848 protein-coding genes, 12 tRNA genes, 3 rRNA genes, 8 pseudogenes and 2 riboswitches (1 of these 873 cut by a window edge) are annotated in these 895,070 nt (G+C 66.5%); of the genes and pseudogenes, 476 read left to right on the forward strand and 395 right to left on the reverse strand.

What is annotated here, in order from left to right; genetic code table 11:
* The first annotated feature begins 27 nt into the window (after positions 1-27).
* Positions 28-897, forward strand: a complete 870-nt coding sequence (locus tag ACP69V_RS02190; protein WP_426022437.1) for an isoaspartyl peptidase/L-asparaginase family protein — start codon at positions 28-30, stop codon at positions 895-897.
* On the opposite strand, the gene ACP69V_RS02195 is transcribed toward ACP69V_RS02190, so the two are convergent.
* Entirely contained in the window at positions 894-2,615 is a 1,722-nt protein-coding gene (locus ACP69V_RS02195) for an ATP-binding protein (protein WP_426022438.1), read from the reverse strand. The genes ACP69V_RS02190 and ACP69V_RS02195 overlap by 4 nt on opposite strands.
* A gap of 243 nt (positions 2,616-2,858) precedes the next feature.
* On the opposite strand from ACP69V_RS02195, the gene ACP69V_RS02200 reads away from it, so the two are divergent.
* Positions 2,859-5,729: a M16 family metallopeptidase gene (locus ACP69V_RS02200; RefSeq protein WP_426022439.1), complete on the forward strand. Its 2,871-nt coding sequence runs from the start codon at positions 2,859-2,861 to the stop codon at positions 5,727-5,729.
* 382 nt (positions 5,730-6,111) lie between these two features.
* Here the strand turns inward: ACP69V_RS02200 and ACP69V_RS02205 are convergent, their stop codons facing one another.
* The 4 genes from ACP69V_RS02205 to ACP69V_RS02220 form a co-directional block, all read right to left on the reverse strand.
* Positions 6,112-6,942: a S1 family peptidase gene (locus ACP69V_RS02205; RefSeq protein WP_426022440.1), complete on the reverse strand. Its 831-nt coding sequence runs from the start codon at positions 6,940-6,942 to the stop codon at positions 6,112-6,114.
* A gap of 19 nt (positions 6,943-6,961) precedes the next feature.
* The gene (locus ACP69V_RS02210) at positions 6,962-7,402 is read right to left on the reverse strand and encodes a DUF350 domain-containing protein (protein WP_304936234.1); all 441 of its coding nucleotides are present in this window, start codon (positions 7,400-7,402) and stop codon (positions 6,962-6,964) included.
* 239 nt (positions 7,403-7,641) lie between these two features.
* Positions 7,642-8,802: a 23S rRNA (adenine(2503)-C(2))-methyltransferase RlmN gene (gene rlmN / locus ACP69V_RS02215; protein WP_426022441.1), complete on the reverse strand. Its 1,161-nt coding sequence runs from the start codon at positions 8,800-8,802 to the stop codon at positions 7,642-7,644.
* Between the two features lie 81 nt (positions 8,803-8,883).
* The gene (locus tag ACP69V_RS02220; protein WP_346495602.1) at positions 8,884-9,183 is read right to left on the reverse strand and encodes a DUF6356 family protein; all 300 of its coding nucleotides are present in this window, start codon (positions 9,181-9,183) and stop codon (positions 8,884-8,886) included.
* 159 nt (positions 9,184-9,342) lie between these two features.
* Here ACP69V_RS02220 and ACP69V_RS02225 point away from each other — a divergent pair, with 159 nt between their 5' ends.
* Complete coding sequence (locus ACP69V_RS02225) at positions 9,343-10,674, forward strand: trypsin-like peptidase domain-containing protein (protein WP_426022442.1); 1,332 nt, start codon at positions 9,343-9,345, stop codon at positions 10,672-10,674.
* Between the two features lie 288 nt (positions 10,675-10,962).
* Positions 10,963-11,298, forward strand: coding sequence for a DUF2794 domain-containing protein (locus ACP69V_RS02230; RefSeq protein WP_426022443.1), 336 nt, complete (start codon positions 10,963-10,965; stop codon positions 11,296-11,298).
* Positions 11,299-11,351: 53 nt separating this feature from the next.
* On the opposite strand, the gene ACP69V_RS02235 is transcribed toward ACP69V_RS02230, so the two are convergent.
* On the reverse strand, positions 11,352-12,101 hold the full coding sequence (locus ACP69V_RS02235; RefSeq protein WP_374321986.1) for a Bax inhibitor-1/YccA family protein: 750 nt from the start codon (positions 12,099-12,101) through the stop codon (positions 11,352-11,354).
* Positions 12,102-12,231: 130 nt separating this feature from the next.
* Between ACP69V_RS02235 and thpR the strand changes: the two genes are divergently transcribed.
* From thpR to mmcB, 4 genes are read left to right on the forward strand one after another with little or no spacing between them, the layout of a single operon-like run.
* A complete protein-coding gene (gene thpR / locus ACP69V_RS02240; protein ID WP_426022444.1) occupies positions 12,232-12,771 on the forward strand; it encodes an RNA 2',3'-cyclic phosphodiesterase in 540 nt (179 codons plus the stop codon).
* Positions 12,768-13,364 (forward strand): GNAT family N-acetyltransferase, encoded by a 597-nt coding sequence (locus tag ACP69V_RS02245; RefSeq protein ID WP_426022445.1) that lies wholly within the window; start codon positions 12,768-12,770, stop codon positions 13,362-13,364. The genes thpR and ACP69V_RS02245 overlap by 4 nt, the downstream gene beginning before the upstream one ends.
* 58 nt (positions 13,365-13,422) lie before the next feature.
* Positions 13,423-13,959, forward strand: coding sequence for a lipocalin family protein (locus tag ACP69V_RS02250; protein WP_426022446.1), 537 nt, complete (start codon positions 13,423-13,425; stop codon positions 13,957-13,959).
* Between the two features lie 46 nt (positions 13,960-14,005).
* Entirely contained in the window at positions 14,006-14,449 is a 444-nt protein-coding gene (gene mmcB / locus ACP69V_RS02255; protein WP_292024192.1) for a DNA repair putative endonuclease MmcB, read from the forward strand.
* Here the strand turns inward: mmcB and ACP69V_RS02260 are convergent.
* Both ACP69V_RS02260 and ACP69V_RS02265 read right to left on the reverse strand, forming a co-directional pair.
* Positions 14,446-15,231, reverse strand: coding sequence for a C40 family peptidase (locus ACP69V_RS02260; protein ID WP_426022447.1), 786 nt, complete (start codon positions 15,229-15,231; stop codon positions 14,446-14,448). The genes mmcB and ACP69V_RS02260 overlap by 4 nt on opposite strands.
* 83 nt (positions 15,232-15,314) lie before the next feature.
* A complete protein-coding gene (locus tag ACP69V_RS02265) occupies positions 15,315-16,697 on the reverse strand; it encodes a leucyl aminopeptidase family protein (protein WP_426022448.1) in 1,383 nt (460 codons plus the stop codon).
* An 85-nt stretch (positions 16,698-16,782) separates the two neighbouring features.
* Here ACP69V_RS02265 and ACP69V_RS02270 point away from each other — a divergent pair, with 85 nt between their 5' ends.
* From ACP69V_RS02270 to ACP69V_RS02305, 8 genes are all read left to right on the forward strand, one after another.
* Positions 16,783-17,619, forward strand: a complete 837-nt coding sequence (locus ACP69V_RS02270; protein ID WP_426022449.1) for a tetratricopeptide repeat protein — start codon at positions 16,783-16,785, stop codon at positions 17,617-17,619.
* Between the two features lie 42 nt (positions 17,620-17,661).
* The gene (locus tag ACP69V_RS02275; RefSeq protein WP_426022450.1) at positions 17,662-18,321 is read left to right on the forward strand and encodes an HAD-IA family hydrolase; all 660 of its coding nucleotides are present in this window, start codon (positions 17,662-17,664) and stop codon (positions 18,319-18,321) included.
* A gap of 80 nt (positions 18,322-18,401) precedes the next feature.
* Positions 18,402-18,857, forward strand: a complete 456-nt coding sequence (locus ACP69V_RS02280; RefSeq protein WP_426022451.1) for an iron-sulfur cluster assembly scaffold protein — start codon at positions 18,402-18,404, stop codon at positions 18,855-18,857.
* Between the two features lie 77 nt (positions 18,858-18,934).
* Positions 18,935-19,183 carry a membrane protein insertion efficiency factor YidD gene (yidD, locus tag ACP69V_RS02285; RefSeq protein ID WP_035305826.1) on the forward strand — a complete coding sequence of 83 codons (249 nt, stop codon included), beginning with the start codon at positions 18,935-18,937 and terminating at the stop codon, positions 19,181-19,183.
* Entirely contained in the window at positions 19,180-21,117 is a 1,938-nt protein-coding gene (thrS, locus tag ACP69V_RS02290) for a threonine--tRNA ligase (RefSeq protein ID WP_426022452.1), read from the forward strand. Before yidD ends, thrS begins: the two co-directional genes overlap by 4 nt.
* Before the next feature lie 96 nt (positions 21,118-21,213).
* Positions 21,214-22,203 carry a UDP-glucose 4-epimerase GalE gene (galE, locus tag ACP69V_RS02295; protein WP_426022453.1) on the forward strand — a complete coding sequence of 330 codons (990 nt, stop codon included), beginning with the start codon at positions 21,214-21,216 and terminating at the stop codon, positions 22,201-22,203.
* A gap of 96 nt (positions 22,204-22,299) precedes the next feature.
* Positions 22,300-22,797: a ferritin-like domain-containing protein gene (locus ACP69V_RS02300; protein ID WP_426022454.1), complete on the forward strand. Its 498-nt coding sequence runs from the start codon at positions 22,300-22,302 to the stop codon at positions 22,795-22,797.
* A 152-nt stretch (positions 22,798-22,949) separates the two neighbouring features.
* Complete coding sequence (locus ACP69V_RS02305) at positions 22,950-24,287, forward strand: sensor histidine kinase (protein WP_426022455.1); 1,338 nt, start codon at positions 22,950-22,952, stop codon at positions 24,285-24,287.
* On the opposite strand, the gene dapD is transcribed toward ACP69V_RS02305, so the two are convergent.
* Genes dapD through argB form a run of 3 tightly spaced genes read right to left on the reverse strand, consistent with a single transcriptional unit; the run spans position 24,288 to position 26,754 of the window.
* The gene (gene dapD, locus ACP69V_RS02310) at positions 24,288-25,157 is read right to left on the reverse strand and encodes a 2,3,4,5-tetrahydropyridine-2,6-dicarboxylate N-succinyltransferase (RefSeq protein WP_426022456.1); all 870 of its coding nucleotides are present in this window, start codon (positions 25,155-25,157) and stop codon (positions 24,288-24,290) included.
* Entirely contained in the window at positions 25,154-25,795 is a 642-nt protein-coding gene (locus ACP69V_RS02315; RefSeq protein WP_426024020.1) for a pyrimidine 5'-nucleotidase, read from the reverse strand. Before ACP69V_RS02315 ends, dapD begins: the two co-directional genes overlap by 4 nt.
* A 29-nt stretch (positions 25,796-25,824) precedes the next feature.
* Positions 25,825-26,754 carry an acetylglutamate kinase gene (argB, locus tag ACP69V_RS02320; RefSeq protein ID WP_426022457.1) on the reverse strand — a complete coding sequence of 310 codons (930 nt, stop codon included), beginning with the start codon at positions 26,752-26,754 and terminating at the stop codon, positions 25,825-25,827.
* Positions 26,755-27,028: 274 nt separating this feature from the next.
* Between argB and ACP69V_RS02325 the strand changes: the two genes are divergently transcribed.
* The gene (locus tag ACP69V_RS02325) at positions 27,029-28,177 is read left to right on the forward strand and encodes a glycosyltransferase family 4 protein (RefSeq protein ID WP_426022458.1); all 1,149 of its coding nucleotides are present in this window, start codon (positions 27,029-27,031) and stop codon (positions 28,175-28,177) included.
* Here the strand turns inward: ACP69V_RS02325 and ACP69V_RS02330 are convergent, their stop codons facing one another.
* Genes ACP69V_RS02330 through rfbF form a run of 6 tightly spaced genes read right to left on the reverse strand, consistent with a single transcriptional unit; the run spans position 28,178 to position 34,812 of the window.
* Positions 28,178-30,298, reverse strand: coding sequence for a glycosyltransferase (locus ACP69V_RS02330; RefSeq protein WP_426022459.1), 2,121 nt, complete (start codon positions 30,296-30,298; stop codon positions 28,178-28,180).
* A gap of 21 nt (positions 30,299-30,319) precedes the next feature.
* Entirely contained in the window at positions 30,320-31,219 is a 900-nt protein-coding gene (locus tag ACP69V_RS02335) for an NAD-dependent epimerase/dehydratase family protein (protein WP_426022460.1), read from the reverse strand.
* On the reverse strand, positions 31,210-31,743 hold the full coding sequence (gene rfbC / locus ACP69V_RS02340; protein ID WP_426022461.1) for a dTDP-4-dehydrorhamnose 3,5-epimerase: 534 nt from the start codon (positions 31,741-31,743) through the stop codon (positions 31,210-31,212). Before rfbC (ACP69V_RS02340) ends, ACP69V_RS02335 begins: the two co-directional genes overlap by 10 nt.
* Before the next feature lies 1 nt (position 31,744).
* Complete coding sequence (locus tag ACP69V_RS02345) at positions 31,745-32,980, reverse strand: methyltransferase domain-containing protein (protein ID WP_426022462.1); 1,236 nt, start codon at positions 32,978-32,980, stop codon at positions 31,745-31,747.
* 6 nt (positions 32,981-32,986) lie between these two features.
* Positions 32,987-34,045 carry a CDP-glucose 4,6-dehydratase gene (gene rfbG / locus ACP69V_RS02350; protein WP_426022463.1) on the reverse strand — a complete coding sequence of 353 codons (1,059 nt, stop codon included), beginning with the start codon at positions 34,043-34,045 and terminating at the stop codon, positions 32,987-32,989.
* Positions 34,045-34,812: a glucose-1-phosphate cytidylyltransferase gene (gene rfbF / locus ACP69V_RS02355; RefSeq protein WP_426022464.1), complete on the reverse strand. Its 768-nt coding sequence runs from the start codon at positions 34,810-34,812 to the stop codon at positions 34,045-34,047. Before rfbF ends, rfbG begins: the two co-directional genes overlap by 1 nt.
* Positions 34,813-34,975: 163 nt before the next feature.
* Between rfbF and ACP69V_RS02360 the strand changes: the two genes are divergently transcribed.
* Positions 34,976-37,549: a glycosyltransferase gene (locus tag ACP69V_RS02360; protein WP_426022465.1), complete on the forward strand. Its 2,574-nt coding sequence runs from the start codon at positions 34,976-34,978 to the stop codon at positions 37,547-37,549.
* Between the two features lie 119 nt (positions 37,550-37,668).
* On the opposite strand, the gene ACP69V_RS02365 is transcribed toward ACP69V_RS02360, so the two are convergent.
* The 10 genes from ACP69V_RS02365 to putA all read right to left on the reverse strand — a co-directional run bounded on the left by ACP69V_RS02365 (position 37,669) and on the right by putA (position 52,088).
* Positions 37,669-41,130 carry a glycosyltransferase gene (locus ACP69V_RS02365; RefSeq protein ID WP_426022466.1) on the reverse strand — a complete coding sequence of 1,154 codons (3,462 nt, stop codon included), beginning with the start codon at positions 41,128-41,130 and terminating at the stop codon, positions 37,669-37,671.
* Positions 41,120-41,995, reverse strand: a complete 876-nt coding sequence (locus tag ACP69V_RS02370; RefSeq protein ID WP_426022467.1) for a hypothetical protein — start codon at positions 41,993-41,995, stop codon at positions 41,120-41,122. The genes ACP69V_RS02365 and ACP69V_RS02370 overlap by 11 nt, the downstream gene beginning before the upstream one ends.
* The gene (locus ACP69V_RS02375; RefSeq protein WP_426022468.1) at positions 41,996-42,673 is read right to left on the reverse strand and encodes an ABC transporter ATP-binding protein; all 678 of its coding nucleotides are present in this window, start codon (positions 42,671-42,673) and stop codon (positions 41,996-41,998) included.
* Positions 42,674-43,837: a chain-length determining protein gene (locus ACP69V_RS02380; RefSeq protein WP_426022469.1), complete on the reverse strand. Its 1,164-nt coding sequence runs from the start codon at positions 43,835-43,837 to the stop codon at positions 42,674-42,676.
* A 36-nt stretch (positions 43,838-43,873) separates the two neighbouring features.
* Positions 43,874-44,668 carry an ABC transporter permease gene (locus ACP69V_RS02385; RefSeq protein WP_426022470.1) on the reverse strand — a complete coding sequence of 265 codons (795 nt, stop codon included), beginning with the start codon at positions 44,666-44,668 and terminating at the stop codon, positions 43,874-43,876.
* Between the two features lie 769 nt (positions 44,669-45,437).
* Positions 45,438-46,307, reverse strand: coding sequence for a glucose-1-phosphate thymidylyltransferase RfbA (gene rfbA, locus ACP69V_RS02390; protein WP_426022471.1), 870 nt, complete (start codon positions 46,305-46,307; stop codon positions 45,438-45,440).
* Entirely contained in the window at positions 46,304-47,209 is a 906-nt protein-coding gene (gene rfbD, locus ACP69V_RS02395; protein ID WP_426022472.1) for a dTDP-4-dehydrorhamnose reductase, read from the reverse strand. Before rfbD ends, rfbA begins: the two co-directional genes overlap by 4 nt.
* Positions 47,202-48,257 (reverse strand): dTDP-glucose 4,6-dehydratase, encoded by a 1,056-nt coding sequence (gene rfbB / locus ACP69V_RS02400; protein ID WP_426022473.1) that lies wholly within the window; start codon positions 48,255-48,257, stop codon positions 47,202-47,204. The genes rfbD and rfbB overlap by 8 nt, the downstream gene beginning before the upstream one ends.
* 14 nt (positions 48,258-48,271) lie before the next feature.
* A complete protein-coding gene (gene rfbC / locus ACP69V_RS02405) occupies positions 48,272-48,844 on the reverse strand; it encodes a dTDP-4-dehydrorhamnose 3,5-epimerase (RefSeq protein ID WP_426022474.1) in 573 nt (190 codons plus the stop codon).
* 112 nt (positions 48,845-48,956) lie between these two features.
* Positions 48,957-52,088: a bifunctional proline dehydrogenase/L-glutamate gamma-semialdehyde dehydrogenase PutA gene (putA, locus tag ACP69V_RS02410; RefSeq protein WP_426022475.1), complete on the reverse strand. Its 3,132-nt coding sequence runs from the start codon at positions 52,086-52,088 to the stop codon at positions 48,957-48,959.
* A 109-nt stretch (positions 52,089-52,197) separates the two neighbouring features.
* Here putA and ACP69V_RS02415 point away from each other — a divergent pair, with 109 nt between their 5' ends.
* From ACP69V_RS02415 to ACP69V_RS02445, 7 genes are all read left to right on the forward strand, one after another.
* Positions 52,198-52,659, forward strand: a complete 462-nt coding sequence (locus ACP69V_RS02415; protein ID WP_426022476.1) for an Lrp/AsnC ligand binding domain-containing protein — start codon at positions 52,198-52,200, stop codon at positions 52,657-52,659.
* A gap of 124 nt (positions 52,660-52,783) precedes the next feature.
* Positions 52,784-54,850: a sugar phosphate nucleotidyltransferase gene (locus ACP69V_RS02420; protein WP_426022477.1), complete on the forward strand. Its 2,067-nt coding sequence runs from the start codon at positions 52,784-52,786 to the stop codon at positions 54,848-54,850.
* 105 nt (positions 54,851-54,955) lie between these two features.
* Positions 54,956-56,041, forward strand: coding sequence for a glycosyltransferase family 4 protein (locus ACP69V_RS02425; protein ID WP_426022478.1), 1,086 nt, complete (start codon positions 54,956-54,958; stop codon positions 56,039-56,041).
* 10 nt (positions 56,042-56,051) lie between these two features.
* Positions 56,052-57,551 carry a phosphomannomutase/phosphoglucomutase gene (locus tag ACP69V_RS02430; protein WP_426022479.1) on the forward strand — a complete coding sequence of 500 codons (1,500 nt, stop codon included), beginning with the start codon at positions 56,052-56,054 and terminating at the stop codon, positions 57,549-57,551.
* Positions 57,552-57,621: 70 nt separating this feature from the next.
* Positions 57,622-57,885, forward strand: coding sequence for a DUF6894 family protein (locus ACP69V_RS02435; protein ID WP_426022480.1), 264 nt, complete (start codon positions 57,622-57,624; stop codon positions 57,883-57,885).
* Positions 57,882-58,625, forward strand: a complete 744-nt coding sequence (locus ACP69V_RS02440; protein WP_426022481.1) for a Crp/Fnr family transcriptional regulator — start codon at positions 57,882-57,884, stop codon at positions 58,623-58,625. Before ACP69V_RS02435 ends, ACP69V_RS02440 begins: the two co-directional genes overlap by 4 nt.
* Positions 58,626-58,677: 52 nt before the next feature.
* Entirely contained in the window at positions 58,678-59,346 is a 669-nt protein-coding gene (locus ACP69V_RS02445; protein WP_426022482.1) for a Crp/Fnr family transcriptional regulator, read from the forward strand.
* On the opposite strand, the gene glmS is transcribed toward ACP69V_RS02445, so the two are convergent.
* The gene (gene glmS / locus ACP69V_RS02450) at positions 59,307-61,121 is read right to left on the reverse strand and encodes a glutamine--fructose-6-phosphate transaminase (isomerizing) (protein WP_426022483.1); all 1,815 of its coding nucleotides are present in this window, start codon (positions 61,119-61,121) and stop codon (positions 59,307-59,309) included. The genes ACP69V_RS02445 and glmS overlap by 40 nt on opposite strands.
* Positions 61,122-61,283: 162 nt before the next feature.
* Between glmS and glmM the strand changes: the two genes are divergently transcribed.
* Positions 61,284-62,633, forward strand: coding sequence for a phosphoglucosamine mutase (gene glmM / locus ACP69V_RS02455; RefSeq protein WP_426022484.1), 1,350 nt, complete (start codon positions 61,284-61,286; stop codon positions 62,631-62,633).
* Positions 62,634-62,719: 86 nt separating this feature from the next.
* Positions 62,720-63,655: a HEPN domain-containing protein gene (locus tag ACP69V_RS02460; RefSeq protein WP_426022485.1), complete on the forward strand. Its 936-nt coding sequence runs from the start codon at positions 62,720-62,722 to the stop codon at positions 63,653-63,655.
* A 291-nt stretch (positions 63,656-63,946) separates the two neighbouring features.
* On the opposite strand, the gene ACP69V_RS02465 is transcribed toward ACP69V_RS02460, so the two are convergent.
* Positions 63,947-65,878, reverse strand: a complete 1,932-nt coding sequence (locus tag ACP69V_RS02465) for a DUF3363 domain-containing protein (RefSeq protein WP_426022486.1) — start codon at positions 65,876-65,878, stop codon at positions 63,947-63,949.
* 220 nt (positions 65,879-66,098) lie between these two features.
* Between ACP69V_RS02465 and ACP69V_RS02470 the strand changes: the two are divergent.
* Positions 66,099-66,347: pseudogene (locus tag ACP69V_RS02470) on the forward strand (phosphoglucosamine mutase); the annotation flags it as partial.
* Positions 66,348-66,357: 10 nt separating this feature from the next.
* Here the strand turns inward: ACP69V_RS02470 and ACP69V_RS02475 are convergent.
* Both ACP69V_RS02475 and rph read right to left on the reverse strand, forming a co-directional pair.
* On the reverse strand, positions 66,358-66,816 hold the full coding sequence (locus ACP69V_RS02475; protein WP_426022487.1) for a hypothetical protein: 459 nt from the start codon (positions 66,814-66,816) through the stop codon (positions 66,358-66,360).
* Between the two features lie 64 nt (positions 66,817-66,880).
* Positions 66,881-67,606 carry a ribonuclease PH gene (gene rph, locus ACP69V_RS02480; protein ID WP_426022488.1) on the reverse strand — a complete coding sequence of 242 codons (726 nt, stop codon included), beginning with the start codon at positions 67,604-67,606 and terminating at the stop codon, positions 66,881-66,883.
* Between the two features lie 53 nt (positions 67,607-67,659).
* On the opposite strand from rph, the gene hrcA reads away from it, so the two are divergent.
* Together hrcA and grpE are read left to right on the forward strand one after the other, a co-directional pair.
* Entirely contained in the window at positions 67,660-68,754 is a 1,095-nt protein-coding gene (gene hrcA, locus ACP69V_RS02485; RefSeq protein ID WP_409717527.1) for a heat-inducible transcriptional repressor HrcA, read from the forward strand.
* A gap of 32 nt (positions 68,755-68,786) precedes the next feature.
* Positions 68,787-69,380 (forward strand): nucleotide exchange factor GrpE, encoded by a 594-nt coding sequence (grpE, locus tag ACP69V_RS02490; RefSeq protein WP_426024021.1) that lies wholly within the window; start codon positions 68,787-68,789, stop codon positions 69,378-69,380.
* A 99-nt stretch (positions 69,381-69,479) separates the two neighbouring features.
* On the opposite strand, the gene ACP69V_RS02495 is transcribed toward grpE, so the two are convergent.
* From ACP69V_RS02495 to ACP69V_RS02525, 7 genes are all read right to left on the reverse strand, one after another.
* Positions 69,480-71,522 (reverse strand): S8 family peptidase, encoded by a 2,043-nt coding sequence (locus ACP69V_RS02495; RefSeq protein WP_426024022.1) that lies wholly within the window; start codon positions 71,520-71,522, stop codon positions 69,480-69,482.
* Between the two features lie 279 nt (positions 71,523-71,801).
* Complete coding sequence (locus ACP69V_RS02500; protein WP_372691554.1) at positions 71,802-72,701, reverse strand: dienelactone hydrolase family protein; 900 nt, start codon at positions 72,699-72,701, stop codon at positions 71,802-71,804.
* A gap of 139 nt (positions 72,702-72,840) precedes the next feature.
* Positions 72,841-74,445 carry a bifunctional phosphoribosylaminoimidazolecarboxamide formyltransferase/IMP cyclohydrolase gene (gene purH, locus ACP69V_RS02505; RefSeq protein ID WP_426022489.1) on the reverse strand — a complete coding sequence of 535 codons (1,605 nt, stop codon included), beginning with the start codon at positions 74,443-74,445 and terminating at the stop codon, positions 72,841-72,843.
* Between the two features lie 70 nt (positions 74,446-74,515).
* Positions 74,516-76,354: a heparinase II/III family protein gene (locus tag ACP69V_RS02510; protein WP_426022490.1), complete on the reverse strand. Its 1,839-nt coding sequence runs from the start codon at positions 76,352-76,354 to the stop codon at positions 74,516-74,518.
* Positions 76,351-77,016 carry a ribulose-phosphate 3-epimerase gene (gene rpe / locus ACP69V_RS02515; protein ID WP_426022491.1) on the reverse strand — a complete coding sequence of 222 codons (666 nt, stop codon included), beginning with the start codon at positions 77,014-77,016 and terminating at the stop codon, positions 76,351-76,353. Before rpe ends, ACP69V_RS02510 begins: the two co-directional genes overlap by 4 nt.
* A 47-nt stretch (positions 77,017-77,063) precedes the next feature.
* Entirely contained in the window at positions 77,064-78,404 is a 1,341-nt protein-coding gene (locus ACP69V_RS02520) for an RsmB/NOP family class I SAM-dependent RNA methyltransferase (protein WP_426022492.1), read from the reverse strand.
* A 47-nt stretch (positions 78,405-78,451) separates the two neighbouring features.
* Positions 78,452-80,428: a potassium transporter Kup gene (locus ACP69V_RS02525; RefSeq protein ID WP_426022493.1), complete on the reverse strand. Its 1,977-nt coding sequence runs from the start codon at positions 80,426-80,428 to the stop codon at positions 78,452-78,454.
* Between the two features lie 168 nt (positions 80,429-80,596).
* Here ACP69V_RS02525 and ACP69V_RS02530 point away from each other — a divergent pair, with 168 nt between their 5' ends.
* Both ACP69V_RS02530 and ACP69V_RS02535 read left to right on the forward strand, forming a co-directional pair.
* Positions 80,597-81,067, forward strand: coding sequence for an Rrf2 family transcriptional regulator (locus ACP69V_RS02530; RefSeq protein ID WP_372691563.1), 471 nt, complete (start codon positions 80,597-80,599; stop codon positions 81,065-81,067).
* 22 nt (positions 81,068-81,089) lie between these two features.
* On the forward strand, positions 81,090-81,887 hold the full coding sequence (locus ACP69V_RS02535; RefSeq protein WP_426022494.1) for an SDR family NAD(P)-dependent oxidoreductase: 798 nt from the start codon (positions 81,090-81,092) through the stop codon (positions 81,885-81,887).
* 146 nt (positions 81,888-82,033) lie between these two features.
* On the opposite strand, the gene lpdA is transcribed toward ACP69V_RS02535, so the two are convergent.
* The 4 genes from lpdA to ACP69V_RS02555 form a co-directional block, all read right to left on the reverse strand.
* Positions 82,034-83,428, reverse strand: a complete 1,395-nt coding sequence (gene lpdA, locus ACP69V_RS02540) for a dihydrolipoyl dehydrogenase (protein ID WP_426022495.1) — start codon at positions 83,426-83,428, stop codon at positions 82,034-82,036.
* Positions 83,429-83,606: 178 nt separating this feature from the next.
* Entirely contained in the window at positions 83,607-85,286 is a 1,680-nt protein-coding gene (locus ACP69V_RS02545; RefSeq protein ID WP_426022496.1) for a 2-oxo acid dehydrogenase subunit E2, read from the reverse strand.
* Between the two features lies 1 nt (position 85,287).
* Positions 85,288-86,412: an alpha-ketoacid dehydrogenase subunit beta gene (locus ACP69V_RS02550; RefSeq protein ID WP_426022497.1), complete on the reverse strand. Its 1,125-nt coding sequence runs from the start codon at positions 86,410-86,412 to the stop codon at positions 85,288-85,290.
* Positions 86,413-86,414: 2 nt separating this feature from the next.
* Positions 86,415-87,662, reverse strand: coding sequence for a thiamine pyrophosphate-dependent enzyme (locus ACP69V_RS02555; protein WP_346495539.1), 1,248 nt, complete (start codon positions 87,660-87,662; stop codon positions 86,415-86,417).
* Positions 87,663-87,810: 148 nt separating this feature from the next.
* On the opposite strand from ACP69V_RS02555, the gene ACP69V_RS02560 reads away from it, so the two are divergent.
* The 5 genes from ACP69V_RS02560 (at position 87,811) to ACP69V_RS02580 (ending at position 93,183) form a co-directional block, all read left to right on the forward strand.
* Positions 87,811-88,299: an Lrp/AsnC family transcriptional regulator gene (locus tag ACP69V_RS02560; RefSeq protein ID WP_135194232.1), complete on the forward strand. Its 489-nt coding sequence runs from the start codon at positions 87,811-87,813 to the stop codon at positions 88,297-88,299.
* A 39-nt stretch (positions 88,300-88,338) separates the two neighbouring features.
* Positions 88,339-89,277 (forward strand): pirin family protein, encoded by a 939-nt coding sequence (locus ACP69V_RS02565; protein WP_426022498.1) that lies wholly within the window; start codon positions 88,339-88,341, stop codon positions 89,275-89,277.
* Positions 89,278-89,463: 186 nt separating this feature from the next.
* Positions 89,464-90,429 (forward strand): WD40 repeat domain-containing protein, encoded by a 966-nt coding sequence (locus ACP69V_RS02570; RefSeq protein WP_426022499.1) that lies wholly within the window; start codon positions 89,464-89,466, stop codon positions 90,427-90,429.
* Positions 90,429-91,124 carry a monofunctional biosynthetic peptidoglycan transglycosylase gene (mtgA, locus tag ACP69V_RS02575; protein ID WP_426022500.1) on the forward strand — a complete coding sequence of 232 codons (696 nt, stop codon included), beginning with the start codon at positions 90,429-90,431 and terminating at the stop codon, positions 91,122-91,124. Before ACP69V_RS02570 ends, mtgA begins: the two co-directional genes overlap by 1 nt.
* Before the next feature lie 106 nt (positions 91,125-91,230).
* Positions 91,231-93,183 (forward strand): pilus assembly protein TadG-related protein, encoded by a 1,953-nt coding sequence (locus ACP69V_RS02580; protein ID WP_426022501.1) that lies wholly within the window; start codon positions 91,231-91,233, stop codon positions 93,181-93,183.
* 4 nt (positions 93,184-93,187) lie between these two features.
* On the opposite strand, the gene ACP69V_RS02585 is transcribed toward ACP69V_RS02580, so the two are convergent.
* Positions 93,188-94,099, reverse strand: coding sequence for an isopenicillin N synthase family dioxygenase (locus ACP69V_RS02585; RefSeq protein WP_426024023.1), 912 nt, complete (start codon positions 94,097-94,099; stop codon positions 93,188-93,190).
* Between the two features lie 222 nt (positions 94,100-94,321).
* On the opposite strand from ACP69V_RS02585, the gene ACP69V_RS02590 reads away from it, so the two are divergent.
* Positions 94,322-94,996 carry an OmpA family protein gene (locus ACP69V_RS02590; RefSeq protein ID WP_174087159.1) on the forward strand — a complete coding sequence of 225 codons (675 nt, stop codon included), beginning with the start codon at positions 94,322-94,324 and terminating at the stop codon, positions 94,994-94,996.
* A 136-nt stretch (positions 94,997-95,132) separates the two neighbouring features.
* Positions 95,133-95,306, forward strand: a complete 174-nt coding sequence (locus ACP69V_RS02595; RefSeq protein WP_426022502.1) for a hypothetical protein — start codon at positions 95,133-95,135, stop codon at positions 95,304-95,306.
* A gap of 138 nt (positions 95,307-95,444) precedes the next feature.
* Here ACP69V_RS02595 and ACP69V_RS02600 read toward each other — a convergent pair whose 3' ends face one another.
* The 3 genes from ACP69V_RS02600 to ACP69V_RS02610 form a co-directional block, all read right to left on the reverse strand.
* Positions 95,445-96,602 carry an outer membrane beta-barrel protein gene (locus tag ACP69V_RS02600; protein ID WP_426024024.1) on the reverse strand — a complete coding sequence of 386 codons (1,158 nt, stop codon included), beginning with the start codon at positions 96,600-96,602 and terminating at the stop codon, positions 95,445-95,447.
* A 265-nt stretch (positions 96,603-96,867) separates the two neighbouring features.
* Positions 96,868-97,323 carry a MaoC family dehydratase gene (locus ACP69V_RS02605; protein ID WP_426022503.1) on the reverse strand — a complete coding sequence of 152 codons (456 nt, stop codon included), beginning with the start codon at positions 97,321-97,323 and terminating at the stop codon, positions 96,868-96,870.
* A 62-nt stretch (positions 97,324-97,385) separates the two neighbouring features.
* Positions 97,386-98,366 carry a threonine ammonia-lyase gene (locus tag ACP69V_RS02610; RefSeq protein ID WP_426022504.1) on the reverse strand — a complete coding sequence of 327 codons (981 nt, stop codon included), beginning with the start codon at positions 98,364-98,366 and terminating at the stop codon, positions 97,386-97,388.
* Positions 98,367-98,423: 57 nt separating this feature from the next.
* On the opposite strand from ACP69V_RS02610, the gene glpK reads away from it, so the two are divergent.
* Both glpK and ACP69V_RS02620 read left to right on the forward strand, forming a co-directional pair.
* On the forward strand, positions 98,424-99,953 hold the full coding sequence (glpK, locus tag ACP69V_RS02615) for a glycerol kinase GlpK (protein WP_426022505.1): 1,530 nt from the start codon (positions 98,424-98,426) through the stop codon (positions 99,951-99,953).
* A 47-nt stretch (positions 99,954-100,000) separates the two neighbouring features.
* Positions 100,001-101,092 carry a phosphotransferase family protein gene (locus ACP69V_RS02620; protein ID WP_426022506.1) on the forward strand — a complete coding sequence of 364 codons (1,092 nt, stop codon included), beginning with the start codon at positions 100,001-100,003 and terminating at the stop codon, positions 101,090-101,092.
* Here the strand turns inward: ACP69V_RS02620 and ACP69V_RS02625 are convergent.
* From ACP69V_RS02625 to ACP69V_RS02640, 4 genes are all read right to left on the reverse strand, one after another.
* The gene (locus ACP69V_RS02625; protein ID WP_426022507.1) at positions 101,089-101,844 is read right to left on the reverse strand and encodes a DUF1223 domain-containing protein; all 756 of its coding nucleotides are present in this window, start codon (positions 101,842-101,844) and stop codon (positions 101,089-101,091) included. The two genes, ACP69V_RS02620 and ACP69V_RS02625, sit on opposite strands and share 4 nt — an antisense overlap.
* Positions 101,845-101,984: 140 nt before the next feature.
* Positions 101,985-104,189 (reverse strand): prolyl oligopeptidase family serine peptidase, encoded by a 2,205-nt coding sequence (locus ACP69V_RS02630; protein ID WP_426022508.1) that lies wholly within the window; start codon positions 104,187-104,189, stop codon positions 101,985-101,987.
* Positions 104,190-104,347: 158 nt separating this feature from the next.
* Entirely contained in the window at positions 104,348-106,522 is a 2,175-nt protein-coding gene (locus ACP69V_RS02635) for a prolyl oligopeptidase family serine peptidase (protein ID WP_426022509.1), read from the reverse strand.
* A 96-nt stretch (positions 106,523-106,618) separates the two neighbouring features.
* Complete coding sequence (locus ACP69V_RS02640) at positions 106,619-107,413, reverse strand: potassium channel family protein (RefSeq protein WP_426022510.1); 795 nt, start codon at positions 107,411-107,413, stop codon at positions 106,619-106,621.
* 40 nt (positions 107,414-107,453) lie between these two features.
* On the opposite strand from ACP69V_RS02640, the gene dapF reads away from it, so the two are divergent.
* The 5 genes from dapF (at position 107,454) to ACP69V_RS02665 (ending at position 112,931) form a co-directional block, all read left to right on the forward strand.
* On the forward strand, positions 107,454-108,284 hold the full coding sequence (gene dapF, locus ACP69V_RS02645; protein ID WP_426022511.1) for a diaminopimelate epimerase: 831 nt from the start codon (positions 107,454-107,456) through the stop codon (positions 108,282-108,284).
* A gap of 209 nt (positions 108,285-108,493) precedes the next feature.
* On the forward strand, positions 108,494-110,824 hold the full coding sequence (locus ACP69V_RS02650) for an NADP-dependent malic enzyme (protein WP_426022512.1): 2,331 nt from the start codon (positions 108,494-108,496) through the stop codon (positions 110,822-110,824).
* Positions 110,821-111,693, forward strand: coding sequence for a 16S rRNA (cytidine(1402)-2'-O)-methyltransferase (gene rsmI / locus ACP69V_RS02655; RefSeq protein WP_426022513.1), 873 nt, complete (start codon positions 110,821-110,823; stop codon positions 111,691-111,693). The genes ACP69V_RS02650 and rsmI overlap by 4 nt, the downstream gene beginning before the upstream one ends.
* Positions 111,690-112,103 (forward strand): YraN family protein, encoded by a 414-nt coding sequence (locus tag ACP69V_RS02660; RefSeq protein WP_426019370.1) that lies wholly within the window; start codon positions 111,690-111,692, stop codon positions 112,101-112,103. The genes rsmI and ACP69V_RS02660 overlap by 4 nt, the downstream gene beginning before the upstream one ends.
* 12 nt (positions 112,104-112,115) lie before the next feature.
* On the forward strand, positions 112,116-112,931 hold the full coding sequence (locus tag ACP69V_RS02665) for a SirB1 family protein (protein ID WP_426022514.1): 816 nt from the start codon (positions 112,116-112,118) through the stop codon (positions 112,929-112,931).
* A 35-nt stretch (positions 112,932-112,966) separates the two neighbouring features.
* Here the strand turns inward: ACP69V_RS02665 and ACP69V_RS02670 are convergent, their stop codons facing one another.
* Positions 112,967-114,235 (reverse strand): UbiH/UbiF/VisC/COQ6 family ubiquinone biosynthesis hydroxylase, encoded by a 1,269-nt coding sequence (locus ACP69V_RS02670; RefSeq protein WP_426022515.1) that lies wholly within the window; start codon positions 114,233-114,235, stop codon positions 112,967-112,969.
* Between the two features lie 298 nt (positions 114,236-114,533).
* Between ACP69V_RS02670 and ACP69V_RS02675 the strand changes: the two genes are divergently transcribed.
* The 10 genes from ACP69V_RS02675 to ACP69V_RS02720 all read left to right on the forward strand — a co-directional run bounded on the left by ACP69V_RS02675 (position 114,534) and on the right by ACP69V_RS02720 (position 127,556).
* Entirely contained in the window at positions 114,534-116,942 is a 2,409-nt protein-coding gene (locus ACP69V_RS02675) for a DNA translocase FtsK 4TM domain-containing protein (protein ID WP_426022516.1), read from the forward strand.
* Between the two features lie 337 nt (positions 116,943-117,279).
* On the forward strand, positions 117,280-117,957 hold the full coding sequence (locus tag ACP69V_RS02680; protein ID WP_426022517.1) for a LolA family protein: 678 nt from the start codon (positions 117,280-117,282) through the stop codon (positions 117,955-117,957).
* Between the two features lie 55 nt (positions 117,958-118,012).
* Positions 118,013-118,576 carry a hypothetical protein gene (locus tag ACP69V_RS02685; RefSeq protein ID WP_426022518.1) on the forward strand — a complete coding sequence of 188 codons (564 nt, stop codon included), beginning with the start codon at positions 118,013-118,015 and terminating at the stop codon, positions 118,574-118,576.
* Entirely contained in the window at positions 118,573-119,259 is a 687-nt protein-coding gene (locus ACP69V_RS02690) for a DUF2459 domain-containing protein (protein WP_426022519.1), read from the forward strand. Before ACP69V_RS02685 ends, ACP69V_RS02690 begins: the two co-directional genes overlap by 4 nt.
* A gap of 65 nt (positions 119,260-119,324) precedes the next feature.
* Positions 119,325-119,795, forward strand: coding sequence for a 30S ribosome-binding factor RbfA (gene rbfA, locus ACP69V_RS02695; RefSeq protein ID WP_426022521.1), 471 nt, complete (start codon positions 119,325-119,327; stop codon positions 119,793-119,795).
* A 134-nt stretch (positions 119,796-119,929) separates the two neighbouring features.
* On the forward strand, positions 119,930-120,862 hold the full coding sequence (gene truB / locus ACP69V_RS02700; RefSeq protein WP_426022522.1) for a tRNA pseudouridine(55) synthase TruB: 933 nt from the start codon (positions 119,930-119,932) through the stop codon (positions 120,860-120,862).
* Between the two features lie 73 nt (positions 120,863-120,935).
* A complete protein-coding gene (gene rpsO, locus ACP69V_RS02705; RefSeq protein WP_135194257.1) occupies positions 120,936-121,205 on the forward strand; it encodes a 30S ribosomal protein S15 in 270 nt (89 codons plus the stop codon).
* Positions 121,206-121,448: 243 nt separating this feature from the next.
* Positions 121,449-123,686 (forward strand): polyribonucleotide nucleotidyltransferase, encoded by a 2,238-nt coding sequence (pnp, locus tag ACP69V_RS02710; RefSeq protein ID WP_426022523.1) that lies wholly within the window; start codon positions 121,449-121,451, stop codon positions 123,684-123,686.
* Positions 123,687-123,844: 158 nt separating this feature from the next.
* Complete coding sequence (locus ACP69V_RS02715) at positions 123,845-125,674, forward strand: DUF885 domain-containing protein (RefSeq protein WP_426022524.1); 1,830 nt, start codon at positions 123,845-123,847, stop codon at positions 125,672-125,674.
* A 79-nt stretch (positions 125,675-125,753) separates the two neighbouring features.
* Complete coding sequence (locus tag ACP69V_RS02720) at positions 125,754-127,556, forward strand: DUF885 domain-containing protein (protein ID WP_426022525.1); 1,803 nt, start codon at positions 125,754-125,756, stop codon at positions 127,554-127,556.
* Here the strand turns inward: ACP69V_RS02720 and ACP69V_RS02725 are convergent.
* The 3 genes from ACP69V_RS02725 to ACP69V_RS02735 are packed head-to-tail and all read right to left on the reverse strand — an operon-like array spanning position 127,553 to position 129,815.
* The gene (locus tag ACP69V_RS02725) at positions 127,553-128,485 is read right to left on the reverse strand and encodes an NAD(P)/FAD-dependent oxidoreductase (RefSeq protein WP_426022526.1); all 933 of its coding nucleotides are present in this window, start codon (positions 128,483-128,485) and stop codon (positions 127,553-127,555) included. The genes ACP69V_RS02720 and ACP69V_RS02725 overlap by 4 nt on opposite strands.
* Entirely contained in the window at positions 128,458-129,606 is a 1,149-nt protein-coding gene (locus ACP69V_RS02730; RefSeq protein ID WP_426022527.1) for a DUF1176 domain-containing protein, read from the reverse strand. The genes ACP69V_RS02725 and ACP69V_RS02730 overlap by 28 nt, the downstream gene beginning before the upstream one ends.
* A complete protein-coding gene (locus tag ACP69V_RS02735; protein WP_426022528.1) occupies positions 129,603-129,815 on the reverse strand; it encodes a DUF2945 domain-containing protein in 213 nt (70 codons plus the stop codon). Before ACP69V_RS02735 ends, ACP69V_RS02730 begins: the two co-directional genes overlap by 4 nt.
* A 310-nt stretch (positions 129,816-130,125) precedes the next feature.
* Here ACP69V_RS02735 and ACP69V_RS02740 point away from each other — a divergent pair, with 310 nt between their 5' ends.
* The 3 genes from ACP69V_RS02740 (at position 130,126) to ACP69V_RS02750 (ending at position 132,730) form a co-directional block, all read left to right on the forward strand.
* Positions 130,126-131,346 (forward strand): NADP-dependent isocitrate dehydrogenase, encoded by a 1,221-nt coding sequence (locus tag ACP69V_RS02740; protein ID WP_135194264.1) that lies wholly within the window; start codon positions 130,126-130,128, stop codon positions 131,344-131,346.
* A 207-nt stretch (positions 131,347-131,553) separates the two neighbouring features.
* Positions 131,554-132,129, forward strand: a complete 576-nt coding sequence (locus ACP69V_RS02745; RefSeq protein WP_426022529.1) for a DUF2939 domain-containing protein — start codon at positions 131,554-131,556, stop codon at positions 132,127-132,129.
* Positions 132,130-132,175: 46 nt separating this feature from the next.
* Positions 132,176-132,730 carry a DUF2939 domain-containing protein gene (locus tag ACP69V_RS02750; protein WP_426022530.1) on the forward strand — a complete coding sequence of 185 codons (555 nt, stop codon included), beginning with the start codon at positions 132,176-132,178 and terminating at the stop codon, positions 132,728-132,730.
* Between the two features lie 411 nt (positions 132,731-133,141).
* Here ACP69V_RS02750 and alaS read toward each other — a convergent pair whose 3' ends face one another.
* From alaS to ACP69V_RS02765, 3 genes are all read right to left on the reverse strand, one after another.
* On the reverse strand, positions 133,142-135,790 hold the full coding sequence (gene alaS, locus ACP69V_RS02755; protein ID WP_426022531.1) for an alanine--tRNA ligase: 2,649 nt from the start codon (positions 135,788-135,790) through the stop codon (positions 133,142-133,144).
* A 280-nt stretch (positions 135,791-136,070) separates the two neighbouring features.
* A complete protein-coding gene (locus ACP69V_RS02760) occupies positions 136,071-136,931 on the reverse strand; it encodes a pirin family protein (RefSeq protein ID WP_426022532.1) in 861 nt (286 codons plus the stop codon).
* Positions 136,932-136,969: 38 nt separating this feature from the next.
* Positions 136,970-137,563: a hypothetical protein gene (locus ACP69V_RS02765; protein ID WP_426022533.1), complete on the reverse strand. Its 594-nt coding sequence runs from the start codon at positions 137,561-137,563 to the stop codon at positions 136,970-136,972.
* Between the two features lie 206 nt (positions 137,564-137,769).
* Between ACP69V_RS02765 and sdhC the strand changes: the two genes are divergently transcribed.
* From sdhC to ACP69V_RS02785, 4 genes are read left to right on the forward strand one after another with little or no spacing between them, the layout of a single operon-like run.
* Positions 137,770-138,234 carry a succinate dehydrogenase, cytochrome b556 subunit gene (gene sdhC, locus ACP69V_RS02770; RefSeq protein ID WP_426022534.1) on the forward strand — a complete coding sequence of 155 codons (465 nt, stop codon included), beginning with the start codon at positions 137,770-137,772 and terminating at the stop codon, positions 138,232-138,234.
* Entirely contained in the window at positions 138,231-138,635 is a 405-nt protein-coding gene (gene sdhD / locus ACP69V_RS02775) for a succinate dehydrogenase, hydrophobic membrane anchor protein (RefSeq protein WP_426022535.1), read from the forward strand. The genes sdhC and sdhD overlap by 4 nt, the downstream gene beginning before the upstream one ends.
* 7 nt (positions 138,636-138,642) lie before the next feature.
* A complete protein-coding gene (gene sdhA, locus ACP69V_RS02780) occupies positions 138,643-140,427 on the forward strand; it encodes a succinate dehydrogenase flavoprotein subunit (RefSeq protein WP_426022536.1) in 1,785 nt (594 codons plus the stop codon).
* Position 140,428: 1 nt separating this feature from the next.
* Positions 140,429-141,223: a succinate dehydrogenase iron-sulfur subunit gene (locus ACP69V_RS02785; RefSeq protein WP_426022537.1), complete on the forward strand. Its 795-nt coding sequence runs from the start codon at positions 140,429-140,431 to the stop codon at positions 141,221-141,223.
* Positions 141,224-141,267: 44 nt separating this feature from the next.
* Here ACP69V_RS02785 and ACP69V_RS02790 read toward each other — a convergent pair whose 3' ends face one another.
* Both ACP69V_RS02790 and ACP69V_RS02795 read right to left on the reverse strand, forming a co-directional pair.
* Positions 141,268-141,645, reverse strand: a complete 378-nt coding sequence (locus ACP69V_RS02790) for a PIN domain-containing protein (protein WP_184279943.1) — start codon at positions 141,643-141,645, stop codon at positions 141,268-141,270.
* On the reverse strand, positions 141,642-141,863 hold the full coding sequence (locus ACP69V_RS02795; protein WP_426022538.1) for a hypothetical protein: 222 nt from the start codon (positions 141,861-141,863) through the stop codon (positions 141,642-141,644). Before ACP69V_RS02795 ends, ACP69V_RS02790 begins: the two co-directional genes overlap by 4 nt.
* Positions 141,864-141,950: 87 nt before the next feature.
* On the opposite strand from ACP69V_RS02795, the gene ACP69V_RS02800 reads away from it, so the two are divergent.
* Genes ACP69V_RS02800 through ACP69V_RS02810 form a run of 3 tightly spaced genes read left to right on the forward strand, consistent with a single transcriptional unit; the run spans position 141,951 to position 143,483 of the window.
* Positions 141,951-142,271 (forward strand): 2Fe-2S iron-sulfur cluster-binding protein, encoded by a 321-nt coding sequence (locus ACP69V_RS02800; protein WP_135194274.1) that lies wholly within the window; start codon positions 141,951-141,953, stop codon positions 142,269-142,271.
* A gap of 1 nt (position 142,272) precedes the next feature.
* Complete coding sequence (locus ACP69V_RS02805; protein ID WP_426022539.1) at positions 142,273-143,139, forward strand: kinase; 867 nt, start codon at positions 142,273-142,275, stop codon at positions 143,137-143,139.
* On the forward strand, positions 143,136-143,483 hold the full coding sequence (locus ACP69V_RS02810) for a PilZ domain-containing protein (RefSeq protein WP_426022540.1): 348 nt from the start codon (positions 143,136-143,138) through the stop codon (positions 143,481-143,483). The genes ACP69V_RS02805 and ACP69V_RS02810 overlap by 4 nt, the downstream gene beginning before the upstream one ends.
* On the opposite strand, the gene ACP69V_RS02815 is transcribed toward ACP69V_RS02810, so the two are convergent.
* Together ACP69V_RS02815 and ACP69V_RS02820 are read right to left on the reverse strand one after the other, a co-directional pair.
* A complete protein-coding gene (locus ACP69V_RS02815) occupies positions 143,480-144,334 on the reverse strand; it encodes a haloacid dehalogenase-like hydrolase (RefSeq protein ID WP_426022541.1) in 855 nt (284 codons plus the stop codon). The two genes, ACP69V_RS02810 and ACP69V_RS02815, sit on opposite strands and share 4 nt — an antisense overlap.
* A 35-nt stretch (positions 144,335-144,369) precedes the next feature.
* Positions 144,370-144,882, reverse strand: a complete 513-nt coding sequence (locus tag ACP69V_RS02820) for an S-type pyocin family protein (protein WP_426022542.1) — start codon at positions 144,880-144,882, stop codon at positions 144,370-144,372.
* Positions 144,883-144,984: 102 nt separating this feature from the next.
* On the opposite strand from ACP69V_RS02820, the gene coaBC reads away from it, so the two are divergent.
* Both coaBC and dut read left to right on the forward strand, forming a co-directional pair.
* Positions 144,985-146,214 (forward strand): bifunctional phosphopantothenoylcysteine decarboxylase/phosphopantothenate--cysteine ligase CoaBC, encoded by a 1,230-nt coding sequence (gene coaBC / locus ACP69V_RS02825; RefSeq protein ID WP_426022543.1) that lies wholly within the window; start codon positions 144,985-144,987, stop codon positions 146,212-146,214.
* The gene (dut, locus tag ACP69V_RS02830) at positions 146,211-146,666 is read left to right on the forward strand and encodes a dUTP diphosphatase (protein WP_426022544.1); all 456 of its coding nucleotides are present in this window, start codon (positions 146,211-146,213) and stop codon (positions 146,664-146,666) included. The genes coaBC and dut overlap by 4 nt, the downstream gene beginning before the upstream one ends.
* Positions 146,667-146,668: 2 nt before the next feature.
* Here the strand turns inward: dut and ACP69V_RS02835 are convergent, their stop codons facing one another.
* Positions 146,669-147,595: a DMT family transporter gene (locus ACP69V_RS02835; RefSeq protein WP_426022545.1), complete on the reverse strand. Its 927-nt coding sequence runs from the start codon at positions 147,593-147,595 to the stop codon at positions 146,669-146,671.
* A gap of 60 nt (positions 147,596-147,655) precedes the next feature.
* Positions 147,656-148,168, reverse strand: a complete 513-nt coding sequence (gene secB, locus ACP69V_RS02840) for a protein-export chaperone SecB (RefSeq protein WP_426022547.1) — start codon at positions 148,166-148,168, stop codon at positions 147,656-147,658.
* Between the two features lie 200 nt (positions 148,169-148,368).
* On the opposite strand from secB, the gene timA reads away from it, so the two are divergent.
* A complete protein-coding gene (timA, locus tag ACP69V_RS02845) occupies positions 148,369-149,007 on the forward strand; it encodes a TIM44-related membrane protein TimA (protein ID WP_426024025.1) in 639 nt (212 codons plus the stop codon).
* Positions 149,007-150,140 (forward strand): MltA domain-containing protein, encoded by a 1,134-nt coding sequence (locus ACP69V_RS02850; RefSeq protein ID WP_426022548.1) that lies wholly within the window; start codon positions 149,007-149,009, stop codon positions 150,138-150,140. The genes timA and ACP69V_RS02850 overlap by 1 nt, the downstream gene beginning before the upstream one ends.
* Positions 150,141-150,150: 10 nt before the next feature.
* Here the strand turns inward: ACP69V_RS02850 and ACP69V_RS02855 are convergent, their stop codons facing one another.
* Both ACP69V_RS02855 and ACP69V_RS02860 read right to left on the reverse strand, forming a co-directional pair.
* Positions 150,151-150,618, reverse strand: coding sequence for a universal stress protein (locus ACP69V_RS02855; RefSeq protein WP_409717046.1), 468 nt, complete (start codon positions 150,616-150,618; stop codon positions 150,151-150,153).
* A 79-nt stretch (positions 150,619-150,697) separates the two neighbouring features.
* Positions 150,698-155,587 (reverse strand): NAD-glutamate dehydrogenase, encoded by a 4,890-nt coding sequence (locus tag ACP69V_RS02860; protein WP_426022549.1) that lies wholly within the window; start codon positions 155,585-155,587, stop codon positions 150,698-150,700.
* A gap of 465 nt (positions 155,588-156,052) precedes the next feature.
* Between ACP69V_RS02860 and ACP69V_RS02865 the strand changes: the two genes are divergently transcribed.
* Positions 156,053-156,958 (forward strand): hypothetical protein, encoded by a 906-nt coding sequence (locus ACP69V_RS02865; protein WP_426022550.1) that lies wholly within the window; start codon positions 156,053-156,055, stop codon positions 156,956-156,958.
* Here ACP69V_RS02865 and ACP69V_RS02870 read toward each other — a convergent pair whose 3' ends face one another.
* Both ACP69V_RS02870 and secA read right to left on the reverse strand, forming a co-directional pair.
* Positions 156,959-158,119 (reverse strand): aminotransferase class V-fold PLP-dependent enzyme, encoded by a 1,161-nt coding sequence (locus ACP69V_RS02870; RefSeq protein ID WP_426022551.1) that lies wholly within the window; start codon positions 158,117-158,119, stop codon positions 156,959-156,961.
* A gap of 64 nt (positions 158,120-158,183) precedes the next feature.
* The gene (secA, locus tag ACP69V_RS02875) at positions 158,184-161,033 is read right to left on the reverse strand and encodes a preprotein translocase subunit SecA (RefSeq protein WP_426022552.1); all 2,850 of its coding nucleotides are present in this window, start codon (positions 161,031-161,033) and stop codon (positions 158,184-158,186) included.
* Between the two features lie 243 nt (positions 161,034-161,276).
* Here secA and ACP69V_RS02880 point away from each other — a divergent pair, with 243 nt between their 5' ends.
* From ACP69V_RS02880 to ACP69V_RS02890, 3 genes are read left to right on the forward strand one after another with little or no spacing between them, the layout of a single operon-like run.
* A complete protein-coding gene (locus ACP69V_RS02880) occupies positions 161,277-162,191 on the forward strand; it encodes a peptidylprolyl isomerase (RefSeq protein ID WP_426022553.1) in 915 nt (304 codons plus the stop codon).
* Position 162,192: 1 nt separating this feature from the next.
* Positions 162,193-163,581, forward strand: a complete 1,389-nt coding sequence (gene argJ / locus ACP69V_RS02885; protein ID WP_426022554.1) for a bifunctional glutamate N-acetyltransferase/amino-acid acetyltransferase ArgJ — start codon at positions 162,193-162,195, stop codon at positions 163,579-163,581.
* The gene (locus ACP69V_RS02890; protein ID WP_426022555.1) at positions 163,578-163,991 is read left to right on the forward strand and encodes a (deoxy)nucleoside triphosphate pyrophosphohydrolase; all 414 of its coding nucleotides are present in this window, start codon (positions 163,578-163,580) and stop codon (positions 163,989-163,991) included. Before argJ ends, ACP69V_RS02890 begins: the two co-directional genes overlap by 4 nt.
* 28 nt (positions 163,992-164,019) lie before the next feature.
* On the opposite strand, the gene ACP69V_RS02895 is transcribed toward ACP69V_RS02890, so the two are convergent.
* Positions 164,020-164,922 (reverse strand): methyltransferase domain-containing protein, encoded by a 903-nt coding sequence (locus tag ACP69V_RS02895; RefSeq protein ID WP_426022556.1) that lies wholly within the window; start codon positions 164,920-164,922, stop codon positions 164,020-164,022.
* Here ACP69V_RS02895 and ACP69V_RS02900 point away from each other — a divergent pair.
* From ACP69V_RS02900 to ACP69V_RS02930, 7 genes are all read left to right on the forward strand, one after another.
* Entirely contained in the window at positions 164,921-165,715 is a 795-nt protein-coding gene (locus tag ACP69V_RS02900) for a ComF family protein (protein WP_426022557.1), read from the forward strand. The genes ACP69V_RS02895 and ACP69V_RS02900 overlap by 2 nt on opposite strands.
* Positions 165,716-165,777: 62 nt before the next feature.
* Positions 165,778-166,035: a glutaredoxin 3 gene (grxC, locus tag ACP69V_RS02905; RefSeq protein ID WP_426022558.1), complete on the forward strand. Its 258-nt coding sequence runs from the start codon at positions 165,778-165,780 to the stop codon at positions 166,033-166,035.
* A 4-nt stretch (positions 166,036-166,039) separates the two neighbouring features.
* Positions 166,040-166,879 (forward strand): carbon-nitrogen hydrolase family protein, encoded by an 840-nt coding sequence (locus ACP69V_RS02910; protein WP_426022559.1) that lies wholly within the window; start codon positions 166,040-166,042, stop codon positions 166,877-166,879.
* Positions 166,880-166,886: 7 nt separating this feature from the next.
* On the forward strand, positions 166,887-167,321 hold the full coding sequence (locus ACP69V_RS02915; protein ID WP_426022560.1) for a DUF1178 family protein: 435 nt from the start codon (positions 166,887-166,889) through the stop codon (positions 167,319-167,321).
* Between the two features lies 1 nt (position 167,322).
* On the forward strand, positions 167,323-168,144 hold the full coding sequence (locus ACP69V_RS02920) for an AraC family transcriptional regulator (protein WP_426022561.1): 822 nt from the start codon (positions 167,323-167,325) through the stop codon (positions 168,142-168,144).
* A 33-nt stretch (positions 168,145-168,177) separates the two neighbouring features.
* Complete coding sequence (locus ACP69V_RS02925) at positions 168,178-168,666, forward strand: DUF6265 family protein (protein WP_426022562.1); 489 nt, start codon at positions 168,178-168,180, stop codon at positions 168,664-168,666.
* Positions 168,609-169,154 (forward strand): GNAT family N-acetyltransferase, encoded by a 546-nt coding sequence (locus ACP69V_RS02930; RefSeq protein ID WP_426022564.1) that lies wholly within the window; start codon positions 168,609-168,611, stop codon positions 169,152-169,154. The genes ACP69V_RS02925 and ACP69V_RS02930 overlap by 58 nt, the downstream gene beginning before the upstream one ends.
* On the opposite strand, the gene ACP69V_RS02935 is transcribed toward ACP69V_RS02930, so the two are convergent.
* Positions 169,151-169,453: a UrcA family protein gene (locus ACP69V_RS02935; protein ID WP_426022565.1), complete on the reverse strand. Its 303-nt coding sequence runs from the start codon at positions 169,451-169,453 to the stop codon at positions 169,151-169,153. The genes ACP69V_RS02930 and ACP69V_RS02935 overlap by 4 nt on opposite strands.
* A 231-nt stretch (positions 169,454-169,684) precedes the next feature.
* Here ACP69V_RS02935 and typA point away from each other — a divergent pair, with 231 nt between their 5' ends.
* From typA to ACP69V_RS02965, 6 genes are all read left to right on the forward strand, one after another.
* A complete protein-coding gene (gene typA, locus ACP69V_RS02940) occupies positions 169,685-171,517 on the forward strand; it encodes a translational GTPase TypA (protein ID WP_426022566.1) in 1,833 nt (610 codons plus the stop codon).
* 44 nt (positions 171,518-171,561) lie between these two features.
* Positions 171,562-174,267, forward strand: a complete 2,706-nt coding sequence (gene glnD, locus ACP69V_RS02945) for a [protein-PII] uridylyltransferase (RefSeq protein ID WP_426022567.1) — start codon at positions 171,562-171,564, stop codon at positions 174,265-174,267.
* Positions 174,268-174,304: 37 nt separating this feature from the next.
* A complete protein-coding gene (murJ, locus tag ACP69V_RS02950; protein ID WP_426022568.1) occupies positions 174,305-175,900 on the forward strand; it encodes a murein biosynthesis integral membrane protein MurJ in 1,596 nt (531 codons plus the stop codon).
* Positions 175,901-176,025: 125 nt separating this feature from the next.
* Positions 176,026-177,069: a tryptophan--tRNA ligase gene (trpS, locus tag ACP69V_RS02955; RefSeq protein ID WP_426022569.1), complete on the forward strand. Its 1,044-nt coding sequence runs from the start codon at positions 176,026-176,028 to the stop codon at positions 177,067-177,069.
* A 10-nt stretch (positions 177,070-177,079) separates the two neighbouring features.
* Entirely contained in the window at positions 177,080-177,775 is a 696-nt protein-coding gene (locus ACP69V_RS02960; RefSeq protein ID WP_426022570.1) for a GNAT family N-acetyltransferase, read from the forward strand.
* A gap of 12 nt (positions 177,776-177,787) precedes the next feature.
* Positions 177,788-178,252 carry an OsmC family protein gene (locus ACP69V_RS02965; protein WP_426022571.1) on the forward strand — a complete coding sequence of 155 codons (465 nt, stop codon included), beginning with the start codon at positions 177,788-177,790 and terminating at the stop codon, positions 178,250-178,252.
* A gap of 15 nt (positions 178,253-178,267) precedes the next feature.
* Here ACP69V_RS02965 and ACP69V_RS02970 read toward each other — a convergent pair whose 3' ends face one another.
* Genes ACP69V_RS02970 through ACP69V_RS02980 form a run of 3 tightly spaced genes read right to left on the reverse strand, consistent with a single transcriptional unit; the run spans position 178,268 to position 180,479 of the window.
* Entirely contained in the window at positions 178,268-179,206 is a 939-nt protein-coding gene (locus tag ACP69V_RS02970; protein ID WP_426022572.1) for an NAD(P)/FAD-dependent oxidoreductase, read from the reverse strand.
* Positions 179,184-179,663, reverse strand: coding sequence for an Rrf2 family transcriptional regulator (locus ACP69V_RS02975; protein WP_426022573.1), 480 nt, complete (start codon positions 179,661-179,663; stop codon positions 179,184-179,186). The genes ACP69V_RS02970 and ACP69V_RS02975 overlap by 23 nt, the downstream gene beginning before the upstream one ends.
* Positions 179,664-179,720: 57 nt before the next feature.
* Positions 179,721-180,479, reverse strand: a complete 759-nt coding sequence (locus ACP69V_RS02980; RefSeq protein WP_426022574.1) for a dienelactone hydrolase family protein — start codon at positions 180,477-180,479, stop codon at positions 179,721-179,723.
* 99 nt (positions 180,480-180,578) lie between these two features.
* Here ACP69V_RS02980 and ACP69V_RS02985 point away from each other — a divergent pair, with 99 nt between their 5' ends.
* Together ACP69V_RS02985 and ACP69V_RS02990 are read left to right on the forward strand one after the other, a co-directional pair.
* On the forward strand, positions 180,579-181,208 hold the full coding sequence (locus ACP69V_RS02985; RefSeq protein WP_426022575.1) for a PadR family transcriptional regulator: 630 nt from the start codon (positions 180,579-180,581) through the stop codon (positions 181,206-181,208).
* Positions 181,205-182,014 (forward strand): siderophore-interacting protein, encoded by an 810-nt coding sequence (locus ACP69V_RS02990; RefSeq protein WP_426022576.1) that lies wholly within the window; start codon positions 181,205-181,207, stop codon positions 182,012-182,014. Before ACP69V_RS02985 ends, ACP69V_RS02990 begins: the two co-directional genes overlap by 4 nt.
* Here the strand turns inward: ACP69V_RS02990 and ACP69V_RS02995 are convergent.
* The gene (locus ACP69V_RS02995; protein WP_426022577.1) at positions 182,001-182,630 is read right to left on the reverse strand and encodes an alpha-ketoglutarate-dependent dioxygenase AlkB; all 630 of its coding nucleotides are present in this window, start codon (positions 182,628-182,630) and stop codon (positions 182,001-182,003) included. The two genes, ACP69V_RS02990 and ACP69V_RS02995, sit on opposite strands and share 14 nt — an antisense overlap.
* A gap of 221 nt (positions 182,631-182,851) precedes the next feature.
* Between ACP69V_RS02995 and dnaK the strand changes: the two genes are divergently transcribed.
* From dnaK to dapB, 3 genes are all read left to right on the forward strand, one after another.
* On the forward strand, positions 182,852-184,759 hold the full coding sequence (dnaK, locus tag ACP69V_RS03000; RefSeq protein ID WP_426022578.1) for a molecular chaperone DnaK: 1,908 nt from the start codon (positions 182,852-182,854) through the stop codon (positions 184,757-184,759).
* A 173-nt stretch (positions 184,760-184,932) separates the two neighbouring features.
* Entirely contained in the window at positions 184,933-186,132 is a 1,200-nt protein-coding gene (dnaJ, locus tag ACP69V_RS03005) for a molecular chaperone DnaJ (RefSeq protein ID WP_426022579.1), read from the forward strand.
* Entirely contained in the window at positions 186,129-186,878 is a 750-nt protein-coding gene (dapB, locus tag ACP69V_RS03010) for a 4-hydroxy-tetrahydrodipicolinate reductase (protein WP_426022580.1), read from the forward strand. The genes dnaJ and dapB overlap by 4 nt, the downstream gene beginning before the upstream one ends.
* A gap of 116 nt (positions 186,879-186,994) precedes the next feature.
* On the opposite strand, the gene dnaQ is transcribed toward dapB, so the two are convergent.
* The 5 genes from dnaQ to ACP69V_RS03035 are packed head-to-tail and all read right to left on the reverse strand — an operon-like array spanning position 186,995 to position 190,702.
* Positions 186,995-187,717 carry a DNA polymerase III subunit epsilon gene (gene dnaQ / locus ACP69V_RS03015; RefSeq protein ID WP_426022582.1) on the reverse strand — a complete coding sequence of 241 codons (723 nt, stop codon included), beginning with the start codon at positions 187,715-187,717 and terminating at the stop codon, positions 186,995-186,997.
* A gap of 24 nt (positions 187,718-187,741) precedes the next feature.
* Complete coding sequence (gene coaE / locus ACP69V_RS03020; protein ID WP_426022583.1) at positions 187,742-188,374, reverse strand: dephospho-CoA kinase; 633 nt, start codon at positions 188,372-188,374, stop codon at positions 187,742-187,744.
* A complete protein-coding gene (locus ACP69V_RS03025) occupies positions 188,371-189,201 on the reverse strand; it encodes a shikimate dehydrogenase family protein (RefSeq protein WP_426022585.1) in 831 nt (276 codons plus the stop codon). Before ACP69V_RS03025 ends, coaE begins: the two co-directional genes overlap by 4 nt.
* The gene (locus ACP69V_RS03030; protein ID WP_426022586.1) at positions 189,198-189,836 is read right to left on the reverse strand and encodes a Maf family protein; all 639 of its coding nucleotides are present in this window, start codon (positions 189,834-189,836) and stop codon (positions 189,198-189,200) included. Before ACP69V_RS03030 ends, ACP69V_RS03025 begins: the two co-directional genes overlap by 4 nt.
* The gene (locus tag ACP69V_RS03035) at positions 189,833-190,702 is read right to left on the reverse strand and encodes a pyruvate, water dikinase regulatory protein (RefSeq protein ID WP_426022587.1); all 870 of its coding nucleotides are present in this window, start codon (positions 190,700-190,702) and stop codon (positions 189,833-189,835) included. The genes ACP69V_RS03030 and ACP69V_RS03035 overlap by 4 nt, the downstream gene beginning before the upstream one ends.
* Positions 190,703-191,152: 450 nt before the next feature.
* On the opposite strand from ACP69V_RS03035, the gene hemE reads away from it, so the two are divergent.
* The 11 genes from hemE to ACP69V_RS03090 all read left to right on the forward strand — a co-directional run bounded on the left by hemE (position 191,153) and on the right by ACP69V_RS03090 (position 201,668).
* The gene (gene hemE / locus ACP69V_RS03040) at positions 191,153-192,211 is read left to right on the forward strand and encodes a uroporphyrinogen decarboxylase (protein WP_426022589.1); all 1,059 of its coding nucleotides are present in this window, start codon (positions 191,153-191,155) and stop codon (positions 192,209-192,211) included.
* Positions 192,208-193,269 (forward strand): ferrochelatase, encoded by a 1,062-nt coding sequence (gene hemH / locus ACP69V_RS03045; RefSeq protein WP_426022591.1) that lies wholly within the window; start codon positions 192,208-192,210, stop codon positions 193,267-193,269. The genes hemE and hemH overlap by 4 nt, the downstream gene beginning before the upstream one ends.
* A complete protein-coding gene (locus tag ACP69V_RS03050) occupies positions 193,266-193,733 on the forward strand; it encodes a CopD family protein (RefSeq protein WP_346497037.1) in 468 nt (155 codons plus the stop codon). Before hemH ends, ACP69V_RS03050 begins: the two co-directional genes overlap by 4 nt.
* A 207-nt stretch (positions 193,734-193,940) precedes the next feature.
* On the forward strand, positions 193,941-195,374 hold the full coding sequence (gene rho / locus ACP69V_RS03055) for a transcription termination factor Rho (RefSeq protein ID WP_135194321.1): 1,434 nt from the start codon (positions 193,941-193,943) through the stop codon (positions 195,372-195,374).
* 78 nt (positions 195,375-195,452) lie between these two features.
* Positions 195,453-195,680, forward strand: a complete 228-nt coding sequence (locus ACP69V_RS03060) for a DUF6489 family protein (protein ID WP_426022594.1) — start codon at positions 195,453-195,455, stop codon at positions 195,678-195,680.
* 145 nt (positions 195,681-195,825) lie between these two features.
* The gene (mnmE, locus tag ACP69V_RS03065) at positions 195,826-197,133 is read left to right on the forward strand and encodes a tRNA uridine-5-carboxymethylaminomethyl(34) synthesis GTPase MnmE (RefSeq protein WP_426022595.1); all 1,308 of its coding nucleotides are present in this window, start codon (positions 195,826-195,828) and stop codon (positions 197,131-197,133) included.
* Between the two features lie 82 nt (positions 197,134-197,215).
* Positions 197,216-199,096 carry a tRNA uridine-5-carboxymethylaminomethyl(34) synthesis enzyme MnmG gene (mnmG, locus tag ACP69V_RS03070; RefSeq protein WP_426022596.1) on the forward strand — a complete coding sequence of 627 codons (1,881 nt, stop codon included), beginning with the start codon at positions 197,216-197,218 and terminating at the stop codon, positions 199,094-199,096.
* On the forward strand, positions 199,096-199,728 hold the full coding sequence (gene rsmG / locus ACP69V_RS03075; RefSeq protein WP_426022597.1) for a 16S rRNA (guanine(527)-N(7))-methyltransferase RsmG: 633 nt from the start codon (positions 199,096-199,098) through the stop codon (positions 199,726-199,728). Before mnmG ends, rsmG begins: the two co-directional genes overlap by 1 nt.
* Complete coding sequence (locus ACP69V_RS03080; protein ID WP_135194325.1) at positions 199,709-200,530, forward strand: ParA family protein; 822 nt, start codon at positions 199,709-199,711, stop codon at positions 200,528-200,530. The genes rsmG and ACP69V_RS03080 overlap by 20 nt, the downstream gene beginning before the upstream one ends.
* A gap of 25 nt (positions 200,531-200,555) precedes the next feature.
* A complete protein-coding gene (locus ACP69V_RS03085; protein WP_426022598.1) occupies positions 200,556-201,446 on the forward strand; it encodes a ParB/RepB/Spo0J family partition protein in 891 nt (296 codons plus the stop codon).
* 39 nt (positions 201,447-201,485) lie between these two features.
* Positions 201,486-201,668, forward strand: a complete 183-nt coding sequence (locus ACP69V_RS03090; protein WP_409717138.1) for a hypothetical protein — start codon at positions 201,486-201,488, stop codon at positions 201,666-201,668.
* A 42-nt stretch (positions 201,669-201,710) separates the two neighbouring features.
* On the opposite strand, the gene holA is transcribed toward ACP69V_RS03090, so the two are convergent.
* The 4 genes from holA to ACP69V_RS03110 all read right to left on the reverse strand — a co-directional run bounded on the left by holA (position 201,711) and on the right by ACP69V_RS03110 (position 206,409).
* The gene (gene holA / locus ACP69V_RS03095) at positions 201,711-202,763 is read right to left on the reverse strand and encodes a DNA polymerase III subunit delta (RefSeq protein WP_426022599.1); all 1,053 of its coding nucleotides are present in this window, start codon (positions 202,761-202,763) and stop codon (positions 201,711-201,713) included.
* Complete coding sequence (lptE, locus tag ACP69V_RS03100; protein ID WP_426022600.1) at positions 202,760-203,239, reverse strand: LPS assembly lipoprotein LptE; 480 nt, start codon at positions 203,237-203,239, stop codon at positions 202,760-202,762. The genes holA and lptE overlap by 4 nt, the downstream gene beginning before the upstream one ends.
* Complete coding sequence (gene leuS / locus ACP69V_RS03105; protein WP_426022601.1) at positions 203,239-205,788, reverse strand: leucine--tRNA ligase; 2,550 nt, start codon at positions 205,786-205,788, stop codon at positions 203,239-203,241. The genes lptE and leuS overlap by 1 nt, the downstream gene beginning before the upstream one ends.
* Positions 205,789-205,944: 156 nt before the next feature.
* Positions 205,945-206,409 carry a DUF3576 domain-containing protein gene (locus ACP69V_RS03110; protein ID WP_135194331.1) on the reverse strand — a complete coding sequence of 155 codons (465 nt, stop codon included), beginning with the start codon at positions 206,407-206,409 and terminating at the stop codon, positions 205,945-205,947.
* 364 nt (positions 206,410-206,773) lie between these two features.
* Here ACP69V_RS03110 and ACP69V_RS03115 point away from each other — a divergent pair, with 364 nt between their 5' ends.
* Positions 206,774-207,154, forward strand: coding sequence for an NtrZ family periplasmic regulatory protein (locus ACP69V_RS03115; protein ID WP_426019515.1), 381 nt, complete (start codon positions 206,774-206,776; stop codon positions 207,152-207,154).
* A gap of 15 nt (positions 207,155-207,169) precedes the next feature.
* Here ACP69V_RS03115 and ACP69V_RS03120 read toward each other — a convergent pair whose 3' ends face one another.
* Positions 207,170-207,814 carry a thiamine phosphate synthase gene (locus ACP69V_RS03120; RefSeq protein WP_426022602.1) on the reverse strand — a complete coding sequence of 215 codons (645 nt, stop codon included), beginning with the start codon at positions 207,812-207,814 and terminating at the stop codon, positions 207,170-207,172.
* Here ACP69V_RS03120 and ACP69V_RS03125 point away from each other — a divergent pair.
* Together ACP69V_RS03125 and ACP69V_RS03130 are read left to right on the forward strand one after the other, a co-directional pair.
* Complete coding sequence (locus ACP69V_RS03125; protein ID WP_426022603.1) at positions 207,813-208,511, forward strand: YggS family pyridoxal phosphate-dependent enzyme; 699 nt, start codon at positions 207,813-207,815, stop codon at positions 208,509-208,511. The two genes, ACP69V_RS03120 and ACP69V_RS03125, sit on opposite strands and share 2 nt — an antisense overlap.
* Before the next feature lie 80 nt (positions 208,512-208,591).
* Positions 208,592-209,278 (forward strand): response regulator transcription factor, encoded by a 687-nt coding sequence (locus tag ACP69V_RS03130; protein WP_135194334.1) that lies wholly within the window; start codon positions 208,592-208,594, stop codon positions 209,276-209,278.
* A 3-nt stretch (positions 209,279-209,281) separates the two neighbouring features.
* On the opposite strand, the gene ACP69V_RS03135 is transcribed toward ACP69V_RS03130, so the two are convergent.
* The gene (locus ACP69V_RS03135; RefSeq protein WP_426022604.1) at positions 209,282-210,118 is read right to left on the reverse strand and encodes a hypothetical protein; all 837 of its coding nucleotides are present in this window, start codon (positions 210,116-210,118) and stop codon (positions 209,282-209,284) included.
* An 89-nt stretch (positions 210,119-210,207) separates the two neighbouring features.
* On the opposite strand from ACP69V_RS03135, the gene ACP69V_RS03140 reads away from it, so the two are divergent.
* Entirely contained in the window at positions 210,208-211,620 is a 1,413-nt protein-coding gene (locus ACP69V_RS03140; RefSeq protein ID WP_346497116.1) for an SLC13 family permease, read from the forward strand.
* Positions 211,621-211,626: 6 nt separating this feature from the next.
* Here the strand turns inward: ACP69V_RS03140 and xth are convergent, their stop codons facing one another.
* The 4 genes from xth to ACP69V_RS03160 all read right to left on the reverse strand — a co-directional run bounded on the left by xth (position 211,627) and on the right by ACP69V_RS03160 (position 215,295).
* Entirely contained in the window at positions 211,627-212,424 is a 798-nt protein-coding gene (gene xth / locus ACP69V_RS03145; RefSeq protein WP_426022605.1) for an exodeoxyribonuclease III, read from the reverse strand.
* Between the two features lie 217 nt (positions 212,425-212,641).
* Entirely contained in the window at positions 212,642-213,145 is a 504-nt protein-coding gene (locus ACP69V_RS03150; RefSeq protein WP_426022606.1) for a hypothetical protein, read from the reverse strand.
* A 48-nt stretch (positions 213,146-213,193) separates the two neighbouring features.
* The gene (locus ACP69V_RS03155; protein ID WP_426022607.1) at positions 213,194-214,126 is read right to left on the reverse strand and encodes a Gfo/Idh/MocA family protein; all 933 of its coding nucleotides are present in this window, start codon (positions 214,124-214,126) and stop codon (positions 213,194-213,196) included.
* Positions 214,127-214,131: 5 nt separating this feature from the next.
* The gene (locus tag ACP69V_RS03160; RefSeq protein WP_426022608.1) at positions 214,132-215,295 is read right to left on the reverse strand and encodes a DegT/DnrJ/EryC1/StrS family aminotransferase; all 1,164 of its coding nucleotides are present in this window, start codon (positions 215,293-215,295) and stop codon (positions 214,132-214,134) included.
* Between the two features lie 175 nt (positions 215,296-215,470).
* On the opposite strand from ACP69V_RS03160, the gene ACP69V_RS03165 reads away from it, so the two are divergent.
* From ACP69V_RS03165 to ACP69V_RS03175, 3 genes are all read left to right on the forward strand, one after another.
* Positions 215,471-216,556 carry an AGE family epimerase/isomerase gene (locus ACP69V_RS03165; RefSeq protein ID WP_426022609.1) on the forward strand — a complete coding sequence of 362 codons (1,086 nt, stop codon included), beginning with the start codon at positions 215,471-215,473 and terminating at the stop codon, positions 216,554-216,556.
* Positions 216,553-217,062, forward strand: coding sequence for a D-glycero-alpha-D-manno-heptose-1,7-bisphosphate 7-phosphatase (locus ACP69V_RS03170; protein ID WP_426022610.1), 510 nt, complete (start codon positions 216,553-216,555; stop codon positions 217,060-217,062). Before ACP69V_RS03165 ends, ACP69V_RS03170 begins: the two co-directional genes overlap by 4 nt.
* A gap of 62 nt (positions 217,063-217,124) precedes the next feature.
* Entirely contained in the window at positions 217,125-218,006 is an 882-nt protein-coding gene (locus ACP69V_RS03175; RefSeq protein WP_426022611.1) for an alpha/beta fold hydrolase, read from the forward strand.
* On the opposite strand, the gene ACP69V_RS03180 is transcribed toward ACP69V_RS03175, so the two are convergent.
* Positions 218,003-218,977: an ABC transporter ATP-binding protein gene (locus ACP69V_RS03180; protein ID WP_135194344.1), complete on the reverse strand. Its 975-nt coding sequence runs from the start codon at positions 218,975-218,977 to the stop codon at positions 218,003-218,005. The two genes, ACP69V_RS03175 and ACP69V_RS03180, sit on opposite strands and share 4 nt — an antisense overlap.
* A gap of 186 nt (positions 218,978-219,163) precedes the next feature.
* Here ACP69V_RS03180 and ACP69V_RS03185 point away from each other — a divergent pair, with 186 nt between their 5' ends.
* From ACP69V_RS03185 to polA, 5 genes are all read left to right on the forward strand, one after another.
* Entirely contained in the window at positions 219,164-219,457 is a 294-nt protein-coding gene (locus ACP69V_RS03185) for a hypothetical protein (RefSeq protein WP_426022612.1), read from the forward strand.
* Positions 219,458-219,512: 55 nt separating this feature from the next.
* A complete protein-coding gene (locus ACP69V_RS03190) occupies positions 219,513-219,752 on the forward strand; it encodes a zinc-finger domain-containing protein (protein WP_426022613.1) in 240 nt (79 codons plus the stop codon).
* Between the two features lie 81 nt (positions 219,753-219,833).
* A complete protein-coding gene (locus tag ACP69V_RS03195) occupies positions 219,834-220,274 on the forward strand; it encodes a VOC family protein (protein ID WP_409717174.1) in 441 nt (146 codons plus the stop codon).
* Positions 220,274-220,897: a DUF6655 family protein gene (locus ACP69V_RS03200; RefSeq protein ID WP_426022614.1), complete on the forward strand. Its 624-nt coding sequence runs from the start codon at positions 220,274-220,276 to the stop codon at positions 220,895-220,897. The genes ACP69V_RS03195 and ACP69V_RS03200 overlap by 1 nt, the downstream gene beginning before the upstream one ends.
* 37 nt (positions 220,898-220,934) lie before the next feature.
* Positions 220,935-223,859 (forward strand): DNA polymerase I, encoded by a 2,925-nt coding sequence (gene polA / locus ACP69V_RS03205; protein ID WP_426022615.1) that lies wholly within the window; start codon positions 220,935-220,937, stop codon positions 223,857-223,859.
* Positions 223,860-223,866: 7 nt separating this feature from the next.
* On the opposite strand, the gene ACP69V_RS03210 is transcribed toward polA, so the two are convergent.
* Complete coding sequence (locus ACP69V_RS03210; RefSeq protein WP_426022616.1) at positions 223,867-225,018, reverse strand: hypothetical protein; 1,152 nt, start codon at positions 225,016-225,018, stop codon at positions 223,867-223,869.
* A 106-nt stretch (positions 225,019-225,124) separates the two neighbouring features.
* The gene (locus tag ACP69V_RS03215) at positions 225,125-227,296 is read right to left on the reverse strand and encodes a TonB-dependent receptor domain-containing protein (RefSeq protein ID WP_426022617.1); all 2,172 of its coding nucleotides are present in this window, start codon (positions 227,294-227,296) and stop codon (positions 225,125-225,127) included.
* Between the two features lie 159 nt (positions 227,297-227,455).
* On the opposite strand from ACP69V_RS03215, the gene ACP69V_RS03220 reads away from it, so the two are divergent.
* Both ACP69V_RS03220 and ACP69V_RS03225 read left to right on the forward strand, forming a co-directional pair.
* Complete coding sequence (locus tag ACP69V_RS03220; protein ID WP_426022618.1) at positions 227,456-227,659, forward strand: twin transmembrane helix small protein; 204 nt, start codon at positions 227,456-227,458, stop codon at positions 227,657-227,659.
* A 2-nt stretch (positions 227,660-227,661) separates the two neighbouring features.
* On the forward strand, positions 227,662-228,234 hold the full coding sequence (locus ACP69V_RS03225) for a cob(I)yrinic acid a,c-diamide adenosyltransferase (protein ID WP_426022619.1): 573 nt from the start codon (positions 227,662-227,664) through the stop codon (positions 228,232-228,234).
* 3 nt (positions 228,235-228,237) lie between these two features.
* Here ACP69V_RS03225 and ACP69V_RS03230 read toward each other — a convergent pair whose 3' ends face one another.
* Complete coding sequence (locus tag ACP69V_RS03230; RefSeq protein ID WP_426022620.1) at positions 228,238-228,582, reverse strand: hypothetical protein; 345 nt, start codon at positions 228,580-228,582, stop codon at positions 228,238-228,240.
* 116 nt (positions 228,583-228,698) lie between these two features.
* On the opposite strand from ACP69V_RS03230, the gene ACP69V_RS03235 reads away from it, so the two are divergent.
* From ACP69V_RS03235 to ACP69V_RS03280, 10 genes are all read left to right on the forward strand, one after another.
* Positions 228,699-229,463, forward strand: coding sequence for an electron transfer flavoprotein subunit beta/FixA family protein (locus ACP69V_RS03235; RefSeq protein ID WP_426022621.1), 765 nt, complete (start codon positions 228,699-228,701; stop codon positions 229,461-229,463).
* A gap of 1 nt (position 229,464) precedes the next feature.
* On the forward strand, positions 229,465-230,394 hold the full coding sequence (locus ACP69V_RS03240) for an electron transfer flavoprotein subunit alpha/FixB family protein (protein ID WP_426022622.1): 930 nt from the start codon (positions 229,465-229,467) through the stop codon (positions 230,392-230,394).
* 76 nt (positions 230,395-230,470) lie between these two features.
* Positions 230,471-230,761: a DUF167 domain-containing protein gene (locus tag ACP69V_RS03245; RefSeq protein WP_426022623.1), complete on the forward strand. Its 291-nt coding sequence runs from the start codon at positions 230,471-230,473 to the stop codon at positions 230,759-230,761.
* A 54-nt stretch (positions 230,762-230,815) separates the two neighbouring features.
* The gene (locus ACP69V_RS03250) at positions 230,816-231,016 is read left to right on the forward strand and encodes a hypothetical protein (protein WP_426022624.1); all 201 of its coding nucleotides are present in this window, start codon (positions 230,816-230,818) and stop codon (positions 231,014-231,016) included.
* 673 nt (positions 231,017-231,689) lie between these two features.
* A 16S ribosomal RNA gene (locus ACP69V_RS03255) occupies positions 231,690-233,150 on the forward strand.
* 206 nt (positions 233,151-233,356) lie between these two features.
* Positions 233,357-233,433, forward strand: a tRNA-Ile gene (locus ACP69V_RS03260).
* 84 nt (positions 233,434-233,517) lie between these two features.
* Positions 233,518-233,593, forward strand: a tRNA-Ala gene (locus tag ACP69V_RS03265).
* 200 nt (positions 233,594-233,793) lie between these two features.
* Positions 233,794-236,573, forward strand: a 23S ribosomal RNA gene (locus ACP69V_RS03270).
* Positions 236,574-236,695: 122 nt separating this feature from the next.
* A 5S ribosomal RNA gene (gene rrf / locus ACP69V_RS03275) occupies positions 236,696-236,810 on the forward strand.
* The 16S, 23S and 5S rRNA genes sit together here with 3 tRNA genes alongside, the layout of an rRNA operon.
* Positions 236,811-236,903: 93 nt before the next feature.
* Positions 236,904-236,980: transfer RNA gene (locus tag ACP69V_RS03280), tRNA-Met, on the forward strand.
* Positions 236,981-237,218: 238 nt separating this feature from the next.
* Here the strand turns inward: ACP69V_RS03280 and ACP69V_RS03285 are convergent.
* Positions 237,219-238,553: pseudogene (locus ACP69V_RS03285) on the reverse strand (transposase).
* Positions 238,554-238,814: 261 nt separating this feature from the next.
* Between ACP69V_RS03285 and ACP69V_RS03290 the strand changes: the two are divergent.
* Positions 238,815-239,132 (forward strand): hypothetical protein, encoded by a 318-nt coding sequence (locus tag ACP69V_RS03290; protein ID WP_426022625.1) that lies wholly within the window; start codon positions 238,815-238,817, stop codon positions 239,130-239,132.
* 4 nt (positions 239,133-239,136) lie between these two features.
* Here the strand turns inward: ACP69V_RS03290 and ACP69V_RS03295 are convergent, their stop codons facing one another.
* A complete protein-coding gene (locus ACP69V_RS03295) occupies positions 239,137-239,841 on the reverse strand; it encodes a hypothetical protein (protein WP_426022626.1) in 705 nt (234 codons plus the stop codon).
* Between ACP69V_RS03295 and ACP69V_RS03300 the strand changes: the two genes are divergently transcribed.
* Positions 239,807-240,802 carry a L,D-transpeptidase family protein gene (locus ACP69V_RS03300; RefSeq protein ID WP_426022627.1) on the forward strand — a complete coding sequence of 332 codons (996 nt, stop codon included), beginning with the start codon at positions 239,807-239,809 and terminating at the stop codon, positions 240,800-240,802. The two genes, ACP69V_RS03295 and ACP69V_RS03300, sit on opposite strands and share 35 nt — an antisense overlap.
* 12 nt (positions 240,803-240,814) lie before the next feature.
* Here the strand turns inward: ACP69V_RS03300 and ACP69V_RS03305 are convergent, their stop codons facing one another.
* From ACP69V_RS03305 to ACP69V_RS03320, 4 genes are all read right to left on the reverse strand, one after another.
* Entirely contained in the window at positions 240,815-241,582 is a 768-nt protein-coding gene (locus ACP69V_RS03305) for a hypothetical protein (RefSeq protein ID WP_426022628.1), read from the reverse strand.
* A 131-nt stretch (positions 241,583-241,713) separates the two neighbouring features.
* On the reverse strand, positions 241,714-242,496 hold the full coding sequence (locus ACP69V_RS03310) for a CPBP family intramembrane glutamic endopeptidase (RefSeq protein ID WP_426022629.1): 783 nt from the start codon (positions 242,494-242,496) through the stop codon (positions 241,714-241,716).
* A complete protein-coding gene (locus ACP69V_RS03315) occupies positions 242,493-243,572 on the reverse strand; it encodes a hypothetical protein (protein WP_426022630.1) in 1,080 nt (359 codons plus the stop codon). The genes ACP69V_RS03310 and ACP69V_RS03315 overlap by 4 nt, the downstream gene beginning before the upstream one ends.
* 39 nt (positions 243,573-243,611) lie before the next feature.
* Positions 243,612-243,830: a hypothetical protein gene (locus ACP69V_RS03320; protein WP_426022631.1), complete on the reverse strand. Its 219-nt coding sequence runs from the start codon at positions 243,828-243,830 to the stop codon at positions 243,612-243,614.
* On the opposite strand from ACP69V_RS03320, the gene ACP69V_RS03325 reads away from it, so the two are divergent.
* Positions 243,829-244,488 (forward strand): hypothetical protein, encoded by a 660-nt coding sequence (locus ACP69V_RS03325; RefSeq protein ID WP_426022632.1) that lies wholly within the window; start codon positions 243,829-243,831, stop codon positions 244,486-244,488. The two genes, ACP69V_RS03320 and ACP69V_RS03325, sit on opposite strands and share 2 nt — an antisense overlap.
* A gap of 207 nt (positions 244,489-244,695) precedes the next feature.
* The gene (locus ACP69V_RS03330; protein WP_426022633.1) at positions 244,696-245,430 is read left to right on the forward strand and encodes a hypothetical protein; all 735 of its coding nucleotides are present in this window, start codon (positions 244,696-244,698) and stop codon (positions 245,428-245,430) included.
* 120 nt (positions 245,431-245,550) lie between these two features.
* Here the strand turns inward: ACP69V_RS03330 and ACP69V_RS03335 are convergent, their stop codons facing one another.
* The gene (locus ACP69V_RS03335; RefSeq protein WP_426022634.1) at positions 245,551-245,952 is read right to left on the reverse strand and encodes a hypothetical protein; all 402 of its coding nucleotides are present in this window, start codon (positions 245,950-245,952) and stop codon (positions 245,551-245,553) included.
* Positions 245,953-246,225: 273 nt separating this feature from the next.
* Here ACP69V_RS03335 and ACP69V_RS03340 point away from each other — a divergent pair, with 273 nt between their 5' ends.
* From ACP69V_RS03340 to ACP69V_RS03365, 6 genes are all read left to right on the forward strand, one after another.
* On the forward strand, positions 246,226-246,654 hold the full coding sequence (locus tag ACP69V_RS03340) for a hypothetical protein (protein WP_426022635.1): 429 nt from the start codon (positions 246,226-246,228) through the stop codon (positions 246,652-246,654).
* 269 nt (positions 246,655-246,923) lie between these two features.
* A complete protein-coding gene (locus ACP69V_RS03345; protein WP_426022636.1) occupies positions 246,924-247,460 on the forward strand; it encodes an RNA polymerase sigma factor in 537 nt (178 codons plus the stop codon).
* Positions 247,457-248,401, forward strand: coding sequence for a FecR family protein (locus ACP69V_RS03350; RefSeq protein WP_426022637.1), 945 nt, complete (start codon positions 247,457-247,459; stop codon positions 248,399-248,401). The genes ACP69V_RS03345 and ACP69V_RS03350 overlap by 4 nt, the downstream gene beginning before the upstream one ends.
* 103 nt (positions 248,402-248,504) lie before the next feature.
* Positions 248,505-251,534, forward strand: a complete 3,030-nt coding sequence (locus ACP69V_RS03355) for a TonB-dependent receptor (protein ID WP_426022638.1) — start codon at positions 248,505-248,507, stop codon at positions 251,532-251,534.
* A gap of 76 nt (positions 251,535-251,610) precedes the next feature.
* A complete protein-coding gene (locus ACP69V_RS03360) occupies positions 251,611-252,738 on the forward strand; it encodes a pectinesterase family protein (protein WP_426022639.1) in 1,128 nt (375 codons plus the stop codon).
* 293 nt (positions 252,739-253,031) lie between these two features.
* Positions 253,032-253,769 carry a helix-turn-helix domain-containing protein gene (locus ACP69V_RS03365; protein ID WP_426022640.1) on the forward strand — a complete coding sequence of 246 codons (738 nt, stop codon included), beginning with the start codon at positions 253,032-253,034 and terminating at the stop codon, positions 253,767-253,769.
* Here ACP69V_RS03365 and ACP69V_RS03370 read toward each other — a convergent pair.
* Together ACP69V_RS03370 and cydD are read right to left on the reverse strand one after the other, a co-directional pair.
* The gene (locus ACP69V_RS03370) at positions 253,766-255,409 is read right to left on the reverse strand and encodes an amino acid ABC transporter ATP-binding/permease protein (protein WP_426022641.1); all 1,644 of its coding nucleotides are present in this window, start codon (positions 255,407-255,409) and stop codon (positions 253,766-253,768) included. The genes ACP69V_RS03365 and ACP69V_RS03370 overlap by 4 nt on opposite strands.
* Positions 255,406-257,022 carry a thiol reductant ABC exporter subunit CydD gene (gene cydD, locus ACP69V_RS03375; RefSeq protein ID WP_426022642.1) on the reverse strand — a complete coding sequence of 539 codons (1,617 nt, stop codon included), beginning with the start codon at positions 257,020-257,022 and terminating at the stop codon, positions 255,406-255,408. Before cydD ends, ACP69V_RS03370 begins: the two co-directional genes overlap by 4 nt.
* Positions 257,023-257,218: 196 nt before the next feature.
* Between cydD and ACP69V_RS03380 the strand changes: the two genes are divergently transcribed.
* From ACP69V_RS03380 to cydX, 3 genes are read left to right on the forward strand one after another with little or no spacing between them, the layout of a single operon-like run.
* Entirely contained in the window at positions 257,219-258,799 is a 1,581-nt protein-coding gene (locus ACP69V_RS03380) for a cytochrome ubiquinol oxidase subunit I (protein WP_426024026.1), read from the forward strand.
* 25 nt (positions 258,800-258,824) lie between these two features.
* The gene (cydB, locus tag ACP69V_RS03385) at positions 258,825-259,973 is read left to right on the forward strand and encodes a cytochrome d ubiquinol oxidase subunit II (RefSeq protein ID WP_426022643.1); all 1,149 of its coding nucleotides are present in this window, start codon (positions 258,825-258,827) and stop codon (positions 259,971-259,973) included.
* Between the two features lie 19 nt (positions 259,974-259,992).
* Entirely contained in the window at positions 259,993-260,139 is a 147-nt protein-coding gene (cydX, locus tag ACP69V_RS03390) for a cytochrome bd-I oxidase subunit CydX (RefSeq protein ID WP_346494748.1), read from the forward strand.
* Between the two features lie 85 nt (positions 260,140-260,224).
* On the opposite strand, the gene ACP69V_RS03395 is transcribed toward cydX, so the two are convergent.
* The gene (locus ACP69V_RS03395) at positions 260,225-262,738 is read right to left on the reverse strand and encodes an ABC transporter permease (protein ID WP_426022644.1); all 2,514 of its coding nucleotides are present in this window, start codon (positions 262,736-262,738) and stop codon (positions 260,225-260,227) included.
* Positions 262,735-263,427 carry an ABC transporter ATP-binding protein gene (locus ACP69V_RS03400; RefSeq protein ID WP_426022645.1) on the reverse strand — a complete coding sequence of 231 codons (693 nt, stop codon included), beginning with the start codon at positions 263,425-263,427 and terminating at the stop codon, positions 262,735-262,737. The genes ACP69V_RS03395 and ACP69V_RS03400 overlap by 4 nt, the downstream gene beginning before the upstream one ends.
* A gap of 174 nt (positions 263,428-263,601) precedes the next feature.
* Here ACP69V_RS03400 and ACP69V_RS03405 point away from each other — a divergent pair, with 174 nt between their 5' ends.
* Both ACP69V_RS03405 and ACP69V_RS03410 read left to right on the forward strand, forming a co-directional pair.
* Positions 263,602-264,198 carry an arylesterase gene (locus ACP69V_RS03405; protein WP_426022646.1) on the forward strand — a complete coding sequence of 199 codons (597 nt, stop codon included), beginning with the start codon at positions 263,602-263,604 and terminating at the stop codon, positions 264,196-264,198.
* 162 nt (positions 264,199-264,360) lie between these two features.
* Complete coding sequence (locus ACP69V_RS03410; RefSeq protein WP_426022647.1) at positions 264,361-264,573, forward strand: hypothetical protein; 213 nt, start codon at positions 264,361-264,363, stop codon at positions 264,571-264,573.
* A gap of 75 nt (positions 264,574-264,648) precedes the next feature.
* On the opposite strand, the gene ACP69V_RS03415 is transcribed toward ACP69V_RS03410, so the two are convergent.
* Positions 264,649-265,386 (reverse strand): sterol desaturase family protein, encoded by a 738-nt coding sequence (locus tag ACP69V_RS03415; RefSeq protein ID WP_426022648.1) that lies wholly within the window; start codon positions 265,384-265,386, stop codon positions 264,649-264,651.
* Positions 265,387-265,430: 44 nt separating this feature from the next.
* Between ACP69V_RS03415 and ACP69V_RS03420 the strand changes: the two genes are divergently transcribed.
* The 4 genes from ACP69V_RS03420 to ACP69V_RS03435 all read left to right on the forward strand — a co-directional run bounded on the left by ACP69V_RS03420 (position 265,431) and on the right by ACP69V_RS03435 (position 268,962).
* Entirely contained in the window at positions 265,431-265,952 is a 522-nt protein-coding gene (locus ACP69V_RS03420; RefSeq protein WP_426022649.1) for a sterol desaturase family protein, read from the forward strand.
* A 142-nt stretch (positions 265,953-266,094) separates the two neighbouring features.
* Positions 266,095-266,991 (forward strand): polyprenyl synthetase family protein, encoded by an 897-nt coding sequence (locus tag ACP69V_RS03425; protein WP_426022650.1) that lies wholly within the window; start codon positions 266,095-266,097, stop codon positions 266,989-266,991.
* Positions 266,981-267,898, forward strand: coding sequence for an ABC transporter ATP-binding protein (locus tag ACP69V_RS03430; protein ID WP_426022651.1), 918 nt, complete (start codon positions 266,981-266,983; stop codon positions 267,896-267,898). Before ACP69V_RS03425 ends, ACP69V_RS03430 begins: the two co-directional genes overlap by 11 nt.
* Positions 267,895-268,962, forward strand: coding sequence for an ABC transporter permease (locus tag ACP69V_RS03435; RefSeq protein WP_426022652.1), 1,068 nt, complete (start codon positions 267,895-267,897; stop codon positions 268,960-268,962). Before ACP69V_RS03430 ends, ACP69V_RS03435 begins: the two co-directional genes overlap by 4 nt.
* A gap of 4 nt (positions 268,963-268,966) precedes the next feature.
* Here ACP69V_RS03435 and ACP69V_RS03440 read toward each other — a convergent pair whose 3' ends face one another.
* From ACP69V_RS03440 to crtY, 3 genes are read right to left on the reverse strand one after another with little or no spacing between them, the layout of a single operon-like run.
* On the reverse strand, positions 268,967-269,899 hold the full coding sequence (locus tag ACP69V_RS03440; RefSeq protein WP_346496201.1) for a phytoene/squalene synthase family protein: 933 nt from the start codon (positions 269,897-269,899) through the stop codon (positions 268,967-268,969).
* A complete protein-coding gene (locus tag ACP69V_RS03445) occupies positions 269,896-271,377 on the reverse strand; it encodes a phytoene desaturase (protein WP_346496203.1) in 1,482 nt (493 codons plus the stop codon). Before ACP69V_RS03445 ends, ACP69V_RS03440 begins: the two co-directional genes overlap by 4 nt.
* Positions 271,377-272,555: a lycopene beta-cyclase CrtY gene (gene crtY / locus ACP69V_RS03450; RefSeq protein WP_426022653.1), complete on the reverse strand. Its 1,179-nt coding sequence runs from the start codon at positions 272,553-272,555 to the stop codon at positions 271,377-271,379. The genes ACP69V_RS03445 and crtY overlap by 1 nt, the downstream gene beginning before the upstream one ends.
* Positions 272,556-272,634: 79 nt before the next feature.
* Between crtY and ACP69V_RS03455 the strand changes: the two genes are divergently transcribed.
* The gene (locus tag ACP69V_RS03455) at positions 272,635-273,402 is read left to right on the forward strand and encodes a fatty acid desaturase (protein ID WP_426022654.1); all 768 of its coding nucleotides are present in this window, start codon (positions 272,635-272,637) and stop codon (positions 273,400-273,402) included.
* Positions 273,403-273,558: 156 nt separating this feature from the next.
* Here the strand turns inward: ACP69V_RS03455 and ACP69V_RS03460 are convergent, their stop codons facing one another.
* Together ACP69V_RS03460 and ACP69V_RS03465 are read right to left on the reverse strand one after the other, a co-directional pair.
* The gene (locus ACP69V_RS03460) at positions 273,559-274,641 is read right to left on the reverse strand and encodes a glycoside hydrolase family 5 protein (protein WP_426022655.1); all 1,083 of its coding nucleotides are present in this window, start codon (positions 274,639-274,641) and stop codon (positions 273,559-273,561) included.
* Positions 274,642-274,763: 122 nt separating this feature from the next.
* Complete coding sequence (locus tag ACP69V_RS03465; RefSeq protein ID WP_426022656.1) at positions 274,764-275,999, reverse strand: MFS transporter; 1,236 nt, start codon at positions 275,997-275,999, stop codon at positions 274,764-274,766.
* Between the two features lie 118 nt (positions 276,000-276,117).
* Here ACP69V_RS03465 and ACP69V_RS03470 point away from each other — a divergent pair, with 118 nt between their 5' ends.
* The 5 genes from ACP69V_RS03470 (at position 276,118) to ACP69V_RS03490 (ending at position 284,094) form a co-directional block, all read left to right on the forward strand.
* Positions 276,118-277,152, forward strand: coding sequence for a LacI family DNA-binding transcriptional regulator (locus ACP69V_RS03470; protein WP_426022657.1), 1,035 nt, complete (start codon positions 276,118-276,120; stop codon positions 277,150-277,152).
* A gap of 121 nt (positions 277,153-277,273) precedes the next feature.
* Positions 277,274-279,988 carry a TonB-dependent receptor gene (locus ACP69V_RS03475; protein WP_426022658.1) on the forward strand — a complete coding sequence of 905 codons (2,715 nt, stop codon included), beginning with the start codon at positions 277,274-277,276 and terminating at the stop codon, positions 279,986-279,988.
* 65 nt (positions 279,989-280,053) lie between these two features.
* Entirely contained in the window at positions 280,054-282,561 is a 2,508-nt protein-coding gene (locus ACP69V_RS03480; RefSeq protein WP_426022659.1) for a glycoside hydrolase family 3 N-terminal domain-containing protein, read from the forward strand.
* Positions 282,562-282,673: 112 nt separating this feature from the next.
* Positions 282,674-283,714: a DNA adenine methylase gene (locus tag ACP69V_RS03485; protein ID WP_426022660.1), complete on the forward strand. Its 1,041-nt coding sequence runs from the start codon at positions 282,674-282,676 to the stop codon at positions 283,712-283,714.
* A 62-nt stretch (positions 283,715-283,776) separates the two neighbouring features.
* Complete coding sequence (locus ACP69V_RS03490; protein ID WP_426022661.1) at positions 283,777-284,094, forward strand: hypothetical protein; 318 nt, start codon at positions 283,777-283,779, stop codon at positions 284,092-284,094.
* A gap of 7 nt (positions 284,095-284,101) precedes the next feature.
* Here the strand turns inward: ACP69V_RS03490 and ACP69V_RS03495 are convergent, their stop codons facing one another.
* The 7 genes from ACP69V_RS03495 to ACP69V_RS03525 all read right to left on the reverse strand — a co-directional run bounded on the left by ACP69V_RS03495 (position 284,102) and on the right by ACP69V_RS03525 (position 289,691).
* A complete protein-coding gene (locus ACP69V_RS03495; protein WP_426022662.1) occupies positions 284,102-284,743 on the reverse strand; it encodes a ribonuclease HII in 642 nt (213 codons plus the stop codon).
* Positions 284,736-285,335 (reverse strand): DNA-3-methyladenine glycosylase I, encoded by a 600-nt coding sequence (locus ACP69V_RS03500; protein WP_426022663.1) that lies wholly within the window; start codon positions 285,333-285,335, stop codon positions 284,736-284,738. Before ACP69V_RS03500 ends, ACP69V_RS03495 begins: the two co-directional genes overlap by 8 nt.
* Before the next feature lie 492 nt (positions 285,336-285,827).
* Positions 285,828-286,586 (reverse strand): 3-oxoacyl-ACP reductase, encoded by a 759-nt coding sequence (locus ACP69V_RS03505; RefSeq protein ID WP_426022664.1) that lies wholly within the window; start codon positions 286,584-286,586, stop codon positions 285,828-285,830.
* A gap of 10 nt (positions 286,587-286,596) precedes the next feature.
* The gene (locus ACP69V_RS03510; RefSeq protein WP_426022665.1) at positions 286,597-287,400 is read right to left on the reverse strand and encodes a YgfZ/GcvT domain-containing protein; all 804 of its coding nucleotides are present in this window, start codon (positions 287,398-287,400) and stop codon (positions 286,597-286,599) included.
* 50 nt (positions 287,401-287,450) lie between these two features.
* The gene (locus ACP69V_RS03515; protein ID WP_426022666.1) at positions 287,451-288,842 is read right to left on the reverse strand and encodes a response regulator; all 1,392 of its coding nucleotides are present in this window, start codon (positions 288,840-288,842) and stop codon (positions 287,451-287,453) included.
* A 67-nt stretch (positions 288,843-288,909) separates the two neighbouring features.
* A complete protein-coding gene (locus tag ACP69V_RS03520; RefSeq protein ID WP_426022667.1) occupies positions 288,910-289,476 on the reverse strand; it encodes a hypothetical protein in 567 nt (188 codons plus the stop codon).
* The gene (locus ACP69V_RS03525) at positions 289,473-289,691 is read right to left on the reverse strand and encodes a hypothetical protein (protein WP_346496237.1); all 219 of its coding nucleotides are present in this window, start codon (positions 289,689-289,691) and stop codon (positions 289,473-289,475) included. The genes ACP69V_RS03520 and ACP69V_RS03525 overlap by 4 nt, the downstream gene beginning before the upstream one ends.
* Before the next feature lie 85 nt (positions 289,692-289,776).
* On the opposite strand from ACP69V_RS03525, the gene ACP69V_RS03530 reads away from it, so the two are divergent.
* The 3 genes from ACP69V_RS03530 (at position 289,777) to ACP69V_RS03540 (ending at position 293,180) form a co-directional block, all read left to right on the forward strand.
* Positions 289,777-290,742: a glycosyltransferase family 9 protein gene (locus tag ACP69V_RS03530; RefSeq protein ID WP_426022668.1), complete on the forward strand. Its 966-nt coding sequence runs from the start codon at positions 289,777-289,779 to the stop codon at positions 290,740-290,742.
* 223 nt (positions 290,743-290,965) lie between these two features.
* Positions 290,966-292,297 (forward strand): dihydroorotase, encoded by a 1,332-nt coding sequence (locus ACP69V_RS03535; protein WP_426022669.1) that lies wholly within the window; start codon positions 290,966-290,968, stop codon positions 292,295-292,297.
* A 145-nt stretch (positions 292,298-292,442) separates the two neighbouring features.
* Positions 292,443-293,180, forward strand: coding sequence for a prephenate dehydrogenase/arogenate dehydrogenase family protein (locus ACP69V_RS03540; protein WP_426022670.1), 738 nt, complete (start codon positions 292,443-292,445; stop codon positions 293,178-293,180).
* A gap of 108 nt (positions 293,181-293,288) precedes the next feature.
* On the opposite strand, the gene ACP69V_RS03545 is transcribed toward ACP69V_RS03540, so the two are convergent.
* The gene (locus ACP69V_RS03545; protein WP_426022671.1) at positions 293,289-293,960 is read right to left on the reverse strand and encodes a hypothetical protein; all 672 of its coding nucleotides are present in this window, start codon (positions 293,958-293,960) and stop codon (positions 293,289-293,291) included.
* 169 nt (positions 293,961-294,129) lie between these two features.
* Positions 294,130-295,065 (reverse strand): alpha/beta hydrolase, encoded by a 936-nt coding sequence (locus tag ACP69V_RS03550; protein ID WP_426022672.1) that lies wholly within the window; start codon positions 295,063-295,065, stop codon positions 294,130-294,132.
* Between the two features lie 167 nt (positions 295,066-295,232).
* On the opposite strand from ACP69V_RS03550, the gene ACP69V_RS03555 reads away from it, so the two are divergent.
* The 3 genes from ACP69V_RS03555 to ACP69V_RS03565 are packed head-to-tail and all read left to right on the forward strand — an operon-like array spanning position 295,233 to position 298,677.
* Complete coding sequence (locus tag ACP69V_RS03555) at positions 295,233-297,404, forward strand: TonB-dependent receptor (RefSeq protein WP_426022673.1); 2,172 nt, start codon at positions 295,233-295,235, stop codon at positions 297,402-297,404.
* A gap of 5 nt (positions 297,405-297,409) precedes the next feature.
* A complete protein-coding gene (locus ACP69V_RS03560; RefSeq protein ID WP_426022674.1) occupies positions 297,410-298,498 on the forward strand; it encodes a PepSY-associated TM helix domain-containing protein in 1,089 nt (362 codons plus the stop codon).
* Positions 298,495-298,677 (forward strand): hypothetical protein, encoded by a 183-nt coding sequence (locus ACP69V_RS03565; protein WP_426022675.1) that lies wholly within the window; start codon positions 298,495-298,497, stop codon positions 298,675-298,677. Before ACP69V_RS03560 ends, ACP69V_RS03565 begins: the two co-directional genes overlap by 4 nt.
* Positions 298,678-298,683: 6 nt before the next feature.
* On the opposite strand, the gene erpA is transcribed toward ACP69V_RS03565, so the two are convergent.
* A complete protein-coding gene (erpA, locus tag ACP69V_RS03570; RefSeq protein WP_426024027.1) occupies positions 298,684-299,001 on the reverse strand; it encodes an iron-sulfur cluster insertion protein ErpA in 318 nt (105 codons plus the stop codon).
* Between the two features lie 130 nt (positions 299,002-299,131).
* On the opposite strand from erpA, the gene ACP69V_RS03575 reads away from it, so the two are divergent.
* The 5 genes from ACP69V_RS03575 to scpB all read left to right on the forward strand — a co-directional run bounded on the left by ACP69V_RS03575 (position 299,132) and on the right by scpB (position 304,150).
* Entirely contained in the window at positions 299,132-300,322 is a 1,191-nt protein-coding gene (locus ACP69V_RS03575) for a deoxyguanosinetriphosphate triphosphohydrolase (RefSeq protein ID WP_426022676.1), read from the forward strand.
* A 77-nt stretch (positions 300,323-300,399) separates the two neighbouring features.
* Entirely contained in the window at positions 300,400-301,167 is a 768-nt protein-coding gene (locus ACP69V_RS03580) for an SPOR domain-containing protein (protein WP_426022677.1), read from the forward strand.
* Between the two features lie 160 nt (positions 301,168-301,327).
* Entirely contained in the window at positions 301,328-302,377 is a 1,050-nt protein-coding gene (nagZ, locus tag ACP69V_RS03585; RefSeq protein ID WP_426022678.1) for a beta-N-acetylhexosaminidase, read from the forward strand.
* A gap of 84 nt (positions 302,378-302,461) precedes the next feature.
* A complete protein-coding gene (locus tag ACP69V_RS03590; RefSeq protein ID WP_426022679.1) occupies positions 302,462-303,283 on the forward strand; it encodes a segregation and condensation protein A in 822 nt (273 codons plus the stop codon).
* A gap of 195 nt (positions 303,284-303,478) precedes the next feature.
* On the forward strand, positions 303,479-304,150 hold the full coding sequence (gene scpB / locus ACP69V_RS03595; protein WP_426022680.1) for an SMC-Scp complex subunit ScpB: 672 nt from the start codon (positions 303,479-303,481) through the stop codon (positions 304,148-304,150).
* A gap of 14 nt (positions 304,151-304,164) precedes the next feature.
* On the opposite strand, the gene ispH is transcribed toward scpB, so the two are convergent.
* Positions 304,165-305,136: a 4-hydroxy-3-methylbut-2-enyl diphosphate reductase gene (gene ispH / locus ACP69V_RS03600; RefSeq protein ID WP_426022681.1), complete on the reverse strand. Its 972-nt coding sequence runs from the start codon at positions 305,134-305,136 to the stop codon at positions 304,165-304,167.
* 250 nt (positions 305,137-305,386) lie between these two features.
* Between ispH and ACP69V_RS03605 the strand changes: the two genes are divergently transcribed.
* The 5 genes from ACP69V_RS03605 (at position 305,387) to ACP69V_RS03625 (ending at position 307,977) form a co-directional block, all read left to right on the forward strand.
* The gene (locus ACP69V_RS03605) at positions 305,387-305,746 is read left to right on the forward strand and encodes an AtpZ/AtpI family protein (protein WP_135195075.1); all 360 of its coding nucleotides are present in this window, start codon (positions 305,387-305,389) and stop codon (positions 305,744-305,746) included.
* Between the two features lie 6 nt (positions 305,747-305,752).
* Positions 305,753-306,538, forward strand: a complete 786-nt coding sequence (locus ACP69V_RS03610; protein ID WP_426019768.1) for a F0F1 ATP synthase subunit A — start codon at positions 305,753-305,755, stop codon at positions 306,536-306,538.
* Between the two features lie 58 nt (positions 306,539-306,596).
* Positions 306,597-306,821: a F0F1 ATP synthase subunit C gene (locus ACP69V_RS03615; protein WP_008261286.1), complete on the forward strand. Its 225-nt coding sequence runs from the start codon at positions 306,597-306,599 to the stop codon at positions 306,819-306,821.
* Between the two features lie 68 nt (positions 306,822-306,889).
* The gene (locus ACP69V_RS03620) at positions 306,890-307,462 is read left to right on the forward strand and encodes a hypothetical protein (protein WP_135195077.1); all 573 of its coding nucleotides are present in this window, start codon (positions 306,890-306,892) and stop codon (positions 307,460-307,462) included.
* Positions 307,462-307,977 (forward strand): F0F1 ATP synthase subunit B, encoded by a 516-nt coding sequence (locus ACP69V_RS03625; protein WP_426022682.1) that lies wholly within the window; start codon positions 307,462-307,464, stop codon positions 307,975-307,977. Before ACP69V_RS03620 ends, ACP69V_RS03625 begins: the two co-directional genes overlap by 1 nt.
* A gap of 76 nt (positions 307,978-308,053) precedes the next feature.
* On the opposite strand, the gene ACP69V_RS03630 is transcribed toward ACP69V_RS03625, so the two are convergent.
* The 7 genes from ACP69V_RS03630 to gcvT all read right to left on the reverse strand — a co-directional run bounded on the left by ACP69V_RS03630 (position 308,054) and on the right by gcvT (position 314,733).
* Positions 308,054-308,524, reverse strand: coding sequence for a DUF6789 family protein (locus ACP69V_RS03630; protein ID WP_426022683.1), 471 nt, complete (start codon positions 308,522-308,524; stop codon positions 308,054-308,056).
* Positions 308,525-308,656: 132 nt separating this feature from the next.
* Positions 308,657-309,010 carry a hypothetical protein gene (locus ACP69V_RS03635; protein ID WP_426022684.1) on the reverse strand — a complete coding sequence of 118 codons (354 nt, stop codon included), beginning with the start codon at positions 309,008-309,010 and terminating at the stop codon, positions 308,657-308,659.
* 254 nt (positions 309,011-309,264) lie between these two features.
* Positions 309,265-310,182: an SDR family oxidoreductase gene (locus ACP69V_RS03640; protein ID WP_426022685.1), complete on the reverse strand. Its 918-nt coding sequence runs from the start codon at positions 310,180-310,182 to the stop codon at positions 309,265-309,267.
* 66 nt (positions 310,183-310,248) lie between these two features.
* Positions 310,249-311,817: an aminomethyl-transferring glycine dehydrogenase subunit GcvPB gene (gene gcvPB / locus ACP69V_RS03645; RefSeq protein ID WP_426022686.1), complete on the reverse strand. Its 1,569-nt coding sequence runs from the start codon at positions 311,815-311,817 to the stop codon at positions 310,249-310,251.
* A 12-nt stretch (positions 311,818-311,829) separates the two neighbouring features.
* Positions 311,830-313,176, reverse strand: coding sequence for an aminomethyl-transferring glycine dehydrogenase subunit GcvPA (gene gcvPA / locus ACP69V_RS03650; RefSeq protein ID WP_426022687.1), 1,347 nt, complete (start codon positions 313,174-313,176; stop codon positions 311,830-311,832).
* Positions 313,177-313,241: 65 nt separating this feature from the next.
* The gene (gene gcvH, locus ACP69V_RS03655; RefSeq protein WP_426022688.1) at positions 313,242-313,607 is read right to left on the reverse strand and encodes a glycine cleavage system protein GcvH; all 366 of its coding nucleotides are present in this window, start codon (positions 313,605-313,607) and stop codon (positions 313,242-313,244) included.
* 10 nt (positions 313,608-313,617) lie between these two features.
* A complete protein-coding gene (gene gcvT / locus ACP69V_RS03660) occupies positions 313,618-314,733 on the reverse strand; it encodes a glycine cleavage system aminomethyltransferase GcvT (RefSeq protein WP_426022689.1) in 1,116 nt (371 codons plus the stop codon).
* 55 nt (positions 314,734-314,788) lie between these two features.
* A riboswitch (glycine riboswitch) is annotated at positions 314,789-314,874 on the reverse strand.
* Between the two features lie 4 nt (positions 314,875-314,878).
* A riboswitch (glycine riboswitch) is annotated at positions 314,879-314,976 on the reverse strand.
* Positions 314,977-315,081: 105 nt separating this feature from the next.
* Between gcvT and ACP69V_RS03665 the strand changes: the two genes are divergently transcribed.
* The 3 genes from ACP69V_RS03665 (at position 315,082) to pncA (ending at position 317,929) form a co-directional block, all read left to right on the forward strand.
* Positions 315,082-316,122, forward strand: a complete 1,041-nt coding sequence (locus ACP69V_RS03665; protein WP_426022690.1) for an alpha/beta hydrolase — start codon at positions 315,082-315,084, stop codon at positions 316,120-316,122.
* Positions 316,123-316,331: 209 nt separating this feature from the next.
* Entirely contained in the window at positions 316,332-317,297 is a 966-nt protein-coding gene (locus tag ACP69V_RS03670) for a class 1 fructose-bisphosphatase (RefSeq protein WP_426022691.1), read from the forward strand.
* Positions 317,297-317,929, forward strand: a complete 633-nt coding sequence (gene pncA / locus ACP69V_RS03675; protein WP_426022692.1) for a bifunctional nicotinamidase/pyrazinamidase — start codon at positions 317,297-317,299, stop codon at positions 317,927-317,929. The genes ACP69V_RS03670 and pncA overlap by 1 nt, the downstream gene beginning before the upstream one ends.
* Here the strand turns inward: pncA and ACP69V_RS03680 are convergent.
* From ACP69V_RS03680 to xseA, 8 genes are all read right to left on the reverse strand, one after another.
* Positions 317,924-318,259, reverse strand: a complete 336-nt coding sequence (locus ACP69V_RS03680) for a hypothetical protein (protein ID WP_426022693.1) — start codon at positions 318,257-318,259, stop codon at positions 317,924-317,926. The two genes, pncA and ACP69V_RS03680, sit on opposite strands and share 6 nt — an antisense overlap.
* A 3-nt stretch (positions 318,260-318,262) precedes the next feature.
* The gene (locus tag ACP69V_RS03685) at positions 318,263-319,294 is read right to left on the reverse strand and encodes an adenosine deaminase (protein ID WP_426022694.1); all 1,032 of its coding nucleotides are present in this window, start codon (positions 319,292-319,294) and stop codon (positions 318,263-318,265) included.
* Positions 319,295-319,307: 13 nt separating this feature from the next.
* A complete protein-coding gene (argS, locus tag ACP69V_RS03690) occupies positions 319,308-321,110 on the reverse strand; it encodes an arginine--tRNA ligase (protein ID WP_426022695.1) in 1,803 nt (600 codons plus the stop codon).
* The gene (locus ACP69V_RS03695; protein WP_426022696.1) at positions 321,111-321,791 is read right to left on the reverse strand and encodes a Tat pathway signal sequence domain protein; all 681 of its coding nucleotides are present in this window, start codon (positions 321,789-321,791) and stop codon (positions 321,111-321,113) included.
* A 109-nt stretch (positions 321,792-321,900) separates the two neighbouring features.
* Positions 321,901-322,344, reverse strand: a complete 444-nt coding sequence (locus ACP69V_RS03700; RefSeq protein WP_426022697.1) for a PaaI family thioesterase — start codon at positions 322,342-322,344, stop codon at positions 321,901-321,903.
* A gap of 74 nt (positions 322,345-322,418) precedes the next feature.
* On the reverse strand, positions 322,419-322,985 hold the full coding sequence (locus ACP69V_RS03705) for a DUF3035 domain-containing protein (RefSeq protein ID WP_346496305.1): 567 nt from the start codon (positions 322,983-322,985) through the stop codon (positions 322,419-322,421).
* Between the two features lie 71 nt (positions 322,986-323,056).
* Entirely contained in the window at positions 323,057-323,563 is a 507-nt protein-coding gene (gene lspA, locus ACP69V_RS03710) for a signal peptidase II (protein WP_426022698.1), read from the reverse strand.
* Between the two features lie 65 nt (positions 323,564-323,628).
* Positions 323,629-325,224, reverse strand: a complete 1,596-nt coding sequence (gene xseA / locus ACP69V_RS03715; protein ID WP_426022699.1) for an exodeoxyribonuclease VII large subunit — start codon at positions 325,222-325,224, stop codon at positions 323,629-323,631.
* A gap of 64 nt (positions 325,225-325,288) precedes the next feature.
* Between xseA and ACP69V_RS03720 the strand changes: the two genes are divergently transcribed.
* The 5 genes from ACP69V_RS03720 to ACP69V_RS03740 all read left to right on the forward strand — a co-directional run bounded on the left by ACP69V_RS03720 (position 325,289) and on the right by ACP69V_RS03740 (position 327,735).
* On the forward strand, positions 325,289-325,450 hold the full coding sequence (locus ACP69V_RS03720) for a hypothetical protein (protein ID WP_346496311.1): 162 nt from the start codon (positions 325,289-325,291) through the stop codon (positions 325,448-325,450).
* 15 nt (positions 325,451-325,465) lie between these two features.
* A complete protein-coding gene (locus tag ACP69V_RS03725; RefSeq protein ID WP_426022700.1) occupies positions 325,466-325,897 on the forward strand; it encodes a hypothetical protein in 432 nt (143 codons plus the stop codon).
* 73 nt (positions 325,898-325,970) lie between these two features.
* Positions 325,971-327,245: a phosphoribosylamine--glycine ligase gene (purD, locus tag ACP69V_RS03730; RefSeq protein WP_426022701.1), complete on the forward strand. Its 1,275-nt coding sequence runs from the start codon at positions 325,971-325,973 to the stop codon at positions 327,243-327,245.
* Between the two features lie 32 nt (positions 327,246-327,277).
* Positions 327,278-327,469: a CopG family transcriptional regulator gene (locus ACP69V_RS03735; protein ID WP_135195096.1), complete on the forward strand. Its 192-nt coding sequence runs from the start codon at positions 327,278-327,280 to the stop codon at positions 327,467-327,469.
* A complete protein-coding gene (locus tag ACP69V_RS03740; protein WP_426022702.1) occupies positions 327,427-327,735 on the forward strand; it encodes a type II toxin-antitoxin system RelE/ParE family toxin in 309 nt (102 codons plus the stop codon). The genes ACP69V_RS03735 and ACP69V_RS03740 overlap by 43 nt, the downstream gene beginning before the upstream one ends.
* Before the next feature lie 3 nt (positions 327,736-327,738).
* On the opposite strand, the gene ACP69V_RS03745 is transcribed toward ACP69V_RS03740, so the two are convergent.
* Complete coding sequence (locus ACP69V_RS03745; RefSeq protein ID WP_426022703.1) at positions 327,739-328,389, reverse strand: murein L,D-transpeptidase catalytic domain family protein; 651 nt, start codon at positions 328,387-328,389, stop codon at positions 327,739-327,741.
* A 156-nt stretch (positions 328,390-328,545) separates the two neighbouring features.
* Here ACP69V_RS03745 and ACP69V_RS03750 point away from each other — a divergent pair.
* Positions 328,546-329,871, forward strand: a pseudogene (locus tag ACP69V_RS03750) (amidohydrolase family protein).
* On the opposite strand, the gene lpxK reads toward ACP69V_RS03750, so the two are convergent.
* The 5 genes from lpxK to ACP69V_RS03775 are packed head-to-tail and all read right to left on the reverse strand — an operon-like array spanning position 329,856 to position 335,220.
* Complete coding sequence (lpxK, locus tag ACP69V_RS03755) at positions 329,856-330,872, reverse strand: tetraacyldisaccharide 4'-kinase (RefSeq protein WP_426024028.1); 1,017 nt, start codon at positions 330,870-330,872, stop codon at positions 329,856-329,858. The pseudogene ACP69V_RS03750 and the gene lpxK sit on opposite strands and share 16 nt — an antisense overlap.
* Positions 330,869-332,161: a 3-deoxy-D-manno-octulosonic acid transferase gene (locus ACP69V_RS03760; RefSeq protein ID WP_426022704.1), complete on the reverse strand. Its 1,293-nt coding sequence runs from the start codon at positions 332,159-332,161 to the stop codon at positions 330,869-330,871. Before ACP69V_RS03760 ends, lpxK begins: the two co-directional genes overlap by 4 nt.
* Positions 332,158-332,841 (reverse strand): lysophospholipid acyltransferase family protein, encoded by a 684-nt coding sequence (locus ACP69V_RS03765; RefSeq protein ID WP_426022705.1) that lies wholly within the window; start codon positions 332,839-332,841, stop codon positions 332,158-332,160. Before ACP69V_RS03765 ends, ACP69V_RS03760 begins: the two co-directional genes overlap by 4 nt.
* On the reverse strand, positions 332,838-334,667 hold the full coding sequence (locus ACP69V_RS03770; RefSeq protein ID WP_426022706.1) for an ABC transporter ATP-binding protein: 1,830 nt from the start codon (positions 334,665-334,667) through the stop codon (positions 332,838-332,840). Before ACP69V_RS03770 ends, ACP69V_RS03765 begins: the two co-directional genes overlap by 4 nt.
* A 31-nt stretch (positions 334,668-334,698) precedes the next feature.
* Entirely contained in the window at positions 334,699-335,220 is a 522-nt protein-coding gene (locus tag ACP69V_RS03775) for a hypothetical protein (protein ID WP_426022707.1), read from the reverse strand.
* Between the two features lie 86 nt (positions 335,221-335,306).
* Here ACP69V_RS03775 and ACP69V_RS03780 point away from each other — a divergent pair, with 86 nt between their 5' ends.
* Positions 335,307-335,972, forward strand: coding sequence for a fused DSP-PTPase phosphatase/NAD kinase-like protein (locus ACP69V_RS03780; RefSeq protein WP_426022708.1), 666 nt, complete (start codon positions 335,307-335,309; stop codon positions 335,970-335,972).
* Positions 335,973-336,127: 155 nt separating this feature from the next.
* Here ACP69V_RS03780 and ACP69V_RS03785 read toward each other — a convergent pair whose 3' ends face one another.
* The 9 genes from ACP69V_RS03785 to ACP69V_RS03825 all read right to left on the reverse strand — a co-directional run bounded on the left by ACP69V_RS03785 (position 336,128) and on the right by ACP69V_RS03825 (position 343,666).
* Positions 336,128-336,340, reverse strand: coding sequence for a hypothetical protein (locus ACP69V_RS03785; RefSeq protein ID WP_426022709.1), 213 nt, complete (start codon positions 336,338-336,340; stop codon positions 336,128-336,130).
* A gap of 64 nt (positions 336,341-336,404) precedes the next feature.
* Entirely contained in the window at positions 336,405-336,650 is a 246-nt protein-coding gene (locus ACP69V_RS03790) for a DUF4170 domain-containing protein (protein ID WP_135195105.1), read from the reverse strand.
* Positions 336,651-336,756: 106 nt separating this feature from the next.
* Entirely contained in the window at positions 336,757-337,554 is a 798-nt protein-coding gene (locus ACP69V_RS03795) for a 3'(2'),5'-bisphosphate nucleotidase CysQ (protein ID WP_426022710.1), read from the reverse strand.
* On the reverse strand, positions 337,551-338,906 hold the full coding sequence (locus tag ACP69V_RS03800; protein WP_426022711.1) for a TldD/PmbA family protein: 1,356 nt from the start codon (positions 338,904-338,906) through the stop codon (positions 337,551-337,553). Before ACP69V_RS03800 ends, ACP69V_RS03795 begins: the two co-directional genes overlap by 4 nt.
* 39 nt (positions 338,907-338,945) lie before the next feature.
* Entirely contained in the window at positions 338,946-339,353 is a 408-nt protein-coding gene (locus tag ACP69V_RS03805) for an MAPEG family protein (protein WP_426022712.1), read from the reverse strand.
* 3 nt (positions 339,354-339,356) lie between these two features.
* Positions 339,357-341,126 (reverse strand): M14 family metallopeptidase, encoded by a 1,770-nt coding sequence (locus tag ACP69V_RS03810; RefSeq protein ID WP_426022713.1) that lies wholly within the window; start codon positions 341,124-341,126, stop codon positions 339,357-339,359.
* A 106-nt stretch (positions 341,127-341,232) separates the two neighbouring features.
* On the reverse strand, positions 341,233-342,579 hold the full coding sequence (locus ACP69V_RS03815) for an ATP-binding protein (RefSeq protein WP_426022714.1): 1,347 nt from the start codon (positions 342,577-342,579) through the stop codon (positions 341,233-341,235).
* On the reverse strand, positions 342,576-343,235 hold the full coding sequence (locus ACP69V_RS03820) for a response regulator transcription factor (RefSeq protein WP_426022715.1): 660 nt from the start codon (positions 343,233-343,235) through the stop codon (positions 342,576-342,578). The genes ACP69V_RS03815 and ACP69V_RS03820 overlap by 4 nt, the downstream gene beginning before the upstream one ends.
* Positions 343,236-343,237: 2 nt before the next feature.
* Positions 343,238-343,666 (reverse strand): PepSY domain-containing protein, encoded by a 429-nt coding sequence (locus ACP69V_RS03825; RefSeq protein WP_426022716.1) that lies wholly within the window; start codon positions 343,664-343,666, stop codon positions 343,238-343,240.
* Between ACP69V_RS03825 and ACP69V_RS03830 the strand changes: the two genes are divergently transcribed.
* The gene (locus ACP69V_RS03830) at positions 343,665-344,207 is read left to right on the forward strand and encodes a hypothetical protein (protein ID WP_426022717.1); all 543 of its coding nucleotides are present in this window, start codon (positions 343,665-343,667) and stop codon (positions 344,205-344,207) included. The genes ACP69V_RS03825 and ACP69V_RS03830 overlap by 2 nt on opposite strands.
* Positions 344,208-344,307: 100 nt before the next feature.
* Here ACP69V_RS03830 and ACP69V_RS03835 read toward each other — a convergent pair whose 3' ends face one another.
* The 7 genes from ACP69V_RS03835 to folE form a co-directional block, all read right to left on the reverse strand.
* On the reverse strand, positions 344,308-345,837 hold the full coding sequence (locus ACP69V_RS03835) for a UbiD family decarboxylase (RefSeq protein WP_426022718.1): 1,530 nt from the start codon (positions 345,835-345,837) through the stop codon (positions 344,308-344,310).
* A 10-nt stretch (positions 345,838-345,847) separates the two neighbouring features.
* Entirely contained in the window at positions 345,848-346,510 is a 663-nt protein-coding gene (locus ACP69V_RS03840) for a Pr6Pr family membrane protein (protein WP_426022719.1), read from the reverse strand.
* An 18-nt stretch (positions 346,511-346,528) separates the two neighbouring features.
* Positions 346,529-347,371: an aldo/keto reductase gene (locus ACP69V_RS03845; protein WP_426022720.1), complete on the reverse strand. Its 843-nt coding sequence runs from the start codon at positions 347,369-347,371 to the stop codon at positions 346,529-346,531.
* A gap of 108 nt (positions 347,372-347,479) precedes the next feature.
* Positions 347,480-347,821 (reverse strand): MmcQ/YjbR family DNA-binding protein, encoded by a 342-nt coding sequence (locus ACP69V_RS03850; RefSeq protein WP_426022721.1) that lies wholly within the window; start codon positions 347,819-347,821, stop codon positions 347,480-347,482.
* A gap of 29 nt (positions 347,822-347,850) precedes the next feature.
* Positions 347,851-349,692, reverse strand: coding sequence for a gamma-glutamyltransferase family protein (locus tag ACP69V_RS03855; protein ID WP_426022722.1), 1,842 nt, complete (start codon positions 349,690-349,692; stop codon positions 347,851-347,853).
* Between the two features lie 144 nt (positions 349,693-349,836).
* Complete coding sequence (locus tag ACP69V_RS03860) at positions 349,837-350,271, reverse strand: biopolymer transporter ExbD (protein WP_426022723.1); 435 nt, start codon at positions 350,269-350,271, stop codon at positions 349,837-349,839.
* 169 nt (positions 350,272-350,440) lie between these two features.
* Positions 350,441-351,070 carry a GTP cyclohydrolase I FolE gene (folE, locus tag ACP69V_RS03865; RefSeq protein WP_426022724.1) on the reverse strand — a complete coding sequence of 210 codons (630 nt, stop codon included), beginning with the start codon at positions 351,068-351,070 and terminating at the stop codon, positions 350,441-350,443.
* A gap of 107 nt (positions 351,071-351,177) precedes the next feature.
* Here folE and cysS point away from each other — a divergent pair, with 107 nt between their 5' ends.
* A complete protein-coding gene (gene cysS / locus ACP69V_RS03870; RefSeq protein WP_426022725.1) occupies positions 351,178-352,629 on the forward strand; it encodes a cysteine--tRNA ligase in 1,452 nt (483 codons plus the stop codon).
* Positions 352,630-352,805: 176 nt separating this feature from the next.
* Here cysS and ACP69V_RS03875 read toward each other — a convergent pair whose 3' ends face one another.
* Entirely contained in the window at positions 352,806-354,089 is a 1,284-nt protein-coding gene (locus tag ACP69V_RS03875) for a lytic murein transglycosylase (RefSeq protein WP_426022726.1), read from the reverse strand.
* A 182-nt stretch (positions 354,090-354,271) separates the two neighbouring features.
* Between ACP69V_RS03875 and ACP69V_RS03880 the strand changes: the two genes are divergently transcribed.
* From ACP69V_RS03880 to ACP69V_RS03895, 4 genes are all read left to right on the forward strand, one after another.
* Positions 354,272-354,348: transfer RNA gene (locus ACP69V_RS03880), tRNA-Ala, on the forward strand.
* A 202-nt stretch (positions 354,349-354,550) separates the two neighbouring features.
* Positions 354,551-354,676 carry a type B 50S ribosomal protein L36 gene (ykgO, locus tag ACP69V_RS03885; protein ID WP_008263184.1) on the forward strand — a complete coding sequence of 42 codons (126 nt, stop codon included), beginning with the start codon at positions 354,551-354,553 and terminating at the stop codon, positions 354,674-354,676.
* 159 nt (positions 354,677-354,835) lie between these two features.
* Positions 354,836-355,111: a DUF2312 domain-containing protein gene (locus ACP69V_RS03890; protein ID WP_346496369.1), complete on the forward strand. Its 276-nt coding sequence runs from the start codon at positions 354,836-354,838 to the stop codon at positions 355,109-355,111.
* Between the two features lie 132 nt (positions 355,112-355,243).
* Positions 355,244-355,546 carry a hypothetical protein gene (locus ACP69V_RS03895; RefSeq protein ID WP_426024029.1) on the forward strand — a complete coding sequence of 101 codons (303 nt, stop codon included), beginning with the start codon at positions 355,244-355,246 and terminating at the stop codon, positions 355,544-355,546.
* A 154-nt stretch (positions 355,547-355,700) separates the two neighbouring features.
* Here the strand turns inward: ACP69V_RS03895 and ACP69V_RS03900 are convergent, their stop codons facing one another.
* Entirely contained in the window at positions 355,701-357,152 is a 1,452-nt protein-coding gene (locus ACP69V_RS03900) for a sigma-54-dependent transcriptional regulator (RefSeq protein WP_426022727.1), read from the reverse strand.
* A 107-nt stretch (positions 357,153-357,259) separates the two neighbouring features.
* Entirely contained in the window at positions 357,260-359,032 is a 1,773-nt protein-coding gene (locus ACP69V_RS03905) for a DUF4153 domain-containing protein (protein WP_426022728.1), read from the reverse strand.
* A 97-nt stretch (positions 359,033-359,129) separates the two neighbouring features.
* Between ACP69V_RS03905 and ACP69V_RS03910 the strand changes: the two genes are divergently transcribed.
* The 8 genes from ACP69V_RS03910 to ACP69V_RS03945 all read left to right on the forward strand — a co-directional run bounded on the left by ACP69V_RS03910 (position 359,130) and on the right by ACP69V_RS03945 (position 366,204).
* Entirely contained in the window at positions 359,130-360,923 is a 1,794-nt protein-coding gene (locus ACP69V_RS03910) for a M3 family oligoendopeptidase (protein ID WP_426022729.1), read from the forward strand.
* A gap of 78 nt (positions 360,924-361,001) precedes the next feature.
* Complete coding sequence (locus ACP69V_RS03915) at positions 361,002-361,274, forward strand: aa3-type cytochrome c oxidase subunit IV (RefSeq protein ID WP_135195128.1); 273 nt, start codon at positions 361,002-361,004, stop codon at positions 361,272-361,274.
* Positions 361,275-361,414: 140 nt separating this feature from the next.
* The gene (locus ACP69V_RS03920; RefSeq protein ID WP_426022730.1) at positions 361,415-362,554 is read left to right on the forward strand and encodes a Re/Si-specific NAD(P)(+) transhydrogenase subunit alpha; all 1,140 of its coding nucleotides are present in this window, start codon (positions 361,415-361,417) and stop codon (positions 362,552-362,554) included.
* Positions 362,554-362,913 carry an NAD(P) transhydrogenase subunit alpha gene (locus ACP69V_RS03925; RefSeq protein WP_426022731.1) on the forward strand — a complete coding sequence of 120 codons (360 nt, stop codon included), beginning with the start codon at positions 362,554-362,556 and terminating at the stop codon, positions 362,911-362,913. Before ACP69V_RS03920 ends, ACP69V_RS03925 begins: the two co-directional genes overlap by 1 nt.
* Positions 362,910-363,176: a hypothetical protein gene (locus ACP69V_RS03930; protein WP_159850074.1), complete on the forward strand. Its 267-nt coding sequence runs from the start codon at positions 362,910-362,912 to the stop codon at positions 363,174-363,176. Before ACP69V_RS03925 ends, ACP69V_RS03930 begins: the two co-directional genes overlap by 4 nt.
* A 13-nt stretch (positions 363,177-363,189) precedes the next feature.
* Positions 363,190-364,611: an NAD(P)(+) transhydrogenase (Re/Si-specific) subunit beta gene (locus tag ACP69V_RS03935; protein ID WP_426022732.1), complete on the forward strand. Its 1,422-nt coding sequence runs from the start codon at positions 363,190-363,192 to the stop codon at positions 364,609-364,611.
* Between the two features lie 6 nt (positions 364,612-364,617).
* On the forward strand, positions 364,618-365,028 hold the full coding sequence (locus ACP69V_RS03940; RefSeq protein ID WP_426022733.1) for a DUF1801 domain-containing protein: 411 nt from the start codon (positions 364,618-364,620) through the stop codon (positions 365,026-365,028).
* 69 nt (positions 365,029-365,097) lie between these two features.
* Positions 365,098-366,204 (forward strand): acyltransferase family protein, encoded by a 1,107-nt coding sequence (locus tag ACP69V_RS03945; protein WP_426022734.1) that lies wholly within the window; start codon positions 365,098-365,100, stop codon positions 366,202-366,204.
* Positions 366,205-366,208: 4 nt separating this feature from the next.
* Here ACP69V_RS03945 and ACP69V_RS03950 read toward each other — a convergent pair whose 3' ends face one another.
* Positions 366,209-366,460 (reverse strand): hypothetical protein, encoded by a 252-nt coding sequence (locus ACP69V_RS03950; protein ID WP_426022735.1) that lies wholly within the window; start codon positions 366,458-366,460, stop codon positions 366,209-366,211.
* A 91-nt stretch (positions 366,461-366,551) separates the two neighbouring features.
* Here ACP69V_RS03950 and ACP69V_RS03955 point away from each other — a divergent pair, with 91 nt between their 5' ends.
* The 3 genes from ACP69V_RS03955 to ACP69V_RS03965 all read left to right on the forward strand — a co-directional run bounded on the left by ACP69V_RS03955 (position 366,552) and on the right by ACP69V_RS03965 (position 369,616).
* Positions 366,552-367,541 carry a helix-turn-helix transcriptional regulator gene (locus tag ACP69V_RS03955; protein ID WP_426022736.1) on the forward strand — a complete coding sequence of 330 codons (990 nt, stop codon included), beginning with the start codon at positions 366,552-366,554 and terminating at the stop codon, positions 367,539-367,541.
* 66 nt (positions 367,542-367,607) lie between these two features.
* A complete protein-coding gene (locus ACP69V_RS03960; protein WP_426022737.1) occupies positions 367,608-369,044 on the forward strand; it encodes a hypothetical protein in 1,437 nt (478 codons plus the stop codon).
* Positions 369,045-369,082: 38 nt separating this feature from the next.
* Positions 369,083-369,616, forward strand: coding sequence for a hypothetical protein (locus ACP69V_RS03965; protein ID WP_426022738.1), 534 nt, complete (start codon positions 369,083-369,085; stop codon positions 369,614-369,616).
* Here the strand turns inward: ACP69V_RS03965 and ychF are convergent.
* From ychF to ACP69V_RS04005, 8 genes are all read right to left on the reverse strand, one after another.
* Positions 369,609-370,703, reverse strand: a complete 1,095-nt coding sequence (gene ychF / locus ACP69V_RS03970) for a redox-regulated ATPase YchF (protein WP_426022739.1) — start codon at positions 370,701-370,703, stop codon at positions 369,609-369,611. The genes ACP69V_RS03965 and ychF overlap by 8 nt on opposite strands.
* A 70-nt stretch (positions 370,704-370,773) precedes the next feature.
* Positions 370,774-371,271: a copper chaperone PCu(A)C gene (locus ACP69V_RS03975; RefSeq protein WP_426022740.1), complete on the reverse strand. Its 498-nt coding sequence runs from the start codon at positions 371,269-371,271 to the stop codon at positions 370,774-370,776.
* A 13-nt stretch (positions 371,272-371,284) separates the two neighbouring features.
* Entirely contained in the window at positions 371,285-372,628 is a 1,344-nt protein-coding gene (locus ACP69V_RS03980) for a PepSY-associated TM helix domain-containing protein (protein ID WP_426022741.1), read from the reverse strand.
* A complete protein-coding gene (locus ACP69V_RS03985) occupies positions 372,618-374,687 on the reverse strand; it encodes a TonB-dependent receptor family protein (RefSeq protein ID WP_426022742.1) in 2,070 nt (689 codons plus the stop codon). Before ACP69V_RS03985 ends, ACP69V_RS03980 begins: the two co-directional genes overlap by 11 nt.
* Before the next feature lie 67 nt (positions 374,688-374,754).
* On the reverse strand, positions 374,755-375,141 hold the full coding sequence (locus ACP69V_RS03990) for a hypothetical protein (protein ID WP_426022743.1): 387 nt from the start codon (positions 375,139-375,141) through the stop codon (positions 374,755-374,757).
* 49 nt (positions 375,142-375,190) lie between these two features.
* On the reverse strand, positions 375,191-375,811 hold the full coding sequence (gene pth / locus ACP69V_RS03995; protein WP_409715883.1) for an aminoacyl-tRNA hydrolase: 621 nt from the start codon (positions 375,809-375,811) through the stop codon (positions 375,191-375,193).
* Positions 375,812-375,898: 87 nt separating this feature from the next.
* On the reverse strand, positions 375,899-376,540 hold the full coding sequence (locus ACP69V_RS04000; RefSeq protein WP_426022744.1) for a 50S ribosomal protein L25/general stress protein Ctc: 642 nt from the start codon (positions 376,538-376,540) through the stop codon (positions 375,899-375,901).
* Positions 376,541-376,672: 132 nt separating this feature from the next.
* Positions 376,673-378,961 (reverse strand): response regulator, encoded by a 2,289-nt coding sequence (locus ACP69V_RS04005; protein WP_426022745.1) that lies wholly within the window; start codon positions 378,959-378,961, stop codon positions 376,673-376,675.
* 146 nt (positions 378,962-379,107) lie between these two features.
* Here ACP69V_RS04005 and ACP69V_RS04010 point away from each other — a divergent pair, with 146 nt between their 5' ends.
* The 6 genes from ACP69V_RS04010 to phoB all read left to right on the forward strand — a co-directional run bounded on the left by ACP69V_RS04010 (position 379,108) and on the right by phoB (position 385,788).
* Positions 379,108-380,505, forward strand: a complete 1,398-nt coding sequence (locus ACP69V_RS04010; protein ID WP_426022746.1) for an ATP-binding protein — start codon at positions 379,108-379,110, stop codon at positions 380,503-380,505.
* Between the two features lie 139 nt (positions 380,506-380,644).
* Positions 380,645-382,075, forward strand: a complete 1,431-nt coding sequence (gene pstC, locus ACP69V_RS04015; protein ID WP_426022747.1) for a phosphate ABC transporter permease subunit PstC — start codon at positions 380,645-380,647, stop codon at positions 382,073-382,075.
* On the forward strand, positions 382,068-383,372 hold the full coding sequence (gene pstA, locus ACP69V_RS04020) for a phosphate ABC transporter permease PstA (RefSeq protein WP_426022748.1): 1,305 nt from the start codon (positions 382,068-382,070) through the stop codon (positions 383,370-383,372). Before pstC ends, pstA begins: the two co-directional genes overlap by 8 nt.
* Positions 383,373-383,376: 4 nt before the next feature.
* The gene (gene pstB / locus ACP69V_RS04025; RefSeq protein WP_426022749.1) at positions 383,377-384,330 is read left to right on the forward strand and encodes a phosphate ABC transporter ATP-binding protein PstB; all 954 of its coding nucleotides are present in this window, start codon (positions 383,377-383,379) and stop codon (positions 384,328-384,330) included.
* Between the two features lie 4 nt (positions 384,331-384,334).
* A complete protein-coding gene (gene phoU / locus ACP69V_RS04030) occupies positions 384,335-385,075 on the forward strand; it encodes a phosphate signaling complex protein PhoU (RefSeq protein ID WP_159845323.1) in 741 nt (246 codons plus the stop codon).
* A gap of 20 nt (positions 385,076-385,095) precedes the next feature.
* On the forward strand, positions 385,096-385,788 hold the full coding sequence (gene phoB, locus ACP69V_RS04035) for a phosphate regulon transcriptional regulator PhoB (protein WP_135195153.1): 693 nt from the start codon (positions 385,096-385,098) through the stop codon (positions 385,786-385,788).
* A gap of 37 nt (positions 385,789-385,825) precedes the next feature.
* On the opposite strand, the gene ACP69V_RS04040 is transcribed toward phoB, so the two are convergent.
* On the reverse strand, positions 385,826-386,749 hold the full coding sequence (locus ACP69V_RS04040) for an Hsp33 family molecular chaperone (protein WP_426022750.1): 924 nt from the start codon (positions 386,747-386,749) through the stop codon (positions 385,826-385,828).
* Between the two features lie 236 nt (positions 386,750-386,985).
* Here ACP69V_RS04040 and ACP69V_RS04045 point away from each other — a divergent pair, with 236 nt between their 5' ends.
* The 3 genes from ACP69V_RS04045 to ACP69V_RS04055 all read left to right on the forward strand — a co-directional run bounded on the left by ACP69V_RS04045 (position 386,986) and on the right by ACP69V_RS04055 (position 391,455).
* Entirely contained in the window at positions 386,986-387,525 is a 540-nt protein-coding gene (locus tag ACP69V_RS04045) for a hypothetical protein (RefSeq protein ID WP_426022751.1), read from the forward strand.
* Between the two features lie 121 nt (positions 387,526-387,646).
* Complete coding sequence (gene serA, locus ACP69V_RS04050; protein WP_426022752.1) at positions 387,647-389,539, forward strand: phosphoglycerate dehydrogenase; 1,893 nt, start codon at positions 387,647-387,649, stop codon at positions 389,537-389,539.
* 110 nt (positions 389,540-389,649) lie between these two features.
* Entirely contained in the window at positions 389,650-391,455 is a 1,806-nt protein-coding gene (locus ACP69V_RS04055) for an autotransporter domain-containing protein (protein ID WP_426022753.1), read from the forward strand.
* A gap of 23 nt (positions 391,456-391,478) precedes the next feature.
* On the opposite strand, the gene ACP69V_RS04060 is transcribed toward ACP69V_RS04055, so the two are convergent.
* Positions 391,479-392,042: a GGDEF domain-containing protein gene (locus tag ACP69V_RS04060; protein ID WP_426022754.1), complete on the reverse strand. Its 564-nt coding sequence runs from the start codon at positions 392,040-392,042 to the stop codon at positions 391,479-391,481.
* A gap of 183 nt (positions 392,043-392,225) precedes the next feature.
* On the opposite strand from ACP69V_RS04060, the gene purE reads away from it, so the two are divergent.
* Both purE and ACP69V_RS04070 read left to right on the forward strand, forming a co-directional pair.
* A complete protein-coding gene (gene purE, locus ACP69V_RS04065; RefSeq protein WP_426022755.1) occupies positions 392,226-392,717 on the forward strand; it encodes a 5-(carboxyamino)imidazole ribonucleotide mutase in 492 nt (163 codons plus the stop codon).
* A complete protein-coding gene (locus ACP69V_RS04070; protein ID WP_426022756.1) occupies positions 392,718-393,800 on the forward strand; it encodes a 5-(carboxyamino)imidazole ribonucleotide synthase in 1,083 nt (360 codons plus the stop codon).
* 189 nt (positions 393,801-393,989) lie between these two features.
* Here the strand turns inward: ACP69V_RS04070 and ACP69V_RS04075 are convergent, their stop codons facing one another.
* Positions 393,990-394,637, reverse strand: a complete 648-nt coding sequence (locus ACP69V_RS04075) for a COQ9 family protein (protein ID WP_426022757.1) — start codon at positions 394,635-394,637, stop codon at positions 393,990-393,992.
* Between the two features lie 187 nt (positions 394,638-394,824).
* Between ACP69V_RS04075 and rpsU the strand changes: the two genes are divergently transcribed.
* Entirely contained in the window at positions 394,825-395,085 is a 261-nt protein-coding gene (gene rpsU / locus ACP69V_RS04080) for a 30S ribosomal protein S21 (RefSeq protein WP_135195633.1), read from the forward strand.
* Between the two features lie 229 nt (positions 395,086-395,314).
* On the opposite strand, the gene ACP69V_RS04085 is transcribed toward rpsU, so the two are convergent.
* The 7 genes from ACP69V_RS04085 to ACP69V_RS04115 form a co-directional block, all read right to left on the reverse strand.
* Positions 395,315-396,673, reverse strand: a complete 1,359-nt coding sequence (locus ACP69V_RS04085) for an ABC transporter permease (RefSeq protein ID WP_426022758.1) — start codon at positions 396,671-396,673, stop codon at positions 395,315-395,317.
* Complete coding sequence (locus ACP69V_RS04090) at positions 396,670-397,617, reverse strand: ABC transporter ATP-binding protein (protein WP_426022759.1); 948 nt, start codon at positions 397,615-397,617, stop codon at positions 396,670-396,672. Before ACP69V_RS04090 ends, ACP69V_RS04085 begins: the two co-directional genes overlap by 4 nt.
* 74 nt (positions 397,618-397,691) lie before the next feature.
* Entirely contained in the window at positions 397,692-399,578 is a 1,887-nt protein-coding gene (locus ACP69V_RS04095; RefSeq protein WP_426022760.1) for a CocE/NonD family hydrolase, read from the reverse strand.
* A 68-nt stretch (positions 399,579-399,646) separates the two neighbouring features.
* Entirely contained in the window at positions 399,647-400,288 is a 642-nt protein-coding gene (locus ACP69V_RS04100; protein WP_426022761.1) for a M23 family metallopeptidase, read from the reverse strand.
* Positions 400,289-400,457: 169 nt separating this feature from the next.
* Positions 400,458-400,682, reverse strand: coding sequence for a YdcH family protein (locus ACP69V_RS04105; RefSeq protein ID WP_346496450.1), 225 nt, complete (start codon positions 400,680-400,682; stop codon positions 400,458-400,460).
* A gap of 36 nt (positions 400,683-400,718) precedes the next feature.
* Positions 400,719-401,183 (reverse strand): TIGR02444 family protein, encoded by a 465-nt coding sequence (locus tag ACP69V_RS04110; RefSeq protein WP_426022762.1) that lies wholly within the window; start codon positions 401,181-401,183, stop codon positions 400,719-400,721.
* On the reverse strand, positions 401,183-401,782 hold the full coding sequence (locus ACP69V_RS04115; protein WP_426022763.1) for a UbiX family flavin prenyltransferase: 600 nt from the start codon (positions 401,780-401,782) through the stop codon (positions 401,183-401,185). Before ACP69V_RS04115 ends, ACP69V_RS04110 begins: the two co-directional genes overlap by 1 nt.
* Positions 401,783-401,898: 116 nt before the next feature.
* Between ACP69V_RS04115 and ACP69V_RS04120 the strand changes: the two genes are divergently transcribed.
* Positions 401,899-402,072, forward strand: a complete 174-nt coding sequence (locus tag ACP69V_RS04120) for a YdcH family protein (protein ID WP_159845273.1) — start codon at positions 401,899-401,901, stop codon at positions 402,070-402,072.
* Between the two features lie 75 nt (positions 402,073-402,147).
* Here the strand turns inward: ACP69V_RS04120 and ACP69V_RS04125 are convergent, their stop codons facing one another.
* On the reverse strand, positions 402,148-402,813 hold the full coding sequence (locus ACP69V_RS04125; protein ID WP_135195170.1) for a DUF1013 domain-containing protein: 666 nt from the start codon (positions 402,811-402,813) through the stop codon (positions 402,148-402,150).
* A 220-nt stretch (positions 402,814-403,033) separates the two neighbouring features.
* Here ACP69V_RS04125 and ACP69V_RS04130 point away from each other — a divergent pair, with 220 nt between their 5' ends.
* Positions 403,034-403,624 carry a beta/gamma crystallin-related protein gene (locus tag ACP69V_RS04130; protein WP_426022764.1) on the forward strand — a complete coding sequence of 197 codons (591 nt, stop codon included), beginning with the start codon at positions 403,034-403,036 and terminating at the stop codon, positions 403,622-403,624.
* A gap of 3 nt (positions 403,625-403,627) precedes the next feature.
* Here the strand turns inward: ACP69V_RS04130 and ACP69V_RS04135 are convergent, their stop codons facing one another.
* A complete protein-coding gene (locus ACP69V_RS04135) occupies positions 403,628-404,599 on the reverse strand; it encodes an NAD(P)H-quinone oxidoreductase (RefSeq protein ID WP_426022765.1) in 972 nt (323 codons plus the stop codon).
* 87 nt (positions 404,600-404,686) lie between these two features.
* On the opposite strand from ACP69V_RS04135, the gene ACP69V_RS04140 reads away from it, so the two are divergent.
* Both ACP69V_RS04140 and ACP69V_RS04145 read left to right on the forward strand, forming a co-directional pair.
* The gene (locus tag ACP69V_RS04140; RefSeq protein ID WP_426022766.1) at positions 404,687-404,890 is read left to right on the forward strand and encodes a DUF1192 domain-containing protein; all 204 of its coding nucleotides are present in this window, start codon (positions 404,687-404,689) and stop codon (positions 404,888-404,890) included.
* Between the two features lie 109 nt (positions 404,891-404,999).
* Complete coding sequence (locus ACP69V_RS04145; protein ID WP_346496463.1) at positions 405,000-405,500, forward strand: DUF1465 family protein; 501 nt, start codon at positions 405,000-405,002, stop codon at positions 405,498-405,500.
* 9 nt (positions 405,501-405,509) lie between these two features.
* Here ACP69V_RS04145 and ACP69V_RS04150 read toward each other — a convergent pair whose 3' ends face one another.
* Both ACP69V_RS04150 and rpmE read right to left on the reverse strand, forming a co-directional pair.
* Positions 405,510-407,072: a L,D-transpeptidase family protein gene (locus tag ACP69V_RS04150; protein ID WP_426022767.1), complete on the reverse strand. Its 1,563-nt coding sequence runs from the start codon at positions 407,070-407,072 to the stop codon at positions 405,510-405,512.
* Between the two features lie 157 nt (positions 407,073-407,229).
* Entirely contained in the window at positions 407,230-407,454 is a 225-nt protein-coding gene (rpmE, locus tag ACP69V_RS04155; RefSeq protein WP_267516044.1) for a 50S ribosomal protein L31, read from the reverse strand.
* A gap of 134 nt (positions 407,455-407,588) precedes the next feature.
* On the opposite strand from rpmE, the gene ACP69V_RS04160 reads away from it, so the two are divergent.
* On the forward strand, positions 407,589-409,460 hold the full coding sequence (locus ACP69V_RS04160) for an ABC transporter transmembrane domain-containing protein (protein ID WP_426022768.1): 1,872 nt from the start codon (positions 407,589-407,591) through the stop codon (positions 409,458-409,460).
* Positions 409,461-409,473: 13 nt separating this feature from the next.
* Here ACP69V_RS04160 and ACP69V_RS04165 read toward each other — a convergent pair whose 3' ends face one another.
* The 7 genes from ACP69V_RS04165 to ACP69V_RS04195 form a co-directional block, all read right to left on the reverse strand.
* Complete coding sequence (locus tag ACP69V_RS04165; RefSeq protein ID WP_426022769.1) at positions 409,474-410,502, reverse strand: glycerophosphodiester phosphodiesterase; 1,029 nt, start codon at positions 410,500-410,502, stop codon at positions 409,474-409,476.
* Between the two features lie 196 nt (positions 410,503-410,698).
* Positions 410,699-411,502, reverse strand: a complete 804-nt coding sequence (locus tag ACP69V_RS04170) for an inositol monophosphatase family protein (protein ID WP_426022770.1) — start codon at positions 411,500-411,502, stop codon at positions 410,699-410,701.
* Between the two features lie 174 nt (positions 411,503-411,676).
* On the reverse strand, positions 411,677-412,243 hold the full coding sequence (efp, locus tag ACP69V_RS04175; protein WP_135195179.1) for an elongation factor P: 567 nt from the start codon (positions 412,241-412,243) through the stop codon (positions 411,677-411,679).
* A 99-nt stretch (positions 412,244-412,342) separates the two neighbouring features.
* Entirely contained in the window at positions 412,343-412,903 is a 561-nt protein-coding gene (locus ACP69V_RS04180; protein WP_426022771.1) for a tryptophan-rich sensory protein, read from the reverse strand.
* 105 nt (positions 412,904-413,008) lie between these two features.
* Positions 413,009-413,326: a hypothetical protein gene (locus ACP69V_RS04185; RefSeq protein WP_426022772.1), complete on the reverse strand. Its 318-nt coding sequence runs from the start codon at positions 413,324-413,326 to the stop codon at positions 413,009-413,011.
* 123 nt (positions 413,327-413,449) lie between these two features.
* Positions 413,450-413,950 (reverse strand): bacterioferritin, encoded by a 501-nt coding sequence (bfr, locus tag ACP69V_RS04190; protein ID WP_426022773.1) that lies wholly within the window; start codon positions 413,948-413,950, stop codon positions 413,450-413,452.
* 143 nt (positions 413,951-414,093) lie between these two features.
* Complete coding sequence (locus ACP69V_RS04195) at positions 414,094-414,279, reverse strand: (2Fe-2S)-binding protein (protein ID WP_135195182.1); 186 nt, start codon at positions 414,277-414,279, stop codon at positions 414,094-414,096.
* Between the two features lie 130 nt (positions 414,280-414,409).
* Between ACP69V_RS04195 and thiE the strand changes: the two genes are divergently transcribed.
* The 3 genes from thiE to ACP69V_RS04210 all read left to right on the forward strand — a co-directional run bounded on the left by thiE (position 414,410) and on the right by ACP69V_RS04210 (position 417,719).
* A complete protein-coding gene (gene thiE / locus ACP69V_RS04200) occupies positions 414,410-415,063 on the forward strand; it encodes a thiamine phosphate synthase (protein WP_426022774.1) in 654 nt (217 codons plus the stop codon).
* A gap of 64 nt (positions 415,064-415,127) precedes the next feature.
* The gene (locus ACP69V_RS04205; protein WP_426022775.1) at positions 415,128-416,825 is read left to right on the forward strand and encodes an ATP-binding protein; all 1,698 of its coding nucleotides are present in this window, start codon (positions 415,128-415,130) and stop codon (positions 416,823-416,825) included.
* 660 nt (positions 416,826-417,485) lie between these two features.
* Complete coding sequence (locus tag ACP69V_RS04210) at positions 417,486-417,719, forward strand: hypothetical protein (protein WP_426022776.1); 234 nt, start codon at positions 417,486-417,488, stop codon at positions 417,717-417,719.
* A gap of 4 nt (positions 417,720-417,723) precedes the next feature.
* Here ACP69V_RS04210 and ACP69V_RS04215 read toward each other — a convergent pair whose 3' ends face one another.
* The 3 genes from ACP69V_RS04215 to ACP69V_RS04225 form a co-directional block, all read right to left on the reverse strand.
* Positions 417,724-418,065 (reverse strand): VOC family protein, encoded by a 342-nt coding sequence (locus ACP69V_RS04215; protein WP_426022777.1) that lies wholly within the window; start codon positions 418,063-418,065, stop codon positions 417,724-417,726.
* Between the two features lie 245 nt (positions 418,066-418,310).
* Positions 418,311-419,396, reverse strand: a complete 1,086-nt coding sequence (gene aroC, locus ACP69V_RS04220; protein WP_426022778.1) for a chorismate synthase — start codon at positions 419,394-419,396, stop codon at positions 418,311-418,313.
* Between the two features lie 8 nt (positions 419,397-419,404).
* The gene (locus tag ACP69V_RS04225) at positions 419,405-420,139 is read right to left on the reverse strand and encodes a DnaJ C-terminal domain-containing protein (protein WP_426022779.1); all 735 of its coding nucleotides are present in this window, start codon (positions 420,137-420,139) and stop codon (positions 419,405-419,407) included.
* Between the two features lie 109 nt (positions 420,140-420,248).
* Here ACP69V_RS04225 and pdxH point away from each other — a divergent pair, with 109 nt between their 5' ends.
* Positions 420,249-420,923 (forward strand): pyridoxamine 5'-phosphate oxidase, encoded by a 675-nt coding sequence (gene pdxH / locus ACP69V_RS04230; protein WP_426022780.1) that lies wholly within the window; start codon positions 420,249-420,251, stop codon positions 420,921-420,923.
* A 7-nt stretch (positions 420,924-420,930) separates the two neighbouring features.
* Here the strand turns inward: pdxH and queA are convergent, their stop codons facing one another.
* Together queA and ACP69V_RS04240 are read right to left on the reverse strand one after the other, a co-directional pair.
* Positions 420,931-422,088, reverse strand: coding sequence for a tRNA preQ1(34) S-adenosylmethionine ribosyltransferase-isomerase QueA (gene queA, locus ACP69V_RS04235; RefSeq protein WP_426022781.1), 1,158 nt, complete (start codon positions 422,086-422,088; stop codon positions 420,931-420,933).
* A 289-nt stretch (positions 422,089-422,377) separates the two neighbouring features.
* Positions 422,378-423,664, reverse strand: coding sequence for a D-amino acid dehydrogenase (locus tag ACP69V_RS04240; RefSeq protein ID WP_426022782.1), 1,287 nt, complete (start codon positions 423,662-423,664; stop codon positions 422,378-422,380).
* 132 nt (positions 423,665-423,796) lie between these two features.
* Between ACP69V_RS04240 and ACP69V_RS04245 the strand changes: the two genes are divergently transcribed.
* The 6 genes from ACP69V_RS04245 to ACP69V_RS04270 all read left to right on the forward strand — a co-directional run bounded on the left by ACP69V_RS04245 (position 423,797) and on the right by ACP69V_RS04270 (position 428,043).
* Positions 423,797-424,246, forward strand: a complete 450-nt coding sequence (locus ACP69V_RS04245) for an Lrp/AsnC family transcriptional regulator (protein WP_426022783.1) — start codon at positions 423,797-423,799, stop codon at positions 424,244-424,246.
* A gap of 30 nt (positions 424,247-424,276) precedes the next feature.
* Positions 424,277-424,753 carry a hypothetical protein gene (locus ACP69V_RS04250; protein ID WP_426022784.1) on the forward strand — a complete coding sequence of 159 codons (477 nt, stop codon included), beginning with the start codon at positions 424,277-424,279 and terminating at the stop codon, positions 424,751-424,753.
* A 61-nt stretch (positions 424,754-424,814) separates the two neighbouring features.
* Complete coding sequence (locus tag ACP69V_RS04255; RefSeq protein WP_426016173.1) at positions 424,815-425,159, forward strand: RidA family protein; 345 nt, start codon at positions 424,815-424,817, stop codon at positions 425,157-425,159.
* Positions 425,160-425,359: 200 nt separating this feature from the next.
* Positions 425,360-427,042 (forward strand): lysine--tRNA ligase, encoded by a 1,683-nt coding sequence (locus tag ACP69V_RS04260; RefSeq protein ID WP_426022785.1) that lies wholly within the window; start codon positions 425,360-425,362, stop codon positions 427,040-427,042.
* 60 nt (positions 427,043-427,102) lie between these two features.
* Positions 427,103-427,492 (forward strand): hypothetical protein, encoded by a 390-nt coding sequence (locus tag ACP69V_RS04265; protein ID WP_426022786.1) that lies wholly within the window; start codon positions 427,103-427,105, stop codon positions 427,490-427,492.
* Positions 427,493-427,569: 77 nt separating this feature from the next.
* Complete coding sequence (locus tag ACP69V_RS04270; protein ID WP_346496507.1) at positions 427,570-428,043, forward strand: SH3 domain-containing protein; 474 nt, start codon at positions 427,570-427,572, stop codon at positions 428,041-428,043.
* 63 nt (positions 428,044-428,106) lie between these two features.
* Here ACP69V_RS04270 and ACP69V_RS04275 read toward each other — a convergent pair whose 3' ends face one another.
* The 5 genes from ACP69V_RS04275 to ACP69V_RS04295 form a co-directional block, all read right to left on the reverse strand.
* On the reverse strand, positions 428,107-428,742 hold the full coding sequence (locus ACP69V_RS04275) for a S24 family peptidase (RefSeq protein WP_426022787.1): 636 nt from the start codon (positions 428,740-428,742) through the stop codon (positions 428,107-428,109).
* Positions 428,743-428,784: 42 nt separating this feature from the next.
* Complete coding sequence (locus tag ACP69V_RS04280; RefSeq protein ID WP_426022788.1) at positions 428,785-429,219, reverse strand: hypothetical protein; 435 nt, start codon at positions 429,217-429,219, stop codon at positions 428,785-428,787.
* Positions 429,220-429,319: 100 nt separating this feature from the next.
* Complete coding sequence (locus ACP69V_RS04285; protein ID WP_426022789.1) at positions 429,320-429,670, reverse strand: hypothetical protein; 351 nt, start codon at positions 429,668-429,670, stop codon at positions 429,320-429,322.
* Between the two features lie 174 nt (positions 429,671-429,844).
* Complete coding sequence (locus ACP69V_RS04290; protein WP_425984578.1) at positions 429,845-430,240, reverse strand: PaaI family thioesterase; 396 nt, start codon at positions 430,238-430,240, stop codon at positions 429,845-429,847.
* Positions 430,237-430,689: a PaaI family thioesterase gene (locus ACP69V_RS04295; RefSeq protein ID WP_426022790.1), complete on the reverse strand. Its 453-nt coding sequence runs from the start codon at positions 430,687-430,689 to the stop codon at positions 430,237-430,239. Before ACP69V_RS04295 ends, ACP69V_RS04290 begins: the two co-directional genes overlap by 4 nt.
* Before the next feature lie 84 nt (positions 430,690-430,773).
* Between ACP69V_RS04295 and ACP69V_RS04300 the strand changes: the two genes are divergently transcribed.
* On the forward strand, positions 430,774-431,805 hold the full coding sequence (locus ACP69V_RS04300; protein ID WP_426022791.1) for a ligase-associated DNA damage response exonuclease: 1,032 nt from the start codon (positions 430,774-430,776) through the stop codon (positions 431,803-431,805).
* A gap of 3 nt (positions 431,806-431,808) precedes the next feature.
* Here the strand turns inward: ACP69V_RS04300 and ACP69V_RS04305 are convergent, their stop codons facing one another.
* A complete protein-coding gene (locus ACP69V_RS04305; RefSeq protein ID WP_426022792.1) occupies positions 431,809-433,446 on the reverse strand; it encodes a response regulator in 1,638 nt (545 codons plus the stop codon).
* 199 nt (positions 433,447-433,645) lie between these two features.
* Between ACP69V_RS04305 and queC the strand changes: the two genes are divergently transcribed.
* From queC to ACP69V_RS04320, 3 genes are read left to right on the forward strand one after another with little or no spacing between them, the layout of a single operon-like run.
* Complete coding sequence (gene queC, locus ACP69V_RS04310) at positions 433,646-434,377, forward strand: 7-cyano-7-deazaguanine synthase QueC (protein ID WP_426024030.1); 732 nt, start codon at positions 433,646-433,648, stop codon at positions 434,375-434,377.
* Positions 434,374-435,009, forward strand: coding sequence for a 7-carboxy-7-deazaguanine synthase (queE, locus tag ACP69V_RS04315; RefSeq protein WP_426022793.1), 636 nt, complete (start codon positions 434,374-434,376; stop codon positions 435,007-435,009). Before queC ends, queE begins: the two co-directional genes overlap by 4 nt.
* Positions 435,009-435,377, forward strand: coding sequence for a 6-pyruvoyl trahydropterin synthase family protein (locus ACP69V_RS04320; RefSeq protein ID WP_426022794.1), 369 nt, complete (start codon positions 435,009-435,011; stop codon positions 435,375-435,377). The genes queE and ACP69V_RS04320 overlap by 1 nt, the downstream gene beginning before the upstream one ends.
* Here the strand turns inward: ACP69V_RS04320 and ACP69V_RS04325 are convergent, their stop codons facing one another.
* Both ACP69V_RS04325 and ACP69V_RS04330 read right to left on the reverse strand, forming a co-directional pair.
* On the reverse strand, positions 435,378-435,656 hold the full coding sequence (locus ACP69V_RS04325) for a hypothetical protein (protein ID WP_135195210.1): 279 nt from the start codon (positions 435,654-435,656) through the stop codon (positions 435,378-435,380).
* A gap of 57 nt (positions 435,657-435,713) precedes the next feature.
* The gene (locus ACP69V_RS04330) at positions 435,714-436,562 is read right to left on the reverse strand and encodes a thioesterase family protein (RefSeq protein ID WP_426022795.1); all 849 of its coding nucleotides are present in this window, start codon (positions 436,560-436,562) and stop codon (positions 435,714-435,716) included.
* A gap of 179 nt (positions 436,563-436,741) precedes the next feature.
* Here ACP69V_RS04330 and ACP69V_RS04335 point away from each other — a divergent pair, with 179 nt between their 5' ends.
* The 3 genes from ACP69V_RS04335 to ACP69V_RS04345 are packed head-to-tail and all read left to right on the forward strand — an operon-like array spanning position 436,742 to position 438,390.
* A complete protein-coding gene (locus tag ACP69V_RS04335; RefSeq protein ID WP_426022796.1) occupies positions 436,742-437,230 on the forward strand; it encodes a winged helix-turn-helix transcriptional regulator in 489 nt (162 codons plus the stop codon).
* Positions 437,231-437,280: 50 nt separating this feature from the next.
* Positions 437,281-437,982 (forward strand): YafY family protein, encoded by a 702-nt coding sequence (locus ACP69V_RS04340; protein WP_346496532.1) that lies wholly within the window; start codon positions 437,281-437,283, stop codon positions 437,980-437,982.
* Positions 437,983-438,039: 57 nt separating this feature from the next.
* On the forward strand, positions 438,040-438,390 hold the full coding sequence (locus ACP69V_RS04345) for a VOC family protein (protein ID WP_426022797.1): 351 nt from the start codon (positions 438,040-438,042) through the stop codon (positions 438,388-438,390).
* A gap of 4 nt (positions 438,391-438,394) precedes the next feature.
* Here ACP69V_RS04345 and ACP69V_RS04350 read toward each other — a convergent pair whose 3' ends face one another.
* The 6 genes from ACP69V_RS04350 to ACP69V_RS04375 form a co-directional block, all read right to left on the reverse strand.
* The gene (locus ACP69V_RS04350) at positions 438,395-438,976 is read right to left on the reverse strand and encodes a hemerythrin domain-containing protein (protein ID WP_426022798.1); all 582 of its coding nucleotides are present in this window, start codon (positions 438,974-438,976) and stop codon (positions 438,395-438,397) included.
* Positions 438,969-440,177: a tRNA 2-thiouridine(34) synthase MnmA gene (mnmA, locus tag ACP69V_RS04355; RefSeq protein WP_426022799.1), complete on the reverse strand. Its 1,209-nt coding sequence runs from the start codon at positions 440,175-440,177 to the stop codon at positions 438,969-438,971. The genes ACP69V_RS04350 and mnmA overlap by 8 nt, the downstream gene beginning before the upstream one ends.
* 92 nt (positions 440,178-440,269) lie before the next feature.
* Positions 440,270-440,554, reverse strand: a complete 285-nt coding sequence (locus ACP69V_RS04360) for a DUF1153 domain-containing protein (RefSeq protein ID WP_026108337.1) — start codon at positions 440,552-440,554, stop codon at positions 440,270-440,272.
* 172 nt (positions 440,555-440,726) lie between these two features.
* Entirely contained in the window at positions 440,727-442,517 is a 1,791-nt protein-coding gene (gene flgE, locus ACP69V_RS04365) for a flagellar hook protein FlgE (protein WP_426022800.1), read from the reverse strand.
* A gap of 48 nt (positions 442,518-442,565) precedes the next feature.
* A complete protein-coding gene (locus ACP69V_RS04370) occupies positions 442,566-443,294 on the reverse strand; it encodes a flagellar hook assembly protein FlgD (protein ID WP_426022801.1) in 729 nt (242 codons plus the stop codon).
* A 4-nt stretch (positions 443,295-443,298) separates the two neighbouring features.
* Entirely contained in the window at positions 443,299-445,275 is a 1,977-nt protein-coding gene (locus ACP69V_RS04375) for a flagellar hook-length control protein FliK (protein ID WP_426022802.1), read from the reverse strand.
* Positions 445,276-445,684: 409 nt separating this feature from the next.
* Between ACP69V_RS04375 and flgK the strand changes: the two genes are divergently transcribed.
* From flgK to ACP69V_RS04415, 8 genes are all read left to right on the forward strand, one after another.
* Entirely contained in the window at positions 445,685-447,802 is a 2,118-nt protein-coding gene (gene flgK / locus ACP69V_RS04380) for a flagellar hook-associated protein FlgK (protein ID WP_426022803.1), read from the forward strand.
* Positions 447,799-448,764, forward strand: a complete 966-nt coding sequence (locus ACP69V_RS04385; RefSeq protein ID WP_426022804.1) for a flagellin — start codon at positions 447,799-447,801, stop codon at positions 448,762-448,764. The genes flgK and ACP69V_RS04385 overlap by 4 nt, the downstream gene beginning before the upstream one ends.
* 62 nt (positions 448,765-448,826) lie before the next feature.
* A complete protein-coding gene (locus tag ACP69V_RS04390) occupies positions 448,827-450,065 on the forward strand; it encodes a putative DNA modification/repair radical SAM protein (RefSeq protein WP_426022805.1) in 1,239 nt (412 codons plus the stop codon).
* Entirely contained in the window at positions 450,065-451,624 is a 1,560-nt protein-coding gene (locus ACP69V_RS04395) for a UdgX family uracil-DNA binding protein (protein ID WP_426022806.1), read from the forward strand. Before ACP69V_RS04390 ends, ACP69V_RS04395 begins: the two co-directional genes overlap by 1 nt.
* Positions 451,625-451,853: 229 nt before the next feature.
* On the forward strand, positions 451,854-452,969 hold the full coding sequence (locus ACP69V_RS04400; RefSeq protein WP_346496556.1) for an ABC transporter permease: 1,116 nt from the start codon (positions 451,854-451,856) through the stop codon (positions 452,967-452,969).
* The gene (locus ACP69V_RS04405; protein WP_346496558.1) at positions 452,966-453,742 is read left to right on the forward strand and encodes an ABC transporter ATP-binding protein; all 777 of its coding nucleotides are present in this window, start codon (positions 452,966-452,968) and stop codon (positions 453,740-453,742) included. Before ACP69V_RS04400 ends, ACP69V_RS04405 begins: the two co-directional genes overlap by 4 nt.
* Positions 453,743-453,754: 12 nt before the next feature.
* Positions 453,755-454,693, forward strand: a complete 939-nt coding sequence (locus ACP69V_RS04410) for an MlaD family protein (RefSeq protein ID WP_426022807.1) — start codon at positions 453,755-453,757, stop codon at positions 454,691-454,693.
* The gene (locus tag ACP69V_RS04415) at positions 454,690-455,340 is read left to right on the forward strand and encodes an ABC-type transport auxiliary lipoprotein family protein (RefSeq protein WP_426022808.1); all 651 of its coding nucleotides are present in this window, start codon (positions 454,690-454,692) and stop codon (positions 455,338-455,340) included. The genes ACP69V_RS04410 and ACP69V_RS04415 overlap by 4 nt, the downstream gene beginning before the upstream one ends.
* A 34-nt stretch (positions 455,341-455,374) precedes the next feature.
* Here the strand turns inward: ACP69V_RS04415 and ACP69V_RS04420 are convergent, their stop codons facing one another.
* Positions 455,375-456,028, reverse strand: a complete 654-nt coding sequence (locus tag ACP69V_RS04420) for a 3-oxoacid CoA-transferase subunit B (RefSeq protein ID WP_426022809.1) — start codon at positions 456,026-456,028, stop codon at positions 455,375-455,377.
* Positions 456,028-456,732 carry a CoA transferase subunit A gene (locus ACP69V_RS04425; protein WP_426022810.1) on the reverse strand — a complete coding sequence of 235 codons (705 nt, stop codon included), beginning with the start codon at positions 456,730-456,732 and terminating at the stop codon, positions 456,028-456,030. The genes ACP69V_RS04420 and ACP69V_RS04425 overlap by 1 nt, the downstream gene beginning before the upstream one ends.
* A gap of 325 nt (positions 456,733-457,057) precedes the next feature.
* Here ACP69V_RS04425 and ACP69V_RS04430 point away from each other — a divergent pair, with 325 nt between their 5' ends.
* From ACP69V_RS04430 to ACP69V_RS04455, 6 genes are all read left to right on the forward strand, one after another.
* Positions 457,058-458,086, forward strand: a complete 1,029-nt coding sequence (locus ACP69V_RS04430; protein WP_426022811.1) for an SAM-dependent methyltransferase — start codon at positions 457,058-457,060, stop codon at positions 458,084-458,086.
* A gap of 21 nt (positions 458,087-458,107) precedes the next feature.
* Positions 458,108-458,521, forward strand: a complete 414-nt coding sequence (locus tag ACP69V_RS04435; protein ID WP_426022812.1) for a DUF2177 family protein — start codon at positions 458,108-458,110, stop codon at positions 458,519-458,521.
* 76 nt (positions 458,522-458,597) lie between these two features.
* Complete coding sequence (locus ACP69V_RS04440; protein WP_426022813.1) at positions 458,598-459,869, forward strand: oligosaccharide flippase family protein; 1,272 nt, start codon at positions 458,598-458,600, stop codon at positions 459,867-459,869.
* Positions 459,866-460,777: a glycosyltransferase family 2 protein gene (locus tag ACP69V_RS04445; protein WP_426022814.1), complete on the forward strand. Its 912-nt coding sequence runs from the start codon at positions 459,866-459,868 to the stop codon at positions 460,775-460,777. Before ACP69V_RS04440 ends, ACP69V_RS04445 begins: the two co-directional genes overlap by 4 nt.
* The gene (locus ACP69V_RS04450; RefSeq protein WP_426022815.1) at positions 460,765-461,991 is read left to right on the forward strand and encodes an O-antigen ligase family protein; all 1,227 of its coding nucleotides are present in this window, start codon (positions 460,765-460,767) and stop codon (positions 461,989-461,991) included. Before ACP69V_RS04445 ends, ACP69V_RS04450 begins: the two co-directional genes overlap by 13 nt.
* Positions 461,967-463,199 (forward strand): glycosyltransferase, encoded by a 1,233-nt coding sequence (locus tag ACP69V_RS04455; protein WP_426022816.1) that lies wholly within the window; start codon positions 461,967-461,969, stop codon positions 463,197-463,199. Before ACP69V_RS04450 ends, ACP69V_RS04455 begins: the two co-directional genes overlap by 25 nt.
* Here ACP69V_RS04455 and ACP69V_RS04460 read toward each other — a convergent pair.
* The 3 genes from ACP69V_RS04460 to ACP69V_RS04470 all read right to left on the reverse strand — a co-directional run bounded on the left by ACP69V_RS04460 (position 463,139) and on the right by ACP69V_RS04470 (position 465,822).
* Positions 463,139-464,200, reverse strand: a complete 1,062-nt coding sequence (locus tag ACP69V_RS04460) for a glycosyltransferase family 4 protein (RefSeq protein WP_426022817.1) — start codon at positions 464,198-464,200, stop codon at positions 463,139-463,141. The two genes, ACP69V_RS04455 and ACP69V_RS04460, sit on opposite strands and share 61 nt — an antisense overlap.
* Complete coding sequence (locus ACP69V_RS04465; protein ID WP_426022818.1) at positions 464,193-465,293, reverse strand: glycosyltransferase family 4 protein; 1,101 nt, start codon at positions 465,291-465,293, stop codon at positions 464,193-464,195. Before ACP69V_RS04465 ends, ACP69V_RS04460 begins: the two co-directional genes overlap by 8 nt.
* Positions 465,294-465,360: 67 nt before the next feature.
* Entirely contained in the window at positions 465,361-465,822 is a 462-nt protein-coding gene (locus ACP69V_RS04470; RefSeq protein ID WP_426022819.1) for a peptidylprolyl isomerase, read from the reverse strand.
* A gap of 73 nt (positions 465,823-465,895) precedes the next feature.
* On the opposite strand from ACP69V_RS04470, the gene ACP69V_RS04475 reads away from it, so the two are divergent.
* Complete coding sequence (locus ACP69V_RS04475; RefSeq protein WP_135193158.1) at positions 465,896-466,606, forward strand: RlmE family RNA methyltransferase; 711 nt, start codon at positions 465,896-465,898, stop codon at positions 466,604-466,606.
* Positions 466,607-466,610: 4 nt separating this feature from the next.
* Here ACP69V_RS04475 and ACP69V_RS04480 read toward each other — a convergent pair whose 3' ends face one another.
* A complete protein-coding gene (locus tag ACP69V_RS04480) occupies positions 466,611-467,162 on the reverse strand; it encodes a DUF2061 domain-containing protein (protein WP_426022820.1) in 552 nt (183 codons plus the stop codon).
* Between the two features lie 127 nt (positions 467,163-467,289).
* Here ACP69V_RS04480 and guaB point away from each other — a divergent pair, with 127 nt between their 5' ends.
* From guaB to ACP69V_RS04530, 10 genes and pseudogenes are all read left to right on the forward strand, one after another.
* Complete coding sequence (guaB, locus tag ACP69V_RS04485) at positions 467,290-468,747, forward strand: IMP dehydrogenase (RefSeq protein WP_426022821.1); 1,458 nt, start codon at positions 467,290-467,292, stop codon at positions 468,745-468,747.
* A gap of 4 nt (positions 468,748-468,751) precedes the next feature.
* Positions 468,752-469,153, forward strand: coding sequence for an MAPEG family protein (locus tag ACP69V_RS04490; RefSeq protein WP_426022822.1), 402 nt, complete (start codon positions 468,752-468,754; stop codon positions 469,151-469,153).
* A gap of 1 nt (position 469,154) precedes the next feature.
* Positions 469,155-470,456 carry an RsmB/NOP family class I SAM-dependent RNA methyltransferase gene (locus tag ACP69V_RS04495; protein WP_426022823.1) on the forward strand — a complete coding sequence of 434 codons (1,302 nt, stop codon included), beginning with the start codon at positions 469,155-469,157 and terminating at the stop codon, positions 470,454-470,456.
* Positions 470,456-471,157 (forward strand): 5'-methylthioadenosine/S-adenosylhomocysteine nucleosidase, encoded by a 702-nt coding sequence (locus ACP69V_RS04500; protein WP_426022824.1) that lies wholly within the window; start codon positions 470,456-470,458, stop codon positions 471,155-471,157. Before ACP69V_RS04495 ends, ACP69V_RS04500 begins: the two co-directional genes overlap by 1 nt.
* Entirely contained in the window at positions 471,154-472,710 is a 1,557-nt protein-coding gene (gene guaA, locus ACP69V_RS04505; RefSeq protein WP_426022825.1) for a glutamine-hydrolyzing GMP synthase, read from the forward strand. Before ACP69V_RS04500 ends, guaA begins: the two co-directional genes overlap by 4 nt.
* Positions 472,711-472,999: 289 nt before the next feature.
* The gene (locus ACP69V_RS04510) at positions 473,000-474,253 is read left to right on the forward strand and encodes a tyrosine-type recombinase/integrase (RefSeq protein WP_426022826.1); all 1,254 of its coding nucleotides are present in this window, start codon (positions 473,000-473,002) and stop codon (positions 474,251-474,253) included.
* A 213-nt stretch (positions 474,254-474,466) separates the two neighbouring features.
* A complete protein-coding gene (locus tag ACP69V_RS04515; protein ID WP_426024031.1) occupies positions 474,467-474,688 on the forward strand; it encodes an EAL domain-containing protein in 222 nt (73 codons plus the stop codon).
* A gap of 219 nt (positions 474,689-474,907) precedes the next feature.
* Positions 474,908-475,111: a hypothetical protein gene (locus tag ACP69V_RS04520; RefSeq protein WP_157076479.1), complete on the forward strand. Its 204-nt coding sequence runs from the start codon at positions 474,908-474,910 to the stop codon at positions 475,109-475,111.
* Positions 475,112-475,152: 41 nt separating this feature from the next.
* Positions 475,153-475,443 carry a hypothetical protein gene (locus ACP69V_RS04525; protein WP_426022827.1) on the forward strand — a complete coding sequence of 97 codons (291 nt, stop codon included), beginning with the start codon at positions 475,153-475,155 and terminating at the stop codon, positions 475,441-475,443.
* A 61-nt stretch (positions 475,444-475,504) separates the two neighbouring features.
* Positions 475,505-475,600: pseudogene (locus ACP69V_RS04530) on the forward strand (DUF6766 family protein); the annotation flags it as partial.
* Positions 475,601-475,705: 105 nt separating this feature from the next.
* On the opposite strand, the pseudogene ACP69V_RS04535 reads toward ACP69V_RS04530, so the two are convergent.
* The 3 genes and pseudogenes from ACP69V_RS04535 to ACP69V_RS04545 form a co-directional block, all read right to left on the reverse strand.
* A pseudogene (locus ACP69V_RS04535) lies at positions 475,706-475,969 on the reverse strand (PAS domain-containing protein); the annotation flags it as partial.
* A gap of 49 nt (positions 475,970-476,018) precedes the next feature.
* Complete coding sequence (locus ACP69V_RS04540; RefSeq protein ID WP_426022828.1) at positions 476,019-478,070, reverse strand: AsmA family protein; 2,052 nt, start codon at positions 478,068-478,070, stop codon at positions 476,019-476,021.
* 92 nt (positions 478,071-478,162) lie between these two features.
* Entirely contained in the window at positions 478,163-479,371 is a 1,209-nt protein-coding gene (locus tag ACP69V_RS04545; protein WP_426022829.1) for a L,D-transpeptidase family protein, read from the reverse strand.
* 73 nt (positions 479,372-479,444) lie between these two features.
* Here ACP69V_RS04545 and ACP69V_RS04550 point away from each other — a divergent pair, with 73 nt between their 5' ends.
* The 4 genes from ACP69V_RS04550 (at position 479,445) to ACP69V_RS04565 (ending at position 483,150) form a co-directional block, all read left to right on the forward strand.
* A complete protein-coding gene (locus tag ACP69V_RS04550; RefSeq protein ID WP_426022830.1) occupies positions 479,445-480,746 on the forward strand; it encodes a mechanosensitive ion channel in 1,302 nt (433 codons plus the stop codon).
* 66 nt (positions 480,747-480,812) lie between these two features.
* A complete protein-coding gene (locus ACP69V_RS04555; protein ID WP_426022831.1) occupies positions 480,813-481,430 on the forward strand; it encodes an OmpA family protein in 618 nt (205 codons plus the stop codon).
* A 62-nt stretch (positions 481,431-481,492) separates the two neighbouring features.
* The gene (locus tag ACP69V_RS04560) at positions 481,493-481,879 is read left to right on the forward strand and encodes a DUF3597 domain-containing protein (RefSeq protein WP_426022832.1); all 387 of its coding nucleotides are present in this window, start codon (positions 481,493-481,495) and stop codon (positions 481,877-481,879) included.
* 119 nt (positions 481,880-481,998) lie between these two features.
* Positions 481,999-483,150, forward strand: a complete 1,152-nt coding sequence (locus ACP69V_RS04565; protein ID WP_426022833.1) for a serpin family protein — start codon at positions 481,999-482,001, stop codon at positions 483,148-483,150.
* A 561-nt stretch (positions 483,151-483,711) separates the two neighbouring features.
* Here the strand turns inward: ACP69V_RS04565 and ACP69V_RS04570 are convergent.
* Positions 483,712-483,963 (reverse strand): SDR family oxidoreductase, encoded by a 252-nt coding sequence (locus ACP69V_RS04570; RefSeq protein ID WP_066629243.1) that lies wholly within the window; start codon positions 483,961-483,963, stop codon positions 483,712-483,714.
* A 302-nt stretch (positions 483,964-484,265) separates the two neighbouring features.
* Between ACP69V_RS04570 and ACP69V_RS04575 the strand changes: the two genes are divergently transcribed.
* Positions 484,266-485,879 (forward strand): integrase arm-type DNA-binding domain-containing protein, encoded by a 1,614-nt coding sequence (locus ACP69V_RS04575; protein ID WP_426022834.1) that lies wholly within the window; start codon positions 484,266-484,268, stop codon positions 485,877-485,879.
* Positions 485,880-485,883: 4 nt separating this feature from the next.
* The gene (locus tag ACP69V_RS04580; protein WP_426022835.1) at positions 485,884-486,831 is read left to right on the forward strand and encodes a nucleotidyl transferase AbiEii/AbiGii toxin family protein; all 948 of its coding nucleotides are present in this window, start codon (positions 485,884-485,886) and stop codon (positions 486,829-486,831) included.
* A 55-nt stretch (positions 486,832-486,886) separates the two neighbouring features.
* Here the strand turns inward: ACP69V_RS04580 and ACP69V_RS04585 are convergent, their stop codons facing one another.
* Positions 486,887-487,366 carry an AAA family ATPase gene (locus ACP69V_RS04585; RefSeq protein WP_426022836.1) on the reverse strand — a complete coding sequence of 160 codons (480 nt, stop codon included), beginning with the start codon at positions 487,364-487,366 and terminating at the stop codon, positions 486,887-486,889.
* Positions 487,363-488,184: a three component ABC system middle component gene (locus ACP69V_RS04590; RefSeq protein WP_426022837.1), complete on the reverse strand. Its 822-nt coding sequence runs from the start codon at positions 488,182-488,184 to the stop codon at positions 487,363-487,365. Before ACP69V_RS04590 ends, ACP69V_RS04585 begins: the two co-directional genes overlap by 4 nt.
* A 150-nt stretch (positions 488,185-488,334) precedes the next feature.
* Between ACP69V_RS04590 and ACP69V_RS04595 the strand changes: the two are divergent.
* Positions 488,335-488,511: pseudogene (locus ACP69V_RS04595) on the forward strand (hypothetical protein); the annotation flags it as partial.
* Between the two features lie 49 nt (positions 488,512-488,560).
* Here ACP69V_RS04595 and ACP69V_RS04600 read toward each other — a convergent pair.
* Positions 488,561-489,217: a hypothetical protein gene (locus tag ACP69V_RS04600; protein ID WP_426022838.1), complete on the reverse strand. Its 657-nt coding sequence runs from the start codon at positions 489,215-489,217 to the stop codon at positions 488,561-488,563.
* Between the two features lie 380 nt (positions 489,218-489,597).
* Between ACP69V_RS04600 and ACP69V_RS04605 the strand changes: the two genes are divergently transcribed.
* Both ACP69V_RS04605 and exaC read left to right on the forward strand, forming a co-directional pair.
* Positions 489,598-490,566 carry a GAF domain-containing protein gene (locus ACP69V_RS04605; RefSeq protein ID WP_426022839.1) on the forward strand — a complete coding sequence of 323 codons (969 nt, stop codon included), beginning with the start codon at positions 489,598-489,600 and terminating at the stop codon, positions 490,564-490,566.
* 134 nt (positions 490,567-490,700) lie between these two features.
* Positions 490,701-492,218: an acetaldehyde dehydrogenase ExaC gene (gene exaC, locus ACP69V_RS04610; protein WP_426017605.1), complete on the forward strand. Its 1,518-nt coding sequence runs from the start codon at positions 490,701-490,703 to the stop codon at positions 492,216-492,218.
* A gap of 211 nt (positions 492,219-492,429) precedes the next feature.
* On the opposite strand, the gene ACP69V_RS04615 is transcribed toward exaC, so the two are convergent.
* Positions 492,430-492,708 carry an acyl-CoA dehydrogenase family protein gene (locus ACP69V_RS04615; protein WP_426022840.1) on the reverse strand — a complete coding sequence of 93 codons (279 nt, stop codon included), beginning with the start codon at positions 492,706-492,708 and terminating at the stop codon, positions 492,430-492,432.
* On the opposite strand from ACP69V_RS04615, the gene ACP69V_RS04620 reads away from it, so the two are divergent.
* The 5 genes from ACP69V_RS04620 to ACP69V_RS04640 all read left to right on the forward strand — a co-directional run bounded on the left by ACP69V_RS04620 (position 492,592) and on the right by ACP69V_RS04640 (position 496,464).
* Entirely contained in the window at positions 492,592-492,930 is a 339-nt protein-coding gene (locus ACP69V_RS04620) for a putative quinol monooxygenase (protein ID WP_426019601.1), read from the forward strand. The genes ACP69V_RS04615 and ACP69V_RS04620 overlap by 117 nt on opposite strands.
* A 206-nt stretch (positions 492,931-493,136) precedes the next feature.
* The gene (locus ACP69V_RS04625; protein ID WP_426022841.1) at positions 493,137-493,877 is read left to right on the forward strand and encodes an SDR family oxidoreductase; all 741 of its coding nucleotides are present in this window, start codon (positions 493,137-493,139) and stop codon (positions 493,875-493,877) included.
* Between the two features lie 108 nt (positions 493,878-493,985).
* Positions 493,986-494,282, forward strand: coding sequence for a putative quinol monooxygenase (locus ACP69V_RS04630; protein WP_426022842.1), 297 nt, complete (start codon positions 493,986-493,988; stop codon positions 494,280-494,282).
* 441 nt (positions 494,283-494,723) lie between these two features.
* Positions 494,724-495,863, forward strand: a complete 1,140-nt coding sequence (locus ACP69V_RS04635; RefSeq protein WP_426022843.1) for a glutathione-independent formaldehyde dehydrogenase — start codon at positions 494,724-494,726, stop codon at positions 495,861-495,863.
* 31 nt (positions 495,864-495,894) lie between these two features.
* Complete coding sequence (locus ACP69V_RS04640; protein ID WP_426022844.1) at positions 495,895-496,464, forward strand: type 1 glutamine amidotransferase domain-containing protein; 570 nt, start codon at positions 495,895-495,897, stop codon at positions 496,462-496,464.
* A gap of 354 nt (positions 496,465-496,818) precedes the next feature.
* On the opposite strand, the gene ACP69V_RS04645 is transcribed toward ACP69V_RS04640, so the two are convergent.
* The 3 genes from ACP69V_RS04645 to ACP69V_RS04655 form a co-directional block, all read right to left on the reverse strand.
* The gene (locus tag ACP69V_RS04645; protein ID WP_426022845.1) at positions 496,819-499,479 is read right to left on the reverse strand and encodes an excinuclease ABC subunit A; all 2,661 of its coding nucleotides are present in this window, start codon (positions 499,477-499,479) and stop codon (positions 496,819-496,821) included.
* Between the two features lie 394 nt (positions 499,480-499,873).
* Positions 499,874-500,983, reverse strand: coding sequence for an S-(hydroxymethyl)glutathione dehydrogenase/class III alcohol dehydrogenase (locus ACP69V_RS04650; protein WP_066629248.1), 1,110 nt, complete (start codon positions 500,981-500,983; stop codon positions 499,874-499,876).
* A gap of 213 nt (positions 500,984-501,196) precedes the next feature.
* Positions 501,197-501,487 (reverse strand): metal/formaldehyde-sensitive transcriptional repressor, encoded by a 291-nt coding sequence (locus ACP69V_RS04655; RefSeq protein WP_426022846.1) that lies wholly within the window; start codon positions 501,485-501,487, stop codon positions 501,197-501,199.
* Here ACP69V_RS04655 and ACP69V_RS04660 point away from each other — a divergent pair.
* From ACP69V_RS04660 to ACP69V_RS04670, 3 genes are all read left to right on the forward strand, one after another.
* Positions 501,453-501,833 carry a flagellar biosynthetic protein FliO gene (locus ACP69V_RS04660; RefSeq protein ID WP_426022847.1) on the forward strand — a complete coding sequence of 127 codons (381 nt, stop codon included), beginning with the start codon at positions 501,453-501,455 and terminating at the stop codon, positions 501,831-501,833. The two genes, ACP69V_RS04655 and ACP69V_RS04660, sit on opposite strands and share 35 nt — an antisense overlap.
* Before the next feature lie 84 nt (positions 501,834-501,917).
* Positions 501,918-502,595, forward strand: a complete 678-nt coding sequence (locus tag ACP69V_RS04665) for a hypothetical protein (protein WP_426022848.1) — start codon at positions 501,918-501,920, stop codon at positions 502,593-502,595.
* 89 nt (positions 502,596-502,684) lie between these two features.
* Complete coding sequence (locus tag ACP69V_RS04670) at positions 502,685-503,431, forward strand: DUF6683 family protein (RefSeq protein WP_426022849.1); 747 nt, start codon at positions 502,685-502,687, stop codon at positions 503,429-503,431.
* Positions 503,432-503,487: 56 nt separating this feature from the next.
* On the opposite strand, the gene ACP69V_RS04675 is transcribed toward ACP69V_RS04670, so the two are convergent.
* Positions 503,488-504,180, reverse strand: coding sequence for an IS6 family transposase (locus tag ACP69V_RS04675; protein WP_426022850.1), 693 nt, complete (start codon positions 504,178-504,180; stop codon positions 503,488-503,490).
* Positions 504,181-504,344: 164 nt separating this feature from the next.
* Between ACP69V_RS04675 and ACP69V_RS04680 the strand changes: the two genes are divergently transcribed.
* On the forward strand, positions 504,345-505,853 hold the full coding sequence (locus ACP69V_RS04680) for an FMN-binding glutamate synthase family protein (protein ID WP_426022851.1): 1,509 nt from the start codon (positions 504,345-504,347) through the stop codon (positions 505,851-505,853).
* Between the two features lie 192 nt (positions 505,854-506,045).
* Here ACP69V_RS04680 and ACP69V_RS04685 read toward each other — a convergent pair whose 3' ends face one another.
* Positions 506,046-506,354 carry a DUF1971 domain-containing protein gene (locus ACP69V_RS04685; protein ID WP_426022852.1) on the reverse strand — a complete coding sequence of 103 codons (309 nt, stop codon included), beginning with the start codon at positions 506,352-506,354 and terminating at the stop codon, positions 506,046-506,048.
* Between ACP69V_RS04685 and ACP69V_RS04690 the strand changes: the two are divergent.
* Positions 506,302-506,583, forward strand: a pseudogene (locus tag ACP69V_RS04690) (ArsC/Spx/MgsR family protein); the annotation flags it as partial. The gene ACP69V_RS04685 and the pseudogene ACP69V_RS04690 sit on opposite strands and share 53 nt — an antisense overlap.
* Positions 506,584-506,718: 135 nt before the next feature.
* On the opposite strand, the pseudogene ACP69V_RS04695 reads toward ACP69V_RS04690, so the two are convergent.
* The 4 genes and pseudogenes from ACP69V_RS04695 to ACP69V_RS04710 form a co-directional block, all read right to left on the reverse strand.
* Positions 506,719-508,296: pseudogene (locus ACP69V_RS04695) on the reverse strand (FTR1 family protein); the annotation flags it as partial.
* 52 nt (positions 508,297-508,348) lie between these two features.
* Entirely contained in the window at positions 508,349-511,303 is a 2,955-nt protein-coding gene (locus tag ACP69V_RS04700; protein WP_426022853.1) for a TonB-dependent receptor, read from the reverse strand.
* A gap of 71 nt (positions 511,304-511,374) precedes the next feature.
* Positions 511,375-512,469 (reverse strand): FecR family protein, encoded by a 1,095-nt coding sequence (locus ACP69V_RS04705; protein ID WP_426022854.1) that lies wholly within the window; start codon positions 512,467-512,469, stop codon positions 511,375-511,377.
* Positions 512,381-512,863 (reverse strand): RNA polymerase sigma factor, encoded by a 483-nt coding sequence (locus ACP69V_RS04710; protein WP_426024032.1) that lies wholly within the window; start codon positions 512,861-512,863, stop codon positions 512,381-512,383. Before ACP69V_RS04710 ends, ACP69V_RS04705 begins: the two co-directional genes overlap by 89 nt.
* 520 nt (positions 512,864-513,383) lie before the next feature.
* Between ACP69V_RS04710 and ACP69V_RS04715 the strand changes: the two genes are divergently transcribed.
* Both ACP69V_RS04715 and ACP69V_RS04720 read left to right on the forward strand, forming a co-directional pair.
* Entirely contained in the window at positions 513,384-513,623 is a 240-nt protein-coding gene (locus ACP69V_RS04715) for a response regulator transcription factor (RefSeq protein WP_426022855.1), read from the forward strand.
* Between the two features lie 80 nt (positions 513,624-513,703).
* Positions 513,704-514,102, forward strand: coding sequence for a nuclear transport factor 2 family protein (locus tag ACP69V_RS04720; protein WP_304936757.1), 399 nt, complete (start codon positions 513,704-513,706; stop codon positions 514,100-514,102).
* A 224-nt stretch (positions 514,103-514,326) separates the two neighbouring features.
* Here the strand turns inward: ACP69V_RS04720 and ACP69V_RS04725 are convergent, their stop codons facing one another.
* The 16 genes from ACP69V_RS04725 to ACP69V_RS04800 form a co-directional block, all read right to left on the reverse strand.
* Positions 514,327-516,510, reverse strand: coding sequence for a heavy metal translocating P-type ATPase (locus ACP69V_RS04725; RefSeq protein WP_426022856.1), 2,184 nt, complete (start codon positions 516,508-516,510; stop codon positions 514,327-514,329).
* Entirely contained in the window at positions 516,507-517,532 is a 1,026-nt protein-coding gene (locus ACP69V_RS04730; RefSeq protein ID WP_426022857.1) for a c-type cytochrome, read from the reverse strand. Before ACP69V_RS04730 ends, ACP69V_RS04725 begins: the two co-directional genes overlap by 4 nt.
* Before the next feature lie 2 nt (positions 517,533-517,534).
* Entirely contained in the window at positions 517,535-518,764 is a 1,230-nt protein-coding gene (locus tag ACP69V_RS04735; protein ID WP_426022858.1) for a c-type cytochrome, read from the reverse strand.
* Positions 518,761-519,381: a cbb3-type cytochrome c oxidase subunit II gene (locus tag ACP69V_RS04740; RefSeq protein WP_426022859.1), complete on the reverse strand. Its 621-nt coding sequence runs from the start codon at positions 519,379-519,381 to the stop codon at positions 518,761-518,763. Before ACP69V_RS04740 ends, ACP69V_RS04735 begins: the two co-directional genes overlap by 4 nt.
* A complete protein-coding gene (locus tag ACP69V_RS04745; RefSeq protein ID WP_426022860.1) occupies positions 519,378-520,982 on the reverse strand; it encodes a cbb3-type cytochrome c oxidase subunit I in 1,605 nt (534 codons plus the stop codon). The genes ACP69V_RS04740 and ACP69V_RS04745 overlap by 4 nt, the downstream gene beginning before the upstream one ends.
* 15 nt (positions 520,983-520,997) lie before the next feature.
* A complete protein-coding gene (locus ACP69V_RS04750) occupies positions 520,998-522,293 on the reverse strand; it encodes an alginate export family protein (RefSeq protein ID WP_426022861.1) in 1,296 nt (431 codons plus the stop codon).
* Positions 522,294-522,421: 128 nt separating this feature from the next.
* The gene (locus tag ACP69V_RS04755; RefSeq protein ID WP_426022862.1) at positions 522,422-522,898 is read right to left on the reverse strand and encodes a methyltransferase family protein; all 477 of its coding nucleotides are present in this window, start codon (positions 522,896-522,898) and stop codon (positions 522,422-522,424) included.
* Positions 522,895-523,023, reverse strand: coding sequence for a hypothetical protein (locus tag ACP69V_RS04760; protein WP_426022863.1), 129 nt, complete (start codon positions 523,021-523,023; stop codon positions 522,895-522,897). Before ACP69V_RS04760 ends, ACP69V_RS04755 begins: the two co-directional genes overlap by 4 nt.
* On the reverse strand, positions 523,023-524,024 hold the full coding sequence (cydB, locus tag ACP69V_RS04765; RefSeq protein WP_426022864.1) for a cytochrome d ubiquinol oxidase subunit II: 1,002 nt from the start codon (positions 524,022-524,024) through the stop codon (positions 523,023-523,025). Before cydB (ACP69V_RS04765) ends, ACP69V_RS04760 begins: the two co-directional genes overlap by 1 nt.
* On the reverse strand, positions 524,014-525,441 hold the full coding sequence (locus ACP69V_RS04770) for a cytochrome ubiquinol oxidase subunit I (RefSeq protein ID WP_426022865.1): 1,428 nt from the start codon (positions 525,439-525,441) through the stop codon (positions 524,014-524,016). The genes cydB (ACP69V_RS04765) and ACP69V_RS04770 overlap by 11 nt, the downstream gene beginning before the upstream one ends.
* Before the next feature lie 9 nt (positions 525,442-525,450).
* Positions 525,451-526,245: a sulfite exporter TauE/SafE family protein gene (locus ACP69V_RS04775; RefSeq protein WP_008264059.1), complete on the reverse strand. Its 795-nt coding sequence runs from the start codon at positions 526,243-526,245 to the stop codon at positions 525,451-525,453.
* Positions 526,246-526,253: 8 nt separating this feature from the next.
* Positions 526,254-527,531: an FAD/NAD(P)-binding oxidoreductase gene (locus tag ACP69V_RS04780; RefSeq protein ID WP_426022866.1), complete on the reverse strand. Its 1,278-nt coding sequence runs from the start codon at positions 527,529-527,531 to the stop codon at positions 526,254-526,256.
* Positions 527,528-527,950, reverse strand: coding sequence for a TIGR01244 family sulfur transferase (locus ACP69V_RS04785; RefSeq protein ID WP_426022867.1), 423 nt, complete (start codon positions 527,948-527,950; stop codon positions 527,528-527,530). Before ACP69V_RS04785 ends, ACP69V_RS04780 begins: the two co-directional genes overlap by 4 nt.
* Positions 527,951-527,979: 29 nt before the next feature.
* Positions 527,980-528,399: a DUF6691 family protein gene (locus tag ACP69V_RS04790; protein WP_426022868.1), complete on the reverse strand. Its 420-nt coding sequence runs from the start codon at positions 528,397-528,399 to the stop codon at positions 527,980-527,982.
* Positions 528,396-528,830, reverse strand: a complete 435-nt coding sequence (locus ACP69V_RS04795) for a YeeE/YedE family protein (RefSeq protein WP_137721934.1) — start codon at positions 528,828-528,830, stop codon at positions 528,396-528,398. The genes ACP69V_RS04790 and ACP69V_RS04795 overlap by 4 nt, the downstream gene beginning before the upstream one ends.
* A 12-nt stretch (positions 528,831-528,842) precedes the next feature.
* Entirely contained in the window at positions 528,843-529,784 is a 942-nt protein-coding gene (locus ACP69V_RS04800) for an MBL fold metallo-hydrolase (RefSeq protein ID WP_426022869.1), read from the reverse strand.
* Between the two features lie 104 nt (positions 529,785-529,888).
* Here ACP69V_RS04800 and ACP69V_RS04805 point away from each other — a divergent pair, with 104 nt between their 5' ends.
* The 3 genes from ACP69V_RS04805 to ACP69V_RS04815 are packed head-to-tail and all read left to right on the forward strand — an operon-like array spanning position 529,889 to position 531,385.
* The gene (locus ACP69V_RS04805) at positions 529,889-530,548 is read left to right on the forward strand and encodes a peroxiredoxin (RefSeq protein ID WP_426022870.1); all 660 of its coding nucleotides are present in this window, start codon (positions 529,889-529,891) and stop codon (positions 530,546-530,548) included.
* Positions 530,545-530,964 carry an ArsR/SmtB family transcription factor gene (locus tag ACP69V_RS04810; RefSeq protein WP_008259045.1) on the forward strand — a complete coding sequence of 140 codons (420 nt, stop codon included), beginning with the start codon at positions 530,545-530,547 and terminating at the stop codon, positions 530,962-530,964. The genes ACP69V_RS04805 and ACP69V_RS04810 overlap by 4 nt, the downstream gene beginning before the upstream one ends.
* Positions 530,965-530,989: 25 nt before the next feature.
* The gene (locus tag ACP69V_RS04815) at positions 530,990-531,385 is read left to right on the forward strand and encodes a cupin domain-containing protein (RefSeq protein ID WP_426022871.1); all 396 of its coding nucleotides are present in this window, start codon (positions 530,990-530,992) and stop codon (positions 531,383-531,385) included.
* Positions 531,386-531,388: 3 nt separating this feature from the next.
* Here the strand turns inward: ACP69V_RS04815 and ACP69V_RS04820 are convergent, their stop codons facing one another.
* The 3 genes from ACP69V_RS04820 to ACP69V_RS04830 form a co-directional block, all read right to left on the reverse strand.
* A complete protein-coding gene (locus ACP69V_RS04820) occupies positions 531,389-532,774 on the reverse strand; it encodes a L,D-transpeptidase family protein (protein ID WP_426022872.1) in 1,386 nt (461 codons plus the stop codon).
* Between the two features lie 143 nt (positions 532,775-532,917).
* Complete coding sequence (locus ACP69V_RS04825) at positions 532,918-533,691, reverse strand: substrate-binding domain-containing protein (protein WP_426022873.1); 774 nt, start codon at positions 533,689-533,691, stop codon at positions 532,918-532,920.
* Positions 533,691-534,485, reverse strand: a complete 795-nt coding sequence (locus tag ACP69V_RS04830) for an MBL fold metallo-hydrolase (RefSeq protein WP_426024033.1) — start codon at positions 534,483-534,485, stop codon at positions 533,691-533,693. The genes ACP69V_RS04825 and ACP69V_RS04830 overlap by 1 nt, the downstream gene beginning before the upstream one ends.
* Between ACP69V_RS04830 and ACP69V_RS04835 the strand changes: the two genes are divergently transcribed.
* Positions 534,430-534,591 carry a hypothetical protein gene (locus tag ACP69V_RS04835; protein WP_426022874.1) on the forward strand — a complete coding sequence of 54 codons (162 nt, stop codon included), beginning with the start codon at positions 534,430-534,432 and terminating at the stop codon, positions 534,589-534,591. The genes ACP69V_RS04830 and ACP69V_RS04835 overlap by 56 nt on opposite strands.
* A gap of 61 nt (positions 534,592-534,652) precedes the next feature.
* On the opposite strand, the gene ACP69V_RS04840 is transcribed toward ACP69V_RS04835, so the two are convergent.
* The 7 genes from ACP69V_RS04840 to dsbD all read right to left on the reverse strand — a co-directional run bounded on the left by ACP69V_RS04840 (position 534,653) and on the right by dsbD (position 541,408).
* The gene (locus ACP69V_RS04840) at positions 534,653-535,303 is read right to left on the reverse strand and encodes a peroxiredoxin (protein WP_426022875.1); all 651 of its coding nucleotides are present in this window, start codon (positions 535,301-535,303) and stop codon (positions 534,653-534,655) included.
* Positions 535,304-535,402: 99 nt separating this feature from the next.
* Positions 535,403-535,927 carry a DsrE family protein gene (locus tag ACP69V_RS04845; RefSeq protein ID WP_426022876.1) on the reverse strand — a complete coding sequence of 175 codons (525 nt, stop codon included), beginning with the start codon at positions 535,925-535,927 and terminating at the stop codon, positions 535,403-535,405.
* Between the two features lie 29 nt (positions 535,928-535,956).
* Entirely contained in the window at positions 535,957-536,574 is a 618-nt protein-coding gene (locus tag ACP69V_RS04850) for an SAM-dependent methyltransferase (protein WP_426022877.1), read from the reverse strand.
* Positions 536,575-536,585: 11 nt separating this feature from the next.
* Positions 536,586-538,013 carry a bifunctional metallophosphatase/5'-nucleotidase gene (locus ACP69V_RS04855; protein ID WP_426022878.1) on the reverse strand — a complete coding sequence of 476 codons (1,428 nt, stop codon included), beginning with the start codon at positions 538,011-538,013 and terminating at the stop codon, positions 536,586-536,588.
* Positions 538,014-538,021: 8 nt separating this feature from the next.
* A complete protein-coding gene (locus ACP69V_RS04860) occupies positions 538,022-538,696 on the reverse strand; it encodes a DsbA family protein (protein ID WP_426022879.1) in 675 nt (224 codons plus the stop codon).
* Between the two features lie 22 nt (positions 538,697-538,718).
* Positions 538,719-539,513, reverse strand: a complete 795-nt coding sequence (locus ACP69V_RS04865; protein ID WP_426022880.1) for a prolipoprotein diacylglyceryl transferase family protein — start codon at positions 539,511-539,513, stop codon at positions 538,719-538,721.
* The gene (gene dsbD, locus ACP69V_RS04870) at positions 539,510-541,408 is read right to left on the reverse strand and encodes a protein-disulfide reductase DsbD (protein ID WP_426022881.1); all 1,899 of its coding nucleotides are present in this window, start codon (positions 541,406-541,408) and stop codon (positions 539,510-539,512) included. The genes ACP69V_RS04865 and dsbD overlap by 4 nt, the downstream gene beginning before the upstream one ends.
* A gap of 62 nt (positions 541,409-541,470) precedes the next feature.
* Here dsbD and ACP69V_RS04875 point away from each other — a divergent pair, with 62 nt between their 5' ends.
* Positions 541,471-542,124 (forward strand): response regulator, encoded by a 654-nt coding sequence (locus ACP69V_RS04875; protein WP_426022882.1) that lies wholly within the window; start codon positions 541,471-541,473, stop codon positions 542,122-542,124.
* A complete protein-coding gene (locus tag ACP69V_RS04880; protein ID WP_426022883.1) occupies positions 542,121-543,413 on the forward strand; it encodes an ATP-binding protein in 1,293 nt (430 codons plus the stop codon). Before ACP69V_RS04875 ends, ACP69V_RS04880 begins: the two co-directional genes overlap by 4 nt.
* On the opposite strand, the gene ACP69V_RS04885 is transcribed toward ACP69V_RS04880, so the two are convergent.
* From ACP69V_RS04885 to ACP69V_RS04895, 3 genes are read right to left on the reverse strand one after another with little or no spacing between them, the layout of a single operon-like run.
* Positions 543,410-544,687 carry a DUF3526 domain-containing protein gene (locus ACP69V_RS04885; RefSeq protein ID WP_426022884.1) on the reverse strand — a complete coding sequence of 426 codons (1,278 nt, stop codon included), beginning with the start codon at positions 544,685-544,687 and terminating at the stop codon, positions 543,410-543,412. The genes ACP69V_RS04880 and ACP69V_RS04885 overlap by 4 nt on opposite strands.
* A complete protein-coding gene (locus tag ACP69V_RS04890; protein ID WP_426022885.1) occupies positions 544,687-546,123 on the reverse strand; it encodes an ABC transporter permease in 1,437 nt (478 codons plus the stop codon). Before ACP69V_RS04890 ends, ACP69V_RS04885 begins: the two co-directional genes overlap by 1 nt.
* Positions 546,120-546,848 (reverse strand): ABC transporter ATP-binding protein, encoded by a 729-nt coding sequence (locus ACP69V_RS04895; RefSeq protein ID WP_426022886.1) that lies wholly within the window; start codon positions 546,846-546,848, stop codon positions 546,120-546,122. The genes ACP69V_RS04890 and ACP69V_RS04895 overlap by 4 nt, the downstream gene beginning before the upstream one ends.
* Before the next feature lie 270 nt (positions 546,849-547,118).
* Between ACP69V_RS04895 and ACP69V_RS04900 the strand changes: the two genes are divergently transcribed.
* Positions 547,119-549,608, forward strand: a complete 2,490-nt coding sequence (locus tag ACP69V_RS04900; RefSeq protein WP_426022887.1) for a TonB-dependent receptor plug domain-containing protein — start codon at positions 547,119-547,121, stop codon at positions 549,606-549,608.
* Between the two features lie 577 nt (positions 549,609-550,185).
* Positions 550,186-551,070 (forward strand): hypothetical protein, encoded by an 885-nt coding sequence (locus tag ACP69V_RS04905; RefSeq protein WP_426022888.1) that lies wholly within the window; start codon positions 550,186-550,188, stop codon positions 551,068-551,070.
* A gap of 738 nt (positions 551,071-551,808) precedes the next feature.
* Here the strand turns inward: ACP69V_RS04905 and ACP69V_RS04910 are convergent.
* Both ACP69V_RS04910 and ACP69V_RS04915 read right to left on the reverse strand, forming a co-directional pair.
* Positions 551,809-552,228 (reverse strand): hypothetical protein, encoded by a 420-nt coding sequence (locus ACP69V_RS04910; RefSeq protein ID WP_426022889.1) that lies wholly within the window; start codon positions 552,226-552,228, stop codon positions 551,809-551,811.
* A gap of 66 nt (positions 552,229-552,294) precedes the next feature.
* Positions 552,295-553,314, reverse strand: a complete 1,020-nt coding sequence (locus ACP69V_RS04915) for an NADP-dependent oxidoreductase (protein WP_426022890.1) — start codon at positions 553,312-553,314, stop codon at positions 552,295-552,297.
* Positions 553,315-553,413: 99 nt separating this feature from the next.
* On the opposite strand from ACP69V_RS04915, the gene ACP69V_RS04920 reads away from it, so the two are divergent.
* Entirely contained in the window at positions 553,414-554,319 is a 906-nt protein-coding gene (locus ACP69V_RS04920) for a LysR substrate-binding domain-containing protein (protein WP_426022891.1), read from the forward strand.
* Positions 554,320-554,517: 198 nt separating this feature from the next.
* On the opposite strand, the gene ACP69V_RS04925 is transcribed toward ACP69V_RS04920, so the two are convergent.
* The gene (locus tag ACP69V_RS04925) at positions 554,518-555,414 is read right to left on the reverse strand and encodes a LysR family transcriptional regulator (RefSeq protein WP_426022892.1); all 897 of its coding nucleotides are present in this window, start codon (positions 555,412-555,414) and stop codon (positions 554,518-554,520) included.
* A gap of 143 nt (positions 555,415-555,557) precedes the next feature.
* Here ACP69V_RS04925 and ACP69V_RS04930 point away from each other — a divergent pair, with 143 nt between their 5' ends.
* Positions 555,558-556,589, forward strand: coding sequence for a zinc-dependent alcohol dehydrogenase family protein (locus ACP69V_RS04930; RefSeq protein WP_426022893.1), 1,032 nt, complete (start codon positions 555,558-555,560; stop codon positions 556,587-556,589).
* Between the two features lie 356 nt (positions 556,590-556,945).
* Here ACP69V_RS04930 and ACP69V_RS04935 read toward each other — a convergent pair whose 3' ends face one another.
* The 4 genes from ACP69V_RS04935 to ACP69V_RS04950 are packed head-to-tail and all read right to left on the reverse strand — an operon-like array spanning position 556,946 to position 562,191.
* The gene (locus tag ACP69V_RS04935) at positions 556,946-557,251 is read right to left on the reverse strand and encodes a DUF4387 domain-containing protein (protein WP_426022894.1); all 306 of its coding nucleotides are present in this window, start codon (positions 557,249-557,251) and stop codon (positions 556,946-556,948) included.
* Positions 557,248-558,666, reverse strand: coding sequence for an acyclic terpene utilization AtuA family protein (locus ACP69V_RS04940; RefSeq protein ID WP_426022895.1), 1,419 nt, complete (start codon positions 558,664-558,666; stop codon positions 557,248-557,250). The genes ACP69V_RS04935 and ACP69V_RS04940 overlap by 4 nt, the downstream gene beginning before the upstream one ends.
* 2 nt (positions 558,667-558,668) lie before the next feature.
* The gene (locus ACP69V_RS04945; RefSeq protein ID WP_426022896.1) at positions 558,669-559,994 is read right to left on the reverse strand and encodes a CitMHS family transporter; all 1,326 of its coding nucleotides are present in this window, start codon (positions 559,992-559,994) and stop codon (positions 558,669-558,671) included.
* Between the two features lie 10 nt (positions 559,995-560,004).
* A complete protein-coding gene (locus tag ACP69V_RS04950) occupies positions 560,005-562,191 on the reverse strand; it encodes a TonB-dependent receptor (RefSeq protein ID WP_426022897.1) in 2,187 nt (728 codons plus the stop codon).
* Positions 562,192-562,306: 115 nt separating this feature from the next.
* Here ACP69V_RS04950 and ACP69V_RS04955 point away from each other — a divergent pair, with 115 nt between their 5' ends.
* The 5 genes from ACP69V_RS04955 (at position 562,307) to ACP69V_RS04975 (ending at position 570,027) form a co-directional block, all read left to right on the forward strand.
* Positions 562,307-563,485, forward strand: coding sequence for a citrate/2-methylcitrate synthase (locus tag ACP69V_RS04955; protein WP_426022898.1), 1,179 nt, complete (start codon positions 562,307-562,309; stop codon positions 563,483-563,485).
* 731 nt (positions 563,486-564,216) lie between these two features.
* Positions 564,217-564,831 (forward strand): RNA polymerase sigma factor, encoded by a 615-nt coding sequence (locus ACP69V_RS04960; RefSeq protein WP_426022899.1) that lies wholly within the window; start codon positions 564,217-564,219, stop codon positions 564,829-564,831.
* Complete coding sequence (locus ACP69V_RS04965) at positions 564,755-565,705, forward strand: FecR family protein (protein WP_426022900.1); 951 nt, start codon at positions 564,755-564,757, stop codon at positions 565,703-565,705. The genes ACP69V_RS04960 and ACP69V_RS04965 overlap by 77 nt, the downstream gene beginning before the upstream one ends.
* A gap of 84 nt (positions 565,706-565,789) precedes the next feature.
* On the forward strand, positions 565,790-568,708 hold the full coding sequence (locus ACP69V_RS04970) for a TonB-dependent receptor (RefSeq protein ID WP_426022901.1): 2,919 nt from the start codon (positions 565,790-565,792) through the stop codon (positions 568,706-568,708).
* Positions 568,708-570,027 carry a metallophosphoesterase gene (locus ACP69V_RS04975; RefSeq protein WP_426022902.1) on the forward strand — a complete coding sequence of 440 codons (1,320 nt, stop codon included), beginning with the start codon at positions 568,708-568,710 and terminating at the stop codon, positions 570,025-570,027. The genes ACP69V_RS04970 and ACP69V_RS04975 overlap by 1 nt, the downstream gene beginning before the upstream one ends.
* Before the next feature lie 324 nt (positions 570,028-570,351).
* On the opposite strand, the gene ACP69V_RS04980 is transcribed toward ACP69V_RS04975, so the two are convergent.
* Entirely contained in the window at positions 570,352-570,888 is a 537-nt protein-coding gene (locus ACP69V_RS04980; protein WP_426022903.1) for a MarR family winged helix-turn-helix transcriptional regulator, read from the reverse strand.
* Positions 570,889-570,952: 64 nt separating this feature from the next.
* Between ACP69V_RS04980 and ACP69V_RS04985 the strand changes: the two genes are divergently transcribed.
* From ACP69V_RS04985 to ACP69V_RS04995, 3 genes are read left to right on the forward strand one after another with little or no spacing between them, the layout of a single operon-like run.
* Positions 570,953-572,728: an N-acetylglutaminylglutamine amidotransferase gene (locus ACP69V_RS04985; RefSeq protein WP_426022904.1), complete on the forward strand. Its 1,776-nt coding sequence runs from the start codon at positions 570,953-570,955 to the stop codon at positions 572,726-572,728.
* Positions 572,718-574,487, forward strand: coding sequence for an N-acetylglutaminylglutamine synthetase (ngg, locus tag ACP69V_RS04990; RefSeq protein ID WP_426022905.1), 1,770 nt, complete (start codon positions 572,718-572,720; stop codon positions 574,485-574,487). Before ACP69V_RS04985 ends, ngg begins: the two co-directional genes overlap by 11 nt.
* A gap of 10 nt (positions 574,488-574,497) precedes the next feature.
* Positions 574,498-575,622 carry an osmoprotectant NAGGN system M42 family peptidase gene (locus tag ACP69V_RS04995; RefSeq protein ID WP_426022906.1) on the forward strand — a complete coding sequence of 375 codons (1,125 nt, stop codon included), beginning with the start codon at positions 574,498-574,500 and terminating at the stop codon, positions 575,620-575,622.
* Between the two features lie 78 nt (positions 575,623-575,700).
* On the opposite strand, the gene ACP69V_RS05000 is transcribed toward ACP69V_RS04995, so the two are convergent.
* The gene (locus tag ACP69V_RS05000) at positions 575,701-575,952 is read right to left on the reverse strand and encodes a DUF2164 domain-containing protein (RefSeq protein ID WP_426022907.1); all 252 of its coding nucleotides are present in this window, start codon (positions 575,950-575,952) and stop codon (positions 575,701-575,703) included.
* Positions 575,949-577,841 (reverse strand): ABC-F family ATP-binding cassette domain-containing protein, encoded by a 1,893-nt coding sequence (locus ACP69V_RS05005; RefSeq protein WP_426022908.1) that lies wholly within the window; start codon positions 577,839-577,841, stop codon positions 575,949-575,951. The genes ACP69V_RS05000 and ACP69V_RS05005 overlap by 4 nt, the downstream gene beginning before the upstream one ends.
* Positions 577,842-577,888: 47 nt before the next feature.
* On the opposite strand from ACP69V_RS05005, the gene ACP69V_RS05010 reads away from it, so the two are divergent.
* The 4 genes from ACP69V_RS05010 to ACP69V_RS05025 all read left to right on the forward strand — a co-directional run bounded on the left by ACP69V_RS05010 (position 577,889) and on the right by ACP69V_RS05025 (position 579,502).
* Positions 577,889-578,230, forward strand: a complete 342-nt coding sequence (locus tag ACP69V_RS05010; RefSeq protein WP_426022909.1) for a type II toxin-antitoxin system Phd/YefM family antitoxin — start codon at positions 577,889-577,891, stop codon at positions 578,228-578,230.
* Entirely contained in the window at positions 578,227-578,646 is a 420-nt protein-coding gene (locus tag ACP69V_RS05015; protein WP_426022910.1) for a type II toxin-antitoxin system VapC family toxin, read from the forward strand. Before ACP69V_RS05010 ends, ACP69V_RS05015 begins: the two co-directional genes overlap by 4 nt.
* Positions 578,647-578,723: 77 nt before the next feature.
* Positions 578,724-579,143, forward strand: a complete 420-nt coding sequence (gene ndk, locus ACP69V_RS05020) for a nucleoside-diphosphate kinase (RefSeq protein ID WP_426022911.1) — start codon at positions 578,724-578,726, stop codon at positions 579,141-579,143.
* Between the two features lie 158 nt (positions 579,144-579,301).
* Positions 579,302-579,502 (forward strand): hypothetical protein, encoded by a 201-nt coding sequence (locus ACP69V_RS05025; RefSeq protein ID WP_135195296.1) that lies wholly within the window; start codon positions 579,302-579,304, stop codon positions 579,500-579,502.
* An 80-nt stretch (positions 579,503-579,582) separates the two neighbouring features.
* Here the strand turns inward: ACP69V_RS05025 and ACP69V_RS05030 are convergent, their stop codons facing one another.
* From ACP69V_RS05030 to purM, 3 genes are all read right to left on the reverse strand, one after another.
* Complete coding sequence (locus ACP69V_RS05030; RefSeq protein ID WP_426022912.1) at positions 579,583-581,640, reverse strand: M13 family metallopeptidase; 2,058 nt, start codon at positions 581,638-581,640, stop codon at positions 579,583-579,585.
* An 86-nt stretch (positions 581,641-581,726) separates the two neighbouring features.
* Entirely contained in the window at positions 581,727-582,314 is a 588-nt protein-coding gene (gene purN / locus ACP69V_RS05035) for a phosphoribosylglycinamide formyltransferase (RefSeq protein ID WP_426024034.1), read from the reverse strand.
* 1 nt (position 582,315) lies between these two features.
* Positions 582,316-583,353, reverse strand: a complete 1,038-nt coding sequence (gene purM / locus ACP69V_RS05040) for a phosphoribosylformylglycinamidine cyclo-ligase (RefSeq protein WP_426022913.1) — start codon at positions 583,351-583,353, stop codon at positions 582,316-582,318.
* Between the two features lie 79 nt (positions 583,354-583,432).
* On the opposite strand from purM, the gene rnd reads away from it, so the two are divergent.
* Complete coding sequence (gene rnd, locus ACP69V_RS05045; protein WP_135195300.1) at positions 583,433-584,581, forward strand: ribonuclease D; 1,149 nt, start codon at positions 583,433-583,435, stop codon at positions 584,579-584,581.
* A 44-nt stretch (positions 584,582-584,625) separates the two neighbouring features.
* On the opposite strand, the gene ACP69V_RS05050 is transcribed toward rnd, so the two are convergent.
* The 4 genes from ACP69V_RS05050 to ACP69V_RS05065 all read right to left on the reverse strand — a co-directional run bounded on the left by ACP69V_RS05050 (position 584,626) and on the right by ACP69V_RS05065 (position 589,441).
* A complete protein-coding gene (locus tag ACP69V_RS05050) occupies positions 584,626-586,113 on the reverse strand; it encodes a Ppx/GppA family phosphatase (protein WP_426022914.1) in 1,488 nt (495 codons plus the stop codon).
* Positions 586,113-588,329, reverse strand: a complete 2,217-nt coding sequence (locus ACP69V_RS05055) for an RNA degradosome polyphosphate kinase (protein ID WP_426022915.1) — start codon at positions 588,327-588,329, stop codon at positions 586,113-586,115. The genes ACP69V_RS05050 and ACP69V_RS05055 overlap by 1 nt, the downstream gene beginning before the upstream one ends.
* Before the next feature lie 60 nt (positions 588,330-588,389).
* The gene (locus tag ACP69V_RS05060) at positions 588,390-589,067 is read right to left on the reverse strand and encodes a chromosomal replication initiator DnaA (protein WP_426022916.1); all 678 of its coding nucleotides are present in this window, start codon (positions 589,065-589,067) and stop codon (positions 588,390-588,392) included.
* An 86-nt stretch (positions 589,068-589,153) separates the two neighbouring features.
* Complete coding sequence (locus ACP69V_RS05065) at positions 589,154-589,441, reverse strand: YciI family protein (protein ID WP_426022917.1); 288 nt, start codon at positions 589,439-589,441, stop codon at positions 589,154-589,156.
* A gap of 164 nt (positions 589,442-589,605) precedes the next feature.
* Between ACP69V_RS05065 and aspS the strand changes: the two genes are divergently transcribed.
* The gene (aspS, locus tag ACP69V_RS05070; protein ID WP_426022918.1) at positions 589,606-591,438 is read left to right on the forward strand and encodes an aspartate--tRNA ligase; all 1,833 of its coding nucleotides are present in this window, start codon (positions 589,606-589,608) and stop codon (positions 591,436-591,438) included.
* 202 nt (positions 591,439-591,640) lie between these two features.
* On the opposite strand, the gene ACP69V_RS05075 is transcribed toward aspS, so the two are convergent.
* The 3 genes from ACP69V_RS05075 to ACP69V_RS05085 form a co-directional block, all read right to left on the reverse strand.
* On the reverse strand, positions 591,641-592,519 hold the full coding sequence (locus ACP69V_RS05075) for a pentapeptide repeat-containing protein (RefSeq protein WP_426022919.1): 879 nt from the start codon (positions 592,517-592,519) through the stop codon (positions 591,641-591,643).
* Between the two features lie 81 nt (positions 592,520-592,600).
* Positions 592,601-593,092, reverse strand: coding sequence for a pentapeptide repeat-containing protein (locus ACP69V_RS05080; RefSeq protein ID WP_426022920.1), 492 nt, complete (start codon positions 593,090-593,092; stop codon positions 592,601-592,603).
* A gap of 57 nt (positions 593,093-593,149) precedes the next feature.
* Positions 593,150-595,792, reverse strand: a complete 2,643-nt coding sequence (locus ACP69V_RS05085) for a TSCPD domain-containing protein (protein WP_426022921.1) — start codon at positions 595,790-595,792, stop codon at positions 593,150-593,152.
* Positions 595,793-595,999: 207 nt separating this feature from the next.
* Between ACP69V_RS05085 and ACP69V_RS05090 the strand changes: the two genes are divergently transcribed.
* Genes ACP69V_RS05090 through ACP69V_RS05100 form a run of 3 tightly spaced genes read left to right on the forward strand, consistent with a single transcriptional unit; the run spans position 596,000 to position 597,407 of the window.
* Positions 596,000-596,392, forward strand: coding sequence for an NADH:ubiquinone oxidoreductase subunit NDUFA12 (locus ACP69V_RS05090; protein WP_026108621.1), 393 nt, complete (start codon positions 596,000-596,002; stop codon positions 596,390-596,392).
* Positions 596,389-597,042 carry a DUF2155 domain-containing protein gene (locus tag ACP69V_RS05095; protein WP_426022922.1) on the forward strand — a complete coding sequence of 218 codons (654 nt, stop codon included), beginning with the start codon at positions 596,389-596,391 and terminating at the stop codon, positions 597,040-597,042. Before ACP69V_RS05090 ends, ACP69V_RS05095 begins: the two co-directional genes overlap by 4 nt.
* A gap of 26 nt (positions 597,043-597,068) precedes the next feature.
* Positions 597,069-597,407, forward strand: a complete 339-nt coding sequence (locus tag ACP69V_RS05100; protein ID WP_045811986.1) for an EF-hand domain-containing protein — start codon at positions 597,069-597,071, stop codon at positions 597,405-597,407.
* Positions 597,408-597,561: 154 nt separating this feature from the next.
* On the opposite strand, the gene lepB (ACP69V_RS05105) is transcribed toward ACP69V_RS05100, so the two are convergent.
* From lepB (ACP69V_RS05105) to aroQ, 5 genes are all read right to left on the reverse strand, one after another.
* Positions 597,562-598,326 (reverse strand): signal peptidase I, encoded by a 765-nt coding sequence (gene lepB, locus ACP69V_RS05105; RefSeq protein ID WP_426022923.1) that lies wholly within the window; start codon positions 598,324-598,326, stop codon positions 597,562-597,564.
* 78 nt (positions 598,327-598,404) lie between these two features.
* Entirely contained in the window at positions 598,405-599,085 is a 681-nt protein-coding gene (gene aat / locus ACP69V_RS05110) for a leucyl/phenylalanyl-tRNA--protein transferase (RefSeq protein ID WP_426024035.1), read from the reverse strand.
* Positions 599,082-600,434: an acetyl-CoA carboxylase biotin carboxylase subunit gene (gene accC / locus ACP69V_RS05115; protein WP_184278593.1), complete on the reverse strand. Its 1,353-nt coding sequence runs from the start codon at positions 600,432-600,434 to the stop codon at positions 599,082-599,084. Before accC ends, aat begins: the two co-directional genes overlap by 4 nt.
* Before the next feature lie 3 nt (positions 600,435-600,437).
* Positions 600,438-600,929 (reverse strand): acetyl-CoA carboxylase biotin carboxyl carrier protein, encoded by a 492-nt coding sequence (accB, locus tag ACP69V_RS05120; protein WP_426022924.1) that lies wholly within the window; start codon positions 600,927-600,929, stop codon positions 600,438-600,440.
* A 47-nt stretch (positions 600,930-600,976) separates the two neighbouring features.
* Positions 600,977-601,423 carry a type II 3-dehydroquinate dehydratase gene (gene aroQ / locus ACP69V_RS05125; RefSeq protein ID WP_112861799.1) on the reverse strand — a complete coding sequence of 149 codons (447 nt, stop codon included), beginning with the start codon at positions 601,421-601,423 and terminating at the stop codon, positions 600,977-600,979.
* A gap of 344 nt (positions 601,424-601,767) precedes the next feature.
* Between aroQ and thiS the strand changes: the two genes are divergently transcribed.
* Together thiS and ACP69V_RS05135 are read left to right on the forward strand one after the other, a co-directional pair.
* Positions 601,768-601,974, forward strand: a complete 207-nt coding sequence (gene thiS, locus ACP69V_RS05130; RefSeq protein WP_055755162.1) for a sulfur carrier protein ThiS — start codon at positions 601,768-601,770, stop codon at positions 601,972-601,974.
* A 61-nt stretch (positions 601,975-602,035) separates the two neighbouring features.
* On the forward strand, positions 602,036-602,818 hold the full coding sequence (locus ACP69V_RS05135) for a thiazole synthase (protein WP_426022925.1): 783 nt from the start codon (positions 602,036-602,038) through the stop codon (positions 602,816-602,818).
* Between the two features lie 179 nt (positions 602,819-602,997).
* On the opposite strand, the gene udk is transcribed toward ACP69V_RS05135, so the two are convergent.
* On the reverse strand, positions 602,998-603,645 hold the full coding sequence (gene udk, locus ACP69V_RS05140) for a uridine kinase (RefSeq protein WP_426022926.1): 648 nt from the start codon (positions 603,643-603,645) through the stop codon (positions 602,998-603,000).
* Between the two features lie 157 nt (positions 603,646-603,802).
* Here udk and ACP69V_RS05145 point away from each other — a divergent pair, with 157 nt between their 5' ends.
* The gene (locus tag ACP69V_RS05145) at positions 603,803-605,431 is read left to right on the forward strand and encodes a long-chain-fatty-acid--CoA ligase (RefSeq protein ID WP_426022927.1); all 1,629 of its coding nucleotides are present in this window, start codon (positions 603,803-603,805) and stop codon (positions 605,429-605,431) included.
* A 16-nt stretch (positions 605,432-605,447) separates the two neighbouring features.
* Positions 605,448-606,116: a DUF1499 domain-containing protein gene (locus ACP69V_RS05150; RefSeq protein WP_426022928.1), complete on the forward strand. Its 669-nt coding sequence runs from the start codon at positions 605,448-605,450 to the stop codon at positions 606,114-606,116.
* Here ACP69V_RS05150 and ACP69V_RS05155 read toward each other — a convergent pair.
* Positions 606,113-607,015: an MBL fold metallo-hydrolase gene (locus ACP69V_RS05155; RefSeq protein WP_426022929.1), complete on the reverse strand. Its 903-nt coding sequence runs from the start codon at positions 607,013-607,015 to the stop codon at positions 606,113-606,115. The two genes, ACP69V_RS05150 and ACP69V_RS05155, sit on opposite strands and share 4 nt — an antisense overlap.
* Before the next feature lie 66 nt (positions 607,016-607,081).
* Here ACP69V_RS05155 and ACP69V_RS05160 point away from each other — a divergent pair, with 66 nt between their 5' ends.
* Complete coding sequence (locus ACP69V_RS05160; RefSeq protein WP_426022930.1) at positions 607,082-607,228, forward strand: hypothetical protein; 147 nt, start codon at positions 607,082-607,084, stop codon at positions 607,226-607,228.
* Between the two features lie 6 nt (positions 607,229-607,234).
* Here ACP69V_RS05160 and ACP69V_RS05165 read toward each other — a convergent pair whose 3' ends face one another.
* The gene (locus ACP69V_RS05165) at positions 607,235-607,741 is read right to left on the reverse strand and encodes a hypothetical protein (RefSeq protein ID WP_426022931.1); all 507 of its coding nucleotides are present in this window, start codon (positions 607,739-607,741) and stop codon (positions 607,235-607,237) included.
* Positions 607,742-608,028: 287 nt separating this feature from the next.
* On the opposite strand from ACP69V_RS05165, the gene ACP69V_RS05170 reads away from it, so the two are divergent.
* Entirely contained in the window at positions 608,029-610,986 is a 2,958-nt protein-coding gene (locus tag ACP69V_RS05170) for a TonB-dependent receptor domain-containing protein (RefSeq protein WP_426022932.1), read from the forward strand.
* A gap of 140 nt (positions 610,987-611,126) precedes the next feature.
* A complete protein-coding gene (locus ACP69V_RS05175; protein ID WP_426022933.1) occupies positions 611,127-611,681 on the forward strand; it encodes a hypothetical protein in 555 nt (184 codons plus the stop codon).
* Between the two features lie 48 nt (positions 611,682-611,729).
* Here the strand turns inward: ACP69V_RS05175 and metH are convergent, their stop codons facing one another.
* The 4 genes from metH to ACP69V_RS05195 form a co-directional block, all read right to left on the reverse strand.
* Positions 611,730-614,396 carry a methionine synthase gene (gene metH / locus ACP69V_RS05180; RefSeq protein ID WP_426022934.1) on the reverse strand — a complete coding sequence of 889 codons (2,667 nt, stop codon included), beginning with the start codon at positions 614,394-614,396 and terminating at the stop codon, positions 611,730-611,732.
* A gap of 151 nt (positions 614,397-614,547) precedes the next feature.
* Positions 614,548-615,630, reverse strand: coding sequence for a homocysteine S-methyltransferase family protein (locus ACP69V_RS05185; RefSeq protein WP_426022935.1), 1,083 nt, complete (start codon positions 615,628-615,630; stop codon positions 614,548-614,550).
* A gap of 157 nt (positions 615,631-615,787) precedes the next feature.
* Entirely contained in the window at positions 615,788-616,729 is a 942-nt protein-coding gene (gene metF / locus ACP69V_RS05190; protein ID WP_426022936.1) for a methylenetetrahydrofolate reductase [NAD(P)H], read from the reverse strand.
* On the reverse strand, positions 616,729-617,688 hold the full coding sequence (locus ACP69V_RS05195) for an ArsR/SmtB family transcription factor (RefSeq protein WP_426022937.1): 960 nt from the start codon (positions 617,686-617,688) through the stop codon (positions 616,729-616,731). The genes metF and ACP69V_RS05195 overlap by 1 nt, the downstream gene beginning before the upstream one ends.
* 119 nt (positions 617,689-617,807) lie before the next feature.
* Here ACP69V_RS05195 and ACP69V_RS05200 point away from each other — a divergent pair, with 119 nt between their 5' ends.
* Entirely contained in the window at positions 617,808-618,206 is a 399-nt protein-coding gene (locus tag ACP69V_RS05200; RefSeq protein ID WP_426022938.1) for a hypothetical protein, read from the forward strand.
* Positions 618,207-618,208: 2 nt separating this feature from the next.
* On the opposite strand, the gene ACP69V_RS05205 is transcribed toward ACP69V_RS05200, so the two are convergent.
* The 3 genes from ACP69V_RS05205 to ACP69V_RS05215 all read right to left on the reverse strand — a co-directional run bounded on the left by ACP69V_RS05205 (position 618,209) and on the right by ACP69V_RS05215 (position 622,068).
* Complete coding sequence (locus ACP69V_RS05205; RefSeq protein WP_426022939.1) at positions 618,209-619,135, reverse strand: 2-hydroxyacid dehydrogenase; 927 nt, start codon at positions 619,133-619,135, stop codon at positions 618,209-618,211.
* A gap of 29 nt (positions 619,136-619,164) precedes the next feature.
* Positions 619,165-620,832, reverse strand: coding sequence for an energy-dependent translational throttle protein EttA (gene ettA, locus ACP69V_RS05210; RefSeq protein WP_426022940.1), 1,668 nt, complete (start codon positions 620,830-620,832; stop codon positions 619,165-619,167).
* A 147-nt stretch (positions 620,833-620,979) separates the two neighbouring features.
* The gene (locus tag ACP69V_RS05215; protein ID WP_426022941.1) at positions 620,980-622,068 is read right to left on the reverse strand and encodes an ABC transporter ATP-binding protein; all 1,089 of its coding nucleotides are present in this window, start codon (positions 622,066-622,068) and stop codon (positions 620,980-620,982) included.
* A gap of 197 nt (positions 622,069-622,265) precedes the next feature.
* Between ACP69V_RS05215 and ACP69V_RS05220 the strand changes: the two genes are divergently transcribed.
* Positions 622,266-624,881, forward strand: a complete 2,616-nt coding sequence (locus tag ACP69V_RS05220) for a TonB-dependent receptor domain-containing protein (RefSeq protein WP_426022942.1) — start codon at positions 622,266-622,268, stop codon at positions 624,879-624,881.
* An 8-nt stretch (positions 624,882-624,889) separates the two neighbouring features.
* Here ACP69V_RS05220 and ACP69V_RS05225 read toward each other — a convergent pair whose 3' ends face one another.
* Entirely contained in the window at positions 624,890-626,689 is a 1,800-nt protein-coding gene (locus ACP69V_RS05225; protein ID WP_426022943.1) for an ATP-binding protein, read from the reverse strand.
* A 430-nt stretch (positions 626,690-627,119) separates the two neighbouring features.
* Positions 627,120-627,665, reverse strand: coding sequence for an SgcJ/EcaC family oxidoreductase (locus ACP69V_RS05230; RefSeq protein ID WP_426022944.1), 546 nt, complete (start codon positions 627,663-627,665; stop codon positions 627,120-627,122).
* 1,154 nt (positions 627,666-628,819) lie between these two features.
* Here ACP69V_RS05230 and ACP69V_RS05235 point away from each other — a divergent pair.
* Positions 628,820-629,167 (forward strand): ArsC family reductase, encoded by a 348-nt coding sequence (locus tag ACP69V_RS05235; RefSeq protein ID WP_426022945.1) that lies wholly within the window; start codon positions 628,820-628,822, stop codon positions 629,165-629,167.
* Here ACP69V_RS05235 and ACP69V_RS05240 read toward each other — a convergent pair.
* Complete coding sequence (locus ACP69V_RS05240) at positions 629,160-629,969, reverse strand: endonuclease/exonuclease/phosphatase family protein (RefSeq protein ID WP_426022946.1); 810 nt, start codon at positions 629,967-629,969, stop codon at positions 629,160-629,162. The two genes, ACP69V_RS05235 and ACP69V_RS05240, sit on opposite strands and share 8 nt — an antisense overlap.
* A gap of 7 nt (positions 629,970-629,976) precedes the next feature.
* Positions 629,977-630,216, reverse strand: a complete 240-nt coding sequence (locus ACP69V_RS05245) for a DUF2188 domain-containing protein (RefSeq protein ID WP_426022947.1) — start codon at positions 630,214-630,216, stop codon at positions 629,977-629,979.
* A gap of 170 nt (positions 630,217-630,386) precedes the next feature.
* Here ACP69V_RS05245 and ACP69V_RS05250 point away from each other — a divergent pair, with 170 nt between their 5' ends.
* The 10 genes from ACP69V_RS05250 (at position 630,387) to ACP69V_RS05295 (ending at position 638,325) form a co-directional block, all read left to right on the forward strand.
* Complete coding sequence (locus tag ACP69V_RS05250) at positions 630,387-630,782, forward strand: DUF6249 domain-containing protein (protein ID WP_426022948.1); 396 nt, start codon at positions 630,387-630,389, stop codon at positions 630,780-630,782.
* 24 nt (positions 630,783-630,806) lie between these two features.
* Positions 630,807-631,361: an RNA polymerase sigma factor gene (locus ACP69V_RS05255; protein WP_372694399.1), complete on the forward strand. Its 555-nt coding sequence runs from the start codon at positions 630,807-630,809 to the stop codon at positions 631,359-631,361.
* Complete coding sequence (locus ACP69V_RS05260; protein ID WP_426022949.1) at positions 631,351-631,767, forward strand: hypothetical protein; 417 nt, start codon at positions 631,351-631,353, stop codon at positions 631,765-631,767. Before ACP69V_RS05255 ends, ACP69V_RS05260 begins: the two co-directional genes overlap by 11 nt.
* A 59-nt stretch (positions 631,768-631,826) precedes the next feature.
* Positions 631,827-632,663, forward strand: a complete 837-nt coding sequence (gene panB, locus ACP69V_RS05265; protein WP_159850638.1) for a 3-methyl-2-oxobutanoate hydroxymethyltransferase — start codon at positions 631,827-631,829, stop codon at positions 632,661-632,663.
* A gap of 79 nt (positions 632,664-632,742) precedes the next feature.
* Positions 632,743-633,516: a tetratricopeptide repeat protein gene (locus ACP69V_RS05270; RefSeq protein ID WP_426022950.1), complete on the forward strand. Its 774-nt coding sequence runs from the start codon at positions 632,743-632,745 to the stop codon at positions 633,514-633,516.
* Positions 633,517-633,542: 26 nt separating this feature from the next.
* Positions 633,543-634,922, forward strand: coding sequence for a PQQ-binding-like beta-propeller repeat protein (locus ACP69V_RS05275; protein ID WP_426022951.1), 1,380 nt, complete (start codon positions 633,543-633,545; stop codon positions 634,920-634,922).
* Between the two features lie 31 nt (positions 634,923-634,953).
* Positions 634,954-636,576, forward strand: a complete 1,623-nt coding sequence (gene der, locus ACP69V_RS05280; protein ID WP_346497686.1) for a ribosome biogenesis GTPase Der — start codon at positions 634,954-634,956, stop codon at positions 636,574-636,576.
* A gap of 4 nt (positions 636,577-636,580) precedes the next feature.
* The gene (locus ACP69V_RS05285) at positions 636,581-637,045 is read left to right on the forward strand and encodes an NUDIX hydrolase (protein WP_426022952.1); all 465 of its coding nucleotides are present in this window, start codon (positions 636,581-636,583) and stop codon (positions 637,043-637,045) included.
* A 64-nt stretch (positions 637,046-637,109) separates the two neighbouring features.
* Entirely contained in the window at positions 637,110-637,574 is a 465-nt protein-coding gene (locus tag ACP69V_RS05290; RefSeq protein ID WP_426022953.1) for a lysozyme inhibitor LprI family protein, read from the forward strand.
* 124 nt (positions 637,575-637,698) lie between these two features.
* A complete protein-coding gene (locus ACP69V_RS05295; RefSeq protein WP_426022954.1) occupies positions 637,699-638,325 on the forward strand; it encodes a methyltransferase family protein in 627 nt (208 codons plus the stop codon).
* A gap of 16 nt (positions 638,326-638,341) precedes the next feature.
* On the opposite strand, the gene ACP69V_RS05300 is transcribed toward ACP69V_RS05295, so the two are convergent.
* The gene (locus ACP69V_RS05300) at positions 638,342-639,220 is read right to left on the reverse strand and encodes an AraC family transcriptional regulator N-terminal domain-containing protein (protein ID WP_426022955.1); all 879 of its coding nucleotides are present in this window, start codon (positions 639,218-639,220) and stop codon (positions 638,342-638,344) included.
* Between the two features lie 144 nt (positions 639,221-639,364).
* On the opposite strand from ACP69V_RS05300, the gene ACP69V_RS05305 reads away from it, so the two are divergent.
* Positions 639,365-640,249 (forward strand): oxidoreductase, encoded by an 885-nt coding sequence (locus tag ACP69V_RS05305; protein WP_426022956.1) that lies wholly within the window; start codon positions 639,365-639,367, stop codon positions 640,247-640,249.
* 7 nt (positions 640,250-640,256) lie between these two features.
* Here ACP69V_RS05305 and ACP69V_RS05310 read toward each other — a convergent pair whose 3' ends face one another.
* Genes ACP69V_RS05310 through radA form a run of 4 tightly spaced genes read right to left on the reverse strand, consistent with a single transcriptional unit; the run spans position 640,257 to position 644,599 of the window.
* Positions 640,257-641,009 carry an SDR family NAD(P)-dependent oxidoreductase gene (locus ACP69V_RS05310; protein WP_426022957.1) on the reverse strand — a complete coding sequence of 251 codons (753 nt, stop codon included), beginning with the start codon at positions 641,007-641,009 and terminating at the stop codon, positions 640,257-640,259.
* Between the two features lie 59 nt (positions 641,010-641,068).
* Positions 641,069-642,574, reverse strand: a complete 1,506-nt coding sequence (gene purF / locus ACP69V_RS05315) for an amidophosphoribosyltransferase (protein WP_426022958.1) — start codon at positions 642,572-642,574, stop codon at positions 641,069-641,071.
* A 26-nt stretch (positions 642,575-642,600) separates the two neighbouring features.
* Complete coding sequence (locus tag ACP69V_RS05320; protein ID WP_426022959.1) at positions 642,601-643,197, reverse strand: CvpA family protein; 597 nt, start codon at positions 643,195-643,197, stop codon at positions 642,601-642,603.
* A 31-nt stretch (positions 643,198-643,228) separates the two neighbouring features.
* Positions 643,229-644,599, reverse strand: a complete 1,371-nt coding sequence (gene radA, locus ACP69V_RS05325) for a DNA repair protein RadA (protein ID WP_426022960.1) — start codon at positions 644,597-644,599, stop codon at positions 643,229-643,231.
* A 197-nt stretch (positions 644,600-644,796) separates the two neighbouring features.
* Between radA and ACP69V_RS05330 the strand changes: the two genes are divergently transcribed.
* Both ACP69V_RS05330 and ACP69V_RS05335 read left to right on the forward strand, forming a co-directional pair.
* The gene (locus ACP69V_RS05330; RefSeq protein WP_426022961.1) at positions 644,797-645,426 is read left to right on the forward strand and encodes a Yip1 family protein; all 630 of its coding nucleotides are present in this window, start codon (positions 644,797-644,799) and stop codon (positions 645,424-645,426) included.
* Positions 645,427-645,565: 139 nt separating this feature from the next.
* Entirely contained in the window at positions 645,566-646,846 is a 1,281-nt protein-coding gene (locus ACP69V_RS05335) for a metal-dependent hydrolase family protein (protein ID WP_426022962.1), read from the forward strand.
* An 18-nt stretch (positions 646,847-646,864) separates the two neighbouring features.
* Here the strand turns inward: ACP69V_RS05335 and alr are convergent, their stop codons facing one another.
* The 8 genes from alr to rpsF all read right to left on the reverse strand — a co-directional run bounded on the left by alr (position 646,865) and on the right by rpsF (position 656,937).
* Entirely contained in the window at positions 646,865-647,926 is a 1,062-nt protein-coding gene (gene alr, locus ACP69V_RS05340) for an alanine racemase (protein ID WP_426022963.1), read from the reverse strand.
* A gap of 41 nt (positions 647,927-647,967) precedes the next feature.
* Positions 647,968-649,458 (reverse strand): replicative DNA helicase, encoded by a 1,491-nt coding sequence (locus ACP69V_RS05345; RefSeq protein WP_346497712.1) that lies wholly within the window; start codon positions 649,456-649,458, stop codon positions 647,968-647,970.
* Positions 649,459-649,602: 144 nt separating this feature from the next.
* A complete protein-coding gene (locus ACP69V_RS05350; RefSeq protein WP_426022964.1) occupies positions 649,603-649,968 on the reverse strand; it encodes a hypothetical protein in 366 nt (121 codons plus the stop codon).
* A gap of 162 nt (positions 649,969-650,130) precedes the next feature.
* Positions 650,131-652,554, reverse strand: a complete 2,424-nt coding sequence (locus ACP69V_RS05355) for a TonB-dependent receptor plug domain-containing protein (RefSeq protein ID WP_426022965.1) — start codon at positions 652,552-652,554, stop codon at positions 650,131-650,133.
* Positions 652,555-652,892: 338 nt separating this feature from the next.
* Positions 652,893-655,352 carry a TonB-dependent receptor plug domain-containing protein gene (locus ACP69V_RS05360; protein WP_426022966.1) on the reverse strand — a complete coding sequence of 820 codons (2,460 nt, stop codon included), beginning with the start codon at positions 655,350-655,352 and terminating at the stop codon, positions 652,893-652,895.
* A 321-nt stretch (positions 655,353-655,673) separates the two neighbouring features.
* Positions 655,674-656,258, reverse strand: a complete 585-nt coding sequence (rplI, locus tag ACP69V_RS05365) for a 50S ribosomal protein L9 (RefSeq protein WP_395943517.1) — start codon at positions 656,256-656,258, stop codon at positions 655,674-655,676.
* 1 nt (position 656,259) lies between these two features.
* Positions 656,260-656,538, reverse strand: coding sequence for a 30S ribosomal protein S18 (gene rpsR, locus ACP69V_RS05370; protein ID WP_008259463.1), 279 nt, complete (start codon positions 656,536-656,538; stop codon positions 656,260-656,262).
* 12 nt (positions 656,539-656,550) lie between these two features.
* Positions 656,551-656,937, reverse strand: coding sequence for a 30S ribosomal protein S6 (rpsF, locus tag ACP69V_RS05375; RefSeq protein WP_135193337.1), 387 nt, complete (start codon positions 656,935-656,937; stop codon positions 656,551-656,553).
* A gap of 360 nt (positions 656,938-657,297) precedes the next feature.
* Between rpsF and ACP69V_RS05380 the strand changes: the two genes are divergently transcribed.
* From ACP69V_RS05380 to ACP69V_RS05400, 5 genes are all read left to right on the forward strand, one after another.
* A complete protein-coding gene (locus ACP69V_RS05380) occupies positions 657,298-658,890 on the forward strand; it encodes a carboxyl transferase domain-containing protein (RefSeq protein ID WP_426022967.1) in 1,593 nt (530 codons plus the stop codon).
* A 144-nt stretch (positions 658,891-659,034) separates the two neighbouring features.
* Complete coding sequence (locus ACP69V_RS05385; RefSeq protein WP_426022968.1) at positions 659,035-659,934, forward strand: enoyl-CoA hydratase-related protein; 900 nt, start codon at positions 659,035-659,037, stop codon at positions 659,932-659,934.
* 176 nt (positions 659,935-660,110) lie between these two features.
* Positions 660,111-661,514, forward strand: a complete 1,404-nt coding sequence (locus ACP69V_RS05390; protein WP_426022969.1) for a Do family serine endopeptidase — start codon at positions 660,111-660,113, stop codon at positions 661,512-661,514.
* A gap of 86 nt (positions 661,515-661,600) precedes the next feature.
* Entirely contained in the window at positions 661,601-662,338 is a 738-nt protein-coding gene (locus ACP69V_RS05395) for a hypothetical protein (protein ID WP_426022970.1), read from the forward strand.
* The gene (locus tag ACP69V_RS05400; protein ID WP_426022971.1) at positions 662,329-662,616 is read left to right on the forward strand and encodes a hypothetical protein; all 288 of its coding nucleotides are present in this window, start codon (positions 662,329-662,331) and stop codon (positions 662,614-662,616) included. Before ACP69V_RS05395 ends, ACP69V_RS05400 begins: the two co-directional genes overlap by 10 nt.
* Positions 662,617-662,621: 5 nt before the next feature.
* Here the strand turns inward: ACP69V_RS05400 and ACP69V_RS05405 are convergent, their stop codons facing one another.
* Positions 662,622-663,044, reverse strand: a complete 423-nt coding sequence (locus ACP69V_RS05405; RefSeq protein ID WP_426022972.1) for a VOC family protein — start codon at positions 663,042-663,044, stop codon at positions 662,622-662,624.
* Positions 663,045-663,118: 74 nt separating this feature from the next.
* On the opposite strand from ACP69V_RS05405, the gene ACP69V_RS05410 reads away from it, so the two are divergent.
* The 8 genes from ACP69V_RS05410 to ACP69V_RS05445 all read left to right on the forward strand — a co-directional run bounded on the left by ACP69V_RS05410 (position 663,119) and on the right by ACP69V_RS05445 (position 669,900).
* Positions 663,119-664,438 carry a replication-associated recombination protein A gene (locus ACP69V_RS05410; protein ID WP_426022973.1) on the forward strand — a complete coding sequence of 440 codons (1,320 nt, stop codon included), beginning with the start codon at positions 663,119-663,121 and terminating at the stop codon, positions 664,436-664,438.
* Entirely contained in the window at positions 664,435-664,812 is a 378-nt protein-coding gene (locus ACP69V_RS05415; RefSeq protein ID WP_426022974.1) for a VOC family protein, read from the forward strand. Before ACP69V_RS05410 ends, ACP69V_RS05415 begins: the two co-directional genes overlap by 4 nt.
* Positions 664,813-664,879: 67 nt before the next feature.
* Complete coding sequence (locus ACP69V_RS05420) at positions 664,880-665,605, forward strand: RluA family pseudouridine synthase (RefSeq protein WP_426022975.1); 726 nt, start codon at positions 664,880-664,882, stop codon at positions 665,603-665,605.
* A gap of 65 nt (positions 665,606-665,670) precedes the next feature.
* On the forward strand, positions 665,671-666,159 hold the full coding sequence (locus tag ACP69V_RS05425) for a CC0125/CC1285 family lipoprotein (protein ID WP_346497473.1): 489 nt from the start codon (positions 665,671-665,673) through the stop codon (positions 666,157-666,159).
* Between the two features lie 40 nt (positions 666,160-666,199).
* Positions 666,200-666,595, forward strand: coding sequence for a fluoride efflux transporter CrcB (gene crcB, locus ACP69V_RS05430; RefSeq protein WP_426022976.1), 396 nt, complete (start codon positions 666,200-666,202; stop codon positions 666,593-666,595).
* A gap of 74 nt (positions 666,596-666,669) precedes the next feature.
* A complete protein-coding gene (locus ACP69V_RS05435) occupies positions 666,670-667,650 on the forward strand; it encodes an RluA family pseudouridine synthase (protein ID WP_426024036.1) in 981 nt (326 codons plus the stop codon).
* The gene (locus tag ACP69V_RS05440; RefSeq protein WP_426022977.1) at positions 667,647-669,131 is read left to right on the forward strand and encodes a putative 2OG-Fe(II) oxygenase; all 1,485 of its coding nucleotides are present in this window, start codon (positions 667,647-667,649) and stop codon (positions 669,129-669,131) included. Before ACP69V_RS05435 ends, ACP69V_RS05440 begins: the two co-directional genes overlap by 4 nt.
* A 16-nt stretch (positions 669,132-669,147) precedes the next feature.
* Complete coding sequence (locus ACP69V_RS05445; RefSeq protein WP_426022978.1) at positions 669,148-669,900, forward strand: ATP12 family chaperone protein; 753 nt, start codon at positions 669,148-669,150, stop codon at positions 669,898-669,900.
* Between the two features lie 10 nt (positions 669,901-669,910).
* Here ACP69V_RS05445 and ACP69V_RS05450 read toward each other — a convergent pair whose 3' ends face one another.
* Positions 669,911-670,678 (reverse strand): pseudouridine synthase, encoded by a 768-nt coding sequence (locus ACP69V_RS05450; protein WP_426022979.1) that lies wholly within the window; start codon positions 670,676-670,678, stop codon positions 669,911-669,913.
* Between the two features lie 279 nt (positions 670,679-670,957).
* Here ACP69V_RS05450 and ACP69V_RS05455 point away from each other — a divergent pair, with 279 nt between their 5' ends.
* On the forward strand, positions 670,958-671,449 hold the full coding sequence (locus ACP69V_RS05455) for a hypothetical protein (RefSeq protein WP_426022980.1): 492 nt from the start codon (positions 670,958-670,960) through the stop codon (positions 671,447-671,449).
* On the opposite strand, the gene ACP69V_RS05460 is transcribed toward ACP69V_RS05455, so the two are convergent.
* The gene (locus ACP69V_RS05460; protein ID WP_426022981.1) at positions 671,450-672,085 is read right to left on the reverse strand and encodes a DUF938 domain-containing protein; all 636 of its coding nucleotides are present in this window, start codon (positions 672,083-672,085) and stop codon (positions 671,450-671,452) included.
* 196 nt (positions 672,086-672,281) lie between these two features.
* Between ACP69V_RS05460 and ACP69V_RS05465 the strand changes: the two genes are divergently transcribed.
* Positions 672,282-674,129: a phosphoenolpyruvate carboxykinase (GTP) gene (locus tag ACP69V_RS05465; RefSeq protein ID WP_426022982.1), complete on the forward strand. Its 1,848-nt coding sequence runs from the start codon at positions 672,282-672,284 to the stop codon at positions 674,127-674,129.
* A 51-nt stretch (positions 674,130-674,180) separates the two neighbouring features.
* Positions 674,181-675,191: an NAD(P)/FAD-dependent oxidoreductase gene (locus ACP69V_RS05470; RefSeq protein ID WP_426022983.1), complete on the forward strand. Its 1,011-nt coding sequence runs from the start codon at positions 674,181-674,183 to the stop codon at positions 675,189-675,191.
* On the opposite strand, the gene ACP69V_RS05475 is transcribed toward ACP69V_RS05470, so the two are convergent.
* The gene (locus ACP69V_RS05475; protein ID WP_426022984.1) at positions 675,188-675,922 is read right to left on the reverse strand and encodes a TonB family protein; all 735 of its coding nucleotides are present in this window, start codon (positions 675,920-675,922) and stop codon (positions 675,188-675,190) included. The two genes, ACP69V_RS05470 and ACP69V_RS05475, sit on opposite strands and share 4 nt — an antisense overlap.
* Before the next feature lie 167 nt (positions 675,923-676,089).
* Between ACP69V_RS05475 and ACP69V_RS05480 the strand changes: the two genes are divergently transcribed.
* Together ACP69V_RS05480 and ACP69V_RS05485 are read left to right on the forward strand one after the other, a co-directional pair.
* Positions 676,090-676,887 carry a transglycosylase SLT domain-containing protein gene (locus ACP69V_RS05480; protein WP_426017424.1) on the forward strand — a complete coding sequence of 266 codons (798 nt, stop codon included), beginning with the start codon at positions 676,090-676,092 and terminating at the stop codon, positions 676,885-676,887.
* Positions 676,888-676,975: 88 nt separating this feature from the next.
* Entirely contained in the window at positions 676,976-678,115 is a 1,140-nt protein-coding gene (locus ACP69V_RS05485; protein WP_426022985.1) for a DUF2336 domain-containing protein, read from the forward strand.
* A 51-nt stretch (positions 678,116-678,166) separates the two neighbouring features.
* Here the strand turns inward: ACP69V_RS05485 and ACP69V_RS05490 are convergent, their stop codons facing one another.
* The 3 genes from ACP69V_RS05490 to ACP69V_RS05500 form a co-directional block, all read right to left on the reverse strand.
* Positions 678,167-678,643 (reverse strand): Hpt domain-containing protein, encoded by a 477-nt coding sequence (locus tag ACP69V_RS05490; RefSeq protein ID WP_167762575.1) that lies wholly within the window; start codon positions 678,641-678,643, stop codon positions 678,167-678,169.
* Between the two features lie 62 nt (positions 678,644-678,705).
* Positions 678,706-679,503 carry an NAD kinase gene (locus ACP69V_RS05495; RefSeq protein ID WP_426022986.1) on the reverse strand — a complete coding sequence of 266 codons (798 nt, stop codon included), beginning with the start codon at positions 679,501-679,503 and terminating at the stop codon, positions 678,706-678,708.
* Between the two features lie 31 nt (positions 679,504-679,534).
* The gene (locus ACP69V_RS05500) at positions 679,535-680,662 is read right to left on the reverse strand and encodes a DUF2336 domain-containing protein (protein ID WP_426022987.1); all 1,128 of its coding nucleotides are present in this window, start codon (positions 680,660-680,662) and stop codon (positions 679,535-679,537) included.
* Between the two features lie 175 nt (positions 680,663-680,837).
* Here ACP69V_RS05500 and ACP69V_RS05505 point away from each other — a divergent pair, with 175 nt between their 5' ends.
* The 4 genes from ACP69V_RS05505 (at position 680,838) to ACP69V_RS05520 (ending at position 686,818) form a co-directional block, all read left to right on the forward strand.
* On the forward strand, positions 680,838-681,602 hold the full coding sequence (locus ACP69V_RS05505) for a class II aldolase/adducin family protein (RefSeq protein WP_426022988.1): 765 nt from the start codon (positions 680,838-680,840) through the stop codon (positions 681,600-681,602).
* A 20-nt stretch (positions 681,603-681,622) separates the two neighbouring features.
* The gene (locus tag ACP69V_RS05510) at positions 681,623-682,375 is read left to right on the forward strand and encodes a hypothetical protein (protein WP_426022989.1); all 753 of its coding nucleotides are present in this window, start codon (positions 681,623-681,625) and stop codon (positions 682,373-682,375) included.
* 112 nt (positions 682,376-682,487) lie between these two features.
* Positions 682,488-683,612: an efflux RND transporter periplasmic adaptor subunit gene (locus ACP69V_RS05515; protein ID WP_426022990.1), complete on the forward strand. Its 1,125-nt coding sequence runs from the start codon at positions 682,488-682,490 to the stop codon at positions 683,610-683,612.
* Positions 683,612-686,818, forward strand: a complete 3,207-nt coding sequence (locus tag ACP69V_RS05520) for an efflux RND transporter permease subunit (RefSeq protein ID WP_426024037.1) — start codon at positions 683,612-683,614, stop codon at positions 686,816-686,818. Before ACP69V_RS05515 ends, ACP69V_RS05520 begins: the two co-directional genes overlap by 1 nt.
* A 4-nt stretch (positions 686,819-686,822) precedes the next feature.
* Here ACP69V_RS05520 and ACP69V_RS05525 read toward each other — a convergent pair whose 3' ends face one another.
* Entirely contained in the window at positions 686,823-687,326 is a 504-nt protein-coding gene (locus ACP69V_RS05525) for a c-type cytochrome (protein WP_426022991.1), read from the reverse strand.
* Between the two features lie 150 nt (positions 687,327-687,476).
* Here ACP69V_RS05525 and ACP69V_RS05530 point away from each other — a divergent pair, with 150 nt between their 5' ends.
* The 3 genes from ACP69V_RS05530 to ACP69V_RS05540 are packed head-to-tail and all read left to right on the forward strand — an operon-like array spanning position 687,477 to position 690,412.
* The gene (locus ACP69V_RS05530; RefSeq protein WP_409718356.1) at positions 687,477-687,758 is read left to right on the forward strand and encodes a FeoA family protein; all 282 of its coding nucleotides are present in this window, start codon (positions 687,477-687,479) and stop codon (positions 687,756-687,758) included.
* The gene (gene feoB, locus ACP69V_RS05535; RefSeq protein ID WP_426022992.1) at positions 687,758-689,626 is read left to right on the forward strand and encodes a ferrous iron transporter B; all 1,869 of its coding nucleotides are present in this window, start codon (positions 687,758-687,760) and stop codon (positions 689,624-689,626) included. The genes ACP69V_RS05530 and feoB overlap by 1 nt, the downstream gene beginning before the upstream one ends.
* A 33-nt stretch (positions 689,627-689,659) precedes the next feature.
* The gene (locus ACP69V_RS05540; RefSeq protein ID WP_426022993.1) at positions 689,660-690,412 is read left to right on the forward strand and encodes a prepilin peptidase; all 753 of its coding nucleotides are present in this window, start codon (positions 689,660-689,662) and stop codon (positions 690,410-690,412) included.
* Here the strand turns inward: ACP69V_RS05540 and ACP69V_RS05545 are convergent.
* From ACP69V_RS05545 to ACP69V_RS05555, 3 genes are all read right to left on the reverse strand, one after another.
* Positions 690,409-691,035, reverse strand: coding sequence for a TetR/AcrR family transcriptional regulator (locus tag ACP69V_RS05545; protein WP_426022994.1), 627 nt, complete (start codon positions 691,033-691,035; stop codon positions 690,409-690,411). The two genes, ACP69V_RS05540 and ACP69V_RS05545, sit on opposite strands and share 4 nt — an antisense overlap.
* 22 nt (positions 691,036-691,057) lie before the next feature.
* Positions 691,058-691,133 (reverse strand) — tRNA-Thr (locus tag ACP69V_RS05550).
* A gap of 84 nt (positions 691,134-691,217) precedes the next feature.
* Positions 691,218-693,449 carry a glycoside hydrolase family 88 protein gene (locus ACP69V_RS05555; protein WP_426022995.1) on the reverse strand — a complete coding sequence of 744 codons (2,232 nt, stop codon included), beginning with the start codon at positions 693,447-693,449 and terminating at the stop codon, positions 691,218-691,220.
* Positions 693,450-693,626: 177 nt separating this feature from the next.
* Between ACP69V_RS05555 and uxaC the strand changes: the two genes are divergently transcribed.
* The 4 genes from uxaC (at position 693,627) to ACP69V_RS05575 (ending at position 699,681) form a co-directional block, all read left to right on the forward strand.
* Entirely contained in the window at positions 693,627-695,042 is a 1,416-nt protein-coding gene (gene uxaC, locus ACP69V_RS05560) for a glucuronate isomerase (RefSeq protein WP_426022996.1), read from the forward strand.
* Positions 695,039-696,496 (forward strand): mannitol dehydrogenase family protein, encoded by a 1,458-nt coding sequence (locus tag ACP69V_RS05565; protein WP_426022997.1) that lies wholly within the window; start codon positions 695,039-695,041, stop codon positions 696,494-696,496. Before uxaC ends, ACP69V_RS05565 begins: the two co-directional genes overlap by 4 nt.
* Before the next feature lie 192 nt (positions 696,497-696,688).
* Positions 696,689-698,188 (forward strand): UxaA family hydrolase, encoded by a 1,500-nt coding sequence (locus tag ACP69V_RS05570; RefSeq protein WP_426022998.1) that lies wholly within the window; start codon positions 696,689-696,691, stop codon positions 698,186-698,188.
* Positions 698,189-698,292: 104 nt separating this feature from the next.
* Positions 698,293-699,681 (forward strand): glycoside hydrolase family 28 protein, encoded by a 1,389-nt coding sequence (locus tag ACP69V_RS05575; protein WP_426022999.1) that lies wholly within the window; start codon positions 698,293-698,295, stop codon positions 699,679-699,681.
* A 101-nt stretch (positions 699,682-699,782) separates the two neighbouring features.
* On the opposite strand, the gene ACP69V_RS05580 is transcribed toward ACP69V_RS05575, so the two are convergent.
* From ACP69V_RS05580 to rhmD, 8 genes are all read right to left on the reverse strand, one after another.
* A complete protein-coding gene (locus tag ACP69V_RS05580) occupies positions 699,783-702,536 on the reverse strand; it encodes a TonB-dependent receptor (RefSeq protein ID WP_426023000.1) in 2,754 nt (917 codons plus the stop codon).
* A gap of 208 nt (positions 702,537-702,744) precedes the next feature.
* Positions 702,745-704,205, reverse strand: coding sequence for an oligogalacturonate lyase family protein (locus ACP69V_RS05585; RefSeq protein WP_426023001.1), 1,461 nt, complete (start codon positions 704,203-704,205; stop codon positions 702,745-702,747).
* A 29-nt stretch (positions 704,206-704,234) separates the two neighbouring features.
* The gene (locus ACP69V_RS05590) at positions 704,235-706,517 is read right to left on the reverse strand and encodes a hypothetical protein (protein WP_426023002.1); all 2,283 of its coding nucleotides are present in this window, start codon (positions 706,515-706,517) and stop codon (positions 704,235-704,237) included.
* Positions 706,517-707,782, reverse strand: a complete 1,266-nt coding sequence (locus tag ACP69V_RS05595) for a sugar MFS transporter (RefSeq protein WP_426023003.1) — start codon at positions 707,780-707,782, stop codon at positions 706,517-706,519. The genes ACP69V_RS05590 and ACP69V_RS05595 overlap by 1 nt, the downstream gene beginning before the upstream one ends.
* Before the next feature lie 63 nt (positions 707,783-707,845).
* Complete coding sequence (locus tag ACP69V_RS05600; protein WP_426023004.1) at positions 707,846-708,748, reverse strand: amidohydrolase family protein; 903 nt, start codon at positions 708,746-708,748, stop codon at positions 707,846-707,848.
* A gap of 10 nt (positions 708,749-708,758) precedes the next feature.
* Complete coding sequence (locus tag ACP69V_RS05605; protein WP_426023005.1) at positions 708,759-709,508, reverse strand: SDR family NAD(P)-dependent oxidoreductase; 750 nt, start codon at positions 709,506-709,508, stop codon at positions 708,759-708,761.
* Entirely contained in the window at positions 709,505-710,368 is an 864-nt protein-coding gene (locus tag ACP69V_RS05610; RefSeq protein WP_426023006.1) for a fumarylacetoacetate hydrolase family protein, read from the reverse strand. The genes ACP69V_RS05605 and ACP69V_RS05610 overlap by 4 nt, the downstream gene beginning before the upstream one ends.
* 27 nt (positions 710,369-710,395) lie before the next feature.
* Positions 710,396-711,589: an L-rhamnonate dehydratase gene (gene rhmD / locus ACP69V_RS05615; RefSeq protein ID WP_426023007.1), complete on the reverse strand. Its 1,194-nt coding sequence runs from the start codon at positions 711,587-711,589 to the stop codon at positions 710,396-710,398.
* Between the two features lie 140 nt (positions 711,590-711,729).
* Between rhmD and ACP69V_RS05620 the strand changes: the two genes are divergently transcribed.
* From ACP69V_RS05620 to lldD, 3 genes are read left to right on the forward strand one after another with little or no spacing between them, the layout of a single operon-like run.
* A complete protein-coding gene (locus tag ACP69V_RS05620) occupies positions 711,730-712,536 on the forward strand; it encodes an IclR family transcriptional regulator (protein ID WP_426023008.1) in 807 nt (268 codons plus the stop codon).
* A gap of 24 nt (positions 712,537-712,560) precedes the next feature.
* The gene (locus tag ACP69V_RS05625) at positions 712,561-713,322 is read left to right on the forward strand and encodes an SDR family NAD(P)-dependent oxidoreductase (RefSeq protein WP_426023009.1); all 762 of its coding nucleotides are present in this window, start codon (positions 712,561-712,563) and stop codon (positions 713,320-713,322) included.
* Positions 713,323-713,331: 9 nt separating this feature from the next.
* On the forward strand, positions 713,332-714,465 hold the full coding sequence (gene lldD, locus ACP69V_RS05630; RefSeq protein ID WP_426023010.1) for an FMN-dependent L-lactate dehydrogenase LldD: 1,134 nt from the start codon (positions 713,332-713,334) through the stop codon (positions 714,463-714,465).
* Between the two features lie 134 nt (positions 714,466-714,599).
* Here lldD and ACP69V_RS05635 read toward each other — a convergent pair whose 3' ends face one another.
* The 4 genes from ACP69V_RS05635 to kduI all read right to left on the reverse strand — a co-directional run bounded on the left by ACP69V_RS05635 (position 714,600) and on the right by kduI (position 719,359).
* On the reverse strand, positions 714,600-716,243 hold the full coding sequence (locus ACP69V_RS05635) for a pectate lyase (protein ID WP_426023011.1): 1,644 nt from the start codon (positions 716,241-716,243) through the stop codon (positions 714,600-714,602).
* Positions 716,244-716,493: 250 nt separating this feature from the next.
* Positions 716,494-717,537: a PfkB family carbohydrate kinase gene (locus tag ACP69V_RS05640; RefSeq protein ID WP_426023012.1), complete on the reverse strand. Its 1,044-nt coding sequence runs from the start codon at positions 717,535-717,537 to the stop codon at positions 716,494-716,496.
* Positions 717,538-717,732: 195 nt separating this feature from the next.
* Positions 717,733-718,491, reverse strand: a complete 759-nt coding sequence (kduD, locus tag ACP69V_RS05645; protein WP_159850826.1) for a 2-dehydro-3-deoxy-D-gluconate 5-dehydrogenase KduD — start codon at positions 718,489-718,491, stop codon at positions 717,733-717,735.
* A 22-nt stretch (positions 718,492-718,513) separates the two neighbouring features.
* Positions 718,514-719,359, reverse strand: a complete 846-nt coding sequence (kduI, locus tag ACP69V_RS05650; RefSeq protein WP_426024038.1) for a 5-dehydro-4-deoxy-D-glucuronate isomerase — start codon at positions 719,357-719,359, stop codon at positions 718,514-718,516.
* Between the two features lie 173 nt (positions 719,360-719,532).
* Here kduI and ACP69V_RS05655 point away from each other — a divergent pair, with 173 nt between their 5' ends.
* On the forward strand, positions 719,533-720,195 hold the full coding sequence (locus tag ACP69V_RS05655) for an RpiB/LacA/LacB family sugar-phosphate isomerase (RefSeq protein WP_426023013.1): 663 nt from the start codon (positions 719,533-719,535) through the stop codon (positions 720,193-720,195).
* A 44-nt stretch (positions 720,196-720,239) separates the two neighbouring features.
* Here ACP69V_RS05655 and ACP69V_RS05660 read toward each other — a convergent pair whose 3' ends face one another.
* Positions 720,240-721,289 carry a LacI family DNA-binding transcriptional regulator gene (locus tag ACP69V_RS05660; RefSeq protein WP_426023014.1) on the reverse strand — a complete coding sequence of 350 codons (1,050 nt, stop codon included), beginning with the start codon at positions 721,287-721,289 and terminating at the stop codon, positions 720,240-720,242.
* Positions 721,290-721,459: 170 nt separating this feature from the next.
* Here ACP69V_RS05660 and ACP69V_RS05665 point away from each other — a divergent pair, with 170 nt between their 5' ends.
* The 3 genes from ACP69V_RS05665 (at position 721,460) to ACP69V_RS05675 (ending at position 724,780) form a co-directional block, all read left to right on the forward strand.
* Positions 721,460-722,299, forward strand: a complete 840-nt coding sequence (locus tag ACP69V_RS05665; RefSeq protein ID WP_426023015.1) for a 2-keto-4-pentenoate hydratase — start codon at positions 721,460-721,462, stop codon at positions 722,297-722,299.
* A gap of 84 nt (positions 722,300-722,383) precedes the next feature.
* A complete protein-coding gene (locus ACP69V_RS05670; protein ID WP_426023016.1) occupies positions 722,384-723,691 on the forward strand; it encodes an MFS transporter in 1,308 nt (435 codons plus the stop codon).
* Between the two features lie 102 nt (positions 723,692-723,793).
* Positions 723,794-724,780 carry an alpha/beta hydrolase gene (locus ACP69V_RS05675; RefSeq protein ID WP_426023017.1) on the forward strand — a complete coding sequence of 329 codons (987 nt, stop codon included), beginning with the start codon at positions 723,794-723,796 and terminating at the stop codon, positions 724,778-724,780.
* Here ACP69V_RS05675 and ACP69V_RS05680 read toward each other — a convergent pair.
* On the reverse strand, positions 724,777-726,330 hold the full coding sequence (locus tag ACP69V_RS05680; protein ID WP_426023018.1) for a carboxylesterase/lipase family protein: 1,554 nt from the start codon (positions 726,328-726,330) through the stop codon (positions 724,777-724,779). The genes ACP69V_RS05675 and ACP69V_RS05680 overlap by 4 nt on opposite strands.
* A gap of 345 nt (positions 726,331-726,675) precedes the next feature.
* On the opposite strand from ACP69V_RS05680, the gene ACP69V_RS05685 reads away from it, so the two are divergent.
* The gene (locus ACP69V_RS05685; RefSeq protein ID WP_426023019.1) at positions 726,676-729,537 is read left to right on the forward strand and encodes a TonB-dependent receptor; all 2,862 of its coding nucleotides are present in this window, start codon (positions 726,676-726,678) and stop codon (positions 729,535-729,537) included.
* A gap of 195 nt (positions 729,538-729,732) precedes the next feature.
* On the opposite strand, the gene ACP69V_RS05690 is transcribed toward ACP69V_RS05685, so the two are convergent.
* The 7 genes from ACP69V_RS05690 to ACP69V_RS05720 all read right to left on the reverse strand — a co-directional run bounded on the left by ACP69V_RS05690 (position 729,733) and on the right by ACP69V_RS05720 (position 734,053).
* Positions 729,733-729,822: transfer RNA gene (locus ACP69V_RS05690), tRNA-Ser, on the reverse strand.
* A gap of 87 nt (positions 729,823-729,909) precedes the next feature.
* Complete coding sequence (locus ACP69V_RS05695; protein ID WP_426023020.1) at positions 729,910-730,842, reverse strand: NUDIX hydrolase; 933 nt, start codon at positions 730,840-730,842, stop codon at positions 729,910-729,912.
* A 4-nt stretch (positions 730,843-730,846) separates the two neighbouring features.
* Positions 730,847-731,488: a YfbR-like 5'-deoxynucleotidase gene (locus tag ACP69V_RS05700; protein WP_426023021.1), complete on the reverse strand. Its 642-nt coding sequence runs from the start codon at positions 731,486-731,488 to the stop codon at positions 730,847-730,849.
* A gap of 115 nt (positions 731,489-731,603) precedes the next feature.
* Positions 731,604-732,407: a methyltransferase type 11 gene (locus tag ACP69V_RS05705; RefSeq protein ID WP_426023022.1), complete on the reverse strand. Its 804-nt coding sequence runs from the start codon at positions 732,405-732,407 to the stop codon at positions 731,604-731,606.
* A gap of 72 nt (positions 732,408-732,479) precedes the next feature.
* Entirely contained in the window at positions 732,480-733,340 is an 861-nt protein-coding gene (locus ACP69V_RS05710; RefSeq protein ID WP_426023023.1) for an AAA family ATPase, read from the reverse strand.
* Between the two features lie 61 nt (positions 733,341-733,401).
* Entirely contained in the window at positions 733,402-733,596 is a 195-nt protein-coding gene (locus ACP69V_RS05715; RefSeq protein WP_426023024.1) for a hypothetical protein, read from the reverse strand.
* Between the two features lie 13 nt (positions 733,597-733,609).
* Complete coding sequence (locus ACP69V_RS05720) at positions 733,610-734,053, reverse strand: hypothetical protein (protein ID WP_426023025.1); 444 nt, start codon at positions 734,051-734,053, stop codon at positions 733,610-733,612.
* Between the two features lie 156 nt (positions 734,054-734,209).
* Between ACP69V_RS05720 and flbT the strand changes: the two genes are divergently transcribed.
* On the forward strand, positions 734,210-734,632 hold the full coding sequence (flbT, locus tag ACP69V_RS05725) for a flagellar biosynthesis repressor FlbT (RefSeq protein ID WP_135195724.1): 423 nt from the start codon (positions 734,210-734,212) through the stop codon (positions 734,630-734,632).
* Entirely contained in the window at positions 734,592-734,954 is a 363-nt protein-coding gene (gene flaF, locus ACP69V_RS05730; protein ID WP_346495507.1) for a flagellar biosynthesis regulator FlaF, read from the forward strand. Before flbT ends, flaF begins: the two co-directional genes overlap by 41 nt.
* 251 nt (positions 734,955-735,205) lie before the next feature.
* On the opposite strand, the gene ACP69V_RS05735 is transcribed toward flaF, so the two are convergent.
* The 7 genes from ACP69V_RS05735 to ACP69V_RS05765 form a co-directional block, all read right to left on the reverse strand.
* Positions 735,206-735,970 (reverse strand): exopolysaccharide biosynthesis protein, encoded by a 765-nt coding sequence (locus ACP69V_RS05735; RefSeq protein ID WP_426023026.1) that lies wholly within the window; start codon positions 735,968-735,970, stop codon positions 735,206-735,208.
* Positions 735,971-736,069: 99 nt separating this feature from the next.
* Entirely contained in the window at positions 736,070-736,255 is a 186-nt protein-coding gene (locus ACP69V_RS05740; protein WP_426023027.1) for a DUF3008 family protein, read from the reverse strand.
* A 29-nt stretch (positions 736,256-736,284) separates the two neighbouring features.
* Positions 736,285-737,448 (reverse strand): isovaleryl-CoA dehydrogenase, encoded by a 1,164-nt coding sequence (locus ACP69V_RS05745; protein ID WP_426023028.1) that lies wholly within the window; start codon positions 737,446-737,448, stop codon positions 736,285-736,287.
* A 43-nt stretch (positions 737,449-737,491) separates the two neighbouring features.
* On the reverse strand, positions 737,492-738,577 hold the full coding sequence (locus ACP69V_RS05750; protein ID WP_426023029.1) for a glycoside hydrolase family protein: 1,086 nt from the start codon (positions 738,575-738,577) through the stop codon (positions 737,492-737,494).
* A 79-nt stretch (positions 738,578-738,656) separates the two neighbouring features.
* The gene (mgtE, locus tag ACP69V_RS05755) at positions 738,657-740,075 is read right to left on the reverse strand and encodes a magnesium transporter (RefSeq protein WP_409714773.1); all 1,419 of its coding nucleotides are present in this window, start codon (positions 740,073-740,075) and stop codon (positions 738,657-738,659) included.
* 62 nt (positions 740,076-740,137) lie between these two features.
* A tRNA-Leu gene (locus tag ACP69V_RS05760) sits at positions 740,138-740,222 on the reverse strand.
* 87 nt (positions 740,223-740,309) lie between these two features.
* Entirely contained in the window at positions 740,310-740,618 is a 309-nt protein-coding gene (locus tag ACP69V_RS05765; RefSeq protein ID WP_135195731.1) for a FliM/FliN family flagellar motor switch protein, read from the reverse strand.
* 9 nt (positions 740,619-740,627) lie between these two features.
* Between ACP69V_RS05765 and lipB the strand changes: the two genes are divergently transcribed.
* The 4 genes from lipB (at position 740,628) to ACP69V_RS05785 (ending at position 744,147) form a co-directional block, all read left to right on the forward strand.
* Positions 740,628-741,344, forward strand: coding sequence for a lipoyl(octanoyl) transferase LipB (lipB, locus tag ACP69V_RS05770; protein WP_426023030.1), 717 nt, complete (start codon positions 740,628-740,630; stop codon positions 741,342-741,344).
* A gap of 127 nt (positions 741,345-741,471) precedes the next feature.
* Positions 741,472-742,956 (forward strand): hypothetical protein, encoded by a 1,485-nt coding sequence (locus ACP69V_RS05775; protein ID WP_426023031.1) that lies wholly within the window; start codon positions 741,472-741,474, stop codon positions 742,954-742,956.
* A 75-nt stretch (positions 742,957-743,031) separates the two neighbouring features.
* The gene (msrB, locus tag ACP69V_RS05780; RefSeq protein WP_426023032.1) at positions 743,032-743,526 is read left to right on the forward strand and encodes a peptide-methionine (R)-S-oxide reductase MsrB; all 495 of its coding nucleotides are present in this window, start codon (positions 743,032-743,034) and stop codon (positions 743,524-743,526) included.
* 48 nt (positions 743,527-743,574) lie between these two features.
* A complete protein-coding gene (locus tag ACP69V_RS05785) occupies positions 743,575-744,147 on the forward strand; it encodes a hypothetical protein (RefSeq protein ID WP_426023033.1) in 573 nt (190 codons plus the stop codon).
* 66 nt (positions 744,148-744,213) lie between these two features.
* Here ACP69V_RS05785 and ACP69V_RS05790 read toward each other — a convergent pair.
* Positions 744,214-744,288: transfer RNA gene (locus ACP69V_RS05790), tRNA-Thr, on the reverse strand.
* 110 nt (positions 744,289-744,398) lie between these two features.
* Here ACP69V_RS05790 and ACP69V_RS05795 point away from each other — a divergent pair.
* The 14 genes from ACP69V_RS05795 to ACP69V_RS05860 all read left to right on the forward strand — a co-directional run bounded on the left by ACP69V_RS05795 (position 744,399) and on the right by ACP69V_RS05860 (position 753,106).
* The gene (locus ACP69V_RS05795) at positions 744,399-744,596 is read left to right on the forward strand and encodes a hypothetical protein (protein WP_346495474.1); all 198 of its coding nucleotides are present in this window, start codon (positions 744,399-744,401) and stop codon (positions 744,594-744,596) included.
* Positions 744,597-744,712: 116 nt separating this feature from the next.
* Positions 744,713-746,002, forward strand: coding sequence for a UDP-N-acetylglucosamine 1-carboxyvinyltransferase (murA, locus tag ACP69V_RS05800; RefSeq protein WP_426023034.1), 1,290 nt, complete (start codon positions 744,713-744,715; stop codon positions 746,000-746,002).
* A complete protein-coding gene (locus ACP69V_RS05805) occupies positions 745,992-746,492 on the forward strand; it encodes a DUF2948 family protein (protein WP_426023035.1) in 501 nt (166 codons plus the stop codon). The genes murA and ACP69V_RS05805 overlap by 11 nt, the downstream gene beginning before the upstream one ends.
* Positions 746,489-746,956 carry a UPF0262 family protein gene (locus tag ACP69V_RS05810; protein WP_426023036.1) on the forward strand — a complete coding sequence of 156 codons (468 nt, stop codon included), beginning with the start codon at positions 746,489-746,491 and terminating at the stop codon, positions 746,954-746,956. Before ACP69V_RS05805 ends, ACP69V_RS05810 begins: the two co-directional genes overlap by 4 nt.
* Before the next feature lie 103 nt (positions 746,957-747,059).
* Positions 747,060-747,278, forward strand: a complete 219-nt coding sequence (infA, locus tag ACP69V_RS05815) for a translation initiation factor IF-1 (protein ID WP_008261544.1) — start codon at positions 747,060-747,062, stop codon at positions 747,276-747,278.
* Entirely contained in the window at positions 747,279-747,860 is a 582-nt protein-coding gene (locus tag ACP69V_RS05820) for a Maf family protein (RefSeq protein WP_426023037.1), read from the forward strand. It begins immediately after the preceding gene.
* The gene (locus ACP69V_RS05825) at positions 747,857-748,891 is read left to right on the forward strand and encodes a ribonuclease E/G (protein ID WP_426023038.1); all 1,035 of its coding nucleotides are present in this window, start codon (positions 747,857-747,859) and stop codon (positions 748,889-748,891) included. The genes ACP69V_RS05820 and ACP69V_RS05825 overlap by 4 nt, the downstream gene beginning before the upstream one ends.
* A 3-nt stretch (positions 748,892-748,894) precedes the next feature.
* Complete coding sequence (locus ACP69V_RS05830) at positions 748,895-749,059, forward strand: DNA gyrase inhibitor YacG (RefSeq protein WP_426023039.1); 165 nt, start codon at positions 748,895-748,897, stop codon at positions 749,057-749,059.
* Between the two features lie 63 nt (positions 749,060-749,122).
* Positions 749,123-749,198: transfer RNA gene (locus tag ACP69V_RS05835), tRNA-Phe, on the forward strand.
* A gap of 534 nt (positions 749,199-749,732) precedes the next feature.
* Positions 749,733-750,620, forward strand: a complete 888-nt coding sequence (locus ACP69V_RS05840) for a MotA/TolQ/ExbB proton channel family protein (protein ID WP_426023040.1) — start codon at positions 749,733-749,735, stop codon at positions 750,618-750,620.
* Between the two features lie 5 nt (positions 750,621-750,625).
* Positions 750,626-751,060 (forward strand): biopolymer transporter ExbD, encoded by a 435-nt coding sequence (locus ACP69V_RS05845; protein WP_346495467.1) that lies wholly within the window; start codon positions 750,626-750,628, stop codon positions 751,058-751,060.
* Positions 751,061-751,074: 14 nt separating this feature from the next.
* Positions 751,075-751,794 carry an energy transducer TonB gene (locus ACP69V_RS05850; protein WP_426023041.1) on the forward strand — a complete coding sequence of 240 codons (720 nt, stop codon included), beginning with the start codon at positions 751,075-751,077 and terminating at the stop codon, positions 751,792-751,794.
* Between the two features lie 150 nt (positions 751,795-751,944).
* Positions 751,945-752,021 (forward strand) — tRNA-His (locus ACP69V_RS05855).
* Positions 752,022-752,119: 98 nt separating this feature from the next.
* The gene (locus tag ACP69V_RS05860) at positions 752,120-753,106 is read left to right on the forward strand and encodes an aldo/keto reductase (protein ID WP_426023042.1); all 987 of its coding nucleotides are present in this window, start codon (positions 752,120-752,122) and stop codon (positions 753,104-753,106) included.
* Between the two features lie 73 nt (positions 753,107-753,179).
* Here ACP69V_RS05860 and ACP69V_RS05865 read toward each other — a convergent pair whose 3' ends face one another.
* Together ACP69V_RS05865 and ligA are read right to left on the reverse strand one after the other, a co-directional pair.
* The gene (locus ACP69V_RS05865) at positions 753,180-753,602 is read right to left on the reverse strand and encodes a DUF2147 domain-containing protein (protein ID WP_426023043.1); all 423 of its coding nucleotides are present in this window, start codon (positions 753,600-753,602) and stop codon (positions 753,180-753,182) included.
* Positions 753,603-753,970: 368 nt separating this feature from the next.
* Positions 753,971-756,301: an NAD-dependent DNA ligase LigA gene (gene ligA, locus ACP69V_RS05870; RefSeq protein WP_426023044.1), complete on the reverse strand. Its 2,331-nt coding sequence runs from the start codon at positions 756,299-756,301 to the stop codon at positions 753,971-753,973.
* Positions 756,302-756,402: 101 nt separating this feature from the next.
* Between ligA and ACP69V_RS05875 the strand changes: the two genes are divergently transcribed.
* Together ACP69V_RS05875 and ACP69V_RS05880 are read left to right on the forward strand one after the other, a co-directional pair.
* Positions 756,403-757,362, forward strand: coding sequence for a M28 family peptidase (locus ACP69V_RS05875; protein ID WP_426023045.1), 960 nt, complete (start codon positions 756,403-756,405; stop codon positions 757,360-757,362).
* On the forward strand, positions 757,362-757,865 hold the full coding sequence (locus ACP69V_RS05880; protein WP_426023046.1) for a hypothetical protein: 504 nt from the start codon (positions 757,362-757,364) through the stop codon (positions 757,863-757,865). The genes ACP69V_RS05875 and ACP69V_RS05880 overlap by 1 nt, the downstream gene beginning before the upstream one ends.
* On the opposite strand, the gene ACP69V_RS05885 is transcribed toward ACP69V_RS05880, so the two are convergent.
* Entirely contained in the window at positions 757,866-758,051 is a 186-nt protein-coding gene (locus ACP69V_RS05885; RefSeq protein ID WP_426023047.1) for a hypothetical protein, read from the reverse strand.
* 127 nt (positions 758,052-758,178) lie between these two features.
* Between ACP69V_RS05885 and ACP69V_RS05890 the strand changes: the two genes are divergently transcribed.
* From ACP69V_RS05890 to gspM, 14 genes are all read left to right on the forward strand, one after another.
* Positions 758,179-758,841 (forward strand): sugar transferase, encoded by a 663-nt coding sequence (locus ACP69V_RS05890; RefSeq protein WP_426023048.1) that lies wholly within the window; start codon positions 758,179-758,181, stop codon positions 758,839-758,841.
* A gap of 238 nt (positions 758,842-759,079) precedes the next feature.
* Positions 759,080-760,594 (forward strand): hypothetical protein, encoded by a 1,515-nt coding sequence (locus tag ACP69V_RS05895; protein ID WP_426023049.1) that lies wholly within the window; start codon positions 759,080-759,082, stop codon positions 760,592-760,594.
* A 75-nt stretch (positions 760,595-760,669) separates the two neighbouring features.
* Positions 760,670-763,327, forward strand: a complete 2,658-nt coding sequence (locus ACP69V_RS05900) for a TonB-dependent receptor domain-containing protein (RefSeq protein ID WP_426023050.1) — start codon at positions 760,670-760,672, stop codon at positions 763,325-763,327.
* A 190-nt stretch (positions 763,328-763,517) separates the two neighbouring features.
* Positions 763,518-764,363 carry a type II secretion system protein N gene (locus ACP69V_RS05905; protein ID WP_426023051.1) on the forward strand — a complete coding sequence of 282 codons (846 nt, stop codon included), beginning with the start codon at positions 763,518-763,520 and terminating at the stop codon, positions 764,361-764,363.
* Positions 764,360-766,507, forward strand: a complete 2,148-nt coding sequence (gspD, locus tag ACP69V_RS05910) for a type II secretion system secretin GspD (RefSeq protein WP_426023052.1) — start codon at positions 764,360-764,362, stop codon at positions 766,505-766,507. The genes ACP69V_RS05905 and gspD overlap by 4 nt, the downstream gene beginning before the upstream one ends.
* 3 nt (positions 766,508-766,510) lie before the next feature.
* Positions 766,511-768,022 (forward strand): type II secretion system ATPase GspE, encoded by a 1,512-nt coding sequence (gene gspE / locus ACP69V_RS05915; RefSeq protein WP_426023053.1) that lies wholly within the window; start codon positions 766,511-766,513, stop codon positions 768,020-768,022.
* A complete protein-coding gene (gene gspF, locus ACP69V_RS05920) occupies positions 768,022-769,233 on the forward strand; it encodes a type II secretion system inner membrane protein GspF (RefSeq protein WP_426023054.1) in 1,212 nt (403 codons plus the stop codon). Before gspE ends, gspF begins: the two co-directional genes overlap by 1 nt.
* Positions 769,234-769,244: 11 nt before the next feature.
* Positions 769,245-769,697 carry a type II secretion system major pseudopilin GspG gene (gene gspG, locus ACP69V_RS05925; RefSeq protein ID WP_346495453.1) on the forward strand — a complete coding sequence of 151 codons (453 nt, stop codon included), beginning with the start codon at positions 769,245-769,247 and terminating at the stop codon, positions 769,695-769,697.
* Positions 769,666-770,124 (forward strand): GspH/FimT family pseudopilin, encoded by a 459-nt coding sequence (locus tag ACP69V_RS05930; RefSeq protein ID WP_426023055.1) that lies wholly within the window; start codon positions 769,666-769,668, stop codon positions 770,122-770,124. The genes gspG and ACP69V_RS05930 overlap by 32 nt, the downstream gene beginning before the upstream one ends.
* A complete protein-coding gene (gene gspI, locus ACP69V_RS05935; RefSeq protein ID WP_426023056.1) occupies positions 770,117-770,473 on the forward strand; it encodes a type II secretion system minor pseudopilin GspI in 357 nt (118 codons plus the stop codon). The genes ACP69V_RS05930 and gspI overlap by 8 nt, the downstream gene beginning before the upstream one ends.
* The gene (gene gspJ / locus ACP69V_RS05940) at positions 770,470-771,066 is read left to right on the forward strand and encodes a type II secretion system minor pseudopilin GspJ (protein ID WP_426023057.1); all 597 of its coding nucleotides are present in this window, start codon (positions 770,470-770,472) and stop codon (positions 771,064-771,066) included. The genes gspI and gspJ overlap by 4 nt, the downstream gene beginning before the upstream one ends.
* A 26-nt stretch (positions 771,067-771,092) precedes the next feature.
* The gene (gene gspK / locus ACP69V_RS05945) at positions 771,093-772,049 is read left to right on the forward strand and encodes a type II secretion system minor pseudopilin GspK (protein ID WP_426023058.1); all 957 of its coding nucleotides are present in this window, start codon (positions 771,093-771,095) and stop codon (positions 772,047-772,049) included.
* A complete protein-coding gene (gspL, locus tag ACP69V_RS05950) occupies positions 772,046-773,146 on the forward strand; it encodes a type II secretion system protein GspL (protein WP_426023059.1) in 1,101 nt (366 codons plus the stop codon). The genes gspK and gspL overlap by 4 nt, the downstream gene beginning before the upstream one ends.
* A 5-nt stretch (positions 773,147-773,151) precedes the next feature.
* Complete coding sequence (gene gspM, locus ACP69V_RS05955; RefSeq protein ID WP_426023060.1) at positions 773,152-773,613, forward strand: type II secretion system protein GspM; 462 nt, start codon at positions 773,152-773,154, stop codon at positions 773,611-773,613.
* 3 nt (positions 773,614-773,616) lie between these two features.
* Here gspM and rpiA read toward each other — a convergent pair whose 3' ends face one another.
* Positions 773,617-774,300 (reverse strand): ribose-5-phosphate isomerase RpiA, encoded by a 684-nt coding sequence (gene rpiA, locus ACP69V_RS05960; RefSeq protein WP_426023061.1) that lies wholly within the window; start codon positions 774,298-774,300, stop codon positions 773,617-773,619.
* Positions 774,297-775,649, reverse strand: coding sequence for a bifunctional UDP-N-acetylglucosamine diphosphorylase/glucosamine-1-phosphate N-acetyltransferase GlmU (gene glmU / locus ACP69V_RS05965; protein WP_426023062.1), 1,353 nt, complete (start codon positions 775,647-775,649; stop codon positions 774,297-774,299). Before glmU ends, rpiA begins: the two co-directional genes overlap by 4 nt.
* Before the next feature lie 58 nt (positions 775,650-775,707).
* Here glmU and ACP69V_RS05970 point away from each other — a divergent pair, with 58 nt between their 5' ends.
* The 3 genes from ACP69V_RS05970 (at position 775,708) to ACP69V_RS05980 (ending at position 777,948) form a co-directional block, all read left to right on the forward strand.
* Complete coding sequence (locus ACP69V_RS05970; RefSeq protein ID WP_426023063.1) at positions 775,708-776,427, forward strand: HAD-IA family hydrolase; 720 nt, start codon at positions 775,708-775,710, stop codon at positions 776,425-776,427.
* 100 nt (positions 776,428-776,527) lie between these two features.
* Positions 776,528-777,817 carry a dicarboxylate/amino acid:cation symporter gene (locus ACP69V_RS05975; RefSeq protein WP_426023064.1) on the forward strand — a complete coding sequence of 430 codons (1,290 nt, stop codon included), beginning with the start codon at positions 776,528-776,530 and terminating at the stop codon, positions 777,815-777,817.
* 56 nt (positions 777,818-777,873) lie between these two features.
* Positions 777,874-777,948 (forward strand) — tRNA-Val (locus ACP69V_RS05980).
* 18 nt (positions 777,949-777,966) lie between these two features.
* On the opposite strand, the gene ACP69V_RS05985 is transcribed toward ACP69V_RS05980, so the two are convergent.
* On the reverse strand, positions 777,967-778,896 hold the full coding sequence (locus ACP69V_RS05985; protein ID WP_426023065.1) for an ROK family protein: 930 nt from the start codon (positions 778,894-778,896) through the stop codon (positions 777,967-777,969).
* A 244-nt stretch (positions 778,897-779,140) separates the two neighbouring features.
* Here ACP69V_RS05985 and ACP69V_RS05990 point away from each other — a divergent pair, with 244 nt between their 5' ends.
* The 4 genes from ACP69V_RS05990 (at position 779,141) to ACP69V_RS06005 (ending at position 782,487) form a co-directional block, all read left to right on the forward strand.
* Positions 779,141-779,281: a hypothetical protein gene (locus tag ACP69V_RS05990; RefSeq protein WP_167762578.1), complete on the forward strand. Its 141-nt coding sequence runs from the start codon at positions 779,141-779,143 to the stop codon at positions 779,279-779,281.
* 66 nt (positions 779,282-779,347) lie between these two features.
* Entirely contained in the window at positions 779,348-780,718 is a 1,371-nt protein-coding gene (locus ACP69V_RS05995) for a class II 3-deoxy-7-phosphoheptulonate synthase (RefSeq protein ID WP_426023066.1), read from the forward strand.
* Positions 780,719-780,871: 153 nt separating this feature from the next.
* The gene (locus ACP69V_RS06000; RefSeq protein WP_426023067.1) at positions 780,872-781,447 is read left to right on the forward strand and encodes a prephenate dehydratase domain-containing protein; all 576 of its coding nucleotides are present in this window, start codon (positions 780,872-780,874) and stop codon (positions 781,445-781,447) included.
* Between the two features lie 317 nt (positions 781,448-781,764).
* Positions 781,765-782,487, forward strand: coding sequence for a chorismate mutase (locus tag ACP69V_RS06005; RefSeq protein ID WP_426023068.1), 723 nt, complete (start codon positions 781,765-781,767; stop codon positions 782,485-782,487).
* A gap of 441 nt (positions 782,488-782,928) precedes the next feature.
* On the opposite strand, the gene panC is transcribed toward ACP69V_RS06005, so the two are convergent.
* On the reverse strand, positions 782,929-783,789 hold the full coding sequence (gene panC / locus ACP69V_RS06010) for a pantoate--beta-alanine ligase (protein WP_426023069.1): 861 nt from the start codon (positions 783,787-783,789) through the stop codon (positions 782,929-782,931).
* Positions 783,790-783,864: 75 nt separating this feature from the next.
* Here panC and ACP69V_RS06015 point away from each other — a divergent pair, with 75 nt between their 5' ends.
* The 11 genes from ACP69V_RS06015 (at position 783,865) to ACP69V_RS06065 (ending at position 794,888) form a co-directional block, all read left to right on the forward strand.
* A complete protein-coding gene (locus ACP69V_RS06015; RefSeq protein WP_426023070.1) occupies positions 783,865-784,542 on the forward strand; it encodes an SPOR domain-containing protein in 678 nt (225 codons plus the stop codon).
* Between the two features lie 129 nt (positions 784,543-784,671).
* Positions 784,672-785,508: a division plane positioning ATPase MipZ gene (locus tag ACP69V_RS06020; RefSeq protein ID WP_426023071.1), complete on the forward strand. Its 837-nt coding sequence runs from the start codon at positions 784,672-784,674 to the stop codon at positions 785,506-785,508.
* Between the two features lie 7 nt (positions 785,509-785,515).
* A complete protein-coding gene (locus ACP69V_RS06025) occupies positions 785,516-785,944 on the forward strand; it encodes a J domain-containing protein (protein WP_426023072.1) in 429 nt (142 codons plus the stop codon).
* A gap of 646 nt (positions 785,945-786,590) precedes the next feature.
* On the forward strand, positions 786,591-787,535 hold the full coding sequence (fabD, locus tag ACP69V_RS06030) for an ACP S-malonyltransferase (RefSeq protein ID WP_426023073.1): 945 nt from the start codon (positions 786,591-786,593) through the stop codon (positions 787,533-787,535).
* Between the two features lie 142 nt (positions 787,536-787,677).
* Positions 787,678-788,418, forward strand: coding sequence for a 3-oxoacyl-[acyl-carrier-protein] reductase (gene fabG / locus ACP69V_RS06035; protein WP_426023074.1), 741 nt, complete (start codon positions 787,678-787,680; stop codon positions 788,416-788,418).
* A 179-nt stretch (positions 788,419-788,597) separates the two neighbouring features.
* Positions 788,598-788,837 carry an acyl carrier protein gene (locus tag ACP69V_RS06040; protein WP_008264317.1) on the forward strand — a complete coding sequence of 80 codons (240 nt, stop codon included), beginning with the start codon at positions 788,598-788,600 and terminating at the stop codon, positions 788,835-788,837.
* Between the two features lie 151 nt (positions 788,838-788,988).
* On the forward strand, positions 788,989-790,260 hold the full coding sequence (gene fabF, locus ACP69V_RS06045) for a beta-ketoacyl-ACP synthase II (RefSeq protein WP_426023075.1): 1,272 nt from the start codon (positions 788,989-788,991) through the stop codon (positions 790,258-790,260).
* Position 790,261: 1 nt separating this feature from the next.
* Positions 790,262-791,422: an endolytic transglycosylase MltG gene (gene mltG, locus ACP69V_RS06050; protein WP_426023076.1), complete on the forward strand. Its 1,161-nt coding sequence runs from the start codon at positions 790,262-790,264 to the stop codon at positions 791,420-791,422.
* Positions 791,419-792,303, forward strand: a complete 885-nt coding sequence (locus tag ACP69V_RS06055) for a YicC/YloC family endoribonuclease (RefSeq protein WP_426023077.1) — start codon at positions 791,419-791,421, stop codon at positions 792,301-792,303. Before mltG ends, ACP69V_RS06055 begins: the two co-directional genes overlap by 4 nt.
* Positions 792,293-792,934, forward strand: a complete 642-nt coding sequence (gene gmk / locus ACP69V_RS06060) for a guanylate kinase (RefSeq protein WP_135195780.1) — start codon at positions 792,293-792,295, stop codon at positions 792,932-792,934. The genes ACP69V_RS06055 and gmk overlap by 11 nt, the downstream gene beginning before the upstream one ends.
* 271 nt (positions 792,935-793,205) lie before the next feature.
* A complete protein-coding gene (locus ACP69V_RS06065) occupies positions 793,206-794,888 on the forward strand; it encodes an ATP-binding protein (protein ID WP_426023078.1) in 1,683 nt (560 codons plus the stop codon).
* Here ACP69V_RS06065 and ACP69V_RS06070 read toward each other — a convergent pair.
* The 7 genes from ACP69V_RS06070 to ACP69V_RS06100 form a co-directional block, all read right to left on the reverse strand.
* Entirely contained in the window at positions 794,885-796,009 is a 1,125-nt protein-coding gene (locus ACP69V_RS06070; protein WP_426023079.1) for a pyridoxal phosphate-dependent aminotransferase, read from the reverse strand. The two genes, ACP69V_RS06065 and ACP69V_RS06070, sit on opposite strands and share 4 nt — an antisense overlap.
* A 10-nt stretch (positions 796,010-796,019) precedes the next feature.
* Positions 796,020-796,829, reverse strand: coding sequence for a 16S rRNA (adenine(1518)-N(6)/adenine(1519)-N(6))-dimethyltransferase RsmA (gene rsmA, locus ACP69V_RS06075; protein ID WP_426023080.1), 810 nt, complete (start codon positions 796,827-796,829; stop codon positions 796,020-796,022).
* 8 nt (positions 796,830-796,837) lie between these two features.
* Positions 796,838-797,842, reverse strand: coding sequence for a 4-hydroxythreonine-4-phosphate dehydrogenase PdxA (gene pdxA / locus ACP69V_RS06080; RefSeq protein WP_426023081.1), 1,005 nt, complete (start codon positions 797,840-797,842; stop codon positions 796,838-796,840).
* The gene (locus ACP69V_RS06085; protein ID WP_426023082.1) at positions 797,839-799,200 is read right to left on the reverse strand and encodes a peptidylprolyl isomerase; all 1,362 of its coding nucleotides are present in this window, start codon (positions 799,198-799,200) and stop codon (positions 797,839-797,841) included. Before ACP69V_RS06085 ends, pdxA begins: the two co-directional genes overlap by 4 nt.
* A gap of 72 nt (positions 799,201-799,272) precedes the next feature.
* Complete coding sequence (locus ACP69V_RS06090) at positions 799,273-801,723, reverse strand: LPS-assembly protein LptD (protein ID WP_426023083.1); 2,451 nt, start codon at positions 801,721-801,723, stop codon at positions 799,273-799,275.
* A gap of 33 nt (positions 801,724-801,756) precedes the next feature.
* Positions 801,757-802,896 carry an LPS export ABC transporter permease LptG gene (gene lptG, locus ACP69V_RS06095; protein WP_236547547.1) on the reverse strand — a complete coding sequence of 380 codons (1,140 nt, stop codon included), beginning with the start codon at positions 802,894-802,896 and terminating at the stop codon, positions 801,757-801,759.
* On the reverse strand, positions 802,893-804,029 hold the full coding sequence (locus tag ACP69V_RS06100; RefSeq protein WP_426023084.1) for an LptF/LptG family permease: 1,137 nt from the start codon (positions 804,027-804,029) through the stop codon (positions 802,893-802,895). Before ACP69V_RS06100 ends, lptG begins: the two co-directional genes overlap by 4 nt.
* Positions 804,030-804,171: 142 nt before the next feature.
* Between ACP69V_RS06100 and ACP69V_RS06105 the strand changes: the two genes are divergently transcribed.
* The 4 genes from ACP69V_RS06105 to ACP69V_RS06120 all read left to right on the forward strand — a co-directional run bounded on the left by ACP69V_RS06105 (position 804,172) and on the right by ACP69V_RS06120 (position 806,761).
* A complete protein-coding gene (locus tag ACP69V_RS06105) occupies positions 804,172-805,647 on the forward strand; it encodes a leucyl aminopeptidase (RefSeq protein WP_426023085.1) in 1,476 nt (491 codons plus the stop codon).
* 19 nt (positions 805,648-805,666) lie between these two features.
* Positions 805,667-806,125, forward strand: coding sequence for a DNA polymerase III subunit chi (locus ACP69V_RS06110; RefSeq protein WP_426023086.1), 459 nt, complete (start codon positions 805,667-805,669; stop codon positions 806,123-806,125).
* Positions 806,126-806,202: 77 nt separating this feature from the next.
* Positions 806,203-806,439, forward strand: coding sequence for a hypothetical protein (locus tag ACP69V_RS06115; RefSeq protein WP_426023087.1), 237 nt, complete (start codon positions 806,203-806,205; stop codon positions 806,437-806,439).
* 25 nt (positions 806,440-806,464) lie between these two features.
* The gene (locus ACP69V_RS06120) at positions 806,465-806,761 is read left to right on the forward strand and encodes an I78 family peptidase inhibitor (protein ID WP_426023088.1); all 297 of its coding nucleotides are present in this window, start codon (positions 806,465-806,467) and stop codon (positions 806,759-806,761) included.
* Between the two features lie 3 nt (positions 806,762-806,764).
* Here ACP69V_RS06120 and ACP69V_RS06125 read toward each other — a convergent pair whose 3' ends face one another.
* Entirely contained in the window at positions 806,765-807,691 is a 927-nt protein-coding gene (locus ACP69V_RS06125) for a LysR family transcriptional regulator (protein WP_426023089.1), read from the reverse strand.
* A gap of 119 nt (positions 807,692-807,810) precedes the next feature.
* Here ACP69V_RS06125 and ACP69V_RS06130 point away from each other — a divergent pair, with 119 nt between their 5' ends.
* Together ACP69V_RS06130 and ACP69V_RS06135 are read left to right on the forward strand one after the other, a co-directional pair.
* On the forward strand, positions 807,811-808,509 hold the full coding sequence (locus ACP69V_RS06130; RefSeq protein ID WP_426023090.1) for a pirin family protein: 699 nt from the start codon (positions 807,811-807,813) through the stop codon (positions 808,507-808,509).
* A 70-nt stretch (positions 808,510-808,579) separates the two neighbouring features.
* Positions 808,580-808,978: a DoxX family protein gene (locus tag ACP69V_RS06135; protein WP_426017280.1), complete on the forward strand. Its 399-nt coding sequence runs from the start codon at positions 808,580-808,582 to the stop codon at positions 808,976-808,978.
* A 47-nt stretch (positions 808,979-809,025) separates the two neighbouring features.
* Here the strand turns inward: ACP69V_RS06135 and pip are convergent, their stop codons facing one another.
* The 5 genes from pip to ACP69V_RS06160 form a co-directional block, all read right to left on the reverse strand.
* Positions 809,026-810,006 carry a prolyl aminopeptidase gene (pip, locus tag ACP69V_RS06140; protein WP_426023091.1) on the reverse strand — a complete coding sequence of 327 codons (981 nt, stop codon included), beginning with the start codon at positions 810,004-810,006 and terminating at the stop codon, positions 809,026-809,028.
* A 32-nt stretch (positions 810,007-810,038) separates the two neighbouring features.
* Positions 810,039-810,395 (reverse strand): DUF423 domain-containing protein, encoded by a 357-nt coding sequence (locus ACP69V_RS06145; RefSeq protein ID WP_426023092.1) that lies wholly within the window; start codon positions 810,393-810,395, stop codon positions 810,039-810,041.
* Between the two features lie 48 nt (positions 810,396-810,443).
* Positions 810,444-811,049, reverse strand: coding sequence for a hypothetical protein (locus ACP69V_RS06150; RefSeq protein ID WP_426023093.1), 606 nt, complete (start codon positions 811,047-811,049; stop codon positions 810,444-810,446).
* Between the two features lie 72 nt (positions 811,050-811,121).
* Positions 811,122-813,749, reverse strand: coding sequence for a tipN (locus ACP69V_RS06155; protein ID WP_426023094.1), 2,628 nt, complete (start codon positions 813,747-813,749; stop codon positions 811,122-811,124).
* A 140-nt stretch (positions 813,750-813,889) separates the two neighbouring features.
* Positions 813,890-814,072, reverse strand: a complete 183-nt coding sequence (locus ACP69V_RS06160; protein WP_346495410.1) for a hypothetical protein — start codon at positions 814,070-814,072, stop codon at positions 813,890-813,892.
* A gap of 148 nt (positions 814,073-814,220) precedes the next feature.
* Between ACP69V_RS06160 and ACP69V_RS06165 the strand changes: the two genes are divergently transcribed.
* Entirely contained in the window at positions 814,221-815,708 is a 1,488-nt protein-coding gene (locus ACP69V_RS06165) for a phospholipase D-like domain-containing protein (protein WP_426023095.1), read from the forward strand.
* Here ACP69V_RS06165 and ACP69V_RS06170 read toward each other — a convergent pair.
* The 5 genes from ACP69V_RS06170 to ACP69V_RS06190 all read right to left on the reverse strand — a co-directional run bounded on the left by ACP69V_RS06170 (position 815,693) and on the right by ACP69V_RS06190 (position 819,674).
* Positions 815,693-816,430 (reverse strand): endonuclease/exonuclease/phosphatase family protein, encoded by a 738-nt coding sequence (locus ACP69V_RS06170; protein WP_426023096.1) that lies wholly within the window; start codon positions 816,428-816,430, stop codon positions 815,693-815,695. The two genes, ACP69V_RS06165 and ACP69V_RS06170, sit on opposite strands and share 16 nt — an antisense overlap.
* A gap of 83 nt (positions 816,431-816,513) precedes the next feature.
* A complete protein-coding gene (locus ACP69V_RS06175) occupies positions 816,514-817,191 on the reverse strand; it encodes a TPM domain-containing protein (RefSeq protein ID WP_426023097.1) in 678 nt (225 codons plus the stop codon).
* Positions 817,191-818,009, reverse strand: coding sequence for a TPM domain-containing protein (locus ACP69V_RS06180; protein WP_426023098.1), 819 nt, complete (start codon positions 818,007-818,009; stop codon positions 817,191-817,193). The genes ACP69V_RS06175 and ACP69V_RS06180 overlap by 1 nt, the downstream gene beginning before the upstream one ends.
* Positions 818,006-818,689 carry a LemA family protein gene (locus tag ACP69V_RS06185; protein WP_346495405.1) on the reverse strand — a complete coding sequence of 228 codons (684 nt, stop codon included), beginning with the start codon at positions 818,687-818,689 and terminating at the stop codon, positions 818,006-818,008. The genes ACP69V_RS06180 and ACP69V_RS06185 overlap by 4 nt, the downstream gene beginning before the upstream one ends.
* 61 nt (positions 818,690-818,750) lie before the next feature.
* The gene (locus ACP69V_RS06190; protein ID WP_426023099.1) at positions 818,751-819,674 is read right to left on the reverse strand and encodes a bifunctional methylenetetrahydrofolate dehydrogenase/methenyltetrahydrofolate cyclohydrolase; all 924 of its coding nucleotides are present in this window, start codon (positions 819,672-819,674) and stop codon (positions 818,751-818,753) included.
* A gap of 92 nt (positions 819,675-819,766) precedes the next feature.
* Here ACP69V_RS06190 and ACP69V_RS06195 point away from each other — a divergent pair, with 92 nt between their 5' ends.
* The 3 genes from ACP69V_RS06195 (at position 819,767) to ACP69V_RS06205 (ending at position 823,480) form a co-directional block, all read left to right on the forward strand.
* The gene (locus tag ACP69V_RS06195; RefSeq protein ID WP_426023100.1) at positions 819,767-821,656 is read left to right on the forward strand and encodes a PPC domain-containing protein; all 1,890 of its coding nucleotides are present in this window, start codon (positions 819,767-819,769) and stop codon (positions 821,654-821,656) included.
* A 4-nt stretch (positions 821,657-821,660) separates the two neighbouring features.
* Positions 821,661-822,692, forward strand: coding sequence for a type 2 isopentenyl-diphosphate Delta-isomerase (gene fni / locus ACP69V_RS06200; protein ID WP_426023101.1), 1,032 nt, complete (start codon positions 821,661-821,663; stop codon positions 822,690-822,692).
* A gap of 215 nt (positions 822,693-822,907) precedes the next feature.
* Complete coding sequence (locus ACP69V_RS06205; protein ID WP_426023102.1) at positions 822,908-823,480, forward strand: manganese efflux pump MntP family protein; 573 nt, start codon at positions 822,908-822,910, stop codon at positions 823,478-823,480.
* Between the two features lie 4 nt (positions 823,481-823,484).
* On the opposite strand, the gene hutH is transcribed toward ACP69V_RS06205, so the two are convergent.
* Genes hutH through hutG form a run of 4 tightly spaced genes read right to left on the reverse strand, consistent with a single transcriptional unit; the run spans position 823,485 to position 828,413 of the window.
* Positions 823,485-825,011: a histidine ammonia-lyase gene (hutH, locus tag ACP69V_RS06210; RefSeq protein WP_426023103.1), complete on the reverse strand. Its 1,527-nt coding sequence runs from the start codon at positions 825,009-825,011 to the stop codon at positions 823,485-823,487.
* Between the two features lie 24 nt (positions 825,012-825,035).
* Positions 825,036-825,884 carry a bile acid:sodium symporter family protein gene (locus ACP69V_RS06215; RefSeq protein ID WP_426023104.1) on the reverse strand — a complete coding sequence of 283 codons (849 nt, stop codon included), beginning with the start codon at positions 825,882-825,884 and terminating at the stop codon, positions 825,036-825,038.
* 52 nt (positions 825,885-825,936) lie between these two features.
* Positions 825,937-827,598 carry a urocanate hydratase gene (gene hutU / locus ACP69V_RS06220; protein WP_426023105.1) on the reverse strand — a complete coding sequence of 554 codons (1,662 nt, stop codon included), beginning with the start codon at positions 827,596-827,598 and terminating at the stop codon, positions 825,937-825,939.
* Positions 827,595-828,413 (reverse strand): N-formylglutamate deformylase, encoded by an 819-nt coding sequence (hutG, locus tag ACP69V_RS06225; protein WP_426023106.1) that lies wholly within the window; start codon positions 828,411-828,413, stop codon positions 827,595-827,597. Before hutG ends, hutU begins: the two co-directional genes overlap by 4 nt.
* Positions 828,414-828,490: 77 nt before the next feature.
* On the opposite strand from hutG, the gene ACP69V_RS06230 reads away from it, so the two are divergent.
* From ACP69V_RS06230 to ACP69V_RS06245, 4 genes are read left to right on the forward strand one after another with little or no spacing between them, the layout of a single operon-like run.
* Positions 828,491-829,867, forward strand: coding sequence for a formimidoylglutamate deiminase (locus ACP69V_RS06230; protein ID WP_426023107.1), 1,377 nt, complete (start codon positions 828,491-828,493; stop codon positions 829,865-829,867).
* Positions 829,864-830,589 (forward strand): histidine utilization repressor, encoded by a 726-nt coding sequence (hutC, locus tag ACP69V_RS06235; RefSeq protein WP_426023108.1) that lies wholly within the window; start codon positions 829,864-829,866, stop codon positions 830,587-830,589. The genes ACP69V_RS06230 and hutC overlap by 4 nt, the downstream gene beginning before the upstream one ends.
* Complete coding sequence (gene hutI / locus ACP69V_RS06240) at positions 830,586-831,797, forward strand: imidazolonepropionase (protein WP_426023109.1); 1,212 nt, start codon at positions 830,586-830,588, stop codon at positions 831,795-831,797. The genes hutC and hutI overlap by 4 nt, the downstream gene beginning before the upstream one ends.
* A gap of 37 nt (positions 831,798-831,834) precedes the next feature.
* On the forward strand, positions 831,835-834,897 hold the full coding sequence (locus ACP69V_RS06245; protein ID WP_426023110.1) for a class I SAM-dependent DNA methyltransferase: 3,063 nt from the start codon (positions 831,835-831,837) through the stop codon (positions 834,895-834,897).
* Between the two features lie 391 nt (positions 834,898-835,288).
* Here the strand turns inward: ACP69V_RS06245 and ACP69V_RS06250 are convergent, their stop codons facing one another.
* Positions 835,289-835,666, reverse strand: coding sequence for a response regulator (locus ACP69V_RS06250; protein WP_426023111.1), 378 nt, complete (start codon positions 835,664-835,666; stop codon positions 835,289-835,291).
* Complete coding sequence (locus tag ACP69V_RS06255) at positions 835,663-837,177, reverse strand: HWE histidine kinase domain-containing protein (RefSeq protein WP_426023112.1); 1,515 nt, start codon at positions 837,175-837,177, stop codon at positions 835,663-835,665. The genes ACP69V_RS06250 and ACP69V_RS06255 overlap by 4 nt, the downstream gene beginning before the upstream one ends.
* Positions 837,178-837,294: 117 nt before the next feature.
* Here ACP69V_RS06255 and ACP69V_RS06260 point away from each other — a divergent pair, with 117 nt between their 5' ends.
* Positions 837,295-838,815, forward strand: coding sequence for a carboxylesterase/lipase family protein (locus ACP69V_RS06260; protein WP_426023113.1), 1,521 nt, complete (start codon positions 837,295-837,297; stop codon positions 838,813-838,815).
* 6 nt (positions 838,816-838,821) lie between these two features.
* On the opposite strand, the gene gor is transcribed toward ACP69V_RS06260, so the two are convergent.
* Positions 838,822-840,204 (reverse strand): glutathione-disulfide reductase, encoded by a 1,383-nt coding sequence (gor, locus tag ACP69V_RS06265; RefSeq protein ID WP_426023114.1) that lies wholly within the window; start codon positions 840,202-840,204, stop codon positions 838,822-838,824.
* A 221-nt stretch (positions 840,205-840,425) separates the two neighbouring features.
* On the opposite strand from gor, the gene ACP69V_RS06270 reads away from it, so the two are divergent.
* From ACP69V_RS06270 to ACP69V_RS06280, 3 genes are all read left to right on the forward strand, one after another.
* Positions 840,426-840,941, forward strand: coding sequence for a Dps family protein (locus ACP69V_RS06270; RefSeq protein ID WP_426023115.1), 516 nt, complete (start codon positions 840,426-840,428; stop codon positions 840,939-840,941).
* Between the two features lie 145 nt (positions 840,942-841,086).
* Complete coding sequence (locus ACP69V_RS06275; RefSeq protein WP_426023116.1) at positions 841,087-841,377, forward strand: hypothetical protein; 291 nt, start codon at positions 841,087-841,089, stop codon at positions 841,375-841,377.
* A 48-nt stretch (positions 841,378-841,425) separates the two neighbouring features.
* Positions 841,426-841,510, forward strand: a tRNA-Leu gene (locus tag ACP69V_RS06280).
* Between the two features lie 160 nt (positions 841,511-841,670).
* On the opposite strand, the gene ACP69V_RS06285 is transcribed toward ACP69V_RS06280, so the two are convergent.
* Positions 841,671-843,245, reverse strand: a complete 1,575-nt coding sequence (locus ACP69V_RS06285; protein WP_426023117.1) for an amino acid permease — start codon at positions 843,243-843,245, stop codon at positions 841,671-841,673.
* A gap of 146 nt (positions 843,246-843,391) precedes the next feature.
* Here ACP69V_RS06285 and hrpB point away from each other — a divergent pair, with 146 nt between their 5' ends.
* Together hrpB and ACP69V_RS06295 are read left to right on the forward strand one after the other, a co-directional pair.
* The gene (hrpB, locus tag ACP69V_RS06290) at positions 843,392-845,818 is read left to right on the forward strand and encodes an ATP-dependent helicase HrpB (protein ID WP_426023118.1); all 2,427 of its coding nucleotides are present in this window, start codon (positions 843,392-843,394) and stop codon (positions 845,816-845,818) included.
* 57 nt (positions 845,819-845,875) lie between these two features.
* A complete protein-coding gene (locus tag ACP69V_RS06295; protein WP_426023119.1) occupies positions 845,876-847,156 on the forward strand; it encodes an MFS transporter in 1,281 nt (426 codons plus the stop codon).
* On the opposite strand, the gene ACP69V_RS06300 is transcribed toward ACP69V_RS06295, so the two are convergent.
* From ACP69V_RS06300 to ACP69V_RS06310, 3 genes are read right to left on the reverse strand one after another with little or no spacing between them, the layout of a single operon-like run.
* Complete coding sequence (locus tag ACP69V_RS06300; protein WP_426023120.1) at positions 847,153-847,962, reverse strand: TrmH family RNA methyltransferase; 810 nt, start codon at positions 847,960-847,962, stop codon at positions 847,153-847,155. The two genes, ACP69V_RS06295 and ACP69V_RS06300, sit on opposite strands and share 4 nt — an antisense overlap.
* Entirely contained in the window at positions 847,959-848,870 is a 912-nt protein-coding gene (locus ACP69V_RS06305; RefSeq protein ID WP_426023121.1) for a class I SAM-dependent methyltransferase, read from the reverse strand. The genes ACP69V_RS06300 and ACP69V_RS06305 overlap by 4 nt, the downstream gene beginning before the upstream one ends.
* Positions 848,871-848,888: 18 nt before the next feature.
* A complete protein-coding gene (locus tag ACP69V_RS06310) occupies positions 848,889-850,289 on the reverse strand; it encodes a glycosyltransferase family 2 protein (protein ID WP_426023122.1) in 1,401 nt (466 codons plus the stop codon).
* Between the two features lie 119 nt (positions 850,290-850,408).
* On the opposite strand from ACP69V_RS06310, the gene ACP69V_RS06315 reads away from it, so the two are divergent.
* Genes ACP69V_RS06315 through ACP69V_RS06330 form a run of 4 tightly spaced genes read left to right on the forward strand, consistent with a single transcriptional unit; the run spans position 850,409 to position 853,579 of the window.
* Positions 850,409-851,038 (forward strand): TetR/AcrR family transcriptional regulator, encoded by a 630-nt coding sequence (locus tag ACP69V_RS06315; RefSeq protein ID WP_426023123.1) that lies wholly within the window; start codon positions 850,409-850,411, stop codon positions 851,036-851,038.
* A gap of 8 nt (positions 851,039-851,046) precedes the next feature.
* Entirely contained in the window at positions 851,047-851,841 is a 795-nt protein-coding gene (locus ACP69V_RS06320) for an ABC transporter substrate-binding protein (RefSeq protein ID WP_426023124.1), read from the forward strand.
* A complete protein-coding gene (locus ACP69V_RS06325) occupies positions 851,838-852,827 on the forward strand; it encodes a FecCD family ABC transporter permease (protein WP_426023125.1) in 990 nt (329 codons plus the stop codon). The genes ACP69V_RS06320 and ACP69V_RS06325 overlap by 4 nt, the downstream gene beginning before the upstream one ends.
* On the forward strand, positions 852,824-853,579 hold the full coding sequence (locus ACP69V_RS06330; RefSeq protein WP_426023126.1) for an ABC transporter ATP-binding protein: 756 nt from the start codon (positions 852,824-852,826) through the stop codon (positions 853,577-853,579). The genes ACP69V_RS06325 and ACP69V_RS06330 overlap by 4 nt, the downstream gene beginning before the upstream one ends.
* On the opposite strand, the gene ACP69V_RS06335 is transcribed toward ACP69V_RS06330, so the two are convergent.
* Positions 853,573-855,630, reverse strand: coding sequence for a transglycosylase SLT domain-containing protein (locus ACP69V_RS06335; RefSeq protein ID WP_426023127.1), 2,058 nt, complete (start codon positions 855,628-855,630; stop codon positions 853,573-853,575). The genes ACP69V_RS06330 and ACP69V_RS06335 overlap by 7 nt on opposite strands.
* 125 nt (positions 855,631-855,755) lie before the next feature.
* Between ACP69V_RS06335 and dapA the strand changes: the two genes are divergently transcribed.
* On the forward strand, positions 855,756-856,640 hold the full coding sequence (dapA, locus tag ACP69V_RS06340; protein WP_426023128.1) for a 4-hydroxy-tetrahydrodipicolinate synthase: 885 nt from the start codon (positions 855,756-855,758) through the stop codon (positions 856,638-856,640).
* Positions 856,640-857,113 carry an SsrA-binding protein SmpB gene (gene smpB / locus ACP69V_RS06345; RefSeq protein ID WP_159851251.1) on the forward strand — a complete coding sequence of 158 codons (474 nt, stop codon included), beginning with the start codon at positions 856,640-856,642 and terminating at the stop codon, positions 857,111-857,113. The genes dapA and smpB overlap by 1 nt, the downstream gene beginning before the upstream one ends.
* 3 nt (positions 857,114-857,116) lie before the next feature.
* On the opposite strand, the gene ACP69V_RS06350 is transcribed toward smpB, so the two are convergent.
* Together ACP69V_RS06350 and ACP69V_RS06355 are read right to left on the reverse strand one after the other, a co-directional pair.
* Entirely contained in the window at positions 857,117-857,752 is a 636-nt protein-coding gene (locus ACP69V_RS06350; RefSeq protein WP_426023129.1) for a uracil-DNA glycosylase, read from the reverse strand.
* Positions 857,752-858,288 (reverse strand): NYN domain-containing protein, encoded by a 537-nt coding sequence (locus tag ACP69V_RS06355; RefSeq protein ID WP_426023130.1) that lies wholly within the window; start codon positions 858,286-858,288, stop codon positions 857,752-857,754. Before ACP69V_RS06355 ends, ACP69V_RS06350 begins: the two co-directional genes overlap by 1 nt.
* Between ACP69V_RS06355 and folK the strand changes: the two genes are divergently transcribed.
* The 14 genes from folK to recO all read left to right on the forward strand — a co-directional run bounded on the left by folK (position 858,287) and on the right by recO (position 869,737).
* The gene (gene folK / locus ACP69V_RS06360) at positions 858,287-858,868 is read left to right on the forward strand and encodes a 2-amino-4-hydroxy-6-hydroxymethyldihydropteridine diphosphokinase (RefSeq protein WP_426023131.1); all 582 of its coding nucleotides are present in this window, start codon (positions 858,287-858,289) and stop codon (positions 858,866-858,868) included. The genes ACP69V_RS06355 and folK overlap by 2 nt on opposite strands.
* Positions 858,869-858,914: 46 nt before the next feature.
* On the forward strand, positions 858,915-859,352 hold the full coding sequence (locus ACP69V_RS06365) for a cupin domain-containing protein (RefSeq protein WP_426023132.1): 438 nt from the start codon (positions 858,915-858,917) through the stop codon (positions 859,350-859,352).
* Positions 859,353-859,437: 85 nt separating this feature from the next.
* Positions 859,438-859,797: a DNA-directed RNA polymerase subunit omega gene (gene rpoZ, locus ACP69V_RS06370; RefSeq protein WP_426023133.1), complete on the forward strand. Its 360-nt coding sequence runs from the start codon at positions 859,438-859,440 to the stop codon at positions 859,795-859,797.
* A gap of 224 nt (positions 859,798-860,021) precedes the next feature.
* Complete coding sequence (locus tag ACP69V_RS06375) at positions 860,022-862,091, forward strand: RelA/SpoT family protein (RefSeq protein WP_426016854.1); 2,070 nt, start codon at positions 860,022-860,024, stop codon at positions 862,089-862,091.
* Complete coding sequence (locus ACP69V_RS06380; RefSeq protein ID WP_426023134.1) at positions 862,088-862,846, forward strand: TIGR00730 family Rossman fold protein; 759 nt, start codon at positions 862,088-862,090, stop codon at positions 862,844-862,846. The genes ACP69V_RS06375 and ACP69V_RS06380 overlap by 4 nt, the downstream gene beginning before the upstream one ends.
* Before the next feature lie 50 nt (positions 862,847-862,896).
* Complete coding sequence (gene pyrE / locus ACP69V_RS06385; protein ID WP_346495372.1) at positions 862,897-863,481, forward strand: orotate phosphoribosyltransferase; 585 nt, start codon at positions 862,897-862,899, stop codon at positions 863,479-863,481.
* A gap of 4 nt (positions 863,482-863,485) precedes the next feature.
* The gene (locus ACP69V_RS06390) at positions 863,486-864,226 is read left to right on the forward strand and encodes a pyridoxine 5'-phosphate synthase (RefSeq protein WP_426023135.1); all 741 of its coding nucleotides are present in this window, start codon (positions 863,486-863,488) and stop codon (positions 864,224-864,226) included.
* The gene (gene acpS / locus ACP69V_RS06395; protein ID WP_426023136.1) at positions 864,223-864,624 is read left to right on the forward strand and encodes a holo-ACP synthase; all 402 of its coding nucleotides are present in this window, start codon (positions 864,223-864,225) and stop codon (positions 864,622-864,624) included. The genes ACP69V_RS06390 and acpS overlap by 4 nt, the downstream gene beginning before the upstream one ends.
* A 55-nt stretch (positions 864,625-864,679) precedes the next feature.
* Positions 864,680-865,573: a signal peptidase I gene (lepB, locus tag ACP69V_RS06400; protein ID WP_426023137.1), complete on the forward strand. Its 894-nt coding sequence runs from the start codon at positions 864,680-864,682 to the stop codon at positions 865,571-865,573.
* A complete protein-coding gene (gene rnc, locus ACP69V_RS06405; protein ID WP_426023138.1) occupies positions 865,573-866,283 on the forward strand; it encodes a ribonuclease III in 711 nt (236 codons plus the stop codon). Before lepB (ACP69V_RS06400) ends, rnc begins: the two co-directional genes overlap by 1 nt.
* Entirely contained in the window at positions 866,280-867,227 is a 948-nt protein-coding gene (gene era / locus ACP69V_RS06410) for a GTPase Era (protein ID WP_135196008.1), read from the forward strand. Before rnc ends, era begins: the two co-directional genes overlap by 4 nt.
* Positions 867,228-867,233: 6 nt before the next feature.
* A complete protein-coding gene (locus tag ACP69V_RS06415) occupies positions 867,234-868,481 on the forward strand; it encodes a serine hydrolase domain-containing protein (protein ID WP_426023139.1) in 1,248 nt (415 codons plus the stop codon).
* 48 nt (positions 868,482-868,529) lie between these two features.
* On the forward strand, positions 868,530-869,006 hold the full coding sequence (locus ACP69V_RS06420; protein ID WP_426023140.1) for a nuclear transport factor 2 family protein: 477 nt from the start codon (positions 868,530-868,532) through the stop codon (positions 869,004-869,006).
* Positions 869,006-869,737 (forward strand): DNA repair protein RecO, encoded by a 732-nt coding sequence (gene recO, locus ACP69V_RS06425; protein ID WP_426023141.1) that lies wholly within the window; start codon positions 869,006-869,008, stop codon positions 869,735-869,737. Before ACP69V_RS06420 ends, recO begins: the two co-directional genes overlap by 1 nt.
* Here recO and ACP69V_RS06430 read toward each other — a convergent pair.
* Both ACP69V_RS06430 and ACP69V_RS06435 read right to left on the reverse strand, forming a co-directional pair.
* Entirely contained in the window at positions 869,734-871,464 is a 1,731-nt protein-coding gene (locus tag ACP69V_RS06430; RefSeq protein WP_426023142.1) for a cytochrome c biogenesis protein DipZ, read from the reverse strand. The two genes, recO and ACP69V_RS06430, sit on opposite strands and share 4 nt — an antisense overlap.
* On the reverse strand, positions 871,461-872,591 hold the full coding sequence (locus tag ACP69V_RS06435; RefSeq protein WP_426023143.1) for an NAD(P)H-dependent flavin oxidoreductase: 1,131 nt from the start codon (positions 872,589-872,591) through the stop codon (positions 871,461-871,463). Before ACP69V_RS06435 ends, ACP69V_RS06430 begins: the two co-directional genes overlap by 4 nt.
* A gap of 76 nt (positions 872,592-872,667) precedes the next feature.
* On the opposite strand from ACP69V_RS06435, the gene ACP69V_RS06440 reads away from it, so the two are divergent.
* From ACP69V_RS06440 to ACP69V_RS06490, 11 genes are all read left to right on the forward strand, one after another.
* A complete protein-coding gene (locus ACP69V_RS06440; protein WP_426023144.1) occupies positions 872,668-872,994 on the forward strand; it encodes a hypothetical protein in 327 nt (108 codons plus the stop codon).
* A 50-nt stretch (positions 872,995-873,044) separates the two neighbouring features.
* Positions 873,045-875,246 (forward strand): DNA topoisomerase IV subunit A, encoded by a 2,202-nt coding sequence (gene parC / locus ACP69V_RS06445; protein WP_426023145.1) that lies wholly within the window; start codon positions 873,045-873,047, stop codon positions 875,244-875,246.
* 383 nt (positions 875,247-875,629) lie between these two features.
* Positions 875,630-877,066, forward strand: coding sequence for a serine--tRNA ligase (gene serS, locus ACP69V_RS06450; protein ID WP_426023146.1), 1,437 nt, complete (start codon positions 875,630-875,632; stop codon positions 877,064-877,066).
* Positions 877,067-877,235: 169 nt separating this feature from the next.
* Positions 877,236-878,030 (forward strand): 5'/3'-nucleotidase SurE, encoded by a 795-nt coding sequence (gene surE / locus ACP69V_RS06455; protein ID WP_426023147.1) that lies wholly within the window; start codon positions 877,236-877,238, stop codon positions 878,028-878,030.
* Complete coding sequence (locus ACP69V_RS06460) at positions 878,027-878,671, forward strand: protein-L-isoaspartate(D-aspartate) O-methyltransferase (protein WP_426023148.1); 645 nt, start codon at positions 878,027-878,029, stop codon at positions 878,669-878,671. The genes surE and ACP69V_RS06460 overlap by 4 nt, the downstream gene beginning before the upstream one ends.
* Positions 878,672-878,702: 31 nt before the next feature.
* Positions 878,703-879,410 carry an OmpA family protein gene (locus ACP69V_RS06465; RefSeq protein WP_426023149.1) on the forward strand — a complete coding sequence of 236 codons (708 nt, stop codon included), beginning with the start codon at positions 878,703-878,705 and terminating at the stop codon, positions 879,408-879,410.
* Positions 879,411-879,506: 96 nt separating this feature from the next.
* Positions 879,507-880,610: a peptidoglycan DD-metalloendopeptidase family protein gene (locus ACP69V_RS06470; RefSeq protein WP_426023150.1), complete on the forward strand. Its 1,104-nt coding sequence runs from the start codon at positions 879,507-879,509 to the stop codon at positions 880,608-880,610.
* Positions 880,611-880,714: 104 nt separating this feature from the next.
* Positions 880,715-881,032 (forward strand): preprotein translocase subunit YajC, encoded by a 318-nt coding sequence (gene yajC / locus ACP69V_RS06475; RefSeq protein WP_426023151.1) that lies wholly within the window; start codon positions 880,715-880,717, stop codon positions 881,030-881,032.
* 34 nt (positions 881,033-881,066) lie between these two features.
* Positions 881,067-882,659: a protein translocase subunit SecD gene (secD, locus tag ACP69V_RS06480; protein ID WP_426023152.1), complete on the forward strand. Its 1,593-nt coding sequence runs from the start codon at positions 881,067-881,069 to the stop codon at positions 882,657-882,659.
* Positions 882,659-883,648, forward strand: a complete 990-nt coding sequence (gene secF / locus ACP69V_RS06485; RefSeq protein WP_426023153.1) for a protein translocase subunit SecF — start codon at positions 882,659-882,661, stop codon at positions 883,646-883,648. The genes secD and secF overlap by 1 nt, the downstream gene beginning before the upstream one ends.
* Before the next feature lie 86 nt (positions 883,649-883,734).
* Positions 883,735-884,010, forward strand: coding sequence for a hypothetical protein (locus tag ACP69V_RS06490; protein ID WP_135195465.1), 276 nt, complete (start codon positions 883,735-883,737; stop codon positions 884,008-884,010).
* Between the two features lie 48 nt (positions 884,011-884,058).
* Here the strand turns inward: ACP69V_RS06490 and ACP69V_RS06495 are convergent, their stop codons facing one another.
* Positions 884,059-885,264: a pyridoxal phosphate-dependent aminotransferase gene (locus ACP69V_RS06495; RefSeq protein WP_426023154.1), complete on the reverse strand. Its 1,206-nt coding sequence runs from the start codon at positions 885,262-885,264 to the stop codon at positions 884,059-884,061.
* A 125-nt stretch (positions 885,265-885,389) separates the two neighbouring features.
* On the opposite strand from ACP69V_RS06495, the gene ACP69V_RS06500 reads away from it, so the two are divergent.
* The 9 genes from ACP69V_RS06500 to ACP69V_RS06540 all read left to right on the forward strand — a co-directional run.
* Positions 885,390-886,103 carry a TVP38/TMEM64 family protein gene (locus tag ACP69V_RS06500; protein WP_426023155.1) on the forward strand — a complete coding sequence of 238 codons (714 nt, stop codon included), beginning with the start codon at positions 885,390-885,392 and terminating at the stop codon, positions 886,101-886,103.
* Between the two features lie 73 nt (positions 886,104-886,176).
* Positions 886,177-886,632: a hemerythrin domain-containing protein gene (locus tag ACP69V_RS06505; RefSeq protein WP_426023156.1), complete on the forward strand. Its 456-nt coding sequence runs from the start codon at positions 886,177-886,179 to the stop codon at positions 886,630-886,632.
* 209 nt (positions 886,633-886,841) lie between these two features.
* Complete coding sequence (locus ACP69V_RS06510; protein ID WP_112861881.1) at positions 886,842-887,882, forward strand: rod shape-determining protein; 1,041 nt, start codon at positions 886,842-886,844, stop codon at positions 887,880-887,882.
* Between the two features lie 151 nt (positions 887,883-888,033).
* Complete coding sequence (mreC, locus tag ACP69V_RS06515; protein ID WP_426023157.1) at positions 888,034-889,173, forward strand: rod shape-determining protein MreC; 1,140 nt, start codon at positions 888,034-888,036, stop codon at positions 889,171-889,173.
* Entirely contained in the window at positions 889,170-889,688 is a 519-nt protein-coding gene (locus ACP69V_RS06520) for a hypothetical protein (RefSeq protein ID WP_426023158.1), read from the forward strand. Before mreC ends, ACP69V_RS06520 begins: the two co-directional genes overlap by 4 nt.
* The gene (mrdA, locus tag ACP69V_RS06525; RefSeq protein WP_426023159.1) at positions 889,685-891,715 is read left to right on the forward strand and encodes a penicillin-binding protein 2; all 2,031 of its coding nucleotides are present in this window, start codon (positions 889,685-889,687) and stop codon (positions 891,713-891,715) included. Before ACP69V_RS06520 ends, mrdA begins: the two co-directional genes overlap by 4 nt.
* On the forward strand, positions 891,712-892,866 hold the full coding sequence (gene rodA / locus ACP69V_RS06530; protein ID WP_346495348.1) for a rod shape-determining protein RodA: 1,155 nt from the start codon (positions 891,712-891,714) through the stop codon (positions 892,864-892,866). Before mrdA ends, rodA begins: the two co-directional genes overlap by 4 nt.
* A 131-nt stretch (positions 892,867-892,997) precedes the next feature.
* A complete protein-coding gene (locus ACP69V_RS06535; RefSeq protein WP_426023160.1) occupies positions 892,998-894,179 on the forward strand; it encodes an acyl-CoA dehydrogenase family protein in 1,182 nt (393 codons plus the stop codon).
* Between the two features lie 145 nt (positions 894,180-894,324).
* Positions 894,325-895,070, forward strand: the 5' portion of a protein-coding gene (locus tag ACP69V_RS06540; protein ID WP_426023161.1) for an acyl-CoA dehydrogenase family protein. It continues 373 nt past the right edge of the window; the window shows 746 of its 1,119 coding nt (coding positions 1-746); it begins with the start codon at positions 894,325-894,327; the stop codon falls past the right edge of the window.

Below are 895,070 nucleotides of genomic sequence, written 5' to 3' on the forward strand. Positions count from 1 at the left end.
GACGAAAACCAGGCTCAGGAAGACCCCATGACCGCCCTCATCCTTCACGGCGGCGCCGGCGCCCGGCGCGAACGCAACTACGACGCCGAAGTCGTGCACATGCGTCAGGTGGTCGAGGCCATGAAGGCGCGGCTGGACGCGGGCGACAGCGCCCTGGACGTCGCCACCGCCGCCGTCGTCATGCTGGAGGATTCCGGCCTCTACGTCGCCGGCAAGGGCGCCTCGCCCAATCTGGCCGGCGCCTATGAGTTGGACGCCAGCATCATGGACGGATCGACCAAACGCGCCGGCGCCGTCGCCGCCCTGCAGGGCTTCCGCAACCCCGTCGTCGCCGCCCGCGCCGTGATGGACCGCACGCCGCACGTCATGCTGGTGGGCGAGGGCGCGGCCCTGTTCGCCCATGACCAGAAGCTGGAGCCGATCGCCGACGAGGCCGCCTGGTTCACCGGCGCCGGCAAGGGCGAGGACAACCACCCGCCCGGAACCCTCAGCCACGGCACCGTCGGCGTCTGCGTGCTGGATGCTCAGGGCCGCCTCGCAGCCGCCACCTCGACCGCCGGGGTCTTCGGCAAGATGCCGGGTCGGGTGGGCGACACCCCCATCCCCGCCGCCGGAACCTGGGCCGACGGCCGCGCCGCCGCCTCCTGCACCGGCCAGGGCGAATATTTCATTCGCGTCGCCGCCGCCGCCCAGGTCGCCTGGCGCGTCGCCGCCGGCCAGACCCTCAGCCAGGCGACCCAGGCCGTCATCGACGAGATCGGATCCATGGGCGGCGACGGCGGCATGATCGCCCTGGACGCCGCCGGAAACATCGCCGCCCCCTTCAACAGCCAAGGCATGAAACACGCCTGGCTGACCCCCGCCGGCGAGATCGGCGTCGAGGTCTTCAGGGACTAGGTTTTCGCCGACATCACGTCGGAGATGGTGGTCAGCAGCACCTTCAGGTCGATGGGCTTGGCGACCACCGCATCCATACCCGCCTCCAGATAGGCGTCGACCTGCTCCACCATGGCGTTGGCGGTCAGGGCGATAATCGGCGTCCGCGCCAGTCCCGCGTCGGACTCGCGCTTGCGGATGGTCCGCGTCGCCGTCGGTCCGTCCATGTTCGGCATCTGCACGTCCATCAGGATCAGGTCCCAGGCGCGCGCCTGCGTCGCCTTCACCGCCTCAAGACCGTCCTCGACGATCTCGACCTCGATCCCGACCTGGCCCAGCAGGCCGCGGATCACCTGCTGATTGACCGGATGGTCCTCGGCGACCAGCACCCGCAGCGCCGCCTGCGGCTCGGCGTCGGCCCCATCCTGGCCGGCCTTCACAGGCGGCGTCCGCTTCAGCGGCAGGGTGACGACGAAGGTCGCCCCCTCGCCCGCCTCGCTCTCGACCTCGATCCGGCCGCCCAGAAGGTCCACCAGCGCCGCCACGATCGACAGCCCCAGCCCCGCCCCGTCACGACGATCCACCGCCGCCGCCTCGATCTGGGCGAAGCGCGTGAACAGATGTTCGATCTGGTCGGCCGGTATGCCCCGCCCGGTGTCCGAGACCCGCAACACCACCCCGGCGTCCGTGCGCGCGACATCCAGCGCCACCTCGCCCTCGGCCGTGAACTTGATGGCGTTGGACAGCAGGTTGAACAGGATCTGGCGCAGCCGCACCGGATCGGCGCTGACCCAGCCCAGGCCCGCCGAGCGCACGTGCAAGGCCAGTCCCTTGCTGTTCGCCAGCGGTCTCAGCGTCTCGGTCACCTCGTGGATCAGGATGTCGGCGTCGATGGCCTGAGGCACGATCTCCAGCCGCCCTTCCTCGATCCGCGACAGGTCCAGGATCTGGTTGATCAGATCCAGCAGGGTGTGGGCCGACCGGTCCAGGATCTCCAGACGCCGCTTCTGTCGGTCCTCCAACGCATCGCCGGCCATGATCTGCGCCATGCCGATGACGCCGTTCAGGGGGGTGCGGATCTCGTGGCTCATATTGGCCAGGAAGCGGGACTTGGCGGCGTTGGCCTCGTCCGCCTCACGCCGTGCGTCCTGGGCCGAGTCGCGGTCCAGAAGGGCCGCCGCATGCGCCGCCTTGACCTCGGCCAGCAGGCTCTTGTTGCGTTGATCGGCCGCGAACAGATCGCACCACAGGGCGTGCATGGCCCGCGAGATGATGACCAGGATGATCGCCAGCATGACGAAGGCGGCCGCGACCGCCAGCCCATGCGGCCCCATCAACGCCGGATAGATCATCACCAGCACGGCGACGCCGATCGGCGCCGCCGCCAGACCCAGCAGCCTCGGCGCCGCGCTGAACTGGACGAAGGCCACGCCGATCGACCAGACCTGGATCAGGATGACCACCAGCCGGACATCGGGGATCGGGCTCGACAGCCAGGCGATCAAAGGGCCCGACACCCCCAGGGCGAACCTCGTCGTCACGATCATCATCAGCACCGGAGGCCAGCCGGACACTGGGGCCTCCTCCTGCCGGTAGCGTTTCACCCGTCGCTGCGCCCAGGCGTCGAACGCCATGCCGACGGCGGCGAATCCCAGCCCCAGCCAGGGTTGCCCCAGGGCCGCCAGGATCAGCCCCGCAGCCGCCCAACTGCCGTAGAGCACGGCCGGCGGAGTAACCATATTTTCCAGGACGAAGGCCCAGACCGCGATTTTCTCGTCAGAGACAGCTGTCGCTTTCGCGGGTCTCGGCACTCGACCTCGGGACTGGGAAGGACCGCAGGGATGCGGTGATCGGCCATATCGCGCCGCCCGGCGCTTGTCCATGACCGGGCGGTCGGCTTCATTACATCTCGGTAAGGTGCATAGCCGTCAATCGCTGATACGGTCATGCCTCGCCCGGCGTTCCGGGCCTGGGAGCCCCGCATGAAATTCCGCCTCACCGCCACCCTCAAGGTCGGCGCAGCCGCCTCGGCCCTGCTGCTCGGCCTCGCCGCCCCCGCCTTCGCAGCCCCCGCCTTCGTCGAGGGAGCCCCCGCCGCCGTTCAGGCGCCCCAGGGCGTCGCCGTGCCCCCGCTGGGCTTCGCCAAGCGCGTGCTGCCGAACGGGCTTGAAGTCTACACTTCCCGCGACGCCGACACGTCCAACGTCACGGTCCAGGTCTGGTACAAGGTCGGGTCAAAGGACGATCCGGCCGGCCGTTCGGGCTTCGCCCACCTGTTCGAACACCTGATGTTCAAGTCCACCAAGAACCTGCCGCCCGAGACCTTCGACCGGCTGACCGAGGATGTGGGCGGTTCCAACAACGCCTTCACCGCCGACGACACCACCGCCTATTTCGAGACCGTGCCCGCCAACCACCTGGAGCGGATGCTGTTCGCCGAGGCCGACCGCATGGGCTCGCTTGTCGTGGACGAGCCGACCTTCGTCGCCGAGCGCGACGTGGTGAAGGAAGAATATCGCCAGCGCATTCTGGCCAACCCCTATGGCCGCCTGTTCGGCCTGTTCGTGCCCGAGACCATCTATCAGGAAAGTCCCTATCGCCGCCCCGGCATCGGCTCGATCGAGGAGCTTGAGGCCTCGTCGCTGGAGGACGTGCGCCGCTTCCACGCCACCTATTACCGGCCCGACGCCGCCTATCTGATCGTGGCGGGCAACTTCGACCAGGCCCAGCTGGACCGCTGGATCGACCAGTATTTCGGCCCGCTGAAGAACCCGACCACGCCGGTCCCGGTCAACAATGTGGTCGAGCCCGAGCCGACGGGCCCGCGCAACGTCACCTATTATGCGCCGAACGTGCCGCTGCCGGCCGCCGTCGTTGCCTGGCCGACCGTCAAATACGCCGACGCCGACCGCGCCGCCCTGACCGTGCTGGACGGCATCCTGTCCACCGGCGAATCCAGCCGCCTGTATCGCTCGCTGGTCTATGACAAGCAGATCGCCGCCCAGATCGGCTCGACCCCCGACTTCTCGCAACAGGCCGGCAACCTGTCGGCCCTGGCCATCATGGCCCAGGGCCATACGGCCGAGGAAGGCGTCGCCGCCCTGAACGAAGAAATCGCCAAGCTGCGCGACGCCCCCGTCTCGGCCGACGAACTGTCCGAGGCCAAGAACGAGATCGTCGCTGATGCGCTGCGCAGCCGCGAGACGGTGGACGACCGCGCCACCGCGCTCGGTTTCGCCCTGATCAACACCGGCTCGGCCGCCGCCGCCGACGAAGAGGTCGCCCAGATCCAGGCCGTCACCGTCGCCGACGTCCAGCGCGTGGCCCGCAAATATCTGACGCCGCAACGCCAATCGACGATCACCTTCCTGGCCGCCGACGACCAGAACCCCGCCTCGGTTCAGAAGATGAATGTCGGCGCCCCCGTCACCGTCGCCGACCTGGCGCCGGCCGGCCCGCCCGCCGTCCTCCTGCCCGAAGCCGAGCGCACCCCCCTGCCCCAGCCGGGCGCCGAGGTCGCGCCCGTCACTCCCGCCGTCGCCGACTTCCGCCTCGACAACGGCCTGCGCGTCCTGGTCGCCCCGACCGACGGCGTGCCGCTGGTCTCGGCCCGTCTCAGCTTCGACGCCGGCTCGTCCGACGATCCGACGGGCAAGGCCGGCATCGCCGCCATGACCGCCGCCCTGCTGACCCAGGGCACCAAGACGAAGACGGCGCCGGAAATCGCCACCCAGATCGAACAGCTGGGCGCGTCGATCGGCGCGGGCGCAGGCGTGGACTTCTCCAACGTCTACGCCAACGCCCCGTCCAACGCCTTCCCCGCGACCGTCGCCCTGATGGCCGATCTGGTGAAGAACCCGACCTTCGCCGGCGAGGAGCTTGAGCGTCAGCAGGCCCAGACTCTGGACGGCCTGCGCGTCGCCCTCAGCCAGCCGGCCGCCATCGCCGGCATGACCGTGGGCCGCGTCATCTATGGCGACGCCCCCTATGGCGGGACGATCACGCAACAGACGGTGCCGACCATCACCCCGGCCGACGTCGCCGCCTTCCACGCCGCCCGCTATCGCCCGTCGGACGCGACCCTGGTCTTCTCGGGCGACATCACCCTCGACGCCGCCCGCGCCCTGGCGCAGCAGGCGTTCGGCGACTGGAACCCAGCCGGCGCCGCGCCCGCCGCCACCGCCAACCCCGCCGGTCAGGCCCTGGCGCCCCGTATCGTTGTGGTGAACCAGCCCGGCGCCGGCCAGGCCGCCGTCGTCGCCGCCGTTCGCGGCGTGTCGCGCACCGATGCGGACTTCTTCCCCCTGACGGTGGGCAACACCCTGTTGGGCGGCGGCTTCTCGTCGCGGCTGAACCAGGAGATCCGCATCAAGCGCGGCCTGTCCTACGGCGCCTCGTCGTCGCTGGGCGTGCGGGCGGATGCGGGCCTGTTCACCGCCTCGACCCAGACCAAGAACGAGACCGCCGACGAGGTCGCCGACCTGATCCTGGCCGAGATCGCTAAACTGGGCGCCGAGACCCCGACCCAGGCCGACCTGGCCCCGCGCCGGGCCACCCTGATCGGCGGCTTCGGCCGCTCGCTGGAGACAGTCGACGGCCTGGGCGCCCTGGTCGCCAACCTGGCCCTCTATGACCTGCCGATGAGCGACCTCGCCGACTACGCCGGCCGGGTCCGCGCCGTGACGCCCGACCAGGTCCAGGCTGCCTTCGCCGAACACCTGCCGGTCAATCGCGCCAGCCTGGTCATCGTCGGCGACGGTTCGCTGTTCCTCGACGCCCTGCGCGCCAAACATCCGAACCTCGAAGTCATCGAGGCCGGCGCCCTGAACCTGAACAACGGCGCGCTGAAGTAAGGGGACACAGACGCTCTCCCTCCCCGTCCGGGGAGGGTGGTCGCGCAGCGACCGGGTGGGGGCGGCCCGGCAAGGCCGCATGCCTTACAGGTCTTTGAACGGTCGCCCTGCCGCCCCCACCCGACCTCGCTCCGCTCGGCCACCCTCCCCCCGCTGGGGGAGGGAGAGGCGCCGCCTGATATTCGCCAGCCATCGTACTTCAGCCGCCGCCGCCCAATCTTTTCAATAGCCTGAAGACCCGCAGCGTCTTTCATCCATACGTGGCCCCAACCGGGGTTATGATCCATCCCCCGGTCTTTGACATCGCGATCCCGCCGACTTGGACTCGTTGGACGACTTGGACTGTTTTTTCGCAGTCCAACTTCGAGTCCAACTTCGCCGCCTAGACGGACAGGCACACCACCTGGGCCACGCGCAGATCCCGCCTCAGCCGGTTCGACACCCGTCCGTAATCCTCGGTCGTCACCGCCTGGCCCCGCGCGTCCTCGCCCGCCGTCTGTTCGCCCCTGATCGCCGGGCCGAAGGTTTCGGGCGCCGTCGTATAGATTCGGCCCCGACGCGGCGCCTCGGCGATGGTGACGCCCACGACCCGGCCCTGAGGGTCCAGCGCAGGCGCTCCCGACAGACCCGACAGCGTGCCCTCCAGCCCGTTGGTGCGCCCGACCTCGGCCCAGGCCAGGACCGGTTCGTCGCGTGCGCCGCGTCCGAACACCTTCAGCGTTTCGCGGCCCAAGAGGCGCGAGGTCACTTCGCCCGGCCGCCCTTGCGGGAAACCGGGATGGAAGGCCCGCTGCCCCTTGCGCAACGGCGCCTCGGCCGCGACCGGCAAGGCGGGCGGCCCCCCGTCGGTGATCAGTAGGGCGATGTCCGCGCGGGGCGCCAGACGCACGTCGGCGGCGACGGCCCGGCCCTGGCCCACCACCAGCGCCGGCCTGCGACACCCCTCGACCACATGGCGCGCCGTGATCCAGCGGCCCCGGCCGGCGATGGAGAAGGCGGTCCCCGACGACGGCTTGAACGGCGCCTGGCCCGCGTCGACCGTAACGGCGGCGTCGAAGGGGGTGATCGGTCCCAGCAGCGGCCCTTCGACCTCGGAGGCGGGCGCCGAGGCGGGCGGCGCATCCGCATTCTCGCGCCGGCCCAGCGACACGGCCAGGAAGACGGCCGCCACCGCTCCGTAGATGGCCCAGTCCGGCAGGCGGGGAAATTGCATTATCCGTCAGCCGGCCCGGTCAACCGGTAAGCGCGGCGGACAGGATCACGGCCGTCGCCAGCTTGGCGCCCAGCAGCACCACCGCCGCCGAGATCTCGCCATGCCGGATCCGCTCGGGCAAGCCCGTCAGCAGCAGGTCCACGACCCGGAACGCCAGCAGTTGCAGCACCACCGTGGCCACGCCCCAGATGGCGATGTCGCGCACCGAGGTCGAGACCGACAGAGACACCGCCAACGGCACGGCCAACCCCACCAGAATGCCCGCAAAGGCGATGGCCGCGGCAGTATTGCCCTGACGGATCAGGGCGACCTCCTTCCACGGCGTCAGCAGGGCATAGACCGTCGCCCCTGCCGCGAGCAGCAGCAGGGTGACGATCAGGTGCATGACCATGACCGGGAAGCCCGAGGCGAAAGCCTGCACCTCGGCGCTGGAAAGGACGTTCGACAGAGACGGGTCCATACCCAGACGCCTTGCCCGATTGTCGCCCCAATCCGCAAGCGCGGCCGGGACACAGTGCGTGACATTATGTGTCGAGGGTTGTGTCTCCTCCCTATCGCGTAGCGATGGGGAGGTGGCGCGGCGCATCTTCGCGCCGTGACGGAGGGGCTCTTTGGTCCATCACAAGCGGCAGCGTGACTTCAAGAGCCCCTCCACCGCTTCGCGGTCCCCCTCCCCACAAGTGGGGAGAAGACGACGGATCAAGCCGCCGCCTGCTCGGCCTTCCTGAGCGTGCTGGCGCGGACCTTTTCGCTTTCGGACTTCAGCTGGCCGCAGGCGGCCAGGATGTCGCGGCCGCGAGGGGTGCGGATGGGTGACGCGTAGCCGGCCTTGTTCAGGATGGCGGCGAACCGTTCGATGGTCTTCCAGTCCGAGCATTCGTATTCGACGCCCGGCCAGGGGTTGAACGGGATCAGGTTGATCTTGGCCGGAATGCCCTCGATCAGCTTGAGCAGAGCCCGCGCCTCTTCGGGGCTGTCGTTGACGCCCTTCAGCATGACGTATTCGAACGTCACCCGGCGCGCGTTCGACAGGCCCGGATAGGCCCGGATGCCCGCCATCAGCTGTTCGAGATTGTACTTCTTGTTCAGCGGCACCAGCACATCGCGCAGGGCGTCGTTGGTGGCGTGCAGGCTGATGGCTAGCATGGCCGCCGTGCGCGTGCCCAGCGCATCAAGTTGCGGCACGACGCCCGAGGTCGAGACGGTGATCCGCCGACGCGACAGGGCGATGCCCTCATTGTCCGAGATGATGTCGATGGCGTCGGCGACGTGGTCGAGATTATACAGCGGCTCGCCCATGCCCATGAAGACGATGTTCGACAGGCGCCGGTCTTCCTTGGGCGACGGCCATTCCTCCAGATCGTCGCGCGCCACCTGGACCTGGGCCACGATCTCGGCGGCGGTCAGGTTGCGGACCAGCTTTTGCGTGCCGGTATGGCAGAAGGTGCAGTTCAGGGTGCAGCCGACCTGGCTGGACACGCAAAGCGCGCCGGCGCGGCCCACGTCGGGGATATAGACGGTCTCGATCTCGATGCCCGGCGCGGTGCGGATCAGCCATTTGCGGGTGCCGTCCTTGGACACCTGGCGTTCGACGATCTCGGGGCGGGCCAGGGTGAAATGCTCGGCCAGCTTGACCTGCATGTCCTTGGCGACATTGCTCATGGCCGAAAACTCGGTCACGCCATAGTGGTGGATCCAGCCCCACACCTGGCTGGCGCGCATCTTCGCCTTCTCGGGCGGACAGACGTCGGCGTCGATCAGCGCCTGGCGCAGGCCCGCGCGCGTCAGACCGCTGAGGTTGACGGGAGCCTTCTTGGCGGGCGCGTTAGAGACGCGCGAAAGGTCGAGCGTGATGCTCAAGGCGGCGATCCTGCGTGAGGTTGAGCCGGCCTATATAGCACGGATCCCGGCGATTGCATGGCCGGGGCGGATTCGACGGCTTTAGAGGCCTACGTCCCAGACGCCGGCGTCGCGCATCCGGGTCTCTCGCGCCTCTTCGGCCCGGCCGCCCATCTCGCCCGCCATGCCGCGAATGGCGGTCGAGACGGTGCTCTTGTGCACGCCCGGCACGACCGCGTGGGCGAAGGCGGCGCCGGCCAGCCGCATCAGTTTGAAGCCGAAGGCGGCCGAGGCGGCCATATGTTCGAAATAGGTCTCGCCCACTTCGCGCGGATGATCGCGGAACAGCCGGGCGAAGGGCGTGGAGCCTGAACGGGGCCGGTCGATCGTCGTCTGGCTCATGGCGCGGGCTCCCTGCTTCGGCGCCCCTATGGTCACGCCTGACGGCCTTGGACGCAACCCCTGCCGCGATCCGTTCATTCCGCCCGCCCATCGCCCATCAGAGCCATCGTCAGAAGCGAAAACTCGGGCTAGGGTCGTCGCTCGATCAAGGGAATGCTCATGCCGATCCGCCTCAAGGCCGTCTCCTCCATGGCCGTCGCGCTGGCCCTGCTGGCCTCGGCGTCGCCCGTCCTGGCCCAGTCGGGCGCCGCCGGCCTGCCCTATGACGCCCGTCGCGGCGTGTTCAGCTTCTCCTCGGGGCTGGAGGGTTCGCTGCCGGCGGTGGTTCAGGTGACGACCCTCGGCCAGTCGCGCGGCCCCAGTTCGGACGCCGCCGATCCCAAACCCTACGCCTCCGGCTCCGGCGTCATCGTCGATGCGGCCGAGGGCCTGTTGATCACCAACAATCACGTGGTCGAGGGCGGGCGAAAGTTCACCGTCGACCTGACCGACGGCCGGCTGTTCGACGCCGTCCTGGTCGGGGCGGACAAGGCCACCGACATCGCCGTGCTGCGCATCGTGCCCGATGGTCGGCCGCTGAACCTGAAACAGGTCCAGACGGTGGATTCCGACACCCTGCGCACCGGCGACCTGGCCTTCGCCGTCGGCTATCCGCTGGGCCTGGACCAGACCCTGACCATGGGCGTCATCTCGGGCCTGAACCGCTCCGGCCTGGGCGACGCGGTCGAGGACTATATCCAGACCGATGCGGCCGTGAACTCGGGCAATTCGGGCGGGCCGCTGCTGGACAGCCGGGGCCGGCTGATCGGCATCAACACCTCGATCCTGTCGGGCGGCCTGGGCGGGGGCAACGACGGCATCGCCTTCGCCGTGCCGACGCGGATCATGCTGTATGTCGCCGACCAGCTGAAGAAGAACGGCGAGGTCAAGCGCGGCCAGACCGGGGCCATCTTCGGCTCGCTGAACGCCGAGCGGGCGCGCGAGCTGCACCTGGGCATCGTGCGCGGGGCGGTCGTCGCCGATGTCGCGCCGGGATCGCCGGCCGAGCGCGCAGGCCTGCGCCACAACGACGTCATCACGCGCATCGAGGGCCGCCCCGTCGCCAACGCCGGCTCGGTCAACGCCACCATCGGCATCGCCGCGCCCGGCTCGGACCTCAGCGTCGCCTATCTGCGCGGCGGCCGCGAGGCTGCGACCAGTCTGTCGGTCGAGACCCCCGTGGATCAGCCCGTGGTCGTCGGCGCCCAGTCGGTGCTGGCCTATGGCGCGACCCTGCGCAATCAGGACGGCGGCGCCCAGGTCGTCGCCGTCACCGCCGGATCACCCGCCGCCCAGGCCGAACTGACGGCCGGCGACCTGATCACAGCCATCGGCGGCGCAGCCGTCACCGACGCCCAGGCAGCCGCCACCGCCTTGCAGGGCGCGACGGGTTCGGTCGAGGCGACCGTGCTGCGGAATGGAGAGACCCTCAGCCTGACCCTGGCGCTTTAGCCGAGGTCCAGACAGCGAAACGCCCGCCTTGCCAGGGAGGGGGAGGGGAAAGGCAGGGCGGGCGCTCGCTTGGAGGAAGCATCGGCCGCCGGAGCCCTTCGTGGAAACATCCAGGGGGGCTGGGGGGGGCTGTTCAGGATCCGGGACGCTTCCGAACTCCGACGAGCCGATGATCGACATTTCGTCGCCCAACCGGGCGGGCGAAGGACCGAAACGGGGCCATTTCGTGTCTGCGTCGTTTTCTGTGCGCCCACTGGCGCCGGGCCGCCGTGTCCTTAAGTTGAGGCGATGAGCATGAACCCGCACGAGGCGGCGCCCACCGCCGGCCCCGTCTTCTTCGACCGCCGCGAACTGGACCCCATCCTGCGCGTCTATGGCCGCATGGTCGCACAGGGCGAATGGCGCGACTACGCCATGGTCGGACACAAGGACTTCGCCGAGTTCGCCGTCTTCCGCCGCTCAGGCGACGCCCCCCTCTACCGCATCGAGAAACGCCCCGCCCTCCAGACCCGCCAGGGCCAATGGGCCGTCATCGGCGAAGGCGGACAGATCTTGAAACGCGGCCGCGACCTGGCCCAGGTGCTTCGGGTCTTCGACGGCCGCCGGTTTCAGGTGGTGGACTAAAACAAAAAAGGGCCCCGCGAGGGGCCCTTTCCGTATCCGTCTTGCGACAGACCTCAGTTCCGGTTGCCGCCCATGAAGGCCAGCAGGAATTGGAACAGGTTCACGAAGTTGATGAACAGGCTGAGCGCGCCGAAGCCCGTGGCCACGCCCATCGCGTTCTGGTCGCCGCCCAGTTGGTAGTAGGTCATCTTCAGACGCTGGGTGTCGTAGGCGATCAGGCCCGCGAAGATCAGTACGCCCAGACCCGAGATGATCAGGTAGAAGGTGCCCGACTGCAGGAACATGTTCACCACCGAGGCGATGATCAGGCCGATCACGCCGAAGATCAGGAATGTGCCCATGCCGGTCAGGTCCTTCTTGGTGGTGTAGCCCACCAGGCTGAGACCGCCGAACGCCGCCGCCGTGACCAGGAAGGTCGAGGCCAGCGAGGCGCCGGTGTAGCGCAGGAACACGATGCCCAGCCCCGCGCCGATGGTGGCGACCACGGCCCAGTACAGCAGGTTCACGCCCTTGGCCGACGGGTTCTTCATGAAGAACATCGAACCGAACAGCATCACCAGCGGCGAGAACTGAACGATCATGCCCAGCATGGTCAGGCCGATCCGGCCGTCGGCCGTCTGGACGAACAGCAGTTGCTGCACGGCGGGCACATTGCCGGTGACGTAGGCCAGGGCGGCGGCGACCACCAGGCCCAGGGCCAGCTTGTTGTAGACGCCCAGCATGAAGCTGCGCAGGCCGGCGTCGACCGACATGTCGGCCGTCTGCGGCAGAGGACGGGCGTAGCCGTTGTTGAAATCGCTCATGGCGACGAACTTTCTCCGATTGGCCGGAGAGGCTTCTCCGGTCACAGGGTTTGAATATCGTGAGCCGAGGCCCTCGCTGCAAGGAAAACCGGACTTGGAGGCCGTTGTTCCTGCCGCTACCTTCGGTCGCATGCTTCGTCTGTTCACCGCCCTGACCCTGCCGCCCGATGTCGGAGACACGCTGAAACGGCGCCAATCCGGCCTTCCGGGCGCGCGCTGGCGGCCGCTGGACGCCCTGCACGTCACCCTGTCCTTCTATGGCGAGACCGACGAACGCCGCGCCGACGACCTGGCGTCGGAACTGGCGCGCGTGGCGGGCGGGCCGTTCGAGATCGCCTTGAAAGGCGTCGGCTGTTTCGGCGACGACCACCGCAGCCATACGCTGTGGGCCGGGGTCGAGACCCCCAACGACAGGCTGTCGGTGCTGGCCGGGCGCTGCAAGTCAGCCGGCGAGCGGGCGGGGATCAGGATGGAGGCGCGCACCTATAAGCCCCACGTCACCCTGGCCTATCTGAAGACCCAGACCAATCCCGACCGCATCGGCGCCTGGATGGCGGGCCACAATCTGCTGCACTCGCCGCCGATCCGCATCGACCGCTTCGGCCTGTATTCCAGCGTCCTGACCGATGGTGGCAGCCATTATGAGCTGGAGCGGGAGTATCTGCTGTGAGCCCCAACCAGGACTGCGCCGCATACGCCGTGCCGCCCCATGTGAACCTGGGTCCGACGCTTGAGACGGAACGGCTGATCCTGCGCCCGCCTGCGGTCGAGGACTTTCCGCGCTGGGCCGAGTTCATGGCCGATCCCGAGACCACGCGCTTCATCGGCGGCGTCCAGCCCGCGCCCCAGGTCTGGCGCACCCTCTGCACGATCGCCGGCATGTGGGCCCTGAGCGGAGAGGGCATGTTCTCCATCCTGGAGAAGTCGAGCGGCCTGTGGCTGGGACGGATCGGGCCGCTGCATCCCTATGGCTGGCCCGGCCGCGAGGTGGGCTGGAGCCTGCACCGCGACGCCACCGGCAAGGGCTATGCGGTCGAGGCCGCCGCCGCGACCATGGACCACGCCTTCGACGTGCTGGGCTGGGACGACGTCATCCACTGCATCGACCCGGAGAACCTGGCGTCTGCGGCGGTGGCGACGCGGCTGGGATCGCGCAATCGCGGACCGGGCGTCCTGCCCGAGCCGTTCCAGGATCACGCCGTCGATCTGTGGGGCCAGACGCGCAGCGAATGGGCGGTCAACCGGTCGCGCCTGAAACCTTGAAGGACAACCGATCGTGTCGATGCGTCGTATCCCCTCCAGATCGAATGAGGATACGCCCATGTTTCGCGCCAGCCTGATCGCCGCTTCCGCCGCCCTCGCCGTCGTGTCCGCCACGGCCCCCACCACAGCCCTGGCCCAGGCCTCGGACGTCGATCTGGCGCGGTTCGACGGCCGCTGGTTCGAGATCGAGCGCAATCACAACAACGTCCAGAAGGACTGCAGCCGCGCCCAGATCGACTTCACGCCGCGCGACGCCGCCGACCGCTACGCCATCGCGGTCACCTGCACCCGCCGCAACGACGGTCGGGTCGAGACCCTGCGCGCCAACGCCCGCGTTACCGACACGGCGACCAACGCCAAGTTCCGCTTCAGCCTGACCGGCCTGCTCAGCTTCGGCGGACTGGCAGGTCAGAACTACTGGGTCTGGGATCACGCGCCGGACTACAGCTGGGCCATCATGGGCCTGCCGGACAAGTCGAACTGGTGGATCTGGCATCGCAACCAGAATGCGTCGCAAGCCGAGCGCGACCGCATCCTGAGCCGCGTCCGCACCCTGGGCTTCAGCAGCAATCGGCTGGTGCATACCGGCCTGTAAAGGCGCCGCTTGCGGTTGGAACGTAGCCGGAACATAAGCTGTCGGCATGTCCGCCGTCGCTCACCTCGAACTCGTCTTCAGCCGCCCCCAGACCACGCAATCGGTCACACGCGGCGCGGCGCGGTTGATGATGGACATGGGCTATGCGCCCCTGCTGGAAGTCTGCCTGCCTAACGGTCGTCGCGCCGATGTCATGGCGATTGGGCGCAAGGGCGACATCGTCATCTGCGAGGTCAAGTCGGGCGTCGATGACTATCGCGTGGATCGCAAATGGCATGAGTACGGGCCGTTCTGCGACGCCTTCTATTTCGCCGTGGCGCCAGAGTTTCCGCAAGACATCCTGCCGGACGAGCCGGGCCTGATCGTCGCCGACGGCTTCGGCGGGGCGGTGGTGCGCGACGCGCCGGTGACGGCTCTGGCGCCCGCACGACGCAAGGCCCTGACGCTCGCCTTCGCCCGGTTGGGCGCGATGCGGACGATGCGCGACTAAAGGCGGCGGAAGACGGCGGCGGCGAAACCGTCGGCGATCAGCTGCGCCTCGACCTCGGCCAGTGGTTCGACGACCACTCCCTTGCCGCCCGTCGCATGGATGATCCGTTCGCCATCCAGCACCAGGGCCGAATGGCCGGTCCAGTCCTGGTCGCCGTTCGGCGCCAACCAGACGACGATGTCGCCGCGCTCGATGTCCGCTGCCGAGATCGCCTGCCCGAGCTGAGCCTGTGCGTCCGACCGGCGCGGACCCGGCAGGCCGCATGCCAGCAGGGCCTGCTGCACCAGACCGGAACAGTCGGTGGAGATCGAAGACCGCGCGCCCAGCTCGTGAGGGCGGCCCAGCAGCCTCTCGGCCACAGCGACCAGATCGGCTTCGAACTCCCCGATCGGCTGAAGGTCGGACTGGTCCAGACCCACAGCTGCTTCGACGACCAAGGAATTCAGGGGCAGGGCGGCGTCGATGGCCGCGACACGATAGGTCGCCAGCGGCGCGCCGCTCGACAAACTGTCCAGCACCACCCAGCCGACCACGCCGTCCCGGCGCGCCCGGCCCCAGGCCCGGCCGTTGGCCCGATCAAGAACGTCGAAGATTTCGCCGTGCAGCAGTTGATCGATCCGCCCATCGGCGTCGGACAGGATGTCCGCCACGGCCGCGCGGCAGTGCATGGCCTCGGTCGCGCGATAGGCGTCCGCACGCACCAGCCCTTCCAGCGCCTGTTCGGCGAGGTCGGGGCGAGCAAGGCGGTCGCCGGGCGGAAGAAGATCGAGAACGTCTGTCAACGTGAACTCGCGTGATTGAGCCCACAGCCTTATCCCCCGATGGCTTAGGGGCCGTTAACGGCCGAGGCCTTTGCGAAAGAAAATCAACAAAACTGCGTTCGCAGATATTGGAAGCACGCCCTCAACGCCTGAGCCTCGCCGCCTTCGGGGTGGCCAGGCCGCGCGCGGGGGTTCCAGGCGAAGATGTCCATATGCGCCCAGGCGCCGGTCGTCGGGGCGAACTTCTGCAGGAACAGGGCCGCGGTGACCGAACCGGCCTGCGCCCAGGCGGAGGAATCGTTCTTCAGATCGGCGATTTCGGTATCGAGCGCCGCGCGATAGCCCGGCCATAGCGGCATCCGCCACAGGGGATCGCGCACCTGCCCCGCCGCGGCCAGCAGGCCGGCGGCCAGGGCCTCGTCATCGGTATAGAGCGGCGGCAGTTCCGGCCCCAGCGCAACCCGCGCCGCCCCGGTCAGGGTGGCGAAGTCCAGCGTCAGGTCCGGCTGGTGCTCCCCCGCCCGCGTCAGGGCGTCGGCCAGGATCAGCCGCCCCTCTGCATCGGTGTTGCCGATCTCGATCGTCAGACCCTTGCGGCTGTTCAGGATGTCGCCGGGGCGGAAGGCGTCGGCGGACACCGCATTCTCGACCGCCGCCACGATGACCACCAGCCGCACGGGCAGGTCGGCCTGCATCACCAGCCGCCCCAGGGCCAGGGCATGGGCCGATCCGCCCATGTCCTTCTTCATGTTCCGCATCCCGGCGGCGGGTTTCAGGTCCAGCCCGCCAGTGTCGAACACCACCCCCTTGCCGACCAGTGCCACCAGCGGCAGGTCGGTCCGGTCCAGCTTCCAACCGATCTCGATCAGGCGCGGCGCCCGGTGCTGGGCGGCCGCACGGCCGACGGCGTGGACGGCCGGATAGTTTTCTTCCAGCAGGGCGTCACCGGTCGTGACCGTGATGGTCGCCCCGGCGCTCTCGGCGATCTCGCGGGCGATGGTCTCGATCTGCAACGGCCCCATGTCGGCGGCAGGCGTATCGACCATCTCGCGCGCCAGGGCGCAGGCGGCGGCGATGCGCGAGACCTCGGCGACATCCACCCCGCCCGGCGCGACCAGCCTGACCGGCGCCCGATCCGGCCGGGCCTTGTAGCGGTCGAACACATAGGCCCCCAGCAGGAAGGCCAGCGTCGCCAGTTCCGCGTCCTCGGTCGCCAGCTCCAGACGATACAGGCCGCCCGGCAACCGCGCCGACAGGCCCCGCACGCTCATGGGATCGAACGTCGCCGCCGCTCCGACCATGACCTGAGCGATCTCGCCGTCCGCGCCTGGCACGACCAAAAGCTGACCCGCCTTGCCCTCGAACCCGTGCAGATCGCCCCAGCGGCGGGACGCACCGTCCACCGCACCGCCCGCCTGAACGAAGCGGATCGGGATCGCGCCGTCGCCCTCATGGGCGGAAACCAGCAGTGGATGCGAGATGGACATACGGCCCTCGAAACGAAGTTAACCATCAGTTGACGTGAACAGGCGACCCTAGAGGCAAGACCCAAGGACCGCCTGGACCCGCCCCATGTCGCGCATGCCCGCCCTTCTCGCAACCGTCGCCCTGATCGCCCTGTCCGGCGGACCGGCCCTGGCGGCCGACCCGACACCGGCCTCATCGGCCCAGACGCGCGCGCCGTCCTCGGCGCAGGTCCGCGCCACCTATGACCGGATGGACGCCCTGTCGCGCTCGGTCTTCTGGGCCTCGGAACAGCAAGCCAATCCGACCGATGCGGTCGCGGGAGTGAAGCTGGCGCAGGCGCTGCGCGAACTGGGCCGTTACGATCAGGCGGCTGAAGCCGCCCAGGCGACCCTGACCGTCCAGCCGAACAATCTCGATGCCCTGCTGGAGCTGGGTCGCGCCCATATCGCGCGTGGCCAGGCCTTCTATGGTGTCGCGCCCTTGGAACAGGCCCGCAATCAGGCGCCGCGCGACTGGCGCGCCTATTCGCTGCTGGGCGTGGCCTATGAGCAAGTGCGCCGGACCGACGACGCCCGCGCGGCCTGGAACCAGGCCCTGGCCCTGTCGCCCGACAACCCCGATGTCCTGACCAACGCCGCCACCGCCGCCCTGACCCAGGGCGATGCGCCGGGCGCCGAGACCCTGCTGCGCCGCGCCGTCGCCCAGCCGACCGCCTCGGCCAAGGTGCGCCAGAACCTGGCCATGGTGCTGGGCCTGCAGGGCAAGATGGGCGAGGCCGAACAGATCCTGCGCCGCGAACTGCCGCCCGAACAGGCCGAGCAGAACCTGCAATGGCTGCGCGCGCGCGGCACGGCCGGCGCCGCGTCGTCCAGCGGCGGCGTACCGGCGGACACGCCGACGACCGACACGGCCCGCACCTGGAATTCGCTGCAAGGCGGCTGATCCACCCGTTGCGGTCGGGCCGCGCGCGTGGTGGATGAGGCCATGACCTCCCTCCCCACGCCCCGCGCCTACCAGGCCTTCCTGTTCGACATGGACGGCACCCTGATCACATCGACGCTCGCCGCCGAGCGGGTCTGGACCCGCTGGGCCGGACGTCACGGCCTGGACGTCGCGGCCCTGCTGTCGGTCATGCACGGGGTGCGGGCCATTGACACCATCCGCAACCAGAACCTGCCCGACATCGACCTGGCCGCCGAGGTCGCCTGGGTCGAACGCGGCGAGATCGAGGACGTGGACGGCGTCGCCTCCATCGCCGGCGCCATCGACTTCGTCAAACGCCTGCCGTCCGACCGCTGGGCTGTGGTCACGTCCGCGTCCGTTTCCCTGGCCCGCGCCCGGCTGAAGGCGGCCGGCGTGACGCCGCCCGCCGTCATGATCACCGCCGAGGACGTCGAACGCGGCAAGCCCGACCCCGCCGGCTATCTGAAAGCCGCGGCGACCCTGGGCTTCGACATCGCCGACTGCCTGGTGTTCGAGGACGCCGAGGCCGGGATCAGGGCAGGCGAAGCGGCCGGGGCGGATGTGATGGTGGTGACGGCGGCCTGGACGCATCCGCTTCAGACGGATCACCCCACGCTGGCGAACTATGCGGATGCCGGGCTTGAGGTCGGGGCGGACGGGACGCTGACGTTTAAGGTCTGACACATCATTTCCCTCCCCGTTCCGGGAGGAGATGTTTCCTGCGACTTCCCCCAAGCCCTTACGCATCCTATCTTCGTCCCATGATCGACGACCTCTACAGCGCGCGCATCCTGACGCTGGCGGCCAACCTGCCGCATGCGGGGCGGTTGCCTGCGCCGCAAGGCACAGGCGAGCGGGTGGCGAAACTGTGCGGGTCGCGGGCGACCGTCGATGTGACGCTGGACGATCAGGGCCGCGTCGCGGGCTTCGCTCAGGACGTGAAGGCCTGCGCCCTGGGTCAGGCCGCCGCCGGGGTGCTGGGCCAGTCTGTGATAGGCGCTTCGGTCGAAGAGATCACTGAGGCGCGCGACGCCATGTCCGCCATGCTGAAATCCGGCGGCGAAGGCCCGAGCGGCCGGTTCGAGGACCTGCGCCTGCTGAAACAGGTCGCCGACTATCCGGCCCGCCACGCCTCGACCCTTGTCTCAATCGAGGCGACGCTGGACGCGGTCGATAACGCTCTAACCGCTCGAACTCGCCTCGCCGGCGCGGCCTGAAGGGCACGACCGGTTGATCCCCCAGTGATGACGGGGGATAAGCGCGGCGAACCCATCCAGCCCCGGCGAAGGGACATATGTCTCTCTATGAACGCGGCGTCCGCGCGGCCCATCGGGGCTACAAGCTGACACTGTCCCCCCTTATCGGCCAGCAGTGCCGGTTCCTGCCGACCTGTTCGGACTATGGGCGCGACGCCCTGATCCAGCATGGTCCGGTCAAGGGGGGGTGGCTCACCGTACGTCGTCTCTGTAAATGCCATCCCTTCGGCGGTTCGGGCTATGACCCGGTCCCGCCCCTGAAGACCGACGAAAAAGAACAGTCATGATCGATCTGAAATTCCCCGACGGCGCGGTGCGTCAGTATCCGGCCGGCTCGACGGCGCGCGATGTGGCGACCTCGATCTCGCCGTCGCTGGCCAAGAAGGCGGTTCTGGCCGAGCTGAATGGTGAGCAACGCGACATGGGCCGGGTGCTGGAGACGGGCGGCGACTTCCGCCTGATCATGCGCGACGATCCCGCCGCCCTCTATACGATCCGCCACGACACGGCCCACGTCCTGGCCGAGGCGGTCCAGACCCTGTTCCCCGGCACCCAGGTCACGATCGGCCCGGCCATCGAGGACGGCTTCTATTATGACTTCTTCCGCGAAGAACCCTTCTCGACCGACGACTTCGCCGCCATCGAGAAGGAAATGGGCCGGATCGTCGATCGTGATGCCAAGTTCGAGCGCGAGGTCTGGGACCGCGAGGAGGCGATCACCTTCTTCGAAGCGCGCGGCGAGAAGTTCAAGGCCGAGCTGATCCGCGACCTGCCGGGGACCGAGACGATCACCCTGTACAAGCAGGGCGACTGGATCGACCTGTGCCGCGGCCCGCACTTCCCCTCCACGCGCCATGTCGGCAAGGCGTTCAAACTGACCAAGCTGGCCGGCGCCTACTGGCGTGGCGATTCAAAGCGTGAGCAGCTGCAACGCATCTACGGCACCGCCTGGGCGACCAAGGAGGATCTGGACGCCCACCTGCTGCGTCTGGAAGAGGCCGAGAAGCGCGACCATCGCAAGGTCGGCAAGGCCATGGAGCTCTTCCACATGCAGGAAGAGGGCCGCGGCATGGTCTTCTGGCATCCCAAGGGCTGGGTCTTGTGGCGCGTGCTGGAGGCCTATATGCGCCGCCGCCTGGACGCCGCCGGCTATGTCGAGGTCAAGACGCCCCAGGTTCTGGACCGCAAATTCTGGGAACAGAGCGGCCATTGGGACAAGTACCGCCCCAATATGTTCGTCTGCGAGACGGTCGAGGGCGAGGAGCTGTCGCTCAAGCCGATGAACTGCCCGGGCCACGTGCAGATCTTCGACCAAGGCCAGAGGTCCTACCGCGAACTGCCGCTGCGCATGGCCGAGTTCGGCGCCTGCCACCGCTATGAGCCGTCAGGGTCCCTGCACGGCCTGATGCGGGTGCGCGGCTTCACCCAGGACGACGCCCACATCTTCTGCCGCGAGGATCAGATCGTCGAGGAAACGGCCGAGTTCATCAAACTGGCCCGCAGCGTCCACGCCGACCTGGGGATGGAGACGGCCTACATCAGCCTGGGCACCCGGCCCGAGAACCGCGCCGGTTCCGACGAGTTCTGGGACAAGGCCGAGGCCCTGATGGCCGAGGCGGCCCGCGCCGCCGGGACCGAGCCGGTCGTGACCGAGGGCGACGGCGCCTTCTACGCGCCCAAGCTGGACTTCATCGTCAAGGACGCCATCGGCCGCGAATGGACCTGTGGCACGATCCAGCTGGACTATGTCCTGCCCGAACGTCTGGACGCGACCTATATCGCCGAGGATGGTCAGAAGCACCGGCCGGTCATGCTGCACCGCGCGATCCTGGGCAGCTTCGAGCGTTTCATCGGCATCATGATCGAGAACTACGCAGGGGCCTTCCCCCTGTGGCTGGCCCCGACCCAGGCGGTGGTGGCCACCATCACCTCGGACGCCGACGACTACGCCCGCGACGTGATGGCCCGGTTCAAGGCCGCCGGCCTGCGCACCGAGATCGACCTGCGCAACGAGAAGGTCGGCTACAAGGTGCGCGAACACTCGGTCGGCAAGGTCCCGGTCATCGCCGTCGTCGGCCGCCAGGAAGCCGAACAGGGCCTGGTCGCCATCCGCCGCCTGGGCTCTCAGGCCCAGACGGTGGTCACGGTCGAGGAGGCCATCCGCATCCTGACCGACGAGGCGACCCCGCCGGACCTGAAGCGAGACCAGACGGCCGATTGAGGCCGCGCCTTCGCGGCGATTGTCGCCTAGGATAGGGCGTCAGGCTTCAGCACGCTCCCGTGTCTGTCCCGGCAAGGGTCTAAGGGGAGGGCAGGCATGCCCAGCACCATCCTGGTCACGGGCGGCGCCGGCTATGTGGGTTCGCACGCCTGCCTCGCCCTGTCCCAGGCCGGTTTCACGCCGGTGGTCTATGACAATCTGTCGAACGGTCATGCGGCCTTCGTCCAGTGGGGCGACCTTGAGATCGGCGACATCCGCGACGGCGCACGTCTGGATGCCGTGATCGCCAGACACAGGCCCATCGCGATCCTGCATTTCGCCGCCCTCATCGAGGTCGGGGAATCGGTGAAAGAACCTGGCCGCTTCTACGACAACAATGTCGTGGGCGCCCTGACCCTGATCGAGGCGGCGCGGCGCGGCGGGATCGGGGCGATGGTCTTCTCCTCGACCTGCGCCACCTATGGCGACCCGGTCTATCTGCCGATGGACGAGGCCCATCCCCAGGCCCCGCTGAACCCCTATGGCCGGTCCAAGCTGATGGTGGAACAGGCCCTGGCCGACTATTCGACCTATGCCGGCTTCCGCTCGGTCTGCCTGCGCTATTTCAACGCCGCCGGCGCCGACGAAGAGGGCCGGATCGGTGAGCGCCATCACCCCGAGACCCACGCCATTCCGCTGGCGCTCCAGACGGCGCTGGGCCAGCGTCAGGGGTTCAAGCTGTTCGGCGACGACTACGACACCCGCGACGGCACGGCGGTGCGCGACTATGTCCACGTCATGGATTTGGCCGACGCCCATGTGCGGGCGCTGAAATACCTGCTCGACGGCGGCGAGACGACGGTCTTCAACCTGGGCACCGGCGCAGGCACGACGGTCAGGGAACTTATCGAAACCATCCGCCGCACGACCAATCGGCCCTTCCCCGTCGAGACCGCGCCGCGCCGGGCCGGCGACGCCCCCTGTCTGGTGGCCGACAACAGCCGTGCGCGCAAGGTTCTGGGCTGGCGGCCCACACGGACCCTGGACGACATCGTTCGCACGGCCTGGCGCTGGCATGCCGCCGAGCGGGAGGCGCTTGAGGTCTAAGCCTTCGCACGAAACCGAACAGAGGAACGCAAATCCGAAAGATGGCTTGTGACGGGGTGCGCGCCTGCGCTCCATCACAGATAGCGAGACACGACCATGGCCGAGAAAACCCTCGACACCCTGTTCCACGACACGCTCAAGGACATCTATTACGCCGAGCGAAAGATCCTGAAGTCCCTGCCCAAGATGGCCCGCGCGGCGCAGTCGCCCGAGCTGAAGGCCGCCTTCGAAAAGCACAAGGATCAGACCGAAGGCCAGATCGAACGCCTGCAACAGGTGTTCGAGATCATCGGCAAGGCGCCGCGCGGCAAGACCTGCGACGCCATCGAAGGCATCCTGGCCGAGGGCGACGAAATCATGGAAGAATACAAGGACACCCCAGCCCTGGACGCCGGCCTGTTGGCCGCCGCCCAGGCGGTCGAACACTATGAGATCACCCGCTACGGCACGCTGAAGCGCTGGGCGCTGGTGCTGGGGATGAAGGACGCCGCCGCCCTGCTGGACGAGACCCTGCAGGAGGAATCCCAGACCGACGAAGACCTGACCGGCATCGCCGACGCCGCGGTCAACGCCACCGCGATGAAGACGGCCTGACCTTCGGTGGAGGCGGTTTCGCAACCGCCTCCACCCTTGCTCTTGCCCTCGAAAGATACGACACCGGACATAGGTAACGATAAAGACTAGCGTTCACCGTATGTTAGGCGACCGTCATCGAAGCTGGCTCTCTGACCTTGGAGAGCTATCCGATGACCCAGCCCCGATCCGCCGCAGGCCGCCCGGTTCTGCAATACGTGATTGCCGCTGGCTATATGCGTTACCTGCTGATCGCCAGTTGGGCGCTTGCCTTGGGCACGGTCACGGGCTGGCGGGAAGCCGTGGCCTGGTTTTGCGCCGCCACGTCGATCGGCATGGTCCGAACCTTCGTGGAACGCCGCCTGGTGCTATCGGATCGCCGACTTCACGACCGCATCAAGCTGACGATCGCGACCGTATCCTGCATCACCTGGGCGGCCGCGCCGCTATTGGCCTTCGTTCATGGCGGCGCCTATGGCGTACCGTTGGGCGTGGGTCTTCTGATGGCGGGTTATGTGCTGGTCTTCACCCAGATGCGCGCGGCGCCGCGAGAAGCTGTGATCGTCTCGGCGCCCTATTCTATCGTGACGGTCTTGCTGCTGATCAGCCTATGGGGCGACCCGGGCTTCTGGGTCATGCTCGGCATGGTCCCCGTCCTGGGGCTGGCCTTGTTCATCAAGGTTGTCATCACCCAGATGAAGGACGGCGACCTTGAGGCCGTGAACCGCCGCCAGGCCGAACTGATCGCCGAGCTGGAAATCGCTCGCGATCGCGCCGACGCCGCCAGCGCGGCCAAGTCCAACTTCCTGGGCGTCATCTCGCACGAGCTGCGTACGCCGATGAACGGGGTGCTCGGCGCGGCGCAACTGCTTCAGATGTCGGACTTGAGCGACCGCCAAAAGGAGTTCGTCGGCGTGATCCGCAACTCGGGCGAAGGCCTGATGGTGCTGCTGAATGACATCCTGGACATCACCAAGATCGAGTCCGGCAAGATGGAACTCGACATCGCCGACATCGAGACCGACACGCTGCTGACCCGGCTGACGGGGCCGTTCAAGGCTCAGGCCGAGGCGCGCGGCCTGACTTTCGCGACCGAAATCCGGGGCGATCTTCCGCCCCTGCTGAAGATGGACCCGCTGCGCCTGGCGCAGGTCACGCATAATCTTCTGGCCAATGCGATCAAGTTCACGCCGCAAGGCGAGGTTCGCCTGGTCGTCGAAAGCGAACCCCGCGCCGACGGCCGCATCGCCCTGGGGATCAGCGTCGTCGATTCTGGCATCGGCATCGCCGCCGACGATCTGTCGCGCCTGTTCCAGCCCTTCTCCCAGGTGGACGGGTCGTCCACGCGCAAGTTCGGCGGCACCGGCCTGGGCCTCAGCATCTGCCAGCGTCTGGCCGTCCTGATGGACGGCGAGATCACGGTGGCGTCGATCCCGGGCCAGGGATCGACCTTCACCCTTCACGCGATGTTCGAAACGCCCGTGATGCAGGACGCCCGCATCGCCGCCTGATCAGTCGCGCAGCAGTTCGTTGACGCCGGTCTTGGCCCGCGTCTGGGCGTCCACCCGCTTGACGATGACGGCGCAGTACAGCGACGGCCCGCCGTTGGGATCAGGCAGCGCGCCCGGCACCACGACCGAATAGGCCGGCACCTCGCCGCGGAAAACTTCGCCCGTCGCCCGGTCCACGATCTTGGTCGAACCGGACAGATAGACGCCCATGGCCAGGACCGCGCCCTCGCGCACGATCACGCCCTCGGCGACCTCGGCCCGGGCGCCGATGAAACAGCCATCCTCGATGATGGTCGGATTGGCCTGCAGCGGCTCCAGCACGCCGCCGATGCCCGCCCCGCCCGACAGGTGCACGTTCTTGCCGATCTGGGCGCAAGAGCCGACCGTGGCCCAGGCGTCCACCATCGAACCCTCGTCCACATAGGCGCCGATGTTCACGAACGACGGCATCAGCACGACGTTCTTTGCGATGTGGGCGCCGTGACGAACGATGGCGCCGGGGACTGAGCGGAAACCTGCCGATTGATAATCCGCCGCCGTCCAGTCGCCGAACTTGTTGGGCACCTTGTCCCAGAAGGGTCCAACGGCCGCCGGATGATCCGCCGACAGCGGCATGACGGACGCAGGACCGGCGCGCATGATCTGGTTGTCGTTCAGGCGGAAGGACAGCAGCACCGCCTTCTTCAGCCACTGATGCGTGGTCCAGACGCCATCCGCGCCGCGCGAGGCGACGCGCGCCTGGCCGGAATCCAGCAGGGCCAGCGCCGTCTCGACGGCGTCGCGGACCTCGCCGTGGGTGGCGGCGGACGCCTCGGCGCGCTGTTCCCAGGCGGCCTCGACGACGGATTCGAGATGCGACAGATCGGTCATGCGGCGTCCTTGAAAGTCAGGTCGGAGAGGAAGTCGAGAAGATCGGGGGCCACATGGTCGATGTGGTCGCCCAGCGGCTTGCCGTGGCCGTCGCCGATCAGGACCGTGGCCATGCCCAGCGCCTTGGCCGGCTCCAGGTTCTTTGGCGTGTCCTCGAAAAAGGCGGCCTGGTGCGGATCGATGTCGAACCTTTCCAGCATCCGGCGGAAGGTGGCGGGATTGGGCTTGGGCGTCAGGTCGCCGTCCTCGATGGCGAAGACGTCGGCGAAACAGTCGGCGATCCCGATCCGCTCCAGCACCCGATGCGCATACTCACGCGCGCCGTTGGTGAAGACGTAGCAGCGGCCGGGCAGGATCTTCAACCGTTCCGACAGACGCGGATTGGGTTCGACCCCGTCCAGCGGCACGTCGTGCACCTCATGCAGGAACCGCTCGGTATCGACCGCATAGTTGGCCATCAGACCGGCCAGGGTTGTGCCGTGCTCGTCCAGGAACTGGCGCTGCATCGCCGCCGCCGCCTCGGGATCCAGACCCACGGCCTCGACCACGAACGCGTTTATCCGCGCCTGCACCAGCCGCATCAACCCCTGCTCGCGTGGATACAAGGTGTCGTCCATGTCGAACACCCAGGCCCGCACGTGCCCAAGGGATGCAGAATGGGGATCGCTCAAGACGCCTTCACCAGGGTGCCGGCGCCGAATTCGGTGAACAGCTCGACCAGCATGGCGTGCGGCCGACGACCGTCCAGAATGACCACCGCCTCGACGCCCGCACGCACGGCGGCCATCGCCGTCTCCAGCTTGGGCATCATGCCGCCGTGGGCGACGCCGCTGTCGATCAGGGCCTGCGCCTCCTCCAGGGTCATCTGCCGGATGATGTCGCCGTCCGCGCCCTTGACCCCCGGCACGTCGGTCAGCAGCAGCATCCGCTTGGCGTTCAGCGAACCTGCGATGGCGCCCGCCACCGTATCGGCGTTGACGTTGTAAGTCTGTCCGTCCTCGGCGACCCCGATCGGGGCGATGACCGGCACCCAGTCCTCGGTCTCCGACGCGATCAGGCCCTTGATCAGCTTGGGATCGACCTTGGTCGGTTCACCGACATAGCCCAGGTCCACCTCGTGCTCGATCATGCTGTCGGGATCGCGTTTGGTCCGGCGCGTCTTCTCGACCGTCAGAAGGCCGGCGTCCTTGCCCGACAGACCGACGCCGCGCACGTCCGCCTCCTTGCCGGCCATGGTGATCCAGTGAGCGATCTCCTTGTTCACCGCGCCCGACAGCACCATCTCGGCGACCTCCATCGTCGCCGGATCCGTAACCCGCAAGCCATCGACGAAGCTGGACTTCACCCCCGCCTTTTCCAGCATGGCGCTGATCTGCGGCCCGCCACCGTGCACCACGACCGGATTCACCCCCATCAGCTTCAGCAGCACCACATCGGCCGCGAACTGCCGCGCCACGGCGCTCTCGCCCATGGCGTGGCCGCCGTATTTGATGACCACGGTCTCGCGGTCATAGACCTGAATATACGGCAAGGCCTCGGCGAGCGTCTTCGCCGTCTCCCAGCTGCGTTCTTCCGACTGGCGTTCTGTTTCGTTCATCACGCGCGCGAGATAGCGGGGGATGGGGGCGGTGTCACGGACTTAAGTCGTGGGCATCGCCAAGCAGTCTCGGCGTTGCATTACAGCCCCGGTTTCGCGACAAGTCGCCTGTCACGTGAGGTAAGGTATGGTTACGGTTTGCATTGATGGTTGGAACCTTGCGCTTCGCAAGGGCTCCGGGATCGCCACCTACGGCCATTCTCTTCTCTCGGCGATCAGGGGATTGGGCCTCAACGGGCAAGTTCTTTACGGTCCTTCGACCCCAAGATCCTCGGTGAACCTGCTTAACGAAATAGCGCTGGTTGATGCTGGTGCCCCGACCCGACGACGGGCAAGTCTGGGAAGAGCCGCCTCGACCTTGGCGGCGCGATTCGGCCGCTCCGCATATCCGATCACGCCTTCAGGGGATGTGATCTGGCCAACAACCGGGCCGAGACGCCCCGATGCGGAGAGTTACTGGGCATCGACGGATGTGTTTAACCTGTCCCAACGCGCATACCAGCGATACGGAATATTCACGCCTGTCCGTTTTGAGGACAGCGCCGACCGTCCCGCACCTGATGTCATGCACTGGACCTGTCCCCTTCCACTGACAGCGCCGAAGTCCATCAACATCCTTACGTTTCACGACATTATTCCCCTGCGCCTCCCCGGAACAACGGCCGACAACAAGAAGATATTTTACAATCTCTGCAAGACAGCGATCGACAGAGCCGATCACGTGATCGCGGTATCGAATTCGACGAAACAGGACCTGATTGAGATCCTGGGGGCCGCCCCCGACAAGATCACGACCACCTTTCAGGCCACGCCCTCGACACCCCAGACCGGTACCGACGAGGACTGCGCGGTAAGCCTGCAGAAACAGCTGGGCTTGGAGTGGAAAGACTATTTCCTTTTCTTTGGTGCAATCGAACCGAAAAAGAACCTCGGAAGGATTGTAGAAGCATTCCTGTCTGCAAACACGAAGGCGCGTCTTGTGGTCGTCGGAGGCCGGTCCTGGCTTTCGGAAAGCGAAACCGGGCTTCTGGAAGCTGTGCTGGAGAACGACAAATCAAAGAAGATCATCCGTTTGGACTATCTGCCTTCATCGACGCTGCGTGACCTGGTCCGTGGCGCAAAAGCGACTTTGTTCCCGTCTCTTTACGAAGGTTTCGGGCTCCCGGTGCTCGAATCCATGGAAGCCGGCACGCCTGTCCTTACCTCGGATCGAGGTGCGCTTCCCGAAGTAGCGGGCGATGCAGCGATCACCGTCAACCCCTATGATGTCACCTCTATCCGCATGGCGATCCAACTTATGGATAGTGACGACGGCTTACTGGAGAACATGGCTATGAAAGGCCGTGCCCAGGCAAAGCTCTTCACTCAAGCCAAGTATCAAGAAAAACTGACCCAGGCCTATAAAAGCGCTGGCGTATTCTGATCACGATACACTCCACGGATCGGTCTTCGATTGACGCGTAATGTAGGCTAATATTTCCCTGATAGACAAAGCTCTCAAGCCGTCGAAGGCATTTCGATTTTCCGTGACCCAATGCGGGTTTCTTCCAGGATCAAGGACCGCATCCTCCCGCCAGATATCGTAGAACAGTCTCATTTCGACCTCGTCCCACGCCACCTGCTCGGAAGTCACGTTTTCTCCTCGTGTCTTGGACTCGTGATGAATGATGACGATCGAAGGATCGTATATGACGGGGAAGTTGGCCTTTCTGCACCTCAGACAGAAATCGAGATCGCTGTAAGCCACGGGGAGCCGCTCGTTGAATCCGCCGACCTCATGAAAGGCACGCCGCGAAACCGCCATGAAGGCGCCAGTCACGGCGGCGCAACGGCGTACCTGCGCCCAGCGACCGCCGGGCCCCGGATCGGTAGCGGGTCGATCCAATCCCTCATGTACCGCTCCGCCCTCTCGTCCTCCCAGCACGACTCCAGCATGCTGGATCCGGCCGTCGCCGTACAAAAGCTTCGCCCCGACACACCCGCCGCACGCCAATGCCACGCCTCGCCGCACAAGAGAATCCCAACCTTGTGTGACGGCCTCTACGTCGTTGTTCGCGAAGAGGAGAATATCCTCCGTAGTTGAACCGACGGCGAGGTTGTTCAGCCTGGCCCAATTGAAGGGCTCATCCACGGGGACGATATCGACTGACAGTTTCGCAAGCACTTCGAAGCACCGAAGGGTCTTTTCCTGCGAACTGCGGTTATCTATAATAATGATCCGCAAGAGATCGGGGCGTTCAGCCTTCTCGATCAGACTACTAACAGCCGCTTGAAGCAAATCTGGCTGGTCGCGAGTCGGAATAATCACAAGTAGACGCTCTTGTCCGCTTGAGCGGGGGTCATCTCTTCGCCGGGCGATCGGACTTGGCGGCCATACTGAGGGAGCTTCGTTAAAGCCGCAGAGCGTGGCTAGCAGAGCCGGTACATGGCAGATTCCTCCCCCCTTTATCTCCAGAAGGACATCCCGATGAAGATCCTGCGTGGAAACCGCATCGTCCACCCGCTCGACCAACAGGCGACCGTGCGGCGCTGAGACCAGAACGACCAGAGGAGGCTCACCGCCGCCTTCTAAGCCGATTTCGTCATATGCACCGTAGAGGACGGGATCCGAGTATGAAGTGACGCCCCGCCAATCATGCACCGCATGATCGTGGTCGCCATAGGCTGCGACAGCACCGGCTTGGGACCGTGCGACGGACAGCCAAGCCAGACATTCGGCCTCCAGGCGAATGCCAGCCGATACGCTGACAACGGCGTCATCGTGCAACACGATCTCTGCGGCGCTCGCGCAGAATCGAATACGCGGGTCCTGATGGGCTAGTGAAGCGACAGGATGACTTGCCAGAGCGGCATCCGAAACCACCGTCGCAGACCATGTCGCCAACGACTGATCCTGGAGACTGTAGAGAGTGAGCAAGACCTCTGCAGGCGACCGCGCCCGACCATCGACGATTACGTCGATCATGACGTGATCGCGGACAGTAGGAGCATCCGCGATCAGGCGATTTCTCATCTGCCCGTATGCGGCAGGAGAAAAGGCGGCTTGCTGCAGTGCGACCTCCAGCCGGTCTCTCAAACTTTCTATATTACTGGCTACGCCTTCGACGACGTCCCCAATCGCACTTCTATCGCCCGCCCCCTTCAGCCCGGCCCGGCCCGCCAAGGCCAGTATCTCAATATTTGCTCTTTCATCGCCGAATTGAAAAGCTTGTTGGTACGCCGCTAGAGCCGCTTCCTTTGCATGATTCAGTTTCAGAACATGGCCCAGATGAAGATGATAGTCGCCCGACCGGGGGCGCTCTGACAAGGCCGATCGGTATGCCGTCTCCGCCTCATTCAAGAGCCCCAACTCCTTCAGGACATGTCCCCTGCGCACTTGAAGCGAATGTCCAGCAGTCTTCAGACGAGCGGCCTTGTCATAATGGTCCAGGGCCTCCTTCCAAGCCCCTCGCGCACGGGCGGCGTCACCTGCGGCGCGGTGTTCCGCAACCCGCCCCGCCTTTAAGCCCAATGCGCGCTTCACCAAGCCGAGAAGCGAAGCCATAATCACCTCTAAATAGCCCGCCTAATTTGTAGACGCAGGATCAGACCTCGCCACCGATCGCAAACCGTCGAGCAGATCCACGCTAGGACTGAAGCCGATCTTGGACGACAGTATATCCGCCGAGCCGACAAGCACTGGCGGTTCGGAAGGCCTTGCCGGTATCGCGCCGAAGCGCACGAGGTCGGTCCGTCCGAGCGCATCAGCCAGCGTGGAAACTATATGGCGCACCTCTACGGCCTTGCCGGAAGCTATATTGACCGGCCCCGAATAGTCGCTGAATAAAATCGCGACCAAAGCCGCTGCGACGTCTTCCACATGCATGAAGTCACGCCGCTGCAGACCTGAGCTCGTTTCGAAAGGCCGGCCATCCGAAAGGGTTCGCACGAGGTCCGAAACCAGCCGGCCCGGCTTCTCGTTCGGGCCGTAGAGCCAGAACACGCGTCCCCATGCGACAGAAAGACCAAGTCGCGGCGCCGCCGCAAAAGTTAGATCTGAAAGGGCCTTTTTGGCTGACCCATAGAGTGTTGATGGACGCAATAAGGTTCTGGTCTCGTCCAGCCTCCCCTCGCCTGTCCAGTCATACTCGGCGCAAGTTCCGACGCCGACCCATCGCGAACCGCCGACCTCGGCAAAACTCTTGAATAGCCCGAGGGAAGCGGACATCCAGTCAAGATTGTCCGGATCATCCCAAAATGCGCCCGGGGTCGCATTCCACCCGAGATGCAGAAAATGAGTTGGCGCGATCTCATTCATGAGACCGGCAAAGCTTGGCGTGGATAGTAGATCACAACTCACGGACCGCACACCGTGATGGTGAGAGGGAGTGCGGCCCAGAGCGACGACGTCAACGCCTCGAGCCACAAGCAGCCGCACGACATTTGAGCCGATAAACCCGGTCGCGCCGGTCACGATCACCCGCATACGAAGTCCGGATAACTGGCATCTCGTTCCGAGAGGGTCGGATTGGGCAACGGCCAGTCGATTCCAAACCGAGGATCATTCCATCGGACCCCCAGACCCGCACCAGGACAATAGGGTGGAGTGATCTGGTAAAGCACGTCCGTATTGTCCTCGAGCGTCTGAAAGCCATGCGCAAAGCCAGCCGGAATAAGCAGCGCGCGTCCGTTGTCGGCCGAAAGCACCGCCCCGAACCAGCAGCAGAACGTCTGCGAGTCAGGACGAATATCCAAGGCGACATCGAAGATTGCGCCGCGAACGCAACGAACCACCTTCACCTCGGCATCGGGCGACGCCTGATAGTGCATGCCACGAAGTGTGCCTGCCAGAAGGTTCCGGGAAAGACTGGACTGTTCGAAACGCGACTCGATTCCCGCTTCCGAGAACTCCCTCTCGCAAAAGATGCGCGAAAACGAACCCCGCTCGTCGTAATGGGGCTCCAATTCGATGACGCGAACGCCTTCCAGAGATGCGTTAACGAATTTCACGTCAGTCGAATATCTGAATGGTCGGTATGGGCGTCACGAACTTACCGCCCCACTCCCTGACATCAGCCATCTGCTCAATGATCTCCTCACGGAGATTCCACGGCAGGATCAGTACGTAATCAGGCTTTCGCGATCGGATTTCTTCGGGCGCGTATATGGGTATATGAGTACCCGGCAACCTCTTGCCGATCTTGTGAGGACTTTTATCGACCGTGAAAGACATCATGTCCGTCTTCACGCCACAGTAGTTGAGAAGCGTGTTCCCCTTAGCGGGCGCACCATAGCCGACGACGCTCTTTCCGGCCTCGAAGGCCTCAACAAAGAACTTCAGCAAAGACACTTTTGTTTCGACGACTCGTCTTGCAAAATCCCTGTACGCGCTCAGATCGTTCAGCCCGAAGTCATCTTCCGCAGCAAGCATCATAGCGACCCGATCGGTGTCCGGTCTATCCACGCAATCGGCATGGGCGACATATATGCGTATGGAGCCACCGTGGGTCGGCAATTCTTCAACGTCGTACACGCGAAGTCCGTGCGCGGCGAAAATCTTCCGCGCTACGGTGAAGGACAGATAGCTGAAATGTTCGTGGTAGATCGTGTCGAACTGGACCTTCTCCATCATGCGGAGAAGGTGCGGGAATTCGAAGTGCGCGACACCTTTGGGTTTCAGCAAGATCGCATAGCCCGCGACGAAATCATTGATGTCAGGGACGTGCGCTAGAACATTGTTGGCGGCTATGACGTCTGGGCGTACGCCGCGCTCTCGAAGCCGTTCGGCCGTTTCTCGACCGAAGAACGCCACCTCGCTCTCTATGCCGTGGTTCTGAAGGGCGGCTGCGGCAGTGTTCGCCGTCGGCTCTACGCCCAGCACAGGAATCCCCGCCTCCTTGAAGTTCTTGAGCAGATATCCGTCGTTCGACGCCACTTCGACGACCATGGAATCGGGCCCCAAGCGTTCCTTTTCAAGTACGGTCAGCGAATACCTTCTCGCATGCTCCAACCACGACGATGAGTAAGATGAAAAATACGCATAGTCGTCAGTAAAAAGCGCGTCGGCCTTTTCATAGTCTACAAGCTGAACAAGCAGGCAGGATGCGCATACGTAAGCATGAAGAGGGTAGAACACCTCAGCCGCATTGTGATTTCGCTCAGAAACATAATCATTAGAAACTGGAGACATGCCAAGATCGGCAAAAGTCTCCGTAAGGGGAGCATTACAAAAACGGCAGTGGGCCATGTTTTCTCAGTTCGAAGATTTAGAAAGCGATTCGTATTGTTCGATTTGTTCCAGGCAAGCTTCAACCGGGGAGCGGCCATTCGCCACCTCCCGATACCAACTCGCGGACCATTCGAGAGCCTTGCGGGTATCGAGACGCGCGAACCAGCCCAACCTGTGCGCAGCCTTGCTCGCATCCACCCTAAGCAGTCCCGCCTCGTGATATCCAGATTGATCGCCCTCGACCCGCCAGCGTGCGGACGGCCAGGCTTCAGCCAAGACTTCGACAACATCGACCACAGGCCAAGCCTGATTGTCAGCAGGCCCGAAGTTCCATCCTTCGGCTACAGGCTCCTGTTCGTAAAGGCGCTGAGCCAAAAGCAGATACCCGCTGATGGGTTCCAGCACATGCTGCCAAGGCCGCGTCGATGCAGGGTTGCGGATCACCACCTCTTGGCCCGCCTCGAACGCCCTAACGCAATCCGGAACCAGACGATCCAACGACCAATCACCGCCCCCGATTACATTGCCCGCCCGCGCAGATGCAAGTCGCGCACCCTTTTCGTCCGAGAAGAAAGAGCGTTGATAGGAGGCGGTCACCAGTTCCGCACACCCCTTGCTCGCGCTGTAAGGATCAGAGCCTCCAAAACGATCAGTCTCACGATAGGGCCAAATCTGCTCGACATTCTCGTAACATTTGTCGCTCGTCACATTCACGATCACCCTGACCGACGAAGTCTGGCGGGCGGCGTCCAACACCCGCACAAGCCCCATGACATTTGTGTCGAATGTAGCATCGGGATCCACATAGGATTGCCGGACCAAGGCTTGGGCCGCCATGTGGATTACGATTTCAGGCCGCGCCTTCTCAAACGCCTCGAAAACTCTTGCCGCGTATCGAATATCGCCGATCGAAGTCGCGCCGCCGGGCCGCCCCATTCTGGACCAAAGGCTCGGATCGCCCTCAGGCTCAAGCGAAAGTCCCGAGACGTGAGCGCCCATCTTTTCGAGCCAAAGCCAGGTCCAGCTTCCCTTGAACCCCGTATGGCCCGTCAACAGAACGCGCTTGCCTTGCCAAAAGGACATCACCACACCTTCCAGGGCGCTACGGCACGCCCCCAGAGATCCTCAAGCAGCCGCTTGTCTCGAAGCGTATCCATTGGCTGCCAGAAACCTTCGTGCAGATGGGCGTTCAACTGCCCATCTGCAGCCAGACCAGCCAACGGGGCGCCTTCCCATACCGTTGAATCGCCTTCGATGCGGCGCAGAACATCCGACTTCAGGACGAAAAAGCCCCCGTTAATCCAGCTGCCGTCGCCCAAAGGCTTTTCAACAAAACCGCGCACCTGCCCACCCGATATATCCAGCGCACCGAAACGCCCGGGCGGACGCACAGCCGTGACTGTCGCCTCAAGTCCAGAAGCCTTGTGCGCCGCGATCAGGCCGCGGATATCCACGTCGGATACGCCGTCGCCGTAGGTCATGCAGAAATCATCGACTCCGATATGATCCGCGACCCGAAGCAATCTCCCGCCCGTCATGGTTTCAGCGCCGGTGTCCACAATAGTCACGCGCCATTTTTCGGCGCGGGTCCGGTGAACCTCGACAGAATTCTCACCCAAATCCACCGTAACGTCGGTCACATGCAGAAAGTAATTCGCAAAGTATTCGGCGATTACGTAGCCTTTGTATCCAGCGCAGACGATGAAATCGTTTATTCCGTGAGCAGAATAAATGCTCATTATATGCCATAATAGAGGTCGCCCGCCGACCTCCACCATGGGCTTGGGCTTTTCGCTGGTTTCTTCCGACAAGCGCGTGCCTAAACCGCCGGCCAAGATGACAGCCTTCATTAAATTTTGTCCGCCTATTAAGTCTTGGGCAATCCTACAGTCCGCCACCTAGGGCGTCCATAGCCATCCCTAGATCAACGGCTAGGGAGCAGAAATTGAACGACCATCCAACCGATCCCTCCCTCATTTCGCCACGGAACCCTCAATGACATGGAGGCAATGTATGCGACGTCTGTCCCCCGCAGGAACAAGGGAACGGAACACATCAGCCTTGTCGCTTCGCCGACAGGGGGATCGGGCGCGATCCGCCCACGACTGGTCAGCCGCCGCCCATGCCTATGGGCAGCACCTTGAAACCGATCCGAAAGATCGGGCTATCTGGATACAACTAGGTCACGCCCGCAAGGAAATGGGCGAATATGGCGCCTCCGAAGCCGCATACAGGACTGCGCTGGAGATCAGTCCGAGGGATGCGGAAACCTGGCTCCACATGGGCCATCTGATGAAGCTCTGCGGAAGAGAAGCCGAGGCTACGGACCACTTCCTCCGCAGCGCGCGACTTGATGACAATGCTGACGCCTTATCCGAATTCACCACCATGCGAGGCGCCACGATCACTCCCGACCAGCGTTTGCTGCTGGCCTCCGTCCTTGCGGAAAGGTTAGCCCGTCGATCGACGGGGGTCACGATCAGCCAACTGGTCCCCCCCCCCTCTCCGTACGAACCTCCCTCACGGCCCGACCATGGATGGGTGGATTTCGCCGGCGATGCCGATATGGGGCGCTGGGTCAGCCTGCGGCTGGTGCATCACCATCCCGATCTCACCGCGCCAGGCGCCATCCTTGCTGACTATGGGCAAGGCCTGACGCCCATCACCGACGGCACCTTGCATTGGGATGAAAACAACGTTGCGCGAATATCGATATACACCACAGGCCTGAAGAAAGTTCGCTTGGTCTTTCCGTCGGATTCATTGGTTATCGACCGCCTGTCCTTGCACCTGGAACCTGAGGAGACACCGGCCTTGCCGGCAGGCGACGAAGTCGCATTCGTCAAATCGCTCTCGATGTCGGAAGCCGCTCACTCGGCCCAAGCTCCGGACATGGCCCGACATGCTATGCGCACCCAACTTCTGGCCCAGCCTTTCACGAAAGGCACAGATTCCCTCACGCGAGAGTATGGGCAGTGGATTAGACTATGGGAAGAAGGTTCAGTTCAGCCCTCCACTAGCTCTCCAAACACAAAAAAACCACTAACTATATCTTTTATTGTTCCTGTTTACAAACCTTCTCTCGAATTTTTGCGTTCTTGCGTCGATTCCGTTCTTTCACAGACGCACGAACACATTGAACTCTGCATAGCGGTGGATGTGGATATTTCATCCGAGGCCGATGAACTCCTTTGCCGCTATGAAAAGGCCGACCCGCGGGTGCGGTTGACGCGGCGCAAACGTCGAGGACACATATCGGCCGCAACCAACACTGCAGCCGCACTGGCGCGTGGAGAGTATCTAGTGCTCCTGGATCAGGACGACACACTCAGCCCCATATGCGCCGCTGAGATTACGTCGGTCATTTCAGAATTTCCTCATGTCCAAATTATTTATTCAGATGAAGACAAGCTTTCACCTCAGGGACAACGAACCTCTCCCCACATGAAAGGAGAATTCGACCCTCTTCTTTTACTATCCAAAAACTTTGTCTGCCATGCTCTTGCGATAGAGCGAGAACTTTTCATCTCATTGGGAGGCCTTAGGCTGGGTTACGAAGGTGCCCAAGATCATGACTTGACTCTACGCGCCGTCGAAGCGGCCGGATCGAACGCCGTTCGCCACATACCTAAAGTGCTCTATCATTGGAGAGATACCCCAGGATCGACCGCGAGTTCCGTCAATGCGAAACCATATGCCGAGCGCGCCATGCTTGCGGCAGTCAACGCCCATTTGACACGACAGAAGGTGCCGATGCTCGCCGTACCTGGGGTTGCGCCAGGAAGAGCTTCTTTGAAACCCTATTCGGAATGCAAGGCCGACGTATCCGCGATCATTCTACATTCCGAGAAGGGAAATCTACGGGATTGCCTATTATCTGTCATTGCCGCAGAAACTACTTCAATCGACATCAATATCGTTCACCACAACGCGATATCTGATCGCGATCTTGAGTTAATTCGAAACCTACATGAAAGTACAAGAATCAGCACGACGGTGTCTCAGGCTATTCTCGAGGATGCCTCCTCTATCGGAATGGCCGCGAAGAGCGACATCATTCTTTTCTGCGATACCTCAGCCTCCTTCATGGACGACTCTTTTTTGAACCGTGCACATGCCATTCTGAGCTTCCCCGAAATGGGCGTACTGGGCTGCCGCGTTCTGAAATCCTCCAACGCCATAGATAGCTTCGGCTTCGCGTTCGGAGAGGGAAAGGCCCACAATCTTTATGAAGACGCACCGACCGCCGTCGGCTGCAACTTTGATCGCAACAGATTGCTTCAGTCGTTTTCAGCCGTACAGCTTCCGCTCTTCATGAAGCGTGAAACCTTCCAGGCCCTGGGAGGATTTAACCGCAGCATGTCAGGGCTCGATGCAATTCTCGACCTGTGCATCAGGGCCAGAGCACATGGCCTCCGTGTGGCTGCAGACCCTGACATCCAAGCAAGGCGGAGCCTGACGGGATCTCCGTTTTCGACAGGTGAACAATCTCGAATCTCGAGCGATCTTCTGCAAGAAGATCCCTTCTATTCGTCCAATCTCGACCTCAGAAGGGTTGGAAAACTGGCGCACCCTCCTCGGCGCTAGGTTCGCCCTCACCCACACGTCATGCCTTTGAGATGCGGCTTAGGAATTCGCCTCGCCGTGAAGTCCGAACGCCCCAGCAGAGACTATGAACGCACCAATCGCTCGGCCTGAAGGAGTGATCACAAGTCCGGTGAAGAGGTCCTGGCGGACGGCAGCATCCTACGTTGTTGGGGCGTTACCGTTGCAAGCACATGGGGCGTGATCGTCAGCAAAACATCGGAACGCGCCGCAATAAGCGCGATCTCTCGCATGAAACGATCCGGCTCAAGTTCGCCCCCTCCCTCGTCGACGAGGCGCTGAAGAAGATCGCGTCGCAACGCCATGTTCAAAGGGGCCATAACGTCGACACAACGCTGGCAAAACAGCTGACCATAGTAGCCGCCGGAATCCATCGACGCGCCATAATGGCGATCTCGGATCCCCCCATCCACGGCCAGCTCTCCTCCTGCCCATACCACACGGTTGCCGGAGTCGTCAGTAAGAACGCCTGAGACGCCAGCGACCCTTGCATCCCAGTGAATTGGCGCGGCAAAGGCCGAACTCAGCTGCTGCGGGTCGGTGTCCGGCAGATGGAATAGAAACCAGTCAGGCTCCGATACGTCCAGCAACCTCTCCAGAACCTGCCGCCGACTGGACGGATCAAGACGCCAGAACCAATCGACGTCGATGGGTTCGGCCGGCACGGTCTCAAGCGCCTTCAGCCTCCACATTCCCGTGCCGGGACGGATGTCGTTCGGCTCAGCCGTGAGATATTTTTGCTTCTGGCGTTTTTTGATCGTGCGATCGAGCACGTAACGCTGCGATTCGACCGCAGCGGGTTTCTCGCCCGTTTCCACGGACGCGGTAGAGCCTGGACTGATCCTCCACGCGTAGAGAAGCTCCGGCACATGCACGGGAACCCGACCACTTTCAACACAGCGCATGGTGCTGTCCCAATCGTGGCACCACGTTGCTCTTTCGTCCGAGTAAGCCTTCAGACGACGCATAGTTTTGACGCGGAAACCCATCAGATGAGTTACGTAGCAACAGTTGCTTATCATAAGCGGATCAAAGTCCGGCTTTATGTAGGGCGAAAATTTGTCAGACTGGGGATTCGACTTGAATTCGTCTGAATAGAAAATATCCGCCTGTGGATTCAACTCCATATAGTGCGCCATTACAGCGAGCGCATCTATCGTCAAGAAATCATCTGCATCTACAGGAAGATAATAATCTCCACTACAAGCTGCAAGCATGGCCTTCGACGCACCGGCAATGCCTCTATTTTCTGGCAGCCGAACAACTTTAATGTCAGGATTTAAGGATGCGTGATCTAACCACGCCCTAGTTTCTTTCATAGTTGATGCATCATCTACTATAATAAGCTCTTTGTTCGCGTAGGTTTGCATCCTATACGATTCATAAAGCTCTCGCAGTTGAGCACGCGTCTGGTTAAAGACTGGAACGCAAACTGATAACTTTATGCCTCCAGAAGAAGGGTAGAGATTCGCTCTTTGACCGATTCGTCGGTCAAGCCAATTTTCGAAAGCTACAGCATCGCTGGAGCGATCCGTTGCATTACCGCGCTCTTCATAATAGGGACTTCTCTGATCAAAGGCAGCGTTGAAAAATGGATCGCGGAGCTCGGGCCATTTATTAAACAACCACTCTTTCTCACATTTGAAAGTGCCAGCCTTGGTCGCACTCTCAAAGTGGAAGACCTTCACATCGGGATCGACAACTGAAGACAGGCCGATTCCTCTTAGCTTCTGGCAGAAGTCTACATCATTGTAGTTAAGGGGGAAACTCTCATCGAAGCCGCCGACAGCCTCGTACTCAGCCTTTCGGCAGAACAACATTGCGCCCGTGACGCCCATAGCCTCTCGACGGCAGAGGAGATTGCCGAAGTGCCCTCTGTATCCCGCCTGCTGAAACACGCCTGCATGTGAAGGGCCTTGCTCCAGCAAAATGACGCCATTGTGTTGCACACGACCATCTTCAAACAGGCACAGGGGAGCGACCGCGCCGACTGAGGCGTGAGTCTCCATAAAGCCGACAATGTTCTCCCCACCGCGCTCGTCGATCGCCTCGATATCGTCATTGAGGAGGCAGATATATTGGCCTGAAGCCACCGCAACTCCGAGATTCATCTTCCTGGCCAGGTTCAGTTCCGGCTCCGGATAATAAACCAGTTTCACGTCGGACAGTTCGGCTAGGTAACCCAGATGAGCCTCTGTCAGGTCACCATTGTGAACAATGATATACTCGCAATTTCTATAGAACTGCGTTCGTCGCAAGCTTTCCAGGCAGTTCGTAATCAGATCTAGGGATTCGCCGCGGACGAGGCGACGCCCCGCTCCAGTCGGCATGACATAGGACAATAGAGGCGCTTTATTGGGAAGGGGATACCGAGCTCGCCAAAGTCCTGTCTCCTCGCCGCATTCCACACTTGCCTGGGGATGAAGACTGGTCGCGTGATCCAATACGGCGGCACGCTGTCTATCAATCGCGTATGATTTTTCGGACAAGCTTGTTGCTGTGGAGCCCGGAATGGCCCTCCAAAGGTATCCCACCACGCCCACATGCTGCGCACTTGAAACAACTCTTGAGGCGCGCAACGCCAGATCATAATCCTGAGTTCCATCGAAGTCCGAACGGAATCCACCGACCTTATCAACAACTTCTCTACTATAAACGGTCAAATGACCGATATACATCGTGTTCTCCAGAAACGAGGGAGACCAAGACGGCTTATAAAAGAAATCATAAAGCTCTCCATCTATAGAAAGCTTACATTCATCAGTGTAAAATAAGTCGGAAGCAAAATGCTTCCATTTAAGGTGGATTTCGCTAAAAGCATTTCTGGATAAAAGGTCGTCATGATCTACAAGGGCGACATAATTGCCTTTAGCTTTACTTAACGCAACATTACTAGCGCCCGATATACCGATATTTTGTTTAGCGAAAATAACCTCAACGCGCTCGTCACTAGCAAGCTCGCGAAGCTTTTCTAAGGTTTCCGGCTCATAGGAACAGTCATCGCATATGACCCATTCCCAATTCGAGTAATTTTGGTTGAGCAGGCTGACGTACAGCTCCTCCAGCAAATGCGCTGGGGTGTTATAGGCTGGCGTCAGCACTGAAATCCGGAACTCCGGGTCACTAATTTGGATAGGCCTCTCAAGCTGATATGGATTGCAGAGAGTCAACAGATGCGGCGCTTGGTTGGACGCACGTCCAATCAAGGGAGACGCACGCCCCTCTCTGTGCCCGTGCAAAAGCCAGTGCAGCAGAGGGTTCACCCCAGAGGCAGCGACATCTGCATTCCCAGCCCGATACGACGCCGCGTCGAAATAGGGAGAGGGTTGCCGACCCTCTGCAAAGCCGTGAGTAATATAATGTTGGGCCGCCAACTTTCGCGATAGCGCCGGGACGCGAGCGCTATACCAGTCTGGATCGAAAAGGCCGCTCATCTCGATCAATTTGACAGATGCGGCCAGCCGCTCTTCGGTTGTAACCGTCGATGAGCGCTGACTCTTTATTTTAGAATAGTATTTCTTTATTGTTTTAAAGAATTTACGCGCCTTGGACTTAACCCTCACGACGAGGTCCTCCGTCGGATAGATGTCGAATGTCGCACCTGAGAATACTCAACTCTCCAAAAAGGGCGGCGCGTTCCAAATGTATCTCCACTCCAACAGATGCAATCATGCTGATGTTCTGGTCCATGGTCAGTTCGTAGACACCAGGACGAACCAGTTCTTCGACCAGATCCTTCGTGGCCGACTGCCCCATTAGATGAATTCTAACCACTGTGGGTTGGGTGGAACCTTTGTATTCGAGGGCGATAGAAAGCGCCCACCGCCCAGGACCAATATCCAGCTTGGGACCGGCGAACAGAAGTCTGGCCTTACCCTGCAAATCCAACCGACCCTGGCTCGCGACATCACTCGTTTGCGAAGAAAACCATTCGTGGCCAAAACTTGCGCGGGTGCGAGAGTCCACCGGTAGGCTCGAGTAGATGTCTTCCAACGGCTTAAGCCAGTGTCGCTCGTTCTTACCCTCGTCTGCAGACAGGGTCTCACTATCGATAGAAACCCTTCCTACGCCAGGAACGGTCTGTGTCGTACCGAATTCAACCGTGGCACCCACGCGGCGGCACAACATGTCCGCCGTCGCCAACCGGTTGGCTACATAGCGCGCGGCCGCGCCCTCCTCGCCGATCCAATCCAATGACGCCGAGAAGGCGTCCTCGACCGACGTACCGACCACATGCCAGGTATCTGCGTACCAGCCCATGCCCTGTTGGGGGTCCTCGCTGAGAAGCAGTGAGTCTCCCTCCACAGTATCCGCCGGCGCAGCCTCTAGATAGCTAAAGCCCGATGTAGAACAGGCCTCCCGGAAGGCAGCGCGCCAAAGCTCGGCCCCGCTTGTCGGGATCAGCAGAACCGCAATGCGACGCGACATCTATGGGGCCCTCAACCAACGGTAGATATCGACGGCTTCGTCGACATCAGAAAAAACTCGAGCGACGCCACTCTCAATCAGAAGCGCACGGTCGCAGATCGAGGAAATCAGACCCAACTCGTGAGAGGCAACAATGAACGCACGGTCACCTCGATAGCTAAAGAGTTCGTCGTTACATTTGCGAGAAAACCGCGCATCTCCCACAGCCATAAGCTCATCGACAAGATAACAATCGAACTCGATTGCTAGTGAAAGGCCGAAAGCTAGTCGGGCTCGCATTCCGGAAGAGTAATGCTTTACGGGCTCTCTTAGAGAGAGCCCCAGCTCTGCAAAGTCGTCCACGCGAGCGAGTGTTTCCTTGTAATCCCGATCGTAAAGACGCGCTATAAATCTGATATTGTCATGACCGCTTAGACTACCCTGGAATCCGCCACCGAAGCCTATGGGCCAAGATGATGACATCTTCCATACTATTTCGCCACTGGTCTGCGGAAGCACGCCGCCAAGAATTTTGATCAGCGTAGATTTACCCTGGCCATTCCGTCCGAGGACAGCGAGGCGTTGGCCTCTGGTCAAGTCGAAACCCAGATTTGTAAAAACCGGCTTGTGTCCGCGACTTTCCGGATAGATTTTCGAGAGGTTGCGGACCGACAACCCTGGCTGTAGCGCAGAACTCATCTAGGCTTGCCGCGTTTCTCTTACGCCGGCAACGATAAGCCAGCCCACACCATAGAAAAGCAACGTCGTCGCGAAAACGGCAAGGATGGCCATAAATCTCTTCGGCTCCCCCGGTCGGTCCGGTCGATCGGGATTAACTACCCGATCAAGATAAAGTTTTTGGCGACGCGCTTCCTCCTTGGCCCGATCTTCGGACTGAGCCGCGCTGGCTAGGTTGCGATCAGCGAGCTCGCGCTCAAGTACCAGCCCCTCGTAAACGCCAACTTTCGGGGCCAACGCGTCCATGCCCCCCGCCAAGCGCCCCCGGGCTTGGGCGATCTGAGCCTCGAGCGCACGAATTTGCGCGTCTAACTGGGGCAACTGGGGACTTTGCGGCGCATCGGCCGCGATCTGATTCTTACGGACCTGAAGCAAAGCCAGTTCGACGGACAGCCGGCTGGCTAGATCGGATCCCTCTTCCGCTACCGTCCTCGGGTCGATGAAGCGTTCACGGTTGCGAAAAGCGGCAAGCCGGTTTTGCGCATCGACGAGCCGAGTTCTCGCTTCGCTGGTCGTAAGCCGCGCATCGCGGAGGGCGTCGGTGGAAGCGCGCTCGTTCAGCGTATTAACAAGATGCTCCCCGCCGCCGAGAAGAATGTTGGCCGCCTTCTGCGCCTCCTCCGGCGTGAAGGCTTCCACGCGAAGCGTGCTTATCCCGCTAGTGGAATCATAACCAACAGTCACAAACCTGCGATAAGCGCCAAACAGAGACTCAAATGAATTTCCTTCCCAGAAGCGAGGGTGCCTGGAAATTGGGTCCACCGTGCGCGCGCCCCACAGCGCCTCCACATCCGCCCGTGTACGAAGGAAACTCAGACCATCGCGCGAACTGATGAAGGAGTGGACGAGAAAGGCGTCGCTTTGAGTTGGGGCCAATCCTACCCCCTGCAAGGTCATTCCCAGCGCGGATGGCTGATCCTGATTCGCGCGTCGAACGACAAAGCGGGATTCCGAAACATAGCGCGGGGACGCGATGAAGCAGAAATATATGATCGCAAGCACTGTCGGCAGCGCTACGAGAATCAAAAAGGAAATCGGCACGCGCTCAGCCAGCCGGCGAACTCGATCAATTTTTTGCTTATCGTCGGGCAGAGGCCCGACGTATCGAAGCTGTGCGTCAGCCATCAGATTTCATCCAGAATACAGACATGAAGGCAAGCCTCACTCCACGTCCATGTGATGCTTGACTCTGGCAAGCAGGATCAAAGCAATGAGATTCATAACAGTACCGCACATCAATGCATAGGATGCACTGTAGTGCGTCTCGACAAATTCACCAAATACACCAGCTCGTACCATTTCTATGGTGTTGGGAAATGGTATCAGAAGAAAAAGGTCACGCCACTGAGCAGGCACGACAGACGCCATGAAGAAGGCGCCAGACAATGGGATCAACGCGTATGTCATTACCGGCGTCAATCTCTCCATAATCTCGAATTCGACGCCTAAAGCAGCGATTGTCACTGCAAACCCCATAGACAACCAGGCAAGAAGCAACCAGCCGCCGTAAAGTTTCAGAACGTCGCTTGGAACCCCTACCTGCCCCATCAGAAAGAGCATTGTGTAGACAATTATGAACGCCGCCGTGGCACCGGCGAACTCAAGAACGTTTCTCGCAAAGAAGATATGATAGACAGTAATCTTCTTGTGATATAGTAATCCTGAATTGCCAATTAAGGCTCCACTGCTATACTGAATGCAGTGCCTAAGTAACAACAAACACATATACCCAGTCATTACGAAGGGGCCGATTCGTATGCCATGCTCATACGCCGGCTTGAGCGCCGTCCAAAGCACAATTACCCCAAGGCAAAAAAGCAATGGCTCCCCGATAAGCCACAGAAACCCCAGCCCTTTTCGGCCAAAACGCGTCATGATCTCGCGCATCATCAATGCGCCGATGATACGGCCTTGCCCCGCAAGGGACCGCGTCAAGCCTGATATCGCGCTAAACATGACCTAATGCAAATCCCACATCACCGCAGCCTGCCAGCGCCTTCGAACGGGACAAATCTAACTCGTTTATAAGTCAGCGCGCTCCTCCATACATGGAAGCAAGCCGAAACCAACCCGCAATATCAGGCTATTTCCTGAGAACCGCGGCGAACTCATGACGCCCAATGGGCGTGACATGAACGTTCTCGGGCCGTATGGCCGCTTCACCCAGCCGACACAACATGGCCATCAGACCCTCGGGTGAACCGCCAAGCGTGCACATCGACATACCTCTTCACCTAATCAAAAACCATCAATGCCTCGGACATTCGCGCCGGCGCATCGCGGCAGCAGGCCCAACTTTCCCGCGCCCGTATGAAAGCGCGTCGTTATGGGACGTCATTATAAATGCTCAACCACGCTCTTTAGGGGATGCGTCACCACCCCTTCGCGTCGGGCACATCAGCGATAGTGGCTTCAGGGATAAAACTGCTTTCCAGACTCCGGGCTCAGACACGCCACTCACAAGTGCGGCCAGAAAAAGGCGCGGCTTCAAGTATAGAAGCGTTATGATGCCAAGCTATCGCAATAAAAGGCGCTCGAAGGGCGGCATACGACCCGACACGAGCCTCGGACTCCCGTACTTCACCCAGTTATCTAGTGCTTGGGCGTCGCTGATGTTCGCCAGATAGATATGGCGAAATTGGAGGCATAAGGGAGGACTATTCCAGAAAGATTCAAGTCACGTTGCTCGCCTTCTAATTCAGACATTGCGCACGGCCGTCAGCCGCTAGACTTTCGCAGTTAGCCCACGAACGTATCGACCGTAGTCGCCCCCACCCAAGGTAGTCGCCACTTCTTCTAGCTTTTCGGCGTCGATGAAGCCCTTCTCGAAGGCGACCTCTTCGGGGCAGGCGATCTTGAATCCCTGTCGTTTTTCAAGGACGCGGACGAACTCGGCCGCCTCGATCAGGCTGTCCGGCGTGCCGGTGTCCAGCCAGGCATAACCTCGCCCCATGATTTCGACCGACAGTTTGCCACGCTCCAGATAGATGCGGTTGACGTCGGTGATCTCCAGTTCGCCGCGCGCCGAAGGCTTCAGGTCGCGGGCGATCTCGACCACGTCGCTGTCGAAAAAGTAGAGGCCGGTGACGGCCCAGTTGGACTTGGGGGCCGTGGGTTTCTCCTCGATCGACAGGGCGCACATCCGTTCGTCGAAGTCCACCACGCCATACCGCTGGGGGTCGTTGACGTGATAGGCAAACACCGTGGCTCCGTCCGGCCGGCCCATTGCGGAGGTGAACAGGTCGGTGATGCCGTGGCCGTAGAAGATGTTGTCGCCTAGGATCAGGGCTGACGGATTGTTGCCGACGAAGTCCGCGCCGATGACATAGGCCTGGGCCAGCCCGTCCGGGCTGGGCTGGACCGCATACTGGATTTCCATCCCCCATTGCGAGCCGTCGCCGAGCAGGGTCTGGAAGCTGGGCACGTCGCGCGGAGTAGAGATGATCAGCACCTCGCGGATGCCGGCCAGCATGAGGGTGGACAGCGGATAATAGATCATCGGCTTGTCGTAGACCGGCATCAGCTGCTTGGAGGTGACCAGGGTCATCGGATGCAGGCGGGTGCCCGATCCTCCGGCCAGGATGATGCCTTTCATGGAACGGTCCTTTCAGCGGCGTACAGCTCGTGGACGATCTCGGCGATGGCGGCCTGCCAGGGGCGAGGCGCGATCCCGTAGTCGCGGGTAAGTTTCTCGGTCGAGAGACGCGAATTCGACGGTCGTTTGGCGGGTGTCGGATATTCGGATCCGGGGATGGCATCGACCGTAGCCGACGGGCCGCTGGCGGCGGCGCTGAGGGCGAAAATCTCGCCGGCTAGCCCGGCCCAAGTGGTCTCACCCGCGTTGACGAACTGATAGATACCGGTGGGGGCGTTCGCGTCGGCGATCATCTTCAGAACGATGGTCTTGAGCGTCTGGGCGATGTCGCGTGCCGAGGTGGGGCAGCCGTGCTGGTCGCCCACCACCCGCAGCGCCGGCCGGTCGGCGGCGAACCGCAGCATGGTCTTGAGGAAGTTGGCGCGGTGGACGCTGAGCACCCAGGCCGTCCTCAGCACGACCGAGCGCGGATTGCCGGCCCGCACCGCGAGTTCGCCCGCCAGCTTCGAGGCGCCATAGACGCCCAGCGGCCCGACCGGATCGGTCTCGACATAGAAGCCAGCCTTGGAGCCGTCGAACACATAGTCGGTCGAGACCTGGATCAAGGGGATGCCGGCCTCGCGCGTGGCGTCGGCCAGAACCGCCGGCCCCATGGCGTTGGCGGCGAAGGCGGCGGCGACCTCGGTCTCGGCCTTGTCCACAGCCGTGTGGGCGCCCGAGTTGATCACCGCGGCAAAGGAGGTGGCGGCGAAGGCGGCCCTCACCGAGGCGGCGTCGCCCAGGTCCAGTTCCGCGCGCGTCGGCGCGTGCAGCACGACGCCTTCAGGCCAGCCGACGGCCGACAACTCGAGCCCTACCTGACCGGCACCGCCCGTGATCAGGATGTGGACGGGATCAGCCATTGACCACGCCCAGTCGCTGGGTCGAATAGCGGGCGTCGAGGATGTCCTGCCACCAGGACTGATTCTCCAGATACCAGGTTACGGTCTGTTCAATGCCCTGTTCGAAGGTCACCGATGGGGTCCAGTCCAGATCGGACCGGATTTTGGAGGCGTCGATGGCGTAACGCTGATCATGGCCAGGACGGTCGGTGACATAGGTGATCTGGTCGGCGTATTTTCCGTCCGCCTTCGGCCGCAGCCGGTCCAGGATCGAGCAAATCGTCGTGACCACCTCGATGTTCTTCTTCTCAGCGTTGCCGCCTACATTGTAGGTTTCGCCAGGCGCGCCAGTCTCGAAGACGGCCTGCAGCGCGCGGGCGTGGTCGTCAACGAAGAGCCAGTCGCGCACGTTCGAGCCGTCGCCATAGACCGGTAGCGGCTCGCCATTCAGGGCGCGGATGATGATCAGCGGGATCAGCTTTTCAGGGAAGTGGTAGGGGCCGTAGTTGTTGGAGCAGTTGGTCACCAGCACCGGCAGGCCATAGGTGTGGCCCCAGGCGCGCACCAGATGGTCCGACCCGGCCTTGGACGCCGAATAGGGCGAGCGCGGATCATAGGGTGTAGTCTCGGTGAAGAAGCCGTCCTCGCCCAGAGAACCGAACACCTCGTCGGTCGAGATGTGGTGGAAGCGGAAGGCCGCCTTGGCGTCCTCGTCCAGCGCGCGCCAATAGCCCAGGGTCTGGTTCAGCATGACGAAGGTGCCGACCATATTGGTCTGGATGAACTCGCCCGGGCCATCGATTGAACGGTCGACATGGCTCTCCGCGGCAAGGTGAGCAACCACGTCCGGCTTGAGTGCATGTATGGCTTTGGACACTGCGTCAGCGTCGCATATGTCGGCTTGAACAAAAGAATAGCGGTTGCTTGAAGCGACCGGCTCAAGGGAACTGAGCACGCCGGCATAGGTCAGCTTGTCAAACACCAGAACCTCGTGGTCCGTGTGCTCAATAAGGCGCCGCACCAGCGCCGAGCCGATAAAGCCGGCGCCGCCGGTGACCAGAATACGCATTGAAGGCTTCTCCGTTAGAGCGAGGGCAGCGGCTCAAGCGGCCGACCGTCATACTCAAAGGGGCTGTCGAACTCGGCCAAGGTCGGCAGCAGTTTGTCCTTGTCAGACAACACAGCACCCGAACCCGGCAAGGGCCAGTCGATGCCGATCATGGGATCGTTCCAGATGATGCCGCCATCGCAGTCCGGCGCATAGAGGCCGGATACCTTATAGGCGATTTCTACATCCGGCTCGAGCGTGACGAAGCCGTGGGCAAACCCAACAGGCACAAACAACTGCTCGCCGCCATCGGCGGTCAACTTGGCGGCGACATACTGACCATAAGTCGGCGAACCTCGACGTATATCCACGGCGTAGTCCATGATCGAGCCGCGTACGCAGCGCACCAGCTTAGCTTGGGCGTGCGGCGGACACTGAAAGTGCAACCCACGAACCGTGCCCTCCGTCGCCGAAAACGACTGATTGTCCTGTACGAACCGAACGTCGATGCCCGCCGCCAGCGCCGCAGCCTCCGAATAGGTCTCCATGAACCACCCCCGCGCATCGCCGAAACGACGCGGGCGGAGAAGCGCTACAACTCTACTCATATCTTTTTACCGCTCCAAACGACAGGCAGTCAAAACGAGAACTGTATCAACCGCCCCCTAAACACAAGCTGAACATCGATAGGACGACGAAGCTCCGCTTTACGTCCCTCAGTTACAGGTTCAGCAGCGCCGGATCCCCGCCCTGCGCGGCGATATTGACGCTGATGGCCTTCTCGGCCGCATAACGGATCAGGCTGTTCGGCCCGCCCGCCTTGGGCCCCGTGCCAGACAGGCCTTCGCCGCCGAAAGGTTGGACGCCGACGACCGCGCCGGTGATCGAGCGGTTGACGTAGACGTTGCCGGCGGGGACCTGGTCGACGACCTCGGCGGCGAAGGCCTCGATGCGGCTATGGATGCCAAGTGTCAGGCCGTAGCCGCGCGCGGCGAGCTTGCCGGCGACCGCCTTAAGGTCGGACGGAGCGTAGCGGTAGATGTGCAGGATGGGGCCGAAGACTTCGCGTTCAAGGAAGTCGGGCGTGGGGATTTCGGCGATGGTGGGGGCGAACAGGTCGCCCTTGTCCGAGCCCAGCGGCAGGTCGGCGCGGGCGATGATCTTGGCGTCGCGGGACAGGCGTTCGACGTGGGCCTCCAGGGCGCGGCGGGACTCGGTGTCGATGACGGGGCCGATGTCGGTCTTCGGATCGGCGGGGTCGTCGACGGTCTGGACGGCCAGGGCGCCCTTCAGGCCCTCGATCAGGGCGTCGGCCGAATCCTTGGGCACGTAGAGGACGCGCAGGGCCGAGCAGCGCTGGCCGGCCGAGCCAAAGGCCGACTGGATCACGTCGTCGATCACCTGTTCCTTCAGCGCCGTGGTGTCGATGAACATGCCGTTCAAACCGCCCGTTTCGGCGATGAAGGGGATTATGGCGCCGGGGCGGGCGGCGATCGACCGGTTGATGGCGGCGGCCGTGTCGGTTCCGCCGGTGAAGGCCACGCCGTCGATTCCGGGGTGGGCGACCAGGGCCGCGCCGACCGTCTCGCCACGACCCGGGACCAGGGCCAGCAGGTCAGGGTTCAGACCGGCCTTGTGATACAGACGCACGGCCTCGGCGGCGATCAGCGGCGTCTGTTCGGCGGGCTTGGCCAGTACGGCGTTGCCGGCGGCGAGGGCCGCGGCGATCTGGCCGGTGAAGATGGCTAGGGGGAAGTTCCACGGCGAGATGCAGGCGAAGACGCCGCGCCCATGCAGGAACAGCTGGTTGGTCTCGCCGGTCGGGCCCTTCAGGGTCTGGGGGGCGGTGAAGTTGCGTTCGGCCAGCAGGGCGTAATAGCGGCAGAAGTCGGCGGCTTCACGCACCTCGGCGACGCCGTCGTTCAGGGTCTTGCCCGCCTCTCGGCTGAGCAGGGCGACCAGGCGGTCCAGATCGGCTTCAAGCGCATCGGCCATGGCGCGAAGAACGACGGCGCGCTTGGCGCCGCCTTGGCGATCCCATTGAATCTGGGCATGGGCGGCGGTCTCGACGGCGGCGTCGATGTCGGCGGCCTCCGCTTCCGACACATGCCCCAGCACCTGCGATCGGTCGAACGGATTGGTCACGGCGTGGGCGTCGATCCCGGCGCGCAGCTTGCTACCGACGATGGGGCCGGAGGTCAGTTTTTCACGATCGACCAGCTCCAGCGCTTTAACGTGGGCTTCGCGGTCGGCGGCCTGGGAGTAATCGCGGCCGAGGGAGTTCTGACGATCGCCGTACATGTCTTGCGGAACCGGAATCTTGGGGTGACGATCGGGCGCTTGCTCGACCAAGGAGATGGGATCGGCCGCGACGGCCGAGGCGGGCACGCGTTCGTCCAGCAGGGCGTGGACGAAGGAGGAGTTGGCGCCGTTTTCCAGCAGGCGCCGGACCAAATAGGGCAGCAGCTCCTCGTGTCCGCCGACGGGGGCATAGGCGCGGACGATGACGGTTTCATCGGCCCAGGCTTCATGTGCGGCGTCGTACAGGGCTTCGCCCATGCCGTGCAGGCGCTGGTGCTCGACCGTCACGCCCTGATCACGCGCCATGCGACGCACGGCTGCCAGGGTGTGGGCGTTGTGGCTGGCGAACTGGGAATAAATCGCCGGCGCCGCCTCGATCATCGCGCGGGCACAGACAAGGTAATTCAGGTCGGTCGCCGCCTTGGTCGTATATACCGGATAGTCGGTGCGCCCGAACACCTGGGCGCGCTTGATCTCGGTGTCCCAATAGGCGCCCTTGACCAGGCGCACCATCAGACGACGGCCCGAACGTCGGGCGAGGTCGGCAACCCGTTCGATCGTCTCCAGACCGCGCTTCTGATAGGCCTGAACCGCCAGACCCAGGCCGGTCCAGCCGCCCAGGCTGGGCTCATGCGCCAGCCGGTCCAGCAGTTTCAGCGACAGGGCCAGACGGTCCGCCTCCTCGGCGTCCATCGTATAGTTGATGTCGTACTTTGCCGCGATCTGGGCCAGGCGCAGGATACGGGGATACAGGGTCGCCCACACGTCGTCCTCGTGCGTCGCCTCATAGCGGGGCGACAGGGCCGACAGTTTCACCGACACGCCGTGACCGTGCTCGGGGCCTTGGCCTTTCGAGGTCTTGCCGACGGCCTCGATGGCGTCGGCGTAGATCTTCTCGTAGCGGTCAGCGTCGGCGACGGTGCGGGCGCCCTCGCCCAGCATGTCGAAGCTGCACAGCCAGCCTTCCTTGTTCGACCGCTTCAAGGCGCCCTGGATGGTGCGGCCGACGACGAACTGCTCGCCCATGATCTTGACGGCGGTGGCCACCGCCTGGCGGATGACCGGCTCGCCCAGTCGCCCGGCGATCCGTTTCAGGAAGCCGGGCAGGTCGCTGCGCGCCTCGTCGTCCACATCGACCAGCTTGCCGGTCAGCATCAGGCCCCAGGTCGAGGCGTTGACGAACAGGCTGTCGGACTGGCCCAAGTGCGCGGCCCAATCGGCCGAGCCGATTTTCTCGGCGATCAGTCGATCACGCGTCTCCTCGTCCGGCACGCGCAGCAGGGCCTCGGCCAAACACATCAGGGCCAGACCCTCGCGGGTGCCCAGGCTGAACTGCTGAAGGAAGCTCTCGACCACCCCCTGCTTCTTCTGGCTGCGCCGGGCGTGTTCGACCAGGGCTGTGGCTTCCGCGACCACGGCGGCGCGCTCAGCGGCGTCCAGTGGCATGCGGGCCAGGTTGGCGGCGACGGCTTCACGCTCATCGCGGAACTTGTGCGCGTCCAGACCGTCCCAGGCGGCCAGGCTCGAAGGCGTGAAGGCGGGAGTGGTCATCGGCGACAAATCCTGTGGATTTCAGGCGTATATGCCGGAGTTCATTGAAGGTGCTTCGTATGATACGAACCCACGCCGAAGATCGTTCGGTTCAGAGACCTGATTTCCGATGATCGACATCGACGCCGTCGACCGCCGCATCCTCAGGGTGCTCCAAACCGACGCCCGCATCTCCAACGCCGAGTTGGCGCGGCGCTGCAACCTGTCGCCCGCCGCCTGTTTCGAACGGGTCAAACGGCTGCGCGAAAAGAAGATCATCACCGGCTACGCCGCCATGATCGACCCGGCCCAAGTCGGCCGCGACCTGCTGATCTTCGTCGAGGTCCTTCTGGACCGCACCACCGGCGACGTCTTCGAAGCCTTCGCCGCCGCCGTCCGTAGCCAGCCCGAGGTGCTGGAATGCCATATGGTCGCCGGCGGCTTCGACTATCTGATCAAGGCCCGGATCGGCGACATGGACGCCTACCGCGCCTTCTTGGGCGATGTGCTGGTGCGGATGCCGGGGGTGCGGGAAACGCGGACCTATGCGGTGCTGGAAGAGGTAAAATCAACGACGGTGCTGCCGCTGTAACGCGCGATCAGCCGCGCCCAAAACAACCTCAGCGTTATTTTCCACAATGATGGATTTGGACCACTCGGCAAACTAAAGACGCGTCCTACTGGACTTGCACAATCCAATCGGAGCAGCTTTGACCATGGCGATGATTTATCCGGTTATCATGTGCGGCGGGGCCGGCACGCGGCTCTGGCCCGCCTCTCGGCCCTCGCGGCCCAAGCAGTTCATTCCGCTGGCTGGCAATCGGTCCCTTTTTCAAGACGCGGTTGAGCGCGCCCTTCCGCTCATGGAGCTGGGCGGCGAACTGATCGTCGTGGGGGGAGCGCAACATAGTCTGGAAATTCTGGCTCAACTGGACGAGGTCGGTGCGACCGCCACCATCTTCCTGGAGCCCGAAGGCCGCGATTCCGCCGCCGCAATGGCTGTCGCAGCCCTGTGGACCGCCCAACAGCACCCGGAAGCCGTCAATCTCTTCGTCGCCTCCGACCACCACATTCCTGACCACGGCGCATTTCACGCAGCAGTGCAGGAAGCCGCCGCAGCTGCAGACAAAGGCCGCATCGTCACCCTCGGAGTCGTGCCCACAGAACCGTCCTCCGCCTATGGCTACATCGAACCGTCCGGTGCGGGCCTCACGGACGTCGCGGCCTTCGTCGAAAAGCCCGACGCCCTCACGGCCGAACGCCACATCCACAACGGCTATCTGTGGAACAGCGGCAACTTCATCGTGCGTGCTGGTGTGCTGATCGAGGAACTGTCCCAACAGGCGCCCGCAGTCCTGACAGCCGCTAGGGACGCCCTTGAGCATGCCGAATCCAACGGACGGTTCCGGTTGCTCGGGCCGCAGTTCTCCAACGCCCCGAAGATTTCGATCGACTATGCGGTGATGGAAAAGACAAGCCGGGCGTCGGTTCTTCCCGTACGGTTTTCCTGGTCCGACCTGGGGGCCTGGGACGCCGTACAGGCCTCCGGCGAAGGCAGCGTCGGGCTACATGTTCTGGAAGACTCGGAGGGTTGCCTGGTGCGCTCATCCGACGGCGTCATGGTCGCGGTTATCGGCCTGCGGGACGTGGGCGTCATCGTGGAACGAGACGCCGTTCTGGTCACCGACCTGAAACGCAGCCAGGATGTCAGGAAGGTCGTCGAACGGATCGGAAAACTGTCGCCGTCGCATCTCGACTTCCCGGCTCCTGCCCCTGAGTCGCTGAAAGGCGGCGCTGAGCGGCTGGCGACATGGTTACGTCAGTCTGCGCTTCCGGTTTGGTGCACGTTGGGACAGGCGACGTCCGGCGAATTCGAACCGCTTCTAAGCATGAGCGGGCGTCGCATCGCGACGTCGCATCGGCTTCAAGTCCAGGCGGCCCAGCTCGAAGCCTACGCCCAAGCCGGGCGCCAGGACTGGTCCGGGCCATGGCGAGACGTGATCGACAAAGGCAAGCCGCACCTGCAATCGTACGGCGACTGTACCGAACACTGGGATCATATCGGTTTGCTTGTCACCTGGGCAGCCATGTTCGCAGCGACAAGCGACCCGTCGGCGGAGCGCGAGGCAACCGCCCTCCGCAACCGTCTTGTGGTTGGTGAAAACGGCTTATCCAACCAAGCGCACTATCTTCTGCCGCTGCTAGAAGGCGCGCTTGCCTGGGCCGAGATAAGCGGCCAACAGGACTGGCGCATCGAAGACCAGATCGTCAGTTTGATGCAAAACGCATCAAACCTCGTTCATTCGACGTCGCCTGGCGACCGATTTTATCAGGCCTGGCTGCTGTCGCGCTACAGCCGATTAACATCCGACACCGACGCCCTCATCGAAGCCCGAAAGTTGTATGCGGCAGGGCTTCAAGGCGTCGACTTGAAACGTGGCGTCGTCGTGGAGGCCGTGAATGATCAAGGCCTCATCCAAAGTGGCCGTGCCCGGCTTTGGTCTCAAACGCAATGGCTCAAGGCGTCACTGATCCTCGCGTCTATGGCCGACGACGGACCATGTGCGGACTCGCTTGAACAGGCAGCATGCGCGCTGCGCGCCGTATGGCTTTTCCTTACGCCTCAAGGCCTCTGGCGCGACGCCATGCTCGAAAGCGGCGACTTTATAGACGAACCATCACCGGCCTTATCGCTCCGCTCGATTATGACGGCTCATATCCAGCTTCGGGAAACGCTGGGGGCCTTGTCCCACAATGGGGACAACGGCCTTCAACTGTCCTGAGCCGCACTCACGGCCCGGCGACGTGATAATCGCCGTCTCGCCTTCGTCATTCGAACCGTCTAGAAGTTCCGCCCTTACTCAACGGCTCAGGGTCCGCCCGCCTCAATGCGCATCGTTCTGGCCACCGACGCCTGGGAACCTCAGGTCAATGGCGTCGTCCGCACCCTGACCCGCACGGTCGCGGAATGCCGCGGCATGGGCCATGAGGTCGAGGTCATCGAGCCCAGCCTGTTCAAGACCATTCCGTGCCCCACCTATCCGGAAATCCGGCTGGCGCTGGGGGCCGAGGAAGAGATCCGCGAGATGCTGCGGGCCTTCGAGCCTGAGGCCGTGCATATCGCCACCGAGGGTCCGATCGGCATCGCCACCCGCCGTATCTGCGTGGAATGGAAACTGCCGTTCACGACCAGCTACCACACCAAATTCCCCGAATATGTCTCGGCCCGTTTCCCGATCCCGGTCCAGGTCGGCTACGCCTATATGAAGTGGTTCCACAAGCCGTCGGGCCGGCTGATGGTGGCGACCCCGACCCTGCGCGACGAGCTGGTCGAACACGGGTTCAAGAATGTCTCGCCCTGGTCGCGCGGCGTGGATACGGATGTCTTCAACCCCGAACTGGAACGCATCTACGACGAGCTCGGGGGAAAGGACTGGTCCCGGCCCTTCTTCCTTAATGTGGGCCGTGTGGCGGTCGAGAAGAACATCGAATCCTTCCTTCAGCTCGATCTGCCCGGCACCAAGATCGTCGTCGGCGACGGGCCCGCTCGTGCGGAGCTGCAGGAGAAATATCCCGAGGCCAAGTTCTTGGGCGCCCGTTTTGGCGACGAACTGGCCCGCTGCTTCCGCGACGCCGATGTGTTCGTCTTCCCCAGCTGGACCGACACCTTCGGCCTGGTGATCCTGGAAGCCATGGCCGCCGGCACGCCCGTCGCCGCCTATCCGGCCCACGGCCCGATCGACATCATCCCCGGCTCGAACGCTGGAGCTATCGACAAGGACCTCAGGACCGCTTGCCTGGAGTGCCTCGAACTCGACCGCAAGGTCGTGCGCGCCTATGCGGAGAAGTTCAGCTGGCGCGCCTCAGCCGATCAGTTCGTCGAGAACCTGCAGCCCTATCCCGAGCCGGAGCGCGGCCGTTTCTGGCGCCGCCTGCGCCGCATCGCCCGTATTCGCAAGCGCGCCGCCGCCTGAGCCGCACAAAATGCTCAAGCCCCGGCAGGACCTGCACCCGAATACGGCGGACTATGAAAACCTGGCTTTCGTGAAGCCGACCGGTTTCCGCGAATATGATGCACGCTGGATCCTGGAAAAAGAGATCAACCTCCTCGGCATCCAGGCCCTGGGCCTCGGCCTGGCGACCTATGTCCACGAAATCGGCGTGCCGCCGAAGATCGTCACCGGCCATGATTTCCGCGGCTACAGCCTCAGCGTCAAACAGGCCCTGATCCTGGGCCTACTGGAAGGCGGGATGGAGGTTCTGGACGTCGGCCTGGCCCTGTCCCCCATGGCCTATTTCGGCCAGTTCGAACTGGACGCGTCCTGCGTGGCCATGGTCACCGCCAGCCATAACGAGAACGGCTGGACAGGCGTGAAGATGGGGGCGAACAAGCCCCTGACCTTCGGCCCCGAAGAGATGAGCCGGCTGAAAGAGATCGTACTGAACGGCGAAGGCGTGGCCCGGCCGGGCGGTAAACTGATCCGTGTCGAGGACTTCCGCGAGACCTATGTCGCCGACGTCGCCTCCAAGGTGCAGATCAAGCGGCCGCTGAAGGTGGTCTGCGCCTGCGGCAACGGCACGGCCGGCGCCTTCGCTCCGGACGCTCTGCGTCGGATGGGCGTCGAGGTGATCGAGATGGACACCGACCTCGACTACACCTTCCCGAAGTACAATCCGAACCCGGAAGATCACGCCATGCTGGTGCAGATGGCCCGGCGGGTGCGTGAGACCGGCGCCGACCTGGCCCTGGGCTTCGACGGCGACGGCGACCGCTGCGGCGTGGTGGACGACACGGGCGAGGAAATCTTCGCCGACAAGATCGGTCTGATGCTGGCCCGCGACCTGTCCAAGGTCTATCCGGACAGCACCTTCGTCGTCGATGTGAAGTCGACCGGCCTCTACAAGACCGACGAGATCCTGAAGGCCAACGGCGCCGAGGTGGTCTACTGGAAGACGGGCCACTCCTACATCAAGCGCAAGACCGCCGAACTGGGCGCCCTGGCCGGATTCGAGAAATCGGGCCACTTCTTCATGGCCGGCGATCTGGGCCACGGCTACGACGACGGCCTGGTCGCGGCCGGCGCCGTCCTGGCCATGCTGGATCGCAATCCGGGCAAGAAGCTGAGCGAGCTGAAGTCGGCCCTCCCCGACGCCTGGACCAGCCTGACCATGTCGCCCCATTGCGACGACGAACTGAAGTACGGCGTGCTGGAGCGGATCGTGAAGGAATATTCCGATCTGGCCGCAGCCGGCGGCGAAATCCTGGGCCGCAAAATCCTTGAGGCCATCACCGTCAACGGCGTGCGGGTGCATCTGGAAGACGGATCGTGGGTTCTGGTCCGCGCCTCGTCGAACAAGCCGGAACTAGTGGTCGTGGTCGAGAGCATGCGGTCGGAAGACGACATGCGCGATCTCTTCCGCAAGGAGATCAAACCCCGCCTTGCCGCCTACCCGGAAATCGGCGCCTTCAACCAGGAAATCTGAAAGATCACAGAGGGCTGAACCAATCGGCCCCGTGACCGCTTCCTCCCTCGGCTGCTGCCAGGAGGAAAGATTGCCGCGATACTTTTTCCATACCCAAAATGGCGACTGCATTCGCGACGACCAGGGCGAGGAGCTGAAGAGCGTCGATGCCGCCAGAGAGGAAGCGGTCGCCGTTCTGGGCGAAATCCTGCGTTATCGTGGGGCTTCCTTCTGGACGACCCGCGCCTTCAGCGTCATCGTCACGGATGCGGACGGCCAGACGGTCGTCAGCGTCACCGCAGCCGCTTCCGATGATGCGCCTGACGGGTGGAGCCTGGTGGAAAGCGCCCAATGAGCAGACTTCAAGCCACGCCCAAGATCACGACGCTGGTCGAGAAACTGTCTCTGCGCGACCGCATCTCTCGCGAAGAGATCGGGGCCCTGCAGAAAGCGCTGGAGCCGCCCAAGACGGTCGCCGCCGGTTCGGACATCGTGCGGGAACATAGCCGACCGCTACACAGCACCCTTCTGATCTCCGGCTTTTCCGCCCGCTATTCCACGCTGGAAGACGGCGCGCGCCAGATCACCGAGATCAATGTGTCGGGCGACTTCATCGACCTGCACAGCCTGCTGATGAAGCAGATGGACCATGGAGTCGTCGCCCTGACGGAGTGCGTCATCGCCGAGGCGCCCCATAGCGGCCTGATCGATATCACCGAGCGCCATCCGCACCTGACGCGTCTGCTGTGGCTGGACACCATCATCGACGCCGCCGTCCACCGCCAATGGCTTGTCGCCATGGGTCGGCGCAGCGGCCTGGGTCATCTGGCCCATCTGGTATGCGAGCTCTATCTGCGTCTTCAGGCCGTCGGCCAGACCGGCGACATGACGTTCAATCTGCCGCTGACGCAGGCCGTCCTGGGCGACGCCTTGGGCCTGTCGACAGTCCATGTCAGTCGCCTGATCTCGGAGCTGCGCGGCGAAGGCGTTATCAACTGGTCGAACGGTCAGATCGACATCCTCGACTGGCGCCGACTGGCCGAGATCGCCGAGTTCGATCCGACCTATCTAAGACTTCAAAGCGACCCCGTTTGACCGCTTAACGCATGTTATCGCGTAAAACGCCGTTTGGCGGTCTAGACGATGCATGTCCACGTCGAACCTCGCGCGATCCCTGCTTTCCCTGCTAGCGGTGCAGGGATTGGATGAAGGCGACGCCTTCGACGCCGCGCCCGGCGAGCGCACCGCCCTGACGCGTGATGGCGAACCGCTGGTGACCTTCATTCTCGACGGCGTCGCCGCACGCATCGGACCCGATGAGACACTGTCGCGCGGCTTGGCCTCAAGGGACGATCTGATCAATTTCGACGCGGTGCTGGGGCGGGGCGAAAAGGAAGTCGCCTTGTGGCTGACGGCGGGACGGTTCCTGACGGTGCCGGCGCGACGACTGGTCCAGCGCATCGATCGCGACACCCTGGTCGAGGCGACCCTGACCGACCTTCGTCAACGCAACGCTGCTCTTCAGGCCGAGCTGGGGCGTCATGCCGACCTAAAGGTGACCCAACGTTTGGCCGCCCTCATCCTTGACGTTCACGACCAGGGCGGCGGCGACACGGTGTCCCTGCGCCAGAGCGACCTGGCCGACCTGATGGCGGTGCGGCGCGCCAGCGTCTCGACCGCCTGCACCGAACTGTGTGCGGCCGGCGCGCTGCGCCTGCGCCGCGGCGCGATCCAGATCGCCGATGTGGAAGCCCTGCGCGAGACGGCGGTCGCGCCTCACTCCACCGTGACGGACTTGGCCAGGTTGCGGGGCTGATCCACGTCGGTGCCCTTCTGAACGGCGGTGTAATAGGCCAGCAGCTGGACCGGCACCGCATAGACCAAGGGCGCGATCAGGGGGTGACAGTCCGGAGCATGGATGCGGCGGATGCCGGCGCCGTGCGGATCGGGGGCCTTCTCCGGCGCGATCATGATGACCGGACCGCCGCGCGCGGCGACTTCCTGCAGGTTCGAAGCGGTCTTTTCGAACACCTCGTCCAGAGGGGCCAGGGCGATGGTCGGCGTCTCTTCGTCGATCAGTGCGATGGGGCCGTGCTTCAGTTCGCCGGCGGCATAGCCCTCGGCGTGGATATAGCTGATCTCCTTCAGCTTAAGCGCCCCCTCCATGGCCAGGGGGAACATGGCGCCCCGGCCCAGGAACAGGACGTCGTCGGCCTTGGCCAGGTCCTGAACCACCGCGCGGATGCTGTCGCCCATGGTCAGGGCCTCGGCGATCAGGCGCGGGCTTTCGAACAGGGCCTTGACCAGTTCGGCCTCCCGGACCGCATCGATCCGCCCGCGCGCCACGCCCGCCGCGACGGCCAGGGCCAGCAGGGCCGCGACCTGGGCCGTGAAGGCCTTGGTCGAGGCGACGCCGATTTCAGGGCCGGCGTGGGTGGGCCACAGCACGGCCGCTTCGCGCGCCATGGACGAGGAATGGACGTTGACGACGGCGGCGGTGTTCAACCCTTGCGCCTTGCACCAGGTCAGGCTGGCCAGAGTGTCGGCGGTCTCGCCCGACTGGCTGACGGCGACCGCCAGGGTCTTTTGCGTCACCGCCGGCGAGCGATAGCGGAACTCGGAGGCGATCTCGACGTCGCAGGGCAGGCCCGCCAGCTTCTCGAACGCATAACGGCCGATTTGACCGGCGTAGAAGGCGGTGCCGCAGGCGACGATCTGGATGCGGTCGATGGCGGCGAAATCGACGGTATTGGTCTTGGCCGTGCCCGTCACCAGGTCGAGATATTCCGACAGGGTATGCTGGACGCTGTCGGGCTGTTCATGGATCTCCTTTTCCATGAAGTGGCGGTACTCGCCCTTTTCGACCATCGCAGAGGAGGCCGAGACCTGGACCACCGCACGATCGACCGGCTTTCCGGTCACGTCGAACATCTGGGCGCCGGCCTTGGTCACGGCGACGTAATCGCCCTCTTCCAGATAGGAAATCTTCTGCGTGAACGGACCGACGGCCAGAGCGTCTGAACCCAGATACATCTCGTCCTCGCCCCAGCCGACCACCAGCGGGCTGCCGCGCCGGGCGCCCAGGATCAGGTCGTCCGTCCCGTCGATCAGCACCGCCAGGGCATAGGCGCCGGTCAGGCGGTCCAGGGTGATCTTGAAAGCTTCCAGAGGGCTGCGGCCCGTGTTCAGTTCGGCGTCCAGCAGATGGGCGATGACCTCGGTGTCGGTCTGGCTTTCGAAGACATGGCCTTCTGCGGCCAGCTCGGCCTTCAGCTCGGCGAAGTTCTCGATGATGCCGTTGTGGACCAGGGTGACGCGGCCGGCCTTGTGCGGGTGGGCGTTGGCGGTCGTGGGCGCGCCGTGGGTGGCCCAACGGGTATGGCCGATGCCGACCGTCGCCGTCATCGGCTCCTCGGCCAGAACGGCTTCCAGATTGCGGATCTTGCCCTGGGCCCGGCGACGCTCGACCGCGCCATCGACCACGGCGGCGACGCCGGCCGAGTCATAGCCGCGGTATTCCAGCCGCTTCAGGCTGTCGATCAGCCGGGGAACGACAGGTCCGTTGCCGGTGACGCCGATGATGCCGCACATAAGCGAAGGCTCCGAGAGGTCAGGGAAAGGGGCGCCGCTTTGCACTGGCGGCGATCCGGGGCTAAGCCACACATCAAGCCCCACCGGCCGTCTATGCAATCTTAAGACGGGCTGCATCAAAAAAGGGGTTTCGGAACGTTACCCGAAACAAAGGACCAGGCCTTGGGCGACAGAAAATACTTCGGCACCGACGGCATTCGCGGGCGCGCCAACACCTATCCGATGACGGCCGAGGTCGCGCTGCGCGTGGGCCTAGCCGCCGGGAAACTGTTCCGCACCGACGACGACCGCCGCCATCTGGTGGTGATCGGCAAGGACACGCGCCTGTCCGGCTACACGATCGAGCCGGCCCTGGTCGCCGGCTTTGCGTCGGTCGGCATGGACGTGCGCACCTTCGGTCCCGTCCCCACGCCGGGCGTGGCCATGCTGACCCGCTCGATGCGGGCCGACCTGGGCGTGATGATCTCGGCCTCGCACAACGACTATGCCGATAACGGGATCAAGCTGTTCGGGCCGGACGGTTACAAGCTGTCGGATGAGATCGAGCTGAAGATCGAGGCCATGATGGACCAGGGCCTGGACCAGGGTCTGGCGCCGTCGAACAAGCTGGGGCGGGTCAAGCGGATCGACGATGCTCAAGCCCGCTATATCGAGATCGCCAAACAGGCCTTTCCCAAGCGGCTGACGCTGCAGGGCCTGCGCATCGCCGTCGATTGCGCAAACGGCGCCGGATATAAGGTCGCGCCCACCACCCTGTTCGAACTGGGCGCCGAGGTCTTCCCCGTCGGGGTGACGCCGAACGGGACCAACATCAACGCCGAATGCGGCTCGACCCATCCGGCGACCCTGGTCGATGCGGTCAAACGCTACCGCGCCGACATCGGCATCGCCCTGGACGGCGACGCCGACCGGCTGATCATCTGTGACGAAAAGGGCCAGGTCGTGGACGGGGACCAGATCATGGCCCTGGTCGGGCTGGACTGGGCCAGACGCGGCCTGCTGACCGGCGGCGGCGTGGTGGCCACCGTCATGTCCAATCTGGGGCTTGAACGGAAGCTGAAGTCAGAAGGCCTGACGCTGGAGCGGACCAAGGTCGGCGACCGATACGTCATGGAGCGGATGCGCGAGGGCGGCTTCAATATCGGCGGCGAACAGTCGGGCCACATCATCCTGCATGACCACGCCACCACCGGCGATGGCCTGATGGCGGCGCTGCAGGTGCTGGCGGTGCTGGTCGAATCCGGCAAGCCGATGAGCGAACTGGCCCGTCAGTTCGACCCGGTGCCTCAGCGGCTTGAGAACGTCCGATTCACCGCCGAAAAGCCGCTGGAAACCGATACGGTCAAGGCCGCAATCGCTGAGGCCGAGGCGGCGCTGAACGGTCAGGGGCGGCTGCTGGTGCGGCCGTCGGGCACCGAGAAGCTGATCCGCGTCATGGCCGAGGGCGACGACGAGGCGCTGGTGAAACGCGTGGTGGCCGAAGTTGCAGAGGCTGTGAAAACAGCAGGGTGAGACCCACAACACAATATACGCCCCTATGCGGCGTGTGCATGCACCTTCACGGTTCACAACCTCTGAGTTTACGGTAGACTCTTCCTATGCGGTCTGATCTGGAACATCTGCCGGAGCGTCAGCAGCGTGAACTTCGACGCGTTCGCGACATCCTGCTTACCGGATTTGAAGCGGCCAGGACCAGCGGCGGCGGTGCCAACTCCGGTTGGAGACGCGGCGGCCAGATCCTAAAGATCATCCTGTTCGGATCGTACGCACGGATGGACTGGGTCGACGAGCCAGAGAATGGCTATCTCTCGGACTTTGACCTCCTGATCGTGGTCAACCACGAGAAGCTCACCAACATCGCCGACTACTGGTGGAGCTCTGAGGATCAAATCCTTCGCGACCCGGCCATCGGCCGCACCGTCAATCTGATCGTCCACGATCTTCAGGAGATGAACGAAGCCCTGCGGCGCGGCGAGTACTTCTGGACCGACATCGTCCGCGACGGCATCGCCCTTTACGAAGTTCCCGGCCATCCCTCCGCGACGCCGCAGCCGATGACAGCGCAGGCCGCTACCGAAATGGCAGATCGCCATTTTAAAGCTAAGGCGGCAGACCTCAGGCGGTGGATCGATACGGCTGAATATCAAACTGAAAGGGCTGGCACGGACGAAGGCTTCCGCAAGCTAGCCGCCTTCAGCTTGCATCAGGCGGTGGAGACCGCCTACGCCTGCTTCCTCTTGGTCCACACCTTCTATTTTCCGCGCTCGCACAACATTAAGTTCCTCCGCTCGCTAGCCGAGGACGTGAACACCAGCCTGGTCGAGGCCTGGCCGCGTGAAAGCCGTTTCGATCGTCGCCGGTTCGAACTGCTGAAGAGGGCCTACGTCGAAGCGCGCTACAGCGACCAATATGATGCCTCGGCTGAAGACCTGGAATGGCTGATGGCCCGGGCTCGGCATCTACGCGATCGGGTCGCCGAACTCAGCAAGGCGCGCATTGAAAACCTCAGGATGAAGGTCGAGAGCGCCGGATAGGTCGTCAACCTTGGGAGACGCAGATGCAAATAGGGCAGTCGAATACGAAAATCGGCTTCTGAATCGAAAGGAAGCGTCGCGTGAACTCGCCGCCTTGGGCATTCAACTCGCTCCGTCCACGCTAGCGAAAATGCTGTGCCTGGGGTTGGACGGTCCGCCCTATATTCACCTTCGAAAACGGCCCTACTATCCGAGACGTCAGCTTCGGGCCTGGGCCAAGCTGCAAGTCAGCGCGCTGCGGTCTTCATCGCGCGAGCCGCGCCTCACGCAGGGGTCGAAGGAGGACGATGCCTAAAGCTCCAGTCCCACACACCGGCCACGCTCTCCGAACCGAAACTCCACCTGCCCTGCCTGCAGAACCCCGGTGAGACCCTGGCCACGACACGCCTCCAGACCCGCTCGCCAAGGCGCCAGGGTGACCACAGTACGGCTTTCGACCGCCGCATAGGTTCGACCGCCCATGTGGACTCTATCGTTGTAGACGCCCGAGAAGAGCTGTCCCTCCTCAGCCTTGACGACTAGCTTCTCGCCCTTTCCAAGTTTCTTGAACTGGGTCTCGATCTCCATCGTCCAGAGGGCGAGCATGTCTTTGTCGGTCAGCTTTGAGCCATCGCCGATCCCCCATCCCTTGCGAATCTCAGCCCGTTCTTGTCCCAACCTCCTGGCTTCATCCGCCATAGCGCCCGCGCCGGGATCTGGCTCGAACCCGCCAGCAACCTTGTCCAGCCAGGTGACGCCGCGCGCCGCGGTCTGCAGGTTGAGAGGCCTGACGTCGAGCACGCGAACTTCGACGTCGGCAGGACCGTGGCGCGCCTGATCCGCCACCAGCGCCCGCGAGACGTAGTCGGATGGAATGGCGAACCGGCCTTCGCCCAGTCGCTCAACCGCACCTTCGCGGCTCATCGCTTCGAGCCGTCGAAGGTGGCGGTTTATGAAAACAGACCGATCTTCGGGCCGGACCGCAAGATGATCGGCTTCAGAGTAAACGCCGTTTCTCAATCGCGCGACCTGGGCGATGGTCTGGTCCGAAGCCCTCTCCCTCCACGGCTTTCCCCGCAATTCGATGACGGCCCGCTCGGGCACGCGATCCAGGATCATGACGCGATCCAATGACGCCAGCCGGACATGCCCCAGACGTCCATCCATGGTCTCGAGCACGAGCAACTGGGCCGCCTTCTTGTGCCATTTGAGCGGCTGAACGCCGGCGTATGCGCCAACGACCACCTCGCCTTCCGAGAGACTCAGCGGTTCAAGGCGATCGGTCTGCCCGCCCCAGAAGCCGCCCCAAATGGCGCGCGTCGCGGCGGCTTCACGCGCCTCCTGTTCACCGACATTCCGCAGGATATCGCGCAGATTTTCAGGGACGGCCCAAAAGCCTTGGCTATCTCGCTGAGCCCATCCGCGACGCTCAAGATGGACCAGACGGCGGAGGGCGTTGGCTCTTTCTCCGCTTTCCAGACCCTCGAGATTGACTTTGCCGTCGCCCTGCCTGCGTAAAAGCGTGTCATCCATCGCCGTCAATCGGTCCGCCGTCAGATCACGGGTGGAGGCCGTCCGGTCGGATCTCGGGCCAAGGATTTCGGTGGCCAGGGCTTCACACCGGCTGCGCAGGCCTTGCGCCGCATAACCGCGGCTGAAGACAAGGTCGCGCCCGTCGTCACATACACCCCGTAAAATGATGTGGAGATGGGGCCGTCCGGTGTCGTAATGAGCCACGGCAAGCCATTCGAGCGGCGTGCCGGTGTCGATCTCAACCTGTTTCATCATCCGACGTGCGAACTGCCTGACGTCCGCGAGCTCTTGTCCATCCTCCGGGTTCACGACGATCCGGTAATGACGGCGGTCATCAGCCCACCGATCGACCTCCGCCTTGGCGTCTGGTCGGTCCTTGTGGGGCCCGAAAAACGCCGCCCTCGCGCCCTCCTCGCCAGCGCCCTCCCGTCCGAAATACCGCACACAGGCTTTGAGGGAGGCGCGCGCGTTCGGTGTCCTCATCACGACCTTGACCTTGACGAACACGCGCCGCGACGGTCCGGCGCCCCGGAAGGCAGGCCGGACCCGCTTCACGGCCGTCTTGGCGGCAAAGTGTCGTGTTCTCGCTCTCAAGGGCATCGACGCCGTCGCACGACCAAGCAGGCCGACGGCCCCGCGGGGATAATGATCTCTGTGCGCCGTCATCGACGGACGAAATGGAAAATCATCAGGATCGTGAGGCATGGCCATGGGGCAACCTGTCATCAGCGACCGCTTTGTCCGCGAACCGTCCACCGGTCGCCGGGAAGCTTTGCGAACAAAATCGCGCCTGTCGCGCCCTGAGTTATTCCCTCGGATTGACGGCGTTTGATCACCCTTGATCAGAGTGCATCGCGATCGATTGTGTTCGGGCCTTACGACTTGGGCGCCTTGCGTCCGCCCACCCCATGCTCATCGCCGCTGCTCATCAGCTTCCCCGTTCGCCTCGGTGCCGCAAGCGATCGAGAATGACCGCTTCACCGCCGAAAAGCCGCTGGAAACCGATACGGTCAAGGCCGCCATCGCTGAGGCCGAGGCGGCGCTGAACGGTCAGGGGCGGCTGCTGGTGCAGCCGTCGGGCACCGAGAAGCTGATCCGCGTCATGGCCGAGGGCGACGACGAGGCGCTGGTGAAACGCGTGGTGGCCGATGTCGCCGGCGCGGTGCGCGCCGCCGGCTGAGGATCGGTCTTCAGGGTTTGCACGCCGCCGGCGGATCGCCGTCGCGTTCCCACAGCTTGCACGACCGGTCGATCTCGCCCTGGATCAGGTCGCAAGGGTTGGCGGCGTTGCAGGGCGGGCGGGTCGCCGGGCTGACCTGGATGCAGCGCTCGACTAGCCGGGCCGAGGCGGCGGCCCCGATGGCTTCACGACACGGAACTTCGCTGACCGGAACGGGCTGAGGCGCCATGTCCGGCCCCTCGGGGATGCTGGCCTGGGGCTCCTCGGCGGGCTTTGCCGGCTCCTTGGCCGGAGCATCCGCCTTGGCAGGCGGAGCGACCGGCGCGGTTTCCGGCTGTAAAGGAACAGCATCGATCACGTCGGGGTTCGACGCCGACTCGCCGGATGCGGGCGTTCCGGGGCCGGAGGGCTGACAGCCGGCCATCAGCACGGCGCAGGCGGCCAGCGAAAGCCATTGGGATCGACGCATCGACTTGTCTCCGGTCAGGACCAACCGGACAAGAATGCCCGCCTGCGACCGAAGGCGAAACCCCCTATCGCTTGATCGCCGCCAGCGCCGCCTTCTGCAGGGCGAACAGTTCGGTGCAGCCGACCTCGGCGAGGGAGAACAGCCGGTCGAACTCGGCGCGCGAGAAACCGCGCTTCTCGCCGGTGGCCTGGACCTCGACGATCTGGCCCGCGCCGGTCAGGACGAAGTTGGAATCGGCCTCGGCCTCGGAGTCCTCTTCATAATCCAGGTCAAGAACGGGCACGCCGTTGCAGATGCCGCACGACACGGCCGCCACCTGGTCCAGGATCGGGTCGGACTTCAGCACGCCCTCGTCGCGCAGATAGTTCAGGGCCGAGGCCATGGCGACCCAGGCGCCGGTGATGGAGGCGGTGCGGGTGCCGCCGTCGGCCTGGATCACGTCGCAGTCCAGCACCACCTGGCGCTCGCCCAAGGCCTTCAGATCGACGACGGCGCGCAGGCTACGGCCGATCAGACGCTGGATCTCCTGCGTCCGGCCCGACTGTTTGCCGGCGGCGGCCTCGCGACGGCCGCGGGTATGGGTGGCGCGGGGCAGCATGCCGTATTCCGCCGTGACCCAGCCCTGGCCCTTGCCGCGCATCCAGCCGGGAATGCTCTCCTCGACCGAGGCCGTCACCAGCACCTTGGTGTGGCCGAAGGTGATCAGGCACGAGCCCTCGGCATAGCGGTTGACGCCGGTCTCGATGGTCACGGGACGCAGTTGGTCGTCGGTGCGTTGCGAATGGCGCATTGAGATGAATCCTTGGAAGCGGGGGCTGCGGTGCTTATCCTGAAACCGTGAGCCTGTATGCCCCCAAAACCCCGCCGTTCGATGGCGCCCAGTCTCTTGCAGGGCTGGCGGGGCTGGACGCACGCGCCCGCGACATCTTCCGCCGCATCGTCGAGAGCTATCTGGAGACGGGCGAGCCGGTCGGATCCAGGACCCTGTCGCTGGGCGGCATCGCCCTGTCCCCGGCCTCGATCCGAAACACCATGCAGGACCTGACCCTGGCGGGACTGCTGGCCGCGCCCCACACCTCGGCGGGGCGTATCCCGACGCACGCCGGCCTGCGTCTGTTCGTCGATGGCCTCTTGGAAGTCGGCGACCTGACGAAAGAGGAGCGGCGCGAGATCGACGGGCGACTGGCGGGGCGCGGCCGGAACTTCGAATCCGCGTTGGACGAGGCGTCCAACCTGTTGTCCGGCCTGGCGGGCGGCGCTGGGGTGGTGTCCAGCCCCGTGCGCGATTCCGGGGTCAAGCACGTCGAGTTCGTGGCCCTGGGCGGGGATCAGGCCCTGGCGGTGATCGTCGCCGACGACGGCACGGTCGAGAACCGGATCATGACCTTGTCGGCGGGTGTCACGCCGTCCACCCTGGTCGAGGCCTCCAACTTCCTCAATGCCCGCCTGCGCGGCCGCCCCTTCGCCGACGCCAAGCGCGAGATGACGCACGAGCTGGAAATCGCCCGGCGCGAGCTGGACCAGACCGCCGCCCGCCTGGTCGAGGACGGATTCGCCGCCTGGTCCGGCGGGCCGGACCGCGAGCGCGCCCTGATCGTGCGTGGACGCGCCAACCTGCTGCAGGACGGCGAGGGGCTGGCGGACCTGGAGCGGGTGCGCGTCCTGTTTGACGACCTGGAGCAGAAGGAACAGCTGATCGGCCTGCTGGACGGCGTCGATGCGGCCCAGGGCGTGCGCATTTTCATTGGCGCGGAAACACGGTTGTTTTCACTTTCGGGTTCCGCCGTGATCGCGGCGCCCTATATGAGCGGCCGACAAAGGGTTCTGGGCGCCATCGGCGTCATAGGGCCCGCAAGACTGAACTACGCCCGTGTCATTCCGTTGGTGGACTATACCGCCCGGGTGCTGGGCCGGATGCTGGACGGGAACGACAAGTGAGCGACAAACCCCTTAACGACGAATTCGACGCCCTGGATGCGGCCGAGACCGACGCCGAACACGGCCTGGACGCCCATCCTTCAGATGATCTGACGCCTCTGGACGCCGTCATCGCCGAGCGCGACGAGTGGAAGGACCGCGCCCTGCGCGTCGCCGCCGAGATGGAGAACCTGAAGCGTCGTTCGGAGACGCAGCAGAACGACGCCCGCGCCTTCGCCATCCAGCGCTTCGCCAAGGACCTGCTGGGCGTGTCCGACAATCTGGAACGCGCGCTCATGGCCGCGCCCAAGGACGCCGAGGGCGCCACCGCCGGTCTGGTGACGGGGCTGGAACTGACCCAGAAGGCCCTGCTTCAGGCCTTCGACAGCAATGGCCTGAAGCGTGTCGCGCCGGAAGCCGGCGAGGCCTTCAACCCGCATCTGCACCAGGCGATGATGGAACAGCCGTCGGACACGGTGCCCGGCGGATCGGTGCTCCAGACCATGCAGTCCGGCTTCGAACTGTTCGGCCGCACTGTCCGTCCCGCCATGGTCGTGGTCGCCGCCAAGGGCTCCGGCGCGCAAGCCCAGAACCCCTACGGCGCCGCGCAGGCGCCCGAGGGTCAGGCCTTCGACGGCAAGGCCTGATGTCAGGACGTGAGTGGTGAGGGGTGAGGGGTGAGCTGCGGTGTCTCCGCAAACCGCTCACCTCTTGCTCACGACTCACTATTCACCAGTTACTCCCCCTCAGAACTGACGCCGCCACGCCCCGATCAGGGCGAACTCGGGCTGTGCGTCCACGACATGGCGCGGCTCGCGGCTGGCCACGGCCTGCAACGTCATGCTGGAGCCGTCCCATAGCCTGCGCTCGCCGCCCAGGATGAAGTCGATCTGACGACCGCTGGGCGTCGCCGAGAAGCTGCGCCGCGAATAGGTCAGCGGGTCGAAATATTCGAGCGGCACATCGGCCAGCAACGCCGAGAAGGTCCCGCTCTCGATCCGCAGCGGCTGCGACAGGGTGAAGCTGATCCGGTCGCACAGCATCGTACAGCCGGTCAGCAGGCCCAACCGCCAGTTCGAACTGATCGCCGCCTGATCCATCGACAGGAACCGCCCCTCGATCCGAGTCGATCCCATACCCGCCTCGCCGATCAGCCGCAGACCCGGCCTCAGCGTCCAGTCGCCGCCAAGCGCATAGAAGCTGGTCCGCGACGGCAGGGCGAAGTCCGACCCGCCGGGCAGGAAGGCGCCCAAGGGCCCAAGCCGTTCTTCCAGGGCGCCGACGCTGAACGACAGGCCGCCCTCGGCGCCCCGCCATCCGATCGCCGCCCGGCTATAGGTCGAGGCGTCCTGCTCGACGCGGCGCAGGGGCATGCGGCGATCGCCGCCGCCGCTTTCGGCCGACACGGTCACGGCGCCGAACCGCATCGCACCGCGCACCGCATGGTCGGCCTGGGCCAGGGATGCATACCCATCGCCGGCCGAGCCTTCGAACGGCGACGCCGCCCCGCCCTTGCCCTGCCAGACAGAGAAGTTCATCCGGCCGGTTTCCAGGTCCAGCATCGCCTCCTGGCGCGGTTCGTCGCCCATCCAAGGCGCATCATAGAGGTCGTGACGCGGCGCCACGGGCTCCGGTGTCGCGCTGGGCTGGGCCGCGATCAGGTTCAGCCGTCCGCCGCCCGGCAGAGCAAGGCTGGTGGTGGCGGTGGTGTTCTGTTCGAAGGGCGCGGCCTGATAGGATCGGCTGGGCGCCGTCGGATAGGCCCCGCCCAACTGCACCGCGAACATCCGGTCATAGGCGTCGTACAGCACCGTGTTCAGCGCGCTCTGGCGCAGGAAGGCGTCGCCGAAGGCCGCGCCGACGAAGCTGCCCGGCTCGCTGATGGTGACGATGGAGCTTCCGTCCGCCATCGGCGTGGAGGTCGTCCCGACCGGTCGGAAGGCGCCGGCCATGTCCAGCAGGCCGCGCCCATAGACGATGTCGGTTCCCGGATCGCCCGCATCACGCGCCGTATCGACCAGGATGGCCAAGGCCGCCCGCGCGGTCAGATTGGGGAAGGCCTGCATCAGCAGCGCCAGGGCGCCCGAAACATGCGGCGCCGAAAAGGAGGTGCCGTTGACCCGCCAGCAGGACGTACCTTCGCAGCCGGTGATGACGTCTTCGCCCGGCGCTGAAATATAACCGGCCGCCGTATCGCCCGCCCGGTTCGAGAAGCTGGACATCACATCGGTCGCGCCATGCGAGCCGACCGCGATCACACTGCCGGCGAAGCGCGGATCGATGGCGTAGCGCGCGGGCCAGCCCGGATTGGCCTCGCCGTCGTTGCCCGACGAGGCCACAATCACTGCGCCCGCGTTGACGGCCCGCAACAGCGCCGCCTCGAACGCCGAGCCCAGCCGACCGTCGCCGCCCAGCGACATGTTGATGATCTTGACCCCGTTGGCGACGGCGTAGTCCAGGGCGCGCACCAGGTCCGAACTGCTGAAACAGACGTCGGTGTTCTCGTCCGTGCAGTCCGAGATGTCGGTGCGGATCGACAGGATCGTCGACTGATAGGCCACGCCGATCGTGCCGAAACCGTTAAAGTTCGAGGCGATGACGCCCGACACCCGCGTGCCGTGGCTGCTCGACGCGACATAGGGGGTGTTGCGGCCCAAAACCACGTCGGTCGAGGCGCTGGAGATCCGCCCTTCAAGCTCGGGCAAGGTGTTGGCGATGCCGGAATCGACAACGGCGACGGTGACGCCTGCCCCGGTCGCCCCGGCCTGCCAGCCGACCTGGGCCTTCATATTGGCCAAGCCATAGTTCCGCAGATATTCGCTCGATGTCACCGAGGGCGGCGGGGGCGGTGGTGGCGGAGGAGGAGGAGGGGGTGGCGGAGGGGGCGGTGGAACAGGGGGCGTGATCGTGCCGCCACCGCCGCCACCGCCGCCTCCCCCGCCGCCGCACGCGGCCAGCGGAAGGAACAGCAGGCTCAGGCCCAGAACGACCGCCCCGCGACGCCGCAATCCGTTCATTTCCAACCCTCCACTCAGGCCGCCCTCCGCAGCCTTCACATCAGTAACGCCCTAATTCTTTAACGCTTTATCGAAGGTCGCCAGCAGTTTGGACCAGCCGTCCCTGGCGTCCGTCTCGGAATAGCTGGCGCGGTAATCGGCATGGAAACCGTGCTGGGCGTCGGGATAGACGACGATCTGGCTGCCGGTCTGACCGGCGCGGGCAAGGGCCTCGCGCATCCGCTCGACGCTGGCCAGCGGAATGCCCTGATCCTTGCCGCCATACAGGCCCAGAACCGGCGCCTTGAGGTCGTCGGCGATATCGACCGGCCAGGGCTGACCCGACGAGATCTGCACCGGCGTCGCATCGGCGGCGGGGGCCAGACGGCCGTACCAGGCCACGCCGGCGCCGATGGCGGCGAAGCGAGCCGCCGCCTGCCACACCACCTTGCCGCCCCAGCAATAGCCGGTGATCCCGACCTTGCCGTCCTTGGCCCACGACTGCTGGCTGGCCCACTCCAGCGTCGCCGACAGGTCGCCCATCACCTGCTCATAGTTCGCGGCGCCGACGATCTGCATGATCCGCTGCATGTCCGACAGGGGCGCGGGATCCTCGACCCGGTTGAAGAAGGCGGGCGCGATGGCGGCATAGCCCTGTTTGGCCAGACGGCGGCAGATGTCGCGGATGTACTCGTGGACGCCGAAGATTTCGGACACCACGACGACGACCGGGAACGGCCCGTCGCCCGCAGGCCGCGCTACATAGGCCGGAAGCTGGAACCCGTCCGGCGCAGCATAGGTCACGGTCTCCGTGGCCAGCCCCGCCTCGTCGGTCGTGATCGGCTTGGCCTCCTTGGCCAGGGCTGCGACGGCGTATCCGGAGAACAACAGCCCCCCGAGCGCCCCCAGGCTTCGTCGGCTCAGCTTCAGATCGTCGGCGGTCTGGCCTTCGGGACGGATCAGGACGGTCATCGGCGGGGGCTCCGGTCAGCTGTCAGAGGATCGACAGTGGCCCCGGCCGCTATCCGCGTCCAGTCACGAAGATGCGGAAGGAAGGGCGCTCAAGCAGCGAGCGACCGCGTCGCGAGCGTTAGCGCCCTTCTTCTCAAGATTAATGCCTGAAGACCCGCACCCCGGTGAAGGCCATGGCGATGCCCTTCTCGTCGGCCGCAGCGATGACCTCGGCGTCGCGCATCGATCCGCCGGGCTGGATCACCGCCGTGGCGCCGGCCGCGACCGCTTCCAGCAGGCCGTCGGCGAAGGGGAAGAAGGCTTCGGAGGCGCAGGCGGAACCTTCGGCCAGCGAATGGGTCAGACCCTTGGCCTCGCCGGCTTCCTTGGCGCGGATGGCGGCGATGCGGGCGCTGTCGCGGCGGTTCATCTGGCCGGCGCCGATGCCGGCGGTCTGGCCGTCCTTGGCGTAGACGATGGCGTTGGACTTGACGTGTTTGGCCACGGTGAAGGCGAACAGCATGTCCTGGATCTCGGTCGGCGTCGGCTGGCGCTTGGTGACGATCTTCAGGTCCGACGGCTTGATCAGCGAACGGTCGCGAGATTGGACCAGGAAGCCGCCAGCGACCGAACGGAAGACCTCGCCCGGCCCATGCGGATCCGGCAGGCCGTCGGTGATCAGCAGGCGCAGGTTCTTCTTCGAAGCAAAGACGGCCTTGGCCTCGTCATCAGCGCCGGGGGCGATGACCACCTCGGTGAAGATGCCGGTGATGGCGCGGGCGTCGTCGCCGTTCAGCGGCCGGTTGACCGCGATCACGCCGCCGAAGGCCGAGACGGCGTCGCATTCCAGCGCGCGGGCATAGGCTTCCGACAGGTCCTTGCCGACCGCCACGCCGCAGGGGTTGGCGTGTTTGACGATGACCACGGCCGGGGCCTCGAACTCGGCGACCAGCTCATAGGCGGCGTCGGCGTCGGCGATATTGTTGTAGCCCAGTTCCTTGCCCTGGATCTGGGTCGCATGGGCCACGCCGGGACGCGCCTCGCCAGTGCGATAGAAGGCCCCGGTCTGGTGCGGATTCTCGCCGTAGCGCAGGGTCTGGGCCAGAGACCCGGCGATGGATTTACGCGCCGGCGCTGCGTCCTCAACCTGCTGGGCGAACCAGCCGGAGACGGCGGCGTCATAGGCGGCGGTGCGGGCGAAGGCGCGGGCGGCCAGGCGCTTGCGCAGGGCCAGATCGGTCGACCCCTCGGCCTTCAGCGTCTCCAGAATCAGGCCAATGCTCTCGCCATCGACGGCGACGGCGACATAGCCGTGGTTCTTGGAGCCCGAACGGATCATGGCCGGGCCGCCGATGTCGATATTCTCGACCGCCGCCTCGAACGAACCGCCCGCCGCGACGGTGGATTCGAACGGATAGAGGTCGATCCAGACGATATCGATGGCGCCGATGCCGTGGTCGGTCATGGCCTTAGCGTGGTCGGCTGCGTCGCGCACGCCCAGCAGGCCGCCGTGGACCACAGGGTGCAGGGTCTTGACCCGACCATCCATCATTTCGGGGAAGCCGGTCAGATCGGCCACGTCCTTGACCGGCAGGCCCAGTTTTTCGATGGCCGCGCGCGTACCGCCGGTCGAGACCAATTCGACGCCCAGGTCATGCAGGGTGCGGGCGGCGTCTTCCAGCCCGGCCTTGTCGGACAGGGAGATCAGGGCGCGTTGCGGCTTCACCTGATCGGGCGCGGGCGGAAAGTCGGGAGCGGCGGGCATGAGGCGGCGTCCGTGAGGCTGGGGGAGGATGGCGCGCCCTCTAGACCCAAACCGGCGTCACGTCACCCTTCTACGTCGGATCGCCGCTCGCGCCGGCCGGGCTCAGCTTCCAGCGGATTTTGCTCTCGCTGTCGGTCCGGGCCGAACCGCGCACCACGATCTGCAAGCTGCGGCGCGTCAGGCCGGCGTCGATATGAACGCTGGGCTCGATGGCCACGTCGGGACCGTCGGTCCTGAACCACCAGCCCCGGCCCGAGGCGCCGCGCAGCAGGATCGAGCGGCGGTCGCGCGCCAGCGAGGCCTGAACCCCTGGTTCCAAATGGAAACGGATGGCGTAGGGGGCCGCGATCTGGCGCACCATCTCCTTGCGGCCCGGCGTCGGGAACAGCTTCTCCTCGGCCCGCAGCTCGTCCAGCCGCTGGTCGAGATACAGCCGCCGCTGATGGTTCAGGCCGAACAGCTCGTTCCAGCCGTCGTGCTCCATCTCCAGCCAGACGGCGCCGTCGCCGTCGCGCAGGTCCGTCGTCACATGGATCGGCGGTCCGACCAGGCGCGGGCCCAGCAGATCGCCCTTCCAGCCGCCCAGCGGCTCGTTCAGCGACCGCTCGCCCAGGGTCAGGGTCGAATGGGCGGGCGTCAGCCGCAAAGCCTGGCGATCGGTCGAGGCCGGAGTCCAGCCCGAGCCGGTGACCAGTCGGTCCTTGCCGCAGGCGATCTCCAGCGCCATCGGCTGGGCGCAGGCGGCCGCGCCCCAGGCCCCGCGGGCCGGCGGGGCCGCATCCGCCATTATGGTCAGCAGCGGGCTGGCGATGCGCGTCAGGCCGGCGACCGTGCCGGCGGGCGAATGGGCGGCATCGCCCTTGGCCGGGGCGGCCTCGTCGTCATGGGCGCGGGCCGCCGCGACCCGTTCGGCGCTGGAGGGTCCGCCGCCCTGGAAGCTGGCCAGACGGCCGTCGGGCAGGGTCAGAAGGCGCAAGCCCTGCGTCAGCCGGGCGATGGCGGCCGAAACGCCGTCCGGCGTCGGCTCGGACAGTTGCGACAGGGCGTCGTCCAGCGTCAGCAGGTCGAGCAGAAGCTCCAGCCCCGCCTCGGGACTGCGTGTGGCATGACCGCCGTCGTCCTGGACCGTGGCCTTCAAGGCGCCGTCCAGCCGCCCCAGCGCGCGACGACGCAAGGCCTGCCCCGGCGCACCGGCCAGGACGCAGCCGCCGATCGCCGCCGCCGTCAGTCGTTCCGCCCGGCTGGCCAGCCCGCCGGGCGGACGCAGCAGCTGACGCGTCTGACGCGCCAGGCTGTCGGCCAGCTTCAAACGCTCGGCCTCGGTCGCGACGGCGCCCATCCGACGCGCGCCGCACGCCAGATTGACCACCCGCCGCCCCAGGATTTCCGGCCCCCAGGCGAAGGGCGACCAGCGGGCGAAGGCGTCGGCCCAGGCCAGGGTCAAACGTAACGCCTCGCGCGCGCCCCGCTCTCCTTGGGCCATCAATCCCGGCAGCCAGGCGAAGGCGTGAAGTTCGACGGCGAACGGCCGCGAGGGGCTGGGCCGGTTCCACGGATCAGACGCCGGCTCGACCTCCATCGAGGCCCCCGCCAGCATGAAGCGTCCGGCCAGGACATTGCGACCCGGCGCCGGATCATGGGGGCGGAAGTCGCGCGGCGTGGCGGCGAAGGCCGTCACCTTGCCGCCGCCCAAGGTCAGTCCATAGCCGGGCAGGCCATAGAGCTCGATCCACAGCTGTCGCGTCGCCACCCGCCCGGCGATGGCGGGCCACAGGCCGGGCCCCGCATTCGTATCGCCCGAGCGTACCGGCGTGCGCACCGGAGCGCCGGGCAGGCCGGGGATCTGGCCCGAGGCGACGTCCAGCGTGGTTTCCGGCCCGCGCGGGGCGAAGGGGCCGAGCGGGCTCACGCGGCTGCCGGGGCGGCTTTCAGGGCGGCGATATTGGTCGCGTAATCGCCCTTGAACACAAACGACCCGGCGACCAGAGCATCGGCCCCGGCGGCGACGCAGGCCCCGGCGTTGGCCGAGGTCACGCCGCCGTCCACCTGCAGGTGCGCCGCCGAACCGGCCCGGTCCAGAATGGCCCGCGCGCCGGCGATCTTGCGCAGCGAACTGTCGATGAACTTCTGGCCGCCAAAGCCTGGATTGACCGACATGATCAGCACCAGATCGACCAGATCGACGACCTCTTCCAGAATCGACAGCGGCGTCGCCGGATTGAACACCACGCCCGCCTTGGCGCCCAGCTGGCGGATGCGGCCCAGGGTGCGGTGCAGGTGCGGCCCGCTCTCGGGATGGACGGTCAGGACATCGGCGCCGGCTTCGCGGAACGCCTCCAGCCACGGATCGACCGGCGCGACCATCAGGTGCACGTCGAACGGCAGGCGCGTATGCGGCCGGATCGCCTTCACGATGTCGGGGCCCAGGGTGATGTTCGGCACGAAATGCCCGTCCATCACATCGACGTGGATCCAGTCGGCGCCCGCCGCCTCCAGCGCGCGGACTTCTTCACCCAGCCGCGCAAAATCGCTGGCGAGGATCGACGGACAGATCAGAGGAGTAACGGCCATGGCCTTCCGGATAAGGCGGGTTGCGGGCGGGAGCAAGGCGCTCCCGCTCAGGAAACCCGTTCCAACCTGGCAGCGAAGAAGCCGTCGAGGCCGCCGTGTTCGGCCCACATGGAGGGCAGGATGCGCAGCCAGCCTTCGGGGGTCAGGGCCTCTGGCGGCGCGCCCAGGGCGGCCGGGTCGGCGGCGACGGTGCGGAAGGCAGGGTTGCGGCGCAGGAAGGCGATGATCTGGGTCTCGCCCTCCTCGCGCTCCAGCGAGCAGGTGCAATAGACCATCCGGCCGCCCGGCTTGACCCGTTCGGCGGCGACGTCGAGCAGGCGATGCTGGACGTCGGCCAGCTTCGCCACTTCAGCGGGCTTGGTGGCGCGCAGGACTTCCGGATTGCGGCGGAAGGTGCCGGTGGCGGTGCAAGGGGCGTCCAGCAGGACGGCGTCGAAGGTGCGGGCGTCCTCCCAGTCCTCGGCGGGGACGGCGATCACCTCGGCGGTCAGGCCAGTGCGTTCCAGGTTCTGGGTCAGGCGTTTCAGGCGTGGGGCCGAACGGTCCAGGGCGACGACGGACGCGCCGGCGGCGGCCAGTTGGAGGGTCTTGCCGCCCGGCGCGGCGCACATGTCCAGAGCGGTCTCGCCCGGTTTCACGTCCAGCAGGCGACCGGGCACGGCGGCGGCGGCGTCCTGAACCCACCAGTCGCCGTCGTCGAAGCCGGGCCAGGACGCGACATCGCCCCGACGGCCGGTGCGAACGGTTCCGCCGGCCAGAGCTTCACCCTCCACTGCAGCGGCCACGGCGGCGGGATCGACGCCGGGCTTCAGGCTGAGATCGGTCGCAGGCTCTTCACGCGCGGCCAGGGCCAGACCGGCCAGGGCGGCCTCGCCATAGGTCGCCTTCCAGCGGGCTGCGATCCAGTCGGGCAGATTGCTCTCGGCCGTCGTCAGGCCGGGCCCTTCACGGCCCACGCCACGCAGCACCGCGTTGACCAGGTTCTTGTAGGGTCGCGTCTTGGGATCGCGTTCGGCCAGTTTCACCGCCGTGGAGACGGCGGCGAAGGCGGGGGTTTCCAGAACCAGCGTTTGCGCCAAAGCGATGCGCATCAGGGTGCGCACGGCCTCGGGCGGGGACTTCTTCAGGCGGCGGTTCAGGATCTGGTCGATCTCGCCCAGACGCCGCAAGGCCGCCATGGCGACGGCGCGGGCGAAGGCGCGATCCACGGGCTCCAGCGCGCGGGCGGCGGGCTGGGACAGGGCCTCGTCCAGGCCGTTGCGCTTCTCAAGCGCGGCGTTCAGCAGAATGCCGGCGACCACGCGGGCCTCGACGCCGATATCATCCTGGGACGGGGCGGCGGCGGCGTCCACGGCCGGGGCGGGGCGCGGGCGACCCTTGACAGCCATGCGGCGTCCACGCGCCTGCGAACTCTGTCCGCCTCGTCCCTCAGCACTCATACGGCCACCTGCGCGCCCAGCTCGACCACGCGGCCGGGGGGGATATGGAAGAAGTCGGTCGGATTGGCGGCGTTGCGCATCAGGAAGATGAACAGCCGGTCCTGCCACAGGGGCATGCCCTGTCGCGCCGAGGGGATCAGCGAGCGCCGGCCCAGGAAGAAGCTGGTCGACATGATGTCAAACTTCAGCCCCTGCTTGCGGCACAGACCCAACGCACGCGGCACGTTCGGCGTCTCCATGAAGCCGTAGGTGACCGTGACCTTTTTGAAGTCGTCGTTGATCGGCTCCATCCTGACGCGGTCGGCCTCCTTGACGCGCGGCCGCTCGGAGGTGCGCACGGTCAGGATGACGTTCTTCTCGTGCAGCACCTTGTTGTGCTTGAGATTGTGCATCAGGGCGACGGGGGCGACGTCCGGGTCGCTGGTCAGGAAGATGGCCATGCCGGGCGCGCGGTGCGGCGGACGGGCCTGAAGCATCTCGATCAGATCGTTCAGCGGCAGGCTGTCCTTGCGCGTCTTGGCGGTCAGGATCTGGGTGCCGCGCACCCAGGTCCACATGATCACCACCAGACAGGCGCCCAGCACCAGCGGCATCCAGGCCCCGTCGGGGATCTTGAGCAGGTTGGAGGTCAGGAAGACCCCGTCGATGAAGGCGAACGGAATGAGCGTTCCAGCCACCGCCCACATCGGCCATTTCCAGCCCTTGCGAATGACGGAATAGGCCATCAGCGTATTGACCAGCATGGTCCCCGTCACCGCCACGCCATAGGCGGCGGTCAGATTATGCGAGCTCTGGAACACGACCAGCAGCACCAGCACCCCGATCATCAGGAAGGTGTTCACCGCCGGCACGAAGATCTGGCCGGCCTGGGTCTCGGAGGTGTTGCGAATGTCGATGCGGGGCAGCAGGCCCAGTTGCACCGCTTGCTGGGTCACCGAGAAGGCGCCGGTGATCACGGCCTGCGAGGCGATGACGGTCGCGGCGGTCGCCAGGATCAGCATGGGCCAGTAGGCGAACTGCGGCACCATGTTCCAGAACGGATTTTCCGCAGCGGCCGGATTGTCCAGGATGAGAGCGCCCTGACCCAGATAGTTCAGCGTCAGGCAGGGCAGGACGAAGGCCAGCCAGCCCATGCGGATCGGCGCCTTTCCGAAATGGCCCATGTCCGCATACAGGGCCTCGGCCCCGGTCACGGCCAGGAAGACGCTGCCCAGGATGATGAAGCCCAAAAAGCCGTCGTTGATCAACAACATGACGCCATAGTGGGGCGACAGGGCGCGCAGAACGCTGATGTCGTCGAAGATATGATACAGACCCAGCCCGCCCAGGCACAGGAACCATACGGCGGTGATCGGCCCGAAATATTTGGCCAGGCTGGCAGTGCCGCGCGACTGGACCATGAACAGGGCGATCAGGATGCCGGCCGAGATCGGCACGATGAAGGCGTCCAGCTTGCCCGCCAGACCCGGTGCGTCCTGCAACCCCTCCACCGCCGACAGCACGGAAATGGCGGGCGTGATGATGCCGTCGCCATAGAAGAGGGCGGCGCCACAGACGCCCAGGATGAAGATCCAGGCGCTGCGTCGACCGACGGCGACCTGGGCCAGGGCCATCAGCGACAGGGTGCCGCCCTCGCCCTTGTTGTCGGCGCGCATCAGGAAGAAGACGTATTTGAACGTCACCACGACCATCAAGGCCCAGAAGGCCAGGGAGACGACGCCGATCACGGCCAGGTCCCCGCCGACGCCCGACTGGGCATGGGCGATCGCTTCGCGCAGGGCGTAAAGCGGACTGGTGCCGATGTCGCCGAACACCACGCCGATCGCGCCCACGGTCAGAGCCCAGAAGCCGCCGTGCTTGGCGATCTGGCCCCCTGGGGCGTGGGACTCGGGTCCCGTGGCGTGGGTGGGTTTGTCCGGCGTGTTCGACGCGGGCGAGGGAGCGCTCGCGTCGTGGGGAGTATCCCCGGCCATGCGTATCCTCCGGGTCTCCGACGCAGCGTCGGTCCCTTCAAAGCGGCGAGCCTTTAGGCTCATTCCGCGCGGTCTTCAATCGTGCCGAAGGGGATTCGGTTTCGGCGTTCTGCGGATCGATTTGTGATTCAGCCCATGAGCGCCTATTTTCATCGCAGGAACAAAACCATGTCAGACAGCCAGCGCTTCCCCGTCGCCGCCCACGCCTTGGCCTATATGGCCCACAAGGGCGCCTATGGCCCTGCTCAGGCGGCGCCCAGCGGGGTGCTGGCTTCGTCGATCCCGACCAACCCCGTCGTGGTCCGGCGCGTGACGGCCTTGCTGGCCAAGGCCGGGCTGATCGCCACCCGTCCCGGCGCCACCGGCGGGTCGTGGCTGCTGCGCCGGCCGGAGGACATCCGGCTGGACGAGGTGCTGAAGGCCGTAAACGGCTGCGCCCACATCGGCTCGCCGCCGGCCGGGGCCAAGGGCTGCCCGATCAGCGAACATATCCCGCGCCAGGTGGCCAAGGCCCTGACCGCCGCTGACGAGGCCGCGACCGAAGCCCTGTCCAAGATCACCATCGCGGACCTGCTGGCCGAGAACCCGATTTCGCTGGCGGCCTATACGCCACACAAGTCGTGCCCCGTCGCGGCCTGACCCCCCAAGTGAAGCGCGCCGCATGAGCCGAACCGTCCTGGTCACCGGCGCCTCGGCCGGCATCGGCGCAGCCCTGGCCCAGACCTATGCGGCCAAGGGCTGGAACCTGATCCTGACCGCGCGTCGTGAAGGCCCGCTGCAGGCCCTGGCCGACGAACTGACCGCCGCCCACGGCGTCACTGCGACCGTCATCCCCGAAGACCTGTCCGACCCCGCCGCGCCCGAACGCCTGGTCGCCGCCGTCGCATCGCGCGGCCTGATCGTCGACGGTCTGGTCAACAATGCGGGCTTCAGCCGCGTCACCGGCTTTCTCGACACGGACCTCGCTGCCCACCGCGCCATGATCCAGGTCATGCTGACCGCGCCGGTCGAGCTGTCGCGCCTGCTGCTGCCCGGCATGATCCAGCGCGGCTTCGGCCGGATGCTGAACGTGGCCTCTCTCGCCGGCCAGATGCCCGCGACGGGCGGCGACACCCTGTATGGGCCGATCAAGAGCTTTCTGATCAAGGCGTCGCAGGGCCTGTACCTGGAGACCCTGGGAACCGGCGTCCACGTCACGGTCCTGAACCCCGGCTATACGCTGACCGAGTTCCACGACGTCAACGGCTCGCGTGATCAGGTCTCGACCGCCTATCCGGCCTGGATGTGGATGGACGCCGCCCGCGTCGCACGCATCGGCTATGACGCCTGCGAGGCGAACCGCCCCAGCGTCACCCCCGGCGTCATGAACAACATCATGGCCGGCCTGGCCCGCTTCCTGCCCGATGGACTGGCGCTGCGCATGGTGGCCAACCACGCGAAGCGGCTGGAGCGGCTTTAGCCCCCGTCCCATCCCCGTCATCCTCGGGCTTGTCCCGAGGACCCACTTATCCGCCCTGCAGTTTTCGGGAATGTCGCAAAGCCACAACCGCTGCTGACTGATCCGCCGTAGGCCCTCGGGACAAGCCCGAGGATGACGGATCAATATCAAATATGAATCGCGTGCCCGAGCGCCCGCAGCGACGCCTCGTGGAAGGCCTCGCCCAGGGTCGGGTGAACGTGGATGGTCCCCGCCACATCCTCTAGCACCGCCCCCATCTCCAGCATCTGGGCGAAACTGTTGGACAGTTCCGACACATGCTGACCCACCGCCTGGATGCCCAGGATGCGGTGATCGGCCTTGGAGGCGATGACCCGGACGAAACCGCCGTCCTCGCCCGCCTCGATGGCCAGGGCGCGGCCGATGGCGGCGAAGGGGAAGACCGACTGGATCACGTCGTCGCGGCCCGCGACATCGTTCGGACCCAGACCCGCCGAGACGATCTCCGGCTCGGTGAAACAGACGGCGGCGATGGTGACCGGATCGAACGCCCGGTCATGACCGGCGATGATCTCCGCGACCACCTCGCCCTGGGCCGAGCCCTTGTGGGCCAGCATGGGTTCGCCGGTCAGGTCGCCGACGGCCCAGACGTTCTTCATGCTGGTGGCGCAGCGGTTGTCGATCTTCACGAACGGCCCGGCCATGGCCACGCCCATATTCTCCAGACCCCAGCCGTGTGTCCGCGGACGACGGCCCACGGTGACCAGCACCTTGTCGGCGTCCAGTTGCAGCGGTTCGCCGTCCCTCGTCGTGATCGACAGTTTCCCGTCGCCGAACCCGCCGGCGCGCGCGCCCAGGTGCAGTTCGACGCCGTGCTTCTCCAGCCACTTCGCCACAGGATCCGTCAGCGCCTTGTCGTAGAGGGGCAGAATACGTTCGGCCATTTCGACGATGGCCACCTCGGCGCCCAGCTTCCTGAAGGCGATGCCCAGCTCCAGCCCGATATAGCCGCCGCCGACCACCACCAGTTTCCTGGGCACGTCCGACAGGCTCAGCGCCTCGGTCGAGGAGATGACGTCGCCGCCGAACGGCAGGAAGGGCAGTTCGACCGGCTCGGACCCGGTCGCCAGGATGACGTGTTCGGCGGTGATGCGGATCTCGCCGTCGTCCGTCTGAACGATACAGGTCTTGGCGTCGGCGAAATTCGCCCAACCCTTAATGACCTTGACCTTGGCCTTCTTCAGCAGGGCCGCGACCCCGGCGTTCAGCTTGCGGACGATGCCGTCCTTCCACTCGACCGTCTGTTTCAGGTCGATGGCGGGCGCCGCCGCCGTGATGCCCAGCGTCCCGCCGCCGGCCGCCTTGGCAACCGTCTCGAACTTGCCCGCCGCATGGATGATGGCCTTTGACGGAATACAGCCGACGTTCAGGCAGGTCCCCCCCAGCCCATCGCCGCCGTCCACCAGCACGGTGTCCAGCCCCAACTGGCCGCAACGGATGCCCGCGACATAGCCGCCGGTGCCCGCGCCGATGATCAAGACTTTGGTTTTGAGCTGCTGCATCGTCTTTTCCGTCTCATCCTGCCGACCCTCTCCCGGCGGGAGAGGGCTTGAGCGCGCGACGCCCCCGGCGTCGTTCTTGCGCGAAAGGGTGAGGGTCGGACGGTGCGGACTGGCCCACCGGCAGAACCCTCATCCGGCCCTTCGGGGCCACCTTCTCCCGACGGGAGAAGGGCGTCGTCTAGACCATCCACAAGGTCGCCGGATGCTCCAGCAGCCCCTTGATCCGCTGGACGAAGACCGCCGCGTCATGCCCGTCCACGATCCGGTGATCGAAGCTCGACGACAGGTTCATCATCTTGCGCACGACCATCTGGCCGTCGCGGACGACGACCCGTTCGGCGATCTTGTTGGGGCCGACGATGGCGACCTCGGGGTGGTTGATGATCGGGGTGTGGACCACCCCGCCCAGGGTTCCCAGCGAGGTGATGGTGATGGTCGAGCCCGACAGCTCCTCGCGCTTGGCCGAACCGTCCTTGGCCGCGCCCGAGACGCGGGCGATCTCCAGCGCCGTGTCGTAGGGGTCGCGCGCCTCGGCGTGGCGGACTACTGGCACCATCAGGCCGTTCGGCGTCTGGGCGGCGATGCCCAGATGGACCGGGGCGTGCTGGGTCAGGACGCCGGCCTCGTCGTCATAGGTGGCGTTGATCTGGGGCTGGTCGCGCAGGGCGACCACGATGGCGCGGGCGATGAAGGGCAGCAGGTTCAGCTTGGGCTGATCCTTCGCCTTGGTCGCGTTCAGGTGGGCGCGTAAGTCCTCCAGCGCCGTGACATCGATCTCCTCCACATAGGTGATGTGGGGAATGCGGCGCACGCTGTCGGCCATCTTCTCCGCGATCTTGCGGCGCAGGCCAATGATACGGACCTCGGTCGTTCCTTCGGCCTTGGCATAGGTCGAGCCGCCGCCGGACGGGGCGGACGCAGGCTGCGAACCCCCGCGAGCGATGAAGCCGTCCAGATCCTCGTGCGTGATCCGACCGGCCGGGCCGGAGCCGGGCACGAAGGTCAGGTCCACGCCCAAATCCCGCGCACGGTTGCGTACGGCCGGCGAGGCGGACGGCCGCTCGCCTGGCGCGCGGCCGGTCAGGGCGGGGACAGGCTTGGACGGGGGTGTCGTCGAAGTCACAGCGGAAACCGTCGTCGAATTCGCTGCCGGTTTTGAGGCCGGTTTCGACGCCGCGACGGGCGTCGAGACATTGCCCCGACCCTCGACATCGAACGCCACTAGAGGCCCGCCGACCGGCACGGACTTGCCGGCCTCGCCGTAGATGGCGACCACGGTTCCGGCGACCGGCGAGGTGATCTCGACCGTGGCCTTGTCGGTCATGATGTCGGCGATGATCTGGTCTTCCTCGACCACATCCCCGACCTTGACGTGCCAGCCGACCAGCTCGGCCTCGGCCGTGCCTTCGCCGACGTCGGGCAGTTTGAAGACGTAGTTGCCGACGGGGGTCTGTGGGGCGTCGAGAGCCCCTCCACCACGCTTCGCGCGGTCCCCCTCCCCACTGGCGTGGGGAGGAGACGATGCGGCGACGGCGGTCTCCTCCCCTCGCGAAGCGGGGGGAGGTGGCTCGGAGCGAAGCGGAGAGACGGAGGGGCTCTCTTCCGCATTCCCCGATCCCTCGACCTCGAACTCCACCAGGGGTCCGCGCACCGGCACCATGGCGCCGGGTTCGCCGTGCAGGGCGACGACCTTGCCCGACACCGGGGCGGTGATCTCGACCGTGGCCTTGTCGGTCATGATGTCGGCGACGATCTGGTCCTCGGCGACCGTGTCGCCGACCTTGACGTGCCAGCCGACCAGTTCGGCCTCGGCGGTGCCTTCACCCACGTCAGGCAGCTTGAAGACGAAACGACCCATCTTAACGACCTCCCGTCATGACGCTCTTCAAGGCGTCTGAAACCCGTTGCGGTCCGGGGAAATATTCCCATTCGAAAGCATGGGGATAGGGCGTGTCCCACCCGGTGACGCGCGCGATGGGCGCCTCCAGGTGATAGAAGCAGCGCTCCTGCACCAGAGCCGACAGCTCGCCGCCGAAGCCCGAGGTCTTGGGCGCCTCGTGCACGATGACGCAGCGGCCTGTCTTCTTCACGCTGGCTTCGATGGTCTCGATGTCCAGCGGCACCAGGGTGCGCAGGTCGATGACCTCGGCGTCCACGCCGGCGTGCTCCGCCCCGGCCAAAGCGACCCAGACCATGGTGCCATAGGCCAGGATTGTGACGTCGTTTCCTTCGCGCATGACCCGCGCCTTGCCGATCGGCTCGACATATTTGCCGGTCGGCACCTGGGCCAGGTCCTGCGCCTTCCACGGCGAAACCGGCTTCTCGTGCCAACCGTCGAACGGGCCGTTGTACAGGCGTTTTGGCTCGAAGAAGACGACCGGGTCGTCATCCTCGATGGCGGCGGTCAGCAGGCCCTTGGCGTCATAAGGATTGGACGGAATGACGACTTTGAGGCCCGCGATATGGGTGAACAGGCTTTCCGGCGACTGGCTGTGGGTCTGGCCGCCGAAGATGCCGCCGCCATAAGGCGAACGCACCACGATGGGGCTGGTGAACTGACCGCCCGAGCGATAGCGCATCTTGGCCGCTTCGGAGACGATCTGGTCGTAGGCCGGATAGATGTAGTCGGCGAACTGGATCTCGACGACCGGACGCAGGCCATAGGCGCCCATGCCGATGGCGGCGGCGACGATGCCGCATTCGCTGATCGGAGCGTCGAAACTGCGGGTCAGGCCGTGCTTCTGCTGCAGCTTGTCGGTGACGCGGAAGACCCCGCCGAAATAGCCCGCGTCCTCGCCGAACGACAGGACGTTGGCGTCCTCGTTCATCTTGACGTCGATGGCCGAGTTCAGGGCCTGGATCATGTTCATGGGGACCACGCCCATGCCCGTCGCTTCCGAGGCGGGGGCGGCGTTCTGGTCGACCATGTCCGGCTCGACGCCGTCGTTGCGATCGGCGTCGGTGAAGGTGGTTTGCTCAGCCATGGTCAGACCCCCACCTCGCGGCGCTGTTCGATCAGCCGCCAGTCTTCGGTCGCATAGACCTCTTCGAACATCGTCTTCACGCTGGGGCGCGACTGGCCCAGGGTGCCGATGGCCTCGGATTCCTTGCCGGCGGCGCGGACCTGTTCGACCGCTTCGCGCAGGGCCGTGGCGTGGCGCTCGTCGTCCCACTCGCCGATCACGGTCAGGTGCTGGCGCAGCCGCTCCAGCGGGTCGCCCAGCGGCCATTTCTCGTGCTCGTCGCCGGGGCGGTAGCGGCTGGGGTCGTCGGAGGTGGAGTGCGGGGCGCCGCGATAGGTGAACAGTTCGATCACCGTCGCGCCCTGGTTCGAACGGGCGCGCTCCTCAGCCCACTGGGTCGCGGCCCACACCGCCAGGAAGTCGTTGCCGTCGACCCGCAGGGCCGGCAGGCCATAGCCGATGGCCTTGGAGGCGAAGGTGGTCTCAAGCCCGCCGGCGATGCCCTGGAAGGACGAAATGGCCCACTGGTTGTTGACGACGTTCAGGATGACCGGGGCGCGATAGACAGAGGCGAAGGTCAGGGCGTTGTGGAAGTCGCCCTCGGCCGTGGCGCCGTCGCCGATCCAGCTGATGGCGATCTTGTCGTCGCCCTTGTAGGCGCTGGCCATGGCCCAGCCGACGGCCTGCGGCACCTGGGTGCCCAGATTGCCGCTGATGGTGAAGAACCCATAGTCCTTGGCCGAATACATGATCGGCAGCTGACGGCCTTTGATCGGGTCCGCCGCGTTCGAATAGATCTGGTTCATCATCTCGACCAGCGGATAGCCGCGCGCGATCAGCAGCCCCTGCTGGCGATAGGTCGGAAAGCCCATGTCTTCGCGCGACAGCAGCATGCCCTGGGCCACCGCAATGGCCTCCTCGCCGGTGCACTTCATATAGAAGCTGGTCTTGCCCTGACGGTGGGCGCGGTGCATCCGGTCGTCGAAGGCGCGCGTCAGGATCATGGCCTTCAGGCCGCGACGCAGCGTCTCCGCGTCCAGGCGCGGGTTCCACGGCCCGACGGCGTTGCCCTCGTCATCCAGCACCCGAATCAGGCGGAAGGCGAGATCGCGCATCTCGTACGGCGTCGATCCGACCTCGGGCCGTTCGACCACGCCGGCGGGGTCCATCAGCAGGTGGCTGAAGTCCGGCGCATCGCCGGGTCGGCCGGACGGTTCCGGCACGCGCAATGACAGGGGCTGACTGTTCTTTTTCACGTTTTCGTCGTTCATGCGGGCGTCCATATCCATTCGGGGTCCGTCCGTGTTTCCTCTGGACGTGTGATAACACGGCCCCTAAGCAGGTGCTCGCTCAAATTGACCTTGCACAATCCCGATATCGGGTATTTTATTTCGCGATAATCATAATCGGAGAAACGCATTGGCCGACGAACTCGACCCCATCGACGCCCGCATCCTGGATATCCTGCAGCAAGACGCCGGGCTGTCGGTCGCGGAGGTCGCGGATCGCGTCGGACTGTCGGCCTCGCCCTGCTGGCGGCGGATCAAGCGACTGGAAGATTCCGGCCTGATCACCAAGCGGGTCACCCTGCTGAACGCACAGCTGCTGGGCCTGGACTTCGAGGTCTACGCCATCGTCAAGCTGATGCTGCCCTCGGCCGACAATCTGAACCTGTTCGAAGCCGCCGTGGCCAAATGGCCGGAGGTGGTCCAGTGCGCCACCATCACCGGGCGCGAGGACTATGTGCTGCGCATCATCACCTCGGACATGCACGCCTTCGACCTGTTCCTGCGCGAGAAACTGCTGGCCCTGGGCATCGTCTCGGACTGCGAAAGCCACATCGTCACGCGCGGCGTGAAGAATGTGACCGCCCTGCCTCTTGGCATCATCACGCCTCACGTCGGATAAGAGGTCTCAGGCGACTGCGTTCGCCAAGGGACCAAAGTCATGATCGAACTGGTGATCGACGCGCGCCGCAAGGACCTGGGCGGGTTCGAGGTCGGGCGCGTCCTGCCCTTCCATTCGCGCCGGATGGTCGGTCCCTTCATCTTCCTGGACCAGATGGGGCCGGCCGAGTTCGCAGCCGACGCCACGGCCATCGACGTGCGGCCGCATCCACATATCGGCCTGTCGACCCTGACCTATCTGTTCGAGGGCGAGATCATGCACCACGACAACCTCGGCTATGATCAGGCGATCCGGCCGGGCGAGGTCAACTGGATGACGGCCGGCAAGGGCATCGTCCATTCCGAACGCACCGATCCGCTGAGAAAGAGCACCGGCGGGCCGATGCACGGCATGCAGGCCTGGGTCGCCCTGCCCGACGAGGCCGAAGACATCGATCCGGCCTTCCATCACCTGGGCGAGGACGCCCAGCCCGCCTATGAGAACGGCGGCCTGTTCGCGCGTCTGGTCGCAGGCGAGGCCTACGGCGCCAAGGCCGCCGTGCCTGTCTCTTCTCCGCTCTTCTATATCCATTGGGAGCTTCAGCCCGGCGTTCGCACCGCCCCGCCGTCCGGCAAGGGCGTCGGGGGCATGAGCGAGCGCGCCCTCTATGTGGCCAAGGGGTCCATCGAGGTCGGCGACCGCACCTTCCACGAAGGTCAGATGATCGTGCTGGAGCCGACGGCCGAACCGACCATCAAGGCCCTGGTCCAGTCGACCGTCATGGTGCTGGGCGGAGAACCGGTGGGCGAACGGCTGATCTGGTGGAACTTCGTCGCCTCCAGCCAGGCCCGCATCGATCAGGCCAAGGCGGACTGGAAGGCCGGCCGCATGAGCCTGCCCCACGCCGACGACCTGGAATTCATCCCCCTGCCCGACGAGCCCGCCAAAGCCCAGGCCGCCCCCGCGCCGGTCGAACCCAAGCCGACCGACCCGGTCTAGCCTTCTCCCTCCCCTTCATGGGGAGGGGCGGCGAAGCGAAGCGTAGCCGGGGTGGGGAAGTCAGGACCTCGCTGACGCCCTTACGGACCCCACCCTGATCGCTGCGCGATCGTCCCTCCCCATGAAGGGGAGGGAGAATAAAAGCCGCTATTTGCCCCCGCTCCCGCAACCCGCTAACGCGTCCGCATGAACTTCGATTTCGACGCCCAGGTCACCGCCGCCCTGTTCGACAACGCCGGCGCCGTCTTTGCCCTCGGCGACGGCTCTGTCCGGTTCGAGGACCGCACGCGGGTCGAGGCCCACGACGGCGCCGTGCTGTGCGCCTGCGTCCACCCGTCCGGCCACGGGATCGTCACCGGCGGCGACGACGGCAAGGTCGTCTGGAGCCGCCGCGACGAGAATCCGGTCGTCCTGGCCAAGGCCAAGAACCAGTGGATCGACGCCATCGACGCCTCGCCGGCCTCGGGCCTGATCGCCTTTTCCTTTGGCCGCACCCTGTCGGTGATCGATCCCAATGAGGTGGGTTTCCGCCGCGACTTCCAGCACGAGCGCACCGTCTCCGGCGTGGCCTTCGAGCCCAAGGGCCGCCGCATCGCGACCTCGACCTATGGCGGAGCGGCGCTGTGGTATGCGCGGATCGAGAAGCAACAGCCGGTCAAGCTGGCCTGGGCCGGATCGCACACCGGCGTCGCCTTCTCACCCGACGGCGCCTTCGTCGTCACGACCATGCAGGACAACCAGATGCACGGCTGGCGCATCAAGGACGCCAAGAACCTGCGCATGGGCGGCTATCCGGGCAAGGTGCGGTCGATGGCCTTCCTGGCCAATGGTCAGTTGATGGCGACCTCGGGCGCACAGGGCGCGGTGCTGTGGCCCTTCATCGGATCGAACGGTCCGATGGGCCGCGAGGCGACCGAGATCGGCTATGACGACACCACCCTGGTCAATCTGGTCTCGGCCCGCGCCGACCAGGGGCTGCTGGCCGCCGGCCTGACCGACGGTCGGGTCTGGGTGGCGCATCCGGCCGCCCAGGGGCTGAACTTCGTCAAGGCCGAGAAGGGGCCGGCCATCGTCGCCCTGTCGCTCAGCCCCGCCGTCGACAAGGTCGCCTGGGCCGACGAGGACGGCGCCGCCGGCGTGATCATTCTCTGATGGCCAAGGGTCGCAAGAGCTGGCGTCGGGTTTTGCTGACCGCCCTTCTGATCCTGGCCCTGCTCCCGGTCGCCGGCGTGCTGATCGTCGCCGTCGCGCCGCCGCCGCCCACCATACTGATGCTGCGCCAGCTCGCGCGCGGCGAGGGCATGGACTATCAGTGGCGCGGCCTGAACCAGATCTCGCCCAATCTGGTGAACGCCGCCATCGCCGCCGAGGACGCCCGTTTCTGCAGCCACCACGGCTTCGACATGGAGGCGATCCAGAAGGCGCTGGATCATAACGCCGAGGGCGGCCGCATCCGGGGCGGATCGACCATCAGCCAGCAGACGGCCAAGAACGTCTTCCTGTGGCCGGGCCGCGACTGGATCCGCAAGGGGCTGGAGGCGGGCTACACTGTCCTGATCGAGACGGTCTGGTCCAAGCGGCGGATCATGGAGGTCTATCTGAACGTGGTGGAATGGGCGCCGGGCGTCTATGGCGCCCAGGCCGCCTCGCGCCACTGGTTCGGCAAGGACGCCCGCGACCTGAGCCCGCGCGAGGCCGCGCGTCTGGCCGCCATCCTGCCGGCCCCGCGCCGTTACCAGGCGGCGGCGCCCGGTCCCTATGTCCGCAGAAGGGCGTCTCGCGTCCAGGCGGCCATGGGCACGGTGCGCAACGAGGGTCTGAACGCCTGCGTCGTCGGGCGGGGCTGATGCCAAAGGCTGGTTAACCGTTCCCCTTGAGGCTTCCCTTAACCGCCCGATGTCAGACTGCGACCATTCGACGGTATTCGGGCGATCTGCGCCCTCGGGGATGATCTTGGCGCAAGCTTCCACACTGATCGGCAAAGCGGTTCGAGGCCTGCGCAATCTGGCGGCGCGCCTGTCGTCCGACCGGGGCGGCAATGTCGTGATGATCTTCGCCCTGGTAATGCCGGCCCTGATCATGATCACCTTGGGCGGGATCGACATCAATCGCATCACCACGGTCAAGGCCCGCGTTCAGGACGCCTTGGACGCCGCTGCGCTGGCCGCTGCGCGGTCGTCCCACACCGACCCTGAAGAATTGAGGAAGGTTGCGGTCGTCGCGCTGCGCGCCAATCTCCGTAACGCTGCGGTTGAACCGTTTGAAGACAAAGACCTCAAAATCCAGCTGACTAGCGGCCAAGTCGTGATCGCCGACCTGAAAGTTCAGGTGAAGACCCTGGTCGCCAACATCGTCCTGCCGCCCTACGGTCAGCTTCTGGACGACACTCTGCCGGTCAATGTTCACTCCGAAGTCAATCGGTCGTCGAAGGACATCGAGGTCTCTCTGGTGCTGGACATCACGGGGTCGATGTCCACCAACGATCGCATCGGGGACTTGAAGAGCGCGGCGAACCAGTTGATCAAACTGGTCGTCCAGCCAGAGGCGAAACAGACCCCCTACTATTCGCGCATGGCCATCGTCCCCTATTCGATCGGCGTGAATCTGGGGGCCTGGGCCGACAACGCCAGAGGCGAGTCCGTGGGAACCACGGCCATTACTGGCGCCTCTTGGGCGGCCGCAGGTTCGAAGTCGATCTCGCGCATCACGGGGGACTCGCCTGGCGTCGTGACCGCCAACGGCCACGGTTTGGCGACCAACGACTATGTCTGGATCAGCGGCGTCAGCGGCATGACCCAGATCAACAACCGCGCCTATCGCGCGGTTCGCATCGACGCCAACAGGGTCTCTCTGCAGTATCGGTCGGGCGGCAATTGGTATGCGCTGAATACGACCAGCAGCAACGGCTTCAACAGCTACAGCTACGGTGGCCAGATTCGCAAATGCACGCGCTCTGACTGTTTCATCACCATCACGTCGCCCAACCACGGCTTGTCGGTAGGCGAGGGCCTTCAGATCGCGGGCGTCAAAGGCATGACCGCGCTGAATACTACGAACTACGACGGTCTCTACGAAGTCCTTGAAAGGACATCTAAAGACGCTTTCGTCATCCCGGTGGGCGGCCCCGCATTCGCCGACTACTCCAGCAGTGGATCCGTTCAGTGTGGACGTGACGGATGCGCCAAGCGCGTGTTTCGCGATGCGCAGTACAATCGCTTGACCGCGTTCCAAAACACCACCTGCGTCAGCGAGCGCACAGGGTCAGAACCTTATTCCGACGCTGCGCCGGGCAGTTCGACCTACGTCGGGCGCAACTACGCTGCGCCTGAACGCTCGACACCCGTTCGGTCCGCTGGCAATCCCTGCCCTGCCGCGACCATCCAGCCCCTGACGTCAAACATCGAGACCCTGACCAAGCTCGTGAACGGCCTGTCTATCACGGGATCGACCGCCGGTCAGATCGGGCTCGCTTGGGGCTGGTACACGGTATCCGATCAGTTCAACGGTCTGTGGTCTTCCAACACAGCCGCCGCCTATGCGCCGACCAAGGTGCTGAAGGCCGTGATCCTGATGACAGACGGGGAGTTCAACACCCCCTATTGCGGCGGCGTCATCGCGCGCGACGCCGGGTCAGGCTCAGGCAATCTCTTCGACAAGATCGCCTGCAATGCGACCAACGGCGACCCCTTCGATCAGGCGGCGCAGCTCTGCACCAACATGAAGGCCAAGGGGATCATCGTCTATACGGTCGGCTTCTCGATCACGGAGGGCAGCGAGGCCGCGAGCATCCTGAGCACCTGCGCCACCGACACGGACAAGGCCTTCCTGCCGCAATCGGGCGCCGATCTGTCCAAAGATTTTCAGGCCATCGGTCGCGACATCACCCGCCTGCGGATCTCCCGCTGACGCCTTACAGCAGTCGGATTTCGCGCAGACGTTCGGTCAGATAGTCCTCGGCCAGGATCGTCTTGCCGGCGTAGCGGTCGGGATTGTCCGGCGTGATGGCGCTGGGCAGGGTCTTGATGGGGAAGTCCGGGTTGAAGTGCAGGAAGAAAGGCGTCGAATAGCGGGCGAAACCGCGACGCTCGGGCGCCGGATTGACCACGCGGTGGGTCGTCGATGGCAGAACATGATTGGTCAGCCGCTGCAGCATGTCGCCGATATTGACGACCAGGGCGCCGGGCGGCGGCGCGATGTCCAGCCAGCTGCCGTCCTTCTCCTTGAGCTGAAGGCCGGCCTCTTCGGCGCCCAGCAGCAGGGTGATGACGTTGATGTCTTCGTGCGCGCCGGCCCGGACGCCGGGTGCATCGGCCGGAACCGGCGGATAGTGCAGCATGCGCAGGACGCTGTTGCCCATCTCGACCTTGTCCGCAAAGAAGTCGTCGCCCAGCTTCAGATAGCGGGCGATGGCGCGCAGGATCTTGGCGCCCAGAGCGTCCAGATCCTCGAACATGCCATAGAGGTGCGGCTTGAAGCCCTCGACCTCGGTCGGCCAGACGTTGTCGCGCATGTAGCGCCGATAGGGATGCCCTTCAGGCAGTTCGCGGCCGACGTGCCAGAACTCCTTCAGGTCAACGGCATTGGCGCCCTTGGCCGCCTCGACCCCGAACGGCGTCAGGCCGCGCGCGCCGCCCGTGCCCGGCTGATGGTACTGGCGCTTCACCTCTTCCGGCAGGGCGAAGAAGGCTTTGGCGTCGTCGATGGCGGCGGTGATGCGCGCCTCGTCCAGACCGTGATCGGCGACGACCGCAAAGCCGTATCGCGAAAAAGAGGCGCCCAGGGCGTCGCTGAACGCCTGGAAGTCAGCGTCATACTGGGTCATCGAGACCGGCGTGATGGCCCGGTCGGCGGGGTTGTCGTTCAGGGTCGTGCTCACGGACGTCCTCGATCTGGGAATGTGCGGCGGTTCCCATACGCCTAATCCGCGGCCTTGTCAGTTCATCGTCACCGGGACGCCAAGGCCGTTCACGCGCCATACAGCTTGGAACCTTCACAGTAAGCGTACGTTTCTGCGCCAGACCACATTCACCAAGAGGACAACTCTATGCGCGCCAAGATAATCGTCGCCAGCGTCTCGATCGCCGCCATGCTGGGCGCCGCCGCCTGCACCACCACCGACCCCTATCGCTCGGGCCCCGTTCGCAACAACACCGGGACCGGCGCCATCGCCGGCGCTCTGGGCGGCGCGCTGCTGGGCTATCTGACCAATACGTCGAACGGCGAACAGGGCCGCAAGAACGCCTTGATCGGCGCCGGCGTCGGCGCCCTGGGCGGTGCGGCGGTCGGCCAATATATGGATCGCCAGCAACGCGCCATGGAGGCCGAACTGTCCGGTTCTGGCGTCGGCGTGGCGCGCCAGGGCGACAACCTTGTCCTGCGCATGCCGTCGGACGTGACCTTTGCCACCAACCAGTCCTCGATCGATCCGCGCTTCCTGCCGGTGCTGGATGACGTCGCGCGCGTGCTGCAGCAATATGACCAATCGACCGTCGATGTGATCGGCCACACCGATTCCTCGGGCGGCGATGCGATCAACCAGCCCCTGTCCGAACGCCGCGCCAGCAGCGTCGCCTCCGAACTGGTGCGTCGTGGCGTGATCGCCCAGCGGCTCTATGTTGCGGGAGAGAGCGCACGCAATCCGGTGGCGTCGAACGCTACGGCGGAAGGCAAGGCTCAGAACCGTCGCGTTGAAATCCTGATCCGCCCCTTCACCGGCTGATCTGCGGCGGCATTTGAAGATTAGACAAGGGCGGCGCCACGAGGCGCCGCCCTTTCTTTGTTCGATCACAGGCTTCGTGATTTGCGCGCACTCGCACACCATGGTTCTCGACCTCATCGGATCATGGGACGATGCAGTGACGCCTGACGATCGGGAGTGCGGGCAAGGCCTGAAGCTGACCGCCATCGCGGTGATCAGCGCCGTCCTGACGGCGACCTTGGTCATCGGCGCCGGCGAGGCGGTTTTGCGCGGCTCCAAACCGATCATCATGCCGCAAGCAACCGTCGTCCCGCACGCATCCGTCGACTGACCCCGCTCCCGTAATCCTGGAGACTTCTACGGCGCAGAAAAAACGCCGCCTCCTTTCGGAAGCGGCGTTCTGTCTTTCGACGACTTCGACATCCGAAGATCGACCCGGAGATAAGTCCGGGCCGACCCCTCAGAGGTCTTAGAAGTTGATGTCGATGGTCGCGCGGCGGTTGAGCGGTTCACGCACACCGTCGGCGGTCGGCTTGGCCAGGTTTGTTTCGCCCTTGCCGTCGAGGGCGATGACGCCGCCGTTGACGCCTGCAGCAACCAGCGAGTCCGCGACGGTGCGCGAACGGCGGTTGGACAGACCCAGGTTATAGGCGGCCGAACCCGAGGTGTCGGTGTAGCCGACGATCACGACGCGCGTCGGACGACCCGACTTGGCGTAGTTGGCGGCCTGCGTCACGACCGAGCGGGCTTCCGCGGTCAGGTCCGAGCGATCCCAGTCGAAGTAGACGACGAACTGGCGAGCGACCGGAGCCGGCGGAGCGACCGGAGCCGGCGGCGGGGGCGGAGGAGGCGGCGGGGGCGGGGGCGGCGGGGGAGGCGGCGGAGGAGCCATTTCTTCCGCGCCGAAGCTGTAGCGCAGGCCCAGGGTCACGGTGTGCGACTGATCGTAGTCGCCGTCCCATTCGCCGAACTGCGTAGCGCCGACGCCCGTGCCGGCCGTCGTCGAGGCGAACGAAGCGTCGCCCGTCAGATAGCGGTAGGTCAGGTCGATGTTGGCGCGGTCGCCAATGGCCCAGGCCAGACCGGCGATCGCCTGAGCGGCGAACTTGGTCGAGCTGTCGTCGGCCGTGAAGGACGCCGAACGGTTTGCGCGAAGAGCGCCCACAGTGTCGGTCGAAACCCGGTTCACACCAGCGCCGAGGCCGACGAAGGGACGGACGCCCCAAGCTTCGTAACCGAAGTCATAGATGACGTTCGCCATCAGGGTGGCGGATTCGATATCGCCTTCAGGCGAATAGCAAGGGCCCGTCGCCGGAGCGAAGTTGCAGAGGCCTTGCGTGCCCGAAACGGCGCGAACCGTGCCGATGTCGCCCGAGCGGTAGCCGCCTTCGAGTTCCACGCGCCAGTTGGGGTTGAAGCGGTAGCCGAGGCGAGCGAAAGCCGCCCAGCCGTCGTTCACTTCATAGTTCCAGTTGGCGCCCGTGGTCGACGACTCGGCGTTGATGTCGTCGATCATGTGGTAACCGGCGTCGATGGCGCCGTACCAGCCGTTGGGTTCTGCCGACGCAGCACCAGCCGACAGGGCCAGGGCGGCCGCTGCGCTGGACGCCAGCACGAAAGTCTTCATACGCATAGGGGGATATCCCTCCGCCTCTGTTAAGTAGGGGGCGGGTCTACCGCCTAAGCGGGTCTTACCAGCCTTGCTTTAGAAGGTCGAGGCGGAAACGTGACAAGCCCAGGCTCTGGGCAGTCTACCGTGGCGTTGATGTTACAGGTGAATTTATCATCTCGTCCACCTTTGGTTAACTTCCGACCCAGAGGACGTCACAATCTCGAAAAGACGCCTCAGCCAACCTTTCCGGGCATTCGACGCCAAGTCGTCTACCGACCGATCAAGCCGTCACGACTTGCATCGCCAGCCATTCGGCGATCAGGGCCGGTTTATCGCCGCCTTCGATCTCGACGATCAGCTCATGCTTCAACAGCCAGCGTCCGCCGCCCCTGTCTTCGGCGGACAGAAGTTTGAAGCGTCCGCGAATGCGCGACCCCGCCGGAACCGGCGCCAGAAACCTCAGCTTGTCGAAGCCGTAGTTGACGCCCATCACCACCCCGTCCAGCGGCGCGACCGCGCCATAGCTCATGGCGGACGCCAAGCTCAGCGTCAGGAAGCCGTGAGCGATGGTTCCGCCGAACGGCGTGGCCTTGGCGGCTTCGGGATCGACGTGGATGAACTGATGATCTTCGGTGCAATCGGCGAAGGCGTCGATCCGGGCCTGGGTCACGTCGAACCATTTCGACAGGCCCACCTCCTGGCCGATCAGTCCTTGAAGTTCGCTGGCCCTGGTCATGGCGTCACTCCTCTATTGCTTTGAGGCGAGGTTGGCCGACCGGCGCGGTGAAGGAAAGCCCTTCAGCCGCCAAACCGACCTTCGATGATCTCGGCGTACAGGGTCGGATCGACATTGCCCCCCGACAGGATGATCGCCGTCGTCAGTCCTTCCGTGGCGATCTTTCCAGCCAGAAGGGCGGCCAGCGACACCGCGCCGCCGGGCTCGATGACAAGCTTCAGATGGCGGAAGGCGAAGCGCATCGCCTCGGCCACCTCGGCGTCCGACACGGTGATCGCACCGGCCAGTCGCCGGTTGATCGGCCAGGTCAGGACGCCCGGCATGGGCGACATCAGGGCGTCGCAGATCGACGGCGCGCCTTGCGGATGCCCGACACGGTCGCCCGCCGTCAGCGACCGCGCCGTGTCGTCGAAGGCCTCGGGTTCGACGACGAACACCCGTGTCGAAGGGCTGCGTTCGGCCATGACCAGATTGATCCCGGCCATCAGCCCGCCGCCCGAGGCGCCGCACAGCAGTTGGTCGAACGGCGTATCGGTCTGGTCCAGCATTTCCAGCGCGGCCGTTCCCTGCCCCTCGATGATGAAGGCATCGTCGAACGGCGGAACCAGGAGCGAGCCACGCTCAGCGGCGATGGCGGCGCCGATCTCTTCGCGGCTTTCGGTCCAGCGATCGTACAGCCGGACCTCGCCGCCGAAGCCGATGACGCCCTCGACCTTCACCTGGGGCGAATCCGAGGGCATGACGATGATCGCCGGCGTGCCGACCATGGCGGCGGCGGCGGCCACGCCCTGCGCATGGTTGCCTGACGAGAAGGCGACGACGCCGCGCGTCTTCTCATCCTCCGTCAGCCGGCTGATGCGGTTATAGGCGCCGCGGAACTTGAAGGCGCCGGCGCGCTGCAGGTTTTCCGCCTTCATCAGAACCCGACCACCGACGACGGCGTTCAGGGCAGGGCTTTCAAGCAGCGGCGTGCGGACGGCGACGCCGTCGATCTGGCGGGCGGCGTCGAGGACGCCTTCATAGCTGGGCAGGTGCGTCGTCATATGCTCCCCTTAACCCAAGGTCCGAGCGCCGCGTAAGGCGTCCAAGGGAGAAACGTCTTGAGCCTCATACTCGCCATCGACCAGGGTACGACCTCGACCCGCGCCATCGCCTTCGAGGTCGCCCCTCAAGCAGCGCGAAGCGCGGTAGGCGAAAGGCGTCAGGATCTGCGTCCGATCGCGGTCAGCCAGATCGAGCTGGCCCAGCACTTTCCCAAATCGGGCTGGGTCGAGCACGACGCGGCCGAGATCTGGTCCGCCACCCTCCAGACCTGCCGCGAGGTCGTGCGCAAGGCGGGGGGGGTCGCCCGGTTCGCCGCCATCGGCATCACCAACCAGCGCGAGACGGCGGTGATCTGGGATGCATCGACCGGCGAGCCCCTGCACCGCGCCATCGTCTGGCAGGATCGCCGCACCGCCGACGTCACCGCCCGCCTGACCGCCGAGGGTCATGAGCCCATGGTCCAGGCGGCGACCGGCCTGATCCTCGACCCTTATTTCTCGGCGACCAAGTTCGCCTGGCTGCTGGACGCCGTGCCGGGATCGCGCGAGCGGGCGGCCAAAGGCGAGGTCAAGCTGGGCACCATCGACGCGTGGCTGATCTGGAAACTGACCGGCGGCCGGGCTCACGCCACCGACGCCACCAATGCGTCGCGCACCGCCCTGATGGACCTGAAGACGGTCGAATGGCGCGACGACCTGTGCGCCCTGTTCGGCGTGCCGCGCGAGGCCCTGCCCACCATCGTTCCTTGCGCGGGGGTGATCGGAGAGAGCGACCCGGCGCTGTTCGGCCGCGCCCTGCCCATCGCCGGTTCGGCGGGCGATCAGCAGGCGGCTCTGGTCGGACACGGCGCACTGAAGGCCGGCGACGCCAAGATCACCTATGGCACCGGCGCCTTTCTGGTCGCCAATGTCGGCGCCGAGCCGGTGGCTTCGACCCGGCGTCTGCTGGGCACGCTGGGATACCGGGCAGACGGCGAGACCGCCTATGCGCTGGAGGGTTCGATCTTCTCGGCCGGATCGGCGATCCAGTGGCTGAGGGACGGGGTCGGACTGATCTCGGAATCGCGCCAGTCCGAAGCGATGGCGCAAGGCCTGCCCGACAATGGCGGGGTCTATATGGTGCCCGGCTTCACCGGCCTGGGCGCGCCGTGGTGGGAGCCGGAGGCGCGCGGGAGCGTCGTCGGGCTGACGCGGGATTCCGGCCCGGCCCATTTCGTCCGCGCCGCGCTGGAAGCCCTGGCCTATCAGACGCGGGACCTGCTTGACGCCCTGGCCCAGGACGGCGCCCCGCCGCTGAAGACGCTGAAGGTGGACGGCGGCGTCACCGCCAACAGTTTCGCCATGCAGTTCGTCGCCGACATCTGCGAGGTCGAGGTCGAACGCCCGGCCTTCCAGGAGATGACCGCCCTGGGCGCCGCGCGTCTGGCGGCCCTGGGCGTCGGCCTGCTGCCCGATCTGGAGGCCCGCCCCGCCGAGGCTCCGGCCTGCTGGAAGCCGCGCATGAAGACCGAGGAACGCGAGCGTCTGCTTTCCGGCTGGCGTCGCGCGGTGAAGGCCGCCATCATCGCCGCGCCGGACCGGGCGTAAGACGCGGGCGGCGCAAGGAAACCCCAAAAGACCTGACTGGGCCGCCCATGACCGACGCCTCTTCACTCGACGCCCCCACTCTGGACGCCCAGACCGCCTTTTCCGGCACGCGCGAGGTCGATCCCCGCTATCGGCTGGACGAGACGGCTCTCGACGCTTGGATGACCGCCCACGTCGCGGGCTACGCCGGCCCGCTGACGGTGCGTCAGTTCAAGGGGGGCCAGTCGAACCCGACCTACGAACTGACGACGCCCGCCAAGAACTATGTGTTGCGTCGCAAGCCGCCCGGCGTGCTCTTGCCCAGCGCCCATGCCGTGGATCGCGAGTTTCAGGTCATTTCCGCCCTCGCCGACCAAGGCTTCCCGGTCGCTAAGCCCCACGCCCTGTGCCTGGACGAGGCCGTGATCGGCTCGATCTTCTATGTGATGGACAAGGTCGAGGGCCGGATCTTCTGGGACCTGAAACTGCCCGGCCTGACGCCTGCCGAACGCCGCGCCGTCTACGAGGCCCAGACGGACACCCTGGCCCGTCTGCACGCCTTCGACCCCGCCGACATCGGCCTTGGCGACTACGGCAAGGCCGGCAACTATTTCGCGCGGCAAGTCGGCCGCTGGACCAAACAGTATCGCGCCTCGGAGACCGAACCCGTCGCCGCCATGGACCGGCTGATCGCCTTCCTGCCCGACAGCCTGCCGCCCGAGGGACCAAGCCGGATCGTCCACGGCGACTTCCGCCTCGACAACATGATCCTGGCGCCGGACCAAGCCCAGGTCCGCGCCGTGCTGGACTGGGAGCTTTCGACCCTGGGGGATCCGATGGCCGACTTCTCCTATCTGCTGATCGCCTGGGCCATTCCGGCCAGCCTGCGCAACGGCCTCGCCGGCGCGGATCTGGAGGCCCTGGGCATCCCGTCCGTCGAGGAGACGGTCGAACGCTACGCCGCCGCGACGGGCATGCGGCCCGCCAATCTGGACTGGCTCTACGCCTACAACCTGTTCCGCCTGGCGGCCATCTGCCAGGGCATCGCCGGCCGCGTCCGCGACGGCACTGCCGCCAGCGCCCACGCCAAAACCATGGCCGCCCAGGTGGGCCCGCTGAGCGACGCGGCCTGGGGTTTCGCTAAGAAGGCCGGCGCCTAGTCCCTGACGGCGGCGCCCAGGATGCGTTTGTCGGTCTTGCCTTGCACCAGCACCGCCACCGCCTCGCCAGGGCGGGCAGGCGGCAGGGTGTAGAACATGGGGCGGCCGCGCCATTCGCCCAGGCGGGTCACGCCGCGCACGACGTTCACGTGCCGCATCGACTGGCCGCGATTTTCGCCCTGGCGAACCTCGACCACCTGGGGGCCGGGCGTATAGGTCACCGCCACCACCTCGGCGCCGCCGACGGGCGCGCGGCCGGAGCCGACGCCGACGCCGTTTCCACTCTCGCGGAACTCGATCTGAGGCGGCCAGACCTGGCGAACGGCCTCCTGATCGATGGCGGTTTCAAGCTCAAAGCTGCGGGCGCCCGAGACCTGACGACGGCCGTCGATCACCACCTGGGGCGTCGAGACGCCACGTTGGCGCAAAGCGGCGCGATAGGCGCGCTGACGCTGAACGAACTCGGGCCGGGCGAAGGTGTCGGTCCAGCCGAGATAGTCCCAGTAGTCCACGCCATAGGTCAGGGCGATGACGCCAGGCTGGGCCGCCGCCTTCTCGACCGCCGCATTGGCCTCGACACAGCCGCCGCAGCCCTGAGCGGTGAACAGTTCGACCACCACCGGCGGCCCCTCGGCTGTGGCGTGACGCGGCGCGAGCGGCGGACGGCCGGCAGCCGGCTGGGCCGCCGAGGCGACGGACAGCAGGGCGCCCGCCATGACCGTGCCCGCGATGATCCAGCCCTTGGTGTTCATGCCGTCGTTCTTAGTCCCCGCGACCCACCGCCGCGCCTCATAATCGCGTGACCCACGGGCTCAAGCCGCGCGCGGAGCGCGATAGCCCAAACAAGGACGGCCTCAAGCAGCGCCAAGCGCGGTAGTCAAAAGAAAAGCCCTCAATCCATCAGTTGTTGCGACAGATAGACATAGTGACGCGCCCAGCGGCGGGCGTTGGCGACCGGATCGGCGTCGTTGGAGTGACCGCCGGCCGTGTCCTCGTAATAGAGATGGTCGTGGCCCTGGTCGCCGAGGCGGGCGGCGAACTTGCGCGCATGGCCGGGGTGAACCCGGTCGTCCCGCGTGTTGGTGGTCAGATAGACGCGCGGATAGGTCACGTCGGGCCGCAGTTGCTGATATGCTGAATATTTCGCGATCCACTCGGCTTCTTCGGGGATGCGCGGGTCGCCGTATTCGCCGATCCACGAGGCGCCGGCCGGCAGCTCGTGATAGCGCAGCATGTCCACCAGAGGGCTCTCGATCACCGCCGCATTGAACAGTTCCGGGTGCTGGGTGATCGACACGCTGGTCAGAACGCCGCCGTTCGAGCGGCCGTAGATGCCCAGGCGACGCGGGCTGGTGACGCCCCTCTGTTCCAGGTCGCGCGCCACGGCGGCGAAGTCGTCGAAAGCCTTCTGACGGTTTCCGTCCAGCGCCGCCTGGTGCCAGTCGGGGCCGAACTCGCCGCCGCCGCGGATATTGGCCTGGACGAAGACGCCGCCGCGCTCCAACCACAGCTTGCCCATCTCGGGCTTGTAGGCCGGGTTCAGGCTGACCTGGAAACCGCCGTAGCCCAACATGATGGTCGGGTTCGACCCGTCCAGCTTCATATCGCGCGGGCGGGTGATGAAATAGGGAATCTTGGTCCCGTCGGTCGATGTGGCCTCATACTGTTCGGTCACGTCGCGCGACGCATCGAACTTGGCCGGCGCAGACTTGAGCGTGGTCAGGGTCGCCGCATCCGCATCGGCCAGGCTTAGGGTCGGCGGAACCAGGAAGCCCTGGGTCGAGACGAAGACCTCGCCGCGCGCCTTGGATGAGTCGCCCAGGCCGACGGCGAGGTTGTCGGGGACCGTGATGGACGAAGCCGTCCACCCTTGGGCGGCGGGACGGAACTGCATCAGTCGCCCAGCCACATTGTCGGTGACGGCCGCCACGATGGCGTCGGACAGGACGGCGACGCCCTGCAGAGCCTGACGCGCGGTCGGCTGGAAGACCACAGCGCTGTCGCGTCCGATATGGATATCCAGGCGCGTTTCGCCCAGCACCGCCAGCGGCAGGGCCAGCAAGGCGCCGGCGGCGTAGTCCTGACCGTCGAAACTCCAGGCCTGATCCGGCGAAAAGACCAGGCGGCCGTCGATCACGCCCGAGATCCCCACGCGCTCCGGCAGGTTCAGCTTCTGCGCCTTGCCGTCATGGCTCAGGCCCCACGTCTCCGACCGGAAGGTGTCCAGCGGGCGGCTGATGATCACCGCCGTGACCTTGCCGTCCTTGTCACGATAGACGGCGGGGCTGACGCCATAGCCGCCGTCGCCCTGTTCGCCGCGATAGACCTCGGTCGCCTGGGCCAGGGTCTGGCCGCGCTTCAACGTCTTGACGATGAAGGGATAGCCGGACTCGGTCATGGTGCCCGCGCCGAAATCGGTGGCGACCAGGAGCGTGTCGCGGTCCAGCCATTCGATGCGGTGCTTGCCCTCGGGCAGGTTGAACCCGCCGTCCACGAAGCGTTTGGTGGTCAGGTCGAACTCGCGCACGACCACCGCATCCTTGCCGCCGTCGGACAGGTTGATCAGGCAGCGGGTCTCGTCGGGCGCCAGGCAGTCGGCGCCCTTGAACACCCAGTCCTTGCCCTCGGCCTTGGACAGGGCGTCGATGTCGAGCAGGGTCTCCCACTGGGGCGTGGCGGTGCGGTAGCTGTCCAGCGTCGTGCGGCGCCAGACGCCCTTGGGATTGGCTGCGTCCTGCCAGAAGTTGCCGACCCCGTCGCCCAGGAAGCTGGGCGTGGGGATGCGATCGGTTGCGGTCAGGATGGCTTCGGCTTCCGCCCGGAAGGTCTCGTAGCGCGGGTCGCCGGTCAGGACGGCGAGGGACTTGCGGTTCTCCTCGGCGACGAAGGCCATGGCCTGCGCCCCATCCACCTGTTCCAGCGCCAGGTGATCGTCGGCGGCTGCGACGCCGGCGGGGGTCAGGTCACGAGGGAAGTGGGGCGGGGCCGTCTCCGAAGTGACAGTCGTCGGTGCGAAATACTCGTCCATGTTCCGGGTGCTCGCGCAGGCCCCCATCAGAAGCGCCGGAATGGCGGCGGACAGGATCAGGTGACGCATTCGAAAACTCCGCAAATCTGATCCTCCCCCATCGGGGGAGGGGGACCGCCGCAGGCGGTGGAGGGGGCGGAACCAGGCGTGGTGCATGGGGTCGCCCCCTCCACCACTTCGTGGTCCCCCTCCCCCGTTCGCAAGCGCTCACGGGGGAGGATTGAGTTCTATTCCTGCGCCGGCGTGTCCATCAGGCGGCGCGACAGATAGGTGTATTCCAGCGCCAGGCGACGCGCGGTCTCGCGCAGGTTCGCCCCGGCCGCATGGCCGCCGTCGACGTTCTCGTAGAACAGCACCGGATAGCCCAGTTCCTCAAGCCGCGCCGCCGCCTTGCGGGCATGGCCCGGATGGACGCGGTCGTCCTTTGTCGAGGTGTGGATGAAGACTTCCGGATAGGGCTGGCCGGCGCGCAGGTTCTGATAGGGCGAATATTGCTCGATCCAGGCGCGCTGCTCGGGGATGTCCGGGTTGCCGTATTCGCCGATCCACGAGGCGCCGGCGAGCAGCTTGTGGAAGCGCAGCATGTCGAACAGGGGCACCTGGATGACGGCGGCGTTGATAAGGTCCGGCCGCTGGGTCAGCATCGCCCCCATGAACAGGCCGCCCTGCGAGCCGCCCATGATGCCCAGCTTGGGCTGGCTGGTGATGTTGCGCTGGGTCAGGTCCAGGGCCACGGCCTGGAAGTCCTCGTGCGCGCGCTGACGGTTCTGCTGCAGGGCCGCCTCGTGCCAGCGGGGGCCGAACTCGCCGCCGCCGCGCGTATTGGCGATGACATAGACCCCGCCGCGCTCCAGCCACAGCTTGCCGACCGTCGCCGAATAGCCAGGCAGCAGCGAGCTTTCGAACCCGCCATAGCCATACAGCAAGGTCGGGTTCGAGCCGTCCAGCGGCATGTCCGCCTTATGGACCACGAAATAAGGGATCATGGTCCCGTCGGCCGAGCGGGCCTCGTGCTGGTCCACCGTCATGCCGGCGGCGTCGAACTTGGCCGGCATGGACTTGACCTGATCCACCGCGCCGGTCGCCGCATCGGCCAGCCACAGGCTGGACGGGTTCAGATAGCCGGTGACGCTGACGAAGACCTTGTCGTCCTTCTCCGACGCCGAGCCGATGCCGACCGAGACGTTCTGCGGCAGGTCCAGGGTCGTGTGCGCCCACTCGCCTTCACCAGGGGTGTAAACGCGCACAGAGCCGCGCACATTGTCGTACAGGGCCACGACCAGCCGGTTGCGCGTGACGTTGACGCCCTCGATCGCCTGACGCTCGGTCGGGCGCAGCACCACCTGGGCCGGGGTCGCCTGATCGGCCAGCCAGGCCTCCAGCGGCCAGGCGATCAGGTCGCCGGTCTTGAAATCCTGACCCGACGGCGCGGTCCAGTCCTGTTTCAACGACACAAGCAGGCGGCCGTCCACCAGGCCGGTGATGTCGGACTTGGCCGGCAGCTGAAGCTGGGTCAGGGCGCCGTCGTCGCCCAGCCGCCAGGTCTCGGACGAATAGAAGTCCACCGAACGGTTGATCAGCGTCGCCTTCACCACCCCGTCGGCGTCGCGCAGCGTATAGCCGGACACCGAGACGTCCGTGGGCTTGCCCGTGAACAGGGTCTCGGCCTGATCCAGGCCCTGGCCGCGCTTCAGGCGCTTGACCACCATCGGATAGCCCGAGTCGGTCAGGGTGCCGGGACCGAAGTCGCGCGAGATCAACAGGGTGTCCTTGTCGATCCACGACGCGCCGCCCTTGGACTCCGGCAGGACGATGCCGCCCTCGACGAACTTGCGCTCGACGCTGTCGAACTCGCGCAGGGTCACCGCGTCCTTGCCGCCGTTCGACAGGCTAAGCAGGCAATAGCGTTCCTCGGGCGCCAGGCAGGTCGCGCCCTTGTAGACCCAGTTCTGGCCCTCGGCCGCCGCCAGGGCGTCGATGTCCAGGATGGTCTGCCATTCCGGCGTCGCAGTGCGATAGCTGTCCAGCGTGGTCCGGCGCCAGACGCCGCGCACGTGCTGGGCGTCCTGCCAGAAGTTGTCGATATGGCCGTCGTGGGTGAAGCCGGGCGAGGGGATGCGGTCCTGGGCCTGGACGATCTCCAGCGCCTGCTGATGCAGCGGCTCGTAGCGCGCATCGCCCTGCAGAACGGCGAAGGTGCGGTCGTTGTGGGCCTTGACCCATTCCATCGCCCGCTCGCCCTCAACCTCTTCCAGCCACAGATAGGGATCGGTCGCGTCGCTGGTCGCGAAGGCGCCGGAAGCGGGGGCGGGAGAAGCTGAAGGAGTCTGGGCCATGGATACCGAAGTCAGGCTGGTGGAGGCGAGAAGGGCCGCGAGCGCGACGGCGGAAGAGCGGATCATGGACAGTCCCCGGAAAACGAAGCCGGCACCTTAGCGGCGCCTTCCCGCGCGGCAAGTCGAGGGACCTTACCGTTTTGTCACACCGCCCTTTTTGGCTCAGCCTTCGTCGGGAATGCAAAGCAGGTTGCCGCAGGCCTTGCAGTGGACGGCGTCAGGGTCGTGCGTTTGCAGGCCGCAACGCTCGCACGGATAGCGGACCTTGTGCGGCTTGATCAGGGCCTGGGCCAGACGCAGGAACAGGGTGATGCCCACCAGCATGATGGCGATGGACAACAGCTTGCCCAGCGATCCGGGCAGGGTCACGTCGCCGAACCCGGTCGTCGTCAGGGTCGCCACAGTGAAATACAGGGCGTCGATATAGCCCGCGATCCCGTCATGCCCCAGGAAGGTTGCATAGACGAAGCCCGTCGTGACGAAGACGAAGGTGACCAGGCTGGACAGGGCTCGCACGATCCCCTCGACCCGCGTGTCGTCGAACCGGGCGCCGATGGTGCGCCAGAAGAAGTCCGAGTTTAGCAGGGTCCACAGGCGCAGCATCCGCAGGAAGCCCAGGTTGAACAGCCAGATCGGGAATAGCAAGGTGGCCAGAATGAACAGGTCCAGCCAGACGATCGGCCGCTTCAGCCAGTCCCTGATGTCCGAATAGGCATAGGCCCGCGCCGCAAGGTCGGCCGCCAGCAGCGCCGCCACCAGATAGTCCAGAGCATAGAAGGCCCAGCCCATATTCTTCAGGATCGGCGAGGCCAGGAAGAAGGCGATGATGGCGAAGTCCACCGCGATCACCATCAGTCGGAACTTCACCGCCGCCGGCTGGCTGCCGTGATAGAGATAACGCAGCCGCGCCTTCAGCCGCAGGCCGTCGTCCTTGGGGTCGGTTTCGGTATGGGACACGCTGGTTTCCGGGACGCAGGGATGCGCCTATATGGCCTGCATGACCCGTCCTTTCGTCAAGATGAACGGCGCCGGCAATGACTTCGTCGTCGTCAATGCGCTGGAACAGCCGTTCGCTCCCACCGAGGAGCAAATTCGCGCGCTGGGCGACCGTAAAACGGGCGAAGGGTTCGACCAGCTGATCGCCATCGAACCCTCCGCGACGGCCGACGCCTTCATGCGGGTGTGGAATGCCGACGGATCGATGGTCGAGACCTGCGGCAACGCCCTGCGCTGCGTCGGCTGGCTGTTGATGCAGGCGAACGGCTCGGATCGCGTCGTCATCGATACGGCGGGCGGCCCGACCACCGCGACCCGCGCCGGCGACCACCGCGTGACTGTGGACATGGGCAAGCCTCGCCTGGACTGGACCCAGGTGCCGCTGGCCGAGGAGATGGACACGCGCGGGATCGAGCTTCAGGTCGGGCCGATCGACGCGCCGATCCTGCACACGCCCGGCGCCGTCTCCATGGGCAATCCGCACGTGGTCTTCTTCACCGACCGTCAGGATGATGGGTTCGTCACCGGATCAGGCTCGCTGATCGAGCATCACCCGCTGTTCCCGCAAGGGGTCAATGTCGGTTTCGCCAATGTGCTGGACCGCGACCACATCCGCCTGCGGGTCTGGGAGCGCGGGGCCGGCCTGACGAAGGCCTGCGGCACCGGCGCCTGCGCCGCCCTGGTCGCCACGGCCCGGCGCGGCCTGACGGACCGCAAGGCGACCGTGGTCGTGGACGGCGGCGAGATGGTCATCGACTGGGATGCGCAGACCGATCATGTGCTGATGACGGGGCCTGTCGAAATCGAGCGCACAGGCGTGCTGTCGATCTGAAACAGGCCGTTTGCGGAAAACCGCACACGCCTGTTCCGTCGGGTCACCTTTTTCGCACACAGCCGGCGACCGCTGCGGGTTTGACGGCCTTCGCGTCCCGAAACTGTGGGATAAGGCGCGATAGCCCGTCTGCGGTTGTCCCTTACCGTCCGCCGCTTTAGGAACAGACGAGCCAATCAGAAACGACGCGCCCGGAAACGCCCAAAGTCATGCCCGATCAAACCGAAAAACAGACCTTCTCCGACCAAGAAGCCCTGGATTTCCACCGCATCCCGACGCCGGGCAAGATCTCCATGGCGCCGACCAAGCCGATGGCGACCCAGCGCGACCTGTCGCTGGCCTATTCGCCGGGCGTAGCCGTGCCGGTTCTGGCCATCGCCGCCGATGCGGACAAGGCCTACGACTACACCTCGAAGGGCAATCTGGTCGCCGTGATCTCGAACGGCACGGCCATCCTGGGCCTGGGCAATCTGGGCCACATGGCCTCCAAGCCGGTGATGGAAGGCAAGTCGGTCCTGTTTAAGCGGTTCGCCGACGTCGACAGCTTCGACGTCGAGGTGAAGACCACCGATCCGGACGAGTTCATCACGGTCGTCAAGAACATCGGCGACACCTGGGGCGGCATCAATCTGGAGGACATCAAGTCCCCGGAATGTTTCGTCATCGAAAGCGAGCTTCAGGATCTGCTGGACATCCCCGTCTTCCATGACGACCAGCACGGCACGGCCATAATCTCCACCGCCGGCCTGATCAACGCCTGCCATGTCGCCGGCAAGAAGCTGGACGAGGTCAAGGTGGTGCTGGCGGGCGCCGGGGCGGCGGGCCTGTCGTCCATCGCCCTGATGAAGGCCGCGGGCGTCAAGGCCGAGAACACCGTCATCTGCGACCGCGACGGCGTCGTCTATCAGGGCCGCGAACACGGCATGGACCAGTGGAAGGCCGCCCATGCGACCGACACGCCGCTGCGCACTTTGGCCGAGGCCATGGTCGGCGCCGACGTCGTGCTGGGCCTGTCCGCCAAGGGCGCGATCACCAAGGAGATGGTGGCCTCCATGGCCCCCAATCCGATCATCTTCGCCATGGCCAACCCCGATCCCGAGATCACGCCCGAAGACGTCCAGTCGGTGCGTTCGGACGCCATCATCGCCACAGGCCGCTCGGACTATGTCAACCAGGTCAACAACGTCCTGGCCTTCCCCTATCTGTTCCGCGGTGCGCTGGACGTGCGCGCGCGGCGCGTGAACCACGAGATGAAGATCGCCTGCGCCCAGGCCCTGGCCGCCCTGGCGCGCGAGGACGTGCCGGACGAGGTCGCCGCCGCCTATCGCGGGCGCAAGCTGAAGTTCGGACCGGACTACATCATTCCGACGCCGTTCGATCCGCGCCTGATCTGGTACATCCCGCCCTTCATCGCCCAGGCGGCGATGGATACCGGCGTGGCGCGCGTCCAGATCGAGGACATGGACGCCTATCGCAACGCCCTGCGCTCGCGCGTCGATCCCTCCGCCGCCCTGATGCAGAAGATCAGCTCGGCCGTGCGCGGCGGGCCCAACAAGCGCGTCGTCTTCGCCGAGGGCGAAGAACCCGCCGTCATCCGCGCCGCCTGGGGCTTCAAACAGGCCGACCTGGGCACGCCGCTTCTGGTCGGGCGCGAAGATCTGATCCGTCAGAACGCCGCCGAGGCGGGTCTGAACTTCGACGACCTGGGCATCGAGATCATCAACGCCCGCGTCTCGGACCACAATGTCGAGGACACCGACTGGCTGTACGAAAAGCTGCAGCGCCGGGGCTATCTGCGCCGCGACGTGCAGCGGATGATCAACCAGGACCGCAACTATTTCGCCGCCACCCTGGTCGCCAAGGGCCGGGCCGACGCCATGGTCGCGGGCGTGACCCGCAACTTCAACATGGCGCTGAAGGAGGTCCAGCGCGTGCTGGACGTCGAGGACACCCTGATCGGCCTGTCGATCCTGCTGGCCAAGGGCCGGACCCTGTTCGTCGCCGACACCACCATCCACGAACTGCCCAACGCCGAGGAACTGGCCGACATCGCCGTCAAGGCGGCCGAGACGGTGCGCAGGCTGGGCCGCAATCCGCGCGTGGCCTTCCTGTCCTATTCCACCTTCGGCAACCCGCCCGGCGACCGCGCCGAAAAGGTGCGCGAGGCGATCCGCATCCTGGACAAGAAGGGCGTCGATTTCGAATACGAGGGCGAAATGCCGCCCGAAGTCGCCCTGGATCCCAAGGGTCACTCGGCCTACGCCTTCAACCGCCTGACCAAGCCCGCCAATATCCTGGTCATGCCCGCCATCCATTCGGCCGCCATCTCGACCAAACTGGTCCAGGCCCTGGGCGGCGCGACCGTGATCGGCCCGCTGCTGGTCGGTCTGGAGAAGCCGGTGCAGATCGTGTCCCTGGGCGCCTCCGTTTCGGAGATCATCACCGCCGCCACCTTCGCCGCCTATGACGCCGGTCCCGCCTTTCAGGGGTCGGGTCTGACCTCGGCGCCGCGCCCGCCGGCGGCCGTAGTCGAGCGTTGAGCGAACTTTCGCCCTTTCCACCCGCCGCCCCGCCGCCCCGGCGGGTGGAGTCGGGCCTGTATCTGGTCGCCACCCCGATCGGGAACCTGCGCGACATGACGCTGAGGGCGCTGGACGTACTGGCCGCCGCCGACCTGGTGCTGGCCGAGGACACCCGCGTCACCGCCAAACTGCTGTCGGCCTATGGGCTGAAGGCGAAGCTGGAACGCTGCGACGACCATGCGTCCGGGCGCGCCGCCGAACAGGCCATCGAACGCCTGCGCGACGGTCAGGTCGTGGCCCTGGTGTCGGACGCGGGCACGCCCCTGGTCAGCGATCCCGGCTTCGTCGTCGCCCGCGCGGTGATCGCCGAGGGCTTGCCCGTCCACCCCATCCCCGGCCCGTCCAGCCTGCTGGCGGCCCTGTGCATCGCCGGCCTGCCCGCCGACCGGGTGCTGTTCGCCGGCTTCCTGCCGCCCAAGACGGCGGGTCGCACCGCCGCGCTGGAAGGCCTGAAGGGCCAGCGCCAGACCTTGGTCTTCTTCGAAAGCGGGCCGCGCCTGAAGGACAGCCTGACCGACATGGCCGCCGTGTTGGGTCCGCGCCCCGCCGCCGTCGCCCGCGAACTGACCAAACTCTATGAAGAGTGCGTGCGCGGGACGCTGGACAAGCTGTCGGTCGATCCGCGCCTGGACGGTCCCAAGGGCGAGATCGTCGTGGTCGTCGGCCCCGGCGAAGAGGCCCAGGCGACCGAAGCCGATGCGGACGCCGCCCTGATCGACGCCCTGCAGACCCTGTCGACCGGCGACGCCGCCTCGGAGGTCGCCAAGGCCCTGGGGCTGAACCGCAAGACCCTCTATCGCCGCGCGCTGGAGCTGAAGGGCAAGTGAACCCGCGTCTGCCTCGGCCCGCGCCGGTCCGTCGCCCCAAGGCGGCCTGGCGTCAGGCGAAGGGCGGGGCGGCGTTCAAGGCCGGTCACGCCGCCGAATGGATCGCGGCGCTTTGGCTGATGCTGCGCGGCTATCGGGTGCTGGGCTTTCGGCTCAAGAGCCGGGCTGGCGAGATCGACCTTCTGGTCTGTCGCGGGCGTGTGCTGGCCGTGGTCGAGGTCAAGCGCCGCGCCACGATGGAGGCGGCGATGCTGGCGCTGAAACCCGACCAGCACGACCGGCTGATCGCAGCAGGCGAGGCGATCCGGCGCAATCGGCCGGGCCTGCAACGTCTTGATTTGAGAATTGATATGGTGGCGCTGGCTCCCTGGCGCGTTCCACGTCATCTTCGCGGCGTCGAAAGGCGCTGACGAGGGGATCGCATGACGCGCGAGGAGGCCGAGGCCATCCTGACCGCGGCCGGTCAGGCCGAGGACGACGCCTTCCCCCTGCTGGAGGCTGCGATCGCCTGCGCCATCCACGACCAGCCCTTGCGCGATGCCGAGCCTGTGCGCGCCCTCGCCCGCAACGCCTGCGCGCGGCTGAAGGAACGGATCGGCGGCGAAGGCCCCGACGAGGCCCTGTCCGAGACCCTGTGCGCGGACCTTCGGCTGAACGGCGACCTGATCCATTTCGATCATCCCGGAAACACCGACATCATCGCGGTGGCCGAGCGGCGGCGCGGCCTGTCCGCCGCCCTGGCCGTCTTCTATCTGCATGCGGCGCGGGAGGCGGGGATCACGGCGGCGGGCGTGGACTTCCCTGGCCATTTCATGATCCGTGTCGAGACGCCGGAAGGGCCGGTGGCCCTGGACCCGTTTAGCCAGGGCCGGCTCATCCTGCCCAGCGAACTGACCCGCCGCGCCCTGCGTGCTGGGCTGATGCCGCACGTCGCGGATCGGCTGGATATCCTTATGGCGCCGGTGACGGATCGACAGTCGTTGATCCGGCTGCAGAACGTGCTGTTCAGCCGCGCCATTCGGGGCCGGGACTATGAGGCCGCAGAACGCTCGGCCCTGCGCCGCGCCCTGCTGGACCCCGAAGACCACCGGCCCTGGCTCGACGTCGCCTCGGCGCGCGAGAAACAGGGGGCGCTGGCCGGCTCGTTACAGGCCCTGTCCCGCGCCCACGGTCTGGACGGGGTCGAGGAGGCGCGGCGGTTCACGACGTTCGAACGCGTGCGGATGCAGTTGAATTGATACCTCTCCCTCCCCGGACGGGGAGGGAGAGGCGCTCAGACGGCCTCGCCGCGCAGCAGCCGAGGCAGGTCGCCCGTCGCGCCGCCGGCCTCCTGCATGAAGGCCCGGCGCAACGGCCCGATCCGGTTGACCGCCGCCATGCCCAGGTCGCGCGCCAGACGCACCGGCGCGATGTCGTTGGAAAACAGCCGCACGAAGGCGTCGAAGCCCGCCGCCAGGGCCGCATTGTCGAACCGCCGCCAACGGGCGTAGCGTTCCAGCACCGTCTCGGCGCCCAGGTCTTCGCCCAGGCGCGCAGCCTCGGCCAGCACCTCGGCCAGGGCGGCGGCGTCCTTCAGCCCCATATTCAGCCCCTGGCCCGCGACGGGGTGAACCCCGTGCGCCGCATCTCCGATCAGAGCGATGCGCGGGGCGACCAGTTTCTCGGCCAGGCTGAGCGCCAGCGGATAGACGAAGCGCGGCCCCTCGACCGTCGCGCTTGATTGCTCAGGCGTGGCCAGAAACTCGCCGAACCGGCGCATCAGATGGGCGTGGAAGGCCTCATCCGACGCGTCGCGCAGGGCCTCGCCCCGCCGCGTCGTCTCGGTCCAGACCAGGCTGGCGCGCTGATCCGTCAGGGGCAGGATAGCGAAGGGGCCGCTGGGCAGGAAATATTCGTGGGCGACATTGCCGTGGTCGCGGCCCAGCCGGACCGTGGCCACCACCCCGCTCTGGCCATAGCCCCAGCCGACGGTCTCGATCCCGGCGGCGCGGCGCACGGTCGAGCCCCGGCCCTCGGCGCCGACGACCAGCGGGGCGATCAGCGTCGATCCGTCCGCCAGGGTCACGGTCGCCTTGCCCACATCGGTCTCGACCCTGGCGACGGTCGCTGGCGCCCGCACCTCGATCCCCGCGCGCGTCACGGCCTCGGCAAGCGCCACGCGGATGCGACGGTTCTCCACCATGTATCCCAGCGGCTCGCCCCCGGTGCGACCGCCGATCTCGTCGGCGTCGAAGCGCAGGAAAGCCGGCGAAGCCTTGCGGCTGGCGGCGCCCGGCCGACGACCATCCGTCACCAGAATGTGGTCCATCCGGCAGGCGTGGGGACGCAAGGTCTCTCCCAGACCCAGGGCGTCCAGCATGCGGAAGGTGGAAAAGGCCACGGCCGTCGAACGCCCGTCGAACGTCGGCGCCATCTGGGCGCTGAACGGCTGGGGGTCGACCATGACGACCTTCAACCCGCCCTGCGCCGCCGCCAGGGCGAACGCCGCCCCGGTCAGCCCCGCGCCGGCGATGACGATGTCGTAACGTTCGGTGTCGGCCATGACAGGCTTGTCGCGCCGCAGACGCCAAAGGTCCAGAGGGCGAAACGCCCACACAGTCTCCTCCCCATTTCATGGGGAGCTGGCGCGGCGCGGCTTCGCGTCGTGACGGAGGGGTTCTTTGCCGCATCGCAGATGTCTGTGGGGCTTCAAGAACCCCTCCGCCGCTTCGCGGTCCCCCTCCCCGCTTCGCGGGGAGGAGACAAACGCCGTCCCAAGGCCAAGCTGGTAAATGCGCTCTTAACCCTGAGGGTGCGACAAGGGCGGCCGAACGTCAGCCGCCCGGAAGGTCACGCCTTTCATGTCCACCGCCCTCGCCATCAGCCGTCAGGCCTGGATCAGCGCCCGCATCCTGTGGGACGCGCCCTTTGTGGTGCGGTTCAGGGGTGTGCTTCAGGCCTTGCTTGCGACCTTGCTGCTGGTCGCCCTGGTGTCGTGGAATCCGGCGGACGCCAGCCTGAATGCGGCCTCCAGCCTGCCGACCACCAACTGGCTGGGGGCGAACGGCGCCCTGTTCGCCGATCTGTTCATGCAGTCGCTGGGCCTCGCCGCCTGGCCCGCCGCCCTGTTGCTGGTCGCCTTCGGCCTGGCGCGCGCCGTGGGCGATGCGATCCAGCAGCGCCTGAAGCCCTCGCCGCTGAAAGCCTTCGCCGCGACCGGCGGGGTGCTGTTGCTTTCCAGCGCCTTAGCCGCTCTGGCCGCGCCCGCCGCCTGGCCGTTGGCGGCCGGTCTCGGCGGTCTGTGGGGCGATGCGGTCACGGGCCTGGCGGCGCGCGGGATCGGCGCTTTGCATATTCCTGGCGGGCGGATCATCGCCGGCGTCATCTTCCTGATCGCCGGGCTGTGGCTGGTCGGTTTCGCCATCGGCCTGCGCGCCATGGACTTCATCGACGCCCTGCATTGGGGCAAGTCTCTGCGCCCGGCCGCCGCTCCTCGCCCTGCGGCCCAGCCTGCTCGCGAAAAGGCGCCGGCCAAGGCCCGCACGCCCCGCGCCGCGCCCCCGCCGGAGGAGGCTTTGCAAGCCGCGCCCGCAGATGCGCCGCAGACCGCCTATGACGACCTGCCGCCTTGGGAGGACGACGCCGTCCAGCCCGCGCCGCGCCCGTCGGCCGCTCGCCCTGTCGAGCCGCGCGTCGCCGCGGTCAAGGCGCCCAAGGCCCGCAAGGACGACGTGGACCAGCAGGCGTTCGACTTCGTGCGGCCCGAGGGCGATTTCGACCTGCCGCCGCTGGGCATACTGACCAAGCCCCCCCAGCGCGTGGGTGCGGTCGACGAGGATTCGCTGAAGCAGAACGCCAAGATGCTGGAAGGCGTCTTGCAGGAGTTCGGCGTGCGCGGCGTGATCGATCAGATCCGCCCCGGCCCGGTCGTCACCCTGTACGAACTGGTCCCCGCGCCCGGCGTGAAACACGGCCGCGTGGTGGCCTTGGCCGACGACATCGCGCGGTCGATGTCGGCCCGCGCCTGCCGGATTTCGGTGGTCCAGGGGCGCAACGCCATCGGCATCGAACTGCCCAACGCCAAGCGCGAGACCGTCTATCTGCGCGACCTGCTGTCCAGCGCCGAATATGACAAGAAGGGGCACCTGCTGCCCCTGGCCCTGGGCGAGACCATCGGCGGCGAGCCCTATGTCGCCGACCTGGCGCGCATGCCCCACCTCTTGATCGCGGGCACCACCGGCTCGGGCAAGTCGGTCGGGGTCAACGCCATGATCCTGTCGATCCTGTATCGCCACAGCCCGGCCGAATGCCGCTTCATCATGATCGACCCCAAGATGCTGGAGCTGTCGGTCTATGACGGCATCCCGCACCTGCTGGCCCCGGTCGTCACCGATCCCAAGAAGGCCGTCGTGGCCCTGAAATGGACGGTGCGCGAGATGGAGGATCGCTATCGCCGCATGTCCAAACTGGGCGTGCGCAATATCGCCAGCTACAACGAACGCGCCCGCGAGGCCCAGGCCAAGGGCGAGCATTTCGAACGCACGGTCCAGACCGGTTTCGACGACCAGGGCCGTCCGGTCTATGAGTCCGAAAAGATCCGGCCCGAGCCCCTGCCCTTCCTGGTCGTGGTCATGGACGAGATGGCCGACCTTATGCTGGTCGCCGGCAAGGACGTCGAGGGCGCCGTGCAGCGCCTGGCCCAGATGGCCCGCGCCGCCGGCATCCACCTAATCATGGCGACGCAACGCCCGTCGGTCGACGTCATCACCGGCACCATCAAGGCAAACTTCCCGACCCGGATTTCCTTCCAGGTCACGTCCAAGATCGACAGCCGCACCATCCTGGGCGAGCAGGGCGGCGAACAGCTGCTGGGCCAGGGCGACATGCTCTATATGGCCGGCGGCGGGCGCATCACCCGCCTGCACGGCCCGTTCGTCGACGACAAGGAGGTCGAAGACGTCTGCAAGCACCTGAAGGCCCAGGCCGAGCCCGACTATCTGGACCTGATCACCGACGAGCCGGACGGCGACGCGGACGGCGCTGTGGATGAAGGCGGCGGCGGCGGATCTGGCGACGACCTCTATGACCGCGCGGTCGCCGTGGTCACCCGAGACCGCAAGGCCTCCACCAGCTACGTCCAGCGCCGGCTCCAGATCGGCTACAACCGCGCCGCCTCCCTGATCGAGCGGATGGAGCAGGAAGGCGTGGTCAGCCCCGCCAACCACGCCGGCAAGCGCGATGTCCTGGCCGGCCCGCCGCCGATGGTGTGAGAACACCCGTCTCCTCCCTGCTTTGCGGGGAGGTGGCGCGGCGCGGCTTCGCGCCGTGACGGAGGGGTTCTGCGAACCATCACAGGTGCCTGTGGGACTTCAAGAACCCCTCCACCGCTTCGCGGTCCCCCTCCCCATCGAGATGGGGAGGAGACGCCATGCAACCGTCCTCCCCAATGTCCGTTCTCCACCCCGCTATCTCTCCCAAGCTTCAGCATTTCGATGAACAGGGCTTCATCGCAGCGCCGGAATATGGTCAGGCTCGCGTCATTCCGACGCCAAGCCGACCGGGCAAGACGGCAGGATCGACAACCATCCCGAACGGGAGACGGACTTCATGACCTCCAAGACGCTCGCCATCGCTCCGACCGACCTTCAGCGCCGCAGCCTGCTGCTGGGCGCAGGACTTCTGACCGGGATCGCCGCGCTGGGCGTGTTCGACGCCGCGCAGGCTCAATCCAACCTGTCGGCGGCCGACCGCGTGGTAGTTCAGCAGGCGCAAGGCTATCTGCAGGCCCTGACCTCGGCGCAAGGCACGTTTACCGAGACGGGCCCCAACGGCCAGAGCCGTCAGGGGCGGTTCTATCTGCAGCGTCCCGGCAAGATGCGGTTCGAATACACCAACCCGGCCGGGCTGCTGGTGGTGTCGGACGGCTATAACGTCAAACGCTACGATCCCCGCCTCAACACCTTCCAGCAGGTGCCGCTGGGCCGTACGCCCCTGTCCACCTTCCTGGCGCGCAACGTCCGGCTGGACCAAGGCGTCCGCATCGAGCGCGTGACGCGGATGGCGTCCGGCGCCTTCGCCATCACGGCGCGCGATTCCGGCCGTCCGAACGACGGTCAGGTGATCCTGGCCTTTGCGGGCAATCCGATGCGCCTGCAGGAATGGACCATCACCGATCCGCAAGGGGCGCGCACCCGCACCCAGCTGACGTCGCTGCAACCGGCGTCGAACCTTTCGGCGCGACTGTTCCAGCTGAGCGACCCGACGCGTCGCCCCGGCCGAAACTAAAAGGCCTGGGGGGCGGGTGACCATTCCTCAACCCCTGTTCCCCTAGACTGGCCGCATGAGCGCGACCGCCCCGCCATCCGGCGCCCCATCGCTGAAATGGATCGCGGCGGTCGGGCTGGGCGCGTTCGCTCTATTCATGCTGGGCGCAGTCGTGGTCGAGCCCGCGCTGCATCGGGTGATCGAACCGTCTGGCGCGCCATCCGGCGCACCCGCGCCCCGACCCGTTTCCGGTCAGGTCGAGATCGGCGAAGCGGTCCTGGCCGGGCGCTACGCCACGGCGGGATCGACGCTGGCGCTGGAAGTGAACGGTGGCGCCCTCACGACGAACACAGGCGGTCGCATGACATCCGCGCCACATCGGCTTGTGCAGGCGGACCAATCGGCCAGCGCATCCTCCATCTTCGCAGACGCCATGACCGTGCCGCCAGAGGCGCAGATCGAAATCCGTCGCGTGACATCCGACGAGGACACCCGATTGTGCGCCGGACATCCCGTAGGCTGGCTGGCGCTGGCGGTGAGGCGCGACGGCTTCGTCATGATGCCGGTCCGACAGGGGCCGCCGCCCGGCGCCCTGACGCCCGACGATCGGCTGTGCGCGGTTCTGGACCTGAGCCGATGATGCGAGGGCTGTTGCTGGCCGCCCTGTTCGGGGCGGTCGCGGCGCTTCTGACCTGGACGAAACCGGGCGATGCGACCCCAACCGGCGCCCCGGACACCCTTGTCGTTGAGGTGCTCGACAATGGGTTCCACACCGATCTGGCCGTGCCGCGCGAGGCGCTGGTGCGACGCGGCGGCCCTCTGGCGCGCGCCGTCGCGGGGCTGGCGCCCGGCGACTGGATCCTGATCGGCTGGGGCGATGCGCGGTTCTATGTGGACCGCAGCCCGATCGCCGATCGGCTGCCTGACGGCGCCCGCGCCTTCTTGCGGCCCGGCAATCCTTCCGTCGTCATGCTGGATCCCGTGACTGCCGATCCGCGTATCAGCTATGGCGAGGACAGCGCAGCCCTGACCCTGACGCAGGCCCGGTTCCACCGCCTGGCCGCGCGCGTGGAGGCGTCGCTGGACCTGTCGGACGGCGCGCCTCGCATCGCCACGGCGCGTCCCGGCGACGATGCGCGCTTCTTCGCCAGTCGCGAGACCTTCTCCATCCTGCATCTGTGCAACCACTGGACGGCGGACGTGCTGAACGCCGGCGGGGTTCCTGTCCGCCCGGTCCAGTCGATCACCTCGGCCGAGGTGATGCGGTCGGTGCGGGCGGCAGAACGGGAGCGAAAACTGGACAGGAGCCCGTCGCGAGACTAGACCGCCCGACTTTCGCTTATCCGGCCGGGTCCGAGCCCCGGCGGGCGAACAAGAAGGAGAGGCCGATGGCCCACAAGCAACATACCCGCAATTCCTCCAGCGCCAGCCCGGCAGGAAAAGCGCCCAGCCAGCGCCAGCTGCGCGCCGGCGAGCTGATCCGTCACGCCCTGGTCGACATCCTGCGCGAAGAAGACATCCGCGACGAAGCCCTGGCCGACGTGTCAATCACCGTGACCGAGGTGCGCCTGTCGCCGGACCTGAAGCACGCCACCTGTTTCGTCGAACCCCTGGGCGCCGGCGTCGAGGCCGCCGCGACCAACGGCCATGAGAGCGAGATCATCAAGGCCCTGAACGTCCACGCCAAGTTCATCCGCGGCCAGCTGGGTCGTCGCCTGGACATGAAGTTCACGCCCGACCTGAAGTTCCGCCACGACGAGAGCTTCGGCGCCGCCAACCACATGGACAAGCTGTTCGCCGATCCGCGCATCCAGGCCGACCTGGCGGCCCGCGACGACGAAGGGGACGACGCCCAGTGATCCTCCCCCGTCCTTCACGGGGGAGGGGGACCGCGCGCAGCGTGGTGGAGGGGGCGACCCCAGACACCGGCCTTGCGTCCGCCCCCTCCACCGCTTCGCGGTCCCCCTCCCCCGCTGCGCGGTGGAGGATTTAGATGGGCCGTCGCAAGAAGGGCGACGTCGTCGACGGCTGGGTCTGCCTGGACAAGCCGTTCGAGATGGGGTCGACCGAGGCGGTCAGCCGCATCCGACGCCTGTTCAACGCGCAGAAGGCCGGTCACGCCGGGACACTGGACCCGCTGGCCAGCGGCATCCTGCCCATCGCCCTGGGCGAGGCGACCAAGACCGTGCCGATGATGATGGAGGCGCAGAAGGTCTATCGCTTCACCATCAACTGGGGCGTCTCGACCGACAGCGTGGACCGTGAGGGCGAGATCATCGGCCGCTCCGACGTGCGGCCCACGGTCGAGGCGGTGAAGGCGGCGCTGCCCGCCTTCGTCGGCGAGATCGACCAGACCCCGCCCCGCTTCTCGGCGATCAAGGTGGACGGCGCCCGCGCCTATGACCTGGCCCGCGACGGGTTGGAGTTCGAGCTTCAGGCCCGCCGCGTGACCATCCATTCGGCCGAGGTCAGCGATGCGCCGGACGCCGATCATGTCGAACTGACCATCCGAACCGGCAAGGGCGTCTATGTCCGCTCGCTGGCGCGCGACCTGGCTGTCGTGCTGGGCGCCGAGGGTCATGTGTCGGCTCTGCGGCGTGAGCAGGTCGGGCCGTTCAGCACGCAAAACGCCGTCACTCTGGATTCTCTGGAGGAAATGGTGCATAGGGGCGCCGCCTCGGAAGGCTTGCTTGCCGTTGCGACCGCCCTGGACGACATCCCGGAGCTGGCCGTGACGGAACAGGACGCCTTCTCGCTTCGGCAGGGACGCCCGATCGTTCTGCTCCCCCGTCAGGTGGAAACCCTAAAGGATCGTCTTCGCGACGGTTCGCGCACGGTTTCAGCCTTTCAGGGCCAGACCCTCGTCGCACTCTGTCAGTTGCGGGCCGGCCGGTTAGAACCCGACCGCGTTTTCAATCTTTCCTGATCGCCTGATCAGGGGACTCCAACCCGGCCTCAAGTAGCGCGAAAGCGCGGTAGGCCATCAAGGGAGACTTTCGATGTCGGTTACTGCTGAACGCAAGCACGAGATCATCGCCGATAACGCCCGCACCGCTGGCGACACCGGCTCGGCCGAGGTTCAGGTCGCGATCCTGTCGGAACGCATCGCCAATCTCACCGAACACTTCAAGACCCACAAGAAGGACAACCACTCGCGTCGTGGCCTTCTGAAGATGGTGTCGCAACGTCGCCGCCTGCTCGACCACCTCACCAAGGTCGACGCCGATCGCTACCAAGCGCTCATCGCCAAGCTGGGCCTGCGCCGCTAAGGCGTCGGATCAGTGTAGAATACGCTTTCGAGGCGCGGACGGTCACGTCCGCGCCTCGTTGTGCGACTAGAGACGACCTGTGCGCCGCAGGACTTACGGCGCAGTTGCGAGGGCCATGCCGGTCCTCTCCCGGTCGATCGCGATGGCGCGGCGACCTCTGGATCGAAGGACTGAACGCCGACGCATCCGCCCCATGATGGGACCCCGCGCGGAATACGCCGCCCGGGATACGAAAGACGAAATATGTTCGATATCAAACGCAAGACGATCGACTGGGCCGGACGCCCGCTGACCCTGGAAACGGGCCGCATCGCCCGCCAGGCCGACGGCGCCGTGCTGGCGACCTACGGCGAGACCGTGGTTCTGGCCACCGTCGTCTATGGACGCCAGCCCAAGCCGGGCCTGGATTTCTTCCCCCTGACGGTCAACTACCAGGAAAAGACCTTCGCCGCCGGCAAGATCCCGGGTGGTTACTTCAAGCGTGAAGGCCGTCCGACCGAGAAGGAAACCCTGGTTTCCCGCCTGATCGACCGTCCGATCCGCCCGCTGTTCGTCAAGGGCTTCAAGAACGAGACCCAGGTCGTCGTGACCGTGCTGCAGCACGACATGGAGAACGACCCGGACATCGTCGGCCTGGTCGCCGCCTCGGCCGCCCTGACCATCTCGGGCGTGCCCTTCATGGGCCCCATCGGCGCCGCGCGCGTCGGCCTGATCGACGGCGAGCTGGTGCTGAACCCGCACATCGACCTGATCGCGACCTCTGACCTCGACCTGGTGGTCGCCGGCACCCAGGACGCCCTGATGATGGTCGAATCCGAAGCCAAGGAGCTGTCGGAAGAGAAGATGCTCGAAGCCCTGATGTTCGCGCACGCGGGCATGCAGCCGGTGATCGACGCCATCATCGAACTGGCCGAACACGCCGCCAAGGAGCCCTTCGACTTCCAGGCCGAAGATCATTCGGACGTGGTCGCCTCGATCAAGTCTCTGGTCGGCGAGGACATCAAGGCCGCCTATACGCACCCCGGCAAATACGACCGTCGCTCGGGCGTCGACGCGGCCAAGAAGACCGCCGCCGCCAAGCTGGTGAAGACCGACGAGAACCCTGACGGCGTCGACGGCTCCAAGTTCTCGGCCGCCTTCAAGGAATGCGAAGCCGAGGTTCTGCGTCGCGACATCATCGAGAACGCGCACCGCGTCGACGGCCGCGCCCTCGACAAGGTCCGCGCCATCGTGTCGGAAGTCGGCGTCCTGCCGCGCACCCACGGTTCGGCCCTGTTCACGCGTGGGGAAACCCAGGCCCTGGTCGTCGCCACGCTGGGCACCGGCGAGGACGAACAGTATATCGACAGCCTGTCGGGCACCTACAAAGAGAGCTTCCTGCTGCACTATAACTTCCCTCCCTATTCGGTGGGTGAAGCGGGCCGCATGGGTTCGCCCGGCCGTCGCGAAATCGGTCACGGCAAGCTGGCCTGGCGCGCGGTTCGTCCGATGCTGCCGTCGAAGGAAGACTTCCCCTACACCATCCGTCTGGTCTCCGAGATCACCGAGTCGAACGGCTCGTCCTCGATGGCCACGGTCTGCGGCGCCTCGCTGGCTCTGATGGACGCGGGCGTTCCGCTGATCCGTCCGGTCTCGGGCATCGCCATGGGCCTGATCCTGGAGCCGTCGGGCGAGTTCGCCATCCTGTCGGACATCCTGGGTGACGAAGATCACCTGGGCGACATGGACTTCAAGGTCGCCGGCACGTCGGAAGGCATCACCAGCCTTCAGATGGACATCAAGGTCGCCGGCATCACCAAGGAGATCATGAAGCAGGCTCTGACGCAGGCCTCGGCCGGTCGCCTCCACATCCTGGACGAGATGTCCAAGGCCATGGACGCGCCGCGCACCGAACTGGGCGAGCACGCTCCCAAGATCGAAACGGTCAAGATCCCGGTCGACAAGATCCGTGAAGTGATCGGTTCGGGCGGCAAGGTCATCCGCGAGATCGTCGAGAAGACCGGCGCCAAGATCGACATCGGCGATGACGGCACCATCAAGGTCGCCGCCAACGACCAGGAGAAGATCGACGCCGCCAAGGCCTGGATCCAGTCCATCGCCTCGGAGCCGGAAGTCGGCACCATCTACTCCGGCAAGGTCGTGAAGGTCGTCGATTTCGGCGCCTTCGTGAACTTCTTCGGCGCCAAGGACGGCCTGGTCCACGTGTCCCAGATCGCTCTGGAACGCGTCGCCAACCCGGCCGACGTCCTGTCGGAAGGCCAAGAGGTCAAGGTCAAGTTCCTGGGCTTCGACGATCGCGGCAAGACCAAGCTGTCGATGAAGATCGTCGATCAGACCACGGGTGAGGACCTGACCGACAAGATCAACGCCGAACGCGCCGAGCGTGGCGAAGAGCCTCTGTCGGACGACACCGGCGGCCGTCCCAAGCGCGAAGGCGGCGGTGATCGCGGTGGCGATCGCGGACGTCGTCGTCGCGACTAAGCGACCGCGTATCCAAGACTGATGAGGCCCGGCGGAGCGATCCGCCGGGCCTTTTCTTTGGCCGCGCTATGCAGAGATCGGGGGCCTGTCTGGAATTTCACTTGCCGCGCCCGCGCCTGCGGTCTCCATTGCCGCATCCAATTTCGAGGGGCCGTTCCATGTTCGATCGTCGTCGTCTTCTTCAGTCCGCCGCGCTGGGCGCCGGCCTCGTCGCCGTGGGCGGCCCCGCCTTCGCCCGACAGGCCGCGCCGCAAGGCGACGCCGCCGCCCAGCTGAAGACCTTCATGGATGCGGCGTTCGAGCAGACGCTGGACAAGAGCCCCGAGGTCGTCACCATGTTCGGCCTGGACAAGGGCGACCGCGCCGCCGCCAAGTCCAAACTGACCGCGCCCACACGCGCAGAGGAAGACGATCAGCGCGCCTTCACGCGCCGCCAGCGCGCCGAACTGTCCCGGATTGACCGCACCAAACTGGATGCGCGCAACGCCAACTATTACGACAGCCTGGCGCAGAACCTGGACGGGGTGATCGCCACCTACGACATCCCCTATGGCCAGGGCGGATGGCCCAATCCGTACCGGGTCAGCCAGCAGGGCGGCGCCTATCAATCCACCCCAGACTTCCTGGCCAACCAGCACACCATCGAGACGGCTGCGGACGCCGACGCCTATGTGGCGCGGGTCAACGCCTTCGCCGACGTGCTGCTGGCCGAGACGGACCGGGTGAAGGAGGAATATGCGCTCGGCGTCATTCCGCCCGACTTCATCCTGGCCAAGGCGATCCGCCAGCAGGACGGCTTCCTGGCGACCCCGGCGGCGACCTCGCCCCTGGTGCAGTCGGTCGTCGATCGCGCGCGCGCCAAGGGGCTGACCGGCGACTGGGGCGCCCAGGTCGAGCGGCTGGTGACCGAGCGGGTCTATCCGGCTCTCGCCGCCCAGAACGCGGTGCTGAAGGCCGCCCAGCCGAACGCCGTGCACGAGGCCTCGGTCCGTCGTCTGCCGCAAGGCGAGCAGTACTACGCCAACAGCCTGCACTACATCACCACGACGCGGCTGACGGCCGACGAAATCCACCGCACCGGCGTCGAACAGATGGCCGATCTGACGGCGCGCGCCGATGTGCTGCTGAAGGCGCAAGGGCTGACGCAGGGCTCGGTCGCCGAACGGATCAAGGCCCTGGGGGACGATCCCAAATACGTCTACGCCAACACCGACGCCGGCAAGGCCGAGCTGATCGACAAGCTGAACGCCCAGATGGCCGACATGCAGGCGCGCCTGCCGAACGCTTTCGGCCGCTTGCCCAAGGCCAAGGTCGAGATCAAGCGCGTCCCGCCCGAAATCGAGGCCGGCGCGCCCATGGGCTACTACAACTCGCCCAGCCTGGATGGGACGCGGCCCGGCATCTACTGGATCAATCTGAAGGACACGGCGGAATGGCCGTCCTGGACCCTGCCGACCCTGACCTATCACGAGGCTGCGCCGGGCCATCACCTCCAGATCAGCCTGCAGCAGGAGAGCGAGTCCGCGCCCCTGCTGATGAACCTGCTGGGCTTCTCCAGCTATGTCGAGGGCTGGGGCCTTTACGCCGAACAGCTGGCCGACGAGATGGGCGCCTATGAGAACGATCCGGCAGGACAGATCGGTTACATTCAATCGTTGATGTTCCGCGCCGCCCGCCTGGTGGTCGACACCGGCATCCACTCCAAGGGCTGGAGCCGCGAACAGGGCATCCGCTACATGATGGAGGCCTATGGCGATCAGGAGGGCGCGGCGACGTCCGAGGTCGAACGCTATTGCGGCTGGCCGGGCCAGGCCTGCGCCTACAAGGTCGGGCACAACGAATGGGTCCGCCTGCGCGAGAAGGCCAAGACGACCCTGGGGTCGAATTTCGATATCAAGGGCTTCCACGACACGGCCCTGGCCGCCGGCGGCGTGCCGCTGTCGGTGCTGGAGCGGATCGTGGACGGCTGGGTCGCGACCCAGGCGTGACCCACAGACCGTGGCGGGCCATAGTCGCAGACAAGCAGGGATGCGCCCGCGCGGCGCTCCCGTCACCGGAGTTCAACGCATGATCGATCGTCGCCGCCTTCTGCTGACCGCCGCCGCCACAGCCGCAGTCGCGCCCTCTCTGGCCCAGGCCCAAGCCGCCGCGACCGATACGGACGGACGGTTGAACAGCCTGCTGGACGGTTGGTTCGAGGCGGATATCGACGAAAGCCCGGAGCGCGCCACCAACCTGGGCCTGGACCGCGGCGCGCGGGCGGGGCTGTCGTCGAAACTCAGCGAGGCGGGACCGGACGCCATCCGCAAGGACCGGCAAAAGGCCGTGGACCGCTGGGATCAGCTGAGCGGCTTCGATCAGGCCGGCCTGTCGCCGGCCGGGGCGCTGAACTACGCCATCGCCGCCTTCGGGGCGGAGACGGCGGCGCAGACGGCGCGCTTCGACTATGGGGCGGGGCCGGGTCGGCCGTCGCCCTATATCGTGACCCAGCTGTCGGGCGCCTATTTCAGCACGCCGGACTTCCTGGACAACCAGCACCGGATCGAGGACGCGGCGGGGGCAGACGCCTTCCTGTCGCGGCTGGAAGCCTTTTCGGGCGTCCTGGAGGGCGAGACGGCCAAGGTCCAGGAAGACGCCGCTCTGGGCGTGATCCCGCCGGACTTCATCATTGATCGCATGTTGCCGCAGATCCGCACCCTGCGCGACACGCCCGCCGCCGACATGGCCATGCTGAAGTCGCTGGCGCGCAAGGCCGGCGGGCTGAACCTGACCGGATATGACGCCCGCGCCGCCGCCATCGTGGACCAGAAGATCAAACCGGCACTAAGCGCCCAGATCGCGGCGCTGGAGGCGTTACGCCCCCGCGCGACCCATGACGCCGGCGTCTGGCGCCTGCCGGACGGCGAGGCCTTCTATGCGGCCGGACTGAAGGCCAATACGACCACCACACTGTCGGCCAAGGATATCCACGCCCTGGGCCGCGAACAGGTCGCCGAGATCAGCGCCGAGATCGACGCCATCCTGAAGGCCCAGGGCTATACGCAAGGGACCGTCGGCGAACGCATCCAGGCCCTGAACAAGGAGCCGGCCCAACTGTTCGCCAATACGGATGCCGGCAAGGCCGAGCTGCTGGCCTGGTTGAACCAGCTGGTCGCCGATCTGGAGCCGAAACTGCCACAGGTGTTCGGCCGCCTGCCCAGGTCCCACGTCGAGGTCCGGCGCGTGCCCGTCTCGATCCAGTCGGGCGCGCCGGGCGGCTATTACCAGGGACCGCCGCTGGATGGGTCGCGACCGGGCGCCTATTACATCAACCTGCGCGACAGCGGGAACTGGCCGCGTTTCGCCCTGCCGACCCTGACCTATCACGAGGCGTCGCCGGGGCATCACCTGCAGGTGGCGCTTCAGCGCGAGTCCGGCGCGCTGCCGCAATGGCGTCGCGCGGGCGGCTTCTCGGCCTATAACGAAGGCTGGGCCCTGTACGCCGAGGCGGTGGCGGCCAACGACCTGGACGTCTATGCGGCCGATCCGCTGGGCCGGGTCGGCTTCCTGATGTCCTATCTGTTCCGGGCCGTGCGGCTGGTGGTGGACACCGGCCTGCATTCCGAGCGCTGGAGCCGCGAACAGGCGGTCGAATATATGGCCGCCTCGGGCGCCAAGCCGCTGGATGCGTCGAACAGCGAGATCAACCGCTACTGTGTCTGGCCCGGCCAGGCCTGTTCCTACAAGGTCGGGCACACCGTCATCGCCCGCCTGCGCGAACAGGCGGAGGCCAAGCCCGGATTCGACCTGCGCGCCTTCCACGACAAGGTGCTGGAGAACGGCTCCCTGCCGCTGGCGGTGCTGGAGCGGATCGTGGGTGAAAAAGCCTAGTCGGCGACGGTCAGGCCGTCGGCCTTGCGCAGGCGGTTGTGGATGTCGGTCGCGGCGACGGCGGCCTCTGCGGTCGCCACGGCGATCTGGTTGAGGCCGCGCACCACGTCGCCCGCGGCGTAAAGACCTGGCACGCTGGTCGTCTGGTGCAGATCGACCTCCAGCCGGCCGTCGCCGGACAGGCGGGCGCCCAGGCCCTGGGCCAGTTCGGCGTTTGGCGACGTGCCCAGCGCCGAATAGACCAGGTCGAAGGCGCGGGTCTGACCGCCCCAGGTCAGGGCGGTCACGCGGTCCTGTTCCAGCTCCACGGCCTCCAGCGGCACCAGGATCAGTTCGACGCCCAGCCTGTCCAGCTCGTCGCGGCGCGAGAGGGCGTCGGCCGGGCCGATGTGGATCAGCGTCACCCGGTCGGAATAGGTGCGCATGAAGGCGGCTTCGCGCGCGCCCTTGTCGCTGTGGCCGATGACGGCGACCGCCTTGTCCGTGGCTTCATAGCCGTCGCAGATGGGGCAGACGCGGACCAGCGACCGTTGCACGGCGCGTTCGACGCCCGGCAGGTCGGGATGATGGTCGACGACGCCGGTCGCCAGCAGCACGGCGCGGGCGCGAATGGCGCGGCCGTCCACCTGGGCGACGAAGCCGTCGCCGTCGCGAGCCAGGGTCTCGACCCGGCCGGGCATGACGACCGCCCCATATTCCTCGGCCTGTTCGCGCATCCGCTTCAGGATGTCCGAGCCGCCGATGCCGGCGGGAAAGCCCGGCATATTGTGGCTGACGGGGATCCAGCAGGCGCGCGGTTCGCCCGCGTCCACCACCAGGGTCCGCCTGCGGAAGCGGCCGAGATAGGTCGCCGCCGTCAGACCGGCCGGACCCGCGCCGATGATCAGGACCTCCGGGTCGTTCACTGCGCGCGCCAGGCGACGGGCCACAGGTCGGATCGCACGCCCGCGCATTGGCCCATCGTGCTCTCCATCGTCAGGACGAAGCGGTCGCCGGTCCAGGCCCAGGTCTGGGCCGACCCGCAGTCGCCGATGCCGCGTCCCTTGGCGAAGGCCGACAGGGTGCGGGTCTTGGGATCATAGGCCCCGTTGACGGTGGAGTTGTCGGCCATGACCGGATCCGCGCCGGGACCGGCCGTTCCGGCAAGGATCGCAGGGCGGGCATCGCGACCGCCCGGTCCCGTCAGATACCAGTTGTGGGTGACGTTATAGGCCCCCGCACCACAGGGCACGCCCCAAAGCTCGGTGCGGGCGTCCAGCCGGGCGGACATGACCATGTCGCTGATCGCCGGCATGGCGGATTCCTTCAGGCAGTTTCCGACCTCGGTGCGGGTGCGAAGGGCGGCGGGGACGGTCTGGTTCACGTCGCCGAAGCCCGCCTGATCCACGGCCGGGGCGCGAGTGACCGTCGGCAGGGGCGGGGCGACCGGAACGGCGGAGGCGGGACGGTCGCTGCGGCGGATCAGGGCCGTGGTGGTGTTCAGGCGACCCTGTTTCTCGTCGATCCACAGCAGGGCGGCGGCGGCCCCGTGCAGGGAGACGTCCTGGGTCGAGGCGCCGCGAATGGTCATGACCTTGCCCTGAGCCATGGCGTCGATCGCAGCGCGGGCATTGGGGCGGATTTCGCCGATGGGAGCCTCGGCCTCGCCCTCATCGCTGAGCGCCGCCGGATAGGCGCGACCGTCGATCGTCAGCGCGATCTGGCCGGGGCCCTTGGCGTCGCCGTCAGGCCAATAGCCGAACAGGATCTGGGGCTGGGCGTCGGGGCCGGGCGCCAGGGTGATGCGCACCCAGCCGGCGGCGAACTCGGGCGCGAAGCCGAACGCCCAGCAGGTTCCGTCGTTGCCGCAGGTCGCGCTCCAGTCGCGGAACTGCTTGGTCTCGCTGCGGATCTGAAGCACGGGCGCCGCGGTGGCAGCGGTGGCGGTCGCAGGCATGGCGGCCTGGGCCGCGCCGGGCGTTTTGGCGGCGTCCTGGTCGCCGCAACCGGCGACGGCGAAAGCGGCCAGGGCCAGGACGGAAAGCGCGACGCCGCGACACAGGGTCTTCATGCCTTTTTCAACTCCGACGGCTTGTGCGCCGCGCGCGCGCCGGTCTTGGCGCTCTCGACGATATACTCGGGATTGTCAGGCGAAGCTGCGACCTTGTGGCCCTTGATGTGCGTTTCGGAGGTGACCTTCTTGACGACCTTGCCGGTCGTCGCGCCCTGGCTGTGGTCCCACTTTACGCGGTCGCCGGCCTTGAACGTCTTGTCGGGCATGGCTGCGCTCCCTGCTGTGTCGCTTCCTGTTCAGCGATCAGCCTGCGCATCAGTTCCGCATCGATCACGGGCGGGACTTCGCAGAAGGTGACGATCCACCGATCGACCAGATCACGTTCCTCCTTCGTCATTCCATCGTCCGTCGCCGCCCTTGGGCCAAGGAGAAGCCCAGACCCGCCAAAGGGTTCAGCGTGGCGTCGAGGTTTTTTTCCGGGCGGGGTTAACGGACGGCGGGGTTTGCGTGGGCGCGCGGCCCCGCTATATCCCCGCCACGACATTCCTTCCCTACAGTCACAGGCGGACCGCACGCATGGCCAAGATCAAGGTCGAAAACCCCATCGTCGACATCGACGGCGACGAAATGACCCGCATCATCTGGCAGATGATCAAGGACAAGCTGGTCTTCCCGTTCCTGGATCTCGAACTGGACTACTACGACCTGGGCATGGAGCACCGCGACGCCACCGACGACCAGGTGACGATCGACGCCGCCCACGCGATCCAGAAGCACGGCGTCGGCGTCAAGTGCGCCACCATCACGCCTGACGAAGCACGCGTCGCCGAGTTCGGCCTGAAGAAGATGTGGAAGTCGCCGAACGGCACCATCCGCAACATCCTGGGCGGCGTGGTCTTCCGCGAGCCGATCATCTGCTCGAACGTGCCGCGCCTGGTTCCGGGCTGGACCCAGCCGATCGTCGTCGGCCGCCACGCCTTCGGCGACCAGTACAAGGCCACCGACTTCCTGATGCCCGGCCCCGGCACCCTGACGATCAAGTTCGTCGGTGAAGACGGCGCCGTGATCGAGCACGAAGTCTACAAGGCGCCCGGCGCTGGCGTGGCCATGGCCATGTACAACCAGGACGACTCGATCCGCGAGTTCGCCCACGCCTCGTTCGCCTATGGCCTGCAGCGCAACTATCCGGTCTATCTGTCGACCAAGAACACGATCCTGAAAGCGTACGACGGCCGCTTCAAGGACCTGTTCCAGGAAGTGTTCGACGCCCATTACGCCGCCGAGTTCAAGGCGCGCGGCCTGACCTACGAGCACCGCCTGATCGACGACATGGTCGCGGCGGCCATGAAGTGGTCCGGCGGCTTCGTCTGGGCGTGCAAGAACTATGACGGCGACGTCCAGTCGGACGTGGTCGCCCAGGGCTTCGGCTCGCTGGGCCTGATGACCTCGGTCCTGATGACGCCGGACGGCAAGGTGCTGGAGACCGAGGCCGCGCACGGCACCGTGACCCGCCACTATCGCCAGCACCAGAAGGGCGAGGCCACCTCGACCAACTCGATCGCCTCGATCTTCGCCTGGACCCGCGGCTTCAAGCACCGCGCCAAGCTGGACGACAATGCCGCCCTGGCGACCTTCGCCGACACCCTGGAAAAGGTGGTCGTGGACACCGTCGAGAGCGGCCATATGACCAAGGACCTGGCGCTGCTGGTCGGCGATCAACAGGGCTGGCTGACCACCGAAGGCTTCCTCGACAAGGTCGCCGAGAACCTGAAGACCGCCCTGCCGGACGTCGGCTGAGGATAAGGGGAGCCGGAAACGTCGCGAGGCGTCCGGCCCCCTCCACCGCTTCGCGCTCCCCCTCCCCCGATGGGGGAGGAATGTCCTCAAGTAGCCCGAAGAGCGATAGGACAAACAAGAATGAGGCCCCGTCGGAGCGATCCGGCGGGGCTTTTCGTTGTGTGATCGGCCGGGGCGTGCATGATCGGCGATAATGAGGAAGCGGTCGTGAAGCGTCTGTTCGGAAATCTGGTGCTGGCGGCGGTCGTGGCGGCGGTGCTGTCCTTCTTCGCCGCGCCCGCCGTGGCCTTCTTCGCCATTCGGTCGGCGGCCGAGGCGAACGATGTGGCGGGGTTGGCGCGGTTGATCGACTTCAACGCCGTGCGCCAGTCGCTGCGGCCGCAACTGGCGGGACGGCCCGAGGCGATGGCGCCCGCGCCGTCGTTCCTGGAAGACCCCATCGGCGCCTTCCGGCGTCAGATCGAGCAGAACCCGATCCTGCGCCAGCCGGACGTCGACGCCTATCTGACGCCGGCGGCCCTGACGGCCCTGCTACGCGGCGAAGGCCGGTACGCCATCCAGAGGACGACGGCGGGCGTGGCGCATGCGTCGGCCCAGGCGCGCAAGCCCTGGCCCAGTCCGGCCTACTGGAGCGTCAACCGGGCGCGGATGGCGGTGACGGACCAGGGTGGATCGCGCACCCTGTTCACCTTCGAGCGGCGCGGGCCGTTCGAGTGGAAGCTGGTCCATATCGGACTGCCCGACGGGACCGCGCCGGCCGTGACGGTGACGCCCCGCCCGTAACGCAACCGGGCGGTCGGGCGCCGCGTTGGCTTTTCAAGGAGACTGAATGAACCGCAAGATCGTCACCGGAGCCCTGATCGTCGTCGTCGTCGGCGTGGTCGTCGCCCTGTTCGCCTCGCCCTTCGTCGCCGCCCAGGCCCTGGTGCGGGCGGCGCGGACGGGGGATGCGGCGGGGCTGGAACGGCAGGTGGATTTCCCGGCCTTTCGCGCCAGCCTGAAGAGCGAGCTGAACGCGCGGGCGGCGCTGGAAATCCGCAGCCGGACCAAGGGGGATCGCGGTCTGGCGGCGCTGGGGATGCTGCTGGCCCCGTCATTGGTCGAAGGCGCAGTCGACAACTTCGTCACGCCCCAAGGCGTCGCCGCCATGGTGCGTTCAGGCGAGACGCCCGAGCCGGAACGGCCGGTGCCCGCCGACGACACGCCGGCTGTGGACAAGGACAATATCCATCAATCCTGGGCCTATCGCGGGATCAACACCTTCGCCGTGACCCTGACGCGCGACGACCGGCCGGACGACGCCCTGGTGCTGATCATGGAGCGCCGCACGCCGTTTACGTGGAAGCTGGCGGGGGTGGACCTGACGCCCGATCCGATGGGCTGAGACGGTCGAGGAGCAAAAAACACCGTCTGAAGTGTCTAATCTGTCTGATTGGACGGGGCGGCGCCGATCAAAAATTGAGTGCAATCGGTGCACTTTTGTCCTGGATGAGCGTCCTCCTCTATGACCGGCGGAGATTATACGCGCGGTTTGGAGGGCGGGCAGGAAGCGGACGCTGCGGCGGCTTAAGCCGCTGAAGAGTAAGACCCCTAGTCTCGACAATAGGACGGGTTGCCCTCTCCCAGTGGGAGAGGGATTGAGCGCACGAGAGCGACAGCGATCGTCCTTGCGTGACCCGAAGGGCGGCGCGAAGCAGCCAATGGGTGAGGATCGGGTGGTGCGAACTGGCCCACCGGCCGACCCTCATCCGGCCCTGCGGGCCACCTTCTCCCAACGGGAGAAGGGAAGGAAGATTTACCCCGCCAGAGCGGCTCGGACCGCCGCCAGACCGTCTTCGGCCTTAGAGCCGTCGGGGGCGCCGCCCTGGGCGAAGTCGGGTTTGCCGCCGGCGCCCTGGCCGCCCATGGCGATGACGGCGGCGCGGGCCAGGTCGGCGGCGTTGACGCGGTCGGTCAGGTCGGAGGTCACGGCGACGGTGACCGCCGCCTTGCCCTCGGTGACGCCGATCAGGGCGACGACGCCGGTTCCGACCTGTTTCCTGAAGTCTTCGGCGACGCCGCGCAGACCCTTGCCGTCCACGCCGTCCAGGACGCGAGCCATCAGCTTGACGCCGTTGATCTCCTCAGGCGCGGACGACGCGCCCGAGCCGCCGCCCAGGGCCAGCTGCTTCTTCAGTTCGGCGACCTGTTTCTCCAGCGACTTGACCGAGGCGGTCAGGCTGTCGACACGGGCAGGGACGTCGGCGGTCTGGACCTTGAAGCTCTGGGCTAGCGAACGGGCGACGCCGGCCTGGGCCAGCAGATACTGACGCGCGGCTTCGCCGGTCAGGGCCTCGATGCGGCGCACGCCGGCGGCGACGCCGGTTTCCTGAACGATCTTGAACAGGGCGATGTCGCCGGTGCGGGCAACGTGGGTGCCGCCGCACAGTTCGACCGAATAGGGGGCGTTGTCGCCGACGAGCGAACGGCCGAGCGTCAGGACGCGGACCTCGTCGCCGTACTTCTCGCCGAACAGGGCGATGGCGCCGGCCTCGATCGCCTCCTGCGGGGCCATCAGTTTCGTTTCCGCCGGGACGTTCTGACGGATGACGGCATTCACCTCGGTCTCGATGGCCGACAGTTCGGCCTCGGTGAGCGGGGCGCCGTGGCTGAAGTCGAAACGGGCGCGCTCGGCATCGACCAGCTGACCCTTCTGGGCGACTGCGGGGCCGAGCACATTCTTCAGCGCCGTATGCAGCAGGTGGGCGGCGGAGTGGTTGGCGCGGCTGGTGCGGCGCTTCTCGGCGTCCACCAACTGGGCCGCGCGCGTTCCGATCTCCAGCTTGCCGGACGTGACCTGGGCCACCAGGACGTGCAGGTCGCCGGCATGCTTGCGCACGTCGATGACCTCGGCTTCACCTGCCGGCCATTCCAGGGCGCCATGGTCGCCGGCCTGGCCGCCGCTTTCGGCATAGAAGGGGGTGGTGTCGAACAACACTTCGACGATGTCGCCGGCCTCGGCCGTCTCGACGGGCGCGCCGGCGTTCATAATGGCCAGGACCTCGCCCGAGCCTTCGATAGTGTCATAGCCGGTGAAGACGGTCGGCCCCATCCGGTCGCGGATCGCCAGCCATTCGTTGGTGTTGGCGGTCTGGCCCGAGCCCTTCCAGTTCTCGCGCGAACGCTGGCGCTGTTCGGCCATGGCGGCCTCGAAGCCATCGACATTGACCGAGAAACCGCGACGACGGGCCTCGTCCTGGGTCAGGTCCAAGGGGAAACCGTAGGTGTCGGACAGGGTGAAGGCCGTCTGGCCGTCCAGCATGTCGCCGGGCCGGAAGCCCTGAACCGCCGTGTCGAACAGGGCCATGCCGCGGCCGAGCGTTGTGCGGAAGCGGACCTCTTCCTGCTTCAGCGTGTCCTCGATGAAGGGCTGGGCGCGGGCCAGTTCGGGATAGGCGTCGCCCATCTGGGCCACCAGGGTCGGGACCAGACGGTGCATCAGCGGATCGGCGGCGCCCAGCAGGTGGGCGTGGCGCATGGCGCGGCGCATGATGCGGCGCAGCACATAGCCCCGGCCTTCGTTCGAGGGCGTGACGCCGTCGGCGATCAGGAAGGACGACGAGCGCAGGTGATCGGCGATGACCCGGTGGCTGGCGGCCTGATCGCCGTCCGATTTGGTCGAGGTGGCGTCTTCCGACGCGGCGATCAGGGTCTTGAACAGGTCGGTTTCGAAGACCGAATGCACGCCCTGGAGCACGGTAGTCATCCGCTCCAGACCCATGCCGGTGTCCACGCTGGGCTTGGGAAGGTTGCGAACGATCTGATCGTTCTCCTTCTCATACTGCATGAAGACGTTGTTCCAGATTTCGACGTAGCGGTCGCCGTCCTCGTCCGGCGAACCGGGAGGTCCGCCGGGGATCTTGTCGCCGTGGTCCCAGAAGATCTCGGTGCACGGACCGCAGGGACCGCTGTCGCCCATGGCCCAGAAGTTGTCGCTGCCGGCGATGCGGATGATCTTGTCGTCGGAGAAGCCGGTGATCTTTTTCCAGATCGCGGCGGCTTCGTCGTCGTCGATATAGACGGTGACCAGCAGGCGTTTGGCGTCCAGGCCGAAGTCCTGGGTGACCAGGTTCCACGCCTTTTCGATGGCATGTTCCTTGAAATAGTCGCCGAAGGAGAAGTTGCCCAGCATCTCGAAGAAGGTCAGGTGGCGCGCGGTATAGCCGACATTGTCCAGGTCATTGTGCTTGCCCCCGGCGCGGACGCATTTCTGCGAGCTGGTGGCGCGGGGATAGGGCGGCTTGGACGCGCCGGTGAAATAGTCCTTGAACGGCACCATGCCGGCGTTGACGAAGAGCAGGCTCGGATCGTTCTGCGGCACCAGCGGGGCCGAGTGCACCTTCTCGTGGCCATCGGCCGCGAAGAAGTCGAGGTAGGTGGCGCGGATCTCGTTCAGGCTGGGCATTTGGGCGTGTCTTCGGCTGGGCGGTCGCTAAGGAACCGGCGTCATATAGGGTTTTGTCGGGGAACGCATCATCTGGACGAGGGTCTGGTCAGATGACCGTGGTGTCTCCTCCCCGCTTTGCGGGGAGGGGGACCGCGAAGCGGTGGAGGGGCTCTTGACGCCTCGCGGGCCATTGTTCGTGGCGCCTGAAGAACCCCTCCGTCACGGCGCTGAAGAGCGCCGCGCCACCTCCCCGCCAAGCGGGGAGGAGACAGCAGAGTCGCCGGAACGGGCGCTAAGATCAAACCCTCGGCGGCGGGCCGAACTTGCCGGCCTGGTAGTCCTGGACGGCCTGGATGATCTCTTCGCGGGTGTTCATCACGAACGGGCCATGGCTGAAGACCGGCTCGCCGATGGGGTCGGCGTGGCCCAGCAGGACGACGGCGTCGGTCTGGGAAGTGATCTCGACCGTGTCGCCGTCGCCCAGGGCGGCGAGGTTCCATTCGGGTACGGGGGTTCCGGCGACGGAGACCTGGCCCTTGATCGCATAGAAGAAGACGTTGCGGCCGGGGGCGACAGGGGCCTGGAACCGGGCGCCTGCGGGCAGGCGGACGACGGCCAGGTGGATGTCGATCAAGGACTGGATCGGGGCTGCGACGCCCAACCATTCGCCGGAGACCGGCTCGATGGTGACGCCGTCCTCGGTGGTGAAGGTCGGGATGTCGGACTTCTGAAGCCCCACATAATCCGGCTTGGTCATCTTCAGCCGCGACGGCAGGTTCACCCACAGCTGCAGGATCTCCATCGGCCCGCCGTCGCGCTTGAAATCGGCAGGGGACAGTTCGGCGTGGATCAGGCCGGAACCGGCGGTCATCCACTGGATGCCGCCCGCCTTGATGATGCTCTCGCCGCCGCCGGAATCGTTGTGGGCCAGTTCGCCGTCGAGGATGAAGGTGACGGTCTCGAACCCCCTGTGCGGGTGCGGGCCGAACGGCAGGCCGGCGTTGCCCGGCGCATAGGTCTGGGGCCCGTGGTGGTTCAGGAACAGGAAGGGATCGACCTGGTCCAGGCCCGGACCGGGCACGGGACGACGGGTCGTCAGATCGCCGATGTCGTCGCGGTGGGCGGGATGCAGGCGAAGGACGGAACGAAGCTGGGTCATTCGCCACATATAGGGTGGCGGATCGGCTCTGGCGAGCCTCAGCCTGGGCGAGACACTGTCACAGGGCGGGCGCGGCCGTTCTCGATCAGGTCGCCGGTCCAGCCCCTGGCGGCGGGTCGCAGGCGCAGTTCGCCGCCGGCCAGCGGGACGACGGCCATGTCGCCGGCCCTGGAAGCCGGACCGGCTGGACCGCCCTGGTCGGTTCCGGCCGGAAGGTCCAGCCGACGCCAGGCGCCTTCGATCATCCGCCCCCCGCCGAAGTCGGTCAGGGCCAGGGCCAGCAGGGGTTTTCCATCGGAACTGGTCACGCGCCAGCGGCCGTCCAGAGGACCGCTGCGGGCGTCCGCGTCGATCTGGGCCTGGGCCACGCCTTGGTCATAGGCGATCTCTGCGTCGGTGGGGCTGACCTCATAGTCGCCGACATAGGCGTTCACGTCGACGGGGGCGGTCAGGGGATGACGGTGCCGATCCGTCGCGGCGTCGCCCTGCGCCTCTTCGCGGCCGAAGTCCGAGGGCGGCTCGAACGGGCGGACGACCGGCGCCTGGTAGGTCTCGGGCGTGGCGTCCAGCAGACCTGCGGTCTGGATGGCGGGCTCCATGGCGACGGCGGCGATCAGGGCGAACAGGATCATGAGGCCCACCGTGCCAAATGCCGGCCCGCGTCGGCTAGCCGTCGATGGGCCTGCGAACACAAACGTGATCCGCCGTGATGGACCTGCGTAAGAGCGGCAATGCGTCGATGTTCGCCGCTGTGCGTTGACACCGGCCCCCCAGGGTCACAAAAGCCTTCGCAACCGCACACGGCGATTGAATTCATTCGCTTTTGAGAACCATTCGCATGACCCAGCCCAGCCCGACGCCGGGTGGCGCCTCTAGCGACCGGACCGGTCGCTTCGTCACCCAACCGAACGGTCACACCGCGCCGCTTTCGCCGCACATGAGCATCTGGCGCTGGCACGTCACCATGACGGCCTCGATCCTGTTCCGGGCCACCATCATCGCCTCAACGGTCGGCGTCCTGTTCTTCGTCGCCTGGCTGGGCGCCCTGGCCTTCGGGCCGGACGCCTATGACACGGCGCTGGCCGTCGCGAGCTCGCCGCTGGGTCTGTTCATCGGCTTTGGCCTGACGGTGGTGCTGTTCTCCTTCATCCTGAACGGGGCGCGTCACACCTACAACGACACCGGCAACGGGCTGACCATCAAGTCCGCCACCCTGCTGTCGAACATCGCGGTGTGGGCGCCGGTCCCGCTGGCCGTGCTGTTCTGGGTCGTCCTGTTCGCCGTCGGGAGGGTTTCGCTGTGAGCGGCGCCGCCAAGTTCAAGAACAACGTCAAGGTTTCCGAGCGCCACGGCTCCGGCGAATGGCTGATCGAGCGGGTTCTGCTGGTCGCCCTGATCCCGCTGGGCCTGTGGGTCGCCTCGACCGGCTTCACCCTGGCGGGCGCCGGGTATGACGCCATGCTGGCCTGGTTCGCCAATCCGCTGAACGCGGGCCTGCTGGCCATCACGGTCGTGGTGTTCTTCGGCTATGTCAGCCTGGCCTGGAAAGTGATCCTTGAAGACTATGTGCCCAGCGCCGGAACGCGCGGCGCGCTGGTGGGCCTGCTCAACATCGTCTTCCTCCTGCTGGCCGCCGCCAGCGTCTTCTTCATCGTGCGGCTGGCGCTGGGTTCGGCGCCGCTGCCCGCTGGTTTCGGAGCCTGATTAGCTGATGGCCGCTTACGAACTGATCGATCACGAATATGACGTCGTCGTCGTCGGCGCCGGGGGCTCCGGCCTTCGCGCCGCGCTCGGCGCCGCCCAGCAGGGCCTCAAGGTCGCCTGCGTGACCAAGGTCTTCCCGACCCGCTCGCACACCGTCGCGGCGCAGGGCGGCATCTCCGCCAGCCTCGGCAATATGGGCGAGGACAGCTGGCAGTGGCACATGTACGACACCGTCAAGGGGTCGGACTGGCTGGGCGACCAGGACTCGATCGAATATCTGGTCCGTAACGCGCCCAAGGCCGTCTACGAGCTGGAACACTGGGGCGTGCCGTTCAGCCGCACCGAAGAAGGCAAGATCTATCAGCGCGCCTTCGGCGGCATGACCCGCAACTTCGGCGAAGGCCCGGTGCAGCGCACCTGCGCCGCCGCCGACCGCACCGGCCACGCCATCCTGCACACCCTGTACGGCCAGTCTGTGCGTCGCGAAGTGAAGTTCTTCGTCGAATATTTCGCGCTCGACCTGATCATGCAGGACGGGACCTGCACCGGCGTGACCGCACTTCAGCTCGACAACGGCCAGCTTCACCAGTTCCGCGCCAAGATGGTGGTGCTGGCGACCGGCGGATACGGCCGCGCCTACTTCTCGGCGACCAGCGCCCACACCTGCACCGGCGACGGCAATGCGATGGTGCTGCGCGCCGGCCTGCCGCTGCAGGACATGGAGTTCGTGCAGTTCCACCCGACCGGCATCTATGGCGCCGGCTGCCTGATCACCGAGGGCGCACGGGGCGAGGGCGGATATCTGACCAACTCGGAAGGCGAGCGCTTCATGGAGCGATATGCGCCGACCGTGAAGGATCTGGCGCCGCGCGACATGGTCAGCCGCTCCATGACCATCGAAATCCGAGAAGGTCGCGGCGTGGGTCCGAACAAGGACCACATCTTCCTGCACCTGGACCACCTGGATCCGAAGATCCTGCACCAGCGCCTGCCGGGCATTTCCGAAAGCGCCAAGATCTTCGCCGGCGTGGACGTGACCAAGGCCCCGATCCCGGTCCTGCCGACCGTCCACTACAATATGGGCGGCATCCCGACGAACTATCACGGCGAAGTGCTGACCCTGCGCGACGGCAACCCCGACAGCGTGGTGCCCGGCCTGATGGCCGTGGGCGAGGCGGCCTGCGTCTCAGTGCACGGCGCCAACCGCCTGGGCTCCAACTCCCTGACCGACCTGGTGGTGTTCGGCCGCGCCGTCGGCCTGCGCTGCGGCGAGGTGGTGGACAAGGCCTCGGCTGTGCCGTCGGCCTCCAAGACCCAGACCGACGCCCACCTGGCCCGCCTGGACCGCTTCCGCTTCGCCGACGGCTCGACCCCGACCGCCGAGCTGCGTCTGTCGATGCAGCGCGCGATGCAGGCCGATGCGGCGGTGTTCCGCACCGGCGAGACCCTGCAACAGGGCACCGACAAGCTGCGCGCCATCGAGGCGGCCGGCGCCGACATCAAGACCACCGATCGCGGTCTGATCTGGAACACGGATCTGATGGAGACGCTGGAGTACGACAACCTGATCGCCCAGGCGATGGTCACCATCGAGGGCGGTCTGAACCGCACGGAATCGCGCGGCGCCCACGCCCGCGAGGACTATCCCGACCGCGACGACGCCAACTGGATGAAGCACACCCTGGCGTGGAAGCGTCCGGGCGAGCAGGTCCAGATCGATTATCGTCCGGTCCACAACTACACCATGTCCGACGACATCGCGTATATCGAACCGAAGGCGCGGGTTTACTAAGATGGTCCAGCTCACTCTCCCCAGAGGCTCCAAGCCGACGACCGGCAAGGTCCACAAGGCCGCGCCGGGTTCCAAGGACGTCAAGACCTACAAGGTCTATCGCTATGACCCCGAGGTCGATGCGGACCCGCGCTGGGACACCTATGAGGTGCCGACCGGCGATCACGGCCCGATGCTGCTGGACGCCCTGATCCACATCAAGAACACCATCGACCCGACCCTGTCGTTCCGGCGCTCGTGCCGCGAGGGGATCTGCGGTTCGTGCTCGATGAACATCGACGGGCGCAACGCCCTGGCCTGCACCAAGGGCTGGGACGAGTGCGCCTCGCACAACATCACCATCGCACCCCTGCCCCACCAGCCGGTGGTGAAGGACCTGGTGACGGACCTGAGCCTGTTCTACGCCCAGTACGACTCGATCCAGCCCTATCTCCAGTCGGACGAGCCCGATCCGGAGAAGGAACGCCTGCAGACCCCGGCCGAGCGCGAGAAGCTGGACGGCCTGTACGAGTGCATCCTGTGCGCCTGCTGCTCCACCTCGTGCCCCAGCTACTGGTGGAACCAGGAAGAATACCTCGGCCCGGCGGCGCTGCTGCAATCCTATCGCTGGATTTCCGACAGCCGCGACGACGCCACGGACAAGCGGCTGGACGACCTGGAAGACCCGTTCAAACTGTACCGCTGCCACACGATCATGAACTGCGCCCAGGTCTGCCCCAAGGGCCTGAACCCGGCCAAGGCCATCGCCGAGACCAAGAAGCTGATGGTCGCGCCGAGCCGCAAGAAGGCGGCCTGATTTAGAAACCCCCGGAGCACCGCTTCGGGGGTTTTTCTTGTCTTCTAATCGGCCAGCTTGAGCCCGCAGTGGGCGGCGAAATGACGAAAGTCGGAATCACCGGAGATCAACGGAATTCCCGCATCAATGCAGGACTGGGCGATCAGGGCGTCGGCCAGCCGCGCCTTGAGACCGCGCATCGCGAGCGCGCGGCGATTGAGCGCCGCCCTTTCCCAATAGCCGTCGATCACCGGCACGAGCGGCGCCGCGCCCAACAGCGCGTCGAGATCGCTTTCAGGCGACGGCGCGGACAGCAGTTCCGTCAGAACCAGCGGCGGCAGCACCAGCCGCTCGTCGCGAAGGGCGCGGCGAACCGCCGGTCGTGCGGGTCCATCGAAGCCGTGCAGAAAATGCAGGACCGCGCTGGTGTCGGCGGCGATCAAACCGACCGATCCGATCCATCCAGCGACCGATCCTGGCGCAGGTCGTCGAGATCGACCTCCAATGGCGCGCGGCCTTCCAGGGCCAGCATGCGACGGCTCCAGTCCGAATGCGCCAGGGTTTCGAGCGCCCGACGCAGGGTTTCCGTCACGCCCTGGCCCGTCGCATCCTGAGCCGCCGCCAGGAGGCGGGCGGGCAGGATGGCGGTGATCTTGCGCATGTCGTTCATGCGTCGATAATGCCATATACTGATGCTGGCGCCAACTTACGGCCTTGCGCGGGCGGCATGGCTTGATATGAGCGGGCCATGGCCAGCATCACCTATATCGAGCATGACGGAACCGAGCACGTCGTCGACGTGAAGCCGGGGCTGAGCGTCATGGAAGGCGCGATCCGCAACAATGTGCCGGGTATCGACGCGGATTGCGGCGGGGCCTGCGCCTGCGCCACCTGCCATGTCTATGTCGATGAAGCCTGGCGCGAAGCGACGGGCAAGCCCAGCGCCATGGAAGAGTCGATGCTGGACTTCGCCGAAGAGGTCGAGCCGAACAGCCGTCTGTCGTGCCAGATCCGCGTCTCGGATGCACTGAGCGGCCTTGTCGTGCGGTTGCCGCAGAACCAGCACTGAAATGGGCGATCCGGGGCTGATCGAGAGGATCGGCCGCTGGATTGACCATTGGATCGGGGAAGCCGACCCGGCCGAACCGCCGCCGATCCTGGGGATCGCGGGGTCGCAAGGGTCTGGAAAATCCACCCTGGCGCATGAGGTCGCCGAACGGTTCGGCGGGGCCACGCTGTCGCTGGACGACGTCTATCTGACCAAGGCGGAACGGGCCGATCTGGCGGGGCGGGTGCATCCGCTGTTCGCCACGCGCGGGCCGCCGGGCACGCATGACCTGGGTTTGCTGCAGCGGCTTTTGGACCGGCTTTCGAGTGCGGGTCCGGACGACCGGACGCCGCTGCCCCGGTTCGACAAGCTGGCCGACGACCGGGCGCCCGAGGCGAACTGGACCGTCGTGAAGGGGCGGCCGAGGGTGATCGTGCTGGAGGGGTGGTGCCTGGGGGCGACGGCGCAGGCGGAGACAGCCCTGGTCGCGCCGATCAATGCGCTGGAAGCCGCGCAGGATGCGGATGGCCTGTGGCGGGGCGCGGTCAACGCGGCCCTGGCGCGGGACTATGGGGCGCTGCACGCGCGGCTGGATGCCCTGATCTTCCTGAAGGCGCCGTCGTTCGATGTCGTGCTGGACTGGCGCTGCGAGCAGGAGGCGGGGCTGATGAAGCGCGACGCCGTGCCGCCTGAGCGGCGCGCGGCCCTGGCGGTCTTCGTCCAGCACTATGAGCGACTGACCCGGCACATGATCGAAGGCGGCGTCGCCGCCGATCTGATCGTCGATCTGGACCGGGATCGTCGGATCGTGGGTCTGGAGGGCGCGGATTTCCTCGCGGCGACAGGGGGCGTGGCGCCGGAGCCGGCCTCGCGCGTTATCCAACCATGAGCCTGTTTGGATCAAAGCCCGCCGCCACGGACGACAGACGGTCGGCGACGCGTCGGCCGGCCAATGCGCGCGGCGTCGTCTGCGCTCCCGGCGTGGAGACGGCCTGCCTGATCATCGATCTGTCAGAAGGCGGCATGAAGGTGCGGCTGGACCGCGGGGCCGCCCTGCCGCGCGAGGTGGTGGTGGTCGATGTCGAGCAAGCCGTGGCCTATCCTGCGACCGTCGTGTGGCAGAGGACGAACGAGGCGGGCTTGAGACAGACCGGCGGCAAATCCCTGCGCGGCCTCGCGCCCGCCCGGCTGGTCGGAGCACGCGAGGCCTGGCTGAGGGCCGGCGGCCGCTAGAGACCGGCCGGCATCGAGCCAGCGTTGATGGCGATGCGGCCCACCAGACCCTTGACGATCAGGTCGAGCGCCGAACCCTCGCGGTAGTCGGCGGCGGCGACGAAGTTGACCCGGTCCTCCGAGATCAGGGAATAGACCTTTTTTTGATCCTTCTCGTTCGAGCGCGGATCATAGACGGCGATGGAGAAGCCGCCCTTGGTGTGCATCATCTTCATGGTCGGCACGTCGGTGTCGCCGTCGCCGATGAAGATCATCCGATCAAAGGGCACGGCGCGCTCGTCGTCGCGGATGAAGTGGTTGATACGCTCGTGCTCCCAGTGGTTCTTCACCCCCTTGTTGATGCGGAACAGATACTGGGTCTTGGTGGTGTAGTTGACGCCCACGGCCGGCCAGGCCGCCTCTCCCTTGTCGTCATAGACATAGTGGGAGGCGAAGACGTGGTTCAGGGCGGGGCGGATCGGCGTGCCGTCGATCATCTCCTCCAGCCCGGCCGAGATGATGTAGTGCTCGATCTCCAGCCCGTATCTGGCGCCGAAGGCGTTCATCCGGTCGAACCAGCTGAGATCCTTCAGACCCTCGAACAGGGCCACGGCCTCGCCGTGCTGGCGCAGGGTCTCGCGCGTCACGGGCGAGCCGTTCTGGCGCGCGTGATGCAGCATCAGTTGCATGTACATCAGGATGCCGTCGCCGTCGGCGTCCTTGGTCAGCCGCTCGGCCTCCTCCCAGAAGGCGCCGATGCCCATGCCCACCGAGGGGATGAACGACACCTCCTGCATGTTGCCGCGCGCCAGGGTGCCGTCGAAATCATAGATCAGGGCGGTCTTCAGCAGCGGGGTCTTGGGTTCGGACATGAGGGCGAAATCCTTGATGGAACCCGCCCTCTATATCAGCCTGCCGCGCCCGTCGATTGGCGACGCTGGCCGAAGGTGGGGGCGGCGGCCTTCTGCTCGGCCCAGTAGTCGGCGCCCGTGGTCGGCTTGAACATGGTGCGCGGCGACCCGTTGCGGGCCACCACGGCGAAGGTGTTGGTCGAGGCCTGATAGATCAGGGTGTCGCCGTTGGGTCGTTTCACCGTCTCGACGTCGCGCGGTGGCTTGGTGGTGAAGGCCGTGACCTTGTCCAGATAGTCCTCCGCCGAGCGGGCGTCGAAGTCGGCGCCGTTGCGGTCGTAGAGACGGGTGATTTTCGCATCGACGGTCTCACGCCGGTTGGCGGTCAGGACCGGTTTCTCCTGCGGAGTCGCCGTCTCTTCGCCCGTCGCCGACATCGATGTCAGGGCGACCGGCTCGGCCGTCGCCGTCCGGTCCCGTGTCTCGACCGCCGAACTGTTGTCGCAGGCGCTCAGCCCAAGCAGTCCGCACAGGGCCAGCAAGGCCCCTCCCCTCGTCAGCGTTCTCATTCTTCCCTCCAGATACCCGCTGGGCGCGACGAAAGCACAACTTTATTGTTCGTGCAATGTTCTCGTCTCGACGGCGTCACGCCGGGCGGCTAGACGGAGGACATGGACAATCGCTCCCTTTCGAACCGCAAGATCCTGCTGATCGTCGGCGGCGGCATCGCGGCCTACAAGGCGCTGGAGCTGGTGCGGCTGATCGCCAAGGCGGGCGGACAGACACGAGTGATCCTGACCGAATCCGGGGCCGAGTTCGTGACGCCCCTGTCGCTGGCGGCGCTGAGCGGCCATCCGGTGCGGTCGGGCCTGTTCCATCCCGACGACGAGACCAGCATGGGTCATATCGAGCTGTCGCGCTGGGCCGATCTGGTGGTGGTCGCGCCGGCGACGGCGGGCCTGATCGCCAAGGCGGCGAACGGCTTGGCCGACGATCTGGCCTCGACCACCCTGATCGCCACGGACAAACGGGTGCTGCTGGCGCCGGCGATGAACGTGCGGATGTGGGAGCATCCGGCGGTGCAGGCCAATATGGAACGGCTGAAGGCCTTTCCCGGCTTTCATGGCGTAGCCGTCGTCGGACCGGACGCGGGCGAGATGGCCTGTGGCGAATACGGCTTCGGCCGAATGGCGGAACCGGCCGCGATCCTGGAGGCCATCGAGGGCCTGCTGGCCGGCGCGGGCGGACGCCCCCTGGCGGGCAAGCGCGCCGTCGTCACGGCCGGGCCGACGTTCGAGCCCATCGACCCGGTGCGGGGCCTGACCAATCGCTCCAGCGGCAAACAGGGCTACGCCATCGCCGCCGCCCTGGCCGAGCTGGGGGCGGAGGTGACGCTGGTGTCCGGGCCGACGGCGCTGGGGGCGCCTACGGGCGTGACGCGGATCGATGTGGAGAGCGCGCTGGAGATGCAGGCGGCGACGCGGAGCGCCCTGCCCGCCGACATCGCCGTGCTGTCGGCCGCCGTCGCCGACTGGCGCGTGGACACCATCGCCGGCGGCAAGATCAAGAAGGGGCCGGGCGGCCCGCCGACCCTGGCCCTGATCGAGAACCCCGACATCCTGGCGGGCGTCGCCGCGCCGGGACCGAACCGGCCGGCCCTGGTCATCGGCTTCGCCGCCGAGACCACGGATTTGGAGGCCAATGCGCGGGCCAAGCTGTCGCGGAAGGGCTGCGACTGGATCATCGGCAACGATGTGTCCGACGACGTGTTCGGCTCGGACGGCAACGCCGTGCTGCTGGTCACCGCCGACAGGACCGAGACCTGGCCGCGCCAGTCGAAAGCCGCCATCGCCCGGGCCGTGGCCGCCCGTATCGCCGACCATTTCAAGGCCCCCGAATGACCGAGACTGCTATCCAGATTTTGCGCCTGCCGCATTCTGAGGGCCTGCCCCTGCCGGCCTATGAAACGGCAGGATCGGCCGGGATGGACCTGCGCGCGGCTGTGCCGGAGGATCAGCCGATGACGCTGGCGCCCGGCGCCCGCGCCTTGGTCCCCACAGGACTGAAGATCGCCCTGCCGCTGGGCTACGAGGCCCAGGTGCGGGCGCGCTCGGGCTTGGCTTTGAAACACGGCATCATCTGCCCCAATGCGCCCGGGACCATCGACAGCGACTATCGCGGCGAGTGCGGGGTGATCCTGGCCAATATCGGCGCCGAACCCTTCGTCATCCGACGGGGCGAACGCATCGCCCAGCTGGTGATCGCCAAACACGAACGCGCCGACTGGGTCGAGGTCGAGACGCTGGACGACACCGCGCGTGGAACAGGCGGGTTCGGATCGACGGGGCGGTAGCCCTAAACCGGCGGCGCGGTCGGCTGGATCAGGGCGGCCTTGCGGCGGACGTGTTCGCGCCAGGCGGTGTAGAGGCCGCTGGACCCGATCAGGGCGGCGCCGGCCAGGGTGCTGAGGGTCGGGGTCGTGGACATCAGCCACCAGCCGAAGACGATGGCGCCGACGATCTGGAGATAGTCGAAGGGCGCGACCACAGCGACCGGCGCCTTTTGCAGCGAGGCCGTCATGAACAACTGGGCCAGGCCGCCGGTCAGGCCTGAGGCGATCAGCAGGGCGAAGGTCAGGGGTGAATGCATCTGGCCGACGAAAGGCAGAAGGATCGCCCCCACGATCGACGAGCCGACGAAGAACCAGAAGACGATGGCGGCGACATGTTCGGTGTCGCGCAACTGGCGCAGGGTGATGGTCACGCCGGCCGTCAGTAGGGCCGCGACCAGGCCGAAGGCGATCCCCTCGACCGGCACGCCGTGGTCCGCCGCACCCGGTCTCATGACGATGAGCACGCCGATGAAGCCCACAGCGACGGCGGTCCAGCGGCGCGGCCCGACCGCCTCCTTGAGGATCAGGAAGGACAGCAGGGTGGCGAAGATGGGGGCGGTGAAGCTGAGGGTCGTCGCGTCGGCCAGCGGCAGCAGCGTCAGGGTCTGGAAGACGCACAGGATGGAGACGATGCCCAGGGCGCTGCGGCCGAGATGGGCCAGGGGGCGGCGCGTGGTCAGGCCCGCCAGACCGCCCGGCTGGGTCACCACCCAGGCCAGCACCACCGGCAGGCCGAAGAAGGCGCGGTAGAACAGCATCTCGGGCGCGACGACGCCGTCCAGCGACGCCAGTTTCAGCACCGCCGCCATGACCGAGAAACAGCCCGCCGCCGCGATGCGCAGGGCGATGCCGCGCGCGATATCCTCGCCTGACTTGGCCGTCGCCGTCACTATTCTATCCGCGCCTTTCGATGCGGCCGGAACGCCCGAGGCGCCCGGCCGTCGTACGGCTTACGCCTGACCGGTTTCGACCGGCTGTTGGGCGATCTGCTGCTGGCGGGCGATGTAGATGGCGGCGAAGTCGATGGGGTCGAGCTGGAACGGGGGATAGAAGCCGCCGTCGGCCGTGGCGCCCGAGATGATCTCGCGGGCGAACGGGAACAGATAGCGCGGGCATTCGATCAGCAGCAGGGGCTCGATGTCCTGCTCGTTGACGTTGGCCAGCTGGAACAGGCCGCCATAGACCAGTTCGACGTGGAAGACGGGCTGGTTCTCGTGGGTCGCCTTGATCGACAGCTTCAGGTCCAGTTCGAACAGGCCGTCGGGGCGGCCCTGAGCGGCCATTTCGACGCCCAGGTCGATGGCCGGCTTGCCGTCGATGCGCAGGGATTCCGGGGCGCGCGGGTTCTCGAACGAGAAGTCACGGACGTATTGCGCCAGGATGCGGAAGCCGGGGCCGGCGGGCTGGCCCTGTTGGGCCTCGCCTTGCTGGGGCTGTTCGGCGGAGGGTGCGACGTCGGTCATGAAAGCGGTCTTTGAACGGATTTGAGGGTGATCGGGCCGGAATGTGGCGCCGCGATTACCATGCCGGGACGCTTGGCCGCAACGTCGCGCGCGCGATTGGGGGGCGCGCTTCGCCTTGCCTCGTCCTATATGTCCCCGTAATCACGCCAGACATAGGTTTGGCGCGCCCGTCGTTCGCTACAGGAAATCTCCCCTTGAACCTGCCGGTCCAGTTCCAGATCGTCGTCTTCGCCTTCATCGCGGCCTTCGTGCTGTTCCAGCTTTACAATGTGCTGGGCAAGCGGGTTGGCCGTCAGCCGCAGGAGGACGCCAAGGTCGTCTCGCCCGGCCCGAACCCGGCCGAAACGCCCAAGATCGCGGCGATCGATCCCGTCACCCTGGCCTCCATCGCCAGCCTTAAGGCCCGCGATCCGGCCTTCGATCCGGCGCGCTTTCTGGACGGGGCCCGTCAGGCCTATGAGACCATCGTGCGCGGCTACGCCGCCGGCGACCGGGCGGCGCTGCAGCCGCTGCTGAAGCCCAATGTCATGGCCTCGTTCGAAGCCGGCATCGCGGCGCGAGAGACGCGCGGCGAGACCGAGACGGTCGAGTTCCTGTTCCCGCCGCGCGCCGATCTGGAAGGCGCCGTCGCAGAGGGCGACCGGGCCGTGGCCAAGGTTCGCTTCCTGGCCGAGCTGCGCAGCCGCGTGACCAAGGTCTCGGGCGAGCCCGCCGACGTCGAGACAGGCGAGCCGGTGATCGAAGAGCGCCGCACCGCCGAACACTGGACGTTCGAGCGCACCTTGGGCGCGGCCGATCCCAACTGGGTCCTGGCCCGCGTCGAGCCGGCCAACGCCTGATGTCCGTCGTGCGCCGGTCAGGGGGATGGCTGGCGACGCTGACGGCGGCGCTGGCTATCGCTGCCTGTTCGACCGGGCCGATGACGCCGGTCTCGCCGGCGGGGCCCCAGACTGGACCTCAGACGGGGCCTGTTCCCTATACGCCGTCACTGACGCCCGGCGTCCCACAGCCCACGCCGACCAATGCGCTTAGTCCCGCGGTTTTGCCGGGATGGAGCGCGGAGGATCACCTGGCGGCCTTCCGCGCCTATCTGGATGGATGCGGCGCAGCGCGCGATACGGCCGCGCGCGCCGTCTGCGGACGGGCCAAGGCCATGGCGACGACCACCACCGTCACCCCGTCGGACGCCCGCGCCTTCTTCGAGGCCAGCTTCAGCGCGGTGCCGGCCGCGACGGCGGACGGGCGGCCGGGCCTGCTGACCTCCTATTTCGCGCCCGAGTATCCCGCGCGGCGCCGGCCGGACGCCGAGTTTTCGGCCCCTGTCCTGCCCAAGCCCGCCAATCCGCGCAGCGCCGGCGACCGGGCCTATATCGAATCCGCCGCCCGGCCGGACCAGGCCCTGGCCTGGATGCGGGCCGAGGACCTGTTCTTCCTGCAGATCCAGGGCTCGGGCTATCTGACGTTCGAGGACGGGTCGCGCGGCCGGGCCGCCTATGCCGCCGACAACGGCAAGCCGTTCGTCGGCATCGCCCGCCCCATGGCCCAGCAGGGTCTGCTGCCCCAGAACGGCACCTCGGGCGACGCCATCCGGGGCTGGCTGGCGAACCACCGGGGCTATGAGGCGCAGGCCGTCATGGCGCTGAACCCGCGCTACATCTTCTTCCGGCTGGACGGGGACGACGACGGCCATCCGGCCGGCGCGGCGGGGATACCCCTGACAGAGCGCCGCGCCATCGCGGTGGATCCGGCACACTGGCGCTATGGCGAACTGGTCTGGCTGGAGGCCGACGGCGGCAACCTGCGCGGCGCCACGGCCAGCTATCGCGGGCTAGCCATGGCGCTGGACACGGGATCGGCCATTCGCGGACCTGTGCGGGCCGACCTCTATATGGGGCGCGGCGACGCGGCGGGGGCCGAGGCCGGGACCGTGCGCCACCCTCTAAGGATGTGGCGCCTGGTCCCGAGGGGTTAGGCCCCTTCCCTCAAGCCAGGTCCTCGATCTCGTCCTCGGTCAGTTCGCCGGGGACGATGGTGACGGGCAGCTTTCGCCCTCCCAGCTGGGCGCCCTGTTTGATGATGGCCGAGACCAGCGGGCCGGGGCCGCGCGAGCCGGTTCCGGCGGCCAGGACCAGAATCTTGATGTCGGGGTCGGCGGCGACGACCTTCTTGATCGCGGCCTGGGCCTCGCCCCGTTCGATCAGGAAGATGGGGGCGGCGCCGGAGCGGGCCATGGCCTCTTCGCCCAGCCGGTTCAGCAGGATTTCCGCCTCTTCGCGCTGCTGGCGTTCGATCTCTTCGCGCACGCCCGACCAGTGGGCGTCGCTGTCGGTGGGCAGGACGCGCAGCATGACCACGCGCCCGCCGGTCGATTTCGCCCGGCGCGAGGCGAACCGCAAGGCGGCCTCGAATTCGGGACTGTCGTCGACGACGACGAGGAATTTTCTCGGCATGGCGGCCTCCCCAGCCAGATCAGCGACTGAAGAGGCCGTGAGACGCCCGCTTCGTCAAGCGCCGAAGACGATTGCGCCTCTATCCGTTCACCGCCGCCGTCGCCAGGTCGCGGATCGTGGCGTTGGCGATGGTCAGTTTGGCGAAGGTCCAGCCGGAGCCGGACTGTTCGATCTCGTCCACAGAGGCGCGCACGCCCTCGACGGCCGCCTGTTTGGAGCCGATCCAGGCGTCCACGGCGCCCTCGGCCGCATCCTCGCTGACGCCGACCGACGGATCGGAGGCGCGGGCGACGGCGCGGGTCAGGGTCGCCTGCTCGTTCATCAGATCCTCGATCAGGCGGCGCACCGCCAGGCGATCGAAATGATCCGCAGACGGAATGGAGCCGGCGGCGGCGCGCAGACGGTCGAAGTCGAAGGCCGCCCCGACCTGGTGATACAGGCGCGCCATGGCCGCGACGGGCCAGTTCGCTTCCTGGGCCAGGTCGCCGATGTCGGAGGCGGCGACCAGCGGGCGCATGATGGCGATGCTGCGCGTCAGGTCCTCGGGCGCGCCGTGATCGGCGAAGGTCTTGACCCGCGCGTCCAGACGCCCCTGTTCGAAGCGCGACAGGACGGCCGAACCCTCGGCCTGAAGGGCGTCGGCGATCGGGCGATAGCGGTCGATCAACGCCTGGACGGACAGGCCGCCCTTGGCGCGGCGGGCCAGCCAGAAGGTCTGGCGGCGCAGGACCACGGCGATCTCCTGGTAGAGGGCCGTCTGGGCCTCGGCCGAGATCTTCAGGTCCAGGGCCGAGACGGCGTCCCAGGCCTGGTCCAGGCGGAAGACGCGGCGGGCGGCCTCGAAGGCGATGATCAGGGCGGTGGTGTCGCATTCCGCCGAGCCGCGCAGGCGGTCAGGGAAGGTCGGGCCGCACATGTTGACGACTTCGTTGGCCATGACGGTGGCGATGATCTCGCGCCGCAGCCGGTGGCTCTTCATCTCCGGCTCGAACCGAGCCAGGGCGTCGGGGAAGTAGCGGGCCAGGATCTGTTCGAAGAAGGGATCCTCGGGCGCTTGCGAGGCGACGATGTCGTCCGACAGCTCCAGCTTGGCATAGGCCATCAGGACCGCCAGCTCGGGCCGGGCCAGCGGAACGCCGGCGGCCATCAGCTCCTTGACGCGCAGGTCGTTGGGCAGGCCCTCGACCTTGCGGTCCAGCTTGCCGCGCGCCGACAGGGTCTGCATGAACCGCTGCTGGGCGTCGAGCGCGCCGACGCCTTCGGCCTGTTGCAGGGTCAGGGCCAGGGTCTGGTCGTAGTTGTGGGCCAGGACCTTGAGGCCGACCTCGTCGGTCATGGAGGCCAGCAGGGCCGGGCGCTCCTCGACCGGCAGGACGCCGTTGGTCACGGCCGAGCCGACCAGGATCTTGATGTTGACCTCATGGTCGGAGGTGTCGACGCCGGCGGAGTTGTCGATGGCGTCGGTGTTGATACGTCCGCCAGTTTGGCCGAAGCCGATGCGGCCCGCCTGGGTGAAGCCCAGGTTGGCGCCCTCGCCCACCACCTTGACCCGCAGTTCGTCGGCGTTGATGCGCAGGGCGTCGGTGCCCTTGTCGCCGACCTGGGCGTCGGTCTCGGCCGCCGATTTCACATAGGTGCCGATGCCGCCGAGATACAGAAGCTCGGCCGGCGCTTTGAGGATGGCGCGGATCAGGCTGACGGGGTCCAGCACATCGTCGGTGATGTCCAGCGCAGCCTTGATCTGGGGCGTCAGTTCGATCGACTTGGCCGAGCGGGAGAAGACGCCGCCGCCTTCCGAGATCAAGGCCTTGTCATAGTCCTGCCAGGACGAGCGGGGCAGGTCGAACAGGCGCTTGCGCTCGGTCCAGCTCGCCACATGATCCGGGTTCGGATCAATGAAGATGTCACGGTGATCGAAGGCCGCGACCAGGCGCGTGGCCTTGGACAGAAGCGCGCCATTGCCGAAGACGTCGCCGGACATGTCGCCAACGCCGACCATGGTGAAGGGCTGGGTCTGGATGTCCTTGCCCATCTCGCGGAAGTGGCGCTTGACCGCCTCCCAGGCGCCGCGGGCGGTGATGCCCATCGCCTTGTGGTCGTAGCCGATGGAGCCGCCCGAGGCGAAGGCGTCGCCCAGCCAGAAGCCGTACGAGGCCGAGACGCCGTTGGCGATGTCGGAGAAGGTCGCCGTGCCCTTGTCGGCCGCCACGACCAGATAGGGGTCGTCGCCTTCCCAGGCGATCACATTGGCCGGATGGGTCACCGAACCGTCGGCCGCGATGTTGTCGGTGATGTCCAGAAGGCCCGACAAGAAGGTGCGATAGGCGCGGATGGCCTCGCCCTGAATGGCCTCGCGGTCCGTCGTGCGGGGCAGTTGCTTGGGATAGAAGCCGCCCTTGGAGCCGACGGGCACGATGACGGCGTTCTTGACCTGCTGCGCCTTGACCAGGCCCAGCACCTCGGTGCGGAAGTCGTCGCGACGGTCCGACCAGCGCAGTCCGCCGCGCGCGACGGGGCCGAAGCGCAGGTGGACGCCCTCGACGTGCGGCGCCCAGACGAAGATCTCGCGATACGGCTTGGGCAGGGGCAGGTCCTCAAGCTCGCGCGAGGCGATCTTGATGGAGATGTGCGGCTTGGGCGCGCCGTCGGCGTCCAGCTGATAGTAGTTTGTGCGCTTGATCGCCCCGATCAGGGCGGCGATGCGGCGCAGGGCCCGGTCGTGATCCAGGCTCTTCACGTCCTGGAGCAGGGCGACGATCTTGTCGTTCAGTTCGGCGGCGGCAGGTGCGCGGTCGTCGGCAGAGCCGCCCCCCGAAACTTCAAAATGGGGCTCGAACTTGGCCTTGAACAGAGACAACAGGGCGCGGGCTACGTCGGGATATTCGCGCAGGGCCTCTTCCTGCACCGTCTGCGACGGGTCCAGGCCGGTCTGCTGGCGATAGTGGGTCAGGGTGCGGATCAGGGCCGCCTCGCGCCATTCGACGCCCAGTTCGATCACCAGGCGGTTGAAGCCGTCGCTCTCGGTGCGACCGGTCCAGACGGCGGCGAAGGCGCGTTCGAACGGGGCCTTCACATCGGCGAAGACCAGGGCCTCGCCGCGCGGATCCTCCATCAGGAACTCGTGGACGTGGATCTCGCCGTCGCCGGCGGGCCGGATGGGATAGCCGTATTCCTCAAGCGTCTTCAGGCCCATGTCGGCCATGATCGGCAGCACGTCCGACAGGGGGACGGCCGGGCCGCGACGATACAGCTTGAAGCGGAACTGAAGCGGGCTGTCGTTCGGATCGCGGAAGGCGCGCACGGCGACCGGCTCGCCCGCCCGCGGGGCGCCGGGGGCGACAAGGCCGTCGGCGCTGAGCCGGTCGATCTCCTGCAGGTCGCGCACGGCCTCGTCGGCGTCGTAGCGATCGCGGTAGGCGGCGCCGAAGGCGCGAGCCCAGCGGGCGCTGAGCGGCCCCACCTCGACATCGTCGATGTCGGCGCGGCGCAGGGCGCTCTCGAACCGTTCCATCCAGCCGCGCCCGGCCTCGGCCACGTCGGCCTCCAGCTGGGCCAGGTCGGGGGTCGGATGGCCGCCCGGCTCCACGCCGATGATGAAGTGAACGCGCGTCAGCGGGGCGTCGGTCAGTTGCGGATACCAGGCCGAGATGCGGCCGCCCCAGGCGCGGGCCAGGATATGGCCGATGCGTTCGCGCACCGAGACGTCATAGCGTTCGCGCGGCACGAACAGCAGGACCGAGACGAACCGGTCGAACGGGTCCTGGCGCGTGAAGATGCGGATGCGCGGCCGGTCGTACAGGTGCAGCACGCCGAGCGCGATGGACAGCAGCTCGTCCTCGCCGATCTGGAACAGCTCGTCGCGGGGGTAGTTTTCGAGGATATTCTTCAGCCGCTTTTCATTGTGGCTGCCGGGGGCCTTGTCCGCGCGGGCCAGAGCGTTGGCGACCTTGCGGCGCACGAGGGGCACGTCGCTGGCCAGCTGATCATAGGCTTCGGAGGTGAACAGGCCGACGAACCGGGTCTCGCCCGTGGCCTTGCCCTCGGCGCCGTAACGTTTGACCCCGATATAGTCCATGTAGGCCCGACGATGGACGCGCGAGCGGGCGTTGGCCTTGGCCACGGTGACCGGCTCACTGAGGTCCAGCTGACGGCGCATCTGGCGGGTCAGGACGGCGGGCTCGGAGGCGCGGCGCAGCACGGTGCGGTCGGGGTCGGCCAGGATGCCCAGGCCGGCGCTGGACTGGCTGAGCGGCGCCTCGGCCTCGTAGTCGCCGTCGGCGTTCAGCGGATAGTCGTAGTCGCGCGCGCCCAGGAAAACGAAATGGTCGCTCTTGAGCCATTTCAGGAAGGCGATGTTCTCGGCCAGGACCGCCGGATCGACGTTGGGCGGGGTCGCCTCCAGCCGCTGGACGGCCTGGCGCATCAGGGCGTTCATGGCCTCGTGGTCGCCCACCGCGGCGTGGACGTCGGCCAGGCTCTGGGCCACGCCCTCGCCCAGGGCGTCGCGGCGCTCCTGCGGGACGGCGTCGATGACCAGGATGATGATCGACAGGCGGCGACCGCCCACGTCTCCGATCGGGTGGAACAGCGCCCGCACCGAGACGCCGGCGTCAGCCAGGACGCCCATGACGCTGTCGACCAGGAAGGGGGCGTCGGACTGGACGATGCGGATCAGGTCGTAATCCAGCGTCTTGCCGTCCGCGCCGGACAGAGGGCCCACGGTGATGACGGGAGCCGAGGCGTCCTGCGGATAGTCCTGGGCGGCCTTCCAGGAGGCGGCCAGAAGGGCGGCCAAATCCTCGCCGCCCAGTTCGGGCGTCTCGTCGGCGGCGTAGTCCTCGTGCGCCTGGGCCAGATAGGCCTGCTCCGCCGCGCCCGGTCCGGTTCCCACGATCCGGGCGAAGGCCGCCTCCAGCGCGGCCTTGGTGATCGGCTGAACGGAGGATTGGCGCAGATCGGGGACGGTCATGGACGAGCAGTCTCGAACGACGCGGCAAGGCCGCAAGGAATGCGGCGCGACGCGGCGCCACCTCCGCTGACTAGGCCAGGTCCGGTCGCTCGGGAAGCCCCTGGCGACCGATCGTTGTGATGATCAGTGATAAGGTTGGAATTATTGTGCAGCGCCACAAAGCAGAAAGCCGCCGGACTGGGGGAGTCCGGCGGCCTGCGCGAGCGGCGCCTGGAGGGGAGGGGAGGGCGCCGGTCTCGCTTCGCTGCGGTTCGGAGGGGGGAGTGTCCCGCAGCGTCGAAAACAGAAATGGGAAGCGCCTTTCTGCGTTCAAGAGCGTGCGCCGGGGATTCTTCGCGACATTTTGGCCGCTGTCCGGCGCCGACCGCTGGCGTGGACAACGGTTTTCGATGCTATGCGTTGTGTGGGGTCAACGGTGAAGCTGGAGCACCCGATCATATGCGTCGCTTTCTACTAGGATCGATCGTGGCCGCCGTGGTCGGCCTGTTGCTCGCGGGTGCGGGATACTGGGCCTATTGGAACTTCTATTCGCGGTTTCAGCCGGTCACGATCAGCCGCAATCAGGCCGAGGTTCAACAGCTGCTGGACGAGGCGTCGTGGGTGTCGGACGGCAGCGGCGGGCAGGCCCTCTATATCGTCACCTATCGCGACAGTGCTTCGGCCCATCGCTACCAACGCGACGAGGTGGCCAAGCTGAAGGCCGCAGGGATCGAGACCCGGTTCATCCTGTTCGCCCGCCCCGATCTGGAAGGCGCGCCGCAATCGACGGCGGCGGAACGCGCCACGGTCGCCGAACTGTGGCTGACGCGGGACTGGCCACTTTACGAACGCTGGATGGCCACCCCGGCGAACAGCTGGACCGCCGCCGGCGTCCCCCAGGCGGACGGCAATCTGGCGCGGACGGCCGTGGTCGAGGCCGGGCGCCGGTTCGACGAACGGCTGAGCCAACTGCTGAAGGAGTCCGGGGTCGAGATCAGCTATCCGCTGATCCTGTGGCGCGACCAGAACGGCTTCCTGAAAGTCTGCGGCTGCGCCGACCGTCGCGCCTGGGCCTTCATCCGCGACGATGTCGGCGCGCCGGATCGGCTGGGAGCGTCCGAGGATGCGCCGATCGCGCCCGATGCCGAGGCGCCGGTGCAGGACGGTCAACCCTCAGCCATGCCCTATCCGGCCTTGCCGACGATCCCGCCGGTCGATGCGCCGAACACAGGCATGACGCCAACGCCGGGCGCGCCCCAGACGCAGCCCCAGACCGGGGCCCAGACCGGGGGCCAGACCAGACCCACGACACCGCCCGCGTCGAACCGGCCGACCACCCCGCCACGCGCGGCGCCGGCCCCGACCAAGCAGGACGACACGACCTTCTACTGATCAGAGGGAGCGGCAGGCCGCGATGAGGCGATCGACGTCCTCGGCGTCCTGATACAGGCCGAAGCCGAAGCGGATCACGTCGTCGCGCACATCGGTGACCACGTCCGCCTGACGAAGACCCGCGCACCAGGCCTGGGCGTCAGGATGGCGCAGGGCCAGGAAACGGGCGCGCGGCGCGTCGCCGATCACCGGGTTGAGGAATTCGGCTTCGGACAGCACGCCTGCACGTCCATCGCGCACCGCCGCCTGGAAGCGGCCGGCCAAGTCGCGAGCATGGGCGGCGACGGCGGCGGTGCTGAGCCCCTGATCGTCCAGCATCCGGCGCGCCGCGTTGAAACGATACAGCGCAGAGCAATCGAAGGTCGCCCCCCAGAACCGGCCGCCGTCGCTGCGGTACTGAACCCCGCCGGGCGGGCCGGACAGGTCGCCGAACTCCGCGAACCAGCCGGTGATCACCGGGCGGGGACAGAAGCCGGGCGGGGCGTGCAGGAAACAGGCGCCCTCGCCCGCCATGGCGTATTTGTAGCCGCCGGAGACATAGAAGATCCGATCAGCCACCGCCGACAGGTCGGTCGGCGTCGCCATGAAGCCGTGATAACCGTCGACCAGCACCCAAGGGCCTTCGGGCCGGGCCAGGGCGGCGAGATCCTCGATCCGGTCGAACAGGCCGCCGGTGCGGAAGAAGACCTGGCTGACCACGATCCAGTCGTAACCGCCCTTGGCCGCCTCGGCGACGAAGCGGTCGGCGAAGGTGTCGAAGGGAGCCAGCGGCACGCGCATCACCACCGCCGCCCCGACCTCCTCCCACCGCTCGGCCTGACGGCGGAAGGAGTGAAACTCGCCGTCCGTCGCCAGGATGCGGACAGGCGTCCGCTCCACGCCCGAGAACAGGCGCAGCAGGAAGTCGTGGGTGTTGGACGAGAAGACGACGCTGTCGGGCGAAGGCAGACCAAGCTCGGCCGCGACATGGGCCTGGGCCTGGGGGATCACCTCGCCGAAGACGAGGTCCCACTTGTGGTCGGCATGAAGATTGGCGTCCAGCCACGTCTGCTGCTGCGCCTCGAAACTGGCGTCCGGCCACAGGTGATGGCTGTGCGCCGCGAAATGCAGCCGCTCCGGGGCCGCCGACAGGGCGCGGGAGAAGAGGGACTTGTAGGTCATCCCTCTTCTTTAGGACATCTCGCCAAGCGCTCAAGCAGCGAGCCGCCGCGCGGCGGCTCGCCTCTTAAACGAGAGCCCCGTGGCAGTGTTTGAACTTGCGGCCCGAGCCGCAGGGGCAGGGCGAGTTGCGGCCGGTCATTTCCCAGCCGGGGGGCAGCATCTCGATCGGCAGTTTGGAGCGATCGTCGCCGATCAGCGTGCCTTCCGGGTTCTGGGCCGACGGATTGGCCATCTCGTTCTCGCCGGTGCCGGGATTCAGGTGGATTTCCTGGAACTCGGGCAGTTCGGGCGGGGCCTGGAAGCGGAACTCGACCGTCATGAGCCAGCGCGTCACGTTATGACGCAGGTCGTAGAGCAGGCTCTCGAACAGGGAGAAGGCCTCGGTCTTGTATTCGTTCAGCGGGTCGCGCTGGCCGTAGCCGCGCAGACCGATGACGCCACGCAGGTGGTCCAGGTGGACCAGGTGCTCGCGCCACTGCATGTCGATCATCTGCAGCATGAACTGCTTTTCGAGGCCGCGCGTCTGGTCGGCGCCGATCTGTTCCAGGCGTTCGGCGGCGCGGGCGTCGGCGGCGGCCAGAAGCCGGTCCTCGATCTCCTCGTTCGACACGCCTTCCTCGGCGGCCCAGTCGTGCAGCGGCAGCTCCAGCCCCAGGGTCGAGCGGACCTTTTCGTCTAGGCCGTCGATGTCCCACTGTTCGGCATAGGCCTTGGGCGGCATGTAGCGTTCGACCAGGTCGGACACCACGTCGCGGCGGAAGTCGCCGACCAGTTCCGACAGGTCTTCGGAGTCCATGAACTCCTGGCGCTGTTCGAACACCGCCTTGCGCTGGTCGTTCACGACGTCGTCGTATTTCAGCAGATTCTTGCGGATGTCGTAGTTGCGGGTCTCGACGCGCTTCTGGGCGGTCTCGATGGCGCGGTTCAGCCAGGGGTGGGTGATGGCCTCGCCTTCCGCCACGCCGAAGGTCTTCATGATCGAGTCGAGACGGTCGCCGGCGAAGATGCGCAGCAGGTCGTCCTCGCAGGACAGGTAGAATTTCGAGGTGCCGGGGTCGCCCTGACGGCCGGTGCGGCCGCGCAGCTGGTTGTCGATACGGCGGCTCTCATGACGTTCGGTGCCCAGGACGAACAGGCCGCCGGCGTCCAGCGCGATCTTCTTCTGGACGGCGATGTCGGCCTTGAACTGGGCCTCCTGGGCCACTTCCATCTCGTGGGTGACCTCGACGGCCATGTTGCGCTGTTCGAGCATCCACTTCTGCATCTTCATTTCGAGGTTGCCCCCGAGCTGAATGTCGGTGCCCCGGCCCGCCATGTTGGTGGCGATGGTCACCACGCCCGGCAGACCGGCGTCGGCGACGATATAGGCTTCCTGTTCGTGCTGGCGCGCGTTCAGGACGCTGTGCGGGATGCCGCGCAGCTTGGTCTCGTAGGTGATGTCATAGGCGGCGTCGCCGATCTTCTCGGCTTCCTTGGCCTTGCCCGCATATTCCGGCTTCAGCGCGCGGGAGACCTCGACCTTATATTCGAACTTGCTCAGCAGGTCCGACAGCTGTTCCGAACGCTCGATCGAGACCGTGCCCACCAGGATCGGCTGACCCGCCAGGTGGCATTCGGCGATCTGTTTGGCGATGGCCTGGTTCTTCTCGGCGTGGGTCCGATAGACCTCGTCGTCATAGTCCTTGCGCTGGATCGGCCGGTTGGTCGGCACCTCCAGCACGTCCATCTTGTAGATGTCGCCGAATTCCTGGGCCTCGGTCGCGGCCGTGCCGGTCATGCCCGACAGTTTCTCGTACAGGCGGAAATAGTTCTGGATCGTCACCGAGGCCAGGGTCTGGTTCTCGGGCTGGATCTTGACGTCTTCCTTGGCCTCGATGGCCTGGTGCAGGCCTTCGGACAGGCGGCGGCCGGTCATCATACGGCCGGTGAATTCGTCGATCAGGACGATCTCGCCGCCCTTGATGATATAGTCCTTGTCGCGCTGATACAGGGTGTTGGCGCGCAGGGCCTGGTTTGCGTGGTGGACCAGGCTGATGTTGGCGGCGTCGTACAGGCCGGTGGTGTCGGCGGCGAAGTGACCGCCGGCCTCCAGCGCCTCTTCGATCCGTTCCGAACCCAGCTCGGTCAGCAGGACCTGCTTCTGCTTTTCGTCGAGCTCGTAGGCGTCCTTGTCCTTGATCAGTTCCTTGATCAGGCCGTCGAGGATTTTATAGAGGTCCGAACGGTCCTCGGTCGGGCCCGAGATGATCAGAGGCGTGCGCGCCTCATCGATCAGGATGGAGTCGACCTCGTCGACGATGGCGAAGTTGTGCGGGCGTTGCACCATCTCGCGCCGGTCATAGACCAGGTTGTCGCGCAGATAGTCGAAGCCGAACTCGTTGTTGGTGCCGTAGGTGACGTCGGCGTTGTAGGCCGCCTGGCGCTGGCCCTGGGACAGACCGTTGACGATGACGCCGACCTCAAGACCCAGGAAGCGATAGACCTTGCCCATCGTCTCGGCGTCGCGGCGCGCCAGGTAGTCGTTCACGGTAATGACATGCACGCCCTTGCCGGGCAGGGCGTTCAAATAGACGGGGGCCACGGCGACCAGGGTCTTGCCCTCGCCGGTCCGCATCTCGGCGATGCCGCCCTCGTGCAGGATCATGCCGCCGGCCAGCTGGACGTCATACTGACGCTGGCCCAGCACCCGCTTGGACGCCTCGCGCACCACGGCGAAGGCTTCGGGCAGGATCTTGTCCAAAGTCTCGCCGTTCGCCACCCGGTCACGGAAGGCGTCGGTCATCATCCGCAGCTCGTCGTCGGACAGGGCCGCGAACTTGGGCTCCAGCGCATTGATGCGCTGGGCGTGGTCCTGGAAGGCCTTGACCTTGCGGTCGTTGGAAGAGCCGAAAAATTTCTTGGCGAAGCCGAGCATGTTGGATCCGGTAGCGGTCGAGCGTCTGCGAGCTGAGCGGCTCTGAAATCCCGTGAGGGGCGGCGATACGGACGCCGCGAGAGAGGCCCTGAACGATCACGACCCCGGAGCGCCGCATCAGGCGCGCGCGAAGGGCCGCGCAGACGATCAAAACCCCTCGACTTGGGCGCAGGCGGGACTTAAGCACCGGCCTAACCCCTGTCAACGCGAGGGGCTTTCGGCCGCCTTCGACGGAGCGCCCCCTTGACCCCCTTCCGCCGACCCTCGACCCTTCTGACGACGGCGCTTTTGGCCGCTGTCCTTTCGACGGCCGCCTGTTCGCGATCCGGCGACGACCGTCCACCCGAACAGGGCGATCAGGCCGTGGCGACGGTGCAGGATGAGACCATCTGGGCGTCGGACGTGAAGCGCGAGGCGGTGGCGCAAGGGCTGATCGGCGAGGGCGAGGCGCTGGATGCGACATCGGATCTTTTCCGCCGCGTGCTGGACGAGGTGATCGATCAGAAGCTGCTGGCGGGCGAGGCCGAAAGGCGGCGACTGGATTCCTCGCCCCTGGCCCAGCGGCGGCTTGAGGCGACCCGCGAGCGTATCCTGGGCGACATGCTGGTCGAGAGCGTGGTCAACAAGGCCGTGTCCGACCAGGCCGTGCAGACCCTTTATAATGAACAGCTTCGGCTGGCGAAGACCTCCGAGGAGATCCGGGTGCGCCTGATCCTGTCGCGCACCAAGCCCGAGGCCGACGCCGTGATCGGCATCCTGGGCCAGGGCGCGGGGTTCGAGGCGGTGGCGGCGGAGCGGTCGGTGGACGAGGCGACGCGGTTCTCGGGCGGCGACCTGGGCTATTCGACGCTGGACGTCATGCCGCAAGCCTATGCCGACGCCCTGCGCGACAAGCCGGCCGGATCGACCGTCGGGCCGTTCCAGACCGAGGGCGGCTGGGCCGTGTTGCGGGTCGAGGATCGGCGCAAGGAAAATCCGCCGACGCTGGAGCAGGCGCGTCCCCAGATCGTGCGCTATCTGACCTATGAAGGTGTGCGACAGTTGCTGGAACAGCTGCGCGGGAAGGCCGAGGTCGATGTGCGCCTGCCTGCCCAGTCGCCGCCCGCCGCATCCGCGCCGGCTCCGTCGTCCACCCCGTCTCCCGCACCGGCCGCCTGACATGACCAAGCCCCCCTCCACGACCGGCCAGAAGATCGAGCATGCGTTCGAAAAGGCGCTGGACCCGTTCGCCACGGCCCTGAAGCGCGCGACGCGCACGCCGGGATCGGACCCGGCGGCCCCGACGCCCGCGCCCGTCGCCGGCAAGCCGGGGCTGAAAATCTCGCCCCTGGCCGTGCCCTTCCCGACCATTCCGCCCATCGGCGGGGTCGAGATCGCCACAGCGCGGGCCGGCTTCTACAAGCACGAGCGCGACGACCTGGTGGTGTTTCGCTTCGCGCGCGGCACAAGCTGCGCCGGGGTCTTCACCCGCCACAAGATCGGCTCGGCGCCGGTCGATTGGTGCAAGAAACACCTGACCGGACCCGACGGCGGCAAGGACGTGCGCGCCCTGGTGGTAAACGCCGGCTGCGCCAACGCCTTCACCGGCAAGGCCGGCGCCGACGCGGCCCGCCGGACCGCTTCGGAGGTCGCCAAACGGTTCGGCTGTCGCCAGCGCGACGTCATGCTGGCCTCGACCGGGGTGATCGGCGTGGTGCTGGACGAAAAGAAGATCGTCGCCAAACTGCCCGAGATCGAAAACGGGCTGGACGCCGACGCCTGGGCCAGGGCCGGTCGCGGCATCATGACCACCGACACCTTCCCCAAGGGGTCCTACGCCGAGGCCGAGATCGAGGGCTACAAGGTCCGTATCGCCGGGATCGCCAAGGGGTCGGGCATGATCGCGCCGGACATGGCGACCATGCTGGCCTTCATCGTCACCGACGCCGACATCCATCCCAATGTGCTCCAGGCGCTGCTGGGTCTGCATGTGCGCACCACCTTCAACAGCGTGACGGTGGACGGCGACACCTCGACCAATGACACGGCCCTTCTGTTCGCCACCGGGACCTCTGGCGCGCCGCGCATAGGCAGGGTCGGGGATCGGCGCCTGAAAAGCTTCTCGGCCGCCCTCGACAAGGTGATGCTGGATCTGGCGCACCAGCTGGTGCGCGACGGCGAGGGGGCGACCAAGTTCGTCAAGGTGACGGTGGACGGCGCGGCTTCGCCCGCCTCGGCCCGCAAGCTCGCCAAATCCATCGCCGACAGCCCCCTGGTCAAGACCGCCATTGCCGGTGAGGACGCCAACTGGGGCCGCGTCGTCATGGCGGTCGGCAAGACCGAGGAGCCGGTGGATCGCGACCGCCTGGGCATCAGGTTCGGTCCGAACGTCGCGGCCGTCGACGGCGCCCCGTCCGCCACCTACGACGAGGCGAAGATGAGCGCCTATATGAAGAACCCCGAGATCGACATCACGGTCGACGTCGGCGCCGGCCGGGCCTCGGCGACCGTCTGGACCTGCGACCTGACCAAGGGCTACATCGAGATCAACGGCGATTATCGTTCGTGACTGACGCTCCGCTTCCCACCGTCCTAGTCGTCGCCGTCGCCCTGATCGACGTGGACGGGCGGGTGCTGATCGCCAAGCGTCCCGAAGGTAAGAAACTGGCCGGGCTGTGGGAATTTCCGGGCGGAAAGGTCGAGCCGGGAGAGCGGCCCGAAGCGGCCCTGATCCGCGAGTTGAAGGAAGAGCTGGGCATCGACGTCAGCGAAAACTGTCTGTCGCCGTTCGTTTTCGCCAGCCACGCTTACGATTCGTTTCACCTGTTGATGCCATTGTATCTGTGCCGACGGTGGGACGGCGTGGTCACGGCGCGTGAGCACAACGGCCTGGCCTGGGTGAAACCGATCAAGCTTTCGGACTATCCCATGCCCCCGGCGGACGAACCTCTGGTCGCCTGGTTGCGCGACCTGCTCTGACCGCGGCCATAAAGGCGGCTGTCGGCAACTAATCCGGCTCTTCGCCGGTCATTTCCTTGACGCCCAGCACATCGGCCAGCCGCGTCTTGGCCGATCCGCGCGGCAGGGGCTTCTGCTGGCTCTCGTGCGGTTTCCAGCCGGCCAGGTGAATGATCTCGAACGTCGCAGGGATACGACCGTCCGGCTGGGCGTGGCGTTCGGCGTAGAGGGCGGCGGCGCGGGCGACGATGCGGCGGCTGAGCGGCCGGACCGAACCGTGCAGCACATTGGTCTCGCCCATGGCGCGCAGGTCGCGGATCAGGGCGAACAGGTCGGCATAGCGGACGGTGAACCGGTCCACGTCAGAGACGGGCAGGGCCAAACCCGCCCGCTGCAACAAGGCCGCGCCGTCATAGCCGTCGGCGAAGGGCGAGACGCGCGCCTGGGCGCCGCCACGTTCCTCCAGCTCGACCTCGGTCAGAATCGCCCGTAGTTCCTTCAGCGTGCCCGCGCCGAACAGGGTGCCGATGAACAGGCCGTCGGGCTTCAGGGCGCGCCGGATCTGGGCCAGGGCGCCGGGCAGGTCGTTGGCCCAGTGCAGGGTCAGCAGCGAGACGATCAGATCGGTCGATCCATCCGTCAGCGGCAGGGGCCCGGCCCCCGGCGCCGCGCGCTGGGCCATTGAGGCGGGCGTCAGTATGGGGCCGACGCGGCCGGCGGCGTCGCTGGACCTGACCGCACGCTCAAACACCCCTGGATGGGCGGACAGATCGACCGCAACGGGAAAATCGCGCAATATGGCTTCCAGGCTCTCGGCGGCGTTGGCGGCGGCGCGGACGTGCAGGAAGTCGGCCTGGTCGAAACGGGCGGCGGACCGCGCCAGGCGCGCCTGACGCCGTGCGGCGTCGAAAATGCGCGGAGGGCCTTCGGAAGGGGATTGGGGGGCGGTCATGGACGAACAGGATGGGGGCTGGCGACGCGCCTGGGAAGGGGCGGGGCGACAGTTGCGTGGGGCGGGACGCGGGTTGGCGGACCTGATCCTGCCGCCGATGGCGCACGACAGCCGCGAAGCGACGGCCGCCGCAGGCCTGACGCCCGACGCCTGGAGCCGCATCCGGTTTCTGGAGGCGCCGGTCTGCGACGGCTGCGGGGCGGCGTTCGAGTATGACGGCGGCGCCTTCGCCGAGGACCGCTGCACCGCCTGCATCGCCCAGCCCTATGTCTTTCAGCGAGCGCGGGCGGCCTGTCTGTATGATGAGGCGTCGCGAGGGCTGATCCTGCGGTTCAAGCACGGGGACCAGCAGCAGTTCGCGCCCCTGTTCGCCCGCTGGATCGGCCGATCCGCCGCCGATCTGGTCGAAGAGGCGGATGCCGTCGTGCCCGTCCCGCTGCACCCCTTTCGCCTGCTGTCGCGCCGCTTCAATCAGGCCGCCGAGATCGCCCGACCGCTAGCCCGCGACGCAGGCCTCGACTATCTGCCCGACGCCCTGGTCCGCACGACCCACACCACTAGCCAGGGCGGCAAGAGCCAACGAGGGCGGCGTCTGAACGTCAGGAAGGCCCTCGACGTGACGGAGGCCGGGCGGCGTCGGATCAGGGGACGGCGCATCCTTCTGATCGACGACGTGTTGACCACGGGCGCGACCGGAGAGGCCTGCGCGCGCGCCCTGCTCGACGCCGGAGCGCGCGGCGTGGACATGGCCGTCATCGCGCGGGTGCGAAACGCCCGTGAACTGACTATGTAACCCCTATCACCCCCCGCGCGGCGGCTCGCTGCTTGAGGGACATACTGTTCTGGAGACCTGATTTGGCCGACGTCGTCATCTACACCAAGCCCGGCTGCCCCTATTGCTACAGCGCCATGGCGCTGCTGAAGAAGAAGGGCGTGGACTACACCGAGATCGTCGCCTCGAACGATCCCGCCAAGAAGGCCGAGATGGTCGAGAAGTCCGGCGGCCGCATGACCTTCCCGCAGGTCTTCATCGGCGGCCAGCACGTCGGCGGTTCCGACGATGTCCACGCCCTGGATCGCGACGGCAAGCTCGACCCGCTGCTGGCGGCCTGATCCCATGAGCGGCGGGCTCGACATCGCCCTGATCCAGACCCGCACGCCGGCGACGGCCGAGGCGGCCCTTGCCCATGTCGAGCCCCTGATCCGTGAGGCGGCGGCGGGCGGGGCGAAATTCGTCCTGACGCCAGAGGGAACCAATGTCCTGGAGCAGCGTCGCGACCGCCGAGATGCCGCGATAACGACCGAGGACGCCGATGTCGCCGTGCTGGGCTTGCGTCGTCTGGCGGCGGAACTGGACGTCTGGCTGCTGATCGGCTCGGCCATCGTGAGATCCGGCCATGCCGGAGACGGTCGCGCCGCCAATCGGTCGCTGCTGATCGACGCGGCAGGCGGTATCGTCTCCCGTTACGACAAGCTGCATGTCTTCGACGTGAACCTGCCGAACGGCGAGACCTATCGCGAGAGCGCCACGGTGCGGCCGGGCGACGGAGCGGCGATCGCGGATACGCCCTGGGGCCGGATGGGGCTGACCATCTGCTACGACATCCGCTTTCCGCATCTGCATCGCCAGCTGGCCAAGGCGGGGGCGTCGATGATCGCTGTGCCCGCCGCCTTTACCGCCCCGACGGGCGAAGCGCATTGGGAGACCCTGCTGCGCGCTCGCGCCATCGAGACGGGCGCCTTCGTCCTGGCCCCGGCGCAAGGCGGGCTGCACGAGGACGGTCGCCGCACCTGGGGCCGGTCCACCGTCGTCGGACCCTGGGGCGAGATCATCGCCAAGGCGGATCACGACGAGCCTTGCATCGTGACGGGGAAGCTGGACATGGAGGCGGTGGCCCGCGCGCGTGCGGCGGTGCCCGCCCTGACCCACGATCGCGATTTCCTGCCCGCCATTTGATTGTCCCATGATCCGATACGCCCTGAAATGCGACCAGGCCCACGAGTTCGAGGCCTGGTTCGGCTCTTCGTCCGACTTCGACGACCAGGCGGGGCGCGGCCTGGTGGAGTGCCCGTTCTGCGGCTCACATTCGGTTCAGAAGGCGATCATGGCTCCGGCCGTCAGCGGCGCGCGCAAGTCCGATCCGGCGTCGGATGTCGCAGGTAAGATGCAGGCCATGATGATGGCCGCCGCCCGCGAGGTGCGCGCCCATGTCGAGGCCAACTTCGACTATGTCGGCGACACGTTCGCCCGCGAGGCCCGCGACATCCACGAGGGCAGGTCCGAGAAGCGCGAGATCTATGGCGAGGCCACGCCCGCCGAGGTGAAAAAGCTGAAGGACGACGGCGTGCCGGTCTCGGCCCTGCCCGAAGCCCCGCCGGACCCGTCCAAGGTCAACTGAGGTGGCCTCGGGAGAGGAACGGTATCAGGAGTTCGCGCCGCCGCCGGCCTTGCGGCCCTTCGTCCGCGTCATTTGGACCTATGCCGCGCCCGACCCGACGCCGACCATCCAGCGCATCGCGCCCGACGGCTGTCCCGAACTGATCTTCGACCTGGGCGCCCCCTATGCCGAACAGGATCACGACGGCCTGTTCCGCCTACAGCCCTCGGCCCTGTTCGCGGGGCAGATGACCCGGCCCCTGGTCATGCGGCCGACCGGCCCGACCGAACTGGTCGCCGTTCGGTTCGAGCCCGATGGCGCGCGCGGCTTTCTGGGGCGGCCGCTGAGCGAGGCGACCGACCGGCGGCTGGACATGGTCGAGCGCCTGGCCGGGTTCGTGGCTCCGACCGGGGATCAGGCAGGTCAGGTCGCGGCCATCGCCGTCTGGTTGGAGGCGCAGAGGCGAGGCGCGGACTGGACGATCGATCCGGCGATCCGAGCCGAGATCGAATACGCCATGGCCGAACGCCCGGCGCCGGCCCGATCGCCGTCCGAGCAACGCGCCCTTCAGCGCCGGTTCGCGGACCGGGTCGGGGTATCGCCGCGCCTGCTGCGTTCGATCTTTCGCTTTCGCCGGGTGTTCGATCATGCCGCCGACCCGGACAGGGCCGAAAGCTGGCTCGCGGCCGGGCTGGAGGCCGGCTATTTCGATCAGCCGCAGATGGCGCGCGACTTCCGCCGCTTCCTGGGTTGCACCGCCACTGAATGGGCGCGCGAGCAGCATGAACTGGCCCGCGCCATCGCGTCGCAAACCTACAAGCCGTCGGAACCTCAGCCCGCCTAGTCTGAGCGCATAGACCGGAGAGGGAAGACGACCATGCTGACCCCGCTGCTATTCGCCGCTGCGCTTCACGCGGAACTGCGACCCGACCTGGGCTGGATGTCCGGCTACTGGCTGTCCTGCGAGGGCGGGCGCGAGGTCGGGGAGACCTGGACCGATCCCCGTCTGGGCCTGATGTTGGGAACCTCGCTGACCGTGCGCGACGGCCGGGCAGGGTGGGAACTGTCCCGCATCGGGCCCATCGACCCGACCCCGGCCGCGCCCCCAGATACCCCACTGGCCTATTTCGCCCACCCGGAAGGCCAGGCCGTCACCGTGTTTCCAGTGATCGACGCCGGTCCGAACCGCGTCGTTTTCGAACAGGCGGCCGACGACGACTTTCCCAAGCGCGTCGTCTATGAACGCGAGGGCGATGTCCTGAACGCCCGGATCGAAGGCGTGATGGACGGTCAGGAAAGGATCATCCGATGGCGCTTCCAGAAGGCGGAACTGAACGCGCGCTGCCCCAGCCCACAGCCGGGCTAGACTGGCGGCCCATGCGGCCCGACGACATCGATGCGGTGGTCGAGGTCGCCCGCCTGTCCTTCCCGGATCATTTCGAGGATCGCGCCTGTTTCCAGAACCGGCTGGCGCTGTATCCACGCGGCTGTTTCGTACTGGCGGACGGCGACGCCCCCGCACAGGGCTATCTGATCGCCTATCCGTGGCGGGCCGAAAGCGCGCCCCCGCTGAACACGGTGATCGAAGGGCTGCCGGCCGATCCGGACCTGATCTATCTGCACGACCTGGCCCTGCATCCCGATGCGAGGGGGTCCGGTGCGACCGGCGCCGTCGTCGAGCGGCTGGCCGAACAGGCGGCCGAGGACGGCTGGCCCGCCATCGCCCTGGTCGCGGTCAACGACGCCGCCGGCTTCTGGTCGCGGCATGGGTTCGAGGCGCGCGCGGCGCCCGGCATGTCGGCCAAGCTGGAGAGCTACGGCGCCGACGCCCGCTATATGGTGCGCGCGCTCTAGGGACGGTTCAGGGCGCGCTGTCCGCCGGCGCACACGAACATCACGCGCTGGCGCATCGGCAAGGTCGCAGAGGCGCGACGGCGCATTTCCGTCTCGCAGAAACGGGGGTCGCCGACCTGATCGGGCGTCAAGATCGCGCGATGATCCGCGCACCAGTCACGGCTCGCCGTGCGGATGCGGTCGGCCAGGATCGCCGCGTCGCCCGGCCTGGAGAGATTGAGGCCCCGGCTCGCGACATGCATGTCGGGCGCGCCCGTTGTCAGCAGCCCGGCCAGTATCAGGCCCGTCATGATCGCCATCGCCGTCATCTCCGAGATCGCACCGCCCGTCGCGGCCCTGGCGCAAGGAGGCGGCGAGAACCGGCGGCGGATGCGGCCGTGCGGATGAAATATCGGTAAGGCGCGAACGGTGTTCGAAACGCCCGCTCTGGTGTTTCTGTCCACATGCCTGTAAGAGGCGCGCGCCTCCCGCATGCCTTTTCATGACCAGCGGCCGCCCGTATGCCGGCCGCGCCTTTACGCGATTATCAAATGAACCTGCGCAACGTCGCCATCATCGCCCACGTCGACCATGGCAAGACCACCCTGGTGGATCAGCTGCTCGCCCAGTCCGGCGTCTTCCGAGCCAATGAGGCGACGACCGAGCGCGCCATGGACTCCAACGACCAGGAAAAAGAGCGTGGCATCACCATTCTGGCCAAGTGCACCTCGGTGCTCTGGAACGGCAAGGCCGGTGAAACCCGCATCAACATCATCGACACCCCCGGCCACGCCGACTTCGGCGGCGAAGTCGAGCGGATCCTGGGCATGGTGGATGGTTGCGTCATCCTGGTGGACGCCGAAGAGGGCGTCATGCCCCAGACCAAGTTCGTCCTGACCAAGGCCCTCAAGATGGGCCTGCGCCCGATCCTGTGCATCAACAAGGTCGATCGCGCCCATGCCGATCCCGACCGCGTCCACAACGAGACCTTCGACCTGTTCGCCGCCATCGGCGCGACGGACGAGCAGCTGGACTTTCCCCACATCTACGCCTCGGGCCGCAACGGCTGGGCGACGATGGATCTGAACCAGCCCAACGACAACCTGGCCCCGCTGTTCGACCTGATCGTCGACCACGTCCCGCCGCCCAAGGTTCAGGAAAACAAGGACAAGCCGTTCCAGATGCTGAACGTGCTGATCGAGGCCGACCCGTTCCTGGGCCGGATCCTGACCGGCCGGATCGAGAGCGGCAAGGCCGTTCCCGGCATGGCGATCCACGCCCTGGACCGTGAAGGCAAGGAAATCGAACGCGGCCGCATCACCAAGGTCCTGGCCTTCCGCGGCCTGAAGCGTCAGGCCCTGGACGAGGGTTCGGAAGCGGGCGACATCGTCGCCATCGCCGGCATGTCCAAGGCGACCGTGGCCGACACCCTGTGCGCCATGGAAGTCACCGACGCCCTGCCGGCCCAGCCGATCGATCCGCCGACCATCTCCATGACCGTCTCGGTCAACGACAGCCCGCTGGCCGGCCGCGAAGGCGACAAGGTCCAGTCGCGCGTCATCCGCGACCGCCTGCTGAAGGAAGCCGAAGCCAACGTCGCCATCCGCGTCACCACGACCGAAGGCGGCGACGCCTATGAGGTGGCCGGCCGTGGCGAACTGCAGCTGGGCGTTCTGATCGAAAACATGCGCCGCGAAGGCTTCGAGGTCTCGATCTCGCGTCCGCGCGTGGTCTTCCAGGAAGGCCCCAACGGCGAGAAGATGGAGCCCATCGAAGACGTCATGATCGACGTGGACGACGAGTTCTCGGGCATCGTCATCGAGAAGCTGTCGGCCCGTAAGGCCGAGATGACCGACATGGGCCCGTCGGGCGCCGGCAAGACCCGCATCAGCCTGAAATGCCCGTCGCGCTCGCTGATCGGCTATCAGGGCGAGTTCCTGACCGACACGCGCGGTTCGGGCGTGCTGAACCGGGTCTTCAGCCACTACGAAGAATACAAGGGCGCGATCGCCGGCCGTCTGAAGGGCGTGCTGATCTCGAACTCGGACGGCGACACGGCGGCCTTCGCCCTGTGGAACCTGGAAGATCGCGGCGTCATGTTCGTCGGCGCCGGCGAGAAGACCTACCAGGGCATGATCATCGGCGAGAACGCGCGCTGGGACGACCTGGACGTCAACCCGATCAAGGGCAAGCAACTGACCAACGTCCGCGCCTCCGGCAAGGACGAGGCCGTGCGCCTGACCCCGCCGCGCCAGATGTCGCTGGAACAGGCCATCGCCTATATCGACGACGACGAGCTGGTCGAGGTGACGCCGAAGTCGATCCGCCTGCGCAAGCAGACGCTGAACCCGTCGTTCCGCAAGAAGCGCGTTCGCCCCGAGTAATCCCTCACTGACGCGAAGGGGGATGCGGCCTATAGGTGGCCGACATGACCATTTCGCCCAGTCTGGATGACCGCCTTGACGAGGCCGCCCGCGCGGGAGATCCGCGCGCGGCGGTCTCTGTCGTTTTGCGCGAGACCTATGACGCCGCCCGCGCCCGCGCCGAGCGCAAGCTGGATGGAGGCATGAAGGGGCGCGATGTCGCCCGCCTCTACGCCACAGCCGCCGACGACATGCTGGCGAGCCTGTGGCGGGTCGCCACCCAGGTCCTGTTCCCCGTCTCCGCCGTCGAGAGCGAACGGCTGTCCCTGGTGGCGGTCGGGGGTTACGGGCGGGGCGTCCTGGCGCCCTTTTCCGATCTGGACCTGCTGTTCCTGCGCCCGGCCAAGGCCACGCCGCGCGGGGAGAGCGTCATCCAGTTCGTCCTCTATGTGCTGTGGGACCTGGGCATCAAGGTCGGACCGGCGGTGCGCTCGGTCGAGGAATGCCTGACCCTGTCGCGCACCGACATGACGGTGCGGACCACACTGCTGGAGGCGCGGCATCTGGCGGGCGACGAGCGGCTGTCGGACCTGATGATCGGCCGGTTCCGCGACATGGTCTCCAAGTCCGACCCGCGACCCTTCATCGCCGCCAAGCTGGAAGAGCGGGCCATCCGGCACCAGAAGGCGGGCGTGACCCGCTACAAGGTCGAACCCAACGTCAAGGACGGCAAGGGCGGGCTTCGCGACCTGAACACCCTCTACTGGATCGCGCGGTCCCTGGCGCCCGACAGCCGGCTGGGCGCGACGGTGATGGACGAGATGTTCACCTCGCGCGAGCGTCGCGCCTCCGACGACGCTTTCGACTTCCTGTGGCGGGTACGGATTCATCTGCACCTGATCGCGGGTCGGGCCGAGGAGAAGCTGACCTTCGACATGCAGCCCGAGGTGGCCCGCCGCATGGGCTGGCAGGGGAGGGGCGACGAACCGGCGGTCGAACGGTTCATGCGCCGCTATTTCCTGGTCGCGCGCGACGTCGGCGCCCTGACCCGCGCCATGTCGGCCAAGCTGGAGGCGCGACATCAGAAGACGGCGCAAGGCCTGTCGCGGCTGATGACCCCGTTCCGGCCCGCCCGCCGCAAGATGGAGGTCGAGGGGTTCTGGGTCGATCAGGGCCGGCTGTCAGTCGAAGGGCCGGAGGTGTTCGCCGCCGATCCGGTCAAGCTGCTGACCCTGTTCGTCTGTGCGGATCGTCACGACCTGGACCTGCACCCGGACGCCTTTTCGGCCGTGACCCGGTCGCTGTCGTTGGTGACGCCCCGGCTGCGGCGCGATCCGGCGGCGACGCGGGCCTTTCTGGACATTCTGGCGCATGGCCAGCGGCCCTATCGCGTCCTGACCATCATGAACGAGACGGGCCTGCTGGGTCGCTTCCTGCCCGAATGGGGCCGGATCGTGGGCCAGACCCAGTTCAACATGTACCACGCCTATACGGTGGACGAGCACACGCTCCAGGCGATCGGCATCATCAACGACATCGCGCGCGGCAAGCTGAAGGACGACCACCCGCTGGCCACCGAGATCGTCCAGCTGATCTCGGACATGGAAGCCTTGATGCTGGGCATGCTCTTGCACGACGTGGGCAAGGGCGGGGAGCGGGGACAGCTGGAGGACGGCGCCATCGCCGCACGCCGGGCCTGCGAGCGGCTGGGCGTCGATCCGCGCCGTATCGAACTGGTCGTCTGGCTGGTGCGCAGCCATCTGGCGCTCAGCGACTATGCCCAGAAGCGCGACCTGTCCGATCCCGCCACCATCCGCGCCTTCGCCGAGCTGGTGGGCGATCCCGAACGGTTGCGGATGCTGCTGGTCCTGACCGTCGCCGACATCCGGGCGGTGGGGCCGGGGGTGTGGAATGGCTGGAAGGGTCAGTTGATGCGCACCCTCTACAACCAGGTCGCCGGCCTTTTCCGGGGCGAGGACGTGGCGCGCGAAGACCCGCTGGCGGAGCATCCGGCCCTGGTCGAGCGTGCGCGTCAGACGGGCGCCGCCGCCGAGGCCGCGCCGACCGCCCCCGTCACGGGGCTGGCGGTCCAGACCACCGAGATCTCCATCGCCGCCGCCGACCGGCCGGGCCTGTTCGCGGACCTGGCGCAGACCATGGCGGCCCTGGGCGCCGACGTGACCGACGCCCGCGTGGCGACCACGTCAGAGGGTCTGGTGCTGGACGTCTTCCGCGTTCAGGACGGGGCGGGTCTGCCCTATGGCCAGGCCGAGCCGCGTCGGCTCAAGGCCCTGGTCGAGGCGCTGGAAAAAGCCGCGCGCGGCGACGGCCGCATCGGCAAGGCGCCCGACCCGACCGGCAACGCCCGAAAGGCCGCCTTCGAGGTCCGCCCCGTGGTCATGGTCGATCACCACGCCAGCGAACTGGCCACCGTGGTCGAGGTGTCCTGCGCGGACCGGCCCGGCCTGCTGGCGGCCCTGTCTAGGGTGTTCAACGACGAAGGCCTGAACATCCGCTCGGCCCATGTCGCCAGCTATGGCGAGCGAGCGGTGGACAGCTTCTATGTGGTCGATGGAAAAGGCCGCAAGGTGACGTCCGAACAGCGGATCGCCGAACTGCGCACGGCCCTGGAGGCCGTGCTGGACAGCCGCGCCCCGGCCCCCGCAGGCCGCAAGGTGGCCTCGGCCCGAGCCAGCGCCCGCGACGTCTCGGACCTGGGCCGCCGCAGCCCGCGCGCGAAGCCCGTATCGCCCGGCGAGCAAGCGCGCTAAGCGAAACCCTTCTTTCCGCGCCCTGTCGAATGTCCGCATGAGCCTCGCCCGCAATACCCTGGTGCAGTCGACCCTGACGCTGGGCAGCCGCCTGCTGGGCTTCGGCCGCGATCTGGCCCTGTCGGCGAACTTCGGCCAGGGGGCGCTGATGGACGTCTGGTCCACGGCCCTGATGCTGCCCAACATGTTCCGTCGCCTGTTCGCCGAGGGCGCCTTCGCCCAGGCCTTCGTGCCGGTCTATGGCGGGGTCAAGACGCGCGAGGGCGACGAGGCCGCAGCCGTCACGGCCTCGGAGGCCATGTCCTTCATGTTCGCGGTGGTCGCGGCCTTCTGCATCCTGTTGCAGGTCGCCATGCCGTGGATCGTGCCTTTGCTGCTGTCGGCCTGGAAGGACGACGCCGAGGTGATGCGCGTCGGGGTGATCGCCACGCAATTGGCCATGCCCTACCTGGCCTGCATGACCATCGCCTCCCTGTTGTCAGGGGTGTTGAACACCGGTGGTCGGTTCGCCCTGTCAGCGGCGGTGCCGGTCTTTTTGAATCTTTGCACCCTGGCGCCGCTGTTGGGCGGCTTCTTGTTGCCGGTCTCGCCCGCCATGGTGTTGCTGGCCACCAGCGCGGCGGTCACCGTCTCGGGCGTGATCCAGGCCGGCCTCCTGTGGTGGGGCGTGCGGCGTCTGGGCGTGAGGCTGAAGCTGGGCCTGCCGCGCCTGACCCCGAACGTGAAACGCGCCCTGGCCCTGGCTGTCCCCGGCGCCATGGCCGGCGGGGCCATGCAGGTGAACTCGGTCGTGTCCCAGGTTCTGGCCGGATCGGACGCCGGCGCCCGCTCCGTCCTCTACAACGCCGACCGCCTCTACCAACTGCCGCTGGGTCTGGTCGGGGTCGCCATCGGCCTGGCCCTGGTGCCGCGGCTGACGCGGGCCTTCGTTTCCGGCGACCATGAGGGCGGGCAGAAGACGCTGGACGACGGCATCAACCTGGCCATGGCCTTCACCCTGCCCGCCGCCGTGGCCCTGTTCGTCATTCCCTTCTTCATCATCGACGCCACGGTGACGCGCGGCGCCTTCACCAGCGCCGACGCCGCCCGCACCGCCAACGTGCTGCGCCAGTTCGCCTGGGGCGTGCCGGCCTTCGTCCTGGCCAAGGTCCTGACCCCGCCCTTCTTCGCGCGGGAGGACACGCGCCGGCCGATGTATTTCGCGGTCACAGCCGTGGTCATCACCGTCGTCCTGGGGTCCGGCCTATTCTTCTGGTTCCGCGCCCAGGGCTGGGATGGGGTGCTGGGTCTGGCCATCGCCACCAGCGTCTCGGCCTGGGTCAATGTCGGCCTGCTGGCCGGCGTCCTGATCCACGAAAACGCCTGGCGACCGTCGCCCGCCTTCGTCTCGCGCATCGCCCGCGTCCTGGCCGCCAGCGCGGTCATGGCCGGTCTGCTGCTGCTGGCCAGCATCAACTACGGACTTCTGAGCCAGATCTTGCTGGCCAAGGAGATCGCCGTCCTCGTCGTCTGCGGCCTGGGCGCCGCCGTCTATGGCGTCTGCCTCTTCGCCTTCCGCGCCGTGACCCTGTCTGAGCTGAAGGCGACGCTGCGGCGCGAGCCGGGCGGCGGCGCGGTCTCCGGTCTGGACTGACAGACGGGGAACCGATAAGCGCGAGGCCATGACGACCTCGGGCCTGATTTCCGACCGGCGATGGCGCGGCTGAACCGCCGCCGCCTTCACCACGCCTGCCTTTCGACCTTCCGAGACCCGACCCCATGACCGACCAGACCCCAGCCGTTGCGACATACGACGGCCCGCGCCGCATCCTGTCCGGCATCCAGGCCTCCGGCGCCCTGCACCTGGGCAACTATCTCGGCGCCCTGAAGCGGTTCGTCGAACTGCAGGACCAGGGCGCGCCCGTCTTCGTCTTCGTCGCCGACATGCACGCCATCACCGTGTGGCAGGATCCGGCCAAGCTGGCCGCCCAGACGCGCGAGATCGCCGCCGCCTATCTGGCCTCGGGCCTGGATCCGGCGAAATCGATCATTTTCCCGCAATCGGCCGTACGCGCCCACGCCGAACTGGCCTGGATCTTCAACTGCGTCGCTCGCCTGGGCTGGCTGGACCGGATGACCCAGTTCAAGGAGAAGTCGGGCAAGCACAAGGAGCGGGCCTCGGTCGGCCTCTACACCTATCCCGTGCTCCAGGCCGCCGACATCCTGCTGTACAAGGCCACCGAGGTGCCGGTCGGCGAGGACCAGAAACAGCATCTGGAACTGACCCGCGACATCGCCGCCAAGTTCAACAACGACTTCGGCGCGCCCGGCTATTTCCCCGTGCCCGAACCGATCATCCAGGGGCCGGCGACGCGCGTCATGTCCCTGCGCGACGGGGCGGCCAAGATGTCCAAGTCGGATCCGTCCGACAACAGCCGCATCAACCTGACCGACGACGCGGACGCCATCGCGTCCAAGATCAAGCGCGCCAAGACCGATCCCGAGCCCCTGCCGGAAACCCTGGACGGTCTGAACGACCGGCCTGAGGCCAAGAATCTGGTGGCCATCTACGCCGCTCTGGCCGGCCTGACCCGCGAACAGGTGATCGAACAGTTCGGCGGCCAGGGCTTCGGCGCCTTCAAGCCGGCCCTGGCGGACCTGGCGGTCTCTTCGCTGGCTCCGGTCACGGCCGAGATGCGCCGCCTGATGGACGACCCGGCCGAGATCGACCGCGTGCTGAAGGACGGCGCCGAGCGCGCCGCCGCCGTCGCCGATCCGGTGGTGGACGAGGTCAAGAAGATCGTCGGCTTCTGGCGGGCGTAAATCTTCGGCCATGAGCCATCCCCTCGATCGCGCCGTCTGGAACGCGCTGAGCACGCGACTGTCGTCGTTCGCGACGGCGGATTCCGACGCCCGCGCCGTCCGCATCGATCCTGAGGTCGGGGTCTTCCTGGCCGCCGCCGATGCATCGCCTGAAAGCCGCGCCGGGCTGGCCGAACTGGCGCGCCGTCATCCGGGCGCCAGCCTGATCGAGCATTCAGACGGGCCGATGCGCGATGTGCTGCCCGAAGGGATCGCGGTCGATCGCCGTATCGGTCTGGTGCAGATGACTTCGACGGCCCTGAGCGCCGCCCGTGCGCCCGCCCCCGTCTTCGAGACCCTGACCGAGGCCGATGCGCCGGCCATGCTGGCGCTGGCGGCCCTGACCCAGCCCGGTCCGTTTCGGTCGAGAACGCGCGAACTCGGTCCCTTCATCGGGATCAAACAGGACGGCGCGCTGGTCGCCATGGCGGGGCGGCGGCTGCGGGTGGACGGGTTCACGGAAGTGAGCGGCATCTGCACCCACCCGGATCATCGTGGGAAAGGATACGCGGCGGCCCTGTCGCGGTTGGTGGTCGGAGAAATCCACGCGTCAGGCGAAGCGGCCTTCCTGCACGCCTTTGCCGATCACGACGCGACCATCGCCTTCTATCGCTCGCTGGGCTTCGAAATCCGGGCGCCGATGACCTATACGATCTTGGCTGACTGAGAAGAGATCGACATGGGCGTGTACGAAGCCAGGATCGCGTGGAGCCGGGGCGACCAGCCCTTTCTGGACAAGCGCTACAGCCGCGCCCACGACTGGACCTTCGACGGCGGCGCCGTCGTGCCGGGGTCGTCGGCGCCGTCCAGCGTGCCCTTGCCAATGTCCGACGCCTCGGCGGTCGATCCTGAGGAGGCGATGATCGCCTCCCTGTCCAGCTGTCACATGCTGTGGTTCCTGGCCTTCGCCGCCAACGCCGGCCTGGTGGTCGACAGCTATGTGGACGAGGCGTCCGGCAAGATGGGCAAGGACGAGAACGGCAAGAGCTATCTCGCCCAGGTCACCCTGCGCCCCTGCACCAGCTTCACCGGTCGCGAACCGGACCAGGCCGAGATCGACGCCTTGCACCACCAGGCCCACGACCACTGCGAAATGGCCCATTCGGTCCGCGCGGAAATCACCATTGAGGCGACCATCGGCTAGGTCAGGCGGCCGAGGCTAGGCGGGGGCCGTCTCCTCCTCGACCAAGGAGCGGAACAGGCCGTGGGCGGCGATCATGCCGTCGGAGGTCGCCAGGGTGATGTTGGACGCGGCCCGCGCCAGGTCGCCGGCGGCGAAGACCCCCGGCTGGGTCGTCGCCTGCATGGCGTCCACCTTGATCACCCGGCCCATCGGCGTGTCGCTCATCTCGCAGCCCAGATGTTCGGCGAACGGGCTAGCCACGCGGACGCTGGCCCCGACGAAGATAGCCTTCAGCTCCACGAACCGCCCGTCGGTCAGCCGCGCGCCGGTCAGTGTCGGGGCCTCGCCCTCCAGCCGGGCGATGGGGGTGGTCTCGATAGTCACGCCGCGCCGGTACAGCAGATGGGCGTGCTCCGGCGACAGGCCGATGTCCAGACCCATGAACAGGGTCACCTGGCCCCATTCCGCGACGGTCGCGGCGTATTGGACCGCGTGATCGCCACGGCCGAGCACCCCGATGGGGCCGCCGCCGATCTCGTAGCCGTGGCACCAGGGGCAGTGCAGGGCGGTGCGACCCCAGCGTTCCTTCACGCCCGGAATATCGGGCAGCACGTCCTCGACCCCATGCGACAACAGAAGCCGGTGACCCCGGGTCCGCGTGCCGTCGGCGAAGGCGACCGAGAATCCGCCGTCGATCCGCTCGACCGAGATCGCCTCGGCCATGCGGAAGGCGGCGGTGGGATAGGCCGCGACCTGGGACCGCGCCGTCGCCGTGATCTCCGCACCCGGTCGGCCGTCGTTGGCTAGGACGCCATGGGCGCGAGCGGCGAAGCGGTTGCGCGGCCTTCCGTCGTCGATGACCAGCACACGGCGACGGGCGCGGACCAGCTGCTGGGCGGCGGACAGGCCGGCATAGGAACCGCCGATGATCAGGGCGTCGTGCGGCATGGTCTCAGCCTTCGTGGGGGTGGGCATGGAACAGATCTCTCTTTGGGTGTTCGGCCATCCGGCGCGAGAAATCCGCCGCCAGATCGGCCAGGGTGATGTCGTTCAATCGCGCAATCAGCAGGGCGCGGGCGGCGGCGTAGGTCTCGGCCAGGGCGTCGTTGACCGCCGCCTCGACCAGGCAGCCGTCGGCCTCGACCGGCGGAGTTTCGGGAAACAGGCCGGGCTCGCCCAAGGCCATGTTGACCTGGCCCAGGGTCACCTGATCCAGCGGCCGGGCCAGCCGCCATCCGCCGCCATGACCCTTTTCCGAGGCCACCAGCCCCTGTTCGCGCAGGCCGGCCATGGTCCGGCGCACGACGACCGGATTGGTCGACAGGCAGACGGCAAGCTGGTCCGAGGTCATCGGCGCCCCGGTCCGCGTCTCGTGCTCGGCCATGTGGAGCAGGGCGTGCAGGATGTTGGAGAGGCGGGAATCTCTTTTCATGTAACTTCAATTGTTACGTGATGAGCCGCGCGTCAAGACGGGCCTTCCAGATTCTTTTCAGACGTGAGGGGCGACGTCGGTCAGGAAGGCGCGGAAGCGGCGCAGGGCCTCTTCGGTCAGGTCCGGGTCGTGGCGCATCGGGCCGTTGTTGGTCGGTTCGTCGAAGGCGTGGGTGCCGACGGCGATCCAGCTCTCGACCTCGGCGCCGCAGTTGCGGATCATGGCGTTGACCTGTTCGGCGTTGCGCTGCGTCGTCAGGTGATCGCGCTTGCAGGTCACGGCCAGCACCTTGGGGCAGTGCCGCCAGGGCTTCATACGGTTGAAGGCGAACGGGCCGATATAGGGATAGGCTAGCCAAACGGCCTTGATCCCGGACAGGTCGGCGTCGCCGGGATTGGTCACGCCGAACGTATTTGGCGTCGGCGCGCCGCTCATCATCTCCATGATCGACCAGCCGCCATGGCTCCAGCCCGCCAGCGCCAGTTGGGTCGAGTCCACGTCCGGTCGCGCCGAAACGCCCTGGATCGCCGCCAGAAGGTCGCCCACCCGCTCATAGCCCCGGAAGGACAGGCCTGTGCAGACCGCCGTCAGGGTGAAGGCGCGGCCCCACCCGCGCGGCCCGTAGGAATCGACGATGAAGGCGCGCCAACCCGCCGCCTTGGCCGCCGCAGCGTAGCGGGGCAGGTGGTCACGCAGTCCGCCGCAGCCGTGGAACAGCAGCACCGCCGGCCGGGGCCGGTCGTCGTCAGGGCCCACGACGGTCATGTGGGGTTCGAGGCGGGCCCAGCGGCGCTTCAGGTCGTCCATGTTCGACATACGCCGCAGCTTGCGCCCGAACGCCAGCCCCTCTTGCGGATTTCGTTATTCAGATATATCTAATCGCTTGTGAATAGATATATCGAAAAGGAATCGATCATGAGGTCCAACGGGATCTTTCAAGGACGCCGCGACGGATGCGGCGAAAAACACGGTCGTCACGGCGGGTTCGCCTTCGGGCGGGCGATGCGCGGCGGACGCGGCGCGGACTTCGGACCTGGCTGGGAAGCCGGCGAGGGACGCGGTCACGGCCACAAGCACGGACGACGCGGCGGCGGGCGTTTGTTCGACCACGGCACGCTGCGTTGGGTGCTGTTGTCGCTGATCGCCGAAAAACCCAGCCACGGTTATGAGTTGATCAAGGCCGTCGAGACCCGACTGGGCGGCGCCTATTCGCCCAGCCCCGGCGTGATCTACCCCAGCCTGACCCTGCTGGAAGAAATGGGCGCCCTGAGTTCCCAGTCCGAAGGCGGCAAGAAACTGTATGCCATCACCGACGAGGGTCGGGCGCTGCTGGTCGAGAACGCCGAGGTCCTGCGCGCCGCCGAGGCGACGATGGACAAGTTCGCCGCCCGCGCCCTGCGCCCGACCGCCATCCAGGACGCCATCGGCCGCCTGCGCCACGCCATCCATGCGCGCCTGACGGGCGAGACCGCCTTGCCCGAGGCCCAGGTCCAGGCCATCGCCGCCATCTTGGCCGAGGCCGCCGACAAGGTGGAGAGGGCATGAGCGACGGGCTTCGCATTTCCCGGCGGGTGCGGCACGAACTGAAGTTCCGCACCCTGAGCGTCGCCTCGGTCCAGGACCTGACGCCCGGTCTTCGCCGCATCGTGCTGGAGGGGGCGGATCTGGCCGGCTTCGTCTCGCCGGGGTTCGACGACCATGTGAAGGTCTTTCCCGCCGCCGACGGCAAGGCGCCGATCCTGCCGACCATGGGGCCGGACGGGCCGGTCTTCCCCGAGCCGCGCCCGGTCGCCCGCGACTATACGCCCCGCGCCCATGATGCGACGACGAACCGGCTGACGCTGGACTTCGTGACCGGCCACGGCGGGCCGGCGACCGAATGGGCGATGGCGGCCAAGGTCGGTTCCTTGCTGGGGATCGGCGGGCCGCGCGGCTCCTTCATCGTGCCGACCGCCTTCGCCGATCATGTGCTGATCGGCGACGAGACCGCGCTGCCGGCCATCGCCCGCCGCCTGGAGGAACTGCCGGCCGGGATCCGCGCCCATGCGGTGGTCGAGATCGCCGACGCGGCGTCGCGTCTGGCGCTGGAAAGCAGGGCCGAGGTCGCGATGAGCTGGGCGACGCGCGACGGCGCCCCGCGCGGGCGCGAGGAAACCCTGCGGACGGCGGTGGATAAGGCCCTGCGCGAGGTCGATCCGTCCGACGCCTATGTCTGGATCGCCGCCGAGGCGCAGGTGGCCAAGGCCCTGCGCGCCCAGGTCCTGGCGATGGGCTTTTCACCCAAGGCGATCAAGGCGGCCGGCTATTGGCGGTTGGGCGGCGCGGGCGGCGAAAAGATCAACCTGGATTGAGGCCAGCGCGGCGCAGCGTCAGGTTCAGCCGGCCGCCGCCGGGGATCAGGCGAGACGAGCCCTCCAGCACGCGGTCGATCCCGTGCCGGGCCAGTCGCGCCGATCTCGTCAGGGCGCAGACGTCGCCGCTTTCCAGCTTCAAGGTCGTAGTGCGCCCGCCCTCGGCCGCGCCGATCCGGAACATGGCCGTATCGCCTAGCGAGACCGAAAGCACCGGCGCGCCCAGGTCGGCCTCGTCCTTGTCTTGGTGCAGACCCATCTTCGCCCCCTCGCGATACAGGTTGACCAGACAGGCGTCCGGCGGCGCCGGCCAACCGACCGTGGCGTCCCACAGGTCCAGCAGAACCTGGGGGATCGAGGGCCAGGGCTTCCCTGTTTCGGGATGCGTCGCCTGATAGCGATAGCCGCCCCGATCCGAGACCCAGCCCGACGGCCCGAAGTTGCTCATCCGCACCGAGAAGGGCCGGCCGCCCGGCGTGGTCGGTCGATAGAGCGGGGCCTGATCCAGTCGCGCGAACACCTCGGCGACCAAATCGGCCTGCGCCGCCGCATCGAGCGCCGCCGGCCACAGCCGAAAGCCCTCGACGGCGGTTCTGATCTCTGAAATCGCGGACATTACGCGATCCTGGGCGAAATCCGTCCTTGGCGCACCCCGGAATCGAAGAACGCCCTTGCAGGCCTAGGGGACTTTCCCATATCGGGGCCAGCTTCGGAGAAACCCCGATAACCTTGGGGCTATCCAGCCTGATCCACGCCAACCCAACCGGGGGCGGTCACGCGCGGCGCTTCCTCGAAGGCCGCCGCATCGCCCGCTGAACGAGAGAGACTGAAGAGCACATGGCCAAGATTATCGGCATCGACCTCGGCACCACCAACTCCTGCGTGGCGGCCATGGACGGCAAGACCCCCAAGGTCATCGAGAACGCCGAGGGCACCCGCACGACCCCGTCGGTCGTGGCGATTCAGGACGGCGCAGAAGTGCTGGTGGGCCAGCCCGCCAAGCGCCAGGCCGTCACCAACCCGTCCAACACCTTCTTCGCGATCAAGCGCCTGATCGGCCGCAGCTTCGATGATCCCGTGGTCGCCAAGGACAAGGGCATGGTGCCCTATGAGATCGTCAAGGGTCCGAACGGCGACGCCTGGGTGCGCGCCTTCGGCAAGGACTATTCCCCCCAGCAGATCTCGGCCTTCATCCTGCAGAAGATGAAGGAATCGGCCGAGGCCTTCCTGGGCGACAAGGTGACCCAAGCCGTCATCACCGTTCCCGCATACTTCAACGACAGCCAGCGCCAAGCCACCAAGGACGCCGGCAAGATCGCCGGCCTGGAAGTGCTGCGCATCATCAACGAGCCGACCGCAGCGGCCCTGGCCTATGGGCTGGAGAAGAACGACGGTCAGAAGATCGCCGTCTATGACCTGGGCGGCGGCACCTTCGACGTCTCCGTCCTGGAAATCGGCGACGGTGTCTTCGAGGTGAAGTCCACCAACGGCGACACCTTCCTGGGCGGCGAGGACTTCGACCTGCGCCTGGTCGATTACCTGGCCGACGAGTTCAAGAAGGAACAGAGCGTCGATCTGCGCCAGGACAAGCTGGCCCTGCAGCGCCTGAAGGAAGAGGCCGAAAAGGCCAAGAAGGAGCTGTCGACCACGACCCAGTACGAGGTCAACCTGCCGTTCATCACCATGAACGCGTCCGGTCCGCTGCACCTGAACATCAAGCTGACGCGCGCCAAGCTGGAATCCCTGGTCGAGGACCTGGTTCAGCGCACGATCGAGCCGTGCCGCAAGGCGCTGGCCGACGCCGGCCTGAAGGCGTCGGACATCGATGAAGTCGTGCTGGTCGGCGGCATGACCCGCATGCCCAAGGTCGTGGAAGCCGTGAAGGCCTTCTTCGGCAAGGAGCCGCACAAGGGCGTAAACCCTGACGAAGTCGTGGCCCTGGGCGCCGCCGTTCAGGCCGGCGTTCTGCAAGGCGACGTCAAGGACGTGCTGCTGCTGGACGTGACCCCGCTGACCCTGGGCATCGAGACCCTGGGCGGCGTCTTCACCCCGCTGATCGAGCGCAACACCACGATCCCGACCAAGAAGAGCCAGACCTTCTCGACCGCCGACGACAACCAGTCGGCCGTGACGATCCGGGTCTTCCAGGGCGAGCGTCCGATGGCGTCGGACAACAAGATGCTGGGTCAGTTCGACCTGATGGGCATTCCGCCGTCGCCGCGCGGCATGCCGCAGATCGAGGTCGCCTTCGACATCGACGCCAACGGCATCGTCAACGTCTCGGCCAAGGACAAGGCGACCAACAAGGAACAGTCGATCCGCATCCAGGCCAACGGCGGCCTGTCGGACGCCGACATCGACAAGATGGTCAAGGAAGCCGAGGCCAACGCCGCCTCCGACAAGATCCGCAAGGACTTGGTCGAGGCCCAGAACGCCGCCGACAGCCTGATCAACTCGACCGAGAAGGCCCTGGCCGAACACGGCGACAAGGTGGGCGCGGACGAGAAGACGGCCATCGAGACCGGCCTGGCCGAGCTGAAGACCGCCCGTGAAGGCACGGACGCGGAAGACATCCGCGCCAAGACCAACACCCTGGTCCAGGCCTCGATGAAGCTGGGCGAGGCCATGTACGCCCAGCAGCAGGGCGCGGGCGAAGGTGACGCCGCCCCGGCCGACGACGGCGTGGTGGACGCCGAGTTCGAGGAAGTCTCGGACACGGACGGCGACGACAAGAAGAGCGCCTGATCCGCCACAGTGCGCTGAAATGATACGGCCCCGCTTGTCTTGCGATAGGCGGGGCCTTTTTCTGAAACTTGCATCGTTCGTCCCGGCCCCCATGTCAGCCGGGACACCGTTTTCCTCCAGGGTCCGCAGAGATCCGGGGCGAACGGCAGGGGAAGTATGAGGACGGACGCCCGATGGCGCGTGATTATTACGAGGTTCTTGGCGTCGAACGCACGATCGACGCCCCTGGTCTGAAGGCCGCCTATCGCAAGCTGGCGATGATCCATCACCCCGACCGCAACGGCGGTTCGGAAGAGTCGATGGCCCAGTTCAAGGAAATCTCCGAGGCCTATACGGTCCTGTCGGACGAGCAGAAACGCGCCGCCTACGACCGGTTCGGCCATGCGGGCGTGAACGGCGGCGCAGGCGGCGGCTTCGGCCAGGGCCAGCAGGGCTTTTCGGACATCAACGACATCTTCTCGCAGGTGTTCGGCGATGCGTTCGGGGACGCTTTCGGCGGTCGCCAGGGTCGGGGCCAGCAGGGCGGACCGCGGCGCGGCTCGGACCTGCGCTACGATCTGGAGATCACCCTGGAGCAGGCGTACAAGGGCGAGGACGTCGAGATCGACATCCCCTCGACCATGACCTGCGACACCTGCGAAGGATCCGGCGCCAAGCCGGGCACCAAGCCTGTCACCTGCACCACCTGCCAAGGCGCCGGTCGCGTGCGTCAGGCCAACGGCTTCTTCCAGGTCGAGCGCACCTGCCCCCGCTGCCACGGCCAGGGTCAGATGATCGCCGATCCCTGCACGACCTGCCACGGTCACGGCCAGGTCCGCAAGAACCGCACCCTGAACCTGAAGATTCCGGCCGGCGTCGACGACGGCTCGCGCATCCGCCTGTCGGGCGAGGGCGATGCAGGCCAGCGCGGCGGACCGCGCGGGGACCTTTATGTCTTCATCTCGGTGACGCCGCACGACCTGTTCGAGCGCGACAACCTGGACCTGCTGGTCACCGTGCCCGTGCCGATGACGGTGGCGGCCCTGGGCGGCGAGATCGACGCGCCCTGCCTGGTGTCGGACGCCTGCGACGGCAAGTGCAGGGCCGCCGTCACCGTGCCGGCCGGCGCCCAGACCGGCAAGACCGTCCGCATCAAGGGCAAGGGCATGCCCCATCTGAACGGCCGCAACCGGGGCGACCTGGTCGTCGAGCTGTTCGTCGAAACGCCCACCGATCTGACCGCGCGCCAGCGTGAGTTGCTGGAAGAGCTTGCCCTGTCGTTCGGCGAGGGGCAGAACCCTCGCAACTCCAGCTTCGCCGGAAAGGCGAAGCGCTTCTGGGCCGACATCCTGGGCAACCAGGACGCGGACGGATCGAAAGAGACGGCGGCTTGAGCGCAATCTTCCACGCCGGCATTTCCGGCTATCGCGGCCGGATGGGTCGCGCGGTGTCCCAGGTGCTGGATGCGCGTGAGGACGTTGTCGTCGCCGCCCGCTTCGACTGGGGCGAGACCGCCGATCTGTCGCTGTGCGACGTGATCATCGATTTCTCGACCCCCGACGCCTCGGTGTCGCTAGCGCAGGCGGCGGCGGAACGCGGCGGTCCGGCCCTGGTCATCGGCTCCACCGGCTTCACGGCCGAGCAGGAGGCCGAGCTGATGAAGGCCGCCGAGAAGATCGCCATCGTCAAGAGCGGCAACTTCTCCCTGGGCGTGAACATCCTGATCGGCCTGGTCCAGCATGCCGCCCAGCGTCTGGACGCCCAGGACTGGGACATCGAGATCACCGAGGCCCACCACCGCAGGAAGGTGGATTCGCCGTCGGGCACCGCCCTGATGCTGGGCGAAGCCGCCGCCGAGGGCCGGTTCGCGGACCTGGCGGACCTTCAGTCCAAACCCTACGACGGCGTCCAGGGCGAGCGCGAAAGCGGCAAGATCGGCTTCTCCTCCATCCGCGCCGGCGGCATCATCGGCGAACATACGGTCCTGTTCGCTTCCGAGGACGAGGTCCTGACCCTCAGCCACTCGGCCATTGATCGCAGCCTGTTCGCCAAGGGCGCCGTCGCCGCCGCCGCCTGGGTGCGAACCCGCAAGACCGGCCTCTACGACATGCAGGACGTGCTTGGCTTTCGCCAAGCCTGATTTCTGAGGGCGCTTCGCGCCGCGCTACGGTCGCCCGGGTCCGATCTTTGATCGGCCCGAGGACAGGCTCTGCGTTCGCTCATGACTTGAGCGCGAGGGGTTTAGCCTCGCAGAAATCAGGCAGCGTCTTCCTGCGCCGGCAGGCCATAGGCCTCCCACAGCGAGCGGTCCTTCAGCGCCTTGGCCAGGAAGGCGACGTGTGCGGCCTGTTCCTCGGGCGTGGAGCGCAGAGCCAGCGGGCGTGGACGCTGGCCATAGACGGCGGTTTCCAGCGCGCCGCCGGGACCACGACCGACCGGGCCGGACGACAGGTCCAGCACCCGCTCCTTGCCGCCGCGAAGCTCCAGATACACTTCCGCCAGCAGACGGGCGTCGATCAGTGCGCCGTGCAGCGTCCGCTCGACCAGCGACACCTTGTAGCGTTTGCACAGGGCGTCCAGCGAGTTGGGCATGCCGGGAAACCGGGCCTGGGCCAGTTTCAGCGTGTCGATCCAGCGCGCCTCGCCCGTGATCGGCCGGCCGCACAGCTTGTACTCATGGTCGATGAAGTTGCGGTCGAAGGCGGCGTTGTGCGCGATCATCTGCGCGTCGCCGATAAATTCGATCAGGTCGTCGGCGATCTCGGCGAACTTGGGCGCATCCTTGACCTTGTCGTCGGTGATGCCGTGAACCCGGATCGCATCGGGCGGGATCAGCCGCTCGGGATTGACGAAGCGGTGGAAGGTGCGACCGGTCGGCAGCAGATCCTGGATCTCGATACAGCCGACCTCGATCAGTCGATCGCCCGTCTTGGGGTCGAAGCCGGTGGTCTCGGTATCCAGAACGATTTCGCGCGCCATGTCCCCTTAATGGAGACATTCGCCTCAGTGCGAAAGGCCAGCCGCGCCTTGCCGGGGAGATATCCACGACGGGTCCAGAACGGTGGCGACGATCACCTCGACCTCCGCTCGCGCAACGTCGAGGCCACGGCCGGTGTCGATCACGAAATCCGCGCGGGCGCGCTTTTCGGCGTCCGGCATCTGGCGCGCGAGGATGGCGTCGAACCGTTCGCGCGTCATACCGGGACGGGCCAGGACACGCTCGGCCTGGATCGCGGGATCGGCAGTGACGACCACCACGGCGTCGACGGCCTTGTCGCCCCCGGTTTCGAACAGCAGGGGGATGTCGAGGACCGCCAGCCGGGTTCCCGCAGCGCGCGCCGCCTCAAGATCCGCCGCCCGGCCCTGGGCGACCAACGGATGGACGATGGTTTCCAGCCGACGAAAGGCGGTCTCGTCGCGGCCCAGCGCCTCGGCCAAGCGGGTTCGGTCCACGGCGCCATTGACGACCACGCCGGGGAAGGCCTCGCCTACCGGCTCGACCGCCGCGCCGCCGGGGGCATAGAGGCGATGCACCGCGTCATCGGCGTTCCAGACGACCGCGCCCAGTTCGGCGAACATGGCCGTCGTCGTCGATTTGCCCATGCCGATGGAGCCGGTGAGACCGAGCAGGATCATACCGTCTCGCCCAGATGCGCCAGCAACAGGGCGCGCAGGTCCAGCGACGGAGGAGGGCGACGAAACAGGGCCTGGAACGACGGCGCCGCCTGGCCGATCAGCATGGCCAGGCCGTCCACCGTCGGCAATCCACGCGCCCGCGCCGCCGTCAGCAAGGGGGTGGCCAGCGGCTTGTAGGTCATGTCCATCACCACCGTGCCCGGCGCGATCCGGTCGAAATCGATATCCGGCGAGACACTGAGCGCATTGACGACCAGGGCCGCGCCATCAAAGGCGTCCGGCGCCGCCATGACCCGCACCGACGGACCGAGATCGGCGGCCAGGGCCTGGGCCCGTTCCGGCGAGCGATTGACGATGCGAACCTCCGCCCCGGCCTTGACCAGCGCCCCCGACCCGGCGCGCGCCGCACCGCCGGCGCCCAGCATGACCACCGGCCGACCGGCGACGTCCAGATCCGGCGCCTGTTCCTTCAGACCCCGCATCAGTCCGATCCCGTCGGAGCTGTCGGCGGATACGCGGCCGTCGTCGAACGTGAGGATGTTGGCCGAGGATGTCAGCCGCGCCGCCGCTGTCGCTGTGTCCGCCAGGGCGAAGGCCTGTTCCTTGAAAGGCGCGGTGACGTTCAGGCCCATGATCAGCCCGGCGCGCCCGGCCGCGACCAAGGCCGCGAACCCGGCTGCATCGGCGGGGGCGAAAGGGACATAGGCGCCGTCGATGTCGCCCGCCTCCAGCCAGGCGTTATGGATCACCGGACTGAGCGAATGGGCCACCGGATTGCCGGCGATCCCGGCGACCATGGCGGCGCCCGTTATGCGGTGCGTGCTCATGCCGCGATCACTCCCGCCCGCCGCAGTTCCGCCAGAACGGGCCACAGGGGCAGGCCCAGGACGGTGAAATAGTCGCCGTCCACGGCCTCGAACAGCTGAGACCCCAGACCCTCCAGCCGGTAGGAGCCGACGCAGGACAGCAGGGCCTCACCCTCCGCCGCCAGATAGGCGTCGAGGAAGGCGTCGGAGAAATCCCGCATCCGCATCTCGACGGCATCGACGCCGGACCAGACGATCTGGCCCTTGGTCGCCAAGGCGGCGCCGGAATGCAGCTGATGCGACTTGCCGCGCATGGATTTCAGCCGCTCACGCGCGGCGTCCAGGGATTTCGCCTTGGACACCAGGCCGCCGTCGAAGGCCAGGGTCTGGTCCGAGCCCAGCACCCAGGCGGTTTCATCGTCGCGCGACACGGCCAGAGCCTTGGCTTCGGCCAAACGCACCGCCAGGGCCGCCGCATCCAGATCGGCGGACACGGCCTTGATCGCGTCTTCGTCCACATTGGCGACCCGCACCTCAAAGGCGACGCCGGCGTTTTCCAGCATTGCGCGTCGGGCGGCGCTCTTGGACGCGAGGATCAGGGTCTCGCGCTCAAGCAGCCCGTTGGGCGATAGCGCAGCTGAAAGCTCTGATTTCACCACGTGGTCCCGATCTTGTGGTTGCGATGTTCGCTGAGCAGGTTGGTGATCGCCGCCGCCGTTTCCTCGACCGAGCGACGGGTCACGTCGATGGTGGGCCAGCCGCGCCGTTCGAAGGCCCGCCGCGCCTTGATCGTCTCGTCGCGTACGGCGTCCTGGTCGGTGTAGTTGGACGACTGGTTGGCGTTCAGATTGTCGATGCGGTTGCGGCGGATCTGCACCAGCCGGTCGGGCGACACCGTCAGGCCGATCACCAGCGGCTTCTTCAGCTTCGTCAGCCGCTCGCCGTCCTCCTGGCCCGGCACCAGCGGCACATTGGCCGCCCGGATGCCACGGTGCGCCAGATAGATGCAGGTCGGGGTCTTGGACGTGCGACTGACCCCGCACAGCACCACATCGGCGCCCTCCAGCTGCTCCAGCGACCCTTGGCCGTCGTCATAGGCCATGGCGTAATCCAGCGCCGCGATCCGGTTGAAATAGTCGTGGTCCAGGGCATGCTGGGCGCCGACACGGGTGGACAGGGCCGCGCCCAGATAGCGGGACATGGCCCCCACAAGCGGATCCAACGCCCCGATCTGCGGCATGTCCAGCCGGCGACACCCTTCCTCCAGCTGTTCGCGCAGCTCTCGATCCACCAGGGTGTGCAGAACGACGCCCGGCGCGGCCGCGACCTCCTGCAGCACCCGGTCCATCTGCTTTGCCGAGCGGACCAGGGCGTAGATGTGTTCGATGGGGATGACGCCGTCGAAGCGCGCCGTCACCGCCTTGGCCATGGCGTTCAGCGTCTCGCCGGTGGAATCCGATACAAGATGCACATGGAAATAGGTGGCCAGACGGGCCGGTCCCGAAGGTCTCGCTGGGCTCATGGGACTGTCTGTCTCCCTGTTGAAAGTTAGGGGACGGCGTTGGACCGTCGGGGCGCCGTTTTCCTTAGCCCCTCCTCGCCCGGCCCGCGAGCGGGGATGACGGTGGATGGCGGTCCCCATCCCAAGGCGGATCATCCCAAGGCGGAAAACCGGTTTCTCCATCGCTGTGGAAAATCCTAACGAGGGGTTAACGGCGCTTAACCGTGCTCACAGGCGCAAGTCCCCGCAAACCCTTGCCTGTTAAGGTTTCGTTAGGGATTGTCCACCGACGGGATTGTCGTCCATGGCGTCCCCGTTAAGGATGCGCGGGGCGTGGATATCCGCTTTTGTTCCGCCGGCTGTCCTGAAGTCATCCCCGCCATTCCACCGCCCTACCTGCCACTTCGAATCTTTTAATTCTTAATCTGATTAGGGATTGAGAGCGGGGGGCTGTGACCTTAATCGTCCAGCATGACCGATCCGACCCAGAACAACGATACAACGCCCTTGATGCTCAGGGCTCTCCGGGGAGAGACGTTGGAGCGTCCGCCGGTCTGGTTCATGCGTCAGGCGGGGCGTTACCTGCCGGAGTACCGCCGACTGCGGGCCGAGGCGCCCGACTTCATCGCCTTTTGCCTGAACCCAGAGATGGCGGCCGAGGCGACGCTGCAGCCGATGCGTCGGTTCGGCTTCGATGCGGCCATCGTCTTCGCCGACATCCTGCTGATCCCCCGCGCCCTGGGCCAGGACGTCTGGTTCGAAACGGGTGAGGGGCCGCGTCTGGGCGAGATGCCCATTCCCGGTCGGATGGCCGAACTGGCTGCGGGGGCGGGCGAGTACCTGTCGTCCGTGGGCGAGACCCTGTCGATCGTGCGTGCGGCCCTGGAGCCCGAGCGGGCTCTGATCGGGTTCGCCGGCGCGCCCTGGACCGTGGCCACCTATATGCTGGACGGCGAACACCGGACCATCGGCAAGGGCGAACGCGCCCAGGCCCGGACCTACGCCTATGCTGACCCGCGCCGGGTGGATGAGACGCTGGAGGTTCTGGTCGAGGCCACGGCGCGGTATCTGAAGATGCAGGCCGACGCCGGCGCCCAGGTGTTGAAGATCTTCGAGAGCTGGGCCGAGGGGCTGCCCGACGATCTGTTCGAAAGACTGGTCCTGAAGCCCCACCAGGCGCTCGTGAGGCGCACGCGGGAGCTGGGCGTCACCGTGCCCCTGATCGGCTTCCCACGGGGCTCTGCGGCGCTTGCAGAGCGGTATGCGCGGGAGGTCGAGGTCGACGCCGTCGCCCTGGACACCGCCTGCCCGCTGGAGGTCGGCAAACGGGTGCAGCAGATCAAGCCCATTCAGGGCGCGCTCGACCCCCTGTTGCTGCGCGCCGGCGGCGACTTGCTGGACCGCCGCGTGGATCAGCTGATGGAGGCCTGGGGGCAGGGGCCGTGGATCTTCAACCTGGGCCACGGCATCCTGCCGGACGTGCCGATCGATCACGTCGAACAGGTTCTGAAGCGGATCGGCGCCCAATGACCGAAGCGACCCAAGGCCGCCGCATCGCGGTGGTGCTGTTCAATCTGGGCGGGCCGGACGACCAGGCCTCGGTCAAGCCGTTCCTGTTCAACCTGTTCAACGACCCGGCCATCATCGGCCTGCCCGGGATCGTGCGTACGCCGCTGGCCAAGCTGATCTCCAGCCGGCGCGAAACCAGCGCCCAGGCCAACTACGCCCTGATGGGCGGGGGATCGCCCCTGCTGCCGGAAACCCGTCGTCAGGCCGGGGCGCTGGAGACGGTGCTGAACGCCCGGTTGTCGGGCGACACGGTGCGGGTCTTCATCGCCATGCGCTACTGGAATCCGCTGACCGAGGAGACGGCCGCCGAGGTCGCCGCCTTCGGGCCGGACGAGGTGGTGCTGCTGCCGCTGTATCCGCAGTTCTCGACCACGACGACGCAGTCTTCGCTCAAGGCCTGGAACGCCGCTTATAGCGGTTCGGGCGTCAGCCGCGCCGTTTGCTGCTATCCGGCCGCAGCGGGTTGGGTCGAGGCCCAGGCCCAGGCCATAGGCGAGAAACTGGACGAGGCGGTGGGCCAGACGGTGCGCGTGCTGTTCTCGGCCCACGGCATCCCCGAGAAGCTGGTGACCGGCAAGGGCGATCCCTATCAGGAGCAGATCGAGACGACCGTCGCCGCCGTGGTCGCCGCCATCGAGGCGCGTCGCGGACCGATCGACCACGCCATCTGCTACCAGAGCCGCGTTGGACCGATGAAATGGTTGGGCCCCTCGACGCCCGAGGCCATCGAACAGGCGGCCAGGGACGGCGTTGGCGTGGTCATAACCCCCATCGCCTTCGTCTCCGAACATATCGAGACCCTGGTCGAGCTGGATATCGAATACGGCGAACTGGCCCATGAAAAAGGGGCCAGTCCGTATCTTCGGGCGCCGGCGGTCGGGATCGAACCCCTGTTCATCGACGCCTTGGCCGATGCGGCGGTCAGCGCCCTGTCGCGCACCGGCGTTGCGCCGTTCGGTCAGGGGTGCAAGGCGGACTGGAAGGCCTGTCCGTATCGAAACGGGAGACAGGCGGCATGAATACCTATGACCTGGCGCGTGGCCTGCACATCCTGGCCGTCATCGCCTGGATGGCCGGGCTGCTGTTCCTGCCGCGCCTCTATGCCTATGACGCCGAACAGCAGTCCAAGTCCGAGCCGCTGAAAAGCGAGATGCAGGGCCTGTTGCGTCTGTGGCAGACGCGCCTACTGCGCATCATCCTGAACCCGGCGATGATCCTGTCCTGGGTGTTCGGGCTTTGGCTGATCCACATCGATGTCTCCGCGCGGGGCGCGGGCTTCCTGGCCGAGCCGTGGATGATCGCCAAACTTTCCGGCGTCTTCCTGCTCAGCGGCTGGCATGGTTTCCTTTCGGCGCAGAGGAAGAAGATCGCGGCGGGCACCTCGAAATATTCCGGGAAATTCTGGCGCATGACCAATGAGGTTCCCTTCGTCTTGGCCATCGTCATGGTGCTGTCGGTGACGACGGAGTGGACGTTCGGTTAAGCGGCTCCGCTTGACCTGACCCGCCGCCTGTGGTTCCGCTGGCGGTGAACCGTTCGGCATCTGCCGTCGGCGGTCCCTCTCTCTTCGTGACGCCTGCAGGCCTTGAGCCAGCGGGAGCCCGTCACGCCTCCCTTCGGCCTTATGGCCAGACATTTTCAGAGACCCGCGCCGCAGCCTCTTGGCCGTGTGCGCCCGCGAGCCTGCATCATGACCGACGTCCGCGACACCAATCCCGACACCCCCGAGACCGAAGCCGTTGAGGCCCAGGCTCCGACCCATCACGGCGCCGAGCACGAGGCCGGTGAAGTCGCAGGCGCCGACTCCGGCGTGGACACCACGGCCGACGACGATGACGACGGCGAACCCGTCGTCGCCAACGGCCGCATCACCCTGGCGGAACTGAACGAGAAGACGCCGGCCGACCTGGTCGCCTTCGCCGAACAGCTGGAGGTCGAGAACGCCTCCAACCTGCGCAAACAGGATTTGCTGTTCGCGATCCTGAAGGCCCTGGCCGACGAGGAAGTCGAGATCATCGCCGACGGGGTGCTGGAAATCCTGCCCGACGGCTTCGGCTTTCTGCGCAGCTCGGACGCCAACTATCTGCCCGGTCCGGACGACGTCTATGTCTCCCCGTCGCAGATCCGCCGCTTCGGCCTGCGCTCGGGCGACACCGTCCACGGCGCCGTGCGGGCGCCGCGCGAAGGCGAGCGCTACTTCGCCCTGCTGAAGGTCGACACGATCAATCTCGAAGACCCCGAGATGGTCAAGACCAAGGTCCTGTTCGACAACCTGACGCCCCTCTATCCCGAGGAGCGGCTGAACATGGAAATCCAGGATCCGACGCTGAAGGATCGCTCGGGCCGGGTCATCGACATCGTCGCCCCCTTGGGCAAGGGCCAGCGCTGCCTGATCGTGGCGCCGCCGCGCGTCGGCAAGACGGTGATGCTGCAGAACATCGCCAAGTCGATCGAGAAGAACCACCCGGAAGTCATCCTGATCGTCCTGCTGATCGACGAACGGCCGGAAGAGGTCACGGACATGCAGCGCACGGTGAAGGGCGAGGTCGTGGCCTCGACCTTCGACGAGCCGGCCACCCGCCACGTCGCCGTCGCCGAAATGGTGATCGAAAAGGCCAAACGCCTGGTCGAGCACAAGAAGGATGTGGTGATCCTGCTGGACTCCATCACCCGCCTGGGCCGCGCCTATAACGCCACCGTCCCCTCGTCGGGGAAGGTGCTGACCGGGGGTGTGGACGCCAACGCCCTGCAAAGGCCCAAACGCTTCTTCGGCGCCGCGCGGAACGTGGAGCAGGGCGGGTCGCTGACCATCATCGCCACGGCCCTGATCGACACCGGCAGCCGGATGGACGAGGTGATTTTCGAAGAGTTCAAGGGCACCGGCAACTCGGAAATCGTGCTGGACCGCAAGGTCGCGGACAAGCGCATCTTCCCGGCCATCGACGTGCTGAAGTCCGGCACCCGCAAGGAAGACCTGATCACGCCGAAGGACCAGCTGGCCAAGACCTATGTCCTGCGCCGCATCCTGAATCCCATGGGTCCGCAGGACGCGATCGAATTCCTGCTCGACAAACTGCGCCAGTCGAAGAACAACTCGGACTTCTTCCAGTCGATGAACACCTGATCCGCCTTTCTCAAGTACCGCGATCCGCGCTTGGCCATAGACAGAAACGGTGTTTCACGTGAAACAGGAGACGGCGCGATGAAGGTCAATGTCGAAGTCGAGTGCACCCCGGCGGAGGCTCGGGCCTTTCTGGGGCTGCCTGACGTGACCCCGCTGAACGAGGCCATGGTCGCCGAGATGCAGAAGCGGATGCAGACCAATGTCGCCGCCATGCAGCCCGAAGAGCTGATGAAGACCTGGACCAGTTTCGGCCTGCAGGCTCAGGATCAGTTTCGTCGTCTAATGGAAGCGGCCGTCAAGCCATGACCCGCCTGTCTCCTCCCCCCATCGGGGGAGGGGGACCCCGAAGGGGTGGAGGGGCTGTGTCCGCATCCACCTCTGGTGGCCCCTCCGTCACGCCGCTGACGCGGCGCGCCACCTCGCCATCGCTTCGCGCCAGGGAGGAGACAGAATGACCGACACCATTTTCGCCTTGGCCACACCACCCGGCCGCGGGGCCATCGCCGTCATCCGTCTGTCGGGGCCGGCGGTCGAAGCGTCTCTGACGGCGCTTGGCGCGGCAAAGCTGAAGCCGCGAATGGCGGCGGTTCGCGATCTGACCTACGCTGGCGATCACATCGATCAGGCCCTGGTCCTGCGCTTTGTGGCTCCAAACTCCTACACCGGGGAGGACTCCGCCGAACTGCATCTGCACGGCGGGCGCGCCGTGGTCGAGGCCGCCAGCCGCGCCCTGATCGCGCTCGGCGTTCGTCCAGCCGAACCCGGCGAGTTCACCCGCCGCGCCTTCCAGAACGGTCGGATGGACCTGGCCCAGGCCGAGGCGGTCGCCGACTTGATCGACGCCGAGACCAGCGCCCAGGCCAGGCAGGCCCTGGGGCAGCTGGATGGAAAGCTCAGCGAGACCTACGCCGGTTTCCGCCGCGACCTGCTTCACGCCCTGGCTCTGGTCGAGGCGGAGATCGACTTCCCCGACGAAGAGGTGCCGGACAATCTAGCGCGCACGGCCGGCCCCGTACTGGATCGTCTCGCCGACGATCTGCGCCGTGCCGTCGACACCGGGCGACGGGGCGAGCGGGTGCGGGACGGCTATCGTATCGTCCTGATCGGCGAGACGAACGCCGGCAAGTCGTCGCTGTTCAACGCTCTCGTCGCACGAGAGGCGGCCATCGTGACGCCGATCGCCGGCACCACCCGCGATGTGCTCGACGCCGATCTGGTGATCGGCGGTTACGCCGTGACCCTGTCCGACACGGCGGGGCTGAGAGAAAGCGACGATCCGGTCGAGGCCGAAGGCGTTCGCCGCGCGCGACTACGGGCGGAACAGGCGCACCTTCGTCTGTGGGTTCGAGCGCCGGGCGATCCGGACGGGGTGGCGGCTGACTATGCCCGACCGGATGACTTGGTGGTCGCCAACAAGTCCGATCTTGGAAGCATTCACACCACAAGCGGTTTGGAGGTCTTGTCGGTCAGCACCGAAAGCGGGCAGGGCTTGCCAGAGCTTCACGACTGGATCGCTGCACGGCTGTCCGCCGATCTGGCGGGGGCGGATTTTCCGGCGATCACGCGCGAGCGTCACCGGCTTCGGTTGACCGAGGCGCTGTCGACGGTGACCGCAGCGCGCATGGCCCTCGATGTCGCGCCGGAGATGGCGGGCGACGATCTGCGCCGGGCGGCCGATGCCTTGGCGCGGGTCACCGGCGCCATTGGGGTCGAGGACATACTGGGTCAGGTCTTTTCGACCTTCTGCATCGGAAAGTAATACCGCTGTTCCACGTGAAACTTCGGCGGTTCCTCCAAGGCTGAAGGTGGCGAAGTGGAGCCAATTGGACTATGTGCGCGGCATGAGTTCTCCCACCGATCTTCACTTCGACGTCGTCATCATCGGCGGCGGCCACGCCGGCTGTGAGGCCGCAGCAGCGTCGGCGCGTGCGGGCGCACGCACCATCCTGCTGACCCAGAAGCTGGAAACCATCGGCGAGATGTCCTGTAATCCGGCCATCGGCGGTCTGGGCAAGGGACACCTGGTGCGCGAGATCGACGCCCTGGACGGGATCATGGGGCGTCTTGCCGACGTGTCGGGCATTCAGTTCCGCCTGTTGAACCGGTCGAAGGGCGCCGCCGTGCGTGGCCCTCGCAGCCAGATTGACCGGCGTCTGTATCGCGAAGCCATGCAGGCCGAACTGAAGGCGACGCCAAACCTGACGCTGATGGCGGGCACCGCCGAGAGCCTGATCCTAGACGGGGACCGTGTAGGAGGGGTCACGACGGGAGCTGGTGAGACGGTGCGGGCCGGGGCGGTTGTCCTGACGACGGGCACCTTCCTGAACGGCGTCATCCATCGTGGCGACGAACGGATTTCTGCCGGTCGCCACGGCGAGGATCCGTCCACCGGTCTGGCTGCCGACCTGCATGCCGCCGACCTGATGATGGGACGGCTGAAGACCGGCACGCCGGCGCGGCTGGATGGCCGAACCATCGCCTGGGATCGGTTGGAGATGCAGCAGGCGGACGAGACCCCGTCGGCCTTCTCCTTCCTGACCGACAAGATCACCGTGCCTCAGATCGCCTGCGGTGTGACGCACACGACGGAAGAAACCCACAGGATCATCGCCGAAAACCTCGGCGAGAGCGCCGTCTATGGCGGCAAGCTGTCTGGGAGGGGGCCGCGCTATTGCCCGTCGATTGAGGATAAGGTCGTGCGGTTCGCCGACAAGACCAGTCACCAGATTTTCCTTGAACCCGAGGGCCTTGATGATCCGACCGTCTATCCGAACGGGATCTCGACATCGGTCTCCGAACCGACTCAGCTGGCCTTCCTGCGCACCATCCCGGGTCTCGAAGCCGTGGAGGTGTTCCGCTACGGCTATGCCATCGAATATGACTACGTCGATCCGCGCGAGCTGAGCCCTGCGCTGGAGGTCAAGAAGCGGCCGGGTCTCTATCTGGCCGGCCAGATCAACGGCACGACCGGATATGAGGAGGCCGCCGCCCAGGGGCTGATGGCGGGGGTGAACGCGGCGCGTGCGGTGGCGGGACAGGAGGCGGTCGTCCTGGGACGCGACCAGGCCTATATCGGCGTGATGATCGATGATCTGGTGACGCGAGGCGTGACCGAGCCTTATCGCATGTTCACCAGTCGGGCGGAGTATCGCCTGACCCTGCGTTCCGATAATGCCGATCAGCGCCTGACCCCGCTGGCGATTCAACTGGGAGTCGTGGGCGACAGGCGTCGGGCACGTTTCGAAGCCAAGGCGGCGGCGCTGGCCAAGGCGAGCGTCGTTTCACGTGAAACACTATTCACACCCAACGAAGCGGGAGCCTTGGGGATCACTGTGAATGCGGATGGGCGTCGTCGGTCGATGCGTGAACTTCTGGCCTTCCCCGATATCACCCTGGATCACTTCATCGCCGCTTGTCCGTCCATCGCGGACTGGAGCGCTGAAGTTCGCGAGCAGGTCGAGATCGACGCGGGATATGCCAATTACCTTGATCGGCAGGCGCTCGACGCTGAGGCCTTGCGGACGGAAGAGGGGCTGATCCTGCCCGCCGATCTCGACTATGCCGCCATCGGGGGTCTGTCTAACGAGGTTAAGGAGAAACTGGCGCGGGTCCAGCCTCGCACCCTGGGTCAGGCCGGGCGTATCGAAGGTATGACGCCCGGCGCCCTGACGGCCCTGCTGGCTCATGCGAAAAAGTCGCCCAAAGCCTCGGTCGCCGCCTGATGCTCGAAACGGAAAAGGCCGCTTTTCAGGCCAGGGCCGGAGCGACGCCGCAGCAGATGGCGGACCTTGAGGCTTTTCGTGTTCGTCTCGGCGACGCCAATTCGGTGATGAATCTCGTCGGCCCCGACAGCCTGCCGGACTTCTGGAACCGACACGTCTGGGACAGTGCGCAGTTGCTGACGCATGCGCCCGAGGCGCTGACCTGGGCCGATCTGGGGGCCGGCGCGGGGTTTCCGGGCGTGGTGCTGGCGATCCTGATGAAGGGGCGGGAAGGGGCGCATGTCTGGCTGATCGACAGTCTGGGTAAGCGGTGCCGGTTCCTGCAGGAGGCCGTGGATGCGCTCGATTTGCCGGCGACCGTGGTCGTCGGTCGGGCTGAGGAACAGCAGGTGACATGCGACGTCGTTACCGCCCGGGCTGTGGCGCCGATGGAGAAACTGCTGGGTTATGCACAGCCCTACTTCCAAAGGGGTGCACAAGGTCTGTTCCTCAAGGGGGAGAGGGCCGAATCCGAGTTGATCGAGGCGGGGAAATCCTGGCATTTCGAAGCTGAACTGGCCCCGTCGCAAAGCGACGTGCGAGGCCGTATCGTGACAATCCGGAGCCTCCGACGTGCCCGCACAAAGCGCTAGAAAGAGACCTGCCCGCGTTCTGGCGGTGTCGAACCAGAAGGGCGGGGTGGGCAAGACCACGACGGCCATCAACCTGGGCACAGCCTTGGCTGCCATTGGCGAGCGTGTGCTGATCGTGGACATGGATCCGCAAGGCAATGCCTCGACCGGCCTTGGTGTTCCACGTGAAACACGCCGGGTCACCATATATGACGTGGTCGTGGATCAGCGGTCCGTCGACGATGCGGCGGTCCAGACGACGGTCCCCGGCCTTTGGATCGTGCCGGCCGACGCCGACATGTCGGGGGTGGAAATCGAACTGAGCCAGGCGGATCGCCGGTCCTATCGATTGCGGGATGCGCTGCGCGCGCATGACGACGGCCCTACCGCGTATGACTATGTGCTGATCGACTGCCCGCCGTCGCTGAACCTGCTGACGCTGAATGCGATGGCGGCGGCGGATGCGGTGCTGGTGCCGCTTCAGTGCGAGTTTTTCGCCCTGGAAGGGCTGAGCCAGCTGATGCGGACCATCGACATGGTCAAGCACAGCCTCAATCCGTCGCTGGAAATCCAGGGTCTGGTTTTGACCATGTATGACCGCCGAAGCGCCCTGTCGGGGCAGGTGGCCAATGACGTGCGCGCCCACTTCGGCGACAAGGTCTATGAGAGCGTCATCCCCCGTAACGTCCGCGTCGCCGAGGCGCCCTCGTTCGGCAAGCCGGCCCTGATCTATGATCTGAAATGCGCCGGCAGCCAGGCCTATCTGCGTCTGGCCAAGGAAGTGGTGAAGCGCGAACGCCAGCGCCTGAAGCTGGCCGCCTGAGTTTTATTGGAAACGGAACAGTATCTTGGCTGAACGACAAAGAGGTCTGGGCCGCGGCCTGTCGGCATTGATGGGGCAGGACGCCGAGGCGCCGGTGGCGTCTGACGCACCGGCGCCCGCCGGCGTGCAACGCGTGCCGATCGAGAGCCTAAAGCCCAACCCAGATCAGCCGCGCAAGACCTTCCGTCAGGAGGATCTGGAGGAACTGACCGCCTCGATCCGCGACAAGGGCGTGCTGCAGCCGATCCTGGTGCGGACCCATCCGGGCGAGGACGGCGTCTGGCAGATCATCGCCGGCGAACGCCGCTGGCGCGCCTCCCAGGCCGCGCGCCTGACCGAGGTGCCGATCGTCATCCACGAAATGGACGACGTGGAGGTGTTCGAGGTCGCCATTGTCGAGAACGTGCAGCGCGCCGACCTGAACCCGCTGGAGGAGGCGGAGGCTTACCGCGTCCTGATGGAACGGTTCGGCCGGACCCAGGATGCCGTGGCGGGCGTCGTCGGCAAGAGCCGCAGTCACGTGGCCAACACCATGCGCCTGCTGCAACTGCCCGAGCGGGTGCTGTTCTATGTGCGCGAAGGCAAGCTGTCGGCCGGCCACGCGCGGGCTCTGATCAATACGCCGGATCCGGGCCAGCTGGCGGACATCGCCTTCGTCGATGGTCTGAGCGTGCGCGAGACCGAGGCCTTGGCCCGCCGTGCGGTCGAGGGGCCCAAGGCGGTCAAGGCCAGGTCTGCATCCGCGTCTTCGGGCGGAGAGGGGGCGGCCGATGTCGTGGCGCTTCAACAGGATCTGGCCGACGCCCTGGGCCTGAAGGTCCAGCTGGCGGACAAGGGCGGCAAGGGCGACCTGACCATCCGCTACGGCTCACTGGAGCAGCTCGACGACTTGTGCCGCCGGTTGATGCGGGGTTGAGACGGCGGACTTGGCGATGATCTTGTGGTAAGGTGGCCTATGACTGAAGAAAACACGCCCTCCGCCGCCGACAATCTGAAACAGGCGCTTGCCGCCAAGAAGGCCAAGACCGGTCATGGCTTCAATGCACAGGCCGGCGCCAAGGCCGAAGAGAAGAGCGTCTCGGCGCGCAATGTCGCCATGGCTCAGCCCGCGTTCCGCAAGGCGTCCAAGCGGGGCTGACTAGGCTGCGTCTTCTCCCCACGGCAGGGGAGAGGGCGTCTCTTAAAGCCCCAGCCGTCGCGCCCGCCCGGCGATTTCCAGAAGCAGGCGTTCGGCGATCAGTTGATCGGGCATGCCGGTCGTCTTGGTGGCCACGTCGGCCGTGTTGATGCTGTCCAGCACCTCGTCCAGCGCTTCGAGCCGCCAGGACCGCGCCTGGCGCAGCATTTCCGCCTCCTGTTTCCAGAAGACGCCAGCGGCCTTTGCGGCCTCCTTGGCGTTTGCGCCGTTGGCCTGCAAGATATTGATCCGGCGAAGTTTTCCCAGATGCATCGCGGCCGAGCGGACGGCCAGAACCGAGGATTCGCCCTCGGCGAAGGCGCGTCTCAGACCCGCTTGCGCCGGGCCGGGCCGGGCGCCGAAGGCCTGAAGCGCGGCGTCGGACAGGGAGGCGTCCGGCTCGACGCCCAGGTGATGCTCCAGCGCGTCCATATCCAGCGTCTTGCCCGAGCCGGGGCCGATGAAAAGGGCCAGGCGCTCGATCTCCTGGCGCATCAAACCCCGCTCGCGCGGCAGTCGGGCGACGAAACGGTCCAGGGCGTCGGACGTCAGACCGACCTTGTCGGCGGCCAGGGCCTCGCGAACCATACGGGCGACATCGCCGGTCTCGTCCTCGTAACAGACGATGCCGACCGCGCCGTTTTCCTTTTCGGCGGCCTTTCGCAGGGCGGACTCGCGACCCAGCTGATCGGCCTCGACCACCATCATGGCGTCGGGATTGTATCCGCCCTCCGCGTGAATCTTGAGCGCGGCGGCGACGGCCTTGTCCACGCCCGGCTTCAGCGTGGACAGACGGATCCGCACCAGACGACGGCCGCCCATCAGGGACATGGCCGTCAGAGCCTCTTCCAGCTTCGTCTCATCGCCGTCGATGTCGCTGTCGGTCAGGACGGTGACGTTGAAGGGGTCGTTCAGGTCGGGGGTGATGGTCCGGCACAGCACCTCGGCCCGCTCGGCGACGCCGGATCGGTCCTTGCCGTGGATCACCGCCGCCCGGATCGCCGGATCGGGCGCCTTCAGAAAGCGATCGATCTCGGGGCGTTTGGCCAGGATCACGGGTTCGACAGCGCCTGCATGAGGTCAAGGCGGATCAGCCGGGCCAGTTCGGAAGCGGCGCGCTCCTCGCCGTCCTGCTGGGCGGCGATCGCGGCATAGGGCTGGTCGGCGGCGGCGTAGGTGGTGGTGACCGTTTCCGTGCCGCGGACGGGCGTTCCGCCGGCGGCGGGGGTCAGGGTCCAGGTCGCCTTGACCGTCAGTTCGTAGCGGGTCGCGGTGTCGTCGATCCGGCGGCCCAGCGAGCGGCGGTTCTGCTCGACTTGGGTCGTCAGGCGATAAAGGGGCGTGGAGGACCGATCCCAGGCCAGGGCGTCCTCCAGCTGTTCGCGCAGGCGATAGCCCAGCCGGTCATCCTGGGTGGAGACGGCGATGCGGCGCAGGGACGATCCCACGGCCGGTTCGGCGTACATGGGGGTGAAGCCGCAGGCGGAAACCGCCAGGGCGGACAGGACCACGAAGGTCGCCGCGATACGCATCAGCCGGCTACCAGATTGACGATGCGGTCCTTGACCACGACGATCTTCTTCACGCTCAGACCCTCCAGCCGCGCCTGCACGGTCTCGTCAGCCAGAACGATGGCCTCGACCTCGGCGGGCTCCATGCCGCGCGGCACGCGGATTTCCGCGCGACGCTTGCCGTTGATCTGGATGGGCAGGACCACCTCATCGTCGGCCGCCAGCGCAGCGTCCCACACGGGCCACGGCGCGTCCAGAACCATCCCGTCTTCGCCCAAACGGGTCCAGGCTTCCTCGGCCAGGTGCGGGGTGAAGGGGGCGATCAGGCGGGCGAGGGCCGACAGGGCTTGGCGCTTGGCGTCGCCGCCGGCCTGGGCGTTGTCGCGGATGGTGGCGACGAAGGCGTAGAGCTTTGCAATGGCCGAGTTGAATCGGAAGCCCTCGACCCCTTCGGACACGGCCTTGATGGCCTTATGCGCCTCACGCAGCAGGTCGGCGTTGGCCTTGTCCTCGCCGGCGAAGGCGGGATCGTACGCATCAAACAGGGTCCAGGCGCGCTGGACGAAGCGGCTGGCGCCCTCGACGCCGCCGGGGGTCCATTGCACGTCGCGTTCGGGCGGGCTGTCGGACAGAACGAACAGACGGCCGGCGTCCACGCCGTGCGATTCCAGGATTTCGGCCGGGGCGACGACGTTCTTCTTGGACTTGGACATCTTCTCGATGTCGCCGATGACCAGGGTCTCGCCGGTCGACAGCTGGCGGGCGGAACGGACGCCATTGTCATTGCTCAGATCCACGTCGGTCGGCTCGACCCAGGCGCCGTCGGCGCGGCGATAGGTCTCGTGGACCACCATGCCTTGGGTGAACAGGCCGGCGAACGGCTCCTTCACCGACAGCATGCCGGCGTCGGACAGGGCGCGGGTGATGAAGCGCGCATAGAGCAGGTGCAGGACTGCGTGCTCGACGCCGCCGATATACTGATCCACCGCCAGCCAGCGATCGGCGGCGGCCTTGTCGATCGGCGCCTCGGCCGTCGGGTCGGTGAAGCGGGCGAAATACCAGCTGGAGTCGACGAAGGTGTCGAGCGTATCGGTCTCGCGCGTGGCGTCCGCGCCGCACGACGGGCATTTGACGTGCTTCCAGGTCGCGTGGCGATCCAGCGGATTGCCGGGCACGTCAAACGTCACGTCGTCGGGCAGGACGACCGGCAGCTGATCGGCGGGAACCTCCACCGGGCCGCAGGACGGGCAGTGGATGATCGGGATCGGGCAACCCCAGTAGCGCTGGCGCGAAACTCCCCAGTCGCGCAGGCGATAGATGGTCGCGCCCTTGCCCGCACCCGCCGCCTCGACGCGGCGTATGGCCTCGGCTTTGGCGGTTTCGATGTCCAGGCCGTCCAGGAAGTCGGAATGGAAGATCGCGCCCGGACCGGTATAGGCCTCGTCGCCCACGGCGAAATCGTCGCCGGCGCCTTCGGGACGAACCACCGGGATCACCGGCAGGTCGTATTTGCGGGCGAAGTCCAGGTCGCGCTGGTCATGGGCTGGACAGGCGAAGATGGCGCCCGTGCCGTATTCCGACAGGATGAAGTTGGCGATCCAAACGGGGACTTCTGCGCCCGTGAAGGGATGGACGGCCTTCAGGCCCGTGTCCCAGCCGATCTTCTCGGCCTGGTCGATATCGGCTTGGGACGTGCCGCCCGCGCGGCATTTGGCGACGAAGTCTGCGACCGCTGGATCGGCCTCGGCCAGCTGTTTCGAGATCGGGTGATCGGGCGCCAGGCCCAGGAAGCTGGCGCCGAACAGGGTGTCAGGCCGGGTGGTGTAGATTTCGACGCCGGATTCGTATCCGGCGGGAGCCTGGCCGGCGAAGGCCCAGGTCATCTGCAGGCCCTTGGACCGACCGATCCAGTTTTCCTGCATCAGGCGGACCTTCTCGGGCCAGCGGTCCAGGGTCTTCAGACCGTCGATCAGATCGTCGGCATAGTCGGTGATGCGCAGGAACCACTGGTTCAGCTTGCGCTTCTCGACCACGGCGCCCGAACGCCAGCCGCGCCCGTCGATCACCTGTTCATTGGCCAGGACGGTGTTGTCGACCGGATCCCAGTTGACGACCCCATCCTTGCGATAGACCAGGCCGCGCCGATACAGCTCCAGGAACCAGGCCTGCTGCTTGCCGTAATATTCCGGATCGCAGGTCGCGAACTCGCGCGACCAGTCCAGCGACAGGCCCAGCAGCTTCAGCTGCTCGCGCATGGTCGCGATGTTGGAATAGGTCCAGCCCTTGGGGTGGATGCCGCGCTCCATGGCCGCGTTCTCGGCCGGCATGCCGAAGGCGTCCCAGCCCATCGGGTGCAGAACGTCGAAGCCTTGGGCGCGCTTGGACCGCGCCACGACGTCGCCCATCACATAGTTGCGGGCGTGGCCCATGTGGATGTTGCCCGACGGATAGGGGAACATCTCCAGCACATAGTATTTCGGACGGCCGGTATCCTTCGTCACGAAGGCTGAGGCCTCGGCCCAGCGGGCCTGTTGGCGAGGTTCGGCGGTCTTGGGTTCGTAACGGGCCACGGTCGTCCTGAAAGTCAGAAGGGCGCTGACACCCTCCCGGCTCAACTAGCCCGAAGGACGACAGCGCCCAAGAAATAATGCGTCCCACAAACTCTTGGGCGCGTCGCGCTCAAGCAGCCCGAAGGGCGGTAGCGCCTAAAGAAACTAACGCAGGCTTTAGCCTGCGTTAGACAGGTTCAGCTGGCGCGCCTTGGTCAGGATGGCGTTTTCCAGATCGGCCTCGGTCTGGGCGGCGACCGGGGCGGCGGTCCATTGCCCATCGGCGCCCTTCACTTCCTTGGTCACCGTGACGTTCAGCGCGTCGGCGCGCAGACGGGTGTCCAGGATGAAGACGGTCGCCTTGAAGCGCTCGTTCGGCGTCTGGGGGTTGATGTACCAGTCGTAGTTGATGACGCCGCCCCACGGATCGGCGGTCAGCAGCGGCATGAAGCTGAGGGTGTCGAGCGAGGCGCGCCACAGGAAGGCGTTGACGCCGATGCCCTGTTGCACGTTCGTCTTGGGCGCAGACTTCTCGCCGCCGACAAAGGGAATGCTTGAGCAGGCCGACAGCGACGCGCCAAGGGCCACGCCCGAGACCAGGACGACCGCGACGTTCCGAACCAGGGCCTTGTTGAGGCTCATCAAGAGAAGTCTCCGTAAACTCAGGGACGCGCGGGCTTTGCCCACACGCGCGCACGGCCAAGGAAGAATGCCGACTGCGGGGTTCTATAACACGGTGAAAAGGGGCGATGACAAGGCGAAGTCTGCGGCGGTCGCATCCGGCGTCGCGCTGTTTTGCGACAGGACCATGTCATCCAGCGGGATTCCGTCCAAATCCCGTGACGCTTGAGACACATGCGGGGAGAACAATGCGCGGGAACCTTGTTATCGAAGGCTCATTCCGTTGACCGCGAGGACACCCGGTGTCTAATCGCCTCGCTCACGACCATATAAGGTCGGTTCAGGGTTGAAACGCCGCGTCATGGCGGGGTTCGAAGGATTTGGTATGCGGTTCGGTGGTTTCCTGGCTGTGATGATGGCGACGACGGCGATGGCCGCGTCGACGTCGGCGCTTGCCCAGAGCACGTCCACAGTCTCGCTGTCGGACGCTCAGGCCGCCCAGCGCAGCGCCCCCGCTCCCCAACGTCGTGGTCTGCGCCTGAACGACAACGGTCGCTGGGGTCTGGACTTCAACCTGAACCAGCCCGTCGGCCGCGAGACCGATTGGGGCGATGTCGAAGCCGGCGCCTATTACCGTCTGAACGACCGCCTGCGCGTCGGCGCCGCCGCCGCCGTGGGCGCACCTGAGGCCGATCCGGCCCGTGCGCCCGAAACCAATGGCCGCGCCCAACCGCGCGTGCGCCTGGAAACCATCTTCAAGTTCTGATTTCGGCCCGATCCGTCAGCGGAACGCCGACTGGATCGCGTGGATCGCCGCCAGACCGCAGGCCCCTGTGGCTGTGAGACCCGCTGTGTTGGCGGCGTTGATCCCGCCCAAGGCATAGACGGGCAGGGGAACGCTCTGCGACTTTTCCTCAAACGCCGCGATACCCACCGGCGGCTTGTCGGCCGAGGCCCCGCCGGCGGGGAAGACCGGTGACAGGATCAGCGCGTCGAGCGCTTCGATCGAAGTGGGCTCGCCATGCCAGGCTGCGGTGACCAGCCAGCGAGGGTGCGCCGCTCGAATTGCGGGCGCGCTGTGGGCCTCGCGCTCAGGCAAATGGACTCCGTCGGCGGCCAGGGTCTGAGCCAGATCCGCGTCCAGCCCGACCAGCAGCTTCACGCCGCGATCCGTCGTCGCCTCGCGCAGACGACGGCCGGTTTCGACCGCGTCGGCCGCGCCGAACGCTCGATAGACCACCGCTGAGCCGGCAGGCAGGCGAGCAGCCGTCTCCCACGGGCGAGGCGTACGGTCGGGATCTGTGAAGAACAGCAGCGGCGGCAGGCCGGCGACCTGCGGGCTGACAGCGGCGGCGGCGCGGTTTAGAGCGGTCGCGGCATCCCAGAGCGCGCGTGCGTCGTCGCTGTAACCGGCTGGCAGGATCATGACCCCTTCTTCTCCCGCTTCTTATCCTGCGTCCATCGCCGAAAGGGTCGCCGATGTCCGCGCCCGCATCGACGCCGCCTGCCGCGCGGCCGGTCGCGACCCAGCGACCGTGACCCTGACCGCCGTGTCGAAGACCCAACCGCCCGAGGCCATCGACGCGATCCTGGCGACAGGCCAGCGAATCTTCGGCGAGAATCGGGTGCAGGAGGCGCAAGGCCGATGGACGGAACGCCGCGCGACGCTGCCGGACCTTGAACTGCGGCTGATCGGGCCGTTGCAAACGAACAAGGCCGAGGACGCCGTCGCCTTGTTCGACATGATCGAGACGCTGGATCGGGAGAAGCTGGCCCGCGCCCTGGCCCAGGCGGCCGAGAAACGCGGCCGATCGCCGCGCGTGCTGGTTCAGGTCAATACCGGCATGGAGCCTCAGAAGGCCGGCGTCTTGCCCGATCAGGCCGACGCCCTGATCGCGGCGGCGCGCGGGACCTATGGGCTGACGGTCGATGGTTTGATGTGCATTCCCCCGGCGGATCAGGACGCTGAGCCGCATTTCGAGCTGTTGCGCCAGCTGGCCGAACAGAATGGCCTGTCGGTCCTGTCGATGGGAATGAGCGGCGACTATGAGACCGCGATCCGGTGCGGCGCGACCCATGTGCGGGTCGGAACCGCGTTGTTCGGGGAACGAAATCGACCTTAAAGCCCCTCTAGGCCGTAACCCGACGTGAATTCGCACCCCCAAGCCTTGGCGCGGGGGCCAAGCCTCGCCATTGTCAGCTCATGCCCACGCCCAAGACCATTCTGATCATCGACGACGACGACGACCTTCGCGAGGCCTTGGCCGAGCAGTTGAACTTGCACGAAGAGTTCAAGACCCAGCAGGCCGCGACTGCGACCGACGGGGTGCGGATGGGGCGCGAGATCCGCGCCGACCTGATCCTGCTGGACGTGGACCTGCCTGACATGGACGGTCGCGAGGCCTGCCGCCTGTTGCGCAAGGACGGGGTCTCGACCCCGGTCATCATGCTGACGGCGCAGTCGGCCGACGCCGACGCCATCCTGGGCCTGGACGCCGGGGCCAACGACTATGTCACAAAGCCCTTCCGGTTCGCGGTGCTGCTGGCCCGCATCCGCGCCCATCTGCGCAGCCACGAACAGTCCGAGGACGCGGTTTTCTCGATCGGGCCTTACGAGTTCCGTCCCGCCGCCAAGGTTCTGATGGACGCCAAGGGCAAGAAGGTGCGGTTGACCGAGAAGGAAACCAACATCCTGAAATACCTGTATCGCGCCGGGGCCAAGCCGGTGTCGCGCGAGGAGCTGCTGACCGAGGTCTGGGGCTATAACGCCGGGGTCACGACCCACACGCTGGAAACCCACATCTATCGTCTGCGCCAGAAGATCGAGCCGGAGCCGGGCCACGCACGCCTGCTGCTGACCGACGCGGGCGGATACCGGCTGCAGCCGTAAGGCTCAGCCAGGTCGCCATTCACTGAGCATCTGACCTTCAGCGTTCTCGAAGGCGACACGGTCCATCTGGACCGCGCCGATGCAGACAGGGCGTTGATCGGGGCTGGAGGCGCGGCAACGGATGGCGCGGCCGTCGGCGAAGGCGGTCATCCGACCTTCCAGCACCAAACGATAGCCGCCCGACGGAGCCGGCGGCGGCTGGTCTCCATCGCCACGCTGGGTGAACTCATAGGCGCGACCGTTGCGCCGGCCCAGGCGTGATCCATCCTCCTCGAACACCGCCGCCAGACCGACCGTCTGGGGCGACGGGGCGACAGGGCCGCTGGCCAAGGGATCGCCCAAGGCTCCAGGACAGCCCTCGGCGCGCAGCCAGGGGCGTGGCAGCCAGAACCCCTCGGCCGCCTCCCAGCTGTCGGCGCCGCCCGCGAGAAACGGCGAATCGGTCCAGTCGCCTGGGGCCAGGCTCAGTTTCAGGCTTTGGCGACGTTCGCCCCAGGACCAGGCGGCCAGACCGTCGCCTGCACCGGCGTCGGTGGCAGGCGGCGTGGGGCCGGCGCAACCGAACGCCTGGCGCAAGACGAAGCGGCGACCGGCCAGCGATGCGCCGCCGGGATCCTTTCCGGCCGCATAGGCCGAGGCGGCGATATCCATGGCCTGCAATAGGCCGGCGCGGTCCAGCACCGGGGCGGGCGCCATGGCCACCACCGGCGTTTCCGAAGGCGCGGGGGCGGGCGCCGGGGCAGGCGTCGCTGAATCTTCGCGCTGACAGGCGGAGATGAGGAAAAGGGACGCCGCGAGCGCGACGACCGACGGGCGAGGCGACACGACCGGTTCGAGCATGGAACCACCCTAGCATGCGGATCGCTGTTTTGGAGGCGATCGTGCGAAAAAGGTTGACGAAAGCGATGGGGGGCGGTCTGCACGGGTTTATGACCTTCGACCAGATCGCCGCCCTGGCGGTGCTCATCGGCGTGGTCGGCGTGCTGATCCATGGCAAGGTCCGCGCCGACGTCGTCGCCCTGACCGGAGCCGCCGTCCTGCTGTTGCTGGGCGTCGTGCGGCCGGTCGAGGTGCAGGGCGCGTTCGCCAGTCCCGCCGTCATCGCCCTGGCCGGGCTGTTCGTCATCGCCTACGCCATCGAGCTGTCGGGATTGTTGGGGCTGCTGATCCGGCAGGCGACACAGTTGGCGGCGCGGATCGGCGCCACCGGCATCTGGATCGTCATCGGCCTGTGCGGCTCGGTCGGCGGCTTCCTGAACAATACGCCGGTGGTGGTGCTGGCTGCGCCTGTCATCCGCGACGTCGCCCAATCGCTGCGACTGTCGCCCAAACGGTTCCTGATGCCGCTGAGTCATGTGACGGTGATGGGCGGCCTGCTGACCCTGATCGGCACTTCGACCAATCTGCTGGTCAACGACATGGCGCGAAACGCCGGCCAGCCGGTGTTCGGCCTGTTCGAAATCACGCCGGTGGGTTTGTTCATCGCAGTGGTGGGCGGTCTTTGGCTCTATTTCGTCGGGGCTCGACAGCTGGGTCGATCCGTGGCCCGCGACGAGGCCGAAGCCGCGCGCATCGCCGAGATGGAGGAGGCCCAACGCCGCGCCGAGGCGCAGGCGGCTGGGCGGCGGCGACGGCTGTCGCTGCCGTTCGGCCTGCCGCGTCTGGGGGAGTCGCGCAACCAGTCCGACGGCTCGGGCGACGCGCACTTGGGCGACGTGTCGCTGTTCGGGGCGGCGGATCGGGCTTTTCGGCTGAGACCGGCGATGCTGTCCCTGGCCATCTTCGCCCTGGTGATCGCCTCGGCGGCGCTGGGATGGGCGCCGATCGCGGCGTCGGCCTTCGCCGGGGCGGTGGCGTTGATCTTGCTGAGGGTCATCACGCCTGAAGAAGCCTATGCGGGGCTGCGGCCCGAGATCCTGCTGCTCATCGCCGGGATGGTGGTGGTCGGCACCGCGATCGAGGTGACCGGACTGGCCCAGGCGGGCGCCTCGCGGCTGATCGACGTGATCCGGCCGATGGGCCCGCTGGGCGCGCTGATCGTGCTGTACGGTGTGACGCTGTTCGCGACCGAACTACTGTCCAACGCCACGGTGGCGGTTTTGATCACGCCGGTGGCGGTGGCATTGGCCGAAAGCCTGGGCGTCGATCCACGCCCCTTCCTGGTGTGCGTGATGATGGCCGCCTCGGCCGCCTTCGCCACGCCGTTCGGCTATCAGACCAATGTGCTGGTCTTCAACATGGCCGGCTACAGCTACATGGACTTCGTGCGCGTCGGCCTGCCGCTGAACCTGATCACCTGGATCGCCGCCATGGTGGCGATCCCGATCTTCTTCCCGTTCTGAGACGAATCAGACGTTCAGATCGACCGTGACGGGGGCGTGGTCCGAGGGACGCTCCCATTCGCGGACGTCGTCGTGGATGCGGGCCGTGTCCTTGACCACCGCGGGGGTCAGGCCGGGCGAAGTCCAGATATGGTCCAGGCGAAGGCCGCGATTGGACTTGCGGAAGTCGGCGGCGCGATAGCTCCACCAGCTGGCCAGTTTCTGCGGCTCGGGGAAACGGTCGCGAAGCACGTCGGCGAAACCGCCCGTCTCCTGAAGCCGGTTCAGGGTCTCGACCTCCAGCGGGGTGTGACAGACGATCTTGGACATGTAGCGGTGGTTCCACACGTCGCCCTCGCCCGGCGCGATGTTGAAATCGCCGGCCATGACCAGGGGACGCGACTTGTCCTGTCTGGCGACGATGGCGGTCAGCTGTTCATAGAAGTCCATCTTGTGATCGAATTTGGGGTTCAGGGCGCGGTCGGGGACGTCGCCGCCGGCGGGGATGTAGAAGTTCTGGACATCGATCCCCGCGACACGGGCGGAGACGCAGCGGGCGTGGCCCAACTTGCAGACCTGGAAGGTGTCGCTGTCCTCCAGCGGAAGGCGGCTGGCGATGGCCACGCCGTGCCAGCCCTTCTGGCCCGCGACGCGAAGATGGGGCATGCCCATGTCCTCGAAGGCGCCGCGCGGGAACTGGTCCGTGGTGCATTTTATCTCCTGCAGCATGAGGACATCGGGCGCGCGCTCTTCGACGAAGCGCGCGACCTGGTCGATGCGCAGGCGGACGGAGTTGATGTTCCAGGTAGCGAGGCGAAGGGTCATGCCCCCGTCTAGCAGGCGCGCGGCGTAAAAAAAGCCCGGCCGCAACGGGCCGGGCTATGGGAGGTTCGTCTCTCTCGCCGCCGGGGAGGGGATATTGTCCGTGGCGGTAGAACGGCCGCCGCCGTTCATGTGCTCAAAGTGTCACTCGCGAACATAAAAGTCAAACCGTCACAATCGATGCTTGCACGTGCTCATTTTGAAACAGTCCGAGGTCGGATCAGTCCGGCGTGTTGCGCGTCAGAGGGGCCGTCGCCCATTCGCCGCGCCATTCGTAGGTCAGGGTGACACAATGGCGATAGGCGCCGTCAGACCATCGACCGACCGCCTGCATGGTCAGGGGGCGCGGCGCCCGCACCCGGCTCATGATTAGCCAGACTTCGTCGGAGCCGGGGCAAAGGGCGCGAGCCAGCCCGCGGCCATCGCCGTCCTGATCCACGCCATAGATGTCGTTTTCCTGAGCGCCCGGCGGCAGGGCGCGTCTCGCCGCATCGGGGCCGCCACGCGTGAAGCCAGCCGTGCCGCGCGCCGAGGTGGAATAAAGCCTTTCGAGCGTGACCGCGCCGAACAGGCCGCGCCGGACCTCCAGCGTTACGCCCTTGGTCAGGGCCTGGGTGATGCGGTCCGACGCATTGTAGGACAGGAACCGGGTGTCGGCCTGGGCCGGTGCAGCGGCTGAAGCCACGGCGGCGAGAGCGAGGGCGGAGGCGATGAAACGGCGCATGCGTCCCTCTTCGTCAGGCTTTGCGGCGAGAACTAGGCTTCGCCCCGATCAGTGCTCGCCAAGACAGCGCAGGGCGACTTCCAGATTGCGCAGGCCGTCCTCGCCGGTGACCGCCGGTGTTTCGCCGGTTGTGATGGCGCGCGCGAAGGCTTCCAGCTCCTTGCGAAGGGGCTCGGCCGGCCAGCTGTTCAGCATCCGGGTGGAATAGGAGCCGTCGGGCTGCTGGCCGAAGTATTCGGTGACCTGGCGGGTGATCAGGTCGGCGACGATGAACTTCGTCTTGGTGGCGACCTGAAGCGTGCGGGTCTTGTAGGGGGTGACCCAGTTGGTGGTGATGTGGGCGATCACCCCATTGTCCAGCCGGAACTGGAGCAGGGCCGTGTCCTCGCGGTCGGCGCGGGTGCGGGCCAGTTGCGGCTGGACCTCGACGATCTCGGAGCCGGTCAGGTGACGGATGATGTCGATGTCGTGGACCGCCAGGTCGATGACCACCCCGACCTCGCCCATGCGCGGCGGGAAGGGGCCGACGCGGGTGATCTGGATCGAGATGATCTCGTCGTCGGCGACGGCGCGCTTGACGGTCTCGACCGCCGGATTGAACCGTTCGACCTGGCCCACCATCAGGACACGGTCGTTGGCCTTGGCGGCGTCGATCATGCGCTGGGCGTCGGCCACGCTGGCGGCGATGGGCTTTTCGACCAGGACATGGACGCCCTTTTCCAACAGGGCGACGCCGATGTCGGCGTGGAAACGGTTGGGCGTGGCCACGATGCCGGCGTCCAGACCGGCGTCGACGAAGGCCTGGGCCGTGGTGACCGCGTTCGCTTCATAGGCGGCGGCGACGCCCTCGGCCGTCACCGCATCGGGGTCGAAGACGGTGGTCAGGTCGAACTCGCGCATCTCGGAGGCGACACGCGCATGGTTGCGGCCCATGACGCCGACGCCGGCGACGCCGATCTTGAGGGCGGGAGTGTTCGGCATCAGATTCAACCCTTGTAGCTGGAGACGGCGGCGATGACCTTGTCTTGGGTCGCCTCGTCCAGATCGGCGTGCATCGGCAGGCTGATGACCCGGTCCTTGAGCCGTTCGGTCACGGGAAGCCCGCCCTCGCCGCGCGGGAAGCGCTGATAGGCTGGCTGAAGGTGCATTGGCACCGGATAATAGACGGCGGTGGGCACGCCCTGATCCTTGAGGTGGGCCGCCAGACCGTCCCTATCCTCATGCTCTATCGTATATTGGGCCCAGATCGACACGCCGCCGTCGATCACATGGGGCACGGCCGCGACGTGGGGCGCCAGCTTCTGGTTGTAGCGGGCGGCGATCCGGTTGCGCCATTCGATCTCCTGTCCGAAGACGTTCAGCTTCTCGATCAGGATGGCGGCCTGGATGGTGTCCAGGCGGCTGTTCATGCCGATTCGCATGGCCAGGTATTTGGGGTCATGGGCGAACGCGGCGGCGCCGGCCTGAAGGTCCTTGGCGACGACCTTTCCGTGGACGCGCAGCGAATCCATCTCCTGCGCCAGGTCATCGTCGTCGGTCAGCACCGCCCCGCCGTCGCCGTAGCAACCCAGCGGCTTGGCCGGGAAGAAGCTGGTCGTGGTTACGTCGGCCCATTTCAGCGGGTGGTCGCCGTTCAGGGTGCAGCCGAAGCCCTGGGCCGAATCCGAGATCAGCTTCAATCCGTGGCGGTCGCAGATCGCGCGAATGGCGGGATAGTCGGCCGGTTGGCCGAACAGATCGACGGCGATGACCACCTTGGCCGTTAGGCGACCCTCGGCCTTGACCGCCTCGATGGCGGCTTCCAGGTGCGCGGGGTCCATATTGTAGGTGCGCGGATCGACATCCACGAACACGGGCGAGGCGCCTAGCCACGGCACGACCTCGGCCGTCGCGGTGAAGGTGAAGCTGGGGCAGAAGACGGCGTCGCCGGTGCGGATTCCCCAGGCGATCAGCGGCAGGATCAGGGCGTCCGTGCCGTTGCCGCAGCCCAGGGCGTGTTTGGCCTGACCGAAGGCGGCGAGGTCGGATTCGAACTGGCGGACCTGCGGCCCCATGACCCAGGCGCCGCCGACGACGGCTTCCTGGACGGCGGCCTCGATCTTGCCGGCGAGACGCAGGCGCTGGGCCTGAAGGTCGATGAAGGGGATCATGAGGGACGCTCTCCACGGGGGATCGGGCGGCGGCTCGACAAGGACGGGCCGCGAATGTCGGGCCGTCCTAGCAAGATCGCGCGCAGGGGCCAAATCGCGCGGCGTCACATCGCGTTGCCCTTTGCTACCGCATCCGCCCCTTGGCGCCCGAAAGGATGCATCCTAATCCAGCGCCATGATGTCTCTCGCCGCCGCCCGGATCAGGGTCTCGAACTGGCTGTTCGATCATGCCCTGCCCTTGTGGGCCGACAAGGGCGTGGACGCGCAGGGCCGCTTCTTCGAGCAGCTTGATTTCGACGGGCGGCCCGTCACGGGCTTGCGCCGCCGCACCCGCGTTCAGGCTCGCCAGATCTATGTCTTCTGCGAAGCGGTCGCCCTGGGTTGGGAGCAGGGGCGAGCCCCGGCCCAGACGGGCCTGGACTGCATGATCGCCACGTGTCGCAGGGATGACGGTCTCTGGGTCGCAGCGACCGACGACGTCGGCGCGGTGATCGATGAGACGTCTGATCTCTATGACATGGCGTTTGTGCTGTTCGCCCTTGCAGCCTCGCATCGGGTGCTGGGCGATCCGCGTGCGCGGCCGTTGGCGCTGGAGACCGTCGCGGCGATCAATCTGAAGATGGCGTCGCCACATGGCGGTTGGGAAGAGGGCTTGCCGCCGCGCCTGCCGCGCCGCCAGAATCCTCATATGCACATGCTGGAGGCCATGCTGGCCTGGCAGGCGACCGCTCCTGATCCGGTGTTCGAGGCGGCGGCCCAGGTTTCGCTTGATCTCTGTCGACGTCATTTCCTGATCGACGGGGCAGTTCGGGAGTATTTCACCGACGATTGGTTGGTGGACCCCAGAGAGGGTCACGTCATCGAGCCGGGCCATCTGCAGGAATGGGCTTGGCTCTTGAAGCAGGCGGGCGATCTCGACCCAGGCGCAAGCGTCGCCGAGGGGCTGCATCTCCGCGCGGTGGCGCAAGGTTGTCGCGACGGCTTCACGATCCGCGAGATCGACCCGTCCGGCGCGCCGCTCGACGCCGGTCGTCGGCTATGGGCCCAGACCGAAGCCATTCGCACAGGCCTGAGTTTTGGCGACGCCGCCACCCCGGCCCTGATCGCCAAGGTCTTCGACACCCATCTTGCCACCGCCGTTCCCGGCCTGTGGGTGGACAGCTACGATGTGGAAGGCCGGTCGCATGATGAGGCTGTGCCCGCCTCAAGCCTCTATCATCTGATGACGGCTTTCTCCGAGCTGCTGAGACACAAGCCATGACCGGTGTTCCCGCCGCCTTTCTGGATCGGGACGGCGTGCTGATCGAGGACAGCGGCTATCCGCATCGGCCCGAGCATCTGAAGCTGATCCCTGGCGCGGCGGCGGCTGTGCGACGCATGAACCAGGGCGGCTATCGCACCGTCATCGTCACCAACCAGTCGGGCGTGGCGCGGGGTCTGTTCAGCGAGGCTCAGATGAACGCCTTCAATGATTTGCTGGTCGCCCGGCTGGCCCAGGACGGGGCCGTCATCGACGCGGTCTATGCCGCGCCCTTCCACCCCGATGCGGTCGAGGCGCGTTATCGCCATCCCGATCATCCCGACCGCAAGCCCAACCCCGGCATGTTGCTGCGCGCCATCGCCGAGCATGATTTGGACCCGCCGCGATCCTTCATCATCGGCGACCAGAAGCGCGATCTGCAGGCGGGCGAGCGGGCAGGGGTGGCGGGGTTCCTGTTCGAGGGCGGCGACCTGGACGCCTTCGTGCGCGATGTGGTGGGTCTCTAAGACCGGGCGTCGCATTTCCTCGCCTGGTGAATTACTCTGATCGAAATCGGAGGAGATCGCCAATGAACGCGCCCTATCCCTTTGTCGAACGGCGCTGGACCTCGCCGGATGGTCTCAGCCTGTTCGCGCGCGACTATGCGCCCGGTCCCGGCGTCGCGCGTCCGCCGGTCATCGCCATCCATGGCCTGACCCGCAACAGCGCCGATTTCGAAGCCATCGCCCCCCTGCTGGCCCAGAGCGGGCGGCGGGTGCTGGCGGTGGACGTGCGCGGGCGCGGCCGGTCGGATCGTGCGCCCGATCCCATGACCTATATGCCAGACATCTATGCGAAGGATGTGCTGGCCCTGATGGAGCAGTCGGGGATCGACCGTGCGATCTTCCTTGGCACCTCCATGGGCGGACTGATCACCATGGCGCTGACGGCGATCCGGCCCAAGGCGGTGGTCGCGGCGATCCTGAACGACATCGGGCCGGAAGTGGCGCCCGAGGGGCTGGCGCGCATCGCCGCCTATAGCGGCCAGCCGGTCGAGATCGGGACGTGGGCCGATGCGGCGGCCTATGCGAAGCGGATCAATGCGGTCGCCTTTCCGCACTATTCGGACGCGGACTGGGGCGCCTTCGCCCGGCGCATCTTTCGCCAGCAGCCGGATGGGGAGATCGGGCTGGACTATGACCCGGACATCGCCGTGCCGATCCGCGCGGCGGGCGCCAAGGCGCTGGTTCCGAACCTGTGGCCCCTCTTCCGGCGACTGGCGCGCAAGAAGCCGACCCTGCTGGTCCGCGGCGCGAACTCGGATCTGCTGAGCGCCGACATCGCCGGGCGGATGACGAAGGCCGCGCCCGCCATGGCCTACGTCGAGGTTCCCGGCGTCGGCCACGCTCCCATGCTGGACGAGCCGGAGGCCAGGGCGGCGATCTTCGAGTTCCTGTCCGAGGTCGATTAGTCCTTGGTGGGATCGACCTGGGACGCATCCCCATAGGTCAGGGCCAGGAAGACGTCCTCCAGGTCCGGGTCCTCGGTGGTGATGTCGGCGATGGTGACGCCAGCGGCGCGGACGGCGTTGATGACCTGTTCCACCGACGACTGCCCCTTCTTGTAGGTTACGGCGAAGGCGCCGCCCGGACGGGGCGTAACCTGGAAGCCGTCAAGGATCGGCGGAGTCATCTGCGGCGTCTCTGGGGTCACGACCACATTGCGGCTGTCCAGACGACGCAGAAGCTGTGGCGTCGGTTCGCAGGCCACGACCTCGCCTCGGTTGACGATGGCGATGGTGTCGCAGAGCTCCTGCGCCTCTTCGAGGTAGTGGGTGGTCAGGACGATGGTCACGCCCTCGGCGTTGATCTGGCGGACGTAGGCCCACAGCTGGCGGCGCAGCTCGACGTCCACGCCGGCCGTCGGTTCGTCCAGAATCAGGATCGGCGGATTGTGGACCAGGGCCTTGGCCACCATCAGGCGACGCTTCATGCCGCCGGACAGGGCGCGGACATAGGCGTTGGCCTTGTCCGACAGGCCCAGCGCCGCCAGCAGTTCGTCCGAGCGACGCTCGTTCTTCGGCACGCCATAGAAACCGGCCTGGACCTCCAGCGATTCGCGCGGGGTGAAGAAGACGTCGGCGACGATCTCCTGCGGCACCACGCCCAGGGCGGCGGCGGCGTCGCGCGGCTCCTTGTCGATGTCGCGGCCCCAGATTTTCACCGAGCCTTCGGACTTCTTCACCACCCCGGCCAGGATGTTGATCAGGGTCGACTTGCCGGCGCCGTTCGGACCCAGCAGGCCGAACACCGAACCGCGCGGAATGACCAGATCGACCCCGCGCAGGGCCGTCTTGGGCGCGGCCTTCTTGGACCCGGCATAGGTCTTCTTCAGCCCGTGCACCTCAATGGCGTTGTCGGGCAGGGCGGGGGTCTCTGACATGATCGGCTATTCACTCGGGCGGGACGGCGAGCGGCATAGGTAGGGCGCGCGGCTGCATTCGCCAACCTGTCCCACGGCGATGATGCGACAAGCGTGCCTGTCCTTGTGTCAATGATGCTTGACTGATCGCAAATTGATGTCTAGGTTGCTTGTCATAAAGACAACCTAGCTTGATGGAGACAGCCAATGACCACCGTTCAAAAAGCCAAGACGCCCCTGACCCGCACCCGCCTGATCGGCTTCATCGCCATGGGCGTCTGCGCCATCGGCTATATCGGCGGGGGGCTGGCGCTGCTGGCGGGCAAGACCGATCAGATCGATATGACGCATGCCGCCATCGCCGGCGCCGCCTTGTTGGTCATCGGCGAAATCGGCCTGTGGGTCGGCGCCGGCTGCCTGGGTCTGACCCTGTTCAAGAAGCGCAAGGCGATGCTGAACCGTCTTCTGGGCCGTCGCCCGGCGGCGCCCACCGAGGTTTGACCTTCGGGGCCGGTCCGCCTAGGAAGCCCGCAAGCCTTCCACACCGGACCGCATCATGCCCCCCCGCCATTCCGACGCCATCATGCCGCCGCCCGAAGAGATCGTCGTATCCACCAAGCGCGTGGCCTGCGACGGCGGCGGCGGGGCGCTGGGTCACCCGCTGGTCTATATGGACATGGGCGAGGACGACTTCATCGAATGCGGCTATTGCGACCGGCGTTTCGTCCTGTCGGCCCATCCGCACGACGAGAACGAATATCTGAGCCCGGCGGCCCGCGCGCCCGAGGCCCACTGAGTTCGTAACCTCAGTTCAGTCGCGGTGTGACGGCGTCTGGGTCTATAGAGCGCTGACACCCCGTTCGGACGGAGACGAGCCTTGCGCTATCTGCACACCATGGTCCGGGTAAAGGACATCGACGCCTCGCTGCATTTCTACTGCGACCTTCTGGGTCTGCAGGAGGTGCGGCGCACCGAGAACGAGGCAGGACGGTTCACCCTGGTCTTCCTCGCCGCGCCCAAGAACCTGGCGCAATCGGCGGCGGAACGCTGTCCTGAAGTCGAGCTGACCTTCAACTGGGACCCGGAAGAGTATCAGGGCGGCCGCAATTTCGGTCATCTGGCCTACAAGGTCGACGACATCTACGCCGCCTGCCAGAGGCTGATGGACGGCGGGGTGACGATCAACCGCCCGCCGCGCGACGGCAACATGGCCTTCGTGCGCTCGCCCGACGGCATCTCCATCGAACTGCTGCAGGAAGGCGCGCCGCTGGCGCCGGCCGAGCCCTGGGCCTCGATGCCCAATACCGGAGCATGGTGATGCGTGCGGGGCAGGGTCTATCGCTGGCCGTGGCGGCCCTGACCTTGACCCTGTCGGCCTGCGCCTCGACCACCGAGAGCAATACAGGCCGCACGGCGACGGAGCAGCTTCTTCTGGCGCGGGCGTCGGACAAGGCGGTCGAAGGCCTGGTTTTGCCGCTGCCGCTCGGCGCCTCGGTCTTCGTCGATGACGCCTATTTCCAGGGCGAGGGCACGCGTTACGCCGTCAGCGCCATTCGCAGCGGCATCTCCGACGCCGGTTTCAGCCTGGCGCGCAACAAGGACGAGGCGAATGCGGTGTTTGAGATCCGCGCCGGCGCCCTGTCGCTGGAGCAGATGCGGCGCGTGTTCGGCATTCCCGAGATGCGGATCCCGATCAACGAGACGCTGAACGTCGTCTCCCTGCCGGAGCTGTCGGTCTACAGCCACCGCGACCGGGTCGGCGTCGCCGAGTTTTCCGGCTTCCTCTACGAGGCCAAGACCGGGGCGCCGCTGGGCGCGGTGGTGCCGATGATCGGCACCTATCGCATCCGCAGCCACAAGGCCTTCATGGTGGTGGCCTGGGGCCAGCAGCAGGCCCAGCCGGGTCAGCGCGATCCCGGATCGAGCTGGACCGAATTCTGACGCTGACGCGGGGGCTTCCGCCCCCTATGTTCGGGTCATGACCGAGACGACCGCGCCCGAAACGACCGAGACCGAACGCCCCCAGGATCGCTCCCTAACGCAGGACGGCCCCGCCCTGCGGCTGTGGATGATCGACGCCTCGGCCTATATCTTCCGCGCCTATCACGCCCTGCCGCCGCTGACGCGCAAGTCGGACGGCCTGCCGGTCGGCGCGGTCCAGGGCTACTGCAACATGTTGTGGAAGCTGCTGAAGGACATGAAGGGCGCGGACGGTCCCACCCATCTGGTGGCCATCTTCGACCATTCGGAAAAGACGTTCCGCAACACCCTGTACGACCAGTACAAGGCCCACCGCCCGCCCCCGCCCGAGGACCTGATCCCGCAGTTTCCGTTGGTGCGCGAGGCGACGGCGGCGTTCGGCGTCCATTGCGTCGAACTGCCCGGCTATGAGGCCGACGACCTGATCGCCACATACGCCTGCAAGGCGCGCGACGCAGGCGGGGAGGCGGTGATCGTCTCGTCCGACAAGGATCTGATGCAGCTGATCGGCGGCGGCGTCGTGATGTGGGACCCGATGAAGGATCGGCGTCTGGCCGAGGCCGAGGTGTTCGAGAAGTTCGGGGTCGGCCCGGAGAAGATGGTCGATCTGCAGGCCCTGATCGGCGACAGCGTCGACAACGTCCCCGGCGCCCCCGGCATCGGTCCGAAGACGGCGGCCCAGCTGCTGGACGAATACGGCGATCTGGACACCCTGCTGGCCCGCGCCGGCGAGATCAAACAGCCCAAGCGGCGCGAAACCCTGATCGCCTTCGCCGACCAGATCCGCCTGTCGCGCGAACTGGTGCGCCTGACGTGCGATGCGCCGGCGCCCGAGCTGATCGACGACTTCGCCGTGCGCGATCCCGATCCTGAGACCCTGTCGGCCTTCCTGGAGACGATGGAGTTCCGCTCGCTTCAGCGCCGCGTCGGCGACGGCAAGGCCGGCCCCAGCGACGTCTCGGCCTTTGCGCCCAAGCGTGCGCCGAACCTGAACGCCCCCGTCGCCACGCCGCGTTACGGCCAGGTCGTGGAAGGCCCGGCGGAGGTCCAGACCTTCGACCACGCCGCCTATGAATGCGTTCAGACTGAAGAGGCGCTGGATCGCTGGATCGCACGGGCGACCGAGGTCGGCGTCGTCGGTTTCGACACCGAGACGGACGCCTTGTCCGCGACCCATGCGGGGCTGTGCGGCGTGTCGCTGGCTGTGGGGCCGAACGAGGCCTGCTACATTCCCCTGACGCATGAGCACGAGCCGCAGGCGAACGACGGCGGCCTGTTCGGCGAACCCGGCGAGGCGCGCGAGCCGATCCACCAGCTGGACAAGCCCACGACCCTGGCGAAGCTGAAGACGCTGCTGGAAGATCCTTCGGTTCTGAAGGTGTTGCAGAACGCCAAATACGACATCGCCGTCATGGCGCGTCGGGGCATTCGCGTCGCGCCCTATGACGACACCATGCTGATCTCCTATGTGCTTGAAGGCGGGCTGCACGGGCACGGCATGGACGAGCTGTCGCGCCTGCGCCTGGGCCACGAGCCGATTCCGTTCAAGCGGGTGGCGGGGACCGGCAAGAGTCAGAAATCCTTCAAGCACGTCGCCCTGAAACCGGCGGCGGAATACGCCGCCGAGGATGCGGACGTGACGCTGCGGCTCTGGCGTATCCTTAAACCCCGGCTGGCGCGCGAGGGCCTGTCCACCGTCTATGAGACGCTGGAACGCGGCATGCCCACGGTGCTGGCGGACATGGAGCTGAACGGCGTCCGTATCGATCCCGACCGGCTGAAGCGGCTGTCCAGCGAGTTCGGCCTGCGCATGGCCGAGCTGGAGGCCCAGGCCCACGAGATCGCCGGACGGCCCTTCAACATCGGCTCGCCGCGCCAGATCGGCGAAATCCTGTTCGGCGAACTGAACCTGCCGGGCGGCAAGAAGACCGCCTCGGGCCAATGGGGCACGGACGCCAGCGTGCTGGAGGAGCTGGCGCTCAGCCATGATCTGCCGCGCGTCCTGCTGGACTGGCGCCAGCTGTCCAAGTTGAAGGGCACCTATACCGACGCCCTGACCGCCGCCGCCGATCCCAAGACCGACCGCGTCCACACCAGCTATCAACTGGCCGCCGCCACCACCGGCCGCTTGGCGTCCAGCGACCCCAATCTTCAGAACATCCCGATCCGCACCGAGACCGGACGCGAAATCCGTCAGGCCTTCATCGCTGCGCCCGGCAATGTCCTGATCAGCGCCGACTACAGCCAGATCGAACTGCGCCTGCTCGCCCATATTGGCGACATCCCCGAGCTGAAGCGCGCCTTCAAGGCCGGGCTCGACATTCATGCCGCCACGGCCTCGGAGATGTTCGGCGTCCCCGTCGAGGGCATGCCGTCCGAGACCCGTCGCCGGGCAAAGGCCATCAACTTCGGCATCGTCTACGGCATTTCGGCCTTCGGCCTAGCCAACCAGCTGGGCATCGATCAGGGCGAGGCCGGGGCCTATATCAAGACCTATTTCGAACGCTTCCCCGGCATCCGGGCCTATATGGACAAGACCAAGGCCGAGGTGCGTCAGGCTGGGTTCGTCTCCACCGTCTTCGGCCGCCGCATCCACATCCCCGCCATCCACTCGAAATCGGGCGCCGAACGCCAGTTCGGCGAGCGGGCCGCCATCAACGCCCCGATCCAGGGCGCCGCCGCCGACATCATCCGCCGCGCCATGATCCGCATGCCCGCCGCCCTGGCCGAGGCGGGCCTTTCCACGCGCATGCTGCTCCAGGTCCACGACGAACTGGTCTTCGAGGCCCCCGAGGCCGAAGCCGACCGCGCCATCGTCGTCATCAAGCAGGTGATGGAGAATGCGTCGGATCCGGCGGTGGCCCTGACCGTGCCGCTGGTGGTGGATGCGCGAGCGGCGTCGAACTGGGACGCCGCGCACTGATCTGGAATCAGGCCGCCATCATGCCGATGTCGTCGGGGACTTCGCCGCGGCCCAGCAGGCCGGTTTCGAAGTCCATGAAGATGTCCATCAGCTCTTCGACGTTCACCGGGGCGGCGCCGGGGCCGAAGCGGAAGCGCCAGTAGCTGACGATGTGCTGGACGGCGCCCAGCTGGTCGCCCAGCTTGGCGAACATCGAGGGGGCGTCCAGCAGGAAGTCGCGGAAGGCGGTGGGGCGGCCTTCCTGGGTCAGTTTGGCGTAGGCGTCGTCATAGATTCGAAGAGTGCGGCTGACCTCGTCGCAGGTCTTGATGATACGACCGCGCAGGACGTCGCGGCTGCGGGCCAGATATTCCTTGGCGGCGCGATCGGTCTTGCCGACGGGCTTGATGGTGCGCACGGCCTCGGCGACGGCGGCGACCTCGCCCAGCAGGGCCGCGAGCGTCCATTTGTAGTAGAGGAAGCCCTTCCAGCAGAAGACGCCCTCCTGATACTGCTCCGGCGCCAAGCGCAGGGTCAGGCGCAGGGCCTCCAGTTGGTCGCCGGGCGTGTTGGACAGGATCTTGGCGGCCATACGCCCTGCCGAATCCGAACCCACGGCGATGGTGTCGCCCAGGCTGAGGGTGACCAGGGGTTCGATCTCGCTGCGCACGAAGGCCAGCATCCGCTGAAGATCGCTGTCGCTGATCGAGAAATAGCATGGCGCCGGGTCCAGGCCGCCGCGACGCAGCTGTTCGCGCAGCAGGAAGGGATCCAGAGAGGGCAATTTGTCGATCAGTCGCAGGGTCTCGATGTCCGTATGGGTCGCGGCGACGCCGAACGCCTCCATCATCATCCGCTCGAAGCCGATCTGATTGACGAAGACGTAGCGGCCGCCGGTCTTCAGGTCCTCGTCGTCGATGGGAATGACGACCTTGGTGGCCACCTGGCGACGACCGGTGAATAGGTCGGTCTCGTTGCGACGCAGCCGGTGCTTGATGATCAGGGCGCGGTTCAGGGCCGGGGTACGGAAGATCGGGCGGGCGGCCCAGTCGGGATTGCGCACGGCGCCGTCGGCGGAGCTGTCGCCATTCTCTTCCCACACGCGCAGCAGGTTGAGCACGCGGGCCGTGGAGGCGGAGGCCTTGAGATGTTCGAGATTGCGGACGGCGCGATCGGTCATGCCGCACAGATTGCACCAGCAATCGTGACCAAATGGCTTAGCTCGGCCAGAAAAAGGACGGGGGTCGCCGAAGCGACCCCCGCCTGATGGCTTTCAGATTCAAGGATCAGAAGGCGGCGGTCACCGAGATCCAGAGGCGGCGTGGCTCCTGATTGTTGGCGAACTCGGGGGCATAGGCGACCGGGCTGCCGTAGGGCAGCAGGCTGACGAAGTCCTTGTCGAACAGGTTATAGACGACCGCATTGACCGTCAGATTGTCGTCGATGCGGTAGGCGCCGCCGAGATGAAACAGGCTGTAGGCCTCATAGTCGCCTAGCGCCGTCTGGGCGTCGCCGGCGCCGCGATAGCGCGCCGAACGGTATTCGCCGCGCAGCCACAGGTTCATCCGGTCGGTGGCGTTCCAGCGCAGGTTGGCGTTGACCATATGCTCGGGCGTGTCGGTCAGGGGCCGGCCGGCGGCGGCGCCCGACTTCTGCTCGCTGTCGGTGAAGGTGTAGTTGCCCTGAAGCGTCCATGCGTCGTTGAAGCGGAAGCGAGCGGTGGCCTCGACGCCTTGCGTGACCGCCTCGTCGATATTGATGCTCTGGCCGAAGGTGGGGACGGTCGAGATATAGGCCGTATAGAAGCCCACGTCGAAGCAGCCTGACGTGTTGTAGCCGCCGGCCGCATACTGGGCTGGGGTCAGGCCGAACAGGCAGTTGGCGATGGGCACGCCGGTTGCGATCTTGTCGTCGAACTGGTTGTGGAAGACGGTGATCCCTGCACGCAGGCGGTCATGATCGTCATACAGAACGGCGAACTCGGTCGAGGTCGAGGTTTCCGGCATCAGACCCGGGCTGCCCAGCAAGGGCAGGCGGCCCTGGGCGCCAAAACCATTGATGCCCGAGGCCAGCTGTTCCAGGCGCGGGGTCTTGAAGCCCTGGCTGACGCCGCCCTTGACGGTCCAGACATCGGTCGGATTCCAGACCAGATAGGCACGCGGGCTGAAATGCGATCCGAAGGTCGAGTGGTCGTCGTGACGCGCGCCGACCGTCAGGGCCAGGGTATCGGTGAACCGCCATTCGTCCTCGGCGAAGACGGCCCACTGGGTGTGGTTGAACGTGCCAGAGACCACGCCGTCCGTCATCTCGGCTTCCCAATGCTGGCCGCCGACGGTGAAGGTGTGGTTGCGCCACTGCGAGAACAGCTTGGTGTCGAAGATGCGGTTCTCGCTCTCCAAATCGCGCGGGCTGCCGGCGCCGGCGACGCCATTGGGGATGATCCGGCCCTTCGTCTCAGTCCTGGCGATCGAATAGTTGGATTCCAGCGTGCCGAACGGCAGGCGCCAATTATGGGCGATGGCGACCTGGTCGCGGTTGAACTCCAGGAACTTGTCATAGCCGCCGGCGGTCGTGGCGGTGCCCATCTGGCCCTTGGAGTTGTCGTACCATTGGCGGCCGACGTCGGCGTCGATCCACAGGTCGTGGTCGGCGTGCAGGTTGAAGGCGAGGCGGGCGCCGGCGGACCAGATTTCGTTGGCGGTGGAACTGCGGCCGAAACCTGTGACCGGGGTTTCCGCGCCGGCGACGTTTTCGAACGTCAGGCGCGACTGTTCGCGTTCCGAACGCGAGCCGCGGATCGACAGTCCCACGCGGTCCTTGATCAGCGGGCCGGCCAGATAGACGTCCCCGCCGCGGATCGGCCCGAACTCGTCATCGCCCTGGATCGTGTAATGGGCGCTGGCCGAGCCGTGCCACTCATCGCCGATCTTGCGGGTGATGATGTTGACCACCCCGCCCATGGCGTCGGATCCATAGAGGGTCGAGACGGGGCCGCGCACGACCTCGACCCGCTCGATAGCCGAGACGGGGGGCAGGAAGCTGGTCGAGGTTTCGCCGAAACCGTTGGGGGTCACGCTGCCGGCCGTGTTCTGGCGGCGGCCGTCGATCAGGATCAGGGTGTAGTCCGAGCCCATGCCCCGGATGTTGATGGTCTGACCACCCGACTTGCCGACGGCGGCGCCGGTATCGACGCCTTCGACATTGTTCAGGATCTCGGCGAGCGAGACGGCGCGGACTTCCTCGATCTCGGCGCGGGGGATGACGCTGATCGACGCGGGGGCCTGGTTGATCCGCTGTTCGAAGCCCGAGGCGGTGACGACGATCTCGCCCAGCTCGGCCGTCTGGGTTGCCTGTCCGGTTGTGACCGGCTGAAGGGTCTCCGCCAAGGCGGCGCCCGAGGTCAGGCCGAAAGCACAGGAAGCGCCGGCCAACAGGCGTGCGCGGGTCGAGAAGGTCATATTCAGATTAGCCCCTAATACTTGCGAGCGCCTCTCAACATCATTCGCAACAAGACTCCAAGGGGGGTGCGCCCATCCGTCGCAAGCGCCGCCGTATCGCCACAGGCTCGGATGGGGCGACGCTGGCGTGTGATGGTGATCCGGGTCTAGAACGACGGCATGCAGATCTTCGACATCCTGATCATCGTCGCCATCGCCGCCGTGGCCGTCACCCTGGGCTTTGGCCTGTATTCCCTGTTCCGGGGCGGGGACTATGCGCGTACGAATTCCAACAAGCTGATGCGGCTGAGGGTCGGGCTTCAGGCGCTGGCCGTGATCCTTCTGGTCGTCGGCATGATGTGGAAGGCGGCGCAGGGGGCCTGATCATGGTGACGCTGAACAAGATCTATACCCGGACCGGTGACGATGGCCGGACACGGCTAGCGTCGGGCGCCCCGGTGTCGAAGACCGATGCGCGCGTTGAGGCCTATGGCGCTGTGGACGAACTGAACGCGGTGATCGGTGTGGCGCGGCTGAACAGCGGCCAGAACGACCGCATCGACGCCATGCTTGGTCGCATCCAGAACGAACTGTTCGACCTGGGCGCCGACCTGGCCACGCCGCTGGATCCGCCGCCGGCCTGGGAGGCCTTGCGCATCATCGAGACGCAGGTGGCGCGGCTGGAGCAGGAGATCGACTGGATGAACGAGAGTCTCAAGGCGCTCGACAGCTTCATCCTGCCGGGCGGCGCCCCGCTGTCGGCGCATCTGCACGTGGCGCGCACCGTCTGCCGCCGGGCGGAACGCGAGGCCGTGCGACTGGTCGAAAGCGGCGAGGCGGTGAATGTCGAGGCGGTCAAATATCTGAACCGCCTGTCGGACCATCTGTTCGTGGCGAGCCGTCGCGCCAACGCCAACGGCGCCAGCGACATCAAATGGAAGCCGGGCGCGACGCGCTAGACTTTATGTCGCCGGCCGTGCTGCGGCCAGGGCCGCCTTCTGGCGTTCGACCTCGACGGCGCGGGCGCGGTCCTCGGCGGCGAGTTGCTGTTCGATGCGGACCAGTTCGCGGTTCTTCTCGGCCGAGGCTTCCTCGCGCGAGACGCCGTTGGGCCGGCCCGTGATCTGGGCGATAGAGATGGGTTGGGCGCAGATACGGCTGTCCATGTCGTACCACTTGCCTGCCGCCTCGCAGCGCTTGCCCGGCGTGACCCAATAATCCTGCAGGACGAAAATCCCCACGATGGCGACGCCGAACAGGGCGAAGAAAATCATCGCCAGGCGGGGAAAGGTCAGGAAACGCTTCATCTCGTGGTCCGTTGGGTGAGGGTCGCAGCCACAGCTTGACCCCGCGTTACGTTGACAGGCCTTCGCGACCGCTCCATGTCCTGCCCTCACATTCAGGCGATTTCACGGATAGACCCATGAAGGTACTCGTCCCCGTCAAACGGGTGATCGACTATAACGTCAAGGCCCGCGTGAAGGCGGACCAGTCAGGCGTCGATCTGGCCAACGTCAAGATGAGCATGAATCCCTTCGACGAGATCGCCGTCGAAGAGGCGGTTCGTCTGAAGGAAGGCAAGGAACATCACGCCGCCGGCACCGCGACCGAGATCATCGTGGTCTCCATCGGCGTGACCCAGGCCCAGGAAACCATCCGCACCGCCCTGGCCATGGGCGCGGATCGGGGCATCCTGATCCAGTCGGACACGGACCTGGAGCCGCTGGCGGTCGCCAAGCTGCTGAAGGCGGTGGTCGAGGAAGAAAAGCCCGACCTGGTGCTGATGGGCAAACAGTCGATCGACGGCGACAACAATGCGGTGGGCCAGATGCTGGCCGCGCTGCTGGACTGGCCCCAGGCGACCTTCGCCGGCAAGCTGGTCATCGACGGCGGCAAGGCCACGGTGACGCGCGAGGTCGACGGCGGTCTGCAGACCCTGGCCGCCGAACTGCCGGCGGTGGTGACGGTGGACTTGCGGCTGAACACGCCGCGCTATGCGTCGCTGCCCAATATCATGAAGGCCAAGAAGAAGGAGATCGCCGTCAAGGCGGTCGCCGACTATGGCGTCGATGTCGCCGACCGTCTGAAGGTCCTGAAGGTCACCGAGCCGCCGAAACGGTCGGCCGGCGTCAAGGTGGCCGATGCGGCCGAACTGGTTTCCAAGCTCAAGTCCGTGGGAGCGCTGTAATATGGCTGTCCTCGTCATCGCCGATCACGACGGTTCGACCGTTCGCGACACCACCCACAAGACCGTGACCGCCGCCCTGGGCCTGTCGTCCGACGTGGATGTTCTGGTCGTGGGGCAGGGGGCGCAGGCCGCCGCTGATGCGGCTTCGAAAATCGCCGGCGTTCGCAAGGTGCTGCTGGCCGAGAGCGCCGGCCTGGGCCACGGCCTGGCCGAGGCGGTCACCGACACCGTCGTCCCCCTGGCCGCCGGCTACGACGCCATCCTGACGCCTGCCTCGACGGACGGGAAGAATTTCGCCCCCCGGATCGCCGCCAAGCTGGACGTCGCCCCGATCTCGGACATCATCGAGGTGGTGTCGGCCGATACGTTCGTGCGTCCGATCTACGCCGGCAACGCCCTGGAGACGGTCCAGTCGGCCGACGCCAAGAAGGTGATCACGGTGCGCCCGACGGCTTTCGCCGCCGCCGCTGAAGGCGGTTCCGCCCCGGTGGAGAGCGTCGCCGGCGCCGACGCGCCCAAGACGGCCTTCGTGTCGGAAGAAATGGTCAAGTCGGACCGCCCGGACCTGGGCGCCGCCAAGATCGTGGTCTCGGGCGGTCGCGCCCTGGGCTCGGCGGACGAGTTCCACGCCGTGATGGAACCCCTGGCCGACAAGCTGGGCGCCGCCATCGGCGCCTCGCGCGCGGCGGTGGACGCCGGCTATGCTCCCAACGACTATCAGGTCGGCCAGACCGGCAAGGTGGTGGCCCCGGCCCTGTACATCGCCATCGGCATCTCGGGCGCCATCCAGCACCTGGCCGGGATGAAGGACTCCAAGACCATCGTCGCCATCAACAAGGACCCCGACGCCCCGATCTTCCAGGTCGCGGACTACGGCTTGGTCGGCGACTACAAGACCATCGTGCCGGAACTGATGACCGCCCTGGGCTAGGTCTGGGTTAGATCAATAGGAGGAGGGCGCGGCGCCGAACGGAGCCGCGCCCTTTTTCTTGCCAGCAGAGGATCGGATGGCGAACCTGCCGATAAGGCTGCAGCCCGGCGCGGCGGTGGATCGCATCGAGGGCTGGGAGGCGGACGCAGAGGGACGGCGCGCGCTCAAGGTGCGTGTCCGCGCCCGTCCCATAGATGGAGAGGCCAATGACGCCCTGATCCGGCTGCTGGCCAAGAGCCTCGGCGTGTCGAAGTCTTCCGTGACCGTGGCGCGCGGCGGCCAGTCGCGGTCGAAGATGGTCGTCGTCGACGGCCTGGATGACGAGGCGCTGTGCGCACGAATCGTGGAAATCCTGTCCGGAAACTGAGCGCGACCCGTTTCGGCGATTGGCGCGTTGTGCATAAAAGCCGGAGAACAACTCATGACCACGGACGCCCGTATCCTTCACGCCCGCAGCGGCGTCGTTCTGGAACAGAGGGGTGAAGACTACGCCGTCTCAAGCCTGCGCCTCGAAGAGCCGTTGACCTTCACGGACGCATCCCAGGCGCAGCTCGCGTTCGACAGCGAGGTCACGGCTTCCGAGCAGGACCCGGAGCTGATGTCCCGTTTGGGCGGAGCCTGAGGCAGCCGAGTCGCCCGAACTCTTGCGGCTTACATGGCCGGCGGAGTTGGTGTTCGTTGCTCGTTGATCATGAGTCTTTGAGAAACTTTCCCCCAACAGTCAGAATCCGCTTGCTGACAAAACGGGTGGTCCGTATAGAGCCGCCTCGCTCGGAAACGGGCTGGCCGACGGGGCCGCGGGGGTCTTGATCCTCACGGTTTCACGGAAGAAAGAAGCGAAAAACTTCTTGCTTTCATCGGTTGGTTTCACTAGGTTCCGCGCTCCAATCGAATCGCCGACGGGTTTTTAGAGGTAAGCCTCGCTTTCCTCCGGTGGTTTCTTGCGGTCTGAAGGGTTCGCCTTTCTCTCCAAAAGATCTCTGAAAAGAGCGGTTGACATGAGGTTCGGCGGTCTCTAAATCCCCGCCTCCGCCGACGACACGGCGCTAAACAAGTCGGGCCGCTGATGCGGTTTAGGTCTTTGACATTGTTGATTTGGAAAGAGAAACGCAGGCGGCGGTGTTCTTGCGATGACCCTAGAAGGTCATCATACGACACTGACTATCTGCGGTCTTTTTGAAAAGATACCATGCGTCGGTCTTCGGATCGATGAATGGGAACTCGTCAATAAAATACGTAGAACTAATGCCAAGACGTCCTTCGGGATGTTCTTAAGCTTAGGTCAGAAGTCAACTCAACCTGAGAGTTTGATCCTGGCTCAGAGCGAACGCTGGCGGCAGGCCTAACACATGCAAGTCGAACGAACTCTTCGGAGTTAGTGGCGGACGGGTGAGTAACACGTGGGAACGTGCCTTTTGGTTCGGAATAACTCAGGGAAACTTGTGCTAATACCGAATGTGCCCTTCGGGGGAAAGATTTATCGCCATTAGAGCGGCCCGCGTCTGATTAGCTAGTTGGTGAGGTAAAGGCTCACCAAGGCGACGATCAGTAGCTGGTCTGAGAGGATGATCAGCCACATTGGGACTGAGACACGGCCCAAACTCCTACGGGAGGCAGCAGTGGGGAATCTTGCGCAATGGGCGAAAGCCTGACGCAGCCATGCCGCGTGAATGATGAAGGTCTTAGGATTGTAAAATTCTTTCAGTAGGGACGATAATGACGGTACCTACAGAAGAAGCCCCGGCTAACTTCGTGCCAGCAGCCGCGGTAATACGAAGGGGGCTAGCGTTGCTCGGAATTACTGGGCGTAAAGGGAGCGTAGGCGGACATTTAAGTCAGGGGTGAAATCCCGGGGCTCAACCTCGGAATTGCCTTTGATACTGGGTGTCTTGAGTATGAGAGAGGTATGTGGAACTCCGAGTGTAGAGGTGAAATTCGTAGATATTCGGAAGAACACCAGTGGCGAAGGCGACATACTGGCTCATTACTGACGCTGAGGCTCGAAAGCGTGGGGAGCAAACAGGATTAGATACCCTGGTAGTCCACGCCGTAAACGATGATTGCTAGTTGTCGGGATGCATGCATTTCGGTGACGCAGCTAACGCATTAAGCAATCCGCCTGGGGAGTACGGTCGCAAGATTAAAACTCAAAGGAATTGACGGGGGCCCGCACAAGCGGTGGAGCATGTGGTTTAATTCGAAGCAACGCGCAGAACCTTACCACCTTTTGACATGCCTGGACCGCCAGAGAGATCTGGCTTTCTCTTCGGAGACTAGGACACAGGTGCTGCATGGCTGTCGTCAGCTCGTGTCGTGAGATGTTGGGTTAAGTCCCGCAACGAGCGCAACCCTCGCCATTAGTTGCCATCATTTAGTTGGGAACTCTAATGGGACTGCCGGTGCTAAGCCGGAGGAAGGTGGGGATGACGTCAAGTCCTCATGGCCCTTACAGGGTGGGCTACACACGTGCTACAATGGCGACTACAGAGGGTTAATCCTTAAAAGTCGTCTCAGTTCGGATTGTCCTCTGCAACTCGAGGGCATGAAGTTGGAATCGCTAGTAATCGCGGATCAGCATGCCGCGGTGAATACGTTCCCGGGCCTTGTACACACCGCCCGTCACACCATGGGAGTTGGTTCTACCCGAAGGCGCTGCGCTGACCGCAAGGGGGCAGGCGACCACGGTAGGGTCAGCGACTGGGGTGAAGTCGTAACAAGGTAGCCGTAGGGGAACCTGCGGCTGGATCACCTCCTTTCTAAGGATGCTTCTCCAGGCCGTCTCTCACGAGGCTGTCTATTGAGGCTCCAATAGCGGAGCGCTTCACAGCGCCGAGCACAAACGGCGGAACGCCGCCGTCTCCGTTTCTCTTTCCACTTTCGTCATCGACGCATCGACCATTCGGGTCGTTGTATTGGTGACGCGATCGCGAGCCTGGGTTCTAAACCCGGCTGTCGCTGCCATAGGCCCGTAGCTCAGGTGGTTAGAGCGTACGCCTGATAAGCGTAAGGTCGGCAGTTCGAGTCTGCCCGGGCCTACCAGGACTTCTGGTTCGCTGGGGGTTCTCAGCCTCAAGACGGCATCGCCGACAGCTCTCCTGGGCTTCGCACTATTCCTGTTGGAATGGGGCCATAGCTCAGTTGGTAGAGCGCCTGCTTTGCAAGCAGGATGTCGTCGGTTCGACTCCGTCTGGCTCCACCAGGATCTTGTGATCGCATTCAAGTTTGCCGTCGGCCGTAAGGTTGGCGTGCATTGAAATCGTAAAGGAAGAACGCAACCGGCTCCCCTGAGCTTTTAGGTTATGTTCGAGAAGAAGACATTGTCTGACAAATATCAGGCTTGGTCCCCCGGCAACTTTCCAGTCGGGCGGAATAAACCAAGCATGAGTTTTGCTGAGAAACGATCAAACGTTGAAGGGCTTCTGACGGATGCCTTGGCGTAGAGAGGCGATGAAGGACGTGGCAAGCTGCGATAAGAACCGGGGAGGCGCTAGCACCCTTTGATCCGGTTATCTCCGAATGGGGAAACCCACCTTTACAGTCTTCCAACTCTGTTTCTTCGGAGACAGCGATTGGCGGATTGTTGAAAGGTATAATGAACTGAATACATAGGTTCATTAAGCGAACCCGGGGAACTGAAACATCTCAGTACCCGGAGGAAAGGACATCAACCGAGACTCCCGTAGTAGTGGCGAGCGAACCGGGACCAGGCCAGTGCTCTTGTGAAATAAAGACGAACGACCTGGAAAGGTCGGCCATAGTGGGTGAAAGCCCCGTAGTCATCAAATAGCAAGAGACTCGAGTAGGGCGGGACACGTGAAATCCTGTCTGAACATGGGGGGACCACCCTCCAAGCCTAAGTACTCCTCTACGACCGATAGTGAACAAGTACCGTGAGGGAAAGGTGAAAAGCACCCCGACAAGGGGAGTGAAACAGATCCTGAAATCGGAAGCCTACAAGCAGTCGGAGCCCCCAAGCGGGGTGACGGCGTACCTTTTGTATAATGGGTCAGCGACTTCATGTGTCGAGCAAGCTTAAGCCGTTAGGTGTAGGCGCAGCGAAAGCGAGTCTGAATAGGGCGCTAAGTTCGACGTATGACGACCCGAAACCAGGTGATCTATCCATGAGCAGGTTGAAGGTTGGGTAACACCAACTGGAGGACCGAACCCGTGAATGTTGAAAAATTCTGGGATGACTTGTGGATAGGGGTGAAAGGCCAATCAAACCTGGACATAGCTGGTTCTCCGCGAAATCTATTTAGGTAGAGCGTCCGACGAATTCCTTGGGGGGTAGAGCACTGGATGGTTGCGGGCTGCGCGAGCGGTACCAATACTAACCAAACTCCGAATACCCAAGAGAACTATCGGGCAGACACACGGCGGGTGCTAACGTCCGTCGTGAAAAGGGAAACAACCCTAACCATCATCTAAGGCCCCCAAGTCACGGCTAAGTGGGAAACGATGTGGGATTGCTTTGACAATCAGGAGGTTGGCTTAGAAGCAGCCATCCTTTAAAGAAAGCGTAACAGCTCACTGATCAAGCGATCCTGCGCGGAAAATGTAACGGGGCTCAAGCCGTGCGCCGAAGATATGGGTTTGCAGTTTACTGCAAGCGGTAGCGGAGCGTTCCGTAGGCCGGTGAAGGTCAGGCGTGAGCCTGGCTGGAGGTATCGGAAGTGAGAATGCTGACATGAGTAACGATAGGAGTGTGAGAGACACTCCCGCCGAAAGACCAAGGGTTCCTGCGTAAAGCTAATCTGCGCAGGGTTAGTCGGCCCCTAAGGCGAGGCTGAAAAGCGTAGTCGATGGGAAGCAGGTAAATATTCCTGCACCAGCTGGAAGTGACGGATGGCTTAACTCGTACCCACTTATTGGATTGTGTGTGCGGGGGCGTTGTCCCAGGAAATAACTCCAGCAGAGACCGTACCCGAAACCGACACAGGTGGTCAGGTAGAGCATACCAAGGCGTTTGAGAGAACTATGCTGAAGGAACTCGGCAAATTGCACGCGTAACTTCGGAATAAGCGTGACTCACCCTGGGCAACCAGGACTGAGTGGCACAAGCCAGGGGGTAGCGACTGTTTAGCAAAAACACAGGGCTCTGCGAAGCAGCAATGCGACGTATAGGGTCTGACGCCTGCCCGGTGCCTGAAGGTTAAAGGGAGTTGTGAAAGCGACGAACTGAAGCCCAGGTAAACGGCGGCCGTAACTATAACGGTCCTAAGGTAGCGAAATTCCTTGTCGGGTAAGTTCCGACCTGCACGAATGGCGTAACGACTTCCCCACTGTCTCCAGCATAGGCTCAGTGAAATTGAATTCCCCGTGAAGATGCGGGGTTCCCGCGGTCAGACGGAAAGACCCTATGAACCTTTACTATAGCTTCGCCTTGGCGTTAGCGACCGTATGTGTAGGATAGGTGGGAGACTATGAAACCGGGGCGCCAGCTCTGGTGGAGTCGTCCTTGAAATACCACCCTTACTGTCGTTGACGTCTAACCGAGGGCCGTTATCCGGTCCCGGGACATGGCGTGGTGGGTAGTTTGACTGGGGCGGTCGCCTCCTAAAGTGTAACGGAGGCGCGCGATGGTGGGCTCAGACCGGTCGGAAATCGGTCGTCGAGTGCAATGGCATAAGCCCGCCTGACTGCGAGACTGACAAGTCGAGCAGAGACGAAAGTCGGCCATAGTGATCCGGTGGTCCCGAGTGGAAGGGCCATCGCTCAACGGATAAAAGGTACTCTAGGGATAACAGGCTGATTTTGCCCAAGAGTCCATATCGACGGCAAAGTTTGGCACCTCGATGTCGGCTCATCACATCCTGGGGCTGGAGCAGGTCCCAAGGGTATGGCTGTTCGCCATTTAAAGTGGTACGTGAGCTGGGTTCAGAACGTCGTGAGACAGTTTGGTCCCTATCTGCCGTGGGTGTTCGAAGCTTGAGAGGATCTGTCCCTAGTACGAGAGGACCGGGATGGACATACCTCTGGTGTACCTGTCATGGCGCCAGCTGTGCAGCAGGGTAGCTAAGTATGGAATAGATAACCGCTGAAAGCATCTAAGCGGGAAACTAACCTCAAAACAAGGCTTCGCTGAGGATCGTGGAAGACTACCACGTTGATAGGCCAGGTGTGGAAGTGGGGCGACCCATGAAGCTTACTGGTACTAATAATCCGATCGGTTTGATCGTTTCTCAGCAAAACTCATTCGATGGTTGCTCCTTGACCGAAGCAACCTCAGACAATGTCTTCTTCTCCTGACCTAAAGTAGCGCGAATGCGCGATAGGTCAGGATTCATGTGTGCTTGGTTGACCTGGTGACTATGTCGGAGGTTCCCCACCCGATCCCATTCCGAACTCGGTCGTTAAGCCCTCCAGAGCCAATGGTACTTCGTCTCAAGGCGCGGGAGAGTAGGTCGTCGCCGGGTCTACCAAGCACACATGATATTTGCCCTAACGCGCTTCGCGCTACTTGAGGGCATCTTCTCGAACCGTTCTTCCTTCACGACACTACCGCTTGCCGCGGGATGGAGCAGCCCGGTAGCTCGTCAGGCTCATAACCTGAAGGTCGTAGGTTCAAATCCTACTCCCGCACCCAACTTCATAGTATTATCGCCGTCCTGGTTCACCAGGGCGGCGATTTTGCCTTGTACGGTCAACGCAAACTTGCCGCGCTCCGGCAACGGCATCACCACCACGGTCTCGATCAACTTGCGCACCAAGTCCCGAGCCTCGGCCGCAGCCTCACTGTCGCTGCGTTCGAGGGCGCGTTCGGGCGAGGCTACGACCGCCCGGTAATGCTCCGCCATCCGTGCGCACGGAGAGTCCGGTGCCCGCTAGCATCGTTGCCAGGGCGGTCCGATCAGGCGGGCTATTTTCCGCAGGTTCTGGGCGGTGGCGGCGAGGAGGAACTCGTCTCGGGCGCTGCAGCGACCGCGAAGGCGCAGCTGGTCCAGCCAGAGGATGCGGTTGAGGTGTGCGAACAGCTCGCGTCGGGAGGTGACGTAGGCGTCGGTCCTGGCGAGGTCCCTGGCGTCTTCGTGGATGGAACGCGTCACCTTCCGAGCCGGCCCGTTGGGGCAGCACTCGGGCTTCAGCGCGCAGGCGTCGCAATGGATCTTGGAGGCGCGATGCCGATAGGTGTCATCCGGCGGGGTGTCGGGGTGATCGGCGCGGAAGGCTCGCCGATATTGCTTCAGTTCCTTGCCCCCTGGACAGCGATAGAGGTCGGCGGCACGGTCGTAGGTGAAGTCGGCCCGGGAGAAGGTCCTTCCGTGCGGCCAGACTTGTCGATGATCGGGATGTGCGGGGCGATTCCCTGGTCGTTGACCAGCCATTCCAGCATCTCGGCCGAGCCATAGGCGGTGTCGGCGGCAAGGCAATCGGGGTGGCGATCATGCCTATCCCGGACCCGCTCGATCATGATGCGGGCCGCGGTCAGTTCGGCCGGCCGCACGGCAGTGGACGCCTCGACATCGACGATGACGGCGTGTTCCAGATCGATCACGTAGTTTGTGGCATAGGCGAAGAAGGCCGGCCACTTGTTGGCGGCGGTCCAGCGCGCGGCCGGATCCACCGGCGAGATGAACTTGGGCGTCACCGGCGTGGCCCCACCGAACGGCGCGTCGTCTAGCACCGCCAGGTACTCGTCGATGGCCCGGCTGGACGCCTCGGGCGGCAGACCGGGATCGCCGGGCACGCTGCGCTCGCGGTTAGCTTCGGCCTTGATCACGCTGGCGTCCACGGCGCAGCCCTCGCCGCCTACCAGGCCTTCCGACATGCACCGGCGCAGGACCGTGTCGAACAACTTACGCAGCAGATAGCTGTCCCGGAAGCGGCCGTGGCGGTTCTTGGAAGGTCGAATGATCCGGCACGGCACCTTCCAGACCCAGCCGGCAGAATCAGCGATAGGCCAGGTTGAGGTGGACCTCCTCGCATAGCCGACGCTCCGACCGAATGCCAAAGCAGTAGCCGAACAGCAGCATCCGGATCAGCAGTTCGGGGTCGATCAAGGGGCACCCATAGCGCTGTAGAACGGAGCCAGATGCGCTCGCAGACCCTCCAACTCCACGAACCGGTATCGACCTCAGCAGAGGGTTCGCCGGGACGTGGTCCTCCAACGAGAAAGTATAGAACAGGGCTGCCTGATCGATCCGCCGCTCGCCCATCATCGCGCTGTCTCCGGCTTCAATGACCAGAGTGAACAGCCCCCGCCGTCCGAGGCAACTGCCGAATTTTCAACGCTATCGGCGCATCTCCGACATCCTTGAGCGGCGGTGCCTGACTCGAAGGCGACGTTCGGAAGGTACGCTTAGCGACCCATGGTGCGAGACTGCACGTGTCCGCAACCCGTGGCGGGGTGGTTGTGGTTGTGGCAGTCTGTACGATGAGCAGTCTTCGACTATAGGCCTCGTCAAAATTAGGGATATTCCATGCGCTCAATCATTCTGGCTGGTGCTGTCGCGGCAAGCCTCGGGGCATGCGCTTCGGCGCCGCCGATGACGACATCTGAGACCTTTGTCTTTCCTGAAGGCTTGAAGGTGATGGAGGGCGGATACCCCTATGTTGGCGGCCCTTGTCGACTGCTGGGCGAAACCTTCGCCACGTCTGAACTACTGGACGACAGCGCCGATCTGCTCGGCTGCCCTCGTAACGCCATGCAGGATCCTCGGGTCAGCGCGGCAGGCCGCGTTGTCGGCGAATACGAGGGGGTCGTTCTGGTCTCTGTGCCCCGGCGCCCTGCGCCCTAAAGGTTCAGCGCATAAATCGACATGAAAGTCGGATGCCGTCCTGTCGTTGAATGGTCAGGCTGCGACCGGAAATGACGGTGTTGAAGGGCGACCACTCAGCGGTTTTTTGACCAGCGATCCAGGAGAGCCCTGCCGCGCCATAGGCCGCCACGACGCCGTCGTGCACATCGAGCTGAAAGGTTTGGCGGCGTCCATCGCCCACGCAGCGCGCGGTTCTGAGGGCGCCGTCGGCCGGATCGAGAACGGCGACGAACAGTCGTTCGCGCTCGGCGTTGGCGTCGCGAAGGCACGCGCCCTGATCCGTCTGAAAGGCGCACATCGCGCGCCGTTTAAACCAGGCGGGCTGATCTTCGATCCAGGCGCTCTTGGGCATCGCCGCCTCCACCGCCCTCCAGCGGACGGCCAGGTCACGCTCCTGGCGAGCTAGGTCCGGGTCGGCGCAGATGAACTGATCGGAGGCATAGACGGGCCGGTCGCAGTCGGCTGTCATCTGCTCAATCGGCGGCGGAACGGCCTGCGCCGTCATCCAAAGGCTCGTGATTGCGACGACGATGCTCATGCGCTTCTCCCGACGCGCCGTTGTGACAGGACGTCGGCGCGAATAGTCTCGCGCGAGACTAGCACCAAAGCCCAGCAGATCGGACATGAGCATGTCGGGATACAGCAGGCGCGCGATGCGGCCCTCCGTCGTGGCGATGCTCTTCGCCATCATGGGCGCCGAACCCGCACTGGCGCAGGGCCGCCCCGCCAGCTCGGCTGTCGATCTCGCACGAGCGGCGGAACGCCTTCAGCCAGGCGAGTGGGTCTGGGCGCCGGAGATCGCACCGGCCGGGCCGATCCTGATCTATGTGAACCTGTCGGACCAAAGGGCCACGGTCTATCGCAACGGCGTGCGGATCGGTGTTAGCACCATCTCGTCGGGACGCGCTGGGCACGAGACCCCGACGGGCGTCTTCACCATTCTTCAGAAGGACGCCCGGCACCATTCGACCAAGTACAACAATGCGCCGATGTTCTACATGGAGCGGCTGACCTGGGACGGCGTGGCGCTGCATGCGGGCGGCTTGCCCGGCTTCCCGGAAAGCCATGGCTGCGTGCACCTGCCGCTTCAGTTCGCGCGGCTACTTTATGGGGCCACCGACTTCAGCGTGACGGTCGTGATCGCCGGCGACGCGGCGCGACATGTGGGCGCGGTTCCTGCCGGCGTGCTGGCACCGTTCGCGACGGACGGGCGGCCCGCCCAGGCGCTTGCGGCGGACGCGCCGTGGCGATGGGCCCCCGAGCTGGCGACTGAAGGGCCGACGACGGTCATCCTGTCCAAAGCGGATCAGACCGCCGTTGTTCTTCGTAACGGCGTCGAAATCGGCCGCAGCGCCATCGCCTTGGATGACCATGATGGCGAGGTGCACGTCCTGACGCTGTCGGCAGGGCCGAATGGCGAGAAATGGCTCTACGCCGGTCTGCCAGGGCGAGAAGGCGAGGCAGGCTCGGAACTGAGCGCCGCCATGCTCGGGCGCCTGCGGGCGCCGCGCGCCTTTTACACCCAGCTTCGCTCACGCCTCCGGCCCGGCGATACGGTCGTCGTCACGCCGGCGCCGATTGGCGAGGGATCGGTCGGCGCGTCGCTGACGGTGATGGACGCCATCGACGAGCCGTCCGAGACTCCATAAGGCTGTCGTGGCTCAGCGCCGCGCGCCGATGTCGATCGTGTAGTTGGCGCGCTCGCCGCGGCGGGCTGCGTTGCGCATCAGATAGACTTCGATCCTATAGGTCCCGTTGGCGGTTGTGCGGCCCTGATAACGGTTGCCGCTGGTTGAACCGATGAACAGCGCCTGGTTTGCGCCGGGCGCGGTGACGTTGAAATAGCTGGACCGGTTCGAGGTGCGCATCGCCACACTCAGCGTCTGGCCGGCCCGGAGATCGACCAGATAGGTCACGGTCTCATAGCCCGAAACCGTGCCCTGGCGCGTGGCGGAGGAAGCGCCGCGCGCGAAACGAATCGTCTCGGTCCGGCCGCTGGCGACGGGGCCGCCGACCGGACCGGGCAAGGTGGTGGGATGCCCGTTGACCGGCCCGCCGACAGCGTCCGGCAAGGTGGTGGCGTGACCGCCATGGACCGGGCCGCCGACCGGCCCCGGAAGCGTCGTCGGGCGCGAACGGTGGCAGTCGGGTGACGGCGTGACCATGATGGAATCGTAGCGGCCGTTCATCGTCACGACCGACAAGCATACGCCGCGCCGCTCGTTCCACCAGTAGGTCCAGGTCCGGTCGTCACCGGTTTCGCCCCCGACATTGGCGTAGCCGCGAGAGGCGAGGGCGGTTTCTCCACTGCTGCCCCGCGCGCCGACAAGGTCGCGGACGTCGGACGGCGCGGTCTGCGCCCAGGCCGCTCCGGCAAGTCCGATGGGCGTCAGGAGAGCCAGGCTCATGACGAGGGCTGAAGGTCGCATCTCTAGTCTCCGAAAAGGTCGCGCTCTGGCGACCATGACGACAAATGAACTTGCACCGCAGCACGGAGGCGGATGGCGTCCGGGCCCGAAACTAGAGCGGCGATGACGCGCGAGAGTTCCCGCGCGCGCCGCTAGATCGGATCGTCCGTGCCGATGGGCATGTGCCCGCCCGCGAACGACATCAGGAATAGCGACCAGTCATTTGCGATATGCGCCGTCGCGGAGACCCAGAGGTTGCGCGTGACGATGTAGGCCATAGTCAACACAAGCCGCGCCGTGCCGATGGTGCCCAGACACTGCACGACGTTCCAGTTATAGGTCGGCAGGTGCAGGGCCGCGAACAGCAGGGTAGAAACGATGACGGCGAGAGCGAGCGCCCAACGCCTCGACATGCCGAACCTGGAGACGCAGAGCCAGAGGATGGCAAGCAGCGGCAGGATGGTGATCAGTTCTTCGCCGATGAGTTGAATGAAGGTGCGCGCCAGGAAAAGCAGCAGATCGGCGACGCCAGCCGCCGCAAGGTCGGCCACCGCAGTGTTCGACGATAATTCCATGATACGGGTGAGCAGCAGGCCGGCGATCATCGAACTGACGATGGTCAGGACGCCGAACCCGAGACCTGTGAAAAAACCCTTGAATCCCATCGGACGAAAGAGGGCGGGGGCTCGCCCTCCGGTCACCGCCATCACGGCCAGCAGCGGAAGGCCGGTGAACAGCAGCGTTGGGATGAAGTCGAGGGGGAAGGTCTTCAGCGGCAGCAACTCCAACTGTGCGAAGGCCAGCCCCAGGGCGACCAAGACCACCAGCCAGCCACGCCCGCTGACCTCGACCGGATCACCGGCATAGTAGGGAAAGTCGCGCCCTGGTGACTCTGGTCGCTTGCGCCGTTCGCCGACATGGACCGCGGTGTTCATTTCAACCGTCCGCTGAGGGTTTCGGGGGGTTCGATGGTCCGCTGCCATTTGATGGATTTGATCTCCCAGGCGGGGTCTATCGCCTTCAGGTTGCGGAACAGGCCGGGCAGGTGGCCGGCGCCGTAGGTCACATAGATCTTGTCCGCCGGGCTTTGAGCGATGCGCGCCGCCAGTTCGCGATTGCGATAGTCGAGCACGACCTTGTTGATCGGATCGCTCTCGTCATCGTTGGACGTCACGATGTTCAGGACGCCTCGGCACGCCGTGCCGATGAGAACCTGTTGTCCCGGCGTCGCGCGGTCCAGCCATGCCAGAGCCTTGGCCATGTTGACGCCGGACGCCTCGTCGTCTTTCACATCAGCCGAGCGCGCATAGGCGGCGAACGCGGGGTCCGTGCGCACGAGCCGTTCGTATTCGCGCTTCATGTCGCCTGTGGTGACGTCGGCTATGACGTGACGCTCGGGGTGCGCCGCCTTGTCCGCGTCCAGCAGCGTGAAATAGTTCATCTGGAAATCCAACCCGCAGGCCTTGCCCAGGGCCGTATAGTTTGCGGACAGGTCGCCGCCGCCGGCCAGGGTTTGACTGAACCAAGCTTCCGCGCTCGGATCCTGCTGAACCCCCTCGTAGAAGAGGACGTAGCCCTCGGTCAGGGCGCGTTCCAGGTCGTAGACGACGCCCTTGTAGAAGCTCTCCGTCCCGATGTGCATCATGCCCTGGAAGACGACGGTCTGCCTGCCGTTCGACAGGGTGGCCAACGGCACGGTCACAGGCCGCAGGGTTGCATTGAACGCCAAATAATAGATCGGAGCAGCAGCCAGGATCGACAGAACGGCGAATGTGGCCAGAGCGACCTTCAGCACGGTGGTCCGCCACCGCTGGCTTCGCTGTCGGGAAAACAGTCGGCGGATGACCCATCCGATGGGGAAGGTCAGAATCGCAGCGATGACCGCCACGACCAGCACCGCCCACCATCCCAGATCGAACAGGATGGGCAGGCTTAACAGCGTTCCGACCAAGATCAGAAACCAAAGGATCGCAGAAAGTCGGATCAGCCAGATTTCGGTAGAACCCTTCATTTCCGCACCTTCTGAACGCCGCAAGCCGATCTGTCTCAGTCAGGTCACGGCCTGCGGCGCATGGATGCGCTGTAACCGTTCGGCGAACAGTAGCTCCCATGTTTTGCGCAGCGTCAACTTCCTCGAAACGCGCCCTCCGACTGGGGAGTGCCTCTGGATTGTGTAGGCGCTCTGGGTCTGCGACTGTCGCTGCGCGACACCGGCGGGCGGCGACCGGCAAACAGCGAACAGCGAACAGCAGGCGATCATGGATTTCATGAAGATCCTGAAAAGCTTCGAAGATTTTATCTTCGAGGCCGCCAGTTGGCTGCTCTTCTATCCGCTGACGCTGGGTCGCATCATGCTGCATCCGCTCAAGACAATGGAATATTCTGATCGCGAACAGATGGACGACAACGAGCATCGCTACGACGACGCCCTAAGCCCGCCTCTCCTGCTCATGGTGACGATCCTCCTGTCTAATCTGATCTCTGCGGCAGCGCACATACCTCCCCCGGATGCCACCACTGCGATGCTGAAGACGATCACTGCGACGCAGCAGAACCTGACCCTGTTCCGAACCCTGCTGTTCAGCCTGATCCCTCTAATCGCAGCGTCCAGCGTGGTGCGGCGGCAGGGCAAGAAGCTCAGTCGTCAGACGCTGAGGGCGCCCTTTTACGCGCAGTGCTATCTGGCCGCCTTCTGCGCCGCCTTCGTCGCTGTGGGCGATCTCTTCCTGCGCCGCCCTGAACTCAATAACGTGATCGGCGCCCTTATCATCTGCGGCGGCGTGGCGTGGTTCCTGGGGGTTCAATCGGCGTGGTTTGCGGGCAAACTCAACATCGCCAAGCCCAAAGCCGCAGCCATCGCCGCTTGGGCTACGCTAAGGGCGATCGTCTATATGCTCCTGGTCGTCATCCCCGTGGCCTACGTCTGAGCGTGCCGTGTCGTTGGCAAAGGCACGGTTCAATATGACCCGAGACAGCTTGACCTCCTCATCACTGGCCGGCGCAATTCAGCCTTAATGTCGCCTGGATGGGGAACGGAGCGTGGCGTTGCGCGATTTTCCGTGAGAGGCTCAATCGCCTTTTGATTGTAACTGCGGTCAGGCCATTGGAGACGACCGCTCTCACCGAGGATCGCCATGACGTCTCGACTGATCAATGCCGCATTGGTTTTCACCCTGGCGGCGACGCCGGTCCTGGCCCAGACGCCCTCCCGCCTGAGCGATCTGGTCGGCGCGCGGGCAGGGCAGTCCGAAGCGGAGCTTCAGAGGCGCGGGTATCAGGCGACGGATCGCAGCGAGGTCGTGGGCGACGGTCGCATGACCTACTGGCGCCGCGGCGACGAATGCGTGTCGATCATGACACGCGACGGCCGCTATGAATCCATCAACCAGGCCGGCCGCGCGGAATGCGGCGGGCGGTCGTCGTCCAACACTGACGCGATCGTCGCCGGAGTGGCCATCGTCGGTCTCGCCGCCGCGCTGGCCGCTCACAACAGCCATCATAACGACCGGGACAACAACCACGACCGCGAGTACGAGCGCGGCTATCAGGCCGCGCTCTACGGTTCCAACTATGATGATCGCCACGAAAGCGAGGGCTATCATGAGGGGTATCTCGCGGGCGAACGCGAGAGCTCTAACCGTCGTCACGCGAGCAGTGGCTGGATGCGCGGCGTTCCCGATGCGGCTCAGCGCGCTTGCGGCGCGCGAGCCGATAGACAGGCGGACCGTCCATCGGGCTCAAGCGTGGCGGTCAGCATGCGCGAGCTTGGCCCCAACGAATATGAGTTGACCATGGCGGCGGGCTGGATGCGTTACAACTGCCGGGTCAGTGGATCGGGCGAAGTGCTGTGGTTGGAACCCGCTAGGTGATCCTCACACGCGCCCGCTGACGTGTCAGGGCGCCCGACGTTTTCGTCGAACACAGGCGCCTCAGTGTTCAAAGAGGCTAAGCGGAGATTTCGAGGCGCCTTCGTTCGAAGTGCCAGTTCTTTAGCGTTTAGATTTGGATATGCACATGTCCGCCGCCGTCTTCAGCTCAGGCGTCAGATAGGAGCCGCCAACCGCGAACAGGGCGATGAAGAAAGCCGCCATGACGGCGATCATGAAGGCGTCGGCGTTGTCGCGCAGCAACCGGGAGCCTTTGTCCAGAATACCGGTCGCTACCTCACCGGGCGCGCGGCGTTCGAGAATTGTGGTTGCCAGGAACAACACCGTCACAAGCATGATAGCGAACCAGAAGGCCGGAAGGGCCAGGGTTGTCGTGATTGGAACAGGGTTGGCTGCAACCTCGTACTTCTCGAACCATTTGACGTGCGCATACGCAGCAGTCGCAGCGGCTGACAGGCCGAGGGTCAGGATGGTTATGCGTGCGCCTTGAGCATTCAAAGACATGATTGGTCTCCACTCAGCGTCGTGCATTCATCAGAATTGGCAGCTCGCCATTACCACAGCACAGCCGACACGCTGTCAACATAAGCGGGAGAGGCCTCTTTTACGCCGCCGCAGGCGATAAAACTGAGGCTATCTATATAGATTAGGGCCAGCCCCTATCCGGGGTGAACATGGTGCCTTCACCAATCTCGCTGATTTGACTAGGTCGAGGGAAAGGCCACTGTTGATGAGGCTATCTCAGTTGACCGCTATCAGAGGACTCAGAAGTGAGGAATGAAACTCAGCGCAATGAACGCAGTTGGCTTTTGTATTTTCATAGCGGCGTGCAACTCCCCATCACCGGCAACAGGACCAACCGACGCTACTGTTAGCTCCGAGATCGCGCTGTCCCCGCAGCAAGACGCTTACGTTGCGGGCACTACTTTCAACGCTGTCGCCAACATTCGATGCTTTGGAATCGGTGACGCAACCACGACCGAATGCCGCGCGGGTGTCACGCGCCGGCAGGACGGTAGCGCTGACGTCACCGTGTTTGGAGCCGGAGAGGAGCGTATTCTTCACTTTGACGCCAATAATCGTGCCGTTGGATCCAATCTCGCAGCCGGCACAATTTCGAGCACAGTAGATTCAAATGGCTGGGTCATCGTCGAGCTTGGTGTAGACCGCTACAGCTTTCCGGTAGAATTTCTAAGTGGGGACTAAGCCACTCAGTTCTCGTCACTGCATCGCTAAGCGAAGAGCCGGGTTTTGGTGCTTCTGACGGCTTTTTGCGTCCGGCTGGCGTCGAGTTCTCAATAAGCAATGCCTGATGTTGGAAGCCTGACAATGTCTGCTTCTGGCGCACGGCCGCCTCGGCTGCATGCACAGTATTCCGGACACTACGTTTTGACGGAACCCCCGCCGCCGCGCATCGTGGCCCAGAGGGGGAGCTGAAGTTGGTTCAGGACGGCGGAAAATCGGAACAAGCACGGGTGCGTTGGTTGGCGCATGAAATCCTGCCCCACGAGCAGGACGTGCGCGTCTGGTTGAAGCGTTCGCTCGTCACCTCCAACGATGTCGATGACGTTGTTCAGGAAGCCTATTGCCGACTGGCGAACCTGAAGTCGGTTGAACAGATCGAAAGCCCGCGGGCCTATTTCTTTCAGACCGCGCGGTCCGTGGTGCTGGAGCAGATGCGGCGCGCCCGGATCGTGCGGATCGACGCCGTGACGGAAATAGACGCCCTGCGCATCGAGTGGGACGAACCGTCGCCCGAGCGTATCGCCGGGGGGCGCAAGGAACTCGAACGCGTCATGAAGATCGTCGCCACATTGCCGGAACGCAGCCGACGCATCTTCGAGATGCGCCGGATTATGGGGCTGTCGCAAAAGGAGATCGCGGTTCAGCTGGGCGTGACCGAAAACGTGGTCGAGAACGAAGCCGCGCGGGGGCTTAAGGCAGTCCTGGCCGGTCTGGCGAAGGCGGATTCCCAAGTCCATGCGTCGTCGAACGGGGAGCGGCGCGCATGAGCCGGGAAATCTCGACAGAAATCGACGCCGTCGCTGCTGAGTGGGCCGCTCGGCTTGACGCGGGCGCATTGGGCGCTGCGGACCAGATCGCATTGAACGATTGGCTCGCAGGCGACAGCCGTCGTCAGGGCGCCTTGTGGCGGGCGCGGGCGGTCCTGACCTTGATGGTCGATCCTGTGTCGGAGGCGAAGGCGCACCTGACGCCGGCAAAGCTCGACCGTCGCGTCCTGCTCGGCGGGTTCGGCCTGGCGGCGGCGGTCGCCGCAGGCGTCGTGCTGACGCCGGTCTTGTCGCGACAGCGGTATCGGACCCTGGTGGGGGAGATCCGTCGGGTGCCACTGGCCGATGGATCGATGGCCGCGATCAACACCGATACGACGCTGGATGTCCGTTTCCAGAAGGCCGAGCGCGCCGTGACGCTGGATCGCGGCGAGGCCTGGTTCCAGGTCGCAAAAGACCGGGCGCGTCCGTTCGTCGTGGCGGCGGGAGACATTCGGGTTCAGGCGGTCGGCACGGCCTTCTCCGTTCGTCGCAAGGCGGGCGGGGCCGAGGTGCGGGTGACTGAAGGCGTGGTGGAGGTCTGGAGCGACAAGGGCGTCGGGGGACAGCGTCGCCGCGTCGTGGCCGGCGAACAGGTCTTCGTTAGCGACCAGGCCGGCGCCTCCAGCCCTGTCAAGCGTCCCCTGGAGATGGATCGCGCCCTGTCGTGGCGGGACGGCCAGATCGTCCTGGACGGCGACACAATCGCCGCTTCCGCCGCTGAGTTCAATCGCTACAACAGCCGCAAGATCGTGATCGTCGATCCCGATCTGGAAGGTCGCACGGTCGTCGGCTGGTTCCGCACCAACGAGCCCGAGAGCTTCGCCGAGGCCGTCGGCGTCGCCCATGGGGCGGGCGTCAAGGTGTCGGACGACGTCATCATGTTGGGCGGCGCGGAATAATCTTTCCATCCGGCGACGGAAAGTCGATCGCCGGGCATCGAGACTCTCGGAACCCTCGCAGAAGGGTCCGGGAACCAGGAAACAGAAAAGGGAGGGCCGACGCATGGCCATGTCGCGAAACCAAGGCGCGAGGGCGTCGCTGATGATCGCCGTCAGCACGATGGCTCTGGCCGGCGCTGGCGCCGCCCAGGCGCAAGACAGGCAGTTCAATGTTCCGGCGCAACCCGCCTCGACCGGCGTGCCGGCGTTTGCGCGCCAGGCCGATCTGCAGGTTCTGGCTTCGACGGATGCGGTCGCGGGACAGCGGACTGCCGCCGTACAGGGCGTCTATTCGGTCGATCAGGGACTGAACCGACTGCTGCAAGGCAGCAATCTGGTGGTGGCGTCCAACAACGGCCGAACGGCGGTGCTCGCCGGCGCCACCGTGGCCCCGCAGACCGCCGCTCAGGGGAGCGAGGTCGAGGATCAGGCCGACGAAGTCGAAACTATCGTGGTAACCGGTTTCCGCGCCTCGTTGGGCAGCGCGCTGACGGCCAAGCGTCGGGCAAACGGCGTCGTCGATGTCATCAAGGCCGAGGACATGGCCGACTTCCCCGACGCCAATCTGGCCGAGTCCATCCAGCGGGTGCCGGGCGTCTCCATCGCTCGCGATGCCGGCGAAGGCCGTCAGATCACGGTGCGGGGCCTGGGACCGCAGTTCACGCGTGTCCGCATCAACGGCGTCGAGGGCCAGAGCACGGCGTCGGGCACCGACAGCTCGGGCGGGGCGAACCGCAACCGCGCGTTCGACTTCAACGTCTTTGCGTCCGAGCTTTTCAACAGCATCACCGTGCGCAAGACCGCCTCGGCCGAGACCGAGGAAGGCTCTCTGGGCGCGACGGTCGATCTGCAGACCGGGCGACCCTTCGACTATGCCGGCGCCAATCTCGTGCTGTCGGGCCAGTATGGCTATAACGACCTGTCGCGCAAATGGGACCCCCGGTTTGCAGCTCTGGCCAGCAACACCTGGATGGACGGTCGGCTCGGCGCGCTTGTGTCGGTGGCCTATACCAAGCGCCAGCTGTTGGAGGAGGGGCATGGCTCCGGCGGCTGGCTGAACGGTACGGAAGCGGGCGGCTTCAATCCGGCGTCTCCATTTTCCGACGCCAGTCGGGCGGACGTCTATACGCCGCGCTTTCCGCGCTACGGACGGCTGACGCATGATCAGGAGCGTCTCGGCCTGACAGGTTCAGTGCAGTTCCGCCCGCAGGAACAGACGCTGATCAACCTTGATCTGCTCTACTCCGACTTCAAGGCGACGCGTCAGGAGAACTGGCTGGAGGCCCTGTCCTTCGCCCGTAACGCGTCCCAGGGCGGCCGGCCGGAAATCATCGTGCGCGACGGCGTCATCGATGAGAACGGCGACATGGTCTACGGCCTGTTCGACGACGTCGATGTGGAGAGCGAAACCCGCTACGATGAGCTCGACACCAAATACACCCAGGGCACGCTGAGCATCGAACATGCATTCAGCGACCGGTTCCGCGTCAAGGGTCTGGTCGGCTATTCCAAGTCCGATTTCGACAATCCGATCCAGACGACGGTGATCCTGAACCGCGAGAATTCGGACAACTACTTCTACGACTATCGGCAGAACCGCGACCCGCCGCTGATCGGCTTCGGCTACGATGTCACCGACCCGCTGGCCTATAATTTCGGTGCGGCGCGGTCGGAAATCCGGCTCCGTCCGCAAGGGGTGACGAACACCATCAAGACGGCGCAACTCGACGGAGGCTTTGACCTGACGCCGTCGCTGACGCTGAAGGCGGGGGTGAACTACAAGGAATACGAGTTCGACTCCTGGGCTCTGGCGCGGGTCAACGAGGGCGTGGTGCCCCAGCTGCCGGCCGGCGTGACCCTGGCCAGCCTGACTGAGCTGGTCAGTGGCTTCGGACGCAATCTGGGGGCTCCGGACGGGACGGTCACGAACTGGATCGCGCCCAACCTCAACGCCTTTGCGGACCTGTTCAACATCTACAGCGGAACAGGCCTGTTCGAACTGAGCGGCGCATCGAACGCCAATGCGCGGGGCAACATCCGCAATGTGACCGAGAAGGATTCGGCCGCCTATCTGCAACTGGACTTCGATACGGAGCTCGGCGGTATTCCGGTGCGTGGCGACATCGGCGTTCGCTATGTGAAGACCAAGCAGAGCTCGACCGGCTATCAACTGGTCGCCGGCGCCGCCCAGCAGACGACGGTTGATCGCGACTATGACGACGTGCTGCCGGCATTGAACCTGACGGCCGAGGTCACGCCGGACTTCCTGCTGCGCTTCGGTGCGGCCAAGGTCATGACGCGCCCAAATCTCGGCAGCGTGACGCCGGGAGGCAGCCTGAGCACGGTCGGGGTGTTCAGCGTCAGTTCGGGCAATCCGTACCTGGATCCCATTCGCGCCACGACCTACGACCTGTCGGCCGAATGGTATTTCGCGCCGGACGCCCTGCTGTCCGTCGGGCTCTTCTACAAGGACATCGACAGCTACATTCAGACCTCGCGGATCTCGCAGCCGTTCAATGAGTCAGGCCTTCCGCTTGGTCTGCTCGACGGCCTGGGCGTGTCGCCCAGCGACGTCTTCCTGTTCAGCCAGCCGGTGAATACCGAGGGCGGCCCTCTGAAAGGGATCGAGATCAGCTATCAGCAGCCGTTCACCTTCCTGCCGGGGCCGTTCGACAATCTCGGCGCCATCTTCAATGTCACCCTGGTGGATTCGAAGATCAGCTACATCTCCTCGCGTTCCCCGACGGGCTTCGTCGAGAACGACCTGCTCGGCCTGTCGAAAACCGCCTACAACGCGACCCTCTACTATGAGGACGACCGGTTCAGCGCCCGTGTCTCGGCGGCCTATCGCGATCGCTATCTGACGGCGGTGCCCAGCGGCACCAGCACCAACGATATCGACGGGGTGCGCGAGATCGTGACGGTGGACGCCTCTGCCTCCTACGCCCTGACCGATCGCATCAAGGTGACGTTCGAAGGGCTGAACCTGACCGACGCCTTCAACGAACAGTACACCGACAGCCGCCGCGACAGCATCTACGTCTATTCGCACACGGGACGGCAGTACAACTTCGGCGTCCGTTACACCTTCTAAGACACTCCCAACTCCCCCAAGGAGACCTGGCGCTGACCGGTTCGCCGGTCGGCGCCGATTTTCATTCGGAGCCGCCATGATCCCGCTGGTCTCACGTCGCAATCTGCTGGCCGCTGGCGCCGTCCTGCCCATGATGGCGTCGGCGCCGTCATGGGCGGCCGCGACAGCATTCGACGCCGTCATCTGGGCCGGCCCCGGCGACCGTCAATTCGGGGCGCCCGTCTATCCCAGCCTGTCCGCCGCCATCGCCGCCGCGCCGGCTGACGGGCGAAAGCCGTTCCGCATCCTGGTGACGCGGGGTATCTGGACCGAGCAGGTCGTCGTCGACAAACCCTTCATCCACCTGATCGGCGAGGATCGCTCGGGCTCTGTGATCAACCACTTGGCGGCCTCGGGGCTGACGGCGCCGGATGGCCGGATGTGGGGCACGTTCCGCACGCCGACCCTGTTCGTGCGGGCGCCCGATTTCCACGCCGAGACTTTGACGATCAACAACGCTTTCGACGGTCTGGCGGAAATGACAAAGCCGAACGGGCTGCATTCGCACAATGGGGCGGGGCCGCAGGCCGTGGCCCTGATGATGGACAAGGGATCGGACCGCGCCGTCATCCGCAACTGCGATATCCTCAGCTATCAGGACACCCTGTTCCCCGATGCAGGCGCGACCCTGTTCGATCGCTGCCTGATCACGGGCAGCTATGATTTCATCTTCGGCGGCGGGCGCGCTTGGTTCGAACGCTGCGAAATCCGCTCACGTCTGCGCCCTGCCGATCCGGTCGAGGGCTATATCACGGCCCCCAGCACGTCCATCGAGCAGACCTATGGCTTCGTCTTCCACGACTGCCGCCTGACCAAGGATGCGGGCGTGGTCAGGCGTTCGGTCTTTCTCGGCCGGCCATGGCGCCCTTCGAGCGCCTTTCCGGACGGGCGGTACGGAGACCCTCGCTTTGTCGGCGCAGCGACGTTCCTCAACTGTTGGATGGACGACCATATCGCGCCGGCGGGATGGACCGAAATGTGGTACACGGGGCGCGACGGCAATCCCCGCACCATGCTTCAGCCCGAAGAGGCGAGGTTCGCGACCTTCAACACTCGCGGTCCCGGCCGTGCAGACTTCTCACGGGGCGCGCATTTGTCGGCGACGCAGGCGGGAAGCATCCGACGAGAGGGGGTCCTGTCGGATATAAATCTCCAACTGCGCTAAGCCGCAAAGATCAGCTGTGGTGTTAGGTGTCGACCTAATCGAGCTCCCGAACTTAAACACCAACAAAACCCCACAGCTTTTGGCCGTGGGGTTTTGTGCGTTTAGCGTTCTGACGCAAGAGCTCTCTGTCAGCTCGGTGATCGCGGAACGAGCTCTGTTGACTGGGTGTCGCTCGAAGCAACGATTTGAGGAGCCAGGCACAGCCGTACATACCGGCGAATAGGAACCTGCTCTAGCTCGTGATTGCGTGATGTCAGCACCACGTCTAGTCATGGTGTGATCAGGAGGGCTGAATGATCGAACTGCGCTCTCTGTCCGCCGATTGCGCCGAGAGACGTCGGGAGTCCGTATGCTCGACTTGCGGCGCCCGTGCGCTCAGCGTGTGTGCCGGTCTTTCGCCGGAAGACCTGTCTCGGCTCGACGCCATTGCGGAAAGGATATCTCTGGCCGCCGGCGACGTGCTGGCGCGCGAGGATGACCCGGCAATCAGCGTCTTCAACATCACTTCCGGCACGGTGCGAATCTACAAGCTGCTGGCGGACGGACGACGCCAGATCATCGGGTTTCTGTTCGCGGGGGATTTTCTCGGGCTGGCGGCGGGCGAGCGCTATGCTGTGTCCGCAGAGGCGATAGAGGACACGACCCTGTGTCGGTTCCGTACGTCGGAGTATCGGGCGCTGGCGCGCGAACGGCCCAGCCTGGAATCGGCCCTGCTGGAGCGGGCGATGCATGAGTTGGCCGTGGCCCAGAGCCAGATGATGCTGCTCGGCCGCAAGACGGCGCGGGAGCGTCTGGCCAGCTTCCTGCTGGACATGCTGGAGCGTGACCCTGTGCGCCCCTCGATCGACACGATCGTGCGGCTGCCCATGACGCGGTCCGAGATCGCGGACTATCTGGGCCTGACCATAGAGACGGTCAGCCGCGAGCTGACGAAGTTCAAGACCTCCGGCGTCATCCATGCCCTGTCGTTGCACGAGATCCAGATCGAACGGCCTGACCGGCTCCGGGCCTTGGCGGACGGCGCCCTCTAGGCGGCGTGGTCGCGACGTGGCTTGAAGAGGATGCGTCCGTCGATATCGCGTCCATCCACGCGGATCGATCGCTCGCACATCGCCATCGGCGGCATGCGGTGGCTGACGAGAATGAGGCCCTGGCCGCGCGCGCCAATGCGTCGCCGAAGCGCCTCCAGCACAAGGGTTTCGGTCGTGGCGTCAAGGCCCTCGGTCGGTTCGTCCAGCACCAGCCAGGGCGCGTCGCGCAGATAGGCGCGGGCCAGGCCCAGGCGACGGCATTCGCCGCCTGACAGACGCTCGCCGTTCGGCCCGACGGCTGTGTCGAGGCCCAGGGGCTCCGCCCGGATCCGGTCGCCCAGCGCCGCGTCGTCCAGCGCCTCCCATAGGGCCGCGTCGTCCGCAGGACCGGCAAGCCACAGGTTGTCGCGCACCGTTCCGTTCAGCAGCCGCACGTCCTGGGCGGCATAGGCGAACAGGGCGCGGCGATCCTCTGGCGCGATCTCGGCGGCGTCCACGCCGTCCAGACGCATCTCGCCGGCGACGGGCGCCCTGAGCCCGATCAGACGTTCGATCAGGGTGGTCTTTCCGGCGCCCGACGGGCCGAACAGGCCGAGACGGAATGGCGGGATCAGGTCCGCGTCGAGCGCGTCGAGGCCCAGGGCGGCGCCGTGGAGTCCATGGTGTGCAGCAGCGGGCGGCGCCGGGACGGCGGCCTCCAGTCGCGACAGGGCCTGACGGGCGGCCCCGTTCTGGTGCAGGGCGGCGACCAGCCCGCCGGCGGATTCCACGCCCATGACCGCCGCCAGGGCCGCCAGGGCGATCAGGGGCAGGTCGGCGCCGTAAGCGCCGGGGACGACGACGCCCACGGCCAGGGCCGTCGCGACGGCTTGCCAGGCGGCCATCCAGCCCCCGGATCGGGCCAGCGCCATCTGGGCCTGATCGTGATCGGCGGCGACCGCAGCGACCTGTGCGGCGGCCCAGTCGTTCAGGCCATAGGCCTTGAGTTCGGGGGCGGCGGCCTCCAGCGCGGCGAGGCGGTCCTTGAGCACGCCCACGCCGATCTGGGCGGCGCGACCGGCGGGATCGGCGAGGCGACGGGCGATAAGGACGCCCCCGATGCAGGTTGCGGCCATGGCGCACGACAGGGCCAGGCCCGCCAGAGGCGAGCCGAGGCTGGCCAGCAGGACGGCGCAAGCCGCGCCCGCGCCCAGGCTCCAGGGCACGGAGCGGCGCACGAACAGGGTCTGGACCGCGTCCACGTCCTGTACCAGACGGGCGGAGACCTCGCCGGACGACAGGCTCAGCGCGCGCTCGGCCGGGCCGGCGGCGATGGCGTCGAACAGCTGGGGGCGAAGGCGGGCCAGGGCCTTCAGCGCAGCCTCGTGACCGGCGACACGCTCGACGTAGCGGCCGCCGGTGCGGATGATGGCCAACAGGCGGATGACGGCGCTGGGCATCATATAGTTGAAGCTCTGGGCCGCCGCCGCGCCCGCCAGGCCCGCGAAGGCCGCGCCGGTGATGAACCATCCCGACAGACCCAGCAGGCAGACGGCCGAAACCGATACGACAGCGCCAGCCGCCGCCGCCAGCCGAAGCCGGGCGCGCTGAGCCTGAGCCTGGGCGGCGATCAGGCCGGCGACGCGCGACGGGGCGCTCACAGCCGCACCACGCGGTCGGCCAGGGCGGCGACCGCCGGAGAATGAGTGGCGATCAGGGTGGTGCGGCCACGCACGGCCTGGCGGATGACGTCGAGCATGGCGCGTTCGGCGGCCGGGTCCAGATTGGCGGTCGGCTCGTCCAGCAGCAGCAGCGGGGCGCGCTTCAGGATGGCGCGAGCCAGGCCCAGGCGACGGCGTTCGCCACCCGACAGGCCGCCGCCGCGCTCGTCGATGCATCGATCCAGATCGCCGGACAGCCCGGCCGTGCGCGCCGCCAAGGCGATCCGGCCGGGGCAGGCGGTGCGATCAGCGAGGGCGATGTTCTCGGCCAGGGTTCCGGGCGCCACGATCGGGTGCTGGCTGGCCCAGGCGACGCGGCCGGCGATGTCGCCGCAAAGGCCTAGCCGCTCGCCGCCCACCTCGACCTCGCCGCGCGTCAGGGGCGCGAGGCCGAGCAGCAGATGCAGAAGGCTGGACTTGCCCGCGCCGCTGGCGCCCATCACGGCGACGATCTGGCCCGACGTGATGTCGAGGTCGAACCCGTCGATCACCGGCGCGGCGTCGTCATAGGCGATGGCGACGTCGTGGAAATGGATGGCGGGCGCCAAGTCGCCGAAGGGCGCGCGCAGGGCCGGAACTGGGGCCGGGCGCGGGTCTGGCGTGATCATGGACGGCACGGCGGCCTCGGCGGCCTGTCGATCATGATAGGCGGCGGCGAGGCGGCGCAGGGGCGCATAGACCTCGGGCGCCAGGGCCAGGACGAAGAAGGCGCGCGGCAGGTCTAAGGTCTCGGGAACCGGAAAGGGCAGCAGCCGCAGCAGGTTGAAGCCGCAGTAGACGGCGATCAGCGCGACGGACAGGGCCGAAAAGAACTCCAGCACGCCCGACGACAGGAAGGCGATGCGCATGACGCGGGTGGTGCGGCGCTCCAACTCGTCCGAGGCCTGGGCGATCTGGGCGGTCGTGCGGCCCACGGCGTCGAAGGCGAGGATGGCGGGCAGGGTGCGGATACGGTCGATGAACAGGCCGGACAGCCGCTCCAGGGCCTGGAACTGACGACGGCTCTCGCCGGCGGCGGCCGTGCCCGCCAGGGCCATGCCGACGATGAAGGGGAACAAGGTGAACAGCAGAACGCCCGCCGACACCGGGCTGGCGATCGCGGCGGCGGCGATGATCAGCAGCGGCGATGCGCCGGCGGCGAGGCGCAGGGGCGCAAACCGGGAATAGTAGCCGTCCAGCGCGCCGACGCCCTCGACCAGGGCCGTCAGCCGATCGCCGGATCGCCGTCCCCGCCCGAACAGGTCCGACAGCAGGCGCCCGCGCACATCGGTCTTGATCGCCCGGCCCAGGCGCGCGCCGACGATCACGGCCGCCTGGCCGATCAGGCCGCGCGCGACCAGGCTGAATACCGCCAGAGCCAGCCAGGGCGCTGCGGCGGCGGGCGAGACTGTCAGGTTGGCGATCGTCAGGGCCAGGCCCGCGGCAAACCCAATCGCCGGAACCACGTCGGCGACGCTCAGCAGGCCCGCCAGCAGCGTCAGCCGACGCCACGGCCGGGCGACCTGCTTGAGCCAGGCGGCTGCAGAGACGGGGGCGATCGGCACGGCGCTCATCGACGGACTCCAGCACCCGGCCTAGACCGTGCGCCACTGGACAAAACGTCGTTGGACCAAACGTCCAAGGACCGACCGTCCAATAGGAGCCGGCGTTCGCGGGCGCTTTGATCGAGATCAAGGCGGCATACCCGTCAAGCTTCTACGGCCGAGGAAACGTCGGTCGTGCAGACCGATTCTTCGGAGCAACGCCATGATCGACCTCGCGGTCGTCGACCTGTCCCGGCTGCAGTTCGCGCTGACGGCCCTCTATCACTTCCTGTTCGTGCCCCTGACGCTGGGGCTGTCGTTCATGCTGGTGATCATGGAGTCGATCTATGTGATGACCCGCCGGCCGATCTGGCGGACCATCACCCGCTTTTGGGGCGTCTGCTTCGGCATCAACTTCGCCCTGGGCGTGGCGACCGGCATCACCATGGAGTTCCAGTTCGGCATGAACTGGAGCTACTACAGCCACTATGTCGGGGACATCTTCGGGGCGCCGCTGGCCATCGAGGGGCTGATGGCCTTCTTCCTGGAAGCGACCTTCGTGGGGCTGATGTTCTTCGGCTGGGACAAGCTGAAGCCGTCGGCCCACCTGTTCGTCACCTTCATGGTCGCCCTGGGCACCAATCTTTCAGCCCTGTGGATTCTGATCGCCAACGGCTGGATGCAGAACCCGGTCGGCGCCGCCTTCAACCCTGACACCATGCGGATGGAGGTCACGGACTTCATGGCCGTGCTGTTCAATCCGGTGGCCCAGGCCAAGTTGGTCCACACCGTTTCGGCCGGCTATGTCTGCGCTTCCGTCTTCGTGTTGGGCGTGTCGGCCTACTACCTGCTGCGCGGCAAACATGTCGGCTTCGCGAAGCGGTCGATGACCGTGGCCTCGGCCTTCGGTCTGGCGGCGTCGCTGTCGGTCGTCGTCCTGGGCGACCAGTCCGGCTATGCCCTGACCGACAACCAGAAGATGAAGCTCGCCGCGCTGGAAGCCATGTGGCGCACCGAGCCCGCGCCGGCCGGCCTGACCCTGATCGGCATCCCCAGCATGAAGGATCGCGAGACCCACTACGGCGTCCATGTGCCGTGGGTCATGGGCCTGATCGCGACCCGAACCATCGACAAGCCGGTCGAGGGCATCTTCGAGCTGGTCGCCACGGCCGAGACGCGGATCGAATCCGGTGTCATCGCCTATGACGCGCTGGAGAAGGTCAAGGCCGACCCCGCCGATCCGGCGGCGCGCGCCCTGTTCGAGACCCATCGCCGCGACCTGGGCTATGGCCTCCTGCTGAAGCGCCACGTCGCCGATCCACGCATGGCCTCGCCCGAACTGATCAAGCAGACGGCGTGGGACACGGTGCCGAACGTGCCCGCCCTGTTCTGGAGCTTCCGCATCATGGCCGGGGTGGGCATGTTCATGATCGCCCTGTTCGGCACGGCCTTCGTGCTTTGCACACTGCGCAAACACGACACCCGCTGGTTCCTGAGGATCGCGGTCCTGGCCATCCCCCTGCCGTGGGTCGCCATCGAGTTCGGCTGGATCCTGGCCGAGTTCGGGCGTCAGCCCTGGGCGGTAGAAGGCGTGCTGCCGACCTTCCTGGGCGCCTCGTCGCTGAGCGTGCCGCAACTGTGGGCCACCATCGTCGGCTTCACCCTGCTGTACGGCGCCCTGGCCGTGGTGGAGGTGCGGTTGATGCTCCACGCCATCAAGAAGGGGCCCTTCCACGAACAGGAGATGTTCGGCGAATCGACCCCAGAAGCCCCGGACGTGCGCCCGCTCGCGCCCGCCGTGGCCTGACCCAGATCTCTTAGGACATCCGACCATGGATCTTCCCCTCGACTTCGCCACCCTGCGCCTGATCTGGTGGGGCCTGCTGGGCGTGCTGCTGATCGCCTTCGCCCTGACCGACGGGTTCGACCTGGGCGTCGGCGCCCTTCTGCCCTTCGTCGCCAAGACGGACGAGGAGCGCCGCATGGTGATCAACACCGTCGGCGCGACCTGGGAAGGCAACCAAGTGTGGTTCATCCTGGGTGGCGGCGCGATCTTCGCCGCCTGGCCCTTCGTCTACGCCGTCAGCTTCTCGGGCTTCTACCTGGCCATGTTCCTGGTGCTGTCGGCCCTGATCCTGCGGCCGGTGTCGTTCAAATACCGGTCCAAGCGACCGTCGCCCCGGTGGCGGGCCTTCTGGGACTGGGGCCTGTTCGTCGGCGGCTTCGTTCCGGCCCTGGTGTTCGGGGTTGCGGTCGGCAACGTCCTGCTGGGCGCGCCCTTCCGTCTGGATAGCGATCTGCGGTCCTTCTACGACGGCAGCCTGCTGGGCCTGTTCACCCCCTTCAGCCTTATCGCGGGCCTGTTGTCGGTCGCCATGCTGGTGCTGCACGGCGCGGCCTGGCTGTCGATCAAGGCGGAGCAAGGGCCGGTGCTGGAGCGCGCGCGTCTGATCGGTACGGTCGCCGGGGTTCTGGCTCTGGTGCTGTTTGCGGCTGGCGGCCTGTATGTCGCCTATGGCGGTCTGGGCTACCGGATCACCGGCGTGCTGGACGTCAACGGCTTCTCCAACCCGTTGCGCACGACGGTTCAGGCCGCACCCGGCGCCTGGCTGGACAACTATGGCCGTTATCCCTGGATGATGATCGCCCCGGCGCTCGGCTTCCTCGGCGCGGTGGTGGGCTTGGTCGGCCTGTGGCGTCGGTCTGCGCCCCTGGCGTTCGGCGGGTCGTCCCTCTCGACCGTCGGGATCATCTCGACCGTCGGTCTGTCGATGTTCCCCTTCATCCTGCCCAGTTCGATCGATCCGCAGTCCAGCCTGACGGTGTGGAACGCCTCGTCCAGCCACCTGACCCTGTTCATCATGCTCATCGTGACGGCGATCTTCCTGCCGCTGATCCTGATCTACACGACGTGGGTCTATTCCGTGCTGTGGGGCCGAACCTCGACCGCCGCCCTCAAGACCAACCCCGACCTCTACTGAGCCATAGGAGCTTGTCGCGATGTGGTATTTCTCTTGGATTCTCGGCCTGGGCCTGGCGGTCGGTTTCGGCGTTCTGAACGGCCTGTGGCACGAGTTCCACCTGTTCGACGAGGGCGATGAAGGCCTGTCGGTCGATGCGTCGAAAGAGGGCGATGTTCCCCTCTAGCTCCGTGCGAGCCGGGCGCGGACAAATCCCTTTGGAAGAGCGCCGACCTTCTATTGCGGAACGACTGCTTCGGATGTCGCCGCGGTCAATCCGATCTGAGAACCGGCGCGGGGCGTCGCGACAGAGCGTGCAAGGCCGCCAAGCCGCCGCCCAGAGCCGCGACGCCCGTGGCGCCGGTTAGCAGGAGGACGACGCCGGCCCAGTCCATGCTCCACGTGGCCTTGAAGGCCAGGGTCACGACGGGCCAGGCGCCGGCCGCGCCGAGGAGCAGCCCAGCGAGGCCGGCGATGGCGCCGACCAGGCTGTATTCCACGAGGTAGGCGGTCAGGATTTGAACGTGGGAGCCGCCCAGCACCTTTAGGACGGCCGCCTCGCGCGCCCGTTCGCGCACGCCCGCCGCGATGGCTCCGACCAGAACGAGCAGGCCGGCGAGGCCGGCGACGGCTGCGGCTCCACGTATGGCCAGGGCGAGGCGGTCGAACAGGGTCGCTGCGGCCTCAAGCTGTTCGCGGACGCTGATGACGTTCACTTCGCGGAAGTCTGCGCCAAGCGTCTGGGTCAAAGCCCTTTCCTCGGGGGGTGTAGCGCGGGCGATGGCGACGCTGCGGGGATTGGCGCCTTCGATGGCGGCGGCGTTGAGGACGAGTAGGAAGTTGGTACCGAACCCGCCCGGCTCGGTCCGGCGCAGGGCGGCGATGCGGACGTCCATTTCCCGGCCGAGCAGTTGCAGGGTCAGGCTGTCGCCGACCTTGAGATCGGCGGCTTCGGCCAGATCCCGGGAAAGGGCGATTTGCGGCGGACCGGCGTAGTCGGCGGCCCACCACCGGCCGGAGACGAGGTTCGCATCGTCCGGCGCGCCAGCGAGCGCGGTGAGGAGAATGTCCTGGTCGAAGGCCCAGCGTTCCCCCTGAGGCAGGGCTTCCAGATCGACGGGTGCGCCCTTCAACCGCACGATCCGCCCCGTCAGGAGAGGGAGGCGCCGGTAGCGGTCCGGTCCTGGGTTGGACATCACTTTCGCCACCGCCGCATCGAACGCCGTGCCGCGATCGGCGGGAATTTCTGTGAAGACCACGGACGGGGCCGATCGCGGGGCGACCTCGGTGATCTGACCGAGGAGGCTGGACTGAATGAGCACGACCATGGCCAGAAGCGCGACGCCCAGGCCGATGGCGGGGGAAGCGGTGCGCGCCGCCGAGCGGGGGCCGGCGAGGTTGGCCAGCCCTAAGCGCACCGCGCCGCCGGCGTGTCGTCTCAGGCGGCCGGCCAGGGCTGCCGCCGCCCGGCCGAGCAGCCACAGAAGGGCGAAGGCGACGACCGTGCCGCCGATCAATGCCGCCGCCGCAAGTTTCGACGGCGCGGTCCACAGCGCCAGGCCCGCCAGCCCGATCGCGGCCAGCACGGCGAAGACCAGTTCGACGCTGAGGACGGGGCGGTCGGTGAGCTGGCGACGGAACAGGGACGAGGGCGGGGTCGCGCGGGCGCGAGCCAGGGGCGTGAGGGCGAAGGCGGCGGCCGCCAGAAGGCCGAAAGCCCCGGCATTGACGAGCGGCGCGGGATAGACGGCGAACAGGGCGGGGATGGGCAGGCTGTCTTTCGCCAGCACGCCGATGACGAGCGGCACGACGGCGCCGATTACGAGACCGATGGCGACCCCGACGGCGGCCAGCACCCCGATCTGGATCAGATAGATGTCGCGGATCAGCCCACCCTCTGCACCCAGAGCCTTCAGCGTCGCGATCGACGGCTTGCGGCCTTCCAGATAGGCCGAGACGGCGCCCCCGACGCCGAGCCCGCCGGCCACGAGAGACGCCAGGCCGATGAAGCCGAGGAAGTATTCGAGCTGATCGATCAGTCGCCCGGCGCCGGCGGCGGCCTCGGACCGATCCCGGGCTTCGAGCCGGCTCTGCGGAAACCGTTTTTCGATGCCTGCGATGGCGGCCTTGGGATCGACGTCGGCAGGAAGGGCGATGCGCACCGCCTCGCCGAACAGGCCGCCGGGGGCGAGCAGGCCGGCCCGTTCGACGGCGGGGACCGTCGTCACCACGCGGGGGCCAAGCGCAAAGCCCCGGCCGAGCCGGTCGGGTTCGGCCAGAAGGACGGCGCGCGCGACGAACAGCGTTCCGCCCACCGTGAAGGTGTCGCCGAGCTTGAGGTCGAGGCGGTCCAGCAGGCCCTGTTCGACGACAGCGCCCGCCACGCCGTTCTCGACGCGCAAGGCCGTGGCCAGATCGGGCGCGCCGGACAGTTCGACGGCGCCGACCAGGGGATAGGCGGCGTCGACCCCGCGCATGTCCACCAGGCGACGTTGGCCGCCCGCGGTCTCGGCCATGCCGTTGGCCCGCACCGAATAGGCGACCGGACCCAGGGCGGCGAAGGCGGCGCGCTGGTCGGGGCTGAACCGGCCCTGGTCGAGGCTGAAGACGACGTCGCCTCCAAGGATCTCCCGCGCCTGGCTGGCCAGCCCCTGGCGGAAGGCCTCGGCGGTCGAGCCCGAGGCGGCGATCGCCGCCACGCCCAAGGCCAGACAGGCCAGGAAGATGCGGAACCCCGCAATCCCGGAGCGGAGCTCGCGGCGGGCGAAGCGGAAGGCGAGCCTCATGTGGAGGCCTGCGACGGGGCGACGACCTGGCCGTCGCGCATCGTCACGATCCGGTCCGCGCGCGCGGCGAGACGGTCGTCGTGGGTCACCAGGACCAGGGCCGCGCCGCTGTCGCGCACGAGGTCGAACAGCAGGTCGGCGACCAGGGCGCCGTTGGTCCCGTCCAGATTGCCGGTCGGCTCGTCGGCGAACAGGAGTTCCGGCCCGACGGCCAGGGCGCGGGCCAGGGCGACCCGCTGTTGTTCGCCGCCCGACATCTGGTGGGGATAGTGCGACCGCCGGGCGCCAAGGCCGACCCGCTCCAGCCAGTTGCGCGCCTGCGTGACCGCATCAGGCCGGTGGGCCAGCTCCAGCGGCGCGGACACATTTTCCTCGGCCGTCATATTGGGAAGGAGGTGAAAGCTCTGGAACACCAGGGCGGCGCGACCCCGGCGCAGACGGGCGCGGCCGTCTTCGCCCAGAGCGGCCAGGTCCTGATCGAACAGCATCGCCCGGCCGCGGGTCGGCGTCTCCAGGCCGGCGGCGATGGAGATCAGCGACGACTTGCCCGACCCGGAGGGGCCGACGATGGCGACCGTCTCTCCCGGCGCCACGACCAGGTCCACGCCCCGAAGGATTTCCACGGGTCCTGCGGCCGAGGGCAGGGTGAGGACGACGCCGTCGAGGACGAGCGGAGCGGCTAAAGCCATCGATATGTCGCTTGCTGCATTGGGAGGAGGAAAGGCGGTCCCTATATGGGTGCGCAGATCATGACTCCAAAGCCCTCATCGCCCATGCCGCCCATTCCTCGCCGCACGCTCCTGACCGGAGGTCTCGGGCTCGTGCTCGCCGGATGCAGCCCCTCGAAAGACGAAGCGCCAGAGGTGGACACACCCTCGGCGGCTTCGCCCACGACCACTTCGGGCGCGCCGGAAAAGGTCGTGACCCTTCTGGGGGATTCCATCACTGCCGGCTTCGGCTTGCCGTCGGCCGAGGCTCTGCCGGTGCGACTGGAAGAGGCGTTGCGCGCAAAGGGGCTCAGCGTCAGGGTTCGCGGGGCCGGGGTGTCGGGCGACACGACCGGCGGCGGGCTGGCCCGGGTCGGCTACAGCGTCCAGGACGACACCGATCTTTGCATCGTCGCCCTGGGGGGCAACGACATGCTTCAAGGCGTGGATCCAAAAGCGGTCCGGGCCAATCTGGAGGCCATCATCGCATCGCTGAAGGCGCGCGACATTCCCGTCCTACTGGCGGGGATGAGAGCGCCGCCGCAGTACGGCGCCTACGCCGCCGAGTTCGACCGCATCTTTTCGGATCTTGCGCGCCAGGACGACGTCCCGGCCTACCCCTTCCTGTTGGAAGGCGTGGCCCTGGATCGCCGCTATAACCAGCCAGACGGCATCCACCCCAACGCCCAGGGGGTGCGCATCATCGCCGAGGGTCTGGCGCCGGTCGTGGCGGCCGTACTGTCTGACGGCTAGGAGGTGGCGACGGTCATGGGATCGCCCTTGAACCCCAGTTCGCCCATCGCCATCTCGGGTTTGCCCTTCCTGGGGCGTTTCCTCCCAAATCGACTTCCGGCCTCGTCGCCCTGTGCGACGGGGCTGATTTTTGTCCGGAACGATATCCTGTCCGAGCGCGCCATGCCCAAAGCCAACGACACCGTCCATCTGCGCTTCACCCTGAAGGGCGAGAGCGGTCCATTCTGGCAAACGAACACCACGGTCGCCTCGGTGGGCGGGGGCACCGCTCTGCTCGATGGTCTGGATCGCCAGATCGCCGCACGTGTCGCCGACTTCCGTCGGGCGGGGGAGGGCCGTTGGACGCTCGATTTCGAGGTGCGGTCGAGGCCCTGATCGGATCTCGTTTTCAATCTCGTCCACCTGGGTATGTCCCAGACGCCGACGCCACGACCCCAAGCGGCTGATCGTCTATTCTCGCTGTCGTCGGCCGGGGAGGCTGGTTGAAACCTGAGTTCTGGCCCAGCGGTCCCACATCTGGAAATAGAGACCGTAGTTGCCGTTGAAACGCTTGTGATGGGCGTCGTGGTGGGTGGCGGTGATGAGCCAACGTAATGGTGCGCGGTTCAGCCAGGACTCGGGCCAGACCTCGCGGCCGGCGTGGTTCAACACGGCCGTGGCGGTCATCAGGGTCAGCAGGGCCAGCGCCACGCCCCAGTGGATCGGCACGAACAGGGCCAGGGCCGGCAGGAACCAGGCGGTGGCGACGGCCTCGGCCGGATCGAAGGCGAAAGAGGCGAAGGCGCTGGGGTCGCGCGACCGATGGTGCTCGGCGTGGGCCCAGGGGAAGATACGCGGGTGATGCAGCCCCCGATGGACCCAATAGTAGAAGGCGTCGTGAGCCAGCATATAGACGACGAAGCTGACCGGCAGCCACCACAGCGGCCAGGCGTGAATATCGCCGTAGATCGCGGTCCCGCCCCGCTTCCAGGCCTCCAGCACCAGGGCGGCCGGCAGGGCGTAGATCGGGCAGGAAATCAGAGAGGCGATGATTTCGGCGCGGATGCGTTTTCCGGACGGAGCCTTGTGGTTCAACTGGCGGCCCCGCCCCGGCCCGGCCCACAGCAGCCAGTGGGTCAGAACGCCGACCAAAAGATAGCGCACGCCGATGATCAGGCTGAGCGCGAGGGTCGTGACGAGCAGGTCCATCAGCATGGGCGCACAGACGGCCAAACATATGTCCGGGTCAAGTCGTGGCGGGCGCCGTTCAAACCGCCTATGATGCGATCATGGCCTTGCCGGTGATGATCCTGCTGTTCCTTGTGACCGTCTTCGGGATGGAGGTCTTCGCCTGGGCCATGCATCGCTACGTCATGCACGGCCTGCTGTGGAACTGGCACCGCAGCCACCATGAACCGCACGACGATGTCCTGGAAAAGAACGACCTGTTCGCCGTGGTGTTCGCGGCGCCGGCGATCGTCCTGATAGCGCTGGGCCTGCACGTCTGGGCCTGGGCCCTGCCGATCGGCCTGGGCGTGACGGCCTATGGGATGATCTATTTCTATTTCCACGACGGGCTGGTGCATCGGCGATTCCCGACCGGCGTCGAAGGCCGTTCAGGCTTCTGGACGCGGCGCATCCAGGCCCATCGCCTGCACCACGCGGTGCGGACGAAAGAAGGCTGCGTCTCGTTCGGCTTTCTGTGGGTGCGTTCGGCGCGAGCGCTGAAGGCCGAACTGACCCAGAAGCGCGGCTCTTCCAGCAGCGGCGTCTGAGCCAGCCGGTTTTCTTGAATCTCTCCTGACCGGGAAACACGGCGACGGCGGCTTGCATCCGACGCGGTCGTGATGCCGTATGCGATCACAACGGTTCGGATCGTCGTCGCAACGCGACGGTAGGCGACACCAGGAGACCTGTATGGCGATCGTCGGCGCGAGGCCCCAGCCGCCCGTGGCATGCGAACCTTGCGCGCCCGACGACATGCGTCTGCGGGTCCAGTCACGCCTGACCGAACTGGCGCCGTCGTCGGACAGCCTGCTGTCGCTTGCGGCGCGCGAGGCCTTGCTGGGACAGGGAAAACGGGTCCGCCCTGTGCTGGCCATGCTGGCGGCGGCCCATGTGGGCGGGCGTCCCGACGATGCGCTGGATTATGGCTGCGCGCTGGAGATGGTCCATGCGGCGTCTTTGGTGCTGGACGACCTGCCTTGTATGGACGACGCGGTCCTGCGGCGGGGGCAGCCGACGCTGCATCGCCGCCACGGTGAGGATGCGGCCGTGCTGGCGGCGGTGGCCCTGCTGAACCAGTCCACACGACTGATTCTGCAAAGCCGGCTGCCGGCCGAGGTGCGGCTGTCCACGCTGGACCTTTTGACGCAGGCCGTCGGTTTTGACGGTCTGGCCGAGGGGCAGATGCGCGACCTGCGCGACGATGCGCAAGAGCGTGACGCCGTGGCCCTGCGTCAGATCAACGACCTGAAGACCGGCACCCTGTTCGTGGCGACGGTGCGCGGCGGCGGCCTGCTGGGCGGGGGCGACGTCGACGACCTGGCCCGGCTGTCGGACTTCGGTGAGGCGGTCGGTTTCGCCTTCCAGCTCTATGACGATCTGCTGGACGCCTGTTCGACCACCAGCGCCGTCGGCAAGGATGTCGGCCAGGATCAGGACACGATCACCTTCGTCGATCTGTGGGGCGAAGGGCGGGTCCGCGCGGCGGTGCGTCAGTCGCTGTCCAGGGCGGCCGAGGCGGTCGGCCACGACAGCCCCCTGACCCTCTATGTCCGCGATCTCTTTCAGCAGGCCGATCTTGGGATCTAGCGTCACGCCGGCGCTGGTCCTGGACGGAATAGAGGCCGGTTATGACGGCCGGCCGGTGCTGCGGGATTTCAGCCTGACCCTGAACGCGGGCGAGGTATACGCCCTGCTGGGCGCGAACGGCGCGGGCAAGTCGACGGTGGCGCGCGTCGCCTGCGGCCTGCTGCCCGTGCGCCGGGGGCGCGTGGCGGTGGGCGATGGAACCCAGACACGCGCCCGCATCGGTTTGGCGCCCCAGGACAGCGCCCTGTTTCCCGCCTTGTCGCCGCGCGAGAATGTCGAGGTGACGGCGCGGCTTTGCGGGGTCGCGCGCGACGCCCGCCGCGCGGCGGTGGACCGCGCTCTTGATCTGACCGGCTGCGGCCCGCGCGCGGATCAGCCGGTGCGCACCCTGTCCGGCGGATGGCGACGGCGCGCGAACCTGAGCGCCGCCCTGGTCGGACAGCCCCGATTGCTGATTGCGGACGAGCCGACGGAAGGGGTGGACGCCGGCACGCGCGGCGTCCTGTCTGCCGCCCTGCGCGAGACGGTCAAGGCGGGCGCCGGCTGCCTGTTGATCAGCCACGACGCGGTCTTCGTGTCCGATACGGCGGACCGGATCGGCGTGTTGGCGCAGGGTCGGCTGTTGGCCGAAGGCGCGCCGAACGCCCTGTTGCATCAGGCCTTCGGCGCGGCGCGGCTGCTCAGCATTCGTCTGACACGACCGGCCTCGGAAGCCGCCGCCCAATGGTTCACTCAGGCCGGCTTGACCCAAGCCGACGACAGGCTGGAATGGCGTCGCCTCTGCGACGATGCGCTCGCCGTCGCCCAGATGCTGGCCGCTGTGGTCGATGGCGAGGGGGGCGAGGTCGCGGTTCGCCGGCCGGGGCTGGACGATCTGGTCGCGCATCTGTCGGGGACGTCGTTATGATGGCCGTGCCGGGCGCCTGGGCCAGGGGTTTCTGGCGCGACCGGGCCGGGGTGGTGCTGACACTGTTGCTGCCGCCGCTCGTCTATCTGCTGTTCGCCGCCATCTTCGGCGCGGGCGCGCGGGGCGAGATCGACACGGCCGTCGTCATGCACGATGCGGCGCGCACTCCGGCGACGGCGGCGATGCACGACGCCCTGGCGCGCGACATGGGCGACCGGCTGCGCACGGTCGAGGATGCAGGCGAGCTGGAGCGTGCGGTGATCGACGGTCGCGCGGACGCCGGCATCCTGATCCGTCCCTCAGCCGGACGCCCGCCCCAGGTCGTGGTGGTGTCCGCCGCCGGTCGCGACGTGGCTGCGGCGGCGCTTCAGGCGCGGGTGGAGCCGATGGCGGCGGCCCTGTCCGGCCAGGTCGCGCCGCCCACCACGCGCGTCGCGACAGTGCAGGTCGGTCCGACCGGCGATGTCCAGGCCGCCTATTACGCCGGGGCGGTCAGCGTGATGTTCGTCTTCTTCGCCGCCATGCACGGGGCCATGGGCGGACTGGACGAGCGCCGTTCGGGACTTCAGGCACGGTTGGCCCTGGCGAGGGGCGGCCTGGCGCCGATCCTGGCCGGGCGAGCGGCGTGGCTGACGGTCGTGGGGGTGATGCAGTCGGCCGCCGTCTTCGTCGCGGCCTGGGCGAAACTGCCCGATCTTGCGCCATGGCAGTTGGGGGCAGGGGCCGTGACGGCGGTTCTGGTCGGGTTTTCGGCGGCGGGCTTAGCCCTGGCGCTGACGGCGGCGTGTCGATCACGCGAACAGGCCCAGCCCCTGACCACCTTCGTCGTCCTGCTGCTGGCGGCGCTGGGCGGGTCGATGGCGCCGCGCTTCCTGATGCCCGAGGCCTTCCGCGCCCTGGGCTGGATCACGCCGCACGCCTGGGCCATCGAGGCCTATCAGGCCGTGATCTGGCGGGCCGAGTTCACGCCGGGCGTCGTCGCCGGCTGGGCGGTTCTAGGCGCCCTCGGCGCGGCAGGCCTGGGGGTGTCTCTGGTTCTGGAACGGCGTCGCGCGGCGCGCTAAGCCTTCAGACGTGGGTCCACAAAGCGGGACGCGGCGGCGGCTCGCGCCAGGCGTCCAGCGTCTTGCACCACAGGGCGATCAACCCGCCACGCCCCAGCAGCATCAGCTTGCCCGCCTTGTCGACCGAGGTCCGACCGTCCCAGGCCGCCGGCCCGGCGCGCGAGACATGGCGACCGATCGACCGATAGACGCCGCGCGCCGTGGCGATGGCCCAGGCCGAACGCGGGTTCAGATCGCGAAGGCCCCACCGGGCCGAGGCGTAGAAGGGTTCGGCCGCCGCGACCAGGCGCTGGGCGGTGCGGGCGACGGCGGCGCGGTGCTGGGGCTGATCGACCTGATCGCGCGGCACCCCGGCCTCGTCCAGCCAGGCGCCCGGCAGATAGACCCGCCCGCCCTTCGCATCCTCGACCACGTCGCGCGCGATGTTGGTCAGTTGGAAAGCCAGCCCCAGGTCCTGGGCGCGACGCAGGGTAGGCGCGTCCTCGACTCCCATGATCCGGGCCATCATCACCCCGACCACGCCCGCGACGTGATAGGCATAGTCCAGCGTGTCCTCCAGCGTGTCGTAGCGCCGCCCGACCACGTCCATCTCGAACCCGTGCAACAGGTCCATGGCCTCTTCGGCCGGGATTGAATGACGATCCGCCACGCGCTGGAAGGCGGTGAAGACCGGGTCGGTCTGCGGCTCGCCGGCCAGGGCCGCCGCCGTGCGGGCGCGCAGTTCGGCCAGCTTTTCGCCCGCCAGCACCGGGTCGATGCCGACCGCGCCGTGGCCCAGCACCTGGCCGTCGATCTCGTCGTCGCAGTGTCGGCACCACGAATACAGCATCCAGGCGTCGTCGCGGATCGCCGCCGGGAACAGGCGCGCGGCGGCGGCGAAGCTCTTGGACCCCTGCTCCATCGCCTGGCGGCTGTGGTCCAGGACGGCGTCGGTCATGCCGGCTGCCTCGCGTCTTCGATCATCAGGGCGGCCGTGGCCTTGGCCGAGCCGACCACGCCGGGCACGCCTGCGCCCGGATGGGTGCCGGCGCCCACGAAATAGAGGTTCGGGATTTGGTCGTCGCGATTGTGCACCCGGAACCAGGCGCTTTGGGTCAGGATCGGCTCCAGCGAGAAGGCCGAGCCTTGGTGAGCGTTCAGCTGGTCTCGGAAATCGACGGGCGTGAAGATGCGGCACGTGTCGAGGTCCGCCGTCAGGCCGGGGATGTAGCGTTCTTCCAGATAGGCCAGAATCCGGTCGCGATAGCGCGGCCCCTCGACCTCCCAATCGATGTCGGCCGAGGCCAGGTGCGGCACGGGCGCCAGCACGTAGAAGGCGTCGCAACCCTCGGGCGCCAGGGACGGATCGGTCCGCGTCGGTGCGTGCAGATACAGCGAAAAATCGTCGGGAAGGTCCGGCCCCTTGAAGATTTCGGCGATCAGTTCGCGATAGCGCGGGCCGAACAGCACCGTGTGGTGGCGCACCTCCGGGTGAACCCGCTTCAGGCCGAAATAGATGACGAACAGCGACATGGAATGGCGGCGCGACGCCAGCTTGGCGCCCTCCTTGCGACCGCGCGGCTCCTGGCCCAGCAGGCGCTGATAGGTGTGGACCACGTCGGCGTTGGAGGCGACCATGTCGAAGGCCAAGGTCTCGCCGCCCACGACCACGCCGGTCGCGCGGCCGTTCGCCATCGTGATCCGTTCGACCGGACTGTTCAGCCTGACCTCGCCGCCCAGGTCTTCAAGCAGGCGCACCATGGCCTGGATCAGGGCGCCGGTGCCGCCACGCGGGAACCACACGCCCCAGCGCCGCTCCAGCGCATGGATCAGCGCATAGATCGACGAGGTCGCGAACGGATTGCCGCCGACCAGCAGGGAGTGGAAGCTGAACGCCTGGCGCAGGTGCTCGTCCTGAATGAAGCTGGCCACCTTGTCATAGACCGACCGCCAGGCCTGAAGCCGCATCAGCTCGGGCGCCGCCTTGATCATGCTGGCGAAATCCAGGAACGGCACGGCCCCCAGCTTCAGATAGCCTTCCTTCAGCAGGTCCTCGGAATAGGCCAGGAACTTGCGATAGCCTTCCTTGTCCGCCGGATTGCGCGCCACGATCTGGCGATCCAGCTCGTCCTGGTCGTTGACGTAATCGAACACGTCGCCGTCTTCCCAGCACAGCCGATAGAAGGGGGCGACCGGCAGCAGTTCGACATAGTCCGACAGCTTGCGCCCGCTGGCCTCGAACAGTTCCTCCAGCGCCGACGGATCGGTGATGACGGTGGGACCGGCGTCGAAGGTGTAGCCCTTGTCCTTAAAGACATAGGCCCGGCCGCCCGCCAGATCGCGCGCCTCGAACACCGTGGTCTGGATGCCCGCCGACTGCAGCCGTATGGCCAGCGACAGCCCCCCGAAACCCGATCCGATCACTGCAGCCCGCATCACGCACGTCCTTTTTCGACCAGACAGGTCAATGCGGCGCCCAGGGGCACCGGGGGTTTTCCGCTCAGGATCCGCGCCTTGTCGGCGAGGGTGGACCCGGCGGCGTAGAAGCGTTCGATCAACGGCTGGGGCAGACGATAGAACCGCTCCAGCACCCTGTATCGTTCTTCGGGGCGCGCCGCGCGAAACAACATCCGATTCAGCAACCGATAAAAACCTCGCCCGGCCCATACGTCGCCCGCATGGCGGCGGATTTCGGCGCCCAGGCTCGCGCCTTCGAAATCTTTCGCCAACCGGTCCGCCAGATGATCGGCCAGGCGCACGGCGTCCGGCAGGGAATAGCCGGTCGTCGGATGAAACAGTCCGGCACGCAGGCCGCTCAACGCAGTCGGCCCCATGCGGGTCAGGTGCGCGGCGATGTCGCCGTCCAGGGCCACGGGCAGGACGCCGTCCTCCTCCCTCAGCACCGTCTCGATGACCCACCCCTGCTGTGCGGCATAGTCGCGCACGCCCTGCCTGAACACGTCGCGATCCAGTTCGGCGCCGTCGGTATAGCGGGTGTCCTCGATCAACAGGGTTCGGTCGTCGAACGGCAGGGTGTAGAGGAAGCGATAGCCCCCCGCCTGATCGACGCGGGCGTCCATGACGATGGGTGCGGTCAGGCCGTGCGGCGCCGCCAGTCGAACCTCCAGCCCGACGAACTTCTGGAAGCCCAGCGCTAGGTCCGGCGTGGCGACCGGCCCTCGCCCGTCGATGACCGCCCTCGCCTTCAGCCGCCGACCGTCGGCCAGCACCGCCTCGGTCTCGGACACCGACGCGACCGGCGCCCCCAGCATGATCCGGCCGGGCAAGGCCGCGCTGACCACCGCCGCGAACCGTTCGGCCGTCACGCTGCGATAGCCGGTGGAAAGGTTGCGCTCGAACTGCGGAAACCGAACCGCATAACCGGGCCAGCGATGCACGACCAAGGCGTCGATCCAGCCGTGCTGCACCGCCGTCAGATCGCCCTCGAAGAATGACCAGGTGTGCACGCCGCCCAGCGTCTCGGCCGCCTCGACGATGCGGACATCCAGGTCGGGCCGAAGCTGCGACAGGCGCAGCGCCAACAGACCGTTGGCGAGGCCGCCGCCGATCAGGAGGAGGTCGGGCCCGGAGGTGTCAAAGGCGTCGGCCTGCATTCCCGACAGGTGGCACGCGACGACGAATGCGGCAAGCGAGCAGGATGCTTACCCGCCCACAGTGCGCTAGTGTCGCGCCATGTCCGCCGTCTCCCCTGCGCCCCGGATCGTCCCGAACCAGACCCTGATCGGTCTGACGCTCGCCGGGATGATCGCGTCGGCCTGGCTGGTTCTGCATATCTACGGCGTCTATTTTCATCGCTGGACGGCGTGGAGCGTTCTGATCGCCCCGCTGATCGTCGCCATCCAGACCTGGTTGTCCGTCGGCCTGTTCATCGTAGCGCACGACGCCATGCACGGATCGCTGGCGCCGGGCCGGCCCAGGCTGAACGTCGCGGTCGGCAGCCTGGCTCTGGGCCTCTACGCCGGTTTCCGGTTCACGCCGCTGAAGACCGCCCATCACGACCATCACGCCGCGCCCGGCACGCCGGACGATCCCGACTTCCATGCCGACGCCCCGCGCGCCTTTCTTCCGTGGTTCTACGGCTTCTTTCGCACCTATTTCGGCTGGCGCGAGCTGGCCGTTCTGAGCCTGTTGGTCTGCATCGCCGTGTTCGCCTTGGGCGCGCACGTCCCGAACCTGCTGGTCTTCTGGGCCGCCCCGGCCCTGCTCTCGGCGCTCCAGCTCTTCACCTTCGGCACCTGGCTGCCCCACCGCCACACCGACGACGCCTTCCCCGACCACCACAACGCCCGCAGCAGCCCGTTCGGCCCTGTCCTGTCCCTGCTGACCTGCTTCCACTTCGGCCGCCACCACGAGCACCATCTGACCCCGTGGAAGCCCTGGTGGCGGCTGCGGCGCGCATCTGAGGTTGATCGCTCAGCCCAAGGTCGGGCCGGAGCGTGAACGGCGAACCTGCTCGGCATAGGCGAACAGGGCTCCGATCCTCAGATGCGAAATCGACCGCATCCACGCCTCCAGCCGCCGCTCTCCGGCGACGCCGGTTCTGAGACCGATCCGAGCCTTGCCAAACACGTCCCTCTTTGTTGGACGTCGTCGCATTCAGGTGCACGCGGGATTGAAACGTTCGTGTCCTGACCAGGTGCAGGCGCCGCCGATGCAGTCGATCAGGTTGCTGGGGAAGCTGTTGGTTTCGTGGTCGTAGACCTGGAACCAGCCACCGTCGTCCCAAACGGCGGTCGGCATGCGAAAGGCCTTGGCGTGTACGGCGTCGAAGCGCGCGTACCAGTGACGGATGTTGTTGCAATCCATCTCGTTCAGACGGCTTTTCCAGCCCACGCCCCATTCGCCGATGAAGATCGGCATGCCGTTGCCGGTGGTCGAAGACCATTTGGCCATGACTTCCATGGGGCTGGCGATGTCATCGTCGGTCCAGGGATCGGCATAGTCGCCCTGATGGTCGCCGTTGAAGGTCCAGGGGCTGTAATGGTGGAACGTGGCCATGACATACGGGTCGCGGCCGCCGCCGACAGCATCGAGGTTCGGCCATGTCGCGGCCATTTCCGCAGCTCCGAACCACTGATTGCCGCCGATCACGACGACGCGGCGGGGATCGGCCCGTCGGATGCGCGCATAGGCGGCGCCGGTCATGCCGCGCAGAGTATCGGGGGGCATGGGCTGATGATTGCTGAGATGCGGCTCGTTCAGAATTTCAAACAGCAGCCGACCATCCCGATCCCCGAACAAGTCGCTGATTTCGGCCCATAGCTGGGCCAGAACGTCGGCGCGTCCGTCGTCCTTGAGGCGGGTCTCATGATGAGCGTTGATCACGACATAAAGCCCAGGCTGAGCCAGGGCGTAGTCAACGACCGCTTCAAGTTCCCGGAGGCGGGGCGAGTTCCGGTTCAGAAGGCCTGTGTCTGGGTGGGCGAGGGCGCTGCCGCCGACGTCTTCCGTCCAGGTCACGGGGATGCGCAAGGTCCTGAATCCTCGTGCGTAATAGGCGTCGATCTTGGGCCGGGCGGCGGCGAGCGTCGGGGGATGCTGGCTGTTGTCGAACATCTGTCCGAGATTGAAGCCGTAGCCCATCGCATCGGCCGCCTGTCGCGCAGTGGGCCTGTCGGAGGCTCGCGCTTCTGAACACAGCAGGGAGACGCACAGGCCGGCGATCGCGATCAGCGACATCGGCGCCCAGCCTCGCGCAAAGCTATTCGACATTGACGCCTCTCCCAAAGATTCAGGCGATGGCAACAGGATGACAGCGCTGTCGTCAATCGTCCGCCGTCAGTTTGATCGACACCCGGGCGTCAGCGGAGCCGCCTCACTCCCAGGACCGCCATGCCGCCGACCAGCGCGATGATCGCGGCGGCGCCCATCAACTGAGGCCAAGCCTGGCGATCCGGACCTAGGGCGACGATGGCGACGATGGGAGCCAGAACCGTGGGCAAGGTGTTCGTCAGATTCATGATCCCCAGGTCGCGGGCCGTGTCGCGACGCGACGGCAGAACCTGGGCCACGAGGGCGGCGTCGACGGTGGTGTAGAGGCCGAAGCCGACGCCGTAGATGCCGTAACCGATAAGCGGACCCGGCCAGCCCGGCCAGACGGCGAAGACCCCCAATCCACTGGCCATCAGCACCGCAGCCGCCACGATGAAGGCCTTGCGCCGGTTGAGCCGATCCGACGCCAGCCCGCCCAGAAAGCCGGACGCGAGCACCAGGACGGTGGACAGGGTGATCAGCCGCGCCAGTCCGCTTTCGACCGTGGCGCCGGGAAACTGCTCTGCATAGTGCGCGTGATCGGCGAGGTAGAAGAGCATGTAGGCGTTCACGATGCTGGCGGCGATCTGCAGAAAGAACCGCGACAGCCAGGCGAACCCGAAGTCGGACGAAAGCCTTGGCATCAGCGGCGTGCGGCCGACGGACGAGGGGGAGGCGGGGGTGTCCCGGTAGATCACCAGAAAGGGCGACAGGCAGGCGACGACCAATAGGCCGAGCAGCGCCATTCGCTCAGGGGCGCCCATCAGAATCGGGTGGGTGATCAGGACGCCGCTTGCGGCGCCCAAAGGCGCGCCCAGACCAAGAAACGCGGCGACGCGGCCCTTCTGCCGGTCCGGGACCTGGTCCGCCAGTACGGCCGTCAGGGGGGCGAACATCATGTTGAAAGCGAACTGAAAGAGTATCACGCCGAGGACCAGAGGAATCGGCCCGTCGGCCGCCGCGATCACGCCGTAGGCGACAATCACCCCGATCAGGCCCGCCGCAATCCACGGGCGACGACGTCCCAGTCGGTGACGAGTGCGGTCGCTGGCCCACCCGACGGCCAGATTGGTCCCGCTGGCAACCACCGCGCCCAGCAGGGTCACGAGGCTCAGCAGTCCGATTTTGTCGTTCGGCGACAGGGCCTGGGCCTGCAGGGGCACAAGCAGGCTGAGCAGGGGAACGAACGCGATGAAGGCCCCGACGTAGGCCAAGGTCAGGGTGGCGACGAAACCGGCGCTGACGGGGGGCGTGGAGGCGGCCTCGATATCCAGATCAGCCTTCATTCCGGGCGACTGTGGCCAAACTCGATTTCGGGGGCGAGCGAAATCTTGCGTGTGGCGCATCAACGACCGCATATTCGCGCTTGCGGACTTGGGGCCGTTGGAAGAGGACGCCGCCGCAATGACTGCGACGATCTATGATGTCGCCGCCCTCGCCGGCGTCTCGATCAAATCCGTATCTCGCGTGCTGAACGGCGGCCCCAATGTCAGCTCCACGCTGGAAGCAAAAGTGAAGGCGGCCGTTGAGCAACTCGACTATCGGCCCAGCCTGTCGGCGCGCACTCTGGCGGGCGCCTCTTCCTATCTTATCGCCGCCTTTGTGGACGCGGAGCTGACGCTGGAGCACTGGCGAAGCGGACGTGGCAACGACTATCTCAGTCGGCTGGAATATGGGGCGCTGGTCGAATGTCGTCGCTCCGGCCATCACCTGTTGGTCGAACTGGTGGACTATGGCTCGCCCAGCTTGGAGGCCCATCTGTTGTCGCTGCTGCGCTCGCTGCGGCCGGACGGCGTATTGCTGACGCCGCCCAACTCCGACGATCCGCGTGTTCTGGATGTTCTGGAACGCCATGGGACTCCGTTCGTACGGCTGGGCGCGGAAGCTCACCTGGATCGAGGAATGCGGGTGTTCATGGACGACCGTCAGGCCGCAGTCGACATGACGAATCACCTGATCGCCGCAGGACATCGGCGGATCGGTTTCATTTCCGGCCCCGAAAGCTATGCGGCCAGCCGGGCCCGGCGCGAGGGCTTCAGAACCGCCATGGCCGACCAAGGCCTGACGGTCGATCCTTCCTTGGTGGTCGAAGGCGATTTCACCTTCGAGGCGGGTCGAATCTCGGGGGGCAGACTGCTGGGCCTGAAGGATCGCCCTACTGCGATCTTCGCCTCCAACGACGATATGGCGCTTGGCGTCCTTAACGCGGTGACGGCGGCAGGCCTGGGCGTTCCGCGCGATGTCGCCGTCGCTGGATTCGACGATACGCCCAGTTCGATGTTGAGCACGCCGCCTCTGACAACCATCCGCCAGCCGGTCACCGAGATGGCTGCCGCCGCCACACGTCTGTTGCTGCCAGCCTCTCGTGGGCAGACAGGACAGGCCGAACAGGTGGAGTATTCGTTGGTGGAACGGCTCTCAACGGCGGTTGCGCCCTAAAAATCATCTTCGGTTGACAGCGCTGTCAAACAAGGACAGTTTGATGGTGGGAAACAGGCGCGCCTCAAGCGCGTCGTCACGACGGCACCCTGAAAAAACAGGGGCCACGGGGAGGAAGATCATGATCCAGTTCAAACGCTCGCTTCTGCTTGGCTGCGCCTCATTGGCGATAACGACCGGGGCGGCGCACGCCCAGACGGCGCCCGAGACCACCGCTCCGACGACGGAGGAGGCGACCGAGCTCGGCGAGATCGTCGTCACGACCGAACGCCGCGCACAGAGCCTTCAGGACTATGCAGGCGTGGTGCAGTCCATCACGGGCGATGACTTGAGGGCCGTCGGGATCGACCAGATCGAGGATCTTCAGTCCGCCATTCCGGGCCTGTCGATCTCCAATCAGGAAGGTAACGTCCAGATCTATATCCGTGGCGTCGGCACGGCCAACAACACCGAGCTGGGCGACCCCTCGGCGGCGACCCATATCAACGGCGTCTATCTCCCTCGCCCACGCGGCGTCGGCGGCCTGTTCTTCGACCTTGCGCGCGTGGAAGTCGCAAAGGGTCCGCAAGGGACGCTGCGCGGTCGCAACGCCGTCGCCGGCACCTTGAACATCATTCCGAACATGCCGCACCTGGGCGTGACCGAAGGCTTCCTTCAAGGCGAAGTCGGCACGATGGACACCTACGGCTACGAAGGCGCCGTCAACGTTCCGATCGGCGACACTCAGGCGCTGCGCCTGGCGATCTACGGCGTCGATCGCGGCACTGCCTATGAGAACGTCGGCGATGACCAAAGCCTGAAGCCGACCGGCGAGCAGCAGCTCTTTTCGGCGCGCGCCACCTATCTGTACCAGCCGAACGATCGTTTCCGCCTGAGCCTGATGGGGGATTTTGAATCCGAGCGCGGCACGGGCTATCCCGCGACCAATGTCCGAAACGGCCTGGTCGGCGGCGGCACGCCCGACCAGCTCGAACTGCGCGAAGTTCTGTTCCGTGGTCCGCAAGGGCTGGTGGAAAACGACAACTGGGGGCTGGCGCTGAACGCCTCCTACGACTTCGGTCCCGCTGTGCTGGAATACACCGCCAGCCGCCGCAGCGTGGACTACTACCAAGTCAATGCCGCCAACGAAGGCGTGGTGCGGCCGGGTTACGGCGCAGGCGACGTCGATTACGACAACTTCGGCACCCAATACTGGCTGACCCTGTCGGAGTCGGACATTCACGAACTGCGGTTGACCTCGGCCCCGGACGCAGAGTTCGTCTGGTCCACGGGTCTGTTCTACTTCAAGGAAAGCCAGCAGGTCGGCTTCCTGTCCGTGGTCGACAAGGGACAGTTCTATTCGGGCACGGAGTTCACCTTCCCCGACGTCTCGTCCGACTCGCTGGCCGCCTATTTCGACGTCACCTATCCCGTCACCGATCAACTGCGGCTCAAGGGCGGATTCCGCTATACCGAGGAGAACAAGTCGCGTCGGGGCATTGGCGGCAACTGGTCGCTGGGTCTGGGGTCCGAGGCGTTCAACTGCTGCTTCAACACCCGGCTGGGGACGGAGGGTTTCCGCCCGATCTTCACCGGACGCGACAGCTATGCCCCGCCGGCTCCCGGCGACAACGCGGCGGCCGCCCAGTACTTCCTGGGGGCGTTCTCGCCCGGCGCGCGCGACACCTTCCTCGATCAGATTGCGGGCGTCGCCGACGGATCGCGTCCGAACGGCACCTGCGTCGATCGACCGGACACCCAACCGGCTGGCGGCGGTCAGGTCTGTCCGGCGAATGGCCAGCACAGCTTCTTCCAGATATCGGCTCCGGGTGAACAGGTCGGCTCATACGAGGACACCTTCACCGACTATCGCGTCGGGTTCGAATACGACCTGACCAAGGACAACCTGTTCTACGGGACCATTTCGACGGGTCACAAGTCTGGCGGGTTCAACGACACCATCGTCGTCAATGGCGTCTCCACGGCCCCGACCTTTGCGCCAGAATCGGTCACCCTGTTCGAGCTGGGCTCGAAGAACACCTTCCGCCCCGCCAGTGGCCGGATTGACGTCAACGCCAACGTCTTCTTCTATGACTACGCCGATCAGGTCTTCCAGACGCTGGTTTCCCTGGGGACGGGACCCGATGGCGCCAGCGCCGGCTTCTCGCAGCAGAACATCAACGTCGCCCAGTCCACCATCAAGGGTTTCGAACTCGAAACCCGCTTCGACCTGCCGTTCGGCATGCGACTGGACCTCATCGGCTCCTACATCGACGCCCAGGCGGATGACGGCGCCCTGACGGATACGCGCGGCACCGACTACGGCGATGGTACGCCGAACTTCAACATCGACATCGGCGGCAACGACCTGCCCAACGTCTCCAAGGTAAATCTCAACGCCCATCTGCAGCAGACGGTCGATCTGTTCGGCGGCCGCGCCGATTTCCACCTGTTGGCCAACTATCGCTCGTCCTATTATCTCAACATCTACAACGAACTGCCGGTAATCCAGTTTACGGCGCGGCCGGGTGATGCGGCGGGGCAGGCGGCCTATGACGCGTTCAAGGCCTCGGTGGCGGGGACGACGATCGACCCAACCGCCCCGCTGAACAGTCCCTTCCTGCGCAGCACCGGAGCCCGCGACGGGGGCTTCTGGGGACGGCAAGAGGGCTATGTCACGGTGAACCTGGGCGCAGGCTGGGAACCCTCCAGCGGGCGTTACCGGATCGAGGGCTACGTCAACAACCTGTTCGACGAAACGGTCGTCGAAAAGCAGTTGGTGTCGGATCAGGTCGTCAATGTGCTGTTCCTGAACCAGGCCCGGACGATGGGTGTCCGTCTTCGCGCCAACTTCTGATCTCCCCGACCCTTGACGGCGCGGCCATCCGGCTGCGCCGTCCTTCTTTTGTATCGAGGCCGAACATGTCCGTGTCCCGTCAAGCGCTCCTGTGCGCCGCTGCCCTGGCGCTCGTCATGGGGGGCTGCGCCTCTCTCGCCGAACCGGTCGCATCGGCGCAGACCCCCTCTGCGGTCGCCAATCCGTCGGTCTGGCCCAAGGCCGCCAGCCCGACGGTCATCACGGACGCCCGCACCGAAGCGATGGTCGACCAACTGCTGGCCCGCATGACGGTGGAGGAGAAGGTCGGCCAACTGATCCAGGCCGACATCGGCTCCATCTCGCCCGCCGATCTGGCTCAGTATCCGATCGGCTCCATACTGGCCGGCGGCAACTCCGCCCCGGCAGGGAACGATCGGGCGCCGTTGGCGGACTGGGTCGCCCTGTCGCGGGCCTTCCGCGAGGCCGCCGCCAGCCGTCCGGGGGCGGCGGTCCCGCTGATGTTCGGCATCGACGCCGTGCACGGCCACAACAACATCGTCGGTGCGACCCTGTTTCCGCACAACATCGGCCTGGGTGCGGCGCGCGATCCGGGCCTGATCGAGCGGATCGGGGCTGCGACAGCCCAGGAAGTCGCGGTGTCCGGCGCGGACTGGACGTTCGGCCCCACCCTGGCGGTGCCCCGCAACGACCGGTGGGGCCGGGCCTACGAAGGTTATGGTGAGAACCCAGAGATCGTTTCCAGCTACGCTGGGCCGATGACACGGGGTCTTCAGGGCGTGCTGGCCGAGGGGCGCCCACTGGCGCCCGATCGCATCTCGGGTTCAGCCAAGCATTTCCTGGCGGACGGAGGCACGGCGAACGGCGTGGATCAGGGTGATGCGGTGATTTCCGAGGCGGAGCTGATCGCCGTCCATGCCCAAGGCTATGTGCCCGCCATCAATGAAGGGGTCCTGACGGTGATGGCGTCCTTCTCCAGTTGGAACGGGGTCAAGATCACCGGCAACCGCTCGCTGCTGACGGACGTGCTGAAAGAGCGGATGGGCTTCGAGGGCTTCGTCGTCGGCGATTGGAACGCCCACGGGCAGATCCCGGGGTGCAGCAACGAAAGCTGCGCCGAGGCGATCAACGCGGGGCTCGACATGTTCATGGCGCCCGACAGCTGGCGCGGTCTCTATGTCAACACGCTCGCCCAGGCGAAGGCCGGCGAGATTTCCGCAGCCCGGCTGGACGACGCCGTCCGCCGCATTCTGAGGGTCAAATACAAGCTCGGGGTCTTTGATCGCGACCGTTCGATCGAGGGCCGTACGGACATCCTGGGATCGGCCGATCACCGCGCCCTGGCGCGTGAAGCGGTGCGCAAGTCGCTGGTGCTGATCAAGAATGAAGGCGTCCTGCCGATCCGGCCGGGCGCGCGCGTTCTGGTGGCGGGCCAGGCGGCGGATTCCATCGGCCAAGCGTCGGGCGGATGGACCGTCAGCTGGCAGGGAACCGACACGACCAACGCCGACTTCCCCGGCGGAACGTCGATCTGGAAGGGCCTGGAGTCCGCAGTCACGGACGCGGGCGGCACGGCCGAACTCAGCGCCGGCGGCGCCTATCAGACCCGACCGGATGTCGCCATCGTGGTGTTCGGCGAGACACCCTATGCGGAGTTCCAGGGCGATCTCGAAACGCTGGACTTCGCCCCCACGGAGCCGCTGGAGCTGCTGCGCCGCTACAAGGCCGCAGGCATTCCGACCGTGTCGGTGTTCCTGAGCGGTCGTCCGCTGTGGACCAATCCGGAGATCAACGCCTCGGACGCTTTCGTCGCGGCCTGGCTGCCCGGCACGGAAGGGGCGGGGATCGCCGATGTCCTGGTTGCGGGCATGGACGGCAAGGCCAGGTCCGACTTCACCGGACGCCTGTCCTTCTCGTGGCCACGCAGCGCCGGGCAGGACGTGCTGAACGTGGGCGACGCGGATTATGCGCCTCAGTTCGCCTATGGCTATGGCCTCAGCTACGCGACGCCAGCTTCCGTCGCCTCGCTGTCCGAAGATCCCGGCGTCAGCGTCGCGCGCGTCAATCTGGACAGCTATTTCGCCGACGGCCGCGTCCAGGCCCCCTGGTCGCTGATGCTGCGCGACGAGGGCGGCGACAGCCGGGTCGGCACGGTCCTGGCCGGCGCCAGTCCTCGCAGCGCCGTCACGGTGCGCCCCACCGATGGCGCAGCGCAGGAGAGCGCCATGGCCCTGACCTTCACCGGTCCGGCGGAAGCCCTGATCGCCGGTCCGCACGTCGATCTGTCGCGACAACGCAACGGCGATATGGTGCTGGCCTTCTCTGTTCGGCTTGCTGCCGTGCCGACCGGCCCGGTCGAGCTGGGCTTCGGGCGACAGCGCATGGACATCGCGCCCATGCTCGCGGACGCCCAGCCTAATGTCTGGCTGCCTGTTCGGATCAGGCTGGCGTGTTTTGACGGTGAACAAGCAGGCGTATCCGCCATCGAGACGCCCTTCTCTCTGCGCTCGACCGAGCCGCTGGCGATCTCCGTCGCCGACGTCGGCCTGACCAGCAACGATGGATTGAGCGGCTGCCGACTAGGCGCGGACTGAGACGTCTCGTGCTGCCGTCAGGAGGAATAGGCGTTCGGTCGCCCCCGCCTTCCAGCCGCTCTAGCCCTTAGCCGCTGTAGGGCTATGGTGCGAGGATGAGTCGGGCCGCGTCATGATCAAATACATCGGCTCCAAGCGCGCCTTGCTGGGCCATGTGACGGGCGCCGTGGCCGGCGTCCTGCCCCAGGGCGGGCGGGTGTGCGATCTGTTCTCGGGTACGGCGCGGGTCGGCCACGCCTTGAAGAAGCAGGGGTTTCAGGTGTGGTCGAACGACTACAACGCCTATGCCCACGCCCTGGCGACCGCCTATGTCCAGGCGGATCGGGAGCGGTGGATCGACCGGGTCGAGACGGTGCTGGCCGAGCTGCGGACGGTGACGCCGCAGGCCGGATGGTTCACCCAGGCCTTTTGCCAGGACGCCCGCTACTTCCACCCCGACAACGGCGCGCGCATCGACGCCATGCGCGACCGGATCGAGGCCATGGAGCTGGAGCCGGAACTGAAGGCCATCGTCCTGGTCAGCCTGATGGAGGCGGCGGATCGGGTGGATTCCACCGCCGGGGTTCAGATGGCCTATATGAAGCAATGGGCGCCCAGGGCGCTGAAGACGCTGGAGCTGCGCACGCCGGACATGGTCGCGGCGGTGGACGGCGGGCTGTGCCGGGCGACCCAGGGCGATGCCATCGAGATCGCCGAACAGGTCGAGGCGGACCTGGTCTATCTGGACCCGCCCTACAACCAGCATTCCTATCTGGCCAACTATCACTGCTGGGAGAGCCTGGTGCTGTGGGACCGGCCCGAGACCTATGGGATCGCCAACAAGCGGGTGGATGTCAGGACGCGCAAGAGCGCCTTTAACAGTCGGCCCGGTATTGGCCCGGCGCTGCGCAGCGTGATCGAGCGGGTCAATGCGCCCAATCTGATCGTCAGCTTCAACGACGAGGGCTATCTGAGCCGGGCCGAACTGGTCGAGATGCTGTCGGCGCGAGGCCATGTCCAGGTGCTGGAGGTGGCGCACCCGCGATACGTCGGCGCCCGGATCGGCATCCATAATCCCAAGGGCGAAAAGGTCGGGACGGTCGGGCGGCTGAGGAACGTCGAACACCTGTTCGTGGTCACGGACCGTCCGGTCGAACTGCCTGTGGCCGCATAAGCGCAGCGAAAACAACAGTCGCAAGTTGCGGAACGCGAATCGCGGCGTGTCGTTGTGGATGTATGCAACCGCACACCCACAGCTCTCCGAACACCGACCGCGCCGACGACTACCGCATCCGGCCGGCGGCGGAGCCGCATTCGTGGGCGCCGCGTGTCGCCAAAGCCGACTGGGGCTGGGATGCGCCGGCCGCCGATGCAAGGCCGACATTCACGCACAACGCCGCCCGCTACAGCCGCCCGGCGGAGGCGACGCAGCCGGTGGAGCACGTCGATGTTGAGCCCGAGCTGACCCCGCCGCCGCGCTGGATGATGGCCATCGCCGGCGCCGCCGTGGCGGCCCTGATGGGCGCGCTGCTGGGCGGGTTCATGCATATCTAAAACGGCTTCAGGCGTCCTGAAGCAGGGCCTTGATCGGGGACCAGCTGCGCCGATGGGCGGGGCAGGGCCCCAATGTTTTCAAGGCGTTCTGGTGGATCGGCGCATTATAGCCCTTGTGGCTGGCGAAGCCGTAGCCGGGATACTGCGCGTCCAGATCGATCATCAGCCGATCCCGCGCCGTCTTGGCCAGGATCGACGCTGCCGCGATGGATAGCGAAAGGCCGTCGCCGCCGACCACAGTCTGCACGTCGCACGGCAGTTTGAAACGATAGTTGCCGTCGACCAGGGCGGCGACCGGCTGGACCTGCAGCGCCTCGATGGCGCGGCACATGGCCAGGCCGGTGGCGTGCAGGATGTTCAGATCCTCGATCTCCTCCACCGAGGCGAAGCCGACGCCCCAGGCGATGGCGCGGGCCTTGATCTCGGGCTCCAGCGCGGCGCGGCGCTTTTCGGTCAGGGCCTTGGAATCGTCGATGCCGGGCGGCAGGTCATCGGGGTTCAGGATCACCGCCGCCGCCGAGACGGGGCCGGCCCAGGGACCGCGCCCGGCCTCGTCCACGCCGCAGACGTGACCGTTGACGCGCTGGATCAGCAGCGTCTCCAGCACGAGGGTCGGGAAGGCCTTGGGGTTGGCGGGGGCTCTAGCCATGGCCCGCCATCGCACGAACCTGGGCATGACGGAAGCAGGTCGTCTGGTGATCGTTGACCATGCCCACCGCCTGCATGAAGGCATAGACGATCACCGGGCCGCAGAAGTTGAAGCCGCGTTTCTTCAGGGCCTTGGCCATGGCGACGGACTGTTCGGTCTGGGTCGGGGCCTGGCGGAAGTCGGCGTGGGTCGTCTGGATCGTGTCGCCGTCGACGAAGGACCAGAGCCAGGCGGAGAAGTCCTCGTTGTTATCGCGCATCTCCAGCCAGATCTGGGCGCCCCGGATGGCGGCGTTAATCTTGGCGCGCGAGCGGATGATGCGAGGATCGTTCAGCAGGCGCTGGATGTCGTCCTCGCCATAGCGGGCGACGATCTCGGGGTCGAACCCGTCGAAGGCGTCGCGAATGCTCTCGCGCTTTCTGAGGATGGTGATCCAGGCGAGGCCAGCCTGGAAGCCGTCGAGGACCAGCTTCTCCCAAAGGGCGCGCGGATCGCGTTCGGGCACGCCCCATTCGGTGTCGTGATAGGCGATGTAGAGCGGGTCGGTGGTCCCGCACCAGCCGCAGCGGCCCGAGGCGTGTGAGTCGGTCATGGCGGGAGGTTGCCAGTCTGTTCCGGTGAGGGGAAGGGCGGGTTTTCAGACTCGGCGGCGGAAAAACACCGTCTGAATAATCTGAAATGGGTGGTGGGGCGGAATTGCACTGCACCTGCGAAAACAGTGCAAAGTGCAAGACAGTGCAATTTGGCGGGGCGAAGTTGGACTGCAAAAAAACAGTCCAACGAGTCCAACGAGTCCAAGTTTTCACCTCCTCCGGCCCTAAACCCGCGCATTGTAAGGGCGGTTGGAGGAGTGGTTGGTCGATTGACGCTGGTGGTTAGTAAGGCCCTGAAATCTGAAGAAATGTACTGAGCAAATAGGATGGAGACCGTCTCCTCCCCATGAAATGGGGAGGGGGACCGCAAAGCGGTGGAGGGGCTCTTGAAGTCCCACGGGCGGAGGTGATGTGGTGAAGAACCCCTCCGTCACGGCGCGAAGGCGCGCCGCGCCACCTCCCCGCAAAGCGGGGAGGAGACGGTCGTCATTTCAGTCCCGCACCAATCCCCCGTCCACCACCAAATTCTGACCCGTCACGGCGCGGCTCCACGGGGAGGCGAAGAAGAGGACGGCGTCGGCGAATTCGTCGGGGGTGGTGACGGTGCGGAGCGGCGTCATGCCGGCGATGAGGTCAAAGACGGCCTCGGGCGTGGCGGCGCTGGCGTCGGTGGTGCGCAGAAGGCCGCCCGAGACCATGTTGACGGTGATCCCGTCGGGGCCCAGGTCGCCGGCGGCGGTGCGGGTCAGCGACAGCAGGGCGGCCTTGGCGGCGGTGTAGTCGTGATAGGGCACGACCGGATTCTGGAACAGGTTGGTGCCGATGTTGACGACGCGGCCGAACCGGGCCGCCGCCATGCCGGGGGCGGTCGCCTGGATGACGTTCAGGGCGCCGTGGACGACGGTCGAGAACTGGCGCGCCAGTTCGTCCCAGCCGATGTCTGTCATCTGCGACCGGGCGTCGCCGTTGAAGCTGTAGTCCAGGGCGTTGTTGACCACGGTGGTGACGGGCGCGCCGAAATGGCCTTGCGCGGCGGCGACCATGGCGTCCACGGCGGCGCGGTCGGTCACGTCGGCCTGGAGCGCGACGGCGCGGTCGCCGATCTGGGCGGCCAGGGCGGTCGCGGCGTCCTCGCTGGCCCGCCAGTTGATGATTACGCGGGCGCCTTCGTTGGCGAAGGCGCGCACGCAGGCGGCGCCGACGCCGCGCGCGCCGCCGGTGATGAGGACGATCTGGTCGGCGATCTTCATGGCTGGGGACTCAAAGCTGGGAGGAGGGAAGCACGTCCTCGCCCATCCAGGCGGGTTTGCGCAAGCGCACAGGGCGGCCGTCCACGGTCAGATCGCCGTCGAGCCGGTCGATCCGCAGCAGGGCCATGGCGGAACCGTCGCGACCGGACAGGATCTCGCCCGCACGCAGTTCGCCCTTCAGCACCTCGGCGCCGAAGGCGGGGGGCGGGCCGTCGAAGTCGAGCGGCAGCATCCGGTTCTTGATCGTTCCCCGTCGTTTCATGCGCGAGGTTGTCTCCTGGCCGACGAAACAGCCCTTCTGGAAGTCGATGCCGTTCAGCAGGTCGAAGTCGGCCTCGATCGGATAAGTCTTGTCCTGGGGCGCGTCGGCGGTCGGGTCGGGCAGGCCGACGGACAGGCGGTGGGCGTCGTAGTCGGCCTGGGTCGCGTCTGGCGTCGCCTCGCCAAAGAGACGGCCGCCCATCAGCGGGGTGCGCGGGTCAAGGATGAAGCCCGCAGGCGCGTCCGGCCAGGCGGCGAAGACGGCGCGGTTGTCGGCGGCGACCTGGACCTTGGCGCGGAGCTTGTACATCGACAGGCGCTGGAGCAGGGTGTCGCGGCGCTCAGTCGCGACATCCAGCAGGACGCCGTCCGCCTGGCCCAGGATGAACAGGTCGAACAGCAGCCGGCCGGGCGGCGACAAAAGGGCGCCGAAACGCAGTTCGCTCTCCGCCAGCGTCTCCACATCCTGGGTCAGCAGATTGTGCAGGAAGGGTTTGGCGTCCTCGCCCGTAACGGAGATCAGGGCGCGGCTGTCGAGACGGGCGATGGGCATGGCCGCAAGATAGGGCGCGGGCGGCGGGTCCAGAAGACGCCACGCTGAATTTAGGCGACGGCGGCGGCCTCTGGATCGGACAGGGGATCGAAGTTGCGCCAGTCGCTGGCGCCCCAGGCCGTGACGCGGGTGACCAGATCGACGATGTTCATCGGCTTGGCGATACAGTCGTCCATGCCGGCCTCTTCGTACTGGATCAGCTGTTCCGGCAGGGTGTTGGCGGTCAGGGCCAGGATCGGCGTGCGGCCGACCAGACCCGGCAGGGCGCGGATGGCGCGGGTCGCATCGACGCCGTCCATCACCGGCATCTGGATATCCATCAGGATCACGTCCCAGTCGCCGCCGCGGGCCGCCTCGACCCCTTGCGCGCCGTCGTTGGCGGTGGCGCAGACGATGCCTTGGGCGGACATCACCGCCATGACGAGGGCGCGGTTGCTGTCATGATCGTCGACATAGAGGACGCGCAGGACGCCGGCGCCGTCTTCGTTCGCGGCCGTCGTGGTCGCCGCGCCGGGGTCCAGACATGGGTCTGCAGAGGCCTCGTCCGCCGACAGGTCGATCATGTCGTTGACGACGGACAACAGGCGCTGGCCCGCGCCGTTGATCCGGGCGGCGTGATCGGCGTGTTCCTGTGCCAGGCCGGCCTTGGACAACAGGTCCGAGAAGCCGATCACCGAATTCAGCGGCGTGCGCAGTTCGTGCGACATGTCGGTCAGGAACCGCTGACGGGCCTCGGCCATGGCGGTCTTCTGTTCGGCGGCGGCGCGGGCCTGTTCGGCCTGGACGCGTTCGGTCACGTCGATCTCGGTCAGCATGACGCCGAGCTGGCCCGTGACCGGGTCGATGACCGGGCGGATGTCCAGATGATGCCAGCGTGGTCCTTCGCGCGTGACGATCTCGCACACGTCGGCCGCCAGGTCGCCGGACAGGGCGGCCGCCAGCATGGGCTGGGCGCGCTCGGACTGGGCGAACCGGGCCTCGAAGGGATGGGTGGACGACCCATAGGCCGCGAAGGCCGCCGGGTTGGAGAACAGCGGGCGCCCTTCGCCGTCGAACAGGGTGATCAGGGTGGAGGTGTGGCGCAGGGCCTCGACTGCGCGACGTTCCTCGCTTTCGACCTCGATCGGGGCGGCCTCGAACAGCAGGACCGGCGTGCCGTCGTCCAGCCAGTGGGTCGAGATGATCGCCGTCACCGTCAGCGGCCGGCCGTTTGGATAGAAGGTCCAGTGTTCGGACAGGGTCTCGCCGTTGGCCGTCTCGCGCGCCAGGCGTTCGGTGCGGGCCAGGACGGCGGGGGACATCTGGCTGAAGTCGCGGGCCAGGAGGGCGTCGAGGCTGTCGGAGCCCCAGAGCTCCAGGGCGGCGGCGTTCGCATAGACGCCGCGCAGGGCGGACGGATCGAACATCCAGATCGGGCGTCGCAGCGCGTCCCAGGCCTGCATTTCCGGCGTATCTCTCAAAGCGGCGGCGTTACAGATTTCGGAATAACGGCAAGGACTTAAGCTTCGACTAAGCGGGCGGGCCATCCTGGGTTGTCACGGCGTATCGCGCCACGACGCCGTCGGGCTGGAAATCATGCTCGGCCAGGGTGTCCAGCGAGCGCAGGACGCGGGCCAGGAAGGCGGCGGGATCGCCGTCCTCGATCGCCGGGCGCAGCCAGTCGGTGACGACGGCGCGGGCCGGATAGGTTCCGACCGGGCCGGGTATGCTGAGGGCGACCTCGATCCCCTCGGCGATCCAGCCGGCGACGGTCATGAAGAACTCTGGCGAGGCCAGGAAGTCCGAACGGCGCAGGACATACAGGGTGATGATCCCGTCCTCGACCCCGTCGGGGCGGACGATGACGCCGCTGAGGTCCGGTCGCCAGTCGTCCGACAGCTCGACCACGCGCCACAGGCAGAACCAGATGCGGCAGGTCTGGGGCCGTATCGCGTGGACCGAACAGCCGGCGCCGTCGACGCAATAGGCGCAAAGTTCGCCGGTCGGCTTGGCCAGTTCCGGCAGGTCCAGCGGAATGACCCGGCAGCATTCGACGCAACCGCCGCAGGTCCGGCCGGGAAGGAGGGGGAGGCTCACCCGGCGGTTCGCTCCAACTGGGCGATGCGGCGGTCCATGTCGGCGACGACGGCTTCCAGCCGGGCCTTTTCGGAGGCCATGTCGATGGGCGTGCCGTCTTCGTAGGAAATGGTCGCGCCCTTGGCGATCAGGTCCAGCCGATAGATGGCCGTGACGCGCTGGGCCTTGAAGCGTTCGAGGGCGGCGGCGGCTGCTGGATCGGGCGTCTGGATCATGGCGCGGCTTTAACCTATCGCGCCTGCCTGTGGAAACCTGCGTTTGACGCTGAACCGCCGATAGAATCCCTGTATCCGTCAACGGATGATCGGGCGGTTTCCCATCCTGTATATCGCCGAGGCGGACGCCGAGGACGCCGTGCTGTCCTCGGGCGTGCTGGCGCATCTGGTCGAGAGCCTGCCGGATGCGACCTTCACCATCGTGGGATCTGCCGCCAGCGCGCCGCTGTTCGCCGACACGCCGCGCCTGACGAAGCTGATCGTGCTGGAGCGCGAGGGCCATTTCGAGTGGATCGCCCTGTGGAACCAGGTGCGCGGGACCAAATGGGGCCTGGTCGTGGACATGCGCGGCTCGGACCTGTCGGGCAAGCTGAGGCGGCACAAGCGGGCGGTGCGGGGCAAGGATGCGCCGGGCCTTCATGCGGTGGAGGCGGCGGCGGCGGTGCTGAAGCTGGAGCCGGAGGAGGTTCCGGGGCCGAAGCTGTTCGTGTCCGACGAGACGATGGCTCAGGTTCAGGCGCTGATCCCGGCGACGGGCGGAGACGGGCCGATCCTGGCGGTCGGGCCGGGCGTGGAGTGGATGGGCAAGCGCTGGCCGGCTGAACGCTATGCCAAGGTGGCGGCCAAGCTGCTGGCCGACGACGGGCCGCTGGCGGGCGGGCGGCTGATGATCGTGGGCGAGGAGATCGACCGCGAGGCGGCGCACACCATCCGCTACGCCGTGCCGCGCGCGCGGGTGATCGAGCTGCAGGGCAAGTTGACCCGGCTTCAGACAGTCGCGGCCCTGTCGAAATCGGCGCTGTACGTCGGGGCGGATTCGATCTGGACCCATCTGGCGACGGCCTCGGGCGCGCCGGTGGTGGCGGTGTTCGGCCCGTCGGACGAGACGACGCGCGGGCCGTGGAAGGGCGAGGCCGTGCGCGGGCCACGCAGCTATGAAGAGTTCAAGACGCTGGATCCGCGCCTGAATCAGGCGATCCAGCATATGATGGATCTGCCGTGGGAACGGGTGCTGAAGGTGGCGACGCGGATGTTGAAGGCGCGGAGCTGAACCCGATCTCCCTCCCCGTTCGGGGAGGGTGGCCGCGAAGCGGCCGGGTGGGGGCGGCGAGCAACCCTGCGACAGACCTGTGCCGTTTCGCCTTGCCCTCCCCACCCGGTCTCGCCTGCGGCTCGACCACCCTCCCCGAACGGGGAGGGAGAGTGTTTAGCGGCCTTCATGATCGGCGCGGCATCCGCTAGAACCTGGGCGACCAGCCGCAGGAGCCCGCCCCATGACCCAGACCTATGACCTGATCGTCCGTGGCGGCGAGGTGGCGAACCATGCGGGGCGCGGCCCCGCCGACGTCGGGGTGATCGACGGCAAGATCGCCTTCATCGGCGACCTGTCCCAGGCCTCGGCCGGCGAGACCTTCGACGCGACGGGCCTGACCGTCCTGCCCGGCGTCATCGACACCCAAGTCCATTTCCGCGAACCCGGCCTGGAGTGGAAGGAAGACCTGGAGACCGGCTCGCGCGCGGCGGCCCTGGGCGGGGTCGTCGCCGTGTTCGAGATGCCGAACACCAATCCCAACACCACCGACCCGGACACCATGGCCGACAAGCTGGCGCGGGCGAAGGACCGGATGTGGACCGACCACGCCTTCTACGTCGGCGGCACGCACGAGAACGCCGACTATCTGGGCGAGCTGGAACGGCTGCCCGGCTGTTGCGGGGTCAAGGTCTTCATGGGCGCCTCGACCGGCGACCTGCTGATCGCCGACGACGAGGGGGTGCGCAAGGTTCTGTCGAACGTGCGCCGCCGCGCCACCTTCCACTCCGAGGACGAATACCGGTTGGTCGAACGGCGGGGCCTGGCCCGCACCGGCGACTGGACCAGCCATCCGGAGGTCCGCGACGCCGAGAGCGCCATCCGCTCGACCCGTCGCCTGGTCGGCCTGGCCCAGGAGACGGGCGCCCGCATCCACGTGCTGCACGTCACGACCAAGGACGAGATGGAATATCTGCGCTTCCACAAGGATGTCGCCACCGTCGAGATCACCCCCCAGCACCTGACCCTGGTCGGGCCCGAGGCCTATGAGCGGCTGGGCAGCTACGCCCAGATGAACCCGCCGATCCGGTCGCAGGAGCATGTGGACGCCCTGTGGCTGTGGGGCATGCAGCAGGGCGTCGCCGATGTCCTGGGGTCCGACCACGCGCCGCACACCAAGGAAGAAAAGGCCAAACCCTATCCGGCCTCGCCGTCCGGCATGCCGGGGGTGCAGACCCTGGTGCCGCTGATGCTGACGCATGTCGCCAATGGGCGGCTCAGCCTGGAGCGGTTCATCGACCTGACCTCGGCGGGCGCGCAGCGGGTGTTCGGCACGGCGAACAAGGGGCGGATGGCCGTCAGCTATGACGCCGACCTGACCATCGTCGATCTGAAGGCCAAGCGGACGATCACGCACGACCAGCAGGCGACGCGCTGCGGCTGGACCCCGTTCGACGGCGTCGAGGCGACCGGCTGGCCGATGGCGACCATCGTGCGCGGCCGGGTGGTGATGCAGGACGGCGAACTGATCGGCTCGGCGCACGGGCGGCCGGTGCGGTTCATGGAGACGCTGTGAGGCAGCCCTCCACACAATCCGTCACCCTCGGGCTCGTCCCGAGGGCCCACCGTTCCGCGCACACGGTGACAGAGGGTGACGCGCCGTCGCCTCCGCGTCGCTGTTCGGGGGACATCCGCCGTAGGCCCTCGGGACAAGCCCGAGGGTGACGGTCGTTAGGGAAAAGCTCGGCCTTATCGGCTTCGGCGCCTTCGGGCGTCTGACGGCGCGGCATCTGTCGCCCTGGTTCGACATCCTCGCCCATGATCCGGCGGCGACGGACGCAGAGGGCGTCGCGATCCTGACCGACCTGGCGACCGCCGCCGGCTGTCCGACGGTGGTGCTGGCCGTGCCGGTCGAGGCGCTGGAGGCGACGCTGATCGCCATCGGGCCGCATCTGACGCCCAACGCCCTGATCATCGACGTGGGCTCGGTGAAGGTGAAGCCGGCGCAGGCGATGGACGCCCTGCTGCCGCCGGGCGTGCGCATCGTCGGAACACACCCGCTGTTCGGCCCGCAAAGCGGCAAGGACGGCATCGCGGGCCTGCGCATCGCCATCTGCGAGGTGCGGGGCAACAGGGACGCCCGCCGAGTCGCCGCCTTCTGCCGCCGGGCGCTGGGGCTGAAGGTCTTTTCAGTCAGTCCCGAGGATCACGACCGCGAGGCCGCCACGGTCCAGGGCCTGACCCACCTGATCGCCCGCGTCCTGATGGCCATGGAGCCACTGCCCACGCGCATGACCACCGCCAGCTTCGACCGGCTGATGCAGGCCGTCGACATGGTCCGCCACGACAGCCCCGCCGTCTTCCGCGCCATCGAACGCGACAACCCCTTTGCGGCCGAGGTGCGGGAGCGGTTCTTCGCCCTGGCGGATGAGGCGCGGGGCGTGGCGGGGGAGGGGTAGGGCGGACACCTCTTTTTATGAACTAGGCCAGATGACCAAATTCAACGCCTAGCAGCACTCCGGAATGTCAGCAGTACATAGGTGGTGGGGTCACGCTGTCTCGATTTGTCACTCTGTGGGTTCGACCGTTTGCTTCGCAGTTGACGTATCCATCTCTAGATAAGCCCTAGGCTCCGGCGTAATCCAGTTCAGGCCTGCAATGCTTGCGTTTGCCGTGGTGTACACGCCCTCGTGGATAAAGAGAGTCACATTGAAGAAGTGGCAGTTCACAAAGCGGCAGTTAAAAAATCCAGTCGCAGTTTGCGGTTGAGCTCCATCTGCCGTCGCTACGGCATCACACTTGCTGAAGGTGTTGCCGTGGAGAACGCCGCCGCCGGTAGCGGCCAAGACAATATTCGCCGGGCCGATCAGTTCGCAGTTGTCGAACGTCTTATCAGTAATCGGTCCGCCCATCGGAGGGGTGAGATCTGCGATAGACAAGCGCTTTCTTTCGAACAACCTGTCGAGCGGATTGACTCGATCGCCGTCGCGATAGAAGCGATCCCGTACCGCTGCAGCGACCAGACCTTCGCGGGTCGCGGCGAGAAGCCGGGCAATAACTGCAAACAGTAGTGTGCCTGCCAATCCAGCGGCAACCGATGAAACGGGCTGATACCTACCAAACAGTGATGTTGCCTGGAGCGCCCAAGCTGGCACACCGAAGCTGAGCACATAGCCCACCACAAGTGTGATTGACCCCAGGCTTTGCCAGAACCAATTCACAATCTTCCAGCTGCGCATTTTCTACCCTTCGACCGCGATCTTGTTCGTCACCATGTCGCGGAGGTTTTACAACTGCAAGTTTGGTCTTTGCCTCGCGATCAGGGCGCGCGGGGACGGGTAGGACGCCGGAGGCAAAATGCCCGATGCATCCATTCACTACACTGCGAAGGCCCGCCCGAAGGCAAACTTATCGCTTCCCGTTCGCACGAATGAACGCCCCCACATCCTCCGCCACCCCCGGCGCGAGCGGCAACGTCGGATCGGCATAGGTCGCCATATTGGCGGCGCGGTCGGCGGGGGCGGTCTTGAGGAGATGGTTGACGCCGTCCCAGAGTTTTAGCGTGGCCTTGGGGTCGGCGGCGGCCAGGGCCTGGGCGTCCACGACGCCGATCTGGAGGTCGGTGGTCCCCTGGCCGATGAAGACCGGGCCGTCGTAGGCGGCGAGCAGGGCGGCGGGGTCCAGCGGCAGCCACGAGATCAGATAGGGTTGGACCGAGGGACGGAACAGGGCCGCCAGCGCGGGCGGCGTATCGGCGACGGTGCGGCCGGCCTCAAGCTCGGTCAGGGCGGCGAAGGCCTGGGTCTTCATCGGCTCGGGCAGAGTGGCCAGCTGTTCGCGGATCACAACGCCCGCCGGGCGGCCGGCGCCGGACAGCAGGATCAGGCCGCAAATCTTGTCGTCGTTTTCGGCTGCCTTCAGGGCGACCAGGGCGCCCTCGCTGTGGCCGATCAGCCAGGCGCAGGGACGGCCCGCGTGCGCGGCGGCCTCAGCCGCCCAGGCGCGGGCGTCGGCGGCATAGGCGTCGAAGCGCAGATCGGCCTCGGCCGGACCCGCCGCCGCGCTGGCGGCGATGCCGCGCTTGTCGATGCGGACGGTGGCGATCCCCTGTTCCGCCAGACCCTCGGCCAGCAGCCGATAGGTCGAGGCCGAGACGCCCAGCGGGCTGTTCCCATCCCGATCCGTCGGGCCGGAGCCGGGCAGGATGACGGCGACGGCGCTCGGGCTGTCCGGCGTCAGCAAGGTTCCGTGAAGCGGCGCGGGCTGTGATGGCAGGGTGATCTCGGTCGAGACCGGGCCGGCGAGCAGGCTGGCGGCGAGAAGGGCGGGGGTCAGCATCAGCATGGCGGTCTCCGCAGAAGCGATCGGCGTCATGAGGCCGTCGGGCGGGGGCGAAAAGCAAGGTCGTCCGACCGCAAAATGTCGCAACCTTGGCCTTCGCCATTGCAAGCCAGTCGCAACAGGGCGTAAGGAGCGCCCTTCTTCCCCTCGTTGAGAATGCGTTGCAATCCATGATCCGTCCGTCCCGTCTCGCCTGCGCCGTCAGTGTTCTGGCCCTGGCCGCCGCCACGCCCGCCCTGGCGCAGCAGGGTCAGTCGGGCGTGGCGGAACTGGGCGAGATCGTCGTCACCGGCGGGTCGCAGGTTGGTTTGCCCAGCGCCTATGCCGGCGGTCAGGTGGCGAAGGGCGGTCGCGTCGGCCTGTTCGGCGCGCTGGATACGATGGACACGCCGTTCAACGTCACCAGCTATACCGAGACCTTGATCCGCGACCAGCAGGCGCGCAGCGTCGGCGACGTGTTGCAGAACGACCCGGCCGTGCGGGTGACCAAGGGGTTCGGCAATTTCCAGGAAGTCTATCTGATCCGAGGCTTCCCGGTTTACTCGGACGACATGACCTACAACGGCCTGTACGGCGTGCTGCCGCGCCAATATGTGGCGCCGGAACTGCTTGAGCGGGTCGAGGTCTTCCACGGCGCCACGGCCTTCCTGAACGGCGCGGCGCCGGGCGGCAGCGGCGTGGGCGGCGCCTTCAACCTGGTGCCCAAGCGCGCGACCGGCGCGGACCTGAACCGCCTGACGGCGGGATGGGAAGGGGGCGACGAGATCTACGCCGCCGCCGATCTGGCGCGGCGTTTCGGCGCCGACGACGCCTGGGGCGCGCGCCTGAATCTGGTCAGCCGTGCGGGCGAGGGCGCGGTCGAGGATCAGCACAGCGAACTGCGCGTGCTGGGTCTGGGCGTTGATCGTCGCGGCGAACGCGCCCGCTTCTCGGCCGACCTGGGCTGGCAGGATCACCGCATCGACGCGCCGCGTCCGCAGGTGACGCCGAACGGCGCGGTTCCCGAGGCGCCCTCGGCCGACGCCAACTTCGCCCAGCCCTGGACCTATACCGACGACGAACAGCTGTTCGGCGCCGCGCGTGGCGAGTTCGACCTGACCGACCGCGTCACCGCCTGGGCGGCCGTGGGCGGGCGTCGGGGCGAGGAGGACAACGTCCTGGCCAATCCGAACGCCGCGGCCGATGGAACGCTGAGCGCCTATCGCTTCGACAATGTGCGCGAAGACACGGTGTGGGCGGGCGACGTCGGCCTGCGCGCCGACGTGACGACCGGACCGGTCGGCCACCGGCTGGTCGCATCGGCGTCGCAGGTGCGGTCCAAGTCGAAGAACGCCTACGCCTTTTCGGACTTCGCCGGTTTCGCCAGCGATCTGTACGATCCGATCGACGTGACGGCGCCGACGCCCGACTTCTTCGTCGGCGGCGACCTGTCCGACCCGCTGGTGACCGAGCGGGTGAACAACCGTTCGATCGCCTTTGCGGACATGATGTCCTTGCTGGACGGTCGCCTGCTGGCCACCGTGGGCGTGCGCTATCAGGAGATCGAGACGCGGTCGTTCGACTATAACACCGGCGCGGAAATCTCGGCCTATGACGGCGACGCCTGGACGCCGGCCTTTGCGGTCGTGTTCAAGCCCAGCGAACGCCTCTCGCTTTACGCCAACTACGCCGAGGCGCTGCAGCCGGGCGCGACGGCGCCCGCCCAGGTCGGCGGCGCGCCGGTCGGCAACGTCGGCGAAGTGCTGGCCCCGTTCCAGTCCGAGCAATACGAGGTCGGCGTCAAATACGATGCCGGGGCGTTCGGCGGCACGCTGAGCGTCTTCCAGGCGAACCGCCCGCAGGCCTATTTCGACGGCCAGAACTACACCGCCGACGGCGAGCAGCAGAACACCGGCGTCGAACTGGGCGTCTATGGCGAACCGGTCGCGGGCGTGCGCCTGATCGGCGGCGCGACCTGGCTGGACGCGGAAGTCACCCGTTCGCTGGACGCCACGCTGGTCGGAAAACGCCCCACCGGCTCGCCTGAGTTCCAAGCCAATCTGAATGCGGAGTGGGACGTACCGATGGTCGCAGGCCTGACGCTGGAGGGTCGGGTCGTCTATACGGGCGAACAGCCGGTCAGCACCGACAATACGGTCGAGCTGGACGCCTGGACCCGGTTCGATGCAGGCGTGCGCTACGCTTTCGAGGCCGGCGGCAAGCCGCTGACGGTTCGCGCGCGGGTCGAGAACCTCGCCGACGAGGATCAGTGGGTGGCCGTGGGCGGTTACGCCCCGACGTCCGGCTATCTGACGCTGGGCGCGCCCCGCACGTTCCGCCTGTCGGTCTCGGCCGAGTTCTGAGCCGGATGAAGACGCGGACCATCCGCGCCTGGACCTGGGTGCACAAGTGGTCGAGCCTGGTCTCGACCCTGTTCCTGCTGATGCTGTGCGTGACCGGCCTGCCGCTGGTGTTCACGCACGAGATCGAGGAGGTGCTGCTGCCGCAGGCCTGGGCCCCGGCGAACCCGAAGGCGCCACCGCTGAGCCTGGACCAGGTGCTGGCGGCGGGTCTGGCGCTGCATCCGGGCGAGGTTCCGGCCTTCATGAGCTTCGACGAGGACCGGCCGGTGGTGAATGTCACCAGCGTCGATCCGAACGGGCCGGCGGGAAAATACAGTTTCGAGCCCATCGACCGCACCAGCGGCGAGGTGGCGCCGCCGGTCGCCGGCCATCCGGTGATGGAGTTCCTGCTTCAGCTCCACACCGACATGTTCCTGGGTCTGCCGGGCATGCTGTTCCTGGGCCTGATGGGCCTGATGCTGATCGCGGCGGTTGTGTCGGGTGTGGTGCTGTATGCGCCGTTCATGCGCCGGCTGCCGTTCGGCACGGTGCGGGCTAACAAGGCCGCGCGGACCCGCTGGCTCGACTATCACAATTTGCTGGGCGTGGTGACGGCCGGCTGGGTGCTGGTGGTCGGGGCGACGGGGGTGGTCAACACCCTGGCCACGCCGATCCTGGCCTATTGGAAGAACACGGCGCTGAAGGACCTGACCGTCGCCTATGACGCCCCGGCGCCTGCGGGCGAGCGGGCCTCGCTGGATGCCGCGGTGGAGCGGGCGAAACAGGCCCTGCCGGGCATGAAGTTGCAGTTCGTGGCGTTCCCGGGGACCGACTATTCGACCGACCACCACTATGCCGTCTTCTTCCACGGCGACACGCCGCTGACGACCCATCTGACCACCCCGGCCCTGATCGATGCGCGGACCGGGGAGCTGGCGGCGGTGGCGCCGACGCCCTGGTATGTGAAGGCGCTGTCGCTGTCGCAGCCGTTGCACTTCGGCGACTATGGCGGGCTGGCGCTGAAGATCCTGTGGGCGCTGCTGGACATCGCCACCATCATTATCCTGATCTCGGGCCTCTATCTCTGGCTGGCCAAGGGCAGGCGAAAGTCGTGAGCCGCAAGGACCTCAGCCTGTGGGCCATCTTCGGGGCGCCGATTCTGGTGTTCGCGCTCAGCCTGGCGGGCCTGATCGGCGCGCTGCTGGAAGAGGGGATGTGGGACGGGGTGTTCTCGGCCCTGCTGGCCTCGACCGTGGTCGTGACCGTTTGGGCCTTGATCCGGCGCCGACGCTGATCGGCGTCAGATCGAGAAGCTGACGCCGCAGCCGCAGCTGGAGGCGGCGTTGGGGTTGCGGACCACGAACTGGGCGCCGGCCAGTTCATCGACGTAGGCGATCTCGGAATTCTTCAGGAACGGGACCGAGACGGGGTCGATCACCGCCGCCTGGCCGTCGGCCTGGACGCGCAGGTCGTCGTCCTGGGCCGTCTCGACCAGTTCGAACCGGTACTGGAAGCCCGAACAGCCGCCGCCGTCGACTGCCACGCGCAGCATCAAGGTCTTGCCCTCGGCCGCGCCCAGCTTGGCCAGGCGTTTGGCGGCGCTGACGGCCAGGACGATGCCTTCTGGCGCGCGCGTGGCGACGCTGAAGGCGGGTGTGGACGGTTCTGTGGATTGGACGGTGCTCACGGCTGTCTATATGAGGCGCGCAAGGGCGTTCGCAAAGGCCCCCCGCATCAAAGTTGATCACTTGAGCCAGACCGAACTCGCCACCTACGCCGAACGCGCCGACCTGACCCTGGGGCGCCGCGTTCCCGAGCCTCCCAGTCGCACACGGACGGCCTTTGCGCGCGATCGCGACAGGATCATCCATGCGACGGCGTTTCGACGGCTGAAGGAGAAGACCCAGGTCTTCGTGGCGCACGAGGGCGATCATTATCGCACTCGCCTGACCCATTCGCTGGAGGTGGCGCAGATCGCGCGGTCGCTGGCCCATGCGCTGAGGCTGGACGATGATTTGGCCGAGACCATCGCCCTGGCGCACGACCTGGGCCATCCGCCCTTCGCTCACGCCGGCGAGGACGAGCTGGTGGTGCAGATGGCCGGGCACGGCGGGTTCGACCACAACGTCCAGAGCTTCCGTGTCGTGACCGAGCTGGAGAATCGCTATCCGCAGTTCGACGGGCTGAACCTGAGCTGGGAGACGGTCGAGGGGGTCATCAAGCACAATGGCCCGGTGGCGCATCGGCTGGACGAACCGGCCTGGTCGGTGGTGCGGCCGTACCGGACGGGCGGGGAGGCGGGCTGGGACCTGCGGCTGGGGACGTTCGCGTCGCTGGAGGCCCAGTGCGCCGCCGTCGCCGATGACATCGCCTATAACAATCACGACGTGGACGACGGGGTGCAGGCGGGGCTGATCACCTTGCAGGACCTGGATCAGGTGCCGCTGATCGGGCCGATGCTGGCGCAGGTGCGGGCCAACTATCCGGGCATCGACGACCGGATGCTGCGGATCGAGGCCGTGCGGCGGATGATTGGCGTCATGGTCGAGGACGTGCTGGCCGAGACGGCGCGGCGGCTGGAAGACGACCGGATCGTCACGACCGAGGACGTGCGTCTGGCCAGGCGGACGATGGTCGATTTTTCCTCAGAGATGCACGCCGACCTAGCGATCCTGAGGAAGTTCCTGTTCGAGCGGATGTATCGCCACTACCGCGTCAACCGCACGCGCAGCCAGGCGCGTCGGGTGCTGTCGCAACTGTTCGAGCTGTTCATGGCCGAGCCGGAGGTGATGCCGCCGGAATGGAGCACGCCCGCCCTGACCAGCGACCGGACGCAGCGGGCGCGGGCCGTCTGCGACTATATCGCCGGCATGACCGACCGCTACGCCATAGAAGTGCACCAGAAACTGTTCAGCCTCGACCTCGCCCTCGATCTGTGATTCGAAAGATGCACGCGGGGGCGTAGAGTGATCGTTCGGCGCGCCGATTCGCGCCTGACAGACGGCGGAGCGCGACCATGTCCTTTGATGACGACAACAAGCCGGGCCGGGGCGCCTATACGCCCCCGACCGATGACGACCTGCCGTTCCGTCGCAACAGCTATGACCCGCGCAGCGGCCGCAATGTCGGGTCGGGCGGGGGCAAGGCGCCGCCGGTCACCCTCATCATCAGTGCGGTGGTTCTGCTGCTGCTGATCGTAGCCGTGATCTTCTTCTATCGCTCGGGGATGCGCGCTTCGACCGACGCGCCGCCCGCCGTGGGCCAGCCCGTCGGCGAGATGAAGACGGCGCCGCCCGTCGACGCCCAGCCGATCGATCCGGCCGAGGGGGTGCGCGTCTATCGCGACGAGACCGAGACCACCGACGCCCCCGTGACCTTCACCCCGCCGCCGGAAGCGCCCCAGCCGCGCCCCGCCGCGCCGCCGACCGCCGCCCCGACCGGCCAAGGCCTGCCGCCCGCCGCCACGAGACCAGCAGCCCCCGCGCCGCGTCCGGCGACGCCTGCTCCGGCCGCGCCGGCGCCGACGGCCCCGGCTGCTGCGACGGGCTCGGCTGCGGTTCAGATCGGCGCCTTCTCCTCGACCGAGATCGCGGATCGCGAATACGCCGCCGTCGCCGGCCGCTTCGGTCAATATGCGTCGGGCGCCCAGAAGCGGGTGACCGAAGTGACCTCGTCCAGCGGTTCGACCCTGTACCGCACCACCTTCTCGGGCCTGTCGCGCGAGCGGGCGGTCGCCTTCTGCAACGCGCTGAAGGCTGCCGGGCGGGACTGCATCGTTCGGTGATGCGGTTTTACCTTCCGTCACCCTCGGGCTTGTCCCGAGGGCCCACCCGTCCGCATCGCGGTCGAAGGGGCGAGGGGAAGGGATGTGCGTCCCGTTCATGCATTCCGGGCGCTGAACCGTGGGCCCTCGGGACAAGCCCGAGGGTGACGGTGAGGGGGATATGACCTCCGCCGCCATCTACGGCTGTTCGGGCCATCGGCTGACGGAGGACGAGCAGGCCTTCTTCGCCGATGCGCGTCCGTGGGGCTTCATCCTGTTCCGGCGCAACATCGACACGCCGGATCAGGTGCGGGCGCTGACCGACGAGTTGCGGGCGTCGATAGGAGATGCCGACGCGCCGATCCTGATCGATCAAGAGGGCGGCCGGGTCCAGCGGATGGGGCCGCCGCACTGGCCCAAATATCCGCCCGGGAACGCCTATGTGACGGCGTCGAACGATCCGATGGGCGCGCGTGAACGGGTGCGTTTGGGCGCGCGGCTGATGGCGCACGATTTGCGCGAGGTCGGGATCAACGTCGATCTGGCGCCGGTGCTGGACGTGCCGGTGCCGGGCGCCCACGACATCGTCGGCGACCGCGCCTATGGCCAGGATCCGGATACGGTCGCCCTGCTGGGTCGGGCGGCGGCGGAAGGCTTGCTGGCGGGCGGGGTGCTGCCTTGCATCAAACATATGCCGGGGCATGGCCGGGCCTTCGCCGACAGCCACAAGGACCTGCCGACGGTCCATGCCGATTTCGACACTCTGGATGGGTGGGATTTCGCCCCGTTCAAGGCGCTGTCGGACATGCCGCTGGCCATGACGGCGCACATCGTCTTCACCGCCGTGGACAAGAAGCGCCCGGCGACCCAGTCCAAGAAGGCCGTGAAGATGATGCGCGAGCATCTGGGCTTCTCCGGCCTGATCATGACCGACGACCTGTCGATGCAGGCGCTGAGCGGATCGCTGGGCGAGCGGGCGCATCGGTCGCTGAAGGCCGGGTGCGACGTGGTTCTGCATTGCAACGGCGACATGGCCGAGATGCAGGCGGTGGCCGAGGCGACTGGCAAGCTGAAGGGCAAGGCCAAGGCGCGGGCCGAGGCGGCGATGGCGCGGATCGTGCGCACGCCTGAACCGCTTGATCCAGTGGCGGGGCACGAACGCTTCTTCCAGGCGATGGGCGGTCGGCTGGACGTCGCCAAGGGGCCAGACGTGGGGGAGGCGCAGGGGTGATCGGCGCGGCGGCCTCAAGCAGCGCGAAGCGCGATAGGCCCAGAGGGCGGCCTCAAGTAGCGCAAAGCGCGATAGGCGCAGGAAATGTCTGAGGCGTTTCAGCCCAATCTGGACTTCACCGCCGTCGCCGAGGTCGAGGATCGCGAGGCGTTTGTCGTCGATCTGGACGGGTATGAGGGGCCGCTGCACGTCCTGCTGGCCCTGGCGCGGAACCAGAAGGTCGATCTGCTGAAGCTGTCGATCACCCAGTTGGCGGAACAGTATCTGGCCTTCGTGCACGAGGCGCGGCGGCGCAACTTCGCCCTGGCGGCGGACTACCTCGTGATGGCGTCGTGGCTGGCCTATCTGAAGTCGCGGCTGCTGCTGCCGCGCACCGAGAAAGACAAGGGCGAGGAGCCGCCGGCCGAGCAGATGGCCGCCGCCCTGGCCTTTCGCCTGCAGAAGCTGGAGGCCATGCGGCGCTCGGTCGAACAGCTGATGGCGCGGCCCCAGCTGAAGCGCGATGTCTTCACGCGCGGCGACCCCGAGGCGACGGTGATCGTGCCGTCGGACAGGATCGACGCCAGCCTGTACGAACTGATGAGCGCCTATGTGACCCAGCGTCGGCGCGAGGGCGCGCGGCAGTATTCGCCCGGCCAGCGGGTCGAGGCCTTTCCGCTGGAGGCGGCGCGCGACTGGCTGCGCGAGATCATGCCGAAACTGGCCGACTGGACCCCGCTGGATCAGGTGGCGCCGCATCGTGACGGCGAGGAAGGCCCCAGCCAGGCCAGCTTTACGGCCTCGACCCTGTCGGCCAGTCTGGAACTGGTCAAGGAGGGGGCGATGGACATTCGACAGACGCAGGCGTTCGCCGAGCTGTTCCTCAAACGGCGCGGGCAGGGTCAGCCGCTAGAGCTGACGCCGTGATGGGCGCGCTTTTCCACCCCTTTCGATTCGTCATCCTAGGGCTTGTCCCTAGGATCCAGACTCCCGGTGTCAGGCGTGAGCGCTCCATCGGCAAAACCGGGAGTCTGGATCTTCGCCACAAGGGCGAGGATGACGGAGTGTGGGGCGAGGATGACGGTATGTTGGAAGAGGATGCAGGGGGGAGGGCCGTCGCCCATGTCTGACCTGTCCTTCCAACCCGATGAGGCCGAGATCGAGCGGCGGGTCGAGGCCCTGTTGTTCGCCGCCGCCGGGCCGCTGACCGCCGCCGAGATCGCCGCGCGGCTGCCCGAGAACTGCAATGTCGCGCGCGCCATCGCCGGCCTGCGCGCCCGCTATGAGGGGCGGGGGGTGGAGCTGGAGTGCGCCGCCGACCGCTGGCGGTTCCGCACCGCGCCGGACCTGGCCTTCATGATGACGCAGGAGCGCGAGGAGCCGCGCCGCCTGTCCAAGGCCGCGCTGGAGACCCTGGCCATCATCGCCTACCACCAGCCTGTCACCCGCGCCGAGATTGAAAGCGTGCGCGGCGTCAGCATCTCCAAGGGCACGCTGGACCTGCTGCTGGAGATGGGGTTCGTGCGGTTGCGGGGGCGAAGGCGCACACCCGGGCGGCCCGTGACCTATGCGACGACGGATCGGTTCCTGGAGCATTTCGGCCTGGCGACCCTGTACGACCTGCCGGGCGTTCAGGAAATGAAGGCGGCGGGCCTGCTGGACCTGTCGCTGCCGGTCGGGTTCGAGGTGCCGGACCCCAGCCGCGCCTCGGAGGCCGACGACGAGGACGGCAGCCTGCCTCTCGATGACGACGCGCCCGAGTTCGCCCAGGACTTCGTCGGCGAGGAACGCTGACGCAGGGTGGTGGCCTAGGCCGTCAGCAGACGCGGCAGTTTGAAGGTCACGGTCTCGCGCGCGCCGCCGTCCTCGGTCACCGTGGCGTCGAACCGGGCGCGGATGGCGTCCACCAGGCCTTCGATCAGCGGCTCGGGCGCAGAGGCCCCGGCGGTGACGCCGACGGTCTGGACCCCGTCGAACCAGGTCCAGTCCACCTGGGACGCATCGTCCACCAGATAGGCGGCTCCGGCGCCGGCGCGCATCGCCACCTCGACCAGCCGCACCGAGTTGGACGAGTTCTTGGACCCCACCACCAGCACCAGCTCGCAGCCCTCGCCCAGCGCCTTGACCGCGTCCTGGCGGTTGGTGGTGGCGTAGCAGATGTCTTCCTTGTGCGGGTCGGGCAGTTCGGGGAAGCGGCGCTTCAGCACCTTCAGGATGCCCGCCGTGTCGTCGACCGACAGGGTGGTCTGGGTCGCATAGGCCAGGGGGGCGTCGCCGGGGCGTTCGAACGATTCGGCGTCGGCCTCGGTCTCGACCAGGCTGATGGCACCCTGCGGCAGCTGGCCCAGGGTGCCGACGACTTCGGGATGGCCGGCGTGGCCGATCAGGATGATGTGCTTGCCGGCGGCGTGGTGGCGCTCGGCCTCGACATGGACCTTGGACACCAGGGGGCAGGTGGCGTCCAGGAACACCAGCTCGCGCGCCCGGGCGGTGGCGGGCACCGACTTGGGCACCCCGTGGGCCGAGAAGACGACCGGCCGGTCGTCGGGGCATTCGTCCAGTTCCTTGACGAAGACCGCGCCCATGGCCTTCAGCCGCTCGACGACGTGGCGGTTGTGAACGATCTCGTGGCGCACATAGACGGGGGCGCCGAACTTCTCGATGGCGCGTTCGACGATCTGGATCGCCCGGTCCACCCCGGCGCAGAAGCCGCGCGGCGTCGCCAACCTCACCGAAATCGGGCGAAGCGGAGCGGCGGGGGGAGGAACATGCGCATTCATGGCCGTGAACCTAGTCGTTTGCGGCGCTGATCGCCATTGGACCCGTGTCGCGACGGGCGGGATTCTGTCGCCTTGAACAGCGGCGCATCGTCACGGCTTGTCCACAGGCGGCGAAAGTCGAAATTCTACAACGGTTTAGAGCGTGATCACGACGCCTTGACCTATGGGCCGCTCACGATTAGTTTCCGCGCCGAATTCAGACCCGTTCGGACGCACTGTCCGGACGCTGAGCGCACAGGTCCTATCCCCCATGCCGGAATCGCGCGAAGAGGCGATCAAACGCCTCCAAGACAGCGCATCCGCATTGGAGGCGCGGACGACGGCGGAGAAATCCGCCGAGCTGACCGGCCATCAGGTGTCGGGTCAGGCCTACAAGATCATCGCCGAGCTTCTCGGCGGCGTCCTGGTGGGTCTGGCGTTCGGGGCGATCGCGGATTGGGTCCTTGGGATCCGTCCGTGGGGTTTGATCGGCGGGGTCCTTCTGGGCTTCGCCTTGTCGATTTACATGGCGCGTCGCACAGCCAACCGGCTGATGGCGCAGGCAAAGGCGTTGGGAACGTCGGCTCCGGCCGAACCCTACGTCGAGGCCGACGAAGACGGGGAACGATAGGGCTTCATGGCCGATCCGATTCATCAGTTTCAGATTCAGAAGGTCATCGACCTTCCTGACGTGACCCTGCCTGTTCTGGGCGTGGTCGATCTGGCGATCACCAATTCGCACATCGCCATGACGGCCGCCTTTGTGGTGATCGTCGGCTTCCTGGCGGCCGTGACGTCGAACGCCAAGATCGTGCCGGGCCGCCTGCAGTCGGCGGGCGAGGGCATGTTCGGCCTGATCGACAACCTGGCCGATTCCATCATCGGTCACGAAGGCCGCAAATATTTCCCGTTCGTCTTCACCCTGTTCACGCTGATCCTGGGCATGAACATCCTGGGTCTGTTCCTGACCTTCACGGCGACCTCGCAACTGGCCATCACGATCACCTTCGCCCTGATCACCTTCGGTCTGGTGCTGGTGGTCGGCTTCGCCAAGAACGGCCTGGGCTTCTTCAAGCTGTTCTGGCCCATGGGCGCGCCGCTGGCGCTGCGCCCCGTCGTCGGCCTGATCGAGTTCGTCTCTTTCCTGCTGCGTCCGGTCACCCTGGCGCTTCGTCTGTTCGGCAACATGCTGGGCGGTCACGTGGCGCTGAAGATCTTCGCCGGCTTCGTCGTGTCGCTGGGCATGCTGGGCCTGAGCGGCGGCATCGGTCTGCTGGCCTTCCCGGTCGCGGCCCTGTCGCTGGGCATGGTCGTCGCCCTGACCGCGCTGGAGTTCCTCGTGGCCTTCCTCCAAGCCTTCGTCTTCGCCGTTCTGGCCTGCATCTATCTGAATGATGTGGTCAACCTGGACCACGCCCACTAAAGGGCCGGACCAGTCTCTTCACCCCAACCACCAACGACTTTAATCTAGGAATACAATCATGGACGCTGAAGCCGCCAAGTACATCGGTGCCGGTCTCGCAACCCTGGGCATGATCGGTTCGGCCCTGGGCGTGGGCAACATCTTCGGTCAGTTCCTGGCCGGCGCCCTGCGCAACCCGTCGGCCGCCGCCGGCCAAGTCGGCAACCTGTTCGTGGGCGCCGCCCTTGCCGAAGCCCTGGGCATCCTGGCCTTCGTGCTCGGCATCCTGATGATCTTCGGCTGATATCAGCCGATTACGGCGCGCGGGGTTCGCCCGCGCGCCGCTTCATCTGATCCTGCAGTAGACGGTTCATGGCCAGCACCCAATCTAACCATGCAGTCCCGGCTTCGGTCGAAGCGGACCTGCACGCCGAGACGGCGACCGCCGCCGAGCACGGCTCGGGCGGCCTGCCGCAATTCCAGTTCGAGCACTGGGCGGGCCAGATCGGCTATCTGCTGATCCTGTTCGTCGTCCTGTATCTGCTGGTCTCCAAGGTCTTCGCCCCGCGCCTTCGCAAGGTGATGGACGAACGGGCCGACACCATTTCCACCGCCGTCGCCACCGCGCGTCAGGTCCAGGCCGAGGCCGCCGAACAGGCCGCTCTCGCTCAGGCCGAAGTCGCCAAGGCCCGCGCCGACGCCCGTTCGATGGCCGCCGCCGCCAAGGCGCGCGTAACCGAGGACGCCAACGCCCGGCAGGCTGCGGAAGAAGCGATCGTCAACGCGCGCATCGCCGAGGCCGAGGCCTCCATCGGCAAGACGCGCGACGCCGCCATGGCCAATGTCTCCACCATCGCCTCCGACACGACCGCCGCCATGGTCGAGCGTCTGACCGGCAAGGCCGCGACCGCAGCCGAGCTGGCCGCCGTCAAGGGAGCCGCCTGATGAACCTGATCTTCGAACACGGCATCTGGAGCTTCGCCAATGCGGAGATCTGGGTCGGCATCGGCCTGATCCTGTTCTTCGGCATCCTGGTCGCCGCCGGCGTGCCCAAGATCGCCGCCAAGGCCCTGGACGCCAAGGCCGCCAAGATCCAGACCGACTTGGACGAGGCCACCCGCCTGCGCGCCGAGGCCGAGGCCCTGCTGGTCCAGATCCGCAAGGAAAAGGCCGAGGCCGAGGCCCAGGCCGCCGAGATGATGGCCCAGGCGGAAGCCGACGCCCGTCGTCTGGAAGTCGAGACCAAGGCCAAGCTGGAAGAGACCCTGGCCCGTCGCCAGAAGATGGCCGAGACCCGTATCGCCCAGGCCGAGGCCCAGGCCTCCGCCGAGGTCAAGGCGGCCGCCGCCGACTTGGCCGCCAAGACCGCCGAACAGATCCTGACCGCTCGCATCGCCAGCGGCGCCAAGGATCCGCTGCTGGACAGCGCCATCGCCCAGATCGGCGATCGCCTGAACTGATCCGCACTCACGCTGAATGAAACAAGGCCCCCGACGTCGCCGTCGGGGGCCTTTTTCTTGGGCGGTCAAGCCGTGATCAGTGGGCGTGTGCGCCGCCGATGATCGTGGCGCCCATACGCCTGTCGCGCGCCACCAGCCGGGCATAGACATTGCCCAGCACGATGCCGAACACGGCGTGGGTGATCAGCAGCCAGGCGAAGGTGCCGAAGCCGGCGCCGGCCGTGAAGGTCCGGTAGTTTCCGAACATGACGATCACCGCCATCATCAGCACCCAGGCGCCGACGGCGAAGACGATGCCCTTGGTCTCGGGCGTATCGGTCGGTAGTCGGGGACACAGGATGGCGAACAGCGGCCCCAGGATGAGCACGCCGCTGATGACGTGGACCAACCACCCGACGGCGAGGTTTCCCGGCATGCCCAACATACTGGCGATGACCCCCTGGAAGGGATCGAACCAGTTGAGGAACAGATTGGGTATTTCGAGCAAGGATACGGCCATGGTCGCCGCAAACCCAGCGATCAGACCCTTTTGTACGCGTGACATCATGACCTTAGCGCCTCCCAACGCATGAGTGGTTCTCTGATAACGCGCAGACAGGATACGCCTGACTGGGGAGGACTGCGTTCACGTTGCCGTGGTTAGCGGTTGCAGCAACGCAACCGCAATAATATCGGCTAACTAGCGGAACAGCTTGCGGAAATAGCGCCGCACTTGTTTGCGGCCGCGCGACAGGCGACGACCGGACCGCTTGGTCACGACCTTTTCGGCGCGCAGGGCCTGTTGCCAGAACACCGGCGCGAACTCCGGCTTCTTCCGCATCAGGCGGCGGAAGGGATAGACCCATTTCGGGCGGGCGTACTGGGCGCGAATGAACTGACGCTTGGCCCAGAACGAGCTCTTCAGGATCAGCATCAGGCCCACGGCGATGACCGGAATCCCACCGGGACCCGGCAGGGGCGCGATCAGAATTCCCAGCAGCACCACGAACACGCCGCCGATCATCAGCGCCCAGCGTTTCACCAGACGCAGCATGCGGCTGCGCGGTTTCGAAGGCTGAGCGAGGAGAACGGAGAGGGAGGTCACGGATACGCCAGATGGGGAGGGGAGGTCGTTATGACAACGGTCGCCACGGCCGCGCGATCCCTCGTCGGGAAAGGAAAAGACGACCGTGACGACCTTGCCACAAACCTCTTAAGGGCCTGCGTCGATGGCGGATCGGTGTCCGGCGAATGACGCTTTGGTCATGAACCGCAGTCGTTCGCCGGCTGTTGCCGACGCGACACGCCTCAGCCGTAGCGGACGCCGGTCAACTGCTCGGATTCCGCCCAGAGCCGGCGCGCGACCTCGGCGTCGCGGGCCTGGGGCTTGATGACCGCAACGCCCGGCGGGCCCTTCATTTCCTGAAACCCCGTGGGGCCGTAATAGCCGGCCGGGACCATGTTCGGCAGGGTCGCGGCCATGAGGATCGGCAGGGCGCCGTCAGCGGCGGAATGGCTGAGCACGCCCTCCAGCAGCCGCGCGCCGCGTGCGAACAGGCCGGGCTTTCCGGCATGACCGTTTGTGATCAGGTCGGTGCGAGCAAAACCGGGGTGGGCCGCGACGCTGGTCAGACCCCACCCTCGCGCGTCGCTGCGGCGCTGCAGTTCGATGGCGAACATCAGCATGGCCAGCTTTGACTGCTGATAGACGGGCCAGGGGCTGTAGCGGGTGGTGGAGTTCAGGTCGTCCAGTCGGATATGGCCGCGGCGGTGCGCGACGCTGGACAGTTGGATGACGCGTGCCTGGGCTTGGGTCAGCAGAGGCAGCAACCGGCCGGTCAGGGCGAAATGGGACAGGTAGTTGGTCCCGAACTGCATCTCGAAGCCATCGACGGTCGTCTGACGTGTCGGCAGGGCCATGATGCCGGCGTTGTTGATCAGGATGTCGATGGGCCGTCCGGCCGCCAGATGACGATCGGCGAAGGCGGCCACGGACGCCAGGTCGCCGAGGTCGAGCAGGTCGAATCGGACATTGGCGGCCGGATGACGCGCGCGGATCAATCGCTCGGCCTCGGCGCCCTTATCCGGATTGCGGGCCGCCAGCACCACCTCGGCGCCTTTTGAGGCCAGGACGAGAGCGGTTTCCAGTCCCAGACCGCCGGTCGCGCCGGTGACGATGGCCAGTTTACCGGAAAGGTCGGGGATGTCGTTGGTGGTCCAGGTCATGACCATGACCTAGTGCGGGATCGAGGCCACGTCAGCCCCTTCCCGAAGGAAGGGGCGACTTGCGGATTACGCCGCCTGGTTCGACCCTGCCGGGGCGGACCAGCGCAGGACCGGCGTGCGGGCGGCGCGGGTTTCGTCCAGGCGCTTCAGCGGCGCATGGAAGGGGGCGCCCTTGAAGCGATCCACGTCGCCGGCTTTCGCCGCTTCGGCCAGCAGACGCATGGCGTGGATGAAGCGGTCCAGTTCGGCCTTGGACTCCGTCTCCGTCGGCTCGATCAGCATGGCGCCGTGGACGACCAGGGGGAAATACATGGTCATCGGGTGGAAGCCCTCGTCGATCATCGCCTTGGCGAAGTCGAGCGTGGTGATGTCCGTGCCCTTCAGCCATTCGTCGTCGAACAGGGCCTCGTGCATGCACGGGCCGTCGGGGAAGGCGGCGCTCATCAGGTCTGACAGGCGGGCCTTGATGTAGTTGGCGTTCAGCACCGCATCCTCGGCCACCTGACGCAGGCCGTCGGCGCCGTGCGACATCATGTAGGACAGGGCGCGCACATACATGCCCATCTGGCCCTGGAAGGCGCACAGACGGCCGAAGGCCTGAACAGCCTCGTCTTCCTCGCGCTCGATCAGGCGATAGCCGTTGTCGTCATGGACCACCCACGGCGCCGGGGCGAAGGGCGCCAGGGCTTCGGACAGCACCACCGGACCCGCGCCGGGACCGCCGCCGCCGTGCGGCGTCGAGAAGGTCTTGTGGAGGTTGATGTGCATGGCGTCGACGCCGAGGTCGCCCGGACGAACCCGGCCGACGATGGCGTTGAAGTTGGCGCCGTCGCAGTAGAAGTAGGCGCCCGCTTCGTGGGTCAGGCGGCTGATTTCCAGGATGTCGCGCTCGAACAGGCCGCAGGTGTTGGGGTTGGTCACCATGATGGCGGCGACGTCGTCGCCCAGCTTGGCGGCCAGGTCGGCCACGTCCACGCGGCCGTCCTCGGTCTGGGCGACCTCGACGACCGTGTAGCCGACGAAGGCGGCCGTGGCCGGGTTGGTGCCGTGGGCGCTGGTGGGCACCAGCACCTTGCGGCGCTTCTCATGCTGGCCCGAGGCCTCGTGCGCGGCGCGGATAGCCATCAGGCCGCACAGTTCGCCGTGCGCGCCTGCCTTGGGCGACAGGGCGACGGCGGGCATGCCGGTCAGGGTCTTCAGCCAGTGGGCCAGCGTGTCCATCAGCTCCAGCGCGCCCTGGACCGTCGAGATCGGCTGCAGGGGGTGGATGTCCGAGAAGCCGGGCAGGCGCGCCATCTTCTCGTTCAGGCGCGGGTTGTGCTTCATCGTGCACGAGCCCAGCGGATAGATGGCCAGGTCGATGGCGTGGTTCTTCTGCGACAGGCGCACATAGTGGCGCATGGCCTCCGGCTCGGACAGGCCGGGCAGGCCGATCGGATCCTTACGGACCAGGTCGCCCAGGTCAGAGGCGTCCGTCCTGGGTTCCGGCAGATCGACGCCGGTCTTGCCCCAGCCTTCGCCCTCGAAGATCAGGGCTTCATTTTGCAGGAGACCGCGGCCGCCGGTCAGGGTGGCGGGCTTGGTTTGGACCTGGTTCGGGGCGGTCGGGCGGCCGACAGTGTTCATGGTGCTCATGGTCAGTATCCCTTAGGCGCCGAGGACTTGGGTAAGCGCTTTGGCCAGGATCCGGATGTCTGCATCCAGGGTGGTTTCGGTCGCGGCGACCAGCAGGACGTCATCCATGCCGGCGTCGGGGGCCAGGCGGCTGTAGGGTACGCCGGCCAGGATGTGGTGGCCGGCAAGGGCGTCCACGACCTCGGCCGCGTTCCTGGGCAGGCGCACCGCGAACTCGTTGAAGAAGCGCGAGGTCAGGATTTCGACGCCGGGGATGGCGGCCAGAGCGTCGCGCGTGGCGACGGCCTTCTCGTGGTTCAGCAGGGCCAGTTTGCGCAGGCCCGTCTCGCCCAGCAGGCTCATGTGGATGGTGAAGGCCAGGGTGCAGAGGCCCGAGTTGGTGCAGATGTTCGACGTCGCCTTGTCGCGGCGGATATGCTGCTCGCGGGTGGACAGGGTCAGGACGAAGCCACGCTCGCCGTCGGCGTCCACGGTTTCGCCGGTCAGGCGGCCGGGCATCTGGCGGATCAGCTTCTCGCGCGTGGCGAACAGGCCGACATAGGGACCGCCGAAGTTCAGGGCGTTGCCGATCGACTGGCCCTCTGCCGCGACGATGTCCGCGCCCATTTCGCCGGGCGATTTCAGCAGGCCCATGGACACGGCCTCGGTGACCACGACGATCAGCAGGGCGCCGGCGGCGTGGGCGGCCTCGGCGATCTTGGTCACGTCGGTGGCGGTGCCGAAGACGTTGGGGGTCTGCACGACGACGCAGGCCGTGTCGGGACCGATCTGGTCGATCACGGCGGCCTCGGCGTCCACGGCGGCCGGCAGGGCCAGGGTCTCGACGCCGACGGCGTGAACCACGGTCTCGGTCGCCTTGACGTAGTGGGGATGGACGCCGCCCGAGATCACCGCCTTGTTGCGACGGGTCACGCGGGTCGCCATCAACACGCCCTCAGCCATGGCGGTCGAACCGTCATACAGGCTGGCGTTAGCCACCGGCATGCCGGTCAGGTTCGCGACCTGGGTCTGGAACTCGTACAGGTACTGCAGGGTCCCTTGCGCGATTTCCGGCTGATAGGGGGTGTAGCTGGTCAGGAACTCGGAGCGCTGGATCACGTGATCCACCGTCGCCGGGACATGGTGCTTGTAGGCCCCTGCGCCGCAGAAGAAGGGCACGGCGCCGGCCGTGGCGTTCTTGGCCGCCATGGCGGACAGGGCGCGTTCGACCTCCATCTCGCCGGCCACGCGGGGCAGGTCCACCGGCCCGTCCAGCCGCGCCGCCTCGGGCACGTCCACGAACAGGTCGTCGATCGATTTCGCGCCGATGGCGGCGAGCATCGCCGTGCGGTCGTCGGGCGTCAGGGGGAGATAACGCATGGTCTTGTCCTGGGCCGTGAAAGGCCGAAGACCCTCTGACTTTTAATCAGAGGGTCCGATGGGTCTTAGAGGGTGGCGAGGAAGGCGTCGTAGGCGGCCTGGTCCATCAGGGCGTCCAGTTCGGCGGCGTCCGACACCTTGATCTTGGCGAACCAGCCGTCGGCCTGCGGGGCCGAGTTGACCGTTTCCGGCGCGGTCGACAGGGCGTCGTTGGCTTCGACCACTTCGCCCGATACGGGGGCGTAGACGTCGGAGGCGGCCTTGACGCTCTCGACCACGGCGAAGCTGGCGCCCTTGGTGACGGTCTTGCCGACCTCAGGCACTTCTACGAACACCACGTCGCCCAGGGCGTCGGCGGCGTGTTTGGAAATACCCACGGTGGCGATGTCGCCGTCCAGGCTGACCCACTCGTGATCCTTGGTGAACTTCATGATCTGATCCTCAGACGGTCTTCGGTTTGCGATAATAGCGTTGCGCCACGAAGGGCATGGCGACGACTTCGGCGGCGGCGGGCTTGCCACGCACGATCACCTTCAGGTCCGTGCCCAGCGCGGCATAGGCCGGCGGCACGAAGCCCATGGCGATGTTCTTGCCCAGGGTAGGGGACGGGCCGCCCGAGGTGACCTTGCCGATGACATTGCCCTCGGCGTCGGCGATCTCGGCGCCTTCGCGGGCCGGGGCGCCTTCCTTGACGATCAGGCCGATGCGGACGCGCGACGGACCTTCGGCCAGTTCCTTCAGGATGCGGTCGGCGCCGTTGAAATCTGCGCGCTCCTTGCGCGACTTGGACAGTGCAAACGTCAGCCCGCCTTCGACCGGGCTGGTCGTCGGGTCGATGTCGTGGCCGTGCAGAGGCAGGCTGGCTTCGAGCCGCAAGGAATCGCGGGCGCCCAGGCCGATCGGCTTGACGCGGGCGTCTTCCAGGATGGTGTTCCATATCCGCTCGGCCTGGTCCGCCGGCACTGAAATCTCATAGCCGTCCTCGCCGGTATAGCCGGAACGCGAGACATAGCAGTCGGCGTCGAACAGCATCAGCCGGGCGCATTCCATGAAGCCCATCTCGGCCAGGATCGGCTCGTGCGCGACCATGACCTCGGCGGCCTCCGGCCCCTGGATGGCGATCAGGGCGCGGTCCAGAACGATCAATTTGGCGTCGCCTTCCAGGTTCGCCTCCCAGAAAGCGAAGTCCTCGTCCTTGTTGCCGGCGTTGACGACGACGAACAGGCCGTCGTGGTCGGGACGGCCGGCCATCAGGTCGTCGATGATGCCGCCATCCTTGTTCAGCAGCAGCGAATACTTCTGCTTGCCGGCCTTCAGGATTTCGTAGTCGCCGGGCACGAACCGCTCGAACTGGGCGGTCGCGTCCGCGCCGGTGATCTTGCACTGACCCATGTGCGACACGTCGAACAGGCCGGCGTGTTCGCGGGTCCAGCGGTGCTCGGCCAGGACGCCTTCATACTGAACCGGCATGTCATAGCCGCCGAAGCCCACCATGCGGGCGCCCAGGGCGCGGTGCGCGGCGTTCAGAGGCGTGGTCTTCAGGGTCTGGTCGGTCATGGTTCAGGCTTTCACGGTCGCGTGTTGTGGCGGAGCTCCGCCGTCCTCGCGCCCCCGCTGTCCTGAAGCCTGAGAGATTCCGGCGACCAAATCATGTCGCCTTGCTCCGTCGGCGCGCCCATCGAGAGCGACTTTCCAGCGTCCGTATGCTGTCGCGGTCCGTTTGCCTGAGCGTTTCCGGGGCGGTTGCGCCTTCGGCGTCGAGCCTGATTCCTCAGTCTCGAACTCTCCCGCGAGAGCGCTCGACCTAAGGCATCGACTCCGGCCCCAAGTCAAGCGGGCGGGGAACAAGCCTGCGTGTCGTGGATTGTCGTGGGGAGCCCCCACTCGAAACCCAGGAAGACCAAAATGTCCATTATAGACAAGCTGTTCGGCGACGACGACAAGCAACGCACCAGCCCCGCCAAGCCCGATGGGCCTATGCAGAAGGTGCTGGACGAACTGGCGTCGCTAAACCCCGAGCCGATCGAGACCCTATCGCCGGCCGAGGCCCGCCAGCAGCCGACCCCGACCGACGCGGTCCACTCCCTGCTACGCAAAGCGGGCAAGGATCCGAAGGCCGACGACCTGGGCGTCAAGATCACCGACATCACCATCCCCGGCGCCGCCGGCCCGATCCAGGCCCGCATTTACAAACCGCATGACCATTCCGAGGACAAGCTGCATCCGGTCGTGGTTTATTTCCACGGCGGCGGCTTTGTGATCGCCGATCTGGACGTATATGACGGCGGCCCGCGCGGCGTGTCCAAGATGGCCGATGTCATCGTCGTCTCGGTCCATTATCGCCAGGCGCCGGAACATCACTTCCCGGCCGCCCACGACGACGCCCTGGCCGCCTATCGCTGGGTGCTGGACAACGCCCAGAGCTTCAATGGCGACCCGCAGAAGGTGGCGGTGATGGGCGAAAGCGCAGGCGGCAACCTAGCCATCGGCGTGTCCATGATGGCGCGCGACGCCGGCCTGCCGGCGCCGAAACATCAGGTGCTGGTCTATCCGGTCGCCGGGGTGGACATGGACAATGAGTCCTACGTCGAGAACGCCGACGCCAAGCCGCTGAACAAGCCGATGATGCAGTGGTTCGTGAAGCACATCTTCGCCAACGAGGCCGACGCCCAGGACCCGCGCATCAATATCGTCGAGAAGGCGAACCTGGCCGTCCTGCCATCCTCGACCGTCATCTGCGCCGAGATCGATCCCCTGCGCACCGAAGGCGAACTGCTGGCAGAGAAGCTGGAACAGGCCGGCGTGGACGTGCGTCACAAGACCTTCCACGGTTCGACGCACGAGTTCTTCGGCATGGCGACGGTCGTGCCGGACGCGGCTGCTGCCCAGACCTTCGCCGCGCATGAGCTAAAGCGGGCGTTTGGGACGGCGATCCTGCCGATCTGATTTCCGACCCACAATTCCGTCATCCTCGGCCTTGTGCCGAGGATCCATACTCCCGGTGCTCACCGGTGCGCCGCGTCTTCGAAGGAGCGTATGGATCCCAGGCACAAGGCCTGGGATGACGGCGGGAGGATGTGGAGAGGGTTTCTTGCTCTTGCCGTCGCGCGTCTCGCCCGCCAAGAACGGGCGACCCCCAGAACCGGATCGACCCCATGACCCGCACCCGCCTCGACGCCCATATCGCCGCCCTGGATGCGCCGGAGGGCCTGAAGACCGTTCTGACCGTCGTCGCCGCCACCTGCGCCCAGATCAGCGATGTGGTCGCGGGCGGCGCCCTGGCTGGCGCCCTGGGCGCATCGGGCCAGATCAATGTCCAGGACGAGGAGCAGAAGAAGCTCGACGTCATGACCAACGACATGCTGACCGACGCGCTTCTGGCCAGCCCCGCCGTCGCCGGCGTCGCATCCGAGGAAATGGACGAGGTCCAGCCGGCGTCCCATTCGACCGGCGAATATCTGGTCCTGTTCGATCCGCTGGACGGGTCGTCCAACATCGACATCAACGCCATGGTCGGCACCATCGTCTCGGTGCTGAAGTCCGCCACGCCTTCGCCGACCGAGGCCGACTTCATGCAGCCCGGCCGCAATCAGGTCGCGGCCCTCTATGCCCTGTACGGCCCCCAGACCATGCTGGTCCTGACGACCGGCTCAGGCGTGAAGGGTTTCACCCTGTCGAACGACGGCGATTGGCTGCTGACCCACGACGACATCGCCATCTCGCCGGACACCAAGGAGTTCGCCATCAACATGTCGAACCTGCGCCACTGGTCCGGGCCGGTGCAGACCTATGTGGGCGACCTGTTGAAGGGTGAGGAAGGCCCCCGCGGCAAGAACTTCAACATGCGCTGGGTCGCGGCCATGGTCGCCGACGTTCACCGCATCCTGATGCGCGGCGGCGTCTTCCTGTACCCGTGGGACAGCCGCGAGCCGACCAAGCCCGGCAAGCTGCGCCTGATGTATGAGGGCAACCCAATGGCCTTCCTGGTCGAACAGGCCGGGGGCAAGGCGACGACGGACGGCGTGCAGCCCATCCTGGACATCCAGCCCGAGCATCTGCACCAGCGCATCGCGGTCGCCCTGGGTTCGGCCAACGAGATCGACGTCTACGCGGGCGCGTGATGCAGATCGCCGCCACAGACGCCCTCCTGGTCATCGACCCGCAGAACGACTTCTGCGAGGACGGTTCTTTGGCGGTCGCCGGCGGGGCGGGGATCATGCCGCTGATCAACCGGCTGGCGGAGCGGTTCGACCGCGTGATCCTGACCCAGGACTGGCACACGCCGGATCAGATCAGCTTCGCCTCCAACCACCCCGGCGCAGCCCCCTTCACCGAGGTCGAGGTCGCTTACGGCCGCCAGATGCTGTGGCCGGACCACTGTCTGCAGGGCTCGCCGGGCGCCGACTTCCACCCCGACGTCGCGCCGACTGTGCAAAAGGCCCTGGCCGTGATCCGCAAGGGCTACAATCCGGCGGTGGATTCCTATTCCGGCTTCTTCGAGAACGACCATCGCACCTTGACGGGCCTGGCCGGTCTGCTGCGCGACTTGGGCGTGACGCGGGTCTTTCTGGCCGGTCTGGCCTTCGACTACTGCGTCCGCTTCACCGCCGAGGATGCGGTGCGGCAAGGGTTCGAGGCCGTGGTGATCGCCGACGCCAGCCGCGCGATCGCGCACCAGACCGAGGCGGCGGCGCGGGATAGTTTCCGGGCGCTGGGGGTGGCGGAGATTTCCGCCAACACTCTGTCTTTATAAGCCCAGAGCGAGCGCGCCGACTGTCGCCGCCATGGCGAAAGCGGCGATCGGCAGGCTCACCCTGCCGACTTTCACGCCGATGCTGACGAGACGGCTGCCGTAGGCCTTGTGCCGCTCCGAATAGAGATCGTCCCGAAGCCGCGACCAAACTTTGGGATACTCTGTAGAAAAGGACGCCAGAAGCCGGTCAACCGGTGGCTTATCGGGCGCGATCCTACCGGTCAGATGAAGCCAGTCGGCCCGATGCTTCGCCAGCGCCAGTGCGCCGACTGTGATGACCATCGACGGCGCCAGAAAGATCCAGAAGAAGAAGGCGGCAATGGGTGACATGAATTAGGCCAACCTGGCGTAAGCTTCCACCTCCGCAATCCGCGCCGCCTTCTCCGCCTCGTCCAGGAACGACCCCTCGAAACTGTTCCGCGCCAGCAGCGTCACCTGATCCTTCGTCAGCCCCACCGCCGCCGCCAACCGGCTATAGTTGTCGTTCACATACCCCCCGAAATAGGACGGATCGTCCGAGTTCAGGGTGACGTGCAGGCCCCGGCGCAGCATCTCGGGCACGGGGTGATCTTTCAGGTCGTCGACCACGCACAGTTTCAGATTCGACAGGGGGCAGACGGTCAGGGTCATCTGTTCCTTCGCCAGCCGCTCGACCAGGGCCTCGTCCTCCATGGAACGATTGCCGTGGTCCATCCGGTCGATATGGAGCAGGTCCAGCGCCTCGTGCACATAGGCGGGCGGGCCTTCCTCTCCGGCGTGGGCGCACAGTTTGAGGCCCAGGTCGCGGGCGGCGGCGAAGACGCGCTGGAACTTGGACGGCGGATGGCCGACCTCCGACGAATCCAGCCCCACGCCGATGAAATGATGCAGATAGGGTTTGGCCGCCTCCAGGGTCGCGAACGCCTCTTCCTCGGTCAGGTGACGCAGGAAGCTGAGGATCAGGCCCGAACTGACGCCCATCTCCGCCTTGGCCCGGTCCATCCCCGCGATCAGCCCCTCGACCACCACGCCGAAGGGGACGCCCCGGTCGGTATGGGTCTGGGGATCGAAGAAGATCTCGGCGTGGCGCACGTTGTCGGCGGCCGCCCGCTGGAAATAGGCGAAGGCCAGATCCTCGAAATCCTTGCGGGTCAGCAGGACGGCGGCCCCGGCGTAGTAGATGTCCAGGAAGTCCTGAAGGTTCGAGAAATCATAGGCCGCCCGCACCGCCTCGACGCTGTCGTAGGGGATGGACACCCCGTTGCGCTGCGCCAGCTCGAACATCATTTCTGGCTCAAGGCTGCCTTCGATGTGGAGGTGCAGTTCGGCCTTGGGCAGGCCGGCGATATAGGTGTCGAGCGACATGGGCGATCTCCGGGAGGACATCGCCCAGTCTAACCTACATCCGCTCCGGGGTGTCGATCCCCAGCAGGTTCAACGCGATTTCCAGCTGGCGCAGCGCCGCCGCCGAAAGGGCCAGGCGAGACCGCTTGGTCGCCTCGTCCGGTGCGATCAGCACCGGGCAGGCGGCGTAGAATTTCGAGAAGGACTGGGCCACCCGATAGGCGTGTTCGGCCACCAGGTGCGGCATCCGCTTGTCATAGGCGTCGGACACGGCGGTCGAGAAGGCGTCCAGCGTCAGGGCCAGATCGCGTTCGGCCGGTTCGGCGATGACGAGGGCGCCGGGTGTCAGCCCCTGATCGGCGCCCTTGCGCAGCAGGGATTTGATGCGGACCGACTGGTAAAGCAGATAGGGGCCGGTCTTGCCCTCGAAGCTCATGAACCGGTCCAGATCGAAGACGTAGCTGGTGGTCCGCGCGTTCGACAGGTCGGCGAACTTCAGGGCGGCGATGGCCACCTTGTGGGCGATCGCTTCGAACTCGTCCGGCGACAGGTCGTCGCCCAGCTTGGCCTCGTGCAGACGTTCGCGCGCCTTGTCCGTCGCCTGGTCGATCAGGTCGCGCAGCTTCAGCACCCCGCCCGCGCGGGTCTTGAAGGGCTTGCCGTCGGGACCGTTCATGGTGCCGAAGCCGAGATGCTCCAGCGCGCCCTGTTCGGCGTAACCGGCCAGATAGGCGGCGCGGAACACCTGTTCGAAATGCTCGGCCTGACGTTCATCGACGACATAGAGGGCCAGGTCGGGCGACAGAGCTTTCTTGCGGTCCAGGATCGTGGCCAGGTCGGTCGTGCCGTACATGGCCGAGCCTTCCGAGCTGATGACCAGCAGGGGCGGCGGCGAGGGCGCCTCGATCACCGACCCGTCGGCCAGCTTCTTCTTGCGGGTCTCGCCGGGCTTGGCGACATGGACCACCTGGGCGCCGTCGTCCTCGACCAGCAGGCCGGTCGCCTTCAGATGCGCCAGCATTTCCGGCATCTGCGGATCGGCGTCGCTCTCGCCGTTCCACAGGTCGAAATCGACCGACAGATCGCCATATTCGCGCTTCAGCGCCTCGCGGCTGACCGCCACGAAATGAGCCCACAGGGCGCGATAGCCGGGACGTCCGTTCTGCAGTTCCGCCGTCGCCTTGCGGGCGCGGTCCCGGAAGGCCGGGTCTTCCTTGGCCTTGCCGGCGGCCAGCGGATACAGCCGGTCCAGATCGGCCAAGGTCACGGGGCTATCGGCCGGGAAGGGACCGTCGCCCTCGGCCATAAAGGCGTTGGCCAGGCCCTCGTCGCCACAGGCCACGATCAGCAAGCCCATCTGGAAACCCCAGTCGCCAAAATGGGCGTCGCCGGTGACGTGATCGCCGCGGAAGCGGAACAACCGTTTCAGGCTCTCGCCGATGATGGCGCTGCGCAGGTGGCCGACGTGCATCGGCTTGGCCACGTTCGGACCGCCGTAGTCGATGACCACCTTGCGGGGATCGGCCACGAGTGCGGCGCCTGCATGGTCAGTGTCGGCCGCGACCTCTGCGGCGCGTTCGGCCAGCAGCGCATCGGCCAGCTTCAGATTGATGAAGCCCGGCCCCGCCACCTCGACCGAGGCGAAGCGCGGATCGGCGGTCAGCCGCTCGGCGATCCTGCCCGCCAGTTCGCGTGGATTGGCCTTCAACGCCTTGGCGGCGGCGAGGGCGCCGTTCGACTGGAAGTCGGCCAGGTCGGGGCGGTCCGACGGGGTGACACGGGCCAGGGCCGTATCCACGCCTTCGGCGGCGAAGGCGGCGGCGACCGCTTCGCTGAGGACGGTCTTCAGATCGGCCATTTATTCGCTCGGTGCGGCGGCAGGGGCGGGCGCGGCGGGCGTCGCGCCGGCGTTGACGCGGAAGCGGCTGCCCGAGCGGTTGAACTCGGCCATTTCCGGCGTCACGTCGAAACCGACCAGGATCTCGAAATTGCCGCCGCTGGTGTCGATGCCTGCGCGCGGAATGACGATGGTGCGTTCCTCGGTGACCGAGGCGGTGCGCTGGCCTTCGAAGTTCACCGGCAGGTCGAAATATTCCTTGGTCAGGATGGCGCTGTTCCGTTCGGTCACGGCGATCCAGTAGCGATAGGTGCGTTGGTCGCTGGCCGCCTGGGCGCCGCGGCCCAGCTGGAACAGCATGCCGATATCGACGCGAATCGGATCGGCCTCGCGATATTCGCAGTCCGAGGTGATGCCTTCGATCTCGCCGGTATAGCCGACGTTGGAAATGGCGGCGCGGCCGCCTTCCAGCTCGACGTAGCGGGCGGCGTCGTAGAGGATCTTCACATAAGGGCAGGGGCCGGCGTTGGCGCGACGACGCAAGGGCGCGATGCGCGGCGCGCGGCTGGGAGCGGCCTGTTCGCCCGACGCTGGCTGCTGCTGTCCCCCACGGTCGCGGGGCGAGGTTTGAGCCTGTGCGGCGGCGGGCAGGACGGAGGCCGCAATCGAGAGGGCGGCCAGGGCGGTGAACACGCGACGCATCAGCTTATTTTTCCGACAGCGAGAGAGGGCGCACGATGATCGGCGGCCGATCATCAACGCTCGCCGCTGATAGCGGCTAAAGCGAGGCGCGGCAAACCTTCGCTGCCTCTCAGCGCTCCATGATAAGGCATGTGGACGTCGCGGTCGCATAAAGCTTGCCGTCCAGCCCGCGCAGATCGGCCTCGGAGAAGGCGGCGCGGCGGCCGGCCTGAACGATCCGCCCCTCGGCCCTAACCGGCGTGCCCGCGCTCAGCGCCTTGTGAAAAACGGTCTTCAGCTCCAGCGTCGTATAGGTCTGGCCCGGCCGCAGCGTCGAATGGACGACGCAGCCGCAGGCCGAATCCAGCACGGTGGCGATCCAGCCGCCATGGACGCTGCCCAGCGGATTATAGACGGCGGTGGTGGGGATGGCTTCGAAGACGACGCGGCCTTCCTCGACCTCGGTCAGTTCGAAGCCGACGGTGCGCGCGATCGGGGCGATCATGCCGCCGGTCAGGCCGAGCCGCAGCTGCTCTACCCCGGACAGGGCGGCGATGTCTGGGGTGTCGGTCATGCAAACGGCTCCGGTCAGGTCCGTTTACAATAAGGACGGACGCCGCCGTGGCAAGCGTCCGTCGTTTGCTTGTCTTACAGACCGGGCAGTTTGAAGCCGCCGCTGCGGCGCGGCTGGATCGTGATGGCCTGCTGGCCGCCGGTCAGGGCTTGCAGACGCGCCGCCTCGGTCGTGGCGTCGATGGTCTGCTGGCCTTCGGCGGTCTGACGCGTGGTGGGGGCCTGGGTCGAGGCGTCGTCCTTGCGCCAGAACATCAGGCGGTTGGCGAAGCTTTCGTCCTTGTGCGCCAGGTCGCCGAACTCGTCGTCGATGACGTAGCGGGCCAGGGGGTCGGCCTGTTCGCCGCCGGCCTGGGCCACCAGGACCTGCTCGCCCGGCGTACGGGTGACGGCTTGGCGCTGGCCCAGGAGGATCTGACGCGCGGCGCTTTCGGGGGCCAGTTCCTGCGGACGCGGCTGACCCGGCGCGGGCGGGCGCAGGCCGTACTCGGGCGGAATGCTGAGCGGGGCGGTGGAGACGGTGACGAACTCGTCCGGCACGACCTTGGTCAGGCCGATGCCTTGCTTCAGTCCGCCGCAGGCCGAAACGGCGAGCGCGGAGGAGGCGACGAGGGTCAGGACGGCGACACTGCGGATACGCATGGTTTCAGGCTCTGGTCGGCTGATGCACGAGGCGCTGCGAGAGCGCCGTTGGCATAGTGAAGACGGGGTGATTACGACTTTTCGGGGGCTACGCCAACCTTAGCGGGCTTGTCGGAGATGAGGCTGTCCAGAATCAGCAGGACCACGCCGATGGTGATGGCGCTGTCGGCGACGTTGAACACCCAGGGAAAGACGCCCGTGCCCGAGAAGTCGATGAAGTCGACGACGTAGCCGAAGCGAATCCGGTCGATCACATTGCCCAGCGCCCCGCCCATCACGAAACCGATGGCGGTGATCAGCAGGCGACGGTTCGACTGGGTCGCCCACCAGGCCAGACCCGCCGAGACGACGATGGAGAAGATGACCAGGCCCCAGCGGGCTTCGCCGCCGCCGAACAGGCCGAAGCTGACGCCGGTGTTCTCGACCCAGCTGAAGTTCAGGATGGGCGGCAGGACCGGGACACGCCCCACCTCCTGCAGCATCAGGCCGCTGATGATCCAGGCTTTGGTCAGCTGATCCAGGACGATGATCAGAAGGGCGAACACATAGGCGGTGACGGCGAGGCGCGTGATCTTCATGCGGCGCGGTTAGCAGGAAGCGGCGCCGGGGCGAAGCGGAAAACGGCGCATCAGAACAGGTCGCCCTAGAACAGACTGCCTTGACCGGCCGCAGGCGGCTTCGGCTTGGCGACCGGACGCGGCGAGGCCGGGCGGGGTTCGCCGCCGTCGATGGTTGCGGGTTGAGACCCGTCGCCGAACACCAGCCTGACCGCCTGACCGGCCTCCAGCGCCTTGGCCGAGGTGATCCAGCCGCCGTCCGAATCCTCGACGCGGGCGAAGCCGGGCTTGGGACGGCCGGGGTCCAGCGTGGTCAGCGCCCGCGACAGGGCCGCCAGACGGTTGGCGTCCCGCTCCAGCCGACGCGGCATGACGCCGTCCAGCCGCGCGCCGACGGCGTGAAGCCGGGCCTCACGCTGATCCAGTCGTCGGTGCAGGGGGGCGGGCGACAGGCGGACCGAGACCTGCAACAGCCGCCGCTCGCCTCGCGCCACGCCCGCCTGCAAGGCCGCGCCCAGCCGATCGCCGGCGCCGCGCAGCCGGTCCTGACCCCGCTCGATCCGCGTGCGCAGCAGGGACGGGCTCAGCTTGCCGCCCGTCACCGCCAGATGCCGTTCGTGCAGGGCGACGTTGCGTTGCAGCCCCGACCCCAGACGGCTCGCTGCGTGATCCAGCCGCTGCTGCGCCAGGGCCAGCAGATCCTCCGGCCGCGCCGGCAGGCCGCGCGCCACGGCCCGCAGGCGCGTGCGCCGATCCTCGATCAGGCGCCCGCCCGCCTGGACCATCCGCCGGTCCATGTCGGCGACCGCGTATCTCAGGTCCGCCAGCACCGGCGTCGCCATTTCCGCCGCGCCGGTCGGGGTCGGCGCCCGGCGATCCGACACGAAGTCGATCAGGGTTGTATCCGTCTCGTGCCCCACGGCCGAGATGATGGGGATGCGCGCCGCCGCCACCGTCCGCGCCAGGCCTTCATCGTTGAAGCACCACAGGTCCTCGACCGACCCGCCGCCGCGCGCGACGATCAGCAGATCGGGGCGCGGGATCGGCCCGTCCGCCGTCAGGGCGTCGAAGCCGCGAATGGCGTTGGACACCTGGCCGCATGCCGCCTCGCCCTGAACCACCACGGGCCAGACGATTACGCGGCAGGGCCAGCGTTCGGCGATCCGGTGTAGCACGTCGCGGATGACCGCCCCGGTCGGGCTGGTGATCACGCCGATGACGGCGGGGAAGGTGGGCAGGGCCTTCTTGCGGCCCGGTTCGAACAGGCCTTCCTCGCGCAGTCGAACCTTCAGCCGCTCCAGCTGGGCCAAGAGGGCGCCGGCGCCGGCCGCCTCCATGCTCTCGATCACGATCTGATAGGACGACCGCGCCGGATAGGAGGTGATCTTGCCGGTGACGATGACTTCCAGCCCGGCCTCGGGTTGAACGCCCAGGCCGCGCGCCGATCCCTTCCAAACCACGCCGTCGATAGCCGACTTGTCGTCCTTCAGCGTCAGATAGATGTGGCCCGAGGCGTGGCGGTTGACCTTGGAGATCTCGCCCCTCAGCCGCACATGGCCGAACCGGTCCTCCAGCGTGCGCTTCAGCGCAAAGGACAGCTCCGAAATCGACAGCGGCGGATTGTTGTCGCGCGGGGCAGGGGCCTCGGCCGGGCCTTCGAACACATAGGAGTCGTCGCTCATCGGCCCATCCTAGCCTGCGTCGATCCGCGCGGGAACGCCGCGCGCGCCTCGCCGTTCGACTTTCATGGCAGCCGACCCACCCGGAACCGATCCGTCCGACCAGAACCCGCGTGAGCGTGACCTCGAACGTCGCGCTGGAGGCGGCGGCGCCATGAGCCCGTGGCTGATCATCGGCTGCATCATTCTGCTGGGGCTGGGCGTCTATGTCGCCTCTGCCCTGCTCTAGATCGTCAGGAAACCCATGAACCGTCTCATTCCGCTCGCCGCCGTCCTTTGCCTGACCGGCGCCGTCGCCGCCTGTTCGGATCGCGACGACGATGTCGTCCAGGCGCCCGCGCCGGGCGGCGCGCCCGTCGCCCTGCCGGACCAACAGGCCGACACGGCGGCGTCGAACGCCGCCCTGGCCTTCAACATGACCCGCGACCAGTTGGAGGATGCGGATTTGTATTCGCGCGCCGATGTCGATCTGGGCGATGTCGAAACCCTGGTGCTGGACGCCTCAGGCGCCCTGACCCATCTGGTGATCGAGCTGGAAGGGCCGGGCGACATGAAGGTGCAGGTCCCGGTCGCCGACGTGGCCCCAATCGACCGTAACGGCGACAGGGATCTGGTCACCGACCTGACGGCGGGCCAGCTTCAAGCCCTGCCGGCCTGGACGCCGCCAGCTCGCTGATTGGACGCTGAATGCGGCGTTAAGTCTGACGGGTGCTTGACCGGCCGGCGACGGCCGGTCATTGCCCGGTCTCATGAACATTCTTCTCGTCGGATCGGGCGGCCGCGAACACGCCCTGGCCTGGAAGATCGCCCAGTCGCCGCTGGTCACGCGCCTGGTCGCCGCGCCCGGCAACCCCGGCATCGAGAAGCTGTGCGAGCTTCGCGCCATCAAGGCCGACGACGCCGACGGCCTTGCCGCCTTGGCGCGAGAGATCAAGGCCGACCTGGTCGTGGTCGGACCCGAAGTGGCTCTGGCCGCCGGTCTGGCCGACCGTCTGGCCTCGGCCGGCATCCCCTGTTTCGGCCCCACCGCCAAGGCGGCGCAGCTGGAAACCTCGAAAGCCTTTTCCAAGGCCTTCCTCGAACGCCATGAAATCCCCACGGCGGGTTACGGCGTCTATGACACGGTCAAGGACGCCAAGGCCGCGCTGGACGTGTTCAAGCCGCCCTACGTCATCAAGGCCGACGGTCTGGCCGCCGGCAAGGGCGTGGCCATCAGCCCCGACCGCCCCGATGCCGAGGCCGAGATCGAGCGGATGCTGGGCGGTCGCTTCGGCGCGGCCGGCGCCCGCGTCGTGATCGAGGAGTTCATGGACGGCGAGGAGGGTTCGCTGTTCGCCCTGTGCGACGGTCAGCGCGCCCTGCTATTCGGCGGCGCCCAGGACCACAAGCGCGCCTTCGACGGCGATCTGGGCCCCAACACCGGCGGCATGGGCGCCTATTCGCCCGCGCCCGTCTTCACGCCCGACCTGGTGCAGCAGGCCGACGAACTGATCGTCCAGCCGACCATCAAGAAGATGGCCGAGGAGGGCGCGCCCTATCGCGGCGTGCTGTACGCCGGTCTGATGGCGACCGAGAACGGCCCCAAGGTGGTCGAGTTCAACGCCCGATTCGGCGATCCGGAATGTCAGGTGCTGATGATGCGGATGGCGGGCGACATCGTTCCGTATCTGCTGGGCTGTGCGCGCGGCGACGTGTCGGGCCTGGCCTCGCCCGCCTTCAAGCCCCAGACGGTGATCTGCGTGGTCATGGCCGCCAAGGGCTATCCCGACAGCCCGCTGGAGGGTTCGATTATCCGCGGCGTCGATCAGGACTTCGGTCCTCATGTCCAGGTCTTCCATGCCGGCACGAAGCGCCGCGACGACGGGTTGCTGGCCGCCTCTGGCGGTCGCGTCCTGAACGTCTGCGCCGAGGGCGACGACATCGCCCAGGCCCGCGAACGCGCCTATGACGCGATCCGCAAGATCGATTGGCCCGGCGGCTTCAACCGCTCCGACATCGGCTGGCGCGCGCTGGAGCGGGGCTGACCGTATCGGCGGGGTGTGGTAGGAGTTAATCCATGGCTGATCCTGCAATCGATCACGACGACGAAGACCTGTTCTCGACGCCCGACGACGCGGCGGACGAGGCCGCAACCTTGCGGGGGCTGGCGGACGCGGCGGCAGGACGGGTCGTCGATAATGAAACCGTCATGCGATGGGTCGAATCGTGGTCGACGGCCAATCCTCTGCCCCGGCCGAAATGCGGCTAGTCGTCTGGACGGATCAGGCGCTGAGCGATCTTGAGGACATCAGCCTCTATATCGCAGACTTCAACCCAGCCGCCGCAGCGCGTTTTTTCATTCGATTGAAGGCCGCTGCCGAGAGCCTGGCGCATTTTGCGGACAGAGGGCGTCCCGCCATCCATGGAACGCGCGAGCTGACCCTCGTGAAGCCTTACCTGATCCGCTACGCAATCCTGCCGGATCGGGTGGAGGTCGTCACCATCCGGCACTCCGCCCGACGGCCCGAGGGTTAAGCCCTACGCCGCTGCGAACAGCAGCCGGCCTTCGCCCATGCGTTCGCGCAAGCCTGGCAGGTCGGTATGGGCGACCGAGAAACAGCCGTAGCTGCGGCCCAGCTTGCCTTCGCGCGCAAGGAAGTCCGGGTCGGCGTAGTCTGCGCCGTGGATGATGATGGCCCGCTCGCGCGCCTTGTCGTTGGAGTATTCCAGTCCGTCCAGCAGGACATTCGGCCCCTGCTGTGCGCCCCAGTTGGCGCCGGCGGTGGCATAGGCGCCGACCGAGGACATGTTGGAATCCGGCGTGTTCGAGAACCGCTGGGCGAAGCCGGTGTGGGCCGGATCGGACCCGCGACCGTGGCAGGTGCGCAGGACCTTGACCTCGCCGGCGACCAGATCGACTTCGTACAGGCGTTCCTCGCCCGAAAATTTCTGGAAATCGACCAGATACATCCGGTCGCGCAGCGGCAGGTGGCGGTGATGGGTGTCCAGCGCGGTCATGGCGCGCTCCATCAGTTCCTTGCGCACACGACCACGGGGGTCCAGCGGCGGAGGCGTCAGGGCGGCGGTCTGGACCGTCGGCAGTCCGACCTGCGGCATCGCGATCGGGGCTCCGGTCTGAGCCGTGGTCAGCGGCGCCTTGGCGCTTGCGCTGGCGCATCCCGCCAGCATGGCCGATCCACCCAGAATTAGCCCTCGTCTCGATAGCCGCATGCGACGCCCTCGTTGCGGTTGGTCTTGAGGCGTGTTTGTTTCAGCTGGTTACGGCCGAGGCAACCTGAGCCTTGTGGGGCCATTTTGCGGCCGACGTGTCGCGGGGAGAGATCGATGAAGCGTTTCGGAATCGCGCTGGCCGCGCTGATGGCGTCGGCCGTGGGCGCTGAGGCCCAGCAAAGCCCCACGGACGTTGGGGTTTCATCGCAACCCACGACAACGTTCGTCGAGGCCGGAAGGTTGCTGGCGGACCCGTCGAACGGCGTTGTGCAGCGCGGTAAAACTCTTGTGATCAGAGGGAACCAGGTCGTCGAAGTGCGCGACGGCTTCGTCGGCGACCCTTCTCAAGGCAAGGTGGTGGACCTTCGGGAGGCCTTCGTCCTGCCCGGACTGATCGACAGCCACGTCCATCTGACCGGCCAGCAGAACCCAAATTCGCGGCTGGAAGAGGTCACCCTGTCCGATGCGGACCAGGCCATGGTCGGCGCCCGCTACGCCCGCCGCACCCTGATGGCCGGCTTCACGACCGTGGCCGACCTGGGCGCCTCGAACGAAGCGATCTTCGCGCTGAGGAATGCGGTCAAGACCGGCGACGTGCCGGGGCCCCGCATCATCGCATCGGGGTCGTCGGTCTCGATCCACGGCGGTCATGGCGACACCAACGGCTATCGCGACGACGTCATGCACCTGCTGTCGTCCGAGAGCATCTGCTCGGGGGCAGAGGACTGCATGCGCGCGGTCCGCACCCAGGTTCGCGCCGGCGCCGACATCATCAAGATCACGGCGACGGGCGGGGTCCTGTCCAACACCGCCGCCGGTCTGGGCCAGCAGTTCAGCGATCCCGAACTGACCGCCATCGTCGATAGCGCCCACCGCATGGGGCGCCAGGTCACGGCTCATGCTCACGGCGTGGACGGCATCAACGCCTTCCTGCGCGCGGGCGGCGATTCCATCGAACACGGCACCTATCTGGACGACCAGTCGATCCGCCTGTTCAAGTCGAACGGCGCCTGACTGATCCCGACCCTGCTGGCCGGCGATTTCGTGGCCGGCATCGCGTCTGGCCCGGACAACTTCTTCACACCGGCCCAGACGGCCAAGGCGCTGGAGGCCGGGCCAAAGATGCTGGACATGGCGCGGCGCGCCCATGAGGGCGGGGTGAAGATCGCCTTCGGCACCGACAGCGGCGTCTCGGCCCACGGCGACAATGCGCAAGAGTTCGCGCTTCTGGTCCGCGCCGGCCTGACGCCGCTGGAGGCGATCCAGGCCGCCACTGTCGGCGCCGCCGAACATCTGCGGATTTCCAGCGAGGCCGGCAAGATCGCGCCCGGCATGCCTGCCGACATCGTCGCCGTCTCGGGCGATCCGCTGTCGGACGTGACCGAGCTGGAGCGGATGAAGTTCGTGATGAAGTCCGGCGTGGTCTATCGCGCCGACTGAATCCTGGTGTTCAGGAAGGCGGCGAAAGCCGCCTCGTCCTCGAACCGGGCGACGACCGGCCAGGCCGTGACATGCGCGCGCTGGTCGGGCGTCAGCCGGACCCAGTCCTTTTCGGTGGTCACCAGCCCAGCGTCGAACACCGCCGCCCGATCCGTCAGGAACGCCATGGTCTCGGCGCTATAGGCCGCATGATCGGGGAAGGGGACGAAGTCCGCCAGGTCGCACCCCGCCGCCTTCAGCGACCGCTCGACCTTCCACGGCTTGGCGATGCCGGCGAACCCGACCTGAGGCCCCGACGGCGGCGGCCCCTCGGGCGTCAGGCGCGCGACGAAGACGGGCAGGGCGCCGAACACCGCCAGCAGTTCGGGATCGGCCTCGTCCACATCGGTCGGCAGCATGACCACCACGGCGTCGGCGCGCGCTAGCCCGGCCTTCAACGGCTCGCGCATCGGGCCTGACGGAAAGACCGATCCGTCCCCGAACGGCCATTCGTCGCCGCGCGTCTCGCCGTCCACGACGATCAGGCTGACGGTCTTGTTCAGCGCCGGGTTCTGGTGGCCGTCGTCCAGCACCAGGGCCTGCGCCCCGCCCGCGACCGCAGACCTGGCGCCCGCGACACGGTCCCGCGCGATCCAGGTCGGCGACCCCTGCGCCAGCATCAGCGGCTCGTCCCCGACATCCTCGGCCGTATGGACGTAAGGATCGACCCGCACGGGGCCTTCCATCCGCCCGCCATAGCCGCGCGACAGGCCTTGCGCCTCCACCCCCGCCGCCCGCAGCAGTCGCAGGGTTTCGCGCGCGACCGGCGTCTTGCCCGATCCGCCCACCGTCAGATTGCCGACCGAGATCACCGCACAGCCGGGATCGACCGGCTCGGCCCGCGCGATCCGACGCGCGGTCACGGCGGCCCAGATCCAGCCCAGCGGTTTCAGCACGGTGCGCGTCACACGCGCATGATTGCTGTCGCGGACATACCACCAGCGCGGCGTGTTCAGCTTCATCGCCGGGCCCGCCTCTGCGGCGTCAGCGGGGCCAGCATCGCCCACAGCCGCTCCAGTCCGCCACCTGCTTCGACCGACGCGCGGCGTCCGCGCTCGCCCATGGCCTTGGCCGCGTCCAGGTCCGCCAGCAGCGGTTCGATCACGCCCGGCAGGTCCCACGGCGCCTGAACCAGAACCAGCCCGCCCGCCTCTGCGAGCGCGGAGGTCACGGGCGCCCAGTTGGACGCATCCGGCCCCGTGATCGTCGGCTTGCCCAGTCGCGCCGGCTCCAGCGGATTGTGCCCCCCGACCGGCGGCAGGCCGATGGCGGGCGCGAACGAGCCGCCCATCACCACCACATCCGCCAGCCGCAGGAACAGGCCCATCTCGTTCAGCGTATCGGCCAGATAGATGTCGGTGTCCGGCCCGATCACCTCGCCGCGCGACCGCATGGCGAAGGCGTATCCCTCGCGCTGCAGGGCCTGGGCGATGTGCGGTCCGCGCTCGGGATGGCGCGGCGCCAGGATCAGGCAGACGCGGTCGCCCAGCCTGTCCAGCGCCCGCACTATGGCGACTTCCTCGCCCTCATGGGTGCTGGCGGCGACGATCACCGGCCGGTCGCCGATGGCGGCGGACAGGCGGCTGAAGGCCGCCGGGTCATGCGGCAAAGGCTCGCCCGAAAGCTTCAGGTTCACCAGGCCGTCGATCCGCGCGCCCATGCTCTTAAGCCGCTGGGCCGAGACCGCATCCTGGGGCAGGACCAGATCGAAGGCGCCGGTCAGCGCCCGCGCCGAGGCGGGAAACCGCGCCCAGCCTTCGACGGTCTTTTCGGTGATGCGCGCGCTGACCAGGGCCAGTTTCACGCCGCGCCGCTTCGCCTCCAGCAACAGATTGGGCCAGATTTCGCTCTCGACGAACACCGCAAGGCCCGGTCGCCAGTGATCCAGGAACCGCTCGACCACGCCCGGCGCATCGACCGGCGCATACTGATGGATCACGCCTTCGGGCAGTCGCTGAGCCAGGATCTGAGCCGAAGTCACGGTGCTGGACGTCACCAGCACCGTCAGGTCCGGCCGCGCCTTCACGAACCGCTCGACCACGGGCAGCAGCGACAGGCTCTCGCCCACGCTGACCCCGTGCAGCCAGACCAGATCGCCCGCGGGTCGCTCGGTTCGGGTGAAGCCCATCCGCTCGTCCACCCGCACGGGGTCTTCCTTGCCCCGACGCGCGCGCGCATCCAGCAGGCGCGGCGCCAGCGGCTCCAGCGCGCGGGTCGCCAGCCGGTAGGCGATCAACGGCAGGGGCGTCATGGCTTCAAGCCGGTGATCGCATCGGCCCGCGCCTCGACCGCGTTCAGCCGCGCGGTCCAGTCGGCGATCACCTCGGCCATGTCGGCGCCTTGCGGATAGTCCGCGCGGTCCCAGACGATGGCGCCCTTGCCGAACGGCATAGGCACGACGCCGCGATCCCAGCTGTTCAACCGGATCGCGGGGTTGCAGGAAATGCCGATGAACAGGGCCGGCGCCTTGGACATCTTCGCCATCAGCGGCAGGCCCTCGGCCATGACCTTGGCGGGACCACGCGGCCCATCGGGCGTGATGGCCAGGGCTCCGACCTTCAACTGTTTCAAGCCGTCGCGCAGCGCCTGCGATCCGCCCTTGGCCGCCTTCGCCTTGTCCTTGTTGGCCGAGGATCCCCGCACGGCGGGAATCCCCAGGCGTGCGACGGCCTTGGCGAAGAACTCGCCGTCCGCCGACAGGGAAATCAAGCCCTTCGCCGGTTGGGCCTCGCCCTGCGGCCATGAGGCGGGGGCTAGCCCGATACGGGAATGCCAGAAGACGCACAGCACCCCGCCGCCCGCGCGCCAGACCTCTTCGGCGACCGAACGGTTCTCGTGCGTCCAGCGGATGGTGGCGAAGCAGAACCGCATCCATTGCGCCAGGGTCCAGGCCAGGGCGGACTGGATGACGGGATTGCGCAGCGGCCTCACGCGACGGTCCCGACACTGACCGGGACACCGTCGAGCGACTGCTGGCGGGCCAGGCGGGAATAGAGGCCGCCCCTGGCGACCAGGGCGTCGTGCGACCCTTCCTCGACCACGCGACCGGCCTCGATCACATAGATGCGGTCGGCGTTGCGGACGGTCGACAGACGGTGGGCGATCATCAGGGTGGCGCGGCCTTCCATTAGGCGCTCCAACGCCGCCTGGACCAGGGCCTCGCTCTCGGTGTCGAGCGCGCTGGTCGCCTCATCCAGCAGCAGGATCGGCGCGTCCTTGACGAAGGCGCGGGCGATGGCGATCCGCTGGCGTTGTCCCCCCGACAGGCGCAGGCCCGCCTCGCCGGCGCGGGTGTCGTAACCTTCCGGCAAGGCGGTGATGAAGTCGTGGGCGGCGGCGGAGCGTGCGGCCTCCTCGATCTGGGCCTGTGTAGCGCCCGGCCGGCCATAGGCGATGTTGGCGGCGATGGTGTCGTCGAACAGGAAGGGCTCCTGCGTCACCAGGGCGATATGGTCGCGCAGGTCGTGGATGCGCAGGGACCGCACGTCGGCGCCGTTGATCGTCACCGCCCCGCCCGTCACGTCATAGAAGCGCGGCAGCAGGCTAAGGATCGTGCTCTTGCCCCCGCCCGACGGCCCGACCAGAGCCACCGTCTCGCCCGGCGCGACCCGCAGCGATACGGCGTCCAGCGTCGGCGCCCCGCCGGGGGCATAGGCGAACGACACCTGGTCCAGCACCACCTCGACCGGCCCGGTCGGCAGGGAAGCCGCATCGGGCGCCTCACGGATCTCGGCCTCGATGTCCAGGGCCCCAAACAGGCGCCGCGCGGCGGTGAAGCCCTCGCTCATCACCGTGGCCAGATTGGTCACCTGGCGCAGGGCTTGCCCTGCGGCCAGCAGCATGCCGATGAAGGCGGCGAACCCGCCCACCGTCATCTCGCCCGACTGCGCCCGCCATCCGGCATAGGCCATGACGGCGGCGACGACGATATAGGCCACCAGATCGCTGGACGGACCGGCGAAGGCGCGGGCGTTGGCGCCCTTGATCACGTGGCGCTGGCGACGGGCCACCACTTCGGCCACGCGGTCCTGCTCGGCCGCCTCGCGGTTCTCGATCTTGATCAGGCGAACCCCGTCCAGGTTCTCCATCAGGGCGGTGGACAGGTTCTCGGTCTCGGCCATGGCGCCGACGGCGGCCTTGCGGGTCTTGCGCCCGAACCGGCGCAGCACCAGCGCCACCAGCGGCACGCCCAGCAGCACCACCATGGTCAGCTGCCAGTCGATGAACCCCATGTAGATCAGCACGGCGATCAGGGTCAGCAGGTTCTGTGTGTAGTTGACGACGCCCGAGGTGAAGGCTTCGCGCACCATATTGGCGTCGAACAGCACCGACGAGACGAAGCCCCCGGAATGCTGGCTGCGCAGCCGGGCCAGGTCGGCGCGGATCATGGCACCGAACAGCCGGATTTGGATGTCGCCGACGATGGTGTGACCCAGCCGGTTGACCAGGGCCGCCTGGCCCAGCGCCGCCAGGGTGCGCGCCACCGCCACCGCCAGAATGGCGACCGGGATCCAGATCACGGCCCTATCCGCCGGGAAGCTGAAGACGCCGAATAGGCTGATGGGCTCCGTCCCGCCCAGGAACAGCCCGTTGATCGCGGGCTCCAGCAGCTTCAGCAGGGCCGCCGTCAGCAGGCCCGTCATGGCCGCGCACAGCACCGACAGGATCAGCGATCCCTTGTGCCGGGACAGGTAGTCGCGCCAGATCCGCGCCAGCAGGGCGCGCAGGGGCATGGTGTCTGAGGCGGCGACGGTCATCGGCTCTCGGTCGTCCGAGCCGCCGTTCAAGTCAAGGCTTGACCGGCGACGGTTCCAGCGTGCGGCCCTGTTCGTCGGCGCGGATCAGGGTTTCGCCCGGCGCATCCTCGATCCTGACGGCAGGAGCGACGGTCGGGTTCTGGGCATAGCGACGCCCGTCGAACGGCACGGCGGCCTCATACCCCTGGGTTATGCCGCCCCCGGCGACATAGACGCCCAGATCGCGACGGCCGTGGGTCTGCTGTTCCAGCAGGCGGATGGGCGCACGGGCGACGCTGATTTCGCCGACCGAGCGATAGGTCTCGCCGGTTCGGTCCAGCACCAGCAGTCGGCACCCGCCCGACCCGCACCAGTTCGGACCCGTCAGATAGACCAGGGTCGTGCCGCCGTCGGGGGTGATCGCGGCCGTGTATCGGGTGGTGTCCAGCGCCTCCTTCGCCCGTTCACGCAAATAGGCGATCAGGGCCTGATCCTCGGGCGGCGGCGTCTGGGCGACGGCCGCGCCCGCCCAAAGGCTGGCCACGACGGCTGCTGCGGTGGCGAGGGTTTTCATCGGGGCCTCCTGTTCTCGACGAACATTCCAACGCATCAGGATCGAGATCGGATGACGCGGCGGCGTCGGATCGCTATCTGGCGGGCATGGCGCGCTTCGACCTCTCGACCGCGATGGGCCGTTTCCGGGCGCATTGGCATTATTTCTGGGCCGACCACGCGTTTCTGCGCGTGGCGTTTTCCAACGCCCACTGGCTGGGGCCGGACCTGGTGCGCACCAACCAGCCGTCGCCGCGCCAACTGGCCTACTGGAAATCCAAGGGCGTGCGCACGGTCATCAACCTGCGGGGCCAGCGCGACGAGGGCTATTACTGGCTGGAGAAGGAGGCCTGCGAACGGCTGGGCCTGACCCTGATCGACGCGCCGCTCGATTCGCGCGACCCGCCCGAGACGGTGCGCATTCATCGCGCCCGCGACCTGTTCAAGACCATCGAATATCCGGTGCTGATCCACTGCAAGTCCGGCGCAGACCGGGCGGGGATGATGGCGGTCTTCTATCGCCACTTCCATCTGGGCGAGCCGATCTCGGTGGCCATGACACAGCTGTCGAAGAAATACCTGCACTCGCGCGAGGGGCTGACCGGCGTGCTCGACTATACGCTGGAGAAATACGTCGCGGAGATCGAACCTCTAGGGATCAGCTTCATCGACTGGGTCGATAGCCCCGACTACGACCCCAAGGCCATCCGCGCCGAGTTCAAGGCCCGCTGGTGGGGCACGCTGCTGACCGACAAGCTGCTGCGGCGGGAGTAGGGCGTAAAACCCTTACCCGTTACCCTCGGGCTTGTCCCGAGGGCCTACGGCGGCCGCGCATTCGAACATCAGAGCGGTCGCGCGCTCTCTGGTCGCGTCAGCCCAACGGTTGGCCCTCGGGACGAGCCCGAGGGTGACGGATTTGAGGGTGGGCCTCAGCCCCAGGGGCCGGCCTTCGGTTCCTCGCCGCCTTCGCCGTTCGCGCGCGCTTCGGCCGCCAGTTCGGCGTCGCGCCGCGCCTTGCGCTCGGCTTCCCACGTCTTGAACCAGCGAGCGTAGTTGATGTGCCCGCGCAGCGAAAAGCTGAACAGCGCCAGCACCGCCAGCAGGCTGACCAGTTGAAAGATCTGTTGCGGTTCCAGGGTCATGATCGTCCTCGCATACAGACTAAACGTCGGATCGGGGCGCCGGTTCGGCTCCCCGATGTCGCACTCAGGCCACGTCGCCGCGCGGATCGATCAGCTTGTGGGCGTGCAGGATGAAATAGCGCATGTGGGCGTTGTCCACGGTCGCCTGGGCGCGGGCCTTCCAGGCCTTCTTGGCCTCATCATAGCTGCCGAATGCGCCGACGAATTCGACCTGCGACAGGTCGCGGAAGGTCGGCTCGCCCAGGTGACGAAGCTCGCCGCCGATGACGATGTGCAGAAGTTGCGGCGGGACGGCGTTCTGATCGGTCATCGGAAATCCTGAAGGCTGGGCCCGAAGGCTGGGGAGGGGCTTTGCGCGCGGCATAGGCCGAGAACGCCCAAGGATCAATGTGGGGCGGGGTTTTTCCGCCCTCGCCTTAGGTCGATAAAGGCACGTTTTTACAGCGCCGCACGATCATCGGCTGGATCAGCGGGGCCGCGCAGACCAGGCTGGCCTGGCGCGGGTCGGGCCGGTTGAACGCCCACGGCCGCCCGTGATGGTCGCTGACCTTGGCGCCGGCCTCCTGGGCGATCAGCCAGCCGGCGGCGACGTCCCAGTCCCATTTCGGCGTCAGGGCCAAGGCGGCGTCGAAGGCGCCGGCGGCGACCAGCGCCATCCGATAGGCCAGGGCGTTGCGCTTTTCGAACCGCATCGGCGGCCAGGGCTCGTCGTCGAACCAGGGCGCTTCGATCAGTCGCGCATCGCCCAGGATCGAGGCGTCCTCCAATGCAGCAACGTCCGAGGCTTTGATGCCCCGGCCGTTACGCCGGGCCCCGCCGCCGCGCACAGCCACATAGGTCTCCTCGACTTCGGGCGCGTGGATGACGGCGGCGACGACCTCGCCGTCCTCGACCACGGCGATGGGCACGCACCACCACGGCGTCCGCTTCATATAGGCGACCGTGCCGTCGATGGGGTCGACGATGAAGATGCGCCGCTTCGACAGCCGCTCGGGCGAATCCGCCGTCTCTTCCGACAGCCAGCCATAGTCGGGCCGCGCCGACAGCAGCCGGTCCTTAAGCATGGCGTCGACCTTTAGGTCGCCGCTGGTGACGGGCGAGCCGCCGACCTTGGACTCGATCTTCAGCCCGGCCTCGCGTTCGGCGATGGCCAGCGCCCCGGCGTCGATGGCCGCCTGGCGGATCAGGTCGAGGTCAGCGTGCAGGTCGATCATTTTCCGGCGATGGCCACCGCGTCGAACATCAGACTGGGCACGTTGAACCCGCCCCGGAACTCCAGGTCCGATCCGCGTTGGATGCGCAGATAGAGGTCGGTCAGCTTGCCGGCCACCGTCACCTCATTGACCGGATAGGCGATCGCGCCGTTCTCGAACCAGAAGCCCGACACCCCGGCGGACCAGTCGCCGGTGTTTCCGTTCAGCGACGGCCCAAACATCGAGGTGACCAGCAGGCCGGTCCCCGCATCGGCCATCAGCCCCGCCAGATCACGCTCGCCCGGCTCCATATGCAGGTTGTGGGTCGAGACGCCGGACGGCCCGGCCAGGCCCCGTGACGCATGGCCGGTGGATTGCAGCCCCAGTTGCCGGGCGGATGCGCTGTTCAGCAGCCAGGTGGTCAGGACGCCGTCGTCGAAGAGGGCGCGCTTCTCGACCGCCACGCCTTCGTCGTCGAACGGGGTGGAGCCCATGCCGCGCGGACGGAACGGATCGTCGATCAGGGTCACCCCCTCGGCGAACACCCGCTGGCCCATCCGGTCCTTCAGGAAGGAGGTGCCGCGCGCGATCGACGGGCCGGAAATGGCGCCGATGGCCGGCGACACGATCTGGCCCGACATGCGGTTGTCGAAGATGACGGGGGCGGTGGTCGAGGCGATCTTGCGCGCGCCGGTACGGGCGACCGCGCGTTCGCCGGCCGTGCGTCCGATCAATTCGGCGCCGGGCAGGTCGGACAGGTGGCGCATCGAACGGCTCTCGCCGCCGCGCTCCATCGCCCCGTCCTTTTCCGCGATGACGCCGACGCCCAGCGAGAAGGCCGAACCCTCATAGGCGCCGTCGAACCCGTGAGAGGTCACCAGCCGCCAGCGGCTGGACGACCACGACGCATGGCCGCCTTCCGACCGGGCCACGCCCGCCACGGCCAGGGCGGCGGCCTCCGCCTCGGCCGAGACCTGTTCCAGGACCTCGGCGGTGCGTTCGGTTGGATCGAACAGGTCCAGATCGACGAACGGCCCGCGCGCCAGCCGATCCTCGGGAGCGAAACCGGCGTGGGGGTCTTCCGGCGCCAGCCGCGCCATGGCCACGGCCCGCTCGACCAGCCGCGCCTGGGTCGCAGGCGACAGGTCGGAAGCCGAAACCGACGCCTGGCGCTGGCCCACGAAGACCCGCAGGCCCAGGTCGCGCGATTCCTCGCGTTCGACGTCTTCCAGCTTTGCGTTGCGCACCCCGACCGACAGGGACCGCCGGTCGGCGCTGACCGCCTCGGCGGCGTCGGCGCCGGCCCTCAAGGCCGCCTTGACGATGTCGTTGAGAAGATCGGTGGAAACGGGCGCAGCCAAGGTTTCAGTCATGCCCCGATATGGCGGACGGCTTGCTGCACCGCAACCGCGTCAAACGACGGCGAAGGCGATCAGGCCCACGGCGGCGCTCAGCAGCGCCACCCAGGTCAGCAACATGCCGATCACCCGTCCCAGCGACGGCCCGGTCTGGAACAGCAGGCCCAGGGCATGGACGACCCGTCCCACCAGCAGCGTCGCGCCCACCGCATGCACCATCCAGGCCGGCGCCCCCACGGCGGCCAGCAGCAGCATGGCGATCATGCCCGGCGTCGCATATTCCACCAGATTGCCGAAGGCCCGGCTGGCGGCCATCAGGTCCGGGTTCCCGCCGTCCCCGAACGACACCATATGCTTGCGCCGTCCGCTGACCACGATGCCCGACAGCACCAGCATCATCAGGATCAGCAGGCCGCTCCACAGGGCGGCGGCCTGGACGGCGTACATCAGGGGTGTGGTCATCGATCAGTCCTCGCGCCCGACGGGGTAGAGCAGATAGTGGTCGTCATAGAAGGGCGTGCGTTCGTAGAACCAGGCCAGACGCGCCTGCGGGTCGGCGGCGAACGCCGCGTCGGCCGCCAGTTTCGCCTCGAACTCGGCCTTCAGCGCAGGGTCCGCCGCCATCATCTTGTCCGCCAGCGGCGCGATGGCGTAGGCCTCTATATATTCGACGCGGCTCATGACCTCGGGGAACATGCCCCAGGCGAAGAAGCTCTCGCTGGATTGCGGCTCCAGCAGCAGTACGACGATGTCGCCCAGCGGCTGATCGGTCGGCACCCGCACCGATCCGACGGGATATGTCCAGTCGCGCTTCTCGACCTCGACCGTCTTCACCGAGGCCTGGACGTGACCCTCGTTGGCCCGCGTCGCCAGCTTGGGCTCGACCAGACGCAGCATCGACAGGTCCACCGTGCGCCGCGCATCGACCGTTTCCATTTCGATTCCGTGCGTCTTCAGCCGCTCGATGATGTCGGTGCGATAGCCCGGCACCCAATAGGCGGTCGGTCGCGTCAGGGTCAGCGTCGGTTTGGAGCCATAGAAGGGCATCTGCCACAGCTCGGGATCGGGCCGGCCCAGCCAGCGAATCTCTTTCCGGCCCGAGGCGGGGCTGTCGTACATTTCGTACAGGATGCCCTTGAACGGCCGGGTGGACGACGGCGTCTCGTCGGCCTCGAAGTTGGCGGGGATCTGCGCCGGGCGCAGGGCCTTGTCCTGCTCGGTCGCGGCCCTCAGACCCGCGCCCTGATCGGCCAGCAGCCGCATCGCCTCCTCGATGAAGACATAGGTGCCCAGCACCCGCTGCTCGTGCGGTTTCAGGCTGTGGTTCTCGATCAGGATCGTGGGAACGTGCGCCGCCGAGCCCCAGCCGTTGGAGAACCGCTCGCCCAGGCCGCCGTCCGACAGGCCCTTCCTGGGTTCGTCGTCATCCATGCCGAACACCAGTTCGCCGGGGATGTGACCCTCCCGTTCCAGCGCCGCATTCATCGCGGGCTTGAAGATCGAATCCAGCCAGGCCGACCCGTTCGGCGAGCGGCTGAACGCCCCGTCCTCGCCGTTGAAGCCATAGGTGACGTCGTACTGGTAATCCATGCCGTCGGTGACGTGGACGTCCACATACAGGTCGGGCCGGTATTTCAGGATCAAACCCCGCACCGCCCGCATCTCGGGCTGGTCCAGCTTCAGATAGTCGCGGTTCAGGTTCTGGTTGGTCGCCGTATTGCGCCAGCCCTGGATGCGCGGCCCGCGCTGGTTGGGGCGGGAATAGGCGCTGGCCCGCTCGTGCCCGTCCACGCTCAGGATCGGGATCAGGATCAGATTGACCCGGTCGAGCAGGGCGTCCTTCCCGTAAAACGCGATGTCGCGCAGCAGCATCATGCCCGCGTCCTTGCCGTCGATCTCGCCGGGGTGGATGCCGGCCTGGATCATCAGCACGGGCTTGGCCGGATCGAACGCGGCCCCGTCCTTGGACGCGATCACCGCATAGATGGGCCGTCCCTCGGGCGAGACGCCGAACTGTTCGATGCGGATCAGGTCGCTGGCCTGATCCAGCCGGTCGAACCAGGCGCGGGTTTCGGCGTAGTCGGGCGAGAAGTCATGGCCCGGATCGGCCTCGAACGCTGTGACCCACGGATCGCTCGCGTCGCGCAACAGAGCCCTGGACGCCCCATCCCAGGCCCGCGCGGGGGGCAGGAAGGCCTGGTCCCAGGGGGCGGTGTTGGGGATCGTCTGGGACATGGCGGGGCTCACGCTACAGGCAAGGGCGGCAAGGAAGGCCGCTAACAGGAGAGGGCGCATCGCCCTAACTCGACCGTTGCCGTCCGTCTGGCAACCCCCGCAGTCGTCAGCTTCGCACCTGACCGTCCCGTTTCGGCCACGTCATCTCGACCTGAAGCCCGCCCTCGTCGGCGTCTTCCAGAGACAGCGTCCCGCTGCTGGCTTCGACGAAGTCGCGGGCGATGGCGAGGCCCAGACCGCTGCGTGCCGCGCTCTCATCCAGCCTGACGCCGCGCCCCAGGGCCGAGGCGCGCAGGTCGGCCGGAATGCCGGGACCGTCGTCGGCGATCCGCAGCGACAGGCTGTCGCCCTCAACGCAAGCCGTCGCCCGCACCATCGCAACGGCGTGACGTGCGGCGTTCTCCAGCACCGCCCCCAGCGCCTCCAGCGCCGCCTCCTCATCCAGCGGCAGGACGACGTCCGGCGCGACCTGGTTGTGCAGCGCAAGTCGGGCGCCGTCCGGTGTTCGGGCGATGACCGCGAACAGGCGTTCGATCGCCACCGAGGCGTTCGCGCTCTGGACCGGCGCCGCCCGTCCGCCCGCCCGCGCCAGTTCGCCCTCGACCGCGCCTGAAACCAGATTCAGGCCGTGAGTCATCTCGCGTCCCGTCGCTGGGTCGAGCGCCTCGATCTGCAGACGCAGCGCGGTAAGCGGCGTCTTAAGGGCGTGGGCCAGGTCGCGCGCCCGGCGCCGCGCCCGTTCCACATCGGCGGCGCGCGCCTCGGCGAAGTCGTTGATGGCCAGGGTCAGGGGGCGCACTTCGTAGGGATGACGAGTCTCGTCCATTCGTCCGCCGGGCGCGCGCCGCATCGCCTCCAGTTCGCGGCGCACGGCGTCCAGCGGCGTCAGCCCCAGCCGGACCTGAACCCAGGCGGCCGCCATCAGGGCGATCCACAACACGGCCAGGAAAACGGCGCTCTCGATCCCGAAGTCGGCGCGGGCCTGACCCAGCGGCTTCCGGTCCCCCGCGACTTCGACCAGGATCTGCGGACCATTGGCGGACAGTTGCACGTTCCGCGCGATCCTCAGCACCCGATCCTCGAAGGGCCCGACGGCGCTTCGCGATCCCCAACCGCGAGCAGGCGGAGCGTCGGGCGACGCAAGAACCCCGTCCCACAATGACCGAGAACGCACTTCGCCGCCCGCCCCGCTAATGCGCCAGTACAGGCCGCTGGCCGGCCGATCGAAGCGCGGATCGAACGGGCGGGCTGACAGCGTCGCCCGTCCCTGGGCGTCCGGTTCCAGCGCAGCGATCAAGGCCAGACCGTGCCGTTCCAGTTCCGCCAGAAGTTGGCGTTCGGCATGGCGCTCGAACAGCACGCCCAGCACCAGCCAGGCTGTCGCCAGGGCGACTGCGACGGTGACGCCGGCGAAGGCCAGAAGTCGTGCGCCGAGGGAGCGCCCGCGTCTCAAGCCGCGCCCGCCAGGACATAGCCGAAGCCGCGCCGCGTCTCGATCACGCCGCCGCCGACCTTGCGTCGCAGCCTCGTGACCAGCGCCTCGATGGCGTTGGCCTCCACCGCTTCGACTCCGTGCAGGCTCTCGGACAATTCGCCGGCGCTCATCGGCCGGCCGCCGCTATGCGCGAGCGCATGCAGCAGACGGTATTCCAGCGGCGACAGCGACAGGGGCGTTCCGTCGATGCTGACCTGCATCCGTCGCGTATCCAGCCTCACGGCGCCGAAGCTCAGCACCGATTCCGAATGGCCGGCGTTCCTGCGGATCAGGGCGCGGACACGGGCCACCAGTTCCCCGGGCTCGAAGGGCTTGGCCAGATAGTCGTCGGCGCCGGCCTCGATCCCCTCGACCTTTTCCGTCCAACCCCCGCGCGCCGACAGGATGATGATGGGAAAGACCCGTTCGTCCGACCGCCATCGACGCAGCACGCTCAAGCCGTCCAGACGGGGCAGGCCCAGGTCCAGGATTACGGCGTCGTAGTCCTCGTCCCCGCCCATGGCCCAGGCTGTCTCGCCGTCCTGCGCCAGATCCACCACGAACCCCGCGCCCTGCAGGGCGGCGGTCACGCCGCGTGCGATGGCCGCGTCGTCCTCGACCAATAGGAGGCGCATGGTCAGTCTTCCTCGATATCGAGAACGGCGCCGGTGCGGGCGTCCAGTTCCATCTCTATGGCGCGGCCTTCGGGCGTCAGGATCTCAAGCTTGTAGACCGCCGTGTCGTCATCGTCGTCCTCGTCCAAATCCACGTCGATCACCTCGCCAGCGACCCGTTGTCGCGCGATGTCCAGGATACGGCTTAGTGGCAAACGCCCGTTCCCCTTCGGCGCGCCTTGCAGCAGCGGTGGGGGAGGCGGCTCCGCGACCGGCTGGCTCGGTTGGAACTGCGGCGGCGTGAAGGCCGGAGGCGGTGATTGCGGCGCGGGCGTCTGGCGCAAGTCCGGCGCGCGCTGTTGCGTCTCCGCCGGCGCGGAGCCCCCCGGATCGCAGGCGTTCAAGCCCAAGGCCGCGACCAGGGCCGGCAGGATGAGAACAGAGGCGCGCATGGAAACCGACAGACTGCATTTCCTCGCTGACGGCAAGCTGACGGGCGGCGTCTGCGGGCTGTCAGCCGGGCGGTCGCATTGTGGCGACATCGCCGAACCCCGGCGCAATCAAGAGAAGGACATGACGATGAAACCGCTTCTGCCCGTCACCCTGCTGAGCCTGGCCGCCATCGCCGGCGTCGCCACCGCCGCACCAACCTCGGCGCCGGTCGCCGCCGCCGTCTCGGCTCCCGCCGCCGCAGCCGCCGCAGCCGCCGCTCCGCCGGTCGTCGCCAACCCGAACCGCGACGACTTCTACGCCCATGCCGACTGGGACGATGATGACGACGACCGCCGCCGCTATGGCCGCATGACCCGACCCGACATGGGCTCCCTGCGCGCTGTCGGCATGGTCCGCGTCACAGAGGTCGAACGCGACGACGGCCGCATCGAAGTCGAGGGTCGCGACGCCCGTGGCCGCGAGATCGACGTCCTGATGGACGCCCAGGGCCGCCGTGTTCTCGACGTGCGCCGCGATAGCGACGACCGCTGGGACGACTGAATACACAGCGTTCGCCGCCATCGATTCGGATGGCGGCGGACCTGTCCTCGACCATCTCTCGGAGCGTGGATGCGTTACAGCGTGTTGTAACGGCTCTCTGTTACTTCCAGATCGGCGTCCCGTCGCCCGGCAGCCCCAGCCGGCCCCACAGGTCGTTCACCCGTTCGACCACAGCTTCGTCCATACGGATTTCCTCGCCCCATTCGCGCTTGGTCTCGGGCGGCCATTTGTCGGTGGCGTCCAGGCCGATCTTGGAGCCCAGGCCGCTCTCGGGGCTGGCGAAGTCCAGATAGTCGATGGGGGTGGACTCGATCACGGTGATGTCGCGCGCCGGGTCCATCTTGGTCGAGATGGCCCACATGACGTCCTTCCAGTCGCGGGCGTCGATGTCGTCGTCCACGACGATGACCCATTTGGTGTACATGAACTGGCGCAGATAGCTCCACACGCCCAGCATCACCCGCTTGGCGTGGCCCGGATAGGCCTTCTTCATCGACACCACGGCGATCCGATAGCTGCAGCCCTCGGGCGGCAGCCAGAAGTCGACGATCTCGGGGAACTGCTGGCGCAGCAGGGGAATGAAGACCTCGTTCAGGGCTTCGCCCAGCACGCTCGGCTCGTCCGGCGGCCGACCGGTGAAGGTGGTCAGATAGATCGGGTCCCTGCGCATGGTGATGGCGCTGACCTGGAAGACCGGGAATTTCTCGACCGAATTGTAGTAGCCGGTGTGGTCGCCATACGGCCCTTCGTCCTCGAACTCGTCCAGCAGGACATGGCCTTCCAGCACGATCTCGGCCTGGGCCGGCACCATCAACGGCACGGTCTTGCACGCGACCAGTTCGGCCTTGGCGCCACGCATCAGTCCCGCGAACTGATATTCCGACAGGGTGTCCGGCACCGGCGTCACCGCCGCCAGGATCGTGCCCGGATCGGCGCCCAGCACGACGGCGCAGGGCAGGGGCTCGCGCTTTCCGGCCTTCTTGTGCCGCGCATAGTGTTGCGCTCCGCCCCGGTGCGCCAGCCAGCGCATGATGGCCTTGTCCTTGCCCAGCACCTGCATCCGATAGATGCCCAGGTTGAAGTCGTCCTCGCGGTCGTCCGACGGCCCCTTGGTCACGACCAGGCCCCAGGTGATCAGGGGCGCCGGCTCGCCGGGCCAGCACGACTGGACGGGCAGGGCGGTCAGGTCGATCTGGTCGCCCTTAAGCACCACCTCCTGCACCGGCGCCTTCTTCACCACCTTGGGCCGCATCGACATGACAGTCTGCATCAGCGGCAGCATCTCCATCGCGTCGCCCAGGCCGCGCGGCGGTGTCGGATTGCGCAGGAAGGCCAGCAGCTCCCCGACTTCGCGCAGCTCGCCCGCCGTCGTCCGGTCCTTGCCCTCCAGCGTCACGCCCATGGCGACCCGCTTCACCGTGCCGAACAGATTGGCCAGGCAGGGGATGGGGCTGATCGTGCCGTCCGGCATGACCGGCTTTTCGAACAGCACCGCCGGCCCGCCGTTCCGTAGCAGCCGGGTCTGGATTTCGGTCATCTCCAGCACGGTGGAGACGGGTTCGGACACCCGCACCAGCTCGCCCTTGGCTTCCAGCTGGTCGATGAAGTCACGCAGGGATTTGTAGGCCATGCGGCGAGGCTTAGGCGGGAGAGCGGTCTCTGTCACGCGTCGCGCGACCGAACCTGCGATCCAGCGCCACCAGCGCCAGGCCGACCAGCAGGAAGAAGACCAGCAGCCCCGCGAAGATCGCGACGACCCGGCCCAGTCCCAGCTGGTCCACATTGACGAAGCCATAGGGCCACCAGTGCGTCGCCAGGCCGTGGATCAGGGTCCAGCCGCCGTAAATCAGCGGAAACGCCAGCCACTTCACCGGATCGATCCAACGCAGCCGGCCCTTGGGCGTGAACCACAGCCAGTCCAGCAAGAAGGCGGACGGCATGACGTAGTGCAGCACCAGATTGACGCCGGCCAGCAGACCCTCGGGCTTCCAGTAGGGGGCCAGCATGAAGTGATACACGAAGCCGACGACGACGATGTACATGGTCACCGCCGCCCGCACCCCTTCGCTGGCGCTCCATCGCGCGATGCGGCGCTCGCCGTTCAGCAGCGGGCCGGTGAAGGCCAGTGCGACCAGGATGTTGGTCAGGATGGTGAAGAAGCTGAAATAGTTGACCGTCCGCTCCACCACGCCCCAGCCCTGGCTGGGGCCGACCATCAGGATGTACTGCAGCAGCAGCGTGGCCCAGCCGATCACCGCAAAGGTCGCGCGCCACAGCCGTGGTCGATCCCGCTCGCGCACCATGACGTCGTCTCCGTTCGATCAGGCGTCAGTCTTGTCCCATTCGAACGTCGGGTCCAGCCAGTCGCCCAGCCGCTCTCCACGATCCAGGGCGTTCATCCGCTGCATCTCCTCGCTCGACAGCTCGAAATCGAAGACGTCGAAATTCTCGCGCGCGCGGCTTTCCTTGGTCGTGCGGGGAATGGCGATGATACGGTTCTGGATCAGCCAGCGCAGGGTGATCTGGCCGTTGGTCTTGCCGTGCGCGGCAGCAAGTTCGGAAATCGTGGCGTCCTCGGCGATCTTGCCCTGGGCCAGCGGCGACCAGGCGGTGATCGACGATCCCAGCTCGGCCGCCGTCGCGACCAGTTTGTCGATGCCGAGATAGGGGTGGTGCTCGACCTGGTCGGTGATCAGCCGCGCCTTGGACAGACCCTGCGCCTGGCGGAATTCCTTGGACGGGAAGTTGGACAGGCCGATGGCGCGCGTCAGGCCCTGATCCTTGGCTTCGTTCAGCGCGCCCAGCGTCTCTTCGAACGACGGCGTCGTCTTGGGCCAGTGCAGCAGCAACAGGTCGGGCGTCGTGCCCAGGCTGTCGGCCGATTCCTTGGTCTGTTTCAGCAGGGCGTCATGGGTGAAGTGTTCGACCCAGATCTTGGTCGTCAGGAAGATGTCTTCGCGCGCCACGCCGGAATCCCGGATGCCTTCGCCGACCGCCTTCTCGTTCTTGTAGATCCAGGCCGTGTCGATGTGACGATACCCGATCCGCAGCGCCTCGGCGACCATGCGGCGCGCGTCGTCCGGCTCCAGCTGCCAGGTGCCGAAACCAAGCAGGGGGATTTCGATGTCATCGACGGTGATTGTGGGCTGGTCGCCATAGGCCATGAGGCGCTCCTTCGCGTCGCTTGAGGGATGGCCTAGTTAGGCGCCCGGGCGGCCTTGCGAAAGGTCGCGGTTCGTTCGGCCGACGATTTCCTGGCCGCAATCGCCGCCTCAGCCGGCGTCGAACGCCTTGACCATCCGTTTCGGCGCCACCTTGCGCCACCGCTTCTCCAGCGCCGCCCTCAGCCACGCCGGATCGACCGAGGCCAGCCGCGCCAGCACGATCGGATAGTCACGATAGTGGTCTGTGAAATGAAACGTCGCCGGGTCCATCTCGATCAGCATCTCGCGCTCATCCAGGGTGTTCAGATGCACCACGATGCTGTCGTCCAGCGCGGGACGCATCCAGGTGAAGAACTTCCCCGCCACCTTGAACGACGGCTCCCCATAGGACACGCCGTCCTCCATGCCCGGAAACGAAAACAGCAGGGCGCGAACTTCGTCGTGGGTCATGTCGGTAAGCCAATCTCAATAGGCCAATCTCAATAGGCCAACGCGATCCCGTCCTTGCGCATCTCGGTCGCCGCGCCATAGGTCCAGCGGCCGCCGGGGTTCATCTGTTTCATTACGTTCTGATAGCCGCCGAACCCGCCGTCGGGCTCGCCCAGGGTCCAGCCCATGGCGCGCAGCTGGGCCTTGGTCGCCTCGGGCACGCCGCTTTCCAGGTGCAGGACGCCGGCCCCTTCCTGCGGTTGGCCGGTCGGTTCGGACGAGCCATAGTGCTGCCAGCGCGGCGCGTCGCCGGCCGCCTGGGGCTCCAGTCCATAATCGACCATGTTGATGATGATCTGGGCCTGGCCCTGTGGCTGCATGGCTCCGCCCATGACGCCGAACGCCATCCAGGGCTCGCCGTCCTTGACCGCGAAACCGGGGATGATGGTCTGGAACGGGCGCTTGCTGGGCGCATAGACATTGGGATGGCCGTCGGTCAGGGCGAACAGCTCGCCCCGGTCCTGGAACATGAAGCCCAGCGGCTCCGATCCATTGTCCGGCGCCAGGCCCGACCCCATGCCGCGATAGTTGGACTGGATCCAGCTGACCATCATGCCGTCGGCGTCGGCGACGCTGAAATAAGTGGTGTCGCCGTGGTGCGGGGCGTCGCCCGGCATGACGCGGTCCATGACCCGGTCGGGCCGGATCAGTTTTGCTCGTTCGGCGGCATAGGCCTTGGAGTTCAGCCATTCGACCGGGGTCTTGGAGAAGCGGTCGTCGGCGAACCAGCGCGCCCGGTCCTCGAACGCCAGCCGCTTGGCCTCGGCCTGGACGTGCAGCGAGGCGGCGGACTGGAAGCCCATGGATTTCAGGTCGAACTGTTCGCAGATGTTCAGGATCTGGTTGGTCGACAGGCCTTGGGTGTTGGGGCCCAGGCCGAAGACGTCCACCCCGCGATAGTTGGTCTGGATCGGCTCGACCCATTCGGTGTGGTGGGCGGCCATGTCGGCGCGGGTCAACCAGCCGCCGATTCGCCTGGAATAGGCTTCCATCTGGTCGGCCAGGGGGCCGTCATAGAAGGCGTCGCGCCCGCCCTCGGCGATCATCCGCAGGGTCTTGCCCAGGAAGGGATTGGCGAACATCTCGCCCACTTTGGGCGTCGCGCCGTTCGCGGCCCAGATGCGCTTGCGGTTGTCGTTCTCCTCGATCGGGATCACGCCCCGGTCGAAGGCGGCCATGTTGCGTTCCAGGTAGTAGGCGATGACCTGGGGCATGGGGACGCCCTGTTCGCACAGCTCGGCGACCGGCAGCAGCACATCCTTCCACGGCAGTTTCCCATACCGCTGGTGCGCGCTCCACCAGGCGTCCACCGTGCCCGGCACGTTCACCGTCACCGCGCCATAGCGGGGCAGATAGCCGTCGATGGCCTTGGATCGCGCGGTCTCCAGGCTGAGGCCCCGCGGACTGGCGCCCGAGCCGTTCAGCCCGACCACCTTCTTCTGTTTCGGATCCCACAGCATGCAATAGGCGTCGCCGCCGATGCCGTTGGCCACCGGCTCCAGGAAGCCTAGCGCCGCATTGATGGCGATGGCGGCGTCGATGGCCGATCCGCCGCGTCTCAAGGTGTCGATCCCGATCAGGCTGGCTGCCGGATGCGCCGTCGCCGCCGCCCCGTTCGCGCCCCAGACGGTGGACCGCCCCATGAACTTCGGCCCGGTGATCCGGTCGCCGATGCCGACGCCGGCATGGGGATCAGGACGGGCGGGGGCGGGGGCCGCTTCGGTGGGTTTGGCGGTCGGGGAGGCTTGCCGGGCCTGAGCTGCCGTTGCGGCCATTGCTCCGGCCGTCAGGGCTCCAGCAGGCAGGGCGGACAGGAAGGTGCGACGATGCATGGGCGAACTCCTCGAACGGCCGATGCAGCATCAAGGCGGGGTCCGGCCCATCCGGCAAGCCCCAATCTCGCAGATCGTGGCCGGCAAAGAAAAAGGCCGCGTCCCTTTCGGAACGCGGCCCAAATTCTTGAACGGACGAAAGTCCTATTCGATGTCTTCGTTCAGCAGGCCGACCTTGAAGAAGCCGTTCTCCTGCATCGTGTTCATGACTTCCATGAACTGCGAATATTTCACTTCCGGCTGAGCGCGGACGAAGACGCGCTCTTCCTGGCAGGAACCGCCGCCCAGGGCGGTGCAGACGTCAGCGGCCAGGTTGTCGATCGAGGTCTGGTTCTCGGCGATGAACAGCTGACCCGAGTCCTGGATGGTGATGTACACCGGTTCCTTTTCCTCGGTCGGGTTTGAGGGCGGCTGCGCGGGCGGCAGGTCCAGGCGGATCGACACGGTCGCCATAGGCGCGGCGACCATGAAGATGATCATGAGCACCAGCAGAATGTCGATGAACGGCGTGATGTTGATATCAGCCGTCTGTTCGATCGTGTGCTTGTCCCCACCGGAACCACCCAGCTTGGCAGCCATGCATCGTCTCCGTTACTCGCCGGCTGCAATCCGCGCCGACATTTCCCTATGGATCGCCCGAAGGCTTGATCGGTTCTTGGCGTCCCGATGCGGGCTTGTAAAGCGGTTCTAAACGATCTGCCGTTCCCGAACGTCAATTATACGCGACAGTCGTCCCCAAGAACGGGCTTCAGGCCTTGGCCAGCTTCAGAAAACGGTCCGCCAGGGCAGGATCGTCCTTGAAAGCGCCGGTGAAGCGGGTCGTGATGGTCGAAACGTGTCGATGATGCACTCCGCGCGTGGTCATGCACTGGTGCTCGGCATCCACCAGCACCGCCACGCCGCGCGGCTGCAGGTGCGATTCGATGGCGTCGATGATGTCGTTGGTCAGGGTTTCCTGGTTCTGCAGGCGCCGGGCATAGATCTCCACCACCCGCGCCAGCTTGGAGATGCCGACCACCTTCTCGCCGGGCAGATAGGCGACATAGGCCTTGCCCAGGAAGGGAGCCATGTGGTGCTCGCAGTGGCTCTCCACCTCGATGTCGCGCAGGATGACCATGTCGTCGTAACCGGTCACGTCCTCGAAGGTGCGGCTCAGCTCCTTGCCCGCATCGGCGTCATAGCCGTCGAACCATTCGCCGTAAGCGTCCACCACCCGTTTTGGCGTGTCGATCAGGCCGGGACGGTTCGGATTGTCGCCGGCCCAGGCGATCAAGGTGCGCACGGCGTCCAGCGCCTGTTCGCGGCTGGGACGCGCAACTTCAGCAGGCTTGGGGGTTTCGTCGCTGACGAGGACGGGCTTGGCGGGGATGACGCTCATGAACTCGATCCGTTGAGGCAGGCGCCTCTATAAACGATAGACTATATGTCAGGCCGCTATATGGGACGGACCCTCCGTCCTGCAAGAAAACGAAGTCCACCTCTCCTATGCCGCTGCACATCCACGACACCCTGCGCCGTGAAAAGCGCCTGTTCGAACCGCGCGATCCGAACCGGGTGACCCTCTATGTCTGCGGCCCGACGGTCTATGACTACGCCCATATCGGCAATGCGCGCCCGCCGGTGGTGTTCGACGTCCTGGTGCGGCTGCTGCGCCGGACCTACGGCGCGGACAAAGTCATCTACGCCCGCAACGTCACCGACGTGGACGACAAGATCAATCAGAAGGCCGCCCGCGAGGGCGTGCCGATTGGCGAGATCACCGCCCGATACGAGGCCGCCTATCTGGCCGACATGGGCCTGCTGAACGTCTTGCCGCCCGACCTTGCTCCCCACGTCACCGACTATATTCCGGCCATCGTCGATCAGATCCAGGCCATCGTCGATGCCGGCTGCGCCTATGCCGCCGAGGGGCACGTCCTGTTCGACGTCTCGTCCTACAAGTCATACGGCGCCCTGTCGGGCCGGAACCTGGACGACATGATCGCCGGCGCCCGCGTCGAGGTCGCGCCGTATAAAAAGAACCCCCACGACTTCGTCCTGTGGAAACCGTCCAAGCCGGACGAGCCGTCCTGGCCGTCGCCCTGGGGCGAGGGGCGTCCTGGCTGGCACATCGAATGCTCGGCCATGATCGAACAGACCCTGGGCCTGCCCATCGACATCCACGGCGGCGGCATCGACCTGGTCTTTCCCCACCACGAGAACGAGATCGCCCAGGGCGTCTGCGCCCACGGCCACGCCCATGACGATCAGGCGCACGACGAATACGCCCGCTACTGGATGCACAACGGCTTCCTGACCGTGGACGCCGAGAAGATGTCCAAGTCCGTCGGCAACGTCCTGCTGCTGCACGACCTGGTCCAGGCCATGCCGGGCGAGGTCGTCCGCTGGGCGCTGCTCAGCGCCCACTATCGCCAGCCGCTGGACTGGAACCAGGGCCTGCTGGAGCAGAGCCGCAAGAACCTTGATCGGCTCTATGGCGTTCTGCGAGACGCCGACGCGGCCCTGGCCGATTTCGACTTCGCCACGCTGGACGAGGCCGAGATGGAGCTGGCCGAGAACGCCCTGAATCCGGTGCTGGACGCGCTGGAGGACGATCTCAACACGCCGGGCGCCATCGCCCAGCTGTTCGGGCTGGGAAACGCCCTTCGCGATCTGCTGAACGACGCCGAGGCGGACATCAACGACATCGCCATGGCGCGCTGGAGCCTGGCCGAAGCCGCCGGCCTGCTCGGCGTGCTGTCGCTGACGCCGGACGCCTGGTTCGAGGGCGGCGATCCCGCCCTGAAGGCCGAGGTCGAGGCTCTGCTGGACCAACGCGCCGGCGCTCGCGCCGCCAAGGACTGGCCCGAGGCCGACCGCATCCGAGACCGCCTCAACGCCCTGAACGTCGTCGTCATGGACGGCCCCGAAGGCGCCACCTGGCGGATGAAGGGCTGACCGACTTCACGTCTCCTCCCCACTTCGTGGGGAGGGGGACCGCGTAGCGGTGGAGGGGTTCTCGAAGTCCCACAGGCGCCTGTAATGTGTTGAACAGCCCCTCCGTCACGGCGCGAAGACGCGCCGCGCCACCTCCCCATCGCTGCGCGATAGGGAGGAGACTTAGGCTTCGAACTTCAGTTCGCCCGGCGGATCAGTTCGTCCGCCAGCGTCGGCGTCAGATAGCCGTCGGCGGTGCGACCCGTCGCCACCTGCCAGCGGCGCAGGGCCGCGCGGGTGTTGGACCCGATCACCCCGTCGACGCCTTGGGTGTCATAGCCCAGCTGCGTCAGCGCGCGCTGCGCCCCGATCCGCTGCTCACGCGACATCGACGGATCGTTGGGCCAGGCCTTGCTCAGGGCCGGCTTGCCCATGATCCCGTCCGCCGTCAGGCCGATGGCCAGGGCGTAGCTGACCGAGTTGTTGTAGCGGCGGATCACATAGTGGTTCGGCAGGGCCAGGAAGGCCGGACCGTTCGCGCCCTGCGGCAGCAGGATGGTCGCCTCTTCCAGCGCCTCGGCTCCGTTCGGCGTGCCGCCCTGGGCCAGGCGCACGCCCTTGGCCGCCCAATAGGCCCAGTTGTGTTTCGGACCTTCCGCCTCGGCATAGTCGAAGCCGGAGGGCAGGGTGATCTCATAGCCCCAGCCCTGGCCGCGCTTCCAGCCGGCCTGGGCCAACAGGTTGGCGGCGGACGCCAGGGCGTCGGCTTCGTCGGCCCAGATATCCACCTTGCCGTCGCCGTCCTGGTCCACGCCCAGTCGCAGATAGTTGTCGGGCATGAACTGAGTCTGGCCCATGGCCCCAGCCCAGCTGCCCTTCAGCCCCGCGCGCTCGCGGCGGCCGTCCACGACGATGTCCAGCGCATCCTTCAGCTGGCCCTCGGCCCAATCCCGCCTGCGACCGTCATAGGCCAGGGTCGCCAGCGAGCGGATGACGTCATAATCGCCCTGCACCTGACCAAAGGCGCTCTCCTGCGCCCAGACCCCGACCAGGATTTCGCTGGGCACGCCGAACCGCTGGACGACCGACCACGGCACCCGGTCGATTCGCTGCTTGGCCTGGGCGATTCTCACCGGCGTCACCGCGTTCTGGATATAGGCGCCGGCGGGCTTGGAGAATTCCGGCTGATTGCGGTCCAGACGGATCACCGTCGGATCGGGCGCGAGACCGTCCAGTTCGCGGGCGTAGTCGGCGCGGCGGGCGCCGCCCTTGCGCGCCAGGAACCCCTGTTTCCAGCCCTCGAACCCTTGCTGGTCATAGGCGGCCAGCGGCGGCGTCTGCGGCGCGGGGGCAGGGGCCGTGACGGGGGCGCCCGGTTGCGGCTGGGGCTGCGGCGTCGGCAGACCCACCTGCGGCTCCGGCAACATGGGGGCGCAGGCCGAAACACAGCCGATGAGAAGAAGGCGATAGGAAAAGCGCATGAGATTCAAACTAAAGCCCCCAGGGTCAGACGCGAAATGACATCCGCGAGAACGTCCATTTCGAAGCCATAAAGCGCCAATGAGGCGAAAGCGTTGCCCTGTCGCTCCCTCGTTGGCGTCATTAACCGCGATTTTGGTCGACGCCTTAACCGCATGCGGCGTATTAGCGCAGTCCCTCTGACGGCCTGATGGCGGAGTGGCGACGCAACGGGCGTGCAACCCCGTAAACCCTCCGTTCGACTCGGAGGTCAGGCCTCCATAGTTTTTGAGCGTGCTATCGCCCTTCGGGCTACTTGAGCACGTTGGTCTATGCGACTGCTGGAGCAGGCTGGGCCTGGGTTTTCTGCCGTTTTGGCCTTTGGCGGGTTGACCTTCCGAACCCCTCTCTCTATACGACCGCCTCCGCCGCGATCCGACCGGGTCAGCGGCTTTCTTATTGGTTTCTCTCAGGACGTCCGACGATGAAGGTCCGTAGCTCGCTCAAGTCCCTGAAGACCCGCCACCGCGACTGCAAGGTCGTGCGTCGCAAGGGCGTCGTCTTCGTCATCAACAAGACCGACCCGCGCTTCAAGGCGAAGCAGGGCTAAGCAGCGTTTGCAGCACGCCGCTTGGGCGGCGTGCGCATGCTCGGGTCTTGATTATGATCCACAGGCTGCGGATTTCTGTCCGCGGCCTTTTTCGTGTTCGCGGTTGAGTCGCACCTGTCGCATGGTTAGCGTCCGCGCCTGATTTCTGGAGTATCCCTCATGGCTGACGACGCGTCCTTCGACGGTGGTCCCGACATTCTCAATGCGACGGCCCAAGGCCGTCTGCGCACCATCATCGAACGCCTGGAGCGCCTCGAAGAGGACAAGCAGGCCGTTATGACCGACATGAAGGAGGTCTTCGCCGAGGCCAAGGGCGAGGGCTACGACGTCAAGATCCTGCGCAAGGTCATCCGCATCAGGAAGCAGGACAAGGCCAAGCGCCAGGAAGAGGACGCTATCCTGGACCTCTACATGTCGGCGCTGGGCGAGATCTGAGGCTGACCCGGCTTGAAGCGCACCCCCTTCAAGCCAGGAGGCGGGCTGTCGCGGTCGGGCGGCCCCAAGGGCGATGGCGTATCCAAGCTGCGCTCAAGCAGCCCCAAGGGCGCTAGCGCCCAAAAAGAAAAGCTGCTGACCCCTTGGGATCAGCAGCGCGAAGCCGCCAAACGCGCTGCCCTCAACGCTTTGAAACGCGCCCGCCGCTCGGCAGAGAAGGCGGGCGTTTCGCTGTCCGAATGGGAGGGCGAGTTCATCGATTCGGTCAGCGAGCGCGTGAAGACCCACGGCCGCGCCTTCGCCGACCCTGAAAAGGGCGCGCCGGGTCAGGCCCTCTCGGCCATGCAGGGCCGCAAGCTCAAGGAAATCACCGCTAAGGCCAATGGCGAAGAGCCGAAACGACGGTGGGGGCGGAAGCCGAAGCCATCGGAATGACCGTCTCCTCCCCACATCGTGGGGAGGGGGACCGCGAAGCGGTGGAGGGGCTCTTGAAGCCTCACAGGCGACGGAAATGCGGGGAGAACCCCTCCGTCACGACGCGAAGCCGCGTCGCGCCACCTCCCCACGATGTGGGGAGGAGACGGTCAAGTCAGCCCGCTTCCTTCAACTGACCTTCCAGACCCTGCTCGCGGACCTTGCGGTACAGGGTCGAGCGGCCGATCCCCAGGCGGCGGGCGATCTCGCTCATATGGCCGGCATAGACCTCGATGGCGTGCTGGATCAGGTCGCGTTCGATGTCTTCCAGGGTCCGCAGATGCCCGCGGTCGTCAAGGATGCGGATCGGCTGGTCCGTCAGACTGGCGTGATCGGCCTGGGCGCTGGCGGCCGTGGCGGCATACAGGGGCTGGGCGTCCGGCATAGGGGCGGCGATGCCCGAGACGGCGGGGAAATCGTGCGGCTGAAGGAAGGGCGCATCGGCCAGGACGATGGCGCGGAAGACGGCATTCTCCAGCTGGCGCACATTGCCGGGCCAGTCGAACCCTTGAAGCAGAGCCAGGGTCTCGGGCGCGCAGCCGGCGATCCGCTTGCCTTCCTCGGCGTTGAAGCGGGCGATGAAATGATCGACCAGGGGCGCGATGTCCTCGCGCCGATCGCGCAGGGACGGAGCCTCGATCGGAAACACGTTCAGGCGATAGAACAGGTCTTCGCGGAAGGCGCCGTCCTTGACCTGCTGGGCGGGGTCGCGATTGGTCGCCGAAACGATGCGCACGTCGATCTTGACCGGCCGTTTGCCGCCGACAGGGTCGATCTCGCCTTCCTGCAGGGCGCGCAGCAGCTTGACCTGCATGTCCAGCGGCAGTTCGCCTATCTCGTCCAGGAACAGGGTGCCGCCGTCCGCCTCGCGGAACTTGCCCAGCGTCTTATCGACGGCGCCAGTGAATGCGCCCTTCTCATGCCCGAACAAGATGGATTCGATCAGATTGGCGGGCAGGGCGCCGCAGTTGACGGCGATGAAGGGCTTGCCGGCTCGGTCGCTGGCGCCGTGCAGGGCGCGGGCGATGACTTCCTTGCCCACGCCGCTCTCGCCGGTGATCAGGACGGGGATCGAGGATTTGGCGGCCCGGGCGCCCAGCGCCTTGACCATCCGCATCGGCGCGCTGTCGCCCACGATGTCGTCGAAACTGGTGCGGCCCTGGACACGCTTGGTCAGGCGTCCGACCTCGGCCGTCAGACGCTTCATCTGCATGGCGTTGCGCACGCCGACCAGCAGCCGCTCGGGTCCGACCGGCTTGACGAAGAAGTCCTGGGCCCCGGCCTGCATGGCCTTGACCACCATGTCGATGCCGCCGTTGGCCGTCAGCACGATGACCGGCTCGTTGATCCCGGCGCTGCGCAGTTCGGCCAGGCATTCCAGCCCCGACATCTCTGGCATGATCATGTCCAGCAGGATCAGGTCGGCCCCGCCGCCGCGCACCATCCGGTCGATGGCCTCGCCGCCGCTGGCGGCATGGACCACGGCGTTGCCGTCCCGCTCCAGCACCGCCTGGATCAGCCGGCGCTGGGTCGGATCGTCGTCAACGACCAGAATGGTCTTGGCCATGAAAGCCCCTTGTGCTGTCGCCCACCCCCGTCGCGGATGGATCGTTTCGGGACGATTTTTAGGAAGTCGAGGTGAAAATCGAGTGATGGGGCATGGTGTCCGCCGCGTTAACGACCGCTGGGATCGTCGCACCGAATCTCGGGCGTCGCCTGCAGTTTCTGACCACCGACGATCAAGTCCGGCAGGGCGGCTGGAGCCGTGGTCACGCCTGTCGAAAGGGCTCCGTCCAGGGCCTCGGCATTGCGGCTGCAGGCGGCCTGATACTGCCCGACCTTGCGCCACTGCCCATCGTCACCCCTCTGCTCGAACGCCAGGACCGTCCGCGCCATCGCCACCAGCAAGTCGTCTCGCCCGTCGCCGTTCAGATCCAGCGTCCGAACGGTGCACGGACTGGCCACGGAGCAGCCGAACAGGACATCGGCCTGGCTTTCGATCTGCGTTTGGAAACTGGCGGGAATGGTCTGACCTGCAACGGCTTGCAGACGAACGGCCGCCGCGCGATCCCGACGCGCCTTGGGCGTGTCGCCGGACCGGTAGGTTCTGGCCTTGGCGGCGCGGGCCAGGCGCGCGGTTTCGGCATCGCGGGATCGCGTCAATGTCTCCAGCGCGGCTGCGCCGACCTTGCCGCTCTCGAATCTCAGGAAATCATAGTCGAAGTCCCGCGCCGAGACTGCGCCGCGTTCCAGCCGCGCGATCTGATCCTTCACCGACATCCGGGCGGGATCGGCTAAAGGGCTGAACAGGGCCAGGATGACCAGCACCGACAGGACGGCGGCGACGACATTGGTCCGCTCCAGCGGCTTCATCCAGCCGCCCGGCTTGGCCGCCGCCAGCACATAACCCGCCCCATAGACCGCCCCGACCAGGGCGCAGGCGGCGGCGATGATCCGGTCGGGCGTCAGGCCGTGCTGGCCGATCCGCAGAGCCAGTCCCCACAGGGCCAGGACGATCAGGGGCGCGATCAGCACCGAGGCGACGCGCACGCCGTATTTCAGCACGACCGGCGGCACATTGTCGGGCCGCCCGTCCTGGTAGGCCGTGTTGATCAGCACGATCAGGGCGGCGGCGGCCGATAGGACCAGGGCCGTCGCACTGCGCGTCTCCCAAAGGCCGTCCAGGCCGGTGAAGGGCAGGGCCGCCAGGAAGCCGCCGACCAGCACGGTGATCACCAGCAACAGCCAGGACAGCAGCATCAGGGCCACGGTCCGCACGCCCCGGATCAGGCCGTCGCGCACATCGGTCAGCTGGACCGCCGTGGAGAAGATCAGGACCGTGACGGGGATGGAAAACCAGGCTTCGCCCAGGATGTCCTGCAGGAAGCTGAGGCCGATCATCTTGAACAGGGACGCGCCCAGATGCAGCAGCACCCAAAAGGCGCCGGTGAACCCCAGCGACAGGGCCAGTTGCACCCCGGCCTTCCAGGCCACGTTGAAATACTCGGGATAGTCGACGATCCAGCGCCGTTCGCGGATCGCCGGAACGATCAGGTGATGGGCGATGAACAGGGCCGCCGCGCCGAAGGCCATGACGGGGAAGCTGAGGAAGGGCGGTTCATCGTGCGGCGCCAGCACCTGACGCGCCACGTCGTGCGCGCCCAGCAAGGCCAGGACCACGGCGGCTGCGCCTGTCCACAGGGCCAGGGCCAACGGCTTGATCCGCCCAGCCCCCGCCAAAATGACCGCAGGGCCGTAACCCGTCGCCAGGGCCAGGGCGCCGAACAGGGCAGGCTGGGTCGCGGGCCAGGCATGACTGTCCGCCGCCAGATACAGCAGATAAAGCGCCAGTCCCTGAACCAGGCCGGTCGCCAACCGAATCGCGAACAGGCCGGACGCCCCGCCCAGGCCTGTGCGGCCGGTGTCTTGATGCGTCGTCTCGGTCATTCACGTGTCTCCAAAATGCAGGATCGCACGGCCGGCGCCGTCGAGAAAGCGTGACGGAAGGTTGCGACTGTCGTCCGACATCCCCAGAACAGTGGTCATGAACGCTCCTTTCAAGACGCCCAGCACCGACGCCCCGCTGTGGGACCTGACCGATCTCTATGCGTCGCGCGACGACGCCAAGGTCGCGGCCGACCTGGAAAAGGCGCGGGGCTTGGTGGATTCGCTGAACGGCCTGAAGGGAAAACTGGCCGCCGAACAGGACGCCGACAGCCTGGGCGCCGTGCTGGACCGGGCCATTCATCTGTATGAGCAGGCGTCGGACGTGCTGGGCGCCCTGGGCGCCTACGCCTTCCTGTCGGCTTCGACGGCGCGCGACGATGCGACGGCCCAGGGGTTCGAGGCGGATGTGCGCGAGAAGATCACCGCCATCGCCACCCCCACCGTCTGGCTGACGCTTGAGATCAACCAGATCGACGACGCCGCGCTGGAGGCCGCCCTGACCGCCCACGCCGGCGCGGCGCGCTGGCGGCCGTGGTTGCGGCGGGTGCGGGCGATGAAGCCGCACGAGCTGTCGTCCGAGCTGGAGACCTTCATCGCCGAGCGCGGGCCGATCACCGCCCAATGGCCGCGTCTGTTCGATGAGCAGCTGGCCGCCCTGCGTGCGAAAGCGGGCAGCGAGGGCCTGACCCTGGCCGAAGCGCTGAACCGTCTGTCCGACGCCAAGCCTGCACGCCGCAAGGCCGCAGCCGAGGGCCTGTCGGAGGCCCTGGCCGCCCGCGCCCCGACCCTGGCCCTAGTGCTGAACACGGTCGCCGCCGACAAGGCGATGGAGGATCGCTGGCGCGGTTTCAAACGTCCGGCCGACAGCCGTCACCTGGGCAACGAGGTAGACGGCGAGGCCGTGGACGCCATGGCCGAGGCTGTCGCCGCCGCCTATCCGCGCCTGTCGCACCGCTACTATGCGCTGAAGGCCAAGGCGATGGGCAAGGCGCGGCTTGATCACTGGGACCGCAACGCCCCCATCGAGACCACGACGCCGCGCGCCTTCACCTGGACGCAAGGGCGAGAGATCGTGCTGGACAGTTTCTCGGACCTGGGCGGCGACTTCGCCGACCGGGCGGGCGGCTTCTTCGACAAGCCGTGGATCGACGGCCGGGCGCGGGCGGGCAAGCAGTCGGGCGCCTACGCCCACCCGGTGACCGCTGACCGCCACCCCTATGTCTTCCTGAACTGGATGGGCGAGCGGCGCGACGTCCTGACCCTGGCGCACGAACTGGGGCACGGCGTTCACCAGACGCTGGCGGCCGATCAGGGCACGCTTCTGGCCGACACCCCCCTGACACTGGCCGAGACCGCCTCCATCTTCGCCGAGGGCCTGACCTTCGACCGCCTGCTGGCGACCGCGCCCAAGTCAGAACAGCGCGGCCTGCTGGCCGGTCGGATCGAAGACGGGCTGAACACCGTCGTGCGCCAGATCGCCTTCCACCGGTTCGAGACCCGTTTCCACGACGAACGCCTGCAGGGCGAGGTGTCGCAGCAGCGCATCAACCAGCTGTGGCTGGAGGAGATGGGAGCGTCCCTGGGGCCGTCGGTCAAGTTGAACCCCGGCTATGAACACTGGTGGGCCTACGTCAGCCACTTCGTCCATTCGCCCTTCTACGTCTACGCCTACGCCTTCGGCGACCTGCTGGTGGCGGCTCTGATGGAGGCGCGACGCAAGGATTCGGCGGGCTTCACGCCTCTGTATCGCGAGCTGCTGGCCGGCGGCGGATCGCGGACCTATGTCGAGGCGTTGAAGCCGTTCGGCCTGGACCCGCGCGACCCGGCCTTCTGGAGCGTGGGCTGCCAGAGGCTGGAGCGTCTGGTGGACCAGTTCGAAGCGCTGGCCTGAAACGATAGGCTGACTGCGGGCTTGAGCGGGGCGGGCGCCTCGGTGTAAGTCCGCCATAACGACGAGGGGATACAACGCATGGCCGACCTGCACGACACCGCCAACGCACCTGCCGACGCTGATGCGCAAGCCTATCTGCACGGCCATATGGAAGTGCGCGAGCAGGTCTCGACCTACCGTCTGTTCCTGAACCTGGCCAAGTGGGGCAGCCTGGCCATCGCCGTCCTGCTGCTGTTCTTGACCCTGTGGTTCCATCCGGGCGGCAGCTTCATCGCCGCCGTCATCGGCGCGGTCGTCCTGGGCGGCGCTGGCTTCGTGGCGCTGAAGTCCAAACCGGACGCCGCGCACTGAATCCCCTCATCGGTTGCGCGATTTCCCGCTGCGGCGGTCTGAAATCACGCGACCTGGCCAAGCTTTGGCATAACCGTGCTTTGACGGCTTGCGCCGGAACGGCCTAACCTTCGTTCAACGAAAAGAACGAGGGGATTCGCTTGGCCGTCGCTATCGCCGTCACCCGTGAACGTCGCGAAGGCGAGACGCGCTGCGCCGTCACGCCCGAAACCGTCAAGAAGCTGATCGCCCTGGGCGCGACCGTCACGGTCGAGGCCGGGACCGGCCTTGGTTCGTCCATTCCCGACGCGGACTATGTCGCCGCCGGCGCGACGGTGAAGCCGGACACTCGCGCCGTGCTGGACGGCGCCGACATCGTGCTGAAGGTGCGCGGCCCCACGGCTCAGGAGACCAGCGCCCTGAAGCCCGGCGCAATCGTCATCGCCATGCTGGACGCCTGGCGCGACAAGGCCACCGTCGAGGCTCTGACCGGCGCCAACGCCACCGCCTTCGCCATGGAATTCGTGCCCCGCATCACCCGCGCCCAGGTCATGGACGTGCTGTCGTCCCAGGCGAACCTGGCGGGATACCGGGCGGTGATCGAGGCGGCCTATGCCTTTGGCAAGGGGTTCCCGATGATGATGACGGCGGCCGGCACGGTCGCCCCGGCCAAATGTTTCATCATGGGCGTCGGCGTCGCCGGGCTTCAGGCCATCGCAACCGCGCGGCGTCTGGGCGCCGTCGTCACCGCCACCGACGTCCGCCCCGCCACCAAGGAACAGGTCGAAAGCCTGGGCGCCAAATTCCTGGCTGTCGAGGACGAGGAGTTCAAGAACGCCCAGACCGCCGGCGGCTACGCCAAGCCGATGTCGGCCGAGTATCAGGCCAAACAGGCCGAGCTGACCGCCAGCCATGTGGTCAAACAGGACATCGTCATCACCACCGCCCTGATCCCCGGCCGCGCCGCGCCGGTGCTGCTGACCGCCGCCCATGTCGCCTCGATGAAGCCCGGCTCGGTCATCATCGACCTGGCGGTCGAGGCGGGCGGCAATGTCGAGGGCTCGAAACTGAACGAGGTCGTGACCACCGCGAACGGCGTGACCATCGTCGGCTGGGCCAACCTGCCCGGCCGCATCGCCGCCGACGCCAGCGCCCTCTACGCCCGCAACCTGTCGGCCTTCGTCGGGCTGATGATCAAGGACGGGGTGCTAGCGGTCGATCTGGAGGACGAGATCCTCAAGGCCGCTGTCGTGACCCACGGCGGGGCCGTGGTGCACGAAGGCCTTAAGGGAGCAAACTAATGGAACACGTCGATCCCACCGTCTTCCGCCTGGCCATCTTCGTCCTGGCGATCTTCGTCGGTTATTACGTCGTCTGGAGCGTGACGCCGGCCCTGCACACGCCGTTGATGGCCGTGACCAACGCCATCTCCAGCGTCATCATCGTCGGCGGCCTGATCGCGGCGGCGGCCGTGTCGGGCGATGCGACCGGACCCAGCGCCTGGATCGCCAAGGGCGCGGGCGTCGCGGCCGTGACCCTGGCCAGCGTCAATATCTTCGGCGGCTTCATGGTCACCCGGCGGATGCTGGCCATGTACAAGAAGAAGGAGCGGCCGGCTCCTAAAGCCGCGCGTGATGCGTCGTCCGGGGCGCCTTCGTGACGGACGCCGCTCAGATCGCCATCACCGGATCCTGGGTCGCCACTGGCGTCGGTTTCGGCCTTTGGCTGTACGGCTGGTTCGGGACCAAGATTCCGATCAAGCGCCAGCGGCTGCACGACTGCGGCATCGCCCTGGTCTTCTCGGCCATTCTGGTTCGCGTCGTGACCCAGGACCGGCCGTTGGGCGTCTTCGAATGGGCCCTGTTCTTCATCGGCCCTTTGTTCATCGCCGCCGCCCTGTGGCGGCTGGCGCGCACGTCTTGAGGGGAGGGGCGTGATGAACGCATCGCTGGCCGCACTGGCCTATCTGGTTTCGGGCGTCCTGTTCATCCTGTCGCTGCGGGGGCTGTCCAGCCCCGAGACCAGCCGTCAGGGCAACACCTTCGGCATGATCGGCATGGCCTTGGCCATCGGCGTGACCCTGCTGACGCTGGGCACGACGGGCGCGCTGGACGGCGTCACCCTGGCCCTGATCGCCGGCGGCGTCATCGTCGGCGGCGGGGCCGGCGCCCTGATCGCCAAGCGCGTCGCCATGACCGACATGCCGCAATTGGTTGCGGCCTTCCACAGCCTGGTCGGCATGGCCGCCTGCCTGGTCGCCATCGGCGCCGTCTATGCGCCAGAGGCCTTCGGCATCCTGTCCGAGGACGGAACCGGCATCAAAACCCTGTCGATCATCGAGCTGTCGCTCGGCGTCGCCATCGGGGCCATCACCTTCACCGGCTCGGTCATCGCCTTCGCCAAGCTGAACGGCAACATGAGCGGCGCGCCGATCATCCTGCCCGCCCGCCATCTGATCAACGTCGGCCTGGCCCTGGGCCTGGTCTTGCTGATCGGCATCCTGATCGGCACCAATGGTGCGGCGACCTGGGCCTTCTGGGGCGTCTTCCTGATAGCCCTGGTGCTGGGCGCGACCCTGATCATCCCCATCGGCGGCGCCGACATGCCGGTGGTGGTGTCGATGCTGAACTCCTACTCCGGCTGGGCGGCGGCGGCCCTGGGCTTCACGCTGGAGAACATCGCCCTGATCATCACCGGCGCCCTTGTCGGGTCGTCGGGCGCGATCCTCAGCTACATCATGTGCAAGGGCATGAACCGCAGCTTCATCAGCGTCATCCTGGGGGGCTTCGGCGGCGCGGATGCGGCGGCCGGTCCCGCCGGCGCCAAGGAGACCCGCCCCGTCAAACAGGGCTCGGCCGAGGACGCCGCCTTCATCATGAAGAATGCGTCCAAGGTCATCATCGTCCCTGGCTACGGCATGGCCGTGGCCCAGGCCCAGCATGCGCTGCGTGAAATGGCCGACAAGCTGAAGGAGGAGGGGGTCGAGGTGAAATACGCCATCCACCCCGTCGCCGGCCGCATGCCCGGCCACATGAACGTCCTGCTGGCCGAGGCCAACGTCCCCTATGACGAGGTGTTCGAGCTGGAGGACATCAACGCCGAGTTCGCATCCGCCGACGTCGCCTTCGTCATCGGCGCCAACGACGTCACCAACCCCGCCGCCAAGACCGACCCGACCAGCGCCATCTACGGCATGCCGATCCTGGACGTTGAAAAGGCCGGTACGGTGCTGTTCATCAAGCGCGGCATGGGCTCGGGCTATGCCGGCGTGGAGAACGAGCTGTTCTTCCGCGACAACACCATGATGCTGTTCGCCGACGCCAAGAAGATGGTCGAGGGGATCGTGAAGGGGCTTTAGGGAGTCATGGCCAGCGCGCCCAAGACCCGCCCGACCGACGCGTCGGTCGAGGACTTTATCGCCGCCGTCGAGGATGCAAGACGACGGGCCGACGCAGGGTCTGTGTGCGCCCTCATGGCCGAGGTGACGGGCGAGCCGGCCGTCATGTGGGGATCGTCCATCGTCGGCTTCGGAAATACCGGCGGACCGATGGGCGACTGGCCGCTGACCGGCTTTTCGCCGCGCAAGGCGAAACTGGTGCTCTACATCGCCGGCGACTTCCCGGAGCGAGAAGGCCTGGTGGCGACGTTGGGCAAGGTGAAGACCGGCGTTGGCTGTATCTATGTCAGCCGGCTGGATCAATTGGACCGCGCGGTTCTGCGCGACTTGTGCGACCGATCCGTGCGGGCGTTACGAGACGTCCCCGCTGAAGTCTAAGCGCGCTGATCCGCCGACCAACCGCCGAAACCCCTATCGCGCAACCTTGACCGGCGCTATCACGCGTCCGTGAACGCCCTGTCCAAACCCGCCCCCGTCGCCCACCGCCGTTTCGAGGCCTTGGATTCCCTGCGTGGGGTGTGCGCCATTCTTGTGGTGATGTTCCACATGCCGGTGGCAAGCCATTGGCGCGATTGGGGTTTCATTCAGCATTCGTATCTGTTCGTCGATTATTTCTTCGTGCTGTCGGGCTTCGTCATCGCCCATGCCTATGCCGACCGGCTGAAGTCGGGGCGGGATGGGGGGCGGTTCATGGTGCGGCGGTTCGGGCGGATCTGGCCGCTGCATCTGCTGATGCTGGCGGCCTTCGTCGGGCTGGAGCTGGCGCGGCTGGTGTTTCATTTCGACAGCGCGCCGCCGTTCACGCGGGATCGGTCGATCGAGGCGATCTTCACCAACCTGGCGCTGATCCAGGCCTGGCATGTGCATCCCTACCTGACCTGGAACGGGCCGGCCTGGACGCTCAGCGCCGAATGGGCCTGCTATCTGATCTTCGCCGGCCTGGTGCTGGTCGCGCCGAAGCGGTTCCGCTGGATCGGTCTGGTCCTGGCGATCATCGGGGGCGTGCTGGTGGTCAGCTACGCTCGGCGCTGGATGAACACGACCTACGATTTCGCCGTGCCGCGCGCGGTCTATGGCTTCTTCCTGGGCTGCCTGTTGCAGGGCCTGTGGACGCGCATTCCTCGCCTCAAGGGCGGCGCCGCGACGGTGCTGGAAGTCGTGGCCATCGTCGCGGCCTGCATCTTCATCGGCTATGCCCAGGGGCCGATCACCGTGGCCGTCACCCTGGTCTTCGTGGTCCTGATCTGGGTCTTCGCGGGCGAGGACGGCGCCCTGTCACGCGTGCTGGATCATCCGGCGCTGGTCACCCTGGGGCGATGGTCGTTCGCCATCTACATGGTGCACATGTTCATCCTGACCGTGATGATGATCGTGGCCCGAAAGCTGGACTGGGTGCCCGTGCGGCGGATCGATTTCGGATCGGTCTGGCTGAACGACCTGTTCGCCGTCGCCATGTTCGGCTTCATCGTCGTGGTGGCTGTCGTCGCGCACCGATTGGTCGAACAGCCGGCGCAGCGGATGATCGACCGCTGGACCAAGCCGAAAGCGGCCTGAGCCTTTAGGCCGCCATCCGCCATTCCGACGCCCATCCCGACGCCATGTCGCCGGCGCGGCCTTCGTCCCACAGCATGTCCTCGTCCGAGTAGCGGCTGCTGGCGGCCGCCGAAATGACGTCGACCACCTGTTCCTCCAGCCGGTCCCAGATCACGGCGAGGTCGGACGAACCATCGGCCTCGCAGGGCACGATGATGTAGCGGCTGGCGTTGATCGCCGAATGAGCAGGCGAAGGGGTGGGTTGGAAACGAGCCATGATGTGATCTCCTGAAGCGACGGCCTCTTGTCGATGATTGGGTTATGAAGCACTGTTGCGTCAGAAACGGACGTATGGATCGGCGGCGACGGTGAGACACGACAAGGCGGCGATGGTGATCGAACTGGCGCGGCGCATGGCCGCCAGCGCCGAAGGTCTGTCCATCGACGAAATGGCCCGCGACATGCGGGTGGGCCGCCGCACCGCCGAACGGATGCGCGACGCCGTGATGATGCTTTTCCCCCAGGTGGACGAGGTGTCGGACCCGCCGTCGAAACGCTGGCGTATCCGGGGCGGCCTGTCGGCGTTCGAACAGGCCCCGACGGCGACCGAGATGCTGGAACTGTCCAAGGCGGCGTCCGCCCTGCGGGCTGCCGGCGAACCGGCGCGGGCGACGTCGCTGGAGGGGCTGGAACGCAAGCTGAAGGCGGCGATGCGGTCCACCACCCTGAACCGGATGGCGCCGGATCTGGAGGCCCTGGTCCGGGCCGAGACCATCGCCGTCCAGGCCGGGCCGCGTCCGTCGGCGGACGAGGCCATGCTGACCGCCATTCGCGGGGCTGTGCTGGCGCAGCAGCCGTTGGGCTTCACCTATTCCCGACCGGGCGCCGAGCCGCGTCGGCGCAGCGTCGCCCCGTGCGGTGTCATGTTCGGCCGCGCCAACTATCTGGTCGCCGCCGACCGCGAGACCGGCCGCATCCAGACCTTCCGCCTGGACCGGATGAGCCACGTCGCCCCGCAGGAGGGGCTGGCCGTCCCGCCCGCCGATTTCGACCTGAGCGTCTTCGCCAGCCAGTCCTTCGGCATCTATCAGGACGAGATCGAGGACGTCGTGCTGCGGATCACGCCCCAGGGCGCGGCCGAGGCGAAGAGCTGGCGCTGGCATCCGACCCAGAGTTTCGAGGATCAGGCGGACGGCGCGGTCGTCGTGCGGTTCCGGGCGTCCGGCATGCGCGAACTGGCCTGGCACCTGTTCACCTGGGGCGAGCAGGCGCAGATCCTGGCGCCCGAACGACTGAAGGCCGTCATGGCCGGGGAACTCGCCGCCGCCGGGCGCGCTCTTGAGCGGGCCAAAGCATGACGGAACGGTAAGCTGACGCAGCCCGCGCCGCCTTTATGCTCAGCCGATCTGTCTGGAGCCTGCTTCTTGCGCCTGAAAGCCTTTGCCGTTTCCACCGCCCTGACGGCGGCCCTGCTGGGCGCCTGCGCCACGGCCGCCCCCGCCCAGGGCGTCTTCGCGCAGCAGGCCGAGCCTGCGGTCACGGTGACCCGCGACGGCGACGACTGGACGGCGGACTATGTCTTCGACCGCGACGCGCCGGTCTGGGCCTTCATGGATTCGGCCCTGATCACCGAGGTTCGCCAGCCTTGGCGACAGTCTCAGTGGACGGTTCAGACGCCGGGCGTGGTGATGGAGCGCCGAGGCGCCTACGACATCCTTCGCAGCGTGGATGGCGGTCCCGTGCCGCGTCGCGTGCGCTTCTCGATCCGCCCCAGAGCCGTCGATCTGGAGGCGCAGTACGGCACCCTGACCTTCTCCGACGGCGCGGTCGCCCTGCCGACGCGCCAGTTCGACGTCTTCCCCTTGCCGTCGGTCGCAGCGGCGCAGGCCATGCCGGCGGACCTGAACGGCGTGGACCTTGCGGCGGGTCCGTCGCGGGTGACCTGGCGCGATACCGCAGGGCCTGTGCTGTTCAATGGCAAGCGCCGCCCCAACCTGACCACGACGGATGAGCGCAGCTATGTGTTGCTGGGCCAGGCGCGGGTCACCCCCGGCGACGGCCTTACCACCGTCATGGATCCCAATCTGCCGTCCTGGATCGGGGAGGAGATCCGAGGCTTTGCGCCCCACGTCGGCGACTATTACCGCAACCGCCTGGGCGATCCCGGTGTCGGCAGCGAGACCTCGACCGTCATGGTCAGCTGGAACGGCCCAACCGAACGGATGTCCAGCATGGGCGGCAGCGTCCTGCCCGGTCTGATCGTCATGCAGTTCGAAGGCGTCGGCGTGATGCGGCCGAACCAGGAGATGCTGGAGCGGTCGCGCTGGTTCATCGGCCATGAGAGCGCGCATTTCTGGCTGGGCCAGGCCGTGCGCTACGAATACGCCCGTGACATGTGGATCACCGAGGGCGGGGCCGACCTGATGGCGGTGCGGGCGCTGAAGGCGTTGGACCCGACCTATGACGCACGCGCCGAACTGCAGAAGGAGGTCGACGACTGTATCGACCTGTCGGCGGGTCGAGCGGTCGTGACGGCGGCGGAGCGTGGCGAGCACCGCGCCTACTATGCCTGCGGGGCCGTCTTCGCCATGGCCGCCGAGGGCGCGCAGAACCAGCGGAGCGGCGGAGACTGGTTCGACTTTCTGAGGCCTCTTCTGGCGGCCAATCGTCAGGACGGGGTGCTGACCCGTGCCGAGTGGCTGGACGCTCTGACGCGGGTTTCGCGCGATCCGACGCTCGCCAATGACATCTCCGGGCTCTTGGATCGGGGCGCGAGCGATCCCGCCGCCGTCGTCGCCCGGCTGTTCCAGCGAACCGGCGTCGGGTTCAGGCGCGAAGGCGGCCGCATCATCCTGAACTGACCGGGCAACCGGAGGCTCCCAAGTCGCGTTGAGGGCGGATGAAACCTTCACTGTTCCCGATCGTCGCTGTCTTTCTGCTCTCGGCTTGCGGCGATCGGCGCGTCAATCCGCCGGACGAGCCGGCCCAGCCGGTCAGGACGCCCGAAGCGATGCAGCCGGTGGAGGCGCCCGGACCCACTTCGCTGGCGTCACGCGGGCCGCGCAGCTTCGTCGGCGTGTGGGCGGCGAACCCGGCCTGGTGCGCTGCGCCCCAGGGCGACCGCCGGCCCATCACGATCACGCCGCTGCGGTTCGAAGGCTACGAGAACAGCTGCGACATCACCGCCATCCAGGAGACCGGCTCCGGCTATCTGGCCACCCTGGCCTGCGTCGGCGAGGGTCAGGCGCGCACAGAGCGGGTGCATATGGCGACCAGCGGCGAGCTGATGAACCTGACCTACCTCGATCGCAGCCGGACGACGGTCAAACTGGCCCGGTGCCCCGGTTCGCCTAGAGCGCCGGATCCGGCCAATCCGCTGGAGAAGATGATGAAGGGGCAGGGGACGGCCGCCCCCGCCGTCCCGCCTAGCTGAACAGGAAGTTCATCACGTCGCCGTCCTTGACGACATAGGCCTTGCCCTCGGCGCGCAGCTTGCCGGCCTCGCGCGCCTTGGCCTCGCCGCGCAGGGCGACGAAGTCCTCGTAGGCGATGGTTTCGGCGCGGATGAAGCCCTTCTCGAAGTCGGTGTGGATGACCCCTGCCGCCTGCGGGCCGGTGGCGCCGACGGGAATGGTCCAGGCGCGGGCCTCCTTGGGGCCGACCGTGAAATAGGTCTGCAGGCCCAACAGCTTGTAGGCCTCGCGGATCAGGCGGTTCAGGCCGGGTTCTTCGAGGCCCAGGGTTTCGAGGAACTCCTTCTGCTCCTCGTCGTCCAGCACGGCGATCTCGGATTCGATCTGGGCCGAGATGACGACCGAGTTGGCGTTGTCCTGAGCGGCGCGCGCCGCGACCTTGTCGGACAGGTCGTTGCCCTTGTCGGCCGAACCTTCCTCGACGTTGGAGACATAGAGAGCGGGCAGGGCGGTCAGCAGTTGCAGCATATGCCAGGCCTTGGCGTCCTCCTTGGACACCTCGGCGGTGCGGGCGGGCTTGCCGGCGTTCAGCTGGGCCAGGGCCAGATCGACCAGCTTCAGCGTCAGGCCGGATTCCTTGTCGCCGCCCTTGGCGCGTTTTTCGAGCTGGGGCCGACGGCGCTCCAGGCTCTCCATGTCGGCCAGCATCAGTTCGGTCTCGATGATCTCCAGATCGGCGATCGGGTCGATGCGGTCCTCGACGTGGGTGATGTCGTCATCGACGAAGCAGCGGGCCACGAAGGCCACGGCGTCGCAGTCGCGGATATTGGCTAGGAACTGGTTGCCCAGGCCCTCGCCCTTTGACGCGCCGCGCACCAGGCCCGCGATATCCACGAAGGTGATGCGCGAAGGGATGATCTCCTTGGACCCGGCGATCTCGGCCAAGGCTTCCAGACGCGGCTCCGGCACCGCCACGTCGCCGGTGTTCGGCTCGATGGTGCAGAACGGATAGTTGGCCGCCTGGGCCGCCGCCGTCTTGGTCAGGGCGTTGAACAGGGTGGACTTGCCGACGTTGGGCAGGCCGACGATCGCGACTTTAAGAGCCATGGTATTCCTCGTGAGGCGCGAGCCTTTACCCGGTTCGAACCGGTTTGTCAGGCTCGCGCTTCAACTGGGGTCAATGCGCGCTGTGATCCATGCCCGCCATGGCCGGCTGACGCACCGCCGCCTGCACCGTGATCGCCGGCGCCGAGGCGAACTGGAAGGTCAGAGGCACGGTTTCGCCTGCGACCAGCGGAGCGGTCAAGTCGATGAGCATCAGGTGGTTTCCGCCGGGCGCCAGGGCTACGGCCTGACCGGCCGGCAAAGGCAGACCCGCCGTCAATTCGGCCATCTTCATCATGCCGTTCTCGGTCTTCATCTCATGCACCTGAAGCGATCCGGCGCGAGGGGTGGATCCGCCGGTCAGCCGATCGTCCGTCGCTGCGGTCAGGGTGACATAGCAGCCCCCCGCCTTGGCCCCGTTCGGAGAGGGGCGGCACCAGGCGTCGGTTGCGGTCACGGCGGCGGCCGTCGTTGCGCCGGATGTCTCGGCCGCCGGCGCCTTGGCCGGTTCGGATGGATTGCAGGCCGCCAGAGACAGGGCGACGGCGGCGAGAGCGAGTTTGGTTTTCATGACGTCAGGTCTTTCACGAGGCGGCGGAACGGCGCCGGATCATCGGTCGTACGGCTCGATCGAGCAACACGGCCGCGACCAGGCTCAGTCCCGTCAGAGGATAGAGGATGGCGAGGGGAAGGACGATGCCCAGCACGGCGGCGCGCACCCGCGGTCCCGGCGGGGCGGGTGGTGCGCCCAGGCGGCGACGCGACAGGTTCGGCGGACGGCGCTTCCACCACATGACCAGGCCGCTGATCGCCAGCAGCCATACGCCGATACAGCCCAGCAGCATGACGATGCGGTTGGCCTGTCCGAACTGCGTGCCCTGATGGGTTAAGATGCCCAGTTCGATGGCTTTTGCGCCCGCGCCGAACTGATCGTAGCCGATGTCGCCCAGCAGCCGCCCGGACGTGGCGTCGATATAGAGCGAGCGGCTGTCCTGCACGCGGCGGGCCTGGGTCGTCAGCGTATAGGCCGTTGCGTCGGCGGCCGGTATGTTCACGGCATAGGGGCGCGCCAGACCGGCCTGATCCGCGACGTGCAGCACCTGCGCCAGACCGCCGTGGCCGGCGTGGTCGTGCGTCATCACCATCCCCTCCATGGTCCAGCCGGCGCCGACCGGTGCGTCATGGTGCTGCGCGCGTTGCCAGGCGCCGGCGACGGGGGCGGGCGGTCGCCCCAACCCCGTCTCCTTGATCAGGCCCATGGCCCGGTCGCCCCAGACCGCCGACCAGGGCATGCCCGTGACCGCCAGAAACAGGACAACACCCCCGACATAGAATCCGGTCAGCGCATGCAGATCGCGCCAGAACGGCCGACGACGGCTGTCGGTCATCTTGGGCGTGAAGGTCCCGACGGCTCGCCCGCGCGGCCACCACAGATAGAGACCCGTGGCGAACAGAATGATGGTCCAGCCGGCGACGATTTCGACGAGAATGTTGAACGGCCGACCCAGCAGCGTCAGGCTGTGGGTCTTCTTGACCAGTTCCATGAAGCCCCCGGCGGGTATGACGCCCGTCGCGCGCCCCGTGTGGGGGTCGATGAAGACGGTCTTCTGCACCCCGTCCGGTCGATCCACGCGAAGCCTGACGACCTGATCGGCGCCGGCGGGCAGGACCAGATTGGCGACCCGTCCGCCGCCGGCGGCTGCAGACGCATTGGCCAGCCAGGTTTCGGGCGCGGCCTGAGATTGGGTCGCCGGCACACGGATCATGTCGCGATACAGAAACCCGTCGATCTCGTCCTTGAACAGATAGAGGCCGCCGGTCAGGGCCAGCAGCATCAGCACCGGCATGACGAACACGCCCGCATAGAAATGCCACCGCCACACGGCGCGGTAGGGACCGGACAGATCGGCCGTTGGCTCAGAATGCATAGCGAACTCCCACATAGGCCGAGCGTCCCTCGCCGGGTACGAACACAGCCGTCGGGGCGACCCGCGCATCCGTCACGGCGTTGACGGAGGAGATGTAGTTTTCGCCTGTCAGGTTTCGCGCATCCAGGAACAGGGACACGCCATTGTCGAACCCCCAGCCCGCATTCAACGAGAGGATGGCGTAGTCCGGGGCCGTCAGGGTGTTGGCATAGTCCACCAGGACATCCGACGGCGACCACTCCACGCTGGGAGCGACGAACCAGCCGGCAGGATGGAGGTACTTCAGTTCGGCCCGGTACAGATGTTCGGGCACGACCGGCAGACGATTGTCGCCATAGACAGGATCCGCGTCAAAGACGAAGTCGGACCAGGCGTAGGTCTGGCGCAGCGTCAACCGGCCGTGGGGGCCGGCCATGATCCGCCAGTCCAGCCCTGCTTCGATTCCCTGGTGAACCGTGTCGCCCGCATTGAATGTGGAGGCGGGAATGTCCGGGGTGACGATGAAGTTGAGCAGTTCGCCGGTGATCTCGGCGCGATAGGCCGACAGGTCGAAGGTGAAGGGACCGCGACGTCCTCGGGCGCCGATTTCAGCGGTCCAGGCATCCTGAATATCGACATCGACGAAGCGCGGTATCGCGCCTTGAACCAGCGCATTATAGCCGGGCGCCTCCACCGAACGCGTCAGGTTGGCATAGACCTGCGTGCCCGTCTCGTCTTCCCAAAGCAGACCGATGCGCGGGGAGAACCAGTCGAAGGTCACGTCCGCATTGTTGCTTGGGGCCAGATTGTTGGTGAAATCCCGCTCTGCACGGCCATAGCTGCCGCCCGCGACCAGAGCCAGTCGGTCGGTCACGAACAGGCGGCCCTCCGCGAAGACATCCAGGCCGACGGCGTCCTGAACCGAATCGCCGATCCTGGCGCCAGGTCGTGCGCCGCCCGCCGCCACGAAGGTGAAGGCGTCGGTCGCGCCGCCGCGATAGCTGACGCCAGCATAGGCGTCGGCGCGCAGCCCCATCACCTGTCCGTTCCAGTCCACGCGGCCATAGCCCCCCCATTGCAGGCTGTTCTGGTCGATGACGATGGAGATCGGGTGATACAGATCCTTGTCCACGACATAGGCCGCGCCCTCGACCATCAGACTGTCGTCGATCCTCCAGCGGCCCAAAACGGTGGTGCGCAGCGACTTCACGTCTCTGGCAAAGGCCAGGGCGCGATTGTTGGCGGGAACGTCTCGCGGGTTGGTCAGGGCCTGTTGCCGCGTCACGGCGGATGACACCGACTGGTCCAGATCATTGCCCTGCACGATCAGGCGCAGCTCGCGGTCCGTGCCGAACGTACGACCCAGGTTCAGGGTCAGGCGTTTGGAGTCCGAGTTTTGATTGTCCCGGAAGCCATCGGAACGGGCGAGAGTGGCGGCGGCGTAGACGTCCCACTCGCCCAGATCGCGGGCGATGGCGACGTGGCCGCGTTGGGTGTCGAACGATCCACCTTCGATGCGGATCAGGTTGCGACTGGCGGCTGTCCGACCGGTGGGGGTCACGACATTGATCGCGCCGCCCAAGGCTGCGCCGCCAAAACGAAGGGCGTTTCCGCCCTTGTACACATCGATATGGCGCGTAATCAGGGGATCGATCTCCTGAAACTCACCGAATCCGTCGGGCGCGTTGAAGGGGACGCCGTCCTGAGCCAGCAGGACGCCGCGCAGATGGGCGCCGTTGCCGATGCCCGAGCCCCGAATCGAAAGCCGCACTTCCTCGCCCCAACGGCGCTGGGCGAAGACGCCGGGCACGCCGCGCAGCGTATCGGCGAAGCTGAGCGCATAGCGGTCCTGATAGGTTTCCGACGCCACCACGGCCACGGCGCCGGGGGTGCGCGACAGCAGGGCGCGGGCGTCTGCGACGACGGCGGGGTCTTCGGCGTTGCGACGGCCGGTGACGATGACGCTATCGAGCACGGCGGGCTCAGGGGTTTGCCGGGCGAAGGCGGGACTGGCCCATCCAGCGCTCGTCAGCGCGGCGAGCAGCAGCGCGCACGGCGCTGCGGTGGTCTTGAAAGACATGATGATCCTGAAATCAGAACAAGAAAGACGCGCGGGTGCGGAGGCCGGCGCGGGCTTGAGGTCTGGTTCAGGCTTTGGGTGGTGCGGTGGACGGCGGGCGCGGCGGGGCACGCGCTGGCGGCGGCGGGCTGACGCTGGCGACGACATAGACGACGCGTTCGGCGATACGAACGACCGGGGCCGGTTGCGGCGCGGGCGGACAGGGCAGGGCGGCGGCCAGAGGCATGACGCAGGCCGCGCACTTGGCCCCGACGTGCTTGTTCACCGGGCCGTCCATCCCGCCGGACTGGATCGTCTGCGGCCCTTCGGCCGAGCAGATGATCAGAGGCTGGCCCGGTTGAACCGCCGCCAGGGCCGCAAAGGGCAGCAGGCTTCCAAGCACGAGCGCGAAGACCGCCGCCAGGAAGGCGAGCGATTTCGAGGTCGACCAGTTATCGGCCTGGGAACGGATCACGCCTCGCCTCTACGGTGTTTTGCGACGACGGGATAGGCGGCGGTTTGTCCTAAAGCTCGCCGCGCGCCGCCTGACGCGGGCTGAATTTGGGCGCGGGGGCCAGGCGCATGACTTCGCCCTGATAGCGTTCGTCATCGCCGGCGGCGGCGAAGGGCAGGGCGTCGGCGCAGGCCTGGAGCATGGCGTCCAGCCACGGCTGTTCGGCCTTGTGGAAGTCGCCCAGGACGTGGGGCATGACCAATTCCTTCTCGCCTGGATGGCCGATGCCCATACGGGCGCGGCGGAAGTCGGCGCCCAGGTGGCTGATCAGCGAACGGACGCCGTTCTGTCCCGCTGCGCCGCCGCCGGTCTTCATGCGGAAACGGCCGGGCGCCAGGTCGATCTCGTCGTGGAAGACGATGATCTCGCTGGGTTTGATCTTGTAGAAACGCGCCGCCTCTCCGACAGCACGTCCGCTTTCGTTCATATAGGTCTGAGGCTTCATCAGCAGGACCTTGACCGGCCCGTCGGCCGTCTCGACCTGGCCCTCGCTGACGATCGACTGGAACTTGGCCCGCTCGGGACCGAACCGCCATCGGCGCGCGATCTCGTCGGCGGCCATGAAGCCGATGTTGTGGCGGTTTTTCTCGTATTTGCCGCCCGGATTGCCGAGCCCAGCGATGATGATCATGGCGTCCTCATGCCGCGTGCCTCAGACAAAGAAAAGCCCCGCCGCGGCGAACCGGGCGGGGCGCAATCTTCTCGAAGAGCCGAAGGATCAGTCTTCGGTCTTCTCGACCGGAGCGGTTTCGGCAACGGCTGCGTCGGCGGCTTCGTCAGCGGCTTCGGAAAGCGCGGCGGACGAGATCTTGATCGTGGCGATCACGAAGTCACGGTCGGTGATGGTGGCTTCCGCGCCCTTGGGCAGCTTGATGTCCGAGATGCGGATGGTGTCGCCGATCTCGGCCTTGGCCAGGTCGACAACCAGTTCTTCCGGGATCTGGTCGGCGCGGACCAGGATCTCGACGGCGTGACGCACGACTTCCAGCGAACCGCCCTGGCGCGAGAACGGCGCTTCGTCGGCGTTCAGGAAGTGAACGGGCACTTCGATCTTGACCGGGGCCTTGGCATCGACGCGCATCAGGTCGAAGTGCAGGGGACGGTCCGACACGGGGTCGAACTGCACGTCCTTGGCGATGACCGGCTGGGTCTCGTCGCCGTACTTCAGGGTCACCAGGTGGCCCAGCAGCTTGCCGGTGTAGAGGGACTTGCGGAAGTCCTTCTCGTTCACCGAAATGGCGACGGGGGCTTGTTCGCCGCCGTACAGGACGCCCGGCACGAAACCGGCGCGACGCGCGGCGCGAGCGCCGCCGGTGCCGACGCCATCGCGGACGTCCACGTTCAGAATGATCTCGGCCATGTGGCTCGCCTCAACAACAACGGAAACGCCGCGCCAACCCTGGGCTCTCGCGGCGGGGGTGATGAACCCTCGAATTCAAGAGCGCGGGCTATTACACGCATCACGCACAGGGCGCAACCGTCAAAGGTCCGCTTAAGCCGCCTGCGCCCGGTCCTTCAGCAGCGAAGCGGGCGCCGCGACGACGCCCAGCAGTTCGGCGGCGTTGAACGGCTTGGCCAGATGGTGGTCGGCCCCGGCCGCGCGCCCGGCCGCCACGTGTTCGGGCATGGCGTTGGCGGTCAGCATGACGATCGGCGTTCGTTTCATCCCCATCGCGGCCTCGTGCAGGCGAATCTCCTGCGTCGCCGTCAGCCCGTCCATGACCGGCATCTGCATGTCCATGAGCACCAGGTCGAACGTGTCGGCCCGGAAGGCCTCCAGCGCCTGGGCGCCGTTCTCTGCGACGACGATCTGGGCGGAAGTTTGGGCGAGAATCAGCTCGATGACGCGGCGGTTGGTCGGATGGTCGTCGGCCACCAGCACCCGTACCGCGCGCTCTTGCTCGACGACGGTGGGCTGATTGATTGCGGGCTCTCCGGCCATCGGTGCTTGGGTCTGCCTCAGCGGCAGGTTCAGGATGAAGGCCGCGCCTCCACCCGGCTCGCTTTCGCAGCCCAGATCGCCGCCCATCATTTCCGCCAGTTGGCGACAGATGGAAAGGCCCAGGCCCGAGCCGCCGAATTTGCGCGTGATGCCGCCATCCGCCTGTTCGAATCGGCTGAACAGTCGGCTGCGCGTCGCGGCGTCGAACCCGATGCCGCTGTCCTCGACGGTAAAGCGCAGGATGGGATTTCCGTCCCGATCCACGGCGCGCTGAACGATCAGTCCGACGAACCCCTGACTGGTGAACTTCACCGCATTGGAAATCAGATTGGTCAGAACCTGTTTCAGACGCACCGCGTCGCCCAGCACCCAGACGTCGTCTTCCAGATCGATATCCACGTGGAAGTCGAGATGCTTCTCGCGCGCATTCTCGGCATAGAGTTGCGCCGCTTCGCGGACCACAGTCGCCAGGTTGAAGGCGTCCTCGGTCAGTTCCAGCTTGCCCGATTCGACCCGGGCCAGATCAAGGATGTCGCTGAGCAGGGTCTGCAGCGTCTTTCCCGAGGCCTGCATCAGATCCAGCATTTCGCGCTGGTCGGCCGTCAGATCGGTCTTGGACAGCGCCTGCGACAGGCCGATCACCCCATTCAGAGGCGTGCGGATTTCGTGGCTCATATTGGCCAGGAACTGGCTCTTGGCGACGTTGGCCGCCTCTGCGGCGTCGCGCGCCTCCGCCAGGGCTTCAGCATTGCGTTTCAGGTCGGTTATGTCGTTGCAGACCGTGACCGTGCCGCCTTCGGAAGTCCGTCGGTCCTGGATGCGCAACCAGCGGCCGCCCGCGAGCTGTTGCTCGCCGTTGGAGGACAACTGCCGCCGCGCCAACATACGCTCGTTCAGCCATTCCTCTTCGCGCCCCAGCGCCTCGGCATAGCGGCCTTCGTCGATCCCGATCCGCAAGGCCTCGCGGAAGGGCAGGCCGACGGCCAGGTGGGGTTCAAGCTCGGGGTTCACCTCGGCATAGCGCGCGTTCCACAGCACCAGCCGATCCTTCGAATCATAGAAGCCCAGCCCGTCGGGCATCGCATCGACAGCCTCTCGAATGCGGCGCAGCGCCGTTGCGCGCGACATATAGGCCATGACGCCCAGCGCGGAGGCGACGCCGCAGATCAGCAGCAGGATGGCGCCCAGCAGCACGCGCATGGCTTCAGTGGAAATACCCTGATCCGTTGAAACGCTGGGGTTAGGGGTGACGGTGATCGCCGCCATGCCGACGAAATGAAGCACGATCACCGTCATTGCGAGGCCAAAAGCCGTGACGACCAGCCTGAGAATCCCTGCGCGACGATAGAAGAAGGCGGTCGTGCATCCGACAGCCATGGCGCCAACGATGGAGGCCGCCACCATGCCGGGGTCCCAGCCTATATGCGCGGGCCCTCTTATGGCGGCCATGCCGAGATAATGCATGGCGCCGACGCCCGCGACGGCGATCACGGCCGCAAGGGCGCGCCAGATGTGCCCCTTGCCCATCATCGTGGAGCCGATCGTCAAGCCGATCATGGCCAGGGCGACGCCCAGCGAAGCCAGTGTCAGAAACAGGTCGTAGCGCACCGGCACGCCGGCGATGAACCCCTGCATAGCCACGAAATGGGTGGCCCATATCGACAGTGCGCCGATGAGCGTCGCCACGAAGACCGCACGTCGGCGTCGAAGAGGGTCGCGCACGCTCATCCGCTGCATGACACGGGTCGAAACGCCCAGACCGATCAGACAGATCAGGGCGGCGAACACAGTGATCCGCCAGTCGTGATCGCGCGTGATGCAAAAGATGATGCGGTCCACGAGGCTTCTCCTTGCGGATACGCTCGCAGAAAATCCTAAAGAAACCGTGCGGCGAAGCTTCTTCAATCAGCAGGCTGTCGGAGCGCCGTCACAAAATCCGTGCAAGGATCGCAAAACGCGTTCCAGAACGAGGTCGCTCCCACTCCATGCCTTACGAAGTCTCGCCATCGCCCGTCGCGCCGGTTTCCACCTCGCGCCTATGGACGGTGGGCGCCAGCATCGGCATCGCCATCGTGGTCCTGCTGATCCTGGCGATCCTGCATCCCGAGCTGGCGAACTGGCTGGTTGGCGGGGCCGTGGTCGTGGCGGCCTCGGCCTGGCTGTTGAACGTGTCGGAAGCGACGGCGTCGACGCCGACCGCAAACGACGGCGCGGCGGCGGAGTCTTCCACGGATGTAGTGACGGGCGACCTGCTGGACCGGGTGTTCGAGGCGCTGGACGACCCGGTGCTGGTCGTCAGCGGGGGCGAGCCGGACGACATCGCCGGCCGGCGCATCGTCATGGCCAATGGCGCGGCGCGCGACCTGCTGCGGATTCAGCGTCAGGGCGCCTTGCTGGTTCAGGTCATTCGTGAGCCCGGCGTGCTGGAGGCGGTGGACGAGGCTCTGTTCGGCGGCACGGCGCGCACCACCGACTATGCGACGGGCGGTCAGAGAGATCGGCGCTGGCGCGCCTGGACCCGGCCCCTGTCGGTCGAGACAAACACGGCGCCGGGCGCGGAGCTGGCCCTGCTGATCCTGCGCGACGAGACCGACGCCCGGCGCACCGAGATGATGCGCGTCGATTTCCTGGCCAACGCCAGCCACGAACTGCGCACGCCGCTGGCCTCGCTGAGCGGCTTCATCGAGACGCTGAAGGGTCATGCCCGCGACGACGTCGCCGCAAGAGACCGGTTCCTCGACATCATGTCGGCCCAGGCGGATCGGATGGGTCGTCTGGTGGCGGACCTGCTGTCGCTCAGCCGCATCGAACTGAACGAACATATCCCGCCCTCGGGCCGGGTCGATCTGGACCGCGCCGCTTCCGATGTGGTGGACGCCATCAGCGTGCTGACGCGCGAAAAAGAGATCGTCATCGCCTTGGACCAGGGGGAGGCGAGGGCGTCGATCAGCGGGGATCGCGACGAGATCCTGCAGGTCGTGCAGAACCTGCTCGACAACGCCGTCAAATATTCGTCACGGAGCGGGACAGTCGAGATTTCGGTCCGTTCGGACCTGTCCTTCGACGAGGCCTGGGCGTCGCGCATGCCCGGCGCGACCCGGCTGCCGCTGGTCACGCCGGACCGTGCATCCGGCATTTCCTATGCCGCCGTGACGGTGCGGGATCATGGACCCGGCATGGCGCGCGAACACCTTCCACGCCTGACCGAGCGCTTTTATCGCGTTGAAGGCCAGAAGAGCGGTGAGCGGCAGGGGACCGGCCTGGGGCTCGCCATCGTCAAGCACATCATCAATCGGCACCAGGGCGGCCTGGTCGTCGAAAGCGCGCCGGGCATGGGCGCGGCCTTCACCGCCTGGTTCCCCCAGCCGGTCGAGCGGCGCTAGAGCCGCAGGGACCGTCGCTGTCACCCAACTGTCATCGACCCGTCGTAATCCGCTGAACATTCGCAGGCAGTAGTCGCGCCGCGTCGGTCCCGATGTTCAGGACCTTCGCCGATTCGCGCACGGCGCTTCGGACTTCTGAATGATCTGGATTTATCTGCTGATCCTCATCGCGCTGAGCGCGGCCGCCTTCGTCGGCGGACGCGAGCTTGCGCGTCGTCGCGCGATCGGCGCCAAACCCCATTCCCGGCCCGGCCAGCACGGCGCCTACGCCCTGATCTGGGTCGCTGCGCCCGCCCTGCTGGTTCTGATCCTGGCTTCGGTCTTCTCTGCGCCGCTTCAGCGTCAGCTGACCGCCGTCGGCACGCCTGACGCCGTCGCGGCTCTGGAACACTTCCGCCGCGACGCCTTCTTCGCCGACGCCCACCGCGTCGGTCGTGGCGAGCCTGCGCTGCAGATCTGGGAGCGCCCGCTGGCCGAACATCTGCCGGTCGAGGCGCGCCGCATGGTCCGTATCGAGCGCACCCTGTCCTGGGGCGGCGGTATCGCCGCCATCCTGGCCGCCATCCTGGGCGGCCTGTTCGCCCTGACCCAGATCAAGCCCCAGACCCGCGCCCGCAATCGGGTCGAGGGCTGGGTCTACGGCGCCCTGTTCGTCTGCTCGGCCATCGCCGTCCTGACCACCCTGGGCATCATCGCCTCCCTGGCCTTCGACAGTTTCCGCTTCTTCCAGACGGTGCCCGTCCTGGATTTCTTGTTCGGCACCCAGTGGAGCCCACAGATCGCCATCCGCGCCGACCAGGTCGGTTCGACCGGCGCCTTCGGGGCCGTGCCCCTGTTCGTCGGCACCCTGCTGATCATGGTGATCGCCATGTGCGTCGCCGCGCCCATCGGCCTGTTTTCGGCGATCTATCTGTCGGAATACGCCGGCCGCACCACCCGCGCCGTGATCAAGCCGCTGCTGGAGATTCTCGCCGGCGTGCCGACCGTCGTCTACGGCTTCTTCGCCGCCCTGACCGTCGGGCCGCTGCTGAGGGTCTTCTTCAACGAGATCGGCCTGTTCCTGGTCGGCGGGCCGCTGCACGATTTGGGCCTCTATCTGTCGCTGGTCCAGAACCAGATGGCCCTGACGGCCGGCGCCGTGATGGGCATCATGCTGATCCCGTTCGTCTCGTCCCTGTCCGACGACATTCTGAACGCCGTGCCTCAGTCTCTGCGCGACGGCTCGTTCGCCATGGGCGCCACCAAGTCCGAGACGGTGAAGCGGGTTCTGCTGCCCGCCGCCTTGCCTGGCATCGCCGGCGCGCTGTTGCTGGCCGTGTCGCGCGCCATTGGCGAGACCATGATCGTGACCATGGCCGCAGGCCTGGCCGCCAACCTGACCTTCAATCCTCTCGACACCGTGACGACCGTCACCGTGCAGATCGTGACCCTTCTGACCGGCGACCAGGAGTTCAACAGCGCCAAGACCCTGTCGGCCTTCGGCCTGGGCCTGACCCTGTTCCTGGTGACCCTGGTGCTGAACATCATCGCCCACCGGATCGTCCAGACCTATCGGGAACAATATGACTGACGCGACCCCCGATCGGATCGACGGCGTGGCCGCCAAGGGGCGGCTGGATCGTCTGCGCGCGGGCCTGAAGCGTCGGCACGCCAAGGAAACCCGTTTCAAATGGTATGGTCGCCTGGCCATCGCCGCCGCCATGCTGTTCCTGGCCGTCCTCCTGGTCCGGATCGTCGAACAGGGCCACACCGCCTTCTACACCCATACCGTGACCGTGCCGGTCTATATGGACCCGGCGCGCGTCGATCGCGCCTATCCCCAAGGCTCCAACTTCGAGCAGTTGGCCGCCGAGCAGCAACTGGCCCGCATGGGCATCCAGGACGACGCGGCTGGAACCAGGGGCGCGCAGATGAAGCGGCTGTTCTCGTCGGAACTGAAGTTCGTCGCCGCCGACCTGGTCTCCAAGCGCAGCGAGGTCATCGGCGAGACCGTGCCCCTGGCCGTGCCCCTGTCCGACGACGCCGACCTGTATCTGAAGGGCGAAATCTCCAGGGATACGCCCGAGGATCAACGCCGCCTGACCGACCAGCAAATCGCCTGGCTGGACCGGATGCAGACCGAGGGCGTCATCGGCTCGCACTTCAACACCGCCTTGTTCACCAACGGCGACTCGACCCAGCCGGAACTGGCGGGCGTGCTGGGCGCCGTAGTCGGCTCGGCCCTGATGCTGATGGTCACGGCCCTGATCGCCATTCCACTGGGCGTCGGCGCCGCCATCTGGCTGGAAGAGTTCGCGCCCAAGAACAAGCTGACCGACATCATCGAGGTCAACATCAACAACCTCGCGGCCGTGCCGTCGATCGTCTACGGCCTCTTGGGGCTGGCCCTGTTCATCAACTGGATGCACCTGCCGCGCGCCAGTCCGATCGTGGGCGGTCTGGTCCTGGCCCTGATGGCGCTTCCGACCCTGGTCATCGCCACACGCTCGGCCCTGAAGGCGGTGCCGCCGTCGATCCGCGAGGCGGCCCTGGCCATGGGCGCGTCCAAGACCCAGACGGTGTTCAGCCACGTCCTGCCGCTGGCCATGCCCGGTGTCATGACCGGCGCCATCATCTCCATGGCCCACGCCCTGGGCGAGACCGCGCCGCTGCTGCTGATCGGCATGGTCAGCTTCGTGCCGGGCGTGCCGGCGGCCATCGACCAGCCGGTCGGGGCGCTGCCTTCGCTGATCTACATCTGGGAGAACGCCTCGGAGCGGGCGTTCCACGAACGCACCGCCGCGGCGATCATCGTCCTGCTGGTCTTCATGATCATCATGAACGCGGCGGCCATCATCCTGAGGCGGCGCTTCGAGCGCCGGTGGTAAGAGAATGAAATTCCGTATTTTCCGCTCCGCCGAAGACCAGTCCGGCGCCGGCCCGGTCGATCCGACCGAGACCCCGCGCATGGGCGGCCAGGTCCTGCCCGAAGCTGCGGCGAAGCCCAAGGCGGACGCCGTCGTGGAGCCCCGCGCCTATGATTCATCGGCCCTGCCTGGTCCGACCGTGATCGACAGCCCTCCCGTGGGGCCGATCAAGATCGCCGCGCGCGACGTCTCGGTCTTCTATGAAGGCAAGCAGGCGCTGTACGACGTCTCGCTGGATATCCCGGACAAGACCGTCACGGCTCTGATCGGCCCGTCGGGTTGCGGCAAGTCGACCTTCCTGCGGACGATGAACCGCATGAACGACACCATCGCCGGGGCCAAGGTCACCGGTCGGATCGCGATGGACGACGAGGACATCAACGACCGTTCCATCGACCCGGTGCTGCTGCGCGCCCGCGTCGGCATGGTGTTCCAGCGCCCGAACCCCTTCCCGAAGTCGATCTACGAAAACGTCGCCTACGGCCCGAAAATCCATGGCCTGGTCTCGTCCAAGGCCGAGATGGACGATGTGGTCGAAAAGGCGCTGAAGCGCGCCGGCCTGTGGGAAGAGGTCGCCGACCGCCTGCAATCGTCGGCCATGGGTCTGTCGGGCGGTCAGCAGCAGCGTCTGGTCATCGCCCGCGCCATCGCCGTGAACCCTGAAGTGATCCTGATGGACGAGCCCTGCTCGGCCCTGGACCCCATCGCCACGGCGCGGATCGAGGAACTGATCGACGAACTGCGCGAGCGGTTCTGCATCGTCATCGTCACCCACTCGATGGCCCAGGCCGCGCGGGTGTCGCAACGCACCGCCTTCTTCCACATGGGCCGTCTGGTCGAGACCGGGGATACGGAAGACATCTTCCAGAATCCGCGCGAACGGCGCACGCTCGACTATATCACGGGACGCTTCGGCTAATCCGATGAACCAGCACACGGTCAAGGCCTACGGCGACGAGCTGAACCAGATCACGGCCGAGGTCGCCCGCATGGGCGGCCTCGCCGAGGCCCAGGTCGCGGACGCCATCGATTCCGTCGCCCGGCGCGATATCGCCCTTGCCCGCGCGGTGGTCGAGCGCGACCTGAAGCTCGACGCCCTGCACCGGGATATCGAGAAGAAGGCCATTCGCCTGATCGCCCTGCGCCAGCCGGTCGCCAGCGACCTGCGCCGCACCCTGGGCGCCATGAAGATCGCCACCGATCTGGAACGCACCGGCGACCTGGCCAAGAACATCGCCAAGCGCGCGCTGATCCTGGCCGAGGGCGAACCGATGCAGCCCCTGACCCGCTCGATCGAGCGGATGGGCCGGCTGGTTTCCACCCGCCTGCGCGACGTGCTGGACGCCTACACCGCCTCCGAATTGGATCGCGCCGTCGCCGTCTGGCAGACCGACGACGAGGTTGACGAGCATTACAACGCCCTGTTCCGCGAACTGCTGACCTACATGATGGGCGATCCGCGCACGATCGGCGCCTGCACCCATCTGCTGTTCATGGCCAAGAACCTGGAACGGATCGGCGACCACGCGACCAATATCGCCGAGACCGTCCACTACGAGATCACGGGCGAAGACATCGTGGGCGAACGCCCGCGGGCCCAGCCCACGGCCGAGGACTCCGATCCGACGCCGAACCTTTCGACGCCCCACCTTCCGACGCACTGAGCCGAGACCGGAGACACGACGTGCAGCCCTATATCCTTGTGATGGAAGACGAGGACGCGCTGGCGACCCTTCTTCAGTACAACCTCGAAAAGGAAGGCTACGACGTCGCCGTCGCCGCCGACGGCGAGGAAGGCATGCTCCAGATCGACGAGCGTCTGCCTGATCTGGTTCTGCTGGACTGGATGCTGCCCAAACTGTCGGGCATCGAGGTCTGCCGCCGCATCCGGGGCAAGGCCGAGACGCGCAACCTGCCGATCATCATGTTGACGGCGCGCGGCGAGGAGAGCGACCGGGTTCGGGGCCTGGACACCGGCGCCGACGACTATCTGACCAAGCCCTTTTCGATGGTCGAGCTGATCGCGCGCATCCGCGCCGTCCTGCGTCGCATCCGTCCCGGCCTGGCCGACGACCGCCTGAACCACGGCGACATCATCATCGACCGCGTTTCGCACCGTGTGAAGCGTTCGGGCCAGGAAGTGCACCTGGGCCCGACCGAGTTCCGCCTGCTGGACCACTTCATGCAGCATCCGGGTCGGGTGTTCAGCCGCGAACAGCTGCTCGACGCCGTCTGGGGCTCGGACGTCTATGTCGAGGCCCGCACCGTCGACGTCCACGTCGGACGCCTACGCAAGGCCCTGGCCATCGCCGACGAAAGCGCCAACCCGATCCGCACGGTCCGTTCGGCGGGCTATTCGCTGGATCTGGAAGGCTGAGACAAAAAGGGCGGCTCTCGGAGCCGCCCTTTCCAATTCAGATCTGCTCGGCGACCACTTCGTCGGGGTCCAGCGCATAGACCGTGGCGCAGTATTCGCAGGTGACGCGGATCTTGCCGTCATCTTCCAGCATCTCGGTGCGCTCGGCCGGGTCGAACGAGGCCAGGACAGAAGCGATGCGGCCGCGAGAACAACGACAAACGGCTGTCAGTTCGCGCGCGCCCTCCAACCGAACGCCGTCCTCGTGGAACAGGCGGAACAGCAGGGTCTCGGGCGAGATGGTCGGGTCGACCAGTTCGTCGTCGCCCAGGGTCCCGAACAGGGCGCGGGTGCGGTCCCAGACCTCTTCGGTCGAGCCGCGTGCGTCGTCGCCGGCGATGATCTGGATCATCGCCCCGCCGGCCCGCCATTGCGAGCCCGTCTCGGTCTGCACCTGACCGACGGCCAGCCGCACCTTGGTCGGCACCTGTTCGGACTGCTGGAAGTAATGCTCGGCCGCCAGCGACAGGCTCTCGCCCTCGATCGGCGTGATCCCCTGAGTGCGTTCGAAGTCGGGGCCGCGGTCCAGCGTCATGATGAAGACGCCCTGGCCCAGCAACGATCGGGCGCCGGGACGCGCAAACCCGCTAGACGCTTCGGCGACCTCGGCCTCGTCGTAGCGGCAATAGCCGCGCAAGGACCCGTCGGTGCCATAGTCGGCGACCACATAGCGTACCGGCCCATCGCCCTGGGCCTGAACCAGCAGGCGGCCTTCGAACTTCAGGCTGGAGCCGATCAGGGCCGCCAGGGCGCAGGCCTCGCCCAGCAGGGCGGCGACCGGCTCGGGATAGGCGTGGGCAGCCAGGATCTTGTCGATGGTCGCTCCCAGGCGGACCAGACGTCCGCGCACGGGCCAGCCCTCGATCTGGAAGGCGGCGGCCAGATCGTCGGAAACGGGGGGGGGAGGCGCGTGATCGGTCACGGCGAGGTCCTTTGGCGACGTCATTTCGGGATCGCGGCTATTTAGGCGCCCGAAGGCCCGATGATAAGGGCCCGATGATAAGGGTTGTCTGTTCCGACGCGGGGAGGCGGTCTGCGCGGTGATTTCTTCAGCGTCGCCGATACGACGGAACCGTTTCCAGCGCAGTTCGCTCTTTTGGCTCAAGCGGAGCCGTCGCTCTGCCCATCACCACGCCAATCACTGAAGAGGTTCTGCCGATGATCCGCGATATCGATCCGATCGAAGAGATTCGCAAACATCCCGGCATCACCGCCGGCAGCCTTGCCGCCATCGTCCTGGGCGCGGTCGCGGTCGTCTATCTGACGCAACGCAGCGGCCCGACTCGCTATCAGCGCATCAAGACCCGCATCGACCCGCGCGGATGGGTGGATACGTCGGAACTGCGCGATCGCTTCCATGACGCCGTCGACGCCTTCCGCCACCGGGCCGAAGATGCGGGAGAGCGTGCCGGAGAACTGTCGCGCGACGCACGCCATCGCGCCGCCGACGTCGCCTACGATGCGCGCGACCGCGCCGATGAATGGTTCCGTTCGGCCCGCAAGGGCTCAAAAAAGGTGTTGAAGAAGCAGGGGAAGACGGCGCGCCGTTACGCCGATGACGCCGGCGCCTATGCTCGCGATCATGCGCGCGAAGGCGGGGCGATTCTGGCCGTCGCCACCATCGCCGCCGCCATCGGCGCAGCGGTTCTGGAAAGCCGTCGTCCTGACAGCCGCGTGCGCCGCATCGTTCGCTTCTGATATTTTCTTGCCGCCTGCCGTGTGAAAATCGCGACGGGCGGCAAGGTTTAAGCGCAACTGAGCCCAATCATCAGCACGGCTTGGCTTTGCCGCAAGCGCGAAGGCCGCTAAGACGCCGGCCATGAGCGCGCGCCCCACCCTGATCTTCGACTTCGATTCGACCCTGGTCGATTTCGAGACCCTTGAGGCCCTGGCCGACATCGCCTTGGCCGATGCGCCGGGCGCGGCTGAAACACGGGCGCAGATTGCAAGCCTGACCGATCAGGCCATGGCCGGAGAGCTGGAGTTCGGCGAGGCTTTGCGCCGTCGTCTGGCCCTGCTGCCCCTGACGCGCGCCCATGTTGCGGCGCTGGCGCAGACGGCATCGGATCATCTGACGGCGTCCGTTCGCCGCAACCTGAACTTCTTCCAGCAGAACAAGGGCAAGGTCGTCATCCTCTCTGGCGGCTTCCGCGAGGTGATCGCGCCGGTCGCCGAGGAACTGGGCGTCTCGCCCGACCGCATCCTGTGCAACGATCTGGTCTATGACGCGGACGACCGCGTGATCGGCGTGGATGACGCCAATCCCCTGTCGCACGCCAACGGCAAGCCGGCCGCCATTCACGCCCTGAACCTGTCGGGCCGGGTGGTCATGATCGGCGACGGCTGGAACGACGCCGAGGTCAAGATCGCCGGCGCCGCCGACGCCTTCTACGCCTTCACCGAGGTGGTGCGCCGCGCGCCGGTGGTTCAGGTCGCCGACGCCGAGGCCGCCTCGCTTGACGAGGTGCTGCACGCCGAGGGTCTGGTCGGCCGCTGGTCCTTCCCGCGCAGCCGCATGAAGATGCTGCTGCTGGAAAACATCCACCCCGCCGCCGTCGAACGACTGGAGGAGGCGGGCTATTCGGTCGAGACGCAAAAGGGCGCGCTGGACGAGGACGACCTGATCGCCGCGATCAAGGGTGTCCATGTGCTGGGCATCCGCTCAAAGACCACGGTCAGCCGCCGGGTGCTGGAGGAGGCCGACCGGCTGATGGCCGTCGCCGCCTTCTGCATCGGCACCAACCAGATCGATCTGGACGCGGCGTCCGATCACGGGGTGGCGGTGTTCAACGCCCCCTATTCGAACACCCGCTCGGTCGTCGAATTGGCCATCGGCCTGATGATCGTCCTGATGCGCGACGTCGCGGACAAGTCGGCGGCCATGCATGTCGGCAAATGGAACAAGTCTGCCACGGGCTCCAAGGAACTGCGCGGCAAGACCCTGGGCATCGTCGGCTATGGCGCCATCGGCAGCCAGTTGTCGGTCCTGGCCGAGAACCTGGGCATGCGGGTGCTGTTCTACGACCTGTCGGAACGGCTGGCTCTGGGCAATGCGCGGCGGATGCGTTCGCTGGACGCCCTGCTGGGCGAAAGCGACGTGGTCACCCTGCATGTCGATGGGCGCAAGGACAACGCCAACATCTTCGGCGCGGCCCAGTTCGCCAGGATGAAGGAAGGCGCGCTGTTCCTGAACCTGTCGCGCGGCCATGTGGTGGACGTCGGCGCCCTGTCCCAGGCCATGGGCTCGGGCCGGGTCGCGGGGGCCGCCGTGGACGTCTTCCCGGAAGAGCCGCGCACCAACGCCGATCCGTTCGAAAGCCCGTTGCAGGGCTTGCCCAACATGATCCTGACGCCCCACATCGGCGGCTCGACCGAGGAGGCGCAGGAAGCCATCGCCGAGTTCGCAGCCGAACGGTTGCTGGGCTATTTGAACCGGGGCGACACCACCTTCAGTGTCAACCTGCCGAACGTGCAGTTGGCCGAGGTGTCAGGCACGCACCGCATCCTGCACATTCACAGGAACCAGCCGGGCGTCCTGGCCGAACTGAACCGGGCGCTGGCGTCGGCGGGTCTGAATATCCTCGGCCAACACCTGAAGACGGACGAGCGCACCGGCTATGTCATCACCGACGTGGACCGCGACTACGATCCCGAAGCCTTGCGCGAACTCAAGATGGTGCCGGGCACGTTGAAGTTCCGCACTTTGCAGTAGGCGTTCGATTTTCCTCCGAAGGCTGACGTTGCGGCATCTTGCGCTCTGCGCCAACTGGCGCATCCTCTCCTCCAACGGCCGCGAACCATGACGGCTGCGGGAGGATTGATATGTCACGCTATCTCACCGGCGGCGCCGTCGCCGTTCTGGCGCTCGCCGCCTGCGCCTTTGCAGGCTCGGCCTCGGCCCAGACCTACAACCGTCTCGTCGTCTTCGGCGACAGCCTCAGCGACAACGGCAATCTCTATCTGATCTCGGGCGGGACCCAGCCGCCCTCGCCGCCATATTTCCAGGGCCGGTTCTCCAGCGGGCCGGTGTTCACCGAACTGCTCGGCTTTAACGCCGCCAACTTCAATGGCTCGGTGGCGGGCAGCATCAACTACGCCTTCGGCGGGTCTCGCACCGACGCCACGGCCGGCGTGCCGTTCGGCATGTTGAACCAACTGGCGCGCTACACCGCCTCCGGCGGCACATTCAGCTCGACCGATCTGGTCAGCGTCCTGGGCGGCGCCAACGACATCTTCCAGGGTCTGCCCGCCGCCGGCGCCTCGGCCAGCCCGGTCGCCGCCATCACGCCGGTCGCGACCACGGCCGCCGCCAACGTCAACAGCCTGGTCAACAGCGTCGCCGGCGCCGGGGCGGGGACCATCCTGGTCACCAACCTGCCCAAGCTCAGCCTGACGCCGCAGTTCCGTAGCACGCCGGCCGCGCCTCTGGCCGACTATGCCGTCACGACCTTCAACACCGCCCTCCAGACAGGCCTCTTCACCACTGCGGGCGCACGACCGGGCAGCAACATCATCCTGATGGACCTGTTCAAGGTCAGCGATACCTTGGCCGCCAATCCGGGTCAGTTCGGTGTGACCAACGTCACCCAAGCCTGCTTCAACGGTGTCACGGTCTGCGCCAACCCCGACAGCTATTTCTACTTCGACGGCGTCCATCCCACGGCGACGGGGCATCGGATCCTCGCCCAACTGGCGACCGACTACCTCTACTACGGCGATATCGGCGCCCAATCGACGCTGCAGGGCGAGACGACCTATCGTCACCGCGAAGATGCGCTGGACGCCGCCAGCGAGGCCCTGTCGGGCCGTGAAGCCTGGGAGGCCGGAGTGTCGATCACCACGGCGGCCCTGATCGACAGCGTCGATACCGACGCACGCGGCTCGGTCACCGAATCTTCCAGCGATGGCTGGGGCGGGCGGATCGCGCTGGAGGCAGGGCCTTCGGCCAACTGGCGTTTCGGCCTGGCCGGCACGGCCCGCAATACCGACGTCGAAAGCCAGGCTCTGAACTTCAACGTCGAAAGCTTCGGCCTGGACGTCTATGGCGGTTGGCGCTCGGGCGATGTCTTCGTCAATGCGGCGGTCGGCGTGGCGCGCGACAATATCGACGACATCGAACGCCTGACCAGCCTGGCGCCCATCGTCCACACCGCCGACGCGCGGGCGTTCAGCACCGGCGCGCGCCTGCAGGGCGGGATGTGGTTCGACATGGGCGGCATCGCCCTGTCGCCGCGGGCGGCCCTGGCCTATGTCTCCAGCGACGTGGACGGCTATTATGAGCAGGGCGTCGCGGCCCAGTATCAGTATGGCGACCGCACGGTGAAGGCCCTGACCGGCGAGGTCGCCCTGCGCGCCGAGGCCGAAATGGGCCGGTTCGGCGTGTTCGCCGAGGGCGGCTATCGTGACGCGCTGGACGACAGTTCCGACCCGGTGCGCGTGGGCATCTTCAACAACCCGGCCCAGGTGTTGTCGCGCGAGATCGACGATCCGTTCGGCGGTCAGTTCCTGGCGTCTGCGGGCGTCGAGGGTTCGGTCGGCCCGGTCAAGGTGACGGTCGGATATCGCGGCCGCTTCGGCGACCACGCCGACAGCCACATGGGCGGTATTCAGCTCAAACTGCCGCTCTAAACCCGAGGGGGCGAGAAGGGGCCTCAGCGCCCCTTCTTGCGCACCCACATGGCGGCGTCGGCCTCGGTCAGCCAGACCTCGGCGTCGGTATGGCCGTCCCAGGCGCGCACACCGAACGAACCGCCCAGTTCGGTCCTGTGTCCGTCCCAGACGAAGCCTTCGGTCTTCAAGGCCTCGGACAGCTGCCGCGCCTTGGCCCGGCCCTCTTCGTAGCCCGCGTGCAGCATCAGCAGCGCGAACTCGTCGCCGCCCAGCCGACCCACGGCGTCTGACTCACGCAGATTGGCCAGGAACAGCTCCGCCACCGCCACCAGGGCTGCATCGCCGGCGGCATGGCCCAGCCGGTCGTTGACGCTCTTGAACCCGTCCATGTCCAGATACAGCAGCACCGCCGGCACCCCGTGCCGCTGGCAATAGGCCATGGTCCGCTGAAGCGCGGCGACGAAGCCGCGCCGGTTCAGGGCAGGGGTCAATACATCATGGTCGGCGGCGGCCTCGGCGGCGGCGGCGCGCGTCTTCCACGCTTCCAGCTCGACGCGCAGGCGCTCGATCTCGGCGGTCAGGTCGTGTTCGGCCACGTCGGTCACGGCGCAGGGATGGCTCCGATGGCGCGACTCAGTCTGCGTCGCGCGGTCGAACGATGGTAGAGCGTGATCCGCCGACATTGAAGGCCGACAATAAGGGCCTGGAGGCGTGAAACCGCCCGCGTGCGGTTGCGGGCGTCACCCACGTGCTGTAACGGGCGCCTTTCCGCGAGGGGCCTTACAGACATGGCGACTTCCGCACCGCCGGTGGCGATCATCATGGGCAGCCGGTCCGATTGGCCGACCATGAAGCTGGCCGCCGACAAGTTGGACCAGTTGGGCGTCGCCTGGCAGGCCAAGGTCGTCAGCGCACACCGCACGCCCCAGCGCCTGGTCGAGTTCGCCACGGGCGCCAAGGCCGCAGGATACAAGGTGATCATCGCCGGAGCCGGGGGCGCCGCCCACCTGCCGGGCATGGCCGCCTCCATGACCGAACTGCCGGTGCTGGGCGTGCCGGTCCAGTCCAAGGCCCTGAAGGGGATGGATAGTCTGTTGTCCATCGTCCAGATGCCGGCCGGCGTGCCCGTAGCGACCCTGGCCATCGGCGAGGCGGGCGCCGCCAACGCCGGCATTCTGGCCGCCCAGATCCTGGCCCTGTCGGACGAAGCCTTGGCCGAACGCCTGGCCGCCTTCCGCGCCGCCCAGACCGATTCCATCGCCGAAACCGTCGAGGACTGAGTGCCTGATCTTCCGCTTCCCCCCGGTTCGACCCTCGGAATCATCGGCGGAGGCCAACTGGGCCGGATGCTGAGCCAGGCCGCGTCGCGCCTGGGCTTCGACGTCGTCATTCTGGACCCCGAGGCTGACAGCCCGGCGGGCCGCGTCTCGGCGCATCAGATCGTCGCCGCCTATGACGATCCCGACGCCCTGACCGCCCTGGGCCGCGCCGCCGACGTGGTCACTTTCGAGTTCGAAAACGTCCCCGCCGATTCCATCGAACGCCTGGCCGAGGCCGGCGCCCTGGTTGCGCCGGGGCCGACCGCGCTGCGCGTGTCGCAGGACCGGGTGGACGAAAAGACCTTCCTCAACGCCGTGGGCGCCCCGACGGTCGCCTTCGCCGTCGTCGATACGCTGGACGATCTGGTCGTCGGCCTGACGACCCTGGGCGTGCCAGCTCTGCTGAAGACCCGCCGCGAAGGCTATGACGGCAAGGGCCAGGTCTGGATCCACGCCATCGAGGACGCGCCCGCCGCCCTGGAAAGCCTGGGCGGCCGTCCGGCCATTCTGGAAGCCAAGGCGACCTTCGTGCGCGAACTGTCGGTCATCGCCGCCCGCGACTGGGACGGCCATATGTCGGTCTATCCGCTGGGCGAGAACCGGCACGAGGGCGGCGTCCTGCGCACCACCCTGGCCCCCGCCGCCGTGGACGAAAAGACCCAGGTCCGCGCCCGCGCCATCGCCGAGGCGATTCTGGACGGGCTGGACTATGTCGGCGTGGTGGGCGTCGAACTGTTCGACCTGGGAGACGACGTCCTGCTGGTCAACGAGATCGCCCCACGCGTCCACAACACCGGCCACTGGACCCAGGACGGCTGCGTCTGCGACCAGTTCGAACAGCACATCCGCGCCGTGACCGGCTGGCCGCTGGGCCCGACGACCGCCCACGCCCGCATCGAAATGACCAACCTTCTGGGCGAAGAGGTCGAGGACTGGCGCAAGCTGTCGGCCAAGTCCGACGAACGCCTGCACCTCTACGGCAAGGCCGAAGCGCGGCCGGGCCGCAAGATGGCGCACGTGAACCGGGTGTTGGGGGCGGTCTAACTTCTTCTTTCGTCATCCTCCGGCAAGCCGCGTCTTTGCGGCGCAGACCGGGGGACCCAGCGGCGCCGAAGGCGATGCGTCCGCCGCTTCCTTTTTGACCACCCTGTCCGCGACAGGTTCGCGCTCACGCGCGCCGCTGGGTCCCCCGATCTCGCTACGCTCGTCGGAGGATGACGAAAGAAGAGAGAACTAAGCCCGCGCCCCGTATCGCATCCGGCTCAGCGCGTCCGTCACCCTGCGGAATGGCGCATCGAAGTCCTTGCCCGCCTTCCACTTTTCGAAGGCCATGACGTTCTCAATGCGCCGGGCAACGAAGGCTTCCGCCGCCTCGCGACCATCGAACCAGCGCATGGTCAGGGCGGGGATCAGAATGCCCGACAGGATGGTGCGCTTCGAATAGTGGTTACAGTCGGTCGCCTCGTCCCCGGCCCAGCGCCACAGGTGGTCCGCGCTCTCCCAGGCCAGTTTCAGCCCCAGGTCGGCGTTGGTCGGCAGGGCCAGGAAGGCGGCGCAGCGGCGCGTAGCCTCCAGGTCGGCGGCGCCGGCCTCCATTCGTTCGGACACGGCGCGGGCGATTCGCTCGCGAATCTTCAACGACTTGGCGTCGATCTGGCCCAGGGCCGCCAAGGCGCGGTCATCATGGCGGCGCGACAACAGGGCGGCGAGATCGCGCGCGCCGTTGGGCAGCAGCAGTTCTTCGTCGCCGCGCGACAGGCCGCACGCCTCGCATGCCTCGCGCACCAGACGGGCGTTCCAGCCCAGCGCCGGCGCGCGGGCGATGGCGGCGTCCAGCACGGTCTGTTCGGTCCGGTCGGCCCAGTCTGTCGTGTCGATCATGGCCCGATCATACGCCTGTCGCGCCGGGGTTTCGAGCCTTGAAGAATGGTCGCGACGATCTGGACAGGTGCGGGCGGCTGGTGTATCAGCGCGCCTTCATCCGAGGGCCCGACTTTCGGAAGACGATTTTATTTTGTTCGCCCGTCTCCCTTACAGGACGCGGCGGGCGGCCAAAGGAGAGTTCAACCTGGTACAGATTTTCGTTCGCGATAATAACGTCGATCAAGCGCTCAAAGCCCTAAAGAAGAAGATGCAACGCGAAGGCAGCTTCCGTGAAATGAAGCGCCACGTGCATTACGAAAAGCCGTCGGAAAAGCGCGCCCGTCAAAAGGCCGAGGCGATCCGTCGCGCTCGCAAGCTGGCCCGCAAGCGCATGCAACGCGAGGGCCTGCTGCCCGCGCCGAAGCCGCGCGTTCCCGGCGCTGGCGCCGGTGGCGGCAGCCGGTAATATCCTGGCGTAAGCCAAAAAGATTTGAGGCCGCCTCCTTCGGGAAGCGGCCTTTTTCTTTGTCTCCTCCCCGCGAAGCGGGGAGGGGGACCGCGCGTAGCGTGGTGGAGGGGCTCTTGAAGTCCCACAGGCGCTTGTAATGCTGTGAAGAGCCCCTCCGTCACGGCGCGAAGATGCGCCGCGCCACCTCCCCATCGCTGCGCGATAGGGAGGAGACGGATCCGCGCCCCTAGGTCCGCCCGGTGATCGCCCGGCCGAAGCTCTTCCAGCTCAGCTTCACGTCCGACAACGCCCCTGCGCGGAAGGCTCGCCCTGCGATCCAGACCATCAGGGCGGCGGTGGCGAACATGCCCACCAGCGTCAGAATCACCTCGATCAGCGGCGGATCGCTGGGCGCCCGCGCGCTCATCAGGAAGGGGGTGAAGAAGGGAATCCAGGACAAGACCTTGACCACCGGGGCGTCCGGGCTGGTCAGGGCCATCTGCATGACCAGGATCGGCACGACCAGGATCATCATGATCGGCCCCATCAGCGTCTGGGCGTCGCGCGGCGTCTCGCAGAAGGCGCCGATGGCCGCGAACAGCACCGCATACATCAGGTAACCGCCGACCATATAGGCGATGAAATAGAAGATCAGGCCGTCGTGCAGCAGCACCTGGCCGATCGTCGCCGCCGTCTCGGGCGAGGCCGACAGAAGGCTGAACGTCCCGATTCCACCCCACACGCCCATGACCGTCAGGGTCAGCAACGCCACGCCCAACACCTTGCCCGTCAGGATCTCGGTCGCCGAGGCCGAAGACAGCAGCACCTCCAAGATCTTGTTCGACTTCTCCTCCATCACGCTGTTCAGCAGGATCGAGGCGCCGGTGATGACCAGCGACCACAGCAGGAAGCCCACACCCAGGCCGATGAACGACGGGATTCGGTCGCGCATCGACACCTCGCCCCCGCTGGCGGCGTTGGGCGAAAAGGCCTTCACCTCGGGCCTGAAGGTCTGGACCTCCTGGGCCACGGCCGGGGCCACCCCGGCGGCGGTCAGCAGTTCGGTGCGTCGCGCGTCGCGCAGGGCCGTGCGAACGAAGCTGGACACGTCGTTGTCGGTGGCGCGGGCGGTCCAGACCTGGGCGGCGGGCTTGCCATCGACGCGGTTCAAAAAGACCACGGCATCCAGGCGGCGGTCCTTGGGCGCCGCCTTGTCCAGCGCGGCCTTGATGGCGGCGTCGCGCGCCGGGCCGGTCGCGTCGGCGATGGCGGGCGGGGCGGCGACCAGGCGGATCTTGGGCCCGCTGATGGAGGCCACGGCGCGCCCGGCTCCGGCTTGACCCTTCTCGGCGGCCTCGCGCAGGCGTTCGTTCTGGCGATCCAGATCGGATTGCAACGAGGCGCGGACGGCGGCGGCCAGGCCCGTCGCGGCCGGACCTTCCTCGATCACCGCCACCGCCTTGACCGGCTCGGCCGAGCGGATCAGCAGGGGAATGCCCCCGCCCAGCACGGCGAATAGCGGGAACGCCAGCAGCGACAGCCAGAAGCCGACGGTCTTGGCATAGGCGACATATTCGCGTCGCGCGATCAGCAGGGTGCGGTTCATCGGGCGGCCTCCGCAGGTGCAGCGGGTTGATCGGGATGGTCGCCGGTCAGGCCGATGAAGGCGTCGTGCAGCGTCGTTTCCTTCAACGCAAAGCCGCGCACGTCCAGACCGTTCAGGAAGGCCGTCTTCAACGTTTCCTGACCGCCTGCGCCGGGGGAAAGGGCGATCTTCAACCGCCGCACGCCGTCCACATCCGACAGGGTCTCGACGCCGGCCACGCCGGGCAGGGCGGCGGCGGCCTGCGCGCTGATCGCGCCTTCCAGATCGAGGAAGCGGGGCGAGGTGGCCCTGGCCTGATCCACCGTGCCCTCGAACGCCTTACGACCGCGCGCCAGCAGCACGACCTTGTCGCACAGCCGTTCGGCGTGCTGCATCACGTGGGTCGAGAACAGGACGGTGGCGCCGTTCGCCGCAAGGTCGCGGATCATGGCCTCCAGACCCTGCTGGTTCATCGGGTCCAGGCCCGAGAAGGGCTCGTCCAGGATCACGAACTCGGGCTGATGCACGACCGAGGCGATCAGCTGCACCTTCTGCGCCATCCCCTTGGACAGCTCCTTCATCTTCTTCTTTTGCGCCTCGCCCAGCCCCTGCTGCTCCAGCATGGCCTTCGCGCGCTTCTTGCCTTCGGCGACCGGCAGGCCCTTCAGGGCGCCGAAGAAGCTGATGGCCTCGACGGGGGTCATCTTCTTGTAGAGGCCGCGTTCCTCGGGAAGGAAACCGATCCGGTCGCGCACCTTGCGCCCGTCGTCGGCGCCCAGGATCTCGATCCGCCCCGACGTCGCCGGCTGCAGGCCCAGGATCATCCGCAGGGTCGAGGTCTTGCCCGCCCCGTTCGGCCCCAGAAAGCCGCAGATCGAGCCCTTCTCGACCTGAAAACTCAGATCCCGCACGGCGTCGAAATCGCCGTAACTCTTGCTCACCCCATCCAGCGTCAATGCCGCCATATCGCCCCCCGTCCTGTGACGGTCAGCCTAGAAGCGCAGGTTGTGCGACGCCAGTGGATTTGGCGTCGCGGCCGTCAATCCAGTACGGGCAGCTCGATATAGGATGCGTTTTCTCCAGCATGGTGGATGGCGTTGTCGGCGATCACGCCCTGGCTTTCCGTCTCATTCGGCCCGCCCGTGTTCAGGTTGCGAACGAATTTGGGGAAGTTCGAACTGGTGACCTCGACCCGGATGCGGTGCCCCGGCTGGAAGGTGTTGCTGATCGTCATAGGCGTGGGCTGGACCGTCGCCACCTGGCCGGGCGTCAGCGGCATGGGGCGGTCGTATCCATCCCGGTACCGGGCGCGCATGATGGTGTCGCCGAGGATATAGGCCGTGCCGTCTGGCGCCACGTCCACCAGCTTGACCGCGAAATCGGTATCGGTCGCCGAGGACGACACTTTCAGCACCGTGTCGATGAAGCCCGTGACCTGCATCGGCTCAGTCAGCGGCTCGGACGTATAGACCAGCACATCGTTTCGCGCCTCGATCTGACGTTGGTCGAACGCTCCGGCTGTGACCAGGCCGCCGTTGCAGCAGTCGCCGCCGCCGATGGTCTGGACCGGGTTCATCGGATCATAGCGATAGCGGTCGGCCTGTTCGCCTGCCGGCGGCGCTTCCAGGCTGAGCATGCCGTCACCGTTGAGGCTGTTGGCCGCTCCGCCAGAGCGCAGATACATCCGCACGGTCTTGACCCCGGCGGGCGGCCATTGGGCGGCGGTGCGCCATTCGTTCTCGCCCATGTTGAAATACCGGACGTGCGGCGTGCTCTCGGGGAAGGCGCGGCGTTCGCCCTTCAGCCAGCGGTCGAACCAGGCGTGGACCAGGGCGTCGCTGTCGAAGCTGGCGTCGCCCAATGGCCGATCGCCCGACTTGTAGTTCGGCCCCAGGCCACCAAAGGCGCAGTGGTTGTTCGGCCCCACCACCACATACTGGTTCTCGGCCGCCTCGCGGTCCCCGGTCGTCGAACGGGCGTGGTTGAACAGCTCCATGTTCGGGCCGATGGAGACGTCGTACCAACTGTTGAACCACAGCGACGGCACGCCCCAGCCCATGTCGTCATGATAGAGGCCGCCTTGACGCCAAGCGGGATCGGCGGGCGTGCGGGCGATCAGTTCCTCGAACGTGCCGGCCGGCTCGCCCAAATCTTTCAGCATCTCGTTGACCGGCAGGTGGCGGATCTGGCTGGGCCAGTTCACATCCGGCTTCTTGGCGTCCAGGTCGTTGTAGCGCACGAGCCTGGCGCGCGTTTCCTGATCCATGTCGCCGGGGATCTGCGCGCGCTGAGGATTGTCCACGCCGTACAGCCAGACGAAGAACAGGTTGCGGGGAACGCCGCCGGTGTACCAGTTGCCCTGTTCCTGGAACCGACCGACCTTTCCGATTCCGGCGCCAGATGCTTGCGGGACCATGGCCGCATGGGCGGGGTGGTTCTGCGCCGCCAGCGCCAGCTGCCATTCCGCTGAAGAGGAGCATCCCAGCGTGCCGACCTTTCCGTTCGACCACGGCTGAGCGGCGACCCAAGTCAGGGCGTCATAGCCGTCAGTCTGGGGGTAGCCGAGGATCTGATAATCGCCGCCGGAGAAATACCGCCCCCGCTCGTTCTGGACGACGAAGGCGTAGCCCTGGCTGACCCAGCTCAGGGCAGAGCGAGTGGTCCGGGCGTTGTAGGCCAGCTCGTTGTACGGCGTTCTAACGAAGACGGTGGGTAGTGGACCGTCCACATTCTTGGGACGATAGACATTGGTCGCCAAGCCCACGCCATCACGCATTGGAACCATCACGGCCATTGTCACATCGGCGATGCGCGACAGCTCGGTCTGGGCGGCTGCGTCGCTGTAGCGTCCATAATCTTGAGCCGAGACAGTGATCGGCGTGGCCGCCAGAACTCCTGCGACGACAGCGGCGACGAACCTGTTCATTCCCAATCCCTCCAGAAAGCAGGGATGGATCTAGGACGATTGTAGCCTGGGTCGCAATGTCGCGGAGCTTAGCTCTTCGGCTTCACCGTCACTTCGAAATGGCGATCGACGACCTTGGTCGGATTGACCTGTGCGCCGTTGCGGCGGACTTCGAAATGCAGGTGGGGACCGGTGGAATAGCCGGTGGAGCCGACCAGGCCGATGCGCTGGCCCATCGTCACGGCGTCGCCGTTCGCCACGTCGATGCGGCTGAGGTGGCCATAAAGGGTGCTCATGCCGTTGGGGTGGCGCACCTCGATGAAGTTGCCGTAGCCCTCGGGGTCATAGCCCGTGCGGACCACTTCACCCTCGGAGGCGGTGAAGACGGTGGTGCCTTTCGGGGCGGCGATGTCGACGCCCTTGTGCGCACGGGCCTTGGCCTCGATGGCCAGTTTGCGCAGGCCGAAGGGGGAGTTGATCGCATAACCGCGCACGGGGGCGGTGAAAGCGATCTGGCGCGTGATCGGACCGGCCTTCTCGACCTCGGCCTTGACCGGCGGGGCGACGGGGATGGCGATCTGGGCGGGCGGCGGCAGCGAGGCTTCGCGCGCCGCATTGGGCGCGGCGGCGGCGGCGAAAACGGCCACTGCGGCGAATGCGGCGGTCTGGCCGGAGTGGATCAAGAGGGTCTTGCACCGCGCCAGCGGCGCGTTGGTAAGCAGGCGTCGCATTCGGCGGCGTCTCCAGCGTCTTTGCGCTCTGGAATGAAGGCACGCGGCGCCGGACGGCGCACGGCGTTCCGTGGAAAGGACGGCTTATGCCTATCGGCTGGGGCGACTTTGGGGCTGTGGCGGGGCGGCGGATGGTCGCACGGCGGAACCTGCGCCTTGCCGCGCCTGATCAGGCGATGATGTCGGGCAGGATCTCGTCTTCGATCTTCACGATCTCGTCCTTCAGCGCCAGCTTCTTGCGCTTCAGCCGGGCCAGCATCAGCTGGTCGGGAGTGACGGCCAGGCTCAGCGCGTCGATGGATGCGGCGAGATCGGAGTGTTCCTGACGCAGCAGCTTCACCCGTGCGTGAAGCTCGGCCATCTCTGCGGTGGTTTCAGGTGTGTCGTCGTTCATGGTGTCGTCCCCAAGCCGCTTATAGCCACGCAGGGCTCAGGTCGGAAGGGCGTCTGCGAGGCGGATCAGCGCCGGTCGCGGTGTGACGTTGGCCCAGACCCGCGCCGTGGCGACCAGGGCGCCGATGGCGGGGCGGGGCGGACCGACTGGCGCGGGCGCCAAGGCCTCCAACGCCTCCAGCAGGTGGCGTTCCGCCTCCAGCTCCAGCGCCTTGATACGGTTGCGGACGGCTTCACGCGGGCCGTCGTCGATGTCGGGGATGGGGGCCTTCAGCGTGCGGCGCACCGAACGCAGGGGCGCGACGACGACGCTGTCCCAGGCGCGAGCGGTGTCGCAGGCGGCTTCGATGGTCTCTGCATCCGGCTTGCGGCCGGTCGCCGCGACCCAGCCAGACCAGAGCAGCACAGGCACGTTCTGCTCATGGCTGTCCTGCAACGCCAGGCACGCCTCGCCGACCCCCGGAGCGGCATAGGCGGCGACCGCCCAGTCCCACAGCCGCATTATTTCAGGCCTTCCCAGCGGCGCACCGCGCCCCAGTCCAGGCCGAACAGATCCAGCGTCCGTCCGACCGACTGATCCACCATCTCCAGGATCGAGGCGGGCTTGGCGTAAAAGGCGGGCAGGGGCGGGGCGATGATGGCGCCCATCTCGGTCAGGGCCGTCATGGTCCGCAGGTGGCCCAGGTGGAACGGCGTCTCGCGCACCATCAGCACCAGCGGTCGCCGCTCCTTCAGCGTCACGTCCGCCGCGCGCGTCAGCAGGGTCGAGGTCACGCCGGTGGCGATCTCGCTCATCGTCTTGACCGAACAGGGCGCTACGATCATGCCCAGGGTGCGGAAGGATCCAGAGGCGATGGTCGCGCCCACATCGGCCAGTTTGTGCACGACGGACGCCTTGGCCGTCAGGTCGTCAGGCGACATATCCGTCTCCTGCGACAATGTGAGTAGGGCGGCCTTGGTCACCACCAGATGGCTCTCGACCCCCAGATCGGTCAGCGCATCCAGCATGCGCGCGCCGTAGATCGCGCCGGACGCCCCTGAAATTCCCACCACCATCCGGGCGGGCGGGTTCCGTATGGCTCCGTTCACATCATCGACCATTTTGGGGGTCAGCCTCCGTGGGGTCCGGCGAGACGGGCTGTCACTGGAAAGTGATTACACAGCTCGCCAAACCGGGCGCTCACTCTACTGGTCCCTAACCTGAGGAGGCGCAAGCCATGACCATCGAGGCTCGTATTCGCGAACTGGGTAATCGTCATCGTAGTCTGGATGAGACCATCCAGAAGGAACTTACCCGTCCGTCCACGGATCCGTTGCAGGTCAGGGCGCTGAAGCAGAAGAAGCTTCGGCTGAAGGAAGAAATCACCAGTCTGGAGGCGCGGGCGCACTAGCGACCGACCTCCCTGAAAACGAAGACGGCCCCGGAGATCGCTCTCCGGGGCCGTTTTCGTTTCGTGAAGCGAAGATCAGTCCTTGGTGCCGAACACCGAGGCTGCGGTCGGCTCTGCCGTCGGACGCTGACGGGCTTCCGGCACGAATTCGGGCTCGGCCTCGACCTGTTCGACGGGCTGGATGGTGCCGCCGCCCTTCTTGAGGTCGTCCTTGGTCTTCTTGTCGGCGGCCTTCTTGACGATTTCGTCCAGGGCCAGCTGGCCGACCAGGCCCAGGGTCACGGGATCGACCGGCTTGATGTTGGCGCTGTTCCAGTGGGTGCGGTTGCGCACGCTTTCTATGGTGGACTTGGTCGTGCCCAGCATCTTGGCGATCTGGGCGTCAGTCACTTCCGGGTGATTGCGCACGAACCAGGCGATGGCGTCCGGGCGGTCCTGACGACGCGAGACCGGTGTGTATTTCGGGGCCGGCTTGGCCGACTTCATCAGTTCGGCGTGACGGCTGACGATGGCCTTCATCCGGTAGTTCTCGTCGCCCTGGGCCTTGTCCAGCTCTTCGCGCGTCAGCTGACCGCCCGTGACGGGATCGACGCCGCGGATGTCGCGCGCCACGTCGCCGTCGGCGATGCCGCGGACTTCCAGCGGGTGCAGGCCGCAGAAGTCGGCGATCTGCTCGAAGCTGAGGGATGTGTTGTCGACCAGCCAGACCGCAGTGGCCTTCGGCATCAGAATGTCGCTCATGGGGCGTTCGTCCCGGTGTTGTTAAGCCGCCGAATGAGGCTTCGGCTGGCGTTGGATACGACGGCGCCCGGCCTTTCGACCGGGCGCGTAGAGTTTCGATATAGGCCTATTCGCCCGAAAAGAAAACGCCGACCGACAATCCCATACAGCAACGGTTCATCCGTCATGACGCAACCTTCGCGGTAGTGAAGACTTACAGCCTTGGGAGAGGAGAACCATCATGTCACTGCTATTCGCTGCGGCCCTTGCGGCCGCCATGTCGTCCCCGGTCGAGCCGCAACAGCAACGCGTCGCACCGAGAGGCGGCTACGCTCAAAGTTGCACCGAAGCCTATGTGAACCGGGGTCGGCTCTACGCCGATTGCCGCGATACGCGCGGCCAGATGCGCGGCACCTCGATCGAGCTGGCGCGCTGCGGCAATGAAGACATCAACAACGACAACGGCCTGCTGGTCTGCGGTCGCTTCCGTGGCGATTACGAGGGCGCCCAGCCCGGTCGCCCCGGCCACGGTGGTCCGGGTTGGGGCGGCGGAAACGGCGGCGGCTGGGGCCGTTCATCCATCACCGTCTATGAAAACTCCAACTTCCGCGGCGCCTCGCGCGAGTTCACCAGCGAGGATCGCAATCTGGGTCGTACGCCCTTTAACGACCGGATCAGTTCGGTCCGCGTCCAGGGGCGTTGGGAAGTCTGCACCGACGCCGAGTTCCGGGGCCGTTGCCGCGTCGTCGAAGGCGACGTCCGCTATCTGAGCGGCGGCTTCAACGACAGCATCTCGTCCATGCGCCCCGTGCGCGGCGGCGGGCGCTACTAGGCCTCAGACGGTCAGGACGATCTTGCCGATGTGCCCGCCGGCCTCCAGTTCGGCGTGCGCATCGGCAGCGTTTTTCATTGGAAAGACCGCCTGAACCGGCGGTCTGACCGCGCCGGACGCCACCCACGGCCAGACCGTCGCCTCCACAGCAGCGGTTAGTCGGGCCTTTTCGTCGGCGGGGCGGCTACGTAGCGTCGATCCCGTCAGCGTCAATCGCTTCAGCATGATCCGCTGCAAGTCCATCTCGACCTTGGCGCCGGTCAGGGACGCGATGACGACCCACCGTCCTCCGGCGTTCAGGCTGTTCAGGTTCAGGGCGGCGTAGTCGCGCCCCACCATGTCCAGAACCACATCGGCCCCGCCCGCCGCCTTGATCTGCGCTTCCAGATCGTCGGCCGAGGCGTCCAGGCTGATGTCGGCGCCCAACGCTTTCGCCGCCTTGGCCTTGTCCGCCCCGCGCGACGTGGCGATCACCTTTGCGCCCGCCGCCTTGGCCATCTGAATCGCCGTCACCCCGATGCCGCTGGTCGCGCCGTGGATCAGCAAGGTCTCGCCGGCCTTCAGCCCGCCGCCCTCGAACACATTGGCGAAGACGGTGAAGACGGTCTCGGGCAGCACGGCCGCCTGGACGAAATCGAGACCCTCGGGGATCGGCAAGACATGGCGCGCATCCACCACCGCCTGTTCGGCATAGCCGCCGCCGCCCAGCAGGGCGCAGACCCGGTCGCCGACCTGCCAGCGCGTCACACCCTCGCCGACGCCTGCGATCTCGCCTGCGATCTCAAGGCCCAGGATGTCGGATGCGCCAGGGGGAGGGGGGTATCCACCGCTTCGCTGGAGCAGGTCGGGCCGGTTGACGCCCGCCGCGCGCACCCGGATCAGCACCTGTCCTGGGCCCGCAACGGGATCGGGGCGTTCGGCGATCTTCAGCGCCTCGGCCGGGCCTGAACCGCCTTCGATCTCGATCACGCGCATAGCACTTCCCTTGCATTCGTCCGTATCCGGGCGTTCAGATAAGGGTCCTGGGCCGCCTTGGCCATGACAGCGCGGAAGGCGACGACGATGTTCGAAGATATTGAACCCCGCCCGCAACGCGGCGAACCCCTCCGCGCCCTGTCGCGCGAAGACCTGGATGTCTATTCCATCGAGGATTTGCAGGAGCGGATCGCCGCTCTGGAGGACGAGATCAAAAGGTCGAGCAACGCCATCGAGGCCAAACGCTCCAAGAAAAACGCCGCCGACGCCCTTTTCAACTTCGGTTCCTGATCGCGAATGGCACGTCTGCATGGCATGAGCGTTGCATCTTTCCTGCGAACGGTTCCGCCAGGCGCCGATTGCAGGACGGACTCGCATTTCCCTAATGATCAAAGCTCAAATGACCTCCGCTCCGTCCTTCGCTGACCGCAGCCGCACCGTGCGCGATTTCGCCCGTTCGGAGCTGTTCGACCGCACCTTCCGCGAAGGCATGGAATTGGTCGAGGAGACCGCCGCCTATCTGGACGGCGAGGGGCGTCGCGATTCCAAGATGCTGTCGCGCGCCGCCGCCCTGGCCTATGCGGCCGAGAGCATGAAGCTGACGACGCGCCTGATGCAGATCGCCTCGTGGTTGTTGGTCCAACGGGCCGTGCGCGAGGACGACATGACGCCGGAAACGGCCTGCGAGCCGCGCTATCGCCTGAACGAGCGCCGCATTGAGGCGGAGCCCAGCCATGCCGAACTGCCCATCGCCCTGATCGAATATCTGGTGCGGTCGGAAAAGCTGTTCGACCGCACCCTGTATCTGGATCGCCGCATGTATATGGACGATCAGGACCAGGCCCCCGAGAACCCGGTCCTCAGCCAGATGGGTCTGCTGGAAGCCGCCTTCAGGGGCTAGTCGCCCCTGTTACGGCCCGACGTCGTTGGCGTCGGTACGGCCGTCATCGACCGGCTTGGGCAGGTTGACGCCGATGCCTAGAGCCTCAGCCAGCTTGTCGTCGCGGCCATAGACGTCCTCGCGGAACGCCACACGGCCCTGACCGTCCACGAAGGCGGTCCAGTACAGCAGTCGCACCGAGATCTCGCGGCCGGTGGTGACGCGCGTCGTCTCGCGGCTGTCTTGCGCGGCGTCGAACTGACCCAGCTTGGTCGGGTCGGGCGCCAGCAGCAGGCGCGCGAACTCCACCGCATTCTGCACCCGCACGCAGCCGTGGCTGCGCTGGCGCGTGGACAGGTTGAAGGCGGCCTTCGACGGCGTGTCGTGCAGGAAGATGGCGTAGCTGTCGCGCAGCTCGAACTTCACATAGCCCAACGCCGAACGCGGCCCGGCGCGCTGGATGACCGTGCCGTCCTTCACATACATGTCGTTGGCGGCCAGATAGCCCGGTCCCTTGGGCAGAATCTCGCGACGCGCGATGCCGGCCGGCACATACCAGGGCGGATTTGCCACGACCGAGGCGAAGGGCTTCTCCAGGCTGGGCGTCTGGTTCTCGGCCGACCCGACGACGACGCGGTTGGAGTGGACCGGCTTTGCGTCCTTCCAATAGACCATGATGGCGGCGGCGGTGTTGACCTCGATCCGCTCGGGCGCGACGTCGCGCTTCAGCCAGCGGCGGCGTTCCAGGTTCAGGGCGATCTGGCGGGCGCGATCCTCGGCCGACGCGCCCAGCGAGCGCTGGGTGCCCGTGCCGATGCGGCCGTCGGCGCCCAGGCCGTGGCGGTTCTGGAAGCCCTCCACCGCGCGCTGCAGTTCGGCGTTGTAGGTCAGGCCCTGCGCCTTCAAACGCGCGCCGTCGGCGGCCGACAGGTCGCCCTCGGCCGTCAGCCGGTCGATCAGGGCCGGGATGCGGCGATCGCTGTTGCCCGGTTCGATGGTGCCGCCCGGCGCGAACGCAGGCCAGCCGCCCTGCGCCGCCAGCCGGCGATAGCGCACATAGCCGGCCGACAGGTTCTGATAGCCGATGTCGGTGGGCGCCAGGCCGTCGTACCAGTTGGCCAGCACATTGCGGTTCAGCGCGTCGCTAAGGCCGCGCGGCAGGTCGACGCGGTTCTTCTGCATCTCCCACAGGTCTTCGACCGTCTCGGGCCGCACCTTGCCCTCGGCCAGGACGCGCGCATAGGCGAGGGCGGCCGTGGTGGTGCGCAGATCGGCGCTGGCCGGATCGGCCGCCAGTCCCACGAAGTCGAAATAGTTGGCGCCCGACAGGCCGTGGCGATCGGCGCGGGCGGCGGCGGCGTTCAGGGCGCGCATCCGATCTGCGTTCCACACCGGCCGCCAGCCGTTCAGCTCATAGAAGGCGCGCACATCCGCCTGCTGTGTCGCGGGCAGACGCGAAATCTGGTCGTTGAAGCTGTTGTAGAAGGCGGTCGCCTCCGGGCCACGCTGCACGAAGACCTGCTGCGCGCGCGCCGTGGAGCCGAGGGCCATGGCCGCCGTCGCGACGCCCAGACCCAGTTGCCGTCTATTCATATCCAGTCCGCTTCTTCGAATGTTTCGGCCAGCGTGGCCAACGCCCCTGGTACCCGAACGCCGCCACATTATCGGTGTTCCGGCCAAACAAAAAGCGCCGGTCTCGCGACCGACGCTCTTCGTGATGTGTTTGCTGCAGTATGCCGCAGCCTTGGCCTTACTTCTTGATGAAGCCGGCGAACTTGTTGTTGAAGCGCGAGACGCGGCCGCCGCGGTCCAGCAGGTGGGCGTTGCCGCCGGTCCAGGCCGGGTGGGTGGACGGATCGATGTCCAGGTTCAGCGTGTCGCCTTCCTTACCGTAGGTCGAACGGGTCTGGTAGGAAGTGCCGTCGGTCATCACAACATTGATGAAGTGATAGTCGGGGTGCGTGTCCGCTTTCATGGTCGTCGTCCGGTCTCTGCGCGATGACGATGCCGACCGTCTGTGCGCGTGAAATGAGAAACCCGCCAGAAATCCGGCGGGAATGAGGGGCGGCGTTTACACCGGGGGGCGTTCCGGGGCAAGAGGCGGGCGCAATGACCGACCAATCCAACGCCACCGCCCCTTCCGCAAACCGCGCTTCAGGCGTGGCCTCGATGGAGGGCCGGCCCAGCGCAGGAGCCCTGCTGGCCGATCAGATGTCCGAGGCGGGCGAGAAACGCGCCAAACGCCGCGACATCCGCCCCCTGGCCCGTCTGATTCCCTTTGCGATGCGGCACAAGGGCCATGCCCTGATGGCGGTCTTCTGGCTTTTGCTGTCCACCGCCGCCTCCCTGGGTCTGACCGCCCTGGCGCGCGGGGCCATCGACCATGGGTTCGAGGCCGGCGGGGCCAATCTGAACATCTGGTTCCTGCTGCTGGGCGCCAACGCCCTGTTCCTGGGTCTGGCGACGGCCGCCCGCTACTATTTCGTCACCCGCACGGGCGAGCGCGTCATCGCCGATGTGCGCAAGGGCCTGTTCGGCCGCATCCTGACGCTGGACCCATCCTTCTACGCCCACATGCGCACGGGCGAGGTGCTGTCGCGCCTGACCACGGACATAGCCTTGGTCGAGACGTTGATGACGACCTCGATCTCCTATGCGCTGCGCAACTTCCTGACCCTGATCGGCGGCGTCGCCTTGCTGTTCTTCGTCAGTCCCAAGCTGACCGGCTTCGTCCTGCTGATCGTGCCCTTCCTGCTGGGACCGATCTTCATCTTCGGGCGCAAGGTCAGGAAGCTGACCGTTACGTCCCAGGATCGGTTCGCCAACGCCGTCGGCTTCGCGGGCGAGAGCGTGGACGCCATCGAGACGGTCCAGGCCTTCGGGCGCGAAAAGAGCGCGATCGCCCGCTTCGGCGCGGCGGTCGAGGACGCCTTCTCCGCCTCGCTCACCCGGATGAGGGCGCGCGCCTGGATGACCGCCCTGATCATCGTCGTCATGTTCGGCGGCGTGACCCTGGTGCTGTGGCTGGGCGCCCAGGACGTGGTCGCCGGCGTCATGTCGCCCGGCGCCCTGCTTCAGTTCGTGCTGCTGTCGGTCTTCGCGGCCGGGGCCGTGGGCGCCCTGGGCGAAAGCTGGGGCGACGTGCAAAAGGCCGCCGGCGCCATGGAGCGGATCGAGGAGCTGATGCGGGCCGTGCCCGACATCGCACCTCCGGCCCACGCCACGGCCCTGCCGTCGCCGCCGCGCGGCGAGGTGTCGATGTCGGCCGTCGGCTTCTCCTACCCCGGCCGACCGGATCTACCGGCCCTGAAGGGCTTCAGCCTGACCGTGCGTCCGGGCGAGACCGTGGCCCTGGTCGGCCCGTCCGGCGCGGGCAAGTCCACCGTCTTCCGCCTGTTGCTGCGCTTCTATGATCCGCAAACCGGCATGGTGTCGGTGGACGGCGTCGACGTGCGTCAGGCCGATCCTGTCGATGTGCGCGAGCGCTTCGCCTGGGTGTCGCAGGAAACGCCGCTGTTCTCGGGTTCGGCCCTGGAGAACATCCGCTTCGGCCGTGAGACCGCCACCCTGGAAGAGGCGCGCGCCGTCGCCGAAAAGGCCCAGGCCCTGGGCTTCATCGACGCCCTGCCTGAAGGCTTCGACACCCCGCTGGGCGAACGCGGCAAGAGCCTGTCGGGCGGCCAACGCCAACGCCTGGCCATTGCCCGCGCCCTGGTCCGCGACGCCCCCATCCTGTTGCTGGACGAGGCCACCAGCGCCCTGGACGCCGAAAGCGAACGCCTGGTCCAGGTCGCCCTCGACCAGGCCATGGAGGAGCGCACCACCATCGTCATCGCCCACCGCCTGGCCACCGTCCTGCGCGCCGACCGCATCGTCGTCATGGACGACGGCCGCGTGGTGGAAGAGGGGACGCACGACCAACTGGTGGCCAAGGGCGGCCTCTATGCCCGGCTGGCGGAACTGCAGTTCCGGGCAGGCTAAGCCTGCGCTTGGGCTAAAGGCCCGCGCGCGCCAGCGCCGGGAAGTCGCTAAAGATCGCGTCCACCCCCGCTTCGGCGAAGGCGGCGGCATAGCCTGGCATGTCGCCATGCTCGGCCAGGCCTTCGCTCCGCCGCCGTTCGGCCGGCAGGAAGGCGTTCTCGGCTCGCAGCGTCCAGACGACCACTTTCAGCCCCGCTGCATGAGCGTCATCGACCAGGGCGCTGGGCGCGGTCGTGCGGCCCTCGGCGTCGCGCGGCAAGACCAGGGTCATCTCCGGCGCGACCCAGGCGGCATAGGCGGCCATGGCGTGCAAGCCTTCGGGCGTGATCATCTGGGCGTAGGTCATGTCCGGTCGGTCCGCCGGTCCACCCGCGCCGGCGACCAACTGGGCCAGAGGGGCGTCGATGCGCGCCGCCAGCCGCTCCAGCGGCCCGACCTCGAAACACTGGATGATTACGGGTGCGTCCGCGCCCGTCAGGCCCAGCCGTTCCAGCTCGGCGACGAAGGCGTCCTCCATCGGCAGGCCGATCCCGGCGAAATAGGTCGGGTGCTTCAACTCGGGCGCTACCGCGATGGTCCGTCCAGTGCGGGCAGAGGCCGCGCGGGCGATGGCGACCACCTCCTCGAAGGTCAGGATCGGCTCGCGCCCGTCATAGGCGGCGCTGCCCGGTCGAAACGCGGGCAACCGCTCCTTGGCCCGCAGCGTCTTCAGCTCGGCCAGGGTGAAGTCTTCGGTGAACCAGCCGGTGGTCTGGACACCGTCGATGGTCTTGGTCGTCTTGCGGTCTGCGAACTCGGGCCGGTCGCCGACATCGGTCGTGCCGCCGATCTCGTTCTCGTGCCGATCCACGAAGACGCCGTCCCTGGTCAGCACCAGATCCGGCTCGATCACGTCCGCGCCCTGTTCAACCGCCAGCTCATAGGCCGCGCGCGTATGCTCCGGCCGTTCGCCGGACGCGCCGCGGTGGGCGATGATCAGGGGCTGAGCCAAGGCGGGCGTTCCGACAAGGAGGGCGACGGCGGTCAGAATGGCGCGGATCATGCCCGATGAGTAGGGGCGCGGCGCGACAGCACCATGACTGTCTCCTCCCCACGCAGTGGGGAGGGGGACCGCGAAGCGGTGGAGGGGTTCTTGACGCCCCACCGGCCGCTTGTGATGCGGCAAGAGCCCCATCGTCACGGCGCCCAAGAAGCGCCGCGTCTCTTCCCCGCAAGCGGGGAAGAGACGGAAGCGAGCCTCAGCCCTGCAGCACCTTGCGCAACTGCGGATGCAGTTCGCTGTTGGTCGCCAGGATGGACACGCCCGTCTTGGGATCGCCGTCGTTCTCGATGGTCGTCACCTTGCCGCCGGCCTCGGTCACGAACAGGATGCCTGCCGCCACGTCCCAGGGCTTCAGGTTACGCTCATAGAAGGCGTCGTAACGGCCGGCCGCGACCCAGGCGAAGTCCAGCGCAGCCGAGCCCAGACGGCGCATGCCGGCGACGCGCTGGCCCACGGCGTGGATGTCCTTGATGGCCTGGGCGTGGCCCGACTTGCCGATGAAGGGCAGGCCGGTGGCGACCAGGCTTTCCGACAGGTCGCGACGACCGGCGACGCGGATGCGGTGATCGTTCAGATAGCAGCCCTTGCCCTTTTCGGCCCAGAACAGCTCGTTCATGACGGGGTTGTAGGTCACGCCGGCGACGATCTCGGACGAACCGTCCGGCGCGCGCCGCTCCAGCCCCACCGTGATGGCGAAGTGGGGCATGGCGTGCATGAAGTTGGTGGTGCCGTCGATCGGATCGACGATCCAGGTGTGGGACTTGTCGGTCCCCTCCATCATGCCGCGCTCTTCGCCCAGGAAGCCGTAGCCGGGGCGAGCCTTCATCAGCAGTTCGTAGAGGGTGTCCTCGGCCCTCAGGTCGGCGGCCGTGACGAAGTCGCCGGGACCCTTGCGCGAGACCTGCAACTGCGAGACCTCGCCGAAGTCGCGGAGCATGGGGCGGGCGGTCTTGCGCACCGCGTCGAGCATGACTTGGAGCAGGGCGGAAGCGAGGGCCATCGGCGGATCTCCTGGTCCGCATGTCCTGAAAAGGCGCTTTGGCCCGGAGATGCGGAGAAGTTCAAGGGTCGGCGTCAATCTACGCCGGGTGACTAGTGCTAGTGAGCAAGGAGTGAGCGATGGGTGCGGCCTCGGCTCACCCTTCGCTCACTAGCACCCCTTGCTCACTAGATATCAGTCCGCGCGGCGGACGTATTCGCCGGTCGCGGTATCCACGATAATCCGCTCTCCCGCCGACATATACGGCGGGATCATGATGCGGACGCCGTTCGACGCCATGGCCGGCTTGTAGGAGGAGGAAGCGGTCTGGCCCTTCACGGTCGGCTCGGTCTCGGCGACTTCCAGCACGACCTGATCCGGCAGCGACAGGCCGATCGGACGCTCTTCGTGCATCTCGATGACGACCTTCATGCCTTCTTGCAGATAGGGGATGCGGTCTTCGCCGACCCAGTCCTTTTGCAGTTCGATCTGCTCGTAGGTGCCGTCGTCCATGAAGACCAGGCTGTCGCCGTTGTCGAACAGATAGGAGAAGTCCTTCTGCTCCAGCGTGACGCGCTCGACCTTGTCTTCCGACCGGAAGCGCTCGTTCAGCTTATTGCCGGTTTCGAGGTTCTTGGCCTCGACGTTGGCGAAGGCGCCGCCCTTGCCGGGCTTGACGTGGCTGGCCTTGGTGACGACCCACAGGCCGCCATTGTGCTGCAGGACCATGCCGGGCTTGATGGTGTTGCCGTTGATCTTCATGGGGTCACATCGGGAATAGGGTTGCGCTCTCGCGCCGTTCGGGGCGAGGCGAATAGGGCGCGATCCCTAGAGGAAGCCCCGAGAAAGGGCAAGGCGGCCCTAATGCAGGGTGCGCTCTCGCGACGCCTCGTCCGCCTTGCGATGCAGGAAGTTGCCCAGCCGCACCCCTGATCCGGTCGGAGCGGCCATCTTGCCTGCGCCCTCGTTCAGCTTGCGGGCCTCGTGCGCGAAGGCGGCGGCCAGACCGGCGGACGACATGGCGGCGATCACCTGACGCGCCATCGACGACGGGCGCAGGCCCAGCCAGACGGCGTTGACCGTCTGGGCCGCGACCCAGAGACCCATGGCCGTGGTGCGCTCACGCTGTGGCGGGGCGTTCCACACTCTAACGGCAGACAGGGTGGTGGCCGAAAACACGGCGGGCAGGATCAGGCTGAACGCGCCCCGCGGCTTCTCGGTGATTGGCAGATCCTTGTTTCGGACCTGTTTCAGATTGCGCTTCGGCTTCATGGCTCCCGAGGCGATGCCGTGCGCCAAAAGGGCGAAACCGACGGTCAGAGCGATGCCGGCAAGGACATGTCCAGTGCTGCGGCCCTCGCTGTTCAGCAAATCCTTGGCGGCGTCGCGCACGTCGTCGATCGCTTCGTCGATATCGGTCATGGTCCGCTCCAGCTTGCCTTCACAGGCTAACCACAGAACGCGACGTCGGTTCCGACATTGGGAGGACGCGACTGTCACGCAAAATGAAGCGCGTCCTCGCCAACATCACGCAGCCGCGGAACTCGTGACGACGGATTTTGGACTATCAGAAACCGCCGCGAGGCTGGTCAGGGCCTTCATTATGTTGGCAAGCGCCGCGACATCGAGATTGTCGCTACGCCCACCCATTTCGACGTTCACCTTGACCACGTTCAGAACGCTGACAGCTTCGTTGAGACAACGCGGCACATGGCGAAGTATGAACTTCTCCAACTCCTCAAGAGCGGCGAAGGCCCCGCTGTCGTCCTCACCGATTTCCTCGGCCGTCTGGTAGTTGTTAAGCCACACTGAATACGACAAATCGAAAGAGATACTCTGACCCATAAGCCATTCCTCCTCAATGTGAGATGGAATAGTCGCGCCTGTTTGGTTAATCGGCTTTAAAGACGCCTGCGACTCGCTGACGCAGGCGTCGGGACGCAGCCGATGTCGATCTGACGTAAGAGATCAGCCGCCCGTGGCGGCGCTGTCGGTGACGATTTCCTTCATGGCCGACTGCAGATAGTTCTGCGCGCCCATCAGTTCGATCAGCTTGTGCTGGTTTTCCAGGAAGTCGATGTGCTCCTCGGTATCCGCCAGGATCTTCATCAGCAGGTCGCGGCTGACGTAGTCGCGGGTCTCCTCGCACTGGGTCACGGCAGCGGCGGTCGTGGCGCGGCTGTCCAGCTCAAGTTGCAGATCGGCGCCCAGGCATTCGATCGGATCCTCACCGACCTTCAGCTTGTGCAGGTCCTGCAGGTTCGGCAGCCCGTCGAGGAAGAGGATGCGTTTGATCAGCATGTCGGCGTGCTTCATCTCGCCGATCGATTCTTCGTAGATCACGTTGCCGAGGTGCGACAGGCCCCAGCTTTCGAACATGCGCGCATGCAGGAAATACTGGTTCACGGCCGTCAGTTCGTTGGTGAGCACTGCGTTCAGCGTGCGCAGGATTGCGGGGTCGCCCTTCATGGCCATGGTCCTTGGTCTCGCCACGGCGCATTCGCCGTCTGTTGAGCGAGGCAATACCACAGTAAAACGCGCGTTGTTTATTTGCGAGTTTTTATCACTACATTGATAGTGCGAGTGATTTTCGGCCGCGATAGGCGGCGAGACTATTCGGCTGCGAGTGCGAACGCTTCGCGGCTGTCCTGGATCATCTGGCGCATCTCGCAGACGCATTTGGCGCACTGGGCCTGGCACTGGTTGCGCGCGAAGATGTCGCGTGGACGGCAGGCCCCGGCCTCGATGGCCTGGGCGACATCACGCTGGCGAAGACCGTTACAGTTGCAGACGTACACGAGGCGCTACACGTTCCATCGACTGAGAATGGTTCGCTATAGCACGGGTTAAGGCGATTGCAAGTCGTTCGCATGGCTTGGAGGGGGCTCGACCGTTGACGGATCGTCGCGGTGGGAGGCAAGGACGAGCATGGCCAGAACACCTACCGTCCCCGCCCGCCCGCCTTGCCGGCTGTATCTGATCACGCCGCCCGCGATCTCGGACCTGAGCGCCTTCGCAGAGACGCTGGATCAGGCCTTGGCGGCCGGCGATGTGGCGGCCCTGCAGATTCGGCTGAAGCCTGCGGACGACGCCACGATTCGCGCGGCGGTCGCGGCGCTGGCCCCCGTCGCGCGTCGTCACGACGTGGCCGTGCTGCTGAACGACCGGCCCGACCTGGCGCGCGAAACAGAGTGCGACGGCGTCCATATCGGTCAGGCGGATAGCTCGCTGACCGAGGCCCGCCGCATTCTGGGGCCGGACGCCATGATCGGCGTCACCTGCCACGACGACCGCGACCTGGCCTGGGACGCGGCCGAGGGTGGTGCGGACTATGTCGCCTTCGGCGCCTTCTATCCCACGGACACGAAAGAGACCCTTCATCGTCCGGGGCTGGAAATCCTGACGGTCTGGCAGGAAACGGTCGAGACCCCCTGCGTCGCCATCGGCGGCGTCACCGTCGACAATGCCGCCGATCTTGCCCGTGCGGGTGCGGACTTCGTCGCCGTCAGCAACGGCGTCTGGGGTTACAGTGATGGCGCAGCCGAAGCGGTCAAGCTGTTCAATCAAAGGTTGAAATTCTGACTTCAGGGGATATTAGGAACCCTGTGGTCTCTTTAGCCGGCCTGTAGTTGGTCGGAATATTTCCATGATCCTGAGCCGCGCGCTCAACATCGACGACCACCCCGCCTCGCCTTCGACGAAGGGCATTGAGGCTGGCCATCGTCCTGGCCCCCGTCCTAGCCAGGGCGGCGACGGCATGGAAACCTCGCATCCGCTGACGCCCGTGCTGACCGGCGTCGCGGTCGCGGTTCTGGTTGCAATGGCGATCGCCTACGCACGCTCGTCAGGACTGGTCGCAGGCCTTTGGGGCGCAAGCGGCGTCGCCGTCGCTGTCTGGCTGCGCACCAGTCGAGGCCGCAACAGCGACCTGACATTCGCGGGCGTCATGGCCATCAGCATTCTGATCGGCGAAATCATAGCGGGCAACAAGCCGCCGCTGGCGTTGGCCTTCACCGTCGTCAACATGATCGAGATCGTTGCGGCGGTGCTTCTGGCGCGCCGGTTTTCGCCGACGCTGAACCTGTCCAGCATGAGCGGCGCCGTCAGCTTCCTGTTCTTCGCTGCCGTGCTTGCGCCCATCCCGGCGGCGCTGGCCAGCCTTGTTGTCCTGACGCAGGTGGGACAGACGGACGTCTGGCAGGGGTTTCAGACCTGGTGGTTCGGCCATGCTTTGGGCATCGCCGTCCTCGGCTCCATGGGGCTGTCGCTGACGCGAACCACGCTCGCGAAACTGCTCAAACCCAAAAAAATGGTCGAGGCCGTTATCCTGTTGGGGCTCGTTCCCGTCTTCTACTACGTCGCCTTCGCCGGAAACGTCCCGTTCGGATTTGTTCTGCTGCCCTTGCTGCTGGCCATCGCGGTACGATTGGGTGTGGCGGGCATAGCCTTCACGCTTGTGGTCGTCACCGTCCTGTTGGTGGGCGGCGCGATGATCGGCGAGGGGCCCTACTCGCAGGGATCGCTCGCCGAACAGGTTTTGATGGCCCAGCTGCTGGTGTTGATCGGCTATATGCCGATCCTGCTTGTGGCCTCTCTTCTGGAAGAACGCGATCTGCTGGCCGAACGCGCGCGACTGGGCCGAGAGCGCGCGGAAAAGGCGTCCGAAGCCAAGTCTCGCCTGCTCGCGAATGTCGCACATGAAATCAAGAGCCCCGTCGCCGGCATCATCGGCATCGGCGATCTGTGGCGTCAGGGGCATCTGGGACCGATCACGGCTCAGCAGACCGAAATGTCGGAAATGCTGGTGACCACGGCCCGTCAGGTCGAGACCTTGGCGCATGACCTGCTGGACGTCGCCCGCGCCGAATCCGGGGCGGTCAGGGTCGAGCTGCGCCCGACCGACATTCCTGGCCTGTTGGAGGATGTCCGTCGCATCTGCTTGCTGCGACCGGACGCTGAGACGGTCGCCATCGAGGTCGTGTGTGAAGGCGATGGTTTGATTGCTGTCGCGGATTCCCAGCGCTTTGCGCAGGTGGTGACCAATCTGACGGTCAACGCCCTGAAATACGGCGGCTCTGGCGGTCGGGTCATTCTGCGAGCGCTGCGCGAAGACGACTGCGTGCGTGTCGAGGTCAGCGACTTCGGGCCCGGCCTGTCCATCCAGAAACAGGCGCAGTTGTTCGAGCCGTTCAACCGCCTGGGCCTTGAACGTTCGACGGTCGAGGGCCACGGCGTGGGCCTGGCCCTGGCCAAGCGGCTGGTCGAGTTGCAGGGGGGATCGATCGGCGTGATTTCTGCGCCAGGCGAGGGCGCCACCTTCTGGATCCTGTTGCCCAAGGCATAGGTCACGCTTGCGGTCGGCGCCTCGCCGCGCGATTGTCCGATCATGTCCATGATCGCTCTTGCCGCCGCCCTCGTGATTTCAGGACAGGCGACGACGCCGCCTGCACAACGGCCTGCATCCGATCTGACGCGCGACCTGAACAGCGCTCCGCCGTCGGCTGCTCCCCCTGCATCATCCGCAACCCGTCCGACATCGACGCAGGCCCCGGCTCCCGCGACCACGCAAACCCTGCCGCCGATTGGCCAAAGCCCCGCCGCGACGCCTCGCCCGGCGCCGACGACATCCCCTGTGCAAACGCCAGGCCAGACGCCCAGCAGAGCGACCACGCAAGCTCTGCCTCCCATTGGTCAAAGCCCGGCTGCGACGCCGCGTTCGTCGCCGACGACACCGTCCCAACGACCGGATCAGACCCCCGACCGAGCGACTACGCCTCCCGCTACGGCGCCGCGTCCAGCGCCGACCACCAGTGCGCCTCAGGCCGCGACGCCTGCACCCGCCACGACGACGCCACCGCCCGCAGCGCCTGCGCCGACCGCGCTTAACGCCGCGGCCATCGCGGCCCTGCCTTTCAGGATCGAGCTGCCGACCGGCCTAACGATCGCGCCCGCGCGGGCGGGAGCAGACGCCAACATCTACCGCGTCCAGCGCGGCGATCAGACCTTGCTGATGATCTATGCCGGACCGTCATCGCAGTTTCCGATCTATGACGGCGAGATGGTGCGCGCCGGCGGCCGCGCCTCGGTGGTGGTGACGGAGGGCGGACGACGCCTGGCCATGGAGCATCTGTTCCAGCGACCGACCGCCCCCAAGGAAATCCACGTCTGGATCCCCAGCGTCACCGGCGCCGACCGTGATCTGGCCGAACGGGTCGGCCAGTCCATCGACGCCCGCTAAGCCGTCAGCCCTCGGACCAGACCGCCATTTCGGTCCCGGCGGGATCGGCGAAGTGGAACCGGCGACCGCCGGGGAAGGCGTAGATCGGCTTCAGGATACGACCGCCGGCCGCCTCGACCTTGGCCAGCATGGCTTCCAGGTCATGGGCGTATAGAACGGGCAGGGGCGCCTGGGTCCTTTCTGCCTGATCGGCGTCGAACCCGCCGTCCAGCCCCTGATCGAAGGCCGCATAGGTCGGGCCGTAATCCACGAAGGTCCAGCCGAACGCCTGGCTGTAGAATTCCTTGGTCGCGGGCAGGTCTGCGGCGGGCAGTTCGAGATAGTCCAGCTTTCCGTCTTCACGCACGGTTGATCTCCTCAGTTCGACGCCACCGACCGATCCCTCTTGCACGACGCCCGAACATGCGCAAACCTGCAAACGGTTCGCAGTTGCAGGAGTCGGCGATGATCGTGATGACGACGGGATTGTCGGGCCTCGTCGCCCTGATGCGGCAGGAGGAGCGCGCGGTCGAACCGCCGTCCAGACCGCAAGCCGGTCAACCGCAAAGCCTTCAATCCATCATTTCGGCGCGCAGACCGAGGCGATAGGCCTCAGCCGACCTGGGCGCGGTGCCTCAGGAAGGCGTCGGCCAGGACGCAGGCGGCCATGGCCTCCACCACCGGCACGGCCCGCAGCGCCACGCAGGGGTCATGGCGACCCTTGGTGCGCAGGTCCGTTTCCTCGCCGTCGCGCGTAACGGTCTGGCGCAGGGTCAAAATCGAGGATGTGGGCTTGAACGCCACGCGCGCCGTCACCGGCTGACCCGTCGAAATCCCGCCCAACACGCCGCCCGCCTTGTTCGACAGGAAGACCGGCTGCTTGTTCAGGTCCAGCCGCATCTCGTCGGCGTTCTCCTCGCCCGTCAGCTCGGCGGCCTCGAAGCCGGCGCCGATCTCGACCCCCTTGGCGGCGTTGATCGACATCAGGGCCGCCGCCAGTTCGGAATCCAGCTTGCCATAGATCGGCGCCCCCCAGCCGGCCGGAACGCCCGTGACCTCCAGAGCGACCACGGCGCCGACCGACGACCCGGCCTTGCGAACGCCGTCCAGATAGGCCTCCCACGCAGGCACGACCTCGGCGGAGGCGGCGAACAGCGGATTGCCGGAAACGGCGTCGAAATCGACCTGATCGGGGGCGATCCGGTGGGGCCCGATCTGCACCACGCCTGCACGAATCCTGACGCCATCGCCCAGCACCTTGCGCGCCACGGCGCCGGCCGCGACGCGACTGGCGGTCTCGCGCGCCGAGGACCGGCCGCCGCCCCTGTGGTCGCGTACGCCGTACTTGGCCTGATAGGCGTAGTCGGCGTGGCCCGGCCGATAGGCGCGGGCGATCTCGCCATAGTCCTTGGACCGCTGGTCCTCGTTCTCGATCATGATCGAGATCGGCGTGCCGGTGGTGACCGGGCCCTCGCCGTCGTCGAAGACCCCCGACAGGATGCGCGCTGTGTCGCTTTCCTTGCGTTGGGTCACGAAGCGGCTGCCGCCGGGCTTGCGTTGGTCCAGCCACGGCTGGATGTCCGCCTCGGTCAGCGGGATCATCGGCGGGCATCCGTCCACGACGCAACCGATGGCCGGCCCGTGGCTCTCGCCCCAGGTGGTCACGCGAAACAGATGGCCGAAGGTATTGTGCGACATGCGGTGACTTATGCCGCCAGACGCTCCTGCGTCCAGACCCGCGTGAACCGCAACAGCAGGTCTTCCGCCGCCGACGGCACGTCCGACGACGGCGTCAGCGTCACGAACAGATGCCCGGCCTCGCGCGATCCGCGCGCCGGCAGGCCCAGGCCTTTCAGGCGAACCCGCACCGGCGCGGCCATGTCCGCCGTGATCCAGGCCGAGCGTGTACCCGCATGGGTCTCGATCTCGACCCGCCCGCCGTCGGCCATCAGGCGCTGTTCCGTGGGCCAGGTCATGAAGATGTCGTCGCCGACGACCGACAGCCCGTCCTCGGGTCGGATCAGGACCGACAGATAGAGGTCGCCGCCATCTACCGCGCCGCGCCGCAGCCGCAAATGGTCGCCGCTCCGCAGGCCCTTCGGCGCCGTGACCCGCACTGTCCGCGCGCCCAGCCGCAGTTCGACACGCGCGCCGGCGATGGCCTGCATCGGGCTGAGCACCAGCACGGGCGCAGGCGCGGGACGCTGCTTGGGCGGGGACAGGGCATGGCGTGCGGGCTGATGCGCCTGGATCAGGCGATAGGCGGCGATGACGCGGCGGAACCGCTCGGCGTCGCCTCCGGTCTGGTCGGGACGCGCCGCCTTGACCGCCGCGCGGAAGGCGGTCTTCAGCGCGGCGGCGTCGACATCACCGCTGAGACCCAGCGTCGAAAGGGCCTCACGGACGCCGGAAACATCGGAGGGGTGACGATGCGCGCTCATGCCGTCACCGTTCGCCCATCAGGGTCAATGGGCGGTTAACCGTGCCGAGCAAACTGCCGTTTTGACCTCGATCATTTCCAGAGCGGCTCACAGGGATTAGATCACTGACATGACCGCATCCGTGATCCCCCCCAGCCCGTCGCGTGAGGAATACGCCCGCGACTATGCCGCCGCCCTGGCCGCCAATGGCGACGAGACCGTCTTCGCGCGCGCCGAACCCATCGGGCTGTTCGTCGAGTGGCTGGCCGATGCGCGGGCGCATGAGCCGAACGATCCCAACGCCATGACCCTGTCCACCGTCGATGCGGATGGCCTGCCGGATGCGCGGATCGTGCTGCTGAAAGACGTCGATGCGCGCGGCTTCACCTTCTATTCCAACAGCGAGAGCGCCAAGGGCGTGGAACTGGCGGCCTGCGCCGCCGCCGCCCTGACCTTCCACTGGAAGTCGCTGCGGCGTCAGGTGCGGGTGCGCGGCGCGGTCGAGCCGGTGTCGGCGGCAGAGGCCGACGCCTATTTCGCCAGCCGCGCCCGCGAAAGCCGGATCGGCGCCTGGGCCTCGGACCAGTCTCGGCCCCTTTCGGATCGCACGGTGCTGGAAGAGGCCGTGGGTCGCGAAACCGCGCGGTTCGACGGCCAGGACGTGCCCCGTCCCGCGCATTGGACCGGCTGGCGGGTCGTGCCGCAATCGGTCGAGTTCTGGCGCGATCGGCCGTTCCGCCTGCACGACCGGCTACGGTTCGACCGCGACGGCGAGTCCTGGCGGTCGGGACGTCTTTGGCCCTGATCCGCGATCAGTCGCGGAACAGCAGCGACCCGTCGCCGTAGGAATAGAACCGATAGCCGTCGGCGATGGCGTGGGCGTAGGCCGCCTTCATCGTCGCGCTGCCCGCAAAGGCGCTGACCAGCATGAACAGCGTCGACTTCGGCAGGTGGAAGTTGGTCATCAGCACATCGACCGCCCGGAACCGATAGCCGGGCGTGATGAAGATGGCCGTGTCGCCGTGGAAGGGCTTGATCTCGCCATCCTCGGCCGTGGCGCTTTCCAGCAGACGCAAGCTGGTGGTGCCGACGCAGACGATGCGGCCGCCGTTCACATGGACGGCGTTCAGGGCGGCGGCGGTCTCAGGTGAAACCTCGCCCCATTCGCTGTGCATCTTGTGATCCGCCAGGTCGTCGGCCTTGACTGGCAGGAAGGTGCCGGCGCCGACATGCAGGGTCACGGCGTGGGTCGAGACGCCCTTGGCGCGGATGGCGTCGAGCAGGGCCGGGGTGAAATGCAGGCCGGCGGTGGGGGCCGCGACCGACCCGTCATGCTCGGCGAAGACGGTCTGATAGTCCGAACGGTCGCGGTCGTCCTCGGGCCTTTTGGCGGCGATATAGGGCGGCAGGGGCATGACCCCCACGTCGCGAATGGCGTCATCCAGCGCCGGGCCGGACAGGTCGAACGTCAGGGTGACCAGGCCGTCGTCGCCTTTTGAAACGACAGTCGCCTCCAGCGTCCTTCTCCCCTCGGGGGAGAAGGTGGGCCCGGAGGGCTCGGATAAGGGGGCTGTGTCCGCAATCTCTGCGGTTGAGGTTGAGTCCACGTCGGGCAGAGAGGATGAGAAGGCGATCCGGTCGCCCGGTTTGATGCGCTTGCCCGGCTTCATGAAGGCTGACCAGACGTCCGGGGCGTCGCGGTGGTGCAGCGTCGCTTCGACCTCGACCGTCAGCGTCTCGCCCTCGGCGCCTATGCGCTGGCGCACGCCTGACAGACGGGCGGGGATGACACGTGTGTCGTTGAACACCAGGGCGTCGCCGGGTCGCAGGAAGTCGGGCAGGTCGCGGATGACCCGATCCTCCAGCGCGCCGCCCTTCACGACCAGCAGTCGCGCAGAGTCTCGCGGATCGGCCGGACGCAGCGCAATCCGGTCTTCAGGCAGGTCGAAATCGAAATCGGCGGTCTTCATCGCGCGCTCTATAGGGCTGTCGGGCGACCCACGCCACGCCGGGACGCGCTGCCAGCGCATTTCGGTCGCACGGGTTCTTGATTGCCAAAGGGATTTGTCGCCCGAACGGCTTTTACCCTAACGCGCCCTATCCGCGTGTTAGGATGACTGCCGATCTTTGACAGCGTGAGTTCAGACGATTCAGACACTTTAGACGGTGAATTCTGGCTCGCGTCTCAGGTTGCCGACATCGGGAGTTCAGACGAATTAGACACTCTAGACGGTAAAAATCGCCGGTCAGCGTCTGATGTCAGTTGTAGCCGGGCGCAAACGCCCCCGCCCAGGCGCCGTAGCGGTTCAGGGACAGGTCGCGCGTCTCGATCTCGGGCGACCGGCCGTCGATCATGTCGGCCAGCACGCGGGCCGAGCCGCACGACATGGTCCAGCCCAAGGTGCCGTGGCCGGTGTTCAGATAGAGGCCTGGGATCTTCGTCGCGCCGATGACGGGCGTGCCGTCCGGCGTCATCGGACGCAGGCCCGACCAATAGCTGGCCCCCGCCAGGTCGCCGCCGCCGGGGAACAGGCTGCCGACAGAATGGGCCAGGGTCTCGCGGCGCAGGGCCGGCAGGGTGTTGTTGTAGCCGGACAGTTCCGCCATGCCGCCCACCCGGATGCGGTCGCCCAGGCGAGTGATCGCCACCTTGTAGCTTTCGTCCATGACGGTGGAGACCGGCGCGCGGTCGGCGTCCAGGATTCGGGCCGTGATCGAATAGCCCTTCACCGGATAGACCGGCAAATCCAGGCCCAGGGGCTTGGCCATCATCGGCGAATAGGACCCCAGCGCCAGCACGACCAGATCGGCGGTCATCGCCCCCTTGCTGGTCAGGGCGCCGGTCGCGCGGCCGTCCGTGGTCGTGATAGCGTGGATTTCGGTCTCGTGATGGAAGACCACGCCCCGCTCCGCCGCCAGCTTCGCCAGGGCGTTGGTGAACAGGAAACAGTCGCCGGTCTCGTCATGCGGCAGTCGCAGCCCCCCGACGAAGTCGACATCGGAGGCGGCCAGACCCGGTTCTGCGGCGATGCAGCCGGCGCGGTCCAGAACCTCGCACGGGACGCCGGCTGCCTTCAGCACGTCCACGTCCTTGTGTACGTCGGCCAACTGCTTCTCCGTGCGGAACAGTTGCAGCGTGCCCTGCTGGCGGCCTTCATAGGCGATACCGGTGTCCCGCCGCAGCAGGTCCAGCTGATCGCGGCTGTATTCGGCCAGACGCACCATGCGGCTCTTGTTCAGAGCATAGCGATCGTGGGTGCAGTTGCGCAGCATGGCCAGCGTCCAGCGCACCATGGCCATGTCCAGCCGGGGGCGAACGATCAGCGGGGCGTGGCGCATCAGCAGCCATTTCATCGCCTTGACCGGAATCGATGGCGCGGCCCAGGGCGCGGAATAACCGGGGGAAATCTGGGCTGCGTTGGCGAAGCTGGTTTCCAGCGCCGGACCCGCTTGGCGATCCACCACCGTCACCTCATGCCCCGCCTGGCTGAGATACCAGGCGGTGGTGACGCCGATAACGCCGGAACCCAGAACCAGAACCTGCATGTGACGCTTCCGAACCGTGTTGATTGTCGGCGAAGTTACCCTCGCATCGTTCGATGATCCTGCCTGTTTGCGCAATGATCTGCGGCTGGTAGATATGTGACGCAATAATCTGCGGCTGAACGGCGGAAACTTGTGGCCCTGCTTGATCCCATCGACCAGCGCATTCTTCAGCGGCTTCGCGCTGATGGCCGCGTGAGCAATGCAGACCTGGCCACAGCGGTCGGCCTGTCGCCGTCGGCGTGCCTGCGCCGGGTGCGACGGCTTGAGGAACGCGGCGTGATCCGGGGCTATGCCGCCGTCCTCGCCAATGACGCCGACGACGGGGTGGTCGCCTATGTCGAGATCACGCTGGAGAAACAGACCGACGACCATATGCGCCGGTTCGAAGCGGCGGTGCGCAACCATCCCGAAATCCGCGACTGCTATCTGATGGCGGGCGAGGCGGACTATATCGTGCGGGCCGTAGCGCCCGACATCGCGGCCTATGAGGTGATCCACAAGGACGTGCTGTCGCGCCTGCCGGGGGTGTCGCGCATCCACTCCAGCCTGGCGATCCGCAACGTTCTGGCGGCGCGCGGCTGAACCCTCGCCGTCGTGCGGTGTTCAGACGGCATGAAGATCACCGAACTGATGCCCTCCGCTCTCATCGGCGCCGTCGCCAGCGCCCGATCCATGACCCCGATGGCGGCCATCGCGGCGGCCGAGTTGGCGCACAAGCCGACGCCGGGCCGGGTCTTCCTGTTGAACCAGCCGCTGTTCAAGTTCGGCGCCCTGGCCATGGGCGTCGGCGAGCTGTTGGGCGACAAGATGAAGTCGGCGCCCGACCGCACGGTCTTCCTGGGCCTGCTGGCGCGGGTGATGAGCGCCGGGATCGCGGGATCGGCCCTGGCGCCGCGCGGCAAGGAAAAGCTGGGCGCCGGCGTCGCCATCGCGACCGCCGTGCCGCTGGCCTATCTGACCCTGGCCGGTCGCAAGAAGGCCATGGCTCGCATCGGCCAGACGCGCAGCGGTCTGATCGAGGACGCCATGATCGTCGGGGCCGGCGCTCTGGTCGTCGGTCTGACGGTTGCCCGGTTCAGCCGCCGCTAAGCGCTCGACAGGCGAGGGGCGGGCGGCGATAGATGCGACAGCATCTCCATAGGAACCCGCCATGATCACCCGCATCCAGCCCGGCGCCCGCATGAGCGAGGCCGTCATCCACGGCGACACCATCTATCTGGCCGGCCAGGTCGGAGAGCCCGGCGACGACGTCATCGCACAGACGAAAACGGCGCTGGCCGAGGTTGAGGCCTTGCTGGCCGAGGCCGGCAGCGACAAGTCCAAAATCCTGATGGCCCAAATCTGGCTGGCCGACATCGGCGATTTCGACGCGATGAACAGCGTCTGGGACGCCTGGGTGGACACCGCCAACCCGCCCGCCCGCGCCACGGGCGAAAGCCGGCTGGCGTCGCCGGAGTATCTGGTGGAAGTCATCGTGATCGCCGCCAAGGGTTGAACTTCTAAAACCCGTCACCCTCGGGCTTGTCCCGAGGGCCCACGGCCGACACGGACCCGAACGCGACCGGACCAACGACTTGCCATCCGTCATCGCCCGAAATTCGCGGACCAGTGGGCCCTCGGGACAAGCCCAAGGGTGACGGAGCGCGGGAAGGATAAGGCGTTGACCCCGCGAGTTGCAGACTGCAAACCGCCGCCATGTTGCAGAACCTCGAAACCCTCGCCCGCGAGGCCAAGTCCTGGCCGTTCGAACAAGCCCGCAATCTGCTGGCCCATGTGCTTAAGAAGCGCCTGACCGACGCCGAGCGGGACGCGGCCAAAATGTTGATCGACGCGGGCAAGGCGGACGAGGCGCTGGCGACCTTCCCGGCGCTGCAACGGCCGGTGATCCTTGAGACCGGTTATGGCCCGTCGGGCCTGCCGCACATGGGCACCTTCGGCGAGGTGGCGCGCACGACCATGGTGCGCAACGCCTTCCGCGCCCTGACCGGCGATCATTGGCCGACGCGCCTGATCGCCTTCAGCGACGACATGGACGGCCTGCGCAAGGTGCCGGAAGGCATCCCAAACCCGGAAATGCTGCGCGAAGACCTGCACCTGTCGCTGACGCGTGTGCGTGACCCGTTTGGCACGCACGACAGTTTCGGGGCGCACAACAATGCGCGGCTGCAGGCCTTCCTGGATTCGTTCGGCTTCGACTACGAGTTCATGAGCTCGACCGAGACCTACAAGTCCGGCCGGTTCGACGCGACGCTGCTGACGCTGCTGGAGCGGTTCGACGCCGTTATGGCCATCATGCTGCCGACCCTGGGCGAGGAACGGCGCGCGACCTATTCCCCCTTCCTGCCGGTCAGCCCGATCACCGGCCATGTGCTGCAGGTCCCGACCCTGGCTCGTGATGTCGAGAAGGGAACCATCACCTTCGAGGATCCGGCCGGCGAACCAGGCAATCGCACCGAGGTTCCGGTCACCGGCGGCCATGTGAAGCTGCAGTGGAAGCCCGACTGGGCCATGCGCTGGGTCGCGCTGGACGTCGATTACGAGATGTCGGGCAAGGACCTGATCGAGAGCGTGCGCGAAAGCTCCAAGCTGTGCCGCGCCTTGGGCGGCACGCCGCCGGAAGGCTTCAACTACGAGCTCTTCCTCGACATCGAGGGCAAGAAGATCTCCAAGTCCAAGGGCAATGGCCTGACGATGGACGAGTGGCTGCGCTATGGCACGCCGGAGAGCCTGAGCTGGTACATGTTCCAGTCGCCGAAGTCGGCCAAGAGCCTGCACTTCAACGTCATTCCGCGCGCCATCGACGACTATCTGGCCTTCATCGAGAGCTACAAGACCCAGGAGCCGGCCAAGCGAATCGACAACGCCGTCTGGTCGATCCATGCGGGCGATCCGCCGACCCACACCTCGCCGGTGTCGTTCGCCCTGTTGCTGAACCTGGTGGGGGTGGCGAACGCCTCGACCAAGGACCAGCTGTGGGCCTATTTCGCCAAATACCTGCCCGAGGCGACGCCTGAGAATGAGCCGCTGCTCGACCGGCTGATGGGGTCGGCGCTGAACTATTACGAGGACTTCGTGAAGCCCTCGAAGTCGTATCGCCAGCCCGACGACAAGGAGAAGGCGGCGCTGCTGGACCTGGCGGAACGGCTGAAGGCCCTGCCGGCGGACACGACTGACGGCGAGCAGATCCAGAGCGAGGTATATGCCGTGGGCAAGGCGCATGCGTTCGAGCCGCTGCGAGCTTGGTTCGGGGCGCTGTACGAGGTGCTGCTGGGCGCCAGTCAGGGGCCCCGCTTCGGTTCGTTCGCGGCCATCTACGGGCTGCCGCAGACCATCGCGCTGATCGAGGCGGGGGCGAACGGGAGGCTGGCGCAACCTTGATCCCTGGTCAGGGTTGTTAACCGGTACGCTTTTGATGGGCGCGTAGCCGGGGAGGCGACGTTGCGTTACGAAATCGACGAGGCTGCGCGGATACTTTGGCTGGACCTGGTCTCTGCCGGGTCGGCCGACAAGGTGCTGACGGCGACGGTGAAACTGATCACCGGGCGGCCGGAGCTTTGTAGTTGGGACTGGATCGTCGAATGCGAGCCGATGCCAGATGACGCGACGATCCAGCATCTGGGCAAGCTCGCAGAGGCGTGGGGGCCGCCGCCAAGCGACGAGGCTGTGACGGTCTTCGTGACCCACGATCGTCTGCTTTATTTGTGGGCGCGGGTGCTGGATTTTCAGTTCGTGCGTCGCAAGCATCTGATCGAGCAGGACGCCGAGGCGGCGCGACGACTGGTCGAGCGTCGGCGAACGGCGCGGGCAACCAAGATGAACGGAAAATAACGGCGAAGCTCCGGGAGCCTTCAGGTTCGTCGATGCATTCTCCCGTCATCGGCAAACGCGCTGACAGGAGAAGAGTTATGTCGAACAAGATTTTCAAGACCGGTCTGGCCACGGCTGCCGCTCTCGCCGCCATGGTGACGGCCGCCCCGATGGCCGCCCAGGCTCAAGCCAATGGCGTGACCAACTGCGACGCCCCCGGTGGTCGCCAGCGTGCAGGCGCCCTGATCGGCGCCGTCGTCGGCGGCGTGGTGGGCTCCAACCTGGCGCGTAATGAGCGCACGGCCGGCACCATCGTCGGCGCCGGCGCCGGTGCGGCGGCGGGCTCGTACATCGGCTGCAACCAGCAGCGCGCGCGTGCGGCGTCGGTGTCCAACGGCTCGCAATATCGCGCCTCGTCCAACCTGCGTATCCGCAGCGGTCCGGGCACCAACTATCGCCAGGCCGGCACCCTGTCGGCGGGTCAGCCTTTCACCGCTGTCGGTTCGCAGGGTGAGTGGGTCCAGATCGCAGGCGGCGGCTGGGTGAACGCCCACTACGTCACGGCCAACTAGGTCTGGACTGATCACCATCGAAAGCCCCGTCCGGTTCGCCGGGCGGGGTTTTTCGCTGGCGCCTTACTGGCTCACCCACAGGATGCGCGCCATCCAATCGATCTCGCGGCGCGAAACGACACGGGGCGGATATTCTGGATTGATGGAGGAGAGGGTGACCGTACGGCTGGTCAGGCTGGTCACCTCCTTGGCCACGGTCTCGCCGGTCGTCAGGCGGGCCACGACCCGGTCGCCCCGCCGCACGCGCGTCGCCTCCTGATCGACGATGACCCGGTCGCCCTCGCGATAGAGGGGCGACATGGAATCGCCCGTGATCTTCAGGCTGAACAAGGTGTCCTTGGCGCGCGGCAGGTCGGTCTGGTCCCAGCCCTCTCCGGTCGGCAGGCCCGCATCGTCGAAGAAGCCGTCCTGTCCCGCCTTGGCCAATCCGAGAAGCGGCACGGTCGTCGGTCTATCCGGGGCATCGTCGGCCAGAACCGCGAAGTCGGAAAGCGACACGCCGGTCGCATGCAGCATCAAGGTCATGCTCTCGGTCGACGGCCAGCGCGGACGCGGCGGATCGCCGGGACCAAAGCGTTTGGACGGATTGAAGCTGGTGGCGTCCAGACCGGCGCGGCGGGCTAGACCAGACGGCGTCAGCCCCTCACGCCGCGCCAAGGTATCGACGGCCTTCCACAGTTTGGCGTGCGATAGCGGCATGGCGTCCCGAAAACCGATTCGGCAGCAGGATACGATGCAGAGCTAGGAATTTCTACCTAGATGAGCTGTGGCGGCTCGTCGCTCTTGCCAAGCATAGAATGTGCCGACGATGATGCAGGCGATAATCAAATAACCGATTAGATTCACGACTGTATAGAGTGAGCCCACCATGATCGGCTGTCCGGTAAGGATCATTATGTGCGACATGACAGCAATCAGTTGTAGGCCGCTGGCCCACACTGGCCATGATTGGCGATACCGCCAGCTTATGCCAATAAATACGACCAACAGCGCCAGGTCGATGAGGAACATTCCTTCGGGAACGCCGCGAAAGCCGCTATTTTCCTGCATCACAATGGTCGCAAACCAGGCGAAAAGGTAAGCTCCTGCCCCTAGGCGTTCAGACTTTCCGCCTTTCAAAAAGGCAAAAAGGGCCATGGCAACCATGAAGACCGCGCCAACGGCGGCGTAGATCATGTTCACCATGTGAAATCGCCCCCGCGCAGAAATGCGCAGGGGCGATAATGACTGAAGTCAGATCAAACTGAAATCTCGGTAAGCCAAGCTTACCAAGAATTCACGCGACGCGGTGCAGATGCGTCGGCGTGAGGGCGGACTTGGGGTCCAGCCAGTCGTCCGGCTTGCCCACAGGACCGGCGGCGTAGGTGCCGTAACCGAGGCGGCGGTGGTCTTTTTGCAACTCGGCGTGGCAGGCGACGATGGACTCGCGCGCGGCCGACAGGGCGGCGATCGTTTCCATGGCCTTGGCCTGGGCGACCGTGCCGCTGACCGGCGACAGCGACAGGGCGGCGCGGGCGCCGATGAAGGATTGAACCAGCGTCGTCGCCTGGGTGATCGCGGCGTCAATCGCGAGCTCGGTAGCATGCAGATCGCCAGCAACGCTGGTGACGACTTCAGTGCGGTCCATGAAAGCCCCTCAGATAAGGTTACAAGAGACTTATGGTTATCACGTCTTAACCATGCTTGGTAGGGGTATCTTCATAAGTGCAGCAATCGCGCGTTGAAGCGCCGCCATACGCATGGCGCTGAAGTGCAGCACTGGTAGGGATCTCGGCCGAATCGGCCTCAGGATCGGCGGTAACTAGCCCTGGTTGTCCAGCAGAAAGTGAGCGGTCAATGACGCGATTGGCTGTGCGCGTTCTTCCTGCCAGGCCTCGGCCTGAACATGGGCGACGCGGCGGCCGGCGCGGCTGATGCGGGCGCGGGCGAAGACGTCGATGGGCCGCCCGGTCCGCAGATAGGCGACCGTCACATTGATGGGGCGGGGCAGGCGAGAACTGGGGAAGGTGATCGCCACCTGGGCCATGGCGGTCATTTCCAGCAGGGCGGCCGTCGATCCACCGTGCAGGGCGGGCAGCATGGGATTGCCGATCAGTTTGTCGGCGAACGGCATGATCACAGTGATCTCGTCGCCGCTGACCAGGGTCTGAAGGCCCAGGAAACGGGCATAGGGCATCCGGTCCAGAATGTCGGTCATGCGCCGGCTCCGGTCGAACGCTCGGGGGTCTGGTTGAGGATATAGGCGGACTGCGCCGCCGCTACGGGATCGGAAGGATCGTCCTCGAACGCCCAGGCGCGCACGAAGGCGATGGTGGGGCTCAAGCGATAGCAAAGCCCCTGGGCCAGCAGATCCTGACGGGGCCGCGCCGCGCGCATATAATCGACCCGCAAGTCCAGGGTAGCGATGGGCTGGAACGTCTCCAGCGCGGTCCAGACCGCCAGGCCGCCGATGTGATCGAGCAAGGTGGTGACCAGGCCGCCGGCGAAGACGCCGCTGTCGGGATCGCCCACCAGGTCTTCACGCCATGGCACGCGAATGCGCGGCTCGCCGTCGTGCAGTCCATCGAAGGCGAAACCCAGCGCGCCGGTGTGAGCGGCGCCGGCCGCCAGTTGCGGCAGGATGGTGGTCAGGAAGCTCTCTTGCATCGTGCGGGCTGAACCTTTTGAGCCGATTTTCCGATCATCTTGTATGAGGCGGCGACCTGACGGCGTCGAGAGCGTTACCGCAACATGATCCGCCCCGAAGACCTGCTGCATCCGACGCCTGCCGGCCTCTATTGTCCGCCAGGAGACTTCTACGTGGATCCGGTGCGGCCGGTAGATCGGGCCGTCATCACGCATGGCCATGCAGACCATGCGCGCGCCGGACACGGTGCGGTACTCGCCACTCGCCAGACCCTGGCGATCATGGCCGAGCGTTATGGCGCCGATTTCACAGGTCAGCCCCAGTCGGTGGAGTATGGCGAGCCGACCGCGATCAACGGCGTGGACTTGCGGCTGGTCCCGGCCGGCCACGTCCTGGGGTCTGCCCAGGTCGAGGTGCGGTGGAAGGGGCTGACCATGGTGGTCTCGGGCGACTACAAGCGCCGCCGCGATCCGACCTGTGCGCCGTTCGAGCCCGTGCCGTGTCACGTCTTCATCTCCGAGGCGACGTTCGGCCTACCCGTCTTCAGTCATCCCCCGGCCGAGGAGGAGGTCGGGCGGTTGGTGCGGTCTCTGGGTCAGTTTCCCGAGCGGGCGCATCTGGTCGGGGCCTATGCGCTGGGCAAGGCGCAACGGATCATCCGGCTGCTGCGAGAGGCAGGCTGGGATCGCACCATCTATGTTCACGGCGCGATGGAACGGCTGAACGCCTTGTATCAGCGCGAAGGCGTCGATCTGGGGCCGCTCGCGCCGACGCGTGACCTGCCCAAGAATGCGCTGGGCGGTGAGGTCGCCATCGCCCCGCCGTCCGCCATCCAGGATCGCTGGGCGCGGCGGTTCGCCGATCCGGTGACGGCCTTCGCCTCGGGCTGGATGGGGGTGAAGGCGCGCGCGAGACAAAGGGGCGTGGAGTTGCCGCTGGTCGTGTCGGACCATGCCGACTGGAACGAGCTGACGGCGACCTTCACCGAACTGAAGCCCGAGGAAATCTGGATCACCCACGGCCGGGAAGAGGGCCTGCTTCGATGGGCGGAGATCAACGGCCAGAAGGCGAGGGCGCTGCGTCTGGTCGGTTACGACGAAGAGGACGAGGAGGCGCTGGACGTCCGGCCGGACTGAGGATCAGGCGGCTGACCGATCGCCTTCGTCTTCAGAGAGCCGGTCGGCGTGGCCGGCCTCGTCCTGGGCCGCTGACAGGGCGGCGTTCATCGCCATTCGAAGACGCTCGGGCTTGATCGGCTTCTCCACTACGGCCGCCATGCCGATGGAGAGATAGTGTTTGGCGTCTTCGGGATCGGCGTTCGCGGTCAGGGCCACGATTGGCACGCGGCCGACGGCGCCGGGCAGGGCGCGGATGGCCTGGGTTGCCTGAACGCCGTCCATGCGCGGCATCTTAATGTCCATCAGCACGAGGTCGTAGCGGCTTTCCTGAACGGCCTGAAGCGCCTCCAGGCCGTCCTCGGCCAGCTCGGAGCTGCATCCGAACATCTCGCACAGGGCCTGGGCCACGACGCGGTTGGTGGCGTTGTCATCGACGATCAGGATGTGGGGCGCCGACGTGAGGTCGAATCCCGACAGATCGGACACGTTGGATTGCGTTTCAGCCTCGACCACAGCGCGCGGGGCGGTCAGGTCGAAGGCGAAGGTGGCGCCGCGACCCTTGTTGTTTTCGGCCCAAATCCGGCCGCCCATGCGGTCGATGACTTGGCGGCAGATCGACAGGCCCAGGCCCGCGCCATCGGGGCCGGAGCCGTGAACGAAGGGTTCGAAGATCGAGTCGACGCGGTCGGCCTCGACACCCGGCCCGTCGTCGCGGATGCGGGCCTCCATATGAATCTGGTCGCCCGCGACCCAGGCTTTCAGCCCCGCCTCGACCACGCCGTTGCGGGCGAACTTCAGCGCGTTGCCGATCAGGTTGTTGAACACCTGTTTCAGGCGCGTGCTGTCGATGACGGCGGCCAGCTCGGTGTCGCCTTCGTAGCCGACCAGCAGGGTGACGCCGTCTTGAGACGCGCGCGGCTCCCACATCGACTGGATGTCGTCCATCACGGCGCGCAGGGCGGTGGGGGTGTTGTTCAGCTCCAGCTCGCCCGCCTCTGCCTTCGACAGGTCGACCGCGTCCTGGAGAATGCGCAGCAGGGTTTCGGACGAGTCCATGATCGTCTGGACATGCGCCTGGGCCGCTGCGTTCAGCGGCTGACGACGCAGCAGTTCGGCGACGGCCAGCACCCCGTTCATCGGCGTGCGCAGCTCGTGGCTCATGATCGCCAGGAACTGGCTCTTGGCGCGAGCGGCGGCGATGGCCTGGGCGCGGGTGTCGCTGAGGATCGCGGCCTGTTCGGCCAGCTCTTCGTTCTGTCGGCGTTGACGCGTGTTTACAGCCTGCAACAGGGTCGCGGCGGTGCCGACGCCCAGATAGGCGCCATTATGGGTGACGATGAAGCCGCGCAGCAGGGCGGCCGGGCCGCCCTTCAGCATGATGTCGCAGAAGGCGTCGATGCGGACACCGGCCTCGACCACGGCCGGCTCGGGGTCCATGGCGAAGGTGATAGGGCGCAGGTCGTAGAGGGCGTGGCCGAAACGGGCGGCGATTTTTTGCAGGAAGGCGGTGCGTTCGACCAATCCGATGGGGCGATTTCCGTCGACCACGGGGATGACGAGCGTGTCCGGCTCGCTTTCGAAACGCGCCAGCACCTCGCACCCAAGCGTCGTCGGAGCCACCGGCTTGGGACGCTCGGAAAGGGTTTCGATGGTCGGCATACTGCCTGGAACTCCTACTCGTTGGGACTAAAGCCCAAAATCGCTTGCGGATTGGTTAAGCTGGCTAAGCTTGATGCAAATCGATGCAAACGGTGATTTTGCACCGCATCCGGGTCTGGTGTATGAGGCCCGCCTGACCCATCTGGGTCTCCATCTCTTTGTGCATGCGCGCGGCCGACCGGCCGACCGCAGATTCGTCATGAGCGTCATCCTGGAAAAGACCCCCACATCGGCTCTGGTTCTGTTCTCCGGCGGGCAGGACAGCGCGACCTGCCTGGCCTGGGCGCTGGAGCGGTTCGACCGGGTCGAGACGGTCGGCTTCGACTATGGCCAGCGTCATCTGGTCGAGATGGAGGCGCGCCAGGCCGTGCGCGCAGGGATGAAGACGGCCCTGCCGCAATGGGCCGAACGGCTGGGTGACGACCATGTGGTGGACCTGACCGGATACGGCCGGATCGCCGAGAGCGCCCTGACCGCCGACCGCAAGATCGAGATGGATGCGCGCGGCCTGCCGACCACCTTCGTGCCGGGGCGCAATCTGATCTTCCTGGTGGCGGCGGCGGCCCTGGCGGATCGGCGCGGGCTGGAGGTGCTGGTCGGCGGCATGTGCGAGACGGATTTCTCGGGCTACCCGGATTGCCGCCACGAGACCATTGAGGCCGTGGCGCGGGCCCTGTCGCTGGGGCTGGACAAGCCGGTGGTGATCGACACCCCGCTGATGTGGCTGACCAAGGGGCAGACCTGGGAACTGGCCGATACGCTGGGCGGGGCCAAACTGGTCGAACTGATCATCGAGCAAAGCCACACCTGTTATCTGGGCGACCGGACGTACCGTCACGCCTGGGGCTATGGCTGCGGCGAATGCCCGGCCTGCGAGCTGCGCGCGGCGGGCTATGAAGACTGGGTCGCATCCCAGGGCGCCAAGACGTGACCTATTCGGCCAAGGAAGTCTTTCTGACGGTGCAGGGCGAGGGCGGACAGGCGGGCCGGCCGGCGGTCTTCCTACGCTTCGCCGGCTGTAATCTGTGGAGCGGGCGCGAGCAGGATCGGGCCGGCGCCGTCTGCAGCTTCTGCGACACGGACTTCGTCGGCGTGGACGGGGACGGCGGGGGCAAGTTCGCCACGGCGGACCTGTTGGCCGATCATGTTGCGGCGATGTGGCGAGGACGCGAGGGTGACCCGAAACTGGTGGTCTGCACCGGCGGCGAACCCTTGCTGCAGCTGGATCCGCCGTTGATCCAGGCCCTGCACACGCGCGGTTTCGAGATCGCCATCGAATCCAACGGCACCCTGGCCGCGCCCGATGGCATCGACTGGATATGCATCAGTCCCAAGGCCGATGCGGCAGTGGTTCAGACGCACGGGGCGGAGCTGAAGCTGGTCTATCCGCAAGCCAAGGCCCTGCCGGACCGGTTCGAACACCTTGATTTCGAACGGTTCTGGCTCCAGCCGATGGACGGCCCCGACCAGGCGGCGAACACCGCCGCCGCCATCGAATACTGCCTGACCCACCCCCAGTGGCGCCTAAGCGTCCAGACACACAAGTATATCGGCGTCCGCTAATGCCCGTCTTCGAGATCACCAAACAGGCGACCTTCGACGCCGCCCACCACTTTCCCAACGAACCCGAGGGCAGCATCTATCGCCGCGTCCACGGCCATTCCTTCACGGTCGAGGCGACGGTGCGGTCCGAGGTGCTGGACGCCGAGCACGGCTGGGTCGCCGATCTGGGCGCGCTGGATCGGGCGCTGAAGGCGGCGGCGGAGACGCTGGATCACGGCATGCTGAACGAACACGAAGGGCTGGAACTGCCCAGCCTGGAGAACCTGTGTCTGTGGTTCGTCAAGACGTTGCAGCCCGACTGGCCCGGCCTGTGTCGGGTTCAGGTGGCGCGGCCGACGATCAACGAGCGGTGCGTGCTGAGCCTTTAATCAGCAGCGCTTGCCCTGGCGTTGCCGCTCTTCGCAGCGGCGTTGCTCGCGTTCGTAGTCGCGCTGTTCGCGCTCGCGGCGCAGCTTGGTCTCCTCGTCCGAGGTGGTGACCGCGTCAAAGCCGGCGCCGACCACCGCGCCGGTTGCCTTGGCCGTCCCGCCGACGACTGCCGCAGTGCCTCCGACGACAGCGCCGACCAGGCAGCCCTGGAGCATCAGACACCCCCCCAGGACGACGACGACTTGAGAGACGGAAACGAGGCGATTTCGACGACGCATGAGGGACGACTCCAGAGATTTGGAATAGTCGCTGATAATCATGAATGAGGGCTGACTTCAGGCCGTGCGTTGCGGCAGCAGTTTGCGGCGCTGGCGCGACAGGGCCAGCGGGGTTCCATCGGCGCCCCAGGCGGCGGCCTCGTCCACCGTCCAGCCCAGACCCAGGTCCAGCATCCTGAACTCGAAGAAGGCCCAGCCGTTGGGCGCCGTCTGCGGCGTCGGATCGGTCAGGATGTCGATCCGCAGGTCCACGGTCGTCATCGCCGTCGGCGTCTTCGACAGGGTCCAGGCCGGCGGATAGAGGGCGTCCAGCAGGTAGCAGAGCCCGACCTCGTCCAGCGCCCGGCCGTCCGCCATCCGCATCCAGGAGCGCTCGACCGCGGGCCGACCTTCGTTGCCGCCCAGGATGTTGGGGCCGCCGTCGAACCGATATTCGACATGTTGCGAGAAATGCGGGGCCATGGGTCCGTGGATGGTCGCCTTGGGGTTCAGACTGTCCAGCGGCGGGGGCGGCAGGTGCAGGGGCGTGACGGGCGGCGTGGCTCCGTCCAGTCCGTATGTGCCCGTGGCGTGGTGGGTCAGGCGACCGTCCTGTTCGGCCTCGACGGCCGCATAGACGACGTTGCGGCCGCCGCGCAGCAGGCGTGGGCGAAAGGCCACCTGATCGCCGAACTTCGCCGCCGACAGGTATTGCACCGACAGTGTGCGCAAGGGCGCGGTCAGAGCCAGACCCTGGCGCATGGACTGGGCGCACAGGGCCGCCAGCAGGCCGCCGAACGGAAAGCCCTTTTCCGGCGCCATGCCCGACGGGCCATTGGAGAAATGGCCAGGCACCGGGGCGGACAGACCGCCGTCATCCAGAGTCTGAAAAGCCAGGGCGGCGTCGAGAGAGATCGGCATCGTCATTGCGCAATCCTGCTTCAAGCGAAGAGGCGGCGGAAGACCTGATGAAGATCTTCCGCCGAAGTCTAAGGAACAAGGCGACGAACCGCGAGGTCCGCACGTCCGTTTCCAAACAAGACTGACTTGGAGCGTTCGGATTTGCAACCCTTGCCAAACGCCTGACGCGGGGTCACTTTCGGCCCATGGGACGCACCGCCGACTACAGCCGCCAAAGCTGCTCCATCGCCGCCACGCTTGAGGTGATCGGCGACCCCTGGACCCTGCTGGTCATCCGCGACGCCTTCAACGGCGTCAGCCGGTTCGAACAGTGGCAGGACAATCTGGGCGTGGCGCGCAACGTCCTGGCCGCCCGTCTGAAAAGCCTGGTCCAGCATGGGGTGCTGGAGCCGCGCCTCTATTCTGAACGCCCGCCACGCAACGAATATGTCCTGACCGCCAAAGGCAAGGATCTGTACGGCGTGCTGGTGACCCTGCACGGCTGGGGCGCCAAACACGTCTATGGCGACGCCGACAGCGGCATCGACATGGTCCACAAGACCTGCGGACACACCCTGACGCCGCGCATCGCCTGCGGTTGCTGCAATGAGATCGTCAAACCCCGGGACATCCTGCTGACCCGCGCCGAGAATCGGCCGACGGTGGGTGATGTGATGCCGAAGGAAGCCGCCTAGGCTTGGTTGCTGCTGCCGTTTTCTGGCAGCAAGTCTGCTAGGGTCGCGCCGTGTCCCGGTCCGAACGCCTGCTTGATCTGCTGAACGTCCTGCGGCGGCATCGTCGGCCGGTGAGCGGGCAGGTGTTGGCGGATGAGATGGGCGTCAGCCTGCGCACCCTTTATCGCGACATCGCCAGCCTGCAGGCGCAAGGCGCGACGATCGAGGGGGAGGCGGGGGTCGGCTATGTGCTGAAGCCCGGCTTCATGCTGCCGCCGCTGATGTTCACGCCGGAAGAGATCGAGGCCCTGGTGCTGGGCTCGCGCTGGGTGGCGGACCGGGCGGATCCGCGCATGCGGGATGCGGCGCTGGCGGCCCTGGGGCGGATTTCGGCGGTGCTGCCGCCCGATCTACGCGACGAGATGGAGACTTCGGCCCTGCTGGTCGTGCCGGGCGCGCCGTTCCCGGCGGATCAGGTCGATCCGGGGCTGTTGAGGAAGGCGATCCGCACCGAGCGGCGGCTGAGGCTGTGCTATCGCGACGAGGCGGGCGCGGCGTCCGAACGCGTGGTCTGGCCTTTCGCCCTGGCCTTCTTCGACCGGGTGCGACTGCTGATCGCCTGGTGCGAACTGCGCGGCGACTTCCGCAGCTTCCGCACCGACCGCATCGTCGAGGCCGAGGTGATGGAGGCCCGCTATCCTGCGCGCCGGCAAGCCCTGATGAAGACCTGGCGCGAAGCGCACGAAAGGTCGAGATCGTCCGAAGGCTGCTGACGGAAACTGGCAGCAGGACCGGCTAGGCTCCGTCGTGTTGGAGCAAGGGACGGGCTGATGATCGAGATCGAAGACATTCTTCTGGCCGTTGCGGATCCCGAGACCAGCGCGCGCTTCTATGGGGGTCTGCTCGGATGTCGGCCGGTGATGGCGGGGCCGGATCGGGCTCTGTTCGTGCTGAGTTCGGGCCGTGCGCTGGGCCTGTTGCGGTGCGCGGGCGATCGGCGCGAGGTGTGCGAGGTGGATTTCCCCCTGGATGGCGCAGCCGCCGTCGATCAGGCCCACATCGACTGGTGGGACCGGGGCGCGCGCATCCTGACGCCGCCGATAGATATGCAGCCGGGCCGCAGCTTCGTGGCGGGCGACCCTGACGGTCATCGGCTGCGGGTGTATGCCGTGGCGGCGTGAGGGGTCAGGCGATCTCGTCGCCTCGCGTGGCGATCAGGGGAATGACGATCTCTTCCTCGTCGCGTAGGTGGCGAAGGACGTGCGGGCCCATCGTTCCGATGACGTCCGCCAGAACGCTGGCGCGGTCGTTGGCGGCGGGGGCGCCGGCCTGAAGATCCTGGTGGAAGGCGACGGCGGCTTGGAACAGACGGTCGATGTCCTCGTGAACGACGTCATGGTCGCGGTCGAGCAGGTCGATCCCGTGGGCGATGCGGGGCTCGACCCGGCGGAAGGTCGGGAAATACTGACCGCTTTCGATGCGGTGGTGCATGTCCAGATGCTGCAGGAACCGCTGCACCGTGGGGATCAGACGGCCGTGCAGACCGGGCAGGTCAGTGTGGCCTGCGCGCCAGTGGTCGGCGACGGCGACCATATGGGCGTGCTGGCGTCGGAAGTTCTCGTGGACCCCCAGCCAGAAGCGCGCCATTTCCGCCAGGGTCGGCTCGCCCCAGCGGTCTCTGGGATAGTCGGCCAGAAGCACCCGCATGTCGTCGGGCAGGCCGGCGCGCGCGTGCAGGTGCAGCGGATCGCCGGAGGGGTCAGACAACGGCCGTGGTGTCCGAGATGAAGCCGCCGCCCAGGACCCGGTCGGGATCGGCGGGGTCGTACAGCGCGCAGGCCTGACCGGGAGCCACGCCTTCTTCGCCGTCATCGAAGACGATGCGGACGTCGCCGTCGATCATGGCGAGGCGGGCAGGCGAGGGCTGACGGGTCGAGCGGACGCGGGCCAGGACCGGGATGTTGGCTTTGGCGGCCTCGACGATGGTCGCCTCGTCCCCCAGCCAGTTGGTTTCTTCCAAGGTCAGGGACGCGGTCAGCAGGGCCTCGCGCGGGCCGACGATGACGCGGCGCGTATCCGGCTCCAGTTTCGTCACGAACAGCGGCTCGCCCACGGCGACGTTCAGCCCCCGGCGCTGACCGATGGTGTAGTCGGTGATACCGGCGTGGGCGCCCAGCACCCGGCCGTCCATGTGCACGATCTCGCCGGCCTCGCGCCCCTGCGGACGCAGGCGGTCGATCAGGGTGCGATAGTCGCCCGAGGGGACGAAACAGATGTCCTGGCTGTCCGGCTTGGCGGCGATCTTCAGCCCTAGTTCGGCGGCGACGCCGCGCACCTGGGGTTTCTCCAGATCGGCTAAGGGGAAGCGCAGATAGTCGAGCTGATCTTGGGTCGTCGCGAACAGGAAATAGGACTGGTCGCGCGAATGATCGATCGCCTTGCGCATCTGCGAGCGATTGCCGACGGCGGCGCGGCGGACGTAGTGGCCGGTCGCCATGGCCTCGGCGCCCAGGTCGCGGGCGACGTCCAGCAGGTCGCGGAACTTGACCGTCTGATTGCAGCGGATGCAGGGGACCGGGGTCTGGCCCTTCAGATAACTATCGGCGAACTGGTCGATCACGGCGTCCTTGAACCGGCTTTCGTAGTCCAGGACATAGTGGGGGATGCCGATCATCTCGGCGGCCAGTCGCGCGTCGTGAATATCCTGGCCCGCGCAGCAGGCGCCCTTCTTCTTCAGCGCCGCGCCGTGGTCGTAGAGTTGCAGGGTCACGCCGACGACGTCATAGCCTGCCTTGTGCAGCAGGGCGGCGACGACGGTGGAGTCCACCCCGCCGGACATGGCCGCGACGACGCGGGCCCCGACCGGCAGGCCCACCGCCGCCCGCGCGCTCTCGACCGCCGCATCCATGTCGGTGCGGACGATGTTCGGAATAGCGCAGATGTCTTCGACCAGTGTCATTGCGGCCATTTAGTGCGGAACCGGCGCGATTTCGAGGCCCGCAAACGAAAAGGGCCGCACCCGTCTCCGGATGCGGCCCTTCTTCGTCTTCGGGGAAACCCTTAGGAGCGGTAGCTCTGGATCCGCGTCGTGCGCAGACCCTGCATGCCCCACTTATCGATGGCCTTCTGCCATGCGAGGAATTCTTCGGCCGTCAGGCGATATTTCGCCAGGGCGTCGTCAAGGCTGAGCAGGCCGCCGCGAACGGCGGCGACGACTTCAGCCTTGCGGCGGATCACCCACCGGTCCGTGTTGGACGGCGGCAGATCGTTCAGGGTCAGGGGCGTGCCAGTCGGTCCGACCACGTATTGTTCGCCTTTGCTATTCAGGCGTCGCTCTTGCAACATGGGCTTATGCCTCTTTCACCAACACCGTAGTGTCATGAAGGTAGGCCGGCCCGACTAAGGTCCGTTTAAGCGTCGTGGTGAAGGAACGAATAAAATCCGTCCCTTCCCGAACGACTCTGTAAACCTTGATTGCGCGACGATTCATCGAGACTAACGCTTACTTACTCGCCGATCAGCGTTTGATGTTGATCAGCTCGGCCAGCATTTCATCGGCCGTGGTGATGATCTTGGATGAGGCGGAATAGGCCCTCTGGGTTGTGATCAGGCCGGTGAATTCGGCGGACAGATCGACGGTCGAGGACTCCAGCTGTTGGGCCGCGATGGTGCCTGCGCCCCCTGTTCCTGCGGCTTTCAGGTTGAAGGTGCCGGACTGCAGGCTGACCGAATAGGCGTTGCCGGAGACTTCCTTGAGGCTGTCGGGGCTGGGGAAGGTGGCGATCGCGACCTGGGCGATGCGGCGCATGACGCCGTTGTCGAAGATGGCGGTGACGAAGCCGCCCTCGTCGATCGTGATGTCGCTCAGATTGCCGAATGCCGTGCCGTTGGTGACGGTCGACTGCACCACCGAGGCCGTGTTCAGCTGGCTGAGGCCGCCCGCCGAAGTGTTAAGATCCAGCGTGACGGTCTGGGCGGCGATGCCCAAGCCGTCGGCCCATTTGACCAGGTAGTTGTCAGCCGCGACCAGGGGGTCGATGACTTGGGTGGGATCGGACTCACCGAAATTCAGCGTCGCCTGGGTCGGATCGTCGAACAAGCCCGTGCCAGCGGGCCAGTTTTGCATGGTCTCGACGTCGAGACGACCCGAAGGCGTGAAGGCGATCTTGCCGGTCTTGATCTGGCCGTTGGAGTAAGCGCCCCCCGTCACGACGTCGTCGGCGGGCACCGCGACGACTTCGGCGTACCAGATGTTCGGCTCATCGCTCTTCAGGAAGCGGATTTCCAGGTTGCGCTGGCCGCCCTTGGAGTCCGAAACCGGAATGTTCATCTTGAAGTCCGGCTTCACGCCAGTGGGCGCGTCGTCGTCCGCATTGTATTCGGCCATCGAGTTCGACTTCGGGTCGTACTTCTGGGTGGCGGCGACATTCGTGGCGAGCCCGATGTCCGACAGGTCCATCGTGAAAGGCGCGCCGGTCGCGGGAGTGAACGTGAGTGCTGTCGTCCCCACGGGCGTCATCGTGCCGTTGTTGGGGGCGTTCATCGTCAACGACGTGATGTTGCCGGTGGCGGGATCGAACGTCGCCAGGCCCGTCGCGGTCTGCGTGCCGGATTTGATCTTCACGGTATACTGGTTGGGCACATAACCCCCGGCGACGAGCGGGTCGCGAACCGGTTCGTATTTGACGTCCACAGTGTGATCGGTAGCGGTGGGGGGCGTCGAGGGTTCCGTATAGGAGCTGGCGCTGCCGGCAGGGGTGGCGACCTGGGTCGAGCGCAGGTTGGCGTTGATCTGGACGCGAGTGGTCGGTTCGGCCGTGCCGCCCACCGAACCGATGTTGATCGAGCGCAGGCGCGACAGGTCGGACGGGTCGGTCGCGATCTCGCCGTTGGAGTCCACCGGCCAGCCCTGCAGATACAGGCCGGCGCTGTTCTTCAGATAGCCCTGCTTGTCGACGCGGAAGGCGCCGGCGCGGGTGAACAGGCGGCTGTCGGTGGCGCCGACGCCCTCGGCCTGGGTCGTGGTGACGAAGAAGCCCTGGCCGCTGACGGCGAGATCGGTGCTCTCGCTCGTGCGCTGCAGTTGGCCTTCCTGGCCGATGAACGACCGGGTGTTGGTGGTGACGCCGCCGGCCGAATAGCTGCCGCCGGAGGCCGACTGGCTGTTGACCAGAGTCTGGAACTCGCTGGCCGTGCGCTTGTAGCCCACGGTGTTGACGTTGGCGATGTTCTGGGAAATGGCCGCCAGGGCGGCGGAGTTGGCGGCGAGACCGGAAACGCCGGCCAGCATTGCACTGTTGAGGCTCATCGTAGAACGCTCCTTAAATGAAGGTCATCGGGAAGGCGGCGGATCGCATCATGCGGCCGCCTCCTCGGTGGGGACGTTCGGATTCTCCGTATCGTCGGTGTCGTTGTCGGCCTGCGCCTTGATCTCGTTCAGCGAGATCACGGTCGAAAGCGGAAGGATGGAGTCGCCGATCACCAGGTACGGCGCGCCGTTGTACATTTCGACGCCGGTCACCCGACCCTGGATCAGGGCCTGAGCATCGATCTTGGCGCCGGTGGCGTTTGTCGCGGCGACCTTCAGGGTATAGACGCCGCCGTCCTCGGCCTTGCCGCCGTCCTTCAGCGTGCCGTCCCAGTCGAAGGTGTGCAGGCCGGAAGTCTTGTCAGGCGCGGCGCCTTCCCAGACGACGGCGCCCTTGCTGTCGACGACCTGCAACGTGGCCTTGTCGGCGTCGGCGCCCAGTTCGTAGGCCCAGGAGGCCTTGCCGTCGTTGAACTCGGTCGCCGTCCAGGCGGCGGTCACGCTCTTGCCGATATAGTTGGACGCGTTGTCGAGCCCACCGGCGGATTGAGCCGACAGCAGACTGGTCAGCAGATCGTTGGTCAGAAGTTGTTGCTCGACCCCGGCCATCTGGGTCAGCTGTCCGGTGAACTCGTTGGAATCCAGCGGCGACAGCGGGTCCTGGTTCTTCATCTGCGTCGTGAGCAGCGTCAGGAAGGTCTCGAAGTTCGAGGCCAGCATGGTGGTGCTGCTGTTCAGACGACCAGAGGCGTCGGCGGTTGAGATGGCGTCGACCATGGGGTCAGACCTTCAGATCGACGCGCTCGGGCGTCATGGAATGGTTGATCCAGGCGCCGGGCGCCGGGACGATGGGGGTGTCGGCCTGAGCCGCCAGGCGAGAGCCGCCTGCGAACAGCGCATTGCGTTGCTGCTGACGCTCGAAGGCGCCGCCGCCGGAGGACGGATCACGCTGCGAGAAGTCGAGCGCATCGCTCGCGACCTGGAAGCCGGCGTCCTGAAGCTGGCGACGAAGTTCGTCCGCGCGGCCTTTGAGATCGGCCGCCGCCGCAGGATTGTCGAAGGCCAGGCGGGCCGAAAGCTGGCCGTCCTTTCCGATCTCCAACTGCACATCGACGCGGCCCAGATCTTCGGGCGTCAGGACCATGTCGAACCGTGTCGAGCGCCCGTCCAGCTTGCGCGCGATCTGTGCGGCGAGCTGGGCGGTGGTCTCGACCGTGGCGCGAGACAGGGTCGAAAGGCCTAGGTCGCGCTCTGACGCCGCAGCCTGCTGGATCGGTTGCGTCTCTGCGGGAACGGCGCTGGTCGGCGGCTCGGCGGGCGGCTGGGCTGCGGCATGAGCCGGTGCGGAAGCGACCGCTGGGGCGGATGCGCCTGCAGGCTGGGCCGCCAGTTGGGCGGCGGACGCACCGGCGTCGGCCATTGAGGGGGCTGCGGCGCTCGCTGTCTCGCCCTTGTCGGAATGCGCGGGGCCCACGTCGACGCCCACGCGCTGCGCCAACTCGTGCCGCGCAGGACGGATCGGCGTCGGTTGCGGCGTTACGGGCGGGAGCGTCTGGGATTTCGTCGGTTCGGACGCATCATCGTCAGCCTTGGCGATGTCGTCGGGCGCGACGGCAGGTTCAACGTCCGCGGACGCCTCCTGTGCTGCGACCGCTGCAACGGCGAGATCAATGGCGGCAGGCTGAACGACCTTGGGTGCTGCAGCGGCGACCGAGACCTGGACCTGGGCCGTGGGAATCTGGGCGGCCGTCAGTGCCTGGGCGAGCTGGGACCGAGCGGCGGCTGCAGCCTCTGACCGACCATCCGGCTTTTCACCTTGGGGAGCGGCTGCCGGAGGCGGCGAGGGCGGCGGCGCGGCAAGCTTGGCCTCCCCAGCACCCATTGGCCGATCACCCGACGTCGGGGCGGCTTCCGACGGTTTCGACGCAGAAACAGGCGAGGCCGCCGGTTCAATCTTCGCCGCGTCGGGCGCAGGCGGCGCCTCGGCGCGAACTGCGGTGTTCACGGGCGATGGGATCTTCACCTCGACCGGTGTCGTCGTGGGGGGCGAGACGGCGGCTTCGATAGAGCGAGCGTCGCTGGCAGGAACACCCGACACCTTCGTCGCGGCGGTCTGTTCCCCATCGGCGTCCGGTTCAGAGCCGGCCAGGATCTTGGCGGGAACAGCGGACACGACAGGCGCAACCGCCATGCCCGTCTGGAATTCGGAAGGCCGCAGAACGGCGGCGCCGACGACCGAGGCGGCATCAGCCGTGGTGGGTTCGAGCGTTTCGCTGTTCGCTTCGGATGCCTCGGGCGCCGCGATCGACGGCGGTGTCGTAGTGGTGGGGGTCAGTGGTACAGCGGGAGGCGTGATCGGAGGTGTAACCGTCGCCGTGGAAGCGTCGGTTGAGGCGACACCAGGCTTCGTATCGGCAGGCGCGGCTTCCTCGTCGATGACCGCATCCTCGGCGGATAGGGAGTCCTTCGAGACGGCGACCGTCTCAGGCGCGACGACGGCCTCCGCATCCGGATCGGCAACGGCAGTGTCGGTCTTGCCTGCGTTCGCCTGGACCAGCAGCGCGCCCAGCGATTGGGCCGACGTCAGGCGGCCGGCGGGAGGCGCAGTGATCTGCTCACCCCCCAGCGCCGCGTCCAGCACGCCGGCGATCTTGCTTGAGAACAGGCCGATGTCCGCCTGCGTCGCGCCGGGTGCAGCCGAGCCCGTCCCGGTCGAAACCGGGGCGACAGGCGCAAGAAGGGCGGAGGCGGTCGGCATGAAGCGTAGGCGGCTTTCGAAACGGAGAAGGCGGCACCTGCTGCGCCCAAGGGTTCGCCCTCTTCAACGCAAGGGTTGGGCCATGAAATAAACCCAGCAAAAACAATGGAAATCACCGTATTTTGCTGAGGCGAAAGCGGGGCGATGGTCGTTTATTGCCGCGCCGTCGCCACTTTTTGCCCGGCTGGGCGGCTGGCTGCATCCGACGCGCAACGCGGCCTTAGATCGGGATGACGGGAGCGGTGACGCAGTTGGCCCGGCCCTTGCGCATCTTTCCGATCATGACGCTTGTCCGATCTGTGATCTCTTTTGAAAACAACGCTCTGCATGAGCGGGAACGGCGTGTGGCTGGGCAAGAATTGCGCGTGATGGTGCAGGGCTTGCCGGGTGAGGCAGGGGAGATGCGTCCATGTCGCTGAACTCGATCATGAACATCGCGACGTCGGGCCTGCAGACCGCGCAGGCCCAGTTGCGCATCACCGCCGACAATATCGCCAACGTCGATACGCCCGGCTACGTCCGCAAGATCGCCGACCAGTCGGCCGCCGTCACGGGTGGATATGGCGCTGGCGTAGATGTGACGCGGGTGCGGTTGGCGACCGACCGGTTCTTGCAGGCGGCCGGGTGGAGCGCCGGTGCGGATGCAGCGCGTCAGGGCGTGCGCTATGAGCTGTACGACCAGATCCAGAACCAGTTCGGCGATCCCAGCAGCGACAGCAACTTCTTCGCCCAAGTCGACAAGCTGTTCGCCAGCTACGCGACCCTTGCCGAAAGCCCCACTTCCTCCGCCGCGCGCCAGGACACGATCTACAAGACCCAGTCGATGTTCAACGAGGCGGCGGGGATCGCCAGCCAGATTCAGGCCGCGCGCCAAGAGGCCGACGGCCGGTTGCAGAGCGCGATAGAAACGGTCAATCCGCTGCTGGAGCAGATCGACAAGCTGAACAAGACGATCGCCTCGGGATCGGTGATCAACCAAGATGTGACCGGCGCCCAGAACGCGCAGCTGAGCCTGATCAACGAGCTGTCGCAATATATGGATGTGCGGGTCGAGCAGCGCGCCAATGGTGGCGTGACTCTGCGGACCAACACCGGCACGACCCTTGTGGGCGAGGGCCATGCGACACTGTCGTACCAGTCCGCCGGGACCGTCGATGCGACGACGGCCTTCTCCGACATCATGATCACCGAGCCCAGCGGCACGCGATGGCCGCTGCTGGACGGCGTGTCTTCGGGACAGATTCGTGGCCTGGTCGAAATGCGCGACATCGACGCCCCAGCGGCCGCCGCCAGATTGGGCGAGCTGACGGCGAAGCTGGCGGACGAGTTGAACCGCGCTCACAACGCCAACAGCAGCGTGCCGGCGCCGACTACGCTGACGGGGCGGAATACGGGGCAGTCGCTGGAGAATGCTCTGATGGGCTTTACCGGCACGACCACGATCACGGCGGTGGACGCGGCTGGCGTGGTGCAGGCGTCGGCCGACATCGTCTTCTCCGGCGCGACGATGACGATCAACGGCGTGGCGGCGGATCCGACCACCTTCCTCACCGTTCTGAACGCCCAGATGGGCGGGGCGGCGACGGCCAGCTTCTCCGAAGGCAAGCTGCAAATGACGGGCGTGGGCGGCAATGGGGTCGCCATCGCCGACGACGCGACGTCGCCCAGCGACAAGGGTGGACGCGGCTTCTCGCACTGGTTCGGTCTGAACGATCTGGTCTCGACCACGACGCCCACATTCTACGAGACGGGACTAACCCTGGCTTCGCAGCACGGCTTCGATGCGGGTGAAAGCCTGACGTTCCGGATCGCGGGGGGCTCCGGTTCGCGGGAGCGGGACATCACGGTTGCGATGCCTGCGGGCACGGGCACAGTGGGCGAGATGCTGTCGGCGCTGAACGACCCGGTGATGGGCGTCGGCCGATATGGCTCGTTCAGCCTGGATGCTTCGGGCAAGCTGGCGTTCAAAGCCTACGATCCTGCCTCCACGACGATGAGCGTGGTGAAGGACGGCACGACCCAGGATCCGTCGGGTCTGTCGATGTCGCAAATCTTCGGCTTGGGCGGGACAGGCGCCACCCGCGCGGGCGCCTATTCTGTGCGCAGCGATATTCAGCAGGATCCCGGCAAACTGGCCTTGGCTCAGTTGAACCTGTCGGCTGCGGCCGGAACGCCCGCGCTGAGCAAGAACGACGGCCGCGGCGGTTTGCTTCTGGGCGACGCGGGCAAGCGCAACGTCGCTTTCGGCGCTGCCGGAGGAAACGCCGGGGGCGTCAAGACCCTGTCGGCCTATGCGTCCGATTTCGCCGGCGAGATCGGCGGCAAGGCGGCGGCGGCCAAGACCCGCAGCGAGACCGCCACCGCCCTGGCCAAGGAGGCGGACAGTCGCCGCACGTCAGCCGAGGGCGTCAATATGGATGAAGAGCTGGTCAATATGACCACCTTCCAGCAGGCCTATAACGCCTCCGCTCGGCTGATCCAGGCGAGCAAGGATATGTACGACGTTCTGATCGGAATTATGCAATGACGCGCGTCGCAACCAACGCGAACTATCAGTCGGCACTCCTCAGTCTGATGAATGCCCAGAACCGCGCGCAGCAGGCGCAGGAGCGGATCGACAGCGGCAAAATCGCCACCGACATGTCCGGCTATGGTCGGGGCGCCGAGCAACTGACCAGCCTGACCTCGACTCAGGCGCGGCTGGACGGTTTCATCGCCACGGGGGAGACCGTAGCCGCGCGGTTGAGCGCGCAGGACCTGGCCATGAGCCGGATCGCAGAGGGCGGGACCGGCGCACGCGAGGCGATCGCCACCAGCCTGGCGGCGGGACGGATCGACAATCTGATGACCGAGCTTGGTCTGCACTATCAGACGGTTCAGGGCGGTCTGAACGCCCAACATCAGGGGGTCTATCTGTTCGCCGGCGGCCAGAGCGACGTGGCGCCGGCGACGGCCGCGACCATGACCGACCTTGCGGCCGCCCCGTCCGCCGCCTCGACCTTCGCCAACGACACGCTGAAACAAAAGTCGCGGATCGACGAGAAGACGACCGTAGAGACCGGTTTCCTGGCCAATGAGCTGGGCGGGCCTTTGACCGACGTCTTTCGCAATATGCAGGCTTTCCAGAATGGAACGCCGGTGACGGTCAACGGGGTGACCTATACGCCGACCGGCCCCGGCACTCTGACCGGCCAGCCTGACGCCAACATTTCCGCCTTCCTGACCGCGCAGATGGGCGAATTGGACAAGGCCAACGAGAGCCTGACCAATCAAAACGCCAAGAACGGCTTGATGGAAAACCACGTCGGATCGGCCCTGGACGCGCAGGAAGGGAAAAAGAACGCGCTTGAGAAGATGATGCAGGACAAGTCCGGCTATGATCCCGCCCAGGCCATCACCGATCTGCAGATGGCCCAGGTCGCGATCGAGGCGTCGGCTCAGATCATCAACTCGCTAAAGATCAGCTCGCTGCTCAACCTGCTGCGCTAGCAGCGAAAAATTATTCCAAGGCTACGCTAGACCTTTTCCCGAGCGAGAACGTATCATGAACGATGGCTCGTCTCGATCTGCGTCGAAAACTGTCCGTCCTCGCTGATGCGGCGAAATACGACGCCTCATGTTCGTCGTCGGGGACGTCGAAACGGAACTCTGTCGGCGGCAAGGGGATCGGCTCGACCGAGGGTATGGGCATCTGCCACGCCTATACGCCGGACGGGCGGTGCATCAGCCTGCTGAAGATACTGCTGACCAACTTCTGCATCTATGACTGCGCCTATTGCATCAATCGCGTGTCGTCGAACGTGGAGCGGGCGCGGTTCGATGTGGACGAGGTCGTCGACCTGACGCTGAACTTCTACAAGCGCAACTATATCGAGGGGTTGTTCCTGTCGTCGGGCATCATCCGATCCGGCGACCATACGATGGAGCAGCTGGTTCTGGTCGCCAAGACCTTGCGCGAGGTTCACGACTTTCGCGGCTACATCCACCTGAAGCTGATCCCCGAGGCGGATCCCAAGCTGGTGGAGATGGCGGGCCTGTACGCCGACCGTCTGTCGGCCAATATCGAACTGCCGCGCGACGAGGCCTTGGCCCGACTGGCCCCGCAAAAGGACGTCGGCGTCATCAAGAAGGCGATGAGCCAGGTGCGGCTGGGCGTCGAGGCGGCCAAGCCGGGCAAACGCGACAAGATCAAGCCGCCGAAGTTCGCGCCGGGCGGTCAGAGCACCCAACTGATCATCGGCGCCGACGGCGCGCCGGACACCGAAATCCTGGACCGCAGCGCGTCGCTGTATGGCGGCTATGGGTTGAGGCGGGTCTACTATTCGGCGTTTAGCCCGATCCCGGATTCGAGCGCCGTCCTGCCGCTGTCCAAGCCGCCGCTGATGCGCGAGCACCGCCTGTATCAGGCCGACTGGCTGATGCGGTTCTACGGCTTTTCCGCGCCAGAGATCGGGGAAGGGGCATCGGACGGCATGCTGGACCTGGCGGTCGATCCCAAACTGGCCTGGGCGCTGAACAAGCGCGAGCAGTTTCCGGTCGATGTGAACCGGGCGCCGCGCGAGATGCTGCTGCGGGTGCCGGGGCTGGGCGTGAAGGCGGTGGACCGGATCGTATCGGTGCGGCGGTATCGGACGTTGCGGCTTGAGGATGTCGGGCGGCTGACGCGGTCGGTGGCGAAAATCCGGCCGTTCATCACGGCGCTGGACTGGACGCCGGGCGGGCTGACGGATGGGGCGGACCTGAGGGCGCGCGTGACCAGCCGCACGCCCGAGCAGTTGAGCCTGTTCTGATGGCGACGGCGATGCTGGACGGCGAAACGGACTTCGACGGCTGGCGCAAGGCGGCGCGGGCTTTGCGGCTGGCGGGCGTGGAGCCGGCGGCGGCGCGGTTCGTGGTGCGCGGCGGGCAGGAGCAGGGGGGATTGTTCGACGATCCCGATACCCTTCGTCATTCTCGCCATTGTGGCGAGGATCCATACGCCGTGACGGAGACGGGGGGCACGGCGGAAACACCGGGAGTCTGGATCCTCGGGACAAGCCCGAGGATGACGGATGAGAGTGGGGATGAGCGGAAAGAGAGTGAGTTCACCGTCCCCGCCGCCTTCGTCGATCTGGCCCAGAACCTGATCCTGCACCGATCCGCTGACCGGTTCGACCTAATGTATCGGCTGCTGTGGCGCCTGCGGGACGAACCGGATCTGATCAAGGTGATCTCGGACCGCGATGTGGCGGACGCGCTGGAGCGGGTGAAGAACGTCAGTCGGGCGTCCCACAAGATGAAGGCCTTCGTGCGCTTTCGCCAGGTGCATGACGACCGCGGCGAGGCGTGGGTGGCGTGGTTCGAGCCGCCGCACCGCGTGCTTGAAAAGACCGCGCCCTTCTTCCAGCGACGGTTCACGACCATGCGGTGGTCGATCCTGACACCGGACGGCTCGGCCTTCTGGGACGGCGAGACGCTGCGGTTCGGCCCGCCCGCGACGCGCGACATGGCGCCAGCCGAGGACGAGATCGAGGATTTCTGGAAGACCTACTACGCCTCGACCTTCAATCCCGCGCGCCTGAAGGTGAAGACCATGCAGGGCGAGATGGCCAAGTCCTATTGGAAGAACCTGCCCGAGGCCGCGCTGATCCCGGAACTGATCGCCGCCTCGTCGGTTCGCACCGAGACCATGGTCGCCGCGCCCGCGCCCGAACCCAATCCGCGTTTCGCGCGCCTGACGGCGCCGGACCTGCATGCCGCGCGGCCGGACGCCGAGGCTGTGCCCGAAAGTCTGGCGGATGTGGAGGACGGGGTTCAGGCTTGCCGCCGTTGTCCCCTTTATCGTGACGCGACCCAGGGGGTGTGCGGAGAGGGACCGGCGACGGCGCGTCTGATGATCGTTGGCGAACAGCCGGGCGATCAGGAGGATCTGGCGGGCCGCGCCTTCATCGGGCCGGCGGGTCAGGTGCTGGACGCGGCGCTGGCCGAGGCGGGCATCGACCGATCCGATGTCTATGTCACCAACGCCGTCAAACACTTCAAGCACGAGCCGCGCGGCAAGCGCCGTCTGCACAAGACGCCGAACGCGGGCGAGGTCCAAGCCTGCCGCTGGTGGCTGGATGCGGAGCGGCGGTTGATCAAGCCCAGGGTGGTGCTGGCCTTGGGCGCGACGGCCGGTCTGGCGCTGCTGGGGCGCAAGCCCGCCGTGATGCAGGAACGCGGCGCGCCGATCGCATTGGAGCATGGATCGACCGCCGTCCTGACCGTACATCCCTCCTATCTGCTGCGCCTGCCCGATGCGGAGGCTAAAGCTCAGGCGCGTCGGCTGTTCATCGACGATCTGGTCGCGGTTCGGTGTCGTATGGATTGATCCGAGAACGAATCCCGTTCGGCTGCGTTTGGCATCAGCGCCAGCGTGACAGTTGGGAAAATCGATTGGGGGATGCGGTCTCGACACGGTCGAACGACAAACATCCGCGCGAATGTCATCGCGCGTTGACATCATCTGCCCGCTTGACCATTAGCGCGGTAGGGATTTCGGCTGCCTGGAGAGGCGGCCTGGGGAAGATCGCGATGTCAGACCGGTCGTTCGAGGCCCGATGAGCCAGCCTCAGTATGAAATCGTGGACGCGGACGGCGCGGCCAATCTGCGCCTGTCCGGTGACTGGACGACGACGGCGCTCGGCCGTCTGCCGACCGAGCTGAGCCGCGACCTGGAAGGCCGCGAGATCGCCAGTATCGATACTGCCGATCTGGGCCGGTTCGACACCGCCGGCGCCCTGGCCCTGGTACAGGCCTCAAGCGGGCGTCTGTCCAAGAGCCAGTGGAAGGACCGGCCCGAGGCTGGTCGTATCTACCACATGATCGAATTGCTGGAGCGCGAGAGCGCCCCGGCCCCGAAACGCCCCAGCGCCTTTATCCGGACCTTCTCCAAGATCGGCCGGGGCGTCTATGATTTCGGCGGCGAGGCGATGCTGTCGCTGGCCTTCCTCGGGCGGCTGATGGCGGCTGTCGTCGAGGCGGCCAAACACCCCGGCGGCATTCGTTGGCCGGCCTGGGTCAGCCAGGCCGAGCGGGCCGGGCTGGACGCCATCCCGATCGTCATGATCACCAACTTCTTCATCGGCGCTGTGGTCGCCTTCATCGGCGTGGACCTGCTTACCGACTTCGGCGCCCAGGTGTTCGCTGTTCAGCTGATTGGCGTGGCCATGTTCCGCGAGTTCGCCGTGGTGATCGCCTCGGTGTTGCTGGCAGGGCGTTCGGCGTCCGCATTCGCGGCTGAAATCGGCTCGATGCGGATGAACCAGGAAGTCGACGCCATGCAGGTCATGGGCGTCAATCCGTTCCAGGCCCTGGTGATCCCGCGTGTGGCGTCCCTGGTGCTGATGCTGCCGCTGCTGACCTTCATGGGGATGATCGGCGGTCTGATGGGCGGCCTTGTGGTGTGCTGGACCTCGCTGAATCTCGGCCCTGCCTTCTTCTTCCAGCGCCTGGTCGAGGACGGGACCATGGCCCAGCATATGATGGTCGGCCTGGTGAAGGCGCCGGTCTTCGCCTTGGTCATCGCCGCCATCGGCTGCCGCCAGGGCATGTCGGTCGCCGGCGATGTCGAGAGCCTGGGCCGTCGCGTGACGGCCGCCGTGGTGCAGGCGATCTTCGCCATCATCCTGTTGGACGCCGTGTTCGCCCTGGTCTTCCTGGAGCTGAACATATGACCGATGCACCGGAAAACATGATTGAGGTGCGCGGCCTGCTGAGCCAATTCGGCGAGCGGACGATTCACGAGAACCTGGACCTCGACCTGGTGCGGGGCGAGGTCATGGGCGTGGTCGGCGGATCCGGCGCGGGCAAGACCGTGCTGCTGAACACGATCATCGGCCTGAAGGAGCCCGAGGGCGGCACGGTCAATGTCCTGGGTTACGACCGCGCGACCCTGACCGACGATCAGTCGGCGGACATCGAGCGCCGCACCGGCATCCTGTTCCAGCAGGGCGCGCTGTTCTCGTCGCTGAGCGTGCTGGAGAATGTCGCCTCGCCGCTGGTGGAGCACACCAAATTGCCCAAGGCGATCATCTATGAGCTGGCCGAACTCAAGATCGCCATGGTGGGCCTCAAGCCCGAGCACCATCACCTTAAGCCCGCCGAGCTGTCGGGCGGGATGAAGAAGCGCGCCGGCCTGGCGCGCGCCCTGGCGCTGGACCCGGAACTGGTCTTCCTGGACGAGCCGACGGCGGGTCTGGATCCCATCGGGGCGGCGGCGTTCGACGAGCTGATCCGGCAACTGGCGGACGACCTGGGTCTGTCCGTCTTCATGATCACCCACGACCTCGATACGCTGTACGCCATCTGTGACAAGGTGGCGGTGCTGGCGGACAAGCGAGTCGTGGAAAAGGCCACGGTGCAGGAGCTGGAACGCTCCGACCATCCGTGGATCAAGGAATACTTCCTGGGGCCGCGCGGTCGCGCAGCCACCAAGACGGCGGCCTGAGGAGAGCCGACTATGGAAAGAGACGCACATTATGCCGCAGTCGGGATCGCCACCGTCTGCCTTCTGGCGGCGCTGGCCGTGTTCACCATCTGGCTGGCCCGGCTGCAGTTCAACAGCGATTACGACATGTACGACATCGTCTTCTACGGGCCGGTGAACGGCCTGTCGGAAGGCGGCGAAGTGCATTTCAACGGCATCCGCGTGGGCGAGGTGACCGACCTGAACATCGACACCAAGCGTGGCGATCAGGTCATCGCCCGCGTTCGCGTGGACGGCACGACGCCGGTGCGCGTGACCTCGCGCGCCCAGCTGGAGCCGCAGGGCATCACGGGCCTGAACTACATCCAGATCACCGCCGGTTCGCCGAACAGCGCCCTGCTGAAGGAGCAGTATCCCGACAACGTCGTGCCGGTGCTGCAAAGCCAGCCGTCGCCGATCGCCGAGCTGCTCAGCGGTTCGGGCACGGTGCTGGCCCAGACGGTGGATGCGCTGAACCGGATAAACCGCGTTATGTCCGACGACAATATCCGCAGCTTCTCGACCAGCGTGAAGAACGTGGAATCCCTGACGACCGAGCTTGAGGCCCGCAAGGCCATCTTCCAGCAGTTGGAAGAGGCCGTGACCAACGCCAACGCTGCGGTGAAGGAATACCAGGCCCTGGCCGTCGATACGCGCCAGATCATCAACACCGACGGCCGCGAAGCCATCGCCAACATCAACCAGGCGACGTCGGAGGCCCGGACGGCCATCGCCTCGGCCAACCGGTCGATCAGTGGGCTGGAACGGCCGCTGGGCGATTTCGCGACGTCGAGCCTGCCGCAACTGAGCGGCACCATCGAGGAACTGCAGGAGGCCACCCGGTCGCTGCAATCCCTGATCGACGATGTCCGCGCCAGTCCGCGCGACTTCATCGGTCGTCCCCAATCCAAAGAGCTGGAGGTGCAGCCGTGATCCTTCGTCCTGTCCTTCGAATGGCGGTCGCCGCCGGCGCCGCCGCCGTGCTGAGCGGATGCTCGCTGCTGTCGACGCCAGATCCGGTGCAGCTTTATCGCTTCGGCCTGCCGACCGATGCGCCATCGGCCGAGGGCGACACGCCTGCGCCGCTGTCGGTATCGATCCGCCGTATCGAATTCCCGGAAGCCACCCGTGACGACCGCATTCTGGGCGTGACGGGCACCGAGACGGCCTATATCGGCGCTGCGCGCTGGGTGTCGCCGGCAGCGACCCTGTTCGACGACAGTTTGAAGGCGGCCTTCGCCAATCGGGCCGACCAGATCCGTGTGCTGGGCCGTCGCGAGCCGGGCACGCCGCCGCTGGTGCTGCAAGTCACGGTGACGTCGTTCGAGGCGCGCTATGCCGCACCGGGCGCGACGCCGGACGTGGTGATCACGGCGCGGGCCCAGTTGCGCTCCACGCCCGAGCGCCATGCGGGCGGCGCAGCGATCCGACCTGAACAGGCACGATCGGTGGAGCGGGTGTTCACCGTGACCCAGCCCGCTAGCGAGAACCGCGTGGGGGCCATCGTCTCGGCCTTCGACACCGCCACGCGCGACATCAACATCCAGATCGCCGACTGGACGATCCAGTCGGCGCGCTGAGGCCGATGCGGGCGGCCGGGGCCGCCCGCAGGCTTTAGGCCGCCAGCCCTTCCGCGACGGTGTAGGCGGCCTCGGTCTTGGCGGCGACCTCGTCCAGGGTGACGCCGTCGGCCAGTTCGACCAGCTCAAGCCCTGCGCCGTCAGGCCTGACGTCGAAGGTCGCCAGGTCGGTGATGATGCGGCTGACAACGCCCGTGCCGGTCAGGGGCAGGGTGCAGGCTTTCAGCACCTTGGACTGGCCGTGCTTGTTGGCGTGTTCCATGACCACGACCACGCGCTTGACGCCCGCGACCAGGTCCATGGCGCCGCCCATGCCCTTCACCAGCTTGCCGGGGATCATCCAGTTGGCGATGTCGCCGTTCTGGGCCACTTCCATCGCTCCCAGGATCGACAGGTTGATGTGGCCGCCGCGGATCATGGCGAAGCTGTCGGCGCTGGAGAAGTAGCTGCTCTCCGGGATCTCGGTGATCGTCTGTTTCCCGGCGTTGATTAGGTCGGGATCCTCGTCCCCCTCGTAGGGGAAGGGGCCCATGCCCAGCATGCCGTTCTCGGACTGGAGGGTCACGGTCATGCCGGCGGGGATGTAGTTGGCGACCAGGGTCGGGATGCCGATGCCGAGGTTGACGTAGAAGCCGTCCTGAAGCTCCAAGGCGGCGCGTTCGGCGAGTTGTTCGCGGGTGCGGGGCATCAGATGGCCTCCCTCTGGCGCACAGTGCGCTGTTCGATGCGCTTCTCGGACACGGTCTGGACCAGACGGTCGACGTAGACGCCCGGCGTGTGGATGTGGTCGGGGTCGAGCGAGCCGACGGGGACGATCTCCTCGACCTCGACGACCGTGACCTTGCCGGCGGTGGCCATCATCGGGTTGAAGTTGCGGGCGGTCTTGCGGAACACCAGGTTGCCGCGCTCGTCGGCCTTCCAGGCCTTGACGATGGACAGGTCGGCGATGAGGCCGGTCTCCATGACGTAGTCGCGGCCGTCGAAGTTGCGGACTTCCTTGCCCTCGGCGACCAGGGTGCCGACGCCGGTGGCGGTGAAGAAGGCGGGGATGCCGGCGCCGCCGGCGCGGATGCGCTCGGCCAAGGTGCCCTGGGGATTGAACTCCAGCTCCAGCTCGCCGGCCAGGTACTGGCGCTCGAACTCCTTGTTCTCGCCGACGTAGGACGAGATCATCTTGGCGATCTGGCGGGTGCCGAGGAGCTGGCCCAGGCCGAAACCGTCGACCCCGGCGTTGTTGGAGATGACCGTCAGCCCCTTGACGCCGCTGTCGCGCAGGGCGGCGATCAGGTTCTCGGGGATGCCGCACAGGCCAAAGCCCCCGGACATGACCGTCATGCCGTCGAAGGTCAGCCCCTCCAGCGCGGACGTGACGTCAGCGTAGATCTTTCCCATCGCTCTCCCTTTTTTCATTGCCTGATGAATATCGGCGCTTTGACCACGCCTAACGCGGGGGCAGGCGGGGGGCAAGTCGCGGCGTCGATCCGACGCGGCGATTTCAGACGGTCGACGCAAAAAACAGAGTCTAATTCGTCTGAAACGACGCCGGCCCGGCTTGGAAAAACAGGGTGCAAAGTGTGCACTTCGTCTGAAATCATGCAGGCTCGGACCTGATGTCGGCATCGTCGACGCCGTGTTCAAGGGCGGATGCATCCGCCCGTGGCGGAACGGCGTATTCCATGACACCTGCACGCTGCGCCTGATCGCCAAGGACGTCTTCATGAACCTGACCAATGTCGCCATTCGCCAGTTGCAGGACGCGCCCTTCCCGGATTTCGTGACCCGTCCGGCGATCGACAGTCTGGTGACGGAGGCGCGCAAGCGGCTGGACCGCGACGGGCCGCATGACGAGGCGGCGTTCGCGCGCGACATGGCCCAGCGCGCCATCGCCGAACACGCGGATGCGGCGAACGAGCAGCATTACGAACTGCCGCCCGAATTCTTCCAGCTGTGCCTGGGCGAGCGGCTGAAATATTCGTGCTGCCTCTATCCGACCGGGCGCGAGACGCTGGATCAGGCGGAGGAGGCGGCGCTGGCGGAGACCTGCGCCCATGCCGAGCTGACCGACGGGCAGGCCATTCTGGAGATGGGCTGCGGCTGGGGCTCGCTGTCGCTGTGGATGGCCGAGACCTATCCGAACGCCAGGATCACGGCGGTGTCGAACAGCCATGGGCAGCGCGGCCACATCGAGGCGCAGGCGAAGGCGCGGGGTCTGACCAACCTGACCGTCGTCACCGCCGACATGAACGCGTTTCAGACGGAACAGCAGTTCGACCGCATCGTCTCGGTCGAGATGTTCGAGCATATGGCCAACTGGCGCGCCCTGCTGACCAAGGCGAGGGGCTGGCTGAAGGCCGACGGGCGGATGTTCATTCACGTCTTCACGCACCGCGACGCCCCTTACCGGTTCGACCATACCGACAGCGGCGACTTCATCGCCCAGCACTTCTTCACCGGCGGGGTGATGCCCAGCCACGGCCTGATCCGTCAGTTCCCCGACCTGTTCGCGGTCGAGCAGGAATGGACCTGGAACGGCGCGCATTACGCCAGGACGGCGAACGACTGGCTGGCGAACATGGACCGGAACGCGGAGCGGGTCGCGGTGTTGATGCGCGAGACCTATGGCGACGATGCCAGGCTGTGGACCCGACGCTGGCGGCGTTTCTACCTGGCTACTGCGGGCCTGTTCGGCAACGACGAGGGCCGCACCTGGGCGGTCAGCCACTATCGCCTGAAACCGGCCGCCTGAAACCCAAGTGAGGACACGAGCATGATCAAATATGTCGCGGCATACCTCGGGGCGGGCCTGACGTTCGCCGCCATCGACTTCGTCTGGCTGACGACCATGACCGACCGGCTCTACAAGCCCGTGCTGGAGCCGATCATGCTGGACAAGCCGGATATGAAGGCGGCGGTGGCCTTTTACCTGATCTCCATCGCGGGAACGGTCTTCCTGGCTATCGCGCCGGCCCTGAAGGAAGGGAACTGGACGCGGGCGGCGATCAACGGGGCAGTCCTGGGATTCGTCGCTTACGCCACCTACGACCTGACTAATCAGGCGACGCTGGCGGTGTGGCAGACCAAGCTGACGGTGATCGATCTGATGTGGGGCACGGTCCTGACGTGCGTCTCGGCGACCGGCGGATATTTCGCCGCGCGCTGGGCCGAGGGCCAGTTCGGCTGACACCCACCGTCTGGCCGCGCCCTTGCGGTCGAGAGCTTCAGCGTGTCTAAGCTCGCCTCCAGGTTGATCGGGGGCGATGGTGGGGAACGGCGGGCATGGCGTGCTGTCGGCGCGGGGCGCAGCCGATGCGGGGCTGCTGTATGGCGCGCATGTCGCCCGCTATGTCGCGCCGCTGCTGCTCTATCCGGTCCTGACGCGCAGACTGGGGCCTGAAGGGTTCGGCGTCTATGCGGCGGCGGTCGCCTTGGCGCTGATCGTGTCGGTGGTCGTGGATTATGGACTGACCCTGTCGGGGCCGCGCGACATCGCAGGCGCGGTCGAGGCGCGCGACGTGATCGTGGGCCAGGCCCTGGCCCTGCGCGCCGTGCTGGTCCTGCCCGCCGTCGCCTTGGGCGTGGGGTTGGCGGCGATCCATCCGGTGCTGGAGGGCGCGACGCCCGCCGTGGCCATGGCGATCCTGTTGGGTGTCGGGCAGGGCGCGGGGCTGCTGTGGTTCTTTCAGGGAGTGCGCGATCCGGCGCCGCTCGCGGTTGTGGAGGTCGGGCTGGCCCTGGCCGCGACAGCAGTGGTGCTGGTCTGGCCCGCGCTGGATGTGGGCGGAGTGCTGGCGGTGCAGGCGGCGGGCGTCTGGGCCGGGGTGGTCGTGGGGGCCGTGATGCTGCTGCGTCGCCAGAGGGTGACGGCGCCGGGGCGGGGGTTCGTGAGACGGGCGCTGATCGAGGGCGGGCCACTGTTCCTCAGCCGGGCGGCAGTCGTGGCCTATACGGGCGCGGCGGTGCTGGTCGTCGCGGCCCTGGCCGGACCTGTGCAGGCGGCGATCTATGGCGTGGTCGACCGGATGGTGGCGGCGGCGGGGTCGCTGATGCGGCCGATGGCGGGGCTGATCGCGCCGCGTATCGCGGGCCTGCTGGTCGAGGATGCTGAGACGGCGTTTCGGACGGCGCGATGGACGCTGGGGCTTTCGCTGGCCGCCTTCGTGGCGATAGCTGGCGGTCTGGCCGTGGCGGCGCCGATCCTTGTGCCGGTGCTGTTTGGAGACGGGTTTGGGGGGGCGGTCGATGTGTTGCGTCTGCTGGCCTGGATGCTGCCGCTGGTGGCGGTCAGTCAGGTGCTGGGGTTGCAGGTGATGACGCCGCTGAGGATGGATCGGGGTTTCGCCCTGACGGTGGGGCTGGGTTGCGTGGCGACGCTGGGGCCGGCGGTTCTGCTGGCGCCGTCGCTGGGGGCAAACGGCATGGCGTGGGCGCGGATCGTCGGCGAGGCGGCGGTGGTGGCGGCCTGTCTGGTGTGGCTGAGGCCGCATTGGGCGTCGCTGTTCCCGCGGCGGATCGCACGGGTGGCGGCATGAGCCTGTCGGTCTGGGCTGTGGTGGTGACGTGGAACCGGCGCGAACTGCTGGAGCGGTGCCTGGCGCATCTGATCGCCCAGACCCGTCATTGCGACGGGGTGGTGGTGGTCGACAACGCCAGCGACGACGGCACCGCCGAGATGCTGGCCGACGCCTGGGCAGGAAAGGCGCTGGTGGTGCGGATGCCGGTCAACACCGGCGGGGCGGGCGGGTTCAACGCCGGGATACGCGCGGCGATGCAGGCGGGCGCGGACCGGCTGTGGCTGATGGACGACGACGTCCTGGCGGCGCCCGATGCGCTGGAGGCCCTGTTGCAGGCCGAAGCGACGCTGGAGGCCGAAGGCGCTAGCCCGGCCTTCCTGTGTTCCAGCGTGCGGTCGCCCGAGGGGTTGCTGACCAATACGCCGGAGATCGACCGGGGCGAGAACGCCCTGGGCTATGCGGTCTGGGGCGAGCGGCTGGAACGGGGGCTGATCCCGGTGCGGCAGGCGACCTTCGTGTCGGTGCTGGTAAGCCGGGCGGCGGTGGCGCGGCACGGCCTGCCGCTGGCGCCCATGTTCATCTGGGGCGACGATACGGAATATACGTTGCGGCTGTCGCGCGAGGGACCGGGGCATCTGGTGGCCGCCAGCCGGGTCGTCCATGTGCGCGCGGCGCCGGGGCGGCTGTCGATCGAGACCGAGGCCGATGCGGCGCGCGAGCGGCTGCACCGGTGCCTGACGCGCAACGTCATCCTGGCCAAGCGGCGCCACGAAGGGGCGGGGTCGGCGCTGCGATACGCCGCGTCTCGCCTGCGTCTGGCCGGGCGGCTGGCCGTGCAGGGGCGGTGGCGCAAGGCGGGCGTGCTGGTCGCCGGGGTGGCGGACGGCGCCCGGTTCGATCCCGAGGTCGAGCATTGCGCGCCCTAGCGACGGGGCGGCGGCGGTCCGGCCTGCGGTGGTCGAGCGTTCGCGCGGCTTATGAGCGGACGGCGCTGACGCTGCTGGGGCTGGGCGTGACGCTGCCGGTGTTCCTGACGCCGGGACAGGTCAGCGGGCCACGGCTGGGGGATCTGGCGCTGGCGGTCGCCCTGCCGATGGCGGGGGTCGAATGGGGGCGGATGACGGCGACGCTGAGGGCGGCGGGGCCGGCGGCGGCGCTGGTTTTGGTCGTGACGTTGCTGGTGCAGGCGTCGTCGGTCGGGCCGGGGCTGAATACGGCGGACGCCGTTTTCTGGTTTCGGTGGATCGCGGCGGTGCTGGTCGCGCCGGCGGCTGCGAGCGTGATCCTGAGGGACGCGGGGCGACGAAGGCTGTTCTTTGCGGCGATCCTGACTGGTGCGGTCTGTCATCTGGCGACCTATGGGCTGGCGATTCTGGCGGGGCGCGAGGCCTTGCAGGCGGTGGGGCTGGTCTCGCCGCGCGCGGTCGTGACCACGGCGGCGGCGCATGTGCGGATGACGACCCTGGCGGAGCACCCGAACGCGGCCATGGCGATGATCGGTCTGGCGGTTCCCGCCGCCTTGATCCTGGCGAGGGGCCGGGCGGCGGCGACGGCGGGGTTCGGCGTGGCGATCCTTGGCTTTGTGAGCACCCTGTCGCGCGGGGGGATGGCGGCGGCGGTGCTGGCGGGTCTGGCGCGGGTCGTGGTCGGGCGGCAGCGGGGCGAGCGGGCGAACCCCTTGGGCGTGATGCTGGCGGTCTGTCTGCTGGCGGGGGGACTGGCGGTGGCCCAGAGCGGGCGGATCGAGATGGACGGCGAGCGGTTGGCCGGCCGCTTCGATCGGGCGACGCTGGCGGACAATCTGGCCGGGCGGATGGAGACGTGGCGGCGGACGCTCGACCAGGTGATGGAGCGACCGCTGGGCGCGGGGTGGACGACGGCGAAGGAGATGGGCGCCTATCGCGCGGCGTCGGTCAGCCACAACGGCTATCTGTTCACGGCGCGGACCGCGGGCGTGATTGTGGCTTTGATCCTTCTGGGGCTGCACCTTTGGTCGGCGGCGCGGATGGACGCCCTGACGCCGCTGTCGGTCTATGTGCTGGCGGCGATGTTCAGCGAGGACCTGACGCAGGGGGCGGGGTTCGTGTTCCTGGCCTGCCTGGTGGCGGTGCTGGCGTGGCGAAGACGGCTGGCGCCGTGAGGGTGCTGATCGTCAACACCCTGTATCCGCCGGCCGAGGTCGGGGGTGCGGAACGCAGCGTGGCGCAGTTGGCGCAAGGGCTGGCGCGCGCGGGGACGACGGTTTCGGTGCTGACCTTGCATGCGGGGCGCGAGGCGGCGGACGAGACGGTGGGCGGGGTGGCGGTGCGGCGGCTGCCGTTGAGGAACCTCTACTGGCCCTATGGCGGGGCGCGCAGGCCGGGGGTTCAGCGGGCGCTGTGGCATGGGGTGGAGGCGGTGAACCCCTTGATGGATCGGGCGGTCGATCGGGCGGTGGAGCGGGCGCGGCCGGATCTGATCCATCTTCATCTGACGACGGGGTTTTCGCTGTCGGTCTATCGGGCGGCGGCGGGGCGGGGGTTGCCGCTGGTGCAGAGCTTGAGGGACTGGTCGATGCTGTGCGCGCGGGCGTCGATGTTCCGGCGGGGGCGGCGGTGCGAGGCGCGGTGCGGGTCGTGCGTGTTGCTGACGGCGGGGAAACGCGCGCGCTCGCAGGCGGTGGACCATGTGATCGCGCTGAGCCGGCCCGTGCTGGAGGGGCATGTGGACGCCGGGTATTTTCGAGGGACGCCCGCCTCGGTGATCGGCAATGCGGCGGGGGAGGCGGCGGTGGTTCGTCGGCCGTCGTGGGCGGACGCGCCGACGGTGGTGTTCGGCTTCATGGGACGGGTGGAGCCGGAGAAGGGGATCGATGTCCTGTTGCAGGCGACGGCGGGGCTGGACGGGGACTGGCGGCTGCGGATCGCGGGACGGGGGGAGGCTGGCTATGTCGCGCGGCTGAGGCGTGACTATCCCGATCCGCGCATCGTCTGGCTGGGGCAGGCGGAGGCGGCGGACTTCTATGGGGCGGTCGATGTGGTCGTGGCGCCGGCGGTGTGGGCCGAGCCGTTCGGGCGGGTGGTGGTCGAGGCGGTGGGGCACGGGCGGGGCGTCATCGCCTCGCGCATCGGAGGGCTGCCCGAGGCGGCGCACGGGGCGGACCGGCTTGCTCTGGTCGAGCCGGGCGATGTCGGGGAGCTGACGCAGGCGATGCGGCGGGTGATGGCGGCGCCGGAGCGCTGGCGATTCGGCGAGGGCGGGCGGGCGCTATGGACGGAGACGTCGATCGTGGAGGCGCATAGGGCGGTCTATCGCCAGGTGCTGAGCAGCCGGTCTTCCAGGATTTCGGCGGACCGGGACCAGGCGTAGAGATCGGCGCGCCGTCGTCCGGCGTCACGGCGGGCGGGGTTGGGCTCGGTCATTAGGCGCGCCATGTGGGCGGCGAGGGCTGCGTCGTCGGCGGGGTCGAAATAGAGGGCGGCGTCGGCGCAGACTTCCCGCGTGGCGGGAATGTCGGAGGCGATCACGGGGCAGCCCTGGGCGAAGGCCTCCAGCGGGGGGATGCCGAAGCCTTCATAGAGGCTGGCGAACAGCAGGCCCTGGGCGCCGCGCAGCACGGCCGCGACCTGGGCATCCGAGCAGCGACCGGCGAAGATCAGGCGGGGGTCGGCGGGGGCGGGGGATGCGGCGAAGATGGTCTCGGGGCGCCCGCCGATCAGGACGAGGCGCAGGTCCGGGTCCGGCAGGCAGGCCAGGGCGCGGATCATGACGGCGATGTTCTTGTTCGGCGCGAGATTGCCCAGGGCGACGAAGTAGGGGCGGCCTGAAAGGGCGAGCGTCTCGATCACGTCCGGGTCGGGGACGAGGGATCTGAGGTGGTCCGCGCCATTGGGGGACACGGCGATGTCGGCGGGGGACAGGTTCAGCACGGCCGCCAGTTCGCGGCGGGAGAATTCGGACACGGTGGCCAGGACGGCGCGCGCGGCCAGCCGATGGTTCAGGGCGCGGTGCAAGCGGGCGTAGCCGGGGCGGAAATGTTCGGGATGGCGGAAGACGGCGGCGTCGTGGAGGACGACGACCTGCCGGGGATGCAGGACCGGGCCGGCGCCGCCGAGGGACAAGAGGCGGCCGTGGCGCGCCGCCCAGGCCAGGGCGGTCTGCTCCCACAGGTGGCCGCGACCGCCGCGCACGATCTGAACGGGGATGTTGGTCAGGCCCGGATCGGTCGCGTTGACGGGGGTCAGCAGGACATAGCGTTCGGCGGCGCCGGGCCGTTGGTCCAAAGCGCGGACGATTTCGCGGGCGTAGCGTTGCACCCCGCTGAGCGGCTGGGTCAGGAAGCGGCCGTTGATGAAGAGGGTCTCAGCCACCCAGCCTCCGCAGGACGAAGGCGTGGCGATAAACGCGCAGGGTCTGCGCGGCCATGCGAGCGGCGGACAGGCTGTCGTTCTTGAGGGGTGATGTAACCGCCGGGTGGTGCAGGGCGGCGAGCAGGGCCTCGGCCAGGCGTTCGGGCGTTGCGTCCAGGGGCAGTCGGTCGATGCGCGCGCCTGCGTCGATCAGGGCCGCCACGCCCCCGACGTCGGTGGTGACGATGGGCAGGCCCAGGGCGGCGGCCTCGATCATGGCGTAGGACCCGGCTTCATAACGGCTGGTCATGGCGAACAGGTCGAAGCCCGCCATCAGCGGCCCGGCGTCTCTAGCGCCCAGGAGGCGGACGGCGTCGCCGCCGGCGGTTCGCACGGCGGGGGCCAGATCGCCGTCGCCGATCATCACACCGACGACGCGCGGATCCTTCGCCTGCGCTAGCCGCACCGCGCGGGCGAAACGGACCGGGTCCTTTTGCGCGCAGAGGCGACCGACGAAGCCGATGATCCGTGCGTCATCCGGCAGGCCGAGCCCATGCCGCGCCGCCTGTCGGTCCGAGGACGGCCAGGCGGCGAGCCCGTTCGGAACCACGTGCAGGCGGCTGTCGGGCAGGCCCCAGCGGTGTGCGCATGCGGCCTCTTCCTGGGAGACGGCGATGATGGCGCTGTGGGTCTTCCAGGCCAGAAGCCACTCGGCGGCGCCGGCGAGCATCGTCGCGGGGCGAAGCGGTCCCATCATCGGCAGGGCGTGGGGCGTATAGAGGCGGGCCGCGCCGGGGGCCTTGGCGAGGCGAACCAGGGCGCCGGCCTTGGCGCTGTGTCCGTGGATGACTTCGAAGGGGCCCAGGCGTGCGATCAGGCGGTTCAGCGCCGACAGGGCGCCGATGTCCCACGGCCCGACGCCACGACGCATCGGCAGGCGTTCCAGGGCTTTGAGGGAGAGGGCGGCGACGGCGTCCTGGAACACGCTGTCGGCACGCAGCGGGGAATAGATCAGCGAGACATCATGCCCGGCCTGGATCAGGGCCTGGGCGAGGTCCGCGACGTGGCGTCCCGAACCCCCGCCGGACGGCTCGATGACCAGAAGTATGCGCAAGCCGTCCCCCGACGATCGTTCAGTCTTGCAACTGAAGGAGATCGTCGGAGAACGTCAAGATTGTAACTTAGGCGACCGTCGCCTTGACGATCTTGCCGGGCGCGCGCGGCGGCTCGCCCTTGGGCAGGGCGTCGACGTGTTCCATGCCGGACTCGACTTCACCCCAGACGGTGTACTGGCGGTCCAGGAAGGTGGCGTCGTCCAGGCAGATGAAGAACTGCGAGTTGGCGCTGTTGGGATCGGACGTGCGGGCCATCGAGCAGACGCCGCGCTTGTGCGGCTCGGCCGAGAACTCGGCCTTCAGGTTCGGCTTCTTGGAGCCCGAGGTGCCGGTGCCGGTCGGATCGCCGCCCTGGGCCATGAAGCCCGGGATCACGCGGTGGAAGACGACGCCGTCATAGAAGCCTTCCGAGGCCAGTTCGGTGATGCGTTCGACGTGGCCGGGGGCCAGGTCCGAGCGCAGTTTGATGACCACGTCGCGGGCTTCGCCGTCGCCGGTGTCCAGGGTGAAGGTCAGGGTTTCGGCCATTTCGGTCGTCCTCTTGGGGGTTGATTTGAGGCGGGACATAGCCCGCAACGCCGGTCGGGGCTATGTGGGAACGATGAGTGAAGACGAAAAGCCCCAAGAACGCCGCCGCATGGTCAAACCGCCCACGGGCGGAACCGCCGCCGGGCGCGGCATGGGCACCAAGATGAAGACGGCCGACACCAAGTCCATGTCGAGCCAGCAGTGGATCAAACGCCAGCTGGCCGACAAATGGTCGGAGAAGGCGCGAGCTGAAGGTTGGCGCTCGCGCGCGGCCTTCAAGCTGATCGAGATCGACGACAAGTTCCGCCTGATCAAGCGCGGCAGTAAGGTCATCGACCTGGGCGCGGCGCCGGGCGGCTGGATCCAGGTGGCGGTCAATCGCGGGGCCGGGGCGGTCGCGGGGGTGGACCTGCTGATGATCGAGCCGATCCCCGGTTCGACCTTGTTGCAGGCCGACTTCACCCATCCGGGCGTGGACCAGCAACTGATCGACGCCATCGGCGGGGCGCCGGACCTGGTGCTGTCGGACATGGCGCACAATACGGTGGGTCACCGCCAGACCGACCACCTGAAGATCATCGCCCTGATCGAGATCGCCGCCGACTTCGCCATCCGCACCCTGAAGCCGGGCGGAAACTTCGTGTCCAAGAACTTCCAGGGCGGCGACGCGGGCGGGGTTCTGGCGCGGCTGCGCGAGGAGTTCGAGACGGTGAAATACGTCAAGCCGGAATCGAGCCGCAAGAACAGCGCCGAGGTCTTCCTGGTGGCGCTGAACAAGCGCTGAGGCGTCAGGCGGTCGCCGTGCTCTCGCGCGCCCGGCGGTCTTCGATCCTGGCCCAGATGCGGTCGTGCAGGGTGAAGAAGACGGTCTGGACCAGGGGCTCGATCATTCCGATGGCCAGCGCCGTGCGAATGTCGTTGGTCAGGGCGTAGGCGACCGTGACCGCGACGGCGAAGTGCATGACGCCATAGGTCACGGTCTTCAGCGCGACCTGTTTGAGGGAGCGGGGCAGGGCGTGGCTGTGGCCGCCATGACCGTGGGCGTCGTGCGAACGCCGCTGTTCCTCGGGCGACATGATGTCGAGGCGGGCGGTGAAGGCTTCGGTCGCCTCTTCGATATTGGACGCCATGCGTCGGCGCTCGACCTTGTGCCACACACGATCATGGACCGTGTAGGCGATGGTCTGGAAGATCGGCTCGACCATGCCGACGGCCAGGGCGATGCGCCAATCCCGCGTGATGGCGAAGGCCACCAGGACGGCCACGACAAGGTGCATGACGCCATAGCTGGCGATCTTCAGAGCCAGTTTGCGCGCGGTGCTGAGGATGACGCCGACCATGCAGGGAGAATGGTAATCGGCCCCGCCGGTTGCAAAGCAATAAAATCTATTGGGTCGATAAGCCGCAAGACCCTTGCCGTGGCCCCCCGCCGCCCGTTATACGCGGCCCGCAAAACGGAGACTCCATATGGAGATACGCGAAGGACTGACCTTCGACGATGTTTTGCTCGAACCCGGCCCGTCCGAGTTCATGCCGGCGATGGTCGATGTCTCGACCCAGCTGACACGCGACATCAGACTGAATATCCCGCTGCTGTCGTCCGCCATGGACACGGTGACGGAACATCGCCTGGCCATCGCCATGGCCCAGTCCGGCGGGCTGGGCATCCTGCATCGCAACATGACCATCGAGGAGCAGGCCGACGAGGTCCGCGCCGTGAAGCGTTATGAGAGCGGCATGGTGGTCAATCCTGTGACGGTCGGCCCGCAGACGACGCTGGGCGAAGTGCGCGAGATCGTGGCGCGCAAGAAGATCACCGGCTTCCCCGTCGTCGATCCGGCGACGGGCAAGCTGGTCGGCATGCTGACCCACCGCGACATGCGGTTCGAGAGCGACCTGAACGTCACGGCGGCCTCGCTGATGACGACGGGCGATCTGATCACGGTGCGCGAGGGCGCCAGCCGTGAAGAGGCGCGCGACCTGCTGAAGACCCGCAAGATCGAACGGGTCATCGTGGTGGATGAGGATTATCGGGCCGTCGGCCTGATCACCATGAAGGATATCGAGAAGGCCCAGGCCTTCCCGAACGCCGCCAAGGACGAGCAGGGTCGCCTGCTGGTCGGGGCGGCCTCGACGGTCGGCGACGCCGGCTACGAGCGGGCTATGGCGTTGGCCGAAGCGGGCGTGGACGTGGTGGTGATCGACACCGCCCACGGTCACTCGGCCTCGGTCGCCCAGGTGGTTGAGCGGATCAAGCGCGAGAACAACCGGCTTCAGATCATCGCCGGCAACGTCGCCACCTATGACGCGACGCGGGCCCTGATCGATGCGGGCGCGGATGCGGTGAAGGTCGGCATTGGGCCGGGCTCGATCTGCACCACCCGAATCGTCGCGGGCGTGGGCGTGCCGCAACTGACGGCGGTGATGGACTCGGCGCGGGCCGCCAAGGGCACGGGCGCTTCGGTCATCGCCGACGGCGGGATCAAATATTCCGGCGACCTGGCCAAGGCCATCGCGGCCGGCGCGAACGTGGCCATGATGGGCTCGATGTTCGCGGGCACCGACGAAAGCCCCGGCGAGGTCTTCCTGTACCAGGGGCGCAGCTACAAGTCTTATCGCGGCATGGGGTCGGTCGGCGCCATGGCGCGCGGATCGGCGGATCGCTATTTCCAGAAGGAAGTCTCGTCCGAGAAGCTGGTGCCCGAGGGCATCGAGGGCCAGACGCCTTACAAGGGGCCGATCAGCCCGGTCCTGCACCAGATGGTCGGGGGGCTTCGCGCCTCGATGGGCTATGTCGGCGCGGGCACCATCGCCGACTTCCAGGAGCGCGCGCGCTTCGTGCGCATCACCGGCGCGGGCCTGCGGGAGAGCCATGTCCACGACGTGATGATCACGCGCGAGGCGCCGAACTACAGACAGGGATAAGGCCATGACGACCGAACTGACCTATCTGGCCCTGACCTTGATCCTGGCGCTGGTGCAGATCTTCCTGCCGGCCGGGGCGCGGACGGTCGAGTTCGGTTCGAAGTGGAATGCGGGTCCGCGCGACGAGACGCCGGCGGCGAGAAAGCCGCTGACAGGCCGTCTCGAACGGGCCCAGGCCAATCTGTTCGAGACCCTGCCGTTGTTCATCGGCGCGGTGCTGATCGCCCATGTGATCGGCGCGGCCGGTCCGCTGACCCTGTGGGGGACGGCGCTCTATTTCTGGGCGCGCGTCGTCTATGTGCCCCTTTACGCCCTTGGCGTTCCCTATGTCCGGTCGCTGGTCTGGGTGGTCTCGCTTGCGGGACTGGTCATGGTCCTGGCGTCCCTGTTTTTCCTGAAAGCCTGAATTGACCCCAGCCGCCCGCCTCGCCGCCGCCGCCTCCGTCCTGGACTCCATGGCCCAGGGCCGCCAACCGGCCGAAACCGTCCTGAAGGCCTGGGGGGCCGCCAACCGATACGCCGGGTCCAAGGATCGGCGGGCCATCGCCGATCACGTCTACAAGGTGCTGCGCGCGCGCGGCCGACTGTCGTGGATCATGGGCGGGCGCGAGGACGGCCGGGCCCTGGTGATCGGATCGCTGCACGCCATCGACGGCCTGTCGCTGGAAGAGATCGAGGCCCTGCACTCGGGCGACGGCTATGGCCCGCGCCCGCTGTCGAAACAGGAGCGGAGCCGGATCACGGCAGGGCAGGGCGAAGTGCCCGGCTGGGTCGCGGCGGGTCTGCCCGAGTTCGTGGTCGAGGATTTCAAGGCCACCTTCGGCGACCGGTGGGCCGAGGAAGCCCACGCCTTGATGACGCCGCGCGCGCCCATCGACCTGCGTGTCAATGATGCGGCCGCCACGGTGGACGCGGTCGAGACCGAACTGCGGGCCGCCGGGCTTGAGGTGTCGCGCACCCCCTGGTCCACGCTGGGCCTGCGGGTCCCGTCGGAACCGCCGCCCAACATCCAGGCCCTGGACGGCTTCAAGACCGGCAAGTTCGAGATCCAGGACGAAGGCAGCCAGGTCGTCTGCTGGCTGGCCGGGGCGCAACCCGGCACGACGGTGGTGGATTACTGCGCCGGCGGCGGCGGCAAGACCCTGGGGCTGGCCCAGGCCATGGGCAAGCAAGGCAAGCTGATCGCGTCCGATGTGGTCAACAAGCGGCTGGAGAACATCCGGCCCCGCCTGCAACGCGCAGGCGTCGAGGCGGACCTGGTGCTGATCGGTCAGAACGGCGGCGGGCTGGAAGCCGTCAACGGCCAGGCCGATCTGGTCTTCGTCGACGCCCCCTGTTCGGGGTCGGGCACCTGGCGGCGGCGCCCAGAGGACGCCTGGCGTCTGACGACGGAGGAGGTCGAGAAGCTGCACGCGCTCCAAGTGCGCATCCTGAGCCAGGCGACCAAGCTGGTGAAGCCGGGCGGGCGGCTGGTCTATGTCACCTGTTCGATGCTGGCGCGCGAGAACGAGGCCAGCGCCGACGCCTTCGAGGCCGCCAATCCCGACTTCCGCCCGGTGCCGGTCGCCGACGTCCTATCGGCGCCGCAACTGACCGAGGCCGCCCGCGCCAGGCTCGCCGAACTGGCGTCCGGCGCGCGTCTGCGACTGTCGCCGGCCACGGCCGACACCGACGGCTTCTTCGCCGCCGTCTATCAGCGCGCCGCCTGATGGGGTCTGGGCTGGCGCGGCATGGCGAGGTTTCGGTCCTCTACGTCATGGCTGCGCCCGCCGAATACGGCGACCATCTGCGCGCCCGCATCCAGCCGCTGATGACCGGCGTCGGCCCGGTGGAGGCCGCCGTCGTCCTGACCGCCGCCCTGGCGCGGCTGGGGGCGGCGGGCGACCTGCCGGACCTGATCGTGTCGCTGGGGTCGTGCGGGTCGCGGGTGCTGGAGCATGCCTGCGTGTATCAGGCGTCGTCGGTCGCCTATCGCGACATGGACGCCAGCGCCCTGGGTTTCGCCAAAGGCGTGACGCCACTGCTGGACCAGCCTGCGATCCTGTCCCTGCCGTGCCCCATCCCCGGCGTGCCGACCGCTAGCCTGTCCACCGGGGCCAATGTCGTCTCCGGCGCCGGCTATGACGCCATCGACGCCGAGATGGTGGACATGGAGACCTGGGCCCTGGTCCGGTCGGCCCAGACGTTTTGCCTGCCCCTGGTCGCCCTGCGAGGCGTGTCTGACGGTCGGGCCGAGTTGAAGGCGCTGGAGGACTGGACCTCGACCCTGCATCACGTGGACGAGAACCTGGCCGTCGCCCTGGACCGTCTGGTCGCCGTGTTGGAGGCCGACGGCCTCGCCGCCCTTGAAATCCCGGCCGCACAAGGCCAAGACCCCGCGCAACTCTCCCCGGATTCGATCACGTCATGACCACGCCGCACCAGAAGGTTCTCATCGTCGATTTCGGCAGCCAGGTGACGCAGCTGATCGCGCGGCGCCTGCGCGAGGCCAGCGTCTATTGCGAGATTCATCCGTTCCAGAAGGCCGAGGCGGCGCTGGCGGGCATGAACCCGGCGGCCATCATCCTGTCGGGAGGTCCCGAGAGCGTCCACGAAGAGGGCAGCCCCCGCGCCCCCCAGGCCGTGTTCGAGGCCGGGGTGCCGGTGCTGGGCATCTGCTACGGCGAGATGACCATGTGCGAACAGCTGGGCGGCAAGGTCGAGGGCGGCCACACCCGCGAGTTCGGCCGCGCCGAGATCACCGTCGAAAAGGCCTCGCCCCTGCTGGCCGACCTGGCCCCGGTCGGCGAGGAGGAGACGGTCTGGATGAGCCACGGCGACAAGATCGTCGCCATCCCCGAGGGCTTCGACGTCGTCGCCTCCTCGGCCGGCTCGCCCTATGCGGTGATCGCCGACGAGACCCGCCGCTTCTACGGCGTGCAGTTCCACCCGGAGGTGATGCACACCCCGCGCGGCCACCAGATGCTGAAGAACTTCACCCACGGCATCGCCGGGCTGAAGGGCGACTGGACCATGGCCGCCTATCGCGACGAGAAGATCGCCCAGATCCGCGAACAGGTCGGCGACGCCAAGGTCATCTGCGGCCTGTCCGGCGGCGTCGATTCATCGGTCGCGGCCGTGCTGATCCACGAGGCGATCGGCGACCAGCTGACCTGCGTGTTCGTGGACACCGGCCTGCTGCGCAAGGACGAGGCGACACAGGTCACCACCCTGTTCCGCGAGCACTACAATATCCCGCTGGTTCATGTTGATGCGTCGAAAGAATTCCTGGGCGAGTTGGCGGGCCAGTCGGACCCGGAGACCAAGCGCAAGATCATCGGCCGCGTCTTCATCGAGATCTTCGACCGCGAAGCCTCGAAGATCGAGGGCGCCGAATTCCTGGCCCAGGGCACCCTCTATCCCGACGTGATCGAGAGCGTGTCCTCGTCCAGCGGCAAGGCCCATGTGATCAAGAGCCACCACAATGTCGGCGGCCTGCCCGACTATATGAAGCTGAAACTGGTCGAGCCCTTGCGCGAACTGTTCAAGGACGAGGTCCGCGCCCTGGGCCGCGAACTTGGCCTGACCGACGCCTTCGTGGGGCGTCATCCGTTCCCCGGACCCGGCCTGGCCATCCGCATCCCGGGCGAGATCACGCCGGATGCCGTCGAGACCCTGCAACAGGCCGACGCCATCTATCTGGACGAGATCCGCAAGGCCGGCCTCTACGACCAGATCTGGCAGGCCTTCGCCGTCCTGCTGCCGGTCAAGACCGTCGGCGTCATGGGCGACGCCCGCACCTACGAAAAGGTCCTGGCCCTGCGCGCCGTCTCCTCCACCGACGGTATGACCGCTGACTTCTACCAATTCCCCTGGGATGTGCTGGCCAAGACCGCGACACGGATCATCAACGAGGTGCGCGGCGTGAACCGGGTGGTTTACGACGTGACGTCGAAGCCGCCGGGGACGATCGAGTGGGAATAATTCGGGGCTCTCGCTACCTTTCGGTATCGCTTCCGAAAACCTCGATAAGCGCCTGACAACATTGTGAATTCTGACGGGACCCTTCGATATCATTCGGAGGGTCTTTTTTCGTTTTACCGTCACTGGCGACGGTGTCGCCTCCTGTTGCGATGCAGGAAGCTCCCTCGTACCGTCAGCATCATCGCAAGGCGGTGACGGTATTATTTTGGATCAACATATTGATCTTGAAGGAAAATACCGGTCGTGCATCGGGCAAATCCGCACTTGCGTGGATCGAGGTGTTTTTACCGTGCTTACCGACGTTGCACTGAAGAATTTGCGCCCGCAATCAAAGCCTTACAAGAGTACCGACAGGGACGGCTTGTATGTCCATGTTTCGCCCGGCGGAGCGATCTCGTTTCGCTACGACTATCGCTTCAACGGACGACGCGAGACGCTGACCCTGGGGCGGTACGGGCGCGGCGGATTGAGCCTCGCCCAGGCGCGCGAGCGTCTGTTCGAGATCAAGCGCACCATCGCCGCAGGCGCGTCTCCGGCGATCGAAAAGCAGAGGGCGAAACGGCGTCTGAAGGAGGCCTCCAGCTTCGAGCATGTCGCGAACCGCTGGATGGACACCGCTCCGATGGCCGACAGCACGCGAAACATGCGGCGATCGATCTTCAACCGCGAAGTGCTGCCGCACTGGCGCAATCGTCTTTTGTCGGAGATCACGCCAGACGATCTGAGGGCTCACTGCAAGTCGATCGTCGAGAGAGGCGCCCCGGCGACCGCCATCCACGTCCGCGACATCGTCAAACAGATCTACGCCTGGGCGATCCTGCACGGTGAGAAGATCGACAATCCAGCCGACGGGGTGGGGCCAGCGTCCATCGCGACCTTCCGGCCGCGCGATCGCAACCTTTCACCGGCGGAGGTCAGGATCATGCTGGGCTTGCTCGGCGAGGTCGCGACGCTTCCGACCATACGGCTTGGGCTCAAGTTCATCCTCCTGAGCATGGTCAGGAAGAGCGAGTTGCAGGACGCGACCTGGGATGAGGTGGACTTCGCCAACGCGGTCTGGTCGATCCCGAAGGCGCGGATGAAGCGGTCGCGCCCTCATAACGTCTATCTCTCCACCCAGATGCTGGACATTCTGATTGCATTGAAGACTTGCGCGGGGAACTCTCGCTACCTCCTGCCGTCGCGCTATGACGCCGACGCGCCGATGTCTCGCGCGACCTTCAACAGGGTGACCAGCGCCATAGCGGAGCGAGCTTCAAGCCAGGGCCTGCCACTTGAACCGTTCACGGTCCACGACCTGCGGCGGACGGCTTCGACTTTGCTCCACGAAATGGGGTTCAACTCAGACTGGATCGAGAAGGGGCTGGCCCACGAGGAGCGATCGTCACGCGGCGTCTACAACAAGGCGGAGTTCGAAGCGCAGCGCCGGCATATGGCCCAGCAATGGTCAGATGCGGTCGACGCCTGGGAGGCCGGCAAGTCCTTCACACCAGTGGTCACGGTGCAGGAGACCTCGGCTCCGCGTTTTGATCCGCGTGTCTGACAGGGCGCGAGCGCCGCAAGCGGACGTCCGGACCAGCCGCCCTCGGGATTGGCCGATCCCGGCGAAGTTTCAGCCAGGCTTCGACCTCGGCGAGGTCCCACACCACGCAGCGCGGCGTGAGCAGGAAACGCTTGCCCGTCGCCATCCGCGCGCGGCGGCCGAGACGGTGCGCGGGTTTCTCATGCTGCGGTTGACACCGGCACCCGGCTGAAAATCGACCAGTCTTTCGTCAGGAACGTCACAACGAACCGGGAAGACGCGGCGATCGTCCGCGCCGTGATCTATCTCGGCCGGAACTTTAGCCTGGATGTGATCGCCGAAGGTGTGGAGAGCGAAGAACAGCTGGCCTTCCTCGCCGAGAACGGGTGTCCGGAAGCGCAGGGCTATCTGTTCGGTCGCCCCGTCATGGCCAAGGCGTTCGACTTGGGTATCTGACGGCAGGAGAGATAGTGCCGCGCGAAGCTTTTCCGCCGCCGACGCGGGTATAGAGCCCTAAGACGTTTTGACATGCCGAGGCGGTGTCGGCGCTCCGGTTCGTCGATAGCCGACATCCAGGGGTTGCGCGCTTCGAGCGTCCGTCAGCGGACTTTCGAAAAGCTGCATTTCCTCTACGACACCAAGGTGCTAAGCGTGGCCATTAGCTCGCGATGGCCGATGACCTCCTACCTTTTCAAGCTTTACACAACGCCCGACGGGGAGCCGGTCACCGAGTTGGCCAATGCCCAGGACGACGAAGAGGCGCGAGATCTGGCGGAACTGCGTCTTCTCTTGACCGGCGGGTTATTGCGGGTTTCTGTCCACCGTGATGGGGAAGAGGTCCTGATCCTGACGCGGGACAACGACGGGCGAGACCCCTAGTTCGGGGGCTCATTATGTCGGTGCGGCTGGAGATTATCTGAATGGCGGAGGCCGACGACGCAGGTCGCTTGCTTGATCTGGAGAAAGAAGTCGCCCGGCTGCACGGTTGTGTCGGGGTCCTTTCCGAAGGCTTGCATGTCACGCTCGTCGCGCTGGAAGCGCTCATGGACCCCGAGCGGCCCGAGGCTTTCATGCACCGGGCGCTCGTCGAAGGATTGAGGCCACGGATCGAGTACGATTACTCCGGCGAAGAACGAATGGCGGCGCTGGAAATGCTGTCATGGATCGAGTCGCACGCTGTACGGTCCGACGACGAGCAAGGCCAAGGCTAGGCCTCTCGCAGGGTCAGCTCAATTCGCCAGGAAAGCCAGGACCCGCGGGGCGGCGATCTCCGTGTCAACCGCTCGACCAGGCGGCGCCTTTCTGTCCTCCCTGTTCGAGAACTGGGAGAGCGAATTTCTGCAGATGAGGACCTATGTCGTCCTGACCGCCTATCTGATGCAGCGCGGGTCTCCGGAGTCCAAGGATCTCGACGAGCCTTCGCCCAAAATCGCGACCCGGTCCTCGACGCCGATCGCAAGGATGCCACCGACTGTCTTCAGCGCGCCCATCGCGGAGCGCGAGTTCGATCTCCTGGGCGGCGACGCCTGCGGCCCTGTCCGGCTTTGTGAACAGGATATCGAAGGAGCGGCCCACGATATCGCCCGCGGCGTAGCCCGTCACCGCCTGGGTGTCTCCCGACCATTCGGGCACGACGCCGTCTTCAGAAAGAACCACGATGGCGTAGGCCTTGACGTTGCGAACGATCAGGTCCGCCAGGTCAGGATGGGTGGACAAAGGCATCATCGACTCCGCCATTCCTTGTGAGCGCTCCGGCTCTCGATTGGATCAAACGCAGCCTCTGCGCTCATCGCGCACTGGCGATGAGCGCCCCGCAGTTTGCGTCCTTGGCTAGGCCGGGATCGACGAAGGCGAACAGGGCCGCGACCGGCGCCGCGACGGCCCCGACGATGGCCGCCAGACCGCCCTGCGCGACCACCTGGCCCGTATCGACACCGACCCGCGGCGAGGTCAGTGATCCTCTCACCAGAATGGGCGTCCAGAGCCGCAGCAGACGCGGCTTCTTGGAATCGCCGTCGATCTTCAGGTCGAGCGTCTCGGCGCCAAGATTGATCGATCCCGAGCCATTGGCCAGAACCACATCCGTATCGATCACGAGGGTCTGGGCCCGGGCGACGCCGTTGGAGACGTTGAAGTCGGCGACAGCGCAGCGGATGTCGGCCTTGGACTGGTCGCCGCGCAGCAGCTTGAGCAGTCCCGCGCTGGCGTTGATGCCGAGGAGTTCGGCGAAGGCTGAGCGCATCTCTCCGTTCGGCACCACCAGGCTGACCGAACCCTTCGACGCGGCGGCGAACCGATGGATCGAGTTTCCCGGTCCCTCAAGGCGCATCCGCCCGGTGGCCTGGCCTGTGATCGGCGCCGTGCCATTCTTCGCAGGCACGATGGATTCCAGCGGATAGCCGGTAAGCCGAAAGTCCATAGCGCTGTAGGGCATGTCCCGCGCGGCGTTGATCCGCGCCGTTCCGGTCAGGCTTCCTCGATTGAAGGTAAAGGCGACCGGATTGAGGTTAAGGACCCCGGCTTCAAGTTCTGCGCCCAGACGCACTGCACGAATGTCCATCTCGTTGGCCTTCACCGAAGCCGCCCGGTAGGTCAGGCTCCCGTCCATCGTCCGCAAGCGATCGACGTTCAAGGTGGCGTCAGGCAACAGCTTGCCCGGCGCGCCCGAACTGACCGTGGTGGTGTTGGTGCCGGCCGCATTCGTCTGGGTCCGGGCCCCGAAGATGGCCATGAGGTCGTCGATATCCAGCCTCTGCGAGGCGAGTTGCGCCTCCACCCGCAGGCGGCCGCCCGTCTCGGCCTTGACGTCTCCGGACAGGTCGGACGACCCGACCCGGCCGGTGAAGTCGTTGAAGGTCCAGGTGCTGTCGTCGCGCTTCAACGCCCCCGCCAGCCGGTAGGGCGGGGTATTGGGAAGGGTCACGCCGGTCAGCAGGTACAGGTCGCTGAGGTCTTGCCCCTGGAGGGTCAGGGTTGAGGTGAACTGGCCCAGGTGGAAGGGTCGGGTGACCGCGCCGTCGGCGGTCAACTTCGACCGCGCGCCCTCGATCAGGGCGTTGAAGTGATACGGGCGGTCACGGCGAATGTTGATGAAGGGTCCGCCCTCGATCCGCAGCGTCAGGGGCGAGCGATTAACCGAGCCCTCGCCGGCCAGAACAAAGCCGGCTTCGTCGTCGTTGGCGGTCTCGCGGGCGTCGACAGAGGCGTCGAGGGTCAGGCCCCGTTTCTGTTCGTCTATGACGATATGGCCGTTCTGGATAATGAGTTGCTGGATGACCGGCAGCTTCATGCCTTCGCCGGTGTCTGGCTTGTTCGGCTCAAGTTCCCAGCTCTGGCGACCGTCTTTCGTGGCGAGGAGATAGACTTCGGGCTGGGTGAAGGAGAGCAGAGGCATCTCGATCTGGCCCGCGAACAGTTTGCGCAGTCGGACCGAGGCCTCGATGCGCGAGACTGTGGCGGTGTCGCGCGACTTGGCCCACTGCGGGCCGCCGAACTTCAGATCGTTGACGATCACCGTAGGCGTCCAGGTGAACAACTTGACGTCCAGGTCGCCGCGCAAGGCGATCTCGCGATCATATTTGGCGGAGGCCCACCGGCCGATCGGCCCGCGCAGCCAGTTCCAGTCGAACAGGAGGAAGAAGATCACGATCGCGGCGATCAGCAGCATCACAATCGAAGCTGCGATCTTCTCCGTCCGCCCGGGATGACGAAAGCTGTTGTAGACGGGATCGTTGGTCTTGACCCAGTCGCGCCATTCCCCGGCCCGAACCCCCGCGCGCGCCAGGGTTCTCGTCCGAAAGGCGTCCCAGGACAGTCGAAGTTTGGATGTCGCGGTCAAGGTCGAAATCTCCCTACTCAGCGCTCCAACGCATCAGCGTAAGGTTGGTGTCAGGAAATCAAGACCTTAGCTGTGGCGTGCGGGGCGGCGGATCAGTTGCGGAAGATCACATCCATGCCGGGATTCACCGCCGCCGCCAGCTGCTGTGCGTCCCAGTTGGTCAGGCGCACGCAGCCATTGGACGCGGTTTTGCCGATCAGTTCGGGATCCGGCGTACCGTGGATGCCGTAGGTGTCGCGTGACAGGTCGATCCAGACCACGCCGACCGGATTGTTGGGCCCGGCGGCGACCACCAGTTTCTGTTTCCCATCGCCATAGCTCAGGCGCGACGGGTCGTAGGTGTAGTCGGGCGCTTTGGCCACGCCGACCACCTTCAGGTTCCCCGTCGGCGCCGGCCGCTCGCTGCTGCCGATGGTGGCGGGATAGACGGCGAGGACGCCGCCCGAGCGATCGAAGGCGGTGACCCGGCTGGAAGTCTTGTCGACCTCGATCCTCACGACTTCGGCCAGCGACGGCGTCGCCACCGCCGGCACCACGATGGTCTGCCCGGCCCGGCTGAGATCGACGCCGGGATTGAGGGCGTCGAATAGGGCCTCGGTCATATGGAACCGCTCCGCCAGCGCTTCCTTCAGCGTGGCGTATCCGAGCGCAGTCAGCCGCGCCTTGCCCTCAAGGTCGTCCGGCAGGGCCCCAATGTAGGGACCTGCAAGGTCCTGGGCGGTGATGACGTAGTCGCTCAGTACGGGCCGGCTGTCCGCCGCCAGGCGGCTGAACACTTCGGCGTCGAGCTGCCCATCGACGGTCAGACCATTGGCGGTCTCAAAGGCCGCGATCGCCTGCCGCATGTTTTCCCCGTCCAGACCATCGATGGCTCCGGGCGAAAAGGGCGAGCGATCCAGGAGAATCTGCGCCCGGATCAGGGCTGCGGTCGGTGCTGGTGTCGTGGGAACGACGTCCTCACCCGCTGGGACCTTGGTCGGCGTGCTTGCAAAAGGCGGCGTCGACCCTGGCGTCGCCGCGGGCGCGTTAGAAGGCGACAGCTTCGCCGGCGGCTCGAATGTCGCGGCCTCGATCGCCTGCCGCGACAGGCCCGCAGCCATCGGACGCTCTGGCGCAGCGACAGCGACGGGCGCAGGTTCCGGCCGAGCCGCTTGGTCAGGAGACGGCGCGCCGCAGGCGGCCAGCCCTACCAACAGTGAAAGCGGGATGACGCGAATGAACATCATAATCCAGAACTGTGAGCGACGAGTAGCGATCGACCAACCCGACTGCTTATGGGCGGTTCCCCGCGTGAAAGCCATCGCCAGGCGGAACCCCCTCAGCTTTGCACCGTTAGTTCGGCGACGCTTGCGAGGGAGCGTCGTGGAGGGTTGAATGCAAACAGCAAACTACGAGTTCATCGGCTGGACCGCGCTCATTTACGAATGGGGTCCCAAGGCGCTCGGAGCCCTGGTCATCCTGGTCGCAGCCTGGTTTATCGGCAAGGCCGTCAAATGGGCGCTGGCTAAGGGCATCAACCGCATTCCGGGCGCCTCGAAAGCGACCGCCAGCGATAATCCCAAACATTCTATCGGCGCGAGCCTGGGCGACGTCGCCTTCTGGCTGATCCTGCTTTTCGGCGTCGTCGCGGCGCTCGGCGTCCTCAACCTCGGCCAGGTCGTCATCCCCCTCAACACCCTTCTGACCCAGGTCGCCGCCTTCGTCCCGAGCGTGCTGGGCGCCGTCCTGATCTTCTTCATCGGTTTCGTCGTCGCCACCCTGGCCAGGCGGGTCGTCGAGGCCGCCCTGCAGGCCGCCAACGCCGATCGCTGGCTTGAGAAGGCCGGTCTGACAAAGGCGACCGGATCGACCGGTGTCAGCACGGCCATCGGTACCCTGGTGTTCGTCCTGATCCTCATCCCGATCACCATCGCCGCCCTGGAACAGCTCGGCATCGAATCCCTCACGGTTCCCGCCGTGGCCGTCCTCTCGACCGTCCTGGCGGCGATTCCCCACGTCCTCGCCGCCGCCATCGTCCTCGCTGTAGGCTGGTTCATCGGTCGCTGGGTCGCCCAGCTGATCGAACGCATCCTGCCGGCCACCGGCTTCGATCGCAGCATCTCCAGCCTGACCAGCCTCACGGCCACTGCCGAGACGCCGGCCCAACCCGTTCCTGCCTCCGCGCCCTATGCCGGCGACGTCACGCCCGCCACGGCTCGGGCGCTCGGCGGAGAGACGCCCAAGGCCCTGACACCGTCGTCCATCGTCGGCAAGATCGCCATGGCGGCGATCGTCGCCTTCACCGCGGTCGAGGCCGCCAAGCTGCTGCAGTTCGGCACGATCGCCGTCACCCTCCAGGAGATCCTGGCGCTGGCGGGTCATGTCATCGTCGGCGGGATCATCATCACCGCCGGCGTCCTGATCGGCGGCGTTCTGGCCAACCTGATCAACAAGGGGACTGGCGGCGCCGACGGTTTCGCGTCGACCTTGGTCCGCTGGGCCACGATCGCGCTGGCGACGGCCATGGGCCTGCGCTTCATGGGCATCGCCGACGACATCGTTCTTCTCGCCTTCGGCCTGATCCTGGGAGCCGCGGCGGTCGCCGCGGCCTTGGCCTTTGGTCTCGGCGGACGCGACGCGGCGGGCAAAGTGGCTCAGATGTGGGCCGATAAGGTCACGAAGATCCCGCCGCAATAACCCTCCCGGACCGGGCCGCATTTCGCGGCCCGGTCTTTTGACTTCGCTTCCAACAAGGAGCCCGACATGACCGACAACCGAGATCGCGATCCCCGCCTGGATCCTGTGGCGCCCTCTTGGCGCAAATACCTTCCGTGGATCATCGGAGCCGTGGTCCTTCTGCTTCTGCTTCTCATGCTCACGCGCTGCGGTGATGATCGTGCGGCGGTCGATCCGGCAGTGACGGACGCCGCTGCGTTCCCCGTCGAAACCGGTCCCGTTCTGCCGCCGACCGCGGGTCCCGCCAGCCCCGCCGGCGTCTCAGGCCTGGACGCCTATCTCGCCGGATCTGACGCCGCGCCGCGGACCTTCGCCTTCGAGCGCGTCAACTTCGATACGGGTGCATCCACGATCCGTCCTCAGGATCGGCCCGAAATCCAGGCCGTGGCCGCCGTCCTCAGCCGCTATCCGAACGCGCACGTCCGGCTTTACGGCTACGCCGATGCACGCGGGTCCGATGCCGCCAATCGCACGCTGGCCCAGGCTCGGGCGGATGTAGTGCGGTCGGCTCTGATCGCTTCAGGCGTGGATGGACGACGTATCGAGTCGCTTTCGGGTGGCGAGACCAACCCGGTCGACAGCAACGCCACGGCCGGCGGGCTGGCGGAGAATCGCCGCACCGAACTGGTTGTCGTCCAACGCTGATCCCTATGACCCCGGGCGCGATCCGCGCCCGGGATCCCAACACACGCATATCGAGGTCGATCATGAGTATTTTCGGAAAAATCTGGGACAAGATCACAGGGCACAAGAAGCCTGAGACGCCGGCGGCGCCCCAGGCGCCCACACCTCAAGCCCCTCCTGTGCAGCCGACGGCGGCCCCTGTCGCTTCCCAACCGGTCGATGTCGAGCAGGTCCTGTCCCAGATGGCGGAGATGAAGGGCGGCGGCGGCAACTGGCGCACCTCCATCGTCGACCTCCTGAAGCTGCTGGGTCTCGACTCCAGTCTCGCCGCTCGCAAGGACCTTGCGGAGGAACTCGGCGTGCATGCCGGTCCTCACGGATCCGCGGAGCAGAACATCGCCCTTTCCGGTGCGGTCTGGGCCAAGTTGGCCGAGAACGGCGGGCAGGTCCCGGCAAGCCTGAGGGACTGATGGTCCGGCGGCGACAGGGCGACGTTGCGCGGTTAGGGGCCTCTGCAGCCCTGGCCGCCTTCGCCCTGGCGGCGTCCGCCTGCACGACGGCTCCGGCCTCTCTTCCCGATGACCCTGTTTTGACCGATGCGCCCGCGGTCAACGCGCCGGCCGATCTCAGCGGGCAAACGCTCGGCGTGAGGCTCTACGATCAGTTGCGCGCTGGAGACGACAATGTCGTCATCTCTCCGGTCAGCCTGATGGGGGCCTTCGGGGTGGTCTCGGCGGGAGCCCGGGGCCAGACGCGCATAGCCCTCCTGAGCAGCCTCAGTCTCCCCGACAGCCCCTCGCTCAACGCAGACCTGGGCGCACTGTTGCGTGCGCTCGAGCGCGAGGACGGACAGACCACGCTCAGCGTCGCCAACGCGGTGTGGGTGCAGGACGGCTTTGGCCTCAAACCCGATTTCGTTGAGAGCGTCCAGCGGGATTACGGCGCCCTGGCCCGGCCCGTGGATTTTCGGGACGCGCCTGATGAGGCGGCCGGGCGCATCAACGCCTGGGTCTCGGGACAGACGCGCAGGCGCATCCCGGAGTTGCTCAGCCCTTCCAGCATCAACGACGCCACGCGCCTGATCGTCACCAACGCGGTCTATTTCCTGGGTGATTGGGCCCAGCCGTTCAACGCCTCCAACACAAGCGACCAAACATTCTACCTTACGGACGGATCGCGCCTGTCGACGCCGATGATGTATCAGCGCGGGTACCTGCGTCTGCTGGAAACCGGCGCCTTGCAGGCCATCGATCTTCCTTATAGGGGCGATCGGCTGTCGATGACTGTGATCCTGCCGCGCACGCGCGGCGGCCTGTCGGACGTGGAGGCTCAACTCAGCGCCAATCTTGCGGGCTGGCTCACTGCACTTGATGAGGAGGAGCCTCGGCGGGTCCTGCTTTATCTTCCAAAGACCGAGACGGCGCTCAGCTACGATCTCATCCCGCAACTGACCATGCTGGGCATGGGGATCGCCTTCACCGATGGCGCCGACTTCCGCGGCATCGCCGACGCCCCTCTGGCGATCGGCCAGGTGGTGCACAAGCCCTTCTTGCGGATTGATGAGAAGGGGACGGAAGCCGCGGCGGCCACCGGGATCGCTGTCGAACAGACGAGCGCGCCTGTGACGCCCCCGCCGACCTTCCGCGCCGACCACCCCTTCCTCTTTCTGATCCGCGACAAGGAGACCAGCGCCATTCTCTTCCTCGGCCGCATCAGCCGCCCAGAGGCGCCGGCAACCTAGCGGCCACACGTGCATTCCCCGCACGCGCCATCCTCGCATGCGTTGTCCTGACGTTACTTTGACTTAAAGGATGACCCCCGTTTCTCATCCACCCATAACGAGAGTCCTTTGTTGATTTGACCTTGCCCCCGATGTTGGACCGGGCCTTGCCGGAACATCTCGGTGTCTAGGCGCCGGGCGGGCCATGGGCCAAAGCATTCCAAAGGTCGGGCCTCGGCTGATGAACCCGCACACCCGTACTGGTATTTGTTTGTTGCACGGGGCTATCAAGATTGCGAGCCAGCCGCCGATGCGAGACCTTACGATCAAACTCTTGGGTAAGCCGGCGAAGGGGCCTGATTTGACGCGGTACAGGGCATCCCTCGCTATGCTTTTCCTGCGGCGCCGGACGTTCGTCGTTCCTCGGAAAATTGTGTCCCGAGCATCGTCGCCGGTCGGGAAACTGGCCCCCAAGGGGGGGCAAAGGCGGTTCGAACTCCCGAGCCAATAGCTAAGACCCACAGTTCCAGGTCGGCGATCACATGATCCCTCTCTGAGCGTCGGCTGTGGCGCGTCAGCCGATTACGCGGGCTGCCCGCCGCGGCCGGTTGCTGCGAAGATCTGGCCGGTGGAATAGCTGAGCGCGGCATTGGCCGCGGCGACATCGAGGCCTGCGATCTCGGCGGGCTGGCAGGGGCGACCCAGCGGGCTCTGTGACCCAAAGCTCTGGAGCTTCTCGGGCGTGGCCCCGCCGCTGACCTGCAGCGGGGTCCAGGAGGGGCTTGGCGCCACGGCATTCACACGGATGCCTTTGGAGGCGAGTTGCTTGACCATGGACTTGGAATAATTCGGGGCTCTCGCTACCTTTCGGTATCGCTTCCGAAAACCTCGATAAGCGCCTGACAACATTGTGAATTCTGACGGGACCCTTCGATATCATTCGGAAGGTCTTTTTTCGTTTTACCGTCACTGGCGACGGTGTCGCCTCCTGTTGCGATGCAGGAAGCTCCCTCGTACCGTCAGCATCATCGCAAGGCGGTGACGGTATTATTTTGGATCAACATATTGATCTTGAAGGAAAATACCGGTCGTGCATCGGGCAAATCCGCACTTGCGTGGATCGAGGTGTTTTTACCGTGCTTACCGACGTTGCACTGAAGAATTTGCGCCCGCAATCAAAGCCTTACAAGAGTACCGACAGGGACGGCTTGTATGTCTATGTTTCGCCCGGCGGAGCGATCTCGTTTCGCTACGACTATCGCTTCAACGGACGACGCGAGACGCTGACCCTGGGGCGGTACGGGCGCGGCGGATTGAGCCTCGCCCAGGCGCGCGAGCGTCTGTTCGAGATCAAGCGCACCATCGCCGCAGGCGCGTCTCCGGCGATCGAAAAGCAGAGGGCGAAACGGCGTCTGAAGGAGGCCTCCAGCTTCGAGCATGTCGCGAACCGCTGGATGGACACCGCTCCGATGGCCGACAGCACGCGAAACATGCGGCGATCGATCTTCAACCGCGAAGTGCTGCCGCACTGGCGCAATCGTCTTTTGTCGGAGATCACGCCAGACGATCTGAGGGCTCACTGCAAGTCGATCGTCGAGAGAGGCGCCCCGGCGACCGCCATCCACGTCCGCGACATCGTCAAACAGATCTACGCCTGGGCGATCCTGCACGGTGAGAAGATCGACAATCCAGCCGACGGGGTGGGGCCAGCGTCCATCGCGACCTTCCGGCCGCGCGATCGCAACCTTTCACCGGCGGAGGTCAGGATCATGCTGGGCTTGCTCGGCGAGGTCGCGACGCTTCCGACCATACGGCTTGGGCTCAAGTTCATCCTCCTGAGCATGGTCAGGAAGAGCGAGTTGCAGGACGCGACCTGGGATGAGGTGGACTTCGCCAACGCGGTCTGGTCGATCCCGAAGGCGCGGATGAAGCGGTCGCGCCCTCATAACGTCTATCTCTCCACCCAGATGCTGGACATTCTGATTGCATTGAAGACTTGCGCGGGGAACTCTAGCTACCTCCTGCCGTCGCGCTATGACGCCGACGCGCCGATGTCTCGCGCGACCGTGACCCCCAACAGACGCGGCTGCGCAAAATATGCATGGAATTTAAATCAAAATCTTTGCATAAGCGTCGGACGCTTCCTACGTAGGTGGCGAAGGATTTTCCCAATGTCGGCGCTCAACGATGTGAAGAAACGACTGCGGCCTGGTCAGGTCTATCGTCGTCAGGATTTCGAGAAGTGGTCCAATGCCGTGGATCGGCATCTGCGCCAGCTCGTGGAGGAAGGGCGACTGGAGAAGGTCTCCGGCGGCCTCTATCTGGCGCCGCGCCAGACGCGCTACGGCAGGGCTCCCGCCCGGCCAGAGAAACTGGTGGAGAGCTTCCTCAAGGACGACCGCTTCCTGCTGGTCTCGCCGAACGCCTACAACGGCCTGGGGGTAGGGACGACCCAGCTGTACAACGAACCCGTTGTCTACAATCTCAAACGCCATGGCCGGTTCGACCTCGGCGGCCGCGTCTATGACTTCCGCAAAAAGCCCTCGGTCCCGGCCAAGCTGACCGAGGAGGTCCTTCTCGTCGATCTGTTGCAGAACCTAGACCGGCTCGCCGAGACCCGCACCGAGGTCCTGCCGCGCGCCCTGGATCGCGCCCGGCGCATGAACCCCGCGCGCCTGTTCAAGGCGGCGCGGGACTTCGGGTCCGTGCGCGCCGAACGGCTTCTCAGCCAGGCGCTGGAGGCCGCGTGAGGTCGTGACCGTCTTCCTGCATGATACCCCGGACTTCCGGGACCTGATCGAAGTCCTCGCCGGCCAGAGGGGTATCGACCCGAGCCTGGTGGAGAAAGACTACTGGATCATGCAGGCCCTCTGGGGGCTGCAGGCCGGCGGCTTCGCCTTCGAGCTCAAGGGCGGCACCTCCCTGTCGAAGGGCTACCAGCTGATCCATCGGTTCTCGGAAGACATCGACATCCTCATCCATCCGGACGGCGATCTGCCCGTCGGGCGGAACCACACCAAGGCGGCGCATGTCGCGGCGCGGCAGGCCTTTTTCGACGGCCTGGCCGAACGGATCGTTATCCCCGGCTTCCAGGCCGTCGAACGCGACGCCGCCTTCGACGACCCCACCGGCCAGATGCGCGGCGCTGGTGTCCGCCTGCGCTATCCAGAGCTCAATCCGCTTCCGGACGGCGTGAAAACCGGGGTCCTTTTGGAGGCCGGCTTTGACCAGGTGTCGCCGAACCGGCCCATCACCATCTCGTCCTGGGCCTATGATTTCGCCATTCAGCAGGGTGTTGAGGAGCTCACGGACAACCGCGCCATCGATGTCGCCTGCTACGAGCCGGGATATACCTTCGTGGAGAAGCTGCAGACCATCTCGACCAAGTTCCGCCAGCAGCAGGCGAACGGCGAGATGCCGACCAACTTCATGCGGCACTACTACGACGTCTACAGCCTGCTCGGGGACGACGACGTCCAGGCCTTCATCGGCTCGGACGCCTACGTCGCGCACAAGACGGCCCGCTTTCGCGGCGCCGATGAGCCGGACATCCGGCGCAACGAGGCCTTCTGGCTGAACGATCCCGACACCCGCAGACTCTATGACCGCGCCTACGGCGCCACCCGCGCGCTCTACTATCGGGACCAGCCCTCGCTCGACGCCATTCTGGCGCGGATCGCCGCGGTCGCGGACCGACTCTAGCGCGCATCGGGGAGGAGGGGGCGGGCCAGGAACTTCTGTGTGGAAGCCCGGCGTTTCACCGCCAACCGCTGCCGACGCACTGGGCGTCCCCCGGCTCTGGATTGGCGCCTATCGTCCCGGAGCCCGCCGGGGAGGATTTTAGCGTGGCGATCGCACGGCGCAACATCTGTGCCCCTTCCACATTGGTGGCGCCGTCGAGATCCTCGACCTGATCGGGCAGCGACAGGTCCCGGCCCGACTGGACATACATGTAGCCGCTGGTGTCCTGACCGACGGGCGGGACAATCCGGGCGATGATCATCTCATCGGGCCCGGCGACCCATTTGACGCCCACGGCCACCACCCGTCTGCGGACATGGGCCGGGAGCTCGCATTTACTGGAACCGAGGCAGTAGTCGATGGCCTTGATGAGCGTCGACTTCCCGGTGCCGGACGCGCCGGTGATGATATTCATCGCATCGGGCGTCAGGGTGACGTCGCGACGTTCGCCAGATACGCTCAGGAAGAAGATCGTGGCGATATTCCAGCGGATCATACGGTCAGTCCCATCGTGTCGAAGACGGTACGCGTCGATCCCGCGTCGGCGAACCAATAGCCAAGCCGTTCGGCGCGCTTCAGCGCCTGCGCCGGTTGATCGGTAAGCGCCTTGGCCGCACTCGCCTTGAGCTTTTCGGGCCCGATCTTGAGGCGACCGTCGGCTTCGACGGTCACGACCCCGATGAAGGCGCTGAATCGCACCGCCTCGTCGTCGATGCGGGCGAGGTGGTCGCGGATCCCATGACGGTTGGTCCAGAAGGTCTGGCCGTTGAACACCCACCGATTGCCGAGATCCTGACCCATCGCCGGCCGCGGGGGGCCCGAACCAGTGATGACGACGCCGTCAAATTCTGAGAGATCCTCTTCGTTGCCGTCACGATCATAGAAGACCGTCCAGGCGCCGTCCTGGCGGCGAAGTTTGAACACCTCGCCGATCTCGACAACGGCTCCGGACCGCGCGATCGCGTCCGCGATGTAGGCCGCGAAGGCCTCGTGCGACGGCCGATGACGGCCGGCGCCCACCCAGCGCGCGTACTCGTCATTGCGGATGAGGTAGGCGGCCCAGGAATACTCGGCCAGCATCCGCTCGGCGATCTTGCCCGGTTCTCCGAAGGCGTCCGAATAGGGGAAGCCGAGATCGCGCTCCGCCGGCGTGCACAGGCACTGGACGCCATCGGTATAGCCGGACTCGCCGCCGCTCCAGTGCGCCCCGGGCGTCGACCGTTCGAACACGGTAGCCTCGATGGGAACGCGGAAGAGATCGCGCAGGCAGGCAATCTTGGCGCAGAGCGCTGCGGCCTTGGGGCCGCCGCCCACGATGGCCAGGCGAATGGGGGTCACAGCGTTCCTCGTCGTCGCCGCTCCTCAAGGGAGGCGGTTCTTCGTTTCAGCCTTGCAGTATAGGCGCTGATTCCGTGCACGGCGAACGGGTTCAGCCTGCAAAGCTTAAGTTGAACCGGGGAGGCTCCCCACAGCGTTCGGGACGTGCTTGCGATCCACGTCTTAAAGACCACGGGGTCCTATGAGCAGGGGAGCTATGCGATCCAGGACACGCCCGCGACGGTGCAAGCCCACTACGGTCGGTTCCTGCCTCAGGACAAGGCGGCGCTGGCTGCGGCCGTCCTGAACCGGGTTTGGGCCTGACTTAGAGCTGAGCGGCGGAGGGCTGCCTCCGCCGCTCCAATGCCTTCACCTAGAAATCCTTGGCCTGGTCGGGGAAGTTGATCTGTCGCCCGGTGCGCAGATTCCTGACCATGTTGTCGACGCTGATCGTGTAGAGCTCCGCCACGTTGATGGTCCAAGAGGCCTGCAGTCCGCCTTCGTGCTCCGCCACGATGCCGATCATGGCGTTCGCCAAATCGATCACCTCATCTTCGTCCAATGGGTAGTCGGAATAGATCGCGGTAGGCTTGGCGAAATACTCCTTGTCGAGGTGTGCGAAGAAGCGATCACGTCGTCCCATGATCGCGTCAATCGTCGCGCGATGAGCTTCCAGCGCGGCTCGCTGCTGAGAGATCAGGGCATTCGTTGGCTGACCATTCTTCCAGGAAATCTTCGACAGATTTCCCTCACAGAACGTGAGGAATTTGAAGAGGCTTCGATCGCTGCGCTTGGGAGGCTCCAGAAGTCTCGCCATCGATAGGTGTAGGTCGACTTCCACCGAGTGCATGAGAGGGAGCAGCAAGGGCTCGATGTGCCAGAGCTCTTCTCCGTAGTTCCTCTGCTGCCTCAGAAGCTCCGAGAAGATGGCAAGCTTCGCCGCCAAGCCTGGAGGGCTATTGCCATGGATCAAGGTGGCGAACCCCGTGAGCCTGGCCTCGTACTCAGCTTGCGCGTCGGTCGCGCTCATTCGTCATGTCCGTCGTTGAGGTCGTGGGAAAGGCGCAGTCGTGCTAAGATCTAAGCGATAGGTCAGGCTCGAGATTCGGTGGGCTGTCGCCCATGCTGTCACCATGTGAGCGTCTCACGATTTATCAAAGGCGGGGCCTCAACATGGCCGTGGCTTGGCGACACCCGGGTTCTTTCGCGATGTGCGAGAAGCGTGCAATTCGGTGGAGAGGGCTGATCGCGCCCTGTCGAGCCAAGCTCCTCTCCGAAGCCTTGAAGACGCAACCGGCAATGTCCCCACCATTGACAGCCCAAGTCGGCGTTTGGATGCCTTGAAGAGGATGTTGACGGCGGGCGGAGTGAGGCGTCAAGTCGAGCTGAAAGAACCCTTGGGGACCGACCATGGCTGATCGGTGGCGCGGTGATCACGGCAGTCTGATCCGGCAGGCGCTGGACGAGGGAGCGGGCGCGCGCTCGGCTCTTGCTGCTTCGTGGCGGCGCTCGATCACCCTTTACGGCCTCGATCCCGTCGAGCATGGCCGGGTCGAAACCGTCACCGAGCAGCAGCTTGTTGAGGCGCGTCAGGCCATGGAGCCGCTGACGCGGGCGGCCGAGGGCGTGCTGGATCGGCTGTTCCTGGCGGTCGGCGGGGTCGGGTGCTGCGTCCTGCTGACCAACGCCGAGGGCGTGCCGGTCGAGCGCCGCGGTGCGGCGGCCGACGACGAGACCTTCCACCGCTGGGGCCTGTGGCCCGGCGCGGTCTGGTCCGAGGCGGTCGAGGGCACCAACGGCATCGGCACGGCCCTGGCCGAGCACCGGGCCGTGACCATCCATCGCGAACAGCATTTCCACGCCCGCAACACTGGCCTGAGCTGCATCACCCATCCCATTCACGACCACATGGGGAGGCTGGCCGGGGCGCTGGACGTGTCCTCCTGTCGGGCGGATGCGACCGAGGCGCTGTTGGGGCTGATCTCGACGGCGGTGTCGGATGCGGCGAAGGCCATCGAGGCCCAGACCTTCCGGCAGGCCTTCGCCGACGCGCGCATCGTGCTGGCGGGCGGAGCCAGCGAGCGGAATGCGGCGGCCCTGCTGGCGGTCGACAGGCATGATCTGGTGATTGGGGCTACAAGGGCGGCGCGTCTGTCGCTGGCCATCACCGACGAGCGGATCGCCGCCCAGCTGCCGGCCTCGGACCTGCTGACGCCCGGCGGGGCTGAGGCGGACCTGCGGGAGGCCGAGCGGGGGGCCGTGCGGCGGGCTCTGGCCCGCAGCGGGGGCAATGTCTCGGCCGCCGCGCGGGCGCTCGGGGTCAGTCGCGCCACCCTGCATCGCAAGCTGCATCGCCTGGGTCTGATCGACCTGCACTGACCTGTCGCAATCCTGCGACAGGTTTGCGCCGCACCATTGCGACGGCGTCTGGCGCTTCGTCCCCTGCCGACCAAACTGGTCTCAAACGACGTCGAACAATCGACGCCCGAGGAAACCAGCAGGAGGCTCTTTCCGTGACCAAGCCCGAATTCATCCGCGCCGCGACCCCCAGGTTCAAGACGCGCTACGACAACTTCATCGGCGGCCAGTGGGTCGCTCCGGTCAACGGCCGCTATTTCGAGAACACCTCCCCGGTGAACGGTCGCGTCCTGTGCGAGGTGGCTCGCTCGGACGCGGCCGACGTCGAGCTGGCGCTGGACGCGGCGCACGCCGCCAAGGACGCGTGGGGCAAGACCAGCGTCGCCCAGCGCGCGCTGATCCTCAATCGTATCGCCGACCGCATCGAGGCCAATCTTCAGGCCGTGGCCGAGGCCGAAACCTGGGACAACGGCAAGCCGGTGCGTGAGACCCTGGCGGCGGACATCCCCCTGGCCATCGACCACTTCCGCTATTTCGCCGGCTGCATCCGCGCCCAGGAGGGCGGCATTTCGGAGCTGGATAACGACACGGTCGCCTATCACTTCCACGAGCCGCTGGGCGTGGTCGGCCAGATCATCCCTTGGAACTTCCCTATCCTGATGGCGGCGTGGAAGATCGCCCCGGCCCTGGCGGCGGGCAATTGCATCGTGCTGAAGCCGGCGGAGCAGACCCCAGCCTCGATCCTGCTGGTGGCCGAGCTGATCCAGGACATTCTGCCGGCGGGCGTGCTGAACATCGTCTCCGGCACGGGGATCGAGGTCGGCGAGCCGTTGGCCACAAATCCGCGCATCGCCAAGATCGCCTTCACCGGCTCGACCGCTGTCGGCCAGAAGATCATGGAATACGCGACGCAGAACATCATTCCGGTGACGCTGGAGCTGGGCGGCAAGTCGCCCAACATCTTCTTCAAGGACGTGATGGACGCCGACGACGCCTTCCTGGACAAGGCGCTGGAAGGATTCGCCATGTTCGCGCTGAACCAGGGCGAGGTCTGCACCTGCCCCAGCCGGGCCCTGATCCACGAAGACATCTATGAGGCCTTCATTGAGAAGGCGATCGCCCGAGTCGAGGCCATCAAGCAGGGCGACCCGCTGGACCCGACCACCCAGGTCGGCGCCCAGGCCTCGGACCAGCAGCTACAGAAGATCCTGAGCTATTTGAAGATCGGCAAGGACGAAGGGGCCGAGGTCCTGACGGGCGGGGAGCAGTCGCTGCTGCCGGATGACCTGTCGGGCGGCTATTACGTCAAGCCGACGGTGTTCAAGGGCACCAACAACATGCGCGTCTTCCAGGAGGAGATCTTTGGTCCGGTCCTGGCCGTGACCACCTTCAAAACCTTCGAAGAGGCGATGGAGATCGCCAACGATACGGAATACGGCCTGGGCGCAGGCGTCTGGTCGCGCGACATGAACACGGCCTACCGGGCGGGTCGGGCCATCCAGGCGGGCCGGGTCTGGACCAACTGCTATCATCAGTACCCGGCCCACGCGGCCTTCGGCGGCTACAAGAAGTCGGGCATCGGGCGCGAAAACCACCGCATGATGCTGGACCACTATCAGCAGACCAAGAACCTGCTGGTCAGCTACAGCCCCGACAAGCTGGGCTTCTTCTGATTCATTTGAGGGCGCGGGCGTGCAGCCCGCGTCCTTTGTTTTGGACCAGACAGGCGAGGGGACGTGACCATGGCTGCAACCATGAAGGCCGCCGTTGGGCGTGAGGTCGGCAGGCCCCTGTTGATAGACGACGCCCATCCCGGGAACCGGTTGCCCGACCCGGCAGGTACCGGTGGCTCTTTTCTGATGACGTGATTTCTGACGGTGCTTTCTAGGTTGCCAAGCTTTCTACGCCTGTCGCCTGTCGCTTGACGGATTTGGCGAGGCTCCAGCGGTGGACTTCGCTGGGGCCGTCGTAGATGCGGAAGGCGCGGACTTCGCGGAAGATCTGTTCGACCACAGTGTCGCCCGAGACGCCGGTCCCGCCCATGATCTGGACGCAGCGGTCGGCGACGCCGAACAGGGCCTCGGACACGGCGACCTTGGTCATCGAGCTTTCGGTCGTGCCCAGGGCGCCAGTGTCCAGCACGCCGGCGCACCAGCCGATCATCAGCTCGGCCTAAAGCCGAGCCGCGCCGAACCGGGCAATTTGCGCTACGATCTCTGGCAGGACCAGAGCGATCCGAACCGTTTCGTGCTCGACGAGCTGTACGCGGACGCGGATGCAGTCGCCGCCCACCGTGCGACGCCCCACTTCCAGAACTACCTCTCTCAGATCGGCGATCTGGCCGAGCGCGCCGCGTTTGTCCTCAACCCCGTCTCGGCGACCTGAGGATGGTGCCAATGGGCAAGCCTGAAGAATGGGTGGGTTCGGCACGGCTTGTACAGGCGTTCGACACAGACGAGTTGCGGATTATCGGCCTGTTGGCACCTGCGCTTCGCGTGGTGCCTTTTGGGCCTCATTCATCCACGCGGCTACCGCTGAGGCGGAGCCGCGATCCGGCGAAAAATCAACAACTGACTTGAAGGAATACAGTCATGACCACGGGTATCGAAGGCAAGGTCGTTCTCATTACCGGCGGCAGCACCGGCATCGGCGCAGAAACCGCGCGTCTTCTCGCGGAACGCGGCGCGAAGGTGGCCATCGCCGCGCGGCGCAAGGACAGGCTCGACGAGGTCGTCGCGGACATCGCCGCAAACGGCGGCACGGCACGCAGCTACGCGCTCGACGTCACCGACAAGTCGGCGGTCCAGTCCGTCGTCGCCGCAATCATTGCCGACTTCGGCCGCCTCGACGTGCTGATCAACAACGCCGGGCTGATGCCGATCCGTCCGATGGCCGAGGTCAACACCGACGAGTGGGACCAGATGATCGACGTCAATCTGAAGGGTACGCTCTACGGCATCGCGGCGGCCCTTCCCGGCTTTCTCGAGCAGGGCAGCGGTCACATCATCAACTTGAGCTCGGTTGCGGGCATCAAGGTCTTCGCACCGGGCGGCACGGTCTACTCCGGCACCAAGTTCGCCGTCAGCGCGATCAGCGAGGGCTTGCGCCACGAGGTGGGTGAAAAGGTCCGTGTCACGTCAATCGAGCCTGGAGCTGTCGAAAGCGATTTGAAGTTCACGACGTCTGGCACGGCTGCCGAGACGGTGCTCGACTTCTACGAGCAGGCCATCCCGGCGGCATCGGTGGCGCGTGCTATCGCGTTCGCTGTAGAACAACCTGATGACGTCGACGTCAACGCGATCGTCATCCGGCCGACCGCACAGCAGTTCTGATTTCGACGAGGAGGCAGGGCCGCGTGTGCTCCGCCTCCTAGGAACGTTCCGGCCCGCTTGTCCGTTACTTTGCCAAATGATATCTGTCCGTTTTAACTTGAGGAGCCGATGATGCCCAAACTTGCGCTGTATGTGCCACTGAAGGCCAGGCCCGGAAAGGAGAGCGATGTCGCCGATTTCCTGACCTCGGCATTGCCGCTCGTTCAAGCTGAGCCGGGTACTCTGACCTGGTATGCGATCGAGGAAGGTCCCGGTGCGTACGCGATCTTCGATACGTTCGACACAGAGGAGGATCGGCAGGCGCATCTTGACGGAAAGGTTGCCGCCGCACTGATGGACAAGGCGGAAGAACTGTTTTCTGAACCGCCGCAGATTCACAAGTTCACCCTTTTGGCCGCCAAATAGCGGATCGATCGGCACCCTAAGCTGCCGTTCGACTGCACGGTTTGGGACGTCTGCGCTCCGGAATGGACGGGACGGCTTTGGGAAATCAATAGAAGCAATACGACAGGCCATCCGCGATAGTGGATGGCCTTGTCTTTTGAGTTTTACCCGCCTTTGATGTTGCTGCTGATAAGGCGGCGTTTACGTGTTGCGTTATCATGGCACCGTTGGTTTCGCAGGAACTTCTTGAGGTCATCAATCTAGCGCTATTTTGGAGCGTCGTGGCCAAGGCAATCGAAAAGCCGGCGAAAATCGATCCGAGAATTGCCGAACGGGATGGATCCTCTCAGGCGTCAGGCTGTTTAGGACACTGAGATCAGTTGGAAAGATGCGCTGGAACGGAGCGTCTGCAAGCTCTCGATTTGATGACGCCCAGAGCAGAGCTACAAAAGGAGAAGATCCGTGAAAGCTGTCGTGTACAACGGGCCCAAAGACGTTTCCGTCGATACCATCGATGATCCCAAGATCGAAAAGCCCACCGATGTAATCATTCGGCTGACCACGACCAACATCTGCGGGTCGGACCTTCACATGTACGAGGGCCGTACCAGCTTCGAGAAGGGCAGGGTCTTTGGCCACGAAAACCTTGGCGAAGTCATCGAAGTCGGCGCTGCCGTAGACCGGATCAAGAAGGGCGATCGCGTCTGCATGCCGTTCAACGTCGGTTGTGGGTTCTGCGAAAATTGCGAACGCGGTCTGACGGGTTTTTGCCTCACGACCAATCCTGGAACCGCCGGCGCAGCGTATGGCTTTGCCGAGATGGGGCCGTGGCAAGGCGGTCAGGCCGAGATGATGCGCGTACCTTATGCCGACTTCAATTGCCTGAAGCTGCCCGAGGACGCTGAGGAGAAGGAGGATGACTATGTCATGCTCTCCGACATCTTCCCGACGGGTTGGCATGGCGTCGAGTTGTCGGGTTTCTTGCCTGGTGAGAGTATCGCAATCTACGGGGCTGGTCCGGTCGGTTTGATGGCCGCGCACTCAGCCGAAATTCGCGGTGCCGCTCAGATCTTCGTGGTCGATTCCCACGATGACCGTCTGAAACTGGCCGAGGCGATGGGCGCTATTCCGATCGACATGCGCAAGGGCGATCCCGCCCAGCAGATCCTTGACGCGACCGGCGGCCTCGGGACCGATCGGGGGGTCGAGGCGGTCGGGTATCAGTGTTGCGATCGCCACGGCAAGGAGCGCAGCAATTACACGATGAACTGCCTCGTCAAAAGCACGAAGGCCACCGGCGGAATCGGCGTCGTCGGCGTGTTCATTCCGGAAGACCCGAACGCGCCCGACGATCTCCAGAAGGAAGGCAAGATGGCGTTCGACTTCGGCAACTTCTGGTTCAAGGGCCAGAAGATCGGCACCGGCCAGTGCAATGTAAAGCACTACAACCGGCGACTGATGAAGCTTATCGAGCAAGACCGGGCCAATCCTGGCCAAATCATCTCGCACCGACTGCCGCTCGATCAGGCGCCAGACGCCTACAAGCATTTCGATGCGCGCGATGATGGATGGACAAAGGTCGCGCTTAAGCCGACCGCCTGACCTTAGTCTTCTACGGAATAGGGAATAAGTTATGACGTTAGAGGGCAAATCAGTTGCCGTTCTGATCGCGCCCCGCGGGACGGAAGAGCCAGAATTCTCGAAGCCCAAGCAAGCTATCGAGGAGGCTGGCGGCAAAGTGACCGTGGTCAGTTTTGAAGCGGGCGTGGCTCGCACAGTCAATAGCGACCTTGACGAGGGCGGCAGCTATACTATCGACAAGACGTTTGCCGAGGTCAAAGCCGACGATTTCGACGGCCTTGTTGTGCCCGGAGGGACTGTCGGCGCCGACAAGCTTCGCGGCAGCGGCGAGGCAATTGGTTTCATCCGGGCTTTCTTCGATCAAAAAAAACCGGTTGCGGCTATATGCCATGCACCTTGGACATTGATTGAGGCTGACGTGCTTAAGGGGCGTTCCTTGACGTCCTACCCAACGCTGAAGGTCGATATCGAGAACGCCGGCGGTACATGGGTCAATGACGAAGTCGTAGTCGACAACGGCCTTGTCACAAGCCGCGACCCCAATGATTTACCCGCCTTCTGTGCCAAACTCATAGAGGAAGTCGCGGCAGGCGTGAGCGCTGGGCTCGCAGCCGGCAAGTAAAGACGGGGCGGCCTCGGCAAACCATTTGAGGCCCGCTCACGGAAGAAGGTCCACGCGAGACAGGCGTAGCGGATGGCCGCTGATGATGGTCATCCGCTACGCCGCGTATCAGACGAACACGGCGCGCCGGACGAGCAGTCAAACGTTAAGTCGCGTCAACCGCGGTGAACTCCTCGGCGGCTCTGATAGGCTTCTAGGCTTTACCCATTGTAGCCTCCGGGTTCTTTCACATAGTCGACTCCAGGTTCGGTCCCCTCGTGGCCTCCCGACCGTTACCGGGCGGTCCCAGCCGACCGACCGCCACCACACTAGCTCTGCTGTTCTTGCGACCTGGATACCGACTAGGTTCACGACCTACAGCGCCGCTTTAAGATAGGGGGCGGTGAGACTGCCTTCCGCTTCCGCAACGACGCCAGGGACGCCGCTGGCAACGATACGGCCACCATCTTCCCCGGCCCCCGGTCCCAGATCGATGATCCAGTCCGCCTGTGTGATGGCGCGCATGTCATGTTCTACGACTACAACCGTATTGCCGGCGTCGACGAGGCCCTGCAGATGTTGCATCAGCCGGTCCGCATCGGAGGGGTGAAGCCCCGAAGTTGGCTCGTCGAGGATGTAGATCGTGTTGCCGCGTTGAGCGCGTTGCAGTTCAGCCGCCAGCTTGATGCGCTGCGCTTCCCCGCCAGACAGCTCGGTCGCCGGCTGTCCGAGCCTCAGATAGCCAAGACCGATCTCCCGCATTACATCGAGGGAGCGCATCACGGATGCCTCGCCAGCGAAGAAATCGCACGCATCGTCGACCGTCAGTTCGAGCACCTGGGCAATATTGCGCCCGTTCCATTCGACTTCGAGCGTTTGCGGGTTGTAGCGAGAGCCATGACAGGTCGAGCACGGCGCAAAAACGCTCGGCAGGAATAGCAGCTCCACCATAACGTATCCCTCGCCCTCGCACACAGGGCAGCGGCCTTGCGCGACGTTGAACGAGAACCTTCCCGGGTTATAGTGCCGCCGGCGGGCGAGCGGCGTATCAGCGAAGATCCTTCGCACATGGTCGAACATGCCGCTGTAGGTGGATAGGTTCGAGCGCGGCGTGCGGCCGATCGGTTTCTGATCGACCCGCACTAGCCTGCGAACATGCTCCATGCCCGCGACAATGCGTCCTTCAGTATCGTTCTGAGCAACGTCGAGCAGAGGATCGATATCCTCCTCCTCGGCCACCGGAGAGCCGCCGAGGTGTTCCGTGACGAGCTCGGGCAGCGCCTGACTGACAAGACTGGATTTGCCCGATCCCGAAACGCCGGTGACAGCGGTGAAGCAGCCGATGGGAAACTCAACGTCGAGACCTTGAAGATTGTTACGCCTGATCCCTTCCAAGCGTAGCCACGCCTTGGGATCGCGCGGTGTGCGCTCACTGCGGAGCGGCTCTGCGAACAGGTAGCGGCGGGTGATCGAAGTCTCGACGTGGGCAAGCCCCTCTATCGGCCCGCTGTAGAGGACTTCACCACCCTTTTCTCCGGCTCCTGGCCCGACATCGACGAGCCATTCCGCGCGCCGGATCACGTCGAGATCATGTTCGACGACGAACAGGGAGTTGCCCGCCGCCTTGAGACGCTCGAGGATGGTGAGCAAGGCTTCGCCATCTGCCGGGTGCAACCCTGCCGAAGGCTCGTCAAGCACATAGACCACCCCGAAAAGCTGTGACGACAATTGGGTGGCAAGCCGCAAGCGCTGCAACTCTCCGGAGGAGAGCGTCGGCGTGCTGCGGTCGAGCGAAATGTAGCCAAGGCCAAGATCGATCAGCGCCTCGAGCCGCTCGATCAATTCGCAGGCAAGGCGTTGGGCGGCGATCCGCTTCTCGTCGGAGAGATTGGGCGTGCGGCGCACGTCGGGCGCGCTCTTGTGCGCAGAGCCGCCCGCGGCAACCCGTTGTTCGACCGCTGCTTCGCGGGCCGCTTTTTCCAGAACATGGCCCTTTGAGGTGTCGGAGACTGCCCCATACTCGCCATGCGCGACGGGCATCAGCAAGTCCTTCAGCTTGAGCACCGTCAGGTCGCCGAACTCGGCAATATCGAGCCCGGCGAATTTAACCGACAGGGCTTCGCGCTTCAGGCGCTTGCCGTCGCAGGTCGGGCAATCGCGGCCGATAATATATTGCGAGACGCGCTTCTTCATTAGCGCGCTTTTTGTGTTGGCGAAGGTTTCCAGCACATAGCGGCGCGCGCCAGTGAAGGTGCCCTGGTAGCTCGGCTCCATGCGGCCCTTGAGGGCCTTCCGAGTCTGTTCAGGCGTCAGGCCCGCATAGACCGGCACCGTCGGCGCCTCGTCAGTGAAGAGGATCCAGTCGCGATCCTTTTTCGGCAAGTCCCGCCACGGCGTATCGACGTCATAGCCGAGCGAAACGAGGATATCCCTCAGGTTCTGGCCATGCCAGGCGGTCGGCCAGGCGGCGATCGCCCGATCGCGAATGGTGAGGCTGTCGTCAGGAACCATCGTCTCTTCGGTCGCGTCATATACGCGCCCGATGCCGTGGCAGGTCGCGCAAGCCCCCGCGACCGTGTTGGGGGAGAAATCCTCCGCATAGAGCATGGGCTGATGGCGCGGATATTCGCCGACGCGGGAATAGAGCATCCGCACCAGGCTGGAGAGCGTCGTCACGCTGCCGACCGAGGATCGCGCGTTGGCCGAGCCGCGCTGCTGCTGCAACGCGACCGCAGGCGGCAATCCGTCGATCGTGTCGACCTCCGGCACGCCGGCCTGGTCGATAAGGCGACGGGCATAGGGCGCAACCGATTCCAGATAACGCCGCTGCGCTTCGGCATAAAGGGTGCCGAACGCAAGCGATGACTTGCCCGAACCCGATATGCCGGTGAACACCACGAAGGCGTCGCGAGGTACATCGACGTCAATATTTTTGAGGTTATTCTGGCGCGCGCCGCGAACCTGCACGCAAGCGGGCGGCCCCGTATGCCCATGATCGGTGGCCGGCGTCGTCGCGTGAATATCCTTGCTCTTCAATTCAGTCTTCCTGCCCTATACGCCCGTTCGGCCCGTGGTTGATCACAGTCGGGTAACAGATGAATGCATTTCCGACTCACTACATCCAACGGCCAGGCTGGCCCGGTGTTCGGCACCTTTGAAATATTTTTCCAGCACTAGACAAAGGTTACGACAAAACCATTTTTCCCGTTGGGTCGCGCGACGAGGCCACACACACTCCGGTGGTAAGCGCCTGGGCCAAGCGGCCCTGGTCCGTGCCGCTATCGGCATGTAACGACCGCACTTCGGCGCTTGTTACCGCATCGCGACGCGTTGCCCATTTGCCAGAGCGCGCGTCATCATGGTCGGGGTCGAGCCATGATGACGGCCGAGTTGTCGATCCGAGCGCCTCGCGCCGCTTCTGATCGACGGGTCAGTAGTGAATGACCGTGCGGATCGACTTGCCTTCGTGCATCAGTTCGAAGGCCTCGTTGATCTCCTCCAAACCCATCGTGTGGGTTACGAATGGGGCCAGATCGATATCGCCTCTCATCGCGTCCTCGACCATGCCGGGGAGCTGTGTCCGTCCCTTGACGCCACCGAAAGCGGACCCCTTCCATACGCGGCCCGTGACGAGCTGGAATGGGCGGGTGGAGATTTCCTCGCCCGCGCCGGCAACGCCAATCACGATCGACTGACCCCAGCCACGGTGCGCTGATTCAAGCGCGGCGCGCATGACGTGGACGTTGCCGATGCACTCGAAGGTATGATCGATGCCCCAGCCCGTCATCTCGATCAGCACTTGCTGGATGGGCTTGTCATGGTCCTTGGGGTTGATGCACTCGGTCGCACCGAACTGGCGTGCCAGCTCGAACTTGGACGGATTGGTGTCGATGGCGATGATGCGACCCGCCTTCGCCTGGCGCGCACCCTGAATCGCCGCGAGGCCGATGCCGCCGAGGCCGAACACGGCAACCGAGTCTCCGGGCTGGACCTTGGCGGTATTGTGGACTGCGCCGATGCCGGTCGTGACGCCGCAGCCGAGGAGGCAGACATGTTCGGGGTTTGCCTCGGGATTGATCTTGGCGAGCGAGACTTCGGCGACGACAGTATATTCACTGAAGGTTGAACAGCCCATGTAATGATAGAGAGGCTGACCATTGTACGAAAAGCGGGTGGTCCCATCGGGCATCAAGCCCTTGCCCTGCGTCTCGCGGACAGCGACGCACAGGTTCGTCTTTCCCGACAGGCAGAAGTCGCACTTGCGGCACTCGGCGGTGTAGAGCGGAATCACGTGATCGCCCGGCCCGACGCTGGTGACGCCTTCACCGACCTCGACAACGACGCCCGCGCCCTCGTGGCCCAGAACCACCGGGAAAACACCCTCCGGATCACTCCCCGCCAGCGTGTACGCGTCGGTGTGGCACACACCGGTGTGCGTCACCCGTATGAGGACTTCGCCTTTCCGGGGTGGGGCGACATCGATCTCGACGATTTCGAGTGGCTTGCCCGCCTCGAAGGCTACAGCGGCGCGAGATTTCATGTTGGGATACCCTCATGAGTTAAACTGATTGCTGGTGCGAGGCCGTTGCGTCAGCGAAAGTCGTCGACACTCTCATACTGCCAGGGAGTATCTTTATCATACTCCCTGGCAGTATACAACATGTGTCCTAACGAGGATCTCAAACCCGGGAAGGCAGCAGGGGCTGGCTTCTAGGTGCGGGAGAACACAGGCAAGAAAATGAGCCTGAAATTGTCATTTAAGATAGGTACGCAGAATCTTCATTACGCCCTCCACGCCGTCATCGTGATCGCCACCTGCGCCTCTGACGGCCCGATCTGCGCCCGCACCGAATGTTTCCCTGAGATGACTCTGCATCACTTCTGCCATCAGTCCATTTGTCGCACCACGCATGGCGACAATTTGCTGCAGTAGGGGAGTGCAATCGGCCCCGGCTTCGATCGCGCGTTCCAGAGCGTCCGCCTGGCCCTTGATACGCCGCAAGCGTGTGATGGCTCGCTTTTTGTCCTCTGATGAATGTGGCATCGCGTTTTCCCGAGAAATCGCTTCAGCATACTATACAGGGGGGGAGTTTCAATCCTGTCCAGAGGCTGGCGCTTCTGTAATCAGGCGAGGTTCCCTGGCCAATCTCCAAATTCTTGGGCCGCGCGAGCGAGCGACGGTGGTGATCTGGCGCGACGAGGTGCTGCTGCTGGGCGTCACGGCGGGCGGCGTCACCGTGCTGGACCGCCGCACGCGCACCCCCGAGGAAATCGCCGAGGACGCCGCCCGTGTCGAGGCCGCCCAGGCCCAGACGGCGGCCATGCCGAAACGTCTGAAGGCGCTGCTAGGGAAATCCCTAGCTGGGGAACGGCCTGACTACCGGCGATAGGGGAGGGGTGGTTTTGTGACGACGTCGGGTTTCCGGGCGATGCGCCTGCCCGGCGGACCGGAAACCCAAACTCGGAGATTTCAGATGTCATTCCTTGGTATCGGCGGCGGCGGCAACCTCTTCAGCACCCTGGTCAGCACGGTGGCTCAGACGGCTCTGGCCACCGTGACGGGCGGCGCCTCGGCCCTCATCCAGGCGGCTCTGACCCAGGCCATTTCCTCGATCGGCCAGCAGGTCATCCAGATGGTCGGTCAGCAACTGGGCCTGCCGCAGTCGGTCATCGACCTGGCCCAGAGCGCCTTCGCCGCCACCTCGGGAAATACGGGCGGCGCCTTCCAGAGCATCGGTGAATCGGCCGCAGGCCTGGCGGCGGCGACGGGCGGCGGCGCCTTCGAGGCTGGCGAGATCGATCGTCAGATGAACGACATCGTTCAGGATCTGGTCGACAAGACCCTGGAGAAGGCCCGCACCGGCGGTCGCGACGAGGACGGCAACACCGTCGGCGGCGGCGCCAACGGCAAGAGCTTCATGCTGCGTCTGGCCCTAGCCTTGGGCAGCGTCCTGGACGCCAAGATGGAACGCATGGCCGAGATCGGCGAGAAGATCGACGCCGAAAGCCAGAAGAAGAAGCCCAAGATGGGCAGCCTGTCCGCAGAAATGACGGCGGTGGGCAAGGAACTGGACTTCGTCTCCCAGGCCTTGAACAACGCCCTCAAGTCGATCGGCGAGTCCGCCTCGACCTTGGCGAGAAAGCAAGGCTAGTCCTGAGGGACAGACGACATCGGACGGCGGGCGAAACCTTCGCCCGCCGTCTTGGTTTTAATGAAAACCGGTTGAATGGAGCGAGGACCATGAGCATCAGAACGGACATTCTCGGCGCAGTCGCGGCAGTCGCGCTTCTGGGGGCCGGGCCGACCGGGGCTCAGGACTACGCGTTCCAGGGGTTCGCGACCTCAGACGCCATGAACCAGATGCACGCGGCCATGCGGGACAATATGATGTCCTCGGGCCATGGCTCGCCTTCGTCTGCCAGACGGGCCACACCTCGCGTTCCTGCGGCTCCGTCCGGGGCCGTGGTCCGCACGACCTATCGCGCCTCGCCTGCCGTCTCCACGCGGGTCAGGTCTCAGTTTGCGGAATTCGTCGGCAAGAATTCGGGTCGTGAGACGGAGCAGCGCGTGCGATCCGTGCTCACGAACGGAGATCCCGTCGGCAGCTGGTCCGGCATCGTCCGATCCGACGGCCTGCGATCCGGCGATGTGGCCGACGCCATGGCCGCCTATTGGGTGATGAACTGGGTCATCGCCAATCAGGGAGACAATAACCGCACCCAGACCCTAGCGGTTCGTGACCAGGTTCGTCGCTCGATCGCTGGCGGACCGATCGCGAGGCTCGACGACGCCGGTCGTCAAGAAATGGCCGAGGTGCTGATGCTGAACTTCTTGGTGCAGCATGCGGCCTATGTGGACGCCATGCAGCGCGGCGACAACGCCATGGCGCGTCGTTTGGGCGATGCGGCCGTTACTCGGTTCAGAAACGAAATGGGCGTCGATCTTCGTCAATTGCGACTGACTAGTTCCGGCCTGACACCAGCCTGAAAAGTGTTGTCAGGTTAATCGAGGCGGACCGCAACTTGCCCCAACGCGACGAAATCTCAGGCGACAGCGACGGCCCACGCCGCGTCCGCCCCAGCGCGGAAGCGGCGGAGGTTTGGTCTGCTGATGAGATGTCGTTGGGCGTAGAAGGTGTTGTAGATTGCGGCGTGGGTGGTGAGAAAGCGCTGGGCTGACGCCTGGGACTTGAACAGCTGCTGCTGCCGCTCTCGCCGCCGGATCGGCAGATGCGAGTTTTCCGCACGATTGTTTTCTCGCAGACGGCCGGGGGAATGGACATGTCGCATGCCCAACTGGCTCAGAGCCGCCTGGTAGGACCCGAGCCCGTCGGTCACAATCTTTTTTGGCTCAACAGGCTGGTTTCGCAGCAGGCGGCGGAGCAGCTTCAAGGCCGCTTCGGTGTTTCGCCGTCTCTGAACGACGACGTCCAGCACCTCGCCTTCATCATCCACGGCGCGCCATAGAAACATGCGCTTTCCGCCGATGGAGCAAACGACCTCGTCGAGGTGCCAGCGGGGAGACGGGGAGGGGCGAAGCTTCGTCAGCCGCCGTGCGATCTGAGGTCCAAACTTGATCGTCCAGCAGCGGATCGTCTCGTAGCTCACATCGATTCCGCGCGCGGCCATCAGCTCTTCAACGTCACGAAGGCTGAGGCTGAAGCGAAAGTAGAGCCACACAGCTTGACGGATGACCGCCGCTGGAAAGCGATGGCGCTTGAAGGATAGCGGTTTCACGAAATGCGATCTCCGATCAGACCGTTAGGCGGCCCTGAAGTGGAGACAAGTTAGAGTTAGACTGACAGCACCCTTAGGAGCTAATTGCTCAGCGTCGCAGACGGAACGCTATAGAGGGGTTGCTTTTGGTCATCCCAGCGCTTCCTGCCTCTTGGGCGTGGCTAGTGTTCGCCCTGGCGGCGACCCTGTCTGCGCTGGGAGTGTACGATCTGGGCCAGCCGGCGCACTCGGTTCGACGGAACTACCCCGTTGTCGGACGCCTTCGCTGGCTCTTCGAGGCTATCCGCCCTGGCATCAGGCAATATCTATTCGAAGACGAGCACGAGGAGACGCCGTTTTCACGTAGCCAGCGCTCGCTGGTGTACGCGCGCGCCAAAAATGAGGTTAGCGACCGTCCATTCGGCACGCTTCTGGATGTGTACGAGAACGGCTACGAATTCATCGCGCACTCGACGAGGCCGGTTCCCGCAGCCGATCCCGGCGCTTTCAGGATTTTGATAGGTGGCAAGGACTGTCAGCAGCCTTACTCTGCTTCAATCTTCAATATCTCTGCGATGAGCTTTGGCGCGCTGAGCGCCAACGCCATTCGAGCGCTGAACAAGGGCGCCAAGCTTGGTGGTTTCGCCCATGACACGGGCGAGGGCTCTATCAGCCCTTATCACCGCGAGCATGGCGGCGACCTCATTTGGGAGATTGGAAGCGGCTACTTCGGATGCCGCGACGATCAGGGCAGATTCAATCCACGACGCTTTGCCGAGCAAGCGGCGGATCCGCAGGTTCGAATGATCGAGTTGAAGATCAGCCAAGGTGCGAAGCCCGGGAAAGGCGGAATCTTGCCTGGGCCAAAGGTCACCCCCGAGATCGCTCTTACACGCGGCATTCCGGTCGGCCGCGACTGCATTTCCCCGCCTGGGCACTCGGCCTTCAGCACCCCTCTCGAGCTGATACATTTTATCGCTCAGCTGCGTGAGTTGTCCGACGGAAAGCCGGTTGGGTTCAAGCTGTGTGTGGGTCAGCCTTGGGAGTTCATGGGTATTGTGAAGGCAATGCTCGAAACAAACATCTTGCCTGATTACATAGTCGTCGATGGCGCTGAGGGGGGTACGGGCGCCGCGCCTCTCGAATTTGCAGACCACCTGGGCATGCCGCTTCGTGAGAGCCTGCTCTTCGTCCACAACACCCTCGTGGGTGCGGGCTTGCGGGACCAGATCAAAGTGGGCGCCGCCGGCAAAATCGTCAGCGCTTTCGATATCGCGACGGTGATGGCCCTTGGCGCGGATTGGACCAATGCGGGCCGCGGCTTCATGTTCGCCATCGGTTGCATCCAGTCCCTGTCGTGTCATACGAACCAGTGCCCCACCGGCGTCGCTACGCAGGACCCCATGCGGCAGAGAGCGCTCGTGGTAAGCGACAAAGCCGAGCGCGTGCACAACTTCCATCGGAACACTCTACTAGCTTTGGCTGAGATGATCGCTGCAGCGGGTCTGGATCACCCGAGCAGGCTTGGTGCCCACCATCTCGTGCGTCGTGTCAGTTTGACGGAGATCAGACTGTTCGCGCAGCTGCATATTTTCCTCGAGAAGGGCGAGTTGCTGGCGGGCAACTGTGAGCGGGACTTTTATGGCGCGGCATGGCGCCTCGCGAGGGCGGACAGCTTCGACTTGGCGACTTAGCTGGTGGCGCTGCCATCGCCGCATCATTACCAACCATCTGCTGTTCCGCGGGGAGGAAGTCACACACCTGATGGCTATCGGTAAATCCGCTGAGGCGACCCCAACGCCCGGCGCTCAAAGATTGGGAGCGTCGAACGTGATCTATCCCGCTAAGAATTCCGAAGGCGATCTGGAGACGGGCGAGAAACTAGATCATGGCTTCGACGGAAGCCCCGACGCGAGCGAGTTGACTAGCACGCGGTCAACCGTGGGCCGCCTGTCTGCCGGTACAGCTTGCTTCGCTAGCACGGGTCGATGGTCGTAGAACTCCACCTGCATGCGCATTGGCCCGTCGGGTGTTACGAAATGCAATTGCTCTGGAAGGACCAGTCCCGGCTGGTCGGGGGTCAGACGCCGCTCTTCGTTCGAGCCGACGATCGTATAGATGACCGCGCCCTCATGAATGCGGATGGCCGAACGGGCCGGCAAGCCGCTGCGCAATCTGTTGCGCGAGAAGGGCACGCCCTTCGCCGAACTGGGCCTAGGGGACCCGGGCCTGACGGACGATCAGTTGCTCGATGCGATCGAGGCCCATCCGATCCTGCTCAATCGCCCGATCGTCGTGAGTCCGCTCGGCGTCGGCCTGTGCCGACCGTCCGAGGCCGTTCTGGACCTCCTGCCCGCCGATGATCTCAAGCCCTTCACCAAGGAGGACGGCGAGGTCGTCATCGACGCCGCCGGCCAGCGGGTGCCGAGAGAAGCCGACCACGAGGATGGCGATCGTCAACAGCTGAACGGCGACGCCTTCGACGGTCGGATAGAGGCCGAGGATCTCGATGCGGGGGATCCAGGCCAGGGGGTGGACATCGAGCCAGCCCGCCTCCTGCAGCGCCGCCACCCCCTTGCCGACCAGGACGACCGAGAGGACAGCCATGAGGATCGAGCTCAGGGAGAAGAACCGGCCGATCGGCAGGCGCTTGCTGTAGGCCAGCAGGGCCCAGGCCACCACGGCCAGGATCGCCACCGCCGTCAGGGCGCCGGCCAGCATGCCGACATGGCCGCCCTGGCTCCATATCGCCGCATAAAACAGGATGGTCTCGAACACTTCCCGGTAGACCACCACGAAGGCCAGCAGGAACAGGAACCAGGCCGACCGTTTGGACAGGGCGTGGGAGAGCTTGTCGCGGATATAGGTCTGCCAGGCGTCGGCGTGCGACTTGCCGTGCATCCAGATGCCGACCGAGACGAGCACGACGGCGGCCAGAAGCGAGCCGAAGCCCTCGGTGAGCTCCCGGCTGGCGCCGCTGATGGAGATGAAGAAGGTCGCGGCCGCCCAGGTGGCGCCGCCGGCGACCAGCGCGGCCACCCAGCCGCCGTGGACGTAGCGCAGCACCTCGGGGCGTTCGGCCTTCCTGAGGAAGGCGATCATCGCCACCACGATGAGCAGGGCCTCCAGGCCTTCGCGCAGCAGGATGGTGAAGGCGCCGAGGAAGCTGGCGAGATTGTCCGCCTCCTGGGGCGCGAGGGCCCGCTCGGCCGTGTCCAGCAGGGCGTTCGCACGCGCGACCCGGTCCGCGACCTCCCGGGCGGGCGCGCCCCGGCTGATCGAGACGCGCAGCTCGGTCATGGCGGTCTCGACCCGGCGCATCAGGGCGCCGTCCCGGGCGCCGAGGGCCGGCTCGATCGGCTCGACGCCGTCGAGGTAGGCGGACAGCGCCAGGTCCGTCGCCGCCTTGCGGTCGCCCCGGCGATAGGCCGCCTCGCTCTCCGCCAGGCGCGTCCGCGCCAGGGTCAGCGTCGATCCGGTCGGGCGCGTCGCCGCTTCGGGATGACGTCGCAGATAGGCGGTCAGGGCCCGCGCCCGGGGTTCGCCGAGGCGGGTGGCCAGGTCGGCCGGCGTGGTCTGGGTGAGGGCGGCCAGGTCGGGGAAAGCCGCACGGACCGCGGGATCGCCGTCCCACAGGCGCTTGCCCTCGGCGGCTTCGGCGTCGGTGAAGGCGAAGCGGCCGACATAGAAGGCCAGCGCCCAGCGGTCCTCGGCCGGAAGGTGCGAGAAGCTGGCCATCGCCGTGCCCTCCAGCCCCTGGTCGATCACCTGGTAGAGGCCGAAGACGCTGCGCTGGCGGGCGCGCTCCACGTCGGCGAAGGCGATCGCCGGCGGGTCGAGCCCCTCGGCGCCCGGGCCGTCCGCGCGACCGGTCGCGCCGTGGCAGACAGCGCACTGCTCGGCATAGAGGGCGGCGCCGCGAGCCAGGTCGGGCGGGAATGAGGGCGCCAGCGGGCTCGGATAGGCCGTCAGCACCGCGCCGGCCAGGGCCTTCGCCCGGGCGCCGACGACGGCCGGATCGGCCTTGTCCCGGATGGCCGCCTGCAGGCCCGCGGCGTCGCGCGCCAGAGCGGCCTTGGCCGGGTTGGCCGGCAGGGCGTCCAGACGCGTCCGGATCTGGGTGCTGAACTCGATCATCTCGCCGTATTCGGCCGGGTCGCCGCGGCCACAAGGCCGAGGATCGGTTTCATCACCAGGCCCGCGTCAACTGGATGGAGATGAATCGGCCAAGAATATTGGTGTTGGCGGCGTCGTAAGCGACGCCCTCGGGCGCGTCGTAGAAGGGCGGGTCGCTGTCCAGGAGGTTCTGGACATTCAGCGTCAGCGTCGTCCTTTCGAAAAGTCCGCGCGTCGGCGCGTAGCGAAGCTGGACGTCCGCTGTCGTCCATGAGCCGATGGGGCGACCCGTGACGTCCGGGTAGCCGTCGACATAATTGAAAGCCGCCGAGGCGCCCCAGTCGCGACGGGTCCAGCTTGCCGACGCCCGCGCCCGCAGATCGACGGGCAGGTTGGGACTGTTGATGCCGGACTGAACGGGCGCGGTCGGGGTCGCGCGGGTATCGAACTGGTCGAGATAGGTCAGGTTGGCGTCGAGCTCGAACGCATGGTCGCCGACGTCGAAAGCGTAGCCGAGATTGGCGTCGATCCCTTCGAGCAGCACGCTGGACGTGTTCACAAACCGGGCATCGACGATGGCGCCATAGGCCTCGGCGGGGAACAGATCGGCAAGCGCTGTCGTCGGCAGGTCCAGCAACGCCTGCATGTCGGCGCGGTCCTGCGCGTTGTTGATCGGATCGATGATGCGAACAAAGGCCGACAGGGCGGGATTGGTGAGGGCGGTGGTGAGGGCCGTGAAGGCGGGCTGACCGATCTGGTTGTCGAAATCGATCCGGAACAGATTGAGGCCCACGCGAAGGCCGGGAAGGGCCGCTGGCCGATAGTCTCCGCCAAGCGTCCAGCTCTTGGCCTGCTCGGGCTCAAGGTCGGGATTGCCGCCGTAGAGAATTTCGGCAAGCACCTGCTGCGATCCGCGCGGGAGGAACGTCGGGCTCTGGTCCGCCGTCTCGTTCAGTTCGCGCAGCGCCGGCGCGCGAAAGGACTCGCCGTAGTTGGCGCGCAGCACCAGTTCGGAATAGGGCTGCCACAGAACCCCGACCTTGGGGCTGGTCGTTTGCCCGGCGTCGGAATAATTCTCGAACCGACCGGCGATCGATAGCTCAAGCCTCTCGAATCCAGCGCGGCGGTTTGCGGCACTGAAGAGGGGGATGCGGACTTCCGCGAAGGCGGACGCCACCTCGCGGTCGAAGGCGACGGGGACGCCGACCGACGGCGCTACGCCTGATGTGAAGCTTGTGTCCTGACGTTCGAAGGTCTCGCGGCGGAAGGCGACGCCCGCGGCCAGTTTGGCGTCCCCGGCGGGAAGGGTGAACAGGGACCCGTCCGCCAGGGCATTGACGGACGAAACCGTCGTCTCCCCGACACCGCGCGCCCAGCCGGAGCCGATGAAGGCCAAGGCTGCCGGCGAGCTGTTCGAGCCGTCGGCGAAGGGATTGAAGTATCCATCGCGCGGTGCGCTGTAGTTGGTCGCCGGATTATCGGCGATCGCGCCGAGCGCCTCGCGCAGGAAGGTGGAGTTCAGCTGATTGCTGCTCGAGTTTTCGCCGTGTTCGCGCGCGTAGGCGGCGTAGGTGTCCAGCCGCCAGCTTCCTGCCAGATCGATCTTGGCCCCGATCGAACCGCCCAAGCTTTCGGCACGGCCTTCGATCCTCGGATTGCCGAGATCGCGGCCGAAATTATAGGCGATGATGTGTGATGTCGCGCCTGTCGGAGACACAAAATAGGGGTTCGCTGCGGTGACGGTGAAGGTCGTTGGAAACCCTTGAGACACCGCCTCAAACTCGCGCAGGCCATAGCGAACATCGGCGTTGACCGAGACGCGGTCGCCGAGGTCCTGATTGAGGACTAGATAGGCGCTGTGTCGGGTTTGCTCCGGCAGAACGTTCAGGCCCTCGCGGTGATTGTAGAGATTGCCCTGACCGGCGATGAAGTCACTCGGGCTCAGGCCTTCGCCATTCTGCCCACTGGGGATGGCGTAGGTGGGGATATAGCCGCCGGCTGCGGTGTCGAAGACGACGATGTTGCCGGGGTTGCTGAAGATGCGACGCCGGTCGGAGCCTCCGAACCGCCGCAAGTCCGCGTCGTTCGCCCGGTCCCGCTCGGATGCCGCCAGGCGGCTGCGGTCATTGTATTCATAGGTGCCCAGGATCGAGCCTGACGACCACCGGCCCCCGACGGTGTGGGCAATCTGGAACTCATCGCTCGTCCCATCCGAGGTGACGCCGTACCGGACCCGCGTCTCGGCGCCGTCATAGTCCTCACGCAGGATGATGTTAACGACGCCGCCCACGGCATCCGCTCCGTAAAGCGCTGACGCACCATCGAGCAGCACGTCGATGCGGGCCACGGCGCTGGTCGGTATTGTGGAGACATCGGCGAAGTCGCCCTTGTTTCCTGTGCCCGCCATTCGTCGGCCGTTGACCAGAACGAGAGTCGCATCGCTGCCCAAGCCGCGCAGATTGACGCCCGAGGCGTAAAAGCTGTTCGTACCCGTCCGGTCGCCGCCGTTGCTCATGGCGGCATCGTTACCGGTGCCGCCAAAGTTTTGGGGCAGGGCGGCAAGCGCTTGGGCGACCGTTCCATGTCCTTGCCGGTCGATATCGTCCCGGGTCACGGTGATGACGGGCGAGGGGCCGTCGGCGACGCCGCGGATCAAGCTGCCAGTGACGATCACTTCCGCGATCTCGACCGCCTCGTCCGTCGCTTCTGCACGGGCGGTGGGATCGAAGACGACGAGCGTGTTGGAACTCGTCCGCCGACCCCGTAGTCCGGTGCCCTGCAGCAGGGCGGTGAGCGCTTGGTCCGTCCCAAGCGCGCCATTGACGCCGGGGGACTGGCGGCCTGCGACGAGGTCGGTGGAGTAGAGAATTTGCTCGCCGCTTTGGGCCGCGAACAGGGGCAGTGCGGTTTGCAGCGGGCTGGCGGGAACGCGGAACTGCACGGCAGCCGTTTGCGCCTGGGCGATGACAGGCGTCGCCGCAGCGAGCATCAATACGCCAAGCGCAGTGGAACAAGGACCGATACGCATAACACTCCCCCGAAATGGATACCCGCACAAACGCGGGTTGGGGAAGAGACGAAGGGGAGCGGTAAAACCCCTCAGCGCACCGCCGCATTTTTTGCGGGGGCGTCACGAATGACGATCTGGCCGGTTGGAGTCCGCTCGGCGACGACGGGATAGAGCTCGACGAGCGCGGAGACGAAGCCCTCGACATCGCCCGTGTTGAAAGCGCCGCTGACGGCGATGCGGGAGATGCCAGGCGACTGAAGAACGACCTTGGTGCGGCTGTAGCGATTGACCTCGGCGACGGCGGTTTCGACGGTGTCGCCAGCGAAGACGAGACGACCGGCCGTCCAGCTGGTTTCCGACGCCACATCCACCGATCGTACGGCGGGACGCGGGGAGGCGGTGACAATCTGCTGGCCAGGCGTGAGGGACCAGCGTGGCGACGAGCCCTCTCGGTCCAGAACATCGACCTTGCCCTCGACGAGGGTGACCTGCGCGCCGTCGCCCGCTCGGCGGACGTCGAACCGGGTTCCGACGGCGGTGACGTCGGTGCCACCCGCGCTGACGACGAACGGACGGGTCGGATCGCCCTCAACGTCAAAAAAGGCCTGGCCGCTCGCCAATTCGACAGCGCGGCGGCCACGGGTGAGTTTCACGGTGATGCGAGACTCGGTGTCCAGCGTGACCTTCGAGCCGTCGGCCAGGACCACGACCCGTCGCTCTCCCAGCCCCGTCTCATAAGACAGCGGACGGGCGGACCATATCATGACGCCGATCGCTGCGGCCGCGATCGCGGCGATGGCGCCGGTCGGTACGAGCGCTTTGGAGAATCGGCTTTGGGTTTTGCGCGACGCGTCAGCGCGAGCGCGCGCACCTTCGGTCAAGACGGCGATGTCGGCGTCCCCCTTGAGGCTGCCCGCCGTCTCCCACATCGTTTCGATGCGGGCGTAGGCCTCGGCGTTCTTTGGGTCGCGGCGCCATTGGCTGAAGGCTGTGACGTCCGCGGCCGTCACACGCTTCTGATTGAGGGTCGCGAACCACGACGCGGCTTCACGACGTCTCGCGTCCAGGTCTTTATCGGCAGTCATCGTTCGTGCCTTAGACGTCCAGTTGCGCCATGCAGTGCTCAATAGCTTTTGCCATGCGCCGTTCGACGGTAGCCAAGCTGATCCCGTGAGCCAGAGCAATCTCCGGATATGTCATACCGTCAAACCGGCTCAAGACGAAGACGTCCCTGTAGAGGGGTGGCATCGTCTGGAGGACCTGCTTGAGGTAGAGGCGATCGACAGGCGCGTCGGCCGCCGCGTCCAAGGTCGAACCCGTACCCTGCAAGGCGCGCTCGCGGCGCACAAGACGGCGCCGTTCGTCGCGGACGAGGTTGAGCGCGACCCGAAGAAGCAGGGCTTTCGGATGGCGGATGTCTTCGAGAAGGTACGGCGTGAGGCGAAGATAGGTTTCCTGCACCACGTCGTCGGCCTCATCGACGCCGACGCGTCCACGAAGCCGCTTGCCCAGCCATCCCGAATAGCGGCGGTAGAGCCCGTTGAGGCTCGCCGCGGCGCCCGAATTCAACTCCTTCACATCGCTCAACGCGACCTCCAGCCGGCTGTCAGACGGCGGGAATCCGAGAGCGCGACCGCGTGGCGTCCGGGCGCACGCAAAGGTGCGCCGCAGGCGATGGCGGACGGACGCCACGCGTCAAGGCGCGGCCGTTAAGGTTGAGCTTCGCACAGGGGATTCCCGGCCCCTATCGACGCGGACGCCGACAACCGACAATGAATCAATCCGAGTCGCGGTGCAAGGCGGAGGGGTCGGGCGAGGAATCCTCTGCGAAGAGGCCCGCTACTTCAGGATGAAACGCCGCCACCGCCAAAGGCAGTCCCCGGCTCAAGTTCCGCCCCTATCTGGCGGCGCCCGACGTCTCAGGATTTAGGGCTCGGGAGCCGGCAGGGCAAGCGATGGGTAAAGCGCGACAGACGCGCGGCGCTGATGAAAACCGCTCCGGGATTTCCGCAAGTTTGTTGCGGAGTCTCCGCAAATCGACGGCGTTGTTCAGGCTGACGGACCGCGTCATCGTGCGCCTCTAAAGACGAGTGATCCCATGACACCACACCGTCAGACAGACGTCGGAACACAGAACCTCGCACTGAGCCCGCGAGAACTCGAATGCCTCACCTGGGTTTGCCGCGGCAAGAGTTCGGGCGACATCGGCAGCATCCTGGGACTGTCCCCGCGCACGGTCGATAGCTATTTGGAAAAGGTCGCTGCGAAACTCCGGGTCCGGACCAGAATCGAGGCTGTCGTAGTTGCGGTCCGGGCCGGCTTGATTGAGCCGGACTGATGGGGGATCCACACGCGACGCGCGATTTTTCATCGAGAATCGGGTCATGATCGATCATCTGAACCGTGATCATTTCGTCCATGCCCGGAGACGTCGTTCAAGCTTTCGCCAGGGAGATCGCGTTTCGCGACGTCCGACGGCTTGAGTCTCTTGTCGCAGACGATATCGACGCCCGGTTCGACGTCGCTGGCGTCCTCGTCGGCAAAGCCGCGCTGCTCGGGTTCTGGCGGCGGCTGTTTCAAGCCTATTCGCTCGTCGAGCTCCATATCCTCAAATGCGTCGTGGAGGAGGATCTGGTCATCGCCGACAGCGCCTATTTCCTAGCCGCCCGCCGGGGCGGTCTGGTGGACGTGCGCGCGATCAGCATCTTCGAGGTCGACCAGGGCGTTATCACCCACTGGCGGGATCATGCCGATCTGGCGGAGGTGCCCAAGGCGGAAACGGACCTCTGGCGCCGCTTGGGCGGAGCGCGATGGTAGCCGCATTCAGACCGTCGGCAGGGTGGAGGGGGCGGGCCGGGAACTTCTGTGTGAAGCTCGACGTCTTCACCCGCGATCGCTGCCGACGCATTGCGTCCCCTGGCTCCAGATCGAAGGCTATCCGGACGAGGCCCGCCGTTCGACATCCTACGCCCCTGAAACGGAAAGCCAAGCCCGCCTAGGGCCGGGGATTATGGGCGAACAGCGGGGGCGCTCGTTCCAAGCTAGGGGTCAAGGCGAACCGTGAGCGTGTCGGGCGGCCAGGACCGATTCCGAGGGCTTTTCTCGCTGGAAGGGCGCGTCTTTGGCCCGCGCAGCGCATTCAGCATCACCAGCAGGGAGCTGGCGGTCATGGCGACTGCGGCCCCAAAGGGCGACAACAGGCCCAAGGCAGCCAGGGGCAGGACGATGACGTTGTAGGCGAGGGCGAGGACGACATTCTGGCGGATGGTGCGTCGCGTCTCGTCAGCCAGGCTTAGCGCCACGTCGATCTGTTCAAGACCACCTTCGAGGATGACGATCGCCGCCGTGGCCGTCGCGGCCGGATGGGCCCGGGCCACCGAGACCCCGCACGCGGCTGCGGTCATGGCGGGGGCGTCATTCACGCCGTCGCCGACGAAGAGCACAGGTCCGCTCGTGTTCCTGACCCTGTCGGCCTTGTCGGCGGGGGTACAGCCCCAATGGACCGCAGCGGCGTCCAGGCCGATCCGCTGCGCGACCGCCAGGGCCGGCCCCTCGGCGTCGCCGGTGGCCATGATAACCTGCAATCCCCGCCGTTTGAGCCGCGCAACGCCGTCAGCGGCGCTGGGGTCCAACGCATCGGCGAGCAGAAGATCGCCGACCGCGAGACCATCCACGGTGACCCGAAGACGGGTTTCTCCCTGCAGGCTAGCGACGCCGCCGACATGGATGTGGGTTCCGTCCGCCAGGGTCGTCTCGGCGCCGCGATTCAGGCGTTGGCCGCCGACGACGTCCGCGTCGCCGATCGGCGCGGCGGCGACGACGGCTTGCGCAAGGGGATGGGCGACCCCTGTCTCCGCACGCGCCGCCAGATCCAGCACCTGCGCTGCGGACCAGCCGGGGCAGGGGGCGACGGCGACCACTTCGGGGCGGCCGAGGGTCAGGGTCCCGGTCTTGTCCAGAAAGACGGTGCGCAACCCGGCCATGCGATCGACGACGCCGGGATCGGAAAACCGCAGCCCGTGTCTGGCGGCCCTGGCCGAGAGCCGCGCCTGCGCCAAGGGCGCGGCCAAGGCCAGGGCGCAGGGGCAGGCCGCCAGGAGCACGACCAGACCGCGCATCACCGCCTCGCCCACATCGGCCGTGAGCGCCAGCGTCGCCGCCGTCACCAGGACGGCCGCCAGGATCAGGCCCTGGGTCAGCGTGCCGGCCAAGCGCGCGATCCGGTCCTCGTCACCGCCGCGCGTCGCCAGTTCTAAGGCCACCCGTCCGCCCATCCGATCCACGTCGCGATCCCCAGCTTCGCGATCAACCGAAACTTCGATCATCCGGTCGAGATTGACGGCCCCCGCGCTGACGCGATCGCCCGCAGCGACGGCGCGCGGCGCGGACTCGCCATTCAGAACGGCCGCGTTTAGGCGGCTCTCGCCGGTCAAAACCAGGCCGTCGACGGTCGCCACGGCGCCGGCGGGGATCCGCACGCGGTCGCCGAGGCGGAGGCCGGCGCTGGGCGCCGTTCGCCAGCCGTCCGCTCCCCGCCAGACCAGGGCCGTGTCGTCGAACAGACGGCCCATGGCCACCACGGCCTGGGCCGCGCCGCGGCGGATATGGGTCTCGATCAGACGTCCGGTCAGCAGCAGGGTGATCAGCATAACCGCCGTGTCGAAATAGACGTGGCGATCGCTGGCCCCCAGATGAACGAGCGAGGCCGCCACGGCGCCCAGAACGCCGAGCGTGACCAGGAGGTCGAGCCCGGGCGCGCGGAGACGTAGGGATCGGATCGCCATGCGGCCGATGTCCCAACCGCCGTAGACGAGGGCCGGCAGGGCCAGGAGACCGCTGGCGATAGCCAGCCTCCAGGCGAGGTCCGCGCCGAGGCTCGGTGTCACATAGATCACGATCGCTGCGACCATCGCCCACATGCCGAAGGCGACCGACACGGCGAGCCTGAGCGTGAGCTGACGGATCTGACCGTCGAACCGGTCCACCGCATCCTGGGGGTCGGCGCGCTCGATCAGGCGATAGCCGGCCTGACGGACGACGGCGCGAAGATGAGCGACGTCGCAGCGCTGGGCTTCCCATCGAACCAGGGCCGAGGCGGAGAGGTGATGGACCCGGGCCAGGAGGACGCCCGGGGTTTCGCCAAGCCGACGCTCCAGACCGCGGGCGCACCCGCCGCAGAAGAGGCCGTCGACGGCGAACAGCTGCTGGCGGGGTTCTGCGCTCAAGGCCGAGCGCGGGAGGTCGGTTCAGGGGTGCCCACCCCGATCAGACGGCCTTGATAAGTCCGCCCGTAAAACGTCTCCTCGCCGCCGTGGTTTTTCTGCGCCGTCTCCTGCACCGTGCCGGTCTGGCGGGGGTCCTTGGGGCGCTCGTGGCTGTTGATGAAGGCGGCGACGTCCCAGGCCTGCTGGTCTGTGAGACGATCGGTCTGGCCGAGCGGCATATTGGCCTTGATGAAGCCCGCGGCGGTGTTCACCCGCGCCATGCCGGCGCCCCAGTTATAGGACCGGGGTCCCCAGAGCGCCGGGAAGACCGGGCGCCCATTGAGGTCGTACTGCCCCTGGCCGTCTGCACCGTGGCAGGTCGCGCAGTTGGCGGCGTAAACCTGTCTCCCGCGCGCCGGGTCGTATCCCGCTGCGGTCTTTTCAAGCTCCGGATAGCCGGCGCCCTCCAGGTCTTGGCCCGTCGGGGCCCCGCTGGCGAGCCAGTGCATATAGATCTGAAGGTCTTTGTAGACGTCGTCCCCGGCCGGCGGCGGACCGCCGGTCGGCGAGTGTTGGGCGTTCATCGAATAGGTGAAACAGCCCTTCACCCGGTCTTCCATGGTGTTGATCTGCTTATTCTTGGACCGGTATTTGGGATAGACGGTCCAGGCCGCCCACATCGGCGCCGAGTTGGGCCGTCGGCCGCCGTCGAGATGGCAGTTCGAGCACGACAGATTGTTGCCGACGAAATCCGAGGCATTGGCCGAGGTGTTCATGAAGATCGCCTGGCCGCGCCGGATCGCATCGCCTTCCGGTCCGTCGGGGATGGCGCTGTCCGGCGGCGGCTGGAACAGGGCCGCATTGACGTTATCGTCGCCGTCGGCCTCGCCGGCCTTGCGATCGCGCAGCCAGCCCGCGTCGAAGGCGTAGGCGGCGATGGCGAACAGGGCGAAGCCGCCGCCGACGGCGTAGATCACATCGCGGGCGAACCGGCCCTTGGCGGGCCGGTCCTGTGGGGCGGGAGGCGGAGCGTCGTCGTCCATGGTCATCGCCTTTCATCATCGGAAACGGCCGGCACCGGCGGAAGGGTTGCAAGATAGTCGGCGACCGCGCGTCGGTCCGCGTCGGACAGATTGCGTGCGACCTCGTTCATCAGCTGGACCTCGGAGTTGTCGCGCTGCCCCCCGACCCAGGCGGCCAGCTGCGAGGCGGTATAGGCGGGATGCTGGGCCGCCAGGGAGGGGAAGTGCGGCGCCACGCCAAAGCCCGAGGGGCCGTGGCAGCTGAAACAGGCGGGAAGGTTCTTGGACCAGTCGCCATACAGCGCCAGCTGCTCGCCACGCGCCATGTCGCCGCCCAGTTCCGGCTGCGCGGTGGAGGGCGTGCGAAGGGCCGAATAGTACCGCGCGAGGCCGCGCCGGTCGGCGTCGCTCAGGGCGCCGGCGACGGTCTGCATGGTCTCATTGCGACGGCGGCCCGAGACATAGTCCTGCAGCTGTTTGACGATATAGCCCTCGGGCAGACCCGCGAGCCGGGGCACGTTGGCGCCGCCCTCGCCCGCGGCGCCGTGACAGGAGGCGCAGGCCCAGGCTTCGCCCTGGCCCTGTGTAACCAGACGCATCACGCGAGGATCGTCGAAACTGGAGATCCGGACAGGTCCGACCGAAGGTTGAGGCGCCAGACCGGGATCGACGACCCGCGCCAGCTCCTCGCCTCCGCGCCAGGCCCCGCGGCCGGGGAAGCGATCGCGCTGCGCCGCCACGAAGGCGGGCGTGATCTCTTGGCCATCGCCGCCCCAGGTCTGGCGGACATGGGTGGCGACCCGCGCCAGCTCGGCGTCGGACAGCACACTGGCGAAGCTCGGCATATGGCCGTCGAACACCTTGCCGCCGACATCGATCGGGCCGTCGATCCCGTGAAGCAGGATCTGCACGATGACGGCCGGATCAGCGGCGACGAACCGTGAACCCGCCAGCGGCGGGATGGCGCTGCGCACGCCCACGGCGTTGGGCTGATGGCAGGTCGAACATCGTGCCTCGAAGACCTGAGCGCCGCTGTTCAAGGCGAGGGCGGGGATGTCCTCGATCTGCTCGGCGCGTTCTTCGCGCCCGACGCCGACCGCCTGGGCGTTGTCCCACAAGGTGACCGCGCCCCAGATCGCCAGGGCGATGGCGATCCAATAGACCGGCAGCGGAATGCGCCGGAACTCCTCGTAGGGTTCGAAGGCCTCGTCCGGTTCGCGGGGCTGAGGGGCGTCGGGCGGCCTGCGGATCATTTCGGCTCGCCCTTTTCGCTGTAGCCGTCGTCGCGGACGGCGGTGGGCGGGGCAGGGAAGGTGCGGTCCAGGCTGCGCAGATAGGCCACGAGGTCGCGCGCCTGCGGTCTGGCCACGACGACCTTGCCCTTGGGCGCATAGCGTTCCGGCAACGCGACCACAACATCGCCCGCCGCCGCCTTATCCTTGATCTCGAACAGATAAGGATAGGCCGGCATGATGCTCCAGTCGTAGATCGCGCGCGGCTGATAGAGATGGGTCATATGCCAGGCTTCGCTCGGCAGCCGCGCGCCCACATTCTGAAGATCCGGCCCGGTGCGCATGGTGCCGAGCTGGTGGGGCTGGTCGTAGAAATAGTCGGAGGCCACCGCCGCGCGCCCCCAGCCGCGTTCGCCGTCTGGCGCCTGATCCAATGCACGGGGCTGCTGGCTATGACAGTAGACGCAGCCTTCGGAGACATAGACCGCCCGTCCCCGAAGCTCCGCCTCCGTGTAGGGCAGCAGACCGGGGGTGGGCGCTTGCTCGCGAATTTGGATGCCGGGAAGGATGACCAGCATCAGGGTGGCGAACGCCAGGATGGCGAGGGCGAGGACGCCCAGAGGGATGACGCGGTTCATGCTGCGGTCGCCGGAACGGTGTCGGTGGGCGCGGCGCCGGCCTGGGGCGCGCGTCCCTGCGCCAGCAAGGCGACGAATTGGCCCGCGAAGATGAGATGGCCCAGGGTCATCAGCGCGCCGCCGACAGACCGGGCCTCAAGATAGGGCGCCAGGACGGTGACACTGTCGGCGAAGGGGCGCGTCGCGTCCAGCATGGCCAGGCCTTGGAGCACGCCGCCGATGGTCAGGGCGAAGAAGTAGATGGAGAAACCCACCACCACGAGCCAGAAATGGACCTTGATAAGGGCGGGCGCGGGCCATTGCCGTCCCGTCAGTCGCGGCCCCATGTGGTAGACCGCGCCGAACAGTATGAAGGACACAAAACCATAGGCGCCCAGATGGGCGTGGCCGACCGTGTATTGGGTGAAGTGGGTTACGGTATTGATCGTGCGCAAGGCTTCGATCGACCCCTGGAAGGACGCCAGGGTGTACATGACCGCCCCTAGCGAGATGAAGCGCAGAGGGACCGAGGCCTTGAAGGCCCAGAGGTTGCGGGCGACCGTGACGTGCTGGTTGATGGCCACGGCGATCACCGGGACGAACATCATCACACTGTGGACGATCGACAGGGTCACCACCCAGGTCGGCACCGGACCGCCGATCAGATGGTGGATGCCGACCTGACTGTAGAACAGCGCCAGCGCCCAGAAGCCGAGCAGCGACAGGCTGTAGGAGTAGATTGGTTTGCCGATGATCTTGGGAATGAAATAATAGGCCGCGCCCACGCCCAGCGGGGTCAGCCAGAGCCCCAAGACATTGTGGGCGAACCACCAGTTGACCGTCGCTTCCTGCACGCCCGAATGGATGCCCGGCAGATTGGCGATGAAGAACAGGATGGGGAACCAGCACAGCGCCCCGAGATAGTACCAACCGGTCACATAGATGTGGTCCACGTTGCGCCGCAGCGCTGTGTGGAGAAGCGGCCAGACGAAGAAGGCCCCGGCCAGGGCCAACAGCCCATCGATCTGCCAGGGGATCTCCAGCCATTCCTCGCCGTCCGTCCACCCCGAGGCGATCGCCAGAGCGCCGCAGGCCACGGCGATGTTCCAGAGCACGGCCCCGATCACCGGCAGTCGGGGATGTCGCAGCGCCGTATGAAAGATGCGCGGGGCGATCCAGAGCGCCACGCCGATGCCGGTCATCGACAGCCAGCCATAGATCACAAGGTTCAGATGAAGCGTGCGGACCCGGCCAAAGGTCAGCGGCGCGACGTCCGTCAGCCAGTCCGGCCAATGCAGCTTCAGCGAGGCCATCAGGCCGAAGATGGAGCCGATGACCAGCCAGGTGATGCCGCTGCCGATCAGGATCATCACGGGGCGGCGCGAGACCGCATCGATGCCCTCGCGCTCGGTGTCATAGTGATGCGGCCCGACGGACTGGGTGTCCTCGCCGGCCATCGTCGCATCGTCGGGCGTGCCCGCCTCGCCGGGCGTGAAGACGGTATAGGCCTGGCCCTGGTGCAGTTGGAGCTGCCGGTTTGTCACCGCCCAGATGAGAAAGGCGAGGGCCAGCAACGACACGAGGAAACTGAGCGCCAGCAGGAGGCCAATGGTCACCGACATGGGGTGAGGACTCCGTCAGAAGGCATAGGTTACGTCCACATAGCCGTAGGTGGTGTCGCCGGGCGACGGCGCGTTCGGCGCGTCGGTCAGGGCGCGGCCCTTGAAGAGCCGGGCGCCGCCGGTCTCCAGAGTGACGTCAGGGGTCAGCTTGTAGCGGACCCGCGCCTCGATCTGGGTTCCGCCAAAGCGGCCGCTGTCGCCCGACGGGTCCATGACCCCCGTCGCGCCCAGACTGTCGCGAGCGTCTTCCAGCCAGAGGCCCCGCACCGCGACGAAGCCGTCCAGCTTGCGGTTGGGCTTTACCTCGAGGCGAACGCCGGGCGACACGAGGTTGGCGCGCGAGACCGCGCCGTAGAGACCGGCGGGGCCGAACTCGAAGCGGCGTGCGCCGTAAAGGGTGTCGAACCGGCCATAGTCGCCCTGTCCCCCATCACCCGTGACATAGTCGAACTGGGCGGCGAGTCTCGGCGACCAGTCGTGCGCGAAGGTGCGTCCCGCCTCCAGATGAATGAAGCCTGCCCTGACATCCACATCGTGGGTGTCTGCGGGCGAGGCCGAGCGTCGAACCTGGCCCACCTGGGCCGCCGCCTCGACCTCGACATCCCACGCGCCAGCCGCCGGAGCCTTGCGCCAACGGACGCCGGGCGTCGCCAGCCGGCGGTTGCGGGTCTGCTGAGCCGCGTCATCGCTTTCGGTCAGGCCGTAGACATAGAGGGCGAGCGATTGTCCCCGGCCGAGGTCGCGGGTCCAGAACAGGCCGGCGAACTGCAAATCGGGACTCTCTCGGTCCCACGCGATCCGGTTGTCCTCGATGGCGGGCCTATCGTCGGGCAGCCGCACCTGCGGCATGACCCAGAAGGCCGTCAGCGCGCCGTCGGCCAGGGGCGTGTCGAAGCGGGCGCCGGTATAGGCGTTGGTGGTGTTGCGAAAATTCTGACGAGAGACGAAACGCTTGGATCCCAGGTCCATGGTAAACCGGCCGAACTGCAGCGTCCGCTCACGTCGCGCGCCGAGACGGATCTTGGCGTAGGCCTGAACCAGCTCCAGCGCATTGACCTCGCCAACGCCGACCGACGACAGCGGTCCTTGACCAAACGCCCGGGAATCGAAAACCTCGCCGCCGAACGTCACGCGACCCACATCCCGCTCGGCGGCAAGCGTCAGCCGCGTTGTCAGGACGGCGTCGCTCGGCTCCGCCGTCGGACGAAATTGACCCGACAGCGTCTCTCCCCGCGCGCGCGCCGATCCGGACACGCGCCAGCCGTTGTCGGCGACCGCCTGCTGCCCGCTGGCGGCGAGAGCGCCGCTCATGAGGATAGAAATCAGCACCGGACACGCGTTCCCGTGGCTGGCGCGGGCCTCTTGATGTCTCCCATCGTCGTTTCCTGCTGCGTTTTGTCGCAACAGGCCGGGTCAAGCTTAAGTCAGCCTTAAGGTGATCACGACGTCATCCGCCGGCCTAGCCAGCGGCGCACCCGACCCACGTACACGGACCACGCCGCGCCGAAGAGGGCCTCCAAGTGTCGTTCCTCGCGCCGGATGGCGAGACGGTCGGTGGCGAAGGCGGCGACGGGGGCGGCCACGAAGAACCAGGCGTTGTCGAACAGGCCCCCGAGGCCGAGCAGAAGCAGCCCGTTAGCGAGATAGATCGGGTTGCGGCTCCAGGCGAACGGACCGGTCGTGACCAGAGCGGTCGCCGCCCGGTGCGGCAGGATGTTGGCGCGCCGCCGCCGCATCTCCAGCATGGCCCAGAGGTCCAGACCAAGGGCGAGCCCGACCAGGAGGCCGCCGGCGGCGAAGGCGCCGGGGAAGAGGGCGGGCGGGGACCATAGACGCGCCGTGAGGAGCGCGACAAGGACGGCGCCGCCCGTGATGAGCGGCGGCCAGGGCCAGCGGTTAGGCGCCTGCGGCCTCACCCGCCGGCCAGCTTGAGAACGCCGCGCAGCAGATAGGCCATCACGCCCAGGACGCCCACGCCCAGCACCCAGAGGGCGACGAACCAAAGGCCCTGCCGGAGCCCGTTTGTGGAGCCGCGACGCATCAGTGGTAACCGTCGTCGCCGACCTTGCCGCGAAACACCCAGTAGGCATAGGCGGTGTAGGCCAGGATGATCGGGATCAGGATCAGGGCGCCCACCAGCATGAATAGCTGGCTGGAGGCCGGGGCGGCGGCCTGCCAGAGAGTGATCTCGTCGGGCACGGCGTAGGGGAAGACGCTGACGCCCAGCCCCGCGAAGGTGACGGCGAACAGGGCCAGCGACAGCAGGAAGGGCCAGACCTCACGCTTCTGACGCATGGTCCAGAAGAAGGCGGCCGCGACGATCAGAACGAGCAACGGCACTTGGGCCGTCAGAAGCACGCCGGGCCAGTCGAACCAGCGCCGGGCGTATTCGCCGTCGAGGAAGGGCGTGGCCAGGCTGACTGCGCCAATCATCAGCAGGGTCGCCGGACCCAGCTTCCAGGCCTGGGCGCGGGCGTGGGCCTGGAGCGCGCCTTCCGTCTTCATGTTCAGCCAGGTGGCGCCCAGAAGGGCGTAGCCGACGACGACGGCAGCGCCGGTCAGCAGGCTGAAGGGGCTGAGCCAGTCCCACCAGCCGCCGCCATAGGCGCGGCCTGACACCTCGACCCCCTGCAGGATGGCCCCCAGGGTGACGCCCTGGGAGAAGGCGGCCAGCAGGGAGCCGCCGAAGAAGGCGATGTCCCAGACGGGCTTGGCCCGCACCGTGCGCCAGCGGTATTCAAAGGCGACGCCCCGGAAGACCAACCCGAGCAACATGGCGATGATCGGCGTATAGACCGCCGGCATCAACACGGCGTAGGCGAGAGGAAAGGCCGCGAACAGGCCGCCGCCGCCCAGGATCAGCCAGGTCTCGTTGCCGTCCCACACCGGGGCGATCGAGTTCATCGCCTTGTCGCGCTGATCGCCGGCCTTCAGCGTCGGGAACAGGATGCCGACGCCCAGGTCGAACCCGTCCATGACGATATAGGCGAAGACGGCGAAGGCCAGCAGGCCGGCCCAGACCAGGGTCAGATCAACGCTCATGATCGGTCTCCTCGCCGGTCGGGATGGGGCGGTCCGGGTCGATGGCGGGGGCGGGGGTGATGCCCGCCGTGCGGATTGGGGTTTCCGCCACGCCCGGCTCGTCCCGGTGCGGCGCATGGCTCATCAGACGCAGGATGTAGAAGACCCCGGCGCCGAAGACGGTGAAATAGACCACAGCGAAGGCGGCCAGGGAGGTTGCGACGGCAGGCGCAGCCAAGGGCGCGGCGCTGTCGGCGGTGCGCAACAGGCCATAGACGGTCCAGGGCTGACGGCCGACCTCGGTGGTGATCCAGCCCGCCAGCACGGCGACGAAACCCATCGGTCCCATGACCAGGGCGAAGCGGTGCAGCCAGGGCGCATCGTAGAGGCGTTTGCGCAGGCGAGCATATAGCCCCCAGAGCCCCAGCAGCAGCATGGCCATGCCCAGGCCGACCATGATGCGGAAGGACCAGAAGACGATCTCCACGGGCGGCCAGTCGGCGCGGGCGATGGTGTCAAGACCGGCCAGCGGCGCGTTCGGATCGTGCTTCAGGATCAGGGACGACAGCTTGGGGATCTCGACCGCGCCGTGGACGGTGGCGGCCTCGCGATCGGGCAGGCCGAACAGGATCAGGGGCGCTCCGTCCGGATGGCTTTCGAAATGGCCTTCCATCGCCATGACCTTGGCGGGCTGATGCTCCAGGGTGTTCAGCCCGTGCATGTCGCCGATGAAGATCTGGACCGGGGCGGCGACCAGGATCATGCCCATGGCCATGGCGAACATCTTGCGCGCCCCCTTGTTCGTCCGCTCCTTCATCAGGTGCCAGGCCCCGACCGCGCCGACCACCAGGCCGGTGGTCAGATAGGCCGCCAACAGCATGTGGGCGAGGCGATAGGGGAAGGAGGGATTGAAGACGATCTTGAACCAGTCGGCCGGTACGAACTGGCCGACCTCGTTGATGGCGTAGCCTTGCGGGGTCTGCATCCAGCTGTTGACCGACAGGATCCAGAAGGCCGAGGCGAAGGTGCCGATCGCGACCATCAGGGTGGCCAGGAAGTGCAGCTTCTTGCCGACGCGGTTCAGGCCGAACAGCATGACGCCCAGGAAACCCGCCTCCAGGAAGAAGGCGCTGAGCACCTCATAGGCCATCAAGGGGCCGATGACCGGCCCGGCCTTGTCGGAGAAGACCGACCAGTTGGTGCCGAACTGGTAGGACATGACCAGACCCGAGACGACGCCCATGCCGAAGGCCACGGCGAAGATCTTCAGCCAGTATTTGAACAGGTTCAGATAGAGGTCTCGCCCCGTCTTCAGCCACAGGGCCTCCAGCACGGCCAGATAGCTGGCCAGGCCGATGGAGAAGGCCGGAAAGACGATGTGGAAGGCGACGGTGAAGGCGAACTGCATCCGCGCCAGGATCAGGGCGTCAAGTTCCATGGTGTGGTCTCACCCGATCAGGCCGAGCGCGCCGGCGCTACGGTAAAGCATATAGAAGGCGACGACGAAGATCAGCCCGGCGAACACTGTGTTCAATAGGCCTTTTTGTCCTGACAGGGCTTTCGCGAGCCGTGCGCCGACCAGACCGCCCAACACCCCGCCGCCAATGAAGACGGCCGCCAGGGGCCAGTCGACCCAGCCGTCCAGGGCGTAGTTGAAGGCCGTCGTCAGGCCGAAGGCCGTCACGCCGACCAGCGACGAGCCAACCGCATAATAGATGGGCATGCGGGTCGAGACCATCAGGCCAGGGACGATCAGGAAGCCGCCGCCGATGCCGAAGAAGCCGGACATGATCCCTGTCAGGGCGCCGGCTCCCACGAGCTTCGGCGCATTGCCCGGCGTTAGCACCACGTCGGGGTCCCCCGAGGCCGAGCGGCCTCTCAGCATCAGCACCCCGACCACCAGCATCAGCGCGGCGAACAGAGCCAGCAGCTTCTGACCGTCAACCGCCTTGCCCAGGCTGGAGCCGAGAAAGGCGCCGAAGACGCCGGCCAAGGCGAACAGGCCGGCGATCTTCCATTTCACCGTGCCGTGGCGCGCGTGGTTGAGCAGATTGGCGAAGGCGTTGGCCGCGACGGCGAAGGCGCTGGTGCCGATCGCCAGATGCGGATCCTTGACCCCCACAAGATAGACGATCAGCGGCACGGCCAGGATGGATCCGCCGCCGCCGACGAGGCCGAGGGTGAAGCCGACAAGCGAGCCGGCGCCGGCGCCGAGGCCGTACTGCAGCGGAGACAGGTCCATGATCAGGCTCAGGCGACGGCGGGACGAGGCTGAGGCGCGGGCTCGATGTGCTGGGGGTGGGCCATCCATTCTCGGCCCTTCAGCATGGCGGACCAGTAGATCTCCGGCAGCGCCTCGGACTTCAGCAGCCAGGCCAGGCGGGTCGGCTTGGTGCCGTCCAGAAGCCATTTCGGGAAGCTGGGCAGGAGCTTGCCGCCATAACCGAACTCGGCCAGGACGATCTTGCCGCGCTCGACCGTGAGCGGGCATGAGCCATAGCCGTCATAGACCGCCCGCATCAGCTGGCCGTCCAGCAGCGACAGGATGTTCTCGGCCACGACGGGCGCCTGTTTGCGGGCTGCCGCAGCCGTCTTGGCGTTGGGGGCCGAGCAGGCGTCGCCCAAGCCGAAGACGTTTTCGAACCGCTTGTGGCGCAAGGTGGCGTCGTCCACCTCGATCCAGCCGCTTTCGGCGGCCAGCGGGCTTTCGCGAATGAAGTCCGGCGCGGTCTGCGGCGGGCAGACGTGCAGGAAGTCGAACTCGCGCCGCGCCTGGCGCACTTCGCCGTCCGCACCCGTCACGGCGAAGGTCGCGATCCGCGCCGGGCCGTCCACCGCGACGAGTTTCGACCCGAAGTTCAGGTCGATGCGGTATTTGCGGACATATTCCATCAGCGCCGGGACGTAGTCCTTGACCCCGAACAACACCGGGCCGGCGTTGTGGAATTCGATCTCGATGTCGTTGCGGCCGTTGTCGCGCCAGTGGTCGGCCGACAGATACATGGCCTTTTGCGGGGCGCCGGCGCATTTGATCGGCATGGGCGGCTGGGTGAAGATCGCCCGGCCGCTGCGCATCGCCTGCACCAGCTTCCAGGTGTAGGGCGCAGTCTCGTAGCCGTAGTTGGAGGTGACGTTGTTGCGTCCCAGGGTTTCGGCCAGGCCAGGGATGGCCGCCCAGTCCAGCTTCAGCCCCGGCGCCGCGACCAGCATCCGATAGCCGATCCAGCGGCCGTCGGTCAGTTCGACGCGATCATGGATGGGGTCGAAGGCCGCGACCGCGCCACGCACCCACTGGGCGCCTTGGGGGATCAGGTCCTCGGTGCGGCGCTGGGTCCGCTCGGGCGTGAAGACGCCGGCGCCGACCATGGTCCAGCCGGGCTGATAGTAGTGATGTTCGGACGGCTCCACGATGCGAACATCGAGGCCTGGGCGGCGGCGCAGGAGGCTGGCGGCCGTGGCGATGCCGGCGGATCCGCCGCCGACGATCAGGACATCGCAGGAATCCAAGGGGGCGTATTGGGCGCTCATGACGCGGCTCCTTCAAGACGGGTACGCAGGGCGCCGAGGTCGTAGCCGGCGCTCTTGGCGCGGGCGATCAGATGATCGGGGCTCTCCGAGCCGGCGTTCGTGAGCGCCCACAGGGTGGTCGTGCGCGTGCCGGTGCGGCAGAAACCGAACACGGGCTGGGGCAGGTCAGCCAGAGCCTCGCGGAAGTCCGCCACGTCCTGGTCGGAGATGGCGCCGCCGACCACGGGAACGTGGGCGAAGGCGAGGCCGGCGGCCTTGGCGGCCTGGCGCAGAGCCTCGGCGCTGGGCTGGCCGGGCTCCTCGCCGTCGGGTCGGTTGGAGATCACCGACCGGAAACCCTGGGCCGCGATGGCGGGCAGGTCTTCCGGGGCGATCTGGGGCGAGGCGGATAGGGCCTCGTCCAGGGGGCGGATATCCATGGCTTTGTCTCCCTAGGGTCTTTTCTGGTTCAGGCGTTTCGGTCGAGCGTCAGGCGGAACAGCGCCATGCCGGCCACGAGGGCGCCGACGAAGACGAAGGCCTGCCAGGCGCCGGTCGTCAGGGCCGCCAGCGCCGGGCCGGGGCACAGACCGACCAGCCCCCACCCCAGGCCGAACAGGACGGCGCCGCCGACCAGCGGCGTGTCGATGCTCCGGCTCTCGGGGACGTGAAAAGTCTCGGCCGCGACCGGCGCATCCATGCGCCGGCGGATCAGATAGGCGATGGCGGAGGGGATCAGCGCCCCGCCCATGACGAAGGCCAGCGAGGGGTCCCAGGCGCCCGTCACATCCAGGAAGGCCAGGACGCGGGCCGGATTGATCATGTCGGACACCACCATGCCGGCGCCGAACAGCAGGCCGCACAGGACGGCGACGATCAGCCGGTTCATGCCAGGCCTCCCAACAGGTGGCGGGTGACGAAGACGGTCAGGGCCGCAACCGCCATAAAGACGCCGGTGGCGACGATGGAGCGGGGCGACAGGCGAGCCAGGCCGCAGACGCCGTGGCCGCTGGTGCAACCCGAGCCCCAGCGGGTGCCGAAGCCGACGATCAGGCCGCCGAGCACCAGCAGCCAGATGTCCGAGGTGATCTGCACCTCGGGCCTGCGGATCAGCGCCGAGGCCAGGGCCGCACCGCCCAGCAGGCCGGCGATGAAAAGCAGGCCCAGGGTGCGCGGCGCGCCTTTCGACAGGCCGGTCGCCGCGGCGGTCAGGCCGGAGATCCCGGCCACGCGCCCATTCAGCAGCAGATAAAGGCCGGCTGACAGGCCGACCAGCAGGCCGCCGGCCAGCGGCCAGACGAAGGAAATGGGTTCAAGCATGGGGGGCTCGCCTCACAGCGCGTTCAGCGGGACCTTGAGGTAGCGCACCCCATTGTCCTCGGGCTCGGGCGGGCGGCCGCCGTTCATGTTCACCTGGACTGACGGCAGGATCAGCCTGGGCATGGGCAGGGTGGCGTCGCGCTGGGTGCGCATGGCCACGAACTCGTCCTCGCTGACGCCGTCGCGGATATGGATGTTGCCGGTGCGCTGGGCGCCGATGGTGGTCTCCCAGGCGAACTCGGTCCGGCCTGGCGGCGCCTTGTAGTCGTGGCACAGGAAGACCCGCGCCTCGTCCGGCAGGGAGGTCAGGCGATGGATCGAGCGATACAGGGTCCCGGCGTCGCCGCCGGGGAAGTCGCAGCGCGCCGTGCCGTAGTCGGGCATGAACATGGTGTCCCCGGGAAAGACGGCGTCGCCGATGACATAGGCCAGACAGGCCGGGGTATGGCCGGGCACATGCAGCACCGTGGCCTTCAGCTCGCCGATCTCGAACCGGTCGCCGTCGTTGAACAACTGATCGAACTGGCTGCCGTCGCGGCGGAAGTCGGTCCCCTCGTTGAAGATCTTGCCGAAGACCGCCTGGACGGTGAGGATCTCATGGCCGATGGCCAGCTGACCGCCGAGCTTTTCCTGGAGATAGGGCGCCGCCGACAGGTGATCGGCGTGGGCGTGGGTCTCCAACAGCCACTGGACCGTGAGACCTTCGGATTTCACGTAATCAATGAGGGCGTCCGCCGAGGCGTGTGCGGTGCGGCCGGACGCTGGATCGTAGTCCAGCACGCTGTCGATGATGGCGCAGACGTCGGAGCCGGGATCGCGTACGACATGGCTGACGGTGAAGGTGGCCTCGTCGAAGAATGACTTGACGACAGGGCGCTGGCGAGGATCGCCCAGCGCGGCGCGCACGATGTCGGCGGCGTGGTCGCGGGCGGGATCGGGGATGGGCGAGGACATGGCGTGTCTCCGTTTCGGTGACTCAACACATATACCTATTCATAGTTCGTGCAAGTATGTATTTTAATGTAGCGGAAACGGTGGGAAGCGCTTAGCTTGCGGCTATGGAAACGATCGACACCGGGCCAGCCGTCTATCCCCCCGCAATGCGCGCCCTGCGCATCAACGATACGGCGCCGGACTTCAGCGCGCGCACGACGCAGGGCGAAAAGCGCCTGAGCGACTATCGCGGACGCTGGCTGGTGCTGTTCTCGCATCCGGCGGACTTCACGCCGGTCTGCACCAGCGAGTTCGTGGCCCTGGCCCGGCAGGCCGACGCCTTCGCGGCGATCGACTGCGATCTGATGGCCCTGTCGGTGGACAGTCTTTATTCGCACCTGGCCTGGCTGAAGGACATTTACCGCCGCTTCGGCGTGAAGGTGCCGTTCCCGATCATCGAGGATCCCTCCATGGCCATCGGCCACGCCTTCGGCATGGTGGACGCCGGCTCGAGCGACAGCGCGACGGTGCGCGCCACCTTCGTGATCGATCCCGAAGGCGTGGTGCGCGCCATCAGCTGGTACCCGATGAACATCGGCCGCTCGGTTGATGAACTGCTGCGTCTTGTCACCGCCCTGCAGACCTCGGACCGCGAGGCGGCCTCCACGCCGGCGGGCTGGACGCCCGGTGACGCTCTGCTGGAGCCGGCCGCCACCACCCTGGACGCCGCCATCGCCGACGGTGAAGGCGATGCGCCCTGGTACTATCGCGAGCGCCGCGCATGACCGACGATCAAGCGGCCGCCATGGAGCGGTTGAAGGAAAAGGCGCCGGAGGCCGCAGAGCTGTTGCGCCAGCTGGCCAACGCCAACCGGCTGCTGATCCTGTGCCATATCGCCGAGGAGGAGCGCTCGGTGGGGCAGCTCGAGGCGGACCTGGGCATCAAACAGCCGGCCCTGTCCCAGCAGCTGGCTGAGCTGCGCCAGTACGGTCTGGTCAAGACGCGTCGGCAGTCGCGCTCGATCTTCTACTCGATCGCCGACGAACGGGCCCAGGCGGTGATGGGCATGCTGTACGAAATCTTCTGCGGCGATGCGAAGGCGGTCGGCGCCCGCGTCGCCGCCCCGGCGCCCCGCCCATCGACGCCGGCGCGCGGCGACACGGCGCAATTCGCTCGCATCACCGCCGTCGCACGTCGCTGACGGCCAACCCGCACAGGAGACTCTCGTGAAGGGCTTCATCGACAATATCGAACGTCTGACGGAAGACAACACAGACTTTCGCCGTGTTCTCTACACCGGCCACAATCTGCAGCTCGTCCTCATGGCCATTCCGGCCGGTCAGGAGATCGGCGAAGAGGTCCACGACGACCGCGACCAGTTCTTCCGCATTGAGGCCGGTGAGGGCGAAATCTGGATCGACGGCGTGCGTCACGCCGTGAAGGCGGACGACGGTGTCATCGTCCCTCAGGGCGCCCGGCACAATGTGGTCAGCACGGGTTCCGAGCCGCTTCGGCTCTACACCCTCTATGGCCCGCCGGAGCATCTCGACGGGACGGTTCACGCCACGGTGGAAGAGGCCTCCGCCGACCACGAGCATTTCGACGGCCGCACGACCGAATAACCGTCAGGGGCCGACGTCGTCCGCATCGGCGCGCCGGTCGTCGGGCCGCGGCAGGTGCAGGGCGATACCCAACGCCTCCGCCAGACGGGTGTCGCGACGATAGATGTCATCGCGAAAGGCGACGCGGCCCTGGCCGTCCAGGAAGGCGGTCCAATACAGCAGACGTACGTCGATCGGCCGACCGGTCGCCACCCGGACGGTTTGGCCGCTGTCCAGCGCGGCGTCGAAGCGGGCGAGCCTGTCGGGGTCGGGCGCCAGCAGAAGGCGGGCGAAGCCGACGGCGTCCTGCACCCGCACGCAGCCGTGACTGAGATGGCGGAAGCTTTGATTGAACGCGCCCCGCGACGGGGTGTCGTGCAGGAAGATGGCGTAGCTGTCCTGAAGTTCGAACTTAACCTGGCCCAGGGCGGCGTTCGGGCCGGCGCGCTGAACCACCATGCCGTTCTGGATCGTCATGTTGTTCGCCCGCATATAGGCGGCGCCGCGCGGCAGGATCTCGCGCTGGGCGATGGAGGTCGGCACCGTCCAGGGCGGATTGGCGACGACCGAGGCGAAGGGTCGTTCGAGGCTGGGCGTCGCATTGTCGGCGTCACCCGTCACGACCCGCATCGAATGCACGGGCCGACCGTCCTTCCAGTAGACCATGATGGAGGCGGCGGTGTTCACCTCGATCCGCTCCGGGGCCACGTCTCTCTTTAGCCAACGGCGGCGTTCCAGATTGAGCGCGATCTGGCGAGCACGGGCCTCGGCCGAAATCGACAGCGCCCGCTGGGTCGCCGGGCCGATGCGGGCGTCCGCCTCCAGACCGTGGCGCACCTGGAACGCCCGAACGGCCTCTTGCAGAACAGAGCCGTAGTCACCACCAGACGGGCCGATCATGGAGGCGGCGGCGTCGCTGAGATCGCCTTCCACCCGAAGGCGCGGCAGGAGGGCGGGAAGACGGGGGTCGGACGCAAACGGTTCGATCGTCGCGCCCAGGGCGAAGGGCGGCCAGCCGCCGCGGTCGGCGATGGCGCGATAGCGGAGGAAGCCGTCGCACAAGCCCTGATAGCCGCGGTCCTGAGGCGCAAGGCCCGCCATCGTCTCGGCCAACGTTCCGTCGTCGACCGCCGTCGCCAGCAGCGGCGGCGTATCGACCTGGTTGCGACCCATCTCCCAAAGGGTCTCGACGGATGCCGGGTCGACCCGGCCATGGGCGAGCGCCTCGGCCAGGGTCAGGACGGCCTGGGTCAGTTCGGCTTCACTTAGGGCCAGACCGTCGGGCGCGGATAGACCGTGGCGGTCCGCCAGAGCCAGGGCGTCCACGGCTTGCCGGCGCGCTGGCCCCGCCCAGGCCGTGCGTCCGCCGCGGGCGGCGTAGAAGGCTGTGGTCAGGGCAGTGATGTTCAACGCGGCGGGCGCCGATACGGCTCGCGCGGTCGTCGAGAGCCAGAGCGGCGCCGCGGCCGCCGCGAGCAGGTGTCGGCGGTTCAAGGTAAAGGAGCGACGGTTGGCCATGCCGCCGACACCGCGGGGTTCACCTTAAGGCAGGCTTAAGGTTGGCCGGTCCGCCAGCCCCAACGCGCGAAGATGGCGGCCCCATCGTCGGACTTCAAAAATTCAAGGAACGGCTGGGCGTCGGCGTCCTGGCGGCCGGTCTCGGTCACAACGGCGCCGGCGTCGCGGTAGATGCGGTAGGGCTCTTCGACCTCGACCACATCAGCGAGGTCCGGATTGGCGACCTGCCAGATGCCCCAGATGATCCAGGCGTCCAGCGTCGGGTCGTCGATCCAGGCTTGTCGGGCCTCGGCGCTGTTGCGGGCGTAGACGACGATGTTGCGACGCAGCGCGCGCACCTTGGCGATGTCGCCGGTGCGACCGGCCATATCTTCCCACAGGCCGTTCTGGCCCGCGCCGTTGACGACCAGGACTCGGCGACCCGGCTGGAAAAGATCCTCCAGGCCGCCGATGCCGTTCGGATTTCCCGGGCGAACGAGAATGGAGGCGGTGCGCAGATAGAGCGGCTCGACCGCCTCTGCGCGGATGCGGCCCTCCAGAGCGCTGACGAAGTCGGTCATCATCGTCTCGGAGCCTGAGAAGATCAGGTCGCCGTCCGCCTTGGCCTGGTCCAGCCATTGGGGCGCAGGTCCGGCGACGACGGCCACGGCGCGACCGGTGCGCGCTTCATAGGCCTTCGCCGCTTCGCGCATGGCGGGGGCGGGGCCGCCCGGGCCGTAGACATGAAGAGGATCGGCGGGCGTCTGGGCGTGGGCGGCCAGGGCCGTCGTGCTCAAAAGGGCGGCAAGGGCCAGGGTGGAAAGACGCATCAAGAGTTCTCCTGGGGCGGGGCGAAGTGATTGGCGGGGATCTTGAAATAGACCCGCCCATCTGGCGCGGGCGGCGGCAGCACCCCGCCGCGGATGTTCACCTGAAGCGCGTAGAGCATCAGGCTCGGCAGGGGTAGGGTGGCGTCCCGGCCGTCGCGAAGCCGCACAAAATCCGCCTCTCCGCGTCCGCCGCCGACATGGATGTTGTCCGCCTTCTGCTCTCTCACGGTGCTGAAGCAGGCGGGCTCGCGGCCATCGGGACCGTAGTCGTGGCCGACGAAGACGCCGGTCTCCTCGGGCAGGGCCAGGATGTCCTGGATGCTTCGGTAGAGGGCCTTGGAATCGCCGCCCGGAAAGTCGGCGCGCGAGGTGCCGGCATAGGGCATCATCAGGGTGTCGTGGACGAAGGCGTTGCCGCCGATCACATAGGTGATGGACGCCAGGGTGTGGCCTGGGGAGAAGATGACCCGCCCCTGCAGGTCGCCGACAGCAAACGTATCACCGGCCTGGAAGAGACGGTCCCACTGGCGACCGTCGGTCGGGACGTCGTCGTCCAGGCCGTAGATGTCCTTCCACAGCCTCTGGACGCCGATGACCTTCTCGCCGATGGCGGTGGGCGCGCTCAGCTTTTGCTTAAGGTAGGGCGCGGCCGAAAAGTGGTCGGCGTGGGGATGGGTGTCCAGCAGCCATTCGACGGTCAGGCCTTCAGCCTTGACGTAGTCCAGGATGGCGTCGGCGTTGCGGGTCGAGGTCGCCGCCGCCTTCTCGTCGAAATCCCAGACCGGATCGATGATCGCGCATTTGCGGCTGACCGGGTCGGAGACGACATTGCCAACTGCCGGTCTTCTTGTCGTGGAGCGCTGCGATGCGCGCTCCGCCGTGGTCGATGATCTGCATTAAGGCTCCGTTTGGTTTGCGAAGAAAAGGGCCGGACCGCTTGCGCGGTCCGGCCAGCGTCCGATCAGGCGGCTTTCGGGGCGTCGGGGAGGTCGCGCGTTGAGAAATACCAGTCGGTGTAGACGTAACCCTCGGAAGCGCGAGCCTCGGCCGCCTCGGCGGTCTTGGGCGGAGGGACGATAGCCGGTTGGCCAGGGCGCCAGTTCTCAGGCGTCGCGACCCCGTTGGCGTCTGACGCTTGGAGCGCGGTGAGCAGCCGAACGAACTCTTCGATGCTGCGGCCATTGCTCATGGGATAGTAGACCATGGCGCGCAGCTTGCCTTCCGGATCGATCAGGAAGGTCGCGCGAACAGCCGAGGTATCGGCCGCCCCGGGGTGGATCATCCCGTAGGCCTGGGCCACCTCCATCTTCAGATCCTCGATGATGGGGAAGGGGATTTCGACGCCGAACTTCTCCTTGATGTTCCGGGTCCAGGCCAGGTGCGAAAAGATGCTGTCGATCGAAAGCCCCAGGAGCTCGCAGTTCAAGGCGGCGAATTCATCCGCGTGCTTGGCGAAGCCGATGAACTCGGTCGTGCAGACCGGGGTGAAGTCCGACGGGTGGGAGAAGAGGATCAGCCATTTGCCGCGGTAATCGGCCAGGCTGCGATCCCCGTGCGTGGTACGGGCGTGAAAGTCGGGGGCGGGTTCGTTGAGGCGGGGCAGTCCGGTCATGTCGATGTCTCCTTCAGACGCCCCATTGAACACTTACATACACACTTACCCAAACTAATAGTTCTTATGGCCAGTGAAGGTTCCGCCTATGCCGAGACGTCAGTTCACAACCAGGGCATATCCGGCCTGTTGAAGGTGGATGACCGTCATCAGGGCGGCGAGATCAACGCTCACGCCCGGTTCGAGGTCGGCTTGCGCGATGCCGTTCCCGGCCATGGCCTGGCCGCACAGCCGAACCTGGACGCCGGCGGCGATGAGGCTGCGGATCAGGGCGCTGTTGGGGTTGGCGTCGCCCTTGCCGCGCGCGGCCCAGGCGGCGTCGGACAGGACCGCAGGGGTGGCGGCGCCGTGTAGCACGACGACGATCTGACGCTGGTCGGCGTCCACGTCGCCCGCCGCCAGCATATTCGCCAGCCGTGCAACGCGATCCAGCCCCTTCAGCGGCCTGTCGTCCGGACCGCCCTGGGAGACGTCGAAGATGACCCGATAGACGCGCGACGGATCCGGCTGTTCGCCGGCCTCGGGCAGGGGCTTGAAGCCGCCGAAGCCAGAGACAGCCTGGGCGAAGCTCGGGGAGGCCGCCAGGGAGGCGGCCAGGGACAGGGCGAGGAGGAGGGTTTTCATGGCCGGTTCCGGTGTGCGGGCGCTGGGGGTCAGGGACGGCGGGCGACGAGATCGATCAGGGCGGACCGGCCGCTGTGGCCGGCGCCTTCGGAGACGTCGCTGTCGTGGCTTTTCAGATGCAGGATGTCGAAGTCGGCGAAGGCTTCGCGGAGCAGCGCCTCGGTGTAGAGGTTCTCGACCTGCCCCGGGCCGCCCGTTCCATAGGCGATCTGTTCCGGCCGATAGCCCTGCAGCAGGATCAGGCCGCCAGGCTTCACGGCCGCCTTCATACGCTCGAAAATGCGGTCGCGCAGCGGAGGCGGGGCGAACTGAATGAAGACGGCGACCACGACGTCGAAGGCGTCCTGCGGCCAGGCCCAGGTCTCGAGGTCCGCCACCTGAGCGTCCAGTGTGACCCCGCGTCGCTCGGCCAGGGCGAGGGCCTTCTCGACCGCGCGTGGGGCGATATCCGTGGTCGTGAGAGTCAGGCCCTGTTCGGCGAGCCAAACGCCGTTTCGTCCCTCGCCGTCGGCGACCGCCAGAGCGGTCATGCCGGGCTGGAGCCGCGCGATCTGAGCGGCCAGGAAGGCGTTGGGCGTCTCGCCGAACAGATAGTCCTGGCGGTCATAGCGGCTGTTCCAGAAGTCGCGGGCGGCGATGGAGTCCATAAGGTCTTCCTTCAGATGATGAGGACGCTGGCGGGCAGATCGGTCTCGCCAGGCGTATGGTCGGCGAACCAGGATTCAAGCGCGCCCACAGTGTCGATGTCGAGCGTCCGGCGGTCCCGCCCGTAATGTTCGGGCACGCCCTGGGCGGTGACGAAGGCCACCGGATAGTCCGCCTCCGGCTCGAAAGGGCGGTCCCCGACCAGCAGGCGATCAAGGCGCTGTCCCTTCGGGTTCTCCAGCTTCACGAAGGCCGTCAAGCCCCGGCAGCGTTTGATATAGCCGCCCATCTGTTCGTACGGGTCGCCGGCGAAGGTGCGCTCAAGATTCTCTTCCAGCATCGCCTTCAACTCGGCTCCGGTCAGCGTCGTGCGCGAGATGGGTGGGTTCATCGGCGCCATATTGTAGAGGTCGCCCAGAGTGACCGGACCCGGCGGGACGGGCGCGCCGTATCGCCAGCCGTTCGAGAAGGCGATGTCCACGTCCGCCGCCTGCGCCGCTGCGGCCAGAAGGACGTCGTCCATCGGCGCGCTGGCCATGGCGTAGCGGTGAAGGGGGATGACCGTGCGGCCGATGACGCGCGCCAGACGCTCCCGCTCGGGAGCCAGGGCCGTCACCACCAAGCCGGCGACTTGATCGTCTTCGGGGCCAGCGTCCACGGCTATGAGCCGATGGCGGCGCAGGGACAGGCGGCCCTCTGCAATCTCCAGGTCCAGCCGGCCGATATAGGCGCCGTGGCAGCCGGACTGAATGATCAGGGTGTCGCCGACGCGGGCCGGCTCGTGCAGACGGTTATGGGTATGGCCGCTCAGGATCACGTCGATGCCCGGCGTCTCGGCGGCCAGCTTGAGATCCTGCGGAAAGCCCAGGTGCGACAGCAGGACGACCAGATCGACCTTCTCCTCGCGGAGCCGGTGCAGCTGCTCGCGGGCTTCGGCCACGCCCATTTCAAACCGCACGCCTTCAGAGAAGGCGGGGGGCATGGTTTTGTCGACGATGGGGCAGGCCAGGCCGATCACGCCGATCCTCAGACCGCCGCGCTCGAACACCCATCGCCCGTCGAACACGGGCGCGCCGTCATCCTTGCGGAAGACATTGGCGGCCAGGACGGGATACTCCAGTCGCGCCGCCAACGCCTTGAACCCCGCGGGGCCATAGGCGAACTCCCAGTGCGCCGTCATGGCGTCGATCTTCAGAGCGTTCATGATCGGGACCAAGGCCTCGCCCCGGCTGGCGACGGCGACCCGCGTGCCGTGGAAGGTGTCGCCGTTATCCAGGGTCAGACATGGGCCTTCGGCGCGCGCCTCTTCGAAGAGGCGCGCGATGCGGGCGACCCCGCCCAGCCTTTCGAACCGCCAGCCGCCTTCGGTGCGCACCAGTTCCGGGTGCGGCTCGAGATAGCCGTGCAGGTCGTTCAGTTGGAGCAGGGTCAGGGCGGCCATGGCGACTCTCAGCGCAGCGGTTGTCCGGAGCGGATACGACCGATCACGGCTGCGAGTTGCGCCTGGGGCATGCCGCCGGGGATCAGATTGCCGTTGATGATAAAGGCGGGCGTGCCCTGGAGGGCCAGGGCCGCCGCTTCTCGGCCGTTTCGGTCGAGCACCGCGTCGATGTCTGCGCGGTGATCGGCCAGGTCCTGATTCAGGCGCGCCATGTCCACGCCGGCCGACTGGACCAGACGCGTGATGTCCGCCTGGTCGCCGATGCGCGACGGCGACAGCATGAAGGCGTTATGGACGGCCTCGTACTTGCCTTGGTAACTGGCGGCGAGGGCGGTCCGGGCGGCGGTCTCCGACACGTCGCCGAAGATCGGCCAGTCCTTGTACAGGACGCGCACCTTGGGGTCCGCCTTCAGCAGGCCGTCGATCTCCGGCTGCATCTTCTTGCAGTAGGGGCAGTTGTAATCGACGAAGCCGATGATGGTCACATCGGCGTTCTGGGCGCCGATGAAGGGCGCTGCTGGGTCGCGCAGAAGGTCGTTGAAGCCGACCTGGGCGATGGGCGGCATGTCTTGTCCAGAGGCGGCGGAAGGGCTGGCGGGCGCCGCGCCGTTGTCGGCGTCGGCGGGGCCGCAGGCGGCGAGCGCCAGGACGGCGGCGAGGGCAGGGGCGAAGGTGCGGTTCATGGAAGCTCCGTGAGGCGAGGGGTCAGTGCAGACGCGCGATTTCGGTCGCGATCTGTTCGGGGGCGATTTCCCCCATGTGGGCCTTGGCCAGACGGCCGTCGGCGTGGAGGAACAGGGTCACCGGAATGCCGGCCGTGCCGTAGTGGCGCGGCACCGCCATGGCCTCGTCAAACAGGACATGGTCGAGGGCCAGCCCCTGGCTCTGCAGAAAGGCGCGAACGCCGGCTTCGCCCTCGCCCTGGTTGACGAAGAGGAAGCGCACATTCGGATGGGCTTTTTCGGCCTGGGCCAAAGCCGGCATCTCGCGCCGGCAGGGCGGGCACCAGGTGGCCCAGAGATTGATCACCGTGGGCCGGTCGCCCGGAGCGGATAGATTGATGGGCGGGGCGTCCATCGCGGCCAGCGTCAGGGCGGGCGGCGCCATGGGCTGCGTCGCCGAGGCCAACTGATGGGCGGTGGTCCAAACCAGGGCGCTGGCCAGCACAGGCGCAATGGCCCAGGCGCGTTCGCGCGTCGTGCGCAGCAGCAGGATCGTGGCCAGGATCACGACCGGCGCGACCCAGATCCAGCTGAACCCGCCCTGCCAGATCGCGAGCGCTCGCCACGGGTCGGCCCCGAAATACTCCCGGTGCGTCGCCACGTGACCGAGGCGGGCGGCCGCCAGACCGCCGAAGACCAGAACTGTGCTCCACAGGTTGAAGCGCGGGCTGACCCGGCTGGCCAGCAGTCCGGCGCCGATCATGAAGACGAACACGCCCGCGATAATGGCGAACCGCTCTCCCGACAGGACGAGCGGGCCCAGGGTGATGGCGTTCATGCGGCGGCTCCGGCGCTCTGCAGGGCGGATGCGACGTCTTGGGCCGACGTCTCTCCGATCAGTCGGCTGCCCGGCGCTTCGGTCGCCGAGGGCGAAAGGAAGATCATCGTCGGCGGCCCGACCACCTCGTGCCGCTCAAGAAGCGCGCGCGCCTCGGGCGTGCTGCGCGTGACGTCGACCTTGATGAGGTCGGTGTTCGAAAGGCCGGCGATGACGGCGGGGTCCTCGAACACCGTCCGCTCGATCACCTTGCAGCTGACGCACCAGTCAGCGGTGAAATAGACCAGGGCGGGACGTTCGCGCGCGCCGGCATCGGCGACGGCGCGGTCCAGCGCCGTCTGATCCAGCACGACCGCCGCGGTTTCGACCGGCGCGGCGGCTGCGGCTCCAGCTCCAGCGGGACGCGCCAGGGGCTCAAGCGGGCGCCACGGGTCGTCCGCCCCGAGACTGAGTCCGACGAGCAGCAACAGGCCCCAGGTCGCGGCCGCCAGGCCGGCGACCCGGGCGACGCCGTTTCTCAGGTTCGGGCTCAGCGGCTGGAACAGGCCGAGGGCCGCCGCCAGACCGAGCGCCAGCGCCGCGCCGAGAGCCAGCGTCGCGGTCGGCGGCAGGATGCGGCTGGCCAGCCACCAGGCCATGCCCAGGAAGATGAAGCCGAACAGCATCTTCACCCGGTCCATCCACGGCCCGGCCTTGGGCAGGAAGCGCGCGCCGACCGTGCCGAACACGATCAAGGGCACCCCCTTGCCCAGGCCCAGGAAGAACAGGGCCGCCGCGCCCAGCCCAACGTCGCCGGTCTGGGCGATATAGAGCAGGGCGCCCGCCAGGGGCGCGGTCACGCAAGGGCCCACGATAAGGGCGGAGACGAAGCCCAGACCTGCGGCTGAGGGCAGGGACCGCCGGCCGTCGCCGCCGTCGCGGGAGAGGCGGCTGGTCCAGGTCGAGGGCAGTTGCAACTCGAAGCCCCCGAACATGGAGGCGGCGAGGATGACGAAGACGACAGCCAGAGCGCCCACGGCCCAAACCGACTGGAGCGCCATCTGCAGGTTCTGTCCGGACCAGGCGGCCGCGACGCCCAGGAGGGCGAAGGCGATGGAAAGGCCCAGCACATAGGCGACCGAGAGCATCAGGCCTCGGCGCGTACCGCGCCCGTCCACGCCGCGTCCGATGACGCCGGCCAGGATCGGATACATGGGAAAGACGCAGGGCGTGAAGGCCAGCAGCACGCCAAAGCCGAAGAAGGCGAGCAGGACCCAGGTCGCCCCGCCCTGCAGCGCCAGGCGATCGACGAAGCCCGGGTTGGCGTCCAGAGTGACCGCCGGCGATGACGCGACCGGCGAAGGCGCCGCCGCTCCCTCGTCGTTCTCGGGCGCGGGTGCAGCGCCCGGCGCCTGGATCGCCAGCATGGCCGCGGCCTGTGCGGTCTGCGCATCGGCCTCCCGCGCGGCCACGTCGGACTGCGGCCGGGTCGGCACGTCGATGGTGCGCGTCATCGGCGGGTAGCAGATCGAGTCTTCGAGGCAGCCCTGATAGGTGATGTTGACCGACGTCGGCTCGCCGGCCTGCGTCAACGTCTGCGCCGACAGGATCGCGCGACCCGCGTCATGCCAGACGTCGACGACGCCGAAGCCCGGATCGTCCTTGGTTTCGCCGGCGGCCAGTTCCAGCGGCAGAGACTCTTTCCCGCCCGGCGTGCTGGCGACGGTGTGGTCACGATAGAGATAATGGCCAGGCGCAATGTCCCAGGCGAAGGCCAGGTCGCCGTCAGCCTCACGCGTCACCGTCAGGGCGAAGGCCTTGTCAGGCGAAAGCGGAGCCTGACCCAGAGCCGAACCCGGCAGGGCGAAGGACAGGATTGCGAGAGCGGCGGGCAGCAGTCGGCGGAAAAACCTCATGGCCATCTCGTCGGCAAGCGAGCTTAAGTCAGGCTTAAGCCGGAGCTTGCACGTCACACCGCATGAGATTGCTCGCCATAGAAGACGATCCCGTTCTCGCTGACGGCCTCCAGGTCGGGCTCAGCGCCTGTGGCTGGACGGTCGAGGTCGTCGGGCGGGTCGAGGATGCCCTCGCGGCGCTTGAGAGTTCGGCGTTCGATGCGGTCGTGCTGGACCTGGGCCTTCCGGACGGCGACGGCCTTTCGGTGCTGCGTTTCGTTCGAGAGCGCGACATGGATGTCGGGGTGGTGGTCTTGTCGGCGCGCGATGACAGTCGGGACCGCATTGTGGGTCTGGACGCCGGCGCGGACGATTATGTCGGCAAACCGTTCGATCTCGACGAGCTGGCCGCGCGATTGCGCGCGGTGCGGCGTCGCCTGCTCGGACGTTCGACCCCCGCCTTGCGCCACGGCGGGGTGACCATCGATCCCAAGTCGCGTCTGGCTTGGCGTGAAGAGGGGGACCTGCCCCTTTCGAGACGTGAGTTCGCTATCCTGGAGGCCCTGATGGAACGGCCCGCACAGGTCCTCTCGCGCGGTCAGTTGGAAGAACGCCTGTACGGCTGGCAGGAGGAGATCGGCTCCAACGCCGTGGAAGTGCACATCCACTATCTGCGGGCCAAGTTGGGAGCCGGCTTCATCCGCACCGTGCGCGGCGTGGGATACACCCTGCAATGAGCTCGATCCGCCTGCGTCTGTTCGTCACTCTCGCGCTCGTGACCGCCCTGGTCTGGGGCGGCGCGGTCGTCTGGGTCGAAATCCAGACCCGGGCCGAAGTGCAACGGGTGCTGGACCGGCGCCTGATGGAGTCGGCCCGCATGGTTTCGTCCCTGATGCAGGCCGGCAGCGTGCGCCCGGCGATCCAGGCTCCGGACACCGGGGCCGCCGATGTCTACGACCGTCAGCTCTCCTGCCAGATCTGGTCGCTGGAAGGCGATCTGATCGGTCGGTCGCAAAGCGCACCTGCCGAGCGGTTGTCGGAAGGGGGCGACGGATTTTCTGAGCGCACGATCCGGGGCGAGCGCTGGCGCGTCTATACTGTGCATGATCGTGACGCCGGTTTCCGGGTCATGGTCGGGGACAATCTGGCCGTTCGCGAACACCTGGTCGGCAATGTCGTCACCGCCTTGATCGGTCCGGCGGTCCTTGGTCTGCTGGCGCTGGGTGTGCTGATCTGGTGGTCGGTTGGGCGGGGGCTGGCGCCTATTCGACAAATGACCCGCAGCCTTGCGGTACGGGATGCGGAAGATCTGACGGCGTTAGACGTATCGCCGGACGCCCGCGAACTCCGTCCCTTCGCCCTGGCGCTGAACGACCTGATGTCACGCCTTGGCGCAGCACGGCGTCGCGAGGCCGAGTTCACGGCCGCCGCCGCGCACGAGTTGCGTACCCCTCTGGCAGGCCTGCGCGTTCAGGCGCAGATTGCGGCGTCGTCTTCGGATCCTGCCGTTCGAAGCCGCGCGCTGGAGCAGATTCAGACCTCTGTCGATCGCACCGCCCGCCTCGTCACAGGACTGCTCGCCCTGGCGCGCGAGGACGAGATGCCGGTCGGCGAGGAAGATCGCCGCTGGGTGACGCTCCGATCGCTGTTTGCAGGAGCGGAAGGCGATGGTCGGGTCTCGTTCGTCGACGGTGACGCGCTGCTCAACGTGGATCCAGATCGCTTCAGTGCAGCGGCCGCCAATCTGCTCGCCAACGCACAGGCGCACGCGGCATCCTCAATCCTGATCAGCTACGACCCGACTTCCGGACGTTTGATCGTCGAGGACGACGGACCGGGCGTGGCCTTCTCGGATCTGCATCGGCTGGGCAGGCGCTTCTTCCGCGCATCGAACGCACCCTCCGGAGGGAGCGGTCTGGGACTTTCCATCGTCCTCGCCACTGTGAAGGCCCATGGGGGACAGGTGCAGTTTCTCCGGTCAGCAGATGGGGGCCTTCGTGTTGAGGCGCGTCTTCCAGCGACCTAGGGCGTTGGATTGCGCGCGTTTGCGGCAGGCTCGAAACGGGGGGCTTTTGCGAAGTCGGCTTTCGCGAAGGGTCGGTCCCGGAACAGGTAGCCGTAGTAGAACTGGCGCAGGTCGCGGTGGAAGGCGCGGATGCGGTCCTGGTAGGCGAGTTGGGCCTGCAGGTCGGTCTCCGCCATGTGGGTCATGAGCGCCTGCACCCCGACCGAGGGCAGGACCCAACCCAGCGCACGAGCCGTTGCGTCGCGGCTCTCGAGCCCGCTCCTGTAGGCGTGGACCTGATCGGCGACGCTTTCATCTCCGACCTGGTGGAAGGCGAAATACCATTTGTAATGGAAGGCGTCTGTCAGGGGCGGCGAGTCGGCCCACTCAGGATGGCCCGCGTAGAACCGGCGCATGGTCTCCTCGCGCGGGACGTCCCAGGCACGGTTGACCCGCTCGCGCTGGGCCAAGGCGATCTCGGCGCCCTGGTCGACCGGGATGGCGCGGTTGACGAGGACGTTGGCCAGGGTGGGCAGGATCAGCACCAGGACGAGCCAGGCGGCGGCGAGCGTCGCGGCGTTGGCCACCGAACTCCACCGCAGCCGACTCGTCAGGCCGCACACGAGGACCCAGAAGAAAAGATAGACGAACGCCAGACCCAGCACGGCCAGCATCGTCAGCGGCGCGACGCCCGACACCATGGCCGCGATCAGGAAGGGTAGCGCCAGCGCGGCCCAGAGCAGACCCAGACGCAGCCCGCTCCTGCGGAGCCAGAAGGACAGGCCGCCGCCGGGAAGAGCCTGCAGCATCCGCAGGCGGCCGGCCTCTCGCTCTCCCGAGACCAGATCGTGGAACAGGGCGATGACGAACAGGGGCGCCAGGAAGACGAGGACAAAGGCGAAGTCGAAACGACCCGGCAGGGCCAGCTCGGGGTTGAAGGTGTCGCCGTCATAGATCTGCGCTTCGAGCCCCAGGGCCCGGACACGCAGGATGTAGGGGGAGACGTCCCGCATGCCGAGAGCTGCGAAGGCGAGACGTGAAGGCGGATCCCACGTCGGATGGAAGCTGTAGTAGCCGGCACTGCCGGCGTCCTTCTTGGCGTCGATCCAGTCGGCTACGGCGCCGATGTCCTCGGCCTGGGCCGGCGCGATGGCCGCGATCGCGGCGCGCTGGCGGCCGATCTCGGCAAGACCCGCGATCACCGAGGCCGTCGTAAGCACCGTCAGCAGGATCACGGCGATGACCGACAGACGCGCCCGCAGGAACAGTCGAAATTCGTGGCTCAAGAGGGTCATCAGCGCGCTCCCAGTCGACGGGTGGACAGGCTCAGGAGCAGGCTGGCGAACGCAAACCAGGCGAGCAGGATCGCCAGGCCTGGAAGGGCGGCCGTCGCGAGGGTCTCTCCGGCCGGCGGCTGATAGGCGAAATCAGGCATGAGCCGCCAATTGTCAGAGCCGATGCGCTTGCGCCGGTCGGCTCCAGGATCCTGGGCGGTGTCGTCGCTATAGCTGACATCCTCCGCCTGAAGACGATTGAGCCGTTGCACAAGGTCGTAGCGATAGGCCTCCGCCTGCTCGAGGAAGCGACGATGACCGGCGAAGTCGGTGCCGGCGGCGGCCATGGACAAGGACCGGACGGCGATGGCCGGGCTGATGAGGCCGATCGCGTTGACCAGGCCGTTTTGACGGGCTTGGGCGTCGTAGCTGGCCCTGGCGTAACGGTCGAACAGACCCGACGTCAGCCGCTCGCCCTCCATGCCCAGGAGGCCCTTGTAGTTCACCGGCAGGTCCTCGATGCGGGTCACCCCGTAGCGGTCCAGCACCGACTGTTTGAACGCTGCGAAATGCGGGTCGTCGGGATTGTGGCTGTCGCCCGTCCTGCGCAGATCGCGGGCGATTGCGACATCGGTCTGAAACCGGTTCTGCAGGGGCGTGACCGCGCTGGCGATGTCGGGCGTCATCCGGGGCGCCAGCACGGCGACGACCGCCCAGACTGCGACCAAGGCCATGAGGGCGTCGCGGCTCCGTCCGGCCCTGGCGGAGACCAGGACGATGATGACGATCCAGAGGGCGAGATAGAGGCCGTAGCCGACGGCGATGACGGACATGGGCAGCGCCAGGGCGCCGGGCTGACCGGCGATCAGCAAGAAGCCGATCATCGCCGGAAGCCCCACCAGAATGGCCACTACTCCGAGGGCGGAAAGCTTGCCCAGCACGATCTGACGGCGAGAGACGCCTTGCAGGAGGAGGAGCCGCAGGGTCCCCCGCTCGGTCTCGCGTGCCAGCACGCCGTAGCCGAGAAAGATCAGCAGGAGCGGCGCGACGATCTGGAGCACAAAGGCCGGGGTGAGTTGGCCAAACCTGACCAGGAGAGAACTCTGGCGGACATCGCCGAAGTTCGCCGAGTTCTGGCGATGGCCTTCAAGGAACATGCTGTTGCCGGTGAAGGCGTCGACGCCCGGATCGAAGGCGGCGAGCGGCCCCAGCGGGCGGAAGATGAAGGAGCCATAGTGGACCACCCGGTGGGGGTGACGATCCGGCTGGGCGTCGAACGCCTGTTCGGCTTCAGCCTGATGCCGTGCGCGCAACTCGGCGATGCCCTGCTGGTGCGCCCAGGAACTCAGGGAGGCGACGAGGGTGAGCAGGATAAGGAGGGCGAAGGCGATGACCGCGACGCGATTGCGGATCATCAGGCGCAGTTCATCCCGCGCGATCAGGGCGACGCCGTTCATGCCGCCATGGCCTCGCGACCGGAGGAGAACCGGGCATGGAGCGCGCGGACATCGAACCGTTCAGGACCGCTGGCGGAGACTTCGTCCGCAATGCGTCCCGCTTCCAGAAAGCCGATCCGGTCGGCGACATCGGCGGCGCTCAGGAGGTCGTGGGTGACCATAAGGACGGCCGCGCCGCGATCACGGACGGCCGACACCAGGGTGTTGAAATCCGCCGTGGCGCGCGGGTCCAGACCCGAGGTCGGCTCGTCAAGCAGGAGCACCGGCGTCTGCCGCAACAGGGCGACGGCGATGGCCACCTTCTGCCGCATCCCCTTGGAGAAACCGCCGAGGCGCTGGGTCCAGGCGCGGTCCTGCAGACCGGCTGCGGCGAAGGCGTCGGCGATTTCCTTTCGGTCCCGACGGGCGCCGGAAAGGGCAAGCAGGTAATCGGCGTTCTCGAACGCCGTCAGATGCTCGTAGAGAGCTACGTTCTCGGGCAGATAGGCCAGATTGCGACGCGCGCCATCTGCGTCCCGACCCGGATCGACGCCGCAGACCGCGACCTGTCCCGACTGGGCGCGGGCGAACCCGAGCAGGACCGACAAGGTGGTCGATTTGCCCGCGCCGTTCCCGCCCAGGAGGGCGGTGATGCTGCCGGCGGGCACGCTCAGGGACAGGCCGTCCAGAACGCGGTGCGACCCATAGCTGAGGCTGACGGTGTCGAGTTCGATCGCAGCGGTCATCTTCGTTTCCTTGCCTGGCGCGGCCACAGCCGCCTTCCACCTTGGCGACGACCACTGTCGCTCGCCGGATCGTCACGGCCCTTGACCGCAACGACTGCTGCCGAATAGACGCTACGATATAACATTACAAGCGGAGCTCCTTTGTCCCTACTACAGACGTTCGCACCGGCGCTGATGGCGTCAACGGCCCTCGCGTCGTTCGCATTCGCCAGCCCGGTTGCAGCTCAGGACTCGTCACGGAGCGCGGCCGATCAGTTGGGCGAGGTCATCGTGACCGGAAGCCGATTCGGCGCCCGCACATCGACGGAATCGACCACGCCGGTCGATGCGATCTCGCGCGATACCTTGCAGCAGAGCGGCCGGGTTGATCTCATCCAGATGCTCAAGGTGCAGGTGCCAAGCTTCAACGCGCCTCGCCCCCTTGGATCGGGCGTGGGCGACTACCTCACCCCGCCCTCGCTGCGTGGCCTGGGACCCGGCGAGGTTCTGGTGCTGCTGAACGGCAAGCGACGTCATACCTCCGCTGACCTTAACGCCAGCAATGGCGTGGGCCGGGGCGATGTGTCCGTTGATTTCAACGCCATCCCTTCGTTCGCCCTGTCGCGGGCGGAGGTGCTGCGCGACGGCGCCTCAGCCCAGTATGGATCCGACGCCATTTCAGGCGTCATCAACCTGATGCTTGACGGCTCGCTGGGAAGCCGGGCCCAGGCTACGACGGGCGTCACCGCCGAAGGTGACGGGGCATTCTGGGAGGCGAGCGCCTCATCCGGCTTCGCGATCGGTGATGGCGGCGTACTGCGCCTGACTGCCTCGTTCCAGAAGCGCGAAGGAACCGACCGGTCGCGTCCTGACACCCGTCAGCAGTATTTCGGAACGAACGCGGCCGGTCTGCCGACAACGATTTCCGGCAACTATGGCTCAGGCGTTGGGCTGACCCCTTCGAACGGGCGACTGGATCCGCGCGAGGCGACGATCGACCGGCGCGTCTTCCGCTTCGGCGACCAGCCCAGCACCAACGGTCAAATCTTCTACAACCTCGTCCTGCCGACCTCCGGCGACGTGGAGCTTTATTCCTTTGGCGGCTACGGTCGCCTCGACGGAGACATCGAATATTTCTTCCGCCGCGCAGGCCAGGACGAAACGCTGCGCGCCTTCTATCCGGACGGCTATCGGCCGCTTTTGGACACGCGGATCGAGAACGTATCAGTCGCCGTCGGCGCTCGGGGCGACGACCTGCTGGGCTTCGGCTGGGATCTGTCCAGCGTCTTCGGGCGGAACGTTCAGGACCTCTATTACGACAACAGCGTCAACGTCTCCCTTGGCGCCGCTTCGCCGATCCGCTTCCGTCGCCTCGGTGCGGATTTCGACCAGTGGACCACGAACCTCGACCTGACGCGCAGGATCGCTGCGGGCTCAGGCGCGCCGATCGAGTTGGCGCTGGGGTTCGAGTATCGACGCGAAGCCTACGGGCTGGAGTCCGGGGATCTCGACGGCTTCCGGAGCGGCGGGGTCCCCATTCTCGACGGGCCGAACGCGGGGCGACCCGCGCCCATCGGCGCCCAACCGGGCCCCTCGGCGGGCCCCGATGACACCGCAGCCCTCGATCGCGACAGCTACGCCGTCTACGGCGAGGTGCAGAAGGCCTTTGGCGAGCGGCTGCTGCTTCAGGCGGCCCTGCGCCATGAGCGCTATTCCGACTTCGGAGACACGACCAACTACAAGGTGTCAGGCCGCCTGGACCTGATCGGCGGCCTGGCGGCCCGCGCATCCTGGAACACCGGCTTCCGCGCGCCCGCCCTGGCCCAATCGGGATACAATGCGTCGAATACGCTGATCCTCAACGGTCAGCAGGCCATCGTCCGCGTCGCGGCCGTGGACAGTCCGGCCGCCCGCCTGGTCGGGGCGACGGACCTGAAGCCGGAGACGTCGCGCAATCTGTCGGCCGGCCTGGTCTTCGAACGGGGCGGCCTCACCGCGACCCTGGATGCCTACCGCATCGAGGTCGAGGATCGGATCGCCATCTCGTCGACCTTCCAGGATGCACGCCTGACGGGTTATCTGGCCGCCAACGGCCAGGGGAATTTCAGCGCCATCTCCTATGTGACCAATGCCGTGGACACCACGACCGAAGGCGTCGATCTGGTGGTGGCCTACCGGCATGACTTCGCCGACGGCGGCCAGCTGAGGGGGACGCTGGCGGGCAATTACACCCAGACCGAGTTTGATCGCATCGCCGGCACGCCGGCTCCGCTCGCAGCGCTCGGCATCACCACCCCGCTGTTCGACCTGACGCAGCAGCTTCGCTTCTCCGACAGCCTGCCCCGAGACAAGGTCACTTTGGATCTGGACTATGCGCGGGGTCCGTTCGGCGTCTCGCTGACGAACACCCGATACGGCGAGGTCTCAACCGTCGCCCTGACCAACCGGACGCCGGACCAGATCGCCGTCCTTACGCCCGGCTATGATGTGCGCCAGGTTCCGGTGGGAGCCGCCGGCAACGCCGACCTGATCCAGACCTTTGGGGCCGCATGGCTGACCGACCTCGAAATCAGCTGGGAAGTGACCCCGGCCGTCCGTCTCAGCCTTGGGGCCCAGAACCTGTTCGACGTCTATCCGGACGAGAATATCGCCTCAAGCGTCGCCAGCGTCGCGGCCGGGACCAACGGCGCCGACAACGCCGGAACCCAGCCCTACAACGCCATCTCGCCGTTCGGCTTCAGCGGCCGGTCGATGTTCTTCAGGGTGGGCCTGACGTTCTGAAGCGGTGATTAACTCCTGGGGGCGCAGGGTGGCTGACGAACTTCCGCTCTGTGCCCTTAGGCAAAGACCACTTGATGCGCTTCTCAGACCTTCCACCAACGGCCGCCTCTGACTCATTCGCGACTCTCGGAGCGTCCGCCTTCTGGCGGTGAGCCAATGTCTGCTGCTGTCGCACCCGCGCCTCCAAAGCAACTCCATGCCAAGGGCCCAAGCAGGGGCGTTGGCGTCGGGATAGGAGGGGTATTCAGAGTCGAGATACGCCGCGCCGACGGACGCCGAGAGCCGGTCGTCGATCCTCCATCGCGCCTCGGCTTCGGCACCCTGCTGGCGCAATTCTGCGGCGTGGCGGGTCAGGAACCGCAGCATCCGGTTTGTTGCATATGATCCCGAGCCATGTAACTGCCGCCGGGTGATCGCCGGGTGATCGCCGGGGGAGATCGACATTCAACACACTTCATTAAGATCGCAGCTCGCGGTGCTGGGCGCCGCGATCTTGCTGACCTCAGCGATCGGAACACCGGGCCACAGCCAGAGCAGGACTTCGCACCTCCCGACGTCGGGGCGGAGGGCCCCGGCGTTGGAGGTTCACAATATCGCCGGCGAGTTCCTGGGCTTCTGGGACTCGACCCGGGACAAGACCACTGCCGAACGCGTCGTTCTGTTCAAACGCGACGTCGCGCCTGAATTTCCGGGTTTCTACGGCCATGCCCGCTTCAACGGGCTGATGACGGAAGAGCAGCGAGACGGTACGATCGCAAGGTCGATCGAGAGCTTCGGTGCCATCCGCGACGCCTACGTCCTGAAGCTCGAGACCTTCGACAGGGATCTCGCGCGCAACACCTCCGTTTTCGCCGAGACCTTTCCGGACTTCCAGCCTGATCGGCCCATATGGGTGCTCCATTCCCTCGGTGAATTCGACGGCGGCACCCGGGTCATCGATGGTCAGGCGTTCCTGCTCTTCGGCGTGGACGGGATGGTGGCGTTCCACGATGCCGACGTGACGAACGAAGCGGCGTTCTTCCATCATGAGCTTTTCCACCTGTATCACCGCCCCCGACTTGGCGCGTGCGAGGCGATCTGGTGTTCGCTCTGGCAAGAAGGTCTTGCGACCTACGTCGCGTCGAAGCTGAATCCGGCCGCCAGCGAAGCTGAGCTTCTCCTCACACTGCCCGACGACATGGCCGCCGCCACGCGTTTGCAACTGGAGCCGTCGTTGCTCGCGCTGCGCCAGGTTCTGACCCTGAAAGACCCGTCTGCCTACAGCGACCTGTTCGGCTTCGGCGGGCCTGCCACATCGTCATTGCCGCAACGCCGTGGCTATTACCTGGGATTTCTGGTCGCCGAGCAACTGGGTCGAACCCACGATTTGCAGACCCTGGCCAATATGCCGGCTGAGCAGGCTCAGCCTCTGGTCATCGAGGCCGTTGACCAGTTGATCGCGAGAGCGCGTGCCACTCCATAGCGCTGTAAGACCGGGTCGAGCATCGTAGGCGAACCGATCCTGTTCGTGTTGCCCCGTCGGGCGCCGGGCTGCCATCGTGGTCGGTATCGGAGGTCAAGCGAGCCTGTGCGGGCGAGTTCCGGCGACGGCTCCAAACCCGGGGCTGAATCGGCCCATCCATAAACCAAGCTTGACGTTTGCCGGGATGAGGCCGAATCACCTTTCCTGTAACGAGCAGGAACGTTTGGGAGTCATGGCGTGGTTTGGTGCTGTCAGACTGGTCGACTACGAGCCTGACAGGCGAATCAAACCCCACGCCCACCGGGAGGCCAGCCTCAGCCTGATCGTGGGGGGACGATACTCGGAACAGATACGGGGCCGCGACGAAGTCCATGAGACCGGGCACATGCTCTACTGTCCGGCGAACAAGGAGCACGCCCAGGCCTTCGCCCCCCACGGGCGCACGGCAGGCGCAGATAAGGGGTGGGCAGCTCGATCGGTTTGCCGTCGTACTCCCCGGTGTCCGAAAACACCGCTGCATCGGTGAACTGGGTCAGGCCGCAATCAAGGGCGTAGAGTCTGATCGCCGCCGCCTGTTCGGCAGACGACGCGATCGCCGGGAATCCGGCGCCGGCGATCGCCAGGGCGGCCCCGAGCGCTGAGGCCATTTTGTGAGCTTGCTCATGAGGGGGTTCTTCACGACGGTGGGTGAGAGACAGGGTGCTTGGGGCGGTGTGTTGATGAGCTCGACGAAGGAGATCAGCCGGTTCGTTCGACGATCGCGTCGTGGACAGCCTCGAACCATGAGCCGAGCCGGGAGGGGTCGCCCGTGACGCGCATCTCGCCTCCCTCCAGATAGTTCTGGAGTGCTGCGGAGTAGGCCTGGTCGGCCGTCCTCAAGGTATTGAGCCGGCGGGCGGCGTCCGCGGTGAGCTCCACCACGACGTCCGCCGTCTCGTCGCGTCCTGCCCCGACCCTGAACGAAGGCCGGCCGTCCGCGATGTCAAAGCGGATGCCCTGCACCAGGCCCCCGGCGACCTCGGACCCGTCCGTGTACCGCTCGACAAACGAGACGCTGAGCGAGGTCGGCAGGCTGGCTTCGTTGGCGGCCCGGGTCAGGAGCTGGCCGACCATGTGGAACCAGGCCGTCGTGCCTTGCCTAATCTTGGAATGGTCCATCTTGGGATCCTTTGGTCGAAAGGGCGGATGATCGGTGTCGGGCGACGTCACGGGCGCGCGGCCGGGTCAGGCGACGTCGAGAACGATCTTTCCCTGGATGTGTCCGCGTGCCGCCCGTTCGTGCGCTCTGGCGGCGTCCGCTAGCGGGAAGCGGCTGTCGATGACGGTGCGCAGGCTTCCGTCGTCCAGCAGACGTGCGAGGTCCTTCAGCTGGTCGCCGTTGGACCGGACCTGGGTTGTCGAGACCGTGATGTTCCGCTGTGTCGCGGCCGCGGCGCCTTCGAAGCCGAGCGGGAAGGCGAGGAACAGGGCCCCGCCTGGTTTGATGACCGGAATGAGCGCCTCCGCCGCGGCGCCGCCGATCACATCCATGACGATATCGACGTCGTGCGCCACATCGGCGATCCTGGTCGTCTGGTAGTCGATGATCTCGTCGGCCCCGAGTTCTCGCAGGAGCTGCGCCTGGGCGGCCGAGGCGACCGCAATCACCTTCGCGCCCTTCAGCCTGCCAACCTGTACCGCGAAATGTCCGACGCCGCCGGCGGCGCCGTTGACCAGAAGGGTCTTGCCCGCGAGCGACTGCGGCTGGTGCTGGTCGGGCTGAAGGGCATTGGGTTCGTTATGGCCCAGCTCGACCAGGAACTGCCACGCGGTCAGCAGCGACATCGGAGCGCCGGCGGCCTGGGCGTGACCGAGGTTCAGCGGCTTGAGTGCGACCTGAGACGCGGGGGCGGTGACGTATTGGGCGTAACCTTGACTGCCGCCCATCATGCCAGCAGGGAAGCGCACCATGGAATAGACCTCGTCGCCGACCGCGAAGGCTGTAACGCCGTCACCAACCGCGGCGATGACGCCGGACACATCCGTTCCCAGGGTCAGAGGAAATTCCACCTTTGGCTGCCACTCAGCGGGAAGGGCGCTGTAGCCGTCGCGCAGGTACCAGTCCGGCGGATTAAGGCCGACGGCGTGAACGCGGATGAGGACCTCCGCCGCGGCCGGCGTTGGTTTCGGCGCGTCCTCGTAGCGAAGCACCTCGGGGCCGCCGAACGCGTGCTGGCGGACAGCCTTCATGGTTTGGTTCAACATCGTCCTGATCCTTGATGGGCGCCGAAGCGTCTTCTGGAGATCAAGATGATGTCGGTCTGAGCAGTTGATAATCGGGGCGAAAGTCGCTTTAGTCATGCCATGAAGGAACAGGTTGGTCTGGAGCGGCTCACCGGCCTTATCGCATTCGCTAAGGCGGGCTCGCTCGGGAGCTACACCGCCGCGGCGCGGGCCCTGTCCATTTCACCTTCGGCTGTGAGCAAGAGCGTGCAGAGGCTCGAGAAACGGCTGGGCGTCCCGCTCTTCACCCGCACGACGCGATCGCTGACCCTGACGGCGGAGGGGCAGGCGTTGCACGGGCGGGCGGTCAAACTGCTGTTGGACGCGGACGCGATCGAGCAGGTGGCGATGGCGTCGCGTTCCGAACCTTCGGGGATACTTCGCATCGCCGCGTCCTTGCCGCTGGGAATTCACGTGATCGCACCCGCCCTGCCGGCGTTCCGGCGGCGTTACCCCAAGGTCAGCGTGGACCTGCGTCTCAACGACCAGATCATCGACATCATCGAGGAGGGTTGCGATGTCGCAATCCGGATAGGCGATCTGGCGGACTCGCGGTTGATCTCGCGTCGGCTGGGACCTCTGCGCCTCTGCGCCTACGCGTCGCCGGACTATCTGGCGGAGCGCGGCGTGCCGCTGGTGCCGGACGACCTCGAAGGGCACGACACGGTCAACCTGCGCTACCAGAGCACGGGTCAGTTGTTCCGCTGGCCGTTCAACATCGGGGGGCGGGAGGCGGAGTTCACGCCGCCGGCCGGAATCGTCGTGGACGCCAGCGAAGCGGTGGTGGCAGCCGTTGTGGCGGGGGGCGGGGTCGGCATCTGCGCGAGCTTCATGGCGGCGCCCTGGGTCGCGAGGGGGCAACTGGTCCCTGTGATGACGGGGTTCGCAGTTGAGCAACATAACATCACGGCTCTCTGGCCAGAGAGCAGGCGGGCAAGTCCGGCTGTGCGAGCGTTCCTGGCCATGCTTCAGGACGTGATCCTGTAAAGACGCCTGAGAATGAGAGGTCTCGCCGTCTTGGGGCTTCTGGATGCCTCCTTCCAGATGAGGAGCTGATGACCGCTCGTGATTTGACCAGGACGTTTCGAATGGCCGCTTACCCGACTCCCTGTCGCGCCTCGCCATGTCGCCGGCGGACACCGTCTGTTGCTCGGGTCCAAATCGCCGCTCGCGGCTCGACCCGGCTCAGGGTTCGGCTGTCCTGACGAAGTCTATGAAGGCCCGCAGAGCTTCGGGCATCTGCCGCCGGCTCGGATAGTAGATGTGAAAGCCGGGGAAGGGTTTGCACCAGTCTTCCAGCACCCGCACCAGCTTTCCGGTCTGCAGCCAAGGGGCGACGAAGCTTTCTGGGAGAAAGGCCACGCCGACCCCTTCCAAAGCCGCCGCAAGGATCAGATCGGTCTCATTGACCGTGATCCTGTTCTTGATGTCCATTTCGATCGGCCCGTGGGGACCTTCGAAGATCCACCGATACAGGGCCCCGCTCTCGCTCCACCGGTAGGTCACGCCCACATGGTCGTGAAGATCAAGCGGCGTCCGCGGCGGTGGGCGCTGTGAAAAATAGTCCGGCGAAGCCACGACCGCCATTCTGAGGTCAGGCGTCAACCTCAAGGCGATCATATCCTGATGCACCAGGGCGCCGGATCGGATTCCCGCGTCGAAGCCCCTGGCGACGACATCGGTGAGGCTGTCATCGATCACCAGATCGAACCGAATGTCCGGATAGGCGGCAAAGAATTCCGCGAAGAGGGGCGTAAGGATGAGCCGGGCTGCGATGCGAGGAAGGTTCAGCCTGACCAGACCCCGGGGCTGACCCTGCCGGGCGCCGGCCTCCTGAACCGCGCTGTCCAGTTCGGCCATCGCCGGCCGCATACGATCGACCAGAGCCAAGCCCGCTTCCGTGGGCGCCACGCTCCGGGTCGTCCTGTTGAGCAGTCGGACTCCCAGCCGATCTTCGAGGGCCCGGACGGTCCGGCTCAGGGCGGACGGGGACACACCGAGGCGGGTAGCGGCCTTCCTGAAGCTCCGATCGTCGAAGACGGCCATGAAGGCTGTCAGTTCGGCGAACTCTCCACCCTTCATATTGATGTCTCCAAAGGCAACAGCCCGTCCCGATTATAGAGAATTATCGTCGACAATCCGACCCCCCAGATTGTTGTGCTGACAGCCACGGGCGCGCCGTCCGGCGTTTCTGACGGGTGTCTTCCGATTGGAAGGATCACGTGATGACGAACATGATGCGGCGTTGGGAAATGGACGCCCCTGGACGGGACAGGCTTGAATTGAAACAGGCTCCGATCCCCTCGCCGGGACCCGGCGAGGTGCTGGTCAAGGTGGCGGCGGTCGCGCTCAATTATCGCGACAAGATGGTGATCGAGACCGGTCGGGGCCTTCTGCTCGCCTTTCCGTTTACGCCGGGATCCGATCTGGCCGGGACGGTGGTTGCGCTCGGAACCGATGTCACGCGCCTCTCCATAGGGGACCGTGTGATCTCGACCTTCACCCCGGAGTGGATCGACGGTCTGCGGCCAGGCGACGCCCGCACGCCGGCCTATCGGACACTCGGCGGCTTCTATCCGGGGGTGCTTTCGGAATATGTGGCGTTCCCGCAAGACTGGTTCGTTCACGCTCCGACGACTCTCGACGACGGAGAAGCGAGCACGCTGCCCGTCTCGGGGCTGACGGCCTGGTTCGGCCTAGTCGAGCGTGCAGGGCTTCAAGCCGGGGACACGGTGCTGATCCCCAGCACCGGCGGGGTCGCCATTTTTGGCCTCCAGATCGCCAAGGCTCACGGGGCCCGCGTGATCGTATGCGGCTTCGGCGAAAATCTCGACCGCGCCATGGCGCTCGGGGCGGACCATGTCGTCGACAATCAGACCGGAGATTGGGAGGAGGCGGTGCTCGCCATCACCGGGGATCGCGGCGCCGATCATATTCTCGAGGTGATCGGCGGATCGCATCTGGCGAGCTCGGTGAGGCTCGCGGCCGTTGGGGGCCATATCTGCCAGATCGGCGCCCTGGAAGGGTTCGATATCTCCGCTCCGGCCATGCCGTTGATGCTGAAGGACGTCACGATTCATGGCATCGGCACGGGCAGCCGGCGGGCGCTGGAACGTCTCGTGCGGGCGGTGGACCAAACAAGCCTCAAGCCCGTGATCGATACGCGATATCGGTTTGAGGATCTCTTCTCTGCGCTTGATCACCTGGATCGCAGCGCGTTCGGCAAGATCGTGATCGATATGCAGGCAAGGGGCTGAGAGTTTCGCGATCGGCTATGCACAGAAATGTCGTGCGATCAGCCGATCGCGGCTCACGAGCAGGGCCGATGCGACGGATCCACTGAATATCGTGTCAGCGGCCGCCTCCGGCCTTCAGTGCACCATCCTTTCTGGCCGCGAGCTTAGGTCCGTTCTCGGCGGCGGGAACATACCTGAGTGAAGCCTATTGCCCGGCCAACCAGGCAGGGCACTGGCGTCGGCGCCCGCCCATTTGCGCGAGGCAATCAACGTCCGCTCATGGCGCCTCCGAGCCCTATCGGGGTCAAGCCGGATAACAGGAGAGCGGTCCCACCGTTCTGACGCCACGGCGGCGGCGCTCCGCCGTCGCCTCCTGTTCAAACCTCGTGATCCAGCAGCAGCACATACTGTTGCCCGCTGTGCATGTCGCGTTCGCCTACGCCGCCCTGCGGATTGGCGCGCGGATAGGAGAATTTGATAACGGAAAGATTCGGGGCTTCGATCCGCTTCGTTCTGGATGGGTCGACGCCGAAAACGGCGGCCAGCGCCTCGGTGCTCAAACCTGGGCGATCCTTCCAGACCGCGAACGAGGCCGGGCCGTCGAAGAACAGATCGACGGTGATCCAGAAGGGTCCGGCGTTCTTGGACCGGAGGTGCGAACAGGCGTCCTTCAGTTTGGTCATGACCGCCGTCCCCCCGCGTCGGATGAGAGATCGATCATCGTCGTGCGGACCAGTTCATGGCCGTCGGCGACCTCGATCACATGGTTGAGCAGGAAGGCGTAGCTGCGCCCCCGCTCGATTTCGGCCGGTGAGAACGGGAAGGCGTAGCTGGGCAGTTCCATCCCCATCGTCAGGGGGAAGTGGAAGAAATACGGGTTGGCGGTCTTGGCGATGCGTGTCGCCAGATCCTGCGTCGCCGCCGTCGCCACGAACATCAGGCCGAGTTCGCGGGGGACGAAGCCCTTGTCCACCGGGGCACCGGTGACGGCGTTCCAGCCATAGGGCCGCAGGGAGATAGTGTAGTCGTCCGGCGCCAGGCCCAGAACGCTCCGCGTCCGGTCGTCGAGCGCCTTCTGCATCCGTTCGAGGAAGACATCGACGGAGGTCATGACCTCCGGAGCCGCGATGCCGACGATCATCAAGGTCTGGAAGGGCCCGTTGGCCGCGCCTTCCAGCTTCATCGTATAGGGCGCGGCCTCGAAGCGGCCGCCGGTCACCAGCACCCGTCGGTCGTCAAGCGCCTCGTACCGGGCGCTCTCCACGCGCAGGACCCCGCCGGGCTCATACAGGGTATGGGGATCGCTGTTCTCGTAGAGCATGTGCTCGGAGACGGTGAAGGGGGTGCATCGGTTGGCGGCGCTCATCGGGGCGACTTCGAAACGGTCGGGGCCGACCCGGATGACGACCCCGCCGTCGATCGGATTGACGGTGCATTGTCCGCCGCATTCGGCGATCTTGCCCGCATGCCAGGCTGGCCCCGCGCCGGCGCCGCGCATGAGGGGGACGGCGGCGAGGACGGCGGTGTCGGTGGTGCGTCCGCCCAGAACGATATCGGCCCCGGCCTCCAGGGCGGCGATGTAGGGCTCCGGCCCCATCAGGGCGACGATATGCTCGCACTGGTCGATCGTCCCGTTCTCCAAGGCCCCGAACGGAGCCAGGGGATGCACGCCGCCGTTCGTGTTCCGGGCCTTGAGATATTCGGGATCGACCTCGGAGTAGAGCAGGGCGATGCGGGGCTTGAGACCCAGTTCGTCGGCGATCTCGAGGACGATGTCGCGCGTCGAGTCCAGGGCGTCGTCGCAGCCGGACGTCCCGCACGAGCCGATCAGCAGCGGCACCTTCCACCGGTCGCGCGCCGCCATCAACACCGTCAGGTCCGCCTTGAGCGAGTCCCGGCTGTATTTTGATTTCCCGGTCGCCAGATAGGCCGGACCACTGTCGGTGGAGCCGGCGTCCAGCGCGATCGCGTCCGCCCCGGCCGCCATCGCCTGCTCCAGAAGATCGGCGCGGACGCCGGCGCCGAGGGCTCCCACGGGAACGACCACCGTCGTCCAGGCGGCGGCGTCGATCTCGGAAGAGGATTGGGCCCCGGTCATGATCATCCTCCCACGCCAGCGGCGACGAACGGAACCGCGCCGGTGATCACCGCGCCGAAGACGAGCAGAAGCGCGAGGGCGACGGCCCATTTGAGGCCGAAGCGCTGCATGGCGCCGACCTCCACATCCAGCATGCCGGCGACGAGATAGACGCCCGCCACCAGCGGACTGAGGTTATGAATGGTCTGGCCCAGCAGGGACGCCCGCGCGATCTCGACCGGGGCCACGCCATAGTGGCCGGCGGCCTCGGCGATGACCGGCACGATGCCGAAATAATAGGCGTCGTTGGACATGACGAAGCTGAGCGGACCGCTCGCCAGGGCCGTCACCAAGCCCATGTGCGGGCCCAGCGCCGGCGGAACGACATGGACGAAGGCGGCGCCCATGGCCGCCACCATGCCCGTGCCGTCGAGGATGCCGGTGAAGACGCCGGCGGCGAAGACAAGGACGGCGATGCCGATGGCGTTGGGGGCGTGGGCGGCGATGCGGGCGCGCTGCTCGATCACGCGCGGATAGTTGACCGTGACCGCGATCGCCAGTCCGATCATGAACACCAGCGGTAGCGGCAGGACGCGGGTGATGGCAGCCGCCAGAACGGCCAGGGTCAGGATCAGATTGACCCAGATCAGGCGCGGACGAGCCACCTCAGGCGCGTCCTCACGCAAGGCCGTGAAGGCCGTTGTCCCGGGCTCCAGGGCCATGACGCCCAGACGTCGTCGTTCGACCCCGCCCAGATACCAGGCCAGGGCGATCACGCCGGCGACGCCGATCAGGATCGCCGGGATCAGGGGCAGGAAGACGTCGTTGATGTCCAGCTGCAGGGCGCTGGCCACGCGAGCGGTCGGCCCGCCCCAGGGCAGGATGTTGATCATCGCATTGGCCGAGCCGAGCAACACGGCGAGCACCAGCACATTCATCTTCAGCCGGCGGTAGATGGGCAGGAAGGCGGTGATGGTGACCATGGCGGTGGTCGCGCCGTCGCCGTCCAGAGAGACGATCAGCGCCACGATCGCGGTCCCCAGGGCGACCTTGCGCGGGTCGCCGCCGACCGCCTTCAACACCCGGCGGACCAGCGGGTCGAACAGACCCGCGTCGATCATGATCCCGAAATAGAGGACGGCGAACAGCAGCACTACCGCCGTGGGGGCCAGGGCCACGACGCCCTGGATGGCCATGCCGCCGATCTCCGGTCCGAAGCCCGCCAGGGCGGCGACGACCAGCGGGATCACGATCAGGGCGGACAGGGCCGACAGGCGCCGGGTCATGATCAGCGCCATGAAGGCGATGACCATGCCGAAGCCGAAAAGGGCGAGGAGACTGGGGCTCAAGACAGGGATCCTAGTAGCGCCAGCGCACGGTGGCGCCGAACGTCCGCGGTTCGCCGTAGAAGGCGAACTGGCCGCCGGTCAGGATGTATTGATGGGTGATGTAGACCTCGTCGCCAAGGTTCCTGCCCCACAGCGACGCCTCCCAGCGGCCGTCCGGGCTGGTGAAGCCGAGACGGGCGTCGACAAGCGTCTTGGCCGGCCGGACGTTGAGTTCGTTGTTATCGATGTCGTCGAAGATGAAGCTCTCGTACTGGACGTCCACGGCCCCCGAAATCACGGCGCCTGAGCCGAGGGTGCGTTCGTAGGCGGGTGAGAAGGTCCATTTGTGCTCGGGATTTCGCGTCAGGCGGTTGCCCGAGAAATCTCGGCCGTTGTCGACCAGCTCCTCGAACCGGGCGTCATTCCAGGCATAGGCCAGACCCAGTGAAAGCCCCTCGACCGGTTCCCAGCGCGAGGTCAGTTCGAAGCCCTTGATCCGCGCCGAACCGGCATTGGTGGTGATGGTGTCGAACCCGACGGTGCGGCGTACCTGCAGGTCGGTGTAGTCGGTCCAGAACAGGCTTGGGTTCAGCAGCAGGGCGCGGTCGAACAACTCCGCCTTCAGTCCGATCTCGTAGTTGGTCGCGGTTTCGGGCGAGAAGGGGGTCGCGGCGCTGACGCCGGTCGCGGCCGTGTCCTGGAAGCCGCCGCTCTTGAACCCGCTCGAGATCACGCCATAGGCCATGACGTGGTCGGCCAGTTGATAGTCGCCGCCGACCCGGTAGGTCAGTTCGTCCCACGAGTCGGAGGCGCTGATGGTGAACCGCTCGCGGGCGCGCAGCAGGGCTGTGCTGGCGGCGTTCGAGACATCATAGTCCTTCTCGTCCTTCGACCAGCGCAGGCCGCCGAAGATGTTGAACCGGTCGGTCGCCGCCCAGGTGGCGTCGGCGAAGGCGGCGACGCTTTCGGTGATGTTCGACTGGTCGTAGCGATCGATGGCGCCGAAGGTCCCCGAGGGCTGCGGCGGGCTGTCCAGCCTGAAGATGTCGGAGCGGTCCGTGTCGGCTCGGAAATAGTAGGCGCCGACAACCCAGCCGAGCCGGCTGCCCGGCAGGGCGGAGAGGCGCAGCTCCTGACTGCCGAAGCTGGTCTCCTCGATCTGGTCGCCGCGGATGTTCAGGGCGTTGGTCGTGGGGTTGCCGCCGTCACCGTCGCCGAAGCTGTTGTAGTCCAGCCGGCGCCACGAACTGATCGACGACAGCACGAAGTCGTCGAAGGTCCAATCGACGCCGAGCCGCACGCCCCAGGTGTCGCGCTCGTCATAGCCGTTGGTGTCCATCCGCGTGGTGTCGCGATCCCGGTCTATGGTCGGGCGCCAGACGGCGGCGGTGCCGCTGGCCGGGTCCACCCCGATCGTGTGCCGCGCCTGGGCCGTGGCGCGATCGCGCGTGCCGTCGATGCCGAGGACGATGCTCAGATTGTCGGACGGCTGGAACAGCAGCTGGGCCCGCAGGCTCTTGGTGTCCTGATCCTCGACGCGGTTGTCGAGGTAGGTGTTGTGGACGTAGCCGTCATGGGTGCGCGAACTGGCGCTGAGGCGAAGCGCGAGGGTGTCGCCGAGGGGGAGGTTGGCAAACCCCGCCAGGTCGAGGCGGTCGTAGTTCCCGAAGGTGGCCGCGACGCTGGCGTCGAACCCTGAAAGACTGGGGCGCTGATTGACGACGTGGATGGCGCCGCCGACCACGTTCTTGCCCCATAGGGTGCCCTGCGGGCCCTTCAGCACCTCGATCCGCGCCACGTCGAAGGCGTCGAAGGCCACGGCGGCGGGCCGGCCCATATAGACTTCGTCGATGAACACCGCGGTGGACGGATCGCCGGCCGCGCCGCGGTCCGACGAGCCGATGCCGCGGATCGCGGGGCGGGGCTGGGAGGCCGGGAAGGCGTCGAAATTCAGCCCGACCGTGCGATTGGCGACGTCGCTGACCTGGACGATCCGGGCCTGTTCGACCTCCTCGGCGCCCATGACGTTCATGGTGATCGGGACGTCCTGCAGGTTCTGGCTGCGCCGCTGGGCGGTGACAATGATGTCGTCGATGCGGGCGGCGTCCTGGCTTGTCGCGCCTGTGTCGGGCGCAACGGGCGGCGTCTGCGCCTGGGCGGCTCCGGCAGCCGCCAAGGCCAGCCCGAGCGGAATGATGGCGTAAAATCCCTTGGTCATGATCGTCCCCTTCCCAATCGCCCGACTCTTTTTCGGTCGTGCTTGATGACAGGGAACCTTGGCGATCAAGGTACGTCAATCTTGACTGATCGAGTCAATATGCGATGCAGGCCCCATGGATGACGAACTCTATGTCGACGCTGCGGAGGCGACCCAGATGCTCGGAGTCTCGACCGCCACCCTCTATGCCTATGTCAGTCGCAAGAAGCTGCGGTCGTTTCCCACACCCGGCAGCCGAACGCGGCGGTACTGGCGCTCCGACATTCTCGGATTGATGACGGGCGTGCAGCGGACCCGTACGCTCGCCCCGACGCCGCGCGAGAGCGCCATCACCCTGCTGACCGAGAACGGCACCTACTATCGGGGCCAAAACGCGATCGAGCTGTCGAAGACCGCCTCGGTGGAATCCGTCGCGGCCCTGCTCTGGCAGGCGGACCCGGCGGACATTTTCACGGACCGCCTCCCGCGATTGCCGACCTCCCACGACATCCTCTTCCCGGTGCTGGGGAGGATGCCGGCGCATGATCGCGCCCTGTCGGTCCTGCCCCTGGTCGAACACGCCAATCCGCTGGCCTTCGACCTTTCCGCCGAGGGCTTCGCCCGGACGGGCGCCGACGCCCTGCGGTGGCTGGCGGCGATCCTAGTCGATGGGGACCAGCCGTCCTCCGCCCCGCTTCACAGCTTTATCGCGGCCTCGAGGGGCGCGCCCGAGGGGGTGGCGGATCTGATCCGGAGGGCGCTGATCCTCGCCGCCGACCACGAGTTCGATCCGACGACCCACGCGGTTCGCTCGGCGGCGACCGGAGTGACGCCTTATTCGGCCGTCCTCGTCGGGATGCTCGCCGGGCGCGGCCAGAAACTGCGCGTCAAGCGGACCGAAACGATGCGCCGACTGCTTCGCGAGATCACCCTCAGCGACCGTCCCGAGGATGTCGTGGTCGGCGTGTTCCGGGCCGGCGACACCATTCCGGCGTTCGATCGCTACGACATCCACGACACGGGCGATCCCCGCGCCGAGGCGTTATTGTCTGCTTTTGAACAGACGTTCGTCGATGACCTGGCGTTCGATCGCCTGACGCGCGCCATCAGCGTGGCCGTCGAGCTGACAGGCATGCGACCGAGTTTCATCCTGCCGATCATGTTTCTCGGCCAGAAGCTTGGGCTCGAAGGCAATGAAATCGGCATCGGCACCATCGGCCGGGCGATCGGCTGGATCGCTCACGCCCAGGAACAACAGATGATCGCGGGGGTGGAGCGTCCGCGGGCGACCTATACCGGGCCGTTGCCGGGCTGATCATTCGCGGCGCATTGATGAGTGTCGCATTCCGGGTCTTGAGCCGATGATCGGTTGTGGCGCTTCTGCGACTTCGCGTAACCTCATAAAGATGGTGGGGTGGGGATACTTGGCCGCACCTGTCGGTATCGAACCGACCGTATTGAGCGAGCGTTACGGGACTTGTCGTCACGTAGCCTTGGCGACCGGGGCAGTGCATGCCTTACCGATAGAAGCCGACATCATGCAAATTTATCACGGCTAAATTTCCCTATCTTTTCAAAAGGCAGATCTCGATGACGGTCGCGCTGACGGCATGTGTCGATGATCGAATAAAGGCACTTATAAGTCAGTGCCTTCTGGACCGTGGAACAATCGAGTGGGAGTGAGTGGGCGGGGTGCGTCGAAATAAACAACTTATATTTTAACGAGTTGAGACCTGATCTGCCCGTCTCGATGCGCAATCAGCGCAGGGACCGCCCGCCAGGCTCGAATTTATTAGTACTCCCAGCGGCAGAGTCGCATTTCCAGCAGCAGTCAAAGCATTCTTACGGTACTTCTGGCCGTATATCCTGCACGCGAAGGTAGCGTGAGCTGAGACTGCTGCTGATTCTTTGCGGTCTGTCGGAAGGACCGCTTCTTGAGGTCTGACCAACGGTGATGCTGTTTCACCGAACCGACAAACGTTTGTCAGCGAACTGTGACGCCTTCACTCTAGTCTTGCGCCGTCCCGGTGGACTCAGGAGCGGCGCATGGCCTGGGTGTCGGAGGTTGATCGGTGGTTCATCGACCACGTTCTTCCCTATGAATCGTCCTATTTCCGGCAGGCGAAGCGCTGGGCGACCGACAGCGAGGCCGCGCAGGACATCGTGCAGGAGGCCTATGTCCGCGTCATCGGCGTCTCCGACTGGCGTGCTGTGGCCAATCCAAAAGCCTATGTCCTGCTGGTGGTGCGCAATGTGGCGATCGATAGATTGCGGCGCGCCCGGCTGACACCCTTTGACCGGCGGGGCGATGACGCATTGCTGGTCATGGAGGACGATGCGCCGGACGCCTTCGCTCAGCTGGCCGGCCGACAGAGGCTGCGGATCGTCCGCGACGCCATCGCCGCCCTGCCGACGCAGCGGCGAAAATGCGTGGAGATGCGAAAATTCAACGACCTCAGCACTCGTCAGATAGCGGATCGTTTGGGTTTGTCCGTCTCTACGGTGGAGACCCATCTTTCCAAGGGTCTGAAATCAGTCATGCAGGCGCTGGACAGCGACCTGGCGGAAGGGAACGATCAGCGCGGTGAGCAGCGACAGGGACCTGCAGGCGGAAGCGACGGACTGGGTGGTGCGGCTCGACGCCGGGACCGCTCGGCCTGACGACTTCGCGCGCTGGCGCGACGCCGACCCTCGTCATCGCCTCGCCTTTGCCCAAGCCCTCGCCGCATGGGAGACGATGGGGCGGGCTGGGGCGGTGGAGCAGGAAACTCCCGAAGGTTTGCAACGCCCGCCCCTCGAACGTCACAGCCGTCGCGCCCTGCTTCGCGCCGCCGCTGTCGTCGGGCCGGTGCTGGCTGTCGGCGCCGGCGGCGCCCTGCTGCTGCGCGACGACCGCGCCCATGCTGCAACCGTGGTCGGCGAAATGCGGCGCTTCGAAGCCGCGCCCGGTCTGATGATCGAACTGAATACCGACAGCCGGGTGTCATGGAAGACGCGCGGTCGCGCCTGTGACGTCTGGCTGGAAAAGGGCGAGGCCGCGCTGTTCATTGATGACGGCGCACTGGACGGGGTAGCCCTCAAGCTGGGCCAGGACGAGATCCTGCTGGCGCCGGGAGCCTATGCCACGCGTGTTGTCGACGATGCGCCCGAAGTGCTGGTGATCGACGGCGGCGCTCGCGTAGCGGGAGCAGCATCCGTCGTCGCGACAGCCCACACCGGACAGAAGATTCGATTGTCAAAGGGGCGGGTGGCGAAGCCCGAGTCGGCGGCGGACGTCGGGACCGCCACCGCCTGGCGGCGAGGCGAGATCGTCTTCACCGGCCAGACCCTGGGCGAGGCGGTGGCGGAGTATAATCGCTATCTCGAACGCAAACTGGTGATCGCCGATCCGGCCGTCGCGGCCATTCGCATCGGCGGTCGTTTCGACACCATAAGGCCCGAGCCCTTTCTCGATGCGCTGGAGCAGGGGTTCAATCTGGCGGCCCGGCCGGCGGATGGCCGCATCATCATCGAAAGAAAAGCGTCTGCCGGGTAGCGGTTTGTCGGACCGCTTTCGTCCTTGATGTCAGAAGCCGGCGGGACAGCCGACCGGCGATCAAGGCGCCATCGGGGATCCATCATGCCTTCCAACGGCTCGCGCACGCTCGCCCTGCTTCTTTCGACGACTCTGCTGACCGCCTTGCCGGCCGCAGCCTTCGCACAGGCCCCTTCGCAACAAGCTGCAACGATCCAGTTCAACGTGCCGGCCGGACCGGCTGCGGCGACGCTGAACGCCTTCGCCTCCCAGGCAGGCGCCGAGATCCTCTATCCCTATGCGGCCGTCAATGGGTTGAGCTCGCCCGGCGTGCGCGGCGCCATGACCCGATCGCAGGCCCTTCGCCAGGTCATCGCCGGCCTGCCGCTGGCCATCGTTCAGGAAACCGGCGGCGCCATCACCCTGCGCGCCACGAACGAGGCGAGCCGCTTGCCGCCGGCCGATGCAGTGACCCTGTCCGAGGTGGTCGTCAACGGCTCCCGCGCGGCCCTGTTGCAGGCTCAGGCGGTCGAGCGCCGGGCGGACAATCTGGTCAATGTCGTCTCGGCCGAGGACATCGGCCAATTCGCCGACCAGAACGTGGCTGAATCCCTGTCGCGGCTGCCAGGCGTGTCCCTGGGGCGCTCAGAAGGAGAGGGGCGGAGCGTTTCCGTTCGCGGCCTGCCGTCCGAATTCACCGCCGTCACCGTCAACGGAGTCCGTCTCGGCACCTCGAATGTCGACAACGCCTCGGTATCGCTGGATTCCGTCTCGAACGAGCAACTAGCCCAGATCGAGATCAGCAAATCGACCCTGCCCAGCCAGGACGCCGACACCATCGGCGGCGTGATCGACCTGAAGACTCTTTCCGCCTTCTCGGGTCGCGAGACCGCCCAGATACGTGTCGAGGGCTACTATGGCGATGTCGTCGAGGAATGGGGTGAACAGGTCTCGGCGAACTTCACCCGCCGTCTGATGGATGACCGTCTCGGCTTCGGCGCCAGTCTGGCCTATTCGCGCCGTCCGATCGCCGGGACCGAACTGGAGGCCGATAGCGGGGTGGACTACGTCACCGCCCTGGAGGCTGACGAACCCGAATACCTGCGGCCCAACGAGGTGATCCAGGTCACTGAGACTGGCGAACGCACCCGCTGGAACGCCTCGGTCAATCTGGAGTACCGGCCGATCGAAGACGCGGAGTTTTTCGTTCGCGGGACCTGGAGCAAGCTGAACGACGAGGATCTCAGCTTCCAGGACATCTGGGTGATCGAAGAGTCCGAGGACGAGGACATTCTGGAGCTGGGACCGCGCGGCGGACGCTTCGACATCGTCGAGAACGAGCGTCGGCTGTTCTTTCAGGACATCGACGACACCATCACCAGCCTGTCGACGGGCTTGAAGATGACGCGCGGCGGGTGGGACGTCGGCACCCAGCTGGATTACTCGCTGTCGAAGTTCGAGAACACCGGCGCCATGCGCGGTCGTTTCCGCACGGAGGACGTGCTGGTCGATCTGCAGTTCAGCGGCGAGGACTTCACCCTGCTGCCGACGATCGGCGATGGCGGCGACGGCGATGATCCCTTCGATCCCGGCGACTATCAGTTCAACCAGCTGCTGTTCGTGCCGGAGGTGCGTGAGGACGAAATCTGGACCGCGCGTCTGGACCTGGGTCGGGACCTCGGCTTCGCCATGCCCGCCCGGATCGACTTCGGCGTAAAGGCCCGCTGGCGTGAGAAGTTCAACGATCGCAGCGAGTACACCGGCAATCCGCGCAGCTTCGGTTATTCGATCGACATGGCCGACCTGGATATCTTCGATGTGCAGGGCCAGGGCTATGACAGCTTCTTCCCGACCGCCGACAGCGCCTATCAGGCCTTCCTGGAGGCGCGAGCCGTCCTGCTGGCCCAGCCGGAGTATCAGCGCGAAGACCTGTCGGTTGCGGTCGATTATCTGACCGCCGAGGACGTCACTTCTGGCTACGGCCAGCTGACGATGGAGCCGGCCTACAACGTCAAAGTCATCGCCGGCGTACGCGTCGAGCACACCGAGGCGTCCGGGCAGGGATTTTTCACCGAGTTCGACGGTTCTGGTCGCGGGCCGGACAGAGAACCCGGCACGGGCACTATCATCGACCTGGGAGATCTTTCGCGCAGCTACACCGACTGGTTCCCCGGATTGCATCTGCGCTGGGAGCCGACCGACGAGGTTTTGGTCCGGGCCTCGGCCACCCGCGGCATCCAGCGCCCCAACTTCACCGATCGCGCCAACCGGATGCGGGTGCAGTTCGACGAGAACGACCCGACCGACCGCGACCTGTTCGCCGGCAATCCCTGGTTGGAGCCGCTGACTGCAGACTCGATCGACGTTTCGGCAGCCTGGTATCCCTCGTCGGACACCGCATTGCAGGCGGCGGTCTTCTACAAGAAGATCGACAACTTCTTCATCGACTTCGAGGGCGACGGCGCAGACCTGCCGCTGCTGGGCCTGCAGCTTCCGGCAGGGGTTTCCGACGAATTCGCCTCGATCGAGACCGTCATCAATGGCGACGAGGCCGAAGTGATCGGCCTGGAGCTTTCCGCCACACAGAGCTTCACCTTCCTGCCGGGCCTTCTGTCGGGTGTCTTCGTCCAGGCCAACGCAACCTTTGCAGACTCGGAATCCTCGGCCAGCGTGCGGGCGGGCGAAACCTTCTCCCTGCCGAACCAGCGCGATGTCCTGGGCAATCTGTCAGTCGGCTGGGAAGACGATCGCCTGTCGTTGCGCCTGGCCGCCAACCACAAGGGTAAGGCGCTTGCGGTCCTGGCAAGCGACCCGGAGGCCGACGTCTACAGTCGCGCCGTCACCCAGCTGGACTTCAACCTGCGCTATGATCTGACCGAAAATGTCCGCCTTTACCTCGACGCGGCCAACCTGACCGATGAGGCCGAGATCGACTATTATCGAGGCGATCAGAACGGTCCGATCCTCTACACCAACTCCGCGTTCGGGCGGACATTCAAAGTTGGCGTGCGGGCCGCCTTCTGATGATGATCGGTCTCCTTGCCGGCGCGCTGCTGGCCAGTTCTCCGCTCGCGGGGCAGGAACTGCATCCGGAGACGGTGCCGCCCCACGTGGCCGAGCGGTGGCGGGCGGGCGGCTGGCCGGACCGCGTGGTCCTGACGCCGGGCTCGGATCCGGCGCGGGAGATGGCGGTGGCCTGGCGCACTGATCCGCGCCAAGCTGCCGCCAGGGCAGAGCTGGCTTTGGACGACGGTGGGCCCGAGATCGAGGATCAGGCCCGTGACATCGACGGGCGCACCGTCATGCTTGAAACACCGCTGGGCGCGTCGGCCTGGCATCAGGCGCGCTTTACCGGACTGCGCCCTGATACCGCCTATGCCTACCGGCTGAGGGGGGCGGACGGGTGGGGCGAATGGCGCGCGTTCCGCACAGCGGCGGATCATGCACGGCCGTTCCGCTTCGTCTATCTGGGCGACCTCCAGAACGACGTGCTGGAAGTCGGCGCGCGGGTCATGCGCCAAGCGCAGCGAACGGCGCCGGACGCCGCCTTGGTCCTTCACGCCGGCGATCTGGTTCAACAGCGCGACGGCGATCCACACGACGCCGAATGGGGCGAATGGATCGAGAGCGGGGGCCCCTTGCTGGCGTCGATCCCTCAAGTTCCGGCGGCCGGCAATCACGAATACCTTGAGACCCGCGCTGCCGACGGAGACACCGACTACACCCGGCTGGGGCCGCACTGGCCGGTCCAGTTCGCATTGCCCGAGGGCGGCGCGACGGGCGCGGAGAACACGACCTATATGGTCGATTACCAGTCCGTCCGCTTCATCGTTCTGGATACCACGTCGGCTCTGAATTTCGGCACGTTGGAGGCCCAGAGGGACTGGCTGCGCCAGGCGCTGGACCATTCCGACGCGCGCTGGAACATCGTGGTGATGCACCATCCCCTGTTCAGCTGTGGTCGAAACTACGAGCCGACCCGCATCCGCTCGACCTTCCGGACTGTGCTGGAGGCGGGCGGCGCCGACCTTGTCCTGCAAGGGCACGATCACTGTTACAGCCGTACCTCGGATCCGGACGGGGGCGCGCTTGAGCCGGGCGGCCGTCGTTTCACGAAAGGGCCGGTCTATGTCGTCTCGATCGCCGGCTCCAAAATGTACGCGCTCAACCCGCAGTCTGCGGAGCAGGCCGACGTGAGGATTGGGGACACCCAGCTGTTTCAGGTCGTGGATGTGAGCACGGACCGACTGACGTTCCGGACCTTCGACGCGACCGGACGCCGGTTGGACGCATTCGATATCGAGAAATCCAGCAAGGGGCGGGAAGTCATCGACCGACGGTAGTTCAGTGGTCACGGGGCGGCGTGCAAAGGTGCCTGCTCCAAGCGCATTTCGAATGTCCGGCCGCGACTTGCCGAGGTCGTGGCGTCCTAACGCGACGCCGCTCGAATGATCCGTCGTGTTATTTCCGGTCGTGACATGGCGCTGAACGCCGCTGTCTACGGGTGGCCAGCATAGACCTCAGCCAAGGCCCTCTAATCTGCGAGCCCATAGACCCTCATGAGGGCTGGTCGATGGCGGCACAGTCACAGTCGCAAGAACTGGCGAGGCATGCCACCCGCTATGATCGATACCCGACCGTCTTCCTATCCGCCGTCGCTCTCGCCGCTACCGTTTTGAGCCCAGGTTGACGCCGTCTCTGGTGCCGCTATCGCCTTCTGGCGCCAAGACTGCGGGCGATTGCCGATGCTGCATCATGGCGGCCAGGCCTTCCACGGCCGTCGCCATCGCCACGCGGTCGGCGTGAGGGAGGCGGGCGAAGGCGGTCATGAAGCCCTGGCCGAACAGGCTGGGGGAGCCGGCCAGCGCCTCGCGGCCCTGATCCGTCAAACGCACGTGGACGACCCGGCGGTCCGTCGTGGAGCGATAGCGGACGGCCATGCCCTTGGTCTCCAGCTTGTCCAGAACGGCGACCACCGTCGGGGGGGACATGGAGACGTCGCGCGAGATGGCGCTGGTGCTGACTTCGCCCAGGGCGCGGATGGATTGCAGCACCAGGATTTGGGGCAGGGTCAGGCCCGTCAGGTGAGCGATCTCGCGTGAGCGGACGTCGATCGCCTGGGCGATGCGCCTGACCGAGCGGACCAGGGACGCGGTCGGATCAGCCACGGCGTCAGGGGCCAGCTGAGGAGAAATATCGCTCATCGGGTTGAACTCTTTCGTACACGAACCATTTGTACACGCTGCTTCCACAATTCAAGGAGGGCCCATGTGCGGTCTTAGCGGCGAGATCAATTTCGACGGACGACCGGCGGACGCCGGCGCCGTGCAACGCATGACGGATGCGCTCTCGCCCCGTGGACCTGACGGGTCCGGCATCGTGATGCGCGGCCCGGTGGGGCTGGGTCATCGACGCCTGAAGATCATCGACCTGTCGGAAAAGGCGCAACAGCCGATGGTGGACGCCGACCTGGGCGTAACCCTGGCCTTCAACGGCTGCATCTACAACTATCCCGAACTGCGCGAAGAGCTGCAGGGGATGGGCTTCCGCTTCTTCTCGCACGGGGACACAGAGGTCATCATCAAGGCCTGGAAGGCCTGGGGCGAGGCCTGCGTCGAGCGGTTCAAGGGCATGTTCGCCTTCGTCCTGCATGAACGCGACACCGGCCGCACCGTGATCGCCCGCGACCGGTTCGGCATCAAGCCGCTGTATCTGGCCGAGAGCGGCAAACGTCTGCGTTTCGCCTCGACCCTGCCGGCCCTGCTGGCGGCGGGCGACGTGGACAAGACCATCGATCCGGTCGGCCTGCACCACTACATGACCTTCCACGCCGTGGTGCCGCCGCCGCACACCATACTGAAGGGCGTAAAGAAGTTCCCTCCGGCGACGATCCGCGTGATCGAGGCCGACGGGACGGCGAAGGATCGTCTTTACTGGCAGCCCGACATGACCCGCCATGCCGAGGACGCGTCTCTAAGCGCCGAGGACTGGCGCGACCGGGTGCTGGACAGTCTGCGCGAAGCCGTGAAGCGCCGCATGGTCGCGGATGTGCCGGTCGGCGTCCTGCTGTCGGGCGGGGTGGATTCCAGCCTGATCGTCGGCCTCCTGGCCGAGTTGGGTCAGAAAGATCTGATGACTTTTTCGGTCGGTTTCGAAGAGGCCAATGGCGAGAAGGGCGACGAGTTCGTCTATTCCGATCTGATCGCCAAACACTATGGGACCAAGCACCATCAGATCTTCGTGCCGCACCAGCGGCTGATGGAGGCCCTGCCGGGCACCATCGGCGCCATGTCGGAGCCGATGGTCAGCTATGACAACGTCGGCTTCTACCTGCTGAGCCAGGAGGTCTCGAAACACATCAAGGTGGTGCAGTCGGGGCAGGGGGCGGACGAGGTGTTCGCCGGCTATCACTGGTACCCGCCGATGCTGGGCACGACAGACCCGGTCGAGACCTATGCCAAGGCCTTCTTCGACCGCAGCCACGCGACCCTGAAGACCCAGCTGAACGGCGCATACATGGCGGACACCGACGTCAGCCGCGCCCTGGTCGAGGCCCATTTCGCCCAAGGCCGCGCGGCGACCCCGGTCGACCAAGCCCTGCGCCTCGACAGCCAGGTGATGCTGGTGGACGACCCGGTGAAGCGGGTCGACAACATGACCATGGCCTGGGGTCTGGAGGCGCGGGTGCCCTTCCTGGACCATGAACTGGTCGAGCTGGCGGGCCGCATCCCGCCCGAGCACAAGTTGTCGCAAGGCGGCAAGGGCGTGCTGAAGGAGGCCGCCCGTCTGGTGATCCCGTCCGAGGTGATCGACCGCAAGAAGGGCTATTTCCCCGTTCCGGCGCTGAAATACATCCAGGGTCCGTATCTGGACATGGTCCGCGAAGCCCTGACCAACCAGGCGGCGCGCGACCGGGGCCTGTTCGACAAGACCTATCTGGACACCCTGTTCGCCAATCCGACCGAGCACATCACGCCCCTGCGCGGCTCGGAGTTGTGGCAGGTCGCAGTCCTCGAAATGTGGATGCAGCAGCATGGCGTCTGACATCCGTCCCGAGCGGTCAAAAGCCCACCGGCTTAAACGCCTGCGCCACGAGGGCCTCAAGCCGCCGGTGCAGTCGGGCGATGGGCCTGCGCCCGACGCCGTTCTGGACTGCGGCTGGGGGCGGCTGCTGTTCGCCCAGACCTTCGAGACGGCTGAGCCTTTGGTGGAGGCCTTGCGCGCCGAGGGGCCGGACCGGCGAGACATCGCCTTCTATGTCCGCAATCCGCATGTGCTGCTGGCTTCGGCGCCGCAGGAACTGTTCCTGGATCCGTCGCACACCTTCAGGCTGGAACTGGCCACCTATCGCGCCAGCCGTCGCCAGCCGCGGGGCTTCACCGTGCGTCGCCTGACGTCGGAGATGGACGCCCAGGCGGTCAACGACATCTACGCCAAGCGCAAGATGGTGCCGGTCCCGCCCGACTTCTTCTGGTCGCGCCGTGACGACCGGACCCTGACCTATTTCGTCGCAGAGGACACGGCGACCGGTGTGGTCATCGGCACGGTGACGGGCGTCAACCATGCGCGTGCGTTCCAGGACCCGGAGTGCGGCTCGTCACTGTGGTGTCTGGCGGTCGATCCCCAGGCGACACAGCCGGGCGTCGGCGAGGCCCTGGTCCGGCGTCTGGCCGAGCATTTCAAGACCCAAGGCCTGGCGCACATGGACCTGTCGGTCATGCACGACAACGAACAGGCCATCGCCCTGTATGAGAAGCTGGGTTTCCGCCGCGTCTCCTTCTTCGGGGTCAAGCGCAAGAACCCGATCAACGAGGCCCTGTTCGTCGGCCCGACCGACGATCATGACCTGAATCCCTATGCCCGGATCATCGTCAACGAGGCGCGCCGGCGCGGCATCCATACCGAGATCATCGACGCCGAGGGCGGGCTGTTCCGCCTGAACTGGGGCGGCCGGTCGGTGCGGTGTCGCGAGAGCCTGTCGGAACTGACTTCGGCCGTGGCGCTCAGCATCTGCGACGACAAGCGGATGACGCGGCGCATCGTCGAGGCGGCCGGGGTGCGCGTGCCCGAACGGATCGACCCCGAAAACCCCTCGGCCATCGATGCGGCCCTCGAAAAGTTCGGCGCCTTGGTGGTCAAGCCGGCCCGGGGCGAACAGGGACAGGGCGTCGCCGTCGGCCTGACGACCATGAGCGCGGTCCAGACCGCCCTGACCCGCGCGCGCCGCATCTGTTCCGAAGTGCTGATCGAGGAACAGGTTCAGGGCGAGGACCTGCGTCTGGTGGTGATCGACTACAAGGTCGTCGCCTGCGCCCTGCGTCGTCCACCGCGCGTCATCGGCGACGGACGATCCACCTTGCGCGCCCTGATCGAGCATCAGAGCCGCCGCCGCGCCGCCGCCACCGGTGGTGAGTCCACCATCCCCATCGACGGCGAGACCGAACGCACCCTGGCCGAGGCTGGCTATGGCCTCGACGACGTGGCGCCCGAAGGCGCTGAGGTGCTGGTGCGAAAGGCCGCCAACCTGCATCTGGGCGGCACCATCCACGACGTGACGGAGGAGGTGCATCCTGCCCTGATCCGCGCCGCCATCGCCGCCGCTCGCGCCATCGACATTCCGGTCACCGGCATCGACCTGATGGTGAAGTCGCCGCGCGAGCCCGACTACGCCTTCATCGAGGCCAATGAACGCCCCGGCCTGGCCAATCACGAACCCCAGCCGACCGCCGAACGTTTCGTCGATCTGCTCTTCCCCCTGTCCGCCCCGACCTCTGCGCGGACGGCCCCCCGATCCGAAGCCTGAAGGAGGCCTCTTGGCCCGCCCCGCAATAGACCTCGACTACCTGAAGGCCCGCCTGACTGACCTGCTGAACACGCCCAGCCCGACCGGCTATACGGACGAGGCCGTTTGGCTGCTGTGTCGTGAACTGGATCGGCTCGGCCTCAATTACGAGATGACCCGGCGCGGCGCCATTCGCGCCCGCCTGCCGGGCCGCACGCCCAAGCCCGCCCGCGCCATCGTGGCCCACGTCGACACCTTGGGCGCCCAGGTCAAACAGGTGAAGGACAACGGCCGACTGGAACTGGTCGCCATCGGCCACTGGTCCTCGCGCTTCGCCGAGGGCGCGCGGGCGACGATCTTTTCCGAAGGCGGCGCCTATCGCGGCACCATCCTGCCGCTGAAGGCGTCGGGCCACACCTTCAACGAGGAGGTGGACACCCAGCCCGTGAACTGGCGCCAGGTCGAACTGCGCATCGACGCCGTGACCCACGGGCGCGACGACACCCTGGCGCTTGGCGTGGAGGTCGGCGACATCGTCGCCATCGACCCCCAGCCCGAGTTCATGGACAGCGGCTTCATCGTCTCGCGCCACCTGGACGACAAGGCGGGCGTCGCCACCTTGCTGGCCGCGCTTGAATGCATGGTCCGCGAGCAACGCACGCCGACGGTCGATACCTGGTGGCTGTTCACCATCGCCGAGGAGGTCGGGCTGGGCGCGTCGTCCGTCCTGATCCCGGACGTGGCCGCCATGGTCACGGTGGACAACGGCACCACTGCGCCGGGCCAGAACTCGTCCGAGTTCGGCGTCACCATCGCCATGGCCGACCAGACGGGGCCCTTCGACTGGCACCTGTCGCGCAAACTGGTCCAACTGGCCCGCGATCACGACATCCCGCACCAGAAGGACGTGTTCCGCTATTACCGCTCCGACTCGGCCTCGGCGCTGGAGGCGGGCGCCGACATCCGCACGGCCCTGGTCACCTTCGGCATCGACGCCAGCCACGGCTACGAACGCATCCACGAAAGCGCGCTGACCGATCTGGCCCGACTGTTGATCGTTTATGCCGAAAGCGATGTCGAAATCGTCCGCGACGCCAAGCCGTTAAGCGGCGTCAAAGGCTTTACGCACCAACCTCTGGACGAAGAGCACGGTTAGGGAGCGCGTCACTCCACCCGTGCGGCCTAGCCAAGGAATGTTTGCGACGAGAGCTGGACGATCAACGCGCAACAACTGTCAGCGTGTCGGCGTCGCGCGCTCCAGCCCGTAGAGGGCCTCTACGATGTCTTCGGCCTTCTGCTGGACCAGTCGCTGGGCGTCGCGGACGCCGCGGTTGTAGAAGGCGCCGCCGATCTCCTTGCCGATGAAGTCCAGCAGCATCTCGGCGGGAAGCTGGCCCATATCCTGATCCACTTCGCGGGCGAAATAGTCGCGCAGCTTGCCGGTCGCGGCGGCGCGTTCGTCCTTGGAGAACTCGATGGGTTTCACCCGGCGACCTCGGCCAAGGCTTCCTCCGCTGCGACCCAGGCGGCTTCGGCCGTGGCGAGATCGGCTTCGGTCTTGGCGCGGGCGCGGGTCAGGCCCTCCAGGGCTTTCGGATTGTTGACCGAGGCGGTGGCCATGTCGTCGTCGATGCGGGAAATCTCGGCGGTCAGGCGGGTCATGTTTTCCTCCGCCTTCTTGACCGCGTGACGCAAGGTCGAGGGCGAAGGACCTGATTTCTTGTCGTTCTTGCGGTTCTTGTTGCTCTGAGCGGGGGCAGCGGCCGCGGCCTCTTCCTTCTTGATCTGGCTGGGCTTGGATATGGCGGCCTTGGCGCGGTCGAGGACGAATTTGGCGTAGTCTTCCATGTCGCCGTCGTAGGGCTTCACCGTGCCGTCGGCGGCCAGCCACAGGCGGTCTGCGACCATCTCCATCAGCGACCGGTCGTGGGTGATCAGGATGACGGCGCCGGTGTAGTCGTTCAGCGCGTCCAGCAACGCCCGGCGGCTGTCGATGTCCAGGTGGTTGGTCGGTTCGTCGAGGATCAGGACGTGGGGCGCATCCATGGCCACCATGTTCAGCAGCAGGCGAGCGCGCTCTCCGCCCGACAGGCTGTCGACCGTAGTCTCCTGCTTCTCGTAGCCCAGGCCGAACTGGGCCAGTTTGGAGCGGCGGGCGCTTTCCGGCGCGTCGGGCATGGCGCGGCGGATGATCTCCAGCGGCGTGTCTGTGGGGTCCATCGCCTCGATCTGGTGCTGGTGGAACCAGCCCACGCGCATCTTCTTGTCGCGGTGCAGTTCGCCTTCGGAGACGTTCAGGGCGCCGGCGATCATCTTGGCGAAGGTGGACTTGCCCGCGCCGTTGACGCCCAAGAGGCCGATCCGGTCGTCCAGGTCCATCCGCAGGTTCAGATTGCGCAGGATCGGCTTGCCGGTGTCGTAACCCACATTGGCCCGCTCCAGCCGGATCAGCGGCGGCGCCAGCGGGCGGGGCGGCGAGGGCAGGGTGAAGGGGGCGACGCGTTCCTCGATGGTGGTGGCGACCGGCTGCATCTTCTCCAGCCGTTTCATGCGCGACTGGGCCTGGGCGGCCTTGGAGGCCTTGGCCTTGAACCGGTCGACGAAGGACTGAAGGTGGGCGCGTTCGGCGTCCTGCTTGGCCTTGGCCGACAGCTGCAGCCGGGCCTTCTCGGCGCGGGCCTTTTCGAAGGCGTCGTAGTTGCCGGTGTAGAGCGTCAGGGTGTGGTTCGCGAGGTGCAGGATATGGGTGCAGACCTCGTTCAGCATCTCGCGGTCGTGGGAGATGATCAGGGCCGTGTGCGGATATTTCTTCAGCCGCGCCTCAAGCCACAGGGCGCCTTCCAGGTCGAGGTAGTTGGTCGGTTCGTCGAGCAGCAGCATGTCCGGCTCGGCGAACAGGGCCGCCGCCAGGGCCACGCGCATGCGCCAGCCGCCCGAGAACTCGGACATCGGCCGGGCCTGGTTCTCCTGGTCGAAGCCCAGGCCGACCAGGATTTCGGCGGCGCGCGCGGGGGCGGCGTCGGCGTCGATCTCGATCAGGCGGGCCCAGATCTCGCCCATCTCCTCGGGGCGCGCCGTTTCCAGCCGGCCAAGCAGGGTGTGGCGTTCGACGTCGGCTTCCAGGATGGTGTCGATGACACTGACGGGCGTCGCCGGGTGTTCCTGATCGACCGAACCGATACGGGCGGTCTTGGGCAGGCTGATCTCGTCGCCGGCGGCGTGAAGCTCGCCCAGGATCAGCTTGAACAGGGTGGACTTGCCGATGCCGTTACGTCCGACCAGGCCGACCTTGGCGCCGGGCGGCAGGCTAACGGAGGCGTCCACGAGGAATTTGCGGCCCCAGGCGTTGAAGGTCAGGTCGGTGATCTGGAGCATGGGAGGCGCAATGGACTTTCTGACCGGTCATCTCTATATGACCAGTCATGACGTATGATCTTGTAAGCGGCGAGGTCGTCATAACGGCCACGGAGTTCAAGGCCAAGTGCCTGGACCTGCTGGACCGCGTGAACAGCGGCGCTGTGACGAAGGTTCACATCACCAAACGTGGTAAGGCGGCGGCCGTTCTGGTTGCTCCAGAAGCAGCGGCCAAAGAGCCCTGGGACCCACACAGCATGTTTGGCAGCATGAAGGGATCGCTCATCATCGACCCGAGCATAGATTTGGAAAAACCTATTTACGAACAGGTCTTTGGAACGACGGTTGAGGCCGATATGGGCCTGGACGATCCTGACTACGACCTCAGGATGGGACTGCGCGAGAAATGAGCGACGGCGTGCTGCTCGACACTCACGCTCTGATCTGGATCGTTTTGGGGGCATCCATACGTGAGGAAGCCGCCACTGCGGTCGTGGCGGCTAGCGCCAATGGCGGTGTCCATGTTTCCGCTGCAACGGCATGGGAGCTGGGAATAATCCGCCAGAAAAAATCACTGGAGGTCGTGATTGGTGGAGACGTCAGGGGCTGGCTGTCCAAAGCTGTAAGAGCCACACGCGCGCGACTGCTGTCTCTTGACGTCGATCTCATGATTGATGTGGGTGAGTTGCCTGATCTTGCTCACAGAGATCCGGCCGATCGAATGCTGATCGCGACGGCGCGAGCTCACGACTTGATCCTCGTCACCCGCGACCGCGCCATCCTCGACTACGCCGCTGCGGGCCATGTCCGCGCGATCTCCTGCTGAAAGAGTCGGCTTGGCGCGGCGGCGGGGCGTCGCTATAAGCCCGCGACCTTATTCTCCCTAACAAGAAGTCAACTCCCATGACCGAACGCACCTTCTCGATCATCAAGCCCGACGCCACGCGCCGCAACCTGACCGGCGCGATCAACGCCGTGATCGAGGGCGCAGGCCTGCGCATCGTCGCCCAGCGCCGCGTCAAGCTGACGACCGAGCAAGCTCAGAAATTCTACGAAGTCCACGCCGAGCGTCCGTTCTACGGCGAACTGGTCGAGCAGATGACCGCCGAGCCGGTCGTCGTTCAGGTGCTGGAAGGCGACAACGCCGTCGCCGCCTATCGTGAAGTCATGGGCGCCACCAACCCGAAGGACGCTGCAGACGGCACGATCCGTAAGCAGTTCGCCCTGTCGATCGGCGAGAACTCGGTCCACGGTTCGGACAGCCAGGACAACGCCAAGATCGAGATCGCCCAGTTCTTCAACGACGACCAGATCGTCGGCTAAGCGCATCGCGCTCAAGTCGCGAGGGACTGCGTCCCGAGCGTAGCGCAAAGAGGATCCATCCTCTTCACATAGCGTGACTATATAGGCCCGCGTCCGGAACCGGACGCGGGCCTTGTCGTTTGAGCTTCATCGATTCATCCCCCTCCCGGAGAAGACCCATGAAGACCATGATCAAACTGGCCCCCGTCATCGGCGTTGTCGCCCTGCTGGCCGCCTGCGGCCAGACGATGGAACAACGCGCTGCTACCGGCGCCCTGGGCGGCGCCGTCGCCGGTCAAGTCGTCGGCGGCAACACGGGTTCGACCGTGGCCGGCGCCGCCATCGGCGCTGTCGCCGGTGCGGCGACCACGCCCCGCTAAAATCCAGGGCGAAAGCCCAGGATGACAAAAAGGCCCGGAGCGTTTGCTCCGGGCCTTTTCTGCGTCTTGAGACCGGCCGCTTACCAGATGCGGGCGCGGGCCTCGGGGGCGATATATTCCTTCTGATCCGGCGAGACGCCGAACGCCGCATACCAGGCGTCGATGTTGCGCGGCGAGGTGGCGGCGCGCACCGAACCGGGCGAGTGCGGATCGGTGGTCAGCTGTTCCTTCAGCGCCGCCTCGCGCGACTTCTCGCGCCAGACCTGGGCCCAGCCCAGGAAGACGCGCTGGTCGCCCGACAGGCCGTCGATCACCGGCGCCGGCTGGCCGTTCAGGGACTTGTGATAGGCGTCCAGCGCCAGCAGCAGCCCGCCCAGGTCGGCGATGTTCTCGCCCATGGTCAGGTCGCCGTTGACATGAACGCCGGGCAGGGGCTCCAGCGCGTTGTAGATATCGCCCAGCACCTTGGCGCGCGCCTCGAACCGGGCGGCGTCTTCCGGCGTCCACCAGTCGCGCAGGACGCCGTCGCCGTCGGACTTGCGGCCCTGGTCGTCGAAGCCGTGGGTGATCTCGTGGCCGATGACCGCGCCGATGCCGCCATAGTTGACGGCCGGGTCCGCGTTTGGATCGAAGAAGGGCGCCTGCAGGATGGCGGCCGGGAAGACGATCTCGTTGCGCGGCGGGTTGTAATAGGCGTTCACCGTCTGGGGCGTCATGCCCCATTCCAGCGGATCGACCGGCTGGCCGATCTTGCCGCGCTTGTAGGCCCACTCGAAGGCCGAGGAGCGTTCGACATTGCCGTAAAGGTCGTCTGCCGTCAGCTCCAGCCCGTCATAGGACCGCCACTTGTCGGGATAGCCGATCTTCACCCCGAACTTGGACATCTTGTAGAGGGCCTGCTCGCGCGTGGGCTCGCTCATCCAGTCCAGGGTCTTCAGCCGCTCGGTCATGGCTGCGCGGATATTGCCGACCAGGGTCTCCATCTGAGCCTTGGACGAAGCGGGGAAGTGCAGGCGGACGTATTCCTGGGCCAGGACCTCGCCCAGCTGACCGTCGACCAAGGCCACGCCCCGGTTCCAGCGTGGCCGGTTCTCGGGCTGGCCGCGCAGGGTCTTGCCGCGGAAGTCGAAGCGGGCGTCCACGAAGGCCTTGGACAGATAGGGGCTGGCCTGATCGACGACGTTGAACGCCTGCCAGGCCTTCAGCGTTTCGATGGGCGTGTCGGCGAACACCTGAGCGATGCCGGGGATGGCGGTGTTTTCCATCAGCACCAGGGTGTCGACGTCCGACACCTGGGCGCCGGCCAGGAAGCCGGACCAGTCGAAGCCGGGGGCCAGGGTGGCCAGGTCCGCGACCTTGGTGGGGTTGTAGAGCTTGTCGATCTGACGACGTTCGACCGTGGTCCACTGCTTGTCCGCGACCTTGGTCTCGAAGGCCAGGATGTCTGCGGCGGTCTTGGCCGGATCGGTCCAGCCGATGGCGGTCAGGGTGGTGGTCAGATAGGCGAGGTAGGCCTCGCGCTGGGCGGCGAAATCGGGCTTCAGATAGTAGTCGCGGTCCGGCAGGCCCAGCGAGCCCTGGCCCATATAGGCCGAGTTCAGGTCCGGCTTCTGCAGGTCCTCGAACACGTCGATGCCGAACAGAGAGGCGCCGAAGCCGGAGTGGCTTTCGCCCATCAGTCGGGCCATGCCGGCGTGGTCGCTCACGGCCTTGACGGCGGCGAGGTCGGCGGCCAGCGGCGTGGCGCCCAACTGCTCGATCTTCGCCTCGTCCATGAAGCTGGCGTACAGGGCGCCGACCTTCTGGGCGTTGGCGTTGGTCGGGTTGGCGGCGCTGGTCTCGATGATCGACTTCAGCTGGGACTGGGCGTTCTCATACAGGACATCGAACGGGCCGAAGCGGGCCTTGTCGGCCGGGATCTCGGTCGTGCGCAGATAGGCGCCGTTGGCGTATTCGTTGAAGTCGTCGCCCGGCTTGACCGCCGTGTCACGGCCCGCAAGGTCGAAGCCCCAGGGCGTAATGCCTGGCGCGCCGTGCGAATGGCCTTGGGGCGAATGGTCCTGGGCCGAGGCCGCGCCGCCGGTCAAGGCGACGACGATACAGGCCGAGCAGGCGGCCATCAGACGAATGCGATTCATGGAAGACTGGGTCCCGATTTTGATCGGCGGCACCATCGCGCCGGTGCGGCGCTCTGTCGCATGACGTTTTTGTAATCTTGGGGCGGTCAGGCCCTCTCCAGACCCCGGCAGAACGCGCTCAGCACCTGCGGATAAAGCGTGTGCTCCGCCGTCTTGACCCGTTCGGCCAAGGCTTCCGCCGTATCGCCCTGAACGATCGGCACGCGGGCCTGGCCCAGGATCGGGCCTTCATCCACGCCTTCGGTGACCAGATGCACGGTGCAGCCGGCCTCGGCGTCGCCGGCGGCGATGGCGCGGGCGTGGGTGTCCAGACCGGGATAGAGAGGCAGCAGGCTGGGGTGGATGTTCAGCATCCGGTCGCGCCAGCCGCCGACCAGCCAGGGCGTCAGTACGCGCATGTATCCGGCCAGGGCCACGACCTCGACCCCGGCGGCGCGCAGGGCCTCGTCCACGACGCGCTCGTGCGCCTCGCGATCCTTGCCGAAGGGCTTGTGCGGGATGGCGACGGTCGCAACCCCCTTGGCCGCCGCGATGGCCAGACCGCCCGCGCCCTCGATGTTCGACAGTACCAGGGCGACCTCATAGCCGCTGTCCGGCGCCTGACCCGCGTCGATCAGGGCGGCCATGTTCGAGCCGGCCCCGGAGATCAGGACGGCGACGCGCGTCTTCACGATATCAGGCCGCTTCCAGCTGTCCGCAGACGAAGGCGACTTCTCCCGCGTTGAGCAGGGCGGCCAGAACCGGCTCGGCGTTTTCGGGCGAGACGATCAGCATGAAGCCGACGCCGCAGTTGAAGGTGCGGCGCATCTCGTGGTCGCTGATGCCGCCGGTCTCTGCCAGCCACTGGAAGACGGCGGGCATGGGCCAGGCGTCCCAGTCGAACGACGCCTGCAGTCCCTCGGCGATGCAACGGGGCGGGTTCTCGATCAGACCGCCGCCGGTGATGTGAGCCGCGCCCTTGACCAGGCCCGCCTTCATCAGCGGCAGGACCGGCTTCACATAGATGCGGGTCGGCTCCATCAGGGCCTGGGCCAGAGAACGGTCCTTGGCGAAGGGGGCGTCGTCGCCCCAGGCCAGGCCGGACTTCTCGACCACCTTGCGCACCAGCGAATAGCCGTTCGAGTGCGGGCCGGTGGAGGCCAAGCCGATGATGATGTCGCCGGCCGCCTGGCGATCCAGATAGGGCAGGGCGTGGCCGCGCTCGACCGCGCCCAGGCTGAAGCCCGCCAGGTCATAGTCGCCGTCGGTGTACATGCCCGGCATTTCAGCGGTCTCGCCGCCGACCAGGGCGCAGCCGGCCTGGCGACAGCCCTCGGCGATGCCGGCGACGACACGGCGGGCGGCGTCGATCTCCAGACGGCCGGTGGCGTAATAGTCGAGGAACAGCAGGGGCTCGGCGCCTTGCGCCAGCAGGTCGTTGACGCACATGGCGACCAGGTCGATCCCGACGCCGTCATGACGGCCGGTCTCGATGGCGATCTTCAGCTTGGTGCCCACGCCGTCGGTGGTGGTGACGATCAGCGGATCCTCGAACCCGGCGGCCTTGAGGTCGAACAGGGCGCCGAATCCGCCCAGCGAAGGCTCCGATCCGGGGCGCGCCGTCGATTTCGCCAGCGGCTTGATATGTTCGACCAGCAGTTCGCCGGCGTCGATGTCCACGCCCGCATCGGCGTAGGTCAGGCCGTTTTCGAGAGGCTTTTGGGTGTCGCTCATGAGATCTCGGGCCTGAATCGGGGCGGAAATGCAGCGCGGCTCTTGCCACAGGTAGGATGCGGGGGGCTATAGCATCGGAATGACGCCGATCACCACCACCGAGGCGCTGGCCGAATTCTGCGCCCGCGTAGCCACAGCCCCCTTCATCACGGTCGATACCGAATTCATGCGGGAAACGACCTACTGGCCCAGGCTGTGCCTGATCCAGGCGGCCACGGCCGAACACGCCGCGATCATCGATCCGATGGCGGAAGGGCTGGACCTTGAGCCCTTCCTGGCGCTGCTGCGCGACGAGAAGATCATCAAGGTCTTCCACGCCTGTCGCCAGGACGTCGAAATCTTCGTGCGCCTGGGGGCCATGCCCAAGCCGATGTTCGACACCCAGGTCGCCGCCATGGCCGCCGGGTTCGGAGAACAGGTGGCCTATGATTCGCTGGTGCGACAGATGCTTCGCATCGAGGTCGACAAGGGTAGCCGCTTCACCGACTGGGGCCGTCGCCCGTTGTCAGACAGCCAGCTGGTCTATGCGCTGGGTGACGTGACCCACCTTGCGGCCCTGTATCCAAAGCTGCGCGATCGGCTCAGCAAGGAAGGGCGGCTGGATTGGGTGATGTCGGAGATGGAAAGTCTGGTCGATCCGGCGCTCTACGACACCAATCCCGAAAACGCCTGGAAGCGGCTGAAGCCCAAGAAGTTCTCGGCCAAATATATGGCGGCCTTCAAGGCGGTCGCCGTGTGGCGCGAGCGTGCGGCGCAAGAGCGGGATCAGCCGCGCGGCCGTATTCTGAAAGACGAGGGCATCGACGAGATCGCCCAGCAGACGCCGACGGACGTCGAGGCCTTCAACCGTCTGCGGTCGGTGCCGAAGGGCTTCGGCGGGTCGCGCCTGGGTCTGGAACTGGCCGAGGAGCTGAAGCGCGTCCTGGCCGATCCCGAATCGCATGCCCCCGACATGGAGCGTCCGGCCCACCGCCAGCCGGCGCCGCCGTCGGTGGTCGAACTGCTGAAGGTGCTGCTGAAGGCCAAGAGCGACAACGCCGGCGTGGCGTCCAAGCTGATCGCCACCGTGTCCGACCTGGAAAAGATCGCCATCAGCGACGATGCCGATGTGGATGCGATGAAGGGCTGGCGTCGTCAGTTGTTCGGCGAAGACGCGCTGAAGCTCAAACGCGGCGAGATCGCCCTGGTGCTGAACGGCGCGCGGGTCGAGATCGTCGAGATCGAGTAGGGACGTCGTCTCCTCCCTGCTTCGCAGGGAGGAGACGGGTTGCCTTATATCTTCAGTCCCAGATCCATCGCCTCGGCCAGGGCCTTGGCGCGCTTCTTGGTCTGTTCGCCCAGCAGAACGTCGGCGTAGCCTTCGGTCGCCGTCAGGCGCAAGTCGCCGCCCTTCACCTTGGCCGTCGCATTGGCCAGCAGTTGTGGCGAACGCCCCGACAGGTCGCAGGCCAGGCGGATGGCCAGGCCGATGGCGCGGGCGCGTTTGGCGGCGTCGCCGCTCAGAAGCCGCTCGATGATCTCGGGTTGGGGCGTCGCCGGGCCGCCGCCATAGCGGGCGTTCAGGGCGCTGGCCAGGAAGGCGCGCTCGACGTGGCTGATGCCCGCGACCGGCGCGCGCAGCACCTGGTCGAACACCAGTTCCAGCCGGTGGTCGGGATGCAGCCGGGCGCCCAGGTCCGCCAGGCGGCAGGCGGCGGCGACCAGAACCGCGTCGCGTTCCTCGCCGAACACGGCGGGCAGGGCGGCGACGATCTCGGAAATCCAGCCGTTCAGCGCGCCGGGCAGGGCCGGGGCCACGCCCTGTCGTCCGCCCAAGGCCCTGCAGCCGGCCAGTAGCGGATCGGCCGTGCGCGTCGCCTCGTCCAGCGTCTCGAACAACAGGCCCTCGCGCACGCCCCAGGCGGACATCTCGATCGACTTCAGGCCCAGGTGCTGGATCAGCCCCTCCAGCACCAGTCCGGCATAGGGCAGAGTCTCGGCCCTTTTCTTGGACACGCCCGGTAGTTTCGCCAGGCTCGCGACCGACTGCTGGGCCACCAGACGCGCGGTCTCCAGCGCGTCCTCGGCCGACATCTGATACTGGTGAACGACCTTCAGCGGATAGGATTTCAGCGCCATCTGCACCTGGGCCAGGGTGCGCCAGGCGCCGCCGACGGCATAGAGGCGATCGCTCTGGAACTGGGCCGCGACAGGTTTCAGCGCCTGGTCGATCCGGGCCTTGATGCGCTCGGCGTCGAACCCCTTACCGTCGGCCAAGGCGAACGGCCCCAGCGGCAGGGTCAGGCCGTGCTCGACCCCGTTTCCATTCAGTCGGGTCAACTCCAGGCTGGCCCCGCCCATGTCGGCCGAAACGCCGTGCGCCAGGGGGGCGCCGGCCAGAACGCCCATGGCGGCGTATTTCGCCTCTTCCTCTCCGCTCAGGACGCGGATGTTCAGACCGGTCTCAGCGGCGACACGCTGGCAGAACTCGGGTCCATCGATGGCTTCCCGCACGGCGGCGGTGGCGGCGATCAGGGTCGTGTCAGGGCGAACGCCTTCCAGCACGGCGGCGAAGCGGCGCAACGCCGTCATCGCCATGACGACGCCCTCGGGCGACAGCTTGCGCGTCGTCGGCAGGTCGCGGCCCAGGCCGGCCAGCACCTTCTCGTTGAAGACGGTCCAGATCGCCCGACCCTCCAGCCGGTACAGAACCAGCCGCACCGAGTTGGAACCGATGTCGATCGCGGCGATGTCGCGGTCGGTAAGCGTGATGTCGGGCATCAGCGGCCGGGACGCTCGTAACGCAGGACGGCGGGCAGGCTCTTGGCCTTGCGGCCTCGGCCCGACAGGCTGGGATTGGTCATGAAATATTTGTGGGCCGAGAAAGGCCGCTCCGGGTCCGCTGGGGTGACGCGTGTATAGCGCCCTTCCGCGTCCAGAACCCAGCTTTGCGCGTCATCCTTCAGATTGGCGACCATGATCTGGTCCAGCACCTGGTCGTGGACGGTGGCGTTGCGGATCGGCGTCATCAGCTCGACCCGGCGGTCCAGGTTGCGCGTCATCCAGTCGGCCGAGGAGATGAAGACCTTGGCCTTGTCGTGCGGCAGGTCCTTGCCGTTGGCGAAACAGACGATGCGGCTGTGTTCCAGGAACCGTCCGACGATGGACTTGACCCGGATGTTCTCCGACAGGCCGGTCACGCCGGGCCGCAGGCAGCAGATGCCGCGCACCACCAGATCGATCCGAACGCCCCACTGGCTGGCGCGATACAGGGCGTCGATGATCTCGACATCTACCAGCGAGTTCAGCTTGACCCAAATGGCGGCGGGCTTGCCCATGGCGGCGGCCGACATCTCTTTGCCGATCAAGTCGATCAGCGTGGATTTCATGTTCAGCGGCGAGACGACCACGGTCTCCAGATGGTCCGGCGTGGCATAGCCGGTGATGTAGTTGAACACCTTGGTCGCGTCGCGCCCCAGCACGGGGTCGCAGCTGAACAGCGACAGGTCGGTGTAAACCTTGGCTGTGACCGGGTGATAGTTGCCGGTGCCGAAGTGGCAATAGGTCTTCAGCGCCTCTCCCTCGCGCCGCACGACGACGCTGAGCTTGGCGTGGGTCTTGTATTCGACGAAGCCGAAGACGACGTGGACGCCGGCCCGTTCCATCGCCCGCGCCCAGCGCAGGTTGGCCTCCTCGTCGAACCGGGCCTTCAGCTCGACCAGGGCGGTGACGTTCTTGCCGGTCTCGGCCGCCTCGATCAGGGCGGCGACGATGGGGCTGTCCTTGGAGGTGCGGTACAGGGTCTGTTTGATGGCGATGACGTTGGGGTCCCGCGCCGCCTGACGCAGGAACTGCACCACCACGTCGAAGCTCTCGAACGGGTGGTGGATCAACAGATCCTTTTCGCGAATGGCCGCAAAGACGTCGCCCCCGTTGTCGCGCACACGCTCGGGATAGCGCGGCTCATAGCCCTTGAACTTCAGGTCCGGGTGGCCGCCGCCGATCAGGTCCGACAACTGGGCCAGGCCCAGCATGCCGTCCACCAGCACCACGTCCTGGGGCGCCGCCTCCAGCTCGCCGACGATGAAGTCGCGCAGGTCGGACGGCATGGACGCCTCGATCTTGACCCGCACGACCGAGCCCAGGCGACGCTGCTTCAGCGCCTCCTCGAACTCCAGCACCAGGTCCTCGGCCTCTTCCTCGATCTCGATGTCCGAATCGCGGATCAGGCGCAGCACGCCCTTTTCCTGAACCTCGCAGCCGGGGAACAGGTGGTCGATGAACAGCAGCAGCACGTTTTCCAGCGTGATGAACCGTTTGTGCCCCGGCGTGGACCGGCCGTCGGTGGGCAGTTGCCAGAACCGTTGCACCTGGGTCGGCACCGGCACCAGGGCGTAGAAGGTCTTGGTCTCGCCCTTGCGCTTCAGCTTCAGCGCCAGCGAGAAACCCAGGTTGGGCAGGAAGGGGAAGGGGTGCGCCGGGTCGATGGCCAGGGGCGTCAGGACCGCGAACAACTGGTTCAGGAACTCGGGCTCCAGCCGATCACGCTCGGTCTTGGTGATCTTCTGGCGATCGACCACCTCGATGCCGGCCGTGGTCAGTTCCTTCTTCAGCTGACGCCAGCGCAACTGCTGCTCGGCCATCAGCTCGCCGGCGGCGATATTGATCTGCTCCAGCTGTTCGGCGGGCGTCAGGCCGTCGGCGGACAGGACGCGCACGCGCTCGCGCAACTGGCCCTTCAGGCCGGCGACGCGGGTCATGAAGAACTCGTCCAGGTTATTGGCCGAGATCGACAGGAACCGCAGCCGCTCCAGCAGCGGGTGGTTGGGGTTGGCCGCCTCTTCCAGCACGCGTTCGTTGAACGCCAGCCACGAGATCTCCCGGTTGAAGAACCGGGTCGGCGAGGCCATCAGCTCTTCGCTCAGCGCCAGTTGAGGGGCGCGAGAGGCGGGAACTTCCTCGCCTCGGGTGTCGTCATGGATCGCGGCGTCGGTCATGATCCGGTTCTCGCGCGCGTCTGTGACGGCCGCAAGCGGGTGCGTAGAAAATGTCGCGCCTTAGTCGGCGGCGTCCATCGCATCCAGCACCTGGCGTGCAAGGACGCGGGTGACCGGGCGATGCAGGGCGTCCAGCCGTTCGACCACGGCCGCAGCGGTCTCGGCCGACCGGTCCAGGCGGCGCACCAGATAGTCGATCACGTCGTCGGCCGGGGTGATGCTGCGCTCGGCGAAGCGGGCCCGCAGGATGGCCGACAGGACGGCGTCGTCGGGCGCAGCGATTGAGACCGCGCGCACGGCGTCCAGGCGCGAACGCAGGTCGGGCAGGTCTACCGACCACTGACGCGGCGCTGAACGCGACACCAGCAGCAGGGCGCCTCCGCCCGAGTTGGCCAGGTTGATCAGGTGAAACAGGCTCTCGTCGTCCGCATCGGCCGCCCGGTCCAGCAGCACGGGCCGGCCTTCCAGCTCCAGCGGATCCATTACGGCGGCCTCGGCGCCGTTCAGCGGCACGGCCCCGACCCGCTCGGCCCAATCTGCGGCGAGGCGGCTCTTGCCCGAGCCCGCCGGCCCATGCAGGGCCAGCACCGCGCCCGCCCCATCGGGCCAGCGCGCCAGCACGCGCACCGCCTCGGCGTTGCTGTCGGAGGTCACGAAGGCCTCGCCCACGACATGACGCTCCAGCGGCAGACGCAGCTGTTCGGCGGTCGGACAGGGCAGGGCGCTCAGCGCGGTCATGCCCCCGTCTTAGCAGAGGCCAGGGTTAATCGCGTCACGCCCGCTCTGTTGGTTCCGGGGAGCGAACCTCGCCCCTGTGGATGGAATCAGGCGAATTCGGCCAGGGCGGGGTTCAACTTGCCGGCCTTGAACTCGGTGACCTGATAATCGGCCAGGCCGTGGACCTGAAACGGATCGGCCTCCAACAGGGCTTCCAACTCCTCTTTCGTCCCGCCGCTGCGCACCACCAGAATGCCGCCGGTGCGCGGAACCATCGGTCCGGCGGCGATGATTAGGCCGCTGGCAACATGCTGATCCAGCCACTCGCGATGCTCGACCGTCCGCGTCTCGATGGCTTCGATTGGCTGGGTGTAGGTGATTGTGACGATGAACATGGCGGCCTCGGGTGGAACAGGAACGCCAGATATCATGCGTGGCGGCAGGCTTTGCAACGGCTGAAACCTTGACTTTCCGGGGCGATGATGCGCCCTACGCCGCTTCGATTTCGGGCGCCGACGGCGTCAGATTCCACCGCCAAAGTCTCCAGACGGTCTGTTCCATGCACGCCTACCGCTCCCATACCTGCGGCGCCCTGCGCGCCTCCGACGCCGGTTCCGCCGTTCGCCTGTCCGGCTGGGTGCACAGGAAGCGCGATCACGGCGGCCTGCTGTTCATCGACCTGCGCGACCATTACGGCCTGACGCAGCTGGTGCTGCACCCGGAGACGCCGGGCTTCGCCGCCGTCGAGCGCCTGCGCGCCGAGAGCGTGATCAAGATCGACGGCGAAGTGGTGGCGCGTGAGGCCGGGGTGGTGAACCCCAACCTGCCGACCGGCGAGGTCGAGGTGCGGGTGCAGGGCGTCGAGGTCCTGTCGGAGGCCGCCGAACTGCCGATGCCGGTCTTCGGCGATCAGGAGTATCCCGAGGACATCCGCCTCGCCAACCGCTTCCTGGATCTGCGTCGCGAGCGGCTGCACAAGAACATTGTGCTGCGCTCCAGGGTCATCTCCTCGATCCGCCAGCGCATGGTCGCCCAGGGCTTCCTGGAGTACCAGACCCCGATCCTGACCGCCTCGTCGCCGGAAGGCGCGCGCGACTTTCTGGTGCCGTCGCGCCTGCACCCCGGCAAGTTCTATGCGCTGCCGCAGGCGCCGCAGCAGTTCAAACAGTTGCTGATGGTCTCGGGCTTCGACCGCTATTTCCAGATCGCGCCCTGCTTCCGTGACGAGGACCTGCGCGCCGACCGGTCGCTGGAATTCTACCAGCTCGACGTCGAGATGAGCTTCGTGACCCAGGAAGACGTCTTCGCCGCCATCGAGCCGCTGATGCACGGCGTGTTCGAGGAGTTCGGCGAGGGCAAGCCGGTGTCGCCCATCGACGGCGCCCATGTCTTCACCAACGATTTCGGTGAGACGTTCGAGCACAAGGGTTTCGAGCGCCTGACCTATGCCCAGTCGATGGCCTGGTATGGTTCGGACAAGCCGGACCTGCGCAACCCGATCAAGATGCAGGTCGTCTCCGACCACTTCCGCGACGGCGGTTTCGGCCTGTTCGCCAAGATCCTGGGCGCGGACGAGAAGAACGCCGTCTGGGCCATTCCGGCGCCGACCGGCGGCAGCCGCGCCTTCTGCGACCGCATGAATAGCTGGGCGCAAGGCGAGGGCCAGCCGGGCCTGGGCTATATCTTCTGGTCGGACGACCAGGGCGCCTGGGGCGGTCCCATCGCCAAGAACCTGGGCCAGGAGCCGACGCAGGCCTTGATGTCGTCGCTGGGCCTCGGCCAGGGCGACGCCGCCTTCTTCACCGCCGGTCTGCCGGCGACCTTCGCCAAGTTCGCCGGCCTAGCCCGCACCCGCGTGGGCACGGAGCTGAAGCTGATCGACGAGAACCAGTTCAAATTCTGCTGGATCGTCGACTTCCCCATGTTCGAATGGTCGGAAGAAGAAAAGAAGGTCGACTTCAGCCACAACCCCTTCTCGATGCCGCAGGGCGGGATGGAGGCGCTGGAGACGCAGGACCCGCTGACCATCCGCGCCTATCAGTACGACATCGTCTGCAACGGCTATGAGCTGTGCTCGGGCGCGATCCGGAACCACAAGGCCGAGATCATGCTGAAGGCCTTTTCCATCGCCGGCTACGACGCCTCGGTGGTGGAAGAACAGTTCGGCGGCATGCTGAACGCCTTCCGCTACGGCGCGCCGCCGCACGGCGGCCTGGCCCCCGGCATCGACCGCATCGTCATGCTGCTGGCCGGCGAGACGGCCATCCGCGAGGTCATCGCCTTCCCGCTGAACCAGCAGGGCGAGGACCTGCTGATGAACGCCCCGACCGAGGCGGAAGAGCGCCAGTTGAAGGACGTCCACATCCGTACCGCCTTGCCGATCAAGGTCTGATCGGGCGGGCATCGCCGAATACGATGAAGGGGACGCCGCGAGGCGTCCCCTTTTTGCTGCGGGATACACTCCGCCAATACCGTCATCCTCGGGCTTGTCCCGAGGATCCAGACTCCCGGTTTCTACGTCTGCGCGCTCTGCGGACGCACCGGGAGTCTGGATCCTCGCCACAAGGGCGAGGATGACGAAAGAGGAAGAAACCTCAGTTTCCGGCGTTGACGAAGTTGCGCACGCGCGGCGGGGCCGGCGGCGAACGGATGATGCGGATCGAGTTGCTGCGGCAGGCCTGGGGCGTCAGGCGGCCGGGCAGGCGGGTCGAGCCGTCGCCGCAGGCCTCGCTGATCTGGTCCTGGGTCAGGCCACGCGCATTCGACAGGTCGGCGCCCCGGATGTCTGTACGGCGCAGGGAGGCGTTCGAGAAATCGGCGCGGGAGAAGCTCGCGCCGCTCAGTCGCGCTCCATCCAGGCTGGAGTTCGAGAAGTCCGCGTTCGAGAAGTCGCCGCCCGACAGGTTGGAGGCGTTGACCTCGGCGTTGGAGAAGTTGGCGCCGGCCGCGCGGACGTTGGTGATCGTCGCCCCGAACAGTTCGCTGTTGGAGAAGTTAGTCCCCGCCAGGGTCGCGCCGTTGAAGTTGACCCCGTGCATCTCGCCGCCCGAAAGGTCGGCGCGGGTCAGATTGGCGCGGACGAAGGACGACCCTTGCGCCTCTGCCCCGTTCAAATGGGCGCCCGTGAAGTTCGCGGAGGTGAAGTTGGCCCCAACGATCTCGACGCCGGACAGATTGGCGCGGCTGAAGTCGCTGCCGGTGAAGTTGGAGCCCATCATCTCGGCCCCGCGCAGATTGGCCCCGACCAGGGTGGCGTTCATGAAGCTGGCGCCGGTGAAGGTCGCGCCCGACAGGTTACGGCCCGACAGTTCGCAGCGGTTGCACGATCCGCCCAGCGACACCGAACGGGCCACGTCGCGATCCTGCATCGACATCTCGACCCCGGCGAAGGCGGGAGAGGCGACGAGCGCCGCGCCCAGCGCCATCAGGGCCAGGGCGGGTCGGAACCGGATATGTTCAGCGATCTGTTTCACGAGACCTGAATGCCCCGAAACCCCTGCCATACCTACTTAAATCGAGGTAACTTCATGAAATCCCGGCAAGGTCGAAGACCCTCAGCAGGCGGGAATGCGAAGCCCGCGCGGCAGGACGGTCGACTCGTCGCCGCACGCCTGGTTCAACTGACCCTGGGTCAGGCCGGTGGCTCGCGTCAGCTGGGCGCCCGACAGATTGGTCCCCGACAAGGTCGCGCCCGAGAAGCTTGCGCCTTCCAGATAGGCGCCCACGAAACTGGCGTTGGTCAGGTTGGCGCGCGAGAAGTTGGAGCCTGAAAACACGCCGCCATAGCCCTCGACGTCGCGCATGTCTGTGTTGGAAAACCGCGTGCGGTTCATGACGCTCAGGCTCAGGTCCGCCTGACGCAGCCGTGCGCCAGACAGGTTCAGGCCCCGCGCCTCCAGCCCCGAGAAATCGCCCTGGAACAGGTTGCATCCGGCGCAGGACGCCCCGCGCTTCACGCTGGCGATCTGGCCCGCGTTTTGGGCCAGGGCGGGCGCGGCGACGGCCAGCAGGGCGGCGATCAGGCCGAGGGAAAGTGTGCGTTTCATGGACCAGGCTCCGACGTTCGATCGTCTTGCAGCAAACCCTAGGCCATAACCCTTAACCTAGCCCTGATCGCCGCCCTTGAGCGCCGGCGCCGCGCCGCAGGTGTCGCAGACCCAGGCGGCGCCGCGCTGCTGCAGGCTGAAGTCGCCGCAGGCGGGGCAGGCGACGGCTTCGCTATTGGCGACGTGACGCGGCTCGGGTTCGGCCTTCTTGCCGAAGGGCAGGACGACCAGATTGTCGGGCGCCGAGCCGCGCGCAAACCCCTTGGAGATGAACCGGGCGGCGGGCACGGCCGCGTTGGCGTCGGGCTTTCCGTCGCCCCAATTCCCAAGATTCTGGCCATCGGCGTTCAGGTCGTCCGTCCCCGCGTTTGCCAGTTCATCGCGGTCCAGATAGGAGACGCCCAATTCGCGGAAGATGTAGTCCAGGATCGAGGTCGCGGACTTGATCGAGTCGTTGCCGGTGACCCGCCCGGCCGGCTCGAACCGGGTGAAGACGAAGGCGTCCACGAACTCGTCCAGCGGCACGCCGTATTGCAGGCCGATGGAGATGGCGATGGCGAAATTGTTCATCAGGCTGCGGAAGGCGGCGCCTTCCTTGTGCATGTCGATGAAGATCTCGCCCAGTTCGCCGTCTTCGTATTCGCCGGTGTGAATATAGACCTTGTGGCCCCCGACGGCGGCCTTCTGGATATAGCCCTTGCGCCGGTCGGGAAGTTTGCGGCGCGCCCGCTCCCGCTCGATCACGCGCTCGACCACCCGTTCGGTGGGCGCAGGGCGGGGGGCTTCGCGCACAGGCTCGACCCGCCCTGCCTCGATGTTCGGCAGCGACAGCAGCGGAACGGCCGGCGGCGCAGCGCGGGCCAGGCGGATGGCGCGACGACCGTCCAGCGCGCCCTGGCTCAGCAGGCGCGCGGCCTGGGCCGAGGTGGCGCGCCAGTCCATCGGCGTGACCGCGATGTCGGCCAGGTCGCTAAACGGTTCGATGGCGCGCCGCAGGTCGGCTGCGGCCGCCGCCGGATCGGCCAGCAGGGCGGCGACGGACGCCGGCGCCTCGGGCCAATCACAAAGGTCGCCATGGCCGAAGACCCAGCGCGTCGCCGCCGTCTCGGCCTCTTCGGACACGCCCAGCAGGGTCAGCAGCAGGCCGTCGCCGTCCTCGACGCCCAGCACGTCACGGATGAAACCGGGGTCCAGCACCGGGGCGGCGAAGACCGTGTCGAAATCCTCGGCCCAGGCCAGGGCGTTCTCGATGGCGGCCAGCTCGATGTCGGTGAAGCCCAGCGCGCGCAGAGACGCATGATCAATGCCCGGCGCCTCGACCAGGGTGCGCCGTCCAAACGTCCACCGCTCCGCCGCCTCGATATCGCCTCCCGCCGCCGTCAGCGCCGCCGCCAGGGCGGGGTGCAGCCGGCGACCGATCTCGCCGTCCGCCGTCTGGAAAACGTCGACCGCCGCGATCCGGCCCAGGCCCAGCCGCAGCCGCGCCTCTGCATCCTCGACGAACAGGCCGATGGCCGAATGCCGCCGCGCCTTGGGCGCGACCGCCAGGGCTTTCGACGCGACGGCGGCGATGGGATTGGCCAGCCCCTTCAGCACATCGCGCCGCGCGCCTTGAGTCTCGGCGGCGGCGCCCTTCAGGTCGTCCCAGTCGGGGCAGAGACCGCGCACGCTCGCCAACTCGGCCGAGGTCTGCGCCGCCGTCGCCGCGACCAGTCCCGCGAACGCCTGCGCCCGAGCCGTGCGGTCGTCGTCCGCCGCCAAGGCCTCCAGCACTCCGTCCAGACCCAGGGCGATCACGCCCGGCGACGCCGCCTGAAGGTCTAGCGCCACCGTCAACAACCGCGTTAGGCCCGCCAGATCGGTCGCCGCGTCGCCGTCCAGGGCCAGCACGGCGCCCAGGTCGATCACGGCCCGACCCGCAGCCATCGTCGCGGTCTCCGCATCGCGTGGGTCGAAGGCGACGATCAGCCCGCCGTCCAGCGTCGCTTCCGACGCCAGCAGGGCTTCCGGCGCGCCCGCCGCGATCTGCGTCCGATCCGCCAGTGCGACCAGGGGCGCGCCCTCGACCGTGGGGTCCAGCGCCATCGCCGGCCGTTCGCCGTCGACGGCCCTCAGGATGTCGGCGTCGCTCGCCCCGCACCGTCGCGCCAGCGCCGCCGCCCGCCCCAGCGCCGGATTGCGCGAGGGATCGCCGCAGTCGCCGCGCGGGCCTTCGCAACGGTCCACCGCATCGGCCACCCCCGCCAGGGCCTCGGCCAGGGCCTGCGCCGCCTGGGCGCCCAGCCGCGCCGCGGCCCGCTTGCCGCTGTGCGCCTTGATGTGCGCGCCCGCGCCAGGATCGTTCAGATCGACGACGCCGGCCGCGACCGGCCCCGATCCCGCCGGCGCCGCCAGGCCCAGCCTGAAGGCGCCCGACAGTTCGGCGGCGAACATTGCGGCCTCGGCCCGGTCGAACACACCCTCCGTCACGCCCGTCGCCGCCAGACCCTCGGCCCAGGCGTCCACGCCGCCGTTCAGCCAGTCGCCCGACATCGGCGTCGCGAATCCCGCCGCATCCACCCAGTCCAGCCAGGCTTCGATCTGCGGGTCGGACCAGCCCGCGGGCGCCAGCACCTGCTGCACGCAGGCGGGGCGCTCGACGGCGCGGGTCTCCATCGCGACTCGCTCGGCGCGGGTGGCGAAGCCGGATTGGAAGCGCATGGCGGCGTCTCTCCGAAAGGTTCGCCTCAGCCTAAGCGGTCGCGCACCCCTTCGCCAATACATCTGGTGTGATCAGGACATGTTGCCCACAAGATATCGATTCGACCTGACCCTTCTCAACGCTGGACGAAGGGGGCGCGGGTTTCTATGATCCGCGCCAGACGCCGCCTCCCTTTTCGGCGAACCCTTACGGTTGGATTCCACGACGTGTTGAGCAAGATTTTCGGCTGGTGGGAGGGCGCCACGATCGGCACCCGTTTCACCATCGCCAAGCGCGGTCGCTTCGTCGGCCAGGACGAGAACGGCAATCGCTATTACGAGAGCCGCGACAACGTCAGCTACGACGGCCGCAAGCGTCGCTGGGTCATCTATGACGGCTATGCCGAGGCGTCCAAGGTAACGCCCGACTGGCACGGCTGGCTGCACTACACCTTCGACCTGCCGCCGACCGAGCAGCCGCTGCCGCGTCGCGCCTGGGAGAAGGAGCATCTGCCCAATCTGACCGGCACGCCCCTGGCCTGGCGTCCGCCCGGCTCGCTGGCGGGCGACGCCAAGCGCCCGGCCGCGACCGGCGACTATCAGGCCTGGACGCCCGAGTGAAAATCCGCCGCATCCTGTTGGGCGCGGCGTCCGTCGCGGCCGTGCTGAGCGCCGGCGCGGTGACCGCCAGCGTGCTTCAGGACACGCCGCGCGATGCGCGTCCGGTCCAGGATCCGATCGGCGACATTCTGCGCACAACTCCGGCCCAGCCGTCGGTGCCGACCGAGACGCCGCCCGCGGGCGCACCGGCTCCGCGCTCTCCGGTCGCTGTGGCCCCGCCGCCCAACGTCGTCATCGCCGAAGACGCCGCCGTCGAGGAAAAGGCCGAGGAGGAGGTCGCGGCCGAGAAGCCCGTCGCGACCAAGGCCATCGACCAGCCCGCCACGCCTGCGCGCCGCCAGCGTCGCAAGTTCGCGATCATCCAGGCCATCGACAAGGTCACCGCCGAGACGATGAAGTTCGAGGTCGAGGTCGGCGGTCGTCCCGTGCGCTTCAACCAGAATCTGATCTTCGCGGCCCGCGCCTGCGAGGTGACGACGCCGGACGAACTGACAGAAGACGCCGTCGCCTATATGGACGTCTCGCTCCAGCCGCGCGGTCGGCAAGCCGGTCGCCAGATCTTCCGCGGCTGGATGTTCGCCTCGTCGCCCGCCGTCAGCGGTGTCCAGAACCCCTATTATGACGCCTGGGTCGTGGGCTGTAAGAACTGAGCTTTCACGCCGCGAGGAGGCGCGCCATGGATCGCAACAAGCCGCCCAAGAAGACCGAAACGGTCGAGATCCGACTGCCGCACGCGACCAAGACCGCCTTCATGGCGCGGTGCCGTGACGAGGGCAGGACGGCTAGCGACGCCATTCGCCGCTTCATAGACGCCGAGTTGAACGCAACGTCGTCCGCGCGTCCTCAGCCCCGCCTGGGCTGGCGGCCCCTGCTGGCCGCCGCCGTCGCGGGCTTGGCGCTGGGCGCCGTCGCCGCGCCGTCCCTGGCCCAATCGTCGCCCACCCGCGCCGACTTCGACCGGCTGGACCGCAATCACGACGGGGTCGTCAGCTTCGACGAGTACCGCGCGAGATAGAGCCGGCCTTGCGCACGTCGTCATTCCGGGGCCGCGCTCAGCGCGGAACCCGGAATCCAGGGCTGCGGACTGGCTCTCGAACGCATCCAAAGCCGCGATGCCCACCCGGGCTCCGGGTTCGTCCTGCGGACGCCCCGGAGTGACGACATCTAGTCTACCGCACCCGGACCAGGAACCGGCCCCACTGAAGGTCGAACCACGTCCAGGGTTTGAACAGGCTGGCGCCCGGCTTCCATGAGGCCAGCACCATTTCGGCCCGGCCGATGATGTTCTCGGCCGGCAGCAGGCCCACGCCGACCTCGGGCGGCCAGCGGCTGTCCAACGAGTTGTCGCGATTGTCGCCCATCATCAGATAGCAGCCCGCCGGCACACGGCGCACAGGCGTGTCGTCGCCCGGCAGGCCCGGCCCGCCGTCATAGGTGACGTAGGATCGTCCGTCCGCCAGGGTCTCGCGCACCTGCAGGACCCGTCTCTGCGGCGCATCGTGATCGGCGACGACATCCAGCCGGGTCTGTCGCACCGGGTCGCCATTGACGAAGACAACGCCGCCCCGCACCTGAACCGTGTCGCCCGGCAGCCCGACGACGCGCTTGATCCAGGCCTCGCTGGGGTCGCGGGGCAGGCGGAACACCACAACGTCGCCGCGTCTCGGCTCGCGCCCCAGCAGCCGTCCCGGCGACATCGCCGGATTGAACGGCAGAGACGCCGTGCTCCAGCCATAGGGATATTTCGACACGACGATATAGTCGCCGGTCACCAGCCCCGGCTCCATCGACGACGAAGGGATGGTGAAGGGCTGGAACAGGACGACGCGGATCGCGAGCGCCAGGATGATGGCGAAGATCAGCGTCAGGGCGATCTCTCGCACCTCGCGAAGAAGGGACGGACGGGGCGGGGTTCTGAGCGGGGTCTGGGTCATGCCGCCATTGATCGTCAGGCCGGCCGAAGACGCGAATCCGAACCTGTCGGGACGGGCCCCAAATCGTGTCCGGACAGACTAGGCGCTGGCCAAGGCGACCGCTTCTGCACCGGTCAGAGGCGCGCGCAAGGCCCCTTGGTCCGGCCTGACCGACAGCGCGGGCTGAAGCCGCTCCAGATAGGTCGCTTGCGGCGTTTCGACCGTACCGAACTGGCTCAGATGGTCGGTCAAGAACTGCGCGTCCAGCAGGTCCCAGCCGCCCTTTCGCAGGCGCGCGACCAGATGCACCAGAGCGACCTTGGACGCGTCCCGTTCGCGACTGAACATGCTCTCGCCGAAGAAGGCCCCGCCCAGCGACACGCCGTAAAGGCCGCCCACCAGCCGCTCGTCACGCCAGCACTCGATGGAATGGACGAAACCCATGGCGAACAGGGCGGCGTACAGCCGCCGGATCGGGCCGTTGATCCAGGTGTCTTCGCGATCCGGTCCTTGCGCCGCCGCACAGCCGTCCAGCACCGCTTCGAAGGCGGTATCGACCCGCACCTCGAACGGCTCGCCCCGCACGGTGCGGCGCAGGCGGCTGGGGATGTGGAAGGCGTCCAGCGGAATGACGCCGCGCTGTTCCGGCTCGATAATGAAGACGCGCGGATCATCGCGCGCCTCGGCCATCGGAAACACGCCCCGGGCGTAACAGGCCAGCAGGTCGTCGGGGCCGAAACCGCCGAAAGGCCCGCTGGCGCTGAAATCGGGGTCGGTCAGGCGTCGCCCTTCTGACGGGCCGCCCACTTCTCCAGCCAGTGGATGTCGTAGTCGCCCGACAGGATGTCCGGCTCGGCCAGCAACTTCTGGAACAGGGGGATGGTCGTATCGACGCCGCCGATGACGACCTCGTTCAGCGAACGCTTCAGTCGGGCAATGGCCTCCTCGCGGTCGCGGCCGTGGACGATCAGCTTGCCGATCAGGCTGTCGTAATAGGGCGGGATCGAATAGCCGGCATAGATCGCGCTATCCAGGCGCACGCCCAGGCCGCCCGGTGCGTGAAAGTCGGTGATCTTGCCCGGCGACGGGGTGAAGGTCTCCGGGTTCTCGGCGTTGATCCGCACCTCGATGGCGTGGCCTTTGAACTCGATGTCGTCCTGGGTGAACGACAGCGGCAGACCGGCGGCGATGCGCACCTGTTCGCGAACCAGATCCACGCCCGTGATCATTTCGGTGACCGGGTGTTCGACCTGCAGGCGGGTGTTCATCTCAATGAAGAAGAACTCGCCGTCCTCCCACAGGAACTCGATGGTGCCGACGCCCAGATAGCCGATGGCGGCGATAGCCTTGTTGACCGTCTCGCCGATCTGCTTGCGACCTTCGGCCGACAGGGCGGGCGAGGGGGCCTCTTCCAGCACCTTCTGGTGACGGCGTTGCAGCGAGCAGTCGCGTTCGCCCAGGTGGACGACATTGCCGTGGCTGTCGGCGATGACCTGGATCTCGATGTGGCGCGGCTTCTGGAGGTAGCGCTCCATATAGACCGCGCCGTTGCCGAAAGCGGCCAGAGCTTCCGACTGGGCGGTCTGGACTGCCTCGACCAGATCGTCAGGCGTCAGGGCGACCTTCATGCCGCGTCCGCCGCCGCCCGCCGCAGCCTTGACGATCAGGGGGAAGCCGATGGACTTGGACGCCTCGATCGCGGCCTCGACCGTTTCGACCTCGCCATCCGAGCCGGGGACGACGGGGATGCCGGCGTCCTTGACCGTCTGTTTGGCGCTGATCTTGTCGCCCATAACCCGGATATGCTCGGGCTTGGGACCGATGAAGCTCATGCCGTGGGCCTCGACGATCTCGGCGAAGCGGGCGTTCTCGGACAGGAAGCCGTAGCCGGGGTGGATCGCCTGGGCGCCGGTGATCTCGGCCGCAGCGATGATCGAGGGGATGTTCAGATACGACTTTGCGGCCGAGGCGGGGCCGATGCAGACGCTCTCGTCGGCCAGCCGCACCCACATGGCGCCGCGGTCGGCTTCCGAGTGCACGGCGACGGTGGAGATGCCCATCTCCTTGCACGCCCGGTGAATGCGCAGCGCGATCTCGCCGCGGTTGGCGATCAGGACCTTGGTGAACACGGCTTAGGCTTCCAGCAGGACGAGGGGTTCGCCGAACTCGACCGGCTGGGCGTCGCCGACCAGGATTTCGGCCACAACGCCGTCGCGCGGGGCCTGGATCGGGTTCATCGTCTTCATGGCTTCGACGATCAGCAGGGTCTGACCCTTCTTGACCTTGTCGCCGGGCTGGACGAAGGCCGGGGCCTCCGGCGAGGCCTGCAGATAGGCGGTGCCGACCATCGGCGATTTCACCTCTTCGCCGGCGCGGGCGACGATGGTGGCGGGGTCCGACGGCATGGCGGCCGGCGCAGCAGCGGCAGTGGGCGCAGCGGCAACCGGGGCGGGGGCGGCGGCGTACTGAACCGGGGCGGCGTTGATGGTGACTTCGCGCGCCACGCGGATACGCAGTTCGCCGCGCTCGACCTCGACTTCCGTCAGATCGGTCTCGTTCAGGATCTCGGCCAGCTGGCGAACCAGGGCGGCGTCGATCTCGGCGTGTTTCTTGTCATCGGCCATTGGAGTTGCGCCTTGTCTTTCGTGGTCTTTGATAAACGGGACGGGCCTCAGCCGCGTTCCCGAACCTGGGTGAGGGCCGCCTGGACGGCCAGTTCATAGCCCGCCGCGCCGAAGCCGGCGATGACGCCGGTCGCCGCGGAGGACACATAGGAGTGATGGCGAAACGCCTCGCGCGCCGCCGGATTGGACAGATGCAGCTCGATCACCGGGATCGACAGCGTCTTCAACGCATCATGCAGCGCCACCGACGTATGCCCATAGGCCGCCGGATTGAGGATCAGGGCGTGGGCGCCTTCGCGCGCCTCCTGGATCCAGTCCACCAGCACGCCTTCATGGTTGGTCTGGCGAAACACGATCTGCGCCTCGCCGGCCGCCCGGACGCAGCGCTGCTCGATGTCCGCCAGGGTGTCGCGGCCATAGATGTCCGGCTCCCGAACCCCGAGCAGGTTCAGGTTGGGGCCGTTCAGCACATGAATGACGGGCGTTTCGGCCATGGTTCCAGAATCGATCCGGCGCAGCGCGGCGCAAGAGGGGCCTTTTAGCGGACGCAGGGCGTGGGTCAAACGCTAGCAGCGTCGAACCTTACCCGACGTTACGTGCGATGGCGTGGATTTCGCAGCGCCGGCTGCCATCGTCCCTGGTCGGGACGGCCTGAGGGAGCGCCGAGGATGCGCCAGGACGGCAAACTGATCCTGAGAACCGTGGTGGCGACCTTGGCGGCCCTGGCCGTCGCGGTCGGCGCCTTCCTGTTCGAGGCGGGCTGAACGCATAGTCTGGCGAAGCGGCCTGTCACCGTCTATCTGACGCGCGACGGTCGGAGGGGCGAAGGTCAGGGAGAATGCGCGTGCACCAGATCCATCTCAATGGCGAACCACGCCAGGTCCAGGCCGCCACCATCCTGGCCTTGGTCGAGGAACTGTCGCTGGACCCGCGCAAGGTCGCCGTCGAACGCAATCTCGAGATCGTGCCCAAGTCCCTGCACGCCGCCACGCCGGTGGCCGCAGGCGATCGTATCGAGCTGGTCCAGTTCGTCGGCGGCGGGTGATCAGATCAAATCCGGCTACGACGGGTTCCCCCGCGCGCCGGAGAGGCCTAGGTCAGCATCCATGACCGATACAGCCAACGAAACCTGGTCCGTCGCCGGCCGCACCTTCAACTCACGTCTGATCGTGGGCACTGGCAAGTACGCCGACTACGCCCAGAACGCCGCCGCCGCCGAGGCGGCCGGGGCCGAGATCGTCACCGTCGCGGTGCGCCGTGTGAACCTGTCGGACCCGACCCAGCCGATGCTGGTCGACTATGTGAAGCCCGACCGATTCACCTTCCTGCCCAACACCGCCGGCTGTTTCACGGGTGAGGATGCGGTTCGCACCCTGCGTCTGGCGCGCGAAGCCGGCGGCTGGAGTCTGGTCAAGCTGGAGGTGCTGTCCAACACCGCCCACCTCTATCCCGACATGATCGAGACGCTGCGGGCGCTGGATTTGCTGATCAAGGACGGGTTCGACGTCATGGTCTATTGCACCGACGACGTGGTCATGGCCAAGCGTCTGGAAGACGCCGGCGCCGCCGCCATCATGCCCGCCGCCGCGCCGATCGGCTCAGGGCTGGGCATCCAGAACCCCATCAACGTCCGCCTGATCGTCGAACAGGCCAAGGTGCCGGTGCTGGTCGACGCGGGCGTCGGCACAGCCTCGGACGCGACTCTGGCCATGGAACTGGGCTGCGACGCCGTCCTGATGAACACCGCCATCGCCGGCGCCAAGGACCCGATCCGCATGGCTCGCGCCATGAAACACGCCGTCATCGCCGGCCGCGACGCCTATCTGGCCGGGCGGATGCCGAAGCGGATGTATGCGGATCCGTCGTCGCCCTTGGCGGGGCTGATTTAAGAGGTCGGCGCACATCGTCTCCTCCCCACATCGTGGGGAGGGGGACCGCACGAAGCGTGGTGGAGGGGCTCTCGACGTCCCACAGGCGTCGGTAATACGGTGAGAACCCCTCCGTCACGGCGCAAAGAGGCGCCGCGCCACCTCCCCATCGCTTCGCGACAGGGAGGAGACGAGGACTGCTAATCGTCCAGCAAGCCCTGCAGCAGCGGATGGGCCAGGACCGGGGCGGCGAGACGCACCACGGCCTGCGGGTCTTCCAGCCGCACGGCCGCCGTGGCGTCGGCGACGATGAAGTCGGCGTGGGTGCGCGACGGTTCGGTCAGCCGCTCGTGGCCCGGACGCACGGTGGCGAGATATTGCGCCACGACCGAGTCCGCCGACCGCCCCCGCTCAGCCTGGTCGCGCAACAGGCGGCGGATGAAGCGGATGTCGGAGGGGGTGTCCACGAACACCCGGATGTCGAACAGGGCGGTCAGGTCGGGGGTGCAGAGCACGTGGGTGCCCTCGACGATCACCACCTCGGCGGCGGGGATCGGTTCGCCACCCGGCTCGCGCCCATGATGGATAAAGGAATAGACCGGCGCCGTCACCGCCCGGCCGGCCTTCAGCTCTTTCAGGTCCGAGATCATCAGGTCGTGATCGCGCGCGGCCACATCGTCGAAGTCGAAGGTCGCGGCGTCGAAGCCGGGCAGGGAAGCAGCGTCGCGGTAATAGCTGTCCTCGCGCACCAGCACCGCCGACCCTTGCGGCAAGGCCGAAACCAGCGCCTCCGCCAGGGTGCTCTTGCCGGAGCCGGAGCCCCCCGTGATCGCGATCAATATGGTCATGGGCGGTCTTCTAGTGCGGTCGCGCAGCCGACGCCACGGGGGACGATCCGCCGCGCGGCGGCTGACGTTACGTCACGTTGCTTATCGCCGATCACCGATGTTAGCGTCCGCCCAAGCGTCGCATCCAATCAGACGCAACCAAGGAACAGGAAACGATATGCTGGGCTTGATGCAGGACTGGCCGCTGACGGTCGACAAGATCATCGACCACGCCAAACATTGGCACGGCGACCGCGAGGTGGTGACCCGCTCGGTCGAGGGCCCCATCGTCCGCACGACCTATGCCCAGATCCACGAGCGCGCCAAACGCGTGTCTAGCGCCCTGAAGGCCTGGGGCGTCCAGCCGGGCGACCGCGTCGCGACCCTGGCCTGGAACACCGCCAACCATATCGAGGCCTGGTACGGCATCATGGGCATCGGCGGGGTGTGCCACACCCTGAACCCGCGCCTGTTCCCGGAACAACTGATCTACATCATCAACCACGCCGAAGACCGGATCATCTTCGTCGACCTGACCTTCGTGCCGCTGCTGGAAGCCATCCTGCCGCACATCCCCAAGGTCGAGCGCGTCGTCATCATGACCGACGCCGCCCATATGCCGCAAACCAAGCTGCCCAAGGCCGAGGCCTATGAGGACGCCATCGCCGGTCAGTCGACCGACGTCGTCTGGGGCGACTTCGAGGAAAACACCGCCTGCGGCCTGTGCTACACCTCCGGCACGACGGGCCATCCCAAGGGCGTGCTGTATTCGCACCGCTCCAACTTCCTGCACACCTTCATGGGGCTTCAGGCCACGGTCATGGGGGCGACGCCCAAGGAGGTGATCCTGCCGGTCGTGCCGATGTTCCACGCCAACGCCTGGGGCATCGCCTTCGCCGGCCCCGCCGCCGGGACCAAGCTGGTCATGCCGGGCGCCAAGATGGACGGTCAGTCGATCTATGAACTGATCGAACAGGAAGGCGTCACCTTCTCGGCCGCCGTGCCCACCGTCTGGCAGGGGCTGTTCGCCCATATGAAACAGCACGGCCTGGGCTTCTCGACCCTGAAGCGCGTGCTGATCGGCGGCTCGGCCTGCCCCGAAAGCCTGATCCGCGGCTTCCAGGACGATTTCGGCGTCGAGGTCACCCACGCCTGGGGCATGACCGAGACCTCGCCCATCGGCACCATCGCCAACTTGCCGCCCGAGATCCTGCGTCTGCCCTATGACGAGCAGATGAAATACCGCCTGAAACAGGGCACGCCTCCGCTGGGCATCGAACTGAAGCTGAAGGACGAGGCTGGGGCCGTACTGCCGCACGACGGCGCCACCTTCGGCCGCCTGATGGTCAAGGGCCCGACCATCAGCAACGCCTACTTCAAGGAAGAGGGCTCGATCCTGGACGATGAAGGCTTCTTCGACACCGGGGACGTGGCGACAGTGGACGAGATGGGCTTCATGCAGATCACCGACCGCGCCAAGGACGTCATCAAGTCGGGCGGTGAGTGGATCAGCTCCATCGAGATCGAGAACATCGCCGTCGGCCATCCCAAGGTCGAGATCGCCGCCGTCATCGGCGCCGCCCACGCCAAATGGGACGAACGCCCGGTCCTGATCCTCAAGCTCAAGCCGGACCATGCTCTGGTCAAGCAGGAGCATCTCGACTTCCTGCAGGGCAAGATCGCCAAATGGTGGATGCCGGACGACGTGGTCGCCGTGGAGGACATCCCGCTGGGCGCCACGGGCAAGATCGACAAGAAGCTTCTGCGCGAGCGGATGAAGGACTACCGTCTGCCTGCCGTCGTCTAACCGAACCGGAGCCTGAATGCCGACCAGAAAGCCTGTCCCCGCCGTCCTGCCGTGGCTGACGGCGCTCGCGGCGGCGCCGGTGGTGCTGATCGTGGCGGCGATTGCGGCGACGCGATTCGGCGGCGTCGATCTGTCGGTCAGCTACGACCTGCTGACCTGGACCGTGGCGCGCATCCTGGCCTGGATCGGACTGGCGGGCGCGTTGGCGGCGGCTGTTCTGGCGCTGCGCGATCTGAAGGGCAGGGGGCTCTATGCGCTGGCGGCCCTGGTCCTGGCCGGTGCGACGGTGGGCGGTTTCGTCTTGCGTCAGGGGCAGGACGCCACGCCTAACCCACGCGACGTGACCACCCATGTCGAGGAACCGCCGGCCTTCTCGCGCGCCGCCCAGCATCGCGGATCGACGCCCCAGACCTGTCCCGACCTGAGCGCCATCCCGACCCAGGTCCTGGCCCAGCAGGCGACCTCGGCCCTGGTCGACGCCGGCTTCGTCGTCACCCGCGCCACCACCTTCCAGGTCGAGGCCGTGCATGAGGGGGCCTGGTTCGGCTTCGTCACCGACGCCGTCGTGCGCATACGCCCCGGCCGCACCGACATCCGCGTCGCCGCCCGCGACGCCCGCCCCGACGGCGGCGCCACCTGCCGTCTCGCAACCAAGATCGCCCGGAACCTGGAGGCGGAACTCTAGACCAGACGAAAGCGAGCCGTCAGGTCCGGCTCGACGTCGCTCACCGCCGTCCCGTCCTCGACCAGCTTGATCAGATGGGCCAGCACCGACAGCGACGCCGCCGGCCACAGCCGCTGATCGACGGCGGCGTACAGAACCGGCACCATCTGGGCGACCGTCCGATCCCCCGCCGCCAGCCTCTGAACGATCTGCGCTTCCCTCTCCAGCCGGTGGGCGCGATACGTCTCCAGAAACGGCCGCACCTGCGTTACCGGCGCCCCGTGCGTCGGCCACAGCACGTCGAAATCCCGCGCAATGACCGCATCCAGGCTGGTCAGATACTGGCGCATATTCCCGTCCGGCGGCGCCACGACCGTCGTGGACCAGCCCATGACATGATCGCCGCAGAACAGAGCGTTCTCCTCGCGCAGGGCGAAGGCCATGTGATTTGAAGCATGACCCGGCGTGAACATCGCCTCGATCGTCCAGCCGTCGCCTTCGACCACTTCATTGCCCGTCAGGACCACGTCGGGCGAAAACTCGGCATCGTCATCCTCGTCCAGCGCACCCGCCGCATGGGTCTCTCGATCCGGGGGCTGGGCCGCCAAAACCCGCGCCCCCGTCGCCTCCGCAAACGGCCTCGCCAGCGGCGCATGATCCCGATGCGTATGGGTCACCAGCACATGGCTGACCCGCCGCCCCTCGACCGCCGCCATCAACGCCGCCAGATGCGCCTGATCCAGCGGTCCCGGATCGATCACCGCCACCTCGGCCCCCGCGTCAGCCCGCCCGACGATATAGGTCCCGGTGCCGGTGAAGGTGAACGGCCCCGGATTGGCTGCGATCACCCGCTGGATCAGCGGCGAAACCTGATCACGCCGCCCATAGGCGAAGTCGAACGCCCGAACGAAAGGAATCATCTCGGCGGCTCCATCTGGCGCAGAGCTTGCGTTAACGACTCGGTAATCATGCTTGGAGCGCCCGCCATGGCCCGTTCGATCGCCTTCGCTGTATCAAATCGGCTCCCGCTCGTCGCGACCGCCTTCCTCTGTCTCGCCGCGGTGCAACTGATCGCTGCCTCCTGCACCCCCGAACCCGCGCCCTATGCGGCGCGGGCAGTGATCGAGCGCTGAGCGCTGCTATTCGCGGCGGACACGGAAGGGCGGATTGTCGCCCACCTTCATCAAATAGCTTCCCAGCGCCGCTCTTCGCACGGTGACTGGATACTGGCGGCGCGTCGAGAAAGACGGAACGACATTGTCGGTCTTTCGCCATACGGACCCGTCGTCCAGCGTGATCAGCCATTCGCCGCGGCCCAGATCCCGAACCGACGCCATGGTGGCGGATATGGAGCTCAGACTTTCTGGCTTTCCAGAGGTCTGAAAGGGATTCAGGGTCGAGACGTTGAACCCGAACAATCGTCGCTGATTCTGTTCCACATCCTCGCGGCTAACCACGGCGATCTCTCCTGCAGCGGCCAAGCTTGTGGCGGCCGCGTCGAAGCATGCCAGGCGCGCAGAATCTGAACCGATATCTCGGCAGCGTGTGACCTCGCCGACCAGGTCGCGATTGGCTGGCGGGGGAGACTGCTGCGCGGAAGCGCTTTCGGAGACGAGAGTTGCCGCCAGCAATGCCAGAATCGACATTCCTGACCAGCGTAGCTGGGAGATAGGGGGCATTCTATTCTCAAAAAAGTTCATGATTTGGGGAAGTATATCATCAGAAACGAGGGCGCGTCGCATGTCTCGCCCGCGACCATGGTGTGTCGTCTTTGCGACAGGCGTGTCTACAATGTGTCAAGCCGGTACCTTCCCGCTGGACTTGCCGCTGCTGTTGGTATGCTCTGCCGTCCAACCGACGTGGGGTCGGCAAATAGCCAATGATTGATCTGTTCGCTTCTTGGCGAACGAACGTCTTCCCGGGAGAACCAGCCTTGAACAATATCAGATACCGCCGCAGCCTGTTGGCGAGCACGATGATCGGCGGCGCCGCCCTGGTCATGGCCGCGTCCCCCTCGTTCGCACAGTCCGCTGACGATCAGGCGACCGAAGTGGGCGAAATCGTCGTCACCGGCTCGCGCATCGCGCGTCAGGACTATCGTTCGACCAGCCCGATCGTCACAGTCACCGCCCAGGACTTCCAGGCGACCGGTGCCGTCACCATCGACAGCCTGATCAACGACCTGCCTCAGTTCACGCCGTCGATCTCCTCCACCTCGAACAACCCGTCGAATGGTGGCCAGGCCAACATCAACCTGCGCAACCTGGGTTCCAACCGTACGCTGGTCCTGATGAACGGCCGTCGCGTCGTTCCGTCGAACTCGGACGGCTCGGTCGACGTCAACCTGATCCCGACTGCTCTGATCAAGAACATCGAAGTCATCTCCGGCGGCGCATCTGCTGCCTATGGTTCGGACGCTCTGGCCGGCGTCGCCAACTTCATCCTCGACGAAAACTTCTCGGGCGTTCAGGTAGACGCTCAGTACGGCGAAACCGACCGTAGCGACGGCAAAACCGAAAGCTACTCTGTCACCGTCGGCGGCAACTTCGACGACGACCGCGGCAACATGGTGCTGTCGCTGGGTCGCTCGACCCGTGATGTCATCTTCAACGCCGCTCGTGAGTTCTCCGCTATATCGGGTCCCTCGGGCACCTCGCCGCTGGGTTCGACGATCTTCGACGGCAACAACCTGCCCAGCCTGGCAGCAGTTCGCGCCTATTTCGGCAATGCGACCCTGTCCAACACTGGCGCCTTCGGCTTCAACGATGACAACTCGCTGTTTTCGTATACGGGCAAGCTGAACGTCAAGAATCCGGCTGGTGCTGGAAACGAATACACGGCTCCGGGCGCTGATTATACGTTCAACACCGGTCCGCTGAACTACTTGCAGTTGCCGCTTGAGCGCTACAACGTGTACGGCGGCGGTCGTTACAAGATCAACGACAACGCCGAAGTCTATGCGAATGCACTGTTCACACAGTACATCGCCGACACCGAACTGGCCGCCAGCCCGGCAGCGAGCGGCACCGGCTTCCGCGTTCCCGCGACCAACCCGTTCATCACTGCTGATCTGCGGGGCCTGCTGAACACGCGCGCCAACCCGAACGGCTCGTTCCTGCTCAACAAGCGTTTCACCTCGCTGGGCGGCCGTCACTCGACGGAAGAGTACAACATCTACCAAATCACGACGGGCGTCCGTGGTCAGGTTCCGCAAAGCAGCTGGACCTATGACGTCTACGGTTCGTATGGTCGCGTTTCGAACACGACCACGCAGACGGGCAACGTGTCGCGCTCTTCGGTTCAGCGCCTGCTGGACGCGGCGGATGGCGGCGCCAGCCTTTGCGCAGGCGGCTTCGATCCGTTCGGCGTGACGACCCTGTCGGCGGATTGCAACAGCTACATCGGTCGCTCGGCTCGTAACTCTACTGTTACGGAACAACGTGTCATCGAAGCCTCTCTGCAAGGCAAGGCTTTCGATCTGCCCGCCGGTGAGGTCCGCGTCGCTCTCGGTGCCCAGTATCGCCAGGATGACTTCGCATTCGGCGCCGACTCCTCGCTCGCACAACAGAACACTGTGACGCCCCACCTTGGCGCCAACGGCCTGCCGGATGGCGGCAATGTCGGCGGTTCGGAAATCGCGGGCTTCAACCCGACGCCGTCACTGACCGGCGGCACGAGCTCCAAGGAACTGTTCATCGAAGCCCTGGTGCCGCTGCTTTCGGACCTGCCCTTCGTCGAACAACTGGATCTGAACCTCGGCTATCGCTACGCCGACTACAGCACGGCCGGCGGTACCCAAGCCTACCGTGCGGAACTGGACTGGACCGTCGCCGGCGGCCTGCGCGCTCGTGGTGGTTACAGCCGCTCGGTTCGTGCGCCTTCGATCGGCGAGCTGTTTGCGACCGCCAGCACGGACTTCCCGAACATCGGCTCGCCTACGGCGGCCGGTACGGGCGGCGACCCTTGCGATATCCGCAGCAGCTTCCGACGCGGCTCCGACGCGGCCGCGGTGCGGGCGCTGTGCTTGGCTCAAGGCGTTTCGTCTCAGGCAATCGACCAGTACACCTATTCGAACAACCAAGTCGAAAGCCGCACGGGCGGTAACCCGAACCTGTTCGAAGAAACGTCGGACAGCTGGTCTGCCGGTCTGGTGTATCAGTCGCAGTTCGCTTCGCCCTGGCTTTCGGGCTTCTCGGCCTCGATCGACTACTACAATATCGAGATCACCGACGCGATCGGCTCCATCCAGGCGCCGGACTCGCTGGCGGGTTGCTTCAACGTGACGGGCGAAAACCCGACGTTTGACGCCTCCAACAGCTACTGCCAGCTGTTCCGCCGTGACCCGCTGTCGGGCAACATCGTCGGGGCCATCGAAAACCAAGCCAACCTCGGCATGGTCAAGACGTCCGGCATCGACTTCCAGGCTGACTGGGCGTTCAACATCGCCGACATCGGTGGTGGCGATTGGGGCCGCCTGAAGTTCAACACGGTCATCAGCTGGCTTGAGAACTATGAAGACAACGTCGTCGAAGGCGGCGTCTTCACGGATCGCACCGGCACGATCGACAGCTCGTTCGGAGAAACCTTCCCCGAATGGAAGGCTCTGAGCTCGGTGACTTGGGCCAGCGGTCCGTTCTCGGTCGGCGCACGCTGGCGCCGGGTGGGTGAAGTCACGGTGATCAACACCACCGAGGTTCTGCCTTCGATCGACTACTTCGACCTGAACGGTTCGTGGTCCGTCAACGACACGGTCGCCCTGCGCGCCGGCGTCAACAACCTGACCGACGAGCAGCCGAACGTCTTCGTTCCGGGCGTTCAAGCCAATACCGACCCGTCGACCTATGATGTGCTGGGTCGCCGCTACTACGTCGGTCTGACCGCCAAGTTCTAAGGCCGGTCAACGACACGAGACTGAGGCGGCGGAGCAACGCTCCGCCGCCTTTTTTCGTTTAAGCGCCGCCGTAGAAAAACCATTGGCGTGGCCGAGCGTTGATGATCGTCGCCCGTTCGCGGCGCTCCTGAAGGAAGATCATGCTCAAACTCCTCGTTCCCGGTATCTCGGCCTTGTCGCTGCTGGCCGCAGGCTCTGTGGTCGCACAGGCTCAAGACGGGCCCATCGTCACGGGCAACAGTTCGGCCGAGAGCGCAGACGCGCTAAAGACCCGCGAGGCCATCGCCTATGCGCGGCCGCTGCCGCGTGGGGCGCCCACCGCCGACTATCCGCTGGTGGCGTGGTGCGATGCGCTGGTGACGGGGCATGCCGATCTGGGCGACACGTTGACGACCAAGGCGCCCGAAGACGTGGAATTGGTTCGTCTGGGCCGTTTGGAAGCCCAGGATTTCCGCAGCGCCCTGGCCGTCGCAACGCCGCGTCAGTCGGCAGCCTCAAAGGCTGAGGCCGAACAGGCCATCGCCGGGGTCAAGGCCCAGTGGGCGACGCTCATGAGCAACCCCGACGCCGAAGCCCGCAGCCAGTCGTTCGGCCTGTTCTTCGGTCTGCCCGGCCGTTGCGAACATGCCGCGCGGCGTATCCGCAACAATGTCACGACACCGCCCGCCACGCTGGAGAGCGTCGGCATCAACTAGGCGGGATCGCGCGACCTATCTGACTAACGCGGCGGCTTGAGCTTTTGCTCAGGCCGCCGTTTCGCGTTTGGCGGCGTAGGGATCGTAGTTGAGTATGGGCGCAAGCCAGCGTTCGGCGGTCGCGACGTCCCAGCCCTTGCGACTTGCGTAATCCTCGACCTGGTCCAGATCGATCTTGCCGACGCCGAAATAATGGCTGCCCGGATGGCCGAAATAGAGGCCGGAGACCGAGGCGGGCGGCGTCATGGCATAGCTCTCGGTCAGTGCCATGCCGGCGTTGTTCTCGGCCTGGAGCAGGCGGAACAGGGTGGCCTTTTCCGTATGGTCGGGCTGGGCCGGATAGCCGGGGGCGGGGCGGATGCCCTGGTATTGTTCGGCGATCAGTGCATCGACGTCGGCTGTTTCGTCGGCGGCGTAACCCCACAGCTGGGTGCGGACTTCCTTGTGCAGGCGTTCGGCGAAAGCCTCGGCCAGGCGGTCGGCAAGCGAGGTCGCCAGGATGGATGAATAGTCGTCTCCGGCGTCCTTGAACCGTTTGGCGACTTCCAGTTCTCCGTGACCGGCGGTGACGGCGAAGGCGCCGATATAGTCGTCGCCGTCCTCGGCGACGAAGTCGGACAGGGCCAGGTTCGGCTTGCCGTTGGACTTCTTGATCTGCTGGCGCAGGGTGTGGAAGCGGGCGATCTCGGCGTCCCGGCTCTCGTCGGCATAGACTACGACGTCGTCGCCGACGGCGTGGGCGGGCCAGAAGCCGACGACGCCCTTGGCGGTGAACCACTTCTCGTCGATGATCCGCTTCAGCATGACCTTGGCGTCCTCGAACAGGTCGCGCGCGGCCTCGCCGACGATCTCGTCGTCCAAGATCAGCGGATAGCGGCCGATCAGCTCCCAACTGGCGAAGAAGGGGGTCCAGTCGATGTGTTCGGCGAGGTCCTGCAGGTCCCAGGCGTCGAAGGCCTTCACGCCGATGAACGACGGCTTGCCGGGCATGGGCTGGGTCGGGTCGATGCGGAACCGGTTCTCGCGGGCCTGGGCCAGAGTGGCGCGGGCCTTCACCTCCTGACCGCGGGCGTACTGCTCGCGGATGCGGATATATTCGTCGCGGGTGGCGGCCTCGTTCTTGGCCCGGTCGGTCTTGGACAGCAGGCCCGAGACCACGCCGACGGCGCGGCTGGCGTCGACGACATAGGTGGTCGAGCCCCGGCGATAGGCCGGCTCGATCTTGACCGCCGTATGGGTGCGGCTGGTGGTGGCGCCGCCGATCAGCAGGGGGATGTCGAAGCCGCGCCGTTCCATCTCGGCGCCGACGAAGACCATCTCGTCCAGCGACGGGGTGATCAGGCCCGACAGGCCGATGATGTCCGCCTTGTGCTCGACGGCGGCGTCCAGGATGCGGTCGGCCGGGACCATGACGCCCAGGTCGATGACCTCGTAGTTGTTACATTGCAGCACGACGCCGACGATGTTCTTGCCGATGTCGTGGACGTCGCCCTTGACTGTGGCCATCAGGATACGGCCCGCCTGTTCGCGTGGCTTGCCGGCCTTTTCGGCCTCCATGAAGGGCTCCAGCCAGGCGACGGCCTGTTTCATCACGCGGGCCGATTTCACCACCTGGGGCAGGAACATCTTGCCCGAGCCGAACAGGTCGCCGACCACGTTCATCCCGTCCATCAGCGGCCCTTCGATGACGTGCAGCGGGCGGTCGAATGACAGGCGGGCTTCTTCGGTGTCGGCGTCGATATATTCGGTGATGCCGTTGACCAGGGCGTGGGCGATGCGGGCGGCGACAGGCTGGTCGCGCCATTTCAGATCGACGACGCGGGCGACGCCCTTGTCGCCCTTGTAGTTGGGGGCGATGTCGACCAGCCGCTCGGTGTTGGAGACATTGGTCCGCTGCGGCCGGTTCAGGATCACGTCCTCGACCGCCTCGCGCAGGGTCGGGTCGATGTCGTCATAGACGGGCAGGTCGCCGGCGTTGACGATGCCCATGTCCATGCCCGCCTGGATGGCGTGGTACAGGAAGACGCTGTGGATCGCCCGGCGCACCGGCTCATTGCCGCGGAAGCTGAACGAGACGTTCGACACCCCGCCGCTGATACGGGCGTAGGGCAGGGTGGCCTTGATGACCTTCACCGCCTCGATGAAGTCGACGGCGTAGTTGTCGTGTTCCTCGATCCCCGTCGCCACGGCGAAGATATTGGGGTCGAAGATGATGTCCTCGGGCGGGAAGCCGACCTCGTTGACCAGGATGTTGTAGGCGCGGGTGCAGATCTCGATCTTGCGGGCGGCAGTGTCGGCCTGGCCCACCTCGTCGAAGGCCATGACCACGACGGCGGCGCCATAGCGTAGGCATTTGATCGCATGGTCGCGGAAGGCCTGCTCGCCCTCCTTCATGCTGATCGAGTTGACGATGGGCTTGCCCTGGACGCACTTCAGACCCGCCTCGATCACCTCCCATTTGGAACTGTCGATCATCACCGGCACACGGGCGATGTCGGGCTCGGCCGCGATCAGGTTGAGGAAGGTCCGCATGGCGACCACGCCGTCCAGCAGGCCCTCGTCCATGTTGATGTCGATGATCTGGGCGCCGGCCTCGACCTGTTGCCGGGCGACGTCCAGCGCAGCCGAATAGTCGCCCTCGACCACCAGTTTGCGGAATTTGGCCGAGCCGGTGACGTTGGTTCGTTCGCCGACGTTGATGAAGGTGGGGCGCATTACAGACTTCCGCTCATCCCCGCGAAAGCGGGGACCCAGTGCTTTTGGGAGGCACGGTGCATGGGATCGCGAGCGAAGACATCATGGTGATGGCTATCGCCCAAAGGACTAGGTCCCCGCTTTCGCGGGGATGAGCGGGGAGGGGAGTGTGTCACGCCACCATCTCGAACGGTTCCAGCCCCGATAGCCGCAAGGCCACCGGCCGTTCCGGGATCGCGCGGGGCTTCAGCGGCGCGACCTCTTCGGCGACGTGCTTGATGTGGTCCGGCGTGGTGCCGCAGCAGCCGCCGACGATGTTGACCAGGCCCGACGCCGCCCATTCCTCGATGAAGTGGGCCGTCTCGTGCGGTTCCTCGTCGTACTGGCCCATGGCGTTGGGCAGGCCGGCGTTGGGATAGGCGGCGACCAGGGTGTCGGCGACGCGGCTCAGTTCGGCAATGAAGGGCCGCATCAGGTCGGCGCCCAGGGCGCAGTTGAAGCCGACGGCAAAGGGTTTGGCGTGGCGCACGCTGTTCCAGAAGGCTTCCGCCGTCTGGCCCGACAGGGTGCGGCCCGAACGGTCGGTGATGGTGCCCGAAATCCAGATGGGCAGGCCGTCCATGCCCTCGTCCTCAAGGTCCTTGATGGCCTTGATTGCGGCCTTGCAGTTCAGCGTGTCGGTGATGGTTTCGATCAGATACAGATCGACGCCGCCCTCGTTCAGCGCCTTCACCTGATGGCGATAGGCCTCATAGACTTGGTCGAAGGTGACCAGCCGCGCGCCGGGGTCGTTCACGTCCGACGACATCGACAGCATTTTGTTCAGCGGACCGATGGAGCCGGCGGCGAAGCGCGGCTTGTGCGGCTCCTTCTCGGTCCAGCGGTCGGCTGCGGCCCGGGCCAGTTTGGCGCCTTCCAGATTGATGTCCCACACCGCCTGGGCGTCCAGGGCGTAGTCCTCCTGGGCGATGGTGGTGCCGGAGAAGGTGTTGGTCTCGGAGATGTCGGCGCCGGCGCCGAAATACTGGTCATGCAGGTCGGCAATGACATCGGGGCGGGTGATGCAGAGGATGTCGTTGTTCCCCTTCATCTGGTGCTTCTCGTCATAGCCGTTGGCGGCGACGAACCGGTCGGCGCGGAAGTCGGTTTCGGACAGGCCGCGCCGCTGGATCATCACGCCCCAGCTTCCGTCGAGGACCAGGATCCGTTCCTTGGCCGCCTGATGCAGGGCGGCGATGCGTTGGGCGCGGGTCATGCTTGAACTCCGTGGGACGGCAAGAACCCCTCCGTCACGGCGCAAGCGCGCCGCGCCACCTCCCCATCGCTGCGCGACAGGGAGGAGACTGATCGAGCCGCCTGTCTCCTCCCCATCAAAGATGGGGAGGGGGACCACGAAGTGGTGGAGGGGCTCTTCACGCCGTCACCGCCGTTTCACGCACGCCCAGCACGCGGCAGATCGCATAGACCAGATCGGCGCGGTTCAGGGTGTAGAAGTGGAAGTCGGAAAAGCCTTCTTCCTGCAGACGCGCGCAGGTCTCGGCGGCGACGGACGCGGCAAGCAGTTTGCGGGTCTCGGGATCGTCGTCCAGCCCGTCGAAATGGGCCTTCAGCCAGTCGGGGATGCTGGTCCCGCAGGCGCCGCACATGCGCGTCAGACCGGCGAAGTTGGACACGGGCATGACGCCGGGGATCAGGGGAATGGTCACGCCCGCCGCCCGCACCCGATCGCGGAAGCGCAGGAAGGCGTCGATGTCGAAGAAGAACTGGCTGACCGCGCGGGTCGCGCCGGCATCGACCTTGGCCTTCAGCACCTCGATGTCGTGGTCGATGGAGGGGCTTTCGGGGTGGCGTTCGGGATAGGCGCCAACCGTGACGTCGAACCCGCCCACGCGGTTGATGGCGGCGGTCAGTTCGGTGGCGTTGGCGTAGCCGTCGGCGCGGGGTTGATAGACGCCGCCGATGCCGGACCCGCCAGGCGGGTCGCCGCGCAGGGCGACGATGTGATCGACGCCGATGGTCTTGTAGCCGGCGATGACTTCATCCACCTCGTCGCGGCTGGCCTCGACGCAGGTCAGGTGGGCGGCGGGGCGTAAGCTGGTCTCGGCGATGATCCGCTGGACCGTGCGGTGGGTCCGCTCGCGGGTCGAGCCGCCGGCGCCATAGGTCACCGAGACGAAGGCGGGGTTCAGCGGCTCCAGCCGGCGGATCGCCTTCCACAGATTAGCTTCGGCCTCGTCGGTCTTGGGCGGGAAGAACTCGAACGAGACGCGCACGTCGTCGCGGTTGGACCCGGCGCGAGCGACAGGGCCCAGGGGCGACAGCAACAGGGCGCGAGCGTCAGCTAAGGAGGCCATCAGGCGGTCTTTCTGTCCTGGACGCGGCGTTCCGCCGTCCAGATGGTCACGGTCAGGCCCTCGGCGTCGTGCGGCAGGGCGATGGGGGTAGACGGCGTCAGGCCGCCGTCCAGCAGCCAGCCGTTGATCTCGCTGTCGGCGAAACCCAGGCGGCGATGCTGGTGCGCCTCACGCATATGTTCGAAGTCGTGGGGGGCGAAATCGATGATGACCAGGCGGCCGTTCGAACTGACCAGGCGAGCGGCCTCGGCGACGGCGGCGGACGGGTCGGACAGGTAGTGCAGAACCTGGTGCACGATCACCAGATCGGCGCTGGCGGCGGGCAGTCGGGTGGCGAAGATGTCGCCATGACGCAGCTCGACCTTGTCCAGCCCGGCCTTGGTGACATTGGTGCGGGCGATGTTCAGCATGTTCTGGCTGAGATCCAGCCCGACCGACATCTTGGCCTTCTTGCCGAACAGGGTCAGCATCCGACCCGAGCCGGTGCCCAGATCGACGACGCGTTCGAACGGACCGGGACCGACGGCCTTTTCCAGGGCGGCTTCGACGGCGGTCTCGCTGACATAGAGCGAGCGCAGGCGATCCCACTGGGGCGCGATCTGTTCGAAATAGGTGACGGCGGCTTCCTCGCGATCCCTGCGAACCTCGTCGAGGCGGCGGTGATCGGCCTCGCCGGCATCGTCGGCCAGGATGTCCAGCACGGTGTCGATCAGGCGGCGGGCCTGGGCGTCGTGCGACAGGCGGTAATAGACGCGGGCGCCATCTGGGAACCGTTCGATCAGGCCGGCGTCGGTCATCAGCTTCAGATGACGCGACACGCGAGGCTGGCTCTGGTCCAGAATACGCGACATCTCCATGACCGAAAGCTCCTCGCCGGCCAGCAGCGACAGGATGCGCAGGCGGGTGGGTTCTCCGGCCGCGCGCAGGGCTTCGACAGTCTGATCGGCGGACAGGCTCATGTACTCATATAAAGATATCCTTATATGATTTGGCAAGTGAAATCGGTTCCTTGGCGAGGCCGCGACGGGAATAGTTCGTGCGTGCGTTCAAGGGTTCACAGCCCTTTTGGAGCAGTCCCATGCGTCGCTTGTTGATCACCGCCTTCGCTCTCGCCGCCGCCGGTCCGGCGTTGGCTCAGAGCGACTTCCCTGAACCGCCGACGCCGCAGATGTCGGGTCCGCCCATGGGGGGACAGATGGGCGGGATGCGGCCGCCGGAACGCGAGAACCTGGCGCAGATGCAGGCGCGGATGACCCAGATGTTCGACCGGCTGGACGCCAATGATGACGATCTGGTCGATGCAAACGAACTGGCCAATGCGCGTGGCGGTCGGATGCTGACGCGGATGGATGCGGACGCGGACGGTCGGGTGACGCGCGACGAGTTCAACATCGGCGTCGACGCCCAGTTCAAGGCGCTGGACAAGAACGGCGACGGCGTCGTGACGGCGGACGAGCGGCCGCAGCGTCTACGCTGAGGTCAGGCCACGGGCGTCTTCAGCGGTTCGCTCGCGAAATGCGCCTGAAGGTTCTGCATCAACAACATCAGCATGCCCTGCACCCCGGCGGTCGTGGCTCCGGCGGTGTGGGGCGTCAGGACGATGTTGGGCACATCGGCCCAACGGTTCGGGTCGGTCGGCTCCTCGACGAAGACATCCAGCGCAGCCTGGCCCAGGCTTCCTGATTTCAGGGCGGCGATCAGGGCGTCTTCGTCCACGACCTGGCCGCGCGAGACATTGACCAGCAGGCCGTCGGGGCCAAGCGCGTCGAGAATCTCGCGCGAGATCAGGCCCCGATTGGTTTCGTCCGCCTTGCAGGCGACGACCAGGATGTCGCTGGCCTTGGCCATGGCGAGCAGGCTGTCGGCGCGAGGCCATTCGGCGTCGTGCGGGCGCGGCCCCCACCAACTGACAGCCATGCGAAAGGCCTCGGCGCGGTCGGCGACGGCCTTGCCGATATGGCCCAGGCCGACGATGCCCAGCTTCTGGCCGCCGAGGGAGGCGGTGATGGTGCGGGTCTCGGCGGTCCAATCGCCGGCGCGGACCTGGCGGTCGCCGGAGGCGATCTGGCGACGGGCGGCCAGGATCAGGCCGAGGGCATGGTCGGCGACATCCTCGTGATTGACGCCGGGGGCGTGGGTGACGGGCAGGCCGCGTTCGCGGCACCAGTCCACGTCGATGCCGTCATAGCCCGAGGTGAAACAGGCGATCAGGTCGAGGTTGGGCAGGCGTTCGATCAGCGCCTTGTCCAGTGCAGCCTCGCCAGCGACGACCATGACGCGGATGTCGTGGGCGGCCTCGATCGGCGGACCTTCCCAAAAGCGATAGACGTCGTAGGCGCTCTCAAGAAACCCGGAGAGGGGGGCGAGATGCCGCTGCATGATAAGAACGGCGGGGCGTTGGGTCATGCAGCGGCTCCTCTTTTCAGGTCAGGCGATCAGCGCCCGAACTTCTGGTGCTGGATGCGTTTGGGGATGATGCTGTCGGCGCCCAGGCGGCGCATCTTGTCCTGTTCGTAGGCCTCGAAGTTGCCCTCGAACCATTCCACGTGGCCGTCGCCTTCGAAGGCGAGGATGTGAGTGGCCAGGCGGTCAAGGAACCAGCGGTCGTGGGAGATGACCACTGCGCAGCCCGCGAACCCTTCAAGAGCCTCTTCGAGGTTCTGCAAGGTTTCAATGTCGAGGTCGTTGGTCGGTTCATCGAGCAGGATCAGGTTGCCGCCCGAAGCCAGGGTCTTTGCCAGGTGGACGCGGTTGCGCTCACCGCCGGACAGTTGGCCGACCTTCTTCTGCTGGTCGCCGCCCTTGAAGTTGAAGCTGCCGACATAGGCGCGAGTGTTGATCTCGCGCTTGCCGACCATCATCACTTCGGTGCCGCCCGAAATGGCCTGCCAGATGGTCTCATCCGGCTTCAGATCGTCGCGCGACTGGTCGACATAGGCCAGCTTGACCGTTTCGCCGACCTTTACGGTGCCGCCGTCAGGGGTTTCCTGGCCGGTGATCAGCTTGAACATGGTCGACTTGCCGGCGCCGTTGGGGCCGATGACGCCGACGATGCCGTTGGGCGGCAGTTTGAAGGTCAGGTCGTCGAACAGGGTCTTGTCGCCATAGGACTTCTTCAGTCCCTCGACTTCCAGCACGACATTGCCCAGGCGCGGGCCAGGCGGGATCTGGATGTGAGCGTGGGTCTGGGCGCCGCGCATCGATTCCTGCTCGTCGACCATCCGCTCGTAGGCGGCCAGACGGGCCTTGGACTTGGCCTGACGGGCCTTGGCGCCGGAGCGCACCCAGTCCAGTTCGCGGCTGAGGGCGCGCTGGCGGGCTTCGGATTCCGAGTTTTCCTGAATGACGCGCTTGGTCTTGGCTTCCAGCCACGAAGAGTAGTTGCCCTCGTGCGGGTGGCCCTTGCCGCGGTCCAGTTCCAGCGTCCACTTGGTGACGAGATCCAGGAAGTAACGGTCGTGGGTCACCAGGATGACGCAGCCGGGGAAGTTTTCCAGGTGATGCTGCAGCCAGGCGACGGATTCGGCGTCCAGGTGGTTGGTCGGTTCGTCGAGCAGCAGCATGTCGGGCTTGGACAGCAGCAGGCGGGCCAGGGCCACGCGGCGCTTTTCACCGCCAGAAAGGTTGGCCGTTTCCCAATCGTCGGGCGGGCAGCGCAGGGCGCCCATGGCCATTTCGATGCGGCTGTCGATGTCCCAGACATCCCCGGCGTCGATCTTCTCCTGGAGGGCGGTCATCTCCTCCATCAGCTCGTCGGTGTAGTTCTCGGCCATTTCGGTGGCGATGGCGTTGAAGCGGTTGACCCACTGCTTCTCTTCACACCAAGCCTCGACGTTCTCGCGAACGTTCAGGCTGTCGTCGAGCTTGGGCTCTTGTTCGAGGTAGCCGCGCTTGATGCCGTCGGCGGCGCGGGCCTCGCCTGTGAACTCGGTGTCTAGGCCGGCCATGATCTTCAGCAGGGTGGATTTACCCGAGCCGTTGACGCCCACAACGCCGATCTTGGCGTCGTTGTAGAAGCTGAGCCAGATGTTCTCGAAGATCTTGCGGCCGCCGGGGAAGGTCTTGGTCAGACCCTGCATCTGGAAAATATATTGCTGCGCCATGAGGTGCGGTTTCGCCCTTCGGGTTCGTCTAACGGGGAGGATGGCGCGGATGTAGCGATCCTCGGGCGAGAGAGCAAATAAGGCGACGGGCAGGCGAGTTTTTTCCTACGGGCTTTTACTGTCGGATTACCCCCAAGGAAGGCGCCCTCAGAGTCGGGTGAACGCCTTGCCGTTCGTGTCGAACAGGTGCGCCTGTCGGGCGGGGACCTGCAGCGTCAATCGCTCGCCGGCCTTGGCCCGGAGTTCGCCCGCCAACTGAACCGTCAGCGTGTCTTGCGACGCCGGATGTTTCAGGTGCGCCATGGTCGTCGCGCCCAGGGTTTCCACGAACATGACCTCGGCGTTCAGCACATCGCCGTCGCCGGTCGTGGTCAGGTGTTCGGGGCGGATGCCCAGGGTCACGACCTCGCCGGGCTTGGCGGTCGCGGCGTTCACGGCGACGTGGATCGTCTCGCCGGCGGTGGTCTTCACCGTCGCACCGGTCGCCGAGGCCTCGACGATTTCGGCGCTCAGCAGGTTCATCTTCGGACTGCCGATGAAGCCGGCGACGAACAGGTTGGCGGGGTGGTCGTACAGGTCCATCGGGGCCCCGACCTGTTCGATGCGCCCGCCGTTCAGCACCACGATCCGGTCGGCCAGGGTCATGGCCTCGACCTGGTCGTGGGTGACGTAGATCATGGTGGTCTTCAGTTCGGCGTGCAGCCGCGCGAACTCGTATCGCATCCGCACCCGCAAGGCGGCGTCCAGGTTGGACAGGGGCTCGTCGAACAGGAAGACCTCGGGCTCGCGCACGATGGCGCGGCCGATGGCGACTCGCTGGCGCTGGCCGCCCGACATGGCCTTGGGCTTGCGGTCCAGATAGTCGGTGATGCTCAGCGCCTCGGCGGCGGCGCGGACGCGGCGGTCGATCTCGCCCTTGTCCGTCTTGGCCAGCTTCAGGCCGAAGGCCATGTTTTCATAGGCCGTCATGTGCGGGTAAAGCGCATAGGACTGGAACACCATGGCGATGCCCCGGTCCGACGGCGACAGGTCGTTGACCACGCGGTCGCCGATGGAGACCTGGCCCATCGTCGCCTCTTCCAGACCGGCGATGGTGCGCAGCAGGGTGGACTTGCCGCAGCCTGAAGGGCCGACGAAGACGATGAACTCGCCGTCGGCGATCTCCAGATCGACGCCCTTCAGCACCTCGACGGCGCCGAACGCCTTCTTCACGTCGACCAGACGGACGTTCGCCATGCTTCCTGCTTCCCTTGCCCGTTTTCTTGGCCCGTTCTTTGGGCCGTTTCCGTTTTGCCGCACCGTAACCGGTTACATCGCCGGATCAATGGCGCGATAGGTCTCAGCCGCAGTCGAATTTGCAAAACTGCAAAATTGATCTTTCGCAAATCCTTGGTGCTGGCTAGAAGCCCGCCACTGATCGCGGGGAGCACGAGATGACGCAGCGCAGATTTCTGATGGCGACGGCTTCGGTCGCGTGGCTGGCGGCCTCGGCTGTCCAGGCGCAGGAGGCGTCTCAGGTCGAGGACATCGTCGTTACCGGCTCGCGGATCCCGGGCGGGGACCGGATCGCGCCGGTCGAGACGGTGGGACGCGAGACCATCGCCGCCGCCGGAGTCGCCGACGCGTCACAACTGGTCCGCCTGGTCGCCGCCAACTCGGGCTCGGAAGCCCAGGTCGATCAACTGAACCAGCCGCAGAGTTCGGGCACGGCCCAGTTCAACCTGCGCAACCTGGGCCTGGGTTCGACCCTGGTGCTGGTCGACGGCCAGCGCTGGACCAACAGCGCGGTGGTGGCGGTCGATGGCTCGGCCTTCGTCGATATCAACTCGCTCGTGCCGATGATCGCGCTTCAGCGGGTCGAGGTGGTCAAGGACGGCGCCTCGGCCGTCTATGGTTCGGATGCGGTGGCGGGCGTGGTCAACTTCATCACGCGTCGCGATGTGACCCGGCCCGAGGTCAGCGCCAAATACGCCGTCGCCGACGGGTCGGAAGAGAGCGTGATCGAGGCTGTCGGCGGTTTGAAGCTACTTGGCGGCGACCTGACGCTGGCGGCCTCGCACTTCCATCGGTCGGCCCTGGGATCGGACGAGCGGGACTTCACCCAGGCCGAACGCTATGGCCGCGCTGCCTGGACCGCCGTGACCAGCTATGGCCAGCCGGGATCCTATTTCCGCCCCAGCCGCAACGGGTTCTCGCCCGATCCGTCGTGCGGCGATCCGGCGTTCTCCAGCGCCTATCTGAACTCGCCGACGGATTCGTTTTGCCGGCTGGACTATTCCGACTTCTTCGACCTGACGCCGGAAGAGACGCGGACGCAAGCGTTCGCGGACTATCGTCGGCCGGTGGGCGACATGACCCTGTCGTTGCAGGCGGCGTGGTCGGCGACGAACACCATCGCGCGCCAGTCGCCGTCGCTGCCGATCCTGGCGCGGTCGCTGACGGTTCCGGCGTCGCATCCCGACAATCCGTTCGGCGAGGCGGTCCTGTTCCGGGGGCGTCTGCTGGGCGCGGAGGCGGGGGCGTCGCAGGCCGAGTTCGACTATCGGACCTGGCGCATCGCCGGCGGTCTGGACGGGCGCTTTTCCAACGGCTGGACCTGGAACCTGAGCGCGACCAGCAGCCGTCAGCACGTCGTCTACGACAAGCCCGACACCATCGGCAGCGCCTTGCAGAACGCCCTGAACGGCCTGGGCGGAGCGGGCTGCAACCCGGCGACCGGCGCGCCCGGCGTCGGCGCCTGTCAGTATTTCAACCCGTTCGGCAGCGCCTATCTGGGGACGGGCACGGCGAACAGCTGGGCGTTGATCGACAGTTTGATCGGTTCGACCGGCCTGCGGGGCGCCTCGACACTGACGACCGCAGACGCCTCGACCAGCGGCGAGGCCTATGCCTGGGCGGGCGGGTCGGTCGATGTCGCGGTCGGCGCGCAGTATCGCCGCAGCGCCTTCCGCCACGACTGGAGCGATCTGGTCAATGCGGGCGACTTGCTGACGGCGGGCGTGTCGCCCGACTTCGAAGGCGATCAGGAGGCGCTGGCCGCCTTCGCCGAGGCGCGGCTCCATCTGGGCGACCGGATCGAGGCGCAACTGGCCGGGCGCTACGAGTCCTACGACGGCGACGAGGGCCGGTTCAGCCCCAAGGCCGCCATCCGCTGGGACGTCAGCGACGCCCTGGCCCTGCGAGCGTCCTGGGGGCAGGGGTTCCGCGCCCCGTCTGTCTATGCGCAGGCTGGCGCCCAGGCGTCGCAGCCGTCGGTGTTCGACCGAGGCGCCTTCGTCTTCGTCAACACCCTGACCTCGGGTCGGGCCGACCTGAAGCCCGAGAAGTCCGAGAGCCTCAGCCTGGGCGCGTTGTGGAAACCCATCGATGGGCTGGAGTTGGGCCTGGACGCCTGGCGGTTCGACTATACGGACCAGGTGATCAAGGAATCGGCGCAGGCCATCATCGATCAGGCGGCGGCGGACACGGCCGGGGGCCTGACCGGCACCGATGCGCAGGGCCGCATCACCCGCTCGCCCAGCGGCGCCCTGACCTTCGTCCAGCTCTATTTCGTCAACGCCTCATCCATCGAGACGCAAGGGATCGACCTGTCGGCCCGCTATCGCCACGGCCTGTGGCGCGGGGAGGCGTCGGCCGCTGCGACCTGGACCTACGTGGACGCCTACGACATCCGGCTGAACGCCTCGGCGGCCCAGGTGTCGGGCGTCGGCTCGACCAATCTGAACAACATCGGCCGGTCATTGCCGCGCAATCGCGGGGAGTTCTCGCTGGGCTGGAGCGGCGGCGCCCACGCCATGACGGCCTTGGTCCACTATACCGACGCCTACGCCAACGACCGCAGCGGGATCACGGACGCCAGCATCGCCAGCCAGACGACGGTCGATCTGCTCTACAGCCGCACCATAGGCGCCGATCTGGATCTGGCGGTTGGGGTGGTCAATGTCGCCGACAAGGCGCCGCCGTTGGCCCAGTTCGCCCTGGGTTACGACCCGGTCGTGGCCGATCCGCGCGGTCGTGTGTTCAGCTTCGGCCTGACGAAACGGTTCTGATCGGATCGTCAGGCCGCCAGGCGCCTGACGGGAGGGAGGGCTGCGGTGATCGCCTCGATCAGAGTGTGGATTTCCAGCGGTTTGGCGACGAAGCCGTCCAACCCGGCGTCCACACCTTGCCGGCGCACCTCGGTGGAGACATCGCCGGACAACAGGATCAGCGGGGTGCGCTGTCCCGGCGTCTCTTCGGCGCGAATGCGACGGGCGGCCTCGAATCCGTTGCAGATCGGCATGCGCAGATCCAGCAGGACCAGGTCATAGTAGCCGTCACGCCAGGCCGCGACCGCCTGATCGCCGTCGTTCACCACAGTCACCTGCATGCCAAGGTTCGGCAGGATTGCGGACAGAACCCGGCGGTTCACAGCGTTATCGTCGGCCGCAAGGATGCGCAGATCGGCCAGGACAGGTCTGCTGTCCGCGTCGGCCATGACGGCCTTGCCCCGCGACAACGGAAGCTCGACGGTGAAGCACGAGCCTTGGCCCGGTTCGCTTTCAACCGTGATGTCGCCGCCCATCATCCGCGCAAGAGAGCGAGAGATCGAAAGGCCCAAACCCGTGCCGCCGTGCTTGTGGGCCGTTTCCGCACTCGCCTGGACATAGGGTGCAAACAGGCGCCCCTGTGTGGTCTCGTCCATGCCGACGCCGCTGTCGCGCACCGCAATGCGCAGACCGCCCGCGCCCAAGGCGCTGACGGACACAAGCACTTCGCCCTTGTCCGTGAACTTCACGGCGTTTGAGATCAGGTTGGCCAGAATCTGGCCGATGCGGACCTTGTCGCCGATCCAGTCGCCAGCGGCGTCTGGGGCCACGTCGAGCCGCAAGACCACGCCCTTCTTGCGCGCCACCTCGCCGAAGGCCGCATCCATGCGGGCCAGCAGCCGTGTCAGATCGAAATCCGCGTCCAACAGTTCCAGGCGGCCGGCCTCGATCTTCGATGCGTCCAACAGATCGTTCAGCAGAGCCGTCAGCGTCTCCCCGGATTCCAGCGCGACCTCCAGGCGCTCCTTCTGCGTCGGGGGGATCGGTTCGCTGGCCATGACTTGCAGCATGCCCAGCATGCCGTTCAGCGGCGTCCGAATTTCGTGGCTGACGATCGCCAGGGTTTGGGTCTTGGCCTTGGCGTAGGCGAGGGTCTCGCGTTCTCGGCGTGCTGATGCCCGAACCGCCCAGATGGCCAGACTGGCGCCCAGTCCCAGCGCCGCCAGCGCGACGCCGGCCACTGTCAGACGGGCGGATGCATAGGCCCGGTCACGCGCATCCTCGCGTTCCAACGTGAGCGCCGCCTCTTCCGCCCGAAGGTCGCCCACCAACCGTCTCAGATCGTCCATGGCCACGCGGCCGTGCTCGGCCAAGGCCGGATCTCGGGCCTCGCTTTGCGGCCGCGACAGTTGCGGGTCGGCGTAGATGGAGCGCCACCGGACCATGGCCAGACGAAGCTTGTTCAGCCGGATGGTTTGCGAAGCGTTGTCCGCCGTCAACCGCGACAGGGTGGCCAGACCATAGGCGAATTCCTGCTCGCCGGCGACATAGGGTTGCAGGAAGGCCCGGTCGCCATTGCTTTCGGAATAGCCTCTGACGCCGGTTTCCTGATCCAGCGCTGCAGCGAGCAGGTCGGCGGCGGCCTTCTCGACGTCGGCCGTATGCTGCAACGAGCGGTCGGCGGTCTGGATGGTGGACAGGTTGCTGAAAACCACGAAAACCATCGCAGCCATCATCGCCGTCATCGTGCCGATCATCAGCGCGGCGGAGCGCCCCGCGCGGGTCTTCATCAAGGCCCTTAAGCGCGTGAAGGCGGCGTGGATTTTCATGTACGGAACCGTATGGTGATGTCCGAGCTGTCGTAGAACCGCACGATGAACATTGTCTTTCCAACCTTGTCAGGATGATCCTTCAGGGCGTGGACACAATGTCACGGAGGCGCAGGCCAGCAGAGGCGAGGGCGACTGAGGGCAGGGGCCGCTGTTGAGTATCGACCCGAGGCGGACCATCCCGAAAATAGGGTGTAATCTGTGCACTTCGTCTGAAATCGGCGGCGGACGAAATTGAGCTGCACCCCGAAAACGAGTGCAAAGTGCAAAACCGTGCAATTTGCGAGCGCGCTGATGTTTTCAAAGACCGGCCGGGATCATCGCGCGGTTTGAAGGGGCGTCAGGTCGATTGACGCTGCTGGATCCCAGGGGTCTGAAAACGCAGCGGGTCGGTCGCGAGCTTGGGATGGGAAGCGGCTGTGCCGACCGCTCAGGCGGGCCGTTTACCCTTTGCCGGATCGAACTGCTGAACGGCCTGATTGATCTGCACATTGGCGCCATGGGCGATCCGAAGCCCCGCGCTTGTGCGGTGCAGAACCAGTGACATCCGGTCCTTTGAAGGCGGGACCGATTGTCCATCCGGGGGCGTGAAGGCGCCCATGTTCCAGCGCGCGACGACGATCAGCGCATCGGCGCCCAGGGGCACGATGCTCTCGACCTCTTCGAGGGTCAGCGGCACGCTGCGGAACATCGTCTCCAGATAAACCCGGTGCGCCAGTTCGGCCTGCGCCTTGCCCTGCCAGTGCATGCCGACGATGTTGACCCAGTGAATGTCATCGGTGGCCAGGCGGAACATTCTGGCGGCGTCGCCGGCGTTCCATGACGCCTGATATTCGGTCAGGAGGGCCGAAACCGCCCTCGCATCGTCGATCGTGGTGGCGGCGGAGGCGGAGGAACTGATCAGTGCGCCCATCGAGGCGACGGCGACGAAACTTCGGCGATCCATGGCGATCTTCTCCAGAAGAGGTTTCACCATACACTGTTATCTTCGCAATCCCCTATTCGCAGGGCATGTGGTTCGTCGGCCTGACGCGGCGCGGAAAAACAGGGTGCAATCTGTGCACTTCGTCTGAAATCGACGACAGGCGAAGTTGCATTGCGACGGCGAAAACAGTGCAAGGTGCAAGAAAGTGCAACTCGATGGCGTTGACGTTTTCAAAGACCGGCCGGGATTATAGGCCGGTGTTGAAGGGTGCCGGGTCGATTGACGATGGTGGCTCCGAAGCGACTGAAAAAGCTGCGGATCGGTTGCAGGATTAGGATGGGAGAGGCGTGAAGGCCGTTGTCGATATCAACCTGGTCCTATGCGGAATCCACACCTCAAGACGGACATTTCTAATGTCAGCTAGGGGTGGAAAGCGGACGTGTGCTGCGGAGCGAGAAGCGGCCTTCATGCGGTCGTCCCAGCATTAGCCCCGTTCAGGATACGGCGGACGCTGGGACTGCCAGCACGACTCCGTGACGGACGCGGTGGTGTTGCTCCACTCGACCCAAGGTCCGCCGTATGTGGAGAATTGAACCTCCAAACCGGCCGGTCCACGACCGGGTGCCCAGAAGACGTGAGGGCCAACGCCGTCGGGCGCAGGAGGATTGGAGTAGCCCGCCTCTCGCGCCTGTGATCTGGATTGATCGTCCAACGGGACGATCAATCCAGGCACCCGCAACTCGTTCGCGCTCAACAGCGCTTCGACAAGCCCAGGGCAATCCCGGCTATCCGCCCATTTGATCTGTTCTTGGCCGTCCCAAGAGTCGAGCGCGCGTCGCGCAAAAACAACCGGATCAACGCCCTCACGCATCCACCCGGAAGACACGACCCAAAATTCCGTAATCCACCTGGCAGGATCGTTGCGGGCAAAGGCTATGACCAAGGCGCCTTGCGGAGCATGATCGTAGCTGGCGCGCATACCATAGCGCGGCGGCGAGACAGCATCCGGCTCCTGTGCCATCGCCAGTGCGGGCCACGAAAGGACGGCACACGCGATCGAAATTGCTCTGAGCATTCTAGGGACCCTTGGACAAACCGACCCATCTGTAATCTGAGATGGGAGCCAGTCTCGCGCCCAATAATGTCCGCTGTGGGTCGAAATCGGCTATGAAATCGCCCGCACGAAACCGACCTTCGAGACACCCATGACCTACACCCTTTACGGCATTCCCAACTGCGACACGGTCAAGAAGGCGCGGGTCTGGCTGGAGCAGCAGGGGGTCGATTTTGTCTTCCATGACTACAAGAAGGCCGGGGTCGATGCGGCGCAGCTGGGGCTGTGGATCGACGAGCATGGGTGGGAGACGGTGCTGAACCGGGCCGGGACGACGTTCAAAAAGCTGCCGGATGCGGACAAGGCGGACATCGACAAGGCCAAGGCGATCGCGCTGATGCTGGCGCAGCCGTCGATGATCAAACGGCCGTTGCTGGACCTGGGGGATCGGCGGCTGGTGGGGTTCAAGCCCGAGGTCTATGCCGCCGCGCTCACCTGAGCCGGACGGTCGCGGCGACGCCGAAGTGGTCCGAGGGGTATTCGCCGTTCGTGGGTGCATCGCCGAAGACGTGGGCCTCGACGGCGACGAAGAACTCCGGCTCGACGAAGATGTGGTCGATGACGCGGTCGGGGTGACCCTTGGCCGGGTTCAGGGTGGTGGCGACCGAATCACGGGGCAGGGCGCTGAGGAAGCGCGGGCCGGTCAGGGTCGCCAGGCCTGAATCCTCCAGGGGCGCATTGAAGTCGCCCATGACGATCAGCGGCACGCTCTCTTGCGGCAGCCAGCTGAGCAGGGACGAGATCTGGCGCGCGCGCACCGGGCCAGCGTCGGGCTGCCAGGCCAGATGGGTGACGACGACATCGACCGGCCGCCCCTGAACCGAGACGCGAAGACGCAGCGCGGTGCGGAAGTCGTCCAGCGGGTCCAGCTTGATGGAGTCTTCGGCCAGCACCGGCCGGCGGGTGAGCAGGGCGTTGCCGTATCGGCGCGGCGCCCCCTCGGGATCGGTCGAGACGAAGGCGACGTGATAACCGCCCAGCTCGCGCGCCAGCATGCGGGCCTGGTTCTCCAGACCGACGTTCGCATCCTCCAGTACTTCCTGAAGGGCGATGACATCGGCGTCCTGGGCCTTAAGCGCCGCGATCAGCAGCGGGCGGCGGGCGGTCCAGTCGCCGAGATTGTGCCAGATGTTGAAGGTGACGAGCCTTAGCCCAGCGGCCGGGCGCGCCGCCGGGGTGGTGGCGCAGGCCGCCAGCGGCGCGAACGCTGCGGCGGCCAGAAGGGTGCGACGCCCGATCACGCCGTGTTCAGCCCTCGACGTCCGTGACGGGGCGGTCGTGGCCGTCGGCGCGTTCGGTCACCCACGTTCCGTCTGCGGTCGCATATTCGATGGAGGCGGTCTCGTCCGGAACGCGCTGCTCGCGCGAGACGCGGACGGCGGCGGCCTTGGCGTCGTCATGGGTGGGATAGGTCTCGGAATAGGTGCCGCCGGACATATAGGCCCAGCCGCCGTCGTGTTCGACGATGCGATAGGTGACATGGGCCATGGGACGCGCTCCTGAGGTTGATGTTCGGACCCTAGACCGAACCGGCGCCGGCTGGAACGGCGACCTTACGAAGATTTCACGTAAGGCGGCGCATCCGTGGAGGCGCCCTGCAGCCTCTTGTGATCAGAAGGCCGCCGCATCAGGCTGCTGCACACAAAGAGAGAACCGTTATGGAATGGACCCCGGTCTTCATCGTTTTCACCATCTTCGCCTCGATCGTCGCGGTGGTGGTCGGCCCGAGCTATCTGAAGAGCCGCGAACGGCGCGAGGTGCAACTGACCGTCCGCCACGCGGTGGACAAGGGCCAAACCCTGCCGCCCGAGCTGATCGACGCCATGACCAAGGACGTTCAGAAGGGGCTGCCATCGCGCAGCAAGGATATTCGCAAGGGCGTTCTCAGCCTGGCGAGCGGCGTGGGCATCGCCGGATTTGCGTTCACGGTCGGCGGTTTCACCAGCCAATGGGGCGGAAACGGCGAGGGGCCTCTGCTGGGCCTGGCCTGCATTCCCGCCGCCATCGGCGTCGCCTTCATCATCCTGGGCTTCTTCAACCCGAACAAAGACTGACGTCCGCCGGAAGGGGGAAACGTCATGGTCAAGACACTCAGAGACTTTCACGATGTCGAGCTGGCCGCCCAGGCGGCGGCCGGCGGGCGGCGCGAGTATGGCGAACTGGTCCGGCGGCACGGGTCGGCGGTGCGGGGGCTGCTGCGACGGATGGGGGCCACGCCGTCCCTGTCCGACGACGTGGCGCAGGACGCCTTTCTGCAAGGGTTCCAGCGTTGCTCGGAGTTTCGGGGGCAGGGCACCTTTGCGGGCTGGATCAAGAAGATCGCCGCGCGGCTTTATCTGAAGCGGGTCGCCAAGGAGGCCCGCTATGTGGCCGAGGTCGAGACGGATCAGGCGGATGTCGTGGTCGATCGCGGCGGTCTGATGGATCTGGATGAGGCGCTGAAGACGCTCAACGAAACCGAGCGGGTGTGCGTGTCCCTGTGCCACGGCGCGGGGATGTCCCATCCCGAAATCGCGGCGGCCATGAATTTGCCGCTCGGAACGGTGAAATCCCATGTCAAACGTGGTCTGGATAAACTTCGCGCGCGGCTTCAACCGGCGCAGGGCGACGGGAGGTCGATCCATGTCGGCTGATGAATTCGATCCGATGATCGAGCGGATGTTCGCGCAAAGCCCACGACTGGCGGACGAGGCCCTGTTCCTGGCGACGCTGCAGGCGCGGATGGAGAAGCAGTCGCGCTGGCGGGTGCTGGCGTTGACGGCGGCCGGGTTGATCGGGGGGACGCTGGCGATTCGCGAGGGGTTGAGCGTGAACTTCGCCTCTGGCGGCGAGACGACCCTGGACCAGGGAATTCGCGCGGCGGCGGCGACGGCGCAGGGCGCGGCCCAGTCGGGACTGGACGGCCTGGGTCTTCAAGGTCTGGGTGTCGGCTCGGTCGATCTGTCCGGCAGCACCGGCGTTCTGGCCTTCTGGATCGTGGCCGGGGCCATGGCTGCGGCGCTGGCGGCGGGCGCGGCGCGGTTGTCGCAGGACGTCTGAAGGTGACTTCGCCGGCGGGCGGGCCTATCTGAACTGCGTTCAGACAGGAGGCCCGCCGGATGTCCATTCAAACGCAGGAGACCGTCAAGCGGATCTCCGTTCCCGATATCGCCGGTCGCAAGGGCGGCGAGCCGATCGTCTGCCTGACCGCCTATGACGCGCCGATGGCCGCGCTGCTGGACCCGCACTGCGACGTGCTGCTGGTCGGCGACAGCCTGGGCATGGCGGTTCACGGCCTGCCCAACACTGTGGGCGTCACCCTGGAGATGATGATCCTGCACGGGCAGGCGGTCATGCGGGGCGCCAAGCGGGCCATGGTGGTCGTGGACATGCCGTTCGGCTCGTACGAGGGCGGCAAGGAGGTCGCCTACGCCAACTGCGTGCGGGTGATGCAGGAAACGGGCGCCCAGGCGGTGAAGCTGGAGACCAGCATCGAACTGGCCGAGATCGTCGCCTTCCTGGTCAAGCGCGGCATACCGGTCATGGGCCACGTGGGCCTGCGTCCCCAGGCGATCCTGGCCGAGGGCGGGTTCAAGGCCAAGGGGCGCACCGACTACGAGCGTGAACGGGTGATGGCCGAGGCCAAGGCCACGGCAGAGGCGGGCGCCTTCTGCATCGTCATCGAAGGCGTCGCCGAATCGTTGGCGCGCGAAATCACCGAGACCATCGACACGCCGACCATCGGTATCGGCGCATCGGCCGCCTGCGACGGTCAGGTGCTGGTGATCAACGACATGCTGGGCATGTTCGACTGGACCCCGCGGTTCGTGCGCAAATACGCCGATCTGCGCACTGAGATCGACCGCGCGGCCGCCGCTTTCGCCGCTGATGTGAAAACCCGCCGTTTTCCTGCCGAAGTCGAGACCTACTTCTCGAAAAAGCCGGCTTCGCAGTAACGGACGACGTTGCGGGCGGGGTGCCGACCTTCTAGGGTCCGCGCCGGTTTGCATTTCGCGATTTTGGGGCGACGTTTCAGTGGTTGATGTCTTCGAGCAGGTCGAGGAGGAGCTTCGCTCCGACAAGTTGAAGCGTCTGGCCAAGACCTGGCTGCCCGTCTTCGGCGTGGTGCTGGTTGTCGCCCTGATCGGCGCATTGGGCTGGTGGGGCTGGGACAGCCTCAACTCCAGCAAGGCCGGCAAGGCCGCCGAGGCCTATGATCGCGGCATGGAGGCCCTGAGGGCCGACAAGCCGATGGACGCCCGCGCCGCCTTCGAGGAAGCGGTCAAGGAAGGCAACGGCGCCTACAAGGTCATGGCCCTGCAACAGCAGGCCGGCCTGGCCGTCAGCGCCAACAAGTTCCCCGACGCCGTCCGCCTGTTCGACGAAGCCGCCAAGGCGTCCAGCGATCCGCTGCTGTCGGATCCGCCCGCGCTGAAGGCCGCCTTCCTGATCATGGACACCGCGCCGCTCGCCGATATCGAGGCCCGCCTGACGCCGCTGGCCGAAGACGACCGTCCGCTGCACGCCTTCGCCCAGGAAGCCCTGGCCCTGGCGCGTCTGCAACACGGCAAGACCAAGGAGGCCCGCGAGGCCTTCGTCCTGCTGCAACTGGGTCAGGACGTGCCGGATACCGTGCGTCAACGCGCCCAGATCGCGGTGGAATCCATCGACGCCGGCACCGCAGGCGCGATCAAGCCCATCATCGACGCCGCCGCCAAGGCCACGCCGCCCGCCGCCGGCGCCGCGAATGCGATGACCCCCTCGGCGCCTGCAGCGGCGGCCCCCGCCGCCGCCCCGGCCGCCCAATAGTGACGACCCCTTACAGGACGCCCCAGATGAACCGAGTTCTGAAAGTCGCGCTGATCTGCGGCGTCGCCGCGACGGTCGCGTCCTGCGGCACCGTGCGCCGCAACCTGCCGTTCGGCCTGGGTGGCGAGGAGGAGGCGGGGGCGACTGCATCGGCCGGCCAGCGGATTTCGGTGCTGGAGTTCGAACAGACGCTGACCCCGTCGGCCGCCCTGTCGGGCCGCGACTTCTTCCTGCCCGGACCCCAGGCGATCACGGCCTGGACCCAGCCCGGTGGGACGACCGAGAACCTGGTCGAACACGTCATCGCCGCCCCCAACTTCCAGATCGCCTGGAAGCGCAACATCGGCGAGGGCTCGGCCCACGTCGGCAACGTCATGGCGCCCATCGTGGCCGCAGACGGCAAGATCTTCGTGCTCGACGGCGAATCGACCGTTTCGGCCGTGTCGGCCGACACCGGCGAAGTCCTGTGGAAGGCCAACGTCAAGAACGCCGACCGTGACCGCAACGGCGGCTTCGGCGGCGGCGTCGCCGTGGGCGGCGGCAAGGTGTTCGTCTCCTCGGGTTATCGGTCGATGTCGGCGCTGGACGCCAACACCGGCGCAGTCGTCTGGACCCAGCAGGTGGACGCGCCGATCCATGGCGCGCCGACCGTGTCGGGCAACCGAGTGTTCGTGGTCGATGTGGACAGCCAGTTGTTCGCCTTCGACGCCGCCACCGGCGCCCAGGACTGGACCTATCGCGGCATCGCCGAGCCGGCGCGCGTCATGCGGGCCTCCAGCCCGGCCGTCAGCGGCAACACCGTCGTCGCGCCCTTCGCCTCGGGCCAACTGGTCGCCCTCAGCGCCCTGAACGGTCAGGCCGTGTGGGAAGAAACCCTCTCGCGCACCAGCCGCACCAGCGCCCTGTCCGAGGTTCGCGACGTCGCGGGCCGTCCGGTCATCAGCCGCGGCATGGTCTATGGCGTCAGCCACTCCGGCGTCCTGTCGGCGCTGGACCTGCGTTCGGGCCAACCCAAGTGGCAACTGCCGGTGACGGGCGTGAACGCGCCCCTGCCGGTCGGCGACGCCGTCTTCGTGGTGTCCAAGTCGGGCCAACTGATCACCGTCAACCGCGACACGGGCCAGATCTACTGGACCCGCGAGCTGAACGAGGGACGCATCCGCAAGGAAGGCGGTTTCTTCGGCTTCTTCGACCGCGAACTGACGCCGCAATGGTCGGGTCCGCTGCTGGCCTCCAACCGTCTGGTGATGGTCAACTCGTTCGGCGAGGCCGTGGCCTTCGATCCCAAGACCGGCGTGGCGCAGACGACCCTGAAGCTGGGCGCGCCCGCCTATATCGCGCCTGCCGCCTACAACGGCGCCCTGTACGTGCTGACCGATAACGGTCAGCTGATCTGCATCCGCTGATTTTCAGCCCGAACTAAGCTAGAAAGCCGACATGGCTCTGAAGGTCGCCATCGTCGGCCGCCCCAATGTGGGCAAATCGACACTGTTCAACCGCCTCGTCGGCAAGCGCCTTGCGCTGGTCGACGATCGCCCCGGCGTGACCCGTGACCGGCGCTATGCCGACGGCAATATCGGCGACATGGATCTGACGCTGATCGACACGGCCGGCTACGAGGACGTCACCGACGACAGCCTGGAAGCCCGGATGCGCGAGCAGACCGAGGCCGCGCTGGACGACGCCGAACTGGTCATGTTCATGATGGACGCCCGCGAAGGCGTCACCTCGCTGGATCGGATCTTCGCCGAGCGTCTGCGCAAGGTGCACAAGCCCATCATCCTGCTGGCCAACAAGTCCGAGAGCCGCGAGAGCGGCGGCGGCGTCGGCGAGGCGCACGCCCTGGGCTTTGGGGAGCCCGTCGCCATCTCGGCCGAGCACGGCGAGGGCATGGCCGATCTATACAAGGCCATCCGCGCGGCGTCCGAAGACATCTTCATCGAAGAGATCGACGAGCCGGACAAGCCGATCCGCATCGCCGTCATCGGCCGTCCGAACGCCGGCAAGTCCACCCTGATCAACCGCCTGATCGGCGACGACCGCCTGCTGACCGGGCCGGAAGCGGGCATCACCCGCGACTCCATCTCGGTCGACTGGCAGTTCGAGGGCAAGAACATCCGCCTGGTCGACACGGCCGGGATGCGTCGCAAGGCGCGGGTTCAGGAGAAGCTGGAGAAGCTGTCGGTCGCTGACACCATCCGCGCCATCACCTTCGCCGAAGTCGTCATCCTGATGATGGACAAGGACGACGCCTTCGACACCCAGGACCTGCAGTTGGCCGACCTGGTCGAGCGCGAAGGTCGGGCCCTGGTCTATGTCGCGTCCAAATGGGACCTGGAAGAAGAGCCCCAGGCCCGCATGGCCAAGCTGAAGGGCATGGCCGAGGACAAGCTGCCTCAACTGAAGGGTTCGCCCTTCGTGGTGCTGTCTTCGCACAGCGGGCGCGGCGTCGAACGGCTGATGCCGGCGGTGCTTCAGGCCTATGACACCTGGTCGGTCAAGGTGAAGACCAAGGATCTGAACACCTGGCTGTCCATGGCCACCCAGCGGCACCCGCCCCCCGCCGTGGATGGCAAGCGCATCAAGCCGAAATATATCGCCCAGACCAAGGCCCGTCCGCCCACCTTCGTGCTGATGGCCAACCGCGCCGAGTCGATGCCGGAGCATTACAAACGCTATCTGGTCAACTCGATCCGCGAGAGCTTCGACCTGCCGGGCACGCCGATCCGCCTGAACGTCAAGTCTAGCGGCGTGAACCCCTATGCCGAGGGCGGCGCCAAGTCGGGGCCCGAACGCTACAAGGGCGACGCCAAGACCGCGCCGCGCCGCGTGATCAAGAAGGCCGAGAAGGAAGAGGCCCTGTCCAAGCTGCCCGGCAAGGCGCTGGAGCAGAAGAAGACTCGCAAGGCTCAGCCCAAGATACTGGCCGGGCTGAAATCCAGCGCCTCCAAGAAGGCCGGCTCGTCCATTGCGGTCCAGAAGGGCGCCCGTGGCGGCGCGCGTCAGGTCTCGCGCTCCGGCCGGATTCGCACGGGCCAAAAGGGCGGCGCCAAGAAGTGACGGCGTGACCGACGCGGTCGCGCCCGTCCTTCCCGATCGGCCGACTTCGCGCTGGCTGATCCTGGACGGGCAGGGGCGGGTGCTGCTGCTGCACTTCGTCTTTTCCAACGGGCCTCTGTCCGGCACGGCCTTCTGGGCCACGCCGGGCGGCGGCTGCGAACCGGGCGAGACCTATGAGGACGCCGCCCGTCGCGAACTGTTCGAGGAGACCGGGCTGGTCGTCGCGGATCCCGGCCCAGAGGTCGCCCAGGTCCGCGTCAGTTTCCGCCTGCCCGACGGTCGCATGGCCGATGTGGATCAGCGGTTCTTCCTGCTGCGCACCGAGGCTTTCGACCTGTCGTCCGCCGGATGGACCGAGGAAGAGCGGGACGTTCTGGTCGCGCATCGCTGGTGGAGCCTCGCCGACATTCGCGCCTCGACCGAAACGATCTGGCCGGCGGAGTTGGCGGATATTCTAGAAGGGCTGTGAACCGTCTTTCGAGATGGGGCGAGGCGTGTGAAGCTGGTGCGGTGCCTCAGTCTCGGAACCCGGTATGCTCTTCACAATCGTTTCGCTCCTTCTGGTCAGCCAGTCCCCCGATCATCTGCCCGCCGATTGCGCGAAGGCGCAGGACACGCTGGCCATCAATGCCTGCGCATCGCGTGACCTGTCGCGCGAGGTGGAACGGATGGATCACTATCTCGTCGCCGCCCGCCGAAACGCGGACGCCGCGGATCAGGGGGCGGGGAAAGCTACGGTTTCGTTGTCGCAACGCGCCTATCTGGATCAGGCCCAGGCGGCGTGGACTGCCTACGCCGACCTTGTCTGCAAGGGCGTGTACGACAAGTGGAACGGCGGCTCGATCCGCAATGTGGCGGCTCTGCGTTGCCGCATCGACATGACGCGAGAGCGTACCCACGTCGTGTGGCGCGACTATCTCACCTACGCCGACTCGACGCCGCCAGAGCTGCCAGAGCCGATCCGCCCTGCATCTGAAGAGTTGTCCTACGAAGACTGAGGTTCGCGGGGCAGCGGATGAGCGCTGTTCTGACTTCTTTTTCGAGACCGATTTTCGCTCGCAAACATAGCGCTTGCCCCGCTGGGGAAAGCGGCGCTTGGGTTTTGGCGCATTGGAGCGCGTCATGACCACGACCCAGATTTTTGATCTTCAGGCGGTTCAGAAGGTGCGAAAGGCGGCGGTTCTCGTCGCTCTTCTCGGCCTGGTCGCCCTGACTATGGTGTCCCAATCCCTCACTGGCGTGGACAGTCCGCTGCACGAAAGCATCGAGGCCGTGGGTCTGGCCGCCATCGTCTTCGCCATCGTGGGCCGTGCCTGGTGCTCGCTCTATATCGGCGGGCGCAAGAAGGCCGAGATCGTCTCGCGCGGTCCCTATTCGATCAGCCGTAACCCGCTCTATATCTTCAGCTTCTTCGGCGCTTTCGGCATCGGCGCCCAGAGCGGTAGCCTGACCCTGGCGGTACTGTTCACCCTGGCGTCCCTGGCGGTCTTCTACCTGACCGTTCGCCGTGAAGAGGCTTGGCTGGGCGCGACCTTCGGCGCCGACTATGCGGCCTACAAGGCCCTGACGCCGCGTTTCTGGCCCAACTTCGCCCTGTGGCGCGACGAGGCGGAACTGTCGGTGCGGCCGTCCTTCTTCCTGACCACCATCCGCGACGGTCTGGTCTTCCTGCTGGCGATCCCGCTGTTCGAAGCCATCGACCTGGCCCAGGCCGAGGGCTGGCTGCGGGTTCTGGCGCACCTGCCCTAAGCGGCTCGGCGCTCCGTCAGCCGACCATCAGGCTTTCGCGCATTCGCGCCGCGTCTCGGCCGGGGGGCAGGCCGAATTGGCGGGTGTATTCGCGGCTGAACTGGGACGGGCTGTCGTAGCCGACGGCGAAGCCGGTCTCGGCCGCGCCATCGAGACCGGTCAGCAGCCGGGCGCGGGCCTCGCGCAGTCTCACCTGTTTGTGGAACTGTAGCGGGCTCATGGTCGTCACGGTGCGGAAATGCCGGTGGAAGCTGGACAGGCTCATGCCCGCCATGTCCGCCAGGGTCTCCAGCCGTATCGGCTCGGCGTAGTGGGCGCGGATCCAGCTGATGGCGCGGCTGACGCCGGACAGGCGGCTTTCGGCCGAGCCGATCTGGCGCACGGTAGCGGCGTGCCGGCTGTGGAGCAGTCGCCAGACCAGTTCGCGCTCGATCATCGGCGTCATCACGGCGATCTCGCCGGGTCGATCCAGAAGGCGCAGCAGGCGGGCCATGGGATCCAGCAGTTCATCCTCCAGCCGGGTCACCTGGATGCCGGTCGGCGGCGGCTGATCCGAGGCGTCGGGGGCGTCGATCTCCAGCATCAGGCCGGCGATGGTGGCGGGGTTCAGATCGAAACTGAGGGCGCGATACGGCGCCTCGACGATGCTGCCGCACACAGGCAGTTCCGCCGACACCACCAGGCAATCGCCGGCCCGATAGGAATAGACCGTTTCGCCCAGGATCGTCTGTTTGGCGCCGCGCACCACCAGGCACAGCATGGGATCATAGGCGACGGCGATCATCCGTGTCTGTGCGTCGCTGCCATACAGGCGCAGGCCAGGTACGGCCGATCGCGACAGATCCGGTGGCGCGTGGCGGGCGACGATGTCGGTCATTTCGGGCAAGAGGCTCATGGATACATCCAACGCTCGTCGTCGCGTGCGCGCAAGCGGGCGAGGGCGGTTTGACAGGATCGTGCAAGATTTCGCCCGGATCGCCCTAACGCCATCCGGCTGAAACGGCGTCTTCTCCGTCTCGTCAGACAGAGGAGATTTCCCATGACAACGACCACTCAAAAGACCTGGTTCGTCACCGGCGCGGCCCGTGGCCTAGGCGCGGGCATCGCTCGCGCCGCTTTGGATGCCGGCGACCGCGTCGTCGTCGCCGGTCGAAACCGCGACGCCCTGATCAAGGCCTTTGGCCCCGATAGCGACGCCGTCCAGTCCGTGGCGCTGGACGTCACGGACGCGGCCGCCATCGCCGCTGCCGTCGAGGCCGCCATGGCCCGCTTCGGCCGCATCGACGTGCTGGTCAATAACGCCGGTTACGGACACCTCGGCATCTTCGAGGAGACGACCGCACAGGACGCCCGCGCCCAGTTCGACACCAATGTCTTCGGCCTGTTCGACATGACCCGCGCCGTCCTGCCGGTCATGCGCGCCCAGCGCTCGGGTCATGTGTTCAACGTCTCGTCGGTTGGGGGCATGGTCGGCGGGGCGTCCGGCGGTATCTATTGCGCGTCGAAGTTCGCCATTGAGGGCTTCAGCGAGTCGATCGCCCAGGAGGTCAGCCCCTTCGGCGTGCATGTCACCATCGTCGAGCCGGGTTTCTTCCGCACCGACTTCCTGGACGCGACCTCGGTCGTCTACGCCGCCAATCCCATCGCCGACTATGCCCAGGCCTCGGCGGCGCTACGCGAGTTTTATGAGGCCCGCAGCCACAACCAAGCGGGCGATCCGGCCAAGCTGGGTCAGGCGCTGGTGGCCATCGCCAATGCGGAAAATCCGCCCGTGCGATGGGCGGCCGGAACGGACGCCGTGGGCATGATCGAGAGCAAGATCGCCGGCCTGACGACAGAGCTTGAGACCTGGCGCGACCTGTCGCAATCGACCGACGGCGACTTCTCTTTCCGTGAGGAACCGGGCGCCAGCGCCTGGGGCTGATCCCGGCCTAGACCAGCGCCTCCATCGTCGGTCCAGCCTTCCAGTCTCGGAACCGGATCGTGAGCGGGGGCGTGGCGTCGCCGTTCGCCAGTTCGACGACCAGAGGTCCGATCTCGGACGGGTGGGGCAGGCCGGACGGGTCTTCGCCCGGATAGGCCTGGGCGCGCATGGCGGTGCGCATCCGGCCGGGATCGACGATGCTGACGCGCACAGGCGTGCTCTCGATCTCGTCGGCCCAGGCCTTAACTAGGGCCTCGGCGCCGGCCTTGGTCGCGGCGTACATGCCCCAGAAGGCCTTGGGCGCGCTGGCGACGCTGGTGGTGAAGTGGATGGCGCGGCCGGCGTCGGAGGCGCGCAGCAGCGGTTCCAGCGAGCGGATCAGGCGATAGACGGCGGTGAAGTTGGTCTTCTCGATCTTGGCGAACTCGCGCGGATCGGCGTGGGACACCGGCGTCAGGCCCGACGGCCCCATGGTGGCGGCGGCATGGACCCAGATGTCCAGCTTCTTGAACCGTTCGAAGATGGCCCCGCCCAGTCGGTCGATGGCCCCGCCGTCCACCAGATCGAACGGGATCAGGGTCGCGTGACGGCCCGTGGCGGCGAAGATCGCGTCGTCCAGCTCTTCCAGACCGCCTTGGGTGCGAGCGGTCGCAATGACGTGCGCGCCCGCCTTGGCCAGGGCCAGCGCGCTCTCATAGCCGATGCCGCGCGAGGCGCCGACGACGAGGGCGATACGGTCTTTCAGGGGAAGTTCGGACATGGGGCGCTGATAGCGCGGCCTTGGCCCTCAAGCCAAGGCCTGCCGCGCCCGAGCTTCGATCAGGCGCTGACCAGCAGCGACAGTTGTTTGGCGCCGAACTCGCGGCCGCCTTCCTGAATCTCGCGATCCAGCAGACGGGTGGGGTAGTCGCCGGTGAAATAGTGGTCGGTGAACTGGGGGGCGGCGTTGTTGCGGCCGGTCTCGCCCATTGCCTGATACAGGCCGTCGATGGACAGGAAGCCGAGCGAATCGACCTCCAGCAGGTCGCGCATCTCTTCCAGCGTCTTGTTGGCGGCCAACAGTTGGGCGCGCTCCGGCATGTCGATGCCGTAGAAGTCGGGGAAGAGAATCTGCGGGCTGGCCGAGCGCAGGTGGACCTCGGTCGCGCCGGCGGCGCGCACGGCGCGAACCAGCTTCAGCGAGGTGGTGCCGCGCACGATGGAATCGTCGATCAGCACGACGCGTTTACCGGCGAGGGCCGACTTGTTGGGGCTGTGCTTCATGCGCACGCCCTTTTGTCGGGCGCCCTGGCTGGGCTGGATGAAGGTGCGGCCAAGATAGTGGCTGCGGATGATGCCCATTTCGTAGGGGATGCCGCTTTCCTGAGCGTAGCCCAGGGCGGCAGGCACGCCAGAATCGGGCACCGGCACGACGATGTCGGCGTCGACGCCCAGCTCGCGGGCCAGGCCCCGGCCCATCTCCTTGCGGACCTCATAGACCGAGCGGCCGTTCACGACCGAATCCGGGCGCGAGAAATAGACGTATTCAAAGAGGCAGGGGCGGGCGACGCGCGCGGGGAAGGGCTTGAGCGAACGCAGGCCGCTGTCGTCGATGACCACGATTTCGCCGTGCTCGACGTCGCGGACGAAGGTGGCGCCCATCATGTCCAGGGCGCAGGTCTCGGACGCCAGCACCCAGGCCTCGCCGACCTGGCCCAGCACCAGCGGCCGGATGCCCAGCGGGTCACGCGCGCCGATCATCTTGGTGCGCGTCTGGGCGACCAGCGCATAGCCGCCCTCGATCCGCGCCAGGGCGTCGATGAAGCGATCGACGATCTTGGCTTTGCGGCTGCGCGCGATCAGGTGAAGGATGACTTCGGAATCCGAGGTCGACTGGAAGATGGCGCCTTCGCTGACCAGTTGGCTGTGCAGGAATTTGAAGTTGGTCAGGTTGCCGTTGTGGGCGATGGCGATGCCGCCCTGGTCCAGGTCGGCGAACATCGGCTGGATGTTGCGAAGGAAGCTGCCGCCTGCGGTCGAATAACGGGTGTGGCCCACGGCCGCGCGGCCGGGCATGCGGGTCATCAGGTCGGCGCCGCCAAAGGCCTCGCCCACCAGACCCTGGTGGCGTTCGGTGTGGAACCGCTCGTCCTTGACGCTGGCGATGCCGCAGGCTTCCTGGCCGCGATGCTGGAGGGCGTGCAGGCCCAGGGCGACGATGGCCGAGCCTTCGTCCTCGTCTGCGCCCCAGACGCCGCAGACGCCGCACTCCAGCCGCAGCTGGTCATCCTCCGGCTCGCGCCAGTGCTCGCGGTGAACGACGGGATCGGCGATATGGTGGCGCATCGTGGGGCTCCGATGACCGGGGAAACTTAAGGGGCGGCTTCGCGCGGCGAGTTAGGCTCTGATTGCGTCCGGGGCAAGGCTTCCTCGTCCGAAAACCCCCTGCGTACGGACGAATCGACCACCGGCGTGATCGCATCGGCGCCCCGCCCGAGGCTGGGCAGGACGATCTGGATGGCGCGGGCGCCCATGGCGCTGACCGGATAGAGGGCCGCATTGGTCAGCCAGCGCGGCGTCCGCTCGCCCGGCAGGGCCGCCACGACGACCAGATGCACCGCCCCGATCAGGACCAGGGCGCGGATGCCGCCGATCAGCAGACCGAACACGCGATCGACGCCGCCCAGGTGCGGATTGTCCTTGGCGCTCTTGGAGATCATCGATCCGACCAGGCGCAGGCCGAAATAGACGACGAAGAAGGTCAGGACGGCCGCCAGGATCGACCCCGCCCATTCGGGATCTACGAACGACCGGCCGATGCTTGCGGTCCACGGCAGGCTGATCAGCGCCACCAGGGCGGCCAGGGTGGCGCTGAGCAGGGTGATGATCTCGCGCACCCCGCCGCGCACCCAGCCGGCGGCGACGGAAAACAGGATCACCACAATGGCGAAGACGTCGTATCCGGTCACGCGTTCGGGATCCTGCGGTTGCTACCGGGGTCTAATAGCGGTTCTGCGAGATTCGTTCGACCACATCCGTCAGACGCGTCACCGACGTCACCTTCACGCCCTTGGTCTTGGCCGTCAGGGTGGGGCTCAGCACCTGATCGAAGCCCAGTTTTTGCGCCTCGCGCAGGCGGGCCTCGGCGCGCCCGACGCTGCGGACCTCGCCCGACAGGCCGATCTCGCCGAAGACGACGCAGCCCTGGGGCAGAGAGACGCCGGTCGCCGAACTGATCAGGGCCGCCGCCGCCGCGAGATCCGCAGCGGGTTCGTTGATGCGCAAGCCGCCCGCAACATTCAAATAGACGTCCTGATCGCCGAAGCCGAAACCACATCGGGCCTCCAGCACGGCCAGCACCATGGCCAGGCGCCCGGTCTCCCAGCCGATCACGGCCCGACGCGGGGTGCCATAGGCGGATTTGGACACCAGGGCCTGCATTTCGACCAGCACAGGGCGCGAGCCTTCGATTCCGGCGAAGACGGCGGCGCCGGGCGCCCGTTCCTTGCCTTCGCCCAGGAAGAGTGCGGACGGATTGGCGACCTCGCGCAGGCCGCTGTCGCCCATTTCGAAAACGCCGATCTCGTCGGTGGCGCCGAAGCGGTTCTTGCCGGCGCGCAGGATGCGGAACGGATAGCCGCGCTCGCCCTCGAAGGTCATGACCGCGTCGACCAGGTGTTCGACCACGCGGGGACCGGCGACCTGGCCGTCCTTGGTGACATGGCCGACCAGGATGACGGCGACGCCCTGCGACTTGGCCAGCCGCACCATTTCGCCGGCGCAGGCCCGGACCTGGGTGATCGAGCCTGGGCCGCTTTCGTGCACGTCGGACCAAAGGGTCTGGATCGAATCGACGATGACGATGTCGAAATGCTCGCGCTTCAGCGTGCCCAGGATTTCACGCAGGGCCGTTGCGGCCGCCAGATTGACCGGCGCGTCCGCCAGACCCATCCGCTTGGCCCGCGCCCTGATCTGCTCCACCGCTTCTTCGCCCGAAATATAGGCGACGCGCGATCCCTTCAGCGCCGCCTTGGCCGCGACCTCGAGCAACAGGGTGGATTTACCGACGCCGGGGTCGCCGCTAAGCAATATGGCCGATCCAGGCACGACCCCACCGCCGCAGACGCGGTCGAACTCGGCCACGCCCGTGGTGATGCGCGGCGGTTCGGGGGTGTCGGACTGCAGGGTCTCGAACTGGATGCCGCGCGACCGGGCCGAGGTGGCAGCCGAGGGTTTGATCGCGCCGGGCGGGGCCGAACGGCTTTCTTCGCTCAGGGTGTTCCACTGGCCGCAGGAACTGCACTGGCCTGACCATTTGCCGTGAACCGTGCCGCAGGACTGACAGACATAGAGGGCGGAATCGCGAGCCATGGGCTTCCTTAGCAGATCGGACGGGGCAGATCGGACGGTTTGGGCCGCCTGTTCGACTGCGCATGGGCCGTATCCACGACAGTTTCGGTCGCAGGTGCAACCTTTGCCATAACAAGGTATTGAGAATCTGTCGCACGCCCTTGCTACTTGAGGCGACGCAACGTCAACATCCGACCTTATCCATCGCCGAGGCGCCCATGACCGATCCGACGTCCCAATCCCAGCCCGCCGTCGATCCGGCGCTCGTCGCCAGGGTCAAGGGCATCCTGTTGCAGCCAAAGATCGAGTGGCTGCGCATCGATGGCGAGTTCGCCACCAACAAGAGCCTGTTCACCCGCTATGCGATGATCCTGGCCGCCATCGGTCCGGTCGCGACCCTGGTCGGCAGTCTGGTGTTCGGCCACGCCTCGATCGTCAGCGCCCTGGTGCTGGCCATCGTCTCGTATGGCCTGTCGTTGGCCAGCGTCTTCATTCTGGGCCTGATCATCAACGCCCTGGCATCCAGCTTCGGCGGCGCCCCCAATCCTGTGCAGGCGATGAAGCTGGCGGTCTATGCCTCGACCGCATCGTGGATCGCGGGCGTGTTCAACCTGATCCCGCTGTTGGGCTGGGTGTCGATCATCGGCGGCATCTACAGCCTGGTCCTGCTGTTCCTGGGCCTGCCGATCCTGATGAAGGTGCCGGAAGACAAGAAGGTCGTCTATTTCATCGTCGTCCTGATCGCTGGACTCATTCTGGGCTTCATCATGGCCGCCATCGTCGGCGCCATCGCCTTGACCTTCGTCGCCTCGACGGCTGGTCTGGCCGCCATCGGCGCAGGCTACTGAGATAGACGCGGCGCGCGGTGGGGATCGAGGTCAGCCTCCTAGCTGATGGCCCTCGCCCCGACCGGCCTCTGATCGCTTTCCCGGTTCCCGTCTGCCGATTCCGTGGCAGGATCGGCGGATCACGGGGATGGGGATTTTCATGACACTCTGCAAACGCGCAATCGCCGGCGCAGCAACGCTGGCGATGGCCTTGATTGCAACCGCGGCCTGGGCCGAGACGCTGGTGGTCACCGCCGACCGCATGGTCGATGTCGAACGCGGCGTCTATGTCGCCGCTCCCGTGGTGGTGATCACCGATGGCCGTATCGTCTCCGTCGGCGACCGCGTCCCCTCTGACCTGCCGGCGGACGCAAAGCGCCTGGACCTGCCGGGCCTGACCTTGCTGCCCGGCCTGATCGACATGCACGTCCACCTGGGCGGCACCCCCTATGTCGCGGGCTTCGAGGCTCTGCGGTTCGCTGACGATTTCGAGCCGATCCTGCAGGTCCCGCATGCGCGCGCGACGCTGATGGCCGGCTTCACGACGGTGCGGAATCTGGGCGGTCCGCCCTTCGCCGACGTCGCCCTGCGTCAGGCCATCGACGGCGGCTTCGTCGAGGGCCCACGGGTGATCCCCGCAGGGGTTTCCTTCGGCGCCACAGGCGGTCATTGCGATCACACCGGCCTGCCGCACGCGATGGAGATGCGCAACGAATACAGCCCCGACGCCGCGCGGCACAGCGTGCGCGAGGTGCGCAAATACGGCGCCCAGGTCATCAAGGTGTGCGCCACCGGCGGCGTCTTCTCCAACAACACCGAACCCGGCCAGCAGCAGATGACCGAGGCCGAGCTGCGCGCCGTCGCCGATGAAGCGCATATGTGGGGCCTGAAGGTCGCCGCCCACGCCCATGGGACCGAGGGCATCAAGGCCGCTATCCGCGCTGGCATCGACACCATCGAGCACGCCTCGCTTATCGATGACGAGGGCATCCGCCTGGCGCGCGAGCGCGGGACGTGGCTGTCGATGGACATCTACAACACCGACTTCACCCAGGCGACGGGCACCGAGTTCGGCGTCACCGAGGACAATCTGCGCAAGGACCGCGAGATCGCCCAGGCCCAGCGCGACAACTTCCGCCGCGCCCACGACGCCGGGGCGCGCATGGTGTTCGGGTCCGACGCCGCCATCTATCCGCACGGCCGCAACGCCGAACAGTTCGCCGTCATGGTCCGCTATGGCATGAGCCCGGCCGAGGCCATCCGCGCCGCCACCTGGAATGCGTCGCAGGCCCTGGGACGCGAGGCCGACGTGGGCGCTGTGTCGGTCGGCCGTTATGGCGGCCTGATCGCGGTGGCGGGCGATCCGCTGGCCGACGTGACCACCCTCCAGAGCGTGCCCGTGGTCGTCAAGGGCGGCGAGGTGGTCAAGGACGCGCGCTGAGTAGCGTCTGCGCGCCGCCTAACCCACGTAGCGACGCGGCACGCGCGTCGTGATCGAGGTCAGCAGCTCGTAGCTGATGGTCCCCGCCGCCGCCGCCGCATCGTCGAGCAAGCGGTTGGCGCCGAACAGCTCGACCGGATCGCCGACCGCCACATCCAGGCCGGTGATGTCCACCGCGCAGACGTCCATCGAGACCCGGCCCAGCAGCGGTCGGGTTTCGCCCGCGATCCAGACCGCGCCCCTGGGCGAGTAGGACCGTAGCAACCCATCCGCATAGCCCGCCGCCACGGTCGCGACCCGCATCGGGCGCTCGGCGATGAAGCCGCGCGAATAGCCGACGCTCTCGCCCGCCGGCACGTCGCGCACCTGAAGCACCTGGGCCGTAAGCGCGGCCACGGGCGCGATCCGCGCATCCGGCCGTCCCTCCGGCCCGCCGCCATACAGGCAGATACCCGGCCGCACGGTGTCGAAGGCGAAATCGGGGCCCAGGAAACAACCGCTGGAGTTGGCGAAAGACCGGATCACGCCCGGATAGCGCTCCACCACGCCCGCGAATGCGTCGCGCTGGCGCCGGTTCATCGGATTGGTCGGTTCGTCGGCGCAGGCCAGGTGGGTCAGGACTAGGGCCAGGCCGTCGAAGGCCTCGGGGGCATCCTCGGGCCGGACGCCCAGCCGGTTCATGCCGGTGTCGATCTGCAGGCCGCACGTTCCGCCGCCCGCCGCCGCCCAGGCCTGCATCTGCGCGGGATGGTTCAGCACCGGCCGGAGGTCCGCCGCCTGCAGCCTCTCGGCGTCGTCGCCGTGGCAGCCGTCGAGAACATAGATGACCGGCCCGCCAGAGCCTTGCGGTCCCAGCGCGGCCCGCAGCCGCACCCCCTCGGCCGCCCGCGCCACGAAGAAGGTCCGCGCCCCCTCGGCCATCAGCCGGGTCGCCACCGCCTGCGCGCCCAGCCCATAGCCGTCCGCCTTGACCACCGGATGCACCGGCTGGCCGCTGACGGCGCCCAGCGTGTGGTAGTTCCGCGCCAGGGCGCCGAGATCGACGGAGAGGACGGCGGGGGCGGGGACAGAGGCGGTCATTGCGCCCTTATGCGCCAAGTTCCGGCCGATGGAACAGCCGCCTATTCGTAGCTGACCTCTTCATAGCCATGCGCCAGGTTGCCGAAGCGGACGGTGTCGGCGTCGAAGGCCAGTTTGACGATGCCGATGGGGCCGTGGCGTTGCTTGCCGATGACGACTTCGGCCTGGCCTTGCAGACGGTCCATGTCCTGCTGCCATTGGAGGTGTTCCTCGGTGCCCTCGCGCGGTTCGGCGCGGCCCAGGTAGTAGCTCTCGCGATAGACGAACATCACGCAGTCGGCGTCCTGCTCAATCGAGCCGGATTCACGCAGGTCGGACAGTTGCGGCCGCTTGTCGTCGCGTTGCTCCACCTGACGCGACAGCTGCGACAGGGCGATGATCGGCACCGACAGTTCCTTGGCCAGGGCCTTCAGCCCGCCGGTGATCTCGGACACCTCCTGCACGCGGTTCTTCTGGCCGCCCGCGTTGCCGGTCGTGACCAGTTGCAGGTAGTCGACGATGATCAGGTCCAGCCCGTGTTCCATCCGCTTCAGACGGCGCGCCCGCGCGGCCAGCTTGGACATGGACAGGCCGCCGGTGGCGTCGATGTAGAGCGGGGCCTCGCCGATCTCGACGGCCGCGTCGCGCAGCTTGCCGAAGTCGGTGGCGTCGATCTCGCCCTTGCGCAGCTTGTCCGACGACACGCCCGACGCATCGGCCAGGATACGCATGGCCAGCTGTTCGGCGCTCATTTCCAGGGAATAGAAGGCGACCACGCCGCCGTTGACCGTCTTGCGGCCCTCCGGCGTGGGCTCCCACTGATAGGCGCGGGCCACGTTGAAGGCCATGTTGGTGGCCAGGGCCGTCTTGCCCATCGACGGACGACCCGCGAGGATCAGAAGGTCGGAGGGGTGCAGGCCGCCCAGTTTGCGGTCCAGATCGTTCAGGCCGGTGGCCAGGCCGGCCAGCTTGCCTTCGCGCTGATAGGCTTCGGCCGCCATCTGAACGGCGCCGGACAAGGCGTTGGAGAAGCTGACGAAACCGGACGACGGCTTGCCCGTCTCGGCCAGCGAATACAGGGTCTGTTCGGCCTGTTCGATCTGTTCGTCGGCGGGTGTCTCGGGATTGGGCGCCTCCTTGATCATCTCGCCGCCGATGCGGATCAGATCGCGCCGCAGGGCCAGGTCATAGACGACGCGGGCATAGTCTGGGGCGTTGGCGGCGGGGGGCGCGCGGTCGACCAGATCGGCGAGGTAGCGCAGGCCGCCGAACTCCTGGAAGGCCGGATCCTGCTTGAACCGCTCCATCAGGATGGTGGGCTCGGCCAGCATGCCCTGGCGGATGTGATCCTCGACGGCGTCGAACAGCCGCTGGTGGAAGGGTTCGTAGAAATGCACCCCGCGCAGCCGGTCGTTCAGCCGCTCGAACACGGCGTTGTCGAACATCAGCGAGCCCAGAAGCGCCTGCTCGGCTTCCAGATTGTGCGGCATCGAACTGACGCCGCCGTTTTCCATGGGCGAGGACGAGAAGGGCATGGGGGCGAAGGCGTTCATCGATTAACGCTTTAGCCCTCTCACGCCTCTACGTCAGACGGGGACGCCGCCTGCGCCGTGGACAGATCGTTGGGGCTGGGGACGAACCGGAATTCCTCAATCGGATTTCGTCCGTCCTGCGAAGGTTCGTCGATCCATCTGACCTTATGGACAGGGGTAGTCCGCCGCCATCCATTCGCGCATCGCCTGGGTCACGCTGATGTTGCGACGCGCGGCGGGTATGGCGTTGAAGCGGGCCAGGATCTGGTTCGGCGATAGGCCAACCTTGTCCGGCATGCAGGTCGCAGACGGACGCCCCGCCGTCGTGGCCGCGGTCTGTTCAGTCCGAACCGTGCGGACGGCGCCGCGGAACTCGGCCATCAGCCGGCGCGTGTCGGAGCGCAGCAGGGCCGTCGGGTTCTGGGGAATGGCGTTGGCGGTGGTCAGGAACTCCTGCACCGTCATGGCGCTGGCTGCGCCGGCGATCAGCGAAAGCGCCAAGACGCCTGCTGCGATCAATCTGGTCTTCATGTCTGTCGTACCCCTCCCAAGGCCTTTTGGAAGGTCGAGGTTGAAGGTTGATATGTGTCGCAACTGCGGCGCGATCGGCGGGGTTGTCTGAAGCTTTGGTAATCCGCCAAAGAAAAGGGCGCTCCGCAGAGCGCCCTTGCCTCATCGCTCGTCAGCGCGACCTCACCATTTCAGGCTGACGCGCGCATAGCCGTAGCGCCCGTTGAAGCCGAACGGCGAATAGTAGGGGAAGCCCAGCACGCCGTTGGAGTTCAGCGTTCCCGGCACGAAGTCAGGGTATTCGTCGAACACATTGTCCACGCCGATCGCCACCCCGACCCGTTCCGTCAGCTGGAAACGGCCTTCCAGATCGACGACGGTCTTGGCGCCCGTGCTGTAGTCGTTGGCCGGCGTCGATCCCGCCTGGAGCACGTCGCCATAGTAGGTGGCGCGCACGGTGGCCCCCCATTTGTCCCGGCTCCAGTCCGCCGCCGCCGAGACCTTGGTGTCGGGCGTGCCGTCCTCGATGGTCAGGATGCGCTGGCGGGCGAACAGGGTCGGGACCGGGTTCAGCACCGACGACGAGGTCGGCAGGCTGTTGACCGACACGTCGTTGAAGTTGGCCGCCACGGTGAAGTCGAAGTCACCGAGCGTGTCGGTGGGCAGGCGATAGCGCCCGACGATGTCCACCCCCTCCGTCGAGGTCGAGACCCCGTTCAGGAAGAAGCGCGCCGCCTGGATGCCCTGTGGATCCAGCAGGCTGGCGACCTGCCCCGAGAAGGTGCGGTTGATCAGCTCAGACAGAACGATCTGATCCTCGATGTCGATCTTGTAGGCGTCCACCGTCAGGTCGAACCGGCCCAGGCGGATGACGGCGCCCAGCGAATAGTTGGTCGAGGTCTCGGCCTTCAGCGGACGGGCGCCGAGGTCCGCGGCGACGGCGCTGGTGGCGGGGAAGGTGCCGGTCTCGACCACCGCTCCGTTCTGGATCACCGAGGCGGTCGAAGTGAAGAAGCTCTGTTGCAGCGAGGGCGCGCGGAAGCCGGTCGAGACCGATCCCCGCAGGGCGAAGCTGGGCGTGAAGTCATAGCGGGCCGACAACTTGCCCGTCTGGGTGTCGCCGAAGTCGGAATAGTCCTCGAACCGCACGGCGCCTTCGACACGCAGCTTGTCGGTCAGGGGGATTTCCACGTCGGCGTAGGCGGCGAAGTTGTCGCGATCGACATCGACGGCGTTCGAGGGTTGGAAGCCGACGAAGCCCTGGGCGCCGCCGGTCAAGGCCGCATTGGCGCCCAGCGGGCCGCGGTTGTAGCTCTCGGGCTGGCCCGCCTCGATCTGGTAGCCTTCCCAGCGCTGCTCCAGGCCCCAGGCGAAGTTCAGCGGGCCGCCCGACAGGCCGACCTCGAACTTGCGGCTGAAGTCGGCGCCCAGCACCAGCTGATCATAGATCAGGCTGCCGGAATCGAAGCTGGTCGGCGAAGTCGCGCCATAGGTCGCGTTCAGCGAATCCTCGGTGCGGAAGTCCAGCGCGTTGCGGCCGTAGGTCAGGCTGACGTCGGTGTTCCAGCCGGCCAGTTCGCCTCGAAGGCCGCCGGCCAGCGACGCATCCTGAGAGTTGATGGCGACCTTGGGCAGGAAGCCGTTGGGATAGATGGCGGCGACGTTGTTGGCGTTGTCGGACAGGCGAGGGAAGGCGGCGCCTTCGCTGTCGCGATCCTGATAGCCGGCCCAGCCATAGGCCTCCCAGCCATTGCCCAGACCCTTGCCTGCGTTGGCGAAGACCGTCCATTGCTCGACGTCCGGGTCGCCGAAGCGGGCGGTGATCGCGCCGTTCGCGGCCGCACGGGGATCATAGTCCGAGCGGTTGGTCGATTCGCGGTTCAGATATTCGGCCGACAGGGTCAGGAAGCCGTCGTCGCCCAGCGAGAAACCCTGCCAGGCCGAGGCCGTCACCGTGCCGCCGTCCTGTTCGTCGCGTTCGCCGCGCGCGGTCTTCACCGTGGTGAAATACTGGCCGTAGGTCACGCTGGCGCCGCCGCCGCTGGAGGCCTCCTTCAGGCGCAGGTTCACGACGCCGGCGATGGCGTCCGAACCGTACTGGGCCGAGGCGCCGTCGCGCAGCACCTCGACCCGGTCCAGGGCGCCGGTCGGGATGGTGTTCAGATCGACGGCGGCCGAACCGCGCCCCACGACGCCGTTGACGTTGACCAGGGCCGAGGCGTGGCGGCGCGTGCCGTTGACCAGCACCAGCGTCTGATCCGGCGACAGGCCGCGCAGGGTGATCGGGCGGATCGAGTCGGTGCCGTCATTGGCCGACGGGCGCTGGAAGGTCAGCGACGGGACGGCCTGGGCCAGGGCGGTGGCGAACTCGGTCGTGCCGCGCGTCTGCAGCGCCTGCGCCGTCACCACGTCCACGGGGGCCAGGGTGTCCAGGCGCGAGCGGTTCTGGACCCGCGTGCCGGTGACGACGATGTCGTCCACCTGGGCGGCGTCATCGACGGTCGGCTCGGCGGTCTGGGCGAAGACGGGGGCGGCGGTCAGCAGGGCGAGCGTCGAGACGGTCGCGAACAGGGCCGGGACGGCGGCCCGTTGCAGGGTGTTGCGCATTGAGAGATTTCCTAAGGCTTGTTTTTGGCGCGAGCGCGCATCGCCGCCGGTGATCGGGGCGGGCTTTGAAGTCGATCTGGAGGTCAGGTGTCTTGCGGCCTCAGCCGCAACATCGCCTCTGGGCGGGCGGGGTCGCCGCAAAATAAAGCATAGTCGTCATCGCCGTCTCCAACCGCACGGTCGGGGAGATCCCGGCGGTCATGGCCATATCAGGGCGAAGGTGCGGCGGGTCAATCGACGCAGGGGGCCATGTTTTCTGCAGCAGTCGGCAGAAAATCTATCGCACGCAAAAAGGGGCGCTCCGAAGAGCGCCCCGTTCCCTGGATCGGTCGGTTGGCCTAAAAGCTGTAGCTCAGGCGACCGTAGAAGAACCGGCCGTTGAAGCCGTAGGGCGAGTAGCTGGGATAGCCCACGGACCCGGTCGCGCCATTGATGTTGATCGGCGTGGCGGTCGGATATTCGTCGGTGAGATTGCTGACCCCCACCGCCAGCGCGACGCCGAAGGGCAGGGTGTAGCGTCCCTCCAGATCCAGCAGCAGCGCGTCGCCCGTCTCGTAGTCGAGCGTGGCGTTGTTGTTGGCGACCAGGACGCTGTCGTAGCTGGTGCCGCGCAGGGTCGCGCCGAAGTCGCCCAAGGACCAATCGACGCTGGCGACGATCTTCTGCTCGGGCGTGCCCTGTTCGAATGACAGCCTGGACGAACGGTCGAACAAGAAGTCGCCGGAGGGTGCGATGGCCAGGTTGCTGGGAACGGCCGGGGTTCGGGTCACCTCGGTGTTGTTGAAGTTGCCGGCCAGGGTGAAGTCGAAGCGGCCGAAGTCCTGCGTCGTGCGATAGCGACCCACCACGTCCACACCGCTGGTCGTGGTGTTGACCCCGTTCAGGAAGAAGCGGGCGCCGGTCACGCCGAAGGGCGCCAGAAGGGCCTGGATCGCTGCGGTCGATTGCGCCGTCTGGCTGGGCCGCGCGACGCCCAGGGTTTCGGAATAGATGATCCGATCATCGACCTCGATGCGGTAGGTATCGACCGTCAGCTCGAAGCCTCCGTTCCGGAAGACGGCGCCAAGAGAGTAGTTGGTGGAGGTCTCGGGTTCCAGCGGCTTGGACCCTAGGGCGATGGCGATGGGATCATCGACCCGGTACGATCCGTTCTGCTGCAGCACGACGCCGGCGCCCGTCGCGACCAGGTTGGTGGCGACGTAGCTGAAGAACTGTTGTTGGAGAGCCGGCGACTTGAAGCCCGTCGAGATGGCGCCCCGCAAGGCGAAGGCGTCGGTGAAGTCGTAACGTGCGGAAACCTTGCCCGTGAACTGATCGCCGAAGTCGGAATAGTCTTCGTACCGGCCGGCAAGGCCGACGGTGAACTGTTCGGAGAACTTGCCCTCCAGATCGATGTAGGCGCTGATGTTGTTGCGATCCACATCGACGGCGTTGGACGGCGCGAAACCGGGGAAGCCTTGCGAGCCTGCGCCGCCGGCGGTGACCGGTCCCTTGTTGTAGGAGGTCGGTTCGCCTTCCGAGACGCTGAAGTCCTCACGGCGATACTCGACGCCGAACGCGACGTTCAACGGCTCATACAGATTGACCTCGACCTGTCTCACCGCGTCGATGCCGATGGTCAGCTGGCCGTAGCTGAGGGAGCCGGCGTCGAACTCGGTCTGCGACGCCGCGCCGTAGGAGGCGTTCAGCGAGTTGAGGACGCTGTAATCCAGCTCGTTGCGGCCATAACCGACCGACAGATCCCAGTCGAAGCCCCAGGCCGGTCCCTTGGCGCCGCCGTAGATGTTGTAGTCGGTGATGTCGGCGGCGATGATCGGCAGGAAGCCGTTCGGATAGATGGCCGCGACGTTGTTGGAGTTGTTGAAGGCGCGGGCGGTCGCGGCGGCCTCCGACTTGCGTTTCTGATAGCCGCCGAAGGCATAGGCCTCCCATTCGCCGCTCAGCGGCTTGCCGGCGTTAAAATAGCCCGTGTAGGCCTCGGTATAGGGGTCGCCGAAACGGCCGATGACGGTGGTCGCGCTGCCGCCGTTCACGGCGCCGGTCGCGGCATAGTCGGAGCGGTTGGTGGGCTGGCGCTTCTGCACCTCGCCCGACAGGGTCAGGAAGCCATCGCCGAACAGCGGCAGGCCGACCCAGCCGGCGAGCGAGGTCTGTTCGCCGTCACGGCGGCTGTGGTCGCCGCGCGCGGTGGTGAAGTCGGTGTCGTAGATGCCGTAGTTGGCGGTGACGCCGCCGCCGCTCGACGCCTCGCGCAGACGCAGGTTGATGACGCCGGCGATGGCGTCGGCGCCGTACTGGGCCGAGGCGCCGTCGCGCAGGACTTCCACCGAGCCCAGGCTGATCGACGGGATGGTGTTCAGGTCGAACGCGGTCGAGCCGCGTCCCAGGGCCCCGTTGACGTTGACCAGGGCGCCGACGTGGCCGCGCTGACCGTTGATCAACACCAGGGTCTGGTCGGGCGCCAGGCCGCGAAGGGTCGCTGGGCGGACGTGGTCGGAGCCGTCGGAAATGGCGGGACGGGGGAAGTTGATCGAGGGGGCGGTGGCGGCCAGGGCGGCGGCCAGTTCCGTGCCCGTGCCCTGTTTCGCCAGGGTCTCGCCGGTGATCACGTCCACGGGCGCGACGCTGTCCAAGCGGCTGCGTCCCACGGTGCGCGTGCCGGTGACGATGATCTCGCCCACTTCGGTCGTGTCGTCAGTCGGCGGCGGCGTGGATTGGGCGAAGGCCGATGACGCCATGAAAAGCGCACTGGTGGAGGCGAAGGCCAGCAGGGCCCGACGGCCGTGTCCGATTTGCATTGATGATCCCCGACGAAGCACGACGGCCATGTGCGCGGACGCTCGACAGGCCGCCATGCCGTCGCCCCTCGTCCGACTTGTCCTCTGGCGCAATAATCTTTCGCCGTTCGGGCCGAAATCGGTCGTGATTGGAGGCTGTGACCGCAAACCGGCGGCGTCAAGCAAGCTCTTTGTCTAAGTTGCATCCTGGGCGAACAACGATCGCTGCTTGTTGTAAACTTGTCATAGACAGGGCGGCGGGTGGCGCGCAGCAAAAAGGGCGCGTCCCTTTCGGAACGCGCCCTCGATGTCTTGGCGATCCGGCCCGAAGGCCGGGGTCGATCAGGCTTCGTCGCCGAAGCCCTCTTGTTGACCGGCGCCGCCTTCGATCAGTTCCTGGGCCGATTGCTCGGCGGCCTGGCGCTCATCGTCGAACTGGCTGCGGATCACGTCCTCGCCCTTGGCCTGACGCTCGGCTTCGTCCATCGAACGGGCGATGTTGATCTTGACCGTGGCGCGGACCTCGGCGTGCAGGCGGACCGGCACTTCGTGGACGCCCAGGTTCTTGATCGCCGTGTTCAGGACGACTTGCGAACGCTCGACCTTGCCGCCTTCGGCCTGGATGGCCTCGGCGACGTCGCGGCCGGCGACCGAACCGTACAGGTGACCGGTTTCACCGGCCTGACGGATCATGATGTAGGTCTGGCCGTCGATCTTGTCGGCGACCTTCTGTGCATCGGCCTTGTTCTTCTCGTTGCGCTGCTCGATGGCGGCGCGGTCGAGTTCGAACGCCTTCAGGTTCGCGGCTGTGGCCCGACGGGCCTTGTCGCGCGGCAGAAGGAAGTTACGGGCGAAGCCGTCCTTGACGGACACGACGTCGCCGATGGCGCCGAGATTTTCGACGCGTTCAAGCAGAACGACCTTCATCTCACTTCACCACGTAAGGCAGGAGGGCCAGATAGCGAGCGCGCTTGATGGCCTTGGCCAGTTCGCGTTGCTTCTTCTGGGAGACGGCGGTGATGCGCGAGGGCACGATCTTGCCGCGTTCGGAGACGTAACGCTGCAGCAGCTTCACGTCCTTGTAGTCGATCTTCGGCGCATTGGCGCCCGAGAACGGGCAGACCTTGCGGCGACGATAGAAGGGGCGACGGCCGGCGGCGCCGGAGCCCGCCGGTGCGCCCGGGGTCGGGGCGGTTGTATCGGTCATGTTCCGGGTTCCTTATTCGGCGTCGGCGGCGGCGTCTTCGCGCGGGGTGCGCTCGCGCTCACGCTCGCGTTCACGCTCGCGGCGGGCCAGCAGCGGCGACAGTTCCAGGTCGAGTTCCTCGACGCGGACGGTCAGCCAACGCAGCACGTCTTCGTTGATCGACAGCTGACGCTCGACCTCGGCCATGGCGGCCGGGGGGCAATCGACGGCGAGCAGCGAATAGTGAGCCTTGCGGTTCTTCTTCACGCGGTACGTCAGGTTGCGCAGACCCCAGTACTCGATCTTGGCGACGGAGCCGCCGCCTTGTTCGATCAAGCCCTTGATGGTGTCGTTCAGCGCTTCGGCCTGTTGCGCCGAGATATCCTGGCGCGACATGACCGTGTGCTCGTAAAGAGCCATGCGGTATTCTCCCTTGTGGGCGTCGGCGTGGAAACGACCGGGTAAGTCGATCCCCACGATGGCTCCTGGCGCGGCGGCCGGACCGAACGTCCAACCCTTTGGTGTTCCGCGACAGGACCGAAGCCCTGGAAAGGCGGGGCCTATAGGGGAAAAGGGGCGGAGAGGCAAGGATGGCTTCTCCCTCCCCTTCATGGGGAGGGGCGGCGCAGCGCAGCGGAGCGGAGCGGAGCCGGGGTGGGGCGGTATGAAGCGTCTCCGCTGCCCGCACGGCCCCACCCTGATCGCTGCGCGATCGTCCCTCCCCATGAAGGGGAGGGAGAATTCCTTGTGACGCCTCGCGACCCCGCCTAAACCAGCCTCATGCCGAAGCTGACGTCAGCGGTTGATCCGCAAAGCCCCAGATACAAGTCCCTGCACGCGCACAACAGCGCCCTGGTCGCCGAACTTCGCGGCAACGTGGCCAAGGCCGCGCGCGGCGGATCCGACAAGTCGCGCGAGCGTCATGTCGCCCGCGGCAAGCTGCTGCCCCGCGACCGGGTCGAGCGGCTGCTGGATCCCGGCTCGCCCTTCCTGGAGATCGGCCAACTGGCCGCCCACGCCATGTACGACGGCGAGGCCCCCGGTGCCGGCCTGATCACCGGAATCGGCCGCGTCTCGGGCCGCGAGGTGATGATCGTCGCCAACGACCCGACGGTGAAGGGCGGCGCCTACTTCCCCATGACGGTGAAGAAGCATCTGCGCGCCCAGGAGATCGCCGAGCAGAACCGCCTGCCCTGCGTCTATCTGGTCGACTCCGGCGGCGCCAACCTGCCGCATCAGGCCGAGGTCTTCCCCGACCGCGACCATTTCGGCCGCATCTTCTTCAACCAGGCCCGGATGAGCGCCAAGGGCGTCGCCCAGATCGCCTGCGTCATGGGCCTGTCCACCGCCGGCGGCGCCTATGTGCCCGCCATGTCCGACGAGACGATCATCGTGCGCAACCAGGGCGCCATCTTCCTGGCCGGCCCGCCCCTGGTGAAGGCCGCGACCGGCGAGGTCATCTCGGCCGAAGAACTGGGCGGGGCCGAGACCCACGGCCGTCGTTCGGGCGTGGTGGATCATGTGGCCGAAAACGACGAGCATGCGCTGGAGATCGTGCGGTCCATCGTCGCCAATCTGAACACGACCAAGGCCGTGGACATGGACGTGCGCGAACCCCGCGCGCCGGCCTTCGCCGCCGAAGAGCTTTACGGCCTGATCCCCGACGACGTCCGCGCCCCCTATGATGTGCGCGAGGTCATCGCTCGGCTGGTGGACGGGTCCGAGTTCGACGAGTTCAAGACGTTGTACGGCTCGACCCTGGTCTGCGGCTTCGCTCGCATCTGGGGCTATCCGGTCGCCATCCTGGCCAATAACGGCGTCATCTTCTCCGAGAGCGCCCAGAAGGGCGCGCACTTCATCGAGCTGGCCTGCAAGCGCAAGATCCCGCTGCTGTTCCTGCAGAACATCAGTGGCTTCATGGTCGGCGGCAAATACGAGGCGGGCGGCATCGCCAAGGACGGGGCCAAGCTGGTCACGGCCGTGGCGTCGGCCGAGGTGCCCAAGTTCACCGTCCTGATCGGCGGCAGCTTCGGCGCCGGAAACTACGGCATGTGCGGCCGCGCCTATTCCCCGCGCTTCCTCTTTACCTGGCCCAACAGCCGGATCGGCGTCATGGGCGGAGAGCAGGCGGCTTCGGTCCTGGCCACCGTCCACCGCGACGCCGACACCTGGAGCGCGGACGACGCCGAGGCCTTCAAGGCCCCGATCCGTCAGAAGTACGAGGACGAGGGCAATCCCTATTACGCCACCGCCCGCCTGTGGGACGACGGCGTCATCGACCCGGCCCAGACCCGCGACGTCCTTGGCCTGGCCATTTCCGCCAGCCTGAACGCCCCGATCCCCGAGACGACCTTCGGCCTGTTCCGGATGTGATTTGGGGTGAGCGAGGGGTGTTAGTGAGCAAGAAGTGAGCTTGTCGCCTCAGCCAGACAGCCGCTCACCCCTCGCTCACTCGCACTTTTCACTGAAGCGGCGCCGTTCGCCTCGTCGCGCGTTGATCCTTTGAAGGAGTCCCCCATGACCGACAAACCGACCGAAACCGACCTCAACGCCCGGGACGTGACCGACGCGGAGGCGGCCGAGATCAATTCCATCGCCCAGCCGCTGGTCCCCGATGCCGCGCCGGACGCGAACGACGACCTGGTCCAGATCGATTCGACCACCGACGGCATCGTCTTCATCACGATCAATCGGCCCGAGAAGAAGAACGCCTTCGACGCCGCGACCATCGCCGCGCTGCACGAGACGTTCGAGACGTTGCACGGCGCCGACCGCGTGCGCGCCGTCTTCATCCGCGGGGCGGGCGGCACCTTCAGCGCCGGCGCCGACCTAAATTGGATGCGCGATGCCGCCGGCTGGTCCGAAAGCGACAATCGCGACGACGCCATGGGCCTGGCGAAAATGCTGAAGGCGCTGCACGACATTCCGGCCCTGACGGTGGCTGTGGTCGAGGGGAACGCCATGGGCGGCGGGGCCGGCATCGTCGCCGCCTGCGACATGGCCGTGGCGGTCGAGGGTGCGTGCTTCGCCTTCTCCGAGGTCAAGCTGGGCCTGATCCCCGCGACCATCGCCCCCTATGTCGTCGAGGCCATCGGCGCCCGCCGCGCCCGCCAGCTGTTCCTGACCGGAAACAGCTTCGACGCCGACTATGCCGCCCACGCCGGCCTCATCGATCTGGTCCTGCCCGAAGGTTCGGTGGACGAGTTCATCTCCATGCTGACCGACAGCCTGATCGGCAATGCGCCCGGCGCGATGGGCGAGGCCAAGCGCCTCGTCAACGATATCGCCCACCACAAGATCGACTCGGGCCTGCTGGACGAGACCGCCAAACGCATCGCCCGCGCGCGCGTCTCCCCCGAAGGCCGCGAGGGCGTGCTGGCCTTCCTGGAAAAGCGCGAGGCCAACTGGGCCAGGTAAGGCGCGCGCACCGCATCTCCTCCTCGCTCTGTGGGGAGGAGAAGCGTTTCAGTCTGTCCTCACGAGACCCACGGAACGGCCCGCAAGCTTGTCCGTTGATCAGGCTCCCACGCCTTGATCCGGCCCGAAACCGGGTGCGGTATGGCGTCGCTTGAAGCCTGACTTTCTGGATGCCCATGAAGACCCGATCGATCGTGCTCGTCGCCGCCTTCGCCCTGTCGGCGTGCGGCAATCCCAACAGTTCGAAAGCGCAGGAAGGCGAGTTCGCCCAGCCGACGCGCACGGCGCCGTCCGATGCGGCGGGGATGAAGTCCAGCTTCGCCCCCGTGGTGCGGTCGGCCGCGCCCGCCGTGGTCAATATCTCGGCGCGCAGCGTGCAGCGGGTCCAGGCAGATCCCTTCTTCCAGTTCTTCGGCGGCGGCATCCCCCAGGCACGCGTGGCGGAATCGGTCGGCTCGGGCGTCATCGTGCGCTCGGACGGGATCGTGGTGACCAACAACCACGTCATCGACGGCGCCCAGCAGATCAAGGTCGTGCTGAACGACCGGCGCGAGTTTCCGGCCACCGTCATCCTGGCCGACGAGCGCAGCGACATTGCGGTGCTGAGGCTGGAAAACGTCAGCGACCGCCTGCCGGTCCTGGCCATCGACGATCAGGAAGAGCAGCAGGTCGGCGACCTGGTCCTGGCCATCGGCAATCCTTTCGGCGTGGGCCAGACGGTGACCAACGGCATCATCTCGGCCCTGAACCGGACCGAGACCGGCATTTCCGACAGCGGCTCCTTCATCCAGACCGACGCGGCCATCAACCCCGGCAACTCCGGCGGTGCGCTGGTGGATATGGACGGCGATCTGATCGGCATCAACACCGCCATCTTCTCGCGCTCGGGTTCGTCGGCCGGGGTCGGTTTCGCCGTGCCGGCCGCCATGGTCAAGCGGGTGGTGGATTCGGCGCTGGGCGGCGCGACGACGGTCGTTCGGCCCTGGCTGGGGGTCAAGGGCGACACGGTCACCGGCGACATCGCGGGCAGCCTGGGCCTGACCCGGCCGCAAGGCCTGGTCGTCACAGACGTCTACGCCAACGGCCCGGCCGCCCGGGCGGGCGTGCGCCAAGGCGATGTGATCACCGCCGTCGACGGACAGGAGATCAACGATCAGGGCGGGCTGAACTACCGCGTCGGCTCGCGCAATCCGAACGACCAGGTCCAGGTCGCCATCCTGCGCGACGGGCGGGCGCAGACCCTGACGGCGCGCGTACAGCCCCTGCCGGGTGACGCCGATCCGAAACAGGGCGTCACCATCGCGGCCGGTCCCTTCGCCGGGGCCGAGGTCGTGGCCCTGAACCCGGCCCTGGCCGACCGCCTGGGCGGCGATCCGTTCGCTACGGGCGTGATCGTCACCGGCGTCTCGGGCAGAGGCTACGCCGCCCGCGCGGGCTTCCGTCAAAACGACCTGATCGTCAGCATCAACGGCCGCACCATCGCCAGCGCCCGCGACGTCGAGACCGCCAGTTCCGGTCGCGGCCCATGGGAGGTCGTCGTCAATCGTGGCGGCCGTCAGATCCGGGGAGTGTTGCGTTAAAAGGCTTGTTGTCCGTCAATGCATGTCTACCTTGGATTGACGATCTACTCGCTTAGATCGTCGCCAACTTGGTGGGATGGGGCAGCATGAGATACGGGCTTGGACTAGTTTGCGCGGCACTGGTTCTGACCCTTTTGGGAGTGGGCTCCGCAAACGCCGCGCAGAATGAAGATCTTTGCCGTCAGGCCACACCCGAGTCTTTCGTCCTGTCCGGTCCCATCGACGCCGCCATGACTGACTGCGTTCAGAGCCGTTTCGCCCCGACAACGAACGAACTGGTGCTTACCAGTCGCGGTGGCTCGGCAGACCAGGCGTTGAGAATCGCGGAACGGTTCGAAGGCCGGCGTCTCACCATGCGGGTCAGGGGCGAGTGCAACTCGTCCTGCGCCAACTATTTCCTGCCGCTGGCGGGACGGCTGATTGTCGAGCCGGGCGCGGTGATCGTGGTTCACGGTGGCATCGATCCCAGCCTGATTTCTCGAACTCAGGCGTCGGCGAATGGCATGGTCGATGGGCAGGTCGATAATCTGGAAGAAATCGCAGGACGACAGGCAGCGTTTATGGCGCGCAATCAGGTTAATCCTGGGTGGCTGCTTTACCGAGAAGCCGGGTCGACGGCGGTCACAAGACTGGACGGCGCCTGGGCGGATTTCGACGCCGACACGAAGGCCTGGCTCGTCGAGGAAACCATGGCGAAATCCTGCCTGCCGAAAACGCTCGTCGAATACATGACCGACAGGCGCGGCGAATGGCTGAGCGAGGGACGCCGCCGCGCGCTCCGGCGCCAACACATCGCGCGGTCGAACACCGTGGTGTGCAACTGATGAAGCTCGGACCGACCTGTCCCGAGTGCCAGACGCGCGTTCCCTTCCTCAAGACCCAGTTCGGCTATGGTCGGAGATTCGCCTGCGCCGGCTGCGGCGAGACTTTGGTCGTGCCTCGCTCCCAAGCCTTTGCTTTGGGCCTGTGCATGGCTGCCATCTTCGTTTTGGGGCGCGATCATTTTCCGGCCGAATGGGGCGGTCAATTCGGCTTGCTCGCGGTCATGGCCGTCATCGGTCTGCCTGTCAGTTGGGCCCTGGCCCAAGTCCGCCGAGCGTGAAGGCCTCAACCCTTCGTCGGCCCGCCTATGGACCATGTGTGGCCGAAGGGGTCGCGCAGGACGCCATAGCGGTCGCCCCAGAACTGGTCGGCCATGTCCATGACCGGCTCTGCGCCGCCGACGGTCATGGCGCGGGTCCACCAGGCGTCAGGATCGAGGACCTGAAGGTGGAGGGTAACGCCGGCGGGCCGCACGTCCTGAACGCCCGTGTACTCCGGGAACTCGTCGTTCAGCATGACGCTGGCGGCGTTGATCTTCAGATGGGCGTGCATCAGGCGTTCGCCGTCGTCGGCCAGCTTGCGGTCCAGCACCTCGGCCCCGAAGGCGATGATGTAGAAATCCACCGCCGCAGAGGCGCCGCGCGACGGGATCGTCAGATGGGGCGTCAGGCCCGAGGTCGGACCCTGGTTCGGATTGGCGTCGGTCATCGGGCAGGCTCCGTGGCGGGCCGCCATACTAGCGCGTGAAAAGCGCCCGGCGAATGACTACATAGGTCGCACGCATGACCGATCTGTTCGAAGCCTCCGGCATTCTGCCGCCCGACGCGCCCTTGGCCGACCGCCTGCGCCCGCGCATGCTGGACGAGGTCGTGGGCCAGGATCATCTGCTGGGCGCCGGCGGACCGATCCGGCGCATGATCGAAGCCGGCCGGCTTGGCTCTATGATCCTGTGGGGGCCGCCCGGCACCGGCAAGACCACCATCGCCCGCCTGCTGGCCCAGGCGGCTGGCTATGAATATCAGGCGATCAGCGCGGTCTTCTCGGGCGTGGCCGATCTGAAGAAGGCGTTCGAGGCGGCGCGGATGCGACGCGCGGCGGGGCAGTCGACCCTGCTGTTCGTCGACGAGATCCACCGGTTCAACCGCGCCCAGCAGGACGGCTTCCTGCCCTTCGTCGAGGCCGGGGTCGTCACCCTGGTCGGAGCCACGACCGAGAACCCCAGTTTCGAGTTGAACGGGGCGCTGCTGTCGCGCAGCCAGGTCTATGTGCTGAAGCGGCTGGACGATGCGGCGCTGGATCAGCTGTTGAGCCGGGCCGAAGCGCATATGGACAAGGCCCTGCCGCTGTCGCCCGAGGCGCGGCACGCGATGCTGGCCTTGGCCGACGGCGACGGGCGATATCTGCTGACCATGTCGGAGGTCTTGTTCGACCTGCCCGACGGCGAAATGCTGGACGTGCAGGGGCTGGCCGGGGTGCTGCAGCGGCGAGCGCCCGCCTACGACAAGTCGAGAGAAGAACACTACAACCTCATATCCGCGCTGCATAAATCGGTGCGGGGTTCGGACCCGGACGCCGCCTTGTACTGGCTGGCGCGGATGTTGAATGGAGGGGAGGACCCGCTTTATCTGGCGCGGCGGATCGTGCGGATGGCGGTCGAGGACATCGGCGAGGCGGACCCGCTGTCGATCCTGGTCGCCAACGCGGCCAAGGACACCTACGATTTTCTGGGCAGCCCCGAGGGCGAACTGGCCCTAGCCCAAGCCGTGGTCCACCTGGCGACCGCGCCCAAGTCGGTGGGGGTGTACGAGGCCTTCAAGGCGGCCAAGAAGGCGGCCTATGAGACCGGCTCGCTGATGCCGCCGGCCCATATCCGCAACGCCCCGACCAAGCTGATGAAGTCGCTAGGTTACGGCAAGGGCTATCAGTACGACCCGGACACGCCCGAAGGTTTCTCGGGCGCGAACTTCTTCCCCGACGAGATGGAACGCCGCACCTTCTACAAGCCCAAGGGCGAGGGGCATGAGGAGAAGGTCAAGACGCGGCTGGGCCGCTGGGCCGAGATGCGGGCACGGATGGCGGGTCAAGCAGCGGAACAAACATGAATCTGAACCAGGTCACCGTTCAGGTCGCGGACATCCCGTCGGCGCGCGTATTTTACGAGACCTTGGGTCTGACCCTCATCGTTTCCAGCCCCCACTACGCACGCTTCTTGTGTCCAGGCGGCGCGACCTTCTCAATCCATCACGCATCCGATGTGCGAGCGAACGGGACAGTGGTCTATTTTGAATGTCAGGATCTGGATGCGCGCGTTGCGGCTCTAAAGACGGCAGGTCTGGCGTTTGATGTCGATCCCGTCGATCAGACTTGGCTGTGGCGAGAGGCCTGGCTGCGAGACCCGGACGGCAATCGGATCTGTCTGTATTTTGCAGGCGATAATCGGATCAATCCGCCATGGCGTCTGAAAGACGAGGCCTGAGGCATTATCCAGCAAGGACATGAAGCCGGACTCGGATTTTTGGCGATGAAACGTCTAGAAGCCCCCGATGACAACCCGCACCCCCGTCGCCCTGTCCGAGGATGAGATCGCCGCCGTCCGTTCGTGGGTGATTCACGAGGATGCCCATGTCATCGCCTTTTCCAAGCCGCCCGGCCTGTCCAGCCAAGGCGGGCGGATCCAGGCCCATACGCTGGACGATCTGCTGTGGGCGTTTGCGCGGTCGAACGGCAAGCGGCCGGAGCTGGTGCATCGGCTGGACCGCGACACCTCGGGCGTGATCCTGGCGGCCAAGACCAAGCCGGCGGCGAGTTTCCTGGGCAAGGCGCTGCAGATGCGGCGGTTCAGGAAACAGTATCTCGCCCTGCTGTCGGCCGCACCCGAACCGGCGTCGGCGACCATCGACGCCCCGCTGCGCCGCGAGGAAATCGGGCGCGAAAGCTATATGCGCGTCGTCGCCTTCGATGCGCCGGGTGCGCAGGGCTCGCAGAGCAAATACCGGACCCTGGCCTCGGGACCGGAGGGGGCGGTGGTCGAGCTGGAGCCGCTGACCGGGCGGATGCACCAGCTGCGGGTGCATATGGCCCATATTGGTCGGCCGCTGATCGGGGACGTGCGTTACGGCGGCGCCCTGACCACGGCGGTGGGGCCGGCGCCGCGCCTGATGCTGCACGCCGCCAGGCTGAGCTTTCCCCATCCCGAAGGCGGCACGACGACGGTAGAGGCGCCGCCGCCCGAGGACTTCGCCAGACTGCGCGCGGCTCTGGGCCTGTAGGTCGCCCGTCTCTTTAGGGAACGTCGTGTCGGTTTTGGCGCTATGTGGTTGAAAGGATACCTATGATGAAGCGTCTCGCCATCGCCTTGACCGGCCTTTCCGCCCTCGCTCTGAGCGCCTGCGCCAGCTTGGCCCCCTATGGCGCCCAGCAGGGACCGAACGGGCAGGGGTTCTCTGAACAGAGGATCGAGTCCAACCGCTATCGCGTCAGCTATAACGGCGTCGGGGCGGCAGGGCGCGTCGCTGACTGGGCCTTGCTGCGCGCCGCCGACCTGACGACCGAGCAGGGCTATGACTGGTTCGAGGTGACCCAGAGCTGGACCGACGGGCGGCCGGGTGGTGCGGGCGGCGTGCGCCCCAGCGTTTCAATCGGCGGCGGCAGCAGCCGTTACGGTGGCTATTCCGCGTCCGGCGTCGGGGTTGGCGTGGGTCTGAACTTCAGCGGTCCGCAACCGACATCGACCACGCTGGAAGTCGTTCTGGGTCGGGGTCAGAAGCCGGACCGGCCCAACGCCTATGATGCGCGTTCGGTCCAGGGTTCCATCCCGCGCTGACCATCGCTTTCGGCGCGTGCGGCGTATAGAAGGCCGCACGATGACACGTTTTCTTCTCGTTGCGGCGGGCGGAGCCATCGGCTCCATGGCCCGCTATGGGCTGGGGCTCGCCGTAGGCCGGCTGGCGCCCAACGTCGGTTGGCCGCTGGGCACGTTCGCGGCCAATGTCATCGGCGGCCTGCTGATGGGTCTGCTGGTCGGTTGGCTGGCGTTCCGGGGCGGGGCGCAGCAGGAGGCCGTCAGGCTGTTCGCCGCCGTCGGCGTGCTGGGCGGATTCACGACCTTTTCGTCCTATTCGCTGGAGGCGGTGCAGATGATCGAGCGCCGCGAAATCGGCCTGGCCGCCGCCTATGTAGTCGGCTCGGTCGTCTTGGCTATCCTGGCCCTTTTCGTCGGCCTGATGATCGCCCGCCGCGCCCTTGGAGCTACGCTTTGACCGACTACTCTCCCGCCGACGAGCCGCATGGCGCTGAAAAGGACGCCGCCAAGGACGCCCCCAAGCGTGAAGTCCTGACGATCTATGTCGCCGAAGACGAGGACGGCATCCGACTGGACCGCTGGTTCCGCCGACGCTGGCCGCACCTATCGAACATCCAGGTGCAGAAGATGGCCCGCAGCGGCCAGATCCGCGTGGACGGCGCCCGCATTAAGCCCGAAGGCCGCCTGACCGCCGGGGCCGCCGTGCGCGTGCCGCCGATCCCGGACGACACATCTCGCCAGGCCGGGGACATGCACACCCTGTCCGAACAGGACATCCGGTTCGTCAAGTCGCTGGTCCTGTACGAAGACGACATGGTCATCGCTATCAACAAGCCGCACGGCCTGGCGGTCCAGGGCGGCACCAAGACCAGCCGTCACGTCGACCGTCTGCTTTCGGCCTGGGGCGAGGGGGTCAACCGGCCGCGTCTGGTGCACCGTCTGGATCGCGACACCTCGGGCGTGCTGCTGCTGGGCAAGGGGCCGGAGGCGGCCAAGCGGCTGGCGGGCGCATTCGCGCGGCGTCAGGCCAAGAAGACCTATTGGGCCATCGTGATCGGCAATCCGAAACCCTATTCGGGCCAGATCGACATGCCGCTGAAGAAGACCGGCATCAACGACTTCGAGATGATGCGCCCGGCCGAACGCAAGGACCCCAAGGCCGAACCGGCCGAGACCGCGTTCAGCACCGTCAGCCGCGCCTCCCACCGGGCGTCCTGGATGGCGCTGCGGCCCTTCACCGGACGGACGCACCAGCTGCGCGCCCATATGGCCGGGATCGGCCACCCGATTCTGGGCGACCCCAAATACGGCGACGAGAAATCCAGGGAATTGTCCGGACCGCTGAAGCTGCAACTGCATGCGCGCAGTATCGAATTGGACCACCCTCGCGGCGGGACACTGAAGGTCACGGCTCCGCTGAGCCCCGAAATGAAGGCCGGCTTCGCCCACTTCGGCTTCTCCGAGGACGAGGCGGAGGACGATCCCTTCCTGGGCGTGAAACGAATCCGGTGACGGCAGACATCCAGGCACAGGTCGAACGGGCCAAGGCTTTAGCCGCCGCCGGGCGACTGAACCAGGCGTTGGACATGCTGACGCCGGTAGTGGAACGGAGCGATGCGCCGTGGCAGGCGCTGTCGGCTCAGGCCGATCTGCTGAAGCGGGCGGGGCGCCTGGCGGACAGCGCGGTATTGTCCCAGCGACTGGTGGCGGTTCGACCGCACAGCGTGCCGGCGCGGCATAATCTGGCATCCACCTTGGGCGACCTGGGCCGGGCGGTCGAGGCGGAGGCCGCCTGTGGCAGCGCCATGGCCATCGGCGGGGATGCGCCGGAGACCTGGCTGGTGCTGGCGCGCGCAATTCAGGCGCAGAGCCGGTTCGATGAGGCCGAGGACGCCTATCGTCAGGCGCTGGCGCGACGGCCCGGCTATGGCGATGCGCTGAGGGATCTGAGCCAGTTGATCTGGATGCGCGACGCCGATCTTGAGGCCGCCTGCGCGCCGCTGGACGCCGCCATCGCCGCATCGCCCGACGCTCCTATGCCGCGTCAGATCAAGGCGCGGCTGCTGGAGTACGCCGGGGAGGCTGAGCGGGCGTATCGCACTTTAGTCGCCGGGCCATTGGATGGGCCGGGGGAGCTGGCGGCGGCGCAGTCGTGCCTGATGCTGGATGCGCGACGCGCCCTGGATCATGCGAACCGGGCGGCGGCTTTGGCCGGCGGCGAGGTCGCGGCGATCATGGTGACACAGGCTGAATGCTTACTGGCTCTGGGCGAGGCCGAGGCGGCGCTGGTTCCGATCGAGGCGCTGCGGGCGCGAGAGCCGTTGAACCAGCATGTGCTGGCCTTCCAGGCGACCGCCTGGCGGATGCTGGGCGATGATCGCTATGGGCGGATGTACGACTACGACGCCTTCGTGCGTCCCTATCGGCTGGAGGCGCCACAGGGGTGGGCGTCGCTGGAGGCCTATCTGGTCGATCTGGCCCGGGCGCTGCATCAGCTGCACACGCTGAAGACCCATCCGGTGGGGCAGTCATTGCGCGGGGGATCGCAGACCGCCGCCGCGCTGTCCGAGAGCGACGACCCGGCTATCCGGGCCTTCTTCCAGGCCATCGACAAGCCGATCCGCGACTATATGGCGGCGGTGGGTCAGGGTGACGATCCGCTGAGGGCGCGCAATACCGGCGACTATAGCATCCAGGGCAGCTGGTCGGTGCGGTTGCGGCCGAACGGGTTTCACGCCGACCATATCCATTCGAACGGATGGCTGTCGTCGGCCTGCCATATCGAACTGCCGCCTGAAGTTGCCGGGGAGGGACGCGAGGGCTGGTTGCGGTTCGGCGCGCCGCCCAGCTTGCCGAGCCTTGCAGCCGAACACCATGTGCAGCCCCAGCCGGGGACGCTGGTGCTGTTTCCTTCCTATATGTGGCACGGCACCCAGCCGTTTGGGGGCGAGGCGTCGCGTCTGACGCTGGCGTTTGACGTCGTGCCGGCCTGATTTCAACGGACCTCTGATGACTGACAAGCCCGCCCCGCATCGTCCGCGTTTCGTCGAACAATCGCCGGACCGGATCTCACGCTTCTGGAAAGAGGCTGTCGTCGGTCCGCATTCAGACGGCGGCTGGGCCGTGCTGCTGGACGGTCGCTCGCCCAAGACGCCTGACAAGGCGGCGCTGGTCCTGCCGACGCAGGCCGCAGCCCAGCTGGTCGCCGACGAATGGGCGGCGCAGGGCAAGTTTCTGGATCCCTCGACCATGCCGGCGACGCGGCTGGCCTCGACCGCCATCGACCGGATCGGTCAGGCGCGCGAGCCGGTGGCGGACGAGATCGCCGCCTACGCCGGGTCGGATGTGGTCTGCTATTTGGCCGAACATCCGACGCCGCTGGTCCAGCGCCAGGCGCGGGAATGGGGGCCTTGGCGCGACTGGGCCGCGCGCGAGATGGGCGTGGTGCTGGAGCCTGTGGCCGGCATCGTGCATCGGCCGCAGTCGCCGGACGCCATCGCGCGGGTCAAGGCGCACGCCCTGTCGCTGGATGATTTCCGCCTGACGGGGTTGGCGACGGCCGTGCCGTTGCTGGGCTCGGCGGTGCTGGCCCTGGCGGTGGAGCAGGGCGCGCTGGACGGGGGCGCGGCGTTCGATCTGTCGCGGATCGACGAGCTGTTTCAGGAAGACCAGTGGGGCGTGGACGCCGAGGCCGCCGAGCGCACCGAAGCGCGTCGCGCCGAGGCGCAACTGCTGGATCAATGGTTCAGAGCCCTGGATTAGGGCGCTGAACTCAGGATGCGGAGTGGGCGATGAGCATCGCGCGCTCTTCGTTCGTCAGGTGACGCCAGCGGCCTTCCGGCAGGTCGCCGAGTTCCAACGGGCCGATGCGGGTGCGGTAAAGGTCCACGACCTCCAGCCCGACAAGTTCGCACATGCGACGGATCTGGCGGTATTTGCCCTCGTCCAGGATGAACCGCATTCGCTGCGGCCCAATCTGGGTCACGCGGGCGGGCTTGAGCGGCTTGTCGTTCAGTTCCATGCCGTGTCGCAGGCGGCTGAGCTTGCCCTCGGTGATCAAGCCCTCGACGACGACCAGATACTCCTTGTCCAGTTCGGAAGCCGGGCCGATCACCGCCTTGGCGACGACGCCGTCCGACGACAGCAGCAACAGACCCCGCGAGTCCTCGTCCAGTCGGCCGATGGGGGGCAGGGAGGCGTCGCGAGCGGGAATCTCGCCCTCGCCGATACGGTTGGGCTTCGTCAGCAGGCGCACGGCAGGGATCTTGCCGGGATCGGGTTGGCCCGAGACATAACCGACCGGCTTGTGCAGCACCAGGGTCATGCCCGACGCCAGGGCCGCCTGGGCGGTGTCGTTCAAGGTCAGGGTCTCGCCCGGCTGAATCTTGCGGCCCGCATCAGTGATGGTCTCGCCGTCGATGGAGACCAGGCCGTTGGCGATCAGGGTGTCGGCCTCGCGCCGGGAACAGACGCCGGTCTGGCCCAGCCACTTGTTCACGCGAACGGGTTCGTCGCCGTCATAGGTGCGGGTGAAGGCCATGCGATTCCGTCGTCCAGTCGATGTCGCTGTCTAGAGCCGGGCGAGGTCGCGAGCAAGCCGGACACGGTTTTCAGGATTAGGATAGCCAGCCTGTTCCAATTGGCAGGTTGATCCTGATGGGATCTCCACTATATATGACGACATTCCACAAATGATCCAGAGTGCGGGACGACAGGCGTCGAACCCGTCGATTTCCCTTTTTCTGATCATTGGCGTGGGCGGTTCGACAGCGTCGCTCGTCGGATCTGGATCAGTATTGAAACATTTCAAGGAGACGTCTTGTTCGCTCAAAACAAATCTTCCGCAGGCCCCCGTCGCACCGGTTACAACCGTCCTGTTCCCACCCGTCTGCGCATGGGGCTGGTGATGCGGCGTGACATGGAGTTCGGCGAGCTGGGCGACGTGGAGGGCGCGTTGCGAGCCGAAGGCGTGGGCCTGGCCCCGATCTCGACGGGCGACGCCAGCCTGATCACCGGCGGCGTGACCGTGCTGGCCACCGCGACGGCCAAGGACATCGTCGAAGGTCGGCTGAAGGGTTTGATCGTTCCGGGTGGTTCGACAGACGAGGCGTCGCTGGCGGCGGTCAAGTCGCTGCTGGACCTGGCGCGCGCCAACGCCCTGACGGTCATCGCCTTCGCTGATGGCGTGGCCTTGGCGGCTGAGAGCTTCGGCGTGTCGGCCGAGGCGGATGGCGCGGTGTTCAAAGACGGCGCCGTGACCCTGCTGAGCGACAATGGCGCACTGTCCAAAATCGTCGGCGCGATCGCCTGATCAGACGGCGCGGAACAGCAGGATGAGGTTGTTCGCCGGCATCTGAACCCGCAGCGTGGCCGCAAGGCCATGCGAGCGGGCCAGGGCCTCGACCGTTTCACGGTCGCGTAGACCCCATTCAGCGTTTCGCGCCTTCAGACTGTCGTCGAAGGCGGCGTTCGACGCCGCCAACTCGACTTCGGCCTCGCGATAGGGGCCATAGAGCGCCAGCAGACCGCCGGGGGGTCGCAGGACGCGACCGGCTTGATCCATCAGCCCCTCGGTCGCCGACCAGGGGCTGATGTGCGTCATGTTCGCACAATAGAGGGCGTCGAACGGTCCTTTTGGCCATGTCGCCGGATCGGCCGCGTCGAGCGCCAGCGGCGAATGGAGGTTGGTCAGCGCCAACTGGTGCGTCCAGGCGGCGATGCTGTCGCGGGCCTGTTCGCTGGGGTCGCTGGGCGTCCAGTCCAGGCTGGGCAGTGCAGCGGCGAAGGCGGTGGCGTGTTCACCCGATCCAGAGGCGATCTCAAGCACGCGTCCACGCGCCGGCAGGTGGGCGCGCAGGACCTGTAGAATCGCCTCCGCATTGCGACGCGCAGCGGGCGAACTGAGAGCGCCGTCAGGCAGGGCGGAGAGGGAATCCAGCGTTTGCACAAGCCTTTCTAGCGCCGGATCGCGCCGCTGACACCTGCGTTCTTTTGCCAGAGACACCGGTGGACATCGGCGCTTTCTTGCACGGTTTGACGTGGAGGAAAGACCGGAGCATCTCGCCTGTAACAGTGCGTGATCGTCGCGTGCTGAAGGTCACGACGGCGTCAGATCGTCGGGCCTGTTCGCTCAGGAGACGCCCTTGCCCCTTTCCGCCACGCCCGGACTCCATCCGGCGCCGACCGCCCACGCCGGCCTCGTCGCCTGGGTCGAGCAGATCGCCGCCCTGACCAAGCCTGCACAAGTCCACTGGTGCGACGGGTCGGAAAGTGAAAAGGCGGCCATCACCGCCGATCTGCTGGCCAAGGGCACGCTGAAGGCGCTGGATCAGGACAAGCGGCCGGGCTGTTATTACGCCGCGTCCGATCCGCGTGACGTGGCGCGGGTCGAGAGCCGGACCTTCATCTGCTCGGACGACGAGGCCGATGCCGGTCCCACCAACAACTGGGCCGATCCGATCGAAATGCGCGAGCGTCTGGACGGGCTGTTCGACGGCTGCATGGCGGGGCGGACGATGTATGTCGTGCCCTTCTGCATGGGGCCGCTGGGATCGGCCATCAGCGCGCTGGGTGTGGAGATCACCGACAGCGGCTATGTCGCCCTGTCGATGGGGGTGATGACCCGCATGGGCAAGTCGGCGCTGGACCAGTTGGGAGATACGGGTGTGTTCGTGCCCGCCGTCCATACGTTGGGGGCGCCGTTGGCCGACGGTCAGGCGGACGTGCCGTGGCCCTGCAATGACGACAAGTGGATCGTGCATTTCCCCGAGACGCGGGAGATCTGGTCGTATGGCTCGGGCTATGGCGGCAACGCCCTGCTGGGCAAGAAATGCTACGCCCTGCGCATCGCCTCGATCATGGCCCGCGACGAGGGGTGGCTGGCCGAACATATGCTGATCCTGAAGCTGACCGATCCGAAGGGGCGCGCGAAATATGTGGCCGCCGCCTTCCCGAGCGCCTGCGGCAAGACCAACCTGGCCATGTTGCAACCCAGCCTGCCGGGCTGGAAGGCCGAGACCATCGGCGACGACATCGCCTGGATGCGGTTCGGCGAAAACGGCCGGCTGTATGCCGTGAACCCCGAGGCCGGCTTCTTCGGCGTCGCGCCCGGCACCAGCCGCAACACCAACCACAATGCGCTGGAGACCCTGGCGACCAACACCATCTTCACCAACACCGCCCTGACGCAGGACGGCGATGTATGGTGGGAGGGGCTGACTAAGGAGGCTCCGCAGGGCCTGACGAACTGGAAGGGCCAGCCGCACGATCCCGCGTCCGGTGAACCGGCGGCGCATCCCAACGCCCGCTTCGCCGCCCCGGCCAGCCAGTGCCCGGCCATCGCGCCGGAATGGGAAGATCCCAGGGGTGTGCCGATCGACGCCATCCTGTTCGGCGGGCGTCGCGCAAGCGCCGTGCCTTTGGTGACCGAGGCGTTCGATTGGGAACATAGCGTCTTCATGGGCTCGACCGTGGCGTCCGAAGGCACGGCGGCGGCCGAGAACAAGGTCGGGGAACTGCGCCGCGATCCCTTCGCCATGCTGCCCTTCTGCGGCTACAACATGGGCGACTATTTCGCCCACTGGCTGAAGATGGGGCAGGGGCGCGACACGTCGAAACTGCCGCGCATCTTCTTCGTCAACTGGTTCAGGAAGGATCAGGACGGGCGGTTCGTTTGGCCCGGATTTGGCGACAACGTTCGTGTTTTGAAATGGATCAGCGAGCGGATTGATGGCGAGGCCGAAGCGGTGGAGACGGCGGTGGGGCGGGTGCCGTCCGTTGCAGCCCTGGACCTGTCGGGTCTGGATCTAACGCCGGCGCAACTGTCGATCCTGCTGGATGTCGATGCGGGCGTTTGGGCCGAGGAAGCGGCGCTGATCCCGGACTTCTATCGCCAGTTCGGCGACCGTCTGCCCACCGCCCTGTGGGACCAGCACGCGGCCCTGGTCGCGCGCCTGGACGATGCGGGCGCCGCCTCGATGGCGGCGGAATAGGCTGAAGCCATCTTGCAATAGGGGCGTCGCGGGTCGATCAAACGACCCGTGATGTCTTCCCCTCCCATCGTGATCGTCGGCGCCGGGGTGCTTGGCCTTTGCACCGCGTTCCAACTGCATCGGCGCGGCCGGGCTGTGATGGTGGTCGATCCGGGGGAGGTGAACGCCTCCCTGGTCGCGGCGGGGATGATCGCGCCCGCGATGGAATCGGCTATCGACGACGTGTCGCCCGATCATGCCCGGCTGTTCCGGGCGGGGCGCGACCTGTGGCCCGAATTCGCGGCGGCGGCGGGGATCGCTCTGGCGCATCGACCGGCCGAGTGGCGGGGCGGCGACGTGGACGGGATGGCGGCGCGACTGCATGCGCTGGGCTTCGACGCGTGGCGCGAGGGCGACTGCGTCACGACCGACGAAGATTATCAGGTCGATCCTGCACAGGCGCTGGCGGCGCTGAGGCAGGCGGTGGCCAAGGCCGTCATTAGGGGGCGGGTGACGGGTATCGTCCGCGCCGACCACGGCTGGCGCGTCTCTGTCGGCGACACGGTGTTGGACGCCGAGGCGGTGGTGCTAGCGACCGGGGCGGGCGAAGCTGTCGCGGGTCTGCCCAAAGCCGCGCGGGTTCTGATCGAGGCCATCCAGCCGATCCGGGGACAGATCGGCGTCGCGGCCCGAGATCTGGTGGGTCATGTCGTGCGCGGGCCGGGGGCCTATATCGCGCCGATGGCCTCGGGTGCTGTGATCGGCGCGACGATGGAGCCGGGGCGGCGGGACACCGCGCCGGATGCCGAGACATCAAAACGCCTGATGGAGGCGGCCTGGCGCGTGCTGGATCGGATACCCGAACCGCTGGACATCGACTGGCGGGCGGGAGTGCGTGGGGCGACAGCCGATGGCTTGCCGCTGGCGGGCGCAGCGCCGGGCGGGCAGGGGTTGTTCATGGCCTTGGCGCCGCGTCGGAACGGCTGGCTGCTGGGGCCGCTGGTGGGTGCAGTTGTCGCCGATGCGATCGAGGGGCAGGCGGCCTTGATGGATGCCCGCGCCCTCGATCCTGGTCGGTTCTAGCCCGCCATCGCGAAGCGCACGGTGAAGTTGACCGTAGCCCCGTCGACGGGGCGGCCGTCGACTGTGCGCGGGTTCATGCGGAAGTCGCGCGTCAGGCTCTGAGCCGCACGGCCGAAGCCCTGGCCGTTCGGCGTCTCGCCCACGACACGGCAGCCGGTCAGGCCGCCATCCACGCGAACCATGCAACTGAGGCTGGCGGAACCGGGTGTGCCGTTCTCAGCCGCGCGGGTGGGGTAGGCGCGCGCCATCTGCGCCGGCGACGGGCGGCTGGCCCAGGTCGGGTTGTTGATCACCGACGGTGCGCGCGGCGGGGTCTCGACCGTGGCCGTGCCGCCTTCGACGCCGGTGGGCGCCGTGCTGACGATCACCTGTCCGGGCGGGGCCGTGTTGGTCGGGTTCTCGGGCGGGGTCAGCGCGAGCGTCGGCACATCGGCGGGCACGGTCAGCGCCGGCTTGTGGATTGGCGTGGGCGGGGCCGCCGTGACCGTAGGCGGGAGCGGCTTGGGCTTGGGCGGGGTCTGGAAGAAGACATCGATGGGCTTGTCGGGCTCGGCGGGTTGCGTCATCCCGCTCAACTCGAACCGCTGATTATAAAGCGCCACCCCCGCCGCGACGTGCAGGACGACCGAGACGCCGATGGCGCCCAGCATCCAGCGCGGCATGGGTTTCTTGCGTTCCCCGAAGTCGATGGGGCTGATCAAGCCGGGGCCGCCGGCGGCACGGATCATCATAACTTCACTCCCTCGTTCACCGCCCCCGCAGCGCCCGTAACTGCAAGTTGAGCGCGCAGGTTGTGGCGGCTTTGCGGCGGAGGTTTCGGGGTTCGACCAATGTCGATCCGTTAACGGCGGCGTTAAGAATTAAGGGTTGGTTAACTACGTTCGCCGACCATCCGCACATGGGCATCGGAGCGATTCCATCGACAGGCGGGGTAGAGGCGGCCATTCGGCGCGCGTCGAACGCCGTGGGCGTGGACTACGACTTTCTGATCAAGACGGCGCGTCGCGAAAGCGCGATGAACCCGTCCGCAAAGGCGCCGACCTCTTCGGCGGCCGGTCTGTTCCAGTTCATCGAACAGACGTGGCTGGGCACGGTCAAGCAACACGGCGCCCAGCACGGCTATGGCCAGTACGCCGACCTGATCCACCGGGGCAGCGACGGGCGTTGGCGGGTCGAGGGTTCGGCGCGAAATGTGGTGCTGGACCTGAGGTTCGATCCGCATGCCGCCTCGACGATGGCGGCCGAACTGACGGCCTCGAATGCGGCCTATCTGCGGGGGCGCACGGGCAAGGAGCCGGGGGCCGGCGATCTGTACGCCGCCCACTTCCTGGGTCCGGCGGGGGCGGCGGGCCTGATGCAGGCGATGGATCGCAATCCCGGCGCCAGCGCCGTGGCCATGTTCCCCGAGGCCGCGCGGGCCAACCGCAGCATCTTCTACCGCAGCGGCCGCCCCGCCACCGTCGCCGAGGTTCACGCGAATCTGCAACGCACGGCAGGCGAGGGCGCCCCGGCGGCCGGCACGGGCGAAACCAAATATTCTGTCCCTAATCTGAGCGACAAGGATCAGATGCTGGCGGCGCGGATGGATCGGCTGAAGCAGGATCAGGGGCTGCTGGCCCTGCTGCTTGGTCAGGACGGATCGTCCAGCAGCGGCTTCGGCGGCGCTTTCTCGCCAAATGGCAAACAATCCACCTGAGTCGTTGCATTGCAACCGATGGTAAACCAGCCGTTAAGCATGGCAGTCTCATTCTGGGATCCACGCCCGATTCCATGACGAGCCGTCTATGACCGCCTTCCGCGCACGCCTCACAGAAGTGGACATTCGACGCCTCATCAAGGCGACGGACGACGATGAACGGGCCGAGGCGGCGCACAAGCTGTGCCGCAACATGGAACGCGCCGACCTGGACGAGGACGACAGGGCCGCGGCGCAGAAAATCCTGCACTTGCTGGCCAATGACGCCGCCGAACTGGTGCGCCGCGCCATGGCCGTCACCCTTAAGGCGTCGGACCTGATTCCCCACGATGTGGCACGCAAGCTGGCCGGCGATCTGGACAGCATCGCCCTGCCGATCATCGCCGCGTCTCCGGCCTTCAGCGACGAGGATCTGATCGAGATCGTGCGCGCTGGGTCGGTGGTGCGTCAGGTCGCGGTGGCGGGGCGGTCGCGGGTCTCACGCGATGTCGCGACCGTGCTGGCCGAGGAAGGCTGCGAACAGGCGGTTCGCACCGTGGCGGCCAACGACAACGCCGACCTGTCGGAAGCCGCGCTGGCGGCCGTGGTCGATCGCTTCGCCGAGGCGCCAGAGGTGCTGACGGCCGTGGCCTACCGCCAAGTTTTGCCGATGAGTGTGACCGAGCGCCTGATTCAGCTGGCCAGCGACGCGGTGCGCGAGCATCTGATCAGCCGCCACGCCGTCGCGCCGGAAACCGCCATCCGTCTGGCCCAATATGCGCGCGAGAGAACGACCGTCGATCTGGTCGATCAGGCCGCCGTCAGTGCGGATCTGGCCGCCTTCATGACCCATCTGAACGCGCGTCGCGTCCTTAACGCCTCGCTGCTTTTGCGCGGCCTGGCGCGCGGTCAGATGGCGATGTTCGAACATGGCCTGGCCGAACTGGCCAACACGCCCCATCACCGGGCCTGGCTGATGGTGCATGATGCGGGACCGCTGGGACTGAAGGCCATCTATGATCGGGCAGGCCTGCCGCCGCGCCTGTTCCAGGCCTTCCGCGCCGGGGTCGATACCTGGAGGACGCTGGCGTCCGAGGGGATCGACACGTCCAGCGCCTATTTCCGCGAGCAGATGCTGGAACGGTTCCTGACCCAGCGGCCGAACGTGCTGCGCGACGACCTGGCCTATTTGATGGAACGGCTGGATCAGTCGCCGTCTCCGGCGCTGTCCGCCGCCAACGCCGCATAAAAAAGGCCCGCCATTCGGCGGGCCTTTCGCATCATGGCTGAGGGGGACGTTTCAGCCTGCGAGATGGTCTGCGACGCGCGCTTCCAGGGTTTCGGCCAGGGCGCGGCCGGTGGGGTGTTCGTCCGTCTTGATCTGGTCGCGGACCACGGCGCGGATGGCGTCGATGTGGGCGTCCAGTACGACGACCGGCGCGGTCATGCGGCGGTCGGCGTCGTCCAGCATCTTGCACAGCGAACCTGCGATGCGCGTCACCAGCGGATACTCATAGGTCGTTCCCAGACCCTTCAGGTCGTGAGCGCGGAAATACAGGGCCTCGGCGGTGGTCGGATTGTAGCCTTGTTCGCGGATGTCGGCCTGGGCCTTGTCCAGCTTGACGATTTCGTCGTTCAGCCACTGGCCGAACTGGGCCGACATGGCCTTCAGCGCCTCTTCGGCCCTGGCGATGGCGTCGGCATTGATGCCGAAACCGCCGCCGACCTTCATGCGCAGGGCGTTCGTCGGGGGGGTGATCTGCGCCGGATTGCTCATGGCGGGCTCCATTGGACTTTGAAGGCAAGGTACGGGATCGGGCTTAAGAACCCGTGACCGGATCAGTTGGCGAACTGTTCGGCCATCACGCGTTCGTCGAACGAGCGTCCGGCGTCGAACAACATGGTCAGGCTGAGGTCGCGCCGTTCGCGCACCTCGACGCGGGCGACGCGCCTGACTTCGAAGTTGTCGGCGGTGGCCGAGACGGGGCGTTTGTCGGCCTCCAGAACCTCGAACCGCACCTTGGCGCCATGCGACAACAGGGCGCCGCGCCAGCGCCGGGGCCGAAACGCGCTGATCGGCGTCAGGGCCAGGATGCGGGCGTCCAGCGGAATGATCGGGCCGTGCGCCGATAGGTTATAGGCGGTCGATCCCGCCGGCGTCGCCACCAGGCAGCCGTCACAGGACAGTTCTTCCAGCCGCACCCGCTCATCGACCGTGATCCGCAGCTTTGCGGTCTGGCGCGTCTGGCGCAGCAGCGAGACCTCGTTGATGGCCAGGCCGGTATGGACCTCGCCGCTTTCGGTCCAGGCGTCCATCTGCAGCGGGTGGATGACGGTGCGTTCGGCGGCGGCGATTCGCTCCAGCAGGCCTTCTTCCTCGTAGTCGTTCATCAGGAAACCGACCGAGCCGCGGTTCATGCCATAGACCGGCGTGCGCTGGCGCAGGTTGGCGTGCAGCGTCTCCAGCATCTGACCGTCGCCGCCCAGCGCCACGATCACGTCGGCCTCCTGCTCGGATACCGCGCCATAGCGCGCGATCAGGGCCTTTCGCGCCGCCTGGGCCTCTGGGCGGTCGCTGGCGACGAAGGCTAGCCCCGGCGAGCCTGGAATGGGGGAGGAGGGAGTGGGCTGGGTCACGGCGGGACGTGAGCCGAGCTTGACGGCGAAGTCAAACGATCGCGGGCCTTTCCATCATCTGACGGAAGGCGCGCGAGGCGGAATGGGCGTTCATCGGCGTCGCCGTCCAGCCGCCGTCCGCAGGCAAGCCGCCCGACAGTTTGCGCACCTCGACCAGCAGGGAGGCGAAGACGGCCTTGTCCACGCCCACGGCGATACAGGCCAGATAGAGGGGTTCGGCGGTCGGGGCGCGCACGGCGTGATGCACCTGTGAGTCGCTGAAACCGCCCAAGGCCGCGAGCGCCTGTTCGAACAGTTCGAACCGCTGTTCCCGCAGGGCGCGGACGAGCAGGCCGGGACGCAGCTGGCCGGCGGCCTGAAGCTTGTCCACCAGCCGACGTTCCATGTCGGAGCGTTCGCGATCTTCGGCCAGCCGGCTGGTCGGCGCCGTGCGCCATTCCGGGCTGCCCACGGCCTTGGCGGCGGCCTGCTGGACGGCGGCGTTCAGCTGGGCGTCGTCGATGCGGAACCGTTCGCCGATCGACTGGCGCAAGGCCTGGCCGACCCATTGATACAGCTGCTGGGCCAGTTGTTCGTTCAGTCGGGGATGCCGCGTCAGCGGCGCGCGCAGGCCGGCGATGCGGCGAGAATGGTCAACCAGCTTGCGCATGGCGTCTTCGCTGATGTCCGCCGAACGGTTCGACGCCAAGGCGGTCATGGTTACGGCCTCGCCCCGGTCGATGATCGTGTCCGCCACGGGCCGTGACAGCTGGGGCCGGCGCGCCACGGCGATCTGATGCTCCAGCGTCGCCTCGATCAGCAGCCGGATCAGGTCGGTGTCCTTCAACAGGGGGCTGGAGGTGATGACCGGCCGGGCGATCTCGATCTCGTCCAGCGCCAGCATGTTGATCAGGGCGGGCGGCGCCCAGTCGACGCCGGCGATTCGCTCGGACAAGGCCAAACGAATGTCCCGCTCGGCCTGGGCGGCGAGGGTCAGGAAGATGTCGCTGAGCAGCGGGCCGACCTCGGCCGGCGGGCGCGTCGCCTCACAAAGGGATGTGACCTTCAGCAGCAGCCGCTGGCGATCCTCCGCCGAGCGGCTTTGCGCCAGGGTCAGAAGTTGGGAAACGGTCCGGTCGTCCCAGGTGTCGCGGGGCGGCTCCAATTGAACGACAGACACAGCGGCTCCCCGAACCGACGACGATGCTTAACCATAAGGTGCGGTCGTGAAGACGGCGTTAAGCAAAGCTAACGACTGCCTGATGACGCAGCGTCAACATCGGTCATGGCGGGTTGACGGCGCACGCGGGCAGGGCGACGGTTTCTCAAAGCCCGTTCAGAGGCAGGAGGAAACCATGGCGGACGGAACGAGTCCCTCGATCAAATCGCGCGTGTCCGAGGCCGAATGGCAGGTCCGCGTCGAGCTGGCGGCCCTGTATCGGCTGGTCGCCTTGCACGGTTGGGACGACATGATCTTCACCCATATCTCGGCGCGTGTGCCGGGCCCCGAGCATCATTTCCTGATCAATCCCTACGGCTTCTATTTCGACGAGATCACGGCCTCGTCGCTGGTGAAGGTCGATCTGGAGGGGAACATCGTCCAGGACACGACCCACTTCATCAATCCGGCGGGCTTCACCATCCACTCCGCCGTCCACGCGGCGCGCGACGACGCCAGGTTCGTCATCCACCTGCACACGGTGAACGGCGTCGGCGTGGCGGCTCAGGCCGAAGGTTTGCTGCCGATCAGCCAGAACGCGTGTTTACTACAGCATCAGGTTGCGTATCATGGGTACGAGGGGTTGGCCCTGAACCATGACGAACGCGAACGTCTGGTGGCCGACCTGGGGGACAAACCGCTGATGCTGCTGCGCAACCACGGCACGCTGGCGGTCGGGGAAACGGCGGCTCAGGCATGGATCGGCATCTTCTTTCTGGAGAGGGCCTGCGCGCAGCAGGTGGCGGCCCTGTCGGGCGGGCGTCAGCACATCCTGCTGGCCCCCGACGAGGCGCAGGCGGAAACCAAGGAACAGGGGCGGGGCATCGGCTTCATCTCGGCCCTGGCCTGGCCGGGCGCCCTGCGCCAGCTGGATCGCAAGTCGCCGGGCTACGACGCCTAGGTCTTGCCGGGGCTGCGGCGGTGCTGGCGCTAGGTGCGCTGGCGCCCGCTCCGGCCTTCGCCGGCGCCTGGGTCCAGCCCAAGGGCAAGGGACAGGCGATCGTCAAATATGAGCGGCTGAGCGCCGATAGCGGCTTCGACGCCTCGGGCGAGGAGCGCGACCTGCCGGGCGACCGGCGCGACGCAGCGTTGGGCGTGTTCGCCGAATATGGCGCATCGGACCGGCTGACCCTGCAGTTGAAGGCCGACTGGCAGGACGGTGAGGACGCCTTCGTCGATTACAACGGGCGCGGCCCCATCGAGATCGGCGGGACCTGGCAGGTCTGGCGCGACGACCGCAACGCCGTCAGCCTTTATGGCGGTTATGCTTGGGCCGGGGAGGGGCGCAACGCCGGCTATGCCCAGCCCGGCGTCGGCGAACACGACTGGGAGGCGAGGGTGTCTGTCGGCCGATCCCTGGGCGAAATGGGCGCGCGCTGGGGCATGGACGGATCGTTCGTCGAGCTTCAGGCCGCGCGGCGCTTGCGTGACGGCCTGCCGGACGAGACCCGCATCGACGCCACGGCGGGCGCCCGGATTGGTCGCGACTGGATGGTGCTGGGCCAGGCGTTCGGCGGAGCGGCGGACGGCGGGTCGCGCTGGCTATCGCTGGAAACCTCGGTGGTGCGCGATTTCGGGGGCTGGAGCGTGCAGGCCGGATGGAGACAAACCGTCGCAGGCCGAGAGGCCGCAATCGCCCGTGGGCCGGTTCTGGCGGTTTGGCGTCGTTTTTAGGGCAAGATTTCTGCGACGGAAAATGTGATCCGCCACGTTACTGATACGTAACATTGCGCGCACTTCATTACCCGGTAATGCATGCGGCGTCCCCTGACCGAGAGACCCCCGCGTGATCAAACGTCACTTCTTCCTCATCGCCGCAGCCGTTCTGCTGGGGCTGATGGTCATCGCCGCCATCGTCAAGATCACCACCGGAGACGGAAAGTCCGCCCAAGGGCCGGGCGCCGCAGGCGGCCGACGTGGCGGCCAAGAGGTGTCGCAGGCCGTCGTGGGCCAGCGTCAGTTCTCGGACCAGATCCGGGTGCTGGGCGTGGCGCGGGGCCAGCGGTCGGTCAACATCACCTCCTCGACCACCGAACTGATCACGCGCGTTCTGTTCGCCGACGGCCAGTTGGTGTCGGCCGGCACGCCGCTGGTCGAGCTTCAGGCGCGCGAGGAAGATGCCGCCATCATCGAGGCCCGCGCCACCGTCAATCAGGCCCAGCGTGAGTATGATCGCTACAAGGCCCTGGCCGACCGGGGCATCGCGCCCCAGGTGATGCTGGAACAAGCCGAGACGGGGCTGGAGACCGCCCGCGCCTCGCTGCAAGCAGCCCAGGCGCGACGCGGCGACCGCGTCATCCGCGCGCCTTTCGCCGGCCGCATGGGTCTGACGACGGTGACGGCGGGCACGCTGATCAATCCCGGCGCGGTGATCGCGACCCTGGACGACACCTCGACCATTCGCGTCGATTTCCCCCTGCCGGAGCGCTACCTGAACCTGCTGCAGCCCGGCGCCCAGCTGACGGCGACGGCGGACGCTTATGGCGACGAACCCTTCCAGGGCCGGATCGCCCTGATCGACACCCGCGTCAATGAGGCCACCCGCGCCGCCACAGCCCGCGCCGAGTTCGCCAACCCCGGTGGTCGCATCCGCCCCGGCATGCTGCTGCGGGTCGTGGTTCAACAGGGCCAGCGCCAGGCGGCGGCTGCCCCGGAATCCGCCGTACAATATGAGGGCGCCGGCGCCTTCGTCTATCGCATTGCGCCCGGCCAGAACGGATCGACCGCCCAACGGGTCGAGGTCGAGGCCGGCGCCGTCGAGAACGGCTTCGTCGAAATTCTGTCGGGCATCGAGCCCGGCGACCGCATCGTCGGCTCGGGCCTGAACCGCATCCAGCCAGGGGCGCCGGTCAGCGTCGCGGGCGCAGATCGCAAGTCGTCTGCCGACCGCAAGTCGGGCGCCTCCCAATGATGCTGTCCGACGTTTCGGTTCGGCGGCCCGTCTTCGCGGCCGTCGCCGCCATCGTGCTGTGCGTGATCGGCGCGGCGGCCTTCTTCTTCCTGCCGGTGCGCGAACTGCCGGACGTCGACCCGCCCATCGTCTCGGTCAACACCAGCTATGCGGGCGCCTCGGCCGAGGTGATCGAGAGCCGGATCACCGAGCCGGTGGAACAGCAGATCGCCGGCATCCAAGGCGTCGAGCGCATCAACTCGACCAGCCGCGACGGCCGTTCAAACGTGAACATCGAGTTCTCGCTGGATCGCAACATCGACGACGCCGCCAACGACGTGCGCGACCGCGTCAGCCGCGTGGTCGGCCGCCTGCCGGACCAGGCCGACCCGCCCGAGGTGGCCAAGGCCGATTCCGACAGCCAGCCGATCATCATCGTCTTCCTGCGCTCCACCAGCATGAACCGTCTTCAGCTGACCGACTACGCCGACCGGTATCTGGTCGACCGGATGGCGACCGTGCCCGGCGTGGCCCAGGTCAACATCTATGGCGAGCAGCGCTATTCGATGCGGGTCTGGCTGGATTCCGCCGCCTTGGCGGCGCGCGGGCTGACGGTCAACGACGTCGAGACGGCCCTGACCAATCAGAACGTCGAACTGCCCGCCGGTTCGCTGGAGTCCACGGACAAGGACTACACCGTCCGTGTGGCGCGCACCTACGCCCTGCCGGAAGACTTCCGGCAGTTGCCCATCGGCACCCGCGGTTCGGCCTCTGCTTCGGCGTCCGTCGCCACCGGGACGGGCAGCGGCTCGTCGGCCATCATCCAGGGCCAGCCCACCTACGTCACCCGTCTGGGCGACGTCGCGCGCGTCGAGGAGGCGCCGGAAGAGGATCGTCGCCTGTTCCGCGGCAACGGCATGGACCAGATCGGCCTGGCCGTGACCCGTCAGGCCCAGTCCAACGACCTGGCCATTTCCGACGGCGTCCATGCGATGATCGACGAAATCCGGCCGACCCTACCGCCGGGCGTGACCATCGAGATCGGGTCGGACAACTCCGTCTTCACCTCGCACGCCATCGACGAGGTCTGGATCACCATCGGCATCTCCATGGCCCTGGTGGCCCTGGTCAACTTCATCTTCCTGGGCAGTCTGCGGGCGGCGCTAATTCCGTCCATCGTAGCGCCCATCTGCCTGCTGGCGACCTTCATCGTTCTGGCGCCGCTGGGCTTCTCGCTGAACCTTCTGACCCTGCTGGCCCTGGTGCTGGCCATCGGCCTGGTGGTGGATGACGCCATCGTCGTGGTCGAGAACATCCAACGTCGTCTGGACCTGGGCGAGCCTCCCCTGGTCGCTGCGGAACGCGGCGCGCGTCAGGTCTTCTTCGCCGTCGTGGCCACGACCATCGTGCTGCTGTCGGTGTTCGCGCCCCTGCTGTTCTTGCCGGGCTATGTCGGGCGGCTTTTCGTCGAACTGGCGGCGGCCATCGCGGCCGCCGTGGCCTTCTCCGCCTTCCTGGCGCTCAGCCTGTCGCCGATGCTGGCGTCAAAGATTCTGAAGCCAGCGCACGGCGGCGGTTGGGTCGCGCGTCGTGTGGATTGGGGCATGGATCGGCTGAAGCGCTCCTATGCGCGATCGCTGGACATGATGTTGGGCCGACGGATTGCGGTGATCGGCGTCGGCGCCCTGATCCTGCTGGTGGCGGCGGGCGCGGGCGGCATCTTCCTGACCTTGCCCAACGAACTGGTGCCGGACGAGGATCGCGGCCGCGTGACGGTGCGCGTCGCCGGCCCCGAGGGCGCCGGTTTCGACTATACCCGGAAGATCATGCTGGGGCTGGAACCCCTGCTGGCCGAATACAAGGCGAACGGCGAGGCCGACAGCTATCTGGTCTCCGCGCCCGGCTTCGGCGGCGGCAGCTTCAACTCAGGCAACGCCGTTCTGACCCTGGCCGACTGGTCCATGCGCGACCGGACGGCGGCCGAGATCGCCCAGGAACTGAACGGCAAGCTGCGCGGCCAGACGGACGCCCAGGTCAACGCCTCGACTCCCGGCGCCTTCCAGCGCGGGGGGGGCAACTCCAACTCCATCGAGCTGATCGCGACGGGCACCGACTACCAGCAGATCTACAACTGGCTGCAACCCATGTTGGCGGCGGCCCAGGCCAATCCCGGCTTCTCGCGTCCGCGCCTGAACTATGAGCCGAACTCGCCGCGCCTGCTGGTCGATGTCGATCCGCAGAAGGCGGCGGCGCTGGGCGTGTCGTCCCAGTCCATCGGCCGCACGCTGGAGACCATGTTCGGATCGCGCACCGCCACCACCTACATCAAGGGCGGGCAGGAATACGATGTCATCCTGCAGACCGAGCGCGACAACCGGCGCGAGGTCGCGGACCTGGAGGCCCTGTATGTCGCGACCGGCGGCGGGCAGCTGGTGCCGCTGTCGGCCGTGGTCACGACCAAGACCAGCGGTGACACGCCGGACCGTCGCCGTCTGGATCGTCAGCGGTCGATCTCGCTGCAGGCCGACCTGAACCCCGGCACCACCATCGACGACGCCATCCAATTCCTCGGCGCCGAGGCGGCCAAACAGCCCCAGGGCGGTGTCGTCACCCAATGGGGCGGCGCGGCGCGCGACCAGCAGGAGGCGGGCGGAGCGGTGTTCGCGGCGTTCGGCCTAGCGCTGCTGCTGGTCTTCCTGGTGCTGGCGGCCCAGTTCGAGAGCTGGATCACGCCTGCGGTGATCATGCTGACGGTGCCGCTGGCGGCGGCGGGCGGTCTGTTCGGCCTGCTGATGGCGGGTTCCAGCCTGAACATCTACAGCCAGATCGGCCTGATCATCCTGATCGGCGTGGCGGCCAAGAACGGCATTCTGATCGTCGAGTTCGCCAACCAGCTGCGCGACCAGGGGCGGTCGATCCGCGAGGCGATCATCGAGTCGTCGTCCTTGCGTCTGCGGCCGATCATCATGACCTCGATCGCCACCGCCTTCGGCGCCTTGCCGCTGGTGCTGTGGCAGGGTGCGGGCGCGGGCAGCCGTCAGACGATCGGCGTGGTGATCTTCACCGGCGCCATGTTCGCCACCGTCCTGACCCTGTTCGTGGTGCCCGTCATCTATGGCGTCCTGGCCCGCTTCACCAAGTCGCCGGAATGGACCTCGCGCAAGATCGAGGAATGGGAAGCCCAGGAAATGCGCGAAGGCGGACCCAAGGAACTGCCCGAAGGCTGATGGCTCAGGAGGCGGGCGCCGGCTCCGGCTTGTAGCCCGTCTCCACCTTCAGGAAGGCGATGACGTCGCGGCGATCCGCAGCGTCGGGCAGGCCGGGGAAGGTCATCTTGTTGCCGGGCAGGAAGCTGCGCGGGTTTTCCAGCCAGTGATCCAGCTTCTCCGCATCCCAGATGAAGTCTGCAGTGCGCATGGCGTTGGAATAGTTGTAGCGCGGCCGCTCCCCCGCCTTTCGCCCGAACACGCCGTACAGGTTCGGGCCCGCCATGTCTGGGCCGCCTTCGCCGACGGTGTGGCAGGCGCGGCAGCGCGCGAAGGCGCGGCGGCCGTTCTCCAGATCGCCAGCATTGTAAGGGGCGGGCAGGGAGGCCAGCAGCGTCGCCTTCTCCGTTTCCGTCAGGACATGAACGGGCTTGGCCGGGGCCGTCGACGACGGCTCGTCCTGACCACAGGCGGCCAAGGCGAGGATGGGGGCGAGAAGAAGCGGGGCGGCGAGGGTGAAACGGGTCATGGCGGCTCCTGTTCAGCCTGTGATAGCGCAATGCGTCGGCGCGGCAATTGGTCAAGCTGTCCTGCTGGACGCGGGGGCCTCGCACCTGATAATCAGTGTCAAAGAAACGCGGAGCCGCTGGGGAGCGGCCTCGCCCGTGCGAGCGTAAAATTGACTGATACCATCAAGCTGAGCCAGGCCCGACGCGGCGATCGCGGCGTCATCGTCCAGGTGGGCGCCCATTGTCACCATCAGGGAGAAGCGGTCGAGCTGGAACGCCGCCTGCTCGAACTGGGCTTCGTCGAGGGCGCGCAGATCGAACTACTGCACGAAGGCCTGTTCGGTCAGGACCCCATCGCCATGAAGGTGGACGACATGCGCGTGGCCCTGCGCCGCCATGAAGCCGAGAGCTTGACGATAAAGCTGGACGCCGCCCAGTCTGAGGCCAACTGATGGACAACGCCCTGAAGACCGCTCGCGTCGCCCTGGTCGGCAATCCAAACAGCGGCAAGACGGCCCTGTTCAACGCCCTGACCGGCGCGCACCAGAAGGTCGCCAACTACGCCGGTGTCACGGTGGAGCGCAAGGAAGGCCTGATCCGCGCCGCCTCGGGCCGGACCATGTCGGTGCTAGACCTGCCCGGTACCTATTCCCTGCGCGCCCGCAGCCCGGACGAGGAGGTCACGCGCGACGCCGTGTTGGGGCGTCTGGCCGGAGAGACGCCGCCGGACGTGGTGGTCTGCGTCGCCGACGCCACCAACCTGCGCCTGGTCCTGCGTCTGATCCTGGAGCTGAAGGCTGTCGGCCGGCCCATGGTTCTGGCGCTGAACATGTACGACATCGCCCAGCGTCAGGGGCTGCGGATCGATCTGGAGAAGCTGGGCGCCGAACTGGGCGTGCCGATCATCACCACGGTCGCCACGCGCAAGCGCGGCATCGACGATCTGATCGTCGCCATCGAAGACCGGGCCGCCGTCGCCGCCGTTTCGGAAAGCCAGTGGCACAGCCCCGATGCCGCCGAGCTGCGCACCGCCGCCCGTGAAGCCGAGCGGATCATGAAGGCCTGCGTGCGCCCGCCCGAGCGGCCCGACACCCTGACCGGCAAGATCGATTCGATCCTGCTGCATCCGGTCGCCGGCCTGGTCATCCTGTTCACCCTGCTGTTCGTCATGTTCCAGGCCGTATTCAGCTGGGCCGCGCCCCTGATGGACGGCATCGAGGCCGGCATCGGCTGGCTGGGCGGTCTGGTCGCTGCGGTCATTCCAGACGGCCTGCTGCAAAGCCTGATCGTGGACGGGATCATTTCCGGCGTCGGCAGCGTGTTGGTCTTCCTGCCGCAGATCCTGATCCTGTTCATGTTCATCATCGCCCTGGAAGACTTCGGCTACATGGCCCGCGCGGCCTTCCTGATGGACAAGATCATGGGCGGGGCGGGGCTGCACGGCCGGGCCTTCATTCCTCTGTTGTCCAGCTTCGCCTGCGCCATTCCCGGCGTGATGGCGGCGCGGGTGATCGATTCGAAGCGCGACCGCCTGACCACTATCATGGTCGCGCCGTTGATGACCTGCTCGGCGCGGATCCCGGTCTATACGCTGATCATCGCCGCCTTCATTCCCAATGAGACGGTCTGGGGCTTCGCCAATCTGCAGGGACTGGTGATGTTCGGCCTCTACGCCGCCGGCATCGTCAGCGCGCTTCTGGTGTCGCTGGTGATCCGCAAGGTGTTCTGGCGCGGCGCGGTCGAGCCCTTCATGATGGAGCTGCCGACCTACAAGGCACCGGACCTGAAGAGCGTGGGCTTCAACCTGTGGCTCCGGGCCAAGATCTTCCTGAACCGCGCAGGTCGGATCATCCTGCCGGCCGTGATCATCCTGTGGGTGCTGGCGACCTTCCCCTATCCGCCCGAGAACGCGACCCTACCGGCCATCGACTATTCGTTCGCCGGCATGCTGGGTCGGGCGCTGGAGCCGATCTTCGCGCCAATCGGCTTCAACTGGCAGATGGTGATCGCCCTGATCCCCGGCATGGCGGCGCGCGAGGTCGCCGTGGCGGCTTTGGCCACCACCTACGCGATCGCCGACACCGACAACGCCACCGGTCTCCTGGCTTCGACCCTGTCGGCGCAATGGTCGCTGGCGACAGCTCTGTCCTTCCTGGCCTGGTACATTTTCGCGCCCCAGTGCGTGGCGACACTGGGCGTGGTCAAGCGCGAGACCAACTCGTGGAAATGGACCTGGATCATGATCGGCTACATGTTCGGTCTGGCCTATCTGGCGTCGCTGGTGACCTATCATGTGGCGGTGGCGCTCGGGGGCGGGTAAGCCACAGGCGTTCGCCGCCGTCTGGACGTCTTGATGCACCCTGTGATCGCCGCCGCCGTCATGGGCGGGCTGGGCCTGATTTTCGGCAGTTTCATCGCCGCCGTCAGCGTGCGCCTGCCGCGTGACGAGGATATCGTCGTCTCCCGCTCGCGATGCCGGGGCTGTGACCAGCCCTTGCGCGCTTGGGAGCTGGCCCCGCTGTTCAGCTGGCTGGCCCTGCGAGGCCGTTGCGCGCGGTGTTCGACCCGCATTTCCCAGCGCTACCCCCTGATCGAGCTGGCCGCTGCCGCCATCGGCGTCTGGGCGGGCCTCAGCGGGGCCTCGTGGCTGATGGCGGGGGCGACGGCCGTTCTGGGCTGGCAACTGCTGCTGATCGCCATCATCGACGGCGAGAACTTCTGGCTGCCCGACATACTGACCTGGCCTTTGGTCGCGACGGGCTTGGCGGCGGCGGCGATGATCGGCTGGGATATTGCCTTGTCGCATCTGATCGGGGCCGTGGTCGGGTTCGGCGGACTATGGATGGTCGGCTGGCTCTACAAGGTGATCCGCAAGCGCGACGGCCTCGGCGGGGGCGACCCCTTCCTGTTCGCCGGGGCAGGGGCCTGGGTCGGCTGGATCGGTCTGCCCAGCGTGCTGCTGTGGGCATGCGCCGTCGGGCTCAGTCTCGTGTTCGGAATGCTGGTGGTGCGTCGCACGGTCAGCGGAAGCGAAAAGCTGCCCTTCGGCGTCTTCCTGGCCGTGGGGATATGGCTGACCTGGCTATACGGGCCGTTGGGGCTTTAACGCCCTGTCGTCAGCTTGACGATGATGATCGCCGCTGTGTCCAGAATGGCCTCTGGCGTGTCGGCCCGCCGCAACAGATCGAAGCTGGCCGCCGTCGATTCCGCGATGGAGGCGATCTGGTACGAGGCCAGGCGCGGATTGTAATCCTTGGGGTGCAGGCCGCTGGCGTGGGCCTGGGCCACGCGGCGTTCAATGGCCAGATGAAGACGGCGCAGGCGGCGCACTCGGCTCTCGACGAAGGCCACGTCGCCGTTGTCCGCCAGCATGTGCTCGACCCGCAGCACCTGACCGTGGTTTCGCCAGATCGCCATCACGTCCAGGATGAAGGCTCGGGCGATTGCAGAGGCCTTGTCGCCCGGCCAGTCGGCCTGGAAATGCGTCGCCAGACCCTGGAAATCTTTCGCCGCGACTTCGCACAGCGCCAGAACAGGCTCTTCGACCGTCTTGAAATAGGTGTAGAAATTCGATGGCGACACACCCGCCGCCAAGGCCAGATCGGCGACGCGGATTTCACCGTAGTGCCGCTCGTTCAACAGGCGTTGGGTCGCGTCGAGGATCGCCTGGCGGGTTCTCCCGCCGCGCGCACCGATCTTGTGGCCCAGCTTGTTGGTTGTGTCGGCCATGTCCCCGATGGTCGCATAGAGATGGTGCCGGCTGCAGGAATCGAACCCGCGACATCCAGTTTACAAAACTGGCGCTCTACCAACTGAGCTAAGCCGGCCCGCGTGTGCGGTGTCCGGCCCTTATGTCCAGCCTCGCGCCGGGACGCAAGACGGCCTTGCGCCCCGGAGGGACAAATCGCCCATCAGCGCCACGGAACGGGCGGCGTGTAGGCGGCGACGAAGCTTTCCCAGGCCTCGCGGGTCTTGAAGTCCAGCCCGCCGTCCCAGGCCGATCCCATATAGTAGGTGAAGGGCTGGCCCGGCGTGACGCGCAGCAGGATCAGATAGTTGTCCGCGTCCTGGGCGAAGCCCTCGACCATGGCGGGATCGACTAGGATGGCGATGCCAATCCCGCCGTGCTCGGGGTTCTCCGGTTCCCAGAAGGTCAGTCGGCCATTGGCGGCGTCGCGAGTGACGAAGCCCGAGCCGTTGTCATTGGTGCGCCGGGTGATGCCGATGCCGACGATCAGGGGCTCGGTGCTGTCCGAGTTCAGCGTCGAGGTCATGCGGGTGAAGTTCGACCCCATCGGCAGAGAGAAGTCGCGCGTCTCCCACACCCGGCGGTTCACGTCGACGGGCCAAGGGGCGTAATCGACGCTGAAGCGCGCCTCGTCTTCGCCTGTTTCTTCAATGCGATAGGTCTTGAAGTTGCGGCTGGTCCACAGCTTGTTGTCCTGCCAAACGCCCAGGCCGCCGGCGCCGCGACCGCGCCCGACATCGTAGTAGTCGAGGCCCTCGCCCCGGTCGGTGTGATAGTTCGGGAACTTCAGCTGGCGGTCCATGAAGGGGTAGCGGACGCGCTTGGCCCAGACGTCGATGCCCGATCCCGACGGCGGCTCGCGGCCTTCCAGCGCGGGGCCGTAGATGCGGTGGGCGACGCGGTCGTTCTCCCACAGCAGGTCGTCGAGTCGATCCGGCGCGAAACGAGCGACCGCGCGGGGTCGCTGCTCTTCGGCCGTCGGCGGCGTCAGCCGCTCGATGGTCGAGGGCCGGTTCAATCCTGCGGGATCGTAGGACAGGGCGGCGGTGGCGCGCATTTCCTCGGCGCGGCGACGCAGTTCCTCCTCGCCGACGACAGTGACGGGGGCGGGAGGCGTGGGCGTCGTTGCGGCGATGACCTCGGGCGTGTCGCGCTCAGGCTCGGCCTGGGGCAGGGACTGGGGCGGGCCGTTCAGGTCCGCGATCTCCAGACCCGCCAGCACATAGGCGCCGGTGGCGTAGAGGCCGGTCTCTTCCGGCCGGGTGTGCACCGGCATGTCGCCGGTCTTCTGGGCCGCACCGATCAGGCCGCTGGGCAGGACATGGCGGTTCAGCGCCGCCCAACCCTTGGTCACGGCGGGCAGATAGGTCTCGCGATCCAGCAGGCCGTGGTTGATGCCCCACGCCAGGCCATAGACATAGAAGCCCGACCCCGAGGTCTCGGCTTCGGGATAGACTTCTGGCGCCAACAGGCTGGCGCGCCACAGGCCGTCGTCCTGCTGCAGTTCCAGGATCCGGCTCGACAGTTTCTGGAATAGATCGACGTAGTAGGCCCGGTTCGAATGGTCAGCCGGCAGGCTCTCCAGCCACCGCGCCAGACCCGCCATGGTCCAGGCGTTGGCCCGCGACCAGTAGATGGGCGCGCCGTTCGCCTCGGTGCGATCCTTGAACCGTTCGTCGCGCAGGAACAGCCGCTGCTCGGGAACCCACAGATGCTCGGCCGTGCGCCGCCATTCCCGGTCCGCCGCCGTCAAATATTTGGGATCGCCGGTCAGGGCCGTCATGCGCGCCAGCACCGGCGGGGCCATGAACAGGGCGTCGGCCCACCACCAGACTAGAGCCGGGGTATCGACCGATCGATTCAGGTGCGGGACCTGCCAGTCCAGCCGCTGGCGCAGAGGCATCAGCACGCCTTCCTGCCGGCGTCGTGCGTAGAGTTCCTCGTACAGGTCGCCTATGGCGATATCGTCGGCGTTCAGCATGGTCGGCCCGGACCGGGCGCCGCGCACGCTATAGTTATAATGTTCGGCCACGGCTGTCAGGAACCGCAGGGTCTCGGGATCGTCCGACACCCGCGCCAGCCGCGCCGCCCCGACATAGAAGGTCGCGGCGACCCAGTTGGACGACATCTGCGTCAGGTTGCTGCCGGTGGACAGGGCCAACGGCTCGCCCGCCATGGCCGCGATCTGGGACGCCGTTACATATTCGGCGGCCGCCAGGGCTTCGGCGTGCGACGGCAGGACGTTGGGATCGAAATCAAGCGCCGGCCTCGCCGTGGGTTCCATCCAGGCCGCCTCGACGCCGGGGGGCAGGGTGGTCTGCGCCGCCGCCGGGCCGGCCAGCAGGGTTGTCGCCATCAAAACGGCCGTCAGGCCGGCAAACGAACGGTACGCCATACATCCTCCGAAACGCCGACAGGCGACGCCTTCCATTATTTGCTTTCTCGTACCATAAGATGGGCATTGCTTCTCGCCAAGGTAACCGGTGTCTTTTCTGATGCGACATTGTATCTGGTGAGATCAGACTCGCGAGGCGATCCAACGCCTCCGTATTGAGGACCAGTGAAGGACGCCATGGCTCATCCGCTCAAGCTCAATCCCGACCGCCTGTTTCCGGTTGACGCCGACACCCGCACGGTCGCGCGTCGCCTCTATGCCGAAATCAAGGGCCTGCCGATCATCAGCCCGCACGGCCACACGGACCCCAGCTGGTTCGCCGGCAATGAGAACTTCGCCAACCCGGCCGAACTGCTGATCACGCCCGACCACTATGTCTTCCGCATGCTGCATTCGCAGGGGATGGCGATGGAGGATCTGGGGGTTCCCCGCGCCGACGGCGGTCCGGTCGAGACCGACCCGCGTGTGATTTGGCGCCGCTTCGCCGAGAACTATCACCTGTTCCGCGGCACGCCGTCGCGCATGTGGCACGACTGGGTCTACGCCGAGGCCTTCGGCATCGACGTGCGCCTGTCGGCCGAGACGGCTGACCACTACTACGACATCATCGACGCCGCGCTGAAGACCGACGCCTTCCGCCCGCGCGCCCTGTTCGACCGCTACAATATCGAGGTCCTGACCACGACCGAGAGCCCGCTCGACACGCTGGAGCACCACAAGGCCATTGCGGCCTCGGGCTGGAAGGGGCGGGTCCTGACCGCCTATCGCCCCGACCCGGTGCTGGACCCCGATTACGAAGGCTTCCGCGACAATCTGAAGGCGCTGGCCGAACAGACCGGCCGCGATACGATGAGCTGGGACGGCTATCTGCAGGCCCTGCGTGACCGTCGCGCCTTCTTCATCGCGATGGGCGCCACCTCGACCGACCACGGCCATCCGACCGCCTTCACCGCCGACCTGTCGAAGTCTGAAGCCGAGGCCCTGTACCGCCGCGTCTCGACCGCGCCTGCGACGCCTGCCGACGCCGAACTGTTCCGGGGGCAGATGCTGACGGAGATGGCGGCCATGTCGGTCGAGGACGGGCTGGTGATGCAGCTCCACCCCGGATCGTTCCGCAACCACTCGGCCACCGTCTTCAACCGCTTCGGCCGCGACAAGGGCTGCGATATCCCGACCCAGACGGATTACGTCCGGGCGCTGAAGCCGCTGCTGGACCGGTTCGGTTCGGACACACGCCTGTCGCTGATCCTCTTCACCCTGGACGAGACTTCCTACAGCCGCGAACTGGCGCCGCTGGCCGGCCACTATCCGGCGCTGAAACTGGGCCCCAGCTGGTGGTTCCACGACAGCCCCGAGGGCATGCGTCGCTTCCGCGAACAGGTCACTGAGACGGCGGGCTTCTACAACACCGTCGGCTTCAACGACGACACGCGGGCCTTCCTGTCGATCCCGGCCCGTCACGACGTGGCGCGGCGTATGGATTGCGGCTTCCTGGCCAAGCTGGTGGTCGAACACCGGATGGAGGAGGACGAGGCCCATGAGCTGGCCCACGCCCTGACCTATGGTCTGGTCAAGGCGGCCTACAAGCTGTGACCCGTCTGAACCAAGCGGCTCTTTCAAGCCTGCCCGCCGATGTCGCCGTTCCCGGATACGACCGCACCCAGGTCAAGACCGGCGTCGTCCATCTGGGCATCGGCGCCTTTCACCGCGCCCACCAGGCGGTGGTGTTCGATGATGCGATCAAGAGCGGCGACCTGCGCTGGGGCGTGCTGGGCGCCTCGCTGCGCTCGCCCGGCGTGCGCGACCAGTTGAACCCGCAGGACGGGCTCTACACCCTGGTCGTGCGCGACGGGGCGAACGAGCATCTGCGCGTCATCGGCGCGGAGCGCGGCGTTCTGGTCGGGCCGGAAGACCCCGCCGCCCTGGTCGCGGCCATGGCCGACGCCGATGTCCACATCGTCACCCTGACGGTGACCGAGAAGGGCTATCGCCTCGACCCGGCGACCGGCGACCTGCTGCTGGACGATCCGGACGTCGCCGCTGACCTTGCCGATATCGCCGCGCCCCGCACCGCGCCAGGCTTCATCGTGGCGGCGCTGCGGGCGAGAAAGGCCGCAGAGCTGAAGCCCTTCACCGTCATCAGTTGCGACAATCTTCCGCATAACGGCAAACGGATCCGCGCCGGTGTCATCGCCATGGCTCGCCGGATCGACCCGTCGCTGGCCGACTGGATCGAGGCGGAGGGCGCCTTCCCCCAGACCATGATCGACCGGATCGTCCCGGCGACCATTCCCGACGACATCGCCCGCCTGACCGCCCGTCTCGGCGTCGAGGACCAGGGCATGGTCAAGGCCGAGCCCTTCACCCAGTGGGTGATTGAGGACCGGTTCGCCGGCGAGCGGCCGGATTTCGCGGCTCTGGGTGTGCAACTGACCGATGCGGTCGAACCGTGGGAGGACGCCAAGCTGCGGCTGCTGAACGGCGCCCATTCGGCCATCGCCTATCTCGGCGCCCTGTCGGGGCATGACCATGTCCACGAGGCCGTCGCCGTCCCCGCCTTCCGCGCCTATGTCGAGGCCCTGTGGGACGAGGCCGAGACAACGCTGAACCCGCCGCCAAGTCTGGACATCCCCGCCTATCGCGACGCGCTGATGGCTCGCTTTTCCAACGCAGCCCTTATGCACCGAACCCGCCAGATCGCCATGGACGGGTCGCAGAAACTGCCCCAGCGCCTGCTGGCCGGCGCCGCCGAACGTGTGGCGGCTGGGCAGGATATCGACGCCATGGCGCTCGGCGTCGCCGCCTGGATGAAATGGCAGTCGGGCGTGACCGAAAGCGGCGAGGCCGTCGTCGTCGATGATCCCTTGGCGTCGAAGACCGCCGAACTTCTGGCCGGGGCCGACAACGATCAGGCGCGGGTTTCGGCCCTGCTGAGCCTGTCCGCCGTCTTCCCGCCTGCGCTCGCCGCCGACGACCGGTTCGCGGCCGCCTATCTGTCGCTGAGCCAGAACGGCGCGGTGGAGGCCGCGAGACAGGTCGTGGGCTAGAATGATGGCTGAGCGCGCCATTTTCTTCCTTCTCCCCTCGGGGGAGAAGGTGGGCCCGAAGGGCTCGGATGAGGGGGCTCTGTCCGCCTCGCTGACGGCAAGAGCGGGCCTGCATCTGGCAGCCCCCTCATCCGTCTCTCTCCGCGAGCCACCTTCTCCCCCGAGGGGAGAAGGAACACACGAGGTTAGACCATGTCCCGCGTCCTGATCCTGAACCCTGCTGACGACGTCGCCATCGCCCTGGACGACATCGCGACCAGCGACACGCCCTCGGGGCTGGACGCGCCTGCCCGCGCCGACATCGCCACCGGACACAAGATCGCCCGCCATGCGGTGGACGAGGGCGGTCTGGTTCGCCGCTATGGCCAGGTCATCGGCCGCGCCAGGACCGCCATCGCCGCCGGGGACCACGTCCACGTCCACAACCTGGCCATGGCCGAGGACGGGCGCGAGGCCGAGGTCGGCGCCGACATTCATCCGCCCAGCCCGCTGTCGGGTGCGACCTTCAACGGCATCGTCCGCCTGGACGGCCGGATCGGCACCCGCAACTACATCGGCGTCCTGACCAGCGTGAACTGTTCGGCCACCGTGGCGCGCCGCATCGCCGACGCCTTTCCGGACACCGGCTTGCCCGAGGGCGTGGACGGCGTGGTGGCCTTTACACACCAGGGCGGTTGCGGCGGCTCGTCGCTCAGCAGCGACGTGACCCTGCTGCAGCGGACGCTGGCCGGTTACGCCAAACATCCGAACTTCCACTCCATCCTGATCGTGGGCCTGGGCTGCGAGGCCAATCAGATCCCCGTCTGGCTTGCCAACGAAGGGCTGAAATCCGGCCCGCACCTACGCGCCCTGACCATTCAGGAGGCCGGCGGCACCGCCCGCGCCATTGAGGCCGGGATCGAGGTCGTGCGCGACCTCGTCGCCGAAGCCGCCACGGTCCAGCGTCAGCCTGTGTCGGCGTCTCACCTGACCGTCGGTCTGCAGTGCGGCGGCTCGGACGGCTGGTCCGGCGTCACCGCTAACCCCGCCCTCGGCGCGGCGGTCGACCTGCTGGTCGCCCACGGCGGCTCGGCCATGCTGTCGGAAACGCCCGAAATCTGGGGCGCGGAACATCTGCTGCTGCGCCGAGCCGCCTCGCAGGACGTGGCGGACAAGTTGAATGCGCGTCTGGCGTGGTGGCGCGACTATGCCGACCGTCACCAGATGGAGCTGAACAACAATCCGTCGCCCGGAAATCTGAAAGGCGGCCTGACCACCATCCTGGAGAAATCGCTGGGCGCGGTGGCCAAGTCGGGCTCCACGCCGCTGAACGACGTGATCGGCTATGCGGAACCGCTTCAGGCCAAGGGGCTCAGCTTCATGGACAGCCCCGGCTATGACCCGTGCTCGGCCACCGGCCAGATCGCCTCGGGCGCCAATTTGATCGTCTTCACCACGGGCCGGGGCTCGGTCTTCGGCGCGAAGCCCGCCCCGTCGATAAAGGTCGCCTCCAACGCCAAGCTGGCGAACTGGATGGACGAGGACATGGACATCGACGCCTCGCCCGTCCTGACCGGGACCAGCCTGGCCGAGGTCGGCGCCGTCATCTTCCAGAAGATGCTGGATGTCGCCTCGGGCGAACCGTCCAAGTCCGAGGCCCTGGGCGTCGGCGACAACGAGTTCGTGCCCTGGCAGGTGGGGGCCTACTTGTAGGCCGCTGCGACACCCGCACGCTTGCGCGTCTCCGTGTGTTCGTTATCGTGGGACGATAAAGCAAAATGTGAGACACAATGTCTCCGCCTGCCAGGAAGCGCGCCATGCATCGTCGATCCCTTCTGCAACTCGGCCTGACCGGCGCTCTGGCTTCAGCCGCGCCCGCCTTCGCCCAATCGTCGGGCAAGATTTTGGACGCCGCCGACTATGGCGCGGTCGGCGACGGTGAGACGATCAACACCCGCCCGATCCAGGCCGCCATCGACGCGGCGGCCGGGCAGGGCGGCGGGACCGTGGTGCTGAAGCCCGGCCTGTATCTGTCCGGCTCCCTGTTCGTGAAGTCCGGTGTGACCCTGATGATCGGGCGCGGCGCGACCATCCGGGGGCTTCAGGATATCGCCGCCTATCCCATGGTCCGAACCCGTGTCGCCGGGGTGGAGATGGACTGGCCCGCCGGCCTTCTGAACGTCTATCAGCAGCAGAACGCCAAGATCACCGGCGAGGGCCTGATCGATGGCGACGGCAAGGTCTTCTGGGACAGTTATTGGGCCATGCGTCGCGACTATGACCCGCGCGACCTGCGCTGGGCGGCCGACTACGATTGCCGCCGTCCGCGCCTGATCCATGTCTATGACTCGCAACAGGTCGAGGTCTCGGGCCTGAACCTGGCGCGGTCCGGCTTCTGGACCGTGCATGTCTGCTATTCGCGCGACGTGAAGGTCGCCGACCTGATCATCCGCAACAATCTGGGCGGTCGCGGCCCCTCGACCGACGGGATCGACATCGACTCGTCCGAGCGGGTGCTGGTCGAGCGGTGCGACCTGTCGGTCAACGACGACGCCATCTGCATCAAGGCTGGGCGTGACTGGGATGGTCTGCGCGTGGCGCGTCCTTGCCGTCAGGTGAAGATCCGCGACTGCATCGTCCGCGACGCCCTGGCCGGGATGACGTTCGGGTCGGAGACGTCGGGCGGCTTCGACGACATCGAGGTGTCGGGCCTGCGGATCGAATACCCCGTGCCGCTGGGCATCTTCTTCAAGTCGGGCCACACGCGCGGCGGCGTCATCTCCAACATCCATCTGCGCGACATCCATCTGCAGGACGTGCGAACGCTGATGCAGGTCAATCTGAACTGGTATCCGAACTACAGCTACGCCCAGATCCCGGCGGGTATCACGGACATCCCCGACTATTGGCGCGCCCTGGCCACGCCAGTCCCGCGCGAACAAGGCATTCCCCGCATCCACGATGTCCGCCTGTCGAACATCAAGGCCGTCGGCGGCAAGGTCGGCTTTGCGGCCGCCGCCTATCCCGAGGCGCCGCTGAAGGATTTCACCTTCGAACGGCTGGACTGGGACGTGCAGGACGCGGGCGCCATCGCCAACGCCGAGAACTGGCGCTTCCGCGACTGCAAGATCGACACCCTGGACGGCAAGGGCCCCAAGGTGACTGACTCCACGGGCGTCACCGGCCTGCGCCCACGGGTCGCCTGACACACCCGCCTGCAAACCTTCAGCACCGAACAAAAAAGAAGGCCCGGAGCGTTCGCTCCGGGCCTTTAGTCTATCGCGCTAGAAGCGTCAGGGAGGGAAGATCAGTACTTCCAGCGCAATCCCACGGCGATCTCTCGGCCGGTGTGACGGTAGTTCGAGACGCGGTCCGTCACATCGACGTAGCGGTCGTTGAACTCGTCGGACAGGTTCAGAGCTTCCAGAGAGAAGGTCAGGCTGTCGGTGATTTCATAGGACATGGAGGCGTCGAAGTTGACGGTGTCGTTGACGCCTTCTTCCGTATTGCCGTTGCCGCCCGGGAAGGACAGTAGATAGCCGCTGCGATAGGCCGCCGAAACCCGCGCCTGGAAGCCGTCGACCTCATAGTACAGGGTCGTGTTGAAGGCGTTCTTCGACTGGTTCGTCAGCGGTCCCTTGCGGCCGTCGCCGTAGGTCACCTCGGAGGTGACATAGGTGTAGTTGCCGATGAAGCCGAAGTTGGACCAGAAGCCGGGCAGGAAGGTGAAGGGCTGCTGATACTGAATTTCCAGCCCGTGCAGCGAGCCACCGTCGCCGTTGACCTTGCGCGTGACCTCGAAGTCTTCGTCCGGCGAGGCCGGGGTGCCGGCCAGCAGGCTGTCGTCGAGACCCAGGCTGCGCCACGGCACGACGTCGGTGATCGTGGTGATGAAGCTGTCGATCTCCTTGTAGAAGACCGCCGCCGCCAGCAGGCCTTCGCTCTGGAAATACCACTCGGCCGCCAGGTCGAAGTTGGTGGCGCGGAACGGCTCCAGCAGAGGGTTGCCATAGGACACGCGACGCGTCGGGGTGGACAGGCTACCGCCCGGCGTCAGGTCGCCCAGAGCGGGGCGCGACATCACCTTTGCCGCGCCGATGCGGATGACCAGGTCGTCGCGCGGTTCGATGGCCAGATTGAACGAGGGCAGGGTGTCCGCATACTCGTTTTCCACCGTGACGTAGTCGGTGTTCAGGAAACCCTTGGACGTCGTCTCGGTGACCGCGCGCCGAATGCCGGCGTTGCCGCGAACCGTCATGCCCACCAGTTGGGTGTTGAAGTCGGCCTGGATAAACAGGCCCTTGTCCGTCTCTTCGACCTCACGAATGCCGTTGTAGGTCGGCACCAGCTCATCGTCGAAGACGCTGAGGAACTCGTTGATCTTCCAGATGTCGGGAACGATGTAGTTCAGGTTCGACCCATCAGGGATGTCCAGCTTGCCGTCGATGCTGACGATCTTGCCCAGGGCGTCCACGCCGACGACCCGGTCCGCGCCCGACAGGACGGATGCGGCCTGCTGCATGCCGAAGGTGTCGAACCCGTAGGTGCGATATTCGCCGCCGGCCTTGATCGTGAAGTCCGGCGTGTAATCGTATTCTAGATTGCCGGCGAAGACAGCGTTCTCGAAGTTGGCGCCGCCTGTGCTCTTGCGGCGCTCGGTCAGGGTGAAGCGCGAACCCGAGGTGACATCGAAGCCGTAGTTGATCAGCGGCAGGCGGTCATTGCCCCGGAAATCGTAGGTGAAGCCGTTCTGGTCGTTGGCGTCGAACATATAGGAGAACGACTGAGGCGTGCGCGCTTCGGACTTGTTCGCGCCGATCTTGGCCGTGCCGCGCAGGCGATCGGTGAAGGTGTGACGCAGGTTCAGCGAGGCCTGGTAGAAGTTGCTTTCATCACGGGTGAAGCCGTTCTCGGACCGGATGTCGACGCGGTCGAACACGCCGTAGGAGATGACGTTCTTGTCCGCATCGATCGCGTAATCACGCACGATGGTGTCACGCACGCCGCCGGCGGCGCGGCTGAAGCTGATGGCCTCGATGTTGGGGCTTTCGGCCTCGATGTTGAAGCGCGACCACAGCAGGTCCAGCACGACCTCGGTCCGGTCGCTGGGGCGCCATTGCAGCGACGTCGTCACGCCCAGACGATCCTCGTTGAACGTGCCGAACGTGTAGCGGGGGATGCGCGGGTAGAATGCGCTCAGCAGTTCGTCGCGTTGAGCGTCGGTGGTGCAAGGAATGCAGCCACCAAAATTGTTCCCGGCGCCATAAGGGAAGTTCGGGTAGATCGACTCGTCCGGAACCTGGATGTTTGGATCGCCCGACTGCCAGCGCGTCGTGTTGAAGCTCTCGCTGATCGGCGCGCGCTCGGAGTAGGCCACCGACACCAGCGCACCGAACGTGCGGCTGTCGTTGGACCAACTCAGCAGGCTGGCGATACGCGGTACGGTCTTTTCGGATAGGTCGTTGTACGAGCCCTGCACTGACAGGGCCGAGTTGAAGCCGCTGCCGCTGAAGTCCAGCGGACGGCCGGTCTGCAGATCGACGGTGGCGCCCAACGAGCCTTCTTCGATCTCGGCCGACTGGGTCTTGCGGACCTTGATGCTGTTGAACAGCTCGGACGCGAACATGGAGAAGTCGAAGCCGCGATCACGGGTGCCGCCATAGGCCGCCTGGGCCTCCAGGCCATTGATCCGAACGCGGGTGAAGTCGGCGCCGAGGCCGCGCACCGAGATCTTGCGGCCCTGACCGTTTTCACGGTCGATGGTCACGCCGGGCAGGCGCTGGATGGCCTCGGCCAGGTTCTGGTCGGGGAAGTCGGCAATGTCTTCGGCGAAGATCGCGTCCACGGCGCCGGCTTCGCTGCGCTTGATGTTCAGCGCCTGTTGCAGGCTGGAGCGGAAGCCGGTGACGACGATTTCATCGACGACGGTCGCGTCCTGGGCGGCGTCTTTCGCCACGGGTTCAGCGGCCGGGGCGGTCTGAGCCAGCGCCGACGAAGCGCCCATCAGGGCCGCCAGGGATACGCCTACGGCGCACAGAGTCCGGGTGTTGATCCGTCGCATTCGTTCTCTCCCCATCCCGGCGGCCATCTGGCACCGGTGTCATTTTTTGGTATGCTGTCGCGCATAGTTGGATTAGCGACGTGCCGTTTATTGCAACAGCTTCCCGCATTTTGCAACAAGGTGATGTGCAGGCCGAGACAATCCGTCGAAAATTCTCGACAAAACCTCGACAATTCAGGCGTCGGGTCTCGACAAATTGTCGATGTTTCTAGGCGCGGCGCTCGACTTCGACGGCGTAGACGTGGTTGGCGCCGTGCATGTTCGACACGAAGACGATCCATTTGGCGTCCGGCGTGAAGGTCAGATTCGGCTCCAGCCGGTAGTCGTGGTTCGACAGGTCCACCAGCCGTTCCGAGCGCAGATATTCGACGAAGATCTGGTCGTCCTTGTCGCTGGACGGATCGGCGTCGACGATCGGTTCGGGACGCAGCAGGACGATCCATTTGCCATCGGGCGCATGGGCGACCATGTCGCCGTCGCCGCCGTCGCCGGCGAACAGGGTCCCGTCCCGCGAGACGTTGTAATGGACGGACCAGTCGTTCTGTTCGACCCGCCGATAGACGCGTCTGCCGGTTTCCAGATCGACCGAGGCGACCCAGAAGACCTGGCCGCGCGGGGTCTGCAGGTCATAGAGGACCTGCTTGCCGTCCGGGCTGAACCATTCGTGGCCGAAGATCTCGAAGTTCATCGTCCGCTGGTGGGTCTTCCTCAGGCCCGTGCCGTCGGCGCGGATGGCCCACATCCGGTCCACGCGGTGCCACGGCCCCTCGTGGCAGAAGATGATCTGCTGCGGGTCGGTGGGCGAGAACTGTGTGTGGCCGATCCATTCGTTCGTCTTGTGGATCACGCGCCGCTCACCCGTGGCCAGGTCGATGACGAAAATCTCCATCGGATAGCGCGCGGCCCAGCGTTGCAGCATCCGAACGCCCTTGGCGCGGGCGAAGTTCAGCGGTCGGCCGTCCGGGCCGTTGGCCTCGTATTCCGCCTGGTCGAAACGGCGATTGCGCGGGTCGGGGACGGTCGGCTGAAGCGGCTGGCTGTCATAGGCGACGAAGCCCAGCAGCATCGTTTCGTCAGAGTTGACCGAGTTGACCTGGCCGTTCGGGATGCGGCCGATCTCGCGGGTCTGTTTGGTGTCGACATCGATGACGAACAGGGTCTTGGCGCGGTCCATCAACTGGCCCTCGCCGGGTGCGGTGACCGAATAGTAGACGTTGCGACCCTTGCGGCCGGTGAACATCAGGTCGGCGTTGGTGTCGGGCACCAGAACGCTGACGGCCCAGGTCTTCAGGTCCACCGTCGAAATGCCCTGCGGCGACGAAATCATCATCAGGTCGGGCGCGCCTGCCTTGGGCGGCAGGAACATGTTCTTGTAGAAATAGGGCTTGCCGCCGCCGGCGTCGGGCGAAATGCGGCGGACGCGGTGGCCGGTCTTGGGATCGACCCATTCCATAGGGACCGGGCCGTCCCAGCGCGGCCGCTCGACCGGCGTCTCGAGCGTCGACGGCGGGGCGGTGTTGGGCGCAGGCCAGACGGGCGTCTGGCCCGGCACGGGCGGCGTCATTGGGGCGGCGGCTTGCTGAGCCTGGGCGTGGGCGGTCGACGCCAGGGCGCCGACGGCGGGGGCCGCCAGCAGGGCCTTCAGGGCGGTGCGTCTTGAGGTCGTCATGGGGCGTTCCTCTCTCGTTTTTTCTGGTTTCAGGGCGCGGGCGTCAGGCCTTCGACCCGCAGCGTCCAGCCATCCTTGGGGAATCCGGGCGCGTGACCCGTCGAGCCGTCCCAGCCCGCCGCCATCAGGCCGACGGCCATCAGCAGCGAGCCGTTGGACGGGAAGTAGGTCTCGGCCGCGCGCCGGTATCCGGGGCCGTCCGGATTGACCGCCATCTCGACCCCGCCCGCGCCGGCGGACACCGGCACCAGTTCGTCGGCGTGCTCGTCCAGGTGGACGCGCGGCGTCATGCCGGTGGGGCCCCACTGGTTGTTCTTCAGATCGGCGAACAGCCAGTCGACGGCCTTTTCCGGCTCGCCGATGCGGGCCGCCGTCATGGCCATCATCGGGAAGTCCCAGCCCCAGGTCTGGCGCACGTCCCAGGTCTGCTCCACCGCCTCAAAGGTGCGGCGCATGGCGGCGGGATCGATCCGCGCGCCGAGGATGAAGCCATAGGCCATCAGGAAGGAGGGGTGGTCGCGGTTCTTGCACTGGGCCGCCGCCGCGTGCTTGCGGCAGGCGTCGGACATGGCCGTCTCCCAGAAGTCCGGCAGGTTCTCGATCGGCAGATACAGGCCGTCCTTCATCGGCGGCGGTGCGATCTTCGCCAGGGCCTGATCCCAGTCTGCGCGGCGGGCCTGGCCCTTGCGTTCACGCCAGGCTTGCGCGGTTTCCAGCGCCCAGCGGAAATACTCGACCTCGAAGGTCGGGTTCACCGTGGTCAGGGGATCGTAGTTCTCCTGCGCCGGGATCATCGGCGTGCCGAGGTTCAGCCGGCCGTCGTGTTCGATGGGCCAGGAGGCCAACAGGTCGGCGGTCGCCTCGACCACCTCGCCATACCGATCCAGCACGGCCGTATTCTTTTCGGCGCGCCAGACCAGTTCGGCCAGAAGGATCGGGTGCGGCTGCTGCCACATGATGAAGGGCGAGACCAGGCTGGGGCTGTTGCGGCCTTCGGGCCCGACCATCTTGGGCCACCAGGCGCCCTTCACATGGTGACGAGCGGCCTCGGCGCGGGCGTTGTCCAGATTGCCGACATACCAGGGCAGGCTGCGCTCCAGCATGTCGGGATGGCCCCACATGGCCTGCCAGCCGGCGTGCCAGGGGTGCATTTCCAGGTGGAACTTGCCGTACCAGCTGTTGGAGAACAGGCCCTCTTCCTGGGGCGGCAGTTCGCCGGCGCCGTTCACGGCCGACAGATATTGCGACAGGACAACGCGACGTTCCAACTCGGCGGCGCGCGGGTCGGTGGACCCCGTGAAATCGACGGCGCCGCCCTGGGTCCAGAAACCGTTCCAGTGGGCGGTCGTCGCCTGGACGCCGGCGCTGTAGGCGGGCGTGGCGGGCGTCTGGGCCTGTTGGTCGAACCGAACCATGACCGTCAGCCGGTCGCGACCAGCGGCGGCCACGCGGAAGCTGTCGGCGCCGCTCTGCTCAATCTTACCTGAAGCGGTGACGCCGGAATAGTAGGTGGTGTCGTCCAGGGTGCGGCGAATGCGGACGTCGCCCGTGTCGTGGGTGACGACGCTCAGGCTTTGCGCGCCAGAGGCCTCGAACGTCGTCGGATCGGGATTGATGGCGGAGTTCACGCCGGGATAGCGGACCTGGACGCCCAGACCCTGAGACGCGACCAGGGGCGAGGCGATCTCGACCATGACCATGTCCAGCGTCGGGTGGACGCGGGTGACGACCTCGACCGGCTGGCCGTCATAGGTGAAACGGCTGGTCAGGGCGCCGGACCACAGGTCCAGCGTCTGGCGCGTGTCGGCGACCTTGGCGAAGTCCAGCGCCTGGCCGTCTGCGAAGGTCAGGCCGATGCGGCTGAGCGAGAACCGATGCGGATTGGCCCGCAGCCAGGTGTAGGCGGGCTGGGTTTCCGCCACGTCCCATGATTTCATCCAGGCATAGGGCTGTTCGCCCCGACCCGGCACGGGCACGTCGATCAGCCCGTCCTGCTCGGTATAGCCATTCGGATTGGGAAAGCTGTGCCAGGCCCACTGGGCCATGGTCAGCAGGGGCGACAGTTCCGAATACTGCTCCGGGAAGGTCTGGAGCCCGGTGATGTCGGCGGTGAAGCCCAGGTCGCCATTGCCCAGCATGATGGGGGCATGACGGTCGATGGCCGTCAGGTTGACGTTATGGCGGGTGACCAAGTCGTGGCGGTCGATCGGCGCGGCGGGCGCGACGACGGCCGTGGGCGCAACGGCCTGGGCGCAGGCGGCCGTGGGACCCGCCAGCAGGGTGAAGGCGAGCAGGGCGGTGCGAAGACGCATCAGGCGGCATCCTTCTTCAGTCCAAGGCCAGCGCCCTTCCATCCGTACCAGGCGACGACGGCGAAGCAGACGGCGGGCAGCAGGAAGGCGACATTGGCGCCGTACAGGTCGGCGATCTTGCCCATGGGCCAGGGCAGCAGAACGCCGCCGCCGATGGCCATGACCATCAGGGACGAGGCTTTCTTGGTTCCGGCGCCCAGGCCGGTCGTGCCCAGGGCGAAGATGGTGGCGAACATGGTGGACATGAAGAAGAAGACGGCGATCAGGGCGATGGGCGACACCTTGTCGATCCCCGCCGCCACGATCAGCGTCAGGACCACATTGATGACGCCGTAGGTGGTCAGCAGGATGCGGGGCCTCACCTTCAGCAGCAGGGCCGTCGCCGCGAACCGGCCGACCAGGTAACCGATGGCGCCCAGCGACAGCATGAAGGCGCCCTGCTGCGAGGTCAGGCCCTGCCAGTTATGGGTCACCAGATTGATGAAATAGGCGCCGATGCCCACCTGGGCGCCGATGTAGAGCGCCTGGGTGATCACGCCGGCGATGAAGTGCGGCTGTCTGGACAGGGGCAGGGCAGGAGCGTCGCCCTCGACCGCGCCGCCATGGTCCGACAGGCCGGTTTCGGGCAGGCGAGCGCGCCAGACGGCGACGGCGAACAGGACCACGCCGACGGCGATCAGGCCATATACGATCTGGATCGAGCGGGTCGCGCCGCCCAAGGCCTCGGTCGTGGTCGGGCTGAAGAAGACGGCGCCGCCGATCAGCGGGCCGAAGAAGACGCCCAGGGCGTTGAACGACTGGGCCAGGTTCAGCCGCTGCGAGGCCTTGGCCGGATCGCCCAGGACGTTGACGTAGGTGTCGGCGCTGGTCTCCAGGATGCACAGGCCTGCGGCGAGCACGAACATGGAACCGACGAAGGGCAGGAAGGCGCCGGCGCCCGCCGCCGGGATGAACAAGAGGGCGCCGATGGCGGTGACCGTCAGGCCCGACACGATGCCGAACTTGTAGCCGCGCGCATGCAGCAACATGCCCGCCGGAATCGACAGCAGCAGATAGGCCCCGAAATAGGCGATCTGCAGCCAGGCGCTGTCGGCCTGGCTGATGCTCAGCGTTTCCTGGAAATGCTTGTTCAGCACGTCCAGCAGACCATAGGCCAGGCCCCAGATCAGGAAGCAGGCGATGGCGAAGGCCAGCGGGCCCTTCAGCGAACCGGCGGGTTTGGCCAGGCCTCCGGGGGTGTGGGCGGCGTCGGTCTCGATGACCATGGGATACTCTCCTGGATTTCCTCGGGGCCTAGCCGTCTTGATGCGGCTTCGGCGGACTGGGTGTCAGATGCGGTAGATCGCCTCGGCGTTGGCGGCGAACAGGCGGTCGCGCTCGTCGGCCGAGAAGTCGGCCGTGATCGCGTCGAAGGCGGAGTAGAAGGCGTCGAAGCTTCCGTGGACGCTTTCGACGGGGAAGTCGGAGGCGAATATGGTGCGCTGTGTCCCGAAGGCGTCGATGCAGTTCAGAACGACAGGCCGGATGCTGTCGGGCGTCCAGGCGCGGTCGGTGATGCCAAGGCCGGAGATCTTGATCGAGACCTGGGGCTGGGCAGCCAGCAGGCGCAGGCCCGTACGCCAGCGCTCCATGCCGATGGTATCGCGGTCGGTCGGCAGGCCGGCGTGGTTGACGATCATGGGAATGTCGGGATGGCGCGCGGCGATGATGGCGGCGGTCGCCATCTGCGACGGATAGAGCTGTAGGTCGAACGACAGACCGTGACGCCCCAGCTTGGCGAACCCCTCGACCCACTGCGGATCGTGCAACAGGTCGCGGTCGGTATAAGTCTTCAGCGGATCCTCGTGCCAGCAGACGATCTGGCGCACGCCGCGCACGTTTGGACGCTCGGCATGGGCCTCCAGCAGGGCGTCGAGATCGGGATCGAGCATGTCAGCGCCGGCGACGATGGCGTGCGGATAGCCGTATTCATCCGCCAGCGACTGGAGCCAATCGGTTTCGTCCAGTTGCCGGCCGATAGGCTGGCCGGCCTCGACGTGAACGATCTTGTCCACACGCCAGCCGGCCGTGTCGGCGAGGTAGTCCTTCAGCAGATAGTTCCTGTGCGCGATGGGCGACATGTCCCCCGCCGGATTGTTCGGCAGGGGATCGTCCTGAAGCCAGCCATAGCGCGCACGCGACAGGTCCCACAGGTGGACGTGGCCGTCGACGATGCGAAGATCAGACCCCACCCGCGCGCGCCTAATAGGTCGTGCGTCCGCCCGACGTGTCGAACGTCGAGGCGGTGGTGAAGCTGCATTCCTCAGAGGCCATGAAACAGACCATGGCTGCGCTTTCGTCGACCTCGCCAAGACGACCCATGGGGATCTTGGAGCGCATGTAGTCGACCTGGCTTTGCGGCATCTGGGCCAGGATCGGGCTTTCGAAGGTGGCGGGGGTCAGGGCATTGGCGATGACGCCCTTGCCGGCCAGTTCTTTGCCTAGCGATTTGGTGAAGCCGATCACGCCGGCCTTGGACGCCGAATAGGCGCTGGCGTTAGGATTGCCTTCCTTGCCCGCGACCGAGGCGACGTTGACGATCCGGCCATAGCCGTTCTCGAGCATGAAGGGCACGATGGCGCGCGAACAGTAGAAGACGCCGTTCAGATTGATTTCGACGACCCGCTTCCAGCTGTCGATCGGGAACTCGTGCACCTGCACGGTGGCGCCGGTGATGCCGGCCGAGGCGATCAGGATGTCGATTTTGCCCAGCGTCTGGATCGCCTCAGAGGCGGCGGCGGCGACCGCATCGGCGTCCGACACGTCCAGCGCCAAGAAATGTTGCGCGCCGACCTCCACGGCTGCGGCCGCCAAGGCGTCTGCGTTCAGGTCCCACAGCGAGACCTGGCCGCCCTCGGCGATGATGCGGGCGGCCGAGGCCTTGCCCAAGCCCGAGGCGCCGCCGGTGACGACGGCGGTGCGGCCGGTGAAACGTCCCTGATAGGCGCTCATGCGACGGCGTCCCTGGACCAGGCGACGACCGCCTGGCGCTGGCTGCCCAGCTTGTCGATGCCCAACTCCATCACGTCGCCGGCCTTTAGGTAGAAGGGCTCGGGCTTCTGGCCCAGACCGACGCCGGGCGGGGTGCCGGTGGTGATCAGGTCGCCCGGTTCCAGCGTCATGAACTGGCTGACGTAGGACACGATTTCGGCCACGCCGAAGATCATCGTCTTCGTATTGCCGGTCTGCATCCGCTTGCCGTTCAGGTCCAGCCACATGTCCAGGTTCTGGACGTCGCCGACCTCGTCCGTCGTGACGATCCAGGGGCCGACGGGGCCGAACGTGTCGCAACCCTTGCCCTTGTCCCAGGTGCCGCCGCGCTCGGTCTGGAAAGCGCGCTCGGAGACGTCATTGATCAGCACATAGCCCGCGACGTGATCCAGAGCGTCCGCCTGTTCGACGTAGGACGCGCGCTTTCCGATGACGATGCCCAGCTCCACTTCCCAGTCGGTCTTTTCGGAACCACGGGGAATGACAACGGTGTCGTTCGGACCCGTCAGACAAGAGATGGCCTTCATGAAGACCACCGGCTCGGACGGCTCGGGCAGGTTTGACTCCGCGGCGTGATCGGCGAAGTTCAGGCCGATGGCGATGAACTTGCGAGCGCCGTTGACCGGCACGCCATAGCGTTGCTCGCCCTCGACCAGCGGCAGGGTCGTCGGATCGATCGCCTTCAGCGCCGCAAGTCCGTCGCCGTGCAATTCGTTGGGCGTGATGTCGGCGACCACGCCCGACAGGTCGCGGATGCGGCCCCCGGCATCGAGCGTTCCGGGTTTTTCCTGACCCCTGGGGCCGTAGCGAAGCAGTTTCATCAGTGCGTCTCGTAGGAGAGGATTGGATCAGCGCGCGTAGGGGCGATGCAGGGCGATGTCGCGGTTCAACTCGACGCCGAAGCCGGGCGCATCCGGCACCTTGAGCTTGCCGTTCACCGGAACAGGCTCGCCGATCAGTTGCGGATGGAACATCGGCACGACCTGGTCGGCGCCGGGAGCCATCATCAGGAACTCCGCGAACGGGCTGTTATGGCGCGTCACGACGAAGTGGTAGGAATAGACGCTGGATCCGTGCGGGATCATCAGCACGCCTTTGGCGTCGGCCATGGCGGAAATCTTGATCAGTTCGGTCACGCCGCCGCACCAGCCCACGTCCGGCTGGATGATGTCGCAGCATTCCATCTCCAGCAGCATACGGAAGCCCCAGCGGGTGGCCTCGTGCTCGCCGGTGGTGACCAGCATGCCCTTGGGCGCGGCCTTCTTCAGCGCCTGGTAGCCCCAGTAGTCGTCCGGGCTGAGCGCCTCCTCGATCCACTTGAGGCCGAGCTTGTGCGCTTCATGCGCCAGCCGGGTGGCGTAGTTGAGGTCCAGCGCCATCCAGCAGTCGAACATCAGCCAGAAGTCGTCGCCGCAGGCGTTCCGCATGGCCTCAAGCTCGGCCAGGTTCTTGTGCAGGCCCTCATCTCCCTCGGCCGGGCCGTGGTGCAGGGGCATCTTGCCGCCGATGAAGCCCAGTTCCTTGGCTTTGTCGGGTCGGGCGCCGGTGGCGTAGAAGGTCAGCTCGTCGCGCACGGCGCCGCCCAGCATGGCGAAGACCGGCTCTTGGCGCAGGCGGCCAAGAAGATCCCACAGCGCCAGGTCGACGCCGGAGATGGCGTTCACCACCAAGCCCTTACGGCCATAATACTGGGTCGAGAAATACATCTGGTCCCAGATCTTCTCGACCTCGGTCGGGTCGCGGCCTTCCAGGAAGCGCGCCAGGTGTTTCTCGACGATATAGGCGGCGGGTTCGCCCCCGGTCGTCACGGCGAAACCGACGACGCCGTTCTCGGCCTCGATCTCGACCACCAGGGTGCCCAGCACATTGATGCCGAAGCTGTGACGGCTCTGGCGATACTCGGGATATTTGGCCATCGGCGTGGCGATATGATCGTCGATCCAATGGCCATCGCCCTGATCGTGATAGTCGGCCCCACCGCCGGTTCCGTCGTTCTTCACGACGAAGGCGCGGACGTGTTTGATCTTCGGCAGGCGGCTCATTGAGAAATCACCGGCATCTGGTGATTTGCTCCCATCATGCGGGATTTCACTGGCTTTCCTCCGTGCGCCGCGTCAAACTCGATCCTGTTTCCCGGACAAGCTTGCGTGTTTTGCTACATTCTGAGAATGAGGATTACGAAATGGGACGAGTGGCGTCAATCAAGACCGCACAGGTCGATGGGGAAGAAGAGGTCGGCGCCAAGGCGTCCGGCAGTCAAACCCTGCTGCGCGGCCTGGACGTGATCGACGCCCTGATGGAAGGCTCGCTGCCTCTGGCCGAGCTGTCGGAGAAGCTGGACCTGACCCGCAGCACGACCCACCGGCTGGCCTCGGCCTTGGTCGATCGTCGCCTGCTGTCGTTCCGTCCGCGCGAGGGCTATTCCCTGGGGCCGAAACTGCTGGAGCTGGGCCATGCCGCCAGCCAGCAGATGCATCTGCCGCGCGTCGCCCGGCCCTGGCTGGAACAGCTGTCAGCCCAGACCGACGACACGGTTCACCTGGGCGTCCTCGATGGCCGCCACGCGCTGTATCTGGATAAGGTCGCCGGTCGTCGCCGCATCAACATCGGCTCTCGCCTGGGCGAACGGCATCCCATCGCATCGACCGGTCTGGGCAAGGCTCTGATTCTCGACAAGTCCGAGCCGGACTGGATCGACTTCTATGCGCCCGAGGGCGCGCCCTATGATTCGTCGGCCCGGGCCGTCTGGCTGGAGCGGATGCACGGCTATGCCCAGAAGGGCTACGCCTTTGACCTGGAAGAGAACGAGGACCAGATCCGCTGCGTCGCCGCCCCGATCCGTTCGGTGGACGGCCATATCGTCGCCGCGCTCAGCGTCTCCTCGGCCGCCCAATATATGTCCGACGCCCGGATGACGGAACTGACCAAGACCGTCACGGACGCCGCCAACGCCATCAGCGCCGACCTTGGTTGGCTGCCGAAACCCTGAACACAGTGAAACGCCGGAGCCCGCATGCTGCTTGAGAACAAGGTCGTCCTGATCACGGGCGCATCGCGGGGTATCGGACGGGCGACGGCGATCGAGGCCGCACGCCAGGGCGCTAATGTCGCCATCAACACCTACAAGGACGAGGCCGTAGCCGCCGAGGTCGTCGCCGAGATCGGGGCTCTGGGTCGCAAGGCGATAGTCGTCGACGCCGATGTGGCCCTGCCGGACAGCGCGACGACCTTCGTGAATGCAGCGGTCGAGGCGTTCGGGCGCGTGGACGTCTTCGTCTCCAACGCCGGCATCTGCCCCTTCCACGCCTTCCTCGACATGCCGGTCGAGACCCTGCGCCGCACGATGGAGGTCAATCTCCACGGAGCCTATTTCATGACCCAGGCGGCGGCCAACCAGATGGTCAAGCAGGGGGAGGGTGGATCGATCGTCGCCATCAGCTCGATCTCGGCCCTGGTCGGTGGCGAGATGCAGACCCACTACACCCCGACCAAGGCGGGGGTGCACAGCCTGATGCAGTCGTGCGCCGTCGCCCTGGGGCGTCACGGCATCCGCTGCAACTCGGTGCTGCCGGGCACCATCGCCACCGACATCAACAAGGACGATCTCGCCGATTCGGCCAAGCGCGAATATATGGAAGGCCGCATTCCGTTGGGGCGTCTGGGCCGGCCCGAAGACATCGCCTCGGTCGTCGCCTTCCTGGCCTCGGACATGGCCGGCTATATGTCCGGCGCGGCCCTGCTGGTCGATGGCGGCGCCTTCGCCAACTTCCAGTAGGACGGGCGCGTGATCATCTCGTCGCCGGGCGATTACCGAGAGGCGGCGCGGCGCAAGCTGCCGCCCTTCCTGTTCCACTATATCGACGGCGGCGCCTACGCCGAACAGACCCTGCGCCGCAACGTCGAGGACTGGCAGGCCATCGCCCTGCGCCAGCGCGTGCTGCAGGACATGACCACTCTCAGCCTGGAAACCCGGCTGTTCGACGAGACTCTGCGTCTGCCGATCATCCTGGCCCCCGTCGGTCTGACCGGCATGTACGCCCGGCGTGGCGAGGTCCAGGCGGCCAAGGCGGCGGCCTCGCGCGGCGTGCCCTTCACCCTGTCCACCGTCTCGGTCTGCCCGATCGAGGAGGTGGCGCCCGCCATCGACCGGCCCATGTGGTTCCAGCTCTATGTGCTGCGCGACCGGGGCTTCATGCGGAACGCGCTGGAGCGGGCCAGGGCGGCGGGGGTGAAGACCCTGGTCTTCACCGTCGACATGCCGACCCCCGGCGCCCGCTACCGCGACGCCCATTCGGGCATGAGCGGCCCCAACGCAGAGATCCGACGCATGGTCCAGGCCATGACCCATCCGGCCTGGGCCTGGGACGTGGGCCTGAACGGCCGGCCGCACGACCTGGGCAATGTGTCGGCCTATCTGGGCAAGCCGACGGGCTTGACCGACTATATCGGCTGGCTGGCCAACAACTTTGATCCGTCGATATCGTGGAAGGACCTGCAGTGGATCCGCGACTTCTGGGACGGGCAGATGATCATCAAGGGCATATTGGACGCTCAGGACGCCTGTGACGCGGTCAGCTTCGGCGCCGACGGCATCGTGGTGTCGAACCATGGCGGACGTCAGCTGGACGGCGTGCTGTCGTCGGCGCGCGCCCTGCCTGCCATCGCCGAGGCGGTGAAGGGCGATCTGAAGATCCTGGTCGATTCCGGCATTCGCAACGGGCTGGACGTGGTCCGCGCCATCGCCCTGGGCGCCGATGCTGTGATGCTGGGCCGGGCCTTCGTCTATGCCCTGGCGGCAGGGGGCGAGGCCGGGGTCGAAAACCTGCTCGACCTGTTCGAGAAGGAGATGCGGGTGGCCATGACGTTGACTGGGGCGAAGTCGGTCGAGGGCATCACGCGGGATATGCTGGCGCTCTAGCCAAGCGGCCGCCTCCTCAACCCGTCATCCTCGCCCTCGTGGCGAGGATCCAGACTCCCGGTGTATCCGTCCTGAGACCGAGAGTCTGGATCCTTGGGACAAGCCCAAGGATGACGAACGTGGAGGGAGGGCATTTACGCCCCCAACGCCTCGATCAGGTCGCCCATATTGCGGATGAAGACGGCGGTCGAGACCCCCTCGACCGGGAAGTCGGTCTGATAGGGCGAGGTGTCCCACAGGTCGCCGACGCGGGTCATCTGATACTCGCCGCCGGTCACCGCTGTGGGGGACGGTCCCTTGTACGGGTTGGACGTCGTGGTCAGGGGCGTGGACCAGTAGCCGCGCGCATTCAGCCCGGCCATGACCTCGGCGGCGCGGTTGGCGTGCGGGCGGGTCGCACGGCGGGCTTCGCTGGACATGTCCCACACGTCCACGTCCTGAAGCGTGAAATATTTCGGCAGGTTCAGCGAGCCGGGGCGCGCCTTCAGCGGCGAGCCTTGCGTCGCTTCTTCGACCGGCAAGGCCGACAGGCGCGCATATTCGGCGCGCAGGGCAGGGGTGTCCACGTTGCGGAACGAGCCGTAGTGGACGATCAGATTGGTGGGATTGTCGTCGGCGTAATACTGGCCGTTGGCGATGTTGGACCCGCGCCGGTGGATATAGACCGGCGTATTGGCGCCCTCCAGGACGAAGGTCGGATGCGTTCGCCCTGGCGTGTTCAGCGGGGGCTTGGTCGCGACCTGATCCAGCCAGTCCATGGCCTCGGGCAGGCGCGCCAAATATTTGCGGTCGCCGGTCAGGCGATAGAAGCCCAGCATCGACTTGATGTTCGTGCCCGTCGCATGGGTGACGAAGGCCTGGGGTTCGATGGTCCGGGCCCCGGCCGGCATCAGCGTGTCGGGGAAGTGCTGTAGGCCCCAGGCCGGTTGCGGTTGCGGCTGTTGGGTCTTCACGAAGATGTCCATGCCGCGGTTGATGGCGTCCAGAATCTTCGCATCGCCCCGGCCCTCCCGCGCCAAGCCGTGCCAGGCGTAGATCAGGAACTCCAGGTTCTCGCCCGCCACATCGTCGTTGAAGGTGATGTAGGGCGTATAGTCCGCGCGGCCATGCAGACCGCCGTTCTGGACGAGCGGATAGCGCTGGGGCCAGCCGCCGTTTTCGTACTGGCTCTCCAGCACGAAGCTGATCGCCTTGTTCAGGGGCGCCAGATATTTGCGGTCCTTCTTCTCCAGATAGACGCGCAGCAGCAGCTGCGACGCCTCGGCAGTGCCCGCATCGTCGAAGGTGGCGTTGCCGTAGTAGTGCTGGAATTCTTCCAGCCGCCAGGCATTGGCGCCGACCGTGGCGTACCATTGTTTCAGCGACTCCTCGCCGGCGGTGTCGATGACATAGTTCCAGCCGCCGGCCGGGTGCTGGCCCTTGATCAGGGCGTCGGCGGCCTTCTTTGCGGCCTCGTAATAGAAGGCGTCGCCGGTGGCGTGATAGGCGTCGAGGAACAGGTGACCCACGGTCGCCGTGCCGGGCGGCTGGACCCAGATCATGGTCGGGCTGGCTTCCAGTTCGCCCCAGCGGCGCGAGAAGTCGGGCAGATATTGCCAGACATAGCCGCCATCCACGGCGGCCTCCTCGCTCATGAACCGGGCTGCGCGCTTCATGGCGTCCAGAACGGCCGCGCGCTCGGGAGACGCTTGGGCGAAGGCGGGGCCGGAGGCGGCGAGGAAGGTGGCGGCGGCGCCGGCCGCCAGCAGAGCGCGGCGGTTCATGGACGTTACGGACATGGGAACTCCTGGTGTGACCTCTCTCGGACGGTTCTTGGCGACCGTTTCGAAGCGTCACTCAAGCATGACTGACACCGGTTTCCTAGCCCTCCTGTCTCCTCCCTGTCGCGCAGCGATGGGGAGGTGGCGCGGCGCGTCTTCGCCCTGTGACGGAGGGTTCTTCACCGCATCGGAGGCGCCTGTGATGCGGTGAAGAACCCCTCCACCGCTATGCGGTCCCCCTCCCCACGATGTGGGGAGGAGACGATATTCAGCGGCGGATATCGAAGCCGCCGTCGCCCATGGCCGCGCGCACCTCGTCGGCCGTGAACAGGTTGAAGTCGCCGGGCACGGAATGTTTCAAGCCCGCCGCCGCCAGACCGAAGTCCAGCGATTCCTGATCCGACCATCCGCTCCACAGGCCGAACAGAACGCCCGAGGCGAAGGCGTCGCCGCCGCCGACCCGGTCCACGACGCCCGCCATGTGAATGGCCTCGGCGCTGGTTTCGATCACGCCCTCGCCGTCGCGGGTCAGCATGACCGCCGATAGGGCTTGGTCGGCGACGCTTTCCTGGACGCGCAGGGTGCAGGCGATGCGTTGCAGGCGGGGGAAGGCGGCGAAGGCGGCCTTGGCGGCCTCGCGGCGGCGAACGGCGGGATCGGCGCTGTTGAACTTCGTCTTCAGCACCAGGGCGAAGTCGCGGTCGTCGGCGAAGGCGACTGTGGCGCCGGCCAGCATCTTGCCCAAGGTCGCGGGCGGATCGCCGTCCCACTGTTCCCACAGCTTGCCGCGGAAGTTGCCGTCATAGCTGACCTTGACGCCCTTGCGGACGGCGGCCTCGATGATGGCCACGGCGGCGGCCGAACCGTTCGGCCCCGTCGCCGGCGTCACGCCCGAGGCGTGCAGCCATTCGACCCCGTCCAGAAGCTGATCCCAGTCGAAGGCGGTATCGACATGTTCGACGAAGGCCGAACCGGCGCGGTCGTACAGAACTTCCGATGGACGACGCACGGCGCCGGGCGTTAGAAAGTACAGGCCCATCCGGCCCGGCTTGAACACGACCTGTGAGGTGTCGACGCCGTGCTTGCGCACCTCATCGCGCACGCCCCGGCCAAGCGCATTGTCGGCCAGGACCGTCGCCATGCCTGTCGGCGCGCCGAAGCGGGCCAGGGACACGGCGACGTTCGCCTCGGCCCCCGCCGGACGGATCGTCAGGGCAGGGGACTGCATCAGCAATTCGTTCTGATTGGGCGAAAACCGCAGCAGCATTTCGCCGAAGCAGAGGATGCGTCTGGATGAGGCGTTCTGGGACATGAGACTAACCGCAGCGGAATCGGAACGGCACTGTGCCTGAAAGCGATGCGATGGCGAACGCCTTCAATATTTCGCCGTCATCCTCGCCCTTGTGGCGAGGATCCAGACCCCCGGTGCGTCCGCAGAGTGTGCCGGCCTTGAGACCGGGAGTCTGGATCCTCGGGACAGGCCCGAGGATGACGGAGGGTATGGGCGTTAGCGCGCCTGCCAGCCGCCGTCGACCGGCAGGATGGCGCCCTGGACATAGTCCGAGGCCCGGCTGGCCAGGAAGACGGCCGCGCCGCCCAGGTCCGAAGGCTCGCCCCAGCGCCCGGCCGGGATACGGCCCAGGATTTCGGCCGAACGGACCGGATCTTCGCGCAGGGCCTGGGTGTTGGCCGTGGCGAAATAGCCGGGGGCGATGGCGTTGGCGGTGATGCGGTGCGGGGCCCACTCGTTGGCCATCAGCTTGGTCAGACCGGCGACGCCCGACTTGGACGCCGTGTAGGAGGGCACGCGAATGCCGCCCTGGAAGGACAGCATGGAGGCGATGTTGATGATCTTGCCGCCGTCGCCCTGTTTGATGAACAGGCGGGCGACCGCCTGGCTCATGAAGAAGACCGTCTTCAGGTTGATGTTCATCACCAGATCCCAGTCGGCCTCGGTGAAGTCCACCGCGTCGGCGCGACGGATCAGGCCGGCGTTGTTCACCAGGATGTCGATCCGGCCCATGGCGGCCAAGGCTTCCTGAACCACGCGCTCGACCGGCTCGATGGAGGTCAGGTCGGCGCTGATGGCGTGGGCGCGACGGCCCAGGGCCTGGACCTTGGCGACCGTATCGTCGGAATCGGACAGGGCGACAGAGACGATGTCGGCGCCGGCCTCGGCCAGGGCCAGGGCGATGCCTTGGCCCAGACCCACGTTGCCGCCGGTGACCAGGGCGACCTTGCCGGTCAGGTCGAACGGATTGCTCATGTTTTTCTTCCTCTTGTCCTGATTACTTCAACTGGCAGATGTCGAGCTTGTACATGTCGGTGTAGTCGAGATTTTCGCCGCCCATGCCCCAGATGAAGGTGTAGTTCGACGTGCCAGCGCCCGTGTGGATCGACCACGGCGGGCAGATGACGGCCTCGCCGTCGGCGATGACGATGTGTCGCGACTTGTCCGGCTCGCCCATGAAGTGGAAGACCCGGTCGTCCTCGCCGAGGCCGAAATAGAGGTAGGCCTCGGAGCGGCGGTCGTGAATGTGCGGCGGCATGGTGTTCCACACCGAGCCGGGCTTGAGCACCGTCACGCCCAGCAGCAGCTGGCAGGACTTGACCTTGGCAGGCACGATGTACTGGTAGATCGTGCGCTCGTTCGAGGTTTCCAGCGCGCCCATTTCCAGCGGCACGGCTTCGTCGATCGAGATCTTGGTCAGGTCGTAGCGGGCGTGGGCCGGGGTGGCGACCAGATAAAATTTGGCGGGCTGGGCGGCGTCGTTCGAGGCGAAGCTGACGTCGCTGGACCCCATCGGCACATACAGGCCGTCGCGGAAGCCCAGTTCGATCGTTTCGCCGTCGACGGTGATCGAACCGGCGCCGCCGATATTGACCACGCCCAGTTCGCGGGCCTGCAAGAACGGCGCGCCGGCCAGCGACGGCGGCTCCGAATGGGTGGGCAGGGTCAGGGCGGTCCCGGCCGGGGTCGCGCCGCCGATGATCATGCGCTCGTGGTGGGAATAGTTCAGGCTGATCTTGCCGGGAACGAACAGGCCCTCGATCAGATAGCGATCCCGCAGCTGCTGGTTCGAAGCGCCGTCCATCATGTCCGGATGGGTGGCCTGATACACCTTGTCGTACATGGGGTCGTACATGCGGGTCTCCCTGGGAGCTCGCAGCGCGAGCCACGGTGACGGATCTTGCGTCCGTCCTTCTGTGGACTAGGTAACCGGTGTCATATTATGATGCAATGGATTACACCATAATCGCCGACATCTGTTCGGCATCGCTTCGCCACCGTCTTGAGGATTCCCCCATGAAGATCGCTCTCATCATCGAAAACAGCCAGGCCGCCAAAAGCGAGACGGTGCATGCCGCCCTGACCGCCGTCGCGGAGCCCCTGGGCCACGAAGTCTTCCACTATGGAATGTATGCGGCTGAGGACAAGGCGTCGCTGACCTATGTGATGAACGGCGTCCTGACCGGCATCCTGCTGAACTCGGGCGCGGCCGATTTCGTCGTCACCGGCTGCGGGACGGGCACGGGCTCGATGCTGGCCGCCAACGCCATGCCCGGCGTCTTCTGCGGTCTGATCATCGACCCGACCGACGCCTTCCTGTTCGGCCAGATCAATGACGGCAACGCCATCGCCATGCCCTACGCCAAGGGCTTCGGCTGGGCTGCGGAACTGAACCTGCAGGACGTCTATCGCAAGCTGTTCGAAGGCGAGCGGGGCCTGGGCTATCCCAAGGAGCGGGCCGAGATCATGCGCAAGAACCGCGGCGTGCTCAGCGACCTGAAGGCCGTGACCTGCCACGACATGCTGACGGTGCTGAGGACGATGGATCAGGACCTGCTGAAGGCCGCCATCGCCGGCGAGCGCTTCCAGGAATACTTCTTCGCCAACGCCACCGACGAAGGCATTCGCGAGTATCTGAAGGGCGTTCTCGCCGCCAAGCCCGTTCTCGAAACGGCTTAAGGCATAGAGGTCGGCGCGCAATCACGCGCGCCGACCGACTGTCTTCAAGCCGCAGGAATCGCCGACTTGCGCACCACCAGGGCCGGGCGGACTTCCGGCTGTCGCATCTTGGCCGGATCGACGCCGCGCATCGGCGCCAGCAGCTTCTCGGCCGCCATCCGTCCCATGTCGCGGATAGGCAGGCGCACGGACGTCAGATTGGGCCAGACCCGCGCCGCCATCGGCAAATCATCGAAGCCCACGACCGACAAATCGCGCGGCAGCTCCAGCCCGCGATCGCGCGCAGCCTGCATCACGCCTATGGCCATGTCGTCGTTCAGGGTGAAGATGGCGGTCGGCGGCGTGTCCAGCGACAGCAGGGCGTGCCCGGCCTCGACGCCCGATTCGAACGTATAGGCGCCCGTGAAATCATAAACGGGGTCCAGCGGGATCCCACGCTCGGCCAGGGCGTCCAGGAAGCCCTTGCCCCGCACCGCCGATGACCGGAAGGAATCCGGCCCGCGCACCAGGCCGATTCGCTTGTGTCCCAGATCGGCCAAATGCGCCGCCGCCTCGGCCGCGCCGACCCAGTCGTTGGTGACCACCATGGCCTGCGGCTCGTCCAGCGCCACCGAGGCGATGCGGACATAGGGGCAATCCAGTTCACGCAGCAGCGCGATGACCTGTTCGTCCTCCGACATCGACGGCGGCATGATGACGCCATATAGGCGCTGGCGCTCCACGAACCCGCGAATGTCTTCCAGGAGGGTGGGGGAATTGCGGCTGCACGGGTGGACGACGAGCTCCAGCCCCGACCCTTTCAGCGCGTCCAGAACGCCCTGCTGCATGTTCACGACATAGGTCGGGCTGGGGTTGTCGTAGATCAGACCGACTAGGAACGAGCGCCGGAACGCCAGTCCCCGCGCCTGGGGGTCGGGGGTGAAGCCCAGCGCCTTGATGACGGCGTTGACCCGTTCGCGCGTGTCTTCCTTGACGAACGGCGATTGGTTGATGACTCGCGAGACGGTCTTCTTGGAGACCTGCGCTTCTCTGGCGACATCGTTGATCGTGGCCCGCTTGCCCGGTTTGCCGGGTCGCGGATCGTCCTGAGCCAAGGTTCGGCTCCTTCTCTATGTGCAATGCAAAGGCATAGCCGCGACTCGCCGTCAGCGCCATGGGGCGTTGCTAAAGCGCATTGACACCGGTTTCCTTCGCCGCTCTTATCGAAGCTTGTTCACGAGGCAACTGCTTTGACTTCGACCCCTTCATTCGCGAGCCACGCCCTATGAGCGCGACGTCCGTCCCGGATTCCGGCTCGGCCGCTTCGCTGTCGGCCGATCACGCCGACATCGCTCGACAGTTCGTCGAGGCGCGCCTGGCTGCGCGCTGCACGCCCGACTATCCGGGCGCGATTCCCCAGAGCATGGCCGAATCCTACGCCATTCAGGACATCGCCATCGGCCTGTTCTCCGACGAGGTCGTGGGCTGGAAGGTGGGCGGCGTGCCGCCAGAGCAGCAGCCGAAACTGGGCATCCACCGCCTGGCCGGCGCCATTTTCGCGCGCAACGTCTGGCCCGCGCCCGGCGACACCGTCGTGCCTCTGCCCGAGATCGAGGGCGGTTTCGCCGCCGTCGAATCGGAGTTCATCGCCCGCATCGGCGCCGACGCCGATCCCTCCAAAACCGATTGGACCCTCGAAGAAGCCACGGCCGCCGTGGACAAGGTCTTCATCGGCGTCGAACTGGCCGGCAGCCCGCTTTCCGCAATCAACGACCTGGGCTCCGCCGTCGTCGCTTCCGACTTCGGCAACAACGGCGGGCTGATGATCGGCCCCGAGGTCGAGAACTGGCGCGAGCGGCTGGACAGCATCGAGGTCGAAACCGTCATCAACGGCGCCAGCGTCGGCACGGGCGGCTCGCTGTCGTTAGCCGGCGGCGCGATGGAATCGGTGCGCTTCCTGCTGGAGCATTGCGCGCGCTGGGGCCGTCCGCTGAAGGCGGGCACGCTGGTCTCGACCGGCGCCGTCACCGGCGTCCACCGCGTTCACGCGGGCGACGAGGCCGTGTGCATCTTCAAGGGTATCGCAGAACTTCATTGCTCGGTCGTCAGGGCCGAAGCCAAGTAAACATCATCGGACGCCCACCCCGCCGCCGTTCAGGGACGGAAAAGAGCAGGGACGCGTCGAGGACTACAGGAACGGGTGCTAACCATGACTGACGCTGCAAGCGCAGGTCCCATCAAGATCAAGGCGCCATCGCCGGGACGATACCGGTGGGTGGTCGTATGGCTGCTGTTCGCAGCCATGGTGATCAACTACGTCGACCGTCAGGCGATCGGGGTTCTGAAACCCACCCTGATGGAAGAGTTCGGCTGGACCGAGACCAACTACGCCGACATCATCTTCTGGTTCCAGGCGTCCTATGCCGTGTCCTACCTGCTGTGGGGACGGATCGTGGACCGGATCGGCGCCCGCTGGGGCTTCGGTCTGGCCTTCATCATCTGGCAGATCGCCTTTATCGCTCACGCCGGCATCCGCGGCATGGGCGGCGCCATCGCGGCCCGTGTGGCCCTGGGTATCGGCGAGGGCGGCGGCTTCCCCGCCGGCATCAAGGCCGTCACCGAGTGGTTCCCCAAGAAGGAGCGGGCGTTCGCCGTCGGCATCTTCAACGCAGGCACCAATATCGGCGCCATCCTGACGCCGCTGCTGATCCCGCTGATCGCCACCGTCTGGTTCGGTTCGCGCGAGAACCCGGCCTGGGAAATGGCCATCATCATCCTGGGCGTCGCCGGTCTGATCTGGGCGCCGATCTGGTTCCTGATCTATCGCGAGCCGCGCCAGCACAAGAAGGTCACGCCGGCCGAACTGGCCTTCATCGAACAGGATCCCGCCGATCCGGCCGAGAAGATCGGCTGGCTGAAGCTGCTGACAGTCAAGGAAACCTGGGCCTATGCGCTGGGCAAGTTCCTGATCGATCCGATCTGGTGGTTCTTCCTGTTCTGGCTGCCGGGCTTCCTGGGCTCGCAGTACAATCTGGACCTGCTGACCTTCGGCCCGCCGCTGATCGCCATCTATCTGATGTCCGACGTCGGTTCGGTGGGCGGCGGCTGGCTGTCCGGCCAGTTCCTGAAGCGCGGCATGAGCCTGAATGCGGCGCGCAAGTTGACCATGTTGATCTGCGCCCTGGCCGTCGTGCCCGTCGCCTTTGCTGGCATGGCCGCCAACGTCTGGGTCGCGGTGCTGATCATCGGCGTCGCCACGGCGGCCCACCAGGGCTTCTCGGCCAATCTGTACGCCATGCCGGGTGACGTCTTCCCGCGCTCGGCCGTGGGGTCGGTTGTCGGTATCGGCGGCATGATCGGCGGCTTCGGCGGCATGGCCATGGCCAAATACGCCGGCTACGTGCTGGATCAGATCGGCAGCTATACCCCCATCTTCATTGTGGCGGCCTCGGCCTACCTGCTGGCGCTTCTGGTGATCCATCTGATCACGCCGAGATACGAGCCGGCCAAGCTCTGAGGCTGAGTAGGGTTCGCCCGGCTTGACCAATGCAATGAGAGCGGCCGGGCGAGCGATCGTCCGGCCGTTTTCCGTTCAACCATGCGAGTCACGACGATGGATATGGAACGCAGGACACTTCTTGGACTGGCCGCAGGGGCCGGGATAGCCTTCAGCGTCAAGGACGCACGGGCGCAGACGATCGCCGACGGCGGACGCGCCGGCCCGGCCGATCCGACCGAGATCATCCGCCTGTGGCCCGACGGCGCGCCGGGCGGGGAGGGGGTGACGGTCACGCCGATCGTGCCCGAGCGTTCGACCGATCCCGCCTTCCACGACCGTTACGCACAATACACGACCGATCCGATCCTGACCGTGTTCCGGCCGGAGCGGCCGAACGGATCGGCCATGCTGCTGATCCCCGGCGGCGGCTATCGCTGGGCCGTGCTGGACAAGGAAGGTTACGACGTCGCCCGCGTCTTTGCGGCCAGCGGCACGACCTGTTTTGTGCTGCGCTATCGCTTGCCGGCCGACGGATGGGCCGCCGGGGCTGACGCCCCGCTTCAGGATGCGCAGCGCGCCATCCGCCTGATCCGCAGCCGGGCCGCCGACTATGGGGTCGATCCGAAGAAGATCGCCGTCCTCGGCGCCTCGGCCGGCGGGCATCTGGCGGGGCTGGCCAGTGCGCGCACGGATGCGACCTATGCTGCGACGGACGCCGCCGACGCCCTGTCGCTTCGCCCGGACCTGACCGTCTTGATGTATCCCGTGGAGACCATGGCGGACCCCTATGTCCACGCCGGATCGCGCACCCACCTGCTGGGGGAGACGCCGTCGCCGGAGCGGATCGCGGCCTATTCTCTGGAGCGGATGAACTGGCGGGGCGCGGCGCCCGTCTTCCTGCTGCACGCCATCGACGACGCCTCGGTGCCGGTCGAGAACAGCCTGCAACTGCTGACCACGTTCAAGGCCGCTGCGGTCCCGACCGAGGCGCACCTGTTCCAGGAAGGCGGCCACGGCTTCGGCGTCCGTCTGATCCAGGACAAGCCCGCCCAGGTCTGGCCCGATCTGGTTCGCGCCTGGGCCGGTCGGCTGAATTTCGCGCTTTAGGTTCCCGGCTGGATGTAGGGGATGGCCGAGAAGAAGGCCCGTTCGTCGCCACGTGGGTCGTCGGCCATGCGCGGCTGCACGTCCATCAGCATGGTCTGGCGGCGCGGCAACTCATAGCGGTCCCAGCGCGGCAGTCCGGCATGATTGGGGTCTCCGTCGCGGGCCAGGGCGATGAAGGCGTCGCTCATCCGGTCGGACAAGCCTTGCGCGCCGGGTCCTCGTGTCCGCGATCCGGCGGCCTCGACATTGTCGAAAACCAGAGGGATGTCGGCGGTATGGAAGGCGCCCTTGCGGCCCGAGGCCATCTCGCCGGGGAAGTCGAGCTGATAGACCCAGGCGGGCGCCCCGGCCTTGGCCCGTTCTTCCGCCTCGATCACTGCCCCGCGCCAGGACCGCCCCGCCGTCGTGGCGGCGATCAGCACCTGATCGGGCGACCAGTCGGGATGCATGGCGCGATAGCCTGCGATCACCGCCTCGGGCGTAATGTCGATGCGCATGACGCCGGGCGATAGGCGCGCGGGCAGAGTGTCCCACGTCAGGCCGACATTCTTGGTGTCATTGCCCATGAAGCCCAGCGTCTCTTCGCGGGTATTGCCGATGATCATCGGAATCGACCGACCCAGCGGCGCCGCGTCGGGATAGAAGGGATGGCGGGGCAGGGTGCGGAAATCGAGCACCGGCCCGAAATACAGGCCGCCGAAGCCCAGGATCGGATCCTCGGCGCTCTGTGCCTCCAGCAGCCGTTCGACGGGCATAGTCGCCGCCTCGGCCGCCCTGTCCGGCGTCAGGCCTAGGGCTTTCAGCCACGCCGTCGCCCGCGTCGTGGCGTTGATCGGGCCGGACGCCGTGACCTGCTGTCCGCTCATGGTCGCGGCGCGGTGGAACAGGCCCTGGGCTGCGGGCGTGGCCATCAGGGTGGCGATCTTGGCGCCCCCGCCCGACTGACCGAACAGCATGACCCGCGACGGGTCGCCGCCGAAGGCCGCGATATTGTCCCGCACCCATTGCAGCGCCAGGATCAGGTCCAACTGACCGACGTTGCCCGAATCCTCGAACCCCGGCGCCAGCCGCGCCAGATAGGCATAGCCGAAGACGTTCAGCCGGTGGTTCAGCGTGACCACCACCACATCGCCGCGCGCCGCCAGCCGCGTCCCGTCATACAGCGGGTCCGATCCCGATCCGCTCGAATAGGCGCCGCCGTGTATATAGACCATCACCGGCCGTCGTGCGGCGTCGGTCCCCGGCGTCCAGACGTTCAGGAACAGGCAGTCCTCGCTCTGATTCGCTTCCTCGCCGCGTTGGGGACTGGCCGCGCCGTATTCGGTGGCGCGGATTGGCGCGCGCCAAGTGACGGGCCGCTCCGGCGGCTGGAAACGTCGGGTCGGCGCGCCGTAACGCATGCCCTTGAAGACGTTGACTCCCTCGCGGCGCATTCCGACCACCGGTCCAGCCGTGGTGCGCACCTGGGGATCGCGAGAATCAGCTCTTGCCGCGAAGGGCAAGGCGGCGCCTGCGAGGCTGGCGGCGATGGCCGAGCGTCTGGTGATCATGTCGCCACACTGACAACAGGCTGAAGCACCGCTCTTACCGCCATCGGCGTGTAAAACACTGAAGTGTATGTCTTGAACATCATTCTTCCCTCCTATCGCCAGCGTCTTGCGCGCTGGGCGTTGGTTCAGAAGCCTCTGAGCACTGCTGTATTCGCTAGATTACAAATTCGAGATCATGGCGGTCACGTTCTTGCCACACGGCGACATGTGTGGCTAAACATTTATGACACCGGTAGCAGCAGCTTGGCGAACAAGCGCTGACACCGGTGTCGTCCGCCAGCAGCGGGCGGCTGAAACGGGGACATTTCGATCCTCGGTACGCCACACTTGGGAGGAGACAAGAGAATGACCCAACGCCACAAATTTGCGCGCCACGCGCTGGTCGCCACCGCCTCGCTGGGCGCGCTCGCCCTGGCCATGATGGCGCATGACGCCGCCGCCCAGACGGCCGAGGCCGCTGCCGCCCCGCAGGACGAAAATGCAACCGAGGTCGGCGAAATCGTCGTCACGGGCTTCCGCGCAAGCCTGCAAAACGCCCTGAACATAAAGCGCAACGAGGCCGGCGTCGTCGATGCCATTTCGGCCGAAGATATCGCTGACTTTCCCGACACCAACCTGGCCGAATCCATCCAGCGCATTCCCGGCGTTTCCATCGACCGCGACGCCGGAGAAGGCCGTTCAATCACCGTGCGCGGCCTGAGCTCGGAGTTTACGCGCACCCGCATCAACGGCATCGAGGCGCAGGCGACCACCAGCGCCACGGACTCCTCGGGTGGCGTGAACCGCGGCCGCGGCTTCGACTTTAACGTCTTTGCGTCCGAACTCTTCAACAACATCACGGTGCGCAAGACCGCTTCGGCCGAGGTCGAAGAGGGGTCGCTGGGAGCCACTGTCGATCTGAAGACCAGCCGCCCGTTCGACAAGCCGGGTTTCCAAGGCGCGATCTCTGGCCAGTATGGGTACAACGACCTTTCCGAAAACTGGGACCCGCGCTTCGCAGGCCTGATTTCCAACACCTGGGCCGACGGGCAGCTGGGCGCGCTGTTCTCGATCGCCTACAGCGAGAAGGAAAGCCTGGAAGAAGGCTTCAGCTCCGTTCGATGGGGGCCAGCCAGCGCCGATAGCGGCTTCCTGAATACAAGCGTCCTGCCGAACCCGGGCGGAACCTATCACCCGCGTATTCCCCGCTATGGTCGTCTAGAGCATGGGCAAAAGCGTCTCGGCGCTACCCTGTCGTTCCAGGCACGTCCGGATAACGGACCGACCCTGTTCACCTTCGACGCCCTGTATTCGAAGCTGGACTCGACCCGCAGCGAGAACTTCCTACAGGCCTGGTCGCTGAGCCGAAACGCGACGCAAGGCGGCAAGCCCCAGGTGGAAATCGTCGACTATGAGATCGATCCCAACACCGGCGAGATGATCTACGCCGAGCTCGACAATATGGATATCCGCAGCGAGCAGCGCTTCGATATCCTAGAGACCGAATTCACTCAGCTGACGTTCGGCGTCGAACACGAGTTCTCGGACAAGTTCCGCTTCAACGGCCTTGTCGGCCGCGCGGATTCGCAGTTCGGCAATCCGACGCAGGTCAGCGCCATCATCGACCGTCAGAACGTCGATGGCTACACGATCGATTTCCGTGACAACCGTGACCTGCCGTTGATTGGTTACGGCTTCGACGTCACTGATCCGGCGCAATGGTCCATTGTCGGCCCGACCGGCGCCCAGCCCCGTTCCGAACTCCGCTCCAGCTCGAATTTTCAGGACAACGTCTATTCGACCGCCGAGGCAAACTTCGTCTACGACCTGAACGATTGGCTGACCCTGAAGGCCGGCGCCAGCTGGAAGAAGTTCGAATCCAGCAGCCGAAGCTTCGCACGTCTCAACAACGGCGCGCCTGCACTGCCCGCCGGAGTAAGCTTGGCCGACGTCACGAACATGCTGGAGGACTTCGGCAGAAACCTGGATCTGCCGGCGGGTTCGGCGACTTCTTGGGTCCGTCCGGATCTGGGCGCGCTCGACGACGTCTGGAACTACAGTTGCAAGTGCAACACCGGAGTTTCGGGTGGCGATTTCCGGCTGCTCGGCCTCAACGAAAATACCTCGACCTTCGGCGGCTGGCGTGAAGTGTCGGAAGAAGACACCGGCGCTTATGTCCAGGCCGACTGGAACACGACGATCGGTTCAATACCCTTCCGCGGCAACGTCGGCGTCCGCCAGGTCAAGACCGAGGTCAACGCTCTCGGCTATTCCAACGTCGGCGGGGTGGCGACGCCCACGACCGGCGAAAACGAGTATGAAGACACGCTGCCGTCGCTGAACATCTCGCTGGAACCCTTTGAGGACCTGATCGTCCGGTTCGGCGCCGCCAAGGTCATGGCGCGTCCGCCGGTCGGCAGTCTGATCCCCGTGTTCGGCCTCAGCGCGTTGGATGCCGCTAACCGTACGGCGTCGCTCGGCAACGTGGCGCTGGACCCATATCGCGCCAAGACGTACGACCTTTCAGTCGAGTACTATTTCGCGCCTGAGGCCCTGCTGTCCTTCGCCTACTTCTACAAGGACATCTCGACCTATGTGCAAACGACGCAGCAGACGCTGACATATGCCCAACTTACGGCCCTGAACCCCGTCGCCTTCCCCGCGGCACCGAACCGTCCCGTGGGAGAAGAGTATGTCTTCAGCACGCCGACTAACACGCCAGGTGGCCCTCTGAAGGGCTTCGAGATCAGCTACCAGCAGACCTTCACCTTCTTGCCTGGTCTGTTCGCCAACCTGGGTGCTCAGCTGAACTACACACACGTCGAATCGGAAATCGACTACTGTACGGACTCGTCCTGCCGAGTGTTCGTGACCGAGGATTTGGTGAATTTGTCGCCGAACGCTTGGAACGCCACGCTTTATTATGACGACGGCAAATTCAATGCGCGGGTGTCTGCGGCTTATCGTGACGCCTATTACCAGTCCGTGCCTGGCTCGAACGGCGGCTCGAACGGCATCCCTTACCAGGGCAAGACCGAGACGACGACCATCGACGCTTCGGCCTCGTACAATCTCACCGAAAACCTCAGCGTGACGCTGGAAGGATTGAACCTCACCGACGAGGAAAATCGCCAGAACCACGGCGATCTCGACGGGCCGCGAGACAGCACCTACGTTTACCACCACACCGGCCGTCAGGTGTTCGTGGGCGCGCGTTACAGGTTCTGATGCGCGGGACGGGTTGCTTCAGTAGCCTGGCGCTCCAAATCGGAGATAACAAACGGGCGGTCGAAGGGCCGCCCGTTTTTTCGTGCTCGTAGCTAGGGCGAGGCGAACTGAGTCCGCAGGGAGATTGTCCCTAAGCGCGCATATTCTGTAGTTAGAATAGCTTATTCGGCGGTCGTCCGCGCCGAGGCTGACGGATGGCGGAGAGGGTGGGATTCGAACCCACGGTACCCTTCCAGGCACGCCGCATTTCGAGTGCGGTACATTCGACCACTCTGCCACCTCTCCGCGGCGCCGATATCGCTTGGTCGAGCGAGGGGCTTCTCTAATCGGAGCCGCAGCGCTTCGCAACCCGTCTGTGAAAGAAATCCGACGCTATCTTTGGGCGGGCAGGGACAGGCCCGGCGCGGCGCCGGTCTGGGCGTCCACGCCCTTGAATCGAAACAGTTCGGCGGGCCGGCCGCCTGTGGTCGAGGAGAGCTGTCCGGTGGGTTCGACCAGGCCCGTTCGCTCCACCCCGCGCCGGAAGTTCTGCTTGTGCAGGCTGAGACCCGAGACGGCCTCGGCGCCCGCCTGAAGCTGGGACAGGGTGAAGACGCCGGGGGTCAGGTCGAACAGGACCGGGCGGTATTTCAGCTTGCTGCGCAGGCGGCCAAGAGCGGTCGCCAGGATGCGTCGGTGATCCGAGGTCATGAGGCGGCCGGGCATGAGCTGGGGCGGGGGCTGACCGGCGTCGCGCCAGGCCTCGGCGACCAGGCGGGCCTCATAGAGCAGCTCGTAGCGCTCCAGCACCCGCTCCTCATTCCAGCGATGCGCGGGTGTCAGGGCGAACAGGGCGCGGGCGCGGGCCAGGCGGTGTTCGTCGCCGGCGGCCCAGGCAAGCAGGCCGTCGGTCAAGGCGGCGTCGTGGTCGCCGCGCCGGTCTTCCCAAGGGAAGAAGTCGAAGACGGCGTCCCAGCGGGCGTCGTGGGTCTGGCCCTCTGCGGCGTCGGGCGTCAGGGCCAGATAACCGACTGAGACCTCGCGGTGACGGCCAGGTCCGGGCGTGGCGCGCGGTGAGGCGCGGCCGGCGTCGCCGAAGGTGTAGAGCTGTTCGACGAAGCCCAGGCGGAAACCGGTCTGGGCCGTCACGAAGTCACGCAGGGCGCGCTCGAACGTTCGATCGCGCAGCGGGTCGAAGGGGCCGAAGGGCAGGGCGCGCGACCCGTCCTCGGCTGGGGTGGTCAGGACGACGGCCTGGCGGGCCTTCAGGGTCATGACGACCGCCGACAGACCGATGCGCACGCCGTCCTCCGCCCCCTGGGTCATGGCGTTATTCCGTGTGCCAGGCGTCGTCGGCGGGGATCAGGCCGACCGCGCCGGCGAGGACACGGTAGCGTTCCAGATAGCGGGCCTGGGCGACCGGGGCGGGCTGGGGTTCGATGATCAGGCTGTAGCCCTCTGGCGGGCTGCCGAAGAAGCCCAGCGATTCCTTTTCGGTGAATCCGGCCAATTGCGTCGCCTCGAAAAAGGCGCAGGCCTTGTCGGCCTTCTTGATCAGGGTCTTGATTGTCTGCGGCGTCTTGGGCGGCAGGCCGTAACGCAGGTGGATGGCGGCCTCCAGCCGGGCCTCGAAGTCCTTGTAGCCCGAACCCAGGGCCGCCTTGAACGGCGAGATCATGTCGCCGATGACATATTCAGAGGCGTCATGCAGCAGTGCGGCCAGGCGCCATTTCGGATCCAGGCCGGGCTTGATGTGGGCGGCGATTTCTTCGACGACGCAGGAGTGCTGGGCGACCGAGAAGGCGTGTTCGCCGATGGTCTGGCCGTTCCAGCGCGCGACGCGAGCCAGGCCATGGGCGATGTCTTCGATCTCGATGTCGAAGGGCGAGGGATCGAGCAGGTCCAGACGACGGCCTGACAGCATGCGCTGCCATGCGCGCGGTGCGTTCTTCTTGGGTGTGCGCTCGGCCAAAGGGCGTGTCCTGATCGCTTGTCGGGGGGTCAGGTGACCCAAAGACGCGCTGGGATCAAGCCGCATGGGCCCATCCGCGCCGATGGACGATGAAAAGGGGCCCTTTCGACGGGCGTCAGCGGCCGACGTTCAGCGAGACCAGATCCTTGGCATCGTCGAAGATGCGGCCGTTCTCGCGATCCTTTGATCGGACCACGGCGACCACGATAGGGCCTCCGCTGGGGCCTCTGGCCTCGAACCCGACCTGGCGCCAGCCGGCGTTGCTGGGCTGATCGTCGGCCAGGATGTAGGTCATGCGGGTGGCGGCGCCCGGCGCGCGGGTGCGCACGCGTGTGGAGTTGTCGTTGGTGTCGATGCTGACGCTGGAGGTTTCCGTGCGGGTGTTCTGTCCATCCTTGGACTGGATGTTGATGCCGCCGATACGGACGCTGGCGTTGTCGCCCTGGGTCTCGATTTTCAGGCCGGGCAGATTGACCGAGGCGTCGTCGCCATGCGCCTTGATATCGACACCGGGCGCTTGGACCGAGGCGGTCTCGGTCGGATCTGTCGTCGATGGCGCGGGCGAGGCGTCGCCAGCGCCAGGAGCCAGACGCGCCGCAGTGTGGGGCAGGTCCGTGCTGGCCCGCGTTTCGAAGTCGCGCAGCACGTCATCGACGGAACGTCCGTCCAGCTTGACCAGATGCAACACCACATCGGCGCCCTTGGGGCCGCCATAGACGCAGCTCGTGCCGCCGGCCGCGATCAAACCCTTGCGGGTCAGCACGCCGACACTGTCGGGGCACTGGAGGGCGTCGATGACCTTCAGGACGCCCGCGCCTTGATCGTCACCGGACGAGGTGGTGGTGATGCGGACCGAACTGTCGCCGTCGCAGGCGGTCAGGCTGGCGCTGACGGCTAGATAAAGCAGGATATGACGCATGGTCGAACCTCTCGTGGCCTCCATACTGCGCGTCGCGGCCGTGCGATCCAGTGAAATCGCGGTAATCACAGGTCAGCCGCCGGGGCGCGAGCCTTCGCGACGGTTCAGGAAGGCCAGGCGTTCGAACAGATGCACGTCCTGTTCGTTCTTCAACAGGGCGCCGTGCAGAGGCGGGATCAGCTTGTTGGGCGTCTTCTCGCGCAGGGTCTCGGCGTCGATGTCCTCGACCAGCAACAGCTTCAGCCAATCCAGAAGTTCAGATGTGGAGGGCTTCTTCTTGAGCCCCGGCGTGTCGCGGATTTCGTAGAAGGTCTTCAGCGCCTCCGAGACCAGTCGTGGCTTGATGCCGGGGAAGTGGACATCGACGATGGCCGACAGGGTCTCGGCGTCCGGGAAGCGGATGAAGTGGAAGAAGCAGCGGCGCAGGAAGGCGTCGGGCAGTTCTTTTTCGTTGTTCGAGGTGATGATGACGATCGGGCGGACCTCGGCGCGGATCGTCTCGTCGGTCTCCTGGACGTAGAACTCCATGCGATCCAGTTCCTGCAACAGGTCGTTGGGGAACTCGATATCGGCCTTGTCGATCTCGTCGATCAGAAGGACGGGGCGGGCAGGGGCGGTGAAGGCCTCCCACAGCTTGCCCTTCTTCAGATAGTTGCGGACGTCATGAACGCGCGCCTCGCCCAGCTGGCTGTCGCGCAGACGGCTAACGGCGTCATATTCATAAAGACCGCTGTGGGCCTTGGTCGTGGATTTGACGTGCCAGGTGATCAGGGGCGCGTCGAACGCCTTGGCGATCTCGTAGGCCAGGACCGTCTTGCCGGTGCCGGGTTCGCCCTTGATCAGCAGGGGGCGTTCCAGCGCGACGGCGGCGTTGACCGCCACCTTCAGATCGCCGGTGGCGATGTATCGATCTGTGCCTTCGAACCGGCTCATGAAAAACCCACTCCGTGTCTCCACGAAGTGGGTAGCGGATCGCCATCCGCATGAACAGTGATCAGGTGATGCGTTTGGCCGAGACGGGATCACTGGCGGGGAAAGTCTCTTCCAGGCCTTCATCGACCAGGGCCTCCTGGCGGCTTTCGTTCTTTTCGATCTTGTCCAACTGATCGGGCATACCGTCTTCGGACGGGCTGCGCTTGGCGTGAGGGGTGTCGGACGAGGCGTCGTGGCGGGCCTTGTGATCGGTCATGTCGATGTCTCCCTTATCGAGCTGGGGTGTCTTGATCGCCATCCGGGCCGTAGCCCAGATCGGAGATGTCGTCGTCAGAGAGGCGTTTGGCCTCCCAATGGGCGGCGCTGGCCTGGGCCCCGCGTTCATTTTCCATCAAGCCGGAATAGACGAGTTCGATTTCGTTGGGCGCTGATTGGGGCTCGCCGTCGGGATCGGACTGGCTGCGGGTTTCGCCGTCCACACCCAGTAGGGCGTCGGCCTCTCGCTCGATCCCGTCCAACGACAGTTGATCGTCGAGATCGACCTCGGCGTCCTCGTCGAACTCCTCTTCGTCGGCGTCACCGTCGGCTTGCGTCACGTCCAAGACCTGATCGGCTTCGTCGAGCAGGAACTCACCGTCGCCTTCGTCGTCCAGATGGGTCTCGTCGAAAGTTTCCGACTGTTCCTGGTCGTCCTGATAATCGTTGTCCGGCATGGTCGTCTCCTCTTCGAGAAACCAACGCAGCGGCGACGATACGCGTTCCAGCGGAGGCGGTGCACAAGAGATGGTTAACTGATGGCGGTCTAAGTTTGATTCAACCGAGCCTGTCCCGCGTGGCGGGTTCGCCCCTTGTCTGGAGTTCGGTGCTCAATGGCCCTGAAGCTGTCGCTGAAACCCGGCGAGAAATTCGTCCTGAATGGCGCCGTGGTCCAGAACGGCGACCGCCGCGGCGTGCTGATCCTGCAGAACCGCGCCAGCGTGCTGCGCGAGAAGGACATCATGCAGGCCGAGGACGTCACCACGCCTGGCCGGCGGATCTATTTCCCGATCATGATGATGTATCTGGACGAGAGCGCAGCGGCGAAATTCTATGATGAGCTGGCGCTGCGGATCACCGAATTCATGGGCGCGACGCAGAACCCGGACATCCTGGCCGAATGCGTCTCGGCCTCGCGTCACGTACTGGCGCGCGAATACTACAAGGCCCTGATGTCGGCGCGTAAGATTGTCGAATATGAAGAGAGAGTGCTGAATGTCGCTTCAGGCGTACACAGCGGCGACAGCGAGAGCTGAGAGCCCGCGCGACCTGGAGTACCGACTGTTCGGTCAGGTCACACGCGCTCTGGTTCAGGCCTCCACTGTTGATGCGTCGGACATCGCCACGCGCATTGATGCGCTGGACTGGAACCGGCGCCTATGGTCGACGCTGGCCAGCGACTGCAGCGATCCCGCCAATGCGCTGGCGAACCCTATGCGGGCGCAAATCATTTCGTTGAGCCTGTTCGTCAATCGCCACTCCTCGGCGGTGATGCGGGGCGAGGAGACGTTCCAGGATTTGATCGACATCAATCGGATGATCATGCAGGGGCTGTCAGGCGGAAGGCAGGCGGCCTGACGCGCCGCTTGGTTCACGAAAGCGCGAAGCCTATTGGCGCAAGGCGTTGAGGCGGCTTATGTTTCATCTCCCTGTTCAACAGTCGAAAGGAGGTGATCCAGTGTCTCATTGTCATCAATCGCGAGCGGCGACCGCGACCCTGGCCCTCGGAGAGGGCTTGGTCTGATCCTTTCAGACTCAGTTGCGGCCGGACCGTTAGCGGTCAGGCAATGAAGGGCCGTCGGGGAAACCCGGCGGCCCTTTTGTTTGGGCTAGTGGAAAAGGCGCCCGAACCAGCCGGCGACGTGTTCGCCGACCTCGACGACGGTCGCCCAGATCAGGAAAAGATAAAGCGCGCTGGCGGCCGTCGCCAGAATGCCCAAAAGGATCGCGAAGCCGTCGCGCTGCATCATGCCCAGGGCGAACAGGACCAAGGCGATGCCGGGCAGGGCGTCTCCGAACGGGATGGGCAGGGCCATGATCAGCGCCAGCACGACGCAGACCAGGCCGGTGAAGGTGTCGGCGACATCGCCCGTCAGCAGCGGCAGGCGCGGTCTTGTCAGCCTTTCGATGGCGCGCACCAGTTTCAGGACGCTGGCGCCCTTTGGCCGCCGACGCACGGCGCGCCGGATGCCGTCGGCGAAGATGTAGCGGCGGTGCGCGATGCGAATTCTGGACGACAGGATCCAGCGACGCAGCCAGGCTGGGGCGGCGAAGGGCGTGGCGATCAGGGCATTGTAGGCGGTACGCGAGACCGAGGCCTTCAACATCCAGCGCGGTAGCCAGACGCTCCGTCTCTGGAAAGCCAGTTCCAGCGACATCAGGATGATCGGCACGGCGAAGACCGCCTTGCCGCCGGGAGGCCAGGGCAACAGCGCCAGCAGCGACAGAATCAGGATCATGGCCCCGAAGCCGCGCTCGCCGAAGGACGCGACCAGTTCGGCCATGGTCAGCTTGGGTTCTGGGGCGTGGCCAAGATCTTCGAGGACGTCGGAAAACCGCCGCAGGTCGTCGTTCGGAGGCGGTTGGGCGGGCATCAGACAGGGCGCTCGGCTGGGGATTGCGCCCATCTAGGCGGTCGGCGCGTGGATCGCCACTTACAGAACGAAAAGGCGATCAGATAGTTCGCCTGTGTCTCAGTCCTGCACGTGGTCCGGCTTGCCCTTACGCTTGGTGGCGGCAAGCTCTTCGAGCTGAGTTTCAGTCATGGACGCGGCCATGGATTTGGACGGGCCCTTCAGCTTCGACTTCGGCGTCTCGCCGCGCTTGGCCGACAGGGCGGCGCCGGCGGCCTTTTGCTGAGCTGCGGATTTGGCGGGCATGGGATGTCTCCTTCCGCCTCAAGAAACCGTCAGCTTCCCAGCAGTTCCCGCCCGATCAGGAAGCGACGGATTTCATTGGTGCCGGCGCCGATATCATACAGCTTGGCGTCACGGACCAGCCGTTCGACCGGCCATTCCTTGGTGTAGCCGGCGCCGCCCAGGGCTTGGACGGCCTCCAGCGACACCTTCACCGCGTTCTCGGACGCTAGCAGGATCGCGCCTGCCGCATCGTAGCGGGTGGTCTTGCCCTGATCGCAGGCGCGGGCGACGGCATAGACATAGGCGCGGGCGCTGTTCAGGGCGACGTACATGTCCGCTACCTTGGCCTGCATCAGCTGGAAGGAGCCGATAGGCTTGCCGAACTGTTTGCGGTCGCGAACGTAGGGCAGGACCACGTCCAACGCGGCCTGCATGATGCCCAGGGGGCCGGCCGCCAAGACCGCACGTTCGTAGTCCAGGCCGCTCATCAGCACGCCGGCGCCGCCGCCCAGCGGGCCCATGATGTTTTCCTCCGGCACTTCGCAGTCCTCGAACACCAGTTCGGCGGTGTCGGAGCCGCGCATGCCCATCTTGTCCAGCTTCTTGGAGACGCTGAACCCCTTCATGCCCTTTTCGATCAGGAAGGCGGTGACGCCGCCATTGCCCTCGCCCGTGCGGGCGTAAACCACCAGGGTCTCGGCGTGGGGGGCGTTGGTGATCCAGAATTTGGTGCCGTTCAGGATGTAGCGGTCGCCCTTCTTGTCGGCGCGGGTGCGCATCGACATGACGTCGGAACCGGACCCGGCCTCGGACATGGCCAGAGAGCCGACATGTTCGCCGCTGATCAGCTTGGGCAGATACTTCTGCTTCTGCTCGGGCCTGCCCCAGCGACGGATCTGATTGACGCAAAGGTTGGAGTGCGCCCCGTAGGCCAGGCCGATCGAGGCCGAGGCGCGCGACACTTCTTCCATCGCCACGACATGTTCGAGATAGCCCAGACCCAGGCCGCCGAACTCTTCCTCGACTGTGATGCCGTGCAGGCCCAGTTCGCCCATCTCGGGCCACAGCTCGCGCTTGAACGCGTTCTTCTCGTCGATCTCGGCCGCCAGAGGGGCCAGGCGATCGGCGGCCCAGCGGGCGGTCGTGTCGCGAATGGCGTCGGCGTTTTCGCCAAGGCCGAATTCCATGGATTGGGGCGCGAAGGGAATGCTCATGCGCTAAGGCGTAGCATTGCGCACGGCCTTTCGCCAAGCGCTGTCAGGTGCGGTCAGCCCGTCCCCAGCGACGATAGAGATTGTAGCCCGACACCCCGACGCAGGCGACGGCGATCAGGGCCAGCACCCAGGCGACGGTTGCCGTGTCGCTGCTGTTCGACACCGACGCGCGGCGAAAGGCCGCCATGGCGACGCCCAGCGACAGCATGCCCAGACCGCCCATGATCAGGAAGGTGGCCGTCTCGCCCCAACCGGGGCGTTTTGCGGCCCGTGCGCGGGCGAGGACTTCGCGCGTGCTAAGCGACTGTTCGACGGGTGTCGCGTCCGGTTCGGAGGTCGGTGCGTCTTCGGCATCGACGGGCGCAACGGCTTCCGGCTCCGAAAGGCCTGGCGCGGTCAGGACGACGCTGGCTTTCTCGGCGCTAGTGAACTCTGCCTTCGAGGCGAGGGGCTCGGCTTCGAGCGGGGCCTGCAGGTCATTGGCGGCGATGGGACCGACGGCTGTGGCGGGATAAATGGAATGGGGCTGAGGCGCAGCCGGGGCGGCGGTTTCGTCGTGAGCGGGGAAGGGGGCGACGGCGTCATCCAGCGCGCCCTCGACGGCGGCAAGGGTCGGCTGGGGCGTCTCGAAAGGAGACGGTAGAGGGGCGGCCAGCAGGTCCGCCAGGGTCACGGGCGCGCCGGGCGCGGCGTTGAACAGCGCATGTTCGGCCGAGCGTCTGCGCGTCGGCTTTTGGGCGGCGGCGTCATCCGCCCATTCGGACAGGGCCAAGGCAGCCTGGCGAGGGGCGCCGGCGTTCAACTGCTCGACCACGTCGGACGAGGCGAACCGATCGGCGCCGATGGAGAAGGCGAAACTGGCCAGGGCGTCGAACTGGTGCTGGTTCAGGGGCGCGCGAACATGATCGGCCACAGCCTTCACGACCGGGATCAGGTCGTATTGCATCAGCAGTTCGGCGTCCTGTTCGGACACCGTGGCGCCCTCGCGGGCCGAATGGGTGTGGCCGTAACCGATCACCCATCGGCCGTCGCCGCGCTGCATGGCGCGAGGACGGAAGCCTTCGAAGCTCTTGATCAGCAGGACGCCCTCGCGGGACACCTTGCTTGGTTTGGGGAGGACGTCAGACACAGTTGACCCAATTGGAAACAGGCGCGCGGCGCTCGCACGATCATCAGCAAGGCCCGCGCCGGATCGGCGTGGATGATGTCTAGAGCAGCACCAGTGTGGCCAGACCAAGGAAGATCAGGAAGCCGAAGAAGTCGGTGGTCGCCGTGACGAACACGGCGGACGACACGGCAGGGTCGAACTTCAGCTTCGACAGCGTCAGGGGCGTCAAGACGCCGATGCTGGCGGCGATCAGCAGGTTCAGGATCATGGCGGCGCCGATCACCAGACCGATCTTCCAATCTTCGTCGCGGAACCAGAAACCAGCGGCGATGCCGATCAAGGGCGCCAGAATCATTCCGTTGGCGAGACCCACCGCCATCTCGCGCCAGAAGGTGCGAGGGGCGTTCGAGCTGTTCAGTTCGCGCGTCGCCAGCGCACGCACGGTCACGGTCAGAGCCTGGGTGCCGGCATTGCCGCCGATGGCGGACACGATCGGCATCAGCACGGCCAGGGCGACGATCTGCTGAATCGTGCCTTCGAACAGGCCGATGACGCTGGCGCCAAGGGCCGCCGTCGCCAGATTGATCGCCAGCCACGGCACGCGACCGCGCACGATTTCGGACACGGAAGAGCCGCGGTCCTCGTCGGACACGCCGGCCAGACGCAGGATGTCCTCGCGGTTCTCTTCCTGAATGATGTTGACGATGTCATCGACGGTGATCTGGCCCACCAGCCGCCCGCCGGCGTCAACGACCGGCGCAGAGATCAGGTGATATTTCTCGAAGATATAGGCGACCTCTTCCTGGTCCTGGCCGACGGCGATCACGTTGATCGGCTCCATCAGGTCGGACAGGGCGATGCTGCGCGCGGCGCGCAGCAGTCCGCTGATCGGCACGCCGCCGACCGGCCGGTTCAACGGATCGACCACGTAGATGTCGAAGAACAGCTCCGGCAGATCGTCGCCCTGCTTGCGGATGTGGTCGATGGTGTCGCCCACGCTCCAGAACTGGGGCGCGGCCATCACCTCGCGCTGCATCAGGCGGCCGGCCGACTCCTCGTCATAGCCCAGACTGTTCTCGATCGCGGCGCGATCAACCTCGGGCATGGCGGCCAGGACGCGCTCACGTTGGTCGTCCTCCAGATCCTCGACCACGGCGGCGGCGTCGTCGGAGTCCAGTTCCTGAAGCGCCACGGCGAGGGTGCCGTGCGGCACGCGCTCCAGCACCTCCTCGCGGATGTTGTCGTCCAGCTCGGGCAGGGTCTCGGCCAGCAGTTCCGGCGGCAACCACAACACCACGACGGCGCGGTGTTCCGCCGTCAGAAAGCCCATCAGATCGGCGACGTCGGCCGGGTGCAGGTCTTCCAGCAGCGACCGCAGTCGCACCCCATCGCCGTCGTCGGCGGCGTCCACGACTTTCTCGACGAATTGAGGGGTGAGGACATAGTCCTCGTCCAGGGCGGCGTGGTCTTCGTTATCAGGCGCTTCGGCTGGAGCGAAGGCGGAGTCCGTGGTGTTCACGTGGTCGCCTCCCTTGGTATGTCCAGCCGTAGTTAGCCGATGAATCGCCCTGTTTAGCCAGATGGTGCGGTCGAGAAGACTCGAACTTCCACGGGTTGCCCCACAGCGACCTCAACGCTGCGCGTCTACCAATTCCGCCACGACCGCTCGCATCGGAGCGGCGGCGAATAGACGAAGCCGCTGGAAAAGGAAAGGGCGAATTGATCGGTTCGTGGCGAGCGACGGATGCAAGCCTCAGGCGGACCCGGCCATGAAGTCATAGACGTCGGCCTGGCGTGTGACGGTGATCGCGATTCGGTCGTCGCGGATCTCGATCTCGCCCCGCGCCACGGGATAGTTGTTGGCCAGAATCCAGACCTCGTCGCCCTCTGCGGCGTCCAGTGGAATCACCGCCCCGCGACCCATGCGCAGCAGTTGCGACATCGGCAGCACCGATCGACCCAGAACCACGGAGATTTCGACGTCGACGGCGTTGATTTGGGTCACGTAAAGCTCTCGATCACTGAAAGGCCGTCTCTTGCGCAAACGCCTCGCCGACCACATTGAAGCGTCATGCTTGCTGAGCCGTTAAGCCCGTCCCTTCAGAAACTGCGTCTCGACGACGGGCGGCCCGTCGAATGGGCCGTGTCGCAGGGCTATGTCGACTATGCCGCCGCCGAAGCCTTCATGGAGGCGCGCGTCGCCGCCATCGCGGCCGGGGAGGCGCAGGAGATGGTGTGGCTGCTGGAACATCCGCCGCTCTATACCGCTGGGGTCTCGGCCAAGGACGAGGATCTTCTAGATGCGGGCCGGTTCCCGGTGCACCGGACGGGGCGGGGCGGGCAGTTCACCTATCATGGGCCCGGCCAGCGGGTAGCCTATGTGATGCTGGACCTGAACCGGCGTGGCAAGGACGTGCGGTGTTTCGTGCGTGGGCTGGAACTGTGGCTGATCGGCGCGCTGGACCAGTTCGGCATCGAGGCGGATATCCGGCCCGGACGCGTCGGCGTGTGGGTCGAGCGCAAAGGGGCCGGCTGGTCGCGCGAGGACAAGATCGCCGCCATCGGCGTCAAGGTCCGCAAATGGGTCAGCTTCCACGGCATCAGCCTGAACGTCGAACCGGACCTGAACCATTTCGGCGGCATCGTACCGTGCGGCATTCAGGACCATGGCGTCACCAGTCTGGTCGATCTGGGCGTGCTGGCGACGATGGACGAGGCGGACGAGGCCTTGCGACGCAGCTTCGACCGCATCTTCGGCGCGGCGGCCGAGGCTGTGGCGCCGTTCTGAGCGCGCTGCATCGCCGCAGGGCGTGTGACAATCGGGCGAAATCCTGACCTGCGGGGTTGGCAAGCGCGTGACGCATGGGGTTTAACCTTCATCACGAGCTTGAAATAGAAGGCCGCAGGAAACCTCCATGAACCGCATGATCGCCGCCGCATCGGCCGCCGTTCTGTCGCTGACCGTCGCAGCCGGCGCTGCAGTCGCACAGGATTTTCGCGCCCTGGCGCAACAGGACCTTCAGGCCGCGCATGACGCCCTGGCCGCCAACCATCCCGCCGCCGTGATCCCCGGCGCGCCCAGCGAAGCCTTCCGCACCTGGATCGACGCCGGCCTGGCCGACGCGCAAGGCAAGGTCGGGCGCGTCAACAGCGGCGACAGCCACGCCTATCTGATGCGCTACTACGCCAACGGTTTCCGCGATTCGAACATCGCGATCCGCCCGACCTACGAGGGCCTCGGCCCGTTCTTCGCGACCAGCTGGCCGGGGGTGACCACGGCCTGGCGCAATGGCGAATATGTCGTTTCCTATGTGAAGCCGGGCGTGCGCAACGTGCCGCCGGTCGGCGCGACCTTGGTCAAATGCGGCGACAAGACCGCCGCTCAACTGGCCGAAGAGCGGCTGGACCGTTGGGAAGGCGATCTGACGACCGAGGCCGGTCGCGTCCGCACCGCCCCCTATCTGCTGTGGAACCGCAACAACCCCTTCACCGGCGGCGTGCCGTCGCTGTGCACCTTCAAGGTCGGTCGTCGCGATCGTGACTTCCAGATGCAGCCCCAGCCGGCCGACGCCGCCAGCCTGGAGGCCGCCTATCGCGCCACCATCTATATGCCCGGCGCCAATCCCCTGTCGGTCGAGACGGTCGACGGCCGTCCCTGGATCCACGTCCACACTCTGGCCGACGATGCCGGATGGGACGCCTTCTTCGCCGCCGTCGAGGGCCAGTTGCCCGCCATTCGCGGCGCGCAAGGCCTGGTCATCGATCTGCGCGGCGCCAACGGCGCATCGCTGAACGCCACGGGCAAGGGTTATGGCCTGGCCAACCGCATCTGGACGCCGGAATTCACCGTCAGTCGCCAGCCTGAAGCCGGCTCGATCACCTATCGCGCCACGACGGCCAACCGTCAGTGGTTCGCCGACACCCTGGCGCGGATGCAGGCTGATCCGCGCTTCGTCGCCGAATCCGGTCCGGTGATCGAACAGACTCAAGCCATCGTCGCAGCCTTCGATTCGGCGCTCGCCGCCAATCAGCCGACCTTCACCATGCCGGGACGTCCGTCCGTGGCGGATAGCGGCGCGGCCAACCCGGTCGCGGGTCAGGTGGTGGTCCTGGTCGACAGCGGCTGCACCAGCGGCTGCCTGGATACGCTGGACCTGCTGACCCGCCTGCCGAACGTGCGCCTGGCCGGATCGGTGACAGCCGAGGATTCGATCTTCATCGAGCCCACCGTGCTGCGCCTGCCGTCGAACTATGCCGAGCTGACCTATGGTCACAAGGCCTGGACGACGCGTCAGCGCGGCAACGACGCACCCTTCACCCCGGCGCAGGGCCTGGCCTACACGGGCTCGGCGACCGACGAGACCGCCGTGCGCGCCTGGGTCGGCACGCTGTTCCAGTAAGAAATCGCTGTATCTGGCGGAACAGGGGGCGGGCAGGGGGTGGAACCCCGGCCCGCCCCTTCCCATTTGCAGACCATGACCGATCTCGCCCCAACACACGAAAGCCTGCGCTCGCCCTCCGGCTTCGACCTGACTCCGCCGAACGATGAGGAACGCGCCCGTTTGGAGGCCGACCTTAGCCCCGAGGAGAAACGCGTCCTGCTGTCGCACGGCACCGAGGCGCCCTTCTGCGGCACTCTGCTGGGCGAGAAGCGGGCGGGTGTCTTCTGCTGCCGCGAGTGCGGTCTGCCGCTGTTCAAGAGCGGAACCAAGTTCGAGAGCGGCACGGGGTGGCCCAGCTTCACCCAGCCGGTGGACGACAGCCACGTTCACGAGATTCGCGACACCAGCTACGGAATGATCCGTATCGAGACCCAGTGCGCCCGCTGCGGCAGCCATCAGGGCCACGTCTTCCCCGACGGCCCGCCGCCGACTGGAAATCGCTATTGCATCAACTCGGTCGCGCTCAGTTTCGTCGCCGAAGGCGAGGCTCTGCCCGACCCGCTTCAGCGGGGCGACGGCGTCGCCTGACCTTGGCCTCAATCGCTGTGCTAGGATGATTTCGAACGGAGGCGGCCCATGCTGATTGCAGGTTTCTTGGCGAGTGCGGCTCTTGCCGTGGCGGGCGGTGACCCCGACGGCGTCGTCACGACCGCGCCGTCCAACGCCCCGACCCTGGCCCAGGCCATGGCGGCGGCTCCTCAGGAATCGGTGACCGCTCCCACGGCTCAGGACGCTGCTCCACACGGCCTAACCACCGAACAGCAGATCCAGAACTGGATCAGCTCGCGCACGTCGGGCGCCAGCTTCGACGAAGCCGCCGAGGTCGGTCCGCCGGCGGAGCGCAAGATGCACGGCATGGTCGAGGCCGGAATCGGCACCGGCGGCTATCGCAGCTATGGCGCCGCCGTCTCCTTGCCTGTCGGCGAGAACGGTCGTCTGGACCTAGCCTATCGCGAGGGGCGCAACGAGCCTTGGGGCTACGGCCTACGTGGCCCGGGCTTCTATTCGCCCTACGGCGGCGGCTGGCGTGGTCGAGGCTATGGCGCGGACACCACCACCAAATCGATGTCCATGGGCTTCAGCTGGAGCAAGGACGGCGACGCGGACGCGGGCGATCCCTATCGTCGTGAGCAGTACGGCTACGACTGACGGATTTAGGCCTGCTCTGGAAACTCAAAAAGGCCCGGCGAAAGCCGGGCCTTTTCAGTTCTCAGATGGTGCCGCCGGGGGGAATCGAACCCACGACCTCAGCCTTACCAAGGATGCGCTCTACCACTGAGCTACGGCGGCCCCGACTGAGGAAGCGGCCGTATAGCCAAACCCATCCGGGGAGGGAAGCGCCTTTTTGATCCTCTGAAAGAAAGTTTGGACATGGCCCGTTATCACGGCATCATCCGGCCATGACTCATCCTCCGCATGACGCCGATACGCCTGCCGCCGCCGCTGCGGCGACGCCGCCCGTCGAATCGGGGCCGGAATTCGAGATTGCGCGGGCCAAGGCCGAGAAAGCGATCCGGCTGGCCTCGGCGTTGCGCGCCAACCTGCGTCGTCGCAAGGCCCCGGCGCGGACGCCTGCGACGCCGCGCGACAGCAACTGACGCATCGCAACTGAAAGTCATCGGCTCGCGACCTCGCAGCCCTTTGGCAAGCGCCCAACGGCTTGCTAGAGAACCATCCCCCCGAGGCGTTTCCTTCGGGCGCGCTTAAGGACGTCATGGACAGCATCGCCATTCAGGGCGGCGCCCAGCTTTTCGGGGACATTCCCGTCAGCGGCGCCAAGAACTCCGCCATCAAGCTGATGGCCGCCTCGATCCTGACGGATCAGCCGCTGTTGCTGACCAATATGCCGCGTCTGGCGGACACCCGGTTCCTGGGCCAACTGCTGCGCCAGTTCGGTATCGAAGTGACCGAGCGCGACGGCGCGGACGGGCAGGAGAGCCTGTTCCACGCCAAGGATCTTACCTCGACCTTCGCTCCCTATGATCTGGTTCGCCAGATGCGGGCCTCGTTCAATGTGCTGGGGCCGCTGCTGGCCCGCACTGGCGAGGCCAAGGTGTCGCTGCCCGGCGGTTGCACCATCGGCGCGCGTCCGGTGGACCTGCACCTTCAGGCGCTGACGGCGCTGGGCGCCGAGATCGAGCTGGACGAGGGCTATGTCACTGCTCGCGCGCCCAAGGGGCTGCAAGGAGCCGAGATCGAGTTCCCGTTCGTTTCGGTCGGGGCGACCGAACATGCCCTGCTGGCCGCCGTGCTGGCGCAGGGGACGACCGTGTTGCGCCGCGCGGCGCGCGAACCCGAGATCGGCGACCTGGCCCACTGTCTGACCGCCATGGGTGCCAAGATCGAGGGCATCGACACCGACGTCCTGACCATCACCGGCGTCTCGTCGCTGAACGGCGCGACCTGGTCGGTGATTCCCGACCGGATCGAGATGGGCTCCTACGCCGTCGCCGCCGCCATGGCGGGGGGGGAGGTGCGCCTGACCAAGGCGCGGGCCGAGCTGATCGGCTCGCTGACCGACAAGATGATCGAGGCCGGGGTCGAGGTGTCGCCCACCTCCGACGGGGTGCTGATCAAGCGTGATCCGAAACAGCGGCTGAAGGCCGTGGACATCGAGACCGCCATCTATCCGGGCTTCGCCACTGATTTGCAGGCCCAGTTCATGGCCCTGATGACCACGGCCGAGGGCGTCAGCACGGTGCGCGAGACCATCTTCGAGAACCGTTTCATGCATGTGCCGGAACTGGCCCGGCTGGGGGCGGACATCTCGGTCCATGCCGGCGAGGCGCACGTCAACGGCGTCGAGGTGCTGCACGGCGCCCAGGTGATGGCGACCGATCTGCGGGCCTCAATGTGTCTGGTCATCGCTGGCCTGGTCGCCGAGGGTGAGACGACGGTCGGACGTGTCTATCATCTGGATCGCGGCTTCGAGCGTTTGGAAGAAAAGCTGGGCGCGTGCGGGGCGGACATTCGACGCATAAAAGGAACGGGTGATGAGCACTGAGATCGACGGCGTCATCTCCGAACCCAAGGCGCCGGTCGAGCCGCTGCGCCTGCTGGCCGAGGACGCCGACGATCTTCAGATCATCTCCGCAGCGCTGCAGGACGCCATCCTGCGGCCGGTCGATATCGTGTGGGAAAAGAGTGCGCGCACCCTGACCATCGCCTTCAGCCGCTTCTGCTGGGAATGCGGTGAGACGCGGGTGATGTGCGCCATGCAGTTCGGCGATGTGCTGGCGGTCAAGAGCCGTCGCCTGTCGCGGAGCCCGGACGCCTCGCTGGAGCTTCTAGCGCTTGATTTCATCCCAACGGATTCACCCGGCGGCAAGGTCATCCTGATGTTCGCCGGCGGCGGGGATCTGCGGATCGACGTCGAATGCCTAGACGCCGTGGTCACGGATATTTCAGAGCGGTGGCCCGCGCGGATCGCGCCGACCCACCTCGACGGTCCGGATCTGGACGCCCCCAAACGCGATGAAGGGAATGCGGCATGAGCGGTTCCCACAAGCTGGCTTCGGTCGAACTGGACGCGCTGACCTTGCCCGCCGCAACGGCCGAGATCGAGCACGAGCGCCGGGTCGCCATCTTCGATCTGGTCGAAAAGAACAGCTTCGAGCCCGTGGGCGCCGAAGGTGGACCCTATAAGCTGAAGCTGTCGCTGCAGGACAACCGGCTGGTGTTCGACATCGACGGCGAGAACTTCAACCGCACCTACGCGATCAGCCTCACGCCGCTGAAGAGCGTGATCAAAGACTATCTGCTGATCTGCGACAGCTATTACGAGGCCCTCCGCGGGTCGTCGGCCAGCCAGATCGAATCGGTCGACATGGGCCGGCGTGGTCTGCACAACGAGGGGGCCGACCAGTTGAAGACACGACTGGACGGCAAGATCGTCGTCGATCATGAAACGGCGCGGCGGCTGTTTACGTTACTGTGTGCGCTCTACCGTCGCGGCTGACCTCGACTATCTCTGTATTTTCGGGCATTAGGCCCCTCCATTCCGCCCCTCGCGCCCGCCCGGCGTGGGGTCGAACGCATTTTAATCGGGCGTGAGAGGCCGCATGGCTAAGGAAGAATTACTTGAGTTTCCCGGCACCGTCAGCGAACTGCTGCCGAACGCCACCTTCCGCGTGACGCTTGAGAACGACCACGAGATCATCGCCCACACGGCGGGCAAGATGCGCAAGAACCGCATCCGCGTGCTGGCCGGCGACAAGGTCTTGGTCGAAATGACCCCCTACGACCTGACCAAGGGTCGCATCACCTATCGCTTCAAGTAAGTGAGCGCGGGTCGTCCCGAACTGGTGCTGGCCTCGGCCAGCCCGCGCCGCATCGAACTGCTGGCGCAGGTCGGGATCACGCCCGACCATATCGATCCCGCCGATATCGACGAGACGCCGTTGAAGGGCGAAACGCCGCCGCGTCTCGCCGAGCGTCTGGCGACCTCCAAGGCCCAGGTGGTCGCCGCACGGCGTCCCGACGCCGTGGTCATCGCCGCCGATACGGTCGTGTCGGTTGGCCGCCGCTTCCTGGAGAAGGCCGCGGATGAGGCGGAGGCGATCCGTTTCCTGAAACTGCTGTCCGGCCGCAATCACCGCGTCTTCACCGGCGTGGCGGTGGTGCGTGACGGCAAGCTGTCGTCGCGGGTCAACGAGACTCGCGTGACCTTCAAGCCGCTGTCGGACCATGAGATCGCGACCTATGTCGCCACGGGCGACTGGCGCGGCAAGGCCGGCGGCTATGGCATCCAGGGACCAGCCGGGGCCTTCGTCCAGCGAATCGTCGGCAGCCATCCTTCGGTGATGGGTCTGCCGGTTTATGAGGCCGTCCAGCTGTTGAACGGCGTCGGCTGGCGCGCATGAGCAGCGCGGTCGAGGTCTTCCTCGACGAAACGCCTGGCGAGACGCGTGGCGCGGTCCTGCGCGACGGGCGCTACACCCATCTGCTGATCCATCGCGAAGACGACGCGGCCCAGACGCGGCTCGGCGCGCGGTCGATCGGGCGGGTGACCGAAGTGAATCAGGGCCTGCGCGGCGCCTTCGTCGATATCGGCGCGGCTACCGCTGCCTTCCTGCCCTTTCCCCGCAACGAGCGCCTGAGCCAGGGCGAACGGCTGGAAGTCGTCGTCACCGCTGAGCCTCGGACCGGGAAGGGCGCTGTGGTTCGCCGTCTAGGGCCGGGGGAGGGAACGCCTCGCCTGATTCAGGCCGCGCCCAGTATCGCCGAACAGTTGCGGGAACTCGCGCCCGGCGAGGAATCAATCGTCGGAATCGCCGCCATCGACGCGGTCGTCGAGGCTGAAGAGGACGTTCTGGCGCGGTCGTGCGTCTTCGCGTCACATGGAATCGATCTGGCTATCGAACGCACGCGTGCCCTTGTGGCCGTGGACATCGATTTCGCCTCCATGCCGGGGCGGGATCCGAAACAGGCGAGGGCGGTCGCGAATCGTGAGGGGCTGAGACAGGCGGCGCGGCTGATCGGGCTTCGGAACTGGGCCGGTCTGGTCGTCATTGACTTGGTCGGGGATGGTCAGGACGCCGAGGCGCAGGCCAAGACCGCCAGGACCGCCTTCGCCCATGAACCGCAGGCTGTCTTCGGACCCGTCAGTCGATTCGGCCTGATGCAGGTGTCGCTGCCTTGGCGACGCACGCCGATAGAGGAAGTGTTGCTCGACGCCAGTGGACGCCCCTCGGTCCAGACGCGCGCCGTATCGCTGGTGCGATCTCTGCGGCGTCAGCTCTTGTCCGACACACTATCTCCGCGCATCACTGCACGGTGCGCGCCGGAGGAAGCCGCAATTGCTGGTCCGCTGGCGGCTCGGCTCGGGCCGAGGGCACATGTTCTGGCCGACGTCGCCGTCCCTATCGGGCGCGGCCATATAGAAGAGAGTTGAGCCATGGCGACCTGTCCCATCTGCCGAAAGGCCGACGCCGACCCAAAGTACAAGCCCTTCTGCTCGCGTCGCTGCTCCGAGGTCGATCTGCAGCGCTGGTTCACGGGCGGCTACACCATTCCGGCCGCCCTGGACGAAGGCGCCGAAGATGATGGCGAAAAGGACTGATTGGGCGCTGGACAGGCGGAAAAGCCTCCCCTATAGACCCGCCTCTCGCGACGCCGCGTCGGCGCCTGGATAGCTCAGCTGGTAGAGCAGCGGATTGAAAATCCGCGTGTCGGTGGTTCGAACCCGCCTCCAGGCACCATCACTTTCCCCCATCACATCGTAACGTGTTTGAGGCCTCACCGAAGGCAAGGAAGCCTTGCGTCACACGGTCACGGTGCAGGCTCATGGAGGGAATGGTCTTTGTTTCGACCATTCAGGGATGTTTCCCCCGCGAGACGCTGATTTCCGACAAGCTTGCTCCAAATGACGCCCAATCATCATGAAAACGTCGCGTCACCACGTTCTAATGTGGGGGTCGGATGGAACTTTTCTCCATGTCTCTCGACTGGTTAAAAGCCGCTCTTGTCCCTTGACGCTCCGGTAAGGGTTCGTCAAAGGGTTGAGACGCCTTCCCAAGGAGGCGTTAATACGGATTACAGGAGACGCGTTCTCCCAAGGTTCGATCATCAGAGGCTGGGCGGGCGACCGGACAGTCTCTACCGAAGATTTCAGCGGGCTCGGATCCTCGATAGGACGGGGCGCGTTGAAGGAAACATTTCAGGTTGGGGGGCGGTCGCTGACTATGGCCGCACCTTTGGTTCCACGAGTCAGACCAAGCAGGAACTGGCGAATTATGCTGAACAGCAAAAAGACGAACATCCTTCTCGCCATGGCGGGCGCCGCCGCGCTGATGGCGAGCTCGCCGGTCCTGGCTCAGGCCCCGGCCGAGCCGACCCCGGCTGCCGCACCTGCGGCGACCCCGACGGCCATGGCTCCGGCCGCCGACGCGGCCAACCCCGAATCCATGAACGAAGCCGTTGGCGGCGGTCACGGCGGCGACATCACGCCGATCTCCATGTTCATGGAAGCCACGGTCGTCGTTAAGGTCGTCATGGCCGGACTGATGCTGGCCTCGATCCTCTCGTGGACCCTGCTGCTCATCAAGCTGTTCGAGTTTGGCGCTCTGAACCGCAAGACGGACAACTTCCTCGAAAGCTTCCGCGGCGCCCGCACCATCGCTGACATGCGCGCCGTCTCGACCCAAGAAGAGTTCGACGGCAACCCGCTGGCCGACATGGCCGCCGCGGCCACCGAAGAAGTCGAGCTGTCGCGTCAGGCCGGTCTGTCCGTCACGGGCGATCACCTCGACTCGGCGGTGGGCCGTGCTTCCGCAGCCGTCTCGGCCGTTCAGGCCGGTCTGGCCTTGCGTCTGTCGGGCGGTCAACAGTTCCTGGCTTCGGTCGGTTCGATCGGTCCGTTCGTTGGTCTGTTCGGCACCGTTTACGGCATCATGAACTCCTTCATCGGCATCGCCCAATCCAACACGACCAACCTGGCCGTCGTTGCTCCGGGTATCGCCGAGGCCCTGCTGGCCACCGGTATCGGTCTGTTCGCCGCTATCCCGGCCGTTGTGTTCTACAACTACTTCAACACGCGGATCGCCGCCTACGGCACCCGCGCCGACGGCTTCGCTGCTGAGCTGCTGAACGGCATCTCGCGTCAGCTCGACAAGGGAGCGTAAGACGGATGGCCGCCAAGATTAAATCGGGCGGCGGCGGCAACCAGGTCGAGGCCAATAGCGACATCAACGTCACGCCTTTCGTTGATATCATGTTGGTCTTGCTAATTATCTTCATGGTCGCGGCTCCGCTTGCTTCCGTGTCGGTGCCCGTCGAGTTGCCAATCGCCGTCGCCAAGGCGGCCCCGAACCCGCCCAAGCCGGTCTATATTTCGATCCAGAACGACGGCGACGTCTATGTGGGTGACTTCAGGACCGACGTCGGATCCCTGGGTGAAGATCTGAAAGAACAGATCGGCGCCCGGAACCCGGCGGATGAGCGGATCTTCATTCGGGGCGACCAGAACACCCGTTACGGCGACTTCATGCAGGTCATGAATGCGCTCCAGGATAACGGCTTCTATAGTGTTGCACTGGTCGGCGAAGACCAGGCGACGAGTTAGGGTGCGGAGATAGAATGACAGACGTCGAATATCATCGCAGTCGTTACGACGTACCGAAGGCCAAGGGCTTCATGGGGGTTTCCTACCCCGTGCTGATCGTCTGCCTGCTGGTCGTCACCATCCTGTTCGCTCTGCTGATCTTCTTCTTGCAACAGTCGAAGTTCAAGCTGAAGGAGTTCAACTACGTCGACGAGTCCGTCGAGGTCGAGTTGGTCGAGCCGGTTCCGCCGCCTCCGCCGCCTCCGCCCCCGCCGCCTCCGCCGACGGATACGCCTCCGCCGCCGAAGCTTCAGGTGCGCGTGCCGGCTCCGGTCCCCAACGTCATGCCGCCTCCGCCGGTGAACATCACGCCGACGAAGAAGGAAGATCGCGTCGAATATACGGGCCCGCCCGTCAATATTCCTGGACCGCCGCCTCCGCCCGCCCCTCCGGCTCCGCCGCGCCCGTCGACGATCACGAACGTTCAGTGGTCGCGTCAGCCGCGTCCTACTGCTGATGACTTCCCGGCGCGTGCGCTGGAACGGGAAATCAGCGGTTCGGCTACGGTCGAGTGCACTGCGCGCTCGAACGGCGCACCGGCAAACTGCCGGGTGGTCTCGGAAGAGCCCGCCGGCATGGGCTTCGGCCGCGCCGCCATTCGAGTGGTTCAACGTGGACAACTGTCCCCGCGGACCGTCGATGGTGCGGCTCAGGACGCTACGTTCCGTGTCCGGGTGCCCTTCACCCTCGGGTGATCGCCACGGCAATAGACAAGACGCCCCGGAGAGCAATCTCCGGGGCGTTTTCGTTTGTGCAGCCTGCGTCTGAAATCTCTTGCGAAATGTCATGAAGTCGCTTGATCGCATCCCGCAGGCCCGGTAGAGAACGCGCCTCGCGATGCGCGGGCCGCCTTAGCTCAGTTGGTTAGAGCGCCGGTTTGTGGAACCGGAGGTCCTCAGTTCAAGCCTGAGAGGCGGTACCATCGCAAAGGGCGGACGGGCTTGCAGCCCGCCGCCGCCGCGACCATCTCCTGATCGTCGGCAGGTTCGCCGATCCCCCACATCGACAGGAGAGCGCCATATGAAGACGCGCACACTGGGTCCGAACGGACCCGAGGTTTCGGCCATCGGGCTGGGCTGTATGGGCATGAGCGCCTTCTACGGCGGCGGCGACGAGGCCCAGTCGATCTCGGTCATTCACCGCGCGCTGGACCTGGGCGTCACCCTGTTCGACACGGCCGAGATGTACGGCCCGCACACCAATGAGGTGCTGGTCGGCAAGGCGCTGAAAGATCGGCGCGACGAAGCCTTCATCGCCACCAAGTTCGGCATCAACTACAACGCCGACCGCTCCAAGCTGTTGATCGACGGTAGCCCCGCGAACGTTCGCCGCGCCATCGAAGGCAGCCTGCAGCGGTTGGGCGTCGATCACGTCGATCTCTACTACCTGCACCGCGTCGATCCGGACACGCCGATCGAGGAGACGGTCGGCGCCATGGCCGAACTGGTGACCGAGGGCAAGGTGCGGTTCCTGGGCCTGTCCGAGGCCGCACCGGAGACCCTGCGCAAGGCCCATGCGACCCATCCGATCACGGCGCTCCAGACTGAATACTCGCTGTGGAGCCGCGAGCCGGAGGAAGAGCTGTTCTCGGTCGTGCGCGAGCTGGGCATCGGCTTCGTGCCCTATAGCCCGCTGGGACGCGGCTTCCTGTCGGGGGACATCAGGTCCATCGACGATCTGGCGCCGGACGACTTCCGCCGCAGCAATCCCCGCTTCATGGGCGAGAACTTCCAGAAGAACCTGGACCTGGTCGAGGCGGTGAAGGCGATCGCCGCAGACAAGGGCGTCACCGCCGCCCAGCTGGCGCTGGCCTGGGTGCTGGCGCAGGGCGAGGATCTGGTTCCTATCCCCGGCACCCGACGGGTCGCCACGCTGGAGCAGAACGTCGCCGCAGCAGACATCGCGCTGACGTCGGAAGACCTGTCGCGCATTGAGGCGGTCTTCCCCAAGGGGGCGGCGGTCGGCCACCGCTACGCCGAGGCGGCGCGGGCGGCCCTGAACCGCTGAGACGACGACGGCGTCCATGAAGAGGCCCGGCCGGCGCGATCCGGCCGGGCCTTTGTCCGTCTGGACGTGTGGCCTACTGGATGCGGGTCCAGGTCTGGGTCTTGCACAGGGGAGCGATGATACAGCCGCGCAGACGCAGGCTGTTGTCGTTGGTCATGGTGATGGTGCCGCGATAGGTGCCGCCGTCGGCCGGGTTATAGACCGAGCCGTTACGCCATTCCGTGGGGCCGCCGGTGAAGCCGGTCAGCATGGGCAGGTTGCGCAGGGTGCGGCCGCGCAGATCGGCGTTGCGGTTGTGCTCGTCGCGGGAGTTGGCGTCGGCCCGGATGTGGTTCGAGGTCACCAGCGTGCCGCACAGGGCCTGGCCGCAGCGGGCGATGCGGACCTGACCGCCGTTGGTCGGGGTCTGCCACAGGCCGGTCGGGTCGCCGGCCAGGGCGGGAGAGGCGAGGGCGGTCGCCAGGGCGGCGGCGGCCAGCAGGATCTTGGTCTTCATGGTCGTTCCCTTTGCTTGGATCGGTTCGCCGACCCGTTGAGACGCAGGGTGGTCCGGGTTTCGGTTCAAAACAAGGCTGAACCGATCACCTTATCGCAATGAAAACCGGACCTTAGGGAAGGTTTGCGAGCGGCGTCATGACGAAATGTGCACGACGCCGTCACAATAAAAAAGCAGTGCACTTTCGTGCACTTTTCGGCCTCCGAAACCGGTGCGTCAGGGATGTTGGGTGGCGATGTCAAAGACCTGGACGAGATTATAAGCCCGTTCGAGAGCCTGCTGGGTTTGCGGCGTGATAAATCTTCAAGCCGCTGATCCTGCGACGGTTTTTAAGCCGAAATAGGATGGCTGGCGCTTTCCCCGCCGTTTCAGCCGATCAGGGCCAGCCATTCGTCTTCGGTCAGGACCTGGACGCCGTGCTTCTCGGCGTCCTTCAGCTTGGAGCCGGCGCCGGGGCCGGCGACGAGGTAGTCGGTCTTTTTGGAGACGGAGCCCGAGACCTTGGCGCCCAGGCTTTCCGCGCGGGCCTTGGCCTCGTCGCGGGTGAAGCGTTCGAGGGCGCCGGTGAAGACGACGGTCTTGCCGGCGACGGCGGTGTCGGACTTGGGCCGTTCGGCGTCGAGGATTTCGGTCAGTTCGGCCTCAAGCGCGGCGACGACCTGAAGATTGTGGGGCTCGTGGAAGAAGTGGGCCAGGGCCAGGGCGGCGACGGGACCGACGCCGGTGACGCCGGCGATCTGGTTCAGGATTTCCGACGGGCCTTCCTCGCGCGCCACGCGGGCCAGTTCGACCAGGCCGGACCAGTCGTCGACCATCGTGGCCAGAGACCGGCGGGCGGGGGCGGCCATGCCGGGGAAGGCGTGGCTGATCTTCATATCCATCGTGGCGTCGGGCCAGGGATCGGCGGCGGGGGGCGTCGCCTCGGCCATCAGCGCCAGGACGCGGGGCGATATGGCGTGGGCGGCGGCGAGGGCGGTCCAGGCGTCGGACGGCACGCCCGAGGCGGCCTGGAGACAGGCGGCCTTCAGCGCGGACCAGTTCTCGAAGGCGCGGGCCAGGACGATGGAGGTCTGTTCGCCGATGTCGCGCACGCCCAGGCCGAACAGGAAGCGGTCCAGGGAGATGATACGGCGGGCGTCGATGCCGGCGACCAGATTGCGGATGCTGGTCTCGCCATAGCCGTCGTCGCGCTCCAGTTCCTTCAGTCGGGCTTCGTCGCGGGCGAGGCGGAAGATGTCGGCCGGCTCCTTGATCCAGCCGCGCGCGTTGAAGGCGACCAGCTGTTTCTCGCCCAGGCCCTCGATGTCGAAGGCGCGGCGGCCGACGAAATGTTTGAGCCGTTCGACGATCTGGGCGTCGCAAATCAGACCGCCGGTGCAGCGGCGCTTGACCTCGTCGCCCTCGCGCACCGCCTCGGAACCGCAGACCGGGCATTTGTCGGGGAAGACATAGGGGACGGCGTCGGCGGGCCGCAGCTCTGGGACGACGCCCAGGATCTGGGGGATGACGTCCCCGGCGCGTTGCAGGCGGACGGTGTCGCCGATGCGGACGTCCAGACGTTCGATCTCGTCTTCATTATGCAGGGTGGCGTTGCGGACCACGACGCCGCCGACCGTGACGGGGTGGAGCCGGGCGACGGGGGTCAGGGAGCCGGTGCGGCCGACCTGGATGTCGATGCCTTCCAGCACTGTGGTCGCCTGTTGGGCGGGGAATTTGTGGGCGATGGCCCAGCGGGGGCTGCGGGCGACGAAGCCCAGGCGGCGCTGCCAGTCCAGGCGGTCAACCTTGTAGACCACGCCGTCGATGTCATAGCCCAGGGTCGCGCGGTCGCGTTCCAGTTCGCGATAGACGGCGATCAGCCCTTCCGCGCCCTCGACCCGGCGCGAGCGGGCGTTGACGGGGAAGCCCCAGGCCTTGAGCTTTTGCAGGGCCTGCCACTGGGTCTCGGCGAAGTCGCTGGAATGTTCGCCCCAGGCGTAGGCGAAGAAGTTCAGCGGGCGTTTGCCCGTGATCCGGGCGTCCTTCTGGCGCAGGGAGCCGGCGGCGAAGTTGCGGGGATTTGCGTAGGTGCGGCGGCCCTCGGCTTCCGCTGCGGCGTTGAAGGCGGCGAAGGCGTCGTTGGGGGCGTAGACCTCGCCCCGGATCTCGATGCGGTCGGGCCAGTCGTCGCCGGCTAAAGTCTGTTTCACATCGGCGATGGTGTTCAGATTGGCGGTGACGTCTTCGCCCGCACGCCCGTCGCCGCGTGTGGCGCCGATGGTCAGCTTGCCGTTCACATAGAGGAGATTGGCGGACAGGCCGTCGATCTTGGGTTCGGCGACGAAGGCGATGGGCTCGTCGGCGGGCAGTTTCAGGAAGCGGGCGATACGGGCGACGAAGTCGCGCACCTCGCCCTCGTCGAAGGCATTGTCCAAGGACAGCATGGGCACGCCGTGACGGACCTCGGCGAACTGGGTGGAGGCGGCGGCGCCGACCTTGTTAGACGGGGAATCCGGACGGATCAGGTCGGGGAAGGCGGTCTCGATCGCCAGGTTGCGGGCGCGCAGGACGTCGTAGTCGGCGTCGGAAATCTCGGGCGTCGCCTCGGCGTAGAGGGCGTCGTGGCGGGCCATTTCGTCGGCCAGCCAGGCCAGCTCCTCGGCCGCCGCGTCCGGCGTCAGGGCGTCGATGGAAACGGGTGAGGGAATCGTCGGGGCCATGAGGACCGTCTTATCATCTGCGGCGGCGCCTGCATGACAGAACCGTATGCTGACGGCCGGGGGAAGGGACGCTAGGCTGACGACCCAGCCTCGGAGCCTGCATGAATCGATCGCCTTTTCCTATCCTCCTGACCGCCGCCCTGGTGCTGAGCGGTTGTGTCGCCGCCCCCGCCGCTCCGGTCGCGCCGACGCCCGCCGCAGCGGTGGAGACGGGCCCGAGCCAACTGCTGGAGGACGTTCGCATCCTGTCGGCGGACGACATGGAGGGGCGCGACACCGGATCGCCGGGCGGCGAGCGGGCGCGGGCCTATATCGTGTCCCGGCTGGAGGCGATCGGGGTGCAGGCGCCGCCGTTCGGACGGCTGCAGCCGTTTCAGGCCTCGGGTCGGACGGCCGAGGGGGTGAAGGCCTTCAGCGGGGTCAATATCGTCGGGCTGATCCCCGGGGCGCGGGTTCCGGACCGCTATATCGTCGTGACGGCGCATTACGATCATGTCGGCGTCAGCGGCGGCCAGATCTACAACGGCGCGGACGACAACGCCTCGGGCGTGGCGACGATGCTGGAGATGGCGAGGCGGCTGAAGGCGGACCCGCCCGAACACAGCGTGCTGATCGTCGCCCTGGACGGCGAGGAGCGGGGGCTGCTGGGGGCGCGCGAGTTCGTGCGGGCGCCGCCGGTGCCGCTGTCGTCCATCAGCCTGAACCTGAACTTCGACATGACGGCGCGGGCCGAGACGGACGGTCATCTGTGGGTCACGGGGACCTATCAGCAGCCGCAGTTGCGCCCCATTTTGGAGGCCGTCGCGCCGCAGGGGCCGGTCTCGTTCGCCTTCGGCAAGGACACGCCGCAGGATACGGGCGAGAACAACTGGGTCGATGCGTCCGACCACGGCGCCTTCCACGAGGCGGGCGTGCCGTTCCTCTATATGGGCGTGGACTACCACCCCGACTATCACCGCCCCAGCGACGACTTCGAGCGGATCACCCCCGCCGTCTTCACCAGCGCGACCGAGATCGCCATCGCCGGGTTCCGGGCGCTGGACAGGGCGATGGACCGGTGATGCGTCGGCTGGCGGCGGCGCTGTCGCTCTGCGTCCTGGCGCTGGGGGCGTGTGAAAGGCGGGAGGCGAGGGCGCCCGCACCGGCAAGCCCGCCCCCTGCGGCCGCGGCGTTCAGCCACCGGCTGAGCGGGGACGTCTCCGGCGAATATCGCTCGGCGCCCGATGCGGAGGGCGGAACGGCGTCGCTGTTCATCGGGCAGGCGGCGGCCTTCGCCAGATGGGAAGCGGGAGATCGCAAGGCGCCGCCGCTGCTTCTGACGCTGACCGGGCCGGGCGGGGAGGCGCGGATCACGCCCGAGGCCTATGTCGTCACCGACGATGCGGTGCAGATGAGGGGCGCGACGCCTGACGGCGGAGTGGTCCAGTTTCAGGCGCGTCTCGACCAGGGCGCGCTGGCCACGGCGCGGCGAAACCTGGGGGACCAGACGCCCGTCCTGACCGGGACGGTGATGGTGGAGGGACGGCGCACGGCCGTCAGCCTGAGCCGATGGGGCGGCGACTGATCAAAGCGCCAGGCGGACCAGCAGATAGACCCCGCCGGCGATCGTGGCCCACAGCAGAAGGCTGAGCCCCACCAGCAGGCTGACGGAGCGTTTTCCCGACCAGCGGGGCTCTGTGGAGGATCGCTTCAGACGCACGTCCGCCGGAGAGGCGAGACGGCGCGACGGGCGGGAGGGTTTGGCGGACACGATACAACCTATGATAGCGAATACGGCGCCGGTCAAGAAGTGTGGTCTTGCGTGTTCAGGACGTAAACGCATGACGAGTTGCCAAGATTGCAACCTTGAGAAATAGTCCGCCGGGGAGGGCGGACCGATGGCGATGGCGGAGGCCGCTGGGCGGCGGCAGGCGCGGGTGCGTGCGAATACGTCCCGACGCGGGGGCGACCAGGCCCGGCTGATCCGCGCGCTCGACATCGTCGTCTCGCTGGCCGCGATCCTGTTCTTTCTTCCGCTGATGGTTGTGACGGCCCTGGCGATCCGGGGGCAGGATGGCGGGCCGGCCTTGTTTCGGCAGGCGCGGCTGGGGCGGGGCGGGGTGCTGTTCGACTGCCTGAAGTTCAGGTCGATGGCCGTCGACGCCGAGGCCCGCCTGCCCGATCTGGTGGACGAGGAATGGGCGGCGACGCGCAAGTTCAGGCGCGACGCCCGCGTGACCCGGCTGGGGCGCGTGCTGCGGCTGTCCAGCCTTGATGAGCTGCCCCAACTGATCAACGTCCTGAGGGGGGAGATGTGCCTGGTCGGGCCGCGTCCGATCGTGCTGGACGAGGCGAAACTGTATGGACGACGGCTGCAAGCCTATTGCGCGGTGCGGCCCGGTCTGACGGGTCTGTGGCAGATTTCCGGCCGCAACGACGTGGCTTATTGCCGTCGTGTGGCCATGGATGTCTGGCTGGTCAGAAACGCCTCGGTCCGCGTCTACCTTATGATCCTGGCCCGGACGATTCCCGCCGTCTTGAGCCGAAGAGGCGCCTGTTAGGACGAGATCGTCGTTATCGTCGGCAGGCGGATCGGTTTTCGCAAAAGCGCCGTTGATCATCCGCAAAACCTCCGTCGAACCTTCATCATCCAGCGCATGCGCCGTCACACGGCGTCCCTAATGACTGTAGCCGGGCAGGAGGGGCGATCACGTCGATGCGGCCGGGCATGAGCTCGGACGTCCCCTGCCGTAGCTCTTTGACCAGACACACGGTGGACTGACGATGACCGGCCTTCAGATGAAAACCCTGCTCGTGGCATGCGCCAGCGCGCTCGCCCTCGCCGCCTGCGGCTCCGCCGAAGTGGCCTCGCCTGGAGAAGGCGATTTCGGCAACGGCGGCAACAATGGCGGCGGCGGCGGCCCGACCACCCCCGCACCTGGCACACCTGCCGCCGACTGCCCCACCGGCCTGTCGAACGTCGGCACCATCGCCAACAACAGCCTGCGCGTCTGCCAGCTGCCGCAACAGATCCTGGGCAATCTGACCCTCGCCGTTCGCGCCGGCACCATCTATTCGATCACCGGCCGCACCGAAGTCGGCACCGACCGTGGCATCGACCCGGCGTCGACGACGGGCACGCAGGGCATCCTGACCATCGAACCGGGCGTCAAGGTGTTCGCTTCCGGCGGCGGCGACTATCTGATCGTCAACCGCGGTTCGCAGATCTTCGCCGAAGGCACCGCGACCAACCCCATCATCTTCACCAGCCGTCAGAACATCGAGGGCACGACCACCGAGTCCTCGCAGGGCCAGTGGGGCGGTATCGTCCTGACCGGCCGCGCGCCGCAGGCCAACTGCCAGCTGACGGCTCCCGTCACCTGCACCGGACAGGTCGAAGGCACCAACGCCTTCTACGGCGGCAACACGCCCGCCGATAACTCGGGCCGCCTGCGTTACGTCCAGATCAAATATTCGGGCTTCGAGATCTCGACCGGCAACGAGCTTCAGGCTCTGACCCTCGCCGGCGTCGGCTCCGGCACGACCCTGGAATACATCCAGTCGTACAACAGCTCTGACGACGGCATCGAGATCTTCGGCGGTAACGCCAACCTCAAGCATATCGTCATCAACGGCGCCGACGACGACGGTCTGGACACCGACACCGGCTGGCGCGGTGGCGCCCAGTTCGGCATCGTGACCCAGCGTGCGCCGAACTCGACCAGCCGCTCAGCGGCCTTCGAGTTCTCGTCCGCCCCCGCTTCGACGGCCTACGCCTCGCGCTACCTGTCGCAGCCCAGGATCGCCAACTGGACCCTGGTCGGTCGTAATTCTTCGATCGACGCGCACACGGTCATGCACTTCGACACCGGCACCAATCCGAACCTGATCAACATCGTCGCCACCTCGACGGCGGGTTCAGTCGCCGGCTGCTTCGACATCGCCGATGTCGATACCCAGACAAGCTTCGACAGCGGTTCGACGCCGTCGCTGCGTTCGATCTACATGTCCTGCTCGGTCTCCTACCGTCCGGCGAACGTCGCGCGCTCGACGGCTGTGTTCACCAACGCCCGCAACACCAATGTGACCGCTGCGGGCACGTCGACCCTGACAGCCCCGGCCTCGGGCACGACCCTGACTAACCAGAACCTGGCCTTCATCAACGGCGCCAACGAAACCGCCGTGACGGCGATCGATGCGAAGGCGGTCTACCCGTTCTTCGACACCACCACCTACATCGGCGCCGTGCGTAACGCGTCCGACACCTGGTGGCAGGGCTGGACCTGCGGCCTGACCGCCGGCTCCACCTGCTGACGATGACAGCGCCGGCGGCGACCATGGGGTCGCCGCCGGTTCTTCGCGTTTCCCGATCCCTTCAAGGCGCAGACCATGAATAGACTTACTCTGACCCTGAGCGGGGTCCTTCTCGCCAGCAGCGCAATGATCGCGCCCAGCCTGGCGTTCGCCCAAACCGCCGCCCAGCCGACCGCCCCCACGGCCCAAACGCCCGCCGAACAGATCGAGCAGCAGCCGGCCGAGGTCAGCGAGATCGTCGTCCTGGGTCGCTATATTCCCGAACCCAACCGCGAAAGCTCCGAGGTTGCGGCCTTCCTGACGTCCGAGGACCTGGAACGGACCGGCGACAGCAACGCCGCCGCCGCCCTGACCCGCGTCACGGGCCTGTCGATCGTCGAAGGCCGCTTCATCTATGTGCGAGGCCTGGGCGAGCGCTATTCATCGGCCCTGCTGAACGGTTCGCCGCTGCCCAGCCCCGAGCCGCTGCAACGCGTCGTGCCGCTGGACCTGTTCCCCTCCAGCATCCTGGCCGGCGTGACGGTCCAGAAGACCTATTCGCCCAACTTCCCCGGCGAGTTCGGCGGCGGCGTCATCGACCTGCGCACCATCGACGCGCCGACTGAACCCTTCTTCAACATGAAGCTTTCGTTGGCCGGCAACACCGAATCGACCGGCAAGGACAACCTGATCTACTACGGCTCACGCACCGACTTTACAGGGTTCGATGACGACACCCGCGAAGTGCCTGGCGCGATCGGCATCGCCTTTGCGCAGGGCAAGCAGATCAATACCGCCAACTTCTCGGCCGACCAACTCCAGACCATGGGGCAGTCGCTGGTCAACGCGCCTCTACGTCTGTTGCAGCGTGAAAAGACGCCGATCGACGGCGGCGTGGAACTGGCCGGCGGTTTCTCGCAACAAACCGGCCTGGGCACCCTGGGTGTCGTGGCTGTCGCGGGATATGACAACAGCTGGCATGCCCGGAATGGCGTGCAGGAGGAGGGGCAGTTCCAGGGCGACGTGCTGGTGCCGGTCTCCACCTATGCGGTTGAATCGAACCAGAACGACATTCGCCTGAACTTCCTCGGCGGCCTGTCGCTGTCGAACGAGAACCATGAGGTGAAGTGGACCAACTTCTACGTCCGCAACACGTCCAAGGAAGCTCGCACGGTCGCCGGACCGGACTTCGACGCCGGCGGCGGCGTGATCCGCAACGACTATACCGAATGGTTCGTTCGCCAGCTGTTCAGCAGCCAACTGGCCGGCGAACACCACTTCATGGACGGCTCCCTGGAAGTCGATTGGCGCGCGGCCTACGCCAAGACGTCGCGCGACGCTCCCTATGAATCGCGCTTCCAGTACGGCGTCGATGCGGACGGCGATTTCATCCACAACGTCCAGGGCAATCTGATCTCGTTCAGCGAACTGGACGACGACATCGTCTCGGGCGGCGTCGATGTGGCCTACACCCTGCCGCTGTCGTCGGCGCGTGAAGCCATTATCAGCGCCGGCGTCGCCTCGCTGGACAACAACCGCGAAGCCTCGCGTCACGACCTTCAGTTCGAGGCGGTCAACGGTTTGACGGACGATCAGCGCCACTCGCGGATCGACTATCTGTTCTCGGACTACAACATCAACCCAAACACCCTGCAGCTGCGTGAGATCGCCGGCAGCAACGGCGCCAGCGCCTATGACGCCGAGTTGCAGGTCAACGCCGCCTACGCCATGGTCGATGCGGAAATCATTCCGTTGGTCCGCACCACGGTCGGCGTTCGCTTCGAGGACGGTCAGCAGAGCGTCACGCCGCGCGATCTGTTCGGCGGCGCGTCGAGTTTCGAGGCCACCGAGATCGACGAACAGTATTGGCTGCCGTCGTTCACCGCGACCTGGAACTTCGCCGAGGATCAGCAACTGCGTTTCGGCGCATCGAAGACGATCGGTCGGCCGCAGTTCCGCGAACTGGCGCCTCAGGCCTATACCGACCCGGAAAGCGACCGCATCTTCATCGGCAACCCCTATCTGGTGGACACCGAACTGCTGAACCTGGATGCGCGGTACGAATGGTATTTCGCCCGCCAGCAGTTCATCACGGCCGGCGTCTTCTACAAGGATCTGGATAAGCCGGTTGAATCCGTCATCGTCGACGTCGGCAACCAGCGTCAGCAATCCTTCCTGAACGCGCCCAAGGCCACCATCATGGGCGCCGAGGTCGAGGTGAAGAAGTATTTCGAGTTCCCCGACCAGGGCATGTCCTTCATCGCCAACAAGCGCTGGCTGGTGCAGGCCAACTATACCTATTCGGACTCCGATGTTGAGGTCGGCGAGGACGACACCGTCCTGACGCTGGGCGGCGCCGGCGCGCCCGAGCAGGCGTCGTTCTTCATCCAGGACGGCAGCCGTCTCCAGGGCCAGTCGGAACACGTCGCCAACCTGCAACTGGGCTGGGAAGACGACACCGCCCGGTCGCAGGCGACGATCATCGTCAACTACGTCAGCGATCGCATCACGGCACGTGGTGCAGGCGTCGGCAGCGGCCGTGAACCGGACTTCATCCAGGAGCCCGGCGTCTTCCTAGACTTCGTCTATCGCAAGGACTTCACCGTCATGGCCCGCGACATGGGCTTCGCCCTGGAGCTGCGGAACCTGCTGGGGACCGAGTTCGACGAATATCAGGAGCTTGGAAACAAGATCCGGGTCAACAACTACGACCTGGGCCAGAGCGCCTCGGTCAGCCTGACAGCCCGCTTCTGATCCAGAAACAGGCTGCGACCTTGCGACCGGGAGGCTTCGGCTTCCCGGTCGTTTTCGTTTCAGGATCATCCGTATGGACCGTGACTGTCACGAGATGTTCTTGGTGTCTTCACACTCTGGTGCGGCCCGCATACGGACGATTAGTCTAAGTCGCGTCACGGCCGTTGGAGGCCGTGACGAGCATGGCGCCGTGATCGCTGCTTTCCGCAATTTCAGTTTGACGTCGGCGGCCGAAACGGCCCGTCGCCTGCCGCTGCGCCGGATCGTCGAATCGATCCTGATCCTGCTGCTGCTAATCCAGGGCGGGCGGTTGGTCTGGATATTCGTCGCGCCGCATGCGGCGCCCGAGCAGATGGCCGCTGCGGCGGCGACTCGGCCCGTGGACACGAACATTCTCTCGCGGTTCGACGCCTTCTTCCGCACGGGCGGGCAGGGAGCGCTCGCCGGCGCTTCGGGCACGGAATCCAGCCAGATGCGCCTGTTCGGCGTGCGTTCGGGAGGCGTAGGCAGCGGATCGGCCATTATCGGTCTGGCCGACGGCCGCCAGGTCTCCGTCGGCGTCGGCGAGGAGGTGGAGCCGGGGCTGGTGCTTCAGGCGGTCGGCCCCGACTTCGTCACCCTGGCGCGCGGCCAGTCGCTCAGCCGCCTCGAATTCACCGACACTCCCGTCGGCGCCGCCGCGCCGCCGCCGCCGCCCTCGACGCCCCAGGTCGTGGCGCCGCCCAGCCCTGCGCCGGCCTCGGCCCAGGGCGCGGTCGTCGATCCCCAGCGGTTGATGGCCCAGGCGTCGTTGCGTCCCCGCATCCAGGGTCTGGGCGTCAACGGCTTCACCGTATCCTCGGCCGGCAATGCATCCGAGTTGCGCAGCGCGGGGCTCCAGTCCGGCGACGTCATCCTGTCGGTCAACGGCGTGGCGCTGAACAGCCCCCAGGCCATCGGCGCCCTGCGCGGCCAGCTGGCCAGCGCGCCCGCCGCCGAAATCCAGTACGAGCGCGCCGGAGAGACGCGCACCACCACCATAAGGACGCGTCCATGACCGCCTCTCTGCGCAACCGCCTGATGCGATCCGGCGTCGGCGCGCTCGCCGCCGTGCTGGTCCTGCAAGGCCCGCTGTCGGCCGTGCCGGTCGCCGCCCAGGAAGCGCGCCAGACGCTGAACGTCCAGGGCGCCGACATTCGGGCCTTCATCCAGGACGTGGCCCGCACGACGGGGCGCACCTTCATCGTCGATCCGGCGGTGACCGGCACGGTGACGGTGACCAGCGACCGGCCGCTGGGCCGGACCCAACTGTTCGAAGTCTTCCTGTCGACCCTGCGGGCCAACGGCCTGGTCGTCACGCCGACCCAGTCGGGCGCCTATCGCATCAGCCCGGCCCAGGGCGCGGCGCAAGGGCCGTCCACCGTGGGTGTGGAGCGGTTCTCGACCGAGGTGTTCCAGCTTCGCAACATCGACGCGGCCTCGGCGGCCGAAACCATCCGGCCCCTGGTCGGGGCCCAGGGGCAGGTGCTGGCCAACCCCGGCGCCAACAGCGTGGTGGTGGCGGATTTCGCCGACAACCTGGCGCGGGTCCGGTCGCTGATCTCGCGGATCGACGTGGATCGGTCCAGCTATGAGGTCGTGTCGCTGGAGAACGCCTCGGCGCGCGAGATCGCAGGCGTGCTGCAACAGGTGATGTCGGCGCCGGGCGCCGGCGGGCAGGGCATGGTCACGGTCACGCCGGTCGAGAGCTCCAACTCCATCGTCCTGCGCGGCGACGGCCAGGCGCTGACCCGCGTGCGGGGGCTGATCCACGATCTGGATGGCCGGTCGCGCGCCAGCCAGGACGTCAATGTCATCTTCCTGGAACACGCCAGCGCCGAGCAGCTGTTGCCGGTGCTGCAGCAGGTCGTCGGTCAGCCCGTCAGCGCATCGACGGAGGGGACGCAGCGGCTGCGGACCCCGCCGACCGGCGCCACGAACGGCGGGTCCGGCGGTCTGTCGCGCACAGCGTCCAGCCTGGGCGGCGCGGACGCCGACACCGGCGCCATCGGCTCTTCCACGGTCACGGCGACGGGCCAGCGCGCCACCATTGCCCGTTTCCCCGGCGCCAACGCCCTGGTCATCTCGGGGCCGGCGGACATGCAGCGGACGCTGGCCGATGTGATCCGTCGCCTGGACGTGCGTCGCCAGCAGGTGCTGATCGAGGCCATCGTGGTCGAGCTGAGCGACAATGCAGTGCGCGAGCTGGGCGTCCAGTGGCTGTACGGCGGTGAGAACGGCGTGGGCCTGACCAACTATTCCAACCGCGCCTCGCCCCTGGTCCCGCTGGCCGGCGGCGCCGCGGCGGGCCAGCTGGACCCGGACGATCCGTTGCGCGAACAGCTTCAGAGCCTGGCGCTGAACAGCCTGCTGGGCGCCAACGGTTTCGTCGGCGGGGGCGGGGGCAAGATCGGCAACGGCCTGTTCGGCTTCATCATCAATGCGGCCAAGACCGATGAAGGCTCCAACCTGCTCCAGACGCCGTCGATCATGACGTTGGACAATGAAGAGGCGACCTTCCTGGTCGGGCAGGAGGTGCCGATCACGACGGGCCAGACGCTGCTGGACGGAAACTCCAACCCCTTCACCACGACCGACCGCAAGGACATCGGCGTGCGGTTGACGGTCAAGCCCCAGATCAACGCGGGCGGCTCGATCACCCTGACCCTGCGCCAGGAGGTGTCGGCCATCAACGGCGTACTGACCAACGGCGCCTCGGACCTGGTGCTGGACAAGCGCGAGCTGGAGACGACGCTGGTTGTGGATGACGGCGACATCGCCGTCGCGGGCGGTCTGCTGGACCAGAACGACCGGCTGGCCACCGACAAGGTGCCGGGGCTGGGCGACATTCCGGGCGTCGGCGTGTTGTTCCGCTCGACCAGCCGACAGCGGGGGCGGACCAATCTGATGGTCTTCCTGCGCCCCACCATCATCCGCACCCCTGCCGAGGCGCAAGGCCTGGCGGCCGACCGCTGGGGCTATATGCGCGCCCAGCAGCAGTCGGTTCAGCCGGATCGCGAGCCCAGCCTGGACGCCCTGGTGCGGGACTATATGCGCACCCAGCCGCCGGCGGCTCCGGCCGTGGGCGAGCCGCTGGTGATCGCGCCGACCGCCCCCATCGCGCCGATCGACGTCGCGCCCCTGCCGTCTGCGGGGAGCTGACCCGTGATCACGCTGGTCAGCCCCAGCCTGCCCTATGGGTTCGCCAAGCGGCACGGCGTGCTGTTGCTGGACATCGATGACGTGGCGCGGGTGGGGCTGCGGCATGGCGCGGACCCGATGGCCCTGATCGAGACGCGGCGTGCGCTGGGTCGGCCGCTGGCGGTCGAGCCTCTGACCCAGGCGGCGTTCGACCGGCAGCTGTCGGAAATCTACGCCGGCGACCATCTGACGGGCGGGGATGGCGACGACCTGGACATGCCGGCGGGGCTGGAAAGCCTGATCGACGACATCCCGGCGGCGGCGGACCTGCTGGACACCGCCGACGACGCGCCGGTCATCCGGCTGATCAACGGGGTGATTGCCGAGGCCGTGCGGGCCGGGGCGTCGGACATCCACCTGGAAACCTACGAGACGGCGCTGTTGGTCCGTATGCGGATCGACGGAGTGCTACGCGAGGTCCTGACCCTGAACCCGCGCATTGCGCCTTTGCTGGTGTCGCGGATCAAGGTCATGGCGCGGCTGGACATCGCGGAAAAACGCGTGCCGCAGGACGGGCGGATTCCGCTGGCGCTCGGCGGCAAGACGCTGGACGTGCGGGTGTCCACCCTGCCGTCGCGGGGCGGCGAGCGGGTGGTGCTGCGGATCCTGGACAAGGATCAGGCCGGCATGACGCTGGACCGGCTGGGCATGGATACGGACGCCTTCGCCGCCTTCAAGGGGGCGCTGGCCGAGCCGAACGGGATCATCCTGGTCACGGGGCCAACGGGTTCGGGCAAGACCACCAGCCTGTACGCCGGGCTGTCGTTGCTGAACGACCAGACGCGCAACATCCTGACGGTCGAGGACCCGGTCGAATACGCCATTGACGGCGTTGGCCAGACGCAGGTCAACACCAAGGTCGGCATGACCTTCGCCGCCGGCCTGCGCGCCATCCTGCGCCAGGATCCGGACGTGGTGATGGTGGGCGAAATCCGCGACGTGGAGACGGCGGGCATCGCCGTTCAGGCCTCGCTGACCGGGCATCTGGTGCTGTCGACCGTCCACACCAACGATGCGGTCGGGGCGGTGACGCGGTTGCGCGACATGGGGGTGGAGCCCTTCCTGCTGGCCTCGACCCTGCGTCTCGTCGTGGCCCAGCGGCTGGTGCGACGGCTGTGCGGCGAGTGCCGGACGCCCGAGATCGCCGACAAGACGACCGCCCGTCTGATCGGCGCCAAGGCCGGGGTGCGCGTCTGGCGTCCGCACGGCTGCGCCCACTGCGCCAACACCGGCTATGTCGGCCGGGTCGGCCTGTATGAGGTGCTGAAGATCGACGATCGCGTCCGTCGCCTGATCGCCGCCGAGGCCGACGGCGACGCCCTGAGCGCCGCGGCGTTCGCACAGGGCGGGACATTGGCGGATCGCGCGCGCGACATGGTCCTGCAAGGCGTGACGTCGATCGAGGAGGCGGTGCGAGTGTCGCGTCAGGAAACCGCCGTCGATCTGGATGGCGACAGTTCGGGCGAGGCGGGCTGATGGCGGCGTTCGATTATGTCGCCGTGGACGCGGCCGGACGCACGGTGTCCGGCGCCCTGACCGCAGCGGACGAGGTTGCGGCGCGAAGCCTGTTGTCGCGTCGTCGGCTGGCCTTGCTGGAGATCACGCCTGCACGCGTCGTCGGCCGGGCCGAGACCGCCGCGCGGCCGGGCGGCAAGCTGAACGCCAAGACCCTGGCCCTGACCACGCGGCAACTGGCGACCCTGATTTCCGTGGCCCCGATCGAGGAGGCTCTGCGGACCCTGGCGCTTCAGGCCGACCGTGTCGCGGTTCGCCGGGTGCTGGAAGGCGTCCACGCCGGGGTGATGGAGGGGCGTCGTCTGTCCGACGCCATGAGCCGCCAGGGCCAGGCCTTTCCGCCCCTCTATCGGGCCATGGTCTCGGCCGGCGAACAGTCGGGGGCCCTGCAACCGATCCTGGAGCGGCTGGCCGACGGGCTGGAGCGCGACCAGCAGGTGCGCGGCAAGGTGATCACGGCGCTGGTCTATCCGTGCGTGCTGGCGGTCGTGGCGCTGGGCGTCATCGGCGCCCTGATGACCTTCGTCGTGCCCAAGGTGGTGGATCAGTTCGACAGCATGAACCAGACGCTGCCCTTGCTGACGCGGCTGGTGATCGGCGTGTCGGACCTGATGCGGAACTGGGGCTGGCTGGTGCTGGTCGTCCTGGCCGTTCTGGCGGCGGCGGGCGTCGTGGCGCGTCGCAGACAGAACATCCGAATGACGATGGACCGCGCAGTGCTGCGTCTGCCGCTGGTCGGACGGCTGACGCGCGACCTGCACGGGGCGAAGATGGCGCGGACGCTGTCGACGATGATCGCCGCGGGCCTGCCGGTGCTGGAGGGTCTGACGATCACGGCGCGCACGGTGTCCAACCGGGCGCTTCGTCAGGCGACCGAGGCCATGGCCGACGCCGTGCGCGAGGGCGGCGGGCTGTCGGCCGCCATGCGCCGCGCCGACGTCTTCCCGCCGATCCTGGTTTACATGACCGCCTCGGGCGAGAGCAGCGGACGGCTGGAGCCGATGCTGGAGCGCGCCGCCGACTATCTGGAACGCGAGTTCTCGACCTTCACGGCCGTGATGCTGAGCCTGCTTGAGCCGGCCATCATCGTCGTCATGGGCGGCGTGGTCGCCCTGATCGTGCTGTCGATCCTGCTGCCGATCCTTCAGATCAACACCCTGGCGGTGGGATGAAAGGACTTCTCATGACCAAGACCGAACCCCGGACCCGCCGGCGCAAGCGCGAAGGCTTCACCCTGGTGGAGCTGATGGTGGTCATCGTGATCATCGGCCTGCTGGCCACGGTGGTGGCCATCAACGTCCTGCCCAGCCAGGACCGCGCCATGGTCGGCAAGGCCAAGGCTGACATCTCCGTGCTGGAACAGGCGATCGAGACCTATCGGCTCGACAATCTGAACTTCCCCACCGACCAGCAGGGGCTGCAGGCCCTGGTCGCGCCGCCCGCAGGCCTGACCCAGCCCGAACGCTACCGCGAGGGCGGCTATGTGCGCCGTTTGCCGGAAGATCCTTGGGGCAACGCCTACCAGTATCGGCGCCAGAGCGCCCACGGCGGGCAGTTCGACGTCTTCTCGCTGGGGGCGGACGGCAAGGAGGGAGGGGAGGGCAATGACGCCGACCTTGGAAACTGGCAGGGCTAGGCCCGCCGTCCGGGCCGGATTCACCCTGGTCGAGCTGATGGTCGTGATGACGATCATCGGCCTGGCGGCCGGCGCCGTCGTTTTGTCCATTCCCGATCCCCGGCCCTCGGTCGGGATGGAGGCGGAAAGGTTCGCCGCGCGGCTGGTGCGCGCCAGGGAAGAGGCGATCCTGACGAACCGACCGGTCGCGGTGGATGTGGACCGCGTCGGCTATCGCTTTTCCAACTTCGACGGGCGGGACTGGACCGCCCTGAACGGCGTCTTCACGGCCCAGACCTGGGACGAGGGCCTGGGCGCGCCAGGAGGGGCGCGGATCGTCTTCGATCCGACCGGCGTGACGGACCCGGCCGAAATCAGGCTGATGCGCGACGGCAGGAGGCGCACCGTCGTCGTGGACGGCGCAGGCGAGGTGGTGGTCGATGGCTGACCGCGCCGGCTTCACCCTGATCGAGATGCTGGTCGCCCTGGCGGTGTTCGCCCTGGCGGCGCTGGCCCTGCTGAACCTGTCGGGAGAGAGCACGCGCTCGGCCGCCCGTGTCGAGGCGCGCACCCTGGGCGGCATCGTGGCCGAAAACGTCGCGGCGGAGGCCATGATCGCCCCTAGCTTGCCGGTCGGGGAGACGTCGGGCGAGACGACGCTGGGCGGCCAGGTCTGGCGCTGGCGGCGCGTGGTCAGCGGGACGGAGGTTCCGGGCGTGGGCCGCATCGACGTGCGGGTGGCCAACGACGAGGGCCAGGCGGCGGATCGTGTGCTGTTCCGGGCGGCGGGCGCATGAAGACCGCCAAAGCCCGCGCGGGCTTCACCCTGGTCGAGGTGTTGGTCTCGCTGCTGATCTTCGCCCTGCTGGCGGCGGCGGGCGCCCTGGTGCTGGGCCAGACGATCGACACGCGGTTTGCGGTCCAGAGCAATGTCGAACGCACCGCCGCCCTGCAACGGACGCGCGCCCTGCTGAAGGCTGATCTGGCCCAGGCCTCCGACCGGCGCACGCGCGGGCCCAGCGGACGGCCCCTGCCGCGCGCCCTGATGGGGGCGCAGGCGCCGGGCGATCCGGTTCTGGTCCTGGTCCGCAACGGGTGGAGCAATCCCGACGCTGCGGCGCGGCCGTCGCTGCAACGCGTGGAATATCGGCTGACCGATGGGCGGTTGGAACGGCGGGTGTCGCCCTATCTGGACGGGGCGCGGGCGGGCGCCGCCCAAGTGCTCTACACCGGCGTCCGCGACGTGGCGGTCACCTTCCTGCAGGACGGCAGCGAGGCCCCGGCCTTCATCTCGAACAGCGCGCGGCCCTTGCCCGACGCGGTGCGGGTGGTCATGACGCTGGACGGCATCGGACGCGTCGAACAGCTGTTCCTGGTGGCGGCGGCGTGAGGGGGCGGCGTCGAGAACGCGAGGGGATGGCCCTGCTGACCGTCCTGCTGCTGGTGGCGGTGATGGCCGTCGTGGCGGTGGCCATCCTGGACGACGTGCGCTTTTCCGTTCGCCGCACGACCAATGTGGAGACCCAGGCCCAGGCCCAGTGGTACGCCGCCGGCGCCGAAAGCCTGGCGCGGCGCCAGATCGAGGATCTGATCGCCGCAGACCCCGTCCGCACGCCGCTGGAGCCGCGATGGGACGGGCGGGTGCTCAGCTTCCCTATCGAGGACGGCGCGATCCAGGCGGTGGTCCACGACGGCCAGGCCTGTTTCAACCTGAATAGTCTGGTGCTGGGCCAGGGCGAGGACCTGGTGGCGCGGCCGGAGGGGCTGGCGCAGTTCGTGGCGCTGGGGACGGCGCTGGGGCTGCCGCGTACGCGAATGGCGACGGTCGGCGCCGCCTTGACCGACTGGATGGACGCGGACGGCGACCCCCTGCCGGGGGGCGCGGAGGATGCGCGATACGCCGGACTGTCGGTCCCCTATCGCACCGCCGGGATCATGCTGGCCGATGTCAGCGAGATGCGGGCCGTCGCCGGGATGGACGACGGGCTTTACCGGCGTCTGCGGCCCTATGTCTGCGCCCTGCCGACGACCCGGCTGTCGGCGATCAATGTGAACACCCTGAGACCGGATCAGGCGCCGTTGCTGACGATGCTGACGCGCGGCGCGCTGGGGCCGGCGGCGGCGAAGACCGCCATCGCCGCGCGACCGGCGACCGGTTGGGTCAGCGCCGACGCCTTCTGGGCGCAGCCGGCCCTTCAGGATTTCACGCCCGACGACGAGACGCGCGCGCAGGCCACGCTGCTGACGCGCTTTTTCGACCTGACCGTCGATGTCGATTACGGCGGCGCCCACGCCGTCCGCACCGCCCTGTTGTACGCCGCGCCCGAAGGGGGCGTGCGCACCGTCATCCGCCGCTGGATACCCGAAGAATGACCACGACCCGCATCGTCCAGATCCCTCCGGCGGCGTCCATGCCCGCGCCCTTCGTCGTATTTGATGGCCAGGGCCGGGTGATTCAGCGCGGCGCCTTGCTGCTGGAAGGCGAGGCGCCGCACGCCGAGGTGCGCACCCTCGCGGTCGCGCCGGGGGCCGATGTCCTGATCCGCTGGCTGGACCTGCCGGTCGGCGGCGCGGCCCAGACGCGGGCGGCGGCGCGCTGGATGCTGAAGGACGACCTGGCGGCCCTGCCGGATCGCACCGTGGTCGCCGTCGGCGCGCCCGGCGTCGCGGACGGTCCCCGCCTGACCGCCGCCGTCAGCGCCACCCTGCTGGAGGCCTGGATCGACTATCTGGCCGCCCTGGGCGTGTCGGTCGAGGCCGTCGTGCCCGACTGTCTGGTCCTGCCTGAGCCGGACGACGACCTGACCCTGACGACGGTGGCGGTCGGCGGCGATGTGGCCCTGCGCGGGCGCGGGTTCGCCGCCACGGTCCAGGCCGATCTGGTTCAGGCCATGGCGGGCGATCGGTCGCTGGCGCCCCTTGGGGATTGGGACGCGGCCCTGTCGGCGCTGGCGACCGCGCAGCCGCCGGTCAATCTGCTGTCCGGCGTGGAGCGGACACGCCAGGTATCGAGCGGCGGCTGGCGCCGGGTCGCGGCCTTGGCTGCGGCGGTGGTGATCTCGCCGCTGATCCTGGCCGTCGCGGGCGCAGCGCACGACCAGCATGAGGCCAGCCAGGCCCGCGAGGCGACCCTGGCGCTGATCGCGGAGGCTCTGCCGGACGCGGCCAAGGCGGCGGATCCGATCGCGGAGGCGCGCCGTCAGTTGGCTGCGGCCCCGCCGCCCGGCGGCATGGCGGCGGCGTCCGCCGCCCTGTTCGCTGCGGTGGAGGGCGTCGAGGGTGCGGAACTGGACGGCATGTCGTCTTCGGCAGGCCAGGGGTTGAGGGCGACCGTCAGCTATCCCGCCTTCGGCGACCTGGACGCCATGCGGACGGCGCTGAACGGATCGGGGCTGAGCCTGTCGGACACCAGCACCGTCGAGGACGGCGGTCGCGTGGTCAGCGAAGTCGTGCTGAAAGGCGCGTCATGAACGGAATGATCGCACAGACAATGGCCTGGTGGGACGGACGGTCCCTGCGCGAGCAGCGGATGCTGGCGGTGATGGGGGTGCTGGTGTTCGCGGTTCTGGCGTGGCTGCTGATCGTGCGGCCGGTCTGGGCCTGGCGCGCCGACGCGGCCGATCAGCGTGCGACGGCGGAGGCGGACCTGTCGACGATCCGGCGCGCGCTGGGCGATGCGGCGCCCCGTTCGACGGGGGCGAGCGGCGTCGACATTCAGGCCGTCGTGGCCGAGGTCAGCGCGGCCGGGGGCGTTTCGCCCGTCATGGGGATGTCGCCCGACGGCGGCCTGGGGTTCGCCCTGACCAATGTCTCGACCGCTGCGGCCTTCGGCTGGCTGGCGGCGCTGGACGGGCGCGGCGTTCAGGCGACCAGCCTCAACGTGGTCGAGAACGCCGATGCGACCCTGAGCGTCGAAGGGGCTCTGGCGGCGAAATAGCGGTCAGGGCAGGCGTTCTTCGACGCCGTCGTCCGTGCCGATGATGGCCAGGTCCGCCAGGTCCAGGAACAGGCCGTGTTCGACCACGCCGGTGATCAGTTTCAGATCGTCGGCCAGGCGAACCGGGTCGTGGATGGCCTTGCAGCCCGCGTCATAGATCAGGTTGCCGCCGTCGGTGCGGACCAGGCCGCGATCCGCCTGGCGCACGCGGGCGGGCTGATTGATGTCATGGTCGATCAGGACGTCGGCGATGCGGTTCGCCGTGGTCTTGTGACCGAAGGCGACGACCTCGATGGGCAGGGGGAAGGTCCCCAGCACCGGAACCACCTTGGCGGCGTCGGCGATGACGATGCAGCGGGCCGAGGCCTCCCACACCAGTTTCTCGCGCAGCAGGGCCGCGCCGCCGCCCTTGATCAGGGCCAGGCCGGGGCCGACCTCGTCGGCGCCGTCGATGGTCAGGTCGATGCGGGGCGTGTCTTCCAGCGTGGACAATGTCAGGCCCAGTTCGCGCGCCAGGTCAGCGGTCTTTTCCGAGGTCGGGACGCAGCGCAGGCCGGGCAGGCCCCGCGCCGCCAGCGCCTTGACGAACCAGGCGGCGGTGGAGCCGGTGCCCAGGCCGACGATCATGCCGGCCTCGACATGGGCGGCGGCGGCCTCGCCGGCGTTCTTCTTTTGCTGATCGCTCATTTGGATTTTGCGGCTTTCTGAGCTTTCGCCTTCTCGCGGAAGGCGGCGCCGGCGTCCGGCTTGAGGGTTTGTCGGGCGCGGCCGAAGGCGAGAGCGTCGGCGGGCACGTCATCGGTGATCACCGAGCCGGAGGCGACGATGGCGCCGTCGCCGATCACGACCGGGGCGACCAGGCTGGAGTTGGAGCCGACGAAGGCGCCGGCGCCCACGTCGGTGCGGGCCTTGTTGAAGCCGTCGTAGTTGCAGAAGATCGTCCCGGCGCCGATGTTGGCGCCCGCGCCGACCGACCCGTCGCCCAGATAGGCCAGATGATTGGCCTTGGCGCCCGCGGCCATTTTCACATTCTTCACCTCGACGAAATTGCCGACCTTGACCCCCTCTGATAGGTCCGCGCCGGGCCGCAGCCGGGCGTAGGGGCCGACCTCGGCGCCGGAGGCGACGCGGGCGCCCTCAATGTGGCTGAAGCTGCGGATGCGGGCGCCGCCCTCGATCACCGCGCCGGGACCGAAGACGACGAAGGGTTCGATGACGGTTCCGCCGCCGACCTGAGTGTCCCAGGCGAAATGGACGGTATCGGGCGCGCTCATGGTCACGCCCGCCGCCAGGAAGGTCTCGCGCTGGACGCTCTGGAAAAGGGCTTCGGCCTGGGCCAGTTCGGCCTGGGAATTGACGCCCATGACGGCGTCCTCGGCGGCGAAGACGGCGCGGGTCGGATGGCCGCCCTTGCGAGCCAGTTCGACCACGTCGGTCAGATAGTATTCGCCCTTGGCGTTGTCGTTGGTCACATCCGCCAGCAGCGAGAACAGCAGGGCGGCGGGGGCGGCCATGACGCCAGAGTTGCAGGCGGTGATGGCGAGGACTTCGGCCGACGCCTCCTTGGCCTCCGTGATGGCGGTCAAGGCGTCGCCGTCCAGGATCAACCGGCCATAGGCGCCGGGATCGCGCGCCTCGAAGCCGATCACGGTCACACCATCGGCATTGAACACAGGCGCGATGTCGGCGGCCTTCAGCAGGGGCACGTCGCCGTAGGTGACGACAACCTCGCCGTCGAAGCCTACAAGCGCCTGTTCGGCGGCGCGGACGGCGTGGCCGGTGCCCAGCGGCGGGTCCTGGACGGCGACGGCGGCCTCGCCGAGGCGTTTGACGACATGGGCGCGGACCTCGGGCGAGTGGGTTCCGACGACAACGACAATCCGTTCACAGCCCAGGCCCTCGGCCGCGTCGATGGCGTGATCCAGCATGGCGCGATGGGCCACCGGATGCAGCACCTTGGGCAGGGGCGACTTCATCCGCGTGCCCTGGCCGGCGGCGAGAATGATGGCGGCGCGGGGGCGCGTCTGGCTGGTCATGAATCGTCTCGCGGTCTAGTCGTCCTGCGATCTAGCCCATCATGCGGGCCAGCGGGAGATGTGGATGACCGATCGCGATCTGGAAGGCTGGACCATCGCCTTCGATCTGGATGGGACGCTGGTCGATTCCGCGCCGGACCTGATCGGTACGCTGAACCGGTTGCTGGTCGAGGAGGGGTTGCCGCCCGTGCCGATGGAGGCTGCCTCGACCCTGATCGGTTCGGGTGCGCGGGCGCTGCTGGTTCACGGCTTCGAGGCGGCGGGCGCGTCGGTCGAACGGGCGCAGTCGGACTCATTGTTCGAGCGTTTCCTGGTCGATTACGCCGCCCATATCGCCGACGGGTCCCGGCCGTTCGACGGCGTGGTCGAGACGCTGGAGCGGTTGAGCGCGCGCGGGGCCAGTCTGGTCGTGGCGACCAACAAGCGCTCGGATCTGTCGGAATTGCTGCTGGAAAAGCTGGACCTGACCCGGCATTTCGCCGCCATCGTCGGGCCGGACCGGGTCAGCGCCCGCAAGCCCTCGGGTGCGCATCTGAAGGAGGCGGTCATCAAGGCCGGCGGCGATCCCGAGCGGGCCATTATGGTCGGGGATGCGGCGCCCGACGCGGAGGCGGCCAAGGATGCGGGCATGCCGTGCATCCTGGTCACCTTCGGCTTTACGCCCGTGCCGGTCGAGGAGCTGGGCGCCGACGTGCTGATCGACGATTTCGAGGATGTCGAGGAGGCCATCGACGGCATCCTGTCGGACTTCTACGTCATGAAGGCGCTGAAATTCTGAGGGGCGCCGACAGGAAATCTGTCGGCTGAATGATCGCCGGAGCGGTTGCGGATCGACGCCGCGATGGACAGATTGGCGCACCCCTGTTGAAAGCAACTTCATGCTCGCCAGATTTTTCAAGATCCCGCTGTGGCAGCGCACCGCCGCCGGCTTTGTCCTGGGCATCGTCGCCGGGCTGATCCTGCGTGAACGGGCCGAGGTCTGGCTGCAGCCGATCGGCGACGTCTATCTGAACCTGATCCGCATGGTGGTGGCGCCCCTGGTGCTGTTCACCATCGCCAGCTCCATCGCCAAGCTGGGCGAGGGGGCGGGGGCCGTGCGGCTGGGCGTGCGGACCATCGTCTGGTTCGCCATAACCTCGCTGCTGGCCGTGCTGGTCGGTTTCGCCTTCGGCCACATCATCAATCCGGGCGTCGGCCTGTCCAATCTGCCGCTGGGCGAGGTCAAGGAACGGGTGATCCCGACGCCGCTGGAGGTGCTGATCGGGGTGGTGCCGACCAATCCGTTCGCGGCCCTGGCCGAGGGCAAGGTGCTGCAGATCATCTTCTTTTCGGCCTTGGTCGGCATGGCGCTGGTGGCCCTGGGCGACCGGGCCCAGGGCGTGCGGCGGCTGGTGGACGAAGGCGCGGCCGTCATCTTCCGCATCACCCGCTGGGTGATCCAGCTGACGCCCATTGGCGTGTTCGGCCTGATCGGCTCGGTCGTCGGCGGCTATGGCTGGGAAGCCCTGCTGCCGCTGCTGAAGTTCATCGGGGCCATCTACGTCGCCTGCCTGTTCCACATCCTGATCGTCTATTCGGGCCTGCTGAAATTGCATGGGCTGAAGGTCACCAGCTTCTTCCGCGGCGCCTTCGCGGCCCAGCAGACGGCCTTCGCGACCTCGTCGTCGCTGGGAACCCTGCCGATCACCCTGCGCCAGACGGTCGAACGGCTGGGCGTGCCCCAGGCCTATGCCGCCTTCGCCGTGCCCCTGGGCGCCAATGTGAAGATGGACGGGTGCGGCGCCATTTATCCGGCGATCGCCTCGATCTTCATCGCCCAGTATTTCAAGATCGACCTGACCCTGACGCAATACATCCTGATCGGCCTGACGGCGGTGCTGGGCTCGCTGGGCACGGCGGGTGTGCCCGGCACGTCGATCGTCATGCTGACCCTGACCCTGTCCACGGCGGGCCTGCCGCTGGAAGGCATCGGCTATATCGTCGCCATCGACCGGGTCATCGACATGATGCGCACGGCGACAAACGTGACCGGACAGATGCTGGTCCCGGTGCTGGTGGCCAAGGAGGAGGGCATCCTGAACGAGGACATCTACAACGGTCACGTCGCCTGGCTTCCGGGCGACCCGGAAGCCGACACGGCCGAAGGTGTTCGCGCCGCCGGAATCTGAAACAGGCGCTTGCGCGGGGACGGCGACCGGGCTATGTCGCCGCCTCCGCAAGGCAAGGACGCGTAGCTCAGCGGGAGAGCACCTCGTTCACACCGAGGGGGTCACAGGTTCAATCCCTGTCGCGTCCACCATCCTCCCCCATTTCCTACCTAGCCTTGCATCGCCCAGTCTTGCGGCCATTGGCCCGTGACTGAACGGTAGGCGAGTGCGAAGGCGCCGATCAGGCCGGCCGAGGCGCCGGCGGTTGGAGCGGCGATATAGGCATCCATGTCGAGACTGCGGAGGCTGGCGTCATAGCCGCCCAACTGTCGTTTCAGCGCATTTCGAACCAGATCGTACATCTGCGGCTGCATCACGCCGCCGCCGATGATGATTCGCTCGGGCCGCAGCGTGTAAGTCAGGTTCGTGCAGAGGCCGGCGATATATTCGGCTGCCATCGCCCAAGCCGGGTGGTCTGTCGCAAAGGTCTCGGCAGGCTCGCCCCAGCGCGCGTGAAGGGCAGGGCCGCTGGTCAGGCCTTCCAGGCAGTCGCCGTGAAAGGGACAGATGCCCGCGAACGTCTCGTCGCTTTTTGCGCGGGGCAGGCGGATATGACCGGCTTCGGGATGGTTCGCCCCGCCGTGAGGCGCGCCGCCGATCATCACCCCGACGCCTACACCGGTCCCGACCGTGACGTAGCAGAAGCTGTCCAACCCCTTTCCGCTGCCAAACAGGCGTTCGCCGATGGCCGAGCCGTTCACGTCGGTGTCCAGCGTCATCGGCACATCCAGCGTGCGCCGCAGATGAGCGAGCAGATTGACGTTGCTCCAGCCGGGCTTGGGCGTCGTGGTGATCGCGCCGTAATCGGCCGCGTCGGGGCGCAAGGAGAGGGGACCGAAGCTGCCGATCGCCAGCGCCGCCAGCTTGCCGTGCCGCGCCTGGGCCTCCACGAAGAAGGCGGCGACGGCATCCAGAGTCTCGTCAGGCGTGGTGGTGGGGATTCGGATCTGGTCGATGAGCCTGCCGCCGACGTCCGCGACGCCGCAGATGAATTTGGTGCCGCCGGCCTCGACGCCGCCGAGCAGGATGGGTTGGGTCATTGTGGCTCGCCTGTTGGGTGCGACGAAGGTTCGCGGGACTGAACGCGGAGTGCTTTAAGGCGTTTATCGTCCATGACACTTCTTGCTCGCATATTGATCACGCTGGACGCCACGACGAAGATTCTGACACGCAAGGAACGGGTGCTCTGAGGAGCAATCCGTGCGCGGCAGGATTTGGCGATTGCGTTGAACGCGATGCATCGCCACCTTCACCGTCAGACTAGGACATGAGACGAGGACGCCAATGGCCCGCAAACCCAACTACAGCTTCGAGCGTCAGGAACGCGACCGCGCGGCGGCCATAAAGGCGGCCGAGAAGGCGGCGGCCAAGGCCGAACGCAAGGCCGAAACCGCGACTGAAAAGGCGCCGCCCGCCGAAGACTGACGCTTTACCGCAAAATCCATCCGTCTTTTCGTTGTTTGGACAGGCGCAAAGTCCTATTCTTGCACGATGACACGCTGGACCCCCGAAAGCTGGAGAACAAAGACCGCCCTGCACATGCCGGCGGACTATCCAGATCCCAAAGCCCTCGCCGTCGTCGAGGACGAACTGCGCGCCCTGCCGCCGCTCGTCTTCGCCGGCGAGGCCCGCCGCCTGACGTCGAAACTGGCGCAGGTGGAGCGTGGCGAGGCCTTCCTGCTGCAGGGCGGCGACTGCGCCGAGAGCTTCAAGGAGTTCTCGACCGACAATATCCGCGACACCTTCCGCCTGATCTTGCAGATGGCGGTCGTCCTGACCTTCGCCGGCCGCAAGCCGGTAGTGAAGGTCGGCAGGATCGCCGGTCAGTTCGCCAAGCCGCGTTCGTCGCCGCTGGAGGAGATCGACGGCGTCGAACTGCCCAGCTATCGCGGCGACATCATTAACGGCATGGGTTTCACGCCGGAAGAGCGCGTGCCCGATCCACAACGTCTGATCCGGGCCTATAACCAGTCGGCCTCGACCCTGAACCTGCTGCGGGCCTTCGCCGGCGGCGGATACGCCGATCTGTACAATATCCACCGCTGGACCCTGGGCTTCGCGGGCGATAACGCCGCCGGCGCCCAGTACCGCGAACTGGCCGACAAGATCACCGAGGCCCTGGCCTTCATGGAAGCCGTGGGCGTCACGCCCGAAACCCACCCGGATCTCAGCCGGGTCGAGGTCTTCACCAGCCACGAGGCCCTGCTGCTGAACGTCGAGAGCGCCCTGACGCGCCTGGACGGCGGTTCGGGCGAATGGTTCGACACCTCGGCCCACATGCTGTGGATCGGCGAACGCACGCGTCAGCTGGACGGCGCCCATGTCGAGTTCATGAAGGGGATCAAGAACCCCATCGGCGTGAAGTGCGGACCGACGATGACGGCCGACGACCTGCTGCCGCTGATCGACGCCCTGAACCCGGACAATGTCTCGGGCCGCCTGACCCTGATTGGTCGTTTCGGTCACGACAAGGTCGGCGAACGTCTGCCCAAGCTGATGCGCGAGGTGAAGGCGTCGGGCCGCAAGGTCGTCTGGTCGATCGACCCGATGCACGGCAATACGCTGAAGGCCGGCAACGGCTACAAGACCCGGCCGTTCGACCGGATCCTGGGCGAGGTTCGGACCTTCATCGACGTGGCCGAGGCCGAGGGCGTCCACCCCGGCGGCGTCCACTTGGAGATGACCGGCCAGAACGTCACCGAGTGCATCGGTGGCGCCCAGGCGGTGACCGAGGACGACCTGTCCAACCGCTATCACACCCACTGCGACCCGCGCCTGAACGCCGACCAGGCGTTGGAGCTGGCGTTCCTGGTCGCCGAGCGGCTCAAGGCGGGGCGGGTCGCGCAGTCGGTGGCGGCTTAGATCGGTTTCGTAGCCCTCGGGCTTGTACCGAGGGCTCACGTCGCCTCAGATAAGGGCGTTTCTGGTCATGGCCGCGCCATCGAAGCCGCGCCACGTCTGGATATCGAATACGAAAAGACTGGCCGTACGCGGTGAGTCTGAAGGTGACGATCTATGGACTCTGCGACGCAAGACGAAAAACCCGGCCGGGTCGCCTATCAGGGTGCGCCGGGCGCATTCAGCCATGAGGCTTGCCTCGCTCTGCGCCCGTGGGACGAGGCGGTGGCGTTCGAGACATTCGAAGGGGCGATCGAGGCGCTGAAGTCCGGTGACTGCGGTTGTGCGCTTATCCCGGTAGAAAACTCGACCATCGGCATAGTCGAGCCGGCCGCGACGCTGGTGCGGGCGCTGGGCGTAGCGCCGGTGGCCGAGGTCTGGCGACCGATTCGTCACGCCCTGATGGCGGTGCAGGGCGCGCGTCTGGCGGACATTCGAACCGTCGAAAGCCATCCGATCGCCTTGGCGCAGTGCGAGCGCACCCTGAAGACGCTGTCGCACATCAAGGTGATCGAGCATTACGACACCGCCGGTGCGGCGCGCGATGTCGCCGAAGCGGGTGATCCGACGCGGGCGGCCATCGCTCCGGTTGGCGCCGCAGAGGTCTATGGCCTGTCGATCCTGCGCAACGACTTGCAGGATTCCAGCGATAATCAGACGCGTTTTGTCCTGTTGAGCTTCCCTGAGGGTTGACGGCGCACGGTCTTTGCGTCCTTAAGACCTGCACGGATCGCAAAACGATCCGCATAACCGGAACCGGACCATGTCCCGCCAGCGCGCTCTTTCTGTTTCTTCCGACCGTTCGCGCGCGGTTTCCGGCCTCTATTTCGGCTACGGCTTTTACGGCTTTCGATATGCCGGCTGAGGCGTCGGGCGCACTTCGTCCCTGACAGTCTCACCGGCGACCGCTCTGGATCAGAGCGGCTGTTCGCCCCTGCACATATCGAAATCCAGAATGCCGAAAGCCCGATTCCATGCCCAATTCCAACGTCCAGCAAGTGTGGCCTGACATGGCCGATCTGACCCCCGAGCAGCAGGCGCTCGCCGCCCTGCGCGCCGAAATCGACAGCATCGACGACCAAATCCTGGCCCTGTTCGAGCAACGCCTCGCCGTCGCCGCCACCGTGGGGCGCGCCAAGGATGCGCCGACAGGCCCGCATACCAAGCTGCGTCCCGACCGCGAGCAGACCGTGCTGTCGCGGATGCTGAAACAGGCCAAGCCCGAGAACGCCGAAGCCGTCGAGCATCTGTGGCGCGAGATCGTCGGCTGGGGCTTGGCGCGCCAAGGCCGGTTGCAGGTGCAGGTCTGGGCGCCGATCGAACCGACCCGCGCCTATGACGGCGCCCGCCTGCGCTTCGGCGCCGCCGCCGACATCAAGATGGTGCGCGATCCGCAGAAGGCGCTGGCCTTCGCCGCCGAAGGGCACGGCATCGCGGTGCTGGCGATCAACACCGAGGACGCCTGGTGGATGGGCCTGCGTCGCGAATGGTCGATGCTCAGCGTGTTCGACGGATACGGCGGCGAGACGCCGACGTCGCTGGCCGTGGGCAAGATCGATCCGCCGGCCCTGCCGAGAGGCCGCCGCGTCGTGGTGACGGCCGGCGGAGACGCGGGCGACGGCGGCGGCGCGCGACGCTGGGGCCTCAATACGCATCACGGCTGGACCATCGCCCTGACCGACGCCGACCTGGCGCCGGGCGAGGCCGAAGGCTGCGTCGGCGCGATCGGTTAGACCTGTCCGCGTTTGATGGAATCCTGGGTTCTCGACCGGCGGCTGCCATGTCACGGTCGCCAGCCATCCTTTTCACCTGAGCGAAACCGCATCTTTTCAGCGGCTTGAAGGGTGGGATCGGCTTTTTCCTGAGTCCGATGTCAAACGCGGTTATGATACCGGCTCGGTCTTTGACATCGCCATCCCTCCACAAGACTTGGACTCGTTAGACTGTTTTTTCCGAGTCCAACTTTCAGACCCGAATTGCACTTTTATTGCACAGTGCAATTCGGGCTCTGTTGTTTTCTCCAAAGAAAACAATGATCCTTTGCGTCAATTGCACGCCATAGCACCATTTTTCACGCGTGCAATTCGCCGTCCTGCCTGGCGCTGTCGCCGAAACGGCTTGAAGCTCGGATCGCAGAGGAGAGCCGTGTCCAGAAACGGATGCGGCCCTTCTTTTCAGACGGCCATATTGTCGATCAGGCGCGTCTTGCCCAACCAGGCGGCGGCCAGGATGCGGGCGGGGGCGTCGACGATGTCGTTGCGGAACGGCGTCAGATCCTCGGCGTGGCGAATGACGACGTAATCGACACGTTCGAACCCGGCTTTCAGGATGGCGGCATAGGCTTCGCGCTCGACGCCGGGGAGGGGGCGGCCGCTGGCGGCCTGGATGCCGGCTTCAGCCAGAATGCCGTTCAGACGCCGCGCGATCTCCAGTTCCGCCTCTGACAGGTAGCCGTTGCGCGAGGACAGGGCCAGGCCCCAGCCGTCGCGTTCGGTCGGGGCGCCGACGATCTCGACCGGCAGATCCAGATCCCGCACGAAGCGACGGATGACCATCAGCTGCTGATAGTCCTTCTCGCCGAAGACGGCGACATCGGGCTGGACCTGGTTGAACAGCTTGGTGACGATCAGGGCGACGCCGCCGAACATCTGCGGCCGGAAATCGCCTTCCAGGCCCAAGGCCGGACCGGCCATGGCGATGCTGGTGGCGAAGCCGTCGGGATACATTTCCTCGGCCGAAGGCGCGAACATCAGGTGACAGCCGGCGCCGGCCAGCAGGCGCGCGTCTTCTTCCTGTTGTCGGGGATATTTGCCCAGGTCTTCGTGGGCGGCGAACTGGGTCGGATTGACGAAGTTTGAAGCCACGACGCGGTCGGCGCGATGCGCGGCCTCGCGCACCAGGGTCAGGTGGCCTTCATGCAGGGCGCCCATGGTCGGAACCATGCCGACGCTCAGGCCTTGTCGTTTCCAGTCCCGGACGATCGCACGCAGTTCGGCGACGGTGCGGACAACGGGGAGGGGGGCGGCGTCTATCATTATGAAGCGATTAACCTTTCCGCTTAAGCCTGTTGATGCACCAGACCGCAAAGTCTGGGCTCTAGGGTCATGCTTATGACGCCCGCAGAAGCGACCCGTCCAGTTCTGATCGCCCTGGCCTGCGCCGGCGGCCTGGCCTTGGCCGGCTGCGGTGCGGTGGACAGCGATCCTCATCGTTTCCGTTCGATGGCCGAGAACGTCGCCGCGATCGACGTTCCGCTGACGCCCGGCGCCCGCGAAGGCGGACATCGATCCGCCGAGCAGGATGGTCTGCGCCCCGCCCGGTTTACGCCGGTCAAGGTGGCCGTGATGGACCCGCATGCCATGTGGGACGCCCGCGACGCCCAAGCCGGCATTCGTCACGAGGTCGAGGATACGGGTCTGCGCGACGCCGTTATCCGCGTCACTCAGCCCGTGGTTCAGGCGGCGGCGCCCGCCGTCGTCAAGACCGCAGCGGACGAGGCGGTCGCGCGGATCCAGCCGCCCATGTTGCGTCCGGCCAGCCTGAGCGTTCCAACGCAGGGGCGCACGATCCAGCTGGGCGCCTATTCCAGTCCCTCCGGCGCGCAACAGGCGTGGGCGCGGCTGAGGGCCAAGTCCGATCTGGCGGGCCTGTCGCCGGTGTTCGAGGACGTTCAGGTCAACGGCCGCAGCCTGACGCGGCTGAAGGTCGGACCGGTCTCGACCGAAACCGCCGCCGCCGTGTGCCGGTCCGCCGATGTCGCGGACGCATGGTGCGCGCGCAACAGCTGAGGCCCAGCCGCTCGCCGTCCACAGGTCTGCGTTAAGGTTCCGTTGACGTTTGCAGCATTGAGGCCGAATCTCGCCGGACCTAGGACCGCGCAGCTTGAGTCGCGCGGTCGGCACAGAGGATTCCCTCGAATGACGCAGCCGCATGTGATCGTTCTCGGCAACGAAAAGGGCGGGGCGGGCAAGTCCACCCTGGCCATCCACATCGTGACAGGCATGCTGCACGCCGGGCGGACGGTGGCGATCATCGACCTGGACCTGCGTCAGCGGTCGATGCAGCGCTTCTTCCACAATCGCCTGGCCTGGCTGGCCGCGAATGGACAGACGCTGCCGCAGCCCTTCATCCCCGACATGGGCGATGGCAAGGCCCTGGCCAAGGCGGATGTCGCCCAACAGATCGCCGCGTTCGAGCGCGCCTTCGACGAGGCGGCGGCGCAGGGCGTGGATTGCATCCTGATCGATACGCCGGGCGGGGACACGGCCGTTTCGAACGCGGCGCATGCTCGCGCCGACCAAATCGTGACGCCGATGAACGACAGTTTCGTCGACTTCGACCTGCTGGGCGACGTCGATCCGGTGACGCTGGATCTGCTGAAGCCGTCGATCTATTCCGAGAGCGTCTGGGAAGCGCGCAAGCAGCGGGCCATCGCCCAGGGGCGCCACGCCACCATCGACTGGCTGGTAGTCACCAATCGCCTGGCCGTCGCCGAGGCGCGCAACCGCAAACGTCTGGAAGAGCGGATGACCAAGCTGGCCAAACGGGTCGGCTTCCGCGTCGGGCCGGGCCTGCGCGACCGGGTCATCTATCGCGAACTCTTCCCCTTCGGCCTGACGGTGGCGGACCTGTCGAACGACATCCGGCCGGTGGCGGTTTCGCTGGCCCACGTCGCCGCGCGCCAGGAGATGCGCAACCTGATGAAGGCGATGGGACTGGAACAGGCGCTCAGCCCTTTGGACGTGGCGGCCTGATTTCCTGATGGCCTTGATCTGGCTGGCCCTGGCGGCGATCGCCGTCTGGGCGCTGGTGCGGCTGGGCCGGCAAACCGAGCGACGCGGTCGGGCGCATTGGCGCGTGACGGCGACCCTGCTGGGGGCAGTCATGCTGGCTGGCGGCGCCCTGGCGGCGTTTCGCGGGTCGTGGCTGACGGCGGCGGTCCTGGCGGGGGCGGGGCTCTATCTGGCCTGGTCCTCGCGCATCCGGCCCGTGATCCGATCCGAACCAATCAGCGAAGCCGACGCCCGCGCCGTTCTGGGCGTCGGGCCGGGCGCGAGCGAGGCCGAAGTTCACGCGGCGTGGAAGCGGGCCATGGCGCGCGCCCACCCGGATCAGGGCGGCACCGAAGGCCTGGCCATCCGCGTCAATGCGGCGCGGGATAGACTGTTGAGAAAGACCGGACGCGTCTGAGCCCGCCCTCGGCGTAAGCCGGGGCGTGGAAGGAGGCCCATTCTTGGAGGGCTGGGCGGAGCGCCGGGCCTTCGCCCGGAGTGTGAGTTTGTAAGTACCGTTTCGACGAAGGGTATGACGCTCCGCGCGGAAGGTTGGCCTGCTGACCCTCGGGTCAAGCCCGAGGACGGGGCGTCGAGCGGTGGCGGTCTTATCGCCTAACCCCATAAGCCTGCGACGGATCGGCAGTCCCTGCGAGGACTGTCCCGAGTGCGGCCGAGTATCCCCCCCGCGCCCCTCCGACACCGCTCCATGAGTCGATGTCAACACGAGCCGTTCCAGACCCGCCCCCATTCCATCCGCTCCCGCCGCCGCAAGGTCGCAGGCCAAGCGAGCTTGTGCGGGTTGGCTTAACCTCTCCGCGCGTGGAGGCGCGGGGAGAACAGGTCGCGGGAGCGACCACAGGGGCGACTCTGACAGGGTGATGACCACGCCAGCTTCGGAGACCGAGCCGCCCCCTCCTGGCGCTCGCTGACGCGATCGCCTGTCCTCCCCGTCGACCTTCGCCGACGGGCAGGTGAGCGTGGCGGAGCCGCTACCGCCTTGCCCTCACGGAAGTCTGGCCTTACGGGTCCGCGCTCTTGATCAATGATTCAGGGAGGGGTCGATGACCCTCGCACTTCTGTTTCCGGGGCAGGGCAGCCAGGCCGTCGGCATGGGCGCGCAGTTGGCCGACGCCTTCCAGTCTGCGCGCGACGTCTTTGCCGAGGTGGACGAGGCGCTGGGGCAGAAGCTGTCCGTGCTGATGCGCGAGGGGCCTGAAGACCAGTTGACCCTGACCGAGAACGCCCAGCCCGCCTTGATGGCGGTGTCGGTGGCGGCGATCCGGGCGCTGAAGGTCGAGTTCGGTTTCGACGTGACGACGGCGGCCTATGTCGCCGGTCACTCGCTGGGCGAATATTCTGCTCTGGCGGCGGCCGGGGCGATCTCGCTGTCGGATACGGCGCGGCTGCTGAAGCTGCGCGGCCAGGCCATGCAGCGCGCGGTTCCGGTGGGGCAGGGGGCGATGGCCTCGCTGATCGGTCCCAAGACCGACCTGGCCCTGGCCGAAGCGGCGGCGGCGGCCGGTTCGGAAATCGGGATCTGCGTGGTCGCCAACGATAACAACAACGGCAATATCGTCATATCGGGCGAGAAGGCGGCCGTGGACCGAGCCATCGAGAAGGCCAAGGAACTGGGCGCGCGGGCGATTCCGCTGAACGTCTCGGCGCCCTTCCACTGCCCGCTGATGCAGCCGGCGGCGGACGAGATGGCGGCGGCCCTGGCTTCGGCGACCATCGTGGCGCCGGTCGTGCCCGTGGTGGCCAATGTGCTGGCGCGGCCGGAGCGCGATCCTGAAGTCATCCGCCGGCTGCTGGTCGAGCAGGTCACCGGCCGTGTGCGTTGGCGCGAGAGCATGGAGTGGATGGCGACGGAAGGCGGCGTGACCCGCTTCGTCGAGATCGGCTCAGGCAAGGTGCTGACCGGCATGGCCAAGCGGATTGCGCCGGAGGCCGAGAGCCTGCCGCTGAATACGCCTGAAGAGCTGGAAGCGTTCGCCAAGGCTCTTTGATTTAGCCGCTCATCCCGGCGAAAGCCGGGACTCAGATCTTTGGGCGATGAGCGTTTGGGTTTGCGCAGGAACGGTGATCCCGGCCATCCTGCGCATGAAAGCACTGGGCCCCGGCTTTCGCCGGGATGAGCGGAGAATCTAAATGTTCAATCTTGCAGGCAAGACCGCGCTGGTGACCGGCGCGACGGGCGGGATCGGCGGGGCCGTGGCGCGGGGGCTGCACGCCCAGGGCGCGACCGTGGTGCTGTCGGGCACGCGCGAGGCGGTGCTGGCGGATCTGGCCAAAGAGTTGGGCGAGCGAGCGCATTTCGCCACGGCGAACCTGTCGGATCCCGAGTCGGTCGATAATCTGGTCGCGGCGGCCGAGGCGGCGGCGGGCGCGCCGCTGGACATCCTGGTGGCCAATGCGGGCATCACCAAGGACGGCCTGCTGATGCGGATGAAGGACGAGGACTTCCAGTCCGTCCTGACCGTCAATCTGGAAAGCTATTTCCGCCTGACCCGCGCGGCGGTGAAGGGGATGATGAAGCGGCGCTCGGGGCGAATCATCGGCGTGACCTCGGTCGTCGGGGTGACCGGCAATCCGGGCCAGACCAACTATTCCGCGTCCAAGGCCGGCATGATCGGCTTTTCCAAGTCGCTGGCGCAGGAGGTCGGGTCGCGCGGCATCACCGTCAACTGCATCGCGCCGGGCTTCATCGCCTCGCCGATGACGGATGTGCTGAACGACCAGCAGCGCGAGACCATCCTGGGCCGTATCCCGGCCGGCCGACTGGGCTCGGGCGACGAGATCGCGGCCGCCGCCGTCTATCTGTCGTCCGACGAAGCCGCCTATGTGACAGGCCAGACCCTGCATGTGAACGGCGGCATGGCGATGATTTAAGGTCGTCTGCCGTCATCACGACGCGCAACAGACTATTTCCAGCCCGAAAGCCTGTGCTAAAGGGCTTGATGCAACGGCGGTTCGGGCTTTCGGGCTTGCGTCGCCATCGCTGCCGTGAGACGGCGATTTCTTAGCTACCCCCGCCTCCGCGGCGATTTCAAACAGGCAGAGAGACACTCATGTCCGACACCCTAGAGCGCGTTCGCAAGATCGTCATCGACCACCTGGACGCCGATCCGGACAAGGTTACGGAAAAGGCCAGCTTCATCGACGACCTGGGCGCCGACTCGCTCGACAACGTCGAGCTGGTGATGGCCTTCGAAGAAGAATTCGACATCGAGATCCCGGATGACGCCGCTGAGCACATCCAGACGGTCGGCGATGCGGTCAAGTTCATCGACGAAAAGTCGGCCGGCTGATCTCAGTCGCCGATATCGGCCTAACAGGCTGACGGTTCACAGGGCCGCCCGGCGCTCCTAGCGGAGACGCCCGGCGGCCTTTACTGTTTCTGACCTTTGGGAATCTGCGGTGATTCTGAAAGGTCGGGCTGGAGATAAGGGAGCACGCACCATGCGCCGCGTCGTCGTTACGGGCATCGGTCTGCTGACCCCCCTGGGTTGGGGCGTCGAGAAGAGCTGGAAGGGTATCGTCGGGGGACGATCGGGCATTGGTCCGATCACGTCGTTCGACACCACGGGCTATGGCTGCACCATCGCCGGTGAGATTCCGAGCGTCGATGGACGCGGCGGCGGCGGCGAGGGCGACTTCGACCCCGAGAAGATCATGTCCGTGAAGGACAGAAAGCGCGTCGACGACTTCATCCTGTACGCCATCGCGGCGGCGGATGAGGCCCTGGCCGATGCGAACTGGAAGCCCGAGACCGACGAGGACAAGGAACGCACCGGCGTGATGGTGGGCTCCGGCATCGGCGGCCTGGGCCCCATCGCCGAGACGGCCATCGTCCTGAAGGAACAGGGCGTGCGTCGCGTCAGCCCCTTCTTCATCCCCAGCGCCCTGATCAATCTTGCCGGTGGTCAGATCTCGATCCGCCACGGCCTGAAGGGGCCGAACCATGCGGCGGTGACCGCCTGCGCCACCGGCGCCCACGCCATCGGCGACGCGGCCCGGATGATCGCGCTGGACGACGCCGATGTGATGGTGGCGGGTGGGGCGGAAAGCTCGGTCGTGCCGATCGGCATCGCGGGCTTTTTGGCCTGCAAGGCGCTGTGCACCGCCTATAACGACACGCCGGAGAAGGCGTCGCGTCCCTATGACCGAGGCCATGCGGGCTTCATCATGGGCGAGGGCGCCGGGATCCTGGTGCTGGAGGAATACGAACACGCCAAGGCGCGCGGGGCCAAGATCTACGCCGAGGTCGTCGGCTATGGCATGAGCGGCGACGCCTATCACATCACCGCCCCGTCCGAGGACGGCGAGGGCGGGGTGCGGGCCATGAAGATGGCGCTGAAGCGGGCGGGCATGGAGCCGTCGGACCTGGATTACGTCAACGCCCACGGCACCTCGACCATGGCCGACTGGATCGAGCTGAAGGGAATCGAGGGCCTGGCCGGCGATCACGCCAAGAACCTGACCGTCAGCTCGACCAAGTCGATGACGGGCCACCTGCTGGGCGCCGCCGGGGCCATCGAGGCGGCCTTCTGCGTGCTGGCGATCCGCGACCAGGTCGCGCCGCCGACCATCAATCTGGACGATCCGGAGATGGAGACGCCCATCGACCTGGTGCCCAACAAGGCCAAGCCGATGAAAATTGATGTTGCGATGTCGAACAGCTTCGGCTTCGGAGGCACCAACGCCTCGGTGATCTTCAAGAAGGTCGACTGAGATGTTCGGGCGTGGACGGGTCGAGAAATCCAGCGGGCGGTCGGGGTTCACGGTCTCGCTGCTGACCGCGTCCGCGACCTTCGGCCTGTTCCTGCTCGCCGCGCTGATCGCGGTGTGGGCGATCTATTATGCGCCCGGCCCGTCGGCGCGGCAGGGCGACAAGACGGTCGTGACCCTGGCCAGCGGATCGGGGGTCTCGGCCATCGCGGCGCGGATGAAGGCGGCGGGGGTGATCCGTTCGACGGACCTGTTCCGCGCGGCAGCGACCCTGACCGGGGCGGATCGTCGGCTGAGAGCCGGCGAATACGAGGTGCCGTCGGGCACGTCCCTGGCCGGGGTGCTGAACCTGCTGGTCGAGGGACGGGTGGTGCGCCATTTCGTGACCCTGCCTGAAGGCTGGTCGTCTCTGCAGGCGGTGGACATCCTGAACAAGGAGCCGGTGCTGACCGGCGTGGTCGCCGAGACGCCCGAGGAAGGCAGCCTGTGGCCCGACACCTATGAGGTCTCGCGCGGCGATACGCGTCAGTCGGTGATCGACCGGATGCAACGCGCGGCGAACGAGAACCTGCGTCTGCTGTGGAGCCAGCGTTCGCCGGCTACGGTCGCGCGCACGCCTGAGGAGGCGGTGATCCTGGCTTCCATCGTGGAGAAGGAGACGGCCCTGGCGGCCGAGCGTCCGCGCGTGGCGGCGGTGTTCTCGAACCGCCTGCGCGCCGGTATGCGGCTGGAGAGCGATCCGACCATCGTCTATGGGGTGACCAAGGGACGGCCCCTGGGGCGCGGCATCCGGCGCTCCGAACTGCTGGCGCCGACGCCGTGGAACACCTATCAGATCAACGGCCTGCCGCCGACGCCCATCGCCAATCCGGGCAAGGAGGCGGTCCAGGCGGTGCTGAACCCACCGGCCGATCCGGCCCTGTTCTTCGTGGCGGACGGATCGGGGGGGCACGCCTTCGCCCTGACCTATGACGAGCATCTGCAGAACGTGGCGCGCTGGCGTCAGATCGAGCGCCAGAAGGCGGGCCTGCCGCCCGAGGCCGCCTCGCCTGTGACGCCGGGGACCAGCGCGGCGCCGATGACGGCCGAGCCGGCGGCTGCGCCCGTCGCAGGCGGACAGGCGACGATCACGCTTCCGGCCGGCGCGACGCAGGGATCACGATGAGCAGCCTATCTGGAATGACCGGCTTTGGCCGGGCGGACGGGGCCGGCGAGGGCTGGACCTGGTCGGTCGAGGCGCGCTCGGTCAACGGGCGCAATCTGGAGGTCAGGTTCCGTGGACCCAATGGTTTCGATGCGCTGGAGCGGTCGGCCAAGGCGGCGGGCCAGGCGCGGTTCGCACGGGGCCAGGTCACTGTCGGCGTTCAGGCCAAACGAGCAGAGGCGGGCGAGGCGGCGGTCACGATCAACGCCGCGGTGCTGGCGCGCTATCTGACCCTGGCCAATGAACTGGCCGAGGACGGCGCGACGCCGCCGTCGGCCGATGGCCTGCTGGCCCTGCGCGGCGTGATCGAGGCGCCGGAAGAGGTGGACGATCCAGAGGCGCGGGCGGCGGTGGAGGCGGCCATGGCCCGCACCGTCGAAGAGGCGCTGGATGCGCTGAAGGCCTCCCGCCAGAACGAGGGTGCCCAACTGACGCCGGTGCTGGAAGACTTCATCACCCGAATCGAAACGCTGACGACGCAGGCCGAGGGCGAGGCGGCGACCCAGGTCGAGGCCATTCGTGAGCGTTTCACGCGTCGAATCTCTGAGCTGGCGCCGGATGCGCCCGGCCTGGAAGACCGAATTTTTCTGGAGGCCGCCGCCCTGGCGACCAAGGCGGACGTGCGCGAGGAGCTGGATCGGCTGACGGCGCACGTCGCCTCGGCGCGCCAGCTTGTGGCCTCGGCGCCCGCCGGGCGCAAACTCGACTTCTTGATGCAAGAATTCATGCGTGAGGCCAACACGCTGTGCTCGAAATCCGCTACGACCGCGCTCACCGGAATCGGCCTGGAGCTCAAGGCCGTCATCGAACAGTTGCGTGAGCAGGTCCAGAATGTCGAATGAACGCACGCCCCGCCGGGGCGTCCTCCTGATCGTCGCCAGCCCGTCGGGCGCCGGCAAGACGTCGCTGTGTCGCCGGTTGATGGCGGATCACGGCGGCCTGGAGCTGTCCGTTTCCATGACCACGCGCGGCATTCGCCCGGGCGAGGTGCATGGGCGCGACTATAATTTCGTCGAGCACGACGAGTTTCAGCGGCTGATCGACCAGGACGCCTTCCTGGAATGGGCGGACGTTCACGGCAATCGCTACGGCAGTCCGCGCGCGCCGGTGGATCGGGCGCTGGCCGAGGGTCGCGACGTCCTGTTCGACATCGACTGGCAGGGCGCGCGCGACGTGGCCGAGAAATGCCCGGAGGACGCCGTGCGCGTCTTCATCCTGCCGCCCAGTCTGGAAGAGCTGCGCCGACGCTTGGTGACGCGCTCGCAGGACGCCGACGACGTGATCGAGCGCCGTGTCGCCAACGCCAAGGGCGAGATCGAACACTGCGACGCCTTCGACTATGTGCTGGTGAACGAGGACTTCGACCGATCTTACGCCGAATTGGCCCACATCTATCATGCGGAGCGGTCGCGCCGGTTCCGTAACCTGTGGGTCGAGGACTATCGCACCGCGCTGCTGCGCGAGGTCGTCTGAATAAAAAAGCAGCGCCGCAAGCCGTGGGGGTGACCGGCGGCGCTGCGGGTTACTCAACGCTACGCTACTGAAGCCGTTTTGCCGGACAGAAGGTTTCAGACGGTAAATGCGGCGATAGGGGACATTCCCTAGCGGCCGAACGCGCGAGGTTTACGTCCTGTTCGCCCTCTTGACCTAACGTCAGGCGGTGAACGGGGGTATCATGCGCTTTCTGGATTCAATCGGGCCTCTTTTGGCCAGCAGCGCCAAGGAACGCGTCAAGCAGGTTCCAGTGAGGCTTCTGCTGGCAGTCGTGGTCGCCTGGGCGATGTATGCGGCCGACATGGGGCGGTGGATTCCCCTCTGGCTTGCCGTCGCGCTGCTGGTTCAAGCGTTCGAATTAATCGCCATGGCGCCGTCCAGGCGTGCAGAACCTTCTCGTCGACGGTTTTGGGTCGCATTGGCCCTGGCCTCTACGACCCTGATGGCGACGACCTATGGCGGTATGGCGCTGATCATCTGGTCTTCCAATCATCCGGCCCTGGTGACCTTGGCAGCCCTGACGCTGGCGGGCGGTCTGTTGACCAATGTGGCGTCCGGGATCGGCTCGCGTTCGATCTTCTTCATCGGCGGTGGCCCGTATCTGATGGTGCTGGCGCTGATGCCTGTGGTCAAGATCCTTCAGGGCGACACCCACGGCGTCGTGGTCATGACCCTGTCGGCCGCCCTGTTCGCGGGGGCGATCCTGAACGTCTATTGGCGGGTGCACGCTGCACGTCAGGCCGAGATCCAGTCGCGCGCAGAAGCCGAGCAGAGGCTGGAGCAGGCGCAGGCGGCCATGGCGGATCGCGCGGCGATGGCGGCCATCGTAAGCCACGAACTGCGCACGCCCGTCAGCGCCATCCTGGCCGGCGCCCATGTCATTCGCGGGGGCAAGCTGCCCGAGCAGCGCGAGGAGACCGCCGACCTGATCATTGACGCCGGCCAGCTGATGACCGGGATGCTGAACGACCTTTTGGATCACTCCAAGATGGAGGCCGGGGCGATGTCGATGGAGAGTCGCGACTTCGAACTGGGCGACCTGGTGCGCGACACAGCGCGGTTCTGGGCGGCGCCGGCGGCCGAGAAGGGACTGACGCTGGAGATGTCGGGGGGCGAGGGTGACGCCGTCTGGCTGCGGGGCGATCCCTATCGTCTGCGGCAGATCATCAACAATCTGGTGTCGAACGCGATCAAGTTCACGCCGGCCGGCACGATCCGGCTGCAGGCCGCAGCGCCTCGCGCCGACGGCCGCCATCGTCTGACCCTGATCGTCACCGATCAGGGGGCAGGAATCACGCCCGAAGCCATGAGCCGGCTCTTCACGCCGTTCGCGCAAGGATCGGCCGAGGTGGCGCGCACCTATGGCGGGACGGGGCTGGGCCTGACCGTCAGCCGTGAACTGGCGCGGTTGATGGGCGGCGACCTGACGGTCGAGAGCGTGCCGGAGCAGGGGGCGGCCTTCACCCTGTGCATAGACCTGCCTGCGGGCGAGCCGACGCAAGCCGAGAACAGCCTGGATGCCGTGGCGCCGGTGTTGGCCCGCCGCATCCGGGTGCTGGCCGTGGACGATCACGAGATCAACCGTCGCACCATCGCCCTGGTGCTCCAGCCGCTGGACGTCGATCTGGCGACCGCATCGGACGGTCATCTGGCGCTGGCTCTGCTGGCCGAGCGGCCGTTCGACGTGGTGCTGATGGACGTGAACATGCCGGGCATCGACGGCAACGAGGCGACGCGCCGTCTGCGAGCGTCAGGGGGCATCAACGCTGCTGTGCCGGTGATCGGGTTCAGTGCGGGGACCGAGGCCGAACAGGTTCAGGCCTGTTATGCGGCCGGGATGACGGACTGGCTGGCCAAGCCGCTGGAGCCTCGGAAACTTTACGACGCCTTGCACAAGGCGACGTCGTCGGGCGCGCAGGCCGAAGCCGCTTAGGCCAGGGCGGCGAACCAGGGGCGCAGGCGGTTAAGCGCCTCTTCCATCTCCGGCGTCGAGACGGCGAAGCTGAAGCGGATGAAGCGATGGCCGTCGACCGGGTCGAAGTCGACGCCGGGCGCAGTGGCGACCCCGGTGTCGCGCAGCAATCGTTCGCAGAAGGCCACGCTGTCGTCCGTCAGATGGCCGATGTCGGCCCAGATGTAAAAGGCGCCGTCCGGTGGCGCGATTTTCTTCAGGCCCAATGTGGGCAGTGCGTCCAGCATCAGTTGGCGGTTGCGGGCGTAGTTCTGGATATGGCCTTCCAGCTCATCGACCGCGTCCATGGCGACGAGGCCGGCGTGCTGGCTGAGGCTGGGCGGGGTCAGGAACATGTTGCCGATATAGGCGCGAGCGGCGTCGATCCGGGCTTCGGGGACCAGCAGCCAGCCCAGGCGCCAACCGGCCATGCTCCAGTATTTGGAGAAGCTGTTGATCACCACGGCGTCGGGGGCGAACTGCAGCATCGACGGGGTCGGGCCGACGTAGCTGAGCCCGTGATAGATTTCGTCCGAGACGATAGCGATGTCGCGCGCCCGACCGAGCTCGGCGATGGCGGCGAGTTCGGCGTCTGGAATGATGGTGCCGGTCGGATTGGCCGGGCTGGCGATGATGACGCCGGCGGGGGCGGGATCCAGGGCTTGGAGCTGGGCGGCGGTCAGCTGGAACCGGGTCTCGGGTCCGCAGGCGATCTCGACCGGTTCCAGATGCAGGGCGCGCAGGGTGTTGCGATAGGCGACATAGCCGGGACGGGCCAGGGCGATGCGGTCGCCGGGCTTGAACAGGGTGCTGAGCGCCAGGACCAGGGCCGGCGATGCGCCGCAGGTCAGCAGGATGCGGTTCGGATCGACTGTGACGCCGTAGCGGTCGTCATAGAGGCGGGCGATGCGGGCGCGCAGGTCGGGGCTTTCCCAATAGCCCATGGCGTCGGCGTCCAGCACTTGGTGCGCACGGGCGATGGCGGCGGCGGGGGCGCCGGTCGAGGGCTGGCCGAACTCCATGTGGATGATCGACCGGCCTTCGGCTTTCAGCTGGTGCGCCAAGCGGCTGACGGAGATGGCGCGGAAGGGTTCGACGGTCATGGCAAGGGTCTCAGGCAAGGGCATCCGCCAGACGCAGGAAGCCCGCGACATCCACCGTTTCAGCCCGCACATCCGGTTCGATGCCGGCGGCCTCGCACAGGGCGGCGCCGCCGAGCTGTTTCAGGCTGGAGCGCAGCATCTTGCGGCGCTGGCCGAAGGCGGCGGCGGTGACGCGTTCCAGCTTCTTCAGGCGCTCGGGCGACGGGCGTTCGTCCAGCGGGACCAGATGGACCACGGCCGAGGCCACCTTCGGCGGCGGGGTGAAGGCGGCGGCGGGCAGGTGCATGACGATGCGGGCGGTGCAGACAGCCTGGGAAATGACCGCCAGACGGCCATAGGCGTCCTCGCCTGGCCCTGCGGCGACGCGTTCGGCGACCTCCTTCTGGAACATCAGGGTCAGGCTGTGCGGCAGCCAGGGACCGGTCAGCCATTTGATCAGCAGGGGTGTGCCGACGTTGTAGGGCAGGTTGGAGACCATATGGGTCGGACCGGACACCAGATCGGCCTCCTTCACCTTCAGCGCGTCGGCCTCGACGATGGTCAGGCGGCCGGAGCCGTCGTCCAGTTCGCTCAGCAGGGGGATGAAGCGCGGATCCTTTTCCACCAGAACCACGGGGCCGGCGTCGGATTCCAGCAGGGCGCGGGTCAGGCCGCCGGGGCCGGGGCCGACCTCGATCACGGCCCGGCCGTCGAACGGGCCGGCCATGCGCACGATCTTGCGCGTCACATTGAGGTCCAGCAGGAAATGCTGGCCGAAGCTCTTCTTGGCCGAAAGGCCGTGGGCGTCGAGGGTTTCGCGGAGGGAGGGAAGGTCGGTCACAGGCCCTGTTAGCGCGCGGCGCGGGCCGCCGCCATATCCGATGCCAGACGAATGGCGGCGATCAGGCTGTCGGGACGCGCAATCCCCTTGCCGGCGATGTCGAAACCGGTGCCGTGGTCGGGCGAGGTGCGGATGATGGGCAGGCCCAGAGACACGTTCACGCCACCCCAGAAATCCAGCGTCTTGACGGGGATCAGGGCCTGATCGTGGTACATGCAGATGGCGGCGTCATAGGTCGCACGCGCTTCGTCATGGAACATCGTGTCGGCGGGTCTGGGATCGGTGATGTCGATGCCCTCGGCGCGGAGCTGTTGGGCGACCGGGATCAGGATGTCGATCTCCTGAAGCCCCAGGGCGCCGCCTTCGCCAGCGTGCGGGTTCAGGGCGGCCATGGCCAGGCGCGGACGGACGATGGCGAAATCGCGCTTCAGGCTTTCATGGACGACGCGGGCGGTGCGGGCGACGCGCTCGGCCGTGACCAACTCGGGCACCTGGTCCAATGCGACGTGGATGGTGACCAGGCAGGCGCGCAGACTTTGCGCCGTCAGCATCATGACCGGGCCGCGCGTGCCGGGATAGGGGGCGTCGGCGGTCAGTTCGGCGATGAACTCGGTATGGCCGGGAAAGCGGAAACCCGAGGCGTACATCGGCGCCTTGGCGATGGGGGCGGTCACGACGCCGGACGCCTCGCCGGACAGGGCGAAGCTGACGGCTTCCTCGATCCCGTCCGCGACGGCGGAGGCGTTGGCAGGATCGGGCCTTCCGACCTCGACCGGTGCGGGAAGGGGGCGGTGGATGACCGGAAGCGCCGAGGCGAAACGACTTTGAGCGTCGCTGGGCAGGGTGACCTCGACCACCGGCACACCCTGGGCGCGCAGCAAGGCTGCGTCGCCGATGACAACGAAGGCGAGGGCCTGGGCGTGCAACGCCTTCCAGGCGGCGGCCACGATCTCGGGCCCGACGCCGGCGGGTTCGCCGAGCGTCAGGACCAGAGGCGCGACCGCTGGGGTCATTTGAACTCGATCAGGGCGTCGCTGCGCAGGTCGCGCAGGTAGCGACGCTCCAGCACCGCCAGGTTCTGGCTGCGCAGGCGGTTTTCGACCTGCTGGCGGTTCGGCGCCTCCGGGCCGCCCACGCGGCGACCGCAGACGGCGACGAGGTGCAGGCCCAGCGGCGTGCGGATCGGCGTGGAGACCGTGCCGATTTCGCCGGTGCGGGCGAACTGCTGGAACTGGGGCGCCAGGTTGGCGACGTCGGATTCGCCCAGGTCGGCGCCGAGGACGCCCTCGTTCGCGCGCGCCTGGGAGATGATGTTGTCGCAGGTCAGGCCGTTCCGCATCGCTTCCAGCTTGGCGCCGGCGGCCGCGACATCGGCTTCCGACGCGGTTTCGGGCAGTTCGACCATGACCTGACGCAGCGAGACCAGGCTGGTTGCGGCGCCATCGCGCTTGTCGCGCAGATAGATGATGTAGACGCCGCCATCGACGACGATGGGGTTGGACAGTTGGCCGGGTTGAAGCTGGTCGAGCACCGCCTGGACGGCCGGCTGGACCGAATCCCTGACGATCCAGCCGGCGTCGCCGGGGACGCGGGCGTTGGCGGACGGGGCCGAGGAAAACTGTTGGGCGACGGCCTGGAAAGGCGCGCCGCCGATGATCTGCTGCACCAATTGGCGCGCGCCGTTCAGCGCAGCCGGTGCGCCGCCGACGCGCGCGGCGTCGATGTAGATTTCACCGATCAGGAACTGGGGCTTGGAGGCGGCTTCGTTCAGGCGACGAACTTCCTGGTCGACTTGAAGTGTGCTGGCGCGGGCGCGGCTGTTGAAACGACCGGGAATCAGCTGGCCCCAGCCGATCTGGGTGCGCAGGTTCTCGCGGAAGGCGGCGGGCTGGATGCCGCCCTGTTGCAGGAACTGCAGATAGGCGGCGGGCGCCGTGCCGGCCGCACGCGCCATTTCGGCGATCTCGGCATCAACCTCTTCGTCCGTGACCCTGAGGGTCTCGAACTTGGCCATCTCCTGGGTCTTCAGGCGATCTTCGATCAGGGCGTTGAGCGCGGCCTGCTGGATTGCGGGCAGGTTCTGCTCGGTCGGCTGGACCTGGGACGAGGCGATCAGCATCAGCATGCGCTGGCGCAGATCATAGCCTGTGATGATCTGGTCGTTGACGGTGGCGACGATGCCGTCGGCCATCTCGAACTGGGGTTCGGCGCGAGCGGCAGCGGGCGCCTCTTCGGCCGCAGGATTGGGCGCACCGGCCGCAGGGCCTTGCGCGGGAGCCTGAACGGGCGCGGGCGCCGTCTGGCCATGGGCAGAACCGGCGAGCAGGAACGCCGCGAGCGCAGCCCCCGTCGAATAACGCATCAAACCCATTGGTCGTCCTGATTCCTCACAGCGGTCCACCAGCCAGGCCGGCAGGCGGTCGCGCCCCGTAAAGCGTCATGCTCAACGCATATCGCCCTGTCCATAACCTGAACCTCCGAAAGTGGCGAGGTTTAGGCGCACATAGATGCCTTCCGACGGACCGCCGGGCCGCGCGCGGGTGTTGTCGCGGCGGTAGCCCAGTTCGAAGCGAAGGCAATCGTCGTCGAAGAGCACTCCGACCTCGGATCGGGTGATCTCGTTCTGATCCAGATCGGCGATGCCGGCGACCGCGACGCCCCAATTGCCATACACGAACTGCTGACCCGCCAGTTGGACGAACTGGTAGTTCCGGTTCAGCGGTCCATCGATCGGATTCGACTGATCCAGGATGTAGCTGACGGTGGCCAGGTTGCGACGGCCCCAGCGGCCATCGACGGCGGCCTCGGCGCGGCGCACGTCGCCCGAACCGTCGATCGTGGCGTGAACCCAGCTGCGGATGCGATCGGACGGCGAATAGTCGCCCTGAACCACCCAGTCGGAGGTCTCCGCCGCGAGCCCCGTCGGATCGTAGAGGCGCGCGGGATCGTCGGGGATGGAGGTGCGGAAATCGTCCTGCTGGTCGAAGCGATAGCTGCGGCCGACGAACAGGCTGGCCTTGCGACCCTCGGCCCAGCGGATGGTGGCGCGTCCACCGGCGGTCAGGCGCACGCCGCCTTCCAGCAGGTCGTAGCCGGAGAACCGGTCCATACGGAACAGGGACGATTCGTCCAGTTCCAGAACTTGGGAGTCCTCAATGGGGATGCGGCGATCCAGGCTGACCTTGTTGGAGACGGACAGCTGGCCGACCGGCTCAAGGATGATGTCGGCGTCGCTGATGCGTTTGACCAAAGGATAGCTGACATCCAAGCCGGCGCTGAGGCGCGAGCGGCTGACGGTCGCGTCGCTGTCGATGCCCAGCATCGGCGGCAGGTCGGACATGGAATAGAGATCGACGCGGGTGTCGATGAAGGGCTCGACGCGTATCCCGACCGGCAGGATGACGGTGCGACGCCATTCCATCTGTCCCGTGATGCGTCGGCTGTCGACGCCGCTGAGACCCGTCGTAACGGCCGGAACGATCTCCGGGTTGAGAATTGGCGCGCCGACGAAGGCGTCGCGATAAAGCGAGACGGCCGAGCCCTTGAGGCGCAGACGCCCGCCGAAGACCAGTTCGTGCGGCTCCCACCGCGCATCGATCAGCGGCGCGACCAGGGGCAGGGTGTCGTCGTTCTCGAACACCTTGAAGCCGTTGGCGTCGCGGAAGTCGTTCGCGGCGAAGGCGGGGTTCAGGCGCAGGCTCTGGATCGAGAAGGCGGCGACCGAAACATAGGAGCGGTCGGTCTGATGCTCGGCGTAGATCTGGCTGATCAGACGGCGGCGGTCGCCGTAGTAGAGGCCGTTGTCCTGATAGGGCGAGCGCACGTCGTAGCGGTCGAACAGGGTCTTGTCGGAGGTCCGCTCGGCCGTGAAGCCGAAGCGCCACGGACCGTCGGGGTCGAACTCGCCGTGCGACAGCAGATAGCTGCGGCTCTTGCGGTCGCCGAAATCGACGTTGCTCTCGAAGTCGCCGTCGCCGTCCAGATCGAAATCGCCGAACTCGCGGGCGTAGGTATAGCCGCCGCGCGCCACGATCATGCCGTTGGCGAACCGGCGGCGCCATTGCAGGTTCAGTAGCGGGGCGACGGAGGTGTTGATCTGGGGGCTGATCAGCCAGTCCTCGGACGGCGAGACGACGTGGAGGTAAGGAACCTCGACCGAGACGCCGCGCCCTTCGTCATAGTTGACGATCGGCACCAGGAAGCCCGACGCCCGCTCGACCGTCGGGTCGGGGTGAGCGAAGAAGGGGGTGTAGAAGACCGGCACGGGACCGATGTAGAAGACCGCGTTGCGATACAGGATGGCGCGCAGTTGCTCGTCCTGCACCACCCTCTCGGCCTGGATCGAGATGGTCGGCGTCTTCGGCCCGCCGTCGTCGCAGATGGGACAGGGGGTGAAGCGCGCGTAGTTCAGCTCGTTGACGTTTTCGCTGCGGCGCACGGCCGTGGCGGCCATCAGGCTGGCGCCGTTCGACAGGCGCGTGGCGAAATCGACGGCGACGCCGGTGGTCAGGTCTTTGTCCAGTTCGAGACGGCTGGCGTAGACGACCGTTCCGTCGGGCGCGATGGCCTCGACCTGGCCTTCGCCGGTCGCCGAACCTGCGTTCAGGTCATAGGACAGGTTCTCGCCGCGCAGCACATGGCCGCGCGTGCGCACATAGGCGCGGTTTTCGGGCGTGCCGCTGACGATGATGTCAGCGCCTTCGCGGCGGGCGTTGTCGGCATCGACATAGACGGCTTCGGGCGGCAGGCCGTCGGCAGGCGCGGTCGTGGTCGCGGCCGGAACGGTTTGCGCCAGAACAGGCATGGCGAAGGGCGCGCAGGCGACCAGGGTCGCACCGGCGAGAAGCCTTGCTCTGAAAGCGTTGAAGCGCCGATCGCGGCGATCACCCTGCATAGGCCATCCGTATTCTGAGAAGCGAGCGCCCGATTAGCCGTCTTCGGTATAGAACAGCAAGGTAAAGGCTGCGAGCGCCGTCAGAACGGGCGGGAGCCAGGCGGCGACAAAGGGCGCCACGACCTCGGCCGATCCCATCGCCGAAGAAAACTGGTTCAGGAAGAAGAAGGCGAAACCCAGCACTACGGCGGACACGCTCATCCGCGCCAGATCGCCCAGACGCATCAGCCGAAGCGAGAAGGCGGCGGCCAGAATCGACATGGCCGCGAACACCAGCGGCGTGGCCAGAAGCTGCTGGAAGCGCAGGCGGTAGGCCGTGGAGGTGAAGCCGGCGTTCTCGATGCGGCTGATCTGATTGGGCAGGGACCAGAAGGGGGTCGATTGCGGGCGCGCGAAACGGTCGAAGGCCTCTTCGTCGGCCAGACTGGAGACCAGGGTCAGGCTGGAATAGGTCACGGCGCGCTGGCCGATCTGGGCGCCGACCGCGTCGGTCAAGCGCCAGGCGCCCGCATTCAGCGAGGCCGACTTGGCGTCGATCCGTTCGGAGAAGGTGCGGCCGCCGCCGGGCGCGGTCGTGTAGATGAAGAAGCTGACATTCAGCAGGCGGGCGTTGGCGCGGTCCTGCTGTCCGGCGCGGATGATCATCTGACGCTGGTCGTCGCCTTCGCGCAGCCAGATCGCCTCCTTGGGGTCGCCGCCGGGCGCCGTCCCGGAGATGCGCGCGCGTTCGCGTTGCCACAGGCCGTCGCCGGCCGAGGCCAGCGGTCCCAGCACGGTCACGGTCAGCACGCCCAGGACGAAGGCCATGCCGGCGGCCGGCAGGACGAAGCGCCAGGCGGACACGCCGGCGGCGCGCATGGCGATCAGCTCGCTGCGCCGGTTCAGGCTGATGAAGGCCGACAGGGTGCCGAACAGGAAGACGAACGGCATCAGCTGCACGATCACCGACGGCGACTTGAGCAGCACCAGACCGAAGATCCGCACCGCCGACAGGTCCTGGGCCGAGCCGACGCCGCGCGAGACCTCGACGAAGTCGATCAGCATGACCAGGGCCGAAATCACGGCCAGGGCCACGCCCAGCGACTTGAGCTGCTGGACCAGCACATAGCGTTCGATCCCGCCGAGACGGGGAATATGCGGCGAACGACGGGCCGGCATGAGCGCGGTGGTCATGCGAACCTCGCTTTCAGGTCGCGCACGAAGAGCCAGCGTTTGCTGCGTCGCGGCTTCAGCGCGCGGAACAGGACCCGCAGGGCGACGGCGATGGCGATGACGGGCACCACATATTGGAGAACGTTCATCCAGCCATTCCAGGCGCTGGCGGCGACGAGGCCGTAGCCGATGACCCGCAGCAGCAGGAACAGGCCCGCCGCCTTGGCGATCCGCAGCGTATAGCCGGTGCGGCTGAAGGCGCCGCCCAAGATCGCGGACAGGGCCAGAGCCATGGCGACCAGGGCATAGAGCGGCGAGGACAGGCGCGAATGAGCCTCGGCCAGCAGTTCACCCCGCGATCCGGCGACTTCGATCACCTTGGCCGTCGGATTCAGCAGTTGCCGCAGATAAAGGTCCGTCGGCTTGTAGCGGATCGTGTCGGTGACGCCGACGAAGGGGGCGAGCGAGAAGTCGTATCGTCCGAACGACAGGGTCTCCAGCACGCCGCCCGACGAATACCGCTGGGCCGAGCCGTCGAGCATGGTCAGGACCGGCGTCCCGCCTGCGTCACGGCTGAACCGGGCCTCCGACGCGTTCCAGGTCGTGACCTTCTCCTTGTCGTCCAGATAGACGAACAGGTTTTTCAGCAGGCCGTTCTGTTCGATCTGCTGCACATAGACGGTCAGGCCATCGGGGCCCTGGACGAACTGGCCTTCTTCGACCAGCAGGGCGGCGAGGTCGGTGCGGATGTCGAAGGCCTGACGCCGGGCCTCCTGCTGCGCCCAGGGCAAGAGGAAGACGTTGACCAGCAGGGTGACCAGGGCGACCAGAACAGCAATGCGAGCGGCGGGCGAGATCAACTGCCAGCGCGTCATGCCGCCGGCGAAGGCCGCTGTCAGTTCCTGTTCGCGTTGCAACCGCGTCAGGGCGATCAGGGCGCCGACGAAAAGACCGATGGGCAGAATCACCGACAGCAGTTGCGGCAGGGCCAGCAGGGTCAGTTTGATCATGACCCACACGCTCTGGCCCCGCTCCACAATGACCTGGAGTTGGTCGAGGCTCTGGCTCAGAATCCCGATTCCCGCCAAGGCTGCGCATGCAGCGATCACGGGGAACAGGATCTGGCGGAAAAGGTATCTTTGAATCAGGTTCATGGGCGGTTGGACTTCGCCCGGTTGCAGGCGGCGATATTGAGGCGCATCTAGTAGCACATCAGGGCGCGTCCGCGACAAGCAGACGCGCCGTTGTCTTTTTGCCTTTGCAGACGCCGGGTGGGGCCTGGCTGGAGTTGTTTGAATGAAGATCGAGTTCGTCGCCGCCGTGGACGCCGCCGAGATTCTGGCGGTTCCGATTTTTGAAGACCGTGCGTTTACGCCGGCTGGGTCCGCCCTGGACGCAAAGACCAGCGGCGCCCTGACCAAGGCGGCCGGCAAGGGCCGTTTCACCGGCAAGGCGGGCCAGAGCCTGAGCGTCGCCGCACCGGCCGGCGTCAACGCCGACACTGTGCTGCTGGTCGGCGCGGGCGCCAAGGACAAGCTGGACGATCTGGCGGTCGAGGCCTTCGGCGGCAACGCCTATGCGGCCGTGAAACTGTCGGGCGCCGAGGTTCTGACCATCGACGCCTCGGACCTGGCGCCGGAGCAGGCCGCCCGCGTCGGTTTCGCCGCGCGTCTGGCCGCCTATCGCTTCGACAAATATCGCACGACGCAAAAGGCGGACAAGATTCCGTCGATCACCGCGATCCGCGTCGTCACCTCTGACCTGCGCGCCGCCGAGACTGCGCTGGAGCCGCTGTCGGCCGTGGCCGACGGGGTTATCTTCGCTCGCGACCTGGTGTCCGAACCCGCCAACGTCCTGTACCCGGCCGAGTTCGCCAAGCGCGTCAAGGCGCTGGAGAGCCTGGGCCTGGAGGTCGAGATCCTCGGTGAGGTCGAGATGGAGAAGCTGGGCATGCGCACCCTGTTGGGTGTGGGCCAGGGCAGCCGTCGCGAAAGCCAGCTGGCGATCATGAAATGGAACGGCGGCGAGGCTGGGGCTCAGCCCCTGGCCTTCGTCGGCAAGGGCGTCTGCTTCGACACCGGGGGCATCTCGATCAAGCCGGCCGACGGCATGGAAGACATGAAGTGGGACATGGGCGGCGCGGCCGCGGTGACCGGAACCATGATCGCCCTGGCCAGCCGCAAGGCCAAGGCGAACGTCATCGGCGTTCTGGGCTTGGTCGAGAACATGCCTGACGGCAACGCCCAGCGTCCGGGCGACGTGGTCGTGTCGATGTCGGGCCAGACGGTCGAGGTGATCAACACCGACGCCGAGGGTCGTCTGGTTCTGGCCGACGCCCTCTGGTACACGCAGCAGCGGTTCAAGCCGAAGTTCATGATCGACCTGGCCACCCTGACGGGCGCCATGATCGTGGCCCTGGGCCTGGACTACGCGGGCGTCTTCTCCAACTCTGACGATGTCGCCGATCCGATCCTGGTGGCGGCGAAGAAGGTGGGCGAGAACTTCTGGCGCATGCCGATCCCGGCCATCTACGAGCAGCACATCGATTCCAAGATCGCCGATGTGAAGAACACCGGCAACGGCCGCGCCGGCGGCTCGATCACCGCCGCCCTGTTCCTGCAACGCTTCACCAACGGCGTGCCGTGGGCGCACCTGGACATCGCCCCGACCGCCTGGGCCAACAAGAGCCCCAGCCCCACCGTGCCGGAAGGCGGCGTCGGCTTTGCCGTGCGCACGCTGGATCGCATGGTCGCCGACGCTTACGAAGCCTGATCGCCGGGGGTAGAGCCGGGTGAGCGACAAGCCCGAAATCTGGTTCTACCACCTGGAGCGGTCGACGCTGGATCAGGTGCTGCCGACCCTGCTCGAAAAGACGATCGAGCGGGGTTGGCGGGCGCTGATCAAGTCGTCGCATTCGCATCGGCTGGACGAGGTCGACGAGACGCTGTGGACCTTTCGCGACGACAGTTTCCTGCCGCACGGGCGGGCGGATCAGCCCAATGCGGATCGTCAGCCTGTGTTGTTGAGCGAATCGGGAGAGAACCTGAACGGCGCTCAGGCGCTGTTCATCGTTGACGACGCAGAACTGGGCGCGACGGAAGGGTTCGAACGATGCTTCATTATTTTCGACGGTCGGGACGAGCCGGCGTTGCAGCACGCGCGCGGGCGCTGGAAGGCGTTGAAGGGGCAGGGCGCGAACCTGGCCTACTGGCGTCAGACCGACGAAGGGCGCTGGGAAAAGGCGGCCTGATCGGGCTGGTTCTGCTGGCGGGCTGTTCGACGCCTGTCGCCGATGCGCCTGCGCCGCGCACCATCGAACAGGCGCAGGTGAACCCGCCGGTCGGCAGCCGCATGCCCACCGCCCAGACGGTCGATGTCTGCGAGGCGGGGGAGATGCAGTATCTGGTCGGCAAGTCCCGGACCGAAATCCCCGTCCCCGTCGAGGTCGTGAACCGGCGTGTGACCTGCACCACCTGCCCGGTGACCCAGGACTTCTCGGCCTATCGGCTGAACATCTTCTACAACGCCGACACCGGCATCATCGAACAGGTTCGCTGCGGCTAGGCGGCGACATGAGGGAGAGACGACCATGAAGATCATCCTGAGCACGCTGATGGCCGCTGGCGCATTGACGCTGTCGGCCTGTGCGCCGACGCAAACCGCCGAGCCCGCGCCGGGGTCGGAAACGGCCTTCAAGGCCTGCAAGGTGGAAGATTACCAGAGCTATGTCGGGCGCAACCGCTCGACCATCCCCACCGCGCCTGCAGGCCAGACTTTCCGCGTGCTGTGCACCACCTGCGCGGCGACGATGGACTACCGCGAGAACCGGGTGAACTTCGTCTATGATGAGGCGACCAGCATCGTGCGCGAAGTGAAGTGCGGCTGACGCTCAGCGTCCCACGGTATCGCCGGGCCAGAGCGGCCCGCTGAACTTGGCGGCCAGATAATCCATGAAGGCCGTGACCCGTGCGGGTCGCGGTCCGCCGCTGGGCGCCACCAGATGCAGCGCGATCGGCGGCAGGCTCCAGTCGGTCATCACCGTCTCCAGACAGCCGTCGGCGACATCCTTCCAGTAGATGAAGTCAGGCTGGGGGAAGAGGCCCAGCCCCGCGCACAGCGATGCTGTGAGTGCGTCGGAGTTGTTGGCTCGCAGCGGCCCGCGGGGATGCACGACGACCTCTTCGCCCGCATCATTGCTGAACCGCCAGGTGTCGGGGCTGGGCATATAGGCGTAGCCGAGGCAGGCGTGGCGAGCCAGGTCGTCGGGGTGGTTCGGGCGACCGCGCTGTTCCAGATACGACGGCGAGGCCACCAGGGCGCGCGCCACCGGCCGCAGCTTGCGCGCCGTCAGCGAAGAGTCCGCCAGGGCCGCGATCCTCAGCGCGCAATCGAAGCCGCCGCCGACCAGATCGATCACCTCGTCCGACAGATGCAGGTCGATCGACACGTCCGGGTGGGTGGCCAGAAACTCGGGCAGGGCAGGCGCGACATAGGCCATCCCGAACGACATGGGCGCCGCCAGCCGCACCAGGCCGCGCGGGGTGACCGACATGTCCAATGCTTCGGATACCGCGCCCTCGGCCTCTGCCAGCATATGGGCGGCGCGGGCGGCCAGGGTTCGGCCCGCATCTGTCAGCGCGAACCGGCGCGAGGTGCGGTGGAGCAGCGTGGTCTTCAGCTGCTGCTCCAACCGCGTCACCGCCTTAGACACGGTGGCCTTGGACAGGCCCAGGGTCTCGGCCGCGCCGGAGAACGATTGGCTGTCGGCGACCTTGGCGAAGATGGCGAGGGCTTCGAGATCGGGCAGGCGGGACATGGCGGCTCTGCGTGCTGAAACGATGAGTTTCGGTTGTTTCTATTTCTGTTCGGTCGCCGATCTCTATCTTGGCGTCAAGCAAAGGCGTCGGACGGTTCCGACGCGAAAGGACGAGTTCGATGATCGAGCGCAGACCATTTGAATCCCTTGGCGGCGCCAACCATGGCTGGCTGAACGCCAAACACCATTTCTCCTTCGCCAACTACTATGATCCCAAGCGCATGAGCTGGGGCAATCTGCGGGTCTGGAACGACGACGAGATCGCCGCCGGCTCGGGCTTTCCGCCGCATCCGCACGCCGACATGGAGATCATCACCTATGTCCGCGATGGGGCCATCACCCACGAGGACAGCCTGGGCAACAAGGGCCGCACCGTCGCCGGCGATGTGCAGGTGATGAGCGCGGGCACCGGCATCCGCCACGCCGAATACAACGCCGAGCCGGAGCTGACGCGGATCTTCCAGATCTGGATCGAGCCGACCAAGCGTGGCGAGGCGCCCAGCTGGGGCTCCAAACCCTTCCCCAAGGGCGAGCGTTCGGGCCAGTTCGTGGTCCTGGCCTCGGGCTTTGAGGGCGATACGGATGCCCTGCCGATCCGCACCGATGCGCGGATCGTGGCGGCGACGCTGAAGGCGGGCGACAGCGCGGACTATCCGCTGGGCGCCGACCGTCGGGCCTATCTGGTGCCGGCCAAAGGCGAGGTCGAGCTCAACGGCGTCAAGCTGAACGCCCGCGACGGCGCGGCCATCGCACAGGAGGACGTGGTGACGGTCAAGGCGTTGTCGGACGCCGAGATCGTGCTGGTGGACGCCGCCTGATTTTAGGATCAAGCTTCACGGTCGGACCTGTTTCGACCGTGACGTCCGCTTTTGAAAGCCGAGGAAAGAAATGTTCAATCAAGTGAATGGCTGGTCTTCTCGCGCGCTGGCGGCGCTGAGGATCGTCTCAGGCCTGCTGTTCCTGGCGCATGGCGTCGTCAAGGTGTTCGGCTTTCCCGCCGGGGCCGAGCCGGGTCAGCAGGAGCTGCTGTCGCTGTTCGGCATCGGCGGCCTGATCGAGCTGGTCACCGGCCTTCTGCTGATCCTGGGCCTGTTCACGCGACCGGCTGCACTGATCGCCTCGGGCCAGATGGCGGTGGCCTACTGGATGTTCCACTTCCCGAGCAGCCCGTATCCGGCGGTGAACGGCGGCGATGCGGCCATCCTGTTCTGCTTCGTCTTCCTCTACATCTTCACGGCCGGTCCCGGCGCGTGGAGCATTGATGACCGCAGCGCAAAGCGGTTCTGATTTCTAGGACAGGGAGAGCCGCCGCGCTGTCGGGCGCGGCGGCTTTTTCATGCCTGGAGGGTCGCGGCCCAGTCGGCGGCGCGGACCAGGCTGTCGACGATGCCCGGCTCGGACGAGGCGTGGCCGGCGTCGCCGACGATGTCCAGATGGGCCTGGGGCCAGGCGCGGTGCAGGGCCCAGGCGCCCGAGATCGGCGTGACCACGTCGAACCGCCCCTGGGCGATCCAGCAGGGGATGTGGCGCATCCGGTCCACATTCTTCAGCAGCCAGCCGTCCTCCTCGAAGAAGCCGGCGTTGGTGAAGAACCAGTTCTCGATCCGGGCGAAGGCGACGGCGAAGTCGGGCTCTGCGAACTTGTCCGGCCGGGCGTTGGGGCCCTCGACGCTGACGGTTTCGCCCTCCCAGCTCGACCAGGCGACGGCGCAGCGTTCGCGCTCGGCTGCGTCGTCGCCGATAAGGCGCTTGTAATAGGCGGCCATCAGGTCGCCGCGCTCGGCCTCGGGGATGGGGGCGACGAAACGTTCCCATGCGTCAGGGAAGATCATCGATGCGCCGTCCTGATAGAACCAGTGCAGTTCCTTCTTGGTCAACAGGAAGATGCCGCGCAGCAGTAGGGCGATGACCCGATCAGGATGGGTGATGGCGTAGGCCATCGACAGGGTCGAACCCCAGGACCCGCCGAACACCACCCATTTGTCGATGCCGCACAGTTTCCGCAGACGCTCGATGTCCTCGATCAGGGTCCAGGTAGTGTTGTCCTCCAGCGAGGCGTGGGGACGCGACAGGCCGCAACCACGCTGATCGAACATGATGATGCGATAGACGGCCGGGTCGAAGAAGCGACGCATGCCGGGATTCACCGCGCCGCCCGGCCCGCCGTGCAGCACCAGGACGGGCAGGCCCTGGGGGTTGCCGGATTCCTCGTAATAGATCTCGTGCACGCCCTCGGTCGTCATCCAGCCCGAGGCATAGGATTCGATCTCGGGGTGGAGCACACGACGCGGCTCGACGGGCGTAGGGAAGGCCATGAAGGAACGGTCTTTCTGCGAGAACGAAGCGATTAGGAACGAAGCGCGGCGATGGCCAGGCAGACCCAGCCGGCGATCATCAGCAGGCCGCCCACGGGTGCAACCGCGCCGAAGGCGGGGGCGCTCAGGAAGGCGATCAGGGCCAGGGAGAGGCAGAAGATCAGGCCTCCCAGGGCGCCGAGCCAACCGGCGATCTGCGCCAACCGGCCGCCGACAATCCACTGGGCGCATCCGAAGGCGAAGACGGCGTGGACCATCTGGTACTGGGCGCCCGTGGTCAGCAGGGTCTTGATCTGCGGCCCGGCCCCGTGCGCGGCGAAGGCTCCGACGGCGACGGCCATGGCGCCGTTCAGGGCGGCGAAAACGATCAGATTGCGACTCACTGGCATTCCAGAACCCTAGACTGGCGGATCCCGAATGTCTGCGACCCGAAAAGCTTAACCGGCGCGAGGCAGCGGCGTCAGGTGGCTGGCCATTGCGGAGGCGGCGGCCTTGATGCCCTTGCGCACGGCGGCCTCGTTGGCGGGAGCGGGCGCACGCAGTAGACCGATGGACGGGGTGAGGGGACCGTCGGGCAGGTCAGCCAACACGCGATAGAGAAGATACGAGCCGACATCTTCCTCGGCTTCTGACGAGGCGTCGGCCTGCAGGCCGGCAGCGGTCAGGGCGCGCAGCATGTCAGCGACGGGCGCGGTGGTGCGGGCGATGCCGGGGCCGGTGCTGGACAGGCGATGCTTGTAATCCAGCGTGCGGTTCTCGGCGCGCATCTGGACACGGAAACCGGACCCCTTGTGCGTGCGTCCCACCAGCAGGACGGCGCGGCAATCGCCGCTGTTCAGGCGTGCGGCTAGGGTCGAGGCCAGTTCGTCGGGGTCGGCGGCGGCGATGGGCACGGCGCGGGCGCCGATGGGGCTCCAGATTTCGCCGGACAGATTCTCGACCAGATCCCAGCCGTCGTCCTCGCCATCATAGGTGCAGATGATGATGCCAGGGCGGCGGTCAACGCTGCCAGGGCCGTCGATCTCGTTCATCGTGCCGGCCATAGCCCCATCCATGACAGTTCGGTGACGCGCAGGAGGCTGTAACTTCCGAACGCGGTCAAGCCCTGATGATCCTTAACCCAGGTCGCCGACGGCTGCATCCAGCAACATGAAGGCGCGTCCGCTGTCGGAGGCCAGGCTGGTCTGGACCGCCGCGCCGTCGCCTGCACGGGCCGAGGCGTTCAACATGACGGTGAAGTTGCGGACATAGCGTTCGGCGTCGCCACGCAGTTCGGCGTCGCTGAGCACGCGGCGCGAGACGCTGCGTACGGCGGCCGGCGCGACACGGCGCACGATCTGGCGCGCGGCGTCAGGATCGCCGTTGCTGACGGCGCGGGCGGCTTCCTCGACGCGCGAGCGGGGCAACAGGGCATTGGGATCCACGCCCATGCGCCGGATGGCGGCGGCCACGCGTTCGGACAGGGCCTCGGCTTCGGCGGGCGAAGGGGAGGGCGTGTCCAACTCCAGCGGGGCCTCGTTCTCGTCATCGCCGGAGATCAGATCGCTCCAGTCCAGCCGATTTTCCGACGGCGGGCGCGGGGGCTCGGCGGGTTCAAGCCGCAGACGACTGCGCAGGCCGAACCGGCGCTCTTCAGGCGGCGTCGCCGGCGGTGACGTGCGCGACGCGCGTGTCTCGGGATGCGCTTCGATCTCCGGCGTCGGCTCGCGACGGCGTTGTGGCGAGGCGTCGCCCGACACCACGCCCATCAGCCGCACCGCCTCGGTCAGCATGTCGTAGTTTCGGCGCACCCGTTCCTGGAAACCGACATCCAGCGCCTCGGTGTCTTCTGCCGCCTTGCGCGAGGCGGCGGACAGGGCGGCGAGACCGTCCTCGACTGTGGCGCGCACGGCGTCGGCGCGGGCGTGGGCTTCCTGCGGCAAACGGGCGGCGCGTTCGTCGATGTCGGCGACGGCGGTGTCGATCTCGGACAGGGCCGAACTCAGTCTCGTGACCAGCGTCTCCAGTCGATTGGCCATCCGCTCGCCGGCCTCGTCCACTAGGCCGGAGGTTTCGTTGACGATACGGCGGGCGTCGGCGATGCGGGCGTCGGCGGCCGTGTCGGCCTTCTGGGCGGCTTCGAACAGGGATTCGCCCAGGCGGTCGGTGCGCAGACGGGCCTGTTCGGCGGCATCGGCGGCGGCGGCGCGGGAATCCTCGGCCGTGGCGCGCATCTGCTCCAGCGCGCGGCGGGTTTCTTCCATCAGGGCATCGCGGGCTTCGGCGGCCAGGGCTTCGAAGCGGTCCAGGGCGACCTTGGTGGCGGAATCGAAACCGTCGGCCTCGCGCTGCGACATGTCCACCAGGGCGCGGAACTGATCGGCGGCGGCCTCGACCAGGTCTCGCATCGACTCGACCGAGGTCTGGGACGTGCGATCCAGATCGCCGGCGGCAGTGCGGGTGGCGGACAGGTGTTCGATCAACTGCGCGCGCTGGCTCTCGACCTGGGCGGAGAAGTCTTCCTGATCGGTGCGCAGGGCGTAGGCGGCGGTGACCAGGGCGGCGCGTTGCTGGCCCAGGCCTTCTTCGACGGACTGGATCTGTTCGGCGACGCCGGTGCCGGCGTTTTCCAGGCGGATCGTCTGGCGCGCCAGATCGTCGGAGGCGACACGCGCGGCGTCCTGGGCCTCGCCGGCGGCGGCGGCCAGATCCGCGGCGCGGGCGGCCAGGGCGGCCTCGGCCTCACGCAGTTGCGCCTGCGCCAGGTCGGAGGCGTCCGCGACCATGCGGGATTGCCGCTCCACCGCGTCGATAACGCCGGCGGCCTGGGTGTCCAGATGGATGCCCAGGGTCTGCATCTGGTCGCGCTCGCGCCCCAGGTTTTCCGTCAGGCGTCGGGCGGTGCGGCCCGCGTTCTCGGCCGCCTCGTTCAGACGCGTGGTTTCCTGCGAGAGCGCTTCGCGAAGCAGGGCCATGTCGTTGCGGGCGCGTTCGGCCGCCAAGGTCGCATGGTCGATGTCGGAACGCAGCGACTGGAGGACTTCGCCGGTCTGTTGCGCAGCCAGGGCGGTCGGGGCGACCAAGGCCTCGGCCAGTTGCCGGGCGCGACGGGTCTCGGCGGCGAGGCCGGCCCCTTGACGCACGGCATGGGCCAGCATGATCGCCAGGCCGGCGGGGGCCAGGGCGATCAAGACATAGATGGCGACTCGCAGCGGGTCGAGCTCGGCCCCGCCCGCGCCAAATTCATAGGCGGCCCAGGACGCGACGCCGCCGATCCAGAGCGCTGAAGCGATGCCGGAGATCAGATAGGCGTGCCGGCCGGAGGGTTCGGCCTGTGTCTTGGCTGCGACCGTCTTTACGGTCGGCGGGTTGGACAGTTCGAAGGTCGCAGGCGGCTTTCCTGCGGCGACGGCCATTTCGACGGCGGCTGTCGATTCCGGCATGGGCTCTGCGCTCAGCTCGGGCGTGGCCATCGGCTCTGGTTCGGTGGGGCCACGTTCCACCGCCAGGGCGCGTTCCTCGGCGAGGCGTTGTTCTTCCAGCAGGCGACGGCGACGGCGCTCGGACATGGGTGGGTCGAACGGGGGTGGGTCGAGCGGAGGCGCCTCGAATGTCGGCTGAATGATTTCGAAATCAGGCTCGGGGATCGGTTCGAGTTCTGAAGTCGCATCATCCGACGGCGTCTCGTCCGTGATCGACAGTTCGACGGGCGCAACGCCTTCGTCGTCGGTCAGCTTAAGCGGCGGCCGTTTGGGAGACTTCATCAGCTCTAAAACTCGATCTCTACGCGGGCGTCCGACAGCGCCGAGGAAACCCTAGAGCATGATTGGTGCGGACGAAACCGACTCAAGACCGCAACCTGTCGATGAACTGCAGCGCTGACGCAGCAGAAGGCGCGATGCGATCAGCAGTCGCGCTGGGTTTCGGACAGCAGGGGCGCTTGCGATCCGGCGTCGCGACACTCGGCGACACGGCGCACTTCGCGGTCGGCATGATTCGGTGTGTGGGTATCTACGCCGAACTGCGACAGGACGACGGCGGCCAGCAGGGCGATGAAGCCAGCGATCAGTTCGACAAGCGCCTGCATTCTACCCTCCCTCGCTGCCTGTACGGCTACGCTCCTTATGCGCCAAATGGGTGAACGTCACAATCCCGCCCTGAAAGATTGACCCGACGAGACGTGCGTGGAACGGAGGATGCAGGCGCTCCGACACCGTGTCACGCGAATCAGGCAGATGGGTCGCATGACGCAAGGCGGCGACAGTTACGAAGGCAGTCTTCTGGAGCCCGGTCCGGGCCTGTGGACCTCTGCTGTCGCGCATCGTTTTTCGGTGCTGATGGAGAACGAGGCCTATTTCGACGCCCTGTCGTCGGCGTTGCACAAGGCCGAGAGGTCCATCGTCCTGCTGGGCTGGCAGTTCGATCCCCGCACGCACCTGGACCCAGAGACGCGGCCCGGCGACAAGTCGGCCGAGATCGGTCGCCAGCTGCGCATGATGGTGAAGAAGAAGCCGGATCTGGACGTGCGACTGCTGATCTGGAAGTCGCCGCTGCTGATCGCGGCCTCGCAGGGCTTTTATCCGCACAAGGCGCAGCGCTGGTTCCGCAAGCGGATGGTCGAGTTCCGGCTGGATTCGCCGGGGCCGATCGGCGCCTGCCATCACCAGAAGGTGGTGGTGATCGACGACAAGGTGGCCTTCTGCGGCGGCGGGGACATCTCGACCGACCGCTGGGATTCCGACGAGCACCTGGACGGCGATCCGCGCCGCGCCCTGCCCAGCGGCCTGATCTGCAAGGCTCGGCACGAGGTCATGGCCGTGATGGATGGCCCGGCGGCGCGAGCCCTGGGCGATCTGGCTCGCGAACGCTGGTTCAAGGCGACGTGGGAACGCACGACCCCGGATGAGGTCGAAGGCGATCCCTGGCCGGATGGCGTGCCGGTGCAGATGACCGACGTGCCGGTCGGCATCGCCCGCACCGAGCCCAAATGGTCAGGTCGTCACGAGGTGCGCGAAAGCGAGGCGCTGCATCTGGACTCCATTCGCCGCGCCAAGCGACTGATCTATTTCGAGAACCAGTATTTCACCTCGCCGGTCATCGCCGCCGCCCTGGCCGAACGGCTGGCCGAGGTGGACGGGCCGCAGGTGATCGTCATCTCGACGGCGAAAAGCCCCAGCTGGTTCGACAGCCTGACCATGGACACGGCCCGGGCCGAGGTGCTGCATCGGCTGGAGCAGGCCGACACCTACAACCGCTTCTTCGCCTTCGCCCCGCTGACCGAATATGGCGATCGGATCATCGTCCACGCCAAGGTGACGATCATCGACGACCGGCTGCTGAGGATCGGATCTACCAACCTGAACAACCGCTCGATGGGGTTGGACACCGAGTGCGACATCGCCGCCGAGCCGACGGATGCGGCGGGTCGGGCCGTGATCACCGCCTATCGTCACCGCACCATCGCCCACTGGCTGGGCGTGGCGACCAAGGACTATGCGGCGGTCGAGGGCGTATTCGGCTCGGTCGGGGCGGCGATCTGCAGCTTCGAGACGGATCGGCTAAAGCCGTTGGGGTCCGACCCGCCGACACGGATTCAACGGATGTTCGCCGAGTGGCAGTTGGGCGACCCAACCTCCTCGACCGACGCCTGGCGGCCGTGGAAGCGGCTGAAACGCTCTCAACGCACCCGACCGGCATCCGAGGGCGGTCACGCGCCGGGTTGAACCACCTCGAAGTCGACGATCAGCGGCAAATGGTCCGACGCCACGCGCGCCAGGGGCGAAAAGGCCGAGCGCACCGCGAGGATGCGGATCTCGGGACTGACGAAACAGTGGTCGATGCGGATGGCGGGGAAGGCCGAGGGGAAGGTCTTCACGCTGGGCTTCAAACCAAGCTGGCGCTGACAGTCCTGAAGGCTACGGCATAGGGTCTGATAGGGGCGGGTGATCGAGGTGGCGTTGAAATCGCCCGCCAGCAAGGTCGGTCCTGTGCAGGCGCCGACCCAGCCGGACCCGGCCAGCGCCGCGGCCTGAAGCCGCTGTTCGCGGGGGACCAGGCCCAGATGGGTGTTCAAGACATTGATGACGGTCCCGTCGATCTCGATCTCGGACCAGATGGCGCCGCGCGGTTCAAGGCCCGGAATGCCGGATACTGTGGGCAAGGCGCCGGCGCGGATCAGGCGTTCAGGATGGGGGGTCAGGATGGCGTCGCCATACTGTTCGGTCTCGACCCGCATCGCCGGGTGAAAGCGCGAGGTCATGGCCAAACCTGTGGCGATCGCCTGCGCCTGGTCCACGCTGCCGGTGCGAACGCGGCCGACGTCCAGTTCCTGAAGGCAGACGATGTCTGGCTCGAACTCGCCGATGACGGCGACGATCCGGCCGACATCCAGCCGGCGATCCGTGCCGACGCAACGGTGGACATTGTAGGTGAGAAGGCGAGGCATGAGGCTTTTGGGGACGTGTCGGTTCTTGGACTGTGACCGTGGGCTAGGCCTTCTGGCGCGCGAATGCGACCCCGATACGACGATCAGAGCAGGATCAGGTGATCGGGCAGTTCGTTGGGGTTGTCGGGACGCGGCGGGAAGTGTCGCGCCAGCACCTGTCCGCACAGGTCGACAGCCGCCGCGAAACCCTCGACTGGACGATCAGCGCGCAGTTCGCGGGTCAGGACGGCGACGGCCTGGGCCCAGGCGTCCTCGTCCACCCTGGTGTAGATGCCTTCGTCGGCGATCAGCTCGACCTGATGTTCGTCCAGAGCAGCGAACAGCAGGACGCCGGTGCGTTCGGTGGTGACATGGACGCCCTGGGCCAGGAACTGCTGCAAGGCGGCTTCTCTGACGCGACCACGCCGAACCCCGGCAGGCGTGACCAGCCTGCGAACGGCGGGAATGCGCGTCAGCAGGAAGACGCCGACGAAGACCACGGCTTGAGACAGGGCGTAAAGGGTCAGGGCCTGAGCCGTCGTGGCGGCTTGGGCGGCCTGGTGCGCGGCTTCCCAGCCATCGCCGGGCCAGCGGAAATCCAGCACCAAGGGAATGAAGACGATGGGCGCCAGAAGGGCAGCGCCTGCCGCCCAGGCCAGGCTGACGTCCAGGTAGGTGGAGACCCGTCGCGAGATCACGCAGAAGATTTCGCCCGACGTCTGTCGCTCGGCCGCCGAGATGGCTTCGCCGATCCGGCTGCGGTCGTTGTCCGTGATCTGCATCACCATCCCCCCGAGGCGCCGCCGCCGCCGAAGCTGCCGCCGCCTCCGCCGAACCCACCGCCACCGCCGCCAAAGCCCCCACCGCCACCGCCGCGTCCCGAGCTTCGCAGCGCTTCGGACGCAGCCCACAGCAGCACGGATCCGACGTTGCTGCGCCGTCCGCGCCCGGACCGCATGGCGATCAGGAACATGAACAGGAAGATGGCCGCGATGATGACAACCGGGATGATGGACTCGGCCTTGGTGTCAGTCTGCTGCACCGCAGCCGCCTGGGCGCGCGCCTGCGCCTCGGCGGGGTCGAGCGACAGCTGGGCGATCAGGGCGTCCACGCCCTTGACCACGCCCGCCTGGTAATCGCCGTCGCGGAAGGACGGCAGGATGTCGTCGCGTATGACCTGAGACGAGAAGGCGTCGGTCAGGATCGGCTCAAGCCCATAGCCGACCTCGACGCGGACCTTGCGTTCGTTGGGGGCGACGATCAGCAGGGCGCCGTTGTCGTTTTCCTTCTGGCCGATGCCCCAGGCGCGACCCAGCTGGTAGCCGTAGTCCTCGATCTCCTGATCCTGAAGACTGTTCACGGTCACGACGACAAGCTGGTCGGTGCTGCCGGCCTCCAGCGCCGCCAGCTTTTCCGTCAGAGCCTGTTCGGTCGCGGGATCGAGCAGATTGGCCTGATCGACCACTCGGCCGGTCAGGGGCGGGAAGTCGAGCTTGGTTTGTGCCGCCGCCGGTAAAACGAACAGCAGGGCGGCGATGAGGCTCAGCAGGAGGGCGGCGAGGCCCGTCGGACGCCGCGCCGCCGCTTGAAGGCCTGTCACTGGGCGGGCGGGGTCGCGCCCGGCGCCACGGTCGGCGCGCCGCCGCCGGGCGCAGAGGCGTTTGCGGGCGGGGCGTTCAGGTTGAAGTTGACCTGGGGCGCCGACTGGGCCGCGGCCGTGGCGGTGAACAGCTGCATCGGCTGTGAGCCGCCGTGCAGGGTCTTGGCCCAGATCACCGACGGGAAGGTGCGCAGCGTCGTGTTGTAGTCGCGAACAGCCTCGTTGTAGTCCCGGCGCGAGATGGCGATGCGGTTCTCGGTGCCTTCCAGCTGCGACTGCAGGGTCAAGAAATTCTGGTTGGCCTGAAGCTGGGGATAGGCCTCGACCGTGACCAGCAGACGCGACAGGGCGCCGGACAGTTGGCCCTGGGCCTCCTGATACTGCTGGAAGGCCTGGGGGTTATCCAGGTCGTCGGCCGAGACGTTGACCGAGGTGGCGCGGGCGCGGGCGTTGATCACGTCCGTCAGGGTGGTGCGTTCCTGGATCGCGGCCCCCTGAACGGTGGCGACCAGATTGGGCACCAGGTCGGCGCGGCGCTGATACTGGCTCTGAACGTCGGCCCAGGCCGCCTCGGCGCGTTCCTGCTTGGTCGGAATGGTGTTGTAGCCGCAGCCCGCGACGGCGGGGACGATCATCAGAGCGCCGGTCAGAGCGACGGCGCGAGCGTTGAAGCGGACCATGACATCTCCCAGTCGGCGATAGCGCCGTGGAGCGGGACTATTCACCGGCCCGATAAATGCATCAAGCGTCCAATGGCTCCGGTTGGATATTGTTGATGCGGCAGGCCGCCGAATAGGTGTTGGCCAAGAGACAGGCGATCGTCATGGGGCCGACGCCGCCCGGCACGGGGGTGATGCGACCGGCGACCTCGACCGCCTCCTTGAAGGCCACGTCGCCGACGACTCGGGTCTTGCCCTCGGCGGCCTTGGCCGGATCGGCCGAGGGGACGCGGTTGATGCCCACGTCGATGACGGTCGCGCCCGGCTTGATCCAGTCGCCCTTGATCATCTCGGGCCGACCGACGGCGGCCACCAAAATGTCGGCGCCACGGCATACGTCGGGCAGGTCGCGCGTGCGGGAATGGGCGACGGTCACGGTGCAGCTTTCGCCGAGCAGAAGCTGGGCCATCGGCTTGCCGACGATGTTGGAGCGGCCCACGATCACGGCGTTCAGGCCCGACAGGTCGCCCAACTGTTCTTTCAGCAGCATCAGGCAGCCCAGAGGGGTGCAGGGCACTAGGCCTGGCAGGCCGACGGCCAGACGACCCGCATTGACGACGTGGAAGCCGTCCACATCCTTGTCCGGGGAAATGGCGTCCAGCACCACCGAGGCGTCGATGTGGGCGGGCAGGGGCAGTTGCACCAGGATGCCGTGGATGCCCGCATCCGCATTCAGCTGGGCGATCAGGGCCAGCAGGTCGTCCTGGCTGGTGGTGTCGGCCAAACGGTGCGTGTCGGATCGCATGCCGGCGCGCAGGGTCGTTTCGCCCTTGTTGCGCACATAGATCTGGCTGGCGGGATCCTCGCCGACGATGACGACGGCCAGACCGGGTTTGACGCCGTGTGCGCTCTCCAGTCGGGAGACGGCCGCGCCGACGCGCTCCACCAGGGCGACCGAGAAGGCCTTGCCGTCGATCAGGGTCGCAGGCGTGGATTGGGCCGACATGGCAGCTCCGTCTGGCGGGAAATGAGGATGGCGGCGATTTACAGCCGTCACGGTTCGGCGTCTATGATCCGCGTCCAATGCTGGAGGAATTCATGAATCGTCCGTCTCTTGTCGCCGCAGTAAGCACCGTCGCCCTTCTCTGGGCCGCCGCGCCGGCTTTGGCCCAGGACGCCCAGCCCTTGCGGATCGGCGCGACGGTGAACGGCGCCCTGACGGACGCAGACGGCAAGGCGACGGACGACGAATATCGTTATGACGACTATCGGTTCGACGCGCGGCCTGGCCAGCGACTGGAAGCCATTCTGAGGTCCGACGCCTTCGACGCCTATCTGGCTGTCTATGCGGACGGCGCCGAGGGCGAGCCGCTGGCGATCGACGACGACGGTCTGGAGGACGGCACGAACTCGCGTCTGCGTTTCACGCCAGAGCGGGCGGGCGCCTATGTCCTGCGGGCCAGGACGTTGAGCGGGCTGGACGGCGGCGACTATCGCCTGTCGCTGCAGGAACGCCCGGCCGCGCCGCGTGCCCCGCGACCCGGCGGCATCCGCGTCGGCGCGACCCAGAGCGGTGAACTGACCGCACGCGATCCCGAGCAGGAGGACGGCGGTCGCTACGACGCCTACGCCTTCCGCGCCAACGCCGGTGATCGATTCGTCGTGACCCTGGATTCCGAAGCCTTCGACCCCCTGGTGCGGGTCGGGCGGATGAACGGTCCCGACTTCGTCGAGATCGGCTCCAACGACGACGCGCCCGGCGGCGGGCTGAACGCGCGCCTGACCTTCACAGCGCCGACGGCGGGCGAATATGTGATCCGGGCCACGTCGCTGGAAGACGGCCTGGGCCGGTATGAGGTGGGTCTGGCCGAGGCGCCGCCCGCCGCGCCGTCCAAGCCCATCGCCATGGGCGACGAGATCAAGGGCGAACTGGGGTCAGACAGCGCCGTGAACGACGGCGGCCAGCGCGCCGACACCTATCGCTTCACCGGCACGAACGGCCAGCGCGTCGCCATTGAGATGAAGTCCAGCGACTTCGACGCCTATCTGACCCTACGTCGCGCGTCGGACGATACCGTGCTGGTCGAGGATGACGACGGCGCCGGATCGGGAACGGATGCCCGCATCGCCCGCACTTTGGACGCCGACGGCGACTACATCATCGAGGCGCGCGGATTCAGCGACGAGGCGGAGGGCGACTATACGCTGAAGCTGACCGAAACCGCGCCGCCGCCTCCGCCCACGCCGGCGACCCTCGGGCAGAAGGTCGAGGGCGAGATCACGGACGAGGATCCTCAGGGCGACGACGGCAAACGCTATGATGCCTATGTCTTCACCGGGACGGAGGGACAGCGCGTCCAGGCGATCCTGCGCTCGGGTGACTTCGACGCCTATCTGGAGATTGGCGAGGTCGGGGATACGTTCGAAGCCTTGGCCAGCGATGACGACGGCCTGGCGGAAGGCACGGATTCGCGCCTGAACTTCACCCTGCCTTCGGCTGGCGACTATGTGGTGCGGGCCTCGCCGCTGGATTCGGAAGGCAAGGGGCTTTACTCGCTCGAACTGCTGGATCGCGGGCCTGAACCCAAGCCGGGCAGTCTGCTGGTCGGCGGAACCGTTCGCGGAACCCTGTCCAACAGCGCGGCGCTCAGCGACGAAGGCGCCTATTTCGACGCCTATAGGTTCCAGGCCAAGAAGGATGAGAAGCTGCGGATCTCCATGGTCTCGAACGCCTTCGATTCCTTCATCGACCTGGGTCAGGTCGATGACGACGGCGACTTCTCCAGCCTGGCCACCGACGACGACAGCCTGTCTGACGCCCACGCCAAGCTGGATTGGACCGCGCCGGACGACGGCTGGTATCTGGTGCGCGCCCGCGCCTATGGCCCCAACCAGACAGGCGCCTATGCCCTGACGGTGGAGCGTCAGCCGGCTGGAGCGTCGGCCGTCGCCCACGATGAGGCGCCCATCGTCGTGACGCCGAAATAAGGCGATGACCGACGCCACCCCGCCAAATCGCAAGGATCAGCACCTGGACGTGGTGCTGGCCGGGCGCGGCCGACACGCGCGCGACGCGGGTTTCGACCGGGTGCATTTCGTCCATGAGGCGCTGCCGGATCTGGATCACGACAAGATCGACCTCGGCGCCGACTTCCTGGGCAGACGGCTGAAGGCGCCGTTGCTGATCAGCGCCATGACCGGCGGACCGACGCGCGCCGAGGCGATCAATGCGCGCCTGGCCGAGGCGGCCCAGCATCTGGGCATCGCCCTGGCCGTCGGCTCGCAGCGCGCGGCGGTCGAAGGCGGGGCGGCGGGCGGCCTGGACCGGACGCTGCGTCGTCGGGCGCCGGACACCTTCATCCTGTCGAACATCGGGGCCGCCCAGTTGACGCGGGGCTTTGGGCTGGAGGAAGCCCGGCGGGCGGTCGAGATGATCGACGCCGACGCCCTGGTCGTTCACCTGAACCCGTTGCAGGAAGCCTGTCAGCCCGAGGGCGACCGCGACTGGTGGGGCGTCGGCGCGGCGCTGGAGGCTTTGGTCCGCAAGCTGGAGGTTCCGGTCGTCGTCAAGGAGACGGGGGCGGGCCTGTCGGGCCACACGGCGCGGCGACTGGTGGACATGGGCGTGGCCGCCGTGGACGTCGCTGGCGCTGGCGGTTCCAACTGGGGGCTGGTCGAGGGCGAGCGCGCCGTCGATCCGGCGGACAAGGCCCATGCCGCGGTCTTCGCCGACTGGGGCACGCCGACGGCGCACGCGTTGGTGGACGTCAGGCGCGCCTGTCCGGAGGCCGTCATCATCGGATCGGGCGGCGTGCGAAACGGCCTGGATGTCGCCAAGGCGATTCGTCTCGGCGCGGATGTGGCGGGGCAGGCGGCGGGCGTTCTGGCGGCGGCGACGCTCTCGACCGAGGCGGTCGTTGATCATTTCCAGCTGGTCATTCGACAGCTGAGAACCGCCTGTTTCTGCACCAACTCCGCCAATCTGGCGGCCCTGAGACGGGCGCCGCTGCACCCCTTAGACTGATCTGCACGGTTGCCAATCCTTCGGCGCCGCGTGTAGAGGACCGCCTCCTGTTGGGGAGTAGCTTCCGACGTCGAGACGTCGGGATCGTGTCAACACACTCGCGTTTCGGCGCGTGGCGCGATCAGCGGACCATCACCGCCTAGCGAGACCAGCGCGTTCCACCGCCGCACCGGCCGGAGTGGAGCCGCTGTCTTGCGTCCGGTCGAGTGCAGTCCATGACCCCAGGAACAATCGCCATTCTGTCCCTCAGCATGTCCACGGACGCCTTTGCGGCCGCCGTGGGACGCGGGGCCTCGCATCGTCCGGCCGTGAAGGACGCGATCAAGGCGGGGCTGGTGTTTGGGGTCATAGAGGCGATCACGCCACTGATCGGCTGGGGGCTGGGCATCATCGCGGCGGGGCTGGTCGAGAAGGTGGATCACTGGATCGCCTTCACGCTTCTGCTGATCGTCGGCGGCAAGATGATCTGGGAAGGCGCCAAGCCACGCGATGCGCAAGACGACGCGCCGCCGCGCCGGTCCGGCCCCTGGGCCCTGATCGCCACCGCCATCGGCACCAGCATCGACGCGGCGGCCGTTGGCGTGGGTCTGGCCTTCATCGGCGTGAACATCTGGGTGATCGCCGCCTCGATCGGCTTCACCACCTTCGTCCTGACCACCGTCGGCATGCTGATCGGCAAGGCCGTGGGAACCCGGTTCGGCAAGTCCGCCGAGATCGTCGGCGGCGTGGCCCTGATCGGCCTGGGCACCGCGATCCTGCTGGAACACCTTGGTATTCTGGGCGGCTAAGCCGTCAGGCCGAGGGCAGGAGGTCTGCGGCGAAGGCCCGATAGCGACCGGCGCGCACGCCGTCTGTCGCGCGAGCGATGTCGGGCGCGAAATAGTGGTCGCTGGTATAGGGGGCGGCCGCCTCTCGCACGATGGCGAAGACCTGTTCCAGGGCGGGGGAGCTGGTCAGCGGACGATGGAATTCCAGCCCCTGCGCCGCCGCCAGCAGTTCGATGCCGACGACCGTCGCCGTGTTCTCGGCCATGTCCAGCAGGCGGCGCGCGCCGTGGGTGGCCATGGAAACGTGGTCCTCCTGATTGGCGCTGGTGGGCACCGTGTCCACGCTGCACGGATGGGCGACCATGCGGTTCTCGGCGATCAGGGCGGCGGCGGTCACCTGGGCGATCATGAAGCCGGAGTTCAGGCCGCTTTCCTTGACCAGGAAGGCCGGCAGTTCGCTCATCTTGGGATCGACCAGGATGGAGGTGCGCCGCTCGGAGATATTGCCGATCTCGCACAGGGCCATGGCGATCTGATCGGCTGCAAAAGCAACGGGTTCAGCATGGAAGTTGCCGCCTGAGATGACGTCGCCGTCCTCGATGAAGACCAGCGGATTGTCGGTCACGGCATTGGCCTCGCGTTCCAGCGTGGCGGCGGCGGTATTCAGCACATCCAGGATCGCGCCCATGACCTGGGGCTGGCAACGCAAGGAATAGGGGTCCTGAACCTTGGCGCAGTCGTCCCGGTGACTGTCGCGGACAGCCGAGCCGGTCATCAGTTCACGCAGGCGTGCGGCGACGGCGATCTGGCCTGGCTGACCGCGCAGCGCATGGATGCGGGCGTCGAAAGGGGCGTCGGAGCCCTTCAGCGCATCGACTGACAGGGCCCCGGCCGCGATGCCGGCGGCGAAGACCGCCTCGGCCGCGAACAGACCGGCCAGGGCCAGCGCCGTCGAACACTGGGTGCCGTTCAGCAGGGCCAAGCCTTCCTTGGGGCCGAGCGTCAGGGGCGTCAGACCGATCTTGGCCAGGGCCGCTTCGGCCTCCAGCGTCTCGCCGTTCAGCCGCGCCTCGCCCACGCCAATCAGGACGCAGGACATATGGGCCAGCGGGGCCAGGTCGCCCGAGGCGCCGACCGACCCCTTCGACGGAATGCAGGGCAGGACGTCGGCATTGACCAGGGCGATCAGCGCCTCCAGCGTCTCACGGCGTATGCCGGACGCGCCGCGCGACAGGCTGGCGATCTTCAGCACCATCAGCAGGCGGGTCACCGCGTCGGGCAGCAACGGCCCGACGCCGCAGGCGTGGCTGAGCACCAGGTTGCGCTGAAGCGTTTCCAGATCCTCCGGTGCGATGGAAGTGTTGGCCAAGAGGCCGAAACCCGTATTGACGCCATAGACGGTGCGGCCCTGAGCCACGATGTCGGCGATTACGGTCGCGCCCCGGTCCACGTCGGTCCAGGCGGCGGGCGCCAGTTCGACGATGACAGGGCCGTCGAGAACGGCGCGCAACTGGGCGAGGGTAAGGGGGGATTGGCCGAGGATAAGGGGCATGTCTGCTTCTTTTCTGGCTGCGGCTCAGCCGGGCCGCCGTGAAATCCACAGGCCGAACAGCGCAGCGATGGGGAACATCAAGACGCCATAGACCGCCGCGGGCAGCGACATTTCCGGCTGCTGCAGCACGCCTTGGGCGATGACGATGGCGAGGGTGGCGTTGTGGATGCCGACCTCGAAGGCGCTGGCCACCGCCTGGGACTTTTCGATCTTCAGCAGGCGCGGAACGACGTAGCCGACCGTCAGGCTCAGGACGCAGAAGACGATGGCGATCCCACCCAGCAGCAGGACGTTGGCCGCCAGCAGGTCGAAGCTGCCGGCGACCGATCCCAGGATCACGAGAACCAGGATCGCCACCGAGGCGATGCGCACCGGCTTGTCCATGGCCTTGGCGAAACCGGGTTTAAGCGCCCGTACGGTCATGCCCAGCGCGACCGGCGCGAGAACGATCAGGAACACCTCCAGCGTCTTCTTGAACTGCAGGCCGACGCTGAGGTCGCCCGGCTGGAACCAGGCGATGGCCAGGTTTGTGATGACCGGCAGGGTCACCACGGCGATCACCGAATTGATCGCCGTCAGCGAGATGTTCAGCGCCACATCGCCCCGGAACAGGTGGCTGTAGAGGTTGGCGGTCGTGCCGCCGGGCGACGCCGCCAGCAGCAGCATCCCCACCGCCAGGATGGGCGGCAGGCGGAACAGAAGCACCAGGGCGAAACAGATGGCCGGCAGTAGCAGCAACTGACAGCCCAGGGCGACGGCGGCCGCCCTGGGCTGTTTGGCCACGCGCACGAAGTCGGCGGGCGTCAGATCCAGCCCGAGGCCGAACATGATGATCCCCAGGGCCAGAGGCAGGGCGACGGCGGCGAATTCCATGCGGCTTTCCTCGAAGTCGGGGCGGGCTGTCGATCAGCCCTGAAATACTGGATCAGGCGAGGCTGGGAAGGTTGAGTTCGTGCTCACGAGCGGCGGCCTTGGCGATATCGTAGCCGGCGTCGGCGTGGCGCATGACGCCGGTGGCGGGGTCGTTCCACAGCACCCGCTCCAGCCGACGGGCGGCCTCCGGCGTGCCGTCGGCGACGATGACGACGCCCGAATGCTGGGAATAGCCCATGCCGACCCCGCCACCGTGGTGCAGCGACACCCAGCTTGCGCCCGAGGCCGTGTTCAGCAGGGCGTTCAGCAGGGGCCAGTCGGACACGGCGTCTGAGCCGTCCAGCATGGCCTCGGTCTCGCGGTTCGGGCTGGCGACCGATCCGCTGTCCAGATGGTCGCGGCCGATGACGATGGGGCCGGACAGTTCGCCCGACGCCACCATCTCGTTGAACATCAGGCCTGCGCGGTGGCGATCACCCAATCCGATCCAGCAGATTCGGGCCGGAAGCCCTTGGAATGCAATCCGTTCTCCAGCCATGTCCAGCCAGCGATGCAGGCCGGCGTTGTCGGGGAAGAGCGCCTTCATCGCCGCATCGGTCTTCCTAATGTCGTCGGAATCGCCGGTCAGGGCGGCCCAGCGGAACGGGCCGATTCCCCGGCAGAACAGCGGGCGGATATAGGCGGGGACGAAGCCAGGGAAGTCGAAGGCGTTGGTTACACCGGCATCGAAGGCGACCTGGCGGATGTTGTTGCCATAGTCGGTCGTCGGGATGCCCATCGCCTGGAAGGCCAGCATCGCCTTGACGTGTTCGACGATCGAGGTGCGCGCGGCGGCGGCGACGCTGTCAGGGTCGCTGACGCGCTTGTCTTCCCACTCGGCGACGGTCCAGCGGGAGGGCAGATAGCCGTTGATCAGGTCATGAGCACTGGTCTGGTCGGTGACCAGATCGGGGCGAATGCCGCGCCGAACCATCTCAGGTAGGACATCGGCTGCATTGCCTAACAGCCCGACAGATATAGGTTTTCCCTTTAGTCTGGCGTCTTCGATCATGGCCAAAGCCTCGTCCAGCGTCTCGGCCATGACGTCGAGGTAGCGGGTCTTCAGCCGCATCTCGATCCGGCTGCGCTGGCATTCGATGGCGAGGCAGGAGGCGCCGGCCATGGTCGCGGCCAGGGTCTGGGCGCCGCCCATGCCGCCTAGGCCCGCCGTCAGGATCCACTTGCCCGACCAGTCGCCGCCATAGTGCTGGCGGCCGGCCTCCATGAAGGTCTCGTAGGTGCCTTGGACGATGCCCTGGGTGCCGATGTAGATCCACGACCCGGCCGTCATCTGGCCGTACATCATCAGGCCCTTGCGATCGAGTTCGTTGAAATGCTCCCAGGTCGCCCATTTGGGCACCAGGTTGGAGTTGGCGATTAGCACGCGTGGGGCGTCGGCATGGGTCCGGAAGACCCCGACCGGCTTGCCCGACTGCACCAGCAGGGTCTCGTCGGCTTCCAGTGTCTTCAGCGTCTCGACGATCCTGTCGAAGGCGGCCCAGTCGCGCGCCGCCTTGCCGATGCCGCCATAGACGACCAGATCCTGGGGCCGCTCGGCCACCTCGGGGTCGAGGTTGTTCATCAGCATGCGCATGGCGGCTTCGGCCGCCCAGGTCTTGGCGGTCTTTTCCGGGCCGCGCGGGCTGCGGACGATCCGGGCGTTGGGCGTGTTCATCTCTGGCTCTCGGCGAAGGCGATGCAGGCGGTCAGCACGCGGCGCAGATGTCTCCGCATCGGCTCGGCGCGTTCGGGTTCGTAGGGGCTGGGCCAGTTGTCCGGCGACACGGGTCCTGATGGATCGAGGATGTAGCCCCGGTCCGCCAGCTCCATCTGGATGGCGTGGACGCCGGTCTCGGGCCGGCCATAGTGGCGCGTGGTCCAGCCGCCCTTGAACCGGCCGTTGACGACCAGGCTGGCGCCACTGACGGCGGAGGCGGCCTCAACGGCCTGGGTCAGGTCTCCGGCGCAGGTCACGCCCTCGTTGTCGCCGATGTTGAACTGAGGCAGCTCGCCCTCGAACAGGCGCGGCACGATCGAGCGGATCGAGTGGGCGTCGTAGAGGACGACAGGGCCGTTGATACGCAAGCGGTCCAACTGGCTTCGCAGTGCGGCATGATAGGGATCGAACCAGGTCGTGCGTCGCTCGGCGATTTCGTCCGCGTCGGGCTCCTGGCCAGCCCGATACAGCGGCTCGCCGTCGAAGGTTTCGGTCGGACACAGGCCGGTCGTGGTCATGCCGGGATAGAGGGAGACGCCCGACGGATCGCGGTTCACGTCGATGACGCTGCGGGACACGCCGGTGCGCACCAGGGTCGCGCCCATGTCGACGGCGAAGTCATACAGCCGATCCACCCACCAGTCGGCGTCCTTGCGCGCCAGCCAGGGGGAGGTCATCCGCGCCTCGATGGCGGCCGGAATGTCGGTCCCCGTGTGCGGCAGGCCGATCACCAGCGGCGCCGAACCTTCATGCACGGTCAGCCAGTCCTGCATCCGTTCGGCCTCCCTCGCCAAATCGATCCGTCGTGGTATGTCTAGACATATTGATCGCAACACGACGGACCTGTCCAGTGACCCTTCAGCCGCAGCCCGTGGATCGCACCCTCTGGTTCGAGGCGGCCCTGCTGCCGGATGGCTGGGCGCGAGATGTGCGGATCGGCGTAGCGGACGGGCGAATCGCCAGTCTGGAAACAGGCGTGGCGCGAGCCTGCGACGACCAAGGCGGGGGCGTCGCCTTGCCGGGTATAGCCAATGTCCACAGCCATGCCTTCCAGCGGGCCATGGCTGGTCTGACCGAGGCTCGCGGGCCGTCTGACGACGACTTCTGGACCTGGCGCGAACTGATGTACCGCTTCCTCGACCGAGGCGGGCCGGAAGAGATCGAGGCCATCACGGCCCTGGCCTTCATGGAAATGCTGGAAGGCGGCTTCACCCGCGTCGCCGAGTTCCACTATCTGCACAACGACCCATCGGGCGCCGCCTATGCCGATCGGGCCGAGATCGCTGCGCGGATCGTGGCGGCGGCGCAGGCGACCGGGATCGCCCTGACGATGCTGCCGGTCTTCTACGCCCATGCCGGGTTCGGGGGGCAGCCGCCGTCGCATGGACAGCGACGCTTCATCAATCATCTGGACGGGTTCGCCGATCTGGTCTCGCGATGCCGCGCCCTGACCGCCGATATGCCGGACGCCGTGGTCGGGGTGGCGCCGCATAGCCTGCGCGCCGTCAGCCCGGACGAACTGGCGGCCATGCCGGCGCTGGCGGGCGACGGGCCTATCCACATTCATGTCGCCGAACAGACCAAAGAGGTGGACGACTGCCTGGTCTGGTCGGGCGCGCGGCCGGTGGAGTGGCTGCTGGGCAATGCGCCGGTCGATCCGCGCTGGTGCCTGATCCACTCGACCCACGTGACCGAGGCTGAGTGGCGGGGCGTTGTCGCGCGCGGCGCCGTCGTCGGCCTTTGCCCGATCACCGAGGCCAATCTGGGCGACGGCGTATTCCCGGCGGCCGAGTTCACACGGGCCGGGGGGCGGTTCGGCATCGGCACGGATGCCAACGTCCAGATCGGCGTGGCCGAGGAACTGCGTATGCTGGAATACAGCCAGCGGCTGGCGCTGCGTGGGCGTGCGATCATGGCGGATGCGCAGCGCTCGACGGGCCGCGCCCTGTTCGACCGCGCGCTGTCCGGAGGCGCCCAGGCAACGGGCGCGGCGTCGGCTCTGAGCGTCGGGGCGTCGGCGGACATCGTATCGCTGGATACGAGCGGTGTCGCCTTCGCCGGACGGTCGGGCGATGCATTAGTCGACAGCTGGATCTTCGGCGCGCCGACGGGCTCGATTTCGTCGGTCTGGCGCGCGGGGCGCGAGGTCGTGAAGGACGGCCGGCATGTGGCTCGGGTCGCCATCGAGGCGCGCTATCGCCAGGCGCTGGCGACGGTGCTGGGATGAGCCTTCATCGCCGCATCTACGCCGATCTGGAGGGGCGCATCCTGTCCGGCGATCTGTCGCCCGGCGACCGGATTCCGTTCGAGCACGAACTGACCGAACTTTACGACTGTTCGCGCATGACGGTGTCCAAGGCCATTTCCGAACTGGCGGGGCGGGGGCTGGTGACGCGCCGTCGCCGAGCCGGCACCTTCGTCGCCCAGCCCAAGGCGCATGCCGCCGTTCTGGCCATTCCCGACCTGCGGGCCGAGGTGATCGAGCGAGGGCAGGCTTACGCCTATGCCCTTATGGAGCTGATCGAGCGCGAGCCGGAGGGCGCGGACGAGATCGAACTGGCTTCGGGCGGCCGTCTGCTGGACCTGACCTGTCTGCACAGCGCCGACGGCGCGCCGCTGGCGCTGGAGCATCGGCTGATCGCCTTGAGCGCAGCGCCGCAAGCTACAGATGTTGATTTTCAGACGGTTCCGCCGGGAAGTTGGCTGCTGGACTCGGCCCCCTGGACCGAGGCCGAGAACCGCATCTCGGCCATCGCGGCCGACGCCCGCGCCGCACGTCTGCTGGAACTCAAGCCCGGCGCGGCCTGCCTGTGCGTCGAGCGGCGGACGTGGCGGGACGGGCAGGGGGTGACGCGGGTCTGGCAGACCTTCCCCGGCGACCGCTACGATCTGACCGCACGTTTCTCGTCAGCCCATTCACTCATTCTGGCCAAGGAGCCCCGCCGATGAAGGCCGACCGTCTGCTGATCGACTGTCACGTCGCCACCATGGTCAAGGGGCTGGTTCCCTACGGCGCCATTCAGGACGCGGCCGTGGTCATCGCCGACGGCCGGATCGCCTGGGTAGGGCCGCGCGCTGATCTGCCCGCCGTAGACGCCACTGAGACTGAGCGGCTGGACGGGCGCTGGATCACGCCGGGCCTGATCGACTGCCATACGCACCTTGTGTTTGGCGGCGACCGGTCGGCCGAGTTCGAGCAACGACTGGGCGGGGCGACCTATGAGGAGATCGCGCGCGCAGGCGGCGGCATCGTCTCGTCGGTCAAGGCCACGCGGGCGGCGTCGGAAGACGACCTGTTCGTCTCGGCCATAACGCGGCTGGCGGGGCTGAAGGCCACCGGCGTGACCACCGTCGAGATCAAGTCCGGCTATGGGCTGGATCGCGAGACGGAGCTGAAGATGCTGCGCGTCGCTCGCCGGATCGGACGCGAAGGCGGGGTGCGCGTCCGCACCAGCTATCTCGGCCTGCACGCCGTCCCGCCCGAATATCGCGACGACCGCGCCGCCTATGTCGATCTGGCCATCGACGACATCCTGCCCGCCGCCCATGCCGAAGGCCTGGTCGATGCAGTCGACGCCTATTGCGAGCCCATCGCCTTTTCGACCGACGAGGTGTCGCGCCTGTTCGACAAGGCGCGCGCGCTGGGCCTTCCGGTCAAGCTGCATGCCGACCAGTTGTCGAACGGCGGCGGCGCGGCCCTGGCGGCCCGCTATCAGGCCCTGTCCGCCGACCACATCGAACATGCGACCGAAGACGGCGTCGCCGCCATGGCCGCCGCTGGCGTCGTCGCTGTCCTGCTGCCCGGCGCCTATTTGATGCTGCGCGAGACCCAAACGCCGCCCGTCGATCTGCTGCGCCGCCACGGTGTGCACATGGCCGTCGCCACAGATTGCAACCCCGGCACCTCGCCCGTCGCCTCCATGACCGCCGCGCTGAACCTCGCCTGCGTCCAGTTCCGCCTGACTCCTGAAGAGGTTCTGGCCGGCGCGACACGTGAGGCCGCGCGGGCGCTTGGGATGCTGGACGAGATCGGGACCGTGGAGATCGGCAAGGTGGCGGACCTCGCGATCTGGGACATCTCTCGGCCGGCGGAGCTTTGTTACTGGCTGGGCAAGCCTTTATGCGCGGCGAGTTATTGCGGAGGTTTGCGCCTATAGATTGCGTTGTGACGTCGAATAACCTTAGATTGTTTCCATGCAGGGGAAACAATCAGACGATGTCGAGGCCTTCGTCGCCCACTGGTCGAGCGTCCCGATCAGCGAGAGGGCCCACTACCAGACCTTCATCATTCAGTTGTGTCGCCTGATCGGAGCGCCGGCGCCGGATGATGAACGGACCGGCGACCTGGACTACTGCTTCGAACGGCCGGTTCGGTTTCGGCATGACGACGGGTCGAGCCAAGCTGGCTACATCGACTGCGCCAAGCGGGATTGTTTCGTGCTGGAGGCGAAGCAGTCGCAGAAGAGGCGTGAGGGCGGGCCGTTCGATCCGGTCGTTCAACTGGCTCTGTTTTCGCGCTCCCCAACCAAGTCACGTGCGCCTTCGCAGGACGCGCTGGATCGGCTGATGCGGACGGCCAAGCGTCAGGCCGAGAACTATGCCAAGGCGCTGGATGAATGGCCGCCGTTTCTGGTGATTGTGGACGTCGGGCGATCGATCGAGCTTTGGTCTGACTTCGCGCGTCAGGGCAAGATCTACGCGCCCTTCCCCGATCGTGCAGGTTATCGGATCACCCTGGATCAGCTTCGCTCGCCCGAGGTGATGGACCGCCTGCGCCGGGTCTGGACAGAGCCAATGTCGCTGGACCCGGCCGCCAAGGCGGCCGAGGTGACGACGGCCATCGCGTCGCGGCTGGCCTGGCTGGTGAGATCGATCAACAACCGACGGCAGGTTGGGCTGGACCGGGTGGACGCTTCGGCTCAGGCCGAAAAGACGGCGCTGTTCGTCATGCAGTGCATCTTCGCCATGTTCGCTGACAGCGTACGGCTGATCGACGCGCGTGGATTCCTGGGGCTGCTCGAAACCTATCGCTCCAAGGCCGAGCGATTTCACGATGCCGCCCGGATATTCTTCAGGACGATGGATGAAGGCGGCCACTGCCTGGCGACGCAGGAGCGTATCCGGCGGTTCAACGGCGGGCTTTATCACCGCGTGGACCCGATCCCGATCACAGAAGACGAGTTGTCGGCGCTGATCGCAGCGGCGCGATGCGATTGGGCCAATGTCGAGCCGGCGATCTTCGGCGCCCTGCTGGAGCAGGCGCTTGATCCAGCGGAACGCGCCGAATTGGGCGCCCACTACACGCCGCGCGCCTTTGTGGAGCGCCTGATCGAGCCGACGATCATGGAGCCGTTGCGCTCGGATTGGGAGGCGGTCGAAGCCCAGGCCATCGGCCTGTATCTGAACGGTGATCCCTTGGGTGCGCGTCGTCTGATCCGTGGCTTCCACGAACAGCTGTGCAAGGTGCGCGTGCTGGATCCCGCCTGCGGCACCGGCAACTTCCTCTATGTCGCCATGCGAATGATGAAGGAACTGGAAGAAGAGGTCGTCAGCACCCTGGGCGAGGTGGGCGAGCATCAAGGCATTCTGGCCCTGGAAGGCCATGTGGTCAGTCCCGAGCAGTTCTATGGGCTGGAGAAGAACGCCAACGCCGCCTGGATCGCCGAGATGGTCATGTGGATTGGCCATCTCCAGTGGCATTTCCGCGTGTCCGGCGACGCCATGCCCACCGAGCCGATCCTGAAGGACTTTCGCACCATCGAGCGCTCAGACGCGCTGTTGGAATATGCGCGTATCGAGATCGTTCGCGACGGCGCCGTTCATAGCCGTTCGTCGGACGGTGATCGCAAAGGACGGCCTCTGTTCGAGAGAGACAGGGAGCGTGAAACCGTCCGTTACGTCGACCCGCGTCCGAAGCCCTGGCCTCCGGTTCACTTCATCATCGGCAACCCGCCCTTCATCGGCGGCAAGGACCTGAGGCGCGAGCTTGGCGATGGCTATGTCGACGCCCTGGCGATGATCAGGGGCGGGCGGTTTCAGTCTGCGGATTTTGTGACGGCCTGGTGGGACCGCGCGGCCGAAATCCTGACTGAGCCCGGGTCGATCCTGCGACGGTTCGGCTTCATCACGACCAACTCGATCACTCAGACCTTCTCGCGTCGCGTGCTTGAGCATCACCTCGACAGAGATCCGCCGATCCGTCTGGCATTCGCGATTCCGGATCATCCCTGGGTGAAGGGCGTCGGATGCGCCGACGTTCGCATCGCCATGTCCGTCGCCGAGCGGGGCGAACCGGACGGGCAGGGGCGATGGCTGAAGGTCCGCGACGCGGAGGCGCTGACGTTCGAGGAAAGGCATGGCGACATCGGCGCCGATCTGATGCTGGACAGTCGGTTGACGCGGGTTGGGGCGTTGAAGGCCAATGCGGGTCTGGCCTATCGCGGCGTGCAGTTGATGGGGGCAGGATTTCAAGTCTCCCCGGCGAGGGCGAAGGCGCTGTTGTCGGGGTCGGACCCGCAGGCGCCGTGCCCGATTCGTGACTATCGCAACGGTCGGGATTTGGCCGACCGGCCGCGGGGCGTTCAGGTCATCGACTTCTTTGGCTGGGACGAAGGCGAGGCGCGGCGACGTCATCCGCTGCTCTTTCAGCATCTGTTGGAGACGGTGAAGCCGGATCGGGACCGCAACAACAGGGCCGTCTATCGCGATAACTGGTGGATTTTCGGTGAGCCGCGTCGCGATCTCCGAACCGCACTGGAAGGCCTGAACCGCTACATCGTCACTGTCGAGACGGCTAAACATCGCTGGTTTCGGTTCATGGATGCCTCCACCCTTCCAGACAACAAGCTGGTCGTGATCGCCAGCGACGATCCCTCCGTGTTGGGTGTGCTTTCCTCACGCCAACATCGGGCGTGGTTCGCCGCAAACGCGGGCCGAATCGGCGAATATGAGCGCGAGGCCGTCTATGTGAAGGGCGCCTGTTTCGACGCGTTTCCTTTTCCCGAGATGAAGGGAGATTTGGCAGCCGAGATCGGCGTGCTCGCCGAAGAACTGGATAGGCTGCGGTCCGACGTTCTGGGTCGCCACGCTGCGTTGACGATGACCGGATTGTACAATGCCCGGGCGCGGATGGGCGGCCAACCGCTGACGGAAGCGGAACGCGTCGCTCACGAAGCGGGATGCGTGGGTGTTCTGGATCACCGCACCAGCGGGTCGATCGGCTGGTCGCCCATGCCTACGGCTGGCCTGACGACCTGACGGACAGCCAGATCGTGGATCGCCTCATCGTGCTGAACCAGGTGCGTGCCGAACAGGAGGCGAGGGGGGAAATTCGTTTTCTTCGCGTGGGATACCAGGCCGGAAAGGTCAGGCAGGCGGAGCGGTGAAACCTGTTCAACCCAGCCTGCCGGCGCCGCGCGAGAAGATGTTCCTGCCAGAGGAACCCGGCGCTCTCGCCTCAAGCCTGCTCTCCCTCCTTCGCAAAGCCGGTGTCCCGATGCCGCCTTCAGCCCTGGTCGCCGAATTCGAGGGCAGCAGGCCACGGGCGCGCCGAATGATCGACCATACTCTGGCGGTTCTGGCTGTCGCGGGTTCTGTGCAACGCACCGACGTCGGCTGGTTCGCGCCGCGACGGATGCCGAGCTAGGGCTCAGGCCTGAGCGACGCCCATGGCCTTCATCAGGGCGTCGCGGATGGCGGCTTCGGTGAAGGGCTTCTGGATGGTGGGTTGGCCGCGCCATTCTTCGGGTAGGCCGCCTTCGCCATAGCCGGTCGAGAAGATGAACGGGATGCCGCGCGCCATTAAAGCCTCGGCCACCGGAAAGACCTGACGGCCCGCGACGTTCACATCGAGAAGCGCCGCATCAAGGTCTGCAGCGTCGCTAGCAAGGATCTCGCCCTCGTCGATATTCGATGCCGGGCCGACCGGTATGCAGCCCATGTCTTCGAGAATAGTCTCAAGCAACATTGCGACGAGCGACTCGTCTTCCACCACCAAGACGCGGCGGCCGTTCAGGGGGTGGTTCATGAGGCAGGCGTCCTGTCCAGCGGGATAGTGAGTTCCGCGATCAATCCGTCAGCCGCGTAGACCAGTTCTACCTCGCCCGCCAGATCATGGCGAATGTTTCGTTCAATCAATCGGCTACCGAACCCTCTTCTGTCCGGCGCCGCAACTTTCGGACCGTCCATCTCGCGCCAGATGAGCCGCAGCTTGCGATCTCGCTGGTCCGCCAGACCCCAGTCGATCAGCACCCGTCCGTCCGGCGTCGATAGGGCGCCGTATTTGGCGGCATTGGTGGCGAGCTCGTGAAAGATCATGCCCATCGAGAGGGCGACGGCCGGCTCCAGTCGGAGAGGGGGGCCGTTGAGGCTGATCTGAGAAGGGCCGAAAGCGGCCATCTCGTGGTCCAAGATTTCGCGCAGATCCGCGCCTTCCCAGTGGGTGCGCGTCAGCAGGTTGTGGGTGTGCGACAGCGCCATGATCCGGGACTGGAAGGTTTCTGCGAAGGTCGCGGGATCGTGGTGGGATCGGGCGGTCTGCACGGCGATCGATTGAACCGTGGCGAGGGTGTTCTTCACCCTGTGGTTCAACTCGTCGATCATCAACTTCTGGCGCTGCGCTGCCTGGACGTTCTCGGTCACCTCGTGACCCTGGACGAAGATGCCGGCCACCGCCCCCGTCTCGTCCCGCACGGGCTGATAGATGAAGTTGAGGTAGACCCCTTCCAACGGGCCGTCCGGCTTTCGCTGAAGCTCCACCAGGCTTTCCTGGCCCTCATAGGGTTCGCCCGTGACGAATACGTCGTCGAGGAATTCGTAGAAACCTTGGCCCGCCAGCTCCGGCAAGGCTTCGCGCACCGGCAGCCCGGCGATGTCGCGATGGCCGATCAGCTGGTGATAGGCGGCGTTGTGCATCTGAAAGACGTGGTTCGGCCCGGACAGGATGGCGACGAAGCCTGGGGCCTGCATGAACATCTCGACCAGTCGGTTGCGTTCATGTTCGAGCCGGCGGTTGTCCTCCTGAACCGACTTGGCGCGAGACCACACCGCCCCGCCCAGGATGGCGTCCAGAGCGCTGGTCGGCGCGGCGTCACGGCGATCGCGTTCGCGGGTCAGTTCGGTGATGTCGCTGGTATGCTGGAGGATGTAGACGACTTCGCCGTCGGTATTCAGGATCGGCGTATGGGTCGCGCTCCAGACGCGGTCCTCGAAAACCTCCGCGCCGTCCGGGCCGGGATGGCCTATGGAAAATCTCACCATGGCGAGATGATCGCGCTGGCGCGTGTCCCGCGCCTTTTCCATCGACGCCCGCACCTGACGCACGTTCTCCGGCGCCTCTTCGCCGGGCCCGGAGTCAAAGGCGGCGAACAGGGGCGTGCCGAGAATTTGATCCCGACGCGATGCGGTGACGTCGAGATAGGCCCGATTGGCCTCCACGATCCGAAGGTCCGGCGTCAGCAGGACATAAGGATTGGGCGAGGCGTCGAACGCCGCGTTTAGATCGACCCTCGGATCGTCCAGTTTAACCGTTTCGCCCAATGAAAGCCCCGCAATACTGTCGCCCTAACGCACGGGGCGGAGAAAAGTTCGCCGCCGTACGGTTTTGCGTTTGTCGATAGACATTGGCTCGCCCCAAGAATTTGCTAAGCACGGCGAATGACTTTGACCGGCGTCTTCGCCACCCTTGCGATCGTGATGGCCCAGCCCGAATCCCAGCCCCTTGTGCAGACGCAACAGGGTGTTCTCGCCGGCCGCGTCGAAGGCGAGGTGGCCAGCTTCAAGAACATTCCCTATGCGGCGCCTCCGGTCGCGGAGATGCGGTGGCGTCCGCCCGGCCCGGCGCCGATCTGGGAAGGGCAAAGAGATGCCTCGGCCTATGGCCATCTGTGCATCCAGGCGCCGCCCAACGGCGACCCGGGCGTCGGACCTCTGCCCATGAGCGAGGACTGCCTGAACCTGAACGTCTGGAGGTCGGTGGGCGGCGACCAGTCGGCGCCGGTCATGGTCTGGATTCACGGCGGTGGTCTGGTGAACGGTTCGGGGACCGCGCCGCTGTACGACGGGACCAATCTGGCCAAGCGCGGCATGGTCGTGGTGACGCTGAACTATCGGCTGGGACGACTGGGCTTCTTCGACCACCCGGCCCTGGCGGCCGAGCGGCCTGCGGGAGAGGAGGCCGGCAACTATGGCCTGATGGATGTCATTGCGGCGCTGAAATGGGTGCGAGCTAATATCGCCGCCTTCGGCGGCGACCCCGCCAATGTGACCATCTTTGGCGAGTCGGCCGGCGGCGCGATCGTCGCGCGCATGATGATCTCCCCGCCGGCCCAAGGCCTGTTCGATCGCGCCATCATCCAGTCGGGCCTGGGGCGCGAGTTGCAGACGCCGCTGGATCGCAAGGGGCCGCATGGCGCGCCGTCGGCGCGCGAGCGCGGCGAGGTCTGGGCCTATGGGGCGGGACTGCGAACCGCCGCCGATCTGCGCACTGCGCCGCCCGAGATGTTCCTGACGCCGCCGCCGGTGTTCGCCAATGGCGACCTGAGCCTGATCGACGGGCGGATCGTGCCGTCCACGGTCGAGGCGGCGTTCAAGGCGGGTCGCCAGGCGCCGGTTCCGCTGATTATCGGCACGAACAGCGCCGAGTTCTGGTGGATGCGGCCGACGGATCGCAACGGCTATGGGCAGATTGACGATGATATGACCTGGCTGGAGCGAGCCGACGCGGTCCAGGCCTATGGCGGGCTGGAGGCCTTCGACAGGCTGTCCATCACGGACCTGGTGTTCTCGGAGCCGGCGCGGATGCTGGCGCGGCTGCACAACAAGGCCGGTCATCCGGCCTGGCTCTACCGGTTCGACATCTCGTCGCCGCAAAACCCCGAGCCTCATGGCGGGGCCACCCACGCGATCGAGCGGCCTTATGTGTTCGGCACGCTGAACACCCTGCCGTATCCGGTCGAGGACCGGGATCGCCAGGCGTCTGAGGCCATGATCGGCTACTGGACCGCCTTCGCGCGTTCGGGCGATCCCAACGGCGTCGGTCGGGTCGAATGGCCGCGCGCCAGGGCAGGGGATACCCGACTGATCAACTTCGGCAACGCTGGGCCGACGGCGACGCCGGTTCCGTTCAGTGGGCGGCTCGATCTGCTGGAACGGTTCCGAGACCGGCCCCGTCCGTAAGGGGCGTCAGCCGGCCGAGGTGGCGTTCGACTGCTTCTCCTTCAGGGTGACCAGTTCCTCGGCCATGGTCGGATGGACGGCGCAGGTGGCGTCCCACTGGGCCTTGGTCAGGCCCGCCTTTACGGCGATGGCGGCGAGCTGAATCATCTCGGGGCTGTCGGGCCCGACGATATGGACGCCGACGACGCGCTGGCTGTCGGCGTTGACCACCAGCTTCATCAGAACCCGCTCGTCCGAGCCGGTGAAGGCGTATTTCATCGGGCGGAAGCGGGTGACGTAGACGTCCACGCCGTTGGAGCATGACCGGCGCGCCTCGGACTCGCTGAGGCCCACGACGCCGACCGGCGGCTGGCTGAAGACGGCGGTGGCGACGGCCTCGTAGTCGAAGTGCTGGGGGTTGTCCCGATAGACGGTCTGGTGGAAGGCGACCGCTTCACGGATGGCGACAGGCGTCAGGTTCATCCGGTCGGTCACGTCGCCAATGGCCCAGATACTTGCAGACGTTGTTTGCGAGTACGGATCGACCTTGATCGCGCCCTCGTCGTTTAACTCGACGCCGGCGGCCTCCAGACCCAAATCCTTGACGTGGGGGATGCGGCCGGTGGCGAACATGACCACGTCCGTTTCCAGCTTCATGCCGTTTTCGAGGTGGTTGACTAGGCCGGTGGCGGTCTTTTCGATCTTCTCGTGCTGGCAGCCCAGGATCACCTTGATGCCGCGCTTCTCGATCTCGCCGGCCAGGTGTGCGCGCACGTCGTCATCGAAGCCGCGCAGGATGTTGGGGCCACGATAGATCAAGGTGGTCTCGACGCCTAGACCGGCGAAGATGCCCGCGAACTCCACCGCGATATAGCCGCCGCCCGCAATCAGGATGCGCTTTGGCAGTTCAGGCAGGTGGAAGGCTTCTTCGGAGGTGATCGCATGTTCGATGCCGGGCAGGTCTTCAGGCTTCCAGGGACGGCCGCCGGTGGCGATCAGGATTTTCTCGGCCGTGAAGGTCTGGTTCTTGCCGATAATCTCGACCGTATGGGCGTCTTTCAACACGGCGCGGCCGTGGACCAGTTCGACACCCGCCTTGCCCAGATTGGCGGCGTAGATGCCGGACAGGCGCGCGATCTCGACGTCCTTGGCCTCAAGGAAGGTGGGCCAGTCGAACTTGGCGTTGTCGAAGGACCAGCCGTAGCCCTCTGCGATCTCCAGCGCGTGGCTGACCTCGGAGGCCATGACCATGAACTTCTTGGGCACGCAGCCCCGAATGACGCAGGTGCCGCCGACCCGGTATTCCTCGGCGACCGCGACCTTCTTGCCATCCAGCGCCGTCAGCCGCGCAGCCCGCACCCCGCCCGAACCGGCGCCGATGACGAAGAGGTCGTAGTCATAGTCGGCCATGGTGCGTATTCCGTTCAGCGAGGCTTTTGCATTTAAGCCGCGCCGCCGCAAATCCAAGTGCAACCACTCCGATCACGCCTGATCCACCTGGCGGCAGCTCGCAAAGGGCAGTCGGCCGATGCGTACGGAGGCGTCCAATGAACATTATAGATGCGCATCCGGGCTTCTTTTCGTGCGTTCTGCTACCTAGCTGGACAGCATCACAGCCAAGGAGATGGAACATGGTGACTGCACAAGAAAAGCGCCTGGCGCCGCTGAGGACGCCGACCGGCCTGTCGGAGGAGGCGACGCGCGATATTTCGGCCGCGCTCACCACGCTGCTGGCCGATACGTTCGCCCTCTACATCAAGACCAAGAACTTCCACTGGCACGTGTCGGGGCCCCATTTCCGCGATTATCACCTGTTGCTGGACGAGCAGTCGGCGGAAATCTTGGCCATGACCGATCCGATGGCCGAGCGCGCGCGCAAGATCGGCGGCACGACGTTGCGCTCCATCGGTCAGATCGCCAGGGAATCGCGCGTCGCGGACAATGACGCGGACTATGTCGATCCGCTGGACATGCTGGCCGAGCTTCGCGACGACAACGGCGAGCTGACCGCTCGGATGCGCGAGGTCCACGACCTCTGCGACGAACATAACGACATCGCCACCGCCAGCCTGCTGGAGAACTGGATCGACGAAAGCGAGAAGCGCGTCTGGTTCCTGTTCGAATCGGGTCGTCGCGGAAACGTCTGATTGAGGAACCGCTTCGCTTGCGTCGTCTTATGTATCGTCGATAGTCGATGCAGAGACGGCGCAGGAGAGGCGTGTGAGGCAGGGTTTCGTAATCGCTGGGATCGCATTGGCCGGGGTGCTTTCGGCCTCGCCGGCGTCGGCTGACATGTCCAAGGCGTTCGGCAATACGATCATTTCCCACTATCCGAACGGGCAGTGGGTAAAGCATTTCTTCGAGCCGGATGGGCGGTATACGTCGCAGTTCTCTGACGGGCGCAGGCTGAATGCGCGCTGGTCGGCCGAAGGGGAAAAGATATGTCTGAGCGGTTTCAGCCCGCGTCAGATCCTGCCGCGCTTTTGTAGTCGTGTGGTTGACGCCGATGTCGGCGACACCTGGCAGGCGCGCGATCCGCTGGGGCGGTCCATTCGCAACGAACTGGTGGCCGGGCGTCGCTGAGGTCTTGCTCTGACCGTCGTCACCCTCTAGAGGCGACGGCCTGCCCATGCGGATGTGGCGGAACTGGTAGACGCACTAGATTTAGGTTCTAGCGCCGAGAGGCGTGGAGGTTCGAGTCCTCTCATCCGCACCAAAGCAAAAAGGCCCCGGATCGCTCCGGGGCCTTTTCTTTATTGTTGGGCCTACCGCGCCCGGGCTGCTTGAGGCCGGTCTTCTGGCCTCCCCCCTACGGGCGACTTGAGGCCTAGTTACGGGGCCTGTCGCACTTGCGCGATAGGCCCCGTAACTTTCGCCTAGCGGATCGGCGGGACGGGCGGCGGCGGCAGGTCGCTGTCGGTCTCGTGGACTTCGATCCTGCCCTGTCCCAGGTGGCTCTTGCGATAGCCATACAGGAAGTAGATCACCAGGCCGATGCCGCCCCAGATCGGCAGCACCATCTTGGCGTCGTGCGGCAGGTTCCAGAACAGGAAGGCGCAGCCGAAGGCGGACAGGGGCGCGAAGACCCAGATGAATGGCGTGCGGAACGGACGCTTGCGGTTCGGCTCCTTGACCCGAAGGATCAGCACAGCCAGCGACACCATGAAGAAGGCGAACAGGGTGCCCGAGTTCGAGATGTCGGCCAGCTGACCGACCGGGAACAGGGCGCCGCCGATGGCCACCGCGATGCCGGTTGCGGCCGTCACGATATAGGGCGTCTTCCACTTGGGGTGGATCTTGGTCAGGCCTTCCGGCAGCAGGCCGTCGCGCGCCATGACGAAGAAGATGCGGGTCTGGCCGTAGATCATCATCAGAATGACCGAGGGCAGGGCCAGCAGGGCGGCGGTGCCCAGGGCGTTTCCGATCTGCGGATGACCGATCACGCGCAGGACGTGGGCCAGGGCCTCGTTGGAGCAGACCAGAGCCTCGGCGTTGGCCGGCAGGGCGCAGGCGGCGATGAAGGCCGCAGAGCCGGGTTGGACGGCTTGGCCTGCGGCGCCGAGCACCGGCTGTGCGCCGATGGCGCCCGCTGCACCCAGAGCGACCAGCAGATAGAAGACGGTGCAGATGGCCAGCGAGCCGATCAGGCCGATCGGCACGTTGCGTTGCGGGTTCTTGGTTTCTTCGGCCGCCGTCGAGACCGCGTCGAAGCCCACATAGGCGAAGAAAATGGAGGCGGCGGCGCCGACGATGCCCATGCCCGAAAACTCGCCGAACAGGCCGTTTGGCGCGAAGGGCGACAGGTTCGCCGTCTTGATCGCTGGCAGGGTGATGACGATAAAGACCGCCAGAGCCGCAACCTTAATGAGCACCAGCACGGCGTTGACGCGCGCCGATTCGGTCGTCCCCAGCATCAGCAGGCCGGTGACCAGCAGGGCCACGATGATGGCCGGGATGTTGACGATGCCGACCGAGAAGTCGGGCGTGGGAATGAAGCCGTTCATGGCCCAGGCGGGGCCGGCGGATAGGAGGTCAGGGAAGTCGAACCCTAACCCCTGTTCTATCAACCCCAGGACATAGCCCGACCAGCCGACCGAAACGGCGGACGCTGCGACAGCATATTCCAGGATCAGCGCCCAGCCGACCGTCCAGGCCAGCAGTTCGCCCATGACGGCATAGGTATAGGTGTAGGCCGAGCCCGAGACCGGGGCCATGGCCGCCAGTTCGGAGTAGCAGAGCGCCGCGACGGCGCAGACGGCGCCGGCGATGACGAAGCTGACCATCATGCCCGGACCGGCTTTTTGCGAAGCCGCAGCCGTCAGGACGAAGATGCCGGTGCCGATAATGGCCCCGATCCCCAGAAGCGTCAGTTGAATAGGACCAAGCGACCGATGAAGAGATTTCTTCTCGGCCGTGGCAAGGATCGCGTCGAGCGACTTAACGCGCCACATAAAATACCCCCACGGTTTTGATACAGCCCCTCGGCTGCTTGAGGCGGACGCTAGCGACGGATGAGGCGGCGCGCAACGCGCATGACGAGGGGGTTAAGGCGTGACGACGCTTTCGTGATCAGGGCGCATCGGGCTAGAGGCGGGACATGCTGCCCATCCACGCCGTTCTGGAACCGCTGAAAGCCGCCCTGTCGCAAGGCAATACGGCGGTGCTGGCCGCGCCTCCGGGGGCCGGAAAGACGACGGTCGTGCCCCTGGCCCTGCTCGACCAGCCGTGGCTGGAGGGCAAGGTTTTGGTGCTGGAGCCGCGACGCCTGGCCGCACGGGCGGCAGCCGACCGGATGGCCAGGACGCTGGGCGAACAGGCCGGCGGGACCGTGGGCTATCGCACCCGGTTGCAGAGCCGCATCGGGCCGAAGACGCGGATCGAGGTGATCACCGAGGGCGTCTTCACGCGGATGATTCTGGACGATCCGGGTCTGGAGGGCGTGGGCGCGGTTCTGTTCGACGAGTTTCACGAACGCAGCCTGGACGCGGATCTGGGGCTGGCCCTGGCGCGCGAGACGCAAGGCCTGCTGCGCGAGGACCTGCGGCTGCTCGTCATGTCGGCGACGCTCGACGTCGTGGGGGTGTCGCGACTGCTGGACGGTGCGCCGGTGATCGAGGCCGAGGGGCGGGCCTGGCCAGTCGAGACCCGGTATCTGGGCCGCAGTCCTTCCGAACGGTTCGAGGAGGCCGTGGCGCGGGCCTGTCTGACGGCGCTGGGCGAAGAGACGGGGTCGCTGCTGGTCTTTCTGCCGGGGCAGGGCGAGATCCACCGGGTCGCGCGGATTGTGAACGACCGGCTGCGACTGCCGAACGTCGATGTCGTGCCTCTGTATGGCGGACTGGACCGCGGCGAGCAGGACCGGGCCATCGAACCGGCGGCGCCGGGGCGGCGCAAGCTGGTGCTGGCGACGTCGGTTGCGGAGACCAGCCTGACCATCGAGGGCGTCCGTGTGGTGATCGACGGCGGCCTGTCGCGGGTTCCGCGTTTCGAGCCGTCCAGCGGCCTGACCCGTCTGGCGACGGTCAAGGTCAGTCGGTCCTCGGCCGAGCAACGACGCGGCCGGGCCGGGCGCACCGAGCCGGGCGTCTGCTATCGCCTGTGGGACGAGGAACAGACGCGCGGTCTGGTCCCGCATCAGCGGCCGGAAATCCAGGAAGCGGACCTGACGGGCCTCGCGCTGGACCTGGCGCGATGGGGCGCGCGGTCGGTCGAGGGGCTGGCCCTGCTGGACCCGCCGCCGGCCGGGGCCATGGCCGAGGCGCGTAAGGTGCTGACGCGGCTGGGGGCGCTGGATGCGAACGGGGGACTGTCTAAGCACGGCCTGCGGCTGACACGGATCCCGCTGTCGCCGAGGCTGGCCCATATGGTCGCCGTGGCGTCGGACGGGGGCGATGCCATGACGGGCGCCCGGATCGCAGCGGTGCTGAGCGAGCCGGGGCTGGGCGGATCGGGCGTCGATCTGGCGGATCGGCTGATCGGGCTGGAGCGGGATCGGTCGCCCAGGGCGCGCGACGCGATGAAGCTGGCGGATCGCTGGGCGCGCGCGGCGGGCGGCGGGGCGGGTCGCTTGATCGATGCGGGCCTTATGCTGGCGGAAGCCTTTCCAGAACGGATCGCCAAGGCGCGGGGCAAGGCCGGCGAGCTGTTGCTGGCCAGCGGGCGAGGCGCGGTGCTGGAGGTGACCGATCATCTGGCGCGCGAACCTTGGCTGGCGGTGGCGGAACTGGGCGGGGGCGATGCGCGCGATCGTGTGAGGCTGGCGGCGGTGCTGGATGCGGACCGGATCGAGACCGATCTCGCTCGTCTGATCTCGGTCGAGGACCGGCTGGTGCGTGAACCGTCGGGGCGTTCGGTGATCCGCCGGTCGCGACGGATCGGGGCCATCGTGCTGGACGAAAAGATCGTCGGCGCGCCGGATGCGAAGACCCTGGCCGCCGCCCTGATGGCCGAGGTCGAGGCTGACGGGCTTGGCGCGCTGAAATGGGGCGAGCAGGCGTCGGGACTGCGCGCACGGCTGGCCTTCTTGCACGACCGCGACCCGACCTGGCCCGACGTATCGGACGACGCCCTGCTGGGCGCGCGCGAGGACTGGCTGTGGCCCTTGCTGGACGGGGCGAAGTCGCTGGAGGGGATAGCTGACGGCCGTCTGGCCGAGGCCCTGCGCGGGTTGATCCCCTGGGATCTGCAGCGGCGGCTGGACGACCTCGCGCCCACGCGTTTGGTGACGCCGCTGGGGTCGGCGGCTATCGATTACGGCGCCGAGGGTGGGCCGAGGGTAGACATTCGCGTGCAAGAGCTGTTCGGCGTGACGACGCATCCGACCGTCGGTGGCGTGCCGTTGACATTAGCCTTGCTATCGCCCGCGCGACGGCCGGTGCAGGTGACCAAGGACCTGCCGCGCTTCTGGGCCGGTTCCTGGGCGGCGGTGCGGGCCGAGATGCGGGGACGGTATCCGCGTCACCCCTGGCCCGAGAACCCGGCCGAGGCGCAACCGACGAACCGGGTGAAGCCGCGCGGGACCTGAGCGCCTTGACGCCCCGGCAGGGAAACGGGCATCGCAGAGGGCAACTTGGAGCCCATGATGTCCGACGCCGTCCTGCCGAAGAACTCCACCGGTCGCGTGCTGTTCGCCAGCCTGATCGGCACGACGATCGAGTTCTTCGACTTCTACATCTACGCCACCGCCGCCGTGCTGGTGTTTCCGGCGCTGTTCTTCCCCGGCGAAGATCCGGGCACGGCGCTGCTGTCGTCGTTCGCCACCTTCTCCATCGCCTTCTTCGCGCGCCCCATCGGCGCCCTGGCCTTCGGGCATTTCGGTGACCGGGTGGGGCGCAAGGCGACGCTGGTGGCGGCCTTGATGACCATGGGGCTGTCGACCGTGGCCATCGGCCTGTTGCCGACGCACCAGCAGGTCGGCATGCTGGCGCCCATGCTGCTGGCTCTTTGCCGTTTTGGTCAGGGATTGGGTCTGGGCGGCGAATGGGGCGGGGCGGTGCTGCTGGCGACCGAGAATGCGCCACCGGGAAAGAAGGCCTGGTTCGGCATGTTCCCGCAGTTGGGCGCGCCCATCGGCTTCATCCTGTCCACGGCGTCCTTCATCATCCTGACCTCGACCATGAGCGAGAGCGCGTTCGAAGGCTGGGGATGGCGCATCCCCTTCCTGGCCAGCGCCATATTGGTGTTCGTTGGCCTGTGGGTGCGGCTGAAAATCAGCGAAACGCCCGAGTTCCAGAAGGCCGTTGATCGCGACGAGCGGGTCAAGGCGCCGGCCGTGACCCTGTTCGCCCATCACAAGGCGGCGCTGGTGCTGGGCACGTTCAGCGGGGTGACGACCTTCACCCTGTTCTATCTGATGACGGTGTTCGCCCTGGGGTGGGCGACGACGGGGATGGGCCTGGCGCGGGCGGATGTCTTGCCGATCCAGTTGATCGGCGTGCTGTTCTTCGCCGCCTGCATTCCGGTGACGGCGTTGCTGGCGGACCGATACGGGCAGGTGAAGGTGCTGATCTGGTCGTCGGTGGGGATCGGCCTGTTCGGCTTCCTGTTCGCGCCGCTGTTCGGGGGCGGTCTGACCGGGCTGCTGATCTTCTTTGCGCTGGGGTTCGCCCTGATGGGCTGCACCTATGGCCCCATCGGCGCGGCCATGGCGCGGCCGTTCCCGACGGCGGTGCGCTACACTGGCGCATCAATGGCGTTCAACCTGGCGGGCATCCTGGGTGCGTCGCTGGCGCCCTATATCGCGTTGAAGCTGGCGGAGCGATTCGGGCCGGGGGCCGTGGGCGGTTATCTGGCGATTTCGGCCCTGATCACCATTGTCGCCCTGTGGGGCATGGGGCGTGTGGCGCCCGAAGAGAAGCGTTAGGCCTCGTCGGTCGCGGCGTAGACCATGATGCCGGTGGCGATGGCCAGGTTCAGGCTGTCGGCCCGGCCGCGCATCGGGATCTTGACGTTGACGTCGCAGGCGGCGGCCAGGTCGTCGGTCAGGCCGGCCTGTTCATTGCCCATCAGGATCAGAGACGGTTTCTGCATCACCGCCGACCGATGGCTGACGGTGGCGTCCAGGCGGGTGCCGACGACGCTGCCGGGCCAGGTCTTGCGCCAGGCCAGGAAGGCCTCGGGGGCCGTCTTGGTGATCGAGACGGCGAAGACCGAGCCCATGGTCGCGCGCACGGCCTCGACCGAATAGGGATCGACGCAGTCTCCGATCAGGATGACGCCGCCGCATCCGGCCGCGTCTGCGGTGCGGATGATGGTGCCCAGGTTGCCGGGATCGCGCACCTGTTCCAGCGCCACCCAGCAGGGGGCGGAGGCCGGGTCCAGGCTGTCGAGAGGCGCATAGGCCTGGTCGAACACGCCCAGCACGGTCTGCGGATTGTCGCGGCGGCTGATCTTTTCGAGGATGGCGTGGGTGACGATGATGATGTCGCCGCCGGCCTGACGTGTCGCGGCCTTCGCGCGGTCCAGAAGCGGATGAGGGCGGGCTTCCTCGCCGACCAGCAGCATGCGTGGCGCGCGACCCAGGTCCAGGGCCTCGCCGATGAACTTCAGACCCTCGGCCAGGAAGGCGCCGGTCAGGTCGCGCTCCTTGCGCATGTGCAGGGCGCGGACGCTCTTGATCGTGTCGTTCGTCAGGGAGGTGATGACGCGATATTCGTCTCGGGCGCTCATCGGCTCCACCGCGCGAAGAAGGACAGGCCGATGGCGCGGGCGTTCGGGCCGTCTTCGGACAGGGCCAGTTCGCCCCAGTCGATGCGGCCGCCGCGATTGTGCGTCGCCTCGACCATCAGGTGCGCCAGCGACAGGCCCGAGACGCGTGCGGCATAGGCGTTCAGCAGCAGGAAGTCGGCGTCGTCGGCCAGAAGGGCGGCGCAGTCCTTCAGCAGGGCCGGCATGTCCTCGAACAGGCGCCAGACCTCGCCGGTCGGGCCGCGCCCGTATTTGGGCGGATCCAGAATGATCCCGTCGTACTTGGAGCCGCGACGGACCTCGCGGGCGACGTACTTGCGGGCGTCCTCGACGATCCAGCGGATCGGGTGCTGGCTCAAGCCGGACTGTTCGGCGTTCTCGCGGGCGTAGGCGACCGACTTCTTGGAGGCGTCGACATGGGTGACCTCAGCGCCGGCGGCGGCGGCGGCCAGGCTGGCGACGCCGGTGTAGCCGAACAGGTTCAGGATTTTCGGCGCCCGGCCGGCTGTGCGCGAGAAGTCGCGCAACCGATTGTCCAGCCATTCCCAGTTGGCGGCCTGTTCGGGGAAGAAGGCCAGGTGGCGGAAGGGGGTGAAGCGGCCTGTGAATTTCACGTCGCGCCATTTCAGGGGGAAGGAGTCGATGGGGCCGTGCTGGTCGAACTTCCAGCGGCCGGAATCTTCCTCTTCCTGCTGGGGGTCGAAGGTGGCGGTGGCGTTTTCGAAGGCCGCCGGATCGCGTGGCGACCAGAAACATTGCGGCTCGGGCCGGACGACTGTGTAGCGGCCGTAGCGTTCCAGCTTCTTGCCATCGCCGGAGTCCAGCAGGGCGTAGTCGGACCAGCCGGAGGTCACGAGCGTTTCGGGAGTTTTTGAAAGGACGGGCGCCATCGTCGGGCTGATAGGCGCTCAGGCGGCCTCGCGTCCAGACTCCTGCGCCACGACGGTCAATTCCGCCGTCTGGGCGTCGCCATCGTGCGGGGTCTTGTCCCAGACGTGAGGTTCGACGATCAGGCGCCAGGCGGCATGGACGAAGGCGAGGCTGAGCAGCGACCAATAGGCGGGGGCGGCAAGTATATCGCCGAGCCGATAATTCAGCCCGGCGCGCTTGGCGCCGACGGCGCAGCCCATCCAGGCGGCGATGACGCCCAGGGCCAGCACGCCCAGCGAACCTACAGGCGTCGCCGGCGCCATCCCGGCATGAAGCCCGACCATCAGCGCCGACGCCAGCCAGGCCAGGGTCGGGGCATGGGCTGCGGCCGACAGGATGCCGGCGCCCAGGGTCATGACCAGGGACAGCAGTCCCCGTCGTCCCAGGCCACGCGGGCGTCGAGTGTGGACGCCCCAGGTCTGCATATAGCCCTTCAGCCAGCGCGTCCGCTGAGGCAGCCAACGGTCCAGGGCGCCGGGCGGGGTTTCCCAGGTCGGGCAGTCGATGACGTCCAGTTTCCAGCCCAGCGACCACAGTCGAAAGCCGAGGTCGGCGTCCTCGGTCACATTGTGGGCGTCCCATCCGCCAGCGGCGCGTAGGGCGGTCATGCGGATATGATTGCTGGTGCCGCCCAGCGGGAAGGGCAGGCCCAACCGCGCCATGCCCCGCAGCGTCACCTCGAACAGGGCCGCGTATTCGAAGGCGAACTGCCGATCCAGGAAGGCGGACCCGGCGCGACCCGAGGGGCGGATTCGCAGCGGCGCCTGGAGGCACCCCAGCCGAGGCTGAGCGACGAAACGCGCCGCCGCCTGGCGCAGCTGTTGCGGATGCGGTCGGTCTTCTGCGTCGTAGATGGTGACCAGATCGCCTGAGGCCTGTCTCAGGGCGTGGTTCAGCGCGCGAGGCTTGGTCAGGGGCGAACCCGGCGGGACGACCAGAATCTTGATCCACGACGGGCGCGGCGTGGCCTGGGCGGCGGCGAGGGTGGCGTGGTCGTGGGTTTCGAGAACGATGAAGGCTTCGAGCCGGTCAGGCGGATAGTCGATGCGGGCAAGGTTGGCGATCAGTTGCGGCGTCACCGCCGCCTCGTCATGCAGCGCCGCCAGTATGGTGTAGCGCGGCCATATGATAGGACGGGCGCAGGGCCTGGGGCGGCGCAGGCTGGCGATGGCGATGACGGTCTTCCAGATCGCCGAGACGACGAAGGCGGCCTGGAACAGAATGAGCAGCGTCAGGAAAGCGGCCTGAGGCCAACGGACCAGAGCGGCGGCAGCGCCCAGAGCCAGCAAGATCATCGCCGTGATCTGGAAACCGCTGGGCATGCGCCGTGCGGCGCCGTTTCTGCGAGGCGTGATCCCCGGATGTGTCCAGACCTCCATGTCGCCGCCCCCGCACCTCCACAACCGCTAATCGCTATTTGAAACAACTGTGTTCGGCAAGCTGGTTGGCGTCTGGGACGGATTGTCGCTATTCAGGGCGCCTCACCCGGAGCAGCCGTTTGTCTGACGTTTCGAACTCTTCGCGCACGAACCGAAAGCCCAAGGGCGAAGGCCATTCGCGGCGCGGCGAAATCCTGACGGCGGCCGAGCGAATCTTCGTCGAGCATGGCTATGAGGGCGCGACGATTCGCAAGATCGCGGACGAGGTCGGCCTGTCGTCCACGGCGCTGTACATGCATTTCCCCGACAAGGGTGCGATCCTGCAGGAGATCTGTCGCGACGCCTTTTCGCGCCTGATCGCCGCCAATGCGGCTGTGGCGGACGAGGATGCGCCGCCGATACGCCGGTTGCGGCGGATGATCGACGGCTATGTCGATTTCGGCTTCGCCCATCCCAACGCCTATCGACTGATCTATCTGACGCGGCCGGTCGAGGCGCGCGAGGGCGCCCAGGACATGGCGCGAGAACTGGGTGGCGGTCTGTTCACGACGCTGCAGGCGACGGTGGCCGATGCGGTGACGGCGGGCGACCTGAAAGGCGATCCCAGCGTCCTGGCCCAGGCCATCTGGGCGACGGCGCATGGGGTGGTGTCGTTAATGATCACCAAGCCGTATTTTCCGTGGGCGGATCGTCAGACGCTGGTCGATACGATGTTGGACGCCCTGTTTGCGGGCCTGCCCCGGCCATGAAGCGAAGCGTGGGGGCGTTCGCGGCCCTGATCTTGATCGCTGGCGCAGGCGCGGCCCAGGCGAAGCCTTTGCGGGTCATGGCGTTTGATCAGTGTGCGGATCAATATGTTCTGGCGCTTGCGCCGGATGCGGAATTAGCGCTGTCGCCCCGCGCCGACGATCCCGACGCCTGGTTGCGGCGCGAGGCGGCCGGACATCGGCGGTTACGGCCGACGCTGGAGGCTGCGGTAGGTTTCAGGCCGGATGTGGTGGTCCGCTACTGGGGTGGCGAACCTCGGCTGTTGACCGCGTTGGAACAGCGCGGGGTCAAGGTGATCACGATCAATGACGCCGTCGATCTGGAGGGCGTTCGCCAGAACATCCGCACGGCGGCGCGCGGTCTGGGCCAGGTCGAGCGCGGACGCAGGCTGGAGCAGCGGATGGACGCCAAGCTGGCGCGGGCGGGGCCGGTTGGACAAACGACGAAGGCGCCGGGGGCGGTCTATCTGACCTCGGGGGGCTTCACGTCCGGGCCGGGCACGCTGATGAATGCCATGATGCGCGCGGCGGGATTTCGCAACCTGACCACTGCCCCCGGTTTCGGCGCCGTCAGCGTTGAGCAGATCGCCCTGAACCCGCCGGCGCGGTTCATCCTGGGCTTTTTCGATCAGTTGAGGGCCGACTTGCGCGGGCCTGGACGGCATCCGGTCGTTCGCCGGGCGGCCGAGGGACGGACGGCGGCGCGGTTGCCGGCGGCGAGCCTGACCTGTCCCGCCTGGTTCGCGGCCGATGCGGTGGCGATGATGGCTGAGGGCCGGCCGTGACCGGGACGGTGCGACTGTGTCTGATCCTGGGCTTGCTGATCGTGGCGGCCTTGGCGCTGGCGATCCTGGCGGGTGAGACGGCGTTCAGCGGAGATCAGTATGCCGCCGCCTTCGGCGATCCGAAGTCGGGACCGGCCGAAGTGCTTTGGCAGGTGCGGGCGCCGCGCGCGGTCTGCGCCCTTGTCGTCGGCGCGGCGCTGGGTCTGGCGGGCGCGGTGATGCAGGGGATGTTGCGCAATCCTCTGGCCGATCCCGGCGTGCTGGGCGTGTCGGCGACGGCGGCCCTGGGCGCGGCGCTGGCCATCGTGCTGGGTGCGGCGGCCGTGCCGGGATTGGTCGAGTTGTCGGCCTTGGCGGGTGCGGTCCTGGCTGGGGGACTGTTGATCGCGGCGTCCAGGGCCATGCGGGCGCCCGAGGCGCTGATCCTGTTCGGCGTGGCGCTATCCAGTTTTGCAGGCGCGGCGACCGCATTGATCTTCAACCTGTCTCCCTCGCCGATCGCCTCGGCGGAGGTGATGTCGTGGCTCTTGGGATCGGTGCAGAACCGAAGCTGGATCGACGTGGCCTGGGTGACGCCCGCAGTGATCGTCGCGGCGGTGTTCGCCGGTCTGTCGGGATCGGGCTTGCGGATGCTGACCCTGGGCGACGAGGGGGCGGCGACGTCAGGATTGAACATGGGGCGAATTCGGTTGTTCGCCCTGATCGCGGCGGCGGTGGCGACCGGGGCGGCGGTCGCGGTGGCGGGTGTCATCGGCTTCGTGGGGCTGGCCGCGCCGCATCTGGTACGGGCGACGGTTAGGGGGGATGCCAAGCGGATTTTGGCGCCGTCGGCCCTGGCGGGCGGGCTGATGCTGATCGTGGCGGACCTGCTGGCGCGGCTGACGCCGACGGATCAGGAGCTGAAGCTGGGCGTGTTCACGGCCCTGATCGGCGCGCCGTTGTTCGCATTGATCGCCTGGCGCGCGGCGCGGGAGTGGCGGCTGTGAGCCTGTTGTCGCTGGAGAAGGTTCAGGCGCGGCTGGGCAAGACCGTGGTTCTGGAGGGGGTGGACCTGTCGGTCGGGGAGGGCGAGGTCGTCGCCCTGTGCGGGCCCAACGGGGCCGGCAAGAGCACCGTCATTCGTGCGGCCGTCGGCCTGCTGGAGACCACCGGCGGTCAGGTCAGGCTGGGCGAGAAGCCCATCGCAGACCTGTCCCATCGCCAGCGGGCGGAACAGGCGGCCTATCTGCCTCAGGAGCGGCGGATCGCCTGGAACCTGCCGGCGGTCGAGGTGGCGGCCTTGGGTGCGCCTTTCCTGTCGGGCGCCGAATCCTTGGCGCGGGCCAAGGCGGCCTTGGAGGAGGTCGGCGCCGGCCATCTGGCGGATCGTGGTGTGGCGGAGATGTCGGGAGGCGAGCGGGCGCGTGTTCTGCTGGCGCGGGCCCTGGTAGTCCACGCGCCGCTGCTGCTGGCCGACGAGCCGATTGCAGGTCTCGACCCGGACGCGCAGCGGCTGGTGCTGGAACGGCTGAGAGCACGCGCCGACGACGGGGCGGGGGTGCTGGTCAGCCTGCACGACCTGACCCTGGCCGCGACCATGGCGGACCGTGTCGTGGTGCTGGATCAGGGCAGGGTGGTCGCCGACGCCACGCCGATCCAGGCCCTGTCGCCCGCCGTCCTGCGCGAAGTATTCGGGCTGGACGGCGGCTGGATCGAGGGGCCGAACGGGCCGCTGTTGGCGGCCCGCCGAGCTCAGTAGGCGTAGGGCCGAGGACCAGCCGCCGAACCGCGCGAAATGTCGGCCGACGGCGTCAGCGGCGCCGTTCCGCCGTTCAGCCGCGCCTTGTAGACGGCCATGTTTTCCATCACCCGCATCATGTAGTTGCGCGTCTCGGTGAAGGGCGCGCATTCGATGAAGTCGATGGCGGCGGTGGCGTCGCCGCGCGGATCGCCGCATCGCGACACCCACTGGCCAGACCGCGCCGGCCCGGCGTTATAGCCGACGGTCGCCAACAGCATGGAACCGCTGTTCGACGCCATCAGCTCGCCCAGGTGATAGCTGCCCAGCGTCATGTTGTAGTCGGGATCCCACAACTGCTCGGCCGAATAGCTCATGCCCAGACGCCGTGCGACGCCCGAGGCGGTGGACGGCAGGAATTGCATCATGCCGCGCGCGTCGGCGCCGGAACGGGCGCGTGGGTCGAAGCTGGATTCCTGACGGGTGATGGCCTGGGTGAACTCCAGCGGAGCGGCGCCGCCGACCTGGGGCGGGACGCGGATGGGATACATGCGCTCGGGCATGACGAAGCCGCGCTGGCTGGCGGCGCGACCGACCATCATGGCGGTGAAGCCTTCGCCATAGCCGCGCGACAGGTCCATCAGCAGGGCCAAGTCGTTGATCGTCGGCAGGTCGTTGTCGAGCTGATAGGCGAAGACGCGCAGCAGGCTGGTCTCGCCGGTTTCGCCCAGGATGCGCGTGGCGCGGACAATCTCGTTGCCCTCGAAGCGGGCGATGTCGGCCTGTGACGGGACGGGTTCGCCCGGCAGCTGAAGCGTGGTCATGCCGGCCTTCTCGGCGGACAACTGACCATAGAAGGTCTGCCAGTGCTGGGCGCCGTTGCGGTAATAGGCGAGGGCGGCGTCGCGCTCGCCGCGCGCCTCTGCGGCCCGGCCCAGCCAGTAATAGGCGCGGCCTTGCGTGATCGGGGTGGATGAGGCGGTGCGCAGGGCCTCGAAGTGGCGGGCGGCGACCTCGGGCTGGTTCAGCTTGGTCAGGGCGACCCAGCCGGCGAAGAAGTCCGCATCCACCATCCGGTCGCCCGAGGTGAAGCCGTGACCGTTCATGGCGTCATAGGCGGCGCGCCAGTTGCCTTGCTGCAAGGCGTCGAGGAAATAGTTGCGACGCTCGCTCCACAGCGTGTTGTCTCCGGTCGTGTGACCGGGGGCGCCGGGCAGATTGGCCAGCAGGGCGAAGCCCTCGGACTGGCGGTTCTGCGATCGCAGGAGGCGCACGCGTTCCAGAACGACGGCGGGATCGGCCGCCTGGGCAGGCGTCAGATTGGCGATGACGGCGTCGGGGCTGTATGCCGAGCGCAGGGTCATGACCGTGTTGGCGATGGCGGCGCGATCAGGCGAGACCAGATTGACCATGCTGCGCGTCGCCGGGCCGTGCGGGCCGAGCAACAGCATGTTCAGCCGCGCCTCGTGATCGGCGGGCGTCAGCCAGGATCCCCACTGGCCGAGGATGCGCGACTGGGGCGTATCGTCGAACGAGCGGGTGCGCCACCAGTCGCGGACCAGGGCGCGGGCCTCGTCCTGGCGACCGCGTTGTTCGAGCGCCGACGCATAGGCGATGGCGCCTTCCACCGTCGTGGGCTTGCCGTCGGACATCAGGGCCAAGGCCGCATCGGCGCCCATGCCGGAACGGTCGAGAACCTTTTCGGCGGCCGCGCGGCGTGATTCGTTGCGGGGCCAGCCGGCGAGATCGCTCTGACCGCGCGCGAGGTCCGCATAGGACAGTTGCTCGCCCGAGGTGTCGATCAGCGCCCATTCGACCAGTTTTCGCGCCGAGGCGTCGCGGATCTGGGACATGGCGGACTGGGCGCCGAAGACGTCGCGTGCGCGGGCGGCGGCGAGGCCCTGGCGAAACAGCGCCGTGTCCTGATCGTTCAGCACGCGCCCCTGATAGGTCGCGGAATAGCCGGGCACGGACGACGACGCCGACGCATAGGGAACAGGCTGGGTCGGCAGGACGTCCTGCGGGTTCGGCGCAAGGACGGCGAGGGCCGCCGCCAGACTGGTCGCTATCATGATCTGTCCTGTTCTCATTCAATCCGGTTGCGGCGAAGCCGCTGGCGACCTAACGTCCCGCGCTCATTGCAAAGGCGATGAACATCCGTCCATCGTCCCTCCCCACGCAGGCCAAGTTTAGTCCCATGACCGCCCCCTTGTTCAAGGGCGTGATCACCGCCCTGATCACACCACTTCGTGACGGAAACGTGGACGAAGCCGCATTCGCCAGATTGCTGGAGCGCCAGATCGCCGCAGGGGTCCACGGCGTCGTGCCGATGGGCACGACGGGCGAGGGCGCCAGCATGGATCTGGACGAGCACAAGCATGTGATCGAACTGTGCGTGCGGCTGGCGGCCGGGCGCGTCAGCGTCATCGCCGGCACGGGCTCGCCCTACACCAAGGAAGCCATCGACCTGACCCGCCACGCCAAGACGGTGGGCGCGGATGGGTCGCTGATCGTAACTCCCTATTACATCCGCCCGTCGCAGGCGGGCATGGCGGCGCATTTCGAGGCCGTGGCCGACGCGGTTCAGTTGCCGATCCTGCTTTATAACGTGCCGGGGCGCACCGGGGCCGACCTGTCTAATGAGACGGTGGCGCGGCTGGCGGCCCATCCGAATATCGTCGGCATCAAGGACGCGACCGGCGACATGAGCCGGGTCAGCTGGATGCGGACCAATATCGGCGGCCAGTTCGACCTGATCTCGGGCGATGATCCCAGCTATCTGGGCTATCACGCCCATGGCGGGGTCGGGCTGATCTCGGTGGCGTCCAATGTCGCGCCGGAAGCCATGGTCGCCCTGCACAATGCGATGACGGCGGGCGACTACGCCACCGCTCGCGACTGGCAGGACCGGCTGATCGGCCTGTGCAAGGCGCTGTTCCTCGACAACTCGCCGGCGCCGACCAAATACGCCCTGGCTCGTTTGGGGCTGTGCAACGAAGAGGCGCGTCTACCGCTGTCGCCGACGTCTGATGTGGTCAAGCCGCTGATCGACCGCGCCATGGCGGATGCGGGCGTCGGCTGATGGCGCCGCAACCCCAGTCCAAATCCAAGGTCATCGCCGAGAACCGCCGCGCAAGGTTCGACTATTTCCTGGAAGAGAATATCGAGGCCGGGATCCAGTTGCTGGGCACCGAGATCAAGGCGTTGCGCGACGGGCGGGCCAATATCGCCGAAAGCTATGCGGCGGTGGAAGGGCGCGAGATCGTCCTGATCAACGCCGACATCCCGCCCTACAAACAGGCCAATCGCTTCAACCACGAACCGCGCCGTCCGCGGAAACTGCTGCTGCACAGAAAGCAGATCGACCGCCTGATCGGGGCGGTGCAGCGCGACGGACAGACCATCATTCCGCTCAAGCTTTATCTGAACGACGCAGGCAAGGCGAAGCTGGAGATCGCCCTGGCCAAGGGCAAGAAGCTGCACGACAAGCGCGAAGCCTCGGCCGAACGCGACTGGCAGCGGGACAAGGCGCGGCTGATGCGGGACAAGGGCTGAGGCTCAGGCGTCGATCAGGATGCGGACGCGCGCGAAGATGTCCTCAAACATCTGAGGCGTCAGTCGGCCGGTGTTCGTGTTCAACCGCGAGCAATGATAGCTGTTCACGATGACGTAGCCGCCGGCCTCGCCCTGGGCGCCATGGCCTGCGGGCATGGCGGAGGCGGGACGGCCGAACGCCTTGAGAATGTTGCGACGTGACACGTCGCCCAGGGTCACGATCACCTTCAGATTGGGCAGCAGGGCCAGCCGGTCGATCAAGAAGGGCCGGCAAGTGGTTTCCTCGACCGGCAGAGGCTTGTTGCCGGGCGGGGCGCAGCGCACCGCATTGGTGATCATGCAGTCCGTCAGCGTCAGGTCGTCGTCGCCGTTCGGATCATAGTGACCGTGCGCGAAGCCCGTCTTCTTGAGGGTGTCGTAGAGCAGCCAGCCGGCATGATCGCCGGTGAAGGGGCGGCCGGTACGGTTGGCGCCGGTGCGGCCGGGCGCGAGGCCCGCGATCAGCAGGCGCGCGTTCGGATCCCCGAACGAGGCGGCGGGACCGTTCCACCAGTCGGGGTTCTGGCGCGCATTCTCCTGGCGATAGGCGACCAGGCGCGGGCAAAGCGGACAGTCGCGGGGCGGTTCGGGCGTCAGCATTATTGGGCGCTCTTGGGACGGCCGAACTCGGCCATCAGGTCGTTCAAATCCAGGAAGGCGTCGGCCTGGCGACGCAGTTCGTCGGCGATGTGCGGCGGCTGGGTCTTCTGAGTCGAGACGACGGTGACACGCACGCCACGCGCCTGAACCGCCTGAACCGCCCGCCGAAAATCTCCGTCCCCGGAAAACAGCACGGCGTGGTCGATGTGTGGAGCCAACTCCAGCATGTCCACCGCAATCTCGATGTCCATATTGCCCTTGATCCGGCTGTGGCCCTGACCGTCGGTAAAACGCTTCACCGGCTTGGTCACGACCGAAAAGCCGTTGTAGTCCAGCCAGTCGACCAGCGGTTTCACGGGTGAGAATTCTTCGCCCTCGACCACGGCCGTATAGTAATAGGCGCGCGTAAGGATGGATTTCTCGCGGAACCAGTCCAGCATCCGTCGGAAGTCCATGTCGTGCTGCAAGGCGCGCGCGGCGGAATAAAGGTTCGAGCCGTCGATGAAGATCGCCAGCCGGTCGGTGGGATGAAACATGGTCGATGCCGTCGAAAGAGATGAAAAATCGGACTCCGCGGCCGCGCCAGGCGTCGATGTCGGAATCGACGACGGGTTCGACCTGAATGATGCAGTCATCGTGGCGCTGGGCTGCAATGACAAGGGGGCATGGGCATCGTGCCGCGAAGCGCTGGAGGCGGCGCTCGCGCGATTTCGCAGCGAGGGGATCGATGTCGTGGCCCGGTCGTCGTGGTGGTCTTCGCTGGCCTGGCCCGATCCGCAGGATCCTCCCTTCCTGAACGGCGTCGTCATGGTGCGCACCGCCCATGATCCGCACGAACTGATGACTGCCCTGGGACGGATTGAGGACGCGTTCGGTCGCGAGCGGTCGGTTCGCAATGCGCCGCGAACGCTGGATCTGGATCTGATCGCCTACGGCCGACTGAGCGGTGATCTGGACGGGTTGATCCTGCCTCACCCCCGTGCGGCCGAGCGACGGTTTGTCATGGGGCCGATCGTCGAGATCGCGCCGCGCTGGCTGCATCCGACGCAGGGTGGGACGGCGAGCGAATTGGTCGAGACCGCGTCGGTCGGTCGCGACGCCCATCCCTTGAAGTAGGACGCGGTTCGTGAGCTGATCTCTCTCCTGACACCGGGAGACATTCATGCTCGTCCTTTCTATGGCCATCCTGCTCGCTGCCGGGGTGGTGCAGGAATCGCATCCTGTACCTGCCTCGCCGCCTGCGGGAGTCGGGCTGGTGATCCATGAGGCGGATACGATGGTCCGCCAGCCGCCGCCCCATAACGGAACGGGAATGAGCACCGCCTATCGCATCTCGGGCGTGGCGCCGAACCGATCGATGGAGTTCAGGAAGCGCGTCATGCATCCGGGATCGTCCATCGGCCTGCACGTCATCGCTCACGACGAGGTCTATCATGTCGTCAGCGGGGAGGGGGACGTGACCACGGACGGCGTCACCACCCGGATGAGGGCCGGTGACACGGCCTATCTGTATGACGGCGGCAATGTCGGCATCCAGCAGGTCGGCGCAGACGATCTGGTGCTGATCATCGCCTATCCTCTGGCGCGTCGGACCGACTGACGCCGCACTTTCGCCCCTGTGGCGTTGCAAAAGTCAGTCCCCATCTGTATTTGACGCGGTTCTCCCCCGCGTTCGAGGAATTTTCATGGCCCGCGTCACCGTCGAAGACTGCATCGAGAAGGTTCCGAACCGCTTTGGTCTGGTGCTGATTGCCGGCCACCGCGCCCGCAGCATCGCCAATGGCTCCGCCCTGACGATCGACCGCGACAACGACAAGAACCCGGTCGTCGCCCTGCGTGAGATCGCCGACGACACCGTCGTTCCGGACGAGCTGCTTGAGACCATCATCACCACGCTGCAACGCGTCGATGAGCGTACGGAAGCCGAAGACGACGCGGAGACGGTCGCCCTGCTGGCCGCGCCGCAGCACATGAACATGGCCGAGGCGGAACTGATCCGCGCCCTGCAAAGCGACCGCGACGGCGGTCAGGAGGAGCGGTACTGACGCCCGAGGGAGCCCCTGGCGTCACTATCCTGCCGGCGCGGACCGAAACGGTTCCGCCGGCGCCCCAAGCTGCAAACAAAAACGACCCTAAATCTGTCGCCGCCGATCCGGGACGGCCGAGCAAGCGTGCGCCGATCCTGCGCCAGTTCGAGCTGATCGAGGCCGTAAAGGCTTATGATCCGACGGCCGACGAAGCGCTTCTGAACCGCGCCTACGTCTATGCAATGAAGATGCACGGCTCGCAGCTGCGAGCCTCGGGCGATCCCTATTTCGCCCACCCGATCCAGGTCGCGGGCATTCTGACCGACTACAAGCTCGACACCGCCACCATCGTCACAGCCTTGCTGCACGACGTGGTCGAGGACACCTCGGCGACCCGCGACGACATCGCCGGCATGTTCGGCGAGGAGGTCGCGGTCCTGGTCGAGGGCGTGACCAAGCTGAGCCGGCTGGAGCTTCAGGCCGAACACACGCGCCAGGCCGAGAACCTGCGCAAGTTCATCCTGGCCATCAGCCGGGACGTGCGGGTGCTGCTAGTCAAGCTGGCCGACCGCCTGCACAACATGCGCACGCTTCAATATGTGAAGCCCGAGAAGCGCGAGCGGATCAGCCGCGAGACGCTCGAAGTCTATGCGCCGCTCGGCAGGTCGATCGGCATCCACTCCATCGCCTCCGAGCTGGAAGAGCTGGCCTTCACCCACCTGAATCCGACCGCCAAGACCGCCATCGAGCGGCGGCTGGAGGCGCTGAAGCTGGAACACGGGCGCGCCATCGAAGGCGTCGCAGGCGAGGTCGAGCGCGTGCTGTCGGAGGCCGGCCTGACGGCCAATGTCTATGGTCGCCAGAAGACGCCCTATTCGATCTGGCGCAAGCTGCAGCGCAAGTCGGTCGGGTTCTCGTCCCTGTCCGACATCTATGGTTTCCGCGTCATCGTCGAGGCCGAAGACGACTGCTATCGCGCGCTGGGCGTCATCCACCGCGAATGGCCGATGGTGCCCGAGCGGTTCAAGGACTTCATCTCGACGCCCAAGTCGAACAACTATCGCTCGCTGCACACGACCGTTGTCGGACCCCGCGGCCTGCGCATCGAGATGCAGATCCGCACCGAGGAGATGGACCGGATCGCCGAGGACGGCGTCGCCGCCCACTGGCGCTACAAGAACAAGTCCTATGGCTTCGACCGCGAGGCGATGGAGCAGGGCGGGGGCCGCGATCCCCTGCAGAACCTGCGCCATCTGGTGCAGGTGATCGAGCACGGCGAGGGCGGCGAGGACTGGGTCGAGCACGCCAAGCTCGAAATGTACCTGGATCAGGTGTTCGTGTTCACGCCTAAGGGTCAGCTGGTGACGCTGCCGCGCGGCGGCATGCCTCTGGACTTCGCCTATGCCGTCCACACCGAGGTCGGGGACACGGCGGTCGGGGTCAAGGTCAACGGCGAGTTGAAGCCGATGCGGACGCCGCTTCAGAACGGCGACGTGATCGAGATCATTCGGGGCTCCAAGCGCGAAGTGCCTGCCGACTGGCGCAGCCTGACGGTCACCGGCCGTGCGCGCTCGGCCATCCGTCGCCATATCCGCACGTCAGAGCGGGAAGAGTTCATCAAGCTGGGCCGCGTGGCGCTGGATCAGACGCTGGGGCGCGTGGAGAAATCCCTGACCGACGTGTCGCTGAAGCCGGTGCTGGAGATGCTGGCGGTCGCCAACGACGAGGATCTGTTCGAGGGGCTGGGCCGGGGCCGGCTGTCGCCGACGACCGCCGCCGAAATCCTGTTCCCCGCACTGAAGGGGCGGCTGAAGGCCGGGCCGGAGAAGCAGCGGATCGAGGGCGACAAGGCGCGGCTGTTCGTGCGCGGCGGCGGGCTGACGCCCGGCGTGACGGTGCATTTCGGCCAGTGCTGCACCCCGGTGCCGGGCGACCGGATCGTGGGTATTCTGGAGCCTGAATCCGGCCTGACGGTGCACACCATCGATTGCCAGACCCTGGCCGCCTTCGCGGACGACGATTCCGTCTGGCACGACCTGCAATGGACGCCCCAGGCCGAGACGGACGCTGTCGCCGCCGCCCGCATCCGTGCGACGATCCGCAATGCGCCAGGCGTGCTGGGCCAGGTCACGACCCTGATCGGCGAGGCCGGCGGCAATATCATCAACCTGTCGATGGCGCACCGCCAGCAGGACTTCTTCGACGTGGACGTGGACGTCGAGGTCGAGGACGCCAAACACGCGACCATGATCATGGCGGCGCTGCGGGCCAATCCGTCGGTCGATTCCGTCGAGCGCGCGCGGGGCGAATGAGCGAGACGGTCAAGCCGAACGCGGCCCAGATGGCGTCGGCGTCCTATCGCATGGCGGCGATGGATCAGGATTTCCTGCTGGGCGATTCCATGCGCGGCGTCCGCTTCCTGATGGAATACGCCAAGCCGGAGGAGGCGCTGAGGGCCTGGGGCGTGCGCTCCACCATCGTCGTCTTCGGCAGCGCCCGCATCCGCGAGGGTCATCGCTGGTACGAGGAGGCGCGCGCCTTCGGTCGGCTGGCGTCCGAGCGGGGCGGGGCGTTTCGGGGTTCCGTGGGCGAGCCGCGCGACAACGTCATCGCCACCGGCGGCGGACCGGGCATCATGGAGGCGGCCAATCGCGGCGCCGTGGACGCCGGTGCGCCCTCCGTCGGGTTCAATATCATCCTGCCGCACGAGCAGGAGCCGAACGCCTATTCGACGCCGGAACTGACCTTCCTGTTCCACTATTTCGCGATGCGGAAGATGCACCTAGCGATGCGGGCCAATGCGCTGGTGGTCTTCCCGGGCGGATTCGGCACCTTCGACGAGATGTTTGAGATGCTGACCCTGCGCCAGACGAAGAAGGCGCCGCCTGTGCCGGTCGTTCTGGTGGACAAGGCCTACTGGACCTCGGTCATCGGTTTCGACGCCCTAGTCGAACACGGGATGATCGCGCCGTCGGACCTGGACCTGATCGGTTTCGCCGAGGACGCCGAGAGCGTCTGGGCCGAACTTCTGGCGCGCGGACTGCGCCCGAACGAAAACATCGAATGAAGCGTCGCCGGAGGGTTCATCCGCGCGCGATCAGGGTCTAGAACCCCTTCATGAACACCCAAGACGTCCTCAACGAGTTTCGCGACGCCGGCGCCCTGCGCGAAGGCCATTTCGTTCTGTCGTCGGGCCTGCACAGCCCGGTCTTCCTGCAGAAGAACCTGGTCTTCATGGACGGGGCGCGCTGCGAGCGGCTGTGCAAGGCCTTGGCCGACAAGATCGTCGCCACGGTCGGCCCGGTCGATGTCGCCATCTCGCCGGCCGTGGGCGGCATCATCCCAGGCTATGAGACCGCCAAACACCTGAAGGTCCGTTCGATGTACGTCGAGCGCGAAGGCGGCCAGTTCAAACTGCGTCGCGGCTTCTCGGTCGAGCCGGGCGAGAAGGTCGTCATGGTCGAGGACATCGTCACGACCGGCCTGTCGTCGCGTGAATGCATCGCCGCCATCCAGGCGGCCGGGGGCGAGGTGGTCGCTGCCGCCTGCATCGTCGATCGTTCGGGCGGCAAGGTGGACGTGGGCGTGCCGCTGATCGCCTTGGCCTCGCTGGAGGTGCCGGCCTATGCGGCTGACGCCCTCCCGCCGGAACTGGCCGCGCTTCCGGTGGAAGATCCTGGCAGCCGCAGATTGTCGAAGTAGAGCCATGCGCGAACGGGTCAGGCTGGGCGTCAACATCGATCACGTCGCCACGGTGCGCAATGCGCGCGGCGGGACGCATCCCGATCCGGCCCGCGCGGCCGAGGCGGCCCTGGCGGCGGGCGCGGACGGCATCACCGCCCATCTGCGCGAAGACCGCCGCCACATAACCGACGCCGACATCGACGTGCTGAGCGCCCTGTGCGCGCGGGCGGGAAAGCCGTTGAACTTCGAGATGGCGGTGACTGAGGAAATGCTGGCAATCGCCATGCGCCACCGGCCCCATGCAGCCTGTCTGGTGCCCGAGCGGCGCGAGGAGGTCACGACCGAGGGCGGTCTGGCGGTCGTGGGTCACGAGGCGCGCATCGCTCCGGTGGTAAAGGCGCTGACGGATGCCGGCATCCGCGTCTCTCTGTTCATCGAACCTGCCGAGGCGCAGGTCGAGGCTGCGGCCGCCGTAGGCGCTCAGGTGGTGGAGTTCCACACAGGCCGCTATTGCCATCTGACCGATCCCGGAGAGCGGGAGGTCGAGTTCGAACGCCTGGCCGCCGCCGCCGCACAGGCCGACATCCTGGGAATGGAGGTTCATGCGGGTCACGGGCTGGATTACGACACGGCGCCGCGCATGCTGGCGATCCCCGAGATTCGCGAACTGAACATCGGCCATTTCCTGATCGGCGATTCGATCTTCATCGGTCTGGACGGCGCGATCCGCCGGATGCGGGCCGCGATGGATGCGGCGAAATGATCATCGGCGTGGGCGCGGATCTGTCGGACATCCGCCGTATCCAGGCCTCGCTGGATCGGTTCGGAGATCGCTTCAAGACCCGCTGCTTCACCGAACTCGAACGCACGCGGTCCGACCGCAAGCCTGATCCGGCCTGGAGCTACGCCAAGCGTTTCGCGGCCAAGGAGGCCTGCGCCAAGGCGCTGGGCACGGGAATGCGGGCCGATGTCTATTGGCGCGACATGGGGGTGGTGAACCTGCGTTCGGGCCAGCCGACCATGGCTTTGACCGGGCATGCCGCCGAGCATCTGGCGCGGCTGACGCCGACCGGACATGAGGCGAAAATCCACCTGACGCTGAGCGACGAACATCCCTATGCGCTCGCCTTCGTGGTGATCGAAGCCTTGCCGCAGTCGTAATCAGGTTATAGGCGTGCGCGATGACCGCGCAGACGCGGCGAGGATGCCTGATCGCATGAGCGAAGACCAAAAGCCCGACGACGCCAAACGCGACGCCACCCCTGAAGAGCGATTTGCGGCTTCGGAGGCGGACGCTCCGGTCAAGTCGGTGCAAGAGCCGACCACGTCGAACCACAAGGTCTATGCGCAAAAGCCCGGCGCTCGTGACAAGACGCCGTCCGCAGCCAGCGAGACGGGCGAGATCGTCAAGACCATCGTCTTCGCCCTGCTGATCGCGATGGTGCTGCGGATATTCCTGTTCCAGCCCTTCACCATTCCGTCGGCCTCGATGGAGCCCAACCTCTACGAAGGCGACTATATCGTCGTGTCGAAGTGGTCGTACGGCTTCTCGAAACACTCGATCCCGTTCAGCCCGCCGCTGTTCGACGGCCGGATCATGGGCTCGGCGCCCAAGCGCGGCGACGTCGTCGTGTTCAAACTGCCGCGTGACAACAAGACCGACTTCATCAAGCGCGTGATCGGCCTGCCCGGCGACCGCATCCAGATGATCGCCAACAAGCTGTATATCAACGACAAGCCGGTTCAGGACGTCGTGGTCAGCGAGCAGGAGATCAACGACATCTTCGGCCCGCGCCCGGTGACGGAGGTCCGTGAGACCCTGCCGGAAGGCAGAAGCTTCATGACCCAGGACTTCGGTCCCGGAAACGATCTGGACGACACTCCGGTCTATGAAGTCCCGGCCGGCCATTACTTCATGATGGGCGATAACCGTGACAACTCGATCGACAGCCGCGTCGAACAGTCCAGCGGCGTGGGCATGGTCCCGGCCGAGAACCTGGTCGGCAAGGCCCAGATCATCCTGTTCTCCTGGAAGCCCGGTTCGTCGCTGTGGAACCCCGTCAGCTGGTTCAACGTGCGGCTCGACCGGTTCTTCAACGTCTTGAAGTAATGGCGAATACGCGAGCTGAATCCGTTGCGGCGCTGGAAACGCGTCTGGGACACACGTTCAAGGACAAAGCCCTGCTGGAGCGCGCCCTGACCCACGCCAGCGTGGGCGAGGGGGCACCGGTCGGAATCCACGGTCCGCGCGACAACGAGCGGCTGGAGTTCCTGGGCGACCGGGTGCTGGGCCTGCTGGTCGCCGAGCGGTTGTCGGCAGAGTTTCCGACGGCCGACGAAGGCCAGCTTTCGTCCAGCCTGCATGCCCTGGTCGACAAGACGGCCTGCGCCCGCGTCGGCGAGGCCTTGGGCGTCGGCCCGGCTCTGCGGCTGTCGCCCGGCGAGACCAAGACTGGCGGCCGTCGCAAGGCGGGCGTCATCGCCGATGCGGTCGAGGCCATCCTGGCGGCGGTCTATCTGGATGGCGGTCTGGATGCGGCGCGGACCTTCTTCGACGCCGCATGGGCCGACGAACTGTCGGCCCCGCCGTCGCGGACCGTCACCAATCCCAAGTCCGCGCTTCAGGAATGGGCGCAAGGCAAGGGCAGGCCGCTGCCGACCTATCGCGTGGCGGATCGGACGGGTTCGGATCATGCGCCGACCTTCACCGTCGAAGTTTCCGTGCAGGACGTGCAGCCCTTGACCGCGCAAGGGCGTTCGCGTCAGGAGGCGGAGAAGGCGGCCGCAACGGCTCTCCTCAAACGTGAAGGCGTCATTTGACCGATTTCGAAAACCAGCGCGCGGGCTTCGCCGCCATAATCGGCGCGCCGAACGCCGGCAAGTCCACGCTGGTGAACCGGCTGACCGGGTCCAAAGTCTCAATCGTCACGCAAAAGGTGCAGACGACGCGCTTTCCCGTGCGCGGCATCGCCATGGAGGGCGACGCCCAGATCGTGCTGGTGGACACGCCCGGCATCTTTACCCCGCGCCGTCGTCTGGACCGGGCGATGGTCGCCTCGGCCTGGGGCGGCGCCCAGGACGCGGACATCGTCGTCCACCTGATCGACGCCCAGTCGCACATCAACTCGGAAGGCCGCGAAGGCACGGCGGCGGATCGCCGCTCGGCCGAGGACACCGAGACCATCATCGCCAATCTGCAGTCCACCGGCACCAAGGTGGTGCTGGCGCTGAACAAGATCGACGGCATGCGCCGCGATACGCTGCTGGCCCTGTCGCAGAAGATGTTCGAGAGCGGCGTCTATTCCGAGGTCTATATGATCTCGGCCGCAAACGGCGACGGCGTCGAGGACCTGAAACAGCGTCTGGCCCTGTCGATGCCCAAGGGCCCGTGGCTCTATCCCGAGGATCAGGCGGCCGATGTGCCCGTGCGCGTTCTTGCGGCGGAGATCACGCGCGAGAAGGTCTATCTGCGCGTCCATGAAGAGCTGCCCTATTCGGCGGCGGTCGAGACCACCAGTTTCGAGGAGCGCGCCGACGGCTCGGCCCGGATCGAACAGACCATCTATGTCGAGCGCGAGAGCCAGCGGCCCATCGTACTGGGCAAGGGCGGCCAGACGCTGAAATGGATCGGCCAGAAGTCGCGCGAGGAGCTGAACGAGCTGCTGGGTCGCCAGGTCCACCTCTTCCTGACCGTCAAGGTCGATCCGAAATGGCAGGATTCGCGGGCTCTTTACGCCCAGTTCGGCCTGGATTTCGACGTCTGAGTTCCTGTGTTTGATGTACCGCGTACCGCCGGGGGCCATCCCCGGCTCGTTCTGGGCGTCCTTGGGGCGCTGATCCTCGGCGGCGCGGTCTGGGGCGGCATCGCCACGGCCGTACCACCCAAGACCGATGCAGCCTTGGTGACAGAGCGGGCCGATGCGCCGCCGCGTCCGCCCCTGGTCGTGGTTCAGGATTTGCCGCAACTGGCGGCGCGGATGGATCGCGAGGCGGCGGCAGGTCGGTTCATGGGGGCGGTTCTGGTGGCCAAGGGCGACCAGGTGCTGTTCCGCCAGGTCTATGGCAAGGCCAACTACGAACAGGACCGGGCGCTGGCGCTGGATTCCCGCTTCCGTCTGGCCTCGATCTCGAAACAGTTCACGGCGACGGCGATCCTGAAGCTTCAGGACGAGGGCAAGCTGAACGTCTCCGACCTTGTCTGCAAATGGATACAGCCCTGTCCGCCGGCCTGGGCGTCGGTGCGGATCAGCCATCTGCTGTCGCACACCTCGGGCATTCCCGACCTGATGGCGCGGCCGGGTTGGGGCATGCGCCGCACGACCCCGGCGACGCTGAACGAACTGACCGAGGACTCGAAGCAGTTCGGCCTGCAGTTCGAGCCGGGAACGAAGGTTCGCTACGACAATGCGGCGTTCAACCTGGCCGCCGCCATCGTCGAAAAGGCCAGCGGTCAGCCCTACGAAGCCTATATGCGTGACGCCTTCTTCAAGCCCCTTGGGATGAAGGACAGCGGGCTTGATCTGGACGGCGGAGACCACGACGTCATTATGGGCTACGCCAACTTCCCAGGCGGCCTGACGGCCCAGCCGAACGCCAATACCTCCATCGTTGCGGGGGCGGGTGCGGTCTATTCGACGTTGGACGACCTGCTGGTCTGGCAAAGGGCGCTGCATCGCGGCGCGCTGCTGAAGCCGGGCAGTTACCAGCAGATGCTGGCCGACCATGCGCCGACGGACACCAAGCCGAACGAGCGCAGCCATCCGCGTCGGGACTGGGGCTTCGGCATCTTCTCGAACCGTCTGGGCGATCAGGTCCGGCCCAGTTTCCAGGACCGCCAGATCTATCACACCGGCAGCTGGGGCGGGTTCCGCAACCTGATGCTGTATCAGCCCGACGCCGATGTGACGGTGATCGTGCTGTCCAACAACTATCATCTGCGCGACCAGGTCTTCCTGATCAGCCAGCAGGCGATGGCCGAGGCCCTGGGACGCGAGTTTCCGACGACGCTGGCGCGCTGAGGCATCCGCCTGGTTTCCCAATGGGGAGAACAGGACTAGAACAGGCGCATGATCGCCCTTATCGCCGCCCTCGCCCTGTCCGCGTCTCCGATGCAGGCTTCGGATGACCCCGCCGTCGCCGCAGGCGTCGTTCTGGACCGGATGCATGAGGCCGCGTCGCGCGCTGACGGCGACGCCTATTTCGACCTGTTCACCGCCGACGCCCGGTTCATCGGCACGGATGCGACCGAGCGCTGGTCGCTGGCCGAGTTTCGCGCCTATGCGACGCCGTTCTTCTCGCGCGGCAAGGGCTGGACCTATCGACCGCATGACCGGGTGGCGACCCTGGCGCCGGGCGACTGCCGCTGCATCGTCTGGTTCGACGAACTGCTCGACAACGACGCCTATGGGCTGACGCGGGGTTCCGGCGTGCTGCGCCTGACCGAAGAGGGCTGGAAGATCGAGCAATATGTCCTCAGCTTCACGGTGCCGAACGACAAGGCCAAGGGCGTGGTCGGACTGATCGCCGAAGGTTCGGCCGACTGATGGACTTTCACGAAGAGGCGTTCGTCCTGTCGGCGCGCAGCCATGGCGACACCGGCGCCGTGGTCGACCTGTTGACCGAGAACCACGGCCGGCGCTCGGCCTATGTCGCGGGCGGCGCGTCGCGCAAGATGAAGCCGTTCCTGCAAGCCGGTGCGCGGGTCGTGGCGGATTATCGCGCGCGGACCTCGGACCATCTAGGCGCCGCGCGGCTGGAGCCGGTGGGCGAGGGGCCCAGCGCCCTGTTCGACGACGCCCTGGCGCTGACCGGGCTAGCGGCGGCGGCCGGCGTGGCGCAAGGCGCCTTGCCCGAGCGCGAACCGCATCCCGGTGTCTTTCTGGCCTTCGAGGCGCTGATGGCGGCCTTCGCCCTGCCGGATGTTTGGCCCGCCATTTTCGTGCGGTTCGAGGCGGGGTTGCTGGAAGACCTGGGCTTTGGCCTCGATCTGTCCAAATGCGCGGCGACGGGCACGGCCGACGACCTGATCTACGTCAGCCCCCGCACCGGCCGGGCGGTCAGCCGCGACGCCGGCGCGCCCTATGCCGACAAGATGCTGACCCTGCCTCCCTTCATGCTGGGCGCACAGGCGGGGTTGATCGAGGGCGACGTGAAGGCGGGATTCGACCTGACCGGGCATTTCCTCGAACAGTTTGTGTTCCACCCGCAGAACAAGCCCATGCCGGCCGCGCGCGTCTGGATGCTGGACAAGCTGGCTGACGCCGGCCGCCTTTAGCCGAAGGTGAAGGCGAAGACCTGGACGCCGGGATCCAGGAACTCGATCTCGAATGTCCGTTCGCGCACCGCGCCCGTCTGGCGAACCAGTTGATAAAGCCGCTCGCCGTCGATGCGGCCCATGCCTTGGGCGTCGATGTCGCTGCCCGCATTCGGGCCGGGCGCTGCGCCATCAATAAGGACGCGGAAGCGCGGCTGTTCGCCGGTCTTGCTCGGACCCATCACCAGGTGCAGGTCGCGCGCCTTGAAGCGGAAGGCGACACGCCCTCCAGCAGTCTGAAGGTCGGCGTGTTCGCGGGTGACCCTCCAGCGGCCGGACAGGGTCCAGCCGTTCAGTTGCAGCGGCGCGGCGACGTAGTCCTTGATGACATCATTGGCCAGGCCGCCGGGAGAACGGAAGTTCTCGGCGCGGGCATAGCCGACATAGGTTTCCGGCGATTCGACCTGGGCCATGTCGGCGGCGGCCTCTGCACCCTGGGCCTGAACGTCGACCACGTCGCGGGCGACGTCAGCCGCGCCGGCCTCTTTTAAAAGCTGCTGGATGACGCGTTCGGAGCCGTCGTAGTCGCCCTCGCCGAAGTGGTGGTGACGAATCTGGCCCTTGGCGTCGATGAAGTAGTGGGCGGGCCAGTACTGGTTCTTGAACGCACGCCAGATGGCGAACTCGTTGTCCATGGCGACCGGATAGGTGATGCCCAGCCGCTGAATGTTCTGCCGGACGTTGGCTTCGGATTTTTCGAAAGCGAACTCTGGCGTGTGGACGCCGATCACCACCAGACCCTGATCCTTGTACTTCTCAGCCCAGGCGCGGACGTAGGGGATGGAGCGGATGCAGTTGATGCAGGAGTAGGTCCAGAAATCGACCACCACCACCTTGCCGCGCAGTTGCTCCGTCGTCAGGGGCGGCGTGTTGATCCAGGTCGTCGCGCCGGTCAGTGGCGGCATCATGCCCTCGACCGGCAGGTTGGCGAGGTCAGTCGGGGCTTCGTTCGTCGGCATGCCGCGCCCGACACTGCCCAGCAGCGCCTGTTCGATCCGGCTGGTGCTCGCTGCCGAGATGCGGGTCAGCAAGCCCGTATCGGCGCCCAGGCCGATGATGACCACGCCGATCAGGACCAGCACGCCCAGCCCGCGCCGGACCCATTCGCCGACGCCCAGCGCACCCTTCATGGCCTTGAACACACGACCGCCGACCAGCAGGGCCAGGCCCAGGGAGGTCGCTGCACCTGCCGCATAGGCCAGCAGCAACACCGTCGTGCCGACGCCTGCCCCCTGAAGCGCAGCGCCCGTCAGGATCACGCCCAGGATCGGCCCGGCGCACGGCGCCCACAGCAGACCCGTCGCGACGCCGAGCAGCAGAGAGGCCCGCACCTCGCCCTGATCCCCACTGTGACGTTCCGCACGGTCCGTCAGCCAGGAACCGGCGGCAACGAACGGCCGCATCAGGCGGTCGCCCAAGGCGGGGAACAACAGGCTGAGGCCCAGCAGGGCCATAACGGACAGGGCGATCCACCGTCCGACCTCGTTGGCGCGCACCGCCCAGCCTCCACCCAGCGCCGCAAGGGTCGCCACGCCCGCGAATGTCACCGCCATGCCGACCAGCAGAGGAAAGCCGTTGCGCAGGAAGGGGCGACCGGCGCGGGCGAAGACGAACGGCAGGACGGGCAGAATGCAGGGGCTGACGATGGTCAGGACGCCGGCGAGGTAGGACAGCAGGAACAGGATCATGGAGCGGCCTGACGGGGAGGGTGGTTCTTCCCTACGTTCGAACCGACGGGCCGGTTGGTTTCATCGCCACGGAAAATGTTCGCGGCGCGACCGATTTCCTCGGCCAGGGTCCGCACGAGCTGATCCGCCGGCATGACGCGGGCCAGCGGCGCGCCCTGTCCGGCCCATTGGGCGGCGTAGCCATCGTCGCCGGCGGCCTTGGCCGCTGTGTTCAGCGCCTTGCCGATGTCGTAGGCGCGGGGATAGGCGGCGACAGCGTCGGGTTCGGCCTGGCGCATGAAGGCGTTCTCCATCCCTCTGGCGGGCCGACCGGACAGTACGGCGGAGACGCGGGTCCGCTGGGCCTCCTGACCCGCCATCGCCCGTCGATAGGCACCGTCGGCTGCGGATTCGGGGCAGGCCACGAAGGCCGTGCCCATCTGCACCCCGGCCGCGCCCAGCGTCATTGCCGCCAAAATGCCTGCGCCGTCCATGATGCCGCCTGCCGCAATGACGGGAATGGTCAGCCGGCTGGCCAGCAGTCGGGTCAACGGCAGGGTTGCGAAACTCAGGTCGTCGGCGGGGTCGAACACGCCGCGATGGCCTCCGGCCTCCCAGCCCTGGGCCACGACCATGTCGATCCCCGCGTCCTGGACGGCTTGCCCCTCGGCCGGCGAGGTGGCGGTCGCAAGCAGGAGAATGTCAGCGGCCTTCAGCGCGGCGATCTGCTTCGGCTGCGGCAGGCCGAAATGAAAACTGACCACGGCCGGGCGTTCGTCCAGCAGGACCTCCAACTGAGGGTCGTCGTCGCGGAAGCTGGGATAGATGTCGCGCAACTGCTCCGGCGGCTGCGCATCGAACGGCGCGAACAGGGGGCGCAGGCGGTTTATCCACGCCTGGTCCCCAGCCAGATCCGGCGCAGCGGTGGCATGACAGAAGACGTTGACGTTCAACGGTCGGTCGGTGAGAGCGCGCGTCGCCTGAATCTGACGCCGGGCTTCCTCGGCGTCCACAGCCCCGATGGCGATGGAGCCGAGCGCGCCGGCGTTGGAGACGGCGGCGGCCAGCGCAGGCGTCGAGGTTCCCGCCATCGGCGCCTGGATGATCGGATAGTCCAGGCCGATGGCTTCCGTCAGTCGGCTGTTCACGATCCGCTCCTTGGTCGCCTTTGCAGTTAGGCGCCGTCGGCTTGTCACGAAAGGGGAGCGCCCATAACCTCGCGGCATGCTTTGGGCCGACATCATCGCCGTTCTCGCCTGGTGCGCCATCCTGGCGCTCGCCTTGAGATACCGGAAACGGAGCGCAGCGGATGTGCGCTGGCCGATGCAATGGGGTTTTGACGGCAAGCCCGTTTGGTATGCGAAGCGGGATTTGGCGGTTTTCTTCCACCCGGTGTTTTTCGGCTTCCTGCTAGCGTGCTTCGCGGCCCGTGTCGCAACCACAGAGGCGCCGCAGGACTGGATTGCGATCCGTATCATGACCGCCGGCGTCTTTGTGCTGAGCTGCTGGCTGCACCTTCGCTTCGCCTCACGCCAACTATCCCCGACTTAGGCGCAGCTTCGGGCTAGACTTCCGGCTCCCGTTCCTCGATTCGCTGGCCCATGACGATCCATGCCCCGCCGCCGGAAGGCGGCCGTATCATCGACGAGCCGATGGAGACGGCCCTTAGCCGCCGCTATCTGGCCTACGCCCTGTCGACCATCACCAACCGCGCCCTGCCGGACGTGCGCGACGGGTTCAAGCCCGTGCACCGGCGCATCCTGTACGCCATGCACCAGATGCGGCTGAACCCGCAGGCGGCGGCGCGCAAATGCGCCAAGGTCGTCGGCGAGGTCATGGGCGGATACCACCCGCACGGCGACGCCTCGATCTATGAGGCCCTGGTGCGCCTGGCCCAGGACTTCGCCCAACGCTATCCGCTGGTCGACGGTCAAGGGAACTTCGGCAACATCGACGGCGATAGCGCCGCAGCCATGCGCTACACCGAGTGCAAGCTGACGCCGGCCGCCGTGCTGCTGCTGGAAGGCATCGACCAGGACTCGGTCGATTTCCGCGCCACCTACGACGATCAGGACGAGGAGCCGATCGTCCTGCCGGCCGGTTTCCCCAATCTGCTGGCCAACGGCTCGTCCGGCATCGCCGTGGGCATGGCGACCTCGATCCCGCCGCACAATGTCGGCGAGCTGATCGACGCCTGCCAAATGCTTCTGGAGCGGCCAGAGACGACGACGGCCGAACTGGTTCAGCTTGTGCCCGGACCGGACTTCCCGACCGGCGGCGTGGCTGTCGAAGGCCATGCCTCCATCCTGGACGCTTATGAGACGGGCCGGGGCGGGGTGCGTCTGCGCGCGCGTTGGGAGACCGAGGACCTGGGCCGCGGCGTGTGGCGGATCATCGTGACCGAGATGCCTTACCAGGTGCAGAAGTCGCGCCTGATCGAGGCGCTGGCGGACCTGATCGAGCACAAGAAGGCGCCGCTGCTAGGCGATGTGCGCGACGAGTCGGCCGAGGACATTCGCCTGATCCTGGAACCCAAGAACCGCACCATCGAGCCTGAAATGCTGATGGAAAGTCTGTTCAAACTGTCCGATCTGGAGGTCCGCTTCCCGATCAACATGAACGTTCTGGACGCTACCGGCACGCCGCGCGTCATGGGGCTGAAGGAGTGTCTGCGCGCCTTCCTGGATCACCGTCGCGTGGTGCTGAACCGGCGTTCGCAATGGCGGATCGAGCGGGTCGAGAAGCGGCTTCACCTGCTGGAAGGCCTGCGCATCGTCTTCCTCAACCTGGACGAGGTGATCCGCATCGTCCGCGAGGAGGAGCAGCCCAAGGCGGTGCTGATCGCCCGCTTCGGCCTGACGGAAGCCCAGTCCGACTATATTCTCGACACCCGTCTGCGTCAGTTGGCGCGAATCGAGGAAATGGCGATCGAGAAGGAATTCAATGCGCTGTCGGAAGAACTTGCGCACCTGCAAGCACTGACGTCGGCGGAAGGCAAACAGTGGAAGGCCGTGTCCAAGGAGCTGGAGGCGGTGCGCAAGGCGCTGATCTCACCGCGCCGAACGACCATCGCCGAGGCCGTCGACAGCTCGGCCTTCGTCGCGCCCGAGGCCTTCATCCCGCGCGAAGCGATCACCGTCATCCTGTCGGAACGCGGCTGGATCCGCGCCGCCAAGGGAAAGGTCGAGGATCCGTCGGAGCTGAAGTTCAAGGAAGGCGACCAACTGGCCTACCTCGTGCCGGCCTATACGACCGACAAGTTGCTGGTAGCGGCGTCGGACGGACGCATTTTCACCATCGGGGCCGACAAGCTGGCGTCCGGTCGCGGGCACGGCGAGCCGCTGCGCCTGATGATAGACCTGGACGAGAAGGCCGAGATCATCAACGTCCTGGCGCACCAGCCGGGCGGCAAGCTGCTGATCGCGTCGAAGGCTGGCTACGGCTTCATCGCCCCGGAAGACGAGACCCTGGCCCAGAAGCGGGGCGGCAAACAGGTGCTGAACGGCGATCTGCTGGCCGTTCTGCGCGTGACCGGAGATCACGTCGCGACGATAGGCGAGAACATCAAGACTCTGATCTTCCCTCTGGCCGAACTGCCCGAGATGGGACGCGGCAAGGGCGTGCGCCTGCAGAACTTCAAACAAGGCGGCCTGGCCGACGTGACCGTGTTCAACGCCGAACAGGGGCCGGAGTGGGCAGACGGCGGCGGACGCCGTCGCAACTGGCCCGACTGGAAGGACTGGCTGGGTAAGCGCGCCGGCGCCGGCCGTCAGGGACCGCGGGGCTTGAGGAAGTTCAGGTAGGCGGCCGAGAGGTCGATTAACACCGCCGCCGCACGATCACCGCGCGGGTCGCACGAACCGTCACGCGCATTCTTTTACGTTCGAGTTCGCCTGACCGTAGATCCTCGGCACAAGGCGGAGGAGCTTCGAGAGCCCGTCCACCGCTTCGCGAGCGGCGCCGAAAGCGATGCATCCGTCGCACGGTTTCGGATCCAACTCTGCGACAGGTTCGCGCTTACGCGCGCCGCGGGATTCCCCGATCTTGCTCCGCTCGCCGGAGAACGACGAACAGAGGAGGCATCGTTTCATCGTCGAGAGACGATGCATCTGCCTTCCCGCGTTGCCCGACACCGCGTGGGCGGGTAGAGCGTTCGGCTTGTCCCGCCCAGCCGAAGTTTCAGACCATGCACGACATCAGAGCCATTCGCGAGAACCCCCAGGTTTACGTGGCGGGCTGGTCGTCGCGCGGGGTGGACGAGGCGGACGGGCTGGTGGCGGACATCCTGCGCCTGGACGGCGAACTGCGTCATGCCCAGACGACGGGGCAGGACGCCCTGGCCAAGCGCAATGCCGCCTCCAAGCTGATCGGCGCCGCCATGGGCAAGAAGGACATGGCCGAGGCCGACCGGCTGAAGGCCGAGGTCGAGGCGCTGAAGGGCGACATCGCGGCGGCGGCCGAGGTCGAGGCGCGCGCCGGCAAAGAACTGCGTGACCTGCTGGCGGGGTTGAAGAACCTGGCGGCCGAGGATGTGCCGGACGGCGAGGACGAGGCGGGCAATGTCGAGGTTTCGCGCTGGGGTACGCCCCGCGAAGGCGGCCCGGCTAAGGATCACGCCGACCTGGGCGAGGCCCTGGGGATGCTGGACTTCGAGGCGGCGGCGAAGATGTCGGGCGCCCGTTTCGCGGTGCTGAAGGGGCAGCTGGCGCGCTTGGAACGGGCCGTGGGGCAGTTCATGCTGGACCTGCAGACGGTCCAGCATGGGTATCTGGAAGTGAACCCGCCGCTGCTGGTGCGGGAACACGCAATGTTCGGCACGGGACAGCTCCCTAAGTTCAAGGAGGATTTGTTTTTTGCGTCTTCTACAATGCCTTGGGGCGGCGATTGGGAAGGCTCGGGGCAACAGCCGAAGGGCATAATGCTAACGCCCGATGCTAGCCTTACCTGGGATGAAGAAGCCGACACGATCTCGCTGTCTGCGGAACATACTGAGATAATCGACGAAGTTCGCTACCTCATCCCCACCGCCGAAGTCTCCCTGACCAATCTCGTGCGCGAGACCATCCTGTCCGAGGACGACCTGGCCACGCCGATGCGGATGACGGCGCTGACGCCCTGCTTCCGCGCTGAAGCCGGGTCGGCGGGGCGGGATACGCGCGGGCTGATCCGCCAGCACCAGTTCTCCAAGGTCGAGATGGTGTCGATCGCGCGGCCGGAAGACTCCAACGCCGAGCACGAGCGGATGACGGCCTGCGCCGAGGCGGTGCTGAAGGCGCTGGAACTGCCGTTCCGGCGGATGCTGCTGTGCAAGGGCGACATGGGCTTTTCGGCCCAGAAGACTTTCGACCTGGAGGTCTGGCTGCCCAGCCAGGGGACCTATCGCGAGATCAGCAGCTGCTCGAACTGCGGGGACTTCCAGGCGCGGCGCATGGATGCGCGGTTCAAGCGGGCCGGCGAGAAGAAGACCGAGTTCGTCCATACGCTGAACGGTTCGGGCCTAGCGGTTGGCCGGACGTTGGTGGCGATCATGGAGAACTATCAGCAGGAGGACGGGCGGATCGCGGTGCCGACGGTGTTGCAGCCGTATATGGGTGGGTTGCGGTTCGTGGGAACGGCGAAGTGAGCCGTCCTTCACCTCTCCGCGCGCGGAGGCGCGTGGGGAGGACAGACCGCGCAGCGGTCAGGCGGGGGCGACCGGGTGTCGAACGTCGGGCGCCCAGTCGCCCCCTCCTGGTCGTCGCGATGCGCCGACCTGTCCTCCCCGTTCGCCTGCGCGAACAGGGAGGTGACGCATGAGAATCCTCCTGACCAACGACGACGGGATCGAGGCGGAGGGCCTTGAATGTCTTGAACGAATCGCGCGCACCCTGAGCGACGACGTATGGGTGTGCGCGCCCGCCGTCGAGCAGTCGGGCAAGGGGCGGGGGATCACCCTGACCGAGCCGCTGCGGGTGATGAAGCTGGGCGAGAAGCGGTTTGCGGTGACGGGGACGCCGACCGACTGTGTCGTGCTGGCGGTCAACGACCTGATGCCGGAGAAGCCCGATCTGGTGCTGTCGGGCGTGAACCGGGGGCACAATATCGGCGAGGACGTCAGCTATTCCGGCACGGTGGCGGGGGCGCTGCAGGGGATGGCGTTCGGCATCCGCTCCATCGCTCTGAGCCAGAGCCTGGAGCGGTTCCACGACGAGGTGGTGGCGCACTGGGAGACGGCCGAGGCCTTCGCGCCGGCGATCATCAGCCGCCTGCTGGACCAGAAATGGGCGGACGGGGTGGTGATGAACCTGAACTTCCCCAACCGTCCGCCGGAAGCCGTCGATCAGGTCGAGGTGACGACCCAGGGCTTCCGCAATGTGGGCGAGATGCATGCGGTGCGGCGCGTCGACCTGCGCGGGCGCGACTATTATTGGATGAGCTTCCGCGGCGAGAAGCAGGAGCATGCCGAGGGCACGGACCTGCGCGCCATCGAGGAAGGGCGGATCTCGGTTACGCCGCTGCATATCGACCTGACGCACATGACCAGCGTGCATGACTTGAAGAAAGTACTGGGCGGGGCCCCGCCTAAGACTGTGGTGACGGCTGCATGAATCTGCACGACGACCGGGCCGGGAGGCTGATCCTGTCGCTGAGGCAGCAGGGGGTGACGGACCCGCGCGTGCTGAAGGCGATGGAGAGCATCGACCGGGCGGTCTTCGTGCACGAGAAGTTTCTGGATCAGGCGTGGGAGGATCAGGCCCTGCCGATCGACTGCGCCCAGACCATCAGCCAGCCCTATATCGTCGGCCTGATGACCCAGGCCCTGGAGGTGCAGCCGCGCCACCGGGTGCTGGAGATCGGCACCGGCAGCGGCTACCAGTGCGCGGTGCTGAGCCGGCTGGCGCGCTATGTCTATTCTGTGGAGCGATATCGCAGCCTGCTGGTCGAGGCCGAGGCGAAACTGCGCACGCTTCAGATCGACAATGTCATCACCAAGCACGGCGACGGCGGCCTGGGCTGGGCCGAACAGGCGCCGTTCGACCGGATCATGGTCACGGCCGCGTCGCCGACCGAGCCGACCGAACTGCTGAAACAGCTGAAGCCGAACGGGGTGTTGGTCGCGCCGGTGGGACGGACCTCGGTGCAGATGCTGCACCGCTACGTCGGTCAGGGCGACGGGTCGTTCCATCGCGAGAGCCTGACGGAGGTTCGGTTCGTGCCCTTGGTCGAGGGGACGGCGAAGGAGGGGTGACAGCCGTGGGTTGAGCCTGCATGGTTCGCCGATGGTCCGCTCATCGCTCGCCGCCGCCATCTTTCTGTTTTCAGCGACGACTGTCGGGGCGCAGACATGGCCGGTTTGTTTCGAGGACGGAGCCATACTTACGCCGGAAGGATATCGTGCCCTTCGAGAAGCGCGTGAAGCCTACGAGCAGGGGCCTGCATGGGCTTCGACGGTTACGCTCTATGCGCAACCCGGTTACGATGAAGCTGATCCAGCCGCGAAAGAACGCCTGACTGTCGTCCATCTGGAAGTCATTCACGCTGGCTTCTCGCCCGCGATTGAAATCCTGAAACCCTATGAAAGCGCGGAGCCACACTGTGTTTCGATATCTGTCAGACGGCTTGAAGCCGGCCGGCCGCCGTCTTTGAGAACATGGCACTACTATCCCGTTTTCTTCGATAGCGGCAGTGCTGTGGTTGACCCAAAGGCGATGTCGGCTTTGAGGGTCTACGCCGCGACCTACCAGCCTGGAATGCGGGTCGTATTGCATGGCTTTACTGACACGGCAGGATCGCCGGAGGTCAATCTGGCGCTGAGCCGGCGTAGGATCGACGCTGTCACGGACGCCTTCATTCGATTGGGCGTTCATGCTCGGGACGTCGAGACGACGGCGTATGGCGAGACAAATCTCATGAGACCGACTGCCGACGGCGTATCCTATTGGATGAACCGCAGGGTGGGGATCGATATGCGGATGCAGCCCCGTTAACCTTCGCGCCCCAATTCCGCGACGATTGCGGGGTTGGCTTATGGGGCGCGAGCGGGCACACCGGGCGGGCGAGTTTAACCATGTGAGGAGCAGCCGGTGGCGGTGATTTCGGGCTGGATGAGAGCGGTTCTGGTGGCGGGGGCGTCGCTGAGCACGGCGGCCTGCATCAGCTATCCGTCCGAGCCGCGCTATTCGACGCATGCGAATCCGGCGCCGGCTCAAGGACAGGGCGCCTATCCGCAGCAGCCGGCCTATCCGAACGGTCAGCAGAACCAGCCCTATCGCCCCGCCCCTTATGAGTCGCCGCCGCCCGCGACGGCGCCCATCGGCCAAGTGGAGGGCGGGGCCTTGCCGCCGACCGTCAGCGTGGTGCCGAGCCAGCCGGCCTATCAGCCGCCGACCGCTCAACAGCCCGACCACACGCCGGCGCCCTATCCGTCGTCGTCCGCGCCGGTTCGTCCGGGCGCTGCCTATGTGATCCAGCCGGGTGACACCATCTCGGGCGTCGGACGACGGTTCCAGACGCCGGTGCAAACGCTGATCGACCTGAACGGTCTGGGTCCGCGCGGGGCCATCACGACGGGCCAGCGAATCATCCTGCCGGAAGCGGCGGTGGACACCGGCAACGATCCCTATGCCACCGGACCCTCGCCTGTCGGGGTGCTGGTGCCGAACAATGGCGTGATCCCGCCGCCGCCGCCGCCGCCTTCGGGCAATGCGGCCCTGCCGGTGCAGACGCGACCCGCAACCCAGCCCTTCACTTCCGGGGCCGCCCAGGCGCCGGCTGCCCAAGGGCCGGTCGCGGCCGGACAGCCGAACCTGCTGTGGCCCGTGCGGGGCGACATCGTGCGACGGTTCGGTCCGGTCGGGATGGGCGAGCGCAATAACGGCGTGAACATCGGCGCATCTGCGGGCGCGGCGGTCAGCGCGTCGGCCGCCGGGCGCGTGGCCTATGTCGGCGACGATCTGGTGGGGCAGGGGCTGACGGTGCTGATCGTCCACGCCAACGGCTGGCGCACGGTCTATGGCCATCTGGGCTCGGCCACGGTGAAGGACGGCGACGACGTGCGGGCGGGGCAACAGATCGGCACCGTGGGTCTGACGGCCGGCGACGGACGTCCGTCGATTCACTTCGAGACCCGCCAGATGCGCGGCGACGACCCTGTGGCGGTCGATCCGCTGACGGTATTGCCGCGCTGATCGATTTAGTCGCGTTGCAATCCGCGAGGCGCGGCCCTAGGTTCCGCGCCTCGTTTTAATGGGGCGCCGACGAGGGCTGCCCCTTCTATGTTCGGAGACTACCCATGGGCGGAGCGGCTGACGGCGGCTTGATGGCGCAACTGATCGGCTTCGCGCCGATCATCGGCATCTTCATCCTGTTCTACTTCCTGCTGATCCGTCCGCAGCAGAAGCGCGCCAAGGAACATGCGATCGCCATCGGCGCCGTCAAGCGCGGCGACACCGTCGTCCTGGGCAGCGGCATGATCGGCAAGGTCACGCGCGTCGAAGAGGCCGAGGTCAATGTCGAGATCGCGCCCAGCGTCAACGTGCGCGTGGTCAAGTCGATGATCGCCGAGGTGCGCAACCGCACCGCCATCGCCGCCAACGATTCCAAGGCCTGATACGCTCGCGTATCGCTGAACCGAGACCGCCCTCATGATTCAGCTGTCGCGCTGGAAAGTCATACTCGTCGTCGCTGCGGCCGTCTTCGGTTGCCTGTTCGCATTCCCGAACGTGCTGTCGGATGCCCAACGCGAGGCGCTGCCGGGCTTCGTGCCCAAGAACAAGCTGAACCTGGGGCTGGATCTTCAGGGCGGGTCGTATCTGCTGCTGGAAGTCGACGTGCCGGCGATGCGCGAGAAGCGCATCACCAACCTGATCGAAGACGTTCGGGTCACGCTGAACGGCGCAGGCATCGCCACCAACGGCTTCCAGCGTGAAGCCGGCGGCGTGGTCGTCACTCTGGCCAATCCGGCCCAGAACGATGCGGCGTTTACGGCGCTGCAGCAGCTGGCCGGTCAAGCCGGGGCGGGCGGTCAGGTCGAACGCGCAGCGACGCGCCTGGGCAACAACCGCATCCGCTTCGCCTACACCGACGCCGCGCTGAACGGTATGGGCGCGACGGCCGTGGATCAGTCGATCGAGGTGGTGCGCCGCCGGATCGACAGCCTGGGCACGCGCGAACCCTCCATCACCCGTCAGGGCGCCGACCGCATTGTGGTGCAGGCGCCGGGCGAGAGCGATCCGACCAAGCTGGAAGAAGTCATCGGCCAGACGGCCCAGCTGACGTTCCAGATGGTGGATGTCGAAAACTCGGTCACCGAGGCCGTCGCCGGACGTGTGCCGCCGGATTCCGAACTGCTGGTCGGCGAGGACGGCACGCCGTATCTGGTCAAGAAGCGCGTCCTGGTGTCAGGCGAAAATCTGACCCGAGCAGGCGTCGGTTCGGACCAGAGCGGCCGCCCGGCCATCGATTTCCGCTTCGACGGGGCCGGCGCACGCCGGTTCGGCGAAGCGACCGCCGCCAACCTTCAGAAGCCCTTCGCCATCATCCTGGACGGCAAGGTCATCTCGGCCCCGACGATCCAGAGCGCGATCACCAGCGGCTCGGGCCAGATCACCGGCACCTTCTCCATTCAGGAAGCGGCGACCCTGGTGAACCTGCTGAACGGCGGGGCCCTGCCGGCGCCGCTGAACGTCGAGGAACGTCGGACCGTGACGGCCGAGCTGGGCGCCGATGCGGTGCAGGCCGGCGCCTTGTCGACGGCTGTGGGCTTCGGCATCATCGTGCTGTTCATGATCCTGGCCTACGGCTTCCTGTTCGGGGGCGTGTCGGTCATCGGCCTGGTGCTGAACGGGGTGCTGATCGTTGCGGCCATGTCGCTGACCCAGGCCACCCTGACATTGCCGGGGATCGCCGGTCTGATCCTGACCTTCGCTGTGGCCGTGGACGCCAATGTGCTGATCTATGAGCGGATGCGCGACGAAGCCCGGTCGGGCCGCAGCGTGATCGCCAGCATGGACGCCGGGTTCAACAAGGCCTGGGGCACGATCCTGGACGCCAACGTCACCACCCTGGTGGCGGCGGGGATCATGTTCATCTTCGGCGCCGGTCCGGTGCGTGGCTTCGCCTGGACGCTGAGCATCGGCGTCTTCACCTCGGTGTTCTCGTCGGTTCTGGTGGCCCAGGTGCTGCTGGCCTACTGGCTCAAGACCGCCAAGCCCAAAAAACTGCCGATCGCGGAGTGATGGCGATGCGTGGATGGCCCTTCATCAAACTGCTGCCGCAGAAGACGAACTTTCATTTCGTCAAATACGCCCGAGCCGCAGGCGTACTGTCGGTGGTTCTGTGCGTCGCCTCGATCATCGCCTGCTTCTATCCGGGCCTGAACATGGGCATCGACTTCCGGGGCGGCGCCTCGATGGAGGTGTCCAAGCCGGCCGGTCAGGTGATCGAACTGGATCGCGTGCGCGAGGCCGTGAACGGCCTGAACCTGGGCGACGTCCAGGTTCAGGGCATCGCGCGGCGCGACACCAATGCGGATGACGGCTCGACCGCCATTCTGCGCTTCCAGGTGCCGGAAGGCCGCGACCAGACCCAGGTGGTCAATCAGGTCGAGAGCACGATCAGCCAGACCGTCGGCGCGGTCCAGTATTCGGGCGTCAGCGTCGTCGGCTCCAAGGTGTCGGGTGAACTGTTCACCTCGGGCCTGCTGGCGCTCGCCGTCGCGATCGGCCTGATGTTCCTCTACATCTGGTTCCGGTTCGAGCCACAGTTCGGCTTCGGCGCCGTGATCGGCCTGCTGCACGACGTGATCCTGACGTTCGGGCTGATCGTGCTGTTCAAGCTGGAGTTCAGCCTGAACATGGTCGCCGCGATCCTGACCGTCATCGGCTATTCGATGAACGACACCGTGGTGGTGTTCGACCGTCTTCGCGAGAACCTGCGCAAATATAAGACCATGCCGCTACACGAGGTCATCGACCTGTCGCTGAACGAGACCCTGTCGCGAACCATCATCACCGGCGTGACCGCCGTCATGGTGCTGGCGGCCCTGGCCGTTTTCGGCGGCGAGGCCCTGTTCGGCTTCTCCATCGCCCTGATGTTCGGCATCATCATCGGCACCTATTCGTCGATCTATGTCGGTGCGCCGATCATCCTGCTGTGGGGCGTCAAGCGCGGCACGCTGGCCGACGACGCCAAGCCGATCAAGCTGGGCATGGCCAGCCGGCCGTAGGTCGGGCGTCATCGAAGAAAATCAGGCCGCCCTTGCATCGCTTGGGCGGCCTTTTCCTTGGGCGGCGTCCATGCAAGGCTGGGCTTATGAAAGCTCTCGCCATCACCGTCACCGCCATCGCCCTGACCGGCGCCCTGTCCGCCTGCACCGACAGCAAGCGTGCGCGCAACGACGCCACCTGGGGCGACAAGCCGGCGGACATCACCTGCTGGACCTATGGGGTGGAGAACTTCAAGGGCCGCTCGACCGGCAAGGTCGAATACGACGACGGCGGCCGGATCTCGTTCGTGGATGCGGCGAACAATCGCTACACGACCATCGATGGCGATTGCCGCGTCGTCTATACGCAGCCGAGCACCTGACGGCCGCGTACAACGGAGGGCGGAGGCCGAAGCCCCCGCCCATGGTCGTCAGCGCAGCAAGGCGGCGAAGCGCTGGATGCGGGTGCAGGCTTCTTCCAGCACAGCGTCCGAGGTTGCGTAGCTGATGCGGAAATAGGGCGACAGGCCGAAGGCTTCGCCCTGGACCACGGCGACGCCCTCGGCGTTCAGCAGTTCGGCGGCGAAGGTGGAATCACCGTCGATGACCACGCCGCTGTCCGTGGTCTTGCCGATCAGACCGGCGATGGACGGATAGACGTAGAAGGCGCCTTCGGGCGTCGCGCAGGTGATGCCGGTGGCCTGGTTCAGCATCGAGACGACCAGATCGCGGCGTTTCTCGAAGGCGGCCTTGCGCTCGGGGATGAAGTCCTGGGTTCCGTTCAGGGCCTCGACGGCCGCCCACTGGCTGATGCTGGCGGGGTTTGAGGTGGTCTGGCTGGCCACCTTGCGCATCAGGTCGATCAGCGGCTTGGGTCCGCCGGCGTAGCCGATGCGCCAGCCGGTCATGGCATAGGCCTTCGAGACGCCGTTGACCGTCAGTGTACGGTCGATCAGGTCCGGGGCCACCTGGGCGATGGTGGTGTATTCGAAGTCCCCATAGACGAGGTGCTCATACATGTCGTCCGTCAGCACCCAGACATGCGGATGGCGACGCAGCACCTCGGCCAGGGCTTCCAGCTCGGCGCGCGTATAGGCGGCGCCCGTGGGGTTGGACGGGCTGTTCAGGATCAGCCACTTGGTGCTGGGCGTGATCGCCGCCTCCAGCACGGCGGGTAGAAGCTTGAAGCCGTCCTTCTCCTCGCCGACCACCGTGACCGGTTCGCCGCCGGCCAGCAGCACCATGTCGGGATAGGAGACCCAGTAGGGGGCGGGCACGATGACCTCGTCGCCGGGGTTCAGGGTGGCGACCAGGGCGTTGAAGATGACGGGCTTGCCGCCCGGCGCGATGTGGATGTTCGCCGCCGTATAGTCCAGGCCGTTCTCGCGCTTGAACTTGGCGACGATGGCGGCCTTCAGCTCGGGCATGCCGTCGGCGTCGGTGTATTTGGTCTCGCCGCGGTGGATCGCGTCAATGGCGGCCTGTTTGATGTTCTCGGGGGTGTCAAAGTCCGGCTCTCCGGCGCCCAGGCCGATCACGTCGCGACCTTCGGCTTTAAGCTTTCGCGCCTGGGCGGTCACGGCGATGGTGGCCGAAGGCTTGACGCGGGCGAGGGCGGAAGATTGCAGGCTGGACATGACTATCCCGTGGGTTTTGGAAGATTCTTGCCTGGGGAGGGCGGGGTTGTTTACGCGCGGTCGCGGCGCGGGACAATGCGCTGAAGCTCGCCAATGCGCGGGCGGGGTGTTAAGCGGCGCCTCTGATGCGCTGGATCATCGATTTCCTGTCGAACATGGAGGCGCGTCGCTGGCGCGCCGTGCTGGCGACGGCCCTGTTGCTGGGCGCGATGATCGCCCTGTTCGCCGTGGGCAAGAGCCAGCTGGGGCTGGAGGCCGAGGGACGGCTGGAGGACTGGCTGGTCGGGTTCCGTCAGGGGCCGTGGGGCCTTGCCGCCGCCATCGTGGTGTTCACGCTCGCCGCCTTCTTCGCCGCGCCGCAGTTCATCCTGATCGCCGCCTGCGTCGTGGCGTTCGGGCCCTGGTTCGGATTTCTGTACAGCTGGATCGCGACCGTCGTTTCGGCGGGCGTGACCTATTGGCTGGGGCGGGGACCGACGGCGCGGCTGCTGGAGCGGCATGGGGGGCGCACCGTGGGGCGGCTGACCCGGTTCGTGGGCAAGAACGGCTTCTACGCCAGCTTCATGATCCGCAATGTGCCGTCCGCGCCCTTCATCGTCGTCAACATGGCGTTCGGCGCCGCGCGGACGTCGTTTCCGGCGTTCCTGGCCGGGTGCGCGCTTGGGGTGCTGCCCAAGACAGCGCTGGTGGCCTTCTTTGGTGGATCCTTCATGACGGCGGTCAGCGGCGACGGAATCTGGACCTCGGCCATCTTGGCGGGAGTGGCTCTGGCTTGGCTGATCCTGATGCTGGTGGTGCGCGAACTGGTGAAGCGGCGCGAGATCGCGCGCGGCGAGTGAGGGGATACGCCTAGTCGCGCCTTTATAAGTGGTTCATCCAAGGGTTGCATGATGCCGGTTGGGAGGTATCGAGATGAACATCAAGATACTCAAGGCGCAGCACCGCTTGATAATTCGCCTAGCCAGCGCGCTTGGCGGCTTGGCCGAGGCCCTGAAGACGCCGGAAGACGTTTTGCGGGCGCGAGAGCTTATGACCGCATTGAATGCGGCCTTGATCGAACACCTCGCAATCGAGGACGGTGAACTCTACCCCGTGCTGATGAAGGCGGATGACGCGTCGGTTCGTCAGCTGGCGGAGCATTATGTCGATGACATGGGCGCGATCAGCGGCGCCTGGGCGCATTATTTCGGCGAGTGGTCGCAGGCCCGCATCCTGTCGGATCGAGGCCGGTTCGCTGTGGCGACCAAGGGGCTGATCGGCGCTCTGGCGCACCGGGTCGAGCGCGAGGACGATACCCTTTATCCGGCGATGGAGGCGGCGGACGCGCGATCGGCGGCATTGCGGGACGAGGACTCCGGTTCGGTCTGAGCCCTGCATCCACATCAGATGCGAACCCCATATGACGAGACCGTCATCAGGGCTTGTAATCCCGGTTTCATACAGGCACACCCGCCGCTAGTAGGCGTGGCGAATACGATCAGGAACTGCCCGGCGTGGGGATGTCAGGGCAGTTGGGGCGTCGCCAGGTCGACTGAGATAACCAGACGCCCTGCCAGCTAACAACGGTATCGATTCCCATGAGTTTTTCCCTTTTCGGCGCGATCTCGAATGACATCGCGATGGACCTGGGCACCGCCAACACCCTGATTTACATGAAGGGCAAGGGCATCGTCCTGAACGAGCCGTCGGTCGTGGCGCTGAGAAATGTCGGCGGCCGCAAGGTCGTGCACGCCGTGGGCATAGAGGCCAAGCAGATGCTGGGCCGCACCCCGGGCCACATGGAGGCGATCCGCCCCATGCGCGACGGCGTCATCGCCGACTTCGAAGTCGCCGAAGAGATGATCAAGCACTTCATCCGCAAGGTTCATAACCGCAAGGGCTTCGTGAACCCGAAGATCATCGTCTGCGTGCCGTCCGGCGCCACGGCGGTCGAGCGCCGCGCGATCAACGACAGCTGCCTGAACGCCTCGGCCCGCCGCGTGGGTCTGATCGACGAGCCGATGGCCGCCGCGATCGGCGCCGGCCTGCCGATCCACGAGCCGACCGGTTCGATGGTCGTCGACATCGGCGGCGGCACGACGGAAGTCGCCGTCCTGTCTCTGTCCGGCATCGTCTATTCGCGTTCGGTCCGCGTCGGCGGCGACAAGATGGACGACAGCATCATCAGCTACATGCGTCGCAACCATAACCTTCTGATCGGCGAAACGACCGCCGAACGCATCAAGAAGGACATCGGCACCGCCCGCATCCCGGCCGACGGCGAAGGCCTGTCGATCGAGGTCAAGGGTCGCGACCTGATGCAGGGCGTGCCGCGCGAAGTCCGTATCTCGGAACGCCAGGCCGCCGAAGCTTTGGCCGAGCCGGTCACGCAGATCATCGAGGCCGTGAAGGTCGCGCTGGAAGCCACGCCTCCGGAACTGGCCGCAGACATCGCCGACAAGGGCATCATGCTGACGGGCGGCGGGGCTCTGTTGCGCGGCCTGGATGTCGAAATTCGCGACCACACCGGACTGCCGGTCTCGGTCGCTGACGATCCGCTGTCGTGCGTCGCCATCGGTTGTGGCCGCGTTCTGGAACACCCGCGCTGGATGAAGGGCATCCTCGACTCCGCGCTCTGATCCTCATCGTTGCGGCCAAGTGAGAGCTTGGCCGCGAATCCCTGTCAGGCCTGCGTGATCACGGTTCCATTCCGGCCTTGATCCTGCGATAGGCAGGCATAGCGGCAGGGGGCGTCCTGCCGATTCCAACCCTTTGAGTGGAAGGTCGCCCGTGGCGTTTCGCGACGGCCCTTTTGAAAACATCAAGGTGCCGCTGGCGTGGACCGCTGCGGTAGTCGTTGTCGTGGCCATCATCGGGGCGGTCGTCCTGTTGCTGGGCGATCGGACGACGCCCGAGGGCGGATCCAGCATGGGCGCCGCGCGCGGCGGATTCGAAGCGGCGGCGGGGCCGGTGGGCGGCGTGTTCGCCGCGCCGGTGCGTTGGGCCGGCGCGGCCAGAGACTATGTCGGCGGCTATTTCTTTGCGATCGGCGAGAACCGCCGCCTGAAGGCCGAGATCGCCGAACTGCGCGGCTGGCGCGATGAAGCAATCGCACAGAAGAACATCAATGGTCGGTACGAAGCCTTGCTTGGGCTGCGCACCGAGCCGGCGGTCGCCATGGCGACGGGGCGGGCGATCTCGGACGCGCGTGGACCGTTCAATCGCGCCAAGCTGATCGACGTCGGCTCGGCCAAGGGCGTGCGCATCGGCAATCCGGTCGTCACCGAACACGGCCTGGTCGGTCGCATATCCGGTGTCACCAGCGGCGTCAGTCGCGTGGTCCTGCTGACCGACGTGGCCTCACGCACCCCGGTCATGATCGAGCGGACCGATGCGCGCGCCATGCTGACCGGCGACGGCGGCGACAGTCCCCGGCTGGAGTTCATTCGCGGCGCCGGTTCGATCCAGGCGGGCGACCGGATCCTGAGTTCGGGCGACGGCGGCGGTCTGCCGCGCGGTCTGCCGGTCGGGGTGGCGGCCAAGGGCGTCGATGGCGCCTGGCGCGTCAAACTGTTCAGCGATCACGGCGCGGTGGACTATGTCCGTGTGCTGCTGTTCCAGACCTTCGGCCAACTGGTCAGCCCGGACGCCCTGAATGCGCCGCCTCTGGCGGGGCTGGCCACGGCGCCTGAGCCGAACGCCGCCGAGGCCGGGGCGATTCGCGACGCCGCCGCACGCCGTCAGACGGCGCAGCAGGCCCAGGCGGAGCGCGCTCGCGCCGCTGCGATTGCCCCGGTCACGCCTACGGCCGGGCCTTCGACGACGCCAAACGCCGCACGGCCGGCTCCGAGACCCGCCGTTGCGACGCCGCCGCCTGCGCCAGTCGCGACTCCGACGGCCCCGACGGATGCTCCGGGGGGCGCGGCGTGAGACGGCCGGTCGCGGTCCGCGTCGTCGGGCCTCTGCAGTGGATCGTCTATCCGGCCCTGGTCGTCCTCGCCGCCACCGTCGTCTTGGGGACGCCGATCCAGATGTTCGGCCTGCATCTGCCCGAGCCGGTGATCCCGATGATCCTGGCCTTCGCCTGGCCGCTGATTCGTCCATCGATGACGGCGCCGGCGGTTCTGTTTCTGGTCGGGCTTTTCCTCGACCTGTTCTGGAATGCGCCTCTCGGTCTTTGGGCGCTGTGCCTGATGGCGGTCTATGGGACCGTGCTGTTGTCGCGTAACCTGCTGGCGGGCCATGAGGGACTTATTCGGTTCGGCGCCTATGCCGCCTGCACCCTGGGCGCCTTTTTGTTGGCCTATCTTGTGGTGACGATGCGGGCGGCGAATGCGCCGGCTCTGCTGCCGCTGATAGGTCAGGTCGTGCCGACGCTGCTGCTGTTTCCGATCGCCAACTGGATGTTGGAGCGGTTCGACGACGGGGATATTCGGTTCAGATGAGCGGCGAACCCTCCATCTTCTTTGCGGACGTGAACGAGCGTCAGGGGTCGTTCCTGCGGCGCACCTTCGTGCTGGGCGGGGTCTCGGCGCTGGGCATCACGGCCCTGATCGGGCGGCTGGGTCAGCTTCAGGTCGTGCAGGCCCAGGAGTATGCGACCCTGTCGTCGCAGAACCAGTTCAACTTCCGCATGGTCCCGCCGCCGCGCGGCCTGATCAAGGACCGCAACGGCGTGGTCATCGCCGGCAACCGCCCCAGCTTCAGGGTGCTGGTCGTGCGCGACGAGACCAAGGATCTGGATCAGACGCTGGACCTGCTGGGGCGGTTGCTGCCCGATACGCTGGAGCGCCGGCGCGCCATCATCCGCGACGTCAATGCGGCGTCCAAGTTCAATCCCGTGCCGGTCAAGAGCGACCTGACCTGGGAAGAGTTCGCCAAGGTCAATCAGTACGCCAACGAACTGCCGGGCGTGATGGTCGACATGAACGAGGCGCGTTACTATCCGTTCGGCGGATCGTTCGCCCACGTCATCGGCTATGTGGCCAAGGTGTCGGACAGGGACGTCAAGGCGATCCGCGACAAGGGCGAGCAGCCGCCGGCTCTGTTGTTCAACCCGAGCTTCCGCATCGGCCGGCAAGGCGTCGAAAAGGCGCTGGATCTGTCGTTGCGCGGCGAACCGGGAGGCAACCGGGTCGAGGTCGATGCGCGCGGACGCGTGGTCGCCGAGGACATCGGCGGCTCGCGGCCCGCCGTGCCGGGCAAGGAGGTCGTCCTGACGCTGGACGCCGACGTGCAGAACCGGGCGCTGGAGGTGTTCGGCGACGAGTCCGGGGCCTGCGTGGTCATGGATGTACGCAACGGCGATATCCTGTGCATGATGTCTGCGCCGTCGTTCGATCCCAACCTGTTCGTCGGCGGGGTGCCGACAAAGACCTATCGCGCGCTGGCGGACTATGAGCGCAAGCCATTGCTCGACAAGACGCTGAACGGCACCTTCCCGCCGGGATCGACCTTCAAGCCGACGACGGCGCTGGCCCTGCTGGAGGCGGGCGTCGATCCGAACCTGACGGTGTTCTGCTCGGGTTCGTATCGCACCGGCAACCGGACGCAGCGCTGCTGGGGCCGGCACGGCACCCAGAACATGCACGACGCGATCAAGAACTCCTGCGACGTCTATTTCTACGCCATGTGCAACCGCGCGGGCGTCGACAATATCCGCAAGGCCGGCCTGGCGCTGGGCTTTGAACATGAGTTCGACATCGGCGTGGGGAACCAGCGCAAGGGCCTGTTGCCGTCCACGGAATGGAAGGCGCGGACCTTCCCGCGTGATCCGGTCTGGCATCCGGGCGAGACGACGTCGGTCGCCATCGGGCAGGGGGCCATCACCGTCAACGCCCTGCAGCTGGCGGTCATGACCTCGCGCCTGGCGAACGGCAAGAAGCAGCTGCAGCCGCGTCTGATCAAATCGATCGGCGGGGTCGAACAGCCCAGCGGGGCAGAGGCGCCCGATCTGCCGTTCCAGCCCGCTCACGTCGAATATGTGCGTCAAGGCATGATCGCCGTGGCCAACGACCGCTCCGGCACGGCCTATCGTCAGAGCCAGCTGGGCCTGGGCGACATTCAGATGGCGGGCAAGACCGGCACGGCCCAGGTCCGCAACTATGGCACCGGCTCACGCAAGAGCGAGATCTGGGCGCTGAAGGACCACAACCTGTTCGTCGCCTTCGCGCCAGTCGATGCGCCGAGATACGCCGTCGCCATCATCGTCGAACACGGCGGCAAGGGCGGAGCGACCGCAGGCGCGCCGCGCGCACGCGAAGTGATGCGGACCGTTCTGCTCAAGGACCCCGACATGCGCGCTCGGATCGAACGGCCGCTGCCGCCCGAGCCGACCGGCGCCGCCATCGTCGAGGACGGCGTGGTCGGCGCCGCGCCTGAGCCGGATGTGGTCGCGACGCCTCAAGCGCCCCGACCTGCGCCCACGACGACCAGCGGCCCGCGCCCCTATCTGTCCGAGCCGCGCCGTTGACCGCATCGGCCCTATCACGTCCCGGCGAGCGCGAACGCGTCTCGACCAAGATCGGCCAGATCGACTGGCGGCTGACGGCGCTTCTTTGTGTCGTGTCCGGCACCGGCGCCCTGATGCTCTATTCGGTTGCGGGCGGGTCATGGTCGCCGTGGGCGGCGAAGCATCTGATCCGGTTCGGCATGTGTCTGGCGCTGATGTTGATGCTGTCGATGATCAACATCCGCTACTGGTTCGCCCTGGCCTATCCCATCTATGGCATGGCGCTGTTTCTGCTGGCGCTGGTCGAGACGCCGCTGGGCTATCACGCCCTGGGGGCGACGCGCTGGCTGGACTTGGGCTTCACCCGCATCCAGCCGTCGGAGATCATGAAAATCGGCGTCGTGCTGGCCCTGGCGCGCTGGTATCACGGCGCCTCGGCCAAGGAGGCGAGTTTCCACTGGAAGCTGATCTTCCCGGTCGGAATCATCGGCCTGCCGTTCCTGCTGGTCGCGCACCAGCCGGACCTGGGATCGGCCATGCTGATCGGCATGACGGGGGCGGCGATGATGTTCGTCGCCGGACTGAGCTGGCGGATCATCCTGCCGCTGATCCTCGCTGCAGTCGTGCTGGTCCCGCCCTATGTCATGTTCGGCATGCACGACTATCAGCGCCACCGGGTCCTGACCTTCCTGAACCCCGAAGCCGACATGTCGGACAAGGGCTATCAGATCGTGCAGTCCAAGATCGCCATGGGCTCGGGCGGACCGCTGGGGCGCGGGTTCGGCCTGGGCAGCCAGAGCCAGCTGGAGTTCCTGCCCGAGCGCCAGACCGACTTCATCTTCGCCGCCTTCGCCGAGGAGTTCGGCTTTATCGGCACCTTCACCCTGCTGGCCAGTTATGCGGCCATCATCCTGATCTCGCTGAGGATCGCCTCACTGTCGCATAGTCACTTCGGGCGATTGGCGGCGTCGGGGGTGACGGCGACGTTCGCGCTATATGTGCTGATCAACGGGGCGATGGTGATGGGGCTGGCGCCCGTGGTGGGCGTGCCGATGCCGCTGCTGTCCTATGGCGGCACCGTGATGCTGACGGTGATGATCGGGTTCGGCCTGGTGATGGCGACGCGGGTCCACCGATACGCCGAACTGCCCAAGGGTCACGGGCTGATCTGACGTTACGTCAGCTAAGTGATCGGCATTCAGGTTTCGCTTCCTAAGGTGGCGATTTCGCGGATAAGCTCTCTTCCAACGATGTGTCGCATGGGCTCCGGCCGGTCAGCGACGCACGCCATGGGAGACGATGGATGACCGATCTGGAGCGATTCCGCGCCGAGACGCGCGCCTGGCTGGAGGCGAACTGCCCGGCCGAATGTCGCGGGCCGATGGCCGACGACGAGATGATCTGGGGCGGGCGCGACGCCACGTTCAAGACGCCGGCGCACAGGCTGTGGCTGGAGCGGATGGGCGCGCGCGGCTGGACCGCGCCGGAGTGGCCGGCGGAATACGGCGGCGGGGGGCTGAGCCGCGAGGAGGCCAAGGTGCTGGCCTCCGAACTGCGGCGCATCAAGGCGCAACCGGCCCTGGCCAGTTTCGGCGTCTGGATGCTGGGCCCGGCGCTGCTGGCCTTCGGGACCGAAGAACAGAAGAAGCGTTTCCTGCCCGAGATCGTGCGCGGCGAGATCCGCTGGTGTCAGGGCTATTCCGAACCGGGCGCAGGGTCGGACCTGGCCGCGATCCAGACGAAAGCCGAAGACAAGGGCGACCACTGGATCGTCAACGGCCAGAAAATCTGGACCTCCTATGCGGACAAGGCCGACTGGATATTCTGCCTGGTGCGGACGGACCCCGAGGCGCCCAAACATCTGGGCATCAGTTTCGTGCTGTTCGATATGAAGACCCCGGGCGTGACGACGCGGCCCATCACCCTGATCAGCGGCAAGTCGCCCTTCTGCGAGACCTTCTTCGACGATGTGCGGGTGGAAAAGGAGAACCTGGTCGGGACGCTGAACCGGGGCTGGGATGTGGCAAAATATCTGTTGGCGCATGAGCGGACGATGATCGGCGCCATGGGCGAGGTCGGCGGCGGGCGGCCCGTGGGGCAGGTGGCGCTGGACGCCATCGGCGCGGACGAGGCCGGACGGCTGGATGAGCCGATGCTGCGCGCCCGGATCGCGGATCTGGAAATCGACGCCGCCGCCTTCCGCCTGGCGATGGAGCGGGTCGGGGATCAGGTGAAGGCCAAACAGGCGCACCCGGCCATCGCCTCCATGCTGAAATACTATGGGTCGGAGCTGAACAAGCGGCGGCACGAACTGCTGATGGCGGCCGGCGGGGCCGATGCGTTGGAATGGGAAGGCGAACGGTCGCATGACGGCAAGACGGCCCGTGACTGGCTGCGGACCAAGGCCAACTCCATCGAGGGCGGCACCAGCGAGGTTCAACTGAACATCATCGCCAAACACCTGTTGCAACTGCCGGGCGCCTAGAGCCCCTCCGTCACGGCGCAAGATGCGCCGCGCCACCTCCCCATCGCTTCGCGACAGGGAGGAGACCGTCTCCTCCCCACGTCAGTGGGGAGGGGGACCACGAAGTGGTGGATGGGTTCTTCCGCCACACAGCCCTGGGACCAAAATGCCGCTGATCCTGACCGAAGAACAGACGATGTTGCAGGACGCCGCCGACGGCTTCCTGAACGAACACGCGCCGATCGCGCATATGCGCAAGCTGCGGGACGGACGCGGCGCCGACGGCGTGTCGCGCGACCTGTGGCGGGCGTTCGGCGAGATGGGTTTCGCCGGCGTCATCATTCCCGAGGCTATGGGCGGCATGGGGCTGGGCGCCGTCGAGGCGGGCGTGATCGCCGAGAGTCTGGGGCGCACCCTGACGCCGTCGCCCTATCTGGGGTCGTCGATCCTGTCGGCCAAGGTGCTGATCGAGGACGGGTCGCAGGCGCAGCAGACGTGGCTGCCCAGGATCGCGGCGGGCGAGGCCATCCTGGCCCTGGCGGTGGACGAGGGCGCCAAACATGCGCCGTCGCGGATCGCCACGCGGGCCGAGCGGGCGGGCAACGGCTTCAAGCTGAACGGGGCAAAGGCCTTCGTGCTGGACGGCCATGTGGCGGACGCCCTGATCGTGGTCGCCACGGCGGATGAGGGGACGACGCTGTTCCTGGTCGATCCGGCGACGGCGGGCGTCGAGATCGAGCGCACCATGATGGTGGATGCGCACAACGCCGCGCGGATCACGCTGAGCGACGTGGCGGTCGATGCGGACGCGGTGATCGGCGCGGTCGGGGGCGGGGAGGCGTTGCTGGACGGCGCGCTGAGCCTGGGGCGGGCCTGTGCGGCCTCCAGCCTGACGGGCGCGGGCGATCAGGC

The organism is Brevundimonas sp. PWP3-1b1 (assembly GCF_049896065.1).
Lineage (GTDB): Bacteria > Pseudomonadota > Alphaproteobacteria > Caulobacterales > Caulobacteraceae > Brevundimonas > Brevundimonas intermedia_B.

What these genes read in the sequence shown, in the direction of transcription:
- ACP69V_RS03035 (WP_426022587.1), bottom strand. Translation starts at nt 190,702, where the DNA reads ATGAGCCCAGCGAGACCTTCGGGACCGGCCCGTCTGGCCACCTATTTC.
- ACP69V_RS04165 (WP_426022769.1), bottom strand. Translation starts at nt 410,502, where the DNA reads ATGATCCGCGCCATTCTGACCGCCGTCGCCCTCCTTGTCGGAACGCCC.
- ACP69V_RS05890 (WP_426023048.1), top strand. Translation starts at nt 758,179, where the DNA reads ATGGCGATGGCGGAGGCCGCTGGGCGGCGGCAGGCGCGGGTGCGTGCG.
- ACP69V_RS06105 (WP_426023085.1), top strand. Translation starts at nt 804,172, where the DNA reads ATGAAGATCGAGTTCGTCGCCGCCGTGGACGCCGCCGAGATTCTGGCG.
- pstA (WP_426022748.1), top strand. Translation starts at nt 382,068, where the DNA reads ATGACTGACGCGACCCCCGATCGGATCGACGGCGTGGCCGCCAAGGGG.
- ACP69V_RS06125 (WP_426023089.1), bottom strand. Translation starts at nt 807,691, where the DNA reads ATGTCCCGCCTGCCCGATCTCGAAGCCCTCGCCATCTTCGCCAAGGTC.
- thrS (WP_426022452.1), top strand. Translation starts at nt 19,180, where the DNA reads ATGATCGATCTGAAATTCCCCGACGGCGCGGTGCGTCAGTATCCGGCC.
- ACP69V_RS05005 (WP_426022908.1), bottom strand. Translation starts at nt 577,841, where the DNA reads ATGCTCCAGATCACCGACCTGACCTTCAACGCCTGGGGCCGCAAATTC.
- ACP69V_RS02535 (WP_426022494.1), top strand. Translation starts at nt 81,090, where the DNA reads ATGAGCCGAACCGTCCTGGTCACCGGCGCCTCGGCCGGCATCGGCGCA.
- smpB (WP_159851251.1), top strand. Translation starts at nt 856,640, where the DNA reads ATGGCGCCGCAACCCCAGTCCAAATCCAAGGTCATCGCCGAGAACCGC.
- ACP69V_RS03985 (WP_426022742.1), bottom strand. Translation starts at nt 374,687, where the DNA reads ATGTCTTTCAAGACCACCGCAGCGCCGTGCGCGCTGCTGCTCGCCGCG.
- fabG (WP_426023074.1), top strand. Translation starts at nt 787,678, where the DNA reads ATGTTCAATCTTGCAGGCAAGACCGCGCTGGTGACCGGCGCGACGGGC.
- ACP69V_RS03180 (WP_135194344.1), bottom strand. Translation starts at nt 218,977, where the DNA reads ATGTCAGAGACCCCCGCCCTGCCCGACAACGCCATTGAGGTGCACGGG.
- purF (WP_426022958.1), bottom strand. Translation starts at nt 642,574, where the DNA reads ATGCGCCACCATATCGCCGATCCCGTCGTTCACCGCGAGCACTGGCGC.
- ACP69V_RS03900 (WP_426022727.1), bottom strand. Translation starts at nt 357,152, where the DNA reads ATGGCCAAGACCATTCTGGTCGTTGACGACGATCCGACCCAGCGCCGG.
- ACP69V_RS04490 (WP_426022822.1), top strand. Translation starts at nt 468,752, where the DNA reads ATGACGACCGAACTGACCTATCTGGCCCTGACCTTGATCCTGGCGCTG.
- murA (WP_426023034.1), top strand. Translation starts at nt 744,713, where the DNA reads ATGGACAGCATCGCCATTCAGGGCGGCGCCCAGCTTTTCGGGGACATT.
- flaF (WP_346495507.1), top strand. Translation starts at nt 734,592, where the DNA reads ATGTCGCTTCAGGCGTACACAGCGGCGACAGCGAGAGCTGAGAGCCCG.
- ACP69V_RS02815 (WP_426022541.1), bottom strand. Translation starts at nt 144,334, where the DNA reads ATGTCCGAACCCAAGACCCCGCTGCTGAAGACCGCCCTGATCTATGAT.
- ACP69V_RS03335 (WP_426022634.1), bottom strand. Translation starts at nt 245,952, where the DNA reads ATGTCTTTGAATGCTCAAGGCGCACGCATAACCATCCTGACCCTCGGC.
- metH (WP_426022934.1), bottom strand. Translation starts at nt 614,396, where the DNA reads ATGCGCCCCACCTTCATCAACGTCGGCGAACGAACCAACGTCACCGGC.
- kduD (WP_159850826.1), bottom strand. Translation starts at nt 718,491, where the DNA reads ATGAGCAATCCGTTCGACCTGACCGGCAAGGTCGCCCTGGTCACCGGC.
- ACP69V_RS05610 (WP_426023006.1), bottom strand. Translation starts at nt 710,368, where the DNA reads ATGAAACTGCTTCGCTACGGCCCCAGGGGTCAGGAAAAACCCGGAACG.
- hutI (WP_426023109.1), top strand. Translation starts at nt 830,586, where the DNA reads ATGAAGGCCGACCGTCTGCTGATCGACTGTCACGTCGCCACCATGGTC.
- ACP69V_RS03680 (WP_426022693.1), bottom strand. Translation starts at nt 318,259, where the DNA reads ATGTCACCCATTGCCGCCTTCTTCTTCTGGATCTTTCTGGCGCCGTCG.
- ACP69V_RS02460 (WP_426022485.1), top strand. Translation starts at nt 62,720, where the DNA reads ATGCGGTCTGATCTGGAACATCTGCCGGAGCGTCAGCAGCGTGAACTT.
- ACP69V_RS02925 (WP_426022562.1), top strand. Translation starts at nt 168,178, where the DNA reads ATGCTGACCCCGCTGCTATTCGCCGCTGCGCTTCACGCGGAACTGCGA.
- ACP69V_RS06190 (WP_426023099.1), bottom strand. Translation starts at nt 819,674, where the DNA reads ATGTCGGCCCAATCCACGCCTGCGACCCTGATCGACGGCAAGGCCTTC.
- purE (WP_426022755.1), top strand. Translation starts at nt 392,226, where the DNA reads ATGGCGACTTCCGCACCGCCGGTGGCGATCATCATGGGCAGCCGGTCC.
- ACP69V_RS03315 (WP_426022630.1), bottom strand. Translation starts at nt 243,572, where the DNA reads ATGAAGGGTTCTACCGAAATCTGGCTGATCCGACTTTCTGCGATCCTT.
- ACP69V_RS04055 (WP_426022753.1), top strand. Translation starts at nt 389,650, where the DNA reads ATGTCACGCTATCTCACCGGCGGCGCCGTCGCCGTTCTGGCGCTCGCC.
- ACP69V_RS05830 (WP_426023039.1), top strand. Translation starts at nt 748,895, where the DNA reads ATGGCGACCTGTCCCATCTGCCGAAAGGCCGACGCCGACCCAAAGTAC.
- polA (WP_426022615.1), top strand. Translation starts at nt 220,935, where the DNA reads ATGACCGAGACGACCGCGCCCGAAACGACCGAGACCGAACGCCCCCAG.
- ACP69V_RS05555 (WP_426022995.1), bottom strand. Translation starts at nt 693,449, where the DNA reads ATGGCGTACCGTTCGTTTGCCGGCCTGACGGCCGTTTTGATGGCGACA.
- ACP69V_RS06130 (WP_426023090.1), top strand. Translation starts at nt 807,811, where the DNA reads ATGATCGAGCGCAGACCATTTGAATCCCTTGGCGGCGCCAACCATGGC.
- pyrE (WP_346495372.1), top strand. Translation starts at nt 862,897, where the DNA reads ATGAACACCCAAGACGTCCTCAACGAGTTTCGCGACGCCGGCGCCCTG.
- ACP69V_RS03935 (WP_426022732.1), top strand. Translation starts at nt 363,190, where the DNA reads ATGAACGCATCGCTGGCCGCACTGGCCTATCTGGTTTCGGGCGTCCTG.
- ACP69V_RS02220 (WP_346495602.1), bottom strand. Translation starts at nt 9,183, where the DNA reads ATGAGCCAGACGACGATCGACCGGCCCCGTTCAGGCTCCACGCCCTTC.
- ACP69V_RS05745 (WP_426023028.1), bottom strand. Translation starts at nt 737,448, where the DNA reads ATGAGCATTCCCTTCGCGCCCCAATCCATGGAATTCGGCCTTGGCGAA.
- ACP69V_RS05330 (WP_426022961.1), top strand. Translation starts at nt 644,797, where the DNA reads ATGACCGATCCGACGTCCCAATCCCAGCCCGCCGTCGATCCGGCGCTC.
- ACP69V_RS04525 (WP_426022827.1), top strand. Translation starts at nt 475,153, where the DNA reads ATGGCGGAGGCCGACGACGCAGGTCGCTTGCTTGATCTGGAGAAAGAA.
- ACP69V_RS04255 (WP_426016173.1), top strand. Translation starts at nt 424,815, where the DNA reads ATGATCACCCGCATCCAGCCCGGCGCCCGCATGAGCGAGGCCGTCATC.
- sdhA (WP_426022536.1), top strand. Translation starts at nt 138,643, where the DNA reads ATGGCCGCTTACGAACTGATCGATCACGAATATGACGTCGTCGTCGTC.
- gspL (WP_426023059.1), top strand. Translation starts at nt 772,046, where the DNA reads ATGACCACGACCCGCATCGTCCAGATCCCTCCGGCGGCGTCCATGCCC.
- ACP69V_RS05880 (WP_426023046.1), top strand. Translation starts at nt 757,362, where the DNA reads ATGCGTCGGCTGGCGGCGGCGCTGTCGCTCTGCGTCCTGGCGCTGGGG.
- ACP69V_RS02985 (WP_426022575.1), top strand. Translation starts at nt 180,579, where the DNA reads ATGAGGTCCAACGGGATCTTTCAAGGACGCCGCGACGGATGCGGCGAA.
- ACP69V_RS05395 (WP_426022970.1), top strand. Translation starts at nt 661,601, where the DNA reads ATGAGATACGGGCTTGGACTAGTTTGCGCGGCACTGGTTCTGACCCTT.
- ACP69V_RS03235 (WP_426022621.1), top strand. Translation starts at nt 228,699, where the DNA reads ATGAAGGTACTCGTCCCCGTCAAACGGGTGATCGACTATAACGTCAAG.
- ACP69V_RS02235 (WP_374321986.1), bottom strand. Translation starts at nt 12,101, where the DNA reads ATGAGCGATTTCAACAACGGCTACGCCCGTCCTCTGCCGCAGACGGCC.
- ACP69V_RS03025 (WP_426022585.1), bottom strand. Translation starts at nt 189,201, where the DNA reads ATGAGCACGCACCGCATAACGGGCGCCGCCATGGTCGCCGGGATCGCC.
- ACP69V_RS05100 (WP_045811986.1), top strand. Translation starts at nt 597,069, where the DNA reads ATGGATCGCAACAAGCCGCCCAAGAAGACCGAAACGGTCGAGATCCGA.
- rfbA (WP_426022471.1), bottom strand. Translation starts at nt 46,307, where the DNA reads ATGAAAGGCATCATCCTGGCCGGAGGATCGGGCACCCGCCTGCATCCG.
- ACP69V_RS05155 (WP_426022929.1), bottom strand. Translation starts at nt 607,015, where the DNA reads ATGATTCCTTTCGTTCGGGCGTTCGACTTCGCCTATGGGCGGCGTGAT.
- ACP69V_RS06535 (WP_426023160.1), top strand. Translation starts at nt 892,998, where the DNA reads ATGACCGATCTGGAGCGATTCCGCGCCGAGACGCGCGCCTGGCTGGAG.
- ACP69V_RS02820 (WP_426022542.1), bottom strand. Translation starts at nt 144,882, where the DNA reads ATGAGAACGCTGACGAGGGGAGGGGCCTTGCTGGCCCTGTGCGGACTG.
- ACP69V_RS05385 (WP_426022968.1), top strand. Translation starts at nt 659,035, where the DNA reads ATGACCGACAAACCGACCGAAACCGACCTCAACGCCCGGGACGTGACC.
- thiS (WP_055755162.1), top strand. Translation starts at nt 601,768, where the DNA reads ATGCGCGTGCACCAGATCCATCTCAATGGCGAACCACGCCAGGTCCAG.
- ACP69V_RS04630 (WP_426022842.1), top strand. Translation starts at nt 493,986, where the DNA reads ATGATGCCCAAACTTGCGCTGTATGTGCCACTGAAGGCCAGGCCCGGA.
- ACP69V_RS02990 (WP_426022576.1), top strand. Translation starts at nt 181,205, where the DNA reads ATGAGCGACGGGCTTCGCATTTCCCGGCGGGTGCGGCACGAACTGAAG.
- ACP69V_RS05300 (WP_426022955.1), bottom strand. Translation starts at nt 639,220, where the DNA reads ATGAGCCTCTTGCCCGAAATGACCGACATCGTCGCCCGCCACGCGCCA.
- ACP69V_RS05230 (WP_426022944.1), bottom strand. Translation starts at nt 627,665, where the DNA reads ATGGTGAAACCTCTTCTGGAGAAGATCGCCATGGATCGCCGAAGTTTC.
- ACP69V_RS02995 (WP_426022577.1), bottom strand. Translation starts at nt 182,630, where the DNA reads ATGTCCGCGATTTCAGAGATCAGAACCGCCGTCGAGGGCTTTCGGCTG.
- aroQ (WP_112861799.1), bottom strand. Translation starts at nt 601,423, where the DNA reads ATGGCCGAAACGCCCGTCATTCATGTGCTGAACGGCCCCAACCTGAAC.
- ykgO (WP_008263184.1), top strand. Translation starts at nt 354,551, where the DNA reads ATGAAGGTCCGTAGCTCGCTCAAGTCCCTGAAGACCCGCCACCGCGAC.
- thpR (WP_426022444.1), top strand. Translation starts at nt 12,232, where the DNA reads ATGCTTCGTCTGTTCACCGCCCTGACCCTGCCGCCCGATGTCGGAGAC.
- ispH (WP_426022681.1), bottom strand. Translation starts at nt 305,136, where the DNA reads ATGAATGCGCATGTTCCTCCCCCCGCCGCTCCGCTTCGCCCGATTTCG.
- ACP69V_RS05505 (WP_426022988.1), top strand. Translation starts at nt 680,838, where the DNA reads ATGGCGGACGGAACGAGTCCCTCGATCAAATCGCGCGTGTCCGAGGCC.
- ACP69V_RS06460 (WP_426023148.1), top strand. Translation starts at nt 878,027, where the DNA reads ATGAATCTGCACGACGACCGGGCCGGGAGGCTGATCCTGTCGCTGAGG.
- rpsO (WP_135194257.1), top strand. Translation starts at nt 120,936, where the DNA reads ATGTCGGTTACTGCTGAACGCAAGCACGAGATCATCGCCGATAACGCC.
- rfbD (WP_426022472.1), bottom strand. Translation starts at nt 47,209, where the DNA reads ATGGCTGATCCCGTCCACATCCTGATCACGGGCGGTGCCGGTCAGGTA.
- gspJ (WP_426023057.1), top strand. Translation starts at nt 770,470, where the DNA reads ATGAAGACCGCCAAAGCCCGCGCGGGCTTCACCCTGGTCGAGGTGTTG.
- ACP69V_RS03240 (WP_426022622.1), top strand. Translation starts at nt 229,465, where the DNA reads ATGGCTGTCCTCGTCATCGCCGATCACGACGGTTCGACCGTTCGCGAC.
- ACP69V_RS04130 (WP_426022764.1), top strand. Translation starts at nt 403,034, where the DNA reads ATGTCACTGCTATTCGCTGCGGCCCTTGCGGCCGCCATGTCGTCCCCG.
- mnmE (WP_426022595.1), top strand. Translation starts at nt 195,826, where the DNA reads ATGACCGACACCATTTTCGCCTTGGCCACACCACCCGGCCGCGGGGCC.
- ACP69V_RS05345 (WP_346497712.1), bottom strand. Translation starts at nt 649,458, where the DNA reads ATGAACGCCTTCGCCCCCATGCCCTTCTCGTCCTCGCCCATGGAAAAC.
- ACP69V_RS04520 (WP_157076479.1), top strand. Translation starts at nt 474,908, where the DNA reads ATGACCTCCTACCTTTTCAAGCTTTACACAACGCCCGACGGGGAGCCG.
- cydD (WP_426022642.1), bottom strand. Translation starts at nt 257,022, where the DNA reads ATGAGCGCCGTGCCGATCGCCCCCGTCTCTGCAGCCGCCTGGCTCAAG.
- dapD (WP_426022456.1), bottom strand. Translation starts at nt 25,157, where the DNA reads ATGACCGATCTGTCGCATCTCGAATCCGTCGTCGAGGCCGCCTGGGAA.
- ACP69V_RS05990 (WP_167762578.1), top strand. Translation starts at nt 779,141, where the DNA reads ATGGCCCGCAAACCCAACTACAGCTTCGAGCGTCAGGAACGCGACCGC.
- hutH (WP_426023103.1), bottom strand. Translation starts at nt 825,011, where the DNA reads ATGCCCCTTATCCTCGGCCAATCCCCCCTTACCCTCGCCCAGTTGCGC.
- ACP69V_RS04780 (WP_426022866.1), bottom strand. Translation starts at nt 527,531, where the DNA reads ATGAGCGCCCAATACGCCCCCTTGGATTCCTGCGATGTCCTGATCGTC.
- dut (WP_426022544.1), top strand. Translation starts at nt 146,211, where the DNA reads ATGACCGAGACTGCTATCCAGATTTTGCGCCTGCCGCATTCTGAGGGC.
- pstB (WP_426022749.1), top strand. Translation starts at nt 383,377, where the DNA reads ATGAAATTCCGTATTTTCCGCTCCGCCGAAGACCAGTCCGGCGCCGGC.
- ACP69V_RS06365 (WP_426023132.1), top strand. Translation starts at nt 858,915, where the DNA reads ATGCTCGTCCTTTCTATGGCCATCCTGCTCGCTGCCGGGGTGGTGCAG.
- serS (WP_426023146.1), top strand. Translation starts at nt 875,630, where the DNA reads ATGCACGACATCAGAGCCATTCGCGAGAACCCCCAGGTTTACGTGGCG.
- ACP69V_RS03630 (WP_426022683.1), bottom strand. Translation starts at nt 308,524, where the DNA reads ATGATGTCACGCGTACAAAAGGGTCTGATCGCTGGGTTTGCGGCGACC.
- queA (WP_426022781.1), bottom strand. Translation starts at nt 422,088, where the DNA reads ATGAAGACCGCCGATTTCGATTTCGACCTGCCTGAAGACCGGATTGCG.
- ACP69V_RS03490 (WP_426022661.1), top strand. Translation starts at nt 283,777, where the DNA reads ATGCAACCGCACACCCACAGCTCTCCGAACACCGACCGCGCCGACGAC.
- ACP69V_RS02870 (WP_426022551.1), bottom strand. Translation starts at nt 158,119, where the DNA reads ATGACCTACAAGTCCCTCTTCTCCCGCGCCCTGTCGGCGGCCCCGGAG.
- ACP69V_RS04395 (WP_426022806.1), top strand. Translation starts at nt 450,065, where the DNA reads ATGGCGACGGCGATGCTGGACGGCGAAACGGACTTCGACGGCTGGCGC.
- rfbF (WP_426022464.1), bottom strand. Translation starts at nt 34,812, where the DNA reads ATGAAGGCTGTCATCTTGGCCGGCGGTTTAGGCACGCGCTTGTCGGAA.
- rpsF (WP_135193337.1), bottom strand. Translation starts at nt 656,937, where the DNA reads ATGGCTCTTTACGAGCACACGGTCATGTCGCGCCAGGATATCTCGGCG.
- ACP69V_RS05685 (WP_426023019.1), top strand. Translation starts at nt 726,676, where the DNA reads ATGACCCAACGCCACAAATTTGCGCGCCACGCGCTGGTCGCCACCGCC.
- glnD (WP_426022567.1), top strand. Translation starts at nt 171,562, where the DNA reads ATGACCATTTCGCCCAGTCTGGATGACCGCCTTGACGAGGCCGCCCGC.
- ACP69V_RS03875 (WP_426022726.1), bottom strand. Translation starts at nt 354,089, where the DNA reads ATGCGCTTTTCCTATCGCCTTCTTCTCATCGGCTGTGTTTCGGCCTGC.
- ACP69V_RS03695 (WP_426022696.1), bottom strand. Translation starts at nt 321,791, where the DNA reads ATGCGTCGCGTGTTCACCGCCCTGGCCGCCCTCTCGATTGCGGCCTCC.
- ACP69V_RS03310 (WP_426022629.1), bottom strand. Translation starts at nt 242,496, where the DNA reads ATGAACACCGCGGTCCATGTCGGCGAACGGCGCAAGCGACCAGAGTCA.
- ACP69V_RS03415 (WP_426022648.1), bottom strand. Translation starts at nt 265,386, where the DNA reads ATGGACCTGCTCGTCACGACCCTCGCGCTCAGCCTGATCATCGGCGTG.
- ACP69V_RS03555 (WP_426022673.1), top strand. Translation starts at nt 295,233, where the DNA reads ATGATCCGTCCGTCCCGTCTCGCCTGCGCCGTCAGTGTTCTGGCCCTG.
- ACP69V_RS04180 (WP_426022771.1), bottom strand. Translation starts at nt 412,903, where the DNA reads ATGACCGATATCGACGAAGCGATCGACGACGTGCGCGACGCCGCCAAG.
- ACP69V_RS02800 (WP_135194274.1), top strand. Translation starts at nt 141,951, where the DNA reads ATGGCCAGCATCACCTATATCGAGCATGACGGAACCGAGCACGTCGTC.
- ACP69V_RS05715 (WP_426023024.1), bottom strand. Translation starts at nt 733,596, where the DNA reads ATGACCGATCACAAGGCCCGCCACGACGCCTCGTCCGACACCCCTCAC.
- ACP69V_RS04545 (WP_426022829.1), bottom strand. Translation starts at nt 479,371, where the DNA reads ATGGCTTTCACGCGGGGAACCGCCCATAAGCAGTCGGGTTGGTCGATC.
- ACP69V_RS02305 (WP_426022455.1), top strand. Translation starts at nt 22,950, where the DNA reads ATGACCCAGCCCCGATCCGCCGCAGGCCGCCCGGTTCTGCAATACGTG.
- ACP69V_RS03940 (WP_426022733.1), top strand. Translation starts at nt 364,618, where the DNA reads ATGGCCAGCGCGCCCAAGACCCGCCCGACCGACGCGTCGGTCGAGGAC.
- ACP69V_RS02270 (WP_426022449.1), top strand. Translation starts at nt 16,783, where the DNA reads ATGTCGCGCATGCCCGCCCTTCTCGCAACCGTCGCCCTGATCGCCCTG.
- ACP69V_RS05150 (WP_426022928.1), top strand. Translation starts at nt 605,448, where the DNA reads ATGCCGACCAGAAAGCCTGTCCCCGCCGTCCTGCCGTGGCTGACGGCG.
- ACP69V_RS03160 (WP_426022608.1), bottom strand. Translation starts at nt 215,295, where the DNA reads ATGATCCCCTTCATCGACCTTCAGGCCCAGCGCCTGCGTCTCGCCGGC.
- ACP69V_RS06300 (WP_426023120.1), bottom strand. Translation starts at nt 847,962, where the DNA reads ATGAGCGCCCGAGACGAATATCGCGTCATCACCTCCCTGACGAACGAC.
- ACP69V_RS05225 (WP_426022943.1), bottom strand. Translation starts at nt 626,689, where the DNA reads ATGAAAATCCACGCCGCCTTCACGCGCTTAAGGGCCTTGATGAAGACC.
- ACP69V_RS04960 (WP_426022899.1), top strand. Translation starts at nt 564,217, where the DNA reads ATGGCCTGGGTGTCGGAGGTTGATCGGTGGTTCATCGACCACGTTCTT.
- gspK (WP_426023058.1), top strand. Translation starts at nt 771,093, where the DNA reads ATGGCCCTGCTGACCGTCCTGCTGCTGGTGGCGGTGATGGCCGTCGTG.
- ACP69V_RS04100 (WP_426022761.1), bottom strand. Translation starts at nt 400,288, where the DNA reads ATGCGACGCCTGCTTACCAACGCGCCGCTGGCGCGGTGCAAGACCCTC.
- ACP69V_RS02650 (WP_426022512.1), top strand. Translation starts at nt 108,494, where the DNA reads ATGCCCGATCAAACCGAAAAACAGACCTTCTCCGACCAAGAAGCCCTG.
- ACP69V_RS05850 (WP_426023041.1), top strand. Translation starts at nt 751,075, where the DNA reads ATGACAGACGTCGAATATCATCGCAGTCGTTACGACGTACCGAAGGCC.
- dnaK (WP_426022578.1), top strand. Translation starts at nt 182,852, where the DNA reads ATGGCCAAGATTATCGGCATCGACCTCGGCACCACCAACTCCTGCGTG.
- ACP69V_RS06215 (WP_426023104.1), bottom strand. Translation starts at nt 825,884, where the DNA reads ATGGAATTCGCCGCCGTCGCCCTGCCTCTGGCCCTGGGGATCATCATG.
- ACP69V_RS02620 (WP_426022506.1), top strand. Translation starts at nt 100,001, where the DNA reads ATGACCGACGCCTCTTCACTCGACGCCCCCACTCTGGACGCCCAGACC.
- ACP69V_RS05735 (WP_426023026.1), bottom strand. Translation starts at nt 735,970, where the DNA reads ATGCCCGCCCAACCGCCTCCGAACGACGACCTGCGGCGGTTTTCCGAC.
- ACP69V_RS06490 (WP_135195465.1), top strand. Translation starts at nt 883,735, where the DNA reads ATGAAAGCTCTCGCCATCACCGTCACCGCCATCGCCCTGACCGGCGCC.
- ACP69V_RS02420 (WP_426022477.1), top strand. Translation starts at nt 52,784, where the DNA reads ATGGCGATGATTTATCCGGTTATCATGTGCGGCGGGGCCGGCACGCGG.
- argJ (WP_426022554.1), top strand. Translation starts at nt 162,193, where the DNA reads ATGACCAAGCCCCCCTCCACGACCGGCCAGAAGATCGAGCATGCGTTC.
- ACP69V_RS03615 (WP_008261286.1), top strand. Translation starts at nt 306,597, where the DNA reads ATGGACGCTGAAGCCGCCAAGTACATCGGTGCCGGTCTCGCAACCCTG.
- yajC (WP_426023151.1), top strand. Translation starts at nt 880,715, where the DNA reads ATGGGCGGAGCGGCTGACGGCGGCTTGATGGCGCAACTGATCGGCTTC.
- hrpB (WP_426023118.1), top strand. Translation starts at nt 843,392, where the DNA reads ATGCTGCCCATCCACGCCGTTCTGGAACCGCTGAAAGCCGCCCTGTCG.
- ACP69V_RS05175 (WP_426022933.1), top strand. Translation starts at nt 611,127, where the DNA reads ATGCTCAAACTCCTCGTTCCCGGTATCTCGGCCTTGTCGCTGCTGGCC.
- ACP69V_RS03165 (WP_426022609.1), top strand. Translation starts at nt 215,471, where the DNA reads ATGATGTCTCTCGCCGCCGCCCGGATCAGGGTCTCGAACTGGCTGTTC.
- ACP69V_RS02670 (WP_426022515.1), bottom strand. Translation starts at nt 114,235, where the DNA reads ATGGCCGACACCGAACGTTACGACATCGTCATCGCCGGCGCGGGGCTG.
- ACP69V_RS02805 (WP_426022539.1), top strand. Translation starts at nt 142,273, where the DNA reads ATGGGCGATCCGGGGCTGATCGAGAGGATCGGCCGCTGGATTGACCAT.
- ACP69V_RS02205 (WP_426022440.1), bottom strand. Translation starts at nt 6,942, where the DNA reads ATGCAATTTCCCCGCCTGCCGGACTGGGCCATCTACGGAGCGGTGGCG.
- ACP69V_RS05055 (WP_426022915.1), bottom strand. Translation starts at nt 588,329, where the DNA reads ATGACCGACGCCGCGATCCATGACGACACCCGAGGCGAGGAAGTTCCC.
- ACP69V_RS03835 (WP_426022718.1), bottom strand. Translation starts at nt 345,837, where the DNA reads ATGGCCTACAAATCCCTGCGTGACTTCATCGACCAGCTGGAAGCCAAG.
- ACP69V_RS02850 (WP_426022548.1), top strand. Translation starts at nt 149,007, where the DNA reads ATGTCCGTCGTGCGCCGGTCAGGGGGATGGCTGGCGACGCTGACGGCG.
- ACP69V_RS04895 (WP_426022886.1), bottom strand. Translation starts at nt 546,848, where the DNA reads ATGACCGCTGCGATCGAACTCGACACCGTCAGCCTCAGCTATGGGTCG.
- ACP69V_RS02675 (WP_426022516.1), top strand. Translation starts at nt 114,534, where the DNA reads ATGTCCACCGCCCTCGCCATCAGCCGTCAGGCCTGGATCAGCGCCCGC.
- ACP69V_RS04095 (WP_426022760.1), bottom strand. Translation starts at nt 399,578, where the DNA reads ATGAACAGGTTCGTCGCCGCTGTCGTCGCAGGAGTTCTGGCGGCCACG.
- ACP69V_RS03350 (WP_426022637.1), top strand. Translation starts at nt 247,457, where the DNA reads ATGAGCCGGGAAATCTCGACAGAAATCGACGCCGTCGCTGCTGAGTGG.
- ACP69V_RS04250 (WP_426022784.1), top strand. Translation starts at nt 424,277, where the DNA reads ATGAAGATCACCGAACTGATGCCCTCCGCTCTCATCGGCGCCGTCGCC.
- ACP69V_RS04745 (WP_426022860.1), bottom strand. Translation starts at nt 520,982, where the DNA reads ATGTCGGTGACCATTGGCCTCCTGCTGGCGCTCAGTTTCCTCGTGTCG.
- ACP69V_RS03230 (WP_426022620.1), bottom strand. Translation starts at nt 228,582, where the DNA reads ATGAAGCGTTTCCTGACCTTTCCCCGCCTGGCGATGATTTTCTTCGCC.
- recO (WP_426023141.1), top strand. Translation starts at nt 869,006, where the DNA reads ATGGACTTTCACGAAGAGGCGTTCGTCCTGTCGGCGCGCAGCCATGGC.
- ACP69V_RS02190 (WP_426022437.1), top strand. Translation starts at nt 28, where the DNA reads ATGACCGCCCTCATCCTTCACGGCGGCGCCGGCGCCCGGCGCGAACGC.
- ACP69V_RS02600 (WP_426024024.1), bottom strand. Translation starts at nt 96,602, where the DNA reads ATGAAGACTTTCGTGCTGGCGTCCAGCGCAGCGGCCGCCCTGGCCCTG.
- ACP69V_RS02335 (WP_426022460.1), bottom strand. Translation starts at nt 31,219, where the DNA reads ATGCGGGTGATCGTGACCGGCGCGACCGGGTTTATCGGCTCAAATGTC.
- ACP69V_RS04375 (WP_426022802.1), bottom strand. Translation starts at nt 445,275, where the DNA reads ATGCCGACCGCCTCCGCCCTTCTTGCGCCTGTCGCCCCGGTTTCGACC.
- ACP69V_RS04145 (WP_346496463.1), top strand. Translation starts at nt 405,000, where the DNA reads ATGACCTCCGCTCCGTCCTTCGCTGACCGCAGCCGCACCGTGCGCGAT.
- metF (WP_426022936.1), bottom strand. Translation starts at nt 616,729, where the DNA reads ATGGCCTCCTTAGCTGACGCTCGCGCCCTGTTGCTGTCGCCCCTGGGC.
- ACP69V_RS03810 (WP_426022713.1), bottom strand. Translation starts at nt 341,126, where the DNA reads ATGTCCCAGACGATCCCCAACACCGCCCCCTGGGACCAGGCCTTCCTG.
- purH (WP_426022489.1), bottom strand. Translation starts at nt 74,445, where the DNA reads ATGCCCGCCGCTCCCGACTTTCCGCCCGCGCCCGATCAGGTGAAGCCG.
- ACP69V_RS02610 (WP_426022504.1), bottom strand. Translation starts at nt 98,366, where the DNA reads ATGACGACGCACCTGCCCAGCTATGAAGGCGTCCTCGACGCCGCCCGC.
- ACP69V_RS06155 (WP_426023094.1), bottom strand. Translation starts at nt 813,749, where the DNA reads ATGAAGTCTCCCAAACGGCCGCCGCTTAAGCTGACCGACGACGAAGGC.
- ACP69V_RS05585 (WP_426023001.1), bottom strand. Translation starts at nt 704,205, where the DNA reads ATGACGACCTCAAGACGCACCGCCCTGAAGGCCCTGCTGGCGGCCCCC.
- ACP69V_RS02225 (WP_426022442.1), top strand. Translation starts at nt 9,343, where the DNA reads ATGCCGATCCGCCTCAAGGCCGTCTCCTCCATGGCCGTCGCGCTGGCC.
- ACP69V_RS05995 (WP_426023066.1), top strand. Translation starts at nt 779,348, where the DNA reads ATGACACGCTGGACCCCCGAAAGCTGGAGAACAAAGACCGCCCTGCAC.
- ACP69V_RS03300 (WP_426022627.1), top strand. Translation starts at nt 239,807, where the DNA reads ATGCGGCCCTCCGTCGTGGCGATGCTCTTCGCCATCATGGGCGCCGAA.
- ACP69V_RS03775 (WP_426022707.1), bottom strand. Translation starts at nt 335,220, where the DNA reads ATGAAAACCCTCGCCACCGCAGCAGCCGTCGTGGCCAGCCTTTGGGCG.
- ACP69V_RS04910 (WP_426022889.1), bottom strand. Translation starts at nt 552,228, where the DNA reads ATGGACCATTCCAAGATTAGGCAAGGCACGACGGCCTGGTTCCACATG.
- ACP69V_RS06185 (WP_346495405.1), bottom strand. Translation starts at nt 818,689, where the DNA reads ATGGTCCGCTTCAACGCTCGCGCCGTCGCTCTGACCGGCGCTCTGATG.
- ACP69V_RS03965 (WP_426022738.1), top strand. Translation starts at nt 369,083, where the DNA reads ATGAAACCTTCACTGTTCCCGATCGTCGCTGTCTTTCTGCTCTCGGCT.
- rfbG (WP_426022463.1), bottom strand. Translation starts at nt 34,045, where the DNA reads ATGTCCTTTTGGCAAGGCAAGCGCGTTCTGTTGACGGGCCATACGGGG.
- ACP69V_RS02605 (WP_426022503.1), bottom strand. Translation starts at nt 97,323, where the DNA reads ATGACCAGGGCCAGCGAACTTCAAGGACTGATCGGCCAGGAGGTGGGC.
- ACP69V_RS05160 (WP_426022930.1), top strand. Translation starts at nt 607,082, where the DNA reads ATGGCCCGTTCGATCGCCTTCGCTGTATCAAATCGGCTCCCGCTCGTC.
- ychF (WP_426022739.1), bottom strand. Translation starts at nt 370,703, where the DNA reads ATGGCTCTTAAAGTCGCGATCGTCGGCCTGCCCAACGTCGGCAAGTCC.
- ACP69V_RS03210 (WP_426022616.1), bottom strand. Translation starts at nt 225,018, where the DNA reads ATGACCGATCGCGCCGTCCGCAATCTCGAACATCTCAAGGCCTCCGCC.
- ACP69V_RS05165 (WP_426022931.1), bottom strand. Translation starts at nt 607,741, where the DNA reads ATGTCGATTCTGGCATTGCTGGCGGCAACTCTCGTCTCCGAAAGCGCT.
- ACP69V_RS02530 (WP_372691563.1), top strand. Translation starts at nt 80,597, where the DNA reads ATGTCAGACAGCCAGCGCTTCCCCGTCGCCGCCCACGCCTTGGCCTAT.
- ACP69V_RS03610 (WP_426019768.1), top strand. Translation starts at nt 305,753, where the DNA reads ATGGCCGATCCGATTCATCAGTTTCAGATTCAGAAGGTCATCGACCTT.
- ACP69V_RS02525 (WP_426022493.1), bottom strand. Translation starts at nt 80,428, where the DNA reads ATGGCCGGGGATACTCCCCACGACGCGAGCGCTCCCTCGCCCGCGTCG.
- ACP69V_RS04170 (WP_426022770.1), bottom strand. Translation starts at nt 411,502, where the DNA reads ATGGCCCTCGCTTCCGCCCTGCTCCAAGTCATGCTCGACGCGGTGCGC.
- ACP69V_RS03445 (WP_346496203.1), bottom strand. Translation starts at nt 271,377, where the DNA reads ATGCGGGCTGCAGTGATCGGATCGGGTTTCGGGGGGCTGTCGCTGGCC.
- uxaC (WP_426022996.1), top strand. Translation starts at nt 693,627, where the DNA reads ATGGCTCATCCGCTCAAGCTCAATCCCGACCGCCTGTTTCCGGTTGAC.
- ACP69V_RS04270 (WP_346496507.1), top strand. Translation starts at nt 427,570, where the DNA reads ATGTCGAACAAGATTTTCAAGACCGGTCTGGCCACGGCTGCCGCTCTC.
- yidD (WP_035305826.1), top strand. Translation starts at nt 18,935, where the DNA reads ATGTCTCTCTATGAACGCGGCGTCCGCGCGGCCCATCGGGGCTACAAG.
- ACP69V_RS05220 (WP_426022942.1), top strand. Translation starts at nt 622,266, where the DNA reads ATGACGCAGCGCAGATTTCTGATGGCGACGGCTTCGGTCGCGTGGCTG.
- ACP69V_RS03545 (WP_426022671.1), bottom strand. Translation starts at nt 293,960, where the DNA reads ATGCGCAGCTGGAAGATTGTGAATTGGTTCTGGCAAAGCCTGGGGTCA.
- ACP69V_RS03720 (WP_346496311.1), top strand. Translation starts at nt 325,289, where the DNA reads ATGGCAGCCGACCCACCCGGAACCGATCCGTCCGACCAGAACCCGCGT.
- ACP69V_RS05765 (WP_135195731.1), bottom strand. Translation starts at nt 740,618, where the DNA reads ATGTGGTCGGCGAGGCGTTTGCGCAAGAGACGGCCTTTCAGTGATCGA.
- ACP69V_RS03120 (WP_426022602.1), bottom strand. Translation starts at nt 207,814, where the DNA reads ATGATCCTGCCAGCCGGTTACAGCGACGACGCACGCGCGCTCTGGGAT.
- ACP69V_RS04770 (WP_426022865.1), bottom strand. Translation starts at nt 525,441, where the DNA reads ATGGAACTTGACGCCCTGATCCTGGCGCGGATGCAGTTCGCCTTCACC.
- ACP69V_RS02265 (WP_426022448.1), bottom strand. Translation starts at nt 16,697, where the DNA reads ATGTCCATCTCGCATCCACTGCTGGTTTCCGCCCATGAGGGCGACGGC.
- ACP69V_RS05810 (WP_426023036.1), top strand. Translation starts at nt 746,489, where the DNA reads ATGAGCGGTTCCCACAAGCTGGCTTCGGTCGAACTGGACGCGCTGACC.
- ACP69V_RS03620 (WP_135195077.1), top strand. Translation starts at nt 306,890, where the DNA reads ATGGCCAGCACCCAATCTAACCATGCAGTCCCGGCTTCGGTCGAAGCG.
- ligA (WP_426023044.1), bottom strand. Translation starts at nt 756,301, where the DNA reads ATGGCCCCGACGATTCCCTCACCCGTTTCCATCGACGCCCTGACGCCG.
- xseA (WP_426022699.1), bottom strand. Translation starts at nt 325,224, where the DNA reads ATGAGCGACGACTCCTATGTGTTCGAAGGCCCGGCCGAGGCCCCTGCC.
- ACP69V_RS04345 (WP_426022797.1), top strand. Translation starts at nt 438,040, where the DNA reads ATGATCGAGATCGAAGACATTCTTCTGGCCGTTGCGGATCCCGAGACC.
- ACP69V_RS05640 (WP_426023012.1), bottom strand. Translation starts at nt 717,537, where the DNA reads ATGTCCCAGAACGCCTCATCCAGACGCATCCTCTGCTTCGGCGAAATG.
- ACP69V_RS04105 (WP_346496450.1), bottom strand. Translation starts at nt 400,682, where the DNA reads ATGAACGACGACACACCTGAAACCACCGCAGAGATGGCCGAGCTTCAC.
- ACP69V_RS05350 (WP_426022964.1), bottom strand. Translation starts at nt 649,968, where the DNA reads ATGAAGACCAGATTGATCGCAGCAGGCGTCTTGGCGCTTTCGCTGATC.
- ACP69V_RS02415 (WP_426022476.1), top strand. Translation starts at nt 52,198, where the DNA reads ATGATCGACATCGACGCCGTCGACCGCCGCATCCTCAGGGTGCTCCAA.
- ACP69V_RS05080 (WP_426022920.1), bottom strand. Translation starts at nt 593,092, where the DNA reads ATGAAACGCACACTTTCCCTCGGCCTGATCGCCGCCCTGCTGGCCGTC.
- ACP69V_RS03125 (WP_426022603.1), top strand. Translation starts at nt 207,813, where the DNA reads ATGACCCCTTCTTCTCCCGCTTCTTATCCTGCGTCCATCGCCGAAAGG.
- ACP69V_RS05875 (WP_426023045.1), top strand. Translation starts at nt 756,403, where the DNA reads ATGAATCGATCGCCTTTTCCTATCCTCCTGACCGCCGCCCTGGTGCTG.
- ngg (WP_426022905.1), top strand. Translation starts at nt 572,718, where the DNA reads ATGGCGTCTGACATCCGTCCCGAGCGGTCAAAAGCCCACCGGCTTAAA.
- ACP69V_RS04125 (WP_135195170.1), bottom strand. Translation starts at nt 402,813, where the DNA reads ATGAGCGACATTCTGATGCCGAAGGCCACTGCGGTCTGGCTGGTCGAC.
- ACP69V_RS04090 (WP_426022759.1), bottom strand. Translation starts at nt 397,617, where the DNA reads ATGGCGGCATTGACGCTGGATGGGGTGAGCAAGAGTTACGGCGATTTC.
- cydX (WP_346494748.1), top strand. Translation starts at nt 259,993, where the DNA reads ATGTGGTATTTCTCTTGGATTCTCGGCCTGGGCCTGGCGGTCGGTTTC.
- rfbB (WP_426022473.1), bottom strand. Translation starts at nt 48,257, where the DNA reads ATGCGTATTCTGGTCACCGGCGGCGCCGGCTTTATCGGCTCGGCGCTG.
- fabF (WP_426023075.1), top strand. Translation starts at nt 788,989, where the DNA reads ATGCGCCGCGTCGTCGTTACGGGCATCGGTCTGCTGACCCCCCTGGGT.
- queC (WP_426024030.1), top strand. Translation starts at nt 433,646, where the DNA reads ATGAGCGTCATCCTGGAAAAGACCCCCACATCGGCTCTGGTTCTGTTC.
- ACP69V_RS04855 (WP_426022878.1), bottom strand. Translation starts at nt 538,013, where the DNA reads ATGGCCGCCCTGACCCTGCTCCAACTGAACGACCTGCACGGCTATCTC.
- ACP69V_RS04470 (WP_426022819.1), bottom strand. Translation starts at nt 465,822, where the DNA reads ATGGCCGAAACCCTGACCTTCACCCTGGACACCGGCGACGGCGAAGCC.
- ACP69V_RS05305 (WP_426022956.1), top strand. Translation starts at nt 639,365, where the DNA reads ATGACAACGACCACTCAAAAGACCTGGTTCGTCACCGGCGCGGCCCGT.
- ACP69V_RS02200 (WP_426022439.1), top strand. Translation starts at nt 2,859, where the DNA reads ATGAAATTCCGCCTCACCGCCACCCTCAAGGTCGGCGCAGCCGCCTCG.
- mnmG (WP_426022596.1), top strand. Translation starts at nt 197,216, where the DNA reads ATGAGTTCTCCCACCGATCTTCACTTCGACGTCGTCATCATCGGCGGC.
- glmS (WP_426022483.1), bottom strand. Translation starts at nt 61,121, where the DNA reads ATGTGCGGCATCATCGGCGTCACCGGCAACGGACCTGTCGTTCCCCGG.
- ACP69V_RS05720 (WP_426023025.1), bottom strand. Translation starts at nt 734,053, where the DNA reads ATGCCGGACAACGATTATCAGGACGACCAGGAACAGTCGGAAACTTTC.
- ACP69V_RS05595 (WP_426023003.1), bottom strand. Translation starts at nt 707,782, where the DNA reads ATGGTCATCGAGACCGACGCCGCCCACACCCCCGGAGGCCTGGCCAAA.
- ACP69V_RS03850 (WP_426022721.1), bottom strand. Translation starts at nt 347,821, where the DNA reads ATGACCCACGACGAAGTTCGCGCCCTGCTGTTTTCGTTTCCGGGCATG.
- ACP69V_RS06305 (WP_426023121.1), bottom strand. Translation starts at nt 848,870, where the DNA reads ATGGCGCCCGTCCTTTCAAAAACTCCCGAAACGCTCGTGACCTCCGGC.
- ettA (WP_426022940.1), bottom strand. Translation starts at nt 620,832, where the DNA reads ATGGCGCAGCAATATATTTTCCAGATGCAGGGTCTGACCAAGACCTTC.
- ACP69V_RS02500 (WP_372691554.1), bottom strand. Translation starts at nt 72,701, where the DNA reads ATGACCGTCCTGATCCGTCCCGAAGGCCAGACCGCCGACGATCTGAAG.
- ACP69V_RS04300 (WP_426022791.1), top strand. Translation starts at nt 430,774, where the DNA reads ATGATCCGCCCCGAAGACCTGCTGCATCCGACGCCTGCCGGCCTCTAT.
- ACP69V_RS04085 (WP_426022758.1), bottom strand. Translation starts at nt 396,673, where the DNA reads ATGAACCGCACCCTGCTGATCGCGCGACGCGAATATGTCGCCTATGCC.
- flbT (WP_135195724.1), top strand. Translation starts at nt 734,210, where the DNA reads ATGGCCCTGAAGCTGTCGCTGAAACCCGGCGAGAAATTCGTCCTGAAT.
- ACP69V_RS03485 (WP_426022660.1), top strand. Translation starts at nt 282,674, where the DNA reads ATGATCAAATACATCGGCTCCAAGCGCGCCTTGCTGGGCCATGTGACG.
- ACP69V_RS05900 (WP_426023050.1), top strand. Translation starts at nt 760,670, where the DNA reads ATGAATAGACTTACTCTGACCCTGAGCGGGGTCCTTCTCGCCAGCAGC.
- ACP69V_RS06430 (WP_426023142.1), bottom strand. Translation starts at nt 871,464, where the DNA reads ATGATCCTGTTCCTGCTGTCCTACCTCGCCGGCGTCCTGACCATCGTC.
- ACP69V_RS04715 (WP_426022855.1), top strand. Translation starts at nt 513,384, where the DNA reads ATGACACCACACCGTCAGACAGACGTCGGAACACAGAACCTCGCACTG.
- ACP69V_RS04010 (WP_426022746.1), top strand. Translation starts at nt 379,108, where the DNA reads ATGCCTTACGAAGTCTCGCCATCGCCCGTCGCGCCGGTTTCCACCTCG.
- ACP69V_RS02760 (WP_426022532.1), bottom strand. Translation starts at nt 136,931, where the DNA reads ATGACCCAGCTTCGTTCCGTCCTTCGCCTGCATCCCGCCCACCGCGAC.
- ACP69V_RS05295 (WP_426022954.1), top strand. Translation starts at nt 637,699, where the DNA reads ATGACCACGACCCAGATTTTTGATCTTCAGGCGGTTCAGAAGGTGCGA.
- ACP69V_RS05490 (WP_167762575.1), bottom strand. Translation starts at nt 678,643, where the DNA reads ATGAGCAATCCGGCGCAGATCACCCCCCCGACGAACGCCCTGCGCATG.
- msrB (WP_426023032.1), top strand. Translation starts at nt 743,032, where the DNA reads ATGACCGATCTCGCCCCAACACACGAAAGCCTGCGCTCGCCCTCCGGC.
- ACP69V_RS05785 (WP_426023033.1), top strand. Translation starts at nt 743,575, where the DNA reads ATGCTGATTGCAGGTTTCTTGGCGAGTGCGGCTCTTGCCGTGGCGGGC.
- ACP69V_RS05145 (WP_426022927.1), top strand. Translation starts at nt 603,803, where the DNA reads ATGCTGGGCTTGATGCAGGACTGGCCGCTGACGGTCGACAAGATCATC.
- ACP69V_RS05520 (WP_426024037.1), top strand. Translation starts at nt 683,612, where the DNA reads ATGCTGTCCGACGTTTCGGTTCGGCGGCCCGTCTTCGCGGCCGTCGCC.
- ACP69V_RS03410 (WP_426022647.1), top strand. Translation starts at nt 264,361, where the DNA reads ATGCCCAAAGCCAACGACACCGTCCATCTGCGCTTCACCCTGAAGGGC.
- trpS (WP_426022569.1), top strand. Translation starts at nt 176,026, where the DNA reads ATGACCGACCAGACCCCAGCCGTTGCGACATACGACGGCCCGCGCCGC.
- ACP69V_RS04805 (WP_426022870.1), top strand. Translation starts at nt 529,889, where the DNA reads ATGGAAACGATCGACACCGGGCCAGCCGTCTATCCCCCCGCAATGCGC.
- ACP69V_RS02385 (WP_426022470.1), bottom strand. Translation starts at nt 44,668, where the DNA reads ATGTTTAGCGCGATATCAGGCTTGACGCGGTCCCTTGCGGGGCAAGGC.
- ACP69V_RS02590 (WP_174087159.1), top strand. Translation starts at nt 94,322, where the DNA reads ATGCGCGCCAAGATAATCGTCGCCAGCGTCTCGATCGCCGCCATGCTG.
- coaBC (WP_426022543.1), top strand. Translation starts at nt 144,985, where the DNA reads ATGGACAATCGCTCCCTTTCGAACCGCAAGATCCTGCTGATCGTCGGC.
- ACP69V_RS03605 (WP_135195075.1), top strand. Translation starts at nt 305,387, where the DNA reads ATGCCGGAATCGCGCGAAGAGGCGATCAAACGCCTCCAAGACAGCGCA.
- ACP69V_RS05065 (WP_426022917.1), bottom strand. Translation starts at nt 589,441, where the DNA reads ATGTTCATCGTCACAATCACCTACACCCAGCCAATCGAAGCCATCGAG.
- argB (WP_426022457.1), bottom strand. Translation starts at nt 26,754, where the DNA reads ATGAACGAAACAGAACGCCAGTCGGAAGAACGCAGCTGGGAGACGGCG.
- ACP69V_RS02380 (WP_426022469.1), bottom strand. Translation starts at nt 43,837, where the DNA reads ATGGCTGACGCACAGCTTCGATACGTCGGGCCTCTGCCCGACGATAAG.
- ACP69V_RS06270 (WP_426023115.1), top strand. Translation starts at nt 840,426, where the DNA reads ATGGTGACTGCACAAGAAAAGCGCCTGGCGCCGCTGAGGACGCCGACC.
- ACP69V_RS03460 (WP_426022655.1), bottom strand. Translation starts at nt 274,641, where the DNA reads ATGTCGCTGATCGCGATCGCCGGCCTGTGCGTCTCCCTGCTGTGTTCA.
- ndk (WP_426022911.1), top strand. Translation starts at nt 578,724, where the DNA reads ATGACCGAACGCACCTTCTCGATCATCAAGCCCGACGCCACGCGCCGC.
- mltG (WP_426023076.1), top strand. Translation starts at nt 790,262, where the DNA reads ATGTTCGGGCGTGGACGGGTCGAGAAATCCAGCGGGCGGTCGGGGTTC.
- ACP69V_RS02370 (WP_426022467.1), bottom strand. Translation starts at nt 41,995, where the DNA reads ATGTCGCGTCGCATTGCGGTTCTGCTGATCCCGACAAGCGGGGCCGAG.
- ACP69V_RS05475 (WP_426022984.1), bottom strand. Translation starts at nt 675,922, where the DNA reads ATGATGATCCGTGCCGCCGGCGGCCCCGGCTTGATCAGCCCCATCGAC.
- ACP69V_RS05710 (WP_426023023.1), bottom strand. Translation starts at nt 733,340, where the DNA reads ATGAGCCGGTTCGAAGGCACAGATCGATACATCGCCACCGGCGATCTG.
- gor (WP_426023114.1), bottom strand. Translation starts at nt 840,204, where the DNA reads ATGGCCGACTATGACTACGACCTCTTCGTCATCGGCGCCGGTTCGGGC.
- ACP69V_RS04840 (WP_426022875.1), bottom strand. Translation starts at nt 535,303, where the DNA reads ATGACCGGACTGCCCCGCCTCAACGAACCCGCCCCCGACTTTCACGCC.
- dnaQ (WP_426022582.1), bottom strand. Translation starts at nt 187,717, where the DNA reads ATGGCGCGCGAAATCGTTCTGGATACCGAGACCACCGGCTTCGACCCC.
- gspI (WP_426023056.1), top strand. Translation starts at nt 770,117, where the DNA reads ATGGCTGACCGCGCCGGCTTCACCCTGATCGAGATGCTGGTCGCCCTG.
- ACP69V_RS04370 (WP_426022801.1), bottom strand. Translation starts at nt 443,294, where the DNA reads ATGGTCGACGCCATCTCAACCGCCGACGCCTCTGGTCGTCTGAACAGC.
- ACP69V_RS03190 (WP_426022613.1), top strand. Translation starts at nt 219,513, where the DNA reads ATGCCCCCCCGCCATTCCGACGCCATCATGCCGCCGCCCGAAGAGATC.
- ACP69V_RS06000 (WP_426023067.1), top strand. Translation starts at nt 780,872, where the DNA reads ATGGACTCTGCGACGCAAGACGAAAAACCCGGCCGGGTCGCCTATCAG.
- pdxH (WP_426022780.1), top strand. Translation starts at nt 420,249, where the DNA reads ATGACCGCATCCGTGATCCCCCCCAGCCCGTCGCGTGAGGAATACGCC.
- typA (WP_426022566.1), top strand. Translation starts at nt 169,685, where the DNA reads ATGAACCTGCGCAACGTCGCCATCATCGCCCACGTCGACCATGGCAAG.
- ACP69V_RS04425 (WP_426022810.1), bottom strand. Translation starts at nt 456,732, where the DNA reads ATGGGAAAGATCTACGCTGACGTCACGTCCGCGCTGGAGGGGCTGACC.
- ACP69V_RS03130 (WP_135194334.1), top strand. Translation starts at nt 208,592, where the DNA reads ATGCCCACGCCCAAGACCATTCTGATCATCGACGACGACGACGACCTT.
- pncA (WP_426022692.1), top strand. Translation starts at nt 317,297, where the DNA reads ATGCAGATCGCCGCCACAGACGCCCTCCTGGTCATCGACCCGCAGAAC.
- ACP69V_RS04980 (WP_426022903.1), bottom strand. Translation starts at nt 570,888, where the DNA reads ATGAGCGATATTTCTCCTCAGCTGGCCCCTGACGCCGTGGCTGATCCG.
- ACP69V_RS05025 (WP_135195296.1), top strand. Translation starts at nt 579,302, where the DNA reads ATGAAGACCATGATCAAACTGGCCCCCGTCATCGGCGTTGTCGCCCTG.
- ACP69V_RS03685 (WP_426022694.1), bottom strand. Translation starts at nt 319,294, where the DNA reads ATGTCCTCCCGGAGATCGCCCATGTCGCTCGACACCTATATCGCCGGC.
- ACP69V_RS04585 (WP_426022836.1), bottom strand. Translation starts at nt 487,366, where the DNA reads ATGATCCGCTGGAATATCGCCACGATCTTCTTCCTGAGCGTATCTGGC.
- ACP69V_RS04420 (WP_426022809.1), bottom strand. Translation starts at nt 456,028, where the DNA reads ATGCCCCGCACCCGCGAACAACTCGCCGAACGCGCCGCCTTGGAGCTT.
- ACP69V_RS04810 (WP_008259045.1), top strand. Translation starts at nt 530,545, where the DNA reads ATGACCGACGATCAAGCGGCCGCCATGGAGCGGTTGAAGGAAAAGGCG.
- ACP69V_RS04430 (WP_426022811.1), top strand. Translation starts at nt 457,058, where the DNA reads ATGAACCTGACCAATGTCGCCATTCGCCAGTTGCAGGACGCGCCCTTC.
- ACP69V_RS04475 (WP_135193158.1), top strand. Translation starts at nt 465,896, where the DNA reads ATGAGTGAAGACGAAAAGCCCCAAGAACGCCGCCGCATGGTCAAACCG.
- ACP69V_RS03250 (WP_426022624.1), top strand. Translation starts at nt 230,816, where the DNA reads ATGACCACGGACGCCCGTATCCTTCACGCCCGCAGCGGCGTCGTTCTG.
- guaA (WP_426022825.1), top strand. Translation starts at nt 471,154, where the DNA reads ATGACCACGCCGCACCAGAAGGTTCTCATCGTCGATTTCGGCAGCCAG.
- ACP69V_RS04720 (WP_304936757.1), top strand. Translation starts at nt 513,704, where the DNA reads ATGCCCGGAGACGTCGTTCAAGCTTTCGCCAGGGAGATCGCGTTTCGC.
- ACP69V_RS02735 (WP_426022528.1), bottom strand. Translation starts at nt 129,815, where the DNA reads ATGCCCGACAAGACGTTCAAGGCCGGCGACCGCGTAAAGTGGGACCAC.
- ACP69V_RS02685 (WP_426022518.1), top strand. Translation starts at nt 118,013, where the DNA reads ATGAGCGCGACCGCCCCGCCATCCGGCGCCCCATCGCTGAAATGGATC.
- ACP69V_RS04110 (WP_426022762.1), bottom strand. Translation starts at nt 401,183, where the DNA reads ATGCGGCTGTGGGACTGGGCGGTCGCCGCCTATGCCGCTCCGGGGGTC.
- ACP69V_RS03625 (WP_426022682.1), top strand. Translation starts at nt 307,462, where the DNA reads ATGAACCTGATCTTCGAACACGGCATCTGGAGCTTCGCCAATGCGGAG.
- kduI (WP_426024038.1), bottom strand. Translation starts at nt 719,359, where the DNA reads ATGTACGACAAGGTGTATCAGGCCACCCATCCGGACATGATGGACGGC.
- ACP69V_RS03790 (WP_135195105.1), bottom strand. Translation starts at nt 336,650, where the DNA reads ATGACCGATCAGAACGCCGTCCCGCCGCAACTTCTGCACATCGTCATC.
- ACP69V_RS04955 (WP_426022898.1), top strand. Translation starts at nt 562,307, where the DNA reads ATGGATGACGAACTCTATGTCGACGCTGCGGAGGCGACCCAGATGCTC.
- glmU (WP_426023062.1), bottom strand. Translation starts at nt 775,649, where the DNA reads ATGACCAGCCAGACGCGCCCCCGCGCCGCCATCATTCTCGCCGCCGGC.
- ACP69V_RS02980 (WP_426022574.1), bottom strand. Translation starts at nt 180,479, where the DNA reads ATGTCGAACATGGACGACCTGAAGCGCCGCTGGGCCCGCCTCGAACCC.
- infA (WP_008261544.1), top strand. Translation starts at nt 747,060, where the DNA reads ATGGCTAAGGAAGAATTACTTGAGTTTCCCGGCACCGTCAGCGAACTG.
- ACP69V_RS05200 (WP_426022938.1), top strand. Translation starts at nt 617,808, where the DNA reads ATGCGTCGCTTGTTGATCACCGCCTTCGCTCTCGCCGCCGCCGGTCCG.
- ACP69V_RS03845 (WP_426022720.1), bottom strand. Translation starts at nt 347,371, where the DNA reads ATGGCCTATGGCGACCAGCCCACAATCACCGTCGATGACATCGAAATC.
- ACP69V_RS05805 (WP_426023035.1), top strand. Translation starts at nt 745,992, where the DNA reads ATGAGCACTGAGATCGACGGCGTCATCTCCGAACCCAAGGCGCCGGTC.
- ACP69V_RS05420 (WP_426022975.1), top strand. Translation starts at nt 664,880, where the DNA reads ATGACAACCCGCACCCCCGTCGCCCTGTCCGAGGATGAGATCGCCGCC.
- ACP69V_RS04665 (WP_426022848.1), top strand. Translation starts at nt 501,918, where the DNA reads ATGTCATTCCTTGGTATCGGCGGCGGCGGCAACCTCTTCAGCACCCTG.
- ACP69V_RS04280 (WP_426022788.1), bottom strand. Translation starts at nt 429,219, where the DNA reads ATGATCTACGCCGCCGTTGGCGCGGTCTTCATGGTTGCCATGGCCCTT.
- ACP69V_RS03535 (WP_426022669.1), top strand. Translation starts at nt 290,966, where the DNA reads ATGACCCAGACCTATGACCTGATCGTCCGTGGCGGCGAGGTGGCGAAC.
- ACP69V_RS05410 (WP_426022973.1), top strand. Translation starts at nt 663,119, where the DNA reads ATGACCGATCTGTTCGAAGCCTCCGGCATTCTGCCGCCCGACGCGCCC.
- ACP69V_RS04700 (WP_426022853.1), bottom strand. Translation starts at nt 511,303, where the DNA reads ATGCGTATCGGTCCTTGTTCCACTGCGCTTGGCGTATTGATGCTCGCT.
- hemE (WP_426022589.1), top strand. Translation starts at nt 191,153, where the DNA reads ATGACCGATCCGACCCAGAACAACGATACAACGCCCTTGATGCTCAGG.
- ACP69V_RS05865 (WP_426023043.1), bottom strand. Translation starts at nt 753,602, where the DNA reads ATGAAGACCAAGATCCTGCTGGCCGCCGCCGCCCTGGCGACCGCCCTC.
- ACP69V_RS03150 (WP_426022606.1), bottom strand. Translation starts at nt 213,145, where the DNA reads ATGCGCCGTTTCATCGCCTCCGCCCTCGCTCTCGCCGCCGTGGCTTCA.
- ACP69V_RS03560 (WP_426022674.1), top strand. Translation starts at nt 297,410, where the DNA reads ATGAAGACGCGGACCATCCGCGCCTGGACCTGGGTGCACAAGTGGTCG.
- ACP69V_RS04275 (WP_426022787.1), bottom strand. Translation starts at nt 428,742, where the DNA reads ATGCCGCTATCGCACGCCAAACTGTGGAAGGCCGTCGATACCTTGGCG.
- aroC (WP_426022778.1), bottom strand. Translation starts at nt 419,396, where the DNA reads ATGTCGCACAATACCTTCGGCCATCTGTTTCGCGTGACCACCTGGGGC.
- ACP69V_RS02495 (WP_426024022.1), bottom strand. Translation starts at nt 71,522, where the DNA reads ATGAAGGCCCAGGTCGGCTGGCAGGCCGGGGCGACCGGGGCAGGCGTC.
- ACP69V_RS04935 (WP_426022894.1), bottom strand. Translation starts at nt 557,251, where the DNA reads ATGACCAAACTGAAGGACGCCTGTTCGCACCTCCGGTCCAAGAACGCC.
- ACP69V_RS03470 (WP_426022657.1), top strand. Translation starts at nt 276,118, where the DNA reads ATGACTGCGACGATCTATGATGTCGCCGCCCTCGCCGGCGTCTCGATC.
- ACP69V_RS05545 (WP_426022994.1), bottom strand. Translation starts at nt 691,035, where the DNA reads ATGGCCGACACAACCAACAAGCTGGGCCACAAGATCGGTGCGCGCGGC.
- ACP69V_RS03780 (WP_426022708.1), top strand. Translation starts at nt 335,307, where the DNA reads ATGGCGCGCTTCGACCTCTCGACCGCGATGGGCCGTTTCCGGGCGCAT.
- ACP69V_RS05580 (WP_426023000.1), bottom strand. Translation starts at nt 702,536, where the DNA reads ATGCGACGGATCAACACCCGGACTCTGTGCGCCGTAGGCGTATCCCTG.
- ACP69V_RS03530 (WP_426022668.1), top strand. Translation starts at nt 289,777, where the DNA reads ATGATCGGGCGGTTTCCCATCCTGTATATCGCCGAGGCGGACGCCGAG.
- rpoZ (WP_426023133.1), top strand. Translation starts at nt 859,438, where the DNA reads ATGGCCCGCGTCACCGTCGAAGACTGCATCGAGAAGGTTCCGAACCGC.
- ACP69V_RS03550 (WP_426022672.1), bottom strand. Translation starts at nt 295,065, where the DNA reads ATGCTGATGCTGACCCCCGCCCTTCTCGCCGCCAGCCTGCTCGCCGGC.
- ACP69V_RS03325 (WP_426022632.1), top strand. Translation starts at nt 243,829, where the DNA reads ATGAAGATCCTGAAAAGCTTCGAAGATTTTATCTTCGAGGCCGCCAGT.
- galE (WP_426022453.1), top strand. Translation starts at nt 21,214, where the DNA reads ATGCCCAGCACCATCCTGGTCACGGGCGGCGCCGGCTATGTGGGTTCG.
- ACP69V_RS03480 (WP_426022659.1), top strand. Translation starts at nt 280,054, where the DNA reads ATGTCCGTGTCCCGTCAAGCGCTCCTGTGCGCCGCTGCCCTGGCGCTC.
- ACP69V_RS03185 (WP_426022612.1), top strand. Translation starts at nt 219,164, where the DNA reads ATGACCACCGTTCAAAAAGCCAAGACGCCCCTGACCCGCACCCGCCTG.
- flgK (WP_426022803.1), top strand. Translation starts at nt 445,685, where the DNA reads ATGTCGCTGAACTCGATCATGAACATCGCGACGTCGGGCCTGCAGACC.
- ACP69V_RS03135 (WP_426022604.1), bottom strand. Translation starts at nt 210,118, where the DNA reads ATGCTCGAACCGGTCGTGTCGCCTCGCCCGTCGGTCGTCGCGCTCGCG.
- ACP69V_RS03820 (WP_426022715.1), bottom strand. Translation starts at nt 343,235, where the DNA reads ATGCGCCTCCTATTGGTCGAGGACGACGCGGCCATCGCACGCGGCGTG.
- ACP69V_RS06070 (WP_426023079.1), bottom strand. Translation starts at nt 796,009, where the DNA reads ATGACCGTCGAACCCTTCCGCGCCATCTCCGTCAGCCGCTTGGCGCAC.
- ACP69V_RS03395 (WP_426022644.1), bottom strand. Translation starts at nt 262,738, where the DNA reads ATGAGGCTCGCCTTCCGCTTCGCCCGCCGCGAGCTCCGCTCCGGGATT.
- murJ (WP_426022568.1), top strand. Translation starts at nt 174,305, where the DNA reads ATGAGCCTCGCCCGCAATACCCTGGTGCAGTCGACCCTGACGCTGGGC.
- ACP69V_RS04800 (WP_426022869.1), bottom strand. Translation starts at nt 529,784, where the DNA reads ATGTCCTCGCCCATCCCCGATCCCGCCCGCGACCACGCCGCCGACATC.
- ACP69V_RS03365 (WP_426022640.1), top strand. Translation starts at nt 253,032, where the DNA reads ATGATCGAACTGCGCTCTCTGTCCGCCGATTGCGCCGAGAGACGTCGG.
- ACP69V_RS04045 (WP_426022751.1), top strand. Translation starts at nt 386,986, where the DNA reads ATGATCCGCGATATCGATCCGATCGAAGAGATTCGCAAACATCCCGGC.
- pth (WP_409715883.1), bottom strand. Translation starts at nt 375,811, where the DNA reads ATGATCATCATCGCTGGGCTCGGCAATCCGGGCGGCAAATACGAGAAA.
- ACP69V_RS03295 (WP_426022626.1), bottom strand. Translation starts at nt 239,841, where the DNA reads ATGGCGAAGAGCATCGCCACGACGGAGGGCCGCATCGCGCGCCTGCTG.
- fabD (WP_426023073.1), top strand. Translation starts at nt 786,591, where the DNA reads ATGACCCTCGCACTTCTGTTTCCGGGGCAGGGCAGCCAGGCCGTCGGC.
- ACP69V_RS04240 (WP_426022782.1), bottom strand. Translation starts at nt 423,664, where the DNA reads ATGCAGGTTCTGGTTCTGGGTTCCGGCGTTATCGGCGTCACCACCGCC.
- gspM (WP_426023060.1), top strand. Translation starts at nt 773,152, where the DNA reads ATGATCGCACAGACAATGGCCTGGTGGGACGGACGGTCCCTGCGCGAG.
- truB (WP_426022522.1), top strand. Translation starts at nt 119,930, where the DNA reads ATGGGCCGTCGCAAGAAGGGCGACGTCGTCGACGGCTGGGTCTGCCTG.
- ACP69V_RS05670 (WP_426023016.1), top strand. Translation starts at nt 722,384, where the DNA reads ATGACTGACGCTGCAAGCGCAGGTCCCATCAAGATCAAGGCGCCATCG.
- folK (WP_426023131.1), top strand. Translation starts at nt 858,287, where the DNA reads ATGGTCGATGCCGTCGAAAGAGATGAAAAATCGGACTCCGCGGCCGCG.
- ACP69V_RS04320 (WP_426022794.1), top strand. Translation starts at nt 435,009, where the DNA reads ATGCCCGTCTTCGAGATCACCAAACAGGCGACCTTCGACGCCGCCCAC.
- ACP69V_RS04290 (WP_425984578.1), bottom strand. Translation starts at nt 430,240, where the DNA reads ATGACCGACATTCTGGACCGGATGCCCTATGCCCGTTTCCTGGGCCTT.
- ACP69V_RS05015 (WP_426022910.1), top strand. Translation starts at nt 578,227, where the DNA reads ATGAGCGACGGCGTGCTGCTCGACACTCACGCTCTGATCTGGATCGTT.
- ACP69V_RS06005 (WP_426023068.1), top strand. Translation starts at nt 781,765, where the DNA reads ATGGCCGATCTGACCCCCGAGCAGCAGGCGCTCGCCGCCCTGCGCGCC.
- ACP69V_RS05930 (WP_426023055.1), top strand. Translation starts at nt 769,666, where the DNA reads ATGACGCCGACCTTGGAAACTGGCAGGGCTAGGCCCGCCGTCCGGGCC.
- ACP69V_RS03735 (WP_135195096.1), top strand. Translation starts at nt 327,278, where the DNA reads ATGGCTGATCCTGCAATCGATCACGACGACGAAGACCTGTTCTCGACG.
- ACP69V_RS04795 (WP_137721934.1), bottom strand. Translation starts at nt 528,830, where the DNA reads ATGCTTGAACCCATTTCCTTCGTCTGGCCGCTGGCCGGCGGCCTGCTG.
- ACP69V_RS04400 (WP_346496556.1), top strand. Translation starts at nt 451,854, where the DNA reads ATGAGCCAGCCTCAGTATGAAATCGTGGACGCGGACGGCGCGGCCAAT.
- ACP69V_RS05975 (WP_426023064.1), top strand. Translation starts at nt 776,528, where the DNA reads ATGCTCGCCAGATTTTTCAAGATCCCGCTGTGGCAGCGCACCGCCGCC.
- ACP69V_RS04480 (WP_426022820.1), bottom strand. Translation starts at nt 467,162, where the DNA reads ATGGTCGGCGTCATCCTCAGCACCGCGCGCAAACTGGCTCTGAAGATC.
- ACP69V_RS04825 (WP_426022873.1), bottom strand. Translation starts at nt 533,691, where the DNA reads ATGCGTCTTTCCACCCTGGCCCTTGCCGCCCTTTTGAGCACGACGGCC.
- ACP69V_RS04115 (WP_426022763.1), bottom strand. Translation starts at nt 401,782, where the DNA reads ATGGTCGATGATGTGAACGGAGCCATACGGAACCCGCCCGCCCGGATG.
- purM (WP_426022913.1), bottom strand. Translation starts at nt 583,353, where the DNA reads ATGAGCGACACCCAAAAGCCTCTCGAAAACGGCCTGACCTACGCCGAT.
- ACP69V_RS02765 (WP_426022533.1), bottom strand. Translation starts at nt 137,563, where the DNA reads ATGATCCTGTTCGCCCTGATCGCCGCCGTCGCCATGGAGCCCGCCATC.
- ACP69V_RS06440 (WP_426023144.1), top strand. Translation starts at nt 872,668, where the DNA reads ATGCTTTGGGCCGACATCATCGCCGTTCTCGCCTGGTGCGCCATCCTG.
- ACP69V_RS04205 (WP_426022775.1), top strand. Translation starts at nt 415,128, where the DNA reads ATGATCCTGAGCCGCGCGCTCAACATCGACGACCACCCCGCCTCGCCT.
- ACP69V_RS06510 (WP_112861881.1), top strand. Translation starts at nt 886,842, where the DNA reads ATGAGTTTTTCCCTTTTCGGCGCGATCTCGAATGACATCGCGATGGAC.
- ACP69V_RS03915 (WP_135195128.1), top strand. Translation starts at nt 361,002, where the DNA reads ATGGCCGACCTGCACGACACCGCCAACGCACCTGCCGACGCTGATGCG.
- ACP69V_RS03215 (WP_426022617.1), bottom strand. Translation starts at nt 227,296, where the DNA reads ATGACCTTCTCGACCCGCGCACGCCTGTTGGCCGGCGCTTCCTGTGCT.
- ACP69V_RS05390 (WP_426022969.1), top strand. Translation starts at nt 660,111, where the DNA reads ATGAAGACCCGATCGATCGTGCTCGTCGCCGCCTTCGCCCTGTCGGCG.
- ACP69V_RS05635 (WP_426023011.1), bottom strand. Translation starts at nt 716,243, where the DNA reads ATGTCCGTAACGTCCATGAACCGCCGCGCTCTGCTGGCGGCCGGCGCC.
- hutC (WP_426023108.1), top strand. Translation starts at nt 829,864, where the DNA reads ATGAGCCTTCATCGCCGCATCTACGCCGATCTGGAGGGGCGCATCCTG.
- rsmG (WP_426022597.1), top strand. Translation starts at nt 199,096, where the DNA reads ATGCTCGAAACGGAAAAGGCCGCTTTTCAGGCCAGGGCCGGAGCGACG.
- gcvT (WP_426022689.1), bottom strand. Translation starts at nt 314,733, where the DNA reads ATGACCGACCAGACCCTGAAGACCACGCCTCTGAACGCCGCGCACCGC.
- ACP69V_RS06285 (WP_426023117.1), bottom strand. Translation starts at nt 843,245, where the DNA reads ATGTGGCGCGTTAAGTCGCTCGACGCGATCCTTGCCACGGCCGAGAAG.
- ACP69V_RS05525 (WP_426022991.1), bottom strand. Translation starts at nt 687,326, where the DNA reads ATGACCCGTTTCACCCTCGCCGCCCCGCTTCTTCTCGCCCCCATCCTC.
- ACP69V_RS05195 (WP_426022937.1), bottom strand. Translation starts at nt 617,688, where the DNA reads ATGAGCCTGTCCGCCGATCAGACTGTCGAAGCCCTGCGCGCGGCCGGA.
- ACP69V_RS06090 (WP_426023083.1), bottom strand. Translation starts at nt 801,723, where the DNA reads ATGCAGGGTGATCGCCGCGATCGGCGCTTCAACGCTTTCAGAGCAAGG.
- ACP69V_RS05415 (WP_426022974.1), top strand. Translation starts at nt 664,435, where the DNA reads ATGAATCTGAACCAGGTCACCGTTCAGGTCGCGGACATCCCGTCGGCG.
- ACP69V_RS02975 (WP_426022573.1), bottom strand. Translation starts at nt 179,663, where the DNA reads ATGAAAAGAGATTCCCGCCTCTCCAACATCCTGCACGCCCTGCTCCAC.
- gcvH (WP_426022688.1), bottom strand. Translation starts at nt 313,607, where the DNA reads ATGAAGTTCACCAAGGATCACGAGTGGGTCAGCCTGGACGGCGACATC.
- ACP69V_RS04655 (WP_426022846.1), bottom strand. Translation starts at nt 501,487, where the DNA reads ATGCCACATTCATCAGAGGACAAAAAGCGAGCCATCACACGCTTGCGG.
- ACP69V_RS02475 (WP_426022487.1), bottom strand. Translation starts at nt 66,816, where the DNA reads ATGCGTCGATCCCAATGGCTTTCGCTGGCCGCCTGCGCCGTGCTGATG.
- hutU (WP_426023105.1), bottom strand. Translation starts at nt 827,598, where the DNA reads ATGAACACGCCCAACGCCCGGATCGTCCGCAGCCCGCGCGGCCCGGAA.
- ACP69V_RS04860 (WP_426022879.1), bottom strand. Translation starts at nt 538,696, where the DNA reads ATGAACCGCACCTTCGCCCCTGCCCTCGCCGCCGTCCTGGCGCTCGCC.
- ACP69V_RS04625 (WP_426022841.1), top strand. Translation starts at nt 493,137, where the DNA reads ATGACCACGGGTATCGAAGGCAAGGTCGTTCTCATTACCGGCGGCAGC.
- ACP69V_RS05335 (WP_426022962.1), top strand. Translation starts at nt 645,566, where the DNA reads ATGACACTCTGCAAACGCGCAATCGCCGGCGCAGCAACGCTGGCGATG.
- ACP69V_RS04875 (WP_426022882.1), top strand. Translation starts at nt 541,471, where the DNA reads ATGAGATTGCTCGCCATAGAAGACGATCCCGTTCTCGCTGACGGCCTC.
- ACP69V_RS04140 (WP_426022766.1), top strand. Translation starts at nt 404,687, where the DNA reads ATGTTCGAAGATATTGAACCCCGCCCGCAACGCGGCGAACCCCTCCGC.
- ACP69V_RS03330 (WP_426022633.1), top strand. Translation starts at nt 244,696, where the DNA reads ATGACGTCTCGACTGATCAATGCCGCATTGGTTTTCACCCTGGCGGCG.
- ACP69V_RS06150 (WP_426023093.1), bottom strand. Translation starts at nt 811,049, where the DNA reads ATGGCCGGCACGATGAACGAGATCGACGGCCCTGGCAGCGTTGACCGC.
- ACP69V_RS02565 (WP_426022498.1), top strand. Translation starts at nt 88,339, where the DNA reads ATGATCGAACTGGTGATCGACGCGCGCCGCAAGGACCTGGGCGGGTTC.
- mtgA (WP_426022500.1), top strand. Translation starts at nt 90,429, where the DNA reads ATGGCCAAGGGTCGCAAGAGCTGGCGTCGGGTTTTGCTGACCGCCCTT.
- ACP69V_RS05970 (WP_426023063.1), top strand. Translation starts at nt 775,708, where the DNA reads ATGTGGATGACCGATCGCGATCTGGAAGGCTGGACCATCGCCTTCGAT.
- ACP69V_RS06350 (WP_426023129.1), bottom strand. Translation starts at nt 857,752, where the DNA reads ATGCTGACGCCCGAACCGCCCCGCGACTGTCCGCTTTGCCCGCGCCTG.
- ACP69V_RS03465 (WP_426022656.1), bottom strand. Translation starts at nt 275,999, where the DNA reads ATGAAGGCTGATCTGGATATCGAGGCCGCCTCCACGCCCCCCGTCAGC.
- panB (WP_159850638.1), top strand. Translation starts at nt 631,827, where the DNA reads ATGTCCATTCAAACGCAGGAGACCGTCAAGCGGATCTCCGTTCCCGAT.
- ACP69V_RS06420 (WP_426023140.1), top strand. Translation starts at nt 868,530, where the DNA reads ATGATCGCCCTTATCGCCGCCCTCGCCCTGTCCGCGTCTCCGATGCAG.
- ACP69V_RS05405 (WP_426022972.1), bottom strand. Translation starts at nt 663,044, where the DNA reads ATGACCGACGCCAATCCGAACCAGGGTCCGACCTCGGGCCTGACGCCC.
- ACP69V_RS02625 (WP_426022507.1), bottom strand. Translation starts at nt 101,844, where the DNA reads ATGAACACCAAGGGCTGGATCATCGCGGGCACGGTCATGGCGGGCGCC.
- ACP69V_RS04670 (WP_426022849.1), top strand. Translation starts at nt 502,685, where the DNA reads ATGAGCATCAGAACGGACATTCTCGGCGCAGTCGCGGCAGTCGCGCTT.
- ACP69V_RS03950 (WP_426022735.1), bottom strand. Translation starts at nt 366,460, where the DNA reads ATGGCTCGTTTCCAACCCACCCCTTCGCCTGCTCATTCGGCGATCAAC.
- pnp (WP_426022523.1), top strand. Translation starts at nt 121,449, where the DNA reads ATGTTCGATATCAAACGCAAGACGATCGACTGGGCCGGACGCCCGCTG.
- nagZ (WP_426022678.1), top strand. Translation starts at nt 301,328, where the DNA reads ATGACCTCCGCCGCCATCTACGGCTGTTCGGGCCATCGGCTGACGGAG.
- phoU (WP_159845323.1), top strand. Translation starts at nt 384,335, where the DNA reads ATGAACCAGCACACGGTCAAGGCCTACGGCGACGAGCTGAACCAGATC.
- ACP69V_RS03705 (WP_346496305.1), bottom strand. Translation starts at nt 322,985, where the DNA reads ATGCGTATCCGCAGTGTCGCCGTCCTGACCCTCGTCGCCTCCTCCGCG.
- ACP69V_RS03475 (WP_426022658.1), top strand. Translation starts at nt 277,274, where the DNA reads ATGATCCAGTTCAAACGCTCGCTTCTGCTTGGCTGCGCCTCATTGGCG.
- ACP69V_RS06295 (WP_426023119.1), top strand. Translation starts at nt 845,876, where the DNA reads ATGTCCGACGCCGTCCTGCCGAAGAACTCCACCGGTCGCGTGCTGTTC.
- ACP69V_RS04120 (WP_159845273.1), top strand. Translation starts at nt 401,899, where the DNA reads ATGACCATCGAGGCTCGTATTCGCGAACTGGGTAATCGTCATCGTAGT.
- gspD (WP_426023052.1), top strand. Translation starts at nt 764,360, where the DNA reads ATGACCGCCTCTCTGCGCAACCGCCTGATGCGATCCGGCGTCGGCGCG.
- ACP69V_RS02715 (WP_426022524.1), top strand. Translation starts at nt 123,845, where the DNA reads ATGTTCGATCGTCGTCGTCTTCTTCAGTCCGCCGCGCTGGGCGCCGGC.
- ACP69V_RS03640 (WP_426022685.1), bottom strand. Translation starts at nt 310,182, where the DNA reads ATGACCTGGACCACCAACGACATCCCCGACCTTTCCGGTAAACTGGCC.
- cydB (WP_426022864.1), bottom strand. Translation starts at nt 524,024, where the DNA reads ATGAGCGTTGATCTGACCCTGGTCTGGGCCGGCCTGCTGGCCTTCGCC.
- ACP69V_RS02430 (WP_426022479.1), top strand. Translation starts at nt 56,052, where the DNA reads ATGCTCAAGCCCCGGCAGGACCTGCACCCGAATACGGCGGACTATGAA.
- ACP69V_RS05470 (WP_426022983.1), top strand. Translation starts at nt 674,181, where the DNA reads ATGTCTTCCCCTCCCATCGTGATCGTCGGCGCCGGGGTGCTTGGCCTT.
- scpB (WP_426022680.1), top strand. Translation starts at nt 303,479, where the DNA reads ATGTCTGACCTGTCCTTCCAACCCGATGAGGCCGAGATCGAGCGGCGG.
- ACP69V_RS05570 (WP_426022998.1), top strand. Translation starts at nt 696,689, where the DNA reads ATGTCCCGCGTCCTGATCCTGAACCCTGCTGACGACGTCGCCATCGCC.
- ACP69V_RS03425 (WP_426022650.1), top strand. Translation starts at nt 266,095, where the DNA reads ATGGCGATCGTCGGCGCGAGGCCCCAGCCGCCCGTGGCATGCGAACCT.
- ACP69V_RS05895 (WP_426023049.1), top strand. Translation starts at nt 759,080, where the DNA reads ATGAAAACCCTGCTCGTGGCATGCGCCAGCGCGCTCGCCCTCGCCGCC.
- ACP69V_RS02275 (WP_426022450.1), top strand. Translation starts at nt 17,662, where the DNA reads ATGACCTCCCTCCCCACGCCCCGCGCCTACCAGGCCTTCCTGTTCGAC.
- ACP69V_RS02970 (WP_426022572.1), bottom strand. Translation starts at nt 179,206, where the DNA reads ATGCCCACCCCCACGAAGGCTGAGACCATGCCGCACGACGCCCTGATC.
- ACP69V_RS02570 (WP_426022499.1), top strand. Translation starts at nt 89,464, where the DNA reads ATGAACTTCGATTTCGACGCCCAGGTCACCGCCGCCCTGTTCGACAAC.
- ACP69V_RS06245 (WP_426023110.1), top strand. Translation starts at nt 831,835, where the DNA reads ATGCAGGGGAAACAATCAGACGATGTCGAGGCCTTCGTCGCCCACTGG.
- ACP69V_RS02550 (WP_426022497.1), bottom strand. Translation starts at nt 86,412, where the DNA reads ATGGCTGAGCAAACCACCTTCACCGACGCCGATCGCAACGACGGCGTC.
- rpe (WP_426022491.1), bottom strand. Translation starts at nt 77,016, where the DNA reads ATGGCCGTTACTCCTCTGATCTGTCCGTCGATCCTCGCCAGCGATTTT.
- ACP69V_RS06040 (WP_008264317.1), top strand. Translation starts at nt 788,598, where the DNA reads ATGTCCGACACCCTAGAGCGCGTTCGCAAGATCGTCATCGACCACCTG.
- ACP69V_RS06500 (WP_426023155.1), top strand. Translation starts at nt 885,390, where the DNA reads ATGCGCTGGATCATCGATTTCCTGTCGAACATGGAGGCGCGTCGCTGG.
- secF (WP_426023153.1), top strand. Translation starts at nt 882,659, where the DNA reads ATGGCGATGCGTGGATGGCCCTTCATCAAACTGCTGCCGCAGAAGACG.
- ACP69V_RS04650 (WP_066629248.1), bottom strand. Translation starts at nt 500,983, where the DNA reads ATGAAATCTCGCGCCGCTGTAGCCTTCGAGGCGGGCAAGCCACTCGAA.
- ACP69V_RS02915 (WP_426022560.1), top strand. Translation starts at nt 166,887, where the DNA reads ATGATCCGATACGCCCTGAAATGCGACCAGGCCCACGAGTTCGAGGCC.
- ACP69V_RS04560 (WP_426022832.1), top strand. Translation starts at nt 481,493, where the DNA reads ATGAGTATTTTCGGAAAAATCTGGGACAAGATCACAGGGCACAAGAAG.
- ACP69V_RS05695 (WP_426023020.1), bottom strand. Translation starts at nt 730,842, where the DNA reads ATGACCCAGGGGGCGGAGGACGGCGTGCGCATCGGTCTGTCGGCGGTC.
- ACP69V_RS03745 (WP_426022703.1), bottom strand. Translation starts at nt 328,389, where the DNA reads ATGCTGGCGGGATGCGCCAGCGCAAGCGCCAAGGCGCCGCTGACCACG.
- ACP69V_RS02375 (WP_426022468.1), bottom strand. Translation starts at nt 42,673, where the DNA reads ATGAGTTCTGCGCTACAGCCAGGGTTGTCGGTCCGCAACCTCTCGAAA.
- ACP69V_RS04925 (WP_426022892.1), bottom strand. Translation starts at nt 555,414, where the DNA reads ATGAAGGGTGGAGAGTTCGCCGAACTGACAGCCTTCATGGCCGTCTTC.
- ACP69V_RS05605 (WP_426023005.1), bottom strand. Translation starts at nt 709,508, where the DNA reads ATGAGCGCCTATCAGGGACGTTTCACCGGCCGCACCGCCGTCGTCACC.
- ACP69V_RS04760 (WP_426022863.1), bottom strand. Translation starts at nt 523,023, where the DNA reads ATGCGTCGCGGCTCCACAAACGGGCTCCGGCAGGGCCTTTGGTTCGTC.
- ACP69V_RS04730 (WP_426022857.1), bottom strand. Translation starts at nt 517,532, where the DNA reads ATGGACGACGACGCTCCGCCTCCCGCCCCACAGGACCGGCCCGCCAAG.
- fni (WP_426023101.1), top strand. Translation starts at nt 821,661, where the DNA reads ATGACCGACGCCACCCCGCCAAATCGCAAGGATCAGCACCTGGACGTG.
- ACP69V_RS03670 (WP_426022691.1), top strand. Translation starts at nt 316,332, where the DNA reads ATGACCCGCACCCGCCTCGACGCCCATATCGCCGCCCTGGATGCGCCG.
- ACP69V_RS02545 (WP_426022496.1), bottom strand. Translation starts at nt 85,286, where the DNA reads ATGGGTCGTTTCGTCTTCAAGCTGCCTGACGTGGGTGAAGGCACCGCC.
- ACP69V_RS03090 (WP_409717138.1), top strand. Translation starts at nt 201,486, where the DNA reads ATGACTGAAGAAAACACGCCCTCCGCCGCCGACAATCTGAAACAGGCG.
- ACP69V_RS04285 (WP_426022789.1), bottom strand. Translation starts at nt 429,670, where the DNA reads ATGGACCGCACTGAAGTCGTCACCAGCGTTGCTGGCGATCTGCATGCT.
- ACP69V_RS06195 (WP_426023100.1), top strand. Translation starts at nt 819,767, where the DNA reads ATGAATCGTCCGTCTCTTGTCGCCGCAGTAAGCACCGTCGCCCTTCTC.
- ACP69V_RS03700 (WP_426022697.1), bottom strand. Translation starts at nt 322,344, where the DNA reads ATGACCGACACCCCAGACATCGCCGCCCTGTCCGGGGTAGAGCAGCTG.
- ACP69V_RS03050 (WP_346497037.1), top strand. Translation starts at nt 193,266, where the DNA reads ATGAATACCTATGACCTGGCGCGTGGCCTGCACATCCTGGCCGTCATC.
- ACP69V_RS02555 (WP_346495539.1), bottom strand. Translation starts at nt 87,662, where the DNA reads ATGAACGACGAAAACGTGAAAAAGAACAGTCAGCCCCTGTCATTGCGC.
- ACP69V_RS02230 (WP_426022443.1), top strand. Translation starts at nt 10,963, where the DNA reads ATGAGCATGAACCCGCACGAGGCGGCGCCCACCGCCGGCCCCGTCTTC.
- ACP69V_RS02795 (WP_426022538.1), bottom strand. Translation starts at nt 141,863, where the DNA reads ATGCGCAAGATCACCGCCATCCTGCCCGCCCGCCTCCTGGCGGCGGCT.
- ACP69V_RS06135 (WP_426017280.1), top strand. Translation starts at nt 808,580, where the DNA reads ATGTTCAATCAAGTGAATGGCTGGTCTTCTCGCGCGCTGGCGGCGCTG.
- ACP69V_RS02585 (WP_426024023.1), bottom strand. Translation starts at nt 94,099, where the DNA reads ATGACCCAGTATGACGCTGACTTCCAGGCGTTCAGCGACGCCCTGGGC.
- ACP69V_RS05740 (WP_426023027.1), bottom strand. Translation starts at nt 736,255, where the DNA reads ATGCCCGCCAAATCCGCAGCTCAGCAAAAGGCCGCCGGCGCCGCCCTG.
- ACP69V_RS05625 (WP_426023009.1), top strand. Translation starts at nt 712,561, where the DNA reads ATGCTGCTTGAGAACAAGGTCGTCCTGATCACGGGCGCATCGCGGGGT.
- ACP69V_RS02720 (WP_426022525.1), top strand. Translation starts at nt 125,754, where the DNA reads ATGATCGATCGTCGCCGCCTTCTGCTGACCGCCGCCGCCACAGCCGCA.
- ACP69V_RS03340 (WP_426022635.1), top strand. Translation starts at nt 246,226, where the DNA reads ATGAAACTCAGCGCAATGAACGCAGTTGGCTTTTGTATTTTCATAGCG.
- ACP69V_RS04160 (WP_426022768.1), top strand. Translation starts at nt 407,589, where the DNA reads ATGACCGACCAATCCAACGCCACCGCCCCTTCCGCAAACCGCGCTTCA.
- ACP69V_RS04390 (WP_426022805.1), top strand. Translation starts at nt 448,827, where the DNA reads ATGGCTCGTCTCGATCTGCGTCGAAAACTGTCCGTCCTCGCTGATGCG.
- hemH (WP_426022591.1), top strand. Translation starts at nt 192,208, where the DNA reads ATGACCGAAGCGACCCAAGGCCGCCGCATCGCGGTGGTGCTGTTCAAT.
- ACP69V_RS05840 (WP_426023040.1), top strand. Translation starts at nt 749,733, where the DNA reads ATGCTGAACAGCAAAAAGACGAACATCCTTCTCGCCATGGCGGGCGCC.
- ACP69V_RS02330 (WP_426022459.1), bottom strand. Translation starts at nt 30,298, where the DNA reads ATGGCTTCGCTTCTCGGCTTGGTGAAGCGCGCATTGGGCTTAAAGGCG.
- ACP69V_RS03290 (WP_426022625.1), top strand. Translation starts at nt 238,815, where the DNA reads ATGCGCTCAATCATTCTGGCTGGTGCTGTCGCGGCAAGCCTCGGGGCA.
- ACP69V_RS06100 (WP_426023084.1), bottom strand. Translation starts at nt 804,029, where the DNA reads ATGAACCTGATTCAAAGATACCTTTTCCGCCAGATCCTGTTCCCCGTG.
- ACP69V_RS03770 (WP_426022706.1), bottom strand. Translation starts at nt 334,667, where the DNA reads ATGACCGTCGCCGCCTCAGACACCATGCCCCTGCGCGCCCTGCTGGCG.
- ACP69V_RS04000 (WP_426022744.1), bottom strand. Translation starts at nt 376,540, where the DNA reads ATGGCCGAGATCATTCTGAACGTGGACGTCCGCGATGGCGTCGGCACC.
- ACP69V_RS03515 (WP_426022666.1), bottom strand. Translation starts at nt 288,842, where the DNA reads ATGCAGGCCTGGGACGCGCTGCGACGCCCGATCTGGATGTTCGATCCG.
- ACP69V_RS03305 (WP_426022628.1), bottom strand. Translation starts at nt 241,582, where the DNA reads ATGCGACCTTCAGCCCTCGTCATGAGCCTGGCTCTCCTGACGCCCATC.
- pip (WP_426023091.1), bottom strand. Translation starts at nt 810,006, where the DNA reads ATGGCCTTCCCTACGCCCGTCGAGCCGCGTCGTGTGCTCCACCCCGAG.
- rplI (WP_395943517.1), bottom strand. Translation starts at nt 656,258, where the DNA reads ATGAAGGTCGTTCTGCTTGAACGCGTCGAAAATCTCGGCGCCATCGGC.
- ACP69V_RS04885 (WP_426022884.1), bottom strand. Translation starts at nt 544,687, where the DNA reads ATGACCCTCTTGAGCCACGAATTTCGACTGTTCCTGCGGGCGCGTCTG.
- ACP69V_RS05485 (WP_426022985.1), top strand. Translation starts at nt 676,976, where the DNA reads ATGACCGCCTTCCGCGCACGCCTCACAGAAGTGGACATTCGACGCCTC.
- ACP69V_RS05590 (WP_426023002.1), bottom strand. Translation starts at nt 706,517, where the DNA reads ATGCGTCTTCGCACCGCCCTGCTCGCCTTCACCCTGCTGGCGGGTCCC.
- mmcB (WP_292024192.1), top strand. Translation starts at nt 14,006, where the DNA reads ATGTCCGCCGTCGCTCACCTCGAACTCGTCTTCAGCCGCCCCCAGACC.
- ACP69V_RS04185 (WP_426022772.1), bottom strand. Translation starts at nt 413,326, where the DNA reads ATGGGTCAGAGTATCTCTTTCGATTTGTCGTATTCAGTGTGGCTTAAC.
- ACP69V_RS02855 (WP_409717046.1), bottom strand. Translation starts at nt 150,618, where the DNA reads ATGCCGAGAAAATTCCTCGTCGTCGTCGACGACAGTCCCGAATTCGAG.
- ACP69V_RS03505 (WP_426022664.1), bottom strand. Translation starts at nt 286,586, where the DNA reads ATGAAGATCGCCGACCAGATCGTCCTCATCACCGGCGGCGCGCGCGGC.
- ACP69V_RS04360 (WP_026108337.1), bottom strand. Translation starts at nt 440,554, where the DNA reads ATGTTGCAAGAGCGACGCCTGAATAGCAAAGGCGAACAATACGTGGTC.
- xth (WP_426022605.1), bottom strand. Translation starts at nt 212,424, where the DNA reads ATGACCCTTCGCCTCGCTACCTGGAACATCAACTCCGTCCGCCTGCGC.
- ACP69V_RS05085 (WP_426022921.1), bottom strand. Translation starts at nt 595,792, where the DNA reads ATGCGCTTCCAATCCGGCTTCGCCACCCGCGCCGAGCGAGTCGCGATG.
- ACP69V_RS05050 (WP_426022914.1), bottom strand. Translation starts at nt 586,113, where the DNA reads ATGCCCGACATCACGCTTACCGACCGCGACATCGCCGCGATCGACATC.
- ACP69V_RS03580 (WP_426022677.1), top strand. Translation starts at nt 300,400, where the DNA reads ATGTCCTTTGATGACGACAACAAGCCGGGCCGGGGCGCCTATACGCCC.
- ACP69V_RS05355 (WP_426022965.1), bottom strand. Translation starts at nt 652,554, where the DNA reads ATGCGCAACACCCTGCAACGGGCCGCCGTCCCGGCCCTGTTCGCGACC.
- ACP69V_RS03510 (WP_426022665.1), bottom strand. Translation starts at nt 287,400, where the DNA reads ATGCCCATCGCCCGTCTCGACAGCCGCGCCCTGATCTCCGTTACGGGC.
- ACP69V_RS03855 (WP_426022722.1), bottom strand. Translation starts at nt 349,692, where the DNA reads ATGCATCGTCGCACCTTCCTGTCCGCCCTGCCTGCTGGAGCCCTGACG.
- rfbC (WP_426022474.1), bottom strand. Translation starts at nt 48,844, where the DNA reads ATGAGTAGAGTTGTAGCGCTTCTCCGCCCGCGTCGTTTCGGCGATGCG.
- ACP69V_RS03495 (WP_426022662.1), bottom strand. Translation starts at nt 284,743, where the DNA reads ATGGCTAGAGCCCCCGCCAACCCCAAGGCCTTCCCGACCCTCGTGCTG.
- ACP69V_RS02250 (WP_426022446.1), top strand. Translation starts at nt 13,423, where the DNA reads ATGTTTCGCGCCAGCCTGATCGCCGCTTCCGCCGCCCTCGCCGTCGTG.
- ACP69V_RS04325 (WP_135195210.1), bottom strand. Translation starts at nt 435,656, where the DNA reads ATGCGTCGTCGAAATCGCCTCGTTTCCGTCTCTCAAGTCGTCGTCGTC.
- ACP69V_RS03500 (WP_426022663.1), bottom strand. Translation starts at nt 285,335, where the DNA reads ATGACCGACTCACACGCCTCGGGCCGCTGCGGCTGGTGCGGGACCACC.
- ACP69V_RS02635 (WP_426022509.1), bottom strand. Translation starts at nt 106,522, where the DNA reads ATGATCCGCTCTTCCGCCGTCGCGCTCGCGGCCCTTCTCGCCTCCACC.
- ACP69V_RS06335 (WP_426023127.1), bottom strand. Translation starts at nt 855,630, where the DNA reads ATGATAGCGACCAGTCTGGCGGCGGCCCTCGCCGTCCTTGCGCCGAAC.
- ACP69V_RS03860 (WP_426022723.1), bottom strand. Translation starts at nt 350,271, where the DNA reads ATGGCTGCCAAGCTGGGTGGTTCCGGTGGGGACAAGCACACGATCGAA.
- ACP69V_RS03110 (WP_135194331.1), bottom strand. Translation starts at nt 206,409, where the DNA reads ATGAGCCTCAACAAGGCCCTGGTTCGGAACGTCGCGGTCGTCCTGGTC.
- ACP69V_RS05275 (WP_426022951.1), top strand. Translation starts at nt 633,543, where the DNA reads ATGAACCGAGTTCTGAAAGTCGCGCTGATCTGCGGCGTCGCCGCGACG.
- ACP69V_RS03115 (WP_426019515.1), top strand. Translation starts at nt 206,774, where the DNA reads ATGCGGTTCGGTGGTTTCCTGGCTGTGATGATGGCGACGACGGCGATG.
- ACP69V_RS06275 (WP_426023116.1), top strand. Translation starts at nt 841,087, where the DNA reads ATGTCCAAGGCGTTCGGCAATACGATCATTTCCCACTATCCGAACGGG.
- ACP69V_RS03140 (WP_346497116.1), top strand. Translation starts at nt 210,208, where the DNA reads ATGACCTTCGACCAGATCGCCGCCCTGGCGGTGCTCATCGGCGTGGTC.
- ACP69V_RS03830 (WP_426022717.1), top strand. Translation starts at nt 343,665, where the DNA reads ATGGAAACCGACAGACTGCATTTCCTCGCTGACGGCAAGCTGACGGGC.
- argS (WP_426022695.1), bottom strand. Translation starts at nt 321,110, where the DNA reads ATGGCCGATCTGAAGACCGTCCTCAGCGAAGCGGTCGCCGCCGCCTTC.
- ACP69V_RS02440 (WP_426022481.1), top strand. Translation starts at nt 57,882, where the DNA reads ATGAGCAGACTTCAAGCCACGCCCAAGATCACGACGCTGGTCGAGAAA.
- ACP69V_RS02630 (WP_426022508.1), bottom strand. Translation starts at nt 104,189, where the DNA reads ATGCGTCACCTGATCCTGTCCGCCGCCATTCCGGCGCTTCTGATGGGG.
- ACP69V_RS05010 (WP_426022909.1), top strand. Translation starts at nt 577,889, where the DNA reads ATGACGTATGATCTTGTAAGCGGCGAGGTCGTCATAACGGCCACGGAG.
- ACP69V_RS05480 (WP_426017424.1), top strand. Translation starts at nt 676,090, where the DNA reads ATGGGCATCGGAGCGATTCCATCGACAGGCGGGGTAGAGGCGGCCATT.
- ACP69V_RS04930 (WP_426022893.1), top strand. Translation starts at nt 555,558, where the DNA reads ATGACGAACATGATGCGGCGTTGGGAAATGGACGCCCCTGGACGGGAC.
- ACP69V_RS03455 (WP_426022654.1), top strand. Translation starts at nt 272,635, where the DNA reads ATGTCCGCCGTCTCCCCTGCGCCCCGGATCGTCCCGAACCAGACCCTG.
- ACP69V_RS06380 (WP_426023134.1), top strand. Translation starts at nt 862,088, where the DNA reads ATGAGCGAGACGGTCAAGCCGAACGCGGCCCAGATGGCGTCGGCGTCC.
- ACP69V_RS03800 (WP_426022711.1), bottom strand. Translation starts at nt 338,906, where the DNA reads ATGACTGAAACCTTGGCTGCGCCCGTTTCCACCGATCTTCTCAACGAC.
- ACP69V_RS05985 (WP_426023065.1), bottom strand. Translation starts at nt 778,896, where the DNA reads ATGACCCAACCCATCCTGCTCGGCGGCGTCGAGGCCGGCGGCACCAAA.
- bfr (WP_426022773.1), bottom strand. Translation starts at nt 413,950, where the DNA reads ATGAAGGGCGACCCCGCAATCCTGCGCACGCTGAACGCAGTGCTCACC.
- ACP69V_RS05665 (WP_426023015.1), top strand. Translation starts at nt 721,460, where the DNA reads ATGAGCGCGACGTCCGTCCCGGATTCCGGCTCGGCCGCTTCGCTGTCG.
- ACP69V_RS04660 (WP_426022847.1), top strand. Translation starts at nt 501,453, where the DNA reads ATGGCTCGCTTTTTGTCCTCTGATGAATGTGGCATCGCGTTTTCCCGA.
- guaB (WP_426022821.1), top strand. Translation starts at nt 467,290, where the DNA reads ATGGAGATACGCGAAGGACTGACCTTCGACGATGTTTTGCTCGAACCC.
- ACP69V_RS02680 (WP_426022517.1), top strand. Translation starts at nt 117,280, where the DNA reads ATGACCTCCAAGACGCTCGCCATCGCTCCGACCGACCTTCAGCGCCGC.
- ACP69V_RS04405 (WP_346496558.1), top strand. Translation starts at nt 452,966, where the DNA reads ATGACCGATGCACCGGAAAACATGATTGAGGTGCGCGGCCTGCTGAGC.
- flgE (WP_426022800.1), bottom strand. Translation starts at nt 442,517, where the DNA reads ATGAGCCTCAACAGTGCAATGCTGGCCGGCGTTTCCGGTCTCGCCGCC.
- ACP69V_RS05215 (WP_426022941.1), bottom strand. Translation starts at nt 622,068, where the DNA reads ATGGCGAACGTCCGTCTGGTCGACGTGAAGAAGGCGTTCGGCGCCGTC.
- ACP69V_RS04615 (WP_426022840.1), bottom strand. Translation starts at nt 492,708, where the DNA reads ATGATCGGCTGGTGCGCCGGCGTGCTGGACACTGGCGCCCTGGGCACG.
- ACP69V_RS03975 (WP_426022740.1), bottom strand. Translation starts at nt 371,271, where the DNA reads ATGAAAACCAAACTCGCTCTCGCCGCCGTCGCCCTGTCTCTGGCGGCC.
- ACP69V_RS05235 (WP_426022945.1), top strand. Translation starts at nt 628,820, where the DNA reads ATGACCTACACCCTTTACGGCATTCCCAACTGCGACACGGTCAAGAAG.
- ACP69V_RS04790 (WP_426022868.1), bottom strand. Translation starts at nt 528,399, where the DNA reads ATGAACCGGCTGATCGTCGCCGTCCTGTGCGGCCTGCTGTTCGGCGCC.
- ACP69V_RS05310 (WP_426022957.1), bottom strand. Translation starts at nt 641,009, where the DNA reads ATGTCCGAACTTCCCCTGAAAGACCGTATCGCCCTCGTCGTCGGCGCC.
- ACP69V_RS03890 (WP_346496369.1), top strand. Translation starts at nt 354,836, where the DNA reads ATGGCTGACGACGCGTCCTTCGACGGTGGTCCCGACATTCTCAATGCG.
- ACP69V_RS05445 (WP_426022978.1), top strand. Translation starts at nt 669,148, where the DNA reads ATGACTGACAAGCCCGCCCCGCATCGTCCGCGTTTCGTCGAACAATCG.
- secA (WP_426022552.1), bottom strand. Translation starts at nt 161,033, where the DNA reads ATGCTCGGCTTCGCCAAGAAATTTTTCGGCTCTTCCAACGACCGCAAG.
- surE (WP_426023147.1), top strand. Translation starts at nt 877,236, where the DNA reads ATGAGAATCCTCCTGACCAACGACGACGGGATCGAGGCGGAGGGCCTT.
- lspA (WP_426022698.1), bottom strand. Translation starts at nt 323,563, where the DNA reads ATGAAGATCACGCGCCTCGCCGTCACCGCCTATGTGTTCGCCCTTCTG.
- ACP69V_RS05775 (WP_426023031.1), top strand. Translation starts at nt 741,472, where the DNA reads ATGAACCGCATGATCGCCGCCGCATCGGCCGCCGTTCTGTCGCTGACC.
- ACP69V_RS04075 (WP_426022757.1), bottom strand. Translation starts at nt 394,637, where the DNA reads ATGATCGACACGACAGACTGGGCCGACCGGACCGAACAGACCGTGCTG.
- ACP69V_RS05290 (WP_426022953.1), top strand. Translation starts at nt 637,110, where the DNA reads ATGCTCTTCACAATCGTTTCGCTCCTTCTGGTCAGCCAGTCCCCCGAT.
- ACP69V_RS05135 (WP_426022925.1), top strand. Translation starts at nt 602,036, where the DNA reads ATGACCGATACAGCCAACGAAACCTGGTCCGTCGCCGGCCGCACCTTC.
- ACP69V_RS05540 (WP_426022993.1), top strand. Translation starts at nt 689,660, where the DNA reads ATGCACCCTGTGATCGCCGCCGCCGTCATGGGCGGGCTGGGCCTGATT.
- rpiA (WP_426023061.1), bottom strand. Translation starts at nt 774,300, where the DNA reads ATGAGCGATCAGCAAAAGAAGAACGCCGGCGAGGCCGCCGCCGCCCAT.
- alaS (WP_426022531.1), bottom strand. Translation starts at nt 135,790, where the DNA reads ATGCCCAGCCTGAACGAGATCCGCGCCACCTACCTCGACTTCTTCGCG.
- ACP69V_RS04640 (WP_426022844.1), top strand. Translation starts at nt 495,895, where the DNA reads ATGACGTTAGAGGGCAAATCAGTTGCCGTTCTGATCGCGCCCCGCGGG.
- ACP69V_RS02860 (WP_426022549.1), bottom strand. Translation starts at nt 155,587, where the DNA reads ATGACCGTCCCCGATCTGCGCCAATCCTCCGTTCAGCCGATCACCAAG.
- ACP69V_RS05575 (WP_426022999.1), top strand. Translation starts at nt 698,293, where the DNA reads ATGCATCGTCGATCCCTTCTGCAACTCGGCCTGACCGGCGCTCTGGCT.
- ACP69V_RS03635 (WP_426022684.1), bottom strand. Translation starts at nt 309,010, where the DNA reads ATGCTGCGTCTGGTGAAACGCTGGGCGCTGATGATCGGCGGCGTGTTC.
- ACP69V_RS05655 (WP_426023013.1), top strand. Translation starts at nt 719,533, where the DNA reads ATGAAGATCGCTCTCATCATCGAAAACAGCCAGGCCGCCAAAAGCGAG.
- ACP69V_RS03795 (WP_426022710.1), bottom strand. Translation starts at nt 337,554, where the DNA reads ATGATCGACCTGCACGCTGACCTCGACCTGATCCGCCAGGCGGCCATC.
- ACP69V_RS05185 (WP_426022935.1), bottom strand. Translation starts at nt 615,630, where the DNA reads ATGACCCGCGCCCAACGCATCGCCGCCCTGCATCAGGCGGCCAAGGAA.
- radA (WP_426022960.1), bottom strand. Translation starts at nt 644,599, where the DNA reads ATGGCTCGCGATTCCGCCCTCTATGTCTGTCAGTCCTGCGGCACGGTT.
- ACP69V_RS05380 (WP_426022967.1), top strand. Translation starts at nt 657,298, where the DNA reads ATGCCGAAGCTGACGTCAGCGGTTGATCCGCAAAGCCCCAGATACAAG.
- ACP69V_RS03245 (WP_426022623.1), top strand. Translation starts at nt 230,471, where the DNA reads ATGGCGAACCTGCCGATAAGGCTGCAGCCCGGCGCGGCGGTGGATCGC.
- ACP69V_RS02900 (WP_426022557.1), top strand. Translation starts at nt 164,921, where the DNA reads ATGGACGAACAGGATGGGGGCTGGCGACGCGCCTGGGAAGGGGCGGGG.
- ACP69V_RS02665 (WP_426022514.1), top strand. Translation starts at nt 112,116, where the DNA reads ATGACGCGCGAGGAGGCCGAGGCCATCCTGACCGCGGCCGGTCAGGCC.
- rnc (WP_426023138.1), top strand. Translation starts at nt 865,573, where the DNA reads ATGGCGAATACGCGAGCTGAATCCGTTGCGGCGCTGGAAACGCGTCTG.
- ACP69V_RS04335 (WP_426022796.1), top strand. Translation starts at nt 436,742, where the DNA reads ATGGGACGCACCGCCGACTACAGCCGCCAAAGCTGCTCCATCGCCGCC.
- ACP69V_RS02425 (WP_426022478.1), top strand. Translation starts at nt 54,956, where the DNA reads ATGCGCATCGTTCTGGCCACCGACGCCTGGGAACCTCAGGTCAATGGC.
- ACP69V_RS02730 (WP_426022527.1), bottom strand. Translation starts at nt 129,606, where the DNA reads ATGAAGACCCTGTGTCGCGGCGTCGCGCTTTCCGTCCTGGCCCTGGCC.
- ACP69V_RS05450 (WP_426022979.1), bottom strand. Translation starts at nt 670,678, where the DNA reads ATGGCCTTCACCCGCACCTATGACGGCGACGAACCCGTTCGCGTGAAC.
- dapA (WP_426023128.1), top strand. Translation starts at nt 855,756, where the DNA reads ATGACCGCCCCCTTGTTCAAGGGCGTGATCACCGCCCTGATCACACCA.
- ACP69V_RS05260 (WP_426022949.1), top strand. Translation starts at nt 631,351, where the DNA reads ATGTCGGCTGATGAATTCGATCCGATGATCGAGCGGATGTTCGCGCAA.
- ACP69V_RS02965 (WP_426022571.1), top strand. Translation starts at nt 177,788, where the DNA reads ATGGGCGTGTACGAAGCCAGGATCGCGTGGAGCCGGGGCGACCAGCCC.
- secD (WP_426023152.1), top strand. Translation starts at nt 881,067, where the DNA reads ATGATTCAGCTGTCGCGCTGGAAAGTCATACTCGTCGTCGCTGCGGCC.
- ACP69V_RS02935 (WP_426022565.1), bottom strand. Translation starts at nt 169,453, where the DNA reads ATGGCGATCATGACGGGCCTGATACTGGCCGGGCTGCTGACAACGGGC.
- ACP69V_RS04150 (WP_426022767.1), bottom strand. Translation starts at nt 407,072, where the DNA reads ATGAATAGACGGCAACTGGGTCTGGGCGTCGCGACGGCGGCCATGGCC.
- ACP69V_RS05845 (WP_346495467.1), top strand. Translation starts at nt 750,626, where the DNA reads ATGGCCGCCAAGATTAAATCGGGCGGCGGCGGCAACCAGGTCGAGGCC.
- rpmE (WP_267516044.1), bottom strand. Translation starts at nt 407,454, where the DNA reads ATGAAAGCGGACACGCACCCCGACTATCACTTCATCAATGTTGTGATG.
- acpS (WP_426023136.1), top strand. Translation starts at nt 864,223, where the DNA reads ATGATCATCGGCGTGGGCGCGGATCTGTCGGACATCCGCCGTATCCAG.
- ACP69V_RS02930 (WP_426022564.1), top strand. Translation starts at nt 168,609, where the DNA reads ATGGCGCTTCCAGAAGGCGGAACTGAACGCGCGCTGCCCCAGCCCACA.
- ACP69V_RS05205 (WP_426022939.1), bottom strand. Translation starts at nt 619,135, where the DNA reads ATGACCCAACGCCCCGCCGTTCTTATCATGCAGCGGCATCTCGCCCCC.
- gmk (WP_135195780.1), top strand. Translation starts at nt 792,293, where the DNA reads ATGTCGAATGAACGCACGCCCCGCCGGGGCGTCCTCCTGATCGTCGCC.
- rbfA (WP_426022521.1), top strand. Translation starts at nt 119,325, where the DNA reads ATGGCCCACAAGCAACATACCCGCAATTCCTCCAGCGCCAGCCCGGCA.
- rnd (WP_135195300.1), top strand. Translation starts at nt 583,433, where the DNA reads ATGACGCCGATCACCACCACCGAGGCGCTGGCCGAATTCTGCGCCCGC.
- putA (WP_426022475.1), bottom strand. Translation starts at nt 52,088, where the DNA reads ATGACCACTCCCGCCTTCACGCCTTCGAGCCTGGCCGCCTGGGACGGT.
- ACP69V_RS02810 (WP_426022540.1), top strand. Translation starts at nt 143,136, where the DNA reads ATGAGCCTGTTTGGATCAAAGCCCGCCGCCACGGACGACAGACGGTCG.
- der (WP_346497686.1), top strand. Translation starts at nt 634,954, where the DNA reads ATGGCTCTGAAGGTCGCCATCGTCGGCCGCCCCAATGTGGGCAAATCG.
- ACP69V_RS05060 (WP_426022916.1), bottom strand. Translation starts at nt 589,067, where the DNA reads ATGACCGCGCTGAGCGCCCTGCCCTGTCCGACCGCCGAACAGCTGCGT.
- ACP69V_RS04950 (WP_426022897.1), bottom strand. Translation starts at nt 562,191, where the DNA reads ATGACCAAGGGATTTTACGCCATCATTCCGCTCGGGCTGGCCTTGGCG.
- secB (WP_426022547.1), bottom strand. Translation starts at nt 148,168, where the DNA reads ATGACCGACGTCGCACCCTCCGCCGAACAGCCCCAGCAAGGCGAGGCC.
- ACP69V_RS06120 (WP_426023088.1), top strand. Translation starts at nt 806,465, where the DNA reads ATGAAGATCATCCTGAGCACGCTGATGGCCGCTGGCGCATTGACGCTG.
- ACP69V_RS02690 (WP_426022519.1), top strand. Translation starts at nt 118,573, where the DNA reads ATGATGCGAGGGCTGTTGCTGGCCGCCCTGTTCGGGGCGGTCGCGGCG.
- ACP69V_RS03220 (WP_426022618.1), top strand. Translation starts at nt 227,456, where the DNA reads ATGCAGATCTTCGACATCCTGATCATCGTCGCCATCGCCGCCGTGGCC.
- ACP69V_RS02280 (WP_426022451.1), top strand. Translation starts at nt 18,402, where the DNA reads ATGATCGACGACCTCTACAGCGCGCGCATCCTGACGCTGGCGGCCAAC.
- gcvPA (WP_426022687.1), bottom strand. Translation starts at nt 313,176, where the DNA reads ATGCGTTATCTCCCCCTGACGCCCGACGACCGCACGGCGATGCTCGCC.
- accB (WP_426022924.1), bottom strand. Translation starts at nt 600,929, where the DNA reads ATGGCCGATGACAAGAAACACGCCGAGATCGACGCCGCCCTGGTTCGC.
- ACP69V_RS04445 (WP_426022814.1), top strand. Translation starts at nt 459,866, where the DNA reads ATGAGCCTGTCGGTCTGGGCTGTGGTGGTGACGTGGAACCGGCGCGAA.
- ACP69V_RS06465 (WP_426023149.1), top strand. Translation starts at nt 878,703, where the DNA reads ATGGTCCGCTCATCGCTCGCCGCCGCCATCTTTCTGTTTTCAGCGACG.
- ACP69V_RS02360 (WP_426022465.1), top strand. Translation starts at nt 34,976, where the DNA reads ATGCGACGTCTGTCCCCCGCAGGAACAAGGGAACGGAACACATCAGCC.
- ACP69V_RS06055 (WP_426023077.1), top strand. Translation starts at nt 791,419, where the DNA reads ATGAGCAGCCTATCTGGAATGACCGGCTTTGGCCGGGCGGACGGGGCC.
- ACP69V_RS03925 (WP_426022731.1), top strand. Translation starts at nt 362,554, where the DNA reads ATGGAACACGTCGATCCCACCGTCTTCCGCCTGGCCATCTTCGTCCTG.
- ACP69V_RS04970 (WP_426022901.1), top strand. Translation starts at nt 565,790, where the DNA reads ATGCCTTCCAACGGCTCGCGCACGCTCGCCCTGCTTCTTTCGACGACT.
- ACP69V_RS04975 (WP_426022902.1), top strand. Translation starts at nt 568,708, where the DNA reads ATGATGATCGGTCTCCTTGCCGGCGCGCTGCTGGCCAGTTCTCCGCTC.
- ACP69V_RS06145 (WP_426023092.1), bottom strand. Translation starts at nt 810,395, where the DNA reads ATGCCAGTGAGTCGCAATCTGATCGTTTTCGCCGCCCTGAACGGCGCC.
- ACP69V_RS06175 (WP_426023097.1), bottom strand. Translation starts at nt 817,191, where the DNA reads ATGCAGATCACGGACAACGACCGCAGCCGGATCGGCGAAGCCATCTCG.
- ACP69V_RS04915 (WP_426022890.1), bottom strand. Translation starts at nt 553,314, where the DNA reads ATGTTGAACCAAACCATGAAGGCTGTCCGCCAGCACGCGTTCGGCGGC.
- ACP69V_RS05245 (WP_426022947.1), bottom strand. Translation starts at nt 630,216, where the DNA reads ATGGCCCATGTCACCTATCGCATCGTCGAACACGACGGCGGCTGGGCC.
- dapF (WP_426022511.1), top strand. Translation starts at nt 107,454, where the DNA reads ATGACCCGTCCTTTCGTCAAGATGAACGGCGCCGGCAATGACTTCGTC.
- ACP69V_RS03060 (WP_426022594.1), top strand. Translation starts at nt 195,453, where the DNA reads ATGAAGGTCAATGTCGAAGTCGAGTGCACCCCGGCGGAGGCTCGGGCC.
- pstC (WP_426022747.1), top strand. Translation starts at nt 380,645, where the DNA reads ATGATCTGGATTTATCTGCTGATCCTCATCGCGCTGAGCGCGGCCGCC.
- ACP69V_RS03785 (WP_426022709.1), bottom strand. Translation starts at nt 336,340, where the DNA reads ATGACCCTGGAACCGCAACAGATCTTTCAACTGGTCAGCCTGCTGGCG.
- ACP69V_RS03760 (WP_426022704.1), bottom strand. Translation starts at nt 332,161, where the DNA reads ATGACGCCCCTGCCGTTGATCGCCTACCGGCTGGCGACCCGCGCGCTG.
- ACP69V_RS04385 (WP_426022804.1), top strand. Translation starts at nt 447,799, where the DNA reads ATGACGCGCGTCGCAACCAACGCGAACTATCAGTCGGCACTCCTCAGT.
- parC (WP_426023145.1), top strand. Translation starts at nt 873,045, where the DNA reads ATGACGATCCATGCCCCGCCGCCGGAAGGCGGCCGTATCATCGACGAG.
- ACP69V_RS03320 (WP_426022631.1), bottom strand. Translation starts at nt 243,830, where the DNA reads ATGAAATCCATGATCGCCTGCTGTTCGCTGTTCGCTGTTTGCCGGTCG.
- ACP69V_RS05795 (WP_346495474.1), top strand. Translation starts at nt 744,399, where the DNA reads ATGACTCATCCTCCGCATGACGCCGATACGCCTGCCGCCGCCGCTGCG.
- ACP69V_RS03200 (WP_426022614.1), top strand. Translation starts at nt 220,274, where the DNA reads ATGCGTGCGGGGCAGGGTCTATCGCTGGCCGTGGCGGCCCTGACCTTG.
- ACP69V_RS06020 (WP_426023071.1), top strand. Translation starts at nt 784,672, where the DNA reads ATGACGCAGCCGCATGTGATCGTTCTCGGCAACGAAAAGGGCGGGGCG.
- ACP69V_RS02465 (WP_426022486.1), bottom strand. Translation starts at nt 65,878, where the DNA reads ATGGCCATGCCTCACGATCCTGATGATTTTCCATTTCGTCCGTCGATG.
- ACP69V_RS06250 (WP_426023111.1), bottom strand. Translation starts at nt 835,666, where the DNA reads ATGAACCACCCCCTGAACGGCCGCCGCGTCTTGGTGGTGGAAGACGAG.
- ACP69V_RS04555 (WP_426022831.1), top strand. Translation starts at nt 480,813, where the DNA reads ATGACCGACAACCGAGATCGCGATCCCCGCCTGGATCCTGTGGCGCCC.
- folE (WP_426022724.1), bottom strand. Translation starts at nt 351,070, where the DNA reads ATGAGCGTCATCCCCGCCAAGCCCGTCCTCGTCAGCGACGAAACCCCC.
- ACP69V_RS03905 (WP_426022728.1), bottom strand. Translation starts at nt 359,032, where the DNA reads ATGACCGAGACGACGCATCAAGACACCGGCCGCACAGGCCTGGGCGGG.
- ACP69V_RS02520 (WP_426022492.1), bottom strand. Translation starts at nt 78,404, where the DNA reads ATGGCTGTCAAGGGTCGCCCGCGCCCCGCCCCGGCCGTGGACGCCGCC.
- ACP69V_RS02345 (WP_426022462.1), bottom strand. Translation starts at nt 32,980, where the DNA reads ATGGCCCACTGCCGTTTTTGTAATGCTCCCCTTACGGAGACTTTTGCC.
- ACP69V_RS02445 (WP_426022482.1), top strand. Translation starts at nt 58,678, where the DNA reads ATGTCCACGTCGAACCTCGCGCGATCCCTGCTTTCCCTGCTAGCGGTG.
- cydB (WP_426022643.1), top strand. Translation starts at nt 258,825, where the DNA reads ATGGATCTTCCCCTCGACTTCGCCACCCTGCGCCTGATCTGGTGGGGC.
- ACP69V_RS02195 (WP_426022438.1), bottom strand. Translation starts at nt 2,615, where the DNA reads ATGGTTACTCCGCCGGCCGTGCTCTACGGCAGTTGGGCGGCTGCGGGG.
- purD (WP_426022701.1), top strand. Translation starts at nt 325,971, where the DNA reads ATGAACATTCTTCTCGTCGGATCGGGCGGCCGCGAACACGCCCTGGCC.
- ACP69V_RS06505 (WP_426023156.1), top strand. Translation starts at nt 886,177, where the DNA reads ATGAACATCAAGATACTCAAGGCGCAGCACCGCTTGATAATTCGCCTA.
- rph (WP_426022488.1), bottom strand. Translation starts at nt 67,606, where the DNA reads ATGCGCCATTCGCAACGCACCGACGACCAACTGCGTCCCGTGACCATC.
- ACP69V_RS04920 (WP_426022891.1), top strand. Translation starts at nt 553,414, where the DNA reads ATGAAGGAACAGGTTGGTCTGGAGCGGCTCACCGGCCTTATCGCATTC.
- ACP69V_RS03440 (WP_346496201.1), bottom strand. Translation starts at nt 269,899, where the DNA reads ATGACCGACGCCGTCCTGGACCACAGCCGCCAGGCGATGGAGCAGGGG.
- ACP69V_RS06025 (WP_426023072.1), top strand. Translation starts at nt 785,516, where the DNA reads ATGGCCTTGATCTGGCTGGCCCTGGCGGCGATCGCCGTCTGGGCGCTG.
- lipB (WP_426023030.1), top strand. Translation starts at nt 740,628, where the DNA reads ATGCTTGCTGAGCCGTTAAGCCCGTCCCTTCAGAAACTGCGTCTCGAC.
- ACP69V_RS03225 (WP_426022619.1), top strand. Translation starts at nt 227,662, where the DNA reads ATGGTGACGCTGAACAAGATCTATACCCGGACCGGTGACGATGGCCGG.
- cysS (WP_426022725.1), top strand. Translation starts at nt 351,178, where the DNA reads ATGCCGCTGCACATCCACGACACCCTGCGCCGTGAAAAGCGCCTGTTC.
- ACP69V_RS04435 (WP_426022812.1), top strand. Translation starts at nt 458,108, where the DNA reads ATGATCAAATATGTCGCGGCATACCTCGGGGCGGGCCTGACGTTCGCC.
- lptG (WP_236547547.1), bottom strand. Translation starts at nt 802,896, where the DNA reads ATGACCACCGCGCTCATGCCGGCCCGTCGTTCGCCGCATATTCCCCGT.
- ACP69V_RS04865 (WP_426022880.1), bottom strand. Translation starts at nt 539,513, where the DNA reads ATGAACGCCATCACCCTGGGCCCGCTCGTCCTGTCGGGAGAGCGGTTC.
- ACP69V_RS02785 (WP_426022537.1), top strand. Translation starts at nt 140,429, where the DNA reads ATGGTCCAGCTCACTCTCCCCAGAGGCTCCAAGCCGACGACCGGCAAG.
- ACP69V_RS02910 (WP_426022559.1), top strand. Translation starts at nt 166,040, where the DNA reads ATGAGCGGCGGGCTCGACATCGCCCTGATCCAGACCCGCACGCCGGCG.
- coaE (WP_426022583.1), bottom strand. Translation starts at nt 188,374, where the DNA reads ATGATCCTGCTCGGTCTCACCGGCTCCATCGGCATGGGCAAATCGACG.
- ACP69V_RS06260 (WP_426023113.1), top strand. Translation starts at nt 837,295, where the DNA reads ATGACTTTGACCGGCGTCTTCGCCACCCTTGCGATCGTGATGGCCCAG.
- ACP69V_RS06205 (WP_426023102.1), top strand. Translation starts at nt 822,908, where the DNA reads ATGACCCCAGGAACAATCGCCATTCTGTCCCTCAGCATGTCCACGGAC.
- rhmD (WP_426023007.1), bottom strand. Translation starts at nt 711,589, where the DNA reads ATGAGCCGCCTGCCGAAGATCAAACACGTCCGCGCCTTCGTCGTGAAG.
- lepB (WP_426022923.1), bottom strand. Translation starts at nt 598,326, where the DNA reads ATGACCCAGACCCCGCTCAGAACCCCGCCCCGTCCGTCCCTTCTTCGC.
- ACP69V_RS04890 (WP_426022885.1), bottom strand. Translation starts at nt 546,123, where the DNA reads ATGAACGGCGTCGCCCTGATCGCGCGGGATGAACTGCGCCTGATGATC.
- ACP69V_RS03175 (WP_426022611.1), top strand. Translation starts at nt 217,125, where the DNA reads ATGAACGCGCCCTATCCCTTTGTCGAACGGCGCTGGACCTCGCCGGAT.
- ACP69V_RS04750 (WP_426022861.1), bottom strand. Translation starts at nt 522,293, where the DNA reads ATGAGCGGCGCTCTCGCCGCCAGCGGGCAGCAGGCGGTCGCCGACAAC.
- ACP69V_RS06390 (WP_426023135.1), top strand. Translation starts at nt 863,486, where the DNA reads ATGCGCGAACGGGTCAGGCTGGGCGTCAACATCGATCACGTCGCCACG.
- ACP69V_RS02740 (WP_135194264.1), top strand. Translation starts at nt 130,126, where the DNA reads ATGGCCAAGATCAAGGTCGAAAACCCCATCGTCGACATCGACGGCGAC.
- ACP69V_RS04850 (WP_426022877.1), bottom strand. Translation starts at nt 536,574, where the DNA reads ATGGACTCCATCGCCGCCCGCGACTTCTGGAACAGCCGCTATGACCGC.
- ACP69V_RS05030 (WP_426022912.1), bottom strand. Translation starts at nt 581,640, where the DNA reads ATGAATCGCATTCGTCTGATGGCCGCCTGCTCGGCCTGTATCGTCGTC.
- ACP69V_RS06310 (WP_426023122.1), bottom strand. Translation starts at nt 850,289, where the DNA reads ATGGAGGTCTGGACACATCCGGGGATCACGCCTCGCAGAAACGGCGCC.
- ACP69V_RS02300 (WP_426022454.1), top strand. Translation starts at nt 22,300, where the DNA reads ATGGCCGAGAAAACCCTCGACACCCTGTTCCACGACACGCTCAAGGAC.
- mnmA (WP_426022799.1), bottom strand. Translation starts at nt 440,177, where the DNA reads ATGGCCGCAATGACACTGGTCGAAGACATCTGCGCTATTCCGAACATC.
- feoB (WP_426022992.1), top strand. Translation starts at nt 687,758, where the DNA reads ATGGACAACGCCCTGAAGACCGCTCGCGTCGCCCTGGTCGGCAATCCA.
- ACP69V_RS05680 (WP_426023018.1), bottom strand. Translation starts at nt 726,330, where the DNA reads ATGATCACCAGACGCTCGGCCATCGCCGCCAGCCTCGCAGGCGCCGCC.
- gspF (WP_426023054.1), top strand. Translation starts at nt 768,022, where the DNA reads ATGGCGGCGTTCGATTATGTCGCCGTGGACGCGGCCGGACGCACGGTG.
- pdxA (WP_426023081.1), bottom strand. Translation starts at nt 797,842, where the DNA reads ATGACCCCAGCGGTCGCGCCTCTGGTCCTGACGCTCGGCGAACCCGCC.
- ACP69V_RS06160 (WP_346495410.1), bottom strand. Translation starts at nt 814,072, where the DNA reads ATGCAGGCGCTTGTCGAACTGATCGCTGGCTTCATCGCCCTGCTGGCC.
- rho (WP_135194321.1), top strand. Translation starts at nt 193,941, where the DNA reads ATGACCGACGTCCGCGACACCAATCCCGACACCCCCGAGACCGAAGCC.
- ACP69V_RS05860 (WP_426023042.1), top strand. Translation starts at nt 752,120, where the DNA reads ATGAAGACGCGCACACTGGGTCCGAACGGACCCGAGGTTTCGGCCATC.
- dnaJ (WP_426022579.1), top strand. Translation starts at nt 184,933, where the DNA reads ATGGCGCGTGATTATTACGAGGTTCTTGGCGTCGAACGCACGATCGAC.
- alr (WP_426022963.1), bottom strand. Translation starts at nt 647,926, where the DNA reads ATGACCGCCTCTGTCCCCGCCCCCGCCGTCCTCTCCGTCGATCTCGGC.
- lptE (WP_426022600.1), bottom strand. Translation starts at nt 203,239, where the DNA reads ATGCGTATCGCGGCGACCTTCGTGGTCCTGTCCGCCCTGGCGGTTTCC.
- serA (WP_426022752.1), top strand. Translation starts at nt 387,647, where the DNA reads ATGAGCGCGCGCCCCACCCTGATCTTCGACTTCGATTCGACCCTGGTC.
- ACP69V_RS05705 (WP_426023022.1), bottom strand. Translation starts at nt 732,407, where the DNA reads ATGCGTCATATCCTGCTTTATCTAGCCGTCAGCGCCAGCCTGACCGCC.
- ACP69V_RS05620 (WP_426023008.1), top strand. Translation starts at nt 711,730, where the DNA reads ATGGGACGAGTGGCGTCAATCAAGACCGCACAGGTCGATGGGGAAGAA.
- rpsR (WP_008259463.1), bottom strand. Translation starts at nt 656,538, where the DNA reads ATGACCGATACAACCGCCCCGACCCCGGGCGCACCGGCGGGCTCCGGC.
- ACP69V_RS05425 (WP_346497473.1), top strand. Translation starts at nt 665,671, where the DNA reads ATGAAGCGTCTCGCCATCGCCTTGACCGGCCTTTCCGCCCTCGCTCTG.
- ACP69V_RS03840 (WP_426022719.1), bottom strand. Translation starts at nt 346,510, where the DNA reads ATGGTGCGCGAGCGGGATCGACCACGGCTGTGGCGCGCGACCTTTGCG.
- gspG (WP_346495453.1), top strand. Translation starts at nt 769,245, where the DNA reads ATGACCAAGACCGAACCCCGGACCCGCCGGCGCAAGCGCGAAGGCTTC.
- thiE (WP_426022774.1), top strand. Translation starts at nt 414,410, where the DNA reads ATGGCCAGAACACCTACCGTCCCCGCCCGCCCGCCTTGCCGGCTGTAT.
- aspS (WP_426022918.1), top strand. Translation starts at nt 589,606, where the DNA reads ATGCACGCCTACCGCTCCCATACCTGCGGCGCCCTGCGCGCCTCCGAC.
- mrdA (WP_426023159.1), top strand. Translation starts at nt 889,685, where the DNA reads ATGAGCGGCGAACCCTCCATCTTCTTTGCGGACGTGAACGAGCGTCAG.
- ACP69V_RS06355 (WP_426023130.1), bottom strand. Translation starts at nt 858,288, where the DNA reads ATGTTTCATCCCACCGACCGGCTGGCGATCTTCATCGACGGCTCGAAC.
- ACP69V_RS04940 (WP_426022895.1), bottom strand. Translation starts at nt 558,666, where the DNA reads ATGACCGGGGCCCAATCCTCTTCCGAGATCGACGCCGCCGCCTGGACG.
- ACP69V_RS03360 (WP_426022639.1), top strand. Translation starts at nt 251,611, where the DNA reads ATGATCCCGCTGGTCTCACGTCGCAATCTGCTGGCCGCTGGCGCCGTC.
- ACP69V_RS04305 (WP_426022792.1), bottom strand. Translation starts at nt 433,446, where the DNA reads ATGCCGACCATCGAAACCCTTTCCGAGCGTCCCAAGCCGGTGGCTCCG.
- ACP69V_RS04550 (WP_426022830.1), top strand. Translation starts at nt 479,445, where the DNA reads ATGCAAACAGCAAACTACGAGTTCATCGGCTGGACCGCGCTCATTTAC.
- ACP69V_RS03400 (WP_426022645.1), bottom strand. Translation starts at nt 263,427, where the DNA reads ATGGCTTTAGCCGCTCCGCTCGTCCTCGACGGCGTCGTCCTCACCCTG.
- ACP69V_RS02895 (WP_426022556.1), bottom strand. Translation starts at nt 164,922, where the DNA reads ATGACCGCCCCCCAATCCCCTTCCGAAGGCCCTCCGCGCATTTTCGAC.
- ACP69V_RS03805 (WP_426022712.1), bottom strand. Translation starts at nt 339,353, where the DNA reads ATGACCACACCCCTGATGTACGCCGTCCAGGCCGCCGCCCTGTGGAGC.
- ACP69V_RS05255 (WP_372694399.1), top strand. Translation starts at nt 630,807, where the DNA reads ATGGTCAAGACACTCAGAGACTTTCACGATGTCGAGCTGGCCGCCCAG.
- ACP69V_RS03170 (WP_426022610.1), top strand. Translation starts at nt 216,553, where the DNA reads ATGACCGGTGTTCCCGCCGCCTTTCTGGATCGGGACGGCGTGCTGATC.
- ACP69V_RS04410 (WP_426022807.1), top strand. Translation starts at nt 453,755, where the DNA reads ATGGAAAGAGACGCACATTATGCCGCAGTCGGGATCGCCACCGTCTGC.
- ACP69V_RS04260 (WP_426022785.1), top strand. Translation starts at nt 425,360, where the DNA reads ATGTTGCAGAACCTCGAAACCCTCGCCCGCGAGGCCAAGTCCTGGCCG.
- ACP69V_RS04570 (WP_066629243.1), bottom strand. Translation starts at nt 483,963, where the DNA reads ATGGTCAAGCAACTCGCCTCCAAAGGCATCCGTGTGAATGCCGTGGCG.
- ACP69V_RS04740 (WP_426022859.1), bottom strand. Translation starts at nt 519,381, where the DNA reads ATGAACCGCGTCATCCCTCTGGGCGTCCTCGCCCTCGCCATCCTGGCG.
- crtY (WP_426022653.1), bottom strand. Translation starts at nt 272,555, where the DNA reads ATGCAGGCCGACGCCTTTGACACCTCCGGGCCCGACCTCCTCCTGATC.
- lpxK (WP_426024028.1), bottom strand. Translation starts at nt 330,872, where the DNA reads ATGAAGCTGAACACGCCGCGCTGGTGGTATGTCCGCGACAGCAATCAT.
- dsbD (WP_426022881.1), bottom strand. Translation starts at nt 541,408, where the DNA reads ATGAGGTTTTTCCGCCGACTGCTGCCCGCCGCTCTCGCAATCCTGTCC.
- ACP69V_RS03355 (WP_426022638.1), top strand. Translation starts at nt 248,505, where the DNA reads ATGGCCATGTCGCGAAACCAAGGCGCGAGGGCGTCGCTGATGATCGCC.
- crcB (WP_426022976.1), top strand. Translation starts at nt 666,200, where the DNA reads ATGACACGTTTTCTTCTCGTTGCGGCGGGCGGAGCCATCGGCTCCATG.
- ACP69V_RS06170 (WP_426023096.1), bottom strand. Translation starts at nt 816,430, where the DNA reads ATGCCTCGCCTTCTCACCTACAATGTCCACCGTTGCGTCGGCACGGAT.
- ACP69V_RS04845 (WP_426022876.1), bottom strand. Translation starts at nt 535,927, where the DNA reads ATGAAAACCCTCCTCCTCGCCCTGTCCCTGGCCGCCTCCCTGGCGGCC.
- ACP69V_RS03725 (WP_426022700.1), top strand. Translation starts at nt 325,466, where the DNA reads ATGAACCGTCTCATTCCGCTCGCCGCCGTCCTTTGCCTGACCGGCGCC.
- ACP69V_RS03980 (WP_426022741.1), bottom strand. Translation starts at nt 372,628, where the DNA reads ATGCATTCTGAGCCAACGGCCGATCTGTCCGGTCCCTACCGCGCCGTG.
- efp (WP_135195179.1), bottom strand. Translation starts at nt 412,243, where the DNA reads ATGAAGATCAACGGCAACACCATCAAGCCCGGCATGGTCCTGCAGCAC.
- ACP69V_RS04785 (WP_426022867.1), bottom strand. Translation starts at nt 527,950, where the DNA reads ATGGATATCCGCCCCCTGGACGAGGCCCTATCCGCCTCGCCCCAGATC.
- ACP69V_RS03825 (WP_426022716.1), bottom strand. Translation starts at nt 343,666, where the DNA reads ATGCGCGCCTCTGTTCTCATCCTGCCGGCCCTGGTCGCGGCCTTGGGC.
- ACP69V_RS06085 (WP_426023082.1), bottom strand. Translation starts at nt 799,200, where the DNA reads ATGGGTTTGATGCGTTATTCGACGGGGGCTGCGCTCGCGGCGTTCCTG.
- ACP69V_RS05825 (WP_426023038.1), top strand. Translation starts at nt 747,857, where the DNA reads ATGAGCAGCGCGGTCGAGGTCTTCCTCGACGAAACGCCTGGCGAGACG.
- ACP69V_RS04735 (WP_426022858.1), bottom strand. Translation starts at nt 518,764, where the DNA reads ATGATCCGCAGGCCGCCCGACGCCCCTCAGCCCCGCGAACCGGACGAG.
- ACP69V_RS06495 (WP_426023154.1), bottom strand. Translation starts at nt 885,264, where the DNA reads ATGTCCAGCCTGCAATCTTCCGCCCTCGCCCGCGTCAAGCCTTCGGCC.
- ACP69V_RS06015 (WP_426023070.1), top strand. Translation starts at nt 783,865, where the DNA reads ATGACGCCCGCAGAAGCGACCCGTCCAGTTCTGATCGCCCTGGCCTGC.
- ACP69V_RS04880 (WP_426022883.1), top strand. Translation starts at nt 542,121, where the DNA reads ATGAGCTCGATCCGCCTGCGTCTGTTCGTCACTCTCGCGCTCGTGACC.
- gcvPB (WP_426022686.1), bottom strand. Translation starts at nt 311,817, where the DNA reads ATGAGCACCATGAACACTGTCGGCCGCCCGACCGCCCCGAACCAGGTC.
- ACP69V_RS04775 (WP_008264059.1), bottom strand. Translation starts at nt 526,245, where the DNA reads ATGGACCTGTCTCCGCTGCAGTACGGCCTCGGCGCCGGCGCCGGCTCG.
- ACP69V_RS05360 (WP_426022966.1), bottom strand. Translation starts at nt 655,352, where the DNA reads ATGCAAATCGGACACGGCCGTCGGGCCCTGCTGGCCTTCGCCTCCACC.
- ACP69V_RS04500 (WP_426022824.1), top strand. Translation starts at nt 470,456, where the DNA reads ATGGGGTCTGGGCTGGCGCGGCATGGCGAGGTTTCGGTCCTCTACGTC.
- sdhC (WP_426022534.1), top strand. Translation starts at nt 137,770, where the DNA reads ATGACCCAGCCCAGCCCGACGCCGGGTGGCGCCTCTAGCGACCGGACC.
- ACP69V_RS04985 (WP_426022904.1), top strand. Translation starts at nt 570,953, where the DNA reads ATGTGCGGTCTTAGCGGCGAGATCAATTTCGACGGACGACCGGCGGAC.
- ACP69V_RS04440 (WP_426022813.1), top strand. Translation starts at nt 458,598, where the DNA reads ATGGTGGGGAACGGCGGGCATGGCGTGCTGTCGGCGCGGGGCGCAGCC.
- ACP69V_RS05675 (WP_426023017.1), top strand. Translation starts at nt 723,794, where the DNA reads ATGGAACGCAGGACACTTCTTGGACTGGCCGCAGGGGCCGGGATAGCC.
- udk (WP_426022926.1), bottom strand. Translation starts at nt 603,645, where the DNA reads ATGACCATATTGATCGCGATCACGGGGGGCTCCGGCTCCGGCAAGAGC.
- ACP69V_RS02210 (WP_304936234.1), bottom strand. Translation starts at nt 7,402, where the DNA reads ATGGACCCGTCTCTGTCGAACGTCCTTTCCAGCGCCGAGGTGCAGGCT.
- ACP69V_RS03155 (WP_426022607.1), bottom strand. Translation starts at nt 214,126, where the DNA reads ATGCCGAACACTCCCGCCCTCAAGATCGGCGTCGCCGGCGTCGGCGTC.
- ACP69V_RS04295 (WP_426022790.1), bottom strand. Translation starts at nt 430,689, where the DNA reads ATGCAAGAGAGCTTCCTGACCACCATCCTGCCGCAACTGGCGGCCGGC.
- hutG (WP_426023106.1), bottom strand. Translation starts at nt 828,413, where the DNA reads ATGCAGGACTGGCTGACCGTGCATGAAGGTTCGGCGCCGCTGGTGATC.
- ACP69V_RS04605 (WP_426022839.1), top strand. Translation starts at nt 489,598, where the DNA reads ATGGCTGATCGGTGGCGCGGTGATCACGGCAGTCTGATCCGGCAGGCG.
- ACP69V_RS04330 (WP_426022795.1), bottom strand. Translation starts at nt 436,562, where the DNA reads ATGACGATGCCGATCTCTCTCGACGCCGCCCTGGCTTTTCAGACTCTG.
- ACP69V_RS03910 (WP_426022729.1), top strand. Translation starts at nt 359,130, where the DNA reads ATGAACGCTCCTTTCAAGACGCCCAGCACCGACGCCCCGCTGTGGGAC.
- ACP69V_RS03435 (WP_426022652.1), top strand. Translation starts at nt 267,895, where the DNA reads ATGATGGCCGTGCCGGGCGCCTGGGCCAGGGGTTTCTGGCGCGACCGG.
- panC (WP_426023069.1), bottom strand. Translation starts at nt 783,789, where the DNA reads ATGATAGACGCCGCCCCCCTCCCCGTTGTCCGCACCGTCGCCGAACTG.
- ACP69V_RS04225 (WP_426022779.1), bottom strand. Translation starts at nt 420,139, where the DNA reads ATGAGCGCGCATCGTCACCCCTCCGATGTTTCCGGCGTCCGTGAGGCC.
- ACP69V_RS03665 (WP_426022690.1), top strand. Translation starts at nt 315,082, where the DNA reads ATGTCCATTATAGACAAGCTGTTCGGCGACGACGACAAGCAACGCACC.
- ACP69V_RS06375 (WP_426016854.1), top strand. Translation starts at nt 860,022, where the DNA reads ATGAAGATGCACGGCTCGCAGCTGCGAGCCTCGGGCGATCCCTATTTC.
- ACP69V_RS03525 (WP_346496237.1), bottom strand. Translation starts at nt 289,691, where the DNA reads ATGATCCAGACGCCCGATCCAGCAGCCGCCGCCGCCCTCGAACGCTTC.
- ACP69V_RS03590 (WP_426022679.1), top strand. Translation starts at nt 302,462, where the DNA reads ATGTCTGAGGCGTTTCAGCCCAATCTGGACTTCACCGCCGTCGCCGAG.
- ACP69V_RS02960 (WP_426022570.1), top strand. Translation starts at nt 177,080, where the DNA reads ATGAGCCATCCCCTCGATCGCGCCGTCTGGAACGCGCTGAGCACGCGA.
- ACP69V_RS05250 (WP_426022948.1), top strand. Translation starts at nt 630,387, where the DNA reads ATGGAATGGACCCCGGTCTTCATCGTTTTCACCATCTTCGCCTCGATC.
- ACP69V_RS04135 (WP_426022765.1), bottom strand. Translation starts at nt 404,599, where the DNA reads ATGCGCGTGATCGAGATCGAAGGCGGTTCAGGCCCGGCCGAGGCGCTG.
- ACP69V_RS06165 (WP_426023095.1), top strand. Translation starts at nt 814,221, where the DNA reads ATGGGTCGCATGACGCAAGGCGGCGACAGTTACGAAGGCAGTCTTCTG.
- lpdA (WP_426022495.1), bottom strand. Translation starts at nt 83,428, where the DNA reads ATGCAGCAGCTCAAAACCAAAGTCTTGATCATCGGCGCGGGCACCGGC.
- ACP69V_RS04600 (WP_426022838.1), bottom strand. Translation starts at nt 489,217, where the DNA reads ATGAGCGCGACCGACGCGCAAGCTGAGTACGAGGCCAGGCTCACGGGG.
- ACP69V_RS02750 (WP_426022530.1), top strand. Translation starts at nt 132,176, where the DNA reads ATGAACCGCAAGATCGTCACCGGAGCCCTGATCGTCGTCGTCGTCGGC.
- lepB (WP_426023137.1), top strand. Translation starts at nt 864,680, where the DNA reads ATGAGCGAAGACCAAAAGCCCGACGACGCCAAACGCGACGCCACCCCT.